Annotated in this window: 810 protein-coding genes, 13 tRNA genes, 3 rRNA genes, 1 other RNA gene and 1 pseudogene (1 of these 828 running past the window's edge); 560 read left to right on the top strand and 268 right to left on the bottom strand. The window is 65.3% G+C overall.

All coding sequences use genetic code 11. From position 1 onward, the window contains the following. Positions 1–1,494: 1,494 nt before the first annotated feature. On the bottom strand, positions 1,495–1,737 hold the full coding sequence (locus J9314_RS13575; protein ID WP_210602890.1) for a helix-turn-helix domain-containing protein: 243 nt from the start codon (positions 1,735–1,737) through the stop codon (positions 1,495–1,497). A gap of 127 nt (positions 1,738–1,864) precedes the next feature. Between J9314_RS13575 and J9314_RS13570 the strand changes: the two genes are divergently transcribed. Continuing rightward, positions 1,865–2,200 carry an Lsr2 dimerization domain-containing protein gene (locus J9314_RS13570; RefSeq protein ID WP_210602889.1) on the top strand — a complete coding sequence of 112 codons (336 nt, stop codon included), beginning with the start codon at positions 1,865–1,867 and terminating at the stop codon, positions 2,198–2,200. 701 nt (positions 2,201–2,901) lie between these two features. Here J9314_RS13570 and J9314_RS13565 read toward each other — a convergent pair. Beyond that, positions 2,902–4,428: an Abi family protein gene (locus tag J9314_RS13565; RefSeq protein WP_210602888.1), complete on the bottom strand. Its 1,527-nt coding sequence runs from the start codon at positions 4,426–4,428 to the stop codon at positions 2,902–2,904. Positions 4,429–5,088: 660 nt separating this feature from the next. Here J9314_RS13565 and J9314_RS13560 point away from each other — a divergent pair. From J9314_RS13560 to J9314_RS13550, 3 genes are all read left to right on the top strand, one after another. Next, positions 5,089–5,664 carry a TetR/AcrR family transcriptional regulator gene (locus tag J9314_RS13560; RefSeq protein ID WP_210602887.1) on the top strand — a complete coding sequence of 192 codons (576 nt, stop codon included), beginning with the start codon at positions 5,089–5,091 and terminating at the stop codon, positions 5,662–5,664. Further along, positions 5,661–6,317: a VC0807 family protein gene (locus tag J9314_RS13555; protein ID WP_210602885.1), complete on the top strand. Its 657-nt coding sequence runs from the start codon at positions 5,661–5,663 to the stop codon at positions 6,315–6,317. Before J9314_RS13560 ends, J9314_RS13555 begins: the two co-directional genes overlap by 4 nt. Positions 6,318–6,382: 65 nt before the next feature. Beyond that, complete coding sequence (locus tag J9314_RS13550; protein WP_210602883.1) at positions 6,383–7,339, top strand: quinone oxidoreductase family protein; 957 nt, start codon at positions 6,383–6,385, stop codon at positions 7,337–7,339. A 41-nt stretch (positions 7,340–7,380) separates the two neighbouring features. Here J9314_RS13550 and J9314_RS13545 read toward each other — a convergent pair whose 3' ends face one another. Continuing rightward, a complete protein-coding gene (locus J9314_RS13545) occupies positions 7,381–8,001 on the bottom strand; it encodes a CGNR zinc finger domain-containing protein (RefSeq protein ID WP_210602882.1) in 621 nt (206 codons plus the stop codon). 88 nt (positions 8,002–8,089) lie between these two features. On the opposite strand from J9314_RS13545, the gene J9314_RS13540 reads away from it, so the two are divergent. After that, entirely contained in the window at positions 8,090–9,733 is a 1,644-nt protein-coding gene (locus J9314_RS13540) for an MFS transporter (protein ID WP_210602876.1), read from the top strand. A 659-nt stretch (positions 9,734–10,392) separates the two neighbouring features. Here the strand turns inward: J9314_RS13540 and J9314_RS13535 are convergent. The 3 genes from J9314_RS13535 to J9314_RS13525 all read right to left on the bottom strand — a co-directional run bounded on the left by J9314_RS13535 (position 10,393) and on the right by J9314_RS13525 (position 12,115). Next, positions 10,393–10,737, bottom strand: a complete 345-nt coding sequence (locus J9314_RS13535) for a cupin domain-containing protein (RefSeq protein WP_210602874.1) — start codon at positions 10,735–10,737, stop codon at positions 10,393–10,395. Between the two features lie 272 nt (positions 10,738–11,009). After that, on the bottom strand, positions 11,010–11,399 hold the full coding sequence (locus J9314_RS13530) for a nuclear transport factor 2 family protein (protein ID WP_210602872.1): 390 nt from the start codon (positions 11,397–11,399) through the stop codon (positions 11,010–11,012). Continuing rightward, entirely contained in the window at positions 11,399–12,115 is a 717-nt protein-coding gene (locus J9314_RS13525; RefSeq protein WP_210602870.1) for a hypothetical protein, read from the bottom strand. The genes J9314_RS13530 and J9314_RS13525 overlap by 1 nt, the downstream gene beginning before the upstream one ends. 54 nt (positions 12,116–12,169) lie before the next feature. Between J9314_RS13525 and J9314_RS13520 the strand changes: the two genes are divergently transcribed. Continuing rightward, positions 12,170–12,637 carry a MarR family winged helix-turn-helix transcriptional regulator gene (locus tag J9314_RS13520; RefSeq protein WP_210602869.1) on the top strand — a complete coding sequence of 156 codons (468 nt, stop codon included), beginning with the start codon at positions 12,170–12,172 and terminating at the stop codon, positions 12,635–12,637. Between the two features lie 270 nt (positions 12,638–12,907). Continuing rightward, the gene (locus tag J9314_RS13515; RefSeq protein ID WP_210602868.1) at positions 12,908–13,462 is read left to right on the top strand and encodes a hypothetical protein; all 555 of its coding nucleotides are present in this window, start codon (positions 12,908–12,910) and stop codon (positions 13,460–13,462) included. Between the two features lie 64 nt (positions 13,463–13,526). Here the strand turns inward: J9314_RS13515 and J9314_RS13510 are convergent, their stop codons facing one another. Together J9314_RS13510 and J9314_RS13505 are read right to left on the bottom strand one after the other, a co-directional pair. Further along, positions 13,527–14,111 (bottom strand): recombinase family protein, encoded by a 585-nt coding sequence (locus tag J9314_RS13510; RefSeq protein WP_210602867.1) that lies wholly within the window; start codon positions 14,109–14,111, stop codon positions 13,527–13,529. A gap of 28 nt (positions 14,112–14,139) precedes the next feature. After that, positions 14,140–15,174: a hypothetical protein gene (locus tag J9314_RS13505; RefSeq protein ID WP_210602866.1), complete on the bottom strand. Its 1,035-nt coding sequence runs from the start codon at positions 15,172–15,174 to the stop codon at positions 14,140–14,142. Here J9314_RS13505 and J9314_RS13500 point away from each other — a divergent pair. Then, the gene (locus J9314_RS13500; RefSeq protein ID WP_210602865.1) at positions 15,166–15,540 is read left to right on the top strand and encodes a hypothetical protein; all 375 of its coding nucleotides are present in this window, start codon (positions 15,166–15,168) and stop codon (positions 15,538–15,540) included. The two genes, J9314_RS13505 and J9314_RS13500, sit on opposite strands and share 9 nt — an antisense overlap. A 681-nt stretch (positions 15,541–16,221) precedes the next feature. On the opposite strand, the gene J9314_RS13495 is transcribed toward J9314_RS13500, so the two are convergent. From J9314_RS13495 to J9314_RS13485, 3 genes are all read right to left on the bottom strand, one after another. Next, positions 16,222–16,599: a hypothetical protein gene (locus J9314_RS13495; RefSeq protein ID WP_210602864.1), complete on the bottom strand. Its 378-nt coding sequence runs from the start codon at positions 16,597–16,599 to the stop codon at positions 16,222–16,224. Further along, positions 16,596–16,805, bottom strand: coding sequence for a hypothetical protein (locus tag J9314_RS13490; protein WP_210602863.1), 210 nt, complete (start codon positions 16,803–16,805; stop codon positions 16,596–16,598). Before J9314_RS13490 ends, J9314_RS13495 begins: the two co-directional genes overlap by 4 nt. Before the next feature lie 1,274 nt (positions 16,806–18,079). Then, the gene (locus J9314_RS13485) at positions 18,080–19,354 is read right to left on the bottom strand and encodes a hypothetical protein (RefSeq protein ID WP_210602862.1); all 1,275 of its coding nucleotides are present in this window, start codon (positions 19,352–19,354) and stop codon (positions 18,080–18,082) included. 189 nt (positions 19,355–19,543) lie between these two features. Between J9314_RS13485 and J9314_RS13480 the strand changes: the two genes are divergently transcribed. Together J9314_RS13480 and J9314_RS13475 are read left to right on the top strand one after the other, a co-directional pair. After that, on the top strand, positions 19,544–20,698 hold the full coding sequence (locus J9314_RS13480; protein ID WP_210602861.1) for a DUF5677 domain-containing protein: 1,155 nt from the start codon (positions 19,544–19,546) through the stop codon (positions 20,696–20,698). 139 nt (positions 20,699–20,837) lie between these two features. Beyond that, positions 20,838–21,779: an endonuclease/exonuclease/phosphatase family protein gene (locus J9314_RS13475; RefSeq protein ID WP_210602859.1), complete on the top strand. Its 942-nt coding sequence runs from the start codon at positions 20,838–20,840 to the stop codon at positions 21,777–21,779. 1,028 nt (positions 21,780–22,807) lie between these two features. On the opposite strand, the gene J9314_RS13470 is transcribed toward J9314_RS13475, so the two are convergent. Together J9314_RS13470 and J9314_RS13465 are read right to left on the bottom strand one after the other, a co-directional pair. After that, positions 22,808–24,130, bottom strand: a complete 1,323-nt coding sequence (locus J9314_RS13470) for an IS1380 family transposase (RefSeq protein ID WP_210602856.1) — start codon at positions 24,128–24,130, stop codon at positions 22,808–22,810. Positions 24,131–24,229: 99 nt separating this feature from the next. Next, a complete protein-coding gene (locus tag J9314_RS13465; RefSeq protein WP_210602853.1) occupies positions 24,230–25,444 on the bottom strand; it encodes a PucR family transcriptional regulator in 1,215 nt (404 codons plus the stop codon). A gap of 239 nt (positions 25,445–25,683) precedes the next feature. On the opposite strand from J9314_RS13465, the gene J9314_RS13460 reads away from it, so the two are divergent. Then, entirely contained in the window at positions 25,684–26,940 is a 1,257-nt protein-coding gene (locus J9314_RS13460) for a M24 family metallopeptidase (RefSeq protein ID WP_210602852.1), read from the top strand. A 154-nt stretch (positions 26,941–27,094) separates the two neighbouring features. Continuing rightward, the gene (locus J9314_RS13455) at positions 27,095–28,636 is read left to right on the top strand and encodes a BCCT family transporter (RefSeq protein ID WP_210602850.1); all 1,542 of its coding nucleotides are present in this window, start codon (positions 27,095–27,097) and stop codon (positions 28,634–28,636) included. Between the two features lie 494 nt (positions 28,637–29,130). Here J9314_RS13455 and J9314_RS19465 read toward each other — a convergent pair whose 3' ends face one another. The 9 genes from J9314_RS19465 to J9314_RS13415 form a co-directional block, all read right to left on the bottom strand. After that, on the bottom strand, positions 29,131–29,508 hold the full coding sequence (locus J9314_RS19465; RefSeq protein ID WP_425514162.1) for a transposase: 378 nt from the start codon (positions 29,506–29,508) through the stop codon (positions 29,131–29,133). Continuing rightward, entirely contained in the window at positions 29,424–30,464 is a 1,041-nt protein-coding gene (locus J9314_RS13450) for a transposase (protein WP_425514185.1), read from the bottom strand. The genes J9314_RS19465 and J9314_RS13450 overlap by 85 nt, the downstream gene beginning before the upstream one ends. A gap of 258 nt (positions 30,465–30,722) precedes the next feature. After that, positions 30,723–30,932 carry a RidA family protein gene (locus tag J9314_RS13445; protein WP_210602848.1) on the bottom strand — a complete coding sequence of 70 codons (210 nt, stop codon included), beginning with the start codon at positions 30,930–30,932 and terminating at the stop codon, positions 30,723–30,725. Between the two features lie 391 nt (positions 30,933–31,323). After that, positions 31,324–32,322, bottom strand: coding sequence for an Ldh family oxidoreductase (locus J9314_RS13440; RefSeq protein WP_210602847.1), 999 nt, complete (start codon positions 32,320–32,322; stop codon positions 31,324–31,326). Between the two features lie 4 nt (positions 32,323–32,326). Beyond that, positions 32,327–33,343: a beta/alpha barrel domain-containing protein gene (locus J9314_RS13435; RefSeq protein ID WP_210602845.1), complete on the bottom strand. Its 1,017-nt coding sequence runs from the start codon at positions 33,341–33,343 to the stop codon at positions 32,327–32,329. Positions 33,344–33,353: 10 nt separating this feature from the next. Further along, complete coding sequence (locus tag J9314_RS13430) at positions 33,354–35,006, bottom strand: AMP-binding protein (RefSeq protein ID WP_281412332.1); 1,653 nt, start codon at positions 35,004–35,006, stop codon at positions 33,354–33,356. Positions 35,007–35,009: 3 nt separating this feature from the next. Continuing rightward, a complete protein-coding gene (locus tag J9314_RS13425) occupies positions 35,010–36,035 on the bottom strand; it encodes an LLM class flavin-dependent oxidoreductase (RefSeq protein WP_210602841.1) in 1,026 nt (341 codons plus the stop codon). Next, on the bottom strand, positions 36,032–37,231 hold the full coding sequence (locus J9314_RS13420; protein ID WP_210602840.1) for a flavin reductase: 1,200 nt from the start codon (positions 37,229–37,231) through the stop codon (positions 36,032–36,034). Before J9314_RS13420 ends, J9314_RS13425 begins: the two co-directional genes overlap by 4 nt. A gap of 41 nt (positions 37,232–37,272) precedes the next feature. Further along, positions 37,273–37,758, bottom strand: a complete 486-nt coding sequence (locus J9314_RS13415; RefSeq protein ID WP_210602839.1) for a MarR family winged helix-turn-helix transcriptional regulator — start codon at positions 37,756–37,758, stop codon at positions 37,273–37,275. Between the two features lie 183 nt (positions 37,759–37,941). Here J9314_RS13415 and J9314_RS13410 point away from each other — a divergent pair, with 183 nt between their 5' ends. The 4 genes from J9314_RS13410 (at position 37,942) to J9314_RS13395 (ending at position 41,308) form a co-directional block, all read left to right on the top strand. Next, positions 37,942–39,273, top strand: coding sequence for an MFS transporter (locus J9314_RS13410; protein ID WP_210602838.1), 1,332 nt, complete (start codon positions 37,942–37,944; stop codon positions 39,271–39,273). Positions 39,274–39,468: 195 nt separating this feature from the next. Beyond that, complete coding sequence (locus J9314_RS13405) at positions 39,469–39,870, top strand: winged helix-turn-helix transcriptional regulator (RefSeq protein ID WP_210602837.1); 402 nt, start codon at positions 39,469–39,471, stop codon at positions 39,868–39,870. Between the two features lie 40 nt (positions 39,871–39,910). Then, entirely contained in the window at positions 39,911–40,234 is a 324-nt protein-coding gene (locus J9314_RS13400) for a YciI family protein (RefSeq protein ID WP_210602835.1), read from the top strand. A 222-nt stretch (positions 40,235–40,456) separates the two neighbouring features. After that, entirely contained in the window at positions 40,457–41,308 is an 852-nt protein-coding gene (locus J9314_RS13395; protein ID WP_210602834.1) for a TIGR03084 family metal-binding protein, read from the top strand. 914 nt (positions 41,309–42,222) lie between these two features. Here J9314_RS13395 and J9314_RS13390 read toward each other — a convergent pair. Next, complete coding sequence (locus J9314_RS13390; protein WP_210602828.1) at positions 42,223–43,836, bottom strand: AAA family ATPase; 1,614 nt, start codon at positions 43,834–43,836, stop codon at positions 42,223–42,225. A 108-nt stretch (positions 43,837–43,944) separates the two neighbouring features. After that, a complete protein-coding gene (locus J9314_RS13385; RefSeq protein ID WP_210602826.1) occupies positions 43,945–44,586 on the bottom strand; it encodes a hypothetical protein in 642 nt (213 codons plus the stop codon). Between the two features lie 209 nt (positions 44,587–44,795). On the opposite strand from J9314_RS13385, the gene J9314_RS13380 reads away from it, so the two are divergent. The 3 genes from J9314_RS13380 to J9314_RS13370 all read left to right on the top strand — a co-directional run bounded on the left by J9314_RS13380 (position 44,796) and on the right by J9314_RS13370 (position 48,365). Continuing rightward, positions 44,796–45,584: an SAVMC3_10250 family protein gene (locus J9314_RS13380; RefSeq protein WP_210602825.1), complete on the top strand. Its 789-nt coding sequence runs from the start codon at positions 44,796–44,798 to the stop codon at positions 45,582–45,584. A gap of 507 nt (positions 45,585–46,091) precedes the next feature. Continuing rightward, complete coding sequence (locus J9314_RS13375; protein WP_210602824.1) at positions 46,092–47,513, top strand: AlbA family DNA-binding domain-containing protein; 1,422 nt, start codon at positions 46,092–46,094, stop codon at positions 47,511–47,513. Between the two features lie 621 nt (positions 47,514–48,134). Further along, positions 48,135–48,365: a hypothetical protein gene (locus J9314_RS13370; RefSeq protein ID WP_210602823.1), complete on the top strand. Its 231-nt coding sequence runs from the start codon at positions 48,135–48,137 to the stop codon at positions 48,363–48,365. A 158-nt stretch (positions 48,366–48,523) separates the two neighbouring features. On the opposite strand, the gene J9314_RS13365 is transcribed toward J9314_RS13370, so the two are convergent. Next, positions 48,524–49,648 carry a TadA family conjugal transfer-associated ATPase gene (locus tag J9314_RS13365; protein WP_210602822.1) on the bottom strand — a complete coding sequence of 375 codons (1,125 nt, stop codon included), beginning with the start codon at positions 49,646–49,648 and terminating at the stop codon, positions 48,524–48,526. Positions 49,649–50,218: 570 nt separating this feature from the next. Between J9314_RS13365 and prfB the strand changes: the two genes are divergently transcribed. From prfB to J9314_RS13315, 10 genes are all read left to right on the top strand, one after another. Continuing rightward, positions 50,219–51,343, top strand: a complete 1,125-nt coding sequence (prfB, locus tag J9314_RS13360) for a peptide chain release factor 2 (protein WP_181273223.1) — start codon at positions 50,219–50,221, stop codon at positions 51,341–51,343. A gap of 157 nt (positions 51,344–51,500) precedes the next feature. Further along, entirely contained in the window at positions 51,501–52,190 is a 690-nt protein-coding gene (gene ftsE / locus J9314_RS13355) for a cell division ATP-binding protein FtsE (protein ID WP_181273224.1), read from the top strand. Further along, positions 52,187–53,101, top strand: coding sequence for a permease-like cell division protein FtsX (gene ftsX / locus J9314_RS13350; RefSeq protein WP_210602821.1), 915 nt, complete (start codon positions 52,187–52,189; stop codon positions 53,099–53,101). Before ftsE ends, ftsX begins: the two co-directional genes overlap by 4 nt. A 1-nt stretch (position 53,102) precedes the next feature. Further along, entirely contained in the window at positions 53,103–54,332 is a 1,230-nt protein-coding gene (locus tag J9314_RS13345) for a M23 family metallopeptidase (RefSeq protein ID WP_181273226.1), read from the top strand. 173 nt (positions 54,333–54,505) lie between these two features. After that, positions 54,506–54,976 carry an SsrA-binding protein SmpB gene (gene smpB / locus J9314_RS13340; RefSeq protein WP_166973083.1) on the top strand — a complete coding sequence of 157 codons (471 nt, stop codon included), beginning with the start codon at positions 54,506–54,508 and terminating at the stop codon, positions 54,974–54,976. 149 nt (positions 54,977–55,125) lie between these two features. Next, positions 55,126–55,503: a transfer-messenger RNA gene (gene ssrA, locus J9314_RS13335) on the top strand. Positions 55,504–55,655: 152 nt separating this feature from the next. After that, entirely contained in the window at positions 55,656–56,213 is a 558-nt protein-coding gene (locus J9314_RS13330; protein WP_210602820.1) for a hypothetical protein, read from the top strand. 89 nt (positions 56,214–56,302) lie between these two features. Then, a complete protein-coding gene (locus tag J9314_RS13325) occupies positions 56,303–57,583 on the top strand; it encodes a sensor histidine kinase (protein WP_210602819.1) in 1,281 nt (426 codons plus the stop codon). Beyond that, positions 57,580–58,215, top strand: a complete 636-nt coding sequence (locus tag J9314_RS13320; RefSeq protein ID WP_181275907.1) for a response regulator — start codon at positions 57,580–57,582, stop codon at positions 58,213–58,215. The genes J9314_RS13325 and J9314_RS13320 overlap by 4 nt, the downstream gene beginning before the upstream one ends. Before the next feature lie 87 nt (positions 58,216–58,302). Beyond that, positions 58,303–59,313 carry a DUF418 domain-containing protein gene (locus J9314_RS13315; RefSeq protein ID WP_246490391.1) on the top strand — a complete coding sequence of 337 codons (1,011 nt, stop codon included), beginning with the start codon at positions 58,303–58,305 and terminating at the stop codon, positions 59,311–59,313. Between the two features lie 162 nt (positions 59,314–59,475). On the opposite strand, the gene J9314_RS13310 is transcribed toward J9314_RS13315, so the two are convergent. The 4 genes from J9314_RS13310 to speB all read right to left on the bottom strand — a co-directional run bounded on the left by J9314_RS13310 (position 59,476) and on the right by speB (position 65,867). Further along, complete coding sequence (locus J9314_RS13310) at positions 59,476–61,128, bottom strand: thiamine pyrophosphate-binding protein (RefSeq protein WP_210602810.1); 1,653 nt, start codon at positions 61,126–61,128, stop codon at positions 59,476–59,478. 357 nt (positions 61,129–61,485) lie between these two features. After that, positions 61,486–63,048, bottom strand: a complete 1,563-nt coding sequence (locus J9314_RS13305) for a sodium:solute symporter family protein (protein WP_210602809.1) — start codon at positions 63,046–63,048, stop codon at positions 61,486–61,488. Between the two features lie 91 nt (positions 63,049–63,139). Continuing rightward, positions 63,140–64,855: a thiamine pyrophosphate-binding protein gene (locus tag J9314_RS13300; protein WP_210602808.1), complete on the bottom strand. Its 1,716-nt coding sequence runs from the start codon at positions 64,853–64,855 to the stop codon at positions 63,140–63,142. Between the two features lies 1 nt (position 64,856). Continuing rightward, positions 64,857–65,867 (bottom strand): agmatinase, encoded by a 1,011-nt coding sequence (gene speB / locus J9314_RS13295; protein WP_210602807.1) that lies wholly within the window; start codon positions 65,865–65,867, stop codon positions 64,857–64,859. Positions 65,868–66,069: 202 nt separating this feature from the next. Here speB and J9314_RS13290 point away from each other — a divergent pair, with 202 nt between their 5' ends. After that, positions 66,070–67,491 carry a PucR family transcriptional regulator gene (locus J9314_RS13290; protein ID WP_210602806.1) on the top strand — a complete coding sequence of 474 codons (1,422 nt, stop codon included), beginning with the start codon at positions 66,070–66,072 and terminating at the stop codon, positions 67,489–67,491. A gap of 21 nt (positions 67,492–67,512) precedes the next feature. Here the strand turns inward: J9314_RS13290 and J9314_RS13285 are convergent, their stop codons facing one another. The 7 genes from J9314_RS13285 to J9314_RS13255 all read right to left on the bottom strand — a co-directional run bounded on the left by J9314_RS13285 (position 67,513) and on the right by J9314_RS13255 (position 74,058). Next, the gene (locus J9314_RS13285) at positions 67,513–68,622 is read right to left on the bottom strand and encodes a histidinol-phosphate transaminase (RefSeq protein ID WP_210602805.1); all 1,110 of its coding nucleotides are present in this window, start codon (positions 68,620–68,622) and stop codon (positions 67,513–67,515) included. Between the two features lie 104 nt (positions 68,623–68,726). Further along, positions 68,727–69,533 carry a tetratricopeptide repeat protein gene (locus J9314_RS13280; protein ID WP_210602804.1) on the bottom strand — a complete coding sequence of 269 codons (807 nt, stop codon included), beginning with the start codon at positions 69,531–69,533 and terminating at the stop codon, positions 68,727–68,729. Next, positions 69,530–70,765, bottom strand: coding sequence for a vWA domain-containing protein (locus J9314_RS13275; RefSeq protein WP_210602803.1), 1,236 nt, complete (start codon positions 70,763–70,765; stop codon positions 69,530–69,532). The genes J9314_RS13280 and J9314_RS13275 overlap by 4 nt, the downstream gene beginning before the upstream one ends. Then, positions 70,762–71,736 (bottom strand): vWA domain-containing protein, encoded by a 975-nt coding sequence (locus tag J9314_RS13270; protein WP_210602802.1) that lies wholly within the window; start codon positions 71,734–71,736, stop codon positions 70,762–70,764. Before J9314_RS13270 ends, J9314_RS13275 begins: the two co-directional genes overlap by 4 nt. Next, entirely contained in the window at positions 71,727–72,179 is a 453-nt protein-coding gene (locus tag J9314_RS13265) for a hypothetical protein (protein WP_210602801.1), read from the bottom strand. Before J9314_RS13265 ends, J9314_RS13270 begins: the two co-directional genes overlap by 10 nt. Further along, on the bottom strand, positions 72,166–73,050 hold the full coding sequence (locus J9314_RS13260; RefSeq protein ID WP_210602800.1) for a DUF58 domain-containing protein: 885 nt from the start codon (positions 73,048–73,050) through the stop codon (positions 72,166–72,168). Before J9314_RS13260 ends, J9314_RS13265 begins: the two co-directional genes overlap by 14 nt. 12 nt (positions 73,051–73,062) lie before the next feature. Next, positions 73,063–74,058 carry an AAA family ATPase gene (locus tag J9314_RS13255; protein WP_210602799.1) on the bottom strand — a complete coding sequence of 332 codons (996 nt, stop codon included), beginning with the start codon at positions 74,056–74,058 and terminating at the stop codon, positions 73,063–73,065. Between the two features lie 652 nt (positions 74,059–74,710). Here J9314_RS13255 and nrdH point away from each other — a divergent pair. The 4 genes from nrdH (at position 74,711) to nrdF (ending at position 78,656) form a co-directional block, all read left to right on the top strand. Beyond that, complete coding sequence (gene nrdH / locus J9314_RS13250; protein WP_166973050.1) at positions 74,711–74,956, top strand: glutaredoxin-like protein NrdH; 246 nt, start codon at positions 74,711–74,713, stop codon at positions 74,954–74,956. 1 nt (position 74,957) lies between these two features. Next, the gene (gene nrdI, locus J9314_RS13245; protein ID WP_210602798.1) at positions 74,958–75,371 is read left to right on the top strand and encodes a class Ib ribonucleoside-diphosphate reductase assembly flavoprotein NrdI; all 414 of its coding nucleotides are present in this window, start codon (positions 74,958–74,960) and stop codon (positions 75,369–75,371) included. A 5-nt stretch (positions 75,372–75,376) separates the two neighbouring features. Then, a complete protein-coding gene (gene nrdE / locus J9314_RS13240) occupies positions 75,377–77,503 on the top strand; it encodes a class 1b ribonucleoside-diphosphate reductase subunit alpha (RefSeq protein WP_246490755.1) in 2,127 nt (708 codons plus the stop codon). A 181-nt stretch (positions 77,504–77,684) separates the two neighbouring features. Beyond that, complete coding sequence (nrdF, locus tag J9314_RS13235) at positions 77,685–78,656, top strand: class 1b ribonucleoside-diphosphate reductase subunit beta (protein ID WP_210602796.1); 972 nt, start codon at positions 77,685–77,687, stop codon at positions 78,654–78,656. Between the two features lie 316 nt (positions 78,657–78,972). On the opposite strand, the gene J9314_RS13230 is transcribed toward nrdF, so the two are convergent. From J9314_RS13230 to sdhC, 6 genes are all read right to left on the bottom strand, one after another. Continuing rightward, entirely contained in the window at positions 78,973–79,143 is a 171-nt protein-coding gene (locus J9314_RS13230; protein WP_210602795.1) for a hypothetical protein, read from the bottom strand. Between the two features lie 400 nt (positions 79,144–79,543). Then, positions 79,544–80,839, bottom strand: coding sequence for a D-alanyl-D-alanine carboxypeptidase family protein (locus tag J9314_RS13225; RefSeq protein WP_210602794.1), 1,296 nt, complete (start codon positions 80,837–80,839; stop codon positions 79,544–79,546). 450 nt (positions 80,840–81,289) lie between these two features. Then, positions 81,290–82,081, bottom strand: a complete 792-nt coding sequence (locus J9314_RS13220; RefSeq protein WP_181275926.1) for a succinate dehydrogenase iron-sulfur subunit — start codon at positions 82,079–82,081, stop codon at positions 81,290–81,292. Then, positions 82,081–83,841: a succinate dehydrogenase flavoprotein subunit gene (gene sdhA, locus J9314_RS13215; RefSeq protein ID WP_181275927.1), complete on the bottom strand. Its 1,761-nt coding sequence runs from the start codon at positions 83,839–83,841 to the stop codon at positions 82,081–82,083. The genes J9314_RS13220 and sdhA overlap by 1 nt, the downstream gene beginning before the upstream one ends. Positions 83,842–83,850: 9 nt before the next feature. Continuing rightward, a complete protein-coding gene (locus J9314_RS13210) occupies positions 83,851–84,300 on the bottom strand; it encodes a succinate dehydrogenase hydrophobic membrane anchor subunit (RefSeq protein WP_181275928.1) in 450 nt (149 codons plus the stop codon). Position 84,301: 1 nt separating this feature from the next. Next, positions 84,302–84,679, bottom strand: a complete 378-nt coding sequence (sdhC, locus tag J9314_RS13205) for a succinate dehydrogenase, cytochrome b556 subunit (protein WP_166973017.1) — start codon at positions 84,677–84,679, stop codon at positions 84,302–84,304. Positions 84,680–85,091: 412 nt separating this feature from the next. Here sdhC and J9314_RS13200 point away from each other — a divergent pair, with 412 nt between their 5' ends. From J9314_RS13200 to J9314_RS13180, 5 genes are all read left to right on the top strand, one after another. Then, entirely contained in the window at positions 85,092–86,201 is a 1,110-nt protein-coding gene (locus J9314_RS13200; protein WP_210602793.1) for a mannose-1-phosphate guanylyltransferase, read from the top strand. A 185-nt stretch (positions 86,202–86,386) separates the two neighbouring features. Further along, entirely contained in the window at positions 86,387–87,559 is a 1,173-nt protein-coding gene (locus J9314_RS13195; protein WP_181275930.1) for an amidohydrolase, read from the top strand. Between the two features lie 61 nt (positions 87,560–87,620). Next, on the top strand, positions 87,621–88,766 hold the full coding sequence (locus J9314_RS13190; protein ID WP_246490390.1) for a BMP family ABC transporter substrate-binding protein: 1,146 nt from the start codon (positions 87,621–87,623) through the stop codon (positions 88,764–88,766). A 59-nt stretch (positions 88,767–88,825) separates the two neighbouring features. Then, the gene (locus J9314_RS13185) at positions 88,826–89,929 is read left to right on the top strand and encodes an adenosine deaminase (RefSeq protein WP_210605681.1); all 1,104 of its coding nucleotides are present in this window, start codon (positions 88,826–88,828) and stop codon (positions 89,927–89,929) included. Continuing rightward, positions 89,926–90,408: a hypothetical protein gene (locus J9314_RS13180; protein ID WP_246490389.1), complete on the top strand. Its 483-nt coding sequence runs from the start codon at positions 89,926–89,928 to the stop codon at positions 90,406–90,408. The genes J9314_RS13185 and J9314_RS13180 overlap by 4 nt, the downstream gene beginning before the upstream one ends. Positions 90,409–90,414: 6 nt before the next feature. Here the strand turns inward: J9314_RS13180 and J9314_RS13175 are convergent, their stop codons facing one another. The 4 genes from J9314_RS13175 to J9314_RS13160 form a co-directional block, all read right to left on the bottom strand. Further along, positions 90,415–91,803: an FAD-dependent monooxygenase gene (locus J9314_RS13175; protein ID WP_246490388.1), complete on the bottom strand. Its 1,389-nt coding sequence runs from the start codon at positions 91,801–91,803 to the stop codon at positions 90,415–90,417. A 177-nt stretch (positions 91,804–91,980) separates the two neighbouring features. Further along, a complete protein-coding gene (locus J9314_RS13170; RefSeq protein ID WP_210602792.1) occupies positions 91,981–92,691 on the bottom strand; it encodes a hypothetical protein in 711 nt (236 codons plus the stop codon). Between the two features lie 208 nt (positions 92,692–92,899). After that, a complete protein-coding gene (locus J9314_RS13165; RefSeq protein ID WP_210602791.1) occupies positions 92,900–93,589 on the bottom strand; it encodes a GNAT family N-acetyltransferase in 690 nt (229 codons plus the stop codon). A gap of 115 nt (positions 93,590–93,704) precedes the next feature. Next, positions 93,705–94,199, bottom strand: a complete 495-nt coding sequence (locus J9314_RS13160; protein WP_181275934.1) for a MarR family winged helix-turn-helix transcriptional regulator — start codon at positions 94,197–94,199, stop codon at positions 93,705–93,707. A gap of 198 nt (positions 94,200–94,397) precedes the next feature. Here J9314_RS13160 and sucC point away from each other — a divergent pair, with 198 nt between their 5' ends. The 4 genes from sucC (at position 94,398) to J9314_RS13140 (ending at position 98,774) form a co-directional block, all read left to right on the top strand. Beyond that, complete coding sequence (gene sucC / locus J9314_RS13155) at positions 94,398–95,567, top strand: ADP-forming succinate--CoA ligase subunit beta (protein ID WP_181275935.1); 1,170 nt, start codon at positions 94,398–94,400, stop codon at positions 95,565–95,567. 18 nt (positions 95,568–95,585) lie between these two features. Beyond that, complete coding sequence (sucD, locus tag J9314_RS13150) at positions 95,586–96,482, top strand: succinate--CoA ligase subunit alpha (RefSeq protein ID WP_181275936.1); 897 nt, start codon at positions 95,586–95,588, stop codon at positions 96,480–96,482. A 298-nt stretch (positions 96,483–96,780) separates the two neighbouring features. Then, positions 96,781–97,866 carry a threonine aldolase family protein gene (locus J9314_RS13145; protein WP_210605678.1) on the top strand — a complete coding sequence of 362 codons (1,086 nt, stop codon included), beginning with the start codon at positions 96,781–96,783 and terminating at the stop codon, positions 97,864–97,866. 110 nt (positions 97,867–97,976) lie between these two features. After that, on the top strand, positions 97,977–98,774 hold the full coding sequence (locus J9314_RS13140; RefSeq protein WP_210602790.1) for a 5'-nucleotidase, lipoprotein e(P4) family: 798 nt from the start codon (positions 97,977–97,979) through the stop codon (positions 98,772–98,774). 145 nt (positions 98,775–98,919) lie between these two features. Here the strand turns inward: J9314_RS13140 and J9314_RS13135 are convergent, their stop codons facing one another. Continuing rightward, positions 98,920–100,089, bottom strand: coding sequence for an RtcB family protein (locus J9314_RS13135; RefSeq protein WP_210602789.1), 1,170 nt, complete (start codon positions 100,087–100,089; stop codon positions 98,920–98,922). Positions 100,090–100,464: 375 nt separating this feature from the next. Then, complete coding sequence (locus J9314_RS13130; RefSeq protein WP_210602788.1) at positions 100,465–100,875, bottom strand: universal stress protein; 411 nt, start codon at positions 100,873–100,875, stop codon at positions 100,465–100,467. Between the two features lie 238 nt (positions 100,876–101,113). Here J9314_RS13130 and J9314_RS13125 point away from each other — a divergent pair, with 238 nt between their 5' ends. Continuing rightward, a complete protein-coding gene (locus J9314_RS13125; protein WP_210602787.1) occupies positions 101,114–102,499 on the top strand; it encodes an MFS transporter in 1,386 nt (461 codons plus the stop codon). A gap of 119 nt (positions 102,500–102,618) precedes the next feature. Continuing rightward, positions 102,619–104,004, top strand: coding sequence for a class I SAM-dependent methyltransferase (locus tag J9314_RS13120; protein WP_210602786.1), 1,386 nt, complete (start codon positions 102,619–102,621; stop codon positions 104,002–104,004). A 55-nt stretch (positions 104,005–104,059) separates the two neighbouring features. On the opposite strand, the gene J9314_RS13115 is transcribed toward J9314_RS13120, so the two are convergent. Both J9314_RS13115 and J9314_RS13110 read right to left on the bottom strand, forming a co-directional pair. Then, on the bottom strand, positions 104,060–105,034 hold the full coding sequence (locus J9314_RS13115; protein WP_210602785.1) for an HAAS signaling domain-containing protein: 975 nt from the start codon (positions 105,032–105,034) through the stop codon (positions 104,060–104,062). Beyond that, positions 105,031–105,378: a PadR family transcriptional regulator gene (locus J9314_RS13110; RefSeq protein ID WP_210602784.1), complete on the bottom strand. Its 348-nt coding sequence runs from the start codon at positions 105,376–105,378 to the stop codon at positions 105,031–105,033. The genes J9314_RS13115 and J9314_RS13110 overlap by 4 nt, the downstream gene beginning before the upstream one ends. A 60-nt stretch (positions 105,379–105,438) precedes the next feature. On the opposite strand from J9314_RS13110, the gene J9314_RS13105 reads away from it, so the two are divergent. After that, on the top strand, positions 105,439–105,897 hold the full coding sequence (locus J9314_RS13105; RefSeq protein ID WP_246490387.1) for an HAD family hydrolase: 459 nt from the start codon (positions 105,439–105,441) through the stop codon (positions 105,895–105,897). A gap of 308 nt (positions 105,898–106,205) precedes the next feature. On the opposite strand, the gene J9314_RS13100 is transcribed toward J9314_RS13105, so the two are convergent. Both J9314_RS13100 and J9314_RS13095 read right to left on the bottom strand, forming a co-directional pair. After that, positions 106,206–107,561 carry an APC family permease gene (locus tag J9314_RS13100; RefSeq protein WP_210602783.1) on the bottom strand — a complete coding sequence of 452 codons (1,356 nt, stop codon included), beginning with the start codon at positions 107,559–107,561 and terminating at the stop codon, positions 106,206–106,208. Between the two features lie 13 nt (positions 107,562–107,574). After that, entirely contained in the window at positions 107,575–109,236 is a 1,662-nt protein-coding gene (locus tag J9314_RS13095) for an amidohydrolase (protein WP_210602782.1), read from the bottom strand. Positions 109,237–109,359: 123 nt separating this feature from the next. Here J9314_RS13095 and J9314_RS13090 point away from each other — a divergent pair, with 123 nt between their 5' ends. After that, entirely contained in the window at positions 109,360–110,013 is a 654-nt protein-coding gene (locus tag J9314_RS13090) for a TetR/AcrR family transcriptional regulator (RefSeq protein ID WP_246490386.1), read from the top strand. A gap of 3 nt (positions 110,014–110,016) precedes the next feature. Here the strand turns inward: J9314_RS13090 and J9314_RS13085 are convergent, their stop codons facing one another. Both J9314_RS13085 and J9314_RS13080 read right to left on the bottom strand, forming a co-directional pair. Beyond that, positions 110,017–111,360, bottom strand: a complete 1,344-nt coding sequence (locus J9314_RS13085; RefSeq protein ID WP_210602781.1) for an APC family permease — start codon at positions 111,358–111,360, stop codon at positions 110,017–110,019. Positions 111,361–111,466: 106 nt separating this feature from the next. Continuing rightward, positions 111,467–112,348 carry a carbon-nitrogen hydrolase family protein gene (locus J9314_RS13080; protein WP_210602780.1) on the bottom strand — a complete coding sequence of 294 codons (882 nt, stop codon included), beginning with the start codon at positions 112,346–112,348 and terminating at the stop codon, positions 111,467–111,469. A 98-nt stretch (positions 112,349–112,446) separates the two neighbouring features. On the opposite strand from J9314_RS13080, the gene J9314_RS13075 reads away from it, so the two are divergent. From J9314_RS13075 to J9314_RS13065, 3 genes are read left to right on the top strand one after another with little or no spacing between them, the layout of a single operon-like run. Next, positions 112,447–113,235, top strand: coding sequence for a FadR/GntR family transcriptional regulator (locus tag J9314_RS13075; RefSeq protein ID WP_210602779.1), 789 nt, complete (start codon positions 112,447–112,449; stop codon positions 113,233–113,235). After that, positions 113,235–113,741 carry an ASCH domain-containing protein gene (locus J9314_RS13070; protein WP_210602778.1) on the top strand — a complete coding sequence of 169 codons (507 nt, stop codon included), beginning with the start codon at positions 113,235–113,237 and terminating at the stop codon, positions 113,739–113,741. The genes J9314_RS13075 and J9314_RS13070 overlap by 1 nt, the downstream gene beginning before the upstream one ends. Then, positions 113,738–114,376 (top strand): maleylpyruvate isomerase family mycothiol-dependent enzyme, encoded by a 639-nt coding sequence (locus tag J9314_RS13065; RefSeq protein WP_210602777.1) that lies wholly within the window; start codon positions 113,738–113,740, stop codon positions 114,374–114,376. Before J9314_RS13070 ends, J9314_RS13065 begins: the two co-directional genes overlap by 4 nt. 87 nt (positions 114,377–114,463) lie before the next feature. Here the strand turns inward: J9314_RS13065 and J9314_RS13060 are convergent, their stop codons facing one another. The 5 genes from J9314_RS13060 to J9314_RS13040 all read right to left on the bottom strand — a co-directional run bounded on the left by J9314_RS13060 (position 114,464) and on the right by J9314_RS13040 (position 117,791). Continuing rightward, entirely contained in the window at positions 114,464–114,952 is a 489-nt protein-coding gene (locus tag J9314_RS13060; RefSeq protein ID WP_210602776.1) for a GNAT family N-acetyltransferase, read from the bottom strand. 39 nt (positions 114,953–114,991) lie between these two features. After that, on the bottom strand, positions 114,992–116,257 hold the full coding sequence (locus J9314_RS13055) for an SLC13 family permease (RefSeq protein WP_210602775.1): 1,266 nt from the start codon (positions 116,255–116,257) through the stop codon (positions 114,992–114,994). A 214-nt stretch (positions 116,258–116,471) separates the two neighbouring features. Further along, positions 116,472–116,553 (bottom strand) — tRNA-Leu (locus J9314_RS13050). Positions 116,554–116,629: 76 nt separating this feature from the next. Continuing rightward, positions 116,630–117,103, bottom strand: a complete 474-nt coding sequence (gene bcp, locus J9314_RS13045; RefSeq protein ID WP_181275954.1) for a thioredoxin-dependent thiol peroxidase — start codon at positions 117,101–117,103, stop codon at positions 116,630–116,632. 133 nt (positions 117,104–117,236) lie between these two features. Beyond that, positions 117,237–117,791: a cysteine hydrolase family protein gene (locus tag J9314_RS13040; RefSeq protein ID WP_210602774.1), complete on the bottom strand. Its 555-nt coding sequence runs from the start codon at positions 117,789–117,791 to the stop codon at positions 117,237–117,239. Positions 117,792–117,926: 135 nt separating this feature from the next. On the opposite strand from J9314_RS13040, the gene J9314_RS13035 reads away from it, so the two are divergent. Together J9314_RS13035 and J9314_RS13030 are read left to right on the top strand one after the other, a co-directional pair. After that, complete coding sequence (locus J9314_RS13035) at positions 117,927–118,418, top strand: MarR family winged helix-turn-helix transcriptional regulator (protein ID WP_246490385.1); 492 nt, start codon at positions 117,927–117,929, stop codon at positions 118,416–118,418. A gap of 17 nt (positions 118,419–118,435) precedes the next feature. Then, a complete protein-coding gene (locus J9314_RS13030; RefSeq protein ID WP_210602773.1) occupies positions 118,436–119,860 on the top strand; it encodes an MFS transporter in 1,425 nt (474 codons plus the stop codon). Here J9314_RS13030 and J9314_RS13025 read toward each other — a convergent pair. The 5 genes from J9314_RS13025 to J9314_RS13005 are packed head-to-tail and all read right to left on the bottom strand — an operon-like array spanning position 119,853 to position 126,242. Continuing rightward, positions 119,853–121,616 (bottom strand): ATP-binding protein, encoded by a 1,764-nt coding sequence (locus J9314_RS13025; protein WP_210602772.1) that lies wholly within the window; start codon positions 121,614–121,616, stop codon positions 119,853–119,855. The genes J9314_RS13030 and J9314_RS13025 overlap by 8 nt on opposite strands. A 3-nt stretch (positions 121,617–121,619) precedes the next feature. Continuing rightward, a complete protein-coding gene (locus tag J9314_RS13020; protein WP_210602771.1) occupies positions 121,620–123,374 on the bottom strand; it encodes a 5-oxoprolinase subunit B/C family protein in 1,755 nt (584 codons plus the stop codon). Continuing rightward, positions 123,371–124,144: a putative hydro-lyase gene (locus tag J9314_RS13015; protein ID WP_210602770.1), complete on the bottom strand. Its 774-nt coding sequence runs from the start codon at positions 124,142–124,144 to the stop codon at positions 123,371–123,373. The genes J9314_RS13020 and J9314_RS13015 overlap by 4 nt, the downstream gene beginning before the upstream one ends. Then, complete coding sequence (locus J9314_RS13010; RefSeq protein ID WP_210602769.1) at positions 124,141–124,938, bottom strand: LamB/YcsF family protein; 798 nt, start codon at positions 124,936–124,938, stop codon at positions 124,141–124,143. The genes J9314_RS13015 and J9314_RS13010 overlap by 4 nt, the downstream gene beginning before the upstream one ends. Before the next feature lie 2 nt (positions 124,939–124,940). Beyond that, a complete protein-coding gene (locus J9314_RS13005; RefSeq protein WP_246490384.1) occupies positions 124,941–126,242 on the bottom strand; it encodes an NRAMP family divalent metal transporter in 1,302 nt (433 codons plus the stop codon). Positions 126,243–126,550: 308 nt separating this feature from the next. Here J9314_RS13005 and J9314_RS13000 point away from each other — a divergent pair, with 308 nt between their 5' ends. Next, on the top strand, positions 126,551–127,189 hold the full coding sequence (locus tag J9314_RS13000) for a GntR family transcriptional regulator (RefSeq protein ID WP_210602768.1): 639 nt from the start codon (positions 126,551–126,553) through the stop codon (positions 127,187–127,189). A 292-nt stretch (positions 127,190–127,481) separates the two neighbouring features. Here the strand turns inward: J9314_RS13000 and J9314_RS12995 are convergent. The 6 genes from J9314_RS12995 to J9314_RS12970 all read right to left on the bottom strand — a co-directional run bounded on the left by J9314_RS12995 (position 127,482) and on the right by J9314_RS12970 (position 132,899). Next, positions 127,482–127,554 (bottom strand) — tRNA-Lys (locus tag J9314_RS12995). Between the two features lie 196 nt (positions 127,555–127,750). Further along, a complete protein-coding gene (locus tag J9314_RS12990) occupies positions 127,751–128,071 on the bottom strand; it encodes a GroES family chaperonin (RefSeq protein WP_166972953.1) in 321 nt (106 codons plus the stop codon). After that, positions 128,064–128,348: a DUF3618 domain-containing protein gene (locus tag J9314_RS12985; RefSeq protein ID WP_210602767.1), complete on the bottom strand. Its 285-nt coding sequence runs from the start codon at positions 128,346–128,348 to the stop codon at positions 128,064–128,066. Before J9314_RS12985 ends, J9314_RS12990 begins: the two co-directional genes overlap by 8 nt. A gap of 124 nt (positions 128,349–128,472) precedes the next feature. Beyond that, positions 128,473–129,198 (bottom strand): ASCH domain-containing protein, encoded by a 726-nt coding sequence (locus J9314_RS12980; protein WP_210602766.1) that lies wholly within the window; start codon positions 129,196–129,198, stop codon positions 128,473–128,475. Between the two features lie 88 nt (positions 129,199–129,286). Next, complete coding sequence (locus J9314_RS12975; RefSeq protein ID WP_210602765.1) at positions 129,287–130,915, bottom strand: hypothetical protein; 1,629 nt, start codon at positions 130,913–130,915, stop codon at positions 129,287–129,289. 205 nt (positions 130,916–131,120) lie between these two features. Then, a complete protein-coding gene (locus J9314_RS12970; RefSeq protein ID WP_210602764.1) occupies positions 131,121–132,899 on the bottom strand; it encodes a hypothetical protein in 1,779 nt (592 codons plus the stop codon). Between the two features lie 226 nt (positions 132,900–133,125). Between J9314_RS12970 and J9314_RS12965 the strand changes: the two genes are divergently transcribed. The 4 genes from J9314_RS12965 to J9314_RS12950 all read left to right on the top strand — a co-directional run bounded on the left by J9314_RS12965 (position 133,126) and on the right by J9314_RS12950 (position 137,643). Further along, positions 133,126–133,198: transfer RNA gene (locus J9314_RS12965), tRNA-His, on the top strand. A 134-nt stretch (positions 133,199–133,332) separates the two neighbouring features. Next, a complete protein-coding gene (locus tag J9314_RS12960) occupies positions 133,333–134,172 on the top strand; it encodes a PfkB family carbohydrate kinase (protein ID WP_210602763.1) in 840 nt (279 codons plus the stop codon). A gap of 159 nt (positions 134,173–134,331) precedes the next feature. Further along, complete coding sequence (locus J9314_RS12955) at positions 134,332–135,252, top strand: dihydrodipicolinate synthase family protein (protein ID WP_210602762.1); 921 nt, start codon at positions 134,332–134,334, stop codon at positions 135,250–135,252. Between the two features lie 207 nt (positions 135,253–135,459). Next, positions 135,460–137,643 (top strand): choice-of-anchor I family protein, encoded by a 2,184-nt coding sequence (locus tag J9314_RS12950; protein WP_210602761.1) that lies wholly within the window; start codon positions 135,460–135,462, stop codon positions 137,641–137,643. Positions 137,644–137,786: 143 nt separating this feature from the next. On the opposite strand, the gene J9314_RS12945 is transcribed toward J9314_RS12950, so the two are convergent. Together J9314_RS12945 and J9314_RS12940 are read right to left on the bottom strand one after the other, a co-directional pair. Next, the gene (locus J9314_RS12945) at positions 137,787–138,605 is read right to left on the bottom strand and encodes a siderophore-interacting protein (protein ID WP_210602760.1); all 819 of its coding nucleotides are present in this window, start codon (positions 138,603–138,605) and stop codon (positions 137,787–137,789) included. 102 nt (positions 138,606–138,707) lie between these two features. Continuing rightward, positions 138,708–140,039, bottom strand: coding sequence for a glutaminase (locus tag J9314_RS12940; protein ID WP_210602759.1), 1,332 nt, complete (start codon positions 140,037–140,039; stop codon positions 138,708–138,710). Positions 140,040–140,217: 178 nt separating this feature from the next. On the opposite strand from J9314_RS12940, the gene J9314_RS12935 reads away from it, so the two are divergent. After that, positions 140,218–141,063 carry a hypothetical protein gene (locus tag J9314_RS12935; protein WP_210602758.1) on the top strand — a complete coding sequence of 282 codons (846 nt, stop codon included), beginning with the start codon at positions 140,218–140,220 and terminating at the stop codon, positions 141,061–141,063. A gap of 5 nt (positions 141,064–141,068) precedes the next feature. Continuing rightward, entirely contained in the window at positions 141,069–141,815 is a 747-nt protein-coding gene (locus J9314_RS12930; RefSeq protein ID WP_210602757.1) for a hypothetical protein, read from the top strand. 99 nt (positions 141,816–141,914) lie between these two features. Here J9314_RS12930 and J9314_RS12925 read toward each other — a convergent pair whose 3' ends face one another. From J9314_RS12925 to J9314_RS12900, 6 genes are all read right to left on the bottom strand, one after another. Then, the gene (locus J9314_RS12925) at positions 141,915–142,247 is read right to left on the bottom strand and encodes an antitoxin (protein ID WP_210602756.1); all 333 of its coding nucleotides are present in this window, start codon (positions 142,245–142,247) and stop codon (positions 141,915–141,917) included. Positions 142,248–142,583: 336 nt separating this feature from the next. Further along, on the bottom strand, positions 142,584–144,131 hold the full coding sequence (locus J9314_RS12920) for a SulP family inorganic anion transporter (protein ID WP_210605673.1): 1,548 nt from the start codon (positions 144,129–144,131) through the stop codon (positions 142,584–142,586). A gap of 126 nt (positions 144,132–144,257) precedes the next feature. Then, positions 144,258–144,986 (bottom strand): LmeA family phospholipid-binding protein, encoded by a 729-nt coding sequence (locus J9314_RS12915; RefSeq protein WP_210602755.1) that lies wholly within the window; start codon positions 144,984–144,986, stop codon positions 144,258–144,260. Positions 144,987–145,035: 49 nt separating this feature from the next. Beyond that, positions 145,036–145,779 (bottom strand): LutC/YkgG family protein, encoded by a 744-nt coding sequence (locus tag J9314_RS12910; RefSeq protein ID WP_210602754.1) that lies wholly within the window; start codon positions 145,777–145,779, stop codon positions 145,036–145,038. Further along, positions 145,776–147,338 carry a lactate utilization protein B gene (locus J9314_RS12905; protein WP_246490382.1) on the bottom strand — a complete coding sequence of 521 codons (1,563 nt, stop codon included), beginning with the start codon at positions 147,336–147,338 and terminating at the stop codon, positions 145,776–145,778. Before J9314_RS12905 ends, J9314_RS12910 begins: the two co-directional genes overlap by 4 nt. Next, positions 147,335–148,327: a (Fe-S)-binding protein gene (locus J9314_RS12900; protein WP_210602753.1), complete on the bottom strand. Its 993-nt coding sequence runs from the start codon at positions 148,325–148,327 to the stop codon at positions 147,335–147,337. The genes J9314_RS12905 and J9314_RS12900 overlap by 4 nt, the downstream gene beginning before the upstream one ends. A gap of 281 nt (positions 148,328–148,608) precedes the next feature. Here J9314_RS12900 and J9314_RS12895 point away from each other — a divergent pair, with 281 nt between their 5' ends. After that, positions 148,609–149,529 carry a MarR family winged helix-turn-helix transcriptional regulator gene (locus J9314_RS12895; protein ID WP_210602752.1) on the top strand — a complete coding sequence of 307 codons (921 nt, stop codon included), beginning with the start codon at positions 148,609–148,611 and terminating at the stop codon, positions 149,527–149,529. A gap of 8 nt (positions 149,530–149,537) precedes the next feature. Here the strand turns inward: J9314_RS12895 and orn are convergent, their stop codons facing one another. Continuing rightward, on the bottom strand, positions 149,538–150,131 hold the full coding sequence (gene orn / locus J9314_RS12890; RefSeq protein ID WP_210605671.1) for an oligoribonuclease: 594 nt from the start codon (positions 150,129–150,131) through the stop codon (positions 149,538–149,540). 308 nt (positions 150,132–150,439) lie between these two features. On the opposite strand from orn, the gene J9314_RS12885 reads away from it, so the two are divergent. From J9314_RS12885 to J9314_RS12875, 3 genes are all read left to right on the top strand, one after another. After that, the gene (locus J9314_RS12885; protein WP_246490381.1) at positions 150,440–152,059 is read left to right on the top strand and encodes a DUF8094 domain-containing protein; all 1,620 of its coding nucleotides are present in this window, start codon (positions 150,440–150,442) and stop codon (positions 152,057–152,059) included. 207 nt (positions 152,060–152,266) lie between these two features. Next, positions 152,267–153,256, top strand: coding sequence for a tetratricopeptide repeat protein (locus tag J9314_RS12880; RefSeq protein ID WP_210605669.1), 990 nt, complete (start codon positions 152,267–152,269; stop codon positions 153,254–153,256). A 167-nt stretch (positions 153,257–153,423) separates the two neighbouring features. After that, positions 153,424–155,097, top strand: a complete 1,674-nt coding sequence (locus tag J9314_RS12875) for a hypothetical protein (RefSeq protein ID WP_246490380.1) — start codon at positions 153,424–153,426, stop codon at positions 155,095–155,097. Between the two features lie 31 nt (positions 155,098–155,128). On the opposite strand, the gene J9314_RS12870 is transcribed toward J9314_RS12875, so the two are convergent. Together J9314_RS12870 and J9314_RS12865 are read right to left on the bottom strand one after the other, a co-directional pair. After that, the gene (locus J9314_RS12870; protein ID WP_246490753.1) at positions 155,129–155,521 is read right to left on the bottom strand and encodes a hypothetical protein; all 393 of its coding nucleotides are present in this window, start codon (positions 155,519–155,521) and stop codon (positions 155,129–155,131) included. Positions 155,522–155,550: 29 nt separating this feature from the next. Continuing rightward, positions 155,551–155,901 carry a hypothetical protein gene (locus J9314_RS12865; RefSeq protein ID WP_181276039.1) on the bottom strand — a complete coding sequence of 117 codons (351 nt, stop codon included), beginning with the start codon at positions 155,899–155,901 and terminating at the stop codon, positions 155,551–155,553. Positions 155,902–156,014: 113 nt separating this feature from the next. Between J9314_RS12865 and J9314_RS12860 the strand changes: the two genes are divergently transcribed. From J9314_RS12860 to J9314_RS12815, 10 genes are all read left to right on the top strand, one after another. Beyond that, positions 156,015–157,226 (top strand): cysteine desulfurase family protein, encoded by a 1,212-nt coding sequence (locus J9314_RS12860; RefSeq protein WP_210602751.1) that lies wholly within the window; start codon positions 156,015–156,017, stop codon positions 157,224–157,226. After that, complete coding sequence (mnmA, locus tag J9314_RS12855; RefSeq protein ID WP_181276041.1) at positions 157,223–158,443, top strand: tRNA 2-thiouridine(34) synthase MnmA; 1,221 nt, start codon at positions 157,223–157,225, stop codon at positions 158,441–158,443. Before J9314_RS12860 ends, mnmA begins: the two co-directional genes overlap by 4 nt. A gap of 80 nt (positions 158,444–158,523) precedes the next feature. Continuing rightward, entirely contained in the window at positions 158,524–160,623 is a 2,100-nt protein-coding gene (locus tag J9314_RS12850; protein ID WP_210602750.1) for a S9 family peptidase, read from the top strand. After that, positions 160,589–161,809 (top strand): uroporphyrinogen decarboxylase/cobalamine-independent methonine synthase family protein, encoded by a 1,221-nt coding sequence (locus J9314_RS12845; protein ID WP_246490379.1) that lies wholly within the window; start codon positions 160,589–160,591, stop codon positions 161,807–161,809. The genes J9314_RS12850 and J9314_RS12845 overlap by 35 nt, the downstream gene beginning before the upstream one ends. Then, on the top strand, positions 161,806–164,022 hold the full coding sequence (ligA, locus tag J9314_RS12840; RefSeq protein ID WP_246490378.1) for an NAD-dependent DNA ligase LigA: 2,217 nt from the start codon (positions 161,806–161,808) through the stop codon (positions 164,020–164,022). The genes J9314_RS12845 and ligA overlap by 4 nt, the downstream gene beginning before the upstream one ends. Positions 164,023–164,177: 155 nt before the next feature. Continuing rightward, positions 164,178–164,741, top strand: a complete 564-nt coding sequence (locus J9314_RS12835) for a hypothetical protein (protein WP_210602749.1) — start codon at positions 164,178–164,180, stop codon at positions 164,739–164,741. 134 nt (positions 164,742–164,875) lie between these two features. After that, positions 164,876–165,181, top strand: coding sequence for an Asp-tRNA(Asn)/Glu-tRNA(Gln) amidotransferase subunit GatC (gatC, locus tag J9314_RS12830; RefSeq protein ID WP_181276045.1), 306 nt, complete (start codon positions 164,876–164,878; stop codon positions 165,179–165,181). 1 nt (position 165,182) lies between these two features. Continuing rightward, positions 165,183–166,682 (top strand): Asp-tRNA(Asn)/Glu-tRNA(Gln) amidotransferase subunit GatA, encoded by a 1,500-nt coding sequence (gene gatA, locus J9314_RS12825; RefSeq protein ID WP_210602748.1) that lies wholly within the window; start codon positions 165,183–165,185, stop codon positions 166,680–166,682. Next, complete coding sequence (gatB, locus tag J9314_RS12820; RefSeq protein WP_210602747.1) at positions 166,679–168,160, top strand: Asp-tRNA(Asn)/Glu-tRNA(Gln) amidotransferase subunit GatB; 1,482 nt, start codon at positions 166,679–166,681, stop codon at positions 168,158–168,160. The genes gatA and gatB overlap by 4 nt, the downstream gene beginning before the upstream one ends. A 183-nt stretch (positions 168,161–168,343) precedes the next feature. Beyond that, a complete protein-coding gene (locus J9314_RS12815; protein ID WP_246490377.1) occupies positions 168,344–169,378 on the top strand; it encodes a hypothetical protein in 1,035 nt (344 codons plus the stop codon). Positions 169,379–169,405: 27 nt separating this feature from the next. On the opposite strand, the gene def is transcribed toward J9314_RS12815, so the two are convergent. Then, entirely contained in the window at positions 169,406–169,978 is a 573-nt protein-coding gene (gene def, locus J9314_RS12810) for a peptide deformylase (protein WP_210602746.1), read from the bottom strand. Positions 169,979–170,485: 507 nt separating this feature from the next. Between def and cysK the strand changes: the two genes are divergently transcribed. The 11 genes from cysK (at position 170,486) to J9314_RS12755 (ending at position 184,374) form a co-directional block, all read left to right on the top strand. Next, positions 170,486–171,412 carry a cysteine synthase A gene (gene cysK, locus J9314_RS12805; protein ID WP_210602745.1) on the top strand — a complete coding sequence of 309 codons (927 nt, stop codon included), beginning with the start codon at positions 170,486–170,488 and terminating at the stop codon, positions 171,410–171,412. A 251-nt stretch (positions 171,413–171,663) separates the two neighbouring features. Beyond that, the gene (gene epsC, locus J9314_RS12800; protein WP_210602744.1) at positions 171,664–172,335 is read left to right on the top strand and encodes a serine O-acetyltransferase EpsC; all 672 of its coding nucleotides are present in this window, start codon (positions 171,664–171,666) and stop codon (positions 172,333–172,335) included. A 410-nt stretch (positions 172,336–172,745) separates the two neighbouring features. Beyond that, on the top strand, positions 172,746–173,924 hold the full coding sequence (locus tag J9314_RS12795; RefSeq protein ID WP_210602743.1) for an LLM class flavin-dependent oxidoreductase: 1,179 nt from the start codon (positions 172,746–172,748) through the stop codon (positions 173,922–173,924). Further along, complete coding sequence (locus J9314_RS12790) at positions 173,921–174,664, top strand: CE1759 family FMN reductase (protein ID WP_246490376.1); 744 nt, start codon at positions 173,921–173,923, stop codon at positions 174,662–174,664. The genes J9314_RS12795 and J9314_RS12790 overlap by 4 nt, the downstream gene beginning before the upstream one ends. 1 nt (position 174,665) lies before the next feature. Next, a complete protein-coding gene (locus J9314_RS12785; protein ID WP_181276052.1) occupies positions 174,666–175,130 on the top strand; it encodes a MarR family winged helix-turn-helix transcriptional regulator in 465 nt (154 codons plus the stop codon). A 118-nt stretch (positions 175,131–175,248) separates the two neighbouring features. Next, complete coding sequence (locus J9314_RS12780) at positions 175,249–176,193, top strand: 2-hydroxyacid dehydrogenase (RefSeq protein ID WP_210602742.1); 945 nt, start codon at positions 175,249–175,251, stop codon at positions 176,191–176,193. 201 nt (positions 176,194–176,394) lie between these two features. Next, positions 176,395–178,107 (top strand): dihydroxy-acid dehydratase, encoded by a 1,713-nt coding sequence (gene ilvD, locus J9314_RS12775; RefSeq protein WP_210602741.1) that lies wholly within the window; start codon positions 176,395–176,397, stop codon positions 178,105–178,107. A 516-nt stretch (positions 178,108–178,623) separates the two neighbouring features. Beyond that, a complete protein-coding gene (locus J9314_RS12770) occupies positions 178,624–179,607 on the top strand; it encodes an ABC transporter permease (RefSeq protein ID WP_210602740.1) in 984 nt (327 codons plus the stop codon). Between the two features lies 1 nt (position 179,608). Then, on the top strand, positions 179,609–180,526 hold the full coding sequence (locus tag J9314_RS12765) for an ABC transporter permease (RefSeq protein WP_210602739.1): 918 nt from the start codon (positions 179,609–179,611) through the stop codon (positions 180,524–180,526). Then, positions 180,519–182,624 carry an ABC transporter ATP-binding protein gene (locus tag J9314_RS12760; RefSeq protein WP_246490375.1) on the top strand — a complete coding sequence of 702 codons (2,106 nt, stop codon included), beginning with the start codon at positions 180,519–180,521 and terminating at the stop codon, positions 182,622–182,624. The genes J9314_RS12765 and J9314_RS12760 overlap by 8 nt, the downstream gene beginning before the upstream one ends. A 52-nt stretch (positions 182,625–182,676) precedes the next feature. After that, on the top strand, positions 182,677–184,374 hold the full coding sequence (locus J9314_RS12755) for an ABC transporter family substrate-binding protein (protein ID WP_210602737.1): 1,698 nt from the start codon (positions 182,677–182,679) through the stop codon (positions 184,372–184,374). Positions 184,375–184,469: 95 nt separating this feature from the next. Here the strand turns inward: J9314_RS12755 and J9314_RS12750 are convergent, their stop codons facing one another. After that, positions 184,470–185,060 carry a YdbT family protein gene (locus tag J9314_RS12750; protein WP_210602736.1) on the bottom strand — a complete coding sequence of 197 codons (591 nt, stop codon included), beginning with the start codon at positions 185,058–185,060 and terminating at the stop codon, positions 184,470–184,472. A 54-nt stretch (positions 185,061–185,114) separates the two neighbouring features. On the opposite strand from J9314_RS12750, the gene J9314_RS12745 reads away from it, so the two are divergent. Next, positions 185,115–186,056: a D-2-hydroxyacid dehydrogenase family protein gene (locus J9314_RS12745; RefSeq protein WP_210602735.1), complete on the top strand. Its 942-nt coding sequence runs from the start codon at positions 185,115–185,117 to the stop codon at positions 186,054–186,056. 217 nt (positions 186,057–186,273) lie between these two features. Here the strand turns inward: J9314_RS12745 and J9314_RS12740 are convergent, their stop codons facing one another. Further along, entirely contained in the window at positions 186,274–187,095 is an 822-nt protein-coding gene (locus J9314_RS12740; protein ID WP_210602734.1) for an aldo/keto reductase, read from the bottom strand. Positions 187,096–187,392: 297 nt separating this feature from the next. Here J9314_RS12740 and J9314_RS12735 point away from each other — a divergent pair, with 297 nt between their 5' ends. Continuing rightward, on the top strand, positions 187,393–188,358 hold the full coding sequence (locus J9314_RS12735; protein ID WP_210602733.1) for a hypothetical protein: 966 nt from the start codon (positions 187,393–187,395) through the stop codon (positions 188,356–188,358). Between the two features lie 13 nt (positions 188,359–188,371). On the opposite strand, the gene J9314_RS12730 is transcribed toward J9314_RS12735, so the two are convergent. Continuing rightward, on the bottom strand, positions 188,372–188,890 hold the full coding sequence (locus tag J9314_RS12730; RefSeq protein ID WP_210602732.1) for an adenine phosphoribosyltransferase: 519 nt from the start codon (positions 188,888–188,890) through the stop codon (positions 188,372–188,374). An 88-nt stretch (positions 188,891–188,978) separates the two neighbouring features. Here J9314_RS12730 and J9314_RS12725 point away from each other — a divergent pair, with 88 nt between their 5' ends. Then, the gene (locus J9314_RS12725; protein ID WP_210602731.1) at positions 188,979–189,608 is read left to right on the top strand and encodes a protein-L-isoaspartate O-methyltransferase family protein; all 630 of its coding nucleotides are present in this window, start codon (positions 188,979–188,981) and stop codon (positions 189,606–189,608) included. Positions 189,609–189,613: 5 nt separating this feature from the next. Here J9314_RS12725 and J9314_RS12720 read toward each other — a convergent pair whose 3' ends face one another. After that, a complete protein-coding gene (locus J9314_RS12720) occupies positions 189,614–189,787 on the bottom strand; it encodes a hypothetical protein (protein WP_210602730.1) in 174 nt (57 codons plus the stop codon). 115 nt (positions 189,788–189,902) lie between these two features. Here J9314_RS12720 and J9314_RS12715 point away from each other — a divergent pair, with 115 nt between their 5' ends. Further along, positions 189,903–190,913, top strand: coding sequence for a hypothetical protein (locus J9314_RS12715; protein WP_210602729.1), 1,011 nt, complete (start codon positions 189,903–189,905; stop codon positions 190,911–190,913). Positions 190,914–191,039: 126 nt separating this feature from the next. Here J9314_RS12715 and J9314_RS12710 read toward each other — a convergent pair whose 3' ends face one another. Both J9314_RS12710 and J9314_RS12705 read right to left on the bottom strand, forming a co-directional pair. Further along, complete coding sequence (locus tag J9314_RS12710) at positions 191,040–192,947, bottom strand: ABC transporter ATP-binding protein (RefSeq protein WP_210602728.1); 1,908 nt, start codon at positions 192,945–192,947, stop codon at positions 191,040–191,042. Next, positions 192,944–194,782 (bottom strand): ABC transporter ATP-binding protein, encoded by a 1,839-nt coding sequence (locus J9314_RS12705; RefSeq protein ID WP_343207019.1) that lies wholly within the window; start codon positions 194,780–194,782, stop codon positions 192,944–192,946. The genes J9314_RS12710 and J9314_RS12705 overlap by 4 nt, the downstream gene beginning before the upstream one ends. A 468-nt stretch (positions 194,783–195,250) precedes the next feature. On the opposite strand from J9314_RS12705, the gene J9314_RS12700 reads away from it, so the two are divergent. The 3 genes from J9314_RS12700 (at position 195,251) to ilvC (ending at position 198,854) form a co-directional block, all read left to right on the top strand. After that, complete coding sequence (locus tag J9314_RS12700; protein WP_210602727.1) at positions 195,251–197,185, top strand: acetolactate synthase large subunit; 1,935 nt, start codon at positions 195,251–195,253, stop codon at positions 197,183–197,185. After that, entirely contained in the window at positions 197,182–197,694 is a 513-nt protein-coding gene (gene ilvN, locus J9314_RS12695) for an acetolactate synthase small subunit (protein ID WP_210602726.1), read from the top strand. The genes J9314_RS12700 and ilvN overlap by 4 nt, the downstream gene beginning before the upstream one ends. A gap of 128 nt (positions 197,695–197,822) precedes the next feature. After that, entirely contained in the window at positions 197,823–198,854 is a 1,032-nt protein-coding gene (gene ilvC, locus J9314_RS12690; protein ID WP_210602725.1) for a ketol-acid reductoisomerase, read from the top strand. A gap of 160 nt (positions 198,855–199,014) precedes the next feature. Here the strand turns inward: ilvC and J9314_RS12685 are convergent, their stop codons facing one another. The 4 genes from J9314_RS12685 to J9314_RS12670 form a co-directional block, all read right to left on the bottom strand. Beyond that, complete coding sequence (locus J9314_RS12685; protein WP_210602724.1) at positions 199,015–200,856, bottom strand: ATP-binding cassette domain-containing protein; 1,842 nt, start codon at positions 200,854–200,856, stop codon at positions 199,015–199,017. A gap of 6 nt (positions 200,857–200,862) precedes the next feature. Continuing rightward, positions 200,863–202,533, bottom strand: coding sequence for an ABC transporter substrate-binding protein (locus J9314_RS12680; protein ID WP_210602723.1), 1,671 nt, complete (start codon positions 202,531–202,533; stop codon positions 200,863–200,865). A gap of 71 nt (positions 202,534–202,604) precedes the next feature. Next, the gene (locus J9314_RS12675; RefSeq protein ID WP_210602722.1) at positions 202,605–203,603 is read right to left on the bottom strand and encodes an ABC transporter permease; all 999 of its coding nucleotides are present in this window, start codon (positions 203,601–203,603) and stop codon (positions 202,605–202,607) included. Continuing rightward, positions 203,600–204,559 carry an ABC transporter permease gene (locus tag J9314_RS12670; protein WP_246490374.1) on the bottom strand — a complete coding sequence of 320 codons (960 nt, stop codon included), beginning with the start codon at positions 204,557–204,559 and terminating at the stop codon, positions 203,600–203,602. The genes J9314_RS12675 and J9314_RS12670 overlap by 4 nt, the downstream gene beginning before the upstream one ends. Positions 204,560–205,010: 451 nt before the next feature. Between J9314_RS12670 and J9314_RS12665 the strand changes: the two genes are divergently transcribed. Both J9314_RS12665 and serA read left to right on the top strand, forming a co-directional pair. Beyond that, the gene (locus J9314_RS12665) at positions 205,011–206,303 is read left to right on the top strand and encodes a GNAT family N-acetyltransferase (RefSeq protein WP_210602720.1); all 1,293 of its coding nucleotides are present in this window, start codon (positions 205,011–205,013) and stop codon (positions 206,301–206,303) included. 179 nt (positions 206,304–206,482) lie between these two features. After that, positions 206,483–208,075 (top strand): phosphoglycerate dehydrogenase, encoded by a 1,593-nt coding sequence (gene serA, locus J9314_RS12660; RefSeq protein ID WP_210602719.1) that lies wholly within the window; start codon positions 206,483–206,485, stop codon positions 208,073–208,075. Positions 208,076–208,133: 58 nt separating this feature from the next. Here serA and J9314_RS12655 read toward each other — a convergent pair whose 3' ends face one another. Together J9314_RS12655 and J9314_RS12650 are read right to left on the bottom strand one after the other, a co-directional pair. After that, complete coding sequence (locus tag J9314_RS12655) at positions 208,134–208,847, bottom strand: phosphatase PAP2 family protein (RefSeq protein ID WP_210602718.1); 714 nt, start codon at positions 208,845–208,847, stop codon at positions 208,134–208,136. Beyond that, the gene (locus J9314_RS12650) at positions 208,844–209,695 is read right to left on the bottom strand and encodes an HpcH/HpaI aldolase/citrate lyase family protein (RefSeq protein ID WP_210602717.1); all 852 of its coding nucleotides are present in this window, start codon (positions 209,693–209,695) and stop codon (positions 208,844–208,846) included. The genes J9314_RS12655 and J9314_RS12650 overlap by 4 nt, the downstream gene beginning before the upstream one ends. 226 nt (positions 209,696–209,921) lie before the next feature. Between J9314_RS12650 and J9314_RS12645 the strand changes: the two genes are divergently transcribed. The 11 genes from J9314_RS12645 to J9314_RS12595 all read left to right on the top strand — a co-directional run bounded on the left by J9314_RS12645 (position 209,922) and on the right by J9314_RS12595 (position 222,879). Further along, on the top strand, positions 209,922–210,959 hold the full coding sequence (locus J9314_RS12645; RefSeq protein ID WP_210602716.1) for a 3-isopropylmalate dehydrogenase: 1,038 nt from the start codon (positions 209,922–209,924) through the stop codon (positions 210,957–210,959). Positions 210,960–211,222: 263 nt separating this feature from the next. Further along, complete coding sequence (locus tag J9314_RS12640; protein WP_181276075.1) at positions 211,223–212,314, top strand: branched-chain amino acid aminotransferase; 1,092 nt, start codon at positions 211,223–211,225, stop codon at positions 212,312–212,314. A gap of 241 nt (positions 212,315–212,555) precedes the next feature. Continuing rightward, positions 212,556–214,064 carry an MFS transporter gene (locus J9314_RS12635; RefSeq protein WP_210602715.1) on the top strand — a complete coding sequence of 503 codons (1,509 nt, stop codon included), beginning with the start codon at positions 212,556–212,558 and terminating at the stop codon, positions 214,062–214,064. 95 nt (positions 214,065–214,159) lie between these two features. Continuing rightward, positions 214,160–215,887 carry an HNH endonuclease gene (locus J9314_RS12630; protein WP_210602714.1) on the top strand — a complete coding sequence of 576 codons (1,728 nt, stop codon included), beginning with the start codon at positions 214,160–214,162 and terminating at the stop codon, positions 215,885–215,887. 68 nt (positions 215,888–215,955) lie between these two features. Continuing rightward, positions 215,956–216,639: a GNAT family N-acetyltransferase gene (locus J9314_RS12625; protein WP_210602713.1), complete on the top strand. Its 684-nt coding sequence runs from the start codon at positions 215,956–215,958 to the stop codon at positions 216,637–216,639. Between the two features lie 174 nt (positions 216,640–216,813). Beyond that, the gene (locus tag J9314_RS12620) at positions 216,814–219,069 is read left to right on the top strand and encodes a prolyl oligopeptidase family serine peptidase (RefSeq protein WP_210602712.1); all 2,256 of its coding nucleotides are present in this window, start codon (positions 216,814–216,816) and stop codon (positions 219,067–219,069) included. Positions 219,070–219,079: 10 nt separating this feature from the next. Then, positions 219,080–220,159: a lipoate-protein ligase small subunit gene (gene lplB, locus J9314_RS12615; protein ID WP_210602711.1), complete on the top strand. Its 1,080-nt coding sequence runs from the start codon at positions 219,080–219,082 to the stop codon at positions 220,157–220,159. After that, complete coding sequence (locus tag J9314_RS12610) at positions 220,138–220,905, top strand: Type 1 glutamine amidotransferase-like domain-containing protein (protein ID WP_210602710.1); 768 nt, start codon at positions 220,138–220,140, stop codon at positions 220,903–220,905. The genes lplB and J9314_RS12610 overlap by 22 nt, the downstream gene beginning before the upstream one ends. Positions 220,906–220,963: 58 nt before the next feature. Beyond that, positions 220,964–221,749: an FAD-dependent thymidylate synthase gene (thyX, locus tag J9314_RS12605; RefSeq protein ID WP_210602709.1), complete on the top strand. Its 786-nt coding sequence runs from the start codon at positions 220,964–220,966 to the stop codon at positions 221,747–221,749. 109 nt (positions 221,750–221,858) lie between these two features. Continuing rightward, the gene (locus tag J9314_RS12600) at positions 221,859–222,437 is read left to right on the top strand and encodes a maltokinase N-terminal cap-like domain-containing protein (RefSeq protein ID WP_210602708.1); all 579 of its coding nucleotides are present in this window, start codon (positions 221,859–221,861) and stop codon (positions 222,435–222,437) included. A 7-nt stretch (positions 222,438–222,444) separates the two neighbouring features. Beyond that, on the top strand, positions 222,445–222,879 hold the full coding sequence (locus tag J9314_RS12595; protein ID WP_210602707.1) for an HIT family protein: 435 nt from the start codon (positions 222,445–222,447) through the stop codon (positions 222,877–222,879). 12 nt (positions 222,880–222,891) lie between these two features. On the opposite strand, the gene J9314_RS12590 is transcribed toward J9314_RS12595, so the two are convergent. From J9314_RS12590 to J9314_RS12580, 3 genes are all read right to left on the bottom strand, one after another. Next, a complete protein-coding gene (locus J9314_RS12590) occupies positions 222,892–223,947 on the bottom strand; it encodes a zinc-binding dehydrogenase (RefSeq protein WP_210602706.1) in 1,056 nt (351 codons plus the stop codon). A gap of 134 nt (positions 223,948–224,081) precedes the next feature. Beyond that, positions 224,082–225,035: a 3-methyladenine DNA glycosylase gene (locus J9314_RS12585; RefSeq protein WP_246490373.1), complete on the bottom strand. Its 954-nt coding sequence runs from the start codon at positions 225,033–225,035 to the stop codon at positions 224,082–224,084. Between the two features lie 61 nt (positions 225,036–225,096). Beyond that, positions 225,097–227,934, bottom strand: coding sequence for an ATP-dependent RNA helicase (locus J9314_RS12580; RefSeq protein ID WP_210602705.1), 2,838 nt, complete (start codon positions 227,932–227,934; stop codon positions 225,097–225,099). A 106-nt stretch (positions 227,935–228,040) separates the two neighbouring features. On the opposite strand from J9314_RS12580, the gene J9314_RS12575 reads away from it, so the two are divergent. The 5 genes from J9314_RS12575 to J9314_RS12555 all read left to right on the top strand — a co-directional run bounded on the left by J9314_RS12575 (position 228,041) and on the right by J9314_RS12555 (position 232,043). Further along, the gene (locus tag J9314_RS12575) at positions 228,041–228,847 is read left to right on the top strand and encodes a fumarylacetoacetate hydrolase family protein (protein ID WP_210602704.1); all 807 of its coding nucleotides are present in this window, start codon (positions 228,041–228,043) and stop codon (positions 228,845–228,847) included. A 49-nt stretch (positions 228,848–228,896) separates the two neighbouring features. Further along, positions 228,897–230,363 carry a glutamate--tRNA ligase gene (gene gltX, locus J9314_RS12570; protein ID WP_210602703.1) on the top strand — a complete coding sequence of 489 codons (1,467 nt, stop codon included), beginning with the start codon at positions 228,897–228,899 and terminating at the stop codon, positions 230,361–230,363. A gap of 16 nt (positions 230,364–230,379) precedes the next feature. Next, the gene (locus J9314_RS12565) at positions 230,380–231,678 is read left to right on the top strand and encodes an alpha/beta fold hydrolase (RefSeq protein WP_210602702.1); all 1,299 of its coding nucleotides are present in this window, start codon (positions 230,380–230,382) and stop codon (positions 231,676–231,678) included. A gap of 180 nt (positions 231,679–231,858) precedes the next feature. Then, a tRNA-Gln gene (locus tag J9314_RS12560) sits at positions 231,859–231,930 on the top strand. Between the two features lie 40 nt (positions 231,931–231,970). Next, a tRNA-Glu gene (locus J9314_RS12555) sits at positions 231,971–232,043 on the top strand. A gap of 291 nt (positions 232,044–232,334) precedes the next feature. On the opposite strand, the gene J9314_RS19325 is transcribed toward J9314_RS12555, so the two are convergent. Both J9314_RS19325 and J9314_RS19190 read right to left on the bottom strand, forming a co-directional pair. Then, positions 232,335–233,174 (bottom strand): DUF4282 domain-containing protein, encoded by an 840-nt coding sequence (locus J9314_RS19325; protein WP_210602701.1) that lies wholly within the window; start codon positions 233,172–233,174, stop codon positions 232,335–232,337. A 137-nt stretch (positions 233,175–233,311) separates the two neighbouring features. Beyond that, a complete protein-coding gene (locus J9314_RS19190) occupies positions 233,312–234,454 on the bottom strand; it encodes an aldose 1-epimerase family protein (RefSeq protein ID WP_246490372.1) in 1,143 nt (380 codons plus the stop codon). Between the two features lie 133 nt (positions 234,455–234,587). Here J9314_RS19190 and galT point away from each other — a divergent pair, with 133 nt between their 5' ends. From galT to J9314_RS12530, 3 genes are all read left to right on the top strand, one after another. After that, complete coding sequence (gene galT, locus J9314_RS12540; protein WP_210602700.1) at positions 234,588–235,820, top strand: galactose-1-phosphate uridylyltransferase; 1,233 nt, start codon at positions 234,588–234,590, stop codon at positions 235,818–235,820. Beyond that, positions 235,817–237,073: a galactokinase gene (gene galK, locus J9314_RS12535; RefSeq protein ID WP_210602699.1), complete on the top strand. Its 1,257-nt coding sequence runs from the start codon at positions 235,817–235,819 to the stop codon at positions 237,071–237,073. Before galT ends, galK begins: the two co-directional genes overlap by 4 nt. Before the next feature lie 129 nt (positions 237,074–237,202). Next, on the top strand, positions 237,203–238,066 hold the full coding sequence (locus J9314_RS12530; protein ID WP_246490371.1) for an alpha/beta fold hydrolase: 864 nt from the start codon (positions 237,203–237,205) through the stop codon (positions 238,064–238,066). Between the two features lie 65 nt (positions 238,067–238,131). Here J9314_RS12530 and J9314_RS12525 read toward each other — a convergent pair whose 3' ends face one another. The 8 genes from J9314_RS12525 to J9314_RS12490 form a co-directional block, all read right to left on the bottom strand. Beyond that, positions 238,132–238,419 (bottom strand): hypothetical protein, encoded by a 288-nt coding sequence (locus tag J9314_RS12525; protein WP_210602698.1) that lies wholly within the window; start codon positions 238,417–238,419, stop codon positions 238,132–238,134. Positions 238,420–238,436: 17 nt separating this feature from the next. After that, the gene (locus tag J9314_RS12520) at positions 238,437–240,134 is read right to left on the bottom strand and encodes a sodium:solute symporter family protein (protein WP_210602697.1); all 1,698 of its coding nucleotides are present in this window, start codon (positions 240,132–240,134) and stop codon (positions 238,437–238,439) included. Between the two features lie 279 nt (positions 240,135–240,413). Next, the gene (locus J9314_RS12515) at positions 240,414–241,505 is read right to left on the bottom strand and encodes an ABC transporter permease (protein ID WP_210602696.1); all 1,092 of its coding nucleotides are present in this window, start codon (positions 241,503–241,505) and stop codon (positions 240,414–240,416) included. Then, positions 241,502–242,470 (bottom strand): ABC transporter permease, encoded by a 969-nt coding sequence (locus tag J9314_RS12510; protein ID WP_210602695.1) that lies wholly within the window; start codon positions 242,468–242,470, stop codon positions 241,502–241,504. The genes J9314_RS12515 and J9314_RS12510 overlap by 4 nt, the downstream gene beginning before the upstream one ends. Then, entirely contained in the window at positions 242,467–244,023 is a 1,557-nt protein-coding gene (locus tag J9314_RS12505) for a sugar ABC transporter ATP-binding protein (RefSeq protein WP_210602694.1), read from the bottom strand. Before J9314_RS12505 ends, J9314_RS12510 begins: the two co-directional genes overlap by 4 nt. 1 nt (position 244,024) lies before the next feature. After that, on the bottom strand, positions 244,025–245,122 hold the full coding sequence (locus J9314_RS12500; RefSeq protein WP_210602693.1) for an ABC transporter substrate-binding protein: 1,098 nt from the start codon (positions 245,120–245,122) through the stop codon (positions 244,025–244,027). A 111-nt stretch (positions 245,123–245,233) separates the two neighbouring features. Further along, entirely contained in the window at positions 245,234–245,992 is a 759-nt protein-coding gene (locus J9314_RS12495; RefSeq protein ID WP_181275871.1) for a DeoR/GlpR family DNA-binding transcription regulator, read from the bottom strand. A 92-nt stretch (positions 245,993–246,084) separates the two neighbouring features. Then, entirely contained in the window at positions 246,085–246,801 is a 717-nt protein-coding gene (locus tag J9314_RS12490) for an IclR family transcriptional regulator (RefSeq protein ID WP_166972796.1), read from the bottom strand. A 127-nt stretch (positions 246,802–246,928) separates the two neighbouring features. On the opposite strand from J9314_RS12490, the gene leuC reads away from it, so the two are divergent. The 7 genes from leuC to J9314_RS12455 all read left to right on the top strand — a co-directional run bounded on the left by leuC (position 246,929) and on the right by J9314_RS12455 (position 254,067). Further along, positions 246,929–248,413, top strand: coding sequence for a 3-isopropylmalate dehydratase large subunit (leuC, locus tag J9314_RS12485; RefSeq protein ID WP_181275870.1), 1,485 nt, complete (start codon positions 246,929–246,931; stop codon positions 248,411–248,413). Between the two features lie 16 nt (positions 248,414–248,429). Continuing rightward, complete coding sequence (gene leuD, locus J9314_RS12480; protein ID WP_210602692.1) at positions 248,430–249,029, top strand: 3-isopropylmalate dehydratase small subunit; 600 nt, start codon at positions 248,430–248,432, stop codon at positions 249,027–249,029. A 182-nt stretch (positions 249,030–249,211) separates the two neighbouring features. Beyond that, positions 249,212–250,528 (top strand): UDP-N-acetylglucosamine 1-carboxyvinyltransferase, encoded by a 1,317-nt coding sequence (gene murA, locus J9314_RS12475; RefSeq protein ID WP_210602691.1) that lies wholly within the window; start codon positions 249,212–249,214, stop codon positions 250,526–250,528. Further along, positions 250,525–251,307, top strand: coding sequence for a lysophospholipid acyltransferase family protein (locus J9314_RS12470; protein WP_210602690.1), 783 nt, complete (start codon positions 250,525–250,527; stop codon positions 251,305–251,307). The genes murA and J9314_RS12470 overlap by 4 nt, the downstream gene beginning before the upstream one ends. Next, positions 251,304–252,329 carry an NAD(P)H-dependent glycerol-3-phosphate dehydrogenase gene (locus tag J9314_RS12465; RefSeq protein ID WP_210602689.1) on the top strand — a complete coding sequence of 342 codons (1,026 nt, stop codon included), beginning with the start codon at positions 251,304–251,306 and terminating at the stop codon, positions 252,327–252,329. The genes J9314_RS12470 and J9314_RS12465 overlap by 4 nt, the downstream gene beginning before the upstream one ends. Then, positions 252,326–252,859 carry a YbhB/YbcL family Raf kinase inhibitor-like protein gene (locus J9314_RS12460; protein WP_210602688.1) on the top strand — a complete coding sequence of 178 codons (534 nt, stop codon included), beginning with the start codon at positions 252,326–252,328 and terminating at the stop codon, positions 252,857–252,859. The genes J9314_RS12465 and J9314_RS12460 overlap by 4 nt, the downstream gene beginning before the upstream one ends. A 92-nt stretch (positions 252,860–252,951) precedes the next feature. Beyond that, entirely contained in the window at positions 252,952–254,067 is a 1,116-nt protein-coding gene (locus J9314_RS12455; RefSeq protein WP_210602687.1) for a D-alanine--D-alanine ligase family protein, read from the top strand. A 10-nt stretch (positions 254,068–254,077) separates the two neighbouring features. Here the strand turns inward: J9314_RS12455 and J9314_RS12450 are convergent, their stop codons facing one another. Then, complete coding sequence (locus tag J9314_RS12450) at positions 254,078–254,665, bottom strand: DUF3515 domain-containing protein (RefSeq protein ID WP_210602686.1); 588 nt, start codon at positions 254,663–254,665, stop codon at positions 254,078–254,080. 32 nt (positions 254,666–254,697) lie between these two features. On the opposite strand from J9314_RS12450, the gene J9314_RS12445 reads away from it, so the two are divergent. The 4 genes from J9314_RS12445 to rsmD are packed head-to-tail and all read left to right on the top strand — an operon-like array spanning position 254,698 to position 260,182. Further along, the gene (locus J9314_RS12445; RefSeq protein ID WP_210602685.1) at positions 254,698–255,804 is read left to right on the top strand and encodes a thiamine-phosphate kinase; all 1,107 of its coding nucleotides are present in this window, start codon (positions 254,698–254,700) and stop codon (positions 255,802–255,804) included. A gap of 1 nt (position 255,805) precedes the next feature. Beyond that, a complete protein-coding gene (locus J9314_RS12440; protein ID WP_210602684.1) occupies positions 255,806–257,446 on the top strand; it encodes a DAK2 domain-containing protein in 1,641 nt (546 codons plus the stop codon). Further along, positions 257,443–259,590, top strand: a complete 2,148-nt coding sequence (locus tag J9314_RS12435; RefSeq protein ID WP_210602683.1) for an ATP-dependent DNA helicase RecG — start codon at positions 257,443–257,445, stop codon at positions 259,588–259,590. The genes J9314_RS12440 and J9314_RS12435 overlap by 4 nt, the downstream gene beginning before the upstream one ends. Before the next feature lie 10 nt (positions 259,591–259,600). Next, on the top strand, positions 259,601–260,182 hold the full coding sequence (rsmD, locus tag J9314_RS12430; protein WP_210602682.1) for a 16S rRNA (guanine(966)-N(2))-methyltransferase RsmD: 582 nt from the start codon (positions 259,601–259,603) through the stop codon (positions 260,180–260,182). An 87-nt stretch (positions 260,183–260,269) separates the two neighbouring features. Here the strand turns inward: rsmD and ehuA are convergent, their stop codons facing one another. From ehuA to ehuB, 4 genes are read right to left on the bottom strand one after another with little or no spacing between them, the layout of a single operon-like run. Further along, complete coding sequence (gene ehuA, locus J9314_RS12425) at positions 260,270–261,109, bottom strand: ectoine/hydroxyectoine ABC transporter ATP-binding protein EhuA (RefSeq protein WP_210602681.1); 840 nt, start codon at positions 261,107–261,109, stop codon at positions 260,270–260,272. Continuing rightward, the gene (gene ehuD / locus J9314_RS12420) at positions 261,096–261,752 is read right to left on the bottom strand and encodes an ectoine/hydroxyectoine ABC transporter permease subunit EhuD (protein ID WP_181275858.1); all 657 of its coding nucleotides are present in this window, start codon (positions 261,750–261,752) and stop codon (positions 261,096–261,098) included. The genes ehuA and ehuD overlap by 14 nt, the downstream gene beginning before the upstream one ends. Further along, entirely contained in the window at positions 261,752–262,582 is an 831-nt protein-coding gene (gene ehuC / locus J9314_RS12415; protein ID WP_210602680.1) for an ectoine/hydroxyectoine ABC transporter permease subunit EhuC, read from the bottom strand. The genes ehuD and ehuC overlap by 1 nt, the downstream gene beginning before the upstream one ends. Before the next feature lie 22 nt (positions 262,583–262,604). Then, the gene (ehuB, locus tag J9314_RS12410; protein WP_210602679.1) at positions 262,605–263,486 is read right to left on the bottom strand and encodes an ectoine/hydroxyectoine ABC transporter substrate-binding protein EhuB; all 882 of its coding nucleotides are present in this window, start codon (positions 263,484–263,486) and stop codon (positions 262,605–262,607) included. Positions 263,487–263,602: 116 nt separating this feature from the next. Here ehuB and J9314_RS12405 point away from each other — a divergent pair, with 116 nt between their 5' ends. From J9314_RS12405 to J9314_RS12370, 8 genes are all read left to right on the top strand, one after another. After that, entirely contained in the window at positions 263,603–264,376 is a 774-nt protein-coding gene (locus tag J9314_RS12405) for a GntR family transcriptional regulator (protein ID WP_210602678.1), read from the top strand. Positions 264,377–264,471: 95 nt separating this feature from the next. Continuing rightward, positions 264,472–264,984: a pantetheine-phosphate adenylyltransferase gene (gene coaD, locus J9314_RS12400; RefSeq protein WP_210602677.1), complete on the top strand. Its 513-nt coding sequence runs from the start codon at positions 264,472–264,474 to the stop codon at positions 264,982–264,984. Between the two features lie 3 nt (positions 264,985–264,987). Beyond that, positions 264,988–266,175, top strand: a complete 1,188-nt coding sequence (locus tag J9314_RS12395; RefSeq protein WP_210602676.1) for an MFS transporter — start codon at positions 264,988–264,990, stop codon at positions 266,173–266,175. 120 nt (positions 266,176–266,295) lie between these two features. After that, positions 266,296–266,859 (top strand): YceD family protein, encoded by a 564-nt coding sequence (locus J9314_RS12390; RefSeq protein WP_246490370.1) that lies wholly within the window; start codon positions 266,296–266,298, stop codon positions 266,857–266,859. Between the two features lie 2 nt (positions 266,860–266,861). After that, positions 266,862–267,065, top strand: a complete 204-nt coding sequence (gene rpmF, locus J9314_RS12385) for a 50S ribosomal protein L32 (protein ID WP_025777330.1) — start codon at positions 266,862–266,864, stop codon at positions 267,063–267,065. A 4-nt stretch (positions 267,066–267,069) separates the two neighbouring features. Next, positions 267,070–267,774: a ribonuclease III gene (rnc, locus tag J9314_RS12380; protein WP_181275852.1), complete on the top strand. Its 705-nt coding sequence runs from the start codon at positions 267,070–267,072 to the stop codon at positions 267,772–267,774. A 32-nt stretch (positions 267,775–267,806) separates the two neighbouring features. Next, positions 267,807–268,706, top strand: a complete 900-nt coding sequence (mutM, locus tag J9314_RS12375; RefSeq protein WP_210602675.1) for a bifunctional DNA-formamidopyrimidine glycosylase/DNA-(apurinic or apyrimidinic site) lyase — start codon at positions 267,807–267,809, stop codon at positions 268,704–268,706. A gap of 286 nt (positions 268,707–268,992) precedes the next feature. Then, entirely contained in the window at positions 268,993–269,388 is a 396-nt protein-coding gene (locus J9314_RS12370) for a DoxX family protein (protein ID WP_210602674.1), read from the top strand. Positions 269,389–269,519: 131 nt separating this feature from the next. On the opposite strand, the gene J9314_RS12365 is transcribed toward J9314_RS12370, so the two are convergent. From J9314_RS12365 to J9314_RS12350, 4 genes are all read right to left on the bottom strand, one after another. Then, entirely contained in the window at positions 269,520–270,389 is an 870-nt protein-coding gene (locus J9314_RS12365; protein WP_210602673.1) for a CorA family divalent cation transporter, read from the bottom strand. A gap of 80 nt (positions 270,390–270,469) precedes the next feature. Continuing rightward, the gene (locus tag J9314_RS12360; RefSeq protein WP_210602672.1) at positions 270,470–270,946 is read right to left on the bottom strand and encodes a hypothetical protein; all 477 of its coding nucleotides are present in this window, start codon (positions 270,944–270,946) and stop codon (positions 270,470–270,472) included. Positions 270,947–271,034: 88 nt separating this feature from the next. After that, complete coding sequence (locus J9314_RS12355; RefSeq protein WP_246490369.1) at positions 271,035–272,816, bottom strand: BCCT family transporter; 1,782 nt, start codon at positions 272,814–272,816, stop codon at positions 271,035–271,037. 280 nt (positions 272,817–273,096) lie between these two features. Beyond that, positions 273,097–273,169: transfer RNA gene (locus tag J9314_RS12350), tRNA-Asn, on the bottom strand. Between the two features lie 136 nt (positions 273,170–273,305). On the opposite strand from J9314_RS12350, the gene smc reads away from it, so the two are divergent. The 18 genes from smc (at position 273,306) to J9314_RS12260 (ending at position 292,111) form a co-directional block, all read left to right on the top strand. Next, positions 273,306–276,896 carry a chromosome segregation protein SMC gene (gene smc / locus J9314_RS12345; RefSeq protein ID WP_210602671.1) on the top strand — a complete coding sequence of 1,197 codons (3,591 nt, stop codon included), beginning with the start codon at positions 273,306–273,308 and terminating at the stop codon, positions 276,894–276,896. Between the two features lie 219 nt (positions 276,897–277,115). Then, the gene (locus J9314_RS12340) at positions 277,116–277,517 is read left to right on the top strand and encodes a hypothetical protein (RefSeq protein WP_166972741.1); all 402 of its coding nucleotides are present in this window, start codon (positions 277,116–277,118) and stop codon (positions 277,515–277,517) included. A gap of 173 nt (positions 277,518–277,690) precedes the next feature. Continuing rightward, positions 277,691–278,833 (top strand): signal recognition particle-docking protein FtsY, encoded by a 1,143-nt coding sequence (ftsY, locus tag J9314_RS12335; RefSeq protein ID WP_210602670.1) that lies wholly within the window; start codon positions 277,691–277,693, stop codon positions 278,831–278,833. Positions 278,834–279,044: 211 nt separating this feature from the next. Further along, a complete protein-coding gene (locus tag J9314_RS12330; protein ID WP_181275844.1) occupies positions 279,045–280,265 on the top strand; it encodes an ammonium transporter in 1,221 nt (406 codons plus the stop codon). Positions 280,266–280,568: 303 nt separating this feature from the next. Then, positions 280,569–282,176 carry a signal recognition particle protein gene (ffh, locus tag J9314_RS12325; RefSeq protein WP_210602669.1) on the top strand — a complete coding sequence of 536 codons (1,608 nt, stop codon included), beginning with the start codon at positions 280,569–280,571 and terminating at the stop codon, positions 282,174–282,176. A gap of 157 nt (positions 282,177–282,333) precedes the next feature. Beyond that, the gene (gene rpsP, locus J9314_RS12320) at positions 282,334–282,783 is read left to right on the top strand and encodes a 30S ribosomal protein S16 (protein WP_210602668.1); all 450 of its coding nucleotides are present in this window, start codon (positions 282,334–282,336) and stop codon (positions 282,781–282,783) included. Position 282,784: 1 nt separating this feature from the next. After that, positions 282,785–283,015 carry an RNA-binding protein gene (locus J9314_RS12315; RefSeq protein WP_039210974.1) on the top strand — a complete coding sequence of 77 codons (231 nt, stop codon included), beginning with the start codon at positions 282,785–282,787 and terminating at the stop codon, positions 283,013–283,015. A gap of 118 nt (positions 283,016–283,133) precedes the next feature. Continuing rightward, positions 283,134–283,634 (top strand): ribosome maturation factor RimM, encoded by a 501-nt coding sequence (gene rimM / locus J9314_RS12310; RefSeq protein WP_210602667.1) that lies wholly within the window; start codon positions 283,134–283,136, stop codon positions 283,632–283,634. Between the two features lie 77 nt (positions 283,635–283,711). Beyond that, a complete protein-coding gene (gene trmD / locus J9314_RS12305; protein ID WP_210605659.1) occupies positions 283,712–284,461 on the top strand; it encodes a tRNA (guanosine(37)-N1)-methyltransferase TrmD in 750 nt (249 codons plus the stop codon). Positions 284,462–284,650: 189 nt separating this feature from the next. Next, complete coding sequence (rplS, locus tag J9314_RS12300; RefSeq protein ID WP_210602666.1) at positions 284,651–284,992, top strand: 50S ribosomal protein L19; 342 nt, start codon at positions 284,651–284,653, stop codon at positions 284,990–284,992. A 31-nt stretch (positions 284,993–285,023) separates the two neighbouring features. Next, positions 285,024–285,647 carry a signal peptidase I gene (gene lepB, locus J9314_RS12295; RefSeq protein ID WP_210602665.1) on the top strand — a complete coding sequence of 208 codons (624 nt, stop codon included), beginning with the start codon at positions 285,024–285,026 and terminating at the stop codon, positions 285,645–285,647. Between the two features lie 191 nt (positions 285,648–285,838). Next, positions 285,839–286,543 (top strand): signal peptidase I, encoded by a 705-nt coding sequence (lepB, locus tag J9314_RS12290; protein ID WP_210602664.1) that lies wholly within the window; start codon positions 285,839–285,841, stop codon positions 286,541–286,543. Then, a complete protein-coding gene (locus J9314_RS12285) occupies positions 286,543–287,328 on the top strand; it encodes a ribonuclease HII (protein WP_210602663.1) in 786 nt (261 codons plus the stop codon). The genes lepB (J9314_RS12290) and J9314_RS12285 overlap by 1 nt, the downstream gene beginning before the upstream one ends. Before the next feature lie 16 nt (positions 287,329–287,344). Then, the gene (locus J9314_RS12280; RefSeq protein WP_166972721.1) at positions 287,345–287,662 is read left to right on the top strand and encodes a DUF2469 domain-containing protein; all 318 of its coding nucleotides are present in this window, start codon (positions 287,345–287,347) and stop codon (positions 287,660–287,662) included. Between the two features lie 175 nt (positions 287,663–287,837). After that, positions 287,838–288,239 (top strand): YraN family protein, encoded by a 402-nt coding sequence (locus J9314_RS12275; protein ID WP_246490368.1) that lies wholly within the window; start codon positions 287,838–287,840, stop codon positions 288,237–288,239. Then, positions 288,236–289,813 (top strand): YifB family Mg chelatase-like AAA ATPase, encoded by a 1,578-nt coding sequence (locus J9314_RS12270; protein WP_210602662.1) that lies wholly within the window; start codon positions 288,236–288,238, stop codon positions 289,811–289,813. The genes J9314_RS12275 and J9314_RS12270 overlap by 4 nt, the downstream gene beginning before the upstream one ends. 3 nt (positions 289,814–289,816) lie before the next feature. Further along, a complete protein-coding gene (dprA, locus tag J9314_RS12265; RefSeq protein WP_210602661.1) occupies positions 289,817–291,043 on the top strand; it encodes a DNA-processing protein DprA in 1,227 nt (408 codons plus the stop codon). Positions 291,044–291,082: 39 nt separating this feature from the next. Continuing rightward, positions 291,083–292,111 carry a tyrosine recombinase XerC gene (locus tag J9314_RS12260; protein ID WP_210602660.1) on the top strand — a complete coding sequence of 343 codons (1,029 nt, stop codon included), beginning with the start codon at positions 291,083–291,085 and terminating at the stop codon, positions 292,109–292,111. A gap of 51 nt (positions 292,112–292,162) precedes the next feature. Here the strand turns inward: J9314_RS12260 and J9314_RS12255 are convergent, their stop codons facing one another. Both J9314_RS12255 and J9314_RS12250 read right to left on the bottom strand, forming a co-directional pair. Next, positions 292,163–292,624 (bottom strand): hypothetical protein, encoded by a 462-nt coding sequence (locus tag J9314_RS12255; protein ID WP_210602659.1) that lies wholly within the window; start codon positions 292,622–292,624, stop codon positions 292,163–292,165. 113 nt (positions 292,625–292,737) lie between these two features. After that, positions 292,738–293,781 carry a D-alanyl-D-alanine carboxypeptidase family protein gene (locus J9314_RS12250; RefSeq protein WP_246490367.1) on the bottom strand — a complete coding sequence of 348 codons (1,044 nt, stop codon included), beginning with the start codon at positions 293,779–293,781 and terminating at the stop codon, positions 292,738–292,740. Positions 293,782–294,475: 694 nt separating this feature from the next. Between J9314_RS12250 and rpsB the strand changes: the two genes are divergently transcribed. The 9 genes from rpsB to J9314_RS12205 all read left to right on the top strand — a co-directional run bounded on the left by rpsB (position 294,476) and on the right by J9314_RS12205 (position 303,108). Beyond that, a complete protein-coding gene (gene rpsB, locus J9314_RS12245; RefSeq protein WP_181275833.1) occupies positions 294,476–295,405 on the top strand; it encodes a 30S ribosomal protein S2 in 930 nt (309 codons plus the stop codon). A gap of 33 nt (positions 295,406–295,438) precedes the next feature. Continuing rightward, positions 295,439–296,266, top strand: a complete 828-nt coding sequence (tsf, locus tag J9314_RS12240) for a translation elongation factor Ts (protein WP_210602658.1) — start codon at positions 295,439–295,441, stop codon at positions 296,264–296,266. 185 nt (positions 296,267–296,451) lie between these two features. Further along, a complete protein-coding gene (gene pyrH / locus J9314_RS12235; protein WP_210602657.1) occupies positions 296,452–297,204 on the top strand; it encodes a UMP kinase in 753 nt (250 codons plus the stop codon). A gap of 169 nt (positions 297,205–297,373) precedes the next feature. Continuing rightward, positions 297,374–297,931, top strand: a complete 558-nt coding sequence (frr, locus tag J9314_RS12230) for a ribosome recycling factor (protein WP_166972707.1) — start codon at positions 297,374–297,376, stop codon at positions 297,929–297,931. Continuing rightward, positions 297,931–298,953, top strand: a complete 1,023-nt coding sequence (locus J9314_RS12225) for a phosphatidate cytidylyltransferase (protein ID WP_181275830.1) — start codon at positions 297,931–297,933, stop codon at positions 298,951–298,953. Before frr ends, J9314_RS12225 begins: the two co-directional genes overlap by 1 nt. A gap of 171 nt (positions 298,954–299,124) precedes the next feature. After that, on the top strand, positions 299,125–300,390 hold the full coding sequence (gene rlmN / locus J9314_RS12220) for a 23S rRNA (adenine(2503)-C(2))-methyltransferase RlmN (RefSeq protein WP_246490749.1): 1,266 nt from the start codon (positions 299,125–299,127) through the stop codon (positions 300,388–300,390). Positions 300,391–300,565: 175 nt separating this feature from the next. Then, positions 300,566–301,126 carry a DivIVA domain-containing protein gene (locus J9314_RS12215; protein WP_166972701.1) on the top strand — a complete coding sequence of 187 codons (561 nt, stop codon included), beginning with the start codon at positions 300,566–300,568 and terminating at the stop codon, positions 301,124–301,126. Continuing rightward, the gene (locus tag J9314_RS12210; protein WP_210602655.1) at positions 301,119–301,829 is read left to right on the top strand and encodes a hypothetical protein; all 711 of its coding nucleotides are present in this window, start codon (positions 301,119–301,121) and stop codon (positions 301,827–301,829) included. The genes J9314_RS12215 and J9314_RS12210 overlap by 8 nt, the downstream gene beginning before the upstream one ends. Positions 301,830–301,890: 61 nt before the next feature. Then, a complete protein-coding gene (locus J9314_RS12205; protein WP_210602654.1) occupies positions 301,891–303,108 on the top strand; it encodes a class I SAM-dependent methyltransferase in 1,218 nt (405 codons plus the stop codon). A gap of 407 nt (positions 303,109–303,515) precedes the next feature. On the opposite strand, the gene J9314_RS12200 is transcribed toward J9314_RS12205, so the two are convergent. Further along, positions 303,516–304,715 carry an acyl-CoA dehydrogenase family protein gene (locus J9314_RS12200; RefSeq protein ID WP_210602653.1) on the bottom strand — a complete coding sequence of 400 codons (1,200 nt, stop codon included), beginning with the start codon at positions 304,713–304,715 and terminating at the stop codon, positions 303,516–303,518. A 172-nt stretch (positions 304,716–304,887) separates the two neighbouring features. Here J9314_RS12200 and dxr point away from each other — a divergent pair, with 172 nt between their 5' ends. Next, entirely contained in the window at positions 304,888–306,129 is a 1,242-nt protein-coding gene (dxr, locus tag J9314_RS12195; RefSeq protein WP_210602652.1) for a 1-deoxy-D-xylulose-5-phosphate reductoisomerase, read from the top strand. Then, complete coding sequence (locus J9314_RS12190) at positions 306,126–307,682, top strand: M50 family metallopeptidase (RefSeq protein WP_210602651.1); 1,557 nt, start codon at positions 306,126–306,128, stop codon at positions 307,680–307,682. Before dxr ends, J9314_RS12190 begins: the two co-directional genes overlap by 4 nt. A gap of 11 nt (positions 307,683–307,693) precedes the next feature. On the opposite strand, the gene J9314_RS12185 is transcribed toward J9314_RS12190, so the two are convergent. Continuing rightward, a complete protein-coding gene (locus J9314_RS12185) occupies positions 307,694–309,085 on the bottom strand; it encodes a serine hydrolase domain-containing protein (RefSeq protein ID WP_210602650.1) in 1,392 nt (463 codons plus the stop codon). Positions 309,086–309,301: 216 nt separating this feature from the next. Between J9314_RS12185 and ispG the strand changes: the two genes are divergently transcribed. Further along, positions 309,302–310,486, top strand: coding sequence for a flavodoxin-dependent (E)-4-hydroxy-3-methylbut-2-enyl-diphosphate synthase (gene ispG / locus J9314_RS12180; RefSeq protein WP_210602649.1), 1,185 nt, complete (start codon positions 309,302–309,304; stop codon positions 310,484–310,486). Between the two features lie 66 nt (positions 310,487–310,552). Beyond that, complete coding sequence (locus tag J9314_RS12175) at positions 310,553–311,434, top strand: GNAT family N-acetyltransferase (RefSeq protein ID WP_210602648.1); 882 nt, start codon at positions 310,553–310,555, stop codon at positions 311,432–311,434. A gap of 23 nt (positions 311,435–311,457) precedes the next feature. Here the strand turns inward: J9314_RS12175 and J9314_RS12170 are convergent, their stop codons facing one another. Further along, complete coding sequence (locus J9314_RS12170; RefSeq protein ID WP_210602647.1) at positions 311,458–311,874, bottom strand: RNA-binding S4 domain-containing protein; 417 nt, start codon at positions 311,872–311,874, stop codon at positions 311,458–311,460. Next, positions 311,871–312,686 carry an NUDIX hydrolase gene (locus J9314_RS12165; RefSeq protein ID WP_210605656.1) on the bottom strand — a complete coding sequence of 272 codons (816 nt, stop codon included), beginning with the start codon at positions 312,684–312,686 and terminating at the stop codon, positions 311,871–311,873. The genes J9314_RS12170 and J9314_RS12165 overlap by 4 nt, the downstream gene beginning before the upstream one ends. A 285-nt stretch (positions 312,687–312,971) precedes the next feature. Here J9314_RS12165 and J9314_RS12160 point away from each other — a divergent pair, with 285 nt between their 5' ends. Both J9314_RS12160 and J9314_RS12155 read left to right on the top strand, forming a co-directional pair. Further along, positions 312,972–314,861: a proline--tRNA ligase gene (locus J9314_RS12160; protein WP_210602646.1), complete on the top strand. Its 1,890-nt coding sequence runs from the start codon at positions 312,972–312,974 to the stop codon at positions 314,859–314,861. Positions 314,862–314,870: 9 nt separating this feature from the next. Next, positions 314,871–315,680 carry a TSUP family transporter gene (locus J9314_RS12155; RefSeq protein WP_246490365.1) on the top strand — a complete coding sequence of 270 codons (810 nt, stop codon included), beginning with the start codon at positions 314,871–314,873 and terminating at the stop codon, positions 315,678–315,680. A gap of 63 nt (positions 315,681–315,743) precedes the next feature. On the opposite strand, the gene J9314_RS12150 is transcribed toward J9314_RS12155, so the two are convergent. Beyond that, a complete protein-coding gene (locus J9314_RS12150) occupies positions 315,744–316,763 on the bottom strand; it encodes an aminoglycoside phosphotransferase family protein (protein WP_210602645.1) in 1,020 nt (339 codons plus the stop codon). After that, the gene (locus J9314_RS12145; RefSeq protein WP_210602644.1) at positions 316,760–317,737 is read right to left on the bottom strand and encodes a hypothetical protein; all 978 of its coding nucleotides are present in this window, start codon (positions 317,735–317,737) and stop codon (positions 316,760–316,762) included. Before J9314_RS12145 ends, J9314_RS12150 begins: the two co-directional genes overlap by 4 nt. Before the next feature lie 142 nt (positions 317,738–317,879). Here J9314_RS12145 and J9314_RS12140 point away from each other — a divergent pair, with 142 nt between their 5' ends. From J9314_RS12140 to J9314_RS12055, 18 genes are all read left to right on the top strand, one after another. Then, the gene (locus J9314_RS12140) at positions 317,880–318,344 is read left to right on the top strand and encodes a ribosome maturation factor RimP (RefSeq protein WP_181275816.1); all 465 of its coding nucleotides are present in this window, start codon (positions 317,880–317,882) and stop codon (positions 318,342–318,344) included. Between the two features lie 189 nt (positions 318,345–318,533). Continuing rightward, positions 318,534–319,496 carry a transcription termination factor NusA gene (gene nusA, locus J9314_RS12135; protein WP_181275815.1) on the top strand — a complete coding sequence of 321 codons (963 nt, stop codon included), beginning with the start codon at positions 318,534–318,536 and terminating at the stop codon, positions 319,494–319,496. Between the two features lie 75 nt (positions 319,497–319,571). Continuing rightward, positions 319,572–319,910, top strand: a complete 339-nt coding sequence (locus tag J9314_RS12130) for a YlxR family protein (protein ID WP_309136029.1) — start codon at positions 319,572–319,574, stop codon at positions 319,908–319,910. A 130-nt stretch (positions 319,911–320,040) separates the two neighbouring features. Next, positions 320,041–322,974, top strand: a complete 2,934-nt coding sequence (gene infB, locus J9314_RS12125; protein WP_210602643.1) for a translation initiation factor IF-2 — start codon at positions 320,041–320,043, stop codon at positions 322,972–322,974. A 159-nt stretch (positions 322,975–323,133) separates the two neighbouring features. Then, complete coding sequence (gene rbfA / locus J9314_RS12120; protein ID WP_181275812.1) at positions 323,134–323,568, top strand: 30S ribosome-binding factor RbfA; 435 nt, start codon at positions 323,134–323,136, stop codon at positions 323,566–323,568. Positions 323,569–323,743: 175 nt separating this feature from the next. After that, positions 323,744–324,601 (top strand): VldE C-terminal domain-containing protein, encoded by an 858-nt coding sequence (locus tag J9314_RS12115; RefSeq protein ID WP_210602642.1) that lies wholly within the window; start codon positions 323,744–323,746, stop codon positions 324,599–324,601. Positions 324,602–324,612: 11 nt separating this feature from the next. Continuing rightward, complete coding sequence (gene truB, locus J9314_RS12110; RefSeq protein WP_210602641.1) at positions 324,613–325,569, top strand: tRNA pseudouridine(55) synthase TruB; 957 nt, start codon at positions 324,613–324,615, stop codon at positions 325,567–325,569. A gap of 128 nt (positions 325,570–325,697) precedes the next feature. After that, a complete protein-coding gene (locus J9314_RS12105; protein WP_210602640.1) occupies positions 325,698–326,354 on the top strand; it encodes a MarR family transcriptional regulator in 657 nt (218 codons plus the stop codon). Beyond that, positions 326,344–326,715 carry a hypothetical protein gene (locus J9314_RS12100; protein ID WP_210602639.1) on the top strand — a complete coding sequence of 124 codons (372 nt, stop codon included), beginning with the start codon at positions 326,344–326,346 and terminating at the stop codon, positions 326,713–326,715. Before J9314_RS12105 ends, J9314_RS12100 begins: the two co-directional genes overlap by 11 nt. Before the next feature lie 216 nt (positions 326,716–326,931). Beyond that, a complete protein-coding gene (locus J9314_RS12095; protein ID WP_210602638.1) occupies positions 326,932–327,870 on the top strand; it encodes a bifunctional riboflavin kinase/FAD synthetase in 939 nt (312 codons plus the stop codon). 90 nt (positions 327,871–327,960) lie between these two features. Then, positions 327,961–328,230, top strand: a complete 270-nt coding sequence (rpsO, locus tag J9314_RS12090; RefSeq protein WP_181275806.1) for a 30S ribosomal protein S15 — start codon at positions 327,961–327,963, stop codon at positions 328,228–328,230. 367 nt (positions 328,231–328,597) lie between these two features. Then, complete coding sequence (locus J9314_RS12085; RefSeq protein WP_210602637.1) at positions 328,598–330,826, top strand: polyribonucleotide nucleotidyltransferase; 2,229 nt, start codon at positions 328,598–328,600, stop codon at positions 330,824–330,826. 62 nt (positions 330,827–330,888) lie between these two features. Beyond that, positions 330,889–332,220: a M16 family metallopeptidase gene (locus J9314_RS12080; RefSeq protein WP_246490363.1), complete on the top strand. Its 1,332-nt coding sequence runs from the start codon at positions 330,889–330,891 to the stop codon at positions 332,218–332,220. A gap of 76 nt (positions 332,221–332,296) precedes the next feature. Then, positions 332,297–332,956 (top strand): TetR/AcrR family transcriptional regulator, encoded by a 660-nt coding sequence (locus J9314_RS12075; protein ID WP_246490362.1) that lies wholly within the window; start codon positions 332,297–332,299, stop codon positions 332,954–332,956. Between the two features lie 302 nt (positions 332,957–333,258). Next, positions 333,259–334,419, top strand: a complete 1,161-nt coding sequence (locus tag J9314_RS12070) for a glutamate dehydrogenase (RefSeq protein WP_210602636.1) — start codon at positions 333,259–333,261, stop codon at positions 334,417–334,419. Positions 334,420–334,451: 32 nt separating this feature from the next. After that, on the top strand, positions 334,452–336,089 hold the full coding sequence (locus tag J9314_RS12065) for a thiamine pyrophosphate-binding protein (protein ID WP_210602635.1): 1,638 nt from the start codon (positions 334,452–334,454) through the stop codon (positions 336,087–336,089). A 201-nt stretch (positions 336,090–336,290) separates the two neighbouring features. Beyond that, positions 336,291–336,917, top strand: a complete 627-nt coding sequence (locus tag J9314_RS12060) for a superoxide dismutase (protein ID WP_135539373.1) — start codon at positions 336,291–336,293, stop codon at positions 336,915–336,917. Between the two features lie 116 nt (positions 336,918–337,033). Then, the gene (locus tag J9314_RS12055; protein WP_210602634.1) at positions 337,034–337,585 is read left to right on the top strand and encodes a GNAT family N-acetyltransferase; all 552 of its coding nucleotides are present in this window, start codon (positions 337,034–337,036) and stop codon (positions 337,583–337,585) included. A 32-nt stretch (positions 337,586–337,617) separates the two neighbouring features. On the opposite strand, the gene J9314_RS12050 is transcribed toward J9314_RS12055, so the two are convergent. Continuing rightward, a complete protein-coding gene (locus tag J9314_RS12050; protein ID WP_246490748.1) occupies positions 337,618–338,340 on the bottom strand; it encodes an MBL fold metallo-hydrolase in 723 nt (240 codons plus the stop codon). Between the two features lie 87 nt (positions 338,341–338,427). Here J9314_RS12050 and J9314_RS12045 point away from each other — a divergent pair, with 87 nt between their 5' ends. The 3 genes from J9314_RS12045 to J9314_RS12035 all read left to right on the top strand — a co-directional run bounded on the left by J9314_RS12045 (position 338,428) and on the right by J9314_RS12035 (position 340,187). Next, positions 338,428–338,799 (top strand): MerR family transcriptional regulator, encoded by a 372-nt coding sequence (locus J9314_RS12045; RefSeq protein ID WP_210605652.1) that lies wholly within the window; start codon positions 338,428–338,430, stop codon positions 338,797–338,799. A gap of 183 nt (positions 338,800–338,982) precedes the next feature. Beyond that, positions 338,983–339,729, top strand: a complete 747-nt coding sequence (gene dapB / locus J9314_RS12040; RefSeq protein WP_210602632.1) for a 4-hydroxy-tetrahydrodipicolinate reductase — start codon at positions 338,983–338,985, stop codon at positions 339,727–339,729. Next, the gene (locus J9314_RS12035; RefSeq protein ID WP_210602631.1) at positions 339,729–340,187 is read left to right on the top strand and encodes a hypothetical protein; all 459 of its coding nucleotides are present in this window, start codon (positions 339,729–339,731) and stop codon (positions 340,185–340,187) included. The genes dapB and J9314_RS12035 overlap by 1 nt, the downstream gene beginning before the upstream one ends. 47 nt (positions 340,188–340,234) lie before the next feature. On the opposite strand, the gene J9314_RS12030 is transcribed toward J9314_RS12035, so the two are convergent. Further along, positions 340,235–341,551, bottom strand: a complete 1,317-nt coding sequence (locus J9314_RS12030) for a heparan-alpha-glucosaminide N-acetyltransferase domain-containing protein (protein ID WP_210602630.1) — start codon at positions 341,549–341,551, stop codon at positions 340,235–340,237. A gap of 61 nt (positions 341,552–341,612) precedes the next feature. On the opposite strand from J9314_RS12030, the gene ypfJ reads away from it, so the two are divergent. Next, entirely contained in the window at positions 341,613–342,491 is an 879-nt protein-coding gene (gene ypfJ / locus J9314_RS12025; RefSeq protein ID WP_210602629.1) for a KPN_02809 family neutral zinc metallopeptidase, read from the top strand. Positions 342,492–342,540: 49 nt separating this feature from the next. On the opposite strand, the gene J9314_RS12020 is transcribed toward ypfJ, so the two are convergent. Beyond that, on the bottom strand, positions 342,541–343,284 hold the full coding sequence (locus tag J9314_RS12020) for a class I SAM-dependent methyltransferase (protein ID WP_210602628.1): 744 nt from the start codon (positions 343,282–343,284) through the stop codon (positions 342,541–342,543). Positions 343,285–343,407: 123 nt separating this feature from the next. Here J9314_RS12020 and J9314_RS12015 point away from each other — a divergent pair, with 123 nt between their 5' ends. Continuing rightward, a complete protein-coding gene (locus J9314_RS12015) occupies positions 343,408–344,091 on the top strand; it encodes a VOC family protein (RefSeq protein ID WP_210602627.1) in 684 nt (227 codons plus the stop codon). Here the strand turns inward: J9314_RS12015 and J9314_RS12010 are convergent. Beyond that, a complete protein-coding gene (locus tag J9314_RS12010; RefSeq protein ID WP_210602626.1) occupies positions 344,078–344,671 on the bottom strand; it encodes a hypothetical protein in 594 nt (197 codons plus the stop codon). The genes J9314_RS12015 and J9314_RS12010 overlap by 14 nt on opposite strands. Positions 344,672–344,812: 141 nt before the next feature. Next, positions 344,813–346,138: an ATP-binding protein gene (locus tag J9314_RS12005; protein WP_210602625.1), complete on the bottom strand. Its 1,326-nt coding sequence runs from the start codon at positions 346,136–346,138 to the stop codon at positions 344,813–344,815. A gap of 238 nt (positions 346,139–346,376) precedes the next feature. Between J9314_RS12005 and dapA the strand changes: the two genes are divergently transcribed. The 4 genes from dapA (at position 346,377) to J9314_RS11985 (ending at position 352,401) form a co-directional block, all read left to right on the top strand. Further along, positions 346,377–347,300 carry a 4-hydroxy-tetrahydrodipicolinate synthase gene (dapA, locus tag J9314_RS12000; protein ID WP_210602624.1) on the top strand — a complete coding sequence of 308 codons (924 nt, stop codon included), beginning with the start codon at positions 346,377–346,379 and terminating at the stop codon, positions 347,298–347,300. A 34-nt stretch (positions 347,301–347,334) separates the two neighbouring features. Beyond that, positions 347,335–348,981 carry a ribonuclease J gene (locus J9314_RS11995; RefSeq protein ID WP_181275893.1) on the top strand — a complete coding sequence of 549 codons (1,647 nt, stop codon included), beginning with the start codon at positions 347,335–347,337 and terminating at the stop codon, positions 348,979–348,981. Positions 348,982–349,452: 471 nt separating this feature from the next. Continuing rightward, on the top strand, positions 349,453–351,057 hold the full coding sequence (gene aceB / locus J9314_RS11990) for a malate synthase A (protein ID WP_210602623.1): 1,605 nt from the start codon (positions 349,453–349,455) through the stop codon (positions 351,055–351,057). 132 nt (positions 351,058–351,189) lie between these two features. Continuing rightward, positions 351,190–352,401 (top strand): FAD-binding oxidoreductase, encoded by a 1,212-nt coding sequence (locus J9314_RS11985; RefSeq protein ID WP_210602622.1) that lies wholly within the window; start codon positions 351,190–351,192, stop codon positions 352,399–352,401. A gap of 43 nt (positions 352,402–352,444) precedes the next feature. On the opposite strand, the gene J9314_RS11980 is transcribed toward J9314_RS11985, so the two are convergent. After that, positions 352,445–352,906, bottom strand: a complete 462-nt coding sequence (locus J9314_RS11980; RefSeq protein ID WP_210602621.1) for a universal stress protein — start codon at positions 352,904–352,906, stop codon at positions 352,445–352,447. Positions 352,907–352,919: 13 nt separating this feature from the next. After that, positions 352,920–354,461: a CitMHS family transporter gene (locus tag J9314_RS11975; RefSeq protein WP_210602620.1), complete on the bottom strand. Its 1,542-nt coding sequence runs from the start codon at positions 354,459–354,461 to the stop codon at positions 352,920–352,922. Positions 354,462–354,604: 143 nt separating this feature from the next. Here J9314_RS11975 and J9314_RS11970 point away from each other — a divergent pair, with 143 nt between their 5' ends. Continuing rightward, on the top strand, positions 354,605–356,374 hold the full coding sequence (locus J9314_RS11970) for an ATP-binding protein (RefSeq protein WP_210602619.1): 1,770 nt from the start codon (positions 354,605–354,607) through the stop codon (positions 356,372–356,374). Beyond that, a complete protein-coding gene (locus tag J9314_RS11965; RefSeq protein WP_246490361.1) occupies positions 356,371–357,030 on the top strand; it encodes a response regulator in 660 nt (219 codons plus the stop codon). The genes J9314_RS11970 and J9314_RS11965 overlap by 4 nt, the downstream gene beginning before the upstream one ends. Before the next feature lie 141 nt (positions 357,031–357,171). Here J9314_RS11965 and J9314_RS11960 read toward each other — a convergent pair whose 3' ends face one another. Further along, positions 357,172–358,398 carry an MFS transporter gene (locus J9314_RS11960; RefSeq protein ID WP_210602618.1) on the bottom strand — a complete coding sequence of 409 codons (1,227 nt, stop codon included), beginning with the start codon at positions 358,396–358,398 and terminating at the stop codon, positions 357,172–357,174. Positions 358,399–358,654: 256 nt separating this feature from the next. Between J9314_RS11960 and J9314_RS11955 the strand changes: the two genes are divergently transcribed. Together J9314_RS11955 and J9314_RS11950 are read left to right on the top strand one after the other, a co-directional pair. Continuing rightward, positions 358,655–359,281, top strand: coding sequence for an ArsR/SmtB family transcription factor (locus J9314_RS11955; protein WP_210602617.1), 627 nt, complete (start codon positions 358,655–358,657; stop codon positions 359,279–359,281). Next, the gene (locus J9314_RS11950) at positions 359,268–360,029 is read left to right on the top strand and encodes a class I SAM-dependent methyltransferase (protein ID WP_210602616.1); all 762 of its coding nucleotides are present in this window, start codon (positions 359,268–359,270) and stop codon (positions 360,027–360,029) included. The genes J9314_RS11955 and J9314_RS11950 overlap by 14 nt, the downstream gene beginning before the upstream one ends. 182 nt (positions 360,030–360,211) lie before the next feature. Here the strand turns inward: J9314_RS11950 and J9314_RS11945 are convergent, their stop codons facing one another. After that, the gene (locus J9314_RS11945; RefSeq protein ID WP_210602615.1) at positions 360,212–361,006 is read right to left on the bottom strand and encodes a hypothetical protein; all 795 of its coding nucleotides are present in this window, start codon (positions 361,004–361,006) and stop codon (positions 360,212–360,214) included. Positions 361,007–361,607: 601 nt separating this feature from the next. On the opposite strand from J9314_RS11945, the gene J9314_RS11940 reads away from it, so the two are divergent. The 12 genes from J9314_RS11940 to J9314_RS11885 all read left to right on the top strand — a co-directional run bounded on the left by J9314_RS11940 (position 361,608) and on the right by J9314_RS11885 (position 374,600). Next, a complete protein-coding gene (locus J9314_RS11940; RefSeq protein ID WP_210602614.1) occupies positions 361,608–364,391 on the top strand; it encodes an FtsK/SpoIIIE family DNA translocase in 2,784 nt (927 codons plus the stop codon). Between the two features lie 155 nt (positions 364,392–364,546). Next, positions 364,547–365,272, top strand: a complete 726-nt coding sequence (gene pgsA, locus J9314_RS11935; protein ID WP_210602613.1) for a CDP-diacylglycerol--glycerol-3-phosphate 3-phosphatidyltransferase — start codon at positions 364,547–364,549, stop codon at positions 365,270–365,272. Next, the gene (locus tag J9314_RS11930; protein WP_246490359.1) at positions 365,265–365,774 is read left to right on the top strand and encodes a CinA family protein; all 510 of its coding nucleotides are present in this window, start codon (positions 365,265–365,267) and stop codon (positions 365,772–365,774) included. The genes pgsA and J9314_RS11930 overlap by 8 nt, the downstream gene beginning before the upstream one ends. Before the next feature lie 177 nt (positions 365,775–365,951). After that, the gene (locus J9314_RS11925) at positions 365,952–366,281 is read left to right on the top strand and encodes a helix-turn-helix domain-containing protein (RefSeq protein ID WP_139470108.1); all 330 of its coding nucleotides are present in this window, start codon (positions 365,952–365,954) and stop codon (positions 366,279–366,281) included. Next, on the top strand, positions 366,281–366,508 hold the full coding sequence (locus tag J9314_RS11920) for a DUF3046 domain-containing protein (protein ID WP_166972610.1): 228 nt from the start codon (positions 366,281–366,283) through the stop codon (positions 366,506–366,508). The genes J9314_RS11925 and J9314_RS11920 overlap by 1 nt, the downstream gene beginning before the upstream one ends. 52 nt (positions 366,509–366,560) lie before the next feature. Next, positions 366,561–366,968 carry a VOC family protein gene (locus J9314_RS11915; RefSeq protein WP_210602611.1) on the top strand — a complete coding sequence of 136 codons (408 nt, stop codon included), beginning with the start codon at positions 366,561–366,563 and terminating at the stop codon, positions 366,966–366,968. 191 nt (positions 366,969–367,159) lie between these two features. Then, a complete protein-coding gene (gene recA, locus J9314_RS11910; protein WP_210602610.1) occupies positions 367,160–368,257 on the top strand; it encodes a recombinase RecA in 1,098 nt (365 codons plus the stop codon). Then, positions 368,238–369,230 (top strand): regulatory protein RecX, encoded by a 993-nt coding sequence (locus tag J9314_RS19185; protein ID WP_246490358.1) that lies wholly within the window; start codon positions 368,238–368,240, stop codon positions 369,228–369,230. The genes recA and J9314_RS19185 overlap by 20 nt, the downstream gene beginning before the upstream one ends. A gap of 123 nt (positions 369,231–369,353) precedes the next feature. Next, positions 369,354–370,850, top strand: coding sequence for a tRNA (N6-isopentenyl adenosine(37)-C2)-methylthiotransferase MiaB (gene miaB, locus J9314_RS11900; RefSeq protein WP_210602609.1), 1,497 nt, complete (start codon positions 369,354–369,356; stop codon positions 370,848–370,850). A 1-nt stretch (position 370,851) separates the two neighbouring features. Next, a complete protein-coding gene (locus J9314_RS11895) occupies positions 370,852–371,610 on the top strand; it encodes a hypothetical protein (protein ID WP_210602608.1) in 759 nt (252 codons plus the stop codon). Beyond that, positions 371,603–372,535, top strand: coding sequence for a tRNA (adenosine(37)-N6)-dimethylallyltransferase MiaA (gene miaA / locus J9314_RS11890; RefSeq protein WP_425514160.1), 933 nt, complete (start codon positions 371,603–371,605; stop codon positions 372,533–372,535). Before J9314_RS11895 ends, miaA begins: the two co-directional genes overlap by 8 nt. A gap of 289 nt (positions 372,536–372,824) precedes the next feature. Next, on the top strand, positions 372,825–374,600 hold the full coding sequence (locus J9314_RS11885) for a helix-turn-helix transcriptional regulator (protein ID WP_210602606.1): 1,776 nt from the start codon (positions 372,825–372,827) through the stop codon (positions 374,598–374,600). Positions 374,601–374,710: 110 nt separating this feature from the next. On the opposite strand, the gene J9314_RS11880 is transcribed toward J9314_RS11885, so the two are convergent. Then, entirely contained in the window at positions 374,711–376,501 is a 1,791-nt protein-coding gene (locus J9314_RS11880; RefSeq protein ID WP_210602605.1) for a sigma-70 family RNA polymerase sigma factor, read from the bottom strand. 522 nt (positions 376,502–377,023) lie between these two features. Between J9314_RS11880 and J9314_RS11875 the strand changes: the two genes are divergently transcribed. Next, complete coding sequence (locus tag J9314_RS11875) at positions 377,024–379,099, top strand: SpaA isopeptide-forming pilin-related protein (protein ID WP_210602604.1); 2,076 nt, start codon at positions 377,024–377,026, stop codon at positions 379,097–379,099. 59 nt (positions 379,100–379,158) lie between these two features. Here J9314_RS11875 and J9314_RS11870 read toward each other — a convergent pair whose 3' ends face one another. Then, entirely contained in the window at positions 379,159–379,938 is a 780-nt protein-coding gene (locus J9314_RS11870; protein WP_210602603.1) for an AraC family transcriptional regulator, read from the bottom strand. 7 nt (positions 379,939–379,945) lie between these two features. Here J9314_RS11870 and J9314_RS11865 point away from each other — a divergent pair, with 7 nt between their 5' ends. From J9314_RS11865 to dapF, 3 genes and pseudogenes are all read left to right on the top strand, one after another. Next, positions 379,946–380,494 carry a DUF2000 family protein gene (locus tag J9314_RS11865; protein ID WP_246490357.1) on the top strand — a complete coding sequence of 183 codons (549 nt, stop codon included), beginning with the start codon at positions 379,946–379,948 and terminating at the stop codon, positions 380,492–380,494. Between the two features lie 27 nt (positions 380,495–380,521). Continuing rightward, positions 380,522–381,375 (top strand): annotated as a pseudogene (locus J9314_RS11860) (IS5 family transposase); the annotation flags it as partial. A gap of 93 nt (positions 381,376–381,468) precedes the next feature. Then, positions 381,469–382,458 carry a diaminopimelate epimerase gene (dapF, locus tag J9314_RS11855; protein ID WP_210602602.1) on the top strand — a complete coding sequence of 330 codons (990 nt, stop codon included), beginning with the start codon at positions 381,469–381,471 and terminating at the stop codon, positions 382,456–382,458. A 2-nt stretch (positions 382,459–382,460) separates the two neighbouring features. Here the strand turns inward: dapF and J9314_RS11850 are convergent, their stop codons facing one another. After that, positions 382,461–383,075, bottom strand: coding sequence for a class I SAM-dependent methyltransferase (locus J9314_RS11850; RefSeq protein WP_210602601.1), 615 nt, complete (start codon positions 383,073–383,075; stop codon positions 382,461–382,463). A gap of 130 nt (positions 383,076–383,205) precedes the next feature. On the opposite strand from J9314_RS11850, the gene hflX reads away from it, so the two are divergent. Next, positions 383,206–384,678 carry a GTPase HflX gene (gene hflX / locus J9314_RS11845; protein WP_210602600.1) on the top strand — a complete coding sequence of 491 codons (1,473 nt, stop codon included), beginning with the start codon at positions 383,206–383,208 and terminating at the stop codon, positions 384,676–384,678. Then, on the top strand, positions 384,675–386,642 hold the full coding sequence (locus J9314_RS11840) for an ATP-dependent DNA helicase (RefSeq protein ID WP_246490356.1): 1,968 nt from the start codon (positions 384,675–384,677) through the stop codon (positions 386,640–386,642). The genes hflX and J9314_RS11840 overlap by 4 nt, the downstream gene beginning before the upstream one ends. A gap of 96 nt (positions 386,643–386,738) precedes the next feature. On the opposite strand, the gene lexA is transcribed toward J9314_RS11840, so the two are convergent. Continuing rightward, positions 386,739–387,494 (bottom strand): transcriptional repressor LexA, encoded by a 756-nt coding sequence (gene lexA, locus J9314_RS11835; protein WP_181275763.1) that lies wholly within the window; start codon positions 387,492–387,494, stop codon positions 386,739–386,741. 234 nt (positions 387,495–387,728) lie between these two features. Here lexA and J9314_RS11830 point away from each other — a divergent pair, with 234 nt between their 5' ends. From J9314_RS11830 to J9314_RS11790, 9 genes are all read left to right on the top strand, one after another. Beyond that, entirely contained in the window at positions 387,729–388,067 is a 339-nt protein-coding gene (locus J9314_RS11830; protein WP_181275762.1) for a LysM peptidoglycan-binding domain-containing protein, read from the top strand. A 195-nt stretch (positions 388,068–388,262) separates the two neighbouring features. Then, the gene (locus J9314_RS11825; RefSeq protein ID WP_210602599.1) at positions 388,263–389,498 is read left to right on the top strand and encodes a histidinol-phosphate transaminase; all 1,236 of its coding nucleotides are present in this window, start codon (positions 388,263–388,265) and stop codon (positions 389,496–389,498) included. After that, positions 389,495–390,091 carry an imidazoleglycerol-phosphate dehydratase HisB gene (hisB, locus tag J9314_RS11820; protein WP_210602598.1) on the top strand — a complete coding sequence of 199 codons (597 nt, stop codon included), beginning with the start codon at positions 389,495–389,497 and terminating at the stop codon, positions 390,089–390,091. Before J9314_RS11825 ends, hisB begins: the two co-directional genes overlap by 4 nt. Beyond that, positions 390,088–390,690 carry a hypothetical protein gene (locus tag J9314_RS11815; protein WP_210602597.1) on the top strand — a complete coding sequence of 201 codons (603 nt, stop codon included), beginning with the start codon at positions 390,088–390,090 and terminating at the stop codon, positions 390,688–390,690. The genes hisB and J9314_RS11815 overlap by 4 nt, the downstream gene beginning before the upstream one ends. Then, positions 390,687–391,331, top strand: a complete 645-nt coding sequence (gene hisH / locus J9314_RS11810) for an imidazole glycerol phosphate synthase subunit HisH (protein ID WP_210602596.1) — start codon at positions 390,687–390,689, stop codon at positions 391,329–391,331. Before J9314_RS11815 ends, hisH begins: the two co-directional genes overlap by 4 nt. An 88-nt stretch (positions 391,332–391,419) precedes the next feature. After that, positions 391,420–392,157 (top strand): bifunctional 1-(5-phosphoribosyl)-5-((5-phosphoribosylamino)methylideneamino)imidazole-4-carboxamide isomerase/phosphoribosylanthranilate isomerase PriA, encoded by a 738-nt coding sequence (gene priA / locus J9314_RS11805; RefSeq protein WP_210602595.1) that lies wholly within the window; start codon positions 391,420–391,422, stop codon positions 392,155–392,157. Positions 392,158–392,161: 4 nt separating this feature from the next. Continuing rightward, positions 392,162–393,022, top strand: coding sequence for an SseB family protein (locus J9314_RS11800; protein WP_210602594.1), 861 nt, complete (start codon positions 392,162–392,164; stop codon positions 393,020–393,022). A gap of 165 nt (positions 393,023–393,187) precedes the next feature. Continuing rightward, on the top strand, positions 393,188–394,534 hold the full coding sequence (locus tag J9314_RS11795) for a M20 family metallopeptidase (protein ID WP_210602593.1): 1,347 nt from the start codon (positions 393,188–393,190) through the stop codon (positions 394,532–394,534). A 42-nt stretch (positions 394,535–394,576) separates the two neighbouring features. After that, positions 394,577–396,277, top strand: a complete 1,701-nt coding sequence (locus tag J9314_RS11790; protein WP_210602592.1) for an AbgT family transporter — start codon at positions 394,577–394,579, stop codon at positions 396,275–396,277. A gap of 46 nt (positions 396,278–396,323) precedes the next feature. Here J9314_RS11790 and J9314_RS11785 read toward each other — a convergent pair whose 3' ends face one another. Next, positions 396,324–397,289: an NAD-dependent epimerase/dehydratase family protein gene (locus tag J9314_RS11785; protein WP_210602591.1), complete on the bottom strand. Its 966-nt coding sequence runs from the start codon at positions 397,287–397,289 to the stop codon at positions 396,324–396,326. A 143-nt stretch (positions 397,290–397,432) separates the two neighbouring features. On the opposite strand from J9314_RS11785, the gene J9314_RS11780 reads away from it, so the two are divergent. After that, entirely contained in the window at positions 397,433–398,155 is a 723-nt protein-coding gene (locus J9314_RS11780; protein WP_210602590.1) for a TetR/AcrR family transcriptional regulator, read from the top strand. A 201-nt stretch (positions 398,156–398,356) separates the two neighbouring features. Here the strand turns inward: J9314_RS11780 and J9314_RS11775 are convergent, their stop codons facing one another. Then, the gene (locus J9314_RS11775) at positions 398,357–398,728 is read right to left on the bottom strand and encodes a DUF1844 domain-containing protein (protein ID WP_181275751.1); all 372 of its coding nucleotides are present in this window, start codon (positions 398,726–398,728) and stop codon (positions 398,357–398,359) included. A gap of 285 nt (positions 398,729–399,013) precedes the next feature. Between J9314_RS11775 and infC the strand changes: the two genes are divergently transcribed. The 5 genes from infC (at position 399,014) to J9314_RS11750 (ending at position 402,803) form a co-directional block, all read left to right on the top strand. Continuing rightward, entirely contained in the window at positions 399,014–399,664 is a 651-nt protein-coding gene (gene infC, locus J9314_RS11770; protein WP_246490355.1) for a translation initiation factor IF-3, read from the top strand. 100 nt (positions 399,665–399,764) lie between these two features. After that, a complete protein-coding gene (rpmI, locus tag J9314_RS11765; RefSeq protein WP_181275749.1) occupies positions 399,765–399,971 on the top strand; it encodes a 50S ribosomal protein L35 in 207 nt (68 codons plus the stop codon). A gap of 149 nt (positions 399,972–400,120) precedes the next feature. Next, positions 400,121–400,510: a 50S ribosomal protein L20 gene (gene rplT, locus J9314_RS11760; protein WP_166972574.1), complete on the top strand. Its 390-nt coding sequence runs from the start codon at positions 400,121–400,123 to the stop codon at positions 400,508–400,510. A gap of 151 nt (positions 400,511–400,661) precedes the next feature. Continuing rightward, entirely contained in the window at positions 400,662–401,483 is an 822-nt protein-coding gene (locus J9314_RS11755; RefSeq protein ID WP_210602588.1) for a TrmH family RNA methyltransferase, read from the top strand. A 336-nt stretch (positions 401,484–401,819) separates the two neighbouring features. Next, on the top strand, positions 401,820–402,803 hold the full coding sequence (locus J9314_RS11750; RefSeq protein ID WP_210602587.1) for a hypothetical protein: 984 nt from the start codon (positions 401,820–401,822) through the stop codon (positions 402,801–402,803). A 255-nt stretch (positions 402,804–403,058) separates the two neighbouring features. Here J9314_RS11750 and J9314_RS11745 read toward each other — a convergent pair whose 3' ends face one another. Beyond that, positions 403,059–403,475, bottom strand: coding sequence for a VOC family protein (locus J9314_RS11745; protein ID WP_210602586.1), 417 nt, complete (start codon positions 403,473–403,475; stop codon positions 403,059–403,061). 92 nt (positions 403,476–403,567) lie between these two features. On the opposite strand from J9314_RS11745, the gene J9314_RS11740 reads away from it, so the two are divergent. Next, positions 403,568–404,227, top strand: coding sequence for a pentapeptide repeat-containing protein (locus tag J9314_RS11740; protein WP_210602585.1), 660 nt, complete (start codon positions 403,568–403,570; stop codon positions 404,225–404,227). A gap of 49 nt (positions 404,228–404,276) precedes the next feature. Here the strand turns inward: J9314_RS11740 and J9314_RS11735 are convergent, their stop codons facing one another. Next, positions 404,277–405,908, bottom strand: a complete 1,632-nt coding sequence (locus tag J9314_RS11735; protein WP_210602584.1) for an acetolactate synthase large subunit — start codon at positions 405,906–405,908, stop codon at positions 404,277–404,279. Between the two features lie 225 nt (positions 405,909–406,133). Here J9314_RS11735 and pheS point away from each other — a divergent pair, with 225 nt between their 5' ends. The 3 genes from pheS to J9314_RS11720 all read left to right on the top strand — a co-directional run bounded on the left by pheS (position 406,134) and on the right by J9314_RS11720 (position 410,828). Next, positions 406,134–407,177, top strand: coding sequence for a phenylalanine--tRNA ligase subunit alpha (gene pheS / locus J9314_RS11730; RefSeq protein WP_210602583.1), 1,044 nt, complete (start codon positions 406,134–406,136; stop codon positions 407,175–407,177). 1 nt (position 407,178) lies between these two features. Further along, a complete protein-coding gene (pheT, locus tag J9314_RS11725) occupies positions 407,179–409,773 on the top strand; it encodes a phenylalanine--tRNA ligase subunit beta (RefSeq protein WP_210602582.1) in 2,595 nt (864 codons plus the stop codon). Between the two features lie 173 nt (positions 409,774–409,946). Then, positions 409,947–410,828 (top strand): SDR family NAD(P)-dependent oxidoreductase, encoded by an 882-nt coding sequence (locus J9314_RS11720; RefSeq protein WP_210602581.1) that lies wholly within the window; start codon positions 409,947–409,949, stop codon positions 410,826–410,828. Positions 410,829–410,858: 30 nt separating this feature from the next. Here J9314_RS11720 and J9314_RS11715 read toward each other — a convergent pair whose 3' ends face one another. After that, positions 410,859–411,845 carry an NADP-dependent oxidoreductase gene (locus J9314_RS11715; RefSeq protein WP_210605647.1) on the bottom strand — a complete coding sequence of 329 codons (987 nt, stop codon included), beginning with the start codon at positions 411,843–411,845 and terminating at the stop codon, positions 410,859–410,861. Positions 411,846–411,935: 90 nt separating this feature from the next. Between J9314_RS11715 and J9314_RS11710 the strand changes: the two genes are divergently transcribed. The 3 genes from J9314_RS11710 (at position 411,936) to J9314_RS11700 (ending at position 415,922) form a co-directional block, all read left to right on the top strand. Next, positions 411,936–412,508, top strand: coding sequence for a TetR/AcrR family transcriptional regulator (locus tag J9314_RS11710; RefSeq protein ID WP_210602580.1), 573 nt, complete (start codon positions 411,936–411,938; stop codon positions 412,506–412,508). Between the two features lie 226 nt (positions 412,509–412,734). Continuing rightward, positions 412,735–415,125 carry an aminodeoxychorismate synthase component I gene (gene pabB, locus J9314_RS11705; RefSeq protein ID WP_246490353.1) on the top strand — a complete coding sequence of 797 codons (2,391 nt, stop codon included), beginning with the start codon at positions 412,735–412,737 and terminating at the stop codon, positions 415,123–415,125. Beyond that, positions 415,125–415,922, top strand: a complete 798-nt coding sequence (locus J9314_RS11700) for an aminotransferase class IV (RefSeq protein WP_210602578.1) — start codon at positions 415,125–415,127, stop codon at positions 415,920–415,922. Before pabB ends, J9314_RS11700 begins: the two co-directional genes overlap by 1 nt. A gap of 129 nt (positions 415,923–416,051) precedes the next feature. Here the strand turns inward: J9314_RS11700 and J9314_RS11695 are convergent, their stop codons facing one another. The 3 genes from J9314_RS11695 to J9314_RS11685 form a co-directional block, all read right to left on the bottom strand. Then, positions 416,052–416,708 carry a hypothetical protein gene (locus J9314_RS11695; protein ID WP_210602577.1) on the bottom strand — a complete coding sequence of 219 codons (657 nt, stop codon included), beginning with the start codon at positions 416,706–416,708 and terminating at the stop codon, positions 416,052–416,054. 390 nt (positions 416,709–417,098) lie between these two features. Then, on the bottom strand, positions 417,099–418,373 hold the full coding sequence (locus tag J9314_RS11690) for an SLC13 family permease (protein ID WP_210602576.1): 1,275 nt from the start codon (positions 418,371–418,373) through the stop codon (positions 417,099–417,101). 13 nt (positions 418,374–418,386) lie between these two features. Next, positions 418,387–419,571 carry a CaiB/BaiF CoA transferase family protein gene (locus J9314_RS11685; RefSeq protein ID WP_210602575.1) on the bottom strand — a complete coding sequence of 395 codons (1,185 nt, stop codon included), beginning with the start codon at positions 419,569–419,571 and terminating at the stop codon, positions 418,387–418,389. A 135-nt stretch (positions 419,572–419,706) separates the two neighbouring features. On the opposite strand from J9314_RS11685, the gene J9314_RS11680 reads away from it, so the two are divergent. From J9314_RS11680 to J9314_RS11670, 3 genes are all read left to right on the top strand, one after another. After that, the gene (locus tag J9314_RS11680) at positions 419,707–420,591 is read left to right on the top strand and encodes a LysR family transcriptional regulator (protein ID WP_210602574.1); all 885 of its coding nucleotides are present in this window, start codon (positions 419,707–419,709) and stop codon (positions 420,589–420,591) included. Positions 420,592–420,815: 224 nt separating this feature from the next. Then, entirely contained in the window at positions 420,816–421,055 is a 240-nt protein-coding gene (locus tag J9314_RS11675; protein ID WP_210602573.1) for a hypothetical protein, read from the top strand. 126 nt (positions 421,056–421,181) lie between these two features. Next, complete coding sequence (locus J9314_RS11670) at positions 421,182–422,207, top strand: TolB-like translocation protein (protein WP_210602572.1); 1,026 nt, start codon at positions 421,182–421,184, stop codon at positions 422,205–422,207. Positions 422,208–422,289: 82 nt separating this feature from the next. On the opposite strand, the gene J9314_RS11665 is transcribed toward J9314_RS11670, so the two are convergent. Then, positions 422,290–422,997 carry an aspartate/glutamate racemase family protein gene (locus J9314_RS11665; RefSeq protein WP_210602571.1) on the bottom strand — a complete coding sequence of 236 codons (708 nt, stop codon included), beginning with the start codon at positions 422,995–422,997 and terminating at the stop codon, positions 422,290–422,292. A 122-nt stretch (positions 422,998–423,119) separates the two neighbouring features. On the opposite strand from J9314_RS11665, the gene J9314_RS11660 reads away from it, so the two are divergent. The 4 genes from J9314_RS11660 (at position 423,120) to dctP (ending at position 427,687) form a co-directional block, all read left to right on the top strand. Continuing rightward, complete coding sequence (locus J9314_RS11660) at positions 423,120–424,106, top strand: LysR family transcriptional regulator (RefSeq protein ID WP_210602570.1); 987 nt, start codon at positions 423,120–423,122, stop codon at positions 424,104–424,106. Next, positions 424,106–424,642: a TRAP transporter small permease gene (locus J9314_RS11655; protein ID WP_210602569.1), complete on the top strand. Its 537-nt coding sequence runs from the start codon at positions 424,106–424,108 to the stop codon at positions 424,640–424,642. Before J9314_RS11660 ends, J9314_RS11655 begins: the two co-directional genes overlap by 1 nt. Then, positions 424,642–426,255 carry a TRAP transporter large permease gene (locus J9314_RS11650; protein WP_210602568.1) on the top strand — a complete coding sequence of 538 codons (1,614 nt, stop codon included), beginning with the start codon at positions 424,642–424,644 and terminating at the stop codon, positions 426,253–426,255. Before J9314_RS11655 ends, J9314_RS11650 begins: the two co-directional genes overlap by 1 nt. Positions 426,256–426,412: 157 nt before the next feature. Next, on the top strand, positions 426,413–427,687 hold the full coding sequence (gene dctP, locus J9314_RS11645; RefSeq protein WP_210602567.1) for a TRAP transporter substrate-binding protein DctP: 1,275 nt from the start codon (positions 426,413–426,415) through the stop codon (positions 427,685–427,687). 72 nt (positions 427,688–427,759) lie between these two features. Here the strand turns inward: dctP and J9314_RS11640 are convergent, their stop codons facing one another. The 8 genes from J9314_RS11640 to J9314_RS11605 all read right to left on the bottom strand — a co-directional run bounded on the left by J9314_RS11640 (position 427,760) and on the right by J9314_RS11605 (position 434,124). Beyond that, on the bottom strand, positions 427,760–429,184 hold the full coding sequence (locus tag J9314_RS11640; protein WP_210602566.1) for a TRAP transporter large permease subunit: 1,425 nt from the start codon (positions 429,182–429,184) through the stop codon (positions 427,760–427,762). Further along, positions 429,181–430,392, bottom strand: a complete 1,212-nt coding sequence (locus J9314_RS11635) for an NAD(P)/FAD-dependent oxidoreductase (protein WP_210602565.1) — start codon at positions 430,390–430,392, stop codon at positions 429,181–429,183. Before J9314_RS11635 ends, J9314_RS11640 begins: the two co-directional genes overlap by 4 nt. Next, entirely contained in the window at positions 430,389–431,651 is a 1,263-nt protein-coding gene (locus J9314_RS11630) for an NAD(P)/FAD-dependent oxidoreductase (RefSeq protein ID WP_210602564.1), read from the bottom strand. The genes J9314_RS11635 and J9314_RS11630 overlap by 4 nt, the downstream gene beginning before the upstream one ends. Further along, on the bottom strand, positions 431,648–431,980 hold the full coding sequence (locus tag J9314_RS11625) for a (2Fe-2S)-binding protein (RefSeq protein WP_210602563.1): 333 nt from the start codon (positions 431,978–431,980) through the stop codon (positions 431,648–431,650). Before J9314_RS11625 ends, J9314_RS11630 begins: the two co-directional genes overlap by 4 nt. After that, a complete protein-coding gene (locus J9314_RS19460; RefSeq protein ID WP_425514159.1) occupies positions 431,977–432,252 on the bottom strand; it encodes a (2Fe-2S)-binding protein in 276 nt (91 codons plus the stop codon). The genes J9314_RS11625 and J9314_RS19460 overlap by 4 nt, the downstream gene beginning before the upstream one ends. Positions 432,253–432,389: 137 nt before the next feature. Continuing rightward, complete coding sequence (locus J9314_RS11615; RefSeq protein ID WP_210602561.1) at positions 432,390–433,043, bottom strand: LysR substrate-binding domain-containing protein; 654 nt, start codon at positions 433,041–433,043, stop codon at positions 432,390–432,392. Then, positions 433,043–433,378: a LysR family transcriptional regulator gene (locus J9314_RS11610; protein ID WP_210602560.1), complete on the bottom strand. Its 336-nt coding sequence runs from the start codon at positions 433,376–433,378 to the stop codon at positions 433,043–433,045. The genes J9314_RS11615 and J9314_RS11610 overlap by 1 nt, the downstream gene beginning before the upstream one ends. A gap of 11 nt (positions 433,379–433,389) precedes the next feature. Continuing rightward, complete coding sequence (locus J9314_RS11605; RefSeq protein WP_210602559.1) at positions 433,390–434,124, bottom strand: aspartate/glutamate racemase family protein; 735 nt, start codon at positions 434,122–434,124, stop codon at positions 433,390–433,392. 306 nt (positions 434,125–434,430) lie between these two features. Between J9314_RS11605 and J9314_RS11600 the strand changes: the two genes are divergently transcribed. Further along, positions 434,431–436,446 (top strand): ABC1 kinase family protein, encoded by a 2,016-nt coding sequence (locus J9314_RS11600; protein WP_210602558.1) that lies wholly within the window; start codon positions 434,431–434,433, stop codon positions 436,444–436,446. Between the two features lie 18 nt (positions 436,447–436,464). Here the strand turns inward: J9314_RS11600 and J9314_RS11595 are convergent, their stop codons facing one another. From J9314_RS11595 to J9314_RS11585, 3 genes are read right to left on the bottom strand one after another with little or no spacing between them, the layout of a single operon-like run. Beyond that, on the bottom strand, positions 436,465–437,169 hold the full coding sequence (locus tag J9314_RS11595; RefSeq protein WP_210602557.1) for a GntR family transcriptional regulator: 705 nt from the start codon (positions 437,167–437,169) through the stop codon (positions 436,465–436,467). Between the two features lie 43 nt (positions 437,170–437,212). After that, the gene (locus tag J9314_RS11590; protein WP_210602556.1) at positions 437,213–438,061 is read right to left on the bottom strand and encodes an amidohydrolase family protein; all 849 of its coding nucleotides are present in this window, start codon (positions 438,059–438,061) and stop codon (positions 437,213–437,215) included. A 27-nt stretch (positions 438,062–438,088) separates the two neighbouring features. Beyond that, positions 438,089–439,012 carry an ABC transporter substrate-binding protein gene (locus J9314_RS11585; protein ID WP_210602555.1) on the bottom strand — a complete coding sequence of 308 codons (924 nt, stop codon included), beginning with the start codon at positions 439,010–439,012 and terminating at the stop codon, positions 438,089–438,091. 214 nt (positions 439,013–439,226) lie between these two features. Here J9314_RS11585 and J9314_RS11580 point away from each other — a divergent pair, with 214 nt between their 5' ends. From J9314_RS11580 to J9314_RS11495, 18 genes are all read left to right on the top strand, one after another. Continuing rightward, the gene (locus tag J9314_RS11580) at positions 439,227–439,742 is read left to right on the top strand and encodes an SRPBCC family protein (protein ID WP_210602554.1); all 516 of its coding nucleotides are present in this window, start codon (positions 439,227–439,229) and stop codon (positions 439,740–439,742) included. After that, positions 439,739–440,596 (top strand): HpcH/HpaI aldolase family protein, encoded by an 858-nt coding sequence (locus J9314_RS11575; RefSeq protein WP_210602553.1) that lies wholly within the window; start codon positions 439,739–439,741, stop codon positions 440,594–440,596. The genes J9314_RS11580 and J9314_RS11575 overlap by 4 nt, the downstream gene beginning before the upstream one ends. Then, positions 440,589–441,668, top strand: a complete 1,080-nt coding sequence (locus J9314_RS11570) for an amidohydrolase family protein (protein WP_246490351.1) — start codon at positions 440,589–440,591, stop codon at positions 441,666–441,668. The genes J9314_RS11575 and J9314_RS11570 overlap by 8 nt, the downstream gene beginning before the upstream one ends. Positions 441,669–441,678: 10 nt before the next feature. After that, positions 441,679–443,328 (top strand): thiamine pyrophosphate-binding protein, encoded by a 1,650-nt coding sequence (locus J9314_RS11565; RefSeq protein ID WP_210602552.1) that lies wholly within the window; start codon positions 441,679–441,681, stop codon positions 443,326–443,328. Positions 443,329–443,362: 34 nt separating this feature from the next. Beyond that, positions 443,363–444,265, top strand: a complete 903-nt coding sequence (locus J9314_RS11560; RefSeq protein WP_210602551.1) for a hypothetical protein — start codon at positions 443,363–443,365, stop codon at positions 444,263–444,265. 91 nt (positions 444,266–444,356) lie between these two features. Then, positions 444,357–445,253, top strand: a complete 897-nt coding sequence (locus J9314_RS11555) for a hypothetical protein (RefSeq protein WP_210602550.1) — start codon at positions 444,357–444,359, stop codon at positions 445,251–445,253. Between the two features lie 75 nt (positions 445,254–445,328). Next, positions 445,329–446,183, top strand: coding sequence for an amidohydrolase family protein (locus tag J9314_RS11550; protein WP_210602549.1), 855 nt, complete (start codon positions 445,329–445,331; stop codon positions 446,181–446,183). Positions 446,184–446,404: 221 nt separating this feature from the next. Next, the gene (locus tag J9314_RS11545; protein ID WP_210602548.1) at positions 446,405–447,349 is read left to right on the top strand and encodes an ABC transporter substrate-binding protein; all 945 of its coding nucleotides are present in this window, start codon (positions 446,405–446,407) and stop codon (positions 447,347–447,349) included. Positions 447,350–447,360: 11 nt separating this feature from the next. Then, positions 447,361–449,142 (top strand): ABC transporter permease, encoded by a 1,782-nt coding sequence (locus tag J9314_RS11540; protein ID WP_210602547.1) that lies wholly within the window; start codon positions 447,361–447,363, stop codon positions 449,140–449,142. After that, positions 449,139–450,266 (top strand): ABC transporter ATP-binding protein, encoded by a 1,128-nt coding sequence (locus J9314_RS11535; protein WP_210602546.1) that lies wholly within the window; start codon positions 449,139–449,141, stop codon positions 450,264–450,266. Before J9314_RS11540 ends, J9314_RS11535 begins: the two co-directional genes overlap by 4 nt. A gap of 103 nt (positions 450,267–450,369) precedes the next feature. Continuing rightward, entirely contained in the window at positions 450,370–451,062 is a 693-nt protein-coding gene (locus J9314_RS11530; RefSeq protein WP_210602545.1) for a GntR family transcriptional regulator, read from the top strand. Positions 451,063–451,159: 97 nt separating this feature from the next. Next, positions 451,160–452,191 (top strand): ABC transporter substrate-binding protein, encoded by a 1,032-nt coding sequence (locus J9314_RS11525; protein ID WP_210602544.1) that lies wholly within the window; start codon positions 451,160–451,162, stop codon positions 452,189–452,191. After that, positions 452,188–452,994, top strand: a complete 807-nt coding sequence (locus tag J9314_RS11520; protein WP_210602543.1) for an ABC transporter ATP-binding protein — start codon at positions 452,188–452,190, stop codon at positions 452,992–452,994. The genes J9314_RS11525 and J9314_RS11520 overlap by 4 nt, the downstream gene beginning before the upstream one ends. Then, complete coding sequence (locus J9314_RS11515; protein ID WP_210602542.1) at positions 452,991–453,854, top strand: ABC transporter permease; 864 nt, start codon at positions 452,991–452,993, stop codon at positions 453,852–453,854. Before J9314_RS11520 ends, J9314_RS11515 begins: the two co-directional genes overlap by 4 nt. A 382-nt stretch (positions 453,855–454,236) precedes the next feature. Next, a complete protein-coding gene (locus J9314_RS11510; RefSeq protein WP_210602541.1) occupies positions 454,237–454,401 on the top strand; it encodes a hypothetical protein in 165 nt (54 codons plus the stop codon). Positions 454,402–454,510: 109 nt separating this feature from the next. Continuing rightward, positions 454,511–454,840, top strand: coding sequence for an ABC transporter substrate-binding protein (locus J9314_RS11505; protein ID WP_210602540.1), 330 nt, complete (start codon positions 454,511–454,513; stop codon positions 454,838–454,840). A 103-nt stretch (positions 454,841–454,943) separates the two neighbouring features. Next, complete coding sequence (locus J9314_RS11500) at positions 454,944–455,855, top strand: patatin-like phospholipase family protein (RefSeq protein ID WP_210602539.1); 912 nt, start codon at positions 454,944–454,946, stop codon at positions 455,853–455,855. A 132-nt stretch (positions 455,856–455,987) separates the two neighbouring features. Then, on the top strand, positions 455,988–458,375 hold the full coding sequence (locus J9314_RS11495; protein WP_210602538.1) for a variant leucine-rich repeat-containing protein: 2,388 nt from the start codon (positions 455,988–455,990) through the stop codon (positions 458,373–458,375). A gap of 567 nt (positions 458,376–458,942) precedes the next feature. On the opposite strand, the gene J9314_RS11490 is transcribed toward J9314_RS11495, so the two are convergent. From J9314_RS11490 to J9314_RS11470, 5 genes are all read right to left on the bottom strand, one after another. After that, entirely contained in the window at positions 458,943–459,269 is a 327-nt protein-coding gene (locus J9314_RS11490) for a hypothetical protein (protein ID WP_210602537.1), read from the bottom strand. Between the two features lie 40 nt (positions 459,270–459,309). After that, complete coding sequence (locus J9314_RS11485; RefSeq protein WP_210602536.1) at positions 459,310–460,194, bottom strand: hypothetical protein; 885 nt, start codon at positions 460,192–460,194, stop codon at positions 459,310–459,312. Between the two features lie 351 nt (positions 460,195–460,545). Next, the gene (locus J9314_RS11480; RefSeq protein WP_210602535.1) at positions 460,546–462,273 is read right to left on the bottom strand and encodes a DUF2075 domain-containing protein; all 1,728 of its coding nucleotides are present in this window, start codon (positions 462,271–462,273) and stop codon (positions 460,546–460,548) included. Then, positions 462,260–462,577, bottom strand: a complete 318-nt coding sequence (locus tag J9314_RS11475) for a nucleotide pyrophosphohydrolase (protein ID WP_210602534.1) — start codon at positions 462,575–462,577, stop codon at positions 462,260–462,262. The genes J9314_RS11480 and J9314_RS11475 overlap by 14 nt, the downstream gene beginning before the upstream one ends. 178 nt (positions 462,578–462,755) lie before the next feature. Continuing rightward, positions 462,756–463,733 carry a quinone oxidoreductase family protein gene (locus J9314_RS11470; protein WP_210602533.1) on the bottom strand — a complete coding sequence of 326 codons (978 nt, stop codon included), beginning with the start codon at positions 463,731–463,733 and terminating at the stop codon, positions 462,756–462,758. 44 nt (positions 463,734–463,777) lie between these two features. Between J9314_RS11470 and argC the strand changes: the two genes are divergently transcribed. The 8 genes from argC to J9314_RS11430 all read left to right on the top strand — a co-directional run bounded on the left by argC (position 463,778) and on the right by J9314_RS11430 (position 471,852). Beyond that, the gene (argC, locus tag J9314_RS11465; protein WP_246490350.1) at positions 463,778–464,887 is read left to right on the top strand and encodes an N-acetyl-gamma-glutamyl-phosphate reductase; all 1,110 of its coding nucleotides are present in this window, start codon (positions 463,778–463,780) and stop codon (positions 464,885–464,887) included. After that, positions 464,884–466,062: a bifunctional glutamate N-acetyltransferase/amino-acid acetyltransferase ArgJ gene (argJ, locus tag J9314_RS11460; protein ID WP_210602531.1), complete on the top strand. Its 1,179-nt coding sequence runs from the start codon at positions 464,884–464,886 to the stop codon at positions 466,060–466,062. Before argC ends, argJ begins: the two co-directional genes overlap by 4 nt. Further along, positions 466,059–467,036, top strand: coding sequence for an acetylglutamate kinase (gene argB, locus J9314_RS11455; RefSeq protein ID WP_246490349.1), 978 nt, complete (start codon positions 466,059–466,061; stop codon positions 467,034–467,036). Before argJ ends, argB begins: the two co-directional genes overlap by 4 nt. Continuing rightward, the gene (locus J9314_RS11450) at positions 467,029–468,336 is read left to right on the top strand and encodes an acetylornithine transaminase (protein WP_210602530.1); all 1,308 of its coding nucleotides are present in this window, start codon (positions 467,029–467,031) and stop codon (positions 468,334–468,336) included. The genes argB and J9314_RS11450 overlap by 8 nt, the downstream gene beginning before the upstream one ends. Before the next feature lie 112 nt (positions 468,337–468,448). Next, entirely contained in the window at positions 468,449–469,372 is a 924-nt protein-coding gene (argF, locus tag J9314_RS11445) for an ornithine carbamoyltransferase (protein ID WP_210602529.1), read from the top strand. Further along, positions 469,369–469,902, top strand: coding sequence for an arginine repressor (locus J9314_RS11440; protein ID WP_210602528.1), 534 nt, complete (start codon positions 469,369–469,371; stop codon positions 469,900–469,902). The genes argF and J9314_RS11440 overlap by 4 nt, the downstream gene beginning before the upstream one ends. Before the next feature lie 181 nt (positions 469,903–470,083). Continuing rightward, positions 470,084–471,505, top strand: a complete 1,422-nt coding sequence (gene argH, locus J9314_RS11435) for an argininosuccinate lyase (protein ID WP_210602527.1) — start codon at positions 470,084–470,086, stop codon at positions 471,503–471,505. Between the two features lie 110 nt (positions 471,506–471,615). Continuing rightward, on the top strand, positions 471,616–471,852 hold the full coding sequence (locus tag J9314_RS11430; RefSeq protein ID WP_210602526.1) for a hypothetical protein: 237 nt from the start codon (positions 471,616–471,618) through the stop codon (positions 471,850–471,852). 51 nt (positions 471,853–471,903) lie between these two features. Here J9314_RS11430 and J9314_RS11425 read toward each other — a convergent pair whose 3' ends face one another. Further along, positions 471,904–472,863: a LysR family transcriptional regulator gene (locus tag J9314_RS11425; protein WP_210602525.1), complete on the bottom strand. Its 960-nt coding sequence runs from the start codon at positions 472,861–472,863 to the stop codon at positions 471,904–471,906. 103 nt (positions 472,864–472,966) lie between these two features. Here J9314_RS11425 and J9314_RS11420 point away from each other — a divergent pair, with 103 nt between their 5' ends. The 3 genes from J9314_RS11420 (at position 472,967) to J9314_RS11410 (ending at position 476,322) form a co-directional block, all read left to right on the top strand. After that, the gene (locus tag J9314_RS11420) at positions 472,967–474,001 is read left to right on the top strand and encodes an MBL fold metallo-hydrolase (protein ID WP_210602524.1); all 1,035 of its coding nucleotides are present in this window, start codon (positions 472,967–472,969) and stop codon (positions 473,999–474,001) included. Between the two features lie 7 nt (positions 474,002–474,008). After that, positions 474,009–475,385, top strand: coding sequence for an MFS transporter (locus tag J9314_RS11415; protein ID WP_210602523.1), 1,377 nt, complete (start codon positions 474,009–474,011; stop codon positions 475,383–475,385). Between the two features lie 703 nt (positions 475,386–476,088). Further along, positions 476,089–476,322 carry a hypothetical protein gene (locus J9314_RS11410; RefSeq protein ID WP_210602522.1) on the top strand — a complete coding sequence of 78 codons (234 nt, stop codon included), beginning with the start codon at positions 476,089–476,091 and terminating at the stop codon, positions 476,320–476,322. Between the two features lie 14 nt (positions 476,323–476,336). Here J9314_RS11410 and J9314_RS11405 read toward each other — a convergent pair whose 3' ends face one another. Both J9314_RS11405 and J9314_RS11400 read right to left on the bottom strand, forming a co-directional pair. Next, positions 476,337–477,071 (bottom strand): RES family NAD+ phosphorylase, encoded by a 735-nt coding sequence (locus tag J9314_RS11405; RefSeq protein WP_210602521.1) that lies wholly within the window; start codon positions 477,069–477,071, stop codon positions 476,337–476,339. Beyond that, positions 477,068–477,676, bottom strand: coding sequence for a hypothetical protein (locus tag J9314_RS11400; protein ID WP_210602520.1), 609 nt, complete (start codon positions 477,674–477,676; stop codon positions 477,068–477,070). The genes J9314_RS11405 and J9314_RS11400 overlap by 4 nt, the downstream gene beginning before the upstream one ends. 444 nt (positions 477,677–478,120) lie before the next feature. Here J9314_RS11400 and tyrS point away from each other — a divergent pair, with 444 nt between their 5' ends. Beyond that, positions 478,121–479,407 (top strand): tyrosine--tRNA ligase, encoded by a 1,287-nt coding sequence (tyrS, locus tag J9314_RS11395; protein ID WP_210602519.1) that lies wholly within the window; start codon positions 478,121–478,123, stop codon positions 479,405–479,407. A 357-nt stretch (positions 479,408–479,764) separates the two neighbouring features. Beyond that, complete coding sequence (locus tag J9314_RS11390) at positions 479,765–480,166, top strand: YccF domain-containing protein (RefSeq protein ID WP_166972473.1); 402 nt, start codon at positions 479,765–479,767, stop codon at positions 480,164–480,166. Between the two features lie 9 nt (positions 480,167–480,175). Here J9314_RS11390 and J9314_RS11385 read toward each other — a convergent pair whose 3' ends face one another. Continuing rightward, a complete protein-coding gene (locus tag J9314_RS11385) occupies positions 480,176–481,018 on the bottom strand; it encodes a formate/nitrite transporter family protein (protein WP_210602518.1) in 843 nt (280 codons plus the stop codon). A 633-nt stretch (positions 481,019–481,651) separates the two neighbouring features. Between J9314_RS11385 and J9314_RS11380 the strand changes: the two genes are divergently transcribed. The 6 genes from J9314_RS11380 to J9314_RS11355 all read left to right on the top strand — a co-directional run bounded on the left by J9314_RS11380 (position 481,652) and on the right by J9314_RS11355 (position 490,340). Beyond that, positions 481,652–483,176, top strand: a 16S ribosomal RNA gene (locus J9314_RS11380). Between the two features lie 424 nt (positions 483,177–483,600). Then, positions 483,601–486,719 (top strand): 23S ribosomal RNA (locus J9314_RS11375). Between the two features lie 179 nt (positions 486,720–486,898). Next, positions 486,899–487,017: ribosomal RNA gene (gene rrf / locus J9314_RS11370) — 5S ribosomal RNA — on the top strand. The 16S, 23S and 5S rRNA genes sit together here, the layout of an rRNA operon. An 85-nt stretch (positions 487,018–487,102) precedes the next feature. After that, positions 487,103–487,492 (top strand): hypothetical protein, encoded by a 390-nt coding sequence (locus J9314_RS11365; protein WP_210602517.1) that lies wholly within the window; start codon positions 487,103–487,105, stop codon positions 487,490–487,492. Positions 487,493–487,555: 63 nt separating this feature from the next. Beyond that, the gene (locus J9314_RS11360; protein WP_210602516.1) at positions 487,556–489,346 is read left to right on the top strand and encodes a BCCT family transporter; all 1,791 of its coding nucleotides are present in this window, start codon (positions 487,556–487,558) and stop codon (positions 489,344–489,346) included. A 298-nt stretch (positions 489,347–489,644) separates the two neighbouring features. Then, a complete protein-coding gene (locus J9314_RS11355) occupies positions 489,645–490,340 on the top strand; it encodes a hypothetical protein (protein ID WP_210602515.1) in 696 nt (231 codons plus the stop codon). Positions 490,341–490,516: 176 nt separating this feature from the next. Here the strand turns inward: J9314_RS11355 and J9314_RS11350 are convergent, their stop codons facing one another. From J9314_RS11350 to J9314_RS11340, 3 genes are all read right to left on the bottom strand, one after another. Beyond that, positions 490,517–492,079: a GMC family oxidoreductase gene (locus tag J9314_RS11350; RefSeq protein WP_210602514.1), complete on the bottom strand. Its 1,563-nt coding sequence runs from the start codon at positions 492,077–492,079 to the stop codon at positions 490,517–490,519. A gap of 47 nt (positions 492,080–492,126) precedes the next feature. Next, a complete protein-coding gene (locus J9314_RS11345) occupies positions 492,127–493,605 on the bottom strand; it encodes an aldehyde dehydrogenase family protein (protein ID WP_210602513.1) in 1,479 nt (492 codons plus the stop codon). A 637-nt stretch (positions 493,606–494,242) separates the two neighbouring features. Continuing rightward, positions 494,243–495,043: a hypothetical protein gene (locus J9314_RS11340; protein WP_210602512.1), complete on the bottom strand. Its 801-nt coding sequence runs from the start codon at positions 495,041–495,043 to the stop codon at positions 494,243–494,245. On the opposite strand from J9314_RS11340, the gene J9314_RS11335 reads away from it, so the two are divergent. From J9314_RS11335 to J9314_RS11220, 24 genes are all read left to right on the top strand, one after another. Continuing rightward, positions 494,975–495,856 carry a hypothetical protein gene (locus tag J9314_RS11335; protein WP_246490348.1) on the top strand — a complete coding sequence of 294 codons (882 nt, stop codon included), beginning with the start codon at positions 494,975–494,977 and terminating at the stop codon, positions 495,854–495,856. The genes J9314_RS11340 and J9314_RS11335 overlap by 69 nt on opposite strands. Before the next feature lie 74 nt (positions 495,857–495,930). Beyond that, positions 495,931–496,926 carry an HAD-IIA family hydrolase gene (locus J9314_RS11330; RefSeq protein ID WP_210602511.1) on the top strand — a complete coding sequence of 332 codons (996 nt, stop codon included), beginning with the start codon at positions 495,931–495,933 and terminating at the stop codon, positions 496,924–496,926. Beyond that, on the top strand, positions 496,923–497,138 hold the full coding sequence (locus J9314_RS11325; RefSeq protein WP_210602510.1) for a hypothetical protein: 216 nt from the start codon (positions 496,923–496,925) through the stop codon (positions 497,136–497,138). Before J9314_RS11330 ends, J9314_RS11325 begins: the two co-directional genes overlap by 4 nt. After that, positions 497,135–498,055, top strand: a complete 921-nt coding sequence (locus J9314_RS11320) for an SAM-dependent methyltransferase (RefSeq protein ID WP_210602509.1) — start codon at positions 497,135–497,137, stop codon at positions 498,053–498,055. Before J9314_RS11325 ends, J9314_RS11320 begins: the two co-directional genes overlap by 4 nt. Continuing rightward, entirely contained in the window at positions 498,052–498,993 is a 942-nt protein-coding gene (locus J9314_RS11315) for an NAD kinase (RefSeq protein ID WP_210602508.1), read from the top strand. The genes J9314_RS11320 and J9314_RS11315 overlap by 4 nt, the downstream gene beginning before the upstream one ends. Next, on the top strand, positions 498,994–500,697 hold the full coding sequence (gene recN / locus J9314_RS11310) for a DNA repair protein RecN (protein WP_210602507.1): 1,704 nt from the start codon (positions 498,994–498,996) through the stop codon (positions 500,695–500,697). Between the two features lie 15 nt (positions 500,698–500,712). Then, entirely contained in the window at positions 500,713–501,948 is a 1,236-nt protein-coding gene (gene steA, locus J9314_RS11305; RefSeq protein WP_210602506.1) for a putative cytokinetic ring protein SteA, read from the top strand. Further along, positions 501,945–502,919, top strand: coding sequence for a copper transporter (locus J9314_RS11300; protein ID WP_210602505.1), 975 nt, complete (start codon positions 501,945–501,947; stop codon positions 502,917–502,919). The genes steA and J9314_RS11300 overlap by 4 nt, the downstream gene beginning before the upstream one ends. Then, entirely contained in the window at positions 502,916–503,782 is an 867-nt protein-coding gene (locus tag J9314_RS11295) for a hypothetical protein (RefSeq protein WP_210602504.1), read from the top strand. Before J9314_RS11300 ends, J9314_RS11295 begins: the two co-directional genes overlap by 4 nt. After that, positions 503,779–505,638, top strand: coding sequence for a murein biosynthesis integral membrane protein MurJ (gene murJ / locus J9314_RS11290; RefSeq protein ID WP_210602503.1), 1,860 nt, complete (start codon positions 503,779–503,781; stop codon positions 505,636–505,638). Before J9314_RS11295 ends, murJ begins: the two co-directional genes overlap by 4 nt. Beyond that, positions 505,635–506,849 (top strand): glycosyltransferase family 4 protein, encoded by a 1,215-nt coding sequence (locus tag J9314_RS11285; protein ID WP_210602502.1) that lies wholly within the window; start codon positions 505,635–505,637, stop codon positions 506,847–506,849. The genes murJ and J9314_RS11285 overlap by 4 nt, the downstream gene beginning before the upstream one ends. 46 nt (positions 506,850–506,895) lie before the next feature. Then, complete coding sequence (locus J9314_RS11280; protein ID WP_210602501.1) at positions 506,896–508,044, top strand: glycosyltransferase family protein; 1,149 nt, start codon at positions 506,896–506,898, stop codon at positions 508,042–508,044. A 14-nt stretch (positions 508,045–508,058) separates the two neighbouring features. Next, on the top strand, positions 508,059–509,720 hold the full coding sequence (pyrG, locus tag J9314_RS11275) for a CTP synthase (protein ID WP_210602500.1): 1,662 nt from the start codon (positions 508,059–508,061) through the stop codon (positions 509,718–509,720). Between the two features lie 123 nt (positions 509,721–509,843). After that, entirely contained in the window at positions 509,844–510,614 is a 771-nt protein-coding gene (locus J9314_RS11270) for an NUDIX domain-containing protein (RefSeq protein WP_210602499.1), read from the top strand. Positions 510,615–510,620: 6 nt separating this feature from the next. After that, the gene (xerD, locus tag J9314_RS11265) at positions 510,621–511,571 is read left to right on the top strand and encodes a site-specific tyrosine recombinase XerD (protein ID WP_210602498.1); all 951 of its coding nucleotides are present in this window, start codon (positions 510,621–510,623) and stop codon (positions 511,569–511,571) included. Positions 511,572–511,609: 38 nt separating this feature from the next. Then, the gene (locus tag J9314_RS11260) at positions 511,610–512,476 is read left to right on the top strand and encodes a ParA family protein (protein WP_210605644.1); all 867 of its coding nucleotides are present in this window, start codon (positions 511,610–511,612) and stop codon (positions 512,474–512,476) included. Positions 512,477–512,658: 182 nt separating this feature from the next. After that, entirely contained in the window at positions 512,659–513,408 is a 750-nt protein-coding gene (locus J9314_RS11255; protein ID WP_246490347.1) for a segregation and condensation protein A, read from the top strand. After that, positions 513,405–514,112 carry an SMC-Scp complex subunit ScpB gene (gene scpB, locus J9314_RS11250; protein WP_210602497.1) on the top strand — a complete coding sequence of 236 codons (708 nt, stop codon included), beginning with the start codon at positions 513,405–513,407 and terminating at the stop codon, positions 514,110–514,112. The genes J9314_RS11255 and scpB overlap by 4 nt, the downstream gene beginning before the upstream one ends. A 17-nt stretch (positions 514,113–514,129) precedes the next feature. Beyond that, positions 514,130–514,990, top strand: a complete 861-nt coding sequence (locus J9314_RS11245) for a pseudouridine synthase (protein ID WP_210602492.1) — start codon at positions 514,130–514,132, stop codon at positions 514,988–514,990. Beyond that, positions 514,987–516,126, top strand: a complete 1,140-nt coding sequence (locus J9314_RS11240) for a prephenate dehydrogenase (protein WP_210602490.1) — start codon at positions 514,987–514,989, stop codon at positions 516,124–516,126. Before J9314_RS11245 ends, J9314_RS11240 begins: the two co-directional genes overlap by 4 nt. After that, on the top strand, positions 516,123–516,782 hold the full coding sequence (gene cmk, locus J9314_RS11235) for a (d)CMP kinase (protein ID WP_210602488.1): 660 nt from the start codon (positions 516,123–516,125) through the stop codon (positions 516,780–516,782). The genes J9314_RS11240 and cmk overlap by 4 nt, the downstream gene beginning before the upstream one ends. After that, positions 516,779–518,290: a ribosome biogenesis GTPase Der gene (gene der / locus J9314_RS11230; RefSeq protein WP_210602486.1), complete on the top strand. Its 1,512-nt coding sequence runs from the start codon at positions 516,779–516,781 to the stop codon at positions 518,288–518,290. The genes cmk and der overlap by 4 nt, the downstream gene beginning before the upstream one ends. Then, positions 518,291–519,628 (top strand): AI-2E family transporter, encoded by a 1,338-nt coding sequence (locus J9314_RS11225; RefSeq protein WP_246490346.1) that lies wholly within the window; start codon positions 518,291–518,293, stop codon positions 519,626–519,628. A gap of 16 nt (positions 519,629–519,644) precedes the next feature. Next, the gene (locus J9314_RS11220; RefSeq protein ID WP_210602485.1) at positions 519,645–520,271 is read left to right on the top strand and encodes an L-threonylcarbamoyladenylate synthase; all 627 of its coding nucleotides are present in this window, start codon (positions 519,645–519,647) and stop codon (positions 520,269–520,271) included. 243 nt (positions 520,272–520,514) lie between these two features. On the opposite strand, the gene J9314_RS11215 is transcribed toward J9314_RS11220, so the two are convergent. From J9314_RS11215 to J9314_RS11195, 5 genes are all read right to left on the bottom strand, one after another. Then, entirely contained in the window at positions 520,515–521,219 is a 705-nt protein-coding gene (locus J9314_RS11215; RefSeq protein WP_210605641.1) for an ABC transporter ATP-binding protein, read from the bottom strand. Then, positions 521,219–521,992, bottom strand: a complete 774-nt coding sequence (locus tag J9314_RS11210; protein ID WP_210602484.1) for an ABC transporter ATP-binding protein — start codon at positions 521,990–521,992, stop codon at positions 521,219–521,221. Before J9314_RS11210 ends, J9314_RS11215 begins: the two co-directional genes overlap by 1 nt. After that, complete coding sequence (locus tag J9314_RS11205; RefSeq protein WP_210602483.1) at positions 521,989–523,050, bottom strand: branched-chain amino acid ABC transporter permease; 1,062 nt, start codon at positions 523,048–523,050, stop codon at positions 521,989–521,991. The genes J9314_RS11210 and J9314_RS11205 overlap by 4 nt, the downstream gene beginning before the upstream one ends. Next, complete coding sequence (locus tag J9314_RS11200) at positions 523,047–523,913, bottom strand: branched-chain amino acid ABC transporter permease (protein ID WP_210602482.1); 867 nt, start codon at positions 523,911–523,913, stop codon at positions 523,047–523,049. Before J9314_RS11200 ends, J9314_RS11205 begins: the two co-directional genes overlap by 4 nt. Before the next feature lie 130 nt (positions 523,914–524,043). Beyond that, on the bottom strand, positions 524,044–525,258 hold the full coding sequence (locus J9314_RS11195) for an ABC transporter substrate-binding protein (RefSeq protein ID WP_210602481.1): 1,215 nt from the start codon (positions 525,256–525,258) through the stop codon (positions 524,044–524,046). Between the two features lie 446 nt (positions 525,259–525,704). Between J9314_RS11195 and J9314_RS11190 the strand changes: the two genes are divergently transcribed. After that, a complete protein-coding gene (locus J9314_RS11190; protein ID WP_210602480.1) occupies positions 525,705–526,448 on the top strand; it encodes an SDR family oxidoreductase in 744 nt (247 codons plus the stop codon). Between the two features lie 167 nt (positions 526,449–526,615). Continuing rightward, positions 526,616–527,815, top strand: coding sequence for an acetyl-CoA C-acyltransferase (locus tag J9314_RS11185; protein ID WP_210602479.1), 1,200 nt, complete (start codon positions 526,616–526,618; stop codon positions 527,813–527,815). Positions 527,816–527,852: 37 nt separating this feature from the next. Here the strand turns inward: J9314_RS11185 and J9314_RS11180 are convergent, their stop codons facing one another. Beyond that, complete coding sequence (locus J9314_RS11180) at positions 527,853–530,858, bottom strand: HNH endonuclease signature motif containing protein (protein WP_210602478.1); 3,006 nt, start codon at positions 530,856–530,858, stop codon at positions 527,853–527,855. 403 nt (positions 530,859–531,261) lie between these two features. Between J9314_RS11180 and J9314_RS11175 the strand changes: the two genes are divergently transcribed. After that, positions 531,262–532,578 carry an MATE family efflux transporter gene (locus tag J9314_RS11175; RefSeq protein ID WP_210602477.1) on the top strand — a complete coding sequence of 439 codons (1,317 nt, stop codon included), beginning with the start codon at positions 531,262–531,264 and terminating at the stop codon, positions 532,576–532,578. Further along, positions 532,575–533,396 carry a GNAT family N-acetyltransferase gene (locus J9314_RS11170; RefSeq protein WP_210602476.1) on the top strand — a complete coding sequence of 274 codons (822 nt, stop codon included), beginning with the start codon at positions 532,575–532,577 and terminating at the stop codon, positions 533,394–533,396. Before J9314_RS11175 ends, J9314_RS11170 begins: the two co-directional genes overlap by 4 nt. Before the next feature lie 163 nt (positions 533,397–533,559). Here J9314_RS11170 and J9314_RS19175 read toward each other — a convergent pair whose 3' ends face one another. Both J9314_RS19175 and J9314_RS11155 read right to left on the bottom strand, forming a co-directional pair. Then, a complete protein-coding gene (locus J9314_RS19175; RefSeq protein WP_246490345.1) occupies positions 533,560–535,026 on the bottom strand; it encodes a M1 family metallopeptidase in 1,467 nt (488 codons plus the stop codon). Then, complete coding sequence (locus tag J9314_RS11155) at positions 534,956–538,969, bottom strand: Pls/PosA family non-ribosomal peptide synthetase (protein ID WP_210602474.1); 4,014 nt, start codon at positions 538,967–538,969, stop codon at positions 534,956–534,958. Before J9314_RS11155 ends, J9314_RS19175 begins: the two co-directional genes overlap by 71 nt. 218 nt (positions 538,970–539,187) lie before the next feature. Here J9314_RS11155 and J9314_RS11150 point away from each other — a divergent pair, with 218 nt between their 5' ends. The 4 genes from J9314_RS11150 to J9314_RS11130 all read left to right on the top strand — a co-directional run bounded on the left by J9314_RS11150 (position 539,188) and on the right by J9314_RS11130 (position 543,951). Then, complete coding sequence (locus tag J9314_RS11150; protein WP_210602473.1) at positions 539,188–540,402, top strand: metal-dependent hydrolase family protein; 1,215 nt, start codon at positions 539,188–539,190, stop codon at positions 540,400–540,402. An 85-nt stretch (positions 540,403–540,487) separates the two neighbouring features. Continuing rightward, positions 540,488–541,168, top strand: a complete 681-nt coding sequence (locus J9314_RS11145) for a DedA family protein (RefSeq protein ID WP_246490344.1) — start codon at positions 540,488–540,490, stop codon at positions 541,166–541,168. 162 nt (positions 541,169–541,330) lie between these two features. Continuing rightward, on the top strand, positions 541,331–542,722 hold the full coding sequence (locus tag J9314_RS11135) for a sodium:proton antiporter (protein ID WP_210602472.1): 1,392 nt from the start codon (positions 541,331–541,333) through the stop codon (positions 542,720–542,722). Further along, positions 542,719–543,951 (top strand): MFS transporter, encoded by a 1,233-nt coding sequence (locus tag J9314_RS11130; RefSeq protein WP_210602470.1) that lies wholly within the window; start codon positions 542,719–542,721, stop codon positions 543,949–543,951. The genes J9314_RS11135 and J9314_RS11130 overlap by 4 nt, the downstream gene beginning before the upstream one ends. Before the next feature lie 171 nt (positions 543,952–544,122). Here the strand turns inward: J9314_RS11130 and J9314_RS11125 are convergent. Continuing rightward, positions 544,123–544,196, bottom strand: a tRNA-Pro gene (locus tag J9314_RS11125). Between the two features lie 230 nt (positions 544,197–544,426). Between J9314_RS11125 and gcvH the strand changes: the two genes are divergently transcribed. The 4 genes from gcvH to J9314_RS11105 are packed head-to-tail and all read left to right on the top strand — an operon-like array spanning position 544,427 to position 547,811. Next, a complete protein-coding gene (gene gcvH, locus J9314_RS11120) occupies positions 544,427–544,831 on the top strand; it encodes a glycine cleavage system protein GcvH (RefSeq protein ID WP_210602469.1) in 405 nt (134 codons plus the stop codon). Then, complete coding sequence (locus J9314_RS11115) at positions 544,831–545,910, top strand: FHA domain-containing protein (RefSeq protein WP_210602468.1); 1,080 nt, start codon at positions 544,831–544,833, stop codon at positions 545,908–545,910. Before gcvH ends, J9314_RS11115 begins: the two co-directional genes overlap by 1 nt. Before the next feature lie 10 nt (positions 545,911–545,920). Further along, entirely contained in the window at positions 545,921–546,406 is a 486-nt protein-coding gene (locus tag J9314_RS11110; RefSeq protein WP_210602462.1) for a bifunctional nuclease family protein, read from the top strand. Between the two features lie 10 nt (positions 546,407–546,416). Then, complete coding sequence (locus J9314_RS11105) at positions 546,417–547,811, top strand: class II 3-deoxy-7-phosphoheptulonate synthase (protein ID WP_210602460.1); 1,395 nt, start codon at positions 546,417–546,419, stop codon at positions 547,809–547,811. Positions 547,812–548,038: 227 nt separating this feature from the next. On the opposite strand, the gene J9314_RS11100 is transcribed toward J9314_RS11105, so the two are convergent. Both J9314_RS11100 and J9314_RS11095 read right to left on the bottom strand, forming a co-directional pair. Next, positions 548,039–550,225, bottom strand: coding sequence for a protein kinase domain-containing protein (locus J9314_RS11100; RefSeq protein ID WP_210602459.1), 2,187 nt, complete (start codon positions 550,223–550,225; stop codon positions 548,039–548,041). Continuing rightward, the gene (locus J9314_RS11095) at positions 550,222–551,517 is read right to left on the bottom strand and encodes a lytic transglycosylase (RefSeq protein WP_246490343.1); all 1,296 of its coding nucleotides are present in this window, start codon (positions 551,515–551,517) and stop codon (positions 550,222–550,224) included. The genes J9314_RS11100 and J9314_RS11095 overlap by 4 nt, the downstream gene beginning before the upstream one ends. A gap of 130 nt (positions 551,518–551,647) precedes the next feature. Here J9314_RS11095 and J9314_RS11090 point away from each other — a divergent pair, with 130 nt between their 5' ends. Next, the gene (locus J9314_RS11090; RefSeq protein WP_166972379.1) at positions 551,648–551,998 is read left to right on the top strand and encodes an Rv2175c family DNA-binding protein; all 351 of its coding nucleotides are present in this window, start codon (positions 551,648–551,650) and stop codon (positions 551,996–551,998) included. Positions 551,999–552,159: 161 nt separating this feature from the next. On the opposite strand, the gene J9314_RS11085 is transcribed toward J9314_RS11090, so the two are convergent. Both J9314_RS11085 and J9314_RS11080 read right to left on the bottom strand, forming a co-directional pair. After that, on the bottom strand, positions 552,160–553,518 hold the full coding sequence (locus tag J9314_RS11085) for a polyprenyl synthetase family protein (protein ID WP_210602454.1): 1,359 nt from the start codon (positions 553,516–553,518) through the stop codon (positions 552,160–552,162). Continuing rightward, positions 553,515–554,060: a hypothetical protein gene (locus J9314_RS11080; RefSeq protein ID WP_246490342.1), complete on the bottom strand. Its 546-nt coding sequence runs from the start codon at positions 554,058–554,060 to the stop codon at positions 553,515–553,517. The genes J9314_RS11085 and J9314_RS11080 overlap by 4 nt, the downstream gene beginning before the upstream one ends. Positions 554,061–554,120: 60 nt before the next feature. Here J9314_RS11080 and dinB point away from each other — a divergent pair, with 60 nt between their 5' ends. The 3 genes from dinB to J9314_RS11065 all read left to right on the top strand — a co-directional run bounded on the left by dinB (position 554,121) and on the right by J9314_RS11065 (position 557,057). Further along, positions 554,121–555,359: a DNA polymerase IV gene (gene dinB, locus J9314_RS11075; protein ID WP_210602452.1), complete on the top strand. Its 1,239-nt coding sequence runs from the start codon at positions 554,121–554,123 to the stop codon at positions 555,357–555,359. 128 nt (positions 555,360–555,487) lie between these two features. Further along, a complete protein-coding gene (locus J9314_RS11070; protein ID WP_181273326.1) occupies positions 555,488–555,895 on the top strand; it encodes a DUF3040 domain-containing protein in 408 nt (135 codons plus the stop codon). 340 nt (positions 555,896–556,235) lie between these two features. Then, entirely contained in the window at positions 556,236–557,057 is an 822-nt protein-coding gene (locus J9314_RS11065) for a YdcF family protein (protein WP_210602444.1), read from the top strand. Between the two features lie 152 nt (positions 557,058–557,209). On the opposite strand, the gene J9314_RS11060 is transcribed toward J9314_RS11065, so the two are convergent. From J9314_RS11060 to J9314_RS11050, 3 genes are read right to left on the bottom strand one after another with little or no spacing between them, the layout of a single operon-like run. Next, on the bottom strand, positions 557,210–559,840 hold the full coding sequence (locus J9314_RS11060) for a transglutaminase TgpA family protein (protein ID WP_210602443.1): 2,631 nt from the start codon (positions 559,838–559,840) through the stop codon (positions 557,210–557,212). Further along, on the bottom strand, positions 559,837–561,084 hold the full coding sequence (locus J9314_RS11055; protein ID WP_210602442.1) for a DUF58 domain-containing protein: 1,248 nt from the start codon (positions 561,082–561,084) through the stop codon (positions 559,837–559,839). Before J9314_RS11055 ends, J9314_RS11060 begins: the two co-directional genes overlap by 4 nt. A gap of 4 nt (positions 561,085–561,088) precedes the next feature. After that, positions 561,089–562,078, bottom strand: coding sequence for an AAA family ATPase (locus J9314_RS11050; RefSeq protein WP_181273329.1), 990 nt, complete (start codon positions 562,076–562,078; stop codon positions 561,089–561,091). A 459-nt stretch (positions 562,079–562,537) separates the two neighbouring features. Between J9314_RS11050 and mraZ the strand changes: the two genes are divergently transcribed. From mraZ to nrdR, 22 genes are all read left to right on the top strand, one after another. Further along, positions 562,538–562,969, top strand: coding sequence for a division/cell wall cluster transcriptional repressor MraZ (gene mraZ, locus J9314_RS11045; protein ID WP_181273330.1), 432 nt, complete (start codon positions 562,538–562,540; stop codon positions 562,967–562,969). Positions 562,970–563,134: 165 nt separating this feature from the next. Further along, on the top strand, positions 563,135–564,097 hold the full coding sequence (rsmH, locus tag J9314_RS11040; RefSeq protein ID WP_210602441.1) for a 16S rRNA (cytosine(1402)-N(4))-methyltransferase RsmH: 963 nt from the start codon (positions 563,135–563,137) through the stop codon (positions 564,095–564,097). Further along, entirely contained in the window at positions 564,094–564,660 is a 567-nt protein-coding gene (ftsL, locus tag J9314_RS11035) for a cell division protein FtsL (RefSeq protein WP_210602439.1), read from the top strand. The genes rsmH and ftsL overlap by 4 nt, the downstream gene beginning before the upstream one ends. A gap of 82 nt (positions 564,661–564,742) precedes the next feature. Next, positions 564,743–566,524, top strand: a complete 1,782-nt coding sequence (locus tag J9314_RS11030; protein ID WP_246490341.1) for a peptidoglycan D,D-transpeptidase FtsI family protein — start codon at positions 564,743–564,745, stop codon at positions 566,522–566,524. Continuing rightward, a complete protein-coding gene (locus tag J9314_RS11025; protein WP_425514158.1) occupies positions 566,521–568,203 on the top strand; it encodes a Mur ligase family protein in 1,683 nt (560 codons plus the stop codon). The genes J9314_RS11030 and J9314_RS11025 overlap by 4 nt, the downstream gene beginning before the upstream one ends. A gap of 1 nt (position 568,204) precedes the next feature. Continuing rightward, positions 568,205–569,671 carry a UDP-N-acetylmuramoyl-tripeptide--D-alanyl-D-alanine ligase gene (locus tag J9314_RS11020; protein ID WP_210602436.1) on the top strand — a complete coding sequence of 489 codons (1,467 nt, stop codon included), beginning with the start codon at positions 568,205–568,207 and terminating at the stop codon, positions 569,669–569,671. Continuing rightward, positions 569,668–570,756, top strand: a complete 1,089-nt coding sequence (mraY, locus tag J9314_RS11015) for a phospho-N-acetylmuramoyl-pentapeptide-transferase (protein WP_181273335.1) — start codon at positions 569,668–569,670, stop codon at positions 570,754–570,756. Before J9314_RS11020 ends, mraY begins: the two co-directional genes overlap by 4 nt. Before the next feature lie 10 nt (positions 570,757–570,766). Next, the gene (gene murD / locus J9314_RS11010) at positions 570,767–572,287 is read left to right on the top strand and encodes a UDP-N-acetylmuramoyl-L-alanine--D-glutamate ligase (RefSeq protein ID WP_210602435.1); all 1,521 of its coding nucleotides are present in this window, start codon (positions 570,767–570,769) and stop codon (positions 572,285–572,287) included. Position 572,288: 1 nt separating this feature from the next. Further along, positions 572,289–573,938 carry a putative lipid II flippase FtsW gene (gene ftsW / locus J9314_RS11005; protein WP_210602430.1) on the top strand — a complete coding sequence of 550 codons (1,650 nt, stop codon included), beginning with the start codon at positions 572,289–572,291 and terminating at the stop codon, positions 573,936–573,938. Between the two features lies 1 nt (position 573,939). Next, positions 573,940–575,040 carry a UDP-N-acetylglucosamine--N-acetylmuramyl-(pentapeptide) pyrophosphoryl-undecaprenol N-acetylglucosamine transferase gene (locus J9314_RS11000; RefSeq protein WP_210602429.1) on the top strand — a complete coding sequence of 367 codons (1,101 nt, stop codon included), beginning with the start codon at positions 573,940–573,942 and terminating at the stop codon, positions 575,038–575,040. A gap of 2 nt (positions 575,041–575,042) precedes the next feature. Further along, positions 575,043–576,443 (top strand): UDP-N-acetylmuramate--L-alanine ligase, encoded by a 1,401-nt coding sequence (gene murC, locus J9314_RS10995; RefSeq protein WP_210602423.1) that lies wholly within the window; start codon positions 575,043–575,045, stop codon positions 576,441–576,443. 5 nt (positions 576,444–576,448) lie between these two features. After that, positions 576,449–577,207: a cell division protein FtsQ/DivIB gene (locus tag J9314_RS10990; protein ID WP_210602421.1), complete on the top strand. Its 759-nt coding sequence runs from the start codon at positions 576,449–576,451 to the stop codon at positions 577,205–577,207. A 267-nt stretch (positions 577,208–577,474) separates the two neighbouring features. Beyond that, positions 577,475–578,659 (top strand): cell division protein FtsZ, encoded by a 1,185-nt coding sequence (gene ftsZ / locus J9314_RS10985; protein WP_210602419.1) that lies wholly within the window; start codon positions 577,475–577,477, stop codon positions 578,657–578,659. Between the two features lies 1 nt (position 578,660). Beyond that, complete coding sequence (gene pgeF, locus J9314_RS10980; protein WP_210602418.1) at positions 578,661–579,419, top strand: peptidoglycan editing factor PgeF; 759 nt, start codon at positions 578,661–578,663, stop codon at positions 579,417–579,419. Between the two features lie 76 nt (positions 579,420–579,495). Next, positions 579,496–580,020, top strand: coding sequence for a cell division protein SepF (locus tag J9314_RS10975; RefSeq protein WP_181273343.1), 525 nt, complete (start codon positions 579,496–579,498; stop codon positions 580,018–580,020). A 93-nt stretch (positions 580,021–580,113) separates the two neighbouring features. Further along, on the top strand, positions 580,114–580,413 hold the full coding sequence (locus J9314_RS10970; RefSeq protein ID WP_181273344.1) for a YggT family protein: 300 nt from the start codon (positions 580,114–580,116) through the stop codon (positions 580,411–580,413). Between the two features lie 469 nt (positions 580,414–580,882). Further along, positions 580,883–581,710, top strand: coding sequence for a DivIVA domain-containing protein (locus tag J9314_RS10965; RefSeq protein WP_210602417.1), 828 nt, complete (start codon positions 580,883–580,885; stop codon positions 581,708–581,710). A gap of 99 nt (positions 581,711–581,809) precedes the next feature. Continuing rightward, positions 581,810–582,346: a signal peptidase II gene (locus tag J9314_RS10960; protein ID WP_210602416.1), complete on the top strand. Its 537-nt coding sequence runs from the start codon at positions 581,810–581,812 to the stop codon at positions 582,344–582,346. After that, on the top strand, positions 582,339–583,262 hold the full coding sequence (locus J9314_RS10955; RefSeq protein ID WP_210602415.1) for an RluA family pseudouridine synthase: 924 nt from the start codon (positions 582,339–582,341) through the stop codon (positions 583,260–583,262). The genes J9314_RS10960 and J9314_RS10955 overlap by 8 nt, the downstream gene beginning before the upstream one ends. Positions 583,263–583,448: 186 nt before the next feature. Beyond that, a complete protein-coding gene (gene dnaE / locus J9314_RS10950) occupies positions 583,449–586,961 on the top strand; it encodes a DNA polymerase III subunit alpha (protein WP_246490745.1) in 3,513 nt (1,170 codons plus the stop codon). 255 nt (positions 586,962–587,216) lie between these two features. Further along, positions 587,217–588,530: a histidinol dehydrogenase gene (gene hisD, locus J9314_RS10945; protein WP_210602414.1), complete on the top strand. Its 1,314-nt coding sequence runs from the start codon at positions 587,217–587,219 to the stop codon at positions 588,528–588,530. Then, positions 588,530–589,027, top strand: coding sequence for a transcriptional regulator NrdR (gene nrdR / locus J9314_RS10940; RefSeq protein WP_166972331.1), 498 nt, complete (start codon positions 588,530–588,532; stop codon positions 589,025–589,027). Before hisD ends, nrdR begins: the two co-directional genes overlap by 1 nt. 232 nt (positions 589,028–589,259) lie before the next feature. On the opposite strand, the gene J9314_RS10935 is transcribed toward nrdR, so the two are convergent. Then, positions 589,260–591,491, bottom strand: a complete 2,232-nt coding sequence (locus J9314_RS10935) for a HelD family protein (RefSeq protein ID WP_210602413.1) — start codon at positions 591,489–591,491, stop codon at positions 589,260–589,262. A 338-nt stretch (positions 591,492–591,829) separates the two neighbouring features. Next, positions 591,830–592,582 carry a spermidine synthase gene (locus J9314_RS10930; protein ID WP_246490340.1) on the bottom strand — a complete coding sequence of 251 codons (753 nt, stop codon included), beginning with the start codon at positions 592,580–592,582 and terminating at the stop codon, positions 591,830–591,832. 250 nt (positions 592,583–592,832) lie between these two features. Here J9314_RS10930 and J9314_RS10925 point away from each other — a divergent pair, with 250 nt between their 5' ends. Together J9314_RS10925 and J9314_RS10920 are read left to right on the top strand one after the other, a co-directional pair. Continuing rightward, positions 592,833–594,143, top strand: a complete 1,311-nt coding sequence (locus J9314_RS10925) for a DUF4192 family protein (protein WP_210602411.1) — start codon at positions 592,833–592,835, stop codon at positions 594,141–594,143. Between the two features lie 141 nt (positions 594,144–594,284). After that, the gene (locus J9314_RS10920; RefSeq protein ID WP_210602410.1) at positions 594,285–595,766 is read left to right on the top strand and encodes an RNA polymerase sigma factor; all 1,482 of its coding nucleotides are present in this window, start codon (positions 594,285–594,287) and stop codon (positions 595,764–595,766) included. A 132-nt stretch (positions 595,767–595,898) separates the two neighbouring features. Here the strand turns inward: J9314_RS10920 and J9314_RS10915 are convergent, their stop codons facing one another. Next, positions 595,899–596,738, bottom strand: coding sequence for an N-acetylmuramoyl-L-alanine amidase (locus J9314_RS10915; protein WP_210602409.1), 840 nt, complete (start codon positions 596,736–596,738; stop codon positions 595,899–595,901). A 127-nt stretch (positions 596,739–596,865) separates the two neighbouring features. Between J9314_RS10915 and J9314_RS10910 the strand changes: the two genes are divergently transcribed. Then, positions 596,866–598,977: a DNA gyrase/topoisomerase IV subunit B gene (locus J9314_RS10910; RefSeq protein ID WP_210602408.1), complete on the top strand. Its 2,112-nt coding sequence runs from the start codon at positions 596,866–596,868 to the stop codon at positions 598,975–598,977. Positions 598,978–599,093: 116 nt separating this feature from the next. Here J9314_RS10910 and J9314_RS10905 read toward each other — a convergent pair whose 3' ends face one another. Further along, positions 599,094–599,987 carry a M56 family metallopeptidase gene (locus tag J9314_RS10905; protein WP_210602407.1) on the bottom strand — a complete coding sequence of 298 codons (894 nt, stop codon included), beginning with the start codon at positions 599,985–599,987 and terminating at the stop codon, positions 599,094–599,096. Between the two features lie 18 nt (positions 599,988–600,005). After that, on the bottom strand, positions 600,006–600,368 hold the full coding sequence (locus tag J9314_RS10900; RefSeq protein ID WP_166975994.1) for a BlaI/MecI/CopY family transcriptional regulator: 363 nt from the start codon (positions 600,366–600,368) through the stop codon (positions 600,006–600,008). 241 nt (positions 600,369–600,609) lie between these two features. Here J9314_RS10900 and J9314_RS10895 point away from each other — a divergent pair, with 241 nt between their 5' ends. Genes J9314_RS10895 through cydC form a run of 3 tightly spaced genes read left to right on the top strand, consistent with a single transcriptional unit; the run spans position 600,610 to position 606,856 of the window. Then, positions 600,610–602,184 carry a cytochrome ubiquinol oxidase subunit I gene (locus J9314_RS10895; RefSeq protein ID WP_210602406.1) on the top strand — a complete coding sequence of 525 codons (1,575 nt, stop codon included), beginning with the start codon at positions 600,610–600,612 and terminating at the stop codon, positions 602,182–602,184. Between the two features lie 11 nt (positions 602,185–602,195). Further along, entirely contained in the window at positions 602,196–603,218 is a 1,023-nt protein-coding gene (cydB, locus tag J9314_RS10890) for a cytochrome d ubiquinol oxidase subunit II (RefSeq protein ID WP_210602405.1), read from the top strand. Beyond that, entirely contained in the window at positions 603,215–606,856 is a 3,642-nt protein-coding gene (cydC, locus tag J9314_RS10885; RefSeq protein WP_210602404.1) for a thiol reductant ABC exporter subunit CydC, read from the top strand. Before cydB ends, cydC begins: the two co-directional genes overlap by 4 nt. Before the next feature lie 31 nt (positions 606,857–606,887). Here cydC and sepH read toward each other — a convergent pair whose 3' ends face one another. Further along, positions 606,888–608,012 carry a septation protein SepH gene (sepH, locus tag J9314_RS10880; protein ID WP_210602403.1) on the bottom strand — a complete coding sequence of 375 codons (1,125 nt, stop codon included), beginning with the start codon at positions 608,010–608,012 and terminating at the stop codon, positions 606,888–606,890. A gap of 280 nt (positions 608,013–608,292) precedes the next feature. Between sepH and J9314_RS10875 the strand changes: the two genes are divergently transcribed. Further along, complete coding sequence (locus J9314_RS10875) at positions 608,293–609,399, top strand: ferrochelatase (protein ID WP_210602402.1); 1,107 nt, start codon at positions 608,293–608,295, stop codon at positions 609,397–609,399. 159 nt (positions 609,400–609,558) lie between these two features. Here J9314_RS10875 and J9314_RS10870 read toward each other — a convergent pair whose 3' ends face one another. After that, complete coding sequence (locus tag J9314_RS10870) at positions 609,559–609,786, bottom strand: hypothetical protein (protein ID WP_166972305.1); 228 nt, start codon at positions 609,784–609,786, stop codon at positions 609,559–609,561. Between the two features lie 284 nt (positions 609,787–610,070). Between J9314_RS10870 and J9314_RS10865 the strand changes: the two genes are divergently transcribed. Next, positions 610,071–610,370 (top strand): DUF4193 domain-containing protein, encoded by a 300-nt coding sequence (locus tag J9314_RS10865; RefSeq protein WP_166972303.1) that lies wholly within the window; start codon positions 610,071–610,073, stop codon positions 610,368–610,370. Positions 610,371–610,501: 131 nt separating this feature from the next. On the opposite strand, the gene J9314_RS10860 is transcribed toward J9314_RS10865, so the two are convergent. Continuing rightward, positions 610,502–610,957 (bottom strand): DUF3093 domain-containing protein, encoded by a 456-nt coding sequence (locus J9314_RS10860; protein ID WP_181273362.1) that lies wholly within the window; start codon positions 610,955–610,957, stop codon positions 610,502–610,504. A gap of 64 nt (positions 610,958–611,021) precedes the next feature. On the opposite strand from J9314_RS10860, the gene dut reads away from it, so the two are divergent. The 3 genes from dut (at position 611,022) to J9314_RS10845 (ending at position 612,757) form a co-directional block, all read left to right on the top strand. Next, on the top strand, positions 611,022–611,495 hold the full coding sequence (gene dut, locus J9314_RS10855; RefSeq protein ID WP_246490338.1) for a dUTP diphosphatase: 474 nt from the start codon (positions 611,022–611,024) through the stop codon (positions 611,493–611,495). Positions 611,496–611,501: 6 nt separating this feature from the next. Continuing rightward, positions 611,502–612,374, top strand: a complete 873-nt coding sequence (locus J9314_RS10850; RefSeq protein ID WP_210602400.1) for a DUF3710 domain-containing protein — start codon at positions 611,502–611,504, stop codon at positions 612,372–612,374. Positions 612,375–612,463: 89 nt separating this feature from the next. Continuing rightward, on the top strand, positions 612,464–612,757 hold the full coding sequence (locus J9314_RS10845) for an OB-fold nucleic acid binding domain-containing protein (RefSeq protein WP_246490337.1): 294 nt from the start codon (positions 612,464–612,466) through the stop codon (positions 612,755–612,757). A gap of 92 nt (positions 612,758–612,849) precedes the next feature. Here J9314_RS10845 and J9314_RS10840 read toward each other — a convergent pair whose 3' ends face one another. Continuing rightward, positions 612,850–613,536 (bottom strand): potassium channel family protein, encoded by a 687-nt coding sequence (locus tag J9314_RS10840; protein ID WP_210602399.1) that lies wholly within the window; start codon positions 613,534–613,536, stop codon positions 612,850–612,852. After that, positions 613,533–614,207: a potassium channel family protein gene (locus J9314_RS10835; RefSeq protein ID WP_210602398.1), complete on the bottom strand. Its 675-nt coding sequence runs from the start codon at positions 614,205–614,207 to the stop codon at positions 613,533–613,535. Before J9314_RS10835 ends, J9314_RS10840 begins: the two co-directional genes overlap by 4 nt. 137 nt (positions 614,208–614,344) lie before the next feature. Here J9314_RS10835 and J9314_RS10830 point away from each other — a divergent pair, with 137 nt between their 5' ends. Beyond that, positions 614,345–616,249, top strand: coding sequence for an APC family permease (locus J9314_RS10830; protein ID WP_181273837.1), 1,905 nt, complete (start codon positions 614,345–614,347; stop codon positions 616,247–616,249). A gap of 13 nt (positions 616,250–616,262) precedes the next feature. After that, positions 616,263–617,669, top strand: a complete 1,407-nt coding sequence (locus tag J9314_RS10825) for a class I SAM-dependent RNA methyltransferase (RefSeq protein WP_246490336.1) — start codon at positions 616,263–616,265, stop codon at positions 617,667–617,669. Between the two features lie 115 nt (positions 617,670–617,784). On the opposite strand, the gene J9314_RS10820 is transcribed toward J9314_RS10825, so the two are convergent. After that, positions 617,785–617,976, bottom strand: coding sequence for a hypothetical protein (locus tag J9314_RS10820; RefSeq protein ID WP_181273367.1), 192 nt, complete (start codon positions 617,974–617,976; stop codon positions 617,785–617,787). A 307-nt stretch (positions 617,977–618,283) separates the two neighbouring features. Between J9314_RS10820 and acnA the strand changes: the two genes are divergently transcribed. From acnA to J9314_RS10805, 3 genes are all read left to right on the top strand, one after another. After that, positions 618,284–620,968 carry an aconitate hydratase AcnA gene (gene acnA / locus J9314_RS10815; RefSeq protein ID WP_210602397.1) on the top strand — a complete coding sequence of 895 codons (2,685 nt, stop codon included), beginning with the start codon at positions 618,284–618,286 and terminating at the stop codon, positions 620,966–620,968. A gap of 403 nt (positions 620,969–621,371) precedes the next feature. After that, the gene (locus J9314_RS10810; protein WP_210602396.1) at positions 621,372–622,904 is read left to right on the top strand and encodes an Abi family protein; all 1,533 of its coding nucleotides are present in this window, start codon (positions 621,372–621,374) and stop codon (positions 622,902–622,904) included. A gap of 318 nt (positions 622,905–623,222) precedes the next feature. After that, a complete protein-coding gene (locus J9314_RS10805; RefSeq protein ID WP_210602395.1) occupies positions 623,223–624,197 on the top strand; it encodes a hypothetical protein in 975 nt (324 codons plus the stop codon). A 227-nt stretch (positions 624,198–624,424) separates the two neighbouring features. On the opposite strand, the gene J9314_RS10800 is transcribed toward J9314_RS10805, so the two are convergent. Further along, positions 624,425–624,769 (bottom strand): ArsR/SmtB family transcription factor, encoded by a 345-nt coding sequence (locus J9314_RS10800; RefSeq protein WP_152609627.1) that lies wholly within the window; start codon positions 624,767–624,769, stop codon positions 624,425–624,427. Positions 624,770–624,843: 74 nt separating this feature from the next. Here J9314_RS10800 and J9314_RS10795 point away from each other — a divergent pair, with 74 nt between their 5' ends. The 7 genes from J9314_RS10795 to J9314_RS10765 all read left to right on the top strand — a co-directional run bounded on the left by J9314_RS10795 (position 624,844) and on the right by J9314_RS10765 (position 631,507). Next, positions 624,844–626,172 (top strand): NAD(P)-binding domain-containing protein, encoded by a 1,329-nt coding sequence (locus J9314_RS10795; RefSeq protein WP_039209033.1) that lies wholly within the window; start codon positions 624,844–624,846, stop codon positions 626,170–626,172. A gap of 140 nt (positions 626,173–626,312) precedes the next feature. Beyond that, positions 626,313–627,233, top strand: coding sequence for a flavin-containing monooxygenase (locus tag J9314_RS10790; protein ID WP_200885299.1), 921 nt, complete (start codon positions 626,313–626,315; stop codon positions 627,231–627,233). Next, the gene (locus tag J9314_RS10785) at positions 627,226–628,485 is read left to right on the top strand and encodes an MFS transporter (protein WP_209043948.1); all 1,260 of its coding nucleotides are present in this window, start codon (positions 627,226–627,228) and stop codon (positions 628,483–628,485) included. The genes J9314_RS10790 and J9314_RS10785 overlap by 8 nt, the downstream gene beginning before the upstream one ends. Before the next feature lie 88 nt (positions 628,486–628,573). Then, a complete protein-coding gene (gene cmtR / locus J9314_RS10780; RefSeq protein WP_039209032.1) occupies positions 628,574–628,927 on the top strand; it encodes a Cd(II)/Pb(II)-sensing metalloregulatory transcriptional regulator CmtR in 354 nt (117 codons plus the stop codon). Beyond that, positions 628,924–630,840, top strand: coding sequence for a heavy metal translocating P-type ATPase (locus tag J9314_RS10775; RefSeq protein ID WP_197678128.1), 1,917 nt, complete (start codon positions 628,924–628,926; stop codon positions 630,838–630,840). Before cmtR ends, J9314_RS10775 begins: the two co-directional genes overlap by 4 nt. Beyond that, on the top strand, positions 630,837–631,145 hold the full coding sequence (locus J9314_RS10770) for a hypothetical protein (protein WP_039209028.1): 309 nt from the start codon (positions 630,837–630,839) through the stop codon (positions 631,143–631,145). Before J9314_RS10775 ends, J9314_RS10770 begins: the two co-directional genes overlap by 4 nt. Before the next feature lie 206 nt (positions 631,146–631,351). Further along, on the top strand, positions 631,352–631,507 hold the full coding sequence (locus J9314_RS10765; protein WP_161792704.1) for a hypothetical protein: 156 nt from the start codon (positions 631,352–631,354) through the stop codon (positions 631,505–631,507). Here J9314_RS10765 and J9314_RS10760 read toward each other — a convergent pair. From J9314_RS10760 to trxB, 7 genes are all read right to left on the bottom strand, one after another. Further along, positions 631,496–631,927: an arsenate-mycothiol transferase ArsC gene (locus J9314_RS10760; protein ID WP_039209023.1), complete on the bottom strand. Its 432-nt coding sequence runs from the start codon at positions 631,925–631,927 to the stop codon at positions 631,496–631,498. The two genes, J9314_RS10765 and J9314_RS10760, sit on opposite strands and share 12 nt — an antisense overlap. A gap of 558 nt (positions 631,928–632,485) precedes the next feature. After that, positions 632,486–633,535, bottom strand: a complete 1,050-nt coding sequence (locus J9314_RS10755) for an ArsO family NAD(P)H-dependent flavin-containing monooxygenase (RefSeq protein WP_039209016.1) — start codon at positions 633,533–633,535, stop codon at positions 632,486–632,488. Continuing rightward, entirely contained in the window at positions 633,532–633,954 is a 423-nt protein-coding gene (locus J9314_RS10750; RefSeq protein ID WP_039209013.1) for an arsenate reductase ArsC, read from the bottom strand. Before J9314_RS10750 ends, J9314_RS10755 begins: the two co-directional genes overlap by 4 nt. A 17-nt stretch (positions 633,955–633,971) precedes the next feature. Beyond that, a complete protein-coding gene (locus tag J9314_RS10745) occupies positions 633,972–634,988 on the bottom strand; it encodes a metalloregulator ArsR/SmtB family transcription factor (protein WP_039209010.1) in 1,017 nt (338 codons plus the stop codon). After that, entirely contained in the window at positions 634,985–636,082 is a 1,098-nt protein-coding gene (gene arsB, locus J9314_RS10740; RefSeq protein ID WP_039209007.1) for an ACR3 family arsenite efflux transporter, read from the bottom strand. The genes J9314_RS10745 and arsB overlap by 4 nt, the downstream gene beginning before the upstream one ends. After that, the gene (gene trxA / locus J9314_RS10735; RefSeq protein WP_039209004.1) at positions 636,079–636,402 is read right to left on the bottom strand and encodes a thioredoxin; all 324 of its coding nucleotides are present in this window, start codon (positions 636,400–636,402) and stop codon (positions 636,079–636,081) included. The genes arsB and trxA overlap by 4 nt, the downstream gene beginning before the upstream one ends. Next, complete coding sequence (gene trxB / locus J9314_RS10730) at positions 636,399–637,367, bottom strand: thioredoxin-disulfide reductase (RefSeq protein WP_039209001.1); 969 nt, start codon at positions 637,365–637,367, stop codon at positions 636,399–636,401. The genes trxA and trxB overlap by 4 nt, the downstream gene beginning before the upstream one ends. A gap of 844 nt (positions 637,368–638,211) precedes the next feature. Here trxB and dxs point away from each other — a divergent pair. Continuing rightward, on the top strand, positions 638,212–640,152 hold the full coding sequence (gene dxs / locus J9314_RS10725) for a 1-deoxy-D-xylulose-5-phosphate synthase (RefSeq protein WP_210602394.1): 1,941 nt from the start codon (positions 638,212–638,214) through the stop codon (positions 640,150–640,152). Between the two features lie 28 nt (positions 640,153–640,180). Here dxs and J9314_RS10720 read toward each other — a convergent pair whose 3' ends face one another. After that, positions 640,181–641,332, bottom strand: coding sequence for a ribonuclease D (locus tag J9314_RS10720; protein ID WP_246490335.1), 1,152 nt, complete (start codon positions 641,330–641,332; stop codon positions 640,181–640,183). A gap of 17 nt (positions 641,333–641,349) precedes the next feature. Continuing rightward, positions 641,350–641,964, bottom strand: coding sequence for a DUF3000 domain-containing protein (locus J9314_RS10715; RefSeq protein ID WP_210602392.1), 615 nt, complete (start codon positions 641,962–641,964; stop codon positions 641,350–641,352). A 182-nt stretch (positions 641,965–642,146) separates the two neighbouring features. Between J9314_RS10715 and hemE the strand changes: the two genes are divergently transcribed. Genes hemE through hemQ form a run of 3 tightly spaced genes read left to right on the top strand, consistent with a single transcriptional unit; the run spans position 642,147 to position 645,370 of the window. Next, the gene (hemE, locus tag J9314_RS10710) at positions 642,147–643,187 is read left to right on the top strand and encodes a uroporphyrinogen decarboxylase (protein WP_210602391.1); all 1,041 of its coding nucleotides are present in this window, start codon (positions 642,147–642,149) and stop codon (positions 643,185–643,187) included. A gap of 4 nt (positions 643,188–643,191) precedes the next feature. Continuing rightward, entirely contained in the window at positions 643,192–644,625 is a 1,434-nt protein-coding gene (hemG, locus tag J9314_RS10705; RefSeq protein ID WP_210602390.1) for a protoporphyrinogen oxidase, read from the top strand. Positions 644,626–644,659: 34 nt separating this feature from the next. Beyond that, positions 644,660–645,370 (top strand): hydrogen peroxide-dependent heme synthase, encoded by a 711-nt coding sequence (hemQ, locus tag J9314_RS10700; protein ID WP_210602389.1) that lies wholly within the window; start codon positions 644,660–644,662, stop codon positions 645,368–645,370. 82 nt (positions 645,371–645,452) lie between these two features. Here the strand turns inward: hemQ and J9314_RS10695 are convergent, their stop codons facing one another. After that, positions 645,453–645,707, bottom strand: coding sequence for a hypothetical protein (locus J9314_RS10695; protein ID WP_210602388.1), 255 nt, complete (start codon positions 645,705–645,707; stop codon positions 645,453–645,455). Between the two features lie 130 nt (positions 645,708–645,837). On the opposite strand from J9314_RS10695, the gene J9314_RS10690 reads away from it, so the two are divergent. Continuing rightward, complete coding sequence (locus J9314_RS10690) at positions 645,838–646,338, top strand: MarR family winged helix-turn-helix transcriptional regulator (protein ID WP_246490334.1); 501 nt, start codon at positions 645,838–645,840, stop codon at positions 646,336–646,338. A gap of 114 nt (positions 646,339–646,452) precedes the next feature. On the opposite strand, the gene J9314_RS10685 is transcribed toward J9314_RS10690, so the two are convergent. Further along, positions 646,453–647,043, bottom strand: a complete 591-nt coding sequence (locus J9314_RS10685; RefSeq protein WP_246490333.1) for a GNAT family N-acetyltransferase — start codon at positions 647,041–647,043, stop codon at positions 646,453–646,455. A 1-nt stretch (position 647,044) separates the two neighbouring features. Beyond that, entirely contained in the window at positions 647,045–647,521 is a 477-nt protein-coding gene (msrB, locus tag J9314_RS10680; RefSeq protein ID WP_210602386.1) for a peptide-methionine (R)-S-oxide reductase MsrB, read from the bottom strand. A 165-nt stretch (positions 647,522–647,686) separates the two neighbouring features. Between msrB and J9314_RS10675 the strand changes: the two genes are divergently transcribed. Next, positions 647,687–648,886: an alpha/beta hydrolase family protein gene (locus J9314_RS10675; protein ID WP_210602385.1), complete on the top strand. Its 1,200-nt coding sequence runs from the start codon at positions 647,687–647,689 to the stop codon at positions 648,884–648,886. A 26-nt stretch (positions 648,887–648,912) separates the two neighbouring features. On the opposite strand, the gene J9314_RS10670 is transcribed toward J9314_RS10675, so the two are convergent. Next, entirely contained in the window at positions 648,913–651,594 is a 2,682-nt protein-coding gene (locus tag J9314_RS10670; protein WP_246490332.1) for a penicillin acylase family protein, read from the bottom strand. A gap of 164 nt (positions 651,595–651,758) precedes the next feature. Then, on the bottom strand, positions 651,759–652,652 hold the full coding sequence (locus J9314_RS10665) for a DUF817 domain-containing protein (protein WP_210602383.1): 894 nt from the start codon (positions 652,650–652,652) through the stop codon (positions 651,759–651,761). 229 nt (positions 652,653–652,881) lie between these two features. On the opposite strand from J9314_RS10665, the gene J9314_RS10660 reads away from it, so the two are divergent. Beyond that, entirely contained in the window at positions 652,882–654,645 is a 1,764-nt protein-coding gene (locus J9314_RS10660) for an N-acetylmuramoyl-L-alanine amidase (RefSeq protein WP_210602382.1), read from the top strand. Between the two features lie 43 nt (positions 654,646–654,688). Continuing rightward, positions 654,689–655,357: a Rossmann-fold NAD(P)-binding domain-containing protein gene (locus J9314_RS10655; protein ID WP_210602381.1), complete on the top strand. Its 669-nt coding sequence runs from the start codon at positions 654,689–654,691 to the stop codon at positions 655,355–655,357. A gap of 41 nt (positions 655,358–655,398) precedes the next feature. Here J9314_RS10655 and J9314_RS10650 read toward each other — a convergent pair whose 3' ends face one another. Together J9314_RS10650 and J9314_RS10645 are read right to left on the bottom strand one after the other, a co-directional pair. Beyond that, positions 655,399–656,028 carry a hypothetical protein gene (locus J9314_RS10650; protein WP_210602380.1) on the bottom strand — a complete coding sequence of 210 codons (630 nt, stop codon included), beginning with the start codon at positions 656,026–656,028 and terminating at the stop codon, positions 655,399–655,401. A gap of 6 nt (positions 656,029–656,034) precedes the next feature. Then, positions 656,035–656,946 (bottom strand): L,D-transpeptidase family protein, encoded by a 912-nt coding sequence (locus J9314_RS10645; protein WP_210602379.1) that lies wholly within the window; start codon positions 656,944–656,946, stop codon positions 656,035–656,037. A 60-nt stretch (positions 656,947–657,006) separates the two neighbouring features. Between J9314_RS10645 and J9314_RS19320 the strand changes: the two genes are divergently transcribed. From J9314_RS19320 to J9314_RS10625, 4 genes are all read left to right on the top strand, one after another. After that, on the top strand, positions 657,007–658,398 hold the full coding sequence (locus J9314_RS19320) for a DUF6636 domain-containing protein (protein WP_210602378.1): 1,392 nt from the start codon (positions 657,007–657,009) through the stop codon (positions 658,396–658,398). 283 nt (positions 658,399–658,681) lie between these two features. Continuing rightward, on the top strand, positions 658,682–660,454 hold the full coding sequence (gene leuA / locus J9314_RS10635; RefSeq protein ID WP_210602377.1) for a 2-isopropylmalate synthase: 1,773 nt from the start codon (positions 658,682–658,684) through the stop codon (positions 660,452–660,454). A 146-nt stretch (positions 660,455–660,600) separates the two neighbouring features. Next, complete coding sequence (gene recO, locus J9314_RS10630; protein ID WP_210602376.1) at positions 660,601–661,329, top strand: DNA repair protein RecO; 729 nt, start codon at positions 660,601–660,603, stop codon at positions 661,327–661,329. Further along, positions 661,326–662,102, top strand: coding sequence for an isoprenyl transferase (locus J9314_RS10625; protein WP_210602375.1), 777 nt, complete (start codon positions 661,326–661,328; stop codon positions 662,100–662,102). The genes recO and J9314_RS10625 overlap by 4 nt, the downstream gene beginning before the upstream one ends. A gap of 243 nt (positions 662,103–662,345) precedes the next feature. Here J9314_RS10625 and J9314_RS10620 read toward each other — a convergent pair whose 3' ends face one another. Continuing rightward, complete coding sequence (locus tag J9314_RS10620) at positions 662,346–664,154, bottom strand: DEAD/DEAH box helicase (protein ID WP_210602374.1); 1,809 nt, start codon at positions 664,152–664,154, stop codon at positions 662,346–662,348. A gap of 395 nt (positions 664,155–664,549) precedes the next feature. Here J9314_RS10620 and J9314_RS10615 point away from each other — a divergent pair, with 395 nt between their 5' ends. After that, entirely contained in the window at positions 664,550–665,932 is a 1,383-nt protein-coding gene (locus J9314_RS10615) for a glycine--tRNA ligase (RefSeq protein WP_210602373.1), read from the top strand. 122 nt (positions 665,933–666,054) lie between these two features. Continuing rightward, positions 666,055–667,386 carry a YibE/F family protein gene (locus tag J9314_RS10610; RefSeq protein ID WP_210602372.1) on the top strand — a complete coding sequence of 444 codons (1,332 nt, stop codon included), beginning with the start codon at positions 666,055–666,057 and terminating at the stop codon, positions 667,384–667,386. A 78-nt stretch (positions 667,387–667,464) separates the two neighbouring features. Here the strand turns inward: J9314_RS10610 and J9314_RS10605 are convergent, their stop codons facing one another. Further along, positions 667,465–668,856 (bottom strand): aspartate aminotransferase family protein, encoded by a 1,392-nt coding sequence (locus J9314_RS10605; RefSeq protein WP_210602371.1) that lies wholly within the window; start codon positions 668,854–668,856, stop codon positions 667,465–667,467. Next, entirely contained in the window at positions 668,853–669,338 is a 486-nt protein-coding gene (locus J9314_RS10600; RefSeq protein WP_210602370.1) for an Lrp/AsnC family transcriptional regulator, read from the bottom strand. Before J9314_RS10600 ends, J9314_RS10605 begins: the two co-directional genes overlap by 4 nt. A gap of 221 nt (positions 669,339–669,559) precedes the next feature. On the opposite strand from J9314_RS10600, the gene J9314_RS10595 reads away from it, so the two are divergent. Beyond that, on the top strand, positions 669,560–669,742 hold the full coding sequence (locus J9314_RS10595; RefSeq protein ID WP_210602369.1) for a hypothetical protein: 183 nt from the start codon (positions 669,560–669,562) through the stop codon (positions 669,740–669,742). A 43-nt stretch (positions 669,743–669,785) separates the two neighbouring features. Then, positions 669,786–671,114, top strand: coding sequence for a M24 family metallopeptidase (locus J9314_RS10590; RefSeq protein ID WP_210602368.1), 1,329 nt, complete (start codon positions 669,786–669,788; stop codon positions 671,112–671,114). 15 nt (positions 671,115–671,129) lie between these two features. On the opposite strand, the gene J9314_RS10585 is transcribed toward J9314_RS10590, so the two are convergent. Beyond that, positions 671,130–672,518: an L-lactate permease gene (locus J9314_RS10585; RefSeq protein ID WP_210602367.1), complete on the bottom strand. Its 1,389-nt coding sequence runs from the start codon at positions 672,516–672,518 to the stop codon at positions 671,130–671,132. Between the two features lie 61 nt (positions 672,519–672,579). Between J9314_RS10585 and J9314_RS10580 the strand changes: the two genes are divergently transcribed. The 8 genes from J9314_RS10580 (at position 672,580) to J9314_RS10545 (ending at position 682,153) form a co-directional block, all read left to right on the top strand. Then, complete coding sequence (locus J9314_RS10580; protein WP_210602366.1) at positions 672,580–673,128, top strand: helix-turn-helix domain-containing protein; 549 nt, start codon at positions 672,580–672,582, stop codon at positions 673,126–673,128. Between the two features lie 249 nt (positions 673,129–673,377). Then, positions 673,378–675,012: an ATP-binding cassette domain-containing protein gene (locus J9314_RS10575; protein WP_210602365.1), complete on the top strand. Its 1,635-nt coding sequence runs from the start codon at positions 673,378–673,380 to the stop codon at positions 675,010–675,012. 138 nt (positions 675,013–675,150) lie between these two features. Then, positions 675,151–676,338: a tRNA dihydrouridine synthase DusB gene (gene dusB / locus J9314_RS10570; RefSeq protein ID WP_425514157.1), complete on the top strand. Its 1,188-nt coding sequence runs from the start codon at positions 675,151–675,153 to the stop codon at positions 676,336–676,338. Between the two features lie 2 nt (positions 676,339–676,340). After that, the gene (locus J9314_RS10565) at positions 676,341–677,660 is read left to right on the top strand and encodes a deoxyguanosinetriphosphate triphosphohydrolase (protein ID WP_210602364.1); all 1,320 of its coding nucleotides are present in this window, start codon (positions 676,341–676,343) and stop codon (positions 677,658–677,660) included. Positions 677,661–677,663: 3 nt separating this feature from the next. Beyond that, positions 677,664–679,676 (top strand): DNA primase, encoded by a 2,013-nt coding sequence (dnaG, locus tag J9314_RS10560; RefSeq protein ID WP_210602363.1) that lies wholly within the window; start codon positions 677,664–677,666, stop codon positions 679,674–679,676. A 94-nt stretch (positions 679,677–679,770) separates the two neighbouring features. Then, positions 679,771–680,415 (top strand): TetR family transcriptional regulator, encoded by a 645-nt coding sequence (locus tag J9314_RS10555; protein WP_210602362.1) that lies wholly within the window; start codon positions 679,771–679,773, stop codon positions 680,413–680,415. A 113-nt stretch (positions 680,416–680,528) separates the two neighbouring features. Beyond that, on the top strand, positions 680,529–681,494 hold the full coding sequence (locus J9314_RS10550; RefSeq protein ID WP_210602361.1) for a D-2-hydroxyacid dehydrogenase: 966 nt from the start codon (positions 680,529–680,531) through the stop codon (positions 681,492–681,494). Next, a complete protein-coding gene (locus J9314_RS10545; RefSeq protein WP_246490331.1) occupies positions 681,491–682,153 on the top strand; it encodes a hypothetical protein in 663 nt (220 codons plus the stop codon). Before J9314_RS10550 ends, J9314_RS10545 begins: the two co-directional genes overlap by 4 nt. 205 nt (positions 682,154–682,358) lie before the next feature. On the opposite strand, the gene J9314_RS10540 is transcribed toward J9314_RS10545, so the two are convergent. Both J9314_RS10540 and J9314_RS10535 read right to left on the bottom strand, forming a co-directional pair. Beyond that, entirely contained in the window at positions 682,359–683,786 is a 1,428-nt protein-coding gene (locus tag J9314_RS10540; protein ID WP_181273407.1) for a glyceraldehyde-3-phosphate dehydrogenase, read from the bottom strand. 55 nt (positions 683,787–683,841) lie between these two features. After that, on the bottom strand, positions 683,842–684,876 hold the full coding sequence (locus J9314_RS10535) for a YhjD/YihY/BrkB family envelope integrity protein (RefSeq protein WP_181273408.1): 1,035 nt from the start codon (positions 684,874–684,876) through the stop codon (positions 683,842–683,844). Positions 684,877–685,001: 125 nt separating this feature from the next. On the opposite strand from J9314_RS10535, the gene J9314_RS10530 reads away from it, so the two are divergent. Continuing rightward, the gene (locus J9314_RS10530; RefSeq protein WP_425514156.1) at positions 685,002–685,742 is read left to right on the top strand and encodes a DedA family protein; all 741 of its coding nucleotides are present in this window, start codon (positions 685,002–685,004) and stop codon (positions 685,740–685,742) included. On the opposite strand, the gene J9314_RS10525 is transcribed toward J9314_RS10530, so the two are convergent. Both J9314_RS10525 and J9314_RS10520 read right to left on the bottom strand, forming a co-directional pair. Next, entirely contained in the window at positions 685,743–686,786 is a 1,044-nt protein-coding gene (locus J9314_RS10525; RefSeq protein ID WP_210602360.1) for a glutathione S-transferase family protein, read from the bottom strand. A 226-nt stretch (positions 686,787–687,012) separates the two neighbouring features. Continuing rightward, a complete protein-coding gene (locus tag J9314_RS10520; RefSeq protein WP_210602359.1) occupies positions 687,013–688,821 on the bottom strand; it encodes an AMP-dependent synthetase/ligase in 1,809 nt (602 codons plus the stop codon). A 190-nt stretch (positions 688,822–689,011) separates the two neighbouring features. Here J9314_RS10520 and leuS point away from each other — a divergent pair, with 190 nt between their 5' ends. Next, positions 689,012–691,927, top strand: a complete 2,916-nt coding sequence (gene leuS, locus J9314_RS10515) for a leucine--tRNA ligase (RefSeq protein WP_210602358.1) — start codon at positions 689,012–689,014, stop codon at positions 691,925–691,927. A gap of 99 nt (positions 691,928–692,026) precedes the next feature. Further along, a complete protein-coding gene (gene nadE / locus J9314_RS10510; protein ID WP_210602357.1) occupies positions 692,027–692,860 on the top strand; it encodes an ammonia-dependent NAD(+) synthetase in 834 nt (277 codons plus the stop codon). A 105-nt stretch (positions 692,861–692,965) separates the two neighbouring features. Here the strand turns inward: nadE and J9314_RS10505 are convergent, their stop codons facing one another. Further along, positions 692,966–693,682, bottom strand: coding sequence for a hypothetical protein (locus J9314_RS10505; RefSeq protein ID WP_246490330.1), 717 nt, complete (start codon positions 693,680–693,682; stop codon positions 692,966–692,968). 96 nt (positions 693,683–693,778) lie between these two features. Here J9314_RS10505 and J9314_RS10500 point away from each other — a divergent pair, with 96 nt between their 5' ends. The 5 genes from J9314_RS10500 (at position 693,779) to holA (ending at position 700,545) form a co-directional block, all read left to right on the top strand. Then, positions 693,779–695,086, top strand: a complete 1,308-nt coding sequence (locus J9314_RS10500; RefSeq protein WP_210602356.1) for a UDP-glucose dehydrogenase family protein — start codon at positions 693,779–693,781, stop codon at positions 695,084–695,086. Then, entirely contained in the window at positions 695,083–695,958 is an 876-nt protein-coding gene (locus J9314_RS10495; RefSeq protein WP_210602355.1) for a DegV family protein, read from the top strand. The genes J9314_RS10500 and J9314_RS10495 overlap by 4 nt, the downstream gene beginning before the upstream one ends. Positions 695,959–696,095: 137 nt before the next feature. Continuing rightward, positions 696,096–697,052 carry a ComEA family DNA-binding protein gene (locus J9314_RS10490; protein WP_210602354.1) on the top strand — a complete coding sequence of 319 codons (957 nt, stop codon included), beginning with the start codon at positions 696,096–696,098 and terminating at the stop codon, positions 697,050–697,052. 166 nt (positions 697,053–697,218) lie between these two features. Continuing rightward, positions 697,219–699,429, top strand: a complete 2,211-nt coding sequence (locus tag J9314_RS10485; RefSeq protein WP_210602353.1) for a ComEC/Rec2 family competence protein — start codon at positions 697,219–697,221, stop codon at positions 699,427–699,429. 132 nt (positions 699,430–699,561) lie between these two features. Beyond that, complete coding sequence (holA, locus tag J9314_RS10480) at positions 699,562–700,545, top strand: DNA polymerase III subunit delta (RefSeq protein ID WP_210602352.1); 984 nt, start codon at positions 699,562–699,564, stop codon at positions 700,543–700,545. Positions 700,546–700,683: 138 nt separating this feature from the next. On the opposite strand, the gene rpsT is transcribed toward holA, so the two are convergent. The 3 genes from rpsT to J9314_RS10465 form a co-directional block, all read right to left on the bottom strand. Next, positions 700,684–700,944 (bottom strand): 30S ribosomal protein S20, encoded by a 261-nt coding sequence (gene rpsT, locus J9314_RS10475; RefSeq protein ID WP_166972181.1) that lies wholly within the window; start codon positions 700,942–700,944, stop codon positions 700,684–700,686. A 208-nt stretch (positions 700,945–701,152) separates the two neighbouring features. After that, on the bottom strand, positions 701,153–701,806 hold the full coding sequence (locus J9314_RS10470; RefSeq protein ID WP_210602351.1) for a type II toxin-antitoxin system PemK/MazF family toxin: 654 nt from the start codon (positions 701,804–701,806) through the stop codon (positions 701,153–701,155). Between the two features lie 121 nt (positions 701,807–701,927). Next, positions 701,928–702,692, bottom strand: coding sequence for an endonuclease/exonuclease/phosphatase family protein (locus J9314_RS10465; protein WP_210602350.1), 765 nt, complete (start codon positions 702,690–702,692; stop codon positions 701,928–701,930). Positions 702,693–702,820: 128 nt separating this feature from the next. Between J9314_RS10465 and lepA the strand changes: the two genes are divergently transcribed. Both lepA and hemW read left to right on the top strand, forming a co-directional pair. Continuing rightward, on the top strand, positions 702,821–704,689 hold the full coding sequence (lepA, locus tag J9314_RS10460) for a translation elongation factor 4 (RefSeq protein ID WP_246490329.1): 1,869 nt from the start codon (positions 702,821–702,823) through the stop codon (positions 704,687–704,689). Next, positions 704,690–705,919 (top strand): radical SAM family heme chaperone HemW, encoded by a 1,230-nt coding sequence (gene hemW, locus J9314_RS10455; RefSeq protein ID WP_210602349.1) that lies wholly within the window; start codon positions 704,690–704,692, stop codon positions 705,917–705,919. A gap of 99 nt (positions 705,920–706,018) precedes the next feature. Here the strand turns inward: hemW and J9314_RS10450 are convergent, their stop codons facing one another. The 3 genes from J9314_RS10450 to J9314_RS10440 all read right to left on the bottom strand — a co-directional run bounded on the left by J9314_RS10450 (position 706,019) and on the right by J9314_RS10440 (position 708,367). After that, positions 706,019–706,708, bottom strand: coding sequence for a DUF4870 domain-containing protein (locus J9314_RS10450; RefSeq protein ID WP_210602348.1), 690 nt, complete (start codon positions 706,706–706,708; stop codon positions 706,019–706,021). Between the two features lie 108 nt (positions 706,709–706,816). Beyond that, positions 706,817–707,401, bottom strand: a complete 585-nt coding sequence (locus J9314_RS10445; protein WP_210602347.1) for a DUF4870 domain-containing protein — start codon at positions 707,399–707,401, stop codon at positions 706,817–706,819. Positions 707,402–707,500: 99 nt separating this feature from the next. Beyond that, entirely contained in the window at positions 707,501–708,367 is an 867-nt protein-coding gene (locus J9314_RS10440; RefSeq protein ID WP_181273423.1) for a DUF3097 domain-containing protein, read from the bottom strand. A gap of 245 nt (positions 708,368–708,612) precedes the next feature. Between J9314_RS10440 and hrcA the strand changes: the two genes are divergently transcribed. From hrcA to zapE, 8 genes are all read left to right on the top strand, one after another. Beyond that, complete coding sequence (hrcA, locus tag J9314_RS10435) at positions 708,613–709,665, top strand: heat-inducible transcriptional repressor HrcA (RefSeq protein ID WP_210602346.1); 1,053 nt, start codon at positions 708,613–708,615, stop codon at positions 709,663–709,665. Between the two features lie 81 nt (positions 709,666–709,746). Then, positions 709,747–710,865: a molecular chaperone DnaJ gene (gene dnaJ, locus J9314_RS10430; protein WP_210602345.1), complete on the top strand. Its 1,119-nt coding sequence runs from the start codon at positions 709,747–709,749 to the stop codon at positions 710,863–710,865. Further along, complete coding sequence (locus J9314_RS10425; RefSeq protein ID WP_210602344.1) at positions 710,862–711,626, top strand: 16S rRNA (uracil(1498)-N(3))-methyltransferase; 765 nt, start codon at positions 710,862–710,864, stop codon at positions 711,624–711,626. The genes dnaJ and J9314_RS10425 overlap by 4 nt, the downstream gene beginning before the upstream one ends. A gap of 76 nt (positions 711,627–711,702) precedes the next feature. Beyond that, positions 711,703–712,734 (top strand): PhoH family protein, encoded by a 1,032-nt coding sequence (locus J9314_RS10420; protein ID WP_425514184.1) that lies wholly within the window; start codon positions 711,703–711,705, stop codon positions 712,732–712,734. Then, entirely contained in the window at positions 712,731–713,219 is a 489-nt protein-coding gene (ybeY, locus tag J9314_RS10415) for an rRNA maturation RNase YbeY (RefSeq protein ID WP_210602343.1), read from the top strand. The genes J9314_RS10420 and ybeY overlap by 4 nt, the downstream gene beginning before the upstream one ends. 2 nt (positions 713,220–713,221) lie before the next feature. Then, complete coding sequence (locus tag J9314_RS10410) at positions 713,222–714,571, top strand: hemolysin family protein (protein WP_210602342.1); 1,350 nt, start codon at positions 713,222–713,224, stop codon at positions 714,569–714,571. 1 nt (position 714,572) lies between these two features. After that, on the top strand, positions 714,573–715,514 hold the full coding sequence (gene era / locus J9314_RS10405) for a GTPase Era (RefSeq protein ID WP_210602341.1): 942 nt from the start codon (positions 714,573–714,575) through the stop codon (positions 715,512–715,514). 140 nt (positions 715,515–715,654) lie between these two features. Continuing rightward, positions 715,655–716,662, top strand: coding sequence for a cell division protein ZapE (gene zapE, locus J9314_RS10400; protein WP_210602340.1), 1,008 nt, complete (start codon positions 715,655–715,657; stop codon positions 716,660–716,662). A gap of 242 nt (positions 716,663–716,904) precedes the next feature. Here the strand turns inward: zapE and J9314_RS10395 are convergent, their stop codons facing one another. After that, the gene (locus tag J9314_RS10395; protein WP_246490328.1) at positions 716,905–717,381 is read right to left on the bottom strand and encodes a TIGR02611 family protein; all 477 of its coding nucleotides are present in this window, start codon (positions 717,379–717,381) and stop codon (positions 716,905–716,907) included. Between the two features lie 136 nt (positions 717,382–717,517). Here J9314_RS10395 and J9314_RS10390 point away from each other — a divergent pair. The 17 genes from J9314_RS10390 (at position 717,518) to J9314_RS10310 (ending at position 735,106) form a co-directional block, all read left to right on the top strand. Further along, positions 717,518–717,590: transfer RNA gene (locus tag J9314_RS10390), tRNA-Gly, on the top strand. Positions 717,591–717,616: 26 nt separating this feature from the next. Beyond that, positions 717,617–717,687, top strand: a tRNA-Cys gene (locus J9314_RS10385). Between the two features lie 31 nt (positions 717,688–717,718). Further along, positions 717,719–717,790 (top strand) — tRNA-Val (locus J9314_RS10380). A 37-nt stretch (positions 717,791–717,827) separates the two neighbouring features. Further along, positions 717,828–717,899 (top strand) — tRNA-Val (locus J9314_RS10375). A 504-nt stretch (positions 717,900–718,403) separates the two neighbouring features. Further along, positions 718,404–719,795 carry a DUF4190 domain-containing protein gene (locus J9314_RS10370; protein WP_210602339.1) on the top strand — a complete coding sequence of 464 codons (1,392 nt, stop codon included), beginning with the start codon at positions 718,404–718,406 and terminating at the stop codon, positions 719,793–719,795. A gap of 206 nt (positions 719,796–720,001) precedes the next feature. Further along, positions 720,002–722,011 carry a threonine--tRNA ligase gene (gene thrS, locus J9314_RS10365; RefSeq protein WP_210602338.1) on the top strand — a complete coding sequence of 670 codons (2,010 nt, stop codon included), beginning with the start codon at positions 720,002–720,004 and terminating at the stop codon, positions 722,009–722,011. Further along, entirely contained in the window at positions 722,008–722,610 is a 603-nt protein-coding gene (locus J9314_RS10360; RefSeq protein ID WP_210602337.1) for an HIT family protein, read from the top strand. Before thrS ends, J9314_RS10360 begins: the two co-directional genes overlap by 4 nt. Beyond that, complete coding sequence (locus J9314_RS10355; RefSeq protein WP_210602336.1) at positions 722,607–724,670, top strand: S9 family peptidase; 2,064 nt, start codon at positions 722,607–722,609, stop codon at positions 724,668–724,670. Before J9314_RS10360 ends, J9314_RS10355 begins: the two co-directional genes overlap by 4 nt. Before the next feature lie 216 nt (positions 724,671–724,886). Next, on the top strand, positions 724,887–725,366 hold the full coding sequence (locus J9314_RS10350; RefSeq protein ID WP_181273435.1) for an NUDIX hydrolase: 480 nt from the start codon (positions 724,887–724,889) through the stop codon (positions 725,364–725,366). A 101-nt stretch (positions 725,367–725,467) separates the two neighbouring features. Then, a complete protein-coding gene (locus tag J9314_RS10345) occupies positions 725,468–726,220 on the top strand; it encodes a YebC/PmpR family DNA-binding transcriptional regulator (protein WP_181273436.1) in 753 nt (250 codons plus the stop codon). Next, on the top strand, positions 726,220–726,816 hold the full coding sequence (gene ruvC, locus J9314_RS10340) for a crossover junction endodeoxyribonuclease RuvC (RefSeq protein WP_210602335.1): 597 nt from the start codon (positions 726,220–726,222) through the stop codon (positions 726,814–726,816). The genes J9314_RS10345 and ruvC overlap by 1 nt, the downstream gene beginning before the upstream one ends. A 102-nt stretch (positions 726,817–726,918) precedes the next feature. Further along, positions 726,919–727,515 (top strand): Holliday junction branch migration protein RuvA, encoded by a 597-nt coding sequence (ruvA, locus tag J9314_RS10335; RefSeq protein ID WP_210602334.1) that lies wholly within the window; start codon positions 726,919–726,921, stop codon positions 727,513–727,515. A gap of 47 nt (positions 727,516–727,562) precedes the next feature. Further along, a complete protein-coding gene (gene ruvB, locus J9314_RS10330) occupies positions 727,563–728,606 on the top strand; it encodes a Holliday junction branch migration DNA helicase RuvB (protein ID WP_210605626.1) in 1,044 nt (347 codons plus the stop codon). A gap of 81 nt (positions 728,607–728,687) precedes the next feature. Continuing rightward, complete coding sequence (locus J9314_RS10325; RefSeq protein WP_246490327.1) at positions 728,688–729,323, top strand: preprotein translocase subunit YajC; 636 nt, start codon at positions 728,688–728,690, stop codon at positions 729,321–729,323. Between the two features lie 38 nt (positions 729,324–729,361). Next, the gene (gene secD, locus J9314_RS10320; protein ID WP_246490326.1) at positions 729,362–731,776 is read left to right on the top strand and encodes a protein translocase subunit SecD; all 2,415 of its coding nucleotides are present in this window, start codon (positions 729,362–729,364) and stop codon (positions 731,774–731,776) included. Beyond that, entirely contained in the window at positions 731,773–732,789 is a 1,017-nt protein-coding gene (secF, locus tag J9314_RS10315) for a protein translocase subunit SecF (protein ID WP_210602333.1), read from the top strand. Before secD ends, secF begins: the two co-directional genes overlap by 4 nt. Before the next feature lie 19 nt (positions 732,790–732,808). Further along, positions 732,809–735,106, top strand: a complete 2,298-nt coding sequence (locus J9314_RS10310; protein ID WP_210602332.1) for a RelA/SpoT family protein — start codon at positions 732,809–732,811, stop codon at positions 735,104–735,106. A 93-nt stretch (positions 735,107–735,199) separates the two neighbouring features. On the opposite strand, the gene J9314_RS10305 is transcribed toward J9314_RS10310, so the two are convergent. Both J9314_RS10305 and J9314_RS10300 read right to left on the bottom strand, forming a co-directional pair. Then, entirely contained in the window at positions 735,200–735,730 is a 531-nt protein-coding gene (locus tag J9314_RS10305) for a hypothetical protein (RefSeq protein ID WP_210602331.1), read from the bottom strand. Between the two features lie 90 nt (positions 735,731–735,820). Further along, positions 735,821–737,173 carry a DUF349 domain-containing protein gene (locus tag J9314_RS10300; protein WP_210602330.1) on the bottom strand — a complete coding sequence of 451 codons (1,353 nt, stop codon included), beginning with the start codon at positions 737,171–737,173 and terminating at the stop codon, positions 735,821–735,823. Between the two features lie 119 nt (positions 737,174–737,292). Between J9314_RS10300 and J9314_RS10295 the strand changes: the two genes are divergently transcribed. The 52 genes from J9314_RS10295 (at position 737,293) to J9314_RS10040 (ending at position 796,429) form a co-directional block, all read left to right on the top strand. Continuing rightward, the gene (locus J9314_RS10295) at positions 737,293–737,937 is read left to right on the top strand and encodes an MBL fold metallo-hydrolase (RefSeq protein ID WP_210602329.1); all 645 of its coding nucleotides are present in this window, start codon (positions 737,293–737,295) and stop codon (positions 737,935–737,937) included. 53 nt (positions 737,938–737,990) lie between these two features. After that, a complete protein-coding gene (gene hisS / locus J9314_RS10290) occupies positions 737,991–739,325 on the top strand; it encodes a histidine--tRNA ligase (protein WP_210602328.1) in 1,335 nt (444 codons plus the stop codon). A 111-nt stretch (positions 739,326–739,436) separates the two neighbouring features. Beyond that, the gene (gene aspS / locus J9314_RS10285) at positions 739,437–741,221 is read left to right on the top strand and encodes an aspartate--tRNA ligase (RefSeq protein WP_210602327.1); all 1,785 of its coding nucleotides are present in this window, start codon (positions 739,437–739,439) and stop codon (positions 741,219–741,221) included. Further along, entirely contained in the window at positions 741,221–742,624 is a 1,404-nt protein-coding gene (locus J9314_RS10280) for a replication-associated recombination protein A (RefSeq protein WP_210602326.1), read from the top strand. Before aspS ends, J9314_RS10280 begins: the two co-directional genes overlap by 1 nt. A 65-nt stretch (positions 742,625–742,689) precedes the next feature. Further along, positions 742,690–744,267 (top strand): cation:proton antiporter family protein, encoded by a 1,578-nt coding sequence (locus J9314_RS10275; RefSeq protein WP_210602325.1) that lies wholly within the window; start codon positions 742,690–742,692, stop codon positions 744,265–744,267. A 223-nt stretch (positions 744,268–744,490) separates the two neighbouring features. Then, entirely contained in the window at positions 744,491–745,132 is a 642-nt protein-coding gene (rpsD, locus tag J9314_RS10270; RefSeq protein WP_373563639.1) for a 30S ribosomal protein S4, read from the top strand. Between the two features lie 364 nt (positions 745,133–745,496). After that, positions 745,497–748,151: an alanine--tRNA ligase gene (alaS, locus tag J9314_RS10265; RefSeq protein ID WP_210602324.1), complete on the top strand. Its 2,655-nt coding sequence runs from the start codon at positions 745,497–745,499 to the stop codon at positions 748,149–748,151. Next, positions 748,148–748,624 carry a Holliday junction resolvase RuvX gene (gene ruvX / locus J9314_RS10260; RefSeq protein WP_181273450.1) on the top strand — a complete coding sequence of 159 codons (477 nt, stop codon included), beginning with the start codon at positions 748,148–748,150 and terminating at the stop codon, positions 748,622–748,624. Before alaS ends, ruvX begins: the two co-directional genes overlap by 4 nt. Continuing rightward, a complete protein-coding gene (gene mltG, locus J9314_RS10255; protein ID WP_210602323.1) occupies positions 748,621–749,763 on the top strand; it encodes an endolytic transglycosylase MltG in 1,143 nt (380 codons plus the stop codon). The genes ruvX and mltG overlap by 4 nt, the downstream gene beginning before the upstream one ends. After that, positions 749,760–750,677, top strand: coding sequence for a shikimate dehydrogenase (locus J9314_RS10250; protein ID WP_210602322.1), 918 nt, complete (start codon positions 749,760–749,762; stop codon positions 750,675–750,677). Before mltG ends, J9314_RS10250 begins: the two co-directional genes overlap by 4 nt. A 15-nt stretch (positions 750,678–750,692) precedes the next feature. Continuing rightward, positions 750,693–751,472, top strand: coding sequence for a prepilin peptidase (locus tag J9314_RS10245; protein WP_210602321.1), 780 nt, complete (start codon positions 750,693–750,695; stop codon positions 751,470–751,472). A 10-nt stretch (positions 751,473–751,482) separates the two neighbouring features. Then, a complete protein-coding gene (aroC, locus tag J9314_RS10240) occupies positions 751,483–752,682 on the top strand; it encodes a chorismate synthase (RefSeq protein WP_210602320.1) in 1,200 nt (399 codons plus the stop codon). Next, the gene (locus tag J9314_RS10235) at positions 752,679–753,317 is read left to right on the top strand and encodes a shikimate kinase (protein ID WP_181273455.1); all 639 of its coding nucleotides are present in this window, start codon (positions 752,679–752,681) and stop codon (positions 753,315–753,317) included. Before aroC ends, J9314_RS10235 begins: the two co-directional genes overlap by 4 nt. Positions 753,318–753,445: 128 nt before the next feature. Further along, a complete protein-coding gene (gene aroB, locus J9314_RS10230; protein ID WP_210602319.1) occupies positions 753,446–754,561 on the top strand; it encodes a 3-dehydroquinate synthase in 1,116 nt (371 codons plus the stop codon). Between the two features lie 197 nt (positions 754,562–754,758). Then, positions 754,759–755,319, top strand: coding sequence for an elongation factor P (efp, locus tag J9314_RS10225; RefSeq protein ID WP_181273457.1), 561 nt, complete (start codon positions 754,759–754,761; stop codon positions 755,317–755,319). Then, positions 755,320–755,730, top strand: a complete 411-nt coding sequence (gene nusB / locus J9314_RS10220; RefSeq protein WP_181273458.1) for a transcription antitermination factor NusB — start codon at positions 755,320–755,322, stop codon at positions 755,728–755,730. Positions 755,731–755,841: 111 nt separating this feature from the next. After that, positions 755,842–756,393: a bifunctional pyr operon transcriptional regulator/uracil phosphoribosyltransferase PyrR gene (gene pyrR, locus J9314_RS10215; protein WP_210602318.1), complete on the top strand. Its 552-nt coding sequence runs from the start codon at positions 755,842–755,844 to the stop codon at positions 756,391–756,393. Then, the gene (locus J9314_RS10210) at positions 756,390–757,370 is read left to right on the top strand and encodes an aspartate carbamoyltransferase catalytic subunit (RefSeq protein ID WP_210602317.1); all 981 of its coding nucleotides are present in this window, start codon (positions 756,390–756,392) and stop codon (positions 757,368–757,370) included. The genes pyrR and J9314_RS10210 overlap by 4 nt, the downstream gene beginning before the upstream one ends. Further along, complete coding sequence (locus tag J9314_RS10205; protein WP_210602316.1) at positions 757,363–758,676, top strand: dihydroorotase; 1,314 nt, start codon at positions 757,363–757,365, stop codon at positions 758,674–758,676. The genes J9314_RS10210 and J9314_RS10205 overlap by 8 nt, the downstream gene beginning before the upstream one ends. Further along, the gene (locus J9314_RS10200; protein ID WP_166972090.1) at positions 758,661–759,155 is read left to right on the top strand and encodes a PH-like domain-containing protein; all 495 of its coding nucleotides are present in this window, start codon (positions 758,661–758,663) and stop codon (positions 759,153–759,155) included. Before J9314_RS10205 ends, J9314_RS10200 begins: the two co-directional genes overlap by 16 nt. Beyond that, positions 759,152–760,312: a glutamine-hydrolyzing carbamoyl-phosphate synthase small subunit gene (carA, locus tag J9314_RS10195; protein WP_210602315.1), complete on the top strand. Its 1,161-nt coding sequence runs from the start codon at positions 759,152–759,154 to the stop codon at positions 760,310–760,312. Before J9314_RS10200 ends, carA begins: the two co-directional genes overlap by 4 nt. A 12-nt stretch (positions 760,313–760,324) precedes the next feature. After that, positions 760,325–763,600, top strand: coding sequence for a carbamoyl-phosphate synthase large subunit (carB, locus tag J9314_RS10190; RefSeq protein ID WP_210602314.1), 3,276 nt, complete (start codon positions 760,325–760,327; stop codon positions 763,598–763,600). After that, a complete protein-coding gene (pyrF, locus tag J9314_RS10185) occupies positions 763,600–764,457 on the top strand; it encodes an orotidine-5'-phosphate decarboxylase (protein ID WP_210602313.1) in 858 nt (285 codons plus the stop codon). Before carB ends, pyrF begins: the two co-directional genes overlap by 1 nt. Before the next feature lie 132 nt (positions 764,458–764,589). Beyond that, positions 764,590–764,901 carry an integration host factor, actinobacterial type gene (gene mihF, locus J9314_RS10180; protein ID WP_181273465.1) on the top strand — a complete coding sequence of 104 codons (312 nt, stop codon included), beginning with the start codon at positions 764,590–764,592 and terminating at the stop codon, positions 764,899–764,901. A 19-nt stretch (positions 764,902–764,920) separates the two neighbouring features. Continuing rightward, positions 764,921–765,484 carry a guanylate kinase gene (gmk, locus tag J9314_RS10175; protein WP_210602312.1) on the top strand — a complete coding sequence of 188 codons (564 nt, stop codon included), beginning with the start codon at positions 764,921–764,923 and terminating at the stop codon, positions 765,482–765,484. Between the two features lie 12 nt (positions 765,485–765,496). Continuing rightward, on the top strand, positions 765,497–765,832 hold the full coding sequence (gene rpoZ, locus J9314_RS10170; protein WP_246490325.1) for a DNA-directed RNA polymerase subunit omega: 336 nt from the start codon (positions 765,497–765,499) through the stop codon (positions 765,830–765,832). Next, positions 765,829–767,064: a bifunctional phosphopantothenoylcysteine decarboxylase/phosphopantothenate--cysteine ligase CoaBC gene (gene coaBC / locus J9314_RS10165; RefSeq protein WP_210602311.1), complete on the top strand. Its 1,236-nt coding sequence runs from the start codon at positions 765,829–765,831 to the stop codon at positions 767,062–767,064. The genes rpoZ and coaBC overlap by 4 nt, the downstream gene beginning before the upstream one ends. After that, positions 767,061–768,266, top strand: coding sequence for a methionine adenosyltransferase (metK, locus tag J9314_RS10160; RefSeq protein WP_210602310.1), 1,206 nt, complete (start codon positions 767,061–767,063; stop codon positions 768,264–768,266). The genes coaBC and metK overlap by 4 nt, the downstream gene beginning before the upstream one ends. A gap of 15 nt (positions 768,267–768,281) precedes the next feature. Next, complete coding sequence (locus J9314_RS10155) at positions 768,282–770,363, top strand: primosomal protein N' family DNA-binding protein (RefSeq protein ID WP_210602309.1); 2,082 nt, start codon at positions 768,282–768,284, stop codon at positions 770,361–770,363. A gap of 29 nt (positions 770,364–770,392) precedes the next feature. Next, positions 770,393–771,325, top strand: coding sequence for a methionyl-tRNA formyltransferase (locus tag J9314_RS10150; protein WP_210602308.1), 933 nt, complete (start codon positions 770,393–770,395; stop codon positions 771,323–771,325). Between the two features lie 5 nt (positions 771,326–771,330). Beyond that, entirely contained in the window at positions 771,331–772,746 is a 1,416-nt protein-coding gene (locus J9314_RS10145) for an RsmB/NOP family class I SAM-dependent RNA methyltransferase (RefSeq protein ID WP_210602307.1), read from the top strand. A gap of 4 nt (positions 772,747–772,750) precedes the next feature. Then, on the top strand, positions 772,751–773,413 hold the full coding sequence (gene rpe, locus J9314_RS10140) for a ribulose-phosphate 3-epimerase (protein WP_210602306.1): 663 nt from the start codon (positions 772,751–772,753) through the stop codon (positions 773,411–773,413). A gap of 47 nt (positions 773,414–773,460) precedes the next feature. After that, the gene (locus J9314_RS10135) at positions 773,461–774,126 is read left to right on the top strand and encodes a nicotinamide mononucleotide transporter family protein (RefSeq protein WP_210602305.1); all 666 of its coding nucleotides are present in this window, start codon (positions 773,461–773,463) and stop codon (positions 774,124–774,126) included. A 68-nt stretch (positions 774,127–774,194) separates the two neighbouring features. Next, on the top strand, positions 774,195–774,458 hold the full coding sequence (locus J9314_RS10130) for a phosphoribosyl-ATP diphosphatase (protein ID WP_166972063.1): 264 nt from the start codon (positions 774,195–774,197) through the stop codon (positions 774,456–774,458). A 54-nt stretch (positions 774,459–774,512) separates the two neighbouring features. Beyond that, positions 774,513–775,352, top strand: coding sequence for an ATP phosphoribosyltransferase (gene hisG, locus J9314_RS10125; RefSeq protein WP_210602304.1), 840 nt, complete (start codon positions 774,513–774,515; stop codon positions 775,350–775,352). Between the two features lie 31 nt (positions 775,353–775,383). Continuing rightward, positions 775,384–775,794, top strand: coding sequence for a PH domain-containing protein (locus J9314_RS10120; RefSeq protein WP_246490324.1), 411 nt, complete (start codon positions 775,384–775,386; stop codon positions 775,792–775,794). 2 nt (positions 775,795–775,796) lie between these two features. Beyond that, positions 775,797–776,993 (top strand): CaiB/BaiF CoA transferase family protein, encoded by a 1,197-nt coding sequence (locus J9314_RS10115; protein WP_210602302.1) that lies wholly within the window; start codon positions 775,797–775,799, stop codon positions 776,991–776,993. Positions 776,994–777,003: 10 nt separating this feature from the next. Next, positions 777,004–778,506, top strand: a complete 1,503-nt coding sequence (locus J9314_RS10110; protein WP_210602301.1) for a carboxyl transferase domain-containing protein — start codon at positions 777,004–777,006, stop codon at positions 778,504–778,506. A 9-nt stretch (positions 778,507–778,515) separates the two neighbouring features. Continuing rightward, the gene (gene hisF / locus J9314_RS10105) at positions 778,516–779,280 is read left to right on the top strand and encodes an imidazole glycerol phosphate synthase subunit HisF (protein ID WP_210602300.1); all 765 of its coding nucleotides are present in this window, start codon (positions 778,516–778,518) and stop codon (positions 779,278–779,280) included. Next, the gene (gene hisI / locus J9314_RS10100) at positions 779,277–779,633 is read left to right on the top strand and encodes a phosphoribosyl-AMP cyclohydrolase (protein WP_210602299.1); all 357 of its coding nucleotides are present in this window, start codon (positions 779,277–779,279) and stop codon (positions 779,631–779,633) included. Before hisF ends, hisI begins: the two co-directional genes overlap by 4 nt. Further along, positions 779,623–781,197, top strand: coding sequence for an anthranilate synthase component I (trpE, locus tag J9314_RS10095; RefSeq protein WP_210602298.1), 1,575 nt, complete (start codon positions 779,623–779,625; stop codon positions 781,195–781,197). The genes hisI and trpE overlap by 11 nt, the downstream gene beginning before the upstream one ends. A 5-nt stretch (positions 781,198–781,202) precedes the next feature. Continuing rightward, positions 781,203–781,736, top strand: coding sequence for a Trp biosynthesis-associated membrane protein (locus tag J9314_RS10090; RefSeq protein ID WP_210602297.1), 534 nt, complete (start codon positions 781,203–781,205; stop codon positions 781,734–781,736). 97 nt (positions 781,737–781,833) lie between these two features. Continuing rightward, positions 781,834–782,103: an HGxxPAAW family protein gene (locus tag J9314_RS10085; protein ID WP_210602296.1), complete on the top strand. Its 270-nt coding sequence runs from the start codon at positions 781,834–781,836 to the stop codon at positions 782,101–782,103. After that, positions 782,100–782,897, top strand: a complete 798-nt coding sequence (gene trpC / locus J9314_RS10080) for an indole-3-glycerol phosphate synthase TrpC (protein ID WP_210602295.1) — start codon at positions 782,100–782,102, stop codon at positions 782,895–782,897. The genes J9314_RS10085 and trpC overlap by 4 nt, the downstream gene beginning before the upstream one ends. 127 nt (positions 782,898–783,024) lie before the next feature. After that, a complete protein-coding gene (gene trpB / locus J9314_RS10075; protein ID WP_210602294.1) occupies positions 783,025–784,239 on the top strand; it encodes a tryptophan synthase subunit beta in 1,215 nt (404 codons plus the stop codon). Next, on the top strand, positions 784,236–785,027 hold the full coding sequence (trpA, locus tag J9314_RS10070) for a tryptophan synthase subunit alpha (protein ID WP_210602293.1): 792 nt from the start codon (positions 784,236–784,238) through the stop codon (positions 785,025–785,027). The genes trpB and trpA overlap by 4 nt, the downstream gene beginning before the upstream one ends. Beyond that, positions 785,024–786,091, top strand: coding sequence for a prolipoprotein diacylglyceryl transferase family protein (locus J9314_RS10065; protein WP_210602292.1), 1,068 nt, complete (start codon positions 785,024–785,026; stop codon positions 786,089–786,091). The genes trpA and J9314_RS10065 overlap by 4 nt, the downstream gene beginning before the upstream one ends. Positions 786,092–786,279: 188 nt before the next feature. Next, entirely contained in the window at positions 786,280–790,980 is a 4,701-nt protein-coding gene (gene gltB / locus J9314_RS10060; RefSeq protein WP_210602291.1) for a glutamate synthase large subunit, read from the top strand. Further along, positions 790,973–792,418 (top strand): glutamate synthase subunit beta, encoded by a 1,446-nt coding sequence (locus J9314_RS10055; RefSeq protein WP_210602290.1) that lies wholly within the window; start codon positions 790,973–790,975, stop codon positions 792,416–792,418. Before gltB ends, J9314_RS10055 begins: the two co-directional genes overlap by 8 nt. Before the next feature lie 115 nt (positions 792,419–792,533). Beyond that, a complete protein-coding gene (pyk, locus tag J9314_RS10050) occupies positions 792,534–794,069 on the top strand; it encodes a pyruvate kinase (protein ID WP_181273491.1) in 1,536 nt (511 codons plus the stop codon). Positions 794,070–794,289: 220 nt separating this feature from the next. After that, positions 794,290–795,678, top strand: a complete 1,389-nt coding sequence (locus tag J9314_RS10045; RefSeq protein WP_210602289.1) for a dicarboxylate/amino acid:cation symporter — start codon at positions 794,290–794,292, stop codon at positions 795,676–795,678. Positions 795,679–795,829: 151 nt separating this feature from the next. Then, a complete protein-coding gene (locus tag J9314_RS10040; protein WP_210602288.1) occupies positions 795,830–796,429 on the top strand; it encodes a GNAT family N-acetyltransferase in 600 nt (199 codons plus the stop codon). 131 nt (positions 796,430–796,560) lie between these two features. On the opposite strand, the gene J9314_RS10035 is transcribed toward J9314_RS10040, so the two are convergent. Then, a tRNA-Leu gene (locus tag J9314_RS10035) sits at positions 796,561–796,642 on the bottom strand. A gap of 164 nt (positions 796,643–796,806) precedes the next feature. Here J9314_RS10035 and J9314_RS10030 point away from each other — a divergent pair. Beyond that, positions 796,807–797,427 carry an ANTAR domain-containing response regulator gene (locus J9314_RS10030; protein WP_181273493.1) on the top strand — a complete coding sequence of 207 codons (621 nt, stop codon included), beginning with the start codon at positions 796,807–796,809 and terminating at the stop codon, positions 797,425–797,427. Between the two features lie 161 nt (positions 797,428–797,588). Here the strand turns inward: J9314_RS10030 and J9314_RS10025 are convergent, their stop codons facing one another. Next, positions 797,589–798,047: a PaaI family thioesterase gene (locus J9314_RS10025; protein ID WP_210602287.1), complete on the bottom strand. Its 459-nt coding sequence runs from the start codon at positions 798,045–798,047 to the stop codon at positions 797,589–797,591. A 41-nt stretch (positions 798,048–798,088) separates the two neighbouring features. On the opposite strand from J9314_RS10025, the gene polA reads away from it, so the two are divergent. Further along, positions 798,089–800,755 carry a DNA polymerase I gene (gene polA / locus J9314_RS10020; protein WP_210602286.1) on the top strand — a complete coding sequence of 889 codons (2,667 nt, stop codon included), beginning with the start codon at positions 798,089–798,091 and terminating at the stop codon, positions 800,753–800,755. A gap of 238 nt (positions 800,756–800,993) precedes the next feature. On the opposite strand, the gene J9314_RS10015 is transcribed toward polA, so the two are convergent. After that, positions 800,994–801,833 carry a class I SAM-dependent methyltransferase gene (locus J9314_RS10015; RefSeq protein ID WP_181273496.1) on the bottom strand — a complete coding sequence of 280 codons (840 nt, stop codon included), beginning with the start codon at positions 801,831–801,833 and terminating at the stop codon, positions 800,994–800,996. A gap of 206 nt (positions 801,834–802,039) precedes the next feature. Between J9314_RS10015 and rpsA the strand changes: the two genes are divergently transcribed. The 5 genes from rpsA (at position 802,040) to J9314_RS09990 (ending at position 810,112) form a co-directional block, all read left to right on the top strand. Further along, positions 802,040–803,524, top strand: a complete 1,485-nt coding sequence (rpsA, locus tag J9314_RS10010) for a 30S ribosomal protein S1 (protein ID WP_181273497.1) — start codon at positions 802,040–802,042, stop codon at positions 803,522–803,524. Between the two features lie 73 nt (positions 803,525–803,597). After that, positions 803,598–805,385 carry a hypothetical protein gene (locus tag J9314_RS10005; RefSeq protein ID WP_246490323.1) on the top strand — a complete coding sequence of 596 codons (1,788 nt, stop codon included), beginning with the start codon at positions 803,598–803,600 and terminating at the stop codon, positions 805,383–805,385. A 30-nt stretch (positions 805,386–805,415) separates the two neighbouring features. Then, positions 805,416–806,627, top strand: coding sequence for a dephospho-CoA kinase (gene coaE / locus J9314_RS10000; RefSeq protein WP_210602285.1), 1,212 nt, complete (start codon positions 805,416–805,418; stop codon positions 806,625–806,627). A 91-nt stretch (positions 806,628–806,718) separates the two neighbouring features. After that, positions 806,719–808,851 (top strand): excinuclease ABC subunit UvrB, encoded by a 2,133-nt coding sequence (gene uvrB, locus J9314_RS09995; protein WP_246490322.1) that lies wholly within the window; start codon positions 806,719–806,721, stop codon positions 808,849–808,851. Between the two features lie 202 nt (positions 808,852–809,053). Continuing rightward, positions 809,054–810,112, top strand: coding sequence for a TerC/Alx family metal homeostasis membrane protein (locus J9314_RS09990; protein ID WP_210602284.1), 1,059 nt, complete (start codon positions 809,054–809,056; stop codon positions 810,110–810,112). A gap of 125 nt (positions 810,113–810,237) precedes the next feature. Here the strand turns inward: J9314_RS09990 and J9314_RS09985 are convergent, their stop codons facing one another. Beyond that, complete coding sequence (locus tag J9314_RS09985; RefSeq protein ID WP_181273500.1) at positions 810,238–810,528, bottom strand: YciI family protein; 291 nt, start codon at positions 810,526–810,528, stop codon at positions 810,238–810,240. 68 nt (positions 810,529–810,596) lie between these two features. On the opposite strand from J9314_RS09985, the gene J9314_RS09980 reads away from it, so the two are divergent. From J9314_RS09980 to secG, 10 genes are all read left to right on the top strand, one after another. After that, on the top strand, positions 810,597–813,095 hold the full coding sequence (locus tag J9314_RS09980; RefSeq protein ID WP_246490321.1) for a DEAD/DEAH box helicase: 2,499 nt from the start codon (positions 810,597–810,599) through the stop codon (positions 813,093–813,095). 130 nt (positions 813,096–813,225) lie between these two features. Next, complete coding sequence (gene uvrA / locus J9314_RS09975) at positions 813,226–816,096, top strand: excinuclease ABC subunit UvrA (RefSeq protein WP_210602282.1); 2,871 nt, start codon at positions 813,226–813,228, stop codon at positions 816,094–816,096. A 5-nt stretch (positions 816,097–816,101) separates the two neighbouring features. Further along, positions 816,102–817,961 (top strand): excinuclease ABC subunit UvrC, encoded by a 1,860-nt coding sequence (uvrC, locus tag J9314_RS09970; RefSeq protein WP_210602281.1) that lies wholly within the window; start codon positions 816,102–816,104, stop codon positions 817,959–817,961. Positions 817,962–818,037: 76 nt separating this feature from the next. Beyond that, positions 818,038–818,934: an RNase adapter RapZ gene (gene rapZ / locus J9314_RS09965; RefSeq protein ID WP_181273504.1), complete on the top strand. Its 897-nt coding sequence runs from the start codon at positions 818,038–818,040 to the stop codon at positions 818,932–818,934. A gap of 1 nt (position 818,935) precedes the next feature. Continuing rightward, on the top strand, positions 818,936–819,931 hold the full coding sequence (locus tag J9314_RS09960; RefSeq protein WP_181273505.1) for a gluconeogenesis factor YvcK family protein: 996 nt from the start codon (positions 818,936–818,938) through the stop codon (positions 819,929–819,931). 25 nt (positions 819,932–819,956) lie between these two features. Then, positions 819,957–820,940: a DNA-binding protein WhiA gene (gene whiA / locus J9314_RS09955; RefSeq protein WP_025777783.1), complete on the top strand. Its 984-nt coding sequence runs from the start codon at positions 819,957–819,959 to the stop codon at positions 820,938–820,940. 9 nt (positions 820,941–820,949) lie between these two features. Continuing rightward, entirely contained in the window at positions 820,950–821,951 is a 1,002-nt protein-coding gene (gene gap, locus J9314_RS09950) for a type I glyceraldehyde-3-phosphate dehydrogenase (protein ID WP_210602280.1), read from the top strand. Then, positions 821,948–823,168 (top strand): phosphoglycerate kinase, encoded by a 1,221-nt coding sequence (locus J9314_RS09945; protein WP_210602279.1) that lies wholly within the window; start codon positions 821,948–821,950, stop codon positions 823,166–823,168. Before gap ends, J9314_RS09945 begins: the two co-directional genes overlap by 4 nt. 14 nt (positions 823,169–823,182) lie before the next feature. Next, positions 823,183–823,968 carry a triose-phosphate isomerase gene (gene tpiA, locus J9314_RS09940; protein WP_210602278.1) on the top strand — a complete coding sequence of 262 codons (786 nt, stop codon included), beginning with the start codon at positions 823,183–823,185 and terminating at the stop codon, positions 823,966–823,968. 55 nt (positions 823,969–824,023) lie between these two features. After that, the gene (gene secG / locus J9314_RS09935) at positions 824,024–824,269 is read left to right on the top strand and encodes a preprotein translocase subunit SecG (protein WP_181273509.1); all 246 of its coding nucleotides are present in this window, start codon (positions 824,024–824,026) and stop codon (positions 824,267–824,269) included. Positions 824,270–824,384: 115 nt separating this feature from the next. On the opposite strand, the gene J9314_RS09930 is transcribed toward secG, so the two are convergent. From J9314_RS09930 to tkt, 3 genes are read right to left on the bottom strand one after another with little or no spacing between them, the layout of a single operon-like run. Then, positions 824,385–826,013: a glucose-6-phosphate isomerase gene (locus tag J9314_RS09930; protein ID WP_210602277.1), complete on the bottom strand. Its 1,629-nt coding sequence runs from the start codon at positions 826,011–826,013 to the stop codon at positions 824,385–824,387. After that, positions 826,010–827,113 carry a transaldolase gene (gene tal / locus J9314_RS09925; protein WP_210602276.1) on the bottom strand — a complete coding sequence of 368 codons (1,104 nt, stop codon included), beginning with the start codon at positions 827,111–827,113 and terminating at the stop codon, positions 826,010–826,012. The genes J9314_RS09930 and tal overlap by 4 nt, the downstream gene beginning before the upstream one ends. Beyond that, entirely contained in the window at positions 827,110–829,191 is a 2,082-nt protein-coding gene (tkt, locus tag J9314_RS09920; RefSeq protein ID WP_210602275.1) for a transketolase, read from the bottom strand. Before tkt ends, tal begins: the two co-directional genes overlap by 4 nt. Positions 829,192–829,324: 133 nt before the next feature. Between tkt and J9314_RS09915 the strand changes: the two genes are divergently transcribed. Then, a complete protein-coding gene (locus tag J9314_RS09915; protein WP_210602274.1) occupies positions 829,325–829,930 on the top strand; it encodes a hypothetical protein in 606 nt (201 codons plus the stop codon). A gap of 96 nt (positions 829,931–830,026) precedes the next feature. Next, the gene (locus tag J9314_RS09910) at positions 830,027–831,013 is read left to right on the top strand and encodes a heme o synthase (protein ID WP_210602273.1); all 987 of its coding nucleotides are present in this window, start codon (positions 830,027–830,029) and stop codon (positions 831,011–831,013) included. A gap of 183 nt (positions 831,014–831,196) precedes the next feature. Here the strand turns inward: J9314_RS09910 and J9314_RS09905 are convergent, their stop codons facing one another. The 4 genes from J9314_RS09905 to J9314_RS09890 are packed head-to-tail and all read right to left on the bottom strand — an operon-like array spanning position 831,197 to position 834,180. After that, positions 831,197–831,661, bottom strand: coding sequence for a VOC family protein (locus J9314_RS09905; RefSeq protein ID WP_210602272.1), 465 nt, complete (start codon positions 831,659–831,661; stop codon positions 831,197–831,199). After that, the gene (locus tag J9314_RS09900; protein WP_246490320.1) at positions 831,624–832,526 is read right to left on the bottom strand and encodes a COX15/CtaA family protein; all 903 of its coding nucleotides are present in this window, start codon (positions 832,524–832,526) and stop codon (positions 831,624–831,626) included. Before J9314_RS09900 ends, J9314_RS09905 begins: the two co-directional genes overlap by 38 nt. A gap of 8 nt (positions 832,527–832,534) precedes the next feature. Then, positions 832,535–833,266 (bottom strand): ABC transporter permease, encoded by a 732-nt coding sequence (locus J9314_RS09895; protein WP_210602270.1) that lies wholly within the window; start codon positions 833,264–833,266, stop codon positions 832,535–832,537. Continuing rightward, complete coding sequence (locus tag J9314_RS09890) at positions 833,263–834,180, bottom strand: ABC transporter ATP-binding protein (RefSeq protein ID WP_210602269.1); 918 nt, start codon at positions 834,178–834,180, stop codon at positions 833,263–833,265. The genes J9314_RS09895 and J9314_RS09890 overlap by 4 nt, the downstream gene beginning before the upstream one ends. A gap of 103 nt (positions 834,181–834,283) precedes the next feature. Between J9314_RS09890 and J9314_RS09885 the strand changes: the two genes are divergently transcribed. From J9314_RS09885 to J9314_RS09850, 8 genes are read left to right on the top strand one after another with little or no spacing between them, the layout of a single operon-like run. Continuing rightward, positions 834,284–835,003, top strand: coding sequence for a helix-turn-helix transcriptional regulator (locus J9314_RS09885; RefSeq protein WP_210602268.1), 720 nt, complete (start codon positions 834,284–834,286; stop codon positions 835,001–835,003). Beyond that, positions 835,000–836,430, top strand: a complete 1,431-nt coding sequence (sufB, locus tag J9314_RS09880; RefSeq protein ID WP_181273520.1) for a Fe-S cluster assembly protein SufB — start codon at positions 835,000–835,002, stop codon at positions 836,428–836,430. The genes J9314_RS09885 and sufB overlap by 4 nt, the downstream gene beginning before the upstream one ends. A 41-nt stretch (positions 836,431–836,471) precedes the next feature. Continuing rightward, entirely contained in the window at positions 836,472–837,647 is a 1,176-nt protein-coding gene (sufD, locus tag J9314_RS09875) for a Fe-S cluster assembly protein SufD (protein WP_210602267.1), read from the top strand. 2 nt (positions 837,648–837,649) lie between these two features. Further along, a complete protein-coding gene (locus J9314_RS09870; protein ID WP_246490319.1) occupies positions 837,650–837,967 on the top strand; it encodes a non-heme iron oxygenase ferredoxin subunit in 318 nt (105 codons plus the stop codon). Positions 837,968–837,993: 26 nt separating this feature from the next. Continuing rightward, positions 837,994–838,752 (top strand): Fe-S cluster assembly ATPase SufC, encoded by a 759-nt coding sequence (gene sufC / locus J9314_RS09865; RefSeq protein ID WP_181273522.1) that lies wholly within the window; start codon positions 837,994–837,996, stop codon positions 838,750–838,752. After that, positions 838,752–840,014, top strand: coding sequence for a SufS family cysteine desulfurase (locus J9314_RS09860; RefSeq protein WP_210602265.1), 1,263 nt, complete (start codon positions 838,752–838,754; stop codon positions 840,012–840,014). Before sufC ends, J9314_RS09860 begins: the two co-directional genes overlap by 1 nt. 4 nt (positions 840,015–840,018) lie before the next feature. Next, a complete protein-coding gene (gene sufU, locus J9314_RS09855; protein WP_210602264.1) occupies positions 840,019–840,498 on the top strand; it encodes a Fe-S cluster assembly sulfur transfer protein SufU in 480 nt (159 codons plus the stop codon). Beyond that, positions 840,491–840,826 (top strand): metal-sulfur cluster assembly factor, encoded by a 336-nt coding sequence (locus J9314_RS09850; protein ID WP_166971948.1) that lies wholly within the window; start codon positions 840,491–840,493, stop codon positions 840,824–840,826. The genes sufU and J9314_RS09850 overlap by 8 nt, the downstream gene beginning before the upstream one ends. Before the next feature lie 137 nt (positions 840,827–840,963). On the opposite strand, the gene J9314_RS09845 is transcribed toward J9314_RS09850, so the two are convergent. Continuing rightward, positions 840,964–841,704 (bottom strand): SDR family oxidoreductase, encoded by a 741-nt coding sequence (locus J9314_RS09845; protein ID WP_210602263.1) that lies wholly within the window; start codon positions 841,702–841,704, stop codon positions 840,964–840,966. A gap of 146 nt (positions 841,705–841,850) precedes the next feature. Here J9314_RS09845 and J9314_RS09840 point away from each other — a divergent pair, with 146 nt between their 5' ends. The 3 genes from J9314_RS09840 (at position 841,851) to J9314_RS09830 (ending at position 844,859) form a co-directional block, all read left to right on the top strand. After that, entirely contained in the window at positions 841,851–842,507 is a 657-nt protein-coding gene (locus tag J9314_RS09840) for a TetR/AcrR family transcriptional regulator (protein ID WP_210602262.1), read from the top strand. 118 nt (positions 842,508–842,625) lie between these two features. Then, complete coding sequence (locus tag J9314_RS09835) at positions 842,626–843,264, top strand: ribonuclease H family protein (protein WP_210602261.1); 639 nt, start codon at positions 842,626–842,628, stop codon at positions 843,262–843,264. After that, the gene (locus tag J9314_RS09830) at positions 843,261–844,859 is read left to right on the top strand and encodes an ABC-F family ATP-binding cassette domain-containing protein (protein ID WP_210602260.1); all 1,599 of its coding nucleotides are present in this window, start codon (positions 843,261–843,263) and stop codon (positions 844,857–844,859) included. The genes J9314_RS09835 and J9314_RS09830 overlap by 4 nt, the downstream gene beginning before the upstream one ends. On the opposite strand, the gene J9314_RS09825 is transcribed toward J9314_RS09830, so the two are convergent. The 3 genes from J9314_RS09825 to J9314_RS09815 are packed head-to-tail and all read right to left on the bottom strand — an operon-like array spanning position 844,846 to position 846,427. After that, positions 844,846–845,745, bottom strand: a complete 900-nt coding sequence (locus J9314_RS09825; RefSeq protein ID WP_210602259.1) for an SURF1 family cytochrome oxidase biogenesis protein — start codon at positions 845,743–845,745, stop codon at positions 844,846–844,848. The genes J9314_RS09830 and J9314_RS09825 overlap by 14 nt on opposite strands. Next, positions 845,742–845,954, bottom strand: coding sequence for a hypothetical protein (locus J9314_RS09820; protein WP_210602258.1), 213 nt, complete (start codon positions 845,952–845,954; stop codon positions 845,742–845,744). Before J9314_RS09820 ends, J9314_RS09825 begins: the two co-directional genes overlap by 4 nt. Beyond that, positions 845,951–846,427, bottom strand: coding sequence for a DUF3099 domain-containing protein (locus J9314_RS09815; RefSeq protein ID WP_210602257.1), 477 nt, complete (start codon positions 846,425–846,427; stop codon positions 845,951–845,953). The genes J9314_RS09820 and J9314_RS09815 overlap by 4 nt, the downstream gene beginning before the upstream one ends. A gap of 129 nt (positions 846,428–846,556) precedes the next feature. Between J9314_RS09815 and J9314_RS09810 the strand changes: the two genes are divergently transcribed. The 3 genes from J9314_RS09810 to J9314_RS09800 all read left to right on the top strand — a co-directional run bounded on the left by J9314_RS09810 (position 846,557) and on the right by J9314_RS09800 (position 848,686). Continuing rightward, positions 846,557–847,267, top strand: coding sequence for a beta-ketoacyl-ACP reductase (locus J9314_RS09810; RefSeq protein WP_210602256.1), 711 nt, complete (start codon positions 846,557–846,559; stop codon positions 847,265–847,267). A gap of 129 nt (positions 847,268–847,396) precedes the next feature. Continuing rightward, entirely contained in the window at positions 847,397–848,155 is a 759-nt protein-coding gene (gene fabI, locus J9314_RS09805; RefSeq protein ID WP_210602255.1) for an enoyl-ACP reductase FabI, read from the top strand. Positions 848,156–848,179: 24 nt separating this feature from the next. Continuing rightward, complete coding sequence (locus J9314_RS09800) at positions 848,180–848,686, top strand: SixA phosphatase family protein (protein ID WP_210602254.1); 507 nt, start codon at positions 848,180–848,182, stop codon at positions 848,684–848,686. Positions 848,687–848,808: 122 nt separating this feature from the next. Here the strand turns inward: J9314_RS09800 and serB are convergent, their stop codons facing one another. Next, entirely contained in the window at positions 848,809–849,486 is a 678-nt protein-coding gene (gene serB, locus J9314_RS09795; protein WP_246490317.1) for a phosphoserine phosphatase SerB, read from the bottom strand. Further along, entirely contained in the window at positions 849,483–850,217 is a 735-nt protein-coding gene (locus tag J9314_RS09790; protein ID WP_210602253.1) for a hypothetical protein, read from the bottom strand. Before J9314_RS09790 ends, serB begins: the two co-directional genes overlap by 4 nt. 44 nt (positions 850,218–850,261) lie before the next feature. On the opposite strand from J9314_RS09790, the gene J9314_RS09785 reads away from it, so the two are divergent. The 4 genes from J9314_RS09785 (at position 850,262) to J9314_RS09770 (ending at position 854,176) form a co-directional block, all read left to right on the top strand. Continuing rightward, positions 850,262–851,047 carry an ABC transporter ATP-binding protein gene (locus tag J9314_RS09785; RefSeq protein ID WP_210602252.1) on the top strand — a complete coding sequence of 262 codons (786 nt, stop codon included), beginning with the start codon at positions 850,262–850,264 and terminating at the stop codon, positions 851,045–851,047. A 2-nt stretch (positions 851,048–851,049) separates the two neighbouring features. Beyond that, on the top strand, positions 851,050–851,886 hold the full coding sequence (locus J9314_RS09780) for a sulfite exporter TauE/SafE family protein (protein WP_210602251.1): 837 nt from the start codon (positions 851,050–851,052) through the stop codon (positions 851,884–851,886). A 49-nt stretch (positions 851,887–851,935) separates the two neighbouring features. Next, positions 851,936–852,829, top strand: coding sequence for a TrmH family RNA methyltransferase (locus J9314_RS09775; protein WP_246490316.1), 894 nt, complete (start codon positions 851,936–851,938; stop codon positions 852,827–852,829). Positions 852,830–853,405: 576 nt separating this feature from the next. Further along, on the top strand, positions 853,406–854,176 hold the full coding sequence (locus J9314_RS09770; RefSeq protein ID WP_210602250.1) for a phosphatase: 771 nt from the start codon (positions 853,406–853,408) through the stop codon (positions 854,174–854,176). Positions 854,177–854,230: 54 nt separating this feature from the next. On the opposite strand, the gene J9314_RS09765 is transcribed toward J9314_RS09770, so the two are convergent. Further along, on the bottom strand, positions 854,231–854,782 hold the full coding sequence (locus tag J9314_RS09765; protein WP_210602249.1) for a YbaK/EbsC family protein: 552 nt from the start codon (positions 854,780–854,782) through the stop codon (positions 854,231–854,233). Positions 854,783–854,958: 176 nt separating this feature from the next. Here J9314_RS09765 and J9314_RS09760 point away from each other — a divergent pair, with 176 nt between their 5' ends. Continuing rightward, complete coding sequence (locus J9314_RS09760; protein ID WP_181273704.1) at positions 854,959–855,213, top strand: type B 50S ribosomal protein L31; 255 nt, start codon at positions 854,959–854,961, stop codon at positions 855,211–855,213. A gap of 125 nt (positions 855,214–855,338) precedes the next feature. On the opposite strand, the gene J9314_RS09755 is transcribed toward J9314_RS09760, so the two are convergent. The 3 genes from J9314_RS09755 to J9314_RS09745 form a co-directional block, all read right to left on the bottom strand. Beyond that, the gene (locus J9314_RS09755) at positions 855,339–856,163 is read right to left on the bottom strand and encodes a PfkB family carbohydrate kinase (protein WP_210602248.1); all 825 of its coding nucleotides are present in this window, start codon (positions 856,161–856,163) and stop codon (positions 855,339–855,341) included. 45 nt (positions 856,164–856,208) lie between these two features. Continuing rightward, complete coding sequence (locus J9314_RS09750; RefSeq protein ID WP_210602247.1) at positions 856,209–856,673, bottom strand: tRNA (cytidine(34)-2'-O)-methyltransferase; 465 nt, start codon at positions 856,671–856,673, stop codon at positions 856,209–856,211. Positions 856,674–856,763: 90 nt separating this feature from the next. Continuing rightward, positions 856,764–857,465, bottom strand: coding sequence for a class I SAM-dependent methyltransferase (locus J9314_RS09745; RefSeq protein ID WP_210602246.1), 702 nt, complete (start codon positions 857,463–857,465; stop codon positions 856,764–856,766). A gap of 259 nt (positions 857,466–857,724) precedes the next feature. Here J9314_RS09745 and J9314_RS09740 point away from each other — a divergent pair, with 259 nt between their 5' ends. The 6 genes from J9314_RS09740 to metX all read left to right on the top strand — a co-directional run bounded on the left by J9314_RS09740 (position 857,725) and on the right by metX (position 868,039). After that, the gene (locus tag J9314_RS09740; RefSeq protein ID WP_210602245.1) at positions 857,725–859,365 is read left to right on the top strand and encodes an HNH endonuclease signature motif containing protein; all 1,641 of its coding nucleotides are present in this window, start codon (positions 857,725–857,727) and stop codon (positions 859,363–859,365) included. A 39-nt stretch (positions 859,366–859,404) separates the two neighbouring features. Further along, entirely contained in the window at positions 859,405–860,322 is a 918-nt protein-coding gene (locus J9314_RS09735) for a P-loop NTPase family protein (RefSeq protein WP_246490315.1), read from the top strand. Then, the gene (locus J9314_RS09730) at positions 860,312–861,979 is read left to right on the top strand and encodes a DNA polymerase Y family protein (protein WP_210602244.1); all 1,668 of its coding nucleotides are present in this window, start codon (positions 860,312–860,314) and stop codon (positions 861,977–861,979) included. The genes J9314_RS09735 and J9314_RS09730 overlap by 11 nt, the downstream gene beginning before the upstream one ends. Positions 861,980–862,076: 97 nt before the next feature. Then, on the top strand, positions 862,077–865,511 hold the full coding sequence (locus tag J9314_RS09725; RefSeq protein WP_210602243.1) for an error-prone DNA polymerase: 3,435 nt from the start codon (positions 862,077–862,079) through the stop codon (positions 865,509–865,511). A 169-nt stretch (positions 865,512–865,680) separates the two neighbouring features. Continuing rightward, on the top strand, positions 865,681–867,003 hold the full coding sequence (locus J9314_RS09720) for an O-acetylhomoserine aminocarboxypropyltransferase/cysteine synthase family protein (protein ID WP_210602242.1): 1,323 nt from the start codon (positions 865,681–865,683) through the stop codon (positions 867,001–867,003). Position 867,004: 1 nt separating this feature from the next. Further along, positions 867,005–868,039, top strand: a complete 1,035-nt coding sequence (metX, locus tag J9314_RS09715) for a homoserine O-acetyltransferase MetX (RefSeq protein WP_210602241.1) — start codon at positions 867,005–867,007, stop codon at positions 868,037–868,039. A gap of 124 nt (positions 868,040–868,163) precedes the next feature. Here the strand turns inward: metX and J9314_RS09710 are convergent, their stop codons facing one another. After that, the gene (locus J9314_RS09710) at positions 868,164–870,251 is read right to left on the bottom strand and encodes an acyl-CoA dehydrogenase family protein (protein WP_210602240.1); all 2,088 of its coding nucleotides are present in this window, start codon (positions 870,249–870,251) and stop codon (positions 868,164–868,166) included. Beyond that, positions 870,248–870,898: a TetR/AcrR family transcriptional regulator gene (locus J9314_RS09705; protein WP_210602239.1), complete on the bottom strand. Its 651-nt coding sequence runs from the start codon at positions 870,896–870,898 to the stop codon at positions 870,248–870,250. The genes J9314_RS09710 and J9314_RS09705 overlap by 4 nt, the downstream gene beginning before the upstream one ends. Positions 870,899–870,956: 58 nt before the next feature. Between J9314_RS09705 and J9314_RS09700 the strand changes: the two genes are divergently transcribed. From J9314_RS09700 to J9314_RS09680, 5 genes are all read left to right on the top strand, one after another. Then, the gene (locus J9314_RS09700; protein ID WP_210602238.1) at positions 870,957–872,246 is read left to right on the top strand and encodes an acetyl-CoA C-acetyltransferase; all 1,290 of its coding nucleotides are present in this window, start codon (positions 870,957–870,959) and stop codon (positions 872,244–872,246) included. Next, positions 872,243–873,595 carry a 3-oxoacyl-ACP reductase gene (locus tag J9314_RS09695; RefSeq protein WP_210602237.1) on the top strand — a complete coding sequence of 451 codons (1,353 nt, stop codon included), beginning with the start codon at positions 872,243–872,245 and terminating at the stop codon, positions 873,593–873,595. The genes J9314_RS09700 and J9314_RS09695 overlap by 4 nt, the downstream gene beginning before the upstream one ends. Further along, a complete protein-coding gene (locus tag J9314_RS09690) occupies positions 873,595–874,446 on the top strand; it encodes a MaoC/PaaZ C-terminal domain-containing protein (protein WP_246490314.1) in 852 nt (283 codons plus the stop codon). The genes J9314_RS09695 and J9314_RS09690 overlap by 1 nt, the downstream gene beginning before the upstream one ends. A gap of 81 nt (positions 874,447–874,527) precedes the next feature. Then, positions 874,528–874,615, top strand: a tRNA-Leu gene (locus tag J9314_RS09685). A 296-nt stretch (positions 874,616–874,911) separates the two neighbouring features. Next, on the top strand, positions 874,912–876,219 hold the full coding sequence (locus J9314_RS09680) for a M20/M25/M40 family metallo-hydrolase (protein WP_246490313.1): 1,308 nt from the start codon (positions 874,912–874,914) through the stop codon (positions 876,217–876,219). Here the strand turns inward: J9314_RS09680 and J9314_RS09675 are convergent. Next, a complete protein-coding gene (locus tag J9314_RS09675; protein ID WP_210602235.1) occupies positions 876,173–877,150 on the bottom strand; it encodes a DMT family transporter in 978 nt (325 codons plus the stop codon). The genes J9314_RS09680 and J9314_RS09675 overlap by 47 nt on opposite strands. Before the next feature lie 10 nt (positions 877,151–877,160). Next, positions 877,161–877,364 carry a DUF5703 family protein gene (locus tag J9314_RS09670; RefSeq protein WP_246490312.1) on the bottom strand — a complete coding sequence of 68 codons (204 nt, stop codon included), beginning with the start codon at positions 877,362–877,364 and terminating at the stop codon, positions 877,161–877,163. Positions 877,365–877,401: 37 nt separating this feature from the next. Between J9314_RS09670 and J9314_RS09665 the strand changes: the two genes are divergently transcribed. After that, complete coding sequence (locus tag J9314_RS09665; RefSeq protein ID WP_210602234.1) at positions 877,402–878,097, top strand: histidine phosphatase family protein; 696 nt, start codon at positions 877,402–877,404, stop codon at positions 878,095–878,097. 71 nt (positions 878,098–878,168) lie between these two features. Here J9314_RS09665 and J9314_RS09660 read toward each other — a convergent pair whose 3' ends face one another. Next, positions 878,169–879,002, bottom strand: a complete 834-nt coding sequence (locus J9314_RS09660) for an undecaprenyl-diphosphate phosphatase (protein WP_210602233.1) — start codon at positions 879,000–879,002, stop codon at positions 878,169–878,171. A 68-nt stretch (positions 879,003–879,070) separates the two neighbouring features. Here J9314_RS09660 and J9314_RS09655 point away from each other — a divergent pair, with 68 nt between their 5' ends. After that, on the top strand, positions 879,071–879,970 hold the full coding sequence (locus tag J9314_RS09655) for an aldo/keto reductase (RefSeq protein WP_210602232.1): 900 nt from the start codon (positions 879,071–879,073) through the stop codon (positions 879,968–879,970). A gap of 52 nt (positions 879,971–880,022) precedes the next feature. On the opposite strand, the gene J9314_RS09650 is transcribed toward J9314_RS09655, so the two are convergent. Next, positions 880,023–880,283, bottom strand: a complete 261-nt coding sequence (locus tag J9314_RS09650; RefSeq protein WP_181273722.1) for a hypothetical protein — start codon at positions 880,281–880,283, stop codon at positions 880,023–880,025. A 57-nt stretch (positions 880,284–880,340) separates the two neighbouring features. Here J9314_RS09650 and J9314_RS09645 point away from each other — a divergent pair, with 57 nt between their 5' ends. The 3 genes from J9314_RS09645 to mshC all read left to right on the top strand — a co-directional run bounded on the left by J9314_RS09645 (position 880,341) and on the right by mshC (position 883,058). Continuing rightward, positions 880,341–880,904, top strand: coding sequence for a DUF3090 domain-containing protein (locus tag J9314_RS09645; RefSeq protein WP_181273723.1), 564 nt, complete (start codon positions 880,341–880,343; stop codon positions 880,902–880,904). A gap of 6 nt (positions 880,905–880,910) precedes the next feature. Further along, positions 880,911–881,723: an SCO1664 family protein gene (locus J9314_RS09640; protein ID WP_210602231.1), complete on the top strand. Its 813-nt coding sequence runs from the start codon at positions 880,911–880,913 to the stop codon at positions 881,721–881,723. Positions 881,724–881,798: 75 nt separating this feature from the next. Next, positions 881,799–883,058: a cysteine--1-D-myo-inosityl 2-amino-2-deoxy-alpha-D-glucopyranoside ligase gene (gene mshC / locus J9314_RS09635; protein WP_210602230.1), complete on the top strand. Its 1,260-nt coding sequence runs from the start codon at positions 881,799–881,801 to the stop codon at positions 883,056–883,058. Between the two features lie 40 nt (positions 883,059–883,098). Here the strand turns inward: mshC and J9314_RS09630 are convergent, their stop codons facing one another. After that, on the bottom strand, positions 883,099–883,929 hold the full coding sequence (locus tag J9314_RS09630; RefSeq protein WP_210602229.1) for a proteasome assembly chaperone family protein: 831 nt from the start codon (positions 883,927–883,929) through the stop codon (positions 883,099–883,101). A 22-nt stretch (positions 883,930–883,951) separates the two neighbouring features. On the opposite strand from J9314_RS09630, the gene J9314_RS09625 reads away from it, so the two are divergent. Further along, a complete protein-coding gene (locus tag J9314_RS09625; protein ID WP_210602228.1) occupies positions 883,952–884,623 on the top strand; it encodes an HAD family hydrolase in 672 nt (223 codons plus the stop codon). Positions 884,624–884,654: 31 nt separating this feature from the next. Here J9314_RS09625 and J9314_RS09620 read toward each other — a convergent pair whose 3' ends face one another. Then, the gene (locus tag J9314_RS09620; RefSeq protein WP_210602227.1) at positions 884,655–885,464 is read right to left on the bottom strand and encodes a RecB family exonuclease; all 810 of its coding nucleotides are present in this window, start codon (positions 885,462–885,464) and stop codon (positions 884,655–884,657) included. Between the two features lie 128 nt (positions 885,465–885,592). Here J9314_RS09620 and J9314_RS09615 point away from each other — a divergent pair, with 128 nt between their 5' ends. Continuing rightward, the gene (locus J9314_RS09615; RefSeq protein ID WP_181273729.1) at positions 885,593–886,753 is read left to right on the top strand and encodes a site-2 protease family protein; all 1,161 of its coding nucleotides are present in this window, start codon (positions 885,593–885,595) and stop codon (positions 886,751–886,753) included. A 45-nt stretch (positions 886,754–886,798) separates the two neighbouring features. Next, positions 886,799–889,645, top strand: a complete 2,847-nt coding sequence (arc, locus tag J9314_RS19455) for a proteasome ATPase (protein WP_425514154.1) — start codon at positions 886,799–886,801, stop codon at positions 889,643–889,645. Positions 889,646–889,660: 15 nt separating this feature from the next. Here arc and J9314_RS09600 read toward each other — a convergent pair whose 3' ends face one another. Next, positions 889,661–890,062: a DUF3054 domain-containing protein gene (locus tag J9314_RS09600; protein WP_181273731.1), complete on the bottom strand. Its 402-nt coding sequence runs from the start codon at positions 890,060–890,062 to the stop codon at positions 889,661–889,663. Positions 890,063–890,094: 32 nt separating this feature from the next. On the opposite strand from J9314_RS09600, the gene dop reads away from it, so the two are divergent. The 7 genes from dop (at position 890,095) to J9314_RS09565 (ending at position 896,222) form a co-directional block, all read left to right on the top strand. Beyond that, a complete protein-coding gene (dop, locus tag J9314_RS09595; protein WP_210602226.1) occupies positions 890,095–891,624 on the top strand; it encodes a depupylase/deamidase Dop in 1,530 nt (509 codons plus the stop codon). Positions 891,625–891,635: 11 nt separating this feature from the next. After that, entirely contained in the window at positions 891,636–891,827 is a 192-nt protein-coding gene (locus tag J9314_RS09590; protein WP_166971760.1) for a ubiquitin-like protein Pup, read from the top strand. Position 891,828: 1 nt separating this feature from the next. Continuing rightward, positions 891,829–892,629 (top strand): proteasome subunit beta, encoded by an 801-nt coding sequence (prcB, locus tag J9314_RS09585; protein ID WP_210602225.1) that lies wholly within the window; start codon positions 891,829–891,831, stop codon positions 892,627–892,629. Between the two features lie 55 nt (positions 892,630–892,684). Continuing rightward, positions 892,685–893,374: a proteasome subunit alpha gene (prcA, locus tag J9314_RS09580; RefSeq protein WP_210602224.1), complete on the top strand. Its 690-nt coding sequence runs from the start codon at positions 892,685–892,687 to the stop codon at positions 893,372–893,374. Beyond that, the gene (gene pafA / locus J9314_RS09575; RefSeq protein ID WP_210602223.1) at positions 893,375–894,778 is read left to right on the top strand and encodes a Pup--protein ligase; all 1,404 of its coding nucleotides are present in this window, start codon (positions 893,375–893,377) and stop codon (positions 894,776–894,778) included. Positions 894,779–894,845: 67 nt separating this feature from the next. Beyond that, positions 894,846–895,796: an FKBP-type peptidyl-prolyl cis-trans isomerase gene (locus tag J9314_RS09570; RefSeq protein WP_246490311.1), complete on the top strand. Its 951-nt coding sequence runs from the start codon at positions 894,846–894,848 to the stop codon at positions 895,794–895,796. A 54-nt stretch (positions 895,797–895,850) separates the two neighbouring features. Next, positions 895,851–896,222 (top strand): FKBP-type peptidyl-prolyl cis-trans isomerase, encoded by a 372-nt coding sequence (locus J9314_RS09565; RefSeq protein WP_210602222.1) that lies wholly within the window; start codon positions 895,851–895,853, stop codon positions 896,220–896,222. A gap of 161 nt (positions 896,223–896,383) precedes the next feature. On the opposite strand, the gene J9314_RS09560 is transcribed toward J9314_RS09565, so the two are convergent. Next, positions 896,384–897,511: a DUF3866 family protein gene (locus J9314_RS09560; protein ID WP_210602221.1), complete on the bottom strand. Its 1,128-nt coding sequence runs from the start codon at positions 897,509–897,511 to the stop codon at positions 896,384–896,386. A 40-nt stretch (positions 897,512–897,551) separates the two neighbouring features. Between J9314_RS09560 and J9314_RS09555 the strand changes: the two genes are divergently transcribed. From J9314_RS09555 to J9314_RS09535, 5 genes are all read left to right on the top strand, one after another. Continuing rightward, complete coding sequence (locus J9314_RS09555) at positions 897,552–898,574, top strand: helix-turn-helix transcriptional regulator (RefSeq protein ID WP_246490718.1); 1,023 nt, start codon at positions 897,552–897,554, stop codon at positions 898,572–898,574. Further along, on the top strand, positions 898,558–899,445 hold the full coding sequence (locus J9314_RS09550) for a WYL domain-containing transcriptional regulator (RefSeq protein WP_210605449.1): 888 nt from the start codon (positions 898,558–898,560) through the stop codon (positions 899,443–899,445). The genes J9314_RS09555 and J9314_RS09550 overlap by 17 nt, the downstream gene beginning before the upstream one ends. 101 nt (positions 899,446–899,546) lie before the next feature. Further along, positions 899,547–899,858, top strand: a complete 312-nt coding sequence (tatA, locus tag J9314_RS09545) for a twin-arginine translocase TatA/TatE family subunit (protein WP_210605448.1) — start codon at positions 899,547–899,549, stop codon at positions 899,856–899,858. Next, positions 899,855–900,697, top strand: coding sequence for a twin-arginine translocase subunit TatC (gene tatC, locus J9314_RS09540; RefSeq protein ID WP_343207053.1), 843 nt, complete (start codon positions 899,855–899,857; stop codon positions 900,695–900,697). The genes tatA and tatC overlap by 4 nt, the downstream gene beginning before the upstream one ends. Continuing rightward, on the top strand, positions 900,690–903,410 hold the full coding sequence (locus J9314_RS09535; protein WP_210605447.1) for a DEAD/DEAH box helicase: 2,721 nt from the start codon (positions 900,690–900,692) through the stop codon (positions 903,408–903,410). The genes tatC and J9314_RS09535 overlap by 8 nt, the downstream gene beginning before the upstream one ends. On the opposite strand, the gene secA2 is transcribed toward J9314_RS09535, so the two are convergent. Next, on the bottom strand, positions 903,411–905,672 hold the full coding sequence (secA2, locus tag J9314_RS09530; RefSeq protein ID WP_210605446.1) for an accessory Sec system translocase SecA2: 2,262 nt from the start codon (positions 905,670–905,672) through the stop codon (positions 903,411–903,413). It lies immediately after the preceding gene. A gap of 42 nt (positions 905,673–905,714) precedes the next feature. Next, positions 905,715–907,448, bottom strand: coding sequence for a 5'-3' exonuclease H3TH domain-containing protein (locus J9314_RS09525; RefSeq protein ID WP_246490717.1), 1,734 nt, complete (start codon positions 907,446–907,448; stop codon positions 905,715–905,717). A gap of 63 nt (positions 907,449–907,511) precedes the next feature. Between J9314_RS09525 and J9314_RS09520 the strand changes: the two genes are divergently transcribed. After that, a complete protein-coding gene (locus tag J9314_RS09520; RefSeq protein WP_210605613.1) occupies positions 907,512–908,435 on the top strand; it encodes an amidohydrolase family protein in 924 nt (307 codons plus the stop codon). Between the two features lie 275 nt (positions 908,436–908,710). Beyond that, positions 908,711–909,466, top strand: coding sequence for a polyprenol monophosphomannose synthase (locus J9314_RS09515; RefSeq protein WP_210605445.1), 756 nt, complete (start codon positions 908,711–908,713; stop codon positions 909,464–909,466). 346 nt (positions 909,467–909,812) lie between these two features. On the opposite strand, the gene J9314_RS09510 is transcribed toward J9314_RS09515, so the two are convergent. After that, positions 909,813–910,154, bottom strand: coding sequence for an RNA polymerase-binding protein RbpA (locus J9314_RS09510; RefSeq protein WP_181273743.1), 342 nt, complete (start codon positions 910,152–910,154; stop codon positions 909,813–909,815). A 62-nt stretch (positions 910,155–910,216) separates the two neighbouring features. After that, a complete protein-coding gene (locus tag J9314_RS09505) occupies positions 910,217–910,990 on the bottom strand; it encodes a glycerophosphodiester phosphodiesterase family protein (RefSeq protein WP_210605444.1) in 774 nt (257 codons plus the stop codon). Between the two features lie 55 nt (positions 910,991–911,045). Between J9314_RS09505 and J9314_RS09500 the strand changes: the two genes are divergently transcribed. Beyond that, complete coding sequence (locus J9314_RS09500; protein WP_210605443.1) at positions 911,046–911,369, top strand: hypothetical protein; 324 nt, start codon at positions 911,046–911,048, stop codon at positions 911,367–911,369. Positions 911,370–911,584: 215 nt separating this feature from the next. After that, positions 911,585–912,373, top strand: coding sequence for a septal ring lytic transglycosylase RlpA family protein (locus J9314_RS09495; protein WP_210605442.1), 789 nt, complete (start codon positions 911,585–911,587; stop codon positions 912,371–912,373). Between the two features lie 190 nt (positions 912,374–912,563). Here J9314_RS09495 and J9314_RS09490 read toward each other — a convergent pair whose 3' ends face one another. Next, positions 912,564–913,160 (bottom strand): helix-turn-helix transcriptional regulator, encoded by a 597-nt coding sequence (locus J9314_RS09490; protein WP_246490716.1) that lies wholly within the window; start codon positions 913,158–913,160, stop codon positions 912,564–912,566. A 46-nt stretch (positions 913,161–913,206) separates the two neighbouring features. Between J9314_RS09490 and J9314_RS09485 the strand changes: the two genes are divergently transcribed. The 10 genes from J9314_RS09485 (at position 913,207) to J9314_RS09440 (ending at position 921,925) form a co-directional block, all read left to right on the top strand. Continuing rightward, positions 913,207–913,470 (top strand): hypothetical protein, encoded by a 264-nt coding sequence (locus J9314_RS09485; protein WP_210605441.1) that lies wholly within the window; start codon positions 913,207–913,209, stop codon positions 913,468–913,470. Between the two features lie 9 nt (positions 913,471–913,479). Next, positions 913,480–913,740, top strand: coding sequence for an SDR family oxidoreductase (locus J9314_RS09480; RefSeq protein WP_210605440.1), 261 nt, complete (start codon positions 913,480–913,482; stop codon positions 913,738–913,740). Between the two features lie 104 nt (positions 913,741–913,844). Further along, a complete protein-coding gene (locus tag J9314_RS09475; RefSeq protein WP_210605439.1) occupies positions 913,845–915,203 on the top strand; it encodes a flavin monoamine oxidase family protein in 1,359 nt (452 codons plus the stop codon). A gap of 2 nt (positions 915,204–915,205) precedes the next feature. Beyond that, positions 915,206–916,729 carry an APC family permease gene (locus J9314_RS09470; protein ID WP_181273749.1) on the top strand — a complete coding sequence of 508 codons (1,524 nt, stop codon included), beginning with the start codon at positions 915,206–915,208 and terminating at the stop codon, positions 916,727–916,729. Beyond that, complete coding sequence (locus J9314_RS09465) at positions 916,726–917,133, top strand: helix-turn-helix transcriptional regulator (protein WP_210605438.1); 408 nt, start codon at positions 916,726–916,728, stop codon at positions 917,131–917,133. Before J9314_RS09470 ends, J9314_RS09465 begins: the two co-directional genes overlap by 4 nt. A 19-nt stretch (positions 917,134–917,152) precedes the next feature. After that, complete coding sequence (locus J9314_RS09460; RefSeq protein WP_210605437.1) at positions 917,153–917,563, top strand: VOC family protein; 411 nt, start codon at positions 917,153–917,155, stop codon at positions 917,561–917,563. A gap of 4 nt (positions 917,564–917,567) precedes the next feature. Then, positions 917,568–919,943: an ATP-binding cassette domain-containing protein gene (locus tag J9314_RS09455; protein WP_210605436.1), complete on the top strand. Its 2,376-nt coding sequence runs from the start codon at positions 917,568–917,570 to the stop codon at positions 919,941–919,943. A 153-nt stretch (positions 919,944–920,096) separates the two neighbouring features. Then, on the top strand, positions 920,097–920,549 hold the full coding sequence (locus J9314_RS19315; RefSeq protein WP_281412379.1) for a transglycosylase family protein: 453 nt from the start codon (positions 920,097–920,099) through the stop codon (positions 920,547–920,549). Between the two features lie 343 nt (positions 920,550–920,892). Beyond that, complete coding sequence (locus tag J9314_RS09445; RefSeq protein ID WP_246490715.1) at positions 920,893–921,303, top strand: DUF1801 domain-containing protein; 411 nt, start codon at positions 920,893–920,895, stop codon at positions 921,301–921,303. A gap of 112 nt (positions 921,304–921,415) precedes the next feature. After that, positions 921,416–921,925: a hotdog fold domain-containing protein gene (locus tag J9314_RS09440; protein ID WP_210605434.1), complete on the top strand. Its 510-nt coding sequence runs from the start codon at positions 921,416–921,418 to the stop codon at positions 921,923–921,925. 15 nt (positions 921,926–921,940) lie between these two features. Here the strand turns inward: J9314_RS09440 and J9314_RS09435 are convergent, their stop codons facing one another. After that, positions 921,941–922,510, bottom strand: coding sequence for a maleylpyruvate isomerase family mycothiol-dependent enzyme (locus tag J9314_RS09435; protein ID WP_246490714.1), 570 nt, complete (start codon positions 922,508–922,510; stop codon positions 921,941–921,943). Positions 922,511–922,706: 196 nt separating this feature from the next. On the opposite strand from J9314_RS09435, the gene J9314_RS09430 reads away from it, so the two are divergent. After that, a protein-coding gene (locus J9314_RS09430) for a DUF5058 family protein (protein ID WP_210605433.1) crosses the window boundary here: on the top strand, positions 922,707–922,746 show its beginning. 707 nt of this gene lie beyond the right edge of the window; only the first 40 of its 747 coding nucleotides appear in the window; its start codon is at positions 922,707–922,709; its stop codon lies beyond the right edge, outside the window.

Here is a 922,746-nt window from a genome sequence, read left to right as displayed (position 1 = left end):
GAGGAAGGGGCCTGACACTATTTCTGAGCTGACGGGGCCTTTCGAACACTGGTGCGAGGTGTGCGGGAAGACTGAGGTTCTGACGTCCGAGGAGGCGTACCGTACGGGGTGGGACTTCCCGCCGCGCATGGGGCAGTGGGGTGTCATTAGTCCACGTACCTGTCGGACGTGCCCGATGAACCGTACAGTCTGGTGGGCCATGGCCATGGATGGATACGACGCGAAGCAGCTCAGTCCTGCGCAGAGAGAAGTCGCTATACGGATTATGGCCGAAGGGCCCGACGGCTATGGTCATGATGAATGATTCAATTGATGACTACCGCCATCCGGCCGGTCGGCTGGAAGCGTGCTCAATCCCTTGCTAGGTACAGCGATTGAAGCGCAGGCTCAACGACGAGGGGCACGTCGGAGAGTTCCGTCGTAGGGCAGGACTAAGCCCACGTTCTCGGCATTATCAGTTCTAATCAGCAGTTTCTCGGCCAGACGGTCGATTGAGCCATTGCGAGAATCGAGCAAACCATCCAGGTCGTCTGGTCCTGCCTTCCACCAAGGCTTGCTCATCCTTGAAACAGTTGATCACTGGCATCGGGAAGTGAAAGAACTGTGAGTCCCAGCCTTCTGGCTTCTGTCCTTCCGCCCACCACTGATATCGGACACCCACTGATCCGACGTAGGCTGCCATCACACAACCTCTGAACTCCGTTCGTTCAGGATCGGTCCAAACGCAGTCCCCGCTCATCGTCAAGCCTTTACCTGCGGCACGGTGGACAGAGTCAGTTGTCACTAGAGCCATGTGGGCATCGGCCATGTCGTCAGCCCCATCCAGGAAGGCCCGAAGGGAGTCAGGCACAGGTAGTCCGGACCGGACCATCCGGCATCCGAAGTGCTTGGCGTAGTACCTGGCGAGGTTAAAGGTGTCGTTCTGCCAGGTGTCTCTGTAGATCTCCTCGAAGTCGATGCCTGGGAGAATGCGGACCCACGTCTTGTCCAGATAATCCGAGAATCTCGAGTACGCCCGATCGAACGGCTGAGAGCGATCATTATTGCAGGTGCCGCACATGGACTTCGGGAACTTCACAACTCCATGGCGGTCCCGCTTGATCCCACGTTTTCCGCGGATTTCTCGCGTTCCTTCGTCCCCCACCCAGATGAGGAAATCATCTCCCATCAGTCGGGTGAGATCTGACTGTTTGTACTTGTGTTCGCCAGTGGTCGCGGGATACTCTCTGCACCACCAGCACAGCCCGTCCGAGCTCACCTTCAAATGGTCGAGCGCCCCAGGTGGCAACCAATCTTGGGGTGAGTAGTTTCCTATTGCCATGTGATTCCCGTTCAAGCTGGCTAGATCCGAATGCTTCAATGAACATACGGTCAATCCGATCCTGACCTCTCAAGAGTTTCATGCGGATCTGACATGACGGCAGTTTCGAAACGTCTTGCAGACACCACCTTTACGAGCCTCGACAAGTAATCGCAGTTGCTTAGGCGATGCAGTCAGTCAATCGTTTGAGTCGTAACAGGGTCCACCAGCAACGACAAGGGCTCGATCCCGAGCTTTTCTGCCAATGCAGTGAGCGAGTCCAGTGACATGTTTCTCTCGCCGCGTTCCAACGAGGCCACGTAGGTCCGGTCGTATCCGAGGCGTTCAGCCCACCCTTCCTGGGTATAGCCGCGCTCCAGGCGAATGGCACGGAGGTTCGCCCCTAGCCGCTGGTTGAGTGGACCTCTCTTCTGCACTCAAACAGACTCGCCCGACGGTACTTATAGATCCACGTACTTATAAGTATCATTGACGTCGTCATGACCGACCGATAGCCAACGAGAGCCGAAGCGAAGCGGTACCTGCGCGCCGGCTTACAACGAGATGAAACGGAAGAAGACCATGGTGACGAGGACGATTCTGGTCTCCGATCTGAGCGGTGAACCTGAGGCGGAGACGGTGACGATCGGCTGGAAGGCTGACTGGTATGAGACGGAACTGACTGCGGCGGAGCACGCTGAGCTCGATGAGAAGCTCGATCCGTACATAGCGGCCGGCCGGAAGGCGGTAAAGAGCCCGTCGAAACATTTCGTGCCCGACACGACGGTCGAAGAGCGGGAGGATATCCGCGCCTGGGCGCGGGAGAACGACTATGAGCTTGCTCGGTACGGCAAGATCCCGAACTTGATCTACCTGGCGTACCAGGCCGCTCACGCATGACGCGCATCGCTTCGATCAAGTACTACCAGAGCTGAGGCGCCTATCACCGCCAGGGGCAAATGCGGCCGACCCCAGCGCAGTTCAACTCCGTGGAGAACGACGACTGAGGCGGGCCCACGGAGGACCGCGACTACTACATCGACGGGTCGGTCGAAGTGACCCGGAGATTGAACGTCCTGCGGTTCTCGGCCGCTGATGGGACGTACGAGTCCTTCGTTGCCGGACCGAATAAGGTGATGGACTGATGCCTGACACCCGGCGCTGCGAGCAGAGGCTCGCATGGCGAGGTCGCGTTAACGGTTAGCACCACTACGCCTGATCCCCTGCGTCCGACGACACTTCGACGAGGGCCTGGTAACGACGTGGTCGACACCTGGAAACGCCTGACAGGCTGGCGGGGCAGGCAGGACGGGTCATTCGCGACCGGAGACGATAGACCGCTCTTTGTATGAGGACTGACTTTGCCCAGCGATGACCCCGGCCAGACTGCCACTGCTTATGCAGTTGAGCTCGTAGGCTGATCCCAGCAGTGCCTCGCATCGCGATCACGAGGCGTCGCTTCTTGGGTCGACGGGTCTGTGGTAATGGCGCTTCTCACCGCGTGGAATCGAGTTGCCGTCGCGTGAGCACCGTCGAAGGCGGACCACAGCTGGAAGAGGGGTGCTTGGCAGGTCGGGGAGGTGGGGGCAACCCCTTAGGTGTTAATTTCCACCCGGAGCAACGAAGCTGCTCATCGCGCCGGTCTCCTCGATCGTCGTCTCGAAGTCCGACTCGGAGACTAAGTGCAGCAGATCGACTGGCGATAGGGTTGCGCCGTCCTCGCCGCTCGGAAGCCCAACCTGCGGAGTCTGCCACCAATCCAACAGCGCCGTCGCGACACGCGTTGGATCTGTGTCTTGACATGAGGCGGCGAACGTCTTGTTGATCTCCGCGAGGGCGTGGATGATCTTGCCGTCGCGGAACTGGAAGGCGGGATAGTGCTTGACGTTCCCCAGTTCGATCTCGATCACCACTCGGTACTTGACATAGGTTCGCAACAGCGACTTCTGCGCGGCACGCTTCCGTGCCGCTCGCTGCTTCGGCGTTGTTGGCTCGGACTTGGACCTGGGCTCAGCGCTTGTGAGTTCCGCGCGGGTTTCAGGGGCAGTAAGGCACTCGGCGCGGTCGAGCAGACCGGCTGCCAACATGGGTGAAGGGTCGAGCGTGAAATCCTGGTCCCACACCAGGCTGCTCCGCCAATCATCGGGGAAGCCGAGCTGACTCATGGAGAACCCGATCTCCTGCGATCGCGCTTCGATGAACTCGGCGACGTCGACCACGTCGGAGCTCTGCGGCGCGATGCTCAGCATCAAGTGGCGCAAGATGAGCAGTACGCCGTAGAGCTTGTTGTTCACGCCCTCCTTCTCAAGAGGAGCCAGGAGGCCGTCGGGATCCGTGCGCAGCAGCCCCGGCCCATCAATCACCACGTCGAGCGTGCGGTTCCACAGCCGGCCGTAGTGCGCGCAGATGTTCCGCACGTTGCGAAGGTTGTTGAGCCAGTTGTTCAAGGCCCCGCGGTCGCCTTTGCCGTCGGCGGTGCTGATCTGGAACCGCGCGGCCAGGATCTCTTGGTCCGCCTGGGGCATCAAATTGCAGAGGCCGCTCAGCAAGCCGAAGGACATCACCTCGGTGGCCACCCAGATCGGCAGGTGCGGGCCATAGTTGTCGCGGAAGTGCGCGACGAAGTCGCCCCTCGCCCGCCTCTCGTGTCGGTCGTATTCCTCGAGCCATTTGCGGTAGGCGGCAATCGGTTCGGGTGACGCGCTTGGGTCCGTCGGCCGGAGCGCACCGAGCTTCTCGGGATGCCGGTGGACAAACCGATCTTGCCTGCCGAGCCGGTGGCCGAGGTGGAACCGCAGCGCCGTCTCGACCGCGCTGAGGACATGGCCCAGACGGGTCCGTAGCTCGTGGTCGAATTCGTAGAGGTCGACCACGTGGGCCAGGCTCGTGCCAGGCACAAACGTGTCCAGACGGATCTCGCGGCCGTTCTCGTCGAACCAGTCCGCAGGGGCCTCGGGCCGAGCTCGATGGAGGTGCCAGTACCCCGACAGCCGGTAGTAGCCATAGCGCCTGAGCACGCCCGAAGCGAACTTCTCAGTACCGCAGTCCATGCCTCTCGCGCGCAGTCGCCGAATCTGCTCGGGGACGGTTAGGAACGGTTTGACGTAGGTACTGTCCGGCGCGCTCATGCACTCATCGTCTTCGCGTCTCCGACCCGGGAAAAAGAACAAGTCCGCGTCTCATCGCGAGAAGCGGACCTGTCGTGTTGGTTGAAGAATACTCGATCGCCTTATACGGGTCAAACGCCCGTAAGCCCATTGCGCCCTGTGCAGTGGTCGCTCAATGACCCGATCGACGATCAGCCGGTCTGCGACGCCCGACGCTTGGCAGCGACCGTCTTGCGGGAGCGGCGCAGGTCGGCCAGGGTTTGGTCGATGTCGCTGGTTTGGTCGACGTCGACCGAGAGCGCGTCGTCCAAGCGGCGATCTCCACCGTCATCGCCATGAGCATCGCGTAGTCAGTTACTCATCCTGTGAATTTCCTAGTCCATTCTGGCATCGAACGATCCTCAAGAGTGGCCTTGGCGGCAGGGTGCGCCGATGGTGACTATCGGCAGCCGTCTCAAACACAGCATGGGTTCGGAGGCGAGGTAGCTGCACGGGAGGATAGGCAATTCTCTGATGGTCCGGCAGAGCAGTCGCTGGTAGGCGAACCGTGGGTGATCAATATGCGGTACGGCTCCAATTCAGTAAAATCTGTCGCTCGACAAATTTACCTATGCAGGTTATAAATAACCTATGCAGGTAAATTCAAGGTCGGTCACCTCTACGGCGCGAAGGACGCAGATCGTGCGCGCGGCGATTGAAACGTTTGCGGAAGTCGGTTTCGAAAAGGCATCGTTTGCTGAGATCACGCGCCGCGCGGGAATGAGCAGCCAACGGCTGATTTCCTATCACTTCGAAGACAAGAACGACCTGTTGTGGCAAATCGTCAAGGACATTTACAGCGAAGCTGCCCAGTTCATGGAAGAACAGATGCTGGGGGCAGAAAGTGCTGCCGAGCGCCTACGCGCCTATATGGGGGCCAACCTCGAGTTTCTCCGCGACCATCCACGCGAAATCGCCGCACTCACAGAAATCGGACCCCACCTTTCGACCCGCTCGAGGCAGTCCGCAACATCGTTACGTGAGCAGCAACCTGTGATCGAGGGATTGACTTCCATCTTGCGCGAGGGGCAAGAAACTGGAGAGTTCGAACAGTTCGACCTACAGGCCGTCGCCGTTATGATTCGGGCCTCGATCGAGCGCGCCGCGCAATGGCTGCACGCCGACCCCCCGCTCGACTTCGAATCCTATCGCCAGGAGTTGATCCGTACTTTCATGCTGACAACCACTGGGACTCGAGCCTCGGGGAGGAAGCCATGACCGCACGAACAGACGGTGATCGATCGGCCCTAATACTCGTCTTTACCCACCTTGTGGCACCGCTGGCTGTGTTCTACGGACTTCGAGCGCTCGGAGTCGGGCCATGGTTTGCACTTGTGACTGGGACTGTCATTACCGCAATCGAAGTGATTTCCACTGCGGTGACCCGACGTCGGCTGGACACGGTGAGCATCACGGTACTCGTGATTCTGGTGATCTCGGCGGGCTCGTCCTTGGCCACAGGCGACGCCCGTCTGCTCTTAGTGCGCAATGCCGCAGGCACAGCACTGATAGGGGCCTGGTTACTGATAACACTCTGCCTGAAACGCCCGTTGCTCTTTGACGGGGCCCGCATGCTCCAGTCCGCAGACGCCCGCAAACAATGGGACCGCCGATGGCAGGAATCGAATGTATTCCGTCGTGCATTGCGGGTCTTGACAGGAGCCTGGGGAGCTGGCTTTCTGGTCGACGCCGTCGCACGTTTGGTACTGGCCATGACTTTGCCAGTTGATCTCGTGCCGCTCCTCGACAACCTGCTACTTATCGTGACTGTCATCGTCCTGATCATCGTCCAGAAGCTAGTCGGCTCCCATTACCGGACCCGCTATGGCCTGCAACTTCGTCAGCCATCAGGTGACCGGCACGAGCACTGAACTGCGGCGGCTGGAGAGGCCGAGGTGTTCGACCTCATCAGCTCAACCGCCGAGATTCCAAAAGTTTGACCAACTCACCCCTGGAGGTGCGCATGCGTCGAGTTCGCTACGAAGTCAACGGTGGTCCTGAAGTCCTCTTCACAGAGAGTGTTCCGGTCCCCGAGCCTGGTCCTGACGAGTTGCTTGTTCGCGCCGAGGCGGTCGGGGTCACCTTGCCTGTAGTCCGCAAGGTCCGCGAAGGTACTGAGCCGGGCCCGCTCGGGGGTGAAGTCGCGGGTATCGTCACTGCAGCGGGCGCTCATGTCCTCGATTTCGCCGTCGGTGATCGTGTCACCGGGCTCTGTTTTTCACATGCCTACGCAGAGTGCGCTCGTGTCCACCAGTCGATGGCCTCCCGAATTCCCGATAGGGCAAGCTCGGTCGAGGCTGTCGCGCTAGTCCGGAGCGGTCTGGTGGCGCGGGGAGCATATCAGGCTGCGCGCGCCAGCTCGGGTGAGAGTGTGCTCGTGACCGCCGCGGCCAGCACTGTCGGAGCTTTCGCTCTTCAATACGCCGCAGCAGGGGGTGCATCTCGTATCGTCGCAGCCGTCGGCAGCTCCGCCAAGGTTGACTTTGTTCGCTCCCTCGGGGCCGACAGTGTCGTGCTCTATCGCGACTCTTCCTGGGGCGATCCGGTCGATGTCGTACTCGATGGAGTCGGCGGCGGACTCCTCGGACCCGCGGTACGCGCTCTCGCTCGCGGTGGTCGACTGGTTGCGTTCAGTTCGGGCGGTGGCACAATCGATGCCTTTGAACTCATGCGTCGCGGGGCCTCGGTCACTGGCTTCCAGATGGGTGCTCTCGTCCGCGAGGATCCACTGCAGTACGCGTGCTGGCGAGACGAGCTTTGGAATCTCTACTGTCATGACGATCTGCGCGCGCCCATCCACGCGGAGCTCCCGCTCGAGCAGGCTGCCGAGGCTCACACGATCATTGAATCGCGGCGCAACCTTGGCAAGGTTGTTCTAGTCACCGGTGGGTGAACTCGAAAAACGGCTCAAAGGCCCCTACGCTAACAAATCGCTCATGGGTCAGGGCTGGTGTCGTCGTGATGGGTTCGTAGGTAGTGACGGCGCTGTCGGGCACGGTTTCCGCAGTCGGCGGGATCGCACCATCGCCGTCGTCGAGTTCCGGAAGAGTCCAAGAACACCCAGCCACATCCGGGACAAGCGCGCAGTCGCGATAAGTCGGCCGTCGTCAGCACATGGACCGCATCCAGCGCGAGAAGATCCAGCAAGCGACAATCAGGCGGGTGGCCGCGGTGAAAAGACCAGTGCACTTGCGGTCCATCGCTGGTGAGTTCTTGGTGGGACCAGGCACCGTGAGCAGCAGCGGACATCTCGGTCAGATCCTGCGCGCTGGGGGCAAGACCAGCGGCCACGTTGGCAAAGATTGCAGCCAGAAGTTCGCGCAGTCCAACCGCCCGGTCGATGGACTGTGCGCTTGGGTGCCACGAATTCACGAACGGCTCGCCGATCATCAGGTTCGCCCAGCGGGACAAGTTCTCGGGTGGAGTGAGCCAGTCGTGCGACCTATCCCCAGAGCGGAAACTGACGAGATTGGCGAAATCGAGCGAGAGCTTCCCTCCGATCGCCTTGTAGGTCCCGGCGTAGTCGCCCGGATCCAAAGGTAGCGCTTCCGCCATAATCTAACCCCACTTTCACTGTTGACACGTTATCATGTCGATGCATAACCTAACGTGTAAGAATCTGATTAACCGTTAGGATAGCGATATGCCAACCGTGCACCTTGAGTCTTCGGCACCTGCTGGTGCCCCCCGGCTCCCAGTAATGCTGCTGATGGTTGGAGCGTTCAGTGTTTCGGCCGGCTATGGCATGTTGTTGTTACTGCCGCTCTACGTGCGACAACTCGGCGGCGATGAAAGCGATTTCGGTTTAATTGTGTCCTCTGCGGTGGTCCCGGCGCTCGTCTGCCTTATAGCGTTGACACGGTGGCCGCAAGCCTTGCGTCCCGCATCGGTCCTCGCATTAGCCGCTGGCCTCGTCGGCATAGCGGCGGGAACAGCCGCACTCGTGGCTGGCGGCTGGGTACCGCTAATCGGCGTAGGAGTAGCAGTCGGCACCGCGTGGGCGGTGATCTACACTGCAGCGCCAATGGTCATGAGTGCCATGGTCACCGATTACAATCGGTCCACCTACTTTGGTTATTTGACCGGCAGTGAACAACTTGGAATCGGCCTCGGCCCCGTAGTTGGCTCGGCATTGCTCACTACACCGTTGGGATTTCGCGGGACTTTCCTAGTCGCTGCAGTCCTTAGCCTCGCAGCCGTGGCGGCGATCGTCGGAGTGGCCGCCACGACCCCAGCGGTTCCTCAAACGAAAATTGCTGACAGCGATGCGAACGTGCCCTCCCTCGCGCAAGCGTCCAGGACAATACTGCATTCCGAAGCGGCCCCGTGGTTGCTCGTGATCGGGCTATTCGCGTGTCTGTTCACCGCGATGACGCAATTCCAGACTCTCTTCGCTGCTGATCACCATCTCAACTACCAGGTCTTCTATCTGGCCTACAGTGCCGCAGTCATCCTCGTAAGATTTGTGGTTGCCCGCCGCATGGCCGCGTACGACTCCCGGCTCGTCATTGCGGTCTCGGTCACCATTATGGCGACAGCAGTGGCCGCCTTCGCGGTCATCGGCTCTAACCAGGTCCTCTATGCGTTGTTCTCGGCGGTGCTGGGACTGACCTACGGTCTGGCCCTGCCCACCGCGCAAGCAGAGGTCGTCAACGTCTCCGCAGAAACCGTCCGTGCCCGAGTGTTACCGCTCGCCGGACTTATCTTCCAAGGGGCCACACTAGCCTTTCCCCTGGCTGTCGGATTGATCGTGGCCGATTTCGGATACTATCCGTTGTTCACAGTGCTGGTGGTGTTCGCGCTCGTCCAAGCCGCAATCAGCTGGCGAGCATTCGCGCGCCGACGTGTCGTCGCCCCCGTGCCGACGCCCGAGCCCGACACAGTACCGCCATTGGACACGGTTGCGACGACCAGCCGAGTCGAGTCGTTGAACATCGACTGCCGAAATCCTCGACGCCTGGGGTATTTCTGGCAACAAGTCCTCGGCATAGAAGAGGTGGCTCGTGACTTCCAACGCACACCGCACGGAGCAGACGGAGTGCGCCTTAGTGACGAAAGGTGGCTCATCGACTTCAGATGGACCGACGACGCCAGCCGACCTGGCAAAAACACGTGGCACCTCGACGTGGTCTCCACAAAAGGCAGCCAGCAACAAGAACTCGATCGATTGCTCGCCCTGGGAGCACGACAGATCGATATTGGGCAAGGATCGGCTGACTGGGTGACTTGGTATGTCCTGGCGGATCCGGAAGGCAATGTCTTCTGCTTGGTAAGCGGAAACGAGTAATGACCACAGCCGACCCCAGGATTAGTAGGAGTAGGGGTTGATGTTGGCAAACGTGAATTCCAAGGACGCGATAGCCTGCATCGGCAACTCGGTTGCCGCTCTCGTACACAACAGGGGGTCGGCGTTCAGATGTCAATCGAAGCAATCAGTTATACCTTCTACAGCTTAGGAATCTCAATCTCACCCGCAGTAATCGCCGTGCGACTTTAAATGGGCAACCCAAAAAGAGCCTCGATGATCCTCGGGGCTTAACACGGTCCTGTCTCTACAACATCCACGGTTCTTACGACCGATGCGCGCTCCAAAGTGAGAAGCATTAGTTCCGTTTCTAACAACGTCCTCAGTCTCATGTCTCCAGCATCCTCGCGCCGACATAAAACTGGGAACTCCGACACGTCCGACGCGAAATTGAGATTCCAACACCAAATCCGAGAGTCTACACTTGGCCCCGTTTCGCAACAACACCACCTGATAAAAATGAGGACCGGCCCTGGACCTACCGAAGTAGGCGGAACCGGTCGTGATAGTTGAATACTATCGCGTGATGTAGCTATGAGCACTGCCCCTAGTACCCAACACAGAAGTTAGGCATCCGTTGACCGATGGCCGTTGGGGGCCGAGAGCGTCGTCTCATAGACACCACCCTTACGAACCTCGACCTAATCCAACCAAGTAGTCTCGAAGCGTGGGCTGGAGTGGATGTGGACTGCTTCGTACCCGCCTTCGTGGGTGACGAACTTGTGCGGGGTCGCTGCAGGAACGACGAGGATCTGTCCGGCGTGGGCATCGATATCGTCTCTGCCCACTGTGAACGTCGCGCCCCCTCGGCGAATGACGAAGGTCTCCGGGTATGGGTGGAGGTGGAGCCGGGGACCCTGGCCCGCCTTGGTGGTGGATTCGAAAATGAGGGAGATGCCGGGGTTTGCCGGGATCTCTGAGTAGTTCTGTATCCACTCCTCGCCGCCTTCTCGTCTATCGTCGCGATCCAGTAAGTGGAATTCCATGGCTGCTCCTCAGCGTGTAGGTGATCGTCGTGTGGGCCGCACCGACGGTGACCGTCGCCGGCGGTGTGTGCTGACGAAATTGGAATGAGCGGAGTCTTTATGGGAGGCACCTACCCGAAAATCGCAGCGAGCAGGGGTCGGTGCCATCGTTTCATCGCGCCCGGTCAGTGGGACATCGAGCATGTTGGATGCGCTTGCCATCAAATTGCGAACAGCAGCTGAACATTCCGTCCGGTCTCCCAGTTCAGCGTCGGATCCGAGTTGAATCGTCTCTATCTCCCAGGTACTGGTGAGCCTGGTGCACCGGCGATGAAGCTGTGTTGGATTCCGGCGATTCGCCATTCGTCGTCGACGCGCAGCAGATGGAACGTGGTTCGCGTGGTGGGAAGCGGATTGCCGCGTGCGGAGCCTCTTGTGTTCACACGAGCGACGGCGATCGCTGAGCCGGAGTATTCTCGGATGCTGACTTCGTCGAGCGAGAGCTCCTCGTAGTCCAGTTGACCGTCGGTGAGCCGTTGCACCCAGGCGTCCTTCTGCAACTGGAAGCCGACTGGCCCGATACCGAGGAAATCATCAGTCAGTAGGCTGTTCGTCGTCGATGCGTCACAGAGGCGTTCCGAGTCAGCCCACGCCGCCAGTGCGTCGTTGACGGTGTTCATCATTACTCCTTCGGTGTGTTCTTACGTTGCCGACTACGGGGAATGAGAAAGCCAGCGGCTGCGATCCAAGCGAGGGCGGTGAAGCGCCCGATCGGGATGAGAGGCTGAAATGGTTCGAGGGCCATGGCGAGGATGCTGAGCTCACAGACCGCGGCGAAGACTAGGCCGACCCAGGCGAGAGGTGCCGGCAGCAGACGCATGATCAGGCCTGGAACCGCTATACCGGCGACGAGTAGGCCGAGGCCGAGTAAGTGGGCGTATCCGCCGGTCCCGAAGGCGAGGAAGCCAAGGGCACGGGTCAGCTCCGGGTGTGAGGCGATGGCGTCTTGTCCTGCAGTCCACGTCAGAACTGCTGAGATTGCCAACAGTATTGAGGCGCTGATTCCGCCGAAGAATGCGATCGCAGGACCGGGTACTCTGACGCCGAGTCGCTGGAAGCGGGCGTACATGGTCGCGGCGTAGATGCCCATAGGGACAGATGCGCCCAGCTGAAACAGTGCGGATAGTCGAACTGCGAGTCCGTGCTGTGTAAAGAAGTCCGACGAATCATCTGCAAACGGGGAAGTGATGGTGTTGCCCTGACTGAGGGCTGCCATCAGTACGAGGCTCAACACGAACAGAGCGAGGCAGACGCTGCCGACGATCCCAGGATGGGGTCCATCCGGACGACGCCGCTTCGTGCTGTGTTGATCGGCTTGGGTTGCCTGCGATTCATTCATGGAGACGATCATACACACTGTGAATGATTTATCAAGGGGTCTATTATTGTTCCTATGAACTCCATGCCACAGTCACACCACCGAATTGCTTTCCTGCTCTCTCAGCTCGGCTCGGATGCGGCGAGCCGATTCGAACAGGTGCTCCTGGCCCTGAAGATCACTGCGTCAGAAGCCGGAGTCCTCCGCCTGGTCGCTCGCACTCCCGGGGTCAGTCAGCGCGTGCTCAGTCAGCAGATAGGGGTGGGTCCGAGTCGGATCGTTGCGGTTCTGGACCGGCTTGAGCGCAACGGCTTCATCGAGCGTCGGCGCAGCAAAAGGGATCGGCGCATTCACGAAGTTGCTCTCACCGGAGAGGGGGAGAGGACCCTCGCTGAAATCCGTCCGCTCGCGGCGGCTCACGAACAGGAATACACGGACTGCCTGGACTCGAGCGAAATTGAGTTTCTGAATGGGCTACTGGAGCGGATAGCCGCCTCGCGTGGCCTTTCGCCCGACGTGCATCGAGGCACCTCGGCAGGCTGAACGGACTGCAACTGACAGTCGAAGTGATCGCAGGACTGGAGTGATGGAGCTTATTGCGACCTGGCTGCTGAAGAACCGAACGATCAGTCTCCGGTGCTCGATATAGTTATACCTGCATAGGTTCTAAATAGCCTATGCAGGTAAAGATCACCTAAACGAGACGCCTTTGAGCGTCCCTAATGTCCAGGCGGATTAGCTGGTCGAGGTGTCTCAATCAGAGGGACTCTTGGATGCTGGGTTTCTGAGACAGTCGGGTGCCATGCTGGTCAGATGAGTGAGAACGCGAAAATTGTATTGGCAGACGTGAAGCGCCACTTCGAGGATGCAGACCTCGATGACATCGCCGATCGGCCGGATGAGCTCGGATTCTCCTGCTCCTTCAAAGCGAGGATTGATGAGCATGAGCCTGGACATCCGACTATTCGATTCGATGCGGACGTGGCCCCCGGCGGAGACGTCGACGGAGCCACGGTCAAGGTGGAGGTCGGCGAGGATTCCGTTACCGAGCTCATTGAGCCGGGCACCGGCATGCATCGAGTGTGTCAACGCTGGCTCACCGACCTTTGGGAGACCTGGGATGAGGGAGAGGTCGAGGTGTCGGAGGAGGTGCACGTGGTGTCTGCATCGGAATTGGAGACTGGGGACCGATGGTTCCGATACGACTTGACGGTGGCCGGGGTCGACAATGACGGATTGACCCGCGACGAAAACCCTGCCGTCAAAGTTCGCTACGAAGAGACCACAGGTACCGACCGGTGGAGCGCTGGTCGGTTGTTCGCTGTCGTCCGCAGCAGTGCCGCTGCCGAAAGCGACTCCGGCAGCTGACCTCGCATTGGAAAAGCGGAGGGCCAGCGAGGTCTCACCTGGCTGGCCCTCCGGCATCGATTGGTCAATTGTCCTCAAGAGACTTTCGGTGACGATAAAAGGTGGCTCGGGACCACCCGACCAATGCTGCCGCTCTCTGCGGCGAGAGATGCTCGTATTTGATGAGCCGTTGCACAGTCCGTACCTTTCGGGCGGTATCCTCCGGGTCCGCTGGCGGACGACCGAACCTCACTCCGCGGGCTCGAGCCGCATTGACTCCGACCTGGACGCGCTCTTGGATGAGCTCACGCTCATACTCGGCGAACGTTGCCATGAGGTTGAGCATGAGCCGGCCCTCACAGGTTGAGGGGTTGATGCCGTCGGTGAGTGAACGCAGGGCGACGCCCTGCTCTGTCAGGGCGGTGACGGTCGAAATGACGTCGATCATCGACCTGCCGATCCGGTCGATCCTCCAGATGACAAGTTCGTCGCCGTCACGGAGACGCTCGTCGAGGAATGACCATCCGGACCGCGAGTTGGCAGCTTTGGAACCTGAGATCTGGTCGGAGAAGATGTGACTGTCTTGGACGCCAACGTCGTAGAGCGCCCGGCGCTGGAAATCATCGTCCTGTTCGTCCTTGGTCGAGGTTCGTGTATAGCCGTATTTCATGGGGGAGTGTCCTTTCGACGCCGTAGTCTCAATCTCCGTAAGTGCGGTCGCGTTGGAGCTGGGCTACCTCTGCTGCGAGGTACTCACCTCCGTCCTGGATGAATTGCTCGCGGTCACCGGGCTCGAGCTCGAGGCGACCCGCCACACCGTGCTCGACCTCGAACTGCTTGAGCTTCTGGTCGACAAACTTGTCGAAGATCGGTTGGTACGAGCGCCCCCTCGCGTCCTTCCGAGTCAGGAACTCCTCAGTGAGCTGCGGCACGCTCTGCCAGAACTGAGCTTTGAACGTCTTCATGGCTTTATCGGTGCGGTCCCTGGCCTCGTCGATGCCGAATGCGTAGCCCCGTCGCTTCCCCTCGTCCGTGCCTTCTTTGATGGCCTTCCGGCGCAGGGACGGAATCTCCGCTTCGCGGCGATCGAGAATCCCCTCACGTTCGTCCAACCGTGACTGCCTGTCCTCGAAGTCGCGTTTGACCTCGGCGACCTCAGTCTTGAACCCCCTGATCTGGCGCTTGGTGGATTTGTGGCGGTCGATGGCCTCGCGTCGCGCGTCCATGGACTTGCTGTACTCGGCCTTGCCCATCCCGACCAGATGGCGCTCCTCGTCGAAGTCAGCTGAGACGTCATAGCCGCGGTCGAGAAGATGGTCTTTGAGGCCGGAATGGTACTCACTCAGCTTTGCCGGCCCGCTCTTCTGCTTCCCGTTCTCGTCTCTGACATCTCGGTGAGAGAACCACGCCTGAGATGACTCCACCCGGAGGCCGTCCTCGTTCTTCGGATCAGGAGCGAACGTGTCGGCGACGATCTGCACGTGTGGAGTCGATTCACTGTGCTGGATGTCGTAGCCGAGGACCGCGTCGGCACCGCCGGGAATCACATTGTTCGCGAGGTAGGAGACCACGTCCTCGAAATACCGTCGTGCCTCGTCTCGATCACGGGCGACCCACCTGCTGCGCTTCAACGGAACCCCATCGTCGTCGAGGACAGGGCTACCGGTTGACTTGTCCAGGACGGGATAGAAGTCCGGGACTTCGACGCAGATCGACTTCGGCAGATGGGACACGAGCAGGGAAGTGGTGACGGTCCCGCCTTTCATCTTGCCGGTCTTCGGATCGAGCTTGTCCTCACGGAATTTCCGCCTCACTCGACCGACCCGTCCGGCACCGTAGTCAAGAACCTCCTGCCGGCGGGTGCACGTTCGGAATCCGCCCTCGCTGTCGTTGACCATCGCCTCATTGAAAACCTCGTCAGCGACGACGATGTTGGGATTGCGTGCGGCCCAATAGGCGATCGAGTCCTCGTCGAGTTCGCGCATCATTTCGTGAATGATTGCGCTCCGCTCGCTGACATTCTTCGTATGCTGAGCATGAAAGCCAGCGCGTCCGATAACGTCCGACATGGTCACTCCTCGATGCTGCTGGATCCGTGAACACTGCTTGTTCTGACAACCGTCACGACGTGGGTGGGGACCCCTCCTGCTTCGCAGCCCCACACACGTCGTGCCGACACAATCTTTTGTCCTGCATCCCCTTCTGCTTCACCGGATTGACCGGACAGTTCGGGACCCGACGGGGATGCAGGACAAGAGATTGTCTTAACCCCGTAAGACAACTTCCGCTTCGCTGCAGTTGTCCGGGGCCCTCCGGGGGCCGCTGCGCGGGGCAAACTGCCCGACAGCAGGCGACAAGCGGAGTCCTTCCGGCCACGACCTGCACCAGTCCTCTCCGGCGAGAAATTCGACAATCTAAGGCTGTGCGCCCATCGCCCTATTGAGAGCACACTGGGCCTGTCCCGATTGGTTCGTGGGCCTATGATTCCGAACGTTGTTGGGTGCGTCAGCACCGATGAACGATGTGCCTCAATGGGGGACCTTCTTGTGCGAGGGCCACCTTCGAGGTCTCCTGCAGGTCTGGCTGGGTCCTCACATTGGTCTTCGGGGACACAACCTGACGACACCACGAGGTCTCCGACGGGCCGCAATGAGCCCTCGGGCTTCCACGGTCCGACTGTGGTCTCGTTCGAGTCTTGCCGTGACCTCTGTGGTGTCTCGTCCGTGCCAGAAGGAGCCCATGTTCCGCCAGTTAGCTGCCTAGATGGCTCGTGAGTGTCTCTAACGGGTCTCATGATGGTCCTCTTCCGGTTCCGCGAAGACACTCGGAAGGCCGCCTGCGTGCGCTAACGCATTGAGGACAAGGCGGATCTCGTCAAGATCGAGTCCGGGGATGGCATCGCCGAGGTCGACTGGATGGTCGTCACTGACGAGGCTGCTCGCGACGGACAGCACCCGACGCTCTCCGCCGCTGAGGTAGCCGGCTTCGGCTGTGGCGACGTCGGGGTCGAACCAGGTACGACCTCGCTTGTCTGTGCGGATCCACGGCCCGTCGAGAACCCGGCCGTCGAGCGCACTGACGATGAGCTCGACCGCGGCCTCGGAAGGAAGCGAACCATCTGCCCATTTCCGGAGTGCATCGGCCCGATGTTTGCTCATGCCGTTGTCCCCGCGTCGATGTCTGCCAAATTGGCCAAATCGAGTTCGGTTTCTCGAATCAAGACGCGGTTGCCGACCTTCGCCGTCGCAAATGGACCATCAGCGACGCTGACACCGAAATAGTTCTTTGATCTGCCTCTGTGAGTCAGGAGCATGCGGTCTGCAACTGGGGTGATGTCTCGTGCCATTACTGCGGGAACCTCCATGTCAAGACACCTAATGGACGATCTGCCGTTCGTTTGGTGTCTCGACTATTCCCCGCGCCTCCGGCTAGCACTGCCGAAGATCTTCTGGTCGCCTGCGTGGTCGAGCTCAATTGGGGCCGCGTCCCCTGTCGTGCGTCTCCTCCATTCGTCAGTGCTGACAGAGGATCCAAACACTCTTGCTAATGCGGCGACGAAGCGATTCATGCGCTCCGTCCTGTTCTCAATTTTACCAAGCAGCGCTACCTAATGGGTCAAAATCAGAGGCGGTAGTCGAAAGTGGGCGCTACAGGTTTTGGTGGGATGGATGCACGCGAGAGAAATAGTTTGAGAGGTCAAATGCGACTTTCGATTGTGTCGCTTGAAGCGAGAACTGTTGTCACTCAGAGCCGGTGTTCACCTCGTCGTTCTGCGGCGTCTCAGGGGAAGTGCATTCCTCGACGGCCTAGCAGAATGACGTTGCTTGGTGTCCGACAGACAGCGGGTAATTGACACTCTTCATCGTTGTCCTGGCTGGGTAAACGCTAGCTGCCAACGCTGTCGACAGCGACTCCTCGATCTCGAGGGAGGAAGAACCACCGCGAAGTAGGCGGGTCTGCCTTCAACGGTTGCGGAGATGAAATGTGTACCACGAAGTGGTACACACCTCGAAGGCCATCTGACCAGGGTAAACACCGAAATGGCTACTACAGATCGTGAGGTGTGTACCACTTCCTAAGTCGACGTGGTACAGGTGTTCTCCCTGGTCAGGGGCATTATTTGAGCATTTGTACCATGTGTACCAGATATTTCCGACTTCTATATAGAAATTTGCGCTACTTGATGTCTTGCGATGAGGGCCATTGGGGAGCAGTGGGACAGAATCCTATATATAAGTTAGAAAAGAATGGTACAAGTGGTACAAGGGGTATCGAAAAGCCTTGTGACCTGGGCAAACGAATGTACCACTTCAAAATCTCCGCCTGGTACACGTGGTACGGGGCCCGTGTTCACTTACCTTCTGACCTGCAGAAACGAGATGTACCACTCACGAAAAGCGTGGTACATCCGAAACGCTACCCCGCAGGGGTATAGATGAGTCGGTTGAAGTCCTGTGAAGTACTGATGATCACGGTGAAGGTGGCCAAACGAGCCGAGAGCACTAGATCGTTGAAGGCATGGACGCGGCCCTGCGATGTGGCAGTGCCATAGAATGTATGGCCGATCGCGGGTCCTGCGACCTGCAGCCTGGAGGCGACTGGGGCGACGTTGGGCAAGCGACGATTTGCCTGACCTGGTCATGTCCAACCGGTCACGGCCTGACCGCTGTGCGATCTGAAATTCCGCCGAGTCCATTCCCGCCACTCTTCATAGCTCAGATCTGGTCGCTCACCTTTCGGGAGCCTGATGGCTCGAAGCGGATCGGAGTCCTCAAGGTGCTGTTCCGACCACGCCAAATACTCGCCGAGGACACCCAAGTTCTCGTCGGTGGGATCTCCGAGATTGATAGCACTTCTCAACCGCTCCACTGTGTCAGTGAGCTCGCGATGCCGGGCGACATCGGATCTGAGCTGTTCGAGCGTCTCGAACCACGAACTGTACCGTTCCGCGCGCTGTCGAAAAATCTCCGCTCGCCGTCGTTCCTCAGCAATCTCGATGTCGCGTTGTCGCCACCGCTCTACCAGCTCGCGTTGCTTGACCGAGGCCTCTTCAATGCGTTCGATAGCGCGTATCAGTTTGTCCTCGATGTAAGTCGCGGCAGTGTCTTCAATGCCATAGGCATTTGTAGAGCCTTCTCTGATTTCGAGTCTCATGCGGTCCGTAGGCTCGAAATCGTACTTCGGTGCGTATGACCAGCTATATCGTTCTTTGCGAGCGATTTCTTCGTCAGTGAGCTTGTGTTCGACGCGCTTTTGACGCATCCGCAGTCGGATCGCCACTGGTTTGTCACCGGCATCGATCGTGAACAGGTCAGCGCCGGGGGAGACCCTTGTTCGTCGGTCGGTCCAGGGGTCACGTCGGATCGTCGACGGATTCGCCGATACGGTCCAATCGCGGCGAACTGCTTCTTGCACAAGCGCATGAAGAATGAGCAGGGCTCGTTGCCGCTGCTCACTCGGTACGTCGAGACGCGCTTTGTGATCGATGATCTCGCGCACTGCTGTGTGCGGCCGGCGCAACTGAGTCGGAATGTCGATAGCGCCGGGCAACCTCTGAGGCTCAGCGGGCGTTGGCCCTGGCTTTGCATTGACAGCGATTCGACCTTTAGGCGACTTGCCAGGGGCGGTAGGTGACCTGTTGGAGGCGGAGCTACGCTTGGGAGGAGCAGGTAGATTACGGCCGGAACTTGCCCGCTCCAACTGTGGATAGCGGCCGTGCTCGAGGTAGTAGGAGCCAGCTTCGGTAATCGTGGCGTTCCATTTCCCGGTGCTCTTGCTGACCCTGATGAGTTTTCGATCTTTGAGTGCAATGGCGCTCTTCTTGAACGTTTCAATCGGTGGATTGTCAAGGTCTGCACCGTCGGCCACCCAGCGTAATACTTGGAGTTGGACGTCGTTGATTGAACGGTTCATATAGATAGCTTGTCACCGTGCGCCTCGACCGTCGAGGGAGAAGCGAGATTGGGTTGCAAATGTGAGGAAGCCTGCTGACCTTGCAAAACACGTTAGGCGTGATGATTGTCGATAGCAATCTCGCATGATTTACGCGAAAGGATGTTGCCAGCGCGCAGCAAGTTGAATGAAGTGGGCGATACTGAGGCAATGAGCACCACCATCAGCCTCCCAGTTCCACTGCACAAACGTCTTCCTGAAGCGGTTTGCGAGAATATTGCTCAGTGGCAACACATTCTGCATCATGACACGGGAGTGATTATCCAGACCCTGCCGTCAAGCGCAGCGAGGTCGATCCTTACCGTTGCCGTAAACGACGCACTTTCGTTGGTCGACCATGTAGACCGTTTTGACGGAAGAACGGCAGCTTTATTGGCCCGCGCTCTTTTCGAGCACTGGATGAACATCTGCGACGTGTTAGATGTGCCCGAGCTTTCAGAAAGATATGAACGGCATCGATTCGTTACTGCGCAGCAGATTTCGTCGAACATTGATTGGGTGTCGTTGCTTACTCCAGCCCAGCGTCACAGGGAAGAGCGGCGTCTCAAGAAACTTGGCAGAATCACAAAAGCTTCCTTTGACGAGTCCCTGAGTGACTACGGTAAACAGTTCAAAAAGGGATGGGCCGTCGGTCCACTCAAAGACAGGGCCGACAAGCAAGGAGCTAGTGACCAGTACGAGACCTATCGCATCTTGTCGTCGGTCGTCCACGGGACTAGCGGAGGACTTGACGGGCTAGTCCATGAATTTGGTGAGCATCGGTCACATCTCGTGGGCGCTGACTTCGGGTTTTTGCCGCAGTCTTACGCAGAGGGCCTGTATAGTTTCTGCAAACTCGCCGAGCGCATAGATCAGTCTGTCGCATCCACAGAAGCACATGACTTCGTCGCACAGACGGCACTACTCATGAACCATCTGTCCGAAATCTATCGAGAGATCGAGAAGGAGAAAGCCCGGATATGGCCGACTGGACCTTCAGTATCAATACTTGCGATTGCAGCGGTTTATCCATCTGGAAAAGTCAATTGGTATCTCCACAATGTCACCGAGGGAACAGTTGTTCGCGCGGATCCTGTAGGGGAGACTCCCGACCTAAGCGCCGTTGTCGACGCGGCTCATCAGGCCAGCTTGATTAGACCAAGTAGCGACCCCGTATTGGCAACAGTTGACGGAGCGGTCCTCACTGCGAAAACTGGCGCGACTTATGGACACTGGGAGGGGCTGAAGGGGCGAGATGATTTTGAGCTCATTTCGAGGTTTATCCCACAGCTTGACGGCGTCGAAGTGATCGATCGGAATTCATGACTCTTTGTCGGACTGCCGACAACGCCGACTTCAGCGTCATGACGTGAGGCTACCTCGAGCCACGATCCTGCGTCCTGTTCCCACGTTGTTCCACCCCCAGTTCGTCGGACATTCACTTCGCGCCATCACGATTGTGTGCATGGTGACCATCGGTACATGGAATCTCGAAAACCTGTTCCGTCCCGGAGATGACTCCGGGCCCAAGAGCTCTCAAGAGTATGAGAGCAAGCTCGATGCGCTGGCGTCGACGATCACGGATCTCGCTCCAGATGTCCTTGCCGTTCAAGAGGTCGGCGACCCGCATGCTCTTGATGACCTCGCGGAACGGCTTAAGGGCACATGGCGCACGGCATTGGCCGAACCCGACGCCCGTGGCATCCGTGTCGGCTTCCTGTCCAAGTCGGCGCTGACCAAGGTCGAAGAGATCTCAGATTTCCCCGACGGGCTGTCGCCCGTCCAGGTCGATGACGAGGGCGGAACGATTGAGCAGATGGGTCGCTCCGCGCTCAAGGCACGTATCCGAAAAGGCGGCGCGACGATCGACATCGTCTCAGTCCACCTCAAATCCAAACTGCTGTCGTACCCCGGCGGTCGGTTCTCGCCCCGGGATGAAGACGAACGTGCTCGATACTCCGTTTATGCTCTCCACCGACGAGCAGCCGAGGCCTCCGCGGTCCGCGCCGGAGCGGTCGAACTGCTCGGTGGTGACGGGCGCGCGAACAGAGTCATCGTCGCGGGCGATCTCAATGACGAACCTCAAGCTGCCACGACGCAGATTCTGCTCGGCCCTGGTGGCTCGGAATTCGGCACGACCGGCTTCGATCGGGCCGACAAGGGTGATGCTGATCGAATGTGGAACCTGGAACAGCTGATCCCGGAGAAAGAGCGGTTCACGCGTATTTATCGTGGCCAGCGCGAACTTATCGACCACATCTTGGTCAGCCACGCGCTGACTGATTCCGTTGAATCGGTCACCACTGGGGGAGTGGACATCTCCTCAGTGTCCGACTCGCCAGGTCGACGCAACGCTGCTGAAGCTTCGGACCATCGTCCCGTTGTCGCGACTTTTAACCGCAGCTGAGCTTCTCCTCTGGCGCAAGCTGCTCGACTTCGTCGAGCCAGGCAAGTCTGCAACGTCCGCGCCGTCGTCTGTTCAGTCAGAGCATGTCGTGTGTCGTCAATGTGACGGCGATGTTCCTAGACCTGTTCATTGGCGGAGAGGCAAGCTCGGCGCTGGCGTCGACTCATCGAAAGACTGCGCTATAGGCTAATCTGAGAAGCGCATAAGTACACAATCACGGGTTGAGTTCGGAGAAGTTCGAAGCTCGTTCCAGAAGTCCCGGCAGAACCGGTTGGATCTGGGTAGATTGTGAAGATGGACGAGTCTAAACAATCCTGGAAGCCAGGCCTATCCAGGTCTCCAACGAATCCTTTTTCAGACGAACCCTCTGAGTCGATTGATTCTGAACTGGTGGGGGTGCACTGCCCTGTACAGGCTGGGCTTTTCGGGTTCGCCGGTGCCGCAGCTTTTGGATAAGTACTTGACCATCGGCGATGTACATGTCACTCAATCGCTCAGACCGTTTCGATATCAGTACACGGACGTTGTAACAACCGACCATGAAATACCCCGGATGATTGAGACAACTAGACGCTTGTGGTCTCGTCCTGGTCAGTTGGTTACAGTGGCACAGACTGAGTTTCTTGTTGAAGAGCACCGTACGGGGGACCAAATTGACGGCGCGAGATCGCTGTGTGAGTCCGCTTTCGGAGCCCTATCGGCAGTCATCGACGAACGTTTCATGGATCGGCGGTTAGGTGAATTCGTGAGCGTCACGACTGCGAACGATGACTACTTTGTCGATACCACCAATGCTATGCGATCGTTTGCTCCGGGGGTTGGCGGCGTGAGCCTGAAGGAGCTGACCGAACGGGCTGCGTCTTATCCCTGATCCACCGTCAAGGGCTTTCTGGGCCGGAACTGTCAATGTAGTCGAAGTGTGATGGCAGGCGGGTACACCAAAGAGCCAGCCCACCCGTCTGGTACTTCCACTCACAGTTTCCTCATCAGGCCCCGCAGGGCGGCATCGTGCACGAACTTCGGTGCCTCTACGGACTCGATGCCGCGTTCCATAACCGCGACCACTGAGCCTGCCACGGCCACAATCTCGGGAGATGAATAATCAGGCGTCTGCCCGTCCTGGCCAACCGTGCTGGGATAGCAACGATCTTCCTCAACAGTGACTGCATTCGCGCCAACCCCATCCCCGCCGCACATGCGGCAGCCCGGGCAAGATTGAACGCGATGGTCGCGAACGCCAGCCAGGCTTGGTTGGCCACGAACTTTCCCGATGGCAGGTGTGCCAAAGGGCCCTGCTTGTGTTCAGCGATGACTTGCTCGACGATCGCGTGTCCGCGATGCCGGCGATCGGCCTCCACCGTCGATAGGTCACTGTTGGTGATGAAGGCGTGATACCGCCAGGTGGCAAACAGTGCCTCCTGGGAGTCGGGTTTGACCTTGACTCTGCGCACCACCAACCGGCACTGCACTCGTTCGGCTTTCGGACGCGACGTGAAAGCGGTGAACGAGGCTACTTCGGCGACCTCAGCATCAGAGATCCACTGACCGGACTCGTCGTCATAGATCGCTTGCGGGTAGGAAATTGGCTCCCACCGGTCCTCGTCGATGCTGCTGATCGCTGCTGTCACGGTCTTCCACTGCGGAATCGTGTAGGACCACCAGGCTCCAGCCTGTTCGGCTGCGGTGATATTTACTCGTTGGCAGAAAGCAGCATCGGCACGGACGAGAACCCGCCGCTCCGGAGCCATCCGGGCGATGGTGGACAGTCCACGGGCCAGGTGCCAATCAGCGTGATCTCCGGAGCGAATATTGCCCCGCCGCAGCTGGGACTCGAGCACTATCGGGGCCGACCCTTCCGTGTGGGCAGTCACCAGCAGTGCGTTCAGCCCCCGCACTCCTGAGTAGCCGAACGCCGCAGCCTGTTTCTGGTGCCCGTGGACACCACGAATGGTGTCATCCACGTCGACCATGATCGGCCCCTCACCTGCCGGGATCATCGTCGACAAACGGCCCAGCAGGTCTCGGTTCGTCTTCGCGATTTGGAGGACGTGTCCGTAAGTGAACGAGCGGAGGAATGTTCCCAGTGTCGATGGTGCCCGGACAGCACCGATGAGTTTCGGTGTGGCTCCGGCTCGCAGCAGGTCGAGGTCATCGATGGAATCGGCTCCTGCCAGCATTCCCGCGATCAGTGTCCGCGACTTCACCACAGGGTTCGGTGATGCCACCCTCATCGTCGACAACGACTGGCTCAATCCGGCTTGCTCGGCAAGATCGAGCACTGGTGCCAGGCCGGCCGCCGACACGAGGTTCGACTCATCGAAGATGGGTGTACGGGTATGAGAGACTGTCACTTGCGAGGTGTCCTTCTGACGTGTGGATTTGGTGGCTTCAGCACTACTATTTTCCCACGTCAGAGGGACATTTCCTATTCACGACACCATCGTCAGCCATCACCAAAACGGTGGATCAAGGCTAAGTAGACCAGACAGTTGAGCGAGACGTAGTGCTGCATGAACCCCGAAACCATCATTGCCCATGAGGGTCCCGCCAAGTGCCTTTTTGGCTTGGCGCAGGCGATAATACAAGGTTGTCCGGTGCACGTTCAGCGTTGCTGCCGTTTCTTCCACGTCCCCATCGCGTTCAAGGTATGTCAGTAATGTCGACGCGAGCGGCGTCTTGTGCTCCTCGATCAGCGAAGCTACCCCCGCATGTATTGAGGAAACACCGGCCAGGCTCCATTCTGTGTCCAGGAAGAGCCTGTATTCCCCAAGAGAGTCCCAACTCGCCTGGCCTTCCAACCCTGCCACACGCTGGCAGATGCGGGCTGTGAATGCCGCTTGACGGACAGATTTCGAGAAATCATTGACTGAACCCATAGCCCCGCCGACCCCAATAGCACTCACAGATGTTGCATGCAGCATGGCGGACCTGCGTACAACATCGCTGAGAACTGCCAGGCGAGACCTGTCAGCTTCGTCTAGCGAAGTGAGTAGAACGAGTTGGTTATCGCGCGTATATCCGGCTACGTTGTTGCCCTCGGAGAGGCCGATTACGCTGTTTAAGATCGAGTCCAAGGGGAGCGTCTCTGGTTGTGTGTGTGAGACATCAAAGTCAGGTTCGATGCAGACCACGCCTACGTGCAGACGTTCTGAGTCAGCAAGATCATAGTGATCTTCCAGCTGCTGAAAGAGGGTCTCCCTGCGGTCCTTGCCTGCTTCCAAAATCCCTAGTAGAAGTTCGCCGGCATGTGTTGCGTCGCGAAGCTGCTGGTCGTTGTGCTCGACAAGATGAGGCAACAGGTCGGCTGTGGTCTCCACAACTGTCGAGATGTCGTCCTCACTCACTCGTGGGCTCTCATCAATGAGCCAGATTCGGGCAATGATCCGCCCTCCGACTAGAACCGGAACGACGATTCGGGCCATGAGGTTGTAGTCCGCGTTCGCCGGTACCCGCAGAGGATGTCTCGAATGAATGACACCGCAGTCAACGAAATACTTCAGGTGGTGATCTGCGGGTTCCCGGTAGAGAAGAGCCTCCACCCTTGGATCATCGATCTTGCCGAGTTGGGCGCTTGCGGCCAAAGGTCGAAACGCAGAGTCCTCGAGGTAAACCGCACGGCCCAAACGGCTTGCAAGTTCATCAGTTGCTTGTTGCAGAGCGTGCACGTGTCACCTTTCGCCCCTGGAGAGTTGCTTGCCTGCCACCGGAGCGCTTCCAGGTCGACCCATGGCCATGATTCAACAATAGTAGCAAGGCACGCACCTCCAGCCGGTGAAAGTGTGGATTCTTCTCCGATGTACTCGCCGTCGGGCCTCCCTACTATTGACTCTCTGTACGCCTGTTGAACTCAGCCATTGCGATCAGACGATGCCTTGGTTCAACTTCACCGAAGAAAGGACTTCCTATGGCCGAGTTAGATTGGCATGCCGAACGCGCGGATCTCGAAGGAATGGCCCTCCTGGACCGAGAGCCAACCAATGAAGACATCGATATGAAGCAGGTGCGCGGCTATCGATTGAACAGAGTTCGAACCCAAATGAACGAGCTCGGAGTCGATGCCCTAGTAATTTCAGATCCCGTGAACATTCGCTACGCTACGGGCGCGAGAAATATGCAGGTATTCTCAATGCGCAATGCTCCTGCTCGATATCTGCTGCTGACTCAGAACGACTCAATCCTGTACGAGTTCACCGGATGCCTACACTTGGCAAAAGGACTCGAAACCATCGACGAAATTCGTCCGGCGAAGACCGCAAGTTTTGTCGCGGCCGGCCCCTTTATCGGTGCGATGGAGCGACAGTGGGCAAAGGACATGCTCCACGAGATCAACAAATTGGTCGGAAAGGGCGCAACTGTTGGGCTCGAGCGCATGAATGCTGGAGCCGCAATCGAGCTCAACCAGAATGGAGTTCGGGTGGTAGATGCCCAGTATGCACTAGAAATGGCGCGATCGGTGAAATCCGCGGAAGAACTCAAATGCGTCAACGCTTCTCTACGCGCTACGGAACGAGGAGTGCAGGCACTGCGTGATGCCATCCAACCAGGACTCAGCGAGGTAGAGCTTTGGTCTGTGCTACATCAGTCAATAATCGCGCAGGACGGTGACTATATCGAAACGCGACTGCTCAACGCGGGAGAACGCACAAATCCCTGGTTCCAGGAGACTAGCGAAAACATCATCGGACCAAACGAGCTTATCGCGTTGGATACCGATGTGGTTGGTTGCTATGGCTATTACTCTGACTTCTCAAGGTCATTCCACTCGGGCCCGAAGAAGCCTTCAAACGAGCAGAAGACTCTTTACAGAACTGCGCGCGAGCAATTGAAGTACAACACCTCAATCCTGCGGCCCGGAATGAGTTTCCGCGACTACGCGATTGAAGCGTGGGACATTCCAGGCAAATACTACGAAAACAGATACTACCTCTCTGCACATGGTTGTGGAATGACCGGAGAATACCCCTACTTGTATCATACTGGCGATTTCCCGGACGCTGGATACGACGGAGAAATCGTTCCCGGTATGGTCATCTGCGTTGAAAGCTATATTGGATTGGATGGCGGAAACGAAGGGGTCAAACTAGAAGATCAGGTGCTTATTACTGAAACCGGGGTAGAGGTACTGTCACGTTTCCCATTTGAGGAATCATTGCTCAACTGAATAGCGATATTTAGTCCCCAACGGTGAGAACGCGCACCAATCTGCGAATGCGCTAGTTTAACATTCGCAGATCCATGTTTCGAAGGCGAGATGTGGATCTGCGTTGTTAAAACTTGCCTTCTCGCTGCAGCGTAGAAATTAAGGAGGCCTGGTAATGAAGGCACAAGATTCACGAGTATCAATATATGTTCTTCCAATAACCGCACTATTTGTTCTTGTGTTCGTCACATGGAGTATTATATTTCCAAATGTGCTCGACGAAGTCTTGACATCAATCGTCAACGCAATAAGCGGGAACGCGCCATGGTTCTATCTCGTAGCGACAGCCATTTTTGTGATCTTCCTCTGCGCGTTAGCTTTGAGCCGATATGGTCGAGTACGGCTGGGGAAGGATCACGAGGAACCAGAATTTAGTCGAACTTCGTGGTTCGCAATGTTATTCGCGGCGGGAATGGGAATTGGGCTAGTATTCTTCGGAGTAGCTGAACCGGTCTCTCACCTAAATAACCCTCCATATGGGCGTGCTGAAGCGGGAAGCGCAGCCGCAGCGGAACTGGGTATGCGTTACACATTCTTTCACTGGGGGCTCCACCTTTGGGCGGCATACGCTGTTGTCGCGCTATGCATAGCGTATTTTACATTCCGCCTGGGGCGGTCTGGAATGCTCAGTTCAGCATTTCCAGGCCTAATGAACAAGCGCAGTAGCGCGCCAATTGGTGACGTGATCAATATCCTTGGAATACTGTCGACAATGTTCGGGGTCGCCGTTTCCTTTGGCCTCGGGGCACTTCAGATCAACGGTGGACTGAACTATTTATTCGGCGTCCCTGTCAGCCCTATAATGCAGATACTGATAATCGTGGTAATAACTATCGTGTTTACGATATCTGCAATTAGCGGAGTCGCTCGCGGCATCCGCATCCTTAGCAATATTAACATCGTACTTGCGATCGCTCTTATGCTACTGATACTTGTTATAGGCGCTACTGTCTTTTCTTCCAACATATTTTTTGAAACACTCGGTGGATATATCCATAATCTTCTACCGATGAGTCTCGACCAGAACGCTTTTGACCCCGGACAGAGCAAGTGGGCTCAAGATCAGACGTTATTCTATTTCGCGAATGCAATTGCTTGGTCGCCCTTCGTGGGGACTTTCATTGCCAGAGTATCTCGGGGAAGAACGATTCGTGAGTTTGTGATTGTTGTCCTCATCCTTCCAAGCCTCGCGTGCTTCGCCTGGTTTTCTATCTTCGGTGGAACGGCGCTTAATATTGAGCTTGGTGAAGGAGGGGGAATAATTTCGAGAGCTGTAGAGAATGATGTCACCACTGCTTTGTTTATTACTCTTGATCAGTTGCCTTTGTCGACCATTACATCGTTGGTTGCTATCGTCTTGGTCAGTGTGTTCTTTATTACTTCTGCGGATTCCGGTACTTTTGTCCTGGCAAGCATGTCTACCGGGGGTAGTCAGAATCCAAAACTGTTCGTCAAATTGATATGGGCTATTGCGGTGAGCGCTGTTGCGTCTGTTACTCTACTCTCCGGGGGAATTAACGCTTTGCAGAACTTGCCTATTGCGATCGCTTCTCCGTTGACACTAATTGTACTGGCCATGTGTTTTTCCCTTTACCGGACAATGATGAGAGAAGAGCCGAGAGTTTCTACGTTAAATCAGTCTAAAGTTGAAACGTGACTGGAGTGGGAGCAAAAGGACATACAATCAGGGTTCGTTCGTGCTGAGTTGGCTGCTGTCGTTCCTCACTGCTTAGCATTGAATGTTACAGAGGAAAGACACATCGAGAATGAACGTCGCGTACACCCACCGAGCCTGCATCGGGATATTAGTAGTGTACGCGACCCAGACACAGTTCGGGCCAGGAGCTGTGTACTCGCGCTCGACTCGATCGTCCGGCCCACTCCTCAGTCCGTGCTGAGGCTGTCTTCGGACGCTTCCTCTTCCGACGAAGACCGTTGGTGCCCCGCTGGCGCGTCAGCCCCTGAGTTCCGCAACTTTAGCCTTGATCCACCGATTCGCTTGATGGCAAGGGGCTCACTCGGATTCGAGTGCGAACGCGGTGCGAGGGCAGGAAGTAGTGTCCCGGTCTCCCACCGGTCTCTTCCACATAGATGATTCCCCGGGGTCTCCCCCAGACCCTGCGGCGTCGTGCTCGAGCAGGAGCGAATCGGTCAGGACAATGATCGTGTAGGTGGGCTCAGAGCCGCGTGCCAGAGTCGTGCGAATTCCGTCGACCACGGCCACCGTCTCGGCAGGTGCACAATCAGCTTCCTGGCCCGGTGAGCGATCCGGGCCGGGATGCCGATGATCCGTGTCCGCAGCGTCTGAGCGCGCACTTTGCTCATCCGTCCACCGATGAGTCCGGCAGCAGCCCGCAGCAGGTTGTGTGTGATCGCTGCGACTGCTACCCAGGCGGCGTTGGCGTTGAACACCCCAGAGGGCATATGTGCCAGGGCACCGTTCTTCAGCTCCGCATTGATCTGCTCGATGATCGCGTGTCTGCGGTGGATGTGATCAGCAGCGACGGTGTCGAAACGGTCTTTGTCCACCGTGGTGAAGAACGCGTGATAGCGGAACAAGTCGAACAATGGGTCCTGTCCGGCAGTGCGTTTGGTCTCGTTGAGCTCCGGGATGCGGCGGACCACCAAGCGGCCGGCGGCGTGCAGGGACTTCTTCTTCGAGGTGAATGCGGTGAACGGGACCTCGGCGACTTCGGCCTTCGAAATCCAGGCCCTGGTCTCTTCGTCGTAGATCGCTTCGGGGTATTCGATGCCAGTCCATGCGCCGTCGCTGATTGTTCCGATCGCTGCTTTGACCTTCTTGTCCATGCGCACCGTGATCGATACTTCAGCCCGGCATCCCGGGCGGCTTTGGTCACAGTCGAGGAGTAGTACGCCGAATCAGCCCTGACCAGGGGTGGGAGGCCGGAGTTGATTCGGGTCGTGGTGGCCAGAGCGTCGGCGACGAACTTGTCAGCACCCCGGGCTGACGAGGTTGAGCCCTTGCGCAGGCGCTGGCCGACGATGATCTGGCCGGAGTCGCCCGTCGATGCGGTCGCCAACAGTGCGTTGAGGCCACGACTGCCTTGGTAGCCGAATCCAGCTCCCTGCTTCGACGCGGAGTGGACATCGATGACGGTGTCGTCGACATCGACGAACACCATCGCTTGTCCAGTGTCTTCGCTGGCTGGCAGCAGCGGTGTGTGCTCGTTGAGGTTGGTCAGGAATCGGGAAGAGATCGCGTCGAGTTGCCGGACGTGGCCGAAGGCGAACGAGCGCAGGAACGATCCCAGAGTCGAGGGCGCGTAGACACGATCGAAGAGGTGTTGCATGCCGCCGTGGCGGAGGATGTTCATGTCATCGATCGAGTCGGCCCCGGCAGCCATTCCCGCGACCAGGGTAGCCAGTTTCGGTGCAGGGTTCGCGCCCTTGTCGGCTCCGGTGGTGGTCACGGTCAGACGGTCTTCGGCGAGGTCTGGCAGGCCCGCCATCTGGGCGAGGCTCATGATCGGGACGAGCCCGGTAGTGGCCGTCAGGTTCGCATCGTCGAAGGAGTGAGACACAGACGCGGGTGTGTGGTTGAATAGCACCTGAGAGGTGCCCCTTTCTTGAACGGGAATGTTGACTTCGAACATCATCATTTTCCCAGTTCAGAAGGGGCATTTCCATTTCACGCGCGGCTTGATCCGGCTACTCGCATTGGTGGATCAAGGCTAAGACAGATCCGGTACGCAACTGCGCGACTAAAGTTTGCACGCTCCGTTTCAAATGTTCGCCCCCTCGAGGGCGTGGGCAGTGTTGCGTAGAACCTGCTCAACCTGGGTAGAAAGATCGTCGCCGCCAACGTGATTTCCTTCACCGTCGCGAGAGATCTGGCCACTGATGAAGAATTGTCGGCTCCCTGAGGCGATGGCGACATGATCATAAGGTGTGTGAGGCTGCAGCCCTTCAGGGGTAAAGCGGTGCACTGACATTGGTGAGCTCCTTCTTGAGAGACGGGGGTCCTCTATTGAAGTCTGGTCACCCGTGGATACTGCAGGGAGACGTAGTTTCGGCAACGATACTTCGAAGGTCTTTTCGAAACACTCAATGAACAGCGCAGTCAGGAGAGATCTGAACAAGAATCGATCTTTCTGTATCTTGGGACGCGGCGTGAGGTGCACCGCGCTGGCTCTCGCCCGATGATCTGTTCGTAAGAGCTGCTTTGAACCTCGGTGCGGAGCATCGCAAGTATTCACGGGGGCTCTTAGCTCCATCATGCATGTCATAAGGCGGCGTCAAGATACTCGTTTGTACCGAGAGTGGTGCCGCGACCTCGCGTGAACTGGCAACGAGGCTGTAGCGTCTCGGGGATCTAGACTTCAACTAATCGACCAGGCTCGTCAGAGCTTCGACAACGACGCTGTCGACGTCGATTGAGCCCCGTTCCCGCGCGGCTTCGCGCTGTCTGCGTGACCTGTCGAACGGCACCCTGACAGGTGGGCCCTCACGTTCCGGTCGCGCGGTTCGTATTCTCTCTGCGTGCTCGGCGACGTTGTGTTTGTATTCGTCGCGGTCTCTCAGCAGTTCGGGATCGATGAGAATGAGGAGGAATCCGAGGTCGCCTATCGTCTGCGTTGGTATTGCTGGTGATCCGGTCATCATTCCCATCAGATGAATTGCTAGGGAGAGTCCGGATCCTCGGTGTCCGCCCCAGGTCGCCAGCGCTCCTTCCAGCGCCTCACTCGGTGATGTCGTAGGTGTGCCGTCTGCTGCCCACGCCATCCCGTGAGGAAGGTCTCGGCCATGTCTTTCAGCCAATTTGACCTCGGCGTGTACCAGAGCAGAGGTGCCGACGTCCCAGATGACCGGGGCCTCGGAACTGGGGAACCCGAAACCGATCGGATTGGTCCCCAGCAGCCCCTCGGTGGAACCGTATGGTGCCACGAAAGTTCCAGCGTTGCCGGCAGCCATACCGACGTACCCTGCGTGTGTTACCTGCTCCAGATACCAGCTGAACATGCCTGTGTACCAGGTGTTGTTCGCCCCGACGATGCATAAACCGGTCTCAGCCGCGAGCTCCAGTGCGAGTTCGGTCGCTCGTTGAGCAACGACATAGCCGATTCTGTCTCCTCCGTCGAGGGTTGCGGACAGTCCAGTGCGTCGTATGACTGAGATTTCTCCAGGCGTGGGCGAGGAAGCGATTCGTTCTGTGATGGATACTGCTCGAGCCAGCCCTCCATAGGCTAGGCCGCGCAGCTCACAGTCGATGAGGTGATCGACCGTGATTGCTATATCGGCGTCAGGCAATCCTGCAGACCGAAATGCATCGGCCGCGAGTGTTCGCGCCTCAGTGAGTGTCAACGTGGTGGTCTTTGCGGGCATAGCGTTATCCTGCCTTTCCGACGGAGGCCGGAGACTGCCAAGTGAAGTCTGCGGACGGTCTTTCGTTTGAGGCATTGGGGACAGGGCCGATGCGGCGGCTGAAACCTGGTGAAGGCACGCCGACCTCATCTGCCCACCACCTGGAAGTCTCGATTAGGGATGAAAGGTCAATCCCAGTTCTTACACCCATGCGTTCGAGAATCAGGACGACGTCTTCGCTACAGGTGCCGCCTCCCGGGTAGTTGGGCATGGCCGGATGCCCCCCGGACCCCCCGAGAGAGACATCGATATTGGCGATCCCAAGTCGGGCGAGCTCAACCGCGTTTGCAACGCCCATTCCACGTCCGTCATGGACCTGAACAGTGATACGATCCGCGACGTTGTGTTCAAAAGCGGCGGTGATTAGCTGTGTCATTTGCAGCGGAGAGGCGTAACCGCTCGAGTCTGCGAGAATCCATTCACTCACTCCCGCGTCGGAGAGCATCGGTGCCATGTTGTTGATGAGTTCGGGGCCTCGGGGTGGTCCGCTGGGTCCGCCCCAAGCGAAGATCAGGTACGTGCCGATCGTGACGCCCGAGCCTGCTGCGATTCTCCTCAGTTTTGCAAGCTGCTCAATGGACTCTGCCGTCGTCATCCCCGTGTTGGCCCTAGAGAACCCCTCATCTGCTGACAGCAGGAACCAGGCATAGTCGACTCCAGCGTCGATTGCTCGCCTGAGGCCGCGTTCGTTGCCGACGCAGCAGTGCCATTGAGTTCCGTAGGAGCGGTCGACGCGTTGCATCACCTGCTCGGCATCGGCTAGACCCGGTACGAGATCGGGGCGGACGAACGAGGTCGCTTCAATGGCTTGAATCCCTGCGGCGCTCAGCCGGTCAATGAGTTCGACCTTAATGGGCGTTGGGACTGTGTGGGCCTGACAGCCGAGCCGGGGCGCGATGTCCTTCAGCCGAACGTCCGTCGATGGCCCTTCGCTTGCCGATTTGGGACGTGGCGATGTCACTGGATTGTTATCAGAGTTCATGGTCAGATCCTCAGATCACTCGGGTTGGTTTGCGACCGGCGGCGTGCGAATCCCATGTCAGATCGGTAACTCCTCCGGACCGCAGCTCGGCCTTGCGGATCTTGCCGGTGGGAGTCCGCGGGAGGTCCGCGAGCACTCGAAAGTAACGTGGCACCATGAAGTGGGGGAGTCGCTGATCACAGTGCTCGTACAGTGCATCCAAATTGAGATTGTCGGGGTTATCGGTTCCGATCACCGCCAGAACTTCGTCCTCACCGAGCTCAGAGGGCGTGCCCACCGCTGCTGCCTCGGTGATGCCGGGGAACGACAGCAGCACCGACTCGACTTCGTACGAGGAGATGTTCTCGCCTCGGCGACGCAGAGCATCCTTCTTTCTGTCGACGAAGTAGTAGAAGCCGTCGTCGTCGGCATACCCCAAGTCGCCGGTTCGCCACCACAGGTCGCGCATTGATGCAATGGTCGCCTCGGGGTCGGCGAGGTAGTGGGTGTACATGACGCCTGAGGTTCGTGGCCGGTAGACGATCTCGCCAACTGCGCCCGGGGCCAGCGGCTCTCCGTTCTCACCTTGAATCTGAAGCTCGGTGGTTCTGGTGGGCTTGCCGATTGATCCGATCTTGCGACCGGTGAGGGGGTTGTACGTGACGTTCTTGATTTCGCTGAGACCGTAGCCTTCCACGATGTGAAGATCGAATCGGTCTTCGAACGGCATGAGGACTTCTGGCGGAGCCGGGGCGGCAAAGACTTTGCGGACGGGATTGTCGCGATCATCCTCACGACGTGGTTGGGCCAGGAGCATGGGCAGCACAGAGCCCAGGGCGTTGAACATCGTGATGCCATTGGCCTTCACATCTGTCCAGAACCGGCTGGCGCTGAAGCGATCGCCGATGACAACGGTAGCTCCTGCGTAGATGCTGTGGAGGGTGATGTTGAGCAGGGCCGCGCCGTGGAACAGGGGCAGGCACGTGTAAAGTCTGTCCCAATTTTGAGTCTCCATCGCTTCGACGTTCTCCCGTGCGGCGACGGTGAGCATCTGGTGCGGGCACACCACGCCCTTGCTACGACCAGTAGTACCTGAGGTCAGGGCGATCATGGCCACATCGTGCGGATTCAGCTCAGGCGCAGAATAGTCTGCGTTGGCTTGCTTCTCCAGGTCACTCCACCCAATCACTCTCGGAACGGACGAGTCGTTTTCCATCGGTGCAGTTGCTGGTTCGGAAGAATTGATACAGACGACGTGCACAGGGTGCGCGAGCTCAGCTGTGACTTCCTCGAGCGCGGGCAGAAACGCCGGTTGGGTGATAATTACTCGGGCAGATGTTAGCTGCAGTGCGTGGAGGAGGAACGTGCCCTTATACGCAGTGTTGACTGGTACGCAGACGAACCCGCCGCGAGCCGCACCGGCCCATGCGGCGATCCACTCGATGCGGTTTCGCATCAGAATGGCGACGCTGTCGCCGACTTCTAGGCCGAGTCCGGTGAGGCCTGCTGCGACTCTGTAGGCGGTGAGGTCGAGTTCACCGTACGTCATGGATCCGGTTGGAGTCACGATGGCCGATTTGTCAGGGTGGCCGGCTGCTCTGCGTGCGATGAGCCCACCGACAGTGCCCCCGCCGAGGTCATTGAGTCTGCGGTTGTTCGTGCTCAGCGTCTTCGTTGACGGCATCTGTCATAGGCCTTTCTTGACTTCGGAGACGAATTCCTCGATTGATGGATCCCACGCTGCTTCGACGCCGGTAGTGAACAAAAAGGCATCGATTCCAAGCTCACGGTAGCTCTTCAGAGTGGAGTACACCCGATCGTAGGAGCCGACCAGTGCCTGTGAGTTCGCGAAGCCACCCAAGAGCTTAGTGAGACCGGTCCAGAAGCAGTCATCATGGAGCTCTTCATCGGTTAACGCAAGTGCGCGCTGGCGGCCGACGGATGTGTCGCCCTTTGACGACCGCAGGAACCGATTTGTGCCTTGTGCTTCGCTGATCTCGTGTTCCGCGGCGCGGGCCAGTTGCCAAGCTTGGTCATCGGTCTCTGCAACGAAGAGGCGGAGGTTGATTGAGTATCGCATGTTCCTTTGGTGTTCTTCGGCTGCTCGGTTGACCCGTTTGATCCGTTCCTCAGTACCTGCCAGCGGCTCGCCCCACAGCATGTAGAGGTCAGCGTGCTTTGCTCCGAACTCGACGGCATCGTCGCTGTCTCCACCCATGAAGATGGGAACCTGTCCTTGGTAAGGGCGGGTCTGCAGGGAGACTCCGGAGGCCGAATAGAACTCGCCTTCGTGGTCAAAAGGTTCGGCGCTTGTCCAGGAACGCCGGACGACGTCGAGATACTCGGTAGCTCGCCGATACCGATCGGCCTTCGGCAGCGAGTCTCCCTCTCTCTGCAGATCTTTATCGCTTCCGCCGACAACCACGTTGATAGCAAGCCGACCTCGAGACACTACGTCGAGCGACGCGAAGTATCGGGCTGCCGCTGTTGGCGGCATCACTCCGGGACGGTGGGCGAGGATGGGGGAGAAGCGAGATGTGCGTCCCAGCGCATAGGGGACAACCGCGTGGTTATGGGGCCAGACAGAGGAATAGCCGATGAGGACTCGATCGACCACGTCTGATTTGTCGAGGGCGTCGATTCTGTCGTGAAATGCCTCGGGGTCGATTTCACCGCCGACTAGCGGCTGGGCTCCTGTGAAGATCTCTGTCATGATGCGTCCTTCGGGTTGATGACTTCGCTCGCATGTGCCGCGAGCGTCTGGAGTCGGTTGACGATGAGCTTCAGGCCATCCGTCGTTGTGGTGGGTGGGAGTCCATATGCGGTGAAGACGACCTGTGCAGTTTCATTGGTGTCCAGCACCGGGACCGCTACGGTGCGTAATGGTGGAGCGTGGTTGCCCGCGCCGGAATTGCTGTGCAGGTCGGGTTCGTAGAGTGGACTGCTCGGGTCCAGCATCTGTTCTACCTCGGCGATCTCATCACCGCCCGGGCCGGTGAGAGGTAGCTTGGCAAGGGCGCGTTCGAGTTCTGAAAAGGGTGTTCCGTCGCTCAGGCTTGCCGACCAGCCTCGTTCTCGGACTCGCTCGACCAGTGATGCGGCGTATTCCCTCTGTGCGCCTGGTACTTGGCGGATCCACTCTGCTGGTTCCGACCACGCTGCGAAGGCAGCCCCCAAAGGAGGGGTATATGGCATGCGTTGGCCGATCCGAGTTGGGAGTCTGTCTGGGTCTGGGTGCCCACTGGTGGCAAGGGCGACGATTTCATTGCGCAGCAGCGCCGTGGCCACGACTTCGCCGCCGACAGCGTGTGAAGCCTCGACCATTTCTTCTCGGACGGCATCGACGACGCGCAAGTGAGTAATCAGATCGGTTTCACCACTGGCAGTCAGCGACGGCGAGGAGACTCTGCCGTATCCTCCCTGGAAGTACAGGAGGGGCGACGAGGATCGATCGATTGCGAGATCCTCAACGTGACCGACAACAATGTAGTGGTCGCCTTCGTCATGCACCGAAACGATCGTGCAGTCGATCCAAGCGACCGCGCCGTGAAGTACCGGAGCCCCTGTCTGTTCTGTCCGCCAATCGACTCCGTGGAACTTGTCGCCGCCCTTGACCGCCAATTGTCGAGAGATTCCTTCTTGGTCGGCGGCGAGGACGTTGACGCAAAAGCTTCCGGATTCACGGAGTGCCGCGAACGTCGTCGAGGTCTTCATCGGCATGAAGGCCACCAATGGAGGATCGAGTGAGACAGAAGTGAAAGACGTGGCGACCATACCCACTGGTGCGCCGTCAGATGCTCGTCCTGTGATGCCGACGACACCGGCAGGGTAGTGGCCAAGTACGTTTCGGTAGAAGGCTTGGTCGGTTGCTCTTTGGGGCGGCTGTTGCGCCCTTTTGTTTATCAGCATGCTTATACGCTAGCGCTGACCGGTCAGTTATGCAAGCATGCTTACATTCGAGGTTGTTCGAGCTCCTGAATGTCAGCCTCGACGGCGCGGGCGCTGTCGCGCAGTGCTCTGACCATGACGGATAGGTCGATGCCGTCGAGATTCTTCGCGATGGCATCGTTAACCTTGAGGACCTCGATATCCATGTCGCGAAGTGTCGACCGGCCGTGGTCGGTAAGAGTCAATGACATGGCGCGTTCATTGTTCGGGCTCACGGCGCGATCGAGATATCCGAGTTTGACGAGATTGGTGACAATGCGCGTCATTGTCTGAGGTTTAACGAAGCAGCGCCGGGACAATTGAGCCAATGACAGGTGGGGTCGGCTGTCGAGGACGCGCAAGGCCGCATACCCGGAAAGGGTCAGTTTCCATGGCGCGAGTCGCAGACTGCCAATCTTTGCCGTGGCTCGTTCGAGACGAAAGACGGCGTCGACGAGATACGTCAGGTCCTCGTCGTATGGTTCGGTGGATTCTTCATCTTTAGACACACGTCGAGCATAGGGGCGGGGCGTGCTCGGGCGCTACATCATTGCGGCGAGGCGTGGAGCAGGCGTGATTGGCGGACTATGTAAGCATGCGTATAAGCATGCTTGCAAAACTCGGCATTGGACCCTACTCTTGAAATCGTCCTCATCGGCGAGGGCGTCAGTCATTCGAAAGGAACCCGCACTATGGCTCTTCCCGAGATCAACCTGCAAAGACAACGCCGGACCTCACGTGCCAGTGTGGCCGCAGCAGTCGGTAACACCATTGAAACTTACGAGTACGCTTCGTTCGGCTTCCTGGCCACAGTTTTGGCATCGGTGTTCTTCCCGAAGGAGTCGTCGACGGCAGCGCTCCTGTCCACGTTTGCCGTCTTCGGCACCGCCTTTCTCGTCCGGCCGCTTGGATCTGTCTTCTTCGGCATCCTCACAGACCGACTTGGTCGCAAACCCGTGCTCGTCGTCACCGTCGTGGGTATGTCAGCGATGACTGGACTGATCGGTCTTCTGCCGACACCAGAAAGCATAGGAATCACAGCTACGGTCCTCTTGGTGCTCTTGCGTATCACCCAAGGACTGATGGTCGGAGGCGAATACACAACCGCTGTCATCTACGCGACGGAGTTCGCCCCCGCCCACCGGCGTCCTGAAATGGCGAGTCGTGTGCAGGTGGGTAGCGTTGTCGGTTTGCTCCTCGCAGCACTGGTCGTCGTCGGGCTCAGCGCGAACCTCAGTCCAGATCAGATGCATGACTGGGGCTGGCGCGTGCCCTTCCTGCTGGGTCTCCCGCTCGGAGCCATCGGACTCTACTTGCGGGCTCAACTTGGTGAGACGCCTGAATTTGAAGAAGTTAAGATCGAGGCGCGCGAAGGGGAAGACCCGCCGATTCGAACTGCGACAACCATAGACCCGACGAGCAAAAGCTTCTGGCACCACGGACGAGAGATCTTCCTCATCGCAGGCGTGGCTGTATTGCACACGATCGGCTTCTACATGACCTATACATACATGCAATCGCTTCTCGCCCAACTCGGCCTCGGCTTGTTCGAAAGCACGGCGGTCATCGTCGTCGCATTGTTCGTGGGGGTCGTTGCAGTCATCAGCGGTGGTCTCTTGTCCAATCGGATCGGCGCGCGTCGAGTGCTTCTGCTCTCCTCGGCCAGTACGTTGTTTGTCGCCTGGCCCCTATGGGACCGAATTGTTGCAAGTGGAGAATCCGGATCCATGGGAGTCATCGTCTTATGCGTCGCACTCGTCTCCGGTCTGCCGGCGTTATACGCCTCCTCCACCCCGGTTGTATACGGAACGCTCGCCGGTGTTGCACGAAGGGGAGTCGTGACCGCTGTGGCGTACGGAGTGACTGTCAGCCTCCTCGGCGGTGCCATTTCGTTTGTCGCGCAGTGGATCGTCAACGAAACGGGAGACCCTCGATCGCCGGCGTTGCTCCTCATGGCTGCCGCGTTGATCTCAGGCATCGCTGCATTCAACCTGCCGAAATCAGTGGGAGGCAGTCAACAGTAGCGCAGCCGCCGATTTCAAACTCGCCAGAACAGGGCTTGCTAGCATGGAACTTGTTCAGCTGTCTCTCGTCTGTCGGGTTCGGTGGCTCAGCTCGATCGCGCGCATATGGATCGTGAGCGCGCACAAGGTGACATACTTCGGCTCGTTAGCCGAACTGCCCGAAATTTGTACTGACCAGAGAGGATTAGTGGCTCCGTGACGGGTACCTCCTCTGACCAGGCGGCCTCAGCTAAGGCGGGCGACGAACTGCGGATCGATGCTCCTCACCGCGAACTTCTCGACCAAGTCCACGACAGATGGTCGCTGAGCGTGCTGAACGAACTATGCGAACGTCCCAGCCGCTTCAATGCGCTTCGCCGCGCTATCCCTCAGGTGTCGCAGAAGTCTCTGACGGCAACACTGAGGCGTCTGGAACGAAACGGAGTGGTCGAGCCCGAGATCGTCTCAACACGTCCAGTAGCCGTCATCTACCGAATCACGCCGCTGGGCAAAACTCTCCGTGACCCTATCGATGTGCTCCTGGCGTGGGCAGACGACCACTTATCCAACATCCAGCGCGCTCGAGAAGCCTTCGATGACGCTCTTGACGGTGTTTAACAGTGCGAATATTCGCCCAAAGTGTGAAAAGGAGAAGGACATGAGTATTTTCATTGTGAGGTTAGAGCACCCTGACGAGGCTGGGTGGCAAGAATGGGTTGGTCCTCATGTTGAATGGGTACGCGAGCATGTCGCCGCCGGTACGATCATTGCTTCCGGACCCTCAGTGGGAACCGATATTCGACAGGGATGGCTCGTGATGCGGGCCGTGGATGAACCCGAGCTTCGCCAGTACTTGGCCTCCGATCCATTCTGGCAACATGGCATCGTGGAGAATCTTCTCATCGTAGAATGGGATCCGATCTTCGGGGAGCTCGATCGATTGTCGAGCTCTCCAGGGGGCGTTCCCTCGTTCGGCGAATAGGCCGTATTGAGATGTTAAGACTCTCAGCGAGCTGCGAGCGACGGCTCTGCCAATTGTTGCTATCAGAAACTCCTCGATTCATACCCGTCACCAGCGTCCAGGTGATCGGTGATGGCACTGTCGCGCGCAGGGAAATCAACGGACTCGCGGCAACTGAGATGTCCATCTCGGCAAGATTGCTGATGGGTGACTGCGAGTTTTCGCAGGGGAGAGGAAGACGGTGTGGCAGACAGGGTGACTAAAGCGACTATCGTTCGAGAACTGTGCATTGACCTCGCGGAGGAGCAGCATCGACTTCGCGAAGTGCTCAATGGCCTCGGTGAGTCCGACTGGGCAAGGCTAACGCCGGCAGAGCACTGGACGATTCACGATCAGATTGCGCATCTCGCGCACTTCGACTTCATCACGCGCCTGGCGGTCGTGCAGCCCAACCGGTTCATCGCCATTCGCGACACGATTGTTGACTTGCAGACTTATGTCGACCTCATAGGCCCTGCAAATCTATCCCGGACGGGTGAGGATATGCAACGCTGGTGGTGCGTGGAATCATCGAAGCTGGTCGACGTAATCAAAACAGCGGACCCGGGCACGCGAGTTCCTTGGTTTGGTCCTCAAATGAGCCTCCCGACGAAAATAACGGCTCGCATCATGGAAACTTGGGCCCACGGTCAGGACATCAGAGACGCTCTCAAAGTGCCTCCATCGCCCTCGTCCAATCTCGCCCACATCGCCAGAATCGGTGTGCTTGCTTTTCCCAACAGCTTTGCGGTGCGCGGAATCGACGTGCCGACTGCCGCTGTTCGAGTCGAGCTTGAGCTTGGCGACGGAACGGTATGGACAGCGGGACCTGACCACGCGACAGAGACGGTGACCGGGCCGATCGAAGACTTCTGCCTCGTTGTCACCCAACGACGGCACATCGCCGATACTGCACTTAGAACTGAGGGACTGACAGCTTCGAGATGGATGAGAATCGCTCAGGCATTCGCGGGACCTCCCGGATCCGGGCGCGCGCCTGGTCAATTCGCAGCGCCACATAGAATCTCAACTGCTAGGAACCAAACCGCAGACTGATCATGACTGCGAACGTGGTGGCGCAACGAGAAGTAGCATCGCGCGAGCGAGTCGTGTGAAAACGAATTCCCGTTCACCAATGCCTACGGGTGGGTGATCCTTTGTAGCCCTGGAGATGACTGCCTGTCGAGGAGGAATCAGGCGGTCGCCCGCATCAGTCTTGGTGTCGCATCGTTGAAAGCAGGACCAGCTTGTTGCACACCCTGTATCGTTTGTTCGCCCCCACCGTCAACTCTCTCGTCTTCCGACCTGCCAAGAACGAAGTGGGTGGGCGCGGTACAGAGTTCTGCACTTTTCGGCCGGATTCTCAACGTGACCTGTGCAAACGGCTCTGCGGATCTTCCGCCGTAACCTGTCTCCGCAGGAGTTCGCATGCGTTTCCACAAGAATTCCGCTCCCTGTGCCTGTCCCGTTAGCGTCTGCCTTCTGGCCTGACCTGTCCTGCGCACTATCTGGCCTGACCGGAATCCGCGCGCCGGGGCCTCGGGCGACAGGTGTCATCGGTGACGTCGCTCCGGCAGAGCTTCGCACCCGGTTGGAGCGCCGGACTGAGCTCGACTTTCCCGTTGTGTCACGGTGTGTTGGGCGTGATGCGCCGGTGTTTGCTCTCGTTCTCGCCGGCGGCGAATGCGCTGGCCCGGTAGCAGGAGCCGTTGTCGATCACGATTCGACCACGCAGGTGAGGTAAAAGCACGCCGTAATTTCTCCGGTCCTCAATCGGGGCGAAATCCGCGAGCGGCGGCCCGTGCGATGGTGAGCCTTCCGTCCGCGGCCGTGGACTTAGGCCCGACTTTAGATTCGATGCCTAGTGCCGTGGTTTGGAGACGAACGAGTATCGGGACCAGATCGGCTCCGAAGCTCCGCCGCGACGACTCGATCTGACCGCTCTTGAACCTGTGGCTGGTTCGAACCAGCTAAGGAATGCTCTGTGACGGAGGAAGCGGCAATGACGGAAGCTTGGCGCGCAGAGATTTCAGGAGAGTCGCGTCGTCACGTAGCCTCCCGAGTACTGCTTGTTGATATATTGCTCGGTTAGGATATTTGAGCGCCTTACTGATCGCATCGAGTGCTGGGCTGTCGCGAACGGAGTATGCGGTGACGAGGACCTCCCAGTTACTTGCATTCACAGCCTTCTCGAGGGCGTCGAGCTGATCTTGGTAGGGGGAGTCCACAGTCAGATTTAAGGAAGCTCCAGTATTGGGAATTTCTGACCTTGACGGCAATTCGGACTGAATGCGGCGGTGCAGAATCTTCTCAGCGTTCGCTGCTGCGAGATTTGATTGCACCTCCAGACTAGCGATCTTGGCGACTCCGGCTCGTAACGCGTCATCGAAAAGTGTTTCCGCTGACGAGCTCAACTGACGTTCCTGCCATTTTGCCATCGCCTGGATGACTTCAGGGAGAAAGTAGAGTGACTCGACCTCGTTGACCGGTAGGGCGAGGATTCCCTGCTCCTTTAGTTTCTCTGTTTCGGCAGAAGTACGGGCATCACCGTCTACGATTCCGGCTGCAGTTATCCAATGAAGCTCAGCAGCTCGTCGGAGACTGCTGACCATCTGGATGATCTCTCGGCATGAGCCGACAGATTGGATCGACCAACCAGGAAAAAGAAGCTCGTAGAGTGATGAGTCGAGACTCGCGGGCGTGCCCTCGACGAACAGGATTCGATCGCGGCCGCCTAGAACTGCATGCCGTGCTTCCTCAGGTATTGGTGCCTGCGTAGGTAACTCCTCGAGGTCCCACCCCGAAACGTTTGGCTCGTTCCATGCTACGGCGCGAACAATCATTGTGTGCGCTGACTCGTGGCGCAGCCTATCAACGAGGTACAGATCATGAGTGAAGACCACGAATCCGCAGTCCGGCCGATCAGTGACCATCTGGCCGACTAGGGACCCAGAGATCGAACGGTGCAAATGCCGTTCGGGTTCGTCCAGGATGATGACCGTGCCCTCGTCAGCAAGCACCACCTCAGCGGCGAGCAGGAACCCTGCCTTCTCACCATCAGACATCTGTTCGATCGGGTATTGATGTCCGTCCTTTTGCACAGCGAACGACATGTTTGGTCCGATATGGAACGTCAGCTCCAAGCCGACAGCCTGAAGTAGACAGGAGATCCGCAACAAGGGGGAAGACTCCGGTTTCTCGGGAATAGAACCGCCGTCCACTAGTTTGGCAACTCGAGAATTTCGCTCGTTCTCGGCACTCATGAGACGAAATAGGAGGCCGGCAGTTCGGTCGTCCCCCCGGACATCCCGGTAGCGCGATGTCGGTTCACGGTCTTCGTAAGACAAAGTGGTCGAGATGTTCGTGAAGTACGAAGCGGTCGTCTCTGGGCCCGATGAGGACAGCCACAACCGGCGGTGAGCGAGAAGGCGCACGGTAGGTACGTTCTCAGGAACCTGCTTGTGCAGCCAGTGGCTGAGTGCGGACTTCCCTGTGCCGTTTGCTCCGACGAATACTGCTGATTCGCCAGGGGAGAGCGAAAGAGAGAACGGGGTGCCGCTGAGAGTCGGAATGTCCCAGGCCATAAGTGAACTCATAACAACAGAATGAGGCATCCCAGCGGCGGTGTCACGCTGAGGTCGAATGCGTGCGCCGCCAAAGGAGTGTGAGGCTTGTCCCTTCTTCCGTCCCTACTAATATTCTCGACCGGAAGGCTTTGGCGATTCGATTCTTGACCCGCGATTCGGGCCGTCGCGGCGGGGCATATAAGGAGCAGCGATCCGGCGCTCACGAGATGCCCTGACTATGCTGGCCCTGCCCGCCTCGTCGCGCACCATCTCTAGACTCACTACTTCGTCATTGGCATAGATCCTGAGTACTTGGACCAGCTCTGCGACTTCGATGTAGGTCAGCGATTTCTTGCTGCTCTTATCAGATGCCACGAAGATGCCTTCCAGTCGGTGGGGCGGCTCTTCACTGGCGCAGAACGAGAACACGAGACTATGCACGACACGATTACACAGCTCTCGGACAGAGATTCTCTCTTGCTCGACCTGGTCTAGGTCGAACATCTCCCAGAACTCGTAGCGGTTCCAGAAGTCCGGTTGCGGCCCCACCAGACGATGCGAGAGCACCTGTACGAGTTCGCCCCGGGCCTCATCGCTGATCTTTCCTGGCGTGTCCAGAAGCTTTCGCATGGCGAAACTTGCGATCATGACGTCGCGCTCCAAGAGGAAACCCGTGCGTTCAGTCCATCGCCTCTGGCTGGCTCTCCTTTCTACGTCGTCAGCGATCCTGTGTAGGGCCTCTTTCCAAGGGACGGAGTTGTCAATCATCTATGTACTCACCTCGTGCTGTCGCTCGGATTCTTGAGTGACAATTCACAGCCCATCTTTATCGTGCTCAACCCTATCTCGGCTCACCTCAACTTTATTCGCCAGATCTCGTGTTCAGGTACAGGGATATCCGTGGGCAGATGGAGGGTGCGCCTGCTCGACCGAGGCAGTTCATGCGCTGTGTCAGGGGCGATTGGCACGATGGTTCCATGTTCTGGCAGCGACGCAACATAGAAGACTACCTTTATATTTCCGTGGGCAAGATCGCCGGCATTGATGCAGGGCCAACCTCCGTGCAGGTGGCTGCTGATGTTTCCTTTTCTTTGGGTATTGATGCCGCGAAGCTCCAGTTTGGCGGACACGCGATCGACGAGCGTCCGGTTCATATGAAGTACCTGGAACAAATTCGTCCGATTCTTGAAGCATGCGCATACAGCTACCGCGATCCGATGGTGGAGATTGGGGACTGGGTCAAGTTCAAGACCACCATGCACTGGGCGACGATGCACCCCGACTCGGGACGAGATGGAGAAGACCGGGTCGTTGTCTTCGTTACGCCCTACCCTCAGCCGGAGGGGGGCGACGATCTCATCTTGCTTGGGTCCACGTGTCATCTGACAGACAGAACCGGATCCGTCGGTCGCATGGGCTCAAACAGCGACACGCTTTATGAGATCGCGAGTTCACCTGACCTCGACACCCGGCCGTGCTGTGGTTTGGACTCGAACGCTGCGGAAGCAGCCTGCCAACTGGACCGCATAGTTACTGAAGAAGGTCCCCGGTGGCAGGCGCAGCAGGTCGAGGGCTTCGCGAGAGTGCTGCACGTAGTTGACTCGATCAACGTCACCCGCTCCGTCGTAGCGACGCCGCTATACGTGAAACTCACCGATCCGACCTCATTCAGGTCACGCAGACTTGCAAGGAAGCGCCGGAAGGCCATCGAGAAGCACGGTGTCGAGTTCATTCCTGGTAAGTACAGAAAGTTGAAGTACACCTGAAGCGCAGGCGTAAGTTGTTCGGCCTGATTACAGTCCCAGCAACGCGAAATCCTAGAAACAACACCGCGAAGAATCTTGGCAGATACAACTTCATGGCTGAAGTGTCGACAATTTTCGCCGACTCGATGAGCAACTTCGCGCGTAACATTGAGGGGGCATAGCGGGGGACGAGTGATGGAAAGTACCCCAATCTGCGCTACCTGTTCTAGGTGCTCTAGGCTTCGGTTCAAAAATGTCACCATCGGTCGTGCATGAAATCGCGACCGCAGCCGGTTTTCTCTCGATATGTTCGTTTCGGCACGCTCGATCTCGCACACCCTGTATCGCCTGTTCTCCCCGGACAGGAGGCGAGCAGGGCGAGCCTGCGCTTGCGTTCCTGGCTGATGCAGAGTACTCCGAAACTCTTCGCCTGCTATCGCTACTCTGTGGGATGTTCTGCCACGGCTGGCGTCGCGAATCCCGTTGAGTTTTATGGGAATGTCAGTGGTGTAAGGGACAATTTTCCGTATGGATGCTGATCTGTCTCGCTTGCCTGTTGGAACATCCGGCTGGCTTACACTCGTCAATTACGCGCTGGAGCTGGGCGATCTGTCTGAGGTCGACTATCTGGAGTTGAAAGGCTCGTTGTCGTTCACCGACCGGCAGAGTATGAAGCGCTCCGCCGTTGTCTTGAGCAGGGCGATCTTGGCGATGGCAAACCGCATGCCCGACCTTGCAGAGAAGCATTTCAGTGGGTCGGGTGTCGTGTTCGTCGGCATAGACCAATCGCAGACGCTGGTGGGAGTCGATGCAGTGGATGCAGCGGTACTGCGGGATCTTATCGAGCCCTATGTCGGCGAGGACGGTCCGACGTGGGACCACCAGTTCATCAACCACCCGGACGGTCTAGTGCTGGCGGTTATCGTCGATCCTCCGCAGTGGGGCGATCGTATCCATCCTTGCCGTAAGGATTATTCCGACGACGCTTCCAAACTTGCGATTCGCGACGGCGAGGTGTTGGTCCGTGTGCCGGGCAAGAGCCGTCCCGCAACCAGCTATGACCTGATGAACTTGGAGCGACGACGCGTCAAGGCTCCGCACACTGGTGCTCAAGTGCAAGTCACTTACTCTGGGGCCTTTGACCGGACAAGCCGCGCTAACGTCCGCGATCTCATCGAGAATATGGTCGGGACCGAGGTAAATGCACTGATCGAAGGGATCCCTAACTCAGTCACGCGGAGTTCGTACGTTCCTGGTATTCAAACGATCCTGGATCAGACTTCAGTTCGTGCCGACAGGCGTAGCACCGAGCAGTTTCGTGCCGATGTGGAGCAGTGGCAGAAGGAGTGTCGCGACGCCACCGAGCGCGTAGTAACGGAGTTCCTGCTCCACACGCTCGATCACGGTACGTTCGTGATTCGCAATGAGTCGGACCGCTACCTCGAGAACGTCCGTGTGGAAGTATCGTTCGGGTCAGACGTTACCTTGTTGATGGCATCAGACTCTGACTACTGCGATCACGGAGGCCAGTTCAAGCCGTTCCAGATTTTGCCCGAACGTCCTCCGAAGTACGGCGACCTCAAGCCATACGGATTCGATCACAGCGGACTCTATTCGGGTATCAAACCCGCAACTCTGAGCCACCCCGCGCCGAACATGGATCTGGAAGCGACTCCCGATGGATACGTCGTTTCTTGGTACGTCGGCGACCTGCCTCCTCGAGCGACGATAAGCGCAGATGAGGAGTTCGCGATGTTCACTGACGAGAACCTGCGCGTACACAATCACGGACCGACGAAGGACCACCACGCGGCGATGCCGACCGAGATCGGTGGTACGTGGGAGGTGACGGCTCGCGCAGTGGACTACGTGTTCCAGGGTGAGGTTACGGTCAATTGCCGGCAAGAGGCTGGAACACTTCTACTGTGGCAACGCGGCACGTCAACCTAGTAGGAGCCGACCACGCACCGTCAAAGGGCCCCTAGCCCGGATGTTTATCCGTGGCGATCGACGACTTTTGACGCTTTCGTCGCCCCGCAGGCGACTGTCCCGCTCTTCCACGGAACTCATCCTGAGGCGGGTAGGGGAGCGGTGCAGTCGATGAAGTTTTCGGAGCACTTCGGCATCCGTCTCTGGCATTGCATCGCCTGAAAGTCGCGAGTGGGCGTGCTACTCGTCCCATAGCCCGGAGTCGCAGCTTTCCCATATCACCGTATTACTGAAGGATCAATGCTTGACCTTCCGAAAAATCCGGAAGGAGGATAATTTCTTGGAGATGTCGTTACACCCCAGACGCGAGTCGCAGCGCACTACTCTGCTTGCCGACGTCATCGTTGTCGCCGCCGCACGTGCCGGGTGCTCGCTTATTTCAGGCCCAGCCGCGCGGGACCCCGAGGTCAAAGACGAGAACCCCTCGCCGACGCCGTCGACCTCCGACGAGGTACAGCGGGCCGCACTAGAAGAGGGATCGGACGCCTACTGCGCCGTGGAGGACGACTACGAGGGTGGCTGGAGGGACGTCGGCGGCGGTCAAATGGCCTTTGCCTTTCTGCAGTGTTCGTCGGATCAAACGTGGAGACCAAGAGCGAGATGCGCAGGGAGTCGGCGAGCTCGATATTCTTTACTTATTCGGAGGGCAAGATCCTGCTGGCCTCCACGCCACTCGGCACTGGCAAGCTTGCCGACGGCGAGGTGACCAAGGAGTCTATCAAACTGGTCGCCGAGGACCTCCGGGGCGGCTGGCTGGTGCACAAGTGCGGTCCCGAGACGACAATGGAGATCACGCCGATCGGGTACAAGTAGCTTTAGTGCCTGGGCGACGACGTCTGGTACACGAAGTAGTGGACGGTGTGAGAGCTGTCCTGCGACGGCGTCAACCCGCTGTCGAAGGACCGAATCACTGCTAGGTTCTCGGCCCAAATCAAGGTCGGGGACCAGACCGTCCACACGACGATGGGCAACTACCTCACCAGGCTGCCGAGGACATTCGCTATCCCTGGGGGTGCGACCGATACTCCCGATCCCGGCATGGCGGTACTACTACGAGCACCACGTTTGGAAGTAGAGTGCCAAACAGGGTGCGCAAAGAGACAGTACGATTTGCACCTTCCCTTTGAACTGTTCGCCCCGGCGAGCAGGGGCAGCGTGCAGATCTTCGTGATCGCCGCGCGAGCGGAGTTCGCGTGCAGCGTCGACATTCCGGCCAGGCCCGAATTCAAGGCGATGAGCATGTCGAGGCTCTCGGCCTCGCGGACCTCGCCGACGATGATGCGGGTCGGGCGCATGCGCAGGGCCTCTTTGACCAGGGCCCGCAGGGTGACCTCGCCGGTGCCTTCGAGCGAGGGCTGGCGGCACTGCATCGGCACCCAGTCGCGGCTGGGCAGGTTGAGTTCGAAGACCTCCTCGCAGGAGATCGTGCGCTCGCGGGCCGGGATCGAACCGGCCAGGGCGTTGAGCATGGTGGTCTTCCCGGCCTGCGTCGCCCCGGAGACGAGGATGTTCGCTCCGCAGGCCACGGATGCGTCGAGGAATGCGGCGGCGCTCGGGGTGAGCGAGCCGTTCGAGACGAGATTTTCCAGATTGCGGGGACGGGCGATGAACTTGCGGATATTCACGGCCGGGTGGCTGCGCGTGATGTCGGGCAGCACCACGTGCAGGCGGGAACCGTCGGGCAGGATCGCATCGACGAAGGGCTGCGAGAGGTCGACGCGACGACCCGAGGTGCGCAGCATCCGCTCGATGAGGTCGTCGAGTTCAGCGGAGCTGAGCTTCGTCGTCGTCAGCTGGTGGACACCGTCGACGGCGATGAAGACTTCGCTGGGACTGTTGATCCAGATCTCCTCGACGTGCGGATCGTCGAAATAGTCCTGCAGGACGCCGAATCCGGAGAGCTGATTGTCGATATGCCTGAAGGTCTCCTCCTTGTCCTCGAGGAGGGGCAGGTCGGCGACGAGGCTGCGTTCGTCGTATTCGGCGATGACGGTGCGGATGAGCTCACGGGAGCGCTGAATATCGGCGCGCGGGTCCACATCGAGATCCCTGATCCGTTTGTGGACCTCGCTGGTGATGACTTCGGTGGCTTCCACAGTGAACCCTTGCCCAGACCATTCAAATGACAGCGAGATTTGCTGTTTAACCTAGCTGTAGTCGAATGAATAATCCAGAGTGTTTGCGAATCTGTGGATAACTTCTGCGCGAGTTAGCTAATGACATGGATGTAGTTACAGAATATGTCTTTGCATGCGGGTGAGGGTGGAAGCGGAGTGTGCTCGGGGCAGGGCTGACCTGCTGTGCGGGGCAGGTCTGTCGTACTGTGCGGGGTCTGTCTGCCGGTCTCGGTGTCCAGTTGCGCAGGCGCCCATTCCGGTATACATTCTCTTCACCAGTTCTCGCGATGAAGCGACTCGAGCCGCGCCGCCGGCGGGATGAATAGGATCTCCCGCCGGCGGCGCTTTTGGTTCCCGGTGTGACTGTCCGGTCTGTGCTGCCGGCCGCGTCGGTCTTCGCCGACGGATTGTGCCGGCGCGTCGGCGGGCTGTGCGGACGTTCGCAGGCGGGCGGCGCGGAAACGGCGGATGCACGCCGAGGTGGCCCAACCTCGGCGCGCATCCGCCGTTTCCTGCCCCGGGGAGGGCATGCACTAGAATCGAGGTATTATGGCCTCCACTGATTACTCTTCCGAAATCGCCAACCTCCGTCAGACGTACAAGGCGATTCTCGACGTGTCCGACCTGGACAATCTGCGCGACGAGGTCGCCGAGCTCACTGAGGAGGCGTCGTCGCCGACCTTCTGGGACGACCCGGATTCGGCGCAGAAGACCTCGGCGAAGCTTTCGCACAAGCAGGGGACTCTGGAGAAGCTCGAGAAGTTCGGGCAGCGGATCGACGATGCCGAACTCCTCGTCGAGATGTCGCAGGACGAGGGTGACGCCGACTCACTCGAAGAGGCTGATCGGGACATCAAGAAGCTGCGCGATCAGCTGGCCGAGCTCGAGATCTCGACTCTGCTCAACCACGAGTACGACGAACGCTCGGCCGTTGTCACCGTGCGTTCGGGCGCCGGCGGCGACGATGCGACCGACTGGGCGCAGATGCTCACCCGCATGTACATCCGCTGGGCGGAGAACCGCGGTTACGGCGTTCAGGAGCTCGACACCTCCTACGCCGAAGGCGCCGGAGTGAAGTCCGCGACGATCCAGATCAACGCTCCGTACGCCTACGGCACGCTGTCGGTCGAGGCCGGCACCCACCGCCTCGTGCGCATCAGCCCCTTCGACAATCAGGGCCGCCGGCAGACCTCCTTCGCCGCGGTCGAGGTGGTCCCGCTGATCGAGTCGACCGACCACATCGAGGTCGACGAGAACGATCTGCGCATCGACGTCTACCGGTCATCAGGGCCCGGCGGGCAGTCGGTGAACACGACGGACTCGGCCGTGCGCATCACCCACATCCCCACCGGCGTGGTCGTGAGCATGCAGAACGAGAAGTCACAGATCCAGAACCGTGAGGCCGCGATGCGCGTCCTCCAGTCACGACTCCTCGAGCGCAAGCGCCAGGAAGAGGCGGCGCAGAAGAAAGAGCTGGCCGGGGACATCAAAGCCAGCTGGGGCGACCAGATGCGCTCCTATGTCACGCACCCGTACCAGATGGTCAAGGACCTGCGCACCGGCTACGAGGTCAACAACCCCTCGGCCGTCTTCGACGGCGACCTCGACGGACTCATCGAGGCCGGCATCCGCTGGCGCAAGGAACAGGAGATCGCCGAGGAGGCCGAGGCCTGAGCTGACCGCCGCCTCGGTGAGGGCATCGCCACAGTCCGACGCCCGACTGTGAACTTCATCAGATCGCAACACACGCCCGCTCGCCTCCCGGGACATCGCGGAACTGTTACGTACAGTGGAATCGGCCGAGCCACCCGCGACATGATTGAAGACCGACTTGATCAGATTCGACTCCGTTTCGAAGTCCTACGACACACGAACACGTAAGGCACTCGACGACATCTCGTTCGAGGCCGACCGCGGTGAATTCGTGTTTCTCGTCGGAGCCTCCGGTTCGGGAAAGTCCACGGTCATCCGTCTCATCCTCCGGGAAGAGGTTCCGACTGCCGGGCGGATTCATATCGCGGGCAAATCCGTGGTGAAGATGCCCAGCTGGAAGGTGCCCTATCTGCGGCGGGGGATCGGAACCGTGTTCCAGGACTTCCGCCTGCTGCCGAACAAGACCGTGTTCGCCAACGTCGCCTTTGCTCTGCAGGTGATCGGCAAGTCCCGCGCTGCCATGTCGACTCTGGTCCCCGATGTCCTTGAGACCGTTGGCCTGGCCGGGAAGGAGAAGCGCTATCCCAGCGAACTCTCCGGCGGTGAGCAGCAGCGCGTGGCCATCGCCCGTGCCGTAGTCAACAAGCCTGGGATCCTGCTCGCCGATGAGCCCACGGGCAACCTCGACCCGACGACGAGTGCCGACATCATGAGTGTGCTGGAGAAGATCAACCGCAACGGGACCACGGTGCTCATGGCCACCCACGACGGTGAGATCGTCAACAGGATGCGCCGCCGCGTCATCGAGCTTCGTGAGGGCGAGATCGTCCGTGATGTCGAAGAAGGCACCTACGGAGTCGCCTCATGAGGGCCGGCTTCATCCTCTCCGAGGTCGTCTCGGGCCTGCGGAAGAACTTCTCCATGGTCCTCTCTGTCATCCTCGTGACCTTCGTGTCCCTGCTCTTCGTCGGCGCCGCGATCCTGCTGCAGATGCAGGTCGGGCAGATGAAGGACTTCTGGTACGACCGAGTGCAGGTCTCCGTATTCCTCTGCCCGTCTGACTCGGAAGCGACGAACTGCGTCGACGGTGAGGTCACCGGTGATCAGAAGGAGCAGATCAAGGCCGAACTCGAAAGCTCCGAACTCGCCCCCTACGTCGACAAGGTCTACTTCGAGGACAAGTCCGAGGCCTACGAACACTTCCAAGACCAGTTCAAGGGCACCAGTCTCGAAGGCACCGTGCCCAAGGACGACATGAACGAGTCCTTCCGGGTCAAACTCAAGGACGCCGAGAAGTACGACATCATCAAAGAGACGTTCTCCTCGACACCCGGAGTCGAAGAGGTCGTCGACCAGAACCAGCTGCTCGACCGGCTGTTCGGGGTGCTCAACATCGCCACCATCGTGGCCGTGGCCATCGCCGGCATCATGCTCGTGTGCGCGATGCTGCTCATCGCCACCACCATCCGCCTCTCCGCGTTCTCCCGACGCCGGGAGACAGGCATCATGCGACTCGTCGGTGCCTCGAACACGTTCATCCAGATGCCGTTCCTCCTTGAGGGAGTCATCGCCTCGGCGATCGGCGCGACACTGTCCGCCGGCGTGCTGGGTGTGCTCGTGCACTTCGGCATCAGCGGCTGGCTGCAGGGGCAGGCGACCGGGTTCAGCCTCATCTCCGGCTGGGACGTCCTCCTCATCGCCCCCGTGCTCATCGTCATCGGCGTGATCATGGCCGGAGCCTCCTCGCTCATCACCCTCAACAAGTACACGAAGGTCTGAGATGAAGCACAGGCTCGGACTCGCCGTCACCGCGGCTGTACTCGCGCTGGTCCTGCCGACCGCCTCGGCGGTGGCCGACCCCAGGGACGACAAGAGCAAGGTCGATGACCGCGTCAAGGAACTCCAGCAGGAATTCGAGGGACTCGACGAGGATCTCGCTCGCGTCATCGCCGAACGCGATGAGGCGCAGGAGAAGCTGCCCGACGCGGAGGCGGAATCGAAGGCCGCCGACGATGCATTGGCTGAGGCGATCGAGAAGGATCAGGACATGGCCGCGCGGCTGACCTCGGCCGAGAACGCGCAGAAGGATCTCAAGTCATCGATCAAGTCGGGCACCGAGGAGATCGGCAAGCACAAGACTTCGGCCGCGCGCATCGGCCGTCAGGCGTACCAGAACTCGGGCATCACCTCGGACCTGGCGATGCTCCTGCAGATGGCCGAGGGTACGAGCGCCGACGGCGGCATCGGGCGGGTGGATTCGGCTGTGCGCAGCCAGCAGCGCACGATCGACAAGCTCTCCGAGCAGCGCGCACTGAACAAGAACAATGAGGAGCGCCTGTCGGGCGTGACCGAGAAGATCTCCGACCTCAAGGACGAAGCCGCCGAGGCTGTCGTGGCCAAGGAAGCCGCGCAGGTCGATGCGAAGAAGAAGGCCGACAGCCTCAACGATCTGATCTCGGCGAAGGACGATGCGGAGAAGACGATCTCCGACAACAAGGCCACGACCGAGAAACAGCTCGCCGATGAGAAGGCCGAGCAGGACCGTCTGGCGAAGAAGGTCCGCGAGTGGGAGAAGGAGCAGGAGAAGAAGGGCAACTTCACCTTCGGTGACGGTGTGCTGGCCAACCCGGCCAAGGGCTACCCGATCACTTCGCCGTTCGGCTATCGCATTCACCCGATCACGGGGGCGAAGAAGCTGCACTCCGGAACGGACTTCGGTGTTCCCTGCGGCACCCCGATCCACGCGGCCGGCGACGGCGTCGTCGTCGGGGCCGGCTGGACGGGCGGCTACGGAAACCGGGTGGTCGTCTCCCACGGCAAGATCAAGGGCGACTCGATCGCTTCGACCTACAACCACAACACGAAGGTCAAGGTCCACGCCGGCCAGAAGGTCAAGAAGGGCGACGTCATCTCGATCTCCGGCACGACCGGCGCCTCGACCGGCTGCCACCTGCACTTCGAGATCATGAAGAACGGCGGCTACGTCAACCCGATGCCCTACATCTCCTGACCCCATTTGCTACCCGACGGCGGCCCAGCAACCTTGCGCAAGGTTGCTGGGCCGCCCTCGGGTAGCAAATGGAGGGGCTTCGGCGTTGGGGCCCTGGCCGGGATGGGCTAGAATGGACGGCTGTGTGCGCGAACGCGTCCACCAGCGATGAAGAAGCAGAGAGGAGGCCGGTCATGCCGAAGGACACAGGCAAGAAAGTCATTGCGAGGAACCGCAAGGCACGCCACGACTATCACATCGAAGACACGTGGGAGGCCGGTCTCGTGCTCACCGGCACCGAGGTGAAGTCGCTGCGCGAAGGCCGGGCCTCGCTCACCGACGGATTCGCGCTGATCTTCCAGAACGAGGCATGGCTCGAGGGCGTCTACATCCCCGAATACATGCAGGGGACCTGGACGAATCACACCGCGCGCCGGCGTCGCAAGCTGCTCCTCCACCGAGAGGAGATCCTCAAGATCTCGCAGAAGGTCAAGGAATCCGGCCGAACCCTGGTGCCGCTCGAACTCTACTTCGACGGATCTCGGGTCAAGGTCGAAATCGCTCTGGCCAAGGGTAAGCGCGAATGGGACAAGCGCCAGGCGCTGCGCGAGGCGCAGGACAAGCGTGAGGCCGAGCGCGCGATGAAGTCCAAGCAGTTCCTCTAAGCCTCGCCGAGGCGGTCGTGACGGTGGCCGTGGCCGTGCGGAATACGATTGGCTCGGCCGGTGTTGAGCGAGTATGCTGGTGTTCCTGTCCAGCCGAGAAACCCGCCTCAGCGGGCGCCAGAGCGAGGACAGGATTGGTAACAGAATATGGGGATGATCGGTTTCGACGTTGGACACTGCGTCGGGAGAAGCGGGCCGAGAATGCAGAGTCATCTCGTTAATGTCCTCTGCAAAACAATAGGTGCTAAGTCTAACAACCGCACCGATTTCGCCCTCGCTGCCTGATAGAGCGCGAGCTGCGAATCCGTCAGCCTAGAGTTGCCTCTGCTCTAGATCCTGGCGTCGCTTAAGAGGCCACTGCTTCAGGCACATGTTGGGGGTGCCTGAGGGACTCTTACTCAACTCCGTTCGTTGGCTTACGTGTTCGTGCGATAGCCAGAACCTAAGACACTAGTTCACGAACTGCGCCCGGAGAAGTCCTGACAATCTGCCGACGGACGCGGGTTCGATTCCCGCCATCTCCACTGTGAAGAGCCCTGGATGCCTTGCGGATCCGGGGCTTTTCTGTACCCATCCGGCCGGACGGCCGATATCGATCAGCCGATCGGCTGAGGTCCGCGGGGTTGCGAACCGGAAAGATCGTCATTGTCACGATCTGAAACATCCGGAAGGAATCCCCATGAAGAAGGCGATCATCGCCCTCGCTGTCGTCTGTTCGCTCCTCGCTGTGATCATCGGCGGTCTCGTGTTCGGAGAGCAGAAGGCGAAATCCGACCTCGAGGGTCAGGTCGGCGAGTTCCTCGACGAATGCGGCGTCACAGCCACATCGATCGACGTCCACGGTCGACCGTATCTTCTCTATGCGGCGAAAGGGGACGCCGACCTCACTTACGCCGACCTCGACCCGGTCGACGGCACGAACAAGGACCAGCTGCTCATCCATCGCCTCTCACATGGGACGGCCGATCGGCTCACCCGATTCATCACGTTCGACTACCCATCCGCCGGGGCCACACCGGTGCTCAACGATGACGGATCCTACTCCGAATTCGCCACGATCAAAGGCAAGAAGGTGACGTTCTCCGCGCAGGCTGATGGCACGAGGCTGCAGGTCTTCGCGGACGGTCGCCCTGCCGGTGAGCTCAAGCTGCCTCAGTCGGCTGAGGTCAAGGGAGTATCGGCTCAGGAGGTCGGAATCGGCGTCGAGATCGAATATTCCTCGTCCAGCTGCCGCTGATCACCCCGTCAACACCGACTGCCCCAGCTGCCGCCGAGTACCCCGGCAACCCCGAACGCCCACGGCGTCCCCGACTAGACTGAGACCCAATGAGACGAATCATCGCTTGGCTGTGGCTGGTCCCGGTGCCGCTGACGTTCGTGTTCGAGCTGTTCGTGAACTCGGACCCGATGCTGACCATCGGAAACGTCCTCGCCGTCGGCGCGAGCCTGCCCATCCTGATACGGGTGCAACGGGCGACTTGCGGTGTTTCGACGTTGTGGATCGCCGTCCTCGGACTCGTGATCGGTCTCGTCTTCGCCGCCTGGGCCCAGACGATGAGTCTGACCGTGATGTGGCTGAGTCTGGTCGCCATGACGATGTTCACCCGACTTGCCACGAGTTGGGTGAGTGTCGCGTTCATCGTCCTGCTCGCTGCCGGCAACGCCGTCGTTCCATCGCTCATGCCCGACGGGCTGATCTTCAGTCTTGCGGCGATCATCGTCATCGTGGTGGCCATCTCGATCGGTCTGATGCTGCGCTTCGCAGACCGTTCCCTCACCGAGCGGCAGGCCACCGCCGCCGAGGCGGAACGCCGTCGCATCGCCACCGAACTCCACGACCTCATCGCCCATGAGGTGACCGGAATCGTCGTCCTCGCCCAGGCCGCCGGCCGCAGCGACAATGCGGCGCTGACCTCGACCGCCCTGCACAGGATCGAAGAGTCCGGGACCCGAGCCCTGACTGAGATCCGCCGTCTGGTCTCTGACACCCGGGCGGAAACCGGGACGCGCGCTCCGGTCGCCTCCGGGCCGCAGTCGCTGCGGGACCGGGTCACCGCCTACGGCGATCAAGCAAGCATCGATATCGCCGACGGTCTCGACAACCGCACTGGATCGAACCATCAGGTCGGATCGGAGTCTTCGGGGGAGACCAGTGGTGCACCCACTCCGACCACCCCGGGCCCGGCCTTGGGGCTGGACGAGCGCGTCTGGCCGGTCCTCGACCGGGTCCTCGTCGAATCACTGACAAACGTCCGCCGCCATGCCGGCTCCGACGCCGCGGTCGCCGTCCGCCTCGACCGCGACGAATCGCATCCGGAGACACTGGTGATGACGGTGACGAACGGCCCGGGCACCGGAGGGGTCGGAGCCGGAAGCGGTACGGGACTGAGCAGTCTGCGGACCCGGGTGAGCCACCTCGGCGGAACCGTCGAGGCCGGACCCGAACCCGACGGCGGCTGGAGCGTACGCACCCGCCTGCCCGGGGCAGCGGGAACATCAGCGCAAGCATCGGCCCAGCCGCCGGCCCAGCCGCCGGCCCAGCCGACGGCCGAGCCATCGGCCCCGCCGACGGCACCATCTTTCGAACAGCCGGAGGAACCCCGATGATCACAGTCGCCGTCGTCGATGACCAGGAGATGGTGCGGATGGGGTTCTCCCTCATCCTCGACGCCGAGGACGGCATCTCTGTGATCGGCCAGGCCGCCGACGGCGTCGAGGCGATCGAACTCGCGAGGAGGGACACACCGGATGTCATCCTCCTCGACATCCGCATGCCCCGCCTCGATGGGCTCGCCGCCCTGCCGCGACTGACCGAGCATTCGAAGGTCATCATGGTCACGACCTTCGACGACGATGACTACGTCGACGCGGCACTCGCAGGCGGTGCGAGCGGCTTCCTGCTCAAGGACGCCGGCGCCGACCTCCTCATCGCCGGAGTCAGGGCCGCAGCCAACGGCGATGCGCTCATCTCGCCCTCGCTCACTCTCGACCTGCTCAGCCGTCGGGCCGCGACACAGAGCACGGACACGCGCGCGGTCGACCGGCTGAGTGAGAGGGAACGTGAGGTCGCGAGGCTCGTCGCCATCGGGCGGACGAATCAAGAGATCTGCGAGACCCTCTTCATCTCGCTCGGCACCGTGAAGACTCACCTCGGGAGCATCCAGACTCGACTCGAAGCCCGCAACCGCGTCGAGATCGCCGCAGCGATGTGGGAATCCGGCGTGATGAATCGGCCGTGACCAATCGGCCGAACGGCTGACCCTGTCCGGACCGAATCGGCCACCGAGCCGATGTCCCGAGTGCCCGCGGCGACGAGGATGGATGCCATGACAACAACACCGCAAACCATCGACAGCCCACCTCGCCGCCGTTCCAGGATCGTCGCCCTCGACGTGGTCCGCGGCTTCGCCCTCTGCGGGATCCTCCTGGTCAACCTGCCGCCCATGTTCGACCTCGGCGTCGACGGTCAGGCGATGGACTTCTATCGGGTCTACGAGGATGTCGTCCAGAATCGCTTCTTCCCGATCTTCTCCTTCCTCTTCGGCATCGGCTTCGGCCTGATGTGGCTGAGCGCGACTGAGCGCAGCCCGCGCCCCCGGCTGGCCCTGCTCCGCCGCTTCGCGTTCCTCGCGGTCATCGGCGGCCTCCACCAGCTCCTCCAGCCCGGCGAGGCGCTCCTGCCCTACGCGGTCGTGGGCATCGTCGTCCTCCTGCCCACGACCTGGATTCCGAAACGCTGGCTGACCATCTCCACCGGCATCCTCGGTGCAATCCTGCTGGTCGCTGCGATCATGACCGGGGGAGGGATCACGACCATTCCCGGTCTCTTCCTCCTCGGCCTGGCCACCGGCTGCAGCGGGCTCATCCGCCGCGCCCTCGACCACCCCGGACGACTGGCCCTGCTCGGATCGGTCGCCGCGGTGATCAGTGTGGCTGGATTCCTCGTCACCGACTACGAGACACGGCAGATCAACCAGTGGATCAACGCCGGCCTGGGCATCACGATGGCCTTCACCTACGTCGTCATCGTCGTCCTGCTCCTGCGCACCCCCGCCGAGGTGGTCCTGCGTCCCGTGCTCTCCCCGCTGGGGCGAATGGCGCTGAGCAACTACGTCGGAGCGACGCTCCTCATCGTCGCGGTCCGTGCGGTGACCCCTGATCTCAGCCGGTTCGATTCCCATGGCGGTTACCTCGCCGGCCTCATCATCTCGATCGGGATCCTCACCCTGCAGGTCATCGTCTCGGCGGTGTGGCTGCGGTTCTTCGGGCAGGGTCCGTTGGAGAAGCTGTGGCGCTACGTCACCTGGGGTCCGAACCGCGAGTCCGTCGCCGCCTGAGCTAGAGGTTCTGCCTGAAGCCGTCAGCTCTCCCGGCACACCAAGTGGGTACAGATTGCACATTTTCGAGTCGGAAATGGCAATCTGTACCCACTTGTCTGTGCCGCGGCGTCCGTAGGACGGTGAAGTCCGGGGGACTCAAGACGAGCTGATTCGGACTCTTCACGAGTTCACGCGGATGACCTCTTCCTGGTACGGAGCAATGATCGCCCCCGAGATCCGCAGGTCGAGGAGGAGGAACTTCCGGTCCTCGACAGGAGTCACCGTCCACTCCTCGACGACGTCCAGATCGGCCAGCGATCGCACCTCGACTCCATGACCGCCGGCCGCGGTGGCCAAGGCGGCGAAATCGATCTCGTCGATGAGCATCGGCGACTTCTCGAGCCCCTTGAGCCCGTAGAGGTTGACCTCGGCCCCGTAGGCGGCGTCGTTGAAGACGACGGCGATGCCGCGCCCTCCGGCAGAGCGGATTGCAGTGTCGAGATCGGACAGAGCCATGGCACCGCCGCCGTCACCGGTGGTGAGCACGATGGTCGATTCCTGATTGGCTCGGGCCGCCCCGGCCACGCTGTGCCAGCCCAGTCCGATCGACTGGAAGGCCGTGCCGACCATCGCCAGACGATCGGGGGCGCTGGGCTCCCAGAACATGTTCGCCCACGCGATGAAGTGTCCGCCGTCGGAGACGACGACTCGATCGTCGGGCAGGAGCTCGCCGAGGCGGGCGGCAGCGGCCCGGGGATCCAGACGCCCATCCTCGGCGAATTCCCTGCCCACCTCGTAGGCGCGGTCGGCCGTCGTGTCCACGGTCTCGCGCCACCCGCTGGATTGAGCCCCGTCACTGCGCAGCCGGGTGACCAACTCCGAGGCGGCCAGTTTCGCGTCGGCGCGAACGAAACCGCCGACTCGGGCGTTCGTCGCACGATCATCGGTATCGATCTGCCACACCTGCGTCGAGGGATCGAAGAGCTCACCGAAACGCATCGTGAACTGATTGAGCGAAGCGCCGAAGACCACAGCCACATCCGCCTCACGAATGCGCTCCATCGCCCCCGGGGCTCCGAATCCGCCGGTCACGCCGAGGTCGAACTCGGCATCGGGGAACACGTTGCGACCCAGCGCGGTCGTCGCGGTCAGGGCGCCCGTGGCCTCGGCAAGGGCACCGAGCTCGGCCTCCGCACCGGCCAGCCAGGCACCGCGCCCAGCCAGGAGCACGGGTCGCTTCGCCTCGGCGAGTTCACCCGCCAACCGGTCGAGCAAGACCCGTACGAAATCGGTCGCCGGGGCCAGGGGAACAGGGCGCCCGGGGCCCGGAACTTCCGGGATCTCGCCGATGTCGAGGGTCGCGACGTCGTAGGGGATCGCCAGCACAACGGGCACGCGGTAGGTCAGAGCATGTTCGACGGCGGTGACGGTCGCGGCGGCCGCGTCGACCCGGCCCACGGTGTAGGTGCGCACACCCACTGCCGAGGCCATGGCGATCTGATCGACGTCCCAGGGGCGCGGGCCTGACGTGGGCTCATCACCGACGACGAGGACGAGTGGCACCTTCGCCTGTGCCGCCTCGGCGAGAGCGGTGAGCGTATTCGTGAAGCCGGCGCCGTACGTCGTGGTGGCCGCGGCGATCCGCCCGGAGGTGCGGAAGTGCGCATCGGCCGCGACGACGGCTCCCGCTTCGTGCCGAACTGCGGTGTAGTTCGCCGCGGTCGAGGTGAGCAGGGCATCGAGGAAATAGGCGTTGCCGTTGCCCATGAGACCGAAGACCTCATCGATGTGGCGGGCAAGAGTGTGGGCGACGTGTGCGGAGGTGTGAGCCATGGGAGACCTTTCGCGAATGAGATATGGAAATGAGGGATCCATATATGTCTCACACGCTGGTTCGGCCTCCTGCGACCCGTTCGGCCCTTGCGACCTCTTCGGCTGCTGTGACCAAATCGGGCGCCGACCCGGCGGCTTCGTGCTCCTTTTTCGAGCACCGGCTGATGTGCGCTCGCCCTACTCGCCGTCTTCCGGCGTCGCTGAGAGCAGCTCAGCCTGACTCTTCGAATATAGGTGACTGTGGCGCTCGTCTCCAAGTCGCGCGGGACCCCAGCGCGCAGATCCGCACCCATCAGAACTACCTGACGGCGGCCCAGCAACCTTGCGCGAGGTTGCTGGGCCGCCGTCGGGTAGTAATCAGCGGCTCAGGCGCTCCTTCCACGCGGCCATGATCTCCGGTGAGGTCGGCTTCGATGCGAAGGATCCCACGAGGTAGCCGATGAGTGAGGCGATCAGACCGAGGTAGATGGCCTCGTTCGAGTAGATGCCCATCGTGATCATGATGACGACCGTGGTCACGGCGCCGAGGATCATGCCGGCCATGACGCCGACGATGGTTCCCCGCTTGAACACGAGACCGCCGAGGATCGGGATGAAGAGACCGGCGACGAGGAGGTTGTACGCGACCGTGAGCGCTTCGACGACGCTGGGCATGATCATCGCCAGAACCAGCGTGACGACGCCGAGGCCGATGAGGTAGATCCGCGAATCGCGGATCTCGTCCCCGGTCTCGCGGACGAGGGACTTCACCAGCGTCGACTTTGTCCCGGATGCGCTCGCCGAGGTGGTCCCGCCCGATCCGTCGACCGATCCCGCACCGTCGGTCGGGTCCGACCCGACGCTCGCCGAGGCGGCCCCACCCGCACCGTCGACCGAGACCTCAGGCGCGACGTCCCTGCGTTCGAGGATCGGTTCGACGATGTCCTGCCGACACACGGTCGAGGCGGCCATGAGCGAACCGGAGGCCGTCGACATCATCGCGGCCAGCGCCGCGGCGAGGACGAGGCCGGCGAGGACCGGCGACATCGAGGCGCCGACGACGGCGACGAACACATCATCGGGAACCTCGATTCCGGGAACGATCTTCGTCGCGGCCATGCCGATGAGCGCACCCGCGACCGCGTAGAGCAGGCAGTACACGCCGGCGGAGAATCCGCCCCATCGGGCCACACCGGGGGAGCGGGCGGTGAACACGCGCTGCCAGATGTCCTGCCCGATGAGCAGGCCGAGGGTGTAGATGAGGATGTAGCCGAGCACGGCCTGCCAGCCGATGCCCACCGGTGAGGTCTGCTCGGCCGGCAGCGAGGCGAACAGATCGCCCAGTCCGCCGGACTTGCTCAGCACGATCGGGAGCATGATGAGGAAGATGCCGATCGTCTGGATGAGGAACTGGACGAAGTCGGTCAGAGTGATCGACCACATTCCTCCGAGCATCGAGTAGAGGATGACGATGCCGCCGCCGATGAGCACCGACCAGAACTTGTTGAGATCGAACAGGGCGTGGAAGATCGTGGCGTAGGCGACCGTCGAGGTCGTCGAGATCATCAGCCCGTAGGCGGTCATGATCGCGCCCGAGACGAACCGCGAACCCTTCCCGTAGCGGAGTTCGAGCATCTGCGAGACCGTGTAGATCTCGAGCTTCTGGATCTTCGGGGCGAAGAACAGCGACAGGGTGATGATGCCCAGACCGATCGCGAACACCAGCCACATGCCCGACAGCCCGGCGGTGTAGCCGAGGCCGACCCCGCCGATCGTCGAGGCCCCGCCGAGGACGACGGCCGACATCGTGCCCGTGTAGAGCCAACCGCCGAGGCGTCGGCCGGCGACGAGGAAGTCGTCCTGGTTCTTCGCCTTGAATCTTCCCCAGATTCCGAATCCCACCATGGCGGCGAGATAGATGATGACAACGAGTGAGTCCACTGCGACTCCTTCTTTCGGCTCGGCTCGATAGCCGATGCTTGGTTCGACTCGGTGATCGACCCGCGGCACGAGCGCCGCGGGTCGGTTCGGATCAGTTTCCGACGGTGATGTGAATGACGGTGGGTACGGTGCGATCGAGCGCCTCGGCGACGGTCGACGGCAGGTCGGAATCGATGTCGGATTCGGCGATCGTCACCCCGGCCCCGCCCATGGAGCGGCCGAGGGAGGCAAAATCGGGGCGCGCCAGCCGGACCGCGAAGGGCTCCATGTCCCGCTCGACCATCTGACCTTCGATCTCCGCATAGCCGCCGTTGTCGACGACGACGAAGGGAATGCCCAGCCCCAGCTCCGTGGCCGTCATGACCTCCTGGACGGAGAACATGGCCGCTCCGTCGCCGACGATGCACGCGACGGGACGAGTCGGATCGGCGACCTTCGCCCCGAGTGCGGCGGGAATGCCGTAGCCCAGGGTTGCGAAGCCGGGCATGTAGAGCAGCTGGTCAGGGGTCCGTGCGGACAGGGCGTGCACGGACCCGTCGTAGGTCACCTGCGAGGAGTCACCGGCGATGACGACATCCGGCCCTGCACCGTCCTCGACGAGCCGGGTGACGCGGGATCCGATCGATGAGAAGTCGAAATCGGCGTCCCGGTTCTCCCGGATCTCTTGGACCCGTGCGGCCCCGGATCCCTTCGCCGAGGCGGCCGTGCCGTTGGTCTCGGGCGACTCCGATCCGAATCCACCCGCCGCGGCGGCGGTGGCCGCGTCGTCCGTCGCCGTTCCGTCGTCGAGCACGTCCATGAGCGCGGTGAGGAATTCCGCGGTGTCCGCGCAGGCGAGGATGTCCCCGGGCAGGTTCTTGTTCAGCTGATCCGGGTCGATGTCGCAGCGGATGACGGTCTGTTCGACAGACTGATCGCGGACGCCGATCGCACTCTGGGCGCCGATGACCCCGCCCCACAGGTCCGAGTCCGCCAGTTCCGAGCCGAGGACGATGAGCACATCCGCTGCAGCGGACTCGGCCTGCACAGAAGGGAAGCGGACGTTCGAACCGAGCGAGAGCGGATGGTCCTCGGGCAGAATGCCCTTCCCGTTGGCCGTCGTCGCCACGGGAGCATCGAGTGCCTCGACGAAGCGGGCCACCTCGTGCTGCGCGCGACGAGCTCCCCCGCCGGCGATGACGAGCGGACGCCGGGCGGACCGGACCGCCTCGGCGGCGCGGGTGACGACATGATCGTCGAGGGCGGGACGACGACCGGAGAACGGGGCCGGGACGCTGCCGTTCCAGGCTCCCTCGAGCACATCGAGGGGGACCTCGATGTGCACGGGTCCGGGGCGGGCGGAGTCGAACATCGCGAACGCCTCGGCGACGGCCTGGGCGGCACCCTCGGCGGTGCGGGTGCGCTGGGAGGACACGAGCAGCCGGCCCACCGCGCCGGAGGAGTCCTTCGTCTCGTGGAGCATGCCGACGTCGGCGCGTTCGAGTCCGGTGGGCACACCGGGGGAGAGGATGAGCATCGGACGCGACTCCGCATACGCGGTCGCGGCGGCGGTGAGGACGTTCGTCAGTCCCGGACCCGAGGTCGTGATGACGACCCCGGGCTTGCCGGAGACGAGGAAGTATCCGTCGGCGCCGTAGCCGGCTCCCTGCTCGTGCCGCGGTGTCACCGCGCGGATCCCGTACTCCGGCAGGTGCCGGTAGAACTCGAGGTTGTGGGTGCCGGGGATGCCGAAGATCGTGTCGACGCCGTGCGCGGCGAGGGTGGCCACGACAGCCAGCCCGCCGTTGCGGAATTCCTCGTTCGTCATCTCAGACTCCGAGGGCTTCGCCGGAGGGACCGGTCGGTTCGGTGGCGCCGTTGGCCTCGGCGGCCCACAGGGAGAGCATCTCGTAGCCGACGTGGGCGGCGGCCAGGCCCGTGATCTCGGCGTGGTCGTAGGCCGGGGCGACCTCGACGATTTCGGCGCCGACGACATTGAGGCCCTGCAGACCGCGGATCGAATTGAGCAGCTCCCGGCTGGTCATGCCGCCGGCCTCGGGGGTGCCGGTGCCGGGTGCGGCGGCCGGGTCGAGGACATCGATGTCGACCGAGACGTAGACGGGGGCGTCGCCGAGACGGGCACGCATGCGGGCGACGACGTCGGCCACCGAGGTGAACTGGTATTCGTCGCTGCGGATGATCTGGAAGCCGAGCACACCATCGTCCTCGAGGTCCTTCTTGCCGTAGAGAGGTCCGCGGATGCCGACGTGCATGCAGGATTCGAGGTCGAGCAGACCCTCCTCGCTGGCGCGGCGGAACGGGGTGCCGTGCGTGTACGGGGCACCGAAGTACGTGTCCCAGGTGTCGAGGTGCGCGTCGAAGTGGAGGACGGCGATCTTCCCATGCGTCTTGTGCAGGGACCGCAGGTTCGGCAGGGCCAGGGTGTGGTCCCCGCCGAGGGTGAGCAGCTTGGCACCGTCGGCACGCAGGGCATCGGCGTTGGCTTCGACGGTGGTGATGGCCTCTTCGATGTCGAAGGGGTTGACCCCGAGGTCACCGCAGTCGGCGACCTGCTGCCAGGTGAACGGGTGGACGTTCGTGGCTTGGTTGTAGGGGCGCAGCAGCTTCGAGGACTGGCGGATGTGGGCGGGGCCGAAGCGTGCTCCCGGGCGGTAGCTGACGCCGGCGTCGAAGGGGATGCCGATGACCTTGACGTCGATCTTCTCACCCGGACGTTCGGCCTCGACTTCGTCGATGCGGGGCAGCAGTCCGAAGGTCGGGGGTCCTGCGTAGCGGGGTGTCTTGCTGTAGTCGGCTGGGCCGAGTGGTTGAGACGACATCGGCTGTCTCCTTCGTTCTCGCGAGTTCATTCTGGCGGGCGAACCGACCCAGGCAGGTCGGCGTCCCTCTTCGTGTAACCGACCCAGGGGGTCGGCGGCGCTCGGCCGGTGTGCCATCAGCCTAGGACGTGGCGCAGGCAACACCGATATCCGTCATGGATGAAATGGGCAGAGGAGTGTCCGGAATGGATAGCATGGGTGCATGGTCAGCCTCGAACAGCTGTGGTCGCGCAGCGAACTCGCCCTCGACGTCCTCGTCGACTCGCCCACAGCCGCCGAGCAGGAGGTGACGATCGTCCACTCCTCGGAGCTGCCGGAGGTCGACGAGTGGCTCGCCGGCGGAGAGGTGCTCCTGACCATCGGGGTCGGGCAGGACCTCGGGGCGGAGACGGTCAAGGACTATGTCCGCCGCCTCAAGGCAGTCGGCGTCCATGCGCTCGGCATCGGGCTGGGCTCCGACCTGCCGTGGCAGCACGTGCCGCCGATCCTCATCGCCGAGGCCGAAACGGTCGGTCTCCCGCTCTTCGGGGTGCCCGAACCGGTGCCGTTCGTCGCCGTCGTCGATGCCTTCACCCGCATGCGCGAGGCCGAGACGAATCGTGAGCTGACCAGGGCGAGCAGCGCCGCAAGACGCTTCGCCGCCGCACTGGCGCAGTCTGGACCGGCAGCCCTGGTGGCGGATCTGGCCGAGACGCTCGGCACCCGGGTGCGCTTCGTCTCGCCCACAGGGCGGGCCCTGACCGGAGAGGACGCCGATCCTGATGTGCGTAAGGTGCTCGTCGAGGAGTGCCTGAAACCTTCGCTCGCCCCGCGGCTGATCCGCACCGGGGAGCACATCGTGGAGGCCGTTCCGCTCGGCAGCGAGCGTCCGCTGGGGTGGATCCTCACCCCCGCCGAGGCGGCCGGATCTCCGAAGACGCGTGCCCTGCTCCTGTCGACCGCGGCCTCACTGCTGGCGATGACGCTGTCGGATCGGCCTGCCCGGACCGGGCGATCACCCCTGTTCACGACGGCGATGACCACCGAGGAGGCACGCGCCGAGTGGGCGCGGGCGACGGGGCTGGCACCGGTGGCGACGATCGGGATGCGCATCTTCGGCGGGGTGCGCGGGGATACGGCGGAGAACCTCATCGCCGATATCGTCGGCGAAGCGCTGCTCACCCGCGCCGGGTCGATCCTCGGCGTCGCCGGCTCCACCGAACGCGGTCTCGACGACCTCGTGCTCAGGGCCGCCGAGGCGACGGGGCTGGAGGCGCTGACGGAGAAGAGAGTGGCGCCTGTTCGGATCCACCACGCGTGGACGCTGTGGCGGACCCAACACGAATCAGCGGCATCCGAGGTCAGAGCTCTGCTGTCCTCGGTCGATGAGGATGCTGCCACCCGCTTCGTCGACGGTGTCCTCGGCGAACTCATCCGCGCCGGGGGAGGCCAGGAGCTGTTGGAGACGCTGCGGGTCTACATCGCCGCCTCGGGAGCCAGGGAGCAGGTGGCCGTGGAACTCGGCATCCACCGTCACACGGTGCGTGCGAGGCTGAAGAAGATCGAGTCGCTGCTCGGCCGGGATCTCACCCGGGCCGGCGACGTCCAGGCCGTGGCGATGGCCCTCGAACTCGCTGAACTCTGATGACGGCCGTGCACTCCCGCCCTAGCCGAAGTGTTCGGCCCGGAAGGTCCGGGCGATGTCGAGGACCCGGTCGAGCGCTTCGTCCTCGCCGATGCTGATGCGCACCCCGGCACCGAGGTTGCGCACCGCCACTGCCTGTTCGACGCAGGCGTCTTCGAAGGCGGAGGACTTCTCACCCAGCGGCAGCCACACGAAGTTCGCCTGAGCCTCGGGCACGTCCCAGCCCTGTTCGCGCAGTGCCTGGGCGAAGTCGTCACGGGTCGCGGCGATCGAGCGGGCACGTTCGAGCACCTCATCCCAGTGCCTGAGCGATTCGACGGCGGCGGCCTGGCTGAGGTCGGTGACACCGAAGGGGATGACGGCCTTGAGCAGGCCGGTGATGACCTGCGGGTGGGCCACCGCGTAGCCGACGCGCAGTCCTGCCAGGCCGTGGGCCTTGGAGAAGGTGCGCACCAGCACGAGGTTCGGGTGGTCCCTGACCAGTTCGAGTCCGCGGACGCGGTCGGGGTCAGTGGCGAATTCCCAGTACGCCTCGTCGAGGGCGACGAGGACATGGTCGGGGACCTCGTCGAGGAAGGCGCGCACCTCGGCGTCGGTGAGGACCGGACCGGTGGGGTTGTTCGGTGAGCAGAGGATGATGAGGCTCGTCCGGTCGGTGACCGCTCGCGCCATCGCCGGCAGGTCATGGCGGCCGTCGGCGGTCAGCGGCACTTCGATGCGTGCGGACCCGGCGAGCCCGGTCGTCTGCGGGTACATCTCGAACGACGGCCACGGGTAGATGGCTGCGGTGCTCGCGTCCGAGGTGATCTGGGTCAGAGCCACGAGCAGTTCGGAGGCTCCGGTGGTCACGACGAGTTCATCGATCCCCACGCCGAGGCGGTCGGCCAGTCCCTCTCGCAGCGTCAGAGCCGCGTCGTCGGGGTAGTGGGCTGGGTCCGTGGCGTGGGCGACCATCGCCTCGAGCACCGCGGGCAGGGGTGGGAGGAAGTTCTCGTTGGAGGAGAGTTTGAATGACCGCAGTCCGTCGACCTGCCGCGGGGGCTTGCCCGGAATATAGGGCGGGAAGGTGTCGAGTGCGGTCCGCAGGCGCGGCGTCGACGGAGCAGGAGAAGAGGGGTTCTCGGCGTTCATGCCCTCATGATGTCACAGGCGCATGGGCGGACGATCGCGTGGGAGTCCCGTCCGCGGCGAATCGTTCTCGCATCCGGATTCGGACCGAGGCCGTCTCGTCCGACTCACCACGGTTTGTCCGGTGAGGACCGTCCGCCGTTGCCGCCGGGACCCTGCTGTTGCTGTTGTCGGTCGGAGTCCTCGCCGCGCTTCTCCAGCTCCTCCCGCTTCTTCTCGCGTTCGGATCTGCCCTCGGATTCGTTCGAGTCATCCGATTGGTCGGAGTTCTCCTCCTCGGACTTCTTGCCATCTCCGTCGGAGGACTTGTCGTCGGACTCCTGATCCTTCGAATCCTCGTCTTGGGAGTCGCCACTCGAATCGCTGTCGTCGGTGCCGTCGTCCTTGGCCTGCTCGCCCTTCTTCTTGTCTTCGACGCGGTCCTTGGCCTGCTCGCTCTTCTGCTTCTCCTCGCTCTTCTTCGGCTGGCATTCTTCGGGTGCCTCGTCGAGAGTCTTGAGCGAACGGTCGTAGAGTTCCTGCGACTGGTCGGGATCCTGGGACGAGATCTCATCGGCCTGCTTCTCGTAGACGAAGGACAGGTTGATCCGGACCGCGCATTCGGCGGAGGTCGGTGCGATCTCGAGCGCGGCTTCGAGATCGGCCTGAGCCTCGTCGTAGTCGCCGACGGCCGCCTCGGCGGTGCCGCGATTGAAGTAGCCGATGTGCCGTTGGAGGGGGCTGAGCCGCAGGAACGCCGTCGCTGCCTTCTTCGCACCGGGGAAGTCGTTCGAGGCGTAGCGGACCTGGGAGGCGGTGCCGAAGTACGCGGTCAGACCGACATAGGCGGCGACGAGGGTGAACACCGTGCCGAGGATGAGGTTGATCTTCGTGATCCGGCGCAGTCGCGACCACAGGCGTCTGATCCGGTTCATCGGGGGCCTCCTCGCTGGCCGGGCTGCACGGGTGGGGCGGACTGCACGGGCTGGCCGGGCACCCCGCCAGGACCGGGTCCTAGAGGTTCGGGTCCTGCAGGCATGCCGCCTGGCCTCGGCTGGTAGGGAACATTCCCGGGTCCGGGAGGGCCGCCTCGGCGTGGGCGTGGGGGAGTGATCGCCTTGAGGCGGAGGTATTCGCGGACGCCGAAGACCAGTTCCACGGCGATCCAGGCGAAGACGAGGATGAGGGGAACCCAGAAGTACTCGTCGACGGTGACTCGGCCGTCCTTCTTCACCAGGGCCTGGTCGTACTTCGGGGCGGTGTAGACGCTGGAGATCTCACCCTTGCCGTCGCGGTGGTGGTAGTCGACGCCGAGGTCGGAGGCGATCCGTTTGAGGTTTCCCTCGTCGATCTTCGAGATCCCCGGATTGCCGTTGCCGTCGACGATGTAGTCATCGTGGTCGGCGCCGTTCGTGTCATCATCGCCGCCGAGGCCCGGTTCGTCCCCGCCGGTGCCGTCGCCGACACCGGTGCTGTCGCCGACGCCGGAGCCGAAGGGCTGCGAATCCCGCATCTTCCCGCCGGCTGACGTGCCGTAGCCGAACACCGCGCCGCTGTCGATGCGGGAGGCGAAGGACGACCACGAGTCGGGGTCCTGGTCGACCGTCTGCTCACCGTCGCCGAAGTAGAACACGACGCTCTTATTATCGGGTCGGTCGTCGGAGTTGGCGCTCATGCGCTTGTCGAGCTCGTCTCCGGCCTCGGTGATCGATGACCCCTTCGAATTCACTGAGGTCTCCGGGGTCAGCACGTCGACGGCGGAGGCGAAGGCGGTGTGATCGGTCGTCAGCGGCATCACCGTCGCCGCGGTCGAGGCGAAGGTGATGATGGACAGGCGGGTGCCGGGGAACTCGTCGGCCAGCGCGAGCATGTCCTCCTTCACCCCGTCGAGACGGGTCCGGTCTCCGTCGAAGTCCTCGGCGGCCATCGACGTCGTCGTGTCGACGACGAAGTACACGTCCGCTTGGGCCTCGTACTCCTCGGTGGTCGACTTGATCGGAATGCCGGGGCGGGCGAGTGCCACCGCGAGGATCGCGACGACGCCCATCCGGGCGAACCATTTCCATCGCGGACCGTCGCCGCGGACGGCGGGAATGATGCACACCGTGAGCAGGGCGAGGACGATCAGGCCCCAGCCGAACCAGGTGAAGACGGGATCGAAGATCATGATTTCGTCCTCCATGCCAGGACGAAGACTCCGGCGAGCCCGAACACGGCGAGTCCGAGCGGGATCGCCGGCATGTCGTGGACGATCGTGTAGGAGCGGCCCGGGGTGTTCTCGGCCTCCTGGCTCTGGATCTCCTCGACGATGCGGTCGATGGTCGAGGCCGAGCCCATGTCGAACTGCTTGCCGCCGGTGCGGTCGGAGACCGATTTCAGCTCTTTCGTCTGCGTCGTCGTCAGGATCGAGGGCGGGGACAGGCTGTAGACGCGCACGTCGGCATCGACGGCGATGTCGGCGGCCTCGTTGAGGTCGAACAGCGGATCACCGGCGAGCATGTTGTCCGTGGCGAAGACGATCGACCTGGACCGCTTCTCGTCCTTCCGGTCGAAGTTGTCGACGCAGCTGACCAGCCCGTCGCCGATGAGGGAGGACCCGCCGATGTTCGGAGGCGAGGTCGACCACGAATAGTCGGTGCCCTCCGAGCCCCAGGTGCGGAAGCCGTCCTCGGCCTCGGCGAGGAAGTTCTCCACCATGTCGTAGTCGTCGGTGAGTGGGAACGCCGAGACCGCTGTGGCATTGAAGACGGTCATGCCGATGCGTTCTCCGTCGAACCGGTCGACGAGCTCCTGGTAGGCCTCGAGCAGGTCTGCGTCGTAGCCGAGCATCGAGCCGGAGACATCGAGGCAGAGCATGACGTCGCGCAGCTTCTTCTCCGGATTGACGGTTTCGATCCAGGCAGGGCGGGCGATGCCGGCCAGGGAGGAAAGACCGGTGAGGACGATGACGCCGAGGAGGGCGACCGTGGTGAGCAGGCGGGTGCGCATGGCTCGGCGGAAGCTCGGCAGGCTCGTCATCCGACCGCTGTGGGCCACGGGCAGCGACGACGCCGTGGCCTTCGGACGGCGGAAGAACCAGACCGCCGCAACGGCGAGGACTGCGAGGATGAGGGCCAGCCACCAGAATATCAGGACCATCGGGCCACCAACTTCCTGGCATCGGCGATCTGCGCGTGCAGGTCCGCCGGTTCCGTTTCTGCGAACTCGGCTTCGTAGAGGCCGAGCAGACACGCGGCGAGGTCGTCGAGTCCGGCGACCGCGGCATCACGATAGGTCAGGTGCTCGGACTTCACACCCCAGGCGTCATGAGCGAAGTCGCGGACGATCTTCGCCAGCGACCGCGCCGAATCGCGGACATCCGCGTTCTCCGAGTCCAGATCCGACTCCACGTTGGAGATGCGTGAGAAGTAGGTGCTGCGCACCGGGATCGGGATGCGCGGACCGCTGGCTCCGGTGGCCCCGGCGGCGAGCCGGATGAGCGGGGCGAAGAAGTTGCCGGCGACGATGAGCAGCACGAGGATCACCGCGACGTACCAGGCGGGTGAGATCTGCAGCGGACCGACGAGTTCAGCGGGGCCCACGGCGGTGCCTCAGCAGAAGGGTGTGGAGTCGGCCCAGGGCCGACTTCGGATGATCGATCTCGGTGTGGGCGATGCCCAGCTTCGCGAGAAGGTCGATGCGATGCTGTCGGCGGGCCGCCTCGGCGAGGGCGAATTCCTGTCTCACCTGCGGTTTCGTCATCACCGCTGACGGCAGTCCATGATCGGGGCGGGCGACGTCGAACGGCGCCGAGGCGGCCGGCAGTCCCGCGAGATCCGCGTCGGTGACCGTGATCCACAGGACCTCGTGCTGGGCGCGGAGTCGACGGATCGTCGCCTCCTCGTCGGGGCCCAGCGGGGCCTGGTCGGAGATGACGACGAGCAGCATCCGATGGTTGATGTGGCTGCTGATCCACTGCAGCTGGGTGTTGATCGACCCGGGGGAGTCGGTGCCCGCTTCGGCGAGGATCTGCTGGAGGAGGTGCTCGAGGTGGGCTTCGCTGCCCTTCCGCGGGGAGGCGGTCGTGCGTTCGGCGCTGCCGTGGATGAGCATGACGTCGTCGCCGTGGCGCACGGCGAGGTAGCCGATCATTCCGGCCATGAGGATCGCCAGGTGGCGTTTGTCCGCTCCCGCCGAGGTCACGGCGTCGAAGTTCCGTGAGGTGTCGACGACGAGGCCGAGGATGTGCCTGCGATGGGCGACATAGCGTTTGACCAGGGTCTCGGTGTGGCGGGCCGTGGCCTTCCAGTCGATGTCGCGGATCTCGTCGCCGGGGATGTAGTCGCGCAGATCATCGAAGTCGAGGCTGTGGCCGTGGAACACCGAGGAATAGTCGCCGTCGAGGAGACGACGGGTGCGCCGGTGGGCGTGGATGGTCATCCGCGCCTTGATGCGATTGAGCAGGACAGTCATCGTCGCGGCCGATCAGGGGGTGGGCACGGCCATGAGGAGGGCATCGACGATCTGGGCGCTCGTGATGTTCTCGGCGGCGGCTTCGAAGTTCAGCTGGATGCGGTGGGCCAGCACCCGGTGGGCGAGGTCCTTGATGTCCTCTGGGATGACGTAGTTGCGGCCGCGGATCATCGCGAGCGCCCGGCCGGCATTCGTGAACGCGATCGAGGCGCGCGGGCTGCCGCCGTACTCGATGAAGGGGGCGTAGCGGCCGAGGTACTTCGCCGTGTTGCGGGTGGCGTGGACGAGTTCGACGAGGTAGCGGGTGATCGCGGGGTCGATGTAGATGGTGCGGGCATAACGCTGCATGGTCACCACATCGTCGAGGCTGCACGCCGGATCCGGCACCGAGTCCCTGTCGAAGACGCCGGAGTCGAGGCGGGTGAGGATCTCGACCTCTTCGTTCGGGTTCGGATGGGTGAGCAGGTCCTTGATCATGAATCGGTCGAGCTGGGCCTCGGGCAGCTGGTACGTGCCTTCCTGCTCGATCGGGTTCTGCGTGGCCATGACGAGGAACGGGCGGGGGAGTTCGAAGCGCTGACCGCCGATGGTCGTCTGCTTCTCCTGCATCGCCTCGAGCATCGCCGACTGCGTCTTCGCCGAGGACCGGTTGATCTCGTCGAGGAGCACGATGTTCGCATGCACCGGGCCGAGCACGGTGTTGAACGAGCCTTCATGGGCGTTGTAGATCTGTGAGCCGATGATGTCGGCCGGCAGCAGGTCGGGAGTGCACTGGATGCGGGAGAACTTCCCGTCCACGGCATTGGCCAGGGCCGCCGCGGCCGTGGTCTTCGCGAGTCCCGGGACGCTTTCGAGGAGCAGATGGCCGCCGGAGAGGAGCCCGATGAGCAGGGATTCGCGCAGACGCTGCTGACCGACGACGAAATGGTCGAGATAGGACTCCAGCCCCTTGAGGATGGTCTGCGCGTATGCGATCTCCTGGGTGTTGGCCGGTGCGGTCGCCGTCATAGTCCCCGTGCCTCTCGATTCGATGCGGTGTGGTCTCCAGCATATTGGTTGGCACTGACGTGAGACAGCCCACCACGTGTCAGTGCTGACACACGGCGCTTTGCACGATGCGGCTGCCGGTGATGTCTGGCCTGGGGCACAGCACGAATCTGTCGTGGAAAATTTCCGAGCGTGCGCCTGTTCCGGTCTCCGTGCCTGCGCCCGTTCCAGTCTCCGTGTCAGTGCCGACCTGTAGCGTCGATGGGACCGATCGAGGACGGTGGACCGAACGCACTAGCGGAGGTGGTGGAAATGGTCCCGACACACCCACAGGCAGAAATTTTTTCTGTGGACAGCGGTGGAAAACTGCGTCGGGAAATCGGTGGAAGAACAGCTCGTTCGCCGCCGTCCCCAGTGTCCTCGCAGGTGATCGAACTACATGGCTGTCGTTCACAGCCTGTGGACGACTGTGGACGATGAGCACACAGGGGTGTGGACCGTCGAAATGACACTGGTGTAACACTGGATATAGGGGTAAGGTCGTACCCGAACACAACATCTAGTGGTCGCCCCTGGGCCTGCGCGTCGTGATCTTCATCATGATTCGGCAGGCGGAAGGCCCGATCACGCCACACAGAACGCGGAAGCCGCAAGGCAGAATTGAGGAGTCGCCATGATCACCGTGTACACCAAGCCCGCTTGCGTCCAGTGCAACGCCACCTACCGTGCGCTCGATGCCAAGGGCCTGAAGTACAAGTCGGTCGATCTCAGCGTCGATGAGAACGCCCTCGACGTCGTCAAGGCCATGGGCTACATGCAGGCACCTGTCGTCGTCACCGACAACGATCACTGGTCGGGATTCCGCCCGGACAAGATCGCCACCCTGACCGGCGAGCAGACGGCGTCCGTCGTGGCCTGAAATGCTCCTGGTCTATTACTCCAGCAGCTCTGAGTTCACCCACCGCTTCGTCGGCAAGCTGCGGCATCCGGCTCTCCGGATTCCGCTGCTGACGAAGCAGGAGACGCTGAGGGTCGACGAACCGTTCGTCCTCGTGACTCCGACCTACGGGGCGGGACGCAATCAAGGCGCCATCCCCAAGCAGGTCATCAAATTCCTCAATAACGAAGAGAACCGACGGCATCTCGTCGGTGTCATCGGCGCCGGAAACACGAACTTCGGCGAAGATTACTGTCGCGCGGCCAAGAAGGTCGCCGTCAAATGTCAAGTACCCCTCATGTACCGAGTCGAACTCCTGGGAACCCCGGAGGACGTCGATGCGGTGAATCTAGGATTGGACAAACTGTGCGCGAGCTCGCTGAAGACCGCAATGTAGAGGACATCATCCGCGAAGAGACGGACCTGGACTACCACGCGCTCAACGCCATGCTGAACCTGTATGACGAGAGCGGACGGATCCAGTTCGAACGTGACAAGCAGGCTGCCCGGCAGTACTTCCTCCAGCATGTCAACAACAACACCGTCTTCTTCCACGACCTCAAGGAGAAGCTCGATTACCTCGTCGAGAAGGAGTACTACGAGCCCGAGGTCCTGGAGCAGTACTCGTTCGACTTCATCGAGGCGCTGTCGAAGCGCGCCTACGACCAGAAGTTCCGCTTCCAGACCTTCCTGGGCGCCTTCAAGTTCTACACCTCCTACACGCTCAAGACCTTCGACGGAAAGCGCTACCTCGAACGCTTCGAGGACCGCGTCGTCATGGTCGCCCTGTTCCTCGCCCGCGGCGACGAGCTGCTGGCGACCCAGCTGGTCGACGAGATCATCTCCGGCCGGTTCCAGCCGGCCACTCCGACCTTCCTCAACGCCGGCAAGAAGCAGCGCGGTGAGCTCGTCTCGTGCTTCCTGCTGCGGATCGAAGACAACATGGAGTCGATCGGCCGGTCCATCAACTCCGCCCTGCAGCTGTCGAAGCGCGGCGGCGGCGTGGCCTTCGCCCTGACGAACATCCGTGAGTCCGGTGCCCCGATCAAGAAGATCGAGAACCAGTCCTCCGGCGTCATTCCGGTCATGAAGCTGCTCGAGGACTCCTTCTCCTACGCCAACCAGCTCGGTGCCCGTCAGGGTGCCGGTGCCGTGTACCTGCACGCCCACCACCCGGACATCTACAGCTTCCTCGACACCAAGCGCGAGAACGCCGATGAGAAGATCCGGATCAAGACCCTGTCCCTGGGCGTCGTGATCCCCGACATCACCTTCGAACTGGCCAAGCGCAACGAGGACATGTACCTCTTCAGCCCCTATGACGTCGAGCGCGTCTACGGCATGCCCTTCTCCGACGTCAACGTCACGGAGAAGTACACTGAGATGGTCGACAACGCCTCGATCAAGAAGAAGAAGATCAACGCCCGCGAGTTCTTCCAGACCCTGGCCGAGATCCAGTTCGAGTCCGGCTACCCGTACGTGATGTTCGAGGACACCGTCAACAAGGCGAACCCGATCGACGGCAAAATCATCATGTCCAACCTGTGCTCGGAGATCCTTCAGGTCTCCGAACCCAGCCGGTACGACGCCGACCTCGGCTACGACGAGATCGGCAAGGACATCTCCTGCAACCTCGGTTCGCTCAACATCGCCCTGACGATGGACTCGGAGAACTTCGGACAGACCGTCGAGACCGCGATCCGCGGGCTCACTGCCGTCGCCGAGACCTCGGACATCCAGTCTGTGCCTTCGATCGCCCGCGGCAACGACATGTCCCATGCCATCGGCCTGGGCCAGATGAACCTCCACGGCTACCTCGCCCGCGAGCACGTGTACTACGGCTCGGACGAGGGCCTGGACTTCACGAACATGTACTTCTACACCGTCGCCTACCACTGTGTGCGGGCGTCGATGGAGATCGCGAAGGAGCGGGGCACCACGTTCGCCGGCTTCGAACGGTCGAAGTACGCGACCGGCGAATACTTCGACAAGTACACCGATGAGGCGTGGGTTCCGCGCACCGAGCGGGTCGCGCAGCTCTTCACCGAGGCGGGCGTGCACATCCCGACTCAGGACGATTGGCGCGAGCTCAAGGCCCAGGTGGCCGAGCACGGCATCTACAACCAGAACCTGCAGGCCGTGCCGCCGACCGGTTCGATCTCCTACATCAACAACTCGACGTCGTCGATCCACCCGGTGGCCTCGAAGATCGAGATCCGCAAGGAGGGCAAGGTCGGGCGCGTGTACTACCCGGCTCCCTTCATGGACAATGAGAACCTGAAGTACTACCAGGATGCGTACGAGATCGGGTACGAGAAGATCATCGACACCTACGCCGAGGCCACGAAGCACGTGGACCAGGGCCTGTCGCTGACGTTGTTCTTCATGGACACCGCCACCACCCGTGACATCAACAAGGCGCAGATCTACGCATGGCGCAAGGGCATCAAGACCATCTACTACATCCGGCTCCGGCAGCTCGCGCTGCAGGGCACGGAGGTCGAGGGCTGCGTCTCCTGCATGCTGTGACCATCGAATCCGGCGGACCGATGCGAATCGGTCCGCCGGATTCATGCGGGGTTCGCTCGGACACATCGACCATCGGCCCCGACGGATCGGACGCTCGTCTGTGCAGCAGACCGTTGAATCTCAACGCGAAGACGACTTCGTGACTTTTGCAGAACTGGACTTTTTGGGAAGAGGGAAATCCTTGGAGAATCTGACTCTGGCCTCGCATGTCGACGCCATCAACTGGAACCGCGTCGTCGATCCGATCGACGATGAGGTGTGGGATCGCCTGACCGGCAACTTCTGGCTGCCGGAGAAGGTTCCGCTGAGCAACGACATCCCCTCCTGGGCGACTCTGACCGAGGACGAGAAGACCCTGACGATGCGCGTGTTCACCGGTCTGACCCTGCTCGACACGATCCAGGGCACGGTCGGTGCGATCTCGCTCATTCCTGACGCTGTCACGCCGCACGAAGAGGCAGTGATGACGAACATCGCGTTCATGGAGAGCGTGCACGCGAAATCGTATTCTTCGATCTTCTCCACGCTGTGCTCGACAAAGGAGATCGACGAGGCCTTCCGCTGGTCGCGGGAGAACACCTACCTGCAGTCGAAGGCTGACATCATCCTCAGCTACTACCGGGGTGACGACCCGCTCAAGCGCAAGGTCGCCTCGACGCTGCTCGAGTCCTTCCTCTTCTACTCCGGCTTCTACCTGCCGATGTATTGGTCGGCGCATGCGAAGCTGACGAACACCGCTGACCTGATCCGGCTCATCATCCGCGACGAGGCCGTGCACGGCTACTACATCGGCTACAAGTACCAGAAGGGGCTTGAGTCGCAGTCCGAGGAGCGCAAGCAGGAGCTCAAGGACTACACGATGAACCTCATGTTCGAGCTCTACGAGAACGAGGTCTCCTACACCCACGATCTCTACGATTCGGTGGGGCTGGCCGAGGACTGCAAGAAGTTCCTCCACTACAACGCCAACAAGGCGCTGATGAACCTCGGCTATGAGGCGATGTTCCCCAAAGAGGTCACGGACGTCAATCCGGCGATCCTCGCGGCGCTTTCGCCCGGCAGCGATGAGAACCACGACTTCTTCTCGGGCTCGGGCTCGTCCTACGTCATCGGCAAGGCCGAGAACACCGAGGACGAGGACTGGGACTTCTGATCTGACGTCATCGCGGATCGCACAGAGGTCCGGGGTCGCAGCTGTCTGCGACCCCGGACCTCTTTTCAACGTTCACGCCGCCGGGCAGGCGGCCTCACGGCCGGGTCGACAATCGGCCGGGCAGACAGTCTCACGGACGGGCAGACAGCCCCACAGCCGGGCAGACAATCGGCCGGCTCAGCCGTGGAACTGCGTCTGGAACGAATCCGCCCTGACCACAAGACATGGGGCTTGGAATACTTCCGTATGAACGAGCGAACGCCCACTCGCTGCGTAAAACCCGGCAGCAAGTGGGCGTTGTCGTGACCTGTGTGGATCAGGCGGCGGCCATCGGCGTGACCTCACGCAGCGAGGTGCCCGTGAAGAGCACGATGCGACCGGTCGCATCCTCGATGGTGACTTCGCCGGGAGCCTGACGGCTGATCCTGGGATCGATCATCCCTGCGTGTGCGAGTCCGCGCTGGACCCACTGTGGGAACTCAGACATGGGTTCCCTCCTTTCTTCAGTTGTGAATAGCGGCAACGACGCGCACTATTCCTCAGGTTGTCTAGTCGGCGATGGGTAGTCGCCGATGGGGATCTGCAGTTCGAAGAGATACAGTGTCCGGATCATTCATCCGAAATGATGAACCAGGATCGGAGCCTGCGACTCAAATGGATTGTCGGCAGGAGCAACGCATCGATCGGTTCGATGAATGCGGACAACTTCGAACGCAAACCACTATCATAGCCGTCCATGACCGCCACTGTCCATTCGAGGTGGTGGAGCCCACAGAAGCAGGCGTCGAGGCTCGTCCCTACTGACCGCACGGCCCAGACCGTGTGTGACACGCGATTCGCGCGCACACATTCCCCTCGCCGAGGTGGCGCGGCCGCGTCGAGATGGCTCAGCGACGGCCCTGCAGGCGTCCGCGCAGCCTGACCCACAGCACCGCTGTGAGGATGAGCAGGACAATGCCGGCACCGAGGAGGCCGAGTGCCAGGGGGTTGTCCATGGCTGCGCCCAAGGACCGGGAGGCGAGGGAGGAAGAAGCCTGGCCGTCTCCGTCATCGTCTGCGGAATCCTTCGCCGAGGCGGCCGTTTCGTCCTCGTCCCCGCCGGCGTCGCTGCCGCTGCTCGGTGCCGTCGGCTTCGCCTCGGCGGTGGCCTGCACGCCCACGGGGACGGTCTGCAGGGACTTCGGTTCCTTCTGCGCGAAATCCCATTCGAGAAGATCCACGGCGACCTGCCTCGAGTTGTTGTCGATGCCGAGCATCGTCGCAACCACACGGTGACCATCGCGCTCAGCGACAGCCACATAGGAGCCCTTCGCGGCCCGAGTGAACCCGTTCTTCAGGCCCAGACCGCCGTCGACCTGACCGACGATCTTCGTGTGGTTCTGGATCTCGTAGCCTTTGAACTTCTCTTTCGTCTGCGGGTTCTTCCCGCCCGGGAATTTGAACGTCTCCGTCCCGATGACCTTCATCAGGTAGTCGTCCTCGCACACCGCCCACGCAAGCTTCATGAGGTCTTCGGCGCTCGTGTACTGGCCCTTGGCGTCGAGGCCCGAGGTGTTCGCCGCATGGGTATTGGACATGCCCAGTTCCGCGGCCTTCTGGTTCATCAGCGACACGGCCTTCTTCTGCCCGCCGGCGGCTCGGCCGAGGGCATTCGCGGCATCATTGGCACTCGACATGAGCATCGCGTGGAAGAGCAGGTCGATGGTGTACTTGTTCTTCTGCATGAGGCCGACCTTCGTCCCGTCGATCTCCATGTCTTCGAACTCGGCCGTGACTTTCTTCTGCTTGTCATCGAGGACGTCGACGAGGGCCAGCGCAGTCAGCAGCTTGATCGTCGAGGCAGGAGCATGCCTTTTCTCCACGTTCTTCGCCACGTGCAACTCACCGGAGTCGAGGTCGCCCACGAGCCAGGAGGTGCCCGTCGGCTTCGGGGCCTTAGCTCCGTCGCCGAGGTCGTCGGGACTCACATATGCCGGTGCCGTCTCTTCGCCGGTCGGAGTCGTCGCCGAGGCGGCGGGGGAGAGGACCAGCTGAGCAGCGACAAGCGCGAGGGTCAGCAACGCGGTGGCGACCGACAGGAACCTCGGCTGCCCGAAACCGGAGACGGGTCCGTCGGCGGTCGCAGTCGCAGACCTCGGTGTCGAAACGGTCGTCGGGGAAGCAGTGGAGCCGGTGGAACGCATGCGCCCCAGTCTACTTTCGCCTCGAGTCGTCCGTATTCAGGTTTCCCTCACCGAGGCGGCCCCACCGAGAGCTCCCAGTGCTCGCTCACCGAGAGCCCCGTGCCGGCGGTATGTTTGCCATACTCTTCTCTGGGATACTCACGTTCTTCGGTGAGTGTTCCGGAGAAACGTGTGCCGAACGAGGGGTGGCTGCGCGATGAGTCGCCGGTTCGGCCTATTCTGCGCTGGGTAGCCCAGTTCCGGAACTGGGCTACCCAGCGCAGAATAGGCCGAAACAGGGTTATCGCGCAGGCGAAGGCCGGCGCACACACGAAAGCGGCCGTACACTCGAAAGTGCACGGCCGCCTCGGTGATCATGCTGCGGATCGATCCTATACGGATCAGACCACGCGAATCAGGCCACTCGGTTCACACCACGCGGATCGGACCACTCGGTTCACACCACGTGGGTCAGAAGGCGCGCTGGAGAACCGCCTGCTTCACCTCGGCGATGGCCTTGGTGATCTCGATGCCGCGCGGGCAGGCCTCGGTGCAGTTGAAGGTGGTGCGGCAGCGCCACACGCCTTCCTTGTCGTTGAGGATCTCGAGGCGCATGTCCCCGCCCTCGTCACGCGAATCGAAGATGAAACGGTGCGCGTTGACGATCGCGGCCGGCCCGAAGTATTGGCCGTCGGTCCAGAACACGGGGCACGACGAGGTGCACGAGGCGCAGAGGATGCACTTCGTGGTGTCGTCGAAGGCCGCACGCTGCTCGGCCGACTGCAGACGCTCACGCGTCGGCTCGTGACCGGAGGTGATGAGGAAGGGCATGATCTCGCGGTACGACTGGAAGAAGGGCTCCATGTCGACGATCATGTCCTTCTCGAGCGGCAGTCCCTTGATCGCCTCGACGGTGATCGGCTTGGACGTGTCGAGGTCCTTGAGCAGGGTCTTGCAGGCCAGACGGTTGCGACCGTTGATGCGCATGGCATCGGAGCCGCACACGCCGTGGGCGCAGGACCGGCGGAAGGACAGCGAGCCGTCGATCTCCCACTTGATCTTGTGGAGGGCGTCGAGCACACGGTCGGTGCCGTACATCGTGACGTTGTACTCTTCCCAGTGCGGCTCCGAGTCGACCTCGGGATCGAAGCGTGCGATCCGGAAGGTGCAGTCGAAGGACGGAATGGAACCGCCTTCGCCCGAGACGCTCTGGGGCAGGTCGATCTTCGACGCTGGTTCGGCTGTTTCTGCAGTGGTGCTCATCAGTACTTACGCTCCATCGGCTGGTAACGGGTGACGATGACGGGCTTCGTCTCCAGACGCATGCCCTTGATGCCGTCGGTCTCCGCTTCGGGATCGAGGTAGGTCATCGTGTGGTGCATGAACTTCTCGTCGTCGCGATCCGGGAAGTCCTCGCGGAAGTGTCCGCCGCGGGATTCCTTGCGGTGGATGGCGGCGACGGAGATGACCTCGGCGAGCTCGAGCAGGAAGCCCAGCTCGACGGCCTCGAGCAGATCGAGGTTGTAGCGCTTGCCGCGGTCCTGGATGCCCACGTTGTTGTAGCGTTCGCGCAGCTCGGCGATCTTGTCGAGGGCTTCCCGGAGGGTCTCGTCGGTGCGGAACACCTGGACGTTGGCGTCCATGACGTCCTGCAGATCCTTGCGGATGGCACCGATGCGTTCGGTTCCGTCCGAGGTCCGCATCTTCTCGAGCAGTTCGACGACGTCGGTCTCCGGGTTCTCCGGGAGTTCGACGGAATCGGCGGTCTTCGCGTATTCCGCGGCGGCGATGCCGGCGCGCTTGCCGAAGACGTTGATGTCGAGAAGCGAGTTCGTGCCCAGGCGGTTCGAGCCGTGCACGGACACGCAGGCACACTCACCGGCCGCGTAGAGGCCGGGGATGATGTTGTCGTTGTCACCGAGGACTTCGGCCTCGATGTTCGTCGGGATGCCGCCCATCGCGTAGTGCGCGGTCGGGAACACCGGCACCGGTTCGGTGTAGGGCTCCACACCGAGGTAGGTGCGGGCGAACTCAGTGATGTCGGGCAGCTTCTCGTCGATGTGCGAGGGCTCGAGGTGGGTGAGGTCGAGGAGGACGTAGTCCTTGTTCGGTCCGCAGCCGCGGCCTTCGCGCACCTCATTGGCCATCGAACGGGCCACGATGTCACGCGGGGCAAGGTCCTTGATCGTCGGGGCGTAGCGTTCCATGAAGCGCTCACCCTCCGAGTTGCGGAGGATGCCGCCCTCACCGCGGGCCGCCTCGGAGAGCAGGATGCCGAGGCCGGCGAGGCCCGTCGGGTGGAACTGGAAGAACTCCATGTCCTCGAGCGGGATGCCGCGGTTGTAGGTCACGGCCATGCCGTCGCCGGTCAGGGTGTGGGCGTTCGAGGTGGTCTTGAAGACCTTGCCGACACCGCCGGTGGCGAAGATGATCGACTTCGCCTGGAAGATGTGGATCTCACCGGTGGCCAGTTCGTAGGACACGACGCCGGCCGGGCGCTTGACCCCGTCGACCTCGGTCATGACGAGGTCGAGGACGTAGAACTCGTTGTAGAACTCGACGCCGTGCTTGACGCAGTTCTGGTAGAGGGTCTGGAGGATCATGTGACCGGTGCGGTCGGCTGCGTAGCACGAGCGGCGGACGGCGGACTTGCCGTGGTCGCGGGTGTGACCGCCGAAGCGACGCTGGTCGATCTTGCCTTCGGGGGTGCGGTTGAAGGGCAGCCCCATCTTCTCGAGATCGAGGACGGCGTCGATGGCTTCCTTGGCCATCACCTCGGCGGCGTCCTGGTCGACCAGGTAGTCACCGCCCTTGACGGTGTCGAAGGTGTGCCATTCCCAGTTGTCCTCTTCCACGTTCGCCAGTGCGGCGCACATGCCGCCCTGGGCTGCGCCGGTGTGGGAACGGGTGGGGTAGAGCTTGGTCAGCACAGCGGTGCGGGCGCGCTGTCCCGACTCGATCGCCGCACGCATGCCGGCGCCGCCGGCGCCGACGATGACGACGTCGTAATGATGTACCTGCATGTTTCTCCTTTAGGCCTTGCAGAACTCAGCCAGGACCGAGGGGTCCGCTCCGGCCGGGCAGGGATCGAACGTGAAGATGACGAGCGTGCCGAGCACGATGACGATGACCGAGGCGATGTAGAGGATCATCTGCAGAGCCATGCGTGTGCCGGGCTTCTCGGAGTAGTCCATGATGATGGTGCGCAGGCCGTTGGTGCCGTGCAGCATCGCCAGCCACAGCATGAGCAGATCCCAGATCTGCCAGAACGGGCTGGCCCACTTGCCGGCCACGAAGCCGAAGTCGATGGCCTGGACGCCGTCGCCGGCCCACAGGTTGACGAACAGGTGGCCGAAGATGAGGATCACGAGGACGACGCCGGAGACGCGCATGAACAGCCAGGCGAACATCTCGAACTTCGAGCGGGTGGACTTGTGCCGGGAATAGCCGGTCCGCGGAGCCGGAATGGATGTAGTGCTCATGTCAGCCTCCGAAGGTGTGCATCAGCTGGCGGGGAACGAAGGCGATCATGATGATGAGCCACAGAATGATGACTCCCCAGAACAGCTTCTTCTGATTTTTCGGGCCGCTCTTCGAGAAGTCGACCAGAATGACGCGAAGACCATTGAACGCATGGAATGCGATTGCGGCGACGAGCGCGATCTCACCGAATGCCATGACCGGTGTCTTGTAGGTTCCGATCACAGCGTTGTAGGCCTCGGGCGAGACGCGAACGAGGGCAGTATCGAGCACGTGGACCAGAAGGAAGAAGAAGATTCCGACGCCTGTGACGCGATGCGCGACCCAGGACCACATTCCTTCGTTTCCTCGGTACAGAGTGCCCGTAGACGCTTTGGCCACGGAGCATCCTCCATCTTGATTATTCGGGTGTGTACGTCTAGAAACTACGCTCAAGACCGCTTCCGTGCCAGTCGAGACACCACAGAGCGCGCGGGATCACACGACTACCCTGGCAATTCCCTCAAAACTGGGATTTCGTGTCTCATGGAATTTCAATTACATCACAGTCGTGTGAGCTAAATGATTTCCCTCACGCTCTGACCTGGGTCGTCCTGTGAGACGTCCGCCATCGCCGAGGTGGTGCCGATCGGAGGCCGGCGACCCGCACCGAGGTGGTGGCGGGCTCGACCGGACACCCGCGCCGAGGCGGTGCCCAGGTGAGGATGTCCCCACCGCTGGTCTGGGGTCGACCGTCGCCGACACGGCGGACAACCTCGGCGAAGCGCTGCCCGAACTCTGAGACACTGAAATCGTGAACACGCACTTCCACGCCATCATCCCCGCCGGCGGTTCCGGAACCCGTCTCTGGCCCCTTTCGCGCCGGGCGACCCCGAAGTTCCTCCACGATGTGCTCGGCCTGGGCCGCAGCCTCATCCAGGCCACCTGGGACCGGGTCGCTCCCATCGTCGGAGACGACCGCGTCTGGGTGGTCACGGGGCAGAGCCATCTCGAGCAAGTCGTCGAGCAGCTGCCGGAGATCTCACGGTCGAAGATCGTCACCGAACCCTCCCCGAAGGACTCCGCCGCGGCCATCGGCCTGGCGACGATGCTCATCGCCCGGGAGGACCCCGAGGCGATCGTCGGTTCGTTCTCCGCCGACCACTCGATCACGAACGTCGACGAATTCCGGCTGGTCATCGATCAGGCCGTCGCCGCCGCCGAGACCGGCGACATCGTCACCATCGGCATCATGCCGCGCAATCCCGCGACCGCCTACGGCTACATCGAGACCGGTGAGCTGCTCGGACTCGACGGGGCACCCACGGCCAGGCGCGCACTGGCATTCGCGGAGAAGCCCGCCGCGAGCACCGCCCGGAACTACGTGAACTCCGGTCGCTACCGCTGGAACGCCGGTATGTTCATCGCGAAGGCCACGGCCCTCCTCGACGTCCTCGCCGAGGAGGACCCCGCCCTCTTCGCCGGACTCTCCCGCATCGCCGCGGCCTGGGACACCCCCGACCACGACAGCGTGCTCGGCGAGGTCTGGCCCGGGCTGGAGAAGCGGGCCATCGACTATGTGGTGGCCGAACCTGCCGCCGCGGCCGGTCGGGTCATCGTCATCCCCGGGGACTTCGGCTGGGACGACGTCGGCGACTTCGACTCCGTGGCCCGGCTGCGCCAGCCCGTGCCCGGTGAGCCGCGCGGGGTGATCTCGATCGGCGGCAACACCGACCTGCTCGAGGTCGACGCCTCAGGGGTCGTGTTCTCCGAAGGCCCGCGGACGGTGGCCATCGTCGGTCTCGAGGACCTCGTCGTCGTCGACACCGATGACGTTCTGCTCATCACCTCGCGCTCGCACGCGCAGGATGTGAAGAAGGCCGTGTCCGTCGCCGGTGAGCGCGGACTCGACGAACTGCTCTGATCACCTGCGCACACAGGCAGGTCGTCCACCCACCACCGGCCTCGGCCTGAGCACCTGCGGCCGCACCGTCGCCGGAGTATGTCGAAATTGGTCGCAATCGGGACAATTGTGACGACCAGTGCCTAGCATTGCTTCAAATGTCCGACATCGCCATCCCCGACCCGTGTTTCTCAGAAGGACCCGACGTGATCAGCTCGACTATCGCTGAGATCGGTGCAGAGCTCATCGATTTCCGCCGCGACATCCATGCCCATCCGGAACTGTCCTTCCAAGAGTTCGAGACCACCGACAAGATCGTCGCCCGCCTCGAAGCCGCCGGCCTGAAGCCTCGGCGGCTCGAGGGAACCGGCGTCGTCTGCGAAGTGGGTGAAGGCCCGGTCACCGTGGGTCTGCGCGCCGACATCGATGCCCTGCCCGTCGACGACCTCATCGACGAGGAGTTCCGCTCGACGGTGCCCGGAGTCGCCCACGCCTGCGGCCACGACGTCCACCTGACCTCGCTCATCGGCGCGGGCATCGCCCTGCAGAAGATCCACGAAACTCGGCCCGGAGGACTCGGCGGCCGGGTGCGGCTGATCTTCCAGCCCGGCGAGGAGGTGACCCCCGGCGGGGCACTGCGCGTGATCTCGCAGGGTGTGCTCGACGACGTGCCCGAGGTCTACGCCGTCCACTGCGACCCGAACGTCGACATCGGCAAGGTCGGTTCGCGCATCGGCGCCATCACCGCTGCCGGCGACACCGTCATCATCCGCCTGTCCGGTCACGGCGGGCACACCTCCCGGCCGCACCTGACCGAGGACCTCGTGTACGCGCTGGGCAAGCTCGCCACCGATCTGCCGTCGACGCTGGGCCGCCTCATCGATCCCCGGCACGCGATCTCGCTCGTGTGGGGCGAGATCAGCTCCGGCCATGCCGCGAACGTCGTCCCCAGTGAGGGGATCCTGCGCGGGACCCTGCGGTGCCTCGACGTCGACGGATGGAATCAGGTCGCCGAGGTGCTTCCCGAGCTCGTCGATCGCATCGCCGGACCGTACGGGGTCGAGGTCGACCTCGAACATCGCCGAGGTGTCCCTCCCGTGGTCAACACCGAGGACCAGGTCACCCTCATCGAAACTGCGGTCCGCGGTGAGCTGGGGGAGAACTCCGTCCAGCTGACCCCGCAGTCGATGGGCGGGGAGGACTTCGCCTGGTACCTCACTCACTGCCCGGGCGCCCTCGTACGTCTGGGCACCCGGACTCCCGGCGGCATCACCTATGACATCCACCAGGGTGATCTGCTCATCGACGAACGCGCGGTCGAAATCGCCGCCCGCGTCTTCACCGCCACCGCACTCAAGGTCCTCGAGCGCGATCGCTGACCAGCGTTCTGACTCGGTGCCCGACTACCTCCTGTCAGGACGGGCCGATAATCTTGGTCCCATGAGGATGAGAGCCCGAGCCACCCGGATCGCCGCACTGGCCGCGGTCGGCGTCCTCACACTCAGCGCCTGCTCCGTCACGACACCCGAGGCTCTCCAGGAGCCGACGCTCGGGTGCTTCGTCTCCGCTCCCGCCGGCTTCGACGATCATTCGGCCGGGGCGCTGACCCTGGAGGAGGCGGAGCTGGCCCGCGGTGCCGGGGTCTTCTCCGGCACCTCGAGTCAGCGTGTCTCCGGTGTCTCGGCCACCTCGGCGGCTCTGCAGCGGATGCATGACCAGGACTGCGCACTGACCTCGGTGATCGGGCCCGGCGGAGCGGACGCACTCGGCAGCTTCGCCTCCGCCCACTCCGACGATCTGTTCCTCGGCGTCTCCAGCGGTTCGCGCGAACTGCCGAAGAACGTGCTGAGCATCGACTTCGACCTCGTGCCGCCGGCCTTCATCGCTGGCTACATCGCCGCCACCGCCAGCGAGACCGGCGAGGTCGGCGTCGTCGTCGCCCGTGGATTCCCGCAGGCTGGGAAGATCCTCACCGCCTTCGACGCCGGGGTCGACCTGTACAACGAGGAGAAGGACGACGGCGCGCAGAAGGTGAAGTCCTACCGCAGCGCCTCGGCGGTCGATCGCACGATCGCCGACACCCGGGAGGCGGGGGCGGATTACTTCGGTGAGTCGTTCGACGATGATGTCGACGTGCTCGTCCCCTTCGGATCGGCGGCCGCGACGGGGGCGATCACCTCGGCGGAGGAGGAGCGCGTCGATCTGCTCAATGATGCGGAGAAGGCCGAGGACGGGGCCGACGAAGGGCCGAGCCTGCCGAAGATCGTCTGGTACGGAACGGCCGGAGGCTTCTCGAAGTCGATCGTCGCCACCGTCGAACCCAACGTCCGCCGCGGCCTGCGCGCGATGTTCCCCGATTGGCCGCAGAGCAAGAACCCCGACGAGGTGGCACCGGCGTCGAAAGAGGAGCCGGAGGAGATCGGCGGCTTCCGGGTCGGCGATCGTCGCTACCTGGGCACGGTCGACAACGGCGGGGTGCGGATCGTCGCCGAGGACGGGTTCCTCTCACGCGTCTCCGACGCCGGCCGCGGAATCACGGACCTGCGGGAGCGGATCAAGAGCGGAGACATCGACCCGGAGGGGTGATTGTCGACCGGTGCGGATCTCAGCCGAAGTGAAGTGTCATCGGATAAGCTGAGACGGTGATGAATGTACCCGCCGGCGTCGCCTCCGACGACCCCATCCTGCAGCTGCCCAAAGTCTCCCTCCACGATCACCTCGACGGCGGTCTGCGCCCGTCGACGATGATCGAACTGGCCGATCGCATCGGCCACACCCTGCCCGCCGCCGACGCGGAGTCGCTGGGGAAGTGGTTCTCCGAATCGGCGAACTCCGGTGACCTCGTCCGCTACCTCGAGACGTTCTCCCACACCGTTGCGCTCATGCAGGACCGTGAGGGTCTGCACCGAGTCGCCAAGGAGTGGGTCCTCGACCAGGTCGCCGACGGCGTGTTCTACGCCGAGGCGCGGTGGGCTCCCGAACAGCACCTCGAAGGCGGGCTCGAACTCGACGAGGTCGTCGACGCGGTTCAAGGAGGCCTTGAGGCCGGGGTCTCCGAGGCGGCCGCCGACGGCAAGTTCATCCGCGTCGGTCAGCTCATCACCGCGATGCGTCAGGCGGAGAACTCCCTGGCGATCGCCGAGTTGGCCATCCGCCACCGCGAGAAGGGCTCCGAATCCGGTGTCGTCGGCTTCGACATCGCCGGACCGGAGAAGGGCTTCCCGCCGTCGGCGCACCTCTCTGCGTTCAACGCCCTGCACCAGGCGTATGTGCCGGTGACGATCCATGCCGGAGAGGCCGCGGGCAAGGAGTCCATCCACGAAGCCGTGACCATCTGCCATGCGCAGCGCCTGGGCCACGGTGCCCGCATCGTCGAGGACATGGACATCGTCGAAGGGGAGGGCCAGCTCGGCAGCCTCGCCGCGTGGGTCCTAGATCAGCAGATTCCGCTCGAGCTGTGCCCGAGCTCGAACCTGCAGACCGACATCGGCGGCACCATCGCCACCCACCCGATCACGGGCCTGAAGGACCTCGGCTTCGCGGTCACCATCAACCCGGACAACCGGCTGATGTCGGGCACCTCGGTGACGCGCGAGATGCGGCTGCTCGTCGATGAGGCCGGATGGACGCAGACGGACCTCGAATGGGCGACCGTCAATGCGGTGACTGCTGCCTTCCTGCCCCTGGATGTGCGTGAGCGTATGCTCGACGAGATCCTCATTCCGGGATTCGCTCGGGTGACCATTTGAGCCCTCGCAGCGACGGCACCTCAGGGTCCGACGGCACCGGGGCCCACGGTCCCGGCGAGTCCGCTGCGACCGGCGGCTCAACGGGCTCGGGCGGCCACGGCGTGCCCACTCCGCGGGAGATGCTGCTGGTCGTCGTGGTCCTCGGCATTCAGTCGTTGGCCCTGGTCGGCGCGGCGGTGTCGTTCCTCGTGGCGGCCTTGGGGGCGGGTCAGTTGGCGACCTCGCTCATCGGCCTGGCCGTCATGTTCCTCATCTTCGCGGCCGGAATCGCGGCGGCGGCCCGGGGCGCGTGGCGCCTGCACCGGTGGGCGAGGCCCGCGTCGATCGCCTTCGAGCTGCTCGTCATCGTGTTCGGGTTCTCCGTCATCGGCGGAACCCTGTGGCTGGGGCTGGTGTGCCTCGTCTCCGCCATCGCCGTGATCTTGGGATTCTTCCTCCCGGCAACCGTCGACGCCTACAACCGCGCCCTGGCCGAGTAGTCTGTCTCACCGAGGCGTCGCCGGAGGCGACCATTTCTGGACGCTCGCGGCCTGAGCCGCGATGAGCCTCCCAGGAACTGCTGCGAAAGCCGCGTCTCGGAGGCCGGCGAGCAGCGGGTTCTCGAGTTGGAACAGCTGCCCCATGAGCCGGGACTTCTTCGCGATCGACTGTGTCCGCGGCCGGCGCATCGCGTCGAAACGCCGCAGAGCCGCAGTGAGTTCCGGGTCCGTGTCGGACTGTCGGTCCGCGTCGGGTTCGTGGCCCGTGTCGGATTTCGCACCCGCCCCGAGGTCGGACGACGGTTCGGACGCGCGTTCGGCACCGTCTCCAGCGCCGCGGCGTACGAGCAGCGGGGCCAGCAGGGCGGAGAGCGTGGCTGCATCCTCCAATGCCTGCCCGCCTCCCTGCCCGAGGTTCGGCGTCATCGCATGCGCGGCATCGCCGAGGAGCACGACCCGGCCGTCGTGATACGTGCGCAGCGGACGGCTGAGGTCGCAGATGGCGGTGCGGGCGACCGCCTCGGTGTCGGTGGCGTCGATGAGTTCGGCGATGGGGGAGTGCCAGCGGGAGAACATCTGCTCGACCGTGGCCTTCTCATCAGCGAAGCTCGCGTGCTCGGGCATGTTCGCCACAGCGAACCAGTAGACCCGGCCGTCGGCCAGCGGGGCGATCCCGAAGCGACGCCCGTGTCCGACCGATTCCCCGGCCTCACCGTCGAGATCCACCGGCACCGAGGTGATGCCCCGCCACGCCGAGTACCCCGAGTACCGCGGGGCCGCCGCTTCCCCGGCGACGCTGGTGCGGATGCGACTGTGGAGACCATCGGCTCCGACGATGAGGTCGAAGCGATCCTCGGCAGTCGGCAGCGGCCCTCCGGTCCTGACGGCATGGTCGGATCCGGTGGACCCGATGGGAGCACTGGGGCCGACAGGACCGGTAGAGCCAGCGGGACCATCTGGAGCCGAGGGACCAGCGGAATCAGCAGAGCCGGTGGCGAAGGCCAGTGTTCCGTCAGCTCGAGCCGCGACCGCCTCGGCGGTGGTGCGCACGGTTCCGGGCTCAAGTGCCTCGAGAAGGATGCGGTGGAGATCGGCGCGGTCGACGATGCGCAGGGCGCCGACCGAACCATTGGGCACACGGGCGATCCACCGTCCGTCGGAACGGCGCTGACCTGCGGTGAAGCCTTCCACGCTGCTGTCGGTGACGGCGTCGAACTCATCGCGCAGGCCTAAGGCGTCCAAGGCGGCCAGACCGTTGGCGAAGATCGACAGCCCCGAACCGCCGGCTCTGACCTCGGACGCGCGTTCGAACACGGTCACCTCGGCGCCGGCTCTCTGCAGCCCCACAGCTGCCGAGAGTCCGCCGATTCCGGCTCCGACGATCGCGATTCTCATAGCCGCATCATCCCATGGCTTCCTGCTGCCGCTTCAGTGGTCGAAACGGTCGGAGCCGTGCCTTGGGTGGGCGAAATGGTCGGAGATCCCCGCGCGGGGGAGGCGACCATTTCGCCCACCCAGCGAACCGTGCCCGGGCGGCGTCGGGTCGTTGGACCGCTGCGGGAGGCCGTCAGGCTACTGGAGGTATTCGCCGCAGGCCTCAGTGAGGAAGTCGCCGGCGACGCCGCCCTCTTCGCCGAGGCTGATCGCCGTCATCTGGATACCCCACCACACGCGCGGCGAGCCGCCCCACTGCTGGCGGAACTCCTCGCGCCGGTCGGGATCATCGGCGAGGTCGTCGGCGGCGAGGCCGATCCGATCCTGCGCATCGTCGGCGGTGCAGCGTTTCTCATCGTCAGGGCCCTTCGGGTCGAGCTCCGGGATGTCTTTGTCGTCGACGGTCTTGAGCGTGTAGGCGGAGTTGCCGATCTCCTCGACGTCGAAGGTGCCGTGGATGAGCAGGAACGGCGAGAGGTCGTCGTCGACGTTCTTCGCATCGACGGTGACGCTCACGCTGTCGGGACTGTCGGCGGTCACGGTCATCTCACCGGAGTCGGGCACCTCGGGGTTGCCGGTGTGGACGTAGACCGTGAGGTAGGCGGGAGTCTTCTTCTCGGCCGCCTCGGCGAGTCCCTGCCACAGCGGATCCGTATCCTTCTTCCCGCCCGGGGAGGAGTCGACGACGGTGACGTCGGGAGCGTCCTTGGGGGTCTCGATCGGGGTGACCTCCTCCTTGCTCACCGAGGGCCGCTCCTGGGGGCGGGTCTCCTCGGGCGTCGACACGCAGGCCGTCGTCGTGGCCAGCAGAGCAGCGGCGGACAGAAGGGCAAGTGGTCGAAGTCGCATGGTTCCTCGAAGTCATATCGGAGTCCGGGTGAGACGTGGGCGCACCGGTGGTGAGCATCCTGGTCTCCAGCCTAATGTGCGGGTGCCCGCGAGCCCGGGCTGACGCGCGGCCCAGTGTCGAAAGCGCGTTACACAGCGTTGAAAGCACGCGGCGCGAAGCATCGAAAGCGTCAGGCGCCGGTCCGACCGCGTCAGAAACCCTGGCGACTCAACCCTGTCGAGCTTCGGCGATGAGTTCGCGCAGACCCTGCCTCTGCTGGCCATCGGAGTCGAAGTTCGCGTCATCGAGCCAGGTCAGGTAGGCCGTGCGCAGCGCCGGCCATTCGGAGTCGATGATGGAGAACCATGCGGTGTCGCGATTGCGGCCCTTGACGATGAGATGCTGTCGGAACAGTCCCTCGAAGGTGAAGCCGAAGCGTTCGGCCGCCCGCTTCGACGGCGCATTCGCGTCATCGCATTTCCATTCGAAGCGGCGGTAGCCGGCGGAGAAGGCGAAATCGGCGCAGAGGAAGAGTGCCTCGGTGGCCGCTCGGGTCCGCGACAGGGCCGGGCCCCACAGGACGTGTCCGACCTCGATGACGCCATTGGCCGTATCGATGCGCATGAGCGCCTGCCGGCCGACAGCATCACCGGTGGACCGGTCGACGACGGCGAAGAAGAGGGGATCGGAACTGTCGGCCGCCTCGGCGATCCAGGAATCGAATTCCGCACGATCGGTCTGCGGGGTCTGCGGCAGGTAGCGGAACCGCTCCTCGATGCCCTCGGGCGCGGAGACCGCAGCGAAGAGCGCATCCGCGTGTGCGGACGGATCGAGGGGTTCGAGGTCGACGAAGCGACCATGGATCGTCTTGCGCCGAGGCGGCTGTGCGCCTGTGTAGTCCGTGAACTCATCGGTCATGGCTGGCTCCTCGTCGTCGGGGTCGGCGGTGTGGTTATGGCGTCGGGGTGCGCCCGGCAGCGGGCGGTCGGGGATCGTCGGGACCGGGGTGGCCGGGGCCGGGGGATCGGCGGACTCACTCTTCGTCGCTGTCGAAGCCCGTGGACAGTTCACGCAGCAGGGAAGCGAGCTTGCGGCTGCCGGCGGGGGTGAGCCCGCTGAGGATGTCGCGTTCCTTGAGCAGCAGATCCGCCAGGGCCGAATCGACCGTGGCGCGACCGCTGTCGGTGAGCTGAACGAGAACACCGCGACGATCGCCGGGGTCAGGACGCCGCTCGACCCAGCCGCGGGCGACGAGACGGTCGATGCGGTTGGTCATGGTGCCGCTGGTGACCAGGGTCTCCTGGAGCAGGGTCGAGGGGGAGAGCTGGTACGGCTCGCCGGAACGGCGCAGCGCGGAGAGCACGTCGAAAGCCCAGCCTTCGATTCCGTAGTCGGAGAAGCTGGCCTTCCGTGCGAGGTCCAGCTGCCGGGCCAGACGCGAGACACGGGAGAGGATCTCCATCGGCGAGACGTCGAGATCCGGACGTTCGTGTCGCCAGGCTGCGACTATTCGATCCACTTCGTCCATGAACCGATTTTACGTCCATATCAAGAATCTTGACCACAAAGATACTTTTTGACGAGACATTGCTTACTCTCAAGGGTCCATCTAACCTGCGGGGTTGGATGGACGGGTGCGTTTGGGAATATGGTTGTCCTTGGTTGTTGCATCCGTCAACGAACCTGCAAGGGCAGACCGCCCGGCAGTGAGAGCGAAGGAATACACGTGGATCTTTTCGAGTATCAAGCACGTGACCTGTTCGAGAAGCACGGAGTGCCCGTGCTCAAGGCCCAGGTCGCGACGACGCCAGAAGAAGCGAAGAAGGCAGCTGAGGATCTGGGCGGCGGCGTTGTCGTCGTCAAGTCGCAGGTCAAGATCGGCGGCCGCGGCAAGGCCGGCGGCGTCAAGGTCGCGAAGAACCCCGACGAGGCCGAAGCGCGCGCCGAGGACATCCTCGGACTCGACATCAAGGGCCACATCACCGAAAAGGTGATGATCGCCGAGGGTGCCGACATCGCTGAGGAGTACTACTTCTCCGTCCTGCTCGACCGGTCCAACCGCACCTACCTGGCCATGTGCTCCAAGGAAGGCGGAATGGAGATCGAGCAGCTCGCCGTGGAACGCCCGGAAGCGCTCGCCAAGATCCCCGTCTCGGCCATCGACGGCATCAACGCCGAGAAGGCTGCCGAGATCGCCGAGGCTGCCGGCTTCGACGCCGACACCGCTGCGAAGATCGCCCCCGTGCTGACCAGCCTGTGGACCGTCTTCGAGTCCGAAGACGCCACCCTGGTCGAGGTCAACCCGCTGGTCAAGACCGGTGCCGGTGACATCATCGCCCTCGACGGCAAGGTCTCCCTCGACGACAACGCCGATTTCCGTCACAAGGAGCACGAGGAGCTGCGCGACATCAGCGCAGAGAACCCGCTCGAGCTCAAGGCCAAGAAGCTCGACCTCAACTACGTCAAGCTCGACGGTGAGGTCGGCATCATCGGCAACGGCGCGGGTCTGGTCATGTCGACCCTCGACGTCGTCGCCTACGCCGGTGAGAACCACAACGGCGTCAAGCCCGCGAACTTCCTCGACATCGGAGGCGGCGCCTCGGCCGAGGTCATGGCCAACGGACTCGACGTCATCCTCGGCGATGACCAGGTGAAGTCCGTCTTCGTCAACGTCTTCGGCGGAATCACCGCCTGTGACGCGGTGGCCGACGGCATCGTCAAGGCCCTCGAGATCCTCGGTGATCAGGCCACGAAGCCGCTCGTCGTCCGCCTCGACGGCAACAACGTCGACGAAGGTCGCGCCATCCTGAAGAATGCCGCGCACCCGCTCGTCACACTCACTGACACGATGGACGGTGGAGCCGACAAGGCCGCCGAACTGGCTGCTGCCAAGTAAGGAAAGGTCTTTACAACAATGTCTATCTTCCTGAATTCCGATTCGAAGATCATCGTCCAGGGCATCACCGGCGGAGAGGGCTCGAAGCACACCGCCCGTATGCTCGCCGCGGGATCGAACGTCGTCGGCGGTGTCAACGCCCGCAAGGCCGGCACCACCGTGAAGCACAACGACAAGGACGGCAACGAGGTCGAGCTGCCCGTCTTCGGTTCCGTCGCCGAGGCGATGGAAGCCACCGGTGCCGATGTGTCCGTGGCCTTCGTGCCGCCGGCATTCTCCAAGGACGCCGCGATCGAGGCCATCGACGCCAAGATCGGTCTGCTCGTCATCATCACCGAGGGCATCCCGGTGCAGGACTCGGCAGAGGTCTGGGCCCGTGCGCAGGCGGCCGGAAACGCCACCCGCATCATCGGGCCCAACTGCCCGGGCATCATCACCCCCGGTGAGTCGCTGGCAGGCATCATCCCGGCCAACATCACGAAGAAGGGCAAGCTGGGTCTCGTCTCGAAGTCCGGCACCCTGACCTACCAGATGATGTACGAGCTGCGTGACCTCGGCTTCTCGACCGCCATCGGCATCGGCGGAGACCCGGTCATCGGCACCACGCACATCGATGCGCTCGAAGCGTTCGAGGCCGACCCGGAGACCGAAGCCATCGTCATGATCGGCGAGATCGGCGGAGACGCCGAGGAGCGTGCCGCGGCCTTCATCAAGGACAACGTGTCGAAGCCGGTCGTCGGCTACGTCGCAGGCTTCACCGCTCCCGAGGGCAAGACCATGGGCCACGCCGGCGCCATCGTCTCCGGCTCCTCGGGAACCGCTCAGGCCAAGAAGGAAGCGCTCGAGGCTGCAGGCGTCAAGGTCGGCAAGACCCCGACCGAGACCGCCGAGCTCATGCGCGGACTCCTCGCCTGAGTCGAGCACTCCCGCAACAGGTGAGCGCCTGACCGGCAGGTAACTGGCAGGTAGCCCGCACACAACTGTCCCTTTGAAGTGCACACGTAGTGAATTTATGAGCTGCGTCTGCACTTCAAAGGGACAGTTGTCGTCTGGAGGGTCTGGGGGGGGGGGGGGGCACGCACCCGGGTGCCGCCAGCGGTTGCTCGTGACGCCGACGGTGGTGTGTGCTGCTGCCGAGAGGGGATAGTCTGAGAGCGTGAACGCCCAGACACCTGATCAGACAGCGCAGTCGCAGAACCCTGCGGACACCCTCATCAATTCCGGCACCGCCGCTCCGCCCGTCGACACCAGCCCGGATGCGCACCCGCGCAACTTCGGCTCCGACAACTGGGCCGGCGTCCACCCGGAGGTGCTCGACGCCATCGCCGAAGCCAACGTCGGCCACACTCCCGGCTACGGCGGGGACCCGTGGACGGCCCGCTTCCACGACATCACGGCCCACCACTTCGGGCCCAAAGCCCAGGCGTTTCCAGTCTTCAACGGCACCGGTGCCAATGTCCTGGCCCTGCAGTCAGCTCTGCCGCGGTGGGCAGCGGTGATCACGACCGCCTCGGCGCATATCAACTACGACGAGACCGGCGCCCCGGAGAAGGTCGGCGGGCTCAAGATCGTCGGCGCCGCCACCGAGGACGGCAAGCTCACCCCCGAGACCATCGAGTCCGCGATCATCGGCCGCGGCCACGAGCACAATGCACAGCCGCTGGCCGTGAGCATCTCCGAGTCCACCGAATGGGGCACGACCTACACCCCCGACGAGATCGCGGCCATCGCGGCCACCGCCCACGATCTCGACATGATCGTCCACGTCGACGGGTCCCGTCTCGGCAATGCGGCGGCTCACCTCGGCGTCGGGTTAGGCGACATCACCTCCGCCGTCGGCGTCGACATCGTCAGCCTCGGCGGGACGAAGAACGGCCTGCTCGGCGCCGAGGCAGTCGTCGTCCTCAATCCCGACATCGGCCACGGCATGCGCTTCCTGCGCAAGATGAACCTGCAGCTGGCTTCGAAGATGCGCTTCCTCTCCGCGCAGCTGAATGCGCTCTACGAGGGCGACCTGTGGCGGAACTCGGCCACCCGGTCCAATGAGAAAGCGAAATACCTCGCCGACGAACTCGCCGAGGTGGCCGCCAGCGGCCGTGTCCCTGGACTCGAGATCGTGCAGAAGGTCGAATCGAACGTCGTCTTCGTGCGTATGCCCGCCGAGGTGGCCGCCCGCGCCCGACAGACGTTCGCCTTCGCGGACTGGCCCTTGGAGAAGGGCATTGTTCGCCTTATGTGCGCGTTCGATACGACAACCGAGGACGTCGACGCCCTCGTCGCTGCGATCGCAGGGGACTGATTCCGCCTCGGCTTAGACCGCGAAATCACTTCGTGAGGTCGAGATCGACGACGGTCGATACCTGTCCGAGTCGAAGATCGAAGAGAAGAAACACTGACGAAAGAAGATGGATGAAGAAGGCCTTTGTTCCTGCCCTGACAATTCTGCTCGTGCTCATCATCGGAGTGATCGGATACATCCTCAATTCGGGGCCCACAGCAGATGACGAGGCGACAGGAGACTCGGACAGCTGTGACGTCTCGGATTACACCATGGGTGTGAAATGGCAACAGCAGAGCGCCGAGGCGGTGGCCCTTCAGGGCCAGACCTACGGTATGGCCACGCGAGCGCTCGACAAAGCTGTCGCTGACGCCCCGGAAGGAGAGGGCCTGGCCATCATGACCGACCTCGACGAGACGGCCATCGACAATTCGAAGCTCTTGGCTCGCGATATCGCCGAATGCCACGACTTCAGCGGCTGGGATACCTGGGATGACTGGGAGAAGAACGGAGAGCCGACTCTCATCCCCGGCGCTGCCGAGTTCTTCGACCATGCTGACGAACTCGGTGTCGACATCTACTATGTGTCCGACCGGACCGAGGAGAACCGTGCTGAGAACGTCGCGACTCTCGCTCAGTTGGGCCTGCCGCAGGCCGATGACGAGCACGTCCTGCTTCTCGGACCGCCGAAAGCCGAACGACGAGCACAAGTCGAATCGGACCACACTCTGCTTATGCAGCTCGGGGATTCGCTGCACGACTTCGACGGCGCATTCGCGGACGCTTCCGTCGAAGAGCAGCGGGAACTCGTGGAGAAGAACCGAGCGAAATTCGGGTCCGAGTGGATGATCTTGCCGAACCCGACATATGGCGACTGGAGCGAGTCCGACCTGGACGAGTGGAAAGCGCCGGTCCGCACCGACGACTGAGCACATCCACGATTGGAGCCGAGACAACGCCGGAGCGCCGAGACACCTGTGCACACAGCGTGGTCTCGGCGCTCCGGCGTAGTCTCGAGGAGCTGCCTGCCGACGAGTCCCGCCGCAGACGGCCCCGACCGGATCACCTGCTGGATCAGTCGCCCTTGACGTTGACGAGCTGACGCAGGGTGTGGCGGATCTCGACGAGCTCGCCCGCATCCTCCATCACCTGGTCGATGGGCTTGTAGGCCTGCGGGATCTCATCGATGAACGCGTCGGTGTCGCGGTACTCGATGCCGGCCATCGCCTCACGCAGCTGATCGCGGGTGAAGGTCTTCCTCGCCTGCGTGCGCGAGTACTGGCGTCCGGCCCCATGTGGTGAGGAGTTCAGCGCCACCGGGTTGCCCAGGCCCTCCACTACGTAGGACGCGGTGCCCATGGACCCGGGGATGAGCCCGAGTCGGCCGGACTCGGCCTCGATGGCACCCTTGCGGGAGACCCACACTTGCTTGTTGAAGTGGGTCTCTGCCTGGGTGAAGTTGTGGTGGCAGTTGATCCGCGCCTCTTCGACCACGGGCTCGCCCATCGTCTCGGAGACCTGCCTGGCCACGCGGTCCATCATCTCCTCGCGGTTGAGCAGGGCGAAGTGCTGCGCCCATTTCAGCTGCCGGATGTAGGCGGTGAATTCCGGTGTGCCCTCGACGAGATAGGCCAGATCCGGGTCCGGAAGCTCGATCCACCACTGCTTGCACAGGCGGGAAGCGACCTTGATGTGGTGCATGGCGATCTTGTTGCCGATGCCTCGGGACCCGGAATGGAGGAACATCCACACCCGATCCTCCTCGTCGACGGAGACCTCGATGAAGTGGTTGCCAGACCCCAGGGAGCCGAGCTGGTGGCGCCAATGTCCGGCATACTCGCCCGGGTCGAAGCCGGCCTTCTCGGCCAGTTCTTCGAGCTCGGTGATCCGCGGAGCCGCGGTGGCGACGATCTTGCGGTTGTAGGCGCCGGCCGAGGTCGGCACCGCCCGCTCGATCGCCTCCCGCAGCCCCGTGAGGTCGCGGGCCTCGAGCTGGGCCCGGGTGAACTGGGTGCGCACCGCGATCATGCCGCAGCCGATGTCGACACCGACGGCGGCAGGAATGATCGCGCCCAGGGTGGGGATGACCGAACCGACGGTCGCGCCCTTGCCCAGGTGAGCATCCGGCATGAGCGCCAGATGGGGGTAGATGAACGGCATCCGCGCGGTCGTGTGCGCCTGCTCCAGGGTCTTCTCATCGAGCAGAGACGCCCAGGAGATCAGCCGTTTGCTGAGTGTGTCCATGATCCTTTCCTTGATGTGATGTGCGGGTCCGGCCCCACAATTCTTGGGACCCGTGGGCCTGGAACCCACTGGTCCGGGACCCGCATCGCACCGATCGGAAAGCCATGCGATATGAGAAATGCCCCGGACCGTGATCGGTGCGGGGCGATGAGATGCGCTGTCTCAGCGCTCGCGCAACCGAAGGGTCGACTGATGAAGGGATTCGAATTGCTTCGATCCCTTGAGTTCGCGCGAGTTCGCGACAACGTTCATCAGTGGATTCCTTCGGATTCGTCGACCGCGCCGAGGTGGTGCGGCCCATGCGTCGAATCGACGCACTCCCTGCGCCGAGGTGGCGCAGACGTTCGACTATACACGAACCGTCCGGTTCGTGCCTTACTTCTTCTTCCGGCGGTCGACCTTGACGGAGACGACGGGGACGTCGGAGTCGAGGATGATGCGCTGAGCCGTCGAGCCCATGATGAGCTTGCCGACGGGGGAGCGGCGACGCGATCCGATGACGATCATGCGGGTGTCGGCGGTCGCCTCGGCGAGTGCGAGGAGCTCTTCGACGGGATCGTTGCCGCGGAGGAACTGGAGGATCTCGTGGGAGACCTCGGAGGACTGCAGGGTCGCCTTGAGTTCGTCGATGTCCTTGTTCGTGGCCACACCGCGTTCGTCGGGAGTCTCGCCGATTCCGGCATTGAGGACGACGAGGACGTCATCGAACGCCCGAGCCTGCTCGATGCCGAATTCGACAGCGGCCTTGCCTTCGGGCGAGGGGGAATAACCGACGAGGATTGTCATGATCTCTCCTGGTGCGACATTGGACGAAGCTCCCTCAATTTGTAGCACATCCGCCCTGTTCGAACGGGCGGTGTTCGACCTCTGACGGTGTACGGCAGCAGATTCGGAAGGAGATTCTGATCACACGCAGACCGGGGGAGAGTGTTCGTTTGCTGAACAACTCGTCGGTGTTGCCTGAGAAGCAGTAAGGTGACCTGGGCGCTTTGCGCCTCTCCTCGAGTATCAGAAAGTTGTATCAGTGACAGAATCGAATAAGAACCCCGGCGCTGCCGACGCGCACGGCGCGAGTGGCGGCACGGGTGAGAAGAAATCAGAATGGCAGACGGTCAAAGCCATCATCGCGGCCTCGTCGGGCAACCTCGTCGAATGGTTCGACTTCTACATCTACGCCTTCTTCAGCGTCTACTTCGCCGAACAGTTCTTCGTCGAAGGCAACCCGACGCTCTCGCTCATGCAGTCTGCCGGAGTCTTCTTCGTCGGCTTCCTCATGCGGCCCATCGGCGGGTACGTCTTCGGCCGTGCCGCCGACCGACTCGGGCGCAAGAACTCCATGCTCATTTCGATCCTGCTCATGTGCGCCGGATCCCTGTGCATGGCGATCCTGCCCACCAGCGCCACCGCCGGTTCATGGGCGGCCATCCTGCTGCTTCTTGTGCGTATGGTCCAGGGACTCGCCGTCGGGGGCGAGTACGGCGCGACCGCGACCTACATGTCCGAGGTCGCCACCGAGGGCAAGCGCGGCTTCTACTCCTCGTTCCAGTACGTCACCCTCATCGGCGGCCAGCTGCTGGCCAGCCTGCTGGCCGTCATCATGACCCACACGCTGGGCACCGAGGACATCGAGGCCGGCTGGTGGCGTCTGCCGTTCGTCATCGGCGCCGCTGCCGCCATCGTCTCGCTGTGGCTGCGCCGCGGTCTTGAGGAGACCACCTCAACGGATACCCGCAAGAACGAGAACTCCGGAAGCTTCCGCGAGGTGCTGCGTCACCCGCGCGCGTTCTTCGTCGTTCTCGGCATCACGTGCGTCGGCTCGCTCGTCTTCTACGTCTTCACCACCTACATGCAGAAGTTCCTGCTGCTGCAGAACGAAGGCACCCCCGGCGAAGAGATCTTCAACAAGGGTTCGATCGCCGACCTGATGACGGTCTGCCTCGTCATCTTCGTCGTCATGCAGCCCATCGCCGGTGCGATCTCGGACAAGATCGGCCGGAAGAACAACATGCTCATCTTCGTCATCGGCATGATCGCCCTGCCGATCCCGCTGCTGAGCATGATCGGCAAGGCGCAGTCCGTGGTCACCGCCGGTATCCTCATCGTCATCGCGATGGCCTTCATCAGCATGTACACGTCGATCTCCGGCATCGTCAAGGCCGAGATGTTCCCCGCCCACATCCGCGGCATCGGCGTCGGATTCACCTATGCGATCGGCAACTCGCTCTTCGGCGGCTCCGCCGAATACGTCGCACTGTGGTTCCGCAATGCCGGAATCGGCGGCTGGTTCGCCGTCTACGTCGTCATCATTGCGCTCGTCAGCTTCGTGGCCGTGCTCTATATGCACGACAACCGCAAACACTCGACGATCGACAACGCCGATTCCTCGGCGTACAAGCGCATCAGCAGCTGAGAACCTCGCCGAGGCGGCCGACCCCGGCCGCCCCGGCGGACCTTGCGTAGGCGCACCCTTCAGGCAGGCATCGGCGGGCGGGCACACGGCCACCTGCAGGGACGGTTTAGACTGGCCGAATGTCCGCCTCCCTGCTGCCCGCCGATTCTGCCGCCGCCGAACGCAGCCGGGACCTACTGGCGGAGTTTCCGCACTTCGCCGACGCTCCCGGGCTGCCGCAGGCTCGCATGCTCGTCGAGTACGTCATCGGCCGCCGCTCCGGTGAGCTCGATGTGTCCGGTCGCGACGCGGCCGGGACGTTCATCGCCGCCGAGGAGGTCGCGGCGGTTCCCCGCGACATCATCGTCATCGACGATGCGCGGGGCATCCAGGCCGCACTGCTCAGTCGCCTCGCCGAGGTGGCCGTCCATCACGATCGCCTCGACGAGTCCCGCACCGCGGTCGTGGTCGCCGATGGCGCACAGGTCCCCCTGCCCGAGGAGATCCCCGCACTCGACGAGCTGGGAAACGCTCGTTTCGCCACTGGACGCGACGTGGAACCCGGGTCGGCCCGTGCCACCGGGGGTGACACGGAAACCGACTCGGCTCGTGCCACGGGATCACCCGCTTCGGCGGGGGAGTTCGACCGTGAGACCTGGGCGGTCATCAACGCTCCGAAGGCGGTGAGCGCCTTGGCCGAATCCGTGACCGCGCTGCAGCCGCTTGTGTCGACGATCATCGTCATCGGACGCAGCGACGCGATGAGCCGGGCGGTGAACAAGGAACTCTCGCGCGGCTTCGGGCGGGTCGACGTCTCGCCCGGGGTGGGCAAGCATCGGATGATCATCGGCAGCCGGCCATTGAGCTCGCCGAGCCTGCCGGACTTCCCAAAGCAGGGGACTATCGCCCACCCGAGGGTCGGCGAGATCGCGGTACGAGCCCACGGTGCGTGTTTCTCAGGCGTGAAGAGCGACGAGGGGTCGACCCTGCTCCTCGATGCTCTGCTGGGCCTTTTGCCTGGTGCGAGCAGCGCGGCTGATCCGACGGACGCTCACTCTGCCTCCGGACAGATGGAGGGACGGACTCCTAACTCCGTCCTCGATCTTGGCTGCGGGAACGGGTGGCTGCTCACCGCGGTCATCCGTGCCACGGGAGCGTCACGTGGAGTCGGGGTGGATGTGTCGAAGGCGGCGGTCGCCTCGGCGCGGGCCACGACGGAGGCCAACGGAATCGATGCCGACATCGTCCTCGGTGATGCCGCGGACCCCGACGATGATGCTGTGGTCGCTCTCGGCACCTTCGACCTCATCGTCCTCAATCCGCCGTTCCACCAGGGGACGACCATCGAGACCGACACCGCCGAGGCGCTCATGGCAGCAGCCGCGGCACACCTGGCGCCCGGGGGCCGGGTGCTCACGGTCTTCAACACGCATCTGCAGTATCGTCAGCGGCTCGAATCTCGCATCGGACCCAGCGAGCAGCTGGCGCGGAACAGCAAGTTCACGGTGATCGTCAGCCGCGCCTGAGGCAGAAGAGCCCCGAAGAATTCGCTGCGGTCGGCGGGACCGGCTCCGCCTGTGCTCAGGAGTGGTGTTCCCCGCGATAGGTCCGCCACGTGCTCACCTGATCCCAGATGACGATGGCCCAGACCGCGATGACCGTGATGATCTGTTGGACGTCGGCATTCGGGGTGTTTGTGAGCTCCGGGTGGAGGACGGGCTGGGTGAGCAGGGCGACCGTGAGGAAGACCGCCATGGCGACATCGGCGATCCCGCCGATGAGCACTACGATCGGCCTCGCCGAGGCGGTCGTGAACTTCACGATCTCGACCGCGGCGAGGAGAGCCAGGAAGCCCCAGTATCCGAGCAGCCAGCCGAAGCCGAGATCCGGATTGATGAACGTCTCCCCACCGTTGAGATGGCCGACATAGAAAAGGGAAGTCGGGATGAACGGGACCATGGCCAAGGCCACGATGAAGACCAGCCCGAGCCCCGCCTCGGCGCGGCTCTGTTTGCCGTGGGAATCGCGACGATCGAGATCATCGACCGTCCACGTGCCCGACTGTCGTTTCCGCATCGCTTCGGCCGCACCGCCGTCCATTCCGCGGTCGCCGAGGCCGATGATGATCGTGATGGCGGCGAACGCGGTCAGCAGGGCGATGACCGTGTTGCCGGCCGTCTTGCCGATGATCTCCCCGATCTGGGCTTCGGGCGAGAGGGCGATGGTGGTCACGACGTTCGTGAGCACCGCGAGCAGACCGACGAGAGGCAGAACCCACCGCAGTGCCCAGACGAAGAGTGGATAGGAATTCGGGCCGATGAAGTGCTGTGGGGAGTTCGAATACTCTCGCGACAGCACCGCGGGATCGCCGAGTTCTTCGAGGACTTCGCGTTCGATGGTGGCGGTGCGATCCGGGGTCGGGTCCGTGCCCTCGCCGAGGCGGGCATCGACCATGTCATCGATCGTGGCGGTGATCTCGGCGGCGATGTCCGGGCGGGCGTCTTCGGGGAGATGACGGGTGACGTTGTCGACGTAGATTTCGGTGAGCGCACTCATGGTGTGCCGTCCTTCCAGAGCTCTGTGATGCTGGAGTCGAGTTCGAGCCAGTGGCTGTGCAGTGCGGCGGCGACTTCGGCGCCGCTGTCGGTGAGTGTGTAGTACTTGCGGGGACGAGCCTGTTCGGTGTTCCAAACGGCTGTGAGCAGGCCCTGTTTCTCGAGCCGTCGCAGCAGGGGATAGAGGGTGTTGGCCTCGGTGGGGATGCCTGCTTCGGTCAGAGTCGTCAGCAGCGAGTAGCCGTACTGTGGGCGCCTGCAGGCGACGAGGCTGGCGAAGACGACAGTGCCGCGGCGCAGCTCCTGTTCGTGCGTGGCGAGTGCCTTGTCCGTGTCTTCGTCCATGCGTGACACGATAGTGTGTGACGCACACTATTACAAGAGGCGAGGTATGGATTCGTCTCTGTGGCCTCGCAGACGCCGGCTGTTAGTCTCGTCGCATGGAAACGCGAAGGTGGGTGCTCTTCGATATCGGAGGAGTCCTGGAAGTCGTCGATGACGACGCGGTGTGGCCGAAGTTTCAGCGTCGGTGGCAGGAGCGATCGGAACTCACTCCGATCGCGTGCTGAAGTCGCGATCCTGTCGAATTCGGTCGATGGAGCTCGTTGTGAAGAGGATCGCCGGTTCGGTTTCAGTGCTGTCTTCGATCCTATTCTCTACAGCCACGAAACGGGTCTGCTCAAGCCGGAGCCGGAGGCATATGAGAATGCGCTCGACCGCATGGGCGCCGAACCGCAAAACGTGTTCTTCATCGATGACCACAAGATCTGCGCGGGGGGCGCTCGTGCCGTGGGCATGAACTCGATCGTGCATCGTGACAATGACTCGACTATCGCCGCCGTCGAGAACTACCTCGAGGGATGAGTCCAGGCGGCTGCCGTGGGAGTGTGCTCAGCGTCGAGTCGGTCTGGTCAAAACCGGCAGGCATCATCGTTAGAGTTGACTGACAGCGGAAGCGTCGGACGGAGGTTCATGTGGTTCAACGGTCTGCACTGGCTGGATTCATCTTCGGATTCGCGGTCTCGGCCGGTCTGTTCATCCTCACGATTCCGAGCCTGTTCGACGATGCTTCGGGTGGGCATTCGTGGATAGTCTGGGTGTCGTTCGGGGTTGCTGTCGCCTGTGGTGCAGGTATGGTTCTCACTTGCCGCAACACCACATGATGAGGTGGCCTATTCCGTGAGATCGAGCATCGGCGTCGGACGCCGGAAACCGCGGGTGACGAACGTGAGGTACGCGGTCCCGATGATGAGCCAGACGAGGCCGATGAGCAGCGTCCGCGGTGACAGGCTCGTCCACAGCCACAGGGTGAGGCAGAAGCCGATGCCCGGCAGCACGATGAAGCTCACGACAGCGCGTGCCCCGCGGCGCTTCCCGTCGATGATGAAGTGCTTGACGACGGAGAGGTTGACCGCGGAGAACGCGATGAGCGCCCCGAAGCTGACCATCTCCGAGATGAAGCTGAGGTCGACAGCCAACGCGAACAGCGACACGACGCCGACGGAGAGCGTGGCGAGGATCGGGGTGTGAAAGCGCGGGGAGAGGCGCCCGAAGAAGCTCTTCGGCAGCACGCCGTCGCGGCCCATCGCGAAGAGGATGCGCGAGACCGAAGCCTGCGAGGTCAGCGCCGAACCGCAGGCACCGGCGACATAGGCGGCGGTGAAGAAGATCGTGAGGAACTCACCTCCCGCAGCGCTCATGACGTCAAGAGCGCCGGAGTCGACATCGGCGAACCGGTTCGACGGGTAGACCAGCTGAGCGAGGAACGACAGCAGGATGTAGATGAGCCCGCCCGTGAGAGTCGCGATGACGATGGCCCGAGGCACCGTGCGCTTGGCGTCCTTGGCCTCCTCCGACAGTGTTGAGACCGCGTCGAAGCCGAGGAAGGACAGGCAGAGGATCGCCGCTCCGGCCATGACGTTGCCGAATCCCGGAGCGCTCCCGTCGCCGGTGAAGGGTGCCGCGAGATCGACCGTTCCCGACCCCGTCATCGATGCGATCCCGAGAGCCGCGAAGGTGAGGATGAAGATCGCCTGCGCGGCGATGATGACGATGTTCGCCCTGGCCACCGAGACGATGCCGATGACGTTGAGAATCGTGACGAGGACGATCGCGGTGAGCACGAACACCCATGCGGGGATCATCGGGAACGCCGCGGAGAGGTAGATGCCGATGACGAGGTAGTTGATCATCGGCAGGAACAGATAGTCGAGCAGCAGCGCCCATCCGGCGACGAACCCGATTGCGGGCCCGAAGCTCTTCTGCGTGTAGGTGTAGGCCGATCCGGCGAAGGGCAGCTCATGCGCCATCTTCGCGTACGACCTGGCGGTGAAGACCATCGCCGCCAGTGTGATGACGTACGCCAACGGCACCCGTCCACCGGTGACCTGTGTGACGATGCCGTAGGTGGTGAAGATCGTCAGCGGCACCATGTAGACGAGGCCGAAGAAGACGAGCGAGGGCACACCGAGGGCGCGCTTGAGCTGACCTTCGCCGTCCGCTCCGGTGTTGGCCGTCGGCTGTGACATGGTCGGTCCTTTCTCAGGCCTGCGAATGTACGGCAGCGCCGCCGAGGTAGGTGGCGGCAATTCGTGTGAGCGCGAGTTCGCGTGGGGGCAGGTCCCGTGGATCGTGGTCGAATCGGATGAGGTCGGCACTCGCCCCGACCTGGATCGAGCCCCACGGCTCGGCTGAGTGATCGGCGAAGGCCTGATGGGCCACAGCGGTCGAATACGCGTCGAGGGCGCGGTCGATGTCGACGATCTCCTCGGGTGTCCACCCGCCGTCCGGTTCGCCCGCTTCGTTCTGCCGGCTCGTCCCGATCGCCAGACCTTCGACCGGTGTGCCCGAGGTGCACGGCCAGTCCGAGCCGAACGACAGACGTCCGCCGCCGTCGAGGATGCTGCGCATTCGGTACTGCTGCCGGGCTCGATCCTCGCCGAGGCGGGGCACCGTGAGCACGGTCATGAGGTCATCGAGCTGTGCCCACAGGGGCTGCATGTTCGCAATCACCCCGAGCTCGGCGAACCGGTCGAGGTCCGCGGAGTCGACGAGCTGGGCGTGCGCGATGACCGGTCGGCGATCGCGCGATCCGTTGGCGGCGATGGCCGATTCGACGGCGTCGAGGGCCTGCCGGACGGCGGCGTCGCCGATCGCGTGGATATGGACCTGGAAACCTGCCGCATCGACGGCGCGAACCGCCTCGGCGAGGGTCTCACCCTCCCACACGCGCAGACCATGATTGTGCAGGGACGAACAGTACGGTTCGAGCAGGGATCCGGTCTCGTTCTCGACGACGCCGTCGGCGAAGAACTTCACGGTCCGGGCGCTGAGCATCGGATCGGCGAGCTCCTCCACGCGCCTCCTGGCCTCGATCATCGCCGGCAGCTGCTCGGAAAAGCGCCGCGGGTCGGCATAGAGCGCGAGATTGAACCGGATCGTCAACCGGCCCTGAGCCGAGGCGGCAAGATAGGTCTCCACATCAGCCGGTTCGACCCAGGCATCCTGGACCCAGGTGACTCCGCGCTCGAGGTAGTAGTCCGCCGCTCGCTCCAGAGCACGCAGCCGCACGGATTCGTCCAATGGTGGGCGGACGGCATCGACGAGGTCGACGGCACCCCACTCCCGCAGTGTTCCCAAAGGTGAGCCGTCACCTCGTCGGGGGATCTCCCCGAGAGTCGGTTCGGGGGTGTCCGCGGTGATCCCGGCCAGTTCGAGGGCGCGGGAGTTGCACCACACCGTGTGATAGTCCCAGGCTCGCAGGACGACGGGACGGTCGGATACGGCCTCGTCGAGCCAGCGGGCATCGAAGAGACCGCCGGCGACGAGGCTGCCGTCGTAGGACGCTCCGGTGATCCACTCGAGTTCGGGGTTGGCCTCGGCGAAGCGGGCCACCTCGGCGATGATCTCGGCAACACTGGAACACGAGCGCACCTGCGGGCCTTCGGCTTCGAGCCCGCCGAAGATCGGGTGGGCGTGACCGTCGCCGAAAGAGGGCATGAGGAAGCCGCCGTCGAGATCGACGACCTCGAGATCGACAGAGTCTGTGAGGGAGCCCGACTCCGCGGCCGCCTCGGCGAGCTGCGCTTCGACATCGGTCGAGCCGATTGCGACGATGACACCGTCATCGACGAGCAGGGAGTCGGCGGTCTCGGTTGAGGCTCCCAGCCAGATGGTGCCGTTGTGGAAATGTGTCAAAGCCACGGTGGGTCTGTCCCTCGCTTCACTGCGTACGATCTCTGATCCGCCACTGTTACGAACAGCGTTCGTATTTGTGACTGAGAACACGATACACTCTGCATGAGGTCAGCGGAAGTAGGAGGCGAGATGGGATTGCGGCTCAACCGGGAACGGCTCGTGGATGCGGCGCTCGTCCTCGTCGACGAGGAGGGCGCGGAGGCACTGTCGATGCGCACCCTCGCTGCTCGTGTCGATCGGCAGGTGTCCTCGCTCTACAACCACGTCTCCGGGCGGACCGAGCTCATCGAACTCATGCGCGCCCGCATCGTCGCCGACATCGACGTCACCGCGTTCGGGTCCGCTGAGGAGCCGGAGTCTTCTGCACGGACAGCTGACAAGGGCTGGGATGCGGCGCTCGAGGAGTGGGCGGGGTCCTATCTGCGGGCGTTCGCGACCCATCCCAACCTCATCCGACTGCTGGCGACCACACCGATCCGCCACCATTCCGCGTATGCGATGTATGACGCCGTGGTCGCCGGTCTGGTCCGAGCCGGGTGGCCCGAAAGCCTCGTCTTCGCCGTCGTCCGCACCGTCGAGGCACACGTCCTCGGCTCGGCTCTCGATATCGTCGCACCCGGAGATCTGCTGGTCCAGGGTGCCGTCGACGCCGGACTGCCTGCTGTTCGGGAGGCGTTGTCCGAACGCCACGCGCCGACCTATGGTGCGGAGGCGGCGTTCTCTCTCGGACTGCGCGCCCTCATCGACGGGCTGCGGACACGGCTCGCCGAGGTGGCAGGCTGAAGCTCAGCCCGCGTCGACCGAATCCACGGCCAGGTCAGAGGGCTGCTTGCGGAAGCCTCTTGTCGTAATTGCGAGGATGACGGCACCGATGACCAGCCAGCTTGCGCCGAGGGTGATCGCGTGGATGTCGAGCTGGGTGAGCAGATAGCCGATGACGAAGACGCCGATGATCGGGCAGACGAGGTAGAGGACGATGTTGTGCGGCCGGCCCGCTCGTCTCTCTTTTGCCCAGTAGACGATGACCGAGGCATTGACCATGATGAAGGATAAGAAGGCCCCGAAGTTGATGAACGACGTCGAGGTGGCGACGTTCATGAAGATCGCCACGAGTCCGATGGCGGCGATCGTCAGCAGAGACAGCACGGGGGTGTGGAAACGCGGATTGAGCTTGCCGAAGAAGCCGCGTGGCAGCACCCCGTCGCGGCCCATCGCATAGAGCAGTCGGCTGCCCGCGGCTTGAGCGGCGATGCCCGAAGTGAACTGGGCGATGACGAGCGCGGCGAGGAAGACCGCACCGAAGAGGTGTCCTCCGATGCTTCTGGCGATCTCGAAGGCCGCGGCATCAGAATTCTCGAACACCCCGCCGGGATGGACGAGCTGGACCGCATAGGCCACGACGACGAAGATTCCACCGCCGATGAGGGCGATGAGCATAATCGCCTTCGGCACTGTCTTACGAGGCTCGATGGTCTCCTCGGTGAAGGTGGTGACGGCATCGAAGCCGAGGAACGAGTACGCAGCGACCGCGGCACCGCCGCCGATGGCCACGAGTGTGGAGTCGATGCCCGTGAACGGGCTGGCGCTGAATAGCCCCGCGGCACCGTCGGATCTGAAGACATCCGCCAGTGACAGGGCGACGAAGATGACGATGACGAGGATCTGGAACGACATCAGGATGAGATTGGCCCGATCGGCGACCTTGATGCCGACGACGTTGAGGACGGTGGTGAGGACGATGAATCCGAGGATCCACACCGCCATCGGCACGGCCGGGAACTGCGCCTGCAGGTAGGAGCCGCCGATGAGCCAGATGACCATCGGCAGGAACAGGTAGTCGAGCATGGTCGCCCAACCGACGAGGAAGCCGACGCGGCCGTCGATCGTCTTGCGCACATAGGTGTAGGCCGACCCCGCCACTGGATAGGCCGCGGCCATCCGGCCGTAGCTGTTGGCGGTGAAGAGCATGGCACCGAGGGCCAGCAGATACGCGCTCGCGCTCGCCCCATTGGTCTGCGAGGCGATGACACCGAAGATGCCGAGGACGATGAGCGGCGTGAGGTAGGCGAGGCCGAAGATGACCAGGGAGGGCAGTTTGAGCGTGCGGTTGAGCGTGACGGTGTCTGACATGGTCACTCCGTTGTCGATGTCATGGATGCAGCTGTGGATGAGGTCGTAGTGATGGGTTCAGGTGCGGCGACGGGTTTGTGATGAAAGCGTCCGTCGGAGTGTCGACTCAGGGGTTGCTCTGCCCCGGCGTCCAGCGGGTGGGGTCGAGCGAGCCGTTGTAGAGGGGGAGGGGAATCGGCGCATCGTCGGGCGTGAACTGGGACCACATGCAGTTGGTGCCGGCGGTTCCGACTTCGCGCACGCGACGAACTCGGGCCGGATCCACGCGGACGACGATGGTGTCCTCACCCAGACCCGCTTCACCGAGGACGAAGCCTTCGGGGTCGGCGGCGATGCTGCGCCCGCGGCCGACGGGCTCGGCGCAATTGACGCTGAGGACGTAGACCTGATTGACGATCGCATTCGCTCGGGCGAGGACGAGCTCCTGCTCGCGGTCCTGGCTGGTCGTCTTGACGACGTTGAGGATGGCGTCGGCACCCATCCAGCTCAGATGCCGAGAATGCTCGGGGAACCAGGCGTCGTAGCAGATGGAGAGTCCGAACGTGCCGTGATCGGCAGTCGGGGCGACGACGAACTCGGTGCCCGGCCGGTGCGGTTCGTAGGGGCGCCAGGGGAACATCTTCCGGTACGTCGAGACGAGTTCGCCGGCTGGGGAGAAGAGGAGCTGGGTGTTGAAGAAGCTGCCGTCGTCGGCGATCTCACCGATGCTGCCCGGGCACAGCCAGATGCCGTGGTCGGCCGCGATCCGTCCGATGTCGGCGACGAACGCTGAGTCGAGGTAGACGGCCTTCTGTCTCAGTGCGGACGACCGCTGCTCTGCGGGCAGGTCGTCGACGCTGTGGAGGTGGAGTTCGGGGTAGACGAGCATCTCGAGCTCGGGATGCCGCGTCGTTGTGGCTGCCACATCGGCACGGAAGTCGGAGAGCGGATCGGACCCGGTCAGCGGCGACCGCTGGGCCAGTCCGACTGCCATTTCGCTGGTTTCCACTGTAGTCCCTTCGACAGGTTCTCACGGCGCCGGAAGGCATCGCCGCTTTAAGTGATCAGTTTGATCACTATAAGTCGATGTGACGTTAGACTCAAGACATGACGGAGAGAAATCCTTCGACACCCGATCCGGGGCCTGCGGAGGCGCGTGCGGTCGACCGGACTCTCTTCGCCGCCCCCGGGGCCGCCGAGCTCACGCGTCTGTCCGCCGTCGACACCGTCCGTGCCCGTGTCCTCCTCTCGATCGAACACGCGCTGTTGGCACCCGGCAGCAGACTGCCAAAGACCGAGCTTCTGGCCGCCGGGCTCGAAGTCAGCGTCATCACCGCCCGGCGAGGTCTCGAGAGCCTTGTCGATGATGGGGTCCTTGTCCGCCGGCGGGGTCGGGGCGGCGGCACCTTCGTCGCCGATGATCCGCCGCATCTCAACGACTCCGCCGTCACTGCCTACCGGGCCGACGCCGATGCGATCCACAGACTCATCGACCAGCGCAGTCTGATGGAATCCGCCATCGTCGCCGAGGCTGCCCTGCGCGCGACCCCCGACCAGTGCGATGAGCTCGACTCACTCATCAGGGCCTCCGCCGAGGCTGCTGACTGGCACGAGCATCACATCCCCGATACCCGGTTCCACCATCGTGTCGCCGAAATCAGCGAACTGCCCGAGGTGCCGACTTATCTGGCCAGCTATGGCGGACTGACGAAGTACTTCGTTCCCTATCCCCAGGAGCAGCTCGAGGAGGGGCGGGACCATCATCGACGGTTGGTGGCCGCTCTTCGGGCGCACGATCCGATCGCAGCTATGGCGGTCACGCGTGTTCACGTGGATGCGCTGCGTCGCGAGATGTTCGTCGGACTCGAACGCAACGATGAGACAGGCACGTCGTGATGCCTGAACCGATCGAAACGGGTGGGTCGATCGCATCTGAACTCGAAGAATTCTGGTCGCTGGTCCGCGCCCGCATTCCGAATCTTCCGGATGAAATGCCCGAAGCGTGGGCGTTCGGTGCGACAGCGGACCATGCGGACGGACTCCTCGCCCTCGTCGTGTCCAGAATCAAGACGGCAACCGCCTCGGCGCTGTGGGATATCGAAGCCGACGGCGAGTCCGTCCCCGAGGTGGGAGAGCTGAGCATCATCCTCGACGGGCGGGAGCGGCCGCGTGCGGTCATCGAGACCACTGCCGTCGACATCGTCCCCTTCGGCGAGGTGACTGTCGAACACGCGTGGTCCGAAGGTGAGGGTGACCGCACCCTCGAGGCCTGGCGTGAGATCCACGAACGCTTTTGGCATGAGCACGGCCGTCGAGGTTTCGCCGTCGACATGCCCGTCGTCTGCGAACGTTTCGAACTCATCTATCCGATCATTCACGCCGACGAGGTGCTCAGTTCATGACCGCAGCAGAACCCGCCGAGCATTGGACGCTCATCCACGCAGAACGCGCCCGTCTTCTCGGGGTTCTCGAGGGCCTCTCCCCGGAGCAGTTCACCCAGCGTTCGCTCTGTGACGGATGGTCCGTCGACGAGGTCGTCGCCCATCTCAGTGCGGCAGCGAACACCGGACGGTGGGCCTGGATCAGCAGCATCATCCGATCCGGTTTCGACCCCGCCAAGCACAACTCACGCCTGCTGTCACGGTATCGGGGACGCTCACCCGCCGAGACCGTCGAAAACTTCCGCGAGGCGGTCACGGCCACGATCGCGCCGACGAAGGACTATCCGGCGTTCCTCGGCGAGGTGGTCGTCCACAGCCAGGACATCGCACTCCCGCTGGGGATCGAACTGTCGCCCGATCCAGAAGCGGTCGCATCCGTGGCCCGCTACTTTGTGGCGAAGGATTTCGCGGTCAACAGCAAAACGTTGGCCAAGGGTCTGCGACTGCGCGCAGACGATGCGGACTTCGACTCCGGATCCGGCCCGATGGTCACCGGACGACTGCTCGACCTCGTCATGGCGATGGCCGGACGCCCCGAGGCTCTGCGTGCACTCAACGGCGACGGCGTGGCCGAATTGCGAACCCGCATGAGCTGAATCGGGTGCCGCCACGGGGAGCCCTTGAAGGTCCAGATTCCTTGTGGACCCAGACACCTTGCAGACCCAGGTAATACGGCTCAGCCTTCAGCCGCGTCCCCGGTCCGCAGCTGTTTGCGGCTTCGCGTCGTAGGTCACCCAGTTCGTCTTGGTGGCCACCTTGTCGTAGAGCACCTGCGCCTGTTCGTTGTCGGAGGCGGTGATCCAGCGGACGACGGAGCGTCCCTCCTGGGCGGCGATCTCCTGTAGGCGCGCGACGAGGGCACGCCCGGCACCGGACCCGCGCACCTCGGGGTCGGTGAAGAGGTCATCGAGCCAGATCCCGACGCTGCCGGTGGAGGGGCGGGAGAAGCGGCGGAAGTCGGCGATGGCGACGATCCGTCCGTCCACCTCGGCGACGAGGCTCTGGACCTCATGGTCGGCATCGACGATCCACGACCAGACGCGGGAGACAATCTCCTCGGACTCCGGCAGATGGTAGAACTCGCGGTAGGCGCGGAAGAGCTCCTTCCACCGCGACTCATCATCGGGCGAGGTGGGGCGGACGGACAGCTGTGACGGGGCAGAGGAGTTCATCGGGACCTTTCCGGGGTAGACGATCGTGTGGATGACACTCTAGACGCCCAGAGTAAGTGGAATGACGGAGAGCAGTCCGGGGACGATCGCAGTCAGGCACAGCGACGTCGCGAGGAAGATGCGGAAGACCGTGTTCTGTCTGTCTTCCTGGGCATTGGCGACGACCAGGGTCCCGGCAATGTGGATCGGATTCATCACCATGAGCCCGGAAGGGACGGCAATGGCGGCGACGATCCAGAAGACGTTCGGCGAGTCGCTGAAGAATCCGAAGGCCAGCGGCATCGTCAGGCTGAGCACGCCGAGGGCGGATGACTCAACATTGCACAGCACAGCAGTGAGGTAGGCGAGCACCAGCAGTAAGACCGCACCGGATCCAACAGCTCCCATGCCGCTCTGGATCGCATCGATGGTGCCCACCGACTCCAACAGGCCGAGGTAGGTGAGGAGGCCGCCGATGAGCAGAGTCGCTCCCCAGGGCACCCGGCTGAACATCTCCTTCTGCGCGGGGTGGAAGACGATCTGAAGAATCGCGGCGACCGCCATCGACGTGAGACCGACGTCGAGCCCGAAGGCGATCACACAGAGGACGAAGGCGAGCAGACCGACGATCGAACTCACCGCATAAACGGTATTCGTCGGAGTGGAACGGGATTCTTCACCCTCGGCGACCTGGGACGCCTGCGGTTCTACGAGTGTTTGACCGCGACGCGCCAGCCACCGGAAGACAATCTGCAATGCGGCCAGGCAGACGGCGGTGACTACGACGGCGACGAGCCAGAGCGACCACTCCGAGTACGAGACGCTGGCCTTCGCTGCGAGGTGGCTGATAGTGGCCCCCGTCGGGTTGAGCGGAGACATCCCCAGGCCGATGGAACCCATGATCACGCCGAGGGCATTGATGAGGTAGGTGCCGGGATACTTCACCGAGATGAAAGCGATGATTGGGACCAGGATGGCGACGGGCCCGGTCCCGAAGATCCCCACGGTCGACAGGAAGCCGCCCAAAACAAATCCGACCCAGGGAATCAGCGCTCTGCGAGCACCGACGATGCGGAATGCCCCGTTGATGATCCAGTGGACCGCCCCGCTGAGCTCGAGATGGCTGAACATCAGCGAGACACCGATGATGAGCACCACCAGGTTCGCGGGGAAGCTGCTGTAGACGTCGTCGGCCGAAGCGTCGGACACGATGAGCAGAATGAACGCGGCGAACAGCGAGAGGATGCCGATGTTGATCTTCTTCCACACGGCGCCGATCAGAATCAGCACGAGCAGAATCAAAGCGATGATCTGGGCTGTTGTCACGGGATCCTCCTTATAGCCATGATGGTGCGACCCAAAAGCACCCGGTCACGCTATCAGGAGACCTTGCCCGTTGTTTCGCTGTCTCGATGCGGATGAAGCAGTCGAGGCGAGGGCGCCGCACACGCGGTGAGCCTTCGGCCCGAATGTCAGTCGAAGACGACGAAACAGCCCTCCACCGCGACCCATCGGGGCCGGGCAGAGGGCTGTTTAGTCGTACGCGAGAGGGGACTTGAACCCCTACGTCCGAAGACACTGGAACCTAAATCCAGCGCGTCTACCAATTCCGCCACTCGCGCTCAAGCGGCCGCATCAGCGGCCGCGACGCCCTCAAGACTAGCAGGACGCGGGAGTGTTGCTGGACACTCCGAAGGCTCAGGCGGCGTCGATGCCCAGTTCCTTGCGCACGCGGGCGACGTGTCCGGTGGCCTTGACGTTGTACTGGGCGAGTTCGACTGTGCCCTCGGCGTCGACGACGACGGTCGAGCGGATGACGCCCTGGACGACCTTGCCGTAATTCTTCTTCTCTCCGAAGGCGCCCCACTCGGTCATCATCGTCTTGTCCTCATCAGAGAGGAGGTCGAAGTTCAGGCCTTCCTTCTCGATGAACTGCTGCAGTTTCTCCGGCTTGTCCGGCGAGATGCCGAGGACGACGATGCCGGCGGCCTTGAGTGCCGAGAGCGAATCCCGGAAGTCGCAGGCCTCGGTCGTGCAGCCCGGGGTCATGGCCGCGGGGTAGAAGTACACGACGACCCGCTGACCTCGATAGTCACTGAGGCTCACGGACTTCCCGTCCTGATTGACGAGAGTGAAATCCGGGGCGGTGTCGCCGACAGACAAGCGTGGCATATGAACTCCTGAAAGCGTGGTTGGGAAACGTTCTCGGTCACCCACTCTACCGTTCCGCCGGGTCTCGGTCGCTCGGGTCGGCCCGCTCAAGAGATCTCAGGGCCTCGCGGTCCGCAGCGGATCACCGGTGGTCTCAGAGTGTCGCGGCCCAGTCCGCCACCGAGGTGACGAGCGCCTGGCGAGAGAACACCTTTTCCGTGAGGACACGATGGACCTCCGCGTCGGGGTCCGCGCAAGCATCGGCGAGCACCGTGAGACGGAAATCGAGATCCGCGGCACGACGCACGGTCGAGAGCACGACCCCGCTCGTCGAAATCCCGCCGAGCACGAGCGAATCGACGCCCAGCCCGCGCAGCAGCACCTCGAGATCGCTGCCGGCGAACGCGGAGATGCGCTTCTTGACGACGACGGCCTCATCGTCCCGAGGGCTCAGGCGATCAATGATCTGGGTGGCCGGAGCGTCCAGACTCATCGCGTCGTCACCGCGCTCCTTGGCAGCAGAGAACGAGAGGTTCGACTCCGCGATCTCGGGGCAGCCGGGCCGGAAGGCGACCCGCACGAAGACGACAGGCATACCGGCATCGCGAGCGGCAGCGAGGGCGCGTTCGGCTGCGTCGACGGCAGGTTCGAAGCCGGGACGTCCGGCGATTCCGGCCTGGAAATCCATGAGAAGCAGTGCTGAGGTCATACGAGAACTCCGATCTATGAGAGGTGGGTGGGAGATGGACGATGAGGGGCAGACGATGAGAGACGGGTGGGAAAGGCAGGACAATTAAGGACCGCACCGATAGCCAGTTTCAACTGCACAGTCTAGACTGTCAATATGTCGATGTCAGAATCCACCGATCCTTCGCCGATGACCGACCCGTCGGAGACGACCGACCCTTCGCAGGCGAACGCCCACCAGGTGGCGGTCGATCTGCGAGCTGTCCTCGCCCGGCTCATCCGCCGCCTGCGCGAGACCACGCTCGAGGACTCGCTCACCCCGTCCCAGGCCTCCGCACTGTCCCGACTGAGCAAGGGCGGGGTGTCCACGGTCGCGGCGCTCGCCCATGCCGAGAAGGTCCGCCCGCAGTCGATGGCCGCGACCGTCGAGTCGCTCGAGTCCCGCGGCTTCCTCACCCGCAGCCCGGACCCCACCGACGGCAGGCGGCAGATCGTCGACCTGACCGACGCCGGTTGGCAGCAGGTCGAGGGGCAGAGGGAAGCCGGACTCGCGTGGCTCGACCACAGCCTCGCCGAGGAGGTCACCCACGCCGAACTCATGACGCTGGCCGAGTCGAGCAGAATCCTCGCGAGGATCCTCGACCGATGAGACTAGATCCTCGACCGATGAAACAGGCTCCCTCCGACCGTTTCGACCGTCGCCTGCTCGCGCCGATGATGCTCGGTGCGATGCTCAACCCGATCAACACCGCGATCATCGCGGTGGCACTGACCCCCATCGGCATCGCCCTCGGCGCCCCCGCCTCCGAGGTAGTCTGGCTCGTCTCCGGCCTCTACCTCGCCACCGCGGTCGGCCAGCCCCTCGTCGGCCGCCTCGTCGACATCTTCGGGGTACGGACCCTCTTTCTCGCAGGCGGCGGGCTCGTCGCGATCGCCGGGACCATCGCATTGCTGGCACCAGAGACGCATGCGAGCCTGTGGTGGCTCGTCGCAGCACGCGTCATCCTCGGGCTCGGCACATGCGCGGGATATCCCGCGGCGATGCACATGATCCGCGCCGAGGCGACCCGCACCGGAATCGAATCCCCGGCGAGCATCCTCACGATCCTCACCGTCACCACCCAGACCGTCGCGGTCATCGGACCGACCCTCGGCGGCCTCCTCGTCGGCAGTTGGGGGTGGCGGGCGACCATCGCCGTGAACCTTCCGCTGGGGCTGGCGGGGGTCATCCTCGGTTGGCTGTACTTCCCGCGCAGGACCGGACTCGAGCCCGCGCGGTCCGATCGACCCCGCCTCGACTGGCCCGGCGTCGCCCTCTTCGCGGTCTCGATCCTCTCACTGCTCGTCTACCTCCAGAACCTCTCGCCGAGCCTGATCTGGATGCTGGCCGTCGCCGTCATCGCCGGTGCCGTGCTCGTGTGGTGGGAGCTGCGAGCCCCCGAACCCTTCATCGACGTCCGCGTGCTGGCCGGCAACGGGCCGCTGCTGCTTACATACCTGCGGTCCCTGCTCACCGCGACGATCTCCTACGTCTTCGTCTACGGGTTCACCCAGTGGCTCGAAGAGGGACGTGACCTCAGTGCGACCGGGGCAGGGCTCGTTCTGCTGCCCGTCTTCGCCGGCGGGATCGCGGTGTCGATCGCCTTCGGCCGCAGTCCCGAGGTGGCGTGGAAGCTCATTCTCGGTTCGATCGCGCAGCTGCTCGCCGGCGTCCTCGTCCTCTTCATGACCGACGGCTCACCGCTGTGGTTCCTCGTCATCGCGATGCTCGTCCTCGGCATCCCGCAGGGCCTGAATAACCTCGCGATCCAGACGACGCTCTACCATCAGGCCGAACCCGGGCGCATCGGATCCTCGGCGGGGCTGCTGCGCACGTTCATGTACCTGGGCGCGATCCTCGCCTCGGTCATCTACGGCAACGTCTACGGCGCTCACGCGACGAGCAGCGGATTGCACATCCTCGGCTGGGTCGTCGTCGGCGTCGCCATCGTCTTCATCGCCATCACGGCCTTCGACCGCAGCCTCGCCGGCATCGGACGGGCGTCCGCCGCCGCCGATCACGACCGGAACGAGGACTCGACCGTCAGCTGATCCGCGCGATGACTCCGCCGACGGCGATCGCGTCCCCGATCTCGGCGACGCGGCTGAACGTCCCCGATGTCGGAGCTTCGACGCGCGTCTCCATCTTCATCGCCGACAGCACGGCGACATCGTCACCGGCGTCCACTTGTGAGCCGTCTTCGACGAGGTAATCGACGAGGCTGCCGGGAACGGGCGCGGTCACGTCCCCGGCGTTCTCGCCGCCGTCCCCATCCGCCGAGGCGGCCCCGCCGTTCCCGACTGTCGTCCCGTTCCCGGCCCCGCCGGCCGAGCCGAGGGCCGCGAGCAGTTCCGCGGGCAGGCCGATGGTCGTGAGCTTCCCGTCGATTTCGATGGTCATCCGCAGCAGCTCCTCGCAGCCCGCGGGTGCCGGACGGTCCTGGGTGTCGAGGCGGGGGAGGAGCTCGGTCTCGATCCACTGCGTGTGGATGCCCGCGACGCCGTCGGAGCCGAGACCTGTGAACGCCTCATCGCGAAGGATCGCCAGAGAACACGGCAGCACGGTTGCCGGGCCCTCGATCCTCAGCTCTGTGGCCGCGGTGATCGTCCGCGCGATCGCAGAATCACGGTTGGGACCTGCGACGATGAGCTTGGCGAAGAGCGAGTCGAAGGCCGGCTGCACGGCATCACCGGCCACGACGCCGGAATCCCAGCGCACGCCGGGACCGCCGGGAACGTCGAGGGTCTCGACGCGGCCCGGAGTGGGCAGGAATCCACGGCCCGGGTCCTCGGCGTTGATGCGCAGCTCGATCGCATGCCCGGTCGGCTCCGGGGTGGCCTCCACCGACAGTCCGTGGCCGAAGGCGATGCGGAACTGTTCGCCGACGAGATCGACCCCGGAGGTCACCTCGGTGACGGGATGTTCGACCTGCAGTCGGGTGTTGACCTCGAGGAACGTCATGGTGCCGTCGGCGGCGAGGAGGAACTCGACGGTGCCGGCACCGCGGTAGTCCACCTCGGCGCAGATGGCCTCGGCCGAACGATGCAGGCGCTCGCGCTGATCGGGCGTCAGTCCCGGAGCGGGAGCCTCCTCGATGAGTTTCTGATTCCGTCGCTGGGCCGAGCAGTCTCGGTCGCCGACCGCCACGACGCGTCCCTGCCCGTCACCGACGACCTGGACCTCGACGTGACGGGGCCGCTCCAAGAACTTCTCGACGAAGCACTCCGAGCGTCCGAACGCCTCGGCGGCCTCACGGGTGGCCGATTCGAAGGCTCCGGCCACCTCGGCGAGGTCGTTGACGATCTTCATCCCGCGCCCGCCTCCGCCGTGGGCGGCCTTGATGATGATGGGCAGCCCTGCCTCGGCGGCGAAGTCCTCGACCTCTCCCGCGTCCTTCAGCGGGCGGTCGATGCCGGGCGCCAGGGGAGCGCCGACCTTCTGCGCGAGCTGTCGGGCGGTGACCTTGTCGCCGAGGGCCGTGATGGTCGCAGCAGTCGGGCCGATCCAGGTCAGCCCGGCGTCCTCGACGGCGGCGGCGAAGTCCGCGTTCTCGGACAGGAAGCCGTAGCCGGGGTGGACGGCCTCGGCACCGGCGGTCTGCGCGGCGGCGAGGATCGCGTCGATGCTCAGGTACGTGTCCGCGGCGGTCGTGCCGGGCAGCGTGAAGGCCTCGTCGGCGAGGCGCACGTGCAGGGCATCGGCGTCCTGATCTGCGTAGACGGCGACCGAGGTGTGCCCGTGCTCGGCGCAGGCGCGGATGATGCGAACGGCGATCTCTCCGCGGTTGGCGATGAGGATTCTCGACATTGTTCAGCTTTCGTTCTCGTGAGGGTGGGGCGCCTCGGCAGTGCCGTTGCTCTGGGCCCGGCGAGTACTCGATGCAGGGCAGTCGGCGGTGAAACGCAGCTTCACGCCCGGGGGCAGCTGCGCGGCGAGGTCGAGGTCGTCGACGCTGCCGATGATCGGATAGCCGCCGGTGAGCGGATGGTCGGGGCCGAAGAGCACAGGCTGCCCGTTCGGCGGGACCTGGAGGGCACCGGTGACAGCGCCCTCGCTGGGCAGCTCACCGGTGCGGGCACGTTCGAGGGCGACCTCACCGGACAGGCGCAGCCCGACGCGGTCGGATTCGTGGGTCACGGTCCACTCCTGACCCAGCAGAGTGTCGATTCCGGCGTCCGTGAACCAGTCCTCGCGTGGCCCCAGGGTCACCGACAGCGTCACGGTCTCACCGGGTTGCGGCAGATTCCGGGGCGGTGCCGGGCGCGGATCGACGAGGTGGGGCGCGGTCTGCGGGTCGTGCAGGGCGAGGAGGGTGCCCTTCTCAGGCGTGGCCGGACCGAGCCCGGCGAGCGTGTCGGCCGAGCTGCTGCCCAGCGCCGTCTCGACGGCGATCCCACCGCGCAGCGCCAGGTACCGGCGGATGCCGCGTTCGACCGTGCCGAGTTCGAGTTCGTCACCGTCGACCAGGGCGAAGGCCTCGCCGAGGCGGGGCGTGTGAACCGTGCCGTCGACCGCGGTCACGGTGATCGTGCCCTCTGCTCCGGTGACCGCGGCGACCGTATCGCCGGTGACGCGCAGGAGCGCACCCCCGCCGAAGCTCTCGAGCCCGGCCGCGGTCTCGGCATTGCCGACGAGGCGGTTCGCGCTGGTCAGGGCGCTGCGGTCGGCGGCTCCGGCACCCGAGACGCCCATCGACGCGAACCCGGGACGTCCGAGGTCCTGGATAAGCAGTTGGAGCCCGGGTCGCACGACCTCGAGGTGGTGGGCTGCCGATACCGGCGATGCTGCCGGTGTTGCGCTCGCCGAGGTGGCCGACCCGGTGCCGTTGGGTGCCCCGCCATCCGTGTCGGAGGCAGCCGATTGCACCGCCTCGGCTGCCCCGTGTGTCGACGTATCCGTCGACGTCCCCACTTCGACGCTCTCGCGTCCCGCGTCGGTGAACGTCACGATCGTGCCCGGTACGAACAGGGCAGGAGGTTCCCGGTCGAGGTCCCACAGTGTGGCGTCGGTGCGGCCGATGAGCTGCCACCCGCCGGGGGAGGAGCGGGGGTAGACGCCGGTGAACTCCCCGGCCAGGGCCACCGCGCCCACGGGCACGCGGGTGCGCGGAGAGGACCGGCGGGGAACGTCGAAGAGATCGTCGTCGCCGGCAAGGTAGCCGAAGCCGGGGGCGAACCCGGCGAACGCGACCTCCCAGGTCGCGGCCTGGTGGCGGCCCACCACCTCGGTGGGGGAGACGTTGAGGAGGTCGGCCACCTCGGCGAGGTCGTCCCCGTCATAGATCACGGGGATGCTCACCTGCCGGGCCTCAGCCGACGTCGACTGGGTGAGGTCGAGCCCGCTGACGGCCTCAGCCAGGGCGCTCGCCCTCGTGCGGGATGGGTCGAAGCTGATGAGCACGGTGCGGGCGGCGGGGACGAGCTCGACGACGCCGGGCAGGTCGGCGGATTCGAGGCTGTGGTGCAGTGCCATCGTCGCGGTCAGGTCGGCGCACTCGACGAGGAGGTGCCGGCGGGACGCGGTGTGGAAGGTCAGCCCGGTGGGGGCGGGTGTCGGTGCGGTCATCGGCGGTAGGTGTCTTCCGGTTCGTCGGTGATGAACATCTTCCCAGGTGAGTGGGTGATGGCGAAGGGCACGCCCGAGGCTTGGAGCGCCGCCTGCGGGGTGACTCCGCAGGCCCAGAAGACGGGGATGTCGCCGTCGTTGATGACCGGCGGGTCGCCGAAGTCGGGGGAGTCGAGGTCGGTGATGCCGATCTGGGCGGGTTCGCCGATGTGGACGGGGGCGCCGTGGACGGCGGGGAAGCGGTCGGTGATGCGCACCGCCTCGGCGACCTGGGAGGCGGGGATCGGGCGCATGGACACGACCACGTCTCCGCTGATCCGACCGGCCGGGGTGCATGCGGTCGAGGTGCGGTACATCGGCACGTTGCGGCCGGCCTCCTGGTGTCGGATCGGGATGCCCGCGGCGGTCAGCCCGGTTTCGAAGGTGAAGGAGCAGCCGATGAGGAAGGACACGAGGTCCGGGTGGGTCTCCCACGCCGAGGTGGCATCGGCGACCTCGTCGACGAGGTGCCCATCCGTCCAGATCCGGTAGCCGGGGATGTCGGTGCGGATGTCGCTGCCCGGGGCGAGGACCGATTCGACCTGCCCGGGTTCGAGGACGTCGACGATCGGGCACGGCTTCGGGTTGCGCTGGGTGAAGAGGAGGACGTCGAAGGCCCAGTCGGCAGGCACGGCGATGAGGTTGGCCTGAACGAGGCCCGGTGCCATCCCCGAGGTGGGGCCGTCGAATCCCGCTCGGATCCTCTCGCGGGCTTCCGCGCCCGTGTTCATTTCCCGACCCCGGCGAACGCGGCGATCGTGACTCCTTCGGATTCGAGGAGATCCCGTGCCGCGCGGGCCATGTCGATCGACCCCTGGCTGTCGCCGTGGAAGCAGATCGATTGGGCGTCGACGTCGACGAGGCTGCCGTCGATCGCTTCGACCTGCCCGGTCTGCACGAGGCGCAGCACCCGGGCGGCCACGGCGTCGGGGTCGTGGAGGACAGCGTTCGGCTCCGACCGGGAGACCAGCGAGCCATCGGGGTTGTAGGACCGGTCGGCGAAGGCCTCGGCGGCCACGGACAGTCCCGCCTCGGCGGCGACGCGGTTGGCAACGCTGCCGGCGAGTCCGAGGAAGACGAGGGAGTCGTCGACGGCTTTCACAGCGTCGACGACGACCTTGGCCTGTGCTTCGTCGTGGACGATCGCGTTGTAGAGCCCGCCGTGGGGTTTGACGTAGGCGACGGTTCCTCCGACCGCGGCAGCCAGGCCGAGAAGCGCACCGATCTGGTATTCGACCTGGGCCTGCAGGGTCGTCGGCGGCACATCGAGGGCGCGGCGGCCGAAGCCCTCGTAGTCGTCATAGCCGGGGTGAGCGCCGATGACGACTCCGCCGCGGGTGGCGGCATCGACGGTGGCGCGGATGCCCTCTGGATTGCCGGCGTGGAACCCGCAGGAGACGTTCGCGCTGGTGACGAGTCCGAGCATGGCGTCGTCGTCGCTGACCACTCGGTCGGGGACGTTCTCGCCGAGGTCCGAGTTGAGGTCGATGGTGGCGCCGGCGGCGCCCGTGTCAGTGGCTGTCATAGTCACCCTCCGATTCCGATCATTGCGAAGATGGGGCCGATGGACTGCACGGCCGTGTACCACGTGACCAGTGTTGCCGCGGTGCCGATGATGAGCAACCACTTCGGGTACGAATCCGTGCGCAGCAGGCGCTGTCGGAACCAGCCGATGTACATGAAGACCGTCAGGCCGATCGGCAGGATGAGGCCGTTGAAGCCGCCGACGAAGACGAGCAGCGTGGCCGGAGCGGTGCCGAGGACGAGGTAGACGACGAGCGAGACGACGATGAAGGCCACGGTCGCCAGCTGCAGCGGCCAGCCGCCGCCGAGCCGTTTCGAGAACGCGGAGAGGAAGGTCGCCGAGGTGTAGGCGGCGCCGATGACCGAACTCAGTGCCGCGGCCCAGAAGATCGCCCCGAAGATGCGCATGCCGGCATCGCCGAGGACGGCTGCGAAGGCCTGACCGGCGGGGTTGGCCACGCTCGAGTCGAGGTCGAGGGCGACTCCGGAGGCGACCACGCCGAGGATGGCGAGGAAGAGGACGTAGCGCATGACGCCGGTGACGACGATGCCCGAGAGTGCCGAGCGCATGACCGAACCGGCGTTCTCCGGGCCGGTCTTGCCGGAGTCGAGGTAGCGGTGTGCGCCCGAGTAGGTGATGTAGCCGCCGACGGTGCCGCCGACGATGGTGGTGATCGTGGCGAAGTTGATGGTGTCGGGTACGAGGGACTGCTTGATCGCCTCGCCGACAGGCGGGTTCGACACGATCGCGACGATGCAGGTGAGGATGATCATCCCGATGCCGAGGACGAGCACGACGGTGTCGACGACCTTGCCGGCGCGCTTGAACAGGAAGATGCCGATTGCGAGCAGTCCGGTGACGAGCCCGCCGAGCTTCGGATCGATGCCCAGCAGGGCGTTGAGGCCGAGCCCGCCGCCGGCGATGTTGCCGATGTTGAAGGCGAGCCCGCCGACGACGATGAGGATCGAGAGGATGATGCCCGTCCCCGGGATAGCTGAGGATGCGAGCTGGGCGGCGCGTTTGCCCGACGATGTGACCATCCGCCAGATGTTGAGCTGGATGGCGATGTCGATGAGGATCGAGATGAAGATCGCGAAGGCGAAGGCCGCACCCATCTGCGCGGTGAAGGTCGCCGTCTGCGTGATGAATCCCGGCCCGATCGCCGAGGTGGCCATGAGGAAGATGGCCCCGACGATCGCGCTGCGGCTGATCTTCGCCCCGAGCTCGGTCTTCTGATCCGCGGACCCGGAGGCGGTGGCGTCCGAGGTCGGTTCCGGCGGCTGGGCTTCCGGTGCGTCTGGCATGGGAGTCTCCGACTGTCTGTCTTGTCGATCTGGCTGGATTGTCAGTGTGGCTGGATTGTCAGTGTGGCTGGATTGTCAGCGGCGCGATGGCCGATCCGGCCGGGTGGCCGATGGTCGGCTGTGGCCGATGGTGCTCTGTGAGCGGTCCGCGGCTGAGAACAGCGGTGTCTGTGTCGTGGACCACTCGGTGAATTGGTAAACAATCTAGCACCTATTGTTCAACAAACATAGACGTGGGTCACAAGTTCTCAGAGAAATTGTTGACCGGAAGATGGCTGTTCGCGCCGCTCTGTCATTAGGATGAAGGTGTGAATCACGACTCATCCCTGGTCAACAGGCTGACCGCCCGACTCATCGCCGGAGAGCTGCGTCCCGGAGACCGTCTGTCCGAAACGTCGCTGGCCAAGGAATTCGATGTCTCGCGCAACACTCTGCGCGAGGCCTTCCGTGTCCTCGGTGAACAGGGGCTGGTCACTCACATCCCGCACCGAGGTGTCTCTGTGGCGTCGCCGAGCACCGCCGATGTCGTCGACATCTACCGGGTGCGCCATCACGTCGAATGCTCGGTGCTCGAGCATGCTCCGCGCAACCACCCGAATGCGGCGCAGATGGAAGCGGCTGTCGAGGTGGCCGAGAAGTCCGCGGCGGAGGAGAACTGGCTGGAGGTGGGCACGGCGAACATGGCGTTCCACAACGCCGTCGTCTCGCTCTCGGACAGCAGACGGCTGATGCGCTCGTTCTCGAACGTGCTCGCCGAGCTGCGGCTGGCCTTCCTCAAGGTCGAGGTCCTCGACTTCCTCCACGCGCCCTTCATCGAACGCAATCGCGAGGTGCTCGAGGTCTACCGAACCGAGAGTCCGGCTGCCGCCGCGGCGAAGCTCGGCACGTACCTCGGGGATTCCGAACGGCAGGTGCTCGGCGCCTACGCCCGCGCCGGCCAGGACTGAGCGATATAAGGCAAGTTCGGCACACTTCGCGCTGGGCAGCCCAGTTCGGAAACTGGGCTGCCCAGCGCAGAGTGTCCCTCTTGATCCCTCACCCGAGTTGCCTGCTGCCGAGACGATACACCTTTCTCCGGATCACCCACCGAGCAACGTGAGCATTCGAGAGAAGAGTATTCCGATCGGTTTGCCCTGAGATGCCGGTTGGTGTCGCGGACCCCATTTGGGGCTATAAACCACCCGCGAATGCGAAAGAACCGCTCCCGACGTGATGTCGGAAGCGGTTCTGGCTTCTCTGTGCACCCCCCGGGACTTGAACCCGGAACCCACTGATTAAGAGTCAGTTGCTCTGCCAATTGAGCTAGAGGTGCGTGCTGCGCGTCCTGCGCAACGAGAATTAATATTACTCAGGTGTCGGCCGATCATGCAAACCGGGATCGGCCCGTATTCGATTTTGTGATGAACGTCGCAAGCCCCAGGTCAGAGACCCCGGACTTCCGACCGCGCCGACTCGGAACCCAACGATTACGGGTCAGCCGGCACACCCAGTCCGACGCCAGTCGAACCCTATAGATACATCCCCGAACTCGACTGTTCGGCGGTCTCGGAGATCGCATGGACGTCGCGCTCGCGCAACAGCACGTACAGCTGTCCTTCGAGCTCCACCTCGGCGAGCTCCTCCGGATCGTAGAGGACGGTGTCGCCGAGGTTGGCCTGCCGCACATGGGGCCCGGCCGCAACGACCTTGCCCCACACGAGGCGCTTGCCCATGCTGGCGGTGGCGGGGATGACGATGCCCGCCGAGGACTTGCGCTCTCCGGCCTCGGGGCCGGGTTCGAGCAGGATCCGGTCATGGAGCATCCGGATCGGCAGTGGCGAATCAGCCACGCTTGCGACCGGAGAGTCCGACGATCAGGGCGGCGATACCGAGGACGGCACCGGCACCGAGGGCGATGATCTCGGGCTTGGGGGAGCCGTCCTCCTCGACGACCTCGGACTTGGCCTTGTTCACTGCGCGCGTCGCCAGCACCTTGGGGTGGATGCGTCCGACGAGCTCGTCGATGCTGTCAGCGATGCGCTCCTCGCGCAGACGGATCGACTCCGCGAGCTGTGCGGTTGTCGCCTGGTCGACGGTCACATCTGAGGTGTAGACGTTGTCAGTCATCGGGTCGAGTCCTCCCGGTCGAGAATGCAGATTGCGTCTGTGACCTTGTGCCACAGTGCTTCGCGTTCCAGCTTAGCGGCTGGGGGATGCGAGTGTCAGATATCGGGTGCGGTTCGGTGGAATCTTACGATCTCGACTTCTGCTTCAGTCGGAACCGCACGATCTCGACCTCCGCATCCGTCGGCATCGCGGGGTAGTGACCGCGGAGGTTCGCGATGTAGCGGTCCACTCCGTCCGTTCCGTTCACCTCCAGATCGCCCGGGCTGAGTTCCGCGACGCGTTTCACCGTCACCGAGATGACTTCCACCGGCAGCGGATCGAGCTCCGTGTCCTCGAAATAGGCCAGAGCCTCACCGGTGCTGTGGGATTCGTTCCAGCGCACCGTCAGGGTCTTGGTCCCCGCGGCGACCGCCTCGGCGCAGCGGGCATTGAACCGCAGGAGTCGCAGCGGTGCCGCGTCCGGGTGCCGGTAGGAGTGGGGGAGGAGGGCCGGGATCGGTGCGATCGTGGGCTCGCCGGTGGCTTTGTCGGGCAGTGCAACGAGTGCGTCCGGGTGGAGGTCGAGGATGACCTGCCGGCACCGGCCGCAGGGGGCGAGCAGGCCGCGGTCGTGGTCGCCGACTGCGGCGATCGTCACCAGCGGACCCGATCCGGCCGCGGCGGCGGTTCCGATGGCGACGAGTTCGGCGCACGGCCCGCCGGTGAAGTGGTGGACGTTGACGCCGGTGTGGATGCGCCCGGACGTGTCCATTGCGGCCGCGGCGACCGTGTGGGAGGCATCGGCTCCGAGGCGGCGCGCGAGCGCTCCGGCCGCGTCGATGACGCGCAGTTCGGAGTCGAAGAGGTCCATGACTGCGATCTTAAGTCACAGATGCGTAGGTGATCCTGGGTGAGTGAAGGAAATCCTCGCCGACGTGGCCGACCTCGTCCGTGGGTCCTCAGTCCTGCTTGCCGCGGCGTCCCATGATGTAGATGATGAAGCCGACGGCGGCCATTCCGGAGGCGGCGAGGACGAAGACCGGCCAGGAGCTGACGATCGTCGACACGATGGATTCGCCGAACGACGTCGAGGGCTGCTGATTCGCGCGCGGAGAGGGCTTGTCCCCTCCGGTGATGAGGTCGGTGTCGTCCTTCGGGGTAGGGGCATCGGGGTTCTGCGGCACCGGATCCGAATAGTCGGGGCGTTCGGAGTGGTCCTCGTCGCCGGGCAGCCATTCGTCGCCCGCGGTGCCGGGAATGGTCTCCCTCTCGTCGTCCTTCGAACCGTTGCCGTTCGACGGGTCAGGGGTGGTGTTGTCGCCGTCGGCTGTGCCGACAGGGGAGCCGTCCGGGTCGTCGGAGTCGTTGCCGTCGTCGTCCTTGGACGACGAGTCCGAACCCGAACCCGCGGAATCCGAGTCGCTGTTGCGGGAGTCGTCGGACCGTGCCCCGGAGTCCGAATTGGAGCTCTTGCCGTCGGTGTCGTCGTCCGTCGCCGAGTTCGCCTGGTCCTTGGACCCGGAGTTCGATGCCGAGTTGCTGTCCGATGAAGAATTGCTGTTCGACGACGCGGAACTGGTCGAAGAGGCACCGTCCTCGTCTCCCGAAGTGTCGCTGGAGTCGTTGCTCGCAGAATTCGACCGATCGGCATCACTACTCGCCGAGTCGTTCGAACTTGCATTGTCGTTGTTCGATCCGTCCTTGGCGGCGGTGCGCTCGTTGTCGGCCGTTCCGTCCTGGTCGGCGCCGTTCGTGGAACCGTCGTCGTCGGCCGACCCTTCGTCCGAATCAGTGTATTCTTTGCCCTTGGCAGTGATGTTTTTGCCGTCGGCGGTGAACGTCCACTTCGGGTCGGAGTCGAAGTTCTCGAACTTCATCGGCTCGCTGGAGCCGGCGGCTCTAATCACGCCGTCTTCGCCGAACTCGAACTTCGTGGGAACGTCGGCCTGTGCGGTCGCATCGGCGACGGACTGTCCGCTGTCATCGGTGTCCGAGTCGCTGCCTCCGGAGCCTGTGTTGCCGTCGGCCGTTGAGTCCTGAGCGGGAATGCGCACCATCGACTGCTTCGGGCCCTCGAATTGTACGTTCTTCCAGCTTTCGGGCAGGCTGCCGGGATCGCCATTCGGTGCGGTCACAGAGAGCTGCTGGGTCTTCGAGTCCCATTCCGCCTTGAGTGTCTTAGCGGGTTCGCAGGGACCGTCTTCACCTGGTGTCGGCTCGCCCTCTTCGGGAGCCGCGCACGCTTTGTCGTAGTTAGGATCAGGTTCATTGTCGTCCGAACCGTCGCCATTATCGTCCGATTCGTCGGCGGGCTCCGAATCGGCATCGGGATCGCTATCGGCGGCTGTCGGCCCCGGACCGTCGGAATCGTTGCCGTTGGAGGCATCATCGCCGCTGGAAGAGTCGGTCCCCTCGGAATCAGCGGCAGCCTCGGTGTCGGCGGTATCTGTCGAACCGGCTTCAGCCGAAGGGGATGGTGAGGGCTGCGCGAATGCGGGGGTGAACGTCGAGGAGACAGGCAGTGCCACCAAGGCAAGCGCAGCGCCGATGGCGGCGATTCTGCGGTTGAACTGGTGTGAAACTGGCACTGCGTTCCTTAGCGGAGGGGATTCCGGCACTATGGGGTCAAGGGGACATGACGTTCAGACACATCGATCCCATCTTAATGGCTTGATCAGATGTGTTAAAGCCTGGGCTCGTTCGGCCGCAGGGACGGACGTCGGACCACTGTCCTGACCTGGACCTCGACAACCGATCCCCGGGCCGCCGGCCATCGAACTGCCGATCACCGGGCTACCTGTCCTCGGAGTCTGAGGTCTTCGGATACGAGCGGACCGTGGAGTCGTCGCCGAGTACCAGTGCCGAATCGCCGCCGTTGACGATGGCCAAGAGGTCGGTGTCGGTCTTGAACGCGTGCTTTCCGGCCAGCAGGCACGACGTGTTCGTGTCCATGGTGCAGGGGACGATGGTTCCGCGCGGTTCAGAGAGGTGAATGTCGCGGTTGGAGACATCCATGAGCAGCAGACCCGACTCGAGGTCGAAGAGGTAGGGGCCGATATAGGCGCGCTGGCCGCCCTGACCGCGCACCCAGGACTTCTCGCCGACGATGTCGGTGGTCGTGGTCACGGTCGAGAGGATCGAACCGTCCTTGAGGGAATGGACGACGAGCTGGATCCGGTGGCCGGAGTTCGTCGACGCGCCCTGCTCGCCCCACAGGGTGATGGCCTTCCCGTGACCAGCGGAGATCCAGTCGATGATCTGCAGGTCGTCGGCGGGACGTTCGAGGTCGATGCTGCGTTCGTCCCCGGTCTTGACGTTCTTGGCCTGGACCGGTCCGTTCCAGTCGGAACTGAAGAGCTCGTCGTCCTCGATCGCCATCGGCGTCGAACCGGCTTCCGGGGTCGGCACGTTCTCGAGGCCGTCGGCACCGAAGGTGGAGAGCTTGTTGCCGGACTTGATGAGGACGCTCGTGCCGGCCGAGGTGATGCGAGCGTTCTCCGGCAGCCGATAGGACTTGGGCTTCTTATCACCGTCGAAGAGCGCCTCGGCGGTGTCGCCTGCCTGCCACAGCAAGGCGGGACGGCCGTCGATGACGGTGTCGACGGCAAATGTCGGGGCCTCGCTGATCTTCGCTTCGTAGCGGGACTTGCCGGTGTCGGAGTCGAGGACTTCGAGCTTGTTCTTATAGACGAGGAGGACGCCGCGGTCCGAGGCGGTCACCGACGCCTTCTTCGGCACCTTGGCCTCCCAAGAGGGGGAGTTGTCGAAACTCGGAACGACGTCGTTGGTTTTGTCGACGGAGAATTCGGAGGCCGGATTGATCTGCTGCTCTGAGCCGATCGTCTGCGGCGAATCATCATCGTTGACGGGGACGATGTTGGGGACGACGAACGCCCCGATCATGAGGATCGCCAGCCCGATGAGGACCAGACCGGGAACGGTGACCTTCCTCAGTCGCTGCGGACGGCTCCGAGCGGAGCGCTTCCGCACTCGGGTCTTCTTCACTGCGGGTGCCGCGGGTGCGGCCGGGCCGGAGAACGGGGTCCCGAGCGGATAGCCGTCGCCGCCGCTGCCCTTCTGTTGGGCGCTGTCGTCGGACGGCTCTCGGTCTTCGGAGCCGGCATCCGTGGTCGCGTTGCCGGTCCCGGTGCCGGTGGCCCCGGCGGCCCCGGCGGCGCCGGCGGGGGCTGTGGCGGCGCGGGAAGCAGCGCTGTCGCCGGATTCGGCGGCGGCCGCCTCGGCGTTGGAATCGTCATGGTCCTCGTCTGTGGACCGCGCGCCCGCGGATTCCGAAGTCCCATCCGCGGAATCCGCTGTCGGAGCGTTCGCACCTGACGAGGATTCGGGCTCTGGACTCGACGAGGTTGAGCCCAGCCGTCCGTCCTTATCGATGACCACCTCGGCGGTCTGGGTGCCGTCGTCGATGGTCACGGCCAAGGGTGTTTCGGTCTCTCGGGCGTAGTCGCCGAGGTAGGCGATGGCCTGTCCGGTGTCCGAATAGCGACTCGTCGCCCCGTTGAGGGAGATGTAGGTGAACCCGTCATCGGAGACGGAGATCAACGCACGAGTCATGTACAGGGTTCCTTGAGTGATATCGAGGACAGGGCCGAATCAATCCTAATGAATGTCGCTGGGTGCTCCTACCGGTTTTCCGAAACCGTTATACAACGCTACTGAATCGTTGCACGTGAGGAGATCTCTGTCTCATTGTGCCAGGCGGGCGGTTCCGGTTTGCCCGTCTCCCGCGGGTGAGGTTAGGATATATCTTGCTGTCTGCACCTGCGGTGCAGCGCATGTGGTGGGTATAGCTCAGCTGGTAGAGCGCCGCGTTGTGGTCGCGGATGTCGCGGGTTCAAGTCCCGTTACTCACCCCGATCGGGAAGCCCCGTGATCCGTTGGTATCAGCGGAACACGGGGCTTTTCCCATCCGCCGTGGGGTTCTGCCCGCGACGAACTGCCTGCGGCGATCTGCCCGCGATGAGGATACGCCGTCGATAATGGTCCCATGACCATCGACTGCTCACTGGCCGTCGTCGGCAGCATCAACGCCGACATCACCGCCACCATCTCCCGACTGCCCACCACAGGTGAGACCGTCGGCGGTGGCATGCTGACACGCTCACCTGGCGGGAAGGGCGCGAATCAGGCCGCAGCGGCCGCCCGCCTCGGTGCGCGCACCCGGATGATCGGCGCTGTCGGGGATGATGCCGAGGGCCGGGAAATGGTTAAGGCCCTGCGCGCGGCCGGGGTCCTCACCGAAGACATCGCCGAGGCGGACGCCCCGACCGGGACCGCGCTGATCATGGTCGACGCTCACGGTGAGAACCAGATCGCCGTATGTGAAGGGGCGAACACCGAGGCCGGCCTCGACGGGGTGGAGTTCGCCGACGACGAGGCGGTGCTCACCCAGCTCGAGATCTCCATGGATCTCGTCACCGAGCTCGCCGCTCGAGTGCCCGGATTCTTCGCCGTCAACGCCGCCCCGGCCCTGCCCCTGCCCGCCGAGGTGGTCGATCGTGCCGATCTCATCATCGTCAACGAGACCGAGTACTCCCTCATCCCGCAGCTGCAGGAGGCGAGGCTCGTGGCCGTGACCTTTGGATCCCGAGGGTCGTCCCTATTCGCCCGCGGTGAGCAGATCGCCTTCGCCGAGGCGCTGCCGAGGACCCCGGTGAGCACCGTCGGCGCCGGTGACGCCTTCGCCGCGGCCCTGACCATCGGGCTGCGCATGAGCCTCGTTCCCGAACGCGCCCTGTGCGCGGCCAACGCCGTCGGCGCCGCGGCCGTGATGGACGCCGCTGCGCAGCCGGCCTTCGACCCGTTCGAGGCGTACCTGTCCGACTGACCTCCCTCGGCGACTCCTGACAGCTGCCGTCTCGTCTGAACCGACTGACCTGGCAGACTGGGACCCAGCGGACTCGTCCGCTGCCACACTCCGGCCAGCCGTCATCGCACCGGCCACCACTCGACCAGCCACCACCCGACCCTTCGAGGAGGACACCTGATGAGTACCCCAGCGTACGACCCTTCCCTGTTCACCGGGCTGAGCGCCTTCCCGCTCACCCCGTTGGACGGCGAGAACCTCGACGAGGATGCCTACATCGGTCTCATCGAACGGCTCGTCCTCGCCGGCGTCGACTCGATCACGGCCCTCGGTTCGACCGGATCGTACGTCTACCTGGATACCGAGGAACGTGCACGGGTCGCGGAGCTGACCGTCGAATCGGCCCTCGACATCCCCGTCCTCGTCGGCGTCGGAGCGCTGCGGACACGGGACGTGCTCGCCAATGTCGCCTCCGCCGAGGCCGCCGGTGCGCAGGGTCTGCTGCTGGCGCCGGTGAGCTACCAGCCGCTGACGACCGACGACGTGTTCGAACTCTTCCGCACCGTCGCCGCCTCCACCGACCTGCCGATCGTCGTCTACGACAACCCCGGCACCACCCACTTCACCTTCACCACAGAGTTCTACGCCCGACTCGCCGAACTCGACGGTGTGGCCTCGATCAAGATCCCCGGCTTCCCGCTCTCACCGGCCGGCTGGGATGAACGCATCGGTGAGATCCGCGCGGCGATCGGCAATGAGGTGACCATCGGCATCTCCGGCGACGCGTTCGGTGCCGACGGTCTCATCGCCGGCTGCGACGCCTGGTACACGGCCGTCGGCGGAACCCTGCCCGAACCGATGCTCGAGATCACCCGCGCCGCCGAACTCGGCAACGTCGACGTGGCCCGGGAGCTCTCCGCCGAGCTCCAACCGCTGTGGGATCTCTTCGCCGCTCACGGCGGCAGCCTGCGGGTGACCGCGGCCATCGCCGAACACTTGGGCCTCGTCGGTCCGGGCAGCCTGCCGCTGCCGATCCGAGGTCTTGACGGCGCTGCCAAGCGCACCGTCGCCGAGGTGGTCGACCGCCTCGACCTCGCCTGACCCGGTCCGTAGGCCGACCGCTCACCTCAGCGTCGACCGCTCGCCGCATGACTCGGTACAGAGTCGGCAACGTGAGCGGTCGGCGGACAGAGGCGAGGGCGTTCACCAGGTGTCCATCTGGGGTTCGACACCGGGTCATGCCGGGTGCCTATGAATGGGTGATTGCGGGTCCAGCCGGTCCGCGCCCATCACGATCCCGGAGACTCGATGACTAACCCCCTGTCTGCGAAGACGCTCACGGCCCAGGCGGCCGCCCTCCTGCTGACCACCGGATTCGCCGTCGGCGGCACGGTCGCGACCGCACCTGCCCACGCGGCGGAAGTGTCCGATCCGATCATCTCTTCGGCGCCCGATGCGCAGATCGAGATGGGGTTCCTCGGCTCCCACGGGACCGGCCAGTTCGACGAGTCCGCTGCCGAGATCACGGCCGTCCACGGCGACACCGTCTTCACCGTCAATGCGCAGGCGGCCACCGTCGACGTCCTCGACGCCTCGGACCCCGCGAACCCGAAGAAGGTCTCCGAGATCACCGGCACCGGAGTGGCGAACTCGGTGGCGATCCGCGATGACGGACTCGGTGTCATCGCATTGGAGGATGAGGACAAGACCCGTCCCGGCTCAGTGATGTTCTTCGACGCGAACGACCCCGAGGCGGAGCCGCTGGGTCAGGTGCCGGTTGGGTCCCTGCCCGATATGGTCACCGTCACTCCCGACGGCACCCACGCCCTGGTGGCGAACGAAGGCGAACCGGCCGATGACTTCTCGACCGATCCCGAAGGATCGGTGTCCGTCATCGATCTGCCCGCCGAGGTGGCCGCACCGTCGGAGTCGGACGTGCACACGGCCGACTTCCACGAGTTCGAAGACGGCGGGACGAAGACCCTGCCCGAGGACGTGCGGATCTTCGGCCCCACCCCCGAGGCGGGCCTGCCGGTCTCGCGCAATCTCGAACCCGAATACATCACCGTCGCCGGGGACAAGGCCTACGCCACCCTGCAGGAAGCGAACGCGATCGCAGTCGTCGACATCGCCGAGGCCGCGGTGGAGACGATCCTCCCGCTGGGGCTGAAGGACCACGGGCAGGCGGGCAACGGTCTCGATGCCTCGGACCGCGACCCCGAGGACGCGCCCACGGTGAACATCACCGAGTACGAGGGGCTCAAAGGCGCGTACATGCCCGACACGATCTCGACGTTCTCCGCCGGCGGCACGGACTACCTGGTCACCGCGAACGAAGGCGACTCTCGAGAATGGGGAGACTTCGTCGACGGAGCCCGAGTCAAGGACCTCGGCGAGGACGGTCTGTCACCGGTGTGTGAGGCCTCGCCGCTTGCTGACAAGCTCGACGATGAGGACCTCGGACGACTCAACATCATCACCGATATGGGACTGAGCGAGGACGGCGACTGCTATGAAGAACTCGTGGCCTTCGGCGCCCGGTCGTTCTCAGTGTGGACGACCGATGGGAAGCTCGTGGCCGATTCCGGTGACGAGTTCGAACGGCTGACCGCCGAGGCGGTGCCGGAGTTCTTCAACTCGAACCACTCCGAATCGAATCTGGAAGGACGCAGCGATGATAAGGGACCCGAACCCGAGGCGCTGACCATCGGGGAAGTGGGGGAAACGACCTACGCCTTCGTCGGCTTCGAGCGCATCGGAGGGATCGCCGCCTTCGATCTCACCGACCCGAGCGCGCCGAAGTTCGCAACCTATTTCAACAACAGAGACTTTTCGGTGTCGGTCGAGGACGAGATCGAGGATGCCTCCGATCCGGCCGCGCTGCTCGCAAGCGCCGGCGACCTGGGGCCGGAGGGCATCACGTTCCTCAGCGCCGATGAGTCGCCCACAGGCGAGGCCGCGCTGGTCGTCGGCAACGAGGTGTCGGGAACGACGAGCCTGTACTCGGTGGCCGACCTCGCCGATGGCGGGGATGGCGGAGACAAAGGGGATGAGAACGCCGGAACCGACGAAGACGCTGGCGCGGACACAGATGCCGGAGCAGGCGCGGACGCAGCGGCCGGTACCGGCGCCGAAGCGGATGAGGATGGCGGAAACGGCACTGATGCGGATGGTGCCGGCTCCGACGACGACGGCGCCGCTGAAGGTGCGGGCAGCGGGTCGGATTCGGGTACAGGGACAGGTGCCGACGGAGCTGGCTCAGACTCCGGCAGCACCGGTTCGAGCGGGACGTCGGCATCAGATGGGTCCGGATCGGACGAGCCCGGATCAGATGCGTCCGCCGATGGCACCGACGGTTCGACCGACGCCAATGGAGGCCCGCTGCCGCGCACGGGCGCTGATCTCGGTCAGTACCTCATCCTCGGCGGGATCGCCCTGGGCCTGATCGCCCTGGGCATCGCGGCCTTCCTGCTGACCCGCCGCCGAGGCTGACTCGCAACCACGAATTCGCCGACCGGTCGAGTTGCCTGCGAAAGCTCGCCGCATAACGCGGTACAGCGTCGCTGACTCGAGCGGTCGGCGAAGGGGCCCGTCACAACCGCGGTCGGCGAAGGGCGGGTCCCAGCCAGTCCCTGTCAGTCGATCTTGCCGATGGGTTCGCGCTTCTCGGCCTGGAACTGGTCCTCGGCTCGGCCGCGGGCCCAGTAGGCCGAGATCGACAGCGACTCGCGGGGAACCTCGTGTTCCTTGAAGATCTTGCGGATCGTCTTGATCGTCTCGCGCTCTCCGTGGGCGAAGACCTGCGGAGTCCCTTCCGGCCAGTCGAGTTCGCGCACCGCGGCAATCAGCGCCTCGTCCGAATCGACCCAGGTGACGTCGAACCCGGCGGGCAGCTCGGGGAGCAGTCGATCCTCGGCATGTTCGACATTGGCGAGGATGACACCGGTCGCCTCCGCAGGCATCGCTTCGAGTGCGGAACTCACGGCAGGGATCGCCGTGTGGTCGGCGATGAGCAGATGCCACGGGACGTCCGCCTCGGGGGCGTATTTGCCGCCGGCTCCGACGAGGACGATCTGATCGCCTACCCGGGTGCTCTTCGCCCACGGACCGGCAATGCCCTCATCGCCGTGGACGACGAAGTCGATCTTCACCCATTTCTCGACCTCGTTGATCTCGCGCACCGTGTAGGTGCGGTTGCGCGGCAGCTTCTCCGGGGAATTCTCGCGCAGATCGGCCAGGTCGTAGGGAGGGGTCAGCCCGTGCTGCGGATCGGCGAACATGATCTTGACGTATTTGTCGGTGGCGTCGTTGTTCGAGATCGCGTCGAGTCCCGACCCTCCGGCGGTGATGCGGATGAGGTTCGGAGTGATCTCCTCGATTGCCTGGACGCTGAGGATGGCCTGGGGTTTCGGAGGACGAGCGGGACGCTGGTCAGGAGTGGCGGATGCCGTCATGGGGTTCCTTCCGTGGAAAAGCCCACGCCGAGGCGGTCGGAGGGCCGCCTCGGCGCTGAAGGGATTGTAAGGCTCACCTTAGCAAATGCCGATCAGCCTGACCTACCTGACGCGTTCGGCCATCTCTCGTCGGCGGTCGTCGCGGACACGCTTGAGTCCCTTGACGGACTTGAGTGAATCGAGGATCGTCGCGCCCGGCAGCGCCGAGTTCGGGCCCTTGCACTGCATCATGTCATCGGGGTCCATGAGCACCACACGGGTGCCGTCGTCCTCGAGGCGGGACAGGGCCTCGGTGAGCATGTATCGGGCCACCGAGTTGATCTCGTTGACCCGGCGCAGGTCGAGCACGAACGTGTCCGTGGTCGACTCCGGTTCGTCCATGGCGCGCAGGACGTTCTCCGAGCCGCTCCACTGGATGAGCCCCTGCAGGCTGCAGATGCGGACCATCTTGCCCTCGCCGTCGACGAAGCGACGGTCACGGCGGATGATCGAGCGTGCCGGTTCGGGTGCGTCCATGATGTGCAGGCTCAGCCGGTTCGAGAGGTCTTGGAAGATCTTCGCTCCGCGCACGCTCGTGCCGTGCTTGTCCAGGCGCGGGGAGTAGGTCGCGATGCCGACCTGTCCGGGCATGACGCCGAAGACTCCGCCGGAGACGCCGCTCTTGGCGGGAATCCCGATCTCCGTCATCCAGTCGCCCGCGGCGTCATACATCCCGCAGGTCATCATCACCGCGAGCACCTGCCGGTTGACCCTGGGGGAGAGCACCTGTTCGCCGGTGAGAGGGTTGACGCCGCCGCCGGCGAGCGTGGAGGCCATGATCGCGAGGTCCTTGACCGTGACGAGGATCGAGCACTGCTCGATGTAGCCGCGCACCACCTCGTCGGGGTCATCGTAGAAGATGTCGTAGGAGCGCAGCATGTTCGCGATCGCGACATTGCGGTAGGCCTCGCGCCATTCGCCGTCGGCGACGCCTTCGTCGATCGCCAGCTCGCGACCGGCGAATCGGGAGAGCCCGGCGCGGACGATCTCGGTGCGTTCGGCCAGGCTCGCACCCGGATCGCCGAGGACGGAGTGGATGGTCATGGCCCCGGCGTTGATCATCGGGTTGAGCGGCCGGCCCGACTTCTTATCCAGCGAGAGCTCGTTGAACTTCTCACCGCTGGGTTCGACGCCGACCTTCTCGAGCACGCCGGCCAGACCCTCCTGTTCGAGGGCGAGGCCGTAGATGAAGGGCTTCGACATCGACTGGATGGAGAACTCGTGCTCGGCATCCCCGGAGGTGTATTCGATGCCGTCGAGGGTGGAGATGCAGATCGCGAGCTTCTCCGGATCGGCGGCGGCGAGGTCCGGAATGTAGTCCGCGTTCTCTCCGGACCGATCGGGACGGAAACGATCGAGCGTCTCATCGAGGAAATCCGGGATGGGTGATCGCATGGCTCCTCCTGCTGCATGTGGGGTCGGTCGTGTGGCCGCTCATCTCGCGTCCACGGCTGAGACAGCGCGGCTTGACGCAGACTGCCATTCTCACACACTCGAGCGTCGACGGCGCATGTTCCAGGACTGGCACCGATCGTGGCGCCCCTGCCATCGGCGGCGATCCTACGGTGGAACCATGACACGGACCAAGCTGTTCCTCATCGCCGGCTTCGCGGTCTCCGCCGTCGCCGTGATCGTCGTCGGCGTCCTCGGGATGGTCGTCCGCTGCGTCGCACCCCAACCCGAGGCGCAGGATCTGCCCGATCATGCGCTGACCCCGGAAGAGACCATCACCGAGGTGGCCCCGCACAAGGAGGGAACCGTGGCGGTCCGTCAACGGCTGGTCTTCGAGGCCCCACCCGAGGGTGGGGACTCCGTGGGACTGTGGGTCGGCAGCGGGGGACTCGGCAGGAATCCGGTCAACGGCAGCCGTCTGGCGATGATGCCGGTCGTTGAGGAGCTCACCGCGGTGGAGCTGAGCACGGACGCAGGGTCGACGCGCCGACAGCCGCAGGAAGCAGGCGAACTCGACGTGGAGGTCGAGACCACGCGTGAGAAGGACTTCGACTATCCCAGGGCGCACTTCTCACTCCGCCCGAAGGACTCGGAGGGACGGGCCGCGCGGTGGGAGGAGGGTCGACACGTCGTCGGGGTCGACTACGTGCTCGACAAGGTCTTCCTCACTGTGTCCGGCCGCGAGGCCATCGTCCTCCCGCTGTCTGTCATCGGCGCACCCCGAGCGACCGAGGCGACGCACACGATGATCGTCGACACCGATGGCCCGCTGCACTGCCCGGCGAACAATGTCGACTTCGCACTGACAGACTGCGCCGATGACTTCGCGCAGATCGACAACGCCGGAACCGACGGCACGAGCCGAATGACCTGGCGGGAGGACAACGACTTCGACCATGACGTCGTCGTCATCGACCCGCCCGAGAACATGAACGCCCGACCTATTCACCCGATCGAGAGAGGCTGATGAGCATGCCGAACGAACGATGTGCCGAGGCGACGGCCGCAGTGTCGGCCTCGGTGCTGACTGGGTCGATCGTCGTTGTGGGATTGATGCCCGGCGGCGCGGATGCGGCACCGAATCCGCTGCGGGGCAGCGAGACGACGCACACGATGACGATCGCCGCCGACGGCTCCTATACCGTACGGATGGACACGACGATCGACCTGGCACTCGAGACGCGCTGGGGCTTCGGCGACGAGATCCACGACGGATTCCGCCTGCCCGACACCGACGCTCTGCTGCCGCCCTATCTGCGGGCGACGTATTCGCAGCCGCGGGGAAGCATCGAATCGACCCCCGCCGAGGCGACCCTTAAGAAGGAGCTGCACTCCGTGGACATCGGGTTCAGTACGGACGACCTCGATCCGGGACGCCACCGGGGGACACTTGACTATCGGGTCAACGGTGCCGCGATTCCTGCTGCCGACCTCACCGAGAGCAGGGAGAGCACGGAGGGCAGTGACGATGGCGGAGTCATCGTCTACTTCCGTCCTCTCGATCGCGGCAAGCTCGTCATCGAATCCGATGCGCGCATCACCGGCGTCGACTGTGAAGCACTGGCCCCGCACGGCAAACCGTGTGGTGAGAAGACGAAGGGCTCATGGTTGGTGTCGGCGGAGGAGATCGAGCGCTCGCGACCCCACAGCATCGATGCCGTGCGGATCACCCTCGATGCGGACCCCGACGGGGTCGACGATCCCGTCATCGATTCCTAGGCTGCGATTCTCGGGCTGCGATCCCGAGGCTGCAGACAGATTCGAGGCCCCCACCGATGACGGTGGGGGCCTCGGCCCTGAGGATTGCCAGAGACAGAATCAGTTGTTGCTGCGCGGGTCCGTGCCCTCCTCGCCGCGGCTGGACTCCGAGCCGTTGCGAGGATCGTCGGCCTGCTCGCGCTCGCCGTCATTCCGTTCAGCGCTGCGGCCTTCGTCCTGTCCACGCTCGTTGCCGATCGCGTTGTCGGCGGCGTCTCTGGCCTTCTGGATCTTCTCGGAGTGCTTGCCGCCGGTCAGCGACTCCGCGACGCCTGCCGCTTTGTCGAGGACCGAATCGCTCATCTGCTCGGCCTTGTCGGAGTTGAGCTTGTCCTTGACCTTGGGGTCGTTGGCGAGATTCTTCGCTTTGTCGAGGAACTTGTCGAATGCCATGGCACGGTCCTTCGTGTCGGTCGAGCGCTCTGTCGATGCAGATCGCGGGGTTGGACTGGGGACGCTTCGAATCCTAGTGGCGGTGTCTGTGACGCAACTGGCAATGCCCCGCCATTCCAGCGAGAGACGCGCGCTTGAACGAGAGATCCGCGCTCGAACGGGAGACAAGTGGGTCCAGATTGCCATTTTCACGTCGGATATGTGCATTCTGAACCCACTTGTCTGGCTGCGGGAGTGGCCAGACAGCCTCGCCGACAGGAAATTGCCCCAGCCCGCTGGACGGCCGACTCAGCCACGAAGGCCCGCTGGACGGCTGCCCCAGCCCGCCGGCGGCGGCTACCCCAGCCCTCCGGACAGTCGAGCGTGGAGTGACTCGGTGTAGGCGTTCATGCCGATCAGTTCGACTCTCGTGCCCAGGGCCTCGTACTTCGTCACGATCGCGTCGAGGGCGGCCACGCTCGAGGCGTCCCAGACGTGCGCTTCGCTCATGTCGATGACGACCAGGCCGGGGTCGTGCGTGTAGTGGAACTGGGTGGTCAGGTCGTTCGAGGAGGCGAAGAAGAGCTCGCCGCGGACCGCGTAGTGGGCGACTGCCTCGGTGCCGGTGGGATCAGACACACCCGCGTCGTCAGCGGGTGCGGCGTCGTCGGTGACAGTGCGTTCGACGGTGACGAAGTGGGCCACTCGCCGGACGAAGAGCACACTGGCGATGAACACGCCGATGACGACCCCGATCGCCAGGTTGCCGGTGGCGACGACGACCGCGACGGTGGCGACCATGACGAAGGTCTCGGACTTCGGCAGCGTCCGCAGGGTCTTCGGGCGGATCGAATGCCAGTCGAAGGTGTCGACGCAGACCATCATCATGATCGCCGCGAGAGCGACCATCGGGATCATTCCGACGATGTCGCCGAGGGCGACGACGAGGAGCAGCAGGAACGCTCCGGCCATGAACGTCGAGATCCTCGTCCTGGCCCCGGACGCGCGGACGTTGATCATCGTCTGCCCGATCATCGCGCAGCCGCCCATCCCGCCGAAGAGCCCGGAGATCATGTTCGCCGCCCCCTGGCCCCAGGATTCACGGGTCTTGTTCGAATGGGTGTCGGTGATCTCGTCGACGAGCTTCGCCGTCATCAGCGACTCCATCAGCCCGACCAGCGCCATCGCCAGCGAATACGGAGCGATGGTGCGCAGCGTCTCCCAGGTCAGCGGCACGTGCGGGATGGAGAGTGAGGGCAGACTGCGCGGCAGCTCACCCTGATCGCTGACCGTGGGCACGTCGAGGGCGAAGGCGACGGCGATGCCGGTGACGACGACGATCGTCACCAACGGCGCGGGAATGATCTTCGTCCACTTCGGCATGAGCACGAGCACGATGACGGCGAGGGCCAGCAGCGGGTAGACCATCCACGGCACCCCGATGACATGGGGCACTTGGGCCGCGAAGACGAGGATGGAGAGGGCGTTGACGAACCCGACCATGACGCTGCGGGGGATGAAGCGGATGAGCTTCGCGACTCCGCACACGGCCAGCAGGATCTGGAAGACGCCGGCGAGGATGACGGTGGCGATGAACATGTCCATCCCGTGCTCGCGGGCGACCGGTGCGATGACGAGTGCCACGGCACCGGTGGCCGCGGAGATCATGGCCGGGCGGCCGCCGAGGATGGCGATCGAGGTGGCCATGATGAACGCGGAGAACAGACCGACCTTCGGGTCGACACCGGCGATGATCGAGAACGCGATCGCCTCGGGGATGAGCGCCAACCCGACGACGAGCCCGGCGAGCACCTCACGGGTGAGCAGCCTCGGCGACTTCAGGGCTGTGAGCACGGTCGGGTCGGGGCGGTAGCGGCGGGAGTCGTCGGTCGTTGCGGCGGGGATCGGTGTCGTCACTTCCGGAACCTTACCCGATCGCTGGGATGGTCGGCCTCTCGCCGAGGCGGCTCAGCCGTCCCGCCCGAGTCACCGGGCACACTCGGCTCAACGTATACTCGCGGCCCAGCCGTCTCACTCGAGCGTGACCCCGGATCCGTGGAGGCGGACCTGCAGTCCCGCCTCGGTGGCGGTGATGTCGGTGAGTTCGAGCCCGGCGGGCAGGAAGTCCAGATCGATGACGATGTCGGAGATCGCCGAGGTGAGGAACCCGGGCAGGCTGTCCACGTCGACGTGTGCGGAACCCAACCGGATCTCGGACGCGTCGACGACGGCACGTCGGCCGTCGGCCTTCGGGTCGATGCCGATGAGCAGGTCCTGGCCGAGCAGGGATCCTTTGAGGAAGAGTTCGCCGTCTTCGGTGGTGAACGTCATTCCCGCAGGCAGGGACGCATGGTCGGAGGTGAGTGCGTCGAGTGTGGAATGGGGGAGGACCGCGGTGGCGTCGACGGTGCCGATGGGACGTGAGGTGTCGGTGGGGACGTCGTAGAGCTTCGCGTCGACATCGGTGAAGTCGACGTCCTCATAGGTCGCCTCGTCCGCGGTGATGTGCACGGAGTCCAGCTTCCCGGACGCCATCTGCGTGAGCACGGGGAACCCCTCGACGGAGACGTCGGCGTCCCCGTAGTCGGAGAGTCCGTCGGCGATGCGCTGCTCGGTCGTGAAGTCGACGATCCGATCGGCGGCGATGACACCGATGATGAGGGTGAGGACGATGACGATCGCGGAGACGATCCACGTCTTCCGCCTCGACCTGCGCCGAGGCGGCTGCTGCGGATATTCGAGGGTGCGGGCGCTCGTCATGGACACCATTGTCCCCGATGGGGGCCGGTCGGCGCGCATCGGGGCAGGCTCACGAATCGAGGATGACGACGTCGAGGGTGCGCGGACCGTGGACGCCTTCCACCCGCTCCAGTTCGATGTCGCTCGTGGCAGAGGGCCCCGAGATGAACGTCAGCGCCGCTGTCGCCTCGAGCCGTGCGATCCCCTCGGGGACGATGTCGACGACGTCTGCGACACGCACCACGCAGATGTGATGGTCGGGCACGAGGGTGATCGCCCGCCGGCCGCATTCGGGGGACCCATCGAGGACGATGGTTCCCGTCTGCGCGATCGCCACCGCCGAGGCGGTCACCACCGCAGCCTGCGAGTCGAGTTCGGGGATGCTCAGCTCCTCACCCGGGGCATCGACCGAGATGTCACCGGTGAACGCCTGCAGCCACGACTCGTCGAGCCCGCGCGGGACGACGATCTTCGACCCCGCTTCGAGCAGGTCGGCGATGGTCTTCGCCGGATCGCCTGTGACACGGTGGACGTTGGCCTTGTAGTCGACGAGGCGGTCGACGAGGAGTTCGATGAGCTCCTCACCGGAATGCGTGCCGGTCCGCGCATAGTCAGCGCTCTGCCCGACGACGCCGCCACCGGCTGCGGGGGCACCAGCGTGAGCATGCTCGGCCTCGGCCGAGGGGGCGCTCTCCCGTCCGGTCGGCGCGGAGGGAACGGTGCCGGAGGTCGATGACACGTACTCGCCGCCACCTCGGCGACCGAGGGCCTCATTGATGCGTCCGAGGATCTCTTCGCGTGCGGTGTCCGTCATTTCTCGTCGCCCCCGTTCTCGGTCTCGCCGTCGTGATCCGTCCGGCCTTCGGACTCGGCCTGGCCTTCGGACTCGGCCCACAGCTGGTGGAAGCTCTTCTCCGGCAGTCCGGGAATGTCCCGGCTCGACGTCCATGCGCCGGCGATGCCGGGGAGGGCGTTGATCTGTCCGCCGCGAGTGGCCTTGTGCGCGAAGGGCAGGCCCTTCTCCGCGGCGGCCATCCGCTTGCCGTCGCCCATCATCCACGACGCTCCCGTGAGCGCCGTGTCGAGTTGGGTGGAGACGGGGGAGTGGTTGGCCTTGACGTCTTCGCTGCGCAGGTGGACGAGGATCTCCGGGATGTTGATCTTCACCGGGCACACGTCGTAGCAGGCCCCGCAGAGGGATGAGGCGTAGGGCAGAGAACCGTTCGCCTCGTCCTCCACGCCGGTCAGCAGCGGAGAGAGGATCGCTCCGATCGGGCCCGGGTAGGTCGATCCGTAGGCGTGTCCGCCGGTGCGCTCGTAGACGGGGCAGACGTTCATGCACGCCGAGCAGCGGATGCAGTTGAGGGCAGTCCTTCCGTGCTCGTCGGCGAGTGCCCGGGTGCGTCCGTTGTCGAGGAGGACGAGGTGGACGTTCTGCGGTCCGTCGCCCTCGGTCCGTCCGGTCCAGAACGAGGTGTACGGGTTCATCCGCTCACCCGTCGAGGACCGCGGCAGCAGCTGGAGGAACGCCCCGAGATCGTCGAAGCTGGGCAGGAGCTTCTCGATGCCCATCACGGTGATCAGGGTCTCCGGCAGGGTCAGGCACATCCGCCCGTTGCCCTCGGATTCGACGACGCCGAGGGTGCCGGTGTCGGCGATGCCGAAGTTCGCGCCCGAGACCGCGACCTTGGTGGTCAGGAACTTGTGACGCAGATGTCGACGGGCAGCCTCGGCGAGGACCGCCGGGTCGTTCGTCAGCTTCCCGGCGTCGGGCATCTTGTCCATGAAGATGTCGCGGATCTCGTCACGGTTGCGGTGGATGGCGGGCACGAGGATGTGGCTGGGCTTGTCCTCGCCGAGCTGGACGATGAGTTCGGCCAGGTCGGTCTCGAAGGCGTCGATGCCCTGGGTCTCGAGATGTTCGTTGAGCCCGATCTCCTGGGTCGCCATCGACTTGACCTTGATCACCTCACGGCGCCCGTTAGCGAGCACCGGGACGTTGGCCTCTACGAGTTCGGTGACGATGGCGTTGGCCTCATCGGCGTCCCGGGCCCAGTGGATGGTTCCACCGGCGGCGGTGAAGTTCTCTTCGAACTCGACGAGGTATTCGGGCAGATTCGCCATCACCTGGTTCTTCGCCCGGGAGCCGGCTTCGCGCAGCTCCTCCCAGTCGTCGAGTTCGGCGACGACCCCGGCGCGTTTGTCCCTGATCGACGAGGTGGCATGGCCGATGTTGTTGCGCAGCTGCTGGTTCGACAGGTGCTGGTGCGAGACCTCGGGGAAGGGCTCGGTTTCGACGATGTTGCCCTGTCCGCCGGGCAGATCGCTGTGTGCGTGCTGCGAACGCATCAGCGGCATTCCCAAGAACGTCATCGCAGGCTCCCTCCGCTCACTTCTGCTCCTTCGCCGGGCACCCGCAGCGGGTCCTCCTTCGTCGAGGCGAGGATCCGTGCCAGGTGGACCGCGGCCTGACCGACACGGAACCCCTGTGCCCTGCTCGGCTCGGCCGGGGCAGTGCCTCTTTCGCCTGGGGTGAGGTGGTCGTCATCGTCGGCGCCGACGACGGTCGTCAGCTTCTCGGACGTGTGGCCCTGCGCATCGGTCGAACTCGTCTCCTTGACGTGGACGGCGGTGACATCCGGGGTCCCGCCGAAGCTGCCGGTGCGTTCGAAGCGGGAGATCCCGCCGCCGATGTGGAGCAGGCAGGAAGCGTCGCCGCCGGTGCAGACATCCGCGTGAGTGGCCTGGACGGTGCGCACCTTGTCCGCGAGCATCGCCGAGGACACCTCCGGGTTCTTCACGGAGAAGGTGCCGCCGAAGCCGCAGCAGGAATCGGCCAGGGGCAGTTCCACGAAGTCGATGCCCTCGACGGAGCGAACCAGCGAGGACTGCCGGTCGCCAAGGCGCAGCAGCCGCATCCCATGGCAGGACGGGTGGAAGGTCACCCGGTGCGGGAAATAGGACCCGAGGTCGGCGGCGGCATCGGTGACACCTGCGACGTCGGTGAGGAACTGGGTGAGTTCGTAGGTGCGGTCGGCCACCTCGGCGGCCTCGGAGGCCAAGGCCTCATTTCCCTGCCGGCGTGCGACCATCGGCTGCTGATGGCCCAGCGAGGCCACGCAGGAAGCGGAAGGGGCGACCGCGACATCCCATTCGGTGCTGGTGAAGGCGCGGACGTGGTTGGCGATGACCGGTTCGGCCTGCGCGAACTTGCCGGAGTTGATGTGCATCTGCCCGCAGCAGGACTGGCCTTCGGGGAAGACGACCTCATGGCCGAGGCGGCGGAGAATGCTCACGGTTGCCTGAGCAACCTCGGGATACATCGCATCGACGATGCAGGTGGCGAACAGTGCGATCCTCATCTGACCTCCAAGCAGGACTCCGTGCGGTTGCGAGGATCGTCTGCCGACCGGGCCGATGTCGAGGTCGGGAACGGTCCTTGTCACTCCGTGTCCAGACCGTAGCACCGGGGCTCGTCAGTGCAAACACCGTCGCCCCTGCGGCGTCGCCGACCGCCCGAGCGGTGCGGAAGAGCCGCTGGGGCACGCGCCGTGCGGGCGATTTAGGACGCATCCGCCTGCGCTAATTTCTTCCCCGCCCGTGGCCCATTTACCTGCGACGATGACGCCCATAGGATGACGCTATGGACAACCAGCGCACACAGACCATCCGCACGATCTCCGCCCGCCTCAACTCGTTCCACTCATCGATGTACTTCTCACAGACGGTCGGTGCCGTCTACGCCGAGCACGGCCTCGAACCCGGGGTCGAAGGCAATATGGCCGCCCGCTCGGCACCGCTGGGGCGGGTGAATCCGGGAGTCGTCAGCGCCGCCTACTACAACTACTCGCCGAACTTCGTCGCCGACATGCTGCCGAAGCTGTGGGACACCGTCACCCCCGAGGAGATGGTGCAGGCCCGCTTCGACGCCGTCGCCGCGTTCATGGACGAACTCTTCGGTGACCGTGACGACATCGCCCTGCTCACCGAGGCGGCCACCCAGGTCGACGAGGCCGTCCAGCCCGTGCTCGCGAACATGGACTTCGCCGGGCGCACGCTGGCCGCGGCCACGGCCGATGCGCTCGGCGGTCACCGGGGCGAGACCGTGTTCGAGAAGCTGTGGGACTCGGCGACCATCGCACGTGAGTTCCGCGGCGACGGTCACGTCGCCTCCCTCGTCACCGCCGGCGTCCCCGGCATCGACGCGCTCATGCTCGACGTCGCCACCGGCGCCGGATTCCGCCCCCGCGCGGCGCAGAAGACCCGCGGCTACACCGATGAGGAGTGGCAGACCGCCCAGGCCAGGCTCGCCGAGGCGGGGCTGATCACCGTGGACACCGACGATCGCGACTACGACCTGCCCGTCATCACCGACGCGGGTCGGGAGCTGAGGGAACAGGTCGAGCAGCTCACCGACGGGACCGTGGCCGCGGCCTGGTCCGTCCTCGACGACGATGAGCTCGAGGCCCTGCTCTCGCCCAGCCGCACCCTGATCAAGGTCATCGCCCAGTCCGGGGCGTTCCCCGCCACGGTGTTCGCTCAGCCCGCGAAGAAGGCCGGCTGAGCCTCAGGTCAGTCGGACTCGCCCGACTCGGTGCCCGTCGGGAAGCTCGCGGTCACCTCGGCGGCGATGGTCTTCGCCTCATCGGAGCTCGGCCCCTCGGCGGAGAACACGGCCTTCCGGTAGTACTGGAGCTCGACGATCGAGTCGATGATATCGCCCAGTGCCCGGTGGCCGCCGTGCTTGGCCGGGGCTTGGAAGTAGGCGCGGGGGAACCACTGCTTGCTCAGTTCCTTGATCGAGGAGACGTCGATGATCCGGTAGTGCAGGTAGTCGACGAGCTCGGGCATCTGCTTGGTCAGGAAGACCTTGTCGGTGCCCACCGAATTGCCGCCGAGCGGTGCCTTGCCCGCCTCCGGGACGTGCTTCTTCACGTACTCGAGGACCTTCGCCTGCGCATCGGCGACGGTGGTGCCCCCGTCGAGTTCGGTGATCAGTCCCGAGGTCTTGTGCATGTTCGTGACGAAGTCGTTCATGTTCGCCCGCGCCTCATCGGAGGGCCTGATGACGATGTCGATGCCGTCGTCGAGGGGATTGAGCTCGAAGTCGGTGACGATCGCAGCCACCTCGATGAGTTCGTCCCTGACCTCGTCGAGGCCGGTCATTTCGCAGTCGATCCAGACAATTCTGTTGTTGCTCACCCGCCCAGCTTAGGGCAGATGTCGTCCGCGCGACACGTCGGGGCGCCTTTGGGAACGGGCGGGAGGCGACGTGACGGCGGGGTTCGCTGTGGGCGGCAGCCGCCTCAGGCGATGGTCGCACGGTAGGCGGGAGCCGCCTCGGCGAGGGTCTCTGGTGTGAACGTCGACACACACTGAACATGCGCACAAAGGCGATGCCCGGCATGTGACTTAAACTTGGAGGGTCCCCGATACCGGGGTGCCATTTTGCTCGGCTGAGGGAAGGTTCGCTCGTGCGTTACACATTCGCTGTGATTCTCATGGTGGTGGGTGTCGTCGTCGGTGGCCTCGGCATCCTGCAGAAGACCCTGTGGGCGCCGGAGGATACGATCACTGCCACCGCGCAGATCGACTCCGACAAACCGGCGGTCGTCGTCGACCCCGGAATGCTCAACCTCTACGAAACCCCCACCACGCTGACGGTCAAGGGCAGCGGCGATCTCACCATCGCGCAGGCCCCGATCGAGAACGTCGAAGCCTGGGCCGGACAGTCCGGCTATGACCGCATCACCGGCCTCGCCGAGGACGGGAAGCTCACGACCAAGGCCACGGACGGCGACGGTTCGGTGCCCGACCCCAAAGGTGCCGACCTGTGGCAGAGCGAGGTCAACGGCACCGATTCGGTCGAACTCGAATGGAACGACGACGCCAACCGCACAGGCTTCCTCATCGCCGGCAACGGCGACGCCGGTCAGGTCAAGACCGTGACACTGGCGTGGCCCAATCATGCTGACACCCCGTGGGCGCTGCCGCTGATGATCGGCGGCGGAGTCATCTTCCTCGGCGGCCTCGTGCTGCTCTTCTTCGGTGCGAACAATGCGAAGAAGGAAGCCAACCGCCGCAAGGCGCGGCAGGAGCGTCGCCGCAAGCTCGCCGAATACGGCACCGCCTTCGCCATCGTCCCCGTGTTGGCGCTCAGCGCCTGTGGGCCCGAAGAGCTGCCGAAGCCCGAACCCTCCGAAGCTCCGAGTTCCGCGGCGGCAGGAGTCACCGACGACCAGGCCAAGCGGATCCTCGACTCGGTGGCCGAAGACGTCAACGCAGCTGACAAGAAGACCGATGCGAAGGCGCTGGGCAAGCGTGCCGCCGGCCCCGCCCTGCAGCAGCGCGAAGACCTCTACAAGGTCAAGGACAAGGTCAAAGACCAGAAGATGCCCGCCGCGGTGGCGAGTGACGAGATCGTCGCGAACTACACCTCGGCGACCGACTCGTGGCCGCGCGTGACCAGCCTCATCACCTCCGCCGGTGGAGCCTCCCAGCTGCTGGTGCTCACCCAGGAGGACCCGCGCAGCGACTACAAACTGTGGTCGCAGACCCAGCTGACGAGCGGCACGAAGCTGCCCGAGCTGCCTGACTCCCGGCAGGGAGCGCAGATGCTCGAACCCGGCGACAAGGACTTCGTCGCCACACCGGAGGCGGTCGTGTCGAACTATGCGAAGGCCCTGGGCAGCGGCAAGGACTCGAAGGAAGCGAAGAAGTTCGACGCCGATGACTTCTCGAAGTCCATCTGGAAGAACCAGAAGGAACTCAAGGACAGCGCCGCAGCCGGCAAGGCCGAGGTGAAGTACGACTACAAGCCGGGCAAGGAGCTCGTCGCGCAGGGCACTGCCGGTGATGCCGCCATCGTCACCGGAGTCGTCCAGGCCGAATCGACGATCAGCCCCGAATCGACAGGCGGACGCACCGGAACCCTGAACCTGTCCTCGCCGCAGAAGGAACTCATCGGATCGGACTCCACCAAGGAGCCGGTGACGACGAAGACGACCCAGGTGCTCACCTTCCTCGTCCCCAAGGACGGAAAGGTCAAGCTCATCGGCGGCCTCGAGACCCTGGCCGGAGCCGAGGCGGGCTGACCGGCGTCGGGTATCGGCATCGTTCGTCCGCGATTGCGCCGACGGACGCGATTGCGCAGACGGCGGCTGGCGAAGCAGTCGCCGCGGAAATAGCCGCAGGCTCACCGATGTTGATACCTTCTGTTGGATAAGCTTCCAAGCAAGGACCAGGTGCGAGACCGACTTCGACGGACCCGCCGAACGCGTCATAAAGGAGACCCCGTGTCAATGGATCCCTCGCAGGAGAACACGCAGCCCAACCAGGGGCTCGACCTGTCCGCTGTGCGCAGCAAGAACATGCCGCAGGAGCAGGCCGGCAGTCCCGGACAGGCTCCCACGGGACCGGGAGCCGCGGGCCCCGGTGCAGCGGGTGCTGCTGGCGGCGGGGGAGCGCAGGACCCGAATGCGGTGGCCGTTCCGTCCCTGGTCTTCGATGTCGACGAGGCGAGCTTCAACGGTGTCGTCGCGATGTCCGACCGGGTCCCCGTCGTCATCGACCTGTGGGCCGAATGGTGCGAACCGTGCAAGCAGCTCTCACCCGTCCTCGAACGCGTCACCGAAGCCTACGGCGGCCGTCTCGTGCTGGCCAAGGTCGACGTCGATGCGAATCCGCGCCTGCAGCAGGCCTTCGGGGTGCAGTCGATTCCCACGGTCGTCGCCATCGTCAAGGGCCAGCCTGTCCCACTCTTCCAGAGCGCCGTGCCCGACGAGCAGGTCCGCGCCTACTTCGACGAACTGCTCAAGCTCGCCGCAGAGAACGGCGTGACCGGCTATGCGGTGGCCGACGGTGCCGAACCCGAACCGGCCGGTCCCGCCCACCCCGAGGCCGAGGAGGCCCTGGCCAAGGGTGACTTCGATACCGCCGAGCAGCTGTTCAAGGCGGCCCTGGCACAGTCCCCGGCCGACGACGAAGCCAAATTCGGTCTCGCGCGGGCAGGCCTCGGACGTCGCCTCATCGACAAGGAGCCTGCCGAACTCATCACCGCCGCCGATGCTGACCCGAAGAACGTCGACCACGCGATGGCCGCCGCGGACGCCGAGGTCGTCGGCGGGAATGCGAGCAGCGGCTTCAACCGACTCATCTCCCTCATCCGCACCACGACCGGTGACGAGAAGGAGACCCTGCGCCTGCGGGTCCTCGAGCTCTTCGAAGTCCTCGGCGCCGACGACCCAGCCGTGACCAAGGCACGGACCGCACTCATGAGGGCACTGTTCTGATCCAGCGAATCCGACTCATCACGGCCATCCTCTTCGGCGTCGCGGCACTCACGCTCGCCGGACTGGTCATCTCCGCGCTCTCGGTCGTCGGCACCGACGAGATCACCGAGACCCCTGCGTTCAAGGTCAAGGACGGTGCCTATGCCCTCGTCCTCGACGAGGGAATCGTGCCGTATTCGGGCTCGAGCGTGACGGTGAAGGCGAAGAACTCCAAGGGGACCGAGCTGTTCATCGGCACCGCGAACGGCGTCGACGCCGACAGCTACCTCGACGGGGTCGCCCAGGAGCAGATCAGCGACGTGTCCTTCCCGAATGCGACCGAGCATCGGTTCATCCCGGGTCAGCCGAAGCCGGAAGCCGCCATCGCCGACCGTGACTGGTGGATCAGCCAGGACACGGGCGAGTCGGTGGCCAAGACCTTCGACCTCGATGCCGAACCGCAGGTCCTCGTCATCGCGCCGGCCAACGCCGACGACACCCTCGACGGGACGAGCGTGGACGTGTCCATGCGCGTCAGCGGTGTGCTCGGACTCAGTCTGCTCGGCATCGCCGGCGGCATCATCCTCGCCGGCTTCTCCGCGTTCTTCTTCATGCGTTGGTGGCAGTCGCGCATCCGTCCGCCTAAGAAGGACCGCGCCTCCGGCAGCGGCCCTGACGGTGGGGGACCGGGCGGCAGCGGCCCGGGCGGCGGGGGCCTGGGATCACCCACCGACGACGCAAGAGCCGGCCGGCGCGGCCCGGCCGGAGCAGAGTCGGGTCCGGCCACGCAGCCGATCTCGACGGTGCAGCCCGGGGCCACATCCGGCCCGCCTGCGCGACCGACCGGGGCGCCGCCTCGGCGACGGGATCTGCGGAACCGACGGTCGCTGCGTGCGGTCACGGCCGCGACCTTGGGCACGACCCTGGCGCTGAGCGGCTGTGCGAGCATGCCCATCGCCAAACCCAGCAACCCGGACACCACCCCGTACGAGCGCACCGCGCTGCGCCCGGGTGAGGCCGGCAAGTTCATGACGGGCTACACCGAGTCGCTCGACAAGACGCTCGGGAACAAAGGCGACGACCTCGATAAGATCCAGGCCGCCCCGCTCATCGACCGCACCCGCGCCCAGATCCAGATCGCGGACAAGGCCAAGCAGAAGCTGCGTGCCCCGAACTTCACCGAGGTCGTCGCGGGCAGCCCGAGCTTCACCGATTACCCGATGTGGTTCTACGCCTTCGGCACCGCGGACAAGAACTCCACCGAGGGCGACGAACAGCTGACGCAGGTCTCGCTCGTGACCCGTGAATCGGCCTCGGCCGACCCGCTCGTGCGCTCATCGTCCTACATCCCCTCCGACCAGATGCCGACGCTGATGGCCGACGATCGCGGGGCCGTCGAGACCGGGCCGGAGGACTTCGACGACGAACTGGCGACCTCGGAGAAGGACGTCTCGTCCTTCCTCGTCGACGGCAAGGCCGAATCCGGGGCTCCCGGCGGACTCAAGGAGGGCGGCTTCAAGGACTTCCGCGACTACCTCGGCGGTCTGCGGGACAAGGACTCCGGCTTCGACAAGGTCGACGTCGACTGCAAACCTTACGAAGATCTGGCGTTCAAAGACATGACGCTGGCCACCGAGGACGGCGCGATCGGGATGGGCGAGGTGCGCTGCACCCTGACCATCAAGGTCCCCAACGACTACGCCCTCGACCTCGGCGACACCGTCGAGGCCGTGAAGACGAACGACAAGGACGGCGACACCGTCAAGGTCGACACCGCGCACCCGTACGTGCTGATGCAGACCGGTGACGATGTCTCCGCCGTGGCCACCGACTGGAACGTCCTGTCCTCACGCGTGGAGTGATGCCGCGTGGTTCGCGCGGCGGCCGGGCGGCTCAGTCGCGGTTCGCGCGGCGGCCGACCCGGATCAGCCACCAGAGGCCGATGAGCGGGAGGATGAGCGGGATGAACCCGTACCCGCTGCCGAAGTTCGACCACACGGACGGCTTCGCGAAGTCCTCCGGGTGGGTGTAGCTGAGGATGCCGACGACGATGACGCCGATGAACTCGATCCCGCACGCGGCCAGTGCGATCCGATGCGAGATCCGCTTGCCGATGACGAGGCAGACCGTCGCCACGATGTAGATGACCGCGGCGAATGCCGAGAGCGTGTACGCGATCGGCGCGACGTCGAATTCGCGGATGAGCTGGTAGCCCGCGCGTGCCGTGGCCGAGAGGGCGAAGACCCCGTAGACCGCGGTCAGCGCCCGACCGGGTCCGGTGTGCATCGCCGAATAGGGGGAGCGGCTTTTCTTGGTCACTGCCAAATCTGGTCCAATCTCTCGATCATCACGACCACCGTCAGTCCTGCCGCGGCGAGGACTCCCGGCCCCCAGCGGCTGAGCTCTGCGAATGCCCAGAACCCGGCGAGGGCGATGACGAGGATCGCCGTGATCACGTAGCCGAAGTAGAGCAGCGGATCGACGTCGTGGGTCGATCCGAAGGTCGCGATCGAAAGGATCAGCTGCACGATGAGCAGAAGCAGCAGCAGGGCAGTCGCCCCGAGAAGGGCCTTGCCCGCCGGCCTGTTGCGAATGGTCTCGACGATCGACCACAGGGTCAGGATGCCGGTGACGGCGTAGAGGACGATGGTGTAAACGGTGAACACGGCCCCAGTGTAGTCGTGAACGGGCCGCACGTTCGCGGGGCGGGGCGCGCTCCCACGGGTGAGATGCCGCACGGATCCTGGCCGAAGTGCGACTCAGCCACTAAAATCGCAGGGTGCCCATCTATCTCGACCACGCAGCCACCTCGCCGATGCCCGCCGAGGTCCTCGAGGTCTACACCGCCGAACTCGCCGCCAGGGCGAACCCCTCTGCCCTGCATGCCGTCGGCCAGGCCGCACGGATGCGGATCGAAGAGGCCCGCGAAGCCGTCGCCCGCGGCGTCGGCGCGGCCACCTCGTCGGAGGTCATCTTCACCTCCGGCGGCACCGAGGCCGACAATTTCGCCGTCAAGGGCCTCTACCTCTCCCGCAACGGCGGTGCGTTCGAACACCCGGGCCGCCCGCGCGTGCTGACGACCCCGATCGAACACCACGCGATCCTCGACTCCGTGGAATGGCTCGAAGGCTTCGGCGCCGAGATCGTCTTCCTCGACGTCGACGCCCAGGGCCGAGTCGACCTCGCCGCGGCCGAGGCCGAGCTGCGACGGGACCCCGACCGGACGGCGCTCATCAGCGTCATGGCCGCGAACAATGAGATCGGCACCCTCCAGCCGATCGCCGAACTCGGGGCGATCGCCGCCGAACTCGGCATCCCCTTCCACATCGACGCCGTACAGGCACTCGGACAGATCCCGCTGAACTTTGCGGACCTGCACGCCACGGCCATGTCGATCACCGCGCACAAGATCGGCGGACCCGTCGGCATCGGCGCGCTCCTTCTCGACCGAGGCGCGGCTCCCTCCCCGATCCTCCACGGCGGGGGACAGGAGCGCGGTGTCCGCTCGGGCACCCTCGACGTCGCCGGCGCAGTCGCCTTCGCGAAGGCCGTCGAGCTGGCCACCAGCGACCTCGAGTCTCGGGCCGTCCGGTTCTCGGCACTGCGCGACCGCCTCATCGGCGGCATCGAAGCCACGATCGAGGGCGCCGACCTCTCCGGTCCTCGCGGTGCCGGCCGCCTGCCCGCCAACGCCCATTTCACCTTCGCCGGCTGCGAGGGCGATTCGCTGCTGTTCGGCCTCGATGCCAGGGGCCTGGCCACCTCGACGGGTTCGGCCTGCTCAGCCGGTGTGTCCCGTCCCTCGCATGTGCTGCTGGCCTGCGGCATGGATGAGGACGCGGCCCGCTCCGCGCAGCGGTTCAGCCTCGGCCACGATTCGACCGAGGACGAGGTCGATGCCCTGCTCGCGGCCCTGCCCGAGGTCGTCGAGCAGGCCCGCCGGGCCGGGATGGTCTCGGCAACACCCCGATGGATGCAAGGAGCATCATGAGAGTACTCGTCGCCATGTCAGGCGGAGTCGACTCCTCCGTGGCTGCGGCTCGTGCCGTCGACGCCGGCCACGAAGTCGTCGGCGTTCACCTCGCCCTGTCCCGCATGCCCGGAACCCTGCGTACGGGTTCGCGCGGCTGCTGCACGATCGAGGACTCCCGCGACGCCCACCGGGTGGCCGGGATGCTCGACATTCCTTTCTACGTGTGGGACTTCTCCGAACGGTTCAAGGAAGACATCGTCGATGACTTCATCGCCGAATACGCGGCCGGACGGACTCCGAACCCCTGCATGCGCTGCAATGAGCGCATCAAGTTCGCCGCCCTCCTCGACCGGGCGCTGGCGCTCGGCTTCGACGCGATCGCCACCGGCCACTACGCTGAGGTGCTCCGTGACGACGACGGTCTGCCGGAGCTTCACCGCGGTGAGGACCTGGCGAAGGACCAGTCGTACGTCCTCGGTGTGCTCACCTCGGATCAGCTCGAGCACTGCTACTTCCCGATCGGGGCCACCGCTTCGAAGGCGGAGGTCCGCGCCGAGGCGGCCGAACGCGGCTTCTCCGTGGCGAACAAGCCCGATTCCTACGACATCTGCTTCATCCCCGACGGGGACACGAAGGCCTGGCTGGCCGACAAGATCCCGATGCGTCCCGGCCTCATCAAGGATGCCGAAGGCGAGGTGCTCGGCGAGCACGACGGAGCGATGACCTACACGATCGGTCAGCGCAAGGGCCTGGGCATCGAAAAGCCCGCCGCCGATGGCAAACCGCGCTTCGTCACCGGCCTCGATCCGGCGACGAACACTGTGACCGTGGGTTCGCGCGCCGACCTCGCGGTGTCGCACCTCACCGGCATCCGCACCTCGTGGGCGGGCGCGGCACCCTCGGATATGGGACATGACCCGGAGTCGGGAATCGACTGTGAGGTCCAGATCCGTGCCCACGCCGACCCGGTGCCGGCACGCGCGTGGCTCGGCGAGTTCGTCGCCGAGGCACCCGAACACGAGGTCAGCCCCGTCATCGACGAGGTGGAGGTGCCTGCCGCACGTCCGGCCGGCCAGCTCATGCACGTCGACGTCTCCGAGGAGCTCTCCGGGGTGGCTCCGGGTCAGACCATGGTCATCTACCGCGGCACGCGCGTCCTCGGACAGGCGACCATCGACTCGACCGCGAAGGATCACGTCGGCCCCGCCCGGGAGGCCGCCCGCCTCGGCGCGTGATCGGGCGGCGATCGTGAGCGTTCGACGATCGTGACGCGATGACCGGGCCGTAAGTCCGTGTCTGGCGATACTGTGGAGGCATGAAGGAATCTCCCCAGGATGTCGTCGCGGCTCCTTATGGAACCTGGTCGTCACCTCTCGACGCCGCCGAGGTGGCTGCCGGTGCCGCGCCCATCTTCGACGCGGCCTTTCGCGGGGATGAGATCTTCTACTCGACGAAAATTCCGTCCGAGAAGGCCCGCACGGGACTCGTCCGCACCTCGCTGTCCCGGCCCGGCGCTCGTGAGCAGATCCTGCCGTCCGGGTTCAACATCCGCTCCGCCGTCCACGAATACGGGGGAGCGGCCTGGGCGCTCGATCCCGACAGCGAGGTCGTCTACTTCGTCAACGCCTCCGACCAACGGGTGTGGCAGATCCTTCCCGGGCGGAACCCGCACGCTCTGACCCCGGACACCTCGGGGCGGATCCGCTACGGCGATCTGACCATGACGAAGTGGGGGCTGCTGTGCGTGCGGGAGGACTGCCGCTCCACCCGTCGCGAACGCGCCGTCGTGCTCCTGACCAAGCATGGGACGACGAATGTGCTCTCCACTCATTCGCATTTCATAGCCTGGCCGCGGCTCTCGCCCGATGGAAGCACCCTGGCGTTCATCGGCTGGGAGCACCCCAACATGCCGTGGGACGGGACGAATCTGTGGCTGATCGATGTGCGCACCCCGGCCACGCCTGCCGTCGGCGTGCTCATCGGCGACGCCATCGACCGTCCGCTGCAGGCGCCGCCGGAGCTGCCTTCGCCCGAGGATGGGGGAGTCTCTCTGCTGCAGCCGGAGTTCACCTCGAACACGTCTCTGCATGTCATCTCCGACCACGGAGGTCACTGGGCGCTCTACGGCCTCGACTTCGACCCGGTGACGGCGACTCCCACCGTCTCGGATCGGCGCCGAGCGCGAGCGGAGGTGCCCCCGGAGCCGAGGAAGTTCTCGGTCGAGCAGCTGCGTCCCGTCATCGACACCGGGGCCGAGATCGGCGGGGCCCTGTGGCAGCTCGGCACGCGGTGGCACCTGAGCGACGGACGAGAGGTGTGGGCACACACGCAGTCGGCGACGGCGACCCTCGTGCGTCGACGTGTCAGCACCCTCGACGGGAGCGCCATCGACGGGAGCCACCTCGGCGCGGGTACGCTCGACGGCGCCAGCCTCGACGGCACCACCCTAGACGCCATCACCCTCGAGGGCGAGACCTTCGGCACGATGGAGCTGCTCGACCTCGGCCGCACCCATCTGCTGCTGACGGCGAAGTCGGCGAAGCGCCCCGGCACCCTCTACGCGGTCGATCGGGCGACCGGTGCCTTCACCGAGATCGCCCGGGAGCGACTCGACACCCACCAGGGCTACTACTCGCGACCGTCTGTGAGAGAACTTGGGGGAGTCCCGGTCGTCATCCACCCGCCGCACAACCCCCGCTTCACCGCGCCCGACGACGAGCTGCCGCCCTACGTGGTCTCGATCCACGGCGGGCCCACCGGCCAGGCGACACCGGACATGTCCGCCCGCACGAGCTTCTTCACCTCCCAGGGCATCGGCGTCCTCGAGGTCAACTACGGCGGATCGACCGGCTTCGGACGTGCCTGGCGCGATCGCCTGCGCGGACAGTGGGGCATCGTCGACGTCGCCGATACGGTCGCCGCCGTCAACGGACTCGTGGCCGCAGGACTCGCCGACCCGCGGCGCATCGCGATCTCAGGGGCCTCCTCGGGCGGGTGGACCGTGCTCTCGGCCCTCGCTGAGACCGACGTCTTCGCCTGCGGGACCTCCTATTTCGGCGTCACCGACCTCTTCCGCTTCGTCGTCGACTCGCACGACTTCGAATCCCACTACATCGACAACCTCGTCGGCCCGCTGCCCGAGGCTCGCGACGCCTACATCCACCGCTCACCCATCCGCCGGGTCCCCGACATCACCGTGCCCGTCGCCGTCATGCAGGGCGACCGCGACCCGATCGTCCCGCCCTCACAGGCCCTGGAGTTCGTCGATACACTCGAACTGGTCGGAGTGGAGTACATTTACCGTCTGTACAAGGGCGAATCGCACGGGTTCGTCCGCGCCGAGACCATCATCGATTCCCTGGAAAGCGAGTTCGGATTCTATGTCGACGTCTTCGGAATCCCGCGCACCGGCTGAGGCGGCCGATCCCCGTCCCGCTCCTCACGACGCCGAGGCGGCCGCGACCGGATCGACGAATGCTGAGCCGACCGTGTCGACTGAGTCGACCACCGTGCTCCCGGCGACTGTGCTCCCGGCCGCCACGACGACCGGAATCTGGTTCCCCGGGGTACGCGACTCGAGTCGCGGCTACATCGCCACCAGCCCGGTCCGGGAAGCAGCCGCGACCGCCTTCGACGTCCTCGCCGACGACCTTCCGCCCGTCCCGCTGACCGCTCACCTGAGTGAGGACCGGTGGGGTGCCGACGCGATCGGTCGCGCCGTCGGTCTGCTCACCGACCTCCACGTCGACCGCACCTCCTACGGATGGCGGCTGACCGCCTCGGCGGGCAAGGACGAACGACGGGAGGACTCGGCACTCATCGAGGCCTTCGACGCGATTGCCGAATACGGTCAGTCCCGGCCCGGCCAGGTCCAAGTCTCGCTGCCGGGACCGTGGACGCTCGTGACCGCGCTGAGCCTGAGTTCGGGCGAACGCGTGCTGGCCGATCACGGGGCCAGACGTGATGTCATCCAGGCCTATGCCTTCGGCATCGCCGCCTTCGCCGAGCGGATCTCCTCACTGGGAATGCAGCCGACGATCCGCCTCGTCGAGGCCCGCCTGACTCCCGTCCTCACCGGCACCTGGCCGACCGTGTCCGGGTGGGGCAGCCTGCCCGCGATCAGCGAGACCCAGGTGTGGGCGGCGCTCGAATCCACACTGCGCCACCTGCCGCCGACCGTGCTCAGCCTCCCCGACCTCGCACCCCTGCACCTGCGCGGGGCGCAGATCACCGCCGCCGAGGTGGTCCGACGCACCGGAGCGAGCTCCGTGTCCGTGCCGTTGGCTACGCTGAAGGCACACGGATGGGAACAGCTGGCGATCCTCGCCGAGGCGGGGCTCGGCCTCTGGTTGCGCCTGCCCTCCGACGCCGGCGCGCACCCGGACGCGGTCAACCACTGGGTCGACCGGATCCGCACCCCCTGGTCGCGCATCGGCATGGGGGTCACAAGTCTGCGCGAAATCGGCATAATCGCCGGACCCGAACTGCCCCTGACCTACCCGCCGCTGCTGGAGACCACGCACGCGACGAGTCCCGAGCACAATCGGGGAACCATGACCATCGCCGCCGGTCTGCGGCGCGCTCTTGAGGAGATCGAATGACCACGACACCGGGCAACGCCGATGATGCGAAGTCAGCGGAATCGACGACGGACGACCTGCAGAGCGCCGACCTCTCGAACGCGGCCGAGCGTGCCAAGGCCCACGCCCAGCTGACGGAGAGGATCGAGGAGCTTCGTGCCGCGTACTACCAGGACTCGCTGCTCGTCTCCGACGCCGAATACGACGACTTGGTCCACCGCCTCGAAGACCTCGAGGCCGCCTACCCCGAGCTCATCACCGACTCCTCACCCACACAGACCGTCGGCGGCGTCGTCGACACCTCGACGTTCGACCCCGTCGAACACATCGGCCCGATGTACAGCCTCGACAACGTCTTCGACTTCGAGGAGCTGAGGACCTGGTACGAGCGGACGCGGTCGGCGGTCTCGGCACGGTCGAAGTTCCTCTGCGAACTCAAGATCGATGGATTGGCCGTCAATCTGCTCTACCGGGGCGGGGAACTCGTCAGGGCGGCGACTCGCGGCGACGGTCGCATCGGCGAGGACATCACCGCGAACGTCCGCACGATCTCGGACATCCCGCAGCGCCTCGACACGGAGCATCCGCCGGCCGAGGTCGAGATCCGCGGAGAGGTGTTCTTTCCCGTCGAGGACTTCGCCGAGCTCAATGCCTCCCTCGTCGCCGAAGGCAAGTCCCCCTTTGCGAACCCGCGGAACTCCGCGGCCGGTTCCCTGCGGCAGAAGGATCCCGCCGTCACGGCACGCAGGCCCCTGCACATGCTCGTCCACGGCATCGCCGTGTGGACGCCCGCTGACGATTCGCATCCGGAGCCGGCTCACCAGTCCGAGGTCTACGAGCAGTTCCGGTCCTGGGGACTGCCGATCAGCGACTACTTCAAGGTTCTCGAGACCGTCGACGAGATCGAGGACTTCATCACCTACTACGGCGAACACCGCCACGACGTCACCCACGAGATCGACGGCATCGTCATCAAGATCGACGACATCGCCGTCCAGGAGACGCTCGGCTACACCTCGCGCGCGCCGAGGTGGGCGACGGCATTCAAATACCCTCCCGAGGAGGTCACGACGAAGCTCCTCGACATCCAGGTCCAGGTCGGCCGCACCGGACGCGTGACCCCGTTCGCGGTGATGGAGCCCGTCACCGTGGCCGGATCGACCGTGGAGCGGGCGACCCTGCACAACGGGTACGAGGTTAAGCGCAAGGGAGTGCTCATCGGCGACACCGTCACCCTGCGCAAGGCCGGCGACGTCATCCCCGAGGTGCTCGGCCCCGTTGTGGCTCTGCGCGACGGGTCCGAACACGAATTCGTCATGCCCACCCACTGCCCGTCGTGCGGGACCGAACTCGGTGAGCAGAAGGAAGGCGATAAGGACCTGCGCTGCCCGAACTCCCGGTCGTGTCCCGCGCAGCTGGCCAACCGCATCTTCTACCTCGCGTCCCGGGCGGCCTTCGACATCGAGGCCCTCGGTGAGGAGGCGGCGCTCGCGCTCACGGCCCCTGCCGAACCGGAGACGCCGCCGCTGACCTCGGAGGCCTTCCTCTTCGATCTCACCGCCGAGGATCTCGCGGATGTGAAGATCTGGCGGGACAAGAAGGTCAAGGGCGTGGAGACCGGGGAGCGGGAGCTCGTGCCCTACTTCTACACGCGGGGGACGGCGAAGAAGCCGAGCGCCCCGAGTGCGAATACGACGAAGCTGTTCGACGAACTCGACAAGGCCAAGGACCAGGACCTGTGGCGGGTGCTCGTGGCCCTGTCGATTCGTCATGTCGGACCGACGGCCGCACGGACTCTGGCCGCGAAATTCCGCACCCTCTCAGCGATCCGGCAAGCCGGTCTCGAGGAACTCGCGGCCGTCGACGGGATCGGGTCGACGATCGCGGGCAGCATCCGCGACTGGTTCGACGTCGACTGGCACAACGAGATCGTCGACACCTGGGCGGCCGCCGGAGTGCGGATGGAGGACGAGGAGGTCGAGACCGGCGAGCAGACGCTCGAAGGTCTGACGATCGTGGCCACCGGGTCGCTGAGCACCTACACCCGTGACGGCATCAAGGAAGCGATCCTCGGAGCCGGCGGCAAGGCCGCGAGCTCGGTGTCGAAGAAGACCGACTACGTCGTCGCCGGGGAGAACGCCGGATCGAAGCTGGACAAGGCCGAATCGTTGGGCGTGCCGGTCCTCGACGAGGAGCAGTTCACGACCCTGTTGGAGACCGGCAGCCTCGGTTGATCCCTGTCTGAGCGTCGAGCCCGGCACGCCTGGGAATACATCCCGGATCAGGGCGGTTCCATGGTACGGCTGTGGACTCATTCGTGACCGAACTCGAAGTCGGAGTTCAGACTCAGCCAAGCTCAGAGACAGCTTCGGATGAAAGAGTGTAGGCCATGAGATGGATTCCCCGACTCCTCGCCGGTACCTGCGTGGTCGTCGCCGCGGCCCTCACCGCCGCTCCCGTGACGGCCGGTCTGGCCGACCTGGTGCTCAACCCGGGACCGCAGACCACCAAGCGCGGCGCTCAACCGGCTCTGACCTCCCAGCGCACACCGTCTGCCCCGACGATTACCCGCAGCGATAAGTCGCCTGACCGCACTGCAGCCACGGACAGCCGCTCGGGCGCCGCTGGTGCCGCCGTCATCGAGGGCACGATCGTCGACGATGCCACTGACGATTCATTCGCCGGCGAGGCCTCCCGATCTGGAGCCACACGAACAGGGGCCACCGGCACCTCGGCCGCCCGAACCGCGACCACTGGCACCACGGTCGCGAGCACGGAACTCGTCGCCGCCACCCCCGATGCCGCACGAGCCCGAGTGACCGATCTCGCCGCCGACCTGCAGGCCGGCGTCGATGCCGGGGAGTTCACCCAGGCCGACGCCGACCGGGTGCTCGACGACATCGCCGGATACATCCACGGCGACCGCACCTGGCCCGAACGCCTCTCCGCCTAATTACTACCCGACGGCGGCCCAGCAACCTCGCGCCAGGTTGCTGGGCCGCCGTCGGGTAGTAATTAGGCGGGGTGAGCGGCCCTGGCGAAGCGATTAGACTGGGGTGCGAGTGAAACGACGATGAAAGGCAGGGAATGACGGAGTCTTCCGCAATCACCCCCGAACAGGTGGAGCATCTGGCTTCACTGTCTCGGATCGCCATGAGCGAGGACGAGCTGAAATCGCTCGCCGGTGATCTGAGCACAATTCTGGGAAACGTCGCCAGGGTCAACGAAGTGGCCGGCGACGATGTGCCCGCAACCAGCCACCCCATCCCGCTGACGAACGTCATGCGCCCCGACGTCGTGGGTCCGACGCTGACCAGCGAACAGGCACTGGCCTCGGCCCCGGCCGCCGAGGATGACAAGTTCCTCGTCCCGCAGATCCTCGGGGAGGAATGAGATGACCGCACTGACGAACAAGAGCGCCCTCGAACTCGCCGCAGGTCTGGCCTCCGGCGAGTTCTCCTCCGTTGAGGTCACGCAGGCCCACCTCGACCGCATCTCCGCCACCGAGGACGACTTCAACTCCTTCATCACCGTCACCGACGAGGCGGCCCTGGCCACAGCGAAGGACATCGACGCCAAGCGCGCCGCCGGTGAGGACGTCCATGCCCTGGCCGGCGTGCCGGTGGCGCTGAAGGACCTCGTCGTCACCGAAGGCGTGCGTACGACGGCCGGATCGAAGATGCTCGAGAACTGGATCCCGCCCTACGAATCGACCGTGCACAACAAGGTCAAGGCCGCCGGCCTGCCCGTGCTCGGCAAGACCAACCTCGACGAGTTCGCGATGGGATCGACGACCGAGCACTCGGCGTTCGGCAACACCCGCAACCCGTGGAACCTCGAGCACGTGCCCGGCGGCTCCTCCGGCGGCGCGGCCGCCGCGCTCGCCGGCTTCCAGGCACCCCTGTCCGTGGGCACCGACACCGGCGGATCCGTCCGCCAGCCGGCCGCATTCACCGGCACCGTCGGCGTCAAGCCCACCTACGGTTCGATCTCGCGCTTCGGCATCATCGCCATGGCCTCGAGCCTCGACCAGGTCGGCCCGATGGGCCGGTCCGTCGCCGATGCCGCTGCCCTGCACGAGCTGCTGGCCGGACACGATCTGCTCGACTCGACCTCCCTGCCCGATGAGGCCGGCGGGTTCCTGGGTGCCGCGCAGTCCTCGGAGCTGAAGGGCAAGAAGCTCGGCGTCATCAAGCAGCTGCGCGGCGAGGGTTACCAGGACGGGGTCCGCGATGCGTTCACCGCAGCACTTGAGACCGCTGCCGCCGCCGGTGCCGAGATCGTCGAGGTCGACTGCCCCGCGATCTCCTACGCCCTCGACGCGTACTACCTCATCATGCCCTCCGAGGTGTCCTCGAACCTGGCCCGCTACGACGGCATGCGCTACGGCCTGCGCGTCGAACCCGAGGCCGGTCCCGTCACCGCCGAGACCGTCATGTCCGCCACCCGCGCCGCCGGCTTCGGCGACGAGGTCAAGCGCCGCATCATCCTCGGCACCTATGCGCTCTCGGCCGGATACTACGACGCCTACTACGGTTCGGCGCAGAAGATCCGCACCCTGGTGCAGAACGACTTCGCGAAGGCCTTCGCCGCGTGCGACGTTCTCGTGTCCCCGACGGCACCGACGACGGCACTGAAGTTCGGCGCCGAGGCGGCTGCCGATCCGATGGCTCTCTACTTGGGCGACGTGGCGACGATCCCCGCGAACCTCGCCGGAATCCCGGGCCTGTCCCTGCCGGCAGGGCTGTCCGACGGTCTGCCCGTCGGGTTCCAGATCCTCGCCCCCGCCCGTGAGGACGTCAAACTCTACGAGGTGGCCGGACCGCTCGAAGCCGCCCTCGAAGCCGCTGGCGGGCGCGTGCTCGATACCCTCGCGGAAGGACTGACAAAGTGAAATACGAAGACGCGATCAAGAAATACGATCCGGTCATCGGCATCGAGGTCCACGTCGAGCTCGGCACCGCGACCAAGATGTTCGACGCCGCCCCCAACACCTTCGGCGGCGGAGCGAACACCAACGTCACCCCGACCTCCCTGGGCCTGCCCGGCTCCCTGCCCGTGGTCAACGAGAAGGGCGTCGAGTACGCGATCAAGATCGGTCTGGCGCTCGGCTGCGAGATCGCCGAGACCTGCCGGTTCGCCCGCAAGAACTACTTCTACCCGGACGTGCCCAAGGACTTCCAGACCAGCCAGTCCGATGAGCCCATCGCGGCCGAGGGACAGGTCGAGGTCGAGCTCGAGGACGGCATCATCGTCACCGTCCCCGTCGAGCGCGCCCACATGGAGGAAGACGCCGGAAAGAACACCCACGTGGGCGGCGCGACCGGCCGCATCCAGGGCGCCGACCACTCCCTCGTCGACTACAACCGCGCCGGCGTTCCGCTGGTGGAGATCGTGACCCACCCGATCACCGGGACAGGGGAGCGGGCCGCCGAGGTGGCCGCCTCCTATGTGCGCACGCTGCGTGACATCTTCCGCGCCCTCGACGTCTCCGAGGCCCGGATGGAACAGGGCAACGTCCGCGCCGACGTCAACGTCTCCCTGCGGGAGAGCCCCGACGCGCCGTTGGGCACGCGGACGGAGACGAAGAACGTCAACTCCTTCCGCTCGATCGAACGCGCCGTGCGCTTCGAGATCGCCCGCCAGGCGACCCTGCTCGAGGCGGGGGAGAAGATCGTGCAGGAGACCCGGCACTTCCACGAGGAGACCGGTGAGACCTCCTCGGGACGTCCGAAGTCCGACGCCGACGACTACCGCTACTTCCCGGAGCCCGACCTCGTGCCACTGCAGCCGTCCCGTGAGTGGGTCGAAGAGCTGCGCGCCACCCTGCCCGAGCTGCCGGCGCAGAAGCGTCGCCGGCTGCTGGCCGAATGGCAGTTCTCCGATCTCGAGATGCGCGACATCGTCAACGCCGGACTCCTCGAGGCCATCGAGGATACCGTCACCGCCGGTGCGAAGCCTGCCCAGGCGCGCAAATGGTGGACCGGTGAGGTCGCCCGCCTGGCCAACCAGGAAGAGAAGCACCCCACCGAGATCGTCACGCCCGCGCAGGTCGCCGGGCTCGTCGATCTCATCGGGCAGGGCAAGCTCAACGACAAGCTCGCCAAGGACGTACTTGCCGGAGTCGTCGCCGGTGAGGGCGAGCCCGCCGAGGTGATGAGTGCCCGCGGACTCGAGATCGTCGAGGACACCGGTGCGCTCGAGGCCGCCGTCGACGAGGCGATCGCTGCGAACCCGGACGTCGTCGAGAAGATCAAGGGCGGGAAGATGCAGGCCATCGGCGCGCTCATGGGCCCGATCATGAAGGCCACACGCGGGCAAGCCGATGCCGGAAAGGCCAAGGACCTGATCCTCGCCAAGATCAACGGCTGAATCCCGGCAGGGTTTCCTGCCCGAGACTCAGGATTGATCCAGCCACACCCTCTAGACTGTGCATCCAAGGGAGCCGAGCGGTTCCCTGGCACAGCGGAGGGTGTGGCTTCTCGCATTCTCCGATATCCACGGTCGGCACCGTCCCGAGCCGTGAGAGTGCACGCACGCGTGGAGGTGAGAACGGTGTCTTCGTGGAAGTCCCTGTGGAAGAGCGAATGCGGCAAAGCCGCTCCGATCTATCGAGTCCTCGTGCCCGAGAGCGTCAGTGACGACGTCAGGCGCGCATGGGATGCCCGCGGCTACCGATACACGGCGGGAGCACCGAGCGCGATCATGCTCACCGGCGGAATGAACCGCAACCTCTTCCGCTCGAGCGTCGTGTTCAAGGGAGGCACCGCCGCAGGCACGGCCGTGACCGCGGGATTCGCCGCACCCGGCGGACTGGCCCTGGTGTCGGGATTCGCCGATGCGGCATTCACCTTCGGCGGGCTGGGCGCCGCAACCGCGCTGGGCACGGGAATCTTCGCGGCCGTGACCGGACCGAAGTATCTGCGTGATCCGAAGCGGCTGAGCCGGAAGGCCCGGCGCAAGGTCACCGGAGCCCGCTGGATCACCCCATCGAGTCTCGGATACGTCGCCGGCCGCAAGGATGGCCGCGACACCGACGAACAGCGCCTCTTCCACCTTGCTGTGACGATCGCACGCAAGATCGTGCGTACCCGCGCCTGGACCCACCCCATCCTCAAAGACCACGTCTCCCGCGTCGACCTCGACCATGCGGTGGCCTCGATCGGCATCCGTCTCGAGGAACTCGTCGCCCTGCGCGAGGAGATCGAGGGCATCCGCGATGCGGGAACCGCGAAGTCCGTCGAGACCTACCTGTCGAAGCTCGCGGTGGCCTTCACCTCGATGGCCCGCCGTGTGGAGTCGATGCACGAGTACTACGAGCGGCTGCTGGCGCTGGACGAGCAGCTGCTGCTCCTGCACAATTCCGAACGGTCCCGCGAACTCGGCGACCGTGTCCTCGACGTCCTCTCACGCACCGCCGCCGACGACTCGGCCGACTGGCAGTTCCGGGAGCTGCGCATCGATGCGGAGTCGCAGTCGTCGATCATCTCCGGCCTCGTCGCCGAGCTCGATGAGACGGCCGATGACTTCGACGACTTCGACTCCCGGCTGGCGGCGGCTCAGAAGTCGGTCGACGAACTCGAGGCCTGAACTCTCAGTACCCGAACGAGTCGGGTCTCAGTGCCCGAACGGGTCGAGGTCGACTCCGGGCATCCACGACCGCCCCGGCTCGTTGTAGCCGTTGGCGGACTGTTCCTTCTTCCACTTCTTCGACCACCGCTTGTCGAGCTTGTCGACGTAGAGAGTGCCCAACAGATGGTCGTATTCGTGCTGCATGATGCGTGCGAACCAACCTTGGGCGCTCAGGGTCACCGGCTGGCCTATCTCATCGACGCCGTTGACCGTGACTCGGTCGGCGCGCTTGAGCGGAAAGTCGAGGCTCGGCACCGACAGGCACCCCTCGGTCTCGTCGTCGGGATCCGGGCGGGTGTCGGGAACCTTCGAGGAGATGAGCACGGGATTGACGAAGGTGCCGCGGCGGCGCACACCGAAGTCGTCCTCGGCGTTGAACACGAAGATGGCCTTGCCGACGCCGATCTGCGGTGCGGCCAGCCCGACGCCGTTGGAAGCATCGAGGGTTTCGTGCATGTCCGCGACGAACTCGGCGAGCTCCTCGTCGAACTCGGTGATCTTCTCTGCGCGGCGATGCAGGACGGGCTCGCCGTAGATGACGATGGGGTGAATGGCCATGAGCACAATCGTATCGGCCCGCGCACCGGCGCTCGGCCGCGGGGCACGGGCAGGATGCGGACCCAGCGGGCCAGGCCGACCCGCACTGCCCGCGCTGGGGCGACGCGCCGTATGCGGGGGAGGGCCGCCTCGGCGTCTCAGAATCGCCGGGCCCATTCGTCAACGCGGTTCGGGACTTCGCACCGCACCCCCTCCGCCCGTCGTCGATGCCGACGATGACGAGGTGCGATTGCTCAGCGGTTGGGGCCCTCCATTCGCAGTGAAGGCAGACGTCGTCGCAAGAGTTTCATCCGATTGACACACGGAGTCACGAAGTTTCGCTCCGAGCGAACACATATTGTTGAGCAAGATTTCTGGGAACATGCTCAGGGTCGGCGTGGTTATGATGAGCACAAGCCGTCTCGGACCACGAGATGCAAGCTGTCGCTCCACCCGTTCAGGTGCACGTCTGCCGAACGGCGAGTGGCCGTCGGCGGCGGTGCACACAGAATCGTGAAAGGACTCACTTTGACCATCTTCAACAATGTCTCCGAACTCGTCGGCCGCACGCCGCTGGTCCGCATCAACAAGGCCAGTGATCGGTCGGGCGCCGAGATCGTGGCGAAGCTCGAATCCTCGAACCCCGGCAACTCCGTCAAGGACCGCATCGGCGTGGCGATGATCGACGCCGCCGAGAAGTCCGGTGAGCTCAAGCCCGGCGGAACCATCGTCGAGGCGACGTCGGGCAACACCGGCATTGCGCTGGCCATGGTCGGCACCTCCCGCGGCTACAAGGTCGTCCTCACGATGCCCGAATCGATGTCGAAGGAGCGCCGTGCCCTGCTGCGCGCCTTCGGAGCCGAGCTCGTCCTCACCGACAAGGCTGCGGGCATGAAGGGCGCCGTGGCGAAGGCCGAAGAGGTCGCCGCCGAAGGTGCCGTGCTCGTCCGTCAGTTCGAGAACAAGGCCAATGCTGAGATCCACAAGGCGACTACCGGCCCTGAGATCCTCGCCGACACCGAGAACAAGGTCGATATCTTCGTCTCCGGCATCGGCACCGGCGGCACCATCTCCGGTGCCGGCGCCGCTCTGCGAGAGGCTCTGCCCGAGGTCAAGATCGTCGCCGTCGAACCCTCCGCCTCGCCGCTGCTGACCGAAGGCACCGCCGGACCGCACGCCATCCAGGGTCTCGGTGCGAACTTCGTGCCGGGCATCCTCAACACCGAGATCTACGACGAAGTCGTCGACATCGACAACGAGGCCGCCATCGAACGGGCACGCGAGGTCGCCAAGGAAGAGGGACTGCTCGTCGGAATCTCCTCGGGTGCTGCCCTCGTCGCTGCCGAGCAGGTCGCCTCGCGTCCTGAGAACGCCGGCAAGCGCATCGTCGTCATCCTCCCCGACTTCGGTGAGCGTTACCTGTCGACCCCGCTGTTCTCCGAATACCTCGACTGATTCGAACGGCTTCAGTCACTCGGCCTCGTCGGATGCCTCGAGCTTCCACTCGAGCATCCGTTCGGCTGAGCGCCTGACTTCGAGGGCGTCAAACTTCGGTTTGGCGCCCTCGCCGTTTCGGAATTTTTGCCGGCGCAGCGGACTTGAGTCAGATGACCGGCAGCAAGGACAACGGGAACGCTCAGATCGGTGAGCGGAACGACTTGGCGGCATAATTGAGCGGCACGAGACGAAGGAAGAGAGCGGAGACGATGAAGGCACTGTGGACGGCGGCTGCGGCGGCAGCGGGAGCGGCGATCTACGGATTGACCCGACCCGGAGTGCGCGAGAGCCTGCGTGAGGATCTCGACACCGTGCGGCGGCGCGACCCGGCGGCCACGAGCGACTTCGTCTCCCTCGTCTCCTACCCCGGAATGCATGCGATCTGGGCCCACCGCGGCCTGCACCGCCTCTGGCAGCACGAGGCGGGCAAGGTGCCTGCGCGGCTGATGTCTCAGATGGTGCGCACACTCACCGGCGTCGAGATCCACCCGGGAGCGACGATCGGGCGGCGGTTCTTCATCGACCACGCCAACGGCGTCGTCATCGGGGAGACCTCGGAGATCGGCGACGACGTCATGCTCTATCACCAGGTGACACTCGGCGGCACGTCGATGGAGCAGACGAAGCGCCACCCGACGATCGGCAATCACGTGCTCGTCGGCGCCGGCGCGAAGATCCTCGGGCCCGTCGTCGTCGGCGACAACTCCGCTGTCGGAGCCAACGCCGTCGTCGTCAAGGACGTGGCGGCCGATTCGAGCGCCGTGGGCATCCCTGCAACTGTGCGTTCGAAGAAGGGCGGCGCCTCCGAGGCAGAGGCCGAGGCTGAATCTTCAGCGACACAGCCGGACTTCGTCCTCGAGGACCCTGCCCTCTGGATCTGAGCTCACGCCCGCGTCCGGGTTCGGTGTCAGACTTCTCTTCACCAGACGCGGTCACCCCATCGACCATGGAGAACTGACCGCATGCGGCTCCTGCCTTCGGGCAGGGGCCGTTTTGCGTCCCATGTCTGGGCAATCCATTGCCTGTGCGTCCGGTGTTTGGTCGATCCACCGCGCTGGGGCCCGGGATACCGCAGTGGATCGACCAAAGAATCCGAAGAATGACCCTCCACTCCATGCCCGGGAATACTTTCGCGACCACCTCTGTTAAGCTTTCAACTAGTTACTTCAAAACTGAAGTTTTAGTTCCTCGCGAAGCCCGCTCGGGTGACAGCGGAACCGCCGGATCGATGGCGGTACCCGCTAGGTCGTCAGCGATCGGGCCGCGTCGGCAGCGAACAGAAGGAGCAGTCATGGAATTCGGAATCTTCACCATCGGGGATGTCACCTCCGACCCGACCGACGGCACCACGGTCTCAGAGCACCAACGGATCAAGAACACCGTCGAGATCGCGAAGAAGGTCGAAGAGGTCGGCCTCGACGTCTTCGCGACCGGTCAGCACCACAACCCGCCGTTCGTCGCGCCCGCGAACCCGCCGGTGCTGCTCGCGAACATCGCGGCTCAGACGCAGCGTCTGCAACTGTCCACCGCGACCACGCTCATCACCACCACCGATCCCGTGCGCATCGCCGAGGATTACTCCTATGCCCAGCACCTCTCCGACGGTCGCATCAGCCTGATCATGGGCCGCGGCAACACCGGCCCGGTCTACCCGTGGTTCGGCAAGGACATCCGCGCCGGCGTGCCGCTGGCGGTCGAGAACTACAACCTGCTCTACCGGCTGTGGCGGGAGAAGAACCTCGACTGGGAGGGCAAGTTCCGCACGCCGCTGAACGGGTTCACTGTCACCCCGACCCCGCTCGACGAGGTTCCGCCGTTCGTCTGGCACGGGTCGATTCGCAGCCCCGAGATCGCCGAGCAGGCCGCCTACTACGGCGACGGATTCTTCCACAACAACATCTTCTGGCCGATGTCGCACACCGCGCGGATGGTCCAGCTCTACCGCCAGCGGTATGAGTACTACGGCCACGGCAAGGCCAGCCAGGCGATCGTCGGCCTCGGCGGTCAGGTGTTCATGCGCAAGAACTCGCAGGACGCCGTGCGTGAGTTCCGTCCGTACTTCGACAACGCACCCGTCTACGGTCACGGGCCCAGCCTCGAGGACTTCTCCACGCAGACCCCGCTGACCGTGGGTTCGCCCCAGGAGGTCATCGAACGGACCCTGAGCTTCCGCGACTGGGCTGGGGACTACCAGCGCCAACTCTTCCTCATTGATCACGCCGGGCTGCCGCAGAAGACCGTGCTCGAACAGCTCGACCTCCTCGGCGAAGAGGTCATCCCCGTCCTCCGCGAGGAGTTCGCGAAGGGTCGTCCGGCCGACGTCCCCGACGCCCCGACCCACGAATCGCTCGTCATCCGCCACCGCGAGGGCCGCGATCCGATCCCCGGCGGCGGCGAAGGCTCGCGTGCCTTCGAGGACCGTCAGGCACGCGCCGCCGAAGCGGCGAAGGAAGGAGCCGAACAGTCATGAGCACCACAACCATGACCATCGTGGCCGTGACCACCTCGCTGAGCGAGGACTCGACCACACTCAAACTCACCGACCGGATCCTCGCATCGGCCACCTCGGCGGGGGAGTCCGTGGGTATCGAGGTCAACACGGAAGTCATCAACATCCGCGACCTCGCCACGGCGCTGTCGGACATGACCCTGACAGGGTTCCGCTCGGAAGCACTCGAGGCCGCGTTCGCCGCCGTCGTCGAGGCGGATGCCGTCGTCTCCGTCGCGCCCGTGTACAAGGTCGCCCCGGTCGGGCTGCACACCCTTTTCTGGCAGCTCATCGATGAGAAAGCGTTGGCGCGCACGCCGGTGCTCATCGCCTCGACCGGCGGCACGCCACGGCATTCCCTGGCCGGGGAGGCCGTGCTGCGGCCGATGCTGGCCTATCTCAAAGGCGTCGTCGTGCCGACCACGGTCTTCGCTGCCACCGATGACTGGGGTTCGAGTGAGGGCGGCCGGGCGCTGAGCGCCCGCATCCGCCAGGCCGCCGAGGAGGTCGTGTCCTTGACAGCGACCCTGATCGGGGCCGGCAAAGGTGACCTCGCCGAGGTGGCCGATCCCGAAACCTCCGATGCGCAGTTCGCCTCCGGCGAGGGAGCGGGTCGGGCTCGGGGAGCGGGCCAGGACGGGCGAGACGGTCGCGGCGGTGGAATCGTCGATGAGTTCGATCCCGCGAACGTCACCCCGTTCGCGCAGTTGCTCGAGGGCTGAGATGACCGAGATCAGATTCGGCCGAGACCGGGAGACGCTCGCGCTGAATGCCTGGCGGACCTACTTCGAGACTTCGCAGAAGGTCCGCCAGGCGCTCGAGGTCCAGCTCAAGGACGATGCGGGGCTCACGGTCAGCGACTACAACACGCTGCTCCTGCTCTGGGAGGCCCCGGACCGGACCCTGACGATGAGCGCGTTGGCCAAGAAGCTCGTCTTCTCACCGTCGCGGCTGAATTATCGGATCAAGGTCCTCGAGGATTCGGGTCTGGTGACGAAGACGCCGTGCCCCGAGGACGGTCGGGCCCACAACGTGGCACTGACCGAGGCCGGGGCGCGAGCGTTCCTCTCCGCCGGTGCACAGCACAAGGCATATGTCGACGAGATCTTCTTCGACCATGTCAGCGATGAGGAGCTCGAGGTCCTCGAATCCGTGTTCACGAGGATCGGCGGCGCACTGCCGGAGTGAGGCAGGCGTGCGATCGCGCGGCCCGACCTGGGGGTACGGTTCGACGTTCCGCCTGCGCCCGCATCTCATTGTGACGAGAGTCTCGGCGACACCGGGGACAGCGTGCCACAATGAGGGCATGTCCCTCACCACCATCGCCTTCCCGACCACCGAACTCCGCAATCAGGTGATCGCACGGATCCCGGCCCACCAGCGAGCGAACGTCGACCTCGTCGTGTTCTCCGACGCAGAACGATCGGCCAAGCTCAGCCGCGATGACGTCGACGTCGTGGTCCTGCCCTACCTCGACTCGGGGCCGACCATCGAAATGCTCGACGAGCTGCCGAATCTCCGTCTCGTCGTCACCCAGACCACCGGCTATGATCCCGTCGCCCACCTGCCCGAACGCGGCATCCAGGTCGCGACTGCCTCGGGAGTGCACACGGGAGGCACCGCCGAACTCGCGCTCGCACTCACCCTGGCCAGTCTGCGCGGCATCGACGACGCGGTGCGATCGCAGGTGTCGCGGAACTGGGCGCATCAGCGTTACCGCTCCCTGCAGGACCGACGTGTGATGGTCATCGGTGTCGGTGAGATCGGCGCGGCCATCGCTGATCGCTTCGATCCGTTCGAGGTGCAGCTCACCCGTGTGGCCTCGAGTGCCCGCGAGGACGAGCGCGGACAGGTCCACGGCGTCGACGAACTCCCGACCCTGCTGCCCCACACCGAGGTGGTCGTGCTCATCACCCCGCTCAACGACGGCACGCACCACCTCGTCGATGCCGACTTCCTCAGCCGACTGCCGGACAATGCTCTCATCGTCAACGTCGCCCGCGGCAAGGTCGTCGACACGGATGCGCTCGTGGCGGAGCTGTCGACCGGGCGACTCCACGCAGCGCTTGACGTCACCGACCCCGAACCGCTGCCGGAGAACCATCCGCTGTGGGGGACTCCGAACACGCTCATCACCCCGCATGTCGGCGGGGACACCTCGGCGTTCGAGCCCCGGGTCGTGAAGATCCTCGCCGAACAGGTCCGCCGCATCAACGACGGAGAGCAGCCGGTCAACCTCATCAGCGTGTGAGTGCCCGGGAGCAATGAGCCGGACGGACGGCCGGTGAGCCGGACGGACAGTCGATGAACCGGGAAGAATAGGTTACGTCCATCTGACCTAAGCGGGCCCGGATCACCGCCTCTGACCTCGGTTCTCGCATGGTGCCCAGGAGGGGTTCCATCATGCGAGAGTCGGGCGTGCGGATGCTGAAATCGGGCGTAGCATGCCTGCATGAGCATCGATTCAGACACCGCCACTCCCGACATCAAACCCCGTTCCCGCGACGTCACCGACGGGCTCGAAGCCACTGCCGCCCGCGGCATGCTGCGCGCCGTGGGGATGGGTGATGACGACTGGGTGAAGCCCCAGATCGCGATCGCCACCTCGTGGAACGAGATCACCCCCTGCAACATGTCCCTCCAACGCCTTGGTCAGGCCTCCAAAGAGGGTGTCCATGAGGCCGGCGGCTACCCGCTGGAATTCGGCACCATCTCCGTCTCCGACGGCATCTCGATGGGGCATGAGGGCATGCACTACTCGTTGGTCTCCCGCGAGGTCATCACCGACTCCGTCGAGACCGTGATGAGCGCCGAGCGCCTCGACGGTTCGGTCCTCATGGCCGGCTGCGACAAGTCGATTCCCGGAATGCTCATGGCCTCGGCTCGCCTCGGACTCTCGAGCGTGTTCCTGTACAACGGTTCGATCATGCCCGGAACCGCGAAGATGGAGGACGGCTCGGAGAAGGAAGTCACCCTCATCGATGCCTTCGAGGCCGTCGGCGCCTGCCGTGCCGGCACCATGTCCCAGAAGGACGTCGACGCCATCGAGCGCGCCGTCTGCCCCGGTGAGGGCGCCTGCGGCGGCATGTACACGGCGAACACCATGGCTTCTGCCGCCGAGGCTATGGGCATGTCCCTGCCCGGCTCGGCCGCCCCGCCGGCCATCCACCGCAACCGCACGATGTTCGCTCGCAAGTCCGGCGAGGCCGTGGTCAACCTGCTGCGGCAGGGCATCACGACGAAGGACATCATCACCCGCGAATCGCTGCACAATGCGATCGCCGTGGTCATGGCCTTCGGCGGATCGACCAACGCGGTGCTCCACCTGCTCGCGATCGCCCACGAAGCCGGCGTCGAGCTGCAGCTCGACGACTTCAACCGCATCGGCGACAAAGTCCCGCACCTGGGCAACGTCAAGCCCTTCGGTCAGTACGTGATGAACGACGTCTTCAAGATCGGCGGCGTTCCCGTGATCATGAAGGCTCTCCTCGACGCCGGACTGCTCAACGGCGACTGCCTGACGGTGACCGGCAAGACGGTGGCCGAGAATCTCGAATCGATCAACCCGCCGGACCCCGATGGAAAGATCCTCCGCGCGCTCAACAACCCGATCCACGCCACGGGCGGGCTCACCGTCCTCCAGGGCTCGCTCGCACCCGAGGGTGCCGTGGTGAAGTCGGCCGGCTTCGACGCCGACGTCTTCGAGGGCACCGCCCGGGTCTTCAACCAGGAGCAGCCGGCCATGGACGCCGTGCTGAACGGCGAGCTGAAGAAGGGCGACGTCGTCGTCATCCGCTACGAGGGCCCCAAGGGCGGACCCGGAATGCGTGAGATGCTCGCGATCACCGGCGCCATCAAGGGAGCGGGCATCGGCAAGGACGTCCTGCTGCTCACCGACGGTCGGTTCTCCGGCGGCTCGACGGGCCTGTGCATCGGTCACATCGCCCCCGAGGCTGTCGACGGCGGGCCGATCGCGCTCGTCGAGGACGGGGACAAGATCACCGTCGACATCGCCGCGCGATCGATCGAGCTGCACGTCGACGAGGATGTCCTGGCCGAACGTCGCAAGTCGTGGACGATCCCCGAGAACCACCGCCTCAAGGGCGTGCTGGGCAAGTACGCGAAGCTCGTGCAGTCGGCCTCGAAGGGTGCGGTCTGCTTCTGATCACTCACCGTTCCACGCCCGTGTGAGGTTCCGAAAGCGGGGCTGAGCGAGCAGAGCAGAACCATCGCCGAGGCGGTGCAGACGAATGGTCTGCACCGCCTCGGCGATTGTGTGCCCGCGTGGTCGTGAGTTCGTGGTCAGGTGATCTTTCGACGGGCGCGGATCCTTCTGAGAGACCGTCGAACGGCACTGCAGTTACCGGAAAGTTACATCGGCGTGTCGCCCGAGATCATGCGGATTTCTCCTTGCCGGCAACGTAAATACTGCAAGGGAAGTTTGTGTGACGGGTCACAGCGGGATACAGTGCAACTTACGTTCAGTCATTTATGAAGAACCATTGAGGGTTCGTGCATAAAGATTGATCTGGGCACCGCATATTCCAAAGGAACCTTGATTGCTGATGATTCACACCGTCTTCCCGATCCGCAAAGAGATCTATACTCAGTTCCCCGGTCCCATGCACCATTCCGCTGCCCACGGTGAGGTTCGGTCGAGCTCCGCGTCGTAATCGACACGATGGGCAAATACGTTCTTCGGCGGTTCGTCAACTACTTCATCCTGGCGTTCATCGCCACGGTCACCGCCTACATCGTCTCCAGCTCGTTCATGGATCCGGCCTCCCGTTATCGCGGGCAGAATCCGCCCTTGTCCGAGGCCTCGATCCAGTCCATTCTCAATGGTCACGGCACGAATCCCGATGTGCCCATCCTCGAGAGGACGTGGGACTGGCTGACCAAGATCTTCCTCCACGGCGACTTCGGCACGACGATTCACAATTCGCCGGTGCTCCAGGAGATCCTCGTCCGTGCCGGGGTCAGCCTCAAGCTGCTGCTCATCGGATCGATCCTCGGTGCACTCCTCGGCGTAGTCCTCGGTGTCTGGGGTGCGGTCAAACAATACAAGGCCTCCGACCAGACCGTGACCTATGCGTCGTATCTCATCATCGCCACCCCGACATTCGTCATCGGCGTGATCCTCATGATCCTGGCCACCGGTTTCAACAATATGGTCGGCACCACCCTCATCAGATTCTCCGGTGATTATTCGGCGAATATCGATCCTGGCTTCGTCCCGTGGTTCACTGACCAGTTATCGCACATGTTGCTTCCCACTCTGGCGCTCGTACTCATGGGGGCAGCGACATACTCCCGCTATCAGCGCTCGGTCATGCTTGACGTGCTCGCTTCGGACTTCATCCGCACCGCCAGATCCAAGGGCCGAACGCGCAAGACCGCGCTGATCAAACACGGTGTGCGCGTTGCGCTGATCCCGATGTCGACGTACTTCGCCTATGCGTTCGGCACTCTCGTCGCGGGCTCATCGATGCTCGAGGTGGTCTTCTCCTGGAACGGCATGGGCCAGTTCACCATCAACTCGATCCTGCAATCCGACATCAATGGAGCAACAGGCTCCGTCCTCTTCGTCGCAGTGCTCACACTCCTGGCTTCGACCCTGTCCGAAGTCCTCTATGCCGCACTCGACCCGAGAGTGAGGATCTGACATGGCCACAGACATCCCGATCTCCACCGAACCCGACACCGAGGAGGTGTCGAAGCGGTCGAAGCCGACATCCCGAACGATCCTCATCTGGCGTCGCCTGCGATCAACACCCCGCTTCTGGGTCGGAGGCATTCTGCTCGCCTTCTTCGTGCTCTTCGCGCTGTTCGGCAATACCATCAACATCTACTCTCCGACCGACCAGGACGTCTTCGCCCTCAACGAGGGCCCGAGCGCTCAGCACTGGTTCGGGACGAACACCATCGGCCAGGACATCTACGCCCAGACCGTGGTCGGTCTGCAGAAGTCGCTGCTCATCGGCATCATCGCCGGTCCCTGTGCGAGTATTCTCGCGGCGATCATCGGATCCGCGGCCGGCTACTTCGGCGGTCGCGTCGAGGCAGTCATCGTGTGGTTCATCAACCTCCTGCTGGTGCTGCCCTCGTTCTTCATCCTCGTGCTCATGGCACCGCTGCTGCGGCAGCTGTCTTGGATGGCCATCGTCGTCTTCCTCGTGCTCTTCGGATGGATGATCATGGCCCAGGTCGTGCGCAATCAGACCAAGGCGATCAAGGATCGCGACTTCGTTCGTGCCGCTCGCTACATGGGAGTCTCGACCCCGAAGATCCTCAGCCGTCATATCATTCCCAATGTCGCGTCGATCCTCATCGTCGATGCCACCCTGGGCGTGGTCTCGGCGATCATCGCCGAAACGTCTCTGAGCTACTTCAACCTGGGCATCCAGAAGCCGGACGTCTCGATCGGCACACTGCTGGCCGAGGGATCCGGGGCAGCTGCGACGCGGCCGTGGCTGTTCGTCTTTCCCGCCGGTGTCCTCGTGCTCATGCTCTTCGCCATCAGTCTGATGGCCGATGCGCTGCGTGATGCGATCGATCCGACCTCAGGAGTCAACCGTGACTGAAACTCTCGATATCGACCTGCAGCCGGTGAGGGCGGAAGCTCCGATCCTCGAGGTCAAGGACCTGACAGTGACCTTCCCCAACCCCAAGGGCGATGTCCAGGCCGTGCGTGGGGTCAACTACGAGGTCAAGCCCGGAGAGTTCCTCGGCATCGTCGGCGAATCCGGTTCCGGCAAGTCGGTGTCCTCGATGGCTGTGATGGGTCTGCTCCCGTCGACGGCCGAGATCACCGGTTCGATCCGCTACCGCGGTCAATCGCTGTTGGACATGAACGACCATCAGATGTCCAAGCTGCGCGGTCGTGAGATCGCGATGGTCTTCCAGGACCCGCTGTCGGCTCTGACCCCGGTCTACACGATCGGCGAGCAGATCTCCGAAGGACTGCTCATCCACGACCCGAGTCTGTCGAAGGAGGCCGCGAACGATCGAGCGATCGAGCTGCTGAGGATCGTCGGCATCCCCGGTGCCGAAAGGCGGGTGAAGTCCTATCCGCACGAGTTCTCAGGCGGTATGCGCCAACGGGCGATGATCGCCATCGCGATCGCCAACGACCCGGATCTCATCATCGCCGATGAACCGACCACGGCACTGGATGTGACCATTCAGGCGCAGATCCTCGAGGTGCTCCAGAAGGCCCGTGAGATCACCGGCGCCGCGATCGTGCTCATCACTCACGACCTCGGCGTCGTCGCCGGAAATGCCGATCGGATCGCGGTCATGTACGCGGGTCGGCTCGTCGAGACCGGGGGAGTGAATCAGGTCTTCGGCAACCCGCAGATGCCGTACACGACCGGGCTCCTGCGCTCTGTGCCCAACCTCGCGACCGCCGGCACCCAACGGCTCGTCCCGCTTGAGGGCAAGCCGCCGTCACTGTCGAATCTGGCGCCGGGGTGCCCCTTCGCCCCACGCTGCCCGATCGCCCTCGACGTCTGCGGTGAGGTCGAACCCGAACTCGTCACACACGGCGTCGAAGGAGTCACTGCGGCCTGTCATCGCGCAGACGAGATCGCTCGCGGGGACCTTTTGGCCAAGGACATCTATCCACGGCCGGAGCCGGTGGCGAAGCGCGTGAAGGACGATCAGGCACCGAACATCCTCGAGGTCACCGGTCTGCAGAAGCACTTCCCACTTCTCAAAGGAGCGGTATTCAAGCGACAGATCGGCACTGTCAAAGCCGTCGACGGCATCGATCTCGAGATCAGAGCGGGTCAGACCCTCGGCCTCGTCGGCGAATCCGGGTGCGGCAAGTCGACGACCATCGGCGAAGTGCTCGAGATGGTGGCTCCGCAGGAGGGCAGACTCGTCATCAACGGAGTCGACGTTGCGGATCTGAGCAAACGCGAGCGCCTGGCCATGCGCAAAGACGTCCAAGTGGTGTTCCAGGATCCGATGGCCGCGATCGACCCCCGACTGCCGGTGGGAGAAGTCATCGCCGAGCCGCTGACCGTGCACAAGGTTCCGGCACAGGAACGCAGTGACAAGGTCGCCGAGATGCTCGAACTCGTCGGGCTCGATGCGTCGATGGCAGAACGCTATCCGCACGAGTTCTCGGGCGGTCAGCGTCAGCGCATCGGCATCGCGCGAGCCCTGGTGACCAACCCGAAGCTGCTCGTTCTCGACGAGCCGGTCTCCGCGCTCGACGTCTCCGTGCAGGCCGGCGTCATCAACCTGCTCGAGGACCTGCGGGACAGCTTGGGACTGTCCTATCTCTTCGTTGCCCACGACCTCGCGGTCGTTCGGCAGATCTCGGACTACGTGGCAGTGATGTACCTCGGACGGATCGTCGAATACGGCGAGTCCGACGCGCTCTATCGCCAGCCGCGACATCCCTATACCAGGGCTCTGATGTCGGCGATTCCGGTGCCGGATCCGGTCGTCGAACGTTCGCGGGAAAGGGTCCTGCTCTCCGGCGACCTGCCCAGCCCGACTGACGAGATCTCCGGCTGCAATTTCCGGACTCGGTGTCCGCTGTTCACCCTGCTGCCCGACAGCGAGAGACAGGAGTGTCTGACCGAGGACCCCCGACCACGCCCGGTGGACGGCGATCTGGTCGCCTGCCATTACGCGGAATGGACCTCGGATTTCGACTCCGCGACCTGAGCTCTCCCCACACAACCACTTCGAGTAACACCACACAGGAAATGAGGAACTCATGAGAATGAGGAAGAAGGCGACAATGGTCGTCGCCGCGACCGCTGCACTGGGCCTGGCACTGTCCGGCTGTCAGCAGGCGAACAAGGACTCCGGCGGAGTCGACAGCGACAAGGCCGACAAGGAGATCTCCGGCCTGCCCAGTTCTGACTACCAGAAGGCCGGATACGACGAGGTCAAGGATGGCGGCACTCTGACCTATCCGATGACCGAGATCCCCGCAAGCCTCAACTACTACCACGCCGACGGGGCACACGTGGACAATAACAATCTCTACGGAACCTCGCTGGGCGGACCGATCAAGATCAAGGACGACGGCACCTGGGAAGTCGACAAGAACTACGCCGAGAGCGTCGAGATCGCCAGTAAGGACCCGCTGGTCATCGACGTCAAGCTCAACAAGGACGCCGTCTGGGAAGACGGCACGCCGATCGACGTCGACGACTACAAAGCGTTCTGGAAAACGCAGAACGGTGAGAACAAAGAGTTCGAGGTCGCGTCGACCAAGGGCTATGAGGACATCGAGAAGATCGAGTCCGGCAAGGACAAGCACGACGTCAAGGTCACTTTCAAGACCCCGAATATCGACTGGCCGAACTACATCGGCGCCTATCTTCCTGATGAGATCGCTGAGGACGTCGACGCGTTCAACAAGGACTACACGAAGAAGGTCCTGCCCTCGAACGGTCCGTACAAGGCCGACAAAGTCGACAATAAGTCGGGCGTCATCACGATGGTCAAGAACGACAAATGGTGGGGTCAGGAGCCCAAGCTCGACAAGGTGATCTTCAAGGTCGTCTCGCAGGCGCAGCAGGCCCAGGCCTATGCGAACAAAGAAATCGACCTCGTTGATGTGGGAACCGACGGTGACTCCTACAAGACCGCCGGCAAACGCGAAGACGGTGAGATCTATAAGTCGCAGGGCATGCAGTGGACTCATGTGACGATGAACGCAGAGAAGGGCGCGCTCAAGGAGCAGGAGGTCCGGGATGCCATCGGCCACGCGATCAACCGTGAAGCCATTGCGCAGGCCGCCATCGGACCGGTCGAAGCGCCCGTGACCCTGGTCAACAACGTCACCTTCATGCCCGGGCAGGAAGGCTACCAGGACAACACCGACGGCAGCCTCGACTTCGACCAGGATGCTGCGAAGAAGATCCTCGACGACGCCGGCTGGAAGGAAGGCGACGGGGGAGTGCGTGAGAAGGACGGTGAGAAGCTCGAATTCAAGATCGTCGTTCCCGCAGACACCGCGTCGAACGCGCAGCGTGCCGAACAGATCATGAAGGACCTCAACGAGATCGGCTTCAAGATCGAGATCGAGACCGTGCCTGTGGCCGCGTACTTCGCCGATCACGTGCTCAACGGCAACTTCGACATGGCGACCTTCACCTGGGAGGGAACGGCCTTCCCGATCTCCTCAGGTTCGAACCTGTTCTACCCCGCGGACTCGGAGCAGAACCACTCGAAGATCTCCAGTGACGCGATCGGTGAGAAGTTCAAGGCCGCGACGAAGACCCTCGATCTGGCAGAAGCGAAGAAGCTGGCCAACGAAGGCGATGCCGAGGTGCTCAAGCTCAAGCCGCTCATTCCGTTCTACCCGACTCCCTACGTGTGGGGCGTGCGGAACGACGTCGTCAACCTCGGTCCGCGTCAGCTCGAGTCACCGGATTGGACGACGATCGGCTTCAAGAAGTGAGTCACTGATCGTCTGACGCCACCGAAGACCGCCGGCCCCGTGGGATCACGTTCCCCACGGGGCCGGTCTGTGTTCGCCGGGAAGAGTCCGTCCGCTCAGAGGAAGCCGACAATGACCAGCAGCACGAGGACGACGGTGACCCCGATGACACCGAGATTCCAGCGGAGGTCGACGTCATCGCTCGATCCTGCGCCGTGCGCAGTTGTGTCCTTCTGCGACGTCGATCGGCCGTCGGCCAGAGCTTGTTCCCAACGGCGGTGGAGTTCGAACGACGGGTGGTTCGGCAGTGACTCCGGCAGGGTTCCTCCGGTCAGACCCGAATCGATCTTCCGGCGGGGCATGCCCGGAGCGTTCCACGGACGGATCGTACTCGTTCGGCCATTCGCCGAGGCGGTCTCGATCGTGACGGTGGCACTCAGCCGGATATCCCGGATGCGAACGTAGGGCAGTGTCGTCGTGCGCAGGACCTCACGGACTTCGACCCGCTCCTGCCCGACGATGAGCCCTGGTCGCCACAGCACCACGAAGGCGAGCCAGCCGATGAGGAGCAGAGCAGGACCGAACCTGCCGACGGTGTCCCAGGCGCCGCGGACGAGAGCATCGCCGAGGAGGTAGGCGAGGAAAGCCCAGACGATGATGGTGATGACGGGGCCGCTGCGTTGTCTCAGGACGATGGGTGCACTCACCTGCTCAGCCTATCGGCTCTACGATGGAGGCCACACGGATCCAGGAGGAACAGCATGCGCATCGTCGTACTCGATGACTATCAGCAGGTGGCCGCCGACTTCGCGGACTGGAGCGTCCTCGATGCCGAGGTCGAGTTCGTGTCCCGTCCCATTGTCGACGACGAAGACCTGGTCGCGACGCTCGCCGGCGCCGAGGTGGTCGTGGCCATGCGCGAGAGAACGCCGTTCACCGCTGGTCGACTCTCCCGACTGCCGGACCTGCGACTGCTCGTGACCACAGGGCGGGTCAACGCCTCGATCGATCTGGAGGCGGCCCGAGGCCAGGGGATCATCGTCTGCGGGACCGAATCGACCACCTCGGCGACTCCGGAGCTGACCTGGGGACTCATCCTCTCTGTCCTGCGCAGCATCCCGGCCGAGGACGCCTCGGTGCGCAATGGTGGATGGCAGACCACGGTCGGGGGAGACCTCGACGGACACCGCCTCGGCGTGGTCGGTCTGGGGCGCCTCGGTGCAAAGGTGGCGAGCGTGGGTGCGGCCTTCGGAATGGACGTCGTGGCCTGGAGTCAGAACCTCGACGCGGATCGGGCCGAAGGCCTCGGCGTGCGAGCGGTGAGCAAGGAGGAGCTGTTCTCCACCGCCGATGTGGTCACCATCCACTACAAACTCAGCGAGCGCAGCCAGGGCCTGGTCTCGGCAAACGAGCTCGAGCTCATGAAGCCTCGCAGCATCCTCGTCAACTCCTCCCGAGCGGGCCTCGTCGACACCGAAGCACTCATCGAAGCCCTCGAGGCGGGACGGATCCGGGGCGTCGGACTCGACGTCCACGACCTCGAACCGCTGCCGTCCGACCACCGTCTGCGCAGCACCCCGCGGACCGTGCTCACTCCGCATCTGGGCTATGTCACCGAGGACACGTATCGGATCTTCTTCACCCAGGCGGTCGAAGACATCGCTGCGTGGACGGCGGGGGAGCCGATCCGCGTACTCACCTGAACGGCGAGGCCACGCACCAGAACCGTCAGCCTCGTCAGGCGCCGCTGCTGCACCCACCAGGCAACGACGAAGCCGCCGGAGAGTCGGAACTCTCCGGCGGCTTCGTGACTGTCGATCACCAGAACTGAACTCGCCTCGGCGGGCTCAGCTTATGCGCTCAGCGCACGCGACCAGCGCTCAGCGCACGCGACCAGCGCTCAGCCCATGTCACCAGTGCTCAGTTCACTTCGGCGGGATCGGCCGAGACGCGGCCGCCGTTCTCCAGCGCATCGATGGAGGCCACCTCGGCGTCGGTGAGTTCGAAGTCGAAGACATCGAAGTTCTGGGCCATGCGGTCACGGTTGTTCGACTTCGGGAAGACGATGTGACCCTTCTGCAGGTGCCAGCGGATGATGGCCTGTGCCCAGGACTTCTCGTGTGCGGAGGAGATCTCGCCGATGACGGTGGAGGCGTAGTCGACCTTGCCCTGTCCGAGCGGGCCCCAGGCCTCGATCTTGATGTCGTGCTCGGCCAGCAGCGGACGGGTGTCGACCTGCTGGAACTGCGGGTGGACCTCGATCTGGTCGACGGCCGGGATGATGCCGGTGTCGAGGATCTCGGGCAGGAAGCGGTAGTCGAAGTTCGACACACCGATGGACGTGGTCAGGCCCTGATCGCGGTAGCCGGGGAAGGCCTCCCAGGTCTCCACGGAGTTCTTGTTCTCCGGGGTCGGCCAGTGGATGAGGTAGAGGTCGACGTGGTCGAGGCCGAGCTTCTCGAGGCTCTCGCCCAGGGCCCGCTTCGATTCCTCGGCGCCGTGGCGGTCGTTCCAGAGCTTCGTGGTCACGAACAGTTCGTCCCGGGCGATGCCGGACTTCGCGATCGCGCGGCCCACACCTTCCTCGTTGCCGTAGACGGCGGCGGTGTCGATGTGGCGGTAGCCGACCTCGAGGGCATCGGTGACGATGCGTTCGGTCTCATCGGGATCGACCTTGAACACGCCGAAGCCCAGCTGAGGGATGGTCTTGCCGTCGTTGAGGGTGAGTGTGGGAACGGTCATGGTGCCGCCTTTCATCACTGTGGTTGGAATGGTCCGCGGGGGCGTCCGCTGGGACCTCGTCAACGTCCGGTGGGACGTCGTCGCGGTGCCGGGCACCCGCGGTCGGTGCCCCTGCGACTCTACAACGACGAACCCGGCCGCGAGCATTCCCGAGACCGATTCCGCCGTGAGCGATCATCGGAGACAGTCAAGGGAAAATCCATCACCGAGGCGGCCCGCCGTTGAGCGGGTAATCCTGTGCCGAGGCTGGAACAGGTTCGACCACCGAGACCGCGAGACTTTCGATAGGTTCGAAGCATGATGAGCAGACAGCCCCGGTTCGCCGGGTGGGCCAGGGTCGGAGCGGTGATGATCGCTGCGGTTGCGCTGACCCTCGGCATCTCCGGCTGCACGAGTCCTGACCTCAGCAGCAGGGCTGACGACATCGGCGGAGTGCTGTCCGCGTCGCCAGGCGTCGAGGAGGTCGAGACCTCGTATCAGAACGGGTTCGATTCCGGCAGGTCGATCACCTACAGGGTGACGATGGACGCCGGGGCGAACACTGCCCAGGCCACCGAGGTGGCCGCCGCACTCGACCTGGAGACGGGCGACGAATTCGACCGCTACACCCAGAACCTGAGCCTCAACATGGCGGGCCGCATCATCAAGGTCAGCGATACCACGAACGGCGACATCATGGCGGCGAAGGTGCCGCGGCTTCTTGAGATGTCGACAGCCTTGTCCGTCGACGAGGTGAACTGGAGCGAACAGTCGGACGACGTGGATTTCGACGACTCCTTGGAGGTCCGTGACTCAGGGACGGACGCGTTTCAGACTCTCTCCGCGGCGAGGGCACAGTTCGGATCCGAAGAATTCCAGCTGAGGACGAGGGAGACCTCCGGCGTCGACTGGTATGTGGCGTTCCCTTTCTCGGAACAGGGACAGGAGCGCTTGGAATCGGTGTTCGATCCTCTGCGCACGTCGTTGAATCGACTCAACATCGATGGCGACCAGGTGTCGTCGTTTGTCGCGGTGGTCCCGGCCGGCCCCGATGAGGTCATTCGTCTGAGGGGAATCATCGACCGCATAGCGTCCACGACGACCAACTCATGGAACTTCTCCTGGGCGGAGGGGGCCGACCCGACCGGTCAGTTCGACTCCGCGTCCGGCGGAATCGTCAACGTCGGCGGGTGCGAGTACGACGAGGACTCCGAGGGGCAGCTGACCCAGTCGGCTCAAACCATTCAGGATCAGCTGCGCGACACCTACGACACGTGCCGCTAAGGGGGAAGCCGCCTCAGTCCGCGAACACCGCGTGGACGTCGCCGGTGAGCTTCCGACCGCCGAGCTCGGTGAGCTCGAGAACCACAGCCGATCCGACCACCTCGGCGCCGAGGTCGCCCACCAGCGACTGTGCGGCGGTGAGCGTTCCGCCGGTGGCGAGGATGTCATCGACGAGGAGGACGCGCTCGCCCTCCTCCAGGACATCGGGTCCTTCGATCGTCGCGGTGCCGTACTCGAGGGAGTAGGAGACCGCGGCCGCGGGCTTCGGCAGCTTGCCCGCCTTGCGGATGGGAAGGATGCCCACTCCGGTCATCGCCGCGATGGTGCCGGCGAAGAGGAAGCCGCGGGCCTCGAGCCCGCCGACGATGTCGAACTGTCCGTCGAAGGGTTCGATGAGTGCCTCGGTGACGGCTCGCATCGCCGGGCCGTCGGCCAGCAGCGGGGAGATGTCGCGGAAGATCACTCCCGGTTCGGGGTAGTCGGGAATCGAGGTGATGAGGCTCTGCGCGCGGGCAAGATCGGATTGAGTCACGGAACAACGATACGCGACCGTCTTCCCGCGCTCATCGGCGAGGAGTATGGTCGAAGCATCACATACCGGACTCGACGAGGAGGCCGAGATGAACCGCACAGTGAAGGCGGTCGCTGTCGATCGGGCATTCGAATGTGTCCGGCGGGAGCATTTCCTGCCGCAGGATCAGCGGGCGTGGGCGATTGCGGATGTGCCGCTCGACATCGGCTGGGGCCAGACGAATTCCCAACCGAGCACGGTCGCTGACATGCTCGACCTCCTCGCGCCGGAGTGCGGCGACTCGGTCCTCGACGTCGGTGCAGGGTCGGGGTGGACCGCGGCGCTGCTCGCCGTCATCGTCGGGCCCGAAGGGCGGATCATCGGAGTTGAGCGTCATGCGGAGCTGATCGCGCGGGCGCGGGGAGCCGTCGAGGATTCCTTCGCCGAGGCGGGTCTCGGGCCAGGAACGGACGCTCAGTCTCCTGCGCCGGTCGAGTTCGTTCAGGCGCGTCCGGGTGTCCTCGGGGCGCCGGAGCGCGGGCCCTTCGACCGGATCCTCGTCTCAGCGGGGACCGATCATCTGCCGGATAATCTTGTCGACCAGCTGGCCGTCGGGGGAGTGATGGTCATTCCTGTCGGCGAGGAGATGCTGCGCGTCGAGCGGCGGGGAGAGGACATCGGCAGCGCCGAGGTCACCCGTCACGGCCGTTACCGCTTCGTTCCGCTCGTGGTGGAGTAGGGGTGTCAGCCGGCCTGCTCGCAGAGCTTCTTCTTGAGCTTCCGGCGTCGGCCGATCCAGCTGCAGCAGCTGCCGACGATGAGACCGCCGAAGATCCAGATGAGCGTGTCGGAGGTGTCGATCCTCGACTGATTTCGTTCCAGCTCGGTGAAACGGCAACAGCTCGGTGCAGGGGCCAAGCTGCTGCAGTTTGACCAAGCTGCTGAGGCGCGGCGAGTTTTGCCCTGACAGAGCCCGCCAATCTTCTTAACGCATTATATTGACGTTTGATGGCATTTGATACATACTAATATAATGTATCAGGTTTTCGTGACGACTGAGCTTCGGCGCCTTGGGCTCTCAGACCGCGAGATTCGCGCAGCTGTTGGTTGCTGTCTGGAACGCATCGCCCGCGGCCGGTTCGCCGTGAAAGGTATATGTGCGGATCCTGGTCATGCGAAGATCTGGACTCCATTGGCCGACGGAGATGCCGATGAGCTCGCCTGGCTGGGGGACAAGCGGGATGCCATCGAGCGCGTGAAGATATTGATCCGGACGCGGGCCGATCTCGTCAACCGGCGGGCGGAAGAGAATTCGGAAGCAAAGGGCGAAGTCTTCTCGCATCTCTCCGCCGCTCTGTTGTGGCAGCTGGAGGTGGTCGAGATTCCGCACTCGCGAGCAGAGGTCATCCGTTCCCACACCAGCGGCCGGTTCACTCACCTGATTGTTCGTCGAAGAGAGCTCTGCGATGAACATGTCGAGCTGCTCGGGGACACGACTGTCACCTCGAAGGCCCGCACTCTCATCGACACTGCTCGTGACTACGCTCTCGACGTCAGTCTTCCCATGCTCGATGATGCTCTGCGAAGGCAACTGGTGACGAAAGATCAGTTGAGGAAGGCTGTCGACACCTGTCATGAGAATCGATGTTGCCGGAGAGTCGAGACGGCACTCGGGTTAGCCGACGGTCGTCGAGAATCACCGGGGGAATCCATAGTTGCGGTCCGCCTGTATGAAGTCGGCTTGAATGGCTTCGAACCCCAAGTTGAGATCTTCGATGAAAACGGCTTCTTCGTGGCGAGGACTGACTTCACTCACCGTGACTCGAAGACGATCATCGAGTTCGACGGTCGAGCCAAGTACACGCTCGATGGTCGTGACCATCGGCGAGAGTTCGACCGTGAACGAGAACGCGAGCGGCGCCTGCGGGCATTGGGCTATCACGTCATCCGAGTGTTCTGGAAGGATCTGTGGCGGCGGCAGACGTTCACTGACATCGAGCGGATCGTAAGGAGCCGAACGCAGCGGCGCGCAACAGGTAGCTGAGTGCGGTTCGTACTTCCAGCTCGGTGAAACTGCAGCAGCTCGGCGCAGGGACCAAGCTGCTGCAGTTTGACCAAGCTGGCACCGACGGGGCGCCAGTAGGAACTGCCCGCCTCGGCCAAACGAGAGTTACACGAGCGAGTCGCGCCATGCCTGATGCAGCTGCGCGAACTTGCCGGTGCCAGAGATGAGCTCGTCCGGTGTTCCATCCTCGATGATCCGCCCGGAATCCATGACGAGGACCCGGTCGGCGATCTCGACGGTCGAGAGCCGGTGGGCGATGATGATCGCCGTCCGCCCCTCGAGTACCGTCGCGAGCGCATCCTGGACGAGACGTTCGGACGGGATGTCGAGGTGGGCGGTCGCCTCGTCGAGCACGACGATGTCCGGGTCGGCGAGGAACACGCGTGCGAACGACACGAGCTGACGCTGCCCCGAGCTCAGCCGCCCGCCGCGCTTCTTCACATCAGTCTCATACCCATCGGGCAGCCGGCGGATGTATCCGTCGAGGCCGACGGCGCGAGCTGCGGCGACGACTGCCTCGTCGCTGGCAGCCGGATTGCCGATGCGGATGTTGTCGGCGATCGTGCCTGCGAAGAGGAACGACTCCTGGGTGACCATGACCACCGACGAGCGCAGCTCCGCATCCTCAAGGTCACGCAGATCCATCCCGTCGATGGCGACGTGCCCCTCGCTCGGATCGTAGAAGCGGGTGACGAGCTTGACCAGCGTCGACTTTCCGGCGCCGGTGGCACCGACGAGGGCGACGATCTCTCCGGCAGGAACATGCAGATCGAAGCGGGGGAGAATATCGGGTCCGTCAGCGTAGGCGAACCGGACGCCGGTCAGATCGAGTGAGCGCCCCGATCCTGTGTCGCCGGCCGACGAATCCGCTGGCGCCTCCGCTGGCGCCCCCGCCGACGCCCCTGCCGGCGCGCCCGGCTCCGGAGCACCTCCGGCACCAGCCGACCCCGACCGTACGGGCAGATGAGCAGGCTGGCCCGGTTCGGCCACTGCAGGTTCCGCGTCGAGGACCGCAGCGATCTTCTCCAACGCCGCCGAGGCGGACTGATAGAGGTTGAACGACTGCACGAGTTCGTCGAGCGGACCGTAGAACCGCCGCAGATAGAGGATGAACGCGGCGAGCACGCCGACCTGCGTCCAGTCCTCGATGACCAGCCACGCACCGACGACGATGATGACCGTCTGCGTGATGTTGCCGACCAGCCGCGTGGAGCCCGCGAACCAGGCGACTCCGCGCAGCGCGTCGGTGTTCGCATCCCGATACTGGATGTCCTCATCGCTCAGCGTCGACCGACGGTCGGGCTGCCGACGGTACGCCTGGACGGCGCGGATCCCGCCCATCGTCTCGACGAAGTGGACGATGACCTTCGCGATCGAGGTGCGCGTGCGCCGGTAGGCGCTGCGCTGCGAGGAGTGTGCGGACTTCGTGATGAAGAACAGCGGAACGAACCCGGCGAAGACGACGAGCGCCAGAGGCACGTCGAGCCAGACCAGCGTGATCGCGATGAAGAGCATCTGGAGCACGGCCAGCGCCGTGTCGAAGAGCGAATACGACAGGAACTGCTGCACCGACTCCATGTCCGAGGTCTGCCGCGACACCAGCCGGCCCGAGGTCGACTTCTCGTGATAGCCGAGATCGAGCCGCTGGACGTGCGCAAACACCCGCGAACGCAGCGAGAAGAGGATCTTCTGTGCCGTGATCCCGACGAGCCTCGTCGAGGTGAACGCGAGCACCGCCGAGGCCACCGCGGCGGCGATGAACAGCCCCACCGCAGTGAAGAGCGGCCCGGTGTCACCGTCGACCGCCCGCGGAATCCCCTCATCGAGGGCCCGGGCGATGAACACCGGGCCGATGACGAGGGCACCGGCCGTGAGCACGACGATGACGAGCAGGAAGATCGCCATCGCCCGATGCGGTCGCACCAGCGACCACAGCAGCGCCCGCGCCTTCTTCGCGATGTCCGGCGGCAGCTGCTCGACCTCGTCGTCCCGATCGAGTCGCGGCATGCTCATGAGCGTCCCCCCTCCAGTCCTGTTGCGTTCGTTTCCCGCGCCGAGGCGGCCGACCCCTGACCTGCCGCGCTGGCTCCCTGCGCCGAGGCGGCCGATCCCGGGTCTGCCGCGCTGGCTCCCATGAGCTCCCGATAGAGCGGGGAGGACTCGAGGAGCTCCTCGTGCGTACCCTGAGCGACGATGCGGCCCTCATCGAGGACCGCGACGACGTCGGCCAGGGCCGCCGTCGAGGGGCGGTGGGCGATGATGAGTGTCGTCGAATCCGGCAGGATCTCCCTCAGCGCTCGCTGCACCCGATCCTCGGTGTCGACGTCGACGGCCGAGAGGGGATCGTCGAGGACGAGGATCCGCGGCTTGCCGATGACGGCACGGGCGAGTGCGAGTCGCTGCCTCTGCCCGCCGGACAGCGACAGCCCCTGCTCGCCGACCTGGGTGTCGAGGCCGTCGGGCAGCCGTGCGACGAAGTCCGCGGCGGCACTGATCTGCAGGGCTTGCCAGATCTCGTCCTCGCTCGACCCGGGCGAGCCCATGACGACGTTGTCCGCGACCGATGCCGAGAACAGGATGGGATCCTCGAAGGAGACCGAGACGAGGTGGCGCAGCTCGTTGACCGGCAGATCGCGGATGTCGATGCCGTCGATGCGCACAGCGCCGTTCGTGACGTCCTGGAGTCGGGGGACCAGGGAGGCGAGCGTCGTCTTGCCCGAACCCGTGGCCCCGACCAGGGCGAGCGTCTGACCGGGGTCGATCCGCAGATCGAGGCCGGTCAGCGTCAGTCGCTCGGTGTCGGAGAAGTGGAAGGAGACATCGTCGAAGCTCAGCTCACCGCGGTACTTCCCGACATCGGGGTCATCGTCGATGCCGCCGCCGGAGTCCGTGATGTCGTGGCGGATGTCGATGACCTCCCAGTAGCGCCCGGCCGCTGTGAGTGCCATGAGCGCATCGGCCAGGAGGAACCCGAGCATCTCGATGGGCATCCGCATGACCATCGAGACGGTCACGCCGGCCACGACCGTGCCGATCGTCGTCCACCCGGCGACGACACCCCAGGTGCCGACGCCGACGATCGCCACCTGGGCGAGGGTGGGCAGGAGGATGAGCACGCTCCAGAACCACGAGTCGAGCTTCGCCTTGCGGATTTCGAGGTCCTTGAACTTCGTCGACAGCAGCCCGAAGCGCTCAGCGGCCCAGGGGGAGCGGCCGAAGGACTTGAGGATCCGGATGCCCTGGATGGATTCCTCGACATCGGTGGCGATCTCGCCGACCGCGTCCTGCGAAGCGCGGGAGGCCAGCCGGTACCGACGTTCGAAGATCGCGACCGAGATGATCGTCGGCACCGCCATGACGATCATAATGAGTCCGAAGGTCGGCTGCAGGGCGACGAGGATGATCGTGCCGATGACGATGACGACGGGAGTCGAGAGCAGGAACGGCAGACCGAACGCGAAGAATCGGCGCAGCTGGGAGAGGTCGTTCGTCGCACGAGAGAGCAGCTGACCGGACTCCCACGAATCGTGGACGGCCACCGAGGTGTACTGGAGCCGGTCGAACAGGCGCGCTCGCCAGCGGATCTCCCATTCGGAGACGACAGGAGCGACGATCATCCGTCGCGCCCACATGGCGACTGCCTCGCCGATGCCGATGAGGAGCACCGCGAGTACGGGCAGCCAGAGCGCCTGCAGGTTGCGGTGAGCGATCGGGCCGTCGATGATGTGACCGGTGATGATGGGGACGACGAGCTGGATGCCGTTGGCCAGCAGAGTGAGGACGAGTACGACAACGTACACGCCGATGCGGGAGCGGAGATCGGGCCAGAACCGAAAGAGGGGACGCACGATGATCAAGCCTAGTCGTGGGGTGTGACACAATCCACGGATCCGGCAACCGGGCTTCCCGTTTCTCTCACCGCTGAATTCCGCGCTTGGCGGGGAAGCGGGGCGGCCTCGGTGATGTGGGCCGGACCCCCTCGGTGATGTGGGCCGGGCCACCTCACCGATCTGCGCGGGGCCGCCTCGGTGATGTGGGCCGGATCCCCTCGCGGATGTGGGCCGGGCCACCTCGGTGCCGGTCTCACCTGACAAGCCTTAATGATCCCATAATCCGAGACAATAGATTGCGAGGTTTGACACCCCCGACCGCCGCGGTGAACTATTGAGCCATGAACAACCTTCTTGTCGTCGTTATTCACCAGCGCGCGGATCTTCCGTAGCCTGTCAGACGACACGTTCCGCGCGCCCCTACCGAAACCGGAGGGGCGTTTTTCATGTGAAGACGAGAAGGACACCTAGGAAGGATAGGAATCGATGGCAGCCAAGCCCTCGACCGCGAAGGACACGGGGAATCAACCCGCGGCCACGCCGGTCACCGCCACACCGTCCAGTATTCGTCGCGCAGCCGGCCCCGACGTCCTCACGGGAGCCCAGGCGATCGTCCGCAGCCTCGAGAAGCTCGAGGTCGACACGGTGTTCGGGCTTCCCGGCGGGACCATCCTTCCGACCTACGACCCGTTGTTCGAGACCGACAAGATCCGGCACATCCTCGTCCGCCACGAGCAGGGAGCCGGTCACGCTGCCGAGGGGTACGCGGCCTCCTCGGGCAAGCTCGGTGTGTGCATCGCGACCTCCGGGCCCGGCGCGACGAACCTCATCACGGCACTCGCCGACGCACACATGGACTCGGTGCCGATGCTCGCGATCACCGGTCAGCAGGCCTCGAGCCTGCTCGGCACCGACGCCTTCCAAGAGGCCGACATCGTGGGCATGACGATGCCGGTGACCAAGCACAGCTTCCTCGTCACGAAGGCCGAGGACATCCCCGCCGCCCTGATCAACGCCCACCACATCGCGACCACGGGCCGTCCCGGTCCCGTGCTCGTCGACATCACGAAGGACGCACAGACTGGCACCGCACCGTTCGTGTGGCCCGAGGAGCCGGCGCTGCCCGGCTACCGTCCCGTCCTCAAACCGCATGCCAAGCAGATCCGCGAGGCCGCACGGCTGATCTCCGAGGCTGCCCGGCCGGTGTTCTACATCGGCGGCGGCGTCATCCGCTCCGAGGCCGAGAAGGAGCTGCTGCGTCTGGCCGAGGCGACGAACATCCCCGTGGCCACGACCCTGATGGCCCGCGGCGCGTTCCCCGATTCGCACCGACTGCATCTGGGCATGCCCGGAATGCACGGCAGCGTGCCCGCCGTGACCGCGTTCCAGAAGTCCGATCTGCTCATCGCGATCGGTGCCCGCTTCGATGACCGCGTCACCGGCAAGCTCGACTCCTTCGCCCCCGACGCGCAGGTCATCCACGCCGACATCGACCCGGCCGAGATCGGGAAGAACCGTGAGGTCGACGTCGCCATCGTCGGCGATGCCCGCGAGGTCCTCGCCGAGATGCTGAACGAACTGCGCGGCAAGTTCCCCAAGGCCCTCGAACGTCAGCGCGAGCCGTGGTGGCGCTTCCTCAACCGCCTCAAGCAGACCTACCCGCTCGGCTACGAGCGGCACGGCGAACTCTGCGATCCGCAATACGTGATCTCGCGGATCTCCGCGCTGACCGGCCCCGAGGCGGTCTACGCCGCCGGGGTCGGCCAGCATCAGATGTGGGCGGCACAGTTCGTCGAGTTCGAGCGTCCGAAGTCCTGGCTGAACTCCGGCGGACTCGGCACCATGGGCTACTCCGTCCCGGCGGCCATGGGCGCGAAGGTCGCCCAGCCCGACCGCGTCGTGTGGGCCATCGACGGCGACGGCTGCTTCCAGATGACGAACCAGGAGCTCGCGACCTGCGCGCTCAACAACATTCCGATCAAGGTCGCGATCATCAACAACTCGTCCCTGGGCATGGTCCGCCAGTGGCAGACACTGTTCTACGACGGCCGGTACTCCAACACCGACCTCAACACCGGACACGAGACGATCCGCATCCCGGACTTCGTCAAGCTCGCCGAAGCCTACGGCTGTGAGGCACTGCGGGTCGACCGCAACGACGATGTCGATGCCGCGATCGAGAAGGCGCTGTCGATCAACGACCGGCCCGTCGTCCTCGACTTCACGGTCCCGCCGGATGCGATGGTGTGGCCGATGGTCGCGGCAGGCGTGTCGAACGACGAGATCGAATACGCCCGCGGCATCCGCCCCGAATTCGACGGGGAGGGCGAAGAGGAGGCCGAGGCGGCGATCGCCGAGGCTGACGCGGATGAAGACGGCACGGTGCGTTCCGTGGCTCAGATCGAAGGAGGCCTGGAATGAACAACCGGCACACACTCTCAGTCCTGGTCGAGAACAAGCCCGGTGTGCTCACCCGCTTCACCGGACTCATCGCCCGCCGCGGCTTCAACATCCACAGCCTCGCCGTGGGCGTGACCGAATACGACGAGCTCTCGCGCATCACCGTCGTCGTCGACGTCAACGACGTGCCGCTGGAGCAGGTGACGAAGCAGCTGAACAAGCTCGTCAACGTCATCAAGATCGTCGAGCTCGAACCCGAGTCCTCGGTGCGGCGGGCGCACATCATCTACAAGGTCAAGGCGAATGCGGCGACCAGGCCGCAGGTCGCCTCGGCGGTGGAGATGTTCCGCGCGAAGATCGTCGACGTCGGCCCGGACTCGGTGAGCATCGAAGCCACCGGAGAGCTCGGCAAGGTCGATGCCCTGCGCGAGGTCCTCGAACCCTTCGGAATCAAGGAGATCGTGCAGTCGGGCACCGTGGCCATCGGCCGCGGGGCGAAGTCGATCACCGACCGTGCCCTGCGCGGCTGAGCTGGGCCGCCTCGGCGAAGGATTTCGCGTTCCATTTCGTGGAACGCGTGAGATCTCAATAAGTGAACAGCAGTACCGAACTGTGAAACAATGGGGACATCACCCCGAACTCAGAAGGAGCTAGAACTATGGCAGCAGAACGCTATTACGACGACGATGCCGACCTGTCCGTCATCCAGGGCACGAAGGTCGCCGTCATCGGCTACGGCAGCCAGGGTCACGCCCACTCGCTGAGCCTGCGCGACTCGGGTGCCGAGGTGCGCATCGGTCTCAAGGAAGGCTCGTCCAGCCGTGACAAGGCCGCTGCCGAGGGCCTCGAGGTCGGCACCCCCGCCGAGGTGTCCGAATGGGCCGACCTCGTCGTCATCCTCGCCCCGGACCAGGTTCAGGCTGAGATCTACAACGCGGAGATCGCTCCGAACCTCAAGCCCGGCAACGCACTGCTGTTCGCCCACGGCTTCAACATCCGCTTCGACTACATCCAGCCTCCCGAGGGTGTCGACGTCATCATGGTCGCCCCCAAGGGACCCGGACACGTCGTGCGCCGCGAATACGTCGACGGCCGTGGCGTTCCCGTCCTCGTGGCCGTCGAGGCCGACGCCACGGGCAAGGCCTGGGACCTCGTGCTCTCCTACGCCAAGGGAATCGGCGGCCTGCGCGCCGGCGGCATCAAGACGACCTTCACCGAGGAGACCGAGTCGGATCTCTTCGGCGAGCAGACCGTGCTCTGCGGTGGCACCTCCCACCTCGTGCAGTACGGCTTCGAGGTTCTCACCGAGGCCGGCTACCAGCCGGAGATCGCCTACTTCGAGGTCCTCCACGAGCTCAAGCTCATCGTCGACCTCATGGTCGAGGGTGGCATCGCCAAGCAGCGCTGGTCGATCTCGGACACCGCTGAGTACGGCGACTACGTCTCCGGACCCCGCGTCATCACCCCTGACGTGAAGAAGAACATGGAGGCGGTCCTCGCCGACATCCAGAACGGCAAGTTCGCCGAGCGCTTCATGAACGATCAGAAGAACGGTGCGGCCGAGTTCAAGGAGCTGCGCTCGAAGGAAGAGACCCACCCGATCGAGTCGACCGGCCGTGAGCTGCGCAAGATGTTCGCCTGGCTCAAGGACAGCGACGACGACTACACCGAGGGCACTGCCGCTCGCTGAGTCTCATCCTCACCCTCGCCGAGGTTGTGCGTCTGATCCATCGGACGTCGGCCCCGCGCAGGGCAGCTGAGGCTGTGTGAGGAAGAACGAGCCCCGGACACCAGTTGGTGTCCGGGGCTCGTTCGCGTCCGCAGGCGGGCGTGGGGGAGACTCTGCCGCCCTAGGCGGCGAGCCGGGCCGCCCGTCTCGCCGCCTGGATCCTCGGGTCGGGGATCGGTGCGGACTCGATGAGTTCACGGGTGTAGGACTGCTGCGGGTCGGTGAGCGCCTGCCGGCTCGGACCCTGCTCGACGATCGCTCCGTCCTTGAGGACGACGACCTGGGAGGCGAGCTGTTCGACGACGGCGAGGTCGTGGCTGATGAACAGGCAGGCGAACTCGTGCGCTTCGTGCAGTTCGGCGAGCAGCCGGAGCACTCCCTGCTGGACGGAGACGTCGAGCGCTGAGGTCGGTTCGTCGGCGATGAGGAGCGTGGGGTCGAGAGCCAGTGCGCGGGCGATCGCGACTCGCTGTCGCTGCCCGCCCGAGAGTTCGTGCGGGTAGCGTTCCGCGAAGTCGGCAGGCAGGCGGACGTCGTCAAGCAGGCTGCGCACCCGGGCCGTCGTCTCCTTCGTGCGCAGCTCTCGGTGGACGCGCAGCGGTTCGGCGATCTGCGTGCCCACGGTTCGGCGCGGGTTGAGTGAACTCCTCGGGTCCTGGAAGACGACACCGATGTTCGCGCGGCGCCGACGCTGCCGACGATTCGGCCGTGTCGTCACCGCCTCACCGGCGACGAGCGCCTCGCCCGAGGCAAGGGCCTGACCGCCGGTGAGGACGTTCGCGATCGTTGACTTTCCCGACCCGGATTCGCCGACGAGGCCCATGATCGTCCCGGCCGGAACGACGAGGGAAACGTCGTCGAGGGCGCGGAGTTCCCCACCGGGAGCGCGATGGACGACGCTCGCCGAGCGCAGCTCGGCGGCCGGAGAGGTTGTGACGGAGTGGGTCTCGACGGGAGAGGTCGCAACGGGGCGCGCGTCGGGGGAGTCCTCCAGGTCGGGCACCTCGGCAGAGTTCCCGACGACGGCAGAGTCTCCCACCGCTGCAGAGTCCGCGTCGACAGCGCTGAGTCTCGGCACCGCGGCCAGCAGTTCCTTCGTGTAGGGATGGGCCGGAGCGGCGAAGATCGCATCGACCTCACCGGTTTCGACGATGCTGCCGTCCTTCATCACGGCCACACGATCGGCGACATCGGCGACGACACCCATATCGTGGGTGATGAGGAGGACGGCCTGCCCCTCGTCGGCCTGTCGGCGCAGCAGGTCGAGGATCCCGGTCTGCACGGTGACGTCGAGGGCCGTCGTCGGTTCATCGGCGAAGAGGACCTGCGGGGAGTTGATCGTCGCCAGCGCGATCATCGCCCGCTGCAGCTGTCCGCCGGAGAGCTCGTGCGGATAGGCCCGTATGATCCGGTCCGGTTCGCGCAGACCGACCTTGCGCAGCTGAGCGGCGACGCGATGTCCGGTCGACGCGCTGCTGCCGGACTCAGCCTCGGCATCGGACCGTGCCTGAGCTCCGGCTCCGGCAGTCCTTCCGGCGTCCTTCGCGTGGGCACGGACCGCCTCGGCGATCTGGGATCCGACGCGGAACATCGGATTGAACGCACCCATCGGCTCCTGGAACACGACGCCGATGCGTTCGCCGCGGATCGGCCGCAGTTCGGCCGCATCGAGACCGACGAGGTCGACATCAGGGCTCATCTCATCCGACTGCCCGACCGACCCCGACTGCCCGGCCCCTCCCGCATCCGAACCACCGTGGAGGATCACGGACCCGGTCTGGCTCGCCCCCGGCACGAGGCCGAGTGCGGCCAGCGCGGTCACCGATTTGCCTGAACCGGACTCGCCGACGAGGGCGAGGACCGAGCCCGGGACGAGGTCGAAGGAGACGTCCCGGGTGATCTCGCGCGCGCCGAAGGACACCGAATGCCCCTCGTAGCGCAGTGCCGCTGCGATCTCTGCCATCGACACTCAGCCCTTCAGCGAAGCCTTGAAGTACACGGGGTAGGCCGGGAAGTCGCCGATGACGAAGTTCTCGACATTCGAACCGTGGAGGAACGAGTTCTTCGTGTAGATGAGCGGAACGATCGGCGCATCCTCCATGATCGTCTTGTCGGCCGCGGCCCACACCTTCTGCGCTTCGGCGGGATCGACCGTCTCGGTGGCCTTCGCGATGAGAGCGTCGACGTCCTTGTTCTCATACCGCGAGAGGTTGAAGTTGCCGTTGCCGATCTGCGAGGAGTCGAAGAGCGGCTGGATGTTGCCGTTGGCCGAGGGGAAGTCCGGCTGCCAGGACCCGAGCACGAGGTCGTAATCGGGCTTGTTCGCCGTGGCATCGGCCGAATACGTGTTCGTGTCGACGGACTTGATGGTCGTCTTGATGTCGACGCGGGCCAGAGCCTCCTGGATCGCCTCGGCTTGTGCCACCGAGGTCGCATCGTTCTTCACCAGCAGCTTGAGCGTGCCGAGCTTCTCACCCGACTCCTTGAGCAGGGACTTCGCCTTCTCGACGTCGCCGCCCGGATCGGCCTCGTACAGGTCGTAGTCCTGCCGTCCCGGGATTCCCGGAGTGATGAGCGTCGAGGCGTAGTCGCCGGCGATCTCGCCGCCGCCGGCGATGCGGTACGTGTTCTTGTCGACGGCATAGTTGATCGCCTGACGGACCTTGACGTCGTCGAGGCCCTTCGATTCGTTGTTCATCGCGAGGTAGGCCAGCGCCCCCGGCCCCGAGGTGACCAGCCGCGACTTCGCGTTCGCGTCGTTCTGCACCTGTGCGAGCTGCGAGGCGGGCACGAAGCTTGCGGAGAAGCCGTTCTTCGCATCCCCGGAGTCGGAGATGAGCGCCTGCGAGGTCACCGAGGCGTCCTGCCCCAGCTTGAACACGACCTCGTCGGGTCCGGCCGTGCGCACGGGGTCGGTGTCCTCGTCCCACTCGTCATTGCGGGTGAGCACCGCCTCGGCGCCGGACTTGTTCGACTCGACCTTGTACGGACCCGAGGCGACGGGGTCCTGACCGTACTTGCCGGGGTCGTCGGAGTCCTTCGGTACGGGGGAGAACGCGGGCATCGAGGCGATCCACGGGAAGTCGCCGAAGGCGGAGTTGAGGTGGAAGACGATCGTCTTCTCATCGGGGGTCTCGATCGAGTCGAGTTCCTTGCCTGTGAACGGGCCCTTGTAGTCCGATCCGCCTTCGAGGATCGACTTGTGGTAGCTCAGGCCGCCGGAGAGCTCGGTCGAGAAAGAGCGTTCGAGGCCGTACTTGATGTCGGCGGTCGTGATCGGCTTGCCGTTCTCGTACTTCAGACCGTCCCTGAGCGTGAACGTCCACGTCTTGCCGTCGTCGCTGGCCTTGCCCGTGTCGGTGGCGAGATCGGGCACGACCTTCGCCTCCTTGCCCGGCTGGATGTCCCAGGTGGTCAGACGGCGGAGGACGAGCCCGAGTGAGGTGATCGCCAGACCCTGGCTCTTGCCCGGATCGAAATCGATGTCGGGGTCCTCGCTGAAGATGCTCAGCGTTCCGCCCTTGTGGGTCTCACCGAGCGTGTCGGACTGCGAATCGTCGTTCAATTCGGGGTTCGCATTGCATCCGGTGAGGACGAGCCCGAGGGCAAGGGTGGCCGCGACGAGCGCTGATCTCTTCATGGTGGTCCTTCTCAACTGAGGTGTGGCAGGGGCAGGTGGGGTGAGACTGCGGGCGGAGACGGAGAATGTTCTCATCGGCTCGCCCGGATTCTCGGGTCGAGGAGCGAATAGCTGAGGTCGGCGAGCAGATTCGCGATGATGACGATGGCTGCGGCGAAGAGGGTGACCCCGACGATGACCTGGATGTCGAGGCTGGAGACGGCCTCGAGCAGCAGGGTGCCGACGCCGCCGAGGGCGAAGACCTTCTCCGTGATCACGGCCCCGCCCAAGAGTCCGCCGACATCGATGGCGAACAGCGTGGTCAGCGGCACGACGAGGTTGCGCAGTCCGTGCTTGCCGATGACGACGGTCTCGGACAGTCCCTTCGCCCTTGCCGTGCGGATGTAGTCCTGGCCGAGCACCTCGAGCATCTGCCCGCGGGTGAGTCGTGCGTAGATCGCACCGTTGGCGATCGCGAGCACGACCCACGGCAGGATGAGGTGGAAGGCCCACATCGCGGGGTTCTCGGTCAGGGGGATGTAGCCGCCGATCGGCAGCACGTTGAGGGTGAACCCGAAGAGGAGGACGCCGAGGAGGCCGAGCAGATAGGTCGGTGCGGAGATCCCCGTGATCGCCGCCCCCATCACCGCGCTGTCGGTGAAGGTGCCCCGCCTGAGTGAGGCGATGAGACCGGCGGCGATGCCGCCGACGGCCCAGAGCACGGCGGCGCCGAGAGTCAGGGACAGGGTGATGGGCAGGCGGGAGACGATGAGGTCGGTGACCGATTCGCGCAGCCGGAACGAGTATCCGAAGCACGGGGCGTCGCAGTGGATCGCCGCGGCTCCCGAACCGAAGGTGCGACCGGTGACGATGCCGCCGAGGAAGTCGAAGAGCTGCTTCCACCAGGCCTGATCGACGCCGAGGTAGCGCTCCACCTCGGCGAGCCTGTCCGGAGAGCACGGTTTTCCGCATGAGTACTGGGCCGGATTCGAAGGCATGAGGTAGAAGATCGCGAAGCATGCGGCCGCGATGATGAGGAGAACGAGAATCGCACCGATCGTGCGGGAGGCGATGAATTTCGCTCGGTTCACGGCTGGCCTCCTGCGCTCATCGGATCGGCTGCCGCCGCGTTCTCATTCCCGTGCTCTGCAGGGTCGAGGGCGTCGCGCAGTCCGTCTCCGAACATGTTGAACCCGAGCGTGACGAGGAACAGCGCCATGCCGGGGACGATGAGGTACATGGGGTCGACCTGGACCCAGCTGATCGCATCGGAGATCGATCGTCCCCATGAGGGGGTGGGCGGGTTGACGCCGACCCCGAGGAAGGACAGGGCCGCTTCGGCGCCGATCTTGCCCGGAATCGACACCGTCGTGAACACGATGACGGTGGCGAGGATGTTCGGGGCGATCTCGCGGACGATGATGCGGCCGCTGCCCGTGCCTTGGGCGGCCGCGGCGCGGACGAATCCGCGTTCGCGCAGGGACAGGGTCTCGCTGCGGATGACGCGGGCGATGGACGGCCAGCCGAAGAGTCCGATGACGAGGATGAGCAGCAGCGGGCGGGGGAAGCTCGCGGGAACCGTGGCGGACAGGGCGATGGCGAAGATGAGGAAGGGGAAGCCGAAGATGATGTCGGTCAGCCGCGAAAGCAGGCGGTCGGCGATGCCGCCGTAGAAGCCTGCGATGAGTCCCACTGCGACGCCGACGGCCACGGAGACGACCGTTGCGGCCAATCCGATGAGCAGCGACACCTGGGCGCCGTAGGACACGATGGCGAACAGGTCGCGCCCGGTGCGGGGCTCGACGCCGAACCAGTGCTGCGGGCTGACGCCGCCGAGGTGGCCCGCCGGTGACGTGTCGGGACCGAGCAGATCCGGATTGTAGGCGTAGGGACTGTTGCCGGTGATCGCGGAGAAGACCGGGGCGAGGACGGCGAGCGCGATGAAGAGGATGATGAGCCCGAGCCCGATCATCGCCGGCCGGGAACGTCGCAGCCGGGACCAGACGGTGTCCGAGCGATGGCTCGGCGCTGGTGGGTCTTCAAGCACGCCAGGGGTCCTTCGATTCATGGTCGCGGATGGTTTGCTGGAGTTCGGGATCGCCGAACTGCTCAACAATTATGCGCCTGATTGTCGCCTGGGCAAAGTTTGGGGAGCCTCTGTGCCGTCGAGCGGCAGCGATGCCGTGGAATCGTCCGTGGGCCGCAGCTGCCGTTTTCAAGGCTGTGACCACGGCTGGAGCGCGGGTAGCGGCGAGGCAGGCGAGCACCCGCGGCATTGTCGCCGACGGAGAGGTGAGTTCGAGCACGCGGATGGGGCGATCGGTTTTCGTTGAGCCCGTGCGGTCGACTCCCGGGCTCGGACACTCCGCTCCGGCCGCTCATTCGGTGCCGTCGAACGAGATCTGTCGCCCCGCCTCGGCGATGGGAGTGATCCCCAGCAGTTGAAGATGGGGCGGCAGAAGATGGGCGCGGGAAGTGATCTGGACTACTGTGGATGTGTGACGAATTACAGATTCGAAGACTTCAAGCCGACCATCGACGAGTCCACGGGAGAGCCGGACGAGCGCACGAAGGGGTATTTCGCCTCGACGAGCGTGGGCTTCCACGACGTCCGTTCGACCGATAAGGCGCTGAAGGGCCGGGTCGAACGGGCGATCGCCGACGGGCGCAGCCTCACGGCCGTCTACGCCGATCAGGAGTACGAGCACGGGCTGGACTCCTCGATCCCGGTGGCGACGTTCGCGTGGTTCGAGAAGCTCGTCAACGTGGGTGGGGGACGGCTCGTGCCCGGGCACCTCATCACCTGGATCACGGTGCGCCCGACGCATCGCCGGCGCGGGCTGCTGCGGTCGATGATGACCACGGACCTCGCCGAGGCGAAGGCGAACGGCTACCCGTTCGCCGCACTCACCGCCACCGAGGGCGGGATCTATTCGCGGTTCGGTTTCGGCGTGGCCACATGGTCGCATGCGATCGAGGTCGACACCTCGCCCGGGTTCAAGATGGTCCGCGAACCCGATCGACGCGTCGAGATGTGCCTGCCCAGCGAGCTGCGGGAGCTCGCGCCGGAGATCTACGACCGGTTCATGCGCACCTCGCCCGGTGCCATGCAGCGCCAGCAGACCTACATCGAACGCGCCACGGGAGCGCTCAACACCGAGACCGGCGAAGAGGACCGCGGCGTCCGCGCGGCCCTGCACTTCGACGAGCAGGGTGAACCCGACGGCTACGTGTCGTATAAGTTCGCCGGCTGGTCGAAGACCCCGCCGACGGTCGACATCATCGACTTCGTCGCCGTCACCGATGCCGCCTACGCCTCCCTGTGGTCGTTCCTCGCCGCCATCGACCTGTCCACCCGGGTGACCTTCGGCGAATCCGCCGAATACTCCCCACTGCCGTGGCTGCTCACCGATTCCCGGCGAGTGAAGACCGTGGCCACCGAGGACAACATCTGGATCCGTATCCTCGACGTCAAGGCCGCCCTCGAGGCCCGGCCCTGGTACGTGCCGGGGACGCTGACGATCGACGTCGACGATTCGCTCGACCTCGCCGGGGGCCGGTTCACGATCACCTCGGATGGTGAGAGCGCCGAGGTGACTCCCGCGTCCGAATCGACGCCGGCAGATCTGGGGTTGGGCATCGCCGAACTCGGCTCCCTGTACTTCGGCGGAGCCGACCCCGTCATCCTCGCTCGAGCCGGACGCATCGACGAGCAGACGCCGGGGGCCGCAGTGCTCGCCAGCGCGATGTTCAGCCTCGGCCGAGCACCGTATTCGCCGAACGGGTTCTGAGCGCTGTCTGTCGAACGCGCGGCCGGGCGGGCCGGTGTTGGCCGGGCGGGTCGGCGTCGACCGGCTCGCCACTGTCCGGCCCGGTCTGTTGAGCAGTCTTCCCAGAATCTGAGACCTTGTGAAAGCCTTCACAAAGTCTCATAAGATGGACACGTCCCGGACGCAACAGGAGGAAATCAGTGCCCAAGCCCGTCGTGCTCATCGCCGAAGAACTGTCACCGGCCACCATCGAAGCTCTCGGAGGAGACTTCGAGGTCCGCCACACCAACGGCGCTGACCGATCCCAGCTCCTGCCCGCCATCGCCGATGCCGATGCGATCCTCGTCCGCTCGGCCACGCAGGTCGACGCGGAGGCCATCGCGGCTGCGAACAACCTCAAGGTCATCGCCCGCGCCGGCGTCGGACTCGACAATGTCGACGTCCCCGCAGCCACCTCGGCGGGTGTGATGGTCGTCAACGCACCCACGTCGAACATCATCTCCGCGGCCGAGCTGACCATGGCCCACATCCTGGGATCCGCACGCTACTTCGGCGCCGGCAACACCTCGCTCAAGGCGGGGGAGTGGAACCGGAAGAAGTACACCGGCGTCGAACTCTACGAAAAGACCCTGGGCATCGTCGGACTCGGACGCATCGGCGGCCTCGTGGCCGAACGGGCGAAGGCCTTCGGCATGCGGCTGGTCGGCTACGACCCCTACATCACGCAGGCCCGCGCCGCCCAGATGGGCGTCGAGGTCCTCGATCTGCCCGGGCTGCTCGCCGTGTCCGACTTCGTCACCGTGCACATGCCCAAGACGCCCGAGACGATCGGCATGATCAGCACCGAAGAGCTCAAGGCCGCGAAGCCCGGCGCCCGGTTCGTCAACGTCGCCCGCGGCGGAATCATCGACGAAGAGGCCCTCGCCGAGGCGGTCGCGTCCGGTGAGATCGGCGGAGCCGGCATCGACGTGTGGAACGTCGAACCCCCGGAGCACTCGGCGCTCATGGACCTCGACGCCGTCAACGTCACCCCGCACCTCGGTGCCTCGACGCACGAGGCGCAGGAGAAGGCCGGCGTGGCTGTCGCGAAGTCCGTGCGCAAGGCCCTGGCGGGGGAACTCGTCCCCGACGCGGTCAACGTCGCCGGCGGCGCCATCCACGAGGACGTGCGTCCGGGCATCCCACTGGCCGAGCGTCTGGGTCGGGTCGTCAACGCTCTGGCCGATTCCTCGGTCACGCATTTCAAAGTCGAGGTCAATGGCGAGATCGCCGACAAGGACGTCTCCGTCCTCAAGCTCTCGGCGCTCAAGGGCCTGTTCAAGGACGTCGTCTCCGACCAGGTGTCCTACGTCAACGCACCGCTGCTGGCCGAAGAGCGCGGCATCGGCGTCGAACTCACCACCGACCCGTACTGCGAATCCTTCCGCAACATCACCCGCCTGACGGCGACGACGAGCACCGGACAGCGGATCTCCGTCTCGGGCACCGTGACCGGGCCGAAGCTCGTCCAGAAGCTCACCGAGGTCGACGGCTACTCGCTCGAGATCGAACTGACGGACAACCTGCTCATCTTCCGCTACGAGGACCGTCCCGGCATCATCGGTCAGCTGGGCCTGGCCCTGGGAGCGAACAACGTCAACATCGCCGGCATGCAGGTCTCGCCGGCCTCGACGAGCAACGAGGCGCTGTCCGTGCTCGCCGTGGACTCGGTCGTCTCCGACGAGGTCGTCAAGGCCGTCGCCGGTGCCGTGAATGCTTCGGCCTTCACCGGCGTCTCACTGCAGGAGGACTGATCGTCTGAGGCGTCCGGTCGTCTGAGGCGACCGCCGCGCGCACAGGCCGAAGGCCCGCTCAACCCTCTGGAAGGGGCGAGCGGGCCTTCGTCGTTGCCAGCGTCCACACCTCATCGGCGAGCACGGCCGCCGAGATGCCGATGAGGGCTCCGGCGAACGTGTCGGAGAGCCAATGCACCTGCAGCGCGGTCCGCGACCACATCATGGTGAGGATCCACACCGCGGCCAGAAGCATCGACCAGTGGAACCGCAGACGCTGCGGCACCGCGGTAGGGTCCATGGAGCCGGCGCGGATCATCTGCGAGCGGGTCGCGATGATCGCCAGGCCCATGGCCAGAGCGGCCGCACCCATCGAATGCCCCGACGGATAGGAATATCCCAAGGATTCGTAGAGCTGGTGCTCGGGGCGAACCCTGGTGACCACGGCCTTGAGCGACTCGGACAAAGCGATGCCCAGGAGCATGGTCGTCACCAGATACCCGGCGGACCGGAAGCGGCGGCGGGCGGCGAAGATCGCGGCGAGTATGACGGTGCAGATGACCGCGCCCAGCCCTCCGCCCACCTCGGCGAGCGTGACAGCCACCCAGTACGGGACGGTCTCGAGGTCGAGGCCGACGAGATTGAGCCAGGCCACGTCGATGGTCGTGGGCCCGACGATGCTTGTGCGCAGCCACAGTCCGAAGGCCAGGACGAGCAGGATGGCCGGCAGGGTCGACCACAGCAGCCAGGCGGGCTGGCGGATTCGGGCAGAATCCGGTGGCTGACGAATCAAGCGTTCCAGAGGCCGTAGGTGTCGGCCAGCGAGGCGATCTTCTTCGCGCGAGCCAGACGGGGAAGGTAGGAGCCGTCGGTGATCTCGGATCCGCCCTCGGCGGCTTCGAGCATCTGGCGGGCCCAGTCGCGTTCATCCTCGCTCGGGCTCATCGCCTCGTTGAGGGTGTTGACCTGGTCGACGGTGAGGACGAGTTTGCCGGTCATGCCCATCATGTGGGTCACCTCGGCGTCGGACCAGACCTTGTCATCGTCGGCGTCGGCGGCCGAGGGACCGTCGATCGGGCCGGGCAGGCCGCCCATGCGGGAGGCGATGGTCAGCCGGGAGCGAGCATAGGCCAGGGCCATCGGGTCCCCGGAGAAGCCGGTGTCCTTGCGGAAATCGTTCGTGCCGAAGGCCAGACGGAAGGTGCCGGGTGCCTCGGCGATCTTCGTGGCGTTCTCCACGCCGCGCGCGGATTCGAGGAGGGCGATGACGGGCAGGCCCGCCTTCGCACGCATCGCGGTGTAGGAGACCTGCTCGGGACGTTCGGTCTCCGGCAGCATGACTCCACGCAGTCCGGGCAGCATGGCGATCGCGGCGAGGTCGTCGTCCCAGAACTCGGATTCCATCTTGTTGATGCGCACCCAGGCGGACATGCCGCTGTTGAGCGCGCGGACGACGTTGTCGCGGGCGTCGAGCTTCTTGTCATCGGCGACCGAGGCCTCGAGGTCGAAGATCACCGAATCCGCTTCCGAAGTCTGCGCGGGAGTGAAGATCTCCTCCTTCGCGGCATTGACGAGCAGCCAGGACCGGGAGAGCTTGGCGGGCAGGGCTGCGGCACGGGCGTTGCGGATGGTTTCGGTCAATGATCGACTTTCTCTCGGGGCTGGACGCTGGCTGCCCCCACGGGGTTTGGGGTGCTATATTCCATCTTCGTCTCTTGGGCGGCAGTTTTGTAGCCGTCAACGCGGTTTGGGACGTGAAATTGTTCATGATGGCGACCGTGGGGCGGAATTTCGGACCGCTGATGATTCTTGTCCGAATTGTAGGACGCCCTAGTTGCATGGTGAGATGGCGGCCTATTCTGTCTCCATGAAGTTCTCAATCGCAGTCATGCCCGGCGACGGAATCGGCAACGAGGTCGTCCCCGAAGGTCTCAAGGTCCTCCGTCGTGCCATCGAGGTCTCGGGCGAGCCCGTCGAGCTCGAGCTCACCGATTACAACGTCGGCGCTTCGCGCTGGCACGAGACCGGTGAGACGCTCACCGACGAGGAGCTCGAATCGCTGCGCAAGCATGATGCCATCTTCTTCGGCGCATGCGGGGATCCGTCGGTGCCGTCGGGCGTGCTCGAGCGCGGGGTCATCCTCAAGATGCGCTTCGGGCTCAGCCACGCGGTGAACCTGCGACCCTCGAAGCTCTTCGCCGGAGTCACCAGCCCGCTGGCGGACCCGGGGAAGATCGACTTCGTCGTCGTCCGCGAGGGAACCGAGGGCTCGTACACAGGATCGGGCGGGTCGGTGCGCACCGACACCCCGCAGGAGGTTGCGACCGAGGTCTCGGTCAACACCTGGTACGGCGTCGAGCGGGCGGTGCGCGATGCCTTCGAGCGCGCGCAGGCTCGGAACAAGAAGCTCACATACGTGCACAAGCACAATGTCATGGTTCACGCCGGTCACCTGTGGCGTCGCGTCGTCGAGAAGGTCGGCCAGGAGTACCCCGAGGTGGCCGTCAACTACGAGCACACCGATGCGTGCACGATCTACATGGTGACGAACCCCGAGCGCTACGACGTCATCGTCACGGACAACCTCTTCGGCGACATCCTCACCGACCTCGCCGCCGCGGTGACCGGCGGAATCGGCCTGGCCGCCTCGGGCAATCTCAATGTCGAAGGCACTGCGCCGAGCCTGTTCGAGCCGATCCACGGTTCGGCTCCGGACATCGCCGGGCAGCAGATCGCCGACCCGACGGCGTCGATCCTCTCCGGAGCGCTCATGGCCTCCCACCTCGGACTCGAGGTCGTGGCGAAGGCCATCGAGGACGCCGTCGAAGCCGACCTGGCCGAGCGCGACGGAACGAAGCGCTCGACCTCCGAGGTCGGCGACGCGATCGCGGCACGACTCGGCTGAGGCTGCGGATCGGTCTGAGGCTCGGACCTGTTCTGATCTGATCTGATCGCCACGGTCGGTGACGTGGCCGTGGACGATCCGACCGCCTCGGCGAGCTGACGAACTCACGACTGAGCCGCCTCGGCGAGGTTCGGATCCGCACGACGACAATCCCCGACTGCAGGGTCGATGAGGACATCACCCCGGTGCGACGCGCGCCGGGGTGATGGACTACCCTGACAGTGTCACTCATCACACATGAGAAACATGAGAAAAGAGTTCCGATGACTGAATTCACCGTTCTTAAGAATCTCCAGCCGCAACCCGAGCTGGTGCGAGAGAACATCAAGAAGGATCCCGGCTTCGGCCAGTACTTCACCGATCACATGGCGCACATCCGATACACGATCGATGACGGCTGGCAGGCACACGAGGTCAAGCCCTACGGACCGCTGGTCCTCGACCCGGCCGCTGCGGTCTTCCACTACGCCCAGGAGATCTTCGAGGGTCTCAAGGCCTACCGTCACGCCGACGGATCGGTCTGGACCTTCCGCCCCGAGCGCAACGCCGCGCGGATCAATCGCTCCGCCGAACGCCTGGCCCTGCCGCAGGTGAGCGAAGAGGACTTCATCAACTCGCTCAAGGCCCTCGTCTCCCTTGATCAGGCCTGGGTTCCGACGCCGGAGTCGGCAGCCGATGAGTCGAGCCTGTACCTGCGTCCGTTCATGATCGCCACTGAGCGGTTCCTCGGTGTGCGGGCCAGCCACGAAGTGGACTACTACGTCATCGCGTCGCCTGCCGGGCCGTACTTCTCCGGCGGGATCAAGCCGCTGTCGATCTGGCTGTCGCCGAAGCTCAAGCGCGCCGGCGCGGGCGGCACCGGATTCGCCAAGTGCGGCGGCAACTACGCGTCGTCGCTGGTGCCGACCAACGAGGCGGCCGCCAAGGGCTGCCAGCAGGTGCTCTTCACCGATGCGGTCGAGAATAAGTACATCGACGAGCTCGGCGGCATGAACCTCATGCTCGTGACCAAGAGCGGCAAGCTGCTCACCCCGGCGCTCAGCGATTCGATCCTCGACGGTGTGACCCGCCGTTCGCTGCTCGACCTGGCCCCGCAGCTGGGACTCGAGCCCGAAGAGCGCCAGATCTCCGTCGAGGAGTGGCGCGAGGGAGCCGCCAGCGGCGAAATCGTCGAGGCCTTCGCCTGCGGCACCGCCGCGGTGATCACGCCGATCAGCAAGCTCGTGTCCGATGACTTCACCATCGATCATGGCGAAGACGCTGGCGAGAAGACGATGGAGCTGCGCAAGACGTTGCTCGACATCCAGTACGGTCGCGCCGAAGACACGAACAACTGGCTGGTGCGCCTGGCCTGAGGGTCTGGCAAAGGGTCTGGCGCTGGCTTCGGTTGGAAACGGCACAGCCTGCTGTGACGGCCCAGTCTGCGTTGTGACGGCCCAGTCTGCGTCGGATAGCTCGGTTTCGAAACCGAGCTGACCGACGCAGACTGGGCCGCATCGCGTTCAAGAACCATGGTTGATGCTGTCGTGGATGTATGGCGAGCACGACTGACGGCTGTTTTGCTCAACTGTGCGTTAATTGGGGTACTGTGTCTTCGTGCACACCACCACCTCGGCGTCGGTTCCGACAGCCTCCGAAGTCATCGCTCACCTGCCATGGAAGTGGCGCACCCAGGGTGCCATCTTCATCATCGGCGGGCTCGGTTTCATGTTCGACGCCTGGGACGTCGCGCTCAATGGGTTCCTCATCCCGCTGCTCAGTGACTATTGGGATCTAAACATCGGGCAGGCCGCATGGATCGCCACGGCCAACCTCATCGGGATGGCGCTGGGCGCGTTCATCTGGGGCGGCATCGCCGATGTCATCGGTCGGAAGAAGGCCTTTACACTCACGCTCCTCGTATTCTCTGTCTTCACGGTCGCCGGAGCCTTCGCGCCGGCCTTCGGATGGTTCATCCTCTTCCGGTTCCTCGCCGGTTTCGGACTCGGCGGATGCATCCCCGTCGACTATGCCCTGGTCGGGGAGTTCACTCCCAGCCGCCACCGCGGTCGCGTGCTCACTGCGATGGACGGATGGTGGCCGATCGGGGCGTCGCTGTGTGCCTTCGTCTCGGCGTATCTGCTGGGAGTCGGGGACTGGCGACTGATCATGCTCGTCATGATTGTGCCGGCGCTGCTGACGGTGGCAGTGCGTTTCGGAATTCCGGAATCACCTCTCTATCTCGCCTCGGTCGGCCGTTACGCCGAAGCCGATGCCATCATCAAACGGCTGGTCGAGCGCACCGGCGCACAGGTCACCGAGTGGACGCACGAACCGGTCGGCGATGCCGGGGCTGGGCAGGAGACAGCCGCGCAGACTGGTGCGCCGCAAGGCACAGCCGCCGCGCAGGCGAACGATCGCGTCGACGGGCAGGCGAACGAACCCGCAGACGAGCAAGCAACGTCGCCTTCTGCGCCGGGACCCAATGTCAGCGGACAGCTGCGTGCGGCGAGCGGTCAGCTGGTGCAGCTGTGGCAACACTCCGCGAAGACGACGCTCGTCGCCTGGTCGCTCTTCGTCTCCGTCCTCCTTGTCTACTACGCGGCACTGACATGGCTGCCGGGGATCCTCAAGAAGCAGGGGCTGGCCGACCAGGCGGCATTCCTCGTCACCGGGTCGATGACCGCGGTGGGCATCCTCGGCGTGATCGTCTCTGCGCTCATCGTCGAACGATTCGGACGCAAGTGGGTTCTCGGAGTCTCGTCAATTCTGGCTGCGATCCTCCTCGTCGGATCCGCCGTATTCATCGAAGCCTCCGGCACCGAACTGACGTGGTCGGCGAAGGCCGCGATCATCAGTTTCGGCTTCGTCATCCAGATCGCGATCCCGACGCTCTACACCTATGTCTCCGAGCTCTACCCGACCCGCTTGCGCGGATCCGGCTTCGGGTGGGCTTCGGCGGCATCGCGTCTGGCCACGGGAATCGCGCCGATCGTCTTCGGTGCGTTCATGTGGCCCGTGCTCGGGCTGACGCTGACTTTCGCCCTCACGGGAGCCCTCGTCGTCGTCGCAGTGGTGCTTATGGGATTGCTCGCCAGAGAGACGACCGGCGAAGAGCTGAGCTGAGGACACGATTCGGCCCTGACCTCACGATCAGGCCCTGACCTGGAGGAACACTCGCCCGAAATCTCGTGTCAGTGCCGACGTCTAGTGTTGAGGGCATGGAAGCAGAGCAGGTTCCGGACGTTCTCACCGAGATTCATCGGTGGCGTCGCAGCCTGTCCGAAATGCCCCCGGCGAAGACCGAGGAAGAAGCCATCGATCGCATCACCGCGCTCGAGGAACTCAACTCTGCAAGCGCGGCGGCGCAGGCGCGTGAGACCTTGACGTTCGATATGCTTCGCCGCAACCGCGAAGCCGAGGACGGTGTGGCCAGTAAGAAGCAGGGACGCGGCCTCGGCGCCGAGGTGGCTTTGGCGAGGAAGGTCTCGCGTTCCCGGGGTGCCGCCCTGCTGAAGTTCTCCCGCACTCTGCTGATGGACCTGCCCAAGACCTATCAGGCGATGAAGGGCGGTGACATCTCCGAGGAGAAGGCGCGGGTCGTGGCCAAGGAGTCCGACTGGCTGCCGCGGGAGAAGCGGCAGGAGCTTGATGAGCGCATGGCCGAACGCCTCCCCGAGGTGGGTGTCAGGCGCCTGGGAAACGAAGTGCGGGCGTTGGCTCAGAAACTCGACCAGCGGGCCGCGGTCGACCACCTGGAGCGTTGTGTCGAGGAGCGTTCGGTGAGTGTGCGCCCTGCCCCGGGCAATATGGCTTATCTAACTGCGCTGCTGCCGATGCCGGAGGCGGTTGCCGCCTTTGCGAACCTGACGAAGTCGGCACAAACCGTCATCGCCACCGGCGATGCCGGCGGTCGGTCGCAGGGCCAGATCGCTGCGGACCTTTTGGTCGAACGTGTGACCGGGCAGGAGTCCGCTCAGGCGGTGCCGACCGAGGTGCATCTGATCATGCAGGCGAGCAGTCTGTTTGCGCCGGGGGAGGAGTCTGCGTGGTTCCCTGGGGTCGGTCCGATTCCGGCCCAGGTGGCGCGTGACTTCGTGGCTGAGAATGATGCTGCGGTGTTCCTGCGTCGCCTGTATACCCGGCCTGAGGATGGGCAGTTGGTGCGGATGGATTCTCGTCGCAGGGAGTTCTCCGGCCTGCTTCGGCGTATGGTCGTCCTGCGTGACGATGTGTGCCGCTCGCCGTGGTGTGAAGCTCCGATCAAGCAGGCCGATCACGCGGTTTCCTTCGCTTCCGGCGGAGACACCGACTGGGAGAACTCCTCCGGCTTGTGTGCAGCCTGCAACTACGCGAAGGAACTCTCGGGGTGGCGCCACAATGTCACCCCGGATGCGCTTGAAGTGGTCACGCCTACGGGGCACCGGTACCGTTCGCGGACGAAACCGATCAGTGAGCCCGACCCGGGCTTGGTCGACGGCAAGGTCGCTGCCGAGACGGCGGTGCCGCCGGGGATTCCGGCAGGGACCGGTCCTCCGGGGGCTCCGGTGGGAGCCGGTCCGCCGGGGACGTCGGTGGGAACTGGTCCGTCGAACCTGGTGGTCGGGTCCGACCCGCCATCGACCGACCCACCAGCCGGTGAGGTTGGAACACCACCACCGACCGACAAGGTCGGGGAGACGACGACACCGGCGGACGGGGCCGGAGGGACTCCACCGACCGCTGACTCCGACGTAACACCACCGGCGGACGGGGTCGAAGAGACTGACGACCCGATGTGGCAGGTGCACGTTCCCTGGCGATACATCCGCCGGGCCGAGCAGCCGCCACCGCTGAGAATCGGTGGAACCACCGTCAATGTCGACGTCTACGACGCCGACTACGAACCGCTGAGCCCGATCGAGGAGTCGCTCCTCACCGGAATCCGCAAGCACATCGGATTCCGGTGAGGCGGGCGGCAGACGGTGGACACCGAAAGTTCAACTGCTCGTCTCCCATCTCAGTTAGGGTGATGGCCATGAGCGAGGCGAACGAGCCATCCCTGGCCGACGATCAGGAGCCCGCGTCCCCGGTTGATCAGGACTCCGCGCCCCCGGCCGACGACGTCTCGGTTGACGTTGTCTGGGGTCTCCCCACCGGCCTGGGACCGTACTGGGAGGCGGTTCCCTCCAGCCCCGGCGTCTCGGGAGTCCTCCCGCCGCGCAGCGAGGTCGAGGAGCTCTACCGTGCCGCGGCCGCCGAACCGCCCCTGAACGAAGACCGCGAATACGCGAAGCTCTTCGCCGACGTCTACGATGTCTCTGTTCGCAACGGCCAGGTGCTAATGGCCCTGACCCGGGCCCGAACCGACGGCCGACTGACGTCTTTCGCCTATGGCCACTACTGGAAATGGGAAGAACAGAAGTATCCGTGGGCATTCGAACTGCAAAGCAGTCTCGGCGAGAGCTCGCTCGACCTCGAATCGACGTTCGCGCTCAACCTCCTCGCCCGAGATCCGAACCATCGCGACCGCGGAATCGGGCGGCGCACGCTCGAAGTCTGGCTGCATGAAGTCGTTGGTTACGGCTGCTGGCTGCAGACCGATGACATCGACAGCCCTGCCCGTCGCCTCTATTCGAGTCTCGGCTTCACAGACCTCGGCCACGGTCCTAAGGCTCCGAACGGACGCCCTGGCCTCGTGATGCATCGCCCGGCCAGGTGACGAGCGGCTGATGCTGGTCCATTGGTGCACTCGACTGAGGTCCGACGAAATGCTGCGGCCCTGGGCAGCACAGAATACTTGACCGCACAGAATTCATGACCACACAGATCACCGGGCTGATCGATCACTAGGATGGGCATTATGCGTGATGACGACCCCACATCGACAGGCCCGATGACGAGCACTGAACCGACCGAAGCCGAGCAGAGCGATTCCGGGCAGACCGAAGCTGAGATGCCCGAAGACGAGAACCTCTGGCTCGAAGACATCCACGGCGATGGCCAGCTCGCCTGGGTCAAGGACCAGAACCAGAAGACGCTCGCTCGTTTCCACGACGACCTCTTTGACTCCATCGCCGGGGACCTGCGCACCGCGCTCGACTCCGACGACCGGATCCCGATGGTCACCAAACGCGGCGACCACTTCTTCAACTTCTGGCGCGACAAGACCAATCCCAAAGGCCTGTGGCGACGCACCACCTGGGACAGCTACCGCACCGAGGCTCCTGACTGGGAGATCCTCCTCGACGTCGACGAACTCGCCGCCCGCGAGGACACTGCCTGGGTCTGGGCCGGTGCAATGGTGCGCCGCAGCGACAACCGTCGCGCTCTCGTCCTTCTCTCACCCGACGGAGGAGACTCACACCGCGTCCGCGAATTCGACCTCGTCGACAAAGCATTCGTCGACGGCGGCTTCGACATCCCAGCCGCGAAGACCCGGCTGGCCTGGCTCGACGACGACACCGTCCTCGTGGCGACAGAGACCGACGAGGACTCGCTGACCACCTCCTCCTACCCTCGCCAAGCCCGCGTGTTGCGGCGCGGACAGGACATCGTCGAGGCCCCGATCGTCGCCGAGGTTCCCCGCGACCACGTCGCCATCTTCGTCGGCAGCGATGTGCGACCCGGCGACGAGACCACGGACCGTGCCGTCATCGTCGACGCCCTCGACTTCTTCAACTCCCGCCTGAGCTTTGTCGATCTCGATGAGATCAGGACGGCCGACGGCTCGCTGCCGACCGATCCCGAAGCCTGGTCGAATGCCCTCACCACGGTCGACGTCCCCACCGACGTCGAGGTCGGCTTCGAACGCGACCTCGTCCTCTTCCGACCCCAGTCGACCTGGACCGCCACCACCGCCGAGGTTCCCGCCGGAGGTCTCGCCGTCGCGGACATCGCCGACGTCAAGGCCGGCCGGATCAACCCGCGGGTGATCTTCGCCTCCGACTCCCACACCTCCCTGCAGTCGTTCACCTTCACCCGCGACTACCTCGTCCTCGAACTGCTCGCCGACGTCCAGTCGAGGCTCACCGTCCTCGACCTGCGCAACGACTTCTCCACATCCACACTGACCGGAGTGCCCGCCAACCACATGGTCGGACTCGGTGCCGTCGACAAGTTCGACCCGGCCACCGCCAACGACTACTGGATGGTGAGCACCGGATTCCTCACCCCCTCAACCCTGTCGTACGGGACGCTCGGCGCTGATCCCGGAGACACCCACTCCGCTGAGGGGGTCAAGCCCGAGACGGCCGGGCCGGCGGTGCCCAGCCCCGAGGTGGTCAAGTCCGCTCCCGCCTTGTTCCCAGCCGAAGGGCTGAGCGTCGAACAGCACTTCGCCACCAGCACAGACGGCACGACGATCCCGTACTTCCAGATCGGGTCCGACGACCTTGAACTCGACGGGAACAACCCCACACTCCTCGACGGCTACGGTGGTTTCGAAGTCAGCCGTACACCCGGCTATTCGCCGGTTGTGGGCATCGGCTGGCTGGGCAGAAGCACCCGCGGCAAGGCCACTACTTCGATGCAGTCCGGCCGCCGTGGCGTCTACGTCCTGGCCAACATCCGAGGCGGCGGCGAATACGGCCCCGAATGGCACACCTCGGCGATGCGGGAGAACCGGATGCGCTGCTACGAGGACTACTCCGCCGTTGCCCGCGACCTCATCGACCGCGGCGTGACGAGCCCGCAGAAACTCGCCTGCGCCGGCGGCTCGAACGGTGGCCTGCTGGTCGGGAACATGCTCACCCAGTACCCCGAACTCTTCGGCGCCGTGTCCTGCGGCGTCCCACTGCTCGACATGCGCCGGTACACGAAGCTGAGCGCCGGCTACTCGTGGAAGGCCGAATACGGCGACCCCGACATCGCCGAGGACTGGGAGTTCATCCGCCGTTTCTCGCCCTACCACCTCATCGAAGACGACCGTGACTACCCGCCGGCGCTGTTCTGGACCGCCACTTCGGACGACAGGGTCGGACCTGTCCAAGCCCGAAAGATGGCCGCCCGGATGCAGGCGAAGGGGATCGAAGACGTGTGGTTCTTCGAAGACACCGAAGGCGGACACTCGGCCGCCTCGGACAATGAGCAGACCGCGTTCACCCGAGCCCTGAGCTACCGCTTTCTGTGGAACGCACTGACAGGGGAGTAGGTTGGGAGACATGACGAACGAGACGCAGGAATTCCACGGCGAGTACAAGGTCATCGGCGGCAAACTCGTCGTCGCCGATGTCACCACCGACGGCCGGACCATCACCGAGGTGAAGATCTCAGGTGACTTCTTCCTCGAACCCGAGGAAGCCTATTTCGACCTCGCCCCGGCACTCGTCGGCGCCAGCGTCACCGCCGACAATGCCACTCTGCGTCACCGCCTCGACGACGCCCTGGCAGGCTACGGCTCCGAACTGGCGATGCACGGGTTCTCCACCGCCGACATCGCCACCGTCGTCCGCCGTGCCCTCGGTTCTGCCGCGAACTTCACCGACTTCGACTGGCAGGTCATCCGCGGCGAAGTGCTGCCCACCCAGCTCAACGTCGCCCTCGACCAGGTGCTGCTCGAAGAGGTCGCCGCCGGCCGTCGTCAGCCGACCCTGCGCTTCTGGGAATGGGACGACACCGCCACCGTCATCGGCGCCTTCCAGTCCTACGTCAACGAACTGCGTCCCGAAGGCGTGGAGAAGTACGACGTGCAGGTCGTCCGCCGCATCTCCGGGGGCGGGGCCATGTTCATGGAGGGCGGCAACTGCATCACCTATTCGATGTTCGTCCCGCCCTCCCTCGTCGCCGGTCTCGACTACGAAGAGTCCTACGTCTTCCTCGACCAGTGGGTGCTCGCGGCGCTGAAGACCCTCGGCGTCGAAGCCTTCTACAAACCGATCAACGACATCTCCTCGACGGGCGGCAAGATCGGCGGCGCCGCACAGAAGCGCATGCGCGACGGCACCCTCCTCCACCACGCGACGATGAGCTACGACATCGACGCCGACAAGATGGTCGAAGTCCTGCGCATCGGCGAAGCGAAGATCTCGGACAAGGGCGTGGCGAGCGCGAAGAAACGCGTCGACCCGCTGCGCAGCCAGACCGGTGAGGCCCGCAAGGACATCATCGACGTCATGGCCGACACCTTCGCCAGCCGCTACGGAGCCAGCTACGGCACCTACACTCAAGCGGAACTCGACCGGGCCCAGGAACTCGTCGACGAGAAGTTCGCCACGGAGACATGGACGCACCGCGTCCCGTGACGGTTAGGGCTGACTTCCGCGGCACGATCGTTGCCCTCGGCGGGGGCGGGTTCTCGATGTCGGAGACAGGGGAGTCAGCCATCGACGGCGCTCTGCTGCAGATGGCGCGGAACCGCCGACAGACGGTGCCGAGGTGGGAGAGCAGTCCCGAACTCCCACACGTGTGCTTCGTCCCCACCGCCTCCGGCGACAGTCGGGACTACATCGGACGCTTCGAAGCCGCTTTCGCGGGGAGGGCCCAGACTCATGTGCTGTCCCTGTTCGGACAGAGCCCGTGGGACTACCAGGACCCGGCGATGCTCGAGGACATGGACCTCGTCTACGTCGGCGGCGGATCGACGGCGAACCTGCTGGCACTGTGGCGCCGGCACGGCGTCGACGAGATCATGCACGATGCCGCAGCCGGCGGGACGATCCTCGCGGGCATCAGTGCGGGAGCCAACTGCTGGTTCGAAGCCTCGTCGACGGACTCGTTCGGACCACTCGCCCCGCTGCACGACGGACTCGGATTCCTGCGAGGGAGTGTCTGCCCCCACTTCCACGGCGAACCCGGACGGGAGGAGTCCTTCCTCCGCTGGATCGCCGATGGGAGTCTTCCCGCCCCCGGCATCGCCATCGACGACCATGCCACGGTCGTCTACGTCGACGGCGAGGCCACCTCGGTGATGGTGGAATCTGCGGAGGCAGGGGCTTTCGTCGTTGACCGCGAGGGGATGCACGAATTTTCCGCGGAACCCCTTCGGTGACCCGTTGTAACTGTCTGTAGGATTGGGAACCAATCACGTCCCCTTTACGAGGAGAACCATGCGCCAGGTCGAACCGTCCGTTGAACTGCTCGCCAAGCCCAGCATCGACTGGGAAGCGATGAGGACTTACCTCGACGAGGTGGGCGGAACCTCCTGGGCTGATCGTGTCGAAGATGCCGAGTCGCCCGACGCCGAGGATCTCCTCGAGTTCTCCGGACGCATGTGCTACCGCTCGTGGGAGCCCGGACTCAACCCGAACGTGTCCCGCGTGCGCACCGATTCCGCGCAGTACCTGGGCAATGTGGTGAAATCCCAGCACGGCTCGGTCCTCGAGCACGCGAACTTCACTTTCGTTCTCCACAACGTCTCCCGTGTGCTCACCCACGAGCTCATCCGCCACCGTGCGGGCTCGGCGTTCTCGCAGGAGTCGCTGCGCTACGTCCGCCTGGCCGACATCCCGTTCTGGTTCCCCGAATGGGCCCGCGAGGATCCCGAGCTCATGGAGCGCAGCCTCAAGGTCCTCGACACCCTCGAGGAGCACCAGAAGTGGATGGCCGAGCACTTCGAACTCGACGAGGACGGCACGAAGTTCTCGCACAAGAAGCACATGACCTCGTTCATGCGCCGCTTCGCCCCCGAGGGACTGGCCACCGGCATCGTCTACACCGCGAACCTGCGCTCGCTGCGCCACGTCGTCGAGATGCGCACGGCCAAGGGCGCCGAGGAGGAGATCCGCCTCATCTTCAACAAGATCGGTGAGGTGATGCGGGAAGAGGCTCCCGCGGTCTTCGCCGACTACGAGGTCGTCGACGGAGAATGGATCCCCGGCACCCGCAAGGCCTGAGACCGGACCCGCGGGGCTCGAGACCGGACCCGCTCCACCCACCAGCAGCACCGCGCCGCCACTACCATCACCCGACGGTGAAGTTGGGCAGAGATCAGGAGGAACTCCCATGGCCGACATCTATGCAGCGCAGCTCAATCCCGGCAAGCTCGAGGTCATCACCGAGTGGGTGAAGCGACAGGACTGGGCCGTCGAGCTCGACCTCGAAGCGAATCCGCTCGAGAAGGTCACCGCGTACCGGTTCGACGATCCCGCTGGTGAGGTGGGCATCGAAGTGCACATCGTGGCCAGCGGCGACCAGCTGCTGCAGGTTCCGATGACCTACCGCGCGGCCCCGCTCGAGGGCGGAGACGATGCCTTCGTCGCGAACATGGAGCACTCGATCCTCGGCAAGCGCTGGGTGTACGCGGGCATGGGCGATCCACTCTTCCGCCAGCGCCTCGACCACACCATCGCCACCGCGTCGACCGCCGCGAAGCAGTACCGCGTCGACGACGCGGGCAACCGGCAGAATGAGATCACCGAGGTGGCCCACGCCTTCGGAACGGGGCCTCTGCCCGGCGCCGGGGACGTTGAGATCCTCTACCGGCTCTCGCCCGAATCCCCGGCCGAGAAGTCCGACGCCGGTCTCCTGCTGGGACGCTGGGACGGGCAGGACACGAACGTGGTTCTCGCAATCATGGTGTGAGGAGACGATGAGCGAGAACTGCATCTTCTGCCAGATCGTCGCAGGTGAGGCGCCGAGCGCACCGATCGCCGAGACCGAGTCGACGTTCGCGTTCATGGACATCCAGCCGGGATCGGACGGGCATCTGCTCGTCGTGCCCAAGCGGCACAGCACGGACCTGCGCGATATCCCTGCCGACGATCTGGCCGCCGTGGCAGTCGAGTCCCAGCGCATCGCCACACACGCCTTCGACGCGTGGGGCGCCGACGGGGTCAACCTCCTCAACTGCTGCGGGGCCGAAGCGTGGCAGTCCGTGTTCCACTTCCACATGCATGTCATCCCGCGCTACCGCGACAAGGACCGCGACCGCCTGCGACTGCCGTTCGAACCCGGCGTCCGCGGAGATCAGGAGCTCATCGTTGGGCTCGCCGCGAGTATTCGGGAGTCACTGAGCGAGGGATGACCCGGGGCTCGCTCATCGGGCAAGGTCGATGATCGTCATCCCGGCCGTACGAGCCGGGACGTTCATCGCCTCCATCGCCTCCGGTGCCTCGTCGAGGCCGATGACGTTGGTGACGAGATCCTGCGGCCGGAGCCTGTCCTGGACGACGAGGTCGACGAGGTCGGGGTACTCGGCGGCAGACATCCCATGCGAACCGAGCACACTGAGTTCGAGTGCGATCACCCGCGGCACATCGACGACGGGTTCATCCGGCAGCAGACCGATCTGCACATGCCGGCCCAGGGGCGCCAGCGCCCCGATCGCGGCTCTGATCGTATTCGCCCGACCCAGCGCGTCGACGGTCACAGCCACCCCATCGGGGTCGGTCGACGCGAACTGTGCGACCACCTCGGCGCTGAGATCCTCCGGACTGAGATCGCGGGCATTGACGGTGTGCGCGGCGCCGAGCTCACGGGCGGAGGCCAGGGCAGCATCGTTGACGTCGACGGCGACGATCTTCGCGCCGAGGGCGCGGGCGATCATGATCGTCGACAGCCCCACTCCGCCGCAGCCGAACACGGCCACCGTCTCACCGGCGGCCAGCCGAGCGCGCACGCGCAGCCCGTGAAAGGCCGTGGCGAAACGGCACCCGAGCCCGACCACCGCGGTCGCCGGCAGATCCTCGGGCACGGCGACGAGGTTGGCGTCGGCATTGTGGATGACGACCTGATCCGCCCACGATCCGTTGTGGGTGAAACCCGGCTGCGTCTGCTCCGGGCACACCTGTGCATCGCCGTTGACGCACCACCGGCACGTTCCGCACCCGCAGACGAAGGGCACCGTCACGCGCTGGCCGACGTGGAATCCCGTGACACCCGACCCCGCCGAGGCGACCCGACCGACGAGCTCATGCCCGGGAACATGGGGCAGGGTGATCGTCGAGTCGTGGCCCGCCCACGCGTGGTGATCGCTGCGGCACACCCCGGTGGCCTCGACGTCGATGACCACCCCCGCATCGGGAGCGGTGGGTGCGTCGATGTCCCTCAGCTGGGGCCGGGCAGAGAACTGATCGAAGATGATGGCGCGCATACGCCCGATCGTAGGTGGTGCGGTCGGCCGGAACCGCGGGTGTCCGCTCTGTGGCGGTAGGGGTGACGAGGCGGCCCACGATGTGTGCGCCGACGGGGCTGCCGACACCTCAGCACCGACACGTCGCCGACAGCTCAGCGCGGATGCACCCCGGCCGCGGCGAGTACCTCGAGCAGGCGCCGACGCAGCTCTTGAGCCCGGGCCGAAAATTCCTTCTGCCGCACCATGTACTCGGCCTTGCCCGCTGCGGTCTCGATCGCGACGACACCATAGCCCCATCCGCGCAGGTCATACGGGGAGGCCTCCATGTCGAGGGTGCGGATGTCGAGTGCCAGGTCGAAGCAGTCGACGACGAGAGCCGAGTCCGCGATCGGCGAGATCTTCATCGCCCATTTGTACAGGTCCATCCCTGCGTGCAGGCAGCCGGGCTGTTCGTTGGCGACCATGCCTTCACGGCTCGGCTGCAGGGTGTTGAGCGGCCTGGCCGGTGCGGTGAAGAAGCGGAACGCGTCATGGTGGGAGCATTGGATTCGGTGGCCCTCGACCACGGCGTCGGTCTCGGCCGGGCTCAGGCGCAGCGGCACCTGCTGATGCCGCCGTTCCTCGTCGGTCAGACGGTAGACCATCGCCCATTCGTGGATGCCGAAGCACCCGAAGTTCGCCTCCCGATCCAGCGTCGATGCCAGCAGGGAGGCGATGAACTTCGCCCCGTCCCCACGGTCGGCACGCCAGGAATCGAGGTCCACCTCGGCGATCTTCCGGTCATCATCGATGCGATACCAGCGCCGGTCGAAGCAGCGGCGGTCAGCCTCGGTGAGCAATTCGATGCGCACCCCCGGCCCGGGATGCCATTTCTTCAGCTGCCCGACCTTGAACGGGTAGTAGGTGAAGAGGAAATCCTCGACCGGATGGGTCTCCTGCCGCATCCGCCGTGCAATGTGCGCATCCGTGCGCTCGCCGATCGCGGCCTCGTGGGCATCGCGCAGCGGCCGCCACACAGAGGCGGGCACGACACCATCGCCGAGGTGGCCCGACCCAAGGTCGGCGCGCTCGGTTGCGATGGGGGTCACGGACGGTGCTGAGGTCACCGATCCATTGTCCCAGACGGTGGGTGGGCACGCATGTCCGCCGGGCACGATGCGGAGAGGTTCAGCGTCCCGAACGTTTCGTACCCTTCTGCGCCGGTGCGGCCAGCGGATCCTCCGGCCACGGGTGCTTTGGGTAACGACCCCGGTTCTCGGCCCTGACGTGGGCATATGCATTCGTCCAGAATGATGCGAGGTCGCTCGTCACCGCCAGGGGTCGCCCAGCAGGGGAGAGGAGGTGCATCGTCACCGGGAGCCGGCCTTCGCAGATGCGGGGAACTTCGGTCCACCCGAAGCACTCCTGAAGCTTGACCGCGAGGACGGGGCTCCCGGCCGCGCCGTCAGTCCCGGTGCTGCCGTCTCCAGTGCTGTCGCCCTCGGCTTCGAAACCATCGGGATCGGCATAGTCCAGGCGGATGCGTGAGCCGGTCGGCACCTCGAGATGCGTCGGAGCGAGTTCGTCGAGGCGGGCCGCCTCGGGCCAGGGCAGCAGTGTGCGCAGCGCGGTGACGAGGTCGACCCGGCCGGGATCGGTGCCCCTCGCGATCCGGTCGAGGGCCTCGGGGCACCAGTCGGGCAGCGTCTGCGACAGGTGCTGCCAGCTGACATCAGGCCACGGCTCACCGAAGACATTGCGCAGCAGACCGAGTCGTGCGCGCAGCGATTCGAAGGCTTCCGAGGGGCGCAACACCTCTCTGGCGCCGCGTTCGCCCACCGATTCGGCGATGGCTCGACGCGCCAGTTCGGCGCTCGCCCGAATCGGGGTGGCCGAGAGCTCGATCCCGCCGAGGCGCTCCCGCCGGATGGCGCGGACCTTGCCGTCGGCGAAGGTCGCGGTCTCCTCCGTGGCCAGCAGCCCGGTACCGGCGAACTCAGCGACGTCCTGATCGATAGGGACTGCGGCGCGGATGATCGCGCGCTGGCCGGTCAGTCCCACCTCGGCGATGGCCAACCACGGACTGCCCTGCAGGGACGAATCGCGTGGCAGGGTGGCCGCCGTGCCCGAGGCGAGCAGATATTCGGAGTCCGAAGAGCTGCGCAGACGAGCGATCTGCAGTGGGAAGGACAGGGCGGTGACGAGCCCGAGGTCGTCGGGGGTGAGTGTGCCGCCGCTCGGCGCAGTGCCGTTGTTCGGCGCGGAATTGGTCGTTGAGTCGGCGCTCTGCGCCGGCGCAGCCTTGCCCGTCGTGGAGCTGTTCGACGCGAACTCGCGCGCCAGCCCGGCGAAACGCTTTCGGCCTTGAGCGAAGCGGGCGTCTTTGCCGCGGCGCAGCTGCCGCAGAAGTGCGGTGAGATCGGCGCCGGGAGCCCGCTGATCGGACTCGATGACCGCGATGGCTTCGGCTGCGAGTCCCGGAGAGAGCAGCGACGCCCCGTCGAGGAGACCCCGCGCCGACCACACCGAAGAGGGAATCGTCGCGATCGCCCGGCCGGTCTCGGTCACATGAAGATCGGAGATCGGGAGCTCGGCGGCACCGCGGACAGAATCGCGCTCGCCGCCAACGCCGGTGGTTCCGTCGGCTTGGTCCGATGCTTCGACCGCACCCAGCGCCCCAAGGTTCTCGATCGCCTGCCGCTTCGGCCCCGCCGGCAGGGGCTCGGGCAATAGGGATTCATCCCCACCCCACATGGCCAGCGCCAGCACCGCGGCGGTGAGGTCCGAGGTCGCGACCTCCGGCGGAGTGTGCTCGGGCAGGCTCGCCCAATCGGCCTCCGAGAGGCACCGATAGGCCACGCCGGGGCCCTGCCTGGCCGCGCGACCGGAGCGCTGCGTGCCCGACGCCTTCGACTCACGCATCGTCACCAGCCCCGACATGCGACGGCGCGTGTCCAGGCGCGGACCGCGGGAGAGACCCGAGTCGACGACGATGCGCACACCCGGCACCGTCAGGGCCGACTCGGCCACCGAGGTCGTCACGATCACCCGCCGCACCGCATCCGAGCCGGCCGGGCGGAGGATCGCATCCTGCTCCTTCGACGGTGTCCGCCCGGTCAGCGTGTGCACCTCGACCGCCCCGGCCCCTGACTCCACACGCCGGCGCACGCGTGCGGCCACCTCGTCGACCTCACGGGCACCCGGTGCGAAGACGAGCACATCCCCGGCACTGTTCTCACGCAGCGCCTGCACGGTCGTCTCCGCCAGATGATCAAGGAAATCCCAGGTGACACCCCTGGCATCGAGGGGCCTCTGCTTCGCCGGTGCCCACTGGATCTCCAAGGGATGGGAATCGGCGGCCACCGACAGGACCCGCGCGGGCGACTGCGGCCCGGCCCCGAGCCGCTGCACCCACATCCCGGCATCGAGCGTCGCCGACATCACGACCAGCGACAGATCGGACCGGAGTTCGATGAGCTCCCGACACATCGCGAACGTGAGATCCGTGTCCAGCTGCCGCTCGTGCACCTCATCGAGCACGACCGCCGACACCCCGGACAGCTCCGGGTCCCGCAGCAGCCGGGCCATGAGCACGCCCGTGGTGACGAACTCGATGACCGTGGCAGCCGAGGTCCGCGACTCGCCGCGGACTGTGAAACCCACGACCTCGCCGAGGCGGGTCCCCGTCAGCGACGCCAGTCGCCTGGCCGCGGCGCGGGCGGCCATCCGCCGCGGCTGAGTGACGATGATCCTCCCCGGTGCGACCCGCGCGTCGGCCGTTCCGGCCGTTCCAGCCGTTCCGGCCGATCCGGACGTTCCAGCCGATCCGGCCGAGGACTGGGCGAGGACCTCGGCGATCATCGGCGGAACAAGGGTGGTCTTGCCGGTGCCGGGAGGAGCCTCGACGACGAGCCTTGGGTAGGGCCCCACCTCGGCGATGGTGAGCTCGTCGATGAGCTGGGCCGCGGGCAGGGAGCCGCCGATGCGGGCCAGGTCGAAGGTGTGCGGAGTGGGCGAATGCGGCATGGCACCAGTCTCTCAGCCCTGTCGCGCGAGCCGCGCAGCCCACTCCGCGAGAACTCGGCGAGAACCCTCGCGCGGAGGCGGGCCGTCACTGACTAGACTGGGGCACATGCGTATCGCCAGATTTGTGCATCAGGACGAACCCAAATACGGAGTGGTCGAAGGTGAGGTGCCGCCGATCGCCGACGGCAGCTGGGACACCTCAGGACTCGAACTCGCGGTCCTCGACTCGGACCCGTTCTTCTCCCCGGCCCAATCGACGGGGGAGAGGCTGAAGTTCGACGATGTGCGTCTGGTCAGCCCCATCCTTCCGCGGTCGAAGGTCATCGGCGTCGGCCGGAACTTCGCCGACCACGCCGCCGAACTCGGCAACGAGGTGCCGGTGTCCCCGCTGACCTTCTTCAAGCCGAACACCGCCGTCATCGGCCCGGGCGACCCCATCCGTCTGCCCGCCATCAGCGAATACGTGAGCTACGAGGCCGAACTCGCCGTCATCATCGGCCGAGTGGCCAAAGGCGTGAAGGCCGAGAACGCCTTCGATCACGTGCTCGGTTTTACCGCGGGCAACGACGTCACCCTGCGCGACATCCAGAAATCCGACAAGCAGTGGTCGCGGGCGAAGGGCTTCGACACCTCGTGCCCGCTGGGACCCTGGATCGAGACGGAACTCGACGTCGACGATCTGGGCATCCGCTCCTGGGTCGACGGGGATCTCAAGCAGGACGGCACCACCGCCGACTTCATCTTCGACATCCCGACCCTCATCGAGCACCTGTCGGAGACGATCACCCTGCTGCCCGGCGACGTCATCCTCACCGGAACCCCCGCCGGAGTCGGCCAGATCGTGTCCGGCAACCGCGTCGACATCGCCATCGAGGGACTCGGCGTACTGTCCAACCCGGTCATGGACGCCTGAGCACACCACACCACCGACTCACACACACCACACCACAAGAAGGACAATCGTGAGCGTCACAGTTCGTTTCTGCCCATCACCCACCGGCACCCCGCACGTCGGCATGGTCCGCACCGCCCTGTTCAACTGGGCCTACGCCAAGCACACCGGCGGGAAGTTCGTCTTCCGCATCGAAGACACCGACGCCGCTCGCGACTCCGAGGAGAGCTTCGGCCAAGTCGTCGAGGCACTCAAGTGGCTGGGCCTGGACTGGGACGAAGGCATCGAGGTCGGCGGACCCAACGGCCCCTACCGCCAGTCCCAGCGCAGCGAGATCTACGCCGACGTCATCGAGAAGCTCAAGGCCGGCCGCCACATCTACGAGTCCTACTCGACGAACGAGGAGGTCGAGGCCCGGCACAAGGCCGCCGGACGAGATCCGAAGCTCGGCTACGACGGGTACGACCGCGACCTCACCGACGAGCAGAAGGCCGCCTTCCGCGCCGAGGGCCGCGAACCCGTGTGGCGTGTGCGCATGCCCGATGAGGACATCACCTTCACCGACCTCGTCCGCGGCGACATCACCTTCAAGGCCGGCACCGTGCCCGACTTCGTCGTCGTCCGCGCCAATGGGCAGCCGCTGTATACCCTGGTCAATCCCGTCGACGACGCGCTGATGGGCATCACCCATGTGCTCCGCGGCGAGGACATCCTGTCCTCGACCCCGCGTCAGATCGCACTGTACGAACGCCTCAAGGCCATCGGCATCGCCGAGGCGACCCCCGAGTTCGGTCACCTGCCCTACGTCATGGGCGAGGGCAACAAGAAGCTGTCGAAGCGCGACCCCGAATCGAACCTCTTCCTCCACCGCGAGAACGGGTTCATCCCCGAGGGTCTCATCAACTACCTCGCCCTGCTCGGCTGGTCCATCGGACCCGACCGCGACGTCTTCAGCGTCAAGGAGTTCACCGAGGCCTTCGACATCCACGATGTCCTGCCCAATCCGGCCCGCTTCGACGTGAAGAAGGCCACCGCCATCAACGCCGACCACATCCGCCTCCTCGACGTCACGGACTTCCGTGACCGTCTGGTGCCCTACCTCCAGGCCGCCGAGGTGCTTCCCGAGTCACCGTCGGAGGCTCAGCTGGCGATTCTGGATCAGGCGGCGCCGCTCGTGCAGACCCGCATGAAGCTGCTCAGCGAGGCCCCGGACCTGCTCGCGTTCCTCTTCACCTCCGACGCCGACCTCGTCATGGCCGAAGACGGGCTGAAGACGCTCAAGGATTCGGCCCCCGAGGTGCTCGCCGCCTCCATCGAGGTCCTCGAGGGACTCGAGGAGTGGACGACGGAGAAGCTCGAAGAGGTCCTCGCCGCGAAGCTCGTTGACGAGATGGAGATCAAGCCGCGCCTGGCCTACGGTCCGCTGCGCGTAGCCGTGTCCGGCCGCAAGGTCTCCCCGCCGCTGTTCGAGTCGATGGAGATCCTCGGCAAGGACTCCTCGCTGACCCGTCTCAGGGCCCTGGCCGCACAGCTGTGAGCCTGAGGAATTGAGCATGAGCGAGCAGACGAACTGGACCCGTGGGGGACTGCACTTCTCCGATGTCACCGTCGATGTGCCCTTCGATCATTTCGGACGGGCGGAGGGCGCCGCCTCGGCGGGTGTGAACCTGCCGCAGACGCTCACCGTCTTCGCCCGGATCATCGCCGCCGAGGCGGCCAGTCGGAAGCCCTACCTCGTCTACCTCCAGGGCGGGCCCGGCGTCGAGGCTCCACGCCCGGTGACGCCGGTGAGCCCCGGATCCTGGCTGGCGCGCGCCTTGGAGGAGTTCCAGGTCGTCATGCTCGACCAGCGCGGCACGGGCCGGTCGAATCCGATCGGTTCCGTGGACGGGGCCATCACGGGACTCGAGACCGTCGGTGAGGATCCGGCCGCAATCGCCGAGGCGCTGTCGTTCTTCCGGGCCGATTCGATCGTCGAGGATGCGGAGATCCTGCGCGGCCACCTCGGCGCGGATTCCTGGTCCCTGCTCGGCCAGTCCTTCGGTGGGTTCACCACGCTGCGGTACGTGTCCGCGAATGCCTCGTCGCTGCGCGAGGTGTACTTCACCGGTGGGCTGCCTGCCATCGGACTCGACCCGGTGGAGGTCTACGGACGGACCTGGGAGGGCATGATCCGCAAGTCCGAACAGCACTACCGCACCTTCCCCGGTGACCGGGAGAAGATGCGTCGGCTGGTCGATCTCGCGTCCGTGGGGGAGGGCATCGCCCTGCCCGGCGGGGCGCGGGCGACGGGGGAGCGGATCCGCCTGCTCGGACACTTCCTCGGAGCCTCCGACGGACCCGAGAAGCTGCATTATCTGCTCGACCTCGACCCCGCCTCGGCGGCGTTCCGCCACGACCTGGCGGCGTCGCTGCCGTTCTCCGGACGCAACCCGCTCTACGCGGTCATCCACGAGTCCTGCTGGGCCGACGGCACCGTGACGAATTGGGCGGCCCGGCGGGCGATGCCCGATGCCGTCCGCGAGGACCCGACCCTGCTGGCCGGCGAACATGCTGGACCCGAATCCCTGCACGAGGATCCCGAGCTCACCCCCTTCGCCGAGGTGGCCGACCTCGTCGCCGAGCGGTCGTGGCCGAGCCTCTACGACGTCGATGCCCTGCAGGCGGCCGAGGTCAGGGGAGCGGCGGCGGTGTACTTCGAGGACGCGTACGTGCCTGTGGAGTATTCCCTGGCCACAGCCGAGCACCTGTCCGGCGTGACGCCGTGGGTGACGAATGAGTACGAACACAACGGCCTGCGCGCCGACGGCTACCGGGTCCTCGACCGGCTCATCGGCCTCGCTCGTGGGTGAGCGGTCCACGCTGGTGGGGCCGGGGCTGGGCGCCGGTGGCTGGGTGTCGGGCAGGTGCGATTCTGTTAAGAAGGTCACACTGAAAAGGGGCCGCTGCGATTTGTCCGGAAGCGGTCTGCTTGTGTAGAGTTATATCTCGTTGCTCAGGGAAATCTCCTCGGGGATGACCTTGAAAAGCATTGGGCTATGGTGTAATTGGCAGCACGAGTGATTCTGGTTCATTTAGTCTAGGTTCAAGTCCTGGTAGCCCAGCGGACATCATCCGGAGGGAACTCCAGGTGTGTTGTTCTGAGCCCCCGTCGTCTAGTGGCCTAGGACGCCGCCCTCTCAAGGCGGTAACGGCAGTTCGAATCTGCTCGGGGGTACGGTTGAGCCCCGCATCGATTTTCGGTGCGGGGCTCACTCTAATTCACGGGCGCCTGTAGGCCGGAGGCGCGGCGCGCGGTGGGTCACTGTAGGCCAGAAGTGCACGCGTAGGGCACAAATGCGGGGGCACGCGCACTTTCGATGCACAGTTGCGGTGTCCGCAGCCGATCGCAGCTGGATGCGCCGAGGCGGCACCGCTGAAATCAGCGACTCGCCTCGGCGCAGTGATTGCACGTGGGCACCTCGGTGCAGTCCACAAACGGGCTGAGCGAGGCTCAGTTGAGCGAGACTCAGCGGGAGACGGAGTCGGCGATCCTCTTTGTGTTCTCGGCCGTCTTGATGTTCGACACAATGAGCTCGAGGACGAGGCGGACTCCGATGACCCAGAGGGCCGGGATGATCCAGCCGAAGACGATCGCGAGGATCAGCGGCAGGATATTGAAGCTCGGTCCGCTGCTGTAGTACGCCATGGCCGAACCGGCTGCCACGCCGGCGCTGATGCCGGCGACGATTGTGCCGATGTAGGACAGAGCCGCGACGATCATCGCGATGATGTAGATGAAGCCGGCCCACTTGACCGCAATGAAGCTGTCGAAGCGGAAATCGAAGAGTGACTTGAAGAAGCCCTTCTCTCCGGTTCCGGGTTGCGGGGTCTGAGCGTATCCGGGCTGACCGTAGGCTCCGGGCTGAGCATAAGCCTGCTGGTAGCCGTCGGCCTGGCTGTACCCCTGCTGGCTGTACCCCTGCTGGCTGTACCCCTGCTGGTAAGCGCCCTGCTGATACGCATCCGGCTGAGCGTAGGCGCCCTGCTGGCTGCCCTGCTGCTGGGTCTGCTGCTGATAAGCGTTCGGGTCGTAGGTTCCCTGCTGATACCCGTTCTGAGCGCCCTGGCCCGGCTGCGGGTAGTCATATTGAGCGGTCTGGCCGGTCTGCCCGTAGTCGTTGTGTCCCTGCTGGGTCGCGTCGGGCTGTTCGCCGGTGGACTGCGGCGAGGACGCGTCCTGCGGGTCGTGTGCCGTGGGCTGATCCTCCCCGTGATCAGGGACCGAGGATTCCTGAGCGCCGGGGTTCGACTCGGACTGGTCTGGCCGGCCTGAGGTCGGGTCGTTCGGGTTCTGCGGTGTCGACATGGTCGCCCCTCTCGCGAATGGACTGCAGTCCGGGCGGAATGCAGCGGCTGGAAAACTGCCTGTATTCGCAACCTATCAGGGCGCCACCTGCCGAGGAAGGTTCATTGTCATGTTGGCGGCGCACTCCAAGCGACGACTCAGGCAGCTCCATCGGTGTCGGCATTGGAATCGGCACCGGCACCCTCGGTGCCATCAGCGCCAGCATCAGCGGACTCGCCGCTCGCCTCCAGCGAAATGCTCCAGGCGACGCTGAGCTCCTCACCGGGGCCGACGGTGTCGAAGTCCTCACCGGACTCGCCGGTGGCGAAGGCGTTCGGCGGGCACGTCATCGGTTCGATCGCGATCGCTCGCCGCGCCATTTCCGGGTCGAGCCCGTCCCCGGTGCACACCTGCCAGGTGCGGAACTCCGGCCCCATGCCGATGATGATCTCACAGTCATCGGCGCCCCTGAGCCGAGCCCGCGACCATCCGCCGGGCCCGCGGCGAGGAGCGCCGAAGGCATCGTCGAGCACGGCGCCGCCGATCGAGCGCAGCGCCCGGAAGTCCTTGCACACGATGCACGCGGATTCATCGGCGACATGATCGGCAGGGATCACCGTGCCGTCATCGAACGGGCGCACTTTTGTCGGAATGAGTCGGTCGTCGGTCTCGTACCAAGTGGTCGCGGGAATGAGGAGCTGTGCGCTGTCAACGAGGCCGGGAGTGCTCGTACAGGCCGTGTGGGCAGGCTTGCCGGTGGCACCGTCGGCTGTGGGGGTCGGCGCATCGGCGACACCATCGACCGGCGCCGCATCCGAAGCCCCACCAGGGGAGAGTGAAATCCCACCAGGCGACAGCCAGGGGTGGAAGCCGAACCCGAACGGGGCCCGTACCGACCCCGTATTCACTGCACTCGCGCTGATCCGCAGCCCCGCCTCGGCGAGGTCGTAGGAGACGGACAGGGAGAACGGGAACGGATAGCCCTCCGACGGAGCCAACGCGTATTCGAGGCGCACCGAGGATTCGGTGCGCTCGGCCACGGTCCAATCGACGTCGGCGACCAACCCGTGCAGAGCGGTGTCGTGCTCGGGCTCAGTGATCGGCAGCCGATGTTCGATGCCGTCGAAGTCGAAGCGACCGCCGTCGATCCGATTCGGCCAGGGCGCGAGCACGGCCCCGTCGAAGGCCTCCATCGACACCACGATCGGGCGATCGCCCACGGTGAAGCTCACCAGGCTCGCGCCGATGGGGGAGATGACCGCCGAGGACTCATCACGGGCGAGTTCGATGCAGGTGGTCATGAGTCTCCGTGATCGGCGGCGGCAAGCGGGTCGGGGCGGGAAGCGCAGTTGCAGATATTCTACGCGCAACACCCGCTCCGAGGGCGTCAGATGTTAGCATTATGATCGAAAATGATCAGTTTTGGGAGGTCTGATGGCAGCGACACATCACCGTTCGAGTCTGGCCGACGGCCGCGAGGTGCTGTTCTTCCAGGACCCCGATTCCCCGACCCCGACGATCGACGCCGATCCCCGCCCCAGCGAAGCCCGGCCCCACAGCGGCACCCTCCGCTTCGACGTGCTCACCGGGGAATGGGTGGCCGTGGCCACGCACCGCCAGTCGCGCACGCACCTGCCCGCCGCCGCCGACTGCCCGCTGTGCCCGTCCACACCCGGCCGCCACACCGAGATCCCGGCCGCCGACTTCGACGTCGTCGTCTTCGAGAATCGATTCCCCTCGCTCGGGCCCGGGCTCGGCGATGTTCCCGCCGCGCCGATCTCGGCAGATTCCCTCGCCGAGGCGGCTCCCGGTGAGGCAGGATTCGATTCCTCCGCGCTGACGGCCCCGGCCTATGGCCGCTGCGAGGTCGTCGTGTTCTCCTCCGAGCACGAGGGATCGTTCGCCGGCCTCGGGCTGACCCGGGCGCGCACCGTCATCGACGCCTGGGCCAATCGCACCGCCGAGCTGTCGGCGCTTCCCGGCATCGAACAGGTCTTCGTGTTCGAGAACCGGGGAGAGGAGATCGGGGTGACGATGAACCACCCGCACGGACAGATCTATGCTTACCCGTATGTCACCCCGCACACCGCCATCACCAGCGCCCGCGCTCAGCGGTATCACGCTGAGACCGGTCGGGTGCTCATGGGTGACGTCCTCGACTTCGAACAGGGTGCAGGGGAGCGGATGATCGTCCGGTCCGAGCACTTCTCCGCCTTCGTGCCCTTCGCCGCGCGCTGGCCGATCGAGGTCCACATCGTCCCCCATCGCCGGGTGCCGAATCTCGCCGAACTCGACGAGGCCGAACGTGACGATCTCGCCCGGGTCTACCCGGAGATCCTGCAGCGCATCGACGGTCTCTACCCGACACCCACCCCCTACATCGCGGCCTGGCATCAGGCCCCGGTCAACAGCCCGGACGCATCCGCCGATTGGCTCCACCTCGAGATCACGAGCCCGCGACGAGCGGAGAGCAAGCTGAAGTTCCTCGCCGGCTCCGAAGCGGCCATGGGTGCCTTCGTCGGCGACGTCTCCGCCGAGGAGACCGCGGCCCGGCTGCGCGCGGTGAACGTGCCATCCGAGAGCGCGGCGACCGGGAGCGTGACGAGCGGGAATGCTGCGACCGAGCGTGCTGCAACGACGACCACGAGCGAAGGCGGCGACCGATGAACCAGTCCTCTGCTCCGAATGCCGCGAGCCTGTCGGCCGAATTCACCACCCTCTTCGGCTACGAACTGCTCGGCTGCTTTCGTGCCCCCGGTCGGGTCAACCTCATCGGTGAGCACACCGACTACAACAACGGGTTCGTCCTGCCTATCGCCATCGACCGTGCCGTCCATATCGCGATCGGACGACGACCCGAGAAACACAGCGCCGAGGTAGGAGAACCTGACCGCGGGACGGCACAGCCGCCGCTGTGCGCTGAGAGCATCCGGATCATCTCGGACCATCGCGACGATTCCGGGCTCCGGCTGTCCGGCCAGTTCACGGCCGAGGAACTCGCACCGGGAGTGCTGCACGGCTGGCTCAATCACCCCGCCGGAGTGGTCGACGAGATCAGGAAGACGACGGGGACGATCGTCGGCGGCCTCGACCTCTACATCGAATCGACGGTGCCGGTCGGCGCCGGACTCTCGTCCTCGCATGCGCTCGAGGTGGCGGTGCTCATCGCCCTCGACGATGTCTACGGGCTCGGACTCAGTGACGCGGAGAAGGCGCTGCTCACCCAGCGGGCGGAGAACGACTTCGTCGGAGCGCCCACGGGCATCGTCGACCAGGCCGCCTCTATCATGACCGAGGACGGGCACGCGCTCTTCCTCGACTGCCGCGACCTGCGCACCCGGCAGATCCCGTTCGACCTCGATGCGGAGGGCCTGAAGCTGCTCGTCATCGACACCCGCGTCTCCCACTCTCACAGCGAAAGCGGCTACGGGGTGCGGCGGAAGACGTGTGAGGACGTCGCCGCGATCTTCGGCGTCGACAGCCTGCGCGAGGTCGACGACACGACCGATCTGAGCGGTCTGACCGAGGAGCAGCAGAAACGGGTGCGCCACGTGTTCAGCGAGAACGCCCGTGTGCAGGCCATGGTCGACCTGCTCGAAGGGGCGGTTCAGGAAAACGAGGCCGACGGCAGGATCCGCGGCATCGGCGACCTCCTGCTCGCCTCCCATACCTCTCTGTCCGAGGACTACGAGGTCTCGTGCGTCGAACTCGATGCCGCTGTCGCGGCCGCAATGGGCGCCGGGGCCATCGGGGCGCGGATGATCGGCGGCGGCTTCGGCGGCTCGGCGATTGCGCTCATCGACGATGACGCCGTCGATCGGGTCAGTGCCGCCGTGATCGATGACTTCGCGGCACGCGGATACCGTGCGCCGGACATCTTCGCCGTCAGCGCCGGCCCCGGCGCCGGACGCCTCGACTGAGAGCCCGCCGACGGCCATCAGCCATCGGTCCAACGCCATCGGCTGACCGGCGACTATTGACCAACCACCCTCATGGGTTCACCATTGAAATCGAGGTTCTTTTTCTGAACCGTACTCGATGAGGAGGCCATGATGGACACGTGCGAGGTCAATGGAGTCGTACTCGGCGTCGAGCGCTTCGGCGAGTCGACCGCGCCACCCGTCCTCTGCCTCGGCGCCCCGACGATGCTGTCCTGGCCGGACGCCCTGTGCGAAACACTCGCCGACCGCGGGCGATTCGTCGTGCGCTGCGATCTGCGCGGATCCGGGGCATCGACGCGCGGAAACCCTGAGGCCCCTGACTACACGCTGCGCGATCTCGCAGCCGACGCCGCGGCTCTTGCCGCCTGCCTCAGCAGCGCTCCCGCACACCTGGCGGGCATCGGCATCAGCGGCATGGTCGCCCAGGTCGCCGCGCTCGATCATCCTGGTGCCTTCTCTGCGCTCACCCTCATCGGGTCCCGCCCCGTGGCACCCGGCCCGGTGGACGAGGATCTGCCCGATCATGACGATGCCGTGATGGGACGCCTCTTCTCGCAGACGATGCCGGAGTGGACGGACATCGATGCGGTCGCCGATCATGCCGCCGAAGGTGCGCGGGTGCTCGGGAATGATCCCGAGGAAGCGCGCAGGGGCGCGATGCGGATCTGGCAGCGGACACGGTCGGCCGATGGGAAATCGCCGTCATCAGATCCCGCCGCATACATGGCCGATCAGCTCGGGATGGTCTTCTCCCGGCTCGACTGCCGACCGCGCTGGCGCGAACGCCTGCCCGAAATCGGCCTGCCCACGCTCGTCGTCCAAGGGAGGCAGGACCCGTTCTTCCCCGTGGGCAACGGGGAAGCTCTCGCTCGCGAGATCCCGAACTCCCGCCTGCTCGTCCTTGACGAGGCGGCGACGGCGATTCCCGCAGGTGACATCGCCGAGGTGGCGAAGGCGATGGCGAGCCTCTGAGCGGGTCCGGCGCGCAGAATCCCCGCCGGCGCGCGAGTATGTCGGCCAGCGGGGGTTCTGAACGATCAGTCGGCCTTCGGCCCCGCCTCGGTGCCGGTGACATCGTCGGTGTCCTCGATGATGCGGAGCGGGCGGATCTTCGCCCAGGCGAGGAAGACGACCGCGGCGATGAGGAGTCCGATCCCGGTCCACAGATTCGCGTCGATGCCCCCGGTGCGCTCGGCCTCGTCGGGGGTGAAGCCGACGATCCCGGCGATCGTGAGGATGATGCCGAAGATCCCCAGCAGAATGCCGATGAAGTTGCGGATGTCGAAGGCACCTGCGGTCTTCGTCAGTTCGTTTGCTTTGCTCATGGTGTTCACTGGCTCCTTCACCCGAAGGTCACATTGAGGATGATGACGAGGACCAAGGCGACTCCCGCGATGGGCACCGGACGCTTCCAGACCGGGGGTTTCGGTTCGCCCAGATCCTCGAAGTCGGTCTTCGGAGTCTCCGAATAGACGAGCCCGCGCAGCTCATGGGCCGGCTTCGGCGCAGTTCTGAAGGTGACGATGACGGAGAGGATGATGTCGACGACGAACGCGGTGCTGGCGGCAAGGAACGCCGCACCCTGACCGGGCAGATCGAGCACCCCGGTCTCAGCGAGGACGAACACGGCCACGGCCGAGAGCGTTCCGCCGACCAGGCCGACCCAACCGGCTGTCGCGGACATCCGCTTCCAGAACATACCGAGGATGAACGTTGCGAACAGCGGTGCGTTGAAGAAGCCGAACAGCGTCTGCAGATAGTCCATGAGGTTGGAGAAGTTGCCGGCGATGAGGGCGGTGAAGATCGCGACGATGCAGGCGCCGATCGTGGCGTAGCGGCCGACCTTGAGGTAGTAGCCGTCCTCGCGGTCCTTGACCACGTACTGCTGCCACAGGTCGTAGCTGAAGACCGTGTTGAACGCGGAGATGTTCGCGGCCATTCCCGCCATGAACGCGGCGAGCAGACCCGCGATCGCGATGCCCAGCAGACCGTTCGGCAGGACCTCGCGCATGAGCAGCAGCAGTGCGTCGTTGTAGGTCACACCCGTCTGCGCCTGCGCGGCCGCCTCGCCGGCGGATGACGAAATCTCCTTGAACTTCGTCATCTGCGTTACGAGGACCGCGGAGATCATGCCGGGGATGATGACGATGAAGGGGATGAGCATCTTCGGGAAGGAGCCGAGGATGGGCGTCAGCCGTGCGGCGTTGATCGACTTCGACGCCATGGCCCGCTGGACCTCGACGAAGTTCGTCGTCCAGTAGCCGAAGGAGAGCACGAAGCCGAGACCGAAGACGATGCCGACGACAGAGAGCACCGGATTGGAGAAGCCGGAGAGCTGTTCGCCCGGCCAGCTGCTCAGCTGCTCGGCGCCGAGCATGCCGTCGCTGCTCACTCGCTCCTTGAGGCCCTCCCAACCGCCGACGCGATTGAGTCCGATGATCGTCAGGGGCAGAAGCGCTGCGACGATGACGAAGAACTGGAGCACTTCGTTGTAGATCGCCGCGGTCAGCCCGCCGAGCGTGATGTAGGAGAGCACGATCACGGCGGCGACGACGAGGGCGATCCACAGCGGCCATCCCAGCAGACGATTGACGATCGTGCCGAGCAGGAACAGGTTGACGCCGGCGATGAGGATCTGCGCGATCGCGAACGACAGGGCGTTGACCAGGTGGGCGCCGGTGCCGAAGCGCTTGCGCATGAACTCCGGCACGGATCTGACCTTCGAACCGTAGTAGAAGGGCATCATCACCACGCCGAGGAACAGCATCGCGGGGACCGCGCCGATCCAGAAGTAGTGCATCGTCGGCATGCCGTACTGCGCGCCCGTGGCGGACATGCCCATGATCTCAACGGCGCCGAGGTTGGCCGAGACGAACGCGAGAGCCGTGACCCAGGCCGGAAGGCTCCGACCCGAGAGGAGGAACTCGATGCTCGAGGAGATGCCGCGTTTGGCGAACCAGCCGATTCCGAGGACGAAGATGAAGTAGATCGCTATCAGCAGATAGTCGATCCACTGTGCGTCCAGGCGGATTGCTTCCAAGGTTCCTCCATATGCGTCAGTGCATTCGTACAAAGTGCGTCAGCGCAAGGCTGTGTGTGGTGTGTGACACCCCGAGTGGACACTTTAGAGGATTGTGAGCCTGATCGCTAGTGATCGAACCTGAACAGTTTTGATCGTTTCGTGCTCAAGGGATCTCGCACACCGGCTCACCCGCAAAGACGCATGGTGAAGGACCCTCTGCGGAGGGAGATCCGGGCAGTGTTCCGCGCGTGTCACAGGCGGGTGTGGAGAAGGCGTCAATCGGGCGGACAGAGGAGGTCAGTCGCGCGGGGTGGTGGGCCCTGTCGGGGCCGGATTCTCCGCCGTGGCATCCGTCTCCGTCTCGCCGCCTCGGCGTCGTGCTCGTTCTTTCGCTTGGACGCGGGAGAGCAGCACCTGGGCCACGGCGACGATGAGGAGCACAGCGCCGTTGACGACTGCCTGCCAGTTCGAGTTCGTCAGACCCATCCTGTTGATGAGGTTCGCGACCACCTGCAGCAGCACCACCCCGACGAGCGACCCGACGACCGTGCCCGCACCGCCGGTGAGCAGCGTGCCCCCGAGGACGACGGCGGCAATGGCCGTGAGTTCGAGGCCGACGCCGAGGGTCGTCACGCCCGAGGCCGTGTATGAGGCTGTAAGCGCACCCGCCAGGCCGGCCATCGTGCCGGAAACCGAGAAGACGATGAGGGTCGAGCGCAGCACCGGCAGTCCCATCAGCCTGGCCGCATCGGGCTGCCCGCCGATGGCCAGCAGCGTCGACCCGTACGAGGTGCGGTGGAGGACGATGACACCGACGGCGAAGAGGATGAGGACGATCCACACGGGGAAGCCGAGACCGAGGAACGAACCGCGGCTGAGCTGGAGGAAAGCCGCCTCGGCGGGCACCTTGTAGGTCTGCGATCCCTCTGCGGTCAGCGCCAGCAGCAGACCGCGGGCGAAGAGGAGCCCGGCGAGGGTGACGATGAACGAGGGAATGGCGGTGAACGCGACGATCGCGCCCTGGATGAGTCCGATGAGTGTGCAGACGAGGAGCGGGACGAGCAGGGCCGCGAGGAAACCGTACTGGGACGCCCACGCGGCGAGGACGCCGCCGAGGGCGAAGACCGACCCGACGGACAGGTCGATTCCGCCGGTGAAGATGACGAAGGTGAGACCGAGGGCCAGGGGAGCGAGGAACGCCGCCTGGAGGGCGATCTGGCTGAGGTTGCCCACCGATGCGAAGGACGGGTAGGCCAGCGCCGAGGCGATGACGAGTCCGAGCAGGATCACCAGGGCACCGTTGCGCTGAGTCAGTCGTGCCAGCTTCTCGGCCCGCGTGCGAGTGCTGGTGCCGGTGGCGACCACTGCGGTCGGGGAGGCGTCACTCATGTCTTTCTCCTTCCGACCTGGAGGGCCACGGCGACGACGATGACCACCGCCTGAACCATCTGTGACACGGAATCGGGGATGTTGTGGGAGACCAGGGTGGATACGATGAGCTGCATGAGCAGGGCACCGCCGACGGTGCCGAGCACCTTGACCTTGCCGCCGGCCAGCGAGGTTCCCCCGATGACGACCGCGGCGATCGCTGAGAGCTCCATGAGCAGGCCGAGCGTCCGCGGATCGCTCGCCTGCGAGCGGGCCGCGACGAGGACCCCGGCGAAGGCCGCGAGCAGGCCGGAGAGCACATAGACGCTGACCAGGACCGTTTTGATGCGGATGCCGGCGAGTTCGGCCGCCTTCTTGTTCCCGCCGATCGCCTCGATCATCACGCCGAACGTGGTCCGGCGCATGAGGAAAGCGACGAGGAGGACGAAGGTGACCGCGCTGAGCACCGAATAGGGGACGCCGAGGAGCGAGCCGGAACCCAGCGTGCTCAGTCCCGGGTCGGAGAGGTTCTTGATCTCACCGCCGATGACGTTGGCCAACCCCCGCCCGCCGATGAGCACGGCCAATGTCGCGACGATGGGTTGGATGCCGAAGTAGGAGACGAGTACGCCGATCATCAGTCCCGACAGGCCGCCGGCGACGATCCCGACGAGGATCGCCGGTACCGTCCCGTAACCGATGTAGAGGGGCATGATCGCGGCCGAGAGCGCCATCACGCTGCCTACTGACAGATCGATGCCCTTCGTGCCGATGACCATCGCCATGCCGAGGGCCACGATGAGCACCGGTGCGGTCTGGATGAGCTGGAGGCGCAGGTTGGCGACGGTGAGGAAGTGCGGCGTGATGATCGTGTTGACGATGACGAGCAGGGCCAGGGCGACGTAGACGCCGTAGTTCGCGATCCACGATCGTGCCGATCGTGAACGCGAAAGACTCGCCGAGGCGGCCGTGGGCATGGCCTTCATCGCTGACCTCCGTCGACGAGAGCGGAGAGGACACGGGAATTGTCGACATCATCCCCGGTGAGCACCTTGGCCACGGAACCGTCACGGAGGACGAGGACCGCGTCGGCACCGGCCACGAGCTCCTCGGTCTCCGAGGAGATGAGGACGACGGCCATGCCCTTCTCGGCGAGCTCGTCGATGAGAGCCTGCACCTCCTGTTTGGCTCCGACGTCGATGCCGCGGGTGGGTTCGTCGAGGAGGAAGACCGCGGGTTCCGTGCACAGCCAGCGGGCGATGAGCACCTTCTGCTGGTTGCCGCCGGAGAGTTCGGAGACGAGCTGTCTGGGGGAGGAGACCTTGATCCCCAGCCGCGAGATCCAGTGATCGACGAGCGTGTCGATCGCGCGGTCCGAGAGCACCCCTAGTCGTGAGACCCGGGAGAGGACGCCGAGGACGATATTGTCGCGGACGCTGAGCTCGGGCACGATGCCTTCGGCCTTCCGGTCCTCGGAAAGCAGCGCGATCCCGGCGCTCAGCGCCGCGGGGACTGAGCCACGGCGGACGCGCCGGCCCCTGACCGTGATCTGCCCGGAGCTCGTCTCGAGGCCGCCGTAGATCGCCTTGACCGTTTCGCTGCGACCGGACCCGAGAAGACCGGCCAGGCCGACGATCTCACCGGCTCGCACCGAGACGTCGACGGACTGGAGGCGTCCCGGGGCGCTGAGATCCGAGGCTTCGAGGACGACCTCGGCTGCAGCTGCCTGGTCATCCGATTCGGTGAACGAGGTGGCCCCGTGTTCGGCGATGTCGCGACCGAGCATCGCGGAGATCAGTCCGCGTCGGTCGATGCCGTCCATCGGGCCGGTGTGGACGACTCGACCGTCACGCAGGATCGTCACCTCGTCGCAGAGTTCCCACAGCTCGTCGAGGCGATGGGAGACGAAGACGATGCCCGCACCCTGATCGCGCAGGCGCCGGGCGACTCCGAACAGGACTTCGACCTCCCGGCGTTCGAGCGAGGACGTCGGTTCGTCCATGATGATGACACGCGCCTCGGTGGTCACGGCTCGGGCCAGGGCGATCATCTGCTGCACTCCGAGGCCGAGCGCACCGAGCTCTGTGGTCACGTCGACGTCGATGCCGAGGTCGGAGACCACCTCGGCGGCCCTGCGATTGAGGGTGCGGGCGTCGATGAGACCGAGCCGGGTCCGCGGCTCCCGGCCGAGGAAGATATTGCGTGCCACCGAGAGCAGGGGGACGAGGTTGACCTCCTGATAGACGGTCGAGATGCCGGCGTCCTGCGCCTGCGAGGGGTGGTCGAATCTGACCTGGGAACCGGCGAGTTCGATGGTGCCGGACTCGGCCTGGTAGACGCCCGTGAGGGATTTGATGAGGGTCGACTTCCCGGCGCCGTTCTCGCCCACGATGGTGTGGATCGTGCCGGGCCGCAGGGTGAAGTCGACATCATGGAGTACATGGACGCCGGAGAAGGACTTGTTCAGTCCGCGGGCGGCCAGCGCCGGCGCAGCCCCTGCGGGCGGCTGCGCCGACGTCGGATCAACGCGTTCGGTCACGTCAGAACGCCTGACCGGCCTGCTCTTCGGCGTTGTCCGGGGTGTATTCGCCGTCCTTGATGATGATGTCCTCTGGGATCTCCTCGCCCGAGTAGAACTTGTCCAGCGTGTCGAAGACGAGCGGCCCGAACCGCGGATTCGATTCGATCACGGCGTTGTACTTGCCGTCGACGATCGCGTCCACGGCGTTCTTCGTGCCGTCGATCGAGACGATCTTGACGTCCTTGCCCGGTTCCTTGCCGGCCTCCTGGATCGCCGCCATGGCACCGAGGCCCTCTTCGTCGTTGAACGCGTAGACCGCATCGATCTCGGGATTCGACTGCAGCAGCTGAGCCGTGACCTCCTGGCCCTCCGACCGTGAGGCGTTCGCGGTCTGTTCGGCGACGATCTCGATATCGGGATAGTCGGACTTGACCTGGTCCTTGAAGCCCTTCTGCCGACCGTCGGTGACGTTGTTGCCCGAGGGGCCGAGCAGCACCGCGACCTTCGCCTTGGAGTCGGTGGCCTTCGCCAGGGCATCGGCGGCGCGCTTGCCCTGCTTGACGAAGTCGGAGCCGATGAACGTGAGGTAGTCGTCGCAGGACTTGTTCGTCACCTTCCTGTCGATGGTGACGACGGGGACTTTCTTCTTCTTGGCCGCGTTGAGTGCCGAGTCGAGTCCGTCGGAGTTGACCGGGGCGATGACGAGCATGTCGACGTCCTGGCTGAGCAGGTTCTCGATGTCGCTGATCTGCTTCGGCAGCTCATTGTTGGCGTTGGTGACGACGAGATCGGCACCGGCTTCTTTCGCGGCGTCCTTGAGCGACTGGGTCTCGGCGGCACGGAAGCTCGCGGAGTCCGGTTCGGACTGGGAGAAGCCGACCTTCGCGCCTTTGATGTCGACCTTGTCTGCTCCGTAGTCGTCCATGGTGCAGGTCGGTCCTGAAGAGCCGGCGCTGTCGGCCGCCTGGGCCGCTTCGCCACCGCCGCTGCTGCTCTCAGCCTCGGAGTCGCCGCCCTCGTTCGTGCAGCCAGACAGCAGAAGCCCGCCGGCGGCGGCGACGGCACACACCCGAATGGCGGTGGAGCGGAAGAGTGAATGCGATTCTCTGATTTTCATCTGTGCCTCTTCTGTCGGTACGGCTTCGTTGCCGTGACTGATCAAAAGTTATCAGAATCACAATAAAACAATCAAGAAGTAGAGGTGTAGTGATTTGCGCGGCGCGCAGATTCACACGGCTTCGACCTCGACGCCGGCGGCGCGGAGCGCGTCGAGCTCAGCATTCTCGCTGTTCACATCGGTGATGAGGTGCTGGATCTCATCGGTCGGGACCGTGAGTACGGATGCCCGGAGGCCGACCTTCGTGTGGTCGACGAGTGCGATGACTCGGCCGGCGCCAGCGGCCATGGCCCGATCTGTGTCGGCGACCGGGAACGCCGGGGTCGAGAGGCCGAAGTCCGCGGCCAGGCCGTTGCCGGAGAGGAACACCGTGTCAGCGCGCAGGCCGAGGAGCTGAGAGACAGTGCTGCCGCCGACGAAGGCACGGATCGAGTGTCGCAGGGTGCCGCCGACGACGATGACCTCGTTGTCGGGGGAGGAGACCATGGCCTCGGCGACGAGCAGGGAGTTCGTCACCACCCGCAGCCCCGAACGGGTCACGAGCTCCTTCGCCAGCAGCTCCGTCGTCGTACCCGGGCCCAGCGCCACGACATCGCCGTTGCGCACATAGGTCGCCGCGGCCCGGGCGATCGCGGTCTTCTCCGCCAGCGCCTGCTCGAGCTTCTCCGCGTAACTGGACTCCCGGGCGCTCGAGGCGAGCACGGCACCGCCATGGGTGCGCACGAGGCGCCCCTCCTCGGCGAGCTGATCGAGGTCGCGACGAATCGTCACGGCCGAGGTGTCGAGCCTCTCGGACAGGGCGGTGATGGAGACGGCGCCGTCTCGCTCGATCGTATCGACGATGATGTTGCGTCTCTGGGCGGCGATCATGGGGCCATAGTACAGACCGCGGGCCCGAGGAGGAGTTCCTCAGGCCCGCGGGCGTGCGCAGGCGCGCATACGAATGATCAGACGCTGCAGGCTCAGCCGCGCACGAGGGCTTCGGTCAGTGTCCTGGCCGCATCGATGACGGACTTCGCATGCAGGCGTCCCGGCTGACGGGTCAGACGGTCGACGGGTCCGGAGATCGAGACGGCGGCGACCACGCGGTTGCTCGGTCCCCGCACAGGAGCCGACACCGAGGCGACGCCGCGCTCACGTTCGGCGATCGACTGGGCCCAGCCTCGGCGACGGACACCGGAGAGCATCGTCGCGGAGAACCTGGCCCCGCGCAGTCCCGTGTGCAGACGGTCCGGCTCCTCCCAAGCCAGCAGCACCTGAGCCGCAGAGCCGGCGCGCATCGACAGGGTCGCGCCGATCGGCACAGAATCGCGCAGGCCCACGGGCCGTTCGGCCGCGGCCACACATAGGCGCAGATCGCCCTGCCGGCGGAAGAGCTGCGCGGACTCGCCGGTCTGATCGCGCAGCTGCCCGAGCACGGGGCCGGCCGCTGCGAGCAGACGGTCCTCCCCGGCGGCCGAGGACAGCTCGGCCAGGCGGGGACCGAGCACGAATCGGCCCTGCAGGTCACGGCCGACGATGCGGTGGAATTCGAGGGCAACAGCCAGGCGGTGGGCAGTGGGGCGTGCCAGTCCGGTCAGCGTCACCAGTTCGGCGAGAGAGGCGGGTCCGGCCTCAAGTGCGGAGAGAACCATTGCGGCCTTGTCGATGACTCCGACGCCGCTACCATTGCTTGTCATAGCACCTATTGTGCGCGTCTCAGTGGGCGAGATGCAAGTTCGAAATGCGATACGGGCGAGTAGATTTCTTCGCATCACCACAGAACCAGAGCAAGGACAGGCAATCCCTGTACCGGCGGGAGGAACCATGCCACGCACATTGGCCGAGAAGGTCTGGGCCGATCACGTCGTCTCACTTGGTGTTGACGGTGCGCCGGACCTGATCTACATCGATCTCCACCTCGTCCACGAGGTCACGAGTCCGCAGGCATTCGACGGACTCCGACTCGCCGGGCGCCCCGTGCGCCGCCCCGATCTCACCATCGCCACCGAGGACCACAACACGCCGACGTGGGACATCGACAAGCCGATCGCCGAACCCACCTCGGCCACGCAGATCAACACCCTGCGCAAGAACGCCGAAGAATTCGGGATCCGCCTGCACAGCCTCGGCGACGCCGACCAGGGCATCGTCCACGTCGTGGGACCGCAGCTGGGCCTGACCCAGCCGGGCACGACCGTCGTCTGCGGCGACTCGCACACCTCGACCCACGGCGCCTTCGGGGCCCTGGCCTTCGGCATCGGCACCTCCGAGGTCGAACACGTGCTCGCCACCCAGACCCTGTCCCTCAAGCCCTTCAAGACGATGTCGATCACCGTCGACGGCGACCTGCCCGAAGGCTCGAGCGCGAAGGACATCATCCTCGCCATCATCGCGAAGATCGGCACCGGCGGCGGTCAGGGCTACGTGCTGGAATACCGCGGTTCCGCGATCCGTCAGCTGTCCATGGAGGCACGCATGACGATCTGCAACATGTCGATCGAGGCCGGTGCCCGTGCCGGCATGGTCGCCCCCGACGAGACGACCTTCGAGTACGTCAAGGGCCGTCCGCATGCCCCCGAGGGCGAGGACTGGGACGCCGCCGTCGAGTACTGGAAGACCCTCTACACCGACGAGGGCGCCGAATTCGACCGCGAGGTCGTGCTCAAGGCCGAAGACATCGAACCCTTCGTCACGTGGGGCACGAACCCCGGCCAGGGCCTGCCGCTGTCGGCGTCGGTGCCCAGCCCCGATGACTTCCACGACGAGAACGACAAGGCCGCCGCCGCCAATGCGCTGGCCTATATGGGTCTGACGCCGGGCACTCCGCTGCGCGAGATCGAGGTCGACACCGTCTTCCTCGGTTCGTGCACGAACTCGCGGATCGAGGACCTGCGCGCCGCCGCCGAGGTGGTTCGCGGCCGGAAGAAGGCCGACAACGTCCGCTTCATGGTCGTCCCCGGCTCCGCGAAGGTCCGCCTCCAGGCCGAAGACGAAGGCCTCGACGTCATCTTCAAGGACTTCGGCGGCGAATGGCGTTTCGCCGGCTGCTCGATGTGTCTGGGCATGAACCCCGATCAGCTCGCCGAGGGGGAGCGCTGCGCCTCGACTTCGAACCGCAACTTCGAAGGTCGGCAGGGCAAAGGCGGACGCACCCACCTCGTCTCACCGCTCGTGGCAGCGGCCACCGCGGTGCGCGGCACCCTGTCCTCACCCGGCGACGTCAGCGACCTGCCCCGGGATGCCGAACCTGTGGAATGGGCCGACGAGCGCCTGTCCCTGACCCTGACGCCTGTGTCGGCGAACGACTGACGAAGGAGCACCGATCATGGAAGCATTCAGCACCCACACCGGCGTCGGCGTTCCGCTGCGCCGATCCAATATCGACACCGACCAGATCATCCCCGCGAAGTTCCTCAAGCGGGTCACCCGCACCGGCTTCGAAGACGCCCTGTTCTACCGGTGGCGGACCAATGACGACTTCGTGCTCAACGACCCGGACTTCGCGAACGGCTCCGTGCTCGTCGCCGGCCCCGATTTCGGCACCGGTTCGTCGCGCGAACACGCAGTCTGGGCGCTCAAGGACTACGGCTTCCGGGTCGTGCTGTCCTCGCGCTTCGGTGACATCTTCCGCGGCAACTCCGGCAAGGAAGGACTGCTGGCTGCGCAGCTGGCCCAGGACGACATCGAACTGATCTGGAAGATCCTCGAGAACCACCCGGGGACCCCGATCACCGTCGATCTGGGTGAGAAGACGGTCACCTGCGACACGGTGACCGTGTCCTTCCAGATCGATGACTACACGCGCTGGCGCCTGCTCGAAGGCCACGACGACATCAGCCTCACCCTGGCGAAGGAGGACGACATCGTCGGCTACGAATCCTCCCGGTTCGCGTTCAAACCGACGACCCTGCCCGCGAAGGTCTGAACCCTCGCCGAGGTGGGGCCTCCACCTCGACCCCGCACGGTGCGCGAAGCCGACTGGCCGCCTCGGCGAATCGATGACGGCCCCTCGTCTGCGATAGTCTTAGACGGTGTCCGAACCACAGTTCGGGCACCGTCTCCGAGTCTCCGCAGGCTCGGAATCGCACGTCGGAAACAGGGAGGAACATGCTCGAAGTACGTGGGGGGAATCCGCTGGACGGCACCGTCCGAGTCCGCGGCGCCAAGAACCTGGTGCCCAAGGCGATGGTCGCCTCCCTGCTGGGTGAGACCCCATCAGTGCTCCGCGGCGTGCCCAACATCCGCGACGTCGAGATCGTCACCGGACTCCTCGAACTCCACGGTGTGCGCGTCAGCTCCGCGCCCGACGGTGACCTGCCCGACGGAGAACTCCACCTCGATCCGGCCGATGTCGCCCAAGGCTCCATCGTCGACATCGACGCCCACGCCGGCTCCTCGCGCATCCCGATCCTCTTCTGCGGTCCGCTGCTCCACAGCCTCGGGCAGGCCTTCATCCCCGATCTCGGCGGCTGTCATATCGGGGACCGACCCATCAACTTCCACCTCGACGTGCTCCGCAGCTTCGGCGCCGAGGTCGACAAGACCCCCGGCGGCATCATGCTCAAGGCCTCCCGTCGCCTCCAAGGCACGAAGGTCGAACTGCCCTATCCCTCGGTCGGAGCCACCGAACAGGTCCTGCTCACCGCGGTCCGCGCCGAAGGCGTGACCGAGCTGCGGGGCGCCGCGATCGAACCCGAGATCATGGACCTCATCGCCCTGCTGCAGAAGATGGGTGCGATCATCACCGTCGACACCGACCGGGTCGTGCGCATCGAGGGCGTGGAGACCCTGCGCGGCTTCATCCACCGCGCCCTGCCCGACCGCAACGAGACCGCGTCCTGGGCATCGGCGGCCCTGGCCACCGGCGGAGACATCTTCGTCTCCGGAGCCAGCCAGCCTGAACTCATCACCTTCCTCAACATCTTCCGCAAGATCGGCGGCGAATTCGACGTCCAGGAGACCGGCATCCGCTTCCGGCACCCCGGCGGCAAGCTCTCCTCCTTCGCGTTGGAGACCGACGTCCACCCCGGGTTCATGACCGACTGGCAGCAGCCCCTCGTCGTCGCGATGACCCAGGCCGAGGGCCTGTCGATCATCCACGAGACCGTGTACGAGAACCGCTTCGGCTTCACCGAGGCCCTGCGTGACATGGGGGCTCAGATCCAGCTCTACCGCGAATGCCTCGGCGGCACCCCCTGCCGCTTCGGTCGGATGAACTACCAGCATTCGGCGGTCGTGTCGGGACCCACCGACCTCAAGGGCACCCGCATCGACGTGCCTGATCTGCGCGGCGGCTTCAGCCACCTCATCGCCGCACTCGCCGCCCAGGGCACGAGCGAAGTCCACGGCATCGAGCTGATCAACCGCGGATACGAGAACTTCCTCGATAAGCTCACGGGCCTCGGCGCCGAGGTGTCTGCATGAGGGCCGACCATGATCCCGGACGCGAAGCGGACGTGGACGATCACGTACTCGTCTCCTTCGACCCCGCCTCGGTGCGGTCGCAGAACCGGGCCGGCACCGTCGCGGCCACAGCCGCCTACGGCCTGATGCGCACGGCCACGAGGATCCGCGTGAAGGGCCTGGACAACCTCCCGCCCGAGGGAGAGGGCATGATCGTCGCCGCGTACCATGCGAACCACCTCGACCCGATCCTCGTGGGCCTCGCGCTCAAACGCAACGGCCGGATGCCGCACTTCCTCGCGAAGTCCACCCTGTTCACGGGCATCCTCGGCACGATCCTCAAACGCATCGGGCAGATCCCCGTCCTCCGTGCCTCGGCGCAGGCAGGGGACTCCTTGGCGTATGCGAAGCAGGCCCTGGCCAAGGGCGAGACCGTCGTCATCTACCCCGAGGGCACGCTGACGAAGGATCCGGACTTCTGGCCCCAGCACTTCAAGACCGGCACCGCCCGCCTGGCGCTGGAGACCGGAGCGCCGATCATCCCCGTCGCCCACTGGGGGCTGAACGAGATCTACCCGCGCGGGGACAAGAAGCGTCTGCGCTTCAGGCCCTTCAGCCACGACTGCGTCGTCGAATTCGGGCCCGCCCTGGACTACTCGGACCTGTGGTCCCACCGGGACGAGAAGTCGACCATGGGGGAGCTCTCCCACCGGCTGAAGAACACGATCGCAGCCATGGTCGCCGACCTCTCCGGCCGTGAGCTGCCGACCCGATTCGCAACTGAGGAGACGGACGAATGAGCGTGGATAAGATCGCAGTCCTCGGAGCCGGTTCGTGGGGGACGACCTACGCCGCGGTCATCGCCGACGCCGGATTCCCCGTCACCCTCTGGGCACGCCGGCCCGAGGTCGCCGAGGAGATCAACTCCTCCCATACGAATGAGCGCTACCTCGGCGATCGGGTCCTGCCCGAGCTGCTGAGCGCCACCGATGACGACATCGCCGCCGTCACCGACGCCGACGTCATCGTCCTCGCCGTGCCGGCGCAGACGCTGCGTGAGAATCTTTCGCGGTGGAAGCCGCACCTGCGTGACGGGGTCAGGCTGGTCAGCCTGATGAAGGGCATCGAGGTCGACACGGGCAAGCGCATGTCCGAGGTCATCGCCGAGGTCGCCGAGGTCGCCGATTCCCAGATCGCCGTCGTCTCCGGACCGAACCTCGCCCGTGAGATCGCCGATCGTCAGCCCACCGCCACCGTCGTCGCCTCGGCCGACATCACCACCGCCGAGGTGGTCGCCGAGATCAGTGCGAACGCGTACTTCCGTCCGTACACGAACACCGACGTAGTCGGCGTCGAGCTCGGCGGCGCGGTCAAGAACATCATCGCCCTGTCCGTGGGCATCGCCGATGGTCAGAAGCTCGGCGACAACTCGAAGGCCTCGATCATCACCCGCGGACTCGCCGAGACCTCCCGTCTGGCCGCGGCCATGGGTGCTGAAGCCCACACCCTGTCCGGGCTCGCCGGGCTCGGGGACCTCGTCGCCACGTGTGCGTCCCCGCTCTCGCGCAATCGCACCTTCGGGCGCCACCTCGGTGAGGGGATGAGCCTCGAGGAGACGATCGCCCACACCTCGCAGACGGCCGAGGGCGTGAAGTCGGCCCCGGCCGTGCTCGCGCTCGGCAAACGCTACGGCGTCGACCTGCCCATCACCGAGGCGGTCTGCGCGGTGCTCGCCGGCAGACTGCAGGTTGACGAACTGGCAGGATTGCTGTTGTCTCGGAAACGTAAGCACGAAGGACCACCGCCAAAGGAGCAGCCATGAGCGCGAATTCCCCGTTCTTTAACCTTCCCGAACTCCCGACCTTCACGCTGACCAGCACTGACATCGAGAACGGCGGTGTGCTCACCGGCCCGCAGCTCTCCGGTGCCATGGGTGTGCCCGGCGGTGAGGACGTCTCCCCGCAGCTGTCCTGGTCAGGCTTCCCCGAGGAGACGAAGGCGTTCGCCGTGACCTGCTACGACCCAGACGCCCCGACCGGGTCGGGCTTCTGGCACTGGGTCGTCACCGACCTCGACGCCTCGGTCACGAGCCTGGAGGCCAACGCCGGCGACCCGAGCGCGAACCTGCTGCCGGCCGGTGCCGTGACCCTGCGCAACGACGCCGGCGAACCGCGCTTCGTCGGTGCCGCACCTCCGGAGGGCCACGGTCCGCACCGCTACTTCTTCATCGTCACTGCACTCGGTGAGCCGCTGGGAATCGACGACTCCGCCACTCCCGCCTTCGCCGGTTTCAACATGTTCTTCAAGGCGATCGGACGGGCCTGGCTGGAGTGCACCTTCGAACTCAAGTGAGCTAGAGTTCTTCAGTCCGCGCACACGCCCTCAGATCGTGCGCACCCCGTGTCCGGCTCAGTTCGCGGGAGTAACACACAGCAAGGAATCGCATGGCAGACAACGATCACCGGCCTCTCGTCGCAGTCCTCTTCGGCGGACGATCGAGCGAGCATTCCGTCAGCTGCGTCACCGCGGCCGGCGTGATCGGCGCCATCGACACCGAGGCCTTCGACGTCCTTCCCATCGGGATCACGAAGACCGGGGTGTGGCGGATCGTCGAGGACTGGGCGGACATGCGCTTCGACCCACAGGCGATGCCCGAGGTCACCGACGACGGCACCGAGGTGATCCCGCCGATCTCCGCGAACGGCGCACCGCTGCTGCACCGTGATGCCGACGGCCGGTATTCCGAACTCGGCACCGTCGACGTGTACTTCCCGCTGCTGCACGGCCGGTTCGGTGAGGACGGCACTCTGCAGGGGCTCTTCGAGATCAGCGACACCGCGTTCGTCGGCTCGGGAGTGTTCTCGTCGGCGGCGAGCATGGACAAGCACTATACGAAGTCGCTCATGGCCAACGCCGGAATCCCCACCTGCGACTGGGAGCTCGTCACCGAGACGATGTGGGAGGCCGACCGGGCCGACGTCGAGTCCCGGGTCGCCGGTCTCGGCCTGCCCGTGTTCGTCAAACCTGCTCGTGCGGGTTCGTCGATGGGAGTCAGCCGGGTCGCCTCCGCCGACGGTCTGGAAGCGGCCCTGGTCGGAGCCTTCGAACACGACTCCAAGGTCATCGTCGAACCCCAGGTCAACGGCCGTGAGGTCGAATGCGCCGTGCTCGGGTCCCTCCACGACTCACACCTGCGCACGTCCTCACCGGGCGAGATCAGTGTGTCGGGGGATCATGCGTTCTACGACTTCGATGCGAAGTACCTCGATCTCGCCGACGCCGAGGTGACCTGCCCGGCGACACTCGACGAGGCGACCACGGCACGGGTGCAGGAGTTGGCTGCCTCGGTGTTCCGGCTCTTCGACTGCACCGGTCTGGCTCGCGTCGACACGTTCGTCACGGACTCCGGCGAGGTCTTCATCAACGAACTCAACACGCTGCCCGGGTTCACCCCCACCTCGGCGTACCCATTCATGTGGGCCCAGTCAGGGCTCGAATACTCCGAGCTCATCGCCGAACTCATCTCCATCGCCCTGGTCGATCACGCCCGCGTGAAGTGAGCGGGCGCGGCTAGCCCTCGAGGTCGTCGGCGCCGACGCACTTCTCGTCGGGCTTGATCTTCGCGAGTGCCGGTGAGATCGCGGCGAGCACATCATTGCCGGACTCGGCCTTGCGGTTGACGAGCACCTCGACGGCGGGCGTGCGGCCGTAGCTGGTGAACATCCACGTCGAATCGTCATCGTCGGTCGGTTTCGAGATCCAGTCGACCCCGCTCACGCTCACGCACTGATCGGTCGTCGGTCCGGGCGGCGTGACACCGCAGCGCAGCACCGCGATGTTCGGATCCCCCCACGCCTTCGTGCCCTGCGACGAGGTGGTGCGTGCCTTCGCTCCCGAGATCTCATCGGGCAGGGTGAGCATGATGTCAGCGCACTCGGGATTCGCCGCATCCTTGGCCGGGTCGACGATCACCGTGCGCGAACAGCCCGAGAGTGCGACGCCGGCGAGCACAGTGGCCACGGCGGCGACGGCGAGAGTGCGCGGGCGGCGCGTCTCTCGTCGGGTGCGGTGCGGCGAAGCCGAAGCGCTGAGCGACGAAGTCGAGGCGCCATACGGCGAAGATGAGACGCGGCGCGTCGAGGCAGGGCGAGATCTCATAGGACAACCGTATCTCCCGATAGCCTTGAGCCATGACCCGACTGTCCGAACTTGGCGAATCACACGTTCTGGGGCGCATGCTCACCCACAACCGGAGCGGATCCCAGGTGGTCGTCGGACCCGGAGACGACGGAGCCGTGACCCGGCCCAGCGGAGACCTCGTGTCCACGGCGGACATGCTCGTCGAGAACGAGGACTTCACCCGCGACTGGTTGGACTGGGGAAAGCTGGGGCGCAAGGCCGCGGCCCAGAACCTCGCCGACGTGTGCGCGATGGGCGCGGTGCCGCACGGACTGCTCGTGTCCCTGGCCGTGCCCGATGACACGGACATCGCCGACCTCGAAGCGCTGTTCTCAGGCATCGTCGCCGAGGCGTCCCGCGCAGGTCAGGCGCTCGAGCGCGACGTACCGATCATCGGCGGGGATCTGTCCTCATCAGGCCTCATCGTCGTGGCGATCACGGCGCTGGGGACCGTTGCTGCCGGGACCGGGGCGTCCGGTGTGGGCGGTGCGGGGTCGACGACAGCGATTCTCCGCTCGGGAGCTGCACCGGGAGACGGCGTCTACCTGGCGGGCACCGTGGGGAGGGCCGCCGCGGGACTCGAGCTGCTGTTCGCAGGGCTGCGCTCTGACACGGCAGCCCCCGATCTCGCGGCCCTCATCGACACCCAACTGGCACCGCAACCGGACTATGCGGCGATGGTCACCCTGACGGCCGCCTCGGCGATGATCGACGTCTCCGACGGGCTGAGCACGGACCTCGCCCGCATCGCCGACGCCTCCGGGGTCGGCATCGACCTCGACCGTTCGGCACTCCAGGGGCTCATCGACCCGCTGCTGCCCGCAGCCGAGTATGTGCTCGACTCCCGCGCCCATCGTGGCGGTTCCGGTGGGAGCTGCACGGGCGGGGCGAACAGCACGGATGGGGCGGCCGGCACGAACGATGCGACTGAGGTGGAGAGTCTCGCACTGTCCTGGGTCCTGGGCGGGGGAGAAGACCACGGCTTCGCCGCGTCGGCACGCCCGAGTCAGAGCCCTGGAGTAGGCTGGCGGAGGATCGGAGAGGTCCGCTCCGGACACGACGTCAGCCTCGACGGCACAGCCGTGCCGACGAGCGGTTTCAGCCATTTCGGGAAGTGACATGACCAACGCCATCAGTCTCAACGGTCGCCTGGCCGCCAGATGGGCCCGCCGGGCGGTCGACCGGCTGCGCAAGGAACGCACCGAGATCGACGAGCTCAACGTCTTCCCCGTTCCCGACGGTGACACCGGCACGAACATGTACCACACGCTGCGCTCGGCCTACCTCGCCGTCGAGGAGCTCACCGGACCCGTCACGCTCCCGCAGGTCGTCGCCGCCCTGGCCGCCGGCGCAGGACGAGGCGCCCGCGGCAACTCCGGACTCATCCTCGCCGTCGCCCTCCAAGGTGTGGCCGACGCACTGGCCGGGGTCACCGTCGCCACCGCCGACGCCATGGCCACTGCCCTGGAGACCGCCTCCGACCGGGCCCGCGCCGCCGTCGCCCGACCCGTCGACGGCACCATGCTCACCGTCCTCGACGCCATGGCCACCGAGGCCCGGGAACACGCCGATGACGGTGAGAGCCTGTTGGCCGTCATCACGGCCGTGCGCGAACGCTCCCGCTCGGCCCTGCGTGAGACCACCGGGCAGCTGACGGTGCTGCGCGAAGCGGAGGTCGTCGACGCCGGCTCCACCGGGATCGTCGAACTCTTCGACCTCCTCTACGCCACTGTCACCGGTCGCACCCCTCAGGACTCGATGCTCACCGAGGTCTCCCGGGCCCCCCGCATCCTCCACGAAGCCACGGCCGAGGAACTCGAGATCGTCGCGATTCTCGCCACCGTTCCACCGGACGGACTCGCGAGAGAACTCGACCGCCTCGGCGGGACCTCGATCGTCATCAACCGCACCAAGGTCCACGTCCACGTCGCCGACGAAACGTCAGCAGCGGTCGTCATCGACCACCTCGGCGAATACGGGATCGCCCGCTTGGACATGGAGGATCTGCGCCTCCACGAAGAGGAGGGCGAGACGAAGCTCATCGCCCTCGTCCAGGGCACGGGACTGCTCATGCATGCCGCGCTCAACGGGGCCACCGCACTCACCCCGGCCGTCGAGGACCTCACCGAATCGATCGCCGAGATCGTCGCCGCCGAGGACCGTGAGGTCATCGTCGTCCCCAGCTCCACCTCGGCGCTCAAGGCATTGTCCGGATTCAGGGCGCAGGTCGTGCGCTCACGCAACGTGGCCACCCTGCTCTCGGCTCTGGCCGTCTACGATCCCTTCGCCCCGGCGGCGGAGATCTTCGCCGACATGACCGAAGCGGCGGCCGGCACCAGAGTGGGGACGATCCTCTCGGCCGAGCAGCTCGCCGCGAACCCGCCGACGGGGGCACTGCCGGTCATCGACGAACGGGTTCACGCGGTGGACGGCGCCGCCTCGGCGGTCGAACCTGCTCACCGCGCGGCGGGCGCGACGGCTTCGGCTGTCGGTGGAGCACATCGGGCCCAGTTCTACCGGGTCTACATCGAGGGGAAGGCGAAGACGCAGAGCACGGAGCTGTCGACCCTGGTCGAGAAGCTCGCCGACCGCCTCCTCGGCGCGGGCGGGGAGCTGCTCACCGTCGTCCACGGACCCGATTGCGCACCCGAGGTGCTCGACCACCTGCGCGGGTGGATCGCGAAGTCCCACGACAACGTCCACTTCCAGGACATCGACGCCCGGGACTCCGGAGTGCTCGTGATCATGGGGGTCGAATGACGACCCGGCTCGAGGACAACTTCCGACCGGGCGACCGGAAGAACCTCGCCAAGCGCGGGGTGCACACGGTGACGGACCTGTTCCGGTTCTTCCCCCGGCGGTACCTGGTGCCGGGGGAGAGGACCGAGCTCGGAGCCCTGCCGCTCGGGGAGACCGCGATCATCCAGGCCGAGGTCATCTCGGTGAACACGCGGCGGATGAAGCAGCGACGCGGCACCATCACCGAGGTCATCGTTCATGACGGGCAGCAGTCGATGAAGATCGCCTTCTTCAACCAGCACTGGCTGGAGAAGACGCTGACCCCGGGGCTGACCGTCGTCTTCGGGGGCAAGGTCGAATCGTATCGGGGGCAGCTGACCCTGGCCTCGCCGGCCTGGCTCAACCGCACCGAGGACGATCATGAATGGACGCCCGACGACCTCAACTCGCCGTTCCCCATCTACCCGGCGGTGAAGAAGATCGCGCAGTCACGCCTGTGGGGTGCGATCAAGACGCTGCTGCGTGTCGCCGGTTCCGAAGAGTTCGAGGATCCGCTGCCGAAGGGCCTGCGGGAGAAGTTCGATCTGCCGGATCTGCGCACCGCGCTTGAGGACATGCACAAGCCGCGGACGATCGAGGACGTCGAACGGGCCCGGCAGCGGTGGAAGTGGGAAGAGGCCCTGGCCCTGCAGACCGAGTTCGCCTCCCGCAAGGCCTCCTTCGCCGCCGTCCAGGCGACACCCCTGCTCACCCGTGGTCCGAAGAGCCGCCGCTTCGACGAGTCCATGCCCTTCACACTCACCCCCTCCCAGGTTACGGTCGGTGAGGAGATCGGTGAGGACATGGCCAGGGACCAGCCGATGCACCGCCTGCTGCACGGCGACGTCGGCTCCGGTAAGACCCTCGTGGCGCTGCGGGCCATGCTCACCGCAGTCGATTCGGGCGCCCAAGCGGCCATGCTCGCCCCCACCGAGGTGCTCGCCACCCAGCATTTCCACTCGATTCAGCGCCTCCTCGGCGAACAGATGGCGCTCTCGCCCCTGCTCTCCGACGATGACCAGGTGACGGTGGCGCTGATGACCGGGTCGATGCCGGCACGTGAACGGCGCGAGCTCGCCCTCGACCTCGCCACGGGGAACATCGACATCGTCGTCGGCACGCATGCGCTGCTCTCGGAATCGACGATCTTCGAAAGCCTCGGCCTCATCGTCGTCGACGAACAGCACCGCTTCGGCGTCGAGCAGCGTGAGGCGATGCGTGCGAAGGGCGGAGTGACCACCCCGCACACGCTCGTGATGTCGGCGACCCCGATTCCGCGCACCGTCGCGATGACCGTCTTCGCCGACCTCGACGTCTCGACGCTGACCGAGATGCCCGCCGGGCCGAAGGACATCGCCACCCACGTCGTGCCGATCGTCGCCCAACCTGCCTGGTTCGCCCGCGTCCGCGCGCTCATGCGGGAGACGATCGAGGCGGGACGCGGAGTCTTCGTCGTCTTCCCCCGAATCGAACCGAGCGACATCGAGGACCCGGAGACCGGTGAGGTTACGGGTCAGAAGCAGGGAATCGAGGACCTCAGCCGCAAGCTCGAGGACACCCCGGAGCTGGCGGGAACGAGGTTCGGGCTGCTGCACGGGCGGATGTCGACCGGTGAGAAGGACAAGGTGCTCAAGGACTTCTCCGCCGGAGACATCGACGTCCTCGTGTCGACGACGGTCATCGAAGTCGGCGTCGATGTGCCGCGGGCGACGATGATGGTCATCGCCGAGGCCGAGAACTTCGGGGTCGCCCAGCTCCACCAGCTGCGCGGACGCGTCGGACGCGACGGCAGTGCGGCCATGTGCTTCATGCTCACCGAGCTGAGCGAGGACAACGAGAGCTACGCCCGCCTGCAGGCAGTGGCCGAGACCCTCGACGGCTTCGCCCTGGCCGAATACGACCTCGACTCCCGCGGCGAGGGCGACGTGATCAGCGGCTCCCAGTGGGGCGGATCCTCACTGCGGCACCTGTCGATCCTGCGCGACTCCGAGATCGTGGCCGAGGCGAAGACGGTCGCCGAACAGATCGTCGCGGTCGACCCCTCACTCGAGGCGGTGCCCGCGCTGCGCGCCTTCATCCGTCGTGTCCTGCCCGAGGACGACGCACACTTCATCGAAGCAGGCTGAGGAGGCAGGTATGAGAATCATCGCCGGAGCGCACAAGGGAGCCAGGCTGTCCTCCCCATCGGGGGCGAACACCCGCCCCACCTCCGACCGAGTCAAGGAGTCCCTGTTCTCGATGCTCGAGGGCTACGGGGTGCTCCAGGCCGCGAACGTCCTCGACCTCTTCGCCGGATCCGGCGGCCTGGGATTCGAAGCGATGTCCCGCGGAGCCGCGCAGGTCGACTTCGTCGATTCCTCGCTCGCCTCGATCCGCTCGCTGCAGGCCAATGCGGACAAACTCGGCCTCGACCACTCCGCCGACGTCCACGCCGGCGACGTGCTCCAATACCTCGCCGGACTGCCGGGATCCGAGCACCCCGAGGCGCGGATCTTCGACCTCGTGTTCATGGACCCGCCGTACCCGCTCGGCGAGGATGCGGTGACGCAGATCCTCGGCCGCTTGGCAGCACACCTGGACATGGAGTCGATCGTCATCATCGAACGTGCCGCGCGCTCACCGGAACCGACGATGCCGGTCGGCCTCGAAGTATTCCGATCGAAGACGTTCGGCGAAACCGCAGTGCACTTCGTCCAGCTCGTCGGGGAGACGGACTAGAACACGCTAGCTTGGTGAAACTGCAGCAGCTTGGTCCATGCGCCGAGCTGTTGCAGTTTCACCAAGCTGGAGTGAAGTGTTCGGGCCTCAGAGCACGCTGGAGAGGAACGATTTCGTGCGTTCGTGGCTCGGGTTGTTGAAGATCTGGTCGGGCGGACCCTCCTCGAGGACCTGACCGCCGTCGAACATCATCACCCGGTGGGAGACGTCGCGGGCGAACTGCATCTCGTGGGTCACCAACAGCATCGTGATGTCCGTGGTCTCCGCAATGTCACGCAGCACCCCGAGCACGTCTCCGACGAGCTCCGGATCGAGCGCCGAGGTGACCTCGTCGAGGAGGAGGATCTCCGGACTCATCGCCAACGCGCGGGCGATGGCCACACGCTGCTGCTGACCGCCGGAGAGCCGGGTCGGGTGCGCATCGGCTTTGTCCGAGAGTCCGACCTTCTCGAGCAGGGCCTTGGCTTCCTTGACCGCTTCGTCCTTGGACTTTCCGAGCACGTGGACGGGAGCTTCGATGATGTTCTCGAGCACCGTCATGTTCGGGAACAGGTTGAACTGCTGGAAGACCATGCCGATGCGCGTGGTCATCTCGCGAGTGCGCTTCTTCGGCAGCTCGACGCGTTTGCCGTCACGTTCCTCGAAGGTCAGCGGTTCGCCGTCGACGAAGATGTAGCCGCCGGTGAGCTCCTCGAGCGTCATCACGAGGCGAAGGATCGTCGTTTTGCCGGAACCGCTGGGCCCGATGAGGGTGACACGCTCGCCGGGTGCGACGGTGAAGTTGAGGTCCTTGAGCACGGTCGTGGGCCCGAAGCTCTTCTCCACGTCCTTGAACTCGATCGCCGGGGTCGCCGAGGCCGAGGCCTTCGGCCTGGAGGGGGTGGCCGAGGAGGTAGGAGTGTCTGGGGTGTTCTCAGTAGGTGGCAAGGCGTCGATCCAATCTCTGAATGAGCAGTGAGGTCGGGTAGCTGGCGACGAGGAAGATGATTCCGGCCAGGGTGAAGGCTTCCGTATACGCGAAGGTCGAACCGCCGAACTCCTTCGCGGCCGTGACGAGTTCGACGACGGAGATCGCGAACAGGAACGGGGTGTCCTTGAACATCGCAACCGCATAGTTTCCCAGCGAAGGGATGGTCGCGCGCAGCGCCTGCGGCAGCACGATCGCGGTGAAAGTACGCACCGGCGGCAGCGACAGCGCAGTCGCCGCTTCGAACTGGCCCGGAGGCACCGAGTCGATTCCGGCCCGGTAGCTTTCGGACATGTACGTCGAATAGTGGATGCCGATGACGATGAAGCCGATGACAAGGGCCGGGACATTGACGAGACCCGGGATGTCGGCGAACGCGTAGTAGACGAACAGCAGCTGCACGACCAACGGAGTGTTGCGGATGAACGCCACAAGGAGTCGGACGAGCCAGTTGATCCAACGCGGGAGGCCGCGGATGGCCACAGCGAGGATGAGTCCGAGGATCGCGGCGATGACGGTGCCGACGACTGTCGCTATGAGTGTGTTGACGAATCCGCGGAGCAGGATCGGCAGCGCCTCAGCGGCGAATTCCCAATTCCACATCAGAGGCCACCTCCCTGACCGGGGAAGGGTCCCTTGGTGGGATCCGTGCCGGTGCCGTGGTTGGCACCCTCATTCGCTGCAGCGTGCGAGGCGAGCCGGTCGCGGCGCACGGCGTCTGCGCGAGCGAGGCGTCTGGCTTCGCGGCGGTCGGTGCGCGAATTCGGACGCCTGCGGCCCAGCGCCGCCGTGGCTCTGCGTTCGAGGAAGTTCATGAATTCCTGGAGCAGCCAGGCGAGCACGAAGTAGATGATGAGACTGACAGAGTAGGAGAAGAAGGTGTCACCGGTCGCTTGGCGCAGCTGACCGGTCTTGTCAGTGAGATCGGACAGCGTGATGAAGGAGACGACCGCAGTGCCCTTGAGCAGCTGGATGAGCAGGGTCGCGATCGACGGGATCATGAGCGCCCAGGCCTGCGGGAAGATCACACGGATCATCCGGCGAGTGGGGGAGAGGCTGAGCGCGATCGCGGCCTCCCACTGCCCCGGTGCCACGGTCTTGATCGAGGAACGGACCACCTCGGCGCAATAGGCTCCGTAGTTGAGCGCCAGCGCTGCGATGCCGCAGACCATCGGATCGAGATCGAAGCCGAAGAGCGGCAGGACGAAGAACAGCCAGAACAGCTGCACGAGCAGTGAGGTGCCACGAAAGAACTCGACGATGATGCGGGCCGGGATGCGCAGCCAGGCGCTCGGCGAGGTCATCGTCAGCCCGAGGATGAGGGCGATGATCACGGCCCCGATGCTGCCTGCGACCGTGAGGATGATAGTTGTCTGAACTCCCTCCCACAGCTGTGGGAGGAAGTTCAGCAGCGTTGAGACATTGTCGTCCATGGTGCGTGACTACAGTGCCGACTCAGGAATCAGCGGTGGGAAGTTCGCCCTTGCACAGCTGATCGGTCGTGATCGAACCGTCGGGGCGCTCCTCCTTCGTGAACCCGTAGTCGCCGACGGCATCGAGGTAGGACTTCTCATCGGAGACGATCTTCTCCAGACCCTTGTTCCACTCGTCGCGCAGCTCGTCGTCATCGGTGCGGAAGACCGTGGCCCCGGCGCCGACCTGCGGGACTCCGTCGATCTCCTGGACGAAGGAATCGCTGACCTCGACACCGGCGTCGGCGTTGTTCTTCGCCATCCAGTTGAGCGAGATCGCGGTGAGGGCGAAGACATCGGCGCGACCGGTGGTCACGGCGTCCATGCCGTCCTGCGGGGTGCCGACCTGCTGAGTCTTGATGCCGAGGTCCTTCGCGTAGTCGGACTCGATGGCACCGGTCATGGTCGCGAGCTTGACGCCCTTCTTCTTGACATCGTCGAGGTTCTTCATCCCGTCCTGCTTGCCCTTCTTCGTCATCAGGGCGGTGGTGTACATGAACTCGGGATCACCGAAGGCGGCCTGTTCACAGCGGTCGGGCAGGATCGACATGCCGGCCGAGATCGCGTCGAAGCGGTCGGCGTTGAGGCCGGGGATGAGCGAACCGAACTCGGTGTTGACGCCTTCGACGTCATCGACGCCGAGCTCCTTGAACACAGCCTTCGCCAGGGACACGGAGGCACCTTGGAGCTCACCGCCCTCTTCGAAGCTGTACGGAGCTTCACCGGCGAAGCCGACAGTGATCTTTCCGTCGTCAATGGCCTTCTGCAGGGTCGACTTGTCCGAGTCGCCCCCTCCGCAGGCACCGAGCGAGAGCGTCAGCGCGAGGATCGAGGTCGCTGCGGCCAGTCCCTTGATGGATTTCATAGCTGTCCCTTTCGTCGAACATCGACACACCATCGTGACGTGCGTCTCATGGACAGTATTCAATACTGATGTTGTCCGAATGTCACACTGTCTGACAACGTTATATGATCGTGATCGTGACGAACCCTCCGACTTCCGAACTGCCGGTCCTGCGCAGAGTGGTCCGATCGTCGACGATCGACCTCATCGCCGACCAGCTGCGCAATGCCATCTACAGCGGATCGCTCGAACCCGGTCAGTCCATCAACGAGGTGCGCACGGCCGAACTCCTCGTCGTCTCCCGGCCCTCCCTGCGCGAGGCGCTGCAGAGGCTCATCAGCGAGGGTGTGATGACGCACGCTCCCGGACGCGGGGTGCACGTGAGTCGCATGCGGGCGTCCGACATCGACGACGTCTACGCCGTCCGCGAGGCGATCGAATCGCAGGCGGTCAAGCTCATCATCCGCCACGGGCGCTCCGTGCACGGGATCTCGACTGCGCTGACGGAGCTGGAGCGGGCGATCGAGGACAATGTCGCGCGCACCATCGGCGACGCCGACCTCACCTTCCATCATGCGCTCGTCGCCAGTTCGGGGTCGGTCCGACTGAGCGATCTCATGAAGGTCTCGATGGTTCACACCAGGCTTCTGTCGCTGTCCGATGAGCGCGGGTACGAGGTCAGGTGCGACCTCATCGACAGCCACCGGGAACTCGCCGAGGCGGTCGCCGCGGGGGAGGAGTCGCGTTCCCTGACCGTCCTGGCCCGGATCATGGCCGAGGCGGCCTCTCGTCTGCACGATCCCGATGACGGGCTTGAGGCACGGGTGGTTCGCGGCCGCGAGGGCGAGGCGTCCGTCGATGACCAGTGGCTGCGTCTCCGGGAGAGCGCAGTAGGGGTGAGCGTGCAATAGCGAGAGCACCGACGTCCGGTGTCGGACTCGCCGTCGCCGGCTCGCGACCTGGACCCTCAGGCGTCTGAGCCGGGGCTGCCGATACGATAGTGAGCATGAAGGTCGTCTGTCCCGGTTCCTATGATCCGATCACCATGGGTCATCTCGATATCATCGCCCGCAGCTCTCGCCTCTTCGACGAGGTGGTCGTGGCGGTCGTCCACAATCCCTCGAAGGCCGGACGCTTCGCCCCCGACGTCCGCGCCGACCTCATCCGGAGTTCCCTCGATGAGGATGAGCGGACCCGCAGCGTCGAGAACGTGAGCATCGACATCGTCTCCGGCGGCCTCCTCGTCGACTACTGCACGTCCATCGGCGCCCCGGCCGTGGTCAAGGGGCTGCGCTCGGGCACGGACTTCGCCTACGAACTGCCGATGGCGCTGATGAACAATCACCTGTCCGAACTCGAGACGATCTTCGTCCCCGGCAACCCCCAGTTCGAACACGTCTCGTCCTCACTCATCAAGGAAGTCCACGCGAACGGCGGAGACATCGAGGGGCTCGTCCCCGCCTCGGTGCTCGAGGCGCTGCGCAGTACGGGAACCGATGCCGGCGACGGCGCTCGCTGAGGGATGAGCGCGGCAGCTCCAGCCAACAGGGCCTGGTTCACGGGCCTCGTCATCCACACGATCATCGCCCACGCCACCTACAACGGGGTGCGGGTCCTCATCTCCTACCGCACGCTCGAACTCGGCGGATCCGGAGTCATCCTCGGTCTCATGACCGCCTGCTACTCCCTCGTCCCTCTGCTCACGGCTCTCCTCGTCGGCCGCCTTGTCGACCGGGGCTATGCCACGGCGGTGCTGTGGACGGGAACGGTGCTGTCGATCGTGCCCGTCGCGCTCGCGGCCATCGCGCCCAACCTCGGCGTGCTCCTCCTCGCCACGATGAGCCTCGGTTTCGGGCAGCTGCTCACCACCGTCGCCTCCCAGGCGCTCATTCCGCAGAGCTTCCCGGCCTCCCAGCTGACTGCGAAGTTCGGGCACCTCACCCTCGGCGTCTCGATCGGGCAGACCATCGGACTGCCCGTGGCCGGCATGATCGCCGACGCCACCGCCGGGGACGCCCACATCACGAACGCGCTGTGGTTCATGACCGGGCTCTCGGCGCTCACCCTCATCGCCGCCGTCATCGTCATGCTCCGCGGGCGCACCCCGCACGTCTCCCGCGCCGAGGCTGCCGAGGGTGCGCAGACCCCGTGGACGCTGCTGTCGCTGCGGGGGATGAAACCGGCGATCTTCGCCTCGATGGCCACGCTCGCCGCCGTCGACCTCATGACGGCGTACCTGCCGCTCATCGGTGAGCAGAACGGCCTGTCGGTCACCCTCGTGACCTGGCTGCTCGCGCTGCGGACGCTCGCCTCGGTGATCTCACGGCTCTTCATCGGCTATCTCACGCGCAAGTGGAAGAACCTCTCGCTGCTGTGGACCGCCTCGGCGGTGGCAGGGCTGAGCGTCGTCCTCATCCCCGTGCTCAGCCAGCCATGGACGCTGGCCCTCCTGCTCACCCTCGCGGGATTCTGCTTCGGCCTCACCCAGCCGCTGACGATGACGTGGGTGTCGACCCTGGCCGACCCGGCGAACCGGGCGGCGGTGCTCTCGATCCGCTTGGCGGGAAACCGACTCAGCCAGGTCGCGATCCCCTCGGCCGCCTCGGCGCTCACCGCCCTTGCCGGATCCGGGATCGTGTTCACGATCTCGGGGGCACTGCTCGTGCTCGCCGGGGGAGTGACCTGGCGCAACCAGCACGAGAAGTGGTGAGCGCGCAGGGGATCGGACCTGAGCGCATCCGTGACGGCGAAGGTGAGCAGGAACACTCGGCCGCCTCGGCGAACCCGATTGGTAATGGTGGGCGTTGATGATTAGAATGGTGAGTCGCGTGTGAACGCAGGAGCGACATCCTCAAACGCACCAGGAGGACGGGGCATGAAGAACAGATCTGAATTCGTCTATGATCTCAGATCCATGGGACTGCTCGGTCATCCGGGTGAGTGGGAACGGGTGAACACCACCTTGTCGGCTCCAGCGGATCTCAAGATCGAAGTGATCGGGGTTGCGGAAGGTTCACCACTGACGCTTGAGCTGATGTTCGAGAGTGTGTCGGAGGGGATCTACGTGTCGGGCACAGTCTCGGCAACGGCCCGCGGCGAAGACGCGAGGACACTCGAGCCCATCGAGCTGCCGATAGATGTCGACATCCAGGAGATGTACGTCTATGAGCAGGCCGAAGGCGACGAGGATTCCTACGTCATCGACCGGGATCAGCTCGACCTCGAGCCCGCGATCAGAGACGCCGTCGTGATGGCTCTGCCGTTCAATCCCTCACGGGATGAGAGCGAGGAGTTCAGCTACACCCTGGGGGAGGACCTCGAGGTGGACGATGACGAATCCGAATCGCCGTTCGCATCATTGAAGAATCTGTTGGATGAGAAGAAAGAGAGCTAGACGTGGCTGTTCCGAAGCGTAAATTGTCGCGCAGCAACACCCGCCACCGTCGTTCGCAGTGGAAGGCCAAGGCCCCGAACCTGGTCAAGACTGTGGAGAACGGTCGCGTTGTGTACTCGCGCCCTCACCAGGCCAAGGTCGTCGAAGACGCAGCCGGCACCCCGCTGTACCTCGAGTACAAGGGCCGCAAGGTCGCTGACGTCTGACACTGTGGACACAGACACCACAGCAGCACTGAAGAAGAGTCTCGGGATCGACATCGATCCCGAGACTTTTCGTCTCGCGCTCACACATCGCTCCTTCGCGTTCGAAGCCGGTGGGATCCCCACCAACGAGCGCCTCGAATTCCTCGGCGACTCCGTGCTCGGCCTCGTGGCCACCGAGTCGCTGTTCTACGACAACCCGGATCTGCCCGAGGGGCAGCTGGCGAAGATGCGCTCGGCCGTGGTCAACACCCGTGCCCTGGCGTCGATTGCGCGCAAGCACGGCATCGGCGAGCACATTCTTTTGGGTAAGGGTGAGGAGCTCACCGGAGGTCGGAACAAGGACTCGATCCTCGCCGACACCGTCGAGGCCCTCATCGGCGCCACCTTCGTCTCCCGCGGACGCGAGGTCGCCTTCGCCTTCGTCCACCGCCTCATCGACGGCATGCTCGACGATGCGGTCAACCTCGGCGCTGGGATGGACTTTAAGACGACCCTGCAGGAGGCCGCGGCCGACCTCGACCTCGGAGCCGTGAGCTACGAGATCACGTCGTCCGGGCCGGACCATGCAATGGTCTTCACTGCCGCCGCGATGCTCGGCGACAACAGCTGGGGCGCGGGCGACGGGTCCTCGAAGAAGGCTGCCGAAGCCGCCGCCGCCGAGGTCGCCGTCAAGGCCATCCGCACCATCTACCCCGACTACCGGCGCTGAAGATTCTGGGCCGACGCTGATGCCTGAGCAACATGCCTGAGCTTCCCGAGGTCGAAAGCGTCCGCCGCGGCGTCGACGAATGGACGGCCGGAAGCACGATCACCGGCGCCGAGGTGGTCGACCCCCGAATCCTGGGCACGACGTCCCAGCGTCGCATCGATTCTTCTGCCGTCGACGCCTTCGTCACCGCGGTCTCCGGGGTCCGGATCCTGGGTGCCGAGAGGCGCGGGAAGTTCATGTGGCTCAGCCTCGGTGAGCAGGTCGGGCTCTCAGCCGGTCCTGAGCTCGGCATTCTCCTTCATCTCGGCATGAGCGGTCAGCTGCGCATCCACTCACCCGGTGAGGAAATCCATCGGCACACTCGTGCGGTCCTGCACCTCGACAGCGATCGCGAACTGCGCTTCGTCGACCAGCGGATCTTCGGCCATATCGGTGTCCAACCGCTTGTGCACGGGTACGGTCGGCTCGTCCCCGCCTCGGCGATTCATATCGCTCCGGACCCGTTGGAGCCCGCGTTCGATCCGGAGATCGTCGTGGCGGAGCTCGGCAGGAAGCGCACGGCGATCAAGGCCGCGCTGCTCGACCAGACGCTGATCAGCGGAATCGGGAACATCTACGCGGACGAGGCCCTGTTCCGGGCCGGCGTGCACCCCTTGGCGACGCCTGCGCGGACGAGGAAGAGCCGCCTCGTCGCCGTCCTCGAATCGGCAGCGACGGTGATGGCTGACGCCCTGTCCGTCGGTGGGACGAGCTTCGACAGTCTCTACGTCAACGTCAACGGCGAATCGGGCTATTTCGACCGGGCGCTGCTCGTCTACGGCCGCGGCGGACAGGAATGCGTACGTTGCGGGACCGCGATCGAGAAGATCACCGTCGGCGGCCGCGGCACGCACTTCTGCCCCGTCTGCCAGAAGCCCCCGCGGTACCGGTAGGGGCGAATCCCGGGGAGTCCGGCTGGGGAGGATCGCCGGCTGTCCGATAGGGGTGAGCTATCGGGGCCCGATCGGGTGAATCACCGTAGGTCCGAGACAGTGCATGCTTCGTCTCGAAGCATCAGTCACTGTGTGCCTCACCTCGTACCGTGACCGGCTCTTCGCACCGCTCCCGAGTCTGCGTACCGGTGTGAGGCTCTGAAGAGCTGCTTACGGTGAGGCATGCCGAGTGAGTAGACTCGGGCGGGAGATTGCCGGCTCGGCACTGACTCGGAGAGGAACGCTCATGTTCACGGTTCCAACGATCGTCGCGGGGGTGCTTCTCCTGCTCGTCCGCGCGCTGCTGGCAGTGGCGTTCGTTCGCGAATTCATCGTCAAGGCCAAGGACATTCCGCGATTCGCCAAGGCCGACGGACTGAATGTCCAGACCGCATGGTTCGTCGCGATCGCCGAACTCGCTGCAGCGGTCTCGTTCGCGACCGGCGTCCTCGCCCAGTGGGCGGGCATCGGCGTGATCATCCTGATGCTCATCACGACCTGCCTGCACGTGTTCAAATGGCACTCGACGTACTGGGCATCGGCCGGAGGCCCCGAATACGACCTGCTCCTGCTGATGCTTGCCGCGGTCGTCACCGTCTTCGGAACCGGACCGATCGCGATCCCGACCCTTTTCGGCATGTGAGTCGAGGCGGTTCCAGAGGAGGAGTCAGCGGTGCGGGGCATCTGCCACCGGCCCTGGCGGTGCGAAGAGCCGCTTCCGGTGAGGGGTGCAGATTGGCAGCGCGGCACGTGCTCAGGCAGCGCGGCACGTGCTCAGGACGTGCGGGTCAGGCGGCGGATGAAGAACAGCGTCGCCACGGTCAGCAGGCCGGGAACGACGAGCCCGAAGATGATGAACCCCGGCAGGCTGCCGAGGCGATCGAGCATCCATTGGAAGTTCATGCCGAAGAACCCGGTCGCGAGAGTCAGTGGCAGGAAGATCGTCGCCACGAGAGTCAGCCGCTCGGACACGACGCTGTCCTGCTCATTGAGGACATCGCCGAGCATCGCGTAGAGGCGAGTGGTCATCGAATGGTTCGCGCCGAAGGCCGTCGCCGCACGGGCGATGAGGCGCTGCTGATCCTCGCCGAGGCTCTGCGCGAGCTCTTCGTCCGCCGACAGCAGATTCTTCTGCGCCGCCTGGGTCTCACCGATCCGGAACAGTTCCGCGCGCAGTCGTCCCATGGACCGGCGCCTGGGTGATGACGCATACCCGACTGCCTGTGACTCCAGTTCCTGACATTCGTCATCGATCTCTTCGAGGGCCTCTTCGCAGCGACGCGCGACAATGAGGATGAGTCCGACGAGAACCGACCAGGCATCCTCGTCCGAGTCGACCGACAGGTGGCGTGAGATGGTTTTCAAAGCCTTGTCGTCTCCTATGACGAGCAGTCCTCGGTCGCTGGTGTGAATGTGCAGAGTGTGCTGCGTCCGCTCACCATCGAGGACGAGCAGCGCCACGCTGATCTGATCCCCGATGACGCTGACCAAGGGCCGGCGCGGACTGGGATGGTGTGTCGGCAGAGTCAGGTTGAGAACTGCTGAGGCCTCGGTCGAAAGTTCGTCATCCGTGTTGCCGGCGAGGACGCAGAGCCTACTGTCCCTGTGCTCGTGGATAGCAGCGATGTCATCGGCGATGTGCATCCGTGGTGCCCTTCCTGTCTCTCTGGTTCAGCGGCGCAGGGCCGGTCACATCTGTCTACAGTACCGGCGCCGAGCCCGGACTACCTGGACATGCCTGAGAGAAACGCCCGATGGCCATCGACGAGGGTTCTGCGCTCCTGGGACAGATCAGGTGGGCTGAACAGGTTTGCGGGGTTGGTCGGGGAGACCCAGAGGGCATTGATCTCCACGATGGAACCGTCCCGCAGACGTGCGGCCGCGACTAGTCGCGGCCGAGAACCAGGAGCCGGAAGGAGAATCCGGTCGAGATCGCGCCACCCGATGCGATGCGCACGACCGACGAAGCCGCACCAGATGAACTCCTCGGGAGTGATCTCCAATCGTGCCCGCGAACCCCTCCGGAAGTTCACTCCGGCCCCGATGAGCAGGATGAGAGAACCGAAGAGGATGAGGAGGAACCAGGTATTGATGACGAACGCCAGAACGATCGCCACGATGACCGCCAGCAGTGCCATGACGACGAGCATCCAGCCGACGGCGATCGAGACCTTTCCCTCGCGTCTGATGATCGTGTTCATCCGAGCAGATCCTTCCGTCCAAAACACCTGACGGCGGCCCAGCAACCTCGCGCGAGGTTGCTGGGCCGCCGTCAGGTAGTAAGAGGGGTCACTTTTGGGTTGTGTCCGCCTCCGTGTCGTCCTCGGTGTCGATCTGGAGTTCCGAGGTTTCGAGGCCGAACATCTCGCCGTCGTACTCGTCGACCGCGGTGGCCACCGAGGTCTCGAGCACGTGCGCGGCCAGCTGCTCCTGGATGATGAGCGGATCCTTCGACAGGTCCTTCCACACCGCCACACACAGCAGCAGCATGACGATGACGAAGGGCAGCGCGGAGACGATCGTGATGTTCTTCAGACCGTCGAGCGCCTCGGCGGGATCGGAACCGCCCGCCAAGAGCATCACCGCAGCCACGGCACCGGTCGCGGTGCCCCAGAAGATGACGAGGCCCTTGCCCGGCTCCTGCATGCCGTTGGCGGACAGGGTGCCCATGACGATCGAGGCCGAGTCCGCACCGGTGACGAAGAAGATCGCGATGAGAATGACCGTGACGATCATGAGGATGATCGCGATCAGGTTCGGCAGCGGCAGGGCGCCCAGCAGATCGAACAGGATCGTGTCCATATTGATATCCGGCTCGCCGTCGACGATCTTCGCCAGGGCCTTGACCGTGCCCTCTCCGCGTTCCGCACGCTCCTGGATGCCGATCGCACCGCCGCCGAAGATCGCGAACCAGATGGTCGAGACGACAGAGGGGACGATGAGCACGCCGGTGACGAACTGACGCACCGTGCGACCGCGCGAGATTCGTGCGATGAACAGACCGACGAACGGCGACCATGACACCCACCATGCCCAGTAGAAGACCGTCCACGACGACAGCCACTCGTTGACACCCTCACCATTGGCCGCGGTGCGCGAGGCCATCTGCGGCAGATCCTGGATGAACGAGCCCACCGAGGAGGGGATGACGTTGAGGATGAACAGCGTCGGTCCGCCGATGAAGACGATGAGGGCGACGATGACCGCGAGCACCATGTTGATGTTCGACAGCCACTGGATGCCCTTCTCCACACCGGAGACCGCCGAGGCGACGAAGGCCGCGGTGAGGATGGCGATGATGATGACGAGGACAGGGGAACTGACCTCGGACATGATCCCCGCGGACTCGATGCCGCCGCCGATCTGGATGGCACCCAGACCCAGTGAGCAGGCCGAACCGAACAGGGTCGCAAGGATCGCGAGGATATTGATGACCTTGCCGCCGACGCCGTTGACCGCCCGCTCGCCGAACAGCGGGGTGAACATCGACGAGAACAGCTGCGAACGCCCGAGGCGGAACGAACCGTAGGCCACACCGAGGCCGACGATGGCGTACATCGCCCACGGGTAGAGGGTCCAGTGGAAGAGCGTGGTGCCCATGGACGTGCCCATCGCCTCGGCGGTGGAGCCGTCGACGGTGTTCGGGGGAGGAGACATGTAGAAGAAGAGAGGCTCGCCGACCGCGGAGAACACCAGTCCGATGCCCATGCCCGTGGCGAACATCATGGCGATCCACGATGAGGTCTTGAACTCCGGCTTCTCATCGTCCTTGCCCAGTGGGATGCGCCCGAATCTGCTCATGGCCACGACGATGACGAAGATCGTGAAGATCGTGGCGGCGATGACGAAGAGCCATCCGAAGTTGTCCATGACCCCGGTCAGCAGCGTTCCCGCCACCGCACCGAGGCTCTCGGGAGAGACGAATCCCCAGACGACGAAGGCGACGGCGAGGATGCCTGCCGCGAAGAAGACGACCTTGTCCAGACCTTCTCGTCTGAAGGGTCTCAGCTTCGTCGTCGGATTCTTCAGGTGCTCGATGAGCTCCTGGATCTTTGTGTGTTCACTGCTCATACTCGAAATTGCCGAACGGAATCGCTGCTCGTGACTGTGACGAGAACAGACTCCCTCCTCGGCATTCCTTCCTTGGGTGGACGGCATCGGACTGGCTGCCGAAACGGTCCGAGCAGACTGCACTCGAACGCCTCTCGTCCATGATCTTGGCAGACATCGGGCGAAGAATGCGGGAATTTCGACTCACGCGCACGATTTCGCCGCCTCGGCTGTGCTTCACCGCCGTCAAAGCGCGGCGACATGTCAGAGGCCCTGCCGCATGCGGCAGGGCCTCTTCCAGCTCCCCCGGCTGGGCTCGAACCAGCGACCCTTCGATTAACAGTCGAATGCTCTGCCAACTGAGCTACGGAGGAACAGCGTGGTTTCCCACGCACGAAGAGCGAGCCTACCAAAATTTCAGGGAGTTCGCAGAATTCTGCGGCGATTGCGGCATTCCGACCGCCCGTGAGCCCGTCTCACGCGGGCGAGACGGATATGCTGGGTTCCACGATGCATCTCAAAAGCCTGACCCTGCGTGGATTCAAGTCCTTCGCCTCGGCCACGACTCTCAAGTTCGAGCCGGGGATCACCTGCGTCGTCGGTCCCAACGGTTCGGGCAAGTCCAATGTCGTCGACGCCCTGTCCTGGGTGATGGGGGAGCAGGGCGCGAAGAACCTGCGCGGCGGGAAGATGGACGACGTGATCTTCGCCGGAACCTCGAAGAGGCAGGCCTTGGGCCGCGCCGAGGTGACCCTGACCATCGACAACAGCGACGGAGCCATCCCCGTCGACTACACCGAGGTCACCATCTCGCGGACCCTGTTCCGCACGGGCGGTTCCGAATACGCGGTCAACGGCGCTCCCGCCCGCCTGCTCGACATCCAGGAGCTGCTCAACGACTCCGGCCTGGGCAAGGAGATGCACGTCATCGTCGGTCAGGGCCGCCTCGACGCGATCCTCCATGCCGACCCGCTCGAACGTCGCAGCTTCATCGAAGAGGCCGCTGGCGTCCTCAAGCACCGTCGGCGCAAGGACAAAGCGGTGCGCAAGCTCACCGGCCTGCAGACGAACCTCGACCGACTCACCGACCTGCGCAGCGAACTCAACCGGCAGCTCGGGCCCTTGGGCCGCCAGGCCGAAGCCGCGGCGAAGGCCGCCACCGTCCAGGCCACCCTGCGCGACGCCACCGCCCGTCTGCTCGCCGACGACGCCGTGCGGATGCAGTCCTCGCTCGCCTCGTCGACCGAGGGAGAGGACCACAGTGATCGCATCTCCGACCTCGACCACCGGCGGATGCGCACCGAGGCGCGGCTGAGCGAGATCGAGACCCGCCTCTCCGGTCTCGACGCCGAGCTCGAAGCCCAGCGGACCGCGGAATCGCGGACCCAGACCCAGATCGTCCGCGCCCAGGGGCTGACCCAACGAGCCGAGGACAAACGCTCGCACCTGCTCTCGGAGGTCACCAGCCTCGGCCGCCGCGAATCGAAGTCACCCGATGAGCTGCGTGGCCAAGCCGAACGCTTCCGCTCCGAGCTCACCGACGCCGAGGCGGCAGTGACCGAGACGACGACCGCACTGAATGCCAGCCAGCAGCGGAAGGAAGAGCTGACCCGAGCCCTGCGCAGTGCCGAGGACGAGGTCAAGGCCGCACAGATCGCCATCACCGAGGCGGTGAAGAACCGATCGGCGCTCGTGTCCAAGCAGACCCAGGCCGAAGAGCGCATCACGGACCTCACGACCCGCATCGAGTCCAACCAGGCCGAGATCGAGACCGTCACCGAGCGCATCACCGCCCGCAGCACCGAACTCGAGGCCGCCGAGACCGGAGTCGAAGACGTCGAAGCCGGCGAAACCGAACTCGACTCCGCCTACGAATCTGCTCAGGAGACCCTCGAGCAGCTCGAAGCCGAACGCACACAGCTGCAGGAGAGACAGGCGCAGACGGCGTCCGAACTGTCCTCGGCCAAGGCCCGCGCGGAAGCCCTCGCCCTGGGCACGGCGCTCGAGGCCGACCTCGAAGAGATCGTCAATGCCGACCTGCCCGGAGTCGGCACGGCCGTGACCGAACGTCTGAGCGTGACCACCGGCTACGAGATGGCCGCGGCAGCGGCCCTGTCGACCACCGTCTCCGGTGTCATCGTCGACAATCCTGAGGTCGCGCTGGCCGTGCTCGACCACCTCGGCGAGGACACGAACGTGTCCCTGACCGTGCCCTCCGGGGCGACTGCCGTCGCCGTACGCTCGACAGGCGCCGCACGCTCGACAGGCGGCAAGGGCGGCGACAGCCCTGCCGCGCTGCCCGACCTCGCGAGCCTGCCCGGAGCCGATGCCGAGGCGGGAGCGCTGACCTGGCTGCGCGATCTCGTCAGCAGCGACGTCCCCGAACTGCAGACCCTGCTCGATGAGTCCCTGCACGCCGTGGTCTGCGTCCCCGATGCCCGCACCGGGGTCGCCCTGACGACCGCCCGCCCCGATCTCACCGCCGTCACTGCGCACGGGGAAGTGCTCTCGGCCACTCGCATCAGCCGCGCCCGCACCGCCTCGGGCACCCGCCTGGCCTCCCAGACCGCCCTCGAGGACACGCAGGCGACGATCACCGCACTCGAAGAACGCGCCGTGAGCATCGACGCCGAACTCGCCGAGCTCGAACCGCGCCTGGCCACCGCCCGTCAGGACTCGGCCGCGGCATTGGACGCACTGCACTCCTCGGATGCGAAGATCATGGCCGCCGCCGAGGAGGTCTCGCGCATCACCGGCGAGATCGGCGTCGCCCGCACGCGCCTGCAGCGAGCTGAGGAGAACGCGGCGGAGCTCAACTCCCGCCTCGACGCCGCCCGTCGCGAAGCCGAAGCCGCGCAGGCTGCGCTCGCCGGCGCCGCCGAGGTCGACGAAGTCGTCGACACCACCCGGCGGGACGAACTCAGCGCCGAGGTCTCCCAGTCCTCGGAGGACCTCGTCGAAGCACGCATCAGCCACAAGTCCGCGACCGACCGGGCGCGGTTCTTGAGCGACCGGGTCGAGTCCCTGCTGCGGGCGGCCAAGGCCGAAGAGGCAGCACGGGAGCAGACGCAGCGCACGATCGCGAAGAAGAAGCGAGCGGCCGCCCAGACGCTGCTCATCGCCGAGACCGCGGCCGACGCGGTCACGCTCGCGACGGACACGGTCGCCGAACTCGGTGAGGCCATCCAGGTCCTCGTCGACGAACGCGGCGGTCTGCGCGAGGAGAAGAGCCGCCTCGGCGAGGAACTGAGCCTGACGAGGACCGAGCTGCAGAAGCTCAAGGACGCCGCCGCCGAGGCGGAGCTGGCCAAGGAGCGGTACCGGCTGAAGCTCGAGGAGATCGCGCATCGGTCGGAGGAGGAGACGGGGCTCGGCATCGAGCGGCTCATCGACGAATTCGGACCGCACCTGTCCGTGCCCTCCTTCGAGGAGGACGTGGAGGATCGGCCGTACGTGCGCGCCGAGGTCGAGAAGCGGCAGAAGCAGGCGGCGGCCTCGCTCAAGCGCATCGGCACGGTCAATCCGCTTGCGCTCGAGGAGTACGAGGCCCTGAAGGAGCGGCATCAGTTCCTCGAGAAGCAGATCGCCGACATCGAGGCCTCGCGCAAGGACCTCATGCAGCTCGTCGAAGAGGTCGACAAGCATGTCGAACGCGTCTTCGCGGAAGCCTATGCAGACACGGCCCGCGAGTTCGAGGACATCTTCTCCCGGCTCTTCCCCGGCGGCGAAGGGGCGCTGAGCCTGACCGATCCCGACGACATGCTCACCACCGGTGTCGACGTCCACGCGCGACCCGCGGGCAAGAAGGTCAAACGGCTGTCGCTGCTCTCCGGCGGGGAACGCTCTCTGGTGGCCGTGGCCATGCTGGTGGCGATCTTCAAGGCCAGGCCGAGCCCGTTCTACGTCATGGACGAAGTCGAAGCCGCCCTCGACGATCTCAACCTCTCACGCCTGCTCACCGTGTTCGAAGAGCTGCAGGACTCCTCGCAGCTCATCGTCATCACCCACCAGAAGCGGACGATGGAGATCGCCGATGCGCTCTACGGCGTGACGATGCACGGCGACGGGGTGTCGAAAGTCATATCGCAGCGCATCCCCTGAGTCCGATTCCCGACGATCGCATGGTCCGCCGTGGTCACAGGCCGGTTTGTCGGTGGTGCCCAGGAGGATCTCAGGGAATTCTCCAAGTGCCATGCGGGGGCGGAACACAATTGTCGTGTTCTGGGACTATAGACTTGGCTCGGAAGACAGGTATTCGAAGAACGTGAGGAGCGAGACGTCCATGGCCGAGGCTGCTGATCTGCGAGGTGGCTCGAGGGCATGAATGCAGTACTGGTCGTCATCGTCGGACTCGCGATCTCGTTCGCTCTGGCACTCTTCGTCGTCCTCCTCGTCGCCCTGCCCGGCCTGCGTGCCGAAGGCCGCCTGCGCTACTCCTCGGATGTGCAGCGGTTCCGCCTGCCCGCGGAATGGACCGGCTACGACGACGAAGTCCACGAATTCTTCGGCCACGACGACGGAACCTCGCACTTGGCGACCCGCGAACAGGCCGCCGTGACCGCGATCCGCGACCACTCGTATGTGCTCAGGCCGCAGCCCAGACGTCACGCGGCCCCCTCACTCATCACCGTGCGGCCGCGCACACGCCACTGGAAGATCCCCGAGTCGGGCACAGGGTGGAGGACCACCGCCGGTCTGCTCTTCGGCAGCCGGGGTTCCTGACACACAGACGACAGCGGCCCCGCACGACCGAGGCCGATCGCGACGGGACCTGCGCCGATCGATTCGGGCGTGCGGACCCGGTGCGAACCGACAGATGACACCAGCCCGGTGAGAACCGGGAACTCGAGTGCCGTGGGCAGACCCGCGGGTGCTCAAAGGAGGACGGAAGAACAATGGATCAGCCGATCATCTTGCTCATCGTTTTGGCCATCGTCTTCATTCTCGTCGTCGCGCTGGGCATCAGCCTGCGCGTCAGCGGAAAGAGGAAAGGGCTGCGCGACGAGCGCACCATCGATGCCGACGTCACCGGTGAGCTCAGTGCCGATGAGATCGCCGAGGCGGTCGAGAAGGAGAAGGCCGAAGCCCGCGGTTCCGAGGTCCCCACGGAGCCGGCCGGTCGGCTGGTGCGCCTGCGTGAGAGGCTCGCGAAGTCGAACACCGGGCTCGGACGCGGGCTGCTCAACCTCCTGTCGCGGGACAATCTCGATGAATCGACGTGGGAGGAGATCGAGGACACCCTCATCCTCGCCGACGTCGGAGTCGAACCGACCACCGAACTCGTCGACCGACTGCGCGAACGCGTCAAGGTCCTCGGCACCCGCGACCCCGAAGAGGTGCGCGGACTGCTCCGTGAGGAGCTCATCACCCTCGTCGACCCCACCATGGACCGGTCCCTGGCGAACCAGGCCACAGGCGGCGATCCGGCGGTCATCCTCGTCGTCGGCGTCAACGGCGCCGGCAAGACGACGACGGTGGGCAAGATCGCTCGTGTGCTCGTCGCCGAGGACAAGACCGTGCTGCTCGGTGCCGCGGACACCTTCCGCGCCGCCGCAGCCGAGCAGCTGGCGACCTGGGGCGAGCGCGTCGGCGTCGAGACAGTGCGCAAGGAAGAGGGCGCCGACCCCGCCTCGGTGGCGTACTCGGCCGTGGAGAAGGGGCAGCAGGACGGCGCCGACGTCGTCCTCGTCGACACCGCCGGCCGACTGCAGAACAAGCGCGGACTCATGGACGAACTCGGCAAGGTCAAGCGTGTGGCCACCCGCCCGCTGGGCGAGGGCCACGACATCGACGAGGTCCTCCTCGTCCTCGACGCGACCACCGGACAGAACGGCATGCAGCAGGCGAAGGTCTTCGCCGAGGCGGTCGACATCACCGGCATCGTGCTGACGAAGCTCGACGGCACCGCCAAGGGCGGCATCGTCGTCGCGGTCCAGCGTGAGCTGGGCGTCCCCGTCAAGCTCATCGGACTGGGGGAGGGCGCGGACGACCTCGCTCCCTTCACCGCCGAAGGATTCGTCGACGCCCTGCTCGACTGAGGGCCCCGATTGAACGCTCAGCAGTCCTGACGGCACCGTCGCGCGACTGATCCCGCGCATTCTTCGAGCCTGGTCTCACCCGCGTATTCGCAGGGTGAGACCAGGCTCGTCACATTCCGGAAACATTTGCGACTCACCACTGTGACATGCGTCATGGAGACTGTGTCTGCCCGGTTCGATTCGGAACCGGCCGAGACACGAAAGAGACGACATGGAACTCGATGCAGTGAATGTATGGATGATGGTCGCCGCGGGGTTGGTGCTGCTCATGACCCCCGGGGTGGCGTTCTTCTACGGAGGAATGACGCGGATCACCTCGGCGATCAATATGATGATGATGGTCTTCTCCGCGATGGCCGTCGGCGGACTCGTCTGGGTCCTCTTCGGGTACGGACTGAGCTCCGGTGACTCGATCGCCGGAATCGTCGGCAACCCGCTGTCCGAACTCGGACTCACCGGCTCGGTCGCGAACGACCCGGCCTCGCTGATCTCCATCGGCTACGGTTCGACGTTCGCGATGATCGCGATCGCCCTCATCGCCGGAGCCGTCGCCGACCGTGCGAAGTTCTCCACCTGGCTGGTCTTCTCCGCCGCGTGGGTGACCCTCGTGTACTGCCCCCTGGCGTTCATGGTCTGGGGAGACGGACTGCTCAGCGAATCCGGTGCGATCGGCAGTCTGTTCGGACCGGCCATCGACTTCGCCGGAGGCACGGTCGTCCACATCAACGCCGGCATCTCCGCCCTCGTGCTCGTCGTCGTCATGGGACGCCGCGCCCGCTTCTCGACCCCGCACAAGCCGCACAACATCCCGATCACCGTGCTCGGGGCCGCGCTGCTGTGGTTCGGCTGGTTCGGGTTCAACGGCGGTGCGGCCACCACCATCGAACAGGGCGGACTCATCTGGATCAACACGCTGGCAGCACCTGCCGCCGGCATGATCACCTGGATCATGATCGAACGCCTGCGGGCCTCGCGACCGAGCAGCATCGGCAGCGTCTCGGGAGCGATCGCCGGCCTCGTCGCGATCACCCCGGCGTGTGCGAACGTCGACCCCTATGCGGCCGTCCTCATCGGCATCGCGGCAGGCGCCGGTGCGATCTTCGCCGTCGAAGCGAAGAACCGTCTGCGCTATGACGATGCGCTCGACGTCGTGGCCGTCCACCTCGTCGCGGGAATCATCGGCACCGTGATGATCGGGTTCTTCGCCTTCCCGAACGAGGACGGGCCCGCCGGGCTCTTCTACGGAGGCGGCTTCGAACTCCTCATCGCACAGGTCCTCGCGTGCCTCGTGGCCATCGTCTACGCCGGTCTGCTCACGCTCGCGATCTCTCTGGTCCTGCGCTCGACGATGGGGCTGCGGATCGACCCGCGAGAGGAACTCGAGGGAATCGACACCTTCGAACACGCGGAGCAGGCCTACTCGTTCCGGTGACCCCAACAGACGCCCGTCCAGGCGGCCGGTGGGTCTCGCCGGCCGCGTGAACGGGGGAGAGTGCGACGTCGTGCTCATTGATCGCCTCGGCAGGGTGGAAGCAGACCACCCCGCCGAGGCGATCGGCCGTTCCGCGTGCATGGGAAGGTCAGCGTCACCTCGGCGCCCGGCAAGGCGCGCGGGAAAGTCAGCGCCACCTCGGCGGGGGTTCACGGGGCATTGTCAGCACTCTTGGTTTCAGCCCGGCACGGGTGAGTTGCTAGTCTAGAGAGTCGACCAAATCATCGTGAAGAAGGCTCGTTCGTGTTTAATTCTCTGTCCGACAGGCTCACCGCGACTTTCAAGAATCTGCGCGGGAAGGGCCGACTGTCCGAAGCCGACGTCGATGCCACCATCCGCGAGATCCGGCGCGCCCTGCTCGACGCCGACGTCGCTCTGCCTGTGGTGCGAGCCTTCACCGGGCGGATCCGCGAGCGGGCGCTGTCCGAGGAGGTCTCGGGCGCACTCAATCCGGGCCAGCAGGTCGTCAAGATCGTCAATGACGAACTCGTCGCCATCCTCGGCGGACAGACCCGCCGGCTGACCTTCGCCAAGCGACCCCCGACGGTCATCATGCTCGCCGGCCTCCAGGGTGCCGGTAAGACGACCCTGGCCGGGAAGCTCGCGCACTGGCTGAAGTCCGAGGGCCACCGGCCGATGCTCGTCGCCGCCGACCTGCAGCGACCCAACGCCGTCAACCAGCTCCAGATCGTCGGCGAGCGTGCCGGCGCGGTCGTCTACGCCCCGGAGCCGGGCAACGGCGTGGGCGATCCGATCCAGGTCGCCACCGACTCGATCGAGGTCGCGAAGTCCAAACTCCACGACGTCGTCATCGTCGACACCGCCGGTCGCCTCGGCATCGACGAAGAACTCATGCAGCAGGCCGCCGACATCCGCTCGGCGGTCAACCCCGACGAGGTCCTCTTCGTCATCGACGCGATGATCGGTCAGGACGCCGTGAAGACCGCCGAGGCATTCCTCGAAGGCGTCGACTTCACCGGCGTCGTGCTCTCGAAGCTCGACGGCGACTCCCGCGGCGGTGCGGCCCTGTCGGTCGCCGAGGTGACCGGCAAGCCGATCATGTTCGCCTCGACCGGCGAATCGATGCAGGACTTCGAGCAGTTCCATCCCGACCGCATGGCCGACCGGATCCTCGACATGGGTGACATCCTCACCCTCATCGAGCAGGCCGAGAAGAACTTCGACGAGAAGCAGACCGAGAAGCTCAAGAAGAAGGTCGAAGCCGGCGAGGACTTCGACCTCAACGACTTCCTCACGCAGATGGCGGGCCTGAAGAAGATGGGCTCGATGAAGAAGATGCTGGGCATGATGCCCGGCATGAGCCAGTACAAGGATCAGCTGGAGAACTTCGACGAGCGTGAGGTCGATCGGGTCGAAGCGATTGTGAGATCGATGACACCGCACGAGCGGACGAACCCGAAGATCCTCAACGGCTCCCGCCGCGCCCGCATCGCCAAGGGTGCCGGGACCACGGTCACCGCGGTCAACCAGCTCATGGAGCGCTTCACCCAGGCGCAGAAGATGATGCGACAGATGACCCGCGGCGGCGGAATGCCCGGCATGCCCGGTGGCGGCATGCCGCAGATGCCTGGAATGGGCGGAATGCCCGGTGGCGCCGGAAATCGTAAGAAGAAGGCGGTGGGGAAGAAGAAGGGCCGCAAGGGCGGCCAGTCGGGCAACCCCGCCAAGCGCGCGCAGGAGGCGCAGGCTCTGGCCGACAAGAAGTCGGGCAAGACCAAGGACCCGGTCGGTTCGGCCTTCGGCGGCGTCGATCTGGGCAAGGACGAGGAATTCGATCCGGCGAACCTGCCCAAGGGATTCGGCGGAATCTTCCCAGGTGGCAAGAAATAGAGCCTTCTGGCACAATTGACTCTTGTACTTTTGCTCTCGGTCCGGGCCCTCTCATCCGCGCCGAAGTGATAGTCCGAGCCGCAGCTTCCGGCAGGTCAACCCCACGACTCTCCTGGATCAGCTGTGCACACAGAACACAAAAGGAGACACCACTAAAGTGGCAGTCAAAATTCGTCTGACCCGCATGGGCAAGATCCGTGCACCCCACTACCGCGTCGTTGTCGCTGACTCGCGCACCCGTCGTGACGGTAAGGCCATCGAGCAGATCGGCATCTACCACCCGACCCGTGAGCCCTCGGTCATCGAGATCGATTCCGAGCGCGCCCAGTACTGGCTCGGTGTCGGTGCTCAGCCGAGCGACCAGGTCAAGGCCCTGCTCAAGCTCACCGGTGACTGGCAGAAGTTCACCGGCGAGGGCGAAGCGGTCAACACCGTCAAGCCGCAGCCGGAGAAGGAAGCCTACGTGGCTCCCAACGCCGATTCGGTGATCAAGGAAGCCATCACTCACAAGGGCGGCAAGTCTGCGGACGCCGCTGCTGACGACGCTGCCGAGGCTCCGGCCGAGGAAGCCGCCCCCGAGGCCGCTGAAGAAAGCGCTGAAGCCTGAGATGTTGCCTGATTCGCTCGAGCATCTGGTCCGCGGCATCGTCGATCATCCCGACGATGTCTCCGTACGCTCGCGTTCATCGCAGCGCGGCACGACCCTCGAGGTCCGGGTTCACCCCGAAGACCTCGGCCGGGTCATCGGCCGTGCAGGCAGGACCGCCAAGGCCCTGCGCACCGTGATGAACTCACTGGCCGGCCGTGAGTCGGTGCGAGTGGACCTCATCGAGGCGTAACACCTTTTCTGCGTGAGGGGATGCAGTGCGAAAGCGCTGCATCCCCTCACGTGCATTCACACTCGGGACGCCGATTACACTGGTGCCTGACCGACAACCCCGACCCTCGAGGAGCAGCATGGACACGGTCATCGCCCGGCTGGGCAAGCCGCATGGGATCAAGGGCGAGTTCACCGTCGAGGTGCGCACCGACCGGCCCGAGGAGCGACTGACCCCCGGGTCGACCTACGCCACCGACCCCGACATCGGGCCGCTGACACTGAAGTCGGCGAGGTGGCACCGCGACCGCCTGCTCCTGGCCTTCGACGAGGTCCCCGACCGCAACCGCGCCGAGGAGATCCGCAACACACTCATCCTCGCCGACCAGGATGATGACGACGAGGACACCGACGCCTGGTACCTCGATGACCTCATCGGGCTGAAGGTGTATGAGAACGACGCCCTCGTCGGAGAGATCGTCGACGTCACCAACGGCACCGCCCAGGACCTCCTGCACATGAAGCACACCGCCGGGCACGTCGTGCTCATCCCGTTCGTCACCGCAATCGTCCCCGAGGTCGACATCGAGACCGGACGCATCGACGTCACCCCGCCCGCCGGCCTCCTCGACGCCGAATGAGCGAGAACCCACCCGTGACCGGTGGCGACGCTGCCGCGCCTGTGACGGACACCCGCGCCGAGGCGGCCGATCCCCGGATGTCGATCGACGTCGTATCGATCTTCCCCGAATACCTCGCCGGCCTGCAGCTCTCTCTGATCGGCAAAGCCGTCGACCGCGGGCAGCTGGGGCTTGCAGTCCACGATCTGCGCGACTTCACCTTCGACCGGCACAACACCGTCGACGACTCACCCTATGGAGGGGGAGCGGGCATGGTGATGAAGGCAGAGCCATGGGCGTTGGCCCTCGAGCACGTCCTTGCCGGCGGGTCCGGCGAGAAGCCGACGCTCATCGTGCCCAGCCCCGCAGGTGCCGTGTTCGATCAGCGCATCGCCGAGGACCTCGCCTCCCGCAAGCACCTCGTCTTCGCGTGCGGCCGCTACGAAGGCATCGATCAGCGTGTCATCGACTGGGCCGGCGAGCACTTCGAACTGCTGCCCATGAGCATCGGCGACTACGTCCTCAACGGCGGCGAGGTGGCGTCGATGGTGATGATCGAAGCCGTCAGCCGCCTCATCCCCGGCATCATCGGCAACCCCGAGTCGCTGACCGAGGAGAGCCACGAAGACGGCCTGCTCGAATACCCGATCTATACGAAACCGGCCGAATGGCGTGGACGCGAGGTCCCGGAGATCCTGCTCAGCGGCAACCACGCCGCGATCGCCCGGTGGCGACGTGACCGACGTCTCGAACGCACTGCCGAGGTCAGGCCCGATCTGCTCGCCCGACTCACCGACCTGAGCAAAGACGATCTGGCCGCCATCGAACGGTTTGAGTCCGAGCGCTGAGCCGTGGCAGAATGAAACGTCGCGTTTGTTGGCGTTCACCTGCTTCAGGGGGATGGGCGCCCACACTGATCCGCCCGGTCTGAAACGGCGGGTCCACGGGGAGAGATCCCGACAGACGATCCAGTCACCGGTTCACCGGTCCGATATGCGTGTCCTCGACCTGAAGCAGGGGCCACAGGAGAAACCACAATGCAGAAGCTCGATGTTGTAGATGCAGCCTCGCTGAAGTCCGACGTTCCCGAATTCCGCCCGGGCGACACCCTCAACGTTCACGTCAAGGTGATCGAGGGTACCCGCTCGCGTATCCAGGTCTTCAAGGGAATCGTCATCCGCCGCCAGGGCGACGGAGTCCGCGAGACCTTCACCGTCCGTAAGATCAGCTTCGGCGTCGGAGTCGAGCGCACCTTCCCGGTGCACTCGCCCAACGTCGACAAGGTCGAGGTCCTCGCTCGCGGTGACGTCCGCCGTGCGAAGCTCTACTACCTGCGCGAACTGCGCGGCAAGGCTGCTCGCATCCGCGAAAAGGCCTGATCTGCCTGGCACCGTGGGATACGATCACACTGTGCCGAACAGACGAGAAGACGCGACCTTCGGGTCGCGTCTTCTGTCTTCGGGCCGGTTCTGGAAGACCGTCGCGATCATCGCCGTCGTCATCGTCATCCTCGGCGGGTCGGTCCGCGGCTTCGTCATCCAGCGCTTCACCATTCCCAGCGCTTCGATGGAACCGACGCTCAAGGTCGGCGACTCGATCACGGTGTGGCGACCCGATGCGCTGCGCGGTGACATCCGACGCGGCGACATCGTCGTCTTCGACGGCCGCGGCTCCTTCGTCGACGACCCGCTGCCCACCCCGCTGCAGAAGATGGGATCCTGGGTCGGCCTCGGCCCCCGTGACGTCTACTACGTCAAACGGGTCATCGCCCTCGGCGGCGACACCCTGCAGTGCTGTGACGCGAAGGGCCGGTTGCTGCTCAACGGCAGACCGCTGCGTGAGGACTACGCGCCCAGCCCCGCCTCGGCGGTGGAGTTCTCCATCGAAGTCCCTGCCGACACGATGTGGGTGATGGGCGACAACAGAGGCGACTCGGCCGATTCGCGATCCCTGCTGGGGCGCCCCGGTGGGGGATTCATCCCCACCGATCGGGTCATCGGCCCCGTGATCGGGTACGGCTCCTCGGTCGACTGAGCCCCACCTCGGCGCGGGGCAGCTGCGAGCGAACCCCAACCTCGGCGAGGTTCCGCGCGTGACTGAGCCCCACCTCGGCGCGGGTGGCGAACTCACCTGAGCGCGTGGTCAGGCTGGTGCTGGTACGCTCATTTCATTCCCTGGAGGAGCAGTCCTCAGCGACAACCGTGGTCCGATGTGAAAGCGAACGAATGACAAGCGAATCCGAAGCTTCCCCGCCCCCAGCCTCGAAACGGTTCGCCCGCGGCCTGCTCGAGACCGCAGCGATCATCGTCATCGCCCTGCTCATCTCGACGGCATTGAAGACCTGGGTCGTCCGCTCGTTCTACATCCCCTCCGAATCCATGATGACCACCCTCCAGGTCGATGACCGGGTGCTGGTCAACCAGCTCGCACCGCGATTCGGTCCGCCCAACCGGGGCGACATCATCGTCTTCGACGATCCCGACCATTGGCTCTCGGCGATGGAGACGGCAGAATACACGCCCAACCCGCTCCTCGAGTTCATCGGCCTGGCTCCCTCGGACGCGGGGAATCAGCTGATCAAGCGCGTCATCGGCGTCGGCGGCGACACCGTCGAATGCTGTGATGCGCAGGGCCGCATCAAGGTCAACGGGGAACCGATCGACGAGACGTACCTCGACGACGGCACCGCACCCTCCGAGACGGACTTCAAGGTCACCGTGCCCGAGGACCACTACTGGGTGATGGGCGACAACCGCAGCAACTCCGCGGATTCCCGCTATCACATGGATGCCGATCCGTTCGTCGCCGATGACGACCTCGTCGGCACCGTCTTCCTCATCAACTGGCCGTTCAAGCACTTCGGCTGGGTGTCCGATCCCGAAGACGTGTTCGCCGATGTGCCCGCCGCCGAGGGAGTCACCGGGAACTGATGGGTACACGAGGACTGAGCGACCTCAGCGTGGAGAACGCACTGCTGAGCGAGGGCTTCGACTTCGTCATCGGCGTCGACGAGGTGGGCCGTGGTGCCCTCGCCGGTCCCGTCAGCGTCGGGGCCGCCCTGTTCGACCTGCGAAGGCTCACCGCCGCCGAGGTGCCTGCGGGCATCCATGATTCGAAGCAGCTGAGCGCGGCGTCCCGGCAGGCCGCCACCGCTCGTGTGCGCAGTTGGGCGGCCGCCGCGGCAGTGGGTTCGACGAGTCCGAGCGAACTCGACGAACTGGGGATGACGATGGCGCTCAACCTCGCCGGTCGCAGGGCGTTCACCGCGATGCTGGAGGAATGGGCCGGCGGGTCAGGTGCCGCGTCTGCGGGTGGGTATGCCTCGGTCGGGACAGCTGACTCTGTCGGTGGTTCGAGTCGTGGGTCTGCAGGCGTGTTCCCGGCGTCGACGACGGTCCTGCTCGACGGCAGCCATGATTGGCTTTCCGCCCCACTCACCCTCGATTGCCTGGGGATATTCGGCGACTTCGCCGATCTCGATCTGCCGGAGGTACGCACGATCGTCAAGGGCGACGGCAGCGTTCCCGCGATCGCGGCGGCGAGCATCGTGGCGAAGGTGACGCGCGATGAGGTGATGATCGCACTCGCTGCCGAGAATCCGCACTATGGTTGGGAGTCGAACGTCGGATACGGGACGGCGAAGCATCGGCAGGGCATCGTTGATGTCGGCCCGAGCATCCACCACCGGAGAAGCTTCCGCTTGCATGCGGTTTGAGTAAGGAGGGCTCAGTATGAGCGCCGATGATCTGGACGACTACGAAGCGCAGCTCGAACTCCAGCTGTACAAGGAATACCGCGACGTCGTCGGCCTCTTCGCCTACGTCGTCGAGACCGAACGCCGCTTCTACCTCGCCAACCACGTCGACCTCAAGGCGCACAACGACGCCGGGGACGTGTACTTCGAACTCACTCTGCGCGATGCGTGGGTGTGGGACAGCTACCGTTCGGCACGGTTCATCAAGACCGTGCACGTGCTCACGTTCAAGGACGTCAACATCGAGGAGATCGCGAAGTCCGACCTCGAACCCCCGACGTCCATCCGCGGCTGAACGGACCCGACTTCGGCAGCCGGACTCCACTCAGGTGTGCGCACCGACTCGCACGCGTTCTGCTGTGGAAGGTGCGCCGACTCAAGCGTGATACGCCTGTGGGCGGTCAAGCCGTTTCCACAGGCACCGAGGTCGCTCTTCCCCTGACTCGTCTGCCCATGGTCTTCTGGCCGACATGGGACAGAGACGAACTGCAGGGCGAGCACGCACCGCCCGAGGGATGCGCAAGCAGGCGCTGGGCGAGCACGGCGAGGACCTCGCGGCGGCGTTCCTCGAAGCCGCTGGTCTGGTCATCATCGAACGCAACTTCCGGTGCCCGCGCGGCGAACTCGACATCATCGCCCGAGACGGAGACACCGCGGTCTTCGTCGAGGTCAAGACCCGTCGCACCGGTGCGTTGGGCTCCCCGCTGGAGGCCGTGACCGTGTCCAAACTCGGACGCATCCGCACACTGGCCGGTATCTGGCTGAGCGGCCAGGACGAATTCTTCCCAACCACTCGCATCGATGCGCTCGGCATCATCATCGAACCGAGCCTGCAGTACTTCCACTGCCCGAACATCCAGGTCGACTCATGAACGGCGAGGTCCTCGCTTCCGACTCGGGCGACAGCACTGCCACCAATGTGATCGGGAGGGCCTCGGCCGTCGCCCTGTGGGGACTGAGCGGAAAGATCGTGTCCATCGAAGCCAGCGTCAGCGCCGGCCTGCCCGGCATCGACATCGTCGGCTTGCCGGATGTGTCGGTCAGCGAATCCCGCAAACGACTGCGGGCGGCACTGGCCTACCTCGGCACTCCCGTGGCCACACAACATCTGACGATCAACCTCACCCCAGGCACCGTGCCGAAGGTCGGCACCGGCTTCGACCTCGGCATCGCCGTCGCCGTGCTCAAAGCTCTGGGCAAGATCGCCTCCGACGACACCGGCGAGGTCATCCACCTCGGCGAGATCGGACTCGACGGGAGGATCCGTCCCGTCACCGGGGTGCTGCCGTCGCTGCACTCGGGTGTCCAAGCAGGTTTCGATCGTTTCGTCGTACCCGTCGGCAATGCCGATGAGGCCGCCCTGGTCGTCCGAGCCCGTGTGCAACCGGTCGCCTCCCTGGCCGACGTCGTCAATCTCTATGGCGGATCGATGGCAGTGCCACCGCTGCCTGCCGTCCTCGAGATGGACCGACCCGTCGCTGTCATACCAGACCTCCACGACCTCGCCGAAGTCCAAGGCCAGGCCGAGGGCCGCTTCGGACTCGAGGTCGCAGCTGCCGGTGGACACAATCTGCTCATGCGCGGGACCCCCGGTGCGGGGAAGACGCTGCTCGCACAATGCCTCCCCGGAATCCTGCCGCCGCTCGATGACGACGAAGCCGTCGAAGTCGCCACCGTGCGTTCCCTGCGCGGTGAACTCGACGGCAGCAACGGACTCGACCATCGGCCCCCGTTCGAGGCACCGCACCACCGCAGCACCGCCTCGGCGCTCATCGGGGGACGACGCCCGGGCACGGTCGGCATCCTCAGCCGAGCCCACCGCGGGGTGCTGTTCATGGACGAAGCCCCGGAATTCTCCCGCGACGTCCTCGAAGCGCTGCGCCAGCCGATGGAAGCACGGCGTGTGCACATCAACCGGGCGTGGGGGTCGATGGTGCTGCCGGCCTCGTTCCAACTCGTTATGGCCGCGAATCCGTGCCCGTGCGGAGTCGGCATGGCCGGGGCCGGTACGGACTGCCGGTGCACGCCGTTGGACAAACGTCGCTACCGCAACCGCCTGTCCGGACCGCTGCTCGACCGAGTCGACCTGCAGCTCGAACTCTTCCCCGTCTCACCGGCCGATCTGCGACTCGGCGGAGGCCAGGAGACCAGTGAGACCGTGGCGGTGCGGGTCAGCCAGGCGCGCGAAAGGCAGGCCGAACGCTACGCGGACTGCGGGTGGCGGCTCAACGCCGAAGCACCGGGAGCCTGGCTGCGTGACCACTTCGCGTTGACACCTCAGGCACTGTCCGACCTCGACAGGGCCTTGGACACCGGTCGGATCACGATGCGCGGCTACGACCGGGTGCTGCGGGTCGCCACCACGCTGGCCGACCTCGCCGGAGCACCCGGCCCCGACCCGGAGACGATGAGAATGGCGCTCGCCCTGAGGACACAGGAGTCATGACCGATGAGCACGAATGATGAGGTCCGCACCGCGATCGCCGCACTGCTGCGCATCGGCGAACCCGGAGACGGCCTGCTCAGACGATTGGTCGACGATATCGGCCCGGTCGCCGCCCTGGCGATCATCACGGCCGTCGCCGGCGGACAGTCCTCCTCGGACGAAGCGGTCGCCGGACTCGCATCGAACGGCACCGGCGCAGCTGCGGGTGGGGCTGTCGCACACGGGGAGCTCGGCGGAGCCATCGAGCGATGGTCGATGCGCGTCGATGATGAGTGCGGGGGAGGGGACCTCGACAAGGTCGCCCGCCTCGGCGGTCGCCTCATCATCCACGGCGACGCGGAATGGCCGAGCATGCTCGACGACCTCGGACCGGCAGCGCCGCTGGGACTGTGGGTGCGCGGAGCAGCGGAACTGGGTGCGGTGCTCACCCGCGCGGTCGCCGTCGTCGGTGCCAGAGCTGCCAGCAACTACGGAACCAAATGCGCCTCCGACCTGGCGTGGGATCTCGCCTCGCGCGGCATCACTGTCGTCTCCGGGGGAGCGTTCGGCATCGACGCCGCCGCACATCGTGCCGCCATCGCCCGCGAAGCCCCGACGGTCGCCTTCATGGCCGGGGGAGTCGACCGCTTCTACCCGGCGGCCAACGCCGACCTGTTCGAACAGATCCTGGCCACCGGCGCCATCGTGTCCGAAACCGCTCCCGGGATGACCCCGATGCGCCACCGCTTCCTGCTGCGCAATCGGCTCATCGCCGCCTCCGCCCAGGTGAGCGTCATCGTCGAAGCCGGATGGCGCAGCGGGGCCCTCAACACCGCCCGGCACGCACTCGAACTCTCCCGACAGGTCGCCGCATTCCCCGGGTCGGTGTACTCGGCCTCATCGACGGGTGCGCACCGGCTCGTGCGCGAACACGAAGCCGAACTCGTCACCTGCTGTGATGATGTCGTGGCGCTCATCGACGATGAGGCCCCGACGCTGTTCGACACGACCGGTACCGGCAATGCGTGGGCCGGGTCGGAGGGCGTGGACCCCGTCGATGACCTCGATGAGAGGGAGAAGATCTGCCTCAACGCACTCTCGGCGACCAAGGCTCTCGATGCGGGGACGGCCGCGGCTCGGGCGGGGCTGACCATCGCCGATGCGCTCAGCGCACTGAGCGCTCTCGACCTCGCCGGCCTCGCCGAGCGCCGCGACTCGGGGTGGGTGAAGCTGCGGAAACCACAGCGGTGAATCCTGGGCCGTCAGTGGTCGCCTGCGTATCCTGGAGGTGTGAGCACAACGTCGACCGTCGCCGAGGTGGTGTCCGGCTATGCCGACCACCTGCGGTCCCGTGACGTGTCCGCACACACCGCTCGCGCCTACGTCTCCGATGTCACCGACTTCCTCGACCACGCCGTCCACTCGACGAAACTGCGCCGGGGCACGAGCACGGGGGAGGAGCGCTCGCCGGCCGATGCGGGCGCGAGGCTCGACCTGGCGGCAATCGAACTCGATGACCTGCGTTCCTGGCTCATCGCCCTTGATGACGCCGGTGCAGCGAAGTCGACGGTGGCACGCAAGATCGCAGCAGTGCGTTCCTTCTTCGCCTACGGAGTCAACAGCCTGGGACTGCCGAACAACCCGGCCGCGCGTCTGCGCACCCCGAAGAAGGACTCCCGCCTGCCCACGGTGCTCAAACCACAACAGGCCGCGAGCCTCATCTCTGCCGCGGAGACGCAGACTGATGGGACTGCAGCGGGAGACCCTGCGCAGGGTGACTCTGCTCAGGGCGGAGACCCTGACCCGCTCGACGCCGCGAAACGGATCCGCGACGCCGCGATCCTCGAAATGCTCTATGCCACCGCAGTGCGCGTGTCCGAACTCACCGGGCTCGACCGGGCCGACGTCGACCACCGGTCGTCGATGATCACCGTGCTCGGCAAAGGCAACAAGGAACGACGCGTCCCCTTCGGCGCTCCGGCACAGAAGGCGTTGGACGACTGGCTGAAGGCGTGGGAACTCTTCGCCGGACCCGGCAACGGCGATGCGCTGTTCCTCGGCGTCCGGGGCGGACGCATCGGAGCCAGGCAGGTACGCGAACTCGTTCACCGGTATGGCGCCGATGATCCCAGTGCACCGGACATCGGACCCCACGGACTGCGCCACTCCGCGGCCACCCACATGCTCGACCGTGGCGCCGATCTGCGGCAGATCCAAGAGCTGCTCGGCCACTCGACGATGAGCAGCACCCAGATCTACACTCACGTGTCCATGCAAAGGCTGCAGGAGACTTACCGCCGGGCACACCCTCGGGCATGAACACGTGACTGAACGCTGCCGCTGATCGACGATGGTGCAGCGGCGGGGAATTCAGCGGCGATCCTTCAGGTGACCTTCGCGATCGCTCGGCGCGAGGCACCGAGTTCTGCGTCTGAGTGCGTGGACCGCGGCCCCAGTCGTGACGGCGGCACCGGCTGCGGCCATGATCAGCCCGATCGCCACATTGCGCTTGGCTTCAGTCCGGCATTCTCGGATGCCCTGCGGCAGCGATCGCCCCGGAGCCTCAGTGATCTGAATGGCATTGATGCCCATGGGGCAATACCACCTTCCTTCGCTGTCGGGGGCGACCGACGGACCGATCTGGACAACGAATCCACCGATGATCAGTCCCACGGCCAGGAGACCGACGACGACGGTGCGCGCTATGTTTCTGCGTTGCCTGGCGACGATGACGAGGAAAGTGATTGCCGCGATGCCGGCAACAACTGCCCATATCGCGGCCGCGAGATCCATCCACGGAGAGTCGGGGAGTAGGTAGAGATTCGCGCTCATGAGCTACCCGATCTGTCCGAATTCAGTGTGATCTGATTGATCATACTGTTCGGCAGCGACACGTGCCTGAAACACCTCAGCGCAAGAGCCTGAGACACGTCCGGACCCGGACACTACTTGCGGAACTCCCAATGCCAGGGTTCGGGCAGCGAACCGGACTGCCTCGCCCACCCGGGATGGATCCACCCGAACTTCGGCGCGTTCGCCCGCATCCACTCATGCTGAGCCGTGCCGAAGGAGTTGATCCCGCTGCCGAGATCGACCGCCAGCGCCCACCCGTGATTCGACGTCCCCGGAGTCGCCGCCATCCGTCCCTTGCGTCGCTTGAGAATCACCTGCGTCGCATAGTCGCGATAGGCATCGGTGACCGAGATCGGAGCACCGAACCGCGCTTCGAACGCGTGGGAGAGCCGGTCGAACGCGGCCTGCGCATCGCAGCGCAGCATCTGTCCCGGTGCGGTCTTCAGCTGGCACATCGCAGAGGCCGGGATACGACCATTGCTGTGGCCGCCCCAGGCACCAGCACCTGAGGTCGTCGAGTCCCCACCGCCCTTCGGCTCCTCGGCGGGTTTGCGGGACAGAGGCAGCAGCAGCGATGTCTCCTGCCCGAAGAGCTTCCCGGGATCGATGTAGCGCTTGTCGCTGTCGGCCGGCCACGCCCCGATGTGCAGACACGACTGCTCACAGTGGCTGCCTGATCCGACCTCGCCGATGCGCTCGCCCGCTTCGAAGGCCTCGCCCTGCCTGAGATCGGTCGCAGCCGGCTGGAAGGAGAGCACATGCCCCGAAGCGGTGAGGATGCTCACCGTGGCCATTCCCGCGACGGTGCCGGCAAAGCGGATGGTCCCTTTCGTCGGGGCACGCAGCGGCTCGCCCTCGACGGCGAGCACATCGATTCCTCTGTGTCCCTTGAGCCACGGCTTATCAGGAGGGTCGAAGGCCGTGATGATCTCCATCGCCGGAACCGGCGTAACCCAGCTCTGCTTGGTCGCATTCGCAGCCTGCGCTCGTGAACCCGAAGAGGTGTTCGTGCTGGAGACTGCGGAGGTGCTCGCGCGTGAGACCGGTGTGCTGCTCGTGTCTGCTCCCGGCAGCGATGCACCTGACGCCGGGGGAGTGAGCGTGAGCATGAGCGCCAAGGCGAGGATCGCGGTCACGAGCAGAGTGGGACCGACGCCGCCATTGCCGCCATGTCGGCAACGTCTGCGAGAGTTTCGGCGGTGGTGCAGGCAACGAGGCGGATCAGGTGCGAACGGATTCATACGAGCATGGAAGCCGACCCCTAAGCCTCTGTCACCCCCGGCGACGGGCCCTGTGGAGGAGGAAGATTCGTCCACAGGGTCCAGGCGTGCGAGTGAGCGGTCTGTCCCCAGTGATCGGCGTGAGAGTCGCCTGTGCCGTCCGCTGGGTTGAGGGTGGAATCGCGCCGCGGGACGGACGCGGACTCCTGGACCGGGGCCGTTCAGCGACGGTCAAGGGGCGAGCCACGGCAGCGCCTGTCCACACGGGTCGACGCACGAGTCGGCGGGTCGATGCGGGCCGGAGAGCCACCTCGGCGAGGGTGGGCCTTCGATTGGAAATGGCTTGCCCGAACGGGATAGACTGATCCCAGCAGAAGCATGTCTTCTGACTACGCGTATTCGAATTCTTCTCCTTCCCATGGTGCAGGCCACCCGATGGTGAGCCTGTGGGGCGGATGAACCGGATACCAGGAATCAACCGAAAATGTCATCGACGCCGTCATCAGGTCGAACCGATCCGAGATCGCACAGATTTCGAATCGCTGCGATCACGATTGTCGCGCGCGTGACGTAAAAGCACCTGAAGGTGCACAGAAAGGAGGGCGTCGGCATGGCCGTCGTCACCATCCGCCAGCTGCTCGACAGCGGCGTTCACTTCGGACACCAGACCCGTCGTTGGAACCCGAAGATGAAGCGCTTCATCTTCACCGAGCGCAACGGCATCTACATCATCGACCTGCAGAAGTCGCTGGGCTACATCGACAACGCCTTCGAGTTCGTCAAGGAGACCGTCGCCCACGGTGGCTCGATCCTCTTCGTCGGCACGAAGAAGCAGGCCCAGGAATCCATCGCCGAACAGGCCAAGCGCGTGGGCCAGCCCTTCGTCAACCAGCGTTGGCTCGGCGGTATGCTCACGAACTTCCAGACCATCTCCATGCGTCTGCGCCGCCTGAAGGAACTCGAAGAGATCGACTTCGACGACGTGGCAGGCTCCGCTCACACGAAGAAGGAACTGCTCATCCTTCGCCGTGAGAAGGACAAGCTGGAGAAGACCCTCGGCGGTATCCGCGACATGCAGCGCACCCCGTCGGCCGTCTGGATCGTCGACACCAAGAAGGAACACCTCGCCGTCGACGAAGCCAAGAAGCTGGGCATCCCGATCATCGGCATCCTCGACACCAACTGCGACCCCGACGACGTCAACTACCCGATCCCGGGCAACGACGACGCCATCCGCTCGGTCTCGCTGCTCACCCGCGTGATCGCCGACGCCGTCGCCGAGGGCCTCATCGCCCGTCACTCCTCCGAGGACGAGGGTGGAGAGAAGAACGTCTCCGCCGTCGAGCCGATGCCGGAGTGGGAGCGCGAGCTGCTCGAAGGCAAGTCCGACGAGGAGAAGCCTGCAGAGGCCGCCGCCGAAGCTGCCCCGGCCGCGGAGTCTGCTGAAGCAGAGGCCGCACCTGCCGCTGAGGCCGAGACCGCTGAAGCCGCACCTGCCGCTGAAGCCGCTGCCGACTCCACCGAGTCGACAGAGTCCTGATTTCCTTTAACTCCACCACCCTGAGGAGAAAGAATGGCAAACTACACTGCCGCTGACATCAAGGCACTGCGTGAGAAGACCGGCGCCGGAATGATGGACGTCAAGAAGGCTCTCGACGAGTCCGACGGCGACCAGACCAAGGCCATGGAGGCCCTCCGCGTGAAGGGCCTCAAGGGCGCCACCAAGCGTGAGGGACGCTCGACCTCCGACGGTCTCGTCGCGACCCACGTCGACGGCGGCGTCGGCACCATGATCGAACTCAACTCGGAGACCGACTTCGTTGCGAAGTCCGAGCCCTTCATCAAGCTCGCCGACCAGGTCCTCGAGCTGGCCGTGGCGAACAAGGCCGACTCGGCCGAGGCGCTGCTCGCCGCCGAGACCGACGGCAAGCCCGTCTCGCAGTTCATCACCGAGTCCGGTGCCACCCTGGGTGAGAAGGTCGACCTCCGTCGCGTCGGCCGCATCGAGGGTGCCAAGGTCGCTTCCTACCTGCACCGCACGAACAAGGACCTGCCCCCGCAGGTCGGCGTTCTGCTGGCCTTCGAAGGTGACGATGAGACCGTGGCACACGATGTCGCCGTGCACATCGCCGCCATGAGCCCGAAGTACTTCTCCCGCGAGGACGTTCCGACCGACATCGTCGAGAACGAGCGCCGCATCGCCGAAGACACCGCGAAGAACGAAGGCAAGCCCGAACAGGCCCTGCCGAAGATCATCGAGGGTCGCGTCAACGGCTTCTTCAAGGAGAACTGCCTGCTCGACCAGGGATTCGCCAAGGATCCCAAGCAGTCCGTGGCCAAGGTGCTCGAGGCTTCAGGCGTCAAGGCCACCGGCTTCCTGCGCTACCGCGTCGGAGCCTGAGACGACACTGACCGCTGAAGCAGACACCCGTCTGCTTCGCAGGTTCCCCGGGTGAGTGAGAACTCATCCGTGAGGCGGGGTCGGACCGAGAGGTCCGGCCCCGTTTTTCGCTAGACTGTCCCAGACGCACAGCCCGGGCGGCGATCCGCCCGGGTCTCGATCTGCCTGCACGGAAGAAGGACTCAATGACAAGCACTCCGGTTCACGAATCCAGCCACCTCAGCCATCCCGTCCGCACCCATCGCCGTCGCGTCCTGCTCAAGCTCTCCGGTGAGGTCTTCGGCGGAGGCCGGATCGGAGTCGATCCCGATGTCGTGGCTGCAGTGGCCCGCGAGGTCGCCCCCACCGTCGAAGACGTGGAAGTGAGCATCGTCGTCGGCGGCGGCAACTTCTTCCGCGGCGCCGAACTCTCCCAGCGCGGCATGGACCGCACCCGCGCCGACTACATGGGCATGCTCGGCACCGTGATGAACTGCCTGGCCCTCCAAGACTTCCTCGAGCAGACCGGAGTCGACACGCGCGTGCAGACCGCGATCCCGATGTCCCAGGTCGCCGAATCCTATATTCCCCGCCGCGCCATGCGGCACATGGAGAAGAACCGCGTCGTCATCTTCGGCGCCGGCGCCGGCCTGCCCTACTTCTCCACCGACACCGTCGCCGCCCAACGTGCCCTCGAGGTCCACGCCGACGAGGTGCTCATCGCCAAGAACGGCGTCGACGGCGTCTACACCGCCGATCCGAAGGTCGACCCGAACGCGGAGAAGCTCGCCTCGATCACCTACCAAGAGGCCCTGCAGAAGGGACTCAAGGTCGTCGACGCCACCGCTTTCAGCCTGTGTATGGACAACAAGCTGCCGATGCACGTCTTCGGCATGGAGGGCGAAGGCAACCTCCGCAAGGCCATCAGCGGCGAGAAGATCGGCACCATCGTCCACTGAGACAGTGCCATCTTCCACTGAGTCGGCACCTCGCCGAGGCGGCCGCACCGCGCCCGATCCACCCGACGTCTGCGCAGGTGAGGACACTCCTGCGAGGATTCGGTGCGGCAATTTTCAGTGATGACCCATAGAATGAACCCAAAGCTTACAGAGATGGAAAGAGTGAACCGTGATTGAAGAGACACTGGCCGAGGCCAGAGAGAAGATGGACAAAGCCGTCGAGTTCACGCAGGACGACTTCGGGTCGATCCGCACCGGTCGCGCCAACCCCGCGCTGTTCGCCGACATCGAGATCGAGTACTACGGCGCTCCCACCCCGCTGCAGCAGCTCGCGTCGTTCCAGACTCCCGAGGCTCGCACGATCCTGGTGACCCCCTACGACAAGGGCACGCTCCAAGACATCGAGAACGCTCTGCGCAATTCCGACATCGGTGCCAACCCCGCCAACGACGGCAACATCATCCGCGTTGTCCTGCCGGAGCTCACCGAGGAGCGCCGCAAGGAATATGTCAAGATCGTCAAGGGCAAGGCCGAAGACGGCAAGGTCTCCATCCGCAACATCCGCCGCCACGCCAAGGATGTCCTCGAACGCATCAAGAAGGACGGCGACGCCGGTGAGGACGAAGTCACCCGCGGCATCTCCGAACTCGACGACCTCACGAAGAGCAAGGTGGACAACATCGACCAGCTGCTCTCCCAGAAGGAAGCCGAGCTTCTCGAGGTCTGATGATTGCCGTGACCGGGACCGACAGCCCCGCAGCGAATCCGGCTCCCTTCGGGGAGCCGGATCCATCACGTGACGCTGCGCGTGCTGAGAGCCCCTTCCCCAGGCGCCGGGATCTGCGCAATTCGGATAAGCCGTATTCGCCCGATGACCCGGATTTCAACCCCACCCCCGAGGCGGCCGCCGCCGAAGAGGAGCCGCCGCCGAAGGACTACGGTCGGGCCGGGCGCAACCTGCCCGCCGCCATCGGCATGGGTCTGCTCATCGGGGGAGTGGTGCTGGCCTCCCTGATCTTCCTGCCGATCTCGTTCCTCTTCCTCATCCTCGTCGCCATCGTCGCCGCGATGTGGGAGCTGGCCAACGCACTGTCGCGTTCGGGCTCCCTCGTCTCCCGCGTGCCGACGATGGTCTCGGCCGCGTGTATGGTCGTCGCCACCTACATCGGCGGCAGAGAAGCCCTGTGGGTGACGTTCGCGGCCAGCGCCGGCGCCATCATGCTCTTCACGATGGTCGAGCGTCGCAAGAACGCGGTCAAAGACGTCTCGCTCTCCCTCTTCGCTCTCACCTATGTCGGCCTCATGGCCTGCTTCGTCGTCTATCTGCTCACCCAGCCCGGCGGCAACTACCTCGTCATCGTCTTCCTCGCCTCCGTCGTCGCCTCCGACACCGGCGGCTACGTCTTCGGCGTCCTGTGGGGCAAGCACCCGATCGCACCGCGGATCTCACCGAAGAAGTCCTGGGAGGGCTACCTCGGTTCGGTCGTGTTCTCCGCCGCCGTTGCCACGGTGTTGGTGGTCACCCTCTTCGATGCTCCGTTCTGGACGGGTCTCGTCTTCGGCGTCGTCATCCCCGCCTTCGCCACCCTCGGCGACTTCAGCGAATCGATGATCAAACGCGATCTCGAGCTCAAGGACATGGGAACCCTGCTGCCCGGTCATGGCGGTGTGATGGACCGTCTCGACTCGATCCTGCCGACAGCGCCCGTCGCGCTCGTGCTGTTCTCGGTCCTGCCCGGCTTCCTCTGAGGTCCGCCGCTGGAAGCGGAACTACACAGTCGGGGCGAATCTGGGTCCCGCCTCGGCGAGGGAATGAGTCCCCGTCCCAGGCGTGGCACCGCCCACACGACAGTCCCCGCCGCATCATGAGACAATGGGGGCGTGAGTTCTCAAGCAGGCAGAAGGCAGACCAGGCCCGTCGTGGAGCATCCCGACGGCACCACTTCGAAGACGCCCACCCGTGACGGGCGTCCCCTTCTCAACTTCAAGTCCGCGCGCGTCCAGCAGCCGCCGGAGCACCTGGCGGACATGACCATGGACGAACGCGTGGCCGCGGTCACCGAGATGGGCCTGCCCGCGTTCCGTGCCAAGCAGATCTCCACTCACTACTTCAGCCACTACGTCACGGACACTGAGCAGATGACCGATCTGCCGAAGGACCGACGCGCGGAGATCCAAGAGCGTTTCTTCCCGCACCTGCTCACCGAGGTCCGTCGCCTGCGCACCGAGAACGGCGACACCATCAAGTTCCTGTGGCGCCTCTTCGACGGTGCCCTCGTCGAATCCGTGCTCATGCGCTACCGCAACCGGGTCACCCTGTGCGTGTCCAGCCAGTGCGGCTGCGGCATGAACTGTCCCTTCTGCGCCACCGGCCAGCAGGGCCTGACTCGCAACATGTCCACCGCCGAGATCGTCGAACAGGTCGTCCGCGCTAACCAGGTCATCGCCGCCGGCGAACTCGCCGCGGCACCGTCATCGGACATGCCCGGTGCGGGGGAGACCGCGCTCGGCGCGGAATCCGACGAAACGGACTCCGACGCTGAGTCGGCGTTCGACGGGGACGGGGCGGCCACCTCGGCGAGCGGACCCGAACGGGTCTCGAACATCGTCTTCATGGGCATGGGCGAACCCCTGGCCAACTACAAGCGCGTGATGAACGCGGTGCGCCGGTTCGTCGGCACTGGACCCGAGGGTCTGGGTATGTCGGCGCGGCGGATCACGATCTCCACGGTGGGGCTGGTGCCCGGCATCAACAAGCTCGCCGCCGAGGACATCCCCGTGACCTTCGCGCTCAGCCTCCACGCGCCCGACGACGAACTGCGCGACGAGATGATCCCGGTCAACACCCGGTGGAAGGCCGACGAGGCGATCGACGCCGCCTATAACTACTTCCAGGTCACCGGTCGACGCGTGAGCATCGAATACGCGCTGATCAAGGACATGAACGATCACGTGTGGCGCGCCGAGCTGCTGGCGAAGAAGCTCAATGCCCGCGGTCGCGGCTGGGTGCACGTCAACCCGATCCCGCTCAACCCGACCCCCGGTTCGGTGTGGACGGCATCGGAGCCCGAGGTCGCCGACGAATTCGTCCGCCGCCTCGTCGACCACGGCATCCCGACGACGATCCGCGATACCCGCGGTTCCGACATCGACGGTGCCTGCGGTCAGCTCGCCGCAGCGGACTGATCCGAGCCCCGGGCTGACCGACTCTTGGCCGAGCCCCGGGCTGACCGACTCTTGGCCGTCCGGTCAGCCGGAGTCGGCCTGGTCAGGACCTCACGTGTGAGCCGCGAGCACGCAATTTCCACGCCATCCATCTATCATGGTGGAAACGACACAGCCACTCGCTTCTGGAGGAGACATGGCGGACACGACTTTCCCTCGAATGTCCGGTTGGAAGAACGGATACGACCCCAAACAGGTCGACAGCTTCTTCAAGCGGGCACGTGAGTCCTTCGAGCGCCCGACACCGCAGCCCGGCGACCTCGACTCGCGAGCCGTGCGCACGGTCGGCTTCGACCTCGTCCGCAAGGGCTACCACGTGGCCGTCGTCGACGCCGCCCTCGACCGGCTCGAGGACGCGTTCGCCAAACAGGCCCGCGACCGCCTCATCGCGCAGTCGGGTCAGGACGCCTGGGTCTCCGAGCTCACCCGCGTCGCCGCGTCCCTGCGGGGACGTCTCGTTCGTGAGGCCGGGGAACGCTTTGACAACCCGGCTCCCGGTGTCATCGGCTACGACATCGTCCAGGTCGACGACATGTGCGACAAGGTCAACTCCTACTTCACGCAGGGCGTGGCGATGAGCGTCGACCAGGTCCGCCGCGTGCTGTTCAAGACTGCGAAGGGCAAGAAAGCCTACGACGAGGACCAGGTGGATGCGTTCATCGACCGCGTCGTCGAGGTGATGGCCTCCGTTGACTGACTTCCACTACTTCTCCGTTCCCACCGCCGATCAGCCGGGAACCCTCAACCCGGTCTACGAACTCCTCGACTTCCCGATCGTCATGGGCCGGGCCGACGATGTCGTGCTCACCGGCCCCGCACCCGAGAAACCCCTGGTCGACGGCCGTGAGGTCACCGATCCGCGTCTGATCGCCGCACTGTCGGTGCCCGTGGAACTCGACCGCGCCGAGGTGCTCGACCGCAGCTCGAAGCTCGCCGGGGTGCTGCGCACGATGGGCGTGATCCCCGAATCCGGTGCGGTGCTCACCCTCGCCGAGGAAGTCCCGCCCCTGGCGCGTGCGCTGACGCTGCTGGCTGCCGCCAGAGTCGGGCTGAGAGTCGATCTCCGCAGTGGTGCAAGTGCGGGTGTGACGGCCGGAGAGGTTGCCAGTGGGAGTGCCGGTGATTCGAGCGCGCCGATCGTCGTCCACGGCATCGAAGCCGAAACGGTTGAACCCGGGCGAGCGTCGATCAAGGTCACTCGCTCCCGTTTCGAAGGCGTGGGCGTGACCATCGACGGCGAGACCGCGAACCTCGACCAGGCGATGCGCGATTCCCGCGTCGAATTCGCCGCCGTCGTCCCACTGCCGCCCGACCAGACTCTGCTTTTCACGGACTCCGGTGAGATCGATGCGATGTCGAGCCTCGAGTGGCTGCGACGCGAGGTGCTCTCTGAGCCCTGAGCTGCCGCGGTCCGGCGCCCACTCGCCTGAGGCGTCAAGCGACCCGAGGTACCACCCGACAGTGGAAGCGTTGCGCTCCGCAGGCTGTGTCTTCGCCGACGAAGAAGCCGCCATCCTCCTCGAGTCGGTGGGCAACGGTGCCGGATCAGGTGACTGTGTCGCTCCGGGCGGCAGTGCCGTTTCGAGCGGCAGCACGGGTTCCGGCGCCGTTGTCGGGCCGGGTGATCGAGTCGATTCTTGGCTCGACGACCGGGTGGCCAGGCGGGTCGCAGGCGAACCGCTCGAACAGATCGTCGGCTGGGTCGACTTCTCCGGACTCAAGCTGCGCACGCTCCCAGGCGTCTTCGTTCCCCGACAGCGGACGCGACGTCTGGCCGAACACACGGTGCGCGTCATCGAACAGATGCCTCGGCTGCAGGCTGTCGACGGACGACCCGGTCGTCGTGGTGGCTCCGGCGAGCCGGGTGGGCCCAGCAGTCTGAGTGGGCTCGGCAGACTGGGTGGGCTCGGCACCGAGGCTCAGATTACCCAACACGGTACCGAACCGTGGGCACCGGTCGTCGTCGAAGCCTTCTGCGGGGTCGGTCCGGTGGGATCCTACGTGGCTGCCTCAGTTGCTGAGGTGAACCTCCACCTCGGCGACACGGACGCCCACGCCGTCGAATGTGCCGTCGACAACGCCCGGACTGCCACTGGCGGGCTGCCGAACGCGAGTGACGATCTGCCTGCCGCCGCGTCGACCGGCCATGCGGCTTCGTCACGGAGTTCGGACTCTCGCGGCAGCGTCGTCCGGGGCCACCGCCTCGACTGCCTCGTCGGCCTCCCGGACGAACTGCGTCACAGCGTCGATGTCATTGCAGCCGTTCCGCCCTATGTGCCCACCACTGCGGCGGACTTCCTGCCCCGAGAAGCCGTGGACTTCGAACCCGGCACCGCCCTGTTCGGCGGCGTCGATGGGCTCGACCTCGTCCGCCGCCTCATCGCCGAGGCCGACCACTGGCTGGCCGCGGACGGAGTGCTGCTCATTGAACTCGGCCGCGAACAGGCCCCCGAAGCGCTCACGTACGCGGCCGCGCATGGGCTGGTCGGGTCCGGCCGCCTCGGCGAGGGCGACGACAACGGGGAAGAAGTCGTTATCGGCGGTCCGCACGAATGCTGCGGCGACCACCTCGGCGAGGGTACCGACGGCACGGACGACCACCTCGGCGAGGGTACCGACGGCACGGACGACGACCCGGACGAGCACACGGTCGTGCTCGAACTGCGCCGCACACGCTGACCCGATCGGGCGGAGGCACACTACTGTCCACTGAAAGTGTGTGCGTACAGCATTCGATCACTACGTGTGCATTTTCGATAGACAGTTGCGGCGTGGGCAGTCGCGCCGAACGCTCTGGTGGTGCTGATGAGGCTGGAAACGACGACCGCCCGCCGAACTCCGCAGAGTCGACGGGCGGTCGTGGTGCAGTGCATTCGCGCCGGTCACGATGCCCGATGCAACAGGGTGCCCGATGCAACGGTCCCCATTGCAACAGGGTGCCCGAAGCAACGGTGCCCAATGCAACAGGGTGCCCGATGCAACAGGGTGCCCAGCGCAGCGCCTGAGCGTAGGGCGTGGTGCTCAACGCACCGTGATGCTCAGGCCTCAGCACCGCGCCTCGCACCGCGGGCTTCAGCCTCAGCTGATCAGTTCGCGAAGGCGTTGATGCCGGTCATGGTCCGGCCCAGGGTCAGCTGGTGCACCTCGTGGGTACCTTCGTAGGTGAGCACGGTCTCGAGGTTGACCGCGTGACGCAGTGGCGGGTACTCGCTCGTGATGCCCGATCCGCCGAACAGGGCACGCAGGTCGCGGCAGACGTTCATCGCGGTGTCGACGTTGACCATCTTGCCGAGGCTGATCTGCTCGGGACGCACGCCCTTCTCCGAGTCCTTGATCTTGCCCAGGTGCGCGGCGAGCAGCGTGATCTGCGAATACTGGCCGAAGGCCTTCGCGAGCTTCTGCTGCGTGATCTGGAACGATGCCAGCGGACGGTCGAACTGCACACGGGTGCCGGTGTACTCCAGTGCCGAAAGCAGGGCATCGCGGGCGGCACCGGTGACACCGAAGACGATGCCGTAGCGGGCCTCGGACAGGCAGGACAGGGGGCCTTTGAGCCCCTTGGCCTTCGGCAGCATCGCATCCGCGGGCAGGCGCACATTGTCGAGGACGATCTCACCGGTGATCGAAGCACGCAGCGAGATCTTGCGGTGGATCTCCGGGGTCTGCACACCCTCGGTGTCCGAGGGCACGACGAAGCCGCGGACGACGGGCTTGCCCTTGTCATCGACCTCTTCGGTCTTGGCCCAGACGACCATGACATCGGAGACCGGGGAGTTCGTGATCCACATCTTCGCGCCGTTGAGGATCCAGTCGGAACCGTCCTTCTTCGCCGTGGTCTTCATCCCCGACGGGTCGGAACCGACATCGGGTTCGGTCAGACCGAAGCAGCCGATCGCCTTGCCGGCGGCCATCTTCGGCAGCCATTCTTCCTTCTGCTCCTCCGAACCCCAGTGGTGGATGGCAAACATCGCCAGCGACCCCTGCACGGAGACGAGCGAACGCAGACCGGAGTCGACAGCCTCGAGCTCACGGCAGGCCAGCCCGTACTGGGTGGCGGTCGATCCGCCGCAGCCGTAGCCGTCGAGGTGCATGCCCAACAGGCCGAGCTCGCCGAGTCCTTCGGCCAGTTCACGGGCGGGGATGGTCGCGTCGAGGAAGTAGTCGCCGATGTTGTCGCGGACGTTCTCGTCCAGCCACTTCTTCACTATCGATGCGAACTCGAGGTCATCGGGTTCGAAGACCGAATCCAGTCCGAGGATGTCGTCGGGGCTCAGCGTCGTGCTCATATCCATCTCTTTCGCCATTGATTGTCTTCATTCTCAGTTTTACCGGAACTGTTTGACCGGAACCCCGAATCAGACCGGAGTCCCGAAGCAGTGCAGATGACCAAGATCCGAGGGGCGACGCACGGGGTGGTGTCGAGTCATTTCCCAGAGAACTTTGGCATCATCGGTTGGCGTGAGTAAACGTCAATTCATTGTAGTCGGCTCCACCGGGTCGGTCGGCACCCAGGCCCTCGACGTCCTGTCCGACCACGCGGAAGACCATGCGATCGTCGGTCTGGCCGCCGGCTCCCAGCTCGACCTCCTCATCGAGCAGGCGCTCGACTTCCGTGTTCCCGTCATCGGGCTCACGACCCCGCCGGATCAAGGCGAGACCGCCGTCCGTGCCCGGTTGGCAGAGGCTGCCGCTCGGCGCGGGGTGAGTGATCCCGTCGAGGTCATCCACCTCGGTGACACCGCCGCCGAGGTGGTCGCCGGCCTGGACGCGGATATGGTCGTCAACGCGATCACCGGTGCCGCCGGACTGGGAACGACGCTGGCCGCACTAGCGCAGGGCACCGACGTGGCCCTGGCGAACAAGGAGTCCCTCATCATCGGCGGATCCATCGTCCTCGACGCCGCCCGCGCCACCGGCGCCCGGCTCATCCCCGTCGACAGCGAACACTCGGCCATCGCCCAGGCCCTGCGCGCCGGCACCCATGGTGAGGTCAGCAAGCTCATCATCACCGCCTCGGGAGGTCCCTTCCGCGGCATGACCCGCGATGCCCTGCGCCGCGTCAGTCCGACTCAGGCGCTCAATCACCCCACCTGGTCGATGGGGTCGATGATCACCATCAACTCCGCGACCCTGGTGAATAAAGGACTCGAGGTCATCGAGGCCCATCTGCTCTTCGATATCGACTTCGACCACATCGAGGTCGTCGTCCATCCGCAGTCGCAGATCCACTCGATGGTCGAGTTCACCGACGCCTCGACGATCGCGCAGATCTCCCCGCCCGATATGCGCCTGCCCATCTCCTACGCTCTGGGCACTCAAGACGATGGGACCTCGAAGAGGCTGCGCTCGGGTGCCGTGCCGCACAACTGGGGCCAGCCCATGCACTGGTCCTTCGAACCGGTCGACCACCTCGCGTTCCCGGCCCTCGGACTGTCCATCGATGCCGGTCGGAAGGGGCGCAGCTACCCTGCTGTGCTCAATGCCGCCAATGAAGTCCTCGTCGCCGCGTTCATCTCCGGAGACATCCCCTTCACCGGCATCGACAAAGGCCTCGCCCGGGCGCTGGCGACTCATGAACCGGCCGCCGAGCACACCGTGGACACCGTGCTCGCCGCCGACACATGGGCGCGTGAGTTCGCCACCGCCGATGTCACCGAACAGAAGCGCGGCGCCGAACAGCAGAACGGGGGCCGCGCATGACCGTGCTTCTCTACATCATCGGGATCATCCTCTTCCTCATCGGCATCTCGATCTCGATCGCCCTACACGAACTCGGCCACCTCACCCCGGCGAAGAAGTTCGGGGTCAAGGTCACCCACTACATGGTCGGCTTCGGCCCCACCCTGTTCTCCTTCCGCCGCGGCGAGACCGAGTACGGCATCAAGGCGTTCCCGCTCGGCGGCTTCATCGCGATGCCCGGCATGTACCCGCCGGAGGAGGCGACGACGAAGCGGGTCGACCGGGCAGGTGCGGTGGCCGCGGTCGACGGTGACACCGCAGGATCAGGCGCAGTCGACGGCGGTGTCACGGGGACGGAGAGCCACCTCGGCGAAGGAGTCGCGGAAACGGCGGGCCACCTCGGCGAGGGAATGACCGGTGAGGGAACCACCGGGGAAAATGCGGCGCCGCTGCGTCGGGATCGGAAACGACGTAAGGGGCGCCTGTTCGAGAACACGATGGCCGATGCCCGGGAGTTCTCGAATCAGGAGATCGAGCCGGGGGAGGAGCACCGGACGTTCTACGCCCTCAGCGTGCCCAAGCGGCTCGTCGTCATGTTCGCCGGGCCGTTCGTCAATCTGGTCCTCGGCATCCTCATCATGGCGATCTCGCTGCTCGGCATCGGGGTGACGACTCCGATGACGACCGTGCAGACCGTCGTCGAATGCGCTGTGCCCGCGTCCGAGGCCCAGCAGCGGCCGGCGGATGAGCAGAACACGTGTCGCGATGACGATCAGCGCACTCCTGCGTGGGAGGCCGGGATGAAGCCCGGGGATGAGATCACCGCGATCGCCGGCGTTGAGACGACGGACTGGGATCGGCTGTCCGCGGTCATCAAGGACCACGCCGGTGAGCGGGTCGAGGTCGACTTCACCCGCGACGGGAAGGCGCAGTCGGTGACCGTGCCGATCATCGCCACCGAACGGCCGAAGGTCGACGACTCCGGCAAGGCACTGATGAACTCCGACGGGACTCCGCAGACCGAGACCCAGGGATTCCTCGGCATCGGACCCGTCCAGGAGCGTCAGCCTCTGCCGCTCGGCGAATTCGCCGGAGCCGTCTGGGATCAGGTCTCCGGAGTCTTCCACGCGATCGTCACCCTGCCGGTCAAGCTCGTCGACATCGGCGAGGTCGCGGTCGGTTCGAAGGACCGCGATGCCGAAGGTCTCGTCGGCATGGTGGGTGTCGGCCGCATCGCCGGCGAGATCGTGTCCACCGACAAGATCGACGTCATCGACAAGGCGCAGATGGGCCTGGGCATGCTCGGCTCGCTCAACATCTTCCTCTTCGCTTTCAACATGATCCCGCTGCTGCCACTCGACGGCGGACACATCGCCGTCGGCCTCTACGAGGGTGCCCGCCGACGCATCAACCGGTGGCGCGGACGCGGGCTGATCGGACCGTTCGACACGGCGAAGCTGCTGCCGCTGACCTACGTGTGCATCGGACTGATGCTGTGCATGACGGCGCTGCTCGTCTACGTCGACCTCGTCAAACCCATCACCCTCGACGCGATCTTCAACTCCGGGGGATAAGGGCGCGGGGCTCAGGCGCTGAGGTTGATCGCCTGCACCTCGACGAGGTGGTTGAGCCCGACCGTGACCGTCGCAGACTGATCCGGTGTGCCCGGCACCGTGACCACTCCGCGCAGCGGGGAGACCATGGTCAGGTCCGCCTCGGTGAACGGGGCCGTGACCTGCTTGGCCGCACGCCACCGGGAGAAGCGCTCACGCCGTTCGCCCCGGGGCTCGTCGAGATCCATGTTCATCGAGAACAGCTCATCGGAGACCGCGTCGTCGAAGCCCGCGACGAGGTTCGCCGCAGCCAGGACCGTCTGAATCTGTGCAGGCTTCGCCTCATAGCGAGGCACCGGCGCCGAGGTGGTGCTGCGGTCAATCGTCAGCTCCGGTTTCCCGATGGCTGCCGCCCATCCTGCGTCGACGGCGTTCTGGACGCTGCGCTGAGCCGGATAGTACGTGGTGTTGCCGAGCACGACGATGCTCAGACCCAGATCGGGGAACCAGCGCATGTGCGATCCGTAGCCGGGGTAGCCGCCCGAATGGCAGACCACGCGTCCGAAGCGCGAATCCAGCCGGGTCTCCAGTCCGTACCCGTAGATCAGCGTCTCCGCATGGTGCTCGCTGCGCTGGGACTCCATGAGGCGTCGGCCCTGCTGATTGCCGGCGAGAACGTGCGGCAGCGATCCGGACTCCGCTTCGAGATCGTCGAGCGCGTCGAGGTGGGCTGACATCCACGTGCCGATGTCGTCCACTGTGGAGATCACTCCGCCGATGGGGGAGAAGACCCCGGGACCGGTGAGCTCGGCCGGGTGCAGACCGCCGTCGAGGTCGACACGGAATCCCGGTGCCAGGTCGGGGAAGTCGGTGTGGTCGAACCCGGTGCGCGTGAGCCCGAGGGGCCCGAAGACCTCCGTGCTCACAAGCTCGGTGAACGTGCGGCCGGTGAGCGCCTCGGCGACGATGCCTAGTACCGCATAGCCGAGGTTCGAATATTCGTAACCGGTGTCGGCGGGTGCCGTGGCGATCGCACCGCGGCGCAGCCAAGCGATCAGCTCATCCGGGGCCATCGATTCCATCCGGTCGGCCCACGGATCGTCCTTCGTGAACCCGGTGCCCATGGTCAGGGCCTGCCGGCAGGTGCGGTCAGCGATCGCGGTGCCGGCCAGTTCGGGCACGAGCTCGCCGAACGGCCGGCCGAGGTCGAGACCGTCCGCGACGAGGAGACCGATGGCCGCGGCGGTGAACGACTTCGTCATCGACGCGATCCGGTACGGGATCTCAGCATTCGCGGAACGGGTGGGGCCGCCTCGGGGGAAGATTCCCCAGGCCAGGGAACCACCCTGGTCAGACAGCGCGCTCGCCTCCTCATCAAGGGAGGCAGACATCGCTTCGATGTCGGGGTAGGCGCCTTTGCTCACGGGTCCGCTCCTTCACATCTTCGGCACGCTTCTGGCAGGTCAGCTTCACACTACCGTGGTTGATGCGCGGCCGGGCACGGACTCAACGCACGACGGGGACTCATCCGGGAGTCCTACAATGGTCGTGGTTCGAACAATCCGGCCGCAACGAGGCGCCACCTCGGCGTCGGCATAATCATCGTCGCTGGTCACCAGCCAGACGGAAGGATCGTCCTCGTGACAACGGTGAATCTCGGAATGCCCGCCCCACCACCTCCCGTCCTCGCGCCCCGGCGGAAGACGCGGCAGATCAACGTCGGTCGGGTCGGTGTCGGATCCGAATCGCCCGTGAGCGTGCAGTCGATGACGACGACGCCGACGACGGACATCAACGCGACCCTGCAGCAGATCGCCGAACTCACCGCCACCGGCTGCGATATCGTGCGCGTGGCCTGTCCCACCGCCGACGACGCCGCGGCCCTGCCGATCATCGCCGGCAAGTCCCAGATCCCCGTCATCGCCGACATCCACTTCCAACCCAAGTACGTCTTCGCCGCGATCGACGCCGGCTGCGCCGGGGTGCGCGTCAACCCGGGCAACATCCGCAAGTTCGACGACCAGGTGAAGGAGATCTCGAAGGCCGCCGCCGAGGCGGGGGTGTCCATCCGCATCGGCGTCAACGCCGGTTCCCTGGATAAGCGGCTGATGGAGAAGTACGGCAAGGCCACGCCCGAAGCGCTCGTCGAATCCGCGCTGTGGGAGGCGTCCCTGTTCGAGGAGCACGACTTCTACGACTTCAAGATCTCCGTCAAACACCACGACCCGGTGATCATGATCCGGGCCTACGAACTCCTGGCCGAACGCGGGGACTGGCCGCTGCACCTCGGCGTCACCGAGGCCGGGCCCGCCTTCCAGGGCACGATCAAATCTGCGACCGCCTTCGGACACCTGCTGGCCGAAGGCATCGGCGACACCATCCGGGTGTCCCTGTCCGCACCGCCGGCCGAAGAGGTCAAGGTCGGCAACCAGATCTTGGAGTCGCTCAACCTGCGGCCCCGCAAGCTCGAGATCGTCTCCTGCCCGTCCTGCGGACGCGCCCAGGTCGACGTCTACACCCTCGCCGAGGAGGTCACCTCCGGGCTCGAAGGTATGGAGGTGCCGCTGCGGGTGGCGGTCATGGGCTGCGTCGTCAACGGTCCCGGCGAGGCCAGGGATGCCGACCTCGGGGTGGCCAGCGGCAACGGCAAGGGCCAGATCTTCGTCAAGGGCGAGGTGATCAAGACTGTGCCCGAGGCCGAGATCGTGCAGACCCTCATCTATGAGGCCAACCGGATCGCCGCAGACGCAGCGGATGGGAAGGACGGCGCGTCCGGGGCATCGTCGGGGCGGCCGTCGGGGCCGCCCGAAGTCGTCGTCGGCTGAGTGCGATACGTTAAGGCGAAGAGGTTCATCATCAACAGGCGCGGTTAGGGAAGAGTTCGAGAGCAGATGGTGCTGAGGATTGCGCGGCTGGGACATCAGCACACCGGGTGGCTGAACGATCTGCTCGCGCGCAATCCCTGCGAGAACGTCTACCTCATCTCCCTCATGGAGGTCACCGGAACCGCTCAGCTGAGCTCACCGGCAGGCACCCTCTTCGGCATCTTCGACGGGGACCGCCCCGTGGCCGCCTACTGGGTCGGCGGGAACATCATCCCCGTGGCGGCGACCCCGGCGACGAACGACGTGCTCGCCCGCAAACTCAACGCCGACGGTCGCGTCGGGTGCTCGCTCATCGGTGACCGGACGGTCATCGTCGACCTGTGGGGCAGGCTGAACTGGGGCCGCCCACGCGGCGTGCGGGAACGCCAGCCGCTGCTGGCGATCAGCTCCGATCCGCTCGTGACCCCCGACGAGGAGGTCGTGCGGGTGACACTCGATGACCTCGGGGCGGTGTTCCCCGCCAGCGTCGACATGTTCACCAAAGAGGTCGGGTTCTCACCCATCGAGGGCGGAACCGCAGGGTACCTGTCGCGAGTGCGCGGGATCATCCGCGGCAAGAACTGCTACGCCCGCATCTCCGACACCCTTCCCCAGGGAGGTCCGGTGCCGCGCTGGCCGGCGACCGAGCAGGATCAGCAGGTGCTGTTCAAAGCCGACATCGGCATCCGCGCTCGCCGCATCGTCCAGGTCCAAGGAGTCTGGGTCCATCCCGAGGTGCGCAATCAGGGGCTCGGGGCCGCCGGCATGGCCGCCGTCGTCCAGCGCACCCGCGACAAGGGGCACTCCACCGTGAGCCTGTACGCCAATGACTACAACGAGGCGGCCCTGCGCATGTACGCCCGCGTCGGCTTCGAGCAGGTCGGCACCTTCGCCACCATCATGTACTGAGGTGGCTCACGTTCGCCGACCGCTCAGTCGCGGCGGTTGCGGGACTGCGGTTTGGCCAGGTCGCCCAAGAACTTCTCCATCTCGCGACGGTCCTTCTTCGTCGGCCTGCCCAGTCCCTTGTCACGGCGGGGCACGAAACCGCGCAGCGCGGGATCCGGTGGGGGAGTGAGGTCCTCATAGCACTGCACGGCCACCGACGCCTGCATTCGGGTGGGGATGAAACCGGTGATCGACCAGATGAACTCGGATCCGGCCTTGCGCACCCGCACCTCCTGACCGATGCTCACCTTCTGCGCGGCCTTGACCCGCTGGCCGTCAACCTGCACATGCCCGCCGCGACAGGCCTGGGTGGCGAGGTTGCGGGTCTTGAACATCCGCGTCGTCCACAGCCACATGTCGATGCGCATGTGCTTGCCCGCAGACCGGTCGATCTCGGTCATGGGCGCTGGTCCTCGTGTGTGCGGCCCGCATCCTCGGTGACGTTGAGTCGGGAGTCGGCGCGCAGGGCGAGTTCGGAGCGGCGGGTGAAGGTCTGAGCGGGGCGTCCTCGCCCCTGGCTGACGGCCTGCCCGGTGGGATCGAGCAGCGGCAGCATCGTGCGCCGGAACGTATCGGCCTGCAGGCTCTCACCGGCGACGATCTCATGCAGCTCGCGCAGCTGCCGCAGCGAGAACTCGGATTCGAGCAGACCGAACGGATCGGGGGTCCGCTCATGCAGCGCCCGCAGACGGTGAACGGCCACGCGCACGATCTCCTGATGCTCGGCGCTGAGCTCATGCACCTCGTGCACGGGAACGAGCCGGCGACGGTGGATCGGGGAGTCGACGTGATCGGAATCCCTGGCGGCCGCCTCGGCGGGGGAATCGTCAGATTCGGAATCGGTCACCGGAGCGGAACCAGCCGCCTCGGCGGGGGTGCTGTCATCATCGGTGCGCCCGATATCGCTCGGGGCGAGCACGTCGAGGTGGGCCACGGAGATCACCCAACCGCGATCGTCGCGGTCGGGCTGGTCGAACACGTGCAGCTGCACCGGGGCACGATCGACGAGGCGCGCCTTCTCGCGCAGGCACCGGGCGACCGCCTCGGCGAGGCGCTCCTGCGGACGCAGGATCGACCCCGGCAGCTGCCACACCCCATCACCAGGATGAGTGAGGAGAACATGCAGGCCACGGCCGGGCACGGGGCAGAGGACCGCGGTGTCGACCGCGACCGAGGGCCGCGGGAACTGCGTGAGTTGGCTCGGATCAGGCATGCTCTTCGTATCGTTCGCACTCGTCGTCGATGGATCCGGCCGGCGGACGGTGACGCCCCGACCGGTGCCGCGCTTTCGCACAGCACGCACCAGTCTAATTCTCTTCGCGCAGGTGACGAATCCACGGCCGCATCAGGCTGTGCTGTCGTGCCGGCAAGCAAACGATCGGGCGCACGATCGACACACGGTCGATGGTGAGAGTTTCGGGCCCGATCCGATTCCCTGCCCCTCGCCCGCGTGCGATAGTGTTCGATCTGAGTCCTGACGAGTTGAGGAGAATCACCCATGGCCCTGCGCATGTCGTCCCTGTTCGTGCGAACCCAGAAGGAGGACCCGGTCGGCGCCGAGGTGGCCAGCCACAAGCTGCTCCACCGCGCCGGATACATCCGCCGGTCCGCACCGGGGATCTACACGTGGCTGCCGCTGGGCCTGGCCGTGCTCGGCAAGATCGAGGCCATCGTGCGTGAGGAGATGGCGCTCGCCGGCTCCCAGGAAGTCCACTTCCCGGGCCTGCTGCCCGCAGACCCGTACAAGACCTCCGGCCGCTGGGAAGCCTTCGGACCCGACCTCTTCCACCTCAAGGACCGCCGCGAGAACGACTACATCCTCGCGCCCACCCACGAGGAGGTCTTCACCCTCCTGGTCAAGGACCTCTACTCCTCGTACAAGGATCTGCCGCTGTCGATCTACCAGATCCAGACGAAGTACCGCGACGAGGCCCGCCCCCGCGCAGGTCTGCTGCGCGGACGTGAGTTCATCATGAAGGACGCCTACTCCTTCGACGTCGACGACGCCGGACTCGACGCCTCGTATGAGGCCATGCGGGTGGCCTACCTGCGTGCCTTCGCCCGCCTCGGCCTGCCCTGCCTGCCGGTCAAGGCCACCCCGGGCGCGATGGGCGGATCCGGCACCGAAGAGTTCATCTACCCCTCCGAGGTCGGCGAGGACACCTTCGTCCGCTCACCCGGCGGATACGCCGCCAATGTCGAGGCCGTGACCTCGATCGTGCCCGAAGCGATCCCGTACGAGCAGTCGCCTGCCGCTCATGTCGAGGACACCCCCGACACCCCGACGATCGAGACCCTCGTGGCCGCCGCGAACGCCTCGCATCCGCGCTCCGATCGCGAGTGGACGGCCGCGGACACCCTGAAGAACGTCGTCTGCGCCGTTACCCACCCCGACGGCACCCGCGAGATCATCGTCATCGGCCTGCCCGGCGACCGCGAGGTCGACCTCGACCGCGCCGCAGGCACAGGGATGCTCGGCGACGGTGAGGTCGACCTCGAAGCCGCCACCGCCGAGGACCTCGCCGCCCATCCCGAGCTCGTCAAGGGCTACATCGGACCCGGCAACTCGCTCGAGGCACCTGTCCTCGGACTCGAATCGGCGTCGAAGATCCGCTATCTCCTCGACCCCCGCGTCGTCGACGGCACCCGCTGGATCACCGGCGCGAACGAACCCGGACGCCACGTCTTCGACCTCGTCGCCGGTCGCGACTTCACCTCCGACGGCACGATCGAGGCCGCCCAGGTCGTCCTCGGCGATCCCGCGCCCGACGGTTCGGGACCGCTGGAGCTGGCCCGCGGTGTCGAGATCGGTCAGATCTTCAAGCTCGGCCGCAAATACGCCGAAGCCCTCGACCTCAAGGTGCTCGACCAGAACGGCAAGACCGCGACCGTGACGATGGGCTCCTACGGCCTCGGCGTCACCCGCGTCATGGCCTGCATCGCCGAGGAATACCATTCGGAGAACGGCCTGCTGTGGCCTCAGCACCTCGCCCCGGCCGACGTCCACATCATCGTCGCCGGCAAGGGTGAGGAGATCGCCGCGGCCGCCGAGACGATGACCGCCGAACTCGAAGCCGAGGGCGTGTCCGTCCTCCTCGACGACCGGAACAAGGTCTCACCCGGGTTCAAGTTCGCCGACGCCGAGCTCATCGGCATCCCCACCGTCATCGTCATCGGCCGTGGGCTGACCGACGGGCTCGTCGAGGTCCGTGACCGCCTGGCTGATGCGAAGTCCGATCTTCCCGTCGCCGAGGTGGTTCCCACCACCGTCGCCCGCGTCCGTGAGGCGTACGCAAAGGCGAATGCGGCCGCCGATGCTGCCGTCGCCGCCGACGGCGCGGACACTGCTGGGACCGGCGCGGACTCCGCTGCCGTCGTCAACGGCTGAGGCACCTCGGTGTTCGAAGCACTCACCGGCGGCATCGATGTCACCGTGTCCATGGTCCTGTGGCTGCTCGCCGCGGGAGTCCTGGCCGGGTGGATCGATGCCGTCGTCGGCGGGGGCGGGCTGATCCAGCTGCCCGCGCTGCTGCTCGTGCCGGGGATGAGCCCGGTCCAGGCGGTCGCGACGAACAAGATCGGGTCCATTGCGGGCACGACCGCCTCGGCGATCACCTATCTGCGCACGATCACCCCGGACCGGTCGGCTACGATCCCGGCGGCCGCCTCGGCGTTTCTCGGGGCAGTGGGCGGGGCGAAGCTCGCCACGCTCGTCCCGAGTGAGGCGTTCACCCCGATCATCCTGGCAGCCCTCATCGGGGTCGGCATCTTCACTGTGCTCAACCCCAGCCTCGGCGCCGATGCCACCCTGCGCTTCGGTGAGTCCTCGAAACGCCATCACGCGCTGTCGTGGCTGATCGGACTCGTCATCGGCATCTACGACGGGGTGCTCGGGCCGGGGACGGGGTCCTTCCTCGTCATCGCGTTCGTCTCGATCATCGGATTCTCGTTCCTCCAGGCCTCGGCCACGGCGAAGGTGATCAACTGGGCGACGAACTTCGGCGCACTCGTCTACTTCGTCCCCGACGGTCAGGTCGTGTGGCTGCTGGGTCTGGTCGTGGCGGTCGGCAATGTCGCCGGAGGCGTCGTCGGCGCCCGCACCGCGCTGAAGAGGGGATCGGGGTTCGTGCGCGTCATCTTCGTCGTCGTGGTCTCGGCGATGATCCTCAAACTCGGCTACGACATCGTCGCCGACCTCATCCACTGATTTGCTACCCGACGGCGGCCCAGATACCTCGCGCAGGGTTGCTGGGCCGCCGTCGGGTAGTAATCAGCCGATGGGTTTGAGGGCGTGGGCGTTGACTCCGGCGACGTCGGCGCCGGACAGGGCGCGGGCGACCCACAGGGACCTGGCTGCATCGGCCAGGCTCGACTGCGAACCGCCCGAGGCTGCCCGCAGGTACCAGAACATGTTCGTGATCTCCCGGGCCACCGTCGCGCCCATCCCGTACTGCGGGTCGATGCCCGCGCACAGGGCGAGGTCCGTGGCGAACCCGCGCAGCCATGCCGCCTGCGCCTGCGGATGCTCGGACGGGATCTCTGCCAGCCGGTTCCACAGCACCGGGGCCATCGTGTACGCCGTCGGCCCGGCCAGCGGCTGCGGGTCGATCGCCTTCCACGTCGATACCCCCGTCGGATCCGGATTGCCGGCGAGGATGTTGTAATAGTGCAGGTCAGCGTGGATGAGCCAGTTCTCGTCCGACGCAGCCAGGGTCTGCATCCAGTTCCGGGCGAAGGACAGCAGCAGCGAGTCCTGCTGACCGGCCTCCGACCACCCGGTGAGCAGCCCGGCGTCGGCGTCGAAGCTGTTCAGCCATCCGGCGACGACGTCCTGGACGCGCAGGAACTCCGCACTAGCGGGAATCTCCAACGATCGCTGCAGGGCACCCCACACCGGCGGCACATCGGCCAGCGGCAGCACCGAGAGATTGTCCTTCGTCCGCAGTCGCTCCTGCAGGGTCACCCGGAAGCTGCGGTCATCGCGGATGACGCGCACCGCCCCGTGCCCGTTCCACATCTTCAGCGCCCGCAGCACCTGCGCATGTGCGGCCGTATGCGCCGAGGTGGGAGCCGCGAACCGCAGCACCCCCTGATAGTTCTCCTGGGTGAGCACCGGAATCACGAGCGATTCGCAGCCGGCCCACGGGGCACCGGGCACATCGTCGAAGCGCAGCTTCCACCGGTCGAGGACCTCATTGGCCATATAGTCGAGCGCGGCGACCCACGCATCCGTGCGGTATTCGCCGATGATGTCGCGCGTCGAGCGGTAGAGGACCGGTGGCACCTTCACTTCTTCGCCTCCGCCTGACCGGCCTGGCCGTACTCGTAGCGCAGCGGCTGCGGCTGGGCGAAGATCGCTCGTGTCCTCGCCGATTCCCATAGGCGCAGGATCGCCGAGGTGTCCCCGTCCAACCATGGCAGCAGCGCCGAGGCGAGTCCGTCCTCGAGGTTCAGTGCGAGCTCCTTCGCCGACTGCGCATCCGTGGGGGTGGGGTCGAGCTTCCACGCCGATGCGTTCGGATCCGCCTTCTTTTCCCCGAGACCTTCGAGCATCTGTCCCGCCAGCGATCCGAGGGATTCGAGTCGGGCCAGCGCTCCCTTGCGTTCGGCTGACTTCGGTTCGAGGTTGACCGCCAGGCGTTCGTAGCCGTAGGCAGCGGCCCGCGACTGGTCGAGGATCGCGTTGTAGACCTTCGTGCGGTCGTCGTCTGCGTCAGCCGCGTCGTCGCCACCCGAGCCGTCGGCGTCCTCGCTCTTGCCGGCGTCCTCGCCTTCGTCTGTGTCGCTCGCGTCGTCGGCCCCGTCCCGGATGAGTTCGGCGGCGGTGCCGACGAGCTCGGGCTTCTTCTCACCGGCGACGAGAGTCATGCCGGTGGCCACATCGGCGAGCACCGGGATGAGACCCGAGCCGAGCCGGGACGAGGCTTCGAACACGGCCTGCGAGACCGCCTCGGCGGCCTGAGCGAAGGTCCGATCCTCTTCGGTCGGGGCGGGTTCGGTGGCGAACTCGCTCGGCGGATTCCACTCGGGACCGATCGCTTTGGTGAACGCGGCGAGGTCCTCACCTGCGGTTTCAGGGTCTCCCGAACCCGGAGTCGTGGAAGAGAGGATGCGGGCGATGCGATTGCGCAGCTGCTGCGTGGAATCGAGGGTGGGGATGTCGGGATCCGTGTCCAGCCGCAGCCCGCATGCGCTGAGCAGTCCCAGGCTCACGCCGCCGACGCCGACGGTGAGGAGGGCTCGGCGGGTGAGGGGAGAACGCATACGGCAATCCTATCGGATGCTTAACCTGCACCGACGCTGTCGCTTAGGGTGGGGGATAGGCGGTCAGCAGGCGAAACGAGCCGACCGTCGGATCCCTCCGCCCCACCTCGGCGGGCGGGAAGGCCAGCGAAGAGGAGGAGAAATGGACGAGGACGTCGAACGGATCACAGGTCTGCTCGCACCGCCCTTGGAATCGGCGGGATTCCACCTGGAGAACGTCAAGGCCGTCGCGGCCGGGCCCCGTCGCACCCTCACCGTCGTCGTCGACCTCGACGAGTCGAGCACCGACCCGATGTCGATGGAGAAGATCGCCGAATCGACGAAGATCGTCGGCGACACCCTCGACGAGGTCGAGATCTTCCGCGACAAGCCCTACCAGCTCGAGGTCACGAGCCCGGGCGCGACCCGGAAACTCGAGACGCCCCGCCATTTCCGGCGCGTCATCGGGCGACGCCTCGACATCACCACGAAGAAGGACACGTTCAAACTCGACCTCGCCGAGGTGGCCGACACCTCGATCTCGGGCACGGACCCGGCGAAGCGGGAGGCCCGGACGATCCCCCTCGACGACATCCGCAAGGCTCAGGTCGAACTGAAGTTCCGCTGACGGCGCCGAGGCGGTCCGGCGACGAAGCCGGACCCCGCGGTTCCGGCTCGGCCCGGCGGTTCCGACCGGCGCCGAGGCGGCTGAGCCCTCGCTGACAGGATGCGGGCGGAGACTGGGATAGACTGTTACGCCTGCATAAGTGAACACAGACAATTCAATGCTCGAATGAGCCGGAGAGGACATAGGCACATGGACATCGATCTCAATGTTCTGCGCGTGATCGAACGAGAGCGTGAGATTCCGCTGGACACCCTCGTCGAACTCATCGAACAGGCTCTCTTCCTCGCCTACCAGAAGACCGAAGGCGCCTGGCCCGACGCCCGCGCCGAACTCGACAAGTCCACCGGTGAGGTGCGCATCCTCGCCGTGGAGTTCGACAACGACGACAACCCCATCGGCGAATTCGACGACACCCCCACCGGCTTCGGCCGCATCGCCGCCCAGACCGCCCGCCAGGTCATTCACCAGCGCCTGCGCGATGTCGAGGACGAATCGCTGCTCGGGACGTTCAAGGGCCGTGAGGGCGAGATCGCCTCGGGCACCATCCAGCAGGGCAACGACCCGCAGATGGTCCAGATCGACCTCGGCGATGTCGAGGCCGTGCTGCCCCCGCACGAGCAGGTCCCCGGCGAGCAGTATCGCCACGGCACCCGGATGCGCGTCTACATCGCCGACGTCCACAAGGGGCAGAAGGGCACCTCGGTCACCGTCTCCCGCACGCACCCGAACCTCGTGCGCCGGCTCTTCGCCCACGAAGCCCCCGAGATCGCCGACGGCACCGTCGAGATCGTGTCCCTGGCCCGCGAGGCCGGCCACCGCACGAAGCTCGCGGTGCGCGCTACGAAGCCGGGAGTCAACGCGAAGGGTTCGTGCATCGGCGAGCTCGGATCCCGGGTGCGCGCGGTGATGAACGAACTCGGCCAGGAGAAGATCGACATCGTCGACTACTCCGACGACCCGGCGAAGTTCATCGCCCACGCACTCTCGCCGGCCAAGGCCAAGCGGGTGGAGATCCTCGACGCCGCAGCGCAGGAGTCCCGCGCCGTCGTGCCGACCGATCAGCTCTCGCTGGCCATCGGCAAGGAAGGGCAGAACGCCCGCCTGGCCGCGAAGCTCACCGGCTGGAAGATCGACATCGTCGCAGCGGACTGAGGTCACCGAGGCGGTCGACTGACCCTGCCGAGGCCGCCGAACGGCGGCATCGTCGCAGTCCAACCGCCTCGGCGAGTGATTCGCACCACTGGCCCCCTTGGCGCGAGCCGGGGTGCCGGTGCTGTAGAATCATTCATTGTGAATGCTGGCGATGGACCCGTACGGACGTGCATCGCCTGTAGGCAGAAGGACGATCGGAACGCACTGACACGCTTCGTGTTCCGTCCCGATCAGCACCCGGCCGTCGTCCACGACGTGTCAGCGACACTTCCCGGACGTGGTGCCTGGGTGCATCCCGATGAGAAGTGCCTGACGAAGGCACGGACCACTGCCGCCTTCGCTCGAGCCTTTCGAACGAAGATCACCGCTTCGGACCTTCCGAGGCCGGACACCGAACCCAAAGAGAACGGGTAGACGAATGGATGACAAGTTGTGAGTGTCGCACGATGACACCCAGACGGAAATCGAGAGAGCAGTGAAATGAGTACTGCTCTTCATTGATGAGGTTCTTTCCTGACCGGGAAGGAACCCGGACAGGAGAACTGTGGCAAAGCCCCGTGTCCATGAGCTCGCGAAAGAGCTCGGCACAACAAGTAAGAACGTCCTCGAGAAGCTCCAGGACATGGGCGAATTCGTTCGCTCTGCTTCCTCGACGCTCGAAGCGCCCGTCGTGCGCCGAGTGAAGGAAGCCTTCGCCGATTCCGGATCAGCCGAGGGTCAGAAGTCCTCCGGCGCGAAGAAGTCCGCCAAGCCGGCCGCGAAGCCCGGAGCCCCGAAACCAGGCGCGAAGCCCGCACCCAAGCCCGCCGCGAAGCAGACCCCCAAGTCGACCCCGGCGAAGTCGACCCCCGCCGAGGCGGACGCCCCCGCTGCGAAGTCCGCACCGAAGCCTGCCGCTGAGCCGGCAGCCGAGGCGAGCCCGGCACCGGCCGAGTCCGCGGACTCATCTGCACCCGAGGCATTCGAGGCATCCGAGACGAAGTCCTCGCCGAAGCCCGGAGCACCCAAGCCCGGTGCCGCAGCGAAGCCGGGCGCACCGAAGCCGGGAGCTCCGAAGCCCGGCGGCGCTGCCAAGCCAGGCGCCCCGAAGCCCGGCGGCCGTTCGGCTCGTCCCGGCAACAACCCCTTCGCATCCTCGCAGGGAATGCCGAAGCCCGGCCGCGGCCCCAAGCCCGGCGGACGCTCCGGCGGCCAGGGTCAAGGCGGTCAGGGTGGACAGGGAGGCCAGGGCGGACGTCCCGGCAACAACCCGTTCGCACCCTCGCAGGGAATGCCGAAGCCGGGTCAGAAGCCCCGCTCGGGCGGCGAAGAGTCCTCGGGCGGTCCGCGTCCGGCACCGCGTCCCGGTGCGCCTCGCCCCAACCCGTCGATGCTCAAGAACTCGGCACTGAACAAGCCTGCTCCCGGTCGCGGCCGCGGCGGCGGACGCGGCAACGCTCCCGCCGGCGGTCCCGGTGGACCGGGCGGAGCACCGGGCGGCGGTCCTCGTCGCGGACCCGGCGGCGGCCCCGGTGGTCGCGGCTCGGGTCGCGGTCGCGGAAGCACCCAGGGTGCGTTCGGCCGCGGCGGCGGTCCCCGTCAGAAGGGACGGAAGTCGAAGCGGGCGAAGCGCGCAGAGCTCGAGCAGATGCAGGCTCCCTCGGTCGGTGGCGTCACCGTTCCGCGTGGAGACGGCAACACACCGCTGCGTCTGCGTCGCGGCTCGTCGCTGGCCGACTTCGCCGAGAAGATCAACACGGATCCGACGAACCTCGTCACCGTGCTCTTCCACCTCGGTGAGATGGCGACGATCACCCAGTCCCTCGACGAGGCGACCTTCGAGGTCCTCGGCGAGGAGCTCGGCTACAAGATCGAGATCGTCTCGCCCGAGGACGAGGACCGTGAGCTGCTCGAGACCTTCGACATCGATCTCGACGCCGAGGCCGCGGAGGAGGACGACGAGGATCTCGCCGCCCGTCCGCCGGTCGTCACGGTCATGGGTCACGTCGACCACGGTAAGACCAAGCTGCTCGACGCGATCCGTTCGGCCAACGTGGCCGGTCGAGAGGCCGGTGGCATCACCCAGCACATCGGTGCCTACCAGGTCGAGGTCGAGCACGAGGGCCAGGAGCGCAAGCTCACCTTCCTCGACACCCCGGGTCACGAGGCGTTCACCGCCATGCGTGCCCGTGGTGCGAAGTCGACCGACCTCGCGATCCTCGTGGTCGCCGCCGATGACGGTGTGATGCCGCAGACCATCGAAGCGCTCAACCACGCTCAGGCGGCCGAAGTGCCGATCGTCGTGGCCGTGAACAAGATCGATAAGGACGGGGCGAACCCGGCCAAGGTCATGCAGCAGCTGACCGAATACAACCTCGTGGCCGAGGAATACGGCGGCGAGACGATGTTCGTGCCGATCTCCGCGCTCAAGCGTGAGGGCATCGACCAGCTGCTCGAATCCGTGCTGCTGACCACCGATGCCGCACTGGACCTGCGGGCCAACCCCGACAAGTCTGCTCGCGGCATCGCGATCGAGGCCAAGCTCGACAAGGGCCGCGGCGCTGTTGCGACCGTCCTCGTCGAGTCCGGCACGCTGCGTCAGGGCGACGCGATCGTCTGCGGCACCGCCTATGGACGTGTGCGTGCGATGTTCGATGAGAACGGCAACCAGGTCGACGAGGCGGGTCCGTCCCGTCCCGTCCAGGTGCTCGGTCTGTCCTCGGTCCCGCGCGCCGGTGACTCGTTCATCTCCACCGATGACGATCGCACCGCACGTCAGATCGCTGAGAAGCGCGATGCCATCGAGCGCAACGCCGCTCAGGCCCGCGGTCGCAAGCGCATCAGCCTCGAGGACTTCACCAAGGCACTGGCCGAGGGCAAGGTCGACATGCTCAACCTCATCCTCAAGGGCGATGTCTCCGGTGCCGTCGAAGCGCTCGAGGATTCGCTGCTCAAGATCGATGTGGGCGACGACGTGGACCTGCGCATCATCCACCGCGGCGTCGGTGCGATCACGGAGAACGACATCAACCTGGCCACGGTCGACAACGCGATCGTCCTCGGATTCAACGTCCGTCCGGAAGCGAAGGCTCGCGACCTGGCCGACCGCGAAGGCGTCGACGTCCGCTACTACTCGGTCATCTACCAGGCGATCGACGACATCGAGAACTCGCTCAAGGGCATGCTCAAGCCCGAGTTCGAAGAGGTCCAGACGGGCACCGCGGAGATCCGCGAGGTCTTCCGGTCCTCGAAGTTCGGCAATATCGCCGGATCGATCGTCCGCGACGGTCTCATCAAGCGCAACTCGACCGCTCGCGTCACCCGCGACGGAGTCGTCATCGGCGACAACGTCAGCATCGAATCGCTGCGTCGGTTCAAGGATGACGCCACCGAGGTCCGTGAGGGCTACGAGTGCGGTATCGGACTCGGCAAGTTCAACGACCTGCGCGAAGGCGACATCATCGAGACCTTCGAGATGCAGGAGAAGCCGCGCGACTGATCGCGGCCGATACCTGACCGCGTAGGGCTCCTGAACGCAGAGAGTCGACATCGACGGCTCCGGCCGGTTCCATGACGGGACCGGCCGGAGCCGCTTCGATTCCACAGATATCATTGGGCCAGAGAAGTTGCTCCGGCCCCGACGCAAAGGACATCAACCATGGCAGACCCGACCCGGGCTCGCAAGATCGCCGACCAGATCAAGGTCATCGTCGCGAGCACCATCGAGCGCAGGCTCAAGGATCCGCGCCTCGGCTTCGTCACCGTCACCGATGTGCGGGTGACCGGCGATCTGCAGCACGCCACGATCTTCTACACCGTCTACGGTGACGACCAGGACCTCATCGGCACCGGCAAGGCGCTCGAATCCGCAAAGGGATTCATCCGCTCCGAGGTCGGCAAGGGCCTGACGATCCGTCTGACCCCGAGCCTCGAATTCATCGCCGACGCCGTCCCCGAGGCGGCCGCCCGTCTCGATGGACTGCTCGCTCAGGCCGCAGCCGACGATGCTCGCGTGGCCGGTCTGGCGAAGGACGCGCAGCATGCGGGGGAGTCCGACCCGTACAAGAAGAACGACGACACCGACGAGGACTGACCTGGGACGTCGTCGCTGCGGACGGCGACTCCCATCGTCGGGTCCACTCGGGACGAGCACTTGATCTTCGTCACGTGCGGAAAAAACTTCCTGTAACAGTTTTGTTATCTTTCCCTGGTGTCGTAGACTTTTTCCGGTAACGAAACGATTACGACTCTGTTAAGGGATTTCTGCATTGGGTAAGCACTCTTCACCGAAGCCGTCGTTCGCGAAGCAGCTCGTCCGGGATCTCACTCCCAACAAGCGCTCCTCGGGCCGGCACTCAGCGAACGTGCCGTCGACGGCGACGTCTGTGCTGGCGACCGTCAAGCAGCGTCCCGTCGTCGCTGCCATCGCCGTTCCGGCAGCCGCGACCGCAGCCGTGGTCGGTTCGACCGTCGTCATGGGACCGCCCGACACAGGCAATGTCACCACCGAGGCGGCGAACACCAGGTCCGAGGAATCGACCAGCCCCTCGCAGGTGAGCCAGGACGAACTCGACGCTCAGCGCGAGAAGGCCGGCGAAGAGTACCTCGACAAGGTCAAGGACGACCCGAAGTACAAGAACAAGTCCTCGAAGACGACTCTCGAGGTCAAGAAGCCCAAGCCGACCGCGGAGTCCTCCGCCGAATCGAGCAAGAGCGACGACTCCTCGTCCTCGGATGAGAAGTCGAAGAAGGATGAAGGCACCTCGAGTGACACGTCGGTGCCGCCGTGCAGCGTGTCCTCCTCGATCGAATCCGGCCTGCTGCCGAACGCCGTCAACGGCTACCGTGCCGTGTGCGCGAAGTTCCCCGAGGTCAAGACCTTCGGCGGACGCCGCCCGGGCACCGGTTCGGACCACAACACCGGTGAGGCCGTGGACATCATGATCACCGGATCCACCGGCGACCGCATCGCCGACTACCTCATCAAGAACCAGGGCAGCCTCAACGTCAAGTACGTCATCTGGAAGCAGCGCATCTGGATGCCCGGACAGGGTTGGAAGGGCATGGAGGACCGCGGATCCACGACGGCCAATCACTTCGACCACGTGCACGCCTCCTTCAACTGATTCCTGCCTTCGTGAGCGATTCTTCCCCGCAGGGCATCCTCGTCTGCGATAAGCCGCAGGGCCTGAGCTCCCACGGCGTGGTCTCCCGCATCCGCCGCTGGTACGGAACGAAGAAGGTCGGCCATGCCGGCACTCTCGACCCGATGGCCACTGGTGTGCTTGTGCTCGGTCTCGGCCGCGGCACCAAGCTGCTCACGTACATCACGGGAGTCTCGAAGACTTACCTGGCGACGATCCGGCTCGGCTCCTCGACGCCGACCGACGACGCCGACTCCGACCCCGACCGGTTCGCCGCACCCGCGGACCTCGCCGCCGTCGACACCTCGATCGTTGAGGCGGCTGTCGCGAAGCTGCGCGGACCCATCGACCAGGTGCCCAGTGCCGTGTCGGCGATCAAGGTCGACGGCAAACGCTCCTACGCCCGCGTCCGCGCCGGCGAGGACGTTCAACTCAAGGCCCGCCGCGTTGAGATCTCCTCCTTCGAAGTCATCGACATCCGTTTCGCCGCCGCCGACGGTCACGTCGACGTCGACGTCGAGGTCGACTGCTCCTCGGGCACCTACGTGCGCGCCCTGGCCCGCGACATCGGCACCGACCTCGGTGTCTACGGGCACCTCACCGCGCTGCGCCGGACTCGAGTCGGTGACTTCGAGCTCGACCAGGCGGTGACTCTGCCTGCCGACCTCGACACTGCGGCCCCCGCACTCACGTCCCTCGCCGAGGCGGCCCGGACCTTCCTGCCCGTCGTCACGGTCGACACCGATCAGGCCACCGCCCTCATGCAGGGCAAGGTGGTGACGGCGGCCGACTGGACTGCCGACGCGCCGGAATCATCGTCGGGTGCACACGGGGAAGTTGCGCACGGGGAAGTGGCAGTCATCTGCGATGACGTGCTCGTCTCCGTCGCCGAGGTGCGCCGCGACGGCGGTCTCAAGTCGCTGACCGCCTTCGCCATCGACCTCGCCTGACTCGGCGCAGCTGCGCCGATCTCGCATGGGCTGTCGCACCCGCTCACTCTAAACAATTTGAAAGCTTGTATTTTGATAATACAATCAAAAGGCTTGTTTCGACCCGCGGGATCTGCTGTACTGAAGTCATGTTCGTCCTCACCATCGACCAGCAGGACTCGCGCACGAGCGATGATGCCGTGCCCTCCGTCCTCGCGGTACTCGAGCCCATCGACACCGTCATCCCGTTCGCCCGCACGATCGGCGACGAGGTCCAGGGCGTCCTCGACGATCCGGCCGCCGTCGCCGAGGCAGTGCGCCGCATCGCCGTCGCCTCCGGCTGGCACATCGGCCTCGGTGTCGGTGATGTCGAGCAGCCGCTGCCGACGGCGACCACCGAAGCCAGAGGCCAGGCCTTCTACGCCGCCAGACAGGCCGTGGAATCCGCGAAGTCCGCGCCCGCCCACCTCGTCGTCCGCAACGACAGCGAATCCGCCGAGTGCGAGTCCACCGAACGCACCCTCGCCGAGGCTGCCCTGCGCCTGCTCGTGACGACGCTGGGCGAGCTGCGTGCCCACTCGCGCGGCTACGTCGACCACCGACTCGACCACCCCGATGCGACTCAGGCCGAGATCGCCGCACTCTTCGGGGTCTCACAGCAGGCCGTATCGAGAGTGCTCGCCCCCGGCACCGCCGAGATCGTCGCCGGCGCTCAGAATCTCGCCGCACATCACCTCAGGCAGCTGGACCGATCCACGCGGGCGGATCAGCCGGGCCAGGCGGAAGGAGGCGCCCATGTGGACTGACGTGCTCGTCGCCATCGCGGCCGCAGTGGTCGCGGCCCTCATCGGCTGGCCGCTCGTGCCGGCGTTCCTGCGCCTGACCCATTCCGGTCCGGGCCGCAAGCCCGAACGGACAGGGGCTGAAGACGTCGAGGTCCTGCGCGGCGGCATGTGGATCGGCATCGTCGAACGCGCCCTCATCGCCGGCGCCATCGTCCTCGGTCGCCCCGAACTCATGGCCGTAGTCATCGCGGTCAAGGGACTCGGTCGCTTCGCCGAGATCAAGTCCTCGGCCGCGGCGGGGGAGCGATTCATCATCGGCACCTTCGTCTCCATCGTCCTGTCTTCCCTCATCGGCGTCATCGGCTGGGCAGTCATCGCCTGACCGGAGGGCCGCCGGTTCGATCGCGACCGCACGGCTGCCCGCCCCACCTCGAGCCCACGGCGACCAGACCTTCTGACCTCACGGGCCCACCCTGGACCCGACCCGACGGTCACCCGAGGCCCGAGATCGGGCGGGGCCACCTCGGCGAGGTGCGGGTTAGGAGCGAAACCATGTCTGCGATAATCTGAGTCGGTGCACGGAAGGAGCGATCGTCTGGTGAAGCTGTATCACGGACTCGATGAGGTCGACGTCGACGATGTCGGCACTGTCGTCACCCTCGGCAACTTCGACGGCGTCCACCGCGGGCACCAGACGGTACTCGCCGCCGTCGCCGCCCGCGCCCGGGAAGAAGGACTGGCATCGATCGCGATGACCTTCGACCCCCACCCGCGCACCGTCCACCGGCCCAACGAACCGACGGTGATGATCACGAGCAGCGGACAGCGCGCCGACCTCATCGCCGCCACCGGCATCGACGCCCTCCTCGTCCAGCCCTACGACCTCGACTTCGCCGCCCAGACGCCCGAGGAATTCGTCCGCACCTACTTCGTCGAGGCACTCAAGGCACGCATCGTCGTCGTCGGCGACGATGTCCGCTTCGGCCGTGACAACGAAGGCACCATCGACACGCTGCGCCGCCTCGGCGAGGATTACGGCTTCCGCACGGAGACGATCGACGAGGTCGGACGCGGGGGACGGTATTCGTCCTCCCGGATCCGCGAGCAGCTCACCTCGGGCGACGTCGCCGAGGCGGCCGATCAGCTCGGCCGCTACCACGCCGTCCACGGCACCGTCGTCCACGGTGATGCCCGCGGCCGCGACCTCGGATTCCCGACGGCGAACCTCTCGGACGATCACGCGGGACTCGTGCCTGCCGACGGCGTCTACGCCGGCTGGGCCACGTTCTCCGGCGAGGGTCAGCCGTACCCGGCCGCGATCTCCGTGGGCACGAACCCGACCTTCCAGGGCAGCTCCCGCCGGGTCGAGGCGTACGTGCTCGACAAGGAATTCGGCGAATTCGATGTCTACGAGCGTGAGATGACTCTCGAATTCGTCGCCCGCATCCGCGGTCAGGTCGCCTTCACCGGGATGGACGACCTCATCGTGCAGATGCACGAGGACATCGCCGATGTGCGCGAGGTCCTGCACACCTGATAAGCTGATCTCTGCCGTTTTCACCGGCCGCGGTCCCATAGTGCGACGATTTCAGGTCGTCGCGCCGCGCAACGATACGAAGGAGAACCCATGGCTCTCGACACTGCTGTGAAGCAAGAGATCATCAAGGAATACGGAACTCACGAGGGCGACACCGGTTCTCCTGAGGTTCAGGTTGCACTGCTGACCCGCCGGATCTCGGATCTCACCGAACACTTCAAGGATCACAAGCACGACCACCACTCGCGTCGCGGCCTGCTGCTCCTCGTCGGACAGCGTCGCCGGATGCTCAAGTACCTCGCGAAGGTCGACATCGAGCGTTACCGTTCGCTCATCAAGCGCCTCGGTCTGCGCCGCTGATTCGGCCGGCGGCCGGCATGGTCGCACGCTGAGACGACAGCCACGGAAGCGTCCCACCTTCGGGTGGGGCGCTTCTGTGCTTCTGCGGTTTCGTGCTTCTGCGGTAGACTCGTCAGCGGACAACCCTGACATGGACGTTTCGGTCTTCGGTAGTGGCCTCCGGAGGAATGCGCACCCCGACTTCTGGGGTGCCGGTTCCGTGGGCCCCGATCGATGACCGGCGTGGATCCATGGGGTGTCCGAAGCAAATATCCCGCCGACTCCACACGGAATCGCGCACTGCATCGAGCAGGCCGATGTCTCATGCCTCGAGGACTTCCCTCGAGCGCTGAGGTCCGCCGTGTGCCGGCACAACAGAGGAGACTACGTGGGACTCAACCCTGAATCCGCCGTTGCCCATATCGACAATGGCAGCTTCGGTTCGCACACCATCCGCTTCGAGACCGGACGCCTCGCTCAGCAGGCCGCCGGTTCCGCCGTCGCCTACCTCGACGACGACACCATGCTGCTCTCGGCCACCTCGGCCGGCAAGAACCCCCGTGAGGGCTTCGACTTCTTCCCCCTGACCGTCGACGTCGAAGAGCGCATGTACGCCGCGGGACGCATCCCCGGCTCGTTCTTCCGCCGGGAGGGACGCCCCTCGACCGACGCGATCCTCACCTGCCGCCTCATCGACCGCCCGCTGCGCCCGTCCTTCGTCAAGGGCCTGCGCAACGAGGTCCAGGTCGTCGTCACCGTGATGTCGGTCAACCCCGACCACCTCTACGACGCTCTGGCGATCAACGCGGCCTCGATGTCGACCCAGCTGTCGGGTCTGCCGTTCTCCGGCCCCATCGGCGGCGTGCGCATCGCGCTCATCGACGGCCAGTGGGTCGCGTTCCCGAACCACTCGCAGCTGAATGACGCCGTGTTCAACATGGTCGTCGCCGGTCGTGTGGTCGGTGACGACGTCGCCATCATGATGGTCGAGGCCGAGGCCACCGACAACGCGATCGACAAGATCAAGACCGGCGCGCAGGCCCCCACCGAGGAGGTCGTGGCCGAAGGCCTCGAAGCCGCCAAGCCCTTCATCGCCGAACTGTGCCGCGCGCAGTCCGAGCTCGCCGATCGTGCTGCGAAGCCGACCGTCGAATTCCCCGTCTTCCGCGACTTCGAGGACGACGTGTACGAGGCTGTGAAGGAACTCGGCGAGGCCAAGCAGACCGAGAACTTCCAGATCGCGGACAAGCAGGAGCGCGACGCCGCCGGCAGCGAACTCCTCGACGAACTCCTCGAGAAGCTCGGGGAGCGCTTCGCGGGCCGTGAGAAGGAGATCGCGAACGCACTCAACGCCCTGACCAAGCAGGTCGTGCGCAAGCGCATCCTCACCGAGCAGATCCGCATCGACGGCCGTGGGCTCAAGGACATCCGTCCGCTCACCGCCGAGACCAACGTCGTCCCGCGCGTGCACGGTTCGGCTCTGTTCGAGCGCGGAGAGACCCAGATCCTGGGCATCACCACGCTCAACATGCTCAAGCTCGAGCAGACCATCGACTCCCTGTCGCCGGTGACGAGCAAGCGCTACATCCACCACTACAACTTCCCGCCCTACTCGACCGGTGAGACCGGCCGTGTGGGCAGCCCGAAGCGCCGCGAGATCGGCCACGGAGCACTCGCCGAGCGCGCCCTGGTCCCGGTCCTGCCCAAGCGCGAGGACTTCCCGTACGCGATCCGTGAGGTCTCCGAGGCCCTCGGCTCGAACGGTTCGACCTCGATGGGCTCGGTCTGCGCCTCGACGCTGGCCATGCTCTCGGCCGGTGTGCCGCTGCAGGCACCCGTGGCCGGCATCGCCATGGGACTCGTCTCCGACGTCATCTCCACCGATCAGGGCGAGCAGACCGCGTACGCGGCTCTGACCGACATCCTCGGTGCCGAAGACGCCTTCGGCGACATGGACTTCAAGGTCGCCGGAACCCGGGACTTCGTCACCGCGATCCAGCTCGACACGAAGCTCGACGGCCTGCCCGCCTCGGTGCTCGGTGCCGCGCTCAAGCAGGCCCGCGAGGCCCGCATGGTCATCCTCGACGTCATCGCCGATGCGATCGACGCTCCCGCCGAGATGGCACCGACGGCTCCGCGGATCATCTCCGTGAACATCCCCGTCGACAAGATCGGTGAGGTCATCGGCCCCAAGGGCAAGATGATCAACCAGATCCAGGAGGACACGGGCGCGGACATCAGCATCGAAGACGACGGCACCGTCCTCATCGGCGCCACCGACGGACCGGCCGCCGAGGCCGCTCGTTCGATGATCAACGCGATTGCGAACCCGCAGGTCCCCGAGGTCGGCGAACGCTACCTCGGTACCGTGGTCAAGACGATGAGCTTCGGCGCTTTCGTCTCCCTGACCCCGGGCAAGGACGGTCTGCTGCACATCTCCGAGCTGCGCAAGCTCAACGACGGCAAGCGCGTCGAGGACGTCGAGGACGTCGTCGGCGTGGGCCAGAAGGTCCAGGTCGAGATTACGAAGATCGACGATCGCGGCAAGCTCTCGCTCGCCCCGGTCACCGAGGACTCCGATGAGTCCGAGTCGAACGACGAGGGATCAGACAACTGATACTGGATAGTTCACACACCGGGGAGGGCAGCCGAATCGATCGGTCTGTCCTCCCCGGTGGTTTGACGCTGACCACCGAACATATGCCGGGCCTGGCCTCGGAGACGATCGGCATCTGGGTCGCTGCGGGTTCCCGCGACGAATCCGCCGAGACCGCAGGCTCCACCCACTTCCTCGAACACATGCTGTTCAAGGGAACGGGGTCGCGGGACGCGAAGTCGATCGCTGCGGCCTTCGACCGCACCGGCGGGGACTCGAACGCGATTACCGCCAAGGAGCTCACCTGCTATTACTCGCGGTGCCTCGTCACCGACCTGCCGAACATCACCGGGCTGCTCATCGACATGGTCTCGAACTCGCAGCTCGATGCTGACGAGTTCGAACGCGAGCGCGGTGTCATCATCGAAGAGCTTGCGATGTCGGCCGATGATCCCGGCGATGTGCTCTTCGACGATTTCGATGCTCTCGTCTTCGGTCAGCATTCGCTGGCCCGTCCCGTGGGGGCGACGAAGGATCAGATCCGCGTGCTCGGCCACCACACGGTCATCGACCATTACGCCTCGACGTATATCCCGCCGAGGCTGGTCATCGCGGCCGCCGGTGGGGCAACGCATGAAGAGGTGCTCGCGATGGTCGAGGACGCCCTCGCCGAGGCGGGGCTCGGGTCCCGCGCCGACGTCTGGTCGGGTGCGGGGAACGATCACGACGCGGGCAGCATCGACACGCGCGCGACCGACGGCGGGGCCGCCTCGGCGGCGGTCGGTTCGGATTCGGTAGCCAAGGGATCGCACCTGGGCGGCGCCGCACGCGTGCGTCCGGAATTCCACTCGGGGACCTCGCACACCGTCAAGGACATCGAACAGCTGGGGATCATGCTCGGCTGTGAGGGCCTGGAGGAAGGCCACGAGGATCGGTTCATCTACTCTGTCATGCTCACGATGCTCGGCGGCGGAATGTCCTCGCGGCTGTTCCAGAGCGTGCGCGAGGAGCGTGGGCTGGCCTATGCCGTCAACTGTGTGGCCAGCCAGTTCACAGACACGGGAACGTTCGGCATCTACGCCGGATGCACGGCAGAGAACGCTCAGGCCGTCGTCGATCTGGCGCTGGCCGAATGGGATCGGCTGGCGCAGGAGGCCCCGAGCCGGTTCGAACTCGACGAGATCGTCTCTCAGCTGTCGGGGTCGATGGTCCTCGGGCTCGAGTCCTCGGCTGCGCGGATGAACCGGTTGGCCAGGTCGGAGATCTTCGGTCTGCCGCTCGAGGCCCCGCTGGATCTCATCGAACGCGTCCGCTCAGTCACCTCGGAGCAGGTCAGCGAGATGGCCGGTCGTCTGCTGGCGCGGCCCAAGGCATTGGCCATGGTCGGCCCCGCCGCCGAGGTGAAGCTGGCCTGAGCGTTCGTCGGCGTACCAGGGCTGTGACTTCAGCCGTGGGAAGCCAGGCGACAGGAGGGGGAAGGGAGGCGGAGAGATGGCGCGGAAGAACCCGGCCGTGCGTCGGGAGGAGGTCCTCGCGGCGACGGTCGAGGAGATCGAGGCGACAGGGCTGCGCACCCTGCGCGTGTCCGATGTCGCCGCTCGTCTGGGTCTGAGCGCCAGCCTCATCATCTACCACTTCGAAACGAAGGAAGCCCTCGTAGCCGCGGCCTTCGACTATGCGGGGCGGCAGGATATCGATCGCGCGCGGGAGCTGGCGGCAGGAACCGATTCTGGGCGCGAAGTGTCGGCCGGTACCGTTTCGGCGCGGGAGCGGCTGCGAGCAGTGGTCGGCTGGTACCTGCCCAGCGGTTCTTCGCGCAGCTGGAAGATCTGGATCGACGGCTGGTCGGCCGGTCTCTTCGACGAGGAACTGAAGTCGACGTTCGCGGCGATGGACAGGGAATGGAAGTCGATCCTCGCACGTCTCATGGAGGAAGCCATCGCAGCGGGGGAGTGTGCCGCTCCTACCAGCGGCGTCGACGCTCCTACCCGGGGTGCCGAGACTCCTACCGGCGGCACCGACGCGAGGGCAACCCGTATCCTCGCCTTCCTCGACGGACTTGCCATTCAGATGATGGTCAACCCGGAGGCCGTCGAGGCCGAGCAGCTGAGGGTGTGGGCTGACGACTTCCTCACCCATGAGCTCGGGTGACTCGTCTGCGCGGCTCTGGATGGCGATTGTTCGGTCGATCCGCCGCGTTTTCGTCGCCGAAAACGCGGTGGAATGACCAAAATCGCACGCAGATCACGGCACCGCTCTCAGCAGCGGGCTGAGAAGCCACCGTCGGCGGAGAGGAGAACGCACTGCCGCACGCGATCTTGACGAGGCCAGCGTCATCCGGCAAGACTGTAGTCGGAGAATTTACTGAACCACGATTCAGTAAGATTGACGGATCCGCCAACACCGGCTGATCGATCAGCGGAGTTGCGTTCGACCGAGCTCCTGGAGGCCCTATGTTCATGGAGATCACCTGGCAGGACCCTGCCACCGGCGCGGCAGGCTTTGTCGTCATCGACACCCTCGTGCGCGGCACTGCCTCGGGCGGCTTGCGCATGCGCAAGGGCTGCACCCTCGACGAGGTGCGCGGGCTCGCCCAGGGGATGACGCGCAAGGAAGCCATCCACCTCCGCGAAGGACGGGCCTACGTGCCCGTCGGTGGTGCCAAAGGCGGCATCGACTTCGATCCCCGCGCGCCTGGCGCCAAAAATGTCCTCGAACGATTCCTCGTCGCGGTCAACCCGATCATGCACTCCTATTGGGCACTCGGCGAAGACCTCGGAGTCCGGCAGGACGACATCGACGAGATCCTCGACCGTCGTGGCCTCGGTTCAGGACTCACTGCCGTCGACAAACTCCTCGATGACCCCGCAGCCGCCTCGGCGCGCGTGGAGCGCTCCTTCACTACCGTCGTCGACGGCATCGCACAGGACGAACTCGTCGGCGGACTCGGCGTGGCCACCTCGGTGATCGCCGCACTCGAAGCGGCCGGCCGGGAACCGGGCGAATCCACCGCCGTCATCCAAGGCTTCGGGTCGATGGGCGGCGCCACTGCCCGCTACCTCGCCGAGGCGGGACTGCGGATCGTCGGCATCGCCGACGCCGATGGGTTCGTGTCGAACCCCGACGGACTCGACGTTGAGACCTTGCTGGCCAGCCGTGATTCCTTCGGCGGCATCGACCGTGCGGCACTGCGGGCAGAAGATTGCGATGGGAATCGTGACGACTGGCTGGCCGTCGACGCGGACGTCCTCGTCCCGGCCGCCGTCAGCTACGCGATCACGCCGGAGAACTGCGATGCGATCCGAGCCTCGCTCATCGTCGAGGCCGCGAACATGCCCGTCCTCCCCGCCGCCGAAGAAGCGCTGTTGGCCCGAGGCGTCACTGTCATTCCGGACTTCCTCGCGAACTCGGCGACGAACGCCTGGTGGTGGTGGGTGACATTCGGTGACGTCGACGGCAGCTGGGACGACAGCCGCACCATCGTCACCGAGACACTGCGCGAACTCACCACCGAGGTGCTCGCCACCGCCCGTGACCAGGGCATCAGCCCTCGCGTGGCCGCCCAGGCGAAGGTCGATGCGAACCTCGCCGCACTCAATGGCGGCGACAGATGAGCAGCACCGACCTCTCAGACGAAGGGACAGTCATGACCACGCAGGACCTCACCGGCGGCGCCCACCTGGCCAGAGCCCTCACGGCCGAAGGCATCACGCGCGTCTTCGGGATCCCCGGCACCCACAACCTCGAGATCTTCGCCCAGTTGAGTGCGCACGGCATCGAGGTCATCTCGCCCCGCCACGAGCAGGGAGCCGGCTATATGGCCGACGGTGCGGCCCGGGCCACCGGTGAGGTCAACGTCGTCGTCACCACCACTGGTCCGGCCGTGCTCAACGCGCTCACCGCACTGCTCCAGTCCTTCACCGACTCGGTGCCGGTCCTCCTCGTCTGTCCCGGCATGCCGCTGACCCACCCCGGGCGCGGCAACGGACTCCTCCACGAAGTGCGCAACCAATCCGGTGCACTGTCCGCCGTGCTCACCGAGGTCACACGGGTCACCAGCCCCGGCGAGGTGTCGTTGGCCGTCGGGCAGAGCCTGTCGGCCATGCGTTCAGGCCGCACCCGACCGGCTGCCATCGAGATCCCGCTCGACCTCATCGAAGCCGCGGGACCAGGCCGGCTGCACCCGTCCATCACACGCCCGCATCCGACCGCTGATCCGCAGGCCCTCGAGACCGCCGCCGAGGCGGTCGCCACCTCCCGACGTCCGCTCATCATCGCCGGCGCCGGAGCCCGATCCGCCGGTCCCGCGATCCTCGACCTGGCCGCGACCTTGGGTGCCGGGATCATCCTGTCTTCGAATGCGAAGGGCATCATCGACGACCGGGAACCGGCCTGCCTCGGGGCCGTCGGGGTCCTCGACTGCCTGCCCGAACTGCTCGCCGATGCCGATGCCGTCATCGCCATCGGCACCGAACTGGCTCCGAGCGACTTCTGGCCCGAACCGCTGCCCCTGCCCGAGACCGTTGTGCGCATCGACATCGACGAGGTGCAGATGCTCACGAACGCGAAGGTGAGCCACCCGATCCTCGCCGACGCGGAATCCGCGACGGCCGGGCTCGACGGTGTGCTGAGGTCTCGCCGCGCTGATGAGACCACTCGGGCGGCAGCGGCATGGGCCGGGCAGCGGAAGGCGGCGGCAGCCTCGGCGGCCGAGGAATCGGGCCGATCCTGGGCGGACCTGTGCGGAGCGCTCAACTCCTTCACCGCCCAGGCGGAATCGCCCGTGATCGTCGCGGCGGATTCGACGATGGCCTGCTACTACGGAGTGCAGACAGGCTGGGCTGCTCGGGCGGGGGATCGGTTCCTCTACCCGGCGGGAGCGGGAACACTCGGCTACGGTCTGCCGGCAGGGATCGGCGCGAAGCTCTCGGCCGCCTCGGCGCGGGTCATCGCCATCGAAGGCGACGGCGGATCGATGTTCACGATCGCCGAACTCGCCGCAGCGGTGCAGGCGAAGGTGCAGGTCACAGTCATCATCGTCGACAACGGCGGCTACGGGGAGATCCGCAACGAGATGGCCGACCGCGGTGACGCACCCTCCGGCGTCGTCCTCGACGGGCCGGACTTCCCGGCGCTGGCACAGGCGATGGGCGCACGCGGAGTCCACGTCGAGGGAGAGGCGGACCTGCTGGCAGCCCTGCTCGACGCTGACGAATATGCAGGCCCGACGCTCATCCACATCACCGAGCGATCGCGGGCGGGGGAGGCGATGCTCCCCGCCTGACCACCTCGGCGGCGATCTCGACATGCGGGACACTGTGTCGGCAGAAGTCATGCGAGGGTGCGGTTCGGACAGGTTTTCCGGTCATTTCATGGGAATTGGAATAGAGGCCGCGGACCCCTTGTTGTCCGAGATGTGACCCTGGGATAGGGTCGAAATGAAGCCACCGTTCGGTGGACATCACATCTCATCAGGAGGAATCTCATGGCTGAGCAGTACACACTTCCGGAACTGCCCTACGACTACTCCGCTCTTGAGCCGCACATCTCGGCTCGCATCATGGAGCTGCACCACGACAAGCACCACGCCACCTACGTCAAGGGCGCCAACACCGCCGTTGAGCAGCTGGCCGAAGCCCGCGAATCCGGCAACCTCGCCAACGTGCCGAAGCTGACCCGCGACCTCGCGTTCAACCTGGGCGGTCACGTCAACCACTCGATCTTCTGGAACAACATGTCCCCGGACGGTGGAGACAAGCCGGTCGGTGAACTCGCTGCAGCCATCGATGACCAGTTCGGTTCGTTCGACAAGTTCCGCGAGCACTTCACCACTGCGGCCACCACGATCCAGGGCTCCGGCTGGGCCGTTCTCGTCTACGACCAGCTCGGCGGAAACCTCTTCATCGAGCAGCTCAAGGACCAGCAGTCCGACATCCAGCTCGGCGGCACCCCGGTTCTGCAGCTCGACATGTGGGAGCACGCCTTCTACCTCGACTACCAGAACGTCAAGCCCGACTACGTCAAGGCTTGGTGGAACATCGTCAACTGGGCCGACGCCGGTGCACGCTTCGACCGTGCAGTCGCTCAGACGAAGGGTCTCCTCCTCGGCTGACCCCTCCCAATTGCTACCTGACGGCGGCCCAGCAACCTCGCGCAAGGTTGCTGGGCCGCCGTCAGGTGTTTTGGGGGTACGTTTGTGGGGTGGACGAGCGCGGATAGGCTGAGCACATGAGCGCAATCCTCCGACATTGGCGCACTGAAGATGCCGAGGCATTGGCTGAGGTGTATGAGCAGGCCGACGACGCTCTGCTGTCCAACATTCCCGACGACCGCAGTCTTGTCGGCGCTCGTACATGGATCGAGACCATCACCGGCGCCGAGGCGGAGGGCAAGGTCTGTGCCTTCGTCATCGTTGACCATGCCGACGGATCGGACCTACGCATCCTCGGCAACGTCATGGCCTCCGGGATCGATCACCGGCATTCGACCGCGTGGATCTCCTACTGGATTGTCGCCGAGGGAAGAGGCCGAGGGCTGACCTCGGCGGGACTGCGCAGCCTCGTCGATCATCTCCACGACGATCAAGGGATCTATCGACTCGAACTCGGGTACCGGGTGAACAATCCGGCCTCGGCCGCAGTGGCGATGAACGCTGGTTTCCTCATCGAAGGCCGCGAACGAGAGAAACTGGTCTATGACGGCATCCGCTATGACACCGAGGTCTGCGCTCGTCTGCGTGGGGACCCGCGGCACAGCGGAACCCGGCTTCGCGTGATCTGAAACATCGGCGGCGCCACAACCGAAACCCAGAACTACACCTCTCTGGGGTCGTGGGAACTGACGATGCGAATGTCTTTGTCGCCAGACAGAGTGGCGATCTTCCTGACCGTGTTCATTCGTTCGGCTTCGTCGTATTGGACTGAACGGGCGAAGTCCTCTACTCCGGCGGGCGCGGTACTCAGCAATTGGGTGTGATGATGGAAGGCGTCGCCGACGTGAAGCAGCAAATGGTCGTCTGTAGGGACGAGAACCCCTACGTGTCCCGGTGCATGTCCGCCCAGAGCTATGAGTCGGATCGTATTCGGCAGCCCGTCCAATGTGAACGTGGCGAATCCTCGCCACTCGGGAGCAGGTCGGGGACTCGGCGCCCAGACGATATCGTGTGACCACTGCGCGGGCACCAGCCCGGCGCCACCGTCGCGGACAACATTGCGACACTCGTCGGCAGCATGGATTCGTGCCCACGGAAAGTCGGAGAGGCCGTCGACGTGGTCCCGGTGATGATGCGTGACGATGACGTCGGTGACTGAGTGCGGGTCCCGCTTGTGCGCCGTCACTTGGGATTTCAGCGTCTCGTCCGGATCGAGGGCCGGGCGTGCAAGGTCGAGCCACTGCTTTCCGAAACGAGAAACCGGGTCTGCGATTCCGGCGTGGCCGATTCCTGTGTCCACCGCGATCAGCCGGGCCCCATCCTTGATGAGGAGCACACGGCAGACGAAGTGATCGGTTCCGAAAGCGGCCTCGCCGCCGCGCATGTTGAGTGTCCCGCAGTTGAGTTCGACGATGTCCATGGCTATGACTGTAGGAGTTCGAGTCGACACGAAGTCAACTACCATGACGCCATGAGGATCGGAGAAGCCGCAGAATATCTTGGGGTGAGCACACACCTGCTCAGGCATTGGGAGGGCGAAGGCGTCATAGATCCGCCTCGGACGGCCGGCGGAGCGCGGCAATACAACGCTCAGCAACTCGGTCTTGTGACAATTGCGTTGAGATGCCAGAAAGCGGGAATGCCTCTGCCTGTGATCGCACGCCTGCTCAACGGAACTCGCGATGAGAAGGTCGAACTCGTAGCCGCTCAGCGTGATGAGATCCTCCGTCAACGAGAACTTCTCAATGCGTCGGCCGAATACCTCGGGCATGTGCTCGAATGCACGCATCCTCTGATCAACGACTGTCCGGCCTGTTCGTCGTTCGCTTCCGGTGGCCGCTGACTCTGCATCTGCCCTCCAGAACTACCCGACGGGAGCCCAGATACCTCGCCCCAGGTTGCTGCGCCGCCGTCGGGTAGCAAATGGGAGTGTTCTTTGGGTCACCGGATGTGAGGAGACACCCTCGGGGTCGCTAGACTGGCGAGCGGAGATCGCAGGGATCGTCACACGAGGAGTCACAGACATATGAGCATTCGCGTAGCCGTCATCGGAGCCAAAGGGCGGATGGGATCCCATGCCGTCGATGCGATCGAGGCTGCCGATGGCCTCGAGCTCGTCGCCGCACTCGGCAGCAGCGACTCGCTCGAGTCCCTGCTCGAGAAGAATGTCGACGTCGCCGTCGAACTCACCGTCCCGAAGTCCACCGAGGACAACGTCACCTTCCTCGTCGAACACGACATCGACACCGTCGTCGGCACCACCGGCTGGGACAACGACCGACTGGCCCGCCTCGAAGGCACACTCAAGGACCACCCGAAGGCCGCGGTCCTCATTGCCCCGAACTTCTCGATCGGTGCGGTCCTGGCGATGCGCTTCGCCGAACTCGCCGCCCCCTACTTCGACTCTGCCGAGGTCGTCGAAACCCACCACACCCGCAAGCTCGACGCACCCTCGGGCACCGCGAACCACACGGCCCAGCGCATCGCTGCCGCCCGCAACTCAGCCGGACTCCCGGCCGTCCCCGACTCCACGGAATCCGACCCGCTGGGTGCCCGGGGAGCGGTCATCGACGGCATCCACGTCCACGCGATCCGCCAGCAGGGCATGAACGCCCACGAGGAGATCCACTTCGGCTCCGACGGCGAAGCCCTGACCATCCGCACCGACTCGCACTCCACCTCGGCGTTCATGCCGGGCATCGTCACCGCGGTCCGCTCGATCGCCGACTACACGGGGCTCATCCACGGCCTCGAGAACATGCTCGACCTCTGATGTCGAAGGCCAAGATCGGAGCGATCGTCGTCTCCGTCGTCCTCGTCTTCTACTTCGTCCTCATGGGACAGCGGGCCTGGATCCTCGTGCGCGAACCCGACCTCATCCCGCGCATCATGGGCATCGCCCTGTTCGTGCTGCCGATCATCGGCGCCTGGACGCTCATCGTCGAACTCATCTTCGGTGCGAGGACTGAGAAGCTCGCCCGCATCCTCGGCGACGAGGGCGGACTGCCCGTCGATGATCTGCCGCGGACACCGGGCGGGAAGATCATCCGTGAGGCCGCCGATGAGGAATTCGTGAAGTACCAGGCCGAAGCCGAGGCCGCACCGGGTGACTGGCGATCCTGGTTCCGCCTCTCCTGCGCCTACGACGCCAGCGGCGATCGCAAACGCGCCCGCGCCACGATGCGCAAGTCGATCGCCCTGTTCCGTGAGGGGCAGAAGCAAGGCGCCTGATCGCGGTCAGGAATGGTTCGCCGAGGCGGCTGACCCCGACCCCGGCCCTACTCCGAGGCGGCTGATCCCGACCCCGAACCCGACCCCGACCCCGCCGAGCCCGTCCCCGACCCCGGCGATGCCGACCGGATCACAGCCGCGATCCCACCTTCCAAGGGCCCGCGCTGACCGACGAACATCTTCCACAACAGCGGCATGAGCACGAACGTCAGCGCGTGCACCAGATACTCCGTGGACTGTTCGGCCACAGTTCCCGCGCCCTCCGTCGGATCATTGACGATGGCCGGCCGGGTGATCTCGATCAGCACCACATGTGCGGCATACACGCTCAGCGGCATCGATCCCGGTGCCGACAGCGGGGCGAGCGCCCACGACCGGCGTCCCAACAGCACCGTAGCGGCCTGGCACGCCACGATCGTCATCACCGCCGTTCCGGCCGTGGAGAGCAGGTCGAACGGCGTCGCCGAATGCGGTCCGGCGATCGCCAGCCACCACCACGAGGTCGCCGAAGTCACCCCGTAGCTGCCGGTGAACAGGGCCGCGGTGAGATCGATGCCCCACATCTGTGAGTCCTCGACAAGTGCCGCATCCCCACCGAAGACGTTGAGCAGCAGCCAGGAGGAACCGCGACCAACGACGAAGAGTGAGAGTCCGACGGTGAACAGGCCGAGCAGATGTCGGCCGATGTCGAGCTTCGCCACCGCCATGCCCAGCAGAATGTAGGACATCCACTGCAGCACGGGGTAATACCCGGTGAGGAAGAGGTCGGTGAGCATCGTGCCCGGAGTGGCGAAGTCGAAGAAGCCCATCGGCAGGTAGCTCGGTTCGAGGAGGAACGTCGACCGCACCCACATCGACACCACGGGAGTCAGGAGCATCCACGCTCCCGTGATCGCGAACAGGGCGCCGGCGCGCAGCCGCAGGAAGAGCAGCGCGAGGGCGAACATGATCCCGTAGTTGACGAGGATGACCGCCAGCAGGCTGGAGATCGATCCGAGGCACAGTCCGATGATCACGATGGCGGCCGCGCGGATGAGCACGCTCGGCACGGCATCGCGCAGCCGCCCCCGGCCGTCATGGGCACCGTCCAATCGGGAGCGGGTGGAGAGCACCAGCGAGCAGCCGGCGAGGACCGCGAACAGCGCCGAGGCGCGACCGGCGAAGATCGCTGCCCACGTCGGCATCCCCGTGTCATCGGCGAGTGCGAAGATGTGCGTGACCATCATCGCCAGCAGGGCGATCCCGCGGGCGGCATCGAGACCGATGAGCCGTCCGGCAGGGCTGAGCCGATTCGCCACCGTCGCCGAGGTGGTGCCTGGGTCGGATCCCTGCGCTCGGTGAGGGTCTGCCGGGTGAGAGCTCATGGTTCGATTCTCACACGACTATGCCGACCGCGCGCGTACGCGCCCGGGGTATCTTTATGCCATGACTTTCAACCCGAATGCCGATATCAGCGGCAACAGGACGAGCAAGCGCGGCCGCAATACCGCGATTGCCGGCGGCGGTGTCGGCATCGTCGGGCTGCTCGTCTTCCTCATCGGTCCGCTGCTCGGCGTCGATGTGACCGGACTGATGGGCGGGTTGGAACTCGATGACGGAGGCGGCCAGAACTCCTCGAGCGGGACCAGCATGTCCCAGTGCGATACCGGCGAGGATGCGAACACGAACGTCGATTGCCGGATGGCCGGGGCTCAGGTCGTCCTCGACGACTACTGGGAGAAGAAGGTCGATGGGTATCAGCCGCCGGAGCTGACGATCGTCGACGGGCAGACGTCGACGGCGTGCGGCACCGCGTCGAATCAGGTTGGTCCCTTCTACTGCCCTTCCGATCAGGGCGTCTACATCGATCCGAGCTTCTTCGACATCATGCGTCAGCAGTTCGGCGCTTCCGCCGACGAGCTCGCCCAGCTCTACATCGTCGGCCACGAGTGGGGCCACCACATCCAGAACATCACCGGAGTCATGCGCGAACACCCCAACGACGGCACCGGGGCCGAGAGCAACAGCGTGCGCACCGAACTCCAGGCCGACTGCTACGCAGGGGCCTGGCTCGGCAATGTCACCACACTCACCGACGACAACGGCAACCCGTACCTCGAAGAACCCACGCAGGAACAACTCGACGACGCGCTCAACGCGGCCTTCGTCGTCGGCGATGACCACATCCAAGAGCAGTCCGGGTTCTCCAACCCGGAATCGTTCACCCACGGCTCGAGCAAACAGCGCCAGAAATGGTTCACCTCCGGCTACAACGAGGGCTTGAACAGCTGCGACACCTTCGCGGTCTCCGGCGACGAGCTCTGAGGCGCGAGCTCTGGGTGTGCCAGCCGCCCGAACATGGCATGCGACTTCGTCAGCCCCCGGCAGTGGCGATGAAGAGCCAGCCACGTCCGGGAGCATAGGGGAGATCATGAACCTCAACGTCGCTGAAGCCCGCATCCGACAGAGTCCGCTCGACCGCAGGTTGTGATCTGAAACGCAGCGTTGACGTCGAATCAATGCGTTCCTCATCGAGGTGGAAGATCGTCGGCGAGATGAAGGTGACGAACTCACCGTCGACGTGAATCGCCTCGACCCATTCCTCCACAATGCCTACCTCGCCGAGATCGACGGTGCGGTGAGTCGTCTCTTTGGTCCACCGCTCCCAGGCGCGGTCAAACGGGTCACGCGTCTCGAAAACCAGCCTTCCTCCGGGGCGAAGGCAGTATCGAATAGCACGTAACGTGGAAAGCCAGTCACTGTCGTCGAGGAAGACCTGCGCGACATTCGCAGTCATCGTTGCCATGTCGAAGGAGTTCCACCGGGCAATGTCGTCAGCCACGTCCGGGGCTGTGCCGACGACAAGCTCCGCTGTGCCTTGTGTCAGTTTGGACTGTGCAACGTCCACGGAGGCTTGAGCGGGGTCGACGCCGAGAGCCTCGACATCCATATCGACAAGCCGAGTGATGAGTACCCCGGTGCCGCAACCGACGTCGAGCACGGTGTCCGCTCCGAACTCGGCTACCAGATTCACATATGTGTCCAGGTCCGATCGGTCGGGATCGAGCGGGTCATAGACACGTGCGAGTCGGGGATGTGAAAAGAGGGCATCAGGCATGGCTCCCGAGTAACTGCCGCAAACCCGTCAGACATCAGGGCGACTTGATATGTATCCCTATTGTCGACCTGGTCGGGTCCGATTAGAGTGAACTGAAACTGTGCGACGAGGGGGCAACACGGTATGGGTTCATCGGACGCACTCAGCGGCGCACAGATCAACGCGGCAGGATTGAGTGACTGGCGACAGCTGGCCGGACCGATTCGCGCACGCTTCCTCACGGCGAACTTCGCCGAAGCGCTGGAATTGGCCGGAGCTGTCGGGGAGGCGTCGGAGCGGGCCGGCCTCGCGCCCGAGATCACCCTGACCGCTTCCAACGTTGTCGTCACCCTGAGCAGCGAAGCCGAACGAGGGGTCAGTCGCGACGATCTCGACCTTGCTCGCACCATCAGCGAACTCGCCGCCGAACAGGAGCTTCATGCCGAACCAGCGAGTCTGCAGCAGGCGGAGTTCGCTCTCAATACGACCTCGGGAGCTCGGGTGGCAGGTTTCTATGCTGCTCTCCTCGATGCCGAATTCGACGGGGTCCACGTAAACGGCGGATTGGCTGACCCGACCGGGCAGGTCAACACCGGGCTGTGGTGGCAGGAACCGCGGACGAACAGCCGCTTCCCGCTGCCGGAGACCGAGTCCCCGCAACGCTGGCATCTGGACGTCTGGGTCGGCCACGACGAAGTCGAGAACCGAATCGACTCCGCCCTCGCTGCCGGTGGACGTCTTATCAGTGATGCAGCGGCACCGTCCTACTGGGTGCTCGAAGACCCTGACGGCAACCGGGCCTGCATCTGCGCAGCTATGGTCGATTGATCGGCGGGGCGGACCCCGTTGGACCAGGAATGAGTCCGTGGATTCGTCGCCAATGCATGAAATGGTCGATGACGACACGGACATCGTGGTGCGGCAGCACCTGTCCCAAAGAGTCGCGGTGCGACGGCAGAGCAAGACGATGAATGACGACCCTGCGCCCATCGCGCAGACGGAGCGCACAGATTCGACGGGCATCGCCCGCACTTGGCGGAATGATCGCAGCGATCTGTGACCAGAAGACCCGTGTCCGACGGGACCACAGTTGATCACACTCAATACCCTCGTCATGAATTCTCAGGCTCACCTTCAGGGACCGTACGAAGACGAGGACCAGTGCAGCGAGGCCGAGAACTCCCGCGACCACGATCACGACTCCGAACGCCACCACAAGGGCCCGGGAACCCCCGTCGATGAGGCCGGCGAAGAACGTCATGACGACGAACCCGAGTCCGATGGCCACGACGCACAGCAGCGACGTGAAAGCGTACATGACGGCGATGACGGGTTGGAGGTCCGAAGCGTGCAGCCGCCCGAGGTCGACTCGCATCGGTCCGAGATTCGGCTGTCCGGTGATCTCCATGACTATTCTCTTTTCATCCGACCCGCGAAGCTGTCCCCGCAGATCACTGCAGATACTGATCACTAAAGACACTATTCGCCTTCGGCCGGAGACAACAGTATGCGCGTGTGTCGAAATCGCCACGTGCCGGTGCGGCGCCGCTCACAGCCGTGCGATGGTCTCCACATCCTCGCCGAACTCCCGGGCCGTCGCCTCGGACACCGTAGCCCGGGTCGCACGCAGCGCCTCGAGGTAGTCATCGGTCGAGAGCACATCCGTGCGCGACGCGATGTCGACCTGCTGCTGCCGCAATGCCGAGGCCAGCGCCTCCTGCGAGGCGCGCCGGGCAGCATATTCGATATCGGCTGGGGTCAGCCCGTCACTTGCATCGACAAGCACCGCGAGATCCACAGCGGAGACCGTGTGCTCGGGGATGTAGCGCGTCCAGATCGCTTCCCTCGCCGTGGCATCGGGCAGCCCGATGGGAATGACATAGTCGAAGCGACCGTGGCGGAGGAACGCCGCATCGAGGGCGCGCACGAAGTTCGTCGCACAGATGAGCAGCCTGCCCTCCCGATCCCGGAACTCCGCGACCTGCTTGAGCAGCTCGTTCGTCACCCCCTGCGTCGGCGACGGCGGCTCACCCCCGCGCTTCGACGCGATCTCCTCGACCTCGTCGATGAACACGACCGCATGCTCGAGTTCGTTGATCTGCTCGAACGTCGACCGCAGGCCCGCGGCCACACCGCCGGGCTCCCCGGACAGACGCGAGGGGAAGACCTCGACGAACGGCCAGTCCAGACGTGAGGCCACCGCCTTCGCGAAAGTCGTCTTCCCCGTCCCCGGAGGGCCGAAGAGCATCACCGCCCGAGGCGGGACGACCCCGAAATGATCCGCCAGATCAGGTTCGGCCAAAGGCACGACGAGGCGGTCCTCGAGCATGTCCTTCTCCTCCTGCATCCCGCTGACCGAATCCCACAGGTGCCGCGGCAGCACCCGACCTCCGACCGCCTTGAGCCGATCGAGCTCCCGACGTTGCACCGGCAGGTGCCGCTCGACGTACTCCAGCTCCGGCCGAGCCTCGAACCCATTGCCAAGCAGGGCGGCGAACGCCGAAGTGGAGCCCGGCACGAGCATCGACAGCTTGCCCAACCCCAGCGGCATGAGACGGCGTTCGAGCGCATCGAGCAGCCCCGCCTCGGCGCGGGTTCCCTGCTCCGGATCATCCCGCACGGAGCCGAGCACGTGGAAGAACACGATCGCCCCCTGACCGTGCGCGGCCCGGCCCACGGCGGCACCGACGATCTCCTCATCTCGGACGGCGACGACGGCCTGATTGCGCTGACAGGAGGCAAGGACCTCGGACAGCGGATACAGGGTAGGGGCGGGAACAGAACCGGCCATGGCCTCCTGCTCAGCCGCCTCGACGAGGCGGATGATCCCGTCGAGATCGTCATCGTGGAAATCGCGGATGCGGGTGCGGGTCATCGAAAGCTCCTTCGGTGGCGGGCAGGCTCCCAGCGTAGACGATTTCGGGCCACCACCTGTGATCTGTCTCTCACCATGCCAGGAGCACAGCCGCCTCGGCGGGGGAAGGACGACGCGTGAGCGCGGGGGACCGGGAGGGAAACCCTGGCCACATACGCTGGAGAGGGGAGGCGAACATCATCCGCAACGCGGATGGGCCACTGCACGGCCCGGCGGGTGTGGGCGGTATCCTGGGGGCATGGCGATTCTCGGTGACCAGGCAGCAGCGACTGCCATTGATGCGTTCGGTACCGTCGGCACGGCAATGGTGACGCCGTTCAAGCGTGACGGCAGCATCGACTATCCGGCCGTCGAGAAGGTGGCGAACCACCTCGTCGAACTCGGAAACGACATGCTCGTCGTCTCCGGCACCACCGGAGAATCACCGACGACGACCGACGATGAGAAGATCGAACTCCTCCGCGTCGTCCGCGGAGTCATCGGCAACCGCGCGAAGATCATCGCCGGCACCGGCAACAACGTCACCGCGCACACCATCGACCTCTCGCAGCGCTCCGCGGTCGCGGGAGCCGACGGCATCCTCATCGTCACTCCCTACTATTCGAAGCCGACCCAGCCGGCGATCGAAGCGCATATGCGCGCCGCCGCGGACTCGACCGACCTGCCGGTGATGCTCTACGACATTCCCGGCCGCGCCGGTGCCCCGATCATCACCGACACGCTGCTGCGGCTGTCCGACCACCCGAACATCCTCGCGGTCAAGGACGCCAAGGGCGACCTCTTCGCCTCCTCGTTCGTGATGAACAACTCGTCGCTGGTCTACTACTCCGGCGAGGACGCACTCAACCTGCCGCTGCTCTCCCTCGGCGCGCTCGGCCTCGTGTCCGTGGCCGGACACGTCTGCTCCGACCGCTTCGCCCAGATGGTCCGAGCAGTGGCGAACAACGACCTCAACACCGCACGCATCCTCTCCCGCGACACCGCGGACGTCGTGGATGCGCTCATGAACCACATGCCGGGAGTGATCTCGGCGAAGGCCGCATTGCAGGCCCAAGGAATACTCGACAACCGCGACGTGCGCATGCCGCTGCTCCCAGCTGATGAGGAGCAGGTGGCATTCGTCGCCGCCCAATTGACCAGGAGTGGTTACCTCAGTGAATAATGCATTGACCCAAGAACTGTCCCGTCCGCCGAAGATGGACAAGGAAGCCGTTCGCATCGTCGCGCTCGGCGGACTCGGCGAGGTCGGGCGCAATATGACCGTGTTCGAATACCACGGCAAACTCCTCATCGTCGACTGCGGCGTCCTCTTCCCCGAAGAGGACCAGCCCGGCGTCGACCTCATCCTCCCCGACTTCTCGTACCTCGACGATCGCCTCGACGACATCGTCGGCCTCGTCCTCACCCACGGCCACGAAGACCACATCGGTGCCGTGCCCTACCTGCTGCGCCGCAAGGGTGATATTCCGATACTCGGCTCGAAGCTGACGATCGCCCTCATCGAGGCCAAGCTCAAGGAACACCGGATCAAGCCGATCACGCGCGTGGTGCGTGAGGACGATCTCGACCAGCTCGGTCCCTTCGACCTCGAGTTCGTCGCCGTCAACCACTCGATCCCCGACGCCCTGGCCGTGTTCATCCGCACCGGCGCCGGCAACATCCTCCACACCGGCGACTTCAAGATGGACCAGCTGCCGCTCGACGGCCGGATCACGGACCTGCGTGCCTTCGCCCGCCTCGGCGAAGAGGGTGTGGACCTGTTCATGACGGACTCGACGAACGCCGAGGTCCCCGGCTTCACCGCGCTGGAGAAGGACATCGGGCCCGTGCTCGAGAACCTCTTCGGCACCGCCGAACGCCGCATCATCGTCGCCTCCTTCTCCTCCCACGTCCACCGCGTCCAGCAGGTGCTCAACGCGGCCAACGCCCACGGCCGCAAGGTCGCCCTCGTCGGCCGCTCCATGGTGCGGAACATGAAGATCGCCGAAGACCTCGGCTACCTCAACGTGCCGCAGGGGTCGATCATCGACATCAAGAAGGTCGACGACTACCCCGAGGACCAGATCGTCCTCATGTGCACCGGCTCCCAGGGCGAGCCGATGGCCGCCCTGTCGCGGATGGCCAACCGCAACCACCGCGTCGAGGTCGGCGACGGCGACACCGTCATCCTCGCCTCCTCGCTCATCCCCGGCAACGAGAACTCCGTGTTCAAGGTCATCAACGGCCTGATGCGCCTCGGCGCCCGAGTGATCTCGAAGGCCGATGCGAAGATCCACGTCTCCGGTCACGCCTCCGGCGGCGAGCTGCTCTACTGCTACAACATCGTCAAGCCGCGCGGAGTCATGCCCGTCCACGGCGAATGGCGCCACCTGCTGGCCAACGGCCGTCACGCCGAGGCGACCGGCGTCGATCCGGACAACATCGTGCTTGCCGATGACGGCTGGGTCGTCGACCTCAAGGACGGTCACGCCGAGGTCGTCGGCGCCGTCGACTGCAACTATGTCTTCGTCGACGGATCGTCGGTCGGTGAGATCACCGAGGCCGACCTCAAGGACCGCCTCGTGCTGTCCGGTGAGGGCTTCGTGACGATCTTCATGGCCGTGAACTCGCAGACGAAGTCGCTCATCGCCGGCCCCGAGATCCACGCCCGCGGTGTCGCCGAATCCGACGACGTTTTCGACTCGATCGTGCCGAAGGTGAAGAAGGCCGTCGAGGATGCCCTCCGTGACGGCACCACCGACCAGTACCAGCTCCAGCAGGTCGTGCGCCGCACCATCGGCCGCTGGGTGTCCTCGAAGCTGCGCCGCAAGCCGATGATCGTCCCGATGGTCGTCATCGTCTGAGGTTCAGAGTTTCTGAGTCCCTGAACTGCTGCGGGTCGCAGCGCGGAACGATCCCGCGCGGGCGCCGATGCATTTACAGCTCGGTGAACCTGCACTAGCTTGGTCCCTGCACCAAGCCCGTGCAGGTTCACCGAGCTGTTGGCGTTTCCGGGGCTGGTCCCGGTGCGGCACGTGTCTCCTGCGGGTGGATCCGTCTCGATGTCTCGCTGATTTTCGCGGTGGATCCACCCGCAGGAGACATCCTCGGTCTGAGCAGCCCGCACCCCGACGGCCACCACGCTCGACACCCCGTCTCGAATCCAGGATAGGGTTTGACGAGACGTTCATCACCTCATAGTCTTTCGTCGTGTGAACAAACATTTTCACGATGTGGAAGTTCGCAGGCCAAACCCCGTTGACCAGCGAACACGGACGCACCAGTTGGTGCGGACAAGGACGCAGCACTGCGGTGCTGACTAAGGAGAACCAGCGATGACCGCTCATATCGAAAACCTGGACATCCCCGCCGGGATGGAGATCACCGGTGAGCTGCCGGACGGGGCTGAGAAGGTCCTCACCCCGCGAGCTCTCGAGCTCATCGTCGAACTGCACCGGAAGTTCAACGGCGAACGGCTCAATCGCCTCGAAGCACGCAAGGTCCGTCAGGAAGAGATCGCCGCCGGCGCCGACCTCGACTTCCTCGAAGAGACCGCCGACATCCGCAACGATCCGACATGGCAGGTCGCAGCCCCGGCTCCCGGCCTCGAGGACCGCCGAGTGGAGATGACCGGGCCGACGTACAAGAAGATGACGATCAACGCCCTGAACTCGGGGGCGAAGGTGTGGCTGGCCGACCAGGAGGACGCGAACACCCCGCAGTGGGATTCGGTCATCCAGGGTCAGCTCAATCTGCTCGACTCGCTCAACCGCGAGATCGACTTCACCTCGCCCGAGGGCAAGTCCTACACTCTGGCCCCGGATGAGGAGCTGCCGACCATCGTCGTCCGCCCCCGCGGCTGGCACATGCCGGAGAAACACATCCTCATCGACGGTGAGGAGACCTCCGGCTCGCTCGTCGACTTCGCCCTGTACTTCTCCACTGCCGGTCAGCTCCAGATCGAAAAGGGCAAAGGGCCCTACTTCTACCTGCCGAAGATGGAATCCCACCTCGAAGCGCGCCTGTGGAACCAGGCCTTCGAGCTCGCTGAGGACACCTTCGGCCTCGACCGCGGAACCATCCGGGCCACTGTGCTCATCGAGACCTACCCGGCCGCATTCGAGATGGAGGAGATCCTCTACGAACTGCGCGAGCACTCCGCCGGACTCAACGCCGGTCGCTGGGACTACATCTTCTCGGTGATCAAGAACTTCCGCGCTCGTGGCTCGGACTACCTGCTGCCGGACCGTTCGGACGTGACCATGACCGTTCCGTTCATGGACGCCTACACCGAACTGCTCGTTCGCACCTGCCACAAGCGCGGCGCGCACGCGATCGGCGGCATGTCCGCGTTCATCCCGTCGAAGGACGAGGCCGAGAACAAGGCCGCCTTCGACAAGGTGCGCGAGGACAAGTCCCGTGAAGCAGGCAAGGGCTTCGACGGTTCGTGGGTCGCCCACCCTGGCATGGTCGCCCTGTGCAAGGAGGTCTTCACCGAGACCCTGGGTGAGAACGCCAACCAGATCGAGAACAAGCGCGAGGACGTCAACGTCTCCGCCGCGGACCTCCTCAACGTCAAGGCCACCCCCGGTGCGATGACGGAGAAGGGCCTGCGGACGAACGTCAACGTCGGCATCCAGTACCTGCGCGCCTGGCTCGAAGGCAACGGCGCGGTCGCCATCCACGGGCTGATGGAGGACGCCGCGACCGCGGAGATCTCCCGTTCCCAGGTGTGGCAGTGGCTCGATGCCGGAGTCGAACTGGACACCGGTGAGACGGTCACGAAGGACCTCGTCGAGCGCATCGTCGCCGAGGAGGTCGCCAAGCTGCCCGGTGACGAAGCCGATTGGAAGGACGCCACCGACACCTTCGTCTCGGTCGCGATCGCTCCCGACTACGTCGACTTCCTCACCCTGCCGGCCTACGCCCGCATGCCCTGACCTGCAAGCGGTGACCACACCGAACGCCCCCGAAATCTGTGCCGTGCGCACCGATTCGGGGGCGTTCTTCGCTAAGCTCGACCTACACATGCACGCAGCGCAGCGTCCGCAATCGCTGGAACAGAGGTGGGGATGAGCCGGACCACAGAACTGCCGCGACTGGCCAGTCCCGACAGCATCGCCGAGCTTTCCGAGCTCATGGCCCGCGCCCATGCCGAGAACCGCACCGTCGCCGTCTTCGGCGGCGGCACCGCCTTCGACGACAATCCGCCGGCAGCGACCCCCGGGCTGCTCATCGACATGACCGGCCTCGCCGAGGTGGCCGATCACGCCGAGGTGACCGATCGTTCCCAGACGGGCGGCCGTTCCGTGCCCGCTGACCGTTCCGTGTCAGACGGAACCCTGCGTGCCGGTGCGGGAGCGAAGATCAGCGCGCTCGACCGCCTCGCCGCCGCCTCCGGGCAGGAGATTTTTCCCGACCTGCCTCTCGACCGGATCGAGGCCGGAGCCAGCCTCGGCGGAATGATCGCCACGGCCGCGACAGGACCGCGCCACCTGCACCGTCCCCGCCTCGCAGAGTCCGTGACCGCGGTGACGACCGTCGGCGCCGACGGCACGATCGCCCGCACCTCAGGTGGACTCTCACCGGCCCTGACCGGCCGTGACCTGCCCGGGCTGATGACCGGGTCGTTGGGCACGCGCGCGATCATCGTCGAGGCCGAGATCCGCCTGACCACGCGGCCTGAGTCCGAGGGATTCGTCTGGATCCCCGGCGCCGAGGCGGCCGCCGACCTCCTCGCGGCCCGTCGCGTCCCGGATGCGGTCGTCATCGAACGCCCGCCCGGAGCGCCGGCCGCGACCGTCGCCCTCATCGAAGGGGAGACGGCACAGGTCGAGTCCGAGGTGGGCCGCCTCGTCGAGGCTGTCCCCGGTGCCACCGCCTGTGCGCGTCCGGAGTGGTGGGGCAGGCGGGCGGGGGTGCCTGTGACGATCGGTGTGTCGATCGCTCCGGACTTCCTGCCCGACCTGCTCGAGACGACCGCCCGGCTCGAGGACGCGATCGGCTATCCGCTGCAGCTGTGGGGGAGTGCTGTGGGGCGGTTCGAACTCGGCGTCGGAGCACCGGAGACCGAACCGGGAGTGGCGACCAGGGTGGTGCTCGAACACCTGCGTTCCTTCGGCCTGCACCGCATCGGCGCCCGACTGGTCCATGCGCCGGCCACCGTGTGGGACGGCGTCGACGCATGGGGTCCGCTGCCGGGCAGGCAGGGTCTGCAGGAACTCAAGAACGACTGCGACCCGCGCGGGATTCTCTCACCCGGGCGCGGCCTCGGCGGAATCTGACCTCTACTTCACCAGCAGCCCCTCTACTTGACCAGTTGCCCCTCTACTTCACCAGCAGCACGGGGCACTCGGCCTCGAGGATGACCTGCTGCGCGCTCGAGCCCAGCAGCAGCTTGACCACGGGGGAGCGGCGTTTGGTCGACATGACGATGAGCCTTGCGTCGTGGTCCTCGGCCAGGGCGAGGATCTGTTCGGCGGGATCGGATCCGGCTCGCTGGACCTCGAACTCGACCCCCGCCTCGGCGAGGGCCTCACCCAACCGGGTGCACTCGGCCAGAGGCGATACCGACGGAGCGGTCGTCGTATCGGTTCCGAACACGACCGCGCGCAGGCAAGCCTCCTCGCGGTGAGCGGCCGCCAGCGCGTGGTCGAGCACCGCGGGGGAGGCATCGGCGCGCATGGCCAGGACCACGGTCGCCGCGGCGGAATCGACGCCCGGAGAGGCCGTGACTCGCAGGTTCGGGGTGGGGAAGCGGGGGTGCGGGGTCGAATACAGGTCAGTCATGACAGGTCTCCGATCAGCCGATTCCGATGACGCCGATGGCGACACCCACGGCGAGCATGACGAGGGCGACGATGAGCGCCCGCCACAGCACCTTCTTGTGGTGGTCGCCGAGCTCGACGCCGGACAGGGAGACGAGCAGCAGGATCGCGGGCACGAGCGGCGACTGCATGTGCACCGGCTGGCCGGTGATCGAGGCGCGGGCCATATCGGCGGCGGAGATGCCGAAGTGGGCGGCGGTCTCGGTGAGCACGGGCAGGATGCCGAAGTAGAAGGCGTCGTTGCTCATGAAGAACGTCATCGGGATCGACAGCAGGCCGGTGATGACGGCCATGTAGGGGCCCATCGAGTTCGGGATGACCTCGACGAGCCATTCGGCCATCGCGTCGACCATTCCGGTGCCGGACATGATGCCGGTGAGCACGCCCGCGGCCATGACCATCGCGACGACGGAGATGATCGCGGTGGCGTGGCTGGCCAGCTCGGCCTGCTGATCCTTCATCTTCGGGAAGTTGACCATGAGAGCGATGACCGAGGCGATCATGAACAGGTACGGCAGCGGCAGGATGTCGGCGATGAGCAGGACCATCACGGCCACCGTCAGGCCGAGGTTGAACCAGAACAGCTTCGGTCGCAGCGTCGCCCGGTTCGGGTCGAGGGCCGTGTTCGTCAGGCCCGTCCCGGAGCCCGATTCGGAGTCGGATCCTGAGTCGGATGCGGTGTCGTACGCGGAGTCCGAGTCGAGCGCCGATCCGTCGGATCCCGTCGCCGAGGCGGCCGTGCCGATCCCGTCACCGTGGCCTCCGGTGGTGGTTCCGTTGCTCGTCGCGGTTCCGGTTGCCGAGGCACCCGCGGTCGCACCGTGAGCCGAGGAGCCGGCGGCGGCGCCGACGAGGTCCTTACGCGGGTTCGAGCCGCGGCCCTCGATCCAGGCGACACCGTTCTTGGTCAGGCGACGGCGCTCGGAGATGCCGAGCAGGTACGCGAAGATGAGGCACACGAGCAGGCCCGCGATGAGCGAGGGCACCATCGGGGCGAAGATCTCGTTGGCATCGATCTGCAGCGCCGAGGAGGCCCGCGCCGTCGGTCCGCCCCACGGGACGATGTTGAGGGTGCCGTTGATGAGCCCGGCCACGCAGGTGAGCACGATCGGGGACATCTCGAGGCGCTGGTAGATCGGCAGCATGGCCGCGGTGACGACGATGAAGGTCGTCGATCCGTCACCGTCGAGGGAGACCGCGCCGGTGAGCAGCGCGGTGCCGAGGACGACCTTGACCGGGTCATTGCCGGCGACCTTGAGGATGAACTCGACGAGCTTGTCGAAGAGGCCGACGTCGATCATGATGCCGAAGTAGATGATGGCGAAGAGCAGCAGCGCCGCCGTCGACGACATCGAGGCGATCGCGTCCATGACCATCTCACCGATGCCCAGACCGGCCCCGGCGAAGAGACCGAAGATGGTGGGCACGAGGATGAGTGCGAGGATCGGTGAGAGTCGCTTGGTCATGATGAGCGTCATGAAGACGATGATCATGGCGAAACCGAGAATGACGAGCACGGGCTTCTCCTTCGAAGACGAATGTGAGGCTCGAAACACCGTAGGGCCCAGATCACTCACCGCGCGCGTTTGTGCGCACTGATGGCGTTTAGATCGTTGACCACCTTTTGCGCATTGCGCTCAAACGCGGCTACGCTTGCCGCGTGTCCCGCCCCCGACGATCGTTCTCCCGCCGTGTGCTGATCTCTCAGCTCGCGCTCGTCGTCGTCATCCTCGCACTCGTCACCGGCGTGTTCGCCTGGTTGGGCTCGCGCACCGTCACCGAGGTGACCGAGACCAAAGCACTGGCAACTGCCCGCACCCTGGCGATCGATCCGAATGTGCGAGCCGCCGCGACGAAGGCCTCGGACGAACATGCCGATGAGCCCGACGAGCAGATCGTCGAGTCGATGCTGAAGATCACCGATGACCTGCGGGCCCGATCGGGCATCAGCTTCGCGGTCATCACTGACGACCGCGGCATCCGGCTCACCCATCCCGACCGGTCGAAGATCGGTCACCGGGTCTCCACCTCGCCGGAGGAGGCCCTGGCCGGGCGGGAGAACATCTCGCACGAGTCGGGAACACTCGGGGAGACGGTGCGGGCGAAGGTCCCGATCTACTCGACCGCCGATGACGAGACCGTCGTCGGTGAGGTCTCCGTGGGCATCTACGCCTCCGTGCTCGATGCCGATCTGCGGCGTGAGCTGCTCCTGCTAGGTACCGTCGCGGTGCTCGCGCTGGCGCTCGGCGGTGTCGTGTCGGTGATGCTCGGGCGCAGGCTGCGGCGCGAGACTCTCGGCGTCGGCCCCGAAGAGCTTGCCGAGATGGCCCGCGACCAGGGAGCCGTCCTCCACGGCCTCGACGACGGAGTGCTGGGCTTCAGTGCCGACGGCACCCTGACCCTGAGCAACTCGAACGCGAAGGAGCTGCTCGGTGCGGCCGACGGTCAGGACCGGGCCGATGTGAAAGGCAGGGCCACCTCGGCGAGGGAACTCGACGGCGATGATATCGACGGCGACGACATCAATGTGCCCGACGAGATCACCACGATGATGGCCGATGTCCCGGCCGAAGGCGCGCTGCGGCGGCGGATCACGATCGGCGAGCGGATCCTGCTCGCCACTGCCGTGCGCGTCCAACGCGACGGGGTGTCCGTCGGCGGGGTCGTGACCCTGCGCGATGAGACGCAGATGCTGACGATGGCCCGCCAGCTCGAGTCCGTCACCGCGATGGCTCGGGCCCTGCGCACTCAGCGCCACGAATTCGCCAACCGGCTGCACACCGTGCTCGGGCTCGTCGACACCGGCGCCACCGACGAAGCCCACACCTATCTGTCGTCGATCCTCGGCACCGGGCCGATCGCGACCCCCGTCGAGGACATCGATCTCGTCTCCGACCCGTATCTGCGTGCCGTCCTGGAGGCGAAGGGGACGACCGCCGCCGAGGCGGGGGTGACCCTGTCCGTGGCCCCGGATTCCCTGGCCGTGGGCACCGTCCGCGACCCCGAGGCGGTCACACTCATCCTCGGCAACCTCATCGACAACGCCGTCCGCGCGGCCGTCGCGGGTCGGGGCAGTGCGGGTGCACGCGTCGTGGTGCAGCTGCTCAGCTCGGGACGCGAACTCCACGCGGTCGTCACCGACACCGGCGACGGGGTCGATGCGGACGTGGAGGAGAAGATCTTCGAGGAGGGATTCTCGACGGCGGAGGCCGCCTCGGCGCCGGACTTCGGGATCGGACTGACCACGGGAACCGGGACCGGGGACGGCCACGGACTGGGCATCGGTCTCGCGCTCAGCCGCCGGGTCGCGGAGAAGGGCGGAGGACGGGTGTGGCTCATCGACGGTCACGACCCCGACCTCGGCGGGGCGAGCTTCGGCATGGTCCTGCCCGATGCACTTGAGGAATTTCAGCAAGATGAGGAGAGATGATGGTCAACGTTCTCGTGCTCGATGACGACTTCTTCGTGGGGCAGATCCACGCCCGCTACGTCGACGAGGTGCCCGGCTTCACGGCGCTCGAACCGGTGCGGGATCTGGCGACGGCCAGGGAGGTCATCGCCGACCAGGACGTCGACCTCATCCTCGCGGACTACGTGCTGCCCGAAGGCACCGGGCTCGAACTCATCCGTGAGACGGACATCGATGCGATCGTGCTCTCGGCGGTGACGGACCCGCAGGTCGTGCGGGCGTCCCTGCGGGCCGGGGCGATGACGTACATCGTCAAACCCTTCGCCGCCGAGGTGCTGCAGAACTTCCTGCGTCGCTATACCCGATTCCGCCGATACTGGGAGCGGGAGAAGGTCGGGCAGGCCGATCTGGAGCGGCAGCTGCGCAACCTCTACGATGCTTCGGCCGCCGGCGGGTCCGGTGCGAGCCCGGCCGGATCCTCGACGACGAGTCGGATTCTTGCCGCACTTGAGGAGGCGCACGGTCCGATGACTGCCCTCGAGGTCGCCGAGGCGGTCGGGGCCTCCCGCGCGACCGCGCAGCGCCACCTGGCGAAACTCGCCGAGGCTCGGACCATCACCGTGTCCCTGCAGTACGGGTCGACGGGGCGGCCCGAGCATCTCTACGCCACGAAGTGAGCGGGCGTCGGTGCCGACGCTGCGCTGCTACCGCTGGCCCGTTTCGCTCACAGCTTGGTGAACCTGCAGCAGCTTGCTCCCTGCACCAAGCTGCTGCAGGTTCACCAAGCTGCTGACGAAATGTCGGCGGTCGGCGAGGCGTCAGTCCGGCGGGTCATTCGCGCTGAGCAGGTCGAGTTCACGCGGGAGCGTGCGCATCGTCAGCAGCGGTGAGACAAGCACGGGCAGCGCTCCGAGAAGTGAGCACGCGGCGAGAATCCACATCGTCGAGGTCACGCCCAGCCGGTCGCCGAAGACTCCGGCGAGGAAGGCGCCAAGCGGCATCGGACCCCACACGAGGAAGCGGATCGAGGCGTTCATCCGCCCGAGCAGCGGTTTCGGGCACATGCGTTGCCGGAAGCTGACCTGAGCGATGTTGTATACGACGACGGCCCAGGTGACGATGAACCAGCTGATGAGCAGGGTCGGAAGTGCGGGCAGCACGGATGCGAGCGGCACACCGAAGAAGCAGGTTCCGGCGATCGCCGCCGACACGGCGATGCTTGTGCCTTCGCCGATGAACTTCTGCACCCAGGCGGCCGAGAGTGCACCGAAGATACCGCCGGCCGAAGCGACGGACATGACGATGCCTAGCTCGACCTGGTGGAGTCCGAGCGTGGTAAGCGCGTAGAGGACAAGGAGGGCAAAGACACCCGAGGACGCGAAGTTCGTCAGGCCTGTGCAGGCGGTGATGCGTCGCAGAAGAGGGTGGCCGAGGACGAAGCTGAGGCCCTCGCGGATTTCGGAGACGAAACCGGCGCGGGTGTCTGTCGGCTGAGGCGTCTCCCGGTGACGGATGAGTCCGACGAAGAGGCTGGACAGTCCCATGCAGATACTTGTCAGCCCCACAGTCAGCGGTGCGCCGATGGCGGTGACGAGCTCCGACGCGAACGTCGGGCCGGCGACTCCCGCGGTCTGTTGGCTGGCCTGGAGTTTGCCGTTGCCGTCGGAGATCGCATCACCGTCGACGAGTTCGGGCAGATAGGACTGGTTGGCGATGTCGAAGAAGACGGTGACGATGCCGACTCCGGCGGCGACGAGGTAGAGCTGAGTCATGCTCAACGTATCGAATGCCCAGGCCAAGGGGATGGTCAGGAGAATCGCGGCGCGGATGATGTCGCCGGAGACGATGACGAGCTTCTTCGGCAGCCGGTCGACCCATGCGCCGGCGGGCAGGCTGATGAGGAGGAAGGCCGCGGATTCCAGGGTTGCGAGGACGCCCATCTCGAATGCGTCGGCATCGAGGAGCTGCACGGCGATGAGGGGGAGGGCGAAGAGCACGAGCTGGGAGCCGAACACGGAGACGGTGTCACCAGCCCAGAGCTTCATGAAATCGAGGTGTCTCCACAACGATGTGCTCTTCGGCTGTTGCGCTGGATCGGCCTGCTGCGAAGGCTGCGCTTCGCGTGCTGAAGTTTCCGGTTCGCGAGGCGGTGGTGAATCAGCTGGAGCCATGGCTCTTCCTCGAGTTCGATGGTTAGTGATTGAGGAGTGTCAATCAGTAATCTTCCATGAGCGATTGAGGGAAGTCAATCACTTCGGGTGATTTGATTGACTTTTTTCGATCACTCGCTAGCGTTGAAGCATGAATGATGACACTCCCGCAGCGGCTTCTCTGGCCAGAGCTGTTGAACGCCGGGATGCCACCGAAGCCGAGGCGAAGGCCCTGGCCTCGAGCATCCGGATCCGAATCCTCCGGCTGTGTCTCGATGAGGCGCTGAGCAATAGGGAGATCGCCGAGGCGGCCGGGCTCAACCCGGCGACCTCGCTCCATCATGTGCGCATGCTCGCCGACACCGGATTCCTCGAGGCGCAGGAGGTCCGGCGGGGCAGACGTGGGGCCAGAGAGATTCCCTATCTGGCGACGGGCAAGAGCTGGTTCCTCAATGCCGGTGACATGACGCACCAGCTGCTCGAGGCCTTCACCGCGGAGTTCACCGCGGCCCCCTATGAGGAGCGAACGATGGGACGGATGGCCGCGATGCTCACGCCCGATGAGGTCGACGAGTTCCGTGCGCGCATCGACGAACTCTTCGAGGAGTTCCGGTCGCGCCGGAAGAAGGACGGGGCAACTCAGTGGGGACTGTTCATCGCCATGCACCCGAGCTCGCCCGCGATGAGCACTGCTCAGAGAACGTCCGCCGAACCCGAGGCTGCCGACGAATGCGAAACGGATGACGAGAGTGAAGGAGGCCCGCATGTCCGTGGATGACCTCGACGGTGGAGCTTCCGGCGCGGTCGACTCCTATAGCAACGCACGCTGTGCGGCTATATACGACGTTTTCGAAGGACCGGATCGGTACGACCTCGATGTGTACGCGGCGATGGTCGACGAGTTCGGGGCCGCCTCGGTGCTGGATGTGGGGTGCGGCACGGGAGCGTTCGCGTCGATGCTCGCAGTGCGGGGTGTGGAGGTCGTCGGTGTCGACCCCTCAGCTCTGGCTCTCGACGTGGCGAAGAGCAAGCCGGGTGCTGAGCGAGTGACCTGGGTTCATGGAACGGCGCCGGATGTGCCGCCCCTGCAGGTGGACATGGCATTCATGACGGCCAATGTCGCTCAGGTCTTCCTTGGCGATGAGGACTGGTCGGAGACCTTGCGTGCGATCCATGGCTGCCTGCGGGAAGGCGGACGGCTGGTCTTCGAATCGCGCAGGCCCGAGAGGAAGGCTTGGGAAGACTGGACAAAGGCGACGACTCACTGTCGTGCCGAGGTCGAGGGCGAAGGACCGGTCGAATCCTGGGTACAGCTCGAATCGGTCGATGGCGAGTATGTCCGCTTCGTCGGGGTCACGGTATTCGAGTCTGACGGCGCGCGGGTGGAGGAGCGGTCGACTTTGCGCTTTCGGAGTCGAGACGACCTGACCTCATCACTTGAGCGCGAGGGTTTCGTCGTCGACGAGATCCGCGACGCCCCGGACCGCCCCGGTCGCGAGTTCGTCTTCATCGCGCGGGCGGTCTGACGGAGTTCTTGGCCCGATTCCTTTCGCTGGGTGGGCATTCTGGTCGGAAAAATCCTCACGCGGATCCGACCATTACGCCCACCTAACGGGCCGCCGTCGCCGGAGGGAACGACGTAGCGTGGCCGGCAGCGAAGCAATGTAGACGGCACAGGAAAAGCCGAAAACTGTCTCTCGTGGATCGCTCAGCTCGCGGCCATATCTGCCTTTTCGAGAGCCTTCGGCAGGAAGTCGTCTGTCATGTATCCGGTTACCCCGTCAATCGCGTCCTCTTCGACCACTAGACTTGTTCCGGCCTCGACGGCCATGTAGTGGACGGTCAGCAGTTCGCCGGCCCATGAGACATAGCACGATGACATCACCATCTTTCCCTGGCCGGTAAACGTGCCGTCATAGGCAGTCGCGCAGAACCCCACACCTTTGTAACCCGAGGGCTCGAACATATCCGATGATTCAGTCGGTCTCGCCGTGAAATCGTCCGCGCAACCATCCACAGTCTTGCGTAGGTCCTTCAGGATCGTGTCTGACTCCTTTTCGGTCCTGGACAGCGACGTCATGATGTAGGCGGCATTGCTGTCGCCGGATTGCTCATATGATCGGGCAGTCGAAACGCCATCCAAGTCCGACGAGTGCGTCCCAATCGCACCGATGATGCATTCGGTCTGAGTTGTGGCGTCATCGGATGAAGACCCTTCTGAGTCGAACGGGTTGGTCGACTGTTCTTCCTTCTCGCCGAATTCGGTCGAGTCGTCAAGGGTGAATCCTTCCGGGATGTCATCGAGCGAGAGCACTCGAGCGCTGTAGTCGTCAGGACTGAGAGCTGCGCGTTCGCTGGCTTCCTTCGCCTCTGCATCTGCCGGGTTTGCGGATTCTTCGGACTTTCTGCCGCCGTTGTCTGCTTGGTTGCCGGAATCATCCCCGCAGCCTGTCAAAGCGAGTGCGCATGTTGCGGCGATGAGTCCCAGTGCGAAGCGTTTCAACGTTCAGTCCTTTCGTGTGTTCAAGTCGACATTGAGCCTACAATAGTTGTTGTCTTTTGGCGGGCGGTGGACAAGGTCAGAGCTGGCAGCCTGGACATTCGGCGGCTAACTGTTCGTGCGGCTCGTGGCTGGCGTCGAGGAGTGAAGAAGCGGCGCACTGCTGGACCTGCTCTACTCCACTAAGTGGGCGTTCTGGTCGGAAAAGACTCAGCGGGATCCGACCAGAACGCCCACCTAACGGGCCGCGACCGGAGGGGAGGACGGGCCGCGACCGGAGGCGAGGGCGAGGCGCGCCCGGTATTGACGCAACGTGCACGACGCAGGGAAGGGCTGCCCACGCGCACCACGCGCACCTCGCGCACCTCGCGCAGCCCGACCGCGCCCAGCCCACAGCCTCCCCGCCACACGCCGAAACCTGCGGATTTGCTGGGCAGGAGCGCAATATCGTCCTAAGATGAGAGACATGGCGACCAGAACGACTTCCCCCGCTTCTGGTTCCGGAAAGCGCACAGCGTCCAAAAACGCTGGTCGGTCCGGTAAAGCGGGGACCGAAGAACCCGGGACAAACGTTGTCACCGGTGCGTGGAATGGAGTGGCCCACATGGCCGGAAACCGTGCGCGAAAGACCCTGAGCGACGAACCGACCGATCAGTCACCGACGAAGAGGGACGGCACAGCGTTCTTCCTCATCGGGCTCTCGATCGTCATCGCCGCCTTCGAATGGTGGAACATCCCCGGCGCGATCAGCGACGTGGTGCGCTCGATCGTCGAGGGCACCTTCGGACGTGTGGCACTCGCCCTGCCGGTGATCCTCACCTGCTATTCGATCCGCCTGTTCCTCCGCGGTGACGACAACCGCGGCAACAACCGGATCCTCATCGGCGGCATCTTCCTGCTGCTGTCCGCCTCCGGCCTCGCCCACATCGCTGCCGGCAATCCGAGCTTCGTCAACTCCCGTGAGGCCATGGCCAACGGCGGCGGAGCCATCGGCTTCGTCATCTCCTCACCGCTGATGACCGCGACCACCGTCTACGTGGCCGTGCCGCTGCTCGTCCTGCTCGGACTCTTCTCCCTGCTCGTCATCACCGCCACCCCGGTCCGTGCGATCCCCAAGCGCCTGACCGATCTCTACTGGCGACTGACCGGGGGAGCCCGGCCCGAATCCGGCGCCGAGGCGGCCGAGACCAAACGGTCCGACCTCGTTGCCGAGAACGGCCGCACCTCCGACCTCAAACCCGTCATGGGCGCCAAGCGCCGCAGCCGGAAGAAGAAGACCGAGATCCCCGATCTCGACGCCGAATCCGCCGACGACGAAGCCGTGACCAAGGCCTACGACAAGGCCTACATCAACGAGAACGAGATCTCCGAGGACGAGACCGACACCGAGGTCATCGACACCGAGCCGAAGCTCAAGCCCGGCCAGCGCCGCCCGACCAAGGCCGAGCGCGAAATGGCCGCGCTGAAGAAGACCATCGGGATGGACGACGACGCCGCCAACGAGGCGAAGAAGTCCGAGCCCGCGGCCGCCTCGGCGCCGGTGCCGACCACCAACGCCCCCGCGCCGCCCCCGACCGAGCAGCTGCCCGAACGGGTCGAACAGCTCACCCTGGCCGGCGACGTCACCTACACCCTGCCGTCATCGGACTTCCTTGTCCCCGGTCCGCCCGCCAAGGAGCGCTCCGAGGCCAACGACCGCGTCGTCGAGGCTCTGCGCGACGTCATGACGCAGTTCAAGATCGACGCCGAGGTCACCGGGTTCTCCCGCGGACCCACGGTCACCCGCTACGAGGTGGAGCTCGGCGCCGGCACCAAGGTCGAGAAGGTCACGGCGCTGAGCAAGAACATCGCCTACGCCGTGGCCAGTGCCGATGTCCGCATCCTCTCGCCGATCCCCGGCAAGAAGGCCATCGGCATCGAGATCCCGAACTCCGACCGTGAGAACGTCGCACTCGGCGACGTGCTGCGCTCGAAAGCCGCCCGCAAGACCGACCACCCGATGGTCATGGGCGTGGGCAAGGACGTCGAAGGCGGATTCGTCGTCGCCGACCTGTCAAAGATGCCCCACCTGCTCGTCGCCGGTGCCACCGGTGCCGGTAAATCGAGCTTCGTGAACTCGATGATCACCTCGATCATGATGCGCGCGACCCCCGACGAGGTGCGCATGATCCTCGTCGACCCCAAGCGCGTCGAGCTGACGATCTACGAAGGCATCCCGCACCTGATCACCCCGATCATCACGAACCCGAAGAAGGCAGCCGAGGCGCTCGAATGGGTCGTGCGCGAAATGGACGCCCGCTACGACGACCTCGCGAACTACGGGTTCAAGCACGTCAAGGAATTCAACAAGGCCGTCCGCGAGGGCCGCATCCAGCCCCCGGCCGGTTCCGAACGCGTGCTCCAGCCGTACCCGTACCTGCTCGTGGTCGTCGACGAGCTCGCCGACCTCATGATGGTCGCCCCGCGCGACGTCGAGGCCTCGATCCAGCGCATCACGCAGCTCGCGCGTGCCGCCGGCATCCACCTCGTGCTCGCCACCCAGCGACCCAGCGTCGACGTCGTCACCGGTCTCATCAAGGCCAACGTGCCCTCACGTCTGGCGTTCGCGACCTCGTCGCTGGCCGACTCGCGAGTCGTGCTCGACCAGCCCGGTGCCGAGAAGCTCATCGGTCAGGGTGACGCCCTGTTCCTGCCGATGGGCGCGGCCAAGCCGATGCGTGTCCAGGGTGCGTGGGTCAACGAGTCCGAGATCGAGAAGGTCGTCGAACACGTCAAGAGCCAGCTCACCCCGAACTACCGCGAAGACGTCGCCGTCGAGGCCCCGAAGAAGCAGATCGACGAGGAGATCGGCGACGATCTCGAACTCCTGCTCCAGGCCGTCGAACAGGTCGTGACCACCCAGTTCGGTTCGACGTCGATGCTCCAGCGCAAGCTGCGCGTCGGCTTCGCCAAGGCCGGCCGCCTCATGGACCTCATGGAGTCCCGCGGCATCGTCGGCCCCTCCGAGGGATCGAAGGCCCGCGACGTGCTCGTCCGTCCCGACGACCTGCCGGGGACGCTGGCCATCATCAAGGGCGAGACCCCGCCCGAGGACTCCGGCGGCGCCGCTGCCGAGGCCCCGACAGGCGGCGGTCAGAACCAGGGCGGCCAGGGTCATGGGGAGCCCGGGTATGCCTCGGCTGCCGGGGACTACGACGAGGAGTTCGACGACGACTACGGGCACACGTCCCACGGCTCGGCCCCCTCGCATGGTTCCGGTTCGTCCGACCGCTACGCCCACGGTGTCGGCCACGCCGCCGACCTCAGCGTCGGCGACGTCGACCCGGAGACCGGGCTCGAGGTCGTCGAATCCAGCGGCGAGGACGCCTGGCAGCTCACCGGCCGCTGAGGCTCTCACCTCACTGCCGTGGTCGCGGACGGCGCGTCCGTCCCCGACACGAACAACCACACCCATCGCCGAGGTGGGGCACCGGGTCACCGGAGCCCCACCTCGGCGATGGTCTTTGCGATGATCTGCCCAGCTCACTCCGATAGGGTGGAGATGTGAACGATCGAGCCGAGGCCGGAGCCTCTCAGCAGCCCTCCGCAGAACCGAGTCCGTGGAACCTTCCGAACGCGCTCACGGTGCTGCGCATCCTCATGGTGCCCGTCTTCCTGGTCCTTCTTCTTGCCCACGGAGGCGATGACGTGACGACCCGGTGGTGGGCGCTCGTCGTATTCCTGTTGGCGATGCTCACGGACAAGATCGACGGGGATCTGGCGCGCAAATACAACCTGGTGACGAACTTCGGCAAGATCGCCGACCCGATCGCCGACAAATCGCTCATGGCCGCCGCGCTCATCGGACTGGCGATCATCGTCGAACTGCCCTGGTGGGTGCCGGTGATCATCCTCGTACGTGAGCTCGGCATCACCGTGCTCCGGTTCTTCATGATCCGGATCGCCGTCATGCCCGCCTCCCGCGGAGGAAAGATCAAGACGGTGCTCCAGACCGTGGCGATCGGGCTGTTCCTGCTCATCTTCCCGCTGGCGCCGCTCGTGCCCTCGGTCGTCTACGCCATCCTGCTGGTCTTCGCGTGGGTCGTCATGACCGCGGCCATCGTCGTCACCATCGTCACCGGCGTCGACTACTGCGTACAGGCGGTCAAGCTCTACCGTGAGGCTCAGAGCGGTGGGGCCGCTGGTGCCGGGACGGGTGACGGCAGCGGTCGCGGAGACGGCGGCCAGGGGAACGGCGGCCAGGGTGACGGAAACGGCACTCGTGGCTGAGTCCGACCAGCTCGAGACCAACCGGCGCATCATCGCCACATGCACCCGGTTGGGACTGTCTGTCGCCTCGGCGGAGTCGCTGACCGGCGGGCGCTTCGTCGCCTCCCTCGTCGACGTTCCCGGAGCCTCGGCCGTCGTGCGCGGGGGACTGGTCACCTATGCCACCGATCTCAAAGCGAGCCTGGCCGGCGTCGATGCCGACCACCTCGAGGAGACCGGACCGATCGACCCGGTCGTCGCCGCACAGATGGCTGTGGGCACGGCCGCGGAGTGCGTCGCCGACATCGGGATCTCGTGCACCGGAGTCGCCGGACCGGAGCCACAGGACGACAAACCCGTCGGGCTCGTCTACACGGCGATTGCCTTCGGCGGCAAGGCGAAGGTCTTCGAGCACGAGTTCGCCGGTGATCGGGAGGAGATCCGCACGTCGACGGTGCAGGCGATGTCGGTCAACCTCGACGAGTTCGTCGCCGAGCTCGCGTACGGGCCGAGCGCGGAATAAGTTCACCGTCGACGGGGTTGACCGGGTAATGCCTATAGGACGAAAATTCTCCAGAGTCTTCGAATGGACTGGCAATACCATCCGCTCGGGGCACCAGGTTGGTGCTGTGTCACGGCCAGGTTGTAAGGTTGATGGAACTACCACGACGGGACGCGCTGACAAAGGGAGGGCCGCGTAATGTTACTGAGAGTCGAAATCGGCGACGCGCTACGTTCCGCCCGCCGTCGTCAGGGCCGCACCCTGCGCGATGTCTCGACAGGGGCCAGCGTGTCGCTGGGTTACCTCAGCGAAATCGAGCGCGGACAGAAGGAAGCCTCGTCCGAGCTGCTGTCGGCTATCTGCGAAGCACTCGACCTGCCGCTGTCGGCGCTGCTGTCATCGGTGTCTGATCGATTCGCCCTCGAAGAGGGTGTGCAGATCCCCGACACCATTCCGCAGGAGCTCTCGGACAAGATCCTCGGTCACCCCGAGGGATACTCTGCTCCGCGGCTGGCTGCTAAGCCCTGATGCGCCATACTCTCTACTGGATCCTCATGAACGAGGAGTTCGGTGAGGCTCGTGCTGCCTCCCTGCACACCGATCTGACACTGAGTTCCTTGGGTTCGAGAACCGCGGCGCAGGCATTCGACGCCGGCGTCGAACCACGCGATATCTGGATCGCCGTCTGCGATTCCATGGGTGTCCCCGAATCCCGCCGTCTCGGCAAAGAGAAGCCACGGTCCCGCCCGTTCTGAGGCGGGATTCGGTTTCAAGATCGCGCGGGTCGCTCGAGAGTAGACTGGCGATATGAATCAAGCGGTCCCGTTCATCACATTCCAGCCCAGTCGCGGCCAGAGCACGGTTGAAGCGATGGAGTCCTACCTCAAGATCTTCGGAGACGGGCGAGTGCTCCTCGACAATCGGTATGGCCCTGGAGGCCCTGGTGCCGAGGGCACGGTCATCATGGCGGAGATCGAGATCGCCGGCCAGCGCCTGCGATTCAGCGACAGCTTCGTCGAGCACGAATGGAACCTCACCCCTGCTGTGTCCCTCATGGTCGACTGCGAGTCGTCCGAGGAGCTGGAGCGCATATTCGGCGAGCTGAGCGAACAGGGGACCGTATACATGCCGCTCGACGACTATGGCTTCGGCCCGTTCGGCTGGGTGGGCGATCGCTTCGGACTCACCTGGCAGCTGGGTCTGGCATCCGCGTAGATCGCGGGGAGACACGCGACACGCTCGAATATATAGAACACTTGTTCCCATGTGCGTTATCCTGGTGAGGAATCGCGGGACCTGTGATGTCGAGTGGCTGGTTATCCACCGGGGAATTCCTTCCTCTGTCGTTATGTCAGTGCCATCTTCTAGCCTTGGTCTCAAAGGAAAAGCAACGATGAGGAGACGTCATGGCACGTACACCCAAGAACCTCCAGGTTCCCACCGGCGGCGATAAGTCGAAGGCTCTCGATGCCGCACTGGGGCAGATCGACCGCAACTACGGCAAGGGCGCGATCATGCGTCTGGGCGAGGGCGTTCGCGAACCGATCGCCTCGATCCCGACCGGTTCCGTCGCCCTCGACATCGCTTTGGGCATCGGCGGTCTGCCGCGCGGCCGCGTCGTCGAGATCTACGGTCCGGAATCCTCCGGTAAGACGACCGTGGCCCTGCATGCTGTGGCCAACGCGCAGAAGGGCGGCGGCATCGCAGCCTTCATCGACGCCGAACACGCCCTCGACCCCGAGTACGCGAAGAAGCTCGGCGTCGACACCGACCAGCTCCTCGTCTCCCAGCCGGACACCGGTGAGCAGGCACTCGAGATCGCCGATATGCTCATCCGCTCCGGCGCCCTCGACGTCATCGTCATCGACTCCGTCGCGGCACTCGTGCCGAAGGCCGAGATCGAAGGCGAGATGGGCGACAGCCACGTCGGCCTCCAAGCCCGTCTGATGTCGCAGGCGCTGCGTAAGATCACCGGTGCCCTCGCTCAGTCGAAGACCACCGCGATCTTCATCAACCAGCTGCGTGAGAAGGTCGGCGTATTCTTCGGCTCCCCAGAGACCACCTCGGGTGGTAAGGCACTGAAGTTCTACGCGTCGGTCCGCGTCGACGTCCGCCGCATTGAGACCCTCAAGGAAGGTCAGGACGCGGTCGGAAACCGGACACGGGCGAAGATCGTGAAGAACAAGGTCGCCCCGCCGTTCAAGCAGGCCGAGTTCGACATCCTCTACGGACACGGAATCTCCCGCGAGGGCAGCCTCATCGATATGGGCGTCGACAACGGAATCGTCCGCAAGTCCGGCTCCTGGTTCACCTACGACGGCGACCAGCTGGGACAGGGCAAGGAGAACGTCCGCAACTTCCTCCGCGACAACCCGGGTCTGGCCGAAGAGATCGAGCTGAAGATCAAGCACAAGCTGGGTCTCATCAAGGCCGACGAGCCTGAGGCTGAGGAAGAGACCGAAGCAGCTGGAGAAGCACAGACGGATGACGTCGAAGTCTCCTGACACTCCGCAGCCTGGCGACGAGTCCGCCGCACCGGCCCAACAGGACGGTGCGGGGGAATCGGCGCAGGCCGCGACCCTGTCGGAGCTGCGCAGTGCGATCTCCGAGATCGACCAGCGCCATGCCGAAGGCGAGGCCGGGTTCTTCGCTGGGCTGACCGGCTTCGACGAGGATCGCGGTGCGGGCTTGAGCACGGGCGCGGGCACGGGCTCCGCTGCCACCGCTCGACGAGGTGGCCGTACTGGTACCACTGCTCAGAGGCCGAAACGGGGTTCCCGATCGGGTTCGGGAACCCGGAAGAAGAAGCCAGGCAGCAATAGGCGCCCCCGCAGAGAACCCGACAACGGGTGGGCAGAAGGCAACACCGAGTCGGTACCCGACTTCGTTGATGCCTCAGATCTCCTAGCCGACGACTGGGCCGACGCCGGTGCCGGTGCCGATGCCAGCGCCCGCGGCTTCTCCGTCGATGCTGACCCGGTGGACTTCGACACCGACGAGGACGATGCACCGGACTTCGACGCCGACTATGCGCAGGCGAAGAAGACGGCGATGAACATGCTCGCGATGCGCGACCACTCGCGTGAGGAGCTGCGGAAGAAGCTGCTCAAACGCGACTTCATGCCCGAGGCCGTCGACGTCCTCCTCGACAAGCTGGAGAACTCCCGGCTGCTCAACGACGAAGAGTTCGCCCATCGCTTCGTCCGCGCGCAGCGGGAGAACCGGAAGCTGTCGAAATCCGTGCTCAAACGCGAACTCAGCAAAAAGGGCATCAGCCCCGAACTCGCCTCCGAAGCCGTCGCCGACGTCGACGGCGAAGAAGATCTCGCCCGCGAAGTCGCCGCAAAGAAGGCCGCTTCCACGCGCCGACTCGACTATGCGGTGCGCGAGCGCCGCATCCTCGGCATGCTCGCCCGCCGCGGATTCCCCTCGGCGATCTGCATCAAGGTGACCAGAGAAGTCCTCGCCGACGACTGAGGTTCCCCGGGGCGCCGGCGACTGACGTTCCTCGGTTCCCCAGTGACGCAGCGTTTCCGCCGGTGGTGACCCCGCTCCTCGAGTGACGCCCCGGAGGCCGGGAACGGCTAGAATGGTTGCGCCATGACTGAACTGATTGACTCTCCGACGACGACCGGGAACACCCCGCGCAGCTACGAAGTGAAGACCTACGGCTGCCAGATGAACGTGCACGACTCCGAGCGACTCTCCGGACTCCTCGACGACGCCGGGTACATTCAGGCAGACACCGACGATCAAGCCGACGTCGTCGTCTTCAACACCTGCGCCGTGCGTGAGAACGCCGACAACCGCCTCTACGGCAACCTCGGCCAGCTCGCGAAAGTCAAGGAGCACCACCCGGGTCTGCAGATCGCCGTCGGCGGCTGCATGGCACAGAAGGACCGGGACACCATCGTGAAGAAGGCCCCCTGGGTCGACGTCGTCTTCGGCACCCACAACATGGGATCCCTGCCGGCACTGTTGGAGCGCGCCCGCCACAACGAGGAAGCCCAGGTCGAGATCCTCGAGAGCCTCGACGTCTTCCCCTCCACCCTGCCCAGCCGCCGCGAATCCCAGCACTCCGGATGGGTCTCGATCTCCGTCGGCTGCAACAACACCTGCACCTTCTGCATCGTGCCCAGTCTGCGCGGCAAGGAGAAGGACCGCCGCCCCGGCGACATCCTTGCCGAGGTCGAGGCGCTCGTGGCCGACGGAGTCGTCGAAGTCACTCTGCTGGGACAGAACGTCAACTCCTACGGCGCGGAATTCCGCGACAAGGGTGCCTTCGCGAAGCTGCTGCGCGCCGTCGGCAACGTCGACGGCATCGAACGCGTCCGCTTCACCAGCCCACACCCCGCCGCGTTCTCCGACGACGTCATCGACGCCATGGCCGAGACTCCGACCGTGATGCCGCAGCTGCACATGCCGCTGCAGTCCGGGTCGGACACGATCCTCAAATCCATGCGCCGCTCCTACCGGACCAAGCGGTTCATGAACATCCTCGACACCGTGCGCGAACGCATCCCGCACGCGGCGATCACCACCGACATCATCGTCGGATTCCCCGGCGAGACCGAAGAGGACTTCCAAGGCACGATGGACATCGTCCGCCGTGCCAGGTTCTCCCAGGCATTCACCTTCCAGTACTCGATCCGCCCCGGCACACCGGCGGCCACGATGGACGACCAGGTGCCCAAGGAAGTCGTCCAGGAACGCTTCGAACGCCTCACCGCTCTCCAAGACGAGATCGCGTGGGACGAGAACAAGCAGCAGATCGGCCGAGAGGTCGAGGTGCTCGTCACGAAGCTGCCGCATGACGATTCCCCGCGCCTGAGCGGACGCGCCGCCGACAACCGCCTCGTCCACGTCGGCATCCCCGAAAGCGCCGAGCTGCCCCGCCCGGGTGACTTCGTCACCGCCACCGTCACCGAGGCGAAGCCCTACTTCCTCCTCGCCGACTCCGGCTACTCGGTGCGCCCGTCCCGCGCCGGCGACGCCTACGACCGGGCACAGGCCGACAGCTGCGGAGCGCCCACCCCCGGGCAGGCCGCGGCCGGCACGACCAACCTCGGCATGCCGACCATCCGCCCCCGCGCCTGAGATGGGCACCTGCGCCCTCATCCCCGCGGCCCCGGTGCTGCTCGACGACATCGACCGCAGCGAACCGCCGCGGATCGCACAGTTGCGCGAAACCATCCGGCAGGTGCTGCGCACCGAGGAATCGTGGGCGCTGCCGATCGAGACCCTGCCGCCGGTGGCAGGACTCGGAGGGTGGGGCATCGACCGCGGAATCGACATGGAGACCGGCCGGCTCCTCACAGGCGAAGAATGGGTCGAGGCCGTCGAATCACTGACACCGACAGAGCGTCAGATCGCCGAGGCGGCCGCCCCAGCTGTCATCATCGCGTTGCTTCACGCTCACGCCGCCGAGGTGGCGGTCGGTCCGATCGGCAGCAGCGAGAACCTGCTCCTGCCGCTCGACCTGTCCGGAGCGGCCACGGACGATGCGCCGTTGGCACCGGTCGACGGGGCAGCTGAGTTCGACGCAGCACTCGTTGAGGCACTCACTGCCGCCGGTCCTTCGGACCTTAGCTCGGGCAACGCTGCCCGTCCGCGTTCAGATCGCTCCCTCACCACCACATCGGACCCCGTTGCCGCGGTCGACACAGGTCGCCTCCTCGTGCTCTGCTCCCAAGCACACAGTGTCCACGCCGACCTCACCGTGGTCGAAGCAGGAATCCGAAGCCTCACCAGCGCGAATGCCAGACTGTCGCCATTCGACCTCGTCTTCGATGAACTGGTGCACGAGGTGCGTTCTATCTGCGGAACCAGCACCTTGACGCGAGATGACGATGACTGAGCCTGTGAACGACGACCGGCGGCCGATCATCACCGTCGTCGGTGCCACTGCCACGGGGAAGTCGGATCTGGCGCTCGATCTTGCCGGCCACCTCGGCGGGGAGATCATCAACACGGATTCGATGCAGTTCTACCGGGGGATGGACATCGGCACCGCGAAGCTGCCCGTGGGTGAACGGCGCAGCATTCCGCACCATCTCATCGACTTCCTCGATGTCACCGAAGAAGCGAACGTCCAAGACTTCCAATCGCGGTCGCGGGAGGCCATCGCCGAGATCCGTGACCGCGGCAGGCAGCCCTTCCTCGTCGGCGGATCCGGGCTCTATGTCCGTGCCGCCGTTGACCACATGGAATTCCCCGGCACCGACGCCGAAGTCCGCGCCCGGCTCGAGGCCGAGGTCGCCGACGACCGGTGGCGGATGCATCAGCGGCTGGCGGCACTCGACCCGGCGGCAGCGGAGAAGATCACCGTCAACGATCAGCGGCGCATCGCCCGCGCCCTCGAGGTCATCGAGCTCACGGGGCGACCCTTCAGTGCGCAGCTGCCTGACTATCAGGAGATCGAACCGACGATCCACCTGGGTTTGAGCATGGACCGTCCAGTCCTCCACGAGCGCATCGCGGCACGCGTGGAAGCGATGTGGGAGATGGGTTGGGTCGATGAGGTCCGGCGCCTGCTCGATGTCGGCCTCGCTGAGGGAAAGACCGCCTCGCGGGCGATCGGCTACGCACAGATCCGACGCCACCTCGACGGTGAGCTCACCGCAGCGGAGGCGAAGGAGGAGACGACGGTGAGGACCCGACAGTTCGCCCGCAGGCAGGACACCTGGTTCCGCCGAGACCCGCGCATCCACTGGATCGACGGCACCTCAGTCAACCCAGAAGCGAACCTCGCAGCCGCACTCGAGGTCCTCGGTCGGTCCTGAACGCCGCTCGGGACCAGGGCATGTCTCCTTTATGTGAGGTCTTGCTCAGCACGCTCTCCGAGTCCGAGCTGGAGCAGGTCTTCCGCGCGAGCGGCGGTCGCACCCGCATTGCCGCCTCCCTCGTCCGGGCCCGAGTCGAAGCGGGACTGCCTGCGGGCGACACCGACCCGGATCGGACCGTCGCAATGCCGTCCCCGGAACTGACTCCGACCGTGGGCGCAGGCTCCCGCGAATCTGCCGCGCTCTATCTACTCGCCCTCTTCTCCTGGACACCGCAGATCCCCCGAGCATGGTCGATCTGGTCCACGCCGCCTTCGCTGCCGCAGAGGTGGCGACCTCGGCCACACCTGAGGAGCTCACTTCGCTGCTGACCGCAGAGGGCCTGCTCACCGCGTCTGCCGCCGATGTGGTGTTCACGGTCCCGGACCTCATCCGCGCACTCATGCGTCGAGTCACCGCTCTCGACGCGAATCTTGCCGAGAAGAGTCCGCGCGAGGCTCTCGGCGCGGCGGTCTCCGATTCCATCGGCCGACAGCGTTCGGACAGACGCGAAGGCTTGACCGAGGTCGTCGAACTCGTCCTCGAGCTCCGTGATTGGCACGTGCTCGAACGGGGATGGGCGCGCCGTTCGGTCAACGTCTTCATCGATGTGCCCAGCGCCATCGAGACCTACCTCAGCGTCCCCGAGGATGTGCTGGCGAAGAACCCGATCCTCACCCTGGCCCGCAGCGCCGCCCGTCGCATCGACTCGACCCGCACGCGTCTGGGCACCTACATTGTGCCGACACTGGTCTCGCCCACCGATTTCTCCAGCATTGTGCTGCCCGAGATGCACGTACTCCTGTCCGCCGAGACCGAACATCGACTCACCGCCGACGAGGTGACCGTGGTGACCATGCTCGAAGCGCGGACGCATCGGCTCAACCGGGAGAACGAAGCCGCGTTGAACGTCATCGAGGTGGGACGGGAACGTCTGCGCCACGTGGGCGAGGGAGAGCCGGGGCCCACGCTCATGCTGCAGGCCGAACTCAACCTCGAGCACGGGCGGAATCTGGTCGTGGCTGGTCGCTTCCCCGAAGCGATGCGCGTGCTCCAGCGGGTCGTCCAGTTCGCCGAGATCTACGCCCCGAACTCGCCGCATCCGCTGCTTGCGTGGCTCGTGGAGACAGCCCTGGCTGGAATGGGACATGGGCACGGATCTGACATGGACCGCAACCTGGAACGGGCACGTGAGGACGCTCGCAGATTCGGAATGGCCGCGTTGCCGGACGAATATACGGCCCTGTGCATCGAATTGATGCGCAGCCTGGACCGGCTCGATCTCGATGCGGCCGGGCAGATCCTCATCGCACTCGCCCAGGCGAAGCCCACCCAATTCCTGGGGCCCATTCCGCACGTGCTGAGAAGTCTGTGCTTTGTGTATGAAGGGCGAGCCTCGGCCGCGGCGAAGCTGCTCGTGGAGAGCCCGCAGAGTCCGGGGTACTCGGTCGTCAAGGCTCGTCAGGCCTTCGTCTTCGGGCAGCACGATCCCCTGTGGACCGCCACAGGACAGGTGCTGGCGGGCGATGAGGGGCCCAGGCTCAAGAGCTCCGCCATGGCTCTGCGTGCCGACATTCTCCACCATGAGGGCCGTTCCGCCGAGGTGCTGGAGGCCTTCGTCGACATGCTCGCCTACTGTGCGATCACGGCTTCGGTGCTTGCTGTCACTCAGCTGTCGAAGGCGGCCCGGGATGCGCTCATTCCCGCTTCGGCCGATCGTTCCGAGTGGGTGGCCGTGGCGCGGTCGTTCAATTCTGCGGAGATCACGTCGGCCGTGTTGCAGAAGCGTCTGCTCGAGCTGCCGGAGACTTCTCCGGTGTCCCCGGACTTCCAGACCGATCTCACGCCGACCGAGCAGTCGCGGCTGTTCGCGATCGACTCATCGAAGTCGATCGCGCAGATCGCCCGTGAGTTCGGAGTGGTGCCGGGTACGCTGAAGAACCGACTGTCTGCGCTTTACCGCAAACTCGGCGTGCGCAGCCGCGCCGAGGCTGTGGCCTACGCCCACCGCGCTCAGCAGAGGTGACTGCGTGAGAATCGTCTGCGGGGAGGCGGCCGCCTGCCGGCCAGTTGTCAGAGGCACCGGAACGATCGATCCACCGCGAGCAGTCTGAGTTCTCCGTCTTCGGCGGTGGATCAGTGGCAGAACTCCCACCAGCCGACGACGTGACAGTGGGATCCTTCGTCAGGGTCTTCTCCGTCGGCGTCTGAGGTGTCAGAAGCATCTGCTGCAGTCGAATCGTCTGCGTCTGCGACTGCTTCTGAGCTCGAGTCGACCCCCGCATCCGGTTCGCTGGGCGCGGTCGAGGAGCCCGCGTCGCCGTTCGCAGCCGCATCGTCAGTGGCTTCCGACGATTTCGATGAGGAGTCGGAACTCGGTTCTGCTGGGGCCGAAGGAGTGCTGCTCGGTTCTGGGCTGGGCTCGCTCGAGACCGTCGGCTCCTCGGCCGGTGTGGGTTCGGCAGTCTCTGGGGTCGTTTCGGATGAGGGCTCATCCGGTTCGGCAGGCGGAGCCTCGGCGGGTCCCTGCTCTTCGTCATCGTCCCTCGGCTGCTGCCGGTCGGACGAGGAGGGGGTCTGGGTCTTATCCTGCGGGGCGGGCTCTTGAGTGTTCTCCCTAGAGGCCCGCGACCGCTCCTCCTCGCGTGAAGCGGAGCGCTCAGCGGCGTTCTGCTCGCGTTCGTCCGAACTCTCACCTCTCTCATCGCTTCCGGCCGGCCCAGCAGCGTGCGGTGGAGAGACTGAAGAAGGCGTCGTCTTCGGTGAGCCAGCATGCGCGGAGGAAGTCTCTGCCGCAGCAGCAGACTGTGGGGCAGGGTCGCTCTGAAGATTCACAAGTGTGGCGGCACCGGCCGCGATGGCGGCACTGGCGGCGATGCTCGCGATGGCGACTTTGACCGCCGACGCCCCGGCCGCGATTCCGGTGGTGCTGCCTCCGGAGCCGCCCGCAGCCGCTGTGCCGGTGGTACTCTTCGAAACTGCGGCTGCCGGACTTGAGTGCGGCTCCGCGGCGATCGCACCCGACTGCCCTTCGGGCCCGACGTTCGCCGTTCCTGCTCCCGTCAGCAGCACAGCTGCTTCCGGGAAATGGCCCCATTCGATCAGCGCGGCAGCGAGAGCAGCGGGCGTGATCCATGCCTGGAACGTCGTATTGACGCTGCGGAGCTTGAAGGACTGACGGCGGCAGTGACCGCAGTGGCTGAGATGGGTCTCGATCGCTTCGGAGCGTTTCGGGCTCAGCTGCCGGCGCACGAAACGCGCAAGCTCGGAGGAGTACTCCGCACATTCAGGTGCACTGGGTTCGACGTGTCCCTGCAGATAGGCGGCCCGGAGCCCCTCTCGGGCACGACGCAGAAGCGAGCTGAAGGAATTCGGCGACAGCTCCATCTTCTCGGCTGCATCAGCGGTCGGTGTCCCGTCGATGTCGATGAGAATGAGCGCGTTCTGCCAGGTGTCGGGGAGGGCCCTGAAAGCACGGCCCAGCTGATCGCGCTCAGCCACCTCGGCGGCGTGATCGCCCGGTTCGCTGTCTGCGAGGAACGTCAGCACATCGGGTTCGACGATCGTTGTGGCACGGGCTGTCGCCGTGCGCCGGTACGATTCGGAGCGCACCGCGGCCATGAGGTATGCCTTGAACGACTCATCAGGTCCTTTCCCCTGTCCCCAGGCGCGCCAGATCTTGGCGAAAGCCTCGGCGACGGCATCTTCTGCTTGCGCACGATCACGGTTGAGGCGCAGTGCGAAATGCAGTGCGGGCAGCCGATGTCGGGCATAGAGCTCACCATAGGCTGCCCGTGCGGCTGCTGATTCGGGCCGGTGGTCACGGATGCGGGCACAGAGGTCGGAGTCGCTGAGTTCGCTGCCCGGGCGCGGCAGTCCGAAAGGGGAGCGGGAACTATCGGCCGATGACGACCACGCTTCGGTCATCGGATCATCGCCTCGAAAGTAAGGCGCGGACGTCGATGGGGAGACTGCATGAGGGACCTCAACTGTGAGTTCGGGGACAGTTCGGGGCATTTCAGGGTGAGTGGAAGAACTCTACAGGAGCAGAACCCAGCTTCCCAATCACCCAGGTCTGGGTGCACGGCGACGCATTCTCGGCCGCATGCGCAGGAAGGCCCACGTGTGACTGAGCAATTTCAATTCGGCCGGACACACGACCGAAGACCTTGTCCTCGTGCTCCGGAAGAAACTTCTGGAACTCGCGAACGAAAGCCTCCGCGCGCAGGTCTCAGTCTATGGAGAGGTCAAGACCCACGATCGCTCTGAGCCTGAGCCGGCAGTTGGACAACAGCCGATTCGGGTCCCCTCCGAGTCCCGGACTCGCCCGAGGCGGCCCTGTAGAACCACGTGGCTACAGGGCCGCCTTGCACCCCCATAGTCAGTGCATCCGCTTACCTGGCATTCGTCGAATGTGCAGGTGACGGCTTTTTCTGAAGGAGCCAACCCTTGTCTCTGAAGCGACATCCTCTGACGAAGCACGGAGCCGCGATCCTCGCATCGTCCGTTCTTGCCTCGTTCGCATTCCTCGGTGCAGCCGTCGCGCCGGCACAGGCCGCGGCAGAACCCCTGCCGAACCCCTCATTGGCCGACAAATGCGGCCTCGATATCGGGGTCGTCCTCGACCTGTCGAATTCCTTGTCCGATCGAGACGTCGACGATTCGAAGTCGGCCGCCAAATCTGTCGTCAGCGGTCTCTCGGGGACTCCCAGCAGAGTGTCTGTCAACTCGTTTGCGACGTTCGGACCCGACGGCACCAATGCGCCGATCAACAGTACGTCTGTCGCAACCTCGGACTCAGTGGACGAACTCAATGAGCAGATCGACGCGCTTCGGCGGGTTCCGCAGGATTCGGGAGGCACGAACTGGGACCGCGGGCTCGGGCAGCTGGGCGGCACGAACCACGACTTGGTGCTGTTCGTCACCGACGGCAAGCCCACGGCATACGGGGTGCCGGGGTCCGAACAGGGCAATACCGACCGCGGTACGCGAACCGATCAGATCGACATCGATAAAGCCATCGAATCGGCGAATGCGCTGAAATCTCAAGGTACCAAGGTCGTCGGTTTGGGAGTGGGCAGCGAGATCAACGAGGGCAACATCAAGCTGGTCTCGGGCCAGACCTCAGGAGACGACTACTATGTGGTCTCTGATTACTCCGAATTGGCCGAACAGCTCCGTGAGATCGCCACGAAGAGCTGCCGCGGAACTCTCAACGTCACCAAACTCATCGACCCGGGGGTCGGCAAACATGCGAAGAGCACCGCGAAATACCCGGGCGAGGGCTGGACGATCTCGTCCCCGGATTCGGTAGACGGGGTCGAGAAGACCACCGATGCGGCCGGGACGGTGAGCTTCAAACTGCAGACCCCGGCCGAAGGAGTACGGGCCTCGGAGAAGCAGCAGGAAGGCTACCGACTGCAGCAGCAGTCCGGTTCAAACGCGCACTGCACCGCAGACGGACGCGACGTCGGCACCAGAAACATCGCCGACGGATTCGAATTGACCGAGACTGTCGACACGGACGCGATCATCACCTGTCGGATCGTCAACGAACAGATCCCCGGAGCACTGAGCTGGAACAAGGTCGACGAGGACGGCAAAGCGCTGGCCGGTGCGGAATTCACCTTGACGGGTCCGGACGGCGAGGACTTCGTCGTGGCCGACAACGGAGAGCTCGACGCCGATGAGGCGGCCGGGCAGTTCGAAGTGACCGACTTGGCCTGGGGCGACTACACCATGACGGAGACCCGCGCTCCCGAAGGATATGTGCTCACTGACGAGACACAGACCGTGACGATCACCGGTGATAAGCGGGACGTGGCGTTCTCCGACATCGTCAACAAGGAGGACGTCGGAGCTGGTGCCGATCCGGACGGCGAAGCCTCCGCAGACCCGGGTTCAGACGCGGATGCTTCCACCGATCCTGATGCGTCCGCAGATTCCGACGCGTCGCCTGATGCGGACGCTTCCACTGACCCAGATGCTGCCGCCGACCCCGACGCATCGAAGGAGTCAGATGCCGAAGCTTCGACCGATCCCAACGGTGGTGACGATGCCTCGACTGACCCGGACGGCAAGGACGAGGAGTCAAAGGATGCGGACGCCACTGCCGATTCGGACGGCCAGGACTCGGCATCGGCCGATCCTAGCGGCCAGGACACAGCTTCGACGGACACCAATGCCAAGGCAACGGCCGATCCGGATGCCAATGCGGCGACTGATCCGGGTGCTGGCGACTCGACCGCAGCTGATCCGGACGCTGATGACTCGGCCGCGACGACCTCGAACGCGGGCAGTACTGCGTCGAGCACGTCCGCGGGCGGAAACACCTCAGCAGATGGATTCGCGAGCGACAGAGGAGGAAGCACCAGCGGAGGAAACGACCGCGGCAGCGACGGCTCTCGTCTTCCGAGGACAGGCGCCGCTGGAGCGATGACCTTCGGCCTCCTCGGCGTGATCCTCGTCGGGGGCGGAATCGCCGCTATCCTCGTGTCGAGGCGACGGAAGACCGACCTGCTGTGATGCAGTCTCGTATCTGATCCGAGCAGAGGGCGGAGCCGAATCGATATCGGCTCCGCCCTCTACCGTCTGGAGAATATGGCGGGTGTCGTGCCCAGGGTCGAGCGGAAATGGCGGGTGAGATGGGCCTGATCGTGGAATCCTGACTCCGCGGCCGCCTCGGCGGGGGAATGCCCGGCCAGGAGAAGCCGGCGGGCGCGATCGACCCGGCGGCCGATGACATACCGGTGGGGTGCGATCCCGAACGTCGTGGTGAACACCCGCACCAGGTGGCTGCGGTGGGCGGCGAGCTCGGCGGCCGCCTCGGCGATGGTGAAGGACTCGAGCAGACGATCATCGAGCATTTCGCGCAGACGTCGGGCAAGCGGCGCATCGGGCGCGGTCTCGGCGGCGGGGACGAGTCGGGAATTCGCGATCTCCTGCAGGGCCAGCACTCCGCATTCGGCGGCGAAGGCATCGGCGGGATCGGCGAGGGCGGCGTGGATGTCGGTGACGGTGCTCCGCGCATCGGCGCCGAGCAGGGTGGGCGAATCGGTCGCAGCGTTGATGGTGGCAGGTGGCAGCCAATCGGCATCGAGGTAGAGCACGCGTTTGCGAAAGCCCTGGTCAGTCAGTGCGGAACGGCCGTCGTGGGGCACCTGCGGCGGCAGCAGAGTCACGGCTGTGGGAGTGGCAATGTGGTCGTGACGGTCGAGGTCATAGGTCACGGCGCCGTCGTCGATGAGCAGCACTGTCCACGAATCGTGGGTGTGCGCGGGGTAGGCGTGATGGTCGAAACGGGCGTGCAGGACTTCCTGCACCTGCGGGACCGCCGGGTGCCACGCGCGGATGACGTCGACCATGCAACAAATGTACAAGACCGGCGGTGCCGCGGTCGGCAATGCTGGATGCATGCACGAGAACACGAATTCCACAGATCAGACCGAAGATCAGCCCACCTCCGCCGAGGCGACCACCAAGAACCCGACCACGGGCCCCACCGCTCCGGTCCGGTTCGACACCAAGGTCGTCGTCGTCCTTCGCGACGATCTGCAGCCGTGGCAGGAACTCAACGTCACCGCTTTCCTGATGTCCGGAATCGCCACGATTGATGAGGGCCTGGTCGGGGAGAACTACCGGGACGCCGACGGCAATGACTACCTGCCGATGCTGCGCCAGCCGGTCATGGTGATGACCGCCGATCGGGACAAGCTCGCCTCGATCCGGGCGAAGGCAATGGGACGCGGAATCCCGACGGCGATCTATACCGAGGAACTGTTCTCCACCGGCCACGACGCAGCCAACCGGGCTGCCGTCGCCGGTGTCCCGGCGGAGGAGCTCAACCTCGTCGGGGTAGCCCTGCGCGGTGCGAAGAATGGTGTCGATCGGGTGGTGAAAGGCGCGCGGATGCACCCGTGAGGTGGGGCTAGGGAGCAGTGGGAGAAGATCGAACCACTCCTGCCCTCGAACGGCGGTAAAAGAGCCCGACCGTTTGAGAACAACCGCCGAATCGTCGAGGGAATCGTCTACCGCTACCGAGCTGGCATCGCCTGGCGCGACCTGCCTCGTGAGCACTTCGGACCCTGGCAGAGAGTATGGAAACGCCACCGCCGCTACGCCGCCGACGGCACCTGGGACCGAGTCCTGGCCCAGGTGCTTTCTGCTGCTGATGCTGTCGGTGACATCGATTGGAACGTCTCCGTCGATGGCACCATCAACCGTGCCCACCAGCACGCGACGAAGACGACGCGCCCTGACCAGGACACAGGGGGCTGCGTAGAATTACAAGAATCTGCCCGATCAGGAGTGTGAGCCGCCCGGACACGGCATCGGTCGCTCATGTGGTGGGCTGACGACGAAGATCCACCATGCCGTCGACGGTAAAGGTCGGCCTTTGGCTGTCGTGGTCACCGGCGGACAGCGACATGACGGGGTGATTCTGCCGCAGGTGCTGGCTGATATCCGAGTGCCACAGGCTGGTAGCGGTCGTCCTCGCACACGTCCGGACGCTGGCTGATTGTGCTTATGGGTCCAAAGGTAACCGCGACTACCTGCGCGCCCGCGGTATTCGGGTGGTGATCCCGGAGAAGAAGGATCAGATCGCGACCAGGAAGAGGCGCGGCAGCAAAGGTGGACGACCGCCAGTGTTCGATGCCGGTGTCTATCGGAACCGCAACGTTGTTGAGCGTTCGTTTGCCTACGTCAAGCAGTGGCGAGGGTTAGCGACGAGATACGACAAGCTCGCGATCACCTATCGAGCGGCCGTCGTGATCAGCGCGGTTCTGACATGGCTCCGCCAATCAAGGAGGCATGCCACAACTCCGAGGCTGACCCACTTCGGTCCTGAACGCCGACTGTATCGTTCGCCGTCGCCTCACCGATAGGATGGAGACATGAGCACCCCGGATTCTCCGTTCGCCGCCTGGGCCGAAGCCGAGTTCGTCAAGGGACACGGCACTCAGAACGACTTCGTCCTCCTCTCCGACGACGACAGCCGCCTCGAGATGCACCCCGAAACCGTGGCCACGCTGGCCGATCGGCGGGCCGGGCTCGGCGCCGATGGGATCATCCGCATCGTCCGCTCGGCCGCCAGCGGCATCCCGGGTGCAGCCGAACAGGCCGAAGCCGGTGCCGAATGGTTCATGGACTACTACAACAGCGACGGCAGCCTGTCCGAGATGTGCGGCAACGGCGTCCGCGTCTTCGCTCACGCGCTCGTCACCAGCGGACGTGTTCCCGCCGACACTCGTGACATCCTCGTCGGCACCCGCGATGGCATCAAGACCGTGCGCACCACGCTCAACCCCGCCCTCGGAGTCCAGACCGGCGACGATGTCGTCGGCGCCCGTACCACCGTTCCCGGTTCGGCCGGCGACGCCTGGTACACGATCGACATGGGCGAGTGGTCGCTCGACCCGTCGAGCTCCGTGCTCGTGACCACCGGCGGCATCGAGGTCGCCCGTCCGGGTCTGCGCATCGCCACCGGCAATCCGCACACCGTCGTCGCTCTGGCCGAACACTCCGAACTCGGTGCCGCCGATCTCCGTGACGCACCTGTGCTCGACCCGGTTCCCGGCCAGGGATCCAATGTCGAATACATCGTCATGGAACCGGCCCGCTCCGATGTGGCCGGGGGAGAGGGCGCCCTGCGCATGCGCGTCTTCGAACGCGGCGTCGGCGAAACCCGCTCCTGCGGCACCGGAGCCTGCGCCGCCGCGATCGCCGCCCACCACTGGGCAGGAGAGAAGTCACCGCTGCAGTGGCGAGTCGACGTCCCCGGCGGCCAGCTGCGCATCGAGATCGATCCGAACCCCGAAGGCACCAGCGGCCGCGTCAGCCTCGCCGGACCCGCCGTCCTCGTCGCCAGCGGCACGATCAGCTGAGATCAGTCGCGGTTGACGGTGAGCACGCGGAAGCCCTTCGATGACCCCGTTCGTGTGACCTCGAACCCGTCGCCCAGCATCCCTGCGATCCACTTCTGCAGGGAATCGGCGCCGAGATTCTTCGACACCACCAGATCCGCGCGACCGTCCGGCGCCAAGCGCGGCAACCACGTCTCGAGCAGTTCGTGCAGCGCCTCCTTGCCGATGCGGATCGGGGGATTGGACCGGATCGCGGCGAACTGCAGATCAGCGGGGATCTCATCGGCGGTGACGGTGCGGATCGAATCGAGACCCAACCTGCGGGCATTGGCCGCGGTCGTCTCAAGTGACCGGGAATTGACGTCGAGTGCCCACACCCGCACGTCCACCTCGGCGTCGGTGGCCTGCAGTCCCGTATGCAACGCGATCGGCCCCCAACCGCAGCCGAGGTCGAGCACATCCCCGGCCGGAGGCTCGGGCAGATGCCGCAGCAGCACGGCCGTGCCGAGGTCGAGGCGCGTGGGTGAGAAGGTGCCTGATACGGTTTCGACGGTGACATCATGGCCGCCCAGATCGAGGCTCAACTGCCGGGTCTTGGCCTCGCTGCTCGGCGATTCGGTGAAATAGTGCTCTGACACCACTTCAGTCTAGACGGCTGTGGGAGAATTGATAGACACCGTCTCTGGTGCACAGCACCACCGCCGGTGCGAAGAATGACGACCCCCGCACGCTTTGTCACGTGCGGGCGGTACACGAACAAAGGAATGAATGACGTCTGAAGACAAGGAGCGTCGCGACGCGATGCTCGACCGTGTGCTCTCCCGCAGCGCCCAGGCGCTGAGCGATCATGACACCACCCACGAGGACGACCAGTTCGACCTCGCCGAACGTGCCGCACTCACCCGTGTGGCCGGACTCTCCACCGAGCTCGAAGATGTCACCGAGGTCGAATACCGTCAGATCAGGCTCGAGCGCGTCGTGCTCGCCGGAATCTGGAACACCACTCAGGCCGAGGCCGAGAACTCGATTCGTGAGCTCGCAGCTTTGGCCGAGACCGCCGGCTCCGAGGTCCTCGACGCGCTCATCCAACGCCGTGACAAGCCGGACCCCGGCACCTACCTCGGCAAGGGCAAGGCCGCGGAACTCGCCGAGATCGTCGCCGCCGTCGGTGCCGACACCGTGATCATCGACTCCGAACTCGCCCCCAGCCAGCGGCGCGGACTCGAGGACGTCATCAAGATCAAGGTCGTCGACCGTGTGGCCCTCATCCTCGACATCTTCGCCCAGCACGCGAAGTCCCGTGAGGGCAAGGCCCAGGTCGAACTCGCCCAACTCGAATACCTCCTGCCCCGCCTGCGCGGCTGGGGCGAATCGCTGTCCCGTCAGGCCGGCGGCCGTGTCGCCGGCGGTGCCGGAATCGGCTCCCGCGGACCCGGTGAGACGAAGATCGAGCTCGATCGCCGCCGCATCCGCACCCGTATGTCGAAGCTGCGCCGTGAGATCGCGAACATGGCCCCATCGCGGGAGACGAAGCGGAAGAACCGCGCGCGGAACCATGTGCCCTCCGTCGCGATCGTCGGGTACACGAACGCCGGCAAGTCCTCCCTGCTCAATCGCCTCACCGACGCCGAGGTGATGGTGCAGAACGCCCTGTTCGCGACCCTCGATCCGACCGTGAGACAGGCCCGGACCGCCGACGGCATCACCTTCACCTACACCGACACCGTCGGCTTCGTCCGCAACCTGCCCCACCAGCTCGTCGAAGCCTTCCGCTCGACCCTGGAGGAGGCCGCCGGCTCGGATCTCCTCCTCCACGTCGTCGACGCCTCCCACCCGGATCCGCACGGACAGATCCAGGCCGTGCGCGACGTCCTCAAGGACGTCGAGACCGAAGAGATCCCCGAGCTGCTCGTGTTCAACAAGTCCGACCTCGCCGAGGAGGCTGTGATCACCGGTCTGCGCGCGGAATATCCGCAGGCGCAGTTCGTCTCCGCGGTCGCGGAGAACGGAATCGACGGACTCGTCGAAGCCATCGAGGAGCGCCTGCCCGCCCCCGACATCGACATCACCGTGCTCATTCCATATGAGCGCGGGGACCTCGTGTCGAAGATCTACGCTCTCGGCACCGTCGAACACGAAGAACACGGCGCGGAGGGCACGAGCCTGCAGGCGAAGGTCCCGGCCGAAATCGTCGACGAGCTGCGTGAATTCCAGCGTCCGGACCTGGTCATCGATCAGTGACGGTCGAAGAGCTCCTCGAGTCGGCTGTCGGGGCGATCGGCGGTTCGACACGCACCGGTCAGCAGGAGATGGCCCAAGCGGTCGCCTCGGCGGTGGACAAGGGAATCCACCTTCTCGTCCAGGCCGGCACGGGCACGGGAAAGTCCCTGGCCTACCTCGTCCCCGCGGCCGAATACGTCACCCGCACCGGCGGCAAGGTCGTCGTGTCCACGGCGACCCTGGCGTTGCAGACGCAGATCATCCACCGCGACCTGCCGCGACTGTTCAAGGCCGTGAAGAAGGATCTCGATCCGCTGCCACGGGCCGCTCTGCTCAAGGGGCGCCGGAACTATGTGTGCAAGCACAAGCTCTCCGGCGGCTACCCGGACGAGGGCGAGGGAATGCTCTTCGACCTCGGTGCCGACGCCGAGGCGGGGCGCAAACCCTCCGAACGATCGGGCCTGGGGGAGGAGATCCAACGGATCCGCACCTGGGAGAAGACCACCGACACCGGTGACCGCGACGACCTCCTGCCCGGCGTCAGCGACCGTGCCTGGTCACAGGTGTCCGTCAACGCCTTCGACTGCCTCGGCGCGAACTGCCCGCTGGTGACCGAATGCTTCGCCGAGATCGCCCGCAACAAGGCCGCCGAGGCCGACATCGTCGTGACCAACCACGCCCTGCTCGCCATCGACGCCTTCGGTGAGTCGAACGTGCTGCCCGACCACGACGTCATCATCATCGACGAGGCGCACGAACTCAAGGACCGGGTGACGAACGCCCTGTCGGGTCAGATCAACACGAGCATGCTCTCGGCCGCTACCTCCTCGGTCCGCAAACACACCACGGTCCAGGACGGCGTCGTGTCCCTGCTCGACTCCGCGGCGGCGGCACTCGAACGCGCTCAGTCCTCGGTGCCCGAGGGGCTCATCCTGCACATGAGCGAGGCGCTCGGACTGGCACTGGCACAGATCCGCGACTCCGCACGTCAGATCATCAACGACATCGGCGGGAAGACCGAAGAGGCCGACGCCGGACGGCAGATGGCCAAGGCCCGCTGCCAGGAGATCTTCGAACTCGCCGAACGCTTCTGCGATCCGGGCAAGAACGACGTCATCTGGCTCTCACGGTCGACGTTCAGAGAGAAGGAGACGACGAACCTCGTCGTCGCACCCCTGAGCGTGGCCGGAACCATGCGCAACGGCATCTTCGAGGAATCCACGGTCGTGGCCACCTCGGCGACCCTGTCCCTGGGCGGGAACTTCGACGCGGTCGCAGCCTCGCTGGGACTCTTCGGCCCCGATGCGCCGAAATGGGACAGCCTCGATGTCGGCTCGCCCTTCGACTACGGCAAGCAGGGCATCCTCTACGTCGCCTCCCACCTGCCCAAACCCGGTCGCAGCGGGCTGAGCGAGGAGACGCTGACCGAGCTCGAAGAACTCGTCAGGGCTTCGAACGGCGGAGCTCTCGGCCTGTTCTCCTCCCGTGCCGCGGCGAACGCGGCAGCCGAGCACCTGCGGAACAAGTTCGACTTCCCGATTCTGCTCCAGGGCGATGACGGTCTGCCCGCACTCGTCTCCCAGTTCACTGCTGACGACCAGACGTGCCTGTTCGGCACGATGTCGCTGTGGCAGGGCGTCGATGTGCCGGGTCGGACGAACCGACTCGTCATCATCGACCGGCTGCCGTTCCCCCGCCCCGATGACCCGCTCATGCAGGCGCGGGCAAGGGACGCCGATCAGCATGGGGTCAACGGCTTCATGGCCGTGTCCGCGACCCATGCCGCCCTGCGACTGGCCCAAGGTGCCGGTAGGCTCATCCGCTCGACCGGTGACAGGGGAGTCGTCGCCGTCCTCGACTCACGGCTGCGCTCGGCACGCTATGCCGGGTTCCTCGTCAACTCGATGCCGCCGATGTGGCCGACGACGAACGCGCAGCTCGTGCGCACGAGCCTGAGCCGCCTCGCCGAGGCTGAGTCAGAGTAGCCCGCCGACGCTGAGCCGGAATAGCACGAACGCCCGCGACCGAGTGGTCGCGGGCGTTCGATTCAGCGGCGGGAGTGGCTCTCGCCGGAGGGCGGGTCAGAGGCGGCGGATGACCGCGACGACGAGGCCCATGATCTGGGCGTAGGTGCCGTCGATGGGTTCGTAGTTCTCGTTCTGCGGCATCAGCCACTGCTGACCGGCCTTGCGCTTGAGCGTCTTCACCGTCGCCTCGCCGTCGAGGAGGGCAGCGACGATCTGACCGTTGTCCGCGGTGTGCTGCTTGCGCACGACCACCCAGTCGTCGTGGCAGATGGCCGCCTCGATCATCGAATCGCCGACGACCTTGAGCAGGAACATCTCGCCCGAGCCGACGACCTGGGTCGGCAGAGAGAAGACATCGTCGACCTCCTGTTCGGCGAGGATCGGACCGCCCGCGGCGATGCGACCGACGACCGGGACCTGCACCGTGTTGTTCGACAGCTCCTCGAACTTCGCGCGCTCCGCCTCCTCCTCTTCGAAGGGGTTGACCACCTCGATGGCACGCGGGCGCTTCGGATCGCGACGGACGTAGCCGAGGCGTTCGAGCTGTGAGAGCTGGTGGGCGACGCTCGAGAGCGAGGCGAGTCCGGCGGCCTTGCCGATCTCACGCATGCTCGGCGGGTAGCCGTTGGCGACGACAGCGCGTTCGATGGTCTCGAGCACGAGACGCTGCCTGGGGGAGAGGCGGAAATCGCCCTCACCGGTCGAACCCTCGGGGATCCGCACCACTTCGTCATCGCTGCGGGCGGCAGCGATCTCGCTGGCGACATCCTCGTTGCGAGGCCTGCCTCTGCCTCGTTTGTTCTGAACCATTGCTCGTTCCCCTTCGTTCTATTCCCTGCCGATGAACACCGTGTTCTCCGCTGCGGAGAATCTCGTGTCAGTGCCGACTGAGATGGTTCTGACAGATCAATCAACAACGCTGGTTCCCTCTCATTGTCGCATAGATGTTCGAGTCGGACTGGACATTTGTTCGATTGGCATGTTGAATAGAACAGACGTTCTACCGATTACTGGTGGAATCGTACGGATGAAAGAGGTAATGCGATGTCTGCACAGAACACAGGACTGCGCCTGACCACTCGTGGACGTCAGGCGGTGCGCCTGCTCAGAACTCTGCTCATTGCTCTCGTCGTCATCGGCGGAGCACTCTTCCTGGCAACTCAGTCGTTCTCGGCCGCCGCTGTGGCCGAGACGGAATCCGAGAGCGTCGGCATCGCCGCCGACTCGGTCGTCGTCGGCGACGGCGAATCGCTGTGGACCGTGGCGGCGAACCTCGGCATCGACCGCGACACCCGTGATGTCGTGTCCGACATCATCGAGATCAACCATCTCTCGACCCCGACCGTCCACCCCGGACAGACCCTCGACGTTCCCGTCAGCTGAGGCCGTACCCGGCCTCGGCCCGGCGGGCGCCGGACCGGGCCATATCGGGTCGGCGTCGGACGTGTATCCGTCTGCCCTGGGTCAGGCAGGCCCGAGGTCGGCAGTTACGGACTGAGCCTGGCAGGTTCGCCATCTCGGCGTCTCGCGGCCCGACCCGCCGCGTGGTCGAACGGTGTCTCTCGGTAGACTGATCGCGTGGGAAACATCGAATCTCTGCCAGTGCGTTCGGACCTCGTCGGACTCAAGCCGTACGGGGCGCCGCACCTCGACGTGCCGGTCCAGCTCAACGTCAACGAGAACGCCTATCCGCTGCCCGAAATCGTCGTCGACAGCATGCGCTCCGCAGTCGAGGACCACTATGCCGGTCTCAACCGGTATCCCGACCGCGAGTTCACCGCGCTGCGCGAACACCTCGTGACCTACCTCGACGGCGTCAACGACCGTGCCGGCGACACGGTCGAACTCACCCCCGACATGATCTGGGCCGCCAACGGCTCGAACGAAGTCCTCAGCCACATCGTCCAGGCCTTCGGCGGACCGGGTCGCACCGTGCTCGGCTTTACCCCGTCGTATTCGATGCACCCGCTCATCACCACGGGGACCGGGGCCACCTGGCAGGACTCGGCGCGCAAGGGCGACTTCACCCTCGACGCGGACTCTGTCGCCGCCGAGGTCGCACGCGTCGATCCCGACATCGTCTTCCTCTGCACCCCGAACAACCCGACCGGCACTTCGATCGGCCTCGACGTCATCGAAGCCGCCTACGACAACTGCTCGGGCATCGTCATCGTCGATGAGGCGTATGCGGAGTTCTCCCGACCCGCGAAGTCATCGGCAATGACCCTGCTGGCAGGCCATCCGCGCCTCGTCGTCTCCCGCACCATGAGCAAGGCCTTCGCCTGCGCGGGTCTGCGACTGGGCTACGCGATCGCCGCCCCCGAACTCATCGACGTCCTCCGCCTCGTCCGCCTGCCGTATCACCTCTCCGAGATCACGCAGGTCCTCGCGTGCACCGCACTCGAACACGCCGAGGTGCTGCTGGGCAACGTCGACCGACTCATCGACTCCCGCAACCGGATGTCCGCCCACCTCGCCGAGGTGGGATTCCGCGTCCATGACAGCGATTCGAACTTCGTCCTCTTCGGCAACATCTCCTCCCCGGCCGAGCTGTGGCAGAAGCTGCTCGACCGCGGAGTGCTCATCCGTGACATCGGCATCGACGGACACGCCCGCGTCAATGCCGGCACCGAGGAAGAGACCGAGGCGTTCCTGCGCACGATCGACGACATCCTCGCCGAGGACCCGAGCATTCTCTTACAGCAGCCGGATTCCGCGACCGCCGCCTCGGCGACAACGTCGACCCCAACGACCGCCCCAAACCCGGCGACCCCGACCCCGTCATCAGCCGCCCCGACGAAAGGCACTCCATGAGGCAGGCCCAGAACTCGCGCACGACCTCCGAATCCACGGTGTCCGTGTCCGTCGACCTCGACGGAACCGGTGCCTCGACGATCTCCACGAGCGTGCCGTTCTTCGACCATATGCTCACCGCCCTGTCGAAGCACTCGATGATCGACCTCGACGTCACCGCCACCGGTGACACCCACATCGACGTCCACCACACCGTCGAAGACACCTCGATCGTGCTCGGCCAGACCCTCAAGGAGGCCCTCGGCGACAAGGTCGGCATCCGCCGCTACGGCTTCGCCGCCGTCCCGCTCGACGAGGCCCTGGCCCAGTGCGTCGTCGACGTCTCCGGGCGTCCCTACTTCGTCCACGAAGGCGAACCCGAAGGTCAGCAATACCACCTCATCGGCGGTCACTTCACCGGGTCGATGACCTCACACTCGCTCGAATCCATCGCCTTCCACGGCGGACTGACCGTCCACCTCGACCTCGTCCGCGGCCGCGACCCGCACCACATCGTCGAAGCCCAGTACAAAGCCTTCGCCCGGGCCCTGCGCGAAGCCGTCGAGGAAGACCCCCGCAGCAATTCCGTCCCCAGCACCAAGGGAGTCCTGTGAGCACCACCGTCGTCGTGACCCCCTTCGGGGTCGCCCAGCAGCTGGCCGCCGCCTGCGTGCTGTCGAACATCTCCGGCACCATCGTGCCGATCGGAGAGTTCACCGGCATCGTGCTGAGCAACACCGATGTCGCCTCCGGCAACGAGGCGGCCGCCGCGATCTCGAAGCTCGCCGGCAAACATGAGGTCCTCCTCCTCGTCCGCAGCGAGGAGCAGATCGACGCCGGGCACTACCGCCACGGCACTCGCGAATCCGACGTCCCCGCCGGGCTGGCGCTGAAGAACCTGCCCGACGTGCTCGAGGGCCTCCTGCTCGAGACCGTGTCGGCACACGACGTCGACGGCAGTATCGAGACCAGTTCGATGACGAAGCTGCAGGCCAGCGCCGCAACCATGAGCCCCGGCCGAGCGGCCGTGGCCCGAACAGCTCTGTTGTGGATCATCGTGGCGATCCTCGCGGGACTGGTCACCGCCTTCGGCCTGGCGCTGGGAATCGGCGGCAACACCGTCGCCTGGGTCGTCGCGGTCTTCGGAGCCATCGTCCTCCTCTTCGCCCTGTGGCGGATCTGGTCGGTGCTCGGCAAGGGAGCGAAACGATGACGACAGTCGCTGTCCTCGACTACGGAGCCGGCAACGTCCGCTCGGCCGTGCGCGCGGTTTCCGCCGCGGGCGCCGAGGTGACGCTGACGGCCGATCACGACGTCATCGACGACTCCGACGGACTCCTCGTCCCCGGCGTCGGCGCATTCTCCGCCGTCATGGAGGGATTGCAGAACGTCGGAGGCGTCGACCTCATCCGCAAGCGCCACGAACAGGGTCGACCGCTGTTGGGCATCTGCGTGGGCCTGCAGGTTTTCTTCGCCCGCGGCGAGGAACACGGCGTCAAAACCGAGGGCATCGGTCTGTGGCCGGGTGCCGTCACCGGACTCAACGCCCCCGTCGTCCCGCACATGGGATGGTCGCAGATCAGCGCACCGTCCACCTCGGCGATGTTCGCAGGAATTGAGGACGAACGGTTCTACTTCGTCCACTCCTATGCGGCGACCCAGCCGCCACCCGGCACAATCGTCACCACCGCCCGACACGGTGAGGACTTCGTCGCCGCCGTCGAGGACGGGACCACCTGGGCCGCCCAGTTCCACCCGGAGAAGTCCGCCGGGGCCGGTCAGCGGCTGCTGCGCAACTGGCTCGCGACGTTCTCCGGCTCGACGTCCGCATCCGGCCCTGCGCCCAGCTCCTGACCGAGCACACCGACTACCATTGCCCGAAACCCTGGAACCGTCCGAAAATCCGCCCAAACCCCGTGGGCACCTTCGCAGAAAGGTCACAATGACAGACACCCCGAACAAGCTCGTCCTCCTTCCCGCAGTCGACGTCGCCGACGGCAAGGCCGTCCGCCTCGTCCAGGGTGAAGCCGGCACCGAAACCGACTACGGCTCACCCATCGACGCGGCCCAGGACTTCGAGAATCGGGGCGCCGAATGGATCCACCTCGTCGACCTCGACGCTGCCTTCGGACGCGGCTCGAACTCCGATCTGCTCAACCAGGTCGTCAAGGCCGTGGGCATCAAGGTCGAACTCTCCGGCGGCATCCGTGACACCGAAAGCCTCGAACGGGCACTCGACACCGGTGCCGAACGCGTCAACATCGGCACCGCCGCACTGGAGAACCCCGAATGGACGGCCGAGATGATCGGCCGCTTCGGCGATCAGGTCGCCATCGGCCTCGACGTCCGCGGCACCACCCTGGCCGCCCGCGGCTGGACCCAGGACGGCGGCGACCTCTACGAGGTGCTCAACGCCCTCGAAGCCGCCGGCTGCGCCCGCTACGTCGTCACCGACGTGCGCAAGGACGGCACCCTGCAGGGCCCCAACGTCGAACTGCTCAAGACCCTGGCCGAGAAGACCGAGACCCCGATCGTCGCCTCCGGCGGCGTGTCGAGCCTCGACGATCTGCGTGCCCTGCGCGAACTCGTGCCCTACGGCGTCGACTCCGCGATCGTGGGCAAGGCCCTCTACGCCGGCAAGTTCACCCTCGAAGAAGCCCTCGACGTCGCAGGACGGTGAGCCGGTGAGCACGCACTCACACGGATCCGACGGTGCGCCCGAACAGTCGAGCCATCAGCAGCCCGCGGGCCATCCGAACGGTTCCGACCACTCGCACGGGCCCGACCATTCGCATGGGCCGAGCGACTCGGCCGGGCGGGCCTGGGCCGGGCGCGATCTCAAGCCCAACCCGTTCTCCGGTGACTCCGGACTCGCCGATGCCGGGCTGCTCGAGGCGCTGGCCGAGGTTGCGAAAGCGCCCTTGGACCCGGAGGCCCACCAGAAGGTCGTCACCGCCCTGTCCGGGATCCGGCTCTATGCCCCGATCGTGCCGATGGTCGTCGACCAGGAGGTCGGGGAGAACGGGCTGATGTCCGACAATTCCTCGGAGATGGCGATGGTCCGTCTCCAGGCCGAGGACGGACGTGAGTGCACCCCCGGATTCTCCGGGATACCCCCGCTGACCGCGTGGCACCCCGATGCCCGTCCCGTGCCGATCGAATCCGAGCGGCTTGTGCTCGGCGCGATCGAAGCCGAGTCCCAGCTCGTCGTCCTCGACCCCGGCGCCGAGTCATCGTTCCTGCTGCGCCGACCGGCCATGTTCGCCTTCGTCCAATCCCAGCCATGGACTCCGTCCTGGGCCGACGCCGAGGTGGCTCACCGTCTGCGTGCCATCGCCGAATCCTTCCCCTGGCTGGCCAAGCTGGCGATCAGTCCCGGCAGCAGCTCCAGCGTCCACCTCGGGGGACCGGAGCTCGGAATCACCCTCGGCGTCGAGACCGATGTGGCGCAGGATGACGTCCGCCGGTTCCAAGAGGCTGTGGCCGGAGACGAGGAACTCGTCACGAAGATCGACTCCCTGGCCATCCGCCTCGTTCGATCCTGATCCCGCTGGCACGGCCACGTGCCTGTTCCCGGCCGCGCCGCCTCGACGATGTGCCTTCCCGCGACGGGGGTCCGCGTAGCCTCCTCCCGTCAAGCCGCCTCGGCGAATTCGACCGTTGACGGACACCGGTGTGTCGCAGCGGCACGGCCCCTATGCTTAAGTCCCATGAACGAACTCCGTGACCTCGGCCACCCGACCACGCCCGATGAGAGCTACCTCGACGAGATGGCCCGCCAGACCGAAGTGCGCGCTGCACGGGCAGACGCCTGGGAATCGGAGTTCACCGGCGCCCCGGAGGCCAGCCGGACCGGCATCGCCACAGCCCTGAAGGACGCCGGCGACGAGCTGACGGACCTGCTGCACACCATCCATTCCCTGGCCGAGACCGCCTTCGTCGAATACGACTCCGTCGCGGCGATCGCGCAGGTGCTCGAGCACCACGGCGTCGACGTCGACACGGGACTCTTCGGCGTCGACACCACCCTGCGCGCGACCACCGGCTCCGGGCACGGTCGCACCATTGCGATCCTCGCCGAATACGACGCCCTGCCGGAGATCGGCCACGCGTGCGGGCACAACATCATCGCCACCGCAGGCGTCGGCGCCTTCCTCGCTCTCCACGCCCTCTGGCGGCAGGACCCTGACGCGGTTCCGGGCACCGTCGTGCTGCTCGGCACCCCGGCCGAGGAAGGACACTCGGGCAAGGAGGTCATGGCCCGGGCCGGAGCCTTCGACGGCATCGACGCGGCCATCATGGTCCACGGGTACGGCTATGACTGCGCCGACCAGGTGTGGCTGGGCCGCCGCCTGCTCACCGTCACCTACTCCGGCATCGCCGCCCACGCCTCGGCGCAGCCGTTCATGGGCCGCAACGCCCTGGATGCGGCCAACCTCTTCTACCAGGGGCTCGGCCTGCTGCGGCAGCAGATGCCGCCGATCTCGCGTCTGCACGCGGTCATCAGCGACGGCGGCACCCGACCGTCGATCATCACCGAATCCGCGACCGTGCAGTGCTATGTCCGCTCGAAGTTCCCCGAGACGCTCAAGGAACTCTCCGACCGGGTCGAGGACGCCGCGAAGGGTGCGGCGCTGATGACCGGGACCGGTGTCGACGTCGAATGGGACGAACACCCGCCCTCGCTGCCGGTGCGCACGAACCAGGCGCTGACGGCCCGGTGGGCCGAACACGAGCAGAACCGGGGACGTTCCCCGCTGCCCGGCGGCGTCCTCGACGAGTCGATCGCCGCCTCCACGGACTTCGGCAACGTGTCCTACCGGATCCCCGGCATCCACCCGCTCATCAAGACCGCCGACGCCGAGGTGGCCCTGCACACCCGTGAGTTCGCCGAGGCTGCGAAGACTCCCGCAGCCGAATCCGCTGCCGTCGACGCGGCATACGGGCTGGCCTGCACGGCCCTGGACTTCCTCATCGATGATGCCCTCGCCGCCGAGGTGACCGAGGAGTTCACCCGCGACGGGGGAGCCATCGACGTCGCACACTTCTTCGACTGAACTCGACCCTCCAGCCCTCGCCACCGACCAGAAGGACTGCTCATGTCAACGACGACCACAGGAAAGGTCGGCATCGGCCAACGCATGCTCGACGGAATCGAACGGGTCGGCAACAAGCTGCCTGAACCGTTCACCCTCTTCCTCGGACTCTTCCTCCTCACCGGAGCGATCTCGACGGCCATGGCACTCGCCGACGTCTCGGTGTCGATTCCCGGCAGCGACGAGACCGTCGCCATCAAGGGACTCTTCACCGGTGAGGGCCTGTCGTGGTTGACAACGACGATGGGGGACAACTACATCGGGTTCCCGCCGCTGGCCACCGTGCTGCCGATACTCCTGGCCGTCGGTGTGGCCGAGAAGTCGGGCATGCTCGCCGCGGCCGTGCGCATCGCCTTCGGATCGAGCCCGCCATGGCTGCTGCCCTATGCTGTCGGATTCGTCGGCGTCGTCGGTTCGATCATGGCCGATTCGGCGTTCATCATCATCCCGCCGCTGGCCGCGCTCGTGTTCAAGGCGGCAGGACGGCATCCGATGGCCGGACTCATCGGCGGATTCGCCGCCACCGGAGCCGGCTATTCGACATCGATCGTGCCCACCAGCCTCGACGCGCTGTTCGCGGGCATCACCACCTCGGTGATGGACACCCTGCCGGGAACCGAATACGCAGCGGTCAACCCGGTGTCGAACTACTACTTCAATATCGCGGCCTCGATCGTGCTCGCGCTCATCGCGGGCTTCATCATCGATAAGCTCATCGAGCCGAACATGATCCGCAAGGGAGTCCCGCGCGAGTATGCGAACGTCGGTGGGAAGGGCCTGGCCAAGGAGTATCAGGCCAAGGACAGCCCGTATAGCGACCAGCAGGCGGCTGCCGACCGGCGGGGTGCGGCGGATGAGACGGCAGCCGACCGGCGCGGTGTCACCTCGGAGGAGTCAGGGTCCGAAGAGTCCACAGACGAGGAGATCCAGGCCCACCTCGAACCCGAGGAGAAGAAGGGCCTGATCTGGTCGATCGTCGCGGCACTCCTGCTCACCGCGGTGCTCCTCTTCGCCTTCCTCATCCCGAACTCGCCGTGGCGCAACGACGACGGCGGATTCCTCCCGGAGTCGCCGCTGCTGTCGTCGATCGTGTTCATCGTCTTCGCGTACTTCATGCTCATGGGCGTTGTCTACGGCTTCGTCGTGCGCACCGTGCGCTCGATGAACGACCTGGTGAGGATGATGAGTCAATCGATCATCGACATGATGTCCTTCCTCATCCTCGCGTTCATCCTCGGCCAGTTCATCGCCCTGTTCAACTGGACGGGAATCGGTTCGTGGATCGCCGTCGCCGGTGCCGACGGGCTCGAGAGCATCGGCCTGACCGGGTTCGCCGCTGTCATCGGCTTCATGCTGCTGGCCAGCCTGCTCAACCTCTTCATCGTCTCCGGTTCGTCGATGTGGACGCTCATGGCCGCGGTGTTCGTGCCGCTGTTCGCGATCCTCGGCTACGAACCGGCATTCATCCAGGCCGGATTCCGCGTCGGCGACTCGGCCACCCAGGTCATCACCCCGCTCAATCCGTACATGATCGTCCTCCTCGGCCTCGTCCGCCGGTACGAACCGAACGCGGGGCTGGGCACGATCATCTCCCGCATGTTCCCGTTCGTCATTCCGTTCTGGCTGGCCTGGGCGGCGCTGCTGGCGATCTGGTTCTTCTTCGATCTGCCGCTGGGTCCCGGCAACGGAATCTTCCTCAAGTAAACGGAATCATCCTCAAGTAGGGGAGCGGTCGAGCCGCTCTCACTGCTCAGAGCATCTGTCGCACGCCGTCGCGCCAATCGGTCGTCGGGACGGAGCCGGCCAGCGTGCCCGGCTCGATGACGCAGGGTTCGTACCAGATGGGTCCGAGCTGGCCCACCTCGTACATCGAGCGGTCGAACAGTCCGATGGTGCGGATGACCCAGTGAGGCAGCGCCAGCGGCCGCTTCGCCCGGGAGCCGAGTTCGGAGTGCGTGAACTCGGCGATCTCGGACAGAGTCGGATTCGACGAGGGGGCGATCAGCAGCCGGTGCGTCCCCGCGGCGACATCGGCCAGCAGTTCGGCCGCCCGGATCATCGCGGCGGCGAGGTCGGCGATGACCGTGATCCCGTGGGCGACATCGGCGCGAGCGGGAAGAAAGGCTCGCCGTCCGTGCGCGATCGGTTCCGTGATGCACATCCTCACCACCGAGGTCTTCGGCTCCGCCGTCCTACCGAGCAGATCCCCAGCGATGACGCTCGCCGAGGTGGCCGGATGCGCCGCACGCGCCTCGAGGAGGCGCTGACGGATCCGTCCCTTGTCCTCGACGGGCGCGAAGGGGGAGTCCTCGGTGATCGGCCGGTTGAGTCCGGCGAAAGCATAGACGGATTCGGGGAAGACGACGGGGATGTCGAGCTTGGCGGCGGTATCGAGGACTGCGGCGTCGAGTGCCGGAAGGACCCGTTCCCAGACCCGGCTGTCATAGGCCGCGTGAGCGCAGGCGAAGATCACGTCGGCCCCGCGGGCGGCCTCGATGAGCTGTTCGCGATCACTTGCGTCGGCCTTGAGGCGAGTGGGCGCGGCGACTGTCGTGGTCGCGGCTGCGCCGCCCTCCGTCGGTGTCGAGTGTGAGTGCGCAGCCGCGGGTACGCCGCCGGAGCGGGTGGCGATCCGGACCGTGGTCCCGGCGTGGGTGAGTTGAGTGGCGATCTCTGCGCCGATCTGTCCGTTTCCGATGATGAGTGCAGTGGTCATGGCGTTCAGTCCTTCTCATGAAGAGTTCCCGATTGAATGTCCGAGAGCAGTGCTCTCTCAATCGAGCGTAGAGTGGTCAGCCGCAGAAAACAAGAGCGGTGCTCACTTTTGTTATTGACGCTCTCGGATCGTAAGGTGAAGTCATGACCGAGACGACTCCGCGGCAGCGCGCGCGGCTTGAGACGGAAGCGCAGATCACGCAGATCGGCAATCGGATGATCGACGAGGACGGTGTCGCCGGCCTGTCTCTGCGGGCGATCGCCCGCGAGCTCGGCGTCGTCTCGAGTGCGGTCTACCGGTATGTGAAGAGCCGTGACGAACTGCTGACGATCCTCATCCGCGACGCCTTCACGCAGATCGCCGACGCGGTCGATGCAGGCCTCGAGGAGGAGCGGTCCGTCCAGACCCTGGCATTGAGCATGCTCGACTGGTCGCGGCGGTTCCCCAGCCGCTGGGCACTCATCTACGGAACTCCGGTGCCCGACTACGAGGCGCCCAGGCAAGAGACCGTTGTCCCGGGAACGCGAGTGATGGTGGCGCTGACGCAGCTCATTGCGACATCGGCGAAGACAGCTCGCGGGGGAGAGGTGCGGAGCGCGGGCTCGCGTTCAGCGTCGAGCTCGGCGGCGAAGGCTGGGACCGGATCGGCCGATGCGACGAGCACCGCTCGCGCGCTCGGTCCGCTTCGGGATGGCCTGAACGAACTCGGCATCGAGTGCGATGACGCGGTGATCCTGCGGACGCTGAGCGTCTGGGTCGCGATCATCGGAGCGATCAACAGTCTGCGCTTCGGGCAGTTCGGCCCGGGCTTCGACGACCATGAAGACGATCTCGTCAGGGCGCTCATCGCCGACCTCGGATTCTGAGGAGGACGCACTGGCACCTCATCCCGCGCAGGCTGCGAAAGGGGTGTGTCCAGCGCGCTGTGCAACAGCGCTCGTCCTCGGCGCAATACGAAGGCGGCTCCCGATGTGAAGTCGGGAGCCACCTCGGCGATTGGAGATATGACTGCGGCCCCCGATCGATGATCGAGGGCCGCAGTCGAACCTGTTGGAGGGGGAGTTGGCTCAGCGGACGGGGCCGGTGAACTTCTCTCCGGGGCCCTGGCCGGGCTCGTCCGGGAATTCCGAGGCCTCGCGGAAGGCCAGCTGCAGGCTGCGCAGGCCATCGCGCAGCGGGCGTGCGTGGTGGTCGCCGATCACCGTGGCCGCGCCGGTGACGAAGCCGGCGAGTGCGGTGATGAGTTTGCGGGCCTCGTCGAGGTCCTTGAGGTCGGCGCCCCGACCTTCGGGGGTGTCCTCGGCCAGGCCGCACTTGATGGCGGCGGCGGACATGAGATGGACGGCGCTGGAGGTGATGACCTCGACGGCGGGCACCTCGGCGATGTCGCGCGTGACGTCGGCCATCGCCTCGGCGGGAACGGAATCTTCAGAACTCATGCCATAAGCTTGACATAGAAATCAACGCACCGATCACGCAGGGGCCTCGATGTGCGAAGAGTCATGAAGCGTAGTACACTGAATGCTGGTGCGAAGCGGAGTCTGACTCCCACCTTGATCGCGAAGAGCGATCGGGTCCAGAGATCTGCCTGAAGGATCACTATCCGGAGGGATCACAGATCGAGGTGTATTCACTGAATCGGTACGGTCCATCGTACTGCTCGTGTGTGCAGGCTCCCTTGGCATATGTGTCAACGGGAGCCTTTTTCGTTGTCACGACCACATTTGAGCAAAAGGAGTGAACACATCAGCGAGACGCGCATCAATGACCGGATTCGGGTTCCCGAGGTCCGGTTGGTCGGACCCAATGGTGAACAGGTCGGTATCGTTGCCATTCGCAAGGCACTCGATCTCGCCCGCGAGGCAGATCTCGATCTCGTCGAGGTAGCACCGCAGGCGAAGCCACCCGTAGCCAAGCTCATGGACTACGGAAAGTTCAAGTACGAATCGGCCCAGAAAGCCAGGGAAGCCCGGAAGAACCAGGCGAACACTGCGCTCAAGGAGATCCGCTTCCGTCTCAAGATCGACGAACACGATTATGAGACGAAGAAGGGCCATGTCACCCGCTTCCTCGAAGGCGGCGACAAGGTCAAGGTCATGATCATGTTCCGCGGCCGTGAGCAGTCCCGCCCCGAGATGGGCATCAAGCTGCTCAACCGCTTGGCCGAAGATGTGTCGGAACTCGGCACCGTCGAATCCTCCCCGCGGGTCGACGGACGCAACATGGTGATGGTCATCGCCCCACTCAAGTCAAAGTCTGACGCCAAGGCGGAAGCTCGGAAGGCATCGGCTGGTGCCAAGGGCAAGTCCGCCGAGGTGAAATCCCGTCGCGATCGGGTCGCTGCTGAGAAGAGTGCAGGCGACTCGGACGCGTAAGAAGTAAGTAACGTCGCGTTCCAGGCCGCTTTCGGCCTGTGCGCGGAAAGTAGTTGCCAGCGGTTGATGCCGGCAACGAATTGCAAAGGAGAACGGCACTATGCCGAAGCAGAAGACGAACAGCAGCGCCAAGAAGCGCATGCGCGTGACTGGCAGTGGCAAGATCATGCGTGAAGGCGTGAACAACCAGCACAAGTTCGAGGGCAAGTCCTCGGCTCGTAAGCGCCGCGTGTCCACCGACCAGGTCCTGACCGGCGGAGATCGCAAGATGGCCCGCAAGCTTCTGGTCAAGCTCAAGGGCAGGTGAGACCCCTTACGGGTCTTCTCGTCCTGGACATCGTCCAGGGCAACCCGGATACGATCCGGGACTTCCCAAGATTGCCGACCATCGGCTCCCACAGCTTTCACCAGAGACCGGCACTGCCGGCAGATTGAGAATTTTCAAAGGAGTAACACGTGGCACGTGTGAAGAGAGCGGTCAACGCTCACAAGAAGCGCCGGGTCATCCTCGACCGGGCAAGCGGCTACCGCGGACAGCGCTCGCGCCTGTACCGCAAGGCCAAGGAACAGGTCATCCACTCGCTGGTCTACAGCTACCGTGACCGCCGCGCCCGCAAGGGTGACTTCCGTCGCCTGTGGATCCAGCGCATCAACGCCGGAGCCCGCGCGAACGGCATGACCTACAACCGTTTCATCCAGGGCCTCAAGGCCGCTGGCGTCGAGGTTGACCGTCGTATGCTCGCTGAGCTCGCCGTCAACGACTCGGCCACCTTCGCGCACCTGGTCAAGGTCGCCAAGGACGCTCTTCCTGCTGACGTCAACGCAGCGAAGACCGACGCCGCCTGAGCGACGTCACCCTGATATTCGGTCACCACGGTGACTGCCGACGGCCCCGAACTGACATGGTTCGGGGCCGTCGAGTCTGTTCGGACTCTTCCCGTCTTTCGCTCCCTCCCGGCCTTCCACTGCCTCTCTCGACTCTTAGGACCACGCACGCATGAAGCTCCCAGACGTCATCTCCTCACCGCAGTCGAAGCGGATCAAGAACGCCGCGAAGCTGCTCAAACGGCGCGACCGCAAGGCCACGGGGCAGTTCCTCGTCGAAGGGCCCCAAGCCGTGCGTGAGGCACTGGCTCATTCGGGTTCGGTCGTCGAGCTCTTCATCACCGAGGAGGCTGCTGAGGAGCATCCCGAGTTCATGGCCTCGGCCAAGCACGGGCGTCTCCAGTGCAGCATCGTCACCCCCGAGGTGCTCACCGAACTCGCGACAACCGTCAACTCCCAGGGCGTCGTCGCCGTGTGCAAGACCCTCGACGTGGAGCTGACGTCAGTGGTGAACAAGGAAGCGCAGCTCATCGTCGTCCTCTCCCAAGTCCGTGACCCCGGCAATGCGGGCACGATCATCCGCCTGGCCGACGCCGCCGGTGCCGATGCCGTCGTGCTCACCTCGTCATCGGTGGACGTCTACAACGACAAGGTGGTTCGCTCGACCGTTGGATCGCTCTTCCACATCCCCGTTGTCACCGGAGTCGGACTCTCCGAGGTGACCGAACTCGCCCGTGCCCGTGGCCTCCAGGTGCTCGCCGCCGATGCGAACGACGAGGCTCACGACCTTCACCACCCGTGGGACACGGGCCTCGACCTGACCGCACGCACCGCGTGGGTCTTCGGCAACGAGGCCTGGGGGATGAGCGCCGACGACCTTGAACTCTGCGATTCGTCAGTTGCCGTGCCGATCTACGGTTCGGCCGAGAGCCTCAACCTCGGCACCGCCGCCGGCGTGTGCATCTACGAAAGTGCGCGCAATCAGCGGATGTGAGGGTGGGGTCTCGTTGTGCACACAGGTTGAGTTGCTGCGGGGCCGTCGTCTCCGGCTTCTTCCGTTCACTTATCACTGCGGCCGAAGAACGCGCCACCAACGACGTGTTCTTCACCCGGACGGGTAAGTGAGCTCCGTTCCTGCCGGCAATTCGACAAACAGGTGCCGGCATAGAGCATCCGACTTCGTCTGGCGCGACGGTATCGGCCGGTCGGACTCCTTCTGACGATGGTCATCGGCCCACGAATCCGGGTCCTGTGCGCACGAGTGGCTGGTTGTCCACAGGCCGGATTCTTACCATTGCCACAGAGACCTGTACCTGACCATGCTGAGGGTATGCACGTATGTGTCTCCGCTGCGCAACTCAGGACCGCCGGCTGGTCGACGTATCAGATCAGCCAGGCGCTCAAATGTTGTCTGAACAAGGTGCGCCGAGGCGTCTATGTGGTCACCGCAGAGTGTTCTCTGCCGGACCACGAGTTCACTGCTGCCCTGGCTTCTGCCGAAGGCGTTTGGCTTCCTCACGAAACGTCGGGCATGCGTAAGCAGGCTGAGGAACTGAGCATCAAGGCGCGCTCTTATGTGGGGCGGCTGCCACCGGGTGCCGTGCTCTCACACCGGAGTGCGCTCATTGCCCACGGACTGCCCATACCGTACTTCGACCGCTGCGATCCGCTCACCGTCGAGGCCGTCCACCCGGGTCGGGGGAGCAGGCGGACGAACCTCTTCGTCCGGTACAGAGATCTGGACCCAAGTGCCGTCATCGTGCTGGACGACTGTTCTGTGACTACGGTTGAACAGACCCTACTCGATGTCTCCCGTGACTATCCGCTCGCATTCGCCGTTGCCGTCGTTGATGCGGCAATTCGGAAGTCTCTGGTGACGGCTGAGTCTTTCCGTACCTATTGCGAGGCGCATCCTGTGCGGACGCGTCAGCGCAGAATCGCGGCGGTCATCGACAATATCGACGAGCGGCGGGAGTCCATCGGCGAGTCGATCTGCGCCGTGAGATTCGTCGAGCACTCGATTTCAGGATTCGAACCGCAGGTGACCATCCTCGATGAACGAGGAAACTTCGTCGCGCGCACCGACTTCGCCAATGAGTCGGTTAAAACCATCGCGGAGTTCGACGGAGCGGGCAAGTATTACCTCGATACCACCGATCCGAAAATCGCGTTCGAACATGAGCGGCAACGCGAGTACCAGCTCCGCAACCTCGGCTATACCGTTTTCCGGATCAAATGGGCGGACCTCTTCGCCGCCGATCTGTTCCTCCGCATCAAAGCGACAATAGCGAATCGGCGGAACGAACAGGCATGAAAGTGTGTGGGAGCGGCAGTGCGCCGTGCCTCACTTACCACTCAGCTCGAAAAGCATGTCGCCCACGACGCACTCTTCGACCCAACCGATAGGTGAGCCGCAACTCAGAGCAACCTTCAAACGCGGGCCAAGGCGTAGCGGAGACCGTCGAATTCGTACACGCCAGGAACGGTGATGATCGCGCAACGGCAGGTACGGTCAGCGCAATCGCTCACGTGGCAATCGGGACGATCGAGCTGGGCGCGGTATCGGTGGTCAGCTTTGCGCGGCCGCCTTCGCGGTCTGCTCGTTGGCGACGAGTTCCCAGATGTAGCCGTCGAGGTCGGCGAAGTAACCCATGTACGAACCATCGACATCCTGACCAGGATCGGCTGATCCGCTGGCGGCGACCGCACGGTCGAGCACCTCGTCGATCTCGGAGCGCGTGGCGAACGCGCAGGAGATGATGCTCGCGCTCGGAACAGGGTGTTTGGAACCGGGCTGACCGGAGAGTTCGAGGTACTGTCCGTACTCGTCTGCGGCGATGAAGAAGATCGACAGGTTGGGCAGTTCGAAGGCGACGATGCCGTCCTCAACACCGTCTGTCGTCAGGCCGAGGCCGTCGGCATAGAAGGTCGCTGTGGACTGAGGATCAGCGACGGGCAATGACAGGATCGTTGTCAGTGGCTTCATTTCTGCAGTCTAGTTACCGGAGACGAGCCGCGGGAAGAGCGGCGACGTACTTCCGCGCCGGCTGCGTCACAGGCACCCGATACGGTAGGCAGATGACGACCGAAGCCCCGCGCCCTCCGAAGATCTCACTGAACAGCCTTGCGACGGGCTACCTCGGCGATATCGGTCCAGAGGAACTCCTCGAGGGGATGGAGTTCACCGACCTTGACCTCGCCGAGGTGGACGCCACCCAAACGACGTTCCTCGACTGTCTATTGACGAACCTCAACTTCGGCGATGCCGCAGCACCGATCGACCTCACCGGTGCCCGGTTGTCCGGAACGAGGATCAGCGACAGCCGCGCAGATACCTGGAACATGACCCGGGCAAATATTCTGCACACCGAGATCACCGGGAGCCGCCTCGGTGCCGGTGTCGTCTATGACAGCGAATGGGAGAAGGTGCTCATCGCCGACTGTCGGATCTCGTACCTCAACCTGCGCGGATCGAAGCTCACCGACGTGGAGTTCCGCGACTGCAAGATCGACGAGATCGACCTCGACCGAGCCAAGGTCAGCCGCGTCTCTTTCCCCGGCAGCACCGTCGGCGCATTCCAATGCGAGGGCGCAACGCTGGGCAACGTCGATCTGCGCGGCCTGCAGCCGCACAAGCTCTCGGGAATACACTCGCTTCGGGGAGCGACCATCGACGACACTCAGCTCATGCTCTTCGCAGAACTCTTCGCGAGCGAGCTCGGGATTACGGTGGAGTGACCTGAGGCCATCAGGTCGCCGACCCCGCAACTTCACCAACCCACAAACCTCACCGCGACCCCAACTCGTCAATGAGCACCCGCTTGTTCTCCGAGTAGTCGACGGGGACGACCACGACGTGCACGCCCCCGGCCGAGAACGCCGACTCCAGCGCATCGCTGATGTCGTCAACGTTCTCCACCCGGTGCCCCGAAGCCCCGTACGCCTCCGCGTATTTGACGAAGTCAGGGTTGTTGAACGTCATCCCGAAGTCAGGCATGCCGTCGGACTCCTGCTTCCAGCGGATCATGCCGAAGGCATTGTCCTCGAGGATGAGTACGACGAGGTCCAACCCCAGCCGTACCGCCGTCTCCATCTCCTGACTGTTCATCATGAACCCGCCGTCACCGACGACCGCCATCACCCGACGCTCCGGATACGTCAGCTTCGCTCCGATCGCCGAGGGCAGCCCGGCGCCCATCGTCGCCAGGGCATTGTCGAGCAGCAGAGTGTTCGCCCGGGTGGTGCGGTAGTTGCGGGCGAACCAGATCTTGTACATCCCGTTGTCCAGCGCGACGAACCCGTCGACGGGCATGACATCGCGAACCTCCTGGACGATCCGCTGGGGGATGAACCGATCCTCATCGGCCCCCTCGTGGATCCTGATGAGGATGTCATCACGCATCGGCAGGAGCGCCTCGGCGGTGGGCACGGGACCACCGAGCACCTCGGCGAGCGTGTCCAAGGACGGACCCAGATCACCGATGACCTCGAACTGCGGGAAATACACCTGCTCGACCACGGCGGCACGGTAGCCGATATGGACGACGGTCGGTCCGTGCTCGTCCATCGTGAACGGCGGCTTCTCCGTCGTATCGTGACCGATGGTGACGATGACATCGGCGGAATCGATTGCGTCGTGAACGTAGTCACCGGCCGTCAGCGCCGCCGTGCCCATGTAGAGATCCGAGGCGCCGGTCACCGACCCCTTGCCCATCTGCGTGGTGACATAGGGGATGCGCATCCCGGCGACGAATCGCGAGAGATGATCGGTGCAGTCGGCCCGGGAGGCATCAGCGCCGAGCATGAGCAGCGGCCGCTTCGCCTCACGGATGACGTTCGCGGCATTCGCGATCGCCGTCTCCCCGGCGACGGGCCGAGAATTGGTGTGCGGTTCGATGAGCTCGAACCCGTCGACCGGCAGCCCCGCGATATCCTCGGGCAGTTCGAGATGGACAGGTCCGGGACGCTCGGCCTGAGCGACGCGGAAGGCCTCCCTGACCATCGTCGGAATCATCGCCGCCGAGGTGATCTGCTTGCTCACCTTCGTCAGCGGGTCCATCGTCGCCACCGTATTCACCATCTGGAACGCCGCCTGCTCGGCCGTGCGGATGCCCTTCTGACCGGTGATCATGATCACCGGCATCCCGCCGAGGTGGGCGTATGCAGCCCCGGTCGCGAGGTTGAGTGCCCCCGGCCCGAGCGTCGTCAGACACACTCCCGGCTTGCCCGTCAGCCGCCCATACGTGGCGGCCATGAACGCGGCGGCCTGCTCGTGGCGGGTGAGGATGAGTTCGATCGAGGAGTCCCGCAGAGAGTCGACGAAGTCGAGATTCTCCTCACCGGGAATGCCGAAGATGCGCTCGACGCCTTCGTTCTCCAGAGCACGGACCATGACATCGGATGCACGCTGTGTCGTCATGGTCCCGACCCTACGCTTTTCCCGATTCGATCCCTATGACCCACCCCACACCACCAGCACCGAGGCGGCTTACCCACCCAGCGGACCTGCCCGACCGCGGGGCCACCTCGGCGGGGGAGCCGACCCCACCCACCCAGCGGACACCGCCCCGACCGCCGGGACCGGAGACGATAGACTGAAACCGAAGAGAAATGACGTCCCATCGACACGGACAAAAGGACATTGATGACAGACCAACTCGACCCCTTGGACGAGTCGGCCGTGAAGCAGGCCGTCGACGCGGCCCTGCAAGCATTCGCGGACGCACGCACCCTCGACGACCTCAAGCAGGCGAAGATCGACCACACCGGTGACAAAGCCCCGCTGGCGCTCGCCAACCGGGCCATCGGTTCACTCGACAAGGCCGACAAGGCCGCCGCCGGCAAGATCGTTGGCAAGTCCAGGGGGCAGGTCAAGCAGGCCCACGACGCCCGCCTGGCAGAACTCGAGGCAGAACGCGACGCCGCGGTCCTCATCGAAGAGGCCATCGACGTTACCCTGCCCACCGATCGGCGCCACCTCGGCGCTCGCCACCCGCTGTCGCTCATCCAGGAACAGGCGGCGGATTACTTCATCGGCCTCGGCTGGGAGGTCGCCGAAGGACCCGAGATCGAGTCCGAGTGGCTGAACTTCGATGCGCTCAACTTCGGGCCCGACCACCCGGCCCGGCAGATGCAGGACACGTTCTTCGTCGACCCTGCCGAGGCGGGACTGGTGCTGCGTACTCACACCTCGCCCGTGCAGTCGCGGTCCCTGCTCGAACGCGGAGTTCCGCTCTACGTCGTGTGCCCGGGCAAGACCTTCCGCACCGATGAGCTCGACGCCACGCACACCCCGGTCTTCCACCAGATCGAAGGCATCGCCATCGACAAGGGCCTGACCATGGCGAACCTGCAGGGCACCCTCGACGGCTTCGCCCGTGAGATGTTCGGCCCGGAGTCGAAGACCCGCCTGCGCCCGAGCTTCTTCCCGTTCACCGAACCGAGCGCGGAGATGGATTTCTGGTTCCCCAACAAGGTCGGCGGACCCGGTTGGATCGAATGGGGCGGCTGCGGCATGGTCCACCCCAACGTGCTGCGCGCCGCCGGCATCGACCCCGAGGTCTACCAGGGCTTCGCGTTCGGCATGGGCATCGAACGCACCCTGATGCTGCGCGAGGGAATCAACGATATGCATGACATGGTCGAAGGCGATGTGCGCTTCTCGGCCCGTTTCGGAATGAAGGCTTGATATGCGCGTCCCACTGAACTGGCTGGCCGACTATGTCGATCTCCCAGCCGAGACAGACCCCCATGCCCTTGCGGCCGAATTCGCCGCGATCGGACTCGAGGAAGAGGACTTCTTCGGCCCCGAGATCACCGGACCCCTCGTCGTCGGCCGGGTCCTCGACCTGGTCAAGGAAGAGCACTCGAACGGCAAGACCGTCAACTGGTGCCGCGTCGACGTCGGACCCGAACACAACGAGGCCCAGGACGATCCGAAGGACCCGCAGCCCGGTCCCGAGGTGCCCAGCCGCGGGATCATCTGCGGTGCGCATAACTTCGTGCCCGGCGACCTCATCGTCGCCTGCCTGCCCGGAGCCGTCCTGCCCGGCGACTTCGCCATCGCCGCGCGCAAGACCTACGGACACAAGTCCGACGGCATGATCTGCTCGGCCAAGGAGCTCGGCCTCGGCGAGGACCACTCCGGCATCATCGTCCTGTCCGACCTCGGGCTGACCGGTGAACCCGGCGATGACGCGATCGCCCTGCTCGGCCTCGACCAGGTCACCCTCGACGTCAACGTCACCCCCGACCGCGGTTACCAGCTGTCGATGCGCGGAATCGCCCGCGAGTACGCACAGATGAAGGGGCAAGCCTTCACCGATATCGGCAGCCCCGCCGTTGCCCCGGTGAACGCTCCGACGACTGATGGGTTCCCCGTCGTCATCGACGATGCGAACCCCATCAATGAGGTGGCCGGTTGTGACCGTTTCACCGCGCTCCGGGTCACCGGGCTCAACCCGGAGGCGAAGACTCCGTTCTGGATGCAGCGTCGCCTGCAGCAGGCGGGTATGCGCCCGATCAGCCTGACCGTCGACGTGACGAACTTTGTCATGCTCGAACTCGGCCAGCCGCTGCACGCCTATGACTCCGCGCTGCTCGGCGACGAGATCGTCGTCCGCCGTGCCACCGCGAGGGAGAAGTTCACGACGCTTGATGACGTCGAGCGCAAGCTTGATCCCGAAGACCTGCTCATCACCGACCGCGGTGCTGACGGTGCGGGTTCCGACGGCACGGGCGGGAAGATCATCGGTCTGGCCGGTGTCATGGGTGGTGCCGCTGTCGAGGTGCACTCGGGCACCACCGACGTCGTCATCGAGGCCGCTCACTTCGACCCGATCTCGATCGCCCGGACCTCGCGTCGCCACAAGCTGTCCTCGGAGGCCTCGCGTCGATTCGAACGTGGAGTCGACCCGAAGCTCGGACCTGTGGCGGCCCGTCGTTGTGCGGACCTGCTCGTCGAACTCGGCGGCGGCACGCTCAGCCCTGCGACCACGCAGATCGGCGACGCTCCTGAGCCGACCGTCATCGAACTGTCGGTTGAGCGCATCGGCAACCTCGTCGGGGTCGAGTACACGACCGCCGAGGCCACCGGGCTGCTCGAGGGCATCGGCGCGACCATTGAGGTCGTCGGCAAGGACCGACTGGCCGTGACCGTGCCCAGCTGGCGCACGGACATCACCGACGACGTCGACCTCATCGAGGAAGTCGCCCGCACCGGCGGCTACGGACGCATCCCATCGATCCAGCCCGCGGCACGCCCCGGCAACGGACTGACGATCGCGCAGAAGACGCGTCGTCGGATCTCGAACCTGCTCGCCGCCGACGGCTTCACCGAGGTGCTGTCCTACCCGTTCACGAGCACGAAGCGCGACGATCAGCTGCGGCTTGAGGCCGACGATGTGCGACGTGAGCACGTTCGCTTGGCCAACCCGATGTCCGAAGACCTGCCGCTCATGCGCACGAACCTGCTATCGACACTCGTCGACCTCGTGGTGCGCAACCTCGGCCGCGGGGCCAAGGACGTCGCGCTCTTCGAGGCGGGACTCGTGTCCACGTCGGCAGGTCTGCCCGAGGGACCAGGACCGCGGCACCTGCCCGGATATCACCCCACCGAGGCGGAGCTTGAGAAGATCTACGCCTCCGTGCCGGCCCAGCCCTACCACTATGCGGGCATCATCGCCGGCAATGCGGAGCTGGCCGGAGTCTGGGGCAAAGGTCGTAAGGCCGAGGCCACCGACGTCATTGACACCGTGCGCCGGATCGCTGCGGTCAATGGGCTCGAGGTCACCGTCGAGTCCGACCAGATCGCTCCATGGCATCCGGGTCGGGCCGCGAAGTTCGTCCTCGCCGACGGTCAGGTGCTCGGTCACGCGGGTGAGCTGCACCCGAAGGTGTGCGAGAACCTCGGCCTGCCCGCCAGGACCGTCGCCTTCGAGATCGACCTCGACGCACTCCTGGCACAGGAGGACCTGCGAGCCTGGGACGGTGCCCTGTCGACCTACCCGGTGTCCCGTCAGGACGTCGCGCTCATCGTCGATGCGGATCTGCCGACGCAGACGCTGGCGGCGACCTTGCGTGAGGGTGCGGGCGAGGAGCTCGAGCTGCTCGAGACCTTCGACCTCTACACCGGCGACCAGCTGCCCGAGGGCAAGAAGTCGCTGGCGTTCCGCCTGACGTTCCGCGCCCAGGACCGCACGCTCAAGGCCGATGAGGCCTCGGCGATGCGTGAAGCGGCCACGAAATTGGCCGCCGAGCGTCACGGCGCCGAAGTCCGCAGCTGAGAAGAGTGCGTCACAGAGCCCGGTTGACCGCTACAGTGGTTCGACCGGGCTCTGCCGTACCTGGACCGTTGGCCACCGCGCCAAGGACGCCCGACCACTCGACCCCGAGCACCCGTCCCACACACCACGACACCTGACCATACGTACCCGCCCACCATCGAGGAGCTGTGACCATGTCAGAGAAGCTGCCCTACGGAACCACCCTGCCCACAGGCGACGCCGCATCCGAAGCGACTGCGGTCCCGGCCGAGACGATCGCCGTCATCACCGGCGGTGCCCGCGGCATCGGCCGGCACCTCGCCGAAGCGTTCGCAAAGGCCGGGTATCACGTGGTCGTCACGGCCACCTCGGCGGAGAAGGCCGAGACCGCGGCGGCGGAGATCCTGGACGCCACCGGGGGAGCGATCACGGGAGCCGGACTGCGTACCGACGATATCGATTCTGTGAAGGCTTTCCGCGACGTCGTCATTGGACTCGAATCCGAGACCGGTTGTCGCCTGCAGGTGCTCGTCAACAATGCGGGACGTATCGAAACGACCGAAGGTCCGCTGTGGGATGCTGACCCCGAAGCTATCAAGGGTGTCGTCGATGCCAACGTCCTTGGTGTCGCACTCATGGTGAACACGTTCGCTCCGGGGCTCATGGACGCCGCCGAGGCGACCGGTCGTCCTAGTCGCATCATCGACCTCAACTCGGGGTCGGGGGCGCAGGGCACTCCGGCGTATGCGGTGTATTCGGCGTCGAAGGCCTCACTGTTCCGTCTCGCTGATTCGGTCGTGCACTTCGGACATGAGAAGGGACTGCGGATCTTCGAGATGGCACCCGGTGTCGTCGAGACGGCGATGACGAAGTCGATGCCTGTCCACGATTTCCGCACCGGCGACGACTGGACTTCGCCCGCACAGGTCACCGACCTGGCGCTGGCGTTGGCCTCGGGAACGCTGGACACATTCACCGGGCGATACGTCCGTGCTGGTGCGGATTCGGAAGAGTCCCTGATCGCCGAGGCAGCCGCCGGTCTGTCGGATTCGTCCCGTCGACTCGTGCTCGGCTGAGCGCTCAGCAGTAGTCGACGATCAAGCGGCTCAGCCGGGCAGGTCGATGACGACCTTTCCGTGCACGTGCCGCCCAGCCTGCAGTTCGACAGCAGACCGCACCTCATCAACAGGGAAAGTCGCTGCGATCGGTACCCGCATCCGGCCTTCTGCCACCAGCCGGGCGATGTCCTCAATGGCACCCGGGGCGGCGTTGGCACCGTTGGCCGGCGTGACGCCGTCGACAACGGCTGCGATGGTGGTCATCCGGGAATCGGGTACACCGAGTTCGCGTGCCACGTTGATCGTGTCGGTGCTGTGGAGGTCCATCGCCGCGGTGATGCCGCCGGGGGCCAGGTCGCGGAGCCGCTCGGCCAGTCCGTCGCCGTAGGTCGTCGGTTCGGCTCCCAAAGTACGCAGGGCGTCGGCGGTGGTTGCGGAACCTGTACCGATGACGCGGGCGCCCGCGAGGCGGGCGAGCTGAACGGCAAAGACTCCGACCGCGCCTCCAGCACCCCCGATTAGCACGGTGTCAGAGGGGCCGGGGTCGATTACGGCAAGCGCAGCGGCGGCCGTACACCCAGCAATGGACAGGGATGCGGCTACTCGGTCCTCGAGCCCCTCCGGGGTGCGGTGGACGTCGCCGCCCCTCCCGATGTGCCCGGGTGCGTCCACGACCACGTAGTCGGCGACGCTTCGCGAGAAGGCGCCGCCGAACACTCGGTCTCCGACCTCGAATCGGCTGCCATCGGCTGCGAGGGCCCCGTCGCCGACCGCGTCCACAACACCTGCGTAGTCGTTGCCGAACCCACACGGCAGGCTCAGTCCGAACCGAGCGGCGGCGTCTGGGTCGGAGGTCATGAACCAATCCATCGGATTCAGGCCGGCAGCGGTCACCCGCACCCGAATTTGCCCGGCGCCGACAGACGGCACGGGTACCTCGCGTAGCTCGAGGGTCTCGGGACCGCCGAACGACTCGACGAACTGAACGGCTCTAGCAGTGCTGGACGGTGTGGAGGTGCTTCTGGATGGGCTCATGGTGATCTGACTCCCGGATGCGACCTGGACAGAGAAACGGACTATGCTTCGGTACATGCCGATAGTAGCACAAGCGGAGCGTGATCCGTTTTGAGGAATCCGGAAGCCCGCGCCCCGCGCGCGGACGCATCACGCAACCGCAAGCAGCTCCTCGACGCGGCGACCCGTGTATTCGCGTCGTCCGAGGCATTGCCGTCGCTGCGTGAAGTTGCGCGAGAGGCTGGGGTAGGCATCGCCACGCTCTACCGACATTTCCCGACGCGCGAGGACTTGGTGGCTGCGATCTACAGCGATCAGGTCGAACGGCTCACCGGCGGTGCCCGTGACCTGCTTGCAGAGGTGCCGCCGTCCGAGGCGCTCCGACGCTGGATGGATCTGTTCGGGGGCTGGGTCGCGAGCAAAAGCGGCATGTTGGACACGTTGCTTGCCATGATCGAGTCCGGCGACATCGCCCACGCTCAGACCCATTCTGAGCTGGTCGGAGCCATCGAGGACATTCTTCGCGCCGGCGAGTCAGTGGGTGATCTTCGCGGCGACGTCGCAGCCGAAGACATCGCCGCCAGTCTCATCGGCATCTTCAGCGTGGCCCCCATACCCGAGCATGCCTCCAGAGCCGGGCGTCTGCTCGACATTCTGCTGAACGGCATCAGGCCTCGTCTCTGACCCGATCCTCATCGGGACCGCTGCGTCGCGCCTACAAAGGTTCGAGGGCGGCACCGTGCTGACGATGTCGGACGGTTTCTCAGCTGTACCATGATGGCGGCGAGTTCATTGGAGCTTCACATACAATCACACATGCCCAAAACGCGAACCGATGCCCGCTCATCGGCTGCGTCGATCCGCTTGGGTTCCGATGTTGTCGCGCATAGTTCGAGAGGAGATCTGTGTGATGCGTACTCTGCTCATCGACAACGCCGACTCGTTCACGCTTAATCTCTTCCACCTCGTCGCCGAGGTGAACGAGTGCGCGCCGACTCTTGTGCCCAATGATTGGGCAGAGTTTTCGCTCGACATGCTCGACCAGTTCGACAATGTCGTCATCTCCCCGGGCCCGGGCACTCCGGAGCGGCCGTCCGATTTCGGCATTTGCGCCGAGGTGATCGAACTTTCCCCGATCCCTGTGCTCGGGGTGTGCCTCGGGCATCAGGGGATTGCGCACGTTCACGGGGGAGTTGTGGCGCATGCGCCAGAACCCCGGCACGGTCGGGAGTCTCCGATCAGACATTCCGGCACCGGGCTCTTTGTGGGCCTTCCGTCGCCATTCTCGGCGGTGCGGTATCACTCGCTCGCGGTCTCGGAACTGTCCGAGTCTCTCGAGGCGACGGCGTGGTCCGAAGACGGCGTCGTCATGGCGTTGCAACATCGGACGAGGCCTCAGTGGGGAGTCCAGTTCCACCCAGAATCGATTGCCTCCGAGGAAGCACGGACGCTGCTGCAGAACTTCGCCGACTTGACCGTGGAGTGGTGCGCACGACGTACGAGAGCAAACGTCCCCGCGGGGACGAGTACGGCATCCGATCCGCGGCATTCGACCTTTCGCGTCCCCGCGGGGACGCTCTCAGATCGTCAGCAGGTTCGGGCCGCCGAAGACCGTTCTGATGCACCGCGTCGATACATCCTCGACACCGACGAGCTGCCGCAGACAGTTGCCGACGCCCGCCTGTTCGCTGAGCTCTTCGGCGGTCAGCGCGAGTCGATTTGGCTCGATGGCAACCTGCCCGGCAACGCCTCCTCACGGTTTTCGATCATGGGTGTACCGACGGGTCCGCTGGCTAAAGTCGCGACAGCCTCGGTTCGGGACGGAACAGTCGCTGTCCGCACGAACAATGACGGAGCAACGCCGTTTCTTGCGACCTCCGGATTCTTCGACTGGCTCGACGCGGAACTCTCCAGCACCGATGCCGACCTGGCAATCGGTGAGGCTGAATCATCTGGCACAGACGCGGAACTGCCCGCCACAAACGCCGACGGCCCCGACCTGCCGTTCGAGTTTCAACTCGGGTGGGTCGGCTACCTCGGCTATGAGCTCAAAGCCGAGGTCGGCTCACCGAACCAGCATCAGTCCGACCTGCCCGATGCCGTGATGATGTTCCTCGACCGTGCCATCGTCATCGACCACGACACCGACCGCATTCACCTGCTCGCACTGCGCGAACCCGATGACCCTGCGGGCCGTATAGCGTCTCAACAATGGTTCGATGAAATCCGCGCACAGATCGAAGCGATCCCCGCTCACGACGCCGGTGAACCCGTTCAGCCGGGCGCTACCTCGGCGCGAGGTGAGGGCGCAACATCCTCCGGCCTCTCACGCTCACACTTGTCGGCCCGGCATAGCCGACATGAGTACCTGACCCTCATTGATCGAGTGCAGCGGGAGATCACCGACGGCGAGACTTACGAAGTATGCCTGACGAACATGCTCGAGGCCACGGTCGACCCACACGAGGACGCACTGGTGAAGTATCTGCGTCTACGTCAGGACAATCCGACGCCGTTCGGCGCGTTCATCCGGACCCGGGACGCAGCGATCCTCAGCACCTCGCCGGAACGATTCCTGTGCATTGATGCCGATGGGCGAGTGGAGTCGAAGCCGATCAAGGGCACGCGTCCCCGCGGGGACACATCCGAGGAGGACGCGGCGATCATGGCCGAACTAGCGGCCTCGGTGAAGGATCGGTCGGAGAATCTCATGATCGTCGATCTGGTTCGGCACGACCTCGGGCGCACGGCCGAGCTGGGATCGGTGCAGGTGGAGTCGCTCTTCGGCATCGAGTCCTATGCGACTGTGCATCAGATGGTGTCGACGGTGAGCTCACAGCTGGACGAGCAGAGCAGTCCGGTGGAGTGTGTGCGGGCGGCATTCCCTCCGGGGTCGATGACCGGAGCGCCAAAACAGCGCACGATGGCGATCATTGATGAACTCGAGGCGGGTGCGCGCGGGGTGTACAGCGGTGCGGTCGGATACTTCTCGCACAACGGTGCCGTTGACCTCAGCGTCGTCATCCGCACCCTCGTGGTCCGTGACGAGACCTGGAGGTACGGGGTCGGTGGGGCGATTGTCGCGCTGTCGGATTCCGATGAGGAGTATGCGGAGACGGTGGTGAAAGCGGCACCGCTGCTGCGGCTGCTTAGTGGAGCCGAGTTTCCCGGTGGGAACGACTCGACCGAGGTGCGTGGCGTCAATATTGGAGTTGGAGACGGCATCCATGCGGTGATTCCCACCGAGGTGGCTGGTCCTGCCAACGACAACATTATCGATCTCGCAAGTGGAGTTGACTGATGACTGTTTGGGTGTGGAACGCGCAAGAGTGCCGATTCGAGGAGCCGTCGAAGGACGTCAGCACGTGGACGTTGCTGGCGGCGGATTCGTGGTTGGTCGTAGACGGGCGAGTGAGAGCGTTCGAACGTCATCAGGCACGATTTGCCGATGCTGCAGGGCAGGTGGATGTTGGTGATCTGGTCACTGCCGAATTCTGGGCGTCGGTCGTTGAGAAGATCCCGAAGACGGGGGAGTGGTTCCCCCGAGTGGACGTTCTTGAGCCGGCACCGGGTGGCGATCGAATATTGGCGTTCCGTTTACGACCGGCACCGCACCAAACTGGTGAACTGCGAGTCCTCATCCCTCCCTATTCCGATCCACGTAGCACCCCTGGGCGTAAGGGACCGGACATCGCATTGCTGGAGGAGCTCCGGACGCAAGCTCGAGAGGAGCACGACTGCGGTGAAGTGCTCCTACTCAGCGAGGACGGTTATGTCATCGAGGGCGCGACGACGAGCCTGTTGTGGTGGGACGGCGAAACTATGTGCGTGCCCCACAACGACCTGGTCCAGCTCTCGGGCGTCACCGCCGCATTAATTCAGGCCGAAGCGCGCAACCGCTCCATCGATATTGAACGGCGTCATGCCCGTCCTGAGGATTTCAGCGGGCGCGAAGTGTGGCTGGTTAATGCCATGCATGGAATCAGGAGAATCAGAGCTTCCTCTGGCCAATTTGTCTCCGATTTCGGTTCTGAGCTGGAGCATTTCAGCGAATGGAGACTGTGGCTGGCCGGTCAGACTGAACCGCTATTGAGCTGATCCTGCTCGAGAATACTAAGAGCCAACTCGCCGGGCAGCGTGATTTATGCGCATGCTTGAGAACTAGAGCTGAGTGGGCGGGTCAGGGTTGTGAAACCCACAATATTGAGCGGATACGGTCTCTCGAAATCAACTGGACATAGTTGCGTCGGAGTGATTGTCGATTTCCCGCATGAATGCGCGAATGTGAGTCTTACCGGTCTGAGTCAAGCAGATTTGATACCAGCGACGAAATACGTAGTGCTGTCGATCGCCATCATCTATCGGTTTGAATACGGACGATTTCAGGTCGGCGAATGCTTCATTCAGTTGGTCGCGTCGAAATTCAGGTGATAATCTAAATCCCAAGGATACTGACGATCGCACGAATGATGATGCGAGCCATCCGAACAAGCCGGTAAATAGTAAGAATATTCCAAATGCAGTGTAAAGAATTACCGCTAGAGCTATAAATGTATGATCGGCTATTCCGTTTGGGTCAGCGATTGAGCTGAAAGTCAACACTAGGATAAACGACACCATGGAAAAGAAGACTAAACCGATGCTCTGAATGGCCCTGTTTGGGGCGAGCCGATTGATCATGGCGTTTTCCACTGTGGCACTGCCTACAGCGTATGCGGCCTTGCCTAACACGGTGCCGTCATCCATTCCGCGAAGGACCGCAAGTTCATCTTTGAGTGCTCCAACCTTCTCGCCAATCCTTCCAGGGCGAAACCGGTGGAGCATCTCTGTTATTACTACCGCAATTACTGTCGATCCAAGCGCAGTACCAACCAATTCGATCATGCGAGTAGCGTAGATGGCAGGGCTGACATGAGTCGGTCGTTCGTATGGTGACGTACGCTCGCGGTCGGGTATTGGTAGTCATGTTGTGGAGGTTCGAACGCCGAGGTTGCCCGCAGGCTATTCCGGGCTACTGTGGCCTTAGCCGCCGTTCCTTTCGACGGTGTCAGTCAAGATCTGTTTCCATCTTTCGAATCAGTCGTCGCAAACCAGCTGGCTCACTGGATACTTCTGATTGGGAACATGCCGCAATGTGCCTAGCTCAAACGTTCCAATGTGCGTTCAACGGCCTCGGTTATTCGAGGAGACTCGGTACTTGCCAGGCGAACTCTCAGATGAGTTTGAGGAGATTGCGTGGGTCTTGTTCGTATCGACGATCCTGCGGGTCGACGTTCACCACCAGCCAAATAGGGCCCACACAACCAACGGGCCGACGGCAACAGAGATCAGTCCGTAGGCCAATAGCTGCCTGAATAGTCTTGGTCGGACTTCTTCCTGCGCGGAACCGAGAATTAGTCCTCCTGTGATCCCCAAGGGATTGATATCCACGACAACAGATGCCAAGGCAACTGCCAGTATGGCTCCAATGGGCGAAACGCCGGCCTCGACCACATTGGGAATGAGCGGCATAGCCGTGACGAAGACCGCGATCGAGCTTGCCGCGAATGAGGTGATTCCTGCGATATAGCACAGGAGCAGGAGGGTGATCATTGGAGAGCCCTCGACTGTCAGAAGCTGACTGATGCGCTCGAAGGCGCCGAGGCTCTGCATGACACCGATATAAGTGAGAAGACCTCCGATCAGCAGCACTACAGCCCAGGGAATCCTTGCGACTGCCGCCGAAGGCTCCATACCGAGGATCATCATCTGTAGACAGGCGACAGAAGTTCCCAGCAGCCCTATGTTCGCGTCGAATCCAATTGCGAAGACTAGAACTAGAGCGATCCCGCCCAGGGTGACGACGAGGTCTCGGGTTCTAGGGATTGTTCGGACTGCGGTCGCGACTCCACCGCCCCCAGGCGTGTAGGACGCGTCGAAGCGTTCGATCTGCCCTTTGGGGAGTAGCCCTCGAGACCTAGAAACTACCAATGCCCCAATACAGACTAGGACACCAGCAAGGATTGATCCGGCCAAAAGACTGATCGGCATATGTCCTGGAACCGCAAGATTCGACGCGGCAGCTTGTTGTTTGGCAGTGATGCCAAAGACGGCCAAGGGAGACAACAGGCCGCTGAGGATTCCCATAATGCCGAGGACAGCCATCATGAGTGGTGGCAATTTGTACCGGGCGGACAATCCAAGCGCTATTGGAGCCACGATTGCGGTGGCCGCGGCCGGGAGCGTGCCGAAAGCCGTTAGCAGTGCGCCGGCGAAGAATGGAACTAACGCCACCAAGGTCGCATTGCTGCGGACCAGGCGGAGTATGCCGTCTAGCATCCAATCCAGAGTGCCATTGATCTGTGCCACTCCGAACAGCGCTGTGACACCGACGATCATAATGAAGAAGTCTCCGGGGAAGGCTTGGATGACCTCGTCGGCTTTCATCCCAGCTGCAACGCTGATGATGAAGGCGGCCGCGAACGACCCTAACCCGAGGTTGAAGCCTCGCACCATGGTGGCAGCGAAGAGCAGAATGAGAACGATAATTGAAATGTCTGCGATTGTCATGATTACAAACCCCTCAGATCACATTCCGAGTACGGAGATCTGCGATGTCGGCAGAACTGAATCCAGCCAGTCCGGCAAGGACCTCGGCTGTATCGGCCCCGAGCTTAGACGGCGGTCCACCGACTTTTCCCGAGAAGCCTGAGAAGCGTCCGGCGGGTGCCTGCACCAGCCGTCTTCCGCCGTTGCCATCGTCAACCTCGACCACCGACCCACGATATTTGATATGCGGATCATTGCAGACTTGTTCGGCCGAGTTGATCGGCCCGGCTGCGACTCCTGCCGCGGACAACTTCTCCAGCAAGTCGCCGCAATCATGAGCGCGAACGAACTCTGCCACTTGCGCTTCGATTTCTTCTCGATGCTCAATTCGGCTCATTAGTGACCCGTAGAGCTTTAGTTCGGGTGCTTTCATCGTGGTGACGAGCCGTTCCCACATTCGCTCGGTTGAAGCGGGGATCGCGATCCACACCTCATCCTTCGTCCGATAGAGGCTGTTTGGGCTGATATGGGGGTTTCGGTTGCCTTGTCTCTCCACGCTTCTCCCCGTCACACTGAAGTCAGTGATGAAGTCCTCCATCATGCGCAGCAGTGGCTCGTAGAGTGGAATATCAGCCAGTTGCGGCTCTCCAGTAAGGTCACGCTGGCGCAACGCCAGGAGGGCGGAGAAGGCGGCATATATGCCTGTTACGCCGTCGGCGACCGGGTAGCCTGAAAACATCGGGGCGCCGTCCGGTTCGCCCGTGCGATAGGTCAGACCGGCGAAACCTTCCGCGACACGGGCAAACCCGGGTCGATCTGCATAAGGGCCCGTACGTCCGAATGCACTGATGTGGACCATAACCAGGTCTTTCCTGAACGGTAAGAGGTCATCGAAGTCGATACGGAACTTCTTCAAGGTCGCTGGACGAAAGTTCGTCACGACAATGTCCGCACCCGCAGCCAGTTTGCCGACGATCTCGGACGCATCATCATGATGGAGGTCTAGGGTGACACTCTTCTTATTTCTTCCGTGCATCGTCCAAGCCGCGGATTGGTCGCCGTCAAATGGCGGATATCCCCTGGCAGGGTCTCCAATGCCTGGCTGTTCGATCTTGATGATTTCCGCCCCGAACTCTCCCAGTAATGTCGCCGCCAGCGGACCGGCAATGATCGTCGAGATGTCGAGTACCCGTACTCCTGACAGAGGCTGTTTTGGCATAAGTGTTTTCCTTTCACATCGTCGTGAAGCTTGTACAGCGAACAAGCGCTACTCCCAAGCATCGTGGCTTCGGTGGCGGGTGGGAAGGAGTGCTCAGCTTGCGTAGGTGATAGGAAAAAACTCTATACTTTGGGTGTGAAGATCCAAAGGGTGCATTACTTTCTTGCGGCGGTCGACACCTGTTCGTTTCGAGCGGCCGCTGCTCGTTGCAATGTCAGTCAGCCGACTCTGCGTGAGCAGGTTACTTTGCTCGAAGAAGAGCTGAACGTTGTCCTATTGACGCGTAGCAGATTTGGCGTCCAACCAACGGAAGCGGGGCAGAGTCTTATCCCATACTTTCTTCGACTGATCTCCTCCGAAGAGGTGATTCACCGTATGGCGGCCGAGGTGGGCGGAGCCTACCGTGGCCGCGTCACTATCGGTTCCATCGCAACACTGGCCGAATCGCTGTTGGCGCCTGTGACAGCGAGACTGCTCGAGCAGCATCCCGATCTGCGCTTCGAAATTTCGGAGGCTAGCTCTGCCGATATCGAGGCGGGAGTACTTGGTGGTGACTTTGACATCGGAGTCATCTCATCACCTAGAACACCCGCGACGAAAGGGATCAGCAGGACCAGGTTCGCTGGTGTCGGGTTGGCCGTCGTCGTGCCGTCTGACCACGCTCTCGCCGATCGAAGGACGCTTGAGTGGCAGGATCTGGAAGCATGGCCAATTGTCACCATGCGTCCAGGGACTGTCATCGGGGAGGAACTTGTTCATCGACTTCCTGACGCCGAGGTTGTTGTCAGGGCCGCATCGGGTCGGACAGTCAAAGTGATGGTCAAAAATGGGGCGGGCGTCGGAGTCCTTGCCGCCGTCGACAATCCGGATCCCGGCATGTCTTTGAAGTGGATTCCACTGTTGGATACTCCTCAGCTTGAACTCTGCCTGTTACATCGGAGCGGGAGTCAGCCTTCCGCAGCCGCCCTAGTTGTCAGGCGCTTCATTGCGGAACAGGGTGTCGCGATGTTCGACTACTGATAATCGAGTCGGTGTTCGCGAAGGCGTAGCAGGCTGGTCCTCAAGGACAGCTGAGTCGAGAGGACCGCGGGCCCCCTGTTGTTGACCTCGAGGCAGGTCTCCTCATTAAGAACCAGAGTCGCGATGCACTGAGTCTCGAGTTGCTCGGTCGCTTCAGCTACAACACTGACCTCAGCTCGGGTTAGGGTGCGCAGGACATTCTGCCCTGCGCCGTGGACCCGGCATTGAAAGAAGCACTGTTCCTCCTCGCCGACTCAGTTGTTCAGTTCGGGCATGCCAAAGGCATGCGCATCTTCGAGATGGTTCAGGGTGTCGTTGAGACCACGACGAGAAGTTCCATGCCGCACCATGATTTCCACGAAAGCGTTGACTGGACCAGCCTGGAGCAGGCTGCCAACCGGGCGTTGCATCCGGCCTCGGGCAGACTTGAGGCGTTCACCGCGCGGAATGCCCGTGCAGGCTAAAACTCGCAAGCCTCCCGGATCACCGCATGTGGAAGCGTCGTGCAAACGAATTCTGCTTCAGTCAGAGAAATTGTTACCCTGAAATTGCATCAAGAACCCCTGCGACTACCTAACAAGGAGCTTTTCATGCAACGCGCACTGCACACCAGTCTGGCTGTTTTTACCGCAGTGGGCGTTGCAAATGCAACGCTCGTCTCGCCGCCGATAGCGGCACACGCAGCTGATGAAGTCGACAGTGAAGGATTAATTGCCTACGCTGCGGCCCCATCGTCCGAAACCAATCCGACCAGGCTGCCGCAGATCAGGTTTGCGTACGGCAGCGAGCCGGACAAATCGTGGACCTTCCAGAACTTCGATCGAAATGATCATTCTGGTGCCGATGTGCATGGTCTGACTCTGTCGAATGACGGTTCGCGCGTTGCCTATGTGGTCGAGAACAACAAGGGCACATATCTCCAAGTGCGCAATACAGTCACCAACGATCTTGCCTACAACAAGAAGGTCATGAAGAACGGAGAGTACGGAACCATTCCTAAGGTGTACGACATCTCAGCAGATGGTGAACGACTCCTGACGAAGACCTGTATCTATGAAACCGACGATGAGACTTGCTCTGACTCGCTCGTTGACGTCGACGACGGCAAATCGCAAAAGGTTCCGACACTAGCTTCGGATGACTCAATCGTCGGCTTCAGCCAGTCGGGAGAGGATGTGGTGCTCCAGCGGACCAACGTTGCAGACGGACCGATCGACGCTGTGGATCTGACAGATTCGACGTCCACGACGGTGGTGCCATCCGAATCCGGCGTCTACCGCAGCCCGGGAGACGTCTCGGCTGACGGATCATTGGTCTTCGAACAGTGGCAAGGAGACGGAAGCGCAAAGGTGCAGCTGCGTTCGGTGAAGGTCGATGGTACCGGGGAGGGCGCTCTGTTGAAAACCAATACAGATTGGAACGCGCGTTTGTCGCCATCCGGGAAAGAGGCCCTTTTCGTCCGTGACTCGGAAGCACCGACGACGAACCATGACGACCCCGGGCCGTATGACGTGATGCTCGGAGAACGTGATGGCTCGGGTGCCAAGACGCTGTTTCCCGCCATCAACTCCGACCAGTGGGATTGGTCGGCTGATCCGGGAGTGAAGAAGAGCTGAACCGGCACGGCACTACGACGGAGGAGCTCGTGCGGTCGCTCTCCCCGGGACCGATGCAGGGGCCTACGGACGTGGACAATCGTTAGACGTGTGCGAACTCCTCGGCCATCATCCACTCCACAATCGCGGCCACATGGGCGTCGACGGAGTCTATGGCTGGCAGGGGAGCGGTCTCCGGTGGAACCAACAGGCCGATCTCCGTGCATGACAGTGCCACTGCATCCGCGCCGCGTGCCTTGAGGTCGTTCATGATCTCGACGTACCGCTCACGTGAGGCATCGGTGAAGATGCCCTGAGTGAGCTCGTCGAAGATGATCTGATCGACCTCGAGGCACGTCGCCTCATCCGGCACGAGAGTTCCGATTCCCTGTGCCTCAAGCCGATCGGTATAAAAGCCGTCGAGCATCGTCCATTTCGTGCCCAGCACCGCCAAAGTCGAATACCCCTGACGCTTCGCCATCGTGGCAATCGCATCGACGATGTGAATGAGTTGGGCGTCGACCGAAGCCTCGATGGCTGGGGCGCACTTATGCATGAGGTTCGTTGCGATCGCCACTGCCTCAGCGCCGCCGTCGACCAGGCGCTGCGCCGTCCCCGCCAGTGCCGCATCGGCGCCGGCCCAATCCTCGGCGAGCTGCAACTCCCTGATCTCGGCGAAATCCGTGGAGTCGAGCAGGATCCGTGCCGAATGATGACCGCCGAGCCGACTCGCCACTGCATCATTGATCTTCGTGTAGTACTCGATGCTCGAATGCCAACTCATACCACCCAGCAGACCGATCCTGCGCATACTCTCACTCCTCAATCCGTCGACATCCTCGACCACCGAAAACTGTCCTAGATCTCCAGTCTGGTCCGATCTCGCCATCGTCGGTAGACCCAGTTCCCTCTGCTCTGACATAAGCTGGGCTTATGGCAAATGTGTTCGAACAAGCCCTCGACCTCGGCGAACCGAAACGACTGCTCATCTTCGGCGCCATCGCGGAATCCGGCAGCATCGGTGCTGCCGCCCGCGCACTCGGCTGGTCCCAACCCGCTCTGTCCCAACACATGAACGCACTTGAAAAGGACCTCGGCGTCACCCTCTTCGACCGCACCCCGCGGGGCATCAGGCTGACCACTGCCGGTCAACTCGCCCGCATCCGCGCAAGCGAAATAGCCGCCTCGGTGACAGGGCTGCGCGGTGACCTCGCGAAAGCCTTCGGCCTCGGCGGACGCAACGTCCGGCTGGCAGGGTTCCCCAGCTTCGTCATCGGCCCATTGGCCGCAGCCCTCGGCCGTCTCGAAGCCAATGCCGGCACGGGCGCCGAGACCCCGCAGCACCACTCGTACGAAGTCGCCGAGGCAGAACCACCCGAAGCCATCACCCTGCTCGAGAACGGTGACATCGACATCGCCTTCCTCTTCCACCACGAAGACGAAACCCCACCCGAGCTTCCCGGCCACACCACCATCGACCTCGGCGCCGACCACCTCGACCTCCTCGTCCCCGAACGCTGGAACCGTGCCGGCCAGATCCAACACCTCACCGACGTCGCCGACCTGCCGTGGATCATGGGCTGCGTGCGCTGCCGCTCGACCGCCGAACGACTCTGCCGCAACGCCGGATTCGAACCCCGGACCCGCCACATCACGGATAACCCCGGCGCCATCCAATCACTCGTCTCCAACGGGCTCGGCGTTGCGCTCCTGCCACGCAGCGCCCGCCGCTACAACCGCGTGACCGGCATCGACCCCATCGCCATGGACGAAGCTGGCGCCCGCCGAGTCACGGCGATGATCCCCGACGGACTGGCCGACGCCTCGGAAGTCGGCGACCTCCTCGATGCACTGCGAGCGGTGGAAGTCACAGCACACTCCGCCCTCGGCAGCCCAAACGATGGCTACAGTGAATCGTGATGCTCACGTTCACGAAGGACCTCGAAAAGTGCCTGACGGTCACCACAGCCGCGGCGATCATCATCATGATGCTCCACATCGTCCTTCACGCCCTGACCCGGTCGCTCTTCGACGCACCGATCTACGGCACCAACGAGATCGTCGAATACTGGTACCTGCCCATCGTCGCCCTGCTCGGGATCCCGGCCGCCCAGCTGCAGAAGGAACACATCACCGTGACCATGGCCATCGAACGGGCGAAACCCGCGACCGCCTCGGCGTTCAAGATCTTCGCCTGCATCCTCGGTGCACTCGTCTCCATCGGCTTCGCCTGGTTCGGGTTCGGCCGGGCCCTTACCTACATGGACATCGGGCAGACCGCCGACGTCTCCTCGGTCATCACCTGGCCGGTGTACTTCCTCGTTCCTGTCGTGTTCGTGCTCCTGGCCGTGCTCTACGTGCTCGACGCCATCGTCATCGTCCGCACCGGTGAACCCGACCTCGACCTCTCCACCGGCGAGCCCGCCGAGACCGACCTGGAGAACCGCAGCTACTGATGAACCGGCCGAAGCCACCTGCGAACACGACTGCCAACGCCGCGGGCACGGGCCTGCCCGCCGCACCACACTCGAGCACCCCGGACGGCTCCACCCTCTTTCCCACCGGCACCCGCCGCCAACGACCCGGTGCACTTGCGTTGATTGTCGGCTGCGGGCTCGTCGCCGTCTGCCTGATCGGCCTCTTCACGAGCCCGAACGCAGCCATCGGCGGTGCCTGGTGCATCGCCATGATGCTCGTGCTCATCTTCCTCTCCGTGCCCGTGGCCATCGCCTTGTCCGTACCGTCGATCGTCGGCGTCTACGCGATCAGCGGAGTCCCCGCGACCATGAATGTGCTGGCCACGGCACCGTTCAACGCAGTCTCGGATTGGACGATGAGCGTGCTGCCGATGTTCATCTTCATGGGCATGCTGCTCACTCAATCCGGCCTGTCCGGCAAGATCTACCGCGTCGCCGACCACTGGTTTTCCTGGCTGCCGGGCGGCATCGGCATCGGCACCACCTTCGCCGGGGCAGGCCTGTCCGCCGTCACCGGATCGACCATCGGCATGACCTACGCCCTCGGCCGAGCAGGCATCCCCGAAATGCTCAAAGCCGGCTACGACCGACGCATGGCCGTGGGCACGATCATGGTCGCCGGCATGACCGGCAACCTCATCCCACCCTCGATCCTCATGGTCATCTACGCCGGAATCGCCTCCGTGCCCGTCGGCCCGGCACTCATGGCCGGTGCCCTGCCCGGCATCCTGCTGGCCGTGTGCTTCGCCGTCTTCATCTTCACCCTCGGCGTCATCGCACCGAAGCTCGTCGGCCGCACCCGTACCGACCGCAACGCAACCACCACATGCAACGCAGCCACCACAGACCCAACCCCAACCCGCCCCCGCACCACCTGGCGCGACCGCTTCACCTCACTCGCCGGCATCTGGGGCTTCGCGATCATCCTCATCGTCCTCTTCGGCGGCATGTTCTCCGGCATCTTCACCCCCACCGAGGCAGGCGCCGCCGCCGCGCTCTGCTCACTCCTGCTGTGCCTGTGGGAGAAACGGGGCGAGACACCGTGGCGCAAGGTCACGGACTCGGCCATGGATACGGTGGCGGCCACCTCGGCGATCTTCTTCATCATGATCGGCGCGACCATGCTCACCAGCCTGCTCGCCATCACGGGACTCGCCCCCATCCTCACCGGATTCATCACGAGCCTTGGCCTGTCCACGCTGGGATTCCTGCTCGTCCTCATCGTCCTCTACATCGTCATGGGCATGTTCTTCGACACCCTGTCGATGATGCTGCTGACCATCCCGATCCTCCTGCCCACGCTCGAGACGATGGGCGTGAGCGCACTGTGGTTCGGGGTCTTCGTCGTCCTCCTCGGCGAGTTCGCCATGGTCACCCCGCCGGTCGGCATCATCCCCTACATCGTCCACTCAATCGTGAAGAACCCCGCCGTCAACCTCGGCCACACCGTGACCCTGCGCGACATCTTCCTCTCCCTGCTGTGGTTCCTGCCCGTCGTCGTCATCTTCCTGATCCTCATGGTCACCGTGCCCGGCATGACCGAATGGCTGCCTGACCTCATCGAACGCACCAGCGGAGGCATGTCCGGCTGACCCTCGCCGAGGTGGCCCCACCGTTCCCGTCGACGCCGCGATCCGTGGCTGCCGCGGTGGGTTTTCGTCCGCGTGGTGTGAGGGGAGTCATGGTTAGGGTGACCTCATTCGGGCATATGATTGGAGGGAATTCTCAGGCATTGTTCAAAGGAGTCCCATGAAGCGTATCTCTTCGGCGGCCCGCCGTCCCGCCATCGCCATGGTCGCGTCGCTGGCACTGCTGGCCGGGTGCGCCGGCTCCGTCGGCGGCAGCGGAGCGAACTCCGGCGATGATGCGGGGGAGGGCTTCGCCTTCGATGCCTCGCAGGATGAGATCGATGAGGCTCTGGCCGACCTCGACCCAGTGACGCTTAAGTTCCAGCCCTCGGCGATGTCGGAGAAGTCGATCCTCGCGCCCAACGGACTCGACGTGAAGAAGGCCATCGAGGAGCGCTCGGGCAGGAAGATCACCGTCGACATCGTGTGGGGTCAGGCGATCGCCAGCTACGCCGACGTCGATGATGCCCTGGCCGATGGTCGCGTCGACCTCGCGTTCACTCTGCCGTCGTACACCCCGGCCGAATACCCGGCCTTCGATGCGATCGGCACAGCGATGTCGACGCTGCCGTCCTCACCGGTGGCCAGTGATTTGGCGGCCAACGCGGCCGGTGTGCAGGCGGCATGGGAGACGCCCGAGGTGCTCGCCGAGTTCGAGGACAAGAACCTTGTGCCGCTCATCCCGATGCTCGCCGCCGGTGACTACGCGACGATGTGCTCGAAGCCGATGACCTCGGCGAAGGACTGGAAGGGCAAGCAGATCCGCGTCGGTTCGGCTGCTGCTGGCAAGCAGGTGACCGACCTGGGTGCGACTCCGGTGTCGCTGTCGTTCCCGGAGACTTATGAGGCGCTGCAGCGCGGGACCGTCGACTGTGACCTCGGGCAGCTGGCACCGAACGTTGAGGCCGGCACCTTCGAGGTCGCCCCGAACATCGGTGTTGCCGCCGATGCGGGTATCGCTCGTTCGGCCGGTGCGATCACAGCGGGCAAGAAGTACTCGGAGCTGCCGGTGGCCTATCAGCAGGTGGTCTTCGATGCGATGTCGACGACGTTTTCGACGATGATGGAGGTCGTCATCGGGGCGAAGGCCCAGGCGGTCGAGCAGGCGAAGGACAACGACGGTTCGGTCAAGCCCTTCGACGATGATGTGCAGAAGCAGATGGCGAAGTACGCGAAGACGCTGTCGGACAAGACCGCGGAGAAGGCCAAGGTCTCAGAGGCTCCCGCGACGCTGAGTGATGCAGCGAAGGAATGGCAGAAGGTTGTCACCGACCTCGGCTACGACGACAAGGGCGACTTCGCTGAACTCGACGAGTGGTACCCGGAGGATGCGAACTACGACCAGCTCGGCGACGAACTGTTCGAGAAGGTCATGAGCGAGCACCGGCCGGAGTGAGCAATCAGCGGGGACAGCCAGCCGAATCGGCTGGCCTCAGTCGCACCGACTCAGGACCGTTTTCGATCCGTGTCAACCGAGGAGCAGGAAGACGAGCCCGAGGATGATGAAGTACATCGAGTTCGGCAGTGCGAGAACCATGACCTTCACCGGATCGACTTTCGTCTTCAACGTGGCGCCGACAATTCCACACACAACGAACGCGGTCAATCCGACGGGCGGCAGGTTCTGAGCAGCGGCGGCAATATGACTCATACCGACGGCGATGCTGGACGGATCGACTCCGGCATTCTCCAGAATCGGGGACGCGAACGGAACGACGATCGTCTGAGCCGCAGTCTGCGATCCGACCAGCATTCCCAGGATCATCAGGGCGACGGTGCTGATCACTGCGACTCCGGAGCCTGACACATGTGCGGCCATCTCGGAGACCGTGTCGACGGCTCCGCTGGCGTAGAAGCAACCGATGAGAAAGGCTGCGCAGAGCTGGATTCCGACTGTCTGCCGCACATTCTTCAGCCCGGTGCCGATAGTCTCGAGCGGAGCCTTCCGCACCTCGGTGAACCCGAATGCCACGATCGTCGCAACGATGATCGCCAGAACCACGGGGAACGCCAAACCGTTGAGGATGGGCACTGAGTTCATCCACGCCGTCACATCTCGCACGCCTGGGATCTCAGCAAAGATGTCGTAGCCGGTCCCGGTCTTGAGCAGCACGATGACGATGAGTACGGCCAAGGGAAGTATGCTCTTCCACCGCTCCCGCGTCAGTCGTCCCAACTGAACGAGTCGTGTCCCTTCGTCCTTCTCCACCATCGTGGCGAGCGCAGCGTCTCCTCCCGATGCCGAGAGGTCCCCTGACGCCTCGAGCTTCTCCAGTCTGCGTCTGCGAACGAAGCGGAACGATTCGAGGATAGCCAGCACGACGCCGATCGTCACAGTCAGGTACGACCACAGTGTGACCGGGTCGGGGTCCGTGCCGACGAGAGAGGCTGACAGGTAGACGGCTTGGCTGATCGGTGGCATGAGAGAGCCGAGAGACGCCCCCAGGAGGATGATCATTCCGATCTGGGCTGGTTTGATCTTCATCTCGGCCAAGGCATGGATGACGAGGAACCCAATGACGGTCGCTGCGGCGATCGCATCACCCAGCAGAGACCCTGCCAGGGTGAGAGTGACGAATGTGGCGGCAATGAGGCCGCGCGGAGACTTCCCGAACAGTATCTGGAGGAATCGCATCGTCGTGCTCATGGCACCGATCCGCACCTGTGTCTCAGCATAGATGCTTCCGAAGATGCTCAGCGCGATGACCCATGCCAGCTTGTCGATTCCGTCGACTGTGCCGGTGACGTAGTCGATCGGAGCCATGCCCGACAGAAGTGCGGCGGCGAGTCCGCCGCCCACGAGTGCGACTTGGATATTGCCGCCGATGACGGGGATCTTCTTGATGAGCGCAATGGCGAAGAGCACCGCCAGAGATGCGATGACGACAATCATGATGCCTGCTTTCGTCGAGCCGCGCCGGTGCGGCCTGTATGTGCCAAGGTCTCTCTGAGACCTGTGAGGGCTGGAAGATAGTCACCCGTTGTGCTCTCCCCGGTTATCAGATCTCTGACCAGGATGCCGGTGATCGGTGTCAGCGCTATGCCATCGCCTTCGTGCCCGGCAGCAGTGATCCAACCGCCGAGGTCAGGGCTCCGTTCGATGATGGGCAGCCCATCGCCTGTGTACGGTCTGAGACCGGTCATCGCCCTCACGATGCGCACACCTCTCAGCGAAGGCACGATTCGGGACGAGTGTGCGGCGATTGCCGCAAGGACCTCGCGGTCAGGGTGCTTGTCGAATCCTGCGAACTCCCGGCTTCCACCGATCAGAAGAGTGCCGGACGCGGTCTGGCCGAGTGACAGGCCGATCCCATAAGGCGGCGCTTCGGCTCCGGGCACATCAGCAAGATGCTTAGCCGCGACGTACTGGGCGCAGAGCAGATTGCCGTTGACGATCTGTGGATGTGCCTCCGAGACGAGTATTGAGCCTCGCCGAGGCATGATTGGTGTGCCGACTCCGGCACGAGACCCGACCACGCCGGCGAAGGGTCCCGCCGCATTGATGACCAGTTTGGTCGGAATGCGACCTTTCGACGTGACCACGGCCTCGGCCTGAGAGCCTCGGCGGACGACGTCGAGGAACTCGTGCTGACGACGGATTTCGGCTCCAGCGCGAACCGCCGCATCCACGAGTGCTGCATTGAGCGAGAGAGGATTCACCTCGGCGTCATCAGGACTGTAGCTGGCCCCGAGGATGTGCTCTGAGAGACAGGGCTGATGTGCTCTCGCCTGGTCGCCATCGAGCAGCTCCACGGTGATACCTGCCTGTCGCTGTTCTTCGACGAAGCTCTTCATGAAAGTCAGTTGAGTGTCCGTCTCGATGGCGACCATGCCGCCTCCGGGGCTGAACTCGATGTCGGCATCGAGCTCGTCGGTCAGCGTCGAGTACATCGCCCGGGACTCCACGGCCATCCGCATCGGCAGACCCGGCCGTTTCGACTGGAGGAAGATGGCTTTGTCGCACGACCCCGAGGCTCCCGCCCCTGGTGCTCCAGAATCGATGACGATGACCTTCATTCCGATCTGCGAGAGCCGCCATGCGATGCACGAGCCGATGACCCCGGCTCCGATGACGACGACGTCCGCTGCTGGATCGCTCATACCGTCGCCTCCCTGGTGGAATGAGCAGCCCATAGTTCGCTCATCCGGTGTCGGCCTTCGACGATCCGCGGCATGAAGGAGATCGGTGCCGACGCACGAGCCGTCTCCACGTCCGTCCGTGCTGATTCTAGGTCGGCCTGTGACACCCTGCCCGTGATGCGCGCGGCGACAGCGGTTCCTGCCAGCCGTCCCTGCGTTTCGGCGACCAAAGCCGACTCGATCCCCGTGATGTTCCCTGCCACATAGAGGCCTCCGACCGTGGTCTCCAGGTCGGGCCCGTGCAGCGGAACTGTGCCGCCGAGCTCTGCGATGTCTACGAGGACGCAATCTCGGGTGAGATCTTGGAGCGGGTGCAGGCCACCGCTGATGCACACCGAATCCACTTCGATGACCTTCTCGCGGCCCATGGGCCGTCCGGCAGCATCCACCCGGGAGGTGCGGATCGCCGTGACACCGGTGTCTCCTTCGATGCCGACGACGCATTCGCGCAGGTGCAGGGGCATCCCCGCCAATCTGACGCCGACAGCCGGCCAGAGCCTGGCGACGAGCTCGGTGATCCCGGGGATTCTGAGGACGTGCATCGCCGCTGAGAGCAGCCGGTTCGGAGCTAGATTGCGCAGCTCGGCAAGACGAGAGAAGATCTCGCTCGGTCTCGTGAACGGCCCGGTCGCTGTCGACGGGGGAGGGAGGTAGACGCCCTGAACCGGGGCTCCGGCTGCTGCCAGCTCGTCGACGATCGAGAGGGACAACGGGTCGATCCCGATGACGGCTAAGCGATCGCCGGGCAGCACCCGATGGACATTGAGCATGGTCTGAACCGCCCCGACGGCGAGCACGCCCGGAGTCGTCCATCCCGGCAGACCATATGCAGTCTCGGCTGCTCCCGTCGCGATGATGAGGTAGTCCGCGGTCAGCGTGCGTCCGCCGCTGATGCCCAATCGAAAACGTGGAGGCGAATCGAGCGACACTTCCGCTTCCGCGCCGCGATCGCTGGCCGATCGTGTATCGAGCGACCAGACCAAGCAGCCGGATTCGATCGTCACTCCGGACTCTCTGGCGCCGTGCGCCAGGGTACGGGCACGGTCACCTCCGACGAACCACGATCCGTTCCTGCGATAGATCTGAGCGCGCAGTCGGCCTCCGGGTGCGGGAGATTCATCGATGACAGTCACCCGAACGGAGGCTGTTGTCGCGATAAGGGCAGCTGCGGCGAGACCGGCGGGGCCCGCACCGACGACGACGACGTCCACGTGGCTCACAGTTGGGGATCCGCTTCATCCACGCCCGAAGACCCGAGTGTTCTCACTTCCATGCCCTCGCGCACCGGCGTCAGACAGGACCGGGCGCCGACCTCTGAGCCGTCGTCGTCAGTGATGAGCAGGCGGCATTCGAAGCAGTGGCCGATTCCGCAATACATACCTCTGGGTTGGCCGGTGCTGCTGCGGCGGAGGGCTCGCTGTCCGTCGGCCCACAGCGCGACGGCAATCGTATCGGTGTCTCGGGCGCTGACCTCGCGGCCATCAACGATGATCTCGATGGTCTCCGAGGTGGACGCGCCGAGCACGGGATGCTTGTCTATGCGGGTCATGGCTGCTCTTGTCCGGCGTCGGAAACAGTCGCGGCGATGTCCGCCAGCAGCACCGGTCTGAGGACCGCATTCCTCTCAAGTGAACCGACTGCAGACTCACCGAAGATACTCCGAAGCATCGGTCCGCAGACTCGCCCCTGACATGGCCCCATCCCGACGCGCAGACGCCGTTTGGCCTCGGGCAGGTCGAGGGCGCCGTCGTCGTCGATGCAGGATTCCACACTTTGGAGGGTCACGTCTTCGCATCGACAGACGATGTAGTTCTCTTGCATTCTCTATCCTGCCTCGAACCATACGACGACGTTGCCGCAGGGAATCTGCTGAATGATGGTCGCTATGAGAGATCATTCAAACTCAGAATCTGTTGTCACCGGTAGATGTCGAGGGCGAGAGATGCTCGAAGTGAGCTTCAGCTCGGCTCGACCTCCGGAGGCACGCTGAGCATCGGAGTCTCAAATGTCACGCCGAATGCGGTCAGGGTCCAATCGAGAAAGTCCTTCGCCGCACTGCGAAAGGCCGAGATCGCGATATCGACGAGCGGATTCCTGTCCGTCGTCCGACTGACGAGGAGCACTTGTCGGCGAGCGGCAACCTCATTGAGCCGATAGAGCCGAATGGTGCGATCGATGCCCAACGCCAGGATCGGAACTAAGGCAATGCCCAAGCCCTGATTGACGAACCCGCGGATCACGTCGAGATCGTCGTTGCGATGAACTACGTGGGGGACGAAACCGGCGGTCTCGCACACGCTGCCGAGAACTGAGTCGCGGACGCTTCCCCTGCTTCCGCTGACCCACGGCTCATTGCGGAATTCCCGAATCGATTCCCGCATACCCGACGGCCCCTGATCACGTCCGAGAACGACCATCTCCTCTGACAGCAGGGGCGTTCGTTCGAGCCCGACGTCGAGTGGCGGCAGCAGCCCGGCGTATTCGTAGACGAGACCGATGTCGGCTTCCCCTGTTCTCACCGCTTGACTGACATCCGCGTGGGCACCGGGCGACACGACGCTGATCTCAGCGTCGGGATTCTCCGCCACGATGTTGGCGACGGCTCGGGGCATCAGCTGGGCGGCGGACTGCCCGCAGCAGTCACGCGCAGCCGTCCGAGCACGCCGTTGGAGTGGGTATTCATCTTGTCGGCGATTTCGGCGAGTGAACCCAACAGACCGGCGCCGAGTTCGTACATCTGCTCACCGGCGGCTGTGTCGGTGACACTGCGAGGGCCACGTTCGAAGAGGCTGACTCCCAACGTCTTCTCCAACTGCGAGATCTGCTGAGAGATCGCCGACGTCGTGTAGCCGAGCACCTTCCCCGCTCCGCTGAACGAGCCGTGGTCGACGACGGCTCTGAGCGCTCGGATATGGAGGAAGTTGACCTTCGACGGATCCACTGCCATCGGGGACGACCTCAGAGCTTCGGGGCGAACGAGGGGCCGACGACAGCATTGTGCGCGGCTGTGATCGCCGTGTGGTAATCGAAGACCGGGAGGCCGAAGCGTTCCCTTAGGCTCTTGCTGAACGGCACGAAATTGGTGCATTCGAAGACGAGCGCCCGGACATCGGGATGTTCGGAGACGAGATCCTCGACCGCGAGGTGGATCTCCGAGTTGAGCCGATCGACGTCGGCAGTGGGGGAATTGTCGATGAAGACCTGCGGAAAGTAGGAGTCCTCGCGAAAACTGCCGATGCGGATGTCGAAGTCGCCCGGACTCCAGCCGGCCGCCGTGAAATGTGAGTCGTCGAGTTGGGGACGTTCAGTGAGAATCCCGATCGCCGCATCACGACCGACGATGCTGGAGACCAGAGGAACTTGAACCAGCGACGAGGCGACGACGGGGACGCCGAGTTCCTCGGCGAGGATCGGTTGGATCGCTGCCAGGTATCCGCAGCTCGTGCCGATGATTCTGGCTCCCTTTCGCACCAGATTGCGGCCACCGGTGAGGAACGCGTCGACGAGCTCCTCGCTGACGTCGACTCCGATCACTCCTGATGGCAGAGCCTTGGGCACGATCTCATAGATTGCGGGAAAGTCCCACGTCGCGTAGTTTCCCACGTCTCCGCGGATGCGAGGGAATTGGGTTTCCAACATGAGAAACCCAACGGCATCTCCGTATACGGTTGAACCGCCCTCGACTATCGCCATCTCCGACCAGCATCCTTCCATCCGCTCTGATTGAACCTGCGGAGCATATCCGCCGGAGTGCTCCCGTCGGCGAGGTTCGCCGAGGGGCGAGGGGCTCAACTCTGAATCGCCTGCGCCGACTGACTCCGTCGCTTCTGAGGTCTACGATATCGGATGGGAATCCTACCTCCTCGATGCACCGCAAACTCTCACTCTCACTCGGCCTTGATCTACTAGGCTGGTGATGGCGCTGCTTTCCGGCGCCCGGCGTCGAACCTCGGCGACCCCGGAAGGACCCAAGGCAGGCGAGAGAAAGGCGAGAAGCGGGTGACGATCCTCTACACCATCGGACTGGGCGTCCTCAGCGCTCTCATCGTCGGATTCCTCGTCCGGCGGATGATGCTCACCGGCACCGGCGCCGCCCGCAACACCATCGTCTCCCTCATCATGGGCCTCTCGATCTGGCCGATCACCCTCCAGGCCTACAAGTTGCTCGGCATCTCCGAATCCGACCAATACCCGAACCTGTCGATGAGCTTTCCGGCGATCATGGTCTTCCTGCTCCTCTTCGCCTGGTTCATCGTCATCCAGATGTTCGTCCTCCTCGCGATCGAACTCATCATGCCCTCGGGCACGCTCAGCTCACTCATCCGCAACGCGCCGAAGATCCCCACCTGGTACCGCCGCCTCAACCGCCTCGCGCAGATCCAGAAGATCCTCATCAAATTCGGGCTCGCCCGCTACCTCAAACCGCGGATCCCGACGCTGCGAGTGTCCTTGCGTGAGATCGCCGCGACCACCCGCGACGCACTGGCTGCCTCGGGGGTCACGTTCATCAAGCTCGGTCAGTTCATCGCCACCCGCGGTGACATGATCCCGCACGAGTTCGTCGAAGAGTTCTCCACCCTGCAAGCCGGTGTGAAACCCGTCCCGTTCTCCGAGGTCAAACACCAACTCGAGTCCGAATGGGGCAAGCCCGTCGCCGAGGTGTTCGCCGAGTTCGACGAAATCCCCTTCGCCGGCGCCTCCGTCGCCCAGGTTCACCGTGCCGTGACCTGGGAAGGCCAGGCCGTGGCGGTGAAGGTGCAGCGACCGAAGATCCGCAAACAGGTCCGCGCCGACTGCGACATCGTCCTCACCCTGGCCGAGCGACTCGAACGCACCACGGAATGGGCGAAGAAGATCGGCATCGCCAAGCTCGCCCGCAGCTTCGTCGACTCTCTCCAAGGCGAACTCGACTACCGCGGCGAACTCGGCCATATCGAGGCACTCAGACTCGCCGATGAGACTGGCCGATCGACGACGAAGACCGACTCCACCGTCCATATTCCGCACGTGTACAAGCACCTGTCCGGCGAGTTCGTCCTCGTCATGGACCTCGTCGAAGGTGTTCCCCTCTCCCACGCCGCCGAGGTGGTCGACCACCTCTCGGACATCGCTCGCCGAGAGATCGCCCAAGACCTCTTCCTCATGGTCGTCCGTCAGGTGCTCGGCAAAGGCATCTTCCATGCTGACCTCCACCCCGGCAACATCGTCATCTCGAAAGCTGGCCGGGCGGGCCTTGTTGACTTCGGTGCCGTGGGCCGCATCGACAAGCGCGATCGTCGCGCCATCGCTCTGCTGCTCATGGCTTTCGACTCGCAGAACTCACAGGCTGCGACGGCTGCGATTCTCGAACTCCTCGGCACACCGAGTGACGTCAACCTGCGTGAACTCCAGCGCGAGATCGGGCAGATCATGCTCAAGTACGGTGACGGTCTGCCGGGCTCTACCTCGGCGGCGTTGTTCGGCGAGCTGATCGACTTCGTGGTCGACTTCGGGTTCCCGATGCCTGCCTCGGTGGCCACTGCCTTCCGGGCGATCAGCACGCTTGAAGGATCCATCACGCGTCTCGTCCCCGAACTCAACCTGCTCTCCCTGGTCACCCAGAACGGGAAGACGTTGCTGCGCGAGGTCGGGGGACTGGGCATCGACCGCCATGAGCTTGCCCTCTACGCAGCCGCAACCGCCCCACAGATGGCCGAGCTGCCCGGACAGCTCTCGCGCATCGCCGGACACCTCCAGGACGGCACTCTCGACGTCGGCACGAGTGGACTGAACATCTCGACGATCAAGAACCTGCTGGTCTCCACAGTCGAGCAGTTCATCCAGGTGATCGTGTCAACGGCGCTCATCCTCGGCGGAGTCATCCTCATGGCCGCCGACTTCGGACCAGCTCTGGCTCCTGAGCTCAAACTCTTTACCTATTTCGGCGCCTGGATGCTGCTGGCCGGCAGCGTCATCGCCGCGCTCGTGTTGGCGCCGGCGCTGCGCCAGCGGATGATGTGGGAAGGGATGGGGTAGCAGAGTGCCAGCCCTATTTCAGCCAGTATTCGACCCTGTTCCACTCGACGAATTCTTCTCGTCAACGTTGATTAAGAGAGCCCGACGCGCCGCAGCCACGTGGTGGCGCATGGCGGCCGATGCAGCATCAGCATTACGAGTCTTCAGGGAATAGAGTATCGCCCTGTGCTCACTCAGCGAGCTCTGTCGCGGGTGAACGGTAGTCAGATCGCGATACTGCCGCATCACCAAAGGGTAGTGAAGTGCATCGACGAACGATTCCAAAGTGGGTTGCCGTGCTGACTTTCGGACCTGGCGATGAAACTGTCTATTCAACTGGGAGTAGTCGGAGGCCGCCTTATCCCTGTCGGCGACGGCCATCTTCTCGCAGATATCGGTGAGGTCCTCAAGTTCCGCGTCCGTTGCCGACACAGCTGCCTTGGCAGCGAGAGCTGATTCAAGGACCTCGCGCGCCTCGAGGATGCTGATTGCCTCTTCGATCGAAAAATCCCGCGTACGAACACCGCGATGTGGCTCGCTGGTGAGGTACCCCTCTTGAGCCAGCTTGGCTGTCACCGACCGCACAGTGCCGCGAGAGACATCGAGCAGCTTCGTGAGGTCGGCCTCTGTCAATCGAAAGTTGGGCTCGAAGTGGCCGGCAATGATGAGATCGCGGAGGTGATGGTAAGCCTGAACGAATGGTGTAATCGGCGGCTCTGCTGGAGTGATGACTTCATCGCTCATGGGTAAGTATTCCTCCGACTACGCTGACGTGGCTCAATCGTGTTCAGCCCAACGCCGGATAGAGTCGGGCCGCAGTGTTCTCAAGTATGTCGGCACGAGTATCCGGGGTCAAAGCACCGAGAACACGGTTCGCCAGACCGAGCAGCTCATTGAGCGGTTGCTCCGCTGCAGGGCAATTTGATCCCCAAGCGATTCGATCAGCTCCGAACGCATCAATGACAGGGCGGAGAAACTCGGTGGCCTTTTCGCCTGCTTCGTCAAGACCTTCCAAGGTGCGGTGAGTGAGCTTCAGGTGCAATCCGGCATTGCCTGCCAGCGCCGTCAGGCTCGCCGCCGCGTCTGAGAGAGAATCCCGCACTGCTGGGTAGCCGCAGTGGTCGAGCAGGATAGTGGCATTCGGAAATCTCTGGAGGAGCTGCGAGAGGACAGGAGACGTCGTCGCGTCCAATCGGAGCTGCAGGCAGACGGGGACAGAGGCGCTGCTGGCTGCTTCCCAGAATTCGTAGGTGCTTTCGTCGGCAAACCACATACCCTGTTCGGACACCGTACTTCCAGTCGTGAAAAGGCGAACACCCGAGAGACCGGATTCGATGCCAGATATCAATCGCTCCCTGGCGTGCTCTGCGAGTGGGTCGAAAGTGCCGACTGCAGTGAAACGGTCAGGGTGGCGTTTTGCCGAGTCGAGCACGTAGCTGTTGTCGTAGCCATACGCGGTAGTGGCCTGAACAAGCACGGCCTTGTCGATTCCGACCTGGTCCATGCGCTCGAGCAGTCCCTCGGCCGTCACTGGACGGTCCTTCGCCCAGACGGATTCCTTCCCACCCAGAGGAGAACGAGGGTAGTTGTCATCGTCGTCGGAGAGAATGTGGCAATGGCTGTCGATGATGGGCATAGTTGACTCCTATTTTTGTCTGACCGCTCAGCGGTCTTCGTAATCGCCCTGAGCAAACAGGTCGTTGGCATGCTTCTTGCTGAACAGTCCCTGGCTCGCACCGAAGCGAAGCATTGCATCGATGCTGGCACGATTGTTCTCGATTCCGTAGGGAATCGGGTCCGAACCGATCTTTTTGCTCTGCTTGGCGAGGCGTGGCAGGGACGACCACGTGGGATCTGCCTCCAGCTGCAGCGACTTAGCCTCAGCGAATGCCTCATAGAGCTTCGTCGGCAGGGCAGGATCGGAGGCAATGAGCTCATCCTTGATGACGATGACCGAGTGCAGGGGGTAGATTCCCGTACGCAGGTACGAATCAGCTTCGATCACGTCGTGGTCAGGAAACAGCGGGTAGGTTTCGCCGGTGTCTGTCGGTGTCGATTCCCAGCCCGAAGTCGGTTTGCCGGCACGCCCTGTTCCTGCGTTTCCGGTGAAGGAAGCAGCGAGTTCATCTGCCGTCAGCAGGGTTCCGAGCGAGCGGTCATCCGTGACCCGTTCGACGTTGCTTGGAACATGACCAGGCACATGATCATCATCGTCGACGACCCAAGTGATCGAGTCGATGTCGACACCGTAGTCCTCGGCCAGGATTCCGCGTCCCCAGACGCCGGTACTCACCGTGTAAGCACGAACACCCACACGCTTGCCTTCGAGGTCTTTGGGAACCGTGACCCCGGAGTGCGGTCCGCATTGGATGTCGGCGTGGTGGAACTTCCTGTTGATGAAGACGGGAATCGCAGTGATCGGTACGCCGGCTTCCCTTGCCATCACGTACGAGACCGGAGCGAGCTCGCATATGTCGAACTCGAGGTCGCGAATCATTCTCCGGTAGCCGGCGATGATCGGGCGAACCGTCACGGGGTTGACAGTATGACCAGCGATGACGGACCGACCGTCGAGCAGGGCATTCACATGGGGATAGTCGCCGAGTGCGATGTTGAGCTGAGAGATGATGGCCTCCTAGATTGTTAAACAACATTTTGACAGTAGCACAGCCGTGAATCCGATAAAAGCACAAAATAGCCTCTTGCACTTGTGATGATAAGTGTGTAGCGTTACACATTGTTCGACAACCTTTTAGTTCTACCATCGCCAATGTCGGCGTATCCACATCGGTTCCGATGTCATGCCGACCGAAGAGGGCGAACGGATCGGAGTATTACCTGTGATCGAATTCAGCGAGGAAGTCCATGTTCCTCATTCCCCGGAGATCGTCTGGAGTGTCCTGTCGGATCCTGAGCGCTGTGTCGAGTGCATCGAAGGGTCACGACTCGGCGAGTTTCACGAAGACGGAAGCTTCGATGCCTTCATGGCAGTGAAGTTTGCCGGCCTCAAAGTCTCGTTCAAGGCAAACGTCACCCTCGAGCTCAATCAGGAGGGCAAGACCGGTCGGCTGAGCGGAAGTGGAGGCGACAAGCGTGGATCTACGCGAGTGACGATGGGCGCTGATTATGCCGTCATCGCCGACGGCAACGGCTCGAGCGTTACCCTGGACGGAAGCGCAGAGGTCAAGGGGCCTTTGGCCGGGTTGGTCTCGACCGGTGCGTCCTTGGTCGTTGATCGCATGGCCAAATCATTCACCCGCGAACTCGCAGCGAAGTGTGACGCAATCAGCGCAGTGGGAACGGAGGGCGCACTGTGAGCACGAGGCTGAACGGAATCATCGAGCGGTTCGAGCGGGGGGAACGCGTCTTCGCCACCTTCGCTTCACCAGATCCGGCTTCTGCCATCGCGTTGCGCGGCACAGACTACGACGCAGTCATCTTCGAGGCTGAGCACAAGCCCTGGGATGCCCCTGAACTGCGCGATGCATTGCAGTATCTCCTGGATCGCCGTCAGATCAATGAGGCCGAGACACTTGCTCCTTCGCTCACACCGATTGTGCGTATCCCTCCGAACGGCAAAGAACGGTCGCAGTGGCACGCGAAGCAGGCCCTTGACTTGGGTGCGTATGGAATCATCTGGCCTCACGTTGACACTGTGGACGACGCCCGAAATGCCGTCGAAGCCTGCCGATATCCGGGACTGGACCAGCACGACCGCAACGAGCCGTTCGGTACTCGTGGGGACAGCCCCGCCTGGGCCGCGAAATATTGGGGCCTGCCGGTCGACGAGTACTACGGACGTGCCGATGTATGGCCGTTGGCTCCGGCGGGCGAGATTCTGGTGGGCTTGATGATTGAGAGTGTCAGAGCGATCGACAACCTCGAAGCAATACTGGATGAGGTCCCGGGAATCGGGATGATCCTCATCGGCGAGGGAGATCTGAGCCAAGAACTCGGCGTCCCACGCCAGTTCGAAGATCCGCTTGTCCGCGAACATAGGGACCGCGTTGTGGAGATCGGACGCGCGAAGGGTGTGCCTGTGGGGCATCCGCACGTGACAGAGCGCAATGTCGACGAGGTGCTCGAACAGGGGTACCAATTCCTCATGTCGGCTCCAGTGACAACCTATCCCGGTCTCGAACGCGGGCGAGCAGCGACGAAGAATGACTGATACGGAGACACCGATGTTCATAGATATCCATGCCCATTTCACAACCGTCCCGCAGGCCCTCAAATCGTGGCGGGATCAACAGATCGAAGAGATCGAAGAGCATGGGCGACACCTGTCTCCGGACGGGTTCGACATCACAGACGATGAGATCGCCGAGGCACTGAGCAGCAACCAGGTCAGACTTCAGGATGAGGAAGGCATCGACTTCTCACTGCTCTCACCCATCGCGGGCAAGATGGCTCACCACTATGGTGATCAAGAGACCAGCCTGACATGGAGCCGATTGAGCAACGACGTCGTCCACCGTGCGTCGGTTCTCTTCCCCGACCGGTTCGCCAATGTCTGTCAGCTGCCGCAGTCACCTCAGGGAGAAATCGAGGTATCCGTGGAGGAGCTTCGGCGCTGCGTCGAAGATCTCAGCTTCGTCGGATGCAATCTCAATCCGGACCCCTCGGATGGCTACTGGCAGGCGCTGCCGATCACCGATCGATACTACTACCCGCTGTATGAAGCGATGGTCGACCTCGGCGTCCCGGCGATGGTGCACTCGTCGATGTCAGCGAACCCTGCTGTCCACGGCACATGTGCGCACTATCTCAACGGCGATACGACAGCGTTCATGCAGCTGTGCCAGTCGGATTTGTTCAAGGATTTCCCCGACCTCAAACTGATCCTTCCCCACGGCGGTGGTGCAGTGCCGTACCACTGGGGGCGTTACAGAGGCGCGATGCAGGATCAGGGCCGAGGCGAACTCACCGAGATCATCGGCAATAACATCTACTTCGACACCTGCGTCTACCACGCCAGAGGTCTGAAGCTCCTGTTGGATGTGGTGCCCACATCCAACATCCTCTTCGCGTCCGAGATGATCGGTGCAGTCAGGGGGACGGACCCTGACACAGGTCGCCGATTCGACGATACCCGATTCCTCCTCGAGTCACTCGACGGAGTCTCCGAGCAGGAGTTGGCATCAATCGCCGCTCACAACGCCTTCGAGGTATTCCCCCGGTTACCGGAGATTCTTGAGAAGACCGGGACGACGCCATCCACACCCGCCGCTCTGACCCACTGAAGGACACGTGATGACGAAAGTCTACGAAGCACTTGCCGACGCCTTTGTCGCAGAGGGCACGACCCACATCTTCGGGATGATGGGTGACGCCAATATGCACTGGATGACGGCCATGGCCGAACGAGGCACCACGCTGTATGAGGCCCGACATGAAGGTTCTGGCCTGGCCATGGCAGACGGATGGGCGCGAAGCACCGGCAAACCCGGTATCGCCAGTACCACGAGCGGTCCGGGAGTGACTCAGCTGGCGACGAGTCTCGTGTGCGCCAGCCGGGCGGGAACACCGCTTGTCGTGTTCTGCGGTGAAGTCGCCCTCGGCGATCTTGGCGCGGTGCAGTATCTCGACCAAGCGAAGTTCGCCGACGGGGTCGAAGCCGGGTTCGTCCACGTCAATTCGGCCGCCCGGGCACAGGAGGCAGTTCAGCGGGCCTTTTTCATCGCACGCACCGAGTCCCGCCCTGTCATTGTCAGCGCGCCCAATGATGTTCAGCTGGCGGACTGGGACGGGCCCGAGACTTATGTGCCTTCCACCGAGCTCATCGACACAGCGCCCACCCGACCGACTCCGGAACGAATTCAGCAAGCTTCACAGATCATCGCCGAAAGCGATCGAGTCGTCGTCCTCTTGGGAAGGGGCGCGCGGAACGCGAATGCAGGCGAACAGATCCTTGAGCTGCAGCGACGGACTAAGGGACTCCTGGCCACAACGCTGCAGACCAACAACTGGCTGCGAGAAGAGACTCCTTACTATGCGGGCATCTCCGGACTGTACGGCACCGCCGCGGCTCACGAACTGCTGCCGGACGCCGACTGCGTGATCGCGATCGGCGCCAGCCTCAACCACTTCACAACCGAACACGGCTACCTCTATCCTGACGCACGCTTCGTTCAGATCGACATTGCCGATCAAGTGGTCACTGGAACCGGACAGCCGGTGGACTGCTATCTCCGGGGGCACGCAGAGCAGGCCCTCGACGGGCTGCTCGACATCCTCGGGGAGTCGACATCGGAGGGCTATCACACCACGGAGGTGAGGGAACTGCTCAGCGATGCCGACACCATCAATGAAGACTTCGTCTCCGAGGAGGGTCTGCTTGATCCGCGAGAGGTCATCCTCTCCTTGGACGAGAAGATCCCCGCAGACATCCCATTGGTCACCGGCAGCGGTCACCAGACGGACTTCGGCACGATGCTCTTCACCAGAACGCGTGAGATCGTATCGAATTACGGACTCTTCGGCGCAATCGGTCAGGCACCGATGCTGACAATGGGATGGAGCGCCGGACAGGGAAACAGGCCCACCCTTGTCATCGAGGGAGACGCAAGTTTCATCATGCATCTGGCCGAATTCGACACTGCCTGCCGTTATGGGTGGCCGGTGCTTGTCATCGTGCTTGACGATGAAGCGCTCGGTGCCGAATATCACAAGTCCGGCGCGCACGGTCTGAAGCCGGAACTCGCCGCGATTCCGGCTCCCGACCTCGGAGCCGCAGCAGTGGCCCTCGGCGGGCGTGGAGCAATGATCCGCACGATCGACGAACTCGAACGCGCAGTCGACGAATATGTCGCCGATCCTGCTCCAACGGTTCTCGACGTCCGCATCACGAGAGAAGTCCTCAGCATTCCCTACCGACGCCTCCTGCGCGCCGAAGATGTATGAAACCGACAGCACACGACGAAAGGGGAGTGGTCCGATGACCACCACCGACCTCGAATACCTCATCAACGATGAGAACCTTGCCGAGGCTGCCCGAACAGCTTTCGACGCCTCGCCCGACATCGACACAGCCACCGCCTCCGACCTTCGTCCGGTCCACAAAGGATTCAAGGACTTCGTCGGCGGGGATGCCTATGGTGTCAGCGAAGTCGCGATCGTGACGATTCTGCAGGCGATCGCAAGCGATCGCCCCGTCCTCTTCCTGCCGCTGACCGCGCTTGGACGCTTCCAACACCAGACACTGATCAGCGTCAAAGATCTCACGGTTGACGAACTCGCCGGACGGACCGTCGGCGTCCGCTCATGGAGCCAGACGACTGGGATGTGGGTACGAGGGATCCTCACCGATCAGTACAAGACCGATCTGCGAGCAGTCAATTGGCGCACCTACGGAGGAGGCCACCTCGACGAGTTGCCCGACCCTGCATGGGTGCAGCGCGCAGAGGCCGGCGCGGTGCTCGCCGATGATCTGCTGGGTGGGCGAGTCGACTTTGCCATCATGGGCAACGACCGACCACAGGAACCCCAAGTGAAAGACGTGATTCCAGACGCGCGAGAGGTCGCCGAGGACTGGGCCGCCGAGGTGGGTTTCGTCCCTGTCAACCATGTGTTCGGCGTTCGTGCAGATCTCGCGCGAGCACACAGCAACGCGATCCTGCGCTGCTACGACGAAATCGCGTCACGCCTGCTCTCACGGCGGGACGGGGAGAATACCCCGGTGATGGAGCCGTTCGGCTTTGCCGCCCTGCGTCCCGCGGTGACTGCTGCGGCCAGATATGCCTGGGAGCAGGACCTTCTTCCTCGCCAGATCTCCTACGACGAGATCGTCGACCTCACCACCTCCGCGCTGGGAGTCTCCGCCTCTCGTCTCGGAGCCTGAGCACGGTCCTGACCACAACGCAGCCCGCAGACCAGTCCTTCGCTGCTCCTCGAAACAGAAGTACGGGATCTGCCCTCGACAAAGGAGTCATATGAACGAGCCCTGGACAGTCGCCCTCCGCGACTACCCGCACACCACTCCACTCAAAGACGGTTCTGTCACGCCGGACGGTGTGAGCCTTGAGTTTCTCGACATCGAGCCCATCCATCGGGCGTTCGCCCCAATGGTGCGTCGCAGCGCATTCGACGTCTCCGAACTCGCCATAGCGACGTTGTTCCAAGCCCTCGAGGCGGAACGTCCGCTTGTGGCTCTGCCCGTAGTTCTGCACGGCAATCTCCACCATCGGTCCATCTCGGTTCTCAACGGTCAGAGCAAGGTTGCTGCAGCTGAGCTCCCCGGGAGCAGGATCGGCGTCCGTGCCTACAGCCAGACTACGGGGATGTGGGTCCGAGGCATCCTCTCCGACACGTTCGGAGTCAGATCGCAAGACGTCACCTGGGTGACTCGCGAAGGCCCCCACGTCGAGAGCGCGGTGGATCCGGACAACGTCGAACACACCGACGAGGCTCTGGTGGGCCTGCTCGAGAGCGGCAAACTGGCAGCCGTCGTGATGGGGGCACGATCAGCTGATCACGACGATCGGCTCACCCCGCTGCTTCCTGACTGGAAGATTCGCCAGGAACAGTACACAGACACCCACGGCTGGGTGCCTATCAACCACCTGGTCGTCGTCCGGCGCGAGCTGGCTGAAGAATCGCCTGAGCAGGTTCGCTCCCTCTACCACGGCTTTGCCGACGCGATCGAATCGGCCAGACCATCGGTCCCGGGCGGTACGACCCGCGAACGAGTGGTGCAGGCGGGAATCAACGACCAGCTGGTGGCCACTCTGGAAACAGCATTGCGATACGCCCGCGAACAGGAAGTCATCCGGCGGAACATCACTGTGGATGAGATCTTCGCACCGTTCAGGGAGCTCATCGGCGAATGACCGATCCGGCCGGTATTCGGCGACCCTCGGGCACCGGCACCACAACACCGTACTACCCAGAATTCTGGAGGACCCATGCACTATTTTGATACTCACACACATGCAATCTCCGCGGATAGCGAAGCATTCCCTCCCTCGCCGCTCGGCGGCACTCGATCCGAATGGTCGCAGACACGGCCCGTCGATGTTGACGGACTGCTTCGCAGCCTCGATGATGCGGGAGTCGACCAGGCCGTTCTCGTTCACGCCTCCACCGTCTATGGGTTCGACAACCGTTACGCGGCCGCGGCTCTCGACGCGCATCGAGACCGGCTCGTCGGAGTGGGCTCTGTCGACTTCCTGGCGCCCACCGCGATCGACGATCTGCGCAAGCTCATTGAAGATGATGGGTTCAGCGGGGTGCGGATTCGCGTCTCGGACGGTACAACCAAAGTACCGACACCTGGGTCAGGCATCACCGATGAACGAATGAGTCGCGTCTGGGAATACGTGGCCCAGCACGGAGTCCCGGTGTGCATCCAGATGCATTCGAAAGACGCACCGAAACTGGTTGAGATCCTCACCCAGCACCCGGCGATGACCGTGCTTCTCGATCACCTCGGTCGGCCCAATGCGTCTGGCGGTGCGCCCTACGACAAATTGGCTGAACTGGGGCAGCTTGCTCAGTTCTCCGGAGTGCACTTGAAGATCACGCCGCCGTCTCTGAAACGCCTGCACGACGAACCTGGTGCAGAAGTCGACGACGTTCTTGGACGACTGATCGATGTCTTCGGCGCACAGAAGCTGATGTGGGGGTCCAACTACCCGGCTTCCGATGGCAGATTGGCCTCCCTCCTCGAACTTATTCAGTCCTACCTTCCTCAGAATCTGGCCCCCGAGGCCCTCGAAGCGATCATGGGCGGCAACGCACATCGCATCTACCGCGGCTGACCCCTCCGAGGTCAGTCAGTCTCCATCCCGCAATGTTGCGGGAAGCCGAACCCATTGGAGTAATCATGAAACGTCGGATCAGACGAAGTCGTTGTGGTTCCGCGAGAGCTCGGTCTGCGTTTGCCGCAATCGCCGCGATCGCAATCATCGGACTTCAAGGGTGTACAACTCCGCCGAGACCGGCAAGCGACCTTCCGACTTCGAAGTCGGAACTCGTGCAGATGGCCACCGAGGAAGGCGAAGTCGCGTGGTCTGCGCCCAAACCGAAAGCTCAGATGCAGGGAGCGATCGACCTTTTCGAGAAAGAATACCCAGGCATCAAGGTCAAATTCACCAACGCCAAAGCTCCGGATCAGGTCAGTCAGATCAAAGTCCAACAGGCAGCGAAGAAGGTGGCGATCGATGTCGCCGCCGCGGGAGAACTCACGGTTCCTCCTTCGCTGAAGATGGCAGAGGCCGTGAAATGGTCCGACTACGGCGTCGACGCCTCCGATGCCTCTTTCGACAACAAGATGATCTATATCTGGGCCTCTCCGAAAGTCTGGGCCTACAACACCTCGCAGCTGGCACCGGAAGACGCACCCAGCTCATGGGATGAGCTGCTCGAGACAGACATTCCGGGAAGAAAGAAGGCGATCGAAGGACGCGCCTCGTTCATGACTGTCTGGAACGTCAATAAGAAGATGGGGCAGTCAGCAGCCTTGGACTGGGCTGGCCGCCTGGCAGCACTTCAACCCCACTACACAACGAATACCACTGAAGCCGAACAGCTCGTCGAATCTGGTCAGGCCGCGATCGGCACCAGCCTGATGAACCTCGCGCTGGAAGGTAAGGATTCGGGGGCTCATCTGGACATTGCGCCGGTCACACCCACCAGCACCAATGAGACTTTCATCTATGTCCCCAAGGGTGCTCCGCATCCGGCCGCTGCTGTTCTCTTCTCATCCTTCCTGTCATCGCAAGAAGCGCAAGATCAGTTGGCGAAACATTACAACTCCCGCATCCCGCGCAATACCGACTGCTCGGCGCCGAATATGAACGAGGCGCTCAAAACTCTGTGTGACAACGATATGGAATGGAGCTCCACCTCAGACCTTGACGAATATCACTCACTGACCAAGTTCTTCCCCGACGCGCAAAAAGCGCTCGGCACATACGCAGGATAGGTCGAAAACGTATGTCACTGAATACGACTCCAACCGACGAGCATGTCGTCCCAGAGTTGCAGGACGATCCTCCCACGGCACACGACCGAACTAAACGAGTTGCGGTCCGATCATGGCCACGAATTCTGATCAACACCGTTCTCGCCATCGTCGTCGCTTATCTTGTCGTCGTCCCCTTACTCATATTGGTCTACAGCAGCCTCAAAGACTCCGGATCCGACCTGCCTTTTCAGGTCCCTGGGTTGAGCTTTGCGAACTACATTGCTGTCTTCACGACCAGCACATTGTTCTCGGTCATTCTCAACACACTGCTCTACGTCGTCGGCACCCTTATCGTCTCGCTCATCTTGAGCCTGGTCACCGCCTACCTGTTCGTGCGGACTGATATTCCGGGTCGAAGGATACTCGAATCCCTCACCCTGGCTCCGATGGCCATTCCCGTGACAGTGGGAGCGATCGCCTGGGCTCTCGTCGCGAACCCGGTCAACGGGCCACTGGCGATCATTATTCGACAGCTGTTCGGACTGCAGATAGACGTCTATACGCTGCCGGGGATGATTCTGGTCATGGGACTCTTCGGCGTGCCCACGATGTATCTCATGATCGCCCCGGCCCTCGCGTCCATCGGACCCGAGTTCGAAGAGGCGGCAGCCACGCTGGGGACCCCGCTATGGTCTCGATTGCGACTGATCGTGCTGCCTCTGATCAGACCGGCACTGTCATCGGCATCGATCCTTCTGATCGTCGTTGTGCTCGAAGGGTTTGCGATTCCGGCACTCCTCGGTTTGCCGAAGCAGATCTTCGTCTTCAGCAGTCTGATCCAGCAATACCTCCAACCGCCAACAGGCGCTGCCGACTACGGCAAAGCAAGCACCTACGGCATCATCATATTGGCAATCACCTTGGCCCTGACACTGATTTCCAATCACGGAACTCGCGACGCCAGCCGTTTCAAGGTCGTCACAGGCAAAGGATACAAACGCGCCCGTACGCCCCTGGGCGCGTGGCGCATTCCGATCGCAGCAATCGTGTGGTTCTACATGATCCTCAGCGTTCTCCTCCCGGTGCTTGCGTTGGTCTGGACGAGTCTGTCGCCGAACAACCGGCCGATTTCGCTGAGCGGTTTGAGCACATTGACGCTCGACAATTACGTGCGATTTCTGACAGGCGACGGGATGGGACAGATTCTATGGAATACGGCCCAAGTCGTCCTCGTCACCGCTACCGTAACGACCGCTCTGGCCACCTGGATCGCTTTGGCCGCATCGCGGAACAGTTTCCCCGGCAGCAGACTGCTCATGGAGTCGACGACTCTCGTCCTGGGGATTCCCAGCATCGTTCTCGGCGCCGGTGTGCTGTTCCTCTACCTGTTCCTGCCCGTACCGCTCTACGGCACCGTGTGGATCATCGTCATCGCCCTGGTCACACGGTTCCTTCCGCGGGGAGCGCGATTGATGCAACCGGCCATCATGCAGATCGACGAGGGGCTCACCGAGGCTGCCCGCGTCACGGGTGCAACACCTTTCACGATCACCCGTACGATCATGCTCCCGTTGCTTCGTCCTGCCCTGTTGAAGACCTGGCTGTGGGTATTCGCCCACGCCTTGGGCGAACTGCCCATCGCCCTACTGCTGACCAGCTCATACAACAAAACTCTCGTGGTTGAACTCTGGGATTCGTTCACCACAAGCGCCAATTACCCGCAAGCCTGCGCTCTAGCCGTCGTAGTGCTGATCATTTCGGCCGGCGCCACCCTCGTGGTCAACCGAATCGGAACCAAAGGAGAATCATGACTGGAACCGCAACTGACGCGTTGACAACGTCGATCAGCGTCGAGAAACTCAAGAAGCGCTATCAGCGCACTCAAGGTTCTACCACCGAGTTTGCCGTCGATGACGTGTCTTTCGACGTTCCGGACGGCCAGTTCCTGACGCTTCTCGGGCCGAGCGGCTGCGGCAAGACAACCACCCTGCGGTGCATCGCCGGATTGGAAGAACCGTCTGGTGGGCGGATTTCAATGGCTGGAGAAGTGGTCTACGACGAAGCGCGACGACGCTCCGTCAATCCGGAACAGCGCCCGATCGGAATGGTTCCGCAGTCCTACGGGATCTGGCCCCACATGACCGTGCTCGACAACGCCGCGTTCTCATTGCGTCACGGTCGTCGCAAGAAGGGCCAAACGAATATCCGAGAACGCACGATGGCCATGTTGGAGCAAGTGGGGTTGAGCGCCTACGCGGACCGATGGGCGACACAACTGAGCGGCGGTCAGCAGCAGAGACTGGCATTGGCGCGCGCCTTGATGTCGGAACCAGAGGTACTCCTGCTTGACGAACCGCTGTCCAACCTCGATGCCAAGCTCAGGGTCAAACTGCGAGGAGAGCTGCGCGATTTCCAAGAACGATTCGGAGTCACAGCTGTCTACGTGACGCATGATCAGGCGGAGGCCCTGGCCATGTCCGACATCGTCATCCTGATGAATCAGGGGAAGATCGAACAGATCGACACTCCAGAACGAATCTACTCGCGACCGAATACCGCGTTTGTTGCGGACTTCATCGGCAGCGCCAATCTGATTCCCGCGACTGGGTCGAGCGCCAACACGGGTGAAGTTGTTGCGGACACGGCCATCGGCCCCGTGCGCTGTGCCAGCGTGGAGCAGGCATCGGCTGCGGCCTCCGGAACAGTCTGTGTCCGGCCCGAGGACGTGAAGATCATCGACTCATCCAGCGAGGGCTCGAACGTCTTCTCCGCGACAGTCACCAGCGGCGAATACCTCGGCGATCGACTTGAACTTGTGCTTGACATTGGAGGAACAGAGGTACGAGCTTCTGTCGGCGCAGAATCTCCGGCACGTCCCGGTTCCAGCGTGACGATCGGCATCCCGTTGGAAAAGGCACGCTGGCTGACTTCATAACGGTTGCGGCGAGACCTTGCTATGTTCCGGAACCGCGTGAATCCATGTGACAGCACAGAGAAGTGGGGAAGCAATGAGAGCACGTCAACCGATGCATGTCACCGTGTACCAAGACATCGTCGAAGGAATTTCAGCAGGCACTTTCGTGCCAGGCGACTTGCTGCCATCAGAGAGCGAGATGGAACGGCAGTACAAGACCAGTCGAACACCGATCAGGCAGGCGTTGCGCGAGCTGGAAACTGAGGGCTACATATACAGGCTGCAAGGCAAAGGTTCGTTCGTCTCGCACCACAATCCGAGAGGCAGATGGGCTCAGACAACTGGGTTCGAACACCACTATTACGCAAATGGGGGTCAAATATCAGCTCAGACGCTCAGCGTCGGGCACAGAGTGCACTCTGAATATGCAAAGGTTCTGCACGTGGATCCGGACGCTCCTCTGCTGTGCATCGTTCGTCTTCGCACAATGAACGACATCCCTGTCCTCTACCTGAAGCACTACATCAGCCCGAACGTGGGCGTCAGCTATGAAGCAACAAAAGGCGCAGGAGATTTCGTCTCCAAAGATGCGTTCTACGCCGAATCAGCAAATATCGAGGTCTCAGAGATCGAGGAGCGACTCGTCGCGGTCCACGCTGGCGAGGAAGCGGGCAAGTACCTCGGCATCGAACCGTCCACTCCGATCATCCATATTCGGCGTGCATCATCAGCCCTGGGGATCGGTCCTGTGGATGTCACTGAATATTCGGTGCGCACAGACGTCTGGGACTACGTCACTCATTACCGCAACAGCTGAACGACCGGATTTGGAAGGAGGGCGTCAGGCGTAAACCAGTACATCCCGCAGAAGTATCCGAGCCAAATGGATTTTGCAGTTGGAAGGACCCCCAAAGATGTGGACCACCGTAAGTCGAACCGACCATAGAAGATTATCAACAGGAGGACGTGCCGCACGTACCCTGAAGTTCGGAGCTGCAACGCTCTGCCTCGCCGCAGTCTCTGTCACAACAGGATGCGGCGGCGAAAACACTGGCTCCGAAAGCTCCGTCACCGTAGCCACATCCTCGAATGGACTCTCATTCCTGCCGATCATGGTTGCTGAAGAGAATGGCTACTACAAAGATGCTGGCCTCAACGTCACCCAGACCTCTGTCAAAGGCGGGTCCACTGGACTGTCTGCGCTCGCCGGAGGTAGCGCACAATTCTATGCTGGGCTCCCTGAAAGCCTGATCAGCGCCAGCGCGGCAGGGTCAGAGGCCAAGATCATCAGTGCGCTCACCCAGACAAACGACTATAAAATCGTGTCCAGCTCGGGCATTGACAGCTTGAGTCAGCTCTCGGGTAAGAAATTCGGCATGCTCAATGAAGGCAACGGTACCGACGTACAGCCCAAACAAGTTTTGGACGATGCCGGCGTCGGTTCTGAAAGTGTCCAGTTCATCGCGTCCGGAAGTGTCTCAGATCGATTGTCAGCGCTGGAAGCAGGACAAATCGATGCGACTATTCTCAACACACCTTTCGAGTTTCAGGCAGAAGAAGCAGGCTTCAACACCATAGCCGACTTGTCCGACGAGGTGGACGATTATCCTGCCCAGGTGATCATGTCGGGGACGAAAACTCTTGAGGACAAACCGGAAACGGTCAAGGAATTTTTGAAGGCAACAAATAAAGCAACTAAGTTCATCAATGAGAATCCCGATGAGGTCACTCAGATCGCGGTCGAATCGACCGGAATTGAAAAGAATCTCGTTCAAAAAGGCTTAAAAGAGTTTATCAGCACAAAACATTACTCCGAGTCCGGTGAAGTTTCGGACGAGGGACTTGAATGGGCTTCCAAGACACTGTCGAACTACACTGATCAAAATATTCCGGCCGATCTGGACGATTTGGTTGATCTCTCTTATCTGCCCGGAGGTGAGTCATGACACGCTTCAACGCAGGGTCCGTCAAGGTCGAGAATGCCTACTTCGCCTACGGCAGCAAACTGATTCTTGAAGACATCTCTTTCGAGATCGAACCGGGACAGTTTGTCGCAATCATCGGTCCCAGTGGTTGTGGGAAGAGCACCCTACTCAAGATCGTCCAGGGACTGCTGAGCCCAAATTTCGGGAAAGCGGAGATTGATGGTGAAGTGGTTGACGGCCCCTACGGGGACCGCGCGATGATCTTCCAGCACTTTGCTCTCTTGCCTTGGTTGACTGTATTGAAGAACATCTCCCTGAGCCTCAAGTATCAGGGCACTCCTGAGCTTGATCGCATAGACGCAGCTCGAAAGTACTTGAAGCTCGTTGGATTAGACGGTTCTGAGGAACTGTATCCGCAGCAGCTGTCAGGCGGAATGCAGCAACGAGTCGGCATTGCTCGTGCCTTTGCCAGCGAACCTTCGGTCCTGCTGCTCGACGAGCCGTTTGGCGCCCTCGATGCACAGAACGCCGAAATCATGCGAGAGGAACTCTCGCGGATGGTACGTCACGAAGGCAAGACCGCAATTATGGTGACACACAATTTGGACGAGGCCCTCGGCCTCACGGACAGGGTGCTTGTCATGGGTGCGCGACCCGGGGTGATAGCCGAGGATGTCCAGATCGGCAGCTATCGAGGATCTTGGTCTGACCATGACTGGTCAGGCAGCAATGAATATCGGGATCTTCGAGAGCGGTTGTGGAGCGTACTTCGCAATGAAGTGCTTCGTACACAGAAGGCCGAAGTGCAGGGAGCTGAATCATGAGCACGAATACCACTAAACGCACTCCCAGGAGTGGCGCAGCGTTGAAGAATGATCAAGTGCGGTCTCTGGTACGGCAGTCAGCTGTGACGAGACAACGTCGCGATCGGCTCGAGAGGACGTTGCTCCCTTTCGGAGTCGTCATCGCCGCCCTTATCGTTTGGGAGTTGTGGGGGAGGATCGCGGACTTCAACCCACTCTTCTTCAGCTATCCGAGCAGAATCTTTGCTTCACTGATCGACTATTCTTCGGGAACGCTGTGGACTGACATCGGGACCAGCGCACTAGAGTTTTTGATTGGCATGGTTATTGCTATAGTTGCCATTCCTCTCGGACTTGTGATTGGGCGCAACAGACGCTTGGTCTACGCATTGAACCCGATCATTGACGCTCTGTATTCGACGCCAATTGTCGCACTGACTCCATTGTTTGTCATTTGGTTTGGTCTCGGAATTTCTTCGAAAGTCGCAATGGTGGCTATCGTAGCCTTCTTCCCACTGTTAATCACTATGATCGAAGGCGTGAGCACCGTAGATCGTTTTCTGGTTGACGCTGTTCGAACCCTGGGGGCGTCGCGCCGTCAAATATACACCGACGTGATAATTCCGGGCACGCTGCCGTTTATTGTATCGGGCCTTAGGCTAAGTATTCGTGGTGGTATTATCGGGGTGGTTCTGGGGGAATTCCTTGGTGCAACCGGCGGTGTAGGCTATCGAATCCGTGTTTTCGCAGAAGCATTCAGGACACCTGACTATCTTGGTGCAGTCGTGGTCCTAGTGATATTTGCTGCCTGTCTTAACGTCCTGCTCAAACTTGTTGAAAGACGATTCGCACCATGGCGAGAGGCGCTGATTGAGGCTTGAACGCGACTGCCTTAGCGCTTGCAATGAATGATCAGCGAAAAGAGCTCGTCGGGTTATTCGCCCGCAGGGTTCGCGGGCACTGACCGGCGAACCCTGCGGTGTTCCATCGTGCTCGACCCTGACTGAGTACTTGCGATGCTGTGTCGTGAATCCACCGTTGAGAGGCGGCTCTTCGCAGCAGAGTTTATAGAGCGTCATTTCGGGCACAGCTGGGTGACTCTACCGATTGATGTACACCACGCAGGGCTACTCGGCTCTTCGCAGTTGAGCCGTTTACTCTCACTGACAAATCTCGAGTCACGCGCGGGCGACTCCTTCGCTGGCGGTCGCCTAGGCGCTCGTGGTGGCGACGGCACCGGCGTCGCAGAATGAAAAGGACCTCTTGCCGGACGAAGAGCTGAGCGAGGCCATCGACGACCTCGACGTATTCGGATCGGGCTCGGCGAAGACGAGCGCCGGCGATGGAACGGAGATCGACTATGAGTTGATCGTCCCCACGGTCTTCGTCGGCCCGAAGATTACCTCCGAATGGCGTGAGGTCGGGTAGAAGGCTGCCGACGCTGCCGGAGTGGCGGACAACTTCAGCGCAGCATAAGCGTGAGTACGACGACAAAGCGGGGGAGTTGAAAGAGAGGTGCAGGGACACGGCAAAGGATGTGACCTTCGCCGCCGCGCCTCTCTACGACAGTACGGAACAGGGATCGTATAACCGCGAGTACAGCGGATCGTTCATCACGAACATCCCGGAGGGCATCTCGGATCTCGACGAGGCTGATGCGATCCTGATCTCGACCAATCCCGATAACAACATCCGCGATCCACGATTCGAGAAGGAAGTCATGAGTACCGAAGCTTGGAAGAATCGGCCTGCCGTGAAGAACGGTAACGTCCTCAAGGTGCCCTACCTCATGTCGACGACCTATGCCGGAGCGATCGAAGCGCTCGACGCGTTGGATCAGCAGCTCGACGGACTCGATCTGGACTGAGGCATCGGGGCGGCTGATGTGAGTCACCTCGCGCGACGGTAGTGCTCTGTTCGAAGGGCACCACCGTAGCTACTGGTCGGTAATCTTCGCTAGGATGGCGACTATGACTGACGCAGATCGGGTGGCCGAGCCGGTGAAGACGACACGCATCAGCGATACCGCACTCATCTTCGAGGGCGGTGGGATGCGGGCTTCACTCACCAGCGCGATGGTCGTCACCTTGCTCAAGGCTGGGATCGACTTCGACTGGGTCGCAGGTATCAGTGCTGGCGCCTCGAATGCGGTGAACTACCTGTCTCGAGATGCGTGGCGAGCCCGTCGGTCGTTTGTCGACTTCGCCGCGGACGAGCAGTTCGGCGGATGGCGCTACTTCGCTCGTGGACAGGGCATGTTCAACGCGGAGTACATCTACCAGCGGGCCGGTGCTCCCGATCAGGCGCTGCCGTTCGACTGGGAGACGTTCAACTCGAACCCCGGCGATATGCGTATCACCGCCTTCGATGCGGAGTCCGGCGATGACGTTGTCTGGTCGCGCAAAGACACCCCGCACATCGATGACCTCATGGTTCGAGTCCGCGCCTCATCGACGATGCCGGGGCTCATGCCGCCGGTGCACTTGGACGGTCACGTGTACGTCGACGGCGCCATGGGGGAGGACGGCGGGATCGCTCTCAGCCAGGCTCAACGCGAGGGCTTCGAAAAGTTCGTCATCGTCCTCACCCAGGAACGTAGCTACAAGAAGGTGCCGCAACGCTTCCCTACCGTTTTTCGTGGAATCTTCCGCCGCTACCCGGCTTTGGGCGAGGCGCTGCTGACCAGATGGAAGCGCTACAACGAGACCCGTGAGCGTATCTTCGCGCTCGAAGAAGAGGGCGAAGCCCACGTGTTCGTGCCAGAACGCATGCCTGTCGACAACAGCACTCGAGATCTCTCCCGTTTGTCCGCCGCCCACCGGATGGGGTTGTCGCAGGCGAGGCGTGAGCTGCCAGCGATGCGGGAGTTCATCGGGGCGTAGCAGAAGCAAAGTCTGTTCGGGGCGACCGGGTAATCGCTCCGACAGTGCATCGTACCCAGAGCGCTTTCCGGTTGATGAAGAAGTGCGACAAAGCCGGAATTCCCACCTATTCCCACTGATAACATCTGTTGTATGGGAAAGAGCCTCGGTCCTGGACAGGACCCCGATCTCGACGTTGTTCGCTCAGCTGATGCCTCCGCTTCCGATCTGCAGAGGATCGCGGGGACCAGATCGGACCTGCTCCCCGACATCGCCGCTCATCCGAACGCCTATCCGGATCTGCTCGACTGGCTGGCCGCGCACCCTGATCCGGCTATCCAGGAAGCGCTCTCTCGCCGAGGCTGGACCTCAGGCTGGCAGCAAGACACTGCGCAGTATTCAGCCCACCAGCATGGACCTGCTGCACCCGCCGGGTCCTCGCCCTCCCCGCAGAATCGGAAGAACAACAAGCGGACATGGATGCTGGGCATTGGAGCAGCACTCGTCCTCGTCCTCGCGGTGACCGGAGGATTCTTCGGCGCTCGTTTCCTCTCCGGCTCCAACTACGACAAAGCACCCAGCCAGAAGGCGGCCGTCGACCTCGCCGACGTCGGACGTAACGCCCAGCTGACTCAACTCCAGGCCGGCGACGATGCCGATGACGCCCAGCAGCTTGTTCGCGTTGTCGGTCCCCGACAGTCGGTGATCATGGCTCTCCACGAAAAGACACTGCAGCCGACCTGGATGGCACCGGTCCCGCACGATGACGTGACGGAACCAGATCCGGCCGGCGTCGTCGACGAGGACTCCGAGGCTGCCGCGGACGATTCCGGAGACGACGATTCAAAGAACTCCGGTCCAAAGCTTGACGGCACACCCGTCGACTGCAAGTGGTCGGCTGACTCCGTGGTCTGCGGCGATCGCACGATCAGGTTGAAAGACGGCGAAGTCAACCTCAAACCAGGCGATGACTCGAATAGCTCGAAGTCGGACGGATCAACCGCGGATACGGACAATGAAGACCCCAACGCCACTGAGGTGAAGGACCCAGACACGGAGGCCGTACCGGTCACCGTCAATGACGACGGCAAACTCAGCTCGCCGTCCGGCAATTCCTACCCCGACGTGAACGTCGACCCCGACGCGACCGTACGAATGGTCGGCGCTGGTGAAGACGGGCCCTGGGTGGTCTCGGACGGCAAGACGGTGATCGCAGTCGACGGTGACTCCGTGCTTTGGAAGTCGGAACTCGGCGAGAGGGCGGCGACGGCGACCGGCCTCGGCGAGCCACGGCTGCGACCGAACTGGACGATCGAGGACGATGTGCTCGTCATCGCAGACGATGCAGGTGTCCACGGTGTGGCCGTCGACTCGGGCCAGGAGCTATGGCGCGTCGATGCTGAACTCGACAGCTTCACCGTCTCCGGCACGCATCTCATGATCATGTCCGACAGCGTTCTCGAGGTCTTCGACTTCACCGATTCCAGCGACGTCGACACCGTCAAAGCCGATCCCGGCTACAACCTCGGCGACGGTGGCGCGATCGCGAAGTTCCCGGGCGCGGACGCGTTCAAGAATGCGAAGCTGTCAACGCCACCGGGATGCGTGGAGTTCGGCCTCGCCTACGAGGACTACTACCTTGGTGACGGCCCGCTGGAACCGAAGCCCGAGCACGAGGTGGAATTCTCCGATGGTAAGGCCAGCGCTGACGACGGACACTATTCCGGTATTGCCATGGAGGAGTTCAGGACGACTCGGATGGGCACGAAGGCCGTGACTGCCGTCGAATTCAGCTGCAACGGTGGGGGCACCTACATCTACCCATCGATCGGGCTCTACGATGAGGACCTCAAGTTGCTCGACTCGATCGAGCTCTGGGATGACGTCGAAGATCGTGGCAACTCGGCAGACATTTCCGGATACGCTCCCAAGCCCTACTTCAACTCGGTCAGCCCGATGGGGCAGTACCTGGAGCTCAACGTCGGCGGAATCGGCGTCTACGGTGACGACGGATGCACTGCGTGCGAGAAGTCCGCGAATGCTGATGCCCTCTACCGCTGGGACGGGAAATCCTTCGCCCATCAGGACACCGTCTACCACGTGCCCTCCGGTGACGTTCGTACGCCGGTCATGGCCGAGGTGCAGAAATTCGCCGAGGCGGTCGCCACCGGCAACGACACCGAGGCGAGCAAATCGGCGACACCCGAAATGATGTCATCGCTCGATGACGTTCTCGGTGACGGTCAGACCTCGAACCCGCCGACGGTCCGTTCCGAGCAGTTCCCCAAGGGCGTGAAAGTCGACACGTGCGAGCTCATCCAGCCCTATGAGGATGGTGGCTACGGAGGCGAGTACTACTTCGGCAACGGCAAGACCATGCAATATCTGTCCGCCCGGGACGAGATCCGGGCCGGAGACACGGTCTGCGGCGTCACGACTCCGGATACGGGCAGCGGCGACGAGTACTACATGTACCTGCTCCTCAGGGGCACCCCGGACGGCAGTGTCAAAGTCTACGAGGCGGGCCGGCAATACGGTTGAGGCGCCAGCGACTCGGAATCCTCATCGTTTGGTTCTCCTCGCTGTGGCGGAGCAACAGATCATGGCCTGAGTTGCCTCATACTACCCCTGCCCAAAACCTAGCTCCACCGAAACGTCGCGCGCTCTTGCCAACATTGCGGACACGCACACCTACGCCGAATGTTGTCGTTTGGTGTACGGAAGCGGCTTTCTCGGTAGTACCTGTGTGAAGATCCGGTGTGCAATCTCGCTAGCGTAGGAAAGCGCTATTCGGTAGCAACCGTGGAACGCTCTGCTGTGTAACCTCGCGACATCGTGGAAACTGAAACTCACCACTTCGGGGACAACCGGTCTCAGAGCCTTGTATGTTTCGTTCCACGTCCGCTACAGAATACCGCTCCCCTCCAATCCCCTCCAAGAGAATGGCCGAACACATCGGCGAATGTTCCTGAGAAGTCACAGGACGTGGTGTCTCGCTTCTTATCACATTCTTGTTAGCGAGGTGTTGAGACAGTAAGGAGCAGTAAATTCGGTCTCACACAACCTTGTTGCGAACGTGCTACCGAAAGGCGCTTCCGCGAGCGGGTCCTAACGGCTACCTACACCCAACTCTTTTGAAGAGTCCGGCGCCCATCTTAAATAATAGGCGAAAAACGGGTCGGCGATATAAAGTGTAGAATATTCATTATCGTATTCAAGCACCGGCTCTCCAGCAATCTTTTCTCGAGCGATCTTGGTCATTTGATCCAAGATGTTGGTGATCTCGTGACGCTGAGGAAGATCAGATTCCAAAACCTTCCTCAGAGCCCCGCGCAAATCCTCGTATTGCATTGAGGTCATAGGTCCGGTGTTGGCAATTGCGGCCAACACTGCCCCATAAATATCTGTCTTGATGCCATTTTTTAACACACGCACGTTGCGGTCGTTTCGTTGCCGTGGACCTTGCTTCAGGAGGTCAAATGCAGTTTTTGAAGAGGCTCCGGCTCGTGCCCGAAAAAAATTCCCCCCATTCGATATCATGCTCCTGAGCGGCTTCTTTTTGCGCGAGGCGCCCGAGTGCCAAACAATGAGTCTGCATCAAGTGCGGACTACCGAAGCTTTCCGTAGCGAGACGAGAGCTGGTCTTATCGGAAAAATCCATTGAAAGTGCGGAGAATCCCTTAAGCGCGATTGCTTCGAGATCCTCATCAACCCAGTTTCCGAGCGAAATATTGTCTAATCTGCCAGTCATCTCCTTTTCCACCCGGACGGCGTCAAACGCACGGTGTGGAACGGACACTAATATTACAGGCAGTCCTTCAAATACCAAATCTTTGACGCCTCGAATAATTTTAACCTGCTCTTCCGATGCCAGGTAGTGAAAATCATCAACTATTAGGGTCAGTTTGCTCTCTCGTAGAGCTTCTCTGGCGGCAGACTTATTGGACCGCTTCCGTCCTCGTGAGGCTGTCCGCTGCGAACTATCCACATTTGAAATGTCGCCACCCGTTCGTGCTACACCAGCATTGATGCTTGCGTTCCCGCTTGCGCTATATTCGTTTCCGACGTTGGCGCTGAGGCCGTGATCCGTAAACACTTCTAACTGGTCGCAAATGAATTCCCAAAGTTCCTCTGCTGTATCGATAGCACCACCCGACAGCCATAAAGCCTCCGGAAAGAACCGTTTAAGCAAGACTGTCTTGCCAGTTTTGGTGGGGCCCGACACGGATAGAAGCGAAGTGTGTGGTCCCTCTGCCCACTCTTCGACCCGCTCTTCAATTCCGAGATGTTCTCGCTTAACGTATGTAGTTCTGGGCATTCCTCCCGGAATGAAGACCTCGTTGATGTTTAGTGTATTCATATCCTGGCATACCTCTATTCTTTGTAGTTGATTCGGTAGTGTCGAGTGGGCGGCTGATGAGTAAATTTACTTCGTGCTAGGTCTAGGGGACGGGTTGGTCGAGAGTAGTTTACACCTGAAGTGGAGTTGCTCTGAGAAATGAGTCCGAACTTGGGCGTTTTGTGTAGGCTTGTGGTGACTTCAGAGGTTCTGACAGGCTTGTTTCACTGAGGGTTGGCGCTCTGGTCGGGATTTCTAAACTGACTATACCGTTAATGCTTGTTTTGATTGTATTTATCGGTGTTTGTGATCGTTCTGATTCTGTGGTGTGGTTGCCTTGTTTGTCCGATCTCGGAATATTGGTGAGCGGTGTCAATGCATGTGAAAGTAGTTTTGTAGGTATTTTTGCATATAGGGATCGGCGGAGAACAGGTAGGTCCCTCGAATTGCTCGTGTTAGCAGCACGTTATATATGTTTTTCACGTAGCTAAGCAGGTCCTCGTCGGTATATTTGATTCCCAGCTTGGGGTTGTTCTCACGGCCCTTCTTGTCGTGATAGTTGGCACGATCAAAGACGAGCTTGCCTGCTTGCGGGTTGTAGCGGAGATCGTTTCCGATGATGACGCCGACATAGTTGAGGTCGTAGCCCTGAACGGTGTGGATCGAACCGACCTCCTCGGCTGATTTTGGTGAGTTGATCCAATCCGTCGTGGTCGTGTTCCACCGCATCTGCTGGCCGTCGAGCTCGATATCGTAGGCGCTCTTGTCGTTCTTGCTGTTCCATGGCCACGCATAGCCAGCTACCAATCTAGACAGTCCGTACTCTTCTTCGCGTTTCTGAAGTTGCCGCCTCATTTCGCCAAGGTCAGTGAACATTCGTAGGTCGTAGTCGCCGAAGTCTTTGCGCTCCGTTGGAGGATTGTCACTGAGCACTTCGCGAATGTAGCCGACGTAGTCATTGTCGGTTGAGACCCGCATTTGTGTTTGAAGGGGGTAGAGCCGACCTGCTGCTCTAGCTCTTGAGACTAGCTCTCGAGTCTTGGTTGCTGGCAGGTCCGCAGGCCTAACGGTTTGACCGGCATCGAGCATGAGGATCGAGTGCGAACTCTGCTTTCGAATCCAATCCAATTGCGTCTTCTGAGGGTCGTCCCAACCAAACAGTCTTTCGTTGATCTGAATGAACTTCTTGTTGAGCGGTCCCGACGCCTGGTTCGCTCGCTGGTTGAGTCTATGGGCCTCGTCGACGACGAGGAGATCGAAACGCTCTGAGCTCTCGCCTACCTGGAACGGCGTCAGCACCATGTCCTTGCTGAGTCCGGGCGTCAGCTTGAATACCTTGGCGATTGAGTCCCGCAGCGATTGCTGAGGGACCACGATTGCGAACTTGAGAGAATTGAGTAGCTCGGCATGCTCAGATGTGAAGTAGTCGCTGAAAATGGAGTCGATGTCGAGCGGCTCTTTTGAATCGCGGCGCCTGATGTCTTCCAGCAGCTTGAGCAGGTAGATCGCAACGACCGTTTTGCCCGTTCCTGGATTGCCCCTCACAACGACGGTGTTATCAACACCGCTCTCTAGATCGTCAAAGAAGCCCTTGAGAATGTCATCGACAGCGACGGCCTGATCGTGGTTAAGGGCTTTGAACGGGGAGAGCTTGAACAGATCACTGTTGATGATCTGCGGAATCGTGCGTTTGAAGAGGTTCTCTTGAGTCCGGAGCTCTTCGAAGATCTGGTGGAACGTCTTGTTGTACTTGTCGCGGTCGTAGTACTCGGCGTCGGTGATGCCAGCATTGAGGTTGAGGACTTGGCGGCTGCCGTCACCATGGAACATGCGGATGAGGAACGACTCCAGATCCAAGCACGCTGATTTATTAAACGTGTCATCGAGGACTACTCTGACCGACTTCAGTTTCTGTTTAGCATCAGATTTCAAATGCTGTCGCATCCGTCCCTCGACGTTGAGGGACTCACCGATGTACACCTCTTCGTGATTATTCATCACATAGACAACGGGCCAGTTTCGATGTCGTGGGTGAGCGGCTCCCCACGCTTCGACCCGTTCTGATTCGAACGGAAGCCGTTCGATCTTAAAGCTGGTCATATTTCACACTCCGCCCACGCGCCTTGTCCACGGGATACTTCTCGCGCGTCTTCTCAAGTTTGTCCAAGACGATGGTGTCGGGGTCCAGACCCAGTTTGTCCGCGAGCAACATGCAATAGGTCAGCACATCTGCTAGCTCGTCCTTTGCAGATTCGAGGTCAGCATCTCCCCATTGGAAACACTCGAGCAGTTCTGCCGCTTCGATGGAGACGCTCTTCGCGAGATTCTCGGGTGTGTGGAACTGCTGCCAATCGCGCGCTGCCATGAACTGACGGATTGTGTCGCGAACAGAATCTTCGTACATGACTTCAAGGTATCAGCGTCGTAATGAGATGTGGCAGTACGTCGTATAACGCAACGATTCAAACGTTGAATGAGTGAAGGGCTGAAGCCGTACTTCCTGAGGTCAGCATCCCGACAAATTGAGCCCGGAGTTCCTGAACTCAGGTAGGAACTCCAGGCTCAAATCAGTGGCGAACGGTTCAGTCCGTCAGTAGCACCACCTTGCCGGTCGTCTCCCGACCCTCAAGCGCCCGGTGAGCATCCGCTGCGTCCGCCAGGGCGAACGTCGCGCCGACGCGGAAGTTGAGCCAGCCGTGTTCGACCCCGTTGAAGAGCATCGCCGAACGCTTCGCCAGCTCCTCCGAGCTGCGAACGAACCAGGCCAGCGACGGACGGGACAGGAAGATTCCTCCCGACGAGTTCAGACGCTGAATGTCGAACGGCGGCACCTGGCCCGAGGCTCCGCCGAAGAGCACCATCGAACCCAGCGGCTTGATTGAGGCCAATGACGCATCGAACGTGTCCTTACCGACTCCGTCATACGCGACATCGACACCCTCACCGTCGGTGAGCTCCTTGACCTTCGCCGTAATGTCCACGCCCTCGCCATAGAGGAACACGTCGTCGGCACCGGCCTTGCGGGTCAGCTCCGCCTTCTCCTCGGTGCTTACCGTTGAAATGACATTGCCGCCCAAGTGCTTGATGATCTGCGTGAGCAGGAGCCCGACACCACCAGCCCCGGCATGGACGAGTGCCGTCTGTCCCGGCTTGATCTCATGCGAACTCGTCGCCAGGTACTGCGCCGTCAGGCCCTGCAGCGGCATCGCCGCAGCCACCTCGGCGCTCACACCCTCCGGCACCCGTAGCAGGAAATCCGTATTCACAACGACCTGCGTCGCATACGACCCCGGCGCCTCATGCCAGGCGACACGGTCGCCGACCTGCCAGGACTCGACGCCCTCGCCCACCTCGGCGATCCGACCCGTACCCTCAACGCCGACGATATGCGGGTACTCCATCGGATACACGCCCGAACGACGATACGTATCGATGAAGTTCACACCCGCCGCCTCGACATCGACGAGCACCTCACCGGCACCCGGCTTCGGGGTCGGAACCTCACCGAACTCGAGCACCTCGGGTCCACCAGCCTGCATCGCACGCACTGCCTGGGTCATCACGCCTCCTGCATATAAATTAATTGCCTGGTATGGTTATACATATGAACGATCTTACGGTTGCCGTCTCCGGTGCCACCGGATACGCCGGGGGAGAGGTCCTCCGGCTGCTGAGCACTCACCCTCACTTGAACGTCACGACGGTGTGCGGACATTCCACTGCTGGCGAGAAGCTCGGCCGACATCAACCCCATCTTGCCCGATATTCCGATTTCGTGGTCCAAGAGTCCACCGCCGAGGTGCTTGCCGGCCACGATGTCGTCGTCCTCGCGCTCCCACACGGACAGTCCGGACAGATCGCCGCCGAGCTCGAATCCACGAGCCCCGACACCCTCATCGTCGACCTCGCCGCCGACCACCGCCTCATCAGCGCCGCCGCCTGGGAGAAGTTCTACGGCTCCGACCACCAGGGCACCTGGACCTACGGACTGCCCGAACTCCTCACCGCCAACGGCACGAAGCAGCGCGTGACCTTGAAGACCACGAAGCGCATCGCCGTGCCCGGCTGCAACGTCACCGCCGTGACGCTCGGTCTCGCACCGCTCATCCAGGCCGGACTTGCCGCACCGACCGGACTCAACGCCGTCCTCGCCAATGGCGTCTCCGGTGCCGGTAAGGCTCTCAAGCCGCATCTCACCGCCGCGGAGATCCTCGGAAATGCGTCGCCGTACGGCACCGGTGGTACCCACCGGCACGTGCCCGAGATCGAACAGAACCTCAACGGAGTCCTCGGCGCCGACGCTGCCGACGGCCCCACCCGGATCTCTTTTACCCCGACGCTCGTTCCCATGGCCCGCGGCATCCTCGCGACCATCACCGCCGACGCCGGAGAAGCCGGACCGCGGACCGCCGAAGGCCTCCTCGACGCAGCCGCGCTCAAGGACCAACTGGCCGCAGCCTTCGCTCAGACCTATGGTGATGAACCATTCGTCCGTGTCCTGCCCGAAGGACAGTGGCCGCAGACCGCGGCGACGACCGGGTCGAACGTCGCGCAGATCCAGTTCACCGTCGACGAACGCGCCTCGACAATCCTCGTCGTCGTGGCCTTGGACAACCTCGTCCGCGGCACCGCCGGGCAGGCCCTCCAATCCATCCACCTGGCACTCGGCCTCGACGAGGCCACCGCACTTCCCCTCGAAGGAGTCGCCCCATGAGCGTGACCGCACCACTCGGCTTCAGTGCTGCAGGACTGACGGCCGGCCTCAAACCCTCCGGCACCAAAGACCTCTCGCTCGTCGTCAACACCGGGCCCTCGGACGCCGTCGCCGCCGTCTACACGTCGAACCGGTGCAAGGCCAACCCCGTCCTCTGGTCCCAGAAGGCGTCGGCCAATGGTCAAGCGCGGGCCGTCGTCCTCAACTCCGGGGGAGCGAACTGCTACACCGGCGACTTCGGGTACGAGACGACGACCCTGACCGCGCAGACCGCCGCTCAGCTGCTCACCGAGACCGGCACCGACACGAAACCCGAGGACATTCTCGTCTGCTCGACCGGACTCATCGGCGTCGGCGGCCAGGACTTCCGCGACGCGATCGTGGACAACCTCGCCCCGCTCGTCGCCGCGGCCGACACCAGCGTCGAAGCCGGCCAAGCCGCCGCAGAGGCGATCATGACCACCGACACCGTCGCGAAGACCGCCACCCGCGAAGGCTCTTCCGGGTTCACGATCGGCGGCATGGCCAAGGGCGCAGGCATGCTCGCCCCCGGCCTTGCGACCATGCTCGTCGTCATCACCACCGACGCCGCCGTCGACCAAACCGTGCTCGATGCGGCCCTCCGGTCAGCGACGAACCAGTCCTTCGACCGCCTCGACACCGACGGATGCATGTCGACGAACGACACCGTCATCCTCATGTCCTCAGGCGCTCACGACGCCACGGTCGACACCGATGAGTTCACGGGCCTGGTCAAGGAGGTCTGCCTCGACCTCATGCACCAACTGCACGTGGACGCCGAAGGCGCCCACCACGACATCGCCATCACCACCCAAGGTGCCGCAAGCGTTGACGACGCCGTCACGGTGTCACGCTCCGTGTCACGGTCGGCCCTGTTCAAGGCCGCGATCTTCGGGGAGGACCCGAACTGGGGTCGCGTCGTCGCTCAGGTGGGAACCACCTCGGCGGAATTCGATCCCACTCAGATCGACGTGATCATCAACGGCGTCGAAGTCTGCCGCGCCTCCGGGCCGTTCGAAGACCCCGAGAAGGTCGAGTTCCGACGACAGGTCGACGTCGTCATCGACCTCCACGCAGGCGATCACACCGCCACGGTCTGGACCTCGGACCTCACCCACGATTACGTCGAAGAGAACAGCGCCTACTCCACATGAACAGCCCCGTAGACATGTCCACGAAATCCACCGCCGCCCGGCTCGCCGCCGCCCAGGTCAAGGCCGAAGCGCTCACCGAAGCCCTGCCCTGGATCAAGACCTTCGCCGGCGCCACCATCGTCATCAAATACGGCGGCAACGCGATGATCTCCCCGGAACTCCAGCAGTCCTTCGCCGACGACATCGCCTTCCTCCGCTTCGCCGGCATCCGCCCCGTCGTCGTCCACGGCGGTGGCCCGCAGATCTCCGCCATGCTGAAACGCCTCGGCATCGAATCCGAGTTCAAGGCCGGGCAGCGCGTGACCACCGAAGAGGCCGCCGAGGTCATCCGCATGGTCCTGTCCGGCCAGGTCAACCGCGACATCGTCTCCCGCATCAACCAGAACGGTGACGCCGCGATCGGCCTGTCCGGTGAGGACGCCGACCTCATGCTCGCGCACAAGACCACCGCCGAGGTGGACGGGCAGACCGTGGACCTCGGCCGGGTGGGCGAGATCGCCCAGGTGAATACGACCGTACTCACCGAACTCCTCGACGCCGGACGGGTGCCCGTCATCTGCTCGATCGCCTCGGAGATCGGGGGCGAAGCGGGAAAGCCGCTGAACATCAATGCCGACCTGGCCGCCTCGGCGGTGGCGAAAGCCCTGAAGGCGGACAAACTCATCATGCTCACCGATGTGCCCGGCCTCTACGCGAACTGGCCGGACACGTCCTCGCTCATCTCCCGCATCGGCCCGGCCAAGCTGCGCGAACTCCTGCCCTCACTTGATGCGGGCATGATCCCGAAGATGACCGCCGCCCTCGAGGCCATCGAGGACGGAGTGCAGCAGGCCCACATCATCGACGGCCGGATGGCGCATTCGCTGCTGCTCGAGGTCTTCACCTCGGAGGGCATCGGCACCATGGTCGAGGACACCATCGTCGAACCCGCGCCGCTGGGCGACGGACACACCACGGAGGTCAATCATGACTGACACGACAGAGACACAGGGGAAGGACGCGGCCGGATCGGCTGCGGACGGACAGTCTGCTGACAATCGGTCTCAGGCCGATCAGGTGTACGCGGATCAGGCGCAGACGTGGCGTGATGACTTCTCCCGCGTGCTCTCCCCGGTGTTCGGGTCCCCGCAGCTCGACCTCGTCCGCGGTGAAGGCTCCTATGTGTGGGATGCCGCGGGCAAGCAGTACCTCGACCTGCTCGCCGGCATCGCCGTCAACGCGCTCGGCCACTGCCACCCCACCTGGGTCCAGGCCATCACCGAGCAGGCCTCGACACTCGGCCACATCTCGAACTTCTTCACCTCACCGGCGCAGATCGGCCTGGCCGAGAAACTCCACGACGTCCTCGACCTGCCCGCCGGGTCGGCCGTGTTCTTCTCGAACTCCGGCACCGAAGCCAACGAGGCGGCCTTCAAGATGGCCCGCCGCGCCGCCGGCGGGGGACGGCCCTTCATCATCGCCATCGAGGGTGCCTTCCACGGCCGCACCATGGGAGCCCTCGCCCTGACGGCGAAGGAAGCCTACCGCGAACCCTTCGCCCCCGGAGTCCCCGGAGTCGTCCACGTTCCCTACGGTGACGTCGATGCCCTCGAGGCCGCCATCAACGAGAACACAGCCGCCGTGTTCATCGAACCCGTACAGGGAGAGGTCGGTGTGCGCACGCACCCGGCAGGCTACCTCACGGCGGTGCGGGAACTGACGACGAAGGTCGGGGCGCTCATGATCCTCGACGAGGTGCAGTCGGGCATCGGACGCACCGGCTCCTGGTTCGCTCATCAGGATCCCGAGATCGGCGAAGGCGTCGTCCCCGACATCATCACCTCGGCGAAGGGACTCGGCGGCGGCATGCCCATCGGCGCGACCATCACCGTCGGCGATGCGAACACCAAGCTGCTCGAAGCCGGCCAGCACGGCACGACCTTCGGCGGCAACCCGATCGCCTGCGCCGCCGGACTCGCCGTCCTCGAGACCATTGAATCCGAGAACCTGCTGACCCATGTGGCCGAAGTCAGCGACTGGCTCAAGACCCAGCTGGCCGCGGTCGACGGCATCGGCGAGATCACCGGCAAGGGACTGCTGCTCGGCCTCGAGCTCGTTGCCGGTGCTGACGGGCAGGTGCCGGACTCGAAGGCCGTGGCCGCCCGGGCCCTCGATGCCGGGTTCATCATCAACCCCGTTGCCCCCGGCCGCCTGCGCCTGGCCCCGCCGCTGACCATCACCACCGAGGAACTCGCCCCGTTCGTCGAGGCCCTGCCCGGGCTCATCGCGGGCTGAGCCGCTGACCCAGCGGGCGCAGGGGCTCAACGGGCGCAGCAAATCAGCGTTCGCAGGGATCGCGGGGCCACCTCGGCGCCGGCACCACTCACTTAACACCGAAGGACACGTTATGACACGCCACTTCCTCAAGGACACGGACCTCACCCCGGCCGAGCAGGCGCAGGTCCTCGACCTCGCCGTCGAACTCAAGGCCGCCCCGTACTCGCGGACCCCGCTGGCCGGCCCCCAGACCGCCGCGGTCATCTTCGACAAGACCTCGACCCGGACACGCGTGTCCTTCGCTGCCGGCATCGCCGCGCTCGGGGGACAGCCGCTCATCATCAACCCCGGTGAGGCGCAGCTCGGGCACAAGGAATCCATCGCCGACACCGCCCGCGTGATGTCGCGGATGGTCTCGGCGATCATCTGGCGCACCTACGCCCAGGCCGGGCTCGAAGAGATGGCCGAATACTCCTCCGTACCCGTCGTCAACTCCCTGTCCGATGACTTCCACCCCTGCCAGATCCTCGCCGACCTGCTCACCATCCGCGAACACCGCGGCGACGTGGCCGGGCAGACCATGACCTATTACGGGGACGGGGCGAACAACATGGCGAACTCGTACGCCCTCGGCGGAGTGACCGCCGGCATGCACGTGCGCATCGCCGCCCCGGCCGACTATCAGCCCGCCGAGGCGATCGTCTCCGAAGCGAACGCCCTGGCCCAGACGACCGGTGGATCGCTGACCGTCACCGACGACCCCGTGGCCGCCGCGCACGGTGCCGACGTGCTCGTCACCGACACCTGGGTGTCGATGGGCCAGGATGCCGCCGGTCGTGACGACGAGGCGTCCCCGTTCACGAAGTACCAGGTCAGCCAGGAACTCATGGAACTCGGCAACGACCCGATCTTCCTCCACTGCCTGCCCGCCTACCGCGGCAAAGAGGTCACGGCCGAGGTCATCGACGGCCCCGCCTCGGTGGTCTTCATTGAGGCCGAGAACCGTCTGCACGCGCAGAAGGCGCTGCTGACCTTCCTCCTGGAGAACCGATGAGCGAGAACATGAGCGGCGGGGCGAATTCGGCGCCGCTGACGAAGACCGCCCGCCAGCAGAAGATCATCGACCTCATCACCCGTCAGTCCGTGAGGTCCCAGATCGAACTCGCCGAGGCGCTCGCCACCGACGGCATCACCGTCACCCAGGCGACCCTGTCGCGCGACCTCGCCGAGGTGGGGGCCGTGAAGATCCGCTCGACCGCAGGATCCGTGTACGCCGTTCCCGGTGAGGGCGGGGATCGGTCCCTGCAGCAGTCGACGGGGGAGTCCCTCGACGCGAAGCTGCCGCGGATCCTCGAAGAACTCCTCGTCTCCGCGGTCGCGCAGGACAATATGGTCGTGCTGCGCACCCCGCCGGGGGCCGCACAGTACCTGGCCTCGGCGATCGACCGCTCCTCGATGACCGGGATATTCGGCACCTTGGCCGGTGATGACACGGTGCTTGTCATCGCCGACTCCTCCGTCGGGGGAGACACCGTGGCCGCGACCTTCCTCGAGTACGCGGCCGGCGGGCTGGCCGAGGGCTGAGCGCGACCTTCGCGGTGAACGCGGGGTGGGCGCCACCTCGGCGATGGGTGATCGGGGATCGCCACCTCGGCGATGGTCGCGCTGACTGCCGGCGGGCCAGACCTGGAACAATGACTAACGAACTTCAACATGATGATGACCGGACCGGCGCGGGAGCGCGTCGGTTGAGAAAGGACGAGCTGTGAGCGAACGACTGAGCCTGTGGGGCGGACGATTCTCCGACGGTCCGGCCGATGCCCTGGCCGCGCTGAGCAAGTCCACGGACTTCGACTGGCGCCTGGCGAAGTACGACATCGCCGGCTCCAAGGCCCACGCGAAGGTTCTCCATCATGCGGGCCTGCTCAGTGAGGACGAACTTGCCGGCATGACCTCGTCGCTTGATGAGCTGCTGCGCCGCGTTGAGACCGGTGAGTACGTGGCCGCGGAATCCGATGAGGACGTGCACTCCTCGCTCGAGCGTGGGCTCATCGAGATCGCCGGACCCGAACTCGGCGGCAAACTGCGGGCCGGACGCTCACGCAACGACCAGATCGCGACGATGGGACGCATGTACCTGCGCGATCACGCCCGTGAGGTCGCCGGCCTCGTCCTCGACACCGTCGAGGTGCTCATCGCGCAAGCCGAGGCCCACCCCGAGGCGCCGATGCCCGGACGCACCCACCTCCAGCACGCCCAGCCGGTGCTGCTGGCCCATCATCTGCTTGCCCACGCGTGGCCGCTGCTGCGTGACGTCGACCGGTTCGTCGACTTCGACTCGCGGGCAGGAGTGTCCGCCTATGGTTCGGGTGCTCTGGCCGGATCGTCGCTCGGGCTCGACCCGCAGGCAGTGGCCGCGGATCTCGGGTTCAACGAGTCGGTGGAGAACTCGATCGACGGAACGGCGTCGCGTGACGTCTTCGCCGAGTACCAGTTCATCACGACGATGATCGGCATCAACCTCTCCCGTCTGTCCGAGGAGGTCATTGCGTGGGCGACGAAGGAGTTCTCGTTCGTCACTCTCCACGACTCGTACTCGACCGGGTCGTCGATCATGCCGCAGAAGAAGAACCCGGACATCGCCGAGCTCACGCGCGGCAAGTCCGGTCGTCTCATCGGTGACCTCACGGGTCTGCTGTCGACGCTCAAGGCGCTGCCGCTGGCGTACAACCGGGATCTGCAGGAGGACAAGGAGCCGGTCTTCGATGCCACGGATACGCTCGAGCTGCTGCTGCCGGCGTTCACCGGGATGATCGCGACGCTGAAGTTCAATACCGAGCGGATGGCCTATCTGGCGCCGCGTGGGTTCGCTCTGGCTACGGACATCGCTGAGTGGCTGGTGCGTGAGGGTGTGCCGTTCCGTGTCGCCCATGAGCTCTCGGGCGCATGCGTGCAGCTGGCCGAATCGCGTGACGTCGAACTGTGGGACCTGTCCGACGAGGACTTCGCCGGAATTTCCGAACATCTGACACCGGCCGTGCGCGAGGTGCTCACGACGCTCGGGTCGATCGATTCGCGCAACGCCAAGGGCGGCACGGCTCGGACGGCCGTCGAGGCACAGATCGCCAACGCCAAGGCCGAGGTCGCGCGCCTGCGTGAGTTCGCAGGGTCGGCTCGGAGCGTGTGAAGGCTGAGAAACCAGACAGAGATTTTAGTTCGGTGCCCGGGCGAGCGGAGAGAATCCGCTTGTCCGGGCTTCGGCTTTGCACATCAACAACCTCATTAGGAGGTCGAGACATGCGAAGAAGAACAATCCTGCTCATCGGCGGCGCCGTGACCGTCCTCCTCGGGGCAGGTCTCTATGGCCTCGGACTGCTCTTGGACACCGGCTCGGACCCGGGCGACGCCAACATCGGAGCCGGAATTGCCATGTTGTTCGGAGAGTTCGTCGGAGCTCTCGGACTAGCTGTTCTCGTGGCCTGGGTGATCGCGGCGCTCGTTGCCCGAATGAGGCAGCGAAACATTGACCGCTAGTGAGATCGGGCAGGCACTGGCGGTAGGCAGAAATTCAGTGCCTCTCCAACATCAGGATCGTGACGGCCTTGATGATTGGCTTTGGCGCTTCCACCAGTGTGGATCGGTCTCAGCAGCAGTCCTCCGGAGGATTTCCAGAGCCGTAGCCAGCTTCTTCGAAAGTCGTGCTCCGGTCATCGTCACTCCAACAATCGTGTTGGCAAACTCCGGGTTTGTCACCGGCAGATACCGAACCGGCATGCCCTGGAAAGTCAATGTGTCAGGATGAGGCACTGCATTGGCCAAGGAAAAACCGAGTCCCAAGCCCACCATCGACCTGATTGTCTCCGCATTCGGAATGAGCCAACGAACAGAAGGCTCATAACCGATTCCGCGGATCTGGCTGATTAAGAGGTCCGCGGTTGGCGGAGAATCAAGCAGAATGAGCGGATCGTCGATGAGTTCGGCGATATCAACGCCGCCCTTGTCCGCCGCAGGATGATCAGCAGACACGATGGCGTGCAATTGCACCTCAGCGAGGTCGTGCCTGGTGATTCCCTCGATCTGAATCTGTTTGCGGTACATGACAGCAACATCGACCTCACCGTTGAGAACCATCCGTTGAATGGTCATCGGATGGGCCTCGACAAAGCTGATGTCCACTTGCGGGTGGTGCTTGACGAACTGAGAAGCTGTAGCTGGAAGCATCCGTGGCCCCGCCGTCGGTATGCAACCGATGCGCAATGGTCCTTGCAGGGCAGACGACTCGTCGTTCAGAGATTCCACTGCGTCTGTGACACCTGAGAGAATTTCTCTGGCACGTACGCCGAATTCCCTGCCGGCGCTCGTTGGTCGAGCGCGTCGAGCCGGACCGCGTGCAATGAGCGTGACTCTGAGCTGCTTTTCGAGTTGGGCGAGAGCCGCAGAGACCGTCGCCTGTGACACACGGCAGTCCTTCGCCGCGTTGCTCACCGAACCGCGATCGAGAACAGCGAGGAAATACTCGAGCTGGCGAAGCGTGATGTCAGTCATAGTCAGAGTCTATATTGAAGCCAGTAATAATTTGCTTTTCTTTTTGACGACGACGGGAAAGACTGAGGAGGTCAAAGACGCAACAACGTGAAAGTGCCGGGTAATGAACGATTCGAAGATGAAAGTAGTCACTCTAGGAACCGCAGGTGGCCCGCGATGGTGGAAGGGCGATTCCAAGGATCGGGCAGGTATCTCAACGGCGGTCCTCGTTGAAGATCGCTTTTATCTCGTTGACGCCGGTCACGGTGTTGGACGCCGCATCCGTCAGGCTGGCCTCGAACTCGGTGGCCTGGGCGGCATCTTCATCACTCACCTGCATTCGGATCACACCATCGACCTACCGTCACTTGTGGTGTTCGGCATGCATGAGCTCCAGCAAAGAGTCGACAACCCGGTTCCTCTCCTCGGACCCGGCCCTCGTGGCACGCTCCCTCCAGTCTCCCCGCGAGCAGTCGTCCCGCCTCGACCTGTGGCACCGGCGAACCCCACGCCCGGTATCGGCGACATGTTCACAAGTATCGTTGGGGCGTTCGCCACAGACCTCAACGACCGCGTGCTCGACTCGCTGCGTCCGTCACCTGAAGTCCTCTTCGATCCCCGCGACATCGAGATCCCAGAGGGCATCGGTTATCATCCGAACACTGCTCCGACCCCGGATATGGAGCCTTTCGTCATCTTCCAGGATGATCTTGTCGCCGTGACTGCGATCCTCGTTGAGCATCCGCCAGTGGCACCCGCGTTCGCTTTCAGGTTCGAGAGCGAGCACGGATCGGTGACCATTTCGGGCGACACCTGCGAGACCGCCAACCTCGCCAAGCTGGCGCAGGGAACTGATCTGCTTCTTCATGAAGCGATCGACTTCGACTGGGTTGATCAGATGTATGCGCACCGTGACGACGATGAAGGCAGTGCCTCCCGCGACCACCATTACAAGTCACATACCTCGGTCAGTGGTGCCATTCGTATGGCCACCGCGGCACAGGCTCGTGTGCTGGCGCTGCACCACCTTGTTCCCGGGTCGGCCGATGAAACCGTCTGGCACAAGGGGCACACCGGATTCGACGGAACATTCCTGGTGCCAGAGGACCTCGACACCATCAACATCACCACGGCCGCACAAGCCGCAATGAGGAGCTGAAGCAACTATGAATGACAACAAAGACGTTGTTGACAAGGATGGTCTCCAAACCTCCCTGAAGACGCCGGAGATGCGACGAATCCTCACTTCGAGCTTCGTCGGTTCGGCTATCGAGTTCTACGATTTCATCCTGTACGCAACTGCGTCCTCGATTGTGTTCGCGAATCTGTTCTTCGCAGGACTCGGGGCGGGACTGTCGCTGTTCGCCTCCTTCAGCACCTTGGCCGCCGGCTATCTGGCTAGGCCGCTGGGCGGTGTGATCTTCGGTCACTTCGGCGACAAGGTGGGGCGCAAGAAAGCATTGATCGTTTCCATGGTGATGATGGGAGCCGTCACCGTGATCATCGGCCTCATGCCGCCGACTGCGTCAATTGGGATGATCGCACCCGCATCCCTCTTTACCCTTCGGATAATCCAAGGCATCGCCGTCGGTGGAGAATGGGGCGGTGCTGCCCTCATGGCACTCGAGCACGCGCCGAAGGCCCGGCGCGGACTGGCTGCGGCGTTCGCCAATGCCGGTGGTCCGGCGGGAGCGATCCTGGCGACGCTCATTCTGTCACTGACTGCGACGCTGACTGGGGACAACTTTGTGACTTGGGGCTGGCGTCTGCCGTTCCTGCTTTCGGCCGTACTCATCGTCGTCGGCCTTGTGATTCGTCTCAAGGTCAGCGAAACACCTGCCTTCCAGCAGCTCGAAGAGGAGAGCGAGGAGAGGAAAGTCCCGCTACTTACAGTGTTTAAGAACTACAAGCGCCAAGTGCTCATCGCTCTCTTCGCAACGATGACTATCTATGTCACTCAGGGCCTGACGACCGTCTGGGGCGTATCGGTCGCAGTCGCAGCAGGTGAGGACAAATCCGATGTCCTCAACTGGAAAGCCGTCGGAGCGTTGACGACGCTGATCGTCACCTTCATCGTCGCCCGTCTCAGCGACAGGATCGGGCGCAAACGTTCTCTCATCGGTGCCCATGTGGTGGCCGCAGCCCTCGCGGTTCCGATCGTGCTGCTCATCGTCAGCGGAGAACTCAACCAGTACGCCGTTGCAATCATTCTCGGCAATGGAATCGTCCAGGGCCTGTGCTATGGACCTATTGCGGCCTATGTCTCTGAGCTCTTCCCACCTGCCGTGCGATACACCGGCGCATCGGTCGGCTATCAGCTTGCCGCTGCGCTCGGAGCGGGACTGTCACCGATGATCGCGTCCGCCCTAATCTTGATCCCGGGCGTCGGCCCCTACCTCATCGGAGGGGTCTGGGCACTCTTCGCTGTAGTCGGGGCGATTGCCGTCATGGCGAGCCGTCCCTTTTCAGAAAGTGACCCGAATCCTGGGGCGTCGGTCGTAGAACCCGACATCGAGACACTGGCTCAGGTTCACGGAAAATAGAATCGTCATTTTGAACCGGCCGATAGACGAGTGATCTGAGCGTTGAGGAATCTCTGCTCGGGAACGTTCGTGCACAGTCTGCTGGCGGTCCGGTATGCGGCCAGCGCCTCGGCGGAATCTCCGAGCGCTTCCAATTATCGGCGCCCGGACGGCGTGCAGTCGGTGGCTGCGGCTTCGACTGCGGCCTCGGCTATGGATGACTCATCAGGACGGAAGCGCGCGAACACCCGTCGTTCACGCTCGAGGCGGCTACCGTCCTGACGTTTGGCATCGATGAGCCGACGCGACGCGACCCGCAGCAACCGACCTCGGGGCTTGTCCGGCACTTCTGCCGACGGCCAATGTAGGGAGTCTTCGAGCAGCGCCTCCTGAACGGCGTCTCGCGGCGCCACACATTCTCACTGGACGTCATCGTCATTCATTCGCCGTAGTCACCGAAGACCGGTCGCAGCTCCAAGGGCGGCACCGCTCGTTCGGCTGTCGATACGCAGATCGCCAACGCCAAGGCCGAGGTCGAACGCCTGCGCGAGTTCGCAGGGTCCGCGCGGAGGGGGTGAAGGCTGATCGCACTGGAACTCCGCCTCAGAGGTAAGATTCCTTGTGATAATCTGCGAACCGGTGTCCCGTGTGTAGCTGAGCTTCTCCTCAGCTGCTCTCGTGGCACCGGTTCTGCACATCGACGGTCTTTCGGGGAGGTCCCGGCATGCGAAAGTTCCTGCTCACCAGTGGCATTGCGCTGATCGTCGTCGGTGGGGCGATGTTCGCAATGGGACTCTATGACAACAGCAAGCCGACCGGAGGCGGCGCCAATATCGGGGCAGGTATCCTGGCGGTCCTCGGCGAGAGCCTGGGCATCATCGGCGTCTGTGCTGTTGTCGCTTCTGGCATCACCACGTTGGTCGTCTGTTTGAGGAAGCGTGCTTCTGCGCACCGGTGAGTCGGTGAACGGACTCAGCTGAGAGGCGAGACCACAGTGACGCCGAGGTCCTCAAGCAGTTCGTCCAAGACGATGCGTCCGGCTCCTTCGCCGATCGCTCCGACCGCTGTCAGCGACTGGGTGAGAGCCAGACCATCGCGGCCTTTGGCCAATCGGTCGGCGAACAGGACGAGAGCTTCGGTGTCGGGATGATGGCTGATCTCAGTCTGGCGAGAGTGCCAGACGATTCCTGCAAGATTCTGCGTGGACGCATGAATGGCCTTGGCCACGGTGCGCGTGCACGGATAGTGCTCCTGCGCTGAGGACGCGATGGCGGGACGGGGGATATTCAGCTGCGTCAACGCTGAATTTCGCAGGTCAGCTACTTGCAGCGTCTCGGTTGGCTTCAGGCCGACGTGAAGTTGCCCATAGAATCGCGCCTCGGAGACCTCGCGCACGACCCAAGCGCCGATGTCGCGAAGCACCGTCTCCAATAGGGTTGCGTGAGGAGTCTTCGCCAAGTAGACAGTTGGAACTCGGATGTCAGTTCCTGCCTCGTTGAAGGGCGAGAACCTTGCATCGCCGTAGACGGGGTTGGCCTCGGTATGGCCGAACCGTGAGCTGTAGACCCGATGCCATGTGCTGCCTTCGCTGATTGTGCACGTCGGCAATTGCCCTGAGCGCGCGAGTTCAGTCAGGACGTCGGTGGCGACGGGGCAGTGGCCTGGTGCTGGGCACTCGAGATCTTCGGGTGCGAAGCCAAGTCTCATGCGCCGACAGGAAAAGCGAGGTCGGCAACCTGACGCTCGACGGCACGAATGACTCGTTTCCGATCCGTGACGATCGCGTCGGCTGGGATCTCCCCGCTGAGCAGTCCGGTAGGACTGGTCAACCACGACCACAAGGACCACGGTTCCATGCCTGCAGCCAGGAGCGGTTGGACAAGCTGCTCGCTGACCAGTTCGTTGAGCTGCCCGTCCGCGGAGAGCTGGACGTTGGGGATGAGCGTCTTCCCTTTGACCTCAACGGTGAACAGCAGATTGTCTCTCCGCAGCCGATTCACCCACGAGCGTGCACCGCCTTCTCTGGTTCCGCGGAGCTCGGCAAGCGTCTTGTAGGTGGCCGCGCCTTCGTCTTCGATGAGTCGGACACGTGCGTCGGCGGTGCGAACTGCCTGCTTCTGTGTGGCCTCCGAAACCAGAGGGAGGTCGTTGACATAGGCCCGGTCCACTGTGGCGCGGAGCTCGGCTCGCGCTTGGATCCGGAGTTGGACGTGTTTGGCATGAGCTTTGATCGCGTCCTGAGCCTCAGCCTGAGTCAGCCCATAGAGATCGAGCTTGATCGTCTGCTCTGAATCATGCGCTTGAGCGGTCATTGCTGCCTCCTCGAATACATTCATTCTAACAATTGCAACATGCCACAATCTAGTGTTGCGTCGGTCATCGATCTGAAGAATTCGCCTGAGGGCGCTGACAGGCATGGCCATGTTCGAACCACTAGGCGGACACTGGGTTCACGTTTCGTGAGAACCGGTCCGAGCCCTTCGAGTTCCGTCGTCGTGCATTCGAAGACGAAGAAGATGCGCGTGCGGCGGCGACAGCACGCAGGGAATCCGGAAGAGTGAGCCACGAAGAATTAGATCGTGAGCTCGGCCTGAATCGATCACGTAAGGAAGAAGATTGAGGGCGCGCGGTGCGGACGAGGCAATCCGTCGCAGTTGCTCAGATGGCAGTCAACGGAAGGAGCCACCTCAACGACCACGTAGAATTGACCGCGTCGGCCTCGAGCCGACACACCACACAGATTCGAAAGGACCGAAGTGACCGACATCTTCAGTGAACTCAAGGCCCGTGGGCTCGTCGCGGTTTCGACCGACGAGGCCGCCCTCCAGAAAGCTCTGGAGACGGAGTCGCTGACCTATTACGTCGGTTTCGATCCCACCGCGCCGAGCCTGCACATGGGCAACCTCGTCCAGCTGCTCACCGCCGCCCGCCTCCAGCAGGCCGGGCACAACCCGCTTGCGCTCGTCGGCGGTGCCACCGGGCTCATCGGCGATCCGCGGATGTCGGGGGAGCGGACGCTCAACCCCCGTGAGGTCGTCGAGGAATGGGTCGCGAAGATCCGCGCCCAGGTCGAGAAGTTCCTCGACTTCGATGGGCCGAACGCCGCGCAGATCGTCAACAACCTCGACTGGACCTCGCAGCTCTCGGCCATCGACTTCCTCCGCGACGTTGGCAAGCACTTCCCGGTCAACCGGATGCTCGCAAAGGAATCCGTCTCCGCGCGCCTCAACAGCGAAGCCGGCATCTCCTTCACCGAGTTCTCGTACCAGATCCTCCAGGGCAACGACTACCTCGAGCTCAACCGCCGCTACGGCTGCACCCTGCAGACCGGCGGTTCCGACCAGTGGGGCAACCTCACGTCGGGCGTCGACCTCATCCGTCGCGTCGAGCAGAAGACCGTCCACGCTTTGGCCACCCCTCTGATCACCAAGGCTGACGGCACGAAGTTCGGCAAGACCGAATCCGGCACCGTGTGGCTGGATTCGTCCCTGACCAGCCCGTACGCCTTCAGTCAGTTCTGGCTCAACGCCGATGACCGTGACGTGGTGAAGTACCTCAAGGTCTTCTCACTGCGCTCGCTCGACGAGATCGAGGCGATCGAAGCCGAGTTCACCGCAGCCCCGCACACCCGCGTGGCCCAGAAGGCCCTCGCCGAGGATGTCACCACCCTCGTCCACGGGCGCAAGGCTTACGAGCAGGCGATCGCTGCGGCTTCCGCCCTCTTCGGCGGTGGTGAGCTGGCTGGTCTCGACGCCTCGACCCTGGGGGCGGCGACCGCCGAGCTTCCGCGCGGTGATGTCAGCACCGCGCAGCTATCCGACGGTCTGCCCGTCGCCGACGCCTTCGTCACCGCCGGCATCGTCAAGTCGAAGGGCGAGGCTCGCCGCGCCATCAAGGACGGCGGAGCGTACGTCAACAACGTCAAGGTTGCTGACCAGGATCAGACCATCACCCCCGCCGAGGTGCTCCCCACCGAAGCCGGGGGAGTGATCCTCCTGCGTCGGGGCAAGAAGACTCTCGGAGCCGTTGACATCATCAACTGAGCCGCCGTCACCGCAAGCCAGCGCCGTGTCCCCGATCCCGGGAACACGGCGCTGACGCATTCACCGGCGCCTGCAGTCTCGCCAAGCGTTCTGCATTTCACAAGCCATCACCTTGTCTTGCCGGAATACACGGTTTTGCATTGTGTATCGCTGTGGCGGGAATTGACCTTTGCCCGTGCCCATCGGCCGAGCCGGATTGCCTATCGCCCGAACCGGATTACCTATCGCCCGAACCGGTTGCAGCCTCGGTGGCAACTCCTCAGGAGGCGTGGGGCTTTCTTCATGGAACTCGACGCGCCGATCGACCAGACTGGTATCAGACTGACCGTCGAAAACTGACCGTCGAAAGAGGAGACTATGCGAACGCTGCTCAACATCATCTGGTTCATCTTCAGCGGACTCTGGCTCGCACTGGGCTACTGGGCCGCCGGCATCATCGCCTGTATCTTCATCGTCACCATCCCCTGGGGCATCGCATCCTTCCGCATCGGCAACTACGCGCTGTGGCCCTTCGGTCGTGAGGTCATCGAGACCAGGCCGGCAGGGGTGGCGACCACCCTGGGCAACATCATCTGGCTGATCGTCGCAGGAGTCTGGCTGGCCATCGGACACGTCGTCACGTCGATCCCGCTGTTCGTCTCCATCATCGGTATCCCGCTCGGATGGGCGAACATCAAACTCATCCCCGTCTCGCTCATGCCCCTGGGCAAACAGATCGTCGACAGCGACTCCCTCATGCCCGGCTACCGCGGAGCCTGAGCCTGCGGTCTACGAGCTCTGTTCCTCGAGCTCCTCGAGAGAGATGCGGCCTTTGCGTACGGCCCAGAGCACGCGGCGGGTGCGCACGATTCGCGGCAGAGTGATGATCAGCAGTCCACCCAGCATGTTGAACGGGATAACGATCCCGAACCACTGCAGGAAGTCGAGGACCGAGATGTCCGCGCCGGCCATCATGGCGGCGAGGATGACGATCGCATTGATAGCTCCGTGCAGCATGCTGGCTCCAATCACCAGCAGACCAGTGATCATGCAGACGATCGCCTTGACGACGTCATTCGATGTTCCCTGTTGCATCCGTGTCGCCAATGTGATCGTCGCGCCGGCAAGAAGGGAGAGAGCGAGCATGACGACGAGGGACGACTGGTTGATATAGCCCAGCGCCATATCGACGAGCGTTTGGTGGTAGTCCGGAAGGGCAAGGACGATCAGCCACGCAAACACCGCTCCACCGAGCAGGTTGGTCACGAGAGTCACCGACCAGAGCCGAAAGACCTGGGTCCAATTCGCTTGGCCCGCGATGACGGCATTGATCGGCAACAAAAACTCTTCGGTGAATAGCTCCGAATGCGCCAGCTTCAAGGCCAGTAGGCCGATGCCGAACGCCATCCCTGCAAGGATCTCCGACCCGGTCACCTGCTTGACGAGCACCATGGCCAAGATGCCGAGACCGACATCGATGCCACCGAAGAGTCCGGTGACGATGAGCTCCGGCCATTTCCGATTGAGCCGCTTGGCGCCCTCTGTGACTGTATTCGCTGCCTCGTCGATGAGCGCGTCCTCGAGATCGAGGTCGTTGCGGCCGAGTCGCTCTCGCTGCTCTTTCTGAGTCATTGGGTCAGTGTAGGGGCGCGGCACTGTGAATCGCTGGGAGTCGCCTGCATGATGAGGGCAGGACGCGGCCGCACGTGGTTGGCATCAAGCGGGTGTAGGTGCGGGACATTGGCGCACCGGCGCCGTTGCAGAAACACCCGCAGACCTGACCTTGCTAGCTCGGTGACAGGTGTCACAGTACGAATCCCGCTTTCGAGTTGCACGGTCCCGATGGAGTGGTCTAGAGTTATATCTCGTTGCCCCGCCGGAAACGAGGTTCTCAGAACAGAGTTTCCACCGGGCCTGACCAGGACAAACAGGGTTTGTCAGGTGGTTGGGACGGATGGGGTGGCCAACAGAAACTGATACCCCCAGTGAACGCGCACTGTTGTGTGTGGTGATGGGTGTGTGTTTGTGGTTTGAGAATCCAATAGCGTGTTTGTTTGAACAAGTTGTGATGCCAGAACATTTATTTTCTGGTGAGACAATCACACGATCGAGCATCTGTGTTCATCCTGTGTGGGTGGTTCTTCGCCGGACCTCCCGCGATCATCGGGGTGGGCGTTGTGGGTGTTTGGTCGTTTTTTAGTGGTCAACCTTCTCACCCCGTGAGGGGTTGGCTGTCTTGCTGGGATTCATTCGTAACATAATTTTTTTATGGAGAGTTTGATCCTGGCTCAGGACGAACGCTGGCTGCGTGCTTAACACATGCAAGTCGAACGCTGAAGCCCGAAGCTTGCTTCGGGTGGATGAGTGGCGAACGGGTGAGTAACACGTGAGTAACCTGCCCCTGATTTCGGGATAAGCCTGGGAAACTGGGTCTAATACCGGATATGACCACTGACCGCATGGTTGGTGGTGGAAAGTTTTTCGATTGGGGATGGGCTCGCGGCCTATCAGCTTGTTGGTGGGGTAATGGCCTACCAAGGCGACGACGGGTAGCCGGCCTGAGAGGGCGACCGGCCACACTGGGACTGAGACACGGCCCAGACTCCTACGGGAGGCAGCAGTGGGGAATATTGCACAATGGGGGAAACCCTGATGCAGCGACGCAGCGTGCGGGATGACGGCCTTCGGGTTGTAAACCGCTTTCAGCAGGGAAGAAGCGAAAGTGACGGTACCTGCAGAAGAAGTACCGGCTAACTACGTGCCAGCAGCCGCGGTAATACGTAGGGTACGAGCGTTGTCCGGAATTATTGGGCGTAAAGAGCTCGTAGGTGGTTGGTCACGTCTGCTGTGGAAACGCAACGCTTAACGTTGCGCGGGCAGTGGGTACGGGCTGACTAGAGTGCAGTAGGGGAGTCTGGAATTCCTGGTGTAGCGGTGAAATGCGCAGATATCAGGAGGAACACCGGTGGCGAAGGCGGGACTCTGGGCTGTAACTGACACTGAGGAGCGAAAGCATGGGGAGCGAACAGGATTAGATACCCTGGTAGTCCATGCCGTAAACGTTGGGCACTAGGTGTGGGGGGCATTCCACGTTCTCCGCGCCGTAGCTAACGCATTAAGTGCCCCGCCTGGGGAGTACGGTCGCAAGGCTAAAACTCAAAGGAATTGACGGGGGCCCGCACAAGCGGCGGAGCATGCGGATTAATTCGATGCAACGCGAAGAACCTTACCAAGGCTTGACATACACTGGACCGTTCTGGAAACAGTTCTTCTCTTTGGAGCTGGTGTACAGGTGGTGCATGGTTGTCGTCAGCTCGTGTCGTGAGATGTTGGGTTAAGTCCCGCAACGAGCGCAACCCTCGTTCTATGTTGCCAGCACGTGATGGTGGGAACTCATAGGAGACTGCCGGGGTCAACTCGGAGGAAGGTGGGGATGACGTCAAATCATCATGCCCTTTATGTCTTGGGCTTCACGCATGCTACAATGGCTGGTACAGAGAGAGGCGAACCCGTGAGGGTGAGCGAATCCCTTAAAGCCAGTCTCAGTTCGGATCGTAGTCTGCAATTCGACTACGTGAAGTCGGAGTCGCTAGTAATCGCAGATCAGCAACGCTGCGGTGAATACGTTCCCGGGCCTTGTACACACCGCCCGTCAAGTCACGAAAGTCGGTAACACCCGAAGCCGGTGGCCCAACCCTTGTGGAGGGGGCCGTCTAAGGTGGGACTGGTGATTGGGACTAAGTCGTAACAAGGTAGCCGTACCGGAAGGTGCGGCTGGATCACCTCCTTTCTAAGGAGCACACATTAAGATCCTCGTGGCATGACCCGCATGTGGTCATCATGAGAGCTCAAGGGTGGAACATCACAACTCCCGCTCGTCCACCCAGCCGGGTTGAGGTTTGTGCCTCGACGTCGTTGGGATATGGGCTTGCTAGAACGGACACGTTATTGGGTCCTGGAATCACAAGCCCTGACACTTTGGTGTTGGGTGTGGTTTCAACCAACAGGACCGACCCGCACCACAAGCAGCCAGGAGACCTGGTTGGTTGTGGGTGGTGTTTGGTAGTGGTTTGAGAATCGTATAGTGGACGCGAGCATCCATACTGCACACATGTTTTGTGTGTGGTGTGATGTAATGTGATTTTCTTGTGATCATCTTAGAGTGATGAAAATTTTTTTCGCGCACACATGATGCCGACTCCCTTTTGGGGGTTGGGTGAGTGTGTGAGAGCGCATGGTGGATGCCTTGGCATCAGGAGCCGATGAAGGACGTGGAAATCTGCGATAAGCCTCGGGGAGCCGATAAACGGGCGTTGATCCGAGGGTGTCCGAATGGGGAAACCCCGCCATCTGTGAGGGTGGTGACCCGTGTCTGAATATATAGGGCATGTGGGGGGAACGCGGGGAAGTGAAACATCTCAGTACCCGCAGGAAGAGAAAATAATAATGATTCCGGGAGTAGTGGCGAGCGAAACTGGATGAGCCTAAACCTTCGTAGCGTGAGAGCGTGCTGGTGTTGCTGCGTGGGTGTTGTGGGGTGTGCATGTTCTGGTTCAGCATGACCGGGCTGTGTGTGATTGGTGTAGTCGAACCTGGTGGGAAACAGGACCGGAGTGGGTGAGAGTCCCGTAGACGAAACAGTGGTTGCGCATGGTGTGCAGATGCCCGAGTAGCACGGAACTCGTGGAATTTCGTGTGAATCTGCCAGGACCACCTGGTAAGGCTAAATACTTCCTGATGACCGATAGCGGAATAGTACCGTGAGGGAATGGTGAAAAGTACCCCGGGAGGGGAGTGAAAGAGTACCTGAAACCATGTGCTTACAATCCGTCAGAGCAGCATCGTGATGGCTGTGATGGCGTGCCTTTTGAAGAATGAGCCTGCGAGTTAGCGGTGCGTGGCGAGGTTAACCCGTGTGGGGTAGCCGTAGCGAAAGCGAGTCCGAAGAGGGCGTTTCAGTCGCGTGTCCTAGACCCGAAGCGGAGTGATCTAGCCATGGGCAGGGTGAAGCGTGTGTAAGAGCGCGTGGAGGCCCGCACCCACTTCAGTTGAAAATGGAGGGGATGACCTGTGGTTAGGGGTGAAAGGCCAATCAAACTCTGTGATAGCTGGTTCTCCCCGAAATGCATTTAGGTGCAGCGTTGCGTGGTTCTTGCTGGAGGTAGAGCTACTGGATGGCTGATGGGCCCCACCGGGTTACTGACGTCAACTAAACTCCGAATGCCAGTCAAGGTTCAGCGTGGCAGTGAGACAGTGGGGGATAAGCTTCATTGTCGAGAGGGAAACAGCCCAGACCATCAACTAAGGCCCCTAAGCGTGTGCTCAGTGGGAAAGGATGTTCAGTTGCGAAGACAACCAGGAGGTTGGCTTAGAAGCAGCCATCCTTGAAAGAGTGCGTAATAGCTCACTGGTCAAGTGATTGAGCGCCGATAATGTAGCGGGGCTAAGTACACCGCCGAAGTTGTGGCAGCACCACGTGATTCCGTAATGGTGTGGTGTTGGGTAGGGGAGCGTCGAGTCGCCGGTGAAGCTGCAGTGTGAACTAGTGGTGGAGGCGGTTCGAGTGAGAATGCAGGCATGAGTAGCGAAAGACGGGTGAGAAACCCGTCCACCGGATGACCAAGGGTTCCAGGGCTAGGCTAATCCGCCCTGGGTAAGTCGGGACCTAAGGCGAGGCCGACAGGCGTAGTCGATGGACAACCAGTTGATATTCTGGTACCGACACACAACCGACAGTACCAAAACACATGAGACTAACCATGAGCGTGTCCCGTCAGGTCTTCGGATCTGTGGTTGGGCGCGTTTGTGGGACCTGAGTGTGGAGTCGGTAAGCGTGAGGTGTGACGCAGAAAGGTAGCCAGGCCGTGCGATGGTAGTCACGGTCTAAGGTTGTAGCACGTGGGGGTAGGCAAATCCGTCCCCACATAGTGTGTGAGAGCTGATGGGCGCCCCACATTGGTGGGGTGATCTGGTGATCCTCTGCTGCCGAGAAAAGCATCGACGTGAGGGTGTGTGTTGCCCGTACCCTATAACCGACACAGGTGGTCGAGTAGAGAATACTAAGGTGATCGAGAGAATCGTGGTTAAGGAACTCGGCAAAATGCCCCCGTAACTTCGGGAGAAGGGGGACCATCCCGGTGAAGCCAACGTGCTTGGTGATGTGCTGGTGGTGGTCGCAGAGGCCAGAGAGAAGCGACTGTTTATTAAAAACACAGGTCCGTGCGAAGATGTAAGTCGATGTATACGGACTGACGCCTGCCCGGTGCTGGAAGGTTAAGAGGACCTGTTAACCCTGTATGGGGTGAAGCGGAGAATTTAAGCCCCAGTAAACGGCGGTGGTAACTATAACCATCCTAAGGTAGCGAAATTCCTTGTCGGGTAAGTTCCGACCTGCACGAATGGCGTAACGACTTCTCTGCTGTCTCAACCACGAACTCGGCGAAATTGCATTACGAGTAAAGATGCTCGTTACGCGCAGCAGGACGGAAAGACCCCGAGACCTTCACTATAGTTTGGTATTGGGATTCGGGTGTGGTTTGTGTAGGATAGGTGGGAGACTAGGATACTTGCACGCTAGTGTGGGTGGAGTCGATCGGTGAAATACCACTCTGACCATAGTGGATTCCTGAACTTCGGACCCTGATCGGGTTCAGGGACAGTGCCTGATGGGTAGTTTAACTGGGGCGGTTGCCTCCTAAAGAGTAACGGAGGCGCCCAAAGGTTCCCTCAGCCTGGTTGGCAATCAGGTGTCGAGTGTAAGTGCACAAGGGAGCTTGACTGTGAGACGGACGTGTCGAGCAGGAGCGAAAGCTGGGACTAGTGACCCGGCCATGGCTTGTGGAAGCGTGGTCGCTCAACGGATAAAAGGTACCTCGGGGATAACAGGCTGATCTTGCCCAAGAGTCCATATCGACGGCATGGTTTGGCACCTCGATGTCGGCTCGTCGCATCCTGGGGCTGGAGTCGGTCCCAAGGGTTGGGCTGTTCGCCCATTAAAGCGGTACGCGAGCTGGGTTTAGAACGTCGTGAGACAGTTCGGTCCCTATCCGCTGCGTGCGTAGGAAATTTGTGGAGGTCTGTCCTTAGTACGAGAGGACCGGGACGGACGAACCTCTGGTGTGCCAGTTGTTCCGCCAGGAGCATGGCTGGTTGGCTACGTTCGGGATGGATAACCGCTGAAAGCATCTAAGCGGGAAGCCTGCTCCGAGATGAGATTTCCAACCCACTTTGTGTGGGGGGAGGTGTCCTATAGATGATGGGGTTGATAGGCCGGGTATGGAAGCACTGTGAGGTGTGGAGTTGACTGGTACTAATACACCGATCACTCACTCAACTCTTCTTGTTTGGGGTTGGTGTGTGTGCGAGTTTTGTTGTTCTGAGTTTGATTGCTTGAGAATCCGCGTTCGCCCTTGTGGGGTGTGCGTGTGTTGTGTCGATGGGTGTTCGCGTTCGCTGTGCGGTTCTTGGACCATTACCGCCCCTGTTGTGGGGTGTGTAGGGTCTGTGTGGTTTTGCGGTGGTGATAGTGGTGGGGAAACGCCCGGTTAACCGTTCCGATCCCGGTAGCTAAGCCCATTCGCGCTGATGGTACTGCAACTTGGTGGTTGTGGGAGAGTAGGTGACTGCCGCAATATTCTTTGCAGGGAAGGGGTTCCATCCCGACTGGTGAAAACCGGTTCGGATGGAGCCCCTTTCTGATATTCACGAACGGGAACCATGACAACGATTGAGACCCTGCAGAACGAACTCGCACAGCACGGCCGTGTAGAGATCCGCTTCGGACGGACCAAGCAGTTCCTCCGCTCTGCCGGCACGGCACTGCGACTGCGTCGATCCGAATCGGCAGGTCCGCAGGTCATCATCAGTGACCACGGACTCTGGGCCGATACTCACGATTTCCCCGACGTGGTCGTGCCGTGGGCACGCATCCTTGAAGTTCACCTCACCAAAGTCAACGTGAGCTCCCACATCGACGTGAGCATCCGCAGCGCCGACAGCCCCGGTCGCCGGCGGACGCTGCGGCTGCCTCATATGCTTACCGTCGATCCCGAGGTCCTTGCCAAATGGATCGTCATGGAATCGATGGTGCGCGGCGATCCCATCTGAAGCGTGTGTGGTCGACATGATTTCTGTAGTGTGGGGGCCACCACACTATGGAAGGACCTGACCATGCTCGACAAGCTTCATGATGCGTTGAGGCTTCGCACGAACCCGGCCATCTTCTTTTCCTCGGCTGCAGTGATCATCATCTTCGTCCTCGGCACGATCTTCTTCACCGACCAGCTCGACGCCGGTGTATCGGTCGCCTCCGACTGGCTGCTGACGAACCTCGGATGGTTCTACATCCTCGGCGTCACCGTCTTCCTCGGCTTCCTCATCTACATTGCCGCCTCCCGCTACGGACGAGCGAAGCTCGGCCCCGATGACGAACCGCCCGAACACTCCAACGGGGCCTGGTTCGCGATGCTCTTCGCCGCCGGCATCGGTTCGATCCTCATGTTCTGGGGAGTGGCCGAACCCGTCAGTCACTTCGGCGACCCACCGCGCGCCTCGTTGGGAATCGAAGCGGGCACACCGGCCGCCGCGGTCGATGCCATGAACTTCACCTATTACCACTTCACGCTGCACACGTGGACGATCTTCACGCTGCCCGCTCTGTGCTTTGCGTACTTCATCCACAAGCGCAATCTGCCGCCTAGGGTGAGCTCGATCTTCCAGCCCATCCTCGGCGAGAAGATCCACGGCCCGATCGGCAAGACCATCGACGTCGTCGCCATCATCGGCACCGTATTCGGCATCGCCGTCTCGATCGGGCTCGGAACTCTCCAGATCAACGGGGGACTGGCTCAGGTCATCGGGATTCCGGAGAACGCCCTGTGGCAGCTCATCATCATCGGCGTCGTCTGCGGACTCGCGACGATCTCTGTGTCGCTCGGCCTCGACAAGGGCATCAAGGTCCTGTCGAACCTCAACATCGTCATGGCCGTTCTGCTGCTCATCTTCATCGTCGTGTTCGGGCCGACCCTGTTCATGGCCAAGGGAGTCTTCGAGTCCCTCGGCACCTACATCCAGCAGCTGCCGGAATTGGCGCTGTGGAATGACACGTTCGCCGATACTGGCTGGCAGAACACGTGGACGGTCTTCTACTGGGCGTGGACGATCACCTGGTCGCCCTTCGTCGGCATCTTCATCGCCCGGATCTCCCGCGGGCGTACCATCCGCCAGTTCGTCATCGGCGTCCTCGCCATCCCCTCGGCATTCTCGGTTCTGTGGTTCGGCATCTTCGGCTATGCGTCCTTCGACATCGAACTCAACCAGGGCGGCGGACTCGTCGATCGGGTCGTCGATCAGGGAGACATCCCCGGTGCACTGTTCGCGTTCCTCGACCACTACCCGCTGGCGGCACCGGTCTCGGTCATCGCCATCATCCTCGTAGTCATCTTCTTCGTCACCTCGGTCGACTCTGCCGCGCTGGTCGTCGACACGATGAACAACGGCCACGAAGACTTCAACCCGCTTCCGCAGCGGATCTTCTGGGCCGCAGCCATCGCCGTGGTCACCGCCGCTCTGCTCGTGTTCTCCGGCTCAGGCGGACTCGAAGCTCTGCAGTCGACGATCATCCTCGTCGGTCTGCCGTTCTTCATCATCGCCTACTTCCAGATCTACGCCCTCATGCGTGCCCTGCGCGAGGACGCCGGCGCGCTGCCTCGAGTGCGTATGCGGCGGTGGAAGAAGGTCCTGCCGCCCGAAGAGGTCGAACGCCGCGACGGCCACGATGACGAATTCGGCCACCAATACGACGGTGACGAAGACGTCGTCACCAGACCCGAAGCGGTTGAACCCGCGCCGAAGTTCCGCGACCCGTACGTCGAGACGTCTCGTCACAAGGGACGACGAGAAGGGACTCTGGCCAGTCGGACGGGCAGCCGAAGCGCGCCCCGGGACGACGACGCCGGATGACGTAAGGAACCGAATATGACGCAGGGGCCGGAGCAATCATGCTCCGGCCCCTGTCGCATCGGTGCGCGGCCGCACGAGCGTGCCTCGTGACCGGCTGTGCAGCTCTCGGCCGACGAGATCCGTCTGTGAACAACGTCAGCGTTTACCGGCTAAACATCGTTCGTTGGGATTCAGTCTTTTCCGATTACCCGTACCCGAATGCTTGTCGAACTCCTCACCGCGTGCAACGATGAAGTTGTCTGCAAGGTCAGATGCAAATGAATAGCGACTTCCGAATACATACCGAGGGAGAGAACGCATGAACGCATCAACCATCATCTGGATCGTCGTCGTCCTGATAGTCGTAGGAATCATCATTGCCGTCAGCCGCAAGGCCGCAGCGAAGAAGCGCGAACGGCAACGGGAAGAAGCGGCCCAACTGCGTCAGCAGGCTGCTGAAAACGAGCCCGAAGTCCGTGCCCATGAAGCAGAGGTGGAGAAGCAGCGGGCGGAGGCCAAGATGGCGAAAGCCGACGCCGACGCTCGCGCAGCCGAAGCTGATCGACAGGCGGCCGCGGCAGCACAGCTCGACTCCGAAGCAGAGAAGCGTGAACAGGCAGTGCAGGAGGAACGCCTGGCTCACGAACGTCGTCTGGAACGTGCTGAAGATCTCGACCCGGACTCTGGACCGCAGCAGGCCCCGGGCCACGAGAGCGACCAGCGAGCTCAGGGCAACGCCGCTGCGAATGCCGATCGTCCCATTGCCAACCCTGAGCACCGAGTCGCCGGCGACGGTGGCTACGAGACTGACACGGAACGGCAGGCTGTCAACGACGGTGGCTACGTTGCCGAACCAAATCGCGAGACACCGCAGAACGGTCGTCCTGTCGCCGAACCCGAACGCGGTGCTGCCGATGATGGTCGCTACGTGTCCGAACAGGACATCGATGCGGAGTCACTGCGGCGGGGTGACGTCCGTCCTCCCGACGGCGACGGTTCCGAACCCAAACACTGATTCATAGTGACGTTCCTATCCGAGGCATCATCCCGACTCGAATTCGGCCGGGGACGATGACTTCGAACACGACGAAGGGGCCGCTGCATTGCGCAACGGCCCCTTCGTCGTGATCGGCTCAGCTTCGTCATGACCGGCTCAGCCACCTCGGCGGGGGAGAACCGATCATCGATCGGTCACTGACCGGACTTGATCAACTCCGCGCACTTCTCGCCCATCATCATCACGGTGATGTTCGGGTTGACGGTGGTGATCTCCGGCATCGCCGAGGCATCGACGACTCGCAGACGGTTCACGCCCTTGACCCGCAGCTGCGGATCCAGCGGCGACATCTCGTCATCGGGGGCGCCCATCCGCGTCGTACCGACCGGGTGGTAGACGGTGTTGTGGGTGCGGCTGATGTAATCGGCGATCTGCTCGTCGGTCTGCACGTCCTTGCCCGGGAACAGCTCTTCGCCGGCCCACTCGGACATGGCGTCCTGCGACACGATCTCACGCGCCTTCTTGATGCCGGCGACCATGACGCGCATGTCGTGGCCCTCGGGATCGGTGAAATAGCGGGGATCGACCTTCGGCTTGTCCCGGAAGTCCTTCGACCGCAGACGCACCGTGCCGCGCGACTTCGCATGCGTGACGTTCGGGGTCAGGCAGAACGTGTTCTCCGCAGTCGGGTAGCCCTGACGCAGAGTGTGCATGTCGAACGGCACCGAACCGTAGTGGAACATCAGATCCGGACGATCGAGGCCTTCCTCGGTGGGGGAGAAGATGCCGATCTCCCACCACTGGGTCGAATCCTCGACCATCGGCTTCTTCGCCTCCCACGAGATGACACCCTCCGGATGGTCGCCGAGGTGCTCACCGACTCCCGGTGAATCCACGCGAGCCTCGATGCCCACCTCGGCGAGGTGGTCCTTCGGGCCGATGCCGGAGAGCATGAGCAGCTGCGGGGTGTTGATCGCGCCGGCGGAGACGATGACCTCGCGCTTGGCTTCGATGCGGTTGGTCTTGCCGAAGGCGTTGTTGACCACATGCACGGCGGTGCAGTTGTCGTTCTCATCGAACTCGAGCTCCTTGGCCTGAGTGTCGGTGAGGATGGTGAGGTTCTCACGGTCGAGGATCGGGTGCAGGTAGGACACCGAGGACGACGAGCGGGTGCCGTCGTCCTTGCGGTTGACCTGGAAGAAGTTCGCCCCGTTGATGATGGTCTCACCCTCGTTGAACTGCACCCGCGGGATGCCTGCCTGTTCGCAGGCGTCGAGGAGGGCGATGCCGCACGGATCGACCGGCGGCACGTTCATCAGGCTGACCGGACCGTCATGGCCGTGGTGGTCACCGGGCAGTTCGTTGTTCTCGAGCTTCTTGTACAGGCCGATGGTGTCCTTCGATCCCCACCCGGTCGCGCCGAACTTGTTCTCCCAGTCATCGAGGTCCTCACGCGGGGCCCAGAAGGCGATGCACGAGTTGTGCGAGGAGCAGCCGCCGAGCACCTTCGCACGAGCGTGACGCATGTACGAGTTGCCGTTCTCCTGCTCTTCGATCGGGTAGTCCCAGTCGAAGCCGGACTCGAGGAGCTCCATCCAACGGTTCAGGCGCAGGATGACGTCCTCGTCGACATCGGTCGGGCCGGCCTCGAGCAGGCCGACGGTGACCTCGGGGTCCTCGCTCAGGCGCGCGGCGACCGCGGCTCCGGCAGAGCCGCCGCCCACGACAACGTAGTCAAAGCTGTGAGTGGTCTTCACTATCTGATCTCCTTAGTTCGCGATGTGCGTGTGCCGGGGTGCCGGACTCACTTGGTGTGGTCGGGGAACCATCCGGTGACGGCGGGTTCGAGGTTGTGGTAGATGTGCTTGGCCTCCTGGTATTCGGCCAGGCCCGTGGGCCCGAGCTCGCGACCGAAGCCGGACTGCTTGTAGCCGCCCCATTCGGCCTGCGGCAGATAGGGGTGGAAGTCGTTGATCCAGATGGTGCCGTGGCGCAGGCGCTGCGCGACCAGCTGGGTCTTGCCCGCGTCCTGGCTCCACACGGCACCGGCGAGTCCGTAGTAGGTGTCGTTGGCGATCTCGACCGCCTCGTCGACGGTGGAGAAGGTCTCGACGGTGACGACGGGACCGAAGGCTTCGTCGGAGACCACGGACATGCCGCGCTTGACCTGATCGAGCACGGTCGGCAGGTAGTAGTAGCCCTTCTCCAACTCGCCTTCGCCGAACTTTCCGCCGCAGCGCAGGCGTGCGCCCTCGGCGACACCCTTCTCGACGTAGTTTGCGACCTTCTCACGATGAGCCTTGGAGATCAGCGGTCCGGTCTCGGCGGCCTCGTCGAAGGGTCCGCCGAGGCGGATCTGCTCGGCACGCTCGACGAGTTTGTCGACGAACTCCTCGGCGATGGGTTCCTCGACGATGAGTCGGGCACCGGCCGAGCACACCTGACCGGAGTGGACGAACGCGGCGTTGAGCGCGTTGTCCAGGGCTGCGTCGAAGTCGGCGTCGGCGAAGACGACGTTGGGGTTCTTGCCGCCGAGCTCGAGGGCGATCTTCTTGACCGTCGCCGCTGCGTTCTTCGCGAGAAGTCGACCGGTGACGAGGCCGCCGGTGAAGGAGACCATGTCGATGTCTTCGTGCGTGGACAGGGGCGCACCGGCATCGGCGCCGGCACCGAGGATGAGGTTGCCGACACCCGCCGGCAGACCGAGCTCCTCGAGGACCTGCATCGTGAGGATCGCGGTGTGCGGGGTGAGCTCAGCAGGCTTGAGGATGAACGTGTTGCCGGCGGCCAGGGCCGGAGCGATCTTCCACGCGGCCTGCAGCAACGGGTAGTTCCACGGGGTGATGAGTGCGCACACGCCGACGGGCTCGTGCACGATCCGCGAGGCCACGGTGTCGGTGCCGGCGTCGACGACGCGACCGGCGTCGTTGGCAGCGAGCTTGCCGAAGTAGTCGAAGCAGTTCGCGATGTCGTCCATGTCGATCTGCGATTCGACGAAGCGCTTGCCGGTGTCCAGAGACTCGGCGTTGGCGAATTCGTCCTTGCGCTCACGCAGGGTGGCGGCGAACTTCAGCAGCAGGTCGCCGCGTTCGCTGGTGGGCACGGATGACCACACGCCGGAGTCGAAGGCGCGGCGGGCGGCCTTGATCGCCAGCTCGGTGTCGGCGGGGCTGGCCTCGTCCACCTCGGCGACGAAGCTGCCGTCGGCCGGATTGCTGATCGTGCGGGTTCCGCCGTTGACGGCAGACACCCACTTTCCGTCGATGTAGAGAGTGTTGGGCACGATATCTCCTTTTCCTAGCTGGCTGATGGCTGGTGAACGATCGGGGATCTACAGGTGCGACAGTGCCGCTGACCTGGCGCGACAGTGCCGAAACCGACGTTGTCGGGCACCACGATAGGCGAAGTCAGGGGGCGAATGCGCAATCCGATGACACTGGTCACAGTCACAGTCACGGTCACCGTCGCCGTCGCATGTGAGGTTGGTCGTGGTGGTGAGGCCGGTCGGATCGCTGAGGCCGGGGAGCGTGGTTGAGTCGGTCGGTGCAGCGGAGATTCTGCTCGTGGAAGCGCGGAGACATCCGTCGTCCGCACGCATCTCTTCCACGTCAGATTTCATTCATCCCCTGGTGCCTGAGGCGGCGCGGTCTGCCGCTGCCGCCGAACCGATACGAATTCTGTTGGCCTGTCGACTGGATTCGCCACGATTCTAACAGAGGGGCACGGCGGTGACCTGGGCGGCGATCCGCGTGCGGGCGCCCGTGAACGCACCCAGCGACGTGTCCCCGCCCACAGGGCGATGAGGCTGTGTGTGCACTAGAATGGACCGGAATCATCGAAAAGACTTCATAGGGAGAATCGTGGCCCAAGGGGATTCGCGAGACAGCCAGGACAACCGCCGCGCAGATGGCGGTCGCCGCTCAGATCGCGACAATAATCGCAACCGCCGACCGGATGACCGGGGCGGCCGCGGGCCACGTCAGTCCGACCGCCGTGGCGGGTACCAGGGAAATCGCCGGAGCGATGACGATCGCCGAGGTGGTTACCAGGGGAACCGCCGCGGCGATGACGACCGCCGAGGCGGTTACGGACAGAACCGCCGGAACGACGACGACCGTCGGGGCGGCTACCAAGGAAATCGCCGCGACGACGATCGCCGAGGTGGCTACCAGGGGAACCGTCGTGATGATGATCGTCGCGGGGGCTACCAGGGCAATCGCCGGGGCGACGACGACCGCCGTGGCGGCTTCAACCGGGACCGCCGCAATGACGACGACCGTCGCGGGGGCTACCAAGGAAATCGCCGCGACGACGATCGCCGTGGCGGCTTCAACCGGGATCGTCGCGACGACAATGACCGTCGTGGTGGCTACCAGGGGAACCGCCGGGGCGACGACGATCGCCGAGGCGGTTACCAAGGCAATCGCGACGACCGCCGAGGAGACCGCGGAGGGCGCGGTCGCGGGGGATACGGTCGCAACGACAACGATCGCCGCGCATCGCGCAAGACCGACACCGGCGACTATGCGCGTGAACAGCGTGCCCGTCGACCGCGCATCCAGGAACCCGAGATCCCCGAAGACATCACCGGCCGCGAGCTCGACAAGGAGATCTTCGGGCAGCTGCGTTCCCTCGACAAGGAGAACGCGACGATGGTCGCCAAGCACCTCGTCGCCGCCGGCGGTCTGCTCGACCTCGACCCGGAACGCGCTCACGAGCATGCGAAGGCTGCGATGGCCCGCGCCGGCCGTGTCGCCGTCGTCCGCGAAGCCCTCGGCATCGCCGCGTACTACGTCGAGCAGTACGACGAAGCCGTGCGCGAGCTGCGCACGCACCGTCGGATCTCCGGATCGAACGACAACATCGCGCTCATCGCGGACGCCGAACGCGGCCGTGGCAAGCCGGAGAAGGCACTCGAGCTGCTGAAGGCCTCGGACGAACTCGAGCTCGACAATGACACTCGCACCGAGCTCGTCATCGTCGCGGCCGGTGCGAAGTCCGACCTCGAGGACATCGCCGGAGCCCGCCGACTCATCGAAGCCGAGGACTTCACGCAGAAGCCCAGCGGCGCACTCGTCCGACTGATGGCCGCCTACGCGGAGGTGCTGCGCATCGACGGCGAACCCGAACTCGCCGACAAGTACGAAGAGCTCTCCCGTCGCACCGCCAAGGCGACCGGCACCCTCTTCGGCGACGAGGAACCCGACCCGAACGCCGGAGTCCTCATCGAAACCGTCGAAGAGATCGAAGACGAGCCGGAAGCCTCGGACGAAGAATCCGCAGACAGTGCGGGCGCAGAATCCGCCGAGAATGCCGGCGAGTCGACTGATACCGAGGCAGCTGTTGAGGCCGCGGCTGCAGCTCCCGCCGCGTCGAAGACCCACGTCTCGGCCAAAGAACTCAAGTCGGTCAAGGTCACCGACGACGAGATCGAAGCCGAACTCGACGAGATCCTCGCCGACGCAGAAGCCGACAGCGAAAGCGTCGCCGACGCTGAGGACGCTTCGACCCCGGAGGTCGACGAAGAGCAGTGACAGTCACGGTCGAACAGGCACAGAACTCCGACGGATCCACATCCGAGCCCGTGGATGCGCCCGAGGCTTCGAGCATGACCGAGCCCTCGGACACACCCATCGACTGTGTCCTGTTCGACCTCGACGGGGTCGTCTACCACGGCCCTCGAGCGATCGACGGCGCCGTGGACGGCATCAACTGGCTCCACGACCACGCGATCCCCGTCAACTACGTGACGAACAACGCCACCCGCACCCCAGAAACGGTCGCCGACCACATCAGCCGGATCGGCATCGACACGTCGACGGACGAGGTGACCACCTCGGCGCAGGTGCTCGCCGAACGCCTCGCCGAGCGCTTCGGCAAAGGTGCCCGCATCCACCTGATCGGAACCACCGGACTGCGCACCGCGCTCGACGCCGCCAGCCTCGAGATCACGGACTCGGCAGACGCCAACCCCGTCGCCGTCGCGCAAGGGCTCGACCCCCACATCGATTACGACACGATCGTGCGCGCCTGCGAGATCATCCGCTCCGGCGCCGAATGGTGGGCGAGCAACCCCGACTACTCACTGCTGACCGACACCGGCAAGGTCCCCGGCAACGGCGCGTTCGTCGAACTCATGGCCCGGCTCACCGACACCGAACCGGTCATCGTCGGCAAACCCGCCCCGCACATGATGGAATTCGCAGCCGACCGCCTCGGTGCTCGTCGCCCGCTCATGGTCGGCGACCGCCTCAACACGGACATCGAAGGCGGCAATGCGGCGGGCATCGACACCGCGCTCGTGCTCACTGGCATCCACGACATCCACGACGCCCTGCGCGCCGAGCCCGAACGCCGCCCGACCTTCATCCTGCCGAACCTGCGCAGCCTGCCCGCCCTCATCACCGCCGGCGACCGCGGGGACTGCCCACGCATCGAAGCAGAACTGGGCCGAGCCTGGGACGCCATCGACGCCGGGACCACCGACGCCGAGGCGATCCTGGCCGAAGGACGCCTGCCGCGGACCATCGCCGGACCGGTCGACTCCGAACCAGGCACTGCCCCAGTCGGCGCTGTCAGCGACGCACACGAGGAGGATACGTGACCGACGAAACCGCCCCGACGTCTGCACCAGACCCCACAGCACCACATTCCGCCTCGTCACCCGCCCCGACGCCGGCCTCGGCGAGCGGGGAGGTGCCCGTCGAAGCCTGGCGGTCCCGGCTCGAGGAGACGAAGACCCTGCCCGCCGCGCAGCGCCACGATCACCTCGGCGCTCTGCTGGATGACCTCGACGCGCAGGTCGGCTCCTTGTGAGCAGGCTCGACCGGGCACTCGTCGAACGCGGGATCCTGTCCTCCCGCTCCCGCGCCGCCCGCGAAATCGCTGCCGGTCGCGTCGACGTCAACGGGTGCACCGTCACGAAGTCCTCCCATGGCGTGGCCGAATCCGACGAACTCACCGTCACTGAGCCCGACCCCTGGGTCGCCCGCAGCGCCCACAAACTCCTCGGCGCCCTCGCCGCCTTCGACCTCGTCGGTGCTGATGACACGGCTGACCCCGGCAGCACGGCCGACCCCGGCAGCCCAGCCGACCCCGGCAGCCCAGCCGACCCCGGCAGCCCAGCCGACCCCGGCAGCCCAGCCGAAGCAGGCCCCCTCGCCGGGCTCACCGCGCTCGATGCGGGTGCCTCCACCGGCGGGTTCACCCAGGTCCTCCTCCACCAGGGAGTCAGCGAAGTCTGGGCCGTCGACGTCGGCCATGACCAACTCGCCCCGATCCTCCGCGACGACCCGCGTGTGCATGTCCGCGAAGGACTCAACCTCCGCGAACTCGCCGCCTCCGACGTGCCCACCGTCGGCCTCGTCGTCGCCGACGTCTCCTTCATCTCCCTGCGTCTGCTCATCGGCCCGCTCCTGGCTGCCACGGCATCCGACGGTCAACTCCTGCTCATGGTCAAACCCCAGTTCGAACTCGCCCGCGCCTCACTCGACAAACACGGCGTCGTCACCAGCCCGGCCAACCGCCGCCGCGCGCTCGACTCCGTCCTCGACGCTGTGAGCGAACACGACGCGCGCGTGACCGACATCGCGCCCTCACCACTGCCGGGACCGAGCGGAAACAGAGAGTACTTCCTGCGTGTTCGCCCAGGCCGAACCCCGGCTGAGTCCGATAGGCTCGACGAAGCATCCATCCCCGCCCACCTGGAGACGATCATGAGAGGAGAGTCGTGACCAGACACATCATGGTGCTCCTGCATCCCCAGCGCGAAGAGTCGGCCGTGGCCGCCGTCAGCGTATTCAAAGCTCTCCTCGACGACGACGTCACCCCCGTCGTCCTCTCCGACGAGATCGTCGGCATCCGCACCCGCCAGATCGAATCCACCGGCGGCGACGGCATCCTCACCCACTGCACCATCATCGACGACTCCGAACTGGCAGAGTGGCGGGACCGCTGCGAACTCGTCATCGTCCTCGGCGGTGACGGCACCATCCTGCGCGCAGCCGAACGCTTCCACGGCTCCGGCGTCCCCCTCATGGGCGTCAACTTGGGCCACGTCGGGTTCCTCGCCGAAAGCGAGAGGGAAGACCTCGCCGAGGCGGTCCACCGTGTCTCCCAACGTGACTACCTCGTCGAGGAAAGGCTCGCCCTCGACGTGTCCGTGTGGCACGAAGGCGAGAACATCTTCAACTCCTGGGCGCTCAACGAAGCGACGATCGAGAAGACCTCGAAGTCCCGGATGATCGACGTCGTCCTCGGCGTCGACGCCCGCCCCGTGTCCTCCTTCGGCTGCGACGGCGTCATCCTCGCCACCCCCACCGGCTCCACCGCGTACTCCTTCTCCGCCGGCGGACCCATCGTCTGGCCCGAGGTCGAAGCACTCCTGCTCGTGCCCATCTCCGCCCACGCCCTCTTCGCCGAACCGCTGGTCGTCAGCCCGAACTCCCGCCTCGGCGTCGAGATCTCACCGAACAACCCCGAACACTCCGCGGTCCTGTGGTGCGACGGCCGCCGCGCCCTCGAACTGCCCGCAGGCGCCCGCGTCGAAGCCACCCGATCGGCCTCGCCGATCCGCCTCGCCCGCCTGCACACAGGACCGTTCACCGACCGACTCGTCGCAAAATTCCGCCTGCCCGTCTCCGGTTGGCGGGGACCCATCAAGGAGGCCTGAATGATCTCCGAACTGCGGATCTCCCACCTCGGCGTGATCGCCGAAGCCGAGGTCGAACTCGACACCGGCTTCACCGTCGTCACCGGTGAGACCGGCGCCGGAAAGACCATGTTCGTCTCCGCCCTGTCCCTGCTCATGGGCCGCAAGGTCGGCTCCGGAGTCGTCCGCAAGGGCGCGGAGAAAGCCGAGGTCGAAGGCATCTTCACCTCCGTCGCCGACACCGTGCGCGACCGCATCGAAGAGGCCGGCGGCTCCGCCGACGAGGAAGCGATCATCTCCCGCACCGTCGCACTCAAGGGCCGCGCCCGAGCCACCGCAGGCGGGCGCACCGTGCCGATCTCCGTGCTCACCGACATCTCCTCCGACCTCATCACCCTCCACGGCCAGTCCGAACAGCTGCGCCTCAAGGGCGCCGCCCAGCAGCGGCAGCTCCTCGACGCCGCCGGAGGGCAGGAACTCGCCGAGGTGGCCGACCGTTACCGCGCCGCGTACGAGTCCTGGAAGGAGACCGAAACCCGAGTCGCGCGCATCAAGGACTCCACTGCCGCCCGCCGGGAACGCATCCTCTGGCTGCGCGGCTGCCTCGAAGCCATCGACGCCGTCCGCCCCGAACCCGGTGAGGACGAGACCCTGGCCGCCCAGTCGGCGAAGCTCGGCGCCGCCGCCGAGATCACCCGCGCCGTCGGTACCGCCCATGACCTGCTGCTGGGCGGGGAAGTCGACGACGCCGGCGCCGCCGTCGACCTCGTCCACCAGGCGATCTCCGCCATCGCCGATGTCGAAGGCTCCGACAAGGAACTCGTCACCATCCGCGAAGCACTGGGTGACGCGGTGCTCAGGCTCTCTGACTCCGCGGCCGAACTCTCCTCCTACCTCTCCGGGTTCGACGAACTCGGCGAGATCTCCCTGGAGGAGACCGAAGCCCGCCGCGCCGAGCTCGGCACCCTTGCTCCTTATGGTCAGGACGTCACCGAGGTCCTCGACTTCGAATCCCGATCGGCTGCCGAACTGGCCGAGCTCGAGGCCGAGGACCGCGACCTCGACGGACTCGACGCCGAACTCACTGAGGCGCGCGCCGCCATGGACGAAGCCGCCTCGGCGCTGACGACGATCCGCACGGCCACGGCGGAGAAGTTCTCTCAAGACGTGAGCGAAGAGCTGGCCGCCCTGTCGATGCCGAAGGCCGCCGTCGCCTTCGAGATCACCGAACGCGAACCCACCAGCCACGGCGCCGACGACGTGCGGCTGACCTTCGCCGCCCACGAATCCTCGACCCCGGACGACATCGGCAAGATCGCCAGCGGCGGTGAGCTCTCCCGCGTCATGCTCGCCATCGAGGTCGTCCGCGCGGCCAGCGAATCCATCCCCACCTACGTCTTCGACGAGGTCGACGCCGGCGTCGGCGGCAAGGCCGCTGTCGAGATCGGCCGCAGGCTCGCGAAACTCGCCCGCAATGCCCAGGTCATCGTCGTCACCCACCTGCCGCAGGTCGCCGCCTGGGCAGACACGCACGTGACCATCGTCAAGGACGATGACGCCGAGACCGTGCGCTCGGGCGTGCAGGAGCTGACCGATGCCGAACGCGTCACCGAACTCTCCCGGATGCTGGCAGGCATGGACGACTCCGCCTCGGCGCGGGCCCATGCCGCGGAACTCCTCGACTCCGCACGGCAGGTCAAAGAGGAGGCGACGACAGGCGCATGAGACAATGGGCGGACCATGAAAGTGCGTAGACACCGCGAGAACCTCACCGCACCCAACCGGTTCGGTCCGGCTCCTGCCCGGCTCGACCGACGCACGAAAGACCTCACCAAGCGTCTCCAACCCGGCGACATCGCCGTCATCAAACACGCCGACATCGACCGGATCTCCGCCGAAGCCCTCGTCGCCTGCCGACCCGTCGCGGTGATCAACGCCGACAAATCGATCTCCGGACGCTACCCTAACCTCGGCCCGGGCATCATCGTCGACGCCGGCATCCCCCTCATCGACGCCGCCGGAGCCGAGATCTTCGACGCCGTCGACGAAGGCGAAGAGATCAGCATCGAGGACAACATCGTCCACCTCGGGGAGAAGGAGATCGCCTCCGGCGTCCTGCAGAACCCCGAGACCATCGCCGAGGACATGCACGCTGCCGAAGCCGGCATGAACTCCGTGCTCGTGGACTTCATCGACAACACGATCGAATACATCCGCAAGGACTCCGACCTCCTCTCGGCCGAACTCGTCGTCCCCGAGGTGAAGACCGCCTTCACCGACCGGCACGTGCTCATCGTCGTCCGCGGCTACCACTACAAGGAGGACCTGGCGATGCTGGCCTCCTATATCCGCGAATACCGGCCGCTGCTCATCGGCGTCGACGGCGGAGCCGACGCCATCATCGAAGCCGGCTACAAACCGGACATGATCGTCGGGGACATGGACTCCGTGTCCGACACCGCACTGACCTCCGGGGCCGAGATCGTCGTCCACGCCTACCGCGACGGCACCGCACCGGGCACCGAGAGAGTCCATGCCCTCGGCGTCGACTGTGTGGCCTTCGCCGCCTCGGGCACGAGCGAGGACATCGCGATGCTGCTGGCCGACGACAAGGGCGCCGAACTCATCGTCGCCGTCGGCACCCACGACACCGTCATGGAGTTCCTCGACAAGGGACGCAAGGGCATGGCCTCGACCTTCATCACCCGCCTGCGGGTGGGCTCGAAGCTCATCGACGCGAAAGGCGTCTCCCTGCTCTACCGGCAGCGCATCTCCAGCCTGCAGCTGGCCGTGCTCATCGTCGCCGGCCTCGTCGCCCTCGTCGTGGCGATGACCGCGACCTCGGCGGGACAGACCTTCCTCGGCCTCATCGGCGCCCAACTCGACGGATTCTTCGGCTGGATCGGCTCCCTGTTCGGCGGGGACCCCGCGGCCGCCGCCGCATCCGCAGGCTTCATCCAAGGACGTATTCCGTGATTGACTTCCGCTACCACCTCGTCTCCCTCGTCTCCGTGTTCCTCGCCCTGGCCGTCGGTATCGTCCTCGGTGCGGGACCGCTGAAGGAACCGATCGGCGAATCCCTGCAGAGCCAGGTCGACGCGCTGCGGTCCGACCGCGACAACCTGCGCACCGACCTCGACGCCGCGAAGGGCAACATCGACAAGCAGAACGACTTCGTCACCGCGGCCGCACCCGAACTCATCGGGGGCGCGCTCAAGGACCAGGACGTCAGCATCATCGCCGCCCCCGACGCCGACCCCGAACAGGTCGAAGAGGTCAGCAACCGGGTCAAGGAAGCCGACGGCACCATCGCCGGAGACGTATCCTTCGTCGACAACACGCTCAGCCTCCAGGACTCCACCGACTTCCTCGAAAAGCTGCGCACCATCGTGCCGGACCTGCCGCAGGACGACTCGACCGCGATCCGCGCCGCCCTCGTCATCGCGCTGACCGGAAACGCCTCGATGCTCGAGGACGACGAGGATCGGGAGGCCGCAGAGAAGGCGTCGACGAAGCTCTACGACGCCTTCGTCGATGCCGATCGGCTGCGCACCGACACCGACCACAAGACGACCTCGCTGTTCATCGTCGTCGACGACGAGAACTCGACCCTGGCTGAGGAGACGAAGTCGAGCCCCAAGGCCAGCGGCGACAAGGCCACCCGCAGCCTCGTCACCGATTTCATCACCGCGCTCACCGCCGATTCCACCTCGGTCGTCGTCGCCGGCGATGCGGCCTCGGCGCAGAACGGACTCGTCAACATCCTCCGCACGGAGAAGTCCCGGGCCAGCACCGTCGACGGCCTCGGCCTCGGCGCCGGACCCGTCATCACCGTCCGCGCTCTGGCCGCCGGTGAGGACGGCACCCACGGCCACTTCGGCTTCGCCGACGATGCCGAGGAGATCCTCCCGGGCAAGACCACCGCCGAGAAGAAAGACGCCAAATGATCCGCTCGATCATCAGCTCCGCCGTGGCCGGTCTCGCCGGTTACGTCGCGACCACGGCAGTGCTCAAGTCGCGTCTGCGCACCCGCCCCGATGTCGTGCGCACCAATCACGCCGGCCGCGACGTCTCACTCATCGAAGGACCTGCCGTGACCGCGGGTCTGCTCGCCGGCGGACTGCTCATCGAAGATCCGCGGCAGCGCGTCGCCACCCTGCTGGCCACGGGTGCGGCGGGCAGCCTCGGCGCCGTCGACGACTTCCTCGAATCCGGGTCGTCGAAGGGGCTGCGCGGGCACCTCTCGGCTCTGGCCCGCGGCGAGATCACGACCGGTGCCCTCAAGGTCACCGGCATCCCGCTGGCCTCGATCGCAGCCGCCGCGATCCTACGCACCGGAACCCGCAAGACCGGCTTCTTGGCCGTGTCTCGGCAGGATGATTCGAACTGGGTGTCCAGAGCCTGCGACATCGTCGTCACCGGGGGAGTGATCGCCGGATCGGCGAACCTGTTCAACCTCCTCGACCTCCGCCCCGGCCGCGCGCTCAAGGCCGGAGCGCTCACCCTGGCGTTCACCGACCACGACCACGCGGTCTCCTGGGCACCGAGCACAGCGATCGCCGGAGTCAGCGCCGCCGCCTGGCCGGACGACCTGGCCGGAGAGGTCATGCTCGGCGACACCGGAGCCAACGCCCTGGGAGCGGCGATCGGCACGATCCTCGCCGAGACCGCGAGCCCCGGACAGCGCCGCATCATCCTCGCCGTCCTCGCCGGGCTGACCCTGGCCAGCGAGAAGGTCTCCTTCACCTCAGTCATCGAGTCGACCCCCGGACTGCGGGAGATCGACTCCTTCGGCCGCGAGGGCGTGTGAGCAGGCTCGTCCGAGTCCTCGCCTCCACGGCGCTGCTCGTCTCGATCATCACTCTGCTGACCCGACTCGTCGGGTTCCTCCGCTGGTTGGTGTTCTCTCCGACCGTCGGCGCCGGTACCGTCGGCACCGCCTATCAGAGTGCGAACCAGGTCCCGAACATCCTCTTCGAAGTCGTCGCAGGTGGAGCCCTTGCTGGGGCTGTCATCCCGCTGCTTGCGGTCCCGCTGGCCCGCGCGGATCGGGCCACTGCTGGACGGATCGCCTCCGGACTGCTGACCTGGGCGGTGTCGGTGACCCTGCCCCTGTCGATTCTGCTCGCGGTCTTCGCCGAACCCATCGCGAGCCTCCTCGTCGACGCCAAGTCCACCGATACCGAGCTCCACGCGACCGCGCAGCTGCTGCTGATGTTCTCTCCCCAGCTCGTCCTCTACGGCATCGGCGCAGTGCTCACGGGTGTGCTCCAGGCACACCGAAAGTTCCTCTGGCCGGCCTTCGCCCCGCTGCTGTCCAGCCTCGTCGTCATCGGCTGCTACATCGCCTACAGCGCCGTCGGCGGCAACGATGACACATGGCAGACGCACCTCGGCTGGCTGGGCTGGGGCACCACTCTCGGCGTTGCCGCACTCGCCCTGCCCCTGGCGTTGCCGATGTCAACGACCGGCCTCAAGCTGCGTCCCACCTACTCGTTCCCTCCCGGAATCGGCCGCCGTGCCCTTCGTCTCGCCGGCGCCGGAATGGCGGCCCTGCTCGCACAGCAGGCGGCGGTGCTTGCCACCCTGACTCTGTCGAATCATTCGGGCGGCAAAGGCACCTTCGTCCTCTTCAGCTACATCAACGCCGTCTACCTCCTGCCGTATGCGGTTCTCGCTGTACCGGTGGCCACCGTGATGTTCCCGACCCTGTCGACCTGGGTCGGGCGGTCCACCGACCCCGAGGCGACCGAGCACGACCGTGCCGAGGCAGGAACTCGACTGCGCGCCGTGACGTCGACGACGACCGCCCTCATTCTCACCATCGGCGGACTCGGGGCGGTCATCCTGCTCTCTGCCGCCGGGCCCCTGCAGATCTTCTTCACCGCGATCGACGCGGCCAAGGACGTCGCCTCTGTGCCCTTCGACTCGATGGCCCGCGCCATCATGGTCATGGCCCTGGCCGTACCTGGTTGGTCGTTCGTCGCCTGGGGCACCCGCGTCTTCTACGCCGTGGAGCGCTCACGCCATTCGGCAGCGGCCACGACCACCGGGTGGATCCTCGTCATCGTCGGCATGATCCTCGCCATCCTCATCACTGACGCCAACGGTGACCCCGGCCTGACGCTGGTCGCCATCTGCTGCGGCTACGTGCTCGGGATGACGGTGGCCGGCGGCTTCCTGCTCGTGTCCATCCGTCGCGTGCTCGGACCCACTGGCATCGCCAGGGTCGGTCGGCGCGGTCTGCTCGCTCTCGGCGCGGCCGTCGTCGCCGGTGCCGCCGGCATCGTCACCTCGCAGTGGCTCGGCGGACTGCTCGACAATTCAGCATCCTCGGCGGTCATCGCCGGAGTCGTCGCCGCACTGCTCGGCTGCGTGATCTTCGGCGCCATCGTCCTCGTCATCGACCATGGCTTCCTCAGAGAGATCCGTGGGCTGCTCGCCGACCGCAACCGCGGTGACGGCGGACAGAACCCCGTGACCGAAGAGGGCACAGACATCGCGCAGCACCCCGTCGCTGAACACGGCGTAGGTACCGTCACCGAGCACGGAACAGGCACCGTCACTGAACCCGGGACAGAAACCGGCAGAGAACCTGGGACACAGCCCGGGACAGACTTCGTCCAGAACCCCCACACACGAGACGACAGGGAGGAAGACTCATGAGGGTCGTCTTCGTCATCGGCACCTCCACCGGGGGCGTCGGCACCCATGTCAGGGCCCTGGCCCGCGAGCTGACCGCCGCCGGGCACGAGATCGGTGTCATCGGCCCGGCCGCCACCGACGAGCACTTCGGCTTCTCACTGCTGCCGGGAGTCCGCTTCGCCGTCCTCGAGCTCGGCACCGGCATCGGGGTCGGCGACGCCGCCCTCGTCCGCCGCCAACGCACCCTGCTGCGCAGCTTCGCCCCCGACATCGTCCACGCCCACGGATTCCGCGCCGGACTCATCACCCTCCTGACCGTGCGCACACTGCGCACCCGCCCCCGCTTCGTCCTCAGCCTGCACAACCAGGCCAGCGGGCAGGGCATGCGCGGCAAGGTGGAGACACAGGTGGAGACGATGCTCGCCCGCGGCGCCGATCTCGTGCTCGGCGCGAGCACCGACCTCGTCGACCGGGCGCGACAGCTCGGCGCACACGACGCCCGTTTCCTTCCTGCCGCGGCCCCGCAGGTCGAGCAGATCCCCGCCGAGGCGGCCGCCGCCACCCGTGCGACGCTCGCCGCCGACTTCGGCTTCGACGAGGGTGCCCTCATCGTCCTCGCCGTCGGACGCGTGGCACCGCAGAAGAACTACCCGATGCTCATCCGTGCCCTCGGCCGGCTCGGGGAGGGGGACGGCGCTCTCGGCCGCCTCGGCGAAGGGGAGGCGACACCCGCGACCGGACGGGCCGACGAACGGTCGCAGTCCGCCTCGGTGGTCGTGCTCATCGCCGGCGCCGCCGACGAATCGGTGCTTGCCGAGGTCCGCGCACAATACGACCGGCTCAGCTCCGCCTCGGCGATCCCTGACCTGCACTTCCTCGGCGCACGCGACGACGTGGCCGAGCTCGCCGCGGCAGCCGACGTCTACGTGCTCACGAGCGTGTGGGAGGCTCGCGCCCTCGTGCTGCAGGAGGCACTGAAGGCGGGCAAGGCGATCGTCGCCACCGCCACCGGCGGCACGCCCGAACTCGTCGGCGATGCGGGCATCCTCGTCGATGACGACGACGACCGGGCCCTGGCCGAAGTCGTCGCCGAACTCGCCGTCGACCCCGCCCGCCGAGCCGAACTCGGCCGCCGCGCGGTGGCACGGGGAGCCGAGCTTCCCGATGAACGAGAAGTCGCCGAAGAACTCGTGGGCATTTACACGGAACTCGGACCCGCCCAGGTAGGCTAGAACCAGCGTCGAACGAGAGCGTCGAACGAAAGAAGAGGATGAGGAAATGAGCGAATCCGGCGAGGTCAGAACACTGAGCGCAGACACGAGGATTCTGCACGTGCTCGCCGAAACCACGGGGCCGGTCGTCGAAGTGGCGAAGCTCGCCGTGCTCGGTCATCTCAAGGCCGGGTACAAGGTCGCCGTCGCCGCCCACCGATCACTGCTCGGCACGTTCGGAGTCCCCGAGGAACTGTCCGGCGAATTCCGCGAGATCGAACTCGCAGCACGCCGACGCTTCACGATGGCAGACCCGAACACCGCCTTCACTCTTCACAAGTACTACCAGCACGTCGACGTCGTCCACGCGCACGGACTGCACGCGGCCACCCTTGCCGGGCTCGCCTTCACCGGACTGCCCGCCCGCCTGCACCCGAAGATCGTCGCCACAATCGAATCCTTCGACTCCGCGAACGTCATCGAGAAGACCGGGGCCGAGATCGTCGGCCGCACGGCCACCGCAGTGCTCGGCACCACCGAACCCGTCGTCGACTACTTCGGCGGGAAGGTGCCGATCGTCGAACGCGCCGAACTCGTCCACCCGGACATCGACGTCGACCTCACGGTGCGCACCCCACGCGCCGAGGTCCGCAGCGAACTCGGCATCGGCGAGGGCACCTGGATGATCGCCAGCCCCATCGCCCTGCGCGACCACACGGCACTGGCGACCGTCCTCGACGCCGCCGACCAGATCAACCAGCGCCGCCCCGACCGCAAGGTCGTCACGGTGCTCACCGGCACCGGCAAGGACCGGTCGACGATCGCGCGGGAGTTCTCCGACCGCGGCGTCATCGTCGCACCGGCCGGCGACCTCGTCGATGTGGCCGCCGCCGCTGACCTCGTCATCGCCAGCGAGACGATGACCGGGCTTTCGCATGAGGACCTCATGCAGCTGTCGAAGCCCGCCGTCTTCATCGGCAGCGAACGCCGCGCCGGCATCTGGGGCGAAGCCGCGAAGGGTGTGGCCGCCGACGACACGGACGCGCTGCTGAGTGAGATCAATCATCTTCTCGACGACCCGGCCGGACGCGGCACCTCCGCGGTGGCCGCGAAGAAGCGGGTCATCGACGTCAACAACGGGGCCGCGATCTCGACGACCCTGCTCGATCTCTACGCGGAAGCCGAATCGGCCTCGGATTCGTCGGCCGGACTTTGATAGAATCAAATCCCGTGGTGAATCGAACTGGCCCTGGCGGCACACATACGGCAAAGCACATCTTCGTCACGGGAGGCGTCGCCTCTTCGTTGGGCAAGGGACTGACGGCCTCGAGCCTCGGGCACCTGCTCACCCAGCGCGGCCTCACGGTCGCCATGCAGAAGCTGGATCCCTACCTCAATGTGGATCCCGGCACGATGAATCCCTTCCAACACGGTGAGGTCTTCGTCACCGAGGACGGCGCCGAGACCGACCTCGACATCGGCCACTACGAGCGCTTCCTCGACAACGACCTCGACGGAGCCGCGAACGTCACGACCGGTCAGGTCTACTCCTCGGTCATCGCGAAGGAACGCCGCGGTGCCTACCTCGGCGACACCGTGCAGGTCATCCCGCACATCACCGATGAGATCAAGGCGCGGATGCGTGCTCAGGCCGAACGCCCCGAGGCGGACCGTCCCGACGTCATCATCACCGAGATCGGCGGCACCGTCGGCGACATCGAATCCCAGCCCTTCCTCGAGGCGGCCCGTCAGGTCCGCCACGACATCGGCCGGGACAATGTGTTCTTCATCCACGTCTCCCTCGTGCCCTACCTCGGGCCCTCCGGAGAGCTGAAGACGAAGCCGACCCAGCATTCGGTGGCCACACTGCGCTCGATCGGCATCCAGCCCGATGCGATCGTGCTGCGCTCCGACCGCGAACTGCCGGACTCGATCCGGTCGAAGATCGCCGGTGCCTGCGACGTCGAGACCGACGCCGTCGTCTCCTGCGTCGACGCCCCGAGCATCTACGACATCCCGAAGGTCCTCCACGACGGCGGCCTCGACGTGTTCGTCATCCGCTCCCTCAACCTGCCCTTCCGCGACGTCGACTGGACGAAGTGGGACTGGGTGCTCGAACGCGTGCACAACCCGTCCCGCGAGGTCACGATCGGCATCGTCGGCAAATACATCGACCTGCCCGACGCCTACCTGTCGGTAACCGAGGCACTGCGTCACGGCGGCTTCGCCAACGACGCGAAGGTCAAGGTCCGCTGGATCCAGTCCGATGAGTGCGACACTCCCGCCGGAGCGGAGAAGGCCCTGGCCGGTCTCGACGCGATCTGCGTGCCCGGCGGCTTCGGCATCCGCGGCATCGAGGGCAAGCTCGGCGCCCTCGAATACACCCGCACCCACGACATCCCGACCCTCGGCCTGTGCCTGGGCCTGCAGTGCATGGTCATCGAGTATGCACGCAACGTCGCCGGCATCGCGGACGCCTCGTCCTCCGAGTTCGACCCGGAGACGACCGTCCCGGTGATCGCGACCATGGCCGAGCAGCTCTCCATCGTCGAAGGCGAAGGCGACCTCGGCGGCACCATGCGCCTGGGCACCTACGAGGCGAAGCTGACCGAAGGCAGCGTCGTCGCCGGCGTCTACGGCGATACGACGATCAGCGAACGCCACCGCCACCGCTACGAGGTCAACAACGCCTACCGCGATGAGCTCGCCGAGGCGGGGCTGTCCTTCTCCGGCACCTCACCCAATGGTGAGCTCGTCGAATTCGTCGAACTGGACCAGGAGACGCACCCGTTCTACGTCTCGACGCAGGCTCACCCCGAGCTGAAGTCGCGTCCGACCTCACCGCACCCGTTGTTCGCGGGGCTCGTGGCCGCCGCGCTCAAGCGTCAGTGACACCTGAGTTCATGGGCCGATGACCAGTGCTCACGGACCGATGACCACCCGATGCGGCGAATGCCGTCGGCCGATGCGCCGGCGGCATTCGCCGTTTCACCACCGACTGCTTGGAGGCAGCAGATGAGCGAACTGCACGACGAACCGTATGACCCTGCCATCACCGCATCCGAGGTCGCCTACCACGGTGCCGTCTGGGACATCCGACGCGAGACCTTCGACCTGCCCGAAGCCCCCGGACTCGTCCGCGACCTCATGGCCCACACCGGTGCCGTCGGCGTGGCCGTCGTCGACGATCAACAGCGGATCCTGCTCGTCCAGCAGTACCGGCACCCCGTGCGGGCGCGCCTGTGGGAGGTCCCGGCCGGACTCCTCGACGTCCCCGGTGAGGACCCGTGGGACGCAGCCAAACGCGAACTCGTCGAAGAAGCCGACCTCATGGCCGATCGCTGGGAGGTCCTCAGCGACTCCTGCCTGACCCCCGGCGGCAGCAGCGAGACGATGCGCCTCTACCTCGCCCGCGGCCTGCACGAGGTGCCCGAAGCCGACCGGCATCAGCGCAGCGAGGAGGAAGCCGGATTCCGCTTCCGCTGGGTGAGCATCGACGAGGCCCTCGACGCCGTCGTCGAGGGACGGGTGACGAATGCCATCGCACAGCTGGCGATCCTCCAGGTCTTCCGGATCCTCCGCGCCGAGGCGGCCGGGACTCCCGTGCAGCTGCGCGCTGTCGACGCCCCCAGGCGCCTCGTCGACGGCCGCCCCGACTTCGGCCGCGGGGCACAGGCGGCGACGACCGGGCCGGCTGCGGACGGAGCGGATGCGGATTCAGCCGGCGCGAACGCAGCGGCGGCGGGTGATGCGGCCACCAGTGCCGCCCGCCCCGGCGAGGACTGATATCGCGTGGCTCGGCACGGGGCCGAACTGCTGCCAGGCGAGCTGCCCGAGGGGCTGCGCCGTGGATTCGAGTCGTACCTGAACTCCCTGCGCTTCGAACGGGGCCTGTCGCGGAACTCCATCGACGCCTACGCCCGGGACCTCGCCCGGTACGGAACCTGGCTGACCGAGGAGGGGATCGGCAGCCTCGGCGAGGTGGAGCGGGCCACGGTCGAAGGCTACGCCCTGCACCTGCTCGATTCGGGACTCGCACCGCGCAGCCGAGCGCGTGCGCTGGTGGCGGTGCGGCGCTTCCACACTTTCGCCGCCTCAGAGAACCTCACGCCCACGGATCCGGCCTCCGAAGTCAGCCCGCCGCAGGAGGGCCTGCGGCTGCCCAAGGCGCTCGGCCTCGATGACATCGAGGCGATTCTGGCGACCTCGGCAGGGGAGGAGCCGGCACAGATCAGGGCTGCGGCCCTCCTCGAACTCCTCTACGCCACGGGTGCCCGCATCTCCGAGGCGGTCGGGGTCGACCTCGACGATGTCGATCTCGACTCCGGGCTCGTCCGCCTCTACGGCAAGGGCGGGAAGGAGCGGATCGTGCCCTTCGGTTCGCATGCCGCCCGCGCCTTGGGTGCCTGGGTCTCCCGGGTGCGACCGTCGATGGCGGCGAAGGCGAAGTCGTCCGCGCCGGCGGGTGCGCTGTTCCTCAATGCGCGCGGAACCCGGCTCTCCCGGGTCTCGGCGTGGCAGATCGTCAAGGACGCGGCCGAAGCGGCGAAGATCGGGGCGGAGGTCTCCCCGCACACATTCAGACATTCGTTCGCCACGCATCTGCTCGAGGGCGGGGCGGACATCCGCGTCGTCCAGGAGCTGCTCGGGCACGCCTCGGTGACGACGACGCAGATCTATACGAAGGTCTCCGAGGAGACACTGCGGGAAGTGTACGCGACCTCGCACCCCCGGGCGCGGTAGGGTTGGATCAAGAGCAACGAAAGGTGGCCGTCCGAGTGATGAATACGCAAGAGGCGTTGGACATTCCCCAGCAGAGGACCGCGGGAGAGCCGCAGGATTTCCCGGAGCCGGCCCCGCTGGATTCGCATGGGCCCGCCCGCATCATCGCCATGGTCAACCAGAAGGGCGGCGTCGGGAAGACGACGTCGTCGATCAACCTCGGCGCGTCCCTGGCCGCGTACGGGCGGAAGATGCTGCTCGTCGACTTCGACCCACAGGGTGCACTGTCGGTGGGGCTCGGGCTCAACCCGTATGACCTCGACATCAGCGTGTACAACCTGCTGATGAACCCGCGTCTCGATCCGCATGAGGTCATCGTCGAAACGGACTTCGAGGACATCGACATCCTGCCGGCGAACATCGATCTCTCCGCCGCCGAGGTGCAGCTCGTCGGCGAGGTCGCCCGCGAGCAGGTGCTCGCCCGGGCGCTGCAGAAAGTTGCCGACGAATACGACGTCATCCTCATCGACTGCCAGCCCTCGCTCGGCCTGCTCACCGTGAATGCGCTCACCGCCGCCCACGGGGTGGTCATTCCGCTCGAGACGGAGTTCTTCGCGCTGCGCGGCGTCGCACTGCTCGTCGAGACGATCGAGAAGGTCCAGGATCGGCTCAATCCCTCGCTCGAGATCGACGGGATCCTCGCGACGATGTTCGACTCGCGCACCCTGCACTCGAAAGAGGTGATGTCGCGGGTCACCGAGGCCTTCGGCGACAAGGTCTTCGAAACCGTCATCAACCGCACCGTGAAGTTCCCCGACGCCTCCGTCGCCGCCGAACCGATCACGAGCTTCGCACCCAAACATGCCGGCTCCGAGGCGTACCGGCGCCTGGCCCGGGAGCTCATCGCCCGTGGAGGCGCACCCTGAGCGACGTCGTCACAACTGGGAGCGAGGTCGTCACACCAGGGAGTGAGGCGGCCGTCGACGGCGAGGACACAGCCGAGACTCACGCCCAGGGCTTCCAGGTCGAACTCGAGAACTTCACCGGACCGTTCGACCTCCTCCTCGGGCTGATCTCGAAGCGGCGCCTCGACGTCACGGAGATCGCCTTGGCCGAGGTCACCGACGAATTCCTCGCCTACACCACCGAACTCAAGGACCGGGCGAACCTCGCGGAGATCTCGCAGTTCCTCCTCGTCGCCGCGACCCTGCTCGACCTCAAGGTCGCGAGGCTCCTGCCGCATGAAGAGGGCGAAGAGGTCCTCGACCTCGAACTGCTCGAGGCCCGCGACCTCCTCTTCGCCCGCCTGCTCCAATACAAGGCGTACAAGTCAGTGTCCGGGTACCTCGCCGAGGCGATGGCCGCAGGGTCGATCCGGGCCCCTCGTGACGTCGGACTCGAAGCCGAGTTCCAGGACGTGCTGCCCCCGCTCGAGCTCAACATCGGCCCCGGTGAGCTGGCCGGGATCTTCGCGACAGTGCTCCAACGCGATCCCACCCCGCCGAGCGTCGCCGTCGACCACATCCACCTGCCGCTGGTCAGCGTGTCCGAACAGCGCGGACACATCCTCGGCCTGCTGCGCGCCGGCGAGGTCGACTTCAAGGATCTGCTGGAGACGTCCGAGAACACCCTGGTCGTCGTCGCTCGTTTCCTCGCTCTGCTCGAACTGTTCAAGGTCGGACTCTGCGACTTCGACCAGCCCGAACCGCTGGGGCGCCTGCTCATCCACCGCACCGAGATGAGCGAGGACGGCGTCGACCTGCGCACCGAGGGCGACTGGAGCGGCGACGAGGACGAAGACCCGGGCGACACCGGCACGGACACACCTGACACCGACGACGAGGGAGAACACGCATGATCGACGACGAGGTCCTCGCCGGCATCGAAGCCGTGCTCATGATCACCGACTCAGCGGTCACCGCCGATGAGCTCGCGACCTCCCTCGGCCTCGACGAGGACACCGTCCTCGAAGCCATCGCCGCGCTCAAGGCCGACTATGACGGGGATGAAACCCACCGGCAGCGCGGCTTCGAGATCCGCCACGTCGCCGGCGGCTTCCGCATCTTCTCACGCGGGGACTATCACGAGGTGGTCAAGGACTTCCTCACTTCAGGACAGAGCGCGAAGCTCTCCCAAGCCGCCCTCGAAACTCTGGCCGTCATCGCCTACCGGCAGCCGATCTCACGCCCGCGGATCGCCGCGATCCGCGGAGTCAGCGTCGACGGCGTCATCCGCACCCTGCTGCTGCGCGGACTCATCGTCGAAGCCGGGAAGGAGGCGTCCACCTCGGCGTTGCTCTATGCGACCACGCCGCAGTTCCTCGACACGATGGGTATGAACTCGATCGACGACCTGCCGGACATCGCCCCCTACCTGCCCGAGGACGCCGACGTCGCCGAACTCGGCGCCGAGGACACCGAAGTGCTCGCCGAGATCGACGGGGACCTGGACGAGGACGACGATCTTCCGGCCATTCCGCACGCGCAGGCCACCGGCGCAGCGGAGGACACCGGGGACGATATCGCCGATGAGCGCACGGAGATGTCACGAGTCGACGTTTGATTTGAGACAATGGTGCTATGAGTCCCTACCGTGATCCTCGTGCGCCCGGCGGGCGCCAGAACCGACCGAGCCGAAAACAGCGCGCATCGACCTCTTCGAAGGCCCCCAACCGGGGTGGCTCCGGTTCAGGTCAGGCATCGGATGCCCATGTCAGCGGGGGTGTGCGGCTGCAGAAGGTGCTCGCCGAGGCGGGCCTGGGCTCGCGTCGTGCCTGCGAGCAGCTCATCACCGACGGACGGGTCGAGGTCGACGGATCGATCGTGACCGAACTGGGCACCCGGATCGACCCCGAGACGCAGTCCGTGTACGTCGATACGGTGAGAATTTCGACACAGACCAAGAAGGTCTACCTCGTGCTCAACAAGCCCGCCGGAGTCGTCTCGACCATGAGCGACCCCGAGGGACGTCCCAGCCTGGCCGACTACGTGCGCAACAACACCGAGCGCCTCTTCCACGTCGGTCGCCTCGACACCGACACCGAGGGCCTCATCCTGCTGACCAACGACGGCGAGCTGAGCAACCGGCTTGCCCACCCGCGCTACGAGATCCCTAAGACCTACCTTGCGAAGGTCAAGGGTCAGCTGGCCAAGGACGCCGGCGCCATCCTCAAGGCCGGACTCGACCTCGAAGACGGCTTCGTCAAGGTCGACGACTTCAAACTCGTCGACTCCACCCCGGGCCACTCCGTCGTCGAACTCACCCTGCACTCCGGGCGCAACCGGATCGTGCGGCGCCTGCTCGAAGAGATCGGGCACCCCGTCGAACGCCTCGTGCGCCTGCGCTTCGGACCGATCGTCCTCGACGAACAGAAGCAGGGCAAGATCCGCCCGCTGCGCTCCGACGAGGTCGGCTCCCTCTTCGAGGCCGTCGGCCTGTGAGAGTCCACATCATCGGCACCGGCCTGCTCGGTGCCAGCCTGGGATTGGCGCTGAGCGCGAAGGGCCACCAGGTGACCCTCGAAGACGCCTCACCCACCGCCCAGCAGCTCGCCGCCGACCTCGGTGCCGGCCGGGTCGTTCGCTCACACACGAGTGCCGACGGCGGCGATTCCGAAGGACAGACACCAGCGACTGCCGCCGACCCGGACATCGTGGTCGTCGCGACTCCGCCCGATGTCGCCGCGGAGGTCATCGCCCGGTCCCTCGAGACCTACCCGAGAGCCACCGTCACGGACGTCGCCAGCGTCAAGACACGCCTGCTGGAATCCGTGAAGTCGCTGGTCACCGGTGAACAGCTCGATCGGTACATCGGCAGCCATCCGATGGCCGGGCGGGAGAAGTCCGGGGCGATCGCCGCTCAGGCGGATCTGTTCACGGCCCGACCCTGGGTGATCTGCTCGGACGAGGACACACCGTCCGACCGCCTCGGCGAGGTCATCACCATGGCCGAGGACACGGGCGCCTCGGTGCTCCACCTCGATCCGCGCATCCACGATGCCGCGGTCGCGAAGGTCTCGCACGTGCCGCAGGTCGTGTCCTCCCTCGTCGCCTCGCAGCTGCGCCACGCTCCGCTCGAGGAGATCGCCCTGGCCGGGCAGGGACTGCGCGACGTCACCCGGATCGCGGCCTCCGACCCGGGTCTGTGGACACAGATCCTGACCGGCAACGCCGACGAGGTCCGGTCCGTGCTCACGGATCTGCGCACCGAACTCGACGAGGTCATCGCAGCCCTCGAACTCGGGCCGGGGTCGACGGGCCTGCTGGCGAAGGCGATCGCGCTGGGCAACGAAGGCCACGATCGGATTCCCGGCAAGCACGGGCAGCCGCCCACCACCTATGCTGTTGTCACGATCCTGGTTCCGGATACGCCCGGAACGCTGGCCCGGCTGTTCAAGGACATCGGCGACCTCGGCGTCAACGTCGAAGACTTCCGGATGGATCACGCCTCTGGCCGGAAGCTCGGCATGGTCGATGTGTCCGTGGTCCCGGCCATCCAGCAGGAGCTGGAGATCGGTTTGCTGTCGAAGGGATGGCAGATCCCCGAATCCGCCATCGAGAAAGAAGGAACTGCATGAGCGTCGTAGCCATTGACGGACCGTCCGGAGTGGGCAAGTCGAGCACCGCCAAGGAGGTGGCGCGTCGGCTGGGCTACCAGTACCTCGACACAGGTGCGATGTACCGTGCGATGGCGTGGCTGTGCCTCAACCGCGGGGTCACCGATCCCGTCGACGTGCTCGAGCAGGTCCGCGGCGCCGATCTCGAGATCTCGCTGAGCCCCGACGAGTTCTTCGTCTCCGTCGACGACATCGACGTCACCGAGGACATCCGCGGTCAGGACGTGTCGGCGAACGTGCAGACGGTCTCCGGCGTCGTCGACGCCCGCGAGGAGCTCATCGAGAAGCAGCGCGACTACATCAGGGCCGCACCCGAGGGCATCGTCGTCGAAGGCCGTGACATCACCACCGTCGTCGCCCCCGATGCGCCGGTGCGCATCCTCATGACCGCCCGCGACGAGGTGCGCGTGGCCCGCCGGGCCAAAGAGGTGCACGGCAATGCCGACGCCGAGGCGATCGCCGCCACCGAAGACCTCGTCACCGGCCGCGACGCCAAGGACTCCGCCACGACGAGCTTCTTGGAAGCCGCCGACGGAGTGTACACACTCGATACCAGCGACATCGACTTCGACCAGGTGGTCGAGACGGTGCTGCAGCTGGTGAAGGACGCACAATGAGCGAATCCGAATTCCACGAAACACCCGACGAAGACCTCGTCGACCGTGTCGAGAGCATCAGCGACGAAGAGGCCGAGCAGCGGGCGACCGCGCTCGAGGCCGGACTCGAGAGCTATGAGCTCGAAGACGAGGACCGGGCGCTGCTGCGTGCCCACGGCTTCGACGACGAAGACGAGGAGGAGTTCGGGGCCGCCCCCGTGCTCGCCATCGTCGGTCGTCCGAACGTCGGCAAATCGACGCTGGTCAACAGGGTGCTCGGGCGCCGTGAGGCCGTCGTCGAGGACGTTCCCGGAGTCACCCGCGACCGGGTGAGCTACCGGGCGGAATGGAACACGAAGGAGTTCACCCTCGTCGACACCGGCGGTTGGGATCAGGACTCGAAGGGCATGGCCTCGCGGATCGCGATCCAGTCCGAGATCGCCGTGGACATGGCCGATGCCGTCGTCCTCGTCGTCGACGCCACGACGGGTCCGACCTCGACCGATGAGATGGTCGTGAAGATGCTGCGGCGGAAGAAGAAGCCGGTCATCCTCGCCGCGAACAAGGTCGACGACGAACGCGGTGAGCTCATGGCCGCCGAACTCTGGGGCCTGGGCCTGGGGCAGCCGTGGACGGTGTCCGCGCTGCATGGTCGCGGGGTCGCCGACCTCCTCGACGAGGTGCTCACCGTGCTGCCCGAGGTCTCGGCCGTCGACACCCGCGTCGAAGAAGGCGGGCCGCGCCGAGTGGCACTCGTCGGTCGCCCGAACGTCGGGAAGTCCTCCCTGCTCAACCAGCTCATCGGCACCGAACGTGTGCTCGTGGACAATGTCGCCGGTACCACCCGCGACCCCGTCGACGAACTCATCGAGCTCGGCGGGAAGCAGTGGCGATTCGTCGACACCGCCGGAATCCGCCGTCGTGCCCATCAGGCCAGCGGCGCTGACTTCTATGCGGCGCTGCGGACGCAGACCGCCCTCGAACGCGCCGAGGTGGCCATCGTCCTCCTCGAGGTGCAGGAGCCGCTGAGCGAGCAGGACGTCCGGATCGTCACCACGGCCGTCGAGGCCGGACGAGCGATCGTGCTTGCGTTCAACAAATGGGATCTCCTCGACGACGAACGCCGGTACTACCTCGAGCGGGAGATCGAACGGGACCTGGGCCATGTCGCCTGGGCGCCGCGCGTGAACATCTCGGCGAAGACCGGTCGGCACGCGGAGAAGCTCGTGCCCGCGATGGAGACGGCCCTGGACGGCTGGGACACCCGGATTCCGACGGGACGGCTCAATGCGTTCCTCGGCGAGTTGGTCGCGGCCAACCCGCACCCCGTGCGCGGGGGAAAGCAGCCGCGCATCCTCTTCGGCACGCAGGCGCAGTCGCGTCCGCCGAAGTTCGTACTCTTCACCACCGGGTTCCTCGACCCCGGATACCGCCGTTTCATCACTCGTCGTCTGCGTGAGACCTTCGGGTTCAAGGGCACCCCGATCGAGGTGTCGATGCGCATCCGCGAGAAGCGGCGGCGGCGCTGAATGAACGAGGACGAGCAGGCGAACGGCGCGGAGGAACGGTCGCAGGGATCGGCCGAGCAGCCGCAGAGCGCTGAACCGCGCGTGAGCGGCGAGGCCGATGCCGATCGTCGGGCAGCCTCGGCGACGGGTGAACCCGGCGCAGCTGGAACCGGGGTCGAAACGGATCGTGGAGCAGCCTCGGCGACGGGGGACTCCGAGTCGGCCGGACGCGAACCCGACGTGGCGCCGTGGTACACGCGCACACCGGCACGCGCTCTGATGATCGCCGTGACGATGGCGGGGCTGGCCTACGCGCTGATGTTCTTCCGCGGGCTCCAGGACATCGTGGCACCGGTGTTCCTCGCGCTGAACTTCTACATCGTCGTCTATCCGGTGCAGCGGGTCCTCACTCGGTTCAAGGTTCCGCGCGCGATCGGCGCGTGCATCTCGGTCATCCTCGTGCTGTGCATGATCATCGCGTTCTTCGGCCTCACCGCATGGTCCGTCGCCGAACTCGTCATCCTCATCCCCAGCTACAGCAACGAACTCGTCAACACCTACCAGAGCACCCTGGCGCTGCTCTCGGATATCGGCGTGACGTCCTCTGTCATCCAACAGCAGCTCTCAGCCTTCGACGTCCGTTCCGTCCTCGACGCGATCTACCCGCTGCTGACGAATCTGTCGTCGGTCGCGGGCCTGCTGACCACGGTCATCATGGCCGTGTTCTTCGTGGCGATGGACTCGATGGGCATCGACAGGCGGATGGGGATGCTGCTGCGGGTCAAACCCTCGCTGTCGGCCTCGATCGGCAACTTCGCCGTCGGCGTGCGCCGCTACTGGGTGGTGGCGACGATCTTCGGTCTCATCGTCGCATTCCTCGACGTCATCGCGCTGGCCATCATTGACGTGCCGCTGATCTGGGTGTGGGGCGTGCTCGCGTTCCTGACGAACTACATTCCGAACATCGGCTTCGTCATCGGCCTGGTCCCGCCGGCGCTGCTGGCGCTGGTCGACAGCGGCTGGCAGTCGGCACTGTGGGTGGTCATCGCCTACAGCGTGCTCAACTTCGTCATCCAGGCGATCATCCAACCGAAGTTCACCGGCGAATCGGTGGGCGTGACCCCGCTGATCTCGTTCCTCTCGCTGCTGTTCTGGGTGTGGATCCTCGGCTGGCTCGGCGCTCTGCTGGCGCTGCCGGCGACCCTGCTGCTCAAGGCGCTGCTCGTCGACGCCGACCCGCGGTCGAGATGGGTCAACATCCTGCTCGCCTCGGACCCGGATACCGGGAGACCGGACGACCCAGATTCTGGTTCTGACATGGGAAGAAACTCGGCTGCCCTCTCGCCCCCACGCGTGTGAGTAGATAGCATGAAGTATGGCGACACTACTGAATATCCACCCGGAGAACCCACAGAACCGACTGATCGAGCAGGCCGCCGAGACCTTGAGAGGCGGAGGGCTGATCGCCTATCCCACGGACTCCTGCTACGCGCTCGGCTGCGCGCTCGAGAACAAGGACGGAATCGAACGGATCACCCGCATCCGCCAGCTCGGCTCCAAGCACCACTTCACACTGATGTGCCATGACTTCGCGCAGCTGGGACAGTTCGTCATCGTCGACAATTCGGGCTTCCGTGCCATCAAATCGATGACGCCCGGACCGTATACGTTCATCATGAAGGCCACGAAAGAGGTGCCGCGGCGGATGATGCACCCGAAGAAGCATTCGGTCGGTGCCCGCATCCCGCAGAACGTCACCGCGCTGGCGCTCGTCGAGGCGATGGGGGAGCCGATCCTCTCCTCGACCCTGCTGCTGCCCGGCGACGAGGACCCCCTCACTCACGCCGAGGACGTCATGGACCAGCTCGGCAACGACCTCGATATCGTCATCGAGTCCGGTGTCCCCGGAGTCGTGCCGACCTCCGTCATCGACTTCACCGGCCGATTCCCCGAGGTGGCCCGCGTCGGCGCCGGCGACGTCTCCCGCTTCGCCGAGGAGTGAGCTCGGGGTCCCTGCTGGGACCGTCATCGCTACGCGAGTGACGCACCCCTCGCCGAGGTGGCCCCACCTCGGCGAGGGGTGACCGTCCGTTGCCGGCACGGGTAGGCGACCTGGATCGGCCGCGACGAAGCAGCACCTCCTCGGCTGCGCAGCACCTCCTCGGCGACCCGGGTCTGCCTCGACGAACCCGCACGTCCACGGAACGGGCCCGGTCCGGTCTGTCCGGTTCGGGCGGTCGTTCCGTCACAGTCCGAGGTAGGCTGCCTGCACCTCGGGATTGTCGAGCAGGTTGGCGGCCTCGTCTGCCAAGACGATCCGACCTTCGGCAATGACATAGCCGCGGTGGGCGATCGCCAACGACGCCTTGGCATTCTGCTCGCTGAGCAGGACCCCGATGCCCTTGTCATTGATCTGTGCCACGGAGGCGAGGACCTGATCGACGACGATCGGAGCCAGACCCATCGACGGTTCGTCGAGGATGAGCAGACTCGGATCCGACATCAGGGCACGGCCGATGGCCACCATCTGCTGCTGCCCGCCGGAGAGCGATCCGGCCGGCTGTTTCGCCTTCTCTGCCAGGATCGGAAACAGGTCGAGTACCTCGGCGAAGATCTCCTCCGTTCGCGCCTTGTCCCGGTGTGGGTACGAACCCAGGCGCAGGTTCTTCTCCACGGACATCTTCCCGAACAGGTGTCGCCCCTCCGGACAATGGGCGATCCCGGCCTTGACGATCGCATTCGGCCGCGACCGGTTGAGCCTGCGACCTTCGTATTCCACCGAACCGGCACGGATCGGCATGAGCCCGCTGATCGTCTTGAACAGAGTGGTCTTGCCCGAACCGTTCGCGCCGAGGATGACGGTGAGCTCCCCTGGCCGCGCGGTGATGCTCACGTCGTGGAGAACATCGATGGCGTCATATCCCGTACTGACATTGTCGAGGGTGAGCATCACTTCTTCTCCTCTGCGGTCGAGCCGAGGTAGGCACGGATGACGTCCGGATTCGACTGGATCTCCGCCGGCGTTCCCAACGCGAGCTTCTGCCCGTGGTCGAGCACGAGGATGGTGTCCGCGAGCCCCATGATCATGCTCATCTTGTGCTCGACGAGGAGCACGGACACACCGCGCTTCGGCAGGTAGCGGATGAGATTGCCGAAATCGGTCGTCTCCTCCTCAGGGATGCCGCCGGCAGGTTCGTCGAGGAGCAGCAGCTCCGGTTCGGTGGCCAGAGCCATCGCGACCGCCGTCCGCTTCTGCACCTCCTGGGGAACGTTGGACGCCAGATCGTGACGGTGGGTATCGATCTCGCAGAATTCCAGCGCCTCCATCGCCTTGTCCTCATTGATGCGTGACTCCCGGCGGTGGCGCGGGGTGTGGAAGACGGCGTCGAAGATCGTCGACTTCGACCGCACGATCCGACCGGCCAGGACGTTCTCGAGAAGGGTGCTGTCATCGAAGAGATGGGTGGTCTGGAATGTCCGTGCAATTCCGTCGGCGACCGCGTGGTGAGGGGAGGAGTGCGTGATGTCGTCGCCTTTGAACGTGACCGACCCGGACGTGGGCCGATAGTAGCCGTGGATGAGGTTGAACAACGTCGACTTGCCCGCACCGTTGGGGCCGATGACCGCGGTGATCCGGCCTTCCTCCACGTCGAGGCTGACGTCCTTGACCGCGTCGAGTCCACCGAACCGTTTGCCGAGGTCGCGTATCTCCAACAGTGTCATTTCGGCTCCTCGGGATCGATACTGCTTGTGACGGTGCCGCTCTTGGCGGTGTCGTACTCAGGGGAGGCTCCATCCGCAGTGCGACGAGCCTCGGCGATCTTCCGCTTCCGACTGCGTCGGTCGACGATTCCGCCGAGGTAGCCGATGATCCCGCGCGGAGCGAAGATGACGAGGGCGACGATGATCGGGCCCAGGACGATGAATCGGTACGCCTGGAAATCCTGGAAGAGTTCGAACAGGAAGGTCACGATCATGCTTCCCAGAAGCGGCCCGGCCACTGTCCCCATGCCGCCGACGAGGATGAACATGAGGAACTCGAAGGTTTTGTCGATGGAAGCGGAATCGGGGCCGATGAACCCGACGACCGTCGCGTAGAGTCCACCGCCGATCCCACCGAGCACCGCCGACGCCGCAAACGCGAGCTGTTTGCTGAAGCCGACCCGGACGCCGATCGCATCGGCCAGATCCTCACTGGTGCGGATGGTCAGCAGCGTGCGGCCGACGCTGGAGCGGCGAATCGCGTGAGTGACGTAGATGCAGATGAGCAGGATGACGAAGACCAGGTAGAACATGGCGACCGGGGATTCGAAGTCGATGATCCCGCCGCCTTCGGGGAATTTCACATTGTTGACTCCCGAATGGGCGTGGGTGACCGATTCCCACCGGCTGATGACCAAGAAGATGATGAACCCGATCGCCATGGTGAAGATCGCGAAGTATTCGTCCTTCGTGCGCAGTGCGATCAGCCCGCAGAGGTAGCCGACGGCTGCGGTGCCGATGATCGTGACGATGAACGCCGACCAGAACGACCAGTCGAAGTCGGTCGTCAGCAGTCCCACGCCGTAGGCACCGATTCCGAAGAAACCGCCTTGGGCCAGGGACAGCTGTCCGGTGAATCCGAGGATGATGTTGAGTCCGTAGACGGCGATGGCCGCACACATCCCGACGGTGACGACGCGCATCGCGTAGTTCTGTTCGGCGAAGAAGATCGGAGCTGCGGCGAGGACGATCACGACGGCGAGCATGCCGAGGAGTCGGGGATTCTTCAGCGCATTCATCGTTGCACCGCCTTCGTGAACAGGCCCGTGGGTTTGATCGCGAGGACCGCGACGAGCACGATGAAGGCGACCGCCTCTCCCACACCGGACGAGATGTACGTCGCGGTCATCGTCTCGGCGATGGCCAAGGCGAATCCTCCGACGATGGCCCCGGGCAGCGATCCGAGCCCGCCGAGGATGATGATCGCGAACACCTTGAGGTTGAGAGCATCGCCCATCGTCGGCGAGAGGAGGTTGATCGGTGCGACCAGGCCGGCGGCGATCGTCGCGAGGAGCGCGGAGAGGCCGAGAGTCAGCATCGCCACCATGGAGGGGTTGATCCCCACCAGTGAGGCGCCGACGCGATCCTGCTCGATGGCTTCGATCGTCTGTCCGTGGATGGAGCGTTTGATGAACCAGGCGAGCAGGGCGAGCACGATGACCGCGACGACGATGATGACGATGCGCTGGGCGGAGATCTCCGCGCCGAGGATGCGCAGCTCACCCGTGATGGGTGTGTCCATGCGGCGGAAGTCGGCTCCCCAGATCGCCTGAGCAAGCGCCTGGAAGAAGAACATCGCCCCGACCGCCGCGATCATGTGGTGTGTATGCGGGGAGTTCCGCAGCGGATGGAACACCAGCCGCTCGAGTCCGACGCCGACGACGAAGAGCATGATCGCGGCGATGCCGATGGCGGCGATATAGGGGACGCCGATGGTCGTGAGGAAGAAGTAGGTGAGGTAGGCGCCGAGCATGTACAGCGCACCGTGAGCCAGATTCGGAATGCGCAGCACACCGAAGACCAAGGTCAGACCGATGGCGGCGAGACAGTACACGCCGCCCAACGCGAGACCGTTGAAGAGCTGTTGGATGAAGAGAGTCATGAAGTCGAGTCCTCTGGAGACAGGTGGACGGCACGGACAGGGTGCGGTCGGCCCAGGCGCTCACCATCAGCGGTCGGCATGAGCGGTCGGCATGAGCGGTCGGCACCCTGCCCTTATGTGTGCCGGGGCGTCACTTGGCGTCGGACACCTGGTCGATGGGCACCTTCGTGTACTCGCCGTCATCGTCGAGGTAGGTTGCTTCGAGGTTCGGATTGAGCAGATGGCCCTGGTCGGTGATCTCGTCGGGGAAGCCGTTGACCTTGTACTTGTCATCTACTTCGGGCAGGGCGTCGGAGATGGAGGCTCGGATCTTCTCCGGATCGTCGGTGGATCCCGAAACTTCCATGGCCTTGGCGATGATCGCAATGCCCTGGTAGTTCAGAGCCGTTTCGCTGGTCGGGACCTTCTTGTCTCCGGCCTTGTCTGCGAACTCGTCGATGAAGTCCTTGGTACCCGGATCCTCATACTCCGAGACGGGCAGCACGCCGACCGAATTCGTGAGATTGTCGATCTTCGCCACCGTCGCCATCTCATCGAGCTTCGCCTGGTCCATGACGAGGAAGCTTCCTTCGAAGCCCTGCTTGCGGGCCTCTTCCATGATCAGTGCGGTCGGCTGGGAGGGACCGCCGACGAAGATAGCGTCGGGTTTGTCGGCCAGCGCCTTGGAGACCGGTCCGGCGAAGTCGGAGACAGTGGCGTAGTCGACGCTGTTGTCGCCGCCGACCGAACCTCCGGCTTCCTTCCACGCATCCGTGATCGATTTCGTCCACTGCTGGCCGTATTCGCTCTGCGTTCCCAGCAGTGCGAGCTTCTTCCCGCCGTGTTTCATTCCAGTCTCGGTGAACTCGGCGGCATAGGACTCGAAGTTCGGCGGGATCATCATCGTCAGCGGATTGTCCGACTGCACGATCGCCGGATCGGAGGTGTAGGCGGAGATGAGGAAGTTCGAGCGTCCGCTGTTGATCTGCTGAATCGCTTTGATCGCACCGGCATTGGGGGAGACGACGACCGGGGCTTTGTCCTGATCCGCCAGACGTTGCGCATTGCTTGCCGCAGTCGACGGAGCGTACTTGTCGTCGAGGGACTTCAGCTCGAGGGTGACCGGTTTGCCGTCCACCTCGACGCCGTCATCGTTGAGGTCGTCGACGGCCATCTCAAGACCGATCTTCACATTCTCGCCATAGGCAGCGCCGCCGCCGCTGAGCGGTCCGGTGTAGCCGATGACGACGGTGTCTCCTCCATCGCCGGAGCCTCCGCCGCCGCACGCAGCGATCGTGAAAACGAGGGTGCCGATCGCCGCCGAGGACAGTAGCCTTCGACTGCGGGTTCGCGGGACAGAGTTCATCTTTTCTCCTTTGAAAAGCTCCTGGAGCGAGTCCGCTCCGCACAGTGCCCGAGGTGTCTTCGGTGACCGTTCTCGGAGTCGCCGTCGTGACATGATCAACAGCGACTGACTTGAACCTTTCCAAATCCGATTTGCTAAGTCAATGGTTTTTCAACAGATTTTTGAACGTTCGATAATCTTCTCTGATCAGCTGTCTCTCTGACGTGAATGACGAGGTCGGGGCCTATGGCGACGCGTCTGCTCACTTCTGTGTTCGGCGCTCGCCGGATGATCTGAGGGGATCTGACCACACTTTGAGCAATCAATCGTTCAGTGAGCAGAATGGGCTAGAGTGGTGGCAGTTGCGCAAGAGAGCTCGGTCACACCGGCAGCGAAGAATCGCTGAAGGCGACCGACCGTGCGAGGCGAAACAGTCACCGAAGACCACCATCGTGAGGAGCACGAATATGACTCGGACAGCAATCGTCACCGGCGGCGGACGCGGCATCGGGGCTGCCATCGCCAAGCGCCTCGGCGCCGACGGACTCAAGGTCGCCGTTCTCGACATGGGCCCGACAGACGACACCGTGGCTGCGATCAAGGCCGACGGGGGCGAAGCGATCGGACTCGAGGCCGATGTGTCGAACGAAGAATCGGTCAATGCTGCAGTCAAGGAGGTCGCCGACACCCTGGGTGCTCCCACCGTGTTGGTCAACAACGCCGGGATCCTGCGTGACAACCTCCTGTTCAAGATGACCTACGAGGAGTTCAACAAGGTCCTCTCCGTCCACCTCGGCGGGGCATTCCTCATGGCCAAGGCCGTCCAGTCGTACATGGTCGAGGAGAAGTTCGGGCGCATCATCTCGATGTCCTCGACCTCGGCCCTCGGCAACCGCGGACAGACGAACTACTCGGCAGCGAAGGCCGGTATCCAGGGCATCACGAAGACCTGGGCGATCGAACTCGGCAAGTTCGGCATCACGGCCAATGCGATCGCCCCCGGCTTCATCGAGACCGACATGACCAAGGCGACGGCAGAGCGCGTGGGAATGGGCTTCGACGACTTCGTAGCGGCCGCCGCCAAGGAGATCCCGGTCGCCCGTTCGGGCAAGCCCGAGGACATCGCGCACACTGCGTCCTTCCTCGCCTCGGAAGGCGCCGGATTCGTCTCCGGCCAGGTCATCTACGTCGCCGGCGGTCCGAAGGACTGACCTGGGCTGGTGACCCGCGGGACTGACCTGGGCTGGTGGCCCGCGGGGTTGACCCGGCAGATGCCCTGTCGGGCTGATCTAGACGAAATCAGAGCACGGCGCCCGCACTGAGGGCGTGGTGCAGACAATCAGGACGCGTTGTTCGACTTCATTGAAAGGTTTGACCCATGAGGGAAGCAGTAATCGTTTCGACGGCACGCACGCCGATCGGCAAGGCCTACAGGGGTGCGTTCAACGACACCCAGGCCCAGGAACTGGCGGGGCATGCGGTCAAGCATGCGGTCTCCCGGGCCGGTCTCGAGGGCGGTGAAGTCGAGGACGTCATCCTCGGCGCCGCTCTGCAGCAGGGCAGCCAGGGAACGAACGTGGCCAGGCAGGCCGCCCTGCGTGCCGGACTCCCGGTCACGGTGCCCGGTATGTCGATCGATCGGCAGTGCTCGTCGGGGCTGATGGCCATCGCGACGGCCGCGAAGCAGATCCTCGTCGACGGTCAGGAGATCGCGGTCGGCGGTGGGGTTGAGTCGGTCTCGCTGGTGCAGAACGACAAGATGAACAATTTCCGGGCCAAGGATCCGTGGCTTGAAGAGAACGTTCCCGGGATCTACTATCCGATGCTGGCCACCGCCGAGGTGGTGGCTGAGCGCTATGGCGTCAGCCGAGAAGCGCAGGACGAATATTCGTTGAGCTCACAGCAGCGTACTGCTGCCGCTCAGGAGGCCGGTCGATTCGACGACGAGATCGTGCCCCTGCCGACGACGAAGGTCGTCGTCGACAAGGAGACGAAGGAGACGTCAAGACAGGATGTGGTCCTCGAAGCCGATGAGGGTAACCGCCCCTCGACGACTTTGGAGAGCCTGGCCGGGCTGAACCCGGTCCTCGACCCCGGTGTGGCATCGAAGGTTCCGTCGATCACCGCCGGTAATGCATCGCAGCTCTCTGACGGCGCTTCGGCTTCGGTCCTGATGTCGAGCGAGGAGGCCGGTCGTCGCGGTCTCGAGCCGATGGGCATCTACCGGGGAATGGCGGTTGCCGGCTGCGCTCCGGACGAGATGGGCATCGGGCCGGTCTTCGCCATTCCGAAGCTGCTGAAGACTCATGGTCTGTCGATCGACGATATCGGACTGTGGGAACTCAACGAAGCGTTCGCCGTGCAGGCCCTGTACTGCCGCGATCGTCTCGGGATCGATCCTGAGAAGTACAACGTCGACGGCGGCGGCATCTCGGTGGGCCACCCCTACGGCATGACCGGTGCTCGTCTGGTCGGGCATGCACTGATCGAAGGTCGTCGTCGCGGCGTGAAGTACGTGGTCGTGACGATGTGCATCGGTGGCGGTCAGGGCGCTGCAGGTCTCTTCGAGGTCTGCTGAGTCCGAGGGACTAGTCCGGCCAGTCCCCGCGCTCGGTTCAGAACGGCGGGGGCTCGCCGGAGTCCCAGAACCAGTCGCGGAGTTCGGTAGAGTCCGTGTGCGAGTCGGACGCGTCGACGTAGGCCGCGAATGGGTCGGAGGGAGCCTCGCGCCATCCCGGTTGTCCCTCCGCGGCGGCAGGTTCGGGACACTCCCGTGCCTGCCGCCGCTGGTCGCGGGCAGGGGTCTCTTCGGCCGACGGCGTGTCGTCCGTCGGGAGCTCTGACGCGACTGGGCGGTTTGCCCGTGGCAGGGCACTGCCGAAACGCTCGAGGAACAGGCGCGTGTGCTCGACGTTGAGCGGGTTGTCCGGAGCAATGACTTCGACGGTGACTCCACGACGGAACACGTACTCGAGGTGACCGGGCTCAGTCATCCGGACGTCGAACTTCTTCGCGGTCTTGAGGCTGTGGTGCAGCTTGCACAGACAATGGAGGTTGCCGAAACGAGTCAGTCCTCCCCGGCTCGGGTCGGCGTGGTCGAACGGGTCGATGTGGTCGACTTCCGAGGTTTCGGCGGGCAGGGTGCAGCCGGGGAACGTGCAGGTCACGTACTGTGCGACGAGCGTTTTGCGCACGTTGTTGGGAATGGCGTACGTCTTTGCCTTGGCGTCGATCGGCGTCCCGGTCGCAGGGTCGGTGAGCAGGCGCGTCCACGTGGTGGAGTAGCCCGCGACCCTGCGCGCCATGTCGGCCGGGATCGGTGAACCGTCTGGAAGCATGCCGGCTAGATCGCACACTTCTTCTGACGACAGCTGTTTCGCCGCTGGCGTCGCTGCGTCTGTGTTTGGAGCCAGTGTTGTGGCCGGTGGTGTTGGTGTGGTGGTCGTTGGTGATTCTGTGGGCGTCGGTGGACCGCCGTGCCGGGGCGGTGAGTCTGTGGTGTCCGCGAACGCGGGCGCTGTCGGACGGTCTTCCGCTTCGCCCGCCTGTGCAGCTGCCTGGTCCCCCTCGCCATCCACACGGTTCGTGAACTGGCTGAGCAGGGTGAGCATAGGCACGGTGATGAACGTGCTCGCTTGGTTCGCCAACCAGTACTCGCTGGTGGGCATGTCGAGGAGGAACTCGAAGCTGATTCGGTGACCGCCCTCGCTGCGGATGGTATTTCCGAAAGCATCGACTGCGCCGTCAGCGGCCGCGTCGGTTCCCTCGGCAGCAGGGCGAGCCCCGCTCGCACGCGATCCGATCAACGACGGGAGTGCGTCGCTGATGTCGGTGCGATTGACGCTGTGCTGGCCTCCGCAGTCGGTGGCGGTCGTCGCGTTCCTGGCGTCGGCGTTTGTCGGGTGGCCGGTGGCCTCGTGGCTCGTGTTGCTGCTGAGGATTGCTTCGAGGATCTGTGACTCGAAGGTGCGGTCGGCAGGAGTCGTCGTTCCTGCGGAAGCCGCTGGTGAGCCGGTCGCGGCGGCGACTTCGGCCTCGGCCTCGGCCTCGGCCTCAGCCTCAGCCTCAGCCTCAGGCGCAGTGTCAGGCTCAGGGTCAACCAAGGCCTCAGCTCCAGCTTCAGTCTCATTCGAGACAGACTTCTCCCCTGAAGCCTCGGCGTACCCGGTCTCGTGCAGGTCGTCGAAGACACGTTCAATGTAGTCGAGCAGTGACTCGCCTTCGTGCATGGGCACTCCGTCTGGTCCCGCGAAGAGCCCGTCGAGCGGGAAGTCGGTGCTCGTCGACGCGCCGTCGGCATCATTGGTGCTGATGATGCGCAGCTTCATCTGCGGCCTCGTACGAGTGAGGATGTCGAACATCAGTGCCGAGATGGACTGGTCCTCGTCGAAGCAGTCCCCGGCCTTGAGCTGATCGGAGAACGCGCTGGTGTTGCTCTTGTACACGGCCCGAGCGAACGCATCGAGCCTGCGGAAGCATGCCTGCAGCTCCGGTGCGGGACCGGTCAGGGTGAGGTATGCAGTGCCGTCGTCGCCGGTGGTGAGGTCGACCCGACGACGCAGAGCAACGTTCTTGAGCGTATCTTCGGGAGCCTGGGTCGCGGCGATCTTGAGCGCGAGCGAGCGCTTGAAGGTCTCGATCGTGATGTCTGCGCGCCTCTGAGCGAGGAACCTATCGATGGTCGGCAGGTTCTCGAAGTGGAGGTCACGGCAGGCACGCGTCACGCAGTCGACGTGCTCGATGGTGAAGTCACCGTCGAGACAGCGACGCAGGAACTTCGGCAGTCCGTGAGCGAGCGTCATCGACGCGGTCATGTGCCGCAGGGCATTGCTCGTCGTGGCTCCGAGCAGGCTCGAATACACTCCGGCCTCGGTCGGTTCGAGGTTGCCGCGCAGCCAGGTGAAGAACGTCTGAGTCGGGTCGTAACCTGGGAAATCGGGCAGGGGAGCCGGATTGGAGAGGATCTCTTCGGCCCGCTCGGCGGCGCGACGAAGGAGGCGGCCCGCTGCACGGTTCTTCTTCTGACCCTTGCCTTTGGCGAACGTCGTGCCGGTCTCGGCCTCGACCTGCGTCTTGGCTTCTGCCCATGCCGCTGCCTCAGCAGCAGTGAGGGCCGCGACCGACGTGGGCGGGAAACGGTCGGAGGTCGCTTCTGTGGCGGACGCGTCGTCAGACCCGGCGGTCGAATCGGCGCGTTCAGCCGCTGCCAGACCGTCGGTGCCTGCGACACCGCTGGAACCTGCGCCGTCCGCTTCGCTGCTGCCGGCCTCATCGGGTTCCTTCGCGTCGGCGGACGCATCGTTTCCGGTCTCCCGGTGGCGGGCAACGGTCTCGGTGAACGACGCGAACTCGTAGACGTCGTCGAGCTGCGCGCCGGTGAGCCCGAGGACGTAGGCGACATCCTGGACGACGACCTTGCTGGTGGCGACGAGCGAGTTGACCTGGGCGATGCTGCTCTCTGCGTAGGCATGGAGCAGGTCGACGAGTTCATAGTCTTCGGCGACTTCGAGCCGGCGACCGTGTGCGCGACGGTGCTCGGACAGCGTCGCGAAGTCCGCGTCGGCCGGGGGAGCAGACGGCAGGTTCGATGCCGAGCTGCTGCTGTCGCCGATGTTCTTCATCGGTACTTCCCCCTCTCCACGTCGGTGTGGAAGTCGGCCATCTGGATCGGTGCCTATCTCAATGATAGGAGCGCTGTATCGCAATTAACATCACAATACGATTACAAATAGAACAGCAGATAAAATCCGGACGATCAAATCTCTTCTACGAACTTTCCGCCTGTCCATGATCGATTTGTTCCTCAACCGTATCGATCGCCACTGACACGAGATCGGCGCGCGCTTCACCACCAATTCACCGTGCACCCCACCATTCACCCGCTGCTGACTCCACCGCCCTCCCCACCACCCGCCCCACTGAGCACGTGCCGGGCACGTCACCGGGCACGTCACCAGGTGCGCCGTCGGGCACGTCGCCGAGCACGCCGGAAGTCGTGTCCGCCCCGTTCGTTAGAATCGGGGTGTGGCAGCGATCGACAAAGACATTCTCCGTTTGGCACTTCCGGCCCTCGGAGCACTGATCGCCGAACCCGTTTTCCTGCTCACCGACACGGCCATGGTCGGCCACCTCGGCGCGCATGCCCTGGGATCGCTCGCGATCGCATCGACGATCCTGCAGACGGTACTGGGGCTGATGATCTTCCTCGCCTACGCCACGACCCCACGAGTTGCGAAACGCATCGGATCCGGCGACCGGGCGGGTGCGATCACGGCCGGATTCGACGGGATCTGGCTCGCGCTGGGCACCTCGGTGCTGCTCATCATCATCGGCCTGCCCCTGCTCAACACTGCGATCGCGGCCTTCGACCCGGGGCCGGGGATCACCGAGGGTGCACACGCCTACCTGGCCATCTCGTGGTGGGGGCTGCCGTTCATGCTCATGGTCATCGCCGCCACCGGGCTGCTGCGCGGCCTCCAGGATACGAAGACGCCGCTGATCGTCGCCGCCGTCGGATGTGTGGCGAATATCGGACTCAACGCGATCTTCATCTACGGACTCGACATGGGCGTGGCCGGATCCGCGATGGGAACCGTGATCGCCCAGGCCGGCATGTGCGCGGTCTACCTCACCATCTCCGTGCGTGCCGCAAAGAGACTGCATGCCAGTGTCCGTCCCGACTGGTCGGGCGTCTTCACCTCGGCGAAGACCTCGGGGTGGCTGCTCGTGCGCAACGCCTCACTGCGTGCGGCGCTCATCATCCTCGTGTTCATCGCGACCTCACTGGGCACGACCGATCTCGCCGCGATCCAGGTCGCACAGAGCCTGTTCTTTGCGCTCGCTCTCGCCTTGGATTCCCTGGCCATCGCAGGTCAGGCGATGATCGGACTCGAACTGGGCGCGCGGAACATCGACGCCGTGGCCGCGATCAACCGACGTCTGTGCCTGTGGGGGATCGTCTTCGGCATCGTCGTCGGCATCGTCCTGTTCGCCGGGTCCGGAACCATCCCGCGTGCCTTCGCCTCCGAGCCCGCGGTCATCGATGCGCTCAGCACACTCCTGCCGGTGCTCGCGCTGAGCATGCCGATCGCCGGCTACGTCTTCGTCCTCGACGGGGTCCTGATGGGAGCCGAGGACGCCCGCTACCTCGCTCTGGCACAATTGGTCGCTGTGGTCGGGTACGCGATCCTGCTCATCCCGATCGTCTCGATCTGGCCGGGAGCACCGGGGCTCTGGGCCGGTTTCTGCATCGGATTCGTCGGATTCCGAGCGCTGACCCTGGGCTGGCGAGTCCGCAACCGGGCGTGGATCGATCGCGCCGTCGAGAAAGGAATCTCATGAACGCTGAGCCGAATCACGGTGCACCTGAAGCGTCCGAGGCTGATGACTCCCGCGCCGAGGCTGGGGCCGGGGCCGCGGATTCCGTGTCCTCCCTGCGCGGGCGGATCCGTCCTCTGCCGGCCGGGACCGATGACGAGATCTTTCTGCCGTTCCTCGACCTGTGCTTCAACTGGTCGATGGACAGACCGCGCATCGAGATCGACGAGCTCCGCAACCGCAGTGATGCCGCCTTCTACTATCGCGACTGGGGGCGGGACGGCGACATCGCGGTGGCCGCCCATGCTGAGGCCGATCCCGAATCGCCGATCGTCGGGCTGGCGTGGGTGCGGCTGGCCGACATCGCCGACGTCGTGGGCAAGGCCGATGATCGTGTCGGCGGCGACTTCGCCGCAGCATTGGGCAAGATCGGCGCCGAGGTGGTCCGCAGCGAGGTCGTTCCCGACCGGGAATCCGGTGGCTGGGAGCTAGCCGACGGGAACAAGCGCGATGACCAGTCCGACGATCACGAATCGACCGCGAACCTGTCGTCGACCGCGAACCTGGCCACGTCTGAAGACGGTGCGCCGTTCACCGGCTACGGCTGGGTCGCCGCGGACATCCCCGAACTCTCGATCGCGGTGCTGCCTGATCATCAGGGCCAGGGGATCGGCGGGGCGCTCGTCGACACCGTGTGTGCGCTCGCGCGAATGAGCGGCTTCCCGGCCGTGAGCCTGTCCGTGTCGGACGGCAACGGGGCAGCGAAGCTCTACACCGACCACGGCTTCGTCTCCGTGGGACGCAGCGGGGACTCCGACGTCCTCGTCCGCCGCCTCGGCTGAGCTGAACACCCCGGCTCGGGAACCCACCGCGGCGACACGTCGGCGATCGGCCTGCAGACCTACATCCATGCCCGGTTCGTTGGCCAGCAACCAGTGCAGGAATCGGCGACACGAACCGGTCCGATGCCACCGACCGGGCCCGTGCAGCCGGCCCGCAAATCCCCTACGGCAGCGGCGGGAGTTCGAGCTCGTCGAGCCAGGGACGGACCACCTCGGCGATATCGCGTCCGGCCACCTGGGAGACGCAGGCGATGAAGTCCTCGGTGCTCACCGATGAATGGCGGTGCTTCGTCGTCCACTCACCGAGGCTCGCGAAGAAGTCGGCATCTCCGATCTCCCGGCGCAGGGCGTGCAGGCACAGCGCCCCGCGCTTGTACACGCGATCGTCGAACATGTCGGGTCCGCCCGGATCACCGAGCAGGATATCCTGCGGCTGAGCGGCCAGATCCTCCCACCATTCCTCGGCACGTTCGTGCGCGGTCGCCCGACCCGACTCCTCCGACCACAGCCACTCGGCGTAGCAGGCGAAGCCTTCATTGAGCCAGATGTCCTGCCACCGCGACGGGGTCAGCGAATTGCCGAACCACTGGTGAGCCATCTCGTGGGCGACGAGGCGCTCGGCCTCCCAGTCGTTGCCCAGATGATTGGGACCGAGCACGGACAGCGGCTGCGACTCGAGGGGGATCTCGAGCTCATCATCGGTCACGACCACGTCGTAGACATCGAACGGATACGGTCCGAAACGGTCGATGAACAGGTTCATCATCCCGTGCTGCACGCCGAGCCGGCCCAGCGCCGCATCCCAATGATCGTCGGCATAGAGTCCGAGCGGGACCGGAGACTCGGCCGGCTCATCTTTGCCGGCACCCTTCAACGCACTCGCCACGGCGTCCTTGGCCGAACCCGCAACAGCATCCTTCGCGGCACCGAGCACCGCGGCTCCGACCCCCGAACCCCCCGAACTCACGGGAATCGCGCCGTTGCGGTACCGGCCGATCTGCACCGTGGCCAGATACGTCGCCAGGGGAGTCGTCGACTCATATGTCCACTGTGTGCGGCCGGCCTTGCGCACCTTCTCCGTCAGTGCGCCGTTGGACACGACCGTGTACTCGCTCTCGACGAGCACCCTGATGCGGTACTTCGCCTTGTTCGAGGGGTGATCATTGCACGGGAACCACGTCGACGCCCCGACCGGCTGGCCGGCCACGAGCACCCCGTCCTCGAGCTCCTCCCACCCGATGTCGCCCCACGTGCCGATCGCCGGCTGCGGATTGCCCGCATAGCTGATGTCGATGCGCACAGGCTGGTCCTTGCTCAGCTGCGACGTCGTCAGCCGCAGCTTCTTCCCCCGGGCCGAGAACCGGACCTTCGTCCCGTTGACGCTGGCCTTGCTCACCCGCAGCCCCGTGAGGTCGAGGACGATCGACTTCGTCTCGGTCAGCACCCGACCGGTGAGCACCGCTCTGCCCGAGAGCCGGTTCGGCCCGATCCGATAGTCGAGATCGAGGTCGTAGTGGTCGATGCTCAGATCGGCGCTGCCGACTCCGGGCGTGTAGGGATCAAGCGTGTGACCGCTGTGGGACAGCATCGTCGCGCCCTTCGTGCTCGAGTGTGGGAAGTTCTGGGGCATCCACCCAGGGTATGACAGGATTCCCGCTGAAATACGCATGTGCCGGGACGTATTCTCCGCGCATGACCAACGAGGTGGCCCCGACCGTCGCGTTCTCGCCCAGTGTCGAAGCGGGCAGGACGACGCTGTTGGGTCCCAGCGTGGCGCCGGGTTCGAGCTCGACGTCATCGAGGCTCATCACCCGATCGTGGAAGAGGTGCGTCTGCACGACGCAGCCGCGATTGATCGTCGAATTGTCGCCGAGGCGGACGAGGTCGGTCTCCGGCAGCCAGTAGCTCTCACACCACACGCCGTGCCCGATCCTCGCCCCCATCGCCCGCAGATACCACACGGTCGCGGGTGTTCCCACAGCGTTGCGGGTGAACCACGGAGCAGCCACGAGCTCGACGAAGCAGTCGGCGACCTCGTTGCGCCAGATGAACGACGACCACAGCGGATGCTCCCCGGCGGAGATGCGACCGACGAGGATCCACTTCGCGGCCACGGCCAGTCCCGCCGCCACCGCACCCGCGGCCATCATCACGACCCCCGAGGTGAGCAGGGCGAGGGCGACCGAGGCGACGAATCCCGTGGCCTGCGCCGCCACCCCGCCGGGCAGACCGAGCAGGAACCAGATCGTGAGCACGACCGCCGTGATGAGGACACCGCCGGCAATCACCGAGGTGATCCGCAGCGTCTCCCAGAACCCGCGGGCCGCCTTCACTCCGACGGTCGGGGCATAGGTCAGCGACTCATCGGATTCGACGGCGGCACGACGCAGCTGCACCGGGGGAGACCCGAGCCACGACGAGCCCTTCTTCGCCTTCGCCGGGGCCGCCGACAGGACGGCGACCAAGGCGTTCTTCGGCACCCTCCGACCCTGCGAGGCGATGCCCGAGTTGCCGAGGAACGCGCGTTTGCCGACCTTCGCACGACCGGCCCGCATCCATCCGTGTCCGAGTTCGTAGCTGGCGACCATGGTGTCATCGGCGAGGAAGGCCCCGGCAGCGATCGTCGTCATTCTCGGCACGAACACGACCGTCGAGATCTCCGTGCCCGGCCCCACCTTCGCCCCGAGCAGCCGCAGCCAAGTCGGGGTGAGCATCGAGGCATAGAGCGGGAAGAGCAGGTCACGTGCCAGGTCGAGCAGCCGCTCAGTCGCCCACACCCGATACCCGCGGGCCGAGCGGACGGGGAACTCTCCCTCCTCCATCCCGATCGCGAGGATCCGGACGGAGGCGAGGATGAGCAGCGCCGTGATGATGAACCACAGGCACGCCAGCGCCGGCGACCACGCCAGGAGCAGCCACGGCGACTCGAGGACCTCAACACCCGATACGCCGAGCATGAGTGCGAGCCCCGGAATCACCGCCAGGTAGGGAAGCGCCGCGTTGAGCTGGGAGCCGGCGGCATAGAACAGGAACGGCAGGCGTCGCCTCGGCGGGGGATCTGGCCACGCCTTCTTCGCCTTCCCGACCCGCACGGCCGGGGAACCCGAATAGATCTGGTTCTTCCTCACCGACCCGGTCACCGCTGAGCCGGCTTCGACGAGGGCCCCGGTCCCCACCTCGGCGCCGGGCATGAGCGTCGAGCGTGCACCCACGGTGGCGCCGCTGCGGATGTCGATGCGGCCGATGCGCAGCAGATCCCCATCGACCCACCAGCCCTTGAGGTCGACCTCGGGTTCGACGGCGGCCCCTTCGCCGAGGGTGAGGAAACCGGTCACCGGCGGTGCCGAATGCAGGTCGGCATCGGCCCCGATCCGATTGCCCAGCAGCTTCGCATACCAGGTCACCCAGGGTGCGCTCGCCACCGAGACGGCCGCGGCGAGGTCGGCGATGTGCTCGGCCAGCCACAGCCGCTTGTGCACCCACCCCGACCGCGGATAGTCACCGGGTCGGATGCCGGTCATGAGCAGCCGCGCGGCTCCTGCCGCGATGAGCATCCGTCCCCACGCGGTGACGAAGAGAAGGAAGAGGACGATGACGACCGGCCACGGCGTGAACGGCAGATCCGCACCCAGACCGACGCCGAGGTTGGCCGCGAGCATCGCGAGCACGACCCAGCGGACCCCGCCGAGGATGTGCACCGGAACCCCGAGCAGGACCTGGAAGATCTGCATCCCCCGTGAGGTGCGTCCGATCGTGCGTCTGGGTCCCGTGGGGCCGATCCCCGATCCTTCCTCGCCGAGGCAGAGCCGGGCCAGAGCGGTAAAGCGCGGGTGTGCGTAGATGTCGCCGACGGTGACGCTGGGGTGGCGGGTGCGCAGGCGGGAGACCAGCTGGGCGGCGGCAAGCGATCCGCCGCCCGCGGTGAAGAAGTCCGTGTCGCTGCCGGGCCGGGCACCGAGGACGGCGGCCCACTGCTGTGCGACCCAGTCGGTGTCCTCATCGAAGGTCTCTTCGGTTCCGGCTGACTCATCGCCGTCGTCGAGTGGCCAGGGCAGTGCGTTGCGGTCGACCTTGCCCGAGGTCTTCGTCGGCAGTTCGTCGACGAGGGCGAGCCGGGGCACGAGAGCGGCTGGAAGCTCCTCGCGCAGCCGAGCCTCCCAACCGGGGATGTCGGATTCGCCGGCGTCGGCTCCGATACTGACTCCGGCTCCGGGCCCAGTACCATCACCGGCACTGCCCGAGCCACCGAGGGCGAGGTAGCCGATGAGGATGTCCGTGCCCGCCGGAGTCGTCTTCACCGCGGCCGCGGCCCCTTCGACGCCGGGCAGCGCCTGCAGAGCGGCATCGATCTCACCGAGTTCGATGCGTCGGCCCCCGAGCTTGATCTGCTCATCGGCACGGCCGACGAAGACCAGCCCCTCGGGGTCGTTGACCACGAGGTCTCCGGACCGGTAGGCCCGCTCCCAGCCGAGAGTGGGCATGGGAGCGAACTTCTCGGCATCCTTGGCCGGGTCGAGATAGCGGGCCAGCCCGACCCCGCCGATGATGAGCTCTCCGGTCTCGCCTTCGGACACGGGAACACCATCGACATCGACGACGGCCAGAGCCCAACCCGTCAGCGGCAACCCGATGCGCACCGGGTCGGAACCGTCGAGCATGGCCGCGCACGCGACGACGGTGGCCTCGGTGGGCCCGTACGTGTTCCACACCTCACGGTCATCATCGCTCAGCCTCCGGCCAAGCTCCGGGGGACAGGCCTCGCCGCCGAAGATGAGCAGCCGGACGTTGGCGAGACTCTCGGCCGGCCACAGGGCGGCCAGGGTCGGCACGGTCGAGACGACGGTGATCTGCCGTGAGGACAGCCACGGCCCCAGATCCATTCCGGACTTCACGAGGGCGCGTGGGGCGGGCACGAGGCAGGCACCGCTGCGCCACGCCAGCCACATCTCCTCGCAGCTGGCGTCGAAGGCCACGGACAGGCCCGCGAGCACCCGGTCCCCGGGGCCCAGCGGTTCCGGCCGGCAGAACAGAGCAGCCTCGGCGTCGACGAAGGCCGCGGCGCTGCGATGGGTCACGGCCACACCCTTCGGGGTGCCGGTCGAACCGGAGGTGAAGATCACCCAGCAGTCGTCGTCGGGTGTGGGCGAACGCAGTTCGGAGCGCTCCAGCGGTCCGCGGTCGTTCCGGGATTCGATGCGGGACCCGGCGGTGATGACTCCGGTCACGGCCGCCTCGGTGAATACGGTGCGGGCCCGCTCATCGGGATCGTCGACATCGACGGGAACGTACGCGGCGCCGAGCATGAGGGTGGCGAGGATCGCCAGGTACAGATCGACCGAGCCCGAGGGAACACGGATGCCGACCTTGTCACCGGGACCGATGCCGGCCTCGGCCATGTGCAGGGCGAGGTCGCGGATGGCGATGACGAGCTCGCGATAGCTGAGCACGCGGGTGCCGTCGTCGAGGGCGGGCTGATCGGGATGATCGCCGGCGGTCTGCAAGAGGACGTCGATGAGGGTGCGGTCCTCACGAGGTCGAGGGGGTGCTGGGAACTGCGGTGCGTAGTCTCTCACGTGTCTTCCGGGTCGATCGGGAACAGTCCGCGGCGGGCGCCGCCGACTGACATCGCCGGTGACCATAGCCTGTGAAGGTGTCGTGAACATGAACAGATGTCACGGACGCATCTCGCGCCTTTCGTCATCGGTGTCCGTCCGTGATAGATGTGAAGGACGAGCCGATGCCGCACCGGCACCGACCGCCAGCTGATCGTCAATGATGAGGAGTCCGCCCCATGTCCACCGTCCTGTCCCACGCCACCGTCTTCGACGGCACCCGCTTCCTCTCCGGCACCCGCGACGTCGTCATCGACTCCGGCCGGGTCGCCTCGGTGACGGAAGACGGTCAGGGCTCGCACGACGCCGGGGACGACTTCGTCGACTGCACGGGCAAGACGATCATCCCCGGCGTCATCGACTGCCACGTGCACCTGACGAGTTCGGGAGCCGCATCCACCTCGAACTTCCACGACCCGTTCTCGCTGCAGTTCTACAACTCGGTCGCCCATATGGAGGCCACCCTCAAGGGCGGAGTGACCACGGTGCGCGACGCCGGAGGCACCGACCTCGGAGCCAAGGTCGCCGTGGAGACCGGAATCGTGCGGGGCCCGCGCCTGTCGATCGCGGTCAACATCATGTCCCAGACGGGCGGGCACGGAGACTTCCACCTCGTCTCCGGCGCCGAATCCCCGTTCCTCTCGCCCCACCCGGGCCGCCCCTCAGGCGTGGCCGACGGACTCGAAGGCGTCCAGCGGAAGACCCGCGAGCTGCTGCGGGCAGGCGCCGACCACATCAAGATCTGCTCCACCGGCGGTGTGCTCTCACCCCGGGACGACCCCCGGCACTCCCAGTTCACCGAGGGCGAGATCGCCGTCATCGTCGCCGAGGCGGCCGCCCAAGGCGCCCATGTCATGTCCCACGCCCAGGGCGCACCGGGGATCAAGAACGCCGTGCGCGCCGGTGTCCGTTCGATCGAGCACGGCATCTTCCTCGACGAGGAGGCCATCGACCTCATGCTCGAACACGGCACCTACCTCGTCCCGACCCTGCAGGCCCCGCAGGCAGTCATCAAAGCCGCCGAGGCGGGGGCCGGCCTGCCGCCGTCCGTCGTGGACAAGGCCCACCGTGTGGTCGAGGCCCACCGGGAATCGATCGCCCGCGCCCACGAGGCAGGCGTGCCGATCGCTCTGGGCACCGATGCCGGAGTCGGCCCGCACGGGGAGAACCTCGAGGAGATCAGCCTCCTCGCCGAGGTGGGGCTCTCAACGGTCGAGGCGCTCGCCGCCGGCACTTCGGTGTCCGCTCGCGTGCTCGACGATGATCGGGTGGGCCACCTCGGTGAGGGCGGTCTTGCCGACCTCGTCGTCGTGGGTGGTGACCTGCGCACGGCCGACGTCCGCGGCATCGAGAACCGGGTGGACGCGGTCTACCTCGGAGGAGAACTCGTCTGAGGTGAGACAGCGGCGCCGGTGAGGGAAACCTAACCTCAGCAGGTTATGATGGGCGGGTACCAGACAAGAGGAGTGCACACCCACGATGAACCCGCTCGAGTGGTCGTTCCCGATCGCTGTCACCTGGCTGATCCTGTTCGGCATCATCCTTGCCCGTGCCGGCGGAACCTTTCTGCTCGGACGCCTGGCGCGCACAGGCATCCGCAAGATCGAACGCGTCGATCGCCTCATGTCGGGACCGAAGTACCGCAAGGCCGAGAGCATGATCGAACGCTTTGGAGCTCCCGTGATCGCGGTGAGCTTCATCATGATCGGAGTCCAGACGGTGCTCAACCTCGCCGCCGGCACGACGGGGATGAGCTACCGCAGGTACATTCCGGCGCTCGCCGTCGGCGGCGCGATGTGGGCGACGATCTACTCGACCGTCGGCCTCATCGGCTTCAAGGCTCTGGCAGCCGGGTATCAGGCCGCACCGGGGCTGACCATCGGAGTCGCCGTGTGCTTCGTTCTCGCCATCGCAGGCCTCGTCATCGGGTTGAAGAAGCCGAGAGCCTCCGCCGAGGCGGCCGATGGGGCAGAGACCGAGCCGGCGCTCGGCCACGACACCGGGTCCGCCCACAATGGGTCTGCCCACACCGGGTCTGCCCACAATGGTGGGTCCCGTACTAACGGGACCCTGATAGACGGGACCCTGATGGACGGGACCTCCACTCACGGTGCCCGCGCGGATGAGTCCCGGACGGACGCGAAGACCACCGAGGCCTGATCTCCGTCAGCTGAGCCCCGCCTCGGCGAAGGTCTCGTCCACCTGGCCGACTCGCTCCGGCAGGCCCGCTCCGTCGACCGTCGCAGCGGTCCAGTAGAGTCGGATTCGGTCAGAGTCGACACGACGGGTGCGCCCGTCGACAGTCAGTGAAGGAGGGCCCGCATGGTCGTGGCCTGGTGGAGCATCATTCCGTTCGTGCTTCTGCTCGGGTGCATCGCAGTGCTCCCGCTGATCCCGGCCACGGAGAAGATCTGGGACCGCAACCTCGTCAAACTCATCGTCGCCCTCCTCCTCGGCGTTCCCATCGCGGTGTGGTTCCTCCTCGGCGGAGAAGGCGGCACCGTCGCCCATGCGCTCCTCGAATACTTCCAGTTCATCGTCCTCATCGGCAGCCTCTTCGTCGCCTCGGGCGGAATCTTCCTCGTCGGCGACATCAAGGCCACGCCGAAGAACAACACGATCTTCCTCGCCGTCGGGGGAGTGCTCGCCTCCTTCATCGGCACCACGGGCGCGGCGATGCTGCTCATCCGCCCGATCCTCAACACGAACCAGGACCGCACCCACCGGACACACACCGTCATCTACACGATCTTCATCGTCGCCAACTGCGGCGGTCTGCTCACCCCGCTGGGCGACCCGCCGCTGTTCCTCGGAATGCTGCGCGGGGTGCCCTTCGAATGGACGTTCGGGCTGTGGCCGTACTGGCTGTTCGTCAACGCGCTGCTGCTCGTCTCCTTCTATGCGCTCGATTCGAAGATGTACGCGAAGGAACCGGCCGAGGCGCTGGCGAAGGACGCCGAATACGCGACGAAGCTGGGCCTGCGCGGAGCCAGCGGCCTTGTGTTCCTCGCGATCATCATCATCGCGGTCGCCTTCATCCCCTCCGTCGACGCCCACGCGATCGAGGCCGGTCACGCGAGCTTCGCCGAATATGTGCCCTGGCGCGAACTCGTCATGCTCGCCTCCGCGATGACCTCGTTCCTCTTCGGTGACCGAGGCGCCCGCTTCAACCTCAACAAGTTCACGTGGACGCCGATCCTCGAGGTCGGGGCGCTCTTCATCGGCATCTTCCTCACGATGATGCCCGCGCTGGCCTACCTCGGCCAGGTCGCCCATAAGATTCCTCTGGGCGAGATCTCGCTGTTCGTCTTCACGGGCGGACTCTCCTCCGTCCTCGACAACGCCCCGACCTACGTCACGTTCTTCGAGATGGCTGCCCAGGTCCCCGGCGAGCCGCGAGTCGCCGGAGTCGCCGAGGCGCTGCTCATCGCCGTCTCACTCGGCGCGGTGATGGGAGGAGCGATCACGTATATCGGCAACGGGCCGAACTTCATGGTCAAGTCCGTGGCCGATTCGGCGAATGTCGCCATGCCCAGCTTCGGCGGCTACGTGTGGTGGTCGCTGCGTCGCCTTGTGCCGGTGCTCGCCGCGATGGTGCTCATCTTCATGACCGAGGGCGTGTGGCTGAGCCTCATCGGAGTGCTGCTCGCCCTGCTCATCCTCGGCCAGGCCGGTCGGGACCTGCGCGCGGCGAAGGCCACGTCCGGGGTATGAGCTTCGCCGGTACGGGTCCGCGGGCGGCCGCCGGTGTCGGGCTCTGGTTCGCCGGCAACGGCGCGATCTATGCCGCGCTCCTGCCGTGGTATCCGCTGCTGGTCGACCGTCTCGGGCTGAGTTCCTGGCAGTTCGGACTCGTCGTCGCCTGCTTCGCAGCAGGATCCCTGCTGTCCTCGGCACTGCCGGCGGCGCTCATCGCGCGCTTCGGAGCGGACCGGGTCGTCATCGGCGGCACTGTCATGCTCGGCCTGGCGGCCGCCGCGACCGCATGGTCGGTCAACGGCGTGATGATGGCGATCTGCCTGCTCCTGCTCGGCTGCTGCGATGCGATCGTCGACGTCGCCCAGAACGTCGTCGGCATCACCGTGCAGGCTCGGCTCGGCCGAACCATCCTGTCCTCGATGCATGCGCTGTGGAGCCTCGGCGGACTGCTCAGCGGTGCGGCCGCCACGGCTGCCGCGAGTTCGGGTGCCGACATGCGCGTGTGGCTGGCCGCGATGGCGGTCGCTGCGGTCGTCCTCACACTGATCGGACGGCGGCTCATCGGTGACGCAGCGTCACCTCGGCGCGTGGCCGATGCGGATTCCGGACAGACGGAGGGGGAGTCCGCGGACGGCTCAGCGGCCGAGTGCGCTGACGGTTCGGGTGCACGGCGGTCGAAGCGGGTCGTCCTCCTCGCGGCGCTGCCGTTGGCGATCATCGCGATCTGCGGGTCGGCCGTCGAGGACATCGCGAACAACTGGGCGGGGCTGGCCGCCGTCGATTTCGCAGACGTGCCGGCCGCCTCGGCGGGGATCGCATTCAGCATCGTCATCGGCTCTCAGTGCCTCGGCCGCTTCAGTGGGGACGTGCTCGTGACACGGTTCGGGGCCGGTCGCATCGCCCGCCTCGGCGGCGGTCTCATCACCTTGGGTGGGGTCGGCGCCGTCCTCGCGCACGAACCGGTTCTGCTGTTGGCGTCGATGGCAGCGCTCGGCTTCGGTTCGGCGACGCTGGTGCCCGGCGCGCTCGGCGCCGCCGCTAGGCTGCCCGGGGTAGGGCGTGCCGGGGGAGTGACGCTCGTGAACTGGCTGATGCGAGTGGGGTTCCTCGGCACCAGTCCGCTGGTGGGCGTCATCGCCGCCGAGGTGGGTCTGCGCTGGGGTCTGAGCATCCTCGCGCTCGTCGGAGTGCTCACGGTGATCTTCGCTCACCGACTCGACTCACCGGAACGGAGGCCGTGCTGATTCGGGCAGCTGGGATTCAGAGTTTCGGGGGACCCGTTTCGGGAATCAGGGTGTACGGGCGATCCGCGAACCAGGGTTTCGTGTCCGACTCGTCAGGTGCGGAAGGTCCGGCGGGGAAAACGAAGAATGTGCCGCGTCATCGAAGGAACGATGTCGCGACACATTGGAATGTCGGGCTAGCGGGATTTGAACCCACGACCTCTTCACCCCCAGTGAAGCGCGCTACCAAGCTGCGCCATAGCCCGTTACCGTACTCCCTCGTGGGCAACGAGAACCAGCTTATACCGATGACGGGCCAAGTGCCAAAACCACGTACCGTGACCTTAGAAAAGCAGGTATCATCCCAGGTGGATACCGACGAAGCGGGTCTCAGGCAGGGCCTGACCGGTGACTCGGTAACATTTCCGTTTCGTGATTGTTATGAAAGTGGCCCAGGCGGCTATGCTTGGTACACCGACAAACTAGAGGAGTCGACATGGCAGATCTGGATTATCCAGTGTCTTACCGGTACTCGCGCGACCATGAGTGGGCTGCGTCCACGGATGACAACGCTGTCGTCCGCGTGGGCATCACGCATTTCGCGCAGGAGCAGCTGGGCGATGTCGTCTATGTCGACCTTCCGGCCGTGGGCGATGCGATCACCGCAGGCGAGTCCTGTGGTGAGGTCGAGAGCACGAAGAGCGTGTCCGACCTCATTGCGCCCGTCTCTGGGACCATCACCGAGGTCAACGAGTCGCTCGACGACTCCCCGGAAACAGTGAATTCGTCGCCCTTCGAAGACGGGTGGATGTATCTTGTCGAACTCAGCGAACCGGAACAGCTGGAATCGCTGATGGACAGCGAGCAGTACAAAGAGCTCATTGAGAGCGAGGAGGCGTAATGTCGCAGAACCACGATCAGAATCGTCCGGCCCCCTCGCAGCCCTGGTACGACAACGGCCAGGTGCCGCAGTCGAAGAAATTCCCGTTCGGCGCCGACACCAACGGCGACGATGATTCGGCCACCCGTGTGAACCAGCAGGTCGACCAGAACGGCCAGGGCAACAACGGCCAGGGCAACGCGCAGGCCTACGGTCAGCCGAGCAACGATGCCCCGCAGGCACCGCAATACGGCGGCGGCCAGAGCTACGGCGGCACGCCGCAGGCGAGTCAGAACTACGGCGGCACGCCGCAGGCAGGCCAGACCTACGGTGCCTCGCAGCCGGCCAGCCAGCCCTATGCGGGCAACGGTCAGGGCAGCCAGGGTCAGCAACAGTACGGCCAGCAGGGAAGCCAGCCGCAAGGCAGCCAGTATCCGCCGCAGGGATATAGCCAGCCGCAGGGCTACAGCCAGCCGCAGTCCGGACAGCCGCAGGGCAGCCAGCCGCAGTACGGCTCCAACGGCGCCGGACAGTACGGCCAGCAGGGAAACCAGCCCGGCGGCTACGCACAGCAGGGCGGTGCCCCGCAGCAGTACGGTTCGAACGGCGTCGGTCAGAACGGCCAGGCCGACCCCAATCAGCCACAGTCGGGCCAGCCACAGTCGGGCCAGCCGCAGGGCGGGCCGGCCGAAGGGAACTACGATCAGATGAGCGATTCGGGCAGCCAGCAGTTCCAGGGAATTCTGGATCCGCACACCGGCGAGATCCACCCGGTGCCCGACCTCGACGGTCTGCAGGACGCCGACGCTCTCCTCGTCGTCGTCTCGGGTCCGGACTCGGGCTCGCAGATCCTGCTCGACACTGATGTGGTGACCGTGGGCCGCAGCCCGAACGCGGACATCTTCCTCGACGACGTCACCGTCTCGCGCAAGCATGCCGAGTTCATCCGCACACCCAGCGGCTTCACTCTGCGTGACACCGGATCGCTCAACGGCACCTATGTCGGTCGGCAGCTCATCGATTCCATCGAACTGCAGAACGGCGCCGATGTGCAGATCGGCAAGTTCCGTATGATCTTCCAGCAGCGTCCGCGCTCCTGACCGGGGGAAAATGTCCAAAGTCGAAGTCGAGGTTGTCGGCGTCCGCATCGAAATGCCCGCCAACCAACCGATCCTCCTGCTCAAAGCCAGCGAACCCGCCTACTACCTGCCCATCTGGGTGGGAGCGATCGAAGCCAATGCGCTCTCGATCGCACAGCGGGGCCTGACTCCTCCACGGCCGATGTCACATGCTCTTCTGCTCGACGTCCTCGCGAAGTACGAGGCCGAGCTCGATGACGTGACGATCACCGGCAAGGACGGTCAGATCTTCCTGGCCGAGCTGAATACGAACGACGGGAAGTCGATCTCCGCCCGCCCCTCGGATGCAGTGACGCTCGCGCTGACCGCGCACTGCCCCGTGTACGTCGACTCAGAACTGCTCGAAGAGTCCGGCATCGAAGCTCCCGAAGCCGACGAAGATGAAGTCGCCCAGTTCAGGGACTTCCTCGACAACGTCTCGGCCGAGGACTTCGAGACCGGAACAGAGAACCCATGAAAGTGAAACAGTGAGCCTCCACACCGATCCAGTGCTGTCCAACAGAGAAATCGCCGCTGCCGGCAATGACAATCTTCGCGGTCTCGACGACTGGCGTGAGATGGACCCGAAGCAGCAGCCGACGTATCTCGACGGCGCTGCGCTCGAGACGGTCCTCACAGATCTGCGAACCTCACCTCCTCTGGTCTTCGCCGGCGAAGCCGATGTGCTCAAGCAGCGCATCGCCGCCGCCTCGCGAGGAGAGGCATTCGTCCTCGCCGGCGGTGACTGCGCCGAGTCCTTCGACGGTGCGCAGGCGGACAAGATCCGCGCCCGTGTGCAGACGGTTCTGCAGATGGCGGCCGTGCTCACCTACGGCGGTTCGATGCCCGTGGTGAAGATCGGCCGTATGGCAGGTCAGTTCGCCAAGCCTCGCTCGGCCGATATGGAGACCCGCGACGGCGTGACCCTGCCGTCGTTCCGCGGCGACATCGTCAACGGCTACGAATTCACCGAAGAGTCCCGCCGCCACGACCCGGAACGACTGCTCAAGGCGTACCACGTGTCCGCCTCGACGCTCAATCTCATCCGCGCCTTCACCCAGGGCGGCTTCGCGGATCTGCGTTTCGTCCACGACTGGAACCGCGGTTTCCTCGCGTCGAACCCCGGCTACCAGCGCTACGAGCAGACCGCGCGCGAGATCGACCGCGCCATCCGCTTCATGGATGCCTGCGGAGCCGATTTCGATGCGCTCAAGACCACCGAGTTCTACGCCGCCCACGAGGCGCTGCTGCTCGAGTACGAACGCGCGCTGACCCGCATCGACTCGCGCACCGGCGATGCCTACGACGTCTCCGGTCACTTCCTGTGGATCGGCGAACGCACCCGTGAGGTCGACGGAGCGCATGTGGACTTCCTGTCGAAGGTGCGCAACCCGATCGGTGTGAAGCTCGGACCCACGGCCACGGCAGACGACGCCCTGGCCCTGGCCGAGAAACTCGACCCGGACGCCGAACCCGGCCGCCTGACCTTCGTCACGCGGATGGGTGCCGGCCAGATCGGTGAGTCCCTGCCCAAGCTGCTCGCCGGCATCGGCGATCAGCTGCCGCACGTCACCTGGGTCTGCGATCCGATGCATGGGAACACGATCACCTCGAACACCGGCTACAAGACCCGCCGGTTCGAAGACGTCATGGCCGAAGTCGAAGGGTTCTTCAACGCCCACGGAGAGGCCGCCACGATTCCCGGCGGCCTGCACATCGAACTCACCGGCGACGACGTCACCGAGATCATGGGCGGCGCCACGGAGATCGACGACGAAGGCCTGCGTCGGCGCTACGAGACCCTCGTCGATCCCCGCCTCAACCACGATCAGTCGCTGGAGATGGCGTTCCAGGTCGCGGAGTACCTCACCCGCAGGAACTGAATGACACATTCGAGCAGTTCGCAGCGATCGAGCCGTCCGAGTCACTCGAGCCGTCCGAGTCACTCGAGCCGAGCGAGTCACTCCGGCGCTGAACGAAACGTTCGAACAGAGACAAGACCGGTGGCCCCGCAGTTCAGCTGTGGGGCCACCGGTATATCTGCTGGGCCGAGCCGACATCGGTCGGCCCAGGAGAAAATCGGACTAGGACACGGTCGGAGCAGGACGACTCAGTCCTTCTTGTCCTTCGACTCGTCCTTCTTCTTGTCGTCGTCCTTGGACTTCTCATCCTTCTTCTCGTCCTTCTTGTCATCATCCGTCTTCTCCTTGCCTTTGGAGACACGGACGATGATGAGGGAGTTCGCCGGCTTCGATTCGGAGCTCTTCGGGAACTGCGAGACGACCTTGCCCTTGGGCACGTCATCGGAGAACACTTCGTCCTTGCCGACGCGGAATCCGCGCTTGGCCAGCGTCGCATAGGCGGCGTCGAAGGTCAGTCCCTCGACATTGGGCACCGGTGTCGGCGCCACGCCCTTGGAGACGACGAGGTCGATCTTCTCGCCCTTCGACAGCTTCTCGCCGGGCTTCTTCGATGCCGAGATGATCTGGTCGTTGCCGACCGAGTCGCTGTACTTCTCGTCGACCTTGCCGACAGCGAGGTTCGCCTTCTTCAGTGCCGCCTCGGCGTCAGACCTGCTGAGTCCTTCGAGCTTGGGCACGGCGAACTTCTGCTCGCCCTTGGACACGACAACCGTGACCGTTGAGTCCGGGGCGAGTTCGGAACCGCTGACCGGTTCGGTGCCGATGACCTCACCGGCCGGAACGGAGTCGTCGAAGACCTTCTTGGGTTCGGCCTTGAGGTCGTTGTCCTCGAGTTGCGAGGTGACCTCGTCGACTTTCTTGCCGGCCAGCTGGCCCGGCACGATCGATGTGGGTTCAGGCAGGTTAGCGATGACGAGCCAGGCCACGAGAGCCAAGACGGCCACGACCGCGACGAGCGAGGCGAGCACACGACGACGTCGACGGCGTGTCTTCGATGCCTTCGCCGAGGCGGGTGCGGCGGCGGCCGCGACCGCGGCCTTGTCATCGTCATCCGATTCGTCGTCGGACCGATCCGCCGCGTCGCCACCGGACCCGGAACCTGATCCAGACCCAGATCCTGAACCGCTGCCCGAGGCAGCGCCGACTGCGCCTGCTCCGGCCGCGACGCCGGCCGCACCGACGCCGGCCGCACCGGCGCCGGCCGCATCGTCACCGCTGTCATCGTCGAGGGAGCCGTCCTCCGACTCGTCGCCCGAGGTCACGGCGGCGGTGACACCGCCGATTCCGGCAGCGGCGGCAGCGACACCGGTTCCAGCGGCGGCACCGGCTCCTCCCGCCGCACCGGACGGAGCGTCGGCACTGTCGTCATCGGCCGCCTCGGCGCCGGTTTCGTCGTCCTCACCCTCGAGGTACGGGATCTCGTCGGTCCGGGACTTCTTCTCCTTCGGGACCTCCTCGCCGAGGTCGATGCTCGCGGTGAGCACGGGGGAGTGCTCACCGGCGGCGATCGCCGGGTCGCCGAGGTCGAGTTCGGCTTCGGACATCTCGGCTCGCGCCTCGGCCAGTGCCAGGCGGAACTGGGCGGCATCGGCGGGACGGTCCTCGGGTTCCTTCGACGTCGCCCACAGGACGAGGGCGTCGAGGCGCGGACTCAGCCGGGGCACGACCTCCGAGGGCGGCGGAACCGTGTCATGGACATGCCGGTAGGCAACCTGGATCGGCACATCGTCGGTGTAGGGCTGGGTGCCGGTGAGCATCTCGTAGAACATGATGCCGACCGTGTAGAGGTCGGTGCGGGCATCGGCCCCGGCACGGGTGACGAGTTCGGGGGCGACGTAGCCGACGGTGCCGATGAGCGTCTTCGTCGTCGTCGCCGTCGTCACCGCGCGGGCGAGGCCGAAGTCGGCGAGCTTGACCTGCCCGTCGGTGCCCAGCAGCACATTGTCGGGCTTGAGGTCACGGTGGATGATGCCCGTCGAATGCACCGCCTCGAGGGCGGCGAGGATCGCGTCGAGGACGACGATGGCCTGCCTCGGGGTGAAGGTGCCGCGGTGCTTGAGCTCGCGGCGCAGCGTCACCGAAGGCAGGTGCTCCATGACGAGGTAGACGACGTCGCCGTCACGTGCTTGGTCGTGGATGGCCACGAGGTTCGGATGGGTCAGCCGCCCGGCGTTGATCGCCTCCCGGCGGAAGCGTTCGACGAATGTGTCATCGGAGATGAGGTGTTCGTGCATGACCTTGATCGCGATCTCGCGATCCAGGCGCAGATCGGTGCCGCGATAGACCATGGCCATGCCGCCGCGGGCGATCTTCGCATCGATCCGGTAGCGCTCGTTGAGCACCGTGCCGATGAGCGGATCAGGACGGGTGCTCACAGGGCCTCCTGCATTCGGGTGCGCTGGAGCTGCACGGTTCGGACGAAGGCCTTGGTCTCCGGCAGGAGACCGTCGGCGCGGACCGAGCGCAGATCCTGGTAGTACCCGGCCAGTGCTTCGTTCTCGGATTCGGCGGTTTCGATGAGCCAGCCGAGGATGACGGTGCCGGCGACGATGTTGTCGGCGATGTCGAGCAGGTCGAGTCCGCGGCCGACGATGTCTGAGGCCCAGCGACCCGAACGCGGGGTGACCTGCATGATGCCGATGGCGTTGCCGGCCGAGACCGTCGTGTGTTGAAACCCCGATTCCTGGTGGGCCACCGCCTGCATGAGTGCGGGATCGGCTCCGAGCTCCTCGGCGACGCGGGCGACGATGATTTTGGCCTGAGCCGGGGCCGGATGACGGCGGTGCAGCAGGGTGTACTTGTTCAGGCGGGCCGCGTGGAGGACCGAGGGACGGATGCCCTCGACCTGGGCACTGGCGGCCACACGGGGGATGTCGCGCGGCGGTTCGGGTGCGGCCCGGCGCGGGCGTGCCGTCGACGGACGCAGCAGGAGCAGCTCGCCGACCGTGAGATACGAGTCATCGCCCATCGCATTGGCCCGGCGCAGGGTCGAGGCCGAGATGCCGTGCCGGGCGGCGATGCCCTGCAGTGTCTCACCGGGTGCGACGACATGCGAGGGGTCCTCATCGGGCAGGTCGTTCTTCTCCGGCAGGGACAGCACCTGCCCCTGGTGGAGGTTCTGCCGCGGCGAGATGCGGTTGAGTTCGGCCAGGGCCGGCACGGACACTCCGTGCTTGCTCGCAACCCCGTAGAGGGTGTCGCCCTGCTTGGCCTTGTACGTGCGGCCGCCGTGCGTGACCGGAACCGTCGCTCCCGCCGTACCCGAGATCCACTGTGGCCCGGTCGGAGGGTTCGCCGAGGCGGCTGCCGGGTCGGACTCGGGTGGGTCGGCTTCGGGTGCGCCGTCGGTCGGTTCCGGGTGGACGGTCGAACCCGCCGAGGCGGCCGTCGGGTCGTCGTCAGCTGCTGTGCCGGGCATGCCGTCGGGGGTGGTGCCTGTCGCCCTGTCGGGTGCGTCGTCTGCAGCGCCGGCGGGGGTCGCCTCGGCGCGGGGGTCGGTCGTATCTGAATCGGCGGCGACAGGGTCGGTGGCCTCGGTGGGGATGGCGGATTCGGGGTCGACGCGATCGGCTCCTGGGATCGGACCGGTCGAATTCACCTTCGAGGCGGCGCGGATGTCAGGAGCGGCCGTGATGGGCGTCTGCTGATTCCGTCGCGGTCGTGTCATCTGTACACCTGTTGACTTCATGTCGAATGGGGAAGCTACGGTCACCAGCCTAACGATTGCCCGCGGCCGACCCGAGCATTCGGCCCCGCATGGCGGGGTGTTTCTGGCAAATATTGCTACCCTTGGAGGCGTGAATACCGAAGAACTCGTCCAGGACTGGGCCCCGCTGCCCGACATCGCCGAACTGACCGGGCTGAGCATCTCCCAGGTGCGGAGGCTGCTCGAAGACGACGCGATCTGCGGAATCAAGATCGGCAAGCCCAAGGTGATGCAGGTGCCCCTGGCCTTCTTCAAGGACGGCGAGGTCGTCACACCGCTCAAGGGCACACTGAGTACGCTCCACGACGCCGGGTTCGACGACGAAGAGGCGATCATCTGGCTCTTCACGCCCGATGAGTCGCTGCCCGGTCGCCCCATCGATCTGCTCCGCGCCGGCAACCGCAAGGAAGTCAGGCGCCGCGCCCAGGCACTCGCGTTCTGAGGGGTCCCTGTGTTCTGAGAGGTCCCTGCGTTCTGAGGGGCACTCGCGTTCTGAGTGGGACCCGGCGCCGAGTGGGACCCGGCGCCGAGTCAAGGCGTGGGAATTCCGCGCGGTGATGTGAACCCGGCCGTGCTGATCCCGGTGCTGAGTCGGGGAGCGGGTCAGCTCGCGCGGTAGCTCAGTGCCGTCGCGAACTCCTTCAACCGCTCCTGTGCGGGAGCTCCGATCCGGACCCTCGCCGAGGCGGTCGGATCCGAATCGGCTGCCGACGCGGTCGTCGGTTCCGACATGGACGTCTCTGTCGCCCACCCGGACCCTGCTGTTCCGGGCCTTGTTGCCTCGGTCCCTGCCGCTGCCCAAGTGTCGACGAGATTCTGCGCGCGGGCGTGCTTGTCCTCGATGAAGGCCTCGACGGCGGCCAGGCCGCCCGATGAGGTGATCATCTCCACGCATTCGGCCACCTCGGCGTCGGTGAGATCCGGATCGCCCAAGCGGGAGGCGAGCACATCGAACTGCGCGGGCGAGATCCGGGCCACGGTCTCGGCGATGAGCACGGTTCGCTTTCCCTCGCGGATGTCGTCCCCGGCCGGTTTGCCTGTGGCCTGCGGGTCGCCGGCGATTCCGAGCACGTCGTCGCGCAGCTGGAAGGCCTGACCGAGGGGCAGGCCGAAGTCGGAGATCTCATCAAGCAGATCGTCGTCCGCTCCGGCCAGGGCCGCACCGAGGAGGAGCGGCTGCTCGACCGAGTACTTCGCTGATTTGAAGCTCAGCACCTCCCACGCCCGCTCGCCGATGCGGTCATCGTCGAGGGCGATCACCTCGGCGAGCACGTCGAGGTACTGGCCGACCATGACATCGCGGCGGACGGTGCCCCGCAGTTCGCGGGCACGCGTGTTTCCGCCGAGCGTCTCCTGCGCACGTTCGAACAGCTCCTCGCTCAGCGCCAGACAGATGTCGCCGATGACGATGGAGGCCGAGACGCCGAACGATTCGGCATCCCCGCGCAGACCCTGCCGACCATGTCGGGATTCGAACTGGCGGTGCAGGGACGGCTGGCCGCGGCGGGTGTCGGAATGGTCGATGACATCGTCGTGGATGAGTGCCGCGGCATGAAGCAGCTCGAGCGATCCTGCGGCCTGCGCGAGACCAGCGGCGGTGGTCGCGGGGTTGGCCGGGTTCGCGGGATTCACGGGGTTGGCCGGGTTCGCGGGATTCACGGGGTTCGCGGGGTTCGCGGACCGATCGGCGCTTCCGGACACGCGTCCGCCGGCGAGCTGAAAGCCCCACCACAGCAGGACAGGACGGATCCGTTTGCCGCCGCGAGTGAAAGCGGTGAGTGACTCACCGATCGCCGCAGCATCGGGGGAGATGGCCTCGAACTGGGCGGCCTTCTCGGCGAGGAAGGTTTCGAGCTGCGCGGACACCTCGGCGGCGATCGACTGCGGGGAATCGAGCTCGGCGACCGGCCGTGAGGACTGGGCGGATTGTCCTCCCGGACTCAGGGGATGGTGCGAGGTCATGAAGCGATGTTTCCGCCGACGGTGACGATCGACTGTGCCTTGTCCTCGGAGTCCTCGGCGACCGTGACGACCAGGACGCTGTCGTTGTCCGTGTTCGTGAAGTTGACCACGCGTCCGCTCTTCGTCTTCGTCTCATCTCCGAGCGGCTCGAACTTCGCCTTGCCGAGCTCCTTCTCGTAGAACTCGAAGACGTCCTTCGCATCGGCCTTCGCGCGGACGACGAGGCTGACCTGTTCGGGAAGCTTCGAATCCTTGTCGTTGTGGGCCTTGACGACCGAGGCCGAGAGCACCTCCGACTTCGGGTACGGCTTGATGTAGTCAGGCAGGTCCTTGACGTCGTTCGAGGTGTCGGAATCGGATCCCGTGGCATCGGTCGAGGCTTCTGCTGATGCACTCTGGGTCTCCGTCGGAGTCGCCTCGGCGGCGGAGCTCTGCTCGGCCTTCGGGGTCGAATCGTCGGCGCCCGAATCGCCCGACGAGCACCCCGCGAGGGCGAGAGCGACGGCGATGGGCAGTGTCATGACAGCGGTGCGCGATACCATGCTTCAAGAATACCCGGAGAGCTCTCCGGGGCCGAAAGGAACGAGTCCGAGGGGGAGGCGATGAGTCGCAAGCAGCTGTCACGCTCCGGCGGCGACCTCAGCCGTCTGGGCACGGACGACACCGGGGCGACGATGCTCCACCTCGACATGGACTCGTTCTTCGTCTCCGTCGAACTCCTCACCCGACCCCAGCTCATCGGCCGACCTGTCATCGTCGGCGGTCGCAGCGGCCGCGGCGTCGTGGTCTCGGCCAGCTACGAGGCCCGGGAGTTCGGCGTCCATGCGGCCATGCCCATGTCCCGGGCGATGAACCTGTGCCCCATTGCCGAGGTGATCCCACCCTCCCACGGCCTGTACTCCACCTATTCCCGGCAGGTCTTCGACCTCGTCGCCGAGGTCACCCCCGACGTCCGACAGGTCAGCGTCGACGAAGCGTACATCGACGTCTCCGGTGCGGTGCGCCGCCTCGGTTCTCCGGTGACGATCACGTCCGAGCTGCGCGCGAAGATCAAGGAACGGACCGGCCTGAGTGCCTCGGTCGGGATCGCCGGCAGTCAGGTGGTGGCCAAGCTCGCCTCCGCCCGGGCCAAACCCGATGGGCAGCTGCTCGTTCCGCTCGCCGCGACTCAGGACTTCCTCGACCCGATGCCGATCGAAGCCCTGCCGGGGGTGGGGGAGAAGACGCAGCAGGCCTTCTCCCGCTACGGAATCCGCCTCATCGGTGACCTCGCCGACGTCGACGAAGCGTGGGCGGCGCGCGTCTTCGGCGCCCACGGGCACGCGCTGTGGCGAGCCGCCCACGGTGAGGACTCCTCCGGATTCGACCGGCAGGCCAAGGAGCACTCGATCAGCGCCGAGCACACCTTCCCCGAAGACCTCTGGGACCTCGATGTGCTCGAACACGAACTGCTGCGCCTGGCCGACAAGGTCGCCTACCGGGTGCGTGCCGAGGGCAAGGTGGCAACGACACTGGGGCTGAAGTACCGCCTCGGCGATTTCACCACTCTGTCGCGGTCGGTGACGCTGCCGGCGCCGACGGACCTGGCCCGGGAGATGTACGAGGCGCTGCGCCCGGCGATGCGCACGCTGCGCGAGCAGCGCACCCAGGGAGTGCGCCTGCTCGGAATGCGCGCGGCGGGACTCATCGACTTCGCCGCCACCGGACGGCAGGCGACCTTGGATGAACCCGAGCATTCGGGGCGTGAGGCCGAGGTGGCGCTCGACGAGGTGAGGCGGCGGTTCGGGACCGCAGCGATCTCGCAGGCCTCGCTTCTGCGCAAACGCAGCGACGACTCGTAGGCGGTGAGCCGGGCCATAGTCTGAAGACCCAGTGAGAATCCGCACTCCAATGGCCTCCCGAGATGTTTTTTCGGTGCTCAGAGACTATGATTGTTTCAAAGTCTTGAGTAGGGAAACGGGGGTTCGAGATGCCACTCTCCGATCACGAACAGCAGCTGTTGGATCAACTGGAGCAGCAGCTGCGCAGTGAAGACCCCCGTTTTGCACGCAATATCTCGGAAACGCAGGCCGCGGCCACGGGCCCGGGATTCTCAGCCAAGCGCTTCGTCCTCGGCATCCTCATCGCACTGGCCGGACTCGCCGCGACGATCCTCGCGATCTCGCTCGTGTCCACCTCGATGTGGTTCATCGCCCTCGGCGTCGTCGGCTTCGGTCTCATGGTCGTCGGCATGTATTGGGCGTTCAGCCGTCCGGGTCGCACGCACACCACCCAGACCGAGACGAAGAACGTCGGCTCGAAGTCCGAGTCCAAGGGCAGCGCCGGGTTCATGAGCCGTCTCGAAGACCGGTGGGAAAAGCGCCAGCGCGGCGAATGACATCGGTCCCTGAGGATCAAGGCACTCTCATTCTGAGGGTGCCTTTTTCTATGCCCGGTTCGGCCGTGCGTGGTTCTGCGCCAGCTTCGGCCGGCGCCTCTCGACACGTTTCTGAGTCCGCTTCTCCGGCCGAAGCACAGCCGGGCGCCGATTTCCACGTGGGGCGTCCACCGGCGGCTTCGGGCGACAGTCTGCTCGGGGGCGATCGCCTGCTCGAAGGCGACTGTCTGCGGGCGCATTGGGGCGACTGTCTATCGGAAGTGCACACGTAGTGATGAAAAACAGTACGCATGCACTTCCGATAGACAGTCGCACCGTGTGGCCGGCGAGGCGACGCTGGATGATCACGGGAGCCGGGGTCGGCCTGGGGCTGATCGCGGCAGTATTCGCCTTCGGAGAGCTCAGCCATCTGCGTTCGAGCTGGCGCCGGCTCGGCTCTCGCGGCGTCGGGGGTGGGTCGGACTCCGCTGCCGGCAGGTCGGACCTCGCCGGTGGAGGTGCCGTGCGAGGCGCCGCGGGCGGAGAGCACGCCGGAGGGGGTGCGGTGCGAGGCGTCGGGGGCGGGTCGGACTCCGCTCGCGGAGGTGCCGTGCGAGGCGCCGCGGGCGGAGAGCACACCGTACGAGGACCCACCGCGGGAAGCGGGAGCGATCAGATCGTTGTGGTGCTCGGATACCGCAACCGCGGCACGAAGGCCAACGGGCTCAACCGGTTTCGGGTCAGGGCCGGCCTGCGTTCGATCGACCCGGCCGCCGGCTCACCGGTGGTGATCTTCTGCGGAGGCTCCGTCGCCGGCGCTGTGCCCGAGGCTCGCCTGCTCGATGACTATGCCCGCGACGAACTCGGCTTTGTCGGCAGGGCGCTGTTAGAGACGGAGAGCACGTCGACCTGGGAGAACATCGCCAGGGCGACAGCGCTCATCGATGAGGTGCTCCTGCCCGAGTCGACCATCTGCATCGTCTCGAACTCCCATCACGCCGAAAAGGCCCGCGAACATCTCTGGCAGATGCGCCCCGACCTCGGTGAGCGCCTCGTCCGCGGGGCCGACTACCGATTCGGCGAGCTTCCGCTCGTCAAACCGATCGCCGCAGCCCGCGGACTCCTCGCCCTGCGCGAGATGGACCGGGCACTCGCTGAGTGCGACAGATCGGGCACATGCTGAGCGCGAGATGGACTGGGCACACGCTGAGCGCGACTGAATCGGCACTCACTGAGGTCGACTCACCCGGCACACGGTGGGTGAGACACACTGTGCTCTGAGGGGACGGCCCGTGCGCTGGCCGCCGGCACGGGCCGGTGACGTTCACCCGCCTGTCACTTCGGCGGGTTGAAGAGGCTGGCCGGCCAGATCTTCGCCGAGATCCGACTGCCCGGAGTCGCCCGTTCGGACAGATCCGTACCGACCTCATCGATGAGCGCACTCACCTCGGAGGAATCGAGCGGTTCGGACGCGGCACCGTAACGCTGCGCCTCGAGGGCATCGACGAACGCCGACAGCGCGGTATCGTCCCGGTCCCCGGCATCCGGCTGCGTCGGCGCCGGACTGCGCAGACGTCGCAGACGCTCATCCGAGGATCCGAACGACGTCGTTCCGGCCGCACCGCCTCCCGACGAGGACCCGGCAGCCACCTCGGCGGCCGATTTCCGTGTCGGAGTACCGTCCCCGGAATCTGCTGCGACGGCTCCCGAATCGGCCGCAGCCGCTCCGTTTCCGGCCGCGTCGGACGATGTCTCGGTTCCGGTTGCGGGACTCGCGGCGTTCGACGCCCCCGACTCGGCAGCGTCGGATCCTGCCGAACCAGCGGCACTGGAACCTGTCGAACCTGTGGCACCGGCCGTATCGGACCCGGCCGAACCCGAAGCACCGGACCCGGCCGAACCCGCCGCACCGGCGAGGATGAGCTCGTTGAACCGCAGCGTCCCGCTCGGGTCGAGGCTCTGCCCGTAGTCGGTGGCGAGAGCGCGGACCTCGGTCCACACGGCCTCGAGGTCCGTCGGATCGTTCGTCCGCCGCGACCGCAGGATCGACCGCCAGATCGCGGGCATCGCGGCCAGGAGCAGCAGCACGAGGATGATGATGCCGCCCCACACGTATGTGCTCAGATCGGCGCCCGCCGGTTGTGCGGCCTGTGTGGACGTCTCTTCCTCGGTGGGCTCTTCGGAACCGCCGGCCGCGGTCTCCGAAGCCTCGTCGGAGGGCTCCTCGCTCGGGCTCGCGGACTCCGACTCGTCTTCCGAGTCGTTCTCCTGTGCGCCGCTGGCCAGAGTCCACTTCGGCGGATCTCCGGCCGGGCCGCCGGGAGTCGGTTCGAAGCGCACCCACCCGGCACCCTCGAAGTAGAGTTCCGGCCACGCGTGCGAATCCTGCATGCTCACGTCGTAGCCGCCGTCGGCCTCGTCGCCGCCGGCGAAGCCGACGCCGATGCGGGCGGGGATTCCCATCGTCCTGGCCATGATCGTCATGGCCGAGGAGAACTGGACGCAGTACCCCTTCTTGTCATTGAGGAAGTCCGAGATCGCGTCGCCGCTGGCGCGTTCCGGGGCATCGAGTGAGTACTCGAACTCACCGCTGCGGAAGTATGCCTGTAGCAGGACCGCGGCCTCCCACTGGTTGTCGGCATCGGCGGTCACCTGCTCGGCGGTCTCCTTGACGGTGTCCGGCAGGGAATCGGGCACGGCGAGCTCGGTCTCGAAATCGCTCTCGCTCACCGGCGTCGCATTCTTCAGGTCATCGACCGATGGGTTCGGCGAGAGATAGTCCATCGAGTACTTCAGGCCACCGGTCTTCTCACCGTTGCCGACGACCGTCAGGGTCTTCTCGTCGAAGATCCACCGCCGATCGAGACCGTTGGGCTGCTGCGGGGCATAGGGCGAAGGCAGGTACTGCTGGTCGTACTTGTCGCCGACGCGCACGTCGATCGTCTCGTTCTTGAAGTTCGTCTCACGCGGCATCCCCTCAGGCCAGGGCATGCCGTCTGTGGCGATCGCGAAGGGGTCGAGGCCGAAGGCACTCGGCGCCCAATTCTCCCCATCGAAGTCATCGATCGAGGTCAGGCGGATCGGATCCGACTCCTCGCCCGTCGTCTCGTAGCTGAAGAGCGTGGCATCGTCACGGTCGCCGAGGTTCTGCCGGAGATTGAGGAACGGGTTCGTCACGGTCAGATCGCCCTGTCCGTTCGAAGCCCGGTCGGGCAGACTCGGCACGGGAGGCAGCGCCAAGGGAAGGCCGAGGCCGATGCCCAGAGCCAGCGCACCGGCGAGGACCGCGGTCAGTCCGCCCCTCCACCGTGTGGCCGGCAGATACGGGCTGAGCATGAGCAGCAGGAACGCAGCGAGAATCGCGACGATATGCCACCAGCGGACCTCACGGGAGGCGAAGTAGACGGGAATCATCCACAGCACGAGCAACAGCACACCGCCGACCTTCGGAGCCCGGAGGTCGGAGACGAGACCGTCGATGAGGATCGTGATGAGCGTGAACGCGATCGTGAGCATCGCGGTGAAGCCCGGGGTGCTCGCCGCCGGGGGAGCGGTGGCATAGAGATCGCTCACGCCGTCGGAGAGGCGGTCGATGACCATGCCGAAGGACTCGCCGGTGGGAATGAACCCGAGGATGAGCGAACCCTTCGCACAAATCGCGAAGACAGCGATGAGACCGGCCACACATTGGGCGATCACGGCGGTGCCGCTCGACCGCAGCGCCGGAATGCTGCGGAAGACGGCGCCGACGACGACGATGACGGCCGACGCCACGAGCACGGGCGGCAGCCACGCGAAGTCGGAGAACACGGCCGAGATCGCCACAGCGGTCAGTACCATCGCCGCGAAGACGATGCCCGCCTCGAGCCAGCCCGTCGGCGGACGCGTGTCCTGCGTCGACAGGGGGTCGGCCGAATCGTGTCCGTCCGACTCGCGGTCCACGGCGGGTGAGGTGTCGAGACTCATCGTCCCACCCCCTGCGGTCCGTCGGGCATCGGCGATCCGACGCCGGCGCTGCCTGCCGGGGTCGTGCTCGACTTGGTAGGCGATTGCGAGCCGGTGGACCGACGCTTCGATTCGAAGGTCGTCCAGGACTCGGGCAGATCCTCGCTGAGGCCGATCATCGTCAGATCACCGATCTCGCTGAGCGTGCGCAGCGTGACCGGGACCCTGCGGGAGAACGCCGAGGCGAGCTCCTGCCCGCGCTCGTCACCGACGGCACAGATGACGATGTGATTCGGATTGTCATGCTTGGGCAGTTCGACCCTGCCCGGTCGCACGATTGCGGAGAGAAGGCGCAGCCTGTCGATGTCGCGGGCTCCTTTGAGTCTGGTCTCGTGTCCGGGCGCGACGACGAAGACCTCGTAGTCGGACCGGAGGAAGGCAGTGCCGGCGGAGACGGCGGCGGCGAGGAGGAATTCGATCTCCTGCTCGCTCGGCTGAGCATCCGCGGCGTCGGCAGCGAGGTCGATGACGATGAGGGCATGCAGCGTCTCCTCATCGGCTTCGTGGCGGACCATGAGCTCACCGGACTTCGCCGTCGAAGGCCAGTGCACATGCCGCAGATCGTCGCCGGGCACGTACTCACGGGTGTGGAAGTCACGGGTCGTATGCCCAGAGCGGACCTTGCCGTCGTCGAGGCGGGCCGGCCGGATCGAGGAGTCCTTCGGGATGCGCGCGCCGAGGATCGGCACCGATACGGCCACGGGGAATGCCCCGCGCACCTTCCGCTTCATCTTCACCAGACCGAAGGGACCGAAGACGGTGATGAGCACTGCCTCGATGCCCGAGACGCCGCGACGGTTCGGGGTGAACGAGGTGAGCACGGTCTGGGAGGCCCGGTGCGCCAGCGGCGGAACCTCTCCCGATGTCGAATCGCCGAATCCCTCGGCGGCGACGAAGTCGATCGTCGCCGCGGGAATCGCGAGCTGACCGATGTTCGTCACCCGGGCCTCGACCTCGACCTCCTTGCCCTCGGCCGCCAGCGGGTAGCGGTCGCGGGAAGCGGCCAGAGCCACCTCGGGCAGGGGAGTGGACATCGTCACCGATACCCGGCGGGTGCCCCAGACGATGAGCAGAGCCGAGAGAACGACCAGACCGAGCAGCAGCAGCCCGGCCGGAAGCAGCCCCGGCAGCGCGAAGCGGTAGGCCGCGATGATCAGCGCCGCTCCGGCCAGGACGAAGATGATTCCAGAGGTGCTCAGTCGCATGCGTTCACTGGTTCGTCGAGACGGGCACGCGGGCGAGCACGCGGCCGATGAGGTCGGTGGCCAGCTCGGAGTCGTCACCGTCGCGGGGGATGATGCGGTGGGCGAGGATGTAGGGCGCCAGGGCCTGCACGTCGTCGGGAGTGACGAAGGTCCGCCCCGACAGCGCCGCCCGAGCCTTGGCGGCCCGCAGCAGGTGGACGCCGCCGCGCGGCGAGCTGCCGAGCAGGATCGCCGGATCGTTGCGGCTGGCCTGGAGGATCGCCACGATGTACTCGCGCAGCGCCTTGCTCGCCGAGACGTGCCGGACGATCGTGCGCGCCTGCGTGATCTGCTCGAGGTTCGTCACTGCGGCAGCCGTTTCGAGCGGATCGTTCTGGATCTGGTTGTCCAGCAGGTCGACCTCATCCGCCGTGGCCGGATAGCCCAGCGAGATGCGAGTGAGGAAGCGGTCGCGCTGCGCCTCGGGCAGGGCGTAGGTGCCCTCCATGTCGATCGGGTTCTGCGTGGCCACCACGATGAACGGCGTGGGCATCTGATAGGTCTGCCCGTCGATCGTCGCCTGACCTTCGGCCATGCACTCGAGCATCGCGGACTGGGTCTTCGGCGAGGCGCGGTTGATCTCGTCGGCGATGACGATATTCGCGAACACCGGTCCCTGCCGGAACTCGAAGTGGCGGGTCTCCTGATTGAACAGGTTGACACCGACGACATCGGTGGGCAGCAGATCGGGCGTGAACTGGATGCGCCGGACCGAACCGTCGACGACCTTGCCCATGGCGCGGGCAAGCAGCGTCTTGCCGACTCCGGGGACGTCCTCGAGGAGGACATGGCCGCCGGCGAGCAGAGCGATGAGCGAGAGCCCCACCGCCTCGTCCTTGCCTTCGAGCACCGAGTTCATGGCCGTGCGTGCCCGGGAGGTCAGATGCTGCACCCATTCGATGTGTTCAGCACCGATCACGGAATTGGTCTGTGTACCTTCTTGGCTGATCGACATAGCCCCATTGTCTCCTATCCCCGCGCCCCCAGCCACACGAGGTTTTCCCAGGCTCCCCGCTTCGCTCCCCACCCCACTGCGCCATCCCTCCATTCCCCTCCCCGAGGCGGCTCCCCACTCCGCTCCCCACTTTCCTCCACACGGACCCTCCACTTTCCTCCCCACTTCGCCCCACCTCGGCGACGGGGAAGGCCGAGATCCGCACAATCGTGCGGATCTCGCCCCCTGAACCCACCCTCGCCGAGGCGGCCCACCCATTCCGCTGACCCGCCGTCCGACACCCCGATCGACCCGCCACGACGCACCGATGCGAAAAAATCCCCACTTTCCTCCACCTATCTGACCTGGGAAAACAATGCCTTCTAGACATCGGAGAGGCGAAGAGCTGGAATAGGTGGAGGAAAGTGGAGTACTGTGGTTGCTATCGGAGCCGATGGGTTTCGAAAGGGGTGAGACGACATGTTCTTGGGCACTCATATGCAGAAGCTCGACGACAAGGGTCGCCTCATCCTGCCCGCAAAGTTCCGCGAGGAGCTGTCGCCCGGACTCGTTCTGACCCGTGGCCAGGAGAACTGCCTCACCCTGTTCCCCACCACGGAGTTCGAAGCCGAGCACGCGCGAATCCAGAACGCGCCGAAGACGAATAAGGAAGCCCGCGACTACCAGCGTGTGTTCCTGTCGGCGGCATTTGCGGATCAGCCGGACAAACAGGGACGCATCACGGTCCCGAACATATTGCGGCAGTACGCATCACTTGATCGGGAGGTCGCAGTGATCGGCATGGGCAACCGAGTCGAGATCTGGGACGCACCGACCTGGGAGGACTACCTCGTCGGCGCTCAGCAGACCTTCGCCGAACGCGAGGAGGAGGTGATTCCCGGAGTGATCTGATTCTGCTCGGGTTTGATCCTTGCCCGCCGCGCTCGAGTTTCGGGGAACTTCCCCGTTTCCGAAGCTCGGATGTCCTGACACACTTCCCCGGTGGCAGGGCCGCGGCGGACAAGGTTCTGGCTCCAGCAGCACCACCACGACCACCCACGCACGAAGGATCCGACCATGACAGCTCAGCACGTTCCGGTGCTCCTCGAGCGCGTGGTCGAGCTCATCGGCATCGGCGTCGAAGCCGCACGGGCCGCCGGCATCACCCCGGTCGTCGTCGACGGGACCCTGGGCATGGGCGGGCACGCCGAGGCCGTTCTCACCGCCTTCGACGACGTCCACCTCGTCGGCATCGACCGCGACACCCAGGCCATCGACATCGCGACGAAGCGCCTGGCCCCCTTCGCCGACCGCACCGACATCGTCCACGCCGTCGACGACGAGCTGCCGGAGATACTCACCGACCTCGGCATCGATTCCATCAGCGCGATCCTGCTCGACCTCGGTGTCTCCTCCCTGCAGCTGGACGAGGACGACCGCGGGTTCTCCTACTCCCGGCCGGCACCGCTGGACATGCGCATGGACAGGACCCAGGAGCTCACCGCCGCCGAGGTGCTCGCCACCTACTCCGAATCCGAGCTGCGCCGCATCCTCCGCGAATACGGGGAGGAGAAGCTGGCCGGGAAGATCGCGAAGATCATCGTCACCGACCGGGCGCACACCCCGTGGGAGACCTCGGATCAGCTCGCGGCGCTGCTCTCCCGAGTGATCCCGCAGACGAAGAAGAAGTCGCACCCGGCCAAACGCACCTTCCAGGCCCTGCGCATCGAGGTCAACGACGAACTCGGCGTGCTGCGCACCGCGCTGCCGGCGGCGCTGAAGGCGCTGCACATCGGGGGAGTGGCCGTCATCGAGTCCTATCAGTCGCTCGAGGACACGATCGTGAAGAAGACCTTCCGGACTGCCACGACCTCCTCGGCGCCGCCGGACCTGCCGGTGGTTCCCGAGGAGCATCAGCCGTGGTTGGCCGAGATCATCCGCGGAGCCGAGATGGCCGACGAGACAGAAGCAGAGAACAATCCGCGGGCGGCCAGCGTCCGTCTGCGGGCAGTGCAGAAGATCAGGGAGGCACGATCGTGAGCAATTCCCCGGCAAGAGCAGGTCAGCCCGACTTCCCCGAACGGTCCCGCCGCCTCGAGCAGGCCGGCAGCGGCCTGAGCAGCCCGAAGCTGCGGCTGCTCAAGTTCGAACTGCCTCAGTCCCGCCTGCCGTTCTCGCTGATGTGCGTGGCGATCCTCGTGGCCACCCTCGTGGCGGTGCTGCTGCTCAACATCTTCGTCTCCCACACCTCCTACAAGGTCGACCAGCTGACCAGTGAGAAGGAGGCGCTGGCCGAGCAGAAGGACCGCCTCGTCGAGGACAACTCCTACCGCGAGTCCCCGCAGAACATCTCCCTCGCCGCCGAACACCTCGGCCTCGTGCGCGACTCCTCCCCGGAGTTCCTCGACGCGAAGACGGGGAAGATCATCGACGCCCCAGGCATCGACGTCAGCGGTGAGAAAGAGCCCACAGTCGTGCCCGGGCCGCGTGCCGATACACGAGAAGACCTGCGACCCAATCTACGATCGGATGAGAAGCTCCCGGTCGTCGGGGGCAGTCCGAGTGAGGACGTCGCGGCTCCGAGCCAGGAGACCCCGAAGTAGTCCGAGCTCGCGGGCAGACGGTGCAGACCCGGCTGCGCGTGGAACCGATCGCGAACAGAGCTTAAGGACCAAGGACTCGGCTATGGGCTCAGGTAAGACTCGACTCAAGAGGAAGCGCAGAGGCTCCGGCCCCAACCTGCGACTGCGGATGGGAGCCATCGCCGCCATCGCGGTCCTCGCCCTCCTCATCACCTCGGTGCGACTCATCTCCATCCAGGGGATGGATTCGATGCAGCTCGCCGAGAAGGCCCTGTCCAACCGCCTCGTCACCCGCACCCTGCCCGCCGACCGCGGACAGATCCTCGCGTCCGACGGCACCGTGCTCGCCGACAGCGTCTCCCGCTACCAGCTCGTCGTCGACCAGGAGAACGTCGCCCAGTACAAGGTCGACGGCAAACTGGTCGGAGCCTGGGGTGCGGCCGAAGCCCTGGCCAAGCCGCTCAACACCGACCCGGGACTCATCTATCCGAAGCTCGTCGGCGACAAACGGTGGAACCCCGTGGCCAAGGGACTGACCTCGGAGACCTGGCGGGCCGTGCAGAAGCTGGACGTCCTCGGCGTCTCCGCCGAGGAGTACTCCGTGCGCTCGTACCCCGCAGGCGGGATCGCCGGCAACCTCGTCGGCTTCCTCAGCTCCGACGGCACCGCCCAGGCCGGACTCGAGATGGCCTACGACAAGGAGCTCTCCGGCACCGACGGTCAGCAGCAGTACGAACGCGGTGCGCGCGGAGAGATCATCCCGCTCGGCGACAACAACATCAAGGACGCCGTCGACGGCGAAGGCCTGCAGACGACGATCGACCCCGACCTCCAGTACTACGCGCAGCAGGCCATCGAGGAGCAGCGGAAGAAGCACAAGGCCGAATCCGGGTCCATCGTCATCAAAGACGTCAAGACGGGGAAGATCCTCGCCGCCGCCGACGCCCCCACCGTGGACCCGAACTCGCCGGGCGAGGTCGACGGCGACGATCGCGGCTCACGGATCTTCACCGACGTCTTCGAACCCGGCTCGACGGCGAAGATGGTCACCGCCGCGGCCCTGCTCGACCAGGGTCTCGTCACTCCGAAGTCGGAATTCACGGTGCCCGACAAGTGGAAGGCACCCAACGACGAGGAGTTCAGGGACTCCCACCCGCATGAGGATGAGAAGCTCACCTTCGCCGGGATCCTCGCCCAGTCCTCGAACACCGGCACGATCCTCGCCGGACAGAAGCTCACCGAGGCTCAGCGCTACGAATACATGAAGAAGTTCGGCATCGGCTCCACCACGGGAATCGGCTTCCCTGCCGAGACCGGGGGAATCCTCCACCCGTATCAGGACTGGGACGGACGCACGAAGTACACCGTGATGTTCGGCCAGGGTGTGGCCGCGAACGCACTGCAGACCACCGACGTCATCTCGACGATCGCCAACGGGGGAGTCCACGTCCCCTCCCGACTCGTCGACGGCATGATCTCGCCGAAGGGACAGACAGTGTCCGATCCGGCGGGCAAGACCCAGCGCGTGGTGAGCAAGAAGGCCGCCGACCAGACCCTGCGGATGCTCGAGGGCGTTGTCGCCGAGGGCACCGGCAAGTCCGCTCAGGTGTCCGGCTACCGGGTCGCCGGCAAGACCGGCACCGCTCAGGCGCCTGCCGCCGAGGGCGGCGGCTATGACGGCTACACTGCCTCGTTCGTCGGTGTGCTGCCCGCCGAGGACCCGCAGCTGGCGATCTCCGTGACTTTGCAGAGGCCCAGAGACGGCTACTACGGTGGACAGGCCGCCGCCCCCGTCTTCTCCGATGTCGCGGGTTTCGCGATGCGCCATCTGAGGATCCCCCCGTCGACCGAGAAGCCCGACCTGCCTGCTCGAGAATGGAAATGATGCGTTTTTCACAGCTGCTGCCGATCGCGCCCGGCACCCTCCACGGCGATCCCGAGAAGGAGGTCACGGGAGTCTCCCACGACTCGCGGGCGGTCACCCCAGGTCAGCTCTACGCGGCGCTGCCCGGCGCGAACGTGCATGGGGCGACCTTCGCGCCCGACCTCATCCGCCAAGGCGTCGACGCCGTGCTCACCGACGCGCACGGGTGGGACCGCATCACCGACGCCCTCAGCGGAACCGAGGCCGACCGGGAGCTGCTCGAGAAGGTCACCGCGCTCATCGTCGAAGCCCCGCGGGCGGTGCTCGGATACGTCTCCGCAGCCGTCTTCGGGACCACCTCGGTGCCGGAGCTCATCGGCGTCACCGGGACGAACGGCAAGACCACGACGACCTACCTGGCCGACGGAATGCTCGCCGCCCTGGGCCACCGGACCGCCGTCATCGGCACCGTGGCCATCCTCATCGCCGGAGACACCGTCCCCAGCGTGCGGACCACCCCCGAGGCGCCCGAGCTGCACGCCCTGTTCGCGAAGATGCGGGCGGCCGACGTCGACACCTGCACGATGGAGGTCTCCTCCCACGCCCTGAGCCAGCACCGCGTCGACGGCGCCCACTTCTCCGTGGCCGGGTTCACGAACCTGTCCCAGGACCACCTCGACTTCCACCACACGATGGAGGAGTACTTCGAGGCCAAGGCGACGCTGTTCACCCGCACCTTCTCCGACCGGGCCGTCATCGTCGTCGAGGACGACTGGGGCGACCGGATGGTCGCGGCCTCCCAGGTGCCCGTGCGCACACTCGGCCGTGACGACCGCAGCGAATGGCGCATCGAGCACACACCAGGGGAGTCGGAGTTCCTCCTCCACCTCGGTCGGGGAAGCGACGCGAATCTCGGTCCGGGAGACGACGCGAATCTCGGTCGGGGAGATGGAGAGGGTGCGGCTGCCCGCGCGGACGGAGTGCCACGATCAGCTGTCGACCAGCCCGAAAGCATCCGGCTGCGATCACCGCTGCCCGGGGACTTCAACGTCACGAACACCGCCCTGGCCGCAGCCATGCTGCTCGAATCCGGCATCAGCCCCGCAGAACTCGACGCGATCGGCCGCAGCTTCGCGGCCACGGTGCCGGGCCGGATGGAGATCATCGACGTATCCGGTCCCCGCGCCCTCGGCCAGTCCCACCCCGAACTCCTTCCCCGCGCCATCGTCGACTACTCACACACCCCCGACGCGATCGCGAAGGCGCTGGCGAGTCTCGACGCCGATTCGGAGGAGCTCGTCATCGTCTTCGGCGCCGGCGGCGACCGTGACCGCGGCAAACGCTTCGGCATGGGCCAGGCTGCCGCTCGCGAGGCCGACGTGATCGTTCTCACCGACGACAATCCCCGCACCGAGGACCCGTCCGCGATCCGCGCCGCCATCCGGGAAGGCATCGACGCCGAGGTGGCTGCGGGAAACGCACGTGTGAAAAAGATCATCGAAGTCCCCGATCGCGGAACCGCCATCGACGAGACGATCGCGTCGGCACACCCGTCTGCGACCGTGCTCATCGCAGGAAAGGGACACGAGACTGGCCAGACCGTGGGCACGACCGTGACCGAATTCGACGACCGTGCGCGGACACGCTCGGCGCTGTCCATGCGACTGGGCGGGGCACAACCAGGTAAAGTTCACAGTTGATATGAAGCGACTGACTGCAGCCGAGATCGCAACCGCCCTCAGCGGCGAGTTGTACGGCATCGACCCCGAGACCCCATTGACCGCCGGCGTGGTGACCGACTCGAGAGAGGTCGGACCCGGCGACATCTATGTTGCCCGCCGAGGCGAGAGCTTCGACGGCATCGAATTCGCCGCCTCCGCCATCGAGGCGGGTGCGGCGCTCATCATCGGCGAATCCGTCCCCACCGTCGATGACGAACCCCTGCCGAGTGTGGTCGTGGCGGATGCCACCGAGGCGCTGGGGCAACTGGCCAAGCACAGCATCGAGGGCCTGCGCGCCGACGGTGAGCTCACCGTCGTCGCGATCACCGGTTCCGTCGGCAAGACCACGGTGAAGGACCTCGCCGCGGACCTGCTCGCCGGCGCTGCCGAGACCGTGTGGCCTCCGAACTCGTACAACAACGAGGTCGGGGTGCCGCTGACCGCGCTGCGCGCCGCCGAGTCGACCCGGTTCCTCGTCCTCGAGATGGGAGCCCGGTCGATCGGCAACCTCGCCTACCTCACGAGCCTCATCCGCCCCGACATCGCCGTCGAACTCGCCGTGGGCACCGCCCATTCCGGCGTGTTCGGGTCGATCGAGAACACCGCCCGGGCCAAGGCCGAACTCGTCGAGTCCCTGACCGCCGGGTCGACGGCGATCCTCAACGCCGACGACGCCCGCGTGGCCGGAATGCACGAGGTGCTCGCCCCCGAGGTGAACACGCTGTGGTTCTCGCAGCGGGAATCCCTGCCCGAATGGGTCGGGGCGATCGATGAGGTCGTCCGCGGCACGTCGATGAGCACCGACGCCTCGGGTCATCCCGCGTTCACCCTGACGCTTCCCGGCGAGGAGCCGCAGGACGTGCGGCTGGCCCTCATCGGCGAACACCATGTCGGCAACGCGCTGGCCGCCGCGGCCATCGCCCATGCCTGCGGGGTCGGAACGAAATCGATCGTGACCACCCTCTCGACCTCCTCGGCGGCGAGCCGGTGGCGGATGGAGCTCATCGACTCGCCCTCGGGCGTGACGGTGCTCAACGACGCCTACAACGCGAACCCCGAGTCGATGCGGGCCTCCCTGAAGACGCTGGCGTCGATGGGCCGCGGAGACGACGAGAACGGACCACGCCGAACCTTCGCCGTGCTCGGTGAGATGCTCGAACTCGGTGACGAGTCCGTGTCCGCGCACTCGGACATCGGAGAACTCGTCGTCCGCCTCAACATCACCCGCACCATCGTCGTCGGCGAGGGCGCGAAGCCGATCTTCAACGCCGCGAACCTCGAAGGCTCATGGGGCAATGAGGCCGCGTGGGTCGCCACCGCGGCCGAGGCGAAGGATCTGCTCTCCGCCGAACTCGCCCCCGGCGACATCGTTCTGTTCAAATCCTCCCGCGACGCCGGACTGCGGTACCTCGGGGACGAAATCGCCGGTGTATCGGGGGCCCAATGATCGCCGTACTGCTCGCAGCCTGCCTGGCTCTCATCTTCGCCCTCGTCGGGACCCCCCTGTTCATCAGGGTGCTCGTCAAACAGGGCTACGGCCAGTTCGTCCGTGACGACGGCCCGACCTCGCATGCGACGAAGCGCGGCACCCCGACGATGGGCGGAGTCGTCATCATCGGCGCCGCCATCCTCGCCTACCTGCTCGGACACCTCTTCACCGGGTCCGTGCCGACCGCCTCGGGGCTGCTCGTCCTATGGTTGGCCGGGGGACTCGGCGTCGTCGGCTTCCTCGACGACTTCATCAAGATCAAGAAACAGCGCTCCCTGGGTCTGCGCCCGGTGCCCAAGCTCATCGGGCAGGCCTTCGTCGGCATCTCCTTCGCCGTGCTCGCCCTGCAGTTCCCGAACTCCTTCGGTGAGACCCCGGCATCGACGAAGATCTCGTTCATCCGCGACACGAACCTCGACCTCGCCTTCGGCTCCGCGGTGCTCGGTCTCATCCTGTTCGTCGTCTGGGCGAATCTCATCGTCACCGCCGTGTCCAACGCGGTCAACCTCACCGACGGCCTCGACGGACTCGCCGCGGGCGCCTCGGTGGTCGTCTTCGCCGCCTACGTCGTCATCGGCACCTGGCAGTCGACTCAGAACTGCAACCTCATGTCCGAGGCCACGAACGCCTGCTACTACATGCGCGACCCCCGCGACCTCGCCATGGTCGCCGGCGCCATGGCCGCCGCCTGCTTCGGCTTCCTGTGGTTCAACACCTCCCCGGCGAAGATCTTCATGGGCGACACCGGTTCGCTGGCCCTCGGCGGCGCCTTCGCCGGACTCGCGATCATGTCGCGCACCGAACTCCTGCTCATCGTCCTCGGCGGACTCTTCGTCATCATCACCCTGTCGGTGATCATCCAGGTGGCCTCGTTCAAGACCACCGGCAAACGGGTGTTCCGGATGGCCCCGCTCCAGCATCACTTCGAGCTCAAGGGCTGGGCAGAGGTGACGATCGTGGTGAGATTCTGGATCATCGCAGCACTCTTCGTCATCGCCGGCATCTGTCTCTTCTACGCCGATTGGGTGGCCCGTGTTGGCTGATGAGCAGACGATGAGCGGAGCCGGCCCGGCCGGGCAGGTCCCGGCTGCACTGAGCGGTCCGAGCTCCTCCCTGGCCGGACTGCGCATCCTCGTCACCGGCCTCGGCGTGACGGGCTTCCCCGCTGCCGTCCACCTCGGCGAACGCGGTGCCGACGTCATCGTCATCGACGGCGACGATCAGGCCGACGTCAGCGAGAAGGCACAGATCCTCGAGGTCTTCGACGTCGACATCCGTCGCGGTCCCGAACACGTCGAGGCCCTGCCCGAGGGACGCCTCGACCTCGTCGTGACCTCGCCCGGCTGGCGACCTGACCAGCCGGTGCTCGCCGCCGCAGCCGCCGCGGGCATTCCCGTCATCGGCGAGGTCGAGCTGGCCTGGCGGATCCGCGGGACCAATGACGCGAAGTGGCTGGCCATCACCGGCACGAACGGCAAGACCACGACCACGACGATGCTCGAAGCGATGCTGCTCGCCGCGGGACTCAAGGCCAAGGCCTGCGGCAACATCGGCACGCCCCTGCTCGAGGCCGTGCTCGAACCCGGACTCGAGGTCCTGGCGATCGAACTCTCGAGCTTCCAGCTGCACTGGCAGGAGTCGATGAGCGCCGACGCCGCCGCAGTGCTCAACATCGCCCCCGACCACCTCGACTGGCACGGCAGCGCCGAGGCCTACGCGGCCGACAAGGCGAAGATCTACCACAACGCGAAGCTCGCGTGCGTGTACAACTGCGCCGATGACGCGACCCTGCACATGGTCGAAGAGGCCGATGTCATCGAAGGCGCCAAAGCCATCGGCTTCACCACAGGTGTGCCGCACCCAGGCGAGCTCGGGGTCGTCGAGGACCTGCTCGTCGACCGGGCGTTCATCCCGCAGCGCTACTCCTCGGCCGCGGAGATCGCGGCGGTGAGCGACGTCGCGACCGCCACCGGCGTCGAAGGCAGCCGACCCGCCGACCATCAGGTCGCCAATGCCCTGGCCGCGGCCAGCCTCGCCCGAGCCATCGATGTGCCGGGACAGGCGATCGCGGCCGGGCTGCAGAACCATTCGCTCGGCGCCCACCGTATGGTCACCGTGGCCGAACAGGAAGGCATCCGCTGGGTCGACGACTCGAAGGCGACGAACACCCACGCCGCAAACGCCTCGCTCGGGGCCTTCGACTCGATCGTGTGGATCGCCGGCGGACTGCCCAAGGGTGCGGACTTCACCGCACTGTTTCACGATCATCGGGACCGGATCAAGGCACTCGTGCTCATCGGTGCCGACGACTCGGCCTTCCGCGAGGCGATCGCGGCAACCGTTCCCGACCTCGAGGTCGTGCGCATCGAACCGGCGCTGGGCATCGACTCCGGTGTTCCGAAGCGACGTGGAGAAGCGGTGGCCTCCGCCGCCGTTGCGGCCGCAGCGCAGTTGGCGGGACCGGGAGACACCGTGCTGCTGGCTCCCGCAGCCGCGAGCATGGACCAGTTCCTCAACTACAACACGCGCGGCGAACTGTTCACCGAGGCCGTCCACACCCACCTGGGGCGCTGACATGGGACGGCAGACCACCGCGAAGGCGGATGAGCGCCGGCGCAGGAAGAACGCGAAGGCATCGCTGAAGGGTGGACCTGCGGCGCGCCCGACCCCATCCGTGTCGGAGGCGCCGTCGTCGGCCGCGTCGACGAAGCCCGCTTCGACGAAGCCCGCGCGGACGAAGGTCACCGTCGGTGCTCGAACCGGGACGGCCGCAGGCTCGGCGGCCACCGGCTCGACGAAGTCGGGCCCCCGCGTCACGAAGCCGAACACATCTGCGAAGAAGCCCGCTGCTCAGGCGTCGGGACCGAAGACATCGAACACCGGTGCGAAGACGTCCCGCTCCAAGACCTCCGCCGTGAAGACTTCGGGCAGCGACGCTCAGACCTCGAACACCGGCGCGAAGACGCGCAGCCGAACGACCGTCCCGGTGATCAAGCGCGCCTGGACGTCCCTGCGCGCGGACTTCACCCGAGGCTCCGCCTACCCGCTGACGACCTACTACCTCATCCTGTTCTCCGTGCTCGCACTCACCGGGCTCGGCCTCGTCATGGTGCTCTCGGCCTCCTCGATCACCTCCTACGCCGGGGGAGAGGGCTCGTCGTTCGCGTACTTCAACAAACAGGCGCTGTTCGCCGGCATCGGCATCGTGCTCATGGTGGCTGCGAGCCTCATGCCCCTGAGCGTGTGGCGCAAGATCGCCTGGTGGGTGCTGCTCGGCGGACTCATCCTGCAGGCGGCGGTGTTCCTGCCCGGGCTCGGCAAGGCGACGAAGGGCAACGCGAACTGGATCGGCTTCGCCGGTTTCCAGCTCCAGCCCTCCGAATTCCTCAAGGTCGCGTTGGCCCTGTGGCTCGGCTTCATCCTCGCGAAGAAGTTCGGGAAGATGGACACCTTCGGTCACGCCATGATCCCCGTCGTGCCGGGGGTCCTCGCCGCCGCTGGACTCATCGTCGCCGGCAACGACCTGGGCACCGCGCTGGTCATCATGGCGATGGCCGTCGTCTGCCTGTGGGTCGGCGGGTTCCCGATGAAGTACTTCCTCATGCTCGGCGGGGTGCTCACCGCCGCCGTCGTGTTCTTCGTCCTCAGCTCCGAGAACCGACTCAAGCGCATCGAAGCCATGCTCACCGGTCACGCCGACCAATCGGCCGCGGACACGATGGGCCAGGCCTGGCAGTCCAACCACGGACTGTTCTCCCTGGCCTCGGGCGGCTGGCTGGGAGTCGGGCTCGGCGCCAGCCGTGAGAAATGGTCCTGGCTGCCCGAGGCCCACAACGACTTCATCTTCGCGATCATCGGCGAAGAGCTCGGACTCGTCGGCACGCTCGCGGTCATCCTCGTCTTCGCGATCCTCGGCTACGGCATCATCCGCGTGGTCATGCGCTCGAAGGACTTGATGATCCAGGTCGCCGCCGCCGGCTACTTCGCGCTGCTCATCGGCCAGGCCGGAATCAACATCGGCGTCGTCACCGGCATGCTGCCCGTGATCGGACTGCCCCTGCCGTTCGTGTCCTACGGCGGCTCATCGATCATCTCCTCCCTGCTGGCCGTCGGTGTGCTGCTCTCGTTCGCCCGAACCGAACCCGGCGCCGAGGCGGCCATCGCCGTCCACAAGGACCGGATGCGGTCCTCATTCGCCGTACTAGCCCGCAAGAGAAGGAAATGAGATGACGAGCATCCTGCTGGCCGGTGGAGGCACCACGGGCCATATCTCGCCGATGCTGGCGATCGGCCGCGAACTGCGCGAGCGACACCCCGACTGGGACATCGTGGCCCTGGGCACGCCCGACGGTCTCGAGGCCGAGATCGTCCCGCGCGCCGGATTCGAACTGCTGACCATCGACAAGGTGCCCATGCCCCGGTCGATCAGTCCGGCCCTGCTGAAGTTCCCCGGACGCTTCTCCGGCAACATCTCCGAGGTCAAGAGGATCATCTCCTCCCGCAGCGTCGCCGCCGTCGTCGGCGTCGGCGGCTACGTCTGCCCGCCGGCCTTCCTCGCCGCCCGGTCGGCGAAGATCCCGCTCATCGTCCACGAAGCCAACGCGAAGCCGGGAATGGCCAACCGCCTCGGCGCCAGGCTGACGAAGCCCGGGCGGGTCGGGATCACCTTCCCGGACACGAAGCTGCCCGGCTCCACCCTCGTCGGCATGCCCATGCCCACCGAGATCACCGACCTCGACCGCAGCGATGCGACCCAGCGCTCGGCGTACCGCAACGACCTCGGCCTCCGCGACGACAGCCCGGTCCTCGTCGTCACCGGCGGATCCTCCGGTGCACAGCGGATCAACGACGCGTTCCTCGCCGCCGCCACCGCCTGCCAGGACGCCGGCGTGCAGGTCCTCCACATCACCGGCGCCGGCAAGGGCGACGCACTCCGGGAAGCGACCGCGGACCTCGCCGACTACCACGTCGTCGACTATGTCGACGGAATGCACCGGGCCTACGGGGTCGCCGACCTGCTCGTCGCCCGCTCCGGTGCGGCCACCGTCTCCGAAGCCACCGTCGCCGGAGTCCCCGCGGTCTACGTCCCCTTGGCCATCGGCAACGGCGAACAGCGACTCAACGCCGCCGGCAGCGTGCGTGCCGGGGCCTCACTGATGGTCGACAACGCCGACTTCACCGCGGCCACCGTCACCGACACGATCCTGCCGCTGGTCACCGACGCCGACAGGCTTGAGCAGATGAGTCGCGCCGGAGAAGACCTGAACTATCCCACCGATGCCGCGGCCCGCATGGCCGACATCGTCACCCGCGCTCTGGAAGGCTGAACATGAGCACTGCGAACATCGTTCCCGTAGGCGAACTCGGCGCCGTCCACTTCATCGGCATCGGCGGATCGGGGATGTCCGGGATCGCCCGGATCATGGTCATGAACGGAGTCACCGTCTCCGGTTCGGATGCGAAGGAATCCTCCGTCGTCGACGTCCTGCGGACGCTGGGCGCCACCGTGACGATCGGGCATTCGGCCGACAACCTCGGCGAGGCCGACACCCTCGTCATCTCCTCGGCCATCCGCAAGGACAATCCCGAACTCGTCGAGGCGGAGCGCCGCGGACTGCGCATCCTCCACCGCTCCGGGGCACTGGCCTCGCTCATGGTCGATCGGCGGGCCGTGGCCGTGGCCGGCACCCACGGCAAGACCACGACGACGTCGATGACGACCGTGGCGCTCCAGGCCTGCGGGATCGACCCGTCCTTCGTCATCGGGGGAGTGCTGTCGACGACCGGTACGAACGCCCACCTGGGCACCGGCGACGTGTTCGTCGCCGAGGCCGACGAATCCGACGGCTCGTTCCTCCTCTATGAACCCGCGATCGGCATCCTCACCAACGTCGAAGCCGATCACCTCGACCACTACGGGACGCCGGAGAAGGTCCGCGAAGCGTTCATCGAATTCTGCAACGGCATCCAGACCCGCGGCGGAACCATCATCGCCTGCGCCGACGACCCCGGATCCCACGACGTCGCCGCACACGCCCGCACACAGGGCGCCGACGTCGTCCTCTACGGAACCGCCGAGGACGCCGACATCCGCCTGCGCGACCTCGACTCCGGGATCGGCTCGCGCTTCGTCCTCGACCTGCCCGGACGCGAAGAACCGCTGGCGGTCGAACTGCGGCAGCCGGGACTGCACAACGCGCTCAACGCCACCGCCGCAATCGCCGTGGCCGCGAGTCTCGGCGCCGACGTCGACCGAGCCGCCACCGGACTGGCCGGCTACGGCGGCACCCGGCGTCGCTTCGAGGAACGCGGAATCGCCCAGGGCGTGCGCGTCATCGACGACTACGCTCACCACCCCACCGAACTGCGCGCAGTGCTCAACGCCGCCCGCGGAGTCGTCACCGACGGCGGGCGAGTCTGGGCCATCTTCCAACCCCACCTGTACTCGCGGACCATGGAGTTCCGCGAGGAGTTCGGCGAAGCCCTCGGGCTCGCCGACGAGGTCGTCGTCCTCGACGTCTTCCCCGCCAGGGAAGACCCCGTACCCGGAGTGACCGGTGCGCTCATCGCCGACCGCGTCCCGCACGATCACGTCAGGTTCGAAGAGTCCTTCGCCGAGGCGGTCCCCTTCGTCGCCGCCCGGGTGCAGCCCGGGGACCTCGTCCTCACCTTGGGCGCGGGGGATGTGACGATCCTCGGCCCCGAGTTGCTGAGCGCCCTGGAGAGCTGAGACCCATGGCGCCACTTCCCCCGGCTCGCGCCGGCGACGACAACTCCACCGCCGACCTCACCGGGGTCATCCGCGCCCGCCGATGGCAGCTGTGGCGCACCCGGCTGACCGCCATCGGCATCGTCGTGGCCCTCATCGCCGTCGTCGCCGTTGCCTGGTTCTCACCGCTGCTGGCCCTGAAACAGGTAACCGTGAGCGGAGGCGACCTCGTCGACCACGACAAGGTCAGCGACCTCGTCCTCGATACCGAAGCCGGAACCCCGCTGCCTCAGGTGCGACCGGGAGAGGTCGAGGACGCTGTCCTCAAGGCGTTCCCGAAGGCAGCCAAAGCCTCCGTCCACTACGGCGGACCGCGGACGCTGAAGATCGCGATCACCGACCGCACACCCGTCCTCGCGATCGAGGGCCCCTCAGGCTACCGCCTCTACGATGCCGAGGCAGTCGACCTCGGCGTCGTCGACAAGGCACCGAAGAAGCTCACGGTGCTCGGTCACTCCGGCCGAGAACCCGAACGGGAGACCGTGACCGCCGTCATCCGCTTCATGGGCAGCCTCCGTCCCGAACTGCGGCGAGCGCTGACGACGATCGAGGCGAAGGACGAGATGAGCATCAAAGGCCGCCTCGACACCGGCGACCAGCAGGCTACGGTCGTGTTCGGAGACGACAGCGACCCCGGCCTCAAGGTCCGCACCGCGATCCAGCTGGCAGCCGAAGGTCGCACGGAGATCGACGTGTCCGTGCCCTCGGTGCCCGTGACGAACTGATCCAGGTGCCGACAGTGCGGCGGAGCAGCCGCGTGCGACCTGGAGCCGCCCGCCGCCGGTGGCCGCGGTGGGCCGCCCTGCATCCGATCGCCGAGGATTGCCTGCGTTTGCCCCCGACACACCGGGTCTGAAGTTTGGCCGAAGTCCGACACTCCGGCGAGAATGGTTGCAGTGGTGTTGCCCCGCCCAATAGCCTCAGGGCAGAGAACACAGACCGAACCCGCACGCAGAAACTGCGTGGGCAAGCGCTTGAGACGAGGAACCGACTTGGCTGAATTCCCACAATCCGGAGCGGACATCAAAGTTGCCGGTACCGGCGGCGGCGGTGTCAACGCTGTTCAGAGGATGATCGACGTCGGACTACGCGGCGTGGAGTTCATCGCAATCAATACCGACGCCCAGGCTCTCGTCCTCTCCGATGCCGACGTGAAGCTCGAGATCGGTCGCGACCAGACCCGCGGCCTCGGCGCCGGAGCCGATCCCGAGATCGGCAAGAAGGCTGCGGAATCCTCCGAAGACGCCATCCGCGACGCCCTCGAAGGCGCCGACATGGTCTTCGTCACCGCCGGTGAAGGCGGAGGAACCGGTACCGGCGCGGCACCTGTCGTGGCTCGCGTCGCCCGCTCGCTCGGCGCCCTGACCATCGGTGTCGTCACCCGTCCGTTCACCTTCGAGGGACGACGTCGTTCCGCGCAGGCCGAAGCCGGTATCGCCGCTCTGCGCGAAGAGGTCGACACCCTCATCGTCATCCCCAACGACCGCCTGCTCTCGATCTCCGACCGGTCCGTCTCCGTCGTCGAGGCCTTCCGCTCGGCTGATGAGGTCCTGCGCTCGGGTGTCCAGGGCATCACCGACCTCATCTCGGTGCCGGGCCTGATCAACCTCGACTTCGCCGACGTCAAGTCGGTGATGCAGGATGCCGGCACAGCGCTCATGGGCATCGGTGCCGCCACCGGTGACGACCGCGCAGTCCAGGCCGCGGAATCCGCGATCGCCTCCCCGCTGCTGGAGGCCAGCATCGACGGCGCGCACGGAGTGCTCTTCTGCATCACCGGCGGCGGCGACCTCGGCCTGTTCGAGGTCAACGAGGCCGCACGCCTGGTCCAGGAGGCCGCGCACCCCGAGGCGAACATCATCTTCGGTGCCGTCATCGACGACAACATCGGCGACGAATGCCGGGTGACCGTCATCGCCGCGGGCTTCGACAACACCTCTCCGAACGCCGAGATCTCCGGCGGCGTCGAGGCGATCCCGGCCGCCGTGCCCGCTGCAGCGGCCGAGGCCGAGACGGAACCCGCCGTGAGCTCCGAGTCCGAGTCCGACGAAGCCGAGGAGGCCGAGCCGGCGGCACCGCGCCGCAGCGAGGAGCACCAGATCCCTGCCACGCTGCCGAACGAGCGCAGCAGCTCGAACTTCGACTCGGATCTCGATATCCCGGACTTCCTCAAGTAACATGCTGCGCTCGAGGTTCGTCATCCCGGGCAGACCGACTGCCCACGTCGCCTTCACCGACAGGCACGGCGGGTACTCGACGGGGGACTTCTCCTCGTTCAACCTCGCCCGCCACGTCGGCGACGATGACGAACTCGTCGCGGCCAACCGCGCCGCTCTCGCTCAGGTCCTCGGCCTCAGCGGTGAGCGGCTGTCGTTCGTCTCCCAGGTCCACGGAACCGAAGTGCGGACGATCAGCGACGAGAGGGAACTGCGCGCAGAACCCGTCGAAGCCGACGCCCAACTGACGACGCTGACCGGGATCGGTCTGGCGATCATGGTCGCCGACTGCACCCCGGTCATGCTCGCCGATGCCGAGGCCGGCATCATCGCCGCCGTCCACGCGGGCCGTCCCGGGATGGCCGCCGGCATCGTCCCTGCCACCGTCGATCGGATGCGCAGCCTCGGTGCGGGCGACATCCATGCGGTCATCGGACCCTCGGTGTGCCCCCGCTGCTATGAGGTGCCTGCCGAACTGCGTGACGAGGTCGCCGCAGTCGAACCCGTGGCCGCCTCGGTGTCGGTGACGGGAACACCCGCCCTCGATGTCGCCGGGGCGGTGGCCGAGCAGCTGCGACGGGCCGACGTGACCATCGATCATTTCTCACGGACCTGCACGAAGGAATCCGAGGATCTGTTCTCCTACCGCGGAGCGCAGCGGACGGGTCGGTTCGCCGGAATCATCTGGCTGCAGGAAGAAAACACCACGACACACCCATAGGACTCACCCGCCCATCCGCCCACGTGCGATAGTTTGGCGGCAGGTGAGCAAGTGCCGAAGGCCGAGGAGCTAAGACATGTCAGCAATCAAGAAGACGCTGGAATACCTGGGTTTCGTCGAAGAAGAGGACGAGACCGTCGATCGTCATGAGACCGATCGTCGCGAACCCGCCCACCGTGACCGCGAAGTCGTCGAGACCTACGACGAGGTCGACGAGCACGACGAACCCGAGTCGGCAGGCGACCGCGCGCCGGCTCCGGTGACGCCGATCCACCCGTCGCCGATCCGTCCCGTAGACACCCCGGCTCCAGGAACCTCAATGAATCGCATCAGGACCATCCACCCCCGCAGCTACAACGATGCCATGGTCATCGGTTCGGCCTTCCGCGAGGGCACCCCCGTGATCATGAATCTCTCGGAGATGGACGAGAACAACTCGAAGCGCCTCGTCGACTTCTCCGCCGGACTGATCTTCGGTCTGCATGGATCCATCGAACGCGTGACGAACAAGGTCTTCCTGCTCACCCCTGAGAACATCGAGGTCGCCGGTGAGACCGAGACCGACTCGGATTCGCAGGCGAGCTTCTTCAACCAGAGCTGAACGGGCAGGGGACCACTCTCAACTCCTCTTCAGCTCGGGCCGATAGGCTGGGGCTTCCACACTCAAGCAGCAAGGAAGGCGCGAGGGACCCACGTGGCCATCATCTTCTACATCCTCGGCACGGCACTGAGCCTCTATGTCTACGTTCTCCTGGCACGCGTCGTCCTCGACCTCGTCCAGGTCTTCTCCCGTGATTGGAAGCCGAGCGGATTCCTCCTCGTCCTCGCCGAGATCGTCTACACGCTCACCGATCCTCCGCTGAAACTGCTGCGCAAGGTGATCCCGCCGCTGCGCCTGGGTCAGGTCTCCCTCGACCTCGGCTTCATCGTCCTGCTCATCGGCATCCAGATCATCGCCTCGGTGTTCTTCAACCTCTCCCGCACGACGATGTGAACCGGGCGCCGATCGCCTGAGGGGGTCGGCTCGGTTTGGTCGATGGTGATCCGTGCGGTTCGGTCGATAGTGTACGGTCCGGTTCGATCGATTCGGACGGTTCGACCGATTCGGATGGGCAGGCGCGTTCGGCGGGGTCAGGCGCTTCCGGCGGGGCGGGTCAGGTGGGTTCGCGCAGATCGGCGGGGCCACCTCGGCGGGTGAGACATTCCCGGCCTCATTCGCCCCGGAATTCCCGCGAATGATTTCCGGGAATTGTTTGGGCGGATTGCCCATAAGTCGTGAATATGATCACGAGAATTGGCCGCTGGTGCGCTCGGGTTGTTAGCCTCGGGGAGGAAATAATCGTCATCGAATACGTGACACGCCACTACTGCACGACAAAACTGCAGGTGTTACGCTAATGTGACGTTGAAGCCGTCCTTCGGGGCGGCAGCGTAATGAATGTAGATCGACCGAAGGTGACCTCATGGCGCTCACGCCTGAAGACGTAGTAAACAAGCGGTTCCAGCATGTGAAGTTCCGCGACGGGTACGACCAGGATGAAGTCGACGATTTCCTTGACGAGGTCGTCGTTGAGATCCGTCGGCTCTACCAGGAGAACGACGAACTGCGTCAGAAGCTCTCCACCGCCGAACAGCGCGTGAAGGAACTCGAAGCAGGCGGCGCCTCCTCGGCTCCGGCTCAGGACATCGACGCCACGCAGGCCATGCCTGCCGCCGTGCCTGCTCCGGAGGAGAAGGCCGAGGCACCCGAGCCGAAGGAAGCACCTGCTGCTCCGGCTCCGGTCGAAGACACCCAGGCGTCCGCGCCGGTCGTCAAGGAAGCCGCCCCGGCTCCGCAGGACAACTCTGCGAACACCGCATCGTCGGCCGCTCCTGCTGTGGGTGCCGGTGTCGCCGGTGGTGCCGCAGGCGCCGGACTCGGCGCAGCCGTGGCCGGGGGAGACGGAGACGCACACGGTCTCATCGCTCTGGCTCAGCGCGTTCACGATGAGCACGTTGCCGAAGGTGAGCGCAAGCGCGACGAACTCATCAAGGGCGCTGAGAAGGAAGCCGCCGACATCGTCGGCAAGGCCGAGAGCAAGCGCGACGAGACCCTGTCGACCCTCGAGTCGCAGAAGTCGACGCTCGAGCGGTCGATCGATCAGCTCTCGAACTTCGAGCGCCAGTACCGCACGCGTCTCAAGAGCTACCTCAACGACCAGCTGCGCGACCTCGAGAACTCCACGAGCCTGGCTCCGGAGACCCTCGACGGAAACGGCCCGCTGGGTGGTTCCTCGAACCACAAGCTCTGATCTGCACCACACTGCGACCGAGGTCCGGGAACTCCGATGAGTTCCCGGACCTCGCTCATGTGTGCGCAGCCCCAGGGGCGGTGGACTAGAATGAACCGAATGAACGACCCTGCCCCACGGGCGAAGAGACCGCGTGCGCTCATGTTGGCGCTGCTGTTCTCGATAGCAGCCATCGTCCTGGTCATCGACCAGTTCACGAAGTTCCTCGCCGTCAGCTTCCTCGAAGGGCAGCCGCCCCTCCCCGTCATCGGATCGCTGGCCGGATTCACCTTCTACCGGAATCCCGGAGCCGCGCTCGGGCTCGGCGCGGGTGTGACCTGGGTGTTTCCGCTCATCGCCATCGGCGTGTTCGCGGCGATCCTCGTGCTCTCACGCAAGCTCGGCTCGCGCACCTGGGCGATCGGCCTCGGTCTGCTGCTCGGCGGGCTCTTCGGCAACCTCGTCGACCGCCTGTTCCGGGAGCCGTCGTTCCTGCACGGTGCCGTCGTCGACTTCATCGATCTCTCACTGTTCATCTGCAACGTCGCCGACATCGCGATCTCGGCCGCAGCGGTCACCCTCGTCGTGGCCAGCCTCAAGGGCATCGAGATCGACGGCTCAGACTCCACCCGCGCAAAAGAGGACTCCCATGACTGAACGCTCCATCCTCGTCCCCGAAGGCCTCGAAGGGCAGCGCGTGGACGCTGCGATGTCGAAGCTGCTGGGACTCTCACGCACCGCCGCCGCAGACATCTGCGCCGACGGGGGAGTGCAGATGTCCGGTCGGCCGGTGATCAAATCCGACCGCGTCATCGCCGGGGAGCGCCTCGACATCATGATGCCCGAACCCAGGCGGCCCCTCGAAGTCGTCGCCGATCCGGTGCCGGGAATGCGGATCGTCCACGACGAGGACGCCTTCGTCGTCGTCGACAAGCCCGTCGGCGTCGCCGCTCATCCGGCCCTCGGCTGGACCGGACCGACCGTCGTCGGCGGACTCGCCGCCGCCGGCTTCCGGATCGCGACCTCCGGTGCCCCCGAGCGGCAGGGCATCGTCCAGCGCCTCGACGTCGGCACATCCGGTCTGATGGTGATTGCGAAGAGCGAATACGCCTACAGCGTGCTCAAGCGCGCGTTCAAGGAACGCACCGTGGAGAAGACGTATCACGCTGTGGTCCAGGGCCTGCCCGACCCCGTGCTCGGCACGATCGACGCCCCGATCGCCCGCCACCCCAAGCACGACGGGCTCTACGCCGTGCGCACCGGCGGGAAGAACGCGATCACCCACTACGAGGTGCTCGAGGCCCATCGTCGGGCCGCACTCGTCGAGGTCCACCTCGAGACAGGACGGACGCACCAGATCCGCGTCCACTTCTCCGCCACCAAGCATCCCTGCGTCGGCGACCTGCCCTACGGCGCCGATCCCGTGCTCGCGAAGGAACTCGGCCTGGAGCGGCAGTGGCTGCATGCCGTCAAGCTCGGCTTCCACCACCCCGACACGCAGAAGTGGGTGGAATTCGAAAGCGGTTATCCCGAGGATCTGCAGACTGCGATCGACCTCATCCGCCCGAACTGAGCTGCTTGGGCACCGTCCGCGGGCGATGAGCAGACACGCCGATGGTGCCGAGAGCAACAGTCGGTGAAGGGCCGTCGACGGGCGTCGATGGACTAAGCTGGGTGGGCAACACAGGCCACATCAGGAAGGCGGCTGCCCGTGCCGAATGAGGACTTCGTCCACCTCCACGTTCACACCGAATACTCCATGCTCGACGGTGCGGCCCGGCTGGGCGACCTCATGGCCGCAACGAAGGCCTCGGGCATGTCGGCGATCGCAACGACCGACCACGGCTACCTCTTCGGCGCCTTCGACTTCTGGTCTCAGGCGACCGCCGCAGACATCAAACCCATCATCGGCGTCGAAGCCTATGTCACCCCCGGCACCGACCGTCGCGATAAGACGAGGGTGAAGTGGCGGACCGAGGAGTCGCAGAAGCGCGACGACCTCTCCGGTGGTGGTCTCTACACGCATATGACTCTGCTGTCGCGGAACAACACCGGCATGCGCAACCTCTTCAAGGCCTCGTCGTATGCCTCGCTCGACTCGGTCACGGCGAAGTGGCCGAGGCTCGACCAGGAGCTGCTCGAAACCTACTCCGAGGGTCTCATCGCCACCACCGGCTGCCCGTCGGGAGAGATCCAGACCCGTCTGCGCCTGGGCCAGTACGAGGAGGCGAAGGCTGCGGCCGGGAAATACCGGGAGATCTTCGGGGCCGAGAACTACTACTGCGAACTCATGGACCACGGCCTGTCCATCGAGAAGCGGGTGACGAAGGACCTCCTGCGCCTGTCGAAGGAGATGGACATTCCGCTGGTCGCCACGAACGACCTGCACTACACCCACGAATCCGACGCGAAGGCCCACGAGGCTCTGCTGGCGATCCAGTCGGGATCGAAGCTCATCGAACCCACCTACGACCAGGGCGGTTCCCGCTTCGCCTTCTCCGGTTCCGGGTACTACCTCAAGACGCCCGCGGAGATGCGGGCCCTGTTCAAGGAATTCCCCGAAGCGTGTGACAACACGCTTGAGATCGCCGAGAAGTGCGAGGTCTCCTTCGACACCTCGGCGAACTATATGCCGAAGTTCCCCTGCCCTCCCGGCGAGGACGAGACCTCGTGGCTGATCAAAGAGGTCGCGAAGGGTCTCGACTACCGCTACCCGAACGGCGTGCCCGACGACGTGCGCAAGCAGGCCGACTACGAACTCGACATCATCATCTCGATGGGCTTCCCCGGCTACTTCCTCGTCGTCGCCGACTTCATCAACTGGTCGAAGGACCACGGCATCCGGGTGGGACCCGGCCGCGGATCCGGTGCAGGCTCGATGGTCGCCTATGCGATGCGCATCACCGACCTCGACCCGCTTCAGCATGGGCTCTTCTTCGAGCGCTTCCTCAACCCGGACCGCGTGTCCATGCCCGACTTCGACGTCGACTTCGATGATCGCCGTCGCAGCGAGGTCATCGACTATGTGACGGAGAAGTACGGCGACGAACGCGTCTCGATGATCGTCACCTACGGCACGATCAAGACCAAACAGGCCCTCAAGGACTCCGCGCGCGTGCTCGGCAAGCCCTTCTCCCTCGGCGAGCAGCTGACGAAGGCGCTGCCTCCGGCGGAGATGGCCAAGGACATCCCGCTCAAGGACATCGAGGATCCCGACTCCAAGCGCTACAAGGAAGCCGGCGAGTTCCGCGAATTCGTCGATACGAACCCGGAGGCCAGGGAGACCTTCGAGACGGCGAAGGGGCTCGAAGGGCTGAAACGCCAGTGGGGCGTGCACGCCGCCGGCGTCATCATGTCCTCGGACCCGATCATCGACGTCATCCCGATCATGCGCCGCTTCCAGGACGGCCAGGTCATCACCCAGTTCGACTATCCGACGTCCGAGGGCCTCGGACTCATCAAGATGGACTTCCTGGGCCTGCGCAACCTCACGATCGTCTCCGACGCGGTCGAGAACATCAAGGCCAACCGGGACTTCGACCTCGACCTCGAACACCTCTCACTCGATGACCGTGCGGCCTACGAGCTGCTGGCCCGCGGAGACACCCTCGGAGTGTTCCAGCTCGACGGCGGCGGACTGCGCGCCCTGCTGCGAATGATGAAGCCCGACAACTTCGAGGACATTTCGGCGACCCTCGCCCTCTACCGCCCCGGCCCGATGGGTGCGGACTCCCACACGAACTACGCCCTGCGCAAGAACGGCCTGCAGGAAGTCACCCCGATCCACCCCGAGCTCGAGGAACCGCTCAAGGACATCCTCGACACCACCTACGGCCTCATCATCTACCAGGAGCAGGTGATGGCGATCGCGCAGAAGGTCGCCGGCTACTCGCTCGGCCAGGCGGACATCCTCCGCCGCGCGATGGGCAAGAAGAAGAAGTCCGAGCTCGACAAGCAGCAGGTGGGCTTCTTCGGCGGCATGAAGGAGCGCGGCTACTCCGAAGCCGCAGCCCAGTCGCTGTGGGACATCCTGCTGCCGTTCTCGGACTACGCGTTCAACAAGGCCCACTCGGCCGCCTACGGCGTCGTGTCCTACTGGACCGCCTACCTCAAGGCCCACTACACGGCCGAGTACATGGCGGCGCTGCTGACCTCGGTCGGCGACAACAAGGACAAACTCGCGATCTACCTCAACGAGTGCCGCCGCCTGGGCATCACCGTGCTGCCCCCCGACGTCAACGACTCGGCGCTGCACTTCACTCCTGTCGGCAACGACATCCGCTTCGGCATGGGAGCGGTGCGCAACGTCGGCGGCAACGTCGTCGAAGGCATCGTCGAGGCTCGCGGGGAGAAGGGCGCCTACACCTCCTTCACGGACTTCCTCGACAAGGTGCCCAGCCACGTGTGCAACAAGCGCACGATCGAATCGCTCATCAAGGCCGGGGGCTTCGACTCCCTCGGCCATTCGCGCCGGTCGCTCGTCGAGATCCACGAGGAGGCCGTGGACTCCGTCATCGGCGTCAAGCGCCAGGAGGCCAACGGACAGTTCGACCTCTTCGCGGGCCTCGGCGGCGGTGACGACGACGCTCCCAGCTTCTCCGTGGCGATCCCCGACCGTCCGGAGTGGGAGAAGAAGGAGAAGCTCGCGTTCGAACGCGACATGATCGGCCTCTACGTCTCCGATCACCCGCTCAACGGCCTCGAAGGGGTGCTGGCCGCGGAATCCGATGCCTCCATCGCCGAGGTGGTCGATCCCGAATCGCACCGCCACGACGGTTCCCAGATCAAGGTCTGCGGGATGATCACCCAGGTCACGCGCAAGGTCTCGAAGAACTCGGGGCGCCCGTATGCGATCGTCACCCTCGAGGACCTCGAAGCCGAGATCGAGGTGATGTTCTTCGGGGACACGTATGAGCCCGTGGCCAGCCTCCTCGCCACCGACCTCGTGATCTCGCTGACCGGGCGCATCCGCACCTCGGACGACCGTCCGACCTCGCTCATGGCGATGTCGATGACGATCCCCGACGTCACCGACCCCAACGACCGCCCGCTCAATCTGCTCATGCCGATGGAGAAGGCGACCGAGGAGATGGCGACCAAACTCAAGCAGATCCTCGAATCGAACAAGGGACAGACCGACGTCCACGTCATCCTGGCGCAGCCGGGCCGGCAGACGGTGATGCGCCTCGACCGGTCCATCCGCGTCGACCCGAACCCGAGCCTCTACGGCGACCTCAAGGCTCTGCTCGGCTCCCGCTGCCTCAGCGTCTGAGGCTCAGCCTCAGCGTTTGCGGCTCAGCCGGACGTGGCTCACGTCGGCTGGGCGGCCCAGCGCCGCTCACGGCCATGAGTGGCCGCAGGCAGCGTGGCACGCAAGCTGTTTGAGCACACTTTCCTCTGAATCGCCCACTTTCTTCCGTGGGCTTTTCAGCGAAAGGTGTGCCGTTTCGCCGGTCGCTCCGTTTCGGCGGCTCCGGTCGGTCCGCACTCCGGGCTGAAGGACTGCCCCGTTGCCACGGCGACTAGAATGGTGCGGGTGAACATTCTGGACTTCCGTGGTGAGACCCTCAGCAAGCGATTCCTGGCCCAGCGTCTGCCTCGGGCCGCCGAGACCCACGCCGACATCGAACGGCGCGTGGCCGAGCTGCTCGAGACCGTGGCTGCGGGCGGATCGGAGGCGGTCAAGGGCTTCACCGAACGTTTCGACGGAGTGCGCCCCGAATCGCTGCGCGTCCCGGAAGCCGCACTCGACGCCGCGGAGGCCGCACTCGACTCGACGGTCAAGTCAGCCCTCGTCGAATCCATCGACCGTGCCCGGAAGGTCGCTGCCGATCAGCGCCCCGCGGACGTGCGCACCGAACTGGCCCCGGGTGCCTTCGTCACCACCCGCCACCTGCCGATCGAGCGCGTCGGACTCTACGTCCCCGGCGGACTCGCCGTCTATCCCTCGACAGTGATCATGAACGTCGTTCCCGCGCAGACCGCCGGAGCACACTCACTGGCCATCGCCAGCCCGCCGCAGTCCGATGGCCTGCCCCACCCGACGGTGCTGGCCACTGCTCGCATCCTCGGCGTCGACGAGGTGTGGGCGATGGGCGGAGCCCAGGCGATCGGCGCATTGGCGTACGGCTTCGACGATGGGGAGGACCTCGAACCCGTCGATCTCATCACCGGACCCGGCAACGCGTACGTGGCTGCGGCCAAGTCCCTCGTCCGCTCGCAGGTCGGCATCGACGCGGTGGCCGGGCCGACGGAGATCATCATCCTCGCCGACGGGCAGGCCAACCCGCGCTTCGTCGCCGCCGACCTCATCAGCCAGGCCGAACACGACGAGCTCGCAGCCTCGGTGCTCGTGACCGATTCCCCGGAGCTCGCCGACCAGGTCAGTGCAGAGATCGAGAAGCAGGCGGCCGAGGCGATGCACACCGAACGCATCGCTGCGGCGCTGTCGGGGCGGCAGTCGGCCATCGTCCTCGTCGACGACCTCGATGCTGGCATCACCGTGGTCAACGGCTACGCGGGAGAGCACGTCGAGATCCACACCGCCGATGCCGCCTCCGTGGCGGGGAGGATCACGAACGGGGGAGCGGTGTTCCTCGGGGACTGGGCACCGGTCGCGCTCGGCGACTACTGCGCTGGGTCGAATCACGTGCTGCCCACGATGGGCACCGCGGCACACGGTTCGGGCCTGGGTGTGCACTCGTTCATCAAGGTCAGTCAGGTCATCGACTACGATCGTGAGGCCCTGGCGGAGGTCGCCGGCCACATCGGTGCGCTGGCCGAGCGCGAACAGCTCCCGGCGCACGGGCGGGCCGTCGACATCAGATTCGAGGAGCAGTAATGCGTTGTCCCTTCTGCCGTGAGTCCGACTCCAGGGTCGTCGATTCGCGGACCAGCGAAGACGGTGCCGCGATCCGCAGGCGGCGGCAGTGTCGGCACTGTGGTCGCCGCTTCACGACGATGGAGGCCACGAGCCTGTCGGTGATCAAACGCTCCGGAGTCACCGAGGAGTTCTCCCGTCAGAAGATCATGTCGGGTGTGCGCAAGGCCTGCCAGGGTCGTCCGGTCAGCGACGACGATCTCGCGAAGCTCGCGCAGCGGGTCGAGGAGAACATCCGTTCGAAGGGCATCGCCGAGATCGATGCCGACGAGGTGGGCCTGTCGATCCTCGAGCCGCTGCGCGAACTCGACCAGGTCGCGTACCTGCGCTTCGCCAGCGTCTACCAGGGCTTCGACTCGCTCGAGGACTTCGAAGCGGCGATCGATTCGCTGCGTGCCGACGCCCTCCTGCAGTCGGGTCGGACGAGGGAACCACAGCCCGAGGACTTCGCCGACTGAACGATTTCTGAGAATGCTCAGGATTCCTCTCAGAAATCTTCGTTCCGAGTACGTCCGCACAGGAATAGTTGTGTAGTATTGACAGTGCGCGCTACGGCGCGCGGCCGCTTGCGGTTCGGAGGGGAAGCCGAACCCAAGCGGCCTTTAACATTCACCCTTTTGCTACCTGACGGCGGCCCAGCAACCTTGCGCGAGGTTGCTGGGCCGCCGTCAGGTAGCAAAAGGGTGAGGGTCAGCCGGCTTGGCGGATCGCCTCGGCGTCGAAGAGCTCACCGAGTTCGGTGCGCACGGAGGCGAGGATGCGCAGCCGCTCCGTCGTCCTTGTCAGGGCGACGTAGAGCCCGCCGATTCCCTCGTCGCTGCCCACCGGAGCGATACGCCCGGGTTCGACGATGATGACCGAGTCGAACTCGAGGCCCTTGGCCTGCTGCGGGGTGATGAGCGCGATCTGATGGTCGAGCCCGGTGGCCGATCGTCCGAAGTCGAAGTCGGCGAGCACCTCGGCGATGGGGTCGATGAGTTCCTCATCGGCGATGACGGCGATCTTCCCGCCCGCGGCCTCGGCGACCTCCTGCGCGGCCGCCTCGGCGAGGGATCCGAGCACATCGGATTCGGTGGCGAGGACGTCCAGACGAGGGTCCGCACCGCCCTGCCGCACCGATTCGACGAGCTCGAGCTGCGGGAAATGTCGGTGGAGGTACCGGTTCGCGAGGTCCATCACCGACTGCGGAGTGCGGTAGGAGACGGTGAGGACCTGCAGGGCGAAGCGGTCGCCGACGAATTCGGAGAGGATCGAACCCCACGTCCGGGCATTGTCGACCTGGGAGGATTGGGCGAGGTCGCCGACGACGGTGGCCGACTTCGAGGGCACGCGGCGGAAGAGCACCCGCCACTGCATGGGGGTCAGTTCCTGTGCCTCGTCGACGACGAGGTGGCCGTACGTCCATTCGCGGTCCTCGAGGGCACGCTCGGCCAGGGTCGTCGACGGACCCTGCTCCTCCCACCGGGCGGCGAGCATTTCCGCGGTGACCATGCCGCCGGTCTCGGTCATATCGACCACGGCCTCGGCATAGTCGCGGGCCGCATCGTCCCTGGCCTGCGTCGGCTGCGGGCTGGAGCCGAGCAGCTCGGCCAGCTCGTCGAGCAGCGGCACATCGGAGACGGTGAAGTCGTCGTGGTGGTTCTCCGACAGGGTCGCCTGCTCGGCCGGGCTCAGCAGTCGGCCCGCAGCAGAAGCCAGCTTGTGTGGCTTGCCCAGCAGTGCCCGGAGAGCGCCGGCGGGTCCGATGGGGAACCACGCGAGGTTGAGTGCGCGGCGGACGTCGACGGAGGAGCGCAGCTCCTCGAGCAGTTCCGGCAGCCGTTCGCCGGCCGCATCGAGGCCCATCTCGCGGGCGAGGTCTTCGGCGAGGATCTTGAGCAGACCGGTGACGAAGCCGTTGCGGGCGGCATTGTGCGCATCGCCGCTGCGGCGGGCGCGATCCCGTGCACCGCGGACGTCCTTCCTCCGCAGCACGACGGTGTGCGAGCCGACCCGCAGCTCTTCGTCGTGGTCGGGTACGCGTTCGTAGTTCGCGACATGGTTCTTCAGCACCGTCGCCATGGTGATGCGACCCTTGATCTCGGCGACGGCGGGGGTGTCGACGGCGTCCGTGTCGAGTCCGGGATAGAGCTGACCGGGAGTGAGCAGCACGGCCCCGGTCTCGCCGAGGCTGGGCAGCACCTTCTCGATGTACTTGAGGAACACGGTCGAGGGCCCCACGAGGAGGACACCGGACTTCGCGATGCGTTCCCGGTGCCGGTAGAGGAGGAAGGCCGCACGATGCAGAGCGACCGCAGTCTTGCCGGTGCCCGGTCCTCCCTGGACGACGAGGACGCCGGAGAGGGGGCGGCGGATGATCGCGTCCTGTTCGGCTTGGATGGTGGCGACGATGTCGCCCATCCGTCCGGTGCGGTGGCTGGTGAGAGCGGCGAGCAGGGCTCCCTCTCCCTGGAGGTTCGACTTCTCGTGCTCGTCGAGGGCGTCGATGTCGAGCACATCGTCCTCGATGCCGGTGACCTTCCGATTGGCGGTGACGAGGTGACGGCGGCGCGTGACGCCGTCGGGGCTGGCCGCGGTCGACTGGTAGAAGCGTTCGGCGGCGGGGGCGCGCCAGTCGATGAGGATCTGCTGCCGCTGCTCATCGGTCAGCCCGATCCGACCGATGTAGGTGGGGTCGGACTCGTCGACGAGGTCGAGGCGACCGAAGCACAGCCCCTCCTCGGCGCCGTCGAGGCGAATGAGCTGATCTTCGTACAGCGTGGCGAAGGCATCGCGTTCGGTGCGATGCTGGTGATTGCCTCCGACTTCGGAGATCCTCACGGTTCCCAGGCGGGCTGTCGTCTCCTCCCGCAGCACATCGAGACGGGCGTAGAGCTCGTCGAGCTTGGCCTGCTCGACGCGAATTTCTGAAGTTTCGGTCATCTCACCTTCTTGGGTCGGCATTCAATTATGCCGAACTTTCGGCGGCGACTGTAGTCACGACGTCATTTCACTTCGGGGCGTTTCTCACATTCGATCGTCAGGGCCCTGTCAGGCGGGGCGCCGGCATGGCCTCGTCGGGTGCAACCGCCCGCGAGGCGCAGCGGCTGGGTCACTCGGCAGGGCCCCGGCGGGTGGGCCACTCCCCAGGGCTCCGGCGGGCGCAGTCTCTTTTAGGGACCTGGAAGGAGTGGACACCCGAGGGGCCTTGGCGCCGCCCGGGCGCAGGCCGCAAGCACCGTCCGGTCTCACCCTGGGGTACCACCCCGCGGTCTCGCCTCTCACATCCCGAGGCGGGAGCGCAGACCATTCCCGGCCAGGAATGTCGCGGAACTCGCCGCGGTGCGCAGACTGCGATCGAGACCGGCCGTGTCCAAGGGCGTGTTCGATGCAAGCACGACGACATTGCCGCGTCGTCGTCCCTTGAGGATCGCCGGTTCGGTGGCCGCCGCCAGATGGGCGAAATGCTCCGAGAGGGCGGTGAGGTCCGACTTGAGGGTGCGGTGGCCACCGCCGTCGGGAACGTTTGCGACATAGAGACCGGAGCTCTTGAGCGCAGCGGCGCAGGAGGCGAAGAACTCTCCCGTCTGCAGCGCAGAGGGCACCGAGTCGTGGTCGAAGGCGTCGCGGATGATCACATCGAGGCTGTCGGGCCGGAACTTCCCGATCTCGACGGCACCATCGCCGGCCCGCAGAGACAAGGCGGGGGAGCGGGGAAGGTCGAACCACTGCCGGGCGAAGTCGAGCAGCCTCGCATCGACATCGACGGCCGTCTGCTTCGACCCCGGTCGGGCAGCGTCGAGAGCGCGGGCCAGCGCACAGCCGGCCGCACCGATGTGCACCGCTCGCAGCGAACCCGCAGGCAGCGAGACATCGATGGCTCGACGCATCCAGTCGAGATATTCGAAGTCGAGACGCTCGGGATCGCTGAGCGTGATCGAGGACGAGGGGACTCCGTTGACATGGAGGACGTAGGAATCGGCCTCCCCGTCGAGCTTCTCCAGGTGCGCCGTGCCAGTCGAGATGTCGACCACTTGAGAGCCGGGTGCTGTGTATATCCGTCGCTTCGCCACCCCTCACTTCTATGCCAGTCGCGCCGAGGAGGCAATTCGGCCCGAATCCACGTGGGGACGAGACCCCCGACTTCGACGCCGATCGCCTGTGGAGGCAATCCCGCTGTCCACAGGGCGTCGGGCGTGCCTGTTCCGCGCCGAGGCGGATCGGCTGGAGTGGAGACCCGACCGCAGCGCCGCGGCCACGCACACGAGAAGAGGACACCCGATCATGGAGACACCGGCCCGAACCCCAGAGGACATCATCGGCATCATTCCCCACACGTTGGGCTACATACCCCGCGACAGCCTCGTCGCCGTGATCATCGGCACCGAGACCAACGGATCGCAGTCGAGCTCGACGACCCTGCGCGTCGACTTCACCCTTGAGACCGCCGCAGACATCCTCCTGACCGGCGGCAGCGGGTACGTCGACCTCATCGGTCGGGCCTGCGCGGTCACCGGTGTCTTCCTCGTCGTCTACGACGAGGGCTACCAGCCGATCTCCCCGCTGACGGGAAGCGGTGATCAACCGACCATCGCCGAGGCGGCCGGCAGCAGAATCGTGCCGACTCCCGCCGAGACGGCCCCCACCGCGGATGAAGGCGCCGAGACGGCCCCCGCCGAGACGACCCCCGCCGAGACCACCCCCGCGGATGGGGCCGACTGCGAGGATGCCGCCGTCCATCGCGGGCTCGTCCGCGCCGCCATCGACGAACTCGCCCAGTCATTCGCCTCAGCGGGAATCGACACGCTCTGCGCATGGTGGGTGAGCCAGGAGCAGTTCGGTCGCATCGACGACGACGGGGACGACTCTACGCCTCTCATCGCAGCGACGACCTCGCCATGCGCCACGGAACTCATCGCTGCGGGATCGAATCCGGTCGGCACTCCACAGGAGCTGGTCATCGCCCCGATGACGGCCCAGGCCTTCGCCCACAGTCGACGAGGACACACGGACGAATGGATGGGAACGGACGATGCGTTCGTCATCCTCGCCGATGTCTATGCGCGACTGGACGCGATCCGTGCGGACGACGAACCCATCGACGTGACCCATCTGCATGCGATGCTCGACCTGCCGACCGTGATGGCCATCGACGCGCTCCTGGCCGAGAAATGGTCACGCGATGCGCTGGAGATGATCCTCAGCTTCGATCACCCGGACTTCCCACCTTCACTGGTCACCCGACTCGACGGAGAGCAGCTGTGCGACCGTTCCCGTCGGTTCAGCGCCCGGTCCGAATCGGCGCAGGAGATCGTCGGACTCTCAGCACGGGCCCCACGTCCACGAGACGTCATGCTCACCATCGCCTTCCTCAAGGAGTACCTGCCGATGTGTCATCCGCGGGTGCGTGCCGACACCTATGCCGTCATCGCATGGTTCGAGTGGGCGTTGGGCGGGTCGACGATGGCGGACAGCTACGCCAGAGCCGCGACCGACATCGACCCCGAACACGGACTGGCGAAGCTCGTCGTGCGTGCCGTACGGTTGGGATTTCTGCCGCGCTGGCTCATGGAGAGCGAGCCTTCTTCCTTCTGAGTCGCTCGGTTCGCCGATTCGCAATGCCGGGAATAACGTGCGAAAATTAGGCGTTGACCCAGTCATTGCATGATGGGCGGACTCTGCGTTCGCCCCGGACCGTACACCGGACCACTTGACTTGGGTCTTAGTACTGTCCGAATGCATGGGGAAGTTTCAACGCTCGCGAAAGGTGAACACGTGCCGAGAGTCGACAAGGAATCCACAACGGTGACAGAGAAGTCGGAGGGAACTGCCGGCACGACCTCGACCGGTGGATCCAAGACCACTGCGGCGTCGAAGTCCACTGCGAAGAAGACAACGAAGACGTCGAGCTCTGCCGGAACCAAGACAACCGCCGCGAAGTCGACGACGGCGAGGTCGGCTGCGAAGAGCGAGACCGCTGCGGCCAAGAAGACCACGGCGGCGAAGAAGAGCGCTGCCGAGAAGCCTGCCGAGACGAAGTCGGCGACCAAGGCCACCTCGAAGGCGACCGCCGCCAAGGAAGCGAAGAAGGCGACCAAGGCGAAGAAGACCGACGACGACATCGACACCACCGAGGAGGTCGAGCCCACCGCGGACGCCCTGGCGACCGAGGAGAGCCCCGCCGAGGCGACCGAGACGAAGAACTCGGAAGAGAAGGAGAAGAACGCCGCCGTGGCCGAGGCCGGCGGATTCATCGTCTCCGACGCCGACGAGGAAGACGCTCCCGCCCAGCAGGTCGTCTCCGCGGGTGCCACGGCCGACCCGGTCAAGGACTACCTCAAACAGATCGGCAAGGTGGCGCTGCTCAATGCCGCCGAGGAGGTCGACCTGGCCAAGCGGATCGAGGCAGGCATGTATGCCGAACACCTCCTCGACTCCGGCGAGGTGAAGGATCCGCGCGAGACGATGGACTACAAGTGGATCATCCACGACGGTCGGATCGCGAAGAACCACTTGCTCGAGGCGAACCTCCGCCTCGTCGTGTCTCTGGCCAAGCGCTACACCGGCCGTGGCATGCTCTTCCTCGACCTCATCCAGGAAGGCAACCTCGGTCTCATCCGCGCCGTCGAGAAGTTCGACTACACCAAGGGCTTCAAGTTCTCGACCTACGCCACGTGGTGGATCCGTCAGGCCATCACCCGCGCCATGGCCGACCAGGCCCGCACCATCCGCATCCCCGTGCACATGGTCGAGGTCATCAACAAGCTCGCCCGTGTGCAGCGTCAGATGCTGCAGGATCTCGGTCGCGAGCCGACCCCCGAAGAGCTTGCGAAGGAACTCGACATGACGCCCGAACGCGTCGTCGAGGTCCAGAAATACGGTCGTGAGCCCATCTCGCTCCACACGCCACTGGGCGAGGACGGCGATTCGGAGTTCGGTGACCTCATCGAAGACTCCGAAGCCGTCGTACCGTCGGATTCGGTGAGCTTCACCCTCCTGCAGGAGCAGCTGCACTCGGTCCTCGACACGCTCTCCGAGCGCGAGGCCGGTGTGGTGTCCATGCGCTTCGGACTCAACGACGGTCAGCCGAAGACCCTTGATGAGATCGGCAAGGTCTACGGCGTCACTCGTGAGCGGATCCGCCAGATAGAGTCGAAGACGATGGCGAAGCTGCGTCACCCGTCCCGCTCGCAGGTTCTGCGCGACTATCTCGACTGAGTTCCCTCCGGCTTAGATGGTGGCGTCGCCTCGGAGACGCCGCCGGAAGAGCGCCGACGAACGAACGTCCCTGGGATTGCCCAGGGGCGTTCGTCGTCCTCGGGGCGAATCGGTTCGATACCGGGCGACGGCTCAGTACCAGTCGACGATGCCGTCGAACAGCGCGGCCGCGTACTTCTTCTGCCCGGACTTCGACTCCATGAGCTTCGCCTCGTCCGGGTTGCGCATCTCCCCGCACTCGACGATGACCGCGGGCACGGAGGCATTGTTGAGGCCGGCCAGATCGGGTCGGCGGCTGATCGCATCCTTGCCGTAGGCGCGGTTCGGGGTGAAGGTCGTGCCCATCGACGTCCCGATCGACTCCGCCAGGGCCGTCGAGGCCTTCTCCGTCTTCTCATCGGTGCCGGGGTCGGCGACGATGACGTGAAATCCCTTGGTCGAACTCGACTCGGCTCCGTCGGCATGGATGCTCACGAGCAGATCCGCATCGTCGGCGAACGTGCCGCGTTCGTCGACGCAGGGGCCGACGCCCTTGTTGTCCTTGCGGCTGAGCACGACGGTCGCCCCCGCGTCTTCGAGCGAATCGCGCAGGCGTTGTCCCACCGCCCACGTGAAGTCGGCTTCCGGGTAGTCCGATTCCGTCGCCGTGCCGGTCGTATTGCAGGCCTTCGTGCCGCCGCGTCCGTCGGGAACCTGCTTGTTGATCTCGGTCGGGTGTGACGCGTTTCCGCCGTTGTGACCGGGATCGATCGCGATCGTCTTGCCCTTGAGGTCGACTTCGGCCTCATCGCTCGCCGAGGTGGTGCTCCCTGTGCTGCGATCCCCGCCGTCCGTCTTGTCAGCCGCGGTGGTCTCGGAGTCCTTCGACGTCGGTGCCGACGGAGCGGGGTCGTCTGTTCCGCAGGCGGCGAGACCGGGGAGGAGGAGAACAGCGGTGAGCAGGAGGCTCGGTGCGAGAGTGCGGTGGGGCATGGTGTCCATTGTCCCGCACAACTGCGGGATCTGTCGGTCGCCGTCGGAATCGGCTGCCGACACGGCCCGCGGGAAATAGGGTCCCGCGCTCACAGCGATTAGAATTTAATCGAACGAGAGGAATTCAGTGGAAGACGAAAGCTACGGCGCCAGGCACCTGTCCGTCCTGTCCGGTCTCGAGGCGGTGCGCAAACGCCCCGGCATGTACATCGGCACGACCGACTCCCGCGGTCTCATGCACTGCCTGTGGGAGATCATCGACAACAGCGTCGACGAAGCCCTCGGCGGCCACGGATCCGAGATCCTCATCGAGCTCGCCGCCGACGGGTCGGTCGCCGTGACCGACAAGGGACGCGGCATTCCCGTCGACATCGAACCGAAGACGGGCCTGACCGGAGTCGAGGTCGTGCTGACCAAACTCCACGCCGGCGGCAAGTTCGGCGGATCCTCCTATGCCGCATCGGGCGGTCTGCACGGCGTCGGCGCCTCCGTCGTCAACGCCCTGTCCGCCCGCCTCGACGTCGAGGTCACCCGCGGGTCGAAGGTGCACAAGATGTCCTTCCGCCGCGGCGTTCCCGGACGCTTCGACGACTCCTCGGGGCAGCCGAGCCCGGACAATCCCTTCGAAGAGTTCCAGGAACCGACCGGCCTCGACATCGTCGGCAAGGCCAAACGCGGGGCCACAGGCACCCGCGTCCAGTACTGGGCGGATCCGCAGATCTTCCTCGCCAAGGCCCAGTTCGACTACCAGCACCTCATCGAACGAGCACGGCAGACGGCATTCCTCGTCCCCGGTCTCGAGCTGCGCATCATCGATCGGCGCGGTGTCGCCCGCGATGAGACCGGAGCGGTCATCGCCGAACGCGAAGAGGTCTTCAAGTTCGACGGCGGCATCACCGAATTCGTCGACCATCTCTCCATCGACCCGCCGATGACGGACACCTGGCGCCTGCAGAACACCGGCACCTTCAAGGAGACCGTGCCAGTGCTCGACTCCTCGGGCCACCTCGAGTCCAAAGAGGTCGAACGCGAGGTCGGCGTCGACGTCGCACTGCGGTGGGGGACCGGGTACGACACGAAGCTCAAGTCATTCGTCAACGTCGTCGCCACCCCGCACGGCGGCACCCACCTCGCCGGGTTCGAGCAGGCCTGCCTCAAAGCGCTGCGCAAGGCCGCCGACGCCAACGCCCGCAAACTCAAGATGGGCAAGGACAAGCTCGAGAAGGACGATGTCCTCGCCGGTCTGACCGCCGTGGTCACCGTCCAGCTCGCCGAACCCCAGTTCGAGGGCCAGACGAAGGAAGTGCTCGGCACCGCCGCCGTCAGGCAGATCGTCGCGAAGACCGTCGAAACCCAGCTCGGCGACATCCTCGCTTCGACCAAGCGCGCGGAGAAGCAGCAGGCCGCTGTCCTCATGGAGAAGGTCGTGGCCGAAATGAAGTCGCGCATCTCCGCCCGCACCCACAAGGAGAACCAACGTCGCAAGACCGCGCTCGAGGCCTCCTCGCTGCCGGCGAAGCTCTATGACTGCCGCGACAACGGGGTGGAGAACACGGAGCTGTTCATCGTCGAGGGCGATTCGGCGATGGGTACGGCCAAGGCGGCCCGCAACTCCGACCACCAGGCGCTGTTCCCCATCCGCGGGAAGATCCTCAACGTGCAGAAGGCCACCCTGGCCGACATGCTCGCCAATGTCGAGTGCTCGGCGCTCATCCAGGTCATCGGTGCCGGTTCCGGGCGCAGCTTCGATCTCGAATCGGCCCGCTACGGTCGCGTCATCATCATGACCGACGCCGATGTCGACGGCGCGCACATCCGCACGCTGCTGCTCACTCTCTTCTTCCGGTACATGAAGCCGATGGTCGAAGCCGGACGTGTCTTCGCCGCCGTTCCGCCGTTGCACCGGGTCGAGGTCGTGACGAAGCGCGGGACGCCGAACGACATCGTCTACACCTACACCGAGGCGGAGCTGCACGCGCTGCTGAAGAAGCTCGAGAAGCAGAAGAAGGCGTACAAAGAGCCCATCCAGCGCTACAAGGGACTCGGCGAGATGGACGCCGACCAGCTGGCCGAGACGACCATGGACCCGAGCATGCGCACCCTGCGGCGGGTGACGATGGCCGACGCCGAGGCGGCGGAGAACACCTTCGAACTCCTCATGGGCTCATCGGTGGGACCGCGCAAGGAATTCATCGTCTCCGGCGCCGCCGTCCTCGACGCCGAACGCATCGACTCGTGAGGTGAGGGGTCTCCATACTCGAGACGGGGCGCGTCAACTCGTCAGGTGAAATGACTCGAGACGTGAGTTGAGGCGCTGAGACTCCTCAGGCGGGTCCCGCACGCATCGCGGGCTGCTCAGATCCCGAAGGCCGCCGGAGCGAGGATGAGCGTCGTCGGCACGAGCAGGAGCACCACAGCCAGTCCGATCGACATCAGCCGAACCGGGATCCTGGCTGAATCCAATGGGCGCGAGAGCCTGCGAATGCGCTGCTTCGAGAGTTCGCTGCGATGGTCGGGGCTGATGGCAGCGGCCGAGCGCACCGCGCGGGCGAGGATCTGCGGATCCACATGCTCGCGGGCCTCGTCGTCGGCCATGAGTTCGATGAGCTGATTCACCGAGTTCAGCCCGATCGCCGTGGCGGAGAAGTACGGGAGCGCCTGGTGCCAGGCGGCAAAGGGGATGACGAGCACGTCGTGCCGGAAGTCCAGGTGGGCTCGCTCATGGGCGATGACCGCGGTTCGCTCCTCCTCATCGAGGGCCTCGATCAGCCCGGTCGACAGCACCGCTGTGCCCTTCCTCGGTCCCTTGGGCAGGCAGTAGGCGACCACCTCGTCGGTGGTGATGATCCGGGTGTCGGGGTATGTCGCCGAGGGCTCGCTCAGCAGGTGGAGGATCTCATCGTGGCGCAGGCGGGCCTTGCGTGCAGAGTAGAAGGTCAGGATCAGGCATCCGAGCAGCCTGCCGATGAGCAGCACGGCGATGATGAGGAAGATCCATGCAATGACCGACAGTTGGGCGTGGGACTCACCGCGTGCAAGAGAGACGATGCCCGACGGCAGGCTCGTTGCTCCCGGCGCGACGGCGAAGGCGAGGGCGGCACCGATGAGGGACAGGCCGCCGGAGAGCCCGACGGCCTGCCAGAGGACGACCTCTGAGATCGGATCGCCGCGGAAGCGGGCGAGAGCCGCAGGGATCGGCCACGCGAGCAGGAATGCCAACACGGCCAGAATCAGACCCACGATGGTCATGGACGTGACCGATCTGGGTCAGGAATGTGTCGAGTGATTGCGCCCGAGCAGATTGCGCAGCGCCTTGGTGTCGGCCTCCGAGACGGTGCCGAGGAATCGCGCGAGCACGGCCTGGCGGTCGGGGGCCTGTGAGAGCATCTCCGTCATCAGCTCGGCGACGTGATCCTCACGAGTGGACACCGCGAGGTAGCGGTGAGGTCGGATGCTGCGATCGCGGGTGACGAAGCCCTTCTTCTCCAGACGGGAGAGGACGGTGTGCACCGTCGTCAAGGCGAGTTCCCGGTCGGCGAGGACCTCACGCAGTTCAGCTGCACTCAGCCCGTCATCATGCACCCAGATGGCGTCCATGACGCTGCGTTCGAGTTCACCAAGTGTTCCCACAGTTTCCAAGTCCTCATCATCTGCGAATTGTCGTTGTCATGAGTATATCTCTACAGGCTGTCGAATTCCAGGCGAAGCCGCGCCGATCGGGCTGGGATTCTCTGGCCCGGGCGCTGACCCGAGGCGCATACTTGGTACGGGGAATCTTGGATGACGGAATGGGGGCGGTCATGTTTCTACCGCATGTAGAATTCTACGTGACGTAGAAATACTGCCCTCGGGAAACTTGAATGGAGAGCCCATGGATCTCGACCCGGTCCTCATCGGACGGTGGCAATTCGGAATCACCACTGTCTATCACTTCTGGATGGTGCCGCTGACTCTGGGACTCGGCATGCTCGTGGCGATCCTGCAGACGATCTACCACCGCACCGGCAACGAGGTCTACCTGCGGGCCACGAAATTCTTCGGCAAGCTCTTCCTCATCAACTTCATCATGGGTGTGGCCACCGGTCTCGTCCAGGAATTCCAGTTCGGTATGGCCTGGAGCGAGTACTCCCGCTTCGTCGGCGACGTCTTCGGAGCGCCCCTGGCACTCGAGGCGCTGCTGGCCTTCTTCCTCGAATCGACGTTCCTCGGCCTGTGGATCTTCGGGTGGGGACGGCTGCCCCGGGCGGTCCACCTCGGTGCGCTGTGGTGTGCGGTCATCGGCTCCTGGATCTCCGCCTACTTCATCATCGTCGCGAACTCATGGATGCAGCACCCCGTCGGGGTCGAACTCGTCGACGGCAAGCCTGTGATGACCGACGTGTGGGCGGTGCTCGGCAACAACACCGCCATCGCCGCCTATACCCACACACTCTTCGGGGCACTGGCCGTGGGCGGCTCGTTCCTGCTCGGCATCTCCTGGTACCACCTCTACCATCGCCGCAAGGACGGCATCGACACCGTCGGGCCCGAGGGAAAGGTCATCGTCGGCGAATCCACGGACCTGCCGGGTCGCGACAAGACCGACCATGCGGTGTGGATCAAGTCCCTGCGCATCGGCGCCCTCGTCGGCATCATCGCCTTCGCCGGCGTCTCCATCACCGGCGACGTGCAGGCGAAGCTGATGTTCGAACAGCAGCCGATGAAGATGGCCTCTGCGGAAGCAGCATGTCACGACGGCACCCAGTTCTCCGTGCTCACGATCGCCGACCCGTCCTCGAACGACTGCGACGGGGTGCAGAACATCTTTGAGATCCCCGGTCTGCTCTCCTTCCTCGCCAAAGGCGACTTCTCCACCCCGGTCCATGGGGTCACGACCCTGCTGCCGGAATACCAGGATCGCTATGGCACCCACATTCCCGACGACCCTCGCTACGGCGAACACGCCGGCGAGGCGATCAACTACCAGCCCATCATGATCGTCACCTACTGGGGATTCCGGATGATGATCGGCTTCGGAGCGCTGGCCGCCGGGGTCTGCCTCATCGGACTGTGGCTGGCCCGCAAGGGCACAGTGCCGCAGTCGAAGTGGCTCAGCCGCGGATTCCTGCTGGCGATCACCGCGCCCTTCATTGCGAACTCAGCCGGGTGGATCTTCACCGAGATGGGCCGCCAGCCCTTCGTCGTCGCTCCCAACCCGGCCCAGCTCGACGGGGTGTACATGTACACGCAGGCGGCACTCTCACCAGAGGTGACCCCGGGGATGCTGCTGTTCTCGCTGATCAGCCTCACTCTCGTCTACGGGGTGCTGATGGTCGTCGAACTGCGGCTGCTCACGACCTATGTCAAGGGCGGGGTCGCCTCGGCGATGCCCGAATTGGAAGCGAAGAAGACGTCCAAGCCCACGATCACCGACGACGGCGATGACGTGCTGTCGTTCGCCTACTGAGGAGTCTCACGATGGAAATTCTCGCCACGATCTGGTTCGTCCTCATCGTCGTGCTGTGGATGGGATACCTGTTCCTCGACGGCTTCGACCTCGGCGTCGGTATGCTGCTGCCGTTCCTGGTCCGCAGCGAACGCGGCAAACGAGTCCTGCTCAATACGATCGGACCGGTCTGGGACGGCAACGAGGTGTGGCTGATCACGGCCGCAGGGGCGATGTTCGCGGCCTTCCCGCACTGGTATGCCTCGCTCTTCTCCGCCCTCTACATCCCGCTGACCCTGTGCCTGCTGTTCCTCATCTTCCGCGCCGTGTCGATCGAATACCGAGGCAAGGGACACACGCAGGCCTGGAAGTCCTTCTGGACGTGGGCGATGGCGATCGGCTCGGCCGGCACCGCGTTCTGCGTCGGGGCGATGCTCGCGATCACGACGCTCGGCCTGCCGCTCAACGCCCACGGCGACATCGTCGGCGGTGCCTTCGCCTGGGCATCGTGGCCGGCGCTGCTCGGCGGACTGGGAGGGCTCGGATATGCCCTCGTCCACGGGCTCGTCTTCCTCGGGCTCAAGACCGAAGGCGACATCCGCGCCCGGGCGCGGTCCTGGGCGGGGCGGATCATGCTGCCGGCCGCGGTGCCGTTCCTCATCTGGTTCGCCCTGTCGATCACGCAGCGCACATGGCTCGTCGTCCCGGTCCTCCTCGCGGTCATCGCGCTCATCGGTGCCTTCCTCGCGGTGCGCGCCGGAGCCGAGAAGCGAGCATTCGCCCTCCACGGCATCTACCTCGTCGCGGGTCTGGGATCGGTCTTCGCCGGCGCCTTCCCGAACGTGCTGCCCTCGACGCTCGACCCGGCTGATTCGCTGACGATCGAAACCGCTTCCTCCTCGGACTACACGCTGACCGTGATGCTCATCGTCACCGTGGTCATCCTGCCGGTGATCATCGCCTACCAGATCTTCAGCTACCGGCAGTTCCTCGTCCGCATCGCCGAGACCCACATCCCGGAGGCGCACAAGGTTCCGGTGGCGATCCGATCGTGAGCTCGCCCCTGTCGATCCTGCTCGAGCTGCCCCACGGTCGGCGGGGGTTCGCGCTCTCGGTGTTCGGTGCGCTGGCCCGCTCGGTGGGGATCGTCCTCATCGCCGAGGCGGTCGCGCGCGCGATCGTCGGCCACAGTGCCCCCGCTCTGTGGATCGTCCTCGGCCTCCTCGGTGCGATACTGCGCGGCGGGGGACTGTGGCTCGACCGCCGCCTCGGCGTGTCCCTGGCCGCCGAATCCAAACGCGGACTGCGCTCGGGGATTCTGTCGGCACTGCTGCGCGGACGCGGCCGGCCGCGGACGAACTCGGCGGTGACGGTCACCCGGGGCATCGACGACCTCGACGACTACTTCACCACCGTCGTCCCCGCGCTCGTCGCGACTGCCGTGGTGCCGATCGTGCTGCTCGTGCGGATCGTGTTCAGCGATCTGCTCTCCGCGGTCATCATCGCAGCCTGCCTGCCGCTGATCCCGCTGTTCATGGTGCTCATCGGCCGCTACACCGCCGAGTCGACGTCGCGGACCGTCCAGGCACTCGAACGGCTGTCGGATCATCTGGCCGAGCTCGCAGAGGGCCTGCCCGTGCTCATCGGCCTCGGTCGTTCGCGCGATCATGCCCGGCGGCTGCGCGAACTCGGCGAACGCTATCACCAAGCGAATCTGGCGACCCTGCGCGTGGCGTTCCTTTCGAGCCTCGCCCTTGAGCTCATCGCCACCATCTCCGTCGCACTCGTGGCCGTGGTCATCGGCCTGCGCCTGGTCAACGGGTCCATGGATCTCAGTGCGGGACTCTTCGTCCTCCTCATCGCACCCGAATGCTTCATCCCGCTGCGCGAACTCGGGGCCGGCTACCACGCGAGCGAGAACGGCCGCGAGGCCCGGACCCGAGCCCAGGCGCTGCTGCGCGAAGTCGAGGCCGGGGCGGATGCCGACACCGGGGCGGCGACGGAGCTCGGAGCGGAGGCCGAGTTCGGGGCGGATGCCGACTTCAGCGGCGGCTGCGTGACCTATGGCGACGGCACCGTCATCTCCTGGACCGGGGCGATCGACACCCATCCCGGAGTGACGACCATCAGCGGTCGCTCCGGGGCTGGGAAGTCGACGGTGCTGGCCGCCCTCGTCGGCGGGCTGCCGGCCGCGGCTCGCACGAACGTCGCACCCGTGGCTGCGGCTTTCGTCCCGCAGGCCCCGCGCATGTTCGCCTCCACCCTCGGTGCCGAACTCGAACTCTTCGGACTCGGGCCCGAGCCGGCCGGGCGCGCGTTGGCGACGGCGGGGCTGCCCACCGATCCGCTGACCTCGACGGCGGCGCTCAGTCCCGGCCAGCAGCGACGCCTCGCGATCGTGCGAGTGATGCACCGCCTCGGTGATGGTGCCGATGTGCTCGTCCTCGACGAACCCACCGCCCATCTCGATGAGGACAATGCCGCCCTCGTCATCGACATGATCGCCGAGGCGGCCGCCACCCACCGAGTCATCCTCGCCAGCCACGACGACCGGGTCCGGGGCCTGGCCGACACCGAGATCCGACCCGAGAAGACCCGGGGTGTCTCTGTTGAGGGTGCCGAGGGATCGCAGGCGGACTCCAATGGTGAACTCGTCGGCGCCCCGGGGGAGTCGTCGAGCCTGTCCACGATGGGTGTGTACGGGACCTCGACTGCGACTGCGACCTCGGCCTCGACCGCGACCCCAGCCGCGACCCTGACATCGGCAACGGCAGAGACCGGGAAGTCGGCGCGGACGCGGGTCCTGCCCCGTACGGATCCGTCGTCGGAGTCCGTGCGACCGCGCGATGATGCCTCGCAGTGGGACGAACCCTCGACCACGGACGCGTCGCCGGAGTCGCGCACTGCAGCCCTTCGCCGACGGTGGGCGATCCTTACGCAGAGCCTGCCGCTGTTCACTCCGGCGATGCTCATCGCCGCCCTCACCGCCTGTGCCTCCGGCCTCGCCGCGATTGCGCTGACCGCTGTCTCCGGCTGGCTCATCGTCGAGGCCTCGTACCAGCCGCCGATCATGCTGCTCCTCGTCGCCATCGTCGGAGTGCGGTTCTTCGGGCTGAGCCGGTCGGTGCTGCTCTATGTCAGCCGTCTGCGACTCCATTCTGCGATCTTCTCCGCCCTGACCCGGCTGCGCGCGAGCCTGTGGGAGCACTTCGAGCGCGTGGGCATGAGCGATCGGAAGCTGCTCACCTCGGACTCTGCGCTGCGCGCCATGGTCGCCGACGCCGATGACGTGCGCGACCTCGTGCCCCGGACCCTGTTCCCACCGATCGTCTCGGCGATGGTCGTCCTCGGCGTCGGCATCACCGTGGGACTGCTCGACCTCGGCTCCCTGCCGTGGTTCGTCGTGCTCGCCGTCGTCGATCTCATCGTGCTGCCGCTCATCGTCATCCGCGCCGAGACCAGACTGGCCCGTGGCGTCCGTGCCGACCGCAACCGCATCCTCTCCCTGCTCACTCGAGCATTGGACGCGAAGGACGATCTGCACATCAACGGAGCCGACGGCCGCGTCCTCGGCCTGCTCGCCGACCACGAAAAGAGCCTCGAAGCCAAGCAGGCCGCCTCGGCCCGCAACTTCGGGATTGCGCAGGTGTGGCTGCAGCTGAGCACGACGGCCACCGCCGTCATTGTGGCCGTGACATCGGGTGCGCCCACCGAAATCGCTGCAGTGCTCGCGCTCATGGCCGTCGCACTCGGCGACGCGTTCGCCTCAGGTATTGATGCCTTCCGGCAGATGCCTGCCCTCGCCGCGGCCCTCGACAGTCTTCCCGAACCGCAACCGGCTGCGGTCGCCTCGGGTGCGTTCGGTGCTGTGGAGGACGGGGTCACCTCGGCGACGGGCGGGAATGTTCCTGCTGACGACGGGGCTGCTTCAGTGGAAGGCAGGACCACCTCGGCGCAAGGCTCTGTAACGGGGGAGAACAGGACAGGCACGGTCCCCGGCATCGAGGAACTCCACCTCGAGGCGATCACTGTGGGCTGGGGCGACGAACCCGTGCTCGACGGACTCGATCTGCACGCCGAACGCGGCGGCTGGACCCTCCTGTGCGGTGACAGCGGGACGGGCAAGTCGACGAGCCTGAGTGTGCTGCTGCGATTCCTCGATCCCTGGGCCGGCCGCTACAGTGCCCGGACCGAACGTGACGAGGACATCGATATGCTCACCGCCTCACCCTCCGACCTCGTCGGTCGCATCGCCTGGTGTCCGCAGGAAGCCCATATCTTCCGTTCGACGGTCCGCGGGAACCTCGCACTCGCGGGGCAGGGCGTGCCGGACGACGCTGAGATGATCTCCGCGCTCCGCGGGGCCGGCCTGAGCGAATGGGCCGATGCCGACGGCCTCGAACGCTGGGTCGGCGACCACGGTTCCGAGATCTCGGGAGGTCAGCGGCAGAGACTCGCGGTGGCCAGGACGCTGCTCACGGGAGCCGACGTCATCGTCCTCGACGAACCCACCGCCCACCTCGACGATGAGACCGCCGGTCGGCTCATCGGCGATTTGCGGGAGAATCTGCGCTCACGCACGGTCGTCATGGTCACTCATGACCGTCGCCTCACCACGGACGAGGACACTGTCGTCGACCTCGGGAGCGAACGGCCGGCGCTCAGTCGCGCAGTCGGAGGCGTCGGTTCGTAGACCCCGGCACCGGCCGTCGGCCCTTCGACGCTCAGTCCCGCTTCGAGCCGAACATGATCTCGTCCCAGCTCGGAATCGAGGCACGCGAGTTCTTCTTCGACTTCGACTTCGCATCCTTCGCGGGGGCCGAATCCCTGTACTGATCGGATTGATCGCTGACGCCGGGCTCATTGAGCAGCGAGAGCTGATTGTCATCGTCGAAGGCCCCGACCTTCTCCGTCGGCTCCTGCGGGTCGTCTGAGTCCTGTGCCGGGTCCTCGAACGCGAAGACCTCGTCATCGGTCGCGGCTTCCGGCTGACCGGGTGCGGTGTGAGCGCCCTGCGGGTGCGTCTCGGGATCCTCGGTCACCGCACGCAGACGCGTCCGCGGCTCCTCCTCGGCCTCATGATGACGACGCTTGCGCAGGTTCTCCAGGATCCGGCCTGTCTCGGCCTGGTGGTCGCGTGCCTGCTGAGAGGGCGCCGAACCTGCGGTCGGACGCACCGGGGGATCGGCGGCGATGCCCTCGGCGGAGTCGACCTGCGGGAGGACATCGACCTCCTCGGTGTTCTTCTGCCGTTCGGCACCGGAACCGTAGTTCGGGATCGGGCCCGTATCGGTCGGACCCGAATCGGCCAGCCATTTGGCCTCATCGTCGATCGGGGTGAGCGAGCGGCGGTAGTAGTGCCAGCTGGCCGTCCGGACGCGATCGGCGGCGACGAAGCTGAGCTGGACATACCAGTTGCCGTCCTGCTGCTTCCAGGAATCCCATTCCATCGTCTCGATGTCGACGTCGCGCATGGCCAGGCGCTGCTGACACAGCTCGATGAGAGGGGTGGGTTCCCCATTGGGGTCGTGATCGGAGTAGATCGGGTGGCGGCTGGCGAGGTAGGCGGTGCGCGAACGCTCGGCCATCGCCGGTCCCTCGTAGGTGCGCACGTACTCCATGTCGGCACCCGTCGAGGCCACGACCTCCTCGGCGTCCATGCCCCCGCGGATCATGGCTTGGATGTCCTTGGGACGCACGGGAGTGTCGGACTTGTGGTGGGTGCGGTCCTTGCGCACCGCGGCCATGAGAGCGTCGTCGAGAACGACTCGGTACTGAAGCCCGTTCTCGTCGTTCAGCAGCAGATGGGTGCCATCTGCGTCGACTCCGTTCAAGATCAGTTCACGCATGCCTGTAGCTCCTTTATCGCGTCTCCTCTGCATCGTGTCACGTTCAGCAGGGCGAGTCGGGCAGATTTGCGCGCGAGTCGCGAAATCTCGGGCCGGTTCGGCCCTCGACGGTCTGAGCACGCTCTCAGGACGTGAACTCGGCCACGAATGGGCTGGATGCCGGCATGGGTCGGGCAGGCGATCTCGCGTGCGGACGGGATCGGAGTTCGAACCGTGAGTGGCGAAGGCTCACTCTGCGGACAACGGGCCCTGTGTCTCTACAGCCTGTAAAATCGTGAGCGTGAATAAAACTGCACCGATCGATGCCCTGATCCTCATGTCATTCGGAGGACCGGAGGCTCCAGAAGAAGTGGTTCCCTTCCTCCGCAACGTCACCGCCGGCCGCGGCATCCCCGAGGAGCGGCTCGAGGAAGTCGGTGAGCACTACTTCGGGTTCGGTGGGAAGTCCCCGATCAACGACCAGAACAAGGCGCTGCTGGCGGCCCTGCGCGAGGAACTCGATCGCCGAGGAATCGACACTCCGCTGATCTGGGGCAACCGCAACTGGGAACCCTACCTCACCGATGAGGTGCGGGCGCAGGCCCAGGAAGGACGGACCCGCTTCCTCTCGATCGACACGTCCGCCTACTCGTCCTACTCCTCCTGTCGGCAGTATCGCGAAGACTTCGCGAAGACGGTCGAGACCCTCGAGGCCGAGGGCCTGAGCGTCCAGATCGACAAGATCCGACAGTTCTACAACCACCCCGGATACGCGGACGCGTGCACCGACCGCCTCGAAGCCGGCCTCGCGGCCTTCCGCAGCCAGGTCGGCGAGCTCGATCCCGCTCAGCACCGCCTGCTGTTCGTCACCCATTCGATTCCGAACGTCATGCAGGACGCCTCGGCCGTGGCCACGAACGGCTACCTCGCTCAACATGAGGAGCTCATGGGCCACCTCGTCGGGCGGCTCGACGAAGCCGATCGTCTGCCATGTGAACTCGTCTTCTGCTCCCGGTCGGGTTCGCCCGAGGTGCCGTGGCTCGAACCCGACGTCAACGATCGGATGGAAGAGCTCGCCGAGGAGGGGGTGACCGGGGTCATGCTCGCGCCCATCGGCTTCATCTCCGACCATATGGAGGTCGCCTTCGACCTCGACACCGAAGCCAAGGAGACCGCCGAGAAGCTCGGCTTCGCCTTCACCCGTGTCGCCACCGTCGGCACCCATGAGACATTCGTCTCCGGTCTCGTCGACCTCGTCGAGGAGCGCGTCGCCCAGCTGCGCGGAGATGCCGTCGAGACTCCCGCGCTGCCCGGCACGACGGCACTCGTTCCCGGCAGCGGAGCCTGCAGCATCGAATGCTGCCGCGGCAGGATCGAACGCGCCACGCACCCGAACTGGGCCAGCTGAACCGGCATCGGGTCGGCAGCCCGGGCGCTTGGGCGGCTGACCCGAACCGGGCGAGCTGAACCGAGCGCAGACGAAGAACCCTCCCTCACCGAATCGGTGAGGGAGGGTCCTTCGGTCTCAGCGCCCGCTGACGGCTACCCGCCGCCGGGAGCGAATGTCTTATGACTCTTCTGGGCTCGGGATGACGGGCAGGGCGCCCGTCTCGGCCTGGATCACCTCGGCGATGGGGCCCGTGTCGACGTCATTGCGTCCGGCGAGCTCCATGAGGTTCTGCAGGTCGTCGATGAGATTCTCGACGAGGAAGTCGTCACCGGCGGACCGGGCCTCGTGAATGCGATGACGGACATCATCGATTCGGGTGTCGAGCTGATCTGCGAATTCACTCATTGTGGATCCGTCCTTCCTCGGGTGACCCCCGAAGGGGACGATCCCGGTCATCTACCGGCAGCCAGGCTGGCGGTATTGTCCATCACAAGTATTCTTGCAGAGCTTTTCGAGAACTCTATGTGTGGCTGACATATGCGGACAAGCAGGTGACGAGAATCACCGCATAGGGTACCCGTTCCATCTTGCCAACGGCAAGCATACAGTGCACAATGCTGGGGACACACTCCACGAGAGGATTCGACGATCCTCTTCGGCACCCCCTGGACAGAGAGCGATGAGGCCATATGGCAACAGATTACGACGCACCTCGCAAGCAAGATGATGAGATCAAGAGCGATTCGATCGAGCAGCTGAAGGCTCAGCGTTCGCAGGCACAGGCGAGCAAGATCGACGAGGACGAGACAGCGGTCGCCGAAGGGTTCGAACTCCCCGGTGCGGACCTGTCGAACGAAGAACTCTCCGTTCGTGTCCTCCCCAAGCAGAACGACGAGTTCACCTGCATGGAATGCTTCCTGGTCCGCCATCGTTCGCAGCTTGCGAGCGAAGAGGGCGGTGTACCCATCTGCACGGACTGTGCAGGCTGAATCGCTTCAATCCCCTCAGACGGAACGCGCCGATCACATCGATCGGCGCGTTCCGCATTTCCGCCCCTATTGCTACCTGACGGCGGCCCAGCAACCTCGCGCCAGGTTGCTGGGCCGCCGTCAGGTAGCAATTAGGGGGTGAGGGCGGCGGCCAGTTCCTTGGGGCGTCGGGTGGAGACCAGCCAGTACGGTGTGGGGTCGTTGTCGTCGTCGAGCTCGATGCGCACGACCGGCTTCACCCACGGACGGATCTTGAGGAAGGCGCGTGCGTCGAGGTCGACGCCGCGGGCGGCACGGGCCTCGTCGCCGTCATAGGCGGTCGCGCCGGGGACGAACCTGCGGTCGATGTGCGCCTCGCCGACGAAGAGCTGCCGCTGCGTGACGATGATCGTAAGCGTCAGCGAATTCAGCCACCAGGCGAAGAGGACGAAGCTGATGACGGGCAGGATGATCGTGCCCAGCTTCCACACGGGCAGAACCATGAGTGCCGTCGATGCCGCAGCCACCACGACGAGGATCCACATGCCGACCGAGGGCCGGACCTTCTCCTGATAGACCACGTTGGTCCCCGATTGCGTTGTTGCCATGGGTTCATTGTCCCATAGCGAGAAGTTTGGCCGCGTTCAGGCTTCGGCGTTAGAGTGCATCTTTGTGACGGAAACCCTCAAGATCGACCTGCAGCTCCTCGACGCGGGCGCCAACGCCCCCGCCTACGCTCACGCGAGCGATGCCGGAGCGGATCTGCGCTCGACGATCGACATCGTCCTCGAACCCTTCGAACGGCATGTGGTGCCCACCGGCATCGCGATCGCGCTGCCCGAGGGTTACGCAGCCTTCGTCCACCCCCGTTCGGGGCTGTCGAGCAAGCACGGGGTCACCGTCGTCAACGCACCCGGCACCATCGACGCCGGCTACCGCGGCGAGATCAAGGTGCCGCTCATCAACCTCGACGCGAAGACCCCGGTGCGCATCGCCCGCGGAGACCGCATCGCCCAACTCGTGATCCAACGGATCGCGCACGCCGACTTCACCGTCGTCGACTCGCTCGACGACAGCGACCGCGGATCCGGCGGATTCGGATCCACCGGCGGAATCGACGCCGGGCTCAGCGACAAGGAGAAGTGAGGACTCATGGGACTGTTCTCCAGGTTCAAGAAATCCACCCCGCACACCGATGACGACGTCGTCACCGACGACGAACTCGGAGGCGATGAGGACACCGTCGCCGAGGCGGCCGACCGCGACGAGGCCGAAGACGACCCCAGCGACGCCGAGTCCGATGAGGCCGCGATCGCTGCGGACGCATCCGATGAGGACTCGGAGGGCGAGGACTCGGACGACGAGCTCGACGACGAAGACGCGCTGCTCGAGAAGTCCGCACCGTTCGACCGGTCGGAGAAGGGCCCGTTCGACATCTCCGAGGACTACCCCGAACACGACCGCCTCGACCTCGGCGCCCTCAAGGTTCCCGTCGTCGACGGCATGCAGGTCCGACTCGACACCGACGACGACTCCCAGCGTGTGCTGGCCGTGACCCTCATCCACGAAGGCGGAGGCATCCAGCTGCAGGCGTTCGCAACTCCGCGCTCGGAAGGACTGTGGAACACGGTGCGTCGCCAGCTGTCCGAATCTGTGGACAAGCAGGGCGGCGAATCGAGCGAACTGCACACCTCGCTCGGCAAGGAGCTGGCCATCGAGGTTCCGGCGAAGACCGAATCCGGCCGCCCGGGCAAGCGGGCCATGCGCTTCGCCGGCATCGACGGTCCCCGCTGGTTCGTCCGTGCCGTGTTCTCCGGCAAGGCCGTGACCGACGACGAGGTCCGTGCCGAACTCTCCGCTCTCTTCCGCGGCGTCGTCGTCGACCGCGGCCAGGAGGCCATGGCTCCCCGGGAACTCATCGCACTCACCGCCCCGCAGGTCGACAGTGACAACGACGAGGAGACATCGGACGAGGACGAGCTCAACCCATTCGAGCGCGGCCCCGAGATCACAGAGGTCCGCTGAGAACCGATGCTCGATCTCATCACCCGCCGGTCCGCGACTTCGGCTCCCGCGATGCGGAAGCCCGCGCCGATCTGCGCCTGGTCTCACAGGTGCCCGGAGTCGTCCCGGTCGAATCGCTGGAGGCGCGGAAGGCCTCACGCATCGCCGGAGTCGTCTCCTCGGCGACCCGCTCATGCTCCGATGACAGCCCGCGGCTCGACATCACCGTGGCCGACGGCACCGGCGAAGCCCGGGCGCAGTTCCTCGGCCGGCGGGAGATCAGCGGCATCCGTCCCGGTGCCCTCATCGTCCTCGAAGGCCGATTCTGCGGCAGCGACGGAATGCTCACGGCCCACAATCCCGTCTACGAACTGCTGCAGACGAAGGACGACACCGAAGACTGACGGAGCCGGTCTCGGGTCGCGTCCGGTCTCGGTTCACAGCCGAGCCGGTCCGCGTCGGCCCTGAGCAGAGCCGAACACAGTTCGGCCAGCCCTCAGTCCGCGTCGGCCTCACCGTCGCCTGAGGACACTTGCAGCAGTGCCAGCAGTGCGTTCTCCTGATCAGGAGACGACAGGAAGAACAGCTCGTCGCCGGCTTCGATGACGTCATCGGCGCTCGGGGCGAAGGCCCGCGAATTGCGGATGATCGCCACCAGCACCGTATCCATCGGAAACGCGATGCCGCCGACGCGCTCGGCGACGAGCTCGGCGTTCTCATGCACGGTGAACTCCAGCAGCCCGGCCTGTCCGCGTTCGAAGCTCATGAGATGCACGAGCCCTCCGACCTCGACGGCCTCCTCGACCAGCGCGGTCATCAGGCGCGGGGTCGACACTGCGACGTCGACGCCCCAGTTGTCGTCGAAGAGCCATTCGTTCTTCGGGTTGTTCACCCGCGAAACGGTCCGCGGCACCCCGAATTCGGTCTTCGCCAGCAGGGACAGGACGAGATTGGTCTTGTCGTCCCCCGTCGCGGCCACGACGACATCGGCCTCTTCGAGCCCCGCCTCGGCGAGTCCCGCGAGCTCGCAGGCGTCGGAGAGCAGCCATTCGGCGCCGGGAATGCGCTCATGCCCGAGCGCGTCCTTGTTCTGATCGATGAGGAGCACCGAATGATCCTTGTCGAGCAGCTCCCGGGCCACCGATCGGCCCACGGAGCCGGCTCCGGCGATGACGACCCTCATTCTTCTTCCTCCACGGTTCGTACGGGCTGATCGAGGATCCGTTCGATCTCGCCGAGGCGGTCGACCGGACACATGAGATGGACGAGGTCCCCGTCCTGGAGGAGCAGGTCGTCGTGGGCGACGATGCCCTCCGACAGTCGGGTGACGTAGGCGACGCGTGCCTTGGTCCTCGACTCGACGTCGTTGATCGGTCGGGCCACCCAACCGGGATCGAGGTGCACCTCGGCCAGCACGAGGTTGCCCGAAGGTTCCCGGTACTCGGTGATCGACCCCTGCGGGACAAGCTTGCGCATCACCTGCTCGGCCGTCCACCGAACGGTGGGAACGGTGGGAATGCCGAGGCGTTCGAACACCTGCGCCCGATTGGGATCGTAGATCCGCGCGGCGACATTGCTCACCCCGAAGGTCTCCCGGGCGACACGCGCGGCGAGGATGTTCGAGTTGTCACCGCTCGAGACGGCCGCGAAGGCGAAGGCGTCGGCGGTCTTCGCCTGGGAGAGGGTCTCCCGGTCGAAGCCGACTCCGGTGATCGTCGACCCGCTGAAATCGCGACCGAGTTTGAGGAACGCATCCGGATCCCGGTCGACGACCGCGACGGAATGCCCATTCGCGTCGAGGGCTTTGGCCAGGGAGGCCCCGACTCGACCGCAGCCCATAATCACGAAGTGCATGGGGTTTTCCTCTCCGCAGTGATCTACCATTGGTTGCCGTGGCCAGCAGTTTTTCTGATGCCGTCAAAAGACTACTCGTTGGACGGCCCTTCCGCAGTGAGGACAGGCGCGCGCCGGCGCTGAAGAAGCGCATCGCGATGCCCGTCTTCGCCTCCGACATGCTCTCATCGGTGGCGTACGCTCCGGACGAGATCCTGCTCGCGCTCTCACTGACCTCGCTCGTGGCGCTGACCGTCGCTCCGTGGATCGGTATCGCCGTCGGCATCGTCATTCTCGTCATCGTCGCCTGCTACCGCATCAACGTACGGGCCTATCCGTCCGGCGGGGGAGACTACGAGGTGGCGTCGAAGAACCTCGGCGCCGGTGCCGGGCTCGTCGTTGCGGCGGCTCTGCTGGTGGACTATGTGCTCACCCTGGCCGTGTCGATGACGGTCTTCGCCGCCTACATCACCACCGCATTCCCCGCCCTCGCTCCCTACCGGGTGCCGGTGGCCATCGTCGGCATCCTCGTCATCTCGCTGGCCGGTCTGCGCGGCTCCAGGGCGACACCCGTGCTGCTGGCCGTGCCGACCTACCTGTTCCTGGGTGCGGTGTTCCTCACGATGTGCGTCGGTCTCATCCGCGTCGGCGTCGGCGACACCCCGCACGCCGAGACCGCCGACTACACGATCGTGCACAGCGGCATCGGCGATGAGGCGACGCTGGGCCTGGCCACGGTCCTCATCGTGCTGCGCGCGTTCTCCTCGGGATCGGTGGCCCTCGCCGGCGTCCAGACGGTGGCCACTGCCGTTCCGGCGTTTAAGAAGCCGCGCGGGAAGAACGCAGGCAACACTCTGCTGCTGTCGGGTCTGCTCGCGGCCCTCATGCTCACGGGTCTGACGTATCTCGCATCTGTCACCGGCATCAAATACGTCGATGACCCGCACATCTACCTCGTCCGCGGCGACGGCAGCCCGATCAGTGCCGAATACGAGCAGGAACCCGTCCTCGCGCAGCTGGCCCACGCGATCTTCGACAATGCGCCGGTGATGTTCTACGTCGTCGTCCTCATCACCGCGCTCGTGCTCATCGTCGCCGCGAATACGGCTGTCGAGGGATTCCCCGGACTGGCCTCCCGGCTGGCCCGCGACGAGTTCCTGCCCAAGCAGCTCGCCACGAAGGGCGATCGTCTGACGTTCTCCAACGGGATCCTCCTGCTGGCCGCCGCGGCGATCGTGCTCGTCGTCGCCACATCCGCCTCGGCGACCGCCCTCATCCAGCTCTACCTCGTCGGAGTCTTCGCGAGCTTCGTCCTCGGCCAGGCCGGAATGGTCCTGCACTGGACGAAGCGCCTGCGCCTGGTCATCGACGCGAAGGTGCGGCTGCGGATGCACCTCAACCGCATCGTCAACGGCGTCGGATGCGGACTCGCCGCCGGCGTGCTCATCGTCGTCATCGTCTCGAAGTTCCTCGCCGGGGCCTGGCTGGCCGTGGTCGCCATGGCCGGTCTCTACCTCATCATGGGCACCATCCACCGCCACTACGCCCGAGTGGCCAGGGAGCTGGCGCCGGATCAGGACGTGAACTCGCGGACGATCCCGTCGAACACCCACGCCATCGTCGTCGTCGCCGAGATCGACAAACCCACGATGCGGGCTCTGTCGTACGCACGTGTCACCCGGTCGAGTCAGCTCGAGGCCGTCACTGTGTCCGTGGACGAAGAAGCTGCGGCGGCGCTGCAGAGGAAATGGAACGACATGGAGCTGCCGGTGCCGCTGACGGTGCTGGCCTCTCCCTACCGCGAACTCGTCCGTCCGATGCTCGCGCACATCCTCGCCATCCGCCAGCGCTCACCGCGGGACCTCGTCATCGTCTACATCCCGCAGTTCGTCGTCGGTCGCTGGTGGGAACACCTCCTGCACAACCAGGTGGCGCTCAAACTCCGGACCCGCCTGCTGCTCGTACCCAACGTCGTCGTGGTCTCCGTGCCCTGGCGGCTCAAATCCTTCTCCCGGCAGTACGGGGGAGACGGCCCCGATACCGACACCGCGCTGTACAGATAGGGATAGACGCCCAATGAGCGACACCATGGTCCCCGCCCGGGAACTGATTCTCGACATCGAATCCCCGGCGGCCGGAGGGACGTCCATCGCCCGGCACGACGGCCAGGTCGTCTTCGTCTCCGGGACACTTCCCGGTGAGAGGGTCCGAGCCGTCACCGAGGCGGGGCCGGCCGGGAGGTTCCTCCGCGCCGAGGTGGTCGAGGTCCTCGAAGCCTCACCGCACCGGGTGCCCGATCGTCGTGCCGCATATGCGCCGGCCGGGCGTGCCGCGGACCGGGCTGCGAACGGTCGGCTCGGCAGTGCCGAGTTCGGCGGGATGGAATACGCGCACGTCGACCTGGCGCACTCCCGGACGCTCAAGGCCGAGGTGCTGACCGATCAGCTGAGCCGCATCGGACACATCGACCGCGATGTCGAGGTCCGATCCGCGCCGGGGGAGACCGACGGCACCGACTGGCGCACCCGCGTGCAGCTGGCTGTGGATGCCGATGGCCGGGTGGGCATGCTCGCTCCGCGGTCCCACGACGTCGTCCCCGTGGCGACCCCGCCATTGGCTGCGGGAGCGCTGCACTACCTCGAACTCGACGCGCTGCGCCTGCCCGGGGTGCGCCGCCTCGAATTCGCCTGGGCCGGTGACCACGGAGCGCTCATCGTCCGCGGCGCTCCGTCGGGCGAGAGTCTCGAGACGCTCGAGAACTGGCTGCCCGACTCGTTCTCCCTGCTCGCCGAGGCGGCCGCCGGTGAGTCCGGTGACGATCGCAGGAGCGGTGACCGGAAGCCCGGACGAAGCGTGGGACAGCCCCGCGGTCGGGGTTCGCGTGGGAAGGGCCGCGGACCTTCCACGTCCGGACCTGCCGAGCTGCGGGTCATCCGCGGCGGCCCCACCCTGACCGAAACGGTCTCCGGCCGGGACTTCACGGTGGGTGCTGACGGGTTCTGGCAAGTCCACCGGAGCGCCGCCGAACTGCTCAGCAGCACAGTCATCTCCGCACTCCCGGACCGAGTCGAGGCGATTGCCGACCTCTACTGCGGAGTCGGGCTGCTCGGCATCGGTGCGGCAGGGGCCACCGGTGCACCGCTGTTCGGGGTCGAAGGAGTGACCTCGGCGATCGAGTATGCCCGGGCCAATGCCGGTGACCTCGACGCTCGGTTCCTCGCGCGCGGTGTCGATCGCACCCGCCTGCCCGATTCGGACGTCATCATCCTCGACCCGCCGCGAGCGGGAGCGGGGCAGGCGGTCACCTCGGCGCTCATCGGATCACGGGCGCGGACGCTCGTCTACGTCTCGTGCGACCCGGCCACCCTGGCACGCGACCTCGGTCGGCTCACGGCCGGGGGATTCGACATCGAGAGCCTCACCGGGCACGATCTCTTCCCGCTCACCGCGCATCTGGAGACGGTCACCGTGCTCCGACGGTGAGGACCGGACCTCGGGGGCACCACCTCGGCGCGAGTGAAAGACTGGGTCGGCGCCACCTCGGCGTGGGTGATGGATCTGGTCCGCACCACCTCGGCGCGGAACCGGGGTCAACAGCTCAAGCAGCGGTCTTGCGGGGGAGGAGGACGAGCGCGATCAGGGCGATGAACGTCGTGAGGAAGCCCCACAGGCCCCACCAGCCGGCGGATCGGCCCTTCTCCTTGGCGAACGAATTGCAGATGACGGCGAAGATGACGCCGACGAGCAGCGCGCCGAAGCCGAATCCTGCGCCGAGCGTGAACGGGTCCATGAGGTCTCCTCGGTGACGATTTCCCGGTGACGACCGCCGAGTCCGGCGTCGTCGTCGATATCGATTCCAGGCTATGAGCCGGCGGGTGCCCGAGTCCCTGGTGATCGCCGGATTCGCGGCGGAGGAAAACCCCCTGAGGTGCTGTCGACCCACCGTGTCGCCCGGTGGTCAAAGCACTGCGGATACGATAGAATTTATCTTGACGTCAAGATACTTTTGGAAACATATGTGTCGCGTAAATCGGTGCGCGGCGCAAGGGCATGCCCCGGTTTCCCGGATGAGTATCGGATGAAACAGGAGAATCACGATGAGCAACGTCGATACGTTCAAATCGAAGAGCACCCTGACCGTGGGCGATAAGGACTATGAGATCTATCGCCTGGACAAGGTCCCAGGGTCGGAGAAGCTTCCCTTCAGCCTCAAGGTGCTGTTGGAGAACCTGCTGCGCACGGAAGACGGCGCGAACATCACCGAGGAGCATATCAAGGCGCTCGGCAGCTGGGATCCCAGCGCCGAACCCAACACGGAGATCCAGTTCACCCCGGCTCGTGTGGTGATGCAGGACTTCACCGGTGTGCCCTGCATCGTCGACCTCGCCACCATGCGCGAGAAGGTCGTCGAGCTCGGCGGCAGCCCGGATCAGGTCAACCCGCTGGCTCCGGCCGAGCTGGTCATCGACCACTCGGTGCAGATCGACCGCTTCGGCACCGCCGACGCCGTCGAACTGAACATGGACATCGAATACCAGCGCAACGGTGAGCGCTACCAGTTCCTGCGCTGGGGACAGACCGCGTTCGAGGACTTCAAGGTCGTGCCCCCGGGCATGGGCATCGTCCACCAGGTCAACATCGAGCACCTCGCCCGCGTGGTCATGCCGCGTGAGGTCGACGGAGTGCTCCGCGCCTACCCGGACACCCTGGTCGGGACCGACTCGCACACCACCATGGTCAACGGCCTCGGTGTGCTCGGTTGGGGCGTCGGCGGCATCGAGGCAGAGGCGGCCATGCTCGGCCAGCCCGTGTCGATGCTCATCCCGCGCGTCGTCGGCTTCAAGCTCACCGGCGAGATCCCCTCGGGTGTGACCGCGACGGACGTCGTGCTCACGATCACCGACATGCTCCGTCAGCACGGTGCCGTCGGCAAGTTCGTCGAGTTCTACGGCAAGGGCGTCGCCGAGGTGCCGCTGGCCAACCGCGCCACCATCGGCAACATGAGCCCCGAGTTCGGTTCCACCGCCGCGATCTTCCCGATCGACGACGTGACCATCGACTACCTCAAGCTCACCGGCCGTTCGGCCGAGCAGATCCAGCTCGTCGAGGACTACGCGAAGACCCAGGGGCTGTGGCACGATCCGGACAACGAGGTCGAGTACTCCGAATACCTCGAGCTCGACCTGTCGACCGTGGTGCCTTCGATCTCCGGACCGAAGCGTCCGCAGGACCGCATCGAACTCTCCGATGCCAAGAGCCAGTTCGCCAAGGACATCCACAACTACGCCGCACCCGGCGAAGAGAACAAGTCCGCTGAGGTCAGCACCGCTGACGGACGCAACTTCGAGCTGGCCAACGGCGCCGTGGCGATCGCCGCGATCACCTCGTGCACGAACACCTCGAACCCGTCGGTGATGATGGCCGCCGGCCTGCTGGCCCGCAACGCCCGCAAGCGCGGACTCAACTCCAAGCCGTGGGTCAAGACCTCGATCGCACCGGGTTCGAAGGTCGTCACCGACTACTACAACAAGGCCGGCCTCATCGAGGACCTCGAAGCGCTGAACTTCTACATCGTCGGCTACGGCTGCACGACCTGCATCGGCAACTCGGGTCCGCTGGACACCGAGATCTCCGAGAGCATCCAGGACAACGACCTCTCGGTCACCGCCGTCCTGTCGGGCAACCGCAACTTCGAGGGCCGCATCAGCCCCGATGTGAAGATGAACTACCTCGCCTCGCCGCCGCTGGTCATCGCTTACGCGCTGGCCGGAACCATGGACTTCGACTTCGAGAATCAGCCCCTGGGCAAGGACTCCGAGGGTGTCGACGTCTACCTGGCCGACCTGTGGCCCTCGCCTGAAGAGGTCGAGTCGGTCATCGCCGATTCGATCTCGACCGATATGTTCGACAACGAGTACGGCCGGATCTTCGACGGTGACGAGCGTTGGCAGCAGCTCGACACCCCCGAGGGCAAGGTCTTCGAGTGGGACGACAAGTCGACCTACGTGCGCAAGCCCACCTTCTTCGACGGCATGGGGCTCAAGCCCGAAGCCGTCTCGGACATCAAGGGTGCACGCGTGCTGGCGAAGCTCGGCGACTCGGTCACCACCGACCACATCTCGCCTGCAGGTTCGTTCAAGGCCGACACTCCGGCCGGCAAGTACCTCATCGAGCACGGTGTCGAGCGCAAGGACTTCAACTCCTACGGTTCGCGCCGAGGCAACCACGAGGTCATGATCCGCGGAACGTTCGCGAACATCCGCCTGCAGAACCAGCTCCTCGACGGAGTCCAGGGTGGCTTCACCCGCGACTTCACTCAGGAAGGTGCTCCGCAGACCACGATCTACGATGCCTCTCAGAACTACCAGGCAGCCGGCATCCCGCTGGTCGTCCTCGGTGGCAAGGAGTACGGTTCGGGATCCTCCCGTGACTGGGCCGCCAAGGGCACCAAGCTGCTCGGAGTCGGCGCCGTGATCACCGAGAGCTTCGAACGCATCCACCGCTCGAACCTCATCGGCATGGGTGTTCTGCCGCTGCAGTTCCCCGTCGGCGAATCGGCCGAGTCCCTCGGACTCGACGGCACCGAGACCTTCTCCATCGAAGGCATCACGGAGCTCAACGAGGGCAAGACCCCGGCAACTGTCAAGGTCACTGCCGAGAAGGAAGACGGCACGACCGTCGAGTTCGACGCAGTGGTCCGCATCGACACCCCGGGTGAAGCCGACTACTACCGCAACGGCGGCATCCTGCAGTACGTTCTGCGTCAACTTGCCGGTAGTTGAGCTGAACCGCTCAGATAGAAGGCGATCTGACAGCTGACATGCCCGCTTATGTGTAGCTCTAGCGTCTCACACATGCGCCCCGTCAGGCTCTGGCCTGGCGGGGCCATGTGTGTGGCTATGGTTCAGTCGAGGTGGCGACGCCAGAACGGGTCGTCTGCCCAGTCGCCGATGTCTCTAGCGCGCAGTTGCATGGCCAGTCTTCAGAGCGAATCCAGAGCCCGGCCAACGCATTGACTAAGTGAGGCTGGCGATTCATGAGGGCCTCGTCCTGCTCCGTCGGCCCGTTTGGTCCGTGTGAACCGATGCCGTAAGCTAGTACCAACACGACAGGTCCGCTTCTCTAGATGAGACGCGGGCCTGTTCTCTTTCTGCCCCGCGCCAGGGACACGAGGACGATAAGCAGATGAGCACGCCGGACAGCACCTACGCCAAGCCATTCCTGACGATCCCCGAGCAGATCCAGCGGCTGCGCACGCGGGGCATGGACTGCGGAACAGAGACCTTCGCTGCCGGCGTCCTCGAACGCTACGGGTACTACCGGCTGTCGGGGTACTGGCACCTCTACCGAGCTCGACCCGAGCCTCCTGCAGACCGTTTCGACAAGGACGGCCGCGAGATCCGCCTGGACTCGTTCGTGCCCGAGACGAGCCTGGCCCACGTGGTCGCCCTGTACGAGTTCGACCACGAGCTGCGGACCCGTCTAAGTGACTTCATCAGCATGGTCGAAACGTCGTTCCGGTTCCACATCGGTCACCGGCTCGGCAGGGCGGACCGATTCGCCCATCGGCGGCCGGAGGACCTTGGCGCGCTCCGGTCGGCGGACCCGAGTGAGTCTCCCGAGCCGACCACTGCCTACCGCGAATGGCTCGAGGAGTACGACCGCCACGAGAAGCGCGCACGCGGAGACTTCGTCGTGCACTTCCGCGAGACATACGGTCCACATCTGCCGATCTGGGTCGCCACGGAGGTGATGTCGTTCGGCGTCCTGAGCGGCCTCTACGACCTGATGCCCCAGGGCGATCAGGAGATCCTCGCCGCGCGCTTCCAAATCCGCACCGCCGACGGTAGCGGCGACCGCGGTGCACTGAGCAATTGGCTTAACAACATCCGCAACGTCCGGAACATCTGTGCGCATTACGGCCGCTTGTGGAACCGTACGTTCGACGTGGTCATCGACGCACCGGGACAGACACGCGCGGACCCGAGCCACCTTCTGGCTTCGCTCGCGGACAAGGGCGTGGATAACAAGCTCTATGGCGTGCTGCTCATCTTGCGTCACCTCATGTTGAGCATCGCGCCGGAGCGGTCGGATGTCGTCGACTTCGCGGACTTCATTGAAGCCAGGTCGCAGGAGATTGGATTCTCAATGTTGCAGCTCGGGTTTCCCGACGATTGGCGGAGCAGCCCTGTATGGGACCGGGGCTTCGCACTCGACACTTCGCCCATGCTGGCGGCGAGTCTGCTTGACCGTGCTGAGTGTCGGACGGCCGCCGAGACGCGAGCGTCGTTGACTGGCGCAGAGGTCATCGACGCCGAGTACGATCGGACGCCAGAGCAGGCCGCGCGAGCGATGAAGGCGGCTCAACGCAGCCTGTTGCGGGCCTATCGGAAATACCAAGTCGTAATCGAGGTCGAACTCGGGAAGACCAGGCACTATCCCGCTTTCCAGTTCCGTGACGGCAAAATCATCGACGCCCTCGCGGAAATTAACAGAATGTTCGTCACCACATACGCAGACACAGACCCAACACTGCTCGCGTCTGCGCTGTTGGACTGGTGGCAGACATCGCACTCTGGATTACCGAAGGGTCCGGACGGCTCGGATCGATCGCCGGCCGACCTGCTGCACTCAGTATCCGAGCGGGACTTCACAGCGGCAGTCGAGGAGGCCGGTGCGATGAGCAGCTTCGTCGCGCCGAGCAGGATGAGCTCGTAGCCCGTTGCATCGTGGGCGACTTCCGCGTCTTGCTCCGGGGTGCCACCCGGGAGGTCAAGTGCATCTATCAGCCGGCCATTGTCGTCAACGATCGGAACGTCTCCGCCTATGAGGAGGAGTTCTCCTTTGGTGTAATCGAAATGTGCGATGAGCTCGCAGGTCTGGAGTCGTGCGTTCAGGGCTGCTACGATTTGCTTCGGTCAATCAGCCTTTCTGGGATTCGTTCTAGAGCTCGTGCACCGACGACCACAGACCATCCCGTCGACCCGGACCAGATTGTTGGTCCTTCTCTGCAAGACGTTCCTGGAGAATGGAGCCATGGAACGACCCCTTGACTTCTGGCGCGATCGGCGCATGCTGTGCGGCGGCTGCGGCCATTGTTGCGTCGTCGACCTGGACTGGATCGACCGCTGGGAGCAGGCGAAGGAGACATGTCCCGGCTGCGGCCTGACGTGCGAGCACGAGGACGCACCCAGAGTGACGGTCGATGCTGGCGACCCTGCCCTGAACGACGACCTGGTAGCACAGTTTTTCTGGTATCACACGAGCACGCAGCCGGACTGGCCGTCGAGGGACTTCGACCCCGCGGCGGACTTGACGCCCGGGATCCGAAGGATGATGGGCGGCGACGAGAGGGTGACAGCGTGGGCCGCGCGGCAGCGGGCGAAAGCGCTCCACGTCGGCACGTACGAGGCCGCGGTGCACAACATGCTCAGGCGAATGCGCGACCAGGCTGACCGAGGCAATCAGTTTTACCTCTACCGGGTCCATCTGAAACCATCTGTCACAGAACGGGAGGGCTGGATCGTCGATCCCAGCAACTGGCTTGGTGACGTCGTCCTCGCCGAGGTCTGCCCTCCAGGAATCGACGTCGCACGCTACCTCAACTACCACGAGGATCCAGGCGGGCTCTCACTGGCGCTGGGACGAGATGCGATCCAAGGCGTTCAGCAGATCGCGGTACCTCTGTCTGATGCCTGGGACACCGATTGGGTGAGCGACGCTGTCGCAGCCCTTGAAGGTGCATCAGACGAACTGATCCCGGCGACCGGGAAGCCGGGCAGATTCTTGCGGCCTTCGTCTCCTCGAGCCGGCCGCGCTGGCGAGTTCGGTGCGGAGCTGGCTGACCTATTGCCGGTCAATCTCCACGACCAGTTCGCCTCGGCTGCCGCGTTTGCTGAGGGTGACGACCCAGCGCGGTGGGCCCGCCGGGCAAGCAGCCTGTTCGACCTGGTCAAGAATCCTGGCGAGGTGCTGGCGGAGCTCGATAAGGCTCAGCACCGACCGGTCTGAGCTTGACGACGTGGGCAGAGAAAATCCCCCAAGTGCGCATCGTGGAGAGGCGTGAGGGATGTAGTGCTTTCAAGTTAGCACTGGCTCGTCTTGGTCGACGTGTCCGCTGCGTCGCAGGTTTCCGCAGGCTGTCGCAGCAGGAAGAATCGGTCTTGGTGACGCCAGTGCTGCTGAGCGAGGGTCGTCCGGCAATCAGGCACTCCGTCGACAGACGCGCACGCCTTCCATCAGGCGATGAGCGCCTTGGCTGCGGACGCCAGGGTGTCGATGGTCGGCCGGTAGTACGCCCAGCGGCCGCGCTGCTCGCGCTCGACCAGGCCGGCCTCGACGAGCAGCTTCATGTGGTGGGAGACCGTCGGCTGCGACAGGCCTACCGGTTCTGTGAGGTCGCAGACGCACATCTCGCCCGCGCTGCTTCCGGCGATGAGGGACATGAGCTTGACCCGGGTGGGATCGCCGAGAGCCTTGAACACCCTGGCGAGGTCCTGAGCGACCGCGTCGTCGATCGTCTCGCCGAGGACGCAGCAGGGCGCGACGTCGGATGCGGACTCGATGGCTGGGGGAGTGGTCATGGGTCCATTCTGCCTCATGCATTGACATCTGTCGATATGTGGGGCAAGCTCGACCCATCGAAGAACATCAATACATGGAGGTTGAAGTGAATCCCGTCGTCGTTATCGGGGCCGGTCCGCAGGGCCTGGCCGCTGCTGCTCATCTGCTCGAGCGAGGCCTGGAGCCCGTGGTCCTGGAGTCGGGCGACGGTCCGGCATCTGCGGTATCCGAGTGGGGCCACGTCCGCCTGTTCTCGCCGTGGTCCGAGCTCATCGACCCAGCGTCGCGCCGGCTGCTCGAGCCGACCGGTTGGAGCGCGCCCGAGACCGGCTACCCGACCGGAACTCAGTGGGTCGAGGAGTACCTGGCCCCGCTGGCCGAGGCGCTGGGCGACCGTGTTCGTTACGGCTCGCGCGTCGTGGGGGTGGGCCGCAAGGGCCGCGACCTTTCCGTCGACGCCGGCCGCGCGGAGCAGCCGTTCGTCGTCCACGTCCGCCGCGCTGACGGCGAAGAAGAGAGGCTCGAAGCCCAGGCCGTCGTCGACGCCTCCGGGACCTGGCGGGCCCCGAGCCCGGCGGGCGCGGAGGGACTGCCCGCCCTCGGCGAACACGCCGCCGTCGAAGCCGGCCTGCTTGATCACCGCACGCCGAGCCGCGACGAGGCCGCCGAACTGGCTGGCAAGCACGTCGTCGTGGTCGGCAGCGGCCACTCGGCCGCGACAGCAATCGGCGACCTCGCGGCAGTGGTCCGCCGCGAGCCGGGCACCCGGGTGACCTGGGCGCTGCGCCGCGGTACCGTCGGCAACGCCTTCGGTGGCGGGTCGGCTGACGAGTTGCCCGAGCGCGGTGCCCTGGGCTTGCGGGCAAAGAAGGCCGTCGAGGACGGCTACGTCGACCTCGTCACCGGGTTCCGCACCGAACGGGTCCTCGTCGAGGACGGCCGCGCGGTCCTGGTCGCCGAGGACGGCCGACGGCTCGATCCCGCTGACCGGGTGGTCGTCGCGACCGGCTTCCGCCCGGACCTGTCGTTCCTGACCGAGGTCCGCCTCGACCTCGACGTGCGCCTGCAGGCTCCGACGAAGGTCGCCACTGAGGTTGATCCGAATCTTCATTCCTGCGGCTCAGTGCGCGCCACGGGGGCGACCGATCTCGCCCACCCGGAACCGGGCTTCTACATCGTCGGTGCGAAGTCCTACGGCCGCGCTCCAACGTTTCTAGCGATGACCGGCTACGAGCAGGTCCGTAGTGTCGTCGCCGAGCTCTCAGGTGATCACGAGGCGGCTGACCGTGTCGAGCTGGAGCTGCCCGACACCGGAGTGTGCGGGGGATCGGGCCTGTTCGACGCCCCGGAGCAGGCGACGTCGGGCGGGTGCTGCACATCCGCGCCGCAGCTGGTCCAGATCGGCACGAGGACCGACGGATGAGCCGAGGTCGCCTGTTGATTGTGGGCGGCGGGCAGCCGGGCCTCGCCGCGGCCCGTGCTGGGCGTGACCGCGGCTGGGAGCCGGTGGTGCTCGAGGCCGGTGACTAGCCGGTTGGGTCGTGGCCGCGCTACTACGACAGCCTGCGGCTGTTCTCCCCGCGCCGGTACAGCGCCTTCCCGGGTCACCCGTTCCCCGGCGACCCCGACGGGTACCCGGGCCGCGACGAGGTCGCCGACTACCTCCGCGGCTACGCAGAGTGGCTGGGCGTCGAGATGCGGACCAATGCTCGCGTCACCGAGGTCGCTGCCGACGGCCCGGGCTTTGCCGTGGATCTGGCCGATGGGAGCAGCCTGGTCGGGGAAGCACTCATCGCTGCCTCGGGGTCGTTCGCCAGCCCCTACGTGCCGACGATTCCCGGCAGGGAGACATTCCAGGGCAGGGTCCTGCACGTGGCCGACTACCGGTCGCCCGAAGAGTTCGCCGGTCAGCGGGTCGTGGTCGTCGGCGCAGGCAACTCCGCCGTCCAGGTAGCACACGAGCTCGCCGAGCACGCCCGGACATCGCTGGCGGTGCGGGACCGTGTCCGGTATGCGCCGCAGGTCATTGCCGGGCGCGACCTGCACTGGTGGTTGCGGTTCACCCGCGCTGACCTCCTGCCGCCGTCGGTCCTCGCCAGGATCATCACAGGCACACCGATCATCGACGACGGACAGTACAGGGCTGCGCTCGAGGCGGCACATCCAGACGAGCGGCCGATGTTCGCCAATTACGTCCCGGACGGTGTCGCGTGGCCCGACGGCTCGCGGGAGCGCGTCGACTCAATAGTCTTCGCGACAGGCTATCGGCCGCACATGCCGTACCTGCGATCTCTCGGCGTCCTCGATGAGGCCGGCGCGCCGAGGCACGATCGCGGCGTCTCGACCGTGCTGCCTGGCCTGGCGTTCCTGGGCCTGGAGTTCCAGCGCTCGTTCTCGTCGAACACCCTGCGCGGTGTCCACCGCGACGCGGGTTACGTCGTCGATGCCCTGGCCAGGCAGTCGAGGGGCGTCGTCGTTGGCTGAGGCTGTTGTGCGGCCCGGGCGGGGAAGGGTGCTGGCTGCGCTGTGCGTGACCGAGATCGTCTCGTGGGGCTTGCTCTACTATGCTTTCCCGGTCCTGGTTCCGCGGATCAGCTCGGACACTGGCTGGTCGTCGGTGGCCGTGACCTCGGCGTTCTCTGTGGCCCTGGCTGTGTCGGCGTTGGCCGGGGTGCCGGTCGGGCGCTTTATCGATCGGCACGGACCCCGTCTCGTCATGACGGCTGGCTCGGGTCTCGGCGTCGTGACGCTGGTGGTGATTGCCGCGTCGCCGAATCTGTTGGTGTTCGTCGTCGGTTGGGCGCTGGCCGGAGTCGCCATGGCCGGAGTGCTCTACCCGCCGGCCTTCGCCGCGATCACCGGCTGGTTCGTTGCGGGCCGACTCGGCGCGCTGACCACGCTGACGCTGGTGGCAGGACTGGCGAGCACGGTCTTCGCGCCGTTGACCGCAGCCGCGTATGACCAGCTGGGATGGCGAGGCACGTACTTCTGGGCGGCGGTCGTACTGGCGGTCCTCACGGTCCCGGTCCACTGGCTCGTGCTGCGACGCCCCTGGCCCCGCCCGGTGCATGTCGACGCGGAGGAGCCAGAGGCTGAGAAGGCATACGCTGCCGGCGTCGTGCGGGACTCACGGTTCCGGTTGCTTGCCGCCGGACTGACCTTGGTGGCCCTGGCGATGTACGCCGCGTTGCTGGCTCTGGTGCCGCTTATGCTCGAGCGCGGCCTGAGTCCTCAGGCCGCCGCCTGGGTGCTCGGCCTCGGCGGACTCGGGCAGGTCGCCGGTCGGCTCGTCTACACCGCTCTTGCCCGGCATGCCTCGCTGACCGTGCGCACCGTGACCGTGTTCGGCCTCGTCACCGTCAGCACCTCGGTGCTCGCTGTGGTCCCCGGGCCGGTTGGTCTGCTGGTCGCGGCGTCGATGACCGCCGGGGTCGGGCGCGGCATCGCGACGCTGCTCCAGGCGACCGCGGTCACTGATCGGTGGGGCGCACGCGGATACGGCCGCCTCTCCGGCGTCCTCGGCCTCCCGGTCCTGCTGGCCACCGCCTTGGCTCCCGGGGCCGGTGCGGTCCTTGCCGAGGTCACCGGCAGCTACGCAACCGGTTTCGCGGTCCTGGCCGCGGTGGCCGCCGTAGGGACCGTCCTCACGGTCGCCAGCACACACGGCAGGGCGACAACCGCCGGTCGGATGCGCCCGCTGGATATGCAGGTCGGCGAGTTCCGCCGTCAATCGTGAGGTCATCGAGGGGATCCCCGGGGTGGGATCAGCGTCGAGCCAACATAAGGATCGACAATAGTTCAGCGGCCACTGTATAGTTCAGTGCATGCTGACTATTGCTTCACGCCTCGACGTCATGAATCGACTCGGCCGGGCCATGGCGGACCCGACCCGCTCTCGGATCCTGATGACCCTGCTTGCCGGCCCGAGCTACCCGGCCGTGCTCTCGCGCGAGCTAGAGCTGACCCGTTCGAACGTCTCGAACCATCTGACCTGCCTGCGCGACTGCGGGATCGTCGTGGCCGAGCCCGAGGGGCGGCAGACGCGCTACGAGATCGCCGACCCGCACCTCGCGGCGGCGCTGACGGCCCTGATGGATGTGACCCTCGCGGTCGACGAGCACGCGCCGTGCGTGGACGCCGAGTGCACTGTGCCGGGCTGCTGCGAGTCGGGCGCGTGAGCGCGGCGTGCGGCTGCGACGAGCCGGAGACTCAGACCGGGGAGGAAGCCGAGGAGGAGCAGGGACGTCCCTGGTGGCGTGATGCCGGGATCATGGTCCCGGTCTTCTCTGGCGTCGCGTTCTTAACTGGCCTGGTGCTGGAATGGTCGGGGCTGGAGGTCCCGGCGTTGGTGCTGTTCTGGATCGGTCTGCTGTTGGGCGCGTCGACGTTCACCCCGGGCGCGATCCGGAAGCTGTTCAAGGGCAAGCTCAGCATCAGCCTCCTGATGACGATCAGCGCGATCGGCGCGGTCATCCTCGGCTACGTCGAGGAGGCCGCTGCGCTGGCGTTCTTGTACTCGATCGCCGAGGCACTGGAGGACAAGGCGATGGATCGCGCCCGCGGCGGGCTGCGGGCGCTGCTCAAGCTCGTCCCGGAGACCGCCACGATCCGCCAAGGCGGCGCATCGGTCGAGGTCGCGGCCAAGGATCTCGCTGTCCGTCAGTTCATGCTGGTGCGGCCGGGCGAGCGGATCGCGACCGACGGCATCGTCCGGACGGGACGATCCAGCCTGGACACCTCCGCGATCACCGGCGAGTCGATCCCGGTCGAGGTCGAGCCCGGCGACACGGTGTCGGCTGGGGCGATCAACACCGCCGGCGCGCTGGAAGTCGAGACGACCGCTGCGGGCACCGACAACTCGCTGACCACGATCGTCGACCTGGTGGAGAAGGCGCAGGCGGAGAAGGGTGACCGCGCCCGCCTCGCCGACCGCATCGCCCGACCACTCGTGCCCGGTGTGTTGATCCTCGCCGTCCTGGTGGCGGTCATCGGGTCGCTGTTCGGCGACCCGGAGCTGTGGATCACCCGCGCCCTCGTGGTGCTCGTGGCGGCCTCGCCGTGCGCACTGGCGATCTCGGTGCCGCTGACGGTGGTGGCCGCGATCGGGTCGGCGAGCAAGTTCGGCGTGATCATCAAGTCGGGTGCCGTGTTCGAGCGGTTCGGCGTGATCCGCCACGTCGCCGTGGACAAGACTGGCACCCTGACCCGCAACGAGCCCGCCGTCAACGCGGTGCTCACCGCCGACGGAGTGACCGAGGCGCAGGCGCTGGCGTGGGCGGCCGCACTGGAGCAGCACAGCACCCACCCGCTCGCTTCGGCGATCACCGCCGCCGCACCGGGTACGCCTGTGGCCGATGCCGTGACCGAGCAGGCAGGTCACGGCATCGAAGGCACCCTCGACGGCGCGCGAATCACGGTCGGCAGCCCGCGCTGGCTCGACGCCGGGAGTCTCGGCGATCGGGTCGCGGGTCTGGAGGAGCAAGGCATGACGGTCGTGATCGTGCACCGTGACGGCACCGCCGCGGCTGCGATCGGCGTCCGCGACGAGCTGCGCCCCGAGGTCCCCGAGGTGGTCCGCACCCTCGCCGGACAGGGCGTCGAGGTGACGATGCTCACCGGCGACAACGCCCGCACCGCCCGCGCCCTGGCCGCGCAGGCCTGGATCGATGACGTGCGCGCCGAGCTGCGCCCCCAGGACAAGGCCTCAGCGATCGCCGAGCTCGGCGAGAAGAACGGATCGGTCGCGATGATCGGCGACGGCATCAACGACGCCCCGGCCCTCGCGGCTGCGGACATCGGCATCGCGATGGGTGCCACCGGTTCCGATGCCGCGATCGAGTCAGCCGACGTCGCCTTCACCGGCCACGACCTGCGTCTGCTCCCGCGCGCGTTCGACCACGCCCGCCGGGGACGGCACATCATCAACCAGAACATCGTTCTGTCGCTGCTGATCATCACCGTCCTGCTTCCGCTTGCCTTGTTCGGTGTCTTGGGGCTTGCCGCTGTGGTGCTCGTGCATGAGATCGCAGAGGTCGTCGTGATCCTCAACGGCCTGCGTGCCGCCCGGGCCCGGAAGGAGCAGATCTCGTGAAGGTCGAACTGCTCCACATCGTCGACTGCCCGAACACGGCCAGCGCCGAAGCCAACGCGCGCGCAGCACTGGATGTTCTCGGACTCACGGCCGTGCCCATCCAATTGGTCACGATTCACACCGAGGTCGATGCAACGAACGCGCAGTTCGCAGGCTCGCCCACGATCCTCGTCGACGGTGTCGACCTGTTCCCAACGACACCGGTTCGTTCGCTGGCGTGCCGGGTTTATGCCACAGGGAAGGGGTTCGCTGGCGCACCTGGTCAGGAGCAGATCGAAGCGGCGCTGCGCGCGAGACTGGATTGACGGCCAGCGGTGAGTGCCATTAGTTGCTCAATTCGGTATTGAGCTCAACGGGGACATGCGGATAACCCGTAGCCGGATGGGCGCGCCGGCGCACCGGCTGATGATGGAGTGAATGTCGAGCGGGTGGGAGGCGATCGTGGACGCAATCGGCCTTTGGCATCCATATGTGCAGTAACTTGAGTGCTGCTGGTGACGAGTCTCTCCTGGTGAAGCCGACGGCCGAGGCGACCGGCACCGTCGCCAGCGACTTCGCCGTCCTCGCTGGCCTTGAGGAGGTGTTCAGGATCGCCAGCGCGCCAGAGAACGTCCAGGCGGGCGAAGGCGACGACGGCGAGGGGTGCGTGGCCGGCTCAGGGCTCTGACGTCTTGACAAGCCCCGCGGCCAGGCAACGGACCTTCTCGGCGAGCTCGTCGCGGACCAGGCGCATTCGTTCCTCGCCCTCGATCCCTCGCGCCGAGGGCTCGTCAATCGTCCATGTCTCGATGGTCCCGGCCATCCCCGGCACGGGCTCGACGACGGCCTCGTCGCCGATGACGACGACGCGGTCCGCAGTCTGCAGCATAGTGGGATCGATCGGCTTCGGGTGCTCGTCGGCCATGCTCGCCCCGACCTCGGCGACAGAGACAGCGGACAAGGCATTGAGCCCCGTCCCGGGGGAGGTGCCCGCCGAGTGCACCCGAACGGAGTCGCCTGCGACCTGGCGCATGAGTGCGGCGGCCATCTGCGACTTGCCTGCGTTCTTGACGCAGACGAACAGGACGGACGGCTTCTTCTCGATCACGATGTCTACCTTTGTTCAGTCGATGTTAAGAGCCACCAGGAGCTCGCGGACACGGGCCGCGATGTCATCGCAGCCGAGCAGCCCCTGCATGCCGGCGGCTCGTCATCGTTGAGGTTTCATAGGGCGGCGTTAATGTCCACCACTCATCAACAGGGGCGCGCCAGCCGCGTCAGCACGATGCGGTTGCGGACTCGGGCCCGGTGGCTGCCAGTTCTCGCCGGCGTTGCTCCGCTCGGTGCACGGGGATGGACTCGACGAAAGCGTCGCGGCAGGTCGAGCAGCAGATCTTCCGGCCGTCAGGCAGCAGGCGCGTGGGCGATCCCATGCCGTTCTGGCGAACGCGTTCGTCCGTACAGACTGTCGCATGCTCCCGGCACAGCGCCGCGCCGCAGTGCCGGCAGAAGGCGACGGCGGGGACAGAACCCTGCCCGGCCGTTTCGTGTTCCCAGCAGTCCATCTGCCAACTCCTTGATTCGATGATAATCTATATAGAAAATCTACGCGACGCATCGATAGACGTCAATATCATCTGCGCCATCGATACGTCCGACATCAGCCTTAAGCCCTAGCCATCCGAGCGACGATCTCGGCGACGGCGGGCTTGGCGGTGCGGGCCGCGCCGATGATGGTGGCGGAGGCGAATCCGGTCCAGTCGCCGTAGCCGAGCAAGTGCAGCCCGGGGTGGTCGATGCTCCGAGTGCCGTCGGTGGCGGGATGGCCATGCTCGCGGGTCAGGCCGAGCTCACTTAGGTGGCTGAGGTGGGGGCGGAAGCCGGTGCACCAGATGATCGCATCGCACTCGTGCTCTCGGCCGTCGTTCCAGGAGACTCCCGTCGGGCTGAGGCGGTCGAACATGGGCGAACGGTCCAGGACGCCGCGATCTCGTGCCGCCTGCACGGGAGGCACCATGACGATGTCTCCAAGTCCGGCCACACCGTCGTGGTCCCGGCCAGAGCGACGGGCTGCCTCGCGGGCGGTAGCGACGTCGAAGAGCACTCTGCCGTCGACATCGTCGGGCATGAACAGCGGCGGACGACGCGTCACCCACAAGGTCTCGGCGACTGTGGAGACCTCGGCGAGGATCTGCGCGGCGGAATTCCCTCCGCCGACGATCACGACCCGTTGGCCGGCGAACATGTCGGGCGAGTCGTAGGCGACGGTGTGCAGCTGCCTGCCGGAGAACGTGTCCTGACCGGGGAAGTACGGCAGGTAGGGGCTCTGCCACGTGCCGGTGGCACTGATCACCGAAGCGGCCTTCAGAGAGCCTGCGTCCGTGTCCACGGTCCAACGCTCATGCCCCCGGCGGACGCTGGTGACGCCGACCGACCGGCGCACAGGCAACTCGTAGCGCTCCTCGTATCGTTCGAGGTAGTCCACGACGTGGCCTGCGGTGGGGAACGTCTCGCCGGTCTGGGCGGGCATCGGCCATCCGGGCAGGGGGCTGTACTGGGCTGGGGAGAACATCCTGAGCGATTGCCAGCCGTGCTGCCAGGCCCCGCCCGGTCGTTCCTGTTCGTCGAGGATGACGAAGTCCAGGCCGGCGCGGCGGAGGAAATATCCTGCGGCGAGTCCGGCCTGGCCTCCTCCGATGACGACGACGTCACTCACGCCCGCGCCGGGTCCTGATCGAGCAGCTCTGCGGTGAGCGTCTCGATTCGAAACCTGATCTCGTCGCGGATCGGGCGTACCGCCTCGATGCCCTGGCCAGCGGGATCGTCGAGCTTCCAGTCCTCGTAGCGCTTGCCGGGGAAGTACGGGCAGGCGTCGCCGCAGCCCATCGTGATGACGACGTCGGAGTCCTGCACGGCCTCGGTGGTGAGGACCTTGGGTTCCTCGGCGGTGATGTCGATCCCCTCTTCGGCCATGGCCTCGACAGCGATCGGGTTGATCTGCTCGGCGGGCATGGATCCTGCTGAGCGGACCTCGATTTGATTCCCGGCGAGGTGGCGCAGCCAGCCGGCGGCCATCTGGGAGCGGCCGGCGTTGTGGACGCAGACGAACAGGACGGAGGGTGTTTGATCGTTCATGTCTGTGCTTCTCTCGTTCATTCGGTGGTGAAGGTGGCGAGGAGTTGGCTCACGCGTGAAGCGATGTCGTCGCGGATAGCGGCGAGTCCCTCCGGCGATGCCAGGGCCGGGTCGCCGACAGCCCAGTCTTCGTACCGGACTCCGGGGACGATGGGGCAGGCGTCGCCGCAGCCCATGGTCACCACGACATCGGCGGCGCGAATGGCGTCGTCGGTGAGCGGCTTGGGGAACGCCTCGTCGGCGGCTTCGCGGTCGATGTCGGCGACGAGGTCGCGCACGTGGGGGTGGATGCCCGTCGCCGGGGTCGAGCCGGCGGATCGGGCGACGACCCTGCCCCCGGACAGGCTGCGGGTCAGCGCCGCGGCCAGCTGGGAGCGACCTGCGTTGGCGACGCAGACAAACAGCACCTGAGGCGGTGCGGTTGCTCGGTTGCGGGTGAGGTCAGCCAGTCGCTGTCGGGCGAATCGCTCGCTCAGGGGCACCAGGTAGCGTGTGATCTTCGCCGACCGGGCCAGCGCCGTGTACGATTCCCGGACGATGCTGGTGACGGTCTCCCGCGGCAGCTGCGACGTCGCGTTGGCGAGGTCGGCGGCCAGACGCTCGATGTGCTCGTCCATGCTCTCCAGCTCCGCGCCGACCGTCGTCTCCGGTTCCACGCTGGGGGCAACGGCCGCCGGTGCGAACCCTTCGAGCAAGGCGGCGACAGCGGCACTTTTCCCTGGAGCGATGCTGTACCAGACCCAGGTCCCACGGCGCTCGGAATTGAGCAGCCCCACTGTCCGGAGGACCTTGAGATGGTGGGAGACGGTCGGCTGAGAGACGTCGGCGAGGTCGGCGAGATCACACACGCACGACTCTCCACGAGGATCGACAGCGATCGCCGAGAGCATCCGCAGACGCAATGGGTCGGCAAGGGCTTTGAGTGTGCCGGCGAGGGTCGCGGCAACCTCCTGACCGAGGGCTGTCGAGATCGGCGGCACCGGGGGCAGGCAGTCCTCATCGGGGGTGGCTGGCGTGAGCGCGATGTCGGTCATGACGTTCGTACCGCCTGGTTATAGGGATCGGTGCGGAACCACGCCTTGGCGGCCCAGAGGGAGACGTAGACGAGGCCGACGAGGACGGGCACCTCGATGAGCGGTCCGACGACGCCGGCCAGTGCTTGGCCGGAGGCCGCGCCGAAGGTGCCGATCGCGACGGCGATGGCGAGCTCGAAGTTGTTGCCCGCCGCAGTGAATGCCAGAGTGGTCGACCGTGCATAACCGAGGCCGATGCCCTTGCCCAGCAACAGACCTGCGAACCACATGACGGTGAAGTACACCAGCAGCGGCAGCGCGATCCGGACGACATCCAGAGGCTGGCTCGTGATCTGCTCACCTTGGAGGGCGAAGAGCAATACGACGGTGAACAGCAGCCCGTACAGGGCCCATGGTCCGACCTTTGGGACGAATTTCTCCTCGTACCAGTCTCGCCCCTTGCGCTTCTCACCGATCCACCGCGAGGCGAACCCAGCGATCAGGGGCACTCCGAGGAAGACGAGGACATTGAGAGCGATCTGACCCATCGAGACCTCGAGCCCATGTGTGTCCAGGCCGAGCCAGCTCGGCAGGACGCTGAGGTAGAACCAGCCGAGGACGGAGAACATGACGACCTGGAAGACCGAGTTGATCGCCACCAGCACCGCGGTCGCCTCGCGGTCGCCGCAGGCCAGGTCGTTCCAGATCACGACCATGGCGATGCAACGGGCCAGACCGACGATGATGAGCCCGGTGCGGTACTCGGGAAGGTCGGGCAGGAAAATCCAGGCCAGGGCGAACATGATCGCCGGCCCGGCGAGCCAATTGAGCACCAGAGAGGAGATGAGGAGTCTCTTGTCGCCGGTGACCGCGGCGACCTTGTCGTAGCGAACCTTGGCCAGAACCGGATACATCATCACCAGCAGGCCGAGCGCGATCGGCACCGAGATCCCGCCGATCTCCATGTGCGACAACAGGTCGGAAATTCCAGGAATGAATCGTCCCAGGAGGAGGCCTGCGACCATCGCCAGCCCGATCCAGAGCGGCAGCCACTTATCCAGTGTTGACAGGCGCTTCGGGGCGTTCGTTGCGGTCTTTGTCGTCTCGGTGGTCATGCCAGCAGCTCCTCGATCTTCGATGCGATCAGCGGGCGCGAGTGCGCTCCGATGAGGACGTCCACCCGACTCCCGTCGCGATAGAACCCCAGGGTCGGGATCGACGTGACTCCGGCGGCGGTCACGACATCGGGATTCGCGTCGGCGTCGACCTTCACGATCTTCACCCGACCGACGTATTCCTCGGAGAGCTCGTCGAGGATTGGCGCGACCTGCTTGCAGGGCCCGCACCATGTCGCCCAGATGTCGACGACCACCGGCCGGTCGGAGTCGAGCACCTCCGCGTGGAAAGTTGAGTCTGTCACTGTCTTCGTAATCATGCGGAAACCTCCGTTGTTATGGTCTGAAGGGTCGCCGCGGGCGCAGCGGCGAGGAATTGTTGAGCGTCCAAAGCTGCTGCGCAGCCGGTGCCCGCTGCGGTGATTGCCTGCCGATAGCGGTGGTCGACGAGGTCGCCGGCCGCGAACACGCCAGGCAGATTCGTCTCCGTGCCAGGATGCGCAACCCGCACATATCCATTGGGGTCGAGATCGATCTGTCCGACCAGCAGCTCCGATCGCGGGTCATGGCCGATCGCGACGAAGGCACCAGCCACGGGCAGCACCCGCTCGGCCCCGGACACCACGTCGCGCAGCCGCAGCCCCTCGACCTGGGGGTCGCCGATGACCTCGGCGACCTCGCTGTTCCAGGCCACCTCGATTCGCCTATCGCTCAGAGCGCGCTCGGCCATGATCCTCGAGGCCCGGAATTCGTCACGGCGATGCACGATCGTGACTTTCGAGGCGAATCGGGTGAGGAACAGTGCTTCCTCCATAGCCGAGTCACCGCCGCCGATGACTGCGATCTCCTTCTTCCGGAAGAAAAACCCGTCACAGGTCGCGCACCACGACAGGCCGTGCCCGGACAGTCGTTCCTCCTCGGGTAGTCCGAGCCTGCGGTAGGCCGAACCCATGGCAAGGATGACTGCCGGCGTGTGGAAGATCTCACCGGAGCCCGTCTCGATGGTCTTGATTGGGCCGTCCAAGTTTAGGCGGAGGGCGTCGTCGAGGACGATGCGTGCGCCGAATCGTTCGGCCTGTCCGCGCATTGCTTCCATCAGCTCTGGCCCCTGGATGCCGGCGGTGAAGCCAGGGAAGTTCTCTACCTCCGTCGTCGTCATCAGTGCCCCACCAGCAGAGACCGACCCGGCGACTACTACCGGAGCCAGACCCGCCCGCGCCGCGTATACCGCGGCCGTGTACCCCGCCGGGCCGGACCCGACGATCACTATTTCTTGATTCGACATGCTTCTATATTGACTGATGTCGATTCAGAACGCAAGGCACGTGAGCTCAGTGCAGCGGGGGTCACTCGATGGGCGGTCGACTGGGCCCGAAGGATGCCCCGAAGTTGGGCCCGTGCTCGGCAACGGCCACGACCAGTTGACGGGCCGACCGGTACTCGGTCGGACGCGACGGGTGCGCCCGACGATCTGGCGATCTCGGATGTGCGTGGCTCGCACGTCAGCTGCCTTCCGACTGCCCAGATGTTCGCCTCCTAGTCATCTCCTTCTCGGGACTTCTTGAGGCGCGACAATGGAGATCGTCCAGCGAGAGCCTAGAAGTCTAGAGTGTGAGTGGCGTAACGACATAGAGCGAAACCGGATCGGTGAGACTGATACCTGCGGGCGATTGATCGAATGGGATGCCTGCTGCAGTGCGACGGACGGCTGGGCAAGCCCCCCTCTATCTCGCCAGGGTCCATTCCGGGTCGGCTACTGGCCAATGCCCAACTACCGCAAACGAACCACGTCGACGGTGTTGCACCAGCGGCAGCGAAGAAGTCCCATGCCCTTCCTGGGGATGCCCCTGACCTGGCGATTTGCCCCGTCAGTAGGGTGAACTCAGGTGTTCAACTACCGTGCACATCGGAGAAGCGTGTCTCAGTACGTGCTGCGCCAGCTGGCCGAGGCCTGATCCTCAGGTTGCTCTGACCCGGTTCGGTTGACGACCGGGTGAGCGCTGGTGACGAAGGCCGGTGGGTATTGAACCCACCGGCCTTCGTCGTATCCGAGTCCGGACGCGCCGGAGAGATAAGATAGGGCGAATGGAATCTGCCCGTCACCGTTGCCGTCAGAAGAGTGAGACCGAATGACATTTCTCGATAACATCGGCTCACCGGCAGATCTGCGCGCCCTCGACGCCGGCGAATGCGAGGTCCTCGCCAAAGAGATCCGGGACCACCTGATCACCACGGTCGCAGGCACGGGCGGACACCTCGGCCCCAACCTCGGCGTCGTCGAACTCACCATGGGCATCCACCGGGTCTTCGATTCCCCACGTGACACCATCATCTTCGACGTCGGCCACCAGACCTATGTGCACAAGATGCTCACCGGCCGGCACGACCGCCTCTCGACCCTTCGTCAGCGTGACGGACTGTCGGGTTATCCGAGCCGGGCCGAGAGCGAGCACGACGTCGTCGAGAACTCCCACGCCTCGGCCTCCCTGTCCTGGGCCGACGGCATCGCCAAGGCCCGCCAACTCACCGGCGAGACCGACCGACACGTCGTCGCCGTCATCGGCGACGGCGCCCTGACCGGGGGAATGGCGTGGGAGGCGCTCAACACCATCGCCGCCGACACCTCCATCCCGCCGAGGCGGCTGGTCATCATCGTCAACGACAATGGCCGCTCCTACGCCCCGACCGTCGGCGGATTCGCCGCCCACCTCGACGAACTGCGCACCATGTCCGGATACGAGAAGCTCCTGACCTGGGGCAAAGAGACGCTCCGCTCGTCCGGTGCCCCCGGCCGCGCAGCCTACAGCGCCATTCACGGAGTCAAACGCGGCCTCAAGGACATGGTCAGCCCTGCCAAGACCGGGATGTTCGACGAACTCGGCATCAAATATCTGGGGCCCGTCGACGGCCACGACCTGCCCTCGGTCGACAAGGCCCTGCAACTGGCCAGACAGTTCGACGGCGGACCCATCATCGTCCACATGATCACGCAGAAGGGCCATGGCTTCGACCCGGCCGTCAACGACGACGCCGACCAGTTCCACTCCGTCGGCGTCATTGACCCAGTGACGGGGAGACCCACCCCATCGAAATCGACGTCGTGGACCTCCGTGTTCGGCACCGAGGTATGCGAGCTCGCCGAAGAGCGCGACGACATCGTCGCGGTCACCGCGGCCATGCTCCAGCCGGTCGGGCTCGCGAAGTTCGCCGAGGAATTCCCCGCCCGCGTCTTCGACGTCGGCATCGCCGAAGCGCACGCGGTCGCCTCGGCGGCGGGCCTGTCCTACGGCGGACTGCACCCGATCGTGTGCATCTACTCGACGTTCCTCTCCCGCGCCTTCGACCAGATGCTCATGGACGTCGCCCTGCACCGGCAGGGCGTGACCTTCGTCCTCGACCGCGCCGGCATCACCGGGCCCGACGGCGCCAGCCACCACGGCATCTGGGACATCGCCATGCTGCGCATCGTCCCCGGACTCCGGCTCGCGGCACCCCGCGACGCGGCCCGTCTGACCGAAGAGCTGCGCGAGGCCGTCGCCGTCTCCGACGGGCCGACGGTGCTGCGGTTCCCACGCGGCAGCGTCGGTGCCGATATCTCGGCGCTGAGGCGGCTGACCGACGGCGTGGATGTCCTCCGTGAGGTGCCGGCCGGGTCCTCGGCCGATGTGCTCATCGTCTCCGTCGGACCGTTCGCACGGCTGGCCGGGAAAGTGGCCGATGAGCTCGAACAGCGCCGAATTCCTGCCACGATCGTCGATCCGCGGTGGGTGCTGCCGGTGCCCGATTCCGTCATCGACCTCGCCGCGAACCACAGTCTTGTCGCCGTCATCGAGGACGGGGTGAAGATCGGCGGCGTCGGTTCGCAGATCCGCTCGGATCTGCGCGAGGCCGATTCCCGGATCGGCGTGCTCGAGCTCGGGGTTCCCGATGAGTTCCTGCCGCAGGGTACGCGCGAGGAGATCCTCGACCACGTCGGTCTCGACACGGACACGATCGTTGACGACATCGTCCGGGCCCTGCCCGCCGAGGTGGCCGACCGGGCTGCGAAAGGGACGCGCAGAGCCGTGTGAGGCACCCCTCCGCCGAGGTGGGGTGGGATCAGGCGCGGGGGAGACCAGTCAGGGTCTTCGTCAGCACCGGGGCACTCAGCTCGATCTGCCACGGACGTGCCCCCGCCTCGGCGAGGTAATCCGCGACATCGACGTGCGTCTGCGCGGCCAGTGACTTCACGATGGCCGGTTGGAGGAGGACGTCGTGGGGGATCGACAGCGACTCTGCCAGCTCGGCCATCACCGACTTCAGCGCGGCAACCCGATCTTTGAGATCCGTGTGGCTGAACGGAGTGCTCTGCTGGTGTCCGCGCTCCTGCCGACGCGGCAGCTCATCGGCGGTGAGACGAGACGCCTTGCGGTAGGCGCGGAAGAGTCTGGCCGCCTCGGCGCGGGAGAGCCTGCGCCACTGGGTCATGATGTCATCGCTCGACTTCACCCCGGACTGTGCGAGAGCGACGAGGTCGCGGTCACGCAGAACCTTGCTGGGCGCAAGGTCGGCCTTGCTGGCCATAGAATCACGGGCCAGCCAGAGTTCGCGGACACGGGCGATGTCGCGGCGCGACTTGAGCTTGGAGAGCCCGTGCGTGCGCCGCCACGGTTCGGCGAAATGCTTGGGCTGGAAATCGAGGAGATGGTCGAACTCCTGCTGCGCGAACTCCCACCGGTCGGCATCGAGCAGCTGCTGGTGGAGGATGTCGCGGATGGGCAGCAGCACCTCGACGTCGAGGGCCGCGTAGTTCAGCCACGCCTTCGGCAGGGGACGTGTCGACCAGTCAGCGGCTGAATGCTCCTTGGCCAGTCGGACCCCCAGTGTGCGTTCGGCGACGGCGGCGAGTCCGAACTTCTCCCAGCCCAACAGGCGAGCGGCGAGTTCGGTGTCGAAGAGCGCCGCCGGAGTCATCCCGCGGTCCTGCAGGCAGGGAAGGTCCTGGGTGACGGAGTGGATGACCCATTCGTCGGAGCCGAGGGCGGGGTTGAGGCCGCTGAGGTCGCCGAGCGTCTCGGAGTCCAGCAGGAAGGTGCCTGCCCCGTCCCGCCGCAGCTGGACGAGGAACGCCCGCTGGCCGTAGCGGATCCCCGAAGCACGCTCCGCGTCGATGGCGATCGGCCCCGCCGCGGCTGCCAGGCTGGCGACGGTCGAGGAGAAGTCCTCCGGGGTGTCGACGACGTCGGGGATGCCGTTCGCGGGTGTTTCCAAAAGCGGTAGTTCAGTTGTCATCGACGGCGCCCGGGCAGGGCTGTGACTCCTTCAGGAAGCGGTGGCAGTCCGGCGACTGTGCTGAGCAGATCGACCCAGGCTTCGAAGTGATTGCCGATCAGATCCGGCTCGTCAATCACAGGCGTCCACGAAGCCCGCAGCTCCAAGTCTATCGTGGCCGGACGTTCGGCCAATGTTCCGAAGCTCTCGGACAGCACCCGGGTCGTCGTCCCGCCCGCAGCGAGGACCTCGCAGCTGTTCGATTCGAGAGCGTCCTCGAGCCAGCTCCACGCGACATGGCCCAACAGGGTCTCGTTGCCCAGTTCGTGTTCGAGCTCGGCGCGGATGTAGGAGACGATGCGGAAACGGCCCTCCCATTCCTCGGGAGCGGCCGGGTCGAAGAGGACGACGATGCGTCCGGTGGCCAGTTCTTCGATGGTCTCCCCGCTGGCGCGCAGGAAGGTCTCGTCCGCGCTGACCTCGGCACCGAGCGCATAGGAATAGGGCGCGAGGCGGGCCGGAGCGGGAATCTCGGAGATCGTCACATTGTTCGTGCTGCGTGCTTCACGCAGCACCGATGTCACGGCCGAGAACTCCGCCGGGATGCGATTGAGAGGTGAGGTGTTGACCACACTCGCCACGATAGATCAGCCGTCGTGGCGGGGAAATCATCCACGCCGAGGAGGGTCCGGAGAATTCCCGACCGGCACACTCACGGAGTGGAGCAGGACTGTCCGCGGAGTGGGGCAAGACACAGCGTCTTGAAACCGGTGACCGGTGGGCATCGACCTGAGAAGAATGGGAGGATGGAGCCATGACATCATCCCTGTTGGCCGCGCTGCGTTCGGAGCCGGTCTCCCATACTCCCGTCTGGTTCATGCGGCAGGCAGGCCGCTCGCTGCCCGAATACCGGAAGCTGCGCGAAGGCACCGCAATGCTCGACGCGTGCCGGAACCCCGAACTCGTCTCCGAGATCACACTGCAGCCGGTCCGCCGACACGGCGTCGACGCGGCCATCTTCTTCTCCGACATCGTCGTTCCGCTGCAGGCGGCCGGCGTCGACGTCGAGATCGTGCCCGGCACCGGCCCGGTCATCGCGAACCCCGTGCGCAGCCGTGCCGACATCGACGCCCTGCCCGAACTCGATGCCGATGACATTCCGGACATCGCCGAATCGATCGCTCGGATCACTGCCGAGCTCGGCGACACTCCGCTGATCGGGTTCGGCGGTGCCCCATTCACTCTGGCCAGCTACCTCATCGAGGGCGGCCCCAGTAAGAACCATGAGAAGACGAAGTCGCTCATGGCCTCCGATCCCGAAGCGTTCTCGGCCCTGCTGGCCAAGCTCGCGCGGATCTCCACGACCTTCATCGACGTGCAGCTCAGTGCCGGTGCCAGGGCCTTCCAGCTCTTCGACTCCTGGGCCGGCTACCTCTGCCGCCGCGACTACGACGACCATGTGCTGGCACACTCGACCGCGGTCTTCGACGGACTGTCCCACCACGAGGTGCCCAGCATCCACTTCGGCGTCCAGACCGGCGAACTGCTGAACTCCATGTCCCGGGCCGGGTCGACCGCCGTCGGCGTCGACTTCCGCGTCGACCTCACCGACGCCGCCACTCGTGTCCAGCCCGGTCAGGCCCTGCAGGGCAATCTCGATCCGGCACTGCTGTTCGCCCCCTGGGAGGCGCTGGCCCCGCGCATCGAGGACATCGTCAGGGCGGGACTCGACCTCGACCGCGGTTTCGTCTTCAACCTCGGCCACGGCGTGCTTCCCGACACCGACCCCGAGGTTCCCGGCCGCATCGTCGAGCACGTGCACCGGGTCTCGGCCGAGATCCTCGGCTCCCGCTGACCCGATGAGCGACATCACCGTCGTCGGGGGAGGGGTCTCCGGCCTCGTCACCGCCTACCGCCTGAGCGCCGACCACCGGGTCACCGTGTTAGAAGCCGGCACTCGACTGGGCGGATGCCTCAAGGCCACCACTCTGTCCGGTGCCGTCGAGACAGGCATCGATACCGGCGCCGAGGCGAGCCTCAACCGCCGCCCGGAGACGAAGAGCCTGGCCGCCGAGCTCGGCATGGACACCGCCTTCCCCTCGACCGAGCACAGTTCCCAGGTGCTCAGCCGGGGCGAACTCCATCCGATCCCGAAACGACAGATCATGGGTGTCCCCGCCGACGCCGCCGAGGTCGAATCCCTCATCGGCGCCGAGGCGGCCCGTCGCCTGGCCGCCGAGGAGATCACACCCCCGATCGGCGGCGGGGACGTCTCGCTCGGAGACTTCCTGGCCGAGCGGCTCGGCGACGCCATCGTCGATTCCCTCGTCGATCCGCTGCTCGGAGGCGTCTACGCCGGTCGCTGTCGTGACCTGTCGCTGGCCGAGACCGTCCCCGCACTGCTGCCCGCCGCCGTCGACGGCACCTCGGTGCTCGACCTCGTGGCCGGTCTGCTGGCCGCCAGGGACGCTCGTGCCGCGGAGTCGACAGGGACGGCCGAACCGGTGTTCATGAGCTTCGAAGGCGGCATCAACCGGCTCATCCCCGCCCTGTACGAGGCGATCGAATCGCGCGGCGGGACGATCCGCCTCGGCGCCGGTGTCACCGGGATCGCACGACGCGGGCGGATCTGGCAGGTCACGGGGGAAGGGTTCGATATCGAATCCGATGGGCTCGTCCTGGCCACGCCCGCGCATGTGAGTGCGCGGCTGCTGACCGACATCGCACCGGAGTCCTCGGCGGCACTCGCGGCGATTCCCTATGCGTCCACGGCGTTGGTTCCGGCGCTGATCGACCTCGACGGGACCGAGCTGAACGGTTCGGGCTTCCTCATCCCTGAGCCGGAGGGCACCTACATCAAGGCGTCGACGTTCGTGTCGAACAAATGGCCGTGGACCCGCAGCCACATCCCCCCGGGCACCGCGCTGGTGCGGATGAGCATCGGCCGCTTCGGCGACGGGCCCGAGGGATGGCGCAGCGACACGGACGCCGAGATCATCGACCGGGCATTCGCCGACTGGTCCACGATCACCGCGCGACCGACCGCTCGGATCATTGCCGCCGAGGTGGAGCGTTGGGACTCCGCACTGCCGCAGTACCTGCCCGGCCACGCGGCCCGCATCGCCGCCGTCGATGCGCAGATCGCCGGCATCGGCGGACTCGAACTGGCGGGATCGGCCTTCGATGGGGTCGGGATCCCCGCCTGCATCGCCCGCGCCGAGGCAGTTGCTGCACGCCTGAGCTCATCCACCGACCGAGACTCTGAGGTCAACACCGACCGAGACATTGACTGAGACACAGAATGAACAGATCACAGAAGGAGCAGGAATGAGCGACTACACACGGCCGACCGACGCCCAGATCGAAGAAGCGAACTCGCAGACCCGGTACATCGCATACTCCGTGTATGCCTCTGCCGGGGAGCTCGGCGACGCCGACCGCGCCGAACTCGCGAACGAACTTCTCGCGGGGCTCGAACCGCTCAAGGAGCAGGGGCTCGTCGTCCGCGGCATCTACGACGTCTCGGCCCTGCGTGCCGATGCCGATGTCATGTTCTGGTACCACGCGCCGACCATCGAGCTGGTGCAGGCCGCGTACTCGGTGATCCGTCGGAGCCTGCTCGGCGGCATCCTCGAACCTGTGTGGTCGGTCGTCGGCCTCCACCGTCCGGCCGAGTTCAACAAGGGACATCTGCCGGCGCTGCTCGTCGATGACGTCCCCGGCGACTACATCTGCGTCTACCCGTTCGTGCGGTCCTACGACTGGTACGTCCTCGACCCGGCGGAGCGGTCGAAGATGCTGCGTGACCACGGCATGGCCGCCGCCGCGTACAAGGACGTCAAAGCGAATACGATCGCGTCATTCGCCCTCGGTGACTACGAGTGGCTGCTGGCGTTCGAGGCCCCCGAGCTGCACCGCATCGTCGACCTCATGCGGGACCTGCGCAACACCCAGGCTCGCCTCCACGTGCGCGAGGAGATCCCCTTCTACACGGGACCCCGCCGCGAACTCGTCGACATCATCACCGACTGGCGCTGAGCGCCGCGCAGACAGAACCGCCGCCGCACCTTCGGGTGAGGCGGCGGTTGCGTCTGTGCGGGAGCTCTTGTCCCGGCAGTCGTCAGTCCGTGGTCTTCTTCACGACATAGGAGTGGCCGTTGGCGTCGGTGCGCATCTCCAGGCCCATGGCGTCGAGCTGCTGATGACGCAGGGACTCGTCCTCGAAGTAGCCGCCGGGCCGCGTGTTGTCGACCTGCGCAGGTCCGACGATCTTGCGGAAGAAGTTGTTGAGCCAGCCGACTCCGCGCTGCGAGTCCCGGGTTGCGCGAGAAGCGTGGTCGGAGCCGTCAGGGGGTGTCTGCGACGAGGGCGACATGGGTGGATCCTATCGACGAGGCGCGCGGAGCGGGCCGGTGGACGAAGCCTGAATCTACCGACAGTGTACGCTAATGATTAGTGCACTAACCAATTGTCGACGATGCTGCGCATCGGTAGGGGAACAGCCGATGGACAGAGTCGAAGGAGGAGCGATGCTCGGATCCGAGGGAACGACGGAACCACTGGAGAATCCTCTGGCGCTCGAGAGTCAGATCTGCTTTGCGTTGGCGGTTGCTTCACGAGGGGTGATCGGCGCCTATCGGTCGGTGCTCGATCCGATCCATCTCACCCATCCTCAGTACCTTGTCATGCTCGCCCTGTGGCAGCATGAGAAGCTGACGGTGCGGGAGATCGCGAACCTCCTGCGACTCGAACCTGCGACCGTTTCGCCGCTGGTCAAACGTCTTGAGGCCCTGGACTATGTGACGAAGACGCGGTCGGATCACGACGAGAGGATCGTCGAAGTCACGCTCACCTCGACCGGAGCCGAGCTGCGGAAGACCGCGGAAGAGATTCCGGGGTCGATGATGAAGAAGCTCGGCATGGACGTCGACGGAGTGCGCGAGCTGCATGCCGTCATGCAGCGCATCATCGCCTCCGTCGACGCCGCCGAGGCTGAGTCGAACTGAGCCGAACGGCACCGGGCTGAGCTGTGCAGAACTCAGCCGAGCGGCACCGGGCCGAGCCGTGCAGAACTGAGCCACCTCGCGTCGAGCTGTGCTGAGTCGAACCGTGGCGGTCGCTCAGTCGGCCAGGCGCTCCATCGGGGTGTGTTCGATCCCGTCCTCGAGGAAGCGCGGTCCATTGGGTCTGAACCCGAACGACCCGTAGAACCCTTCGAGATGGGACTGCGCATTAAGCGTGAGGTCGTGGTCAGACCAGCGCGTGACGAGGTCGGACAGCAGCCTCCTGGCCCACCCCTGGCCGCGCGCATCGGGGTGGGTGATGACCCGGCTGATGCTCCGGGCGCCCGGTCGTGCCGCCGGTCCGTCGGGCACGTCGGCGGGCAGGAGACGTGCATAGGCCCAGGGCCCGAGGTCGCGGCCGAATTCGGACCCATGAGTGTCGCGCATCGGCTGCGCCGACCGCGGATAGAACACGTGCAGGGTCTCCGGCAGTGCATCCACACCGTCGGGATCGAGGAACACGCATTCCTGTTCGACGACGAAGATCCTCGAGCGCAGCTGCATGATGCCGTACAGCTCGGCGGGCGTCAGCTCCGCGAAGGTGCGGATGATCGGTTCGGCCGTTCCCGCGGTCACTCGCGACGGGGCGCCTGCATCGGTCGGGGCGGCCTCAGCGGATCGCGCCGCCTCGGTCGTGGACTCTGTCACCTCAGCCCTGGGCATCGGCGGTGTTGAGCTTGAGTGAGATCGAATTGATGCAGTACCGCTGATCGGTGGGGGTGCCGTAGCCCTCACCTTCGAAGACGTGGCCCATATGGGAATCGCAGTTCGCGCAGCGGACCTCGATGCGCTCCATGCCCATGGAGGAGTCACGGATGTAGCGGACGCGATCCTCGGCCAGGGGAGCGTAGAACGACGGCCAGCCGCAGTGCGAGGCGAACTTCGTCTCGGACGGGAACAGGTCGGCCCCACACGCCCGGCACTGGTACATGCCGACTGCGGTCTCGTCGTTGTACTCACCGGTGAATGGGCGTTCGGTCGCGCCCTGACGCAGGACGGCGAACTCTTCGGGGGAGAGCACGTCCTGCCAGCGGATCTCCGGACCGGTCGACTCGGTCGCGGCGCTGTTCGAGCCAGCGGATTCCGCGCCCGCCGACTGGGGTGCGGTGTTCGTGTTCTGTGTCATCGTGACCTCCGGTGTGCAGTGACGGTTCTGAGCGGACGGACGCATGTCTGCGCGTGGAATCCATTGTCCCACCGACTCCTGACACGGGCATTCGTCGCTCTGTGTGGGACAACAGCGTTTGGCTCCTGCTCATTCCTTAGGCAACAATGAACCCAGGAGGTTTTCATGGTCCGCGAGACGAAATTCCCCACCCGTCTGCTGGTGGCCGCTGTCGGCATCGGCGCCGGAGCCGGCGCGCTGATCTCGGTGGCGTCCTCGGGGCTGGCCGCCTACTTCGCTCGTCGGATCGTGGTTCCGGAGAATGCTCCCGAAGAACTCGACATCCTCCACATCGACGGCTTCCCTCCGAATATGCGCATCCACTTACCGGCGGATGAGGAGACGACGGTGCCCGGCACCTACGGTCTCTACTTCAACCAGGGCTCCGGTCACGCAGTGATCGGGGACATCGTCGAATACGATCCGCGCTCGCGCACCGTCTCCCGTGAGATCATCTCCGTCACCAAGGGAGACATCCGCCGGGCCTGGCGAGGACGCTGGACCGGGGTCGTCTACCCCGATCCGCTGGCCGCCGGGGTGAACTTCGAGGACATCGAGATCGTCTCCGACGCGGGTAGTCTGCCCGCATGGCTGCTGCCCACCGATCACCCGGAGCCGCAGGAGACGTGGGCGATCCTCATCCACGGTCGGGCGAGCACTCGCGCCGAAGGACTGCGCGCCGCCGGCGTGCTCAACACCCTGGGTGTGCCCGCGATCGCGATGTCCTACCGCAATGACGCCGAGGTGCGGGTGGAGACCACCTCCCGCTACGGACTCGGCGACACCGAATGGATCGACGTCGATGCGGCCATCGACTACGCCGTGTCACAGGGGGCGAAGAACGTCGTCCTCTTCGGGTGGTCGATGGGCGGAGCCATCGCCCTGCAGGCGGCCTCACGCGGACGCAATCGCCGCTACGTCACCTCGCTGGTCCTCGACGGTCCCGTCGTGGACTGGGTGAACGTGCTCGACGGGCAGGCGCGGCGGAACCTGCTGCCGACCCCAGTCGCGAAGCTCACCCTCGAGATGATCACGCAGCCGTGGGCCCGGCCCATCACCGGGCTCGAGACCCCGCTCGACCTCGACCGGATGGATTGGGTCACCCGGGCCGCCGAGCTCGACGTGCCCGTCCTGCTCATCCATTCCGATGACGACGAGTTCGTCCCCTCGGGGCCCTCGCACGCACTGGCCTCCGTCCGCCGCGATCTCGTGACGATGCCCGCCTACAGCAAGGCCCACCACACGAAGGAATGGAACATCGACCCGGTGCGCTGGGAAGACGATGTCGCGAACTTCCTCGAAGCGAAGATCCTGCCGAAGCCCTGAGCCCCCTCGGGGTTCGAGCGCGCTCCTCAGGGTTCGAGGGTGAGCGTCTCCTCGGCCGCCGCGGCGACGGCCTGCGGCGAGTAGGGCCAGGGCCGATTGACGTTCGCCGCCCAGTCGTTCGTCTGATCGTCATAGTGCGGGTGGTAGGCGTGCCCCGAGGCGCCGGTGAGGTTGATCCAATTCGACCTGTCGAAGTTCGACAGATCGACGATCTGCCGCATCGAGGGCACCCAGTTCGTCTCGTATCCGACCGAAGCGTCCCATCCAGTGGCGTGGACGACTCCCGAACCTCCCGAGACCTCGTAGGGTCCGCGGTTGAACAGCTTCTCCACCGGAGTGATCCCCGATTCGCCGAGGCTGGCGTTGCGGATCGTCAGCCGGTGCAGGATGCCCCACCGCCAGGTCACCGGCTCGGGACCGAGCAGGTCCTCGGTCTCCGTCCACGCATCCTTCATCGCCTTGCGCAGCGCCTCGTCCTGACTGTCGACGCCTTCGGACTTCCACCACGAGGAATCGGGATCGTCAAGCTGATTCGACAGCACGAGGTACCAGCGCGAACCTCCTGCCGGTGCCACGCCCTTGGGCAGCTTCTGCGTGATCGTCTGGTCGAGCAGGTTCTTCGTGAGCACGTTGAAGTAGGCAGCTCCGGCGCTGCTGGCGGCATCATGGCCGTTCCAGCCCTTGAGCAGCTTCTTCGCCCGGAGGATGTCCTCATCGCCGTGGGAATGGATCTTCACGGCCGTCGGCACGAGCTTCGCGGCGAACGGGTTGAGGTCATCGTCCTGGATCACGGACATGTCCGCGGCGGTGAGCTTTCTGTTCTCGGCCACGGCGTCCTTGATCCGCTTCGTGATCCGTCTGGCCCGGTCCCCGTAGTCGTAGTCCTTGGTCAGCTCGTCTGCCTCACCGGGAGCGGTGACGGGATTGTTCGCGGTGACGATCCAACCTCGCTTCGGGTTGTACAGGCTCGGCAGGTCGTCGAAGTCGATCCAGCCCTGCCAGTCCTCAGCGGACTTCCAGCCGCGCCGGGGCAGCGTCCCGTCGGCGTCACCTCGGCGGGGGATCATCCCCGGGGCCTGATAGCCGATGTTGCCGGCGACGTCGGCGTAGATGAGGTTCTGCGAGGGCACGTCGAACTTCTTCGCCGCCTGCCGGAACTCGGACCAGTTCGTGGCCTTGTTGATCGCGAAGATCGCCGAGGCGGTCGTGCCCGGACGCAGTGCCGTCCAGTCGAGGGCGAGACCGTAGTGCTCCTTCGCCGGCCCCGACTTCGTGTCCGTCGAGTCCGCCCCGGTGGAGGCGTCGAGGGCGCGCCGGTAGCTGCCGTCGAGCGTGGAGACGAGCGGACCGTTGCGGGTGGAGCGGATCGTGATCTCTCGGGATTGGCCTCCGGCGACCTTCACCGTCTCCTTGCGCGTCCGGACGGGTTCGTCGCCGTCGTCGTGGACGACCGTTCCGTCGCGGAGCTTCTCGACGACGAGGTCCGTGACGTCGGCGCCGAGGTTCGTCAGTCCCCACGCGATCGACTGGTTGTGGCCGATGACGACGCCGGGCAGTCCGGAGAACGAGAACCCGGTGGTGTCGAACGGGCAGGCCTCGGTGACTTCCTTGCAGCGCAGCCCGACCTGGTACCAGACCGAGGGCATCGACGGCGACAGGTGCGGGTCGTTGGCGAGCAGAGGCGCGCCGGTCTTCGTATGCTCTCCGGAGATCACCCACGAATTCGACCCGATGTCGTCGCTGCTCATGCCCAGCAACTGCGGGAGGGAAGCGACGCGCTCCCGCAGATCGAGGAGGTCATCGATCTGGGCGCTGTCGTCGTCCGGTGACGAGTCGTCGGTCGTCGGTCCAGCGTCGGCCGGTGACGGGGCATCAGTGACGGAGCCGCCTGCATTCGCCTCGCCCTCGGTCGAGTTCGCAGCGGAGTCGCTCGGGGCAGGGGAGCCGCCGGATGTCGGTGTGCCGCCCGGCACGGGGGCGCGAACCTTGTCCTGGCCGCTCTTCGCGGCTTTCTGCCCTGCGATGCCGCCCATGATCGTCGGGCGCGTGGCATAGGGGTAGTCGGGGAAGAGATCCTTGACCTGATCGTCGTCGAGCTTCGACGTCAGCACTGCGCGGTCGATCTCGTCCTCGAGATTCGAGCGCAGGTCCCAAGCCATGGCCTTGAGCCAGGCCACGCTGTCGACGGGTGTCCACTTCTCGATCTCGGTCCCACCGTTCTGGAGGCCGAGGACACCGTATTCGAGGGACACCTCGGTGGGGGACTTGTCCTTGAGGTACGCGTTCACTCCGTCGGCGTAGGCCTGGTAGTAGGCCAGACTCTGCTTATCGAGCTTCTTCACCTCCTGCTCGGCGACCTTCCGCCAGCCGAGGGTGCGGATGAAGGTGTCGGTCTCGAGCTGAGACTTCCCGAAGAGTTCGGACAGCCGCCCGGAGGTCACATGGCGGCGGAAGTCCATCTCCCAGAAACGGTCCTGAGCGTGTGTGAAACCCTGGGCGAGGAAGAGGTCATGGGCGGTCTCGGCCTCGATCGTCGGAACACCCGATTCGTCCCGATGGACGGTGACCGGACCGTCGAGGCCGGGCAGAGAGATCTCACCATCGGTGGTGGGGAAGGACCGGCGGACGAAGAAGACGCCGATGAGAGCGAGGATGAGGGCGAGGACGACGATCCCGGCGATCACGCGCAGAATGACGCGTGCGCTCACCGGCAGGTGCGAGCCCCTCGATGGTCGGAACACCCTGAGCAATGCACTCGGTTCCCTCTCCTCCTGCGCACCGGGTGCCGCCATGAGTCTCCTTCTCCACGTCCACAATCGTTGGGATTCACAGTATCAGCGTCGACCGTGGTGACCGGGGGTTTCCGCCGATTTCACGCGGGTGTCGGCGGCGCCTCGTCAGGGCCCGCAGGAGACGTGGACTCCGGCTGCGGAGGTCTGGGTCGGTGGACGAAGGTGACGAGGACGACGGAGATCATCATCAGCAGGAACCAGGCCACGAGCTTCGTCAGGGGCACCATGTGCCACCCGTCGTCCTGGCTCGGATACAGCCAGGCCCCGGCGGCCGTGCCGATGTTCTCCGCCAGCCAGATGAAAAATGCGACGAGGACGAAGGCGAGCAGCACGGGCATCGACAGCGTGATCCGGTGCACGCGGAAATGCATGCGGCAGCGGACGTAGACGATGACGGTGGCGGCGACGAGGACGAGACGGAGGTCGAGGACGAAATGATGGGTGAAGAAATTGATGTAGATGGCGGCGGCGATGGCCGCGGTCAGCCACCTCGGCGGGTAATGGCTGAATCTCAGATCGAACAGTCGATGCACACGGACGAGGTAGGAGCCGACCGCGGCGTACATGAAACCGGTGAACAGGGGAACGGCACCGATATGGAGGACGCCTCCGGTCGCGTAGTCCCACGAACCCACCGCGGTCTTGAAGATCTCCATGCCCGTGCCGACGATGTGGAAGACGATGATGACGATGAGCTCTCTGCCGGTCTCCAGGCGAGCGAGGAGCATACCGGCCTGGATGAGGACGGCGAGGATGACGAGCAGGTCGTTGCGGGCCAGTGGGGCGTCGTCGGGGTAGAGCAGGGAGGTGCCGATGATGGCCGTGAGCATGAGGGCGCCGAAGAGACACGCCCACGCCTGTTTGATCCCGAAGGCGAGGAACTCGCGGATGCCTGCGGGGATGCCGACGAGCCAGCGGTTCGCCATCCGATCGAGGAACCATTCGAGTCGCGTGAGCTCAGAGTTCTCTGCCATGGGTCCTTCGTGCGGTCGACGTGTCAGCACTCTATCGCGGCCGGGCCGGTGAGGCCGCCGGTACGCACCCGTGTCACGACTGCGCGAAGGCTGAAAGAATTCCTCACGAATTCTGCGAGTTCTCTTCTCTCCGGGGAAGTTTCTCTCTACGCTGAGCAAGCAGTGATGATGACTCGTCCCGTCCACCGGCGGACTCGGAGACGGGCACGATGCAAAGGACCGAACACCCATGACCCTGACCCGACGACTCTCTGCCGCCGCGCTCGCCGGAGCCCTGCTCGCTGCCTCGCTTCCCTCGGCCGCGTCCGCACAGGACCGGCCCTCACTCGGTGACGGGGGCACACCGTCCCCGTCCGCTCCGGACGAGAAATCGTCGACTGCCGACTCCGGTTCGGGCGATGCCCGTGCGACCGACACCGGAGCCAAGGGCACCGACGGTGAGGCTCCGACGGTGAGGAGAGGGACTGGGACGACGACGAAGACCTATGTGGCCACCTCGGCGAAGGTCAAGGCGATCAGCCTCGACGACTCCGAGGTGAACATCATCGGTGCGAACTGGACAGGCGACGACCCCGAACTCGAGATCCGCTATCGCGTCGGGTCCGGCTGGTCTGCGTGGGAGACCCTGCCCGTGGACGACGGTGCCGGACCGGACACAGACTCGGCAGAAGGTCGACAGATTCCGGCGAGCGCGAAGAAGGGGCGGACGGAGGCCGTGCCGGTGGTCGATTCCACTTCCGTCGAACTCCGTTCGCGAGCGAAGGATCGGGACACCGACGATCTCACGATCACGAATGTCGCAAGCAAGGTGACCGACACCGATGCGTCCGTGGTGAAGAAGGCCGGCAGGATCACTGCTCAGGGGGCTTCCGCGCAGGTCTCCCACCACGAACTCAAGGCGAACATCGTCACCCGCAGGGAATGGGGCGCCGATGAGAAGCTCGTCCGGTGCAAGACCGACAAGACGAGCACGTCGAAAGGGGTGTTCGTCCATCACACCGCCGGGTCGAACTCGTACACGAAGTCCCAGGCGCCCGGCATCATCCGCGGCTACCTCGCCTATCACACGAAGGAACGCGGCTGGTGCGACCTGGGCTACAACTTCCTCGTCGACAAGTACGGCACGATCTATGAGGGCCGCGCTGACAGCATCGACCTGTCCGTGACCGGAGCACACGCTTCCGGGTTCAACTCCTTCACGATCGGGATCAGCGTGATGGGCACCTATACGAGCTCCGCGCCGAGCACAGCGGCCCAGAATGCCGTCAAGCGCCTCATCGCGTGGAAAGCCAATCAGTACGCCTTCAACCCGACCGGCAAGATGACCCTCACCTCCGGCGGGGGCGGAACCAGCCGGTACCCCGAGGGGAAGAAGGTCAGCCTCAATGTGGTCTCCGGGCACCGGGACACCAGCTACACAGAATGTCCTGGCAACGCCTTCTACTCGAAACTCGGAGCGATCAGGTCCGGAGCCAAATCGATGCAGTCCGACGTCGGCGGCTACCCGGTCAAGGGCGCCATCGGCACCTACTTTCGGTCCCACTCGGCACAGACAGGGGAGGCACGCAGCACAGAGGGGACGCTGACGAAACCGAACGGGGCCTACCAGCGCTTCGCGAAAGGTACCGTGTACTGGTCGTCGAAGACCGGAGCGCACCTCAACAAGGGCGGCATCCGCAACGGGTACAAGCGAGCCGGTTACACGAAAGGCTTCCTGGGTTTCCCGAGCAGCGATGAAAAGACGTTCAAATACCGCAAGGGCACCTACTATCAGAACTTCGAGAACGGCATGATCGCATGGTCATCGTCGACGAAGGGTCAGCCGATGCACGGAGAGATGCTCAAGAAGTGGAAGTCGCTGGGATGGGAACGCAGCAGCCTCGGACTGCCGAAGACGGATCAGTTCGCCTCGGCAGGCAAGACCCGGCAGAACTTCGAACACGGATACATGACGTACAAGAAGGGCGAAGGAGTCAAAGTTCACGTCTCCTGACGTCGGGCCGGCTGCGCCGAAGCGGAGGCCCTAGACTCGCACCATGCATATCCTCATCTTCGGCGCCTCCGGTCATGTCGGCACAGGACTGGCGCAGCAGCTGTGCTCAGACCATCGGATCACGGGCATCGTCCGCTCCGCCCCAGCTGGGGAAGTGCCCTATGCGCCCGTGGTGCTGCCCGAATGGGTGGAGCGCCCCAAGAGCGTCGTCGAGAGACTCGCCGAGGCGGGTCTTCCTCCGGTCGATGCCGTCATCGCGGCGATCGGAGGCTGGTACGTCGATCGTCCCGTCCTCGAACGCGGCCTGACTGCCTTCGATGAGGACTACGGCTCGTACCTGCGCGGACACTTCTCCGCGTGCGCGGCCTCCGAGGCGCTCGCCTCCGGGCGGATGAGGGGAGGCGAGTCGGGCGGTCGCATCACCCATCTCGCGCTCAACGGCGTTGCGAGCGTCGAGCCCCTGCCCGGATCGGGAGCGATCAGCGTCTTCGGTGCTGCACAGAAGATGCTCATCGAGGTGGCGGCCGCCGAATCGACGTCGGTGGACTTCCGCGAACTGCGGATCATGGCTCCCATCGGCGGCGACGATCGCAATGACCTGACCGGGGGAGTGGAGACGATCACCCTCGCCGAGGTGGCCGCGGCGGCGACAGCGGTCCTGCACTCGCCCGACCGGTTCGACGTGAGCACGGAGATCGGTGCAGACGACTGAGGTCGGTTCCGGCTGGATTCAGGCCCCTGTCTCTCCGCGGCTCAGGCCCTGACGTAGTGGAGGAAGACCTGGTCGTCTTCAGAGCGCACGTCGATGAGGTGCAGATCGATCCTTGCCTGCAATTGCGAGAAATGACTGCCGAGGGAGTGGATGTAGAGCGGGCTGACACTGAGGACGAGTTCGGCGCCCGGGTAGGCGTCCAACAGACGGAAGGAGAGGTTCGGGCCGGCCTCGCAGAGAATCATCTCGCTGGCGTCTGCTGCACCCGCTGAGCCATTTCCCTCGGCCGAGGCAACCGCACCCGATGAACCTTGCGAATCCGTCCCGGACACCTTCGTCTCCAAGGAGGCGACCACCTCGGCGATGGTGTCGGGAGTGAAACTGCGGGCACGGTAGTCGAGTCCCGCCTCGGTGAGGGCCGCCTGCAACGGGACAGGGTCGGATTCGGTCAGTACGTGCACGGGGGTGTGTTCGAGGGCCTTGCCCGGGGCGTTGACGACGGGCAGCTGCGGATTGAGCGCAGTGCGACGGTCGATGACGATCGCACTCGCGCCTCGGCGCAGGGCGATGAAGTTCCGGAAGTCGGCGTCGGTGGAGACTCCGGTCGACCAACCGTCCTGCGCAAAGGAGCCATTGATCGATTGGACGAGAGAGATGACGAGGCGACGCACGCGGGCCTACTTCTCCACTTCGGGCGCCGGCCCCATCGCGATGCGCGGGTGGGCGTCGGGATCGATCGTGCCGAGGATCCACTTGAGGTCGGCTTCCTTGAGGGTCACGCAGCCGTTGGTCCCAGAATCATGGTCGAGGTGGAGCCAGATTCCGCCGCCCTTGTCCCAGCCCATCGGGCGCGTCTTGTCGGTCGGGGCCGTCCCCGGTTTCCGGTTGTAGTCGATGGCGATGATGTAGTCGAAGACCGAATCGTAGTCCGCGCCGTAGGCCACCGTCGCAGAGGAAGGCAGACGGTCATCCTGCGTATAGGGCAGCTTCGTGCCCGGGTCGGCCTTGAAGCCGCCGGCGTCGGAGAGCGTGAACACGCCGATCGGGGTCGTCTTATCGCCCTCGTGCCTGTCCTTGAGCCAGCCGTTGCTGCCGTTGTGGGTCGAGAAGGTCTTGAGCTTCGTCCATTTCTCGTCCTCGAACTGATAGAAGCTCAGCGTCGACGTCTCCGACTTCGCATTCGGAGACGTGGCGACGAGGACCTGGGAGGTCTCCTGCGGAATCTGATCGGCATACTCCTTCGCCAGCCCCGGGACCGGGACCGAATGAGCCGGACCCGTTGCGTCGGAGTCCGTTGTCGAATCGGAGCCTTGGTTCGAATCCGAGCCGCTGCCTGAGTTCGAGCCGTTGCCCGAACCCGAGCCGCTCGAAGTGGTCGCGGCATCGGATCCTCCGCCGGACGGGGAAGCCTGAGCGGGAGCGGCGAAATCACCGTAGCTCGTCTGCTGCGCGGGTGCGGCCAACGCCGCGGAATCGGCGTGTGTCGAGTCGCCTCCGCCGCCGTCGGCATCGGTGCCGCAGGCGGTCAGCATGAGAGCAAGAACGACGACGGCGGGCAGCCCACCGCGCCGAAAGACACCACTGGTCATGAGGTCATCCTCTCACGAACCTTGAGAACCCACCGGTAATGACTATGCGAAAATGACCCCATGAGCATTCCACCTGTGCCGAACCATCCTCCGCGCCCCGGGCGTCGGAAGCCGGCCGAGGAGTCTCCGGAATCGATCACAACCCAGTTGTTCATCGGCCAGGACGAATCGGCGCCCGCGGATGGCTCTACCCAAGCACTGACCTCCGAGGAGCTGCGTCGACTGCGGTCGATGGTCGACTCCGACGGCTCTGAAGCCACCGAGGTCCTCAGCCTCGAGGAGCTGCGCCAGCTCGCCGCGGCCGAGGGTCACGAGACGGGAGGTCTTCCCGCCGCGCCCCGGAAGGCGAATTCCGATGACATCGCCGCTGCCGAAGAGCCGTCGGCGCCCAAGCAGTGGAACCCGCTGGGTGCCCCGTCTTCGCAGCCGGGATCGCCGCAGGACTCGGCGCAGGCACACGCCCGGTCAGGTGATATGCCGACAGCGGCACAGTCCGGACGGCCGCAGGACTCGAACTGGTCCGGACCGCCGCACCCGCATCAGGGGCAGTGGGGAGCGGAGTTCGGCGCCGCCGGAGCGGCTGCTCAGGCACAGAACTCGCAGGCCGCGCCCGGTGCCCCGCAACCGGCAGGCCCCGGCCTCTCCCCGGGCGGGCCCCAACAGCCACCGGCCGGCCCCGGCTACCCCGGAACCGGCGGTGGGGGCCACCCCTCCGGCGGCTACCAGCCCACGGGCTCCGGCGGCTACCAGCCTGCCGGCGGCCCTCCTGCCTATGCGGCCGCACCCGTGGCCGGGTACGGCGCCGGCGGGCCGGGCGGACCTGTCGGCCCCGGCGGTCCTGGTGGTCCCGGTGGTCCTGGTGGACCCGGGGGACCCGGGGGACCGAACGATCCCTACGGTCGGCGCTCCGAGACGAAGAAGGTTCCGGCATGGCTGTGGATCCTCGCCGTCATCGCGCTCGTCCTCGCGCTCGGCATCGTCGGATACATCGTCTGGGACTCGACTCAGGGCCCCGACGAGACCACAGCGGCCCCGAGCGACGAACCCTCCATCGGCCGGACCGATGATCCGGAGCCGTCCGACTCCGCCAGCTCCGAACCGCCTGTCGCCGAGGAGACCTTCACCTCACCCTCGGGCAACATCGCGTGTACGATCGATTCCGAGCGTGCCCGCTGCGTGATCAAGGACTACGACTACTCGCCGCCGCAGAAGCCCGACGACTGCACACTCGACGACTGGGGTGCGATCGTCGTGGCCAACAACGACGGCGCCGGATTCTCCTGCGTCGAGGCACCGGAGACCGATGGGCCCGCCCGGGTCCTCGGGTACGGCGATTCGATCTCAGCCGAAGGCATGACCTGCACCTCCTCCGAAGAGGGAATGGAATGCAAGTCCGACGAATCCGGAATCGGATTCAACGTGCGCCGCGCCTCGGTCGACTTCCTCAAGTGAGTCGGCCGGCCCGGGGCCGGGCGGTGTCCGTCGGCTCCGACCGAGCCGCCTCGGTGCGGGTGACCGTACGGTCAGGGAAACGTGCTTACTGGGCGTCGGGGCCACCTCGGCGATCTTAGGATGTGGACAAAATTGGGAGCGGCGGCGGAATGAGGTCTACGGTGATGACGTGGCACACAGGTTCCTCCTCCTTCCTTGCCGCGACGAGTCCTGATCGGACAGCACACTCGTCGCGGAGTCTTCCTATGCTGGTCAAGCGTTGAGAAACTGAGATAGAGGAACAATGAAACTGCAGAAGCCATCTCCCATGCCGTTCGGCAAGTACAAGTCCTTCCAGGACCGCATCGCCCTGGATATGCGCGACCGCACCTGGCCTGATCAGCTCATCCGCAAGGCTCCGCGCTGGCTGAGCACCGACCTGCGTGACGGCAACCAGGCCCTCATCGATCCGATGACGCCGGACCGCAAGCGCAAGATGTTCGACCTGCTCGTCAAGCTCGGCTTCAAAGAGATCGAGGTCGGATTCCCCGCCGCCAGCCAGGTCGACTTCGACTTCGTCCGCGAGATCATCGAACAGGACGCGATCCCCGACGATGTCCGAATCTCCGTGCTCACCCAGGCCCGTGAGGACCTGATCGAACGCACCGTCGAATCCCTCGTCGGCGCGAAGATGCCCACGGTCCACCTCTACAACGCGACCGCGCCCGTCTTCCGCAAGGTCGTCTTCGGCTTCGACGGCGAAGGCTACGACCAGACCCGGGAGATCGCCACACGCGGCACCCAGGCCGTGATGAAGCACGCCGAGTCCCTCCTCGGCGACGCCGACTTCGGCTACCAGTACTCGCCGGAGATCTTCGTCGACACCGAACCCGAGTTCGCCCTCGACATCGTCGGCTCCGTACTCGACATGTGGCAGCCCGCCGCCGGTCGCGAAACCGTCGTCAACCTGCCCGCCACCGTCGAACGCGGCACCCCGAACACGTACGCCGACCAGATCGAATGGTTCTGCCGGAACATGCCCTACCGCGACGAGGTGGCCGTGTCCCTGCACCCGCACAACGACCGGGGCACCGGCGTCGCGGCCGCTGAGATGGGCATCATGGCCGGCGCCGACCGTATCGAAGGCTGCCTGTTCGGCAACGGCGAACGCACCGGCAACCTCGACTTGGTGACGGTGGCGCTCAACCTCTACACCCAGGGTGTGGACCCCGAACTCGACTTCTCCGACATCGACGAGGTCATCCACACCGTCACCGAATGCAACCAGATCGGCGTCCACGAGCGTCACCCCTACGGCGGCGACCTCGTCTTCACCTCGTTCTCCGGATCGCACCAGGACGCGATCAACAAGGCGTTCGCCGACCGGGAGAAGAACGCGAACGCGCAGGGCACCCCGGTCGACCTGATGGAATGGGACATGCCCTACCTGCCGGTCGACCCGAAGGACCTCGGCCGGTCCTACGAGGCGATCATCCGGGTGAACTCGCAGTCCGGTAAGGGCGGAGTGACCTACCTGCTCAAGAGCGAGTACGGTCTCGACCTGCCGCGTCGTATGCAGGTCGAGTTCTCCCGCGCCGTTCAGCAGCACACCGAGGGCGGCGGCGAAGTCAACGCCGAAGAGATCCGCAAGATCTTCAACTACGAGTACCTGCCCAGCGACGATGAGGACAGGACCTGGGGCCGTTTCCAGATCGTGGGTCTGCGCACCGACTCGGGCACTGTGGACGACTCGGGAGCCTCCGAACGCGTCGAGGTCGACCTCATCGTCGACGGTCAGGAACGCTCCTACGAAGGTCGTGGCAAGGGTCCGATCGATGCGCTCGTGAAGATCCTCATCGAGAACTTCGACGTCGACATCCGGCTCCAGGACTACCACGAGCACGCGATCGGCTCGGGCGCGGACACGATGGCGGCCGCCTACGTCGAACTCGCCGTCGAAGACCGGGTCTTCTGGGGTGCCGGTCTGCATCCGAACATCACGAAGGCCTCGCTCAAGGCCGTGGTCTCCGCGGTCAACCGTGCGGCCCGCGACCGCGACGCCGACCGGCAGGGCTGAGGCGACTGGCACGATTGAGGCGACGGCAGCGCTGAGCCGGCGGCAGGGCTGAGTCGGCCGCAGGTTGTAGCCTCAGCGGGCGATCTCACAGCAGTCACGGAGCGCGGCGGGGATGATTCCCCGCCGCGCTCTGCGATAATGGCCGGGTGCACAACTATCGTGATGAAGGCATCGTGCTGCAAGGGCACAAGCTCGGCGAAGCCGACCGCATCGTCACCGTGCTCACCCGCAGCCACGGGCTTGTCCGAGCCGTCGCCAAGGGGGTGCGCCGGACGAAATCGCGGTTCGGCTCCCGCCTCGAACCCTTCATGTTCGTCGACCTCCAATGCCATGTCGGCCGCAACCTCGACATCGTCACCCAGGTCGAACTCATCGAACCCTTCGCCCGCGGAATCGCCGCCGACTACGATGTCTACTCGGCCGCCTCGGTGATGGCCGAGACCGCACGCAGCATCACCGAGGCCGAGCCCCAGTCGCGCACCCACTTCCTCCTCCTCGTCTCCGCGATACGATCCCTGTGCAACCGCGAACACCCGCCGAGGCTGTCCCTCGACGCGTACCTGCTGCGCGCGATGTCCGTGGCCGGGTGGGCACCGAGCCTGCTCGACTGCGCTCAGTGCGGTCGACCCGGCCCTCACCGGGCGTTCTCGGCCGCGCTCGGCGGGGCCGTGTGCACGAACTGCCGACCCTCCGGTGCGGCACTGCCGGACACCGACGCCCTGGAGCACATGGCCGCCCTCCTGTCCGGGGACTGGGAGAGAGCCGAGGCGTCTGACCTGCACGACCAGATGGACGGGTCGAAGCTCGTGACCGACTGGGTGTCCTGGCACCTCGAACGCAACATCCGATCACTGAGAGTTCTGGAGAGCACATGAGCTACCCCGCACCACCTGCCCATCCCAGCGGGGCGAAGCCTCCGCGCATCGACGCGAAGTTCGTGCCGCGGCACGTCGCGATCGTCATGGACGGCAACGGTCGGTGGGCGAACCAGCGGGGACTGCCGCGCACCGAGGGGCACAAGGCCGGCGAGGCCTCACTGCTCGACGTCATCCACGGTGCCATCGAGGTCGGCGTGGACTACCTGTCGGCGTACGCATTCTCGACCGAGAACTGGAAGCGCTCACCCGAAGAGGTGCGCTTCCTCATGGGCTTCAACCGTGACGTCATCCGCCGTCGTCGCGATGAACTCAACGCCCTGGGCGTGCGCATCGTATGGTCGGGTCGTCCCGGGCGACTGTGGCGATCGGTCATCAACGAACTCGAGACCGCGGCCGAGATGACCAAACACAACACCGGCCTCATCCTGCAGTTCTGCGTCAACTACGGCGGTCGGTCCGAGATCATCGACGCCGTCAACGAGATCACCGCCGAGGTGGCTGCGGGCAGGCTCAAACCCGGCAAGGTCACGGAGAAGACCCTGCGGTCGCGCCTGTACTCACCCGAGGTTCCCGACGTCGACCTGTTCGTGCGCTCTTCGGGGGAGCAGCGGACCTCGAACTTCCTGCTCTGGCAGTCCGCCTATGCCGAGATGGTCTTCCAGGACGTGCTTTGGCCCGACGTCGACCGGCGGACTCTGTGGGCCGCCATCGAAGAGTACGCCCGCCGTGACCGGCGTTTCGGCGGAGCGGTCGACACACCCACCAGCTGAGGCAGTTCCGCGCGGGCGACGTTCCGCACGACTGGCGCATCAGCTTCACGACTGGCGCATCAGCTTGGTGAACCTGCATCAGCTTGGTCCCTGCACCGAGCCGTTGCAGGTTCACCGAGCTGATGATCAGTACGGCTCTGCTGGGACTCGATCATGTACGCACAACGGCCCCGCAACCATCAGGTTGCGGGGCCGTGCCGTTAAGAGAGCTCCTCAGCCGCTGAGCTCTAGCGCAGCTGCGGCTCAGTAGCGGTCGCGGGGGCGGTCGCCACGGCCGCCGCCGAACTTCTTGCCGCCGCCTCGGCGGTCACCGCGGAAGTTGCGGCTGTCACCGGGCTGCTTATCGAAGTTGCGCTTCTTGAACGGGCGTCCCGGGCGTCCGGAGTCCGGGCGGATGTCGATGGGGCGTCCCTGGATCTCGGTATTCGCGAGCTTGCGCAGCACCGACGGGTCGAGGTCCTTGGGCAGGTCGACGAGCGTGTGGTTCGAACGGATGTCGATGTGGCCGATCTGCTTCGAGGTGATTCCGCCTTCGTTCGCGATCGCACCGACCACAGCACCCGGCTGCAGGCGCTCATTGCGTCCGACAGCCAAACGGTAGGTCGTCATATTCTCATCGCGGACGCGACCGCCCCGGGCCGGACGGCCACCGTCACGGCCGCCGTCGCGATCGCGGTCGCGGTTCTGACGACGCGCCGGCTCGGGCATGGGCTCGGCCTTGAGGGTGTTCGACTCGAGGACGAGCGAGGCCAGTGCGGCGGCGATGTTCGACGCCGGCACATCGCGGGAGAGCGAGTACTGTTCGAGGACCTCGGTGAGTTCGGAGAGTTCGGTGGTAGCCAGCACGTCGTCGATGCGCTTGGTGAACTTCTCCACTCGCGTGTTCGTCAGCTGCTCCACGCTGGGCAGGGTCAGCGGTTCGACCTTCTGCTTCGTGGCGCGTTCGATGGAGCCGAGCATGCGCTGCTCACGCGGGGTGACGAAGAGGATCGCCTCGCCCGAGCGTCCCGCGCGACCGGTGCGGCCGATGCGGTGGACGTAGGACTCGGTGTCGTGTGGGATGTCGTAGTTGACCACGAGCGTGATCCGCTCGACGTCGAGACCACGCGCGGCCACATCGGTGGCGACGAGGATGTCGATCTTCGCCTCACGGAGCATGTCGATCGTGCGCTCACGTGCCTGCTGGGGGATGTCGCCGTTGATCGCGGCGGTCTTGAATCCGCGGGCGCGTAGCTTCTCGGCCAGTTCCTCGGTGGCCTGCTTCGTGCGCACGAACATAATGATGCCCTCGTACTCCTCGACCTCGAGGATGCGGGTCAGAGCGTCGAGCTTGTGCGAATGCTGGACCATGAAGTAGCGCTGGCGGATATTCGCGCCGGTCTGCGACTTCGCAGCGACCCGAACTTCCTGCGGGTCGTCCAGGTACTTGCCGGTGATCCGATGGATCGAGGTCGGCATGGTGGCCGAGAACAGAGCGACCTGACGGTCCTCACCGACCTGGCTGAAGATCTCTTCGATGTCTTCGGCGAAGCCCATCTTGAGCATCTCGTCGGCCTCGTCGAGGATGAGGTGACGCAGGCTGCCGAGCTTGAGCGAACCCTTCTTCAGGTGGTCGATGACACGACCCGGAGTGCCCACGACGACCTGCGCACCACGGCGCAGACCCGCCAGCTGCGGGCCGTAGGCCTGTCCGCCGTAGATCGGGAGCACGGAGAAGTCGGGAAGTTCCGTGGCATAGGAGGTGAACGCCTCGGCGACCTGGATCGCGAGTTCGCGAGTGGGGGTGAGGACGAGAGCGAACGGGCCGTCCTCAGCGCGCCCCGCCTCGGCGAGGTCGGACAGAGCCGGCAGGGCGAAGGCCGCGGTCTTTCCGGTTCCGGTCTGGGCGAGACCGATGACGTCACGGCCCGACAGGAGGGTCGGGATGGTCTCGGCCTGGATGGGTGTGGGGATCTCGTAGCCCTGTGCCTCTACGGCCTTGAGCACGAGCGGGTGGAGTCCCAGTTCGGAGAATCTCGGAGTGGTTTCGTCGTTTGCGGACACATCGGTCATGAGTGATCTCTCTCACGTCGGCACACACTTGATCGCAGATGACTGTAGTGGCGATCTACCCTGCGGCCGCTTGTGCAATCATCGTGAGCAATCCGGGCCGAAACCGTAGTGATCCAAGAACTCGCTTGGACAGACGTGAAGACGTCGGTACGGAGAAAGGTTTGGGTGTACCCCAAGTCTACATGCCGTGCCCTCGCCGAGGCGGCTCCGAAATGGGAAACCGAGTGTGAGATCAGTCGCCTCCCATGGTGTCCATCGCGGTGTCTTTCCGTCGTCGAGGACGGGCGTCCGGGCAGGTCGGGCCGGTGTTGAGGAAGCGGCGGCGTGACCGGTTAGGCTGGTACCTGCGAGCCACGGCAGCCGGCCGTCGGCGAACTGAAACAAGGAGAGAACTAGTGGCACAGTCCAAGTTGGATGCCGTCATCGCCCTGGCCAAGCGCAGAGGATTCGTCTTCCAAGCAGGAGAGATCTACGGCGGTTCCCGCTCGGCATGGGACTACGGGCCCTTGGGCGTGGAGCTCAAAGACAACATCAAGACCCAGTGGTGGCAGCAGTTCGTGCGTGGACGCGAAGACGTCGTCGGCCTCGACTCCTCCATCATCCTGCCCAAGCGCGTCTGGGAAGCCTCCGGCCACGTCGCCACCTTCGTCGATCCTCTCGTCGAGTGCCTCAACTGCCACAAGCGCCACCGCGAAGACCACCTCGTCGAGGCGTATGAGGCGAAGAACAAGAAGGCCCCGGAGAACGGAATGGCCGATATCGTCTGCCCCGACTGCGGCACTCGTGGTCAGTGGACCGAGCCGCAGGAGTTCTCCGGTCTGGTCAAGACCTTCCTGGGCCCCGTCGACTCCGAAGCCGGACTCCACTACCTGCGTCCGGAGACCGCGCAGGGCATCTTCGTCAACTTCAACAATGTGCTCACCGCTGCCCGAAAGAAGCCGCCGTTCGGCATCGGCCAGATCGGCAAGGCCTTCCGCAACGAGATCACTCCCGGCAACTTCATCTTCCGCACCCGCGAGTTCGAGCAGATGGAGATCGAGTACTTCGTCCACCCGGACGAGGCCGACGACTACTACAAGCAGTGGGTCGAAGACTGCTGGTCCTGGTTCCTCGATCTCGGCATCTCTGCCGACAACGTCCGCCGCCTCGACGTCCCCGCCGAGGACCGTGCGCACTACTCGGCCGGCACCATCGACATCGAATACCGCTTCGGCTTCCAAGGATCCGAGTGGGGCGAGCTGATGGGTGTGGCCAACCGCACCGACTACGACCTCGGCACTCACACCGAGGCCTCGGGAGCGAAGCTGCAGTACTTCGACCAGGCCAGCGGCGACCGCTACACCCCGTATGTCATTGAGCCCTCGTTCGGTCTCACCCGGTCGATGATGGCCTTCCTCGTCGACGCGTACACCGAGGACGAGGCACCGAACACGAAGGGCGGGGTCGACAAGCGCGTCCTGCTCAAGCTCGATCCCCGTCTGGCTCCGGTCAAGGCCGCTGTGCTGCCGCTGAGCCGCAACGAGAAGCTCACGCCGGCGGCGAAGGACCTCGCGGCGACGCTGCGCAAGCGCTGGAACATCGACTTCGACGACGCCGGCGCCATCGGGCGCCGCTACCGCCGGCAGGACGAGGTCGGTACACCGCTGTGCATCACCGTCGACTTCGACTCGCTCGATGACAATGCGGTGACGATCCGCAAGCGCGACGACATGAGCCAGGAGCGCGTGAGCATCGACCAGGTGGAGAAGTACCTGGCCGACCACCTCGGCGAAGTCTGACCCCTCCCAATTGCTACCCGACGGCGGCCCAGCAACCTGGCGCCAGGTTGCTGGGCCGCCGTCATGTAGCACCATCATCGGGCGCCGTCTCGAATCGAGCAGCTATCTTCTGAAGGTCCGCCATGCATATGACGCTCCACCGCGAACCGAAGGCTTCGCCGCGGGTTCGACTGATCATGATCGCCTGCCTCGTCCCGCTCGTCGCGGTCACCATTGCAGGTCTGCTCCTGCTCTGGCCCGACGGGCCGGACACCGATCTGCCCGGCGGCGGACCGACCACGAACGCGGCGGAGGGCGTCTCCGACACCGAGGCGACCGTCACGGCCGTCGACGCCTCGGAGTGTGAGACAGGGGAGACGGACCCCACGATCATGGCCGACTGCGTGGTCTACACCGCCGAGGCGGACGGACAGGACGGCAGCCTCTACGTCACTCCCGATGCCATCAAGGCAGGCGTCGGCGTCGGTGACAAGGTCAAGGTCCTCGACTTCACCGAGTCGCCCGACCGCGCGGAGACCGGATCGGACTTCGTGTTCATCGACTACGACCGGGATGTTCCGCTGCTGGCGTTGGCGATCGTCTACGGGCTCGTCGTGCTCGTCGTCGCGGGTTTCCGGGGACTGCGGGCACTCATCGGGCTCGGCTTCGCCGGTGTGGTGCTGCTCGTGTTCATGCTGCCGGCGATCCTCGACGGCAAACCGCCGATCCTTGTGGCGATGATCGCGGCGAGTGCGATCATGGTCATCGCCCTCTACCTCGCCCACGGGATCTCGACACGGACGACGACCGCACTGTTCGGCACCGTGCTCGGAATCATCATCACCGGGGTGCTGGGCGCATGGATGACCTCATGGGCGAACCTCGGCATCGCCTACACCGAGGACGGCTATCTGCTCACCGACACGACGAATCTGTCGATGACCGACCTCATCGTCTGCGCGATCCTCATCACCGGCCTCGGCGTGCTCAACGACGTGACGATCACTCAGGCCTCGGCGGTCTGGGAACTGGCGACGGTGGCACCGGATCTCAAGGGCCGACAGCTCTTCGCTCGCGGCATGCGCATCGGCCGTGACCATATCGCCTCAACGGTGTACACGATCACATTCGCCTACGTCGGTTCGGCGCTGACGACGCTCATCATCGTCTCCGCCCACGACCAGTCGTTCTTCGACACTCTGACACTGGGGGAGATGTCGATCGAGGTCGTGAGCATCCTCGTGTGCTCGATCGGACTGGTCGTCGCGATCCCGCTGACGACCGCGCTCGGCGTGCTCGTCGTCCGCTCCGGAGTCCGTCCGCCCCGAGTTCCTGCGCGTTCAGCCGACACGGCGCGACCGGAGGCGACGGACGCACCCGCCGAGGCGACGAACGCACCCACGGAGTCATCATCGCAGACGCCGGCGGACTCGCAGCCGATGACTCGTCGCGAGGCCCTCCGGCGCAACCGCTGACGCTTCATACAACCTGACGGCGGCCCAGATACCCCGCGGGAGGTATCTGGGCCGCCGTCAGGTAGCAAGTGGGGAGGGTCAGAACATGGTCCAGGCCTCGTTGAGGACGCCGCGGATGATCTGCTCCATCTCGTCGAACTCGCTCTGGCCGACCGTCAGCGGCGGCGAGAGCTGGATGACCGGGTCGCCACGGTCGTCGGCACGGCAGTACAGACCGTTTTCGTACATCTTTGCCGACACGAAGTTCTTGAGGATCCGCTCGGACTCCTCCTCGGTGAACGACTCCTTCGAGTCCTTGTCCTTGACGAGTTCGATTCCGTAGAAGAATCCCTCACCGCGGACATCGCCGACGATCGGCAGGTCCTTGAGCTTCTCGAGCGTGAACTTGAACGCCGCGGCGTTCTCGTGCACGTGGTCGTTGAGCTTCTCGGCCTCGAAGACGTCGAAGTTCGCCATCGCAGCGGCACAGGCGACGGGGTGTCCGCCGAAGGTGTAGCCGTGGTAGAACGTCTCGTCGCCGCCTGGGCCGAAGGGCTCGAACAGGCGGTCGGAGGCGATCATCGCACCCAGCGGCGCATAGCCGGAGGTGATGCCCTTGGCCGAGGTGATGATGTCGGGCACATACCCGAAGTCATTGCAGGCGAACATATCGCCGATGCGGCCGTAGGCGCAGATCGTCTCGTCCGAGACCAGCAGCACATCGTACTCGTCGCAGATCTCGCGGACCCGGTCGAAGTAGCCGGGAGGCGGCGGGAAGCATCCTCCGGAGTTCTGGACGGGCTCGAGGAAGACGGCGGCGACCGAGTCGGCGCCCTCGAATTCGATGGCCTCGCCGATGCGGTCGGCGGCCCAGCGGCCGAAGGCCTTCTCATCGTGAGCGTAGGGCTCGGGGGCGCGGTAGAAGTTCGTGTTCGGCACCTTGTGGGCACCGGGAACCAGGGGAGCGAACTGCTCGCGCAGCCCCGGCAGCGAGGTCACCGACAGCGCACCGTGAGGCGTGCCGTGGTAGGCCGTGGCCCGCGAGATGATCTTGTGCTTGCCCGGCTTGCCGACGAGCTTGAAGTAGTTCTTCGCCAGCTTCATCGCCGACTCGACCGAGTCGCCGCCGCCGGAGGTGAGGAAGACCCGGTTGAGGTCGCCCGGCGCGTAGCTGGCCAGTCGCTCGGAGACCTCGATGGCCTGCGGGTGGGTGTACGACCACAGCGGCATGAATGGCAGCTGCAGGGTCTGGTCGTACATCGCCTTGGCGATCTCCTCGCGACCGTGTCCCACCTGAACGGTGAACAGGCCGGCGAGACCGTCGAGGTACTTCTTGCCCTTGTCGTCGAAGATGTGGTGGCCTTCACCGCGTACGATGACCGGCGCCTCACCACCATTGAACAGTGCCTGGTGTGGTGACATGTGCATCCACACGTTGTTGCGGATGGCCTCCTGGTAAGGAGTGCCGGCCCTGGTGACATTCTCAGTCATCGTGTCCCCCAATTGTATTTCTGCTTCTCCAGTGAGAGGTACATGAAGAGCTCCGTATCCACGACGGCATCGATCGAACGGAGCTCCTCATTGACGAACTCGATCAGATGCCGATCCGATTCGCAGACGATCTCCACGAGGAGGTCGAATGAGCCTGCGGTGACGACGAGGTAATCGATCTCGTCGTAGTCGTGGAGCTGTTCGGCGACCGCGGAGATGTCCCCGCGGACCTTGAGACCCACCATCGCCTGCCGTGCGAAGCCGAGACTCAAGGGGTCGGTCACGGCGACGATCTCCATCACGCCGGAATCGATGAGCCTCGAGACTCGCTGACGCACGGCGGCCTCGGACAGGCCGACGGACTTTCCGATGGCCGAGTAGGACTTCCGTCCGTCGTGCTGCAGTTCGACGATGATCGCCTTCGACTTCTCGTCGAGGTTGCCCAGACGGGAACTGCCGCCGTTCGGCAGGAACTGGTCCATTCTTCACCTCCGTGATGTGCGTCTCACGCCAATCTATCACCGATTCAATCGGAATGAGTAGTCGAATATGCGGAATCAGTCGAAACCTGAAAAATATGATTCTGGATTCGTCAGTTTCGTTCGGCTTGGCCGTCGATGTTCTGCGCTGCGGGGGTGTGCTTGAGGGCCGTCGATGTACTGCGCGCCGAGGTGGGCTGGAGGGGCGGCGAGGTGGGGGCGAGGTGCGCGCCGAGGCGGGCCGGAAGGGCGGCGAGGTGCGCGCCGAGGCGGGCCGGAAGGGCGGCGAGGTGCGCGCCGAGGTGGGGGCGAGGTGCGCGAAGGTGTGCACCCGTGGGGCGGCAGGATCGCGCGGCCGGAATCCACTCGCAGCACCCGCCCGAGCGGCCCCGGCAACACGCGCGTGAGCAGTGATTGACAGGCTGTGATCAGGATCACCACACTGTAATCATGAATGAGGGTGAGCTGTTCTACTCCGCCGAAGAGAATAGGCCGGATGTCCACGGAATGCGGCCCGGTGCCGAACAGGGTCAGGCCGGCAAGGAAGTCAAGGCCAGGCCCCAGCCGATTCCCGGCGAGGTCGACACGATCGGAGCCGAGGAGCTGTCCTTCAGTCCCGAGGAATACCTCGGGCGCATCGCCTCGGTGCGCAACCGAATGGTCGACCAGGGGCTGGCGGCGCTCATCGTCACCGATCCGGCGAACATCTACTACCTCACCGGGTACAACGCGTGGTCGTTCTACACCCCGCAGCTGCTCTTCGTGCCCTCATCAGGCCCGATGACGCTGTTCATGCGCGATATGGACGCACGCGGAGCCTCGCACACCTCTTGGCTGCCGCCCGAGGACATCGTCGGCTACCCCGAGCGCTATGTGCAGCGCCCGCACATCCACCCCTTCGACTGGGTCGCGTTCGCCCTGCGCCAGCGGTGGGAGGTCGCTCGGGCCTCGACCTCACCGGTCGGCGTCGAGATGGACTCGCACTTCTTCTCCCCGAGAGCCTTCCGTGCGCTGGTCAACGGGGTGCCCGAATGGCGCCTCGTCGACTCCTTCGAACTCGTCAACTGGATCCGCGCGGTCAAATCCCCGGCCGAGATCGCCCTCATGCGCAAGGCCGCCGAGGTGACCACCGCAGCCATGGACGCAGCGCTGGGAACCATCGGAGTCGGGGTCGGCCAGCATGAGGTGGCCGCCGCGATCTCGGCAGCGCAGATCCGCGGAGGCGAAGAGGCGTGGGGCGACTATCCGGCGATCGTTCCCCTCATGCCGACCGGCGAAAGCGCCGACACCCCGCACCTGAGCTGGACCGATCGGACGTTCGTCGCCGACGAGTCGGTGAGCATCGAACTCGCCGGTGTCCACCGTCGCTACCATGTCCCCTTGGCCAGGACCGCCGTGACCGGCAAACCGAAGCAGGAGCTCGTCCGACTCGAGGGTGTCGTCGCCGAGGCGCTGACCGCGGTCCTCGACGTCGCCGCTCCCGGGGTCCCCACGGCCGAACTCGCTCGCACCTGGAATCGTGTGCTCGCTCTGTCCGGACTCGAGAAGCCGAGCCGCCTGGGCTACTCGATCGGCATCGGCTACCCGCCGGACTGGGGCGAGCGGACGATCTCAATCCGCACCGAGGACGATCAGGTCCTCGAATCCGGAATGACCTTCCACCTCATCGGCGGCATGTGGATGAACGGCTACGGAATCGAGATGTCCGAACCGGTCCTCATCACCGACTCCGGCTGCGATCAGTTCACGCACTTCCCCCGCGAGATCATCCGCGTCTGACCGGCGGAGCCGTACTCACGCGAAGAACTGGATCCACAGCCCCAGCAGGAGCGCATCGATCCCGGCCACGGCCAGTGCCCGACCCTGGACCCAGGAGACGTCCCGCGCCGAGGCGGGGGATCCGGGATCGGCCATCTGCACGGCCATCGCCACCCGCGGGGGAGCTGCGAGAGCCGCCAATGATCCTGCGGCGTTGCCGGCCGCGACGACGGGCATTGCGGCCACGTGCGAAGAGCCGGCCACGGCCGTCAGGGTGCCGGTGAACATCGAATTGGCCCCCGTGTTCGAGCCCGTGAGCACGGCGCCCGCGGAATTGAGCCAGGGAGTGAGCAGGACGAGTCCGGCCGGCAGCGCGGCACCGATGGCCTCACTCATCCCGGTCGTCGTCATGATCCAGCCCATGAGCATGAACGCCGCCGTTCCCACCCCGATGGGCACCCACGATCGTGCGGCCGAGACCATGACACCTCGCCGGCCGGGCACCCTGAGAGAGGCGATGAGACACGCGACGGCCAGCCAGAACGGAGGTGAGGCGATGATCTGGGTGGCCACCGACGGCAGACCCGCATGCAGCCACCGTGCCAGCAGGAGCCCGACGGTCAGGCAGCCGTAGGGCAGCACGGCCAGCCCGAGGTTCCGCGTGAGGCCGGCGCTGCGCTGGCGGAGGATGAAGACGACGCCCATGACGATGATGACGAGGAGCGAGCCGACGATGCCGGCCGGTGCCATGCCGATGACGGAGCTGGCGGCGAGGATGCCCGCCCACATCAGCGCGGCAGCGCCGACGATTCCCAGCGCCGAGGCGGGGGATGGACGCATGATCGCAATCACCGCAACCGTGACGACGATGACCGGGATCGCGTTGAGCCACGCGGTGGTCAGCCCGAGTTCGTCGACGTCGAGACCGGCGAGCGCGGCTGCGACCGTGGTGCCGGGGCCTAGCGCGCCCCACGGGACGGCGATGAGCCCGAGGAGTCCGAGGATCGCCGACTGCCGCAGGGAGCAGCCGAGGTGGCGCAGGACCGGAACCCCGATCGTCACGCCGATCCCGAAGCCGGTGACCGACTCGGCGAACGGGACGAGGCCGAAGACGACGAGCGCGACGCCGAGCGAACGGCTGGGGGAGCGGGATTCGACCCATGAAGAGATCTGCGCCATGGACCCGGCGGACTCGAGCAAGCGCGCGAGCATCATCCCGAACAGCAGGATGAGTGCGACCTCGAGGATGAGTGGGAAATAGTCGATACCGGATTCCACCAGCGCCGAGGTGGGGGTGGGGAAGGCGACCGCGACGAGGATCGCCGCGGCGACGGCTCCGGCGAGCGCCGCGATCCATGAACTCTGCTTGAATAGCAGCAATGCGACGGCCACGAGGATCGGGGCGAGGGCCAACACAGCCATCATGTGCACAAATTTCCTTTGTGAGAAGTAAATCTACTATTCAAGAATAGTCTATGATTCGACCATGGTGAAAGAAGAGGACCTCGGGGCGCGCGTCTTCGGTGCCCGGATCAGAGCGCGGCGCAAATTCAACAACCTCACCCTCAACGAACTCGCAGTCCGGGCGGGTCTGTCCCGCGCGGCGCTGTCGAAGATCGAACGCGGAGAGCAGGACACCTCGGTCTCGAATGCCATGGGCCTCTCCCGTGCGCTCGGCGTCGACGTCGGCGAGCTGCTCGCGGCCCCCGAAGTGACCATCACTCGCGCCGAGGCGATCCCCGCGTCCTCGAAGTTCGGCCCCGGAGTGTGGCGCCGGGACCTGCCCTCGGCGTTCGAGAACATGGACGTCGTCCACTACCGTCTCGATCCGCGCAGTGAGACCTCCGCCTTCGCCGCTCATCGCAGCGGTTCGCGTGAGAGCTTCTTCGTCCTTGCCGGCAGCATCGAGATCGTCACCATCGACCGCCGGACCACCCTCCATGCCGGGGACTGCGCTCAGGCCCCCGGCGATGTTCCGCACCAGCTGGCGAACCCCAACGATGAGCCCGCCGAGCTCATGCTCATCATCGTCTGAACCGCCCGAAACCCCCTTATTACTACCCGGCGGCGGCCCAGCAACCTCGCGCCAGGTTGCTGGGCCGCCGCCGGGTAGTAATAAGGGGCAGGGTCGGAGGGTGGTCTTGACTCGTCGAGGCGAGTCGGCGATCCTTGTTCTGTCCCATTTCCTAAGAAGGACATCTCTGCAGTGAAGTGAATCCTCATGCCGTGATCAGCGGGTGCCACGGGCCCGCAGCGCTTCTGCGTACACGAAATGAGGACCCTCATGCCTACCACAATCACTGTGTCCGAACTGGACTACCGCCTCGGCGACGATACCGAGATCTTCTCCAGTCTCTCCGCCTCCATTCCGGCCGCACTCGTCGGATTGGTCGGTGACAACGGGATCGGAAAATCCACATTCGCGAAGATCCTGGCAGGACTCATTCCCGCCACGGCCGGATCTGTCACCGGTGCGGATGGTGCCGTCTACATCGATCAGCTCCTGCCGCATTCGCAGCAGCGCGTCGATGAGGCTCTCGGCATCGCCGACGTCCGTGATACCCTTCGCCGCGCCCTGGACGGAGACGCCGGCGAAGACGACTTCGTGCTCATCGGGGACGACTGGGACATCGAAGAGCGGGCCCTGGCCGCCACCGCCGATCTCGGGCTGCACCTCGAAGCAGGTGACCTCGACCGCAGCCTCAGCAGCTTCTCCGGCGGGCAGGCCACCCGGATCGGTCTGGCCCGAGCGGCTCTGGCCGGTGTGGCCTGGCTCATCCTCGACGAACCGAGCAACAACCTCGATGAGGACGGGCGCGGACTTCTGCTGACGCTGCTGAGGGCGCGTCGCGGGCCCACCCTGGTCATCTCCCACGACCGCAACCTGCTGACGCATATGGACTCGATCGTCGAGATGACCGACCGTCTGCGTGTCTACGGCGGGAACTTCGACGACTACGAAGCGATGGTCGCTGCCGAAGAGGCGGCGAAGGCCCAGCGCGTCGTCGATGCGAAGAAGGCCCACGCGATCGAGAAGCGCCAACGCATCGATCTCGAGACGAAACTGGCCCGGTCAGAACGCAAGGGAGCCAAAGACAAGGAGAACAAACGCCGTCCCAAGATCGCGATGAACGGGCTGGCGAACTTCGCCGAGAAGTCGGCGGCCAAACGGCGCGGGGACACAGCCGCGGACGAAGCGAAAGCGCAGGCCGATCTCGACGCTGCCAAGGACTCGCTGCGCCGCAGCGCGAGCATGCGGCTCGACCTGCCCGACACTCACGTGCACGCAGGCAAACGCGTCCTGCAGCTCGCCTCGGCGAATCTGGACAGACCCGTCGAGGTCGTCGGACCCGAGCGGATCCGCCTGACGGGACCGAACGGGGCAGGCAAATCCACCCTGTTGGCGGCCGCCATGGCAGCCGCTGACGGACAGGGTGCCGTCGAAACCGGCCCACCGATCACCGAGCTCTTCGGCAATCTGTCGATCACCGTCTCCGTGCCCGTGGCCCACCTCGATCAGCAGTATCGGCTGCCGGCCGAACTCACGGTGATGGAGGCGGTGCGTTCGGGCAATCCGCATCTGGACCCGCATCGCGTCCACGAAGTACTCGCGGCCATGGGGCTGCGCAGAGGTCGCACCGAGCAGATCTGTGGAACCCTGTCCGGCGGGGAGCGCTTCCGCGTCGCTCTGGCCGCAGGACTCCTGCAGGAGCCTGCCCCGCAGCTGCTCGTGCTCGACGAGCCGGGCAACAACCTCGACCTGTCCTCACTCGAGGCGCTGGTGACCGCGCTCGACGGATTCGGGGGAGCGATGATCGTGGTCACCCACGATGACCGGCTCGCATCGGAACTCGCCGTGGACACCGAATGGGACGTGCGGGAATTTCTGGGGTCCGAATCCGTTGACTTGGACAGATGAACCGTCGATCTCAACCGTCGGACAGAGTCGGGCACGGCACCGGCGGAAAGCGAGCCTGGCACGCTTGCCGACCTGCGGCGGCCAAGGATGATGAGAGGTGAGCATGAGCTGTTTTGACTGCACTGGGATAATGGTTTCGTGAGTGTTATCAGCCCAGCCTCAGAAACCGTGTCCCCGGCCGCCGCAGCACCCCTGCGCATCGGCCCCATCGAGCTGTCCTCACCGGTCGTGCTCGCACCGATGGCCGGGATCACGAACACCGCCTTCCGTCGCCTGTGCCGCGAATACGGAGCCGGACTCTACGTCACCGAGATGGTCACCACCCGGGCCCTGGTCGAGCGCAGTCCGAAGACGATGCGCATCATCCACCACGAACCGTATGAGACCCCGCGCTCGGTCCAGCTCTACGGCGTCGACCCGGTGACGATGGGCCAGGCCGTGCGGATGCTCGTCGACGAGGATCGCGCCGATCACATCGACCTCAACTTCGGCTGCCCCGTGCCCAAGGTCACCCGCAAGGGCGGCGGCTCGGCCCTGCCGTGGAAGCAGGACCTGTTCACCGCCATCGTCACCACCGCGGTCAAGGAGGCCTCGCGCGGGGGCATCCCCGTGACCGTGAAGATGCGCAAAGGCATCGACGCCGATCACACCACCTTCCTCGACGCCGCTGAGACCGCGCGCAACGCCGGGGTCGCCGCCGTCGCGCTGCACGGCCGCACGACCGCCGACCTCTACTCGGGGACGGCGGACTGGGAGGCGATCGCCCGACTCAAGGACCACCTCGGCGACACCGTTCCCGTGCTCGGAAACGGCGACATCTTCGCCGCCGAGGATGCCCTGGACATGATGGCCAAGACCGGCTGCGACGGCGTCGTCATCGGCCGCGGCTGCCAGGGCCGACCCTGGCTCTTCGGCGACCTCGCGAACGCGCTGAACGGCAGTGAGGAACGCCATCGTCCCGGCCTCGCCGAGGTGGCCCGTGCCGTGTACAAGCACGGCGAATACCTCGTCGACCATTTCGAGGACGAGTTCTACGGTGTCCGTGACCTGCGCAAGCACATCGCGTGGTACTTCAAGGGCTACCCGGTCGGGGGAGAGCTGCGCAGCCAGCTGGCGATGGTCTCCTCGCTCGAGGAACTGGCCGGACTGCTCGAACAGCTCGACAAGGACGCCCCGTATCCCGGAGAGGCAGCCGAAGGCTCGCGCGGGCGCACGACGAGGCCGAAGCGTCCGCACCTGCCCGAGGGCTGGTTGGATTCCCGCATCTTCGACCCCAGCGGCAGATCGCTGCTGTCCGAGGCCGAACTCGACATCTCGGGAGGATGAGCATGTCCTTCGACACTCACCCGCGCGCCTCCGTGCGGACAGGGACCGTGGCGGTGTATACGTCGCGTGACGAGGAACGGTGGGTGAGCGAACCGGCGAAGAATCCGCGGCGTTCGGCCTTCCAGCGCGATCGCGCCCGCGTCCTCCATTCCGCGGGTCTGCGCCGCCTCGGGGCGAAGACGCAGGTGGTCTCTCCCGGCACCGATGACTTCGTGCGCACCCGGCTCACCCACTCCCTCGAGGTGGCTCAGGTCGGTCGTGAACTCGCCCGCTACCTCGGCTGCGACCCCGACATCGTCGACACCGCCTGCCTGTCCCACGACCTCGGCCACCCTCCCTTCGGACACCACGGTGAGACGATCCTCGACGCTCTGAGCAAGGACATCGGCGGGTTCGAAGGCAATGCGCAGACCCTGCGCCTGGTCACCCGGATCGAACCGAAGGTCATCGGCGCCGACGGCAGGCCGGCCGGACTCAACCTCACCCGCGCCAGCCTCGACGCCCTCACGAAATATCCGTGGCCGCGGGCCGAAGCCACCGCCGGCCGCCGCGACTCAGGGGTGCGCAAGTTCGGCGTCTACGACGACGACACCGATGTCTTCGACTTCTACCGCGAGGGCATCGCGAACGGGCAGAAATGCATCGAGGCCCAGGTCATGGACCTAGCCGACGACATCTCGTATTCCGTCCACGACGTCGAGGACGCGATCGTCGCCGGCCACCTCGACCTCGCCGACTTCGCCTCCGGCACTGTGGGGGAGGCCCGCCGGACCGAACTCTTCGAGATCACCCGCCAGTGGTACCTGCCGTCAACGAGTGATGCGGAGATGGACAAGGCGCTCGGCCGTCTGCAGGCAACCGCCTACTGGCCGAGTGAGGCCTTCGACGGGTCCCGTCGGGCCCAGGCCGGCCTCAAACACATGACCAGCCAGCTCATCGGCCGCTTCGTCGGCGCCGCGGAATCAGCGACCCGTGAGGAGTCCGGGTGGGAGCCGCTGGCCCGCTACTCGGCCTCCCTCGTCGTGCCCGAAGCCACCTCCATCGAGATCGCCGTGCTCAAGGGCATGGCCACCCTCACAGTGATGGTCGCCGAGGACCGACTGCGGCTGCACGACATCCAGGCCGCCGTCATCGGCGCACTCGCCGAGTGGTATTCGGAGAACCCGGAGAAGCTCGATCCGATGTTCCGCGCCGACCACGCCGAGGCCGCGAACGACTCGGTTCGCCTGCGGGTCATCGTCGATCAGATCGCCTCCCTGACCGACCATTCGGCCTGGGCGCTCTACCACCACCTCAACGCCGGGGCGGGGGATCGGCTCTAGACCATGGCCGGACTCATCAAGCGCGAGGACATCGACGAACTGCGCACCCGCACGCGCATCGACGAGGTGATCGGGGAGTTCGTCACCCTCAAGACCGCCGGCATCGGCTCGCTCAAGGGACTGTGCCCCTTCCACGACGAGAAGACCCCGTCGTTCACCGTGCGCCCGCAGGTCGGGATGTACCACTGCTTCGGCTGCGGTGAGTCCGGGGACGTGTTCACCTTCCTCCAGAAGGTCGAGCAGCTCAGCTTCGTCGAAGCCGTCGAGACACTGGCCGGCAAGGCCGGAATGCACCTGCGCTACGAGGACGGCAAGGGGCCCGACCGCGAACAGGCGAGTCGGCGGCAGCGCCTGCTCGAGATGCACGAGGTCGCCCAGCGCTTCTTCACCCAGCAGCTCGACGCCGAGGCCGGACGGATCGGACGTGACTTCCTCACCGGTCGCGGTTTCCCACCCGAGTCCAGCCGTGAGTTCGGCATCGGCTTCGCCCCGAAGTCCTGGGACGCCCTGACCGCCCACCTGAGACGAGCCGGCTTCACCGACGAGGAGATCCTCGCCGCGGGACTGGCCAGCGAGGGCGGCCGCGGCATCTACGACCGGTTCCGGGGACGGGTGATCTGGCCGATCAAGGACATGACGGCCCGCACCATCGGATTCGGCGCTCGTCGACTCTATGACGACGACAAAGGCCCGAAGTACCTCAACACCCCGGAGACCGCGCTCTACCACAAGAACCAGGTCCTCTACGGGCTCGACCTGGCCAAGAAGTCGATCGCGAAGACCAAACGGGTCGTCGTCGTCGAAGGCTACACCGACGTCATGGCCGCGCACCTGGCCGGAGTCGAACAGGCCGTGGCCACGTGCGGAACGGCCTTCGGCGCCGAGCACGTCAAGATCATCCGCCGACTCCTCGGCGACGACCCCACCGGACAGGTGATCTTCACCTTCGACGGCGATGCGGCAGGTCAGAAGGCCGCGCTCAAGGCCTTCGAGTTCGAGAGCCTGTTCACCGCGCAGACCTTCGTCGCCGTCGAACCCGATGGGCTCGACCCCTGCGACCTGCGCATGCGGAAGGGCGATGCCGCCCTGAGGGAACTCATCGACGGGTGCAAACCCCTGTTCGAATTCGTCATCACCACCGCCATCTCCCGGTTCGACCTCGACACCGTGGAAGGCCGCATCTCCGCAGTGAAGGCCGCCGCCGAGGTGCTCACCGACATCCGGGATCAGGGCAGCCTCACCCACTACTACCGGTTCGTCGCCGGCCGCATCGGCGTCGACATCGACGAAGTCGAATCCGCCGTCCGGACGGCGCAGCGCCGCCCGCGACAGAATCGGCAGCAGAGCACCGAGGCGGCTCCGCGGCAGCCGTCGTACCGTGACGGTCCGCCGCCGAGCGAACGTATGAGCGGGGCCGCTCACCGGGACCATGGGACAGGTCCGAGACAGCCGAACCCGGGGGCAGCCTCGGCGGGGGAGACCGGCGACGATAGGAGCATCGAATACGTCTACGATGAACGTCCCGACGTCTCCAACCTCTCGGCGCCGATCAGCCCGACGCGGCTGAAGACCGAAAAAGGCGCGCTCATGGTCGCTCTCCAGCACCCCGAGGCCGTCAACGCGAAGCTCTTCGACTCGCTGTCGTCGAAGGCCTTCGAACACCCCGGGTACCGGCGGATCCAGGACGCGATCAAGCAGGCCGGGGGACTGACCTCGGCAGGAGCCGAGCAGTCGAAGTGGGCAGAACGGGTCCTCGAGGCCAGCGATGACGAGCTCAAACCCTATGTCGCCCAGCTGCTCGTCTCACCGCTGCCGATCATCGAAGGCACGGAAACCAGCCGCTTCGCCCGGGGAATCGTCGCGCGTCTGTTCGACCACGACCTCGAGCGCATCGCCAAGGAGCTCCACTCTCGGCTGCAGCGCCAGGACACGGCCGACGGTGCGGGACAGGCGGCGCTGCTCGGCCAGCTGCAGACGCTCGAGCAGCACCGTGCCAGGCTGAAGACGCTCATGTGAGTTCTGCGGTGCAGGAAGTCCGTGCCGAATCGGAGGCGGTTCAATCGCAGGTCTTCGGTTGGTGAGAACCTGCGTGAGGTGCAAGCATGGTCTCATGCCTGCCGAAGAATCCCTGCGCTCGAAGAAGGCGCGGATGACTCGAAACGCCCTCCACGAGGCTGCGATCACCCGCGTCCTCGAGGACGGACTCGCTGCCGCCACTGTCGCGACCATCGCCGCCGACGCGGGCGTGTCCACCCGCACCTTCTTCAACTACTTCGACACCAAAGAGGACGCGATCGTCGGACTCGGCGCCGATGTCAGCGTCGACGAGGGCCTCGCCGACGACTACGTCCATTCCGATTCCGGGCTGAGCGCTCTGGCCGAGGAGACAGCACGCTTCGTCCGCGAGGCTCTGCTCATCGGCTCGGTCGACCCCGAGCTGCCGGCGCGCCGGCGTCGTCTCTTCGCCCTCTACCCGGAGCTCGTGAGCAAGAGCTTCGACCGGGCCGAAGCCCTCGAAGAGATCGTCGCCGGACATGTGCTGCGCCGACTGCGACACCTCGGCCAGGAATTCTCCACCGAGGACTCCGCCTGGCGCAGTGCGCGCATGCTCACCCAACTCTGCCGCGTCCCCCTCAACCATGCGGGCCAGACGATCAAGCGCAATCCCGAGGCGGTCGAGGAGAAGGGCGGCACGCCGGCGATCTTCGACGACTCCCTGGGTCTCTTCCTCAAGGTCCTTGACCGACTCCGGTGAACTGTCCTCGGTGAGCCAGCCTCGGTGAGCCAGCCTCGGTGAAGCAGCCTCGGCGCTCGGGCGGACCAAATCCGTTAGTCTGGCAGAAAGCACCCTGCCGGAGGAGATGAGGAATGACGGTACTGACGATTCTCAACGCGCCCGGGACCGAGATCCCCGCCCTGCTCACCGACCTGGGGGAGCGGGACGGCGTCGAGCTGCGGATCGCCGAGGCGGACACGCTGGGCCAGGCGCTGCCGGGCACCGATGTGCTGCTGATGTGGGACTTCTTCTCCACCGCGCTCAAGGACGCCTACGGCCACGCCGACCGACTCGAATGGGTGCATGCGGCGGCCGCAGGCGTCGACTCCCTCCTCTTCGACGAACTCGTCGACTCACCGGTGACGGTGACCAATGCGCGTGGGATCTTCGACCGTCCGATCGCCGAATTCGTGCTCAACTACATCCTCATGCACGCGAAGAGCGCGATCGGCTCCCTCGCCGATCAGCGTGAGGCGAAATGGAACCGGCGATCGACTCGTGACATCACGGGTTCCACAGCGCTGGTCGTCGGCACCGGGGCGATCGGTCGGGAGATCGCCCGACTGCTCACAGCCGTGGGCATCGACGTCACAGGGGCCGGTTCCCGCGCCCGCAGCGGGGACGCCGATTTCGGTGAGGTCATCGACTCGGCCACCCTGCCCGAGCACGTCGCCGGCTTCGACTGGGTGGTCGACATCGCGCCTCTGACCGAGCGGACGGAGAGGCTCATCAACGCCGAGGTGTTCGCGGCCATGGACGACACCGCCGTGTTCATCAATGTCGGTCGCGGCGACACCGTCGACACCGATGCCCTCGTCGACGCATTGCGCACCGGCCAGATCGCCGGAGTCGGCCTCGACGTCTTCGATGAGGAACCGTTGCCTGCCGGGCATCCGCTGTGGGCGATGGACAACGTCATCATCACTCCGCACATGAGCGGGGACACCGACGGGTGGCGGATGCGCTTGGCGAGTCAGTTCCACCGGCTCTTCGAGCAGTACCTGGGCGGCGAAGCCTTCCCGCACACCGTCGACAAGACCGTCGGGTACGTCCGTTGAGTCAGGCTGAGGACCCTCGGGCCGACGGCTCTCGGGCAGACGGTGTGCAGGGTGCCGGCCGCCAGGCTGACGGTGCTCACGCCGACGACGCTCAGGCAGATCGGGCGTATCTGGCTCGGGTGCTCGCCGAACTCATCGCGGTGCGCCGTGCCCGGCTGCTGAGCATGCTCGTGCTGGCCGGCGCGATGCTCGTGGCCGGTCTGGGTGCCGCCCTGCAGGCACAGGGCGATCACATCGATGCGGTGCTGCTGTTCTCCGCCTTCAGCCTCATCATGATCGGCATCGTCTGCGCGCTCGGAGCGATCATCGCGTGGACCCGGATCAACCGCGACATCCTCGACTCGGTCGCAGCGACCCGACCTGCGAAGGCGAAGGCCCCGCGCACCCGCTCAGCAGGAATGGCCGTGGCCATCGGCTTCGTCGTGGTGGGAATCCTGTTCGGAGTGCTGCTGTGGTCGCAGACCCCGATCCTCGCCGGAGCCGTCGTGCTGGCCTGCCTGCTGCTGGCCTGCCTGGGACCGATCTGGGCGGGGGAGCTCTCAGCGGCCGATGACCGGCTGGCCGTCATCCTCGACAGCGACGATGAACTCGCCGCTCGATTCGCCGACTTCACACCGATCTGGCTGCACGAGGCGATGGAGGCCGACGCCGCGGAGTGATGCGGTGTGGCGTGGATTCTCCTACGGAAACGACCCGTATGCGGCACGCCTACGAAAGCGGACCACTCTCGGCTAGGCAGCCTAAGTCTGGAACTGGGCTGCTCAGCCGAAAGTGGGCCGAATCGCCGATGTCCTTCAGCGCCTCACCAAGGAATCATCACAGGATTCGGTGAGCCGCCTCGGCGATATCAGCTGCTCTGCGAGATCAGGGGAATGCGGGAACGTCGACGTCGGCCATCTTCGCCACACAGCGGATGACCTGGCAGGAGTAGCCGAACTCGTTGTCGTACCAGACGTAGACGACGACGCGGTCGTCATCGACGATCGTGGCAAGTCCGTCGACGACGCCGGCGCGCTTCGAACCGACGAGGTCGGTCGAGACGAGCTCAGGGGAGGTGACGTAGTCGACCTGGTTGCGCAGGCTCGAATGCATCGAGACCTCGCGCAGGAAGGTGTTGAGCTCGTCGACGCTCGTCGCGGTCTCGAGGTTGAGGTTGAGGATCGCCATCGACACGTTCGGGGTGGGAACGCGGATCGCGTTGCCCGAGAGCTTCCCGGCCAGCTCAGGCAGCGCCTTGGCCACGGCCTTGGCGGCGCCGGTCTCGGTGAGCACCATGTTCAGCCCGGCCGCACGACCGCGTCGCGAACCCTTGTGGAAGTTGTCGATGAGGTTCTGGTCGTTCGTGAACGAGTGCACCGTCTCGACGTGACCGTTGCGCACACCGAACTTGTCGTTGATGGCCTTGAGCACGGGAGTGATCGCGTTCGTCGTGCAGGACGCGGCCGAAACGATCCGGTCGGAGTCGAGGATCGCATCGTCGTTGACACCGAAGACGATGTTCTTGACATCACCCTTGCCGGGCGCGGTGAGCAGGACCTTCGCGGCTCCCGGGCAAGCGAGGTGCTTGGCCAGCCCGTCCTCGTCGCGCCACTTGCCGGTGTTGTCGACGATGATCGCATTGTCGATGCCGTAGGAGGTGTAGTCGACCTGCGAGGGATCGTCGGAGTAGATGACCTGGATGAGGGTGCCGTTGGCCTGGATGGTGTTGGCCACCTCGTCGACGACGATGCTGCCGTCGAAGGCCCCGTGGACCGAGTCACGGCGCAGCAGCGAGGCACGCTTGATGATGTCGTTCTCACCATTGCGGCGCACGACGATGGCGCGCAGGCGCATCCCGGTGCCGCCGGCGCGGTCGATGAGGATGCGGGCGAGCAGACGGCCGATGCGACCGAATCCGTAGAGGACGACATCGCGGACCTCACCCTTGCCCGACTGGGAGTCGACGACCTCGGCGAGTGCTTCGGCCAGGTAGGCGTCGATATCGCCGCTCGGATCGTCCATCTTCTCGACGAGGCGGCCCAGATCGATGCGCGCCGGTGCCAGGTTGAGTCCGGCCAGGGCGCTGACGATGCGGTGGGTGACCTCGATGTCGAGGTCCTCGCCGAGGAAGTGGCGGGCGTAGCGGTGCGCCTTGATCATGCCGGTCACCGACTTGTTCAGCAGCGACCGTCCGAACAGCGTGAGCAGCACGTCGTTCTCGCGGTACAGGCGTCCGACTAGCGGAATGAGTTCCTCGGCGGCGGTCTGCTTCTTCGCCCAATCGTTCAGGCGTGCCGTCGTTGCGTCAGTCAAAGGTCGTGTCCCCTCGGTCAGTTGAAACGGATGCGGGCTCAGTCTATCGCTTCGCCTATTCCTCAGCCGACCGGTGCTCCTCCCAGCGCCTGAAGCCGAGCAGGGTCAGCGTGACGATCCCGGCACCGGCGAGCAGCGCGCCGAGGCTCTGTGCCTGCACCTTGGGTTCGACGAAGCGGTATTCCGGTTCCTCCTCCTGCAGCCGCGGCGGGTTCGCGGTGCCGATCCATGCGGCGATGAAGAGGACGATGCGGGCGAACACATTGAGGGTGAGCATGATCGCGATGATCGAGCCGAAGACACCCGCGGCCTTGTTGCCCGAGAAGAGATTGATCAACACGGTGGAGAAGTTGATGAGGATGACGAACGCCACCGCGCCGATGAGTGAACCGCGGATCTTGGCCCGTTTGTCCACCGGCTTCTCCGGCAGCATCGTGAACAGGAACATGAAGATCAGCCAGGCCGCTGCGAAGACGAGCAGCAGCGGGACGATGAAGAGCAGGCTGCCGGCGAATCCGCCGAGACCGAGGAGGTCGGCGATGACCGACCGCAGTCCGGTGCCGACGACGGTGAGCGCCACAGCAATGAGGAGACCGACGATGAGACCGATGAGGGTGACGACGTTGTTCAGGATCTTCTTGACGAAGGACTTCTCCACGACATCGTCGAAGTCCTCATGCAGCTGGGCACGGACAGCCGCACCGAGGTTGCCGATGAATCCCTGCCCTGTGTAGAGGCCGGTGATGATACCGATGATCCCCACACCCTGCCAGTCGAGCAGATAACTCTCGAGCTGCTCTGTCAGAGAGGAGTTGCCTGCCGTGAACGACTCGATCTGCTCGGTGGCCATGGACAGCAGGTCGGGGCGGGCGACGTCGAGGACGAAACCGATGCTCGCGAGGCTGACCATCGCGATGGGCATGACCGCGAGGACGAGGAAGTAGGTGATCGCAGCACCGAACTGGTTGCCCAGACGCTGGCCGAAACGCTGAACGGCGCGCATGAGGTGTGCGGGTCCCGGCCGGTTGACGGCGTTGTGGCCGGCCTCGGCGACGTTGTTGCGCGAGGCCAGTACTTTGGCTGGTGCCACGTGGTTGCTCCTTCGATGTCGATGGCAGAAGTGCCTTCGATTCCTCCCTGAGGTGTCCGTTTCCACACTAGCCGCTGTGAGCGCACTGTGAGCGGCAGGCCGCGCCCTTATCTAGACTTTTGCCCATGCCGATTTCTCTAGCAACCGGTTCTGCTCCCGATTTCGTGCTCACCTCCGAGGGCGGTGCAGCTGAGAACCTCAGCGGGTTCTCCGCCTGGACTGTGACCGTCATGGAAGCCCTGGGGCCACTCGGCGTCGGATTCATGGTGTTCCTCGACAACATCTTCCCGCCGATCCCCAGCGAGCTCGTGTTGCCCTTGGCCGGCTTCACTTCGAGCCAGGGTCAGATGAACATCGTGCTGGCCATCGTCTGCGCGACCCTCGGTTCGCTGATCGGTGCGATCATCCTATGGGCCCTGGGCAAGTGGATCGGCATCGAGCGCATCGCCCGCATCGCGGTGAAGATGCCACTCGTCGACGTCGACGATGTCCACAAGACCGTCGACTGGTTCGACCGGCACGGCGACAAGGCGGTGTTCTTCGGCAGGATGATCCCCATCTTCCGTTCACTGATCTCGATCCCCGCGGGCATGCGGGACATGCGCCTGGCCAAGTTCGTGGCCCTGACGACGGCCGGCAGCGCCATCTGGAACACCATCCTCATCATCGCCGGCTTCTACCTGGGCGAGAACTGGGCGGTCGTCGAGACCTACGCCGGGTACTTCCAGAAGATCGTCATCATCGCCGTCGTCGTCTTCCTCATCGTGTGGATCGTGCTCAAGGTCCGCAAACACCGGCGGAAGCGGGCGGCAGGCATCGACGATTCCCGCGCCGACGTCATCGAACCCGGAGAATTCGACTCCTGATCACTTCGTCCAGGCGGCAGCCGTGTGATCGAACGGCACCTCTTCGCCCGGCTTGACCGGTCCCGGAGGAGTGCCGTCGCCGAAGGGCGAACCGCCGAACTTCCGGTCGCGTCCGTGGTCGCTGAGCCAACCGGAGAGGTCGGGCCCCTGGGGAACGATCTGCGTCGGGTTCACGTCCTGGTGGACGATGTAGTAGTGCTGTTTGATCTGCACGAAGTCGATGGTGTCCCCGAAGCCGGGCGTCTGGTAGAGGTCTCGGGCGTAGCCCCAGAGGTTCTCGAACGCCGTCAGCGGCTGACGGTTGCACTTGAAGTGGCCGAAGTACACAGGGTCGAAGCGGGCGAGCGTGGTGAAGAGTCGGACGTCCGCCTCGGTGATGGTCTCACCCATGAGGAAGCGGGACGTGCTCAGACGCTCCTCGACGATGTCGAGAGCGTTGAACAGGCGGTCGAAGGCCGCCTCGTAGGCTTCTTGTGATCCGGCGAACCCGCATCGGTAGACCCCGTTGTTGATCTCCGTGTAGATGTGGCGCATCACCTTCGCCATCTCGTCCCGTGACTCCTCGGGCCAGAGATTCGGGGCGCCCTCACGGTGATAGTCCGTCCACTGTGTGAAGAAGTCCTCGGTGATCTGGGGGAAGTCGTTGGTCACGACGACCCCGGTGGGGACATCGACCATGGCGGGCACGGTGATGCCGCGCGGATAGTCGGGAAAGCGGGCGAAGAACGCCTGCTGCAGGCGCTCGATGCCGAGGACCGGGTCGACGCCGCCGGGATCGAGGTCGAAGGTCCAGGACCGGGCATCGTGGGTGGGACCGGGCATGCCGAGCGAGATGACGTCCTCGAGCCCGAGGAGCCGGCGGACGATGATCGTGCGGTTGGCCCACGGGCACGCACGCGCTGCGATGAGGCGGTAGCGGCCGGGTTCGACGGGCCACTGGGCACCAGGATCATAGAGGATGCGGTCTTCGATGTAGTTCGTGTCTCTGTTGAACTCCTGCCCCGCGGCTACGTAGCTGGGTGTGTGATCGGTGTCCTCGGACATGAGTGTCGCCTCCATCGGATCGGTGAGAATCGGCTCCTGCCCTCAGCTTACGACGGGTGCCCCGGCCTCGGCGACCGTGTCGGCCAACGACGAGAAGGCCCGGGCGCGAACCCATGATGAGTTCATGCCCGGGCCGATTTCCGGTGATCGCGGCTGATCGGTGTGCGATCGCCGCTGAACGGCGCGTGATCGCCGCCGATCGGTGCCGCTCGGCGGCTGCGACCGATCAGTCCGCGTAGATCGCTTCGATGTCCTCGGCGAAGTCCTTGTTGATGAGGTGGCGCTTGACCGACTGCTTGGCCGACAGGTAGCCGTTCTCCTCGGTGAGTTCGATCGGCAGAATCGTGAACTTCTTGATTCCCTCCGCGCGCGAGACCGTCTTGTTCACCTGCTCGACCGCCTTGGCGACCTCGGCGTGGATCGTGTCGTCGTCGGCGGCTTCGTGAAGATCCATCTGCGGCAGGTCGTGGTTCTTCAGCCAGCCCGGCAGCATCTCCGAGTCGAGGAAGATGAGTGCGGAGACGAACTTGCGGTTCTCGCCGACGAGCACCGGCTGCCCGATGATCGGGTGACGGCGGAGGATGTCCTCGAGTGGTGCGGGGGCGATGTTCTTGCCGCTGGAGGTCACGAGGATCTCCTTCTTGCGCCCGCTGATGGTGAGGTAGCCGTCCTCGTCGAGGGAGCCGAGGTCACCGGTGCCGAACCAGCCGTCGTGGAATTCCTTGGCCGTGGCCTCCGGGTTGTCCCAGTACTCGCGGAAGATCGGCACGCCCTTGGCCAGCACCTCGCCGTCCGGAGCGATCGCCACCGAGACTCCCGGCAGCGGAACCCCGACGGTGCCGATCTTCGACCTCTCGGGAACATTCACGGTGATGGGCGCAGTGGTCTCGGTGAGTCCGTAGCCTTCTAAGACGATGATGCCGAGCCCGCGGAAGAAGTGACCCAGGTGGGCTCCGAGCGCCCCACCGCCGGAGACCGCATGAGTGACGTTGTTGCCCATCGCCGCCCGCAGCTTCCGATAGACGAGTCGGTCGAAGAGGGCATGCTGAAGCTTGAGGCTCATCGGCACCTTGCCGGTGTCGAGCGCCTTCGAGTAGGCGACGGCGACCTGCTCGGCACGGCGGAAGATCTTCTCGTTGCCGCCGGCCTGAGCGGTTGCCAGCGCGGAGTTGAAGACCTTTTCGAAGACGCGTGGGACACCGAGGATGAACGTCGGGTGGAAGGTGCCCATCGCATCGGTGAGCTTCGTCAGATCGGACTGGTGGGCAAGCAGTGCTCCGTTGCTGATGGCGAGGACCTCGATGAAGCGCGCGAAGACGTGAGCCTGCGGGAGGAAGAGCAGGCAGCGCATCGACGTGTCCAGAGCGCTGGGGATCTGATAGCGGGCCGCCTGCCCGGTCTGAACGAAGTTCGCGTGGGTGAGCACGCAGCCCTTCGGTTTGCCGGTGGTGCCGGAGGTGTAGATGATCGTGGCCACGGAGTCGGATCCGACCTGGGAGCGAGCGGACTCCAGCTCTTCATCGCTGATGTCCTTGCCGGCCTCGGCGAGCTCGGCGAAGGCGCCGTCCTCCCAGACCCTGAGCGCAGGCTCGGGGCGTCCGGCGGCAGCGGCCGCCGCGCGCACCCGTTCGGCGTGCTCACGTGTGGCGACGAGCCCGCGAGAGACATCGGCATTGGTGAGCATCCAGCTCAGCTGCGCCTCGGACGAAGTGTCGTAGAACGGCACCGAGATGCCGCCGGCATACCACACGGCGTAGTCGCTGAGCGTCCATTCGTAGGCGGTGGGCCCGAAGATCGCGATCCGATCGCCGACGCCGACGCCGAGGGCGATGAGCCCCTTCGCCGCCGCGCGCACCTCGGCGAGGAATTCTGCACCCGACAATTCGAGCCAGCCTTCCCCGTCGGGCTTGGCGACCATCGGACGACTCGGGTCCTCGGCGACTGTGCGGAGGAAGACATCGGTGGTCGAGGAGGTGGAATCGACCTCGAAGCCGACGACGGGGGTTGACGACTGCGGCATTGTCGTTGGGCTCATGGGTCTCCTTCGAAGACGTAAGTTACTGCCCGGTTATCTTACAGTTCAGCCAGGTCTCAGTGAAATCGATCACGTTTCCCGGGCGATCCACGCGCTCGATGCCCTGTGAGCAGTCTAACCAAGACGGATCAGGGAGTGTTCAGAGTACGATGGACGGAATCCGCCCACACCCGCTCAGTGAAGGAAGGTAATGACGACGAACCCTGAGGAGACCGGTTTCCGCTATGACGCGGCGCTGGCCGAGAAGATCGAGAAGTCGTGGCAGCGCACATGGGAGACATCGGGAACGTTCCACACCCCGAACCCCACCGGAGACCTCAGCGAGCCCGCTTCCCAGGACACCCCGTCGCCATACAGCCCGCCCGCCGATCTCAGTGAGCGCGAATCCCTCTACATCATGGACATGTTCCCGTATCCCTCGGGCGTCGGCCTGCACGTCGGCCACCCCCTGGGATATCTGGGCACCGACGTCTACGGCCGCTACCAGCGGATGCGCGGCCACAACGTCATGCACGCCCTGTCCTACGACGCCTTCGGTCTGCCCGCTGACCTCTACGCGGTCCAGACCGGGCAGCATCCGCGGATCACCACCGATGCCAACATCGCGAACATGACCGAGCAGCTGCGCCGTCTGGGCCTGGCGCACGACGTCCGCCGTCGCTTCGCTACGACCGACGACGAGTTCGTCAAGTGGACGCAGTGGATCTTCCTGCAGATCTTCAACTCCTGGTACGACCCCGAGGCGGACACCCCCGACGGCGAGGCCAAAGGACGGGCGCGTCCGATCGAGACGCTGATCGACCAGTTCGCCTCCGGCTCTCGCCCGACCCCGGACGGTCGCGCCTGGGCTGATCTGACCGGTGCCGAACGCGAAGACGTTCTGCAGGGCTACCGTCTGGCCTATGTCTCCGAATCGCCGGTCAACTGGTGCCCGGGACTGGGCACCGTGCTGGCCAATGAGGAGGTCACCGCGGAAGGGCTGTCCGAGCGCGGCAACTACCCGGTCTTCACCCGCCGTCTGCGCCAGTGGAACATGCGCATCACCGCCTACGCCGACCGTCTCATCGACGACCTCGACGCCCTCGACTGGCCCAACGCGATCCACGCGATGCAGGTCAACTGGATCGGCCGCTCGAAGGGTGCGCTGCTGCGCCTGCCCGTCGCCGGCGAGTCCTCGTCCGAGGTCGAGGTCTACACGACCCGCCCGGACACCCTCTTCGGCGCCACCTACCTCGTGCTCAGTCCCGAGCACCCGCAGGTCGCGTCGCTGACCGCTGCGTCCTGGGACGAATCCACGCCCGAATCCTGGCGCGGGGGTCAGCCCACCCCCGCCGAGGCGATCGCCGCCTACCAGCGTGCCGCCGCTGCGAAGACCGACGCCGATCGGCAGCAGAGCCGCGAGAAGACCGGCATCTTCACCGGCTCCTACGCATCCAACCCGGCCACGGGTGCGCAGGTGCCGATCTTCGTCGCCGACTACGTCCTCATGGGCTACGGCGCCGGTGCGATCATGGCTGTGCCAGGCGAGGACGCCCGTGACTGGGACTTCGCGAAGGCCTTCGGCCTGCCCTATATCCGCACCGTCCAGCCGCCGGCCGATCACGACGAGGACACCCCGTTCACCGGCACCGGCGCGATGATCAATTCGGCGAATGCCGAGATCGACATCAACGGCCTCGACATCGAAGCGGCGAAGGCCGCCGTGACGACGTGGCTGAAAGACAAGGGACTGGCCACTGAGTCCACGCAGTACCGTCTGCGCGACTGGCTGTTCTCCCGGCAGCGCTACTGGGGAGAGCCGTTCCCGATCGTCTACGACGAAAACGGCACCCCCATCGCCCTGCCCGATGAGATGCTGCCCGTGCAGCTGCCCGAGGTCGATGACTTCGCGCCGCGCACCTATGCGCCCGACGATGCCGACAGCCGACCGGAACCCGCGCTGAGCCGCAATGCCGAGTGGACGAGTGTCGAGCTTGACCTCGGCGACGGTCCGAAGACCTATCAGCGCGAGACGAACACCATGCCCAACTGGGCCGGTTCGTCGTGGTATCAGCTGCGCTACGCCGATCCGCACAACGACGAACGCCTCGTCGACCCAGCTAACGAGGAATACTGGCTGGGTCCGCGGGCCTCGAAGCCGCGCGGCGGCGCCGACCTCTATGTCGGCGGTCAGGAGCATGCCGTGCTCCACCTGCTCTATGCCCGGTTCTGGCACAAGGTGCTCTTCGACCTCGGCCACATCTCCTCCTCGGAGCCCTTCCACCGCCTGGTCAACCAGGGCTACATCCAGGCGTACGCCTACACCGACGCCCGCGGAGTCTACGTTCCCGCCGCCGAAGTGGAGGAACGCACAGAGAGCAACGGTGAGCTGACGTTCTGGTACAACGGCGAGCAGGTCAACCGCGAATACGGGAAGATCGGCAAGTCGCTGAAGAACTCCGTCATGCCCGATGAGATGTATGACGCCTACGGGGCCGACACCTTCCGCGTCTATGAGATGTCGATGGGACCATTGGAGCAGGATCGTCCGTGGGAGACCCGTGCCGTCGTCGGCGCTCACCGCTTCCTGCAGCGGGTGTGGCGTCTCTTCGTCGACGAGACCACCGGCGAGTCCGTGGTGCGTGAGGGCGAAGCCGACGAGGAGTCGCTCAAGGTCCTGCACCAGGTCATCAGCGGTGTCCGCGAGGACATGGACCATCTGCGCTTCAATACCGCGATCTCCAAGCTCATCGTGCTGACGAACCACGCGACGAAGCAGGGCGGGGCAACCCGTGACCTCCTCGAACCGCTGACGATCATGCTCGCTCCGTTCGCGCCGCACCTGGCCGAGGAGCTGTGGGCGCGTCTCGGTCATGAATCGACGGTCACCTATGCCACGTTCCCCGAGGCGGACCCGCGTCACCTCGTCGCCGATACCGTCACGTGCGTGGTGCAGGTCAAGGGCAAGGTGCGCGCCCGCCTCGAGGTCGATCCGGATATCGACGCCGCCGAGCTGGAGAAGCTCGCCCTGGAGTCGCCGAATGCCGTCAAGGCCCTCGGCGGAGCCGGGGTGCGCAAGGTCATCGTGCGTGCCCCGAAGCTCGTCAACATCGTCCCCGACGCGTAAGGCACGGTTGACACATCGCCGTAACACGGGATCTGGGAGACTGCACGAGTACTTGCGGCGATGAGCGCCGAATCGCCCCCGACTATGACTGGTGAGAGCATGACGAACGACAGAGCTCAGGATGAGATCCGGCACGCCCTCGGCGTGCGACCGCGGATCGACCCGGCTACGGAGATCGAGCGGAGGGTCGAATTCCTCGTCGACTATGTGCTCACCACCGGGGCCAAGGGGCTGGTGCTGGGCATCAGCGGCGGTCAGGACTCGACCCTGGCCGGGCGTCTGTGCCAGCTGGCGGTGGAGGACCTGCGCCGTCGCGGTGCTCAGTCCGAGTTCTGGGCTGTGCGGCTGCCCCACCACGTCCAGGCCGATGAGTCAGACGCCCAGGATGCGCTGTCCTTCATCAGCGCCGACCATGAGGTGTCCATCAACATCGGTGCGGCCACCGACGCCGCCGCGAAGGAATATGCGGAGGCGACCGGCGAGGCGATCACCGACTTCGGCAAGGGCAATGTCAAGGCCCGGATGCGCATGATCGCGCAGTTCGAACTGGCAGGGGAGAAGCGCCTCCTCGTCGTCGGCACCGATCATGCCGCCGAGGCGGTCACCGGGTTCTTCACGAAGTTCGGCGACGGAGCCGCCGACGTCATCCCCCTGTCGGGACTGAACAAGCGGCAGGGACGAGAACTGCTGAGCCACCTCGGCGCTCCCGATCATCTCATCGTCAAGCCGCCGACCGCGGATCTGCTCGACGAGGATCCCGGGCAGACCGACGAATCATCGCTGGGGCTCAGCTACGACCAGATCGACGACTTCCTCGAGGGGAAGGAGATCGAGCCCGCAGCCGCCTCGGCGCTCATCGAGAAATACCGCCGGTCCGAGCACAAGCGGCGCACACCGGTGGCACCGACGGACACGTGGTGGATCCGGCACTGACCCGGACGGGCCTGTTCTGATCGGGGCCGCAAGGGAAACGACCGCCGCTGACGCATTCGTCGGCGGCGGTCGTTTCGTATGTGGACCGGTTCGGTCGGTGGGGGCTCAGTCGGTGAACGGGGGTGCGCCGGAGACGAGTCCGAGTTCGAGGGCCGTCTGGTTGAACTCCCAGCGGGAGGAGACGAAGTCGTCGCTGAGGCGCTCACCCCGGCTGCGCGCCTCCGTGTACTCCCGCCATCCGTCCTCGCGGGTGTCACCGGGGCGGATCTCGCGGGTTGAGGAGTCGTCGGCCGAGACCGCGGTCTCCTCGTTGACCCAGATCGACAGGCCCTCGGCGGCGCGGTAGAGGTTCATGAACGCGGTGTGCGAGCGAGGATTGTCGAAGCTCGACTTCTTGAACTCCTGGCAGAACGTGTGCAGCGGTTCGAGTTCGTTGACCGCGAGGGTGCCGAAGGTCGCGTCGAGGCGCAGCGATTGGACGAGCCCGCCCGAGTCGGGGAGCAGCTCGAGGATGCGACGGGCTCGCTTCTCGTCGGGCAGCAGCTCGACGGCCTCTTCGACCGGGGTCAGGCCGAGGGTGTCCATCCGTCCGCGTTCGACGCTGAGCTGCTGACGCAGGGCATCGATCTGCTGCTGGGCGCGGCGCCATTCGCCGTGGAACAGCAGCAGGGCCGCGATCATGCCCAGGCACAGGACGAGGCCGATGATCCAAGCCGCGCCGTGGAGTCCGGGAATCGCGAACGCCACGATTCCGAGCACGGTGAGCACCGCGATCGTCACGGCCGCCGGTGAGTTGGTGAGGAAATCCAGGAAACGCTTCACATTTCCAAGCCTACTGTTTCAACCTCCACATATCGTGCAACCGGGTGGCATATAGTGTGGTGCGAAAACGCATGCCTATACGCAGGAGAGCTCAGCTTGAAGATTTCAGTCATCGGTTGCGGGTATCTGGGTGCGGTGCATGCGGCGGCGATGGCCTCTTTGGGGCACGAGGTCGTCGGAGTCGACGTCGACGAAGGCAAAGTCGAGGCTCTGTCATCGGGTCGTCCGTCATTCTTCGAACCGGGGCTCGGTGAACTGCTGGTCAGGGCTCAGGACAAGGGCCGCCTCGAGTTCACCACCGATGTCTCCCGTGCCGCCGAGGCGGTCGTGCACTTCGTGTGCGTGGGCACTCCGCAGAAGCCCGGCGAGTTCGCCGCCGACGTCACCTATGTCGATGCGGCCGTGGAATCGCTGCGTCCCCACCTGACTCCGACGTCGGTGGTTGTGGGAAAGTCCACCGTTCCCGTGGGCACTGCGGACCGTCTCGCGAAGGTCATCGCGGAGACGGGTGCGACGATGATGTGGAATCCCGAGTTCCTGCGCGAAGGGCATGCCGTCGACGACACCCTGCATCCGAACCGTCTTGTCTACGGCGTGACCGACGGTGACGTCGGGCACCGAGCGGCGGCGACTCTCGATGAGGTGTACGCGACGATGCTGGCCGAGGACACGCCGCGGATGATCACAGACTTCGCGACCGCGGAGCTGGTGAAGACGGCAGCGAATTCGTTCCTGGCCACGAAGATCTCGTTCATCAACGCCATGGCCGAACTCTGCGAGGCCTCCGGCGCCGACGTCACCCAACTCGCTGATGCGATCGGCATGGATGATCGGATCGGACGGAAGTTCCTCAACGCCGGACTCGGCTTCGGCGGCGGCTGCCTGCCCAAGGACATCCGCGCGTTCATGGCCAGGGCCGGTGAGCTCGGCGCCGATCAGGCGGTGGCGTTCCTCAAGGAGATCGACTCGATCAACATGCGCCGTCGCGTGCGCATGGTCGACATCGCCCGCGACGCGTTGGGCGGGTCGTTCATCGGCAAGAAGATCACGGTGCTGGGTGCGGCGTTCAAACCCGACAGCGATGACGTCCGGGACTCCCCGGCATTGGCCGTGGCCCGCCTCATCGCCACACAGGGCGGCATCGTCACCGTCACCGACCCGCAGGCCATCGGCAATGCACAGCGGGCGTTCCCGGAACTCGGGTACGTCGCCGACACCTCGGAGGCGCTGACCGGGGCCGATGCGGTGCTGCTGCTGACCGAGTGGAAGGAATACCGGGAGCTCGATCCGGCGGCCACGGCCGAGCTCGTGGTCGGCAAGGTCCTCGTCGACGGACGCAATGTGCTCACGCCCGAACTGTGGCGGGGCGCCGGCTGGACCTATCGCGCCCTGGGCCGTCCATGAGGGTCGGGCTCGTCACCGACTCGACGGCGCAGCTGACACTGCCCGAGCGGAACCGGCTGACCGAGGTCACCGGCGGTCTGTTCCGGATCGTCCCGCTGACCGTGCTCATCAACGGAATCGCCCACACCGACGGGGAACTTGCTCCCAGCGTCCTCTGCCATCATCTGTCCGACCGGGCGGAGGTCACGACGTCGATGGCCACTCCCGCCCAGTTCGCCGCCGCATTCCGGGAACTCATCGACGACGGCGCGGAAGCGATCATCGTCGTCACGATGTCCGGGGAGCTCTCGGGCACGCGGGATTCCGCGGTGACGGCCGCCGCCGACGTCCCCGTGCTCGTCGAGGTCGTCGACTCACGCACCACCTCGGCGGGGCTGGCCGGGGCCGTGTCCGTCGCGGCCGCGGGCATCGCTGCCGGTGAGTCGGTGTCATCGGTCACCGGGACCGTCGCCGACTGGTGTGCGAGCGAGACCGTGACGATCTTCGCTCCCGAAACCCTCGAATACCTTCGCCGAGGCGGCCGCATCGGAGCCGCGTCCTCCCTCCTCGGTCGCGCCCTGCAGATCGTGCCCGTCCTCGGACTCAAGTCCGGAGTGGTCGTTCCGATCGCGCGCGTGCGCACCCGCGGCAAGGCCCTCCAGCGGATGAGCGCGATCGCCGCCGAGACTGCCGCCGACCTCGCGGTCGAACCCGCGGAACTGCAGGCCGAGATCCAACAGTCGGAGGGCCTCACAGACGATCGTGACGTCATCGAACTCGACCAGCTGCTGACCGCCCGCGGCTTCACGACGAGCTTCCGCACGCTCTCGCCGATCATCACCGCCCACGTCGGCCCCGGCGCCCTCGGCGTTTCGGTGCAGACGAAGCCGTAAGGGGCCTCACTCCGACGCCGCATCCTGTGGACAGCGCCTCGACTCCACCGTCGTGAGCCTGTGGACGCAGACACGGTGTCCACAGGCCTCACTCCGGCCCTGGTCGTTTCCCTGCGCAGTCTCATAGTCTCGCGGGCATGGCTGTGTCTCCGGATGATCGATTCGCCGGCCTCCTGAACTCCAGTGCCGAACGGGGCGGATGGGTGCCGGGAGACGTCTTCACCGCCGATTCCGCCGGCGAGGAGGAGGTCGTCGAACCCCGGAGAGTGCGGCTGCCGGTGCTCGTGGCGGTCGCGATCGCCACGGTCGGCATCCTCGTCCTCGCGTTCTTCCTGTTCCGCCCCGCGGCCCAGCACGCGCCCACGGGTGCCGATGCCGACGAGCCGGCGGCCGGATCGGACCGGACGAACCCATCGACCGCCGAGGCGGGCTCGCCCGCCGGTGGGAGCACCGGGCCGGCCGAGGGTGCGCAAGGAGTTGGAGCAGGAGGTGCGGGCGCAGCCTCCGCGGCACCGTCGGGTGATGTCATCGTTCACGTCACCGGGGCTGTGAAGAAGCCATCGGTGGTCACGCTCAAGGCCGGAGCCCGCGTCCAAGACGCCGTCGAAGCGGCCGGCGGCCTGAGCAACGGCGCCGATGCCGAGTCGATCAATCTCGCTCGAGTCCTCGCCGACGGAGAGCAGATCCACATTCCGAAGGAAGGAGAAGCCCCGCCCGGTGATGCGACCGCAGATCACGGGACAGAAGGCAGCAGCGCAGACGCCGCCGGGGTGCCCGGTGGTGGGGCTTCCGGTGGAGTCGACGGGGCATCGGGAGGTGCAGACGCAGCATCGGGTACATCGGGCGGAGCATCTGATGCTGCGGGCGGAGCGCCAGGTGTAGGCGGAGCGCCGGGTGCAGGCGGCAAGATCGATCTCAACGCCGCCGATGCCGCGGCCCTCGAAACCCTGCCCGGCATCGGTCCGGTCACCGCCGAAGCCATCATCGCCCACCGCCAGTCTCAGCCGTTCGCCTCCGTCGATGATCTGCTGCTGGTCAAAGGCATCGGGCCGAAGACCTTCGAGAGTCTCAGAGACCTTGTCACCGTCGGCTGAGCCTCCACCGCACGGGAACGGACAGGAATCCCGATCACGCGGCGGCGGGCGCAGCGGTCGGGAGTCCGAACCTCGCGGGGGCCGGTGCGCCAGGCGGGACCTCCACACAGGCTGGGACAGGCTCAGAGACCGGGCGCACCGGTCGGCTGCGGCGATCGGCGGGTGGATGCGCGTTCAGGCGCGGCTGTGGCCGGGTTCGGTTCGCCTGCTGTGCTGCGCGGCCGGACTGTGGACGACGGCACTGCTCGCACCCGGCCCGTGGGCACTGCTTGCGGCCCCCGTACTCGGAGCCCTCGGGTTCCTCGCTCTGCACAGGCACCACCACCTCGGCGTCGGGCTCCTCGTCTTCGCATGCCTGCTGACGATCCAGATCACCACGCTGTCGACGGCGCGCGGACCCGAGGCCGCTGTCGAAACGGTCGGCACCGTCATCGGGCACAGCACTCCCGGGCCCAGCGGATGGTCACGGCTGACCCTGGTCACCGCCACCGGCTTCACGGAAGTGCTCAGTCCCGAGGTCGTCGCCGACGGGTCCCGGGTGCGGATGATGACCGAGCGGCTCGACGACATCCGGCTCAGCAGCGACGATCCTCGCGTCGTACGCGAACCGGGCGGCCTCTGGCAGTGGCGGGAGGTGCTGCGCGACCGATTGCGGGAAGACTCCCTGGCAGCGGGCAACGACGGTGGACGGCTGCTGCCGGGACTCGTCGTCGGCGACACCCGCCCGCAGGACGAGCGCATGCTCGACGACATGCGCGTGGTCTCACTCACCCACGTCTCGGCGGTCTCGGGCAGCAATGTCACGATCGTCAGCCTCGGCGCGGGACTGCTCGCAGGTTTCTGCCGGGCGGGACCACGGCTGCGGGTGAGCATCGGGGTGCTGACCTGCCTCGGCTACGTCTTCGTCGTCGGCTTCGAACCGAGCGCGATCCGGGCAGCGGGTATGGCGATCGCCGCCGCCGTGGTGTTCCTGCGCGGGGGAGGGATCTCCCCGGTGGCGGTGATGTGCTCGACGGCGAGCCTGCTGTTGGCCTTCGTGCCGGTTCTGGCCACCTCGGTGGGGTTCGTGCTCTCCGTCGTCTCCACGGCTGCGATCATGTTCGTCGTCCCGGTGCTGATGCGGCGGTTGGCGGTGCACGTGCCGTTCGTGCCTGCGGTGCTGGTGACCGCGCTCGTCGTACCTCTCGTCGCGCAGCTTGCGTGCACCCCGGTGCTCGTCGGCATCGATCCGCGCATCGGCCTGTGGTCGGTGGCCGCGAACGCCTTGGCCGCGCCTGCCGTGCTGCCGGCCACCGTGGCCGGTTTCCTCAGCCTCGTCTTCACAGGGACGGCCACGACGGGTCTGCCCGGGCCGGAGTTCGCCGCAGCCTTCCTCGCCTGGCTCGGGTCATTCCCGGCATGGTGGATCGTCGGGGTCGCCCGTGCCTGTGCGTCGCTGCCCGGTGCCGCGCTCGACTGGCCCACGCCACCGGTGGGGACGCTGCTGGCTCTAGGGCTGTTGGCCGTCGCTGCTGTGGGCACGTGGATGCTCGTGCGCCGGCGGATGTGGGGACTGCCCATCCTCGTCCTGTGCATCGTGCTCACTACTGCGGTCGTCGTCACGGTGCGCAGCAAACCGCCGGGGCCCGATTGGCGGGTGCTCGTCTGCGACGTCGGGCAGGGTTCGGGTGCGGTGATCAACCTCGGCGATGGGAAGGGGCTGGTCATCGACACGGGCAAAGAGCCGAAACCCATCGATACGTGTCTCGACGAGTCCGGCATCGAGGAGTTCGACCTCATGCTCTCCCATTTCGACTCCGACCATTTCGCCGGCTATGCGGGTACGACGTGGGGAAGGACGATCGGCAGGCTGTTCGTGTCCGCAAATGTCGCGGACACGGCCGAGGCACGCAGGGTGGCGACGGACACGGGCGCCGAGGTGGTGGCCACCGACCGCGGGCAGAGCCTGAACATCGGTTCTGCTTCGGTGGAGGTGCTGTGGCCGCCGCTGCGCCCGACGGTCGGGGGAGAGGACGAGGAGCTGCGCAATGAGGATTCGCTCGTCGTCCGCGTCGAACAGGACGGGCTGTCCACCCTGCTGCCAGGGGACGTCGGGGAGGATGAGCAGTACGTGCTCGCGCAGGGGCTGCGTCCGGTCGACGTGCTCATCGCACCGCATCATGGGTCTTCGGATCTGGCGCCGGAGTTCTTCACCGCGGCCGCACCGCGGTTGGGAGTCGTGTCCGTGGGGGAGAACAGCTATGGGCATCCGACGCAGAAGTCGCTGCGCGCCTTCGGACCCGTCCCGGTTCTGCGCACCGATCACTGCGGGTCGGTCGCGATCTATGCCGACGGTCACTACAGCACCGGTCAGGGATGCTCGGAAGACCGCCGGTGAGGAGACAGGCGAAACCGGTGAGGACAGGCGAAACCGGTGAGCGGGAGCCGGGCGGAGGCTCGGGTGGTCCCCAGGTGAGGGCCGGCTCGGCGAGTGCCTCGTGTGTCGGCCCGCCACGATAGGCTGGTGGTCATGGCAGTGAAGAAGACCCTCGTCCCGTGGAGTTCGGCGAAACCGGCCCCGGTCGTGATGATCTCCGGCGGCGAATCGGTGCTCGTGCGCATGGCCAAGGACAGGATCGTCTCGGCGGCACGGAAGAAGGATCCCGAGGAGATCGAATTCGACGCGGCAGCGTATCAGTCCGGCGAATTGGCCATGGCCGCCTCACCCTCCCTGTTCTCCTCCGCGAAGCTCATCATCGTCGATTCCGTGGAGAAATGCTCGGAGGACTTCCTGAGCGATGCGCTGGCCTACCTCGACGAACCGAATGACGACGCCGTCGTGCTGCTCATGCACGCCGGCGGCAATCGCGGAGCCAAGCTCGTCAAGAAGATCGACGCCGCGGGCTTTCCCCGCATCGATGCGGCGGTGTTGAAGAACGAGAGCGACCGCGCGAAGTTCGCGCAGAGTCGGTTCAAGGCCGCCAAACGCCGGATCGACGAGGCGGGCATGGCCGCGCTCATGTCGGCGCTGGGCTCGGACCTTGCCGAACTCAACGCCGGAGTCGACCAGCTCATCGAGGACACCGAAGGCACGATCACCGCGCAGACCGTCGACCAGTACTACGGCGGACGCGTCGAGGCCACCGGGTTCAAGGTCGCCGATGCGGCGGTGGCCGGGGACGCGAAGAACGCCCTCAGCCTGCTCCGCCACGCACTGTCGACCGGTTCCGACCCGGTGCCGCTCGTTGCGGCGGTGGCGATGAAGCTGCGGGGAATGGCCAAGGTGCAGGGGTTCGCCGGCTCGAGCGGAGAGCTCGCTTCGGAGCTGAAGATGGCGCCCTGGCAGGTCGACCGCGCCAGGCGGGAGGTGCGGCGGTGGAACGAGGTCGCACTCGGCCAGTCGCTCATCGCCGCGGCAGAAGCCGACGAGGCCGTCAAGGGCGGCGGCAGGGACCCGGTCTACGCCGTCGAATGGTTCGTCTCCGAAGTCAGCCGCTTGGCCCGCGTCCGCTGACCGCCCCAACTGCTACCTGACGGCGGCCCAGCAACCTCGCGCAAAGTTGCTGGGCCGCCGTCAGGTAGCAATTGAATGTGCGCAGGGCCCGATCCGTGGTGGATCGGGCCCTGCGAAGCTACAGCCTCAGTCGTCTGCTCAGAGAGCGTTGATCTGCGTAGCCAGGCGCGACTTGCGGTTCGCAGCGTTGTTCTTGTGCAGAACACCCTTCGAAACAGCCTTGTCGAGCTTGCGGGCGGCCACAGCATAAGCCTGCTGTGCCTCGTCCTTGTTGCCGGCAGCAATGTTCTCGCGGACGACGCGGACGTAGGAGCGAACCTCGGACCGGACAGCCTTGTTGCGCTGACGAGCCTTCTCGTTCGTCTTGATCCGCTTCATCTGGGACTTGATATTAGCCAATTTCAACACTCTTTCGTGTGAGTACTACATGGTCGTGAGGGCGCATCGAACCGACCTGATCATCTCCGCGGGGAAACACATCGACGACATCGGATCCGACGGCGTCTTCACCCGACCGCGGCGAGACACACGCCTTGATGAAGACACAGCTGTCAATGATACAGCCTCCGTGCCCGGGCGGGAAATCCCGCGACGGACGACTCCGCCCTCAGCCGGCGATGGTCTTCGCCACGTGGTCGAAGACCTCACGCGGCATGATCGCGCCCTCACGGCGGATCGAATCCGGGTCGAGGCGGATGACGCGATCGAGTCGGATCTCCGAAGGCCGGCCCTGCGAGTCCCACTCGCCCGTGCCGATGTTCATCCAGCGCGCATGCCGGTCCTCACGCACCTCGCCGACCCCGCCGGGAATGTGGTCCTTGCTGGTGAGCATGAGTGCGAGCACCCACCGCCCGTCGCGTCCGACGACGAGCGAGGGACGATCCTTGCCCTGGGAGTGATCCTCTTCGAAGGGGACCCATCCCCACACGACCTCGCCCGGGTCGGCATCGCCGTCGAGATCAGGGGAGTAGCTGACCGTGATCGGGCCCTCGTAGTCACCCGGATAGGAACCGCCGGATCCGCCGGCACCGCCCGACTGACCCCCACCGCCCGACTGAGGGGACGGCCTCGCCGAGGTGGCCCTGGTCTCGGATCCGCGCGATCCGGAATCCTGCCGGCGGGCGTCGGGCCGACCGGCCTCCGGACGGTCGCCCTGGGGCGCGCCCCCGCTGTTCTTCTTCGACTGTGACTGGCGCAGATAGCGCAGGCCCTCGCGGACCCCGATCCGCGCGGCACGGTTGACGATCGATCTCCAATTCATGCCCTCAGCCTAATCGAGGCCGCCTGATCGAGGCCGCCTCATCGAGGCAGGGGAACGCGAGAGGATGACCGAACCGCGCACACGGACTCAATCGCAGGATCACCACGAGAAGACCGTGCCCTCACTCGAAGTCGAGGACGGCTTCGACAGGGAAATGATCGGAGGGGTACGTGCCGTCGAGGTTGAACGTGTCGATCCTCGTCGAGACCGTGCGCAGCCCCGCGGTGGTGAGGATCCAATCGATGCGCGGCTCACCCGCCTGCGGTCCCTTGTACCGGTGGAAGGTGCCGATGTCCTCACCGGGGACCTCGGCGGCGGTGTCGGTCAGCCCGAGTTCGGTGCAGAAGAGGTCGTAGACAGGGGATCCGGTGGCGACATTGAAGTCTCCGGTGACCACGGAGGGGAAGGCCGCCTCGGCGATGGTCTCGGCCATGATCCGGCCCGACTCCACCCGGGCGCGTTCGGACCGGTGGTCGAGGTGGGTGTTGAGCACCCGCAGACGTCGCTTCGTGACGAGGTCGCGGACGTCGACGGTCGTCAGCGTCCGGGCATGGGAGACGCCCCACGATTCCGAAGCCACGGTCTCGGGCTGCTCGGACAGCCACGAGATGTCGACGGCATCGACGTCGAAGCGGTTCGAATCGAGGATCACGGCGGTGAACTCTCCGGCGTTGCCCCCGGAATGCCCCTCGCCGAGCCAGATGTACTCTTCGGGCAGCATCCCGATGAGGGTTTCGAGCTGATCGAGCTCACCCTCCTGAGTGCCGACGATGTGGGGGTGGGCGCGGCGGATGAGCTCGGCAGCGACCGGCAGCCGCTGCGCCACGGGATGACCGTCCATGGCGGGGTAGCGGAGATTGAAGCTCATGACTGTGAAATCGCTCATGCTCCCATCTTCCCCGATCGCGGCCCGTTGCGGCGGTGTCGGTGTGGATTCCGAGTCCGCACACAAGTCATGAAAGAATGAGATCTCTGGTCTGTTCTCAGATCCGATCTGTCAAAGGAAGGGCGTTCATGTCACCTCAGGTGAATAAGGAAGCATTCGCGCGGATCTCACCGTCCGCCACCTCACCCGAGCTGATCCGCAATTTCTGCATCATCGCTCATATCGACCACGGCAAGTCGACGCTGGCCGACCGGATGCTCCAGATCACCGGAGTCGTCGAATCCCGGGATATGCGCGCCCAGTACCTCGACCGGATGGACATCGAACGCGAACGCGGCATCACGATCAAATCCCAGGCCGTGCGCATGCCCTGGGAACACGAGGCCACCCCGTATGCGCTCAACATGATCGACACCCCCGGTCACGTCGACTTCAGCTACGAGGTCTCACGGTCCCTGGCCGCGTGCGAGGGTGCACTGCTGCTCGTCGACTCCGCGCAGGGCATCGAAGCCCAGACCCTGGCCAACCTGTACCTGGCCATGGAGAACGACCTGACGATCATCCCCGTGCTCAACAAGATCGACCTGCCCGCCGCGCAGCCGGAGAAGTACGCCGAGGAGCTCGCGAACCTCATCGGCTGCGAACCCGAGGACTGCCTGCTTGTGTCCGGCAAGACCGGTGAGGGCGTCGAGGAGGTCCTCGACCGCATCATCACCGACATCCCCGCCCCCGTCGGCGACGCCGAGGCACCGGCCAGGGCGATGATCTTCGACTCCGTCTACGACACCTACCGCGGCGTGGTCACGTATGTGCGCGTGATCGACGGTTCGCTGTCCCCACGCGAGAAGATCGAGATGATGTCGACCGGCAGCACCCACGAGCTGCTCGAGATCGGAGCCTCCTCACCCGAGCCGAAGGCGACGAAGGGCCTCGGCGTCGGTGAGGTCGGGTACCTCATCACCGGCGTCAAGGACGTGCGGCTGTCCAAGGTCGGTGACACAGTGACTGCGGCTGCGGCTCCTGCAACCCAGGCGCTCGAAGGCTACCGCGAGCCCAAGCCCATGGTGTTCTCCGGGCTCTTCCCCATCGACGGCTCGGACTATCCGGTGCTGCGCGACGCGCTGGACAAGCTCAAACTCAACGACGCCTCCTTGGCCTACGAACCGGAGACGTCCACGGCGCTGGGCTTCGGCTTCCGCTGCGGATTCCTCGGACTCCTCCACCTCGAGGTGCTCCGGGACCGGCTCGAACGCGAATTCGACCTCGATCTCATCTCCACAGCCCCCTCCGTCATCTACGACGTGACGATGGAGGACGGCACCGAGACCGTGGTGACGAACCCGAGCGAATACCCCACGGGCAAGATCAAAGAAGTCCGTGAGCCGATGGTCCAGGCCACGATCCTCACCCCGAGCGACTACATCGGTGCGGTGATGGAGCTGTGCCAGGAGCGCCGCGGCAAACTCCAGGGCATGGACTACCTGTCCTCTGACCGGGTGGAGATCCGCTACCGCCTGCCGCTGGCCGAGATCGTCTTCGATTTCTTCGATCAGCTGAAGTCCCGCACCAAGGGCTATGCCTCACTCGACTACTCCGACGACGGGCGCGACGCCTCCGACCTCGTCAAGGTCGACATCCTGCTCCACGGCGATCAGGTCGATGCGTTCTCCGCGATCGTCCACCGCGACAACGCCTACTCCTACGGGGTGGCGATGGCCGGGAAGCTGCGCAAGCTCATCCCGCGCCAGCAGTTCGAAGTCCCGATCCAGGCGGCCATCGGCTCACGCATCATCGCCCGCGAGACCATCCGCGCGATCCGCAAGGACGTGCTCTCGAAGTGCTACGGCGGCGACATCAGCCGCAAGCGCAAACTGCTCGAGAAGCAGAAGGAAGGCAAGAAGCGGATGAAGATGGTCGGCACCGTCGAGGTTCCGCAGGAGGCGTTCATCGCAGCCCTGTCCTCCGACGAACCGGAGAAGAAGGACGCCAAGAAGTAAGTGCCGGCACAACCGAGCGGCGAGGTTCCCCCGCGTGACGGCTCCCTTCCCGCGTCGGCGGGCATCGGCGCCGACGACCGGGGCCTGAGCCTCTACGTCCACGTCCCATACTGCCGGGTCCGCTGCGGCTACTGCGACTTCAACACCTACACCGCCGAGGATCTCGGTCCCGGAGCCTCCCGTGAGGACTACCGCGGCAATCTCGCCCGTGAGCTCGATCTGTCGGTGTCCACCCTCGCCGAGGTGGGGGCGGGCAGCCGTGAGGTGTCGACGATCTTCTTCGGCGGGGGCACCCCGACGATGCTCGCCGCCGAGGTGCTCGCCGGCATCATGGACGACATCCGCTCCCGTTTCGCCCTCGCCGCCGATGTCGAGGTGACCACAGAGGCCAATCCGGACACGCTCGATCCCGCCTACATCGCCACCCTCGCGGCTGCCGGATTCACCCGGATCTCCATGGGAATGCAGTCGGCCGTGCCGCATGTGCTGGCCACTCTTGACCGGACGCACGATCCCGAGAAGATCCCCGAGGTGGCCCGCTGGGTCAAGGATGCCGGCCTCGAACTCAGTCTCGACCTCATCTACGGCACCCCGGGGGAGTCGATCGACGATTGGCGGCGGTCGCTCGAGGTCGCCCTGTCCAATGAGGTCGACCATATCTCCGCGTACTCTCTCATCGTCGAACCCGGAACGAAGATGGGCGCGATGGTCAGACGCGGTGAGCTGCCGATGCCCGATGAGGACGACCTGGCCGACAAGTACGAGATCGCCGATGCCGCGATGACTGCGGCGGGCCTGCACTGGTACGAGGTGAGCAACTGGTCGACAGGGCCTGAGACCCGATGTGAACACAACATGGCGTATTGGCGCAATGCCGACTGGTGGGGCTTCGGCCCGGGTGCGCATTCCCATGTCGGGGGAGTGCGGTTCTGGAACGCGAAGCACCCCCGAGCCTGGTCCGACCGGCTGCTGGCGGGGGAGTCTCCGGCGATCGGCCGGGAGGTCCTCGACGATGCGACCCGAGAGATCGAACGGATCATGCTCGCCGCTCGCATCGACGACGAACTGCGCCTCGACTCCTTGGCCCCCGGCAGTGCGCAGGCCGTGCGCACCTTCGTCAAGCAGGGACTGCTGGATCCCGACGGAGTCTCAGCGGGCTGGTTCCGACCCACCCTGCAGGGGCGTCTGCTCGCCGACCATATGGTGCGAATCCTCACCGAGTACGTCTGAACGGACCATGCGCCCGAACGGGCTTGTTCGAGGAAGAAGACGAAACCGGGCCGCTCCCTGAATGCGGAAGCGGCCCGGAGGCGGGGCTGAGGGGAAGTCCTACTTGACGAGCTGGATGCTCATCGGAACCTTGTAGACCTCTCCCTTGTTGGCTGCCACAGCAGCGATGATCATGAAGACGAGAGCGACGATCCAGATGACGAAGTAGAGGATCGCGCCGAATCCGAAGGTGATCACTGCGAAGATGTCCGCCACGATGTAGGCGATGATCAGCGTCAGCTGGAAGTTCAGCGACTGGCGGGCCTGTTCGCGGATGAACGGCGACTCGTCCTTCTTCACAAGGAAGACGATGAGCGGGACGATCCACGCGGTGAAGATCGCTCCCACCTGTGTCCACGTCGCCGTGGAGCGCTCGGACGGCGAAGGCTGCCAGAAGCCCGCCGAACCCGGGCCGTAGGCCTGCGGAGGCAGGGCCCGCGAATCGAACGCTCTGGTATTCGCCGCCGAGCCGGGGCCGTAGCCCTGCGGGCCGCCGTAGCCCTGCTGGGAGCCGTACGCCTGCTGGCTGCCGTATCCGGGCTGCGATCCGTAGGGTGATTGCGAGCCGGGCTGCTGCGATCCGTAGACAGGCTGACCACCCGGTTGCTGAGAACCGTACTGCGGCTGGGAGCCGTAAGGCTGCTGGGAACCCTGCTGAGTGTATGGCTGCTGTGGCCCCGACTGAGCGGAGTAGTCCGGAGGCATCGGCTGTGCTCGGTTGTCGTTCGGCTGCTGGGGGTTGTCCGACATTAGCGTCCCTTCTCACGTCTGCGTCACACCACACTAGCCCAGTCTCTCCGCCGGAGAGTGTCTCCGAGGTGAACGGGGCCGAGCGCGATTACGGTGTCAGGAACAAGATTACTTGACGAACTCGAAGACGAGGGGGATCTTGTAGCCCTCTCCGCGGTTGGCCGCGATGCCGGCGATGATGTAGAGGACCGAGTACACCAGCGGGATGACGAAGGCACCGAAGACGATGAACATCCCGAGTCCGAAGGTGACGAAGGAGAGGACGAACCCGAAGAACATCAGGATCAGCGTCGCCGCCGTGGTGGCGATCGTGTTCGTGATCATCGCGTTGAGGCCCTGACGCGTGTGTTCGCGGACGAATGGCGACTCGTCCTTCTTGACGAGGAACATGATGAGAGGGAGGTATCCGAAGAGAAGAGTGCCCAGATGCGACCACATCGCGGTGGTTCGCTCCCGCTCACCGGCCATCCAGAACAGTTCGGAGCCCGGACCGTACGCGGCATCGGGAAGAGCCTGAGAATCGAAGAGCGCGGGATTGACGCCAGGCTGGGGCGGACCGAAACCGGGCTGCTGCCCATAATTCGGCTGCCCATAGTTCTGCTGCGGGCCCTGCGACGACTGGGGTCCAGCAGCTTGTCCGTAGTTCGGCGGCATGGGGCGGCCGCTGTTCGGCGGTTGGGGGTTGAACGACATGATGGTCCTTTCACTGCCTCTGTCGTTTCACACTATCCCAGCGCCGTGTGCCGAGACATGCCGAAAAGACCCGATCGTGTTCCAACTCGGCAACACGTCTCAGCCGACGGTGACGAAGTCGATGAGCTCCTCGACGCGTCCGGACAGAGTCGGTTCGACGTCGGCGATCGTGCTCACCTTCCCGAGGATCCGCACCCACCCCCGGGCGACATCGCGATGATCGGCATGCGGCCAGCCGATGCGCCGCAGGATCCCGGTCTTCCAATCCTCGCCGCGGGGCACGACCGGCCACTCCCTGATCCCGACCACATGCGGTTTGACCGCCTGCCAGATGTCGACATACGGGTGGCCGATGATGTGGACGACATCGCGGTATCGAGGATCCGCGCGCACCGCCTCGGCGATCTTGGACTCCTTCGTCCCGGTCACGAGGTGATCGGCAAGGACCCCCACCCGATGATCCTTGTCGGGGCCGAAGGCCGCGAGCTTGTCGGCGACGTCGTCCAGACCGCCGAGCGGTTCGACGACGACGCCCTCGATGCGCAGGTCATCGCCCCAGATCTTCTCGACCAGCTCCGCATCGTGTTTGCCCTCGACCCAGATCCGGGAACCGCGGGCCACGCGCGCCTTCGCTCCCTCCACCGCACGCGAGCCCGAGGCAGTGCGGCCCGGAGTGGTCGCCTTCTTCTTCGCGGGCAGGCGGACATCGACGGGCTGGCCCTCGAGAAGGAACCCCGGCCCCAGCGGAAAGGCGCGCACCTTGCCCGCCCGATCCTCGAGATTGACGACGACTCCCGCGGTGGTCTTCTCGGCGCCGACCACTGCGCCGACGTACCCGCTCATCGCGTCCTCGAGCACCATCCCGAGCCCGAGCTCGACGGGTCGGGACTTCTTCGGACGGTGTGAGGAGGGGGAGCTGCCGGAGAGGACGTCGGGTCCGTAGCGATCGAAAGCATTCACGCTCACCCACGATAATGGGCAGCCGGCGAATATTCCCGGTGCCCCACCGCGGCGCGCCGGACGGCACGTCCGGAAAGGCGTGCCGGACAGCGCTCCCGCGACGTGCCGCACGACACATCCTGATAGGAGTGCCGGACGACACATCGCCGAGCGCGTGCCGGACGGCACGCCCCAGACGTGAAATCGACTGCCAAGAAGCGTAGAATTGGCACTCAGTGCTAGCGAGTGCCAAACGTGTGGGGAGGTCAGCGATGAACGACAGCAGGAGAGCTCAGGTGCTGCGCGCCATCGTCGAGGACTTCGTCGCCACGAACGAACCCGTCGGTTCGAAGGCCATCGTCCAGCGGCACACCCTCGGGGTGTCGCCGGCGACGATTCGCAACGACATGGCCCAGCTCGAGCAGGACGGGTACATCGCTCAGCCCCACACCTCCGCCGGTCGGATCCCGACCGACCTCGGCTATCGGATGTTCGTCGATCGCATCGACGAGTTCAAACCGCTCACGCAGGCCGAACGGCGTGCGATCTTCCAGCTCATCGACGGCGACGTCGAACTCGACGAGATGCTCGACCGCACCGTGCGCGTGCTCTCGGGTCTGACCCACCAGGTCGCGCTCATCCAGTACCCGACTGTGTCGCTGGCCCGCATCAAGCACATCGAGATCGTCGGGCTCGGACCGAACCGCGTCCTCGTCGTCCTCATCACCGACGCCGGCCAGGTCGAGCAGAAGACCGTGACCGTGGCGCAGGGACTCGATGACGACGGAGTGCGTGCGCTGCGCGACCGCATCAACGTCGAGTTCTCCGGCAAGAAGCTCTCCCGAGTCATGGGGGAGGCCGGAGCATCGTCACAGACCCCGACCGGCGCCGAGGCGGACTCCGCCGATGCCGTCGATCCCGACGTTGGCGAGGTGGAGAAGGTCAGGGCCGCTGTCGTCGACCTGGTCGCCGCGACCCGGGAGGACCGACTCATCATGGCCGGCACCGCGAACCTCGCCCGGTCCGGACGCGAATTCGGTGAGCAGATGGCCCCGATCCTCGAGGCCTTCGAGGAACAGGTCGTGCTGCTGCGGCTGCTGACTTCGATGGCCGAGGACCACGATGAGATCAGCGTGCGCATCGGACGTGAGAACACTCACGAATCGTTCAGTTCGACATCGGTCGTGGCCGCCGAATATGGTCATGACGCAGGTTCCTCGGCCCGCCTGGCGGTGCTGGGGCCGACGCGGATGGACTACCCGACGACGATCTCGGCCGTCAGGGCAGTGGCGAAGTATGTGTCCTCGCTCCTCGATCGAGGATGAAGCGACACCGCACCGGACCGGGCCCCGAGCCCGCCACCATGAACACGAAGAACACACACCACCAGGGAGAGAGAAGTTTCTGTGGCCGATCACTATGAAACACTCGGAGTGTCCAAGGACGCTTCCGCGGCTGAGATCAAGTCGTCGTACCGGAAGCTGGCACGCAAGTACCACCCGGACGTCAACCCCGGCCACGAAGACGAATTCAAGGCCATCTCGCTGGCCTACGATGTGCTCTCCGATCCGGAGAAGCGCCGCAACTACGATATGGGCGGCGGAGAGAACGGCCAAGGCGGATTCCCCGGCGGCGGCGGATTCGGAGGCTTCGGAGACATCTTCGAGACCTTCTTCGGCGGTGGCGGCGGGCAGGCCGGCGGCCCGATCCCACGCACCCAGCGCGGCAAGGACGCCCTCGTCGGTGTCAACATCGACCTGAAGACCGCGGCCTTCGGCGGGACCGTCGACCTCGACGTGACCACCGCCGTCGTGTGTGAGACCTGCTCGGGTGCCGGCACCCAGGAAGGCACCTCGGTCGAGACCTGCAGCCTGTGCCACGGAGCCGGCAGCGTCCAGCGTATGACCCGGACCCTGCTGGGTCAGATGGTCACGAACCAGACCTGCAACTCCTGCCACGGCTTCGGCACCGTCATCCCCAACCCCTGCCTCAACTGCCAGGGCGACGGCCGGGTGCGCAAGCAGCGGACGATGAAGATCCGCATCCCCGCCGGAGTCTCCGACGGAACCCGCATCCAGCTGAGCAGCCAAGGCGAGGTCGGACCCGGCGGCGGACCCGCCGGCGACCTCTTCGTCGAGGTCATGGTCACCCGCCACGAGGTGTTCCAGCGCGACGGTGACAACCTCCGCGCCTCGGTGTCCGTGCCGATGACCGCCGCCGCTCTCGGCGCGACCATTCCGTTCGAGACCTTCGACGGCGCCCAGGACCTCAGCATCGCCCCGGGCACCCAGTCGGGCACGGTCGTCAAGCTGACCGGTCTCGGCGCCTCCCGTCTGCGCTCGGAGACCCGCGGCGACCTGCTCATCACCGTCGACGTGCACACGCCGGACAAGCTCGACGACGAACAGCGCGAACTGTTCGAAAAGCTCGCCGAGCTGCGCGGTGAAGAGGCCCCACGGGCTCAGATCACCACCGAGAAGTCCGGCATGTTCTCCCGCATGCGTGAGAGGTTCGCCGGTCGGTGAGTCTGCCCGTCTTCCACACCGCTGCCGCCGTCGAGGCGGTGCCCGGTCACGTCCTCACCGTCGGTGAGGACGTCGCCGGACACGCGGTGCGAGTGCGTCGGATCGGCCCCGGTGAGCAGATCGAGGTCGTCGACGGTCAGGGCACACGTGCCCGCGGACAGGTCACGGCCGCCTCGGCGACGGGCATGGATATCGAAGTCACAGCGGTCACGCGCGAGGACGAGCCCCGTCCCCGCCTGGTCCTCGTCCAAGCCCTGGCGAAGGGCGACCGGGACCTGCAGGCCATCGAGGCGGCCACGGAGATCGGCGTCGACGAGGTCATTCCCTGGGCCGCAGAACGTTCGATCGCCGACTGGCCGGCGAAGAAGCGGGAGAAGATGGCGGCGAAGTGGGAGAACCTGCTCCACGCAGCATCCCTGCAGGCGAGACGCTCCCGCTTCCCCCGACTGCACGAACTCGTCCGCGGCACCGCACTGACCCGCTCGCTGGGCAGGTCGGATGCGGTGTTCGTCCTCCACGAGACTGCGCAGACGAGACTCTCCGAGGCACTTGCCGAACTCGGCTCCGGCAGCACACCCACACGACCACCCGAACGCATCGTCCTCATCGTCGGTCCAGAGGGCGGCATCAGCGACGGCGAACTCGATGCCCTCATCGGTGCCGACGCACAGCCGGTGCTGCTCGGGCCCACTATTCTGCGCTCCTCCTCGGCCGGATCGGCCGGCCTCGTCATGGCCCAGAATTCATTGGGCCGTTGGTGAGCCGAGCGACTACGATGGAAGCACACACAGGCGCCGTCTGAGAGGGCGGCCCCGCACGCGAAGGAACATTCTGGACATCACCCCCACCACGAACCCTGCGAACACCACCGACCAGCAGGCACCCGGCGGCGACGGCACCGATGCCGCAGCGTCCGGCAGCGACAGCGTCCGCCTCGTCATCCCCGACTCCATCGATCTCGTCGAATTCTTCGGACCCGGGGAGGCGAACCTGCGAGTGCTGGAGAAGACCTTCAGCGACCTCGACATCCACGTCCGAGCCAACCAGGTCCAGGCCGCCGGCGATCCGAAGCGCCTCGAGGCCTTCGTCGGTGTCATCGGAGAGCTGAAGAAGCTTCACGCGGCGGGACACCGCATCAACGAGGAGACGATCGAGCGCGTCACGTCGTTCTCCGCGGAGGGGGCGGCCGCCTCGGCGGTGCTGGGCACGAACATCCTGTCCACGCGGGGCAAGTCGATCCGACCGAAGACGATGGGCCAGCACGACTACGTCAAGGCCATCCGCAATCACACGATCACCTTCGGCATCGGTCCCGCCGGCACGGGCAAGACCTACCTGGCGATGGCCATGGCCGTCAACGCCCTCCAGCACAAGGAGGTCTCGCGGATCATCCTCACCCGGCCCGCCGTCGAGGCCGGAGAGTCGCTGGGCTACCTGCCGGGCACACTCAACGAGAAGATCGACCCCTATGTGCGCCCTCTCTACGATGCGCTGCACGATATGGTCGACCCCGAATCCATCCCGCTGCTCATCGAGACCGGCACGATCGAGGTCGCACCGCTGGCGTACATGCGCGGACGGACCCTCAACGACGCCTTCATCATCCTCGACGAGGCGCAGAACACCACGGCCGAGCAGATGAAGATGTTCCTCACGCGACTGGGATTCGGCTCCCGGATGGTCGTCACCGGCGACATCTCGCAGATCGACTTGCCGGGCAAGACCCGCAGCGGCCTCAAGGTCGTCCGCGACATCCTCAGCGGAATCGAGGACCTGCAGTTCTGCGAGCTCGGCAGCAAGGACGTCGTCCGGCATTCGCTGGTGACGAAGATCGTCGACGCCTACGACCTGTGGGGGAGTGCCGAATGAACACCGAGCTGCTCAATGAGACCGACGCCGAGGTCGACCTCGACGAGGTCGTGGCGCTGACCGAATACTTAGGCGAGGCCCTGCACATGCACCCGGGCGCCGAACTGGCCGTGACCATGGTCGACACCGAGGCCATGTCCGAACTCCACGTGAACTGGATGGACCTCGAAGGTCCGACCGACGTCATGTCCTTTCCCATGGACCAGCTCCACCGGGGCGAACCCGACCGTCCCACCGAAGGCCAGATGGGCGACATCATCATCTGCCCCGAGGTGGCCCGCACCCAGGCCGAGACGGCCGGGCATTCGACGATGGACGAGATCCTGCTGCTGACCGTGCACGGATTCCTCCACCTGCTCGGCTACGACCACGGCGAGCCCGAGGAACGCGAGGAGATGTTCGCTCTCCAACGGCATCTGCTGCTGACCTTCTTCGCCGCCCGCTACGACGGCCGCACCGACATCCCCACCCCCACCGAGGTCTGAGCGTGTTCGCCTACTTCCTCGGAGCGGCCCTGTGCCTGGTCATCGCCGCGACCCTCTCTGCCGTCGACGCGGCACTGCTCAACGTCTCCCACCATGCGGTGGAAGAGGCGAAGGAGGAGGGCAGCCGTGCGGCCGTGCGGGTGGAGAAGATCCTCGTCGACCTGCCCACGAACATCAACGTCATCATCTTCGTCCGCAACTTCCTCGAGGCGCTGGCCACAGTCTTCATCGCCCTGGCCTATGACTCGACGTACTCCGTGGGACCGCTCATGGTCTTCCTCACGGTGCTCACCGCCTCGGTGGCGGTCTTCATCATCGCCGGAGTCTCCCCGCGCACGATCGGCAAACGCCGTTCCCTCGCCGTGTGCCTCAACCTCAGTTGGGTCGTGCGCATCGTCCTCGTCGTCCTCAAACCCCTGACGCGGATCCTCGTCGTCCTCGGCAACCTGCTGACCCCGGACAAGGTGTACAAGGACGGACCGTTCGTCACCTCCGAACAGCTGCGCGACCTCGTCGAGCGGGCCAGCGAATCGGACATCATCGAAGACGGCGAACGCGAGATGATCCAGTCCGTGTTCAACCTCTCGGACACCTCGGCGAACGAGGTCATGGTCCCTCGCACGGATCTCATCACCGTCGACGCCGAGGTGGGGCTGCAGAAGACGCTCAACCTGTTCTTCCGCTCGGGGTTCTCCCGCATCCCCGTGTGCGGGGAGGACCTCGACGACGTCCGCGGAGTCGCGTACCTCAAAGATGTGGCCCGTCGCCTCCACCTGCATCCGGAGGACGCGGACCGGCCCATCGGCAACCTCGCCCGCAGCGTGCTGTTCGTGCCGGAGACGAAGCCCGCGGACGATCTGCTGCGGCAGATGCAGCTGGACTCGACTCACCTGGCGATCCTCATCGACGAATACGGCGGCACCGCCGGGCTCGTGACGATCGAGGACATCGTCGAGGAGATCGTCGGTGAGATCGAGGACGAATACGACAGCAGCGATGACGAACTCGTTGCCGAACCCGATGGTTCGTTCGTCATCAGCACCCGCATGTCGATCTCGGACTTCGCAGAGTACTTCGACGTGCGCATCGACGAAGACGACGTCAACAGCGTCGGCGGACTGCTCTCGAAGCTCATCGACCGGGTGCCCATCGACGGTTCGCATGCGAGCATCGAGGGCCTCGAGATCGAAGCGATGGAGGGGCAGGGTCGGCGCCACCGGATCACCCATGTGCGGGTCACCCGCTTGGACGACGAACGGCAGGACCCCCGGATCGTCGGTGCCGCCGGGGCCGGCCGACCGGGACCGAGCGGATTCGGCGTCAAGGCCGGTCACACGAAGGAAGAGGACTGAGATGGAATTCCGCACGGACTACCCCGAGGACTACAAGGCGGGATTCGCCTGCTTCGTCGGCCGCCCGAACACCGGCAAGTCGACGCTGACGAACGCATTGGTGGGGGAGAAGGTCGCGATCACCTCGGCGAAGCCGCAGACGACCAGGCACACCATCCGCGGCATCGTCCACCGCGATGACCACCAGCTCATCCTCATCGACACCCCAGGCCTGCACAAGCCGCGCACCCTGCTGGGATCACGCCTGAACGACCTCGTGGCGATGACGCTCAGCGAGGTCGACGTCATCGGCTTCTGCCTGCCCGCCGACGAGCCGATCGGACCCGGCGACCGCTATATCGCCTCTCAGCTCGAGCTGCTCGACGGGCGCACGCCGATCGTGGCGCTGGTGACGAAGACGGACCTCGTCCCCAAGGACAAGGTCGCCGAGGCGCTGCTGGCCGTCGGCGAACTCGCCGACTTCGCCGACGTCGTCCCCGTCTCCGCAGCCGAGGGCTTCCAGGTCGACACCGTCGATTCGGTGTTGGCCGGTCATCTGCCCGTCTCACCCCCGCTCTACCCGGACGGGGACCTCACCGACGAGCCCGAAGAGATGATGATCGCCGAACTCGTCCGCGAAGCGGCCCTCGAGGGCGTGCGGGACGAACTGCCGCACTCCCTGGCCGTCCAGGTCGAGGAGATGTACCCGCGGGACGGACGCAGCGAAGACAATCCGCTGTGGAACGTCCACGTCAACCTCTACGTCGAACGCCCCAGCCAGAAGGCGATCATCATCGGCAAGGGCGGCAGCAGGCTCAAGGCCATCGGATCCGAATCGAGGCAGGGCATCGAACGGCTGCTCGGCACGAAGGTCTACCTCGACCTGCACGTCAAGGTCGCCAAGGACTGGCAGCGGGACCCCAAACAGCTCGGACGCCTCGGCTTCGACTTCAACCGGAACTGAGGTCGGACTTCAACCGGAACTGAGGTCGGACGTCAACCGGAACTGAGGTCATCGGAGGGGCGGTTCGTGCCCTTGCCTGAGGCGACTGTCACAGGGTCCCGGTTGAATCGGCGGCTTCCGCCTGCCATAGACTAGGCCGAGTGAATGCCGAGCAGACTCTGGTCGCCCTGAGCGATCGATCCCCACAGGTTGCCCCCGAAGAGCTCATTGCAGGTCTCGTCCCGCCTCCGCAGTTCGAGGACGTGTCCTTCGACAGCTATCGCACCGACCCGGCCGAACCATCCCAGGCCGAAGCGCGCGCCAAGCTCGAACAGTTCACCGCTCAGTCGAACTCCCCGGGATTCTTCGGCAAGCTCTTCTCGAAGGGCAAGTCCGGCCCGAAGGGCGTCTACCTCGACGGCGGATACGGTGTCGGCAAGACCCACCTCCTGGCCTCTGCCTGGCACGCCAATGAGAAGCCCGCCACCTTCGGCACATTCGTCGAATACACGAACCTCGTCGGCGCCCTCGGCTTCGCCCGGGCTCGAGACGACCTGTCGAAGATGAAGCTCGTCTGCGTCGACGAGTTCGAACTCGATGATCCCGGCGACACCGTGCTCATGTCTCGGCTAATGCGCGAACTCACCGACGCCGGAGTGAAGATCATCGCCACGTCGAATACTCTGCCCGGATCGTTGGGGGAGGGGCGCTTCGCCGCTCAGGACTTCCTCCGCGAGATCCAAGCCCTGGCCGATCAGTTCGAGGTCTATCGCATCGACGGTCAGGACTACCGCCACCGCGCCCTGAGCTCCCCGGCAGATCCGCTGCCCGCAGACGAACTCGATGCGGCCACAGCGGAACTCAGCGGCGTCGTCGCCCGCGATGACTTCTCCGAGCTGGTCAGCCATCTGTCGTCCGTGCATCCGTCCCGCTACGGGCGCATGGTCGACGGCATCGACAATGCTGTGTGGGAGAACGTGGAGACCATCGAGAACGAGAGCGTGGCGCTGCGCTTCGTCGCCCTCGTCGACCGGCTCTACGACCGCAACGTCCACATCATCAACTCCGGCGTGCCCCTCGACAAGGTCTTCACCGAGGAGTCGCTGGCCGGCGGCTACAAGAAGAAGTACATGCGCTGCCTGTCCCGGCTCACCGCCCTGTCGTCCTGAGGGATCAGCGGCTCTGAGCGAATCGCACGGCCCGGGTCCGTCTGTGGTCACTGAACCGAGGAGTTTCGGCAGATTCGCCGCGATCACCTCGGCGCAGTGACCGCAGATCGCAGCTGTACGGGGAATCGCGGCGCTTGATCCATGAACGGGTGCGACCGAAGTCGGTCGTGTCGTTTTTCACGAACGTGCTGATGCCGGGAGGATGGACGCGAAGAGGCGGCGGACGCGAGGAGGCGGCGGCCTCAGCGCAGGCTGAGCAGTTCGAAGATGGGCAGATCCGGCACCCAATCGGGCAGGCCGACCACCTTGAGCACACCCCAGACGACGACCGCGACGAAGGCTGCCGTGACGGCGCCGACCGTCCAGCGGACCCAGAGTCGCTGAGCCATGATCCAGCGCGTCCACTTCTCGACATTCACCCGCACGAAATGGAGCAGTCTGCGCGCCCACTGGAACTCGCTCGAGATGATGAACAGCCCGATGATGACGATGAGCCAGCCGGGGCCGGGCAGCGGCACGAGGACGAGCCCGATGAGGACGATGAGGGTGCCCAGGCCACCGACGATGGTGCGATAGAGACGAGCCGTATGCGGGTTCGCCAGCACAGTCTGCCGCCAGCGCAGGAAGCCCAGCCGCAGCTTTCGCCACGGTCTGGGGCCCTGTCGATGATGGCGGGAGAACCACCTGTTGGGACGGCTGGATGGGGGATCGGGGTGCACTCGACCACTATAGGTCGGCGACCCTGAAAGCTTGATCAGCGCCTGTGACGACGATCACCCGATTCTGATTTTGCGTATGCCGCCACCTGCGTATAGAGTTGTATCTCGTTGCGAGGGAAACCGAGCAGCGAGAAATGCGGATGTGGCTCAGTTGGTAGAGCATCACCTTGCCAAGGTGAGGGTCGCGGGTTCGAGTCCCGTCATCCGCTCGGAGGCGTCATGGCACTGCCTTGGCGGTGGCGTGGCCGAGAGGCGAGGCAGCGGCCTGCAAAGCCGTATACACGGGTTCGAATCCCGTCGCCACCTCGGATGGGTTGACAGCAATGTCGATCAATCAGCGCGATTGGCGCAGCGGTAGCGCGCTTCCTTCACACGGAAGAGGTCACTGGTTCGATCCCAGTATCGCGCACAGGGACTTCACGGTTCCGGTGCAACAAATGAATAGAGCGCGATTGGCGCAGCGGTAGCGCGCTTCCCTGACACGGAAGAGGTCACTGGTTCGATCCCAGTATCGCGCACAGGAGAAGCCCCGAGTGATCCACTCGGGGCTTCGTGCATGTCTGCCTCCTGCGTCCTCGCTCTCGCGTTACCGGGGGTCAGAAGTGCGGGCGTAGTGCACAAATGCAGGGTCGTATGCACGTTCGACGCACAGTTGTATTGAGTACGCTCGCCGAGGTCTCGTTCAAGGCGGAGCGCATGTGTCGACCCGTCCCTCGCTTAAAACGGGGCGTCGTTGGCTCGTTCAAGGCCAGGCGCACCTGTCGACCCGTGCTCCTTTCCGTAAGTGCGCTGCGGCTTGAACGACCGGTTTGGGCGTGTGGCTGCGGCTTGAACGACCATTTGGGCACGCTCGGGCAGTGCCGCCGAAACCCTGCGCTCCGAACCGATGGTGAAGGTGAACGCCCTGCTCGCCGTCGTGTGGCCGCTCTGTTGCAGGTCTGGAACGTGAAAAGCATGCGGAAGTAAGCCCGATTGCTAGTACGCTAGGCGTTGTACCTAACGACGAAGACTTCGGAGCACCTATGTCTACTCCTCAGAACCCGTACGGTTCCGGTGACGGTTCGGGCGACAACAACCCGAACGGCCAGAACCCCAACAACCAGCCGAGCGCCCCCGGCCAGGGCGGCGACCAGAACCCGGGTCAGCAGCCTCCCCAGTACGGTTCTCAGCCGCAGCAGCCGAACTACGGCCAGGGTGACAGCGACGGTTCTCAGGGATACGGACAGCAGCCTCCGCAGTACGGATCGTCGAACGATCAGAACCAGTACGGTCAGAATGCCGGCGGTCAGGACCAGAATCAGTACGGTTCGCAGCCGCAGTACGGTCAGAACGCCGGCGGTCAGGACCAGAATCAGTACGGCTCCCAGCCGCAGTACGGTCAGAATGCCGGCGGCCAGGACCAGAACCCGTACGGCTCGCAGCCGCAGTACGGTCAGAACCAGGATCCGTACGGGCAGAATCAGAACCAGTACGGGCAGGACCCTTACGGTCAGAACCAGTACGACGCGAACGCGCAGTACGATGCCAACCAGTACGGTCAGCAGCCGGCCTACGCGGGAGCCGACGGTTCCTCCGATCAGTTCATCCCGGCCAACCCGAACGCGGCCTACGGCCAGTACCCCTCGGGCTCCGGTGGCAACACCTCGAAGAACATCTGGGGAATCCTCGCCCTCATCGGCGGCATCGTCGGCATCCTCGGCGCTTTCGTCTTCGGCGGCGGCGCACTCTTCGGCATCGCGGCGATCATCTTCGGCTTCGTCGGACTCTCCGCGGTCAAGAAGGGCCTGGCCAGCAACAAGGGTCTCAACATCACCGGCATCATCCTCGGCGCCGTCTCGGTCATCATCTCGATCATCGTGATCGTCGCGACGATCATGTTCGGCGCGTTCATCTTCAAAGCCGCCGATGAGGCAGCCAGCTCGTCGGCACCGGCAGATCCCAGCCAGGGCGCCGGCCAGGACCCGGCCCAGGACCCGAGTCAGGGCTCCGACAGCTCCGACGGTGGAGACCCTGCCCCCGCACAGGGCGGCGAAGTCACGATCGGCGACGACCTCACCGCCACTGTTTCGGTCAAATCGGGCACTGCAAGTTCGACTGCCTCGGGTGCGGACTCGACGAACGGCCAGATTGCTGTGGTCACCATGACCGTGAAGAACAATTCGAGCGACGACGTCGAAATGACGCTGTCCGACCTGAGCGCGAACGACGGCAGCGGCAAGGACTACGACGATGTGTTCGACGGCTCGAACTACCGCGGTTCGCTCGCCTTCACCGATCCCGTCCCCGCCGGTGGCGAGAAGACGTACGAATTCGCCTTCGCCGTCGAATCGGCCGACATCGACGCCATGCACGTCCAGCTCAAGCTGAACGAGGACCACGGCAACGGCACGGACTTCGAATGGAAGAAGCAGTGACGCGAAGCAGTCCGAACATGCGCTGAACGCGCGTGATCAGAGGCTCACGCGGCCTCCGCGAAACACCTCGATGAACACAGTTGGGTGGCAGTCGACCGACTGCCACCCAACTGATTTGGCCCCGCCGAATTGGTACTAGAATCTGATGGCGGGACGTCCTCGACCAGGACGCACTCGAACGAAGACTCAACGAACGGAGAAGATCAGTGGCAGACAGCATCGACTGCGCGGGCGAAAGCATCCCTTGGAAAGAGGGGCTGACCGGAACGGAGATCTTCTCCTCCGACCGCACGGTCGTTGCGATGTGGCTCGGCGGCGAACCCGCCGACCTCAGCCGCGAGCTGGAGCCGGGTGACCAGATCGCACCGATCACCATCGACTCCGACGCCGGACTCGACATCCTCCGCCATTCGACCGGCCACGTGACCGCCCAGGCCGTCCAGGAGCTCTTCCCCGGCACGAAGCTCGGCATCGGCCCCTACATCACCGACGGCTACTACTTCGATTTCGACGCCGCCGAGCCCTTCACCCCTGAGGACCTCAAGGCGATCCAGAAGAAGGCCGCCCAGATCGTCAAGGCCGGCCAGACCTTCAACCGCGTCGTCGTCACCGAATACGAAGCCCGGCAGCGTATGGCGAATGAGCCCTACAAGCTCGAACTCATCGACGACAAGGGCAAGTCCTCCGACGACGAATCCTCCGTCGAGGTCGGCAGCGGCGAACTCACCGTGTACGAAAACGTCGACCGCAAGGGCGAGGTCGTGTGGCAGGACCTCTGCCGCGGACCGCACCTGCCCAACACCAAACTCATCGGCAACGGCTTCGCTGTCACCCGTGCCTCGGCGGCCTACTGGCGCGGCGACCAGGCCAACGCCAGCCTGCAGCGCGTCTACGGCACGGCGTGGGCGAGCAAGGACGACCTCAAGGCCTATCAGGACCGCATCGCCGAAGCCGAACGTCGCGACCACCGCAAGCTCGGTGCAGAGATGGACCTGTTCTCCTTCCCCGAGGAGCTCGGCTCCGGCCTGCCCGTCTTCCACCCCAAGGGCGGTGTGATCAAGCGCGAGATGGAGGACTACGTCCGCGCCCGCCACATCGACGAGGGCTTCGAATACGTCGGCACCCCGCACATCTCGAAGGAGACCCTCTACTACACCTCGGGCCACCTGCCCTACTACGGCGAGAACATGTTCCCGCCGATGTCCGTCGACGAGGTCCGCGACGCAGAGACCGGCGAGATCGTCAAGGAGGGCACCCCCTACCGCCTCAAGGCGATGAACTGCCCGATGCACAACCTCATCTACCGCTCCCGCGGACGCTCCTACCGCGACCTTCCGCTGCGCCTGTTCGAGTTCGGCACCGTCTACCGCGACGAGGCCTCCGGCGTCATCCACGGCCTCACCCGCGTCCGAGCGCTGACTCAGGACGACTCGCACTCCTACGTCGCCCAGGAGGACGCAGCCAAGGAGATCCGCCACCTGCTGAACTTCGTGCTCAGCCTGCTGCGCGACTTCGGACTCGACGACTTCTACCTCGAACTCTCCACCCGCGACGAGGATGGCAAGAAGGCCGACAAATTCATCGGCTCCGACGAACAGTGGGCCGAAGCCACGCAGGTCCTCGAAGAGGTGGCTCAGGAGACCGGGCTCGAACTCGTTCCCGACCCGGGCGGCGCCGCCTTCTACGGACCCAAGATCTCCGTCCAGGCCCGCGACGCCATCGGCCGGACCTGGCAGATGTCGACCGTCCAGCTCGACTTCAACCAGCCCGAGCGCTTCGGCCTCGAATACGTCGCCGCCGACGGCACCCGTCAGCAGCCGGTGATGATCCACTCGGCGAAGTTCGGATCCATCGAACGCTTCCTCGGCGTGCTCACCGAGCACTACGCCGGAGCATTCCCCGTCTGGCTGGCCCCGGTCCAGGTCACCTGCATCCCCGTGGCCGAGGAGTTCAACGACTACCTCGCCGAGGTGGCCGCGCAGCTGCGCAAGGCAGGCGTCCGGGTCGAGATCGACGACAGCGACGACCGCTTCCCGAAGAAGATCCGCAACGCCTCGAAGTCGAAGGTGCCCTTCACCCTCATCGCCGGCGGAGAGGACCGCGATGCCGGCGCCGTGTCCTTCCGCTTCCGCGACGGATCGCAGGACAACGCAGTGCCCGTCGCCGAGGCGGTGCGCCGAATCCTCGACGCGATCGAGACCAAGGCCCAGGTATGAGCCACGACGCCGACCCGACGGCACAGGACCAATCCGGCGGCAGCCTCGGCGAGGGGATCCCCTTCCCCGAATCGGCCGCCGGGTTCCCCGGCGAACCCGACGGCTTCCAGCGTCTGTGGGCCCCGCACCGGATGGTCTATATCGACGGTCAGGACAAGCCGAAGGACGACGGCGAGAAGGAATGCCCCTTCTGCACCGCACCGTCGAAGAGCGACGAAGACGGCCTCATCGTCGCGCGCGGTGAGACCGTGTACGCCGTCCTCAACCTCTACCCGTACAACCCGGGCCACCTGCTCATCTGCCCCTACCGTCACGTCGCGGACTACACAGACCTGAGCGAGGACGAAACGATCGAACTCGCTCACTTCACGCAGAAGGCGATGCACGTCATCCGCGCCGTGTCCGGACCTCACGGGTTCAACCTGGGAATGAACCAGGGACCCGTCGCGGGCGCCGGCATCGCCGCCCACCTGCACCAGCACGTCGTCCCACGCTGGGGCGGAGACTCGAACTTCCTGCCCGTGATCGCCCAGACCAAGGCCCTGCCGCAAGTGCACGCCGATGTGCAGGCACGCCTGTCGAAAGAATGGAATCGATGAATCCCGAAGACCTCGACACCCTCGCCGAGTACTCGACCCCCGTGCTGCGCGGCGATGAGGCCGTCATCACGATCCGCCGTCCCGACCTCGAGTCGAACACCTACCTGTCCCAACTGTTCGCACTCACCGAGACCAGCTCCCGCCGGCTCACCCACGCGTGGAACGACTCTGCCCCACAGGTGGGGCAGAACTGGTCGGGATACCTCGGCGCCGAGAAGAAGGCAGCCCCTCAGCTCTTTGCCGGCCCCACCCTGGAGTCGGCGCACCAGATCACCGACAACCACCTCGGCGTGTCCGAATTCGCCCTCGACGACACCGGGAGCCGTGCCCTCTACACCGCACGGGTGGCCGAGCCCGGTCGCTACGGCTCCGATGACGACGTCCCCGCCGCCGAGGAGGCTCCGCGGCGGATCTCGTCCTCGAAATACCTCGCCAACGGGCTCGGCTACACCGGCGACCGTCCCTCCCGGGCGTTCCTCGTCGACCTCGCCGAACCCGGGCTGGGGAAGGCCGGACTGCGCGGCGCCGCCGAGGTGCCGCTGTCGACCCTGCTGACGACCCCTGAGTCCGATGTGCACGACCCGCAGTTCTCCCCGGGCGGACACTGGGCGAGCGTGATCGCCGCGGTCGAACCCGATCACGGGCGGCCCGATCTGCGCAGCACCGTGTGGCTGCTCGGCCTCGAGGAGTCACGCCCGCTCGACCTGCCGCCGATGGACGTGAGCCTGCACGTGTGGATCGACGAGGACACCGTGCTGCTGCTCGGCAACGCCCTGACCCGGGACGAACTCGACTTCGTCGGGCAGATGCCCGGACTCTTCGTCCATGACCTTCACACCGGATCGACGAGGCGGCTGACCGATCCCGAGACCGTGGCCCTGGCCCCGATCCGTCCGCAGATCAACGGGGGAGAGGCGATCGTCGTCGTCGACTCCGACGGAGCCTCCCGCCTCGTGCGCATCGACCTCGGAGCCGCGGGTCTCGGGCTCGACGAACTGACCTTCCTCAGCGACGACACGACCGTTATCACCGGCTTCGACGTTGCTGGCTTCGAGACGGCCGACGACGCCGGCACAGGCGCGGGCACCCTCGTCTTCACCGGGTCCACCCCGGAATCCCCGGCAGTGCTCGGACGCCTCGACCTCAGCACCACCTCGGCGGTGGATCTCCCCGTCATCGACCTGCAGCATCCCGCGCCGGCGAACTCCGTGCTTCCCGAAGTGCTGCGAGTGCCCGGCGAAGGCGGCACGATCACCGGCTGGCTGGCGAAGCCGCAGGGTGAGGGACCGTTCCCGGTCATCCTCAACATCCACGGCGGACCCTTCGCGCAGTACACCCACTCCTGGTTCGACGAGACTCAGGTGCTCACCTCGGCCGGATACGCGGTCGTGTATTCGAACCCGCGCGGTTCGGGCGGTCGCACCCGCAGTTGGGGGACCGCCGTCCAAGGCGACATGGCGGCGCCGGCCATGTCCGACGTCCTCGCCGTGCTCGACCACGCGCTGGCGGCGAATCCGGACCTCGACGCCGATCGCCTCGGCATCCAGGGCGGATCCTACGGCGGCTACCTCACCGCGATGACCATCGCTGCCGATCACCGCTTCCGCGCCGCGATCGTCGAACGCGGATACCTCGACCCGGACAGCTTCGTGGGCACCTCGGACATCGGACGCTTCTTCACCGAGGAATACACGACCCGCAGCCGAGCGGCGATCGAACGGCAGTCACCTCTGGCTCATGCGGACAAGGTGGGAACTCCGACGCTGGTGATGCACTCGGAACTCGACCTGCGCTGTCCTTTCGAACAGGCCCAGCAGTACTATGCGGCTCTGCAGCGCGCCGGCGTGGAGACCGAGATGCTCGTCTTCCCCGGAGAGAACCACGAACTCTCCCGGTCAGGACAGCCGCGCCATCGCCGGCAGCGCTTCGAAGCGATCCTCGACTGGTGGGACCGACATCTGGCCGGTGCTGAGACCGGCCCGGGCGATGCCGCTGCGGGGCAGGCCGCCGCGGGTGAGAGCGATGCCGCCGGTGTCGCCGGTGCCGCACCCGCCGACTGAACCCATGAACTCCCGCAGCGCCGCCGTGGCGATCCACCGACTCCGTCGTGAGTCTGCGTCCGAGAGTGTATCTCCGTCCGAGAGCCTTCCCGACTTGGAGGGAAGACCCCGATGCCGATATCGTTCTCTGGGCCCACTTCGGGCTCTTGCCGAAAACCCCCAGCATCACTATTCTGCAAACACTTGCCTCCCCTCGCCGTCGACCACTGGAGAACCATGAAACCTCGTAAAGCCTCACGGGTCGTATTACTCAATGAGCGCGACGAGGTTCTCCTGATTCGAGCCCAGGATCTGCTCACGCCCAGCCACCAGTGGTGGATGACCTGCGGCGGCGGTTCCGAACTCGGCGAATCCGCCGCACAGACCGCCGCACGCGAACTCGCCGAAGAGACCGGGATCGAATGCGAACCCCACGAACTCATCGGCCCCCTGGCCACGCGCGACGAAGTCTTCGAATTCACCGAGAAGAAGCTGCGGCAGCTCGAGACCTACTTCGCCTTCCGCACGACCGAGGACATCGAACTCGAGGACGCGGTGTGGACGGACATCGAGAAGCGCAGCCTCCTCGAATTCCGCTGGTGGACACGTGAGGACCTGATGTCGACGACGGAGACGATCTACCCGAAGAACCTGCTCGGCCTGATCGATCTGGCCACGACGGGCTCCGTGCCCGAAGTTCCGCTGGTCATCGACTGAGCGCCCATGGTCCCCGGCAGCCGCCGGTGACGATGGGCAGGGAGCAGAGCGCCTCTGCGAGCATATAGACTTGAGAGGCTGAACTACAGGAAGGAACACCAGTGTCAGGTCATTCCAAATGGGCAACGACTAAACACAAGAAAGCTGCCATCGATGCCAAGCGCGGCAAACTCTTCGCCAAGCTGATCAAGAACATCGAGGTTGCCGCTCGCAACGGTGGACCTGATCCCGACGGCAACCCGACGCTCTTCGACGCGATCCAGAAGGCGAAGAAGAACTCGGTTCCCGCCGACAACATCACCCGCGCGGTCAAGCGCGGCGGCGGACTCGACGGCTCGGCAGTCAACTACGAGACGATCATGTACGAAGGCTACGCCCAGGGCGGCGTGGCACTGCTCATCGAATGCCTCACGGACAACCGCAACCGTGCGGCCTCCGAAGTGCGTGTGGCCGTGACCCGCAACGGCGGCTCGATGGCCGACCCCGGATCGGTGACGTACAACTTCAACCGCAAGGGCGTCATCACCGTCAATGCGGAGGAGACCGACGAAGAGGCCGTGCTGCTGGCGACGATGGATGCCGGCGCCGAAGAGGTCAAGGAATCGGGCGACAAGTTCGAAATCATCTGTGAGGCCACCGACCTCGTTGACGTTCGTACGGCCCTCGTCGACGCCGGAATCGACTACGACTCGGCCGAGGCCTCGTTCGTCCCCGAACTCGAGGTCAGCCTCGACGCGGCGACCGCGCAGAAGGTCTTCAACCTCATCGACGCACTCGAAGACAGCGACGAGGTCCAGAACGTGTACTCGAACGCCGACGTCAGCGACGAGGTCCTCGCCGAACTCGATGCCTGATGCGCATCCTCGGCGTTGACCCCGGCCTGACCCGCTGCGGGCTGGGTGTCATCGACACCCTGCCCGCGCGGAAGGCGAGAATGGTCGCCGTCGACGTCCTGCGGACACCGTCCGCGGACTCCGTCGACCTCCGCCTCGGCGCCATCGCCGAGGCGTTCGACACCTGGCTGGACGAGTACCGTCCGGACATGGTCGCGATCGAGCGGGTCTTCGCCCGCAACGACGTCTCGACGATCATGGGCACCGCCCAGGTCTCCGGGCTGACGATGGGACTGGCCGCCCGCCGCGGACTGCCCGTGGCCATGCACACTCCCTCCGAGGTCAAGGCTTCGATCACCGGCTCCGGTCGAGCCGACAAGAAGCAGGTGACGACGATGGTCACGCGGATCCTCGGACTCGAGGCACCGCCGAAGCCCGCCGACGCCGCCGATGCCCTGGCGATCGCCATCTGCCATTCCTGGAGAGGGGCGCTGTCGGCCCAATCCACCCCGGGGCAGAACAAGGATCTCACCCAGCGCAAGTCCGCCGGTCGGGAAGGATCGGGGCTGACGAAGGCCCAGCAGCAGTGGGCCGAGGCGATGCGCCGAGCAAAATAGCCGCACGCCTCGACGCCGGCGTGCGGGCGTGCCGCACCCGGCGGGACACACGGCTCCTGCTAGGGTGTATTCGTACACGTGTTCCCACTCGAAAGGCAGTTCGTGATCAGTTTCCTCAGCGGTACGGTGCATCGGATCGCAGCTGACCACCTCGTCGTCCTCACCTACGGCGTCGGCCGCAAGGTCCACGTCACCCCGGACACCCTCACGCACACCCGCCACGGAGCGGAGATCGAACTCGTCACCAGCCTCGTGGTGCGGGAGGACTCGCTGACCCTCTACGGATTCGCCACCGAGGATGAGAACCACACCTTCGAGGTCCTTCTGTCCATCTCCGGAATCGGCCCCCGACTCGCGATGGCCATCCTGTCCGTGATGGGCCCCGACGAACTCTCCGCGGCGATCGCCTCACAGGATGCGAACGCCCTGACCAAGGTGCCGGGCATCGGGAAGAAGGGCGCCTCGCGGATCATTCTCGAACTCGAGAACAAGCTGCCGAAGCTCTCCGCCTCCGCGCCCGGACCGCCCCTGTCCTTCGGCGGCGAGAACCAGCAGGTCGTCGACGCGCTCGTCGGGCTCGGCTGGAAGGAAGCACAGGCCGAGGAGGTCGTGGCCGAGGTCGTCAAGGAGACCGGAGCCGAGGCCGGCACCTCCGTCATCCTCAAGGCCGCGCTCAAGGTCCTGGGTGCGCGCAAATGACATCCGGATCCGAGCACGCAGGCCGCTTCGACGCCGAGTCCTATGAGATGGACTTCGGCGACCAGGGGATGACCGGGGCCGAACGCGGCCGGCTCGTCTCCGGGCGCGCCGAGACCGCTGAACGCGACGCCGAGGCGGCCCTGCGCCCGAAGGGCCTGGCCGACTTCATCGGCCAGCCGCAGGTGCGCGAACAGCTCTCCCTCGTCCTCGACGCCGCGAAGGCCAGGCAGAAGGCCCCCGACCACGTTCTGCTCTCCGGACCTCCCGGACTCGGCAAGACCACTCTGGCGATGATCATCGCCCACGAGATGAACTCGAGCCTGCGCGTGACCTCCGGTCCGGCCGTGCAGCACGCCGGAGACCTCGCGGCGATCCTCTCCTCCCTCGAGGAGGGTGAAGTCCTCTTCATCGATGAGATCCACCGGATGGCTCGAGCCGCCGAGGAGATGCTCTACGTGGCGATGGAGGACTTCCGCGTCGATGTCATCGTCGGCAAGGGCCCCGGTGCCACCGCGATCCCGCTCGACCTGCCGCAGTTCACCCTCGTCGGGGCCACCACCCGATCCGGTCTGCTGCCGGCACCGCTGCGCGATCGCTTCGGCTTCACCGCACTGCTCGACTTCTACTCGAGTGCCGATCTGCTCACCGTGCTCCACCGTTCGGCGCGGATGCTCGGCATCGATGCCGAGCCTGCCGGGCTCAAAGAGATCTCCACCCGCTCCCGCGGCACCCCGCGCATCGCCAACCGGCTGCTCCGCCGAGTCCGCGACTGGGCCCAGGTGCGCGGCACCGGCGTCATCGATCTCGACGCTGCCCTCAACGCGCTGGAGGTCTACGAAGTCGACGGGCTCGGCCTCGACCGCCTCGACCGCTCGGTCCTGCATGTGCTGTGCAAGCGCTTCGGCGGGGGACCGGTGGGTTTGGGGACCCTTGCGGTCTCCGTCGGCGAAGAGGCCGACACCGTCGAAACCGTCTCAGAGCCGTACCTCGTGCGGGAGGGGCTCATCAGCCGCACCCCACGGGGGCGAGTGGCCACTGCGGCTGCCTGGAAGCACCTGGAAATGCAGATCCCAGCAAACTATGAGTACTGAACCCGGCAATTGAGTTCGCCATGGGCAGTGAGGACGCACTAAGCTGGATCACTGGTTCATTCCTATGAAAGGCTGATATCTGTGGATTTGCTGATCCCTCTTGCGCTTGCCGCGCTGCTGATCTTTTTCCTGTTCAATTCTCGGCGTAAGCAGAAAGCGCGTGCGGAGCAGATCAAATCGGGCCTCGTGCCCGGCGCTACCGTGATGACGACCTTCGGTGTCTTCGGAACGGTCCTCTCGATCGATGAGGAGAACAACCAGGTGACCATCGAATCAGGTCCCGGCACGGTTCTGCGCGTCCACCGTCAGGCCATCGGCCAGATCGACAACCCCGAGGCAGCGACCGCCGTCGACGCGCCCGCAGCCGACGCCCCAGCCGCTGACGCTTCTGCCGCCGATGCCGAGGGTGCCGCAGCGGAGACCGATGGCGAGAAGCCCGCCATCACCGATGCCGAACTCGACGCCATGAACGCTCGCAAGCGTGCCGAGAAGGACTCCGACATCGATTCCGAGAGCACAGACGTGGCCGAATCGAGCGACACGATCGCAGGGGCGGATGACACAGCAGTCGAGCCGGCCGACGCAGACTCCGACGTCGAGGCTTCTGTCTCCGACGAGTCCGCTGCCGAATCCGACGGGGCCGATGACGCCGCCGAGATCGATTCGGACGTCGATGAGGCCGATTCGACCGATTCGGACACCGACAAGAAGAACTGATCCGACCGCGCACTCTGCTCCCGATCGAAAGCTGAAACGTGTCCGATATCGAAGAAAAGCCACGCCCTGGTCTGCGCTTCCTGTGGCTGGTGATCGTCACCCTCGTCCTCGCCGGCGTCATCGCCGCGGGCGTCATCTGGTCGAATGCCACGGCGAGTCCCAAACTCGCCCTCGACCTCGAAGGCGGAACATCGATCATCCTCGAACCGCAGGTGTCGAAGGATACGGACATCAGCAAGGAGCAGCTCGATCAGGCCGTGGCGATCATCCGTCAGCGCGTCGACTCGACGGGTGTCTCCGAAGCGGAGATCACGACGCAGGGCGATCGCAACATCGTCGTCAACCTCCCTGGCAACCCCGATGAGGAGACCCGGAACCTGGTTCGCTCGTCCGCACAGCTGGTCTTCCGACGAGTCGCGCTCGTCGGAGACCCGCGGTCCCAGGAGCAGATCCAGAAGGAGCAGGAGGAAAGCGGCGAAAGCAGCGACAAAGGCGATTCCTCTGGTTCCGATGACGGACTGAGCGACGAAGAGCGCAAGCGGATCGAAGACCTCACCGGAGGCGACTCCGCATCGCAGGGCGAGGGTCAGGGCTCTCAGGGCGACACACAGGGGCAGGACCAGGCTCCGTCCGGCGGCGGCGAGGTCGCCAAACCGGGCGGAACCACCTCGGCGAAGGACTCGGACAAGACGTCATCGACCGGTGAAGAGTCCTCGGGATCGGCGAGCGAACCCGCCTCGGAGAAGACCGAGGGCAGCGGATCGAGCGATGACACGAAGGTCACCGACTCGACCCCGCGGCCGCTGTTCGACCCGGAGAAGGACACCAGCGAATGGCAGACCGAGTCGATCATCAAGAAGTACAGCGAGCTCGACTGTTCGAATAAGAAGAACCGCACGGGCGGTCAGCAGCAGCCCGCCGACAAACCGGTCGTCGCGTGTTCCGAGGACGGCCAGGCGAAGTACATCCTCGGTCCCGTCGAACTCTCCGGTGACCACCTCGCCGACGCCAGCGCCGGATACCAGTCGGGGGCCAACGGCGTCCAGACCAACCAGCCGGCCGTCAACCTCAAGTTCGACTCCACCGGTCGGGAGATCTTCAAGCAGATCACCTCGGACATCACCGGAAAGCAGCAGCCGTACAACCAGTTCGCCATCGAACTCGACGGCCTCGTGCTCTCCGCACCGACGTCGAACGCCGCAATCACCGACGGCAACGCGGAGATCTCGGGCAACTTCACCCTCGATTCGGCCCAGACTCTGGCCGACCAGCTCAAGAACGGTTCGCTGCCGTTGAGCTTCCAGGTCCAGAGCGAAGAGCAGATCTCACCGACCCTGGGATCGAACTTCCTGAAGATCGGCATCTTCACCGGCCTGGCCGGTCTCATCCTCGTCGTCATCTACTCGCTGCTGCAGTACCGGGTGCTCGGCCTCGTCACGGTCTCGAGCCTCGTGGTCGTCGGCGTGCTGACGTATCTGCTGCTGCTCCTGTCCTCGTGGAGATACGGCTATCGGCTCTCATTGGCCGGTCTCGCCGGTATCATCATCGGCATCGGCATGGCCGCGGACTCGTTCATCGTCTATTTCGAACGCGTCAGAGACGAGCTGCGCAGTGGCCGCAATCTGCTCTCGGCCGTCGAAGTCGGCTGGGATCGGGCGAAGCGCACGATCTACGCCTCCAAGGGCGTGAACATGCTCGCCGCGATCATCCTCTACATCCTGGCCGTCGGTTCGGTGCGCGGATTCGCGTTCACCTTCGGTCTGGCCGTGATCGTCGACGTCATCGTCGTCTTCCTCTTCACCCACCCGATGCTCGAGGTTCTCGCCCGGACGAAGTTCTTCGGCCAGGGGCATCCGCTCTCGGGCATGGACCCGCGACTCCTCGGCGTCAAACCCGCCGCCTATCGCGGGGCGCTCGGCCTGTCCATCGACGACAGCGACAAGTCCCCGGAGGCCAGGCGACGGGAGAAGGCCCGCCTGCGCAAGGTCGGACTCACCGCCGAGGACACGTCGGCCGAGACGAGTCAGGCTGCCGATGCGAAACCGGCGAAGAAGTCGAAGAAGCGCGGGTCGACCGACGGGGCGGCTGCCGCGGGACCGACGATCGCCGAACGCAGACGTCGGAAGCAGGTCGAGGAATCCGACGACGAGTCGGTGACCACGGACGATTCTGAGGGCACTACCTGGTCGAGGACCGACGACTCCTTGACCGAGGCTGATGCGAACGCGGACGATTCGGCGGAGTCGAATACGTCGGCCGACGCGGATGACTCAGCCGAGTCTGAGGACCCGGCCGATCCCGAGGGCACATCCGAGACCGACGGCCCGGCCGCCTCGGCGAAGGAGACCGCAGCGAAGTCCCGACTCAACGGCGGATCGATCGCCGAACGGAAAGCGGCCAGACGCGCCGCCGAGAAGAAGGCTGCCGAAGAGGGCAAGGAGGCAGACAAGTGAAACGGTTCTTTGCCTGGGGCAATCGCCTCCACAACGGAGAGACATCGATCCCCTTCGTCGGCAAGGCGAACCTGTGGCTGAGCATCGCCGGGGTCCTCGTGATCCTGTCCCTGCTCGTGCCCTTCATCGCCGGATTCAACTTCGGCATCGCCTTCAAGGGCGGTTCGCAGTTCCAGATCGACCACGTCAGCGACACCTCGGCGCCCAAGGGTGAGGGCATCGTCAACGATGCCGTCTCCGGTTCCGAACCGCGACTGACGCCGACCGGGGACACCGCGGTGCAGATCGAGACGAACCAGCTCTCGGACGACCAGATGCAGCAGGTCCGCGACGCACTCGTCGACGGCTACGGCGTCCAGACCGAGGACGTGACCTCCACGTTCGTCGGTCCCGAATGGGGCCAGGACGTCACCGAGAAGATGGTCCGCGCGCTCGTGATCTTCGTGGCGATCGCGATGATCGTCATGGCGCTGTACTTCCGTACGTGGAAGATGTCGCTGGCTGCGATCATCGGACTCATCGTCGTCATGGTCGTGACCATGGGCATCTACTCGGCCACCGGCATCGAGGTCACCCCCGAAGCGATCATCGGCTTCCTCACCGTCTTGAGCTTCTCGCTCTATGACACGGTCGTCGTCTTCGACAAGATCCGCGAGAATACGGCCCGATTCAAGGACAAACGCAACCTCAAGTTCTCCGAGCTCGTCAACCTCGGCGTCAATCAGACGACCGTGCGCTCGATCAACACGACCGTGGTGTCCGTGCTGCCCGTGGCGTCGATCCTCTTCATCGGTGCGCTGGCGCTCAACGCGGGAACGCTCATCGACATCTCACTGTCCCTGTTCATCGGTATGATTGTGGCAGCGTCGTCGACGCTGTTCGTCGCCAGCCCGCTCTACGCTCTGCTCCGAGCCAACGAACCGGCCGTCAAGGAGCAGGAAGAGGCCGTGCGTGAACTACGCTTGAGGAACGGGGAAGCAGACGTCCCACCGGTGATTCACGCCGAAGTCTGACCCGCAGAGAGGAGATGTAATGGCTTCTTCAGCCGATTCGCGCCGTCCGCGAGGCATCTCCCGACTGGCATGGTGGGCGGCCCGGGCCCAGAACAACCCCGGCTACCCACGGGTGCTCGGGCCGATGATCCGAGCCCTGCAGTCGAACCATCCGAAGGCCGACATCGACCTCGTCGTGCGTGCCTACAAGGTCGCCGAAGAGGCCCACCGCGGGCAGACCCGGAAGTCCGGGGACGCCTACATCACTCACCCGATCGCGGTGGCGACGATCCTCGCCGAGATCGGCATGCTCCCGGTGACCTTGGCCGCGGCCCTGCTCCACGACACCGTCGAGGACACGTCCTATTCCCTCGACGCCCTGACCGAGGAGTTCGGCTCCGAGGTCGCGGCCATGGTCGACGGGGTGACGAAGCTCGACAAACTCACCTACGGGCAGGCTGCGCAGTCCGAGACAGTGCGCAAGATGATCGTCGCGATGGCCAAGGACATCCGCGTCCTCGTCATCAAGCTCGCCGATCGTCTCCACAACGCCCGCACCTGGCGGTTCGTGCCCGCTTCCTCGAGCACGAAGAAGGCCAGGGAGACCCTCGACATCTACGCTCCGCTGGCTCACCGGCTGGGCATGAACACGATCAAATGGGAACTCGAGGACCTCTCCTTCCAGGTCCTCCACCCCAAGGTCTACGACGAAGTCGTCAGACTCGTCGCCGACCGTGCACCCGAACGTGAGAAGTACCTGGCCACGGTCTCGAGCGAGCTGCAGAGCGAGCTGCGGGAATCCGGCATCGAGGCATCGATCACCGGGCGACCCAAGCACTACTACTCGATCTATCAGAAGATGGTCGTGCGCGGACACGAGTTCGCCGACATCTACGACCTCGTCGGCGTCCGCGTCCTCGTCGAATCCGTGCGCGAATGCTACGCGACCCTCGGCATCGTCCATGCCCGGTGGAACCCGGTTCCCGGGCGCTTCAAGGACTACATCGCGATGCCGAAGTACAACATGTACCAGAGCCTGCACACCACGGTGATCGGGCCCGCCGGCAAACCCGTCGAGATCCAGATCCGAACCCATGAGATGGACCGGAGGGCAGAGTTCGGCGTCGCCGCCCACTGGAAGTACAAGGACCTGGGCAAGTCGTCGAAGGCAGTGACTTCGAACACCGCTCGCTCGGTGAAGGTCTCCGATGCCGGAGAGGTCGACGACGCGGCATGGCTGCGGCAGCTGCTCGACTGGCAGCGTGAGGTCAGCGACCCCGACGAGTTCCTCGACAACCTGCGCTACGAGGTGAATTCGAAGGAGGTCTACGTCTTCACCCCCAAGGGCGATGTGATGAGCCTGCCCTCGGGAGCGACCCCCATCGACTTCGCGTATGCCGTGCACACCGAGGTCGGTCACAAGACGATGGGAGCCCGCGTCAACGGGCGCCTGGTCGCGCTGGACACGGAACTGAAGAACGGCGACTCCGTCGAGGTCTTCACCTCCAAGGACGAGAACGCCGGGCCCAGCCGCGACTGGCTCGGATTCGTCCGGAGCCCTCGCGCACGCAGCAAGATCCGCCAGTGGTTCTCCAAGGAGCGCCGGGAAGAGGCGATCGAGAACGGCCGCGAACAGCTGGCCCGGGCGATGCGGCGCCACTCCATCTCGGCCGCGTCCCTGATGAGTCAGGAAGCCCTCCAGGTCGTGGCCACCGAGCTGCACCTGCCCGATGTCAGCGCCCTGTATGCGGCCATCGGCAACGGCGTGACCTCCGCCCAGCACGTCGTCGACCTGCTCGCCAAGGAGGTCGGTGACGATGACGACGAGGTCGTGCTTCCTCCGGAGCCGCGCAACCGCACCGGACAGTCCTCGGGGCACCACTCCTCATCTGAGGGGGTGAGCGTCAAGGGCGTCGACGATGTGCTCGTCAAGCTCGCCCGCTGCTGCACCCCGGTGCCCGGAGACGAGATCGTCGGCTTCGTCACGCGCGGTTCCGGAGTCTCCGTCCACCGCGTCGACTGCCCGAACGTCGTGTCCCTCGAACGCGAACCCGAACGGATGGTCGAGGTCGAATGGGGCGAGAAGACCAGCGGCGTCTACCTCGTGCAGATCCAGGTCGAGGCCCTCGACCGGTCGGGACTGCTCTCCGACATCACCAAGGTGCTCACGGAGACCCACGTCAACATCCTCTCCGCCTCAGTCGGCACCTCACGGGCACGTGTCGCCCAGTCGAAGTTCGTCTTCGAGATGAGCGATGCCAGCCACCTCGACACCGTGCTCTCGGCCGTGCGCAAGGTCGAAGGCGTCTTCGACGTCTACCGCATCTCCGGCGGCTGATCCGCACCGTTGGGCGCCGTGCCGACAGGTACGGCCCGTTGGTTGGGCATTATGGTCGGTCGCTGCCGAGACTCTTCCGACCGGAACGCCCACCTAGGCCTCGAGCAGTGATCTCATCTGGGCCACGAAAGGGCGGCGGGAGACCACTGAGAGATAGAGCCCGAACCGGCGCCGCAGCCCCGTCGGGATCTCATCGATGATGCCGCGCAGCGCTTGGGCGGATTGACCGTTCGGGTGGTGGAAGTGGGGGAGGAGCACATCGTAGAGAGTCCTCTCCTCCCGTGTGATCGGCAGTGATCGGATTCGCTGCCACTCATCGTCGGCGAGAGCGATCTCATGGACGTCGAAGTCATCATCGGCGATCCACCGCCGTCGCGGAAGGGTGATGAAGCTCAGCGGGGTCGGCACTCGTCCCAGCCCGCGATGGACCCACCAGGCGCTGTCATGAGAGAGGACGAGACCGGGCGGTACGAGCGAATGCAGAGCCTCCATCCGGTCCTCCGGAGAGAGGATCGCCCCCTTGCGCACCCACGTGGTCTCGGTCAGACGGATGAGCAGACCGTCGAGAGTGAGCTCGGTGAGATGCTCGTACCCGTAGTCACGCAGATGAAACAACGCCTCCATACACCGACTATCGCCGGGTACGGAGGCGTTGGCAAGGGGTCGCATCGAGCCTGTGGACAGACACCGACTCGAACGCCGCTGTCTGTGGATTCAGTCGAGTTCGGCGGCCGTCTGCGCCAGCTGGTCACGCCAGGCGCGACGGGCATCGAGGGCGTCCTGTGCCTCGGCGACGGCCTTGTCGTCACCGCCGGACTTCGCGTCCTCGAGCTTCCTCTCGAGCTCTGTGATCGAATCGTCGAGCTGGCTCAGCGCTCCGGAGGTGCGGGCCTTCGTCTCCGGGTTGCTGCGCTGCCATGCGGCTTCCTCGGCCTCCGACAGTGCCCGCTCGACCTCGCGCAGACCGTTCTCCATCCGCGAGACGTCGGCCCGGGGAACCTTCCCGGCTTCCTCCCACTCGTCCTGAATGGTGCGCAGTTCCCGCTTCGCGGCCACCGGGTCGGTGATCGGCAGCAGCGCCTGCGCCTTCTTCAGCAGCTCCTCCTTGACGACGAGGTTGCCCTTGTACTCCTCGTCGAGCGCGGCGTTCTCCGCGTCCCGGGCCGAGAAGAACACGTCCTGAGCGGCACGGAACCGTGCCCACAGTGCGTCATCGTCCTTCCGGGAGGCGCGCGGGGCACGCTTCCACTGCGTCATGAGGTCTTTGTACTTCTGCGACACCGTGCGGAAATCGGTCGAGGCCGAGAGCGACTCCGCCTCGGCGACGATCTTCTCTTTGATCCGCTTGCCCTCGGCATTGACTTTGTCGAGCTCTGCGAAGAACTCCTTGCGCTTGTGCTCGAAGGTGTTCCGGGCCTGGGAGAACCGGCCCCACAGCTCCTGATCGACCGAACGCGGCAGACGCGGTCCGGTGCGCTGCATGTCCTTCCACTGCGCGAAGAGCTCACGCAGACGCGCACCCGACTGCTTCCACTGGATCTTCGACGGGTCCTGTTTGGCCAGGGACTCCGCCTCGGTGACGAGTTCCTCCCGCTCCTCTGCGGCGGCGAGCTTCGCTGCCTGAGCCTTCGCGGCCTGGCGGGACTCGGTGGATTCGGCATCGGAGATGAGAGTGTCCAGCGTCGCACTCAGCCCCTTGAGATCGCCGACGACATTGGCCTCGGGCAACGACTCCTTGAGCGTCGTGGCCGCGGCCACGATCTCGCGTCCCGGGGCACCGGCAGACAGACGATTGCGCAGCAGAGCCGCACTCTCGACGAGCTCGACGTACTTCTTCGCGAAGTACTCGAGCGCCTCGTCGGGGGTGGCATCCGGGTACTGTCCGACCGCACGCTCACCCTCGGTCGTCGTGACGAATACGCTGCCGTCTGCATCGGCGCGACCGTGCGTCACCGCGCGCGCCACCTCGGCGTCGTGGTCGATATGGCTGGCATTGACCACCTGTGCCGCCTGCGGGCGGGGCAGAGACGACGGGCGGGGGGTCGGCTTCGGTGTCGGGGTCGACATGGTTCTCACCTTGTTTCCATCGGTCGAACCGGCAGGTCTTCACACCCGCCGATCACTCGATTGTGGGATAGACGTTATCCCAGCATAACCATCAGGACGCTGCCAGATAGACTTTGCACATGGATGTATTCACAACCCACGCCGAATTCCTCGACGTCAACTGCTATGCCGTGCGAGCCGAGGGCCGCAGCGACTGCATCCTCATCGATTCCGGTTACGACTGCGCACCGGGTCTCGAGCGCCTCCTGGCCGAGGAGGAACTGGACCCGCAGGCGATCTTCCTCACCCACGGCCATCCCGATCACATCCTGGGCCTGACCAACGTGCTCGCACGCTGGGACGTGCCCGTCCACCTCGGCGGGGCCGATCGGTACCGGCTCGACGATCCGGCTTCGACGCTCAGCCCCCAGTTCGCTCCGATGCTCGCGCCACTCGTCGCCGACTGGACGACCCCGGATGTCATCGACGTGCACGACGGTCGGAGCTTCGAGATCGCGGGACTGACCATCACGGCCGTCGCCGCACCGGGACACACCGAGGGCTCGACGCTGCTGCGCGTGAGCGACGGCGACGAGGAGATCATCTTCACCGGCGACGTCGTCTTCGCCGGGGCCATCGGCCGCGTGGACCTGCCCGGGGGAGATGCCCAGGCGATGCAGGACTCACTGCGGCTCTTCGCCGACCTGCCCGACGTGCCCATCTATCCTGGACACGGTCCGGCCTCCCGCGTCGGTCGGGAACTGGCCTCGAATCCCTTCTTCTGACCACGAGCGCCCACCACAGCAAGAACCACATCGCACCGAAAGCAAGGAGCACCATGGCGAAGTCAGCCCGTCTGTCCGGATTCCCGGAACGGCTACCGGCCGAACGCGTGATCGAGAAGACCATCATCGACACGCTCGAACACACCTTCGCTCTGCACGGGTTCTCCGCCCTCAACCACCGCGCCGTCGAACCGATCAGCCAGCTGGCCAAGGACGGGGAGATCGACAAGGAGATCTTCGCCGTCTCCCGTCTGCACTCCGACGGCGCCGAGCGCAATCCGCTGGGACTGCACTTCGACCTCACCGTGCCGCTGGCCCGCTACATCGCCGACAATGCGAACGAACTGAGCTTCCCGTTCAAGGCCGCCCGCGTCCAACCCGTCTGGCGAGGCGAACGGCCGCAGGCCGGCCGCTACCGCGAGTTCATCCAGGCCGATATCGACGTCATCGCCGATGGTGAGCTGCCCGGCCACTTCGAGGTCGAGATCCCCCTGGCTGTCGCCGACGCCTTCAGACGCCTCGCACCATTGGGCGTCCCGGGCATCAAAATCGTCGTCAACGATCGTCGCCTGCTCGAAGGCTTCGCCCGCGGCATCGGACTGACGAACATCCAGGCCGTGCTGCGGTGCCTGGACAAATACGACAAGATCGGGCCCGACGAGGTCGCGAAGCTGCTCGCCGCCGAGGCCGGCGCCGATGAGAAGCAGCAGCAGCTGTGCCTGCAGCTGGCCGCCATCGAATCGGACTCTCCGGACTTCGCCGACGAGGTCCGCGCCCTCGGCGTCGAACACCCGCTGCTCGATGCCGGCCTCGACTCGCTGACGACGATGCTGCGCGCCGCCCACGAGCGGGCTCCGGGCGTCGTCGTCGCCCAGCTCAAGATCGCTCGCGGACTCGACTACTACACGGGAGCCGTCTACGAAACGCAGCTGATCGGTCACGAGGAGCTCGGCTCCGTGTCCTCCGGCGGTCGATACGACTCGCTGGTCACGGTCGGGAAGAAGAACTATCCGGGTGTGGGCATGTCCATCGGCGTCTCCCGTCTGATGGCATTCATCCTCGGCGAGGACTCGAACATCCGCGCCACCCGCGGCACGCCCTCGGCGGTCGTCGTGGCCGTGACCGACGAAGCCCGTCGGGGCGAAGCCGATGCCGTGGCCACCGAGCTGCGCGCCAGGGACATCCCGTGCGAGGTCTCGCCGAACGCCGCGAAGTTCGGCAAGCAGATCCGCTACGCCGAACGCCGCGACATCCCCTTCGTGTGGTTCACCGACGGAGAATCCGGTCACGAGGTCAAGGACATCCGCTCCGGCGAGCAGTCCGCGGCCGATCCGGCCACCTGGACCCCGCCCGAGGACGACCTCTGGCCACGGGTCTACGGGACCTGAACACGTTCACCGGTCGTGCCCGCACCCGTCGTCGAGGCGAGTGCGGGCCGCCGGTCGTGAGCGACTATCATTGGTCACGCGCTGAACATCAACATCACTAAGGAGCCCTAGGTGCTGCGAAGCCACGAAGCCGGAAGCCTGCGAGCCGCGAACGCAGGAGAAACCGTCACCCTCACCGGGTGGGTCGATCGTCGTCGCGATCACGGAGGTGTGGCCTTCATCGATCTGCGTGACGCTTCGGGAATCGTGCAGGTCGTCGTCCGCGAGGACGACGCCCACCAGCTGCGCAATGAGACCGTCGTCAAGGCCACCGGCACAGTCTCCCCGCGTCCCGAGGGCAACACGAACCCGAACCTGCCCACCGGCGAGATCGAGATCGTCGACACCGCCGTCGAGGTGCTCTCCGAGGCCGCGGCCCTGCCGTTCCAGGTCTCGGATCACGCCGAGGACTCCGGCACCGTCGGTGAAGAGACTCGCCTGCGCTACCGCTACCTCGACCTGCGCCGGTCGGGTCCGGCGAAGTCGATCCGTCTGCGCTCCGACGTCAACAAAGCGGCACGGTCGGTCCTCGATGCTCATGACTTCGTCGAGATCGAAACCCCGACGCTGACGAAGTCGACGCCCGAGGGCGCCCGGGACTTCCTGGTCCCCGCACGTCTCAAGCCGGGCTCCTGGTACGCCCTGCCGCAGTCGCCGCAGCTGTTCAAGCAGCTGCTCCAGGTCGCCGGCATGGAACGCTACTACCAGATCGCCCGCTGCTACCGCGACGAGGACTTCCGCGCCGACCGTCAGCCCGAGTTCACCCAGCTCGACATCGAGGCCTCCTTCGTCGAGCAGGACGACATCATCGCCCTGGCCGAGGAGATCCTCACGGCTCTGTGGAAGCTCATCGGCTACGACATCACCACGCCGATCCCGCACATCACCTACCACGAGGCGATGGAGAAGTACGGTTCGGACAAGCCCGACCTGCGCTTCGGCCTCGAGCTGACCAACCTCACGGAGTTCTTCGCCGACACCCCGTTCCGCGTCTTCCAGTCCGACTACGTCGGCTCCGTCGTCTACCCCGGCGGCGGTTCTCTGCCCCGCCGTCAGCTCGACGCCTGGCAGGACTGGGCCAAGCAGCGCGGCGCGAAGGGCCTGGCCTACGTGCTCATCGGTGAGGACGGCACCCTGTCGGGTCCCGTGGCCAAGAACATCTCCGATGCCGAGAAGGCAGGCCTCGCCGAGGCGGCCGGAGCAAACCCGGGCGACGCGATCTTCTTCGCCGCCGGGTCCCCGAACGACTCCCGCGCCCTCCTCGGTGCTGCCCGCAACGAGATCGCCGAACGCACGGGACTCATCAAGGACGGCGACTGGGCGTTCGTGTGGGTCGTCGACGCGCCGCTCTTCGAATCCGCCGCCGATGCGCAGGCCGCCGGCGACGTGGCCGTCGGCGGAGGACAGTGGACCGCCGTCCACCACGCCTTCACCGCGCCGAAGCCCGAATTCCTCGATTCTCTCGAATCCGATCCCGGTGCCGCCCTGGCCTACGCCTACGACATCGTGTGCAACGGCCACGAGATCGGCGGAGGCTCGATCCGCATCCACCGCAAGGATGTGCAGGAGCGCGTCTTCACGATCATGGGCATCACCGAGGAAGAGGCGCAGGAGAAGTTCGGCTTCCTCCTCGAGGCCTTCAAGTTCGGTGCACCCCCGCACGGCGGCATCGCCTTCGGCTGGGACCGCATCGTGTCCCTGCTGGCCGGGGTCGATTCGATCCGTGAGGTCATCGCGTTCCCGAAGTCCGGCGGCGGATTCGACCCGCTGACCCAGGCTCCGGCTCCGATCACCGACGCCCAGAGGGCCGAGGCCGGCGTCGACTACGAACCGGAAGACGACGACACCGAGTCCTGATGAGCCAGGAACCGAATCTGTTCTCCGACGGCCCGGACCAGGAATCACCTGGCCCGGGCTTCGCCGGTTCCTCCGGATCCTCGTCGACCGGGCGGGCGCTCGATCCGCTGGCGGTGCGGATGCGTCCACGCACCATCGCCGAGGTGGTCGGACAGGAGCATCTGACGTTCCCCGGATCCCCGCTCAACCAGCTCGTCGAAGCCAGCGGGGGAGACCGGGCGGGGGCCTCCTCGGTGATCCTGTGGGGTCCTCCCGGGGTCGGGAAGACGACGCTCGCACACGTGATCTCGCACGCTCCGGGACGCACCTTCGTCGAACTCTCGGCGATCACCGCCGGGGTCAAGGACGTCCGCCAGGTCATCGAGAACGCCCGCCGCGAACGTGAGATGTACGGCAGAACGACCGTGCTCTTCCTCGATGAGATCCACCGCTTCTCCAAGGCTCAACAGGACGCACTGCTTCCGGCGGTGGAGAACCGCCTCGTCGTGCTGGTGGCGGCCACGACGGAGAACCCGTCGTTCTCGGTCATCTCCCCGCTGCTGTCCCGTTCGCTGCTGCTCACCCTGCGGCCGCTCGACGACGAGGCGATCGGCAACCTCCTCGATCGTGCCGTCGAATCCGATCGCGGCCTGGCCGGCGGCTTCGAACTCAGCGACGAAGCACGGGCCTTCATCGTCCGCATCGCCGGTGCCGATGCCAGGCGGTCCCTGACAGTGCTCGAGGCCGCCGCAGGCATCGCTGCCGCTCAGGCCGAGGACGACACCCCGCCGATCCTCATCACCGAGGGGGCCTGCGCCGAGGCGAGCAGTGAGACGGTGCTGCGGTATGACAAGAACGGCGATCAGCATTACGACGTCGTCTCCGCGTTCATCAAATCCATCCGCGGCTCGGATGTCGACGCCGCACTGCACTATCTGGCGCGGATGATCGTCGCCGGTGAGGACCCGCGCTTCATCGCCCGCCGCGTCGTCATCTCCGCCGCCGAGGACATCGGCATGGCCGACCCACAGGCGCTGCCCATCGCCGTGGCCGCCTCGACGGCGGTGCAGAACATCGGCATGCCCGAAGGGCGGATTCCCCTCGCCGAGGCGGTCACCTACCTGGCGCTGGCTCCGAAGTCGAACGCGAGCTACCGGGCGCTCGATGCCGCGATCGCCGATGTCAAGAACGGTCTGGCCGGGCAGGTCCCCACTCATCTGCGCGACGCCCACTATCCGGGTGCGAAGGAACTCGGCCACGGTGAAGGCTATAAGTACTCGCATGACTTTCCGCACGGGGTTGCGGATCAGGAGTACCTGCCCGAATCACTGCGCGGCAAACGCTATTACACCCCGACGGGCAACGGCATGGAGCGGTCCATGGCGGAGAGGTTGGAGAACCTGCGGCGCCTGCTCCGGCCCTGATAGCTTTGACATAGACGCGGCGGCGAAGACGCCCGCTGAGACAGCGGCCGAGCGAGGAGGACGGCATGGCAGACATCGTCATCACCATCGCCGCCGCCCTGGCCTTCGGCATCCTCGCCCACGAGATCCGCATCCCACCCCTCGTCGGGTTCCTCGCCGCGGGATTCTGCCTCCACCTCTTCGGCTTCACCGCCTTCGCCGGTCTGCAGGAGTTCTCCGACCTCGGCGTCGTGCTCCTCCTGTTCACGATCGGCCTGAAATTCGACCTGCGCTCCCTGCTCCAACCCGAGGCCCACGGGACCGCGCTGCTGCACATGGTCACGGTCGTCCTCCTCGGCGCCGGAACCATCGGGTTCGCCACCGTCATCGGCGTCGTCAGCGTCGGTGGGGGTTTCGGCACGCTGGCTCTGCTGGGATTCGCGCTCTCGTTCTCCTCGACGGTCCTCGTCGTCAAGGTCCTCGAGGACCGGTCGGACGACGGCTCCTACTATGGTCAGATCGCCATCGCCATCCTGGTCCTGCAGGACCTCGCCGCCGTCGCCTTCATCACCATTGCCGGTGAGGAGCCGCCCAGCCCCTGGGCACTGGCACTGCTCCTGCTCATCCCCGCGGTCTGGGTGCTGCGGCGGATCCTCGATCGGATCGGCCGAGGCGAACTCCTCGTCCTCTTCGGCGTGGTCATGGCCCTGGGTCCGGGATACGTCGCCTTCGAATCCGTGGGTATCCACGGCGACCTCGGTGCCTTGGTCCTCGGTCTGCTCTTCTCCACCCATCCGCGCGCCGTCGAGATGTCGAAGTCCCTCTTCAGCGTCAAGGAGCTCTTCCTCGTCGGCTTCTTCGTCGTCATCGGTCTGCAGGCGGTCCCGACCTGGTCCGACCTGTTCATGGCGTTCCTCCTGTGCGCGGTCCTGCTGCCGTTCAACTTCGTCAGCTTCTTCCTCATGGGCAGGCTCTTCGGGCTGCGCAACCGCACGAGCGTGCGCACGAGTCTGGCACTGAGCAACTTCTCCGAATTCGCTCTCATCGTCGTCGCCGTCGGCATCGACAGCGGCCTGTTCGACGGCGACTGGCTGACCATCACCGCACTGGCCGTGGCTCTGGGCATGATCATCTCCTCGCTGGCCAACGCCTACAGTCTGCAGATCGTGGCGAAGCTCGACGAGGTCCTGCCCGACGAGAACGAAGCCCGGCTGCGCAGGAACGACCGACCGCTCGACACCGGCGCCGCCGAAGTCGTCGTCCTCGGGATGGGGAGGATCGGGCGCGGCGCCTACGAACGATTCGTCGAACGCGGCGACAGCGACGTCATCGGCATCGACAACGACCACCTCGTCATCGAGGCACTGCGCGAGGACGGCTTCACCGTCCTCGAAGGCGATGCCACCGACCACGAATTCTGGCACCGCCTCGTCGTCGGCGGCACAGCGCACACCGTGGTGTTGGCCATGGCACTGCACGATTCGAACACCTTCGCGCTCGAACAGCTGCGCATCGCCGACTTCCCGGGCACCATCGCCGCCGTCGTCCAACGTCCCGATCAGGCCGACCACTTCGTCAAGGCCGGAGTGCACGCGGTGATCAACATCTACAGCGGCTCAGGGGCGGCCGTGGCCGATGCCGCGATCGACTGCCACGGCCGGTGAGCCGCCGTCGCCGGAAGGGTCGGCAACATCACAGCGGCAGTCGCGCCGATCGGCTTTGCGGCGCGGGTCGTGCACCCGCTAAGATAGGCAGCTGTTGTGCCTGCACCCTAAAGGCGGTCGGTGCGAGCGGATCTCGACGCTCAATCCCTCTTTCCCATCCGGGGAAACAACGGTCGCGTTCGGGGCGAGAACCTCAAAGGGCCCTTCGTGACAGAACACATTGATGAAAGGTAATACAGTGCCAGCACCAGCACGTAATCGCCGCATGACGCGTCTCTCGCGCGCCCTCGGCATTGCTCTGACACCCAAGGCCGAGAAGTACTTCGAGCGTCGTCCGTACCCTCCAGGCGAGCACGGACGCGCCCGTCGTCGCAACGACAGCGACTACTCGGTCCGCCTCAAGGAGAAGCAGCGTCTGCGCGCGCAGTACGGCATCCGTGAGGCCCAGATGCTCAAGACCTACAAGGAAGCCAACCGCCTCCCCGGCCTGACCGGTGAGACCATGGTCGAGCTCCTCGAATCGCGTCTCGACGCCCTCGTCCTGCGTTCGGGCTTCGCCCGCACCATGGCCCAGGCCCGTCAGTTCGTCGTCCACCGTCACATCACGGTCGATGGACAGCGCGTGGACCGTCCCTCCTTCCGCGTGAAGGAAGGTCAGACCATCCAGGTGCACGAGCGTTCGGCATCGATGGATCCGTTCCAGGTCGCCGCCGCCGGTGGTCACAAGGACGTCCTGCCCGCAGTTCCGGGCTACCTCAACGTCAACCTCGAGGGCCTGCAGGCGACCCTGCTGCGCACCCCGAAGCGCGAAGAGGTGCCGATCACCTGCGACGTTCAGCTCGTCGTCGAGTTCTACTCGCGCTGATCGCCTGAACACAGGCCATCGCGCCACCACGACTGCCCGGGACCGATGGTTCCGGGCAGTCGTCTATTCACCACCCGCTGCGCAGAGGCGGCCGCCGCGCGGACCGGTATCGGTGTCGATCAAGGCGGAGCGCGGATGTGGAATGGCCGACGGGTCCACAGATGCGCTGCGCCTTGAACGAGGAGAAACCGGCCGCAGAACCGCTGGCAGCGGGTCGGGCGCGGCGGGACGGCGTCGACGCCCCGCCTTCGGCACGCCGCGCGACCTCGCATATTGCGGCGGAGCCATTAAACTAGTCCCTGGTAAGTGCGGATACGCATGAGTAAGTGCGGTGACGCACCGGCAATACGCGAAAGGTCTTGGATTGAAGACGGCAGAGATCAAACAACGCTGGTTGGACTACTTCGAAGCGAACGGGCACACCGTGGTCCCCTCGGCGTCGGTGATCAGCTCCGATCCGTCCATCCTGTTCAACATCGCAGGCATGGTCCAGTTCATCCCGTACCTCACCGGCCGCGAACCCGCCCCTTTCAACCGCGCCACGAGCGTGCAGAAGTGCGTGCGCACCGGAGACATCGAAGAGGTCGGCAAGACCACCCGACACGGCACGTTCTTCCAGATGAACGGCAACTTCTCCTTCGGTGACTACTTCAAGCGCGACGCCATCAAGTTCGCCTGGGGCCTGCTGACGAACTCCGTCGACGACGGCGGACTCGGCTTCGCCCCGGAGCTGCTGTGGGCGACCGTGCACGAGGACGACACCGAGACCATCGACATGTGGCTCGAAGAGACGTCGATCCCACGTGAGCGCATCCAGCTGCGCGACAGCGAGGACAACTACTGGCACACCGGTCAGCCAGGTCCCGGCGGCTACTGCTCGGAGATCTACTTCGACCGCGGCCCCGACTACGGTGTCGACGGCGGCCCGGTCGCCGATGAGGACCGCTACATCGAGATCTGGAACCTCGTGTTCATGGAGTTCGAACTCTCCGAGGTCCGCTCCAAGGTCGATTTCGACGTCGCCGGCGAACTGCCCGCGAAGAACATCGACACCGGCATGGGACTCGAACGTGTGGCGTTCCTGCTCCAGGGTGTGGAGAACATGTACGAGATCGACGAGGTGTTCCCCGTCATCGAGGCCGCCAGCCGGCTGTGCGGTCGGGCCTACGGTGACGACGAACACTCCGATGTGCAGATGCGCGTCGTCGCCGACCACGTCCGCTCCTCGCTCATCATCATCGGCGACGGAGTCCGCCCCGGCAATGAAGGCCGCGGCTACATCCTCCGCCGCCTGCTCCGCCGTGCCGTGCGCGCCATGCGTCTGCTCGGAGTCAAGGACGAGGTCCTGCCCGAACTCCTCCCCGTCTCGATGCAGGCGATGAAGCTGTCCTACCCGGAGTTGGAGACCGACTTCGACCGGATCTCCCGCATCGCCTACGCCGAGGAGAAGGCGTTCCTGCGCACCCTCGAATCCGGCACCCAGCTGTTCGAGAACGCCGCCGGATCGCTGTCAGGGACGAACAAGACCATCAGCGGAGACGTCGCCTTCGCCCTCCACGACACGCACGGATTCCCCATCGACCTCACCCTTGAGATGGCCTCCGAGGCGGGACTGAACGTCGACGAATCCGGCTTCCGCTCCCTCATGGATGAACAGCGCACCCGCGCCAAGGCCGATGCGAAGGCGAAGAAGGGCGGCGGACACACCGACCTCTCCGCCTACTCGGCCCTGCTCGACGAGGGGCAGAGCGAATTCGTCGGCTACGACCAGCTCGAAGCCGATTCCCGCGTCCGCGGAATCGTGTCAGGCGGCGTCGCGACCGAAGTGCTCACTACCGGGCAGAGCGGCGACGTCATCCTCGACCTCACCCCCTTCTACGCCGAATCCGGCGGCCAGCGCGCCGACGTCGGCCTCATCAAAGGCCACGGCTTCACCGCCCGCGTCACCGATGTGCAGAACCCGATCAAGGGACTGCCCGCCCACCACGTCGAGGTCACCGACGGTGAGCTCCACGTCGGCGACGAGGTGCTCGCCAGCGTCGACCACGATCACCGCTTCCAGGGATCCCAGGCCCACACCGCCACCCACCTCGTCCACGCCGCCCTGCGGGAGATCCTCGGCAGTCACGCCGTCCAGGCCGGTTCGCTCAACCAGCCGGGCTACATGCGTTTCGACTACTCGTTCCCCGAAGCCCCGAGCACCCAGATGCGCGGCGAGATCGAAGAGGTCGCCAACCTCGCAGTGCGGTCGAACTACGAGGTCGGAACCGAATACATGCCCTTCGATGACGCCCGGAAGTCCGGCGCCATGGCACTGTTCGGAGAGAAGTACCCGAACGTCGTGCGTGTCGTCGACATCGGCGGGCCCTTCTCCCGCGAACTCTGCGGAGGCACCCATGTGGGAGCCTCATCCGAGGTCGGCCCGATCTCCGTGCTCTCCGAAGCCTCCGTCGGCTCGGGAGTCCGCCGCATCGAAGCCGCCGTCGGCATGGACGCCTTCCGTTCCCTGGCCGCCGAACGCACCATCGTGTCCAACCTCTCCGAGATGCTCAAGGTCCCCGGCACCGACGTGCCGGGCCGGGTCTCCGACTTGATGACCCGGCTCAAGGACGCGGAGAAGGAGATCTCCCGCCTCAACGCTCAGCAGCTGCTCGCCAGCGCGGGCAAGTTCCTCGACGACGCACAGACCGTGGGGGAGACCCTCTTCGTCGTCGCCGACCTCGGCGAGATCGGCAACGCGGGAGACATCCGCACCGTCGTGACCGATCTGCGCGGACGTGTGAGCGACCGTCAGGCCGTGGTTCTCGGCCTCGGCGTGACGGGCGGCAAACCCGTCGTCGTCATCGCCACCACCGAGGCGGCCCGCACCGCCGGTCTGCAGGCCGGCAGGCTCGTGTCCCTGGCCTGCGGCGAGCTCGGCGGCGGAGGCGGCGGCAAGCCCGACCTCGCCCAGGGCGGCGGCAGCGACCCAGCCGCGATCCCGGCCGCCATCTCGGCCGTCAAGGCGGCTATCCAGTGACATTCCGCCGAGGTCGTCGCTTGGGCCTCGACATCGGTTCGGTGCGGATCGGGGTCGCCGCCAGCGACCCCGAAGGGATCCTCGCGACCCCGCTGACCGTCGTGCGGCGCAAGGACGAACCGGCGGCGCTGCGAGAGCTGCGCGAGGTCGTCGCCGAGTACGAACCGATCGAACTCCTCGCGGGGGACCCGAAGTCCCTCGACGGGGCCGCTCGCGCGGCAGCCGCCTCGGCGCTGGAATTCGCTCGCAAGGTCGCCGCGGCGACCGGCACACCCATCCGCCTCGTCGACGAACGCTTCACCACCGTCGAAGCCCACCACGCCCTCGCCGCGGCCGGGAAGTCCTCCCGCCAGCGGCGAGAGATCGTCGACGCACAGGCAGCCGTCATCATCCTTCAGAACGCCCTCGAGTTCGAACACAACACCGGTGTCCCCGCCGGACGTGAGATGCCCGACGAGGAGAGTGAACAATGAGCCCGCTTCCCACTGAGTTCTCAGCAGACGAAGGTCTGAGCCGATCCGAGGTGAGAGCGAAGAAGCGGCGGCGGATGCTGCGCCGGCGGCGGACGACGACGATCATCGTCATCTGCATCCTCGTCTTCGGAATCGGCGGCTTCTTCGGCGTCAAGGCCGCCGGGGGAGTCTTCGACGACCTCTTCGGTCCCAAAGGCGACTACGAGGGACAGGGCACCAACGAGGTGTCCATCGACATCGCTCCCGGCTCCTCGGCCCGCACCGTGGCCAACCAGCTCGTCGAGGAGGGTGTGATCATGAACTCCGAACCCTTCCTCGACGAGGTCGAACGCCGTGAGGCGACCATCCAGGCCGGCACGTGGACGATGCGGGAGAAGATGAGTTCGAAGGCCGCCGTCGAAGCGCTCATCAATCCCATCGCGCCTCCGCGGATCACCGTGGCCGAAGGCAAGCAGGTCGAAGAGATCAAAGCGATCATGATCGAATCCGGGATGAACGCCGACGAGGTCGACAAGGCCATCGACGACAAGACCCCGAAGGACTACGGCCTCGAGATCGACGCCCCCAGCCTCGAAGGCTACCTCTACCCGGCGACCTACGATCTGGACAAGACGAAGACAGCAGAGGACGTCGTCCAGGAGATGGTCGACAAGACCGAGTCCGAACTCGACGAGTTGGGCATCGAGGACAAGGACGCCAACCGCATCCTCACCATCGCCAGCCTCGTGGAGAAGGAGTCCCCGGGCGATGAAGAGGTGCGCAAGAAGGTCGCTCGCGTCTTCCTCAACCGGATCTCCGATCATTCGAAGACGGGCGGACTGCTGCAGTCCGATGCGACGGTCGCCTACATCCACGGAGCCCGCTCGGACCTGACGACGACGAAGAAGGAACGCCAGTCCGATTCGCCGTACAACACGTACAAGAAGAAGGGCCTGCCTCCCGGACCCATCAACGCTCCGAGCTCCGGTGCGGTGGAAGCGGCGCTCAACCCGTCGAAGGGCGACTGGCAGTTCTTCGTCGCGACGAACCCGGACACGGGTGAGACGAAGTTCGCGAACACGTACGACGAACACCAGAAGAACGTCGAGATCTATCGCAAGTGGCTCAAGGACCACAACGGGAACGGCGATAAGGAGTGAGGATCCTCGCCGCTGTGCTCGGGCGGCCCATCGACCATTCGAAGTCGCCCCTGCTCCACCGTGCCGCCTTCGCCGCGCTGGGCCTGACGACGAGCGAATACGGTCGCGTCGACCTCGGTGCCGATGAGCTCGAGGACTTCCTCGACTCGCACCCTGACGAGACCGGGTTCTCGCTGACCATGCCGCTCAAGGGCCGCCTCGTGGAGCTGGCCGCAGAACGCGGCTGGTCGATCGACGACACCGCCGCGCTGACCGGTGCGGGCAACACCGTCGTGCGCTCGGGTGAGCAGATTCAGGTGGCGAACACAGATGTGCGCGGCATCGTCGGCGCGATCGCCCCGCACCTGAGTGTCGCCGAGGGCGAGGGAACCCGCGGTGCGGGAGCCGGACGGGCGACGATCCTCGGTGCGGGTGCGACCGCCGCCTCGGCGCTCGTGGCCTGCCGGGACCTCGGCATCACCGAGGTCGAATTCCTCGTCCGCAGTCCCGACCGGGCCCGGCGGGTGGTCGAACTCGCCGAACAGATCGGGCTGTCCGCCTCCCTTGCCCCGCTCGAGCGGATCGGCCCCTCGGCGATCGTCATCTCCACCCTTCCCGCCGAGGCGGCCCCGCACCTCGAGTGGGACGCGTCCTTCACCGCCGGCGACGTGCCCAGCGGCGATGTGCACAGCGGCGTCGCCCTCGACGTCGCGTACGCCGAAGCCTCTTCCTTCCTCGCCGCCGCAGCCGCACACGGACTGCTGCCCGTCGACGGGACCGCGATGCTCGTCGAACAGGCCGTCGCCCAATCCGAGATGTTCGTCGCGGCGGCAGCGATGCCGTTCGACCTGCCGACCGGGCAGGAGCTGCGGGACCGGATCTCTGCGGCCATGTACTCCGCGCTGCGAGACACCGCGGCCGCCTCCCGGGACTGAGCCGAGGCAGAGACTGTGGACACCGGGGTGCTGCACGCAATGGTCATCGGTCTCACGGTGCTCATCGCCCTCGCCGTGGGACTGGTGCTTGCCAGAACCACCCGATTCTGGCTCAACGACGAATCCCAGCTCGAACAGCTGGAGAGGTCCACGATCTCCCGGGCCTGGGTGCCCGTGCTCGCCGGCCTCGTCCTCGCCGCCGTCGCTGCGTGGGCTTTCCCGCTCCACCAGATCGTCGCCGGAGACGGCGGGTGGAGCGCCTACGCACCGCTGAGCGGGACCACATTCACCCCGCCGCAGCCGAACTCGGCCGACCGGATCGGCACCGCCTGCTTCCTCGGACTCGTCGCCGGAACCACCCCGTTCCTCTTCACCACCGACATCCTCGTGCGCCGACTGCCCGACCGGATCACGCTCCCGACCACCCTCCTCGGACTCGCCGCGATCATCATCGGCTCCACCCTCGGCGCCTCCCACATGTGGTTCACGGCCTTCTTCTCCGGCACCATCGCCCTCATCGCCTTCGGACTCCTCCACCTGCTCGGCCGGCTGCTGCGAAAGAAGACGATGGGTCTGGGAGACGTGAAGCTGTCCTTCATCGTGTTCGCCACTGCCGGACTCTTCGACCCGTGGGCACCGGCCGTGGTGTTCGTGGCGATGATGCTCATCGCCGGTGTCTGGGCACTGCTCGGAGTGCTCCGCGCCCGCCGCCTGCGCGGGGTGACGATCGCTTTCGGGCCCGCGATGCTATCCGGAATGTGGCTCGGGTCGGTGACCGCCCCATTCGTTTTGTAGAATCGGTGGAATGTTGAGATGGCTGACTGCAGGCGAATCCCACGGCGAGGCGCTGACCGGGATCATTGAAGGGCTTCCCGCCCATGTACCGATCACCAGGGACGATATTCGAGCGAGCCTGGCCAGGCGTCGACTCGGCTACGGCCGCGGCGCGCGAATGAAGTTCGAAGCCGACGAGGTGCGTCTCCTCGGCGGCGTCCGCCACGGCACAACGCTCGGCTCACCCGTGGCCATCGAGGTCGGCAACACCGAATGGCCCAAATGGGAGACCGTGATGAGCGCGGACCCCATCGACGAATCCGAGCTCGAGGGCCTCGCCCGCAACGCTCCGCTGACGCGGCCCCGTCCCGGACACGCCGACGTCGTCGGCATGCAGAAGTACGCCTTCGACGAGGCCCGTCCCGTGCTCGAACGCGCCTCGGCCCGCGAGACCGCGATGCGGGTCGCCCTGGGCACCGTGGCTGCGAAGTTCCTCGGCGAACTCGGCATCACGCTCGTCTCCCACACCGTGGCCATCGGCACGGCCGAACACTCCGCCGATGCCGCACCCGACCTGCCGACCGCCGCCGACGTCGACGCCCTCGACGCCGATCCCGTGCGCTGCTTCGACGCCGAGCTCTCGGCCGCAATGGTCGCCGAGATCGACGCGGCGAAGAAGGCCGGGGACACCCTCGGCGGAGTCGTCGAGGTCCTCGCCTACGATCTGCCGCCGGGACTCGGCTCCCACGTGCACTGGGACCGGCGTCTCGACTCCCGCCTCGCCGGCGCCCTCATGGGCATCCAGGCCATCAAGGGCGTCGAGGTCGGAGACGGCTTCCTCACCACGAAACGACCGGGTTCGCAGGCGCATGACGAACTCGAGGTCGGCCCCGACGGATTCCGCCGCACCAGCAACCGCGCCGGCGGCACCGAAGGCGGTATGTCCACGGGCGGTCCGCTGCGGGTGCGCGCCGGGATGAAGCCCATCGCCACGGTGCCCCGTGCGCTGTCCACCGTCGACGTCACCACCGGCGAGGCGGCGAAGGCCAACCACCAGCGCTCCGACGTGTGCGCGGTCCCGGCATCCGGCGTCGTCGCCGAGGCGATGGTCGCCCTCGTCCTCGCCGAGGCCGTCGTCGAGAAGTTCGGCGGAGACTCGGTGGCTGAGACGAAGCGGAACCTGGACGCCTACGTCGCGGCCATTCCGGAGAACCTCCGCATCGGACGATGAACGAGACCCCGATCCCGAAACCGGTTCCGCCCCTGGAACCGGTTCCCGCCGCGCTCTCACGCATCGTGCTCTCCGGTCCTCCCGCCGCAGGGAAGTCGACCATCGGGCGGCTGCTCGCCGACCGCTTGGGCCTGCCGCTGATCGACACCGACGCGAACATCGTCGAACAGTACGGAGTCATCGCGGAACTGTTCGTCGAACGCGGGGAGGACCATTTCCGACGCATCGAACGCGAAGTCGTGCGCAAGGCACTGCGCCGCCTCCTCGATCGGCCGGGCATCGTGTCCCTGGGTGGCGGAGCGATCCTCAACCCCGGCACCCGCGCCCAGCTCAAGCACCCGGCGATCAAGGTCGTCCACATCGACATCGACGTCGACACCGTCGCGCAGCGGATCAACGCCCCGCACCGGCCGCTGCTGCGCGGTGCCGGCTCCGCCGTGGAGAACTGGATGGCGCTGGTCGCCGAACGCGAACCGCTCTACGAACAGGTTGCGACCTTCCGCGTCCAGGCCTCGAACTCACCGCCGTCGACCGTGGTCAACCGCGTCGTCGACGTCCTCACCGGTCTGCGGCGGGCCGAGGAGTACGCGAAGTACGCCCACCTCGACGAGGGCGAGCCCGGCACTCGGCTGTGAGACGGCTCCGCCCATGGTCGGCAGGCGTTTCGCCGCCGCCGGACCTGCAGGACTAGGCTGGGCCGGGCAGCACCTCGCCTCGGCGAGACCCGCTCGAACACACGCGCAACGATCAGGAAGACGGACGAATGAGCACCACACGCATCGATGTCGACGCCGGCGGGACCTACCCGGTCCTCGTCGGACAGGGACTGCTGGGCGAACTGCCCGAACTGCTCGGCAACCGGGTGGAGAAGGTTCTCGTCATCCACCCACGGGCTCTGCGCACCACCGGCGAGACCGTCCGCGACGACCTCGCGGCGACCGGATTCGAGGCCGTGGCCGCGGAGATCCCCGACGCCGAAGAGGCCAAACACATCCAGGTCGCCGCCTTCTGCTGGCAGGTGCTCGGACAGTCCGACTTCACCCGCACCGACGCCATCGTCACCGTCGGCGGAGGTGCGGTGAGCGACCTCGGCGGTTTCGTCGCCGCCACTTGGCTGCGCGGCATCCGCGTCATCCACATCCCCACTACGGTCCTCGGCATGGTCGACGCCGCCGTCGGCGGAAAGACCGGCATCAATACCGCCGAGGGCAAGAACCTCGTCGGCTCCTTCCACGCCCCGGCCGGTGTCCTCGTCGACCTTGACACGCTCGCGACCCTGCCGGAGAACGAACTCTTCACCGGCCTCGCCGAGGTGGTCAAGACCGGCTTCATCGCCGACCCCGCCATCCTCGACCTCGTCTCCTCCCATTCGAAGGAGGAGATCGGCGACGTCGGCGGGCCCGTCCTGCGCGAACTCATCGAACGGTCCATCCGCGTCAAGGCCGATGTCGTCTCCGACGACTTCGAGGAGTCCGGGCGACGAGAGATCCTCAACTACGGGCACACGCTGGCCCACGCGATCGAACACAAGGAGCGCTACCAGTGGCGCCACGGAGCCGCCGTGTCCGTGGGAATGGTCTTCGCCGCCGAGGTCGCCTCGATGGTCAAGAGCCTCCCGTACGAGACCGTCGACCTCCACCGCGAGCTGCTGAGCAAGCTCGGCCTGCCCACCGGATACCGCTCCGATGTGTGGCCGCAGCTGCTGGACACGATGAAACGGGACAAGAAGGCCCGCGGAGCGATGCTGCGGATGGTGCTGCTGTCCGACATCGGCGAACCCTCGACCGTCGAGATCCCCGACGCCTCGATCCTCCACACCGCCTACCAGGAGATCGGCGAGACGTCACCGACGGTGCCGCTGCGCACCGGACTCGGCTGAGGCAGCACTCGACACGCTGACACAGCACCCAACACGCTGACACAGCACTCGACACGTGCGGATGCACGGCGCTGGGCGGGCTTGCTAGAATCGTCCAGGAATGAGTCTCACCTGCCCTCCTGCAGGGCGGCGGAGATGCCTGACCAATCGGCGATCATCGATCGGTGATCCGTTATGACGCGAAGAAGGACGAATTAGTGGCGACAACCAACGACCTGAAGAACGGCCTTGTGCTCAACATCGACAACCAGCTGTGGCAGGTGCTCGAGTTCCAGCACGTCAAGCCCGGCAAGGGGCCGGCGTTCGTCCGCACCAAGATGAAGAACGTCACCTCCGGCAAGATCATCGACAAGACCTTCAACGCCGGCACGAAGGTCGAGACGGCCAACGTCGACCGCCGCGACATGCAGTACCTCTACCATGACGGCACCGACTACGTGTTCATGGACTCGAAGGACTACGACCAGGTCAACATCTCCGCCGAGCTCGTCGGCGACGCCGCGAACTACATGCTCGAGAACCAGGACCTGCAGATCTCCTTCCATGAGGGCACCCCGCTGTCCGTGGAGCTGCCGCCCTCGGTCGAACTGACCATCACCCACACCGAACCCGGCCTCCAGGGCGACCGCTCGACCGGCGGATCGAAGCCCGCGACGCTCGAGACCGGCTACGAGATCCAGGTGCCGCTGTTCCTCGAAGAGGGCACCAAGGTCAAGGTCGACACCCGCAGCGGCGACTACCTCGGACGCGTCAAGTAAGTGGCCTCGGCACGCACACGAGCCCGTCGCCGGGCTCTCGAGCTGCTCTTCGAAGCCGGGCAGCGACGACTCGCGATCGACGAGCTCGTCACCATGCGGTCGAACGATCCCGACTACCCCATGAAGGAATACGCGGTCGAGATCGTCACGGGCATCACCGAGAAGCAGGAGGAGATCGACGAGATCATCTCCACCTACGCGCAAGGCTGGACGCTCGACCGGATGCCGGCCGTCGACCGGTCCCTGCTCGAGATCGGCACGTGGGAGATCCTGTTCAACGACGAGGTGCCCGACAAGGTCGCCATCGACGAGGCGGTCTCGCTGGCCCGGCAGTTTTCCACCGATGACTCACCCGGGTTCGTCTCGGGCCTGCTCTCACGCATCCTCGACGTCAAGCCGACGCTCATCTGACGCAGGCGGGTCCGCACTCCGGACCCGCCTGCGAGAGCGCCTCGCACGAGGTCTACAATCGAATCGAACCACTCCTTTAACCACCGTCCGGAGAGGCGGAGAAGGGGAACCATGACACAGCGAACAGTGCTGGACGCAGCTGATGTCTCACGGGCGGTCACCCGCATCGCGCACGAGATCATCGAGTCCAACAAAGGCAGCGAGGACATCGTCCTGCTCGGGATTCCGCGCCGCGGAGTCCCGCTGGCCCACCGGCTCGCCGAGGCGATCGCCGCGATCGAAGGCAGCCCTGCCTCCGCCGGCGAACTGGCCGGAAGCCTCGACATCACCATGTACCGCGACGATCTGCGCGGCGGCTCCTACCGGGCACCCGAGCCCACCTCGATCCCCGCCGCGGGCATCGACGCGAAGACCGTCGTCCTCGTCGACGATGTGCTCTTCTCTGGCCGCACCATCCGCGCGGCGCTCGATGGCCTGGCCGATCTCGGCCGGCCCTCGAAGGTGAGACTCGCGGTCCTCGTCGACCGCGGCCACCGCGACCTGCCGATCCGGGCCGACCACGTCGGCAAGAACCTCCCGACGTCCAGCAGCGAACGCGTCAACGTCTCCCTGTCCGAGATCGACGGAACCGATGCCGTGACCATCTCGGGAGGTCGCGAATGAAGCACCTGCTCGACACCGCATCACTGTCCCGCGAGGACGCCATCGGCATCCTCGACATCGCCGAGGAGATGGCGTTGGTCTCCCAGCGCGAGGTCAAGAAGCTGCCCGTGCTGCGCGGTCGCACGGTGGTCAACCTCTTCTTCGAGAACTCGACCCGCACCCGCCTGTCCTTCGAGGCCGCGGCGAAGCGACTCTCCGCCGATGTCCTCAACTTCTCCGCGAAGGGCTCGTCGGTGTCCAAGGGCGAGAGCCTGCAGGACACCATCCAGACGATCTCGGCGATGGGCGCCGACGCGATAGTCGTCCGCCACTCCGGAGCCGGTACGGCCCATCGCCTCGCCCACACCGGGTGGATCGACGTGCCCGTCGTCAACGCCGGAGACGGCACCCACGAACACCCCACCCAGGCTCTCCTCGACGCCTTCACCCTGCGTCGGGCACTGGCCGGGGTCCCCGCCTCGGGGCCGGTGTCCGGAGGACCCCGCGGGGCCGGCCTCGACGGGGCGAAGGTCGCCATCGTCGGCGACGTCCTCCACTCACGAGTGGCACGGTCGAATGTGCACCTGCTCGACCGCCTCGGCGCCGACGTGCACCTCATCGCCCCGCCCACGCTGCTGCCGTGGGGAGTGGAGAACTGGCCGGTGACCGTCCACTACGACTTCGATGCCGCACTGGCCGCCGCTGACTTCGCGGCGGTGATGATGCTGCGCGTCCAACACGAACGCATGCACGAGTCGTTCTTCCCCAACGCCCGCGAATACGCGCGGCTGTGGGGGCTCAGCCCCGCCCGACTCGAGACCCTGCCCGAGAGCACGTTCATCATGCACCCGGGCCCCATGAACCGCGGCTTCGAGATCTCCGCCGCCGCAGCGGACTCACCCCGCGCCCTCGTTCTCGACCAGGTCGAGAACGGTGTGAGCGTGCGCATGGCGGTCCTCTACCGCCTGCTGACAGGTCAGGAGGAGACCAATGTCTGACTACCTCATCCGCGGAGCGAACGTGCTCGGACGCGGAACCGCCGATATCGCCATCCGCGACGGACGCATCGTCGATCCCGAACTCCTCGACGCCACCTCCGCCGAGGTCATCGACGCCGCGGGGCTCGTCGCCCTGCCCGGCCTCGTCGACATGCACACGCATCTGCGCGAACCCGGCAAGGAAGACGCCGAGACCGTGCTCACCGGATCCCGCTCGGCCGCAGCCGGCGGCTTCACGTGCGTGCACGCCATGGCGAACACCGCCCCCGTGGCCGACACGGCCGGCGTCGTCGAGCAGGTCCACCGGCTGGGCCGCTCGGCCGGCTTCACCGAGGTCGTGCCCGTCGGCGCCGTGACCATCGGCCTCGAAGGCCGACAGCTGGCCGAACTCGGTGCGATGGCCAGATCGGCCGCACGGGTGCGGATGTTCTCCGACGACGGCATCTGCGTCTCCGACCCGCTGCTGATGCGCCGCGCCCTCGAATACGTCAAGACCTTCGACGGCATCATCGCCCAGCACGCCCAGGAACCGCGGCTGACCGAAGGCGCGCAGATGAATGAGGGGGAGGTCTCCGCCGAACTCGGACTGCCCGGCTGGCCCGCGGTCGCCGAGGAGTCGATCATCGCCCGCGACGTCCTGCTCGCCGAGCACGTCGGCTCCCGACTGCACGTCTGCCACGTCTCGACCGCCGGCAGCGTCGACCTCATCCGCTGGGCCAAGGCCAGAGGAGTGGCCGTCACCGCCGAGGTGACCCCGCACCATCTCATGCTCACCGATGAACTCGTGCGCACCTTCGACCCCGTCTACAAGGTCAACCCGCCGCTGCGCACCGACTCCGACGTCCACGCCCTGCGTGAGGCGCTGGCCGACGGCACCATCGACGTCGTCGGCACCGACCACGCGCCGCACACCGCCGAACACAAATGCAGCGAATGGACCGCGGCGGCCATGGGCATGGTCGGCATGGAATCGGCGCTGTCCATCGTCGTCGAGGCGATGAAGGGCCACGACTTCGACTTCGGCGACGTCGCGCGTGTGATGTCCGCGGCGCCGGCGAGGATCACCGGCGCCTCCGGTCACGGCAGCCTCGAGATCGGGGCGAGCGCGAACATCGTCCTCGTCGACCCGAACCGACCGCACCGCATCGAACCCGCAGATCACGCCACGAAGGGCCGCAACAACCCCTTCGCCGGCATCGAGGTGAGCGCTGCGGTCACCGACACCTTCTTCTACGGCCACCGGGTACTGGCCGCAGGAGCACTGACAACACCCCACCCGGCAGGAGCAACATGGACCGATCAGTAGGCACCCTCATCGTCGCAGTCGTCATCCTCCTGGTGATCATCGCGATCGCCTGGGGATGGAGCCGACGCAAGCGGGCGCAGTCCGATGTCGCCACCCCGCCGAAGCCGCATCTGGGGATCACTCCTGTGGCCGATCCCGTCGAAGGCTCCTATGTCTCGACGACGAAGGCCGGGCACCCGCTCGAACGCGTCGCCGTGCACGGGCTGGGCATCCGCACCACAGGAGAACTCGTCATCACCGACGGGGGAGTGATCATGGACCTCGCCGGACGTGAGGACTTCCTCATCCCGCGCCGTGACATCGTCTCCGTCGACACCACCTCGGGGATGATCGGCAAGTTCGTCGAACGCGGCGGCATCGTCCGCATCACCTGGCGGCTCGGCGACACCCTCGTCGACACCGGCTTCCGAGCCCGCTACGCCGCATCCACCGCCCCCACCGTCGACCGCATCCGTGAAATGATCGAAGAGGCACAATGAGCTTTTCCACCACCCCCGCAGTCCTCGTCCTCGAAGACGGACGCACCTTCTCAGGCTCCGCATACGGCAGCGTCGGTGAGACCACCGGTGAGGCCGTGTTCGTCACCGCCATGACCGGCTACCAGGAGACCCTGACTGATCCGTCCTATCATCGGCAGATCATCATCCAGGCCGCCCCGCACATCGGCAACACCGGCGTCAACCGCACCGACGACGAATCGGGCCGGATCTGGGCCGCCGGATACGTCGTCCGCGACGCCTCCCGGATCTCCTCGAACTGGCGTTCCGAAGGAGACCTCGCCGACTGGCTGAACGAGTCCGGCATCGTCGGCATATCCGATGTCGACACCCGCGCCCTGACCCGGCATCTGCGCGACAAGGGAGCGATGCGCATGGGCATCTTCTCCGGACCTGCCGCCGAGGCCCCCGCCGACGAACTGCTCGCACGCGTCCAGGCCGCACCCGAGATGGCCGGTGCCAACCTCGTCGACGAGGTCACCACCGAGCAGGCGAGGCTCATTCCCTCCCGAGGGGAGAAGCGCTTCAGCGTCGCCGCCGTCGACCTCGGCATCAAATCGATGACACCCGAACGCATGGCCGAACGCGGCATCGACGTCCACCTCGTTCCGGCCTCGATCACCGTCGAGGAGATCCAGTCACTCGGCGTCGACGGGGTCTTCTTCTCCAACGGGCCCGGCGACCCCGCGACCGCCGATGACCAGGTGGAGCTGCTGCGCGGCGTCCTCGACGCACGCCTGCCGTTCTTCGGCATCTGCTTCGGCAATCAGCTGCTCGGTCGGGCGCTGGGCTTCGGCACGTACAAACTGCCCTTCGGACACCGCGGCATCAACGTGCCGGTGATGGACCGCACGACGGACAAGGTCGAGATCACCTCGCAGAACCACGGTTTCGCCGTCGACGCGCCGCTGACGGGGGAGACGACCGCCCCGCACAGTCCCGACTACGGGCGGGTCATCGTCTCACACGTGTGCCTCAACGATGATGTCGTCGAAGGCCTCGCCTGCCTCGACATCCCCGCCTTCTCCGTCCAGTTCCATCCCGAGGCCGCGGCCGGGCCGCACGATTCGAGCTACCTGTTCGATCGCTTCATCGACCTCATGACCGCTTCCCAGGCCGATTCGGCTGCCCAGGCCTAAGGAGAGACCACCATGCCACTGAGACACGACCTGAAATCCGTCCTCGTCATCGGCTCCGGCCCGATCGTCATCGGCCAGGCCTGCGAATTCGACTACTCGGGCACTCAGGCCTGCCGCGTGCTGCGGTCCGAAGGCCTGCGCGTCATCCTCATCAACTCGAACCCGGCGACGATCATGACCGATCCCGACATCGCCGACGCCACCTATGTCGAACCCATCGACCCGCAGGTGATCGAGACGATCATCGAGAAGGAACGCCCCGACGCGCTGCTGCCGACCCTCGGCGGGCAGACCGCGCTCAATGCGGCCATCGCACTCCACGACGCCGGTGTGCTCGAGAAGTACGGCGTCGAACTCATCGGCGCCGACGTCGACGCCATCCAGCGTGGTGAGGACCGCCAGAAGTTCAAGGACATCGCCGAGGAATGCGGCGCCGAGGTGGCCCGCTCCGCGATCTGCCACACCCTCGACGAGGCGATCGCCGCCGCCGAGGAGCTCAGGTACCCCGTCGTCGTCCGCCCCTCGTTCACGATGGGCGGGCTCGGATCGGGCATGGCCTACGACGAGACCGATCTGCGCCGCATCGCCGGCGCCGGCCTGTCCGACTCCATCACCCACGAGGTCCTCCTCGAGGAGTCCATCCTCGGATGGAAGGAGTACGAGCTCGAACTCATGCGCGACAACAAGGACAACGTGGTCGTCGTGTGCTCGATCGAGAACGTCGACCCCGTGGGCGTGCACACCGGTGACTCGATCACCGTGGCACCTGCCCTGACGCTGACCGACCGCGAATACCAGGAGATGCGCGACATCGGCATCGCCATCATCCGCGCCGTGGGCGTCGACACCGGCGGCTGCAACATCCAGTTCGCCGTCGACCCCGCGACCGGTCGCATCGTCACCATCGAGATGAATCCGCGCGTCTCCCGCTCCTCGGCACTGGCTTCGAAGGCCACGGGCTTCCCGATCGCGAAGATGGCCGCGAAGCTCGCCGTCGGATACTCCCTCGACGAGATCCCCAACGACATCACGAAGGTCACCCCGGCCAGCTTCGAACCGACCCTGGACTATGTGGTCGTGAAGATTCCGCGCTTCACCTTCGAGAAGTTCCCCGCCGCCGACCCGACGCTGACGACGACGATGAAATCCGTCGGAGAGGTCATGGCCCTGGGCCGCAACTTCACCACCGCCCTGCAGAAGGCGATGCGCTCACTCGAACAGAAGGACTCCTCGTTCGGGTGGGACGACCTGCCCGATGTCAGCGATGACGAGGTGCGCGAATCCCTCCTCGAGGCGATCTCGCATGCCACCGCGGATCGCCTCCACTCCGTGCAGCGGGGACTGGCCGCAGGGCTGAGCCCCGCCGAGGTCTTCGACGCCTGCGAGATCGACCCCTGGTACCTCGACCAGATCCAGCTCATCAACGAGGTCGCCGCCCACATCCGCGACGCCGAGGAACTCGATGTGCAGGTTCTGCGCATCGCCAAGCGCCACGGCTTCTCCGATGAGCAGATCGCCCGGCTGCGCAGCCTGGACACGGACGTCGTCACCGGCATCCGCCGCGCCCTGCGCGTGCGTCCGGTGTTCAAGACCGTCGACACCTGCGCGGGAGAGTTCGAGGCACACACCCCCTACCACTACTCGAGCTATGACGACGAGACCGAGGTCGCCCCGCGGTCGCGTCCGGCCGTGATCATCCTCGGCTCCGGACCGAACCGGATCGGCCAGGGCATCGAATTCGACTATTCGTGTGTGCACGCGACCATGGCGATCGGCTCGGCGGACTTCGAGACGGTCATGGTCAACTGCAATCCGGAGACCGTGTCGACCGACTACGACACCGCCGATCGCCTCTACTTCGAACCCCTGACCTTCGAAGACGTCATGGAGGTCTACCACGCCGAACTCGCCGCCGGTGAGGTCCTCGGCGTCGTGTGCACCCTCGGCGGGCAGACCCCGCTGGGACTGGCGGACAAGCTCAAGGCCGCCGGCGTGCCGGTGCTCGGCACGCAGCCCGAGGCCATCGACCTGGCCGAGGACCGCGGCGAATTCGGAGCGGTCCTCGACCGTGCCGGACTCACCGCACCGAAGCACGGCACCGCCGTGACCGCTGCCGAGGCGGCGGAGATCGCCGAGACCATCGGGTATCCCGTGCTCGTGCGTCCCTCCTACGTCCTCGGCGGTCGCGGTATGCAGATCGTCTATGACCGCACCCAGCTGTTCGACTACATGGCCACGGCCACGGAGATCTCCGTCGACCGTCCCGTCCTCGTCGACAGGTTCTTGGAAGACGCCATCGAGATCGACGTCGACGCCCTCTACGACGGGTCGGAGGTCTACATCGGCGGCATCATGGAGCACATCGAAGAGGCCGGAATCCACTCCGGCGACTCGGCCTGCGTGCTGCCATCGCTGACCCTGGGCGACGACGTACTCGAACGTGTCAGGCAGGCCACCGCGGCCATCGCCGAGGGAGTGAGCGTGCGCGGTCTGCTCAACATCCAGTTCGCGATCGCCGCCGACGTCCTCCACGTCATCGAAGCCAACCCGCGAGCCTCCCGCACCGTGCCCTTCGTCTCGAAGTCCACCTCGACTCAGCTGGCGAAGGCGGCCGCGCTCGTCGCCGTCGGACGCTCGATCGCCGATCTGCGCGGTGACCTGCTCGCCGCCGAGGGTGACGGTTCCACCCTCGGCCTCGATCACCCCATCTCCGTCAAGGAGGCGGTCCTGCCCTTCCGCCGGTTCCGCACCGTCGAGGGCAAGGTCGTCGATTCGGTGCTCGGACCGGAGATGCGCTCGACCGGTGAGGTCATGGGCATCGACCGCGACTTCCCGACCGCATTCGCCAAGGGCCTCCTCGGCGCCGGAGTGCAGCTTCCGACCTCGGGCACCGTGTTCGTGTCCGTGGCCGATCGAGACAAGCGGGCCATGGTGCTGCCGGTCAAACGGCTCGTCGACATGGGCTTCGACGTCGTCGCCACCACCGGCACCGCGGCCGTGCTCTCGCGCTACGGGATTCCGACCACCCAGGTGCACAAGCACTTCGAGGCCGACGCCGAGGACCGCACGGTGCTCGACTACCTCGCCGCGGGCACCATCGACATGGTCATCAACGTGCCCTCGGGTCGCCAGGAACGTGCCGACGGCTACGAGATCCGTGCCGCCGCCACCGCGAACTCCGTGCCGCTCATCACCACCCTCGCGGAGTTCGCAGCCGCCGTGACCTCGCTCGAGGTGGTCCGGGATGAGAAGTTCGACGTCCGCAGCCTCCAGGACTGGAGCGCCTGATGTTCGGTGAGCGACTGGCCCGGGCGATGGCCGAACACGGCCCGCTGTGCGTGGGCATCGACCCGCACGAGCATCTGCTCGAGTCCTGGGGTCTGCCGGCCACGGCGGCCGGAGTGCGGGAGTTCGCCCTCCGCACGGTCAGCGGGCTGAAGGGACGCGTCGCCGCGGTCAAACCCCAGTCGGCGTTCTTCGAGCAGTACGGTTCGGCCGGGGTCGCGGCGCTCGAGGAGACGCTGGCTGCGGCCGCCGAGGCGGGGATCCTGACCGTCCTCGACATCAAACGCGGAGACATCGGATCGACGATGGGAGCCTATGCGAAGGCCTATCTCGATCCCGCCTCGGCGCTGGCCGCGGATGCGATCACCGTCTCACCCTTCCTCGGCTTCGGTGCGCTCGAACCCGCGTTCGCACTCGCCGCCGCCCACGGTCGTGGAGTGTTCGTCCTCGCGCTGACCTCGAACCCGGAGGGGCGGGAGGTCCAGCACGCCGGGGGCAGCGGCGACTCCGTGGCCGGGCACATCGTCGCCCAGGTCGCCGACCGCAATGCCGCCGCCCTCACCGAGGCGGGGGAGGTGTCAGCGGGACTCGGTCCCTTCGGCCTCGTCGTCGGCGCGACCATCGGCTCGGCCGCCCGCGAGCTCGGGGTCGACCCCGTCGACTGCGGCGGACCGATCCTGGCCCCCGGCGTCGGGGCCCAGGGGGCGGGGATCCGCGAGCTGCGAGACGTCTTCGGTCCCGCGGCCTTGGCCTCCGGCCAGGTGCTCGCCACCGCGTCCCGGGCCGTTCTCGGAGCCGGCCCCGAAGGGCTCGCTGCGGCCGCGGACGAGCTCAACCGTGCGCTGATCGGCGAGAGCTGAGTCCGCGTCGATCAGGATGAATTTCCGGGGCACCGGGAGTTTTATTCGACTCATTCCGCACCTCCGCAGGGATTTTGACTTAGACTGAGACGACTTCCCTACCTGCCCGTTCATGGTGACAGAGGAGATAATGTGGCACTCGAACCGTTGACCCCGCAACAGCGTTCCGCTGCTCTGGACAAGGCGTTCCAGGCGCGCCAGGCGCGAGCCGAAGTCAAGACGGCGCTGAAGAACGGTCAAACCGATCTCGCTGCCGTGCTCAAGAAGGCCGCAGGCGATGAGGCACTCGCAAAGATGCGCGTCCTCGATCTGCTGCGCGCCCTGCCCGGTGTCGGAGACCGTCGAGCCGAAGCCGCGATGGACGAGGTCGGCATCGCCACCTCGCGGCGGATCAAGGGCTTGGGCGTGCACCAGAAGTCCGCCCTGTTGGAGAAATATTCCTGAGTGTGACAACCTCGGATCTGTGAACAATCGACTCACCGTCCTCGCGGGTCCGACCGCCGTCGGAAAAGGCACCATCAGCAGCTATATTCGGCAGAATCACCCCGAGGTCTGGTTCTCCGTGTCCGCGACGACGCGGCCCAGGCGGCCCGGTGAGGTCGATGGTGTCCATTATCACTTCCTGACCGATGATGCGTTCGATGCGCTCATCGCCGACGGCGAACTGCTCGAATACGCCGTCGTCCACGGTCGCCACCGCTACGGCACTCCTGCCGCGCCGGTGCGGGAGAGTCTCGCCGAGGGGATCCCGAGCCTGCTCGAGATCGATCTGCAGGGCGCCCGTCAGGTCAAAGAGAAGATGCCCGACGCGCGCTTCGTCTTCCTCGCCCCGCCCAGCTGGGACGAACTCGTGTCCCGACTCACCGGGCGCGGCACCGAAACCGAGGAGGAGCAGGAGCGACGACTGGCGACGGCGCGACGCGAACTCGCCGCCGAATCCGAGTTCGACGTCACGATCGTCAACGACCACGTTCGCACTGCGGCCGAAGAACTCCTATCATTGATGGGTATATCCACCTCCGATTAGATGGGAATCTCCTTGCCCGCACAGCCCGAAGGCATCACCAATCCTCCGATCGACGACCTGCTCAGCGTCACCGGATCGAAGTACGAACTCGTCTCGATCGCGGCCAAGCGTGCCCGCCAGATCAACTCCTACTACGCCCAGCTGCAGGAGGGCCTGCTCGAGAACGTCGGTCCGCTCGTGACGCCCGGCACCAACGAGAAGCCGCTGTCGATCGCTCTCCGCGAGGTCAACGAGTCGAAGATCGTCGCCCGTGAGGTCTCCGAGGCCGACTTCGTCCAGGCCGCCCCCGAGGCCGAGCAGCCTGCACCCGTGAGCAACGACGGCGCGATCGACTTCAGCGACCAGTGAGAATCGTACTCGGCGTCGCCGGTGGGATCGCCGCCTACAAGGCCGCACACATCATCCGGCGACTCCGGGAACTCGACCACAGCGTCAAGGTCGTGCCCACGGCCCACGCTCTCGACTTCGTCGGCGCCCCCACGTTCGAGGCCCTCTCGGGCCAGTCCGTGACCACCGACATCTTCGACGAGGTCGAATCGGTCAACCACGTCCGCATCGGGCAGGAGGCCGAACTCGTCATCATCGCTCCGGCGACCGCGAACATCCTCGCGAAGATCACCGCCGGGATCGCCGATGATCTGCTCACCGCCACCGTGCTCACCACCACCGCCGAGGTGGTCGTGGCCCCGGCCATGCATACGGAGATGTGGCTCAACCCCGCCACACAGTCCAATATCGCCACGCTGCGCTCCCGCGGCGTCCACGTCCTCGACCCGGCCGTCGGGCGCCTGACCGGACCCGACTCCGGTCCCGGGCGCCTGCCCGAACCCGAGAACATCGTCGACTTCGCCCTGTCCGCCAAGGACGGGAGCACGCCCGGCGGGCTGTCCGGTCGGCGCATCGTCATCAGCGCCGGAGGCACCCGCGAGGCCCTCGACCCCGTGCGCTTCCTCGGCAACCGCTCCTCGGGCAAACAGGGCATCGCCCTGGCCAAGGCCGCCCACGCCGCCGGAGCGGACGTCGAACTCGTCGCGGCCAACATCGACTCCGGTCTGCTCACCGGGCTGCCGGAGAACATCGCGATCACCCCGGTCGAATCCACGCTCGAGCTGCAGGCGGCGATGCGTACGGCACAGCCGAATGCCGACGCCCTCATCATGGCCGCGGCCGTGGCCGACTACCGTCCGGTCGAGGCCACCGACTCGAAGATGAAGAAGACCGGGGACGAGGGACTGACCCTGCGGCTGACGCAGAACCCCGACGTCCTCCGCGGACTCGTCGACGAGCGTGTCGGCACCCAGCTCATCGTCGGGTTCGCCGCCGAGACCGGGGACCGGGCCACCTCGGCGCTCGACTATGCCACGGCGAAGTTCGACCGCAAGGGCGCCGATCTGCTGGTCTTCAACGACGTCTCGGACGATCGCGCCTTCGGCCACGACGACACCGCCGTCCAGATCATCGCCTCCGTCGACGGCCAGACGAAAGTCGGGGAGGAATTCCACGGTACGAAGGACCATGTTTCACAAAAGGTCATCGCCGCCCTGACCGACCAGTTCGCCCACGTAGAATCGACGACGTGACTCAAACAAATCTCCGCTACTTCTCATCCGAGTCCGTCACCGAGGGACATCCCGACAAGATCTGCGACCAGATCAGCGATGCGGTGCTCGATGACCTGCTCTCCCAGGACCCCAACGCGAAGGTCGCCGTGGAGACGATGGTCACCACCGGACTCGTCCACGTCGCCGGTGAGGTCAACACCGCCGCCTATGCCGATGTCGCCGGGATCGTGCGCAGCCTCATCACCGGCATCGGCTACGACTCCTCGGACACCGGCTTCGACGGCCACTCCTGCGGAGTCTCCGTGTCCATCGGCAGCCAGTCCACCGACATCCACTCCGGAGTGACGAACCCGCTGGACTTCCGCGAGGCCGTCGAATCCGACGATCACGGCACGAGCCTCGGCGCCGGCGATCAGGGCCTGATGTTCGGCTACGCGGACAACTCCACCGATGTGCTCATGCCGCTGCCCATCCACCTGGCGTCGCGGATGGCCGAGCAGCTCTCCGCAGTCCGCAAATCCGGCCGGCTGGACTACCTGCGACCCGACGGGAAGACGCAGCTGACCCTGGGCTACGACGGCAATGAGGCCGTATCGATCGAGAACGTCGTCGTCTCCACCCAGCATTCGGCCGATGTCAGCCAGTCCCAGCTGCACACCGAGATCAGGGAACTCGTCATCGACCCGGTGATCTCGGGCTCCGGTCTCGACACGACGGGGGCGAACGTCCACATCAACCCGGCCGGTCCGTTCGTCACGGGCGGACCGATGGGCGACGCCGGCCTGACCGGGCGCAAGATCATCGTCGACACCTACGGCGGCTTCTCCCGTCACGGCGGCGGCGCGTTCTCCGGCAAGGACCCCTCGAAAGTCGACCGTTCGGCCGCGTATGCGATGCGCTGGGTGGCGAAGAACATCGTCGCCGCCGGACTCGCCGACCGCGCCGAGGTGCAGGTGTCCTACGCCATCGGCCGCGTCGACCCGATGGGTCTCTACGTCGAGACATTCGGCACCGAGAAGGTCGACCCCAACGCGATCTCCGCGGCCATCCGCGAGGTCTTCGACCTCCGTCCGGCCATGATCATCCAGGAACTCGACCTGCTGCGACCCATCTACCTGCAGACGGCGACCTACGGTCACTTCGGGCGGGAGCTGCCGGACTTCACCTGGGAGACCACGGACCGCACCGACGACCTCGTGCGCGCCGTGTCCTCGCACTGAGCCCGGGTCGGCTGCGTGGACGAACCCCTCCCGATCGACACCGGCACCTCCGCCGAGGGCCAGGTTCCGGTCGCGGCGAACGACCCCGTCGCCCGCGTGCTCATCGACCATCCGGTGCCGCACCTCGCACGCGTGTTCGACTACGCCGTGCCGGAGAAGCTCGCCGAGGCGGCCCTGCCCGGGGTGCGGGTGCGGGTGAAGTTCGCCGGCCGGCTCCGTGACGGGTACCTCCTCGAACGCGTCGAGTCCTCCGACCATCTCGGACCGCTCGCGACCCTCCAGCGGGTGAGTGGACCCGTCCAGGTGCTCGGCCCCGACCTGCTCGCCCTCTGCGAGGCCACCGCCCGACGCTACGGCGGAACCCTGGCCGACGTCCTCCGCCTCGCCGTACCTCCCCGCCACGCCCGCGGCGAGAAGGCCGTGCTCAAAGCAGAAAAGGACCGGGCCGCCGGTGAAGGCGCCCCGGTCGGCGAGGGCGCCCCGGTCGGCGAGGGCGCCCCGGTCGGCGAGGGCGCCCCGGTCGGCGAAGGCACCCGGGCCGCCGACGGGCCCCTCCTCGAACGCTTCGGGCGGTGGCTCACCGACGCGGACACCGATATCGACCACGGCACCGCACAGCCGCCTCGGCGCCGGGCCCTGGCCGTGACCCCCGGGACGACGCCCGGGCTGAGCTGGATCCGAGCCGGCCTGAACGCAGCTCGGCCCCACCTCGAGGCCGGACGGGGCGTGCTCTGGCTCGTGCCCGACCATCGGGAGCTCACCGTGCTCCACGCCGGACTCAGGGCCGCCGGCATCGCCGATGTGGCCGTGCTCAGCGCCGACCAGTCACCGGAGCAGCGCTGGCAGTCCTGGCTGCGCGGACTCTTCGGCCACACCCGGATCACGATCGGCACCCGCGCCGCGGCCTTCGCCCCCGTCGCCGACCTCGGGCTCATCATCTGCACCGACGATGCCAACCGCAACTACCTCGACCAGCACGCGCCCTACCCGCACGCACGCGAGGTCACCCTGCTGCGCTCGACGATCGAGGACACCGAGCTGCTCTTCGTCGCCACCGACCGCAGCGCCGAGGTGCAGCGACTCGTCGAGATCGGCTGGCTGGCCGACCTCACCCCGATCGGACCCACCCGACGCCACGCGGCCCCCGTCGTCTTCGTCCCCGACGAAGACCGCGACCCCTTCGCCTGGCAGCGGATCCCGAGCCGGGCGTGGCAGATCATGCGCACCGCACTGCACCCGCGGCCCCGTGACGGCGGCGTGCCGGGACCCGTCCTCGTCCAGGTTCCCCGCTCCGGGTACTATCCGGTCTTCGCGTGCGCACGCTGCCAGGAGGTGGCCCGCTGCCCGCGCTGCCAGGCGACGCTGACCACGCAGTCGGAGGTCGGGCCCTTCGCCTGCCGCTCCTGCGGCTATCACTCTGAGGAATTCACCTGCTCGAGGTGCCGCTCCCACCAGGTGCGTTCGATCGTGCGCGGACGCGCCCGCACCGTCGAAGAGCTGCGCCGCGCCCTGCCCGACACCGAGATCGTCGAATCCGGCGGCGACGACATCTCCACCGTCCTCGACGAGACGCCGCGCCTCGTCGTCGCCACCACGGGGGCCGAACCCTATGTGCTCGGCGGCTACGCCGCCGCGATCCTGCTCGACTCCCTGTGGCCGGGACCCTGGATGCGCTCGATCGACGACAGCGTCGGCCGTCGACTGCGCGCGGCAGCCCTCGTCCGCTCACGCGAGCAGGGCGGGGTCGTCTACCTCGGCGACGAGGACGAACTCATCCGCTCCACGCTGACGGCCTTCGATCCCGTCACGTTCATGTCCCGCCAGCTGGCCGACCGCAGGGCCCTCGGCTTCCCGCCCTACAGACGCATCATCGAACTCACCGGCTCCGGAACCGACATCGATGCGGTGCTCAGCGAACTCGTCGAGGTCGAGGAGCTGCTGCGCGATGCGACCGAGGACGGTCAGCGCTGCGTCGGGGCCTACCCGATCTCGGCCGGCGACCGCGTCGGCACCAGGGCCGCGGAGATCACCGCCGCACGGTCGGCGAAGAAGCAGCCGCAGGTCCGCATCCGCATCGACGATCCCCGGTCACTGTGAGCGGTGAGGGAACCAGTAGAATCCGTGGGGTGGATATCGTCTTCGCCGGAACCCCGGATGTCGCAGTGCCCGCCCTTGAGGCCCTGGCCGAGTCCGAACACCGCATTCGTGCGGTCCTCACCCGACCCGACGCGCCGGTGGGTCGCAAGCGCATCCTCACGCCCTCACCGGTGAAGACCCGCGCCCTCGAACTCGGACTCGACGTCATCGAAGCCGACCGGCTGCGCGGAGACGTCATCACCACCCTGCGCGGACTCGACATCGACGCCGTGGCCGTCGTCGCCTTCGGCGCCATCGCCGGCCCTGCGGCACTGGCCACCGCGAGACTCGGCTGGTTCAACCTCCACTTCTCACTGCTGCCGCACTACCGCGGCGCGGCCCCCGTCCAACGCGCCCTCATCGACGGCGTGACCCGCAGCGGTGTGAGCGTATTCCGGATCGACGAAGGCATGGACACCGGTCCCGTGCTGCGCCGCCGCGAACTCGACCTCGACCACCCGGACGTCGCTGCCGCCCTTGAGGACTACGCACGCCGCGGCGCCCCCGAACTCGTCACCGCGCTTGACGAACTCGCCGCGGGAACCGCGACAGAGACCCCGCAGACCGGGGAGGCGAGCCATGCGGAGAAGATCACCGTCGCCGACGCCCGCCTCGACTTCACAGAACCCGCCGCCCGCGTCATCGACCGCGCCCGCGGCACCAGCCCGAGCCCGGGCCCGTGGGCGGAGCTCGACGGCAGGCGGACGAAGCTCTTCGGCCTCACCCCGGCCCCCGAGATCACCGCGGACGCGGACCCCGGCACGCTTCGGACCGCGCAGAATGCGGCCCTGCTGCGCTGCGGGGACGGCTGGGTGCACGTCGCCTGGATCCAGCCCTTCGGCAAACCCCGGATGTCCGCAGCGGACTATCTGCGCGGGCACGGCGAGATCCGCTTCGACCCGAACACCGACCAGGGAGCATGACACGCATGGCTGAGACAGCAGGCACCGGCGCAGGCCGTGGAGGCCGAACAGACAAGGGCAAGAACCTGCCGCGCCGCATCGCCTGGGAGGTCCTCCTCGACGTGGCGACGAAGGACGCCTACGCCAACCTCCTGCTGCCGGCGAAGCTCGCCCGCACTCGGCTGAATGCCCAGGACGCCGCCTTCACCACCGAACTCACCTATGGCGCGCTGCGCCGCCAGAAGTTCTACGACGCCGTCATCGAAACCGCGGCGAAACGGCCGGTGGAGAAGATCGACTCCGAACCGCTTGCCGCGATGCGCCTCGGCGCCCACCAGCTGCTGTCCATGCGCGTGCCCGACCACGCGGCGCTGTCCGAGACCGTCGTCGTGGTCAAACGCTCGGCGCCGAAGACCGCCGGATTCGTCAACGCGGTGCTCCGACGCATCTCCGAGGCAACGTCGGAGGAATGGCTCGACCGGGTCACCGCCGACACCTCCGAGACACAGCGCCTGGCCGTCGAACACTCCCACCCCGACTGGATCGTGCGCGCCCTGACCCAGGCGCTGCGCGGACACGAACGCGAGGCCGACCAACTCGAAGACCTCCTCGTCGCCGACAACGCCGCGGCCAAGGTCGGCGTCAGCGCCCTGCCCGGCCTCATCGAACGCACCGAGCTGCCCGGGGAAGCGACCCCGCTCTCACCCATCGGCGTGACCCTGGAGACCGCAGTCCCACGGGACGTTCCGGCCGTCGCCGACGGGCGCGCCCGCGTCCAGGACGAAGGCTCGGCACTTGTCGCCCTGGCGCTGGCAGAGGTCGACGCCCCCGCGGGCACCTGGGCCGACCTGTGCGCCGGCCCCGGAGGCAAGGCAGCCGTCCTCGGTGCCGCGGCCGCGCAGGAGTCGACGCAGCTCGCCGCCTTCGACTCGAGCGAGCACCGTGTCGACCTCGTCCGCGACTCCACGCAGGCACTGGACAACGTCACCGCCGAAGTCCGCGACGGCCGGGCGGCTCAAGGCCCCTATGCCAAGGTCCTCGTCGACGTGCCCTGCTCCGGGCTCGGCGCGCTGCGTCGCCGCCCAGAGGCCCGCTACCGCAGGCAGCCCTCGGACATCACCGCACTGACCGGTCTGCAGCGCGAACTGCTCACCGCCGCCCTCGACGCCTGCGCACCCGGGGGAGTGGTGGCCTACTCGACCTGTTCACCGCATTATGCCGAGACCGTGCTCATCGTCGACGAGGTGCTGCGCACCCGGGCGAAGGCCGGCGATGGAGAGGTCGAGGTGCTCGATGCCCCGGGCGTGCTCGAGGCGATCACCGGCGCCTCGGCGGTCGGCTTCGCCTCGGTGACCCGCGGCGACGGACGCTTCGCTCAGCTCTGGCCCCACCTGCACAACACCGACGGAATGTTCCTGGCTCTGCTGCGAAAGGCGAAATGATCCCATGGCGATCGACATCAATCCCTCCATCCTGTCCTCGGACTTCTCCGACCTGCGCGGAGAATTGGAGAAGATCAGCACCGCCGATATGGCCCACATCGATGTGATGGACAACCACTTCGTGCCGAACCTCACCTTCGGCCCGCCCGTGGTCGAACGGATTCAGGCGATCTCCCCGATCCCGCTCGACGCCCACCTCATGATCGCCGACGCCGACCGCAACGCCCCCGTGTACGCGGAGATCGGCTGCGCTTCGGTGACCTTCCACGCCGAGGCGGCCGCCGCACCCGTGCGCCTGGCCCGGGAGCTGCGGAAGCTCGGTGCCAAGGCCAGCCTCGCGCTCAAGCCTGCGACCCCGATCGAACCCTTCGTCGACCTCCTCGGCGAGTTCGACCAGATCCTCATCATGACCGTCGAGCCCGGCTTCGGCGGACAGAAATTCCTCGACGTCTGCCTGCCGAAGATCGCTCGGACCAGGGAAGCCATCTCCGCCTCGGGCCTCGAGATCCGCCTCCAGGTCGACGGCGGGGTCTCCGCCGCGACGATCGACCGGGTCGTCGACGCCGGAGCCGACGTCCTCGTCGCCGGCTCCGCCGTCTACGGCGCCGAGGACGCCGCTTCAGCGATCACGCAGCTGCGCGAACTCGCCGCCGCCCACACCCACTGACCGTCCCGGGTCGAGACCGTCGACCCGCTGTCCGAAAGGAGCCGCCGATGGAACTGCTCGACTGGTTGAACACTCCTGCTTTCGAGCTGCTGGGCAAGCCCGTGCCGTACTCCGACCTGTTCGGCAACATCTGCGCCCTGGCCACGGTCGTGCTCGCCCTGCGCCGAAACATCCTGTCCTGGCCGGTGCAGATCCTCGGCTCGGTCCTCCTCTTCTCCGCCAGCGTGTCCGCCGGACTCGGCGGCAATGCCTCCCGGCAGGTCGTCATCATCGTCGCCGCAGTCTGGGGTTGGACCCAGTGGAAGAAGTCGCGGGAGACCTCCGGTGAGGTCATCGTCCGGTGGGCCACCTGGAAGGAGCGCGGTCTGCTGCTCGCAGCCCTGCTCATCGGCACCGGCGTCTTCGGGTGGATCCTGGCCCTCGGCGGCTGGTCGTGGAACCCGTACCCGGACGCCTACATCTTCATCGGCTCCCTCGTGGCCATGTACGCCCAGGGGCGGGCCATCGTCGAGTTCTGGTTCGTCTGGCTGGCCGTCGATCTCGTCGGGATCCCCCTGGCCGTGGCCGGAGGTCTCGTCTTCTCCGGAGCCGTCTACCTCGTCTTCCTCGTCATGGTCGTCCTCGGGCTCCTCGACTGGTCGAAGCGATCGAAGCAGACGATCTCGGCGCCGCACCGCTCGGCCACCGAGATCGGCCGCGACCCCGACGACTGAGAACGGCGACCGTTCGGAACATGAGACCCCGCATGCCTGGGTTCGGACAGATGCATTAGGCTGGTCGGGTGAAGACCTTTGAGACTCTCTACGCCGAACTCCTGCAGAAATCCCACGATCGACCGACGGGTTCGAAGACCGTGGCCGAGCTCGATGCCGGAGTCCATGCGATCGGCAAGAAGGTCGTCGAGGAAGCCGCCGAGGTGTGGATGGCCGCCGAATACGAATCCCGCGAGGAGCTCGCGTCCGAGATCTCCCAGCTGCTCTACCACGTGCAGGTGATGATGATCGCCAAGGGGCTCAGCCTCGACGACGTCAATACGCATCTCTGAGAACTCCGCGACGCCCGCCCGAACCTCTAAGCCCCACAACCCACAAGGGACCCCATGCTGCGTGTAGCCGTGCCCAACAAGGGCGCACTCTCCGAAGCCGCCTCCGACATGCTCAGCGAGGCCGGATACTCCACTCGACGCGGAACCAAGACACTCGTCCATCAGGATGAGGTCAATGGGGTCGAGTTCTTCTATCTGCGACCCCGCGACATCGCGATCTACGTCGGATCGGGCATCCTCGACGCCGGCATCACCGGCCGCGATCTGCTCCTCGAGTCGCGTGCCGAGGCGCAGGAAGTGCTCGGCCTCGGATTCGGTGCCTCCCGGTTCTTCTACGCCGGCACCACCGGGGCGTTCACCTCTCCCGACGAACTCGGCGGGGCCCGCATCGCCACGAGCTTCCCGAACCTCGTCGCCGCCGACATCGAACGGCGCGGCATCGACGCGAAGACCGTCCAACTCGACGGGGCCATCGAGGTCTCGATCCAGCTCGGAGTCGCCGACGCCATCGCCGACGTCGTCGAGACCGGCTCGACGCTGCGCGCCGCCGGGCTCGAGACCTTCGGCGAGCCGCTGCTCGAATCCGAAGGCGTGCTCATCCAACGCGAGGGTGCCGAAGACCGCATCAGCGTGCTCCGACGCCGCCTCGAATCCGTCATGGTCGCCCGACAGTACGTGCTCGTCGACTACAACATCGAAGAGCGGCTCGTACCCGAAGCGATCTCCCTGACCCCGGGACTCGAGTCGCCGACGGTCTCACCCCTGCAGGAGACCGGATGGGTCGCCGTGCGGGTGATGGTCGAGGCCAAGGAGGTCAACAACGTCATGGACCGCCTCTACGGAGTCGGAGCCCGTGCGATCCTGGTGACGAACATTGGCGCCTGTCGAATCTGATCTGCGAATCTTCCGGCCCCGACAGGTGCGCGTGATCAGCCTCGTCGGCGCCGTGGTCGTATTCGCAGGCTTCGCGATCCTGTCCGTCGCGCTCTTCGTCGTGGACTGGGAACCCTGGACCGTGCTCGACATGGTATGGATGAACCTGCTGGGCATCGTCTTCGGAGCGGCCCTGCTGCGCATCGCCGATATCCACGCCCGACCGAGCGAGACCGGGCTGGTGGTGAGGAACATCGTGCGCACGCGCCGCTTCGAATGGGGGCAGATCCTCGGGGTGACGTTCTCGTCCGAGGGCGACGATCCCTGGCCGCTGCTCGACCTCGCCGACGGCACCACGTACCCGGTGATGGCGATCCAACATGCCGACGGCCCCCGCGCCCACGCGGAGGTCGCACGATTGCGTATGCTCGTGAGCAGACGCACCCACTTCAAGGAGGACTAGGAATGGCGAACGAGACACCGACGGGGCCGCTGACCGGATACACCGTCGTCGATCTCTCCCGTGCCCTCGCCGGACCCCACGCGGGAATGATGTTCGGCGACCTCGGTGCCCGAGTGATCAAGGTCGAGAACCCGGGCAGGGGCGATGACTCCCGTTCCTGGGGACCGCCCTTCGTCGGCCCCGAGGACGATCCGCAGGCCACCTACTTCTTCTCCTGCAACCGCAACAAGGAATCCATCGCCCTCGATCTCAAGTCCGAGACCGGCACGGACACGCTGACCGCGCTCATCGCCCGCGCCGACGTGCTCATCGAGAACTTCCGCTCCGGGGTCCTCGACCGCCTCGGCTTCTCCACCACCCGGTGCATGGAGATCAACCCCCGTCTCGTCATCCTCTCGATCACCGGTTTCGGCCACGACGGTCCCGAATCCTCCCGGGCCGGCTATGACCAGATCGCCCAGGGAGAGGCCGGGCTGATGTCCCTGACCGGCTCCGGACCCGAGGACATGCAGCGTGTGGGCGTGCCGATCGCCGACCTGCTCGCCGGCATCTACGGCTCATACGGCGTCCTCGCTGCCCTGCTCGAACGCGAACGCACCGGCAAGGGCAAGGTCGTGCGCACCTCGCTCATCGCCGGCATGGTCGGTGTCCACGCCTTCCAGGGGACCCGAGCCACCGTGGCCGGTCAGGAACCCCAGCCCGGCGGCAACCACCACCCGTCCCTGTCACCTTACGGACTCTTCGCCTGCCGCGACGGCGCGGTGCAGATCTCCGTGGGTAATGAGAACCTGTGGCAGAAGTTCTGCGCGGCCTTCGACATCGACCCCGCCGCGGACGGCTTCGCCGACAACGCCGCCCGCGTGGCCAACCGGCCCGCGCTCATCGAACTCATCGAGGATCGCTTCGGGGCCTTCGACTCCGCGGAGCTGCTCGAGAAGCTCACCGCGGCCGGCATCCCCTCGGGGACCGTGCGCACCCTGCCCGAGGTCTACGAATGGGAGCAGGCGCTGAGCCAAGGACTCAAGGTCTCCGTCGACCACCCGGTCCTCGGCGACATCGATCTGCCCGGCCCGCCGCTGCGCTTCTTCGACGCCGACGGCGACGGCGAGATCGAGACCACCCGCACCTTCCACGACGCCCCGCCGCTGCTGGACGAGGATGCCGAATCCATCGTCGCCTGGCTCGCCGACGGAAACTGAGCGGGTCGACATGGCACGTCTGAACGCATACGAACTCGTCGACATCGTCCTCGACGACGGCTCCTTCGTCTCCTGGGACACCGACCCCATCGAACCCGCGCGAGGGATCTCGGAGGGCTACGCCGCCGAACTCGCCGCCGCCCGGGAGAAGTCCGGGGTCGACGAGGCGATCATCACCGGCGAAGGCACGATCGCCGGCCGTCGGGTCGCCGTGGTCGCCGGAGAGTTCCGGTTCCTCGCAGGCTCGATCGGCGTCGCCGCAGCCGAACGTCTCGTCGACGCCATCGAACGCGCCACCCTCGAAGGGCTGCCGCTGCTGGCCGGACCCGCCTCCGGCGGCACGCGGATGCAGGAGGGCACGATCGCGTTCCTGTCGATGGTCAAGATCACCAACGCCGTCATCGCCCACCGCCGTGCCGGTCTGCCCTACCTCGTCTATCTCCGGCACCCTACGACCGGCGGAGTCTTCGCCTCCTGGGGATCGCTGGGACACGTCACCGTGGCCGAACCCGGTTCGCTCATCGGCTTCCTCGGACCCCGCGTCTTCGAAGCCATCTACGGGGAGGAATTCCCGGAGAACGTGCAGACGGGGGAGAACCTCCACAAGATGGGCATCATCGATGCCGTCATCGGCCCCGAGCGGATCACCGCGACCGTCGCGCGCGTCCTCGACGTGCTCATGGGCGCCAAGGAGGTTCCCGCTCCGGTCCCGAACCCGGATACTGCGCCCGCCGAGGTCGACCCGGACTCGGACGCGTGGGCGGCGATCACAAGCTCCCGCCGACCCGAACGACCAGGGGTGCGTGACCTGCTGCGCACCGCGGCGAACACCGTGCTCCCGCTCAACGGCACCGGCGAGGGGGAGAAGGACCCCGGACTGCTCCTGGCCCTGGCGAAGTTCGGTTCGGCACCGTGCATCGTGCTCGGTCAGGACCGGTTCCGGCAGGACTCCCGCGCCCCGCTGGGCCCGGCCGCACTGCGCGAGGCTCGCCGCGGCATGCGCCTGGCCGCCGAGCTGCACCTGCCGCTGGTGACCGTCATCGACACCCCAGGGGCCGCCCTGTCGAAGGAAGCCGAAGAAGGCGGCATCGCCGGTGAGATCGCCCGCAGCCTCGCCGACCTCGCCAACCTCGACGCCCCGTCGGTGTCCCTCATCCTCGGTGAGGGATCCGGAGGAGGGGCGCTGGCACTGATCCCGACCGACCGAGTGCTCAGCGCCGAACACGGCTGGCTCTCACCGCTGCCGCCCGAGGGCGCCTCGGCGATCGTGCACCGCACCGTGGACCGGGCACCGGAGATGGCTCAGCGGCAAGGGGTGCACGCTCCCATGCTCAAGGCCACGGGAGTCGTCGACCGGATCATCGCCGAGCACCCCGATGCCAGCGACGAACCGCTGGAATTCGTCGCCAGAGTCGGCGCCACACTCGAATACGAACTCATCTCGCTCATGCGCGAACCCTCGGCGAGGCGACTGGCCCGCAGAATGGATCGCTATCGGGGCCTGGGAATCTAGGAGGACCGAGTGGTAGCTGTCAGAGTCATCCCCTGTCTCGACGTCGACGGCGGTCGCGTCGTCAAGGGCGTGAAGTTCGCCGACCTCAAGGACGCCGGCGATCCCGTCGAACTCGCGCACCGCTACGGCGAATCCGGCGCCGACGAACTCACCTTCCTCGACGTCACCGCCAGCAGCGGAGACCGCGAAACGGTCCACGACGTCGTCCGCTCCTGCGCGGAGCAGGTGTTCATCCCGCTCACCGTCGGCGGGGGAGTGCGCAGCGTCTCCGACGTCGACCGGCTGCTGCGCGACGGTGCCGACAAGGTGTCGGTCAACACCTCGGCGGTGGCGAGGCCCGAACTCATCAGCGAGATCTCCCACCACTTCGGCAACCAGGTCCTCGTCCTCTCCCTCGACGCCCGACGCACCCAGGGAACGACGACACAGTCGGGGTTCGAGGTCACCACCCGCGGCGGACGAGACGGCACCGGCCGCTGTGCGATCGACTGGATCCGCGAGGCCGCCGACCGCGGAGTCGGCGAGATCCTGCTCAACTCCATCGACGCCGACGGCACCCGGGAGGGCTTTGACCTCGAACTCATCTCGGCCGCCCGCGCCGCCGTCGACGTCCCGCTCATCGCCTCCGGTGGAGCCGGCCGCGTCGAGCACTTCGCCCCCGCCGTCGCCGCAGGCGCCGATGCGCTCCTGGCCGCGAGCGTCTTCCACTTCGGGACGCTGAGCATCGCCGAGGTGAAGGCGGCCCTGGCAGCCGAAGGGATCGAAGTCCGATGAGCCGCGACATCGACGCAACCCCGGAGAACTGGCAGGACCTCATCCGTCCGAATGCTGACGGGCTCGTGCCCGTCATCGTCCAGGAGGCCACGAGCCGTGAGGTGCTCATGCTCGCCTGGATGGACGTCGAAGCCGTCCGACGCACCCTGGACACCCGGCGGGCCACCTACTGGTCCCGCTCCAGGCAGGAGTACTGGGTCAAGGGTGAGACCTCGGGGCATGTCCAGCATGTGCGCTCACTCAGCCTCGACTGCGACGCCGACGCCCTGCTGCTGAGCGTCGATCAGACCGGCCCCGCCTGCCACACGAACACACCGACCTGCTTCACCGGAAGGACCATCAGTGCCGACTGACTACTCGGCGACCGGCAGCGAGCTGCCGATCCGACCCAGCCTCGAAGAATTCCGCTCCCTCGGGGCCGGTCACCGGCTCGTGCCCGTCCACACCCAGGTGCTTGCGGACTCCGAGACCCCGCTGAGCCTCTACCGCAAACTCACCGACGGCGGTCCCGGCAGCTTCCTCTTCGAATCCGCCGTCGCCGGCTCCTGGGCCCGCTACTCCTTCATCGGCTCCGCCCCGGTCGCCACCCTGCTCTCGACCGCTGACGGGTTCCGATGGACCGGCACTCCGCCGGTGGGGATCCCGACCGAGGGAGACATCCTCGACGCCGTCACAGCGACGCTCGAGCTGCTCGCCGTCGGCTCAGACGAATCGAGCCTGCCGCCGATGGTCTCGAGCTTCGTCGGCTACTTCGGCTGGGACATCATCCGCCGCTTCGAACGGCTCGGTCCACCCCGCCCGAACGAGCACCACCTGCCCACGGTGCAGCTGATGATCCCCGGCGACATCGCCGTCTACGACCATTACACGAGCATGGTCACCCTCGTGGCCAACGTCTTCAACGTCAACGGCGCCGACACCGGCATCGACGAAGCGCACGCCTCGGGAGTCGAACGGATCACCGCGATGCTCGACCGCCTGCGCAGACCCAGCCCGGCCGACATCATCGATGTCCGCCCCACCGACCCCGAGGTGACCACCCGGACACCGCGCCAGGTCTACCTCGACGGGGTGAACCAGGTGAAGCAGGAGATCGTCGACGGGGAGGCCTTCCAGGTCGTGCTCGGCCAGCGCTTCGACACCCCGTGCACAGCCGAGCCGCTGAGCGTCTACCGGATGCTGCGGCACGCGAACCCCAGCCCATTCATGTACCTGCTCAACCTCCACGACGACGAAGGGGAGCCGGCGAGCATCATCGGCTCCTCACCCGAAGCGCTCGTCACCGTCCGCTCCGGCGACGTCGTCACGCATCCGATCGCCGGCTCCCGGCCCCGCGGGGCCACGCCGGAGGCCGACGACTCCCTGGCCCGTGAGCTGCTGGCCGATGAGAAGGAACGAGCCGAACATCTCATGCTCGTCGACCTCGCCCGCAACGACCTCGCGAAGGTCTGCGCCGCGGGCACCATCGACGTCAGCGAGTTCATGGACATTGTCCGCTACAGCCACATCATGCACATCTCCTCGACTGTGCGCGGGGAGCTCACTCCGGAGACCACTGCCATCGACGTCCTGCGGGCGACATTCCCCGCAGGCACCCTGTCCGGAGCCCCGAAACCCCGCGCCCTCCAGATCATCGACGAACTCGAACCCATCGGTCGCGGCATCTACGGGGGAGTCGTCGGCTACATGTCCTTCACCGGCGACCTCGACCTGGCGATCGCCATCCGCACCGGTGTCCTCCGAGACGGCACCATGAGCGTCTACGCCGGAGGCGGACTCGTTGCGGACTCGGTGCCCGAGACCGAATACCGGGAATCGGAGAACAAGGCCGCCGCCGTTCTGCGGGCGGCCGCCGCCGCGAACGCCGCTGCAGTCGGCACGAATGCAGCGGGATCCGCCGCAGGAAGTCAGGAGTGACCCAGATGACGAAATCGCGCGGCGTCCTCATCGTCCTCATCATCGCGGCCGCCCTCTGGGCGCTGACGATCTCAGCCTGGCAGGCGGGCGCCGTCGGCGACACGCTCGGACCCAGCGGCGTGGCCGAAGTCACCGACGACACGAATTCCGGGACTTCGCCGGTCGCCACAGCGTGTGTGGCGATCATCGCCGTGACCGGCCTGCTCGCCGCGATGCTCGGCAAGGTCGGACGTTTCGTCGTGCTCGGACTCGCCGCCGTCGCGGCTCTCGGCTACGGCGTCACCGCGCTCACCGCTGCGAGCGCACCGGGCGCCACCTCGTGGCCGATCGTCGCCGCCGTCGCAGCCGGGATCGGCATCATCGGCATCATCTGGGTGGCGACCGCCTCGGCGAAATGGACGAACTCGAACCGCTACGCCCGCACCGCCGAGGCCGCCGACGGCGAATTCGACTCCGCCGCAGCCTGGGACGCACTCTCCCGCGGAGAGGACATCCCCGGCGAGAGCGAAACCGACGACGGCGAGCCCGATTCGAAATGACCCTGTGACCGGGTCGGTGCCCGGTCCGCACACGAAGCGTGACACAATGGAGGAAAGAATCCCACCAGCGTGCCACGCAGTCACACGAAGGAGCACCATGTCGCAGTCCCTCGCCCGCAACGGGGCCTCTGATCTCGACAAATCCACGATCGACTATTCGGCGATCGCCGATCCCGGTCACGGCAACTCCGTCGCCGGATGGACCGGCGTCATCATCATGCTCGTGGGCGTCTGCGTCGGCTGTGTGGGCTTCACCATCCACAACCCGATGATCACCTACATCTCCATCGGAATCGTCGCCCTCGGCCTCATCGTCGGCATGATCCTGCGCGCCGTCGGACTGGGCAATAAGCCGAAGCGCCGATGACGGTCCTCACCGACATCGTCGCCGGTGTGCGTGAGGATCTGCAGGCACGCCGCAACTCCGTTCCTCTGCCGGAGGTCATCGCCGGCGCGCAGGCCGCAGCGCCGGCCCGAGTCGTCGACCTCCACTCCGACTTCGGCGTCATCGCCGAGGTGAAGCGCAAGTCACCCTCCCGCGGGGACCTCGCACACATTCCCGACCCGGGCACCCTGGCCGGCCTCTATGCCGCCGGCGGGGCCCGCGCGATCAGCGTGCTCACCGAATCCCGACGCTTCTCCGGCAGCCTTGAGGACCTCGATGCGGTGCGTGCCGCTGTCGACATCCCGGTCCTGCGCAAGGACTTCATGGTCGACGAATACCAGTTCCACGAAGCCCGCGCCCACGGCGCCGACATCGTGCTCCTCATCGTGGCGGCACTCGACCCCGCACAGCTGAGCGAATTCCACGCCCTGGCGACGGAACTGGGCATGACCGCGCTCGTCGAGACCCACAACCGCGACGAACTCGAGATCGCCGCCGACCTCGGCGCCGAACTCATCGGAGTCAACACCCGCAATCTCAAGGACCTCAGCGTCGACACCGACCGCTTCGCTCCGCTGGCCGAACTGGCACCGACCGGGTGCACGCTGGTCGCCGAATCCGGCGTCGCCGGATCGGCCGAGGTCGCGAAGTACGCCGAATCAGGAGCCGACCTCGTGCTCGTCGGCGAAGCCCTCGTCACGGGCGGCCGTCCGCAGGCCGCCGTCGAGGAGTACACCGCGGTCGGTCGGGAACACCGTCGAGTGTCCGCATCCTGAACCCCGCGCGCTCTCGTCGGCGACTGTGACCGACCATGAGCGAAGACCGGCACCCATCCGGCCGATGTCCGGGTATGAGGCGCAGCCTCACCCGCGCACGGCCACGAGGAGATCGAGAAGGACCGCAATGACCGATGTGAGCGAGGAGACCGGACCGTACTTCGGTGCGTTCGGAGGCAGGTTCATCCCCGAGGCGCTGATCCCGGCGCTCGACGAGATCGAGGAGACCTGGCGCAAGTCGCAGGTCGATCCAGCCTTCACCGATGAGCTCCTGGACTACCAGCGCAACTACATCGGCAGGCCCTCGCTGCTCACCGAGGCCACCCGCTTCGCGAAGCACTGCGGCGGAGCCCGCGTGTTCCTCAAGCGCGAAGACCTCAACCACACGGGCAGCCACAAGATCAACAATGCCCTCGGGCAGGCTCTGCTGGCCAAGCGGATGGGCAAGACCCGCTTGATCGCCGAGACCGGTGCGGGACAGCACGGAGTCGCCACTGCGACCGTCGCCGCGCTGCTCGACATGGAGTGCGAGGTCTATATGGGCGAAGAGGACACCCAGCGACAGGCTCTCAACGTCGCCCGGATGCGTCTGCTCGGAGCGAAGGTCAATGCCGTGACGAACGGCACCCGCACCCTCAAGGACGCGATGAACGAAGCGATGCGCGATTGGGTGGCCAACGTCGACGCCACCCACTACGTCATCGGCACCGTCGCCGGACCCCACCCGTTCCCCGCGATGGTCCGCTCGTTCCAGAACGTCATCGGCGTCGAGGCTCGCGAACAGATCCTCGAGGCCGCAGGCAGACTGCCCGACGCCGTGTGCGCCTGCGTGGGCGGAGGCTCGAACGCGATGGGTCTCTTCGCGGCCTTCCTCGGCGACGAACAGGTGAAGATCTACGGCTTCGAAGCCGGCGGAGAAGGCGTCGAATCGGGCCGTCACGCCGCCCGCTTCTCCGGCGGACGCCCCGGCGTCCTCCACGGGTCCGCGACCTACATCCTCCAGGACTCCGACGGCCAGACGCGTGCCTCGCACTCTGTCTCGGCGGGCCTCGACTACCCGTCGGTCGGCCCCGAGCACTCGCATCTTCACGACACAGGACGCGTGACCTACGAACCCGTCGTCGACGATGAGGCGATGGAGGCCATGCGCCTGCTCTCGCGCACCGAAGGCATCATTCCCGCGATCGAATCCGCCCATGCCCTGGCCGGGGCGATGCGCATCGGCCGCGAGCTCGGCTCCGATGCTGTCCTGCTCGTCAACCTCTCCGGTCGCGGCGACAAGGACATGACCACAGCAGCGAAATGGTTCGACTACATCGATGAAGGGGCGGTGCAGGTATGACGCACTCAGGTCCACGCACAGGCACGACGTTGGCCTCCGTCGCCGAGGCGGGACGCAGCGCCGCTCTCATCGGCTACCTGCCCGTCGGATTCCCGAGCGTCGACGGATCCGTCGAGGCGATGGTCGAACTCGTCCGCGCAGGCGTCGACATCATCGAGGTCGGCCTGCCGTACTCGGACCCCGGCATGGACGGCCCGGTCATCCAGCACGCCGCCGAAGCGGCACTGGAATCCGGTGTGCGCACCAAGGACGTCTTCACTGCCGTCGAGGCCATCGCCGCGGCCGGAGGCACCGCCGTGGTCATGAGCTATTGGAACCTCGTGCTCCAGTACGGCGTCGCGGACTTCGCCCGTGATCTCGACTCCGCCGGCGGCGGAGGAATCATCACCCCCGACCTCATTCCGGATGAGGCCGGGGACTGGATGGCAGCGTCCGACGACTACGATCTCGACCGGATCTTCCTCGCCGCACCCTCCTCGACACCCGAACGGCTCGACCGCATCGTCGGGGCCAGCCGCGGCTTCGTCTACGCCGCCTCGACGATGGGCGTCACCGGCGTCCGCTCCGAGGTCGACGACCATGCCCGCGGACTCGTCTCCCGACTGGGCGAGGCCGGCGCCGAACGCGTCTGCGTCGGACTCGGGGTCTCGACCCGAGACCAGGCCGCCGAGGTCGCCGCTTACGCCGACGGCGTCATCGTCGGCTCCGCATTGGTCAGAGCCCTGGACTCCGACGGTGTGGCCGGCCTCGGCCGCCTCGCCGCCGAGCTCGCCGAAGGGTGTGCATGAGCTTCAGCCCTGCCTGGGTCGTCTTCATCGCCCTCGGCCTCGGACTCGCCCTGTGGATGACGAGCATCCAGTGGCAGTCTCGCGGCGGCCACCGGGGAGACATGTGGGCGATCGCAGTCGTCGGTGTTCCAGCCGCCGTCATCGGCGGCCGGATCGGCCATCTCCTGTCCGCTCCCGACACCTACTTCGGTCCCTCCAGTCACCCCCTGCAAGCGTTTGCGCTGTGGGACGGCGGCTTCAGCTTCTGGGGTGCGAGCCTCATCGGCCTGCTCGCTGTCTGGCTGCTCACCCGCTTCCAGGGCATCCGCTTCCTGCCGCTGCTCGACTCCGTCGCCCCCGGGCTCATCCTCGGCCATGTCGCCGGAGCCTTCAGCGACTGGTTCGCCGGACGCACAGCGCTCATGACCGTGCTGGCCGAATCGATCTGGAACCTGCTGGCCTGCATCGTCCTCATCGTCGTCGCGAAGCGCCTGCGTCTGGGCTACGGCCAGGTCTTCGCTCTCTACCTGTGCCTGTTCAGCCTCGGGCGCATCCTCCTCGAAGCTGTGCGACTCGGCACCCCCGAGGCGGAGGATGCCCGGATGCTGCTCGGCCTGCCCGTCAACGTCTGGACGGCCGCTCTCGCCCTTCTCATCGGCGTCGTCTGGCTCATCGTCTCCCGCCTGCGCCATCGCACCCAGGAGGCCGGCGTCTACACTCACGGTGCCCGCACGCTGGCACGTCGGCACCGGCGAGGCAAGCACACCTACGAGATCAACGCCCGAAACATCCCCGGCGCAGTGTCGGCTCCCACGCCTGCGGAGTCTCGGAGCTCCTCGGCGCCTCTGCCGTCGGTGTCCGGGATCCCCGACCCCGCGGCGTCGAAGGAGTCGGGCACGGACACGCCCGAGACCGTCGCTGAGTCAGCGGTACCGGAGGACGGTGACGCGGTCGCGCAGCTCGCCGGTCGGCACAGCTTCGGATTCTTCGGAGCGGTCACCTCGGCGATCTCGATCGTGCCGGACGTGAGGGGTAACTCCACCCCGTCGGTCCGTAACGACGACCGCCATTCGTCCGACCACTGAGACGAATTGGTTCACCTTTCGCTCCTTTCCTGACTTTGGCATCCGGTGACCCGGGGTGTAAGTTGATAACCCGGCCGTGAGAGCCATCTCACAGCCACCGCCCGGTCGGCGCCGCCTCCGGGCTTGCCCAAGCCGCAGAGGACAGCGTCGTCTTTTCGGAGACCGTCACAACCCCGAGAAGGCACCATATGAATCACAGGACTTCGCCGAGCCGGAAAACTCCGGCCCCGCCAGGTCGCGCAGGACTCTACGATCCGGCGCTCGAACACGACGCCTGCGGACTCGCTCTCATCGTCCGCTACCGCGGAGACGCCGACCACGAGGTCGTCGATCAGGCACTGACCGCGCTGCGCAAGCTCGAGCACCGCGGCGGCATCGGTTCGGACGAAGGCACCGGCGACGGAGCAGGCATCACCCTGCAGATCCCGCACGACTACTTCGCCGAGGAGCTCTCGGCACAGGGCATCACCCTCCCGGCGCCCGGCCAGTACGCAGCCGGCATCGGATTCTTCTCTCAGGACTACCGGTCCGACCTCGTCGGTCGGAAAGCCGCCGTGAGCCCGGCGAGCACGAGCGAGCTGCCGCAGGCCGGCACCGAAGATGCCGACGCCGAAGAGGCCACCGTCAGCCGCATCGCCGGCGAGGAGGGACTGATCGTCCTCGGGTACCGGGATGTTCCCCGCGACGATTCGGTCCTCGGTGACATCGCTCTGAATACTCAGCCGCGGATGCGTCAGGTCTTCTTCGGCTTCGACGAACGCTACCCGGCTCGCGACGATGCCGATCTGCGCAGGCGTGCATTCATCGTCCGCAAGCGACTCGACCACGAGGGCATCTACTTCCCGTCGCTGTCTCCGAGCACGATCACCTACAAAGGCATGCTCTCGACCGGGCAGCTCGCCAGCTACTACACCGAGCTCAGCGATGAACGCCTGACCTCGCGGATCGCGCTCGTCCACTCGCGGTTCTCGACGAACACCTTCCCGTCCTGGCAGCTCGCCCAGCCCTTCGGCACGATCGCCCACAACGGTGAGATCAACACCGTCCGCGGCAACCGGAACTGGATGCAGGCCAGGGAATCCCAGCTCGACTCCGAACTGCTCGCCTCACCGGTGCCCACGACGAGTACGAGCGTGGACCGCCTGTGTCCCATCATCTCTCCCGGAGCCTCGGACTCGGCGTCGTTCAACGCCGTCGTGGAGCTGCTCGAGGCCTCCGGCCGGTCGCTGCCGCAGGCGATGCTCATGATGATCCCCGAGGCCTGGGAGAACAATCCGGGCATGGGGGAATCCCGCCGCGCCTTCTACGAATACCACTCTCTGCTCATGGAGCCGTGGGACGGTCCCGCCTGCGTCGCATTCACCGACGGCCGCCTCGCTGGTGCCGTACTCGACCGCAACGGCCTGCGCCCGGCCCGCTACGTGATGACCGACGACACCGTGGTCCTCGCCAGCGAGATCGGCGTCGTCGACCTGCCCGAGGAGAGCGTCGTCGCCCGCGGTCGCCTGACCCCGGGCCGGATGTTCCTCGTCGACACCGAGACCGAGCGGATCATCTCGGACACCGAGATCAAGAACCAGCTGTCGACCCAGCACCCCTACGAGGAATGGGTCAAGCAGAGCTCCAAGCGTCTGGAGGAGCTGCCCACACGCGTCCACGTCACGCACCCGCAGGCTTCGGTCCGCCGTCGTCAGCGGACCTTCGGCTACACCGAGGAGGAGCTGCGCGTGCTCATCTCCCCGATGGCTGAGACCGGAGCCGAACCGCTCGGGGCGATGGGCACCGACACAGCGATCGCCGGACTGTCCACGCGACCGCGACTGCTCTTCGACTACTTCCACCAGAACTTCGCGCAGGTGACGAATCCGCCGCTCGACTCGATCCGCGAACACATCGTCACGTCCATGGCCGCCGGACTCGGCCGCGAGGGCAACCTGCTCAACCACGATCACCCGGATTCCGCGCACATCATGCTGCGCAGGCCGGTCATCGACAACGACGAACTCGCCGCGATCGCCCACATCCGCGGGGAGCACCTGGGCACCGAGAACCCGCGACCGGCGGTGACCCTGTCCGGTCTCTACTCGGTCAACGCGGGTCCCGATGCGATGGAGGCCAGGATCGAGGCACTGTGCGCCGAGGCGAGCGCCGCCGTCGAGGCGGGCGTGGTCTTCATCGTGCTCAGCGACCGTGAGTCCACGGCCGACCTCGCGCCGATCCCGTCGCTGCTGCTCACCTCGGCACTGCACCACCACCTCGTGCGCGAGCGGACGCGGACGCGGGTGAGCATCGTCGTCGAGACCGGGGACGTGCGCGAGGTCCACCATGCGGCCACCCTCGTGTCCTTCGGTGCTTCGGCGGTCAACCCGTACCTGCTCATGGAGACCGCCGAGGCGCTCGTGAGGGCCGACCGTCTTCGTGGGGTCAGCGAGACCGCTGCCGTGGCGAACGTGCTGTCCGCGCTCAACAAGGGCATGCTCAAGATCATGTCGAAGATGGGCATCTCGACCGTCCAGTCCTACCACGGCGCGCAGACGTTCGAAGCCGTCGGCCTGTCCGGTGACCTCATCGATCGCCACTTCACCTCGACGCCCCATCAACTCGGTGGCAAGACCATCGCGGACATCGCCGCGGACACCTCGGCCAGACACGCCGACGCCTACCGCGACGACCATCCGAAGCCGGCCCACCGCCCGCTGCGGGTCGGAGGGGAATACCAGTGGCGTCGGGAAGGACCGGGCCATCTGTTCAGCCCGGAGACGATCTTCAAGCTCCAGCACGCGACGGCGACGAAGCGCTTCGACATCTTCTCCGAGTACACGGCGATGATCGACGAACAGTCGCGCGAGCTGATGACCCTGCGCGGACTCTTCGACCTCGTGCCCGGCGAACAGGGCCCGATCGATATCTCCGAGGTCGAACCGGCCGAAGCGATCATGCGTCGCTTCTCGACCGGGGCGATGAGCTACGGCTCGATCTCGAAGGAAGCCCACGAGACACTGGCGATCGCGATGAACCGGATCGGCGGGAAGTCGAACACCGGTGAGGGCGGCGAGGACACCGACCGTCTCCTCGATCCCGAACGCCGCTCGGCGATCAAGCAGATCGCCTCGGGACGATTCGGCGTGACCAGCCACTACCTCACCGAGGCCGACGATCTGCAGATCAAGATGGCCCAGGGAGCGAAGCCCGGTGAGGGCGGACAGCTGCCGGGAGAGAAGGTCTACCCGTGGATCGCGAAGACCCGTCACGCGACGCCGGGAGTGGGTCTGATCTCACCGCCTCCGCACCACGACATCTACTCGATCGAGGACCTCGCCCAGCTCATCCACGACCTCGGCCGGGCCAACGCCCGCGCCCGCGTCCACGTCAAGCTCGTCTCGGCGGTCGGCGTGGGCACCGTGGCTGCCGGTGTGGCGAAGGCCGGAGCAGACGTCGTCCTCGTCTCCGGACACGACGGCGGCACCGGTGCGAGCCCGCTCAACTCACTCAAGCACGCCGGCACCCCCTGGGAGCTCGGTCTGGCCGAGGCACAGCAGACGCTTGTGCTCAACGGTCTGCGCGAACGCGTGAGCGTCCAGGTCGACGGTCAGCTCAAGACCGGACGCGACGTCATCATCGCCGCCCTGCTCGGCGCCGAGGAGTTCGGGTTCGCGACCACGGCGCTCGTCGTCTCCGGCTGCATCATGATGCGCGTGTGCCACAAGGACACCTGCCCCGTGGGGGTGGCCACCCAGAACCCGGTCCTGCGCGAGCGGTACCAGGGTCAGGCCGACCACGTGGTCAACTTCTTCACCTTCATCGCCGAGGAGGTGCGCGGCTACCTCGCCCAGCTCGGCTTCCGCTCCCTCGACGAGGCGATCGGTGCGGTCGAGAGACTGCGCATCGATCAAGAGCGGGCGGCCGCCTCGGGGCTCGACCTCGATCTCGAGTCGATCCTCACCGTGCCCGCCGACCTCAACGGGTCGACAGAGGGACCGCGCAAGTGCGCGGGCCCCGTCATCCGCGACTTCGCCGGAGAGCTCGACCTGCGTCTGCTCGACCAGGCGAGCGAGGCGATCGCGACCGGCCAGCCGGTGACGATCAGCTCGGTCATCGAGAACACCGACCGCTCGGCCGGCACCCTGCTCGGCCATCACGTCACCCGGGCCCATGCCGAGCGCGGACTGCCCGAGGACACGATCCGACTCGAGCTCCACGGCACAGCCGGACAGTCGCTCGGCGCCTACCTGCCCGCAGGTGTGAGCATCGACCTGACCGGTGACGCCAACGACTACGTCGGCAAGGGCCTGTCCGGCGGCACCATCAGCGTCCACCCGGGCGAGGGCAGCCGGACCCGGCCCGAGCACAACGTCATCGCCGGCAATGTGCTCGGCTACGGCGCCACCTCGGGCAAGCTCTTCGTCTCCGGCCAGGTGGGGGAGCGGTTCATGGTCCGCAACTCCGGCGCCGAGGCGGTCGTCGAGGGCATCGGCGATCACGGGCTGGAGTACATGACCGGCGGCATCGCCGTGATCCTCGGCGGGACCGGCCGGAACTTCGCGGCCGGCATGTCCGGCGGCACCGCCTACGTCCTCGACTTCAACCCCGCTCGTCTCAATCCCGACGAACGTGCGGCCGGCGTCTTCCGGTTCACCGGGGTCGGCGTCGACGATATGACGGTGCTCGAGCGCCTCCTCGACGAACACGTCGAGTGGACGGGCTCACCGCTGGCGGCCGAGCTGCTGGGCGGGCTGCGCCGCGGAGAGGACGTCCTCTCGCGCTTCACGAAGATCATTCCCGTCGCGTACCAGGCGGTGCGCGACATCCAGGCCGAATTCGCCGCAGCCGGGCACTCCCCGGACTCCGACGCCGCCTGGAACACCATTCTGGAGGTCACCCATGGCTGATCCGCACGGATTCCTCACCGTCCCCCACCGCGAAACGCCCAAGCGCCGCCCGGTCCCGATCCGACTGCTCGACTACCGCGAGGTCTACGAGGCCGGAGACCCCGAGCAGCTGCGCCGGCAGGCCTCACGCTGCATGGACTGCGGTGTGCCCTTCTGCCACCAGGGCTGCCCGCTGGGCAACCTCATCCCGGAGTTCAACGACGCGATGTACCGCGGCGAGCTCGCCCGAGCCGTCGAACTGCTCCACGCGACGAACAACTTCCCCGAGTTCACCGGCCGGGCCTGCCCGGCACCGTGTGAGAATGCCTGCGTGCTCGGCATCAACCAGCCGGCGGTGACGATCAAGCAGGTCGAGGTGAGCATCGTCGACCAGGGCTTCGCCGCCGGGCTGATCACGCCGGAGATCCCGGAGAGGATCACCGGGCACACCGTGGCCGTGATCGGCTCCGGACCGGCCGGACTCGCCGCCGCACAGCAGCTCACCCGGGCCGGACACACCGTCGTCGTCTACGAACGCGACGACCGCCTCGGCGGACTGCTGCGCTACGGAATCCCCGACTTCAAGCTCGAGAAGCACCACATCGACCGTCGCATCGAGCAGATGCGGGCCGAGGGCACCAGGTTCGAGACCTCGGTCGAGATCGGTGCGGAGCTGACGCTGGAGGATCTGCGCGCCCGCTTCGATGCCGTCCTCGTGTGCACCGGTGCGACCGTGCCCCGGGACATGCCCGTCGCCGGCCGCGAGCTCGAGGGCGTCGAGTTCGCCATGGACTACCTCGTGCCCTCGAACCGCGTGCAGGCCGGGGAAACTGCGCCGCCTGCGATCGACGCGGCCGGCAAGCACGTCATCATCATCGGCGGCGGAGACACCGGCGCGGACTGCCTCGGCACCGCACTGCGTCAGAAGGCGGCCTCGGTGACGACGCTGGCGATCGGGGCGAAGCCCCCGACCGATCGCAGCGAAAACGATCCCTGGCCCACCGTGCCGCGGATCTTCGAGGTGCAGAGCTCCCACGAGGAGGGCGGCGTGCGGCGCTACCTCGCCTCGACGACGGGATTCCTCAGCGACGGGAACTCTCGGGTCCGCGGAATCGAGGTCGCCGAGACACAGTTCCTCGACGGCCGCCGCGTACCGACACCCGGCACCGAGCACGTTCTCGAGGCCGATCTCATCCTGCTGGCCCTCGGCTTCTCCGGACCCGAATCGGAGGCCCTCGGGCTCGAACTCGGTCAGGGCGGCGCCTTCGCCCGTGACGACTCGTATCAGACCGCGACGCCGGGCGTCTTCGTCGCCGGAGACGCCGGGCGAGGCCAGTCGCTCATCGTCTGGGGAATCGCCGAGGGGCGTGCCGCAGCGGCCGAGGTGGACACGTTCCTCACCGGTTCGACACGGCTGCCGGCCCCGGTCGGACCCCGTGACACCGGGTTCAAGTGCTAAGATGATCTGTGTCAAGCATTGAGATTTCGGCACGCTGAAGTGTCGGCTGTCGAACGAGATCGCACCGCGACGGACGGGTCGAACCCGCCGTCGCGGTGCAGGTAGGGTGGAGTGCATGAGGCGTGCAAAGATAGTCGCAACTTTAGGTCCGAACCAGAACTCCTACGAGAAGATCAGAGAACTCGTCGATGAGGGCGTCGACGTCGCCCGATTCAACCTCAGCCACGGCACCCGGGACGAACACGAAGAGAAGTTCGCCTGGGTCCGTCAGGCAGCCCTCGACTCCGGCCGTCCGGTGGCGGTGCTGCTCGACCTGCAGGGCCCGAAAATCCGGGTGGGCAACTTCGCCGAAGGGAAGGCCGAGCTCGTCGAGGGCGCGACCTTCACGATCACCAACCGGGACGTGCCCGGCACGGCTGAGATCGTCAGCACCACCCTGGCCACGCTGCCCGGCGACGTGTCCGTCGGCGATCCGCTGCTCATCGACGACGGACGCCTGCGTCTGCGGGCCACCGAGGTCACAGCCACGGATGTCGTCACCGAAGTCGAGATCGGCGGAACGATCTCCAATCACAAGGGCATCAACCTGCCCGGCGTGCCCGTGTCCGTGCCCGCACTGTCGGAGAAGGACGTCGAGGACCTCAAGTGGGGTCTGCAGCTCGGCTTCGACTGGGTCGCACTGTCCTTCGTCCGCAGCCCCGAGGACATGGACGACGTCCGTGCAGTCATGGACGAGGTCGGAATCACCGCCCCCGTCATCGCGAAGCTCGAGAAGCCGCAGGCCGTCGACCAGCTCGACGCCGTCATCGACGCCTTCGACGGCATCATGGTCGCCCGCGGCGACCTCGGCGTCGAACTCCCGCTCGAGCAGGTCCCGATCGTGCAGAAACGCGCCGTCGAGATCGCCCGCCAGCAGGCGAAGCCGGTCATCGTCGCCACTCAGATGCTCGAGACGATGATCGACGCCTCCCGCCCCACCCGCGCCGAGGCCAGCGACTGTGCTAATGCGGTCCTCGACGGCGCCGACGCTCTCATGCTCTCCGGCGAGACCTCCGTGGGTGCGCACTGGGTGGAGGCGATTCGGACGATGAGTCGGATCATCGAGTCGACCGAGGAGCACGGGCTCGAACGGATCCCCGCGCTCGGCACCGTGCCCCACACGAAGGGCGGCGCCGTCACCGCCGCGGCCGTGGTCATCGCCGAGCAGCTCGACATCGACCTGCTCTGCACCTTCTCCCAGACCGGTGACTCCGTGAGGCGCATGTCGCGCCTGCGCCCGGCCTGGCCGATCCTCGGCTTCACCCCGGATCCGCAGGTCCGTCATCAGCTGGCCCTGACCTGGGGTGTGCGCCCCTACCTCGTCAAGACTGTGCGTCATACCGACCAGATGGCACGCCAGGTCGACGCGGTGCTGCTCGCCGACGGCACCGCCCGCGAAGGGGATCAGTCGATCCTCGTGGCCGGTTCGCCTCCCGGGATCCCCGGCTCGACGAACGCGCTGCGGATCCACACGATGGGTGACGCGGCGAAGGGCGTGGCAGCCGCTTACCAGGACTCCACGGACTCCGAGGAGGATCCGCTGGCCGGCTACGGCGTCGTCGCCGAGGCTCCGATCACCCGCGAGGTGCCGATCGTGGGGGAAGATCAGTGACGATGTGCTGAGCACGAACACTGGAACGGCATCGACGGCGTCCGCTCCTGCATTGGGGCGGGCGCCGTCTGCGTATGCGGCGGAGTCCGCGGGCGGGCCGTCGGTGCGTCGCACCTCACATCGATTTGCGGAATTTCACAGATTGCTCAACAGTTGACCTCCGTGTTGCCTCATCTCCCTTCGGCAGACCGCGGGGAGGATCAGCTAGGAGAGGAATTCTATGAGACTGCCCGCGTGGAGCAAGTCATTCGGGGTGCAGGTGACGATCGCACTCATCGCCGGTGTCGTCCTCGGGCTCCTCGCCCGTTCCCTGGGACCGGTCAGCGAGACTCAGGACAACTGGCTCGGTCAGACCCTGGACACCATCGGTTCGTCGTATGTCACCCTGCTCAAGGCGGCTGTCGTGCCGCTGGTCATCACCGCGATCATCGCGAGCATCGGCAACCTGCGCAAGGTCACCAATGCTGCCAGGCTCGCCGTGTCGACGCTCCTGTGGTTCGCGCTGACCGCCCTCATCGCCGTGATCATCGGTCTCGTCCTCGGCCTCGTCATCCAGCCGGGTGCGCATGCCGACGCCGCCTCGCTCAGCGGCCAAGCTCCCGATTCGCAGGGCAGCTGGATCGGCTTCCTCACCGGACTCATCCCGCACAACGTGCTCGGACTCGAGGTCTCCACCGCCGCCGATGACGGCGGGGGACTGGCCTCAGAGGTCGACTTCAACATCCTCCAGCTCATCATCGTCTCCGGTGCCATCGGCATCGCCGCGGTGAAGGTCGGCAAGGCCGCAGAGCCGTTCCTCGAATTCGTCGAGGCGGCGCTGGCCGTGGTGCAGAAGGTCGTGTGGTGGATCGTGCGCATTGCGCCGATCGGCACCCTCGGACTCATCGGCAACGCAGTGAACTCCTACGGCTGGTCGACCATGGGCTCGCTGCTGTGGTTCGTCGTCGCCGTCTATGTCGGCCTGGCGATCGTGTTCTTCGTCGTCTACCCGCTGCTTGCGCGCGCCAACGGGCTCTCCGTGCGCCAGTACTTCTCCGGCGTGTGGCCGGCCACGCAGATGGGATTCGTCTCGCGGTCGTCGATCGGGACCATGCCGGTGACGCAGAAGGTCGCGACCGACAACTTCGGCGTGCCCCACTCCTACGCCGCGTTCGCCGTGCCGTTCGGGGCGACGACGAAGATGGACGGCTGCGCCGCGATCTATCCGGCCATCGCCGCGGTCTTCGTCGCCCAGTTCTTCGGCGTCGACCTCTCACTCATCCAGTACCTGCTCATCATCTTCGTTGCCGTCATCGGCTCGGCGGCGACGGCGGGCACGACCGGCGCGACCGTGATGCTCACGCTCACGCTGTCGACCCTCGGTCTGCCGCTCGAGGGTGTGGGCCTGCTGCTGGCCATCGAGCCGATCGTCGACATGGGTCGCACCGCGCTCAACGTCTCCGGACAGGCGCTCATCCCCGCGATCGTGGCCAAGCGGCACGACATCCTCGACGTCGACCGTTTCGACGCTCCGCGCATCAACGGCTACGTTCCCGTCGAAGATGAGGACATGGACGAGGGCGATGCTGAGTCGGTGACCGGCGCTGACAGCGAGGCGCAGCTGCGCTGATCCTCCCACCGGAGGTTCAGGCCCTCCCACCGATGCCACGGGTCACTTCAGGCAGAGTTCGTGCTTCCGCGGGGTCCTCGCGGAGGGGCTCGTCGGAGTGAATCCGGTAGGTTCGTCATCACAGGACGAACATCGATGGAGAGGATCCGTCATGGCGCAGCCACCCCCGCCCTCCGATAGACGCCCGGCCGGCGTGAGCATCTCGCTCATGCCGGCCGCTGGCGTCTCGGAGGCCGAACTCACGCAGATCACCGAGATCTTCGCCGATCTCGTCAGCGCGGGCGCCGCGCTCGGCTGGGTCGATCCGCCGGACCGAGAACAGGTGTCGGCGCTGCTGGCGAATGTGGCCGAGGGCATCACCGCGGGGGAGTCGAGCGTGGCGCTGGCCGTGCAGAGCGACGATGGGCGTCCCGGTTGTGATGGGACGGGAGAGCGCATCGTCGGCATCGCCTACTGGAGGCGCTACACCCGCCCGACCCACCGACCCCATGTCGACATCGAGAAGGTCGCCGTCGATCCCCGGGACCACGGCGGCGGCATCGGCAGGGGACTGATGCAGGCGCTCATCACCTCGGCACGGGAAGCCGACGTCGAGGTCATCACCCTCGATCTGCGCGGCGACAACGTACGAGCGATCCGACTCTACGAATCACTCGGCTTCACCCGCTATGGGCTGCTGCCCGGATTCGTCGCGGTCGGGCAGCAGCGCTTCGACACTGATCTCTACGCCCTCGACCTCAGGGTCACCTGACCGGCGCGGCGCACATTTCGGCCTATCACCCGCAGGGGAGCCGGTACACACAGGAGGCGCCGGGACACACAGGAGGCGCCGGGACACACAGAAGGCACTGTCGAGAACTCACTCGACAGTGCCTTCGTCCGTACCGGATGCGGGACTCGAACCCGCACGTCTTTCGACAATGCATTTTGAGTGCACCGCGTCTACCGATTCCGCCAATCCGGCACGCGCCAGGCTGCCCTTGGGCCACCTCGGCGACGGGATGAGTCTACTGCGGGAGTGCGCCGATTGCACAATTGTCACCGGCATCACCGGTCGTGGGCACCCTCACAGCAGAAACTTATGCCACCGCTTTCCGGGAGCCAGCAGGGCTGGTCTAGACTGGTGACGTGCTTTCAAACAGCGAAGAATCAACGACAGATGAATCCGTGCCGGTCCGCCGCGTCGTCGTGGCCGAAGACGAGGCAGTGATTCGTCTCGATATCGTAGAGATGCTGCGCGAGGTCGGCTACGACGTCGTCGGCGAGGCTGCGGACGGCGAATCCGCCATCCGCCTGGCAGAAGAGCTCCGCCCGGACCTCGTCGTCATGGACATCAAAATGCCCATCCTCGACGGCATCTCCGCGGCTGAGCGCATCGCTCGCGCCCGCATCGCCCCCGTCGTCCTGCTCACCGCGTTCTCGCAGAAGGAACTCGTCGAACGCGCCCGCGACGCCGGCGCGATGGCCTATGTGGTCAAGCCGTTCACCTCGGCCGATCTCATCCCGGCCCTGGAGATCGCTCTCTCGCGTCACGCGGAGATCAGCTCCCTCGAATCCGAGATCTCCGATCTCACCGAACGCTTCGAGACCCGGAAGCTCGTCGAGCGCGCCAAGAGCCTGCTCCAGACCTCGATGGGTCTGAGCGAGCCCGAGGCCTTCCGCTGGATCCAGAAGACGTCGATGGACCGTCGCCTGACGATGCGTGAGGTCGCCGAGACCGTGCTCAAGCAGATCGGCACGAAGAAGTAGATCCGCCCGGGTGGAGTCCGCCCGCACCACTGTCCGAACAGAGAGGCCGACGAATCCGCACCGGATTCGTCGGCCTCTCTCATACGTCGGCGTCGGACGGCGCGATCGCGACCATCTCGGCGCGGTGGGTCGGCACCACCTCGGCGCTGCCGATCATCGGCTCATTCCGGTTCGGTCTTGAGGATCATGTTCGTGATCCGCACGATCGAGAGCAGCCGCCCCGCCTCGTCTGTCATCCTCACCTCATGACTGACGATCGTGCGTCCCTGATGGAGCACCGAGGCGGTCCCGGTGACGGTGCCCTCCCTGGCCGCCCGCAGATGGGTGGCGTTGAGGTCGACGCCGACGACGTTCTTCCCGCCGGAGACGAGGAACGAATGCATCGAGGCCAGCGATTCCGCGAGCACGACGTGACCGCCTCCATGGAAGAGACCCATCGGCTGCGTGTTGCCCTCGACGGCGACGGAGCCGACGACCTGCTCAGGTGTCAGTGAGACGAACTCGATGCCCATGCGCTCGGCCAGCGCACCGCGAGCCCCGGGCCCGTTGAGCTGGGTCAGCAGCGTGGCGCACTGATCCTCGGTCGCATCGGCGGTCAGTGATACCTGTGGTCGGAACATCGCACTCCTTCAAGTCAGCTTCGAACGATAGGCTATGCCATGTGAGTCACTCAAACGAATCCCTCCTGCTCATCGACGGACACTCCCTGGCCTACCGGGCTTTCCACGCCCTGCCGGTCGAGAACTTCTCGACCAGCACGGGGCAGACGACGAACGCCATCTACGGCTTCATCTCCATGCTCATCAACGTCCTCCGCGATGAGGCGCCGAGCCATGTGGCCGTGGCGTTCGACCTCGGACGGCAGACGTTCCGGCTCGAGGAATACGCCGACTACAAGGCCGGGCGGGCGAAGACGCCGCCGGAGTTCCACCCGCAGATCGACCTCATCAAGGACATCGTCACCGCGATGGGCATCCGCGTGGTGACGAAGGAGGGCTTCGAAGCCGACGACGCCCTGGCGACGATGTCGCGACTGGGCACCGAGGCGGGTGCCGCGGTCGAGGTGATGAGCGGGGACAAGGACTCCTTCCAGCTCGCCACGGACACCGTGACGATCCTCTACCCCAAGCGCGGGGTCAGCGACCTCAACCGAATGACGCCGGAGGCGATCGAGGAGAAGTACGGCGTCACACCCGCCAACTACCGCGGCCTGGCTGCACTCGTCGGTGAGAAGGCCGACAACCTGCCCGGCGTCCCCGGAGTCGGCGACAAGACCGCCGCGAAATGGCTCACCGCTCACGGCGACCTGCCCGGTGTGCTCGAGCACGCCGAGGAGATCGGCGGCAAGGTGGGGGAGAAGCTGCGCGACCACATCGCCGAGGTGGAGCGGAACTATCGACTCAACCGTCTCCTCGACGACGTCGACCTGGGGCTGTCCTTCGACGACCTCGCCTGGGGCGAGGGCGATCCGACGGAACTGTCGAGCCTGTTCGACCAGCTCGAATTCCAGGCGCTGGGCAGACGGCTGGCCGCGATCTTCCCCGATGCCGCTGAGTCCGAGGCAGAGACCGCGCCGGCCCGGGAGACCCGGATCGAGACCGTCGAGGTCGACGGTCTGCTCGAGAAGATCTCCGCACACGATGTGCTCGCGGTCGATTCGGATGCCCGATTCGAACTCGGCCACGGTGAGGCGCGGGTGCTCGCAGTCTCCGCAGAACCCGGCCAGGCGTGGGTCGTCGACCTCGCCGAGGCGGCCGCCTCGGCGATCGCCGCGCTCGGTTCCGCATTCGCGCAGCGATCGCTCATCCTCCACAGCGCGAAGCTGCAGATCAAGGCCTGGGATTCGATCGGTCTCAAGGTCCGCGACATCGGCGGCGACACTGCCCTGGCGGCGTACCTCCTCGTTCCCGATGCCCGTTCGTACGAACTCGGCCAGATCGCCGCCGACCGCGCGGGAATCGATCTGAGCGAACCCGAAGCCGATTCGGGCCAACTCGCCCTCGAACTGGACTCGGACGCGACGGCGACCACACATGGACAGCGCGCCGCCGCACTGCTCGAGGTCCACGAGGTGCTCGCGCAGGCCGTGGACGATGCGAAGATGACCGAGGTCTACCGTGCCATCGAACTGCCGCTCGTACCCGTGCTCGCGATGATGGAGCTGCGGGGCATCGCCGTCGACGAGTCCGGTCTGTCCGACCTCATCGAGGAATTCACCAAACAGGCCGAAGCCAGCGCGCAGGAGGCCTACGACGCGATCGGACACGAGGTCAACCTCGGATCGCCCAAGCAGCTGCAGACCGTGCTCTTCGACGAACTCGACATGCCGAAGACGAAACGCACGAAGACCGGTTACACGACCGACGCCGATGCCCTGGCCGAACTCTTCGTCAAGACCGAACACCCGTTCCTCCAGCATCTGCTGGCCTACCGGGACTCGACAAAGCTCAAACAGACCGTCGTCGGGCTGCTGAAGACCGTCGCCGACGACGGACGCATCCACACCACGTATCAGCAGACCGTGGCCGCGACCGGGCGCCTGTCCTCACTCGACCCGAACCTGCAGAACATCCCGGTGCGCACCGAATCCGGACGCCGCATCCGCGAGATCTTCATCGCCGACCCCGAAGTGAAGGGCGGCTGCCTGCTCACGGCCGACTACTCACAGATCGAGATGCGCATCATGGCCCACCTGTCCGGGGACGCCGCTCTCATCCAGGCGTTCAAGGACGGCGAGGACCTGCACTCCTATGTGGGTTCGAAGGTCTTCGGCGTCGGCATCGACGAGGTCGACTCCGAGATGCGGTCGAAGGTCAAGGCGATGTCCTACGGTCTCGTCTACGGTCTCTCAGCCTACGGCCTCTCCCGCCAGCTCGCGATCGGCGTGGACGAGGCCAAGGCGCTCATGGAGCAGTACTTCGAACGCTTCGGCGCCGTGAAGGACTACCTCGATGAGATCGTCGAGCAGGCCCGGGCGAAGGGCTACACGGAGACCATCATGGGCCGCAGGCGCTACCTGCCTGCCCTGCACAGCGATCGGCGGCAGCTGCGGGACATGGCCGAACGTGCCGCCCTCAACGCTCCGATCCAGGGTTCGGCCGCCGACATCATGAAGCTCGCGATGCTCAAGGTCGCCGGCCGCCTCGAGGACCTGGAGTCGCCGATGCTGCTGCAGGTCCACGATGAGATCATCGTCGATGTGCGACCGGACGAGCTCGACGAGGTGACCGCGATCGTCACGGAGGAGATGGGTTCGGCCTACGAACTCGACGTGCCGCTCGACGTCAACGTCGGCACCGGCATCTCCTGGCACGCCGCCGCGCACTGAACCGCCCGGCTCCCATGCTCGTTCAAGGCGGAGCGCACTTTTCGAGTCGTCAACGGATCGACACGTGCGCTCCGCCGTGAACGAGGTCGTCGCGCCTCAGGTCACGCGAAACTCGAAAAAGTCGTCGCCAGTGACGACTTTTTCGAGTTTCGCGTGACCTGAGCGCGTACTGCGTTAGCCGAGCGCGTACTGCGTTACTCGACGTCGCTTCGCGTTACTCGACGTGCGGGCGGCCGCTTCAGTCCTTCGCCAGCGTCGTCGAGAAGATCACCGTGCCGGGCATGAGGGCTCCGCGCAGCGGCGACCATCCGCCCCACGCAGTCTGATTCGACTCGGGCCACTCGGGTTCGGTCACCGAGTCGATGGTGAAGCCGGCGGCGACGAGCTGGCGCACCCAGTCGCTCATCGTCCGGTGATGTTCGGCGTAGACCGGCTGACCGGCCGAGGACAGCTCGACGTAGGGGGTGCGGTCGAAGTACGAGTACTCGACCGTCAGCCCCGCCTCGCCGGGAACGTCGGGGAACATCCAGCGCATCGGGTGCGTGGTCGAGAACACCCACTGGCCGCCGGGGCGGACGACGCGGGCCACCTCGGCGAAGACCACCTCAGCGTCCTTGACGAAGGGGAGCGCGCCGTAGGAGGAGAACGCGATGTCGAAGCTGTTCGAGGCGAAGGGCAGCTGGCGGGCATCGGCCAGGAGGAACGTCGGGGGAGTGGCCTGGTCGCTCAGCGGGTGCTCACGCTGCAGCCGCGAGGCCTGTTCGAGCATTCCGGCCGAGACGTCGACGCCGGTGGCGATTCCGCCCTGTTCGGCCAGCCAGCGCGAACACTGCCCCGCACCGCAGCCGACCTCGAGGACCTGCCTGCGAGCGACATCGCCGAGGAGGTGGACGTCCGATTCGTGAATTCCCTCCGGACACCAGATGAAATCGGAGGCACCGAGGAAGGTGCCGTGTTCGGCCAGATACTCCTCCGCAGAGTTGTCCCAATAGCTGCGATTGGCCCGGACAGAGGCCTCTTCATCGATCGGGAGATAGCCGCCGCTGATGACCTCGGCTCCGTCAGTTCCCTCGCTCATCATTCCTCCGTGGCCACAAGTGCCGAAGATTCGAATCCTCGGCGTGCATTCACGCCCAGGATGGTGCTAGTATTGACAACCGTATGCGCCTGTGCATACAAGTCCAAATTCGCAATCGAGACCGGATTCGGTTCTGCTGGCAACATCAACGACCTGCCGACAGAGTATCGGATCTGGACCAATATTCCATCGGAGTCCCTACCTATATGACCACCACCACGCCGGAATCGGTGCAGCCGAAGCAGGTCGCTGTCAATGACATCGGAACCGCTGAGGACTTTCTCGCCGCCGTCGACGAGACGATCAAGTACTTCAACGATGGCGACATCGTCGAAGGCGAAGTCGTCAAGGTCGACCGCGACGAAGTACTCGTTGACATCGGATACAAGACGGAAGGCGTCATCCTCGCACGGGAGCTTTCCATCAAGCACGATGTCGATCCCGGCGAAGTCGTCGAGGTCGGGGACGAGATCGAAGCCCTCGTTCTTCAGAAGGAAGACAAAGAGGGTCGTCTCATGCTCTCCAAGAAGCGTGCTCAGTACGAGCGCGCCTGGGGCGACATCGAGAAGATCAAGGAAGACGACGGCGTCGTCACCGGCACCGTCATCGAGGTCGTCAAGGGCGGCCTGATCGTCGACATCGGGCTGCGCGGCTTCCTGCCCGCTTCCCTGGTCGAGATGCGTCGCGTCCGTGACCTCGCCCCCTACATCGGGCAGCAGGTCGAGGCCAAGATCATCGAGCTCGACAAGAACCGCAACAACGTGGTCCTGTCCCGCCGTGCCTGGCTCGAGCAGACCCAGTCGGCCGTCCGCCACGACTTCCTGCAGACCCTGCAGAAGGGCCAGGTCCGTCCCGGCGTCGTGTCGTCCATCGTCAACTTCGGTGCCTTCGTCGACCTCGGTGGTGTCGACGGACTCGTCCACGTCTCCGAGCTGTCCTGGAAGCACATCGATCACCCGGGTGAGGTCGTCACCGTCGGTGACGAGGTCACCGTCGAGGTCCTCGACGTCGACATGGACCGTGAGCGCGTCTCGCTCTCGCTCAAGGCCACCCAGGAAGATCCCTGGCAGCACTTCGCCCGCACCCACGTCATCGGACAGATCGTTCCGGGCAAGGTCACGAAGCTCGTTCCCTTCGGCGCATTCGTCCGCGTCGAGGACGGCATCGAGGGCCTCGTCCACATCTCCGAGCTGGCCGTGCGCCACGTGGATCTGCCGGAGCAGGTCGTCTCCGTCGACGAGACCATCTACGTCAAGGTCATCGACATCGACCTCGAGCGTCGCCGGATCTCGCTGTCGCTGAAGCAGGCGAACGAAGGCGTCGATCCCGAGGCCGAAGAGTTCCTCGACCCCGCTCTCTACGGCATGCCGCAGGAGTACGACGAGGACGGCAACTACAAGTACCCCGAGGGCTTCGACCCCGAGACCAACGAATGGGTCGAGGGCTACGAGGCTCAGCGCGAGACCTGGGAGCAGCAGTACGCCGCCGCCCAGGAACGCTGGGAAGAGCACAAGAAGCAGGTCGCCAAGGCCGTCGCTGCGGACGCCGAGGCCTCCGCCGCCGATGCCGTCGGCTCTGCCGATGCCGCGCCGGCCACCGGATCGTTCTCCTCGGAAGAGGCGAACGACGAAGGCACGCTGGCCAGCGACGAAGCTCTCGCAGCTCTGCGTGAGAAGCTTGCAGGCAGCTGATAACAGCTACCCGAAGGGCTCCCGGTCGAAAGATCGGGAGCCCTTTGTGTATGCCCTCACGCCTCCCACACGCATGCAGCGTGCCCGGCCCTGGCTGTGGTACACGGTGCTGCTGTCCCTGGGCAGTCTGACGATCTTCGGCACCGTCGCGGCAGACCCGTCCGGTTCGGTCGTCGCCGACAACGACGACACGTCCCTCTTCATCTGGTGGCTCGGCCACGGTGCGCAGGTGCTCGCCGACGTCCTCGGCTTCGGATCCGGCCACGCGGGCGGCCTGCTGTACACGGATTCGATGAACGCCCTCGGCGGGGGAGTCAACGGCGCCTGGAACACCTCGTTGGCCGGCATCGCCCTCCTCCTGGCCCCGCTCACCTGGGTGGCCGGGCCGATCATCAGCTACAACCTGCTCGTGCTGGCCACCCCGGTCCTCGTCAGCCTCGCCACCGCGGTGCTCTATCGCCGGTTCCTCGATCGACTTCCCGCCTTCATCGCCGCCGGCGGGGTCGGCTTCTCCAGCTACGTCATCGCCCAGCTCGGCGGGCATCCGAACCTCGCCTTCGCCGTCACCCCGCCACTGACCGCCTGGGCGATCCTCGCACTGCTCGGACTCGGCCGAACGAACGAAGCGAAGACCGATGACCGGCGGATCTGGCGGATCGGCATCGTCTTCGGGCTCGTGCTCGGGTTCCAGTTCTACGTCTCCACCGAGGTGCTCGCAGGAACGTTCCTCGCCGCCCTCTGCCTCCTCGTCGTCCTCGCGCTGTTCGCCCGTCGTGCCCTCACCTCACGCTCCTGGGCCGCCCTCGGCCTCGGGTCGGTCATGGCCGGCCTCATCGCCGCGATCTGCGCGGTGCCGCTGCTCATCACCATGGCCGGTCCGAACGCCCCCGACGGCGCCATCCGACCGCACGGCGTGTGGAACACCGACCTCCTCGACCCGATCCTGCCGGCTGCTCCTGCCTGGCTGAGCACCGGAGTGTCCCCACTGCCGCGCATCCTGGACATCGACCCGGCCGAGCTCGGTGCCTACGTCGGTGTGCCCGCGCTGCTGGTCGCCCTCGTCATCCTCATCGGCCTGTCCCGACGCTCGCGTTATCGTCGCATTCTTCGCGTCTCCGCGGCGACGGGAATCCTCGTGTTCGCCCTCGCGCTCGGATCGCCGATCCTGCTCGGCGGGCGGGTGCTCGTCGAGACCGGGCCGTTCGCTCTCGTCGAAGCCGTTCCCGTCCTCAACAACATCCTGCCCATGCGGCTCGTTCTCCACTCGACGATCGCGCTCTTCGCCATCCTCGGCGTCGGCCTCGAGTGGTCGCTGAAGCACCTTCACCTCGTGCGCGCCCGCGTCCTCATCGGGCTGCTCGCCCTCGCAGCCGTCAGCGTCGTCCCCGGGCCGCAGATCGCGCGCGAAGTCACCGTCCCCGACTTCTACACCGATGCCATCGCCGAGGTGGTCCCCTCCGGAGCAGTCGTCAAGACCTTCCCCCGCCCGCTGGCCTGGGCCGAACCTCACGCCGATGAGGCGATGGTGTGGCAGTCCGTGAGCGGATTCCGGTACAGAGAGACCGGCGGATACTTCATCGGCTCGTCCCCCGACTCGTCCGTGACCTACACGGCGCCCGAGGACAGCCTCGATGAGCTGCTGCACGCCTCCGTGTTCGACGGTGACCCGATCCCGGACCCGCAGAGCGCCGAGGCGGCCGAGGCGATCGCCGATCTGCGCACCTCCGGCGTCGACTACATCGTTCTCGCCCCCGAGGCTCCGCTGCTGCCGGGAGGACAGCGCGGGTATGCACAGTTCCTCGACGAGGCCGTCGGGCAGCCGGAGTACGACGATCAGGGCGTGCGCGTGTACAGACTCTGAGCGCAGGCGCCGGCTCGTTAGGATGACATCATGCTGAGAATCGGTCTCACCGGCGGAATCGGCGCCGGAAAGTCAACAGTGTCCGCGATGCTCGTCGACCACGGAGCGGCGCTCATCGACGCCGACCGAATCGCCCGCGAGGTCGTCGCGCCCGGTGAGCCGCTGCTCGACCGCCTCGTCGAGGCATTCGGTCCGCAGATCCTCGATGCCGAGGGCGCCCTCAACCGTGCCGCACTCGCGGCCGCGGCCTTCGTCGACAGCGAGCGCACCGCCACCCTCAACGGACTCATGCACCCGGCGATCAGGGACCGCACCGCCGAGCATTTCGCTCGCCATGCCGAGGCGGACATCGTCGTCCACGATGTGCCCCTGCTCGTCGAGAACTCGATGACTCCCGGCTACCACCTCAACCTGCTCGTCGACGTGCCCGCTGAGGTGCGTCTGGGCCGACTCATGGACTCTCGCGGAATGGACCGCGCGGACGCCGAGGCACGGATCGCTCGGCAGGCCGACGACGAGACCCGACGCGCCGCCTGCGATGTCATCATCGACAACTCGGGAGACATCGAAGCCACCCGCGACGCGGTGCGCCGGCTCCTCGAGACGAGGATCGACCCGTTCGCGGAGAATCTCGTCGCTCAGCGCCGTGCCGCCCGGCCGGCACTGCGCCTCACCGACCCCGCGGACGCCGACTGGGCCGGAGACGCCGCCCGCGTGATCGCAAAGCTGCGGCACGGAACCGGTGAGCGCTTCGCGATCGACCACATCGGATCCACCTCGGTGCCGGAACTGCCCGCCAAGGACGTCATCGACCTCCAGCTCATCGTCCCCGACCTCGACACTGCACGCTTGCTGGCACCCCGCCTCGCCGAACTCGGGTACCCCGGACGCGAACTGTCCGACCACCTCGTCGAGGGCGGTCTCGAAGGGAAATGGTTCCACGCGAACACGGATCCCGGGCGAGCGGTCAATCTGCATGTGCGCACGGAGGGCTCGGTCGGGGCGCGCTTCGCCCTCGCCTTCCGAGACCTGCTGCGAACCGATGCGGGGGAGAGGGAGCGCTACCTCGGACTCAAACGCGGGCTCGTCGAACGGGTGATCTCCGAGGCAGGGACCGACGCCGAGGCGGGAGCAGAATCCGCGGCCGGATCCGACACCGAGGCGACGAACGCCTATGCGGAGGCGAAGGAGCCGTACTTCCTCGAGATGCGACGGCTCCTCGTCCCGGAGAGCTTCGACTGAGCGGCCGATCTCGCGCTGCTCGGTCGCAGGCATCCACAGGCCGGATGCTCGGTTGCTGTCCTGTGTCAGGGGCGGGGGTTAGTGTTGGACCATGAGCTCAGCACGACCCCTGCCCGCGATCGGCCACCGCCCCGACGTCACCCGTGAGGTGGCGCCCTTCGAGGTCGTCTCCGAATACTCGCCGTCCGGTGACCAGCCCACCGCCATCGAAGAGATCTCGGAGCGACTCGACGCAGGGGAGCGCGACATCGTCCTCCTCGGCGCGACCGGCACCGGCAAGTCCGCGACGACCGCCTGGCTGATCGAGCAGGTGCAGCGACCGACGCTGATCATGGCGCCGAACAAGACGTTGGCCGCCCAGTTGGCCAACGAGTTCCGGCAGCTGCTGCCGAACAACGCGGTCGAATACTTCGTCTCCTACTACGACTACTACCAGCCGGAAGCCTACGTCCCGCAGACGGACACGTTCATCGAGAAGGACTCGTCGATCAACGACGAGGTCGAACGGCTCCGGCACTCCGCGACGAACTCGCTGCTGACCAGGCGCGACGTCGTGGTTGTGTCGACGGTGTCCTGCATCTACGGCCTGGGCACTCCCGAAGAGTACGTCGACCGCATGGTCACCCTGCACAAGGGAGACGAATGCGATCGTGACGAACTGCTCAAGCGCTTCGTGTCGATGCAGTACGCCCGCAATGACATGGCTTTCACGCGCGGCACCTTCCGTGTGCGCGGGGACACCGTCGAGATCATCCCGCAGTACGAGGAGCTGGCGCTGCGGATCGAGTTCTTCGGCGATGAGATCGAGAACCTCCAGACCCTGCATCCCCTGACCGGGGAGATCGTGCGCGACGAAGAGACCATCCACGTGTTTCCCGCCAGCCACTACGTCGCCGGTGAGAACCGGATGGCCAAGGCGATCAGCGGGATCGAAGACGAACTGCAGCAGCGGCTGAGCGAATTCGAAGCCCAGAACAAGCTCCTCGAGGCGCAGCGGCTGAAGATGCGCACGACCTACGACCTCGAAATGATGGAGTCGATGGGATTCACCTCGGGCATCGAGAACTACTCCCGGCACATCGACGGCCGATCACCCGGATCGGCACCGAACTGCCTGCTCGACTACTTCCCCGAGGACTTCCTCCTCGTCGTCGACGAATCCCACGTCACCGTGCCGCAGATCGGCGGCATGTACGAGGGAGACATGTCTCGTAAGCGCACCCTCGTCGAACACGGATTCCGCCTGCCCAGCGCCATGGACAACAGACCGCTGAAGTTCGATGAGTTCCGCGAACGGATCGGCCAGACCGTCTATCTCTCCGCCACCCCCGGCAACTTCGAACTCGGCAACGCCAACGGCTACGTACAGCAGATCATCCGTCCGACCGGCCTCGTCGACCCGGAGATCAAGGTCAAACCGACCAAGGGCCAGATCGACGACCTCCTCGACGAGATCAGGACCAGGGTCGATGCGAACGAACGTGTGCTCGTGACCACTCTGACGAAGAAGATGGCCGAGGACCTCACCGACTACCTGCTCGAACACGACATCCGCGTCCAGTACCTCCACTCGGACGTCGACACCCTCCGCCGGGTCGAACTGCTCACCGAACTGCGAGCCGGAGAGTTCGACGTGCTCGTGGGCATCAACCTCCTCCGCGAGGGACTCGACCTGCCGGAGGTCTCGCTCGTCGCGATCCTCGACGCCGACAAAGAGGGCTTCCTCCGCTCCTCGACCTCCCTCATCCAGACCATCGGCCGTGCGGCCAGGAACCTGCACGGTCAGGTCCACATGTACGCCGACACCATCACGGACTCGATGCGCACCGCCATCGATGAGACCGACCGCAGGCGCGCCATCCAGATCGCCTACAACAAGGAACACGGCATCGACCCGGCACCCTTGGTCAAACGGATCGCCGACATCACCGAACGACTCCAGCGTGAGGACGAAGACACCCGCGAGCTGCTCACCGAATTCGACTACGGCAAGGGCAAACGCGGCTACAACTCGACCATCACCGATGAACAGCGCGAAGCCGCGAACAAGTCGGGTTCGCTGCGGCCACCGGCCGCCGACCTCACCGAACTCATCGAATCGCTGACCTCGCAGATGCATTCGGCTGCCGCCGAACTGCAGTTCGAACTCGCCGCCCGGCTGCGCGACGAGCTCTCGGACCTCAAACAGGAGCTGCGCCAGATGAAGGAGGCCGGACACGCCTGACCGGTCACCGGGATGTGAGGACCACTGACGCTTCGTGACTATACTGGGGTGGCTGACGAAAGGGAGTATCCCGTCCATCCGTGCTCGTCACCACGATCCGCTCGAGGATCCGGGCGCGGAGCGCACGCCGCCACTGACGCAGTGGTCTTAGCGTGGGAGAGACTTTCGGCACGGGTACATCTCCGTCATCTCGAAAGGCATCATGGATATTCTGTCCTCCACCCTCGCCGCCGGCGGCAGCTCCGCTGCGGCGAGCGAATCACCCATTCCCATGTGGTTCATGATCGGTTCGAGCGTCGCCGTCGTAGCGATCCTCCTCATCGATCTCCTCCTCGTCATCAAGCGGCCCCACGTGCCGTCGATGCGCGAGGCCGGCATCTGGGTCGGCTTCTACGTCGCCCTCGCCCTCATCTTCGGCGCTTCCCTGTTCGCCATCGGCGACGCCCAGCACGGCAGCGAGTTCCTCACCGGCTGGCTGCTCGAATACTCTCTGAGCATCGACAACCTGTTCGTCTTCATCATCATCATGGGCAGCTTCTCCGTTCCGCGGAAGTACCAGCAGGAAGTGCTCATGGTCGGCATCATCATCGCCATCATCTTCCGCGGCATCTTCATCCTTGCGGGTGCGGCGATCATCAGCGCCTTCGTCGAAGTCTTCTTCATCTTCGGCATCTTCCTCCTGATCGTCGGCTATCGACAGGCCTTCAGCGATGAGGACGAGGGAGATGGAGAGAACGGACTGATCCGCTTCCTCCGCAAACGCATCAACGTCGTCGACGAGTACCATGGCAACAATCTTCGGGTCACCCTCGACGACGGTAAGAAGTACTGGACGCCGATGTTCATCGTGTTCATCGCCATCGGCTCCACCGACGTGATGTTCGCGCTCGACTCGATCCCGGCGATCTTCGGCGTGACGCAGAGCGCATTCCTCGTGTTCACCGCGAATGTGTTCGCGCTGATGGGTCTGCGTCAGCTGTACTTCCTGCTCGGCGGGCTCGTCGACAAACTCGTGTACCTCCACTACGGAATCGCCGCGATTCTCGCGTTCATCGGCGTCAAGCTCATCATCCACGCCCTGCATTCGAGCGATTGGGACTTCCTCTCCTGGGGCCACTCGATCCCCGAGGTGCCGACGTGGCTGTCGCTGACCTTCATCGTCCTCGCCATGGCCGTGGCGACGATCGCGTCACTGATGAAGATGCGCAAGGACGGCGTGACCTTCAAGGACCTCCGGTCCGAGGACTCCGAAGAGGCCTGAGCCCACCGAAGCTCGGCCGCCTGCGGCCAACTCCCGGAACAGACACAGGCGGGGCCCGTCCTGATCATCAGGACGGGCCCCGCTCGCGCATCGTCGGTCGGTTTGAGACTCGGTCGGTTCGAGACTCAGCCGTTCGAGAACGGCCCGAAGACCGGTGTCCACTCGCGCACGGACACGGATTCGATGACTCCGATCGACGCGTAGGGATCCTCGGCGAGGTGGCGCTCGACCTCCGCGCGGTCGGCTGCGGCGAAGATCAGGAGGCCACCCGGCTGGGGTTCGTCATCGAGGGGACCGGAGGCGAGGATCACCCCGGCCTCGACGAGGTCCGACTGCCACTGGCGATGACTCGGGCGGTTGTCCATCCGAGTGGCGGTGTCCGGACCATAGGTGTAGGTGGCGGCGAAGACTGGCATCGATGAGCTCCGTTCGGCTATTAGGATTGAACACGAATCAGTCTAATCGGAAAGGTCCGTGCATCAGCGTGGCGAGATTGCAGGAGATCCCGGCGGAATTCGCCGACGACGACTCCGTCTACGAGTCCTTCGGCGAATACTGCGCGGAGATCGGCGTCGAACCCTATTCGGCCCAGGACGAGGCGTTCCTCACCATCCTCGCCGGAGACAACACGATCATGGCCACCCCGACAGGCTCCGGGAAGTCACTCGTCGCGCTCTTCGCCCTCTACCAGTCCTACACTCGCGGCATCCGCGCCTACTACACGGCTCCGCTCAAGGCACTCGTCAGCGAGAAGTTCTTCTCCCTCATCGGCGCGCTCGGTGCCGAGAACGTCGGCATGATCACCGGCGACTCCACCGTCAACGGGGATGCTCCGGTCATCTGCGCCACGGCAGAGATCCTCGCGAATCAGTCGCTGCGCGAGGGCGGACTGCTCGACGCGGGAATGGTCGTCATGGACGAGTTCCACTACGTCTCCGACCCCTCTCGCGGCTGGGCATGGCAGGTGCCGCTGCTCGAGATGCCGCAGGCACAGTTCGTCCTCATGTCCGCCACACTCGGCGACACCACGGAGATCCAGCGGACGATGCGGGAGACCACGGGCCGCGATTCCTCCGTCATCACCTCCGCGACACGACCAGTGCCGCTCGAATACGAGTACTCGACGGAGACGCTCTCGGACACGCTGCGCGCACTCGTCCGGGGTGACAAGGCTCCCGTCTACGTGGTCTCCTATTCGCAGAGCGGTGCGATCGACCTCGCCACGAATCTGCTCTCGGTCGATCTCGCCTCGAAGGAGCAGAAAGCCGCCGTCGCGGAGGCGATCAAAGGCTTCGCCTTCTCCAAAGGGTTCGGGCAGAACCTGCGCAAGCTGCTCCTCCACGGAGTCGGCGTCCACCACGCCGGGATGCTGCCGAAGTACCGCCGCCTCGTCGAACAGCTCGCCCTCAAGGGCCTCCTGCTCGTCATCTCCGGCACGGACACCCTCGGGGTGGGCATCAATGTGCCCATCCGGTCGGTGCTGCTGACCGGGCTGACGAAGTTCGACGGACGCAAGATGCGCAGGCTCAGCGTCCGCGAATTCCAGCAGCTGGCCGGACGCGCCGGCCGTGCGGGCTTCGACACCCGCGGGTACGTCATCGCCCAGGCTCCCGAACACGTCATCGACAACCTCAGGGCCGAGGCGAAGGCGGCGAACGATGACAAGAAGAAAAAGAAGAAGGTGAAGAAGAAGGCGGCGCCGGCCAGATTCGTCGGCTGGTCTGAAGAGACCTTCGACAAACTCATCACCGGCGAATCCGAAACGCTGCGCCCGCGGATGAAGATCGACCACTCGACGATCCTCAACCTCGTCGCCCGCCCCGGATCGACCGTGTCGACCATCAGCGACTTCATCGACAAGACCCACGAAAGCCGTGAACGCAGGCTCGACCTCAAACTCACCGCCATCAGCATCGGACGGTCCCTCATCGACGCCGGCCTCATCGACAGCAGGGGAGACGAACTGCTGCCGACCCAGGACCTCGGTCCCCAGTTCGCGCTCAACCAGCCGCTGGCGCCATTCGTCCTCGCCGCCCTCGATCTCGTCGACGAGGAAGACGAGACGTACGCCCTCGACGTCGTCTCGATCGTCGAATCGACCACCTCGGTGCCGTTCCAGATCCTCAAAGGACAGCTCGACCGGATCAAGGCGGACACCCTCGCCGAACTCAAGGCCGAAGGGGTCGACTACCCCGAACGCATGGCGATCCTCGACGAGCTCGAGGGACCGAAGCCGCTGGCCGACGTCCTCGAACCCGCGTTCGACCACTTCGTCGAGACCCACCCATGGCTGCGCGGCGGCGGCTTCGAACCGAAATCGGTCGTCCGCGACATGATCGAGCAGGCCATGGGCTTCACCCAGTTCGTCGGCTACTACTCCCTCGCCCGGGCCGAAGGCAGCCTGCTGCGCTACCTCACCGACGTCTACCGGGCGCTGCTGCACAACGTGCCCGATGAGAGCCGCACAGAGGAGCTGTCGACGATCATCGAATGGCTCGGAGAGACCATCGCCCGGACCGACTCCTCCCTGATCGACGAATGGCGGACCCTGCAGGGACTCGACCCGACCGGCTTCGACGCCGACGAGCTGCCCGATCTCGAGCGGCGATTCTCCGAGAACACGAAGGTCTTCACCGTCGAGATCCGCAATGCCCTGTTCCATCGTGTGCTCCTGGCCGAACGCGCCGACTACACCGAACTCGGTCGTCTCGATGCCGATTCGGGCTTCGACGCGAAGGCCTGGGAGGACGCGATCGAGGACTTCTACGACGAATACGGCGATCTGCTCATCGACCAGTCGGCACGCGGTCGGGAATATATCGACATCGAACCCGGTTCCTCCACGTGGAACGTCCGCCAGATCCTGGCCGACCCCGAAGGGAACCGGGACTGGGCCATCGACGCCGAGGTGGACGTGGCCGCGAGCGACGACGCCGGAGACATCGTGCTGCGCATCGTCTCCGTCGGCGAGATCGGCCGGTGAAGAACCCCGATCCGCAGGCGATGTCGTGCCCCGCGCAGGTGCGCGCAGGAGCTGCGACCACCTCCGTGGCTGCGGCGGAGGACGCCGCGAATGAAGCAATGTCAGTGCCGAGTAATACAGTGGTCAGGTGATGAAAACCAATAACGGTGAGCAAGTGCCAGGCGTCTCCCATCTCGACACGCTGTGGGTCAAGGGTGCGCGGGCGCACAATCTCAAGAACGTCGAGGTCGCCCTGCCGCGCGACTCCATGGTCGTGTTCACCGGTCTGTCCGGATCGGGGAAGTCCTCACTGGCGTTCGACACGATCTTCGCCGAGGGCCAGAGACGCTATGTCGAATCCCTGTCCTCCTACGCCCGCATGTTCCTCGGGCAGATGGACAAGCCCGATGTCGACTTCATCGAAGGACTCTCCCCAGCGGTGTCGATCGACCAGAAGTCGACCTCGCGCAACCCGCGTTCGACCGTGGGAACGATCACCGAGGTCTACGACTTCCTCCGTCTGCTGTGGGCGCGCATCGGCGTCCCACACTGCCCTGTCTGCGGTGAGGTGATCACGAAGCAGACTCCGCAGCAGATCGTCGACCAGCTGCTCGAGCTGCCCGAACGCACGAAGTTCCTCGTCCTCGCTCCCGTCGTTCGCTCGCGCAAGGGTGAGTTCGTCGACCTCTTCACCGAGCTCCAGGCCAAGGGATTCTCCCGAGCAGTCGTCGACGGCGAGCAGATCACCCTCAGCGATCCGCCGACCCTGGAGAAGCAGTACAAGCACACGATCTCCGTGGTCGTCGACCGCCTGGTCGCCAAATCGGGGATGCGTCCGCGCCTGACCGACTCCGTCGAGACCGCACTCGGGCTCGCCGACGGCCGCATGGACGTCGAACTCGTCGACGAGGCCACGGTGCGCACCTTCTCCGAACACATGTCCTGCCCGAACGAACACCCGCTGGCGATCGACGAGATCGAGCCCCGGTCGTTCTCCTTCAACTCGCCCTTCGGCGCCTGCCCCACCTGCGACGGCATCGGCACCCGCCTCCAGGTCGATGAGAGCCTCGTCGTCCCCGATGAGGACCTCAGCCTCGGTGCCGGTGCGATCGCGCCCTGGTCCGGCGGCAAACAGGTCTCGAAGTACTTCAACCGTCTGCTCAAGGGCCTCGGCGACGAACTCGGCTTCGACATGAAGACGCCGTGGAACAAGCTGCCGAAGTCGGCGAAGTCCGCGATCCTCACCGGCAAGGACTACAAGGTCCACGTCAAATACAAGAACCGCTTCGGCCGGGAGCGGACCTACTCGACGGGCTTCGAGGGCGTCTACCAGTACATCCAGCGCAAACACGATGAGACGGAATCGGACTGGTCGCGCGAACGCTACGAGTCCTATATGCGCGAGATCCCATGCGCGAGCTGCGACGGGACCCGACTCAAACCCGAGATCCTCGCGGTCAAGGTCGGTGACCGCTCGATCGCCGAGGTCTCCGAACTCGCCCTCGACGAGGCTGCGACCTTTCTCTCCTCGCTCGAACTCAGCGATCGTGACGCCGCCGTGGCGGCTCAGGTGATGAAGGAGATCAACGCCCGTCTGGGCTTCCTCCTCGACGTCGGCCTCGACTACCTCAGCCTCAACCGCGCCGCGGGCACCCTCTCCGGCGGTGAGGCGCAGCGCATCCGCCTGGCCACTCAGATCGGTTCGGGCCTCGTCGGCGTCCTCTATGTCCTCGACGAACCCTCGATCGGGCTGCACCAGCGCGACAACCGCAGACTCATCGAGACCCTCAACAAGCTCAAAGACCTCGGAAACACGCTCATCGTCGTCGAACACGATGAGGACACCATCGAATCCGCGGACTGGATCGTCGACATCGGCCCCGGCGCCGGCGAACACGGGGGAGAGGTCGTCTACTCCGGCCCCGTCCCCGGGCTCAGAGACGCAGACGGATCGGTCACCGGCGACTACCTGGCCGGTCGCCGCCGGATCCAGATGCCGACCACGCGCCGACCCGTCGACAAGGACCGCATGGTCACCGTCGAGAAGGCCGTGGAGAACAACCTGCGCGATGTCACCGTGTCCTTCCCGCTCGGCGTCCTCACTGCCGTCACCGGCGTATCCGGCTCCGGCAAGTCCACGCTGGTCAACGAGATCCTCTACACACAGATGGCGAACGTCCTCAACGGTGCCTCGAGAGTCCCCGGCCGCCACAAGCGGGTGACCGGACTGGACAACCTCGACAAGGTCGTCCACGTCGACCAGTCGCCGATCGGTCGGACGCCCCGGTCGAACCCCGCCACGTACACCGGGGTCTTCGACCATGTGCGCCGGCTCTTCGCCGAGACCGAATCGGCGAAGGTCCGCGGCTACCTGCCCGGACGGTTCTCCTTCAACGTCAAGGGCGGACGCTGCGAGAACTGCAGCGGCGACGGCACCATCAAGATCGAGATGAACTTCCTGCCCGACGTCTATGTCCCCTGCGAGGTCTGCCAGGGCGCCCGCTACAACCGGGAGACCCTCGAGGTCACCTTCAAGGGCAAGAACATCGCCGAGGTCCTCGACATGCCCATCGAGGAGGCCAGCGACTTCTTCGCCGCGATCCCCGCGATCTCGCGTCATCTCAAGACCCTCGTCGAGGTCGGGCTCGGCTACGTCCGCCTCGGGCAGCCGGCGACCACCCTCTCCGGCGGTGAGGCCCAGCGCGTGAAACTCGCGGCCGAACTGCAGAAGCGCTCACGCGGACGCACTGTCTACGTCCTCGACGAACCGACCACGGGGCTGCACTTCGAGGACATCTCGAAGCTGCTCATGGTCCTGCAGGGACTCGTCGACAAGGGCAACACGGTCATCGTCATCGAGCACAACCTCGACGTCATCGGCAACGCCGACCACATCATCGACCTCGGCCCCGAAGGCGGCCGCGGCGGCGGACAGATCATCGCCCAGGGCACGCCCGAGGAGGTCGCCGAGGTGAGCGCCTCGCACACTGGCCGATTCCTCAAGCCGATGCTCAACCGCTGATCAGCATGCCCGATCCGTCCAGCTACCGTCCGGCCACGGGGTCGATCCCGACCTCGCCAGGGGTCTACAAGTTCCGCGACCCCGATCGCCGCGTGATCTACGTCGGGAAGGCGAAGAACCTCCGCAACCGGCTGAACTCGTACTTCGCGAATCCTGCGCAGCTGCACCCGCGGACGTCGACGATGGTCCACACCGCGAACTCCGTGGAATGGACCGTCGTCGACACCGAGGTCGAGGCCCTGCAGCTCGAATGGACGTGGATCAACGAGTTCAATCCGCGGTTCAACGTCATGTTCCGCGACGACAAGTCCTACCCGTACCTGGCGATCACCATGAACGACGCGGTGCCGCGGGCGTACATCACCCGCGGCAGACGCCGGAAGGGCGTCAAGTACTTCGGCCCCTTCGCCCAGGTGTGGGCGATCAAGGACACCCTCGACCTGCTGCTCAGGGCATTCCCGATGCGCACATGCACCCCGGGCGTGTACCGTCGCGCCGAGCGCAGCGGACGCCCCTGCCTGCTCGGCTACATCGACAAATGCGCCGCTCCCTGCGTCGGCCAGATCAGCAAGGACGATCACAAGGAGCTGGCGCGCAGCATCTCGGACTTCATGTCCGGCAACACCGGCCGGTTCATCAGCTACCGGCAGAAGGAGATGGCGACCGCCGCGGCCGACCTCGACTACGAACGCGCCGCGAAGCTGCGCGACGAGATCGCAGCCCTGCAGAAAGTGCTCGACAAATCGGCGGTCGTCCTGTCGGTGAGCGCCGACTGCGACATCTTCGCCCTCGTCACCGAAGAGCTCGAAGCCTCGGTGCAGGTCTTCCACGTGCGGCAGGGCCGCATCCGCGGCCAACGGGGCTGGATCATCGAACGTTCCGACGACCACACCCCGGCCGAACTCACCACGGACTATCTGCGCCAGGCCTACTCCGGCCTCGACGCGGATGCGATCCCGAAGGAGATCCTCGTCGACACGCTGCCGGCCGACCTCGAATCGCTCGAAGCCTGGCTGAGCGAGCAGCGGGGGTCGCGAGTGACGGTGCGGGTGCCCGAACGCGGAGAGAAGAAGGCGGCGCTGGAGACCGTGACGAAGAACGCGAAGGAAGCGCTGATCCAGCACAAGCTCAAACGCTCTTCCGACCTGACCACACGCAGCCAGGCACTCAAGGAGATCCAGGAGCACCTCGGGCTGCCCGAGGCACCGCTGCGGATCGAATGCATCGACATCTCCCACACCCAGGGGTCGAACGTCGTCGCGTCCCTCGTCGTCTTCGAGGACGGTATGGCCAAGAAGCGCGACTATCGGCACTTCGCCATCCACGGCGAGGCCGCAGCCGATGACACGGCCTCGATGTACGACGTCGTGTCCCGTCGCTTCAGCCGCTACCTCGAACAGATGACCTCCGAGGAGCCCGACGAGCGCTTCGGCTACCGTCCCAGCCTCCTCGTCGTCGACGGCGCGGGACCTCAGGTGGCGGCGGCCATGAGAGCGCTGAGCGACCTCGGCATCGTCGACATCTCCGTCGTCGGCCTGGCCAAGCGTCTCGAGGAGATCTGGGTCCCCGACGATCCGTTCCCGGTTATCCTGCCGCGCAACTCCGAAGGCCTGTTCCTCATGCAGCGTCTCCGCGACGAAGCCCACCGCTTCGCCATCACCTACCACCGTTCCAAACGGGCGAAGGCGATGACGAGCTCCGTCCTCGACGACATTCCCGGCCTCGGGGAGTCTAAACGCACCGCCCTGCTGCGGCATTTCGGATCCGTGAAGAAGGTGCGCGCCGCGGGCCTCGACGAGATCTGCGAGGTCAAGGGAATCGGTCCCGCGCTGGCCGAGAAGATCGCCGCCGCCCTCGCCGACTGAGCAGGTCCGATCTGGCCTAGAGTAGTGCCGAGAGGCACAGTGCCCGAACCGCCGAGGCGCAGACAGAGGAGGACGTGTGAGTACACCGGCCGAACCGAACGGTTCCGACCATCCCATCGAGGTCGTGCTCGTCACCGGCATGTCCGGGGCGGGGCGGTCCACCGTGGCCAATGTGCTCGAGGACATGGACTGGTACGTCGTCGACAACCTGCCTCCGCAGATGATGCGCCCGCTGGTCGAACTCGTCGCCCGCGCCGACGGAGCGCTGCCGAAGATCGCAATCGTCATCGATGCCAAGGGACGCACGAAGTACACGGAGCTGCAGGAGACCATCAGCGACTTCCTCGATCAGGGCTTGTCGCTGAGCATCCTCTACCTCGAAGCCTCCGACGAGGTCCTCGTCCGCCGCTTCGAATCGACCAGGCGACCCCATCCGCTGCAGGCAGACGGCACCCTCCTCGACGGCATCGAAGCCGAGAAGGCCCAACTCGAGAGCCTGCGGCACCGAGCCGACATCATCGTCGACACCTCGGACCTCAACGTCCATCAGCTCTCCGCCGAGGTGCGCAAGCGCTTCAGCGACGACGACACCCCGCCGCTGCGTCTGACGGTGATGAGCTTCGGGTTCAAATACGGTCTGCCCAAGGACGCCGACCACATCGCCGACGTCCGCTTCCTGCCCAACCCGTACTGGATCCCGCATCTGCGCGGACACAACGGGCTCGACTCGGATGTCGCCGATTATGTGCTCGAGCAGCCCGGCGCGGAGCAGTTCATCGAACGCTATGCTGCGACCCTGGCCACAGTGGCCGAAGGCTATCTGCACGAGGGCCGCGGGTACGCGATGATCGGCATCGGCTGCACCGGAGGCAAACACCGTTCGGTGGCGATCAGCGAACGCGTCGGCAAACTCCTGTCCGCGCAGACCGGAATCCCGATCACCGTGCGTCATCGCGATCTGGGGAGAGAATGACATGGAGACCGAAGATCTTCCCGTGATCTCCTCGAGCGCCCAGAACGAGGGACCGAACATCGTCTCCTTCGGCGGCGGACACGGGCTCTACGCGGCGCTGCGGGCCTTCCGACTGCTCACCGAGGACCTCACCGCCGTCGTCACCGTCGCCGATGACGGCGGCTCCTCGGGACGCCTGCGCGACGAACTCGGCGGACTGCCCCCGGGCGACCTGCGGATGGCGCTGGCGGCCCTGTGTGATGACGGAACCTGGGGTCAGACCTGGCGTGATGTGATCCAGCACCGCTTCGAATCCGATGGTGAGCTCTCCGGCCACGCCGTGGGCAACCTCCTCATCGCCGCGCTGTGGCAGATCCACGGCGACCATGTGGCCGGCCTCGACTGGATGGCCCGCCTGCTCCGTGCCCACGGCCGAGTGCTGCCGATGTCCTCCGTGCCGCTGACGATCGAAGCCGATGTGAAGTTCCCCGGCTCCTTCCAGGTCGTCCGCGGCCAGTCCGTGCTCGCCTCCACCCGCGGTCACGTCGAGACGGTGAGACTCGATCCGGCTGCGCCGCCGGCCCGCTACGAGACCATCGACGCCGTCCGCGAAGCCGATGTCCTCAACCTGGGGCCCGGATCCTGGTACACCTCGGTGATGCCGCACCTGCTCGTGCCCTCCCTGGCCGAAGCCATCGTCGCCTCGACGGCGGTGAAATCGCTCACGCTCAACCTCAGCTCCACCGACGGGGAGACGAAGGACCTCAGCCTCGGCGAGCACCTCGTCTCACTGCACCGTCACGCTCCGTCCCTGCGTCTGGACTACGTCCTCGTCGACGAGGCGGCCACCGAGCTCGAACCCGATCTTGCCCAGCGGGCGGCAGACATGTTCGATGCGAAGCTGTGGGAGCATCCGCTGCGGTCGAGGAGGCAGGGTCAGCATGACAGCCTCAAACTCGCGGCATGCTACCGTGACATGTTGGTGGACGCCGGGATCGGCGTCGCCGAGCAGTGGTAGGACATCGGGTGCAGGAGGACGAACTATGGCACTGACCGCTCAGGTCAAGGACGAGTTGGCGCGGGTGACGATCACTCGCACCTCCGCCCGCAAGGCCGAGGTCTCGTCGATCTTCCGCTTCTCGTCGGCACTCCACCTCGTCAACGGCTCGATCGTGCTCGAGGCCGAACTCGACACGGCTCAGGCCGCCAAACGGCTGCGCGCAGAGATCAAGGACCTCTACGGCCAGCACGCCGACATCGTCGTCATCAACGCCGCCGGAATCCGCCGGTCGAACCGCTACCTGCTGCGGGTGACCCGCGACGGCGGTGCCCTGGCCCGCCAGACCGGCCTCGTCGACAACCGCGGGCGTCCCGTGCGCGGCCTGCCCTCGGCCATCGTCAACGGCTCCGTCGCCGACGCAGAAGCCGCCTGGCGCGGGGCGTTCCTCGCCCACGGCTCCCTGACCGAACCCGGCCGATCCTCGGCGCTCGAGGTCACCTGCCCCGGCCCCGAGGCGGCCCTCGCCCTCGTCGGCGCGGCCCGCCGTCTGGGCCTGAGCGCGAAGGCCCGCGAGGTCCGCGGAGTCGACCGCGTCGTCATCCGCGACGGAGACGACATCGCCGCCCTGCTCACCCGGATGGGATCCCACAGCGCGGTTCTCGTGTGGGAGGAGCGGCGGATGCGCAGAGAGGTCCGCGCCACCGCGAATCGCCTCGCCAACTTCGACGATGCGAACCTGCGCCGTTCGGCCCGTGCCGCCGTCGCCGCCGGTGCCCGCGTCGAACGTGCCCTCGAGATCCTCGGTGACGAGGTCCCCGAGCACCTCCGCTACGCCGGGCAGCTGAGAGTCACCCACAAACAGGCCTCCCTCGAAGAGCTCGGACAGCTCGCCGACCCGCCGATGACCAAGGACGCTGTGGCCGGTCGGATCCGACGGCTGCTGTCGACGGCGGACAAGCATGCAGAGGAACTGGGAATTCCCGGCACCGAAGCCAGTCTGACCCCCGAAATGCTCGAAGATCGCTAAGATCGAGGCATGAGACGAATCGCCATCAACGGCTTCGGCCGCATCGGTCGTGCCCTGCTCCGTCTGTCCCTGACCCCCGACACCGACTTCGAGGTCGTCGCCGTCAACGATCTCACCGACACCGCAACGCTCGCACACCTGCTCACCCATGACTCCGTGTGGCCGCGCTTCGACCACGAGGTCGAGGTCGCCGACGATTCGCTGACCATCGATGGTCGCCGCGTCGCTGTGCTCAGCCAGGCCGAACCCGCATCCATCGACTGGTCGGCGCACGACGTCGAACTCGTCGTCGAATCCACCGGCCGCTTCACCCGGCGCGACCAGGCCGAGGCCCACCTCGGCGGCACCGTGTCCACTGTCGTGCTCTCGGCCCCCGGCAAGGACGTCGACGCGACCTTCGTGATGGGCGTCAATGAAACCGACTACGACCCCTCGGCTCACACCGTGGTCTCGAATGCCTCGTGCACGACGAACTGCATGGCCACCGTCGTCAAAGCCGTCGACGACGCGATCGGCGTCGAATCCGGTCTGCTCAACACCGTCCACGCCTACACCGGCGACCAGATGCTCGTCGACGGACCCCACCGGGACCTCCGTCGCGCCCGCGCCGCAGCTGTCAACATCGTCCCCACCACCACCGGTGCCGCGCGCACCGTCGGCCGCGTCCTGCCCCACCTGGCCGGCAAGCTCGACGGACTCGCGATTCGGGTGCCCGTGCCCGCCGGGTCGATCATCGACTTCACCTTCACTCCGAGCCGCAGCGCCGACCGTGACGAGGTCAACGCGATCCTGCGTGCGGCCGCGGAGGACTCGCGCTATCTCGACTACTCCACCGATGAACTCGTCTCCACCGACATCGTCGGCACCACCGCCTCGGCGATCGTCGACTCCAAGCTGACGATGGCTCTGGGAGACCAGATCAAGGTCGTCGCCTGGTACGACAATGAGTGGGGCTACACGAACAGGCTCAAGGACATGGTCAGCTACATTCTCAGCGAAAGGGACTCATGAGGACATTCGACGATGCGGGCATCTTCGCCGGTCATACGGTACTCGTCCGCAGCGATCTCAACGTGCCGATGGACAACGGCACGATCACCGACCGCGGTCGCATCCTGGCATCGGCCGGGACGATCCGGGACCTCGCCGAGGCGGGGGGCAAGGTCATCGTGATGTCGCACCTGGGTCGCCCGAAGGGCACCCCGGACCCCCAGTACTCCCTCGCGCCGATCGCGCCCGAACTCGCCACGGCGATCGGACGCGACGTCGCCTTCGCAGCTGACACGGTCGGCGAGGATGCCCAGTCCAAGGCCGCGGGACTCGAGAACGGTCAGGTGCTGCTGCTGGAGAACCTCCGCTTCAACCCCGGTGAGACGTCGAAGGACGAGTCCGAGCGCAGGGAATTCGCCGCACAGCTGGCGGCCCTCGCCGATGACTTCGTCTCCGACGGCTTCGGCGTCGTCCACCGCAAGCAGGCCTCCGTCTACGACATCGCCGCCTTGCTGCCGCACTACGCCGGTTCACTCGTGCGCGCCGAGGTCGAGGTCAGCGACCGACTCCTCAACGATCCGAAACCACCGTTCACCGTCGTCCTCGGCGGATCCAAGGTCTCGGACAAGCTCGGAGTCATCGACAACCTCATCGATCGGGCCGACAACCTCCTCATCGGCGGGGGCATGGTCTTCACCTTCCTCGCCGCACTCGGCCACGACATCGGGTCGAGCCTCCTCGAGTCCGACCGCATCGACGATGTGAAAGGCTACCTCGACCGCGCCGAGGCCGGGGGAGCGCGCATCGTGCTGCCCACCGACATCGTCATGGCGGCCTCGTTCGCCGCCGACGCCGAGCACTGGGTGCGCCCGGTGACCGCACTCGAGGACACCCCGGCCGGACCCGACGGACTCGGACTCGACATCGGGGAAGAAACGGCTCAGACCTATGCAGAGATCATCCGGTCATCGGCGACAGTGTTCTGGAACGGCCCCATGGGCGTCTTCGAATTCCCGGCATTCGCCGCCGGAACGAAGGCCGTCGCGCAGGCGCTGACGACCGATGCCGGCACCGAGGCGGCCCAGCGACTGACCGTCGTGGGAGGCGGAGACTCCGCGGCGGCTGTGCGCAGCCTCGGCTTCGCCGACGACGACTTCGGCCACATCTCCACCGGCGGCGGAGCCAGCCTCGAATACCTCGAAGGCAAGACGCTGCCCGGACTCGAAACACTCGCGTGAGGAAGAAGACGACAATGAGCGACCGCACCCTGCTGCTGGCAGGAAATTGGAAGATGAACCACGACCACCTCGAGGCGATCTCGAGCGTGCAGAAACTCGCGTGGGCCCTCGAAGACGCCAAACTCGAGGAGGGCAGCTGCGAGGTCGTCGTCATCCCGCCCTACACCGACATCCGTTCGGTGCAGACCCTCGTCCAGGGAGACAAACTGTGGCTGAAGTACGGAGCCCAGGACGTCTCCCAGCACGAGCCCGGGGCGCATACCGGTGAGATCGCCGCGTCCTTCCTCTCCCGGCTCGGGTGCGCCTACGTCGTCATCGGCCACAGCGAACGGCGCGCCGACAACCACGAGACGAACGAGATCGTGGCCGCGAAGATCCGCGCCGCGCTGTCGGCCGATCTCACTCCGATCCTGTGCGTGGGCGAATCGCTCGAACAGCGGCAGGAGAGGACCCACATCGACTTCACCCTCGGACAGCTCGAGGAGTCCCTGGCCGGGTTCGGTGCGGATGAGCTCGACGGACTCGTCATCGCCTACGAACCCGTCTGGGCCATCGGCACGGGGGAGACAGCCACGGCTGCCGACGCCGCGGAGATGGCAGCGGCGATCCGCGCCCGACTCGTCGAGAGGTACGGCGACGCGATGGCCGCATCGACACGGATCCTCTACGGCGGTTCGGTCAAGACCGACAACGTCTCAGAGATCGTGGCCTCGGCAGACGTCGACGGCGCACTGGTCGGCGGAGCGAGCCTCAGCGGACCCGACTTCGCCGCTTTGTGCAAGGCCGCGGTCGCGAAGTAGACTGACAGACGCATCACTCGACGACACCCTCGACGAAACATAGGTTGAATCCGACGTGGAAATCCTCAACATCATTCTCATCGCGCTGCTCGTGATCACGAGCATCTTCCTCACCCTGCTGATCCTCATGCACAAGGGCAAGGGCGGTGGCATGTCCGACATGTTCGGCGGCGGAATGTCGTCCTCGCTGGGTTCGTCGGGAGTCGCCGAGCGCAACCTCAACCGCTTCACCACACTCATGGCGATCGTGTGGGCCGCGTGCATCATCCTGCTGGGCGTCCTCACCCGCTTCAACTCCTGAGGACCACGCCGGTCCGGCCGCACCAGCGGCGGGCCCGGTCACACCGAGAGGGACCCCGACCGATATGGTCGGGGTCCCTCTCAGTGTGTGCACCGCCGGGGGTACGTGAGACGAGTCAGTCGACGCCGAAGTGGTGTCGGGGGCTGATGCGCCCGATCGCCTCGGCGAGCTGCTCGAGTCCGCGTGTGCGGTCGCTCAGATGCAGCCGCAGCACCGGACGTCCCTTGTCACCGAGCGCCGCCGCATCTCCGGCCGCCTGCGCCCGCTGCAGCTGAGCGAACCCGTAGCCGAGGCCGGGCACCAGCAGGTCGGTGCGAGCGTCGCCGGTGATCTGGAGGAAGACGCCGTTGGGGTGGCCGCCCTTGTGATACTGCCCTGTCGAATGCAGGTAGCGCGGCCCGAAGCCGAAGGTCGTCTGGACACCGGCATGCGTGGAGACCAGGGGCCGCAAGGCGGCCGCCTCGGCATCGGCGAGGCGGTCGAGGTACGCCTGAATTGCGACATAGCCGTACTCGTCGACCTCGGCGAACAGCTCCTGCAGTGCCCCGACGAGATCCGTGGCCTCGCCGACGACCGCGACGACGTCGATCTCTCCCTCGCGGAACGCGGGTTCGGTCGACTGCCCCGAATCGGGCTGGTCGAGCAGGTGCCTGGCCTGGACCTTCGCAGCCTCGACATCCGGCTGATCGAAGGGATTGACGCCGATGCTGTAGCCGGCGATCGCGGTGGCATATTCCCAGAACAGGAACAGCTCACCGAGGCTGCCGTCGACCACGGCTTCGAAGCCGGAGGGGGCACCGAGCTCGGGTGTCTCGGAGGGTCCGAGCAGGCACAGCAGGGCATCGGCGCGGGCATCGCTGAAACCGATGTCATCGGTCGAGTCCACGACGACGGGCAGGATTCCCTGACCGTCCTTGCCCAGCGACTCGGCGACGAGCTGTTCGACCCAGGCCGCAAGTCCGCCGAGCGCTGGTTCGGTCTCCGCGAGGACGAGCTTCTCGGTGGAGCGGGCATGGCCGATGCTCAGCCATGTTCCGAAGCGCAGAGCCGGATTGTCCGCCTCATCGGCGGACAGACGATCGGAGGCGGCGGCCGCCTCGGCGACGATGGCGCGGACATCGGCACCCGCGAGTCCGGCAGGCACGAGTCCGAACGCGGACAGGGCGCTGAAGCGTCCCCCGACGGTGGCGTCGGCACGGAACGTCGCGAGGAAGCCCTCGTCGGCGGCCAGCCGGTCGAGTGGGGTGCCGGGATCGGTGATCGCGATCATCCGGGACGCGGGATCGATTCCGCGGGTTTCGAAGGCCGCGGTGAAGCTGCGCCTGACCGCATCGGTCTCCACCGTGGTCCCGGACTTCGAGGCGATGACGAGGACGGTGTGTTCGAGGTCGGTGCCGACCGCCTCGGCGACCTGATTCGGGTCCGTCGAATCGACGACCTCGAGGCGCACGCCCGCCGCGGCGGCCATCACCTCGGGCGCCAGTGACGAACCGCCCATTCCGGCGAGGCTGATCGTGCGCAGCCCCTGTTCGCTCAGCTCGGACCGCAGCGATTCGATCCTGGTCAGCAGCTCCTCGGAGTGCTCCGCCAGATCGACCCATCCCATACGCTCTGACGCATCCGTCGCACCGGCGAAGAGCTCGGCATCCTGGCTGCGCAGGCGGGAGGCCACCCGGGCGTCGATGAGGCGCGCGGCCTCGGCGTCGAACTCTGCGGCGACGGGAACATCGAGGTCGAGTCTCATGATCGATCCAGCGCCGTCCGGACCGTGTCCTGGAGTTCGGTCCAGCTGACGTCGAATTTCTGCAGTCCCTGCTCTTCGAGCACGGTCATCACCTCCGCATAGTCGATGCCGAGGCGGGCCAGCGAGTCGAAGACCTCGTCGGCGGCCCGGTAGTCCTCGGCAGTGATCTGTCCAGAGACCTCGCCGTGATCGGCGAAGGCCTCGAGGGTCGGTTCGGGCATGGTGTTCACGGTGTCGGGAGAGACGAGCCCGGTGACGTACATCGTGTCCGGGTAGTCGGGATTCTTCACTCCCGTCGACGCCCACAGCAGACGCTGCGGCTTGGCGCCGGCGAGTTCGAGGACCCTGAATCGCTCCGAGGTGAACAGCTGCGAATGGATCTCGTGCGCGAGCACGCAGTTCGCGATTCCGGCGCGGCCCTTGAGATCGGCCGCGGCGGGGGAGTCGAGGGCGTCGAGTCGGGCGTCGACCTCGGAGTCCACCCGGGAGACGAACACCGAGGCGACCGACCGGATCGTCGACAGGTCGTGACCGGCAGCGCGCGCCTTCTCCAGGCCCTGGACGAAGGCTTCGACGACGTGCCGGTACCGAGTCAGCGAGAACACGAGGGTGACGTTGACGCTGATGCCCGCGGCGATGGTGTCGGAGATCGCGCGCAGCCCCGCCTCGGTGGCCGGGATCTTGATCATCGCGTTCGGTTCGCCGACACTCTGCCACAGCGCCTTCGCAGACTCCACAGTGCCCTCGGCATCATGGGCCAGCGGTGGTGCGACCTCGATCGAGACGCGACCGTCGTCACCGTCGGTGTCGTCGTAGACGGGGCGCAGCAGCCGTGCCGCCTCGGCCACGTCGGCGGTGGTCAGGGCTTCGATGGCCGCATCGACGTCCGCCCCCTGCCGGCCGAGCTCGGCGATCGCCGAATCGTAGTCGTTGCCGGCCGAGATCGCGGCAGCGAAGATCGTCGGGTTCGTCGTCACTCCCGTGACCGCAGAGTGATCGATGAGTCGGGAGAGGTCCCCGGACTCGAGCCGGGTGCGGGAGAGGTCGTCGAGCCAGATGGAGACGCCGGCCCGGCTGAGCTGGTCGAGACGTTCGCTCATGCCTGTCCCTCCGCCGCTGCGATCGATTCCCGTGCGGCGTCGACGACGGCGGCCGGGGTGATGTCGAACTTCTCGTAGAGGGTGGCGTAGTCGGCCGAGGCGCCGAAGTGCTCGATCGACACGGCGCGTCCGGCGTCGCCCAGGTACTTGTGCCAGCTCATCGACGAGGCGGCCTCGATGCTCACGCGTGCCCTGAGGTCGCGCGGCAGCACCGTGTTCCGGTACTCCTCGGGCTGAGCGTCGAACCATTCCTGGCACGGCATCGAGATCACGCGTGCCGCGGTGCCTGCCTCCGCAAGCGCCTGCGCCGCCTCGAGGGCGATGGCGACCTCGGAGCCGCTGGCGATGATTGCGACCTGCGGTTCGTCACCGGTGTCGGTGAGCACGTAGCCGCCGCGTGCCGCCTCGGAGGCGGGAGCGTACTTCTCACGGTCGAGGACCGGCACGGCCTGTCGGGTGAGGACGAGGCCGGAGGGGCCGTCGGTGCGATCGAGGATCTTCCTCCAGGCGACCGCCGTCTCATTGGCGTCGGCGGGGCGGACGACGTCGAGGCCGGGGATCGCACGCAGGGCGGAGAGGTGCTCGATCGGCTGGTGGGTCGGACCGTCCTCGCCGAGGCCGATGGAGTCGTGGGTCCAGATGAACAGGTTCGGCAGCTGCTGCAGAGCGGCCAGGCGCACGGCCGGGCGCTGGTAGTCGCTGAAGACGAGGAACGTGCCGTTGTACGGGCGCGTGCCGCCGTGCAGGGCGATGCCGTTGCCGATGAGGCCGGCGGAGAATTCGCGGACTCCGAAGTGGATGTTGCGACCGTATTCGTTTCCGGCGAACGCCCCGGTCGAACGATGCGACGGGAGGAAGCTCGGCTCAGCCTTGATCAGCGTGTTGTTCGATCCTGCGAGGTCGGCCGAACCGCCCCACAGCTCCGGCATCGTCTCGGCGATCGCGTTGAGCACCTGGCCGGAGGCGGCACGCGTGGCGACACCCTTCTCACTCGGTTCGAAGACCGGGAAGGCCGCGTCGAGTCCGTCGGGCAGTTCGCGCTTGGTCAGGCGGTCGAAGAGTGCGGCATTGTCCGGGTTGGCGGACCGCCACGCTGCGAAGGCCCCGTTCCATTCCTGGTGGGCGGCGCGACCGCGGTCGAGGGCCCGGCGGGTGTGGGCGAGGACCTCATCGTCGACGACGAAGGTCGCTTCGGGGTCGAAGCCGAGGACCTCCTTCGTCGCGCGGATCTCGTCCTCGCCGAGTGCCGAACCGTGCGAACCGCCCGTGTTCTGAGCGTTCGGGGCCGGCCACGCGATGATCGTGGACAGGCGGATGAATGACGGGCGCGAATCGGCTCGTGCGGCCTCGACGGCGGCGTGGAAGGCCTCGATGTCCTCGTGGTAGTCGTCCCCGGCGGTGAAGTCCACGTGCTGGACGTGCCAGCCGTAGGCGGCATAGCGCGCGGCGGTGTCCTCGCCGAAGGCGATGGCGGTGTCGTCCTCGATGGAGATGCGGTTGTCGTCCCAGATCACCAGCAGATTCGACAGCTCCTGTGTTCCGGCCAGGGACGAGGCCTCACCGGACACGCCCTCCTCGAGGTCGCCGTCGGAGGCGAGGACGACGATCGAATGGTCGAACGGAGAGGTCCCGGGCGCGGCGTCGGGGTCGAAGAGTCCGCGTTCGCGGCGCGAGGCCATGGCCATTCCCACCGCCGAGGCTAGGCCGGAGCCCAGCGGGCCCGTGGTGATCTCGACGCCGGCGGTGTGACCGACCTCAGGGTGGCCGGGGGTCAGTGATCCCCAGGTGCGCAGGGCCTTGAGATCGTCGAGCTCGAGGCCGAAGCCGGCGAGGTAGAGCTGAACGTACTGAGTGAGCGAGCTGTGACCGCAGGAGAGGACGAAACGATCACGGCCGACCCATGTCGGGTCGGCCGGGTCGTGATTGAGTCCGTGCTGGTAGAGGTAGTGCGCGATGGGCGCCAGGCTCATCGCGGTGCCCGGGTGTCCGTTTCCGGTCCGCTGGACCGCATCGGCGGCGAGGAGGCGGGCGGTGTCGACAGCGCGGTTGTCGAGTTCAGTCCAGGACAGAGATGTCATGTCGTCGAGCGATCCTTCGTTCGTCTGAAGAGCGTGCACTCAAACTCTACCGCGCCGGAAGCCCGACGTGCTGAGCGTCCGCATCCGGTGGTCGGCGACGGAGCGAGACATTCCGGCTACCGACGGGTAGAGTGTGGTTTCGCACACACCGCGTGACTCCGCCCTCGGAGTCCGCGAGGAGCCGACGACGAACAGTTCGAATGCGAAAGGGGACACGGTGGTCCGAGGAGCGAAGCCGAGTCGTGACGCCGTCGCAGTCGCACGTGAACGCTCGAAGCTCGCTTCGGTCCGCCGCCCGGACTTCGCCGAGGTGGCCGCACAGACCCTGGGCGCGCGCCGTTTCGTCTCCCGGGTCGGTGTGAGCATTCCGGTGCTGCTCATCCTCGCCACGATCGCCGTGTCCTCGACACTCGGGCAGCCGCTGCGCGGAGGCCTCGACCTCGGCGCCCTGATCCTCTGGGCGCTGGGCACGCTGCTCCTGCTCATCCCGTTCATCGCCGCGCTCGTGGTCATGCTCACCGCGCGCCGCGGCGGGCTCGTCTCGTCCACCGCGCTCGTCTACTCCGTGCTGTGCGGGGTCGTGGGCATCGGCGTCGACACCGCGGTCCTCGGCAGCGACGTCTCGACCGCCTCGGTGAGTCTCGTCTCAGCGCTCATCGTCCAAGTTCTCCTGCTGGCGCCCGTCTGTGCGGCGGTGGCCTTCGTCATCAGCATCGCTCGCGATTCCGCACGTCGGTGAGGGAATCTCACAGGCCTGCCGCAGTACCTGAAAGAGGGCCGGGGACACGGTGGGCACCGACTGGCAAAATATTCGACGAGAGGTAGAATCGAGGGCGTGAGCAAACTTCGTCAGAACCGTGAAGCGCAGAGTGAACGACCTCTGCAGAGGTCCATCGACGAGCAGAACCTCTCCACCCGACCGCGGTCGATCATCAGTGCCTACATCGCCCTGACGAAACCGCGCGTCATCGAGCTGCTGCTGGTCACCACCGCCCCGGTGATGTTCCTGGCCGCTCACGGCATGCCGAACCTCTGGCTCGTCATCAATACGCTCATCGGCGGTGCCGCGGCTGCGGCGTCGGCATCGGTGTTCAACTGCTATGTCGACCGCGACATCGACGCGAAGATGGAGCGGACGAAGGACCGCCCGTTGGTGACCGGCGAGATCAGGCCGCGCGCGGCTCTGATCTTCGCGACGACGCTCGGCCTCGGGTCGATCTTCTGGCTCGGCGGCTTCACGAACTGGGTGGCCGCCGGCCTGACAGCCTCGGCGATCCTCCTCTACGCCGTCTTCTACACGCTCATTCTCAAACGCCGCACCTCGCAGAACATCGTGTGGGGCGGAGCGGCCGGCTGCATGCCCGTGCTGATCGGCTGGTCGGCAGTGACCGGAGGGGTGTCCTGGGAGCCCGTGCTGCTCTTCCTCGTCGTCTTCTTCTGGACGCCGCCGCACTACTGGCCGCTGGCGATCAAGTACAAAGCCGACTACGACGCCGCGGATGTTCCGATGCTGCCGTCGAAGGTGCCGCCGACCTCCGTCGGCCGCCAGATGATCCTCTACACGTGGGCGATGATCGCCTGCTCGCTCGCGCTCATCCCCGTGGCGCCGATGGGCCCGGTCTACACGATCGTCGCAGTCGGCGCGGGCGCCTGGTTCCTGTGGTCGTGCTACTCGCTGGTCTCGCGGGCCAAGAAGGGCAAGGAGGGAACCTCGCTCAAGGCGATGAAGGTCTTCCACGGCTCGATCACCTACCTCTCGCTGCTCTTCCTCGCCGTGGCCATCGACCCCTTCGTCGACACGCTCATCCCCGGCTTCTGGTGAGCTGAGAGCCGCAACAGGCTCCACTCCCACCGCAAGCACACACGCAGAGGAGGCTCATGGCGAGCCCGGCTGCACATTCGGCCCAATCTGAGCTGGATAGCCCAAGTTCGGAACCGGGCTGCTCGGCGCAGACTGGGCCGATTGTCACTTGAGCCCCGCTTTTTGGGCAGGAACGGCTGAGTCTCAGCCGGCGTTGACGAGCTCGTCGATGACGATCCTCTTCATCCCCATGAGCGCCTGCGTCTGTGCGGGCCCGGTCATGAGTTCGGCGAGATTCGCCGGCACGATCTGCCAGCTGATGCCGTAGCGATCCTTGAGCCACCCGCACTGCTCATGTTCGGGGGAGGCCGACAGGCTCGTCCAGTAGTGGTCGATCTCGTCCTGGTCGGCGCATTCGACGGTCAGTGAGATCGCCTCGTTGAAGGTGAAGACGGGTCCTCCGTCGAGGCAGACGAAGGTCGTGCCGTCGAGGACGAATCTGCCGTTCAGGACCTTCCCGGACATCCCTGTGAAATGCTTGTCGAGGGACTCATCGGGATAGCGTTCGATGGAGAGGATCCGGGAGTTCGGGAAGATGGAGCAGTAGAACTCCATCGCCTCCTCGGCGCGATCAGGAAACCACAGACAGGGAACGATCGGACGAGACATCGGTGCTCCTCGGATAGGCGCTGTCCAGGACGGCCACAGCTGCCGCAATGGTAGCGGAGAGGCCGATCATATGGAAGGCCACGAGCAGTTCGGGAACGCCGAGGAAGTACTGGACGTAGCCGATGATGCCCTGGACGATCTCAACGCCGAGGAGGACCGAGAGCGGGGCGATCATCGCCGTCTGAGCCTTTCGCTTCGCAAGCACGAGGGCGGTGACGGTGGTGATGACGAGTAGCCAGACCGGGAAGGCGTGGGCCCGGGTGATCCAGATGTTGTCGAGTCCGTTGCGGGTCGACATCGTCGATCCCGAGTGCGGGCCCGCGCCGGTGGTGAGCACGCCGAAGACGACGATGACCGCCGTGAGAGCGAGGATGATCCAGCCCAGCGTCGGCAGCGGGGCTGATGCCCTCGTGCCCAGACGGGCGCCCGTGTCGTAGGTGCGGCGGACGAAGTAGGCGGCCACGCCGACGGCGATGGCCGAGGGGACGAAGTGACCGGCGACGACCCAGGGGTTGAGCTTCGTCCACACGGTGATCCCGCCGACCACGGCCTGGACCGGGACGATGGCGAGCAGGCCGATGTCGAGCCAGAAGAGATCGGGACGCTTCTTCCGATGCCTCCACAGCATCAGCGCAATGAGTACGCCGAGGATCGCCAGGGCGATCGCGAGGAGGCGGTTGCCGAACTCGATGGCGCCGTGGATGCCCATCTCGCTGGTGGCCACGAGCGAGTCCGGGGTGCATTTGGGCCAGTCCGAGCACCCGAGCCCTGAACCGGTGAGCCTGACGATGCCGCCGGTCAGGATGATCCCGGCCTGGGCGATGAGCATCGCCCACGCGGCGATGCGGATCTTCTTCGTGACCACTTCACTCCTCATTCGAAACGGAACCACCTGCGCGCGGCAAGCGTTCCCACCAGGCCCCAGACGAGGAGCACGATGATTGCCTTGATGTCGATGTTGCCTGAGCCCACGGCTGCGCGCATCGCATCGCCGAGCGCGCCGGAGGGCAGGTAGCCCACGACCGTTCCCCATTCTCCAGGATGCGCGATGACGAGGCCACCGACCCCGGCCATGAGCACCCAGATGAGGTTCGATCCCGCCAGGGTCGCCTCGGCGCGGACGGTCCCGGCCATGAGCAGCCCGAGCGAGAGCAGCGCCGCGGTGCCGAACACCGTGGCCAGGACGGCTCCGAGGGCGTCGATGGGTCCGCGGAAGCCGAGCACGAGAGAGACCGCGAGCACGAGCGCGAACTGGATGAGCACGACGATGATGACGGCGCCGAGCTTGCCGAGGATGAGACCGTTCGTGCCCAGCGGGGTCGTCGCCAGCTGGCGCAGAACCCCGTACCTGCGGTCGAAGGCCGTCGCGATCGCCTGACCGGTGAAGGCACTGGAGGCGAGGCTGAGGCTGAGTGCTGCGGGCACGGCGATCGTCAGCGGATCGGCGTCGGGGGCGATGACCCCGAGCCCGGCGAGCAGGGGAGTCTTCGCAAGGAAGATGAGCAGACCGAGCGGGAAGACCAGGGAGATGAGGAGCTGCTCGCCGTTGCGCAGCACGGCGACCGTCTCGAACTTCGCTTGCGAGGCGATGCGCTGCATTCTCATCGCAGGGGCCTCCCTGTGAGTTCGAAGAAGACATCGGCGAGGGACTGTGCGTGCATGTCGAGATCGGCGATCTGCGCCCCCGCCTCGGCGATCGCGGTGCACACCGCAGCGATCTGCGCCGCGGACAGTGCACCCTCGACGGTGATCGTCGCGGCCTGCGCCGAGGCGGGGGCGATGTCGCACAGGCGCCTGAGCAGGTCCGGGACGGCGGGGCGATCGAGCCGGATGTCGAGGCGACGGGAGTCATCGGATGCATTGCGCAGGTCTTCGGGCGCACCTTGGGCGATGATCCTGCCGCGGTCGATGACGACGACCTCATCGGAGAGCTCTTCAGCTTCGGCGAGGTCGTGGGTGGTGAGGACGACGGCGACGCCGCGGTCGGCGAGATCGCGGATGAAGGAGTGGACGACCTCGCGCGCCTGGGGGTCGAGGCCGGCGCAGGGTTCGTCGAGGAAGACCAGGGACGGCCGGCCGATCAGGGCCGCCGCGAGTGCGACCCGCTGCTTCTGACCACCCGAGAGGCGTCGCATCGCGCGGCCGGAGAACTCATGGAGCCCCAGGGGACCGGCGAGTTCTTCGACCGAGAGCGGGTCGGAATAGAGGGAGGAGAGATGACCGAGCACCTGCAGCGGCTTCGCGCTCATCGGCAGTCCGCCGTCCTGGAGCATCACTCCGGCCAGCTGGGAGGCGGTCGCGTGTTCGGTGACGGGATCGTGACCGAAGATGCGCACCGTCCCGGCATCGGGGCGACGGGTGCCCACGGCCAGGGAGATCGTCGTCGACTTGCCTGCGCCATTGGGTCCGAGCACGCCGAGGATGGAGCCGGCGTGCGCGTCGAGATCGATTCCGTCGACGACGTGATGAGCGCCGTACGAGTAGTGGAGACCGCGAATGGTCAGGGCCGAAGATGACACCCGACCATTCTACGACGCGTCGAAAGCCGCAATGGTTAGGCTCACCTAGTTTTACGGAACAAATTACGCAACACTATTGTTGTGTTAGTCAAGGAGGTGGATTATGGCTGCGAACGACACGGAGGACCGCCGCACCCGGCAGAAGGTCTTCCGATCGGTGCTCGACGAAGGACCGATCACCGCTTCGTCACTGGCCAAAGCCCTCGATCTGACCCCAGCGGCGATTCGACGCCACCTGGATGCCCTCGAGAGCGAGGGCCTCATCGAGGTTCGTGACCTCGCCGGCAAACAGGCGGGCAGAGGACGACCGGCCAGGCATTATGTGGTGACGACGGCCGGGCATGACTCGGTCAGCCATTCCTACGACGAACTCGCCGTCAACATCCTCCGCTTCATGGAGGATCGCCACGGCAAATCGGCCGTCGAGGAATACACCGAGGATCTCGTAGCGCGTCTGCGCGATCGGCTCGGGCCCGAACTCGACAAGCGCGGGGGCGCCACAGTGGCCTCACGCTCGCGCGCATTGGCTGCTGCACTCACCCGTGAAGGGTACGCCGCCTCGGCGACACCGGTTGCGGCCGGAACCCCGCTCGAGGCGATGCAGCTGTGCCAGGGGCACTGTCCGATCCAGGCCCTGGCCGCGGAGTACCCGGAGATCTGCGAAGCCGAGCTCGCGATGTTCTCCGACTACCTCGGCGTCGATGTCAGACGGCTGTCATCGCTGGCGCAGGGTGACCATGTGTGCACCACCCACATTCCGACTTCGGAACTGACCAGACCACTCATCCACAGCAATGATCGACCTCAAGGAGGTTCACGATGACTGACACAGGCAATCGGATCATCGATGCGAATCCCGAGCTCAAAGACCTCGGGCAGTATGCATACGGTTGGCACGACGAGAACGACGCAGGTGCGACCGCGACCCGCGGACTGAGCGAAGAGGTCGTGCGCAACATCTCGAAGCTCAAGGACGAACCCGAGTGGATGCTCAAGCGTCGGCTCAAGGCACTGCGGCTGTTCGACAAGAAGCCGATGCCGAACTGGGGAGCCGACCTCACCGGGATCGACTTCGCCGACATCAAGTACTTCGTGCGCTCCACCGAGGGCCAGGCCACCTCGTGGGAGGACCTGCCCGAGGACATCCGCAACACCTACGACAAGCTCGGCATCCCGGAGGCGGAGAAGCAGCGCCTCGTCGCCGGCGTGGCCGCTCAGTACGAGTCCGAGGTCGTCTACCACCAGATCAACGAAGAGCTCGAGGCTCAGGGCGTCATCTTCATGGACACCGACACGGGTCTGCGCGAGCACCCGGAGATCTTCGAAGAGTACTTCGGCTCGATCATCCCCTCCGGCGACAACAAGTTCGCCGCTCTCAACACCGCGGTCTGGTCCGGCGGGTCCTTCGTCTACGTCCCCAAGGGAGTCCACGTCGAGATCCCCCTGCAGGCCTACTTCCGCATCAACACCGAGAATATGGGGCAGTTCGAGCGCACGCTCATCATCGCCGACGAGGGATCCTCGGTCCACTACGTCGAGGGCTGCACGGCCCCGATCTACAAGACCGACTCCCTGCACTCGGCCGTCGTCGAGATCGTGGCGAAGAAGGACGCGAAGGTCCGCTACACCACGATCCAGAACTGGTCGAACAACGTCTACAACCTCGTCACCAAGCGCGCCATCGCCGAAGAGGGCGCCTCGATGGAATGGGTCGACGGCAACATCGGCTCGAAGGTGACGATGAAGTACCCGGCCATCTGGCTGACCGGTGAGCACGCCCGCGGCGAGACGCTGTCCGTGGCCTTCGCCGGCGAGGGACAGCACCAGGACACCGGTGCGAAGATGGTCCACGCCGCTCCGCACACGCACTCCTCGATCGTGTCGAAGTCCGTGGCCCGCGGCGGCGGACGCGCCGGCTACCGCGGACTCGTCCACGTCCACCCGGGTGCCGAGGGCTCGTCGAACAACGTCCTCTGCGACGCTCTGCTCGTCGACAACGTCTCCCGGTCCGACACGTACCCCTACATCGACATCCGCGAGGACGATGTGACCCTCGGCCATGAGGCCACCGTGTCGAAGGTGAGTGAGGATCAGCTCTTCTACCTCATGTCCCGCGGGATGGAGGAGACCGAGGCGATGGCGATGATCGTGCGCGGCTTCGTCGAGCCCATCGCCCGCGAGCTGCCGATGGAGTACGCCCTCGAACTCAACCGCCTCATCGAACTGCAGATGGAAGGCGCGGTGGGCTGAGGCCCGCTCAGCACCGACACCGCGCTCAAAGGAGTATTTCTGTGACTGATACCACCAACCCGCTTGGCCTCTCGGAACATTCGCACGGTTCCGACGTCCAGGTGCCCGATTCGAAGCGCGACGCTCGCACCCGCAGCTTCGACGTCGCCGACTTCCCCGTGCCCACCGGTCGTGAAGAGGAATGGCGCTTCTCGCCCGTGCGCAAGATCAGCGACTTCTTCGACGATGCCGCCACCGAGGCGACGCTGAAGATCGACTCCGATCTGCCCGAGGGCATCTCCGTCGAAGAGATCTCGCTCGAGTCCGCCCAGGAGCTGGGCATCCTCGAGCCCGAGGACCGGGCCGCCGCCGTCGCTGCGAACCGTGCCTCCGCTGTGACGCACTACTCGGTCCCCGCCGACACCGAGCTCGACCGGGCCGCAATCATCCATGCCGACGGCACCGGTGAGACCATCGGCCACGGCCATGTCGTCGTGTCCGTCGGAGCGAACTCGAAGGCCACCATCGTCGTCGAACACGAGGGACTGGCCCGGTACTCCGAGCTCGTCTCCCTCGTCGTCGGCGACGGCGCGGACGTCACCTTCGTCTCGCTGCAGCTGTGGGAGGACGGTTCTCACCACCTCGGCCAGCACGACGCGATCGTGGGCAAGGACGCGAAGCTCAAGCACATCCACATCACCCTCGGCGGCGACATCGTGCGCCTGAACACGAACGTGCGCTACTCGGCGGCCGGGGGAGAAGCCGAGCTGCTCGGACTCTACTTCGCCGATGCCGGTCAGCACCTCGAGCACCGCACCTACATCGACCACAACACGCCGAAGGCCCAGTCGAACGTCCACTACAAGGGCGCTCTGCAGGGCAAGGACGCGCGCAGCGTGTGGATCGGTGACGTCCTCATCCGGCCCGAGGCCCTCGACATCGACACCTACGAGCTCAACCGCAACCTCATCCTCACCGATGGGGCACGCGCGGACTCGGTGCCGAACCTCGAGATCGAGACCGGCGACATCGCCGGCGCCGGCCACGCGTCCTCGACCGGACGCTTCGACGAGGAGCACCTGTTCTACCTGATGAGCCGCGGCATCCCCGAAGACGTCGCCCGTCAGCTCGTGGTCCGCGGATTCTTCAACGAAGTGATCCAGAAGATCCAGGTGCCCGAGATCGAGGAAGTGCTCAACGAACGCATCGAGGACGAACTGTCCCGGAGTGTTCTGTGACCATGATCGACGTGGCGGCCGCCGACGAGGTGGCCCCGGGAGCAACCATGCGCATCGAAGTCGGTGAGTTCGAGGTCTGCCTCGCCCGCGACTCCGACGGCACGCTCCACGCGATCGACGACCTGTGCACCCACGGTGAGGTGTCCCTGGCCGAAGGCGAAATCGAAGACGGCACCATCGAGTGCTGGCTGCACGGTTCGCAGTTCGATCTCAATACGGGAGTGCCGGTGAACCCTCCGGCCTTCGAACCCGTCGCAGTCTATGACTGCAAGGAGATCGCCGGGCGCATTCTCGTCGACCCGAAGACAACACTCAACTGACCTGAAGACCGAAGAAGAAGGATAAAATGTCCACTCTCAAGATCGAAGACCTCCACGTCGGTGTCAACACCGACAACGGCCTCAAGCCGATCCTCAACGGCATCAACCTCGAGATCAACTCGAACGAGACCCACGCCATCATGGGCCCCAACGGTTCGGGCAAGTCGACGCTGGCCTATGCGCTGGCCGGACATCCGAAGTACGAGGTCACCTCCGGCTCCGTCACCCTCGACGGTGAGGACGTCCTCGACATGTCCGTCGACGAGCGGGCGAAGTCCGGCCTGTTCCTGGCCATGCAGTACCCCGTCGAGGTCCCCGGCGTGACCGTGACGAACTTCCTCCGTTCGGCCAAGACCGCCATCGACGGCGAGGCCCCGAAGCTGCGCAACTGGACCAAGGACCTCAAGCAGGCCATGGAGAACCTGCGCGTCGATCCCGCCTTCGCGACCCGCAACGTCAACGAAGGCTTCTCCGGCGGTGAGAAGAAGCGCCACGAGATCCTCCAGCTCGAGATGCTCAAGCCGAAGTTCGCCGTCCTCGACGAGACCGACTCCGGCCTCGACGTCGACGCGCTGCGGATCGTCTCCGAAGGCGTCAACCGCGTCAAGGAATCCACCGACGTCGGCGTCATGCTCATCACTCACTACACGCGCATCCTCAACTACATCAAGCCCGATCACGTCCACGTGATCATCAAGGGCCGGGTGGCCGAGGAAGGCGGACCGGAGTTGGCCGATCGCCTCGAGAACGAAGGCTACGACCGCTTCTTCACCGCCGGCGTCTGATGTTCGCACGTCTGCGGGGCGACTTCCCGATCCTCGATGTCAGGATCGGGGAGTCGCCGCTGTCGTATCTCGACTCCGGGGCGACCTCGCAGAAGCCCCAGTGCGTCATCGACACCTTCACCGAGTACTTCCAGCAGCGCAATTCCGCTGTGCACCGGGGAGCGCACTCGCTGGCCGTCGAGGCCACGGACGCGTTCGAGAACGGTCGCATCGCCGTCGCCGGGCTCGTCGGCGGAAAGCCAAAGCAGGTGTGCTGGACGAAGAACGCCACCGAGGCGCTCAACGTCGTGGCACTCGGCATCGACCGCGCCAGCCGCGGATTCGGGGGAGAGGCCGCACAGCGTTTCGCCCTCGGACCCGAGGACTCGATCGTCATCACAGAGATGGAGCACCACGCGAACCTCGTTCCCTGGCAGCAGCTGGCCGCCTCGACGGGTGCGCAGCTGCGCTGGCTGCCGGTGACCGACTCGGGTGAACTCGACCTGACCGACCTCGAGTCGATCGTCGACGAGACGACGAAGGTCTTCGCGTTCACCCACGTGTCCAACGTGCTCGGCACCATCAACCCCGTCGACACGCTCGTGGCCCGGGCCAGGGAGGTCGGGGCGTACGTCGTCCTCGACGCCTGCCAGTCGGTTCCGCATATGCCCGTGGACTTCGTCGACCTCGACGTCGACTTCGCGGCGTTCTCCGCACATAAGGCGCTCGGACCCACCGGTCTCGGTGCGCTGTGGGGGAAGTCCGAACTGCTCGATGCTCTGCCGCCCGTGCTCACGGGCGGGTCGATGATCACCACGGTGACCATGGATCAGACCGAGTTCATGCCCGCCCCGCAGCGGTTCGAAGCCGGCACCCAGCCGGTTGCCGAGGTCGCGGCGTTCGCGACCGCGGTCGGCTACCTCGCCGAGGTGGGGCTCGAGGAGATCTTCGCCCATGAGCGCGAACTCGGCAGGCTCCTCCTCGACGGCATCGCCGAGATCCCCGGCATCCGTGTGCTCGGGTCCGCACCCGAGCGCATCGGGACCGTGGCCTTCGACGTCGACGGAGTCCACGCCCATGACGTCGGACAGTTCCTCGACTCCCAGGGGGTGGCCGTACGGGTCGGTCACCACTGCGCCCAACCGCTGCACCGACGTTTCGGCGTCACCGCCTCGACGCGGGCGAGCACGTACCTGTACAACAATGCCGAGGACTGTGACCGGTTCCTGTCCGCGCTGGCCGAGGTGCGCCCCTTCTTCGGGGTCGCGCAGGAAGGGGAATGAGCCGATGAGCACACAGATGCAGCAGCTCTACCAACAGGTCATCCTCGACCAGTCCCGCGCCCGAATCGGCAATTCCGCGCTGTTGGGCGAGAAGGTCGACGGTCCCCACGGGTACTCGCACCAGGTCAATCCGACCTGCGGGGACGAGATCGAGCTCGAGACCGAGCTGACCGACGACGGCCGCGTGGCGGTGCGCTGGAGCGGAGACGGCTGTTCGATCTCGATGGCCTCGGCCTCGGTGCTGTCCGATCTGGCCGGTGAGAACAGCGTCGAGGACATGCTGGTCATCGAATCGGTGTTCCACGAACTCATGCACTCCCGTGGGACAATGGAGGCGGATGAGAGCGTGCTCGGGGACGCGGCAGCGTTCTCGGGAGTCTCGAAGTTCCCGGCCAGGATCAAATGCGCTCTGCTGTCCTGGATGGCCTTCAAGGACGCACTCAACCAAGCACAAGCAGCTCGTGAGGAGAAACACCATGCCTGAAGTCATTGACGCTCCGCAGAATGCCAGCGTCGACGAAGTGCGCGAAGCGATGATGGACGTCGTCGATCCCGAGCTCGGTGTCAACATCGTCGACCTCGGCCTCGTCTACGGACTCTCGGTCGAAGACGACGGCACCGCCGTCATCGAGATGACCCTGACCTCGGCGGCCTGCCCGCTGACCGACGTCATCGAGGATCAGACCGCGCAGTGCCTCGAAGGTATCGTGCCGGCCTACCGGATCAACTGGGTCTGGATGCCGCCATGGGGCCCGGAGAAGATCACCGAGGACGGCCGCGAACAGATGCGGGCCCTCGGCTTCAACATCTGAGTCCGTCCATTCGACCGGACTGAACGTCCCCGCGGGGACGTCACCGATCCCATCGCCGAGGTGGGGCCGTCCTGATCAGGAGGCCCCACCTCGGCGATCTGCTCAGCCGGCCCGTCTGAACCCTGCCCCGTCGCAGTTCAGGCGGCACCGCCGTTCGCGAAGATCGTCTGGCCGTTGACCCAGCGCCCTGGACCCGCGAGGAAGGCAACGACCTCTGCGATGTCCTCGGGGGTGCCGAGGCGTTCGAGCGGATTGAGCGAGGCGATGTGAGCGACGACCTGCTCATCCTTGCCCTCGAAGAACAGCGGTGTCGCCGTCGGACCCGGAGCGATCGTGTTCACGGTGATATCGCGGCCGCGCAGCTCTCGGGCCAGGATGAGCGCGAGCGCCTCGACTGCCCCCTTCGACGCCGCGTACGCTCCGTAGTTCGGCATGAGCAGCTTGGTCACCGACGTCGAGAAGTTGATGATCGCTCCACCCTCGCGGACCTCTTGCGCCGCCAGCTGGTCGACGACGAAGGTTCCGCGGACGTTGACACGTTGGATCCGGTCGAAGGTCTCCAGATCCATCTCGGAGATCGGGGCCAGCGGCATGATGCCTGCAGTGTGCACGACGACGTCGACGCCTCCGAAGGTGTCGGCTGCGGTGCGGAAGAGCTCCGCCATCGCCTGCTCGTCAGCGACGTCGCCGCCGGCGGCGATCGCCTGGCCGCCGGCGTCCGTGATCGTCGAGACGACCGCATCAGCCGTTGCGGCTCTGCTGCTGTAGTGCACCACCACTGAGGTGCCGTCGAGCGCCAGGCGCTCTGCGGCGGCGCGGCCGATCCCGCCTGACCCGCCTGTGACGATCGCGACGCGGGGCTGTGTTGTGTCCGGCATGAAGTGCTCCCTACAATTATATGAACGTCATGTTCATATGAAATGTACACTGATATGGACGGATCGTCCATTAGTCTGATGGAGTTCATCCGACTGATGGGCGCCCGCGCCCGCGGATCGGGCGCGATGACCAGCGAGGAGATCTCATGACCGACAAGGCCGCCGACGCGAGCCCCCGCCCTTCGACGCCACCGCGTCGGGGGCGCCGTCCTGCCGGCGAGGTCCGACGGGACGTCCTCGACGCCACCTCGACACTCCTCCGTGACGGGGGTTTCCGGGCCGTCACGTTCGAGCGGGTCGCTGCGCAATCGGGCGCGAGCAAAACGACGATCTACAAATGGTGGGCGTCGCCGGGGACTCTCGCCGCCGAGGCCTACTTCGACCAGAGCGCGGCCGAGTTGGCGTTCGCCGATTCCGGCGACGTCTTCACGGACATCGGCCGACAGCTCCGCGCGTTCGTGCGCCTGATCATCGCACGCGGAGGCGGACGAATCATCTCCGAACTCATCGGTGCCGCTCAGACCGACCCCGAGGTCGCGGCTGCGGTGTCGGAGAAATACACAGCGCCGCGACGTCGGCTGGCGGTCGAATACTTCCGTCTGGCAACTTTCCGTGGGCAGATCCGACCGGAGGTCGACCCCGACATGCTCGTCGATCAACTGTGGGGAGCCTGCTATCACCGGCTGCTGATCCCCGATGCCCCACTCGACGAAGCCTTCGCGGACGCACTCGTCCTCAACGCGTTGCGCGGCGCAGCGACTCCTGAGTATGCCGCCACTCACCCAGGTCTCACTCCTCGGTGAGAATGGGCGTGAGGTCATGGAGATCACCGCCCCCCCTGAATGCGGGTCCATGCCGGTCACGTGAAAGAATGGTTCGGGCCGACCACCAACATCCGCGCAGACTTTCCAAGGAGCACCATTGACGATCATCGCTGCCGCAGACGGGTCCGCCCTCGGCAACCCCGGTCCCGCCGGGTGGGCCTGGTACGTCGACGACGGCTGCTGGCACGCCGGCGGGTGGAAGAACGCGACGAACAACCGCGGTGAGCTCATGGCCGTGCTCGATCTCCTCGACTCCACGGCCGGGGCGGATGAGGACCTCAAGATCTTCTGCGACTCGCAGTACGTCATCAATGCCCTGACCAAATGGATGCCGGGCTGGAAACGCAAGGGCTGGAAGAAGGCCGACGGCAAGGAGGTCCTCAACCGGGACCTGCTCGAACTCCTCGACTCTGCGCTCAATGGCCGCGACGTCGAATTCGAATGGGTCAAGGGACACAATAACCACGCGATGAACGAAGCCGCCGACGATCGTGCGAGGGCCGCAGCCACGGCCTATCAGAAGGGTACGAAAGTCCCCGAGGGTCCGGGTTACGTCCCCGCGGGGACGCCGTCGTCAAGCACGACACCCGAGACGGATTCGGAGCCCACGACCGTCGTGTCCTGCCGAGTGCCCGCTTCTGTTGCCGACGAACTCGTCGCCCGGGCGCAGGCCCGCGACATCCACCCCCAGGAATTTCTGGCCGAACTCATCGGCCGCAGTTTGGAGAACGAATGATTCAGGCCTCAGGCCTCGAGGTCACCGTCGGTGCCCGCACGCTCATGTCCGAAGTCTCGTTCCGCGTCGACAAGGGCGACCGGGTCGGTCTCGTCGGCCGCAACGGCGCCGGGAAGACCACGCTGACGAAGGTGATCATGGGAGGACACCCCGCCACCAGCGGAGATGTCTCGATCTCAGGAACCGTTGGCTACCTTCCGCAGGATCCGCGCAGCGGCGACCTGCAGGCCACCGGACTCGAACGGATCCTGTCGGCACGCGAGCTCGACGTCCTCGTCAAGCGACTGCGCAAGGCCGAGCGGCAGATGGCCTCCCCGGATGAGAAGATCGCGACGAAGGCGATCGACCGGTATCCGCGCATCGAGGCCGAGTTCATCGCGGCGGGCGGCTATGCCGCCGAATCCGAGGCCTTCGCAATCGCGGCGAATCTCGGCCTCGACGAGGACCTCATCAGTCAGGAGATCGGCACGCTCTCCGGCGGTCAGCGCCGCCGCGTCGAACTCGCCAGGATCCTCTTCTCCGCCCCCGACACGATGATCCTCGACGAGCCGACGAACCACCTCGACGCCGAATCCGTGCTGTGGCTGCGTGACTACCTCAAGGCGTATTCGGGCGGACTCATCGTCATCAGCCACGACCTCGATCTCATCGACGAGGTCGTCAACAAGGTGTTCTTCCTCGACGCCACCCGCCAGACCATCGACATCTACTCGATGGGCTACCGCCTCTACCTCAAGCAGCGCGAGGACGATGAGCGTCGACGCCGCCGCGAACGTGCGAACGCGGAGAAGAAGGCCTCGGCGCTCACCGCGCAGGCCAACAAGATGATGGCGAAGGCGACGAAGACCGTGGCGGCCCAGCAGATGGCCAAGCGCGCGGAACGTCTGCTCGCCGGACTCGACGACGAACGCGCCACCGAGAAGGTCGCGAACCTCCGCTTCCCGGCCCCGGCCGACTGCGGACGAGTGCCGCTGACTGCCGAGGGACTCTCGCGCAGCTTCGGCTCCACCGAGGTCTTCACCGGCGTCGATCTCGCGATCGACAAAGGCTCACGAGTCGTCATCCTCGGCTACAACGGTGCGGGCAAGACGACCCTGCTGCGTCTCCTCGCCGGTCTCGACGAACCCGATTCCGGCCAGGTCGTGCCCGGACACGGGCTCAAACTCGGCTACTACGCGCAGGAGCACGAGACGCTCGACCTCGACCGCAGCGTGCTGGAGAACATGAGCCGGAACTCACCGCACCTCGATGACACTGCCGTGCGCAACGTTCTCGGTTCGTTCCTGTTCTCCGGTGACGACGTGCACAAACCCGCCAAGGTGCTCTCCGGCGGTGAGAAGACGCGGCTGGCTCTGGCCACACTCGTCGTCTCGAGTGCGAACGTCCTCCTGCTCGACGAACCGACGAACAACCTCGATCCGGCCTCGCGTGAGGAGATCCTCTCGGCCATCCGCCGCTATGAGGGCGCGATCATCCTCGTCACCCACGATGAGGGAGCGGTGTCCGCACTCGATCCCGACCGGGTGCTGCTCCTGCCCGACGGTGACGAGGACCTGTGGAACGACACCTACCTCGACCTCGTCAGCCTCGCCTGAAGCGCTCCTCGAGCATCGCGTCCTCCTCGGCCTCGGCCTGACCGTGGACCGTGGGGGAGGCGAAGCGGTTGTGACCGTAGCGGCTGCCCGGCTGTCCGATCTTCGCTCCCGCGTCGAGGGCGGCCTTATCGATGACGACGAGTTCGTTGTCGTTGCCGCCGCGTTCGGCAGCCTCGGCGGTGGCCTTGCGCTCCCGGCGAGCCGAGATCGCGACAGCGATGATGATCATGATCCCGAACGCGAACCACTGGAGCATATACGACAGGTGGTTGCCGGGATCGAGGTCGGGCATCGGCAGCGGAGTCAGACCGGAGTCGGTCTCATCACTGCCCGTCGGTGACGCTTCGGCGTAGACGTGGGAGTAGGAGTCGTCCATCCCGGGGATGCGGGCAGGGTCGATGGCCTTGATCATTCCCGGGGGATTGTCGTCATCGGACCCGTCCTGGGCCGGCTGCAGATGAGCGATGACGGTCTGCCGACCCTTCGGTGCCGCGGGCACGGAATCCGCTTCGGTGGTGAAGCCTCTGACCACAGCGATCGTCGGGCCCTGGGCGATGTGGAAGGGGGTGACGACGTAGAAGCCGGGCTGGTCCTCGACGGTGCGGTTGCGCGCGAGGACCGTGTCGGCATCCGCGTACTCACCGGTCAGTCGGACCTGGGTCCATTCCTCGGTCGTGGCCAGGGTCGAATCCGTGTTCGGCAGCACCGAGTCCACGGCAACGGGATCGGCGGAATAGTTCGCGGTGATCGTGGCGATCTCCTGCTCACGCTGTTCACGACGGTCCTTCTGCCACAGGGCGAGGAAGACACAGGCGATGACGACGATGATCGCCATGGCGATGTACTTGAGCCAGCGTGCGGTGAAGAGGAAGGAATAGCGGCTCAACCTGCGTCCTCCGGAATGTCGTCGATGGATACGTCAGTGAGATAGAAGTCCCGAAGCGTGAGGAAGTCGCGCAGGTGGTCGAGATGGTCGTCGCAGGCCAACCAGGTCTTCTTGCGCTCGGGAGTGTGCAGGCGCGGGTTGTTCCACAGAATCGCCCGGGTCGCTGAGGCCCGGCAGTCCTTGGCCGAGCACTGGAGCTCGACGCTCATTCGTGGTCGCCCCTGTCATCGCTGTCATCGATCGTCTCTCCGGCGATGGTTTCACCGGCGATGGTCTCATGGTCGTCATCGCCCGACTCTGCGTCGCGGGCTGTCTCATCCGACTCGGCTTCGCCGACGGTCTCACCGTCGATCGTGTCGGAGACAGCGCCGTCCTCACCGATCGTCTCACCCCTGGCCGGAGGCAGCTCGGCACGCGGCGCTTCGTCGAGCAGCGCCACGGCGTCGTCGCGGGTCCGCTCCCGACCGGCGTTGGCGAAGATCACAGCGGGATACGGCAACACGACCGCGCCGGCGACGCAGATCCACATGATCACGTGCTGGTCGGCGACGAAAGCGAAATAGGCTCCCACGAAGCAGGCCGTCCTGATGCCCATCGTGATGGAGTACTTGATGATCCGAGATCTCATGTCATCATCAAGGGCGGTGTCTGCCGTGGTGATCTGTTGCGAGTGCCTGACCATATCCTTCTTCGATCGATGACTGCCAAACATGATACTCGTCCTTTGTGAGAGACGTATCCACGGACCAGGGGACAGGATAGGTTGGTCCACGATAGATTTGCCTACACAGTCGATCAACAGGAGTCATCCGTGTCAGAACCACGCACAGTCCTCGTCACCGGCGGCAACCGCGGCATCGGCCGCACCATCGCCGAGGAGTTCATCGCCAATGGCGACAAGGTGGCCGTCACCTCCCGCAACGGAGACGCTCCCAAAGGGGCGCTGGCCGTGTCCGCCGATGTCACCGATTCGGCATCCGTCGATGCCGCCTTCGACGAGATCGAAGAGAAGCTCGGCCCCGTCGAGGTGGTCGTGGCCAATGCCGGCATCACGCGGGACAACCTGCTCATGCGGATGAGCGACGACGACTTCGAAGCGGTCGTCGATACGAACCTCACCGGTGTCTTCCGCACCGTCAAGCGCGGGATCACGAACATGATCCGGGGGAAGAAGGGCCGCATCGTGCTCATCTCCTCGGTCTCCGGTCTCTACGGAGTCCCCGGACAGGCGAACTATTCCTCGGCCAAAGCCGGTCTCGTCGGCCTCGCCCGTTCGATCACCCGCGAACTCGGCTCCCGAGGCATCACTGCCAACGTCGTCGCCCCCGGATTCATCCGCACCGATATGACCGACGAGCTCAGCGAAAAGCAGCAGAAGGAGTACCTGGCGACGATCCCGGCCAAGCGCTTCGCCGAACCGGCCGAAGTCGCCAAGGTCGTGCGCTGGGTGGCCTCCGACGAGGCCGCCTACATCTCCGGCGCCGTCATCCCCGTCGATGGCGGCCTCGGCATGGGGCACTGAGCTTCGACCCTCACGCATGTCGCGTCAGATGCGGTCTCGCTCGTGCTCAGCCCGTAGACTGCACACCAGAGATGCCGCGTGAAGCGGCGTCAGCCACACGATCAGCAAACCCTTGTAGAAAGGACCACCATGGGAATTCTTGACGGAAAGCGCATTCTCGTCACCGGCGTGCTCACCGAGGCCTCGATCGCCTTCGCCGCCGCCCGCATCGCACAGGAGCAGGGTGCCGAAGTCATCCTCTCCAGCTTCGGTCGGCAGATGAAGATCACCCAGGTCATCGCCGAACGCCTGCCGCAGACCCCGAACGTGATCGAACTCGACGCCACGAACGACGAGGATCTCGCGGCTCTGCCCGAGCGCCTCGGCGGCAACATCGACGGCATCGTCCACGCGATCGCCTTCGCGCCGAAGGACGCCCTCGGCGGCGTCTTCCTCGACACCCCGTGGGAGTCGGTCTCCGGCGCCATCCACGTCTCCGCCTACTCGCTCAAGGCCATCGCCGTGGCCGCTAAGCCCGTGCTCAACAAGGGTGCTGGCATCGTCGGACTCACGTTCGACGCGACCATCTCCTGGCCGGTCTACGACTGGATGGGTGTGGCCAAGGCCGCCTTCGAATCCACCGCCCGCTACCTCGCGAAGTACGTCGGCGAGGACGGCGTGCGCGTCAACCTCGTCTCGGCCGGTCCGCTCAAGACCACCGCGGCGACCTCGATCCCCGGCTTCGGAACGCTGGAGGACATGTGGGGCGACCGTGCACCGCTGGGCTGGGACCAGACGGACACGACGCCTGCCGGAAAGGCCATCGTCGCCCTGCTCTCGGATTGGTTCCCCGCCACCACCGGTGAGATGGTTCACGTCGACGGCGGCTTCCACTCCACCGGCGCCTGAGACTCGACGCGAGAGGCTCGACACATGCCTGTGCTCATCCTCGCCCGCCACGCCAAGGCGGAGCCTGACGGTCCGACCGACTTCGAGCGGTCTCTCAGTGCCAAGGGCCTGGCTCAGGCCGTCGAAGCCGGAGCCGAGATCGCCGAACGATGGTCACCCGATGTGGCCATCGCCTCGGCGGCTCGCCGGACCGTGCAGACCGGTCAGGCCGTCGTCGAAGCGGTGAACCGGGCCGCCGGCGGCAACGTCGAGAAACCCGGCAGCCTCGAGCTGCGTGAGGATCGCTCGCTCTACGCCTGCGAGGTCGAGGACTGGCTCGATGCCATCAACTCGATCCCCGCGGACAGCGAGTGCGCCTATATCGTCGGCCACCAGCCCACCGTCGCCGAGGTGATCGGACGCCTCAGCCCCGAACCTGGAGTTCCCGACGGGTTCCGTCCCTCCTCGATCGCGGTCTTCGACCTCGAGAGCTGGGACGTGGAGCCGGGGTCGTACCCGGCGCCGCAGATCCGTGTCTTCCACGGTGTGTGAGCCACGGAGTCCGAACCGACGCATCTGCTGAACTGAGGCCCTCCGAAGAATTCGGAGGGCCTCAGTGCTTGTCCCGGAGCAGAGCGCCACGCTGGGGCTGCTTGATGTTCGTCTGCTTGCCCTCAGGCTTCGGTTCGAGCCTCGATGATCGTGAGCACCTCACACAGGTCTCGTGTCGTCACGGAGGCATCGGCAGCCTCGGCGAGGGCGGGCTTGGCGCAGAATGCAATGCCGAGACCGGCGGCGCGAATCATCCCGATGTCATTGGCCCCATCGCCGATCGCCACCGAGGCCGCTCGCTCGAAGCCTCCTGCCGAGAGCAGGCCCTCGAAGATCTCCGCCTTCGCACTCGGGTCGATGACTCGACCGCTCGTGCGTCCGGTGAGACGGCCGTGCTCGACCCCGAGACCATTGGCGAAGACGTCGGTGATGCCGAGCTCCGCGGCCACCGGGGCGATGATCGCGGTGAATCCTCCGGACACCAAGGCCACCTGACCGCCGGTCGAGTGCACGGCGGCCACGAGGTCGGCGGCACCGGGGGTGAGGGTGATCTGTTCGCGGACTTCGTCGAGGACGGTCTCCGGCAGCCCCTCGAGCAGCGCAACGCGCTCGGCCAAGGACGCGGAGAAGTCGAGTTCGCCGGCCATGGCGCGATCGGTGATGTCGGCGACCTCCTCACCCACGCCCGCGTGGGCGGCAATGAGATCGATGACCTCCTCGTTGATGAACGTCGAATCGACGTCCATGACGAGCAGCTGGACGGATGGGGCGCTACGCGCGGTCTGCTGGGTTCCACTCACCCGTTCATCGTAGCCACTGCCATGATGTAGTTCGCCGCGGCGGGGTGCAGCTGAGACAGCAGGGTTCCGAACTCCGGCGGGGAGACCGTGGCCGGGGCGAGGACCGAACGCATCCGGTGGTGGATGTCCAGGGCCGCGTAGATCGCCCTGGAATCCGCCTCGGTGGGAATGAGGCGGGAGATCGGATGCGTCGTCGACAGCTCTTCCTGCCAGTCCCGCCACGGTCCCTGCCGCCAGTCCTCGGGAACATCGAGGGTCTCAACGAGGGTCAGCCCCTCCATCACGAGCAGGCGCAGGCGGCGCAGCGCCTCGGCGGAGGTGCCGACGGTGACGGGGCGGAAGAGCGCGGGACGACACGCGATGATCTCGACGTTCGCCTCAGCGCCGATGAGCGCCACCGCCGCCTGTTCGGTGCCGCGGTGGAGTACGACGGGGGCGCTGTGACGACCGACCTTCGTCCGTGCCTCCTTCTCGACCGGGGGAGTCGTGTGCGGCAGCGACGGGTGGTGCAGGGCCAAGCGCGCATGCGTGATACCGGCCGCAGCCGCCTCGGCGATGAACAGCAGCAGTCCGGTGGGAACGGAGGTGTCGAAGAACTCATCGGCGACGATGAGAGGAACATCACGATCATCGTCGAGGAACGCGGCGCTGACCTCGTCAGGGGGCAGGGTCGAGCGCAGACGATGATTGATCGCCAGGGTCAGCAGGAGTGAGTCGGTCGTGAGGTCCATGTCGAACCAGAATAGACGGCGCGCCTGCGATAGAGTCTGAGGATATGAGTGATGTCCTGAATTTGGATTCCGTGTCCGTGCGCCGGGGGAAGAACTTCCTCCTCGACGATTTCTCGCTGACCGTCGCCGAGGGCGAACATTGGGCCGTGCTCGGACCCAACGGGGCGGGCAAGACGACGCTGCTCGAACTCGCGGCCGGTCGCATGCACCCGACGAAGGGTGCTGTGAGCATTCTCGAGGAGCAGCTCGGGCGTGTCGACGTCTTCGAACTGCGCCCGCGGATCGGCTATGCCTCGACGGTGCTGGCCAACCGGATCCCCAGCTCCGAGGCGGTGCTCGACACCGTGCTCACCGCCGCATACGGCGTCACCGGACGATGGGTCGAGGAGTACGAACAGGCCGATATCGACCGGGCCCGCGATCTGCTCGCCGCTTTCAACATCACCCATCTGACCGATCGCACCTTCGGCACCCTGTCCGAAGGCGAGCGCAAACGCGTCCAGATCGCCCGGGCGCTCATGACCGACCCGGAGCTGCTGCTCCTCGACGAACCGGCCTCGGGTCTCGACCTCGGCGGTCGTGAGGAGCTGCTCGGAGCGCTCACGGAGATCCTGTCGTCGAAGTGGGCGCCGGCAACGATCATGGTCACTCATCATGTCGAGGAGATCCCCGCCGGAGTCACACACGTACTGCTGCTCGCCGACGGCACCGATCTGGCCGCCGGACCCATCGAGGAGACGCTCACGGCGGACAACCTCGCAGCGACCTTCGGCATCGACGTCAAGCTCACCCGCGACGGCCAGCGCTACCACGCACACTCGACTCTCTGAGCATGGAGCTGCTGCAGAGTCTCAGCCTCGAACCGTGGCAGATCGGTCTGATCGTCCTCGCCGGCATCGCGGCAGGCGGCATCAACGCCGTCGTCGGTTCCGGCACCCTCATCACCTTCCCTGCGCTCGTGGCCTTCGGGGTCCCGCCCGTGGTGTCGACGATGAGCAACGCGGTGGGCCTCATCCCCGGCAACATCGCTTCGTCATTCGGCTACCGTGAGGAGCTGCGCGGGCAGTGGAGACGGATCCTCGGCTTCGTTCCGGCGTCCCTGCTGGGGTCGCTGACCGGTGCGTATCTGCTCCTGCATCTGCCCGAGGATGCGTTCGAGACGATCGTGCCCGTGCTCCTCGTCGTCGCCCTGATCATGGTCGTCGGCCAGCCGTATCTCTCCCGGTACTTGAAGAACCGGTCCCTGCGTCGGGCCCAGGAGGCCGGCGTCGAGCACACGGCCGCCGAGGCGGGGGATGCGCTGTCGACCGGCCGTTACCTGGCCGTGCTCCTCGTCGTCTTCCTCACCGCCATCTACGGCGGGTACTTCGCCGCCGCTCAGGGCATCATCCTCATCGCCCTCCTCGGACTGCTGCTGCCCGATGATCTGCAGCGGCTCAACGGGCTGAAGAACGTTCTCGTCCTCGTCGTCAACACGGTCTCGGCGAGCACGTACATCATCGTCGGCCACGACCGGATCAACTGGATCGCCGTGATCTGCATCGCGATAGGCTCACTCATCGGCGGGTACTTCGGGGCGCGGATCGGCCGACGATTCTCACCGGTGCTGCTGCGCACGGTCATCGTCATCCTCGGACTCGTCGCGATCTGGCGGATCGTCACACTGTGAGTGAAACAGCGAGCGGGACCGTGAATGTGACTGCAGACGGGGGAGTGCTGTGAACACGCCGGCCAAGGCACCGCTGACCCCGCAGCAGGTCATCGACCGGGCGAGCGAACTCGGGATCGCCGCAGATCGTCTGCGGTTCTTCGATGAGGCGGATCTCGCCGTCGGCGGCCTGGACGATATGCACGACTACACGCAGCTGACCGATGTCGCGCTGCGCAGCGTCCGTGAACCTGCCGAGGGTCTGTTCATCGCCGAATCGTCGAAGATCATCCGTCGCGCCCACGCCACAGGCATGGTGCCCAGGTCCTATCTGACGAGCCCGAAATGGCTGTTCGACCTCGCCGACATCATCGCGACCACTGATGTGCCGATCTTCATCGGCACCGATGCCGCCGTCGAAGCGCTCACCGGCTTCCACCTCCACCGAGGCGCCTTGGCCGCGATGGCCCGACCGGTCCTTCCCGATCCTGCTGACTTGGTCGCCGATGCCACACGCATCGTCGTCATCGAGGACATCGTCGACCACACGAACGTCGGCGCGATCTTCCGTTCGGCGGCGGCCTTCGGCGTCGACGCGGTGCTCGTGACCCCACGCTGTGCCGACCCGCTCTATCGGCGATCGATCCGAGTATCCATGGGCACGGTGTTCCAAGTCCCGTGGACACGCATCGACTCGTGGCCCGAAGGCATCGGCACCCTGCAGGATGCCGACTTCCACGTCGCGGCCCTCGCGCTCGAGGAGGACTCGGTGGCCCTGCGCGATTTCGCCGCGTCGGCCCCGGAACGGACCGCGGTCGTCTTCGGCACCGAGGGCGACGGCCTGCACCGATCGACGATCGCCGCGTGCGATTCGACCGTGATGATCCCCATGAGCGGGGGAGTCGACTCCCTCAACGTCGCAGCCGCCTCGGCGGTGACCTGCTTCGCCCTGCAGGAGGGTTAAGGCACCATGACTGTGAGGCCGACGATCGGTTCGGCAGAGATCGTGGTCCAGTGCCAGACCGGGCGTATGCCGCGGAACTGCCGCTCACCGTCACCGATATGGTTTCCCCATCGAGGTAGCGGACGGGCTACGTCAGTGCCGCCCTTTAGTGTTGTGCCATGGACAGAATTGAGCTCTTCAGTTCGAACGACGGAACGACATCGATTGAAATTCGTCTCACCGGCGAGACAGTTTGGCTGACTCAACACCAGATCGCTGAGCTTTTCGAGACTTCTCGAGAGAACATCACGATGCATCTGAGGAAGGCGTTCTCAGAAGGGGAGCTGGACGAGAAGGCAACATGTAAGGATTTCTTATAGGTTCGCCAAGAAGGTTTCCGTAATCGACAGCAGCGCTCTTTCCGCACTGACGCTTCTGGTCGCCATGAGTGATCTTTCAATGACCTCCCTGATCGTTCGAATGCTCACGACCGCCTCGGAGTGAGTTGCAGTGAAGCTCGCTGACTGTTCGACGGCCTCCGGTGTATAGAGTTGAGTTGAGCCGACTGGGCTCGAAGTGTTCCGAATAAGGAGATCAGTGGACCGCAGCACCTTAGCCCATGCCCTTGAAGCCGGACGCATCACCGGTGAGGTAGCCACCCCGCGGGAGAACAACCTCTCCCACATCCACCGGTTCCTCGACCAGGAACGGCAGTTCGACTTCGGTGTCGAACTGACCCGCGACTGGGACTATGATTCCGTGTTCGCGCTCATGGTCGAACGCTGCGGTCTGCGGCCCGACCCCGAATTCGTCGAAGGCGTTGACACGATCTCCACCGACCGGTGCATCGCGGCCCTGGAGAGGCTCGCCGAGGCGGTCGGCGACGTCAGCCGCGCCGGTGGCCGGATCCTCTTCGCGACCGGCCACCCGGCGGGCCTGCTTCCCGTGCACGTGGCCATCGCGGCGGCCGCGAAGGCTGCCGGCGCGGTCATCGACACCGGCGATCATCTCATTCCCGTGCCCGAGATCGGCGGCGACGTCCGGCAGATCAACAATGTCTGGACCTGGCACCTGCACGGCGGCAGCCCGCACACCCACCTGGCAGAACCCATGCACACCCTTCTCGACGATTTCGCTGCCCGCGGAGGCAGCACTCCGGATCTCGTCGTCGCCGACCACGGGTGGGCCGGAGCGGCCTCGAGCCGTGGACTGCGCACGATCGGCTACGCCGACTGCAACGATCCGGCGCTCTTCGTCGCCGAGGCGCAGGGACAGATCGAAGCCACCATCCCTTTGGACGATGACGTCGTTCCCAACCTCTACGCCCCGCTCATCGACTTCGTCATCGAACGGGCCGGGCTGAACTGAGCGCGGGAATCCTCAACTGCGCGAAGGATTGGATTCCTCAACCGCGCGCTGGGGTCAGTCGATGTCGTTCGCGAGACCCTCGACCACCTCGGCGCCGGGAAGGGACGCGAGAGCGGAACCGGAGAGCAGCAGCTTCGAACCGCGGATGCCGGAGCCGATGATGAGCTCCGTGGCTTCGGCCACGCGGGAATCGATGAGCACCCGGTAGTTCTCGGGAAGCCCGATCGGCCCGATTCCGCCGTACTCCATTCCGGATTCGGTGACCGCGCGTTCGAGCGGCAGGAAGGACGCCTTGCGGACGTCGAGGAGCTTCTTCACTCGTTTGTTGACATCGGCTCGGGTGTTCGCGAGCACCATGCACGCCGCGATCCGCTCCTCACCGGACCGCGAACCGGCGACGAGCACGCAGTTCGCCGAGGTGGCCGGCGGCAGATCGGCCGCGTCGAGCAGGGCAGCGGTGTCCGCGATCTCCGGATCGATCGCGAAGACCTCGACATCGCCGGTGACCGTCGACAGTGCGTTTGCAGTGGCTTCGGCGAGGAGTTCGGGAGCGCCCGCGGCCGGCTGAAGGGTGAACTGAGTGGAGATGCGTTCCTTTGTGGTCATGGCCACAGTCTAGGAGATCGGTGTCGAATCGCTTTGCCTGCGCCCATCGGTTAGACTGGACTGTCGCTTCGTGTCCGGTTCCTACGGTTCGGAGCGTGTCCAGCAGACGAATTCGGGCACTGGCAGATGGGCCGACCCATACCAGGCGCCTGAAAGAATTCAGCAGAGGTAAGAATATGAAGAAGGACATCCACCCGGAATACGCGCCGATCGTGTTCAACGATCTGGCCTCCGGCACCAAGTTCCTCACCCGCTCCACCGCTCAGAGCGACAAGACCATCGAGTGGGAAGACGGCAACACCTACCCCGTGATCGACGTCGAGATCTCGTCCGCTTCGCACCCGTTCTACACGGGCAAGCAGCGCATCCTCGACTCCGCCGGCCGCGTGGAGAAGTTCAAGGACCGCTACAAGGGCTTCGGCAAGCGCTGATCCTCAGCGAGTTCGACAGCATCAGACGAACTGCCCCGCACACCATGTGGTGTGCGGGGCAGTTCGCTGTCTGAGTCGCCTCGCTGTCTGCGTCCCCGCGGGGACGCAGACGAACTCGACGGATCTCAGTCCACGGTCACCTTGACCTCGGGGGACGGCTGAGTCCGGGCCGCCGGGTGCAGCAGCGATGCGACACCGGTGGCATTGTCGAGGCAGTTCGCGATTCCGTGGGCGACCTTCTCCTTCGCGGCGATGACCGCGTCGCGGATGTCGAGGCCGGTGGCGATGCCGGCGGCGATCGAGGAGGCGAACGAACATCCCGCTCCGTTGACGAGTTTGTCATTGACCTTGCGCGAGCGCATCGTCGTCACAGTCTGACCGTCGAAGAGGATGTCGACGGCATCGTCGCCGGCCAGTCGGGCGCCGCCCTTGACGACGACGTTCTGTGCTCCCTGGGAATGGATGATCTTCGCCGCCTCGATCATGCCCTCGACGGAATCGATGGGGTCGAGATCGGCCAGTGTCGCGGCCTCTTCGAGATTCGGGGTGATGACGGTCGCCAGTGGCACGAGGTTCTCAACGAAGAGATCCTTGAGATCGACCATGGTGCCGACTCCCTTGCACACGAGCACGGGATCGAAGACATAGGGCAGCTCGTTGTACTTGAGCTCCTCGGCCAGGACCAGCGCCGAGTCGACGGATCCGAGCATGCCGGATTTGATGGTGTCGAACCTGTGCACGGCCAGCGTGGACTCGAGCTGGCGATTGACGACCTCGGGGTCGATGAATTCGACGACATGGGTGAAGCGGTCGTTCGGGTCGAACGTGACGATGCAGGTGACGACGGCGGTGCCGAAGGCACCGTACTCCTCGAACATCTTCAGATCGGCTTCCAACCCCGCGCCTCCGGAGACATCGGAGCCGGCGACGGTGAGCACTTTGGCGGTCATGGTGGTCCTTTCGGGTAAAGCTGACGCGAAGAAGTCTACGCGGGTTCAGGCCTCTGCGTATCCGTGCTGCCGCCAGGCTTCGTAGATCGCGATCGATGCCGAATTCGCGAGGTTGAGCGAGCGACGGGCCGGCAGCATGGGGATGCGCACCGTCATGTCCACGTGCTCATCGTTCACAACCTCCTCGGGCAGCCCTGTCGATTCCCGCCCGAACAGGAGGACGTCCCCATCTTGGTAGTCCACCTCGGCGAAGGAATCGGTCGTATGCGTGCTGAACGCGATCACCCGACGATCACCGAGGTGGTCCCACAGTTCGGCGATCGAGGGATGGACGGTGACGTGGGCGAGGTCGTGATAGTCGAGACCGGCCCGGCGCAGCTTCGCATCGGTGAGATCGAAGCCGAGCGGTTCGACGAGGTGGAGGTGGGCACCAGTGACCGCGGCGAGCCGGATCGCATTGCCGGTGTTGCCGGGGATCTCGGGAGTGTGGAAGACGATGTCGATGTTCATATCCCCCTCATCTTCTCACCTCATGGCGCACCGGTCAGACAGTGCGGTCGTACTTTCGCCGCGGCGGGTCGTCTGGTGCAGTCGACTTCTTCATCGCTCTGTCCTGCGGACGAGGAGGTATCCCTCGCGGGTCGCCTCGGGGTAGCGCCCGGCTCGGTCGGGTTCGCGTTCGAGACGGGTGGCAGGGGCGAACCCGTGGGGCTCGAGAGCGGTGAGCACCTCGTCGATCGAACGTCGGTGGAAGTCGAGGTCGACGTCGAAGCCGGCCAGGTCGGAGAAGTGATCGACCCGGTCGCCGAGCTGGAACGCCAACTGGAACCAGCCGCCCGGGCGGAGGACACGAGCCGCCTCGGCGAAGGCGGTCGAGAGCTCCTCATCGGGGATGTGGATGACCGAGTACCAGGCGACGAGCCCGGAGAACGCATCCTCGGCATGGGGCAGTTCGGTCATCGTCCCGACGGTGAAGTCGAGGCTCGGATAGAGGCCGCGGGCGAGTTCGACCATGGCAGGGGAGAGGTCGAGGCCACTCGGTGTGAGTCCGAGGGCCGCGAGGAACGAGGTGATGCGTCCGGGCCCGCAGCCGATGTCGAGGACGTCGGCGGAACCGGTGGCGAGCACGAGCTCGGAGAAGGCCCCGAGCACTGCACGATCGTGCGGCTTGGCGGTGAGCTCATCGGCAAACCAGTCGGTGTACATCGCCGCGATCGCATCATAGGACCCCCGCGTCGGGGTCTCGCGGGCTGAACCGCCGGAGGTGCCAGTGCTGGAGGTGGCGTTTGTGCCGTCAGTCATGACGTCACCCTACCCGGGCGCACTGACTCGAGCGCACCTGACTGGAGCGCATCTGCGGGAGCCGGCGACGGTGGCCTTACAGGGCAGTGCGGATGTCACCAATGAAAACGAAAGAGAATCGAATCCAGGAGATGTTCAATGACATAGATCTGCCATCAATGGAATTCTCGTGTCAGTGCCGAGTTCTAAGGTGAAGGCATGGTCGGTGGTCATGGGGGCTGCGGGACCGGTTGGCCGAAAGGCCACGGGAAGGGGAGTCATGCGAAACGGTGAACAGGTCAACGAGGATCTCAGCACCCTCACCTGTGAGCAGATCGTGACCGATATCCGTCGCAACATCTCGTGCATCTCCTTCTGCCATGCTCGCGTCATCGCCCTCATCGATGAGGTTGAGCGGCGGGGACTGTGGGCGGAATGGGTCGGCGTGAAGACCCTGACCGAATGGGTGATGCATGTGGCCTCGGTGAGCATGCACACGGCGCGCGAATACGTCCGCGTGACGGCAGCTCTGCGTGAGATGCCGAAGGTGAGGAAAGGTCTCGCAGACGGTGACATCAGCTTCTCCAAGGTGCGAGAGGTGACCCGGCTCGGGGAACGGATCGGCGACGATGAGGCGCTGCGCCTGGCGACTCTGGCCACGGGCAGCCAGATCAGCCGGATCTCGCGGGACTACCAGCAGTTGGCCGACAAGATCGACAACGGGCCGTTCCCGCTGTTCCTGGCCGAGGACAGCGTGAACATGCGTCAGGTGGGGCCCGGCCGGACCCGCATCACGATCGAGCTCGAGGAAGATGACGCGGCGGAGATCGCCACGATGCTCGACGCCGCCCGTCAGGTCCTCGAGCGTCCTGTGGCCGAGTCGGCAGAACCCGGAGCAGGTGATGGAACCGAGAACGCTGCTGAGAGTGGAGTCGAGGGAGCGCTCGATGGCGCTGAGGAGATGCCGTATGAGCCGGTCTCCCAGGTCATGTGCCTGATGGAGATCATCCATGCCTTCCCTCGAGCCGAGCCTGCCGGTGTGGTCGATGCTGACCGTGCCCGCCTGCTCGTTCACGCCTCCGCCGAGGTGGTCACTCGCAGCGGCGCTACCGTGGAGGCCGCCCCTGCCTTTGTTCCTCCGCGCGTGAGCATCCCTGCAAGGGCGGCGACTGCAGGGCCGGGGACCACGGCAGACGTCCCCGCGGGGACGCTGGCCGAGGAGGACGTCCCCGCGGGGACGGAATCCGGGTCGGGCATGTCAGCAGAGGCGACGGCTGAAGATGGCGTCCCCGCAGGGACGGAGGAAGGACGAGCGGACACAACCTGCCGGGTCGAGGGATTCGGCGGCATCACCGCGGCGACGGCAGAGCGCCTGAGCTGCGAGGCTCTCATCAGCGGCGTGATCAAGAATGCCGGAGGCGACGCCCTCATGCTCGGGCGGTCGAAGCGTCTGGTGAGCAGGCGGCAGCGACTGGCGCTGAGCGTGCGCGACGTCTGCTGTCAGTTCCCCGGCTGCCGGAACCGCCGACGCTGCGACGCTCACCACATCCGGCCCTGGTCGCAGGGAGGGGCGACGGACATGGACAATCTCATCCTGCTGTGCCGTCGCCACCACACCGTGGTGCACAAGTACCAGCTGCGCATCGAACGCACCGGAGCCGCCTTCGCCGGAGCCATGCGCGGGCCTGCCGCCTTCACGTTCCACCTGCCCGACGGCTCTCAGCTGCTGCCGCTGGAGAGTCGGGTGGTTGGGCGCAGGATGTTCAACACCGCGGTCCAGGTCGCAGAGGTCGAGAAGGCCACATCCGCTGCCGATCCGAGCACCGTCGGCGGTGGCTATGGCTTTGACCTGGGGCTCTGCATCGCCTGGATGTTCGAGGCCGAATGGCGACACGCCCGGGCGAGCAATGCAGCTGCCTGAATCTTGCCAATTTAGAACACCAGTTCGATAATGGATGTCATGTCAGCCGCACCAGTCGTTCAGCAGCTCAGCCGGGAGATGGGGATCTCCACGGCCACGGCGCTGTTGGACAGGATCCCACCTCACCCGGTGGATCCTGTGCTCTCTCCGCTGTTCCGTCGCGGTGGCCTGCCTCGAGGCGAACTCGTCACCGTCACCGGAGAACTGTCTCTCAGCTGTGCACTGGCGACGATCGCCGCAGCGACTCGGGAGCAGAAATGGTGCGCGGGCATCGGCCTCGGCGAACCTGCGGTGTCCTCGATCGCCGACCTCGGCGTCGACCTCGACCACTTCGTCAATCTCGCCACCCCCGGGGAGGACTGGCTGCGCGTGGCCTCGATCCTCATCGAGTCCTTCGACATCATCCTCGTCGACCCCGGCTTCGCTCCGAGCGCAAAGGAACGTGCGCGGCTGCTGGCGAAGATCCGCGAACGGCGCATGAGCCTCATCAGCCTCCGGCCCCTGTCCGGCAGCACCGAGCAGATCGAGATCACGGACGCCCACTGGTCGGGCGCCGAACGCGGCCGCGGACGTCTGCGGTCCTGCCTCGTCCGCGCCCGGTCGCAGACGGGAACCCACCGCTTCCTGCTGCCCGGCCCGACCGGAACCCCCGCCGAGGTCCCCTCCGAGGCCCCCGCGGGGACACTGGAGGTGCTGACCGGCGGCGGTCGGTCCGGAGTGCCGGATATCCCTGCGGACGACACCACTGCGGAGGGGATCGCTGCGTCGAACACCCCTGCAAGGGAGGCCGCCGGGCAGACTGAGCCGACACCCGAGCCGTCGACCTCCACACCCGAGCCGTCGACCTCCACACCTGCGGCGTCCGACGAGGACGCGGCTGCGGAATCGCAGGACTCACAGGACCCGCGGTGGGCGACGATCACGCATCTGCGGCAGGTGATCGGCCATGTCGGATGAACCGCAGCGCATCCTCGTGCTCACCGTGCCCGACTGGCCGGCCGTGGCCGCCGCGGCCGAACACGAGATCGGCCCCGGCCATCCGGTCGCGGTCCTCCACGGCGGCAAGGTCATCGCCGCCAACGCACCCGCCCGCACCGCCGGGGTCGCACTCGGCAACAACAAGCGAGCCGTGGGATACCGGTGCCCGGAAGCCCACGTCGCGGCCTGGGACGAAGACGTGGACAACCGCCGCTTCAGCGCCGGAGTCGGAGCACTCGAAGACCTCGTTGCGCGATTCACCCTGCTGAGCCCGGGAACCCTGGCGATCCCGCTCGATTCCCTCCGGCACGGCTACCCCGATGAACCCAGCGCCGTCGAGGCCCTGGTCTCCGCGCTGGTGGCCGAGACCGGATGGGAGTTCTTCCCCGGCATCGCCGACACTGTCTTCGCCGCGGTCCTCGCCTCCGGTCAGGCTCGCCGGGTCGAACCCGGGCAGACCGTGGACTTCCTGGCCGCCCAGCCGATCACAACGTTGGAATACGCCGGCTCCGAGGCGACCGCGCTCATCGAGGTCTTCCTGCAGTTGGGTCTGCGTACCCTCGGCGACCTCGCCGGGCTCGAAGCCAGGGACGTGAACTCACGGTTCGGTGCCTTCGGCCGGCATGTCCACGACCTGGCCCGCGGGCGAGAGGGGGCACCACCGGCCGACCACATCCGCGCAGAGCGGCTCGACGTCGAACTCGGTCTCGAGGCTCCCACGACCCGCAGCGACACCCTCGGATTCCTCGCCCGACAGCTCGGGAGCGAACTGCTGGCCAAGGTGCGCAGGCAGGGACTCGTCTGCACCCAGATCACGATCGAACTCGACGCCGCGGGCGGACAGTCCTCCTCCCGGACCTGGCGGATCGAGGACATGCAGGAGAACGCGATCGCCGACCGGCTGCGGTGGCAGGCCGAGGGTTGGCTGGCAGGAGCGAGCACCGGGCAGGGATCTCCGCGCGGCGCCGGGGCGAGCCCCGGGCAGAGATCCCGGACGGGATCCTCGACATCCGCGACACAGGCGGACCCGCAGGCTCTCGACATCGTCGACGAACCGGCACCCGACGCCGAGGACTTCTCCGAGGACGGCATCATCGCGCTGCGACTCATCGCAGCGGAGCTGACCACCCCGATCGGTGCCACGCGGAGTCTGTTCGACGAGAACACCGGGCAGATCACCCACACCCTCGAACGGCTGCAAGGACTCTTCGGCCCCGACGCGGTCCTGGTTCCCGGCATCCAAGGCGGATGGGATCCGGCCGAGACGAACCTGTGGACCCCGTGGCAGCAGACCGCCGCACCGGCCCGCAGCCCCCAGGCACCCTGGCCCGGCGCCCTGCACGCGCCGAGGCCGACCACCGTCGAGCATTCGGCCGTCGACGTGCTCGCCGCCGACGGCTCTCCAGTGGAAGCCAGGCCATCAGGGTTGGACACCGCACCGGCGACGATCAGATTCCCCACAGGACAGACCGAAGCCATCACCGACTATTCCGGATCCTGGCCCATCGAATCCGGATGGTGGGACCCCAAGCGGACCGTCTACCGAACCCGCCTGCAGGTCGTGACCGAACAGGGCAGAGCCCTCCTGTTGAGCAAGGAGCACGGCCAGTGGTACCTCACCGGCCGCTACCGCTGACCCCGAACACACAGCCGACGACAGACACACCACCGCGGCGACGACCACCGCCGCCACAGCAGAGATCGATCCGCACCGTTGGGAGGAGGACACGCCGATGGGATTCTCGAATCCGCGCACACCCTGGTCGAAGCTGGCTCGTCGGCTCGAAGGAAAGGGTGTCCCAGGGCAACCAGGGACAGACCGTCCCATCGACAAGCACGCCGACGGTTCCGATGCCCCGGCGTTCTCCCGCCCGGACCGCTACCAGGTCTCGGTCGGCCCGCGCGGTCCCGACAGCCGCGACCGCTACCACGGCACATCCGCCGACGACGCGGGCGCGAAGCGGGGACCGCTGCTGCAGACGGCGAGCGTGGAATGGGCGGAGCTGCACGTGCACTCCCAGTTCAGCTTCCTCGACGGCGCTTCCGACCCCGAGGAGCTCGTGGCCGCCGGTGCGGCCGCCGGACTGACCTCCCTGGCGCTGACCGATCACAACGGCCTCTACGGTGCGGTCCGCTTCGCCCATGCCGCCGCCGAGGTGGGCCTGCCCACCGTGTTCGGATCCGAACTGTCCGTGGGGCTGGCCGAGAAGATCCCCGGCCAGACCGACCCCGAGGCCACCCACCTTCTCGTCCTCGCCCGCAGCGTCGACGGCTATCACCAACTCTCCCGTGCCATCACCGAGGCGAACCTGCGCGGAGAGAAGAACCGCCCGGTCTTCGACCTCGAGGAGCTGGCAGCCATGGACGGGGACTGGACGATCCTCACCGGCTGCCGCAAAGGACCGCTGCGGCGCGCCCTGACCGATGCCGACGGCGGTCTGGGTGCTCTGCGCGACCTCATCGCCCTGTTCGGGCGCGACCGGATCGCCGTCGAACTCAGCCGGGACGGAACCCCGGACGACGACGAGCGGCTGCGCCACCTCGGCGATCTGGCCAAGCGGACCCGTCTGCCGATCATGGCCAGCAACACCGTCCACTTCGCCACCCGCGCCCGGTGGAAGTCTGCGCAGGTGCGGGCCTCGGTGCGATCCCGGCTGTCGCTGGACGAACTGGCCGGATGGCTGCCGGCGACGGCGAACGCACGGATCCACACCGGCGAGGAGATGCTCGCACGGTTCCCCCGTCAGGCGCTGGAGAACGCTGTGCGGATCGGACGGGAATGCTCCTTCGTCCTCGGCTCGGCCCGCCCCGATCTGCCGAAGGCACCGATGCCCGATGACGGCGACGGGGAGGCCTATCTGCGCGGTCTCATCGCCGAACGCGGACGGCAGCGCTACGGATCCCGCGCCGAGCATCCCAGGGCGTGGGAGCAGCTGGACCGGGAGATGGACATGATCGCCCAGCTGGGCTTCTGCGGCTACTTCCTCATCGTCTTCGACATCACCGAGTTCTGCCGCAATATGGGAATCTTCTGCCAGGGCCGGGGTTCGGCGGCGAACTCCGCGGTCTGCTTCGTCCTCGGCATCACCGCCGTCGACGCGGTCAAACACGGGCTGCTCTTCGATCGGTTCCTGTCCCCGGACCGCAAGGGGTACCCGGACATCGACATCGACATCGAATCCGGCCGCCGCGAAGAGGTCATCCAGTACGTCTACGACCACTTCGGCCGCGACCGGGCGGCCCAGGTGGCCAATGTCATCACCTACCGTGCGAAGTCGGCGATCCGCGACGCCGCGTTCAGCCTCGGCTACGCTCCCGGGCAGCAGGACGCATTCTCGAAGTCGAGCAACCGATGGGCGAGCCTGCCCGACGCCGAGGACTCCCCGGTGCCCGCCCCCGTGCTCACCGTCGCCGGTGACCTGCTCGGCTCACCCCGGCATCTGGGCATCCACTCCGGCGGAATGATCCTGGCCGACCGGCCCATCGGCGAGGTGGTGCCGATCGAGAAGGCGACGATGGGTCACCGCACCGTGGTGCAGTGGGACAAGGACGACTGTGCGGCCATGGAACTGGTGAAGTTCGACCTGCTCGGCTTGGGCATGCTCACCGCTCTGCATGAGATGGTCGGACTCGTCCATCGCCACACCGGGGTCCTCATCGACCGGGCGGAGATCGACGATGAGGACGAGGACGTGTACGACATGCTCTGCCGTGCCGATGCCGTCGGAGTCTTCCAGGTCGAATCCCGCGCCCAGCTCGCGACCCTGCCCCGGCTGCGTCCGCGGATCTTCTACGATCTCGCCGTGCAGGTCGCGCTCATCCGCCCCGGCCCCATCCAGGGCGGCTCCGTCCACCCCTACATCCGCCGGCGGCAGGGCCTCGATACGGTCGAATACCTTCACCCGCTGTTGGAGAAGTCCCTGGCCAAGACCTACGGGGTGCCGCTGTTCCAGGAGCAGCTGATGCAGATGGCCATCGATGTCGGCGGTTTCACCGGAACCGATGCCGACCGTCTGCGGCAGGCCATGGGCTCACGTCGGTCGGAGAGGCGGATGGCCGAACTCGCGGAGAAGTTCCGCACGGGTGCTCTGGCTCGCGGGGTCGACGCGGACACGGCCGAGGCGATCTTCGCGACCATCGCGGCCTTCGCGAACTACGGGTTCCCCGAATCGCACGCGATCAGCTTCGCGAACCTCGTCTACCAGTCCGCCTGGTTCAAACTCCACCACCACGCGGCCTTCACAGCAGGTCTGCTGCGCAGCCAGCCGATGGGCTTCTACTCCCCGCAGTCGCTCATCGCCGACGCCCGCCGCCACGGGGTGCCGATCCTGCCGGTCGACATCCGTTGGTCGCAGGCGGAGACGGACCTCGAGAGGGTCGGCCCCGGCGAACAGTGCCACAGCACCGCCCCGGCGGGGGATGACACGGCTTCGGCGGGGGATCGCAACGGCACGGCCGCTTCGGCAGGGGAACTGGGGATCCGCCTGGGACTCGAATCGGTCGCCCACGTCGGCACCTTCGCCGAGGTGATCGTCCGTGAGCGCGCGATCGCTCCCTTCACCTCGGTGGCGGATCTGGCCGAACGCACCGGCATCGGCAAGCAGGCTCTGGAGTCCCTGGCCACGGCCGGGGCACTGTCCGGATTCGACCTCGACCGCCGGCAGGCGCTGTGGCTGGCCGGGGGAGTCGCCGGTGCCCACCCGGGACTGCTGCCGGGCACCGCCTCGGTGGACTCGGCACCGAGCCTGCCGAGCATGGACGCCTTCGACACGACCCTGGCCGAACTCTTCTCCACCGGGATCACCGTCGACGGCTACCCCACGGAGATCCTGCGCGATCAGCTCATCGCTCGCGGATACTCCTCGACCGCGGATGCGGCAGCCGCCGCAGACGGAACCCGGATGACGGTGGCCGCGATCGTCACCCACCGGCAGCGCCCGGCGACCGCCTCGGGGATCACCTTCATCAACCTCGAAGACGAGTTCGGAATGCTCAACGTCGTCGCCACGGCCGGGCTGATGAAACGCTTCCGCACGGTCGCGACCTCGCGGAACTTCCTCGTCGTCACCGGGCTCATCCAGCGCGGGGGAGAGGTCGTGAGCCTCTATGCGCACAAACTCATCCCGCTCGAGGTGCAGCTGCCGACGAAGGCACGGAACTTCCGCTGACCCTCGCACCGCCAGATGACGACTGCGCGACGGGGTATGACGAAACATGACGGACGATGACATCCACATGACACATCCGCCCTCACCGGGAAGCGAAGTCGATGACAGTAGACACATCACCATCACCGATCCGGACCGCCTCCGCGAAGGCACCCACGAAGGAGAGACCATGACCCAGGCATTCGAAACCCGCCAGATCCATGCCGGACAGGTTCCCGATCCGACCACCGGATCGCGCGCCCTGCCCATCCACCAGACCACCTCGTTCGTGTTCAACGACGCTGCGCATGCGGCCAGCCGCTTTGCGCTGACCGACGTCGGCCCCGTCTACAGCCGTCTGACGAACCCGACGAACGAGGTCGTCGAGAACCGCATCGCCGACCTGGAAGGCGGAGTCCACGCAGTCCTCACCGCCTCGGGCCAGTCCGCTGCCTTCCTGGCGATCACGAACATCGCCGGAGCCGGCGACCACATCGTGGCCAGCTCCAGCCTCTACGGCGGAACCGTCAACCTCCTCGATGTCACCTTGCGCAAGCTCGGCATCGACACCACGTTCGTCGACGTCGACGACCACGACGAGTGGAAGAACGCGATCCAGGACAACACCAAGCTCCTCTTCGGCGAGGTCGTGTCGAACCCGCGTTCGGACATCCTCGACATCGAAGCGATCGCCGCGATCGCCCATGAGGCCGGCGTCCCGCTGATCGTCGACAACACCCTGGCCAGCCCCTACCTCGTGCGCCCCATCGAACACGGCGCCGACGTCGTCCTGCACTCGGCCACGAAGTACCTCGGCGGCCACGGCAACTCCGTCGCCGGCGTCCTCGTCGACAGCGGCAACTTCGACTACGGCGCACAGCCGGAGAAGTTCCCCGGCTTCAACGAACCCGATGTCACCTACAACGGACTCGTCTTCGCCCGCGACCTCGGTGCCGACGGACCCTTCGGTGCGAACGTGTCGTACGGACTCAAGGCGCGCGTGCAGGGCCTGCGCGACCTCGGACCTTCGCTCAGCCCGACGAATGCGTTCCTGCTCGCCCAGGGCATCGAGACCCTGAGCCTGCGCATCGAACGCCACGTCGAGAACGCCAACAAGGTCGCCGCCTACCTCGAAGGCCACGACCAGGTCGACCGCGTCGCCTATGCCGGGCTCGAATCCAGCCCCTGGAACGGCCTGGCCAAGAAGTACCTGCCGAACGGTGTGGGCTCGGTGCTCGCCTTCGACATCGCCGGCGGCTACGACGCGGCCGTCGCCTTCGTCGACGCCCTCGAGCTGCACTCGCTCGTGGCGAACATCGGCGACGTCCGCTCGCTCGTCATCCACCCCGCCTCGACCACCCACGCCCAGCTCGACGAGGAGGCTCAGAAGGCTGCGGGCGTCAACCCGGCGCTGGTGCGCCTGTCCGTGGGCATCGAAGGCATCGACGACATCATCGCCGACCTCGACAAGGGCTTCGCGGCGGCTGCGGCGAAGGCACAGTCTGCGGCCTGAGATGACCACCCAGAGCACCTCCGTCGAGCGGATTCTGGGCTTCGGCACGGACTCCGGGCATACGTTCGGCACGGTTGAGATCGCCTACGAGACCTTCGGCACTCTCAACGCGGATCGTTCCAATGCGATCCTCATCGAACATGCCCTCACCGGCGACACCCACGTCACCGAATGGTGGTCGGGCGTCGTCGGTCCCGGCGAAGCCGTGGACACGAACGAGTACTACGTGGTGTGCGCGAATTCGCTCGGCGGATGCTCGGGCACGACCGGGCCGCAGTCGACCTTCGACGACGGACTGGCCTACGGCTCCCGCTTCCCGGCGGTCTCGATCCGGGACATGGCGAGGTTAGAGCACAACCTCGCCCAGATCCTCGGCATCGAGTCCTGGGCGGCGGTGATCGGCGGATCCATGGGTGGCGCACGGGCGCTCGAATTCGCTCTGCTCGATCGGCGGAAGGTGCGCAAATGCGCCGTCATCGCCGCACCGGCCTTCTGTGAGGCCGACCAGATCGCATGGGCGATGATGCAGGAACGGGCGATCGAACTCGACCCCGACTACTATGCCGGGGACTATTCCGCAGTCGGGCGCTTCCCGTCCCAAGGACTCGGTCTGGCGCGTCAGATCGCCCATCTGACCTACCGCAACGACGCCGAACTCAATGAGCGCTTCTCGCGACGGATGCGTTCGGAGAACTACTACGAGGTCAGCTCCTACCTCGATCACCAGGCGAAGAAGCTCACCGCTCGATTCGACCCGCACAGCTACCTCGTGCTCACCCGCGCCCTGCGCGATCACGATGTGCGCCGCGGGCGTTCGAGCGACCTGCGCACCGCCTTGGCCGATGCCTGCACGGACAACCTCGTGATCTCGGTGTCCTCGGATCGCCTGTTCCCGCCCGAACAGGTGGAGATCCTCGCCGAGGCGCTGCCGGGCAAGGTCCGCCACGACGTCATCGACTCTCCCGTCGGCCACGACGGATTCCTCACCGAGTCGGCCAAGATCTCTGCCGTGCTCGAAGACTTCCTCGCCGCCTGAGCGTTCCGGACGAGATCCGGCCGCTTCCGACACGAAGAATCCCCGCAGACCGTTCGCTGCGGGGATTCTTCGTATTCACGCCCCGGCACTCGGAAGGTCGAGCGCCGGGGCGGAGGGGGAGGTTTTACTTCACGCCGGCCTTGCTGCCGGACCTGTTGCCGGCCTTGGCCGCAGCTTTCGCCGCTGCCTTGGCGGCCACCTTCTCGGCCTTGCGCAGGTGCTTCTCATCGACAGGGAAGTCCTCCTGGGCGCGGGCCCGGCGGAAATAGTCCGCGGCCTCGGCCTGTCGCTGCGCCTCCACACCGGTGGCGATGGTGGCCCGACGGTGCTCGTCGCCGTAGCCGAACGACTCGACGAGATCGAGGGCGTTCGCGGCCAGCTTCGCGCACAGACGGTTGAGCGTGTCGTTGATCTGACGGGCCCGGAACATCGGCAGACGCCCGTACATGAGATGCCAGCCCAGATGACGCTCGATGAGCGTGAGACCGTAGGTATCGCGCAGTCGGCGGAACACCTTGGCCTGATCGGCGTCGGTCTGCTCCTTCATCTTCTCGTCGAGCGCCTTCCACTTCTCCAGCTCGACATAGGCGCGAGCCATCTCGATGAGTTCGTGCTGGGTGGAGTTGAACAGCTCACCGGCATCGGCCTGAGACATCTTCATCGCCGGACGCAGGTTCTGCGCCACCGAGGCGACCATGGACTCGACGCGGTTCTCCAGCAGGGTCCGCTGCAGACGACCCGAACGGATTCGCTTCTCGCTGAGGTTGCCGCTGAAGACATCGGAGATCGCCGTGCCGGCATTGACCAGTCCGGTCCGGTAGAGGCTGTGCTCAGCCGCTCGGGTGCCGATGAAGCGGGCGACACCACCGATGTCGAGGTTGGAGAACTCCTTCGCGTAGTCGCCGAGCAGGCGCTTGGCAGCCAGCTGGAGGAGCACCGTGTTGTCGCCCTCGAACGTGGCGTAGACATCCATGTCGGCGCGCAGACCGACGAGTCGGTTCTCGGCCATGAAGCCGGCACCGCCGCAGGCCTCGCGGCATTCCTGGATGACGTCGAGTGCCATCCAGGTCGTATCCGCCTTGAACGCCGCCGCGCGGGTCTCGAGCACGGCCCGGTTCTCCTCGGAGTCATCGGCACCGGAGAAGACCTCTTCGAACGAGGCGAGCAGCTTGTCGTGAGCGAAGTTCGAGGCGTAGACCGCGGCGAGAGCGGGCATGAGGCGACGCTGGTGCTGCTGGTAGCTGAGCAGAGTGGTCTCTTCGATCTCGTCGACGGAGTTGAACTGCTTGCGCTCGAGTCCGTAGCGCACGGCGATGTCGAGAGCGATCTTCGACGCCACGATCGCGGCACCGTCGAGCGAGACACGACCCTGGACCAGGGTGCCGAGCATGGTGAAGAAGCGGCGCCCCGGTGAGTCGATGGGGGAGGAGTAGGTGCCGTCGGCGCTGACATCCCCGTACCGGTTGAGCAGATTGGTCCGCGGGATGCGCACTTCGGTGAAGGCGATGCGTCCGTTGTCGACGCCCTTGAGGCCGCCCTTGTAGCCGTCGTCCTCGATCGAGATTCCCGGCATCGGGTCTCCGGACTCATCACGGACGGGAACGAAGAAGGCATGCACCCCGTGGTTGACCCCGGCGGTGACGAGCTGTGCGAAGACGACGGCCGCGCGGGCGTCCCGAGCGGCGTTGCCGATGTATTCCTTGGTCGCGGCACGGAAAGGAGTGGTGATGACGAACTCTTCCGCGTCGACATCGTAGGTCGCCGTCGTCGCCACGGAGGCGACATCCGAACCGTGTCCGATCTCCGTCATCGCGAACGAGCCCAGCAGCTTGCCGGTCTGAGCATCGATCAGCCACTTCTTGTGCTGTTCGGCATCGCCGAGGTGGAGGATCGCTCCGCCGAAGAGGCCGAACTGGACTCCGGCCTTGATCTGCAGGCTGGGAGCGGCGGTGACCGTCTCCTCGAAGCCCGCCACGTTGGTGGCGTGCTGGTTCTTCCCACCCAGCTCGGGCGGAAGGCTGACGAGCGGCAGACCGGAGTCGGCCATGAGACCGACGCCGACGAGGGTCTTTGCTCGAGTGGTCTCGAGATCATCGGCAGGATCCTCGTGGCTCCGGGGGTCCAGGGCCAGTTCGCGGCCCCGACGTCGGCCTTCGGCCCAGCGGCCGTCGAGCACATCGTTGATGGCCTGAGGGTTGAGAGACAGCTTCATCGTTCTACTCCTAGATTGGCGGGCAATGATGCCCACAGCCAGTTGCTGATGTCAGTGGCGAACTCCTCGGCACGGCTGGGGTTCGAGAGCCAGGCCTCGGTCGCGGCGCGGACGAAGCCGATGGCTCCGGCCGACCACAGGCGGTCCCGATCGTCGGCGAGGTCCAGGCGGTCGGCCAGGAGCTCTGCGATCGAGTTGAAGAAACCGCCGGTCTGTTGGGGCGCGAATCGGTTCACAGCCGTGTCGCAGAACCGGTAGACGTGCGGCGACGTTGCGGCCAGGGTGACGAAGGCTCGGACCATCGATGTCAGCGATTCCCGTGCTCTGGCAGTTCCGCCGTCGACGGCTGCCGCCTGCTGCCCGATGCCTGCTGTCCGCATCTTCGCCGCTGCCGAGGTGGCCTCGTCGAGTGAGCGGACGATGACGCCCATGGCCCATTCGCCCATGGCCGCCTGCAGTCCCGCACGGTCGGTGAAATAGCGGTAGAGCACGGACTTCGAGGTTCCCGACAGCTCCGAGATCTGGTCCATCGACAGGTCGTCTCCGTGTTCGGCGACGACATGGCGGACCGTGCGCAGCAGTTCGCGACGACGCTCGTCACGGTGCTTTTGCCACCGAGTCGAGCGTCCGTCTGTGAGCGATTTCATAAGACCGACAGTATCAGGTACTGTCGGTAACAGTTAAATCCAACTCTCGGAGGTGCACATGTCCGCTCCCAGTCAACGAGCCGTCATCCTCGGCGGCAACCGCATTCCCTTTGCGCGCTCGAACAAGCAGTACTCGAAGGCGACGAATCTCGATATGCTCACCTCGGCCATCGACGGGCTCACCGCTCGCTTCGGGCTGGCCGGGGAGCGCATCGGCGAAGTCTCCGGAGGTGCGGTCCTCAAGCACTCGAAGGACTTCAACCTCACCCGTGAAGCCGTACTCGGCTCCGCGCTGGCCCCGACGACTCCGGCCTTCGACCTCGGCCAGGCCTGTGCCACCGGACTCGAGGCGGTCGTCAGCCTGAACAACAAGATCAACGCCGGTCAGATCGAATCCGGCATCGCTTCGGGCGTCGACTCGACCTCCGATGCTCCCATCGTCATCGACGATTCGATGCGCGAGATCCTCCTCGAGCTCAACCGTGCGAAGACGATGGTCCAGCGGGCGAAGATCGCCGCGCAGATCCGGCCTGCCTATCTCGCCCCGCAGGCACCGAGCACGGGGGAGCCGCGCACCGGCCTGAGCATGGGCGAGCACCAAGCGATCACCACCGCCGAATGGGGAATCACTCGGCAGGCACAGGACGAACTCGCCGTGGCCAGCCATCAGAACCTCGCGGCGGCCTGGGACTCCGGGTTCTTCGACGATCTCACCACGTCCTACCTCGGCGTCAGCCGGGACACGAACCTGCGTGGCGACTCGAACATGGAGTCCATGGCCAAGCTCTCACCGGTGTTCGGCAAGCGACTGGCCGCCGAAGCGACCATGACTGCCGGCAACTCGACACCGCTGACCGACGGTGCCTCCTCGGTGCTGCTCGGCAGTGAGGACTGGGCGGCCGAACACGGGTTCACGCCGTTGGCCCGCCTCGTCGATGCCGAAGCTGCCGCCGTCGACTTCGTCGACGGAGCCGAGGGCCTGCTCATGGCTCCTGCCTACGCTGTGCCGCGTCTGCTCGCCCGCAACGGCCTGACCTTCGATGACTTCGATGTCTTCGAAATCCATGAGGCCTTCGCGTCCACCGTGCTCTCGCACCTGGCGGCGTGGGAGTCCGAAGAGTTCTGCCGCGAGAAGGCGGGACTCGATCAGGCCCTGGGCAGCATCGACCGCGACAAGCTCAACCCGCTGGGCTCGAGCCTCGCCGCCGGTCACCCCTTCGCGGCCACCGGTGGGCGCATCATCGCCACCACCGCCAAATACCTCAAGACAACCGGCAAGAAGAGGTCGCTGGTCTCGATCTGCGCAGCAGGCGGCCAGGGACTCACCGCGATCGTGGAGGCAGCATGAAAGACACCTATCTCTCCCTCGTCAACGGACCGCTGAAGCAGGTGGCGAAGACCCTCGGACTGCCGCAGCCGGTCGAACTCAACCGCTTCGGCTCCACACCGGCCAGCTACACGAACAAGCCGGTCCTCGTCCTCGGTTCCGGCCCCGGCGCTCAGAACCTCGCCGACCTGCTGCTGGAGAACGGGCTCGAGGTGCGGCGCAACGCCCAATCCGGTGAGAAGCTGCGGGCGATCATCGCCGTCCTCGACGATGCGAAGTCCCCGGCCGACCTCTCACCCATCGTCCTCGAGGCCGGTGCGGCGCTGCGCTCACTGGCACCCTGCGGTCGCGTGATCACCGTCTCCACCGTACCGGATGCGAAGAACCAGACCCCCGAGCTCGCCGCCGCCGCGCAGGGAATCACGGGCTTCACCCGTTCGGTCGCCCACGAGATGCGTGCCGGCGCCACCGCCAACGGCATCCTGCTGGACGGCGTCGACCTCACCGCGCCCTCGGTGGCGGCCGCGCTGTGGTTCCTTCTCTCGGGCAAGTCGGCATATGTGTCCGGCCAGTTCCTCACCGTCTCCTCCGACGCGGGGGAGCGGCTCGGCCTCGACGCCTTCATGTCCACCGGTGCGAACGGACCCCTGGCCGGCCGGCGCGCCGTGGTCACGGGTGCCGCGCGCGGAATCGGCGCGGCGATCGCCCGCAACCTCGCCCGCGACGGCGCCTACGTCATCGGCGTCGACATGCCCCAGGCCGGTCAGGCTCTGGCGCAGGTGACGAATGAGATCGGCGGCAAGTCCGTCCAACTCGACATCACCGCCGCCGATGCCGCCGAGAAGATCGCCGAGGCGGTCGGGGGACCCGTCGACATCCTCGTCCACAACGCCGGCATCACCCGCGACAAGATGCTCGCGAACATGGACGCCGGGCGCTGGGACTCTGTCATCGCAGTCAACATCGCCGCGCAGACGATGATCAACGCCCACCTGGCGGAGAAAGGCCTCTTCGCCGACGGTGCTCAGGTCGTGTCGCTGGCCTCGACCTCGGGCATCGCCGGCAACCGCGGACAGACGAACTACGCGACCTCCAAGGCCGGCGTCATCGGACTCACGGCCGCCTCGGCGGAGGAATTCGCCGGACGGAAGGGATCGATCAACGCCGTCGCACCGGGATTCATCGAAACCGACATGACCGCGAAGATGCCGACGCTGACCCGCCAGGTCGCGCGCCGGCTCTCGAGCCTGCAGCAGGGCGGTCAGCCCGTCGACGTGGCCGAGGCCATCGGGTTCCTCGCCTCGAGCGGAGCCCGCGGCATCAACGGTGAGACCCTGCGCGTGTGCGGGCAGAACATGGTGGGTGCCTGATGGCCGAATCGATGTTCCCGGTCTACGGCCGCGCCCTGCTCAAAACCCTGCCCATCGGTCCGCGGACGAGCCCCGAGCTGCCGGAGCGGTCCATCGACCGCAGCGTTCCGCTCGAGCCGGTCGCCTATGCCGGATTCGCCCATGTGATCCGGCAGACCCTCGGTGACACCGTCCATCCCGGATACCTGCACATCCTCGCGTTCCCGCTGAGCATGCAGCTGCTGGCCGATCCCGAGGTGCCGCTGCCGATGCTGGGCATGGTCCACATCCACAACCGGGTCGACATGCTCGCTCCGGTGCACCTCGGCGACGTCGTGGACTACCACCTCGAACTCGCCGGTCCCTTCGAACACACGAAGGGCACGACGATCGAGGTCCGCGTCGACGCGAAGGTCGACGGCCGTCCGGTGATGAGCGAGGTCTCCACGTACCTGGCCAAGGGCCGGAAGCTGCCCGGCGCGGAGTCGAAGGCGCAGGTCCCGCATGCGGAGTTCGATGCTCCGCAGCCGACTGCTCTGTGGCGTCTCGATCCGATCATCGGACAGCGGTATGCACAGGTCTCCGGGGACTACAATCCGATCCATCTCAACGGCCTCGCAGCCAAGGGATTCGGCTTCCCGCGGCAGATCGCCCACGGCATGTACACCGCCTCCCGCGCGCTGTCGGCGATGGATCCGCGCCTGGATGCCTACCGCTGGGATGTGTCCTTCGCGAAGCCGATCCTGCTGCCGGGCACGGTCGGATACGCCTTGACCGAGGGGCAGCGCCACGAGGCATCACGGTCGGCGGTCTTCGACCTCAAGTCGGGGAAGCCCCACGTGCTCTCGCAGGTCGCGTACCTGGAGAAATAGCCTTTTCAGTGCAGTGCGTCACAATTGCCGATTTCGATTTTGCGCGACGGGAACTCGCATGTAGAGTTATCTCTGTTGCCAGCGCGGGTGGCGGAATTGGTAGACGCGCTAGCTTGAGGTGCTAGTGCCCAACTTATCGGGCGTGGGGGTTCAAGTCCCCCTCCGCGCACAACGAGGTTGGCCTCCGGATTTCGATCCGGGGGCCATCTTCTATTCCCGCCGAGGTTGTCCGAGTGCGGTTCACGTAAGACGCGAACCCGACTGTAGGCCAGATGTGCACACGCAGTGCATAAGAACAGTACGTATGCACGTCTGATGTACAGTCACGCAGCGGGATGCTGCTCGGACCGATGCGGACGGACCCGTATCGGCGACGACTGTGGGATACGGTGGAGGCAAACAGCCGGATCGCCGAGCCGGACCACCGCGTCGAGGCATGGTCCGCTCACACCGAAGGGAGCCACCGTGGTTCATTTCAGCGCCGCCGAAGCCGAGGTCACCGACCTCTGCCAGCAGCTCATCCGCATCGACACGCAGAACTGGGGCGGCAACAAGGCCAACCCCGAGCTGCCGGCCGCCGAGCTCATCGCCTCCTGGTTCGCCGAGGTTGATCTTCCTTCCGAGATCGTCGAATCCTCGCCCGGTCGCGCCAATATCGTCGCCCGGGTCAAGGGCAGCGATCCGCACGCCCCGGCACTGGTCGTGCACGGCCACACCGACGTCGTCCCCGCCGCGGCCGAGGACTGGAGCGTCGATCCCTTCGAGGGCGTCATCAAGGACGGCCTGCTCTGGGGCCGCGGCGCGGTGGACATGAAGGACATGGACGCGATGATCATCGCCTCGGTGCGGGCAATGCAGCGTCAGGGCCTGCAGCCTCGGCGTGACCTCATCATCGCCTTCTTCGCCGACGAGGAGGCCGGAGGCAACTACGGCGCCCGGCATATGGTCCGCAATCGCCCCGAACTCTTCTCCGGCGCCACCGAAGCGATCTCCGAGGTCGGCGGATACTCCGTCGACATCCGCGGCCAACGGGTCTACCTCATCCAGACCGCGGAGAAGGGGCTGGCCTGGCTCAACCTCATCGCCCACGGCACCGCCGGTCACGGTTCGCAGCGCAACGACGACAACCCGGTCACCCGCTTGGCCTCGGCGATCTCGCGCATCGGCAGCCACCCGTGGCCCCAGGACATCCCGCTGGCGACCCGCCAGCTGCTCGAAGGCGTCTCCGAGCTGACCGGCATCGAGTTCCGGTCCGAGACGATCCCGCAGCTGCTGGCCGAGCTCGGCTCCGTTGAGAAGTTCGTCGCCCCGACCCTGCAGAACACCTCGAATCCGTCGTTCCTCGACGCCGGCTACAAGCACAACGTCATCCCCGGCACGGCCACCGGCTACGTCGACTGCCGCACCCTGCCGGGCCAGCACGAAGACGTCATGTTGAAAATCAAGGAGCTCGCGGGGGAGGGCGTCGACATCAGCGCTGAGGATGAGGGCGAGGCCCTCGAAGCCCCGTACGACACTCCTCTGGTCGAGCAGATGAAGGCGAGCCTGCTCGCCGACGATCCTTCCGCGAAGGTGCTTCCCTACACGCTCTCCGGCGGCACGGACAATAAGTCCATGGCCGAGCTCGGCATCACCGGCTACGGCTTCGCACCCCTGCAGCTGACCGGCGATCTCGACTTCCCCGCGATGTTCCACGGCGTGGACGAACGGGTGCCGATCTCCGCGCTCAAGTTCGGGACGAGGGTCCTCGGGGACTTCCTGCTGAAGGCGTGATCGTCACCGCGATCCCGACGAGCACACCGAGCGCGCTGATGACTGTCGTCGTGCTCACCAGGGATCCGTCGACGGGTGTGAGCAGGTCCAGCAGCAGCGCACCCATGAGGTTGCCGAACAGTGAGAACAGGCTGAGCAGGAGCACGCCGAGGCGGGTGACCGTGAGCGAGGTGAGTCCGATGAAGATGACGCCCAAGGCTCCGCCGAGGAGGAACCACCACTGCGTGGGTTGAACCGGAAAGCCCGTCCACCGCACTCCGGCAGCCAGGATGATCGCGGAGACGAGAACCGTGGCTGCCAGGCCGACCGCGAAATTCACCGTCGTGGCCACGACGGCAGAGTTCGTCGCCGCCTTGATGCGACCGTTGCAGGCCTGCTGGACGGATGTCAGGGTGCCTGAGGCGAAGGGCAGCAGGGGAGCCCAAAGCGGAACTCCGAGGAGAAGTCGTTCCCTGGCGCCGTAGACAAGGGCGGCGAGGACGATGAGGACGCCGAGGATGCGCAGGAGGCTCAGCGACTGCCTGCCTCCCGGCGGCAGATGAGTGGAATCGACGATGAGGCCGCCGGTGACCTGACCCGAGACGAAGGCCATCGTGAACATCGCCACGCCCATGATCGGCACCGTCGTCGCCTGCGCGACGACGACCAGGGCTCCGCTGAGCCCGCCGAGGAGCGTCCACCAGGGCATCGTACCGGTGCGCACGAGTCTGATGAGCACGATCGCCGCCCGGCCGGAACGTCGTGAGCTCACCAGCACCGTGCCGACGATGAGCAGGCCGATGACGAATGAGACGAGCGCGGCGAAGACCGCGTGTCCGAGGACAGGACCGAGGAAGGAATTGGCGCGTCCCTGCAGGGACATCGCGGCCCCGGCGATGATCGTGACGACACCGGCGACGAGGACGGGAAGGAGCGAAGAGGGCGACCTCACCGGGTGGGGATCAGGCGCTCTGCGTCAGCGGCATGATCTTGCGGCGCAGCCACACCGTGCGCACTCCGCCGACGGAGATGCGGGTGCGGGCGAGCTCCCATTTGCCGTATTCCGCTTCGTCATTGAGCTCCTGCAGGCTGACCGAACGCGGGACATCCCGGGAGAACGAGACCTTCCGGAACTCGTAGGTCATACGTGGTCGCTGACGTTTCATAGGCCCACCCTAGACGATCTGGGCTAGTCTTGATGGCATGCCCGTCATCGTACTTCTGCGGCACGGCATCTCCAGTGCCAACACGGCAGGAATCCTGGCCGGACGTGCCCCCGGCGTGTCGCTGACCGACGAGGGAGTCAGTGCGCTCGAAGCGAATCTCGCACTGCTGCCGCACCGCCGATTCTCCCGACTCCTCCATTCGCCGCTCACCCGATGCGTCGAGACCGCCGCGATCGCCCAGAAGACCGTCGAGAGCGATGTCGTCGGCGTCGACCAGGCCTTCGTCGAACTCGACTACGGGGACTGGACGGGACGCGAACTCAAGGTGCTGGGACGGGAACCGCTGTGGGAGACCGTGCTCAAGACTCCCTCGAAGGCGCGGTTCCCCGGAGGGGAATCCATCGCCGAGGCTGCGCGGCGATCCGCGTCCCGCATCGCTGAGATCGTCGCCGAGCTCAAGGCAGAAGAGGATCGCGAGCGCGCAGAGGCGGGGGAGACGGAAACGAAGGCGCCACCTCGCTGGGCGATGATCGTCTCCCACGGCGACATCATCAAGGCGATCGTCGCCGACGCCCTGGGCATGCCTCTCGATGACTTCCAGCGGCTGAGCGTGGCACCTGGTTCGTTCACCGTCATCGACCATTCGGGCGATCGGCCGGTGCTCGCCGCGATGTCGGTCACCGCCGCCGGTCTCGCCCAATCGAATACTGTCGGCGGCGGCGGAATGCGCTGATCCCGGCATTCGCGGACGAAGACCGGGATCAGACCGATTCGAAATGTGCGGCAGCAGGCCGCGCTGATCCCTCAGACGGCGGCGAGGACTCCGGTGCCGAGCAGAATGTAGAGCACGATGCCCAAGGCCACGCGGTACCAGACGAAGATGCCGAAGGACCTCGTCTGCACATACTTCAGGAACCAGTGGATGACGACGAGGCCGAGCCCGAAGGAGATGAGTGTGGCGAGTGCCGTCGGTCCCCAGCCGAGCACCATGTCCGTGCTGCCGAGGCTCTTGTAGACGCTGAAGAAGCCGGACCCCACGACGGCGGGGATGGCGAGCAGGAACGAGTACCGCGCCGCCTCGGGGCGGGAGAAGCCCATGAATCGTCCGGCCATGATCGTGCCGCCGGACCGGGAGACGCCGGGAACGAGGGCGAGCGACTGGGCGAGCCCGAAGAGCAGGCCCTGCCCCCAGGTCATGCCGTCCAAGGTCCGCTCCTTCTTCCCCACCCAGTCAGCGAGACCGATGACGAGGCCGAAGACGATGAGCATCGTCGCGGTGATCCACAGGCTGCGCAGCGCTCCCTCGATGGCGTCCTGGAAGAGGAGGCCGAGCACGACGATGGGAATCGAACCGATGATGATCAGCCAGCCCAGCCGCACCTCGGGGTCTCTGCGGTCGTGCCGACCGACCAGGGCCTTGCACCACTTGGAGATGATCGAGACGATATCGCGCCAGAAATAGACGACCACGGCCGCCTCTGTGCCGATCTGGATGATCGCGGTGAAGAACGCACCAGGGTCGTCACCGGGGAGCATGAGCTCACCGACGATGCGCACATGCGCCGAGGATGAGATCGGGAGGAACTCGGTGAGTGCCTGCACGATTCCGAGCACGGCAGCGACCAGCCAGTCGTACATACGACTCCTTGTGAAAGTGGGTGGGAACGCAACCACGGTAGTCGGCTGATCGGGTAACCTCAAGAAGCATGAAGCACCAACGCATCGGCCAGACCGGACTCGACGTCAGCGATGTGGGTCTCGGGACCTTCGAATGGGGTCACCGGGTCGACGCCCAGGCCGCCCAACGACTCGTCGAGGAGTACAACGATGCAGGTGGGAACCTCGTCGAGCTGCCCAGTGCGCATCATTTCGCCGCCGAGGTGATCGCCCAGCTGAGACTTCCCGAAGAGATGCTGATGATGGCCCGTGTGGGCGTGTCCATGAGTGAGACGGACCACATCGAGGTCGGTCTCGGACGGGCACGGATCCTGTCCCAGGTCGACTCTCTGCTGCGCAGCATCGGTCGGGGCCACCTCGACGTGCTCGTCCTCGACGTCTTCGATGCGGACGTCGACAGGGCGGAGACCGCCTCGGCGATCGACACGCTGCTCACGCTCGGAAAGATCCGCTACGTCGGCGTCTCCCACCACACCGGCTGGCAGCTCGCGGAGATGCGCGGAGCCGGGATCCCGATCTCGTGCGCTGTGGCCGAGTACTCACTGCTCAACCGGGCGGCCGAGGACGATCTCGTCCCCGCCGCCGACTACGCAGGGGTGGGACTCATCGCCGGTGCCGGCCTCGGCCGCGGCGTGCTCACGGACAAATATCGGAATGCGACCCCGCAGGACTCCCGGCTGGCCGGGGAACTCGCGGACTATGTCACGGAGTATCTCGACGATGGGTCGAACCGGGTGCTCGCCGGGGTGCGTCGGGCCGCCTCGGCGCTCGGCGTGTCGACGACGGACATCGCGTTGGCCTTCAACCGGCATCGCGGCGTGACATGCACCCTCGTCTCTCCGCGCACATCGTCCCAGCTCGCCGAGATCACCGGCAGCGACGTCGATCTGGCCGACGAGATCGCCGAGGTGCTCGAGCAGATCTCCTGATTCCCGGGCGGATCTGTGATCCCGGGGCAGATCCGCTCAAGCGGAATCGAGCTCAGTCGTCCTCGTCGTCCTCGGGCCCGAACACGTCGTCATCGTCCTTCGCGTCCTCGACGTCGTCGAAGAGCTCGAAGGGAGTCACCTCGTCGAATGCGGTGTAGATCGCATCTTCGTAGATTTCGAAGGCGTCGGCCAATGCCATATAAGCCGCTTCGACTCTGGGGTCTTGGTCTCCGGTGCGGTGTGCGGATGCAGCGTAGTGCTCTCTCACTGCTTCGAGGAATGCGTCCAGGGCCTCACGAGGATCAGTGCTCATGACTCAAATGTATCCCAGGCCGGAGTCACATGTAAGGGTTTCGACTAGGCTGAAGACATGGCAGCTCTGTACGACCACCCCACACCGGATCGTTTCGTCGTCGGCACGATCGGACTCCCGGGGGAGAGGACCTTCCTCCTCCAGGCGAAGTCGGGAAACTCACTGACGACCGTGGTCGTGGAGAAGGAGCAGGTGGAGATCCTCGCCGACCGCGTCACCGAACTGCTCGACATGGTGATGATCAAGGACCCCACCGCCCGGGTGCCGCAGACGGCACTTGATGATCGCATCGACAATGCCGGGCTGAATGTGCCGATCGAACCGGAGTTCCGCGTGGGCACCATGAGCCTGGGCTGGGACACCGTCAAACACGAACTCGTCATCGAATGCTTCGAACTCACCGAGGCCGACGCTCAGGCGGGCACCTCCGCGGACCCGGATGACGATGAGGTCGAACGCGAAGTGCTGCGCGTGGTCCTCGACGCGGCCGCCGCCCGCGAGTTCTCCCGCCGCGGAGAGCAGGTCGTCAGCGCCGGACGCGGCGACTGCCCGTTCTGCTCGCTCCCGCTCGAACCCGACGGTCACCTCTGCCCGCGGGCCAACGGGATCCCGCGCGCCTGACCAGTGATGGACCACAGCCTCCTCATCGACGCGCTCACGACCGGCGACTGGACCGAGATGGGATCGATCCCACGGGCCAGCAACGACACCCGACTGCTCGTGATCGAACACACCGGCCGCGCGTTCAAGGCCGTGTACAAGCCCATCTCCGGTGAACGACCGCTCCACGACTTCCCACCGGCGAGCCTCGCCCTGCGGGAGGTCGCAGCCTACCGACTCAGCTCGACTCTCGGCCTCGACGTGGTGCCGCCGACCGTGCTTCGCGATGATCTGCCCGCCGGCCGGGGTTCCCTGCAGGCCTATGTCGAATCCTCCGAGGACGAGGAGGCCGTGACCCTGAGCGCGGTGACCACGATCCCGCCCGATCACGTCCCGATCTTCGCTCTGCGCACCGAGGACGGTCGCGACCTCGTGCTCTCACACAGTGTGTCCGAGGGGCTGCGGGCCGTCGCCTTCTTCGATCTGCTGGCCAACAACGCCGACCGGAAGGCCGGACACGTCATCACCGGCAGCTGTCTGCCGAGCATCGCCTCGTCCGACATCGGCATCTTCGGCATCGACAACGGTCTGACCTTCCACACCGAGGAGAAGCTGCGCACCGTGCTCTGGGGCTTCTCCCGAGCCTCTTTCCACGCCGACGAGATCGATGCCCTCGAATCAGTCGCTGCAATGGACGAGCCGCTGCGCTCCGCACTGGCCGACTGCCTGTCGGAGGCCGAACTGGAGGCCCTGTCCGACCGCGCCGCGGCCCTTCTGGCAGGGGAGTTCTTCCCCGAAGCGCCCGAAGACCGCACCGTCATCCCCTGGCCCCCGATCTGAGCGGCGGGAAGGGGTCAGAAGAGTCACGTCGGACCCGAAGTGCCGAACGCCGGTGACTCGGTTAGGCTGGGTGCCGTGAAGTCATGGCCCGAACCTCAACTGCCCCGTCTGACCAGCACCGGCAAGGTGCCCACAGTGTTCGACACGAGCTCCCGCAGCCCGCGCCGTCTGCGTGGCAAGGATCAGACGGCTCGCCTGTACGTCTGCGGCATCACCCCCTACGACGCGACGCATCTCGGGCATGCCGCCACCTACGTGGCCTTCGACCTGCTCAACCGCGTCTGGCGCGATGCCGGACTCGACGTCGTCTACGTACAGAACACGACCGATGTCGATGATCCGCTGCTCGAACGCGCCGACGCCACCGGTGTCGACTGGCGCGAACTCGCCTCCTCACAGATCCAGCTCTTCCGCGACGATATGGAAGCCCTGCGGGTGATCCCGCCGCGCGACTTCATCGGCGTCGTCGAATCCGTCGCCGAGATCGCCGCCGCCGTGCGCGACCTTGTCGCGAAGGGTGCGGCCTACACTCTCGAGAACGGCGATGTCTACTACCGCGTCTCGACCCCGATCACCCCGCCCTTCGGCACCGTCAGCCATGACGATGCGAAGACCATGGCGGAGCTGTCGGCAGAACGCGGCGGCGACCCGGACACCCCGGGCAAGGACAACCCGATCGACCCGCTGCTGTGGAGAGCCGAACGTGAGGGCGAACCCTCCTGGGACGGCGGAACGCTGGGACGCGGCCGCCCCGGCTGGCATGTCGAATGCACCGTCATCGTCGATGAGTACGCGGGTCTTCCCCTCGACGTGCAGGGCGGCGGCAACGACCTCATCTTCCCGCACCACGAGATGAGCGCGGCCCATGCCGCGGCCTGGCGGGACACTCCGATGGCGAAGACGTACATGCACACCGGCATGGTCGGCCTCGACGGCGAGAAGATGAGTAAGTCCAAGGGCAACCTCGTGCTCGTCTCCGAGCTGCGCGAACGCGGAGTCGACCCCATGGTCATCCGGACCGTGATCCTGGCCAATCACTACCGCACCGACTGGAGCTTCTCCGAGGACCAGCTCGAGGTCGCCGAGGCCCGCCTGCAGGCATGGCGACACGCCGCGAAATGCGAATCCGAATGCCGCGAGGGTCTGCGCGGACACATCATCGGCCTGCTCCGCGAGGCGCTGACAGATGATCTCGACAGTCCGCGGGCCCTGGGCATCCTCGATGAGTGGGCCGACCACTATGCCGATTCCGAAGGTGCTGAGTCCGATGCCGTCAGCGGCGACCGGGTCGCCGACGCGGTGGACGCGCTGCTCGGCATCCGTCTGCTCGACTGAGGGCACCGGCACTGAGGGCACCGGCGGGGGGAGGCCCGCCCTATTTCTCGCGGCCGCGTTTGCGCAGATAGCGTTCGAACTCGGCCGCGATCGCATCCCCGCTGGCCTCGGGCAGGTCAGCGGAGTCATTGAGCTCTTCGAGGCCCTTGACGAGCTCTGCCAGATTCGGGTTGAGGGACACGAGCTCATCGGCGCCGAGCTCCCACGCCCGGCTCTCCTCCTCGAGCACGTGGATGTCGACCTCCACTCCGGCGTATCGCTCGACGGCCTTGGCCAGGGCCAGTTCGGCCTTCGGCGACGGTGAGTCGGCCAGATAGTCCGGCACTCCCACCCACACGTTGATCGCCCGGACACCTCGCCACTGACAGGCCACACCGAGGAGTCCGAGGATCCCGATCGGCCCTTCGTAGCCGTTGGCATCGATGTCGAGATCCGCGGCCAGACCGGGGTCCTCGGTGTTGGCCACGACCGGCAGGGGGCGGGTATGCGGGACCTCGGCGTGCAGCCCGCCGAGGAGGACGACGGAATCCTCATCACCGACCTCGGCGAGGACGAGGGACAGGAACTCCCGCCACTTCAGTCCCGGTTCGTGACCGTGGATGACAGTGACCGGCAGTTCGCCGAGGTGGCCGCGATGCACGGCGACACCGGGCCATGCGATCGTCGCCGTCCCGTCCTCGTCGCGGATGATCTCCGGCTCGGAGAAGCGGAACTCGTAGAAGCCGTCGGTGTCGAGGATCTCGGAGTCGCTGAGATCCCAGACCTCGATGAGATCCTTGGCCAGCGAACTCGCCGCTTCCGAGGCGTCGGCATCCTGACCTTCGAAGGCGATGAAGACGAGTGCCCCGGACCCGGATGGAAGAAAGCTCATGGTTCAAGACTACGCTGGCACCATGACGAATTCTGCCGAAGCCTTCCCTGCCGCGGTCCTCTGGGACATGGACGGAACCCTGGTCGATACGGAGCCGTACTGGATCAGGGCCGAGACCGAACTGATGAACGCCCACGGCATTCCCTGGTCGGACGAGCAGGGGCTCGAATTCGTCGGCAACGAGCTCATCACCTCGGCGAGGATGATGCAGGACGCCGGCCTCGAACTGCCTGCCGAAGAGATCGTGACGACGCTGATGGATGCGGTGATCGATCAGATCCGCACCTCGGTGCCGTTCCGGCCCGGCGCCCTCGAACTCCTCGCCGAACTCGGGGCCGAGGGAATCCCCTGTGTGATGGTGACGATGTCGTACCGGCCGCTGGCCGAAGCGGTCATCGCCAGCTGTCCCGACGGCAGCTTTGCCGGGCTCATCGCCGGCGACGAGGTCTCCGCCGGCAAGCCCGACCCCGAGCCCTATCTCAAGGGTGCGGCCCTGCTCGGGTTCGACCCCGCCGAGTGTGTGGCCCTCGAGGATTCGAGGCCGGGTCTGGCCAGCGCCGAGGCGGCCGGGACGATCGCCGTGGGAGTGCCCCATCTCGTCGACCTCGAGCCCGAGCCGGGTCGGATCCTGTGGGACGGCCTCGACGGCAGAGGCATCGAGGACCTGCGCGCCCTGCGGAAGCATTCGGCCTAGCTTACGGAAGCCGTCGGCCAGGCCGGTCGCTTCAGACCCCGACGATCTTCGTGATCTCAGGAGTCGGCGGGGCCGTGTTGCCCCACGCCGGGCACAGCGGTTTGAAGGTGCACCAATTGCACAGCGGAGACTTCTTCGGCCGCCACCGATCGGCTTCGGCCGAGGCGATGATGTCCTTCCAGATCGCGTCGATCTCGAACTCGGTCTGCTCGATCTCGGTCATCGTCGGATGCGATTTGAGCACGCTGCGCGATCCCAGGTACATCAGCTGCAGCGTGTGGACGAGCTCGCCGGAGAGCCGGTAGACGACGAGGGCGTAGAACCCCATCTGGAACTTCGCCTCCCGTCCGTACTGGGGCTTCGGCTGTTTGCCCGTCTTGTAGTCGACGAGGCGCTTCTGCCCACCGGGAGCGACATCGACGCGGTCGATGAAGCCGCGCAGCTCGAGTCCGCTGTCCAATGTGGTGCGGACGAACTTCTCCGTCTCGTCCGGTTCGAGGTGCTCGGGGTACTCGAGAACGAAATAGGAGTCGATGAGGCGACGCGCTGATGTGAAGAACGTCTCCTTCTCCGACTCGTGCGCAAAGATCTCGAGCACCTCGGGATCCTTCTCCACGAGTTCGTCCCAGGCCGGCATCAGCATCGACTGAGCGAGTTCGGCGGTGCGGTCCGCAGCGGGGGCCGTGAACAGCTTCTCGAGCACCGCATGGACCACGGTGCCCCGGAAGGCGGCCTGCGACGGCGGCTCCGGCAGCCTGTCGACGCTGCGGAAGCGGAACTTCAGGGGGCATTGGATGAAGTCGTTGGCCCGGGAGGGCGAGAGACTGGTGAGCTCGGCCATATCACCACTGTAACGACCTGCACCGACACGACGTGGCGACCAGCGGCGACGGTGCCGTCGCTGTTAGGCTGAGTACCCGACACTCTGTGGACCTGCTGACCACGACTTCGACCGGAGGATTCCCTTCAATGGCCGCGAAAAACCACCAGCCCGGTGCGTCCTCGGGCCTGCGCCTGGGCACCGTCCTCGGCGCGCCGGTGATCCTGGCATGGTCGTGGTTCCTCGCCGCCATCGTCATCACGATCCTCTTCACCCCCTGGCTCAACCAGGTCCGCCCCGATCTGGGCGTCGGAGCCTGGTTCGTCGCCTTCGCCTACGCCGTCCTCCTCTTCGCCTCGGTGTTCCTCCACGAACTCGCGCACGGAGTGGCAGGACAGTTCTACGGACAGAAGGTCGCAGCCATCGAGCTCAACATCTGGGGCGGCTTCACCCGGTTCGAACCGCAGGTCGACAATCCGCGCGACAAGGCCGCGACGACGAGCTTCGTCATCTCCATCGTCGGCCCCATCGTCAACATCGTCCTCGCCCTGCTCGGATGGTGGGCGCTGAGCGCGGCCAGCCCGACCTCGGTGCCGTGGCTGCTGCTCATCGCGGTGACGTTCGCCAATGTCGCACTCGGGGCGATCAACCTGCTGCCGGGCATCCCGCTCGACGGAGGCTGGGCGCTGCAGGCGATCATGTGGCGCATCACCGGTTCCCAATACCTCGGCACGATCGTCGCGAGCTGGGTCGGACGCATCATCGCGATCGGATTCATCGGCTGGTCGGTCATCACCCCGCTGCTGGCCGGTCAGCGCCCGGCACCGCTGACGGTGGCCTGGATGTCGCTCATCGCGATCATGCTGTGGTTCTCCGCCGGAGACGCCGCCACCCACGCCAAACGGGCACGGAAGATGGAGACCTACGACCTCTCGCAGGTCATCCAGCCGGCGATCGCAGCGACCTGGGACGCCGACCTCGCCGACACCCTCGACTATGCGAACACTCTCGGCAATGCGAAGGAACGCACCCTCATCGTCGTCCTCGACCAGAAGGGCCTGCCCTATGGGCTCGTCGACCGGCATGCCGCCGCCGGCCGACTCGCCGAGACGCTCGAGGCCGTTCCCGCCGGCGAGGTGGCCCGACCGCTGGCCGGCTGGATCGGCGTGCCCAAGGACATCACCGCACCGCATCTGCTCGAATCGCTGACACATCGGCCCAAGGCACAGTTCAGCCTGGTCATGGACGGCAACACCCTTGTCGGGGTCATCGACCTCCAGGAGTTCTTCGACGAGCTGCTCGCCGCCTGAGCCGGTTGTGTGAGGCAATCCTCACCAGCGTAGAGTGGTGTCATCATGACTCAGGCACTCCATACCCGGCCTCCGCGCGTTCTGTCTCCGAGCGAGAAGGTCCAGCTCACCGATCCGAAGGGGCGCATGCACACCATCGTGCTCGCCGAGGGTGAGACGTTCCACACGAACAAGGGGCTCATCAGCCACGACGACATCATCGGTCGGACCGAGGGAATCATCGTCTCGAACACCGGGGGAGTGGACTTCCAGGTCTTCCGACCCAGGTACGAAGACTTCGTGCTCTCGATGCCCCGCGGTGCCGCGGTCGTCTACCCCAAGGACTCCGGACTCATCGTCACCCTCGGCGACATCTTCCCCGGTGCCGTCGTCGTCGAGGCCGGAGTCGGATCCGGTGCGCTGTCGATGGCGCTGCTGCGGGCCGTCGGCCCCGCAGGCTCCGTCCACTCGTTCGAGCTCCGCGAGGAGTTCGCCACGATCGCGAAGGGCAACATTGCCGACTTCTTCGACGGCGAACCGGACAACTGGTCGGTGACGGTCGGCGACCTCGCCGACACGCTGCCGCAGACCTTCGGGCCCGGCTCGGTCGATCGCGTCGTGCTCGACATGCTCACTCCCTGGAACACCCTCGACGCGGTCAGCGATGCCCTGGCCCCAGGCGGAATCGTCATCGCCTATGTCGCCACCGTCCCGCAGCTCTCCCGCTTCGTCGAGGCCCTGCGCGCCTCACAGAAGTTCGCCGAGCCAGAATCCATGGAGGCCATGATCCGCGGCTGGCACGCCGACGGCCTCGCCGTGCGCCCCGATCACCGGATGATCGCGCACACCGGGTTCCTCATCATCGCCCGCCGCATGGCCGACGGCGTTGCCCCGCTGGAGAAGAAGAAGCGTCCCGCGGCCGCAACCGCCGCACCGGAGGACGTCAGCGCCTGGACCGACTCCGAAGTCACCGAGGCGGCGATCGGCACCCGCACCGCCCACGGCAAGAAGCTGCGACGAGTGATGCGCGATGCCGGCAGACGACTGCGCGACGACGACGACCGACCCGACGGCGCCCCACCGGGATCCGGGACAGGAACCGAGGACACAGACACACCGGACCCGACCGACACAGCAGCCCGCGGCGGGGCCGCAGCCCCCCATCGGATCAGCGACCACGACCAGCACCGCATCCACGACCAGCACCGCATCCACGACCAGCACCGCATCCACGACCAACACAGAGTCGGAGGAGGAACGATGACAGAGACACCGACCGAGATGAAGCGCCTGCGTGAGGACACCGCCTCGCTGCGTCAGCAGCTCTACAGCGCCGGGAAGCGCAACGAGGCCCTGTCGAAGACCCTCCGCACAGCCCGTGACGAGCTGAATCGGATCAAGGAAGAGGCCCGTCGTCTGACCGAGCCGCCGAACAACTGGGGCACCCTCATCGCACTCGATGAGTCCGGTGTCGCCGCCGACGTCATCGTCGGCGGACGCCGGATGCGCGTGGCCGTGGCCCCCGAGGTCGAACCCACCCAGCTGCGGGCCGGAGCCGATGTGCTCCTGTCCGAAGGGCTCGTCATCATCGGCACCGGCGCCTTCGCCTCGGTCGGCTCGGTCGTCAACGTCCGTGAGTTCGTCGATGAGACGCGCATCCTCGTCGGAGCTCCTGGTGATGACGAGCAGGTCTTCGTCCTCGCCGCCGACCTCATCGACTCGGGTCTGCGCGTCGGCGATGCCGTCGTCGTCGACACCCGCACCCACTACGCGCTGCAGGTCGTCGAGAAGCCGGAGGTCTCCTCGCTGCTGCTCGAAGAGGTCCCGGACATCACCTATTCGGACATCGGCGGCCTCGCTGACCAGATCGGTCTGATCAAGGACGCCGTCGAACTGCCCTTCGAACACCCTGAGCTCTACACCGAGCACGGGCTCAAACCACCCAAGGGCATCCTGCTCTACGGTCCGCCCGGATGCGGCAAGACCCTCATCGCGAAGGCCGTGGCGAACTCGTTGGCCGACCGCACCGGTGAGGAACGTGCCCGCAAGACCTACTTCCTCAACATCAAGGGCCCCGAGCTGCTGGACAAGTACGTCGGTGAGACCGAACGTCAGCTGCGTCTGATCTTCGCCCGCGCCCGGGAGAAGGCCTCGGCCGGGTTCCCCGTCGTCGTCTTCTTCGACGAGATGGAATCACTGTTCCGCACCCGCGGCACCGGCAAGTCCTCGGACGTGGAGACGACGATCGTCCCGCAGCTGCTCACCGAGATCGACGGCGTCGAACAGCTCGACAACGTCATCGTCATCGGCGCGTCGAACCGTGAGGACCTCATCGATCCCGCGATCCTGCGGCCCGGCCGCCTCGATGTGAAGATCCGCATCGAACGCCCCGATGCCGATGCCGCCCGCGACATCTTCGAGAAGTACCTGACCGCGGACCTGCCGCTGCACACCAGCGTCCACGAGGGGCATTCGACCCCCGCCGAGGCGGTGTCCGCCCTCATCGACTTCTGTGTCGATCGGATGTACGCCCAGTCACCGGAGAACGAATTCGTCGAGGTCAGCTACGCCGACGGTTCGAAGGAAGTCCTTCACTTCTCCGACTTCGCCTCGGGTGCGATGATCCACAACATCGTCGACCGGGCGAAGAAGTCGGCGATCAAGTCGCTGCTCGACACCGGTGAGCGGGGACTGCGCCGCGACCACTTCGAGGCCGCCATCGCCGAGGAGTTCAGCGAGCATGAGGACCTGCCGAATACGACGAACCCGGATGAATGGGCACGGATCTCCGGTCGCAAGGGCGAACGCGTCACCCATCTGCGGATGATGCACCTCGACACCACCCGCGGCGCCCCGACGGTGCCCTATGAGGTCGACGTCGCCGAGGTGCGGCCGAACTCCGACCTCGTCTGAACACGGAGGATCGGGTCAGCGGCTGCGCTTGCGGCCCGATCCTCCGGCGACGGCGGTGGCGATGATGCGCCACCCGACGAGGGTGATGAGATTGAGCGTGGTCGCCACGATCATGAAGCTCACGGGCACCGTGCCCGGTTCGCCGCCCGCGCCGGTGATCCCGCGGATGACGAGTCCGATGAGCACGGTGATCGCCCACACCCCGGTGCCGGTGGCCAGGGGAGCGATCGGTCGATCCCAGACCGCGGTGAGCAGCCAGGCGATGACGAGAGCGGCGCAGAACGGCCACGCCGTGGTCAGCAGCCCCTGCAGCTCGAAATTGTGAGAATGTGTGTAGTGACCGACGATCGTGAACAGAACCACGAGGATGAGGTCGACGAGCAGTGCGATCGGGAGATGGGATTTCTTGACAGCCACGTCCCCGAGTCTAGACCTTGGAGGAAGAACAGATGCTCAGAGTCCAGCGTGTCATGGGATCCGAGACCGAGTTCGGTCTCAGCCAGCCGGGCAACCCGCATGCGAATCCGATGCGCGATTCGGCGCGTGTCGTCGACGCCTACGCCGGACCGCGCGGCCTGAAGTCATCGCAGAACTTCTGGGACTTCGCCGCCGAATCGCCGCTGGCCGATGCGCGCGGGTTCTTCATGAACATCGCCGATGCGGACTCCTCGCAGCTCACACACATTCCGACCGATGAGGTCGAAGCCCAGTACCTGGCCAACGTGGTCACGGAGAACGGCGCGCGCTACTACGTCGACCATGCGCATCCCGAATACTCCTCCCCGGAGGTGCTCACACCGCGTGACATCGTCACCTTCGACCGGGCCGGCGACCTCGTGGCACTGGCCTCGGTGCGGGCCTTGGAATCCTCGGCCGAACCGGTCAACCTGTACAAGAACAACACCGACTCCAAGGGCTCGTCCTACGGCACCCACGAGAACTACCTCGTCGACCGCAGCGTCGACTTCGACGACATCGTCGCCGGCCTCATCCCGTTCTTCGTCTCCCGACAGGTCCTCTGCGGCTCCGGACGGGTGGGCATCGGACGCGAAGGTGAGGGCAAGGGGTTCCAGATCTCGTCTCGCGCGGACTTCTTCGAAGCCGAGGTCGGTCTCGAGACGACTCTGCGCCGTCCCATCGTCAACACCCGCGACGAACCCCACGCGGACCCGGCGAAGTACCGTCGCCTGCACATCATCATCGGCGACGCCACCCTGGCCGAACCCGCGACCTTCGTGCGCTTCGGCGCCACCTCCCTCGTCCTCGCCCTCATCGAGGCGGGTCAGGCCCCGCGCATCGAACTCGCCGACCCGGTGCAGTCGTTGGCCGACGTCAGCCACGACCTGACCCTGAGCGCCCGACTGCCGCTGGCCGACGGCAGCACGACCAGCGCCCTGGAGATCCAGGAGGCCTTCTACGCCGCGTGTGCCGAACACGCCGACCACGACGATCCGGCCACCGCCGAGGTGCTTGCCGAGTGGAGGCGGTTCCTCGACGGTCTCGCGGACGATCCGCGCGGCCTCGCCGATTCCATCGACTGGGTCGCCAAATGGGTCCTGCTTGAGAGCTACCGGTCCCGCGAGAGCCTCGACTGGGATCACCCGAAGCTCGCCCTCATCGACGTCCAGTACCACGACGTGAGGCCGGAGAAGGGACTGTTCTACAAGCTCGAACGCGCCGGTCGGATCCGACGGATGACCACCGATGCCGAGGTCGAAGCGGCGGTGGCCAACGCCCCCGACGGGACGCGGGCCTTCCTCCGCTCGGTCGCGGTCGGCCGCCTCGGAGAGGAGCTCGTGGCCGCCAGCTGGGACTCCCTGGTCCTCAACGCCGGCGACTTCGGCGTCGTGCGCCTGCCCATGCAGGAACCGCTCAAGGGCACCCGTGCGCTGCTGGCCGAACGGCTCGAGGGGATCGAGACCGCCGAGGGCCTGCTGGAGGCACTCGGAGTGGATAGACTGAGGACGAAGAACGACTGAAGGGGTGTGAGATGAGCTCGCAGGAACAGTTCCAACACGATAAGTCGACCGGTGGCGGAGACGCGCCCGTCGACCCGCCGGAGGCAGTCCAGGGTCAGATCAACACCCAGAACGTCGATTCCATCCTCGACGAGATCGACGGTGTGCTGGAGTCGAACGCGGAGGAGTTCGTCAAGAACTTCGTCCAGAAGGGCGGCCAATGAGATGGCAGGATTCCCTCCTGCATTCTTGAGTTCGACGAGCAATTCGTTCGTCGAACTCGCCCGCTCCCTGGCACCCGAGGCCCTGCCGCGGGGTGGGGCCAGGGATCTGTCCGAGCAGTCGCCGGAAGGCACGACGATCATCTGCTTCCGGACCGCCTCGGGCATCCTCATGGCCGGGGATCGGCGCGCCACGATCGGCAACCTCATCGCCTCCCATTCGATGGAGAAGGTCAAGCCCGCCGACGACTACTCCGTCATCGGCATCGCCGGCACGGCCGGCGTCGCCCTCGACCTCATCCGGCTCTTCCAGCTCGAACTCGAGCACTACGAGAAGATCGAAGGGGCCCGTCTCTCGCTCAACGGCAAGGCCAACCGCCTGGCCGCGATGCTGCGGGGCAACCTCGGCCTGGCCATGCAGGGCCTGAGCGTGGTTCCCCTGTTCGCCGGGGTCGACGAGGTGACCCCGCATGGGCAGATCTTCAGCTTCGACGTCACCGGCGGCAAATACGAAGAGCACCGCTTCCACGCGATCGGCTCGGGATCCGGCTTCGCCCGCGGGGCACTGAAGAAGCTGTGGCGGCCCGAACTCGACCAGGACCAGGCGATTTCGGTGGCCGTCGAGGCACTCTTCGACGCCTCCGATGACGATTCGGCCACCGGGGGACCGGACTTCGTCCGGCAGATCGCCCCGACGATCTTCACCGTCGACCTCGCCGAGGGAGTCACCGAGATCGACTCAGCAGCCGTTCTCACCACCGCCGCCGAGGTCGTCGATCGTCGCACCCGGACCGCCGGGGCATGAGCGGCGTGACGACAGCGCCGACGACAGTGCGCCCGGCACAGCGAAAGGACCGGTCATGAGCCAGGCCCCGTTCTATGTCTCACCCGAACAGCTGATGAAGGACCGCGCCGACTTCGCGCGCAAGGGCATCGCCCGCGGCCGCTCGGTCGTCGTCCTCCGCTACGACTCCGGCATCCTGCTGCTCGCGGAGAACCCCTCGCCGACCCTGCACAAGATCGCGGAGATCTACGACCGGATCGGCTTCGCCGCCGTCGGCAAGTACAACGAATTCGAGACCCTGCGTCAGGCCGGGGTGCGCTACGCCGACCTGCGCGGTTACTCCTACGATCGGATCGATGTCACCGCCAGGGGCCTGACGAACGCTTATGCGCAGACCCTCGCCGGCGTCTTCACCACCGAATCGAAGCCCTTCGAAGTCGAACTCGTCGTGGCCGAACTCGGCGTCACCGCGGACGCTGATCAGCTCTACCGGCTCAGCTACGACGGATCGGTCATCGACGAGACCGAGCATGTGGCCATCGGCGGGCAGGCCGATGCGATCACCGCATCCCTGTCCGGGCTGCGCACCTCATCACTCGACCTGGCCGCCGTGTTCAACCACGGCGTCGCTGCTCTGGCCGCCGCCACCCGGTCGAGCCTGCCCACCGAGGATCTCGAGGCCGCCGTCCTCGATCGCACGACGCACCGGCAGCGGACGTTCCGCCGTCTCGACGAGACGACGATGGCCGGGCTGAGGGAGGACTGAATGGCACGCATCTACGGAGTCGAGACCGAATACGGACTCGCGCACACCGCTGCTGAGGACGGGCGACGCATCGGACCGGAGGAGATCGCCCGCTACCTCTTCCGTCCTGTCGTCGAATGGGGTCGGTCGTCGAACGTGTTCCTGCCCAACGGGTCTCGTCTCTACCTCGACGTCGGTTCGCATCCCGAATATGCGACCGCAGAATGCGACGACCTCTCCGACCTGCTCGCCCAGGACCGGGCGGGCGAGGGGCGGATGATCGACCTGCTGAACAAGGCGCAGAGCGCACTCGAAGCCGACGGCATCGGCGGTCGGGTGCACATGGTCAAGAACAACACCGACGCGGCCGGGAACTCCTACGGCTCGCACGAGAACTTCCTCATCCGCCGCACCCTCGACTTCAACCGGCTGACGACCGTACTTCTGCCGTTCCTCGTCTCACGCCAGCTGCTCGTCGGCGCCGGTGCTGTCATTCCCCGCCGCTCGGCCTTCGCCCCCGACGAGGTGGCCGACCGTTCGGAGATGATGTTCGGCCTCTCCGCCCGCTCCGATGTGATGTGGGAGGGTCTGTCCTCGGCGACGACCCGGTCACGGCCGATCATCAACGCCCGCGACGAACCGCACGCGGACGCCGAGAAGTACCGGCGTCTGCACGTCATCGTCGGCGACTCCTCGATGTCGACGACCACCTCGGCGCTGAAGATCGGGTCGGCCGTCCTCATGCTCGACCTCATCGAACAGGGAGCACGGATCCCCGAAAACGGGCTGCGCCATCCGGTGCGCGACATCCGGCTCGTGGCCCGGGACCTCACCGGGTCCGTCGTGCTCGAACGCACCGATGGGACGACCACGACCCCGCTCGGTCTGCTCGCCGACTATCGGGACCGGGCGCAGCGACTCGTCGAGACCGGCGATCACAGCCTCGGCGACGAAGGGCTGGCCCGCTACGTCATCGACCTGTGGACGCGGATGCTCACCGCCGTCGAATCCCAGGACTTCGGCGCCGTCGACACCGAGATCGACTGGGTGATGAAGCGCACCCTCATCGAACGCTCAATGGTCCGAGGGAACGAGGACATCACGGATCCGCGCATCCACCGACTCGACATCGCCTACCACGACATCACACCGGCCACCGGGCTGTTCCCGAAGCTGGAGGCGGCGGGAATGGCGAAGAGCCTCGTGCCCGCCGCGGCGGCTGAGAAGGCCAAGGTCGACCCGCCCACAGGCACCCGCGCGGCCATCCGCGGCGAGTTCGTGCGGGCAGCGCATGAGGCCCGACGGGACTACACGGTCGACTGGGTGCACCTGCGGCTCAACGACGAATCCGGCCGGGCTGTGGCGCTGAAAGACCCGTTCGCCACGACCCACCCGCAGGCGGAGACACTCATCGCGGGCCTGTAAGATCGCCCTGTGATCCGGTCGGGTCCGCCGATGCGCGGCGACGGCCACGTGTGACGAAAGGAAACCAGTGCGCACCAAAGTGCTCAGCTCCATCGCGGCGGGTCTGCTGCTGCTCTCGGCCTGTGGGCAGGGCGAGGAGTCCGATGACTCGACCACGCCGCCGCCGTCCGTGGCCGCCCAGGATGCGAAGTCGACGAGTCTTGACGACATCTCCGTCGACGGGAAGACGGGGGAGAAGCCGAAGGTCAGCTTCGAGTCTCCTCTGGTCGTGAAGAAGACCGAGAAGAAGGTTCTCGACCAGGGCAAGGGCGACAAGGTCGCCGACGGCGAACAGGTCACCGCGCAGATGACGTTGGTCTCCGGCACGACCGGCAAGGTCGTCGAATCGAGCTACGACTCGAAGTCGCCGGCAGGATTCCCCATGGACAAGTCGCAGATCTCAGGCGACCTCTACGACGCGCTCATCGGCGTCAAGACAGGTTCCCGCGTCATGCTCACGCTCAACGGCAGCGCCGAACAGGGCCAGGCCTCGCAGACGCTGGTCTACGTCATCGACGTCGAGAAGGCCGAGAAGCCGCTGACTCGCGCCGAGGGCGAGAAGGCCGACCAGTCGGACAACCCCGTGACCGTGGACTGGGCCGATGACGGTGCCCCGTCGATCTCGAAGCCGAAGGGGGATAAGCCGAAGAAGCTCGAGACCTTCGCGACGATCGAAGGTGAGGGGCCCGAGATCGAGAAGGGCCAGAGCGTGTCCGTGAAGTACTCCGGCTGGCTCTGGGACGACACGTCGAAGGCCTTCGACTCGAACTGGAAGAAGGGCGGTCAGCCCTTCCCCGTCTCTCCCGTCGGCGACGCTCAGGTCATCGACGGATGGAACGAGGGCCTCATCGGCCAGAAGGTCGGCAGCCAGATCGTCCTCATCGTGCCGCCAGACAAGGGCTACGGCGAACAGGGCAATGAGTCGATCCCGGGCAATTCGACCCTGATCTTCGTCATCGACATCCTCTCGGCTCAGTAGACAGACAACCACCCACACCGACCGTGACGAACGGTCAGCACAGGAGGAGACACCATGAAGCAGAAACCACAAGTCGATTTCCCCGGCGGCGACGCTCCCACCGAACTCGTCATCGTCGATGACGTCATCGGTGACGGCGCCGAGGCGGGTCCCGGTGACACCGTGAGCGTGCACTACGTCGGCGTCGCCCATTCGACAGGTGAGGAGTTCGACGCATCGTACAACCGCGGCACCCCGCTCGAGTTCCGTCTCGGGTCGGGCATGGTCATCTCCGGCTGGGACCAGGGAATCCAGGGCATGAAGGTCGGCGGCCGTCGCACCCTGCAGATCCCTCCGCACCTGGCCTACGGAGACCAGGGCGCCGGCGGAGTCATCCAGCCCGGTGAGAGCCTCATCTTCGTCTGCGATCTCGAGAACGTGCGCTGATCACAGCCCCTCGCTGATCACAGATCCTCGTCGTCGGGGCCGGACTCTGTTGAGTCCGGCCCCGACTCATTCACGGACAGAACATTTCGGTGCAGCACATTGCAGATCCGGTGTGGCCCGGTGCCGTTCGCCCCGGATCACCGCGGTGCATCCGGCGTGAATCAGATGAGCTCGGCGGCACACCGACCCGCCGCGGCTGCGGCGAGGAACGACGCCGCATCGGCCGGCAGCCTGCGACCCATGGTCGACAGCCCCACGGGGGAGGCGCCCAGTCCGGCCCACAGTCCGGTGAGGTCGACGTCGAGCAGCGCATGCATGCTCAGCCGACTCAGCTGTTCGGACACGATGCCGTCCACCACGCGCGGATCGGGCTCCATCTCCTCAAGCTCCTCCTCGGTGAGGGTGGAGAAGTCCGGCACCGGGACCTGCACTCCCGGACGGGCGATCTCGGTCAGGGCAGTGAGCGTATGGTGCGAGATGCCGAAATGACGGCCGCGGGCATCGGCGTTCGACATCCGCAGCACGCCGAGGGGAATGCCGTCGAGGAGTGCCGCGGCATTGAGATGATCGCCGGTGACGAGCCCGGAGAAGCCGTACTTCGTGCCCGTGCCCAGATTGCCGGGACCCTGCGCCACGACGGCGATGTCGGCCTCCATGACGTGCCGGGCGGCGAGCAGACCGGTGTGGATCGTCACGGCCTCGAGGTCCCCGCCCCAGGCTTGGCCCGTGCTGATCGACCCGGTCAGCCAGCCGGCGTCCTTGAGTCCTGCCACGGCCTTCGAGAACGGGGCCGGCAGCGCCGCACCGTCGCTGAGGACGTAGGCGATGCGCAGCGACGGATCGACCGTTCGGATCCCGGAGATGACGGCCGGCAGCGCCGAATGCAGATCGGCGACGATCACGGGCATGCTCTCCAGTCGTTCCGCCTCGGCGAGCACGGCATGGTGGTCGGATTCCTGATCGTCGACGCCGAGGACCATCGTCTGCAGCGGCGAATACCGGTCCTTGACGAGATGTCCCGGGCCGTTCGGCGGATCGGACGGCAGCGCATCGGGCAGAGCCACGATGAGACCGAAGCCTCCGGTGCCGAGTCGTTTGGCCAGCGCCGAAACGTTGACGATGACTGTGTCGTCGAGGCGCGGGTGGCCGATCGCGTCGGTGTAGGCGATCGCTCGGATCGCGGTCACCTCCGAACCCGGCAGCGCCTCCTCCAGTTCGACCTCGACCTCTGTGTATCCTGGCCGGGTGGAGCGTATCGCTGAGACGATTCCTCTGCGCCAATGAATCATGGTCCCAAGACTATCGCCCGGCTTGAGTTACGGTGGAATCGTGAACACACCCCGCCCCAGCAGACAGAGGCAGCAGACCGAGCGTCTGATGAACCTGCTGATCGCCCTCCGCACCTCCCGCGGATGGGTCTCGCGTCAGACGCTGATGAACGCCATCGACGGCTATCGCGGCCTCGACGACATCGCCTTCGACCGCAAGTTCTCCCGCGACAAGGAGCTGCTGCGACACATGGGCATCACCATCGCCACCCGTGGTGAGCACGACGCCTACGGGGATGCGGGGGAGACCGGCTACCGGATCTCGGCAGCCGACTATGCGATGGACGATGTCGACCTCACCCCGGCAGAGGTGGCGGCGGTGACCGTGGCGGCGGCCTTCTGGTCGGAGACGGAGCTCGGCGATTCGAGCGCCCAGGCGCTGACGAAGCTGCGGGCGCTGGGACTCGACCTCGACGAGGCCGGCCCCGGACGCGGCGCGTTCGAACCCGGAACCGCGGCCAGGCGCCTGGCGAGTGCGAACTTCGCCGACGCCCTTCACCACATCAACGCCCGCGAGGCGATCGGATTCACCTATCACAAGCCGGGGCAGACGGCGCGCAAGGTGCGCCTTGAACCCTATGCCCTGCTCAGCCGCGGCGACCGGGTCTACCTCTTCGGCTTCGACCTCGACCGGCAGGCCCGCCGCACGTTCCGCCTCTCCCGCGTCGACGGCAGAATCGGCAAGCTCGGCGGGCGCGAACCCGGCGACTACGCCATTCCCGACGACTTCTCCCCTGGACTCGCCCTGCAGTCGAGTTCGGAGATGGCCGTGGTCGCCGAGGCGACGCTGACCATCCGTGCCCACCGCGCCGACCCGCTGCGGCGTCGGCAGATCCGTGAGGAGGACGGGGCCGTGATCATCGAGTACTCCGATGAGCATGCGCTGGCCGCCGAGATCGTCGGCTTCGGAGACGCTGTCGAGGCTCTCGCTCCGGCCGAGCTCGTCCGCGCCGTCGATGCCCGACGCGACACGATCCGCGCCTCGCTCAACCGGTTGGGAGGCGCGAATGTCCTCAGCGCGTGAGAGACTCACCAGGCTGCTCAGCCTCGTGCCCTACCTCGACGCCCATCCCGGGGCCGATCTCGAGGAGACCGCCGCCTACTTCGGCATCGACTCGGACACCCTCATCGACGACCTCGAGCTCCTCTTCGTCACCGGCCGCCCCGGTCACATGCCCGATGATCTCATCGACGCCTCGTGGGAAGGCGGGCAGATCTTCATCTCCAACGCCGAGGAGGTCTCCGTCCCAGTGCGGCTGAGCGCGGAGGAGGCCGGCGTCCTCGTCCTCGCTCTCGATATGCTCTCCTCCCTGCCCGGCCTCGATTCCGAAGCTGTGTCCACGGCCGCGGACAAGCTGCGAGTAGCGGCGGGGGAGAACCTGCGCACTGCGGTCGACGTCAGCCCCATCGATGCCGATCCGGAGCTGCTCGCGGCGCTCAAGGAGGCCATCGAGACCGAGTCGGCACTGCGCATCGACTACTATGTGGCCTCGCGAGACGAGCTGACCACCCGCACGATCGCACCGACGAACCTCGTGCCCGGAGCCGACTGGTACGTCGACGCCTGGTGCTATTCCGCGGGAGCACCGCGACGCTTCGCGCTCGGGGCCATCCGCTCATGGGAGAGAACCGAGCATCCGCCGCTGGCGGTGAACGAGTCGACGCCGGAGACTCGTGAGGTCACTCTGGGACTCGCGGCGCGGGGCGCGTGGCTGGCCGATGAGCTCGATGTATCCACTCGCGAGTACGCCGAGACCGGGGACACGAGCGTGCGGATCCGGATGGTCGTCCACTCGGTGGATTGGCTGAGCCGGTTCCTGCTCTGCCATGCCGATGTCATCACGGAGATCGACGACGCCGAGGCGGTCAGGGTCGCGCTCGACCGGCTCGGCTGAGGTGCCGATCGCCCTGGCGCGAACCGCCCGGCTGCGTGGATGAAAGGCTCAGCCGCACAGCGTAGAATCATCCTCAGCATCAACAATCCAAGGAGCTCCCAATGAGACCAAGTTTCGTGCAGATCGCGATCGTGATCCTCATCATCGTGATCATCTTCGGCGCGCCCAAACTGCCGCAGCTGGCCCGGAGCCTGGGACAGTCGATGAAGATCTTCAAATCCGAGGTCAAGGACCTCCGCGGTGACGACGACGATGCGCAGAAGTCCACCGAACCGGGAACACTGGACCGCAGCTCCTCGAGCGAATCCGCGCCGTCGACCGGAACCTCCGGCACCACCGGCGGCACCGGTGACCGTACCGGCACCGATGAGGCGAGTCGTGAGAAGCAGGACCCACAGTCTCACGAGAAGTGAAAGAGAACAGCCAGCGGAAGCCGTCACGGTCACGGAAGAAGAACCCTGAGAAGAAGATGCCCGTCGTCGGGCACCTCGTCGAGTTGCGCAACCGCGTCATCATCGCCTTGATCGCCATCGCACTCGGTGCCGTCGCGGGCTGGTTCCTCTACGACCGTGTCCTCGACATCCTGCAGGAGCCGATCCGCACGATCCGCGATGACGGTGGGCGGATGGCCGAGATCAACTTCGCGGGAGTGGCCTCCCCGTTCGACCTGAAGATCAAACTCTCGTTCTTCATCGGACTCTTCCTCTCCTGCCCGATCTGGCTCTACGAGATCTGGGCGTTCATCGTCCCGGGTCTCAAGCGCAAGGAGAAGCTGTACTCCCTGGGCTTCCTCGGGGCGGCGATTCCGCTGTTCCTGGCCGGCTCGACGATGGCGTTCTTCGCCCTTCCGAACGCCGTCAAGGCCCTGACCTCGTTCACCCCGGCAGGCGGGACGAACATCATCCCGGCTCAGGACTATCTGAGCTTCGTGATGGTCATCATCGTCGTCTTCGGCCTCGCCTTCGTCCTGCCCGTTCTCATGGTGGGCCTGAACATGCTGGGCATCCTGTCGGCGGAGAGGATCAAGAAGTCGTGGCGCATCATCGTCATGCTCGTGTTCCTGTTCGCAGCGATCGCCACTCCCACTCCCGATGCGATGTCGATGTTCTTCCTCGTCATCCCCATGATGACGTTGTTCTGTCTGGCCTGGGTGATCTGCCTGTTCAACGATCGGCGGAAGAAGAAGCGGCTGATCGAGCAGGGCCTGTGGGTCGACCCGGACGACACTATCGACGAAGAGAAGAATGACTGATATCACGCAGCCAGAGAACCCGAACTCGGCGGAGGCGACCCTTTCTCCCTCCGCCGCCTACGCCGACTTCAAGGCACGCGCCGAATTCGCGCGCACCCCGCTGGGCCGATTCATGGACCGCACTGAGTTCGAGCTCGACGACTTCCAGGTCGAGGCGTGCAGCCACCTGCAGGACGGTGAGGACGTGCTCGTCACGGCACCGACCGGGGCCGGGAAGACCCTCATCGCCGAATTCGCGGTGGAACTGGCCCGCGACGAGGGCAAGCGGGTCTTCTACACCACCCCCATCAAGGCGCTGAGCAACCAGAAGTTCAACGACCTCGCCGAGGTCCACGGGTCGGAGAACGTCGGCCTGCTCACCGGTGACACCTCGATCCGGCGGGACGCGCCGATCATCGTGATGACCACCGAGGTCCTGCGCAACATGCTCTACAACGACGTGGAGGGCCTGTCCGACCTCGGCTTCGTCGTCCTCGACGAGGTCCACTACCTCGCCGACCGCTTCCGCGGTCCGGTGTGGGAAGAGGTCATCATCCACCTGCCCGATCGGGTGCAGATGGTGTCGCTGTCGGCCACGGTGTCCAATGTCGAGGAGTTCGGGGCTTGGCTGCGCGAGGTGCGGGGCCCGACGACGATCGTGTCGACGAGCCACCGGCCGGTGCCGCTGGTCAACCATGTGCTCGTCGGCCACCGGATGTACGATCTGTTCACTCACACGGACTCGGAACGGATCGATCCGGCCCTCAACCATGCCACGCGCACCCACGGAGGACCGCGGTCGCGGCGGGCCCGTGCCACGCGTGCCCGGTTCCGCCGTCCCAGCCGCACTCAGGTCGTGTCCTCCCTCGCCGAGGCGGCCATGCTGCCCGCGATCATGTTCATCTTCTCCCGCAACGGCTGCGATGAGGCCGTCGAGCAGTACCTGTCGACCGGCGTCGATCTCAATTCGCGGGAGGAGAAGACGATCGTCAACGCGGCGTTGGAATCGCTGCGGGAGGAACTCGCCGACGAGGACCTCGGCATCCTCGGCTACCACACGTTCCGCGAGGGCATGCTGCTCGGTGTGGCAGCCCACCATGCGGGGATGATCCCGCAGTTCAAACAGCTCGTCGAAGAGCTGTTCTCGCAGGGGATCATCAAAGTCGTCTTCGCCACTGAGACCCTGGCCCTGGGCATCAACATGCCCGCCCGCACGGTCGTGCTCGAGAAGCTCGTGAAGTTCAACGGCGAGGCCCATGTGACGATCACCCCGGGGGAGTATACCCAGCTGACCGGACGGGCCGGACGCCGCGGCATCGACCGCATCGGCCACGCCGTCGTCGTCTGGCACCCCACTGTGGAGGTCAGCGAGCTGGCCGCCCTGGCCTCGAACCGGTCGTATGCGCTCAACTCCGCGTTCGGGCCGACCTACAACATGACGGCGAATCTGCTGTCTCGGATGAGCTCCGCCGAAGCGGCGAAGGTGCTCGAGACATCGTTCGCCCAGTTCCAGGCCGACAAGGCCGTCGTCGGCCTGGCCCGGAAGGTGCGCAAGAACGAGGCGACCATCGAGGCCTATGAGAAGTCGATGCACTGCGAGCTCGGGGACTTCGCCGAATACGCCGGACTGCGCCGAGCGATCTCGGACACGCAGAAGCAGGAGACGCGCACGAAGTCGCGCAACCGGCAGCGCGACATCGTCGAATCGCTCACCGCGCTCAAGGTCGGCGATGTGGTGACGATGCCGGCCAAACGCGTCGGCGGCCGCGCCGTCATCATCGCCCCGATGAGCAGCCGGGACGGTACCTCGCGGCTGCCCACCGTGCTGACCGAACAGGGGAAGGTGTGGCACCTGCGGCCGCACGAGGTGACCGAACCCGTCGCCTCCCAGGGCCGTGTCCGCGTGCCGAAGAAGTTCAACCACCGACAGGCCGGCGACCGGCGGCAGCTGCTGTCGATCCTGGAATCGGCCGTCCACGACGGGCGCGTGGACCCGGACGCGCACTGGGAGTCGACCAGGGAGGCTCAGACCGCCTCGACGACCGTAGCCGAGCTGCAGGCGCAGATGCGCGCCCACCCGTGCCACGACTGCCCGGATCGGGAGATGCATGCGCGGTGGGCGAATCGGGCCGACAAGCTCATTCGGGAGAACGAGGGGCTCATCGGGCGCATCGAAGGGCGCACGACCTCGATCGCGCTCGTCTTCGACCGCGTCCAGGACGTCCTGCGCGGACTCGGTTTCGATCCGGCCCAGTCGGAGATGCTGCGCCGCATCTACGGCGAACGCGATCTGCTCGTGGCGCTGACGATCCGCGCGGGGCTGTGGGACGGACTGACCGAACCGGAGCTCGCGTCGTTCGCCTCGATCTTCGTGTTCCAGTCGCGACGGGACACGCTGCACGCGCATCGGGCGCCGAGCGCGGATCTCGAATCCGTCTGTGACGAAGCGGAGACCATCTGGCGTCGCCTCTTCCATCTCGAGGAGCAGCACGCGCTGACGACGACCGATGAACCCGACCAGGGCCTGGTCAAGCCGATGTTCCGATGGACGGAGGGCAAAGCGCTGTCGGAATCGCTGCGCGGCAGCGACATCGCCGCCGGCGACTTCGTGCGCTGGGCCAAGCAGAGCCTCGATCTGCTCGGTCAGATCTCCGAGGTCGTCGACGGCGACACGGCTGTGCGGATCCGTCGCACGATCAATGCGATCCGCCGCGGAGTCGTCGCCGACTCCTGATCAGCGCCTGACCTTCTTGACGATGTTCTCGATATCGGAGCCGAACGCGTTCTCCGTGGTCAGATAGGTCCACGTCGAGGAGGGGCGCTTGAGCCCATGGGACTCGAGGTCGATGCCGTCGGGGGTGATCTCGGCCGTCTCGAGGGTCTCCTTCGCATCATCGATGACATCGGACCAGAAGGAGGAGAAGACGCGGATGGACTCCGCGTTGAAGGCCTCATGCGGCTTCTCCCGGGCGAAGGTCCGCAGGTGGATGCCCTCGCGCAGATCATTGAGGAACGCGAGGTGATCGACCCACCGGGCGTCGAGGTGGAAGAGCATGACCTCGCGCAGCACCGTGTCGAGGACCTCCTCCGACTGCTCGGCCACGATCTCATCGGCCCGGTCGCCGATCTCCTTGCGCAGCTGCGCAACCGGTTCATCGTCCTTGCGGATCTCGGTGCGGCGTTCGAGGACGAGTTCGCGCTGCTTGGCCATGAGTTCGTTGAAGCGCCACGTGTCGCGGTGGAGAGCGGTGTTCTGCCCTTCGGCGATGCGCTGGGCGTGTTCGACGAGACCGAGGGCGCGTTTGGAGTCGATGAGCCCGGTCTCGTCGCCTTCGGTGACGAAGCGTTGGATCTCCGGCGCACGCGTGAGCAGCTCGTCCTCGAGGCTGGTGAAGAACACAGAAGTGCCGGGATCGCCCTGACGGCCGGCACGGCCGCGCAGCTGGTCATCGAGACGCGACGAAGGGTAACGCCCGGCACCGATGACGAGCAGACCGCCGGCCTCGGCGACGTCGTCGTCGGCCAGACGGATATCGGTGCCGCGTCCGGCCATCTGCGTCGAGACGGTCACCGCCGCGGGGGCGCCCGCCGCGGCGATGATCTCGGCCTCGCGGGAATCGTCCTTCGCGTTGAGCACTGCGACTTCGATGCCGCGCTCGGTCAGACGCTCAGCCAGTGATTCGCTCTCGGCCACCGACGACGTGCCGATGAGCACGGGGCGCCGGCGGGAGTGGTTCTCCGCGACCTCCTCGACGATCGCCCGCTCCTTCGACTCCTGATAGGTGTAGAGCCGGTCGGGTTCGTCGACGCGGATGACGGGCAGGTGAGTGTCGATCGGGACGATCTCGAGTGAGTAGAACTCGCGCAGGTCATCGCCGACGGCCAGGGCGGTGCCGGTCATGCCGCATACCGTCGCATAGCCATGGATGAGCTCTTCGACGGTCATCTGGTCGAGGATCTCACCGCTGTCCGTCGTGCCGAGGCTCTCCTTCGCCTCGACAGCGGCCTGCAGCCCGTCGGGCCAGCGTTGGAGTTCGGCCACGCGTCCGCGGGAGGATGAGATGAGTTTGATCCGACCGTCGACGACGAGGTAGTCGACATCGCGCTTGACCAGTGCTCTGGCGTGGAGAGCGATATTCACCGCGGCGAGGGTCTCGGAGTCCTCGCCGAAGAGTTCGACGCCCAGCTCCTCTTCGACTCTGTCGACTCCGGCATCGGTCAGAGCCACGGCGTTGCGGTCGGAGCTGACCTCGAAGTCGGTGTCGGGGGTCAGGCGCGAGACGAGCGCCGCGATGGACTCATCGGCGTCCTGCACGCTCGACGACCCTGCCAGGACGAGGGGCACACGGGCTTCGTCGATGAGCACGGAATCCGCTTCGTCGACGATGACGACATCGCGTTCGGGGACCCGCAGGTCCGCGTCGTCGGTGATGAAGCGATCCCTGAGCACGTCGAAGCCGACCTCCGTCACCGAGGCGTAGAGGACCTCCGCCTGGTACGCCTGGCGACGTTCGTCGTCCTTCTGTGTGCCCGAGATCGCGGCGGAGCGGACGCCGAGGAGGTCGAACAGCGGCTTCATCCAGTTGCGGTCGCGCACGGCGAGGTAGTCATTGACGCTGACGACGTGGACGCGCCGACCCTGCAGGGCGTAGCCGGCCGCGGCCAGCGCTCCGACGAGCGTCTTGCCTTCACCGGTGGCCATCTGCACGACACTGCCCTGGAGCAGACCGATGAGGCCGCGCAGCTGCGTGTCGTAGGCGCTCTCGTCGAGTGCGCGCTCACCGGCTTCACGGGCCAGTGCGCAGTAGCGGGTGAGAGTCTCCTGCTGCGAACCCGAAGCGAAGACCTCGCCGGCGGCCTCGGTGAGTTCGGCGTCGCTGAGTTCGGCGAACTTGCGTCCGGCCGTCGCGATGTCGTCGGCCGAGCGATCGAACCAGCCCGTCGTCTTCTCCGCATGAGAGCCGGGTCGATTGAGCAGGCGAGAAAAGAATCCCATTGTCGTCCTTCGTCGTGTGTTCGTCGGTGTCGAGTCTATCGCTCAGGACATCGGCCACGAACCGTCGACGATCGCGTCGGCGTTGCCCTTCTTCCGCAGCCAGGACTGCAGTCCTGCGGCCTGTGAGCGTCTCCAGTCGCCCTGTGCGGCCATGATCTCGGCGTTGCTGAGTGCAGCGATTTCCGTGGACTTTTCTGCCAATGCTCGGGAAATGTCCAGCGCCGCCAGCGCGTCGGCCGAGGCGTCGTGGGCATCGAGGAGCTCGACCCGATAGGTCTTCGCGGTCTCGATCAGCGTCCTCTTGCCGCGGCGGTAGGGATCGATCTGCTTGTCGACGACGAAGGTGTCGATGATCGTGGGGATGATGGACGGGAAGTCGATATCGGGGCGGTGGCGGGCCACCTCGGCGGCCATGACGGACAGATCGTAGACGACGTTGTGGCCGACGACGACGGCATCCTCGTCGCGGAGGGCGGCGAAGGTCGCACACAGCTCAGTGACGACATCAACCGCGCGTGCGCCGTTGGCCTGGGCATATTCGGTGGTGATTCCGTGCACGGCGCGAGCGGCCTCGGGGATCTCGATGCCGGGGTCGGCCAGCCAGGTTCGCACCACACTGGCCGAATCGACGAACGCGGCGGTGACGATGCGCGCCGTCTCCGGTTCGACGCCGGTCGTCTCGAGGTCGAAGCCGACGAGGCGCGAACGGATCCACGGCGCCGCGACGGACGAATCGGCTGTGCTGGTCGAACCGTTGGCGTCGGTGACGCCTGACGACCGCGAGCCCGCCGCGCCGGTCCGCGTCGATGCCGACACGCCTGAGGGCCCCGGCGCAGCCGCAGCGGCCGGGGCGCGCCGGGAGCGGGTGACGGATTCGAGCGCTGAGATGAGATTGTCGACGGAGCGGCGGATGTTCTGTCCGGCCGCGGCCGCCTCGAGCGCGGCGAAGTCGGCGGTGTGCGGGATCGTCTCGAGGTCGATTCCGTGATCGACATCGGTCAGGCACCGCATGACCTCGAGGGTCTTGTGCAGCGTGTCCTCGACCTCGATGATGGTGGCCGCACGCTTCGGGCTCAGGCCGCCGGTCTTGACCCCGGACTTCGCGGCTCTGATGATCGAGTCGAGGGAGCCGAAGTTCTCCAGCAGCGTTGCGGCCGTCTTCTCGCCGATTCCCGGAGCCCCGGGCAGACCGTCCGAGGGATCGCCGCGCAGTGCCGCCAGCTCGCGGTAGCGGGTGCCGTCGGGCACGCCGTAGGCCTCCGGCAGGTCGGCCTCGGACAGGGCCTCCCATTCTCCTCCCTTGCGCGGGCGCAGAACGCTGACATCACTGTCGGAGTCCAGCAGCGCGAGAAGATCACGGTCGGGGGAGACGATGACGACGGGGGAGCGGGACTCGGCGGCCATCGTGGCGATGACGTCATCGGCCTCCGTCCCGGCCGCCTCGGCGATGGGAATCCCTGCGGCGGTGAGGACGCGGTATAAGATCGGCAGCTGGCCGGCGAGCTCGGGCGGGATCTCCGTGCCGGCCTCTTCGTCCTTGACGCGGGCGGCCTTGTATTCGGGCATGATCGCGGTGCGGAAGGCCGGGCGCCAGTCCGCATCCATCGTCGCCACCACGCGTGCGGAATCGAAGCGGCGGATCATCTGCGCCACCGTGTCGACGACCCCGCGGACGGCGTTGACGGGCTGACCGTCGTCGTTGACGATCGAATCCGGAACCGAATAGAAGGCGCGGTAGTACAGGGCGGGCGTATCGAGCAGAACCAAAGGCTTCACAATCGATGACGATACCCGACGGATCTGACACAGGGGGAGCGGTGTAGCCTATCGGCTGTGACTATGTACTTTGGTGGAGACGTATACAGCAGTGCCGACCCTTTCGCGACGGCGCTCGGACACACGGACGGAAAGGTCTCGTTCATCGGGTCCGACGAAGCGGCGAAGGCCCTCGACCCCGAGGCGATCGACCTCGCCGAGGACTTCCTCACACCGGGAATCGTCCACGCCGGACTCGTCCTCGACGCGGATTCGGCATCGGCGCAGCGACTGCACGACCAGGGATACACGCACGTCCATGCGCTCGGCACCGCCGAGGCGATCGCGCGGTTCGCTGCGGACGCTCCGCAGGGATTGTCGCTCGTCGACTACCCCGAGCTGAGCGACGGTGACCAGCAACAGCGGGCCTCGACGACGGCGGCGGACTTCCTCGCGCTCGGGACCCTGCCGGATACGCAGCTGTTCGTCCTCGTCGACTCGAACGAACGCCTCGGCGAGGTGTTGGAGAGCCTGCGCACCGACGCCGCTCATGCGCAGCGACATGGCTACCGGCTGCTGCTGGACTTCTCCGTCGACGAGGGACACGTCGAAGCACTCGGTCGCAGCGGGGTCGCGATCACGCTCGACCCCGCGCTGCCGCAACCGCTCTCCCAGCTGCTGGCCGCGGGTGCCCAGGTCTCGTTCAGCCATTCGCAGTCCTCGCCGTGGGCGACGGTGCGCTCGGCCGTCGTCGGTGAGAACGGCATCGGCGCGCGTGCCGCTTTCAATGCGACCACCCGCTTCGCTCATCGCGCTGCCGGCAACCCGGACGGCGGAGTGCTCGTCCCGGGAGCTGATGCGGACATCGTCCGCTGGAGGGTCGAGAGGCTCGTCGTCCAGGTCGCCGATCCTCGCGTCGCAGCGTGGAGCACAGACCCTCGGTCGGGCACCCCGGGCCTGCCGGAACTGGCTCCGGATGTGCCGTTGCCCACCCGCATCGCACTCTGAGCATCTGCGGTCTCCGCCTGAGTCCAGGCGACACGCCGAGCGGCGGAAGAAACTTTCTGCCGAACACGCGCCGCTGACCTGCAGATTCAGGTATCGTTGCTGGTCACAGCGATTTTGCAAAGTCGCCGTGGCCCACTAGATTCGTGGTGAACATTCCGCACAGGTGGGATGGAGTCGGCACTCCCGTCATTAGATAACTCGCTGCTTCGGCGGCGTGGTCCGAAGGCGGGGGTGTCGACTCATTGTTTCCCAGGCGAACGCGTATCGTGGAGTCCGTGCTTTCCAAGATCCTCGTCGTCATCCCCACATTCAACGAACGTCTCGCCCTGCCCGTGACCTTGTCCGGGCTGTTCGAAGCGCAGCCGGAGGTCGACGTCCTCATCGTCGATGACGGCTCACCCGACGGTACGGGGGAGTGGGCCGAAGAACAGGCCCGGTCCGATTCACGCATCCACGTCCTCCACCGGAGTGAGAAGTCCGGTCTCGGCATGGCCTACATCGCCGGCTTCGAATGGGCGCTCGAGCGCGACTACGAGATCATCTGCGAATTCGACGCCGACGGGTCCCACCGTGCGCTCGATCTCGGGCAGCTGCTCGACATCGCCCGGTCGGGGCGGGCCGACCTCGTCATCGGCTCGAGGTGGGTGCCCGGAGGTGAGATCGTCGACTGGCCGAAGTCGCGGTTCTTCCTCTCCCGTGGCGCGAACGTCTATGTCAACGCGGTCATGGGTCTCGGCGTCCGGGACGCGACCGCAGGATTCCGCGCCTATACTCGTCCCGTCCTCGAAACGCTCGACCTCTCCGGCGTGCAATCGCAGGGCTACTGCTTCCAGATCGATATGACCTACCGCACCGTCGAGGCCGGTTTCCGCATCGCCGAGGTGCCCATCGTCTTCGTCGAGCGTGAGCTCGGTGAGTCGAAGATGAGCGGATCGATCATCTCCGAGGCGTTCACGAAGGTCGCCGGCTGGGGGCTGACGCGGCGGCGCAATCAGCTGCGACGACTCTTCGGCCGCTCGAAGCTCGCTTGAGCAGAGACTTCTGTCTGGGCAGGAGTGTGGGGACCTGACCATGTGCGCCGGCACTCACCTCAATCAAGGCCGCGCGCAGGTATCGATTGGCCCTCGGGTCGACAGACGCGCTCCGGCTTGAACGACGGGAGGACGCTCCTCGATCAAGGCGGCGCGCGGATGTCGAATGGCGCACCGATCGACATCCGCGCTGCCGCTTGAACGGCGCTCACGCGCCTTCCGAAGAGTCGGCGCGAGCGTTCCGCACGGGTCGTGTGGGCGCCGGACAGGCATGAGAAAAGGGGTGCAGGTCAACGACCTGCACCCCCATCGTCTCTCCGGCGCGAGAGTTTCGCCGCCGGTCGGCTCAGCTCTGGGCCGGGACCTCACCGCGACGGATCGCGAGGCGCTCATCGAGGAGCACCTGGAGCTCGTCGAAGGATCGACGCTCGAGGAGCATGTCCCAGTGCGAGCGCACATGCTTGACGGGATCCCCGTCCGGTTCGTTGACACCGACGCGGACGCCGATGCCGTGAAGACCGGAGTCCCAGGTCGAGGGCACCTCGGCCTCGATCGAGAACGGCACCTTGAACCGGGTTCCGTCCTCGCACTCGAATTCGACCATCTGACGCGGTGCCGGCTCGACGCCCTCTTCGGTTTCGAGGCTGCGCGAGCCCAACTGTGTTCCGCGGAGACTGCGTTCGCTCATATCTAAGACCTTCCGACTCGACTGCACACCTTAGACGCAGTGCAACAGTCTACCGTGTCCGTCTATTCCCCGGTTCGAGGCGTCCGTGCCAGCACCTCGAGACCGGTCGTCACATCGTCGGTGACGACGGCATCGACCCCGAGCGTGAACAGCGTCTCCATGTCTTCCGCATCGTTGATCGTCCACACATGCACGAGCAGTCCGCTGGCATGGGCGCGGTCGACGAGGTCCCCGGTGACCACCGGAATCCCCTTGAACCTCCGTGGCACCTGCAGGGCGTCGACGTCCGGCGGCAGCGGCACCGGTCCGTGGTCGGGCATCAGAGGCAGCCCGCCGAGGGCGAACAGAGCCGTCTCCGTCGTCCCCGTCGAGGTGCGCACTCCCGGCAGAGCCGTGCGCAGGCGGCGCAGGGTCGCGGAGTCGAACGAGGCGAGTCGGATCCGCTGATCGACCGAGAAGTTGTGGACGAAGCGGACCATCGGGCCGATGCTGTGCTCGGCTTTGACATCGATGTTCCACTCCACGGCGGGAAGCTCCTCGACGAGTTCCTCGAGGCGGGGGAGACGACCCCCGGCGATGAGCTCGACGTCGTCGAGTTCGGCGGCGGGCAGCTCCCGGATGCTGTGCGGTCGTCCCGCGATGCGCGCGAGATCCGCATCGTGCGCAACGAAGAGGACGCCGTCGGCCGATGCGTGGACGTCGGTCTCCATCCAGTGCACTCCGGCATCGGCGGCGGCGCGGAAGGCCTCGAGGGTGTTCTCGCTCATTCCCGCCCACAGTCCGCCACGGTGAGCGATGATGTCTGGGCCGGGAGTGACCTTCGGCTGGGAATTCATAGTCCGATCCTAGCCGGGTGTTGACCTGGCAGGCCGGGTCGTCAAGGATGGAGACATGAGCTCACACCGCGAACCCATCGAACCCGACGACGTCATCGACGCGACCGCGAAGACACCGACAGAGCGAGTCCGTCGCGCAGCCGGTCGTGCCTATGGTGCGGCGAGCAGCGGCGTGAAGAACGTGCGCGAGGCGACCTCATCGCAGCGTCTCATCGAGAGCGCGGAGTCCACCGTGAACAAGGCGCTCGGTTCCGTATCCCATGCGATCGACGATGCCGTGCGCAGCGGGAAGGTCGAAAGGGCCTTCGACAAGGCGCAGGAGACCGTGACCTCCGGAGCCGATAACGTGCGCAGGCTCGTCACCCGGAAGGAACGCTGAACCGAAGTACGGTGAGCAGCCTCTCATCTCTGCGGCACGCCGAAACGGTGTGCCGCATTGCATTTGTAACAGTTCCTTAACTAGAATGCTTTGAGATAACGATCCGATAACTTGATCCGTCAACTCGGTGTCCCTGCTCGCCAGCAGTGCTGCGATGAGGCTTCCCCGCAATTCCGAGTTCGCGAGACACTCTCAGACGACGAGGAACATCACCAGTGGGCAGACACTCAGCACCGAGCACCAAGCGGAGCGGTTCGATCTTCTCGGCACTGACCGCGAAGAAGAAGTCCGGTCGGCATTCGCCGCAGACCGGTCAGAACACCGCCGGGGGAGTGCTCGCAACTGTGCGCACCCGTCCCGTGCTCTCAGCCTTCATCGTGCCGACCGCCGCCACCGCGGCCGTCGTCGCCTCGAGCCTGGCCATGGTGCCCAACGATTCCACGTCGAACGGCGAAGTCGTCGCCGAAGCGCCAGCGGTCTCCGCCGTCACACCGACCACGGCCACCGACGATGCCCTGGCCAAGGCGAAGAAGCAGGCCAAGGAGAAGCCGGAAGAACTCTCGCTCGAAGCGAAGACAGAGACTCCGAGCCCCAAGCCGACGTCGGAGAAGACCCCTGAGGAGTCATCCGGCGGAGAATCCGGAGGTTCCTCGTCGGGCGGATCGGCCGATGAGAACGACGGCCCCTCGAACTCAGGGAAGTCCGCCGGCGAATCCGGCAGCTGCCCGATGTCCTACTACGGCGGCGGGGACGGATTCGACGGGAAGAAGACTGCCAACGGCGAGAGCTTCGATACGAACAAGCTCACCGCCGCGAACAAGACTCTGCCCTTCGGGTCGAAGGTGAAGATCACGAACACCGCGAACGGCAAGTCGGTGACCGTGCGCGTCAATGATCGCGGCCCCTACCACGGCAACCGCTGCTTCGACCTGTCCAAGGCCGCCATGGAGGCCGTCGGCGGAGTCGGCGCCGGACAGATCAACGGCAAGTACGAAGTCCAGTGATCTCAGCAGCCCGATGATCGCAGGTCTCTGACCGGTCACCGATTGCTCTCCGCCGCGGCCACCGCACGATCGTGCAGGTCGCGGCGGATGTGCATCGGGGAGACGACGGTGAGGTCGGGAACGGTGATGAGCTGGCTCACGGCCACCTCGGCGGGTTCCGGTGACTCTGCCGGGCACGGCCCGCAGCAGATCATCGGTGCGGGCCAGAGTCAGCCGTAACCGGACGCCGAGCGACCCGGTAGGTCCGGGGTCGGCATCCCGGCGGCTGCGCCGCGAGATACCAGCGACCAGCCATGATGACGAGGCCGAGCGGAATGAGCGTCCGCGGACGAGTCTCTCCCTTCCGTTCATAGACGATGCGCAGACCCCGGGCGGTGCGCAGGGCCGTGACGATCGTGCTCAGAGCGCGCGGGTCCTCCCGCGCCATGAACCAGTCGAGTCCATCGACGAGGATGTGCCGGGAGAACGCCGAGGCGGTCTCGGCGAGGATCTTCTCCCGTGCCGATGCGAGTTCGGCGGAGAGCCCGAGATCCCCGGCCGCGGGGGCTCCGACGAGCACCGAATCCACCTCATCCCGGGTCAGCCCCGTCACAGGTGAGGTCCAATCGCCGATCAGGCGGATTCCGCCGCCCGGACCCGACTGGGTGAGAACCGGCACGCCCATCAGCGACAGATCGGTCAGGTCTCGGTACGCGGTGCGCTCGGTGACCTCGAGACGCCGGGCGAGATCCGCGGCGCCGGGCGTGCCATCGCCCGCGACCTCGCACGCGCCGGCGCCTACGTCCACTGCACCGGACGATCGACAGCCGAGCAGCCCTCCGACTACGGACGAGATGAGACCATCGAAGGCACCGTCTCGCTCATCACCGCCGAGGGCGGTCAGGCCGAATCCCATATCTGCGACCACCGATGGCACAGCGGCCTACAACGCCATCCACTACCGGGAGAACATCTTCCTCGACCTCACGAAGACCGCGGTCAACCGCCTGGCATTCGGCCTCGGCCACGAACTCGACACGGTCGGGGCCACAGCGGTCGCCCTCACGCCCGGATGGCTGCGCTCGGAGATGATGCTCGACCTCTTCGACACAGACTAGGACAACTGGATGCGCGACTCGCTCGACGAGAATCGAAGCGAACCGCCGCGTGACTTCGCGATCTCCGAGACTCCCCATCTGCTCGGTCGTTCCGTCGTGGCGCTGGCCCCCGACCCCGACCGACATCGGTTCAACACCACCACGCAGGACACCCACAGTCTGGCCACCCACTACGGATTCAACGATCTCGACGGGTCGCGCCCGAATTCGTGGAGCTTCATCGCCGCCCTGGAGGATGACCCTGCGGCGGATGCGCGCGCGTTCCGCTGACCGACCCTCCCGGTGCGGAATCCGCATTCGACGAATCCGCCTTGGCAGGCGCCCGTCACATGGCTAGTCTGAAGCCACCGCTGTCGCTTCAGAAGGAGATCGCCATGTCCGCAGAAACCTGTGACGTCGTCGTCATCGGAGCCGGCCCCTCCGGCCTGAGCGCGGCCCGCCGACTGCGAGCCGAGGGCAGGGAGGTCATCGTTCTCGAAGCCCGCGACCGTGTCGGCGGCCGCACCTGGACGGAACACATCGACGGTCAGATGTACGAACTCGGCGGTCAGTGGATCTCTCCGGACCAAACAGCTCTGCTCGGCCTCGTCGACGAACTCGGCAAGGAGACCTACCCGCGGTATCGGGAGGGCAAGAGTGTCTACATCGCCCCGGACGGAACCCGTACGGTCTATGACGGCGACATGTTCCCCGTGGGGGAGTCGACCCAAGCGGAGATGGAGCGACTCATCGGCCTCCTCGATGAGCTCGCCGCACGCATCGGCGCGGCAGCGCCCTGGGATGCCGCCGATGCTGCCGAACTCGATTCGGTGTCCTTCCACCACTGGCTGAGGCAGCAGTCCGGTGACGAACTCGCCTGCGAGAACATCGGCCTGTTCATCGCCGGCGGGATGCTCACCAAGCCCGCCACGACGTTCTCCGCACTGCAGGCGATCCTCATGGCCGCCTCGGCGGGATCGTTCACCCACCTCGTCGATGATCACTTCATCCTCGACCGCCGCGTCGTCGGCGGGATGCAGTCGGTGTCCGTGCAGATGGCCGAGGAGCTCGGCGACGATGTCGTCCGCCTCGGACAGCCGGTGCGCAGCATCGCGTGGTCCGACGAGGGCGTACAGGTGAGCACCGATGCCCTCAGCGTCCGTGCCGACCGAGCGATCCTCGCGGTGCCGCCGAACCTCTACTCGCGCATCAGCTACGACCCGCCGCTGCCCCGTCTGCAGCAGATCTTCCACCAGCACCAGTCGATGGGCCTGGTCATCAAGGTCCATGCCACCTACGACGCGCCGTTCTGGCGCGAGGACGGACTCTGCGGCACGGGGTTCGGAGCCTCACGCCTCGTCCAGGAGATCTACGACAACACGAACCACGGGGAAGAGCAGGGCACCCTCGTCGGGTTCATCTCCGACGTCAACGCCGATGCGATGTGGGCACTCGACGAAGAGACCCGACGGAGGCGCATCCTCGAGGCCCTCGCCGAATTCCTCGGACCCAAGGCACTCGACCCGCGCGTCTTCTACCTCTCCGACTTCGGTGCCGAGGAATGGACCCGCGGAGCCTATGCGACGAGCTACGACCTCGGCGGGCTGTCTCGCTGGGGACGGTTCCAGAACGACCCCGTCGGTCCGCTGCACTTCGCGAGTTCGGACATCGCCGCGGCGGGCTATCAGCACGTCGACGGCGCGGTGAGGATCGGCACCGCCACAGCCGAGGCGATCCTCGGCGAAACCTCCTGACCATGGACGGCACACCGCAGTCAGCGTCGACGACCGCCGGGGGTCTGAGTTCGAAGGGACTCTCCGCCGGAAAGATCGGTGCGATCGGGGGAGCCGTCATCGGCATCTCCTGCATCGCACCGGCCTATACGCTCACCTCGGGGTTGGGACCGACGATCTCCGAGGTCGGTGTGCACACCCCGGCGATCCTGCTCATCGGCTTCGTGCCGATGCTCCTCGTCGTCTTCGGCTACCGGGAGCTGAATACGTCGATGCCCGACTCGGGTACGACGTTCACATGGGCCACCCGCGCCTTCGGTCCATGGCTGGGCTGGATGGGCGGCTGGGGGCTCGTCGCCGCCACCGTCCTCGTGCTCTCGAACCTTGCGGCAGTGGCCGTGGACTTCCTCTTCCTGCTGCTCTCGCAGATCGTCGGGGACCCGCAGATCGCCGAACTCACCCGTGTCCTGTGGATCAACATCCCCGTCACCGTGCTGCTCACCGCGGCCGCAGCGTGGATCTCCTATCGAGGCGTCGAGGCGACCGAGAAGCTGCAGGTGTGGCTCGTGGCCTTCCAGGTCCTCGCTCTGGGCTGGTTCGTCATCGCCGCACTCGTCCAGGTCGGCGGCGGCACCGCCTTCGACCCGACTCCGGTCTCACTCGACTGGTTCAACCCGCTGACCGCCGGCGACTTCTCCACCGTCGCGGCCGCCGTGTCCCTGTCGATCTTCCTGTTCTGGGGATGGGACACGGTGATCACGATGAACGAGGAGGCCAAGGACCCGGAGAAGACGCCCGGCCGGGCCGCCATGCTCACGATCCTCGCGATCGTCATCATCTACCTCGCATGCACCGTCGCCGTCATCTCGTTCGCCGGAGTCGGCACCGAAGGACTCGGCGCCGGCAACCCGGACAATCAGGAGTCGATCTTCGCGGCGCTGGCCACCCCTGTGATGGGCCCGTTCGCGGTGCTAGTCTCGATCGCCGTGCTTTCGTCCTCCCTGTCCTCGCTGCAGGCGACGATGGTCTCACCTTCGCGCACGATCCTCGCGATGGGCCATTACGGCGCCCTGCCGGAGAAGTACGGACGGATCTCGCGTCGGTACAAGTCGCCCTCGGTGGCCACCATCACCTCGGCGGCGGCCGCGATCATCTTCTACGTCGTCATGCGGCTGCTGTCGGAGAACGCCCTGTGGGACACGATCACCGCACTGGGTCTCATGGTCTGCTTCTACTACGGCATCACCGGCCTGGCGTGCATCTGGTACTTCCGACGCTCCCTGTTCGACTCGGCGCGCACCGTGTTCTTCCGGTTCCTGTTCCCGCTCATCGGGGGAGTGACCCTCCTCGTCATCTTCGTCACCACCGCCATCGACTCCCTCGACCCCGCCTACGGTTCCGGTTCGTCGGTGTTCGGCATCGGACTCGTCTTCGTCCTCGGAATCGGGGTGCTTCTCCTCGGTGTGGTCATCATGATCGTCCAATCGTTCCGTCACCCGGCGTTCTTCCGCGGTGAGACCCTGCGCCAGGGCGTCCACGGCGAATGAGGCAGCAGCTGACGGCCCTGCGACGGGTCCGTGATCGCATCGACAGGGAATTCGACCGCCCGTTGAGCGTCGAATCCCTCGCTGCCGGCGAATTCATGTCCGCCGGCCATCTCAGCCGCGGATTCAAGGCAGCGTACGGCGAATCGCCCTACTCCTACCTCATGACCCGTCGGATCGAGAGGGCGATGGCGCTGATCAGGCGCGGTGATCTCTCGATCACCGACATCTGCTTCACCGTCGGGTTCTCGTCCCTGGGCACCTTCAGCACCCGTTTCAGCGAACTCGTCGGCTGTTCACCACGGGCCTACCGCGACTCCGCCGTCGCAGATCAGCATCGGCTGCCGACGATCGTGGTGAAGAATGCGCTGCGACCGGTCAGGAATCGAGAAGTCCCACCCGCCTGAGCCGTCTACGATTGCTCACATGAATATCTCGATCAACGCCAGTTTCCTGCCCCATGTCGATCCCGAGGAGTCCCTGACCTTCTACCGCGATGTCCTCGGATTCGAACTCCGCCTCGACGTCGGTTCGGGTCAGATGCGCTGGCTCACCGTCGGTCCCGCCGACCAGCCGGACACCTCCATCGTGCTCACCCCCGCCGTCACCGACCCGACGATCAGTGAGACGGAGCGAGAGGTCATCGAGACGCTCATGGCCAAGGGCAGCTACGGCGCCATCGTCCTGGCCAGCCCCGATGTCGACGCAGTCTTCGCCGAGGTGGAGGCCAAGGGAGCCGATATCGTGCAGGAGCCGATGGATCAGCCCTATGGACTGCGCGACTGCGCCCTGCGCGATCCTGCCGGGAACATGATCCGCATCCAGCAGAGAGGCTGAGCGCGTGCTCACAGCCGACAGCCACGACCTCATCCGCGTCAACGGAGCGCGCGAGAACAACCTCAAGAACGTCTCCGTCGAGATCCCCAAACGTCGGCTGACCGTGTTCACCGGCGTGTCCGGTTCGGGCAAGAGCTCGCTCGTCTTCCACACCATCGCTGCGGAATCCCAGCGGATGATCAACGAGACCTATTCGGCGTTCGTCCAGGGCTTCATGCCTGCCATGGCCCGCCCCGAGGTCGACGTCCTCGAGGGGCTGACGACGGCCATCCTCGTCGACCAGGAGCGCATCGGAGCCAATCCGCGCTCGACGGTGGGCACGGTGTCCGACATCAACGCGAAGCTGCGCACCCTCTTCGCCCGTCTGGCCGAACCGAACCTCGGATCGTCGAACGCGTATTCGTTCAATGTCGCGACCGTGAGCGGCAGGGGCGCGGTGACGATCGACAAGGGCGAGGGCAAGCAGGTCGAGCGGCGGGAGTTCTCCGTCAACGGCGGCATGTGCCCGCACTGCGAAGGCATGGGCACGGCCACGGACATCGCCATCGCCGAGGTGGTCGACGAGTCGAAATCGCTCAACGACGGAGCCATCACGATCCCCGGGTACAAATCCGGCGGATGGTCGGTGCGCATGTTCTCCGAGTCCGGATACTTCGATCCCGACAAGCCGGTCGCGGACTATTCGGAGCAGCAACGCCACTATCTGCTGCATGCCGAAGGGGAGAAGATTCGGATCAGCGGCACGAACTTCACCTTCGACGGACTCCTCCCGCGCATCCGCCGCTCGTTTCTGTCCAAGGACCGGGAGGCGATGCAGAAGCACATCCGCGAATTCGTCGACCGCGCTGTCGTCTACACGGTCTGCCCCGAGTGCCAGGGCACCCGTCTCAACGCCGCCGCCCGCTCCTCGCTGCTGGCCGGGAAGTCCATCGCCGAGGTGTGTGCCATGCAGATCTCGGACATCCATGACTGGCTGGATCGGGTCGAGGCCCCCGCCGCCTCGGTGCTGCTGAGCAATCTGCGGGCCGATGTGCAGGCGTTCACCGACATCGGTCTCGGGTATCTCTCCCTCGACCGTTCGGCCGGATCGCTGTCCGGGGGAGAGGCGCAGCGGATCAAGCTCGTGCGCCACCTCGGATCCTCCCTGACCGATGTGACCTATGTCTTCGACGAACCGACGATCGGACTGCACCCGCACGACATCGAAGCGATGAACGATCTGCTCCTGGCGCTGCGCGACAAGGGCAACACGGTTCTCGTCGTCGAGCACAAACCCGAGACGATCCGCATCGCCGACCACGTCGTCGACCTCGGACCCGGAGCGGGCAGCAGCGGGGGAGAGGTGACCTTCACCGGCACCGTCGACGAGCTGCGCGAATCGGACACGCTCACCGGTCGACACCTCGGATACACCGCGGCGATCAAGGAGACAGTGCGCGAACCCGACGGTTCGTTCGAGATCAGGGGAGCATCGTCGCACAATCTCGACGACGTCGACGTCGACGTGCCGCTCGGTGTGCTCACCGTCATCACCGGCGTGGCGGGATCTGGCAAGAGCAGCCTCGTCGAAGGGTCGCTGCGTGGACGCGTTGGCGTGGTGATGATCGACCAGGCACCGATCAAGGGGTCGCGACGCAGCAACCCGGCGACGTACACGGGCATGCTCGAACCCATACGCAAGGCCTTCGCGAAGGCCAACGGAGTCAAGCCGGCCCTCTTCAGTGCGAACTCGGAGGGCGCCTGCCCGGGGTGCGGTGGGGCCGGAATCATCTATTCGGACATGGCGCTCATGGGTGGGGTCTCTGCTCCCTGCGACGAATGCGAGGGCAAGGGATTCCAGCCCGAGGTGCTCGAGTATCTGCTCGGCGGGCTGAATATCCGTGAGGTCCTCGACCTGCCGGTGACTGCGGCCATCGAGCATTTCGCGTCAGGAGCGTCTCGGATTCCCGCGGTCGTGAAGATCCTCGCCATCCTCGCCGAGGTGGGGCTCGGCTATGTCAGCCTCGGACAGCCGTTGACGACGCTGTCCGGGGGAGAGCGACAGAGACTCAAACTCGCCGTTCACCTCTCGGCCAAGGCCGCCGATGCGGCTCAGATGATCATCCTCGACGAACCCACGACGGGTCTGCACCTCGCCGATGTCGACAACCTGCTGCGGCTGCTCGATCGGCTCGTCGACGCCGGTCGCAGCGTCATCGTCATCGAACACCACCAGGCGGTCATGGCACACGCCGACCACATCATCGACTTGGGTCCTGGAGCGGGACACGACGGCGGACGCATCGTCTTCACGGGCAGTCCGGCAGAACTCGTTGAAACGGCCGGTGAGCATGCAGCGGGTCTGACGGCACGGCACCTGGCGGCCTACGTAGGGCAGTGACACTCAGACTCCGTTGAGGCTGCACTGAGGCGATTCGGATGCGTCAGGAGCGGATAGAGGTTCACTCTCACTGCTGTATCCGTTACGGTGTATAACGGCTCGGTAACGGCCGGGTTACAGAATCGAAATGCAGTCGTACTTTGGAGATACACAGTGAACCTCTACAGCACAAGCCTTCGCAAGGTCGCCCTGCTCGTCGGTGCCGGCGCGGTCGCAGCCGCCGGAATGACCGGCATCAGCGCAGCGGCACCGGCACAGGCCGCCTCGGGAGGCGTCTGGGACAAGGTCGCCGAATGCGAATCCGGCGGTGACTGGCACATCAACACCGGCAACGGATACTACGGCGGCCTGCAGTTCTCCAAGCAGACCTGGAACGGCTTCGGCGGTTCGGGCACCGCCGACGAGCACAGTAAGAAGGAACAGATCCGCATCGCTCAGAAGGTCCTCAAGGAGCAGGGCCCGGGCGCATGGCCGACCTGTGGAAAGAAGGCCGGGCTGACGAAGTCCAATGGCGCTGCAGATGACGGCGGCGGCAAGAAGGATGACGGCGGCTCGAAGGGCAGCGGCAAGGTCGGCCTCGGCGGCAACGTCACCGTCGGCGGCTGATTCCGCTGCACCCAGCGTCACGGTTGCGTCCGTACGTCTCAGACGTTCGTCGACGACTCCACGGTGGCCGCGAACGATATGATGGTCGTTCGCGGCCACCGTTGTCTGTGTCATTCGTTACTGAGGGCGGATACGTTGGCAGGCAAGGTATCCACGCTTACTGCCTGCGCTTTGGGTGTAACGCCGATAATATACATTATGTTAAGTAGAGAACTGGGGACCGCTCCCCGCCGCTGTGTCCCCACCTCTGCGTCTAGGGTGGACACTGACGAAACGATGGCACCGACATGGATGTCACTTCGACAATGAATCAGGATGTGAAATGGCGCAGCGGACACCGGCGATGAGGCCGACCAACGAGCAAGTCGCTGACATCCTCGACCGAGCCCAGGGCCCGCGACGCGCCGAAGCCGACGAGCTCATCGAACTCCTTCGCGAGGTCTCCGGCGAACAGCCGGTCATCTGGGCATCACGGATCGTCGGCTTCGGCGAAGTGACCTACAGATACGAATCGGGCCACAGCGGAGCCATGCCGGTCCTGGCCTTCTCCCCCGCTGCACGTCAGCACACGATCTACCTCACCAGCGACTTCGAGGGCCGCTGGCCCGATCTCGTGACGCGGCTGGGCGCCTACCGCAGCGGCAAGGCATGCCTGTATCTCACCCGTCTGGACAACGTCGACCGAGACGCACTCCGCGAGCTGCTCGAGCGCACTCGGGACCATACCCTTGCCGAATGGGCCGACTGTGAGTGAGAACACCTGCCTGATAGAGTCTACTGAAAGGTAACTTAGCTCACAGAAGCGGCGAACGATCAGACCCATCCGACTGCATGGACGCCGGTCCGCCGCTCGGAAGGACACAACGATGACCACAGACTCCACACCGATCACAGCAATTCCCGGCAGCGGCAAGATCAACTCGCTGTGGAAGAAGCTGCAGGACAAACCCCTGGGCAAACGCCTGTTCACCCAGGCCGTGTGCTTCAAAGCTCCCTATTTCCGCACCGTCCACCCGCTCATCCACGAGATGCGCCCGGGCTACTGTCGCGTCAGTGCGCCGAATCGCCGTGGGGTGCGTAACCACATCGGCACCTACCACGCAATCGCCTCGTGCAATATGGCAGAGATCGCCGGCGGCATGCTGACCGAGGCCACGGTCCCCGCGACTCATCGCTGGATTCCCGCAGGAATGACCGTCGAATACAAGGCCAAGGCTTCGACGAACGTGAGCGCGATCGCCCGTATTGGTGAGATCCCGGTCTTCGGCGACGAGAAGTTCGACCTCGTCGTACCCGTCGACGTCATCGACGCCGACGGCAATGTCTTCGTCACCGCGCACATCACCATGCACATCTCGAAGAAGAAGACGCAGTAGTCGGCGCAGAGCCGCTCAGCGACCGGAGATCCTGAGCACGCGCTCAGCCGGTGACGCCGCCGCACCGTCCTCGCGCTGCGGCGGCGCATATCCACCGGTCGCCCCGAGGTCGATGATGAGATCACCGAGTTCGGCCGCAATGTACTCGGCGAGCTCGTCGTCGATCAGCCACGGCACCCCGGTCCCCCGCGACAGGTCGGCCGCGTGCAGAGCGAGTTCGAGGATGCGCATCCGCACGAGCTGCCGGCCCCGGATCGGACCGATGCGATGAGGCACGGTCACCTCGAGGTCGCACTCCCCCGCCAATGACCGGAAGGTCCGCTCGTGGGCCCAGAACGATCCGACCATATCCTCGCCGAGGTGGTCCATCCCGCGCGTCGCCTCGACCTCGGCCGGCGGCGCCTGCGCGAGCAGCTTCGCGTAGCGCAGTCCCCCGCCGACGAGGTGATTGATCAGTTCGCGATTCGTCCACTCCGGGCAGCCGCTCTCGGCATCGAGATCCTCGGCGCGCACGCCTTCGAGCGCGGAGACCCAACATTCCTCCGCGCGGTCGAGGTGCACGTCGACACTCGCCTCCATGGTCATGGGTCTCCTCACTGACGCCTTATCGATTCTGCTCATGACGCTGATCGACTCTGCCGTTCTCAATGGGTGGGAACTCGGACCCAGACTCTGTGATCTGCGCCTTACTCGGGTTACGTTACTGGAATACGCGCTCGAGTACACGCCGTCGTGGACTCCTCGCGTCCCAGCCGACAACAGCGAAGTGAGGACCCCCGCCATGATGCTGACCAGCGGTTCAGCCGACTACATCGGACTCG

Origin of the sequence: Brevibacterium oceani, assembly GCF_017948325.1 — a bacterium.
Lineage (GTDB): Bacteria > Actinomycetota > Actinomycetes > Actinomycetales > Brevibacteriaceae > Brevibacterium > Brevibacterium oceani.
This window is presented reverse-complemented; position numbering and strand designations above follow the sequence as displayed.

Coding starts and splice junctions, on each gene's coding strand:
- prfB (WP_181273223.1), top strand. CDS start 50,219: ATGGCCTCCACTGATTACTCTTCCGAAATCGCCAACCTCCGTCAGACG.
- J9314_RS12630 (WP_210602714.1), top strand. CDS start 214,160: ATGGAAGCAGAGCAGGTTCCGGACGTTCTCACCGAGATTCATCGGTGG.
- J9314_RS12715 (WP_210602729.1), top strand. CDS start 189,903: ATGTATCAGGTTTTCGTGACGACTGAGCTTCGGCGCCTTGGGCTCTCA.
- J9314_RS12395 (WP_210602676.1), top strand. CDS start 264,988: ATGAGCGCGGCAGCTCCAGCCAACAGGGCCTGGTTCACGGGCCTCGTC.
- J9314_RS11715 (WP_210605647.1), bottom strand. CDS start 411,845: ATGAGCCCATCCAGAAGCACCTCCACACCGTCCAGCACTGCTAGAGCC.
- J9314_RS12190 (WP_210602651.1), top strand. CDS start 306,126: ATGACCGTGCTTCTCTACATCATCGGGATCATCCTCTTCCTCATCGGC.
- J9314_RS09445 (WP_246490715.1), top strand. CDS start 920,893: ATGAGGCCGACCAACGAGCAAGTCGCTGACATCCTCGACCGAGCCCAG.
- J9314_RS10690 (WP_246490334.1), top strand. CDS start 645,838: ATGGACAGAGTCGAAGGAGGAGCGATGCTCGGATCCGAGGGAACGACG.
- J9314_RS09625 (WP_210602228.1), top strand. CDS start 883,952: ATGACGAATTCTGCCGAAGCCTTCCCTGCCGCGGTCCTCTGGGACATG.
- hisI (WP_210602299.1), top strand. CDS start 779,277: ATGAGCCGCGACATCGACGCAACCCCGGAGAACTGGCAGGACCTCATC.
- argB (WP_246490349.1), top strand. CDS start 466,059: ATGAACAGCCCCGTAGACATGTCCACGAAATCCACCGCCGCCCGGCTC.
- J9314_RS11895 (WP_210602608.1), top strand. CDS start 370,852: ATGGGCACCTGCGCCCTCATCCCCGCGGCCCCGGTGCTGCTCGACGAC.
- pafA (WP_210602223.1), top strand. CDS start 893,375: ATGGCACGCATCTACGGAGTCGAGACCGAATACGGACTCGCGCACACC.
- J9314_RS13435 (WP_210602845.1), bottom strand. CDS start 33,343: ATGAACTCTGATAACAATCCAGTGACATCGCCACGTCCCAAATCGGCA.
- J9314_RS11735 (WP_210602584.1), bottom strand. CDS start 405,908: ATGACGACACAGCGTGCATCCGATGTCATGGTCCGTGCTCTGGAGAAC.
- J9314_RS10550 (WP_210602361.1), top strand. CDS start 680,529: ATGACGGTACTGACGATTCTCAACGCGCCCGGGACCGAGATCCCCGCC.
- hemG (WP_210602390.1), top strand. CDS start 643,192: ATGAGCGACATCACCGTCGTCGGGGGAGGGGTCTCCGGCCTCGTCACC.
- J9314_RS11870 (WP_210602603.1), bottom strand. CDS start 379,938: ATGGTCGACGTCATCCGCGCGTGGCACCCGGCGGTCCCGCAGGTGCAG.
- J9314_RS13255 (WP_210602799.1), bottom strand. CDS start 74,058: ATGACGGCGACCGCACCGGCCAACACCCAGGAGATCGCATACGCGCAG.
- speB (WP_210602807.1), bottom strand. CDS start 65,867: ATGTCGTCTCAACCACTCGGCCCAGCCGACTACAGCAAGACACCCCGC.
- J9314_RS09615 (WP_181273729.1), top strand. CDS start 885,593: ATGGCCGCGAAAAACCACCAGCCCGGTGCGTCCTCGGGCCTGCGCCTG.
- J9314_RS19185 (WP_246490358.1), top strand. CDS start 368,238: ATGACGTCGAAGTCTCCTGACACTCCGCAGCCTGGCGACGAGTCCGCC.
- J9314_RS10955 (WP_210602415.1), top strand. CDS start 582,339: ATGACTGAACGCTCCATCCTCGTCCCCGAAGGCCTCGAAGGGCAGCGC.
- nadE (WP_210602357.1), top strand. CDS start 692,027: ATGACGAACGACAGAGCTCAGGATGAGATCCGGCACGCCCTCGGCGTG.
- J9314_RS11920 (WP_166972610.1), top strand. CDS start 366,281: ATGCGCCATACTCTCTACTGGATCCTCATGAACGAGGAGTTCGGTGAG.
- J9314_RS11030 (WP_246490341.1), top strand. CDS start 564,743: ATGGGCTCAGGTAAGACTCGACTCAAGAGGAAGCGCAGAGGCTCCGGC.
- J9314_RS11865 (WP_246490357.1), top strand. CDS start 379,946: ATGTACAAGACCGGCGGTGCCGCGGTCGGCAATGCTGGATGCATGCAC.
- J9314_RS12340 (WP_166972741.1), top strand. CDS start 277,116: ATGAATGCAGTACTGGTCGTCATCGTCGGACTCGCGATCTCGTTCGCT.
- J9314_RS13430 (WP_281412332.1), bottom strand. CDS start 35,006: ATGCCGTCAACGAAGACGCTGAGCACGAACAACCGCAGACTCAATGAC.
- J9314_RS09895 (WP_210602270.1), bottom strand. CDS start 833,266: ATGAGAATGCAGCGCATCGCCTCGCAAGCGAAGTTCGAGACGGTCGCC.
- J9314_RS13065 (WP_210602777.1), top strand. CDS start 113,738: ATGACCGCAGCAGAACCCGCCGAGCATTGGACGCTCATCCACGCAGAA.
- J9314_RS12590 (WP_210602706.1), bottom strand. CDS start 223,947: ATGCGCGCCATCATCTTCGATCAGTTCTCTGCCCGGCCCCAGCTGAGG.
- trpC (WP_210602295.1), top strand. CDS start 782,100: ATGACGGTCCTCACCGACATCGTCGCCGGTGTGCGTGAGGATCTGCAG.
- J9314_RS11965 (WP_246490361.1), top strand. CDS start 356,371: ATGATGGTCAACGTTCTCGTGCTCGATGACGACTTCTTCGTGGGGCAG.
- nrdI (WP_210602798.1), top strand. CDS start 74,958: ATGCTCCTGGTCTATTACTCCAGCAGCTCTGAGTTCACCCACCGCTTC.
- J9314_RS12255 (WP_210602659.1), bottom strand. CDS start 292,624: ATGAGCGCGAATCTCTACCTACTCCCCGACTCTCCGTGGATGGATCTC.
- J9314_RS10925 (WP_210602411.1), top strand. CDS start 592,833: ATGGAGACACCGGCCCGAACCCCAGAGGACATCATCGGCATCATTCCC.
- J9314_RS11625 (WP_210602563.1), bottom strand. CDS start 431,980: ATGACCCGCATAGACAAGCATCCCGTGCTCGGCGCGTCCACCTCGGAG.
- secA2 (WP_210605446.1), bottom strand. CDS start 905,672: ATGGGATTCTTTTCTCGCCTGCTCAATCGACCCGGCTCTCATGCGGAG.
- J9314_RS09695 (WP_210602237.1), top strand. CDS start 872,243: ATGAAAGACACCTATCTCTCCCTCGTCAACGGACCGCTGAAGCAGGTG.
- J9314_RS10530 (WP_425514156.1), top strand. CDS start 685,002: ATGCCGATTTCTCTAGCAACCGGTTCTGCTCCCGATTTCGTGCTCACC.
- ruvB (WP_210605626.1), top strand. CDS start 727,563: ATGGACTTCGGCGACCAGGGGATGACCGGGGCCGAACGCGGCCGGCTC.
- uvrB (WP_246490322.1), top strand. CDS start 806,719: ATGAGCTCAGCACGACCCCTGCCCGCGATCGGCCACCGCCCCGACGTC.
- J9314_RS11545 (WP_210602548.1), top strand. CDS start 446,405: ATGGCCACCGAGGAAGGCGAAGTCGCGTGGTCTGCGCCCAAACCGAAA.
- J9314_RS12015 (WP_210602627.1), top strand. CDS start 343,408: ATGGGTTCATCGGACGCACTCAGCGGCGCACAGATCAACGCGGCAGGA.
- J9314_RS12710 (WP_210602728.1), bottom strand. CDS start 192,947: ATGAGCATGCCGCGACTCGATCGGGACGACGAGGTCGAGCAGCTGCCG.
- J9314_RS10490 (WP_210602354.1), top strand. CDS start 696,096: ATGGCTGTGTCTCCGGATGATCGATTCGCCGGCCTCCTGAACTCCAGT.
- pyrF (WP_210602313.1), top strand. CDS start 763,600: ATGTTCGGTGAGCGACTGGCCCGGGCGATGGCCGAACACGGCCCGCTG.
- J9314_RS11540 (WP_210602547.1), top strand. CDS start 447,361: ATGTCACTGAATACGACTCCAACCGACGAGCATGTCGTCCCAGAGTTG.
- J9314_RS12215 (WP_166972701.1), top strand. CDS start 300,566: ATGGCGGACACGACTTTCCCTCGAATGTCCGGTTGGAAGAACGGATAC.
- J9314_RS12960 (WP_210602763.1), top strand. CDS start 133,333: ATGACCATCGACTGCTCACTGGCCGTCGTCGGCAGCATCAACGCCGAC.
- J9314_RS11270 (WP_210602499.1), top strand. CDS start 509,844: ATGAGCGAACTGCACGACGAACCGTATGACCCTGCCATCACCGCATCC.
- J9314_RS12175 (WP_210602648.1), top strand. CDS start 310,553: ATGGTGCTGAGGATTGCGCGGCTGGGACATCAGCACACCGGGTGGCTG.
- prcB (WP_210602225.1), top strand. CDS start 891,829: ATGGCAGGATTCCCTCCTGCATTCTTGAGTTCGACGAGCAATTCGTTC.
- J9314_RS11115 (WP_210602468.1), top strand. CDS start 544,831: ATGTCGCAGAACCACGATCAGAATCGTCCGGCCCCCTCGCAGCCCTGG.
- J9314_RS10990 (WP_210602421.1), top strand. CDS start 576,449: ATGGCGCCACTTCCCCCGGCTCGCGCCGGCGACGACAACTCCACCGCC.
- sucD (WP_181275936.1), top strand. CDS start 95,586: ATGTCTATCTTCCTGAATTCCGATTCGAAGATCATCGTCCAGGGCATC.
- J9314_RS13570 (WP_210602889.1), top strand. CDS start 1,865: ATGAAACGGAAGAAGACCATGGTGACGAGGACGATTCTGGTCTCCGAT.
- J9314_RS13565 (WP_210602888.1), bottom strand. CDS start 4,428: ATGAGCGCGCCGGACAGTACCTACGTCAAACCGTTCCTAACCGTCCCC.
- J9314_RS11655 (WP_210602569.1), top strand. CDS start 424,106: ATGCTCACGTTCACGAAGGACCTCGAAAAGTGCCTGACGGTCACCACA.
- J9314_RS13085 (WP_210602781.1), bottom strand. CDS start 111,360: ATGTCAGACACCGTCACGCTCAACCGCACGCTCAAACTGCCCTCCCTG.
- J9314_RS11390 (WP_166972473.1), top strand. CDS start 479,765: ATGCGAACGCTGCTCAACATCATCTGGTTCATCTTCAGCGGACTCTGG.
- nrdH (WP_166973050.1), top strand. CDS start 74,711: ATGATCACCGTGTACACCAAGCCCGCTTGCGTCCAGTGCAACGCCACC.
- J9314_RS11285 (WP_210602502.1), top strand. CDS start 505,635: ATGAGGGTCGTCTTCGTCATCGGCACCTCCACCGGGGGCGTCGGCACC.
- J9314_RS09620 (WP_210602227.1), bottom strand. CDS start 885,464: ATGGCCGAGCTCACCAGTCTCTCGCCCTCCCGGGCCAACGACTTCATC.
- J9314_RS09510 (WP_181273743.1), bottom strand. CDS start 910,154: ATGAGCGAACGCAGTCTCCGCGGAACACAGTTGGGCTCGCGCAGCCTC.
- J9314_RS13010 (WP_210602769.1), bottom strand. CDS start 124,938: ATGACAGCCACTGACACGGGCGCCGCCGGCGCCACCATCGACCTCAAC.
- J9314_RS12785 (WP_181276052.1), top strand. CDS start 174,666: ATGACCGAGATCAGATTCGGCCGAGACCGGGAGACGCTCGCGCTGAAT.
- J9314_RS09850 (WP_166971948.1), top strand. CDS start 840,491: ATGCCTGAAGTCATTGACGCTCCGCAGAATGCCAGCGTCGACGAAGTG.
- J9314_RS11535 (WP_210602546.1), top strand. CDS start 449,139: ATGACTGGAACCGCAACTGACGCGTTGACAACGTCGATCAGCGTCGAG.
- ilvC (WP_210602725.1), top strand. CDS start 197,823: ATGGCAGCAGAACGCTATTACGACGACGATGCCGACCTGTCCGTCATC.
- J9314_RS11420 (WP_210602524.1), top strand. CDS start 472,967: ATGAACGATTCGAAGATGAAAGTAGTCACTCTAGGAACCGCAGGTGGC.
- holA (WP_210602352.1), top strand. CDS start 699,562: ATGGCAGTGAAGAAGACCCTCGTCCCGTGGAGTTCGGCGAAACCGGCC.
- J9314_RS11570 (WP_246490351.1), top strand. CDS start 440,589: ATGACTGATACGGAGACACCGATGTTCATAGATATCCATGCCCATTTC.
- J9314_RS10805 (WP_210602395.1), top strand. CDS start 623,223: ATGGAACGACCCCTTGACTTCTGGCGCGATCGGCGCATGCTGTGCGGC.
- rpmI (WP_181275749.1), top strand. CDS start 399,765: ATGCCGAAGCAGAAGACGAACAGCAGCGCCAAGAAGCGCATGCGCGTG.
- ftsY (WP_210602670.1), top strand. CDS start 277,691: ATGGATCAGCCGATCATCTTGCTCATCGTTTTGGCCATCGTCTTCATT.
- J9314_RS10605 (WP_210602371.1), bottom strand. CDS start 668,856: ATGACTGAGAATGTCACCAGGGCCGGCACTCCTTACCAGGAGGCCATC.
- J9314_RS19175 (WP_246490345.1), bottom strand. CDS start 535,026: ATGCCCCAGAACTTCCCACACTCGAGCACGAAGGGCGCGACGATGCTG.
- dnaE (WP_246490745.1), top strand. CDS start 583,449: ATGCTCGACGGTGCGGCCCGGCTGGGCGACCTCATGGCCGCAACGAAG.
- J9314_RS10975 (WP_181273343.1), top strand. CDS start 579,496: ATGTCAGCAATCAAGAAGACGCTGGAATACCTGGGTTTCGTCGAAGAA.
- J9314_RS12525 (WP_210602698.1), bottom strand. CDS start 238,419: ATGAGCAAAGCAAACGAACTGACGAAGACCGCAGGTGCCTTCGACATC.
- recA (WP_210602610.1), top strand. CDS start 367,160: ATGGCACGTACACCCAAGAACCTCCAGGTTCCCACCGGCGGCGATAAG.
- J9314_RS13115 (WP_210602785.1), bottom strand. CDS start 105,034: ATGAGTGCGCTCACCGAAATCTACGTCGACAACGTCACCCGTCATCTC.
- J9314_RS12465 (WP_210602689.1), top strand. CDS start 251,304: ATGAGCGTGGATAAGATCGCAGTCCTCGGAGCCGGTTCGTGGGGGACG.
- J9314_RS11220 (WP_210602485.1), top strand. CDS start 519,645: ATGGCGACACTACTGAATATCCACCCGGAGAACCCACAGAACCGACTG.
- thyX (WP_210602709.1), top strand. CDS start 220,964: ATGCGCCAGGTCGAACCGTCCGTTGAACTGCTCGCCAAGCCCAGCATC.
- J9314_RS09665 (WP_210602234.1), top strand. CDS start 877,402: ATGCCCGTCATCGTACTTCTGCGGCACGGCATCTCCAGTGCCAACACG.
- gap (WP_210602280.1), top strand. CDS start 820,950: ATGAGACGAATCGCCATCAACGGCTTCGGCCGCATCGGTCGTGCCCTG.
- sdhA (WP_181275927.1), bottom strand. CDS start 83,841: ATGCAGGTACATCATTACGACGTCGTCATCGTCGGCGCCGGCGGCGCC.
- J9314_RS09670 (WP_246490312.1), bottom strand. CDS start 877,364: ATGAAACGTCAGCGACCACGTATGACCTACGAGTTCCGGAAGGTCTCG.
- J9314_RS11110 (WP_210602462.1), top strand. CDS start 545,921: ATGTCCAAAGTCGAAGTCGAGGTTGTCGGCGTCCGCATCGAAATGCCC.
- trmD (WP_210605659.1), top strand. CDS start 283,712: ATGTCGATCGACGTCGTATCGATCTTCCCCGAATACCTCGCCGGCCTG.
- J9314_RS11190 (WP_210602480.1), top strand. CDS start 525,705: ATGACTCGGACAGCAATCGTCACCGGCGGCGGACGCGGCATCGGGGCT.
- J9314_RS10045 (WP_210602289.1), top strand. CDS start 794,290: ATGAGACTGCCCGCGTGGAGCAAGTCATTCGGGGTGCAGGTGACGATC.
- J9314_RS11745 (WP_210602586.1), bottom strand. CDS start 403,475: ATGAAGCCACTGACAACGATCCTGTCATTGCCCGTCGCTGATCCTCAG.
- J9314_RS13300 (WP_210602808.1), bottom strand. CDS start 64,855: ATGACGAACGAGGAATTCCGCAACGGCGGGCTGGCTGTCGTGGCCACC.
- J9314_RS13100 (WP_210602783.1), bottom strand. CDS start 107,561: ATGTCACAGCCGACGGCCAACACCGGAGCGGACGGCGAAGGTCAGCTC.
- J9314_RS12795 (WP_210602743.1), top strand. CDS start 172,746: ATGGAATTCGGAATCTTCACCATCGGGGATGTCACCTCCGACCCGACC.
- J9314_RS10580 (WP_210602366.1), top strand. CDS start 672,580: ATGGTGAAAGAAGAGGACCTCGGGGCGCGCGTCTTCGGTGCCCGGATC.
- arsB (WP_039209007.1), bottom strand. CDS start 636,082: ATGACCACCGAGACGACAAAGACCGCAACGAACGCCCCGAAGCGCCTG.
- J9314_RS11695 (WP_210602577.1), bottom strand. CDS start 416,708: ATGATCGAATTGGTTGGTACTGCGCTTGGATCGACAGTAATTGCGGTA.
- J9314_RS10850 (WP_210602400.1), top strand. CDS start 611,502: ATGGGACTGTTCTCCAGGTTCAAGAAATCCACCCCGCACACCGATGAC.
- J9314_RS09485 (WP_210605441.1), top strand. CDS start 913,207: ATGAGACCATCGAAGGCACCGTCTCGCTCATCACCGCCGAGGGCGGTC.
- J9314_RS10895 (WP_210602406.1), top strand. CDS start 600,610: ATGGATCTCGACCCGGTCCTCATCGGACGGTGGCAATTCGGAATCACC.
- sufB (WP_181273520.1), top strand. CDS start 835,000: ATGACTGACACAGGCAATCGGATCATCGATGCGAATCCCGAGCTCAAA.
- J9314_RS11700 (WP_210602578.1), top strand. CDS start 415,125: ATGACTGTTTGGGTGTGGAACGCGCAAGAGTGCCGATTCGAGGAGCCG.
- rimM (WP_210602667.1), top strand. CDS start 283,134: ATGGACACGGTCATCGCCCGGCTGGGCAAGCCGCATGGGATCAAGGGC.
- J9314_RS12100 (WP_210602639.1), top strand. CDS start 326,344: ATGTGGACTGACGTGCTCGTCGCCATCGCGGCCGCAGTGGTCGCGGCC.
- J9314_RS09885 (WP_210602268.1), top strand. CDS start 834,284: ATGGCTGCGAACGACACGGAGGACCGCCGCACCCGGCAGAAGGTCTTC.
- J9314_RS10350 (WP_181273435.1), top strand. CDS start 724,887: ATGAAACCTCGTAAAGCCTCACGGGTCGTATTACTCAATGAGCGCGAC.
- J9314_RS13220 (WP_181275926.1), bottom strand. CDS start 82,081: ATGAGCACCACTGCAGAAACAGCCGAACCAGCGTCGAAGATCGACCTG.
- J9314_RS12435 (WP_210602683.1), top strand. CDS start 257,443: ATGACGACCCGGCTCGAGGACAACTTCCGACCGGGCGACCGGAAGAAC.
- J9314_RS11150 (WP_210602473.1), top strand. CDS start 539,188: ATGTCCACCGTCCTGTCCCACGCCACCGTCTTCGACGGCACCCGCTTC.
- J9314_RS12870 (WP_246490753.1), bottom strand. CDS start 155,521: ATGCACACCGGACCCGGTCGGGCGCTGACCGCGGTCTACGGGGTCTTC.
- ypfJ (WP_210602629.1), top strand. CDS start 341,613: ATGACTTTCAACCCGAATGCCGATATCAGCGGCAACAGGACGAGCAAG.
- J9314_RS10310 (WP_210602332.1), top strand. CDS start 732,809: ATGGCTTCTTCAGCCGATTCGCGCCGTCCGCGAGGCATCTCCCGACTG.
- J9314_RS11790 (WP_210602592.1), top strand. CDS start 394,577: ATGTCAACGACGACCACAGGAAAGGTCGGCATCGGCCAACGCATGCTC.
- J9314_RS13170 (WP_210602792.1), bottom strand. CDS start 92,691: ATGCGACTTCGACCACTTGCCCTTCTGTCCGCCGCTGCTCTGCTGGCC.
- J9314_RS11065 (WP_210602444.1), top strand. CDS start 556,236: ATGATCACGGGAGCCGGGGTCGGCCTGGGGCTGATCGCGGCAGTATTC.
- J9314_RS11225 (WP_246490346.1), top strand. CDS start 518,291: ATGAACGAGGACGAGCAGGCGAACGGCGCGGAGGAACGGTCGCAGGGA.
- gltB (WP_210602291.1), top strand. CDS start 786,280: ATGAATCACAGGACTTCGCCGAGCCGGAAAACTCCGGCCCCGCCAGGT.
- J9314_RS13400 (WP_210602835.1), top strand. CDS start 39,911: ATGAGTATTTTCATTGTGAGGTTAGAGCACCCTGACGAGGCTGGGTGG.
- coaE (WP_210602285.1), top strand. CDS start 805,416: ATGCTGAGAATCGGTCTCACCGGCGGAATCGGCGCCGGAAAGTCAACA.
- hisB (WP_210602598.1), top strand. CDS start 389,495: ATGAGGCAGGCCCAGAACTCGCGCACGACCTCCGAATCCACGGTGTCC.
- pyk (WP_181273491.1), top strand. CDS start 792,534: ATGAGGCGTGCAAAGATAGTCGCAACTTTAGGTCCGAACCAGAACTCC.
- J9314_RS12460 (WP_210602688.1), top strand. CDS start 252,326: ATGAGCGCGAATTCCCCGTTCTTTAACCTTCCCGAACTCCCGACCTTC.
- J9314_RS13325 (WP_210602819.1), top strand. CDS start 56,303: ATGAGACGAATCATCGCTTGGCTGTGGCTGGTCCCGGTGCCGCTGACG.
- J9314_RS12170 (WP_210602647.1), bottom strand. CDS start 311,874: ATGACCGAGATCGACCGGTCTGCGGGCAAGCACATGCGCATCGACATG.
- J9314_RS10025 (WP_210602287.1), bottom strand. CDS start 798,047: ATGTTCCGACCACAGGTATCACTGACCGCCGATGCGACCGAGGATCAG.
- J9314_RS11775 (WP_181275751.1), bottom strand. CDS start 398,728: ATGAGTTCTGAAGATTCCGTTCCCGCCGAGGCGATGGCCGACGTCACG.
- J9314_RS11080 (WP_246490342.1), bottom strand. CDS start 554,060: ATGGTATCGCGCACCGCTGTCATGACACTGCCCATCGCCGTCGCTCTC.
- J9314_RS12905 (WP_246490382.1), bottom strand. CDS start 147,338: ATGACGTTCTTGGGAATGCCGCTGATGCGTTCGCAGCACGCACACAGC.
- J9314_RS13035 (WP_246490385.1), top strand. CDS start 117,927: ATGTCGATGTCAGAATCCACCGATCCTTCGCCGATGACCGACCCGTCG.
- J9314_RS12050 (WP_246490748.1), bottom strand. CDS start 338,340: ATGCGCGGCGGCGAGGCCGCTTTCGGAACCGATCACTTCGTCTGCCGT.
- J9314_RS12365 (WP_210602673.1), bottom strand. CDS start 270,389: ATGCACATCGCCGATGACATCGCTGCTATCCACGAGCACAGGGACAGT.
- J9314_RS09725 (WP_210602243.1), top strand. CDS start 862,077: ATGGGATTCTCGAATCCGCGCACACCCTGGTCGAAGCTGGCTCGTCGG.
- dctP (WP_210602567.1), top strand. CDS start 426,413: ATGAAGCGTATCTCTTCGGCGGCCCGCCGTCCCGCCATCGCCATGGTC.
- dapA (WP_210602624.1), top strand. CDS start 346,377: ATGGCGATTCTCGGTGACCAGGCAGCAGCGACTGCCATTGATGCGTTC.
- J9314_RS13310 (WP_210602810.1), bottom strand. CDS start 61,128: ATGGCTCACACCTCCGCACACGTCGCCCACACTCTTGCCCGCCACATC.
- J9314_RS11130 (WP_210602470.1), top strand. CDS start 542,719: ATGAGCTTCGCCGGTACGGGTCCGCGGGCGGCCGCCGGTGTCGGGCTC.
- J9314_RS11485 (WP_210602536.1), bottom strand. CDS start 460,194: ATGAATACACTAAACATCAACGAGGTCTTCATTCCGGGAGGAATGCCC.
- J9314_RS09870 (WP_246490319.1), top strand. CDS start 837,650: ATGATCGACGTGGCGGCCGCCGACGAGGTGGCCCCGGGAGCAACCATG.
- J9314_RS09660 (WP_210602233.1), bottom strand. CDS start 879,002: ATGTACGACTGGCTGGTCGCTGCCGTGCTCGGAATCGTGCAGGCACTC.
- J9314_RS09765 (WP_210602249.1), bottom strand. CDS start 854,782: ATGACCACAAAGGAACGCATCTCCACTCAGTTCACCCTTCAGCCGGCC.
- J9314_RS09480 (WP_210605440.1), top strand. CDS start 913,480: ATGCGCGACTCGCTCGACGAGAATCGAAGCGAACCGCCGCGTGACTTC.
- J9314_RS11025 (WP_425514158.1), top strand. CDS start 566,521: ATGATGCGTTTTTCACAGCTGCTGCCGATCGCGCCCGGCACCCTCCAC.
- J9314_RS11955 (WP_210602617.1), top strand. CDS start 358,655: ATGAATGATGACACTCCCGCAGCGGCTTCTCTGGCCAGAGCTGTTGAA.
- J9314_RS12790 (WP_246490376.1), top strand. CDS start 173,921: ATGAGCACCACAACCATGACCATCGTGGCCGTGACCACCTCGCTGAGC.
- mutM (WP_210602675.1), top strand. CDS start 267,807: ATGCCTGAGCTTCCCGAGGTCGAAAGCGTCCGCCGCGGCGTCGACGAA.
- J9314_RS10965 (WP_210602417.1), top strand. CDS start 580,883: ATGGCGCTCACGCCTGAAGACGTAGTAAACAAGCGGTTCCAGCATGTG.
- J9314_RS11605 (WP_210602559.1), bottom strand. CDS start 434,124: ATGGCGATAGTCGAGGGCGGTTCAACCGTATACGGAGATGCCGTTGGG.
- J9314_RS13425 (WP_210602841.1), bottom strand. CDS start 36,035: ATGACAGAGATCTTCACAGGAGCCCAGCCGCTAGTCGGCGGTGAAATC.
- J9314_RS13315 (WP_246490391.1), top strand. CDS start 58,303: ATGACAACAACACCGCAAACCATCGACAGCCCACCTCGCCGCCGTTCC.
- lplB (WP_210602711.1), top strand. CDS start 219,080: ATGACGAACGAGACGCAGGAATTCCACGGCGAGTACAAGGTCATCGGC.
- J9314_RS09640 (WP_210602231.1), top strand. CDS start 880,911: ATGGACCACAGCCTCCTCATCGACGCGCTCACGACCGGCGACTGGACC.
- sepH (WP_210602403.1), bottom strand. CDS start 608,012: ATGCGTGAACTGATCTTGAACGGAGTCGACGCAGATGGCACCCATCTG.
- J9314_RS11200 (WP_210602482.1), bottom strand. CDS start 523,913: ATGACTCTCTTCATCCAACAGCTCTTCAACGGTCTCGCGTTGGGCGGC.
- J9314_RS13025 (WP_210602772.1), bottom strand. CDS start 121,616: ATGTCGAGAATCCTCATCGCCAACCGCGGAGAGATCGCCGTTCGCATC.
- J9314_RS11950 (WP_210602616.1), top strand. CDS start 359,268: ATGTCCGTGGATGACCTCGACGGTGGAGCTTCCGGCGCGGTCGACTCC.
- J9314_RS10555 (WP_210602362.1), top strand. CDS start 679,771: ATGCCTGCCGAAGAATCCCTGCGCTCGAAGAAGGCGCGGATGACTCGA.
- J9314_RS13030 (WP_210602773.1), top strand. CDS start 118,436: ATGAAACAGGCTCCCTCCGACCGTTTCGACCGTCGCCTGCTCGCGCCG.
- J9314_RS12355 (WP_246490369.1), bottom strand. CDS start 272,816: ATGAGCAGTGAACACACAAAGATCCAGGAGCTCATCGAGCACCTGAAG.
- J9314_RS12565 (WP_210602702.1), top strand. CDS start 230,380: ATGAGCGAGCAGACGAACTGGACCCGTGGGGGACTGCACTTCTCCGAT.
- cydB (WP_210602405.1), top strand. CDS start 602,196: ATGGAAATTCTCGCCACGATCTGGTTCGTCCTCATCGTCGTGCTGTGG.
- J9314_RS10590 (WP_210602368.1), top strand. CDS start 669,786: ATGAATGAGGGTGAGCTGTTCTACTCCGCCGAAGAGAATAGGCCGGAT.
- J9314_RS11365 (WP_210602517.1), top strand. CDS start 487,103: ATGACAACGATTGAGACCCTGCAGAACGAACTCGCACAGCACGGCCGT.
- J9314_RS12930 (WP_210602757.1), top strand. CDS start 141,069: ATGCCGAACGAACGATGTGCCGAGGCGACGGCCGCAGTGTCGGCCTCG.
- sufU (WP_210602264.1), top strand. CDS start 840,019: ATGAGCACACAGATGCAGCAGCTCTACCAACAGGTCATCCTCGACCAG.
- J9314_RS13135 (WP_210602789.1), bottom strand. CDS start 100,089: ATGGACACACTCAGCAAACGGCTGATCTCCTGGGCGTCTCTGCTCGAT.
- ehuC (WP_210602680.1), bottom strand. CDS start 262,582: ATGGACGACAATGTCTCAACGCTGCTGAACTTCCTCCCACAGCTGTGG.
- murC (WP_210602423.1), top strand. CDS start 575,043: ATGAGCACTGCGAACATCGTTCCCGTAGGCGAACTCGGCGCCGTCCAC.
- J9314_RS12645 (WP_210602716.1), top strand. CDS start 209,922: ATGAAGTTCTCAATCGCAGTCATGCCCGGCGACGGAATCGGCAACGAG.
- galT (WP_210602700.1), top strand. CDS start 234,588: ATGGCAGCGACACATCACCGTTCGAGTCTGGCCGACGGCCGCGAGGTG.
- ilvN (WP_210602726.1), top strand. CDS start 197,182: ATGAACAACCGGCACACACTCTCAGTCCTGGTCGAGAACAAGCCCGGT.
- J9314_RS11985 (WP_210602622.1), top strand. CDS start 351,190: ATGAGCCGGACCACAGAACTGCCGCGACTGGCCAGTCCCGACAGCATC.
- J9314_RS09840 (WP_210602262.1), top strand. CDS start 841,851: ATGACCGACAAGGCCGCCGACGCGAGCCCCCGCCCTTCGACGCCACCG.
- J9314_RS12955 (WP_210602762.1), top strand. CDS start 134,332: ATGAGTACCCCAGCGTACGACCCTTCCCTGTTCACCGGGCTGAGCGCC.
- J9314_RS11740 (WP_210602585.1), top strand. CDS start 403,568: ATGACGACCGAAGCCCCGCGCCCTCCGAAGATCTCACTGAACAGCCTT.
- J9314_RS12625 (WP_210602713.1), top strand. CDS start 215,956: ATGAGCGAGGCGAACGAGCCATCCCTGGCCGACGATCAGGAGCCCGCG.
- def (WP_210602746.1), bottom strand. CDS start 169,978: ATGGCCATTCACCCCATCGTCATCTACGGCGAGCCCGTCCTGCATCGC.
- J9314_RS10625 (WP_210602375.1), top strand. CDS start 661,326: ATGAGCTACCCCGCACCACCTGCCCATCCCAGCGGGGCGAAGCCTCCG.
- J9314_RS11210 (WP_210602484.1), bottom strand. CDS start 521,992: ATGACACTGTTGGAGATACGCGACCTCGGCAAACGGTTCGGTGGACTC.
- J9314_RS12725 (WP_210602731.1), top strand. CDS start 188,979: ATGAACCGCACAGTGAAGGCGGTCGCTGTCGATCGGGCATTCGAATGT.
- J9314_RS09760 (WP_181273704.1), top strand. CDS start 854,959: ATGAAGAAGGACATCCACCCGGAATACGCGCCGATCGTGTTCAACGAT.
- smpB (WP_166973083.1), top strand. CDS start 54,506: ATGCCGAAGGACACAGGCAAGAAAGTCATTGCGAGGAACCGCAAGGCA.
- J9314_RS13190 (WP_246490390.1), top strand. CDS start 87,621: ATGAGGATGAGAGCCCGAGCCACCCGGATCGCCGCACTGGCCGCGGTC.
- J9314_RS09505 (WP_210605444.1), bottom strand. CDS start 910,990: ATGAATTCCCAGCCGAAGGTCACTCCCGGCCCAGACATCATCGCTCAC.
- J9314_RS10145 (WP_210602307.1), top strand. CDS start 771,331: ATGGCTGAGACAGCAGGCACCGGCGCAGGCCGTGGAGGCCGAACAGAC.
- J9314_RS10575 (WP_210602365.1), top strand. CDS start 673,378: ATGCCTACCACAATCACTGTGTCCGAACTGGACTACCGCCTCGGCGAC.
- J9314_RS11340 (WP_210602512.1), bottom strand. CDS start 495,043: ATGCTCGTGAGCGCGTTCCGGGTCGAGGTCGAGCAGACCGCCGGCGGC.
- J9314_RS09655 (WP_210602232.1), top strand. CDS start 879,071: ATGAAGCACCAACGCATCGGCCAGACCGGACTCGACGTCAGCGATGTG.
- rsmH (WP_210602441.1), top strand. CDS start 563,135: ATGACAGCTCAGCACGTTCCGGTGCTCCTCGAGCGCGTGGTCGAGCTC.
- dprA (WP_210602661.1), top strand. CDS start 289,817: ATGAGCACGAATGATGAGGTCCGCACCGCGATCGCCGCACTGCTGCGC.
- J9314_RS11520 (WP_210602543.1), top strand. CDS start 452,188: ATGACACGCTTCAACGCAGGGTCCGTCAAGGTCGAGAATGCCTACTTC.
- J9314_RS09700 (WP_210602238.1), top strand. CDS start 870,957: ATGTCCGCTCCCAGTCAACGAGCCGTCATCCTCGGCGGCAACCGCATT.
- aroB (WP_210602319.1), top strand. CDS start 753,446: ATGAGCACCACACGCATCGATGTCGACGCCGGCGGGACCTACCCGGTC.
- J9314_RS12470 (WP_210602690.1), top strand. CDS start 250,525: ATGAGGGCCGACCATGATCCCGGACGCGAAGCGGACGTGGACGATCAC.
- J9314_RS12030 (WP_210602630.1), bottom strand. CDS start 341,551: ATGAGCTCTCACCCGGCAGACCCTCACCGAGCGCAGGGATCCGACCCA.
- J9314_RS13285 (WP_210602805.1), bottom strand. CDS start 68,622: ATGAACGCCGAGAACCCCTCTTCTCCTGCTCCGTCGACGCCGCGCCTG.
- J9314_RS10810 (WP_210602396.1), top strand. CDS start 621,372: ATGAGCACGCCGGACAGCACCTACGCCAAGCCATTCCTGACGATCCCC.
- J9314_RS12935 (WP_210602758.1), top strand. CDS start 140,218: ATGACACGGACCAAGCTGTTCCTCATCGCCGGCTTCGCGGTCTCCGCC.
- J9314_RS09960 (WP_181273505.1), top strand. CDS start 818,936: ATGGAGACCGAAGATCTTCCCGTGATCTCCTCGAGCGCCCAGAACGAG.
- J9314_RS11000 (WP_210602429.1), top strand. CDS start 573,940: ATGACGAGCATCCTGCTGGCCGGTGGAGGCACCACGGGCCATATCTCG.
- J9314_RS12985 (WP_210602767.1), bottom strand. CDS start 128,348: ATGACTGACAACGTCTACACCTCAGATGTGACCGTCGACCAGGCGACA.
- J9314_RS11170 (WP_210602476.1), top strand. CDS start 532,575: ATGAACGCTGAGCCGAATCACGGTGCACCTGAAGCGTCCGAGGCTGAT.
- J9314_RS10300 (WP_210602330.1), bottom strand. CDS start 737,173: ATGTCGACCCCGACACCGAAGCCGACCCCCCGCCCGTCGTCTCTGCCC.
- J9314_RS10450 (WP_210602348.1), bottom strand. CDS start 706,708: ATGTCGGACAACCCCCAGCAGCCGAACGACAACCGAGCACAGCCGATG.
- trxA (WP_039209004.1), bottom strand. CDS start 636,402: ATGATTACGAAGACAGTGACAGACTCAACTTTCCACGCGGAGGTGCTC.
- uvrA (WP_210602282.1), top strand. CDS start 813,226: ATGAAAACCAATAACGGTGAGCAAGTGCCAGGCGTCTCCCATCTCGAC.
- J9314_RS09460 (WP_210605437.1), top strand. CDS start 917,153: ATGAATATCTCGATCAACGCCAGTTTCCTGCCCCATGTCGATCCCGAG.
- J9314_RS13090 (WP_246490386.1), top strand. CDS start 109,360: ATGGGATTGCGGCTCAACCGGGAACGGCTCGTGGATGCGGCGCTCGTC.
- J9314_RS09755 (WP_210602248.1), bottom strand. CDS start 856,163: ATGACCGCCAAAGTGCTCACCGTCGCCGGCTCCGATGTCTCCGGAGGC.
- J9314_RS12895 (WP_210602752.1), top strand. CDS start 148,609: ATGGACAACCAGCGCACACAGACCATCCGCACGATCTCCGCCCGCCTC.
- dapF (WP_210602602.1), top strand. CDS start 381,469: ATGAGCACCCCGGATTCTCCGTTCGCCGCCTGGGCCGAAGCCGAGTTC.
- J9314_RS10620 (WP_210602374.1), bottom strand. CDS start 664,154: ATGACCGATGTGTCCGCAAACGACGAAACCACTCCGAGATTCTCCGAA.
- J9314_RS10360 (WP_210602337.1), top strand. CDS start 722,008: ATGAGCCACGACGCCGACCCGACGGCACAGGACCAATCCGGCGGCAGC.
- J9314_RS11555 (WP_210602550.1), top strand. CDS start 444,357: ATGAACGAGCCCTGGACAGTCGCCCTCCGCGACTACCCGCACACCACT.
- J9314_RS12610 (WP_210602710.1), top strand. CDS start 220,138: ATGGACGCACCGCGTCCCGTGACGGTTAGGGCTGACTTCCGCGGCACG.
- J9314_RS12020 (WP_210602628.1), bottom strand. CDS start 343,284: ATGCCTGATGCCCTCTTTTCACATCCCCGACTCGCACGTGTCTATGAC.
- ftsX (WP_210602821.1), top strand. CDS start 52,187: ATGAGGGCCGGCTTCATCCTCTCCGAGGTCGTCTCGGGCCTGCGGAAG.
- J9314_RS09435 (WP_246490714.1), bottom strand. CDS start 922,510: ATGACCATGGAGGCGAGTGTCGACGTGCACCTCGACCGCGCGGAGGAA.
- J9314_RS13175 (WP_246490388.1), bottom strand. CDS start 91,803: ATGAGAATCGCGATCGTCGGAGCCGGAATCGGCGGACTCTCGGCAGCT.
- J9314_RS13005 (WP_246490384.1), bottom strand. CDS start 126,242: ATGCCAGACGCACCGGAAGCCCAGCCGCCGGAACCGACCTCGGACGCC.
- J9314_RS09440 (WP_210605434.1), top strand. CDS start 921,416: ATGACCACAGACTCCACACCGATCACAGCAATTCCCGGCAGCGGCAAG.
- dop (WP_210602226.1), top strand. CDS start 890,095: ATGCTCAGAGTCCAGCGTGTCATGGGATCCGAGACCGAGTTCGGTCTC.
- J9314_RS13515 (WP_210602868.1), top strand. CDS start 12,908: ATGAGTGAGAACGCGAAAATTGTATTGGCAGACGTGAAGCGCCACTTC.
- rpe (WP_210602306.1), top strand. CDS start 772,751: ATGGCGATCGACATCAATCCCTCCATCCTGTCCTCGGACTTCTCCGAC.
- dinB (WP_210602452.1), top strand. CDS start 554,121: ATGAGTCGCAAGCAGCTGTCACGCTCCGGCGGCGACCTCAGCCGTCTG.
- J9314_RS09730 (WP_210602244.1), top strand. CDS start 860,312: ATGTCGGATGAACCGCAGCGCATCCTCGTGCTCACCGTGCCCGACTGG.
- J9314_RS13495 (WP_210602864.1), bottom strand. CDS start 16,599: ATGAGCAAACATCGGGCCGATGCACTCCGGAAATGGGCAGATGGTTCG.
- J9314_RS12575 (WP_210602704.1), top strand. CDS start 228,041: ATGCGTATCGCCAGATTTGTGCATCAGGACGAACCCAAATACGGAGTG.
- pheT (WP_210602582.1), top strand. CDS start 407,179: ATGCGCGTCCCACTGAACTGGCTGGCCGACTATGTCGATCTCCCAGCC.
- J9314_RS10675 (WP_210602385.1), top strand. CDS start 647,687: ATGGTCCGCGAGACGAAATTCCCCACCCGTCTGCTGGTGGCCGCTGTC.
- J9314_RS09800 (WP_210602254.1), top strand. CDS start 848,180: ATGCCTGTGCTCATCCTCGCCCGCCACGCCAAGGCGGAGCCTGACGGT.
- J9314_RS11475 (WP_210602534.1), bottom strand. CDS start 462,577: ATGTACGAAGATTCTGTTCGCGACACAATCCGTCAGTTCATGGCAGCG.
- nrdR (WP_166972331.1), top strand. CDS start 588,530: ATGCGTTGTCCCTTCTGCCGTGAGTCCGACTCCAGGGTCGTCGATTCG.
- J9314_RS11925 (WP_139470108.1), top strand. CDS start 365,952: ATGTTACTGAGAGTCGAAATCGGCGACGCGCTACGTTCCGCCCGCCGT.
- J9314_RS09550 (WP_210605449.1), top strand. CDS start 898,558: ATGTCCTCAGCGCGTGAGAGACTCACCAGGCTGCTCAGCCTCGTGCCC.
- J9314_RS09735 (WP_246490315.1), top strand. CDS start 859,405: ATGTCAGCCGCACCAGTCGTTCAGCAGCTCAGCCGGGAGATGGGGATC.
- J9314_RS12455 (WP_210602687.1), top strand. CDS start 252,952: ATGGCAGACAACGATCACCGGCCTCTCGTCGCAGTCCTCTTCGGCGGA.
- J9314_RS12360 (WP_210602672.1), bottom strand. CDS start 270,946: ATGAACACGATCATCAGACGCGAGGGAAAGGTCTCGATCGCCGTCGGC.
- J9314_RS12685 (WP_210602724.1), bottom strand. CDS start 200,856: ATGGCAGAGATCGCAGCGGCACTGCGCTACGAGGGGCATTCGGTGTCC.
- hrcA (WP_210602346.1), top strand. CDS start 708,613: ATGAACGACAGCAGGAGAGCTCAGGTGCTGCGCGCCATCGTCGAGGAC.
- J9314_RS12640 (WP_181276075.1), top strand. CDS start 211,223: ATGACTGAATTCACCGTTCTTAAGAATCTCCAGCCGCAACCCGAGCTG.
- pabB (WP_246490353.1), top strand. CDS start 412,735: ATGCGTACTCTGCTCATCGACAACGCCGACTCGTTCACGCTTAATCTC.
- J9314_RS11085 (WP_210602454.1), bottom strand. CDS start 553,518: ATGACCTCGCACCATCCCCTGAGTCCGGGAGGACAATCCGCCCAGTCC.
- J9314_RS12165 (WP_210605656.1), bottom strand. CDS start 312,686: ATGCCTGATCCGAGCCAACTCACGCAGTTCCCGCGGCCCTCGGTCGCG.
- pheS (WP_210602583.1), top strand. CDS start 406,134: ATGACAGACCAACTCGACCCCTTGGACGAGTCGGCCGTGAAGCAGGCC.
- J9314_RS12580 (WP_210602705.1), bottom strand. CDS start 227,934: ATGCCGCATTCGCCCACTCCGCACACCTTCGACCTGGCCCGCATCGGC.
- J9314_RS12200 (WP_210602653.1), bottom strand. CDS start 304,715: ATGAGCACGACGCTGAGCCCCGACGACATCCTCGGACTGGATTCGGTC.
- J9314_RS11360 (WP_210602516.1), top strand. CDS start 487,556: ATGCTCGACAAGCTTCATGATGCGTTGAGGCTTCGCACGAACCCGGCC.
- trxB (WP_039209001.1), bottom strand. CDS start 637,367: ATGTCGAATCAAGAAATAGTGATCGTCGGGTCCGGCCCGGCGGGGTAC.
- J9314_RS11980 (WP_210602621.1), bottom strand. CDS start 352,906: ATGACTGACCTGTATTCGACCCCGCACCCCCGCTTCCCCACCCCGAAC.
- J9314_RS10470 (WP_210602351.1), bottom strand. CDS start 701,806: ATGAATTGGAGATCGATCGTCAACCGTGCCGCGCGGATCGGGGTCCGC.
- cmtR (WP_039209032.1), top strand. CDS start 628,574: ATGCTGACTATTGCTTCACGCCTCGACGTCATGAATCGACTCGGCCGG.
- J9314_RS10295 (WP_210602329.1), top strand. CDS start 737,293: ATGGATGTATTCACAACCCACGCCGAATTCCTCGACGTCAACTGCTAT.
- J9314_RS09720 (WP_210602242.1), top strand. CDS start 865,681: ATGACCCAGGCATTCGAAACCCGCCAGATCCATGCCGGACAGGTTCCC.
- gcvH (WP_210602469.1), top strand. CDS start 544,427: ATGGCAGATCTGGATTATCCAGTGTCTTACCGGTACTCGCGCGACCAT.
- J9314_RS12275 (WP_246490368.1), top strand. CDS start 287,838: ATGGGACAGAGACGAACTGCAGGGCGAGCACGCACCGCCCGAGGGATG.
- J9314_RS10960 (WP_210602416.1), top strand. CDS start 581,810: ATGAACGACCCTGCCCCACGGGCGAAGAGACCGCGTGCGCTCATGTTG.
- J9314_RS11055 (WP_210602442.1), bottom strand. CDS start 561,084: ATGCGACTGAGCACCTCTGGAATCATCTTCGTCCTGGCCGGAGCGGCG.
- J9314_RS11425 (WP_210602525.1), bottom strand. CDS start 472,863: ATGACTGACATCACGCTTCGCCAGCTCGAGTATTTCCTCGCTGTTCTC.
- J9314_RS13060 (WP_210602776.1), bottom strand. CDS start 114,952: ATGAACTCCTCTGCCCCGTCACAGCTGTCCGTCCGCCCCACCTCGCCC.
- J9314_RS09520 (WP_210605613.1), top strand. CDS start 907,512: ATGTACTTTGGTGGAGACGTATACAGCAGTGCCGACCCTTTCGCGACG.
- argC (WP_246490350.1), top strand. CDS start 463,778: ATGAACGATCTTACGGTTGCCGTCTCCGGTGCCACCGGATACGCCGGG.
- J9314_RS09845 (WP_210602263.1), bottom strand. CDS start 841,704: ATGCCGGACACAACACAGCCCCGCGTCGCGATCGTCACAGGCGGGTCA.
- J9314_RS12880 (WP_210605669.1), top strand. CDS start 152,267: ATGGATCCCTCGCAGGAGAACACGCAGCCCAACCAGGGGCTCGACCTG.
- J9314_RS13120 (WP_210602786.1), top strand. CDS start 102,619: ATGTCCGCCTCCCTGCTGCCCGCCGATTCTGCCGCCGCCGAACGCAGC.
- rbfA (WP_181275812.1), top strand. CDS start 323,134: ATGGCAGACCCGACCCGGGCTCGCAAGATCGCCGACCAGATCAAGGTC.
- galK (WP_210602699.1), top strand. CDS start 235,817: ATGAACCAGTCCTCTGCTCCGAATGCCGCGAGCCTGTCGGCCGAATTC.
- J9314_RS09705 (WP_210602239.1), bottom strand. CDS start 870,898: ATGAAATCGCTCACAGACGGACGCTCGACTCGGTGGCAAAAGCACCGT.
- J9314_RS12035 (WP_210602631.1), top strand. CDS start 339,729: ATGTCGAAGGCCAAGATCGGAGCGATCGTCGTCTCCGTCGTCCTCGTC.
- J9314_RS11450 (WP_210602530.1), top strand. CDS start 467,029: ATGACTGACACGACAGAGACACAGGGGAAGGACGCGGCCGGATCGGCT.
- J9314_RS12900 (WP_210602753.1), bottom strand. CDS start 148,327: ATGAGGATCGCACTGTTCGCCACCTGCATCGTCGATGCGATGTATCCC.
- J9314_RS10115 (WP_210602302.1), top strand. CDS start 775,797: ATGGCGAACGAGACACCGACGGGGCCGCTGACCGGATACACCGTCGTC.
- sufC (WP_181273522.1), top strand. CDS start 837,994: ATGTCCACTCTCAAGATCGAAGACCTCCACGTCGGTGTCAACACCGAC.
- J9314_RS11500 (WP_210602539.1), top strand. CDS start 454,944: ATGACTGACGCAGATCGGGTGGCCGAGCCGGTGAAGACGACACGCATC.
- J9314_RS13070 (WP_210602778.1), top strand. CDS start 113,235: ATGCCTGAACCGATCGAAACGGGTGGGTCGATCGCATCTGAACTCGAA.
- J9314_RS11750 (WP_210602587.1), top strand. CDS start 401,820: ATGCACGTATGTGTCTCCGCTGCGCAACTCAGGACCGCCGGCTGGTCG.
- J9314_RS11415 (WP_210602523.1), top strand. CDS start 474,009: ATGAATGACAACAAAGACGTTGTTGACAAGGATGGTCTCCAAACCTCC.
- J9314_RS13375 (WP_210602824.1), top strand. CDS start 46,092: ATGGATGCTGATCTGTCTCGCTTGCCTGTTGGAACATCCGGCTGGCTT.
- J9314_RS11525 (WP_210602544.1), top strand. CDS start 451,160: ATGTGGACCACCGTAAGTCGAACCGACCATAGAAGATTATCAACAGGA.
- J9314_RS11280 (WP_210602501.1), top strand. CDS start 506,896: ATGAGCGAATCCGGCGAGGTCAGAACACTGAGCGCAGACACGAGGATT.
- pyrH (WP_210602657.1), top strand. CDS start 296,452: ATGACAAGCACTCCGGTTCACGAATCCAGCCACCTCAGCCATCCCGTC.
- J9314_RS12070 (WP_210602636.1), top strand. CDS start 333,259: ATGTTCATGGAGATCACCTGGCAGGACCCTGCCACCGGCGCGGCAGGC.
- J9314_RS10820 (WP_181273367.1), bottom strand. CDS start 617,976: ATGGACCCGTTCACGCTCGGCGCAGGATTCGGCTTCGGCGCGCTGCTC.
- J9314_RS12490 (WP_166972796.1), bottom strand. CDS start 246,801: ATGACAAGCAATGGTAGCGGCGTCGGAGTCATCGACAAGGCCGCAATG.
- J9314_RS12925 (WP_210602756.1), bottom strand. CDS start 142,247: ATGGCATTCGACAAGTTCCTCGACAAAGCGAAGAATCTCGCCAACGAC.
- acnA (WP_210602397.1), top strand. CDS start 618,284: ATGAGCAACGTCGATACGTTCAAATCGAAGAGCACCCTGACCGTGGGC.
- J9314_RS12105 (WP_210602640.1), top strand. CDS start 325,698: ATGTTCGTCCTCACCATCGACCAGCAGGACTCGCGCACGAGCGATGAT.
- J9314_RS10200 (WP_166972090.1), top strand. CDS start 758,661: ATGGACCGATCAGTAGGCACCCTCATCGTCGCAGTCGTCATCCTCCTG.
- J9314_RS12270 (WP_210602662.1), top strand. CDS start 288,236: ATGAACGGCGAGGTCCTCGCTTCCGACTCGGGCGACAGCACTGCCACC.
- J9314_RS11145 (WP_246490344.1), top strand. CDS start 540,488: ATGAACCCGCTCGAGTGGTCGTTCCCGATCGCTGTCACCTGGCTGATC.
- J9314_RS10935 (WP_210602413.1), bottom strand. CDS start 591,491: ATGACCGAAACTTCAGAAATTCGCGTCGAGCAGGCCAAGCTCGACGAG.
- J9314_RS13535 (WP_210602874.1), bottom strand. CDS start 10,737: ATGGAATTCCACTTACTGGATCGCGACGATAGACGAGAAGGCGGCGAG.
- J9314_RS13110 (WP_210602784.1), bottom strand. CDS start 105,378: ATGGACGAAGACACGGACAAGGCACTCGCCACGCACGAACAGGAGCTG.
- trpA (WP_210602293.1), top strand. CDS start 784,236: ATGACGCACTCAGGTCCACGCACAGGCACGACGTTGGCCTCCGTCGCC.
- murD (WP_210602435.1), top strand. CDS start 570,767: ATGAGCGGAGCCGGCCCGGCCGGGCAGGTCCCGGCTGCACTGAGCGGT.
- J9314_RS10840 (WP_210602399.1), bottom strand. CDS start 613,536: ATGAGGGTCGTCATCGCCGGAGCCGGCTCCGTGGGCCGATCGGTGGCC.
- J9314_RS11885 (WP_210602606.1), top strand. CDS start 372,825: ATGGTCGATCTGGTCCACGCCGCCTTCGCTGCCGCAGAGGTGGCGACC.
- prcA (WP_210602224.1), top strand. CDS start 892,685: ATGAGCCAGGCCCCGTTCTATGTCTCACCCGAACAGCTGATGAAGGAC.
- J9314_RS13165 (WP_210602791.1), bottom strand. CDS start 93,589: ATGACCGATGAGTTCACGGACTACACAGGCGCACAGCCGCCTCGGCGC.
- J9314_RS10665 (WP_210602383.1), bottom strand. CDS start 652,652: ATGGCAGAGAACTCTGAGCTCACGCGACTCGAATGGTTCCTCGATCGG.
- J9314_RS12735 (WP_210602733.1), top strand. CDS start 187,393: ATGATGAGCAGACAGCCCCGGTTCGCCGGGTGGGCCAGGGTCGGAGCG.
- msrB (WP_210602386.1), bottom strand. CDS start 647,521: ATGACACAGAACACGAACACCGCACCCCAGTCGGCGGGCGCGGAATCC.
- scpB (WP_210602497.1), top strand. CDS start 513,405: ATGATCGACGACGAGGTCCTCGCCGGCATCGAAGCCGTGCTCATGATC.
- J9314_RS10860 (WP_181273362.1), bottom strand. CDS start 610,957: ATGGCAACAACGCAATCGGGGACCAACGTGGTCTATCAGGAGAAGGTC.
- J9314_RS12770 (WP_210602740.1), top strand. CDS start 178,624: ATGGGCAAATACGTTCTTCGGCGGTTCGTCAACTACTTCATCCTGGCG.
- J9314_RS10745 (WP_039209010.1), bottom strand. CDS start 634,988: ATGACCGACATCGCGCTCACGCCAGCCACCCCCGATGAGGACTGCCTG.
- ligA (WP_246490378.1), top strand. CDS start 161,806: ATGACCACGACACCGGGCAACGCCGATGATGCGAAGTCAGCGGAATCG.
- J9314_RS13140 (WP_210602790.1), top strand. CDS start 97,977: ATGAAGAAGGCCTTTGTTCCTGCCCTGACAATTCTGCTCGTGCTCATC.
- J9314_RS11755 (WP_210602588.1), top strand. CDS start 400,662: ATGAAGCTCCCAGACGTCATCTCCTCACCGCAGTCGAAGCGGATCAAG.
- J9314_RS11580 (WP_210602554.1), top strand. CDS start 439,227: ATGCCGACCGAAGAGGGCGAACGGATCGGAGTATTACCTGTGATCGAA.
- J9314_RS09745 (WP_210602246.1), bottom strand. CDS start 857,465: ATGACTGACGGCACAAACGCCACCTCCAGCACTGGCACCTCCGGCGGT.
- J9314_RS12440 (WP_210602684.1), top strand. CDS start 255,806: ATGACCAACGCCATCAGTCTCAACGGTCGCCTGGCCGCCAGATGGGCC.
- J9314_RS10525 (WP_210602360.1), bottom strand. CDS start 686,786: ATGTCCGAGGACACCGATCACACACCCAGCTACGTAGCCGCGGGGCAG.
- J9314_RS12755 (WP_210602737.1), top strand. CDS start 182,677: ATGAGAATGAGGAAGAAGGCGACAATGGTCGTCGCCGCGACCGCTGCA.
- rpsA (WP_181273497.1), top strand. CDS start 802,040: ATGACCACCACCACGCCGGAATCGGTGCAGCCGAAGCAGGTCGCTGTC.
- rsmD (WP_210602682.1), top strand. CDS start 259,601: ATGAGAATCATCGCCGGAGCGCACAAGGGAGCCAGGCTGTCCTCCCCA.
- J9314_RS10275 (WP_210602325.1), top strand. CDS start 742,690: ATGGCAGACATCGTCATCACCATCGCCGCCGCCCTGGCCTTCGGCATC.
- J9314_RS12530 (WP_246490371.1), top strand. CDS start 237,203: ATGATGGACACGTGCGAGGTCAATGGAGTCGTACTCGGCGTCGAGCGC.
- ftsW (WP_210602430.1), top strand. CDS start 572,289: ATGGGACGGCAGACCACCGCGAAGGCGGATGAGCGCCGGCGCAGGAAG.
- J9314_RS12765 (WP_210602739.1), top strand. CDS start 179,609: ATGGCCACAGACATCCCGATCTCCACCGAACCCGACACCGAGGAGGTG.
- J9314_RS10465 (WP_210602350.1), bottom strand. CDS start 702,692: ATGAGCGATTTCACAGTCATGAGCTTCAATCTCCGCTACCCCGCCATG.
- J9314_RS13130 (WP_210602788.1), bottom strand. CDS start 100,875: ATGACAATCCTCGTCGGTTATTCCCCCTCGCCCGAAGGCAAGGCCGCT.
- nusA (WP_181275815.1), top strand. CDS start 318,534: ATGGACATCGATCTCAATGTTCTGCGCGTGATCGAACGAGAGCGTGAG.
- hisG (WP_210602304.1), top strand. CDS start 774,513: ATGCTGCGTGTAGCCGTGCCCAACAAGGGCGCACTCTCCGAAGCCGCC.
- J9314_RS10610 (WP_210602372.1), top strand. CDS start 666,055: ATGCATATGACGCTCCACCGCGAACCGAAGGCTTCGCCGCGGGTTCGA.
- carA (WP_210602315.1), top strand. CDS start 759,152: ATGAGCTTTTCCACCACCCCCGCAGTCCTCGTCCTCGAAGACGGACGC.
- J9314_RS09990 (WP_210602284.1), top strand. CDS start 809,054: ATGGATATTCTGTCCTCCACCCTCGCCGCCGGCGGCAGCTCCGCTGCG.
- J9314_RS10485 (WP_210602353.1), top strand. CDS start 697,219: ATGCGCGTTCAGGCGCGGCTGTGGCCGGGTTCGGTTCGCCTGCTGTGC.
- J9314_RS10305 (WP_210602331.1), bottom strand. CDS start 735,730: ATGGAGGCGTTGTTTCATCTGCGTGACTACGGGTACGAGCATCTCACC.
- J9314_RS12315 (WP_039210974.1), top strand. CDS start 282,785: ATGTTGCCTGATTCGCTCGAGCATCTGGTCCGCGGCATCGTCGATCAT.
- J9314_RS11180 (WP_210602478.1), bottom strand. CDS start 530,858: ATGAAGAACATCGGCGACAGCAGCAGCTCGGCATCGAACCTGCCGTCT.
- argJ (WP_210602531.1), top strand. CDS start 464,884: ATGAGCGTGACCGCACCACTCGGCTTCAGTGCTGCAGGACTGACGGCC.
- J9314_RS11095 (WP_246490343.1), bottom strand. CDS start 551,517: ATGACACGACCGCGACGGAATCAGCAGACGCCCATCACGGCCGCTCCT.
- J9314_RS12700 (WP_210602727.1), top strand. CDS start 195,251: ATGGCAGCCAAGCCCTCGACCGCGAAGGACACGGGGAATCAACCCGCG.
- J9314_RS10445 (WP_210602347.1), bottom strand. CDS start 707,401: ATGTCGTTCAACCCCCAACCGCCGAACAGCGGCCGCCCCATGCCGCCG.
- J9314_RS10870 (WP_166972305.1), bottom strand. CDS start 609,786: ATGAGTGAATTCGCAGATCAGCTCGACACCCGAATCGATGATGTCCGT.
- J9314_RS12280 (WP_166972721.1), top strand. CDS start 287,345: ATGAGCGCCGATGATCTGGACGACTACGAAGCGCAGCTCGAACTCCAG.
- J9314_RS10750 (WP_039209013.1), bottom strand. CDS start 633,954: ATGAACGATCAAACACCCTCCGTCCTGTTCGTCTGCGTCCACAACGCC.
- J9314_RS12065 (WP_210602635.1), top strand. CDS start 334,452: ATGACCACGCAGGACCTCACCGGCGGCGCCCACCTGGCCAGAGCCCTC.
- tpiA (WP_210602278.1), top strand. CDS start 823,183: ATGAGCGACCGCACCCTGCTGCTGGCAGGAAATTGGAAGATGAACCAC.
- J9314_RS11780 (WP_210602590.1), top strand. CDS start 397,433: ATGACCGAGACGACTCCGCGGCAGCGCGCGCGGCTTGAGACGGAAGCG.
- J9314_RS09465 (WP_210605438.1), top strand. CDS start 916,726: ATGAGGCAGCAGCTGACGGCCCTGCGACGGGTCCGTGATCGCATCGAC.
- gatC (WP_181276045.1), top strand. CDS start 164,876: ATGACGGAGTCTTCCGCAATCACCCCCGAACAGGTGGAGCATCTGGCT.
- J9314_RS11330 (WP_210602511.1), top strand. CDS start 495,931: ATGACCGAGCCCTCGGACACACCCATCGACTGTGTCCTGTTCGACCTC.
- J9314_RS19460 (WP_425514159.1), bottom strand. CDS start 432,252: ATGCAAGAGAACTACATCGTCTGTCGATGCGAAGACGTGACCCTCCAA.
- J9314_RS13185 (WP_210605681.1), top strand. CDS start 88,826: ATGAATGTACCCGCCGGCGTCGCCTCCGACGACCCCATCCTGCAGCTG.
- J9314_RS10110 (WP_210602301.1), top strand. CDS start 777,004: ATGGCACGTCTGAACGCATACGAACTCGTCGACATCGTCCTCGACGAC.
- J9314_RS10655 (WP_210602381.1), top strand. CDS start 654,689: ATGCATATCCTCATCTTCGGCGCCTCCGGTCATGTCGGCACAGGACTG.
- hemQ (WP_210602389.1), top strand. CDS start 644,660: ATGAGCGACTACACACGGCCGACCGACGCCCAGATCGAAGAAGCGAAC.
- J9314_RS12680 (WP_210602723.1), bottom strand. CDS start 202,533: ATGAAGAGATCAGCGCTCGTCGCGGCCACCCTTGCCCTCGGGCTCGTC.
- J9314_RS10065 (WP_210602292.1), top strand. CDS start 785,024: ATGAGCTTCAGCCCTGCCTGGGTCGTCTTCATCGCCCTCGGCCTCGGA.
- fabI (WP_210602255.1), top strand. CDS start 847,397: ATGGGAATTCTTGACGGAAAGCGCATTCTCGTCACCGGCGTGCTCACC.
- J9314_RS12055 (WP_210602634.1), top strand. CDS start 337,034: ATGAGCGCAATCCTCCGACATTGGCGCACTGAAGATGCCGAGGCATTG.
- J9314_RS12510 (WP_210602695.1), bottom strand. CDS start 242,470: ATGAAGGCCATGCCCACGGCCGCCTCGGCGAGTCTTTCGCGTTCACGA.
- J9314_RS11960 (WP_210602618.1), bottom strand. CDS start 358,398: ATGAAGCTCTGGGCTGGTGACACCGTCTCCGTGTTCGGCTCCCAGCTC.
- J9314_RS12950 (WP_210602761.1), top strand. CDS start 135,460: ATGACTAACCCCCTGTCTGCGAAGACGCTCACGGCCCAGGCGGCCGCC.
- J9314_RS10280 (WP_210602326.1), top strand. CDS start 741,221: ATGAGCCAGGAACCGAATCTGTTCTCCGACGGCCCGGACCAGGAATCA.
- J9314_RS09985 (WP_181273500.1), bottom strand. CDS start 810,528: ATGCCAGTCTTCGCCGCCACCTACACCTATGGTCCGGACACCGCCACT.
- J9314_RS10235 (WP_181273455.1), top strand. CDS start 752,679: ATGAACGAGACCCCGATCCCGAAACCGGTTCCGCCCCTGGAACCGGTT.
- lexA (WP_181275763.1), bottom strand. CDS start 387,494: ATGGTTCAGAACAAACGAGGCAGAGGCAGGCCTCGCAACGAGGATGTC.
- hisH (WP_210602596.1), top strand. CDS start 390,687: ATGACGACAGTCGCTGTCCTCGACTACGGAGCCGGCAACGTCCGCTCG.
- miaA (WP_425514160.1), top strand. CDS start 371,603: ATGACTGAGCCTGTGAACGACGACCGGCGGCCGATCATCACCGTCGTC.
- J9314_RS09710 (WP_210602240.1), bottom strand. CDS start 870,251: ATGAAGCTGTCTCTCAACCCTCAGGCCATCAACGATGTGCTCGACGGC.
- J9314_RS13015 (WP_210602770.1), bottom strand. CDS start 124,144: ATGAACACGGGCGCGGAAGCCCGCGAGAGGATCCGAGCGGGATTCGAC.
- J9314_RS09860 (WP_210602265.1), top strand. CDS start 838,752: ATGTTCGCACGTCTGCGGGGCGACTTCCCGATCCTCGATGTCAGGATC.
- J9314_RS12160 (WP_210602646.1), top strand. CDS start 312,972: ATGGCCCTGCGCATGTCGTCCCTGTTCGTGCGAACCCAGAAGGAGGAC.
- J9314_RS13270 (WP_210602802.1), bottom strand. CDS start 71,736: ATGGTCCTGATATTCTGGTGGCTGGCCCTCATCCTCGCAGTCCTCGCC.
- miaB (WP_210602609.1), top strand. CDS start 369,354: ATGACTGAACTGATTGACTCTCCGACGACGACCGGGAACACCCCGCGC.
- murA (WP_210602691.1), top strand. CDS start 249,212: ATGCTCGAAGTACGTGGGGGGAATCCGCTGGACGGCACCGTCCGAGTC.
- J9314_RS13410 (WP_210602838.1), top strand. CDS start 37,942: ATGGCTCTTCCCGAGATCAACCTGCAAAGACAACGCCGGACCTCACGT.
- pyrR (WP_210602318.1), top strand. CDS start 755,842: ATGACACAGCGAACAGTGCTGGACGCAGCTGATGTCTCACGGGCGGTC.
- J9314_RS12745 (WP_210602735.1), top strand. CDS start 185,115: ATGCGCATCGTCGTACTCGATGACTATCAGCAGGTGGCCGCCGACTTC.
- J9314_RS09500 (WP_210605443.1), top strand. CDS start 911,046: ATGAGCTCACACCGCGAACCCATCGAACCCGACGACGTCATCGACGCG.
- priA (WP_210602595.1), top strand. CDS start 391,420: ATGACAGACACCCCGAACAAGCTCGTCCTCCTTCCCGCAGTCGACGTC.
- J9314_RS10495 (WP_210602355.1), top strand. CDS start 695,083: ATGAGGGTCGGGCTCGTCACCGACTCGACGGCGCAGCTGACACTGCCC.
- J9314_RS11245 (WP_210602492.1), top strand. CDS start 514,130: ATGAGTCCCTACCGTGATCCTCGTGCGCCCGGCGGGCGCCAGAACCGA.
- J9314_RS11565 (WP_210602552.1), top strand. CDS start 441,679: ATGACGAAAGTCTACGAAGCACTTGCCGACGCCTTTGTCGCAGAGGGC.
- recN (WP_210602507.1), top strand. CDS start 498,994: ATGATCTCCGAACTGCGGATCTCCCACCTCGGCGTGATCGCCGAAGCC.
- J9314_RS11480 (WP_210602535.1), bottom strand. CDS start 462,273: ATGACCAGCTTTAAGATCGAACGGCTTCCGTTCGAATCAGAACGGGTC.
- J9314_RS09750 (WP_210602247.1), bottom strand. CDS start 856,673: ATGAACATCGACATCGTCTTCCACACTCCCGAGATCCCCGGCAACACC.
- J9314_RS09590 (WP_166971760.1), top strand. CDS start 891,636: ATGAGCTCGCAGGAACAGTTCCAACACGATAAGTCGACCGGTGGCGGA.
- cmk (WP_210602488.1), top strand. CDS start 516,123: ATGAGCGTCGTAGCCATTGACGGACCGTCCGGAGTGGGCAAGTCGAGC.
- J9314_RS12915 (WP_210602755.1), bottom strand. CDS start 144,986: ATGACGAGCGCCCGCACCCTCGAATATCCGCAGCAGCCGCCTCGGCGC.
- J9314_RS11880 (WP_210602605.1), bottom strand. CDS start 376,501: ATGACCGAAGCGTGGTCGTCATCGGCCGATAGTTCCCGCTCCCCTTTC.
- J9314_RS13510 (WP_210602867.1), bottom strand. CDS start 14,111: ATGAAATACGGCTATACACGAACCTCGACCAAGGACGAACAGGACGAT.
- J9314_RS09930 (WP_210602277.1), bottom strand. CDS start 826,013: ATGAGACTCGACCTCGATGTTCCCGTCGCCGCAGAGTTCGACGCCGAG.
- J9314_RS13290 (WP_210602806.1), top strand. CDS start 66,070: ATGGTCAGCCTCGAACAGCTGTGGTCGCGCAGCGAACTCGCCCTCGAC.
- J9314_RS09780 (WP_210602251.1), top strand. CDS start 851,050: ATGGAGCTGCTGCAGAGTCTCAGCCTCGAACCGTGGCAGATCGGTCTG.
- J9314_RS12910 (WP_210602754.1), bottom strand. CDS start 145,779: ATGACGGACACCGCACGCGAAGAGATCCTCGGACGCATCAATGAGGCC.
- J9314_RS19190 (WP_246490372.1), bottom strand. CDS start 234,454: ATGACCACCTGCATCGAACTCGCCCGTGATGAGTCCTCGGCGGTCATC.
- J9314_RS11550 (WP_210602549.1), top strand. CDS start 445,329: ATGCACTATTTTGATACTCACACACATGCAATCTCCGCGGATAGCGAA.
- J9314_RS13545 (WP_210602882.1), bottom strand. CDS start 8,001: ATGGCGGAAGCGCTACCTTTGGATCCGGGCGACTACGCCGGGACCTAC.
- leuA (WP_210602377.1), top strand. CDS start 658,682: ATGAAACTGCAGAAGCCATCTCCCATGCCGTTCGGCAAGTACAAGTCC.
- J9314_RS12515 (WP_210602696.1), bottom strand. CDS start 241,505: ATGAGTGACGCCTCCCCGACCGCAGTGGTCGCCACCGGCACCAGCACT.
- J9314_RS13230 (WP_210602795.1), bottom strand. CDS start 79,143: ATGTCTGAGTTCCCACAGTGGGTCCAGCGCGGACTCGCACACGCAGGG.
- J9314_RS12330 (WP_181275844.1), top strand. CDS start 279,045: ATGGAACTCGATGCAGTGAATGTATGGATGATGGTCGCCGCGGGGTTG.
- J9314_RS09475 (WP_210605439.1), top strand. CDS start 913,845: ATGTCCGCAGAAACCTGTGACGTCGTCGTCATCGGAGCCGGCCCCTCC.
- J9314_RS10800 (WP_152609627.1), bottom strand. CDS start 624,769: ATGACCACTCCCCCAGCCATCGAGTCCGCATCCGACGTCGCGCCCTGC.
- J9314_RS11020 (WP_210602436.1), top strand. CDS start 568,205: ATGAAGCGACTGACTGCAGCCGAGATCGCAACCGCCCTCAGCGGCGAG.
- J9314_RS12495 (WP_181275871.1), bottom strand. CDS start 245,992: ATGATCGCCGCCCAGAGACGCAACATCATCGTCGATACGATCGAGCGA.
- J9314_RS13040 (WP_210602774.1), bottom strand. CDS start 117,791: ATGACCTCAGCACTGCTTCTCATGGATTTCCAGGCCGGAATCGCCGGA.
- J9314_RS12225 (WP_181275830.1), top strand. CDS start 297,931: ATGATTGCCGTGACCGGGACCGACAGCCCCGCAGCGAATCCGGCTCCC.
- rplS (WP_210602666.1), top strand. CDS start 284,651: ATGCAGAAGCTCGATGTTGTAGATGCAGCCTCGCTGAAGTCCGACGTT.
- lepA (WP_246490329.1), top strand. CDS start 702,821: ATGTCACCTCAGGTGAATAAGGAAGCATTCGCGCGGATCTCACCGTCC.
- argF (WP_210602529.1), top strand. CDS start 468,449: ATGACACGCCACTTCCTCAAGGACACGGACCTCACCCCGGCCGAGCAG.
- J9314_RS10090 (WP_210602297.1), top strand. CDS start 781,203: ATGACGAAATCGCGCGGCGTCCTCATCGTCCTCATCATCGCGGCCGCC.
- tkt (WP_210602275.1), bottom strand. CDS start 829,191: ATGACATCTCTGTCCTGGACTGAACTCGACAACCGCGCTGTCGACACC.
- J9314_RS10795 (WP_039209033.1), top strand. CDS start 624,844: ATGGAGGTTGAAGTGAATCCCGTCGTCGTTATCGGGGCCGGTCCGCAG.
- J9314_RS11670 (WP_210602572.1), top strand. CDS start 421,182: ATGCAACGCGCACTGCACACCAGTCTGGCTGTTTTTACCGCAGTGGGC.
- dnaG (WP_210602363.1), top strand. CDS start 677,664: ATGGCCGGACTCATCAAGCGCGAGGACATCGACGAACTGCGCACCCGC.
- J9314_RS09535 (WP_210605447.1), top strand. CDS start 900,690: ATGACTGATATCACGCAGCCAGAGAACCCGAACTCGGCGGAGGCGACC.
- J9314_RS13490 (WP_210602863.1), bottom strand. CDS start 16,805: ATGGAGGTTCCCGCAGTAATGGCACGAGACATCACCCCAGTTGCAGAC.
- J9314_RS10135 (WP_210602305.1), top strand. CDS start 773,461: ATGGAACTGCTCGACTGGTTGAACACTCCTGCTTTCGAGCTGCTGGGC.
- J9314_RS10085 (WP_210602296.1), top strand. CDS start 781,834: ATGTCGCAGTCCCTCGCCCGCAACGGGGCCTCTGATCTCGACAAATCC.
- der (WP_210602486.1), top strand. CDS start 516,779: ATGAGCGAATCCGAATTCCACGAAACACCCGACGAAGACCTCGTCGAC.
- lepB (WP_210602664.1), top strand. CDS start 285,839: ATGACAAGCGAATCCGAAGCTTCCCCGCCCCCAGCCTCGAAACGGTTC.
- J9314_RS11135 (WP_210602472.1), top strand. CDS start 541,331: ATGGTCGTGGCCTGGTGGAGCATCATTCCGTTCGTGCTTCTGCTCGGG.
- rpsD (WP_373563639.1), top strand. CDS start 744,491: ATGAAAGGTAATACAGTGCCAGCACCAGCACGTAATCGCCGCATGACG.
- J9314_RS11335 (WP_246490348.1), top strand. CDS start 494,975: ATGGTCGCCAAGCACCTCGTCGCCGCCGGCGGTCTGCTCGACCTCGAC.
- J9314_RS13525 (WP_210602870.1), bottom strand. CDS start 12,115: ATGAATGAATCGCAGGCAACCCAAGCCGATCAACACAGCACGAAGCGG.
- aceB (WP_210602623.1), top strand. CDS start 349,453: ATGACCGCTCATATCGAAAACCTGGACATCCCCGCCGGGATGGAGATC.
- J9314_RS11640 (WP_210602566.1), bottom strand. CDS start 429,184: ATGATTGTCGTCATCGCATCTCTGGCGGTGCTCTTCGCCATTGCGCTC.
- J9314_RS13320 (WP_181275907.1), top strand. CDS start 57,580: ATGATCACAGTCGCCGTCGTCGATGACCAGGAGATGGTGCGGATGGGG.
- dapB (WP_210602632.1), top strand. CDS start 338,983: ATGAGCATTCGCGTAGCCGTCATCGGAGCCAAAGGGCGGATGGGATCC.
- whiA (WP_025777783.1), top strand. CDS start 819,957: ATGGCACTGACCGCTCAGGTCAAGGACGAGTTGGCGCGGGTGACGATC.
- J9314_RS09740 (WP_210602245.1), top strand. CDS start 857,725: ATGCGAAACGGTGAACAGGTCAACGAGGATCTCAGCACCCTCACCTGT.
- arc (WP_425514154.1), top strand. CDS start 886,799: ATGACTCAGGCACTCCATACCCGGCCTCCGCGCGTTCTGTCTCCGAGC.
- mraZ (WP_181273330.1), top strand. CDS start 562,538: ATGTTCTTGGGCACTCATATGCAGAAGCTCGACGACAAGGGTCGCCTC.
- J9314_RS12140 (WP_181275816.1), top strand. CDS start 317,880: ATGGACGAGGACGTCGAACGGATCACAGGTCTGCTCGCACCGCCCTTG.
- J9314_RS19320 (WP_210602378.1), top strand. CDS start 657,007: ATGAGCATTCCACCTGTGCCGAACCATCCTCCGCGCCCCGGGCGTCGG.
- J9314_RS11215 (WP_210605641.1), bottom strand. CDS start 521,219: ATGCTCACCCTCGACAATGTCAGTACGGGATATGACGCCATCGATGTT.
- J9314_RS10210 (WP_210602317.1), top strand. CDS start 756,390: ATGAAGCACCTGCTCGACACCGCATCACTGTCCCGCGAGGACGCCATC.
- J9314_RS09945 (WP_210602279.1), top strand. CDS start 821,948: ATGAGGACATTCGACGATGCGGGCATCTTCGCCGGTCATACGGTACTC.
- J9314_RS11515 (WP_210602542.1), top strand. CDS start 452,991: ATGAGCACGAATACCACTAAACGCACTCCCAGGAGTGGCGCAGCGTTG.
- J9314_RS11060 (WP_210602443.1), bottom strand. CDS start 559,840: ATGAGTCTCGACACCTCACCCGCCGTGGACCGCGAGTCGGACGGACAC.
- J9314_RS12450 (WP_210602686.1), bottom strand. CDS start 254,665: ATGAGATCTCGCCCTGCCTCGACGCGCCGCGTCTCATCTTCGCCGTAT.
- rpsB (WP_181275833.1), top strand. CDS start 294,476: ATGGCCGTCGTCACCATCCGCCAGCTGCTCGACAGCGGCGTTCACTTC.
- J9314_RS12945 (WP_210602760.1), bottom strand. CDS start 138,605: ATGACGGCATCCGCCACTCCTGACCAGCGTCCCGCTCGTCCTCCGAAA.
- J9314_RS09565 (WP_210602222.1), top strand. CDS start 895,851: ATGAAGCAGAAACCACAAGTCGATTTCCCCGGCGGCGACGCTCCCACC.
- aroC (WP_210602320.1), top strand. CDS start 751,483: ATGTTGAGATGGCTGACTGCAGGCGAATCCCACGGCGAGGCGCTGACC.
- tal (WP_210602276.1), bottom strand. CDS start 827,113: ATGAGCGAACGTCTCGACCAGCTCAGCCGGGCCGGCGTCTCCATCTGG.
- J9314_RS13555 (WP_210602885.1), top strand. CDS start 5,661: ATGACCGCACGAACAGACGGTGATCGATCGGCCCTAATACTCGTCTTT.
- J9314_RS13460 (WP_210602852.1), top strand. CDS start 25,684: ATGGCCGAGTTAGATTGGCATGCCGAACGCGCGGATCTCGAAGGAATG.
- J9314_RS13225 (WP_210602794.1), bottom strand. CDS start 80,839: ATGCGTTCCACCGGCTCCACTGCTTCCCCGACGACCGTTTCGACACCG.
- mnmA (WP_181276041.1), top strand. CDS start 157,223: ATGAGAGTACTCGTCGCCATGTCAGGCGGAGTCGACTCCTCCGTGGCT.
- J9314_RS11915 (WP_210602611.1), top strand. CDS start 366,561: ATGAATCAAGCGGTCCCGTTCATCACATTCCAGCCCAGTCGCGGCCAG.
- J9314_RS11720 (WP_210602581.1), top strand. CDS start 409,947: ATGTCAGAGAAGCTGCCCTACGGAACCACCCTGCCCACAGGCGACGCC.
- J9314_RS10585 (WP_210602367.1), bottom strand. CDS start 672,518: ATGATGGCTGTGTTGGCCCTCGCCCCGATCCTCGTGGCCGTCGCATTG.
- metX (WP_210602241.1), top strand. CDS start 867,005: ATGACCACCCAGAGCACCTCCGTCGAGCGGATTCTGGGCTTCGGCACG.
- J9314_RS12850 (WP_210602750.1), top strand. CDS start 158,524: ATGAAGGAATCTCCCCAGGATGTCGTCGCGGCTCCTTATGGAACCTGG.
- J9314_RS11610 (WP_210602560.1), bottom strand. CDS start 433,378: ATGGCAGTGGATCCGTCGAAGGTCAACTTCCTCCATATCCGAGCGCTC.
- J9314_RS09785 (WP_210602252.1), top strand. CDS start 850,262: ATGAGTGATGTCCTGAATTTGGATTCCGTGTCCGTGCGCCGGGGGAAG.
- J9314_RS12835 (WP_210602749.1), top strand. CDS start 164,178: ATGAGATGGATTCCCCGACTCCTCGCCGGTACCTGCGTGGTCGTCGCC.
- J9314_RS10865 (WP_166972303.1), top strand. CDS start 610,071: ATGGCAACAGATTACGACGCACCTCGCAAGCAAGATGATGAGATCAAG.
- J9314_RS13455 (WP_210602850.1), top strand. CDS start 27,095: ATGAAGGCACAAGATTCACGAGTATCAATATATGTTCTTCCAATAACC.
- J9314_RS13480 (WP_210602861.1), top strand. CDS start 19,544: ATGAGCACCACCATCAGCCTCCCAGTTCCACTGCACAAACGTCTTCCT.
- J9314_RS09560 (WP_210602221.1), bottom strand. CDS start 897,511: ATGATTCATTGGCGCAGAGGAATCGTCTCAGCGATACGCTCCACCCGG.
- J9314_RS11355 (WP_210602515.1), top strand. CDS start 489,645: ATGAACGCATCAACCATCATCTGGATCGTCGTCGTCCTGATAGTCGTA.
- J9314_RS11385 (WP_210602518.1), bottom strand. CDS start 481,018: ATGACTCAGAAAGAGCAGCGAGAGCGACTCGGCCGCAACGACCTCGAT.
- J9314_RS11940 (WP_210602614.1), top strand. CDS start 361,608: ATGGCCGGAAACCGTGCGCGAAAGACCCTGAGCGACGAACCGACCGAT.
- J9314_RS11495 (WP_210602538.1), top strand. CDS start 455,988: ATGGGAAAGAGCCTCGGTCCTGGACAGGACCCCGATCTCGACGTTGTT.
- J9314_RS11050 (WP_181273329.1), bottom strand. CDS start 562,078: ATGTCGATCAGCCAAGAAGGTACACAGACCAATTCCGTGATCGGTGCT.
- J9314_RS13380 (WP_210602825.1), top strand. CDS start 44,796: ATGTTCTGGCAGCGACGCAACATAGAAGACTACCTTTATATTTCCGTG.
- J9314_RS11205 (WP_210602483.1), bottom strand. CDS start 523,050: ATGAATGCGCTGAAGAATCCCCGACTCCTCGGCATGCTCGCCGTCGTG.
- leuS (WP_210602358.1), top strand. CDS start 689,012: ATGACGACGAACCCTGAGGAGACCGGTTTCCGCTATGACGCGGCGCTG.
- J9314_RS11440 (WP_210602528.1), top strand. CDS start 469,369: ATGAGCGAGAACATGAGCGGCGGGGCGAATTCGGCGCCGCTGACGAAG.
- J9314_RS13530 (WP_210602872.1), bottom strand. CDS start 11,399: ATGATGAACACCGTCAACGACGCACTGGCGGCGTGGGCTGACTCGGAA.
- J9314_RS10205 (WP_210602316.1), top strand. CDS start 757,363: ATGTCTGACTACCTCATCCGCGGAGCGAACGTGCTCGGACGCGGAACC.
- J9314_RS13280 (WP_210602804.1), bottom strand. CDS start 69,533: ATGAACCGGATCAGACGCCTGTGGTCGCGACTGCGCCGGATCACGAAG.
- J9314_RS10920 (WP_210602410.1), top strand. CDS start 594,285: ATGCATGGGGAAGTTTCAACGCTCGCGAAAGGTGAACACGTGCCGAGA.
- J9314_RS12145 (WP_210602644.1), bottom strand. CDS start 317,737: ATGCGTTCTCCCCTCACCCGCCGAGCCCTCCTCACCGTCGGCGTCGGC.
- J9314_RS09690 (WP_246490314.1), top strand. CDS start 873,595: ATGGCCGAATCGATGTTCCCGGTCTACGGCCGCGCCCTGCTCAAAACC.
- J9314_RS09470 (WP_181273749.1), top strand. CDS start 915,206: ATGGACGGCACACCGCAGTCAGCGTCGACGACCGCCGGGGGTCTGAGT.
- J9314_RS12845 (WP_246490379.1), top strand. CDS start 160,589: ATGTCGACGTCTTCGGAATCCCGCGCACCGGCTGAGGCGGCCGATCCC.
- J9314_RS11595 (WP_210602557.1), bottom strand. CDS start 437,169: ATGAGCGATGAAGTCATCACTCCAGCAGAGCCGCCGATTACACCATTC.
- J9314_RS13390 (WP_210602828.1), bottom strand. CDS start 43,836: ATGGCCTGGGACATTCCGACTCTCAGCGGCACCCCGTTCTCTCTTTCG.
- J9314_RS10370 (WP_210602339.1), top strand. CDS start 718,404: ATGTCTACTCCTCAGAACCCGTACGGTTCCGGTGACGGTTCGGGCGAC.
- J9314_RS11830 (WP_181275762.1), top strand. CDS start 387,729: ATGTCTGCACAGAACACAGGACTGCGCCTGACCACTCGTGGACGTCAG.
- J9314_RS09630 (WP_210602229.1), bottom strand. CDS start 883,929: ATGAGCTTTCTTCCATCCGGGTCCGGGGCACTCGTCTTCATCGCCTTC.
- J9314_RS13330 (WP_210602820.1), top strand. CDS start 55,656: ATGAAGAAGGCGATCATCGCCCTCGCTGTCGTCTGTTCGCTCCTCGCT.
- pgeF (WP_210602418.1), top strand. CDS start 578,661: ATGCTGCGCTCGAGGTTCGTCATCCCGGGCAGACCGACTGCCCACGTC.
- J9314_RS11260 (WP_210605644.1), top strand. CDS start 511,610: ATGAATACGCAAGAGGCGTTGGACATTCCCCAGCAGAGGACCGCGGGA.
- J9314_RS11795 (WP_210602593.1), top strand. CDS start 393,188: ATGAACGAACTCCGTGACCTCGGCCACCCGACCACGCCCGATGAGAGC.
- J9314_RS10835 (WP_210602398.1), bottom strand. CDS start 614,207: ATGCACTTCGTGATTATGGGCTGCGGTCGAGTCGGGGCCTCCCTGGCC.
- J9314_RS11665 (WP_210602571.1), bottom strand. CDS start 422,997: ATGCGCAGGATCGGTCTGCTGGGTGGTATGAGTTGGCATTCGAGCATC.
- J9314_RS10905 (WP_210602407.1), bottom strand. CDS start 599,987: ATGACCATCGTGGGTCTGATTCTGGCCGTGTTGGCATTCCTGCTCGCG.
- tatA (WP_210605448.1), top strand. CDS start 899,547: ATGAGACCAAGTTTCGTGCAGATCGCGATCGTGATCCTCATCATCGTG.
- J9314_RS09790 (WP_210602253.1), bottom strand. CDS start 850,217: ATGGACCTCACGACCGACTCACTCCTGCTGACCCTGGCGATCAATCAT.
- J9314_RS11650 (WP_210602568.1), top strand. CDS start 424,642: ATGAACCGGCCGAAGCCACCTGCGAACACGACTGCCAACGCCGCGGGC.
- J9314_RS11195 (WP_210602481.1), bottom strand. CDS start 525,258: ATGAACTCTGTCCCGCGAACCCGCAGTCGAAGGCTACTGTCCTCGGCG.
- gatA (WP_210602748.1), top strand. CDS start 165,183: ATGACCGCACTGACGAACAAGAGCGCCCTCGAACTCGCCGCAGGTCTG.
- J9314_RS12500 (WP_210602693.1), bottom strand. CDS start 245,122: ATGAAAATCAGAGAATCGCATTCACTCTTCCGCTCCACCGCCATTCGG.
- ehuD (WP_181275858.1), bottom strand. CDS start 261,752: ATGTGGAATTGGGAATTCGCCGCTGAGGCGCTGCCGATCCTGCTCCGC.
- J9314_RS12780 (WP_210602742.1), top strand. CDS start 175,249: ATGTCCCTCACCACCATCGCCTTCCCGACCACCGAACTCCGCAATCAG.
- ehuB (WP_210602679.1), bottom strand. CDS start 263,486: ATGAAATCCATCAAGGGACTGGCCGCAGCGACCTCGATCCTCGCGCTG.
- J9314_RS10040 (WP_210602288.1), top strand. CDS start 795,830: ATGGCGCAGCCACCCCCGCCCTCCGATAGACGCCCGGCCGGCGTGAGC.
- J9314_RS13440 (WP_210602847.1), bottom strand. CDS start 32,322: ATGCCCGCAAAGACCACCACGTTGACACTCACTGAGGCGCGAACACTC.
- J9314_RS10015 (WP_181273496.1), bottom strand. CDS start 801,833: ATGAGCGAGGGAACTGACGGAGCCGAGGTCATCAGCGGCGGCTATCTC.
- J9314_RS13500 (WP_210602865.1), top strand. CDS start 15,166: ATGGGACACGAGCAGGGAAGTGGTGACGGTCCCGCCTTTCATCTTGCC.
- J9314_RS09650 (WP_181273722.1), bottom strand. CDS start 880,283: ATGAGCACTGATCCTCGTGAGGCCCTGGACGCATTCCTCGAAGCAGTG.
- J9314_RS13020 (WP_210602771.1), bottom strand. CDS start 123,374: ATGACCGCACCGACACCCGCCCCCACCGGGCTGACCTTCCACACCGCG.
- trpB (WP_210602294.1), top strand. CDS start 783,025: ATGACCGATGTGAGCGAGGAGACCGGACCGTACTTCGGTGCGTTCGGA.
- uvrC (WP_210602281.1), top strand. CDS start 816,102: ATGCCCGATCCGTCCAGCTACCGTCCGGCCACGGGGTCGATCCCGACC.
- J9314_RS13450 (WP_425514185.1), bottom strand. CDS start 30,464: ATGAGCCTCGCCCAGATGGCGGGCCTGCCAGACCTCGCCGAAGACCGT.
- J9314_RS12045 (WP_210605652.1), top strand. CDS start 338,428: ATGAGGATCGGAGAAGCCGCAGAATATCTTGGGGTGAGCACACACCTG.
- dxs (WP_210602394.1), top strand. CDS start 638,212: ATGACATTTCTCGATAACATCGGCTCACCGGCAGATCTGCGCGCCCTC.
- J9314_RS11295 (WP_210602504.1), top strand. CDS start 502,916: ATGATCCGCTCGATCATCAGCTCCGCCGTGGCCGGTCTCGCCGGTTAC.
- J9314_RS12445 (WP_210602685.1), top strand. CDS start 254,698: ATGACCCGACTGTCCGAACTTGGCGAATCACACGTTCTGGGGCGCATG.
- hisD (WP_210602414.1), top strand. CDS start 587,217: ATGGTGCGGGTGAACATTCTGGACTTCCGTGGTGAGACCCTCAGCAAG.
- J9314_RS13160 (WP_181275934.1), bottom strand. CDS start 94,199: ATGGACGAAGTGGATCGAATAGTCGCAGCCTGGCGACACGAACGTCCG.
- ybeY (WP_210602343.1), top strand. CDS start 712,731: ATGAACACCGAGCTGCTCAATGAGACCGACGCCGAGGTCGACCTCGAC.
- J9314_RS13260 (WP_210602800.1), bottom strand. CDS start 73,050: ATGACTGTCCTGCTCAATCGCATCAAGGCGCGGATGACCATCCACGCC.
- J9314_RS13420 (WP_210602840.1), bottom strand. CDS start 37,231: ATGCTGATAAACAAAAGGGCGCAACAGCCGCCCCAAAGAGCAACCGAC.
- J9314_RS10915 (WP_210602409.1), bottom strand. CDS start 596,738: ATGCCCCACCGCACTCTCGCACCGAGCCTCCTGCTCACCGCTGTTCTC.
- J9314_RS11785 (WP_210602591.1), bottom strand. CDS start 397,289: ATGACCACTGCACTCATCATCGGAAACGGACAGATCGGCGCAGAGATC.
- J9314_RS11410 (WP_210602522.1), top strand. CDS start 476,089: ATGCGAAAGTTCCTGCTCACCAGTGGCATTGCGCTGATCGTCGTCGGT.
- J9314_RS12010 (WP_210602626.1), bottom strand. CDS start 344,671: ATGGAGATCACCGGACAGCCGAATCTCGGACCGATGCGAGTCGACCTC.
- hflX (WP_210602600.1), top strand. CDS start 383,206: ATGACGTCTGAAGACAAGGAGCGTCGCGACGCGATGCTCGACCGTGTG.
- J9314_RS09645 (WP_181273723.1), top strand. CDS start 880,341: ATGGCAGCTCTGTACGACCACCCCACACCGGATCGTTTCGTCGTCGGC.
- J9314_RS12005 (WP_210602625.1), bottom strand. CDS start 346,138: ATGACCCGCACCCGCATCCGCGATTTCCACGATGACGATCTCGACGGG.
- J9314_RS13485 (WP_210602862.1), bottom strand. CDS start 19,354: ATGAACCGTTCAATCAACGACGTCCAACTCCAAGTATTACGCTGGGTG.
- J9314_RS12600 (WP_210602708.1), top strand. CDS start 221,859: ATGGCCGACATCTATGCAGCGCAGCTCAATCCCGGCAAGCTCGAGGTC.
- J9314_RS11470 (WP_210602533.1), bottom strand. CDS start 463,733: ATGACCCAGGCAGTGCGTGCGATGCAGGCTGGTGGACCCGAGGTGCTC.
- J9314_RS11400 (WP_210602520.1), bottom strand. CDS start 477,676: ATGACCGCTCAAGCGCATGATTCAGAGCAGACGATCAAGCTCGATCTC.
- J9314_RS11185 (WP_210602479.1), top strand. CDS start 526,616: ATGAGGGAAGCAGTAATCGTTTCGACGGCACGCACGCCGATCGGCAAG.
- J9314_RS13445 (WP_210602848.1), bottom strand. CDS start 30,932: ATGTCAGTGCACCGCTTTACCCCTGAAGGGCTGCAGCCTCACACACCT.
- J9314_RS10005 (WP_246490323.1), top strand. CDS start 803,598: ATGCAGCGTGCCCGGCCCTGGCTGTGGTACACGGTGCTGCTGTCCCTG.
- J9314_RS13275 (WP_210602803.1), bottom strand. CDS start 70,765: ATGATCTTCGATCCCGTCTTCACCTGGTTCGGCTGGGGCCTGATCGTC.
- coaD (WP_210602677.1), top strand. CDS start 264,472: ATGAAGGTCGTCTGTCCCGGTTCCTATGATCCGATCACCATGGGTCAT.
- J9314_RS11430 (WP_210602526.1), top strand. CDS start 471,616: ATGCGAAGAAGAACAATCCTGCTCATCGGCGGCGCCGTGACCGTCCTC.
- J9314_RS12620 (WP_210602712.1), top strand. CDS start 216,814: ATGACGAGCACTGAACCGACCGAAGCCGAGCAGAGCGATTCCGGGCAG.
- J9314_RS11405 (WP_210602521.1), bottom strand. CDS start 477,071: ATGAGACTTGGCTTCGCACCCGAAGATCTCGAGTGCCCAGCACCAGGC.
- J9314_RS12370 (WP_210602674.1), top strand. CDS start 268,993: ATGTTCACGGTTCCAACGATCGTCGCGGGGGTGCTTCTCCTGCTCGTC.
- J9314_RS11635 (WP_210602565.1), bottom strand. CDS start 430,392: ATGAGCGATCCAGCAGCGGACGTCGTCGTCATCGGAGCCGGGGTCATC.
- J9314_RS10660 (WP_210602382.1), top strand. CDS start 652,882: ATGACCCTGACCCGACGACTCTCTGCCGCCGCGCTCGCCGGAGCCCTG.
- J9314_RS13075 (WP_210602779.1), top strand. CDS start 112,447: ATGACGGAGAGAAATCCTTCGACACCCGATCCGGGGCCTGCGGAGGCG.
- J9314_RS10830 (WP_181273837.1), top strand. CDS start 614,345: ATGCCCGTCTTCGCCTCCGACATGCTCTCATCGGTGGCGTACGCTCCG.
- ruvC (WP_210602335.1), top strand. CDS start 726,220: ATGCGCATCCTCGGCGTTGACCCCGGCCTGACCCGCTGCGGGCTGGGT.
- J9314_RS10825 (WP_246490336.1), top strand. CDS start 616,263: ATGAGCGACACCATGGTCCCCGCCCGGGAACTGATTCTCGACATCGAA.
- leuC (WP_181275870.1), top strand. CDS start 246,929: ATGCCACGCACATTGGCCGAGAAGGTCTGGGCCGATCACGTCGTCTCA.
- carB (WP_210602314.1), top strand. CDS start 760,325: ATGCCACTGAGACACGACCTGAAATCCGTCCTCGTCATCGGCTCCGGC.
- ilvD (WP_210602741.1), top strand. CDS start 176,395: ATGAGCATCGATTCAGACACCGCCACTCCCGACATCAAACCCCGTTCC.
- leuD (WP_210602692.1), top strand. CDS start 248,430: ATGGAAGCATTCAGCACCCACACCGGCGTCGGCGTTCCGCTGCGCCGA.
- hemE (WP_210602391.1), top strand. CDS start 642,147: ATGACATCATCCCTGTTGGCCGCGCTGCGTTCGGAGCCGGTCTCCCAT.
- smc (WP_210602671.1), top strand. CDS start 273,306: ATGCATCTCAAAAGCCTGACCCTGCGTGGATTCAAGTCCTTCGCCTCG.
- orn (WP_210605671.1), bottom strand. CDS start 150,131: ATGACCGGCCTCGACGAGGTCAGGGACGAACTCATCGAGGTGGCTGCG.
- J9314_RS09820 (WP_210602258.1), bottom strand. CDS start 845,954: ATGAGCGTCGAGCTCCAGTGCTCGGCCAAGGACTGCCGGGCCTCAGCG.
- J9314_RS09815 (WP_210602257.1), bottom strand. CDS start 846,427: ATGGTCAGGCACTCGCAACAGATCACCACGGCAGACACCGCCCTTGAT.
- J9314_RS10520 (WP_210602359.1), bottom strand. CDS start 688,821: ATGAGCCCAACGACAATGCCGCAGTCGTCAACCCCCGTCGTCGGCTTC.
- J9314_RS12285 (WP_210602663.1), top strand. CDS start 286,543: ATGGGTACACGAGGACTGAGCGACCTCAGCGTGGAGAACGCACTGCTG.
- hisS (WP_210602328.1), top strand. CDS start 737,991: ATGGCGAAGTCAGCCCGTCTGTCCGGATTCCCGGAACGGCTACCGGCC.
- J9314_RS12740 (WP_210602734.1), bottom strand. CDS start 187,095: ATGACCGTTCCCACACTCACCCTCAACGACGGCAAGACCATCCCTCAG.
- J9314_RS09830 (WP_210602260.1), top strand. CDS start 843,261: ATGATTCAGGCCTCAGGCCTCGAGGTCACCGTCGGTGCCCGCACGCTC.
- era (WP_210602341.1), top strand. CDS start 714,573: ATGGAATTCCGCACGGACTACCCCGAGGACTACAAGGCGGGATTCGCC.
- mltG (WP_210602323.1), top strand. CDS start 748,621: ATGAGCCCGCTTCCCACTGAGTTCTCAGCAGACGAAGGTCTGAGCCGA.
- rpsO (WP_181275806.1), top strand. CDS start 327,961: ATGGCTCTCGACACTGCTGTGAAGCAAGAGATCATCAAGGAATACGGA.
- J9314_RS12940 (WP_210602759.1), bottom strand. CDS start 140,039: ATGCGATCACCCATCCCGGATTTCCTCGATGAGACGCTCGATCGTTTC.
- J9314_RS10695 (WP_210602388.1), bottom strand. CDS start 645,707: ATGTCGCCCTCGTCGCAGACACCCCCTGACGGCTCCGACCACGCTTCT.
- J9314_RS12980 (WP_210602766.1), bottom strand. CDS start 129,198: ATGGACCTCTTCGACTCCGAACTGCGCGTCATCGACGCGGCCGGAGCG.
- J9314_RS11690 (WP_210602576.1), bottom strand. CDS start 418,373: ATGACAATCGCAGACATTTCAATTATCGTTCTCATTCTGCTCTTCGCT.
- mraY (WP_181273335.1), top strand. CDS start 569,668: ATGATCGCCGTACTGCTCGCAGCCTGCCTGGCTCTCATCTTCGCCCTC.
- J9314_RS13520 (WP_210602869.1), top strand. CDS start 12,170: ATGAACTCCATGCCACAGTCACACCACCGAATTGCTTTCCTGCTCTCT.
- J9314_RS13210 (WP_181275928.1), bottom strand. CDS start 84,300: ATGAGCACTACATCCATTCCGGCTCCGCGGACCGGCTATTCCCGGCAC.
- J9314_RS10355 (WP_210602336.1), top strand. CDS start 722,607: ATGAATCCCGAAGACCTCGACACCCTCGCCGAGTACTCGACCCCCGTG.
- J9314_RS09905 (WP_210602272.1), bottom strand. CDS start 831,661: ATGTCTCGTCCGATCGTTCCCTGTCTGTGGTTTCCTGATCGCGCCGAG.
- J9314_RS12060 (WP_135539373.1), top strand. CDS start 336,291: ATGGCTGAGCAGTACACACTTCCGGAACTGCCCTACGACTACTCCGCT.
- J9314_RS11590 (WP_210602556.1), bottom strand. CDS start 438,061: ATGCCCATCATCGACAGCCATTGCCACATTCTCTCCGACGACGATGAC.
- J9314_RS12075 (WP_246490362.1), top strand. CDS start 332,297: ATGGCGCGGAAGAACCCGGCCGTGCGTCGGGAGGAGGTCCTCGCGGCG.
- J9314_RS10645 (WP_210602379.1), bottom strand. CDS start 656,946: ATGACCAGTGGTGTCTTTCGGCGCGGTGGGCTGCCCGCCGTCGTCGTT.
- J9314_RS11660 (WP_210602570.1), top strand. CDS start 423,120: ATGGCAAATGTGTTCGAACAAGCCCTCGACCTCGGCGAACCGAAACGA.
- steA (WP_210602506.1), top strand. CDS start 500,713: ATGAAAGTGCGTAGACACCGCGAGAACCTCACCGCACCCAACCGGTTC.
- J9314_RS12970 (WP_210602764.1), bottom strand. CDS start 132,899: ATGACTCGTGCGTTGATCTCCGTCTCCGATGACGGGTTCACCTACATC.
- J9314_RS12595 (WP_210602707.1), top strand. CDS start 222,445: ATGAGCGAGAACTGCATCTTCTGCCAGATCGTCGCAGGTGAGGCGCCG.
- J9314_RS11615 (WP_210602561.1), bottom strand. CDS start 433,043: ATGCCCCGAGCCGTCGCCAACATCGTGGCGGAGAATCCCGACGCTGAG.
- bcp (WP_181275954.1), bottom strand. CDS start 117,103: ATGCCACGCTTGTCTGTCGGCGACACCGCCCCGGATTTCACTCTCGTC.
- J9314_RS10565 (WP_210602364.1), top strand. CDS start 676,341: ATGTCCTTCGACACTCACCCGCGCGCCTCCGTGCGGACAGGGACCGTG.
- J9314_RS11560 (WP_210602551.1), top strand. CDS start 443,363: ATGACCACCACCGACCTCGAATACCTCATCAACGATGAGAACCTTGCC.
- J9314_RS19325 (WP_210602701.1), bottom strand. CDS start 233,174: ATGTCGACACCGCAGAACCCGAACGACCCGACCTCAGGCCGGCCAGAC.
- J9314_RS13345 (WP_181273226.1), top strand. CDS start 53,103: ATGAAGCACAGGCTCGGACTCGCCGTCACCGCGGCTGTACTCGCGCTG.
- J9314_RS11995 (WP_181275893.1), top strand. CDS start 347,335: ATGGACAAGGAAGCCGTTCGCATCGTCGCGCTCGGCGGACTCGGCGAG.
- J9314_RS13475 (WP_210602859.1), top strand. CDS start 20,838: ATGGTGACCATCGGTACATGGAATCTCGAAAACCTGTTCCGTCCCGGA.
- J9314_RS13385 (WP_210602826.1), bottom strand. CDS start 44,586: ATGATTGACAACTCCGTCCCTTGGAAAGAGGCCCTACACAGGATCGCT.
- J9314_RS11685 (WP_210602575.1), bottom strand. CDS start 419,571: ATGCCAAAACAGCCTCTGTCAGGAGTACGGGTACTCGACATCTCGACG.
- J9314_RS10055 (WP_210602290.1), top strand. CDS start 790,973: ATGGCTGATCCGCACGGATTCCTCACCGTCCCCCACCGCGAAACGCCC.
- J9314_RS11070 (WP_181273326.1), top strand. CDS start 555,488: ATGCCACTCTCCGATCACGAACAGCAGCTGTTGGATCAACTGGAGCAG.
- tsf (WP_210602658.1), top strand. CDS start 295,439: ATGGCAAACTACACTGCCGCTGACATCAAGGCACTGCGTGAGAAGACC.
- J9314_RS10600 (WP_210602370.1), bottom strand. CDS start 669,338: ATGGACCAGTTCCTGCCGAACGGCGGCAGTTCCCGTCTGGGCAACCTC.
- epsC (WP_210602744.1), top strand. CDS start 171,664: ATGAAGGCACTGTGGACGGCGGCTGCGGCGGCAGCGGGAGCGGCGATC.
- J9314_RS13540 (WP_210602876.1), top strand. CDS start 8,090: ATGCCAACCGTGCACCTTGAGTCTTCGGCACCTGCTGGTGCCCCCCGG.